General features: G+C 48.6%; 838 protein-coding genes, 26 tRNA genes, 3 rRNA genes, 2 other RNA genes and 27 pseudogenes (2 of these 896 only partly in view). 417 read left to right on the forward strand and 479 right to left on the reverse strand.

What is annotated here, in order from left to right; all coding sequences use genetic code 11:
• On the reverse strand, positions 1-333 hold the 5' end (the start) of the coding sequence (locus LPB400_RS05170; protein WP_219089712.1) for a DUF1853 family protein. 537 nt of this gene lie to the left of the window's left edge; 333 of the gene's 870 nt are visible here — the first part of the coding sequence; it begins with the start codon at positions 331-333; its stop codon lies off the left edge, out of view.
• A gap of 39 nt (positions 334-372) precedes the next feature.
• Positions 373-1188 (reverse strand): RNA methyltransferase, encoded by an 816-nt coding sequence (locus LPB400_RS05175; RefSeq protein ID WP_219089625.1) that lies wholly within the window; start codon positions 1186-1188, stop codon positions 373-375.
• Positions 1189-1363: 175 nt separating this feature from the next.
• Here LPB400_RS05175 and LPB400_RS05180 point away from each other — a divergent pair, with 175 nt between their 5' ends.
• The 6 genes from LPB400_RS05180 (at position 1364) to LPB400_RS05205 (ending at position 6064) form a co-directional block, all read left to right on the forward strand.
• On the forward strand, positions 1364-2149 hold the full coding sequence (locus tag LPB400_RS05180; protein ID WP_107792501.1) for an inositol monophosphatase family protein: 786 nt from the start codon (positions 1364-1366) through the stop codon (positions 2147-2149).
• A gap of 263 nt (positions 2150-2412) precedes the next feature.
• On the forward strand, positions 2413-3216 hold the full coding sequence (gene proB / locus LPB400_RS05185; RefSeq protein ID WP_107792500.1) for a glutamate 5-kinase: 804 nt from the start codon (positions 2413-2415) through the stop codon (positions 3214-3216).
• 9 nt (positions 3217-3225) lie between these two features.
• Positions 3226-4476, forward strand: a complete 1251-nt coding sequence (locus LPB400_RS05190; RefSeq protein WP_107792499.1) for a glutamate-5-semialdehyde dehydrogenase — start codon at positions 3226-3228, stop codon at positions 4474-4476.
• 88 nt (positions 4477-4564) lie between these two features.
• The gene (grxD, locus tag LPB400_RS05195; RefSeq protein WP_003681608.1) at positions 4565-4876 is read left to right on the forward strand and encodes a Grx4 family monothiol glutaredoxin; all 312 of its coding nucleotides are present in this window, start codon (positions 4565-4567) and stop codon (positions 4874-4876) included.
• Positions 4877-5022: 146 nt separating this feature from the next.
• The gene (upp, locus tag LPB400_RS05200; RefSeq protein ID WP_004519527.1) at positions 5023-5649 is read left to right on the forward strand and encodes a uracil phosphoribosyltransferase; all 627 of its coding nucleotides are present in this window, start codon (positions 5023-5025) and stop codon (positions 5647-5649) included.
• Positions 5650-5746: 97 nt separating this feature from the next.
• Positions 5747-6064, forward strand: coding sequence for a DUF2322 family protein (locus tag LPB400_RS05205; protein ID WP_070461472.1), 318 nt, complete (start codon positions 5747-5749; stop codon positions 6062-6064).
• Between the two features lie 61 nt (positions 6065-6125).
• On the opposite strand, the gene trxA is transcribed toward LPB400_RS05205, so the two are convergent.
• The 9 genes from trxA to LPB400_RS05250 all read right to left on the reverse strand — a co-directional run bounded on the left by trxA (position 6126) and on the right by LPB400_RS05250 (position 14369).
• Positions 6126-6458, reverse strand: a complete 333-nt coding sequence (gene trxA / locus LPB400_RS05210) for a thioredoxin TrxA (RefSeq protein ID WP_003681479.1) — start codon at positions 6456-6458, stop codon at positions 6126-6128.
• A 126-nt stretch (positions 6459-6584) separates the two neighbouring features.
• Positions 6585-8150, reverse strand: a complete 1566-nt coding sequence (locus LPB400_RS05215; RefSeq protein ID WP_070461473.1) for an ABC transporter ATP-binding protein — start codon at positions 8148-8150, stop codon at positions 6585-6587.
• An 81-nt stretch (positions 8151-8231) separates the two neighbouring features.
• Positions 8232-9785 carry a fatty acid--CoA ligase gene (locus LPB400_RS05220; RefSeq protein ID WP_199900399.1) on the reverse strand — a complete coding sequence of 518 codons (1554 nt, stop codon included), beginning with the start codon at positions 9783-9785 and terminating at the stop codon, positions 8232-8234.
• Positions 9786-10105: 320 nt separating this feature from the next.
• Positions 10106-10891 (reverse strand): TatD family hydrolase, encoded by a 786-nt coding sequence (locus tag LPB400_RS05225; protein ID WP_219089627.1) that lies wholly within the window; start codon positions 10889-10891, stop codon positions 10106-10108.
• A gap of 4 nt (positions 10892-10895) precedes the next feature.
• The gene (locus LPB400_RS05230) at positions 10896-11249 is read right to left on the reverse strand and encodes a PilZ domain-containing protein (RefSeq protein WP_003746058.1); all 354 of its coding nucleotides are present in this window, start codon (positions 11247-11249) and stop codon (positions 10896-10898) included.
• Positions 11250-11259: 10 nt separating this feature from the next.
• On the reverse strand, positions 11260-12240 hold the full coding sequence (locus tag LPB400_RS05235; RefSeq protein WP_219089629.1) for a DNA polymerase III subunit delta': 981 nt from the start codon (positions 12238-12240) through the stop codon (positions 11260-11262).
• Positions 12241-12562: 322 nt separating this feature from the next.
• Positions 12563-13879, reverse strand: a complete 1317-nt coding sequence (locus tag LPB400_RS05240; protein ID WP_219089631.1) for an MFS transporter — start codon at positions 13877-13879, stop codon at positions 12563-12565.
• Positions 13879-14064, reverse strand: coding sequence for a cbb3-type cytochrome oxidase assembly protein CcoS (ccoS, locus tag LPB400_RS05245; protein ID WP_070461478.1), 186 nt, complete (start codon positions 14062-14064; stop codon positions 13879-13881). The genes LPB400_RS05240 and ccoS overlap by 1 nt, the downstream gene beginning before the upstream one ends.
• Complete coding sequence (locus tag LPB400_RS05250) at positions 14064-14369, reverse strand: HLGFF motif protein (RefSeq protein ID WP_070461479.1); 306 nt, start codon at positions 14367-14369, stop codon at positions 14064-14066. The genes ccoS and LPB400_RS05250 overlap by 1 nt, the downstream gene beginning before the upstream one ends.
• Before the next feature lie 234 nt (positions 14370-14603).
• On the opposite strand from LPB400_RS05250, the gene LPB400_RS05255 reads away from it, so the two are divergent.
• Positions 14604-15800 (forward strand): acetate kinase, encoded by a 1197-nt coding sequence (locus LPB400_RS05255; RefSeq protein ID WP_070461480.1) that lies wholly within the window; start codon positions 14604-14606, stop codon positions 15798-15800.
• A 151-nt stretch (positions 15801-15951) separates the two neighbouring features.
• On the opposite strand, the gene LPB400_RS05260 is transcribed toward LPB400_RS05255, so the two are convergent.
• Together LPB400_RS05260 and LPB400_RS05265 are read right to left on the reverse strand one after the other, a co-directional pair.
• Complete coding sequence (locus LPB400_RS05260; protein ID WP_070461481.1) at positions 15952-18714, reverse strand: TonB-dependent receptor domain-containing protein; 2763 nt, start codon at positions 18712-18714, stop codon at positions 15952-15954.
• Between the two features lie 385 nt (positions 18715-19099).
• On the reverse strand, positions 19100-19561 hold the full coding sequence (locus LPB400_RS05265) for a c-type cytochrome (RefSeq protein ID WP_107792494.1): 462 nt from the start codon (positions 19559-19561) through the stop codon (positions 19100-19102).
• Positions 19562-19693: 132 nt separating this feature from the next.
• Between LPB400_RS05265 and LPB400_RS05270 the strand changes: the two genes are divergently transcribed.
• The 6 genes from LPB400_RS05270 to LPB400_RS05295 all read left to right on the forward strand — a co-directional run bounded on the left by LPB400_RS05270 (position 19694) and on the right by LPB400_RS05295 (position 25043).
• Complete coding sequence (locus tag LPB400_RS05270; RefSeq protein WP_107792493.1) at positions 19694-20518, forward strand: SDR family oxidoreductase; 825 nt, start codon at positions 19694-19696, stop codon at positions 20516-20518.
• Positions 20519-20631: 113 nt separating this feature from the next.
• Positions 20632-21105, forward strand: a complete 474-nt coding sequence (locus tag LPB400_RS05275; protein WP_049351198.1) for a Fur family transcriptional regulator — start codon at positions 20632-20634, stop codon at positions 21103-21105.
• Positions 21093-22022: a CobW family GTP-binding protein gene (locus LPB400_RS05280; RefSeq protein ID WP_003682934.1), complete on the forward strand. Its 930-nt coding sequence runs from the start codon at positions 21093-21095 to the stop codon at positions 22020-22022. Before LPB400_RS05275 ends, LPB400_RS05280 begins: the two co-directional genes overlap by 13 nt.
• 97 nt (positions 22023-22119) lie before the next feature.
• Positions 22120-23175, forward strand: coding sequence for an ABC transporter permease subunit (locus LPB400_RS05285; protein ID WP_070461485.1), 1056 nt, complete (start codon positions 22120-22122; stop codon positions 23173-23175).
• Between the two features lie 36 nt (positions 23176-23211).
• On the forward strand, positions 23212-24252 hold the full coding sequence (locus LPB400_RS05290) for an ABC transporter permease (protein ID WP_107792492.1): 1041 nt from the start codon (positions 23212-23214) through the stop codon (positions 24250-24252).
• Positions 24253-24362: 110 nt separating this feature from the next.
• The gene (locus LPB400_RS05295) at positions 24363-25043 is read left to right on the forward strand and encodes a sulfite exporter TauE/SafE family protein (RefSeq protein ID WP_003680951.1); all 681 of its coding nucleotides are present in this window, start codon (positions 24363-24365) and stop codon (positions 25041-25043) included.
• Positions 25044-25128: 85 nt separating this feature from the next.
• Here LPB400_RS05295 and LPB400_RS05300 read toward each other — a convergent pair whose 3' ends face one another.
• The 3 genes from LPB400_RS05300 to xseA form a co-directional block, all read right to left on the reverse strand.
• Complete coding sequence (locus LPB400_RS05300) at positions 25129-25938, reverse strand: sulfite exporter TauE/SafE family protein (RefSeq protein WP_107792491.1); 810 nt, start codon at positions 25936-25938, stop codon at positions 25129-25131.
• Between the two features lies 1 nt (position 25939).
• Positions 25940-26719: a CDP-diacylglycerol--serine O-phosphatidyltransferase gene (gene pssA / locus LPB400_RS05305; RefSeq protein ID WP_107792490.1), complete on the reverse strand. Its 780-nt coding sequence runs from the start codon at positions 26717-26719 to the stop codon at positions 25940-25942.
• 123 nt (positions 26720-26842) lie between these two features.
• Positions 26843-28192, reverse strand: a complete 1350-nt coding sequence (xseA, locus tag LPB400_RS05310) for an exodeoxyribonuclease VII large subunit (RefSeq protein WP_107792489.1) — start codon at positions 28190-28192, stop codon at positions 26843-26845.
• 181 nt (positions 28193-28373) lie between these two features.
• Between xseA and lpxK the strand changes: the two genes are divergently transcribed.
• The 16 genes and pseudogenes from lpxK (at position 28374) to LPB400_RS05390 (ending at position 41881) form a co-directional block, all read left to right on the forward strand.
• Positions 28374-29384: a tetraacyldisaccharide 4'-kinase gene (gene lpxK / locus LPB400_RS05315; RefSeq protein WP_219089633.1), complete on the forward strand. Its 1011-nt coding sequence runs from the start codon at positions 28374-28376 to the stop codon at positions 29382-29384.
• 63 nt (positions 29385-29447) lie between these two features.
• On the forward strand, positions 29448-30113 hold the full coding sequence (locus LPB400_RS05320) for a hypothetical protein (RefSeq protein ID WP_049359601.1): 666 nt from the start codon (positions 29448-29450) through the stop codon (positions 30111-30113).
• 49 nt (positions 30114-30162) lie between these two features.
• The gene (locus LPB400_RS05325) at positions 30163-30747 is read left to right on the forward strand and encodes a DUF2059 domain-containing protein (RefSeq protein WP_049359603.1); all 585 of its coding nucleotides are present in this window, start codon (positions 30163-30165) and stop codon (positions 30745-30747) included.
• Between the two features lie 93 nt (positions 30748-30840).
• Positions 30841-31023 (forward strand): Trm112 family protein, encoded by a 183-nt coding sequence (locus tag LPB400_RS05330; RefSeq protein WP_049329252.1) that lies wholly within the window; start codon positions 30841-30843, stop codon positions 31021-31023.
• The gene (gene kdsB / locus LPB400_RS05335) at positions 31020-31781 is read left to right on the forward strand and encodes a 3-deoxy-manno-octulosonate cytidylyltransferase (protein WP_219089635.1); all 762 of its coding nucleotides are present in this window, start codon (positions 31020-31022) and stop codon (positions 31779-31781) included. Before LPB400_RS05330 ends, kdsB begins: the two co-directional genes overlap by 4 nt.
• A gap of 11 nt (positions 31782-31792) precedes the next feature.
• Entirely contained in the window at positions 31793-32311 is a 519-nt protein-coding gene (locus tag LPB400_RS05340; RefSeq protein WP_070814474.1) for a 3-deoxy-manno-octulosonate cytidylyltransferase, read from the forward strand.
• Between the two features lie 72 nt (positions 32312-32383).
• Complete coding sequence (gene adk / locus LPB400_RS05345) at positions 32384-33031, forward strand: adenylate kinase (protein ID WP_003746105.1); 648 nt, start codon at positions 32384-32386, stop codon at positions 33029-33031.
• Positions 33032-33141: 110 nt separating this feature from the next.
• Entirely contained in the window at positions 33142-33873 is a 732-nt protein-coding gene (gene pyrF / locus LPB400_RS05350) for an orotidine-5'-phosphate decarboxylase (RefSeq protein ID WP_070461495.1), read from the forward strand.
• Between the two features lie 13 nt (positions 33874-33886).
• Positions 33887-34558: an NAD(P)H-binding protein gene (locus LPB400_RS05355; protein WP_070461496.1), complete on the forward strand. Its 672-nt coding sequence runs from the start codon at positions 33887-33889 to the stop codon at positions 34556-34558.
• A gap of 41 nt (positions 34559-34599) precedes the next feature.
• Positions 34600-35562, forward strand: coding sequence for a D-glycero-beta-D-manno-heptose-7-phosphate kinase (rfaE1, locus tag LPB400_RS05360; RefSeq protein ID WP_070461497.1), 963 nt, complete (start codon positions 34600-34602; stop codon positions 35560-35562).
• Between the two features lie 139 nt (positions 35563-35701).
• Positions 35702-36706 carry an ADP-glyceromanno-heptose 6-epimerase gene (rfaD, locus tag LPB400_RS05365; RefSeq protein ID WP_219089637.1) on the forward strand — a complete coding sequence of 335 codons (1005 nt, stop codon included), beginning with the start codon at positions 35702-35704 and terminating at the stop codon, positions 36704-36706.
• 412 nt (positions 36707-37118) lie between these two features.
• Entirely contained in the window at positions 37119-37601 is a 483-nt protein-coding gene (locus LPB400_RS05370) for a hypothetical protein (protein WP_107769503.1), read from the forward strand.
• 399 nt (positions 37602-38000) lie between these two features.
• Entirely contained in the window at positions 38001-38288 is a 288-nt protein-coding gene (locus tag LPB400_RS05375) for a barstar family protein (RefSeq protein WP_219089639.1), read from the forward strand.
• Between the two features lie 219 nt (positions 38289-38507).
• Positions 38508-39797, forward strand: a pseudogene (locus LPB400_RS05380) (hemagglutinin repeat-containing protein); the annotation flags it as partial.
• Between the two features lie 114 nt (positions 39798-39911).
• Positions 39912-41216 (forward strand): hypothetical protein, encoded by a 1305-nt coding sequence (locus tag LPB400_RS05385; RefSeq protein WP_219089642.1) that lies wholly within the window; start codon positions 39912-39914, stop codon positions 41214-41216.
• Positions 41217-41218: 2 nt separating this feature from the next.
• Complete coding sequence (locus LPB400_RS05390; protein ID WP_219089644.1) at positions 41219-41881, forward strand: hypothetical protein; 663 nt, start codon at positions 41219-41221, stop codon at positions 41879-41881.
• Between the two features lie 59 nt (positions 41882-41940).
• Here the strand turns inward: LPB400_RS05390 and LPB400_RS11140 are convergent, their stop codons facing one another.
• Complete coding sequence (locus LPB400_RS11140; protein WP_083309579.1) at positions 41941-42246, reverse strand: replication initiator protein A; 306 nt, start codon at positions 42244-42246, stop codon at positions 41941-41943.
• Here LPB400_RS11140 and LPB400_RS05400 point away from each other — a divergent pair.
• The 7 genes and pseudogenes from LPB400_RS05400 to LPB400_RS05425 all read left to right on the forward strand — a co-directional run.
• A pseudogene (locus LPB400_RS05400) lies at positions 42236-43642 on the forward strand (hemagglutinin repeat-containing protein); the annotation flags it as partial. The gene LPB400_RS11140 and the pseudogene LPB400_RS05400 sit on opposite strands and share 11 nt — an antisense overlap.
• An 80-nt stretch (positions 43643-43722) precedes the next feature.
• Positions 43723-44433 (forward strand): hypothetical protein, encoded by a 711-nt coding sequence (locus LPB400_RS05405; RefSeq protein ID WP_070460939.1) that lies wholly within the window; start codon positions 43723-43725, stop codon positions 44431-44433.
• Positions 44427-44885 (forward strand): hypothetical protein, encoded by a 459-nt coding sequence (locus LPB400_RS05410; protein WP_070460940.1) that lies wholly within the window; start codon positions 44427-44429, stop codon positions 44883-44885. The genes LPB400_RS05405 and LPB400_RS05410 overlap by 7 nt, the downstream gene beginning before the upstream one ends.
• A 349-nt stretch (positions 44886-45234) precedes the next feature.
• Positions 45235-45366: a hypothetical protein gene (locus LPB400_RS11095; RefSeq protein WP_349267089.1), complete on the forward strand. Its 132-nt coding sequence runs from the start codon at positions 45235-45237 to the stop codon at positions 45364-45366.
• Complete coding sequence (locus LPB400_RS05415; protein ID WP_107768770.1) at positions 45367-45861, forward strand: contact-dependent growth inhibition system immunity protein; 495 nt, start codon at positions 45367-45369, stop codon at positions 45859-45861. It begins immediately after the preceding gene.
• Between the two features lie 157 nt (positions 45862-46018).
• Positions 46019-46645: a hypothetical protein gene (locus LPB400_RS05420; RefSeq protein WP_107768769.1), complete on the forward strand. Its 627-nt coding sequence runs from the start codon at positions 46019-46021 to the stop codon at positions 46643-46645.
• Positions 46646-46861: 216 nt separating this feature from the next.
• Positions 46862-47408 (forward strand): annotated as a pseudogene (locus LPB400_RS05425) (site-specific integrase); the annotation flags it as partial.
• A gap of 26 nt (positions 47409-47434) precedes the next feature.
• Here the strand turns inward: LPB400_RS05425 and LPB400_RS05430 are convergent.
• From LPB400_RS05430 to ccoG, 10 genes are all read right to left on the reverse strand, one after another.
• Positions 47435-47524, reverse strand: a tRNA-Leu gene (locus LPB400_RS05430).
• A gap of 21 nt (positions 47525-47545) precedes the next feature.
• Positions 47546-47623, reverse strand: a tRNA-Cys gene (locus LPB400_RS05435).
• Between the two features lie 10 nt (positions 47624-47633).
• Positions 47634-47707 (reverse strand) — tRNA-Cys (locus LPB400_RS05440).
• 36 nt (positions 47708-47743) lie between these two features.
• Positions 47744-47819, reverse strand: a tRNA-Gly gene (locus tag LPB400_RS05445).
• A gap of 21 nt (positions 47820-47840) precedes the next feature.
• Positions 47841-47916, reverse strand: a tRNA-Gly gene (locus LPB400_RS05450).
• A gap of 24 nt (positions 47917-47940) precedes the next feature.
• Positions 47941-48016: transfer RNA gene (locus LPB400_RS05455), tRNA-Gly, on the reverse strand.
• A gap of 34 nt (positions 48017-48050) precedes the next feature.
• Positions 48051-48126, reverse strand: a tRNA-Gly gene (locus LPB400_RS05460).
• Between the two features lie 95 nt (positions 48127-48221).
• Positions 48222-48782 carry a CDP-diacylglycerol--glycerol-3-phosphate 3-phosphatidyltransferase gene (gene pgsA, locus LPB400_RS05465; protein WP_107792537.1) on the reverse strand — a complete coding sequence of 187 codons (561 nt, stop codon included), beginning with the start codon at positions 48780-48782 and terminating at the stop codon, positions 48222-48224.
• 675 nt (positions 48783-49457) lie between these two features.
• A complete protein-coding gene (locus LPB400_RS05475) occupies positions 49458-50024 on the reverse strand; it encodes a FixH family protein (protein ID WP_107792529.1) in 567 nt (188 codons plus the stop codon).
• Positions 50025-50029: 5 nt separating this feature from the next.
• Entirely contained in the window at positions 50030-51514 is a 1485-nt protein-coding gene (ccoG, locus tag LPB400_RS05480) for a cytochrome c oxidase accessory protein CcoG (RefSeq protein ID WP_107792528.1), read from the reverse strand.
• Positions 51515-51962: 448 nt separating this feature from the next.
• Here ccoG and tkt point away from each other — a divergent pair, with 448 nt between their 5' ends.
• On the forward strand, positions 51963-53942 hold the full coding sequence (gene tkt / locus LPB400_RS05485; RefSeq protein ID WP_107768766.1) for a transketolase: 1980 nt from the start codon (positions 51963-51965) through the stop codon (positions 53940-53942).
• A gap of 66 nt (positions 53943-54008) precedes the next feature.
• Here the strand turns inward: tkt and clpA are convergent, their stop codons facing one another.
• Both clpA and clpS read right to left on the reverse strand, forming a co-directional pair.
• A complete protein-coding gene (gene clpA, locus LPB400_RS05490) occupies positions 54009-56288 on the reverse strand; it encodes an ATP-dependent Clp protease ATP-binding subunit ClpA (protein ID WP_107768765.1) in 2280 nt (759 codons plus the stop codon).
• Positions 56289-56291: 3 nt separating this feature from the next.
• A complete protein-coding gene (gene clpS / locus LPB400_RS05495) occupies positions 56292-56603 on the reverse strand; it encodes an ATP-dependent Clp protease adapter ClpS (RefSeq protein WP_003679561.1) in 312 nt (103 codons plus the stop codon).
• A 257-nt stretch (positions 56604-56860) separates the two neighbouring features.
• Here clpS and LPB400_RS05500 point away from each other — a divergent pair, with 257 nt between their 5' ends.
• From LPB400_RS05500 to LPB400_RS05515, 4 genes are all read left to right on the forward strand, one after another.
• Positions 56861-57064, forward strand: coding sequence for a cold-shock protein (locus tag LPB400_RS05500; protein WP_003682902.1), 204 nt, complete (start codon positions 56861-56863; stop codon positions 57062-57064).
• A 75-nt stretch (positions 57065-57139) separates the two neighbouring features.
• The gene (locus LPB400_RS05505; protein ID WP_003679564.1) at positions 57140-57355 is read left to right on the forward strand and encodes a hypothetical protein; all 216 of its coding nucleotides are present in this window, start codon (positions 57140-57142) and stop codon (positions 57353-57355) included.
• An 85-nt stretch (positions 57356-57440) separates the two neighbouring features.
• The gene (smpB, locus tag LPB400_RS05510) at positions 57441-57887 is read left to right on the forward strand and encodes an SsrA-binding protein SmpB (RefSeq protein WP_003679566.1); all 447 of its coding nucleotides are present in this window, start codon (positions 57441-57443) and stop codon (positions 57885-57887) included.
• Positions 57888-57958: 71 nt separating this feature from the next.
• Positions 57959-58399: a hypothetical protein gene (locus LPB400_RS05515; RefSeq protein ID WP_003682952.1), complete on the forward strand. Its 441-nt coding sequence runs from the start codon at positions 57959-57961 to the stop codon at positions 58397-58399.
• Positions 58400-58471: 72 nt separating this feature from the next.
• Here the strand turns inward: LPB400_RS05515 and LPB400_RS05520 are convergent, their stop codons facing one another.
• Positions 58472-58957 carry a DUF4189 domain-containing protein gene (locus LPB400_RS05520; protein WP_070608623.1) on the reverse strand — a complete coding sequence of 162 codons (486 nt, stop codon included), beginning with the start codon at positions 58955-58957 and terminating at the stop codon, positions 58472-58474.
• A 174-nt stretch (positions 58958-59131) separates the two neighbouring features.
• Here LPB400_RS05520 and LPB400_RS05525 point away from each other — a divergent pair, with 174 nt between their 5' ends.
• Positions 59132-60139 carry an IS5 family transposase gene (locus LPB400_RS05525; protein WP_107792527.1) on the forward strand — a complete coding sequence of 336 codons (1008 nt, stop codon included), beginning with the start codon at positions 59132-59134 and terminating at the stop codon, positions 60137-60139.
• Positions 60140-60211: 72 nt separating this feature from the next.
• Here LPB400_RS05525 and LPB400_RS11005 read toward each other — a convergent pair whose 3' ends face one another.
• Genes LPB400_RS11005 through LPB400_RS05540 form a run of 3 tightly spaced genes read right to left on the reverse strand, consistent with a single transcriptional unit; the run spans position 60212 to position 61676 of the window.
• Positions 60212-60475: a hypothetical protein gene (locus LPB400_RS11005; protein WP_070461563.1), complete on the reverse strand. Its 264-nt coding sequence runs from the start codon at positions 60473-60475 to the stop codon at positions 60212-60214.
• Between the two features lie 25 nt (positions 60476-60500).
• On the reverse strand, positions 60501-61100 hold the full coding sequence (locus LPB400_RS05535) for a Maf family protein (RefSeq protein ID WP_070461564.1): 600 nt from the start codon (positions 61098-61100) through the stop codon (positions 60501-60503).
• A gap of 39 nt (positions 61101-61139) precedes the next feature.
• Positions 61140-61676, reverse strand: a complete 537-nt coding sequence (locus tag LPB400_RS05540) for a gamma carbonic anhydrase family protein (protein WP_070461565.1) — start codon at positions 61674-61676, stop codon at positions 61140-61142.
• Between the two features lie 452 nt (positions 61677-62128).
• Here LPB400_RS05540 and LPB400_RS05545 point away from each other — a divergent pair, with 452 nt between their 5' ends.
• From LPB400_RS05545 to LPB400_RS05555, 3 genes and pseudogenes are all read left to right on the forward strand, one after another.
• Positions 62129-62752 (forward strand): biliverdin-producing heme oxygenase, encoded by a 624-nt coding sequence (locus LPB400_RS05545; protein ID WP_070461566.1) that lies wholly within the window; start codon positions 62129-62131, stop codon positions 62750-62752.
• Positions 62753-62964: 212 nt separating this feature from the next.
• Entirely contained in the window at positions 62965-65052 is a 2088-nt protein-coding gene (locus LPB400_RS05550; protein WP_219088371.1) for a transferrin-binding protein-like solute binding protein, read from the forward strand.
• 219 nt (positions 65053-65271) lie between these two features.
• A pseudogene (locus tag LPB400_RS05555) lies at positions 65272-66266 on the forward strand (IS5 family transposase).
• A 212-nt stretch (positions 66267-66478) separates the two neighbouring features.
• Here LPB400_RS05555 and trxB read toward each other — a convergent pair.
• From trxB to LPB400_RS05580, 5 genes are all read right to left on the reverse strand, one after another.
• Entirely contained in the window at positions 66479-67429 is a 951-nt protein-coding gene (gene trxB, locus LPB400_RS05560; RefSeq protein ID WP_049329772.1) for a thioredoxin-disulfide reductase, read from the reverse strand.
• Between the two features lie 108 nt (positions 67430-67537).
• On the reverse strand, positions 67538-68833 hold the full coding sequence (locus LPB400_RS05565; RefSeq protein ID WP_219088374.1) for an NAD(P)/FAD-dependent oxidoreductase: 1296 nt from the start codon (positions 68831-68833) through the stop codon (positions 67538-67540).
• 148 nt (positions 68834-68981) lie between these two features.
• A complete protein-coding gene (locus LPB400_RS05570) occupies positions 68982-69869 on the reverse strand; it encodes an ABC transporter permease subunit (protein ID WP_003679574.1) in 888 nt (295 codons plus the stop codon).
• Complete coding sequence (locus LPB400_RS05575) at positions 69869-70834, reverse strand: ABC transporter permease subunit (RefSeq protein WP_219088376.1); 966 nt, start codon at positions 70832-70834, stop codon at positions 69869-69871. Before LPB400_RS05575 ends, LPB400_RS05570 begins: the two co-directional genes overlap by 1 nt.
• Before the next feature lie 15 nt (positions 70835-70849).
• The gene (locus LPB400_RS05580) at positions 70850-71974 is read right to left on the reverse strand and encodes an ABC transporter ATP-binding protein (protein WP_003746147.1); all 1125 of its coding nucleotides are present in this window, start codon (positions 71972-71974) and stop codon (positions 70850-70852) included.
• Positions 71975-72450: 476 nt separating this feature from the next.
• On the opposite strand from LPB400_RS05580, the gene radC reads away from it, so the two are divergent.
• Positions 72451-73125, forward strand: coding sequence for a RadC family protein (gene radC / locus LPB400_RS05585; RefSeq protein WP_219088379.1), 675 nt, complete (start codon positions 72451-72453; stop codon positions 73123-73125).
• A gap of 59 nt (positions 73126-73184) precedes the next feature.
• On the opposite strand, the gene LPB400_RS05590 is transcribed toward radC, so the two are convergent.
• From LPB400_RS05590 to LPB400_RS05605, 4 genes are all read right to left on the reverse strand, one after another.
• On the reverse strand, positions 73185-73457 hold the full coding sequence (locus LPB400_RS05590; RefSeq protein ID WP_219088381.1) for an NF038104 family lipoprotein: 273 nt from the start codon (positions 73455-73457) through the stop codon (positions 73185-73187).
• A complete protein-coding gene (locus LPB400_RS05595) occupies positions 73445-73777 on the reverse strand; it encodes a general secretion pathway protein GspG (RefSeq protein WP_219088384.1) in 333 nt (110 codons plus the stop codon). Before LPB400_RS05595 ends, LPB400_RS05590 begins: the two co-directional genes overlap by 13 nt.
• A 147-nt stretch (positions 73778-73924) precedes the next feature.
• Positions 73925-74620, reverse strand: a complete 696-nt coding sequence (gene aqpZ / locus LPB400_RS05600; protein ID WP_219088386.1) for an aquaporin Z — start codon at positions 74618-74620, stop codon at positions 73925-73927.
• 339 nt (positions 74621-74959) lie between these two features.
• Positions 74960-78013: a DNA translocase FtsK gene (locus tag LPB400_RS05605; RefSeq protein WP_219088388.1), complete on the reverse strand. Its 3054-nt coding sequence runs from the start codon at positions 78011-78013 to the stop codon at positions 74960-74962.
• A gap of 164 nt (positions 78014-78177) precedes the next feature.
• On the opposite strand from LPB400_RS05605, the gene LPB400_RS05610 reads away from it, so the two are divergent.
• Both LPB400_RS05610 and LPB400_RS05615 read left to right on the forward strand, forming a co-directional pair.
• A complete protein-coding gene (locus tag LPB400_RS05610; RefSeq protein ID WP_219089714.1) occupies positions 78178-78855 on the forward strand; it encodes an energy-coupling factor ABC transporter permease in 678 nt (225 codons plus the stop codon).
• 81 nt (positions 78856-78936) lie between these two features.
• On the forward strand, positions 78937-79296 hold the full coding sequence (locus LPB400_RS05615; RefSeq protein ID WP_219088390.1) for a CrcB family protein: 360 nt from the start codon (positions 78937-78939) through the stop codon (positions 79294-79296).
• A gap of 49 nt (positions 79297-79345) precedes the next feature.
• Here the strand turns inward: LPB400_RS05615 and LPB400_RS05620 are convergent, their stop codons facing one another.
• From LPB400_RS05620 to ppx, 4 genes are all read right to left on the reverse strand, one after another.
• On the reverse strand, positions 79346-79972 hold the full coding sequence (locus tag LPB400_RS05620; RefSeq protein WP_219088392.1) for an NAD(P)H-hydrate epimerase: 627 nt from the start codon (positions 79970-79972) through the stop codon (positions 79346-79348).
• A 22-nt stretch (positions 79973-79994) separates the two neighbouring features.
• Positions 79995-80909, reverse strand: coding sequence for a tRNA pseudouridine(55) synthase TruB (gene truB, locus LPB400_RS05625; protein WP_219088394.1), 915 nt, complete (start codon positions 80907-80909; stop codon positions 79995-79997).
• A gap of 69 nt (positions 80910-80978) precedes the next feature.
• On the reverse strand, positions 80979-81350 hold the full coding sequence (gene rbfA, locus LPB400_RS05630; RefSeq protein ID WP_003685554.1) for a 30S ribosome-binding factor RbfA: 372 nt from the start codon (positions 81348-81350) through the stop codon (positions 80979-80981).
• Positions 81351-81437: 87 nt separating this feature from the next.
• Positions 81438-82946 (reverse strand): exopolyphosphatase, encoded by a 1509-nt coding sequence (gene ppx, locus LPB400_RS05635; protein WP_107792520.1) that lies wholly within the window; start codon positions 82944-82946, stop codon positions 81438-81440.
• Between the two features lie 172 nt (positions 82947-83118).
• Between ppx and LPB400_RS05640 the strand changes: the two genes are divergently transcribed.
• The 4 genes and pseudogenes from LPB400_RS05640 to LPB400_RS05655 all read left to right on the forward strand — a co-directional run bounded on the left by LPB400_RS05640 (position 83119) and on the right by LPB400_RS05655 (position 86974).
• Positions 83119-83742: a lytic transglycosylase domain-containing protein gene (locus LPB400_RS05640; protein ID WP_070608647.1), complete on the forward strand. Its 624-nt coding sequence runs from the start codon at positions 83119-83121 to the stop codon at positions 83740-83742.
• Between the two features lie 200 nt (positions 83743-83942).
• Positions 83943-85325, forward strand: coding sequence for an MFS transporter (locus tag LPB400_RS05645; protein ID WP_107792519.1), 1383 nt, complete (start codon positions 83943-83945; stop codon positions 85323-85325).
• A gap of 1 nt (position 85326) precedes the next feature.
• Positions 85327-85854: a single-stranded DNA-binding protein gene (locus tag LPB400_RS05650; RefSeq protein WP_107792518.1), complete on the forward strand. Its 528-nt coding sequence runs from the start codon at positions 85327-85329 to the stop codon at positions 85852-85854.
• 113 nt (positions 85855-85967) lie between these two features.
• Positions 85968-86974 (forward strand): annotated as a pseudogene (locus LPB400_RS05655) (IS5 family transposase).
• 104 nt (positions 86975-87078) lie between these two features.
• Here LPB400_RS05655 and LPB400_RS05660 read toward each other — a convergent pair.
• Together LPB400_RS05660 and LPB400_RS11100 are read right to left on the reverse strand one after the other, a co-directional pair.
• On the reverse strand, positions 87079-87276 hold the full coding sequence (locus tag LPB400_RS05660) for an ESPR domain-containing protein (protein WP_107792516.1): 198 nt from the start codon (positions 87274-87276) through the stop codon (positions 87079-87081).
• Between the two features lie 107 nt (positions 87277-87383).
• Positions 87384-88448, reverse strand: coding sequence for a hypothetical protein (locus LPB400_RS11100; RefSeq protein ID WP_318839043.1), 1065 nt, complete (start codon positions 88446-88448; stop codon positions 87384-87386).
• Between the two features lie 39 nt (positions 88449-88487).
• Here LPB400_RS11100 and LPB400_RS11010 point away from each other — a divergent pair, with 39 nt between their 5' ends.
• Positions 88488-88799, forward strand: coding sequence for a hypothetical protein (locus LPB400_RS11010; protein ID WP_225905487.1), 312 nt, complete (start codon positions 88488-88490; stop codon positions 88797-88799).
• On the opposite strand, the gene LPB400_RS05675 is transcribed toward LPB400_RS11010, so the two are convergent.
• From LPB400_RS05675 to LPB400_RS05740, 15 genes and pseudogenes are all read right to left on the reverse strand, one after another.
• On the reverse strand, positions 88774-89445 hold the full coding sequence (locus LPB400_RS05675) for a hypothetical protein (protein WP_003686835.1): 672 nt from the start codon (positions 89443-89445) through the stop codon (positions 88774-88776). The two genes, LPB400_RS11010 and LPB400_RS05675, sit on opposite strands and share 26 nt — an antisense overlap.
• 286 nt (positions 89446-89731) lie before the next feature.
• Positions 89732-90316: a hemagglutinin repeat-containing protein gene (locus LPB400_RS05680; RefSeq protein WP_219088397.1), complete on the reverse strand. Its 585-nt coding sequence runs from the start codon at positions 90314-90316 to the stop codon at positions 89732-89734.
• Positions 90317-90359: 43 nt separating this feature from the next.
• On the reverse strand, positions 90360-90854 hold the full coding sequence (locus LPB400_RS05685) for a contact-dependent growth inhibition system immunity protein (RefSeq protein WP_219088399.1): 495 nt from the start codon (positions 90852-90854) through the stop codon (positions 90360-90362).
• The gene (locus LPB400_RS05690) at positions 90854-93136 is read right to left on the reverse strand and encodes a hypothetical protein (RefSeq protein WP_283122434.1); all 2283 of its coding nucleotides are present in this window, start codon (positions 93134-93136) and stop codon (positions 90854-90856) included. Before LPB400_RS05690 ends, LPB400_RS05685 begins: the two co-directional genes overlap by 1 nt.
• Positions 93137-93559: 423 nt before the next feature.
• Positions 93560-93946 (reverse strand): annotated as a pseudogene (locus tag LPB400_RS11015) (hemagglutinin repeat-containing protein); the annotation flags it as partial.
• A 51-nt stretch (positions 93947-93997) separates the two neighbouring features.
• On the reverse strand, positions 93998-94366 hold the full coding sequence (locus LPB400_RS05695; protein WP_003712418.1) for a hypothetical protein: 369 nt from the start codon (positions 94364-94366) through the stop codon (positions 93998-94000).
• 377 nt (positions 94367-94743) lie between these two features.
• A pseudogene (locus tag LPB400_RS11105) lies at positions 94744-97566 on the reverse strand (hemagglutinin repeat-containing protein); the annotation flags it as partial.
• Positions 97567-97572: 6 nt separating this feature from the next.
• Complete coding sequence (locus LPB400_RS05710) at positions 97573-98046, reverse strand: hypothetical protein (protein ID WP_107792512.1); 474 nt, start codon at positions 98044-98046, stop codon at positions 97573-97575.
• The gene (locus tag LPB400_RS05715; protein ID WP_225905485.1) at positions 98043-98579 is read right to left on the reverse strand and encodes a hypothetical protein; all 537 of its coding nucleotides are present in this window, start codon (positions 98577-98579) and stop codon (positions 98043-98045) included. The genes LPB400_RS05710 and LPB400_RS05715 overlap by 4 nt, the downstream gene beginning before the upstream one ends.
• A 10-nt stretch (positions 98580-98589) precedes the next feature.
• Positions 98590-98697: pseudogene (locus LPB400_RS11145) on the reverse strand (adhesin); the annotation flags it as partial.
• Complete coding sequence (locus LPB400_RS05720; protein WP_219088401.1) at positions 98666-99250, reverse strand: hemagglutinin repeat-containing protein; 585 nt, start codon at positions 99248-99250, stop codon at positions 98666-98668. The pseudogene LPB400_RS11145 and the gene LPB400_RS05720, both read right to left, overlap by 32 nt.
• Entirely contained in the window at positions 99208-99399 is a 192-nt protein-coding gene (locus tag LPB400_RS05725; RefSeq protein ID WP_107792511.1) for a hypothetical protein, read from the reverse strand. The genes LPB400_RS05720 and LPB400_RS05725 overlap by 43 nt, the downstream gene beginning before the upstream one ends.
• Positions 99392-99820 (reverse strand): hypothetical protein, encoded by a 429-nt coding sequence (locus tag LPB400_RS05730; RefSeq protein WP_002233344.1) that lies wholly within the window; start codon positions 99818-99820, stop codon positions 99392-99394. The genes LPB400_RS05725 and LPB400_RS05730 overlap by 8 nt, the downstream gene beginning before the upstream one ends.
• Before the next feature lie 2 nt (positions 99821-99822).
• Positions 99823-100269 carry a DNA/RNA non-specific endonuclease gene (locus tag LPB400_RS05735; RefSeq protein WP_070646392.1) on the reverse strand — a complete coding sequence of 149 codons (447 nt, stop codon included), beginning with the start codon at positions 100267-100269 and terminating at the stop codon, positions 99823-99825.
• 98 nt (positions 100270-100367) lie between these two features.
• Positions 100368-101375 carry an IS5 family transposase gene (locus LPB400_RS05740; protein WP_219088403.1) on the reverse strand — a complete coding sequence of 336 codons (1008 nt, stop codon included), beginning with the start codon at positions 101373-101375 and terminating at the stop codon, positions 100368-100370.
• 14 nt (positions 101376-101389) lie between these two features.
• Between LPB400_RS05740 and LPB400_RS05745 the strand changes: the two genes are divergently transcribed.
• Positions 101390-101566, forward strand: a complete 177-nt coding sequence (locus tag LPB400_RS05745; protein ID WP_107791800.1) for an endonuclease — start codon at positions 101390-101392, stop codon at positions 101564-101566.
• A gap of 420 nt (positions 101567-101986) precedes the next feature.
• Here the strand turns inward: LPB400_RS05745 and LPB400_RS05750 are convergent, their stop codons facing one another.
• The 5 genes from LPB400_RS05750 to argB all read right to left on the reverse strand — a co-directional run bounded on the left by LPB400_RS05750 (position 101987) and on the right by argB (position 106134).
• Entirely contained in the window at positions 101987-102694 is a 708-nt protein-coding gene (locus LPB400_RS05750) for an SIMPL domain-containing protein (RefSeq protein ID WP_107791801.1), read from the reverse strand.
• 112 nt (positions 102695-102806) lie between these two features.
• The gene (locus LPB400_RS05755) at positions 102807-103298 is read right to left on the reverse strand and encodes a DUF1841 family protein (protein WP_107791802.1); all 492 of its coding nucleotides are present in this window, start codon (positions 103296-103298) and stop codon (positions 102807-102809) included.
• 101 nt (positions 103299-103399) lie between these two features.
• Positions 103400-103675: a cell division protein FtsB gene (ftsB, locus tag LPB400_RS05760; RefSeq protein ID WP_003679613.1), complete on the reverse strand. Its 276-nt coding sequence runs from the start codon at positions 103673-103675 to the stop codon at positions 103400-103402.
• 23 nt (positions 103676-103698) lie between these two features.
• A complete protein-coding gene (gene eno / locus LPB400_RS05765) occupies positions 103699-104985 on the reverse strand; it encodes a phosphopyruvate hydratase (protein ID WP_049328681.1) in 1287 nt (428 codons plus the stop codon).
• 261 nt (positions 104986-105246) lie between these two features.
• On the reverse strand, positions 105247-106134 hold the full coding sequence (gene argB / locus LPB400_RS05770) for an acetylglutamate kinase (RefSeq protein WP_107791803.1): 888 nt from the start codon (positions 106132-106134) through the stop codon (positions 105247-105249).
• A 174-nt stretch (positions 106135-106308) separates the two neighbouring features.
• Between argB and LPB400_RS05775 the strand changes: the two genes are divergently transcribed.
• Positions 106309-107439 (forward strand): M14 family metallopeptidase, encoded by a 1131-nt coding sequence (locus LPB400_RS05775; protein ID WP_107791804.1) that lies wholly within the window; start codon positions 106309-106311, stop codon positions 107437-107439.
• A 74-nt stretch (positions 107440-107513) separates the two neighbouring features.
• Complete coding sequence (lgt, locus tag LPB400_RS05780; protein WP_003746206.1) at positions 107514-108374, forward strand: prolipoprotein diacylglyceryl transferase; 861 nt, start codon at positions 107514-107516, stop codon at positions 108372-108374.
• Positions 108375-108450: 76 nt separating this feature from the next.
• Here lgt and trkA read toward each other — a convergent pair whose 3' ends face one another.
• The 5 genes and pseudogenes from trkA to LPB400_RS05805 all read right to left on the reverse strand — a co-directional run bounded on the left by trkA (position 108451) and on the right by LPB400_RS05805 (position 115193).
• A complete protein-coding gene (gene trkA, locus LPB400_RS05785; RefSeq protein ID WP_107791805.1) occupies positions 108451-109863 on the reverse strand; it encodes a Trk system potassium transporter TrkA in 1413 nt (470 codons plus the stop codon).
• 94 nt (positions 109864-109957) lie between these two features.
• Positions 109958-111413 (reverse strand): annotated as a pseudogene (locus tag LPB400_RS05790) (DASS family sodium-coupled anion symporter).
• Between the two features lie 458 nt (positions 111414-111871).
• Complete coding sequence (locus LPB400_RS05795; protein WP_219089718.1) at positions 111872-113101, reverse strand: complex I 51 kDa subunit family protein; 1230 nt, start codon at positions 113099-113101, stop codon at positions 111872-111874.
• A pseudogene (locus LPB400_RS05800) lies at positions 113074-114555 on the reverse strand (FAD-binding protein); the annotation flags it as partial. The gene LPB400_RS05795 and the pseudogene LPB400_RS05800, both read right to left, overlap by 28 nt.
• Positions 114555-115193, reverse strand: coding sequence for a 2Fe-2S iron-sulfur cluster-binding protein (locus LPB400_RS05805; RefSeq protein WP_219088405.1), 639 nt, complete (start codon positions 115191-115193; stop codon positions 114555-114557). The pseudogene LPB400_RS05800 and the gene LPB400_RS05805, both read right to left, overlap by 1 nt.
• An 853-nt stretch (positions 115194-116046) precedes the next feature.
• Here LPB400_RS05805 and LPB400_RS05810 point away from each other — a divergent pair.
• A complete protein-coding gene (locus LPB400_RS05810; RefSeq protein ID WP_003746217.1) occupies positions 116047-117570 on the forward strand; it encodes a fumarate hydratase in 1524 nt (507 codons plus the stop codon).
• Positions 117571-117723: 153 nt separating this feature from the next.
• Positions 117724-117800 (forward strand) — tRNA-Pro (locus LPB400_RS05815).
• Between the two features lie 154 nt (positions 117801-117954).
• Here the strand turns inward: LPB400_RS05815 and LPB400_RS05820 are convergent.
• Positions 117955-118747: pseudogene (locus LPB400_RS05820) on the reverse strand (formate/nitrite transporter family protein).
• Positions 118748-118993: 246 nt separating this feature from the next.
• Positions 118994-119428, reverse strand: coding sequence for an acyl-CoA thioester hydrolase YciA (yciA, locus tag LPB400_RS05825; protein WP_219088409.1), 435 nt, complete (start codon positions 119426-119428; stop codon positions 118994-118996).
• 123 nt (positions 119429-119551) lie between these two features.
• On the opposite strand from yciA, the gene pip reads away from it, so the two are divergent.
• From pip to fghA (LPB400_RS05845), 4 genes are all read left to right on the forward strand, one after another.
• Entirely contained in the window at positions 119552-120481 is a 930-nt protein-coding gene (pip, locus tag LPB400_RS05830) for a prolyl aminopeptidase (RefSeq protein WP_219088411.1), read from the forward strand.
• 121 nt (positions 120482-120602) lie between these two features.
• Entirely contained in the window at positions 120603-120923 is a 321-nt protein-coding gene (locus LPB400_RS05835; RefSeq protein WP_219088413.1) for an HD domain-containing protein, read from the forward strand.
• Between the two features lie 34 nt (positions 120924-120957).
• Positions 120958-122094 carry an S-(hydroxymethyl)glutathione dehydrogenase/class III alcohol dehydrogenase gene (locus LPB400_RS05840; protein ID WP_432760840.1) on the forward strand — a complete coding sequence of 379 codons (1137 nt, stop codon included), beginning with the start codon at positions 120958-120960 and terminating at the stop codon, positions 122092-122094.
• Between the two features lie 8 nt (positions 122095-122102).
• Entirely contained in the window at positions 122103-122930 is an 828-nt protein-coding gene (fghA, locus tag LPB400_RS05845; RefSeq protein ID WP_219088415.1) for an S-formylglutathione hydrolase, read from the forward strand.
• A 186-nt stretch (positions 122931-123116) separates the two neighbouring features.
• On the opposite strand, the gene rtcR is transcribed toward fghA (LPB400_RS05845), so the two are convergent.
• Entirely contained in the window at positions 123117-124745 is a 1629-nt protein-coding gene (gene rtcR / locus LPB400_RS05850) for an RNA repair transcriptional activator RtcR (protein WP_219088417.1), read from the reverse strand.
• A gap of 14 nt (positions 124746-124759) precedes the next feature.
• Positions 124760-125515 carry a tRNA(His) guanylyltransferase Thg1 family protein gene (locus LPB400_RS05855; protein ID WP_107768957.1) on the reverse strand — a complete coding sequence of 252 codons (756 nt, stop codon included), beginning with the start codon at positions 125513-125515 and terminating at the stop codon, positions 124760-124762.
• Between the two features lie 1031 nt (positions 125516-126546).
• On the opposite strand from LPB400_RS05855, the gene LPB400_RS05860 reads away from it, so the two are divergent.
• Together LPB400_RS05860 and LPB400_RS05865 are read left to right on the forward strand one after the other, a co-directional pair.
• On the forward strand, positions 126547-128121 hold the full coding sequence (locus tag LPB400_RS05860) for a vWA domain-containing protein (RefSeq protein WP_219088419.1): 1575 nt from the start codon (positions 126547-126549) through the stop codon (positions 128119-128121).
• A gap of 86 nt (positions 128122-128207) precedes the next feature.
• Entirely contained in the window at positions 128208-129686 is a 1479-nt protein-coding gene (locus LPB400_RS05865) for an RNA ligase (protein WP_219088421.1), read from the forward strand.
• A gap of 32 nt (positions 129687-129718) precedes the next feature.
• Here LPB400_RS05865 and LPB400_RS05870 read toward each other — a convergent pair whose 3' ends face one another.
• A complete protein-coding gene (locus LPB400_RS05870; RefSeq protein WP_219088423.1) occupies positions 129719-130162 on the reverse strand; it encodes an RpiB/LacA/LacB family sugar-phosphate isomerase in 444 nt (147 codons plus the stop codon).
• Positions 130163-130248: 86 nt separating this feature from the next.
• Between LPB400_RS05870 and LPB400_RS05875 the strand changes: the two genes are divergently transcribed.
• From LPB400_RS05875 to LPB400_RS05900, 6 genes are all read left to right on the forward strand, one after another.
• Positions 130249-130902, forward strand: coding sequence for a phosphoesterase (locus tag LPB400_RS05875; protein WP_219088425.1), 654 nt, complete (start codon positions 130249-130251; stop codon positions 130900-130902).
• A 137-nt stretch (positions 130903-131039) separates the two neighbouring features.
• A complete protein-coding gene (gene nudB / locus LPB400_RS05880) occupies positions 131040-131504 on the forward strand; it encodes a dihydroneopterin triphosphate diphosphatase (protein WP_070748522.1) in 465 nt (154 codons plus the stop codon).
• A gap of 84 nt (positions 131505-131588) precedes the next feature.
• Entirely contained in the window at positions 131589-132122 is a 534-nt protein-coding gene (locus tag LPB400_RS05885; RefSeq protein WP_003678634.1) for an inorganic diphosphatase, read from the forward strand.
• Between the two features lie 169 nt (positions 132123-132291).
• Positions 132292-134049: an assimilatory sulfite reductase (NADPH) hemoprotein subunit gene (cysI, locus tag LPB400_RS05890; RefSeq protein ID WP_070461667.1), complete on the forward strand. Its 1758-nt coding sequence runs from the start codon at positions 132292-132294 to the stop codon at positions 134047-134049.
• 259 nt (positions 134050-134308) lie between these two features.
• Positions 134309-134713, forward strand: a complete 405-nt coding sequence (locus tag LPB400_RS05895; protein ID WP_264081763.1) for a CdiA family toxin C-terminal domain-containing protein — start codon at positions 134309-134311, stop codon at positions 134711-134713.
• A gap of 15 nt (positions 134714-134728) precedes the next feature.
• Positions 134729-135160, forward strand: a complete 432-nt coding sequence (locus LPB400_RS05900; protein WP_039406457.1) for a hypothetical protein — start codon at positions 134729-134731, stop codon at positions 135158-135160.
• A 53-nt stretch (positions 135161-135213) separates the two neighbouring features.
• Here LPB400_RS05900 and LPB400_RS05905 read toward each other — a convergent pair whose 3' ends face one another.
• The 6 genes and pseudogenes from LPB400_RS05905 to LPB400_RS05930 all read right to left on the reverse strand — a co-directional run bounded on the left by LPB400_RS05905 (position 135214) and on the right by LPB400_RS05930 (position 140485).
• Positions 135214-135801 (reverse strand): hypothetical protein, encoded by a 588-nt coding sequence (locus tag LPB400_RS05905; RefSeq protein WP_070461669.1) that lies wholly within the window; start codon positions 135799-135801, stop codon positions 135214-135216.
• A gap of 90 nt (positions 135802-135891) precedes the next feature.
• Positions 135892-136398, reverse strand: a complete 507-nt coding sequence (locus LPB400_RS05910; RefSeq protein WP_107791809.1) for a hypothetical protein — start codon at positions 136396-136398, stop codon at positions 135892-135894.
• A 449-nt stretch (positions 136399-136847) separates the two neighbouring features.
• Positions 136848-138638, reverse strand: coding sequence for an assimilatory sulfite reductase (NADPH) flavoprotein subunit (locus LPB400_RS05915; RefSeq protein ID WP_107791810.1), 1791 nt, complete (start codon positions 138636-138638; stop codon positions 136848-136850).
• 190 nt (positions 138639-138828) lie between these two features.
• Positions 138829-139152, reverse strand: coding sequence for a DMT family transporter (locus LPB400_RS05920; protein WP_107791811.1), 324 nt, complete (start codon positions 139150-139152; stop codon positions 138829-138831).
• Between the two features lie 27 nt (positions 139153-139179).
• Positions 139180-140048 (reverse strand): annotated as a pseudogene (locus LPB400_RS05925) (ABC transporter six-transmembrane domain-containing protein).
• An 11-nt stretch (positions 140049-140059) separates the two neighbouring features.
• The gene (locus LPB400_RS05930; RefSeq protein WP_107791813.1) at positions 140060-140485 is read right to left on the reverse strand and encodes a MarR family winged helix-turn-helix transcriptional regulator; all 426 of its coding nucleotides are present in this window, start codon (positions 140483-140485) and stop codon (positions 140060-140062) included.
• Positions 140486-140664: 179 nt separating this feature from the next.
• Between LPB400_RS05930 and yddG the strand changes: the two genes are divergently transcribed.
• Positions 140665-141579: an aromatic amino acid DMT transporter YddG gene (yddG, locus tag LPB400_RS05935; protein WP_070461936.1), complete on the forward strand. Its 915-nt coding sequence runs from the start codon at positions 140665-140667 to the stop codon at positions 141577-141579.
• 129 nt (positions 141580-141708) lie between these two features.
• Entirely contained in the window at positions 141709-143019 is a 1311-nt protein-coding gene (locus LPB400_RS05940; protein WP_070461679.1) for a sulfate adenylyltransferase subunit 1, read from the forward strand.
• Between the two features lie 71 nt (positions 143020-143090).
• Here the strand turns inward: LPB400_RS05940 and glyA are convergent, their stop codons facing one another.
• Positions 143091-144341, reverse strand: a complete 1251-nt coding sequence (gene glyA / locus LPB400_RS05945) for a serine hydroxymethyltransferase (protein ID WP_049332446.1) — start codon at positions 144339-144341, stop codon at positions 143091-143093.
• A 133-nt stretch (positions 144342-144474) separates the two neighbouring features.
• Positions 144475-144846 (reverse strand): hypothetical protein, encoded by a 372-nt coding sequence (locus LPB400_RS05950; RefSeq protein WP_219088428.1) that lies wholly within the window; start codon positions 144844-144846, stop codon positions 144475-144477.
• A 221-nt stretch (positions 144847-145067) separates the two neighbouring features.
• Here LPB400_RS05950 and LPB400_RS05955 point away from each other — a divergent pair, with 221 nt between their 5' ends.
• The gene (locus tag LPB400_RS05955; RefSeq protein ID WP_003685475.1) at positions 145068-145286 is read left to right on the forward strand and encodes a YdcH family protein; all 219 of its coding nucleotides are present in this window, start codon (positions 145068-145070) and stop codon (positions 145284-145286) included.
• 231 nt (positions 145287-145517) lie between these two features.
• Positions 145518-147719 carry a FepA family TonB-dependent siderophore receptor gene (locus tag LPB400_RS05960; protein WP_219088430.1) on the forward strand — a complete coding sequence of 734 codons (2202 nt, stop codon included), beginning with the start codon at positions 145518-145520 and terminating at the stop codon, positions 147717-147719.
• A gap of 180 nt (positions 147720-147899) precedes the next feature.
• Here LPB400_RS05960 and LPB400_RS05965 read toward each other — a convergent pair whose 3' ends face one another.
• From LPB400_RS05965 to LPB400_RS05980, 4 genes are all read right to left on the reverse strand, one after another.
• Positions 147900-148562, reverse strand: coding sequence for an NAD(P)H-dependent oxidoreductase (locus LPB400_RS05965; protein WP_219088433.1), 663 nt, complete (start codon positions 148560-148562; stop codon positions 147900-147902).
• Positions 148563-148798: 236 nt separating this feature from the next.
• A complete protein-coding gene (aspA, locus tag LPB400_RS05970; protein WP_219088436.1) occupies positions 148799-150196 on the reverse strand; it encodes an aspartate ammonia-lyase in 1398 nt (465 codons plus the stop codon).
• Between the two features lie 89 nt (positions 150197-150285).
• Entirely contained in the window at positions 150286-150486 is a 201-nt protein-coding gene (locus LPB400_RS05975; protein ID WP_003746297.1) for a hypothetical protein, read from the reverse strand.
• A gap of 190 nt (positions 150487-150676) precedes the next feature.
• Positions 150677-150823, reverse strand: a complete 147-nt coding sequence (locus tag LPB400_RS05980; RefSeq protein ID WP_003685706.1) for a hypothetical protein — start codon at positions 150821-150823, stop codon at positions 150677-150679.
• Between the two features lie 298 nt (positions 150824-151121).
• Here LPB400_RS05980 and LPB400_RS05985 point away from each other — a divergent pair, with 298 nt between their 5' ends.
• Together LPB400_RS05985 and mfd are read left to right on the forward strand one after the other, a co-directional pair.
• The gene (locus tag LPB400_RS05985) at positions 151122-151814 is read left to right on the forward strand and encodes a VIT1/CCC1 transporter family protein (protein WP_219088437.1); all 693 of its coding nucleotides are present in this window, start codon (positions 151122-151124) and stop codon (positions 151812-151814) included.
• Between the two features lie 130 nt (positions 151815-151944).
• Positions 151945-155349 carry a transcription-repair coupling factor gene (gene mfd, locus LPB400_RS05990; RefSeq protein ID WP_219088440.1) on the forward strand — a complete coding sequence of 1135 codons (3405 nt, stop codon included), beginning with the start codon at positions 151945-151947 and terminating at the stop codon, positions 155347-155349.
• A 220-nt stretch (positions 155350-155569) separates the two neighbouring features.
• Here the strand turns inward: mfd and LPB400_RS05995 are convergent, their stop codons facing one another.
• From LPB400_RS05995 to LPB400_RS06060, 15 genes and pseudogenes are all read right to left on the reverse strand, one after another.
• Positions 155570-156004 carry a hypothetical protein gene (locus LPB400_RS05995; protein WP_225905482.1) on the reverse strand — a complete coding sequence of 145 codons (435 nt, stop codon included), beginning with the start codon at positions 156002-156004 and terminating at the stop codon, positions 155570-155572.
• Between the two features lie 252 nt (positions 156005-156256).
• On the reverse strand, positions 156257-156889 hold the full coding sequence (locus LPB400_RS06000; RefSeq protein WP_107768975.1) for a hypothetical protein: 633 nt from the start codon (positions 156887-156889) through the stop codon (positions 156257-156259).
• 200 nt (positions 156890-157089) lie between these two features.
• On the reverse strand, positions 157090-157392 hold the full coding sequence (locus tag LPB400_RS06005; RefSeq protein ID WP_070461695.1) for an ArsR/SmtB family transcription factor: 303 nt from the start codon (positions 157390-157392) through the stop codon (positions 157090-157092).
• A gap of 79 nt (positions 157393-157471) precedes the next feature.
• Positions 157472-157993, reverse strand: coding sequence for a rhodanese-like domain-containing protein (locus LPB400_RS06010; protein WP_219088442.1), 522 nt, complete (start codon positions 157991-157993; stop codon positions 157472-157474).
• Positions 157994-158005: 12 nt separating this feature from the next.
• Positions 158006-158200, reverse strand: coding sequence for a YgaP family membrane protein (locus tag LPB400_RS06015; protein WP_219088443.1), 195 nt, complete (start codon positions 158198-158200; stop codon positions 158006-158008).
• A 469-nt stretch (positions 158201-158669) separates the two neighbouring features.
• Positions 158670-160766 (reverse strand): TonB-dependent receptor plug domain-containing protein, encoded by a 2097-nt coding sequence (locus LPB400_RS06020; RefSeq protein ID WP_219088445.1) that lies wholly within the window; start codon positions 160764-160766, stop codon positions 158670-158672.
• Positions 160767-161084: 318 nt separating this feature from the next.
• On the reverse strand, positions 161085-162578 hold the full coding sequence (gene cls, locus LPB400_RS06025) for a cardiolipin synthase (protein WP_107867229.1): 1494 nt from the start codon (positions 162576-162578) through the stop codon (positions 161085-161087).
• Positions 162579-162724: 146 nt separating this feature from the next.
• Positions 162725-163786, reverse strand: coding sequence for a uroporphyrinogen decarboxylase (gene hemE / locus LPB400_RS06030; RefSeq protein WP_004519981.1), 1062 nt, complete (start codon positions 163784-163786; stop codon positions 162725-162727).
• A 135-nt stretch (positions 163787-163921) separates the two neighbouring features.
• A complete protein-coding gene (locus LPB400_RS06035; protein WP_107768978.1) occupies positions 163922-165145 on the reverse strand; it encodes a heme biosynthesis protein HemY in 1224 nt (407 codons plus the stop codon).
• Positions 165142-166413 carry a uroporphyrinogen-III C-methyltransferase gene (locus tag LPB400_RS11030; protein WP_225905501.1) on the reverse strand — a complete coding sequence of 424 codons (1272 nt, stop codon included), beginning with the start codon at positions 166411-166413 and terminating at the stop codon, positions 165142-165144. Before LPB400_RS11030 ends, LPB400_RS06035 begins: the two co-directional genes overlap by 4 nt.
• A gap of 216 nt (positions 166414-166629) precedes the next feature.
• A pseudogene (locus tag LPB400_RS11035) lies at positions 166630-167265 on the reverse strand (uroporphyrinogen-III synthase); the annotation flags it as partial.
• 71 nt (positions 167266-167336) lie between these two features.
• Positions 167337-168113, reverse strand: coding sequence for a ferredoxin--NADP reductase (locus LPB400_RS06045; protein WP_070646015.1), 777 nt, complete (start codon positions 168111-168113; stop codon positions 167337-167339).
• Between the two features lie 85 nt (positions 168114-168198).
• The gene (gene msbA / locus LPB400_RS06050; protein WP_107791820.1) at positions 168199-169965 is read right to left on the reverse strand and encodes a lipid A export permease/ATP-binding protein MsbA; all 1767 of its coding nucleotides are present in this window, start codon (positions 169963-169965) and stop codon (positions 168199-168201) included.
• 226 nt (positions 169966-170191) lie between these two features.
• Positions 170192-171601, reverse strand: a complete 1410-nt coding sequence (gene thrC / locus LPB400_RS06055; protein ID WP_219088449.1) for a threonine synthase — start codon at positions 171599-171601, stop codon at positions 170192-170194.
• Positions 171602-171744: 143 nt separating this feature from the next.
• Positions 171745-172122: a hypothetical protein gene (locus LPB400_RS06060; RefSeq protein ID WP_083301220.1), complete on the reverse strand. Its 378-nt coding sequence runs from the start codon at positions 172120-172122 to the stop codon at positions 171745-171747.
• Positions 172123-172265: 143 nt separating this feature from the next.
• Here LPB400_RS06060 and LPB400_RS06065 point away from each other — a divergent pair, with 143 nt between their 5' ends.
• From LPB400_RS06065 to LPB400_RS06100, 8 genes are all read left to right on the forward strand, one after another.
• A complete protein-coding gene (locus tag LPB400_RS06065) occupies positions 172266-173681 on the forward strand; it encodes a hypothetical protein (protein WP_101809692.1) in 1416 nt (471 codons plus the stop codon).
• A gap of 14 nt (positions 173682-173695) precedes the next feature.
• On the forward strand, positions 173696-173869 hold the full coding sequence (locus LPB400_RS06070) for a hypothetical protein (protein ID WP_180949598.1): 174 nt from the start codon (positions 173696-173698) through the stop codon (positions 173867-173869).
• A gap of 38 nt (positions 173870-173907) precedes the next feature.
• The gene (locus LPB400_RS06075) at positions 173908-175215 is read left to right on the forward strand and encodes a replication-associated recombination protein A (protein ID WP_219088451.1); all 1308 of its coding nucleotides are present in this window, start codon (positions 173908-173910) and stop codon (positions 175213-175215) included.
• A gap of 187 nt (positions 175216-175402) precedes the next feature.
• Positions 175403-175618 (forward strand): hypothetical protein, encoded by a 216-nt coding sequence (locus LPB400_RS06080; protein ID WP_004519973.1) that lies wholly within the window; start codon positions 175403-175405, stop codon positions 175616-175618.
• On the forward strand, positions 175590-176015 hold the full coding sequence (locus LPB400_RS06085; protein ID WP_225905481.1) for a low molecular weight protein tyrosine phosphatase family protein: 426 nt from the start codon (positions 175590-175592) through the stop codon (positions 176013-176015). Before LPB400_RS06080 ends, LPB400_RS06085 begins: the two co-directional genes overlap by 29 nt.
• Positions 176016-176197: 182 nt before the next feature.
• Positions 176198-177499, forward strand: coding sequence for a hemolysin family protein (locus tag LPB400_RS06090; protein ID WP_070504676.1), 1302 nt, complete (start codon positions 176198-176200; stop codon positions 177497-177499).
• A gap of 59 nt (positions 177500-177558) precedes the next feature.
• The gene (locus LPB400_RS06095) at positions 177559-178362 is read left to right on the forward strand and encodes an RNA ligase family protein (protein WP_225905480.1); all 804 of its coding nucleotides are present in this window, start codon (positions 177559-177561) and stop codon (positions 178360-178362) included.
• Positions 178363-178394: 32 nt separating this feature from the next.
• Positions 178395-179528 carry an AAA family ATPase gene (locus tag LPB400_RS06100; RefSeq protein ID WP_070504670.1) on the forward strand — a complete coding sequence of 378 codons (1134 nt, stop codon included), beginning with the start codon at positions 178395-178397 and terminating at the stop codon, positions 179526-179528.
• Between the two features lie 98 nt (positions 179529-179626).
• Here LPB400_RS06100 and LPB400_RS06105 read toward each other — a convergent pair whose 3' ends face one another.
• The 12 genes from LPB400_RS06105 to LPB400_RS06160 all read right to left on the reverse strand — a co-directional run bounded on the left by LPB400_RS06105 (position 179627) and on the right by LPB400_RS06160 (position 190466).
• Positions 179627-179932, reverse strand: a complete 306-nt coding sequence (locus LPB400_RS06105) for a hypothetical protein (RefSeq protein ID WP_049332487.1) — start codon at positions 179930-179932, stop codon at positions 179627-179629.
• Between the two features lie 26 nt (positions 179933-179958).
• Positions 179959-180849: an NAD(+) kinase gene (locus LPB400_RS06110; protein WP_039863638.1), complete on the reverse strand. Its 891-nt coding sequence runs from the start codon at positions 180847-180849 to the stop codon at positions 179959-179961.
• A gap of 26 nt (positions 180850-180875) precedes the next feature.
• Positions 180876-181448, reverse strand: a complete 573-nt coding sequence (locus LPB400_RS06115) for a ubiquinone biosynthesis accessory factor UbiJ (protein ID WP_004519967.1) — start codon at positions 181446-181448, stop codon at positions 180876-180878.
• A gap of 50 nt (positions 181449-181498) precedes the next feature.
• Positions 181499-182272: an NAD(P)-dependent oxidoreductase gene (locus tag LPB400_RS06120; RefSeq protein ID WP_107791823.1), complete on the reverse strand. Its 774-nt coding sequence runs from the start codon at positions 182270-182272 to the stop codon at positions 181499-181501.
• A gap of 89 nt (positions 182273-182361) precedes the next feature.
• Positions 182362-183003, reverse strand: a complete 642-nt coding sequence (locus LPB400_RS06125; RefSeq protein WP_004519965.1) for a TetR/AcrR family transcriptional regulator — start codon at positions 183001-183003, stop codon at positions 182362-182364.
• Positions 183004-183021: 18 nt separating this feature from the next.
• Positions 183022-184062, reverse strand: a complete 1041-nt coding sequence (murB, locus tag LPB400_RS06130) for a UDP-N-acetylmuramate dehydrogenase (protein ID WP_219088453.1) — start codon at positions 184060-184062, stop codon at positions 183022-183024.
• A gap of 46 nt (positions 184063-184108) precedes the next feature.
• Positions 184109-184882, reverse strand: a complete 774-nt coding sequence (locus LPB400_RS06135; protein ID WP_107791825.1) for an LEM-3-like GIY-YIG domain-containing protein — start codon at positions 184880-184882, stop codon at positions 184109-184111.
• Positions 184883-184944: 62 nt separating this feature from the next.
• A complete protein-coding gene (locus LPB400_RS06140; RefSeq protein ID WP_219088455.1) occupies positions 184945-186324 on the reverse strand; it encodes an MATE family efflux transporter in 1380 nt (459 codons plus the stop codon).
• 105 nt (positions 186325-186429) lie between these two features.
• Complete coding sequence (locus LPB400_RS06145; RefSeq protein ID WP_107696910.1) at positions 186430-186867, reverse strand: acyl-CoA thioesterase; 438 nt, start codon at positions 186865-186867, stop codon at positions 186430-186432.
• 26 nt (positions 186868-186893) lie between these two features.
• Entirely contained in the window at positions 186894-187823 is a 930-nt protein-coding gene (locus LPB400_RS06150; RefSeq protein ID WP_219088457.1) for a glycosyl transferase family 2, read from the reverse strand.
• A 4-nt stretch (positions 187824-187827) separates the two neighbouring features.
• Positions 187828-188553: a glycosyltransferase family 2 protein gene (locus LPB400_RS06155; protein WP_219088459.1), complete on the reverse strand. Its 726-nt coding sequence runs from the start codon at positions 188551-188553 to the stop codon at positions 187828-187830.
• Positions 188554-188699: 146 nt separating this feature from the next.
• Positions 188700-190466, reverse strand: a complete 1767-nt coding sequence (locus LPB400_RS06160; protein WP_219088461.1) for an ABC transporter ATP-binding protein/permease — start codon at positions 190464-190466, stop codon at positions 188700-188702.
• 232 nt (positions 190467-190698) lie between these two features.
• Between LPB400_RS06160 and LPB400_RS06165 the strand changes: the two genes are divergently transcribed.
• From LPB400_RS06165 to LPB400_RS06175, 3 genes are all read left to right on the forward strand, one after another.
• Positions 190699-192921 carry a TonB-dependent receptor gene (locus LPB400_RS06165; RefSeq protein ID WP_219088463.1) on the forward strand — a complete coding sequence of 741 codons (2223 nt, stop codon included), beginning with the start codon at positions 190699-190701 and terminating at the stop codon, positions 192919-192921.
• Positions 192922-193120: 199 nt separating this feature from the next.
• Positions 193121-193684: a peptidylprolyl isomerase gene (locus LPB400_RS06170; protein WP_070608800.1), complete on the forward strand. Its 564-nt coding sequence runs from the start codon at positions 193121-193123 to the stop codon at positions 193682-193684.
• A gap of 122 nt (positions 193685-193806) precedes the next feature.
• On the forward strand, positions 193807-194664 hold the full coding sequence (locus LPB400_RS06175; protein ID WP_107791828.1) for a YgfZ/GcvT domain-containing protein: 858 nt from the start codon (positions 193807-193809) through the stop codon (positions 194662-194664).
• Positions 194665-195060: 396 nt separating this feature from the next.
• On the opposite strand, the gene LPB400_RS06180 is transcribed toward LPB400_RS06175, so the two are convergent.
• The 3 genes from LPB400_RS06180 to alaS form a co-directional block, all read right to left on the reverse strand.
• Complete coding sequence (locus tag LPB400_RS06180) at positions 195061-195966, reverse strand: TIR domain-containing protein (protein ID WP_004519952.1); 906 nt, start codon at positions 195964-195966, stop codon at positions 195061-195063.
• Positions 195967-196230, reverse strand: coding sequence for a hypothetical protein (locus tag LPB400_RS06185; protein WP_004519951.1), 264 nt, complete (start codon positions 196228-196230; stop codon positions 195967-195969).
• A gap of 163 nt (positions 196231-196393) precedes the next feature.
• A complete protein-coding gene (gene alaS / locus LPB400_RS06190; protein ID WP_219088465.1) occupies positions 196394-199288 on the reverse strand; it encodes an alanine--tRNA ligase in 2895 nt (964 codons plus the stop codon).
• A gap of 251 nt (positions 199289-199539) precedes the next feature.
• Here alaS and LPB400_RS06195 point away from each other — a divergent pair, with 251 nt between their 5' ends.
• Positions 199540-200667 carry a polyamine ABC transporter substrate-binding protein gene (locus LPB400_RS06195; RefSeq protein WP_219088467.1) on the forward strand — a complete coding sequence of 376 codons (1128 nt, stop codon included), beginning with the start codon at positions 199540-199542 and terminating at the stop codon, positions 200665-200667.
• 165 nt (positions 200668-200832) lie between these two features.
• Here the strand turns inward: LPB400_RS06195 and ubiE are convergent, their stop codons facing one another.
• From ubiE to ilvD, 7 genes are all read right to left on the reverse strand, one after another.
• The gene (gene ubiE, locus LPB400_RS06200) at positions 200833-201570 is read right to left on the reverse strand and encodes a bifunctional demethylmenaquinone methyltransferase/2-methoxy-6-polyprenyl-1,4-benzoquinol methylase UbiE (RefSeq protein WP_004519946.1); all 738 of its coding nucleotides are present in this window, start codon (positions 201568-201570) and stop codon (positions 200833-200835) included.
• Positions 201571-201685: 115 nt separating this feature from the next.
• A complete protein-coding gene (locus LPB400_RS06205) occupies positions 201686-201964 on the reverse strand; it encodes an MBL fold metallo-hydrolase (protein WP_225905479.1) in 279 nt (92 codons plus the stop codon).
• An 18-nt stretch (positions 201965-201982) separates the two neighbouring features.
• Positions 201983-202414: a gamma-butyrobetaine hydroxylase-like domain-containing protein gene (locus LPB400_RS06210; protein WP_070645962.1), complete on the reverse strand. Its 432-nt coding sequence runs from the start codon at positions 202412-202414 to the stop codon at positions 201983-201985.
• Between the two features lies 1 nt (position 202415).
• Positions 202416-202649 carry a hypothetical protein gene (locus LPB400_RS06215; RefSeq protein ID WP_003679719.1) on the reverse strand — a complete coding sequence of 78 codons (234 nt, stop codon included), beginning with the start codon at positions 202647-202649 and terminating at the stop codon, positions 202416-202418.
• Positions 202650-202727: 78 nt separating this feature from the next.
• On the reverse strand, positions 202728-204017 hold the full coding sequence (locus LPB400_RS06220) for a CAP domain-containing protein (protein ID WP_219088469.1): 1290 nt from the start codon (positions 204015-204017) through the stop codon (positions 202728-202730).
• 68 nt (positions 204018-204085) lie between these two features.
• Complete coding sequence (locus LPB400_RS11040) at positions 204086-204217, reverse strand: hypothetical protein (RefSeq protein ID WP_256388404.1); 132 nt, start codon at positions 204215-204217, stop codon at positions 204086-204088.
• A 68-nt stretch (positions 204218-204285) separates the two neighbouring features.
• Positions 204286-206145, reverse strand: a complete 1860-nt coding sequence (gene ilvD, locus LPB400_RS06225; RefSeq protein WP_003746398.1) for a dihydroxy-acid dehydratase — start codon at positions 206143-206145, stop codon at positions 204286-204288.
• 285 nt (positions 206146-206430) lie between these two features.
• On the opposite strand from ilvD, the gene LPB400_RS06230 reads away from it, so the two are divergent.
• Positions 206431-206994: a YceI family protein gene (locus tag LPB400_RS06230; protein WP_219088471.1), complete on the forward strand. Its 564-nt coding sequence runs from the start codon at positions 206431-206433 to the stop codon at positions 206992-206994.
• Between the two features lie 69 nt (positions 206995-207063).
• Here the strand turns inward: LPB400_RS06230 and LPB400_RS06235 are convergent, their stop codons facing one another.
• Positions 207064-208011 (reverse strand): bile acid:sodium symporter family protein, encoded by a 948-nt coding sequence (locus LPB400_RS06235; RefSeq protein ID WP_219088473.1) that lies wholly within the window; start codon positions 208009-208011, stop codon positions 207064-207066.
• A 150-nt stretch (positions 208012-208161) separates the two neighbouring features.
• On the reverse strand, positions 208162-209043 hold the full coding sequence (locus LPB400_RS06240) for an NAD(P)H-hydrate dehydratase (RefSeq protein WP_219088475.1): 882 nt from the start codon (positions 209041-209043) through the stop codon (positions 208162-208164).
• A 53-nt stretch (positions 209044-209096) separates the two neighbouring features.
• Here LPB400_RS06240 and LPB400_RS06245 point away from each other — a divergent pair, with 53 nt between their 5' ends.
• A complete protein-coding gene (locus tag LPB400_RS06245) occupies positions 209097-209753 on the forward strand; it encodes a cytochrome b/b6 domain-containing protein (protein WP_107791842.1) in 657 nt (218 codons plus the stop codon).
• A 91-nt stretch (positions 209754-209844) separates the two neighbouring features.
• Here LPB400_RS06245 and LPB400_RS06250 read toward each other — a convergent pair whose 3' ends face one another.
• The 9 genes from LPB400_RS06250 to LPB400_RS06290 form a co-directional block, all read right to left on the reverse strand.
• Positions 209845-210933 carry a class I SAM-dependent methyltransferase gene (locus LPB400_RS06250; protein WP_107769001.1) on the reverse strand — a complete coding sequence of 363 codons (1089 nt, stop codon included), beginning with the start codon at positions 210931-210933 and terminating at the stop codon, positions 209845-209847.
• Positions 210934-210969: 36 nt separating this feature from the next.
• Positions 210970-212673: an AMP-binding protein gene (locus tag LPB400_RS06255; RefSeq protein ID WP_107769002.1), complete on the reverse strand. Its 1704-nt coding sequence runs from the start codon at positions 212671-212673 to the stop codon at positions 210970-210972.
• A gap of 233 nt (positions 212674-212906) precedes the next feature.
• Entirely contained in the window at positions 212907-213446 is a 540-nt protein-coding gene (locus tag LPB400_RS06260; protein WP_107769003.1) for a septation protein IspZ, read from the reverse strand.
• Positions 213447-213523: 77 nt separating this feature from the next.
• Positions 213524-214309 carry a lysine exporter LysO family protein gene (locus LPB400_RS06265; RefSeq protein ID WP_101755194.1) on the reverse strand — a complete coding sequence of 262 codons (786 nt, stop codon included), beginning with the start codon at positions 214307-214309 and terminating at the stop codon, positions 213524-213526.
• Between the two features lie 269 nt (positions 214310-214578).
• Positions 214579-215013: a hypothetical protein gene (locus tag LPB400_RS06270; RefSeq protein WP_101755195.1), complete on the reverse strand. Its 435-nt coding sequence runs from the start codon at positions 215011-215013 to the stop codon at positions 214579-214581.
• A 118-nt stretch (positions 215014-215131) separates the two neighbouring features.
• Positions 215132-215380: an acyl carrier protein gene (locus LPB400_RS06275; RefSeq protein ID WP_003680823.1), complete on the reverse strand. Its 249-nt coding sequence runs from the start codon at positions 215378-215380 to the stop codon at positions 215132-215134.
• Positions 215381-215392: 12 nt separating this feature from the next.
• Entirely contained in the window at positions 215393-215653 is a 261-nt protein-coding gene (locus tag LPB400_RS06280; protein ID WP_003680822.1) for a phosphopantetheine-binding protein, read from the reverse strand.
• On the reverse strand, positions 215650-216408 hold the full coding sequence (locus LPB400_RS06285) for a lysophospholipid acyltransferase family protein (protein WP_003746415.1): 759 nt from the start codon (positions 216406-216408) through the stop codon (positions 215650-215652). The genes LPB400_RS06280 and LPB400_RS06285 overlap by 4 nt, the downstream gene beginning before the upstream one ends.
• Complete coding sequence (locus LPB400_RS06290; RefSeq protein WP_049332540.1) at positions 216405-217166, reverse strand: beta-ketoacyl synthase chain length factor; 762 nt, start codon at positions 217164-217166, stop codon at positions 216405-216407. The genes LPB400_RS06285 and LPB400_RS06290 overlap by 4 nt, the downstream gene beginning before the upstream one ends.
• A gap of 110 nt (positions 217167-217276) precedes the next feature.
• Here LPB400_RS06290 and LPB400_RS06295 point away from each other — a divergent pair, with 110 nt between their 5' ends.
• From LPB400_RS06295 to LPB400_RS06305, 3 genes are all read left to right on the forward strand, one after another.
• Complete coding sequence (locus LPB400_RS06295; protein WP_049348188.1) at positions 217277-217765, forward strand: hypothetical protein; 489 nt, start codon at positions 217277-217279, stop codon at positions 217763-217765.
• A 65-nt stretch (positions 217766-217830) separates the two neighbouring features.
• The gene (gene fabG / locus LPB400_RS06300) at positions 217831-218559 is read left to right on the forward strand and encodes a 3-oxoacyl-ACP reductase FabG (RefSeq protein WP_219088477.1); all 729 of its coding nucleotides are present in this window, start codon (positions 217831-217833) and stop codon (positions 218557-218559) included.
• Positions 218553-219788, forward strand: a complete 1236-nt coding sequence (locus tag LPB400_RS06305; RefSeq protein ID WP_070461762.1) for a beta-ketoacyl-ACP synthase — start codon at positions 218553-218555, stop codon at positions 219786-219788. Before fabG ends, LPB400_RS06305 begins: the two co-directional genes overlap by 7 nt.
• 94 nt (positions 219789-219882) lie before the next feature.
• Here LPB400_RS06305 and LPB400_RS06310 read toward each other — a convergent pair whose 3' ends face one another.
• The 6 genes from LPB400_RS06310 to rluD all read right to left on the reverse strand — a co-directional run bounded on the left by LPB400_RS06310 (position 219883) and on the right by rluD (position 224642).
• Positions 219883-220407: an RDD family protein gene (locus LPB400_RS06310; protein WP_070645928.1), complete on the reverse strand. Its 525-nt coding sequence runs from the start codon at positions 220405-220407 to the stop codon at positions 219883-219885.
• 91 nt (positions 220408-220498) lie between these two features.
• The gene (locus tag LPB400_RS06315; protein WP_003746427.1) at positions 220499-220918 is read right to left on the reverse strand and encodes a hypothetical protein; all 420 of its coding nucleotides are present in this window, start codon (positions 220916-220918) and stop codon (positions 220499-220501) included.
• Positions 220919-221064: 146 nt separating this feature from the next.
• A complete protein-coding gene (gene holA / locus LPB400_RS06320) occupies positions 221065-222066 on the reverse strand; it encodes a DNA polymerase III subunit delta (RefSeq protein WP_107791851.1) in 1002 nt (333 codons plus the stop codon).
• Positions 222066-222545, reverse strand: coding sequence for an LPS assembly lipoprotein LptE (gene lptE, locus LPB400_RS06325; protein WP_107791852.1), 480 nt, complete (start codon positions 222543-222545; stop codon positions 222066-222068). Before lptE ends, holA begins: the two co-directional genes overlap by 1 nt.
• A gap of 120 nt (positions 222546-222665) precedes the next feature.
• Positions 222666-223436: a peptidoglycan editing factor PgeF gene (gene pgeF, locus LPB400_RS06330; RefSeq protein WP_219088479.1), complete on the reverse strand. Its 771-nt coding sequence runs from the start codon at positions 223434-223436 to the stop codon at positions 222666-222668.
• Positions 223437-223517: 81 nt separating this feature from the next.
• Entirely contained in the window at positions 223518-224642 is a 1125-nt protein-coding gene (gene rluD, locus LPB400_RS06335; protein ID WP_107791854.1) for a 23S rRNA pseudouridine(1911/1915/1917) synthase RluD, read from the reverse strand.
• Between rluD and LPB400_RS06340 the strand changes: the two genes are divergently transcribed.
• The 5 genes from LPB400_RS06340 to pflA all read left to right on the forward strand — a co-directional run bounded on the left by LPB400_RS06340 (position 224641) and on the right by pflA (position 231802).
• Positions 224641-225444, forward strand: a complete 804-nt coding sequence (locus LPB400_RS06340; protein WP_004519923.1) for an outer membrane protein assembly factor BamD — start codon at positions 224641-224643, stop codon at positions 225442-225444. The genes rluD and LPB400_RS06340 overlap by 2 nt on opposite strands.
• A 324-nt stretch (positions 225445-225768) precedes the next feature.
• Positions 225769-226926 carry an ATP phosphoribosyltransferase regulatory subunit gene (locus LPB400_RS06345; protein WP_107769007.1) on the forward strand — a complete coding sequence of 386 codons (1158 nt, stop codon included), beginning with the start codon at positions 225769-225771 and terminating at the stop codon, positions 226924-226926.
• Between the two features lie 43 nt (positions 226927-226969).
• Positions 226970-228268, forward strand: a complete 1299-nt coding sequence (locus tag LPB400_RS06350) for an adenylosuccinate synthase (protein ID WP_199900365.1) — start codon at positions 226970-226972, stop codon at positions 228266-228268.
• A gap of 302 nt (positions 228269-228570) precedes the next feature.
• The gene (gene pflB, locus LPB400_RS06355; RefSeq protein ID WP_219088482.1) at positions 228571-230856 is read left to right on the forward strand and encodes a formate C-acetyltransferase; all 2286 of its coding nucleotides are present in this window, start codon (positions 228571-228573) and stop codon (positions 230854-230856) included.
• A 139-nt stretch (positions 230857-230995) separates the two neighbouring features.
• Positions 230996-231802 (forward strand): pyruvate formate lyase 1-activating protein, encoded by an 807-nt coding sequence (pflA, locus tag LPB400_RS06360; protein ID WP_219088484.1) that lies wholly within the window; start codon positions 230996-230998, stop codon positions 231800-231802.
• Between the two features lie 65 nt (positions 231803-231867).
• Here the strand turns inward: pflA and LPB400_RS06365 are convergent, their stop codons facing one another.
• Positions 231868-233580 carry a proline--tRNA ligase gene (locus tag LPB400_RS06365; RefSeq protein ID WP_219088486.1) on the reverse strand — a complete coding sequence of 571 codons (1713 nt, stop codon included), beginning with the start codon at positions 233578-233580 and terminating at the stop codon, positions 231868-231870.
• A gap of 495 nt (positions 233581-234075) precedes the next feature.
• On the opposite strand from LPB400_RS06365, the gene fghA (LPB400_RS06370) reads away from it, so the two are divergent.
• The gene (fghA, locus tag LPB400_RS06370) at positions 234076-234924 is read left to right on the forward strand and encodes an S-formylglutathione hydrolase (protein WP_070461770.1); all 849 of its coding nucleotides are present in this window, start codon (positions 234076-234078) and stop codon (positions 234922-234924) included.
• A 92-nt stretch (positions 234925-235016) separates the two neighbouring features.
• On the opposite strand, the gene recA is transcribed toward fghA (LPB400_RS06370), so the two are convergent.
• Both recA and aroA read right to left on the reverse strand, forming a co-directional pair.
• Positions 235017-236063, reverse strand: coding sequence for a recombinase RecA (recA, locus tag LPB400_RS06375; protein WP_003680794.1), 1047 nt, complete (start codon positions 236061-236063; stop codon positions 235017-235019).
• 147 nt (positions 236064-236210) lie between these two features.
• A complete protein-coding gene (gene aroA / locus LPB400_RS06380) occupies positions 236211-237503 on the reverse strand; it encodes a 3-phosphoshikimate 1-carboxyvinyltransferase (protein WP_070461771.1) in 1293 nt (430 codons plus the stop codon).
• Positions 237504-237803: 300 nt separating this feature from the next.
• On the opposite strand from aroA, the gene cysG reads away from it, so the two are divergent.
• Entirely contained in the window at positions 237804-239201 is a 1398-nt protein-coding gene (gene cysG, locus LPB400_RS06385) for a siroheme synthase CysG (RefSeq protein WP_070461772.1), read from the forward strand.
• Between the two features lie 53 nt (positions 239202-239254).
• Here the strand turns inward: cysG and LPB400_RS06390 are convergent, their stop codons facing one another.
• Complete coding sequence (locus LPB400_RS06390; protein ID WP_070461773.1) at positions 239255-239860, reverse strand: CoA pyrophosphatase; 606 nt, start codon at positions 239858-239860, stop codon at positions 239255-239257.
• A 175-nt stretch (positions 239861-240035) separates the two neighbouring features.
• On the opposite strand from LPB400_RS06390, the gene LPB400_RS06395 reads away from it, so the two are divergent.
• The 8 genes from LPB400_RS06395 to LPB400_RS06430 all read left to right on the forward strand — a co-directional run bounded on the left by LPB400_RS06395 (position 240036) and on the right by LPB400_RS06430 (position 245448).
• On the forward strand, positions 240036-241898 hold the full coding sequence (locus LPB400_RS06395) for a tetratricopeptide repeat protein (protein ID WP_070461774.1): 1863 nt from the start codon (positions 240036-240038) through the stop codon (positions 241896-241898).
• A gap of 56 nt (positions 241899-241954) precedes the next feature.
• On the forward strand, positions 241955-242539 hold the full coding sequence (lolB, locus tag LPB400_RS06400; RefSeq protein WP_004519905.1) for a lipoprotein insertase outer membrane protein LolB: 585 nt from the start codon (positions 241955-241957) through the stop codon (positions 242537-242539).
• Between the two features lie 8 nt (positions 242540-242547).
• Positions 242548-243396 carry a 4-(cytidine 5'-diphospho)-2-C-methyl-D-erythritol kinase gene (gene ispE, locus LPB400_RS06405; protein ID WP_070461946.1) on the forward strand — a complete coding sequence of 283 codons (849 nt, stop codon included), beginning with the start codon at positions 242548-242550 and terminating at the stop codon, positions 243394-243396.
• A gap of 5 nt (positions 243397-243401) precedes the next feature.
• Positions 243402-243477: transfer RNA gene (locus tag LPB400_RS06410), tRNA-Gln, on the forward strand.
• Between the two features lie 10 nt (positions 243478-243487).
• Positions 243488-243563 (forward strand) — tRNA-Gln (locus tag LPB400_RS06415).
• Positions 243564-243574: 11 nt separating this feature from the next.
• Positions 243575-243650: transfer RNA gene (locus LPB400_RS06420), tRNA-Gln, on the forward strand.
• A 176-nt stretch (positions 243651-243826) separates the two neighbouring features.
• Positions 243827-244810, forward strand: coding sequence for a ribose-phosphate pyrophosphokinase (locus LPB400_RS06425; protein WP_107723665.1), 984 nt, complete (start codon positions 243827-243829; stop codon positions 244808-244810).
• Positions 244811-244875: 65 nt separating this feature from the next.
• Positions 244876-245448: a 50S ribosomal protein L25/general stress protein Ctc gene (locus LPB400_RS06430; RefSeq protein WP_070461775.1), complete on the forward strand. Its 573-nt coding sequence runs from the start codon at positions 244876-244878 to the stop codon at positions 245446-245448.
• A 108-nt stretch (positions 245449-245556) separates the two neighbouring features.
• Here LPB400_RS06430 and hscB read toward each other — a convergent pair whose 3' ends face one another.
• Entirely contained in the window at positions 245557-246057 is a 501-nt protein-coding gene (gene hscB, locus LPB400_RS06435) for a Fe-S protein assembly co-chaperone HscB (RefSeq protein ID WP_070461776.1), read from the reverse strand.
• A gap of 79 nt (positions 246058-246136) precedes the next feature.
• On the opposite strand from hscB, the pseudogene LPB400_RS06440 reads away from it, so the two are divergent.
• Positions 246137-246359, forward strand: a pseudogene (locus tag LPB400_RS06440) (alternative ribosome-rescue factor A).
• Here the strand turns inward: LPB400_RS06440 and iscA are convergent.
• The 8 genes from iscA to iscR all read right to left on the reverse strand — a co-directional run bounded on the left by iscA (position 246319) and on the right by iscR (position 250832).
• On the reverse strand, positions 246319-246639 hold the full coding sequence (gene iscA / locus LPB400_RS06445) for an iron-sulfur cluster assembly protein IscA (RefSeq protein WP_063075834.1): 321 nt from the start codon (positions 246637-246639) through the stop codon (positions 246319-246321). The pseudogene LPB400_RS06440 and the gene iscA sit on opposite strands and share 41 nt — an antisense overlap.
• A gap of 68 nt (positions 246640-246707) precedes the next feature.
• On the reverse strand, positions 246708-246953 hold the full coding sequence (locus tag LPB400_RS06450; protein WP_070461779.1) for a recombinase RecA: 246 nt from the start codon (positions 246951-246953) through the stop codon (positions 246708-246710).
• 256 nt (positions 246954-247209) lie between these two features.
• Positions 247210-247596: a Fe-S cluster assembly scaffold IscU gene (iscU, locus tag LPB400_RS06455; RefSeq protein WP_070461780.1), complete on the reverse strand. Its 387-nt coding sequence runs from the start codon at positions 247594-247596 to the stop codon at positions 247210-247212.
• 68 nt (positions 247597-247664) lie between these two features.
• Positions 247665-247793, reverse strand: coding sequence for a hypothetical protein (locus LPB400_RS11045; RefSeq protein ID WP_256388723.1), 129 nt, complete (start codon positions 247791-247793; stop codon positions 247665-247667).
• A gap of 190 nt (positions 247794-247983) precedes the next feature.
• Positions 247984-248586, reverse strand: coding sequence for a Fic/DOC family protein (locus tag LPB400_RS06460; protein ID WP_070461783.1), 603 nt, complete (start codon positions 248584-248586; stop codon positions 247984-247986).
• Positions 248587-248590: 4 nt separating this feature from the next.
• Positions 248591-249013: a hypothetical protein gene (locus LPB400_RS11050; RefSeq protein WP_225905478.1), complete on the reverse strand. Its 423-nt coding sequence runs from the start codon at positions 249011-249013 to the stop codon at positions 248591-248593.
• 106 nt (positions 249014-249119) lie between these two features.
• Entirely contained in the window at positions 249120-250334 is a 1215-nt protein-coding gene (locus LPB400_RS06470; RefSeq protein ID WP_070461785.1) for an IscS subfamily cysteine desulfurase, read from the reverse strand.
• 51 nt (positions 250335-250385) lie between these two features.
• Positions 250386-250832, reverse strand: a complete 447-nt coding sequence (gene iscR / locus LPB400_RS06475; protein ID WP_003746476.1) for a Fe-S cluster assembly transcriptional regulator IscR — start codon at positions 250830-250832, stop codon at positions 250386-250388.
• A gap of 359 nt (positions 250833-251191) precedes the next feature.
• Between iscR and LPB400_RS06480 the strand changes: the two genes are divergently transcribed.
• The gene (locus tag LPB400_RS06480; protein WP_070461787.1) at positions 251192-252364 is read left to right on the forward strand and encodes an alpha-hydroxy acid oxidase; all 1173 of its coding nucleotides are present in this window, start codon (positions 251192-251194) and stop codon (positions 252362-252364) included.
• A gap of 60 nt (positions 252365-252424) precedes the next feature.
• On the opposite strand, the gene dsbD is transcribed toward LPB400_RS06480, so the two are convergent.
• Positions 252425-254230, reverse strand: a complete 1806-nt coding sequence (gene dsbD / locus LPB400_RS06485) for a protein-disulfide reductase DsbD (protein ID WP_219089720.1) — start codon at positions 254228-254230, stop codon at positions 252425-252427.
• A gap of 218 nt (positions 254231-254448) precedes the next feature.
• On the reverse strand, positions 254449-255222 hold the full coding sequence (gene folE2, locus LPB400_RS06490; RefSeq protein ID WP_219088489.1) for a GTP cyclohydrolase FolE2: 774 nt from the start codon (positions 255220-255222) through the stop codon (positions 254449-254451).
• A 178-nt stretch (positions 255223-255400) separates the two neighbouring features.
• Between folE2 and LPB400_RS06495 the strand changes: the two genes are divergently transcribed.
• From LPB400_RS06495 to LPB400_RS06510, 4 genes are all read left to right on the forward strand, one after another.
• On the forward strand, positions 255401-256558 hold the full coding sequence (locus LPB400_RS06495; RefSeq protein WP_219088491.1) for a trans-sulfuration enzyme family protein: 1158 nt from the start codon (positions 255401-255403) through the stop codon (positions 256556-256558).
• A 70-nt stretch (positions 256559-256628) separates the two neighbouring features.
• Positions 256629-257072 carry an META domain-containing protein gene (locus tag LPB400_RS06500; RefSeq protein WP_219088493.1) on the forward strand — a complete coding sequence of 148 codons (444 nt, stop codon included), beginning with the start codon at positions 256629-256631 and terminating at the stop codon, positions 257070-257072.
• A gap of 98 nt (positions 257073-257170) precedes the next feature.
• Positions 257171-257950, forward strand: coding sequence for a ferredoxin--NADP reductase (locus tag LPB400_RS06505; protein WP_219088495.1), 780 nt, complete (start codon positions 257171-257173; stop codon positions 257948-257950).
• Positions 257951-258027: 77 nt separating this feature from the next.
• Positions 258028-259035 (forward strand): adenosine deaminase, encoded by a 1008-nt coding sequence (locus tag LPB400_RS06510; protein WP_219088497.1) that lies wholly within the window; start codon positions 258028-258030, stop codon positions 259033-259035.
• Between the two features lie 54 nt (positions 259036-259089).
• On the opposite strand, the gene LPB400_RS06515 is transcribed toward LPB400_RS06510, so the two are convergent.
• Positions 259090-259569: a DUF302 domain-containing protein gene (locus LPB400_RS06515; protein ID WP_003680761.1), complete on the reverse strand. Its 480-nt coding sequence runs from the start codon at positions 259567-259569 to the stop codon at positions 259090-259092.
• A gap of 131 nt (positions 259570-259700) precedes the next feature.
• Positions 259701-260753 (reverse strand): biotin synthase BioB, encoded by a 1053-nt coding sequence (gene bioB / locus LPB400_RS06520; RefSeq protein WP_070461800.1) that lies wholly within the window; start codon positions 260751-260753, stop codon positions 259701-259703.
• 217 nt (positions 260754-260970) lie between these two features.
• On the opposite strand from bioB, the gene miaA reads away from it, so the two are divergent.
• From miaA to hpnC, 3 genes are read left to right on the forward strand one after another with little or no spacing between them, the layout of a single operon-like run.
• A complete protein-coding gene (gene miaA / locus LPB400_RS06525) occupies positions 260971-261912 on the forward strand; it encodes a tRNA (adenosine(37)-N6)-dimethylallyltransferase MiaA (protein WP_070461802.1) in 942 nt (313 codons plus the stop codon).
• Positions 261913-261915: 3 nt separating this feature from the next.
• Positions 261916-262638 carry a tRNA adenosine(34) deaminase TadA gene (tadA, locus tag LPB400_RS06530; RefSeq protein ID WP_070461804.1) on the forward strand — a complete coding sequence of 241 codons (723 nt, stop codon included), beginning with the start codon at positions 261916-261918 and terminating at the stop codon, positions 262636-262638.
• Positions 262639-262692: 54 nt separating this feature from the next.
• Positions 262693-263508 (forward strand): squalene synthase HpnC, encoded by an 816-nt coding sequence (gene hpnC / locus LPB400_RS06535; protein WP_070461806.1) that lies wholly within the window; start codon positions 262693-262695, stop codon positions 263506-263508.
• Positions 263509-263556: 48 nt separating this feature from the next.
• On the opposite strand, the gene htpX is transcribed toward hpnC, so the two are convergent.
• The 8 genes and pseudogenes from htpX to surE all read right to left on the reverse strand — a co-directional run bounded on the left by htpX (position 263557) and on the right by surE (position 270133).
• Positions 263557-264396 carry a protease HtpX gene (htpX, locus tag LPB400_RS06540; RefSeq protein ID WP_070585716.1) on the reverse strand — a complete coding sequence of 280 codons (840 nt, stop codon included), beginning with the start codon at positions 264394-264396 and terminating at the stop codon, positions 263557-263559.
• Positions 264397-264587: 191 nt separating this feature from the next.
• A complete protein-coding gene (hemF, locus tag LPB400_RS06545; protein ID WP_063075822.1) occupies positions 264588-265496 on the reverse strand; it encodes an oxygen-dependent coproporphyrinogen oxidase in 909 nt (302 codons plus the stop codon).
• A gap of 184 nt (positions 265497-265680) precedes the next feature.
• The gene (locus tag LPB400_RS06550; RefSeq protein ID WP_070461810.1) at positions 265681-266064 is read right to left on the reverse strand and encodes a hypothetical protein; all 384 of its coding nucleotides are present in this window, start codon (positions 266062-266064) and stop codon (positions 265681-265683) included.
• Between the two features lie 4 nt (positions 266065-266068).
• Positions 266069-266164 (reverse strand): annotated as a pseudogene (locus LPB400_RS11150) (deaminase domain-containing protein); the annotation flags it as partial.
• Between the two features lie 29 nt (positions 266165-266193).
• Positions 266194-266727, reverse strand: coding sequence for a C40 family peptidase (locus LPB400_RS06560; protein WP_003746505.1), 534 nt, complete (start codon positions 266725-266727; stop codon positions 266194-266196).
• 43 nt (positions 266728-266770) lie between these two features.
• Positions 266771-268294: a phospholipase D family protein gene (locus tag LPB400_RS06565; RefSeq protein ID WP_219088499.1), complete on the reverse strand. Its 1524-nt coding sequence runs from the start codon at positions 268292-268294 to the stop codon at positions 266771-266773.
• A 78-nt stretch (positions 268295-268372) separates the two neighbouring features.
• A complete protein-coding gene (locus LPB400_RS06570) occupies positions 268373-269284 on the reverse strand; it encodes a peptidoglycan DD-metalloendopeptidase family protein (RefSeq protein ID WP_219088502.1) in 912 nt (303 codons plus the stop codon).
• Positions 269285-269377: 93 nt separating this feature from the next.
• Entirely contained in the window at positions 269378-270133 is a 756-nt protein-coding gene (gene surE / locus LPB400_RS06575) for a 5'/3'-nucleotidase SurE (protein ID WP_063067813.1), read from the reverse strand.
• A gap of 98 nt (positions 270134-270231) precedes the next feature.
• On the opposite strand from surE, the gene LPB400_RS06580 reads away from it, so the two are divergent.
• On the forward strand, positions 270232-270570 hold the full coding sequence (locus tag LPB400_RS06580) for a hypothetical protein (protein WP_219088504.1): 339 nt from the start codon (positions 270232-270234) through the stop codon (positions 270568-270570).
• Between the two features lie 55 nt (positions 270571-270625).
• On the opposite strand, the gene LPB400_RS06585 is transcribed toward LPB400_RS06580, so the two are convergent.
• Both LPB400_RS06585 and LPB400_RS06590 read right to left on the reverse strand, forming a co-directional pair.
• On the reverse strand, positions 270626-270994 hold the full coding sequence (locus LPB400_RS06585) for a rhodanese-like domain-containing protein (RefSeq protein ID WP_070838085.1): 369 nt from the start codon (positions 270992-270994) through the stop codon (positions 270626-270628).
• A gap of 112 nt (positions 270995-271106) precedes the next feature.
• The gene (locus tag LPB400_RS06590) at positions 271107-271442 is read right to left on the reverse strand and encodes a carboxymuconolactone decarboxylase family protein (RefSeq protein ID WP_003680742.1); all 336 of its coding nucleotides are present in this window, start codon (positions 271440-271442) and stop codon (positions 271107-271109) included.
• Between the two features lie 129 nt (positions 271443-271571).
• Here LPB400_RS06590 and LPB400_RS06595 point away from each other — a divergent pair, with 129 nt between their 5' ends.
• A complete protein-coding gene (locus LPB400_RS06595; protein WP_219088506.1) occupies positions 271572-272528 on the forward strand; it encodes an AraC family transcriptional regulator in 957 nt (318 codons plus the stop codon).
• Between the two features lie 101 nt (positions 272529-272629).
• On the opposite strand, the gene typA is transcribed toward LPB400_RS06595, so the two are convergent.
• Complete coding sequence (gene typA / locus LPB400_RS06600; RefSeq protein ID WP_070461822.1) at positions 272630-274441, reverse strand: translational GTPase TypA; 1812 nt, start codon at positions 274439-274441, stop codon at positions 272630-272632.
• Positions 274442-274859: 418 nt separating this feature from the next.
• On the opposite strand from typA, the gene bfr (LPB400_RS06605) reads away from it, so the two are divergent.
• Entirely contained in the window at positions 274860-275324 is a 465-nt protein-coding gene (gene bfr, locus LPB400_RS06605) for a bacterioferritin (protein ID WP_101755231.1), read from the forward strand.
• Between the two features lie 29 nt (positions 275325-275353).
• Positions 275354-275827: a bacterioferritin gene (bfr, locus tag LPB400_RS06610; protein ID WP_003680736.1), complete on the forward strand. Its 474-nt coding sequence runs from the start codon at positions 275354-275356 to the stop codon at positions 275825-275827.
• Between the two features lie 120 nt (positions 275828-275947).
• Here the strand turns inward: bfr (LPB400_RS06610) and LPB400_RS06615 are convergent, their stop codons facing one another.
• Entirely contained in the window at positions 275948-277063 is a 1116-nt protein-coding gene (locus tag LPB400_RS06615; protein ID WP_107769022.1) for a methyltransferase, read from the reverse strand.
• Between the two features lie 226 nt (positions 277064-277289).
• Between LPB400_RS06615 and LPB400_RS06620 the strand changes: the two genes are divergently transcribed.
• The gene (locus LPB400_RS06620) at positions 277290-279083 is read left to right on the forward strand and encodes a 2-isopropylmalate synthase (RefSeq protein ID WP_107769023.1); all 1794 of its coding nucleotides are present in this window, start codon (positions 277290-277292) and stop codon (positions 279081-279083) included.
• 83 nt (positions 279084-279166) lie between these two features.
• Here the strand turns inward: LPB400_RS06620 and LPB400_RS06625 are convergent, their stop codons facing one another.
• From LPB400_RS06625 to LPB400_RS06645, 5 genes are all read right to left on the reverse strand, one after another.
• A complete protein-coding gene (locus LPB400_RS06625; protein ID WP_070461830.1) occupies positions 279167-279499 on the reverse strand; it encodes a hypothetical protein in 333 nt (110 codons plus the stop codon).
• A gap of 97 nt (positions 279500-279596) precedes the next feature.
• On the reverse strand, positions 279597-280082 hold the full coding sequence (gene purE / locus LPB400_RS06630; RefSeq protein WP_003686478.1) for a 5-(carboxyamino)imidazole ribonucleotide mutase: 486 nt from the start codon (positions 280080-280082) through the stop codon (positions 279597-279599).
• An 80-nt stretch (positions 280083-280162) separates the two neighbouring features.
• Positions 280163-280918 (reverse strand): tetratricopeptide repeat protein, encoded by a 756-nt coding sequence (locus LPB400_RS06635; RefSeq protein WP_070461832.1) that lies wholly within the window; start codon positions 280916-280918, stop codon positions 280163-280165.
• Positions 280919-280932: 14 nt separating this feature from the next.
• The gene (locus tag LPB400_RS06640; RefSeq protein ID WP_070461834.1) at positions 280933-281601 is read right to left on the reverse strand and encodes a class I SAM-dependent methyltransferase; all 669 of its coding nucleotides are present in this window, start codon (positions 281599-281601) and stop codon (positions 280933-280935) included.
• An 11-nt stretch (positions 281602-281612) separates the two neighbouring features.
• Complete coding sequence (locus tag LPB400_RS06645) at positions 281613-281798, reverse strand: DUF3460 family protein (protein WP_070461836.1); 186 nt, start codon at positions 281796-281798, stop codon at positions 281613-281615.
• Between the two features lie 216 nt (positions 281799-282014).
• On the opposite strand from LPB400_RS06645, the gene LPB400_RS06650 reads away from it, so the two are divergent.
• Positions 282015-283367, forward strand: coding sequence for a polynucleotide adenylyltransferase PcnB (locus LPB400_RS06650; RefSeq protein WP_107769024.1), 1353 nt, complete (start codon positions 282015-282017; stop codon positions 283365-283367).
• Positions 283368-283484: 117 nt separating this feature from the next.
• On the opposite strand, the gene rpoD is transcribed toward LPB400_RS06650, so the two are convergent.
• Positions 283485-285437, reverse strand: a complete 1953-nt coding sequence (rpoD, locus tag LPB400_RS06655; RefSeq protein WP_107769025.1) for an RNA polymerase sigma factor RpoD — start codon at positions 285435-285437, stop codon at positions 283485-283487.
• Between the two features lie 194 nt (positions 285438-285631).
• Positions 285632-287404, reverse strand: a complete 1773-nt coding sequence (gene dnaG / locus LPB400_RS06660; protein ID WP_219088508.1) for a DNA primase — start codon at positions 287402-287404, stop codon at positions 285632-285634.
• Positions 287405-287733: 329 nt separating this feature from the next.
• Here dnaG and LPB400_RS06665 point away from each other — a divergent pair, with 329 nt between their 5' ends.
• Together LPB400_RS06665 and LPB400_RS06670 are read left to right on the forward strand one after the other, a co-directional pair.
• Positions 287734-289170, forward strand: coding sequence for an NAD-dependent succinate-semialdehyde dehydrogenase (locus tag LPB400_RS06665; RefSeq protein WP_219088510.1), 1437 nt, complete (start codon positions 287734-287736; stop codon positions 289168-289170).
• A 385-nt stretch (positions 289171-289555) separates the two neighbouring features.
• Positions 289556-289768, forward strand: coding sequence for a hypothetical protein (locus tag LPB400_RS06670; protein ID WP_219088512.1), 213 nt, complete (start codon positions 289556-289558; stop codon positions 289766-289768).
• A 75-nt stretch (positions 289769-289843) separates the two neighbouring features.
• Here the strand turns inward: LPB400_RS06670 and LPB400_RS06675 are convergent, their stop codons facing one another.
• Positions 289844-290830 (reverse strand): malate dehydrogenase, encoded by a 987-nt coding sequence (locus LPB400_RS06675; protein ID WP_219088514.1) that lies wholly within the window; start codon positions 290828-290830, stop codon positions 289844-289846.
• 121 nt (positions 290831-290951) lie between these two features.
• A complete protein-coding gene (locus tag LPB400_RS06680) occupies positions 290952-291926 on the reverse strand; it encodes a PhoH family protein (RefSeq protein ID WP_219088516.1) in 975 nt (324 codons plus the stop codon).
• 100 nt (positions 291927-292026) lie between these two features.
• On the opposite strand from LPB400_RS06680, the gene LPB400_RS06685 reads away from it, so the two are divergent.
• From LPB400_RS06685 to rlmB, 3 genes are all read left to right on the forward strand, one after another.
• A complete protein-coding gene (locus LPB400_RS06685) occupies positions 292027-292737 on the forward strand; it encodes an AzlC family ABC transporter permease (RefSeq protein ID WP_219088518.1) in 711 nt (236 codons plus the stop codon).
• Positions 292734-293042 carry an AzlD family protein gene (locus LPB400_RS06690; RefSeq protein WP_003680717.1) on the forward strand — a complete coding sequence of 103 codons (309 nt, stop codon included), beginning with the start codon at positions 292734-292736 and terminating at the stop codon, positions 293040-293042. The genes LPB400_RS06685 and LPB400_RS06690 overlap by 4 nt, the downstream gene beginning before the upstream one ends.
• A gap of 62 nt (positions 293043-293104) precedes the next feature.
• Positions 293105-293854, forward strand: coding sequence for a 23S rRNA (guanosine(2251)-2'-O)-methyltransferase RlmB (rlmB, locus tag LPB400_RS06695; protein WP_049322071.1), 750 nt, complete (start codon positions 293105-293107; stop codon positions 293852-293854).
• 372 nt (positions 293855-294226) lie between these two features.
• On the opposite strand, the pseudogene LPB400_RS06700 reads toward rlmB, so the two are convergent.
• A pseudogene (locus tag LPB400_RS06700) lies at positions 294227-295166 on the reverse strand (L-lactate dehydrogenase).
• Between the two features lie 460 nt (positions 295167-295626).
• Here LPB400_RS06700 and LPB400_RS06705 point away from each other — a divergent pair.
• From LPB400_RS06705 to LPB400_RS06715, 3 genes and pseudogenes are all read left to right on the forward strand, one after another.
• Positions 295627-296892: an AAA family ATPase gene (locus LPB400_RS06705; RefSeq protein WP_219088520.1), complete on the forward strand. Its 1266-nt coding sequence runs from the start codon at positions 295627-295629 to the stop codon at positions 296890-296892.
• Positions 296886-297458: a DUF4276 family protein gene (locus LPB400_RS06710; protein ID WP_219088522.1), complete on the forward strand. Its 573-nt coding sequence runs from the start codon at positions 296886-296888 to the stop codon at positions 297456-297458. The genes LPB400_RS06705 and LPB400_RS06710 overlap by 7 nt, the downstream gene beginning before the upstream one ends.
• Positions 297459-297846: 388 nt before the next feature.
• Positions 297847-297921: pseudogene (locus LPB400_RS06715) on the forward strand (dioxygenase); the annotation flags it as partial.
• An 81-nt stretch (positions 297922-298002) separates the two neighbouring features.
• Here the strand turns inward: LPB400_RS06715 and LPB400_RS06720 are convergent.
• Both LPB400_RS06720 and pdxH read right to left on the reverse strand, forming a co-directional pair.
• Positions 298003-299061 carry a pseudouridine synthase gene (locus LPB400_RS06720; RefSeq protein WP_219088524.1) on the reverse strand — a complete coding sequence of 353 codons (1059 nt, stop codon included), beginning with the start codon at positions 299059-299061 and terminating at the stop codon, positions 298003-298005.
• A 159-nt stretch (positions 299062-299220) separates the two neighbouring features.
• A complete protein-coding gene (gene pdxH / locus LPB400_RS06725) occupies positions 299221-299853 on the reverse strand; it encodes a pyridoxamine 5'-phosphate oxidase (protein WP_003686383.1) in 633 nt (210 codons plus the stop codon).
• Between the two features lie 110 nt (positions 299854-299963).
• On the opposite strand from pdxH, the gene dut reads away from it, so the two are divergent.
• From dut to guaA, 3 genes are all read left to right on the forward strand, one after another.
• Positions 299964-300416 carry a dUTP diphosphatase gene (dut, locus tag LPB400_RS06730; protein WP_003680707.1) on the forward strand — a complete coding sequence of 151 codons (453 nt, stop codon included), beginning with the start codon at positions 299964-299966 and terminating at the stop codon, positions 300414-300416.
• A 186-nt stretch (positions 300417-300602) separates the two neighbouring features.
• A complete protein-coding gene (locus tag LPB400_RS06735; protein WP_039862324.1) occupies positions 300603-300929 on the forward strand; it encodes a hypothetical protein in 327 nt (108 codons plus the stop codon).
• A 148-nt stretch (positions 300930-301077) separates the two neighbouring features.
• The gene (guaA, locus tag LPB400_RS06740) at positions 301078-302643 is read left to right on the forward strand and encodes a glutamine-hydrolyzing GMP synthase (protein WP_107791878.1); all 1566 of its coding nucleotides are present in this window, start codon (positions 301078-301080) and stop codon (positions 302641-302643) included.
• A gap of 70 nt (positions 302644-302713) precedes the next feature.
• Here the strand turns inward: guaA and gloB are convergent, their stop codons facing one another.
• The 9 genes from gloB to LPB400_RS06785 form a co-directional block, all read right to left on the reverse strand.
• Complete coding sequence (gloB, locus tag LPB400_RS06745) at positions 302714-303463, reverse strand: hydroxyacylglutathione hydrolase (protein ID WP_107791879.1); 750 nt, start codon at positions 303461-303463, stop codon at positions 302714-302716.
• Positions 303464-303486: 23 nt separating this feature from the next.
• On the reverse strand, positions 303487-304572 hold the full coding sequence (locus tag LPB400_RS06750) for a hypothetical protein (RefSeq protein ID WP_107791880.1): 1086 nt from the start codon (positions 304570-304572) through the stop codon (positions 303487-303489).
• A 232-nt stretch (positions 304573-304804) separates the two neighbouring features.
• Positions 304805-305590: an HNH endonuclease gene (locus tag LPB400_RS11055; protein ID WP_225905477.1), complete on the reverse strand. Its 786-nt coding sequence runs from the start codon at positions 305588-305590 to the stop codon at positions 304805-304807.
• A gap of 297 nt (positions 305591-305887) precedes the next feature.
• Positions 305888-309784 (reverse strand): phosphoribosylformylglycinamidine synthase, encoded by a 3897-nt coding sequence (gene purL, locus LPB400_RS06760; protein WP_219088527.1) that lies wholly within the window; start codon positions 309782-309784, stop codon positions 305888-305890.
• A gap of 307 nt (positions 309785-310091) precedes the next feature.
• Positions 310092-312092, reverse strand: a complete 2001-nt coding sequence (gene rep, locus LPB400_RS06765; RefSeq protein WP_219088529.1) for a DNA helicase Rep — start codon at positions 312090-312092, stop codon at positions 310092-310094.
• 90 nt (positions 312093-312182) lie between these two features.
• A complete protein-coding gene (locus LPB400_RS06770) occupies positions 312183-313118 on the reverse strand; it encodes a dihydroorotate oxidase (protein ID WP_219088531.1) in 936 nt (311 codons plus the stop codon).
• A gap of 226 nt (positions 313119-313344) precedes the next feature.
• Complete coding sequence (locus LPB400_RS06775) at positions 313345-314526, reverse strand: aspartate aminotransferase family protein (RefSeq protein ID WP_107769036.1); 1182 nt, start codon at positions 314524-314526, stop codon at positions 313345-313347.
• 170 nt (positions 314527-314696) lie between these two features.
• On the reverse strand, positions 314697-315038 hold the full coding sequence (locus tag LPB400_RS06780) for a hypothetical protein (RefSeq protein WP_003686448.1): 342 nt from the start codon (positions 315036-315038) through the stop codon (positions 314697-314699).
• Positions 315039-315159: 121 nt separating this feature from the next.
• Complete coding sequence (locus LPB400_RS06785; protein ID WP_107769037.1) at positions 315160-316131, reverse strand: class I SAM-dependent methyltransferase; 972 nt, start codon at positions 316129-316131, stop codon at positions 315160-315162.
• A gap of 336 nt (positions 316132-316467) precedes the next feature.
• Here LPB400_RS06785 and LPB400_RS06790 point away from each other — a divergent pair, with 336 nt between their 5' ends.
• Positions 316468-317877 carry a DEAD/DEAH box helicase gene (locus LPB400_RS06790; RefSeq protein WP_188208644.1) on the forward strand — a complete coding sequence of 470 codons (1410 nt, stop codon included), beginning with the start codon at positions 316468-316470 and terminating at the stop codon, positions 317875-317877.
• 125 nt (positions 317878-318002) lie between these two features.
• On the opposite strand, the gene leuB is transcribed toward LPB400_RS06790, so the two are convergent.
• The 7 genes from leuB to leuC all read right to left on the reverse strand — a co-directional run bounded on the left by leuB (position 318003) and on the right by leuC (position 323512).
• Positions 318003-319073 carry a 3-isopropylmalate dehydrogenase gene (leuB, locus tag LPB400_RS06795; protein ID WP_004520344.1) on the reverse strand — a complete coding sequence of 357 codons (1071 nt, stop codon included), beginning with the start codon at positions 319071-319073 and terminating at the stop codon, positions 318003-318005.
• A gap of 66 nt (positions 319074-319139) precedes the next feature.
• Positions 319140-320003, reverse strand: coding sequence for a DUF1444 family protein (locus LPB400_RS06800; protein WP_219088534.1), 864 nt, complete (start codon positions 320001-320003; stop codon positions 319140-319142).
• Positions 320004-320041: 38 nt separating this feature from the next.
• The gene (locus LPB400_RS06805; RefSeq protein ID WP_219088535.1) at positions 320042-320503 is read right to left on the reverse strand and encodes a YhcH/YjgK/YiaL family protein; all 462 of its coding nucleotides are present in this window, start codon (positions 320501-320503) and stop codon (positions 320042-320044) included.
• A gap of 64 nt (positions 320504-320567) precedes the next feature.
• Positions 320568-321209 carry a 3-isopropylmalate dehydratase small subunit gene (gene leuD / locus LPB400_RS06810; RefSeq protein ID WP_003677355.1) on the reverse strand — a complete coding sequence of 214 codons (642 nt, stop codon included), beginning with the start codon at positions 321207-321209 and terminating at the stop codon, positions 320568-320570.
• Between the two features lie 45 nt (positions 321210-321254).
• Positions 321255-321620 (reverse strand): VOC family protein, encoded by a 366-nt coding sequence (locus tag LPB400_RS06815; protein ID WP_003686332.1) that lies wholly within the window; start codon positions 321618-321620, stop codon positions 321255-321257.
• A 103-nt stretch (positions 321621-321723) separates the two neighbouring features.
• Positions 321724-321978: a hypothetical protein gene (locus LPB400_RS06820; RefSeq protein WP_070589063.1), complete on the reverse strand. Its 255-nt coding sequence runs from the start codon at positions 321976-321978 to the stop codon at positions 321724-321726.
• 124 nt (positions 321979-322102) lie between these two features.
• Complete coding sequence (leuC, locus tag LPB400_RS06825; RefSeq protein ID WP_219088537.1) at positions 322103-323512, reverse strand: 3-isopropylmalate dehydratase large subunit; 1410 nt, start codon at positions 323510-323512, stop codon at positions 322103-322105.
• Positions 323513-323776: 264 nt separating this feature from the next.
• On the opposite strand from leuC, the gene gshA reads away from it, so the two are divergent.
• The 7 genes from gshA to LPB400_RS06860 all read left to right on the forward strand — a co-directional run bounded on the left by gshA (position 323777) and on the right by LPB400_RS06860 (position 333193).
• The gene (gene gshA, locus LPB400_RS06830; protein ID WP_070461887.1) at positions 323777-325135 is read left to right on the forward strand and encodes a glutamate--cysteine ligase; all 1359 of its coding nucleotides are present in this window, start codon (positions 323777-323779) and stop codon (positions 325133-325135) included.
• 101 nt (positions 325136-325236) lie between these two features.
• Positions 325237-326307, forward strand: a complete 1071-nt coding sequence (gene corA, locus LPB400_RS06835; protein ID WP_070461889.1) for a magnesium/cobalt transporter CorA — start codon at positions 325237-325239, stop codon at positions 326305-326307.
• 117 nt (positions 326308-326424) lie between these two features.
• Positions 326425-326907, forward strand: a complete 483-nt coding sequence (locus tag LPB400_RS06840) for an acyl-CoA thioesterase (protein WP_219088539.1) — start codon at positions 326425-326427, stop codon at positions 326905-326907.
• Positions 326908-327034: 127 nt separating this feature from the next.
• On the forward strand, positions 327035-329806 hold the full coding sequence (gene gyrA, locus LPB400_RS06845; protein ID WP_219088541.1) for a DNA gyrase subunit A: 2772 nt from the start codon (positions 327035-327037) through the stop codon (positions 329804-329806).
• A 64-nt stretch (positions 329807-329870) separates the two neighbouring features.
• Positions 329871-331712, forward strand: a complete 1842-nt coding sequence (gene uvrC, locus LPB400_RS06850) for an excinuclease ABC subunit UvrC (protein ID WP_107769045.1) — start codon at positions 329871-329873, stop codon at positions 331710-331712.
• 27 nt (positions 331713-331739) lie between these two features.
• Positions 331740-332489 (forward strand): type I 3-dehydroquinate dehydratase, encoded by a 750-nt coding sequence (aroD, locus tag LPB400_RS06855; protein ID WP_219088544.1) that lies wholly within the window; start codon positions 331740-331742, stop codon positions 332487-332489.
• A 134-nt stretch (positions 332490-332623) separates the two neighbouring features.
• Entirely contained in the window at positions 332624-333193 is a 570-nt protein-coding gene (locus LPB400_RS06860) for an acetate uptake transporter (RefSeq protein ID WP_063067856.1), read from the forward strand.
• A gap of 76 nt (positions 333194-333269) precedes the next feature.
• Here LPB400_RS06860 and yfaE read toward each other — a convergent pair whose 3' ends face one another.
• The 4 genes from yfaE to nrdA form a co-directional block, all read right to left on the reverse strand.
• Entirely contained in the window at positions 333270-333569 is a 300-nt protein-coding gene (gene yfaE, locus LPB400_RS06865) for a class I ribonucleotide reductase maintenance protein YfaE (RefSeq protein WP_003686421.1), read from the reverse strand.
• Positions 333570-333674: 105 nt separating this feature from the next.
• Complete coding sequence (nrdB, locus tag LPB400_RS06870; protein ID WP_094192798.1) at positions 333675-334808, reverse strand: class Ia ribonucleoside-diphosphate reductase subunit beta; 1134 nt, start codon at positions 334806-334808, stop codon at positions 333675-333677.
• A 100-nt stretch (positions 334809-334908) separates the two neighbouring features.
• A complete protein-coding gene (locus LPB400_RS06875; RefSeq protein ID WP_107769047.1) occupies positions 334909-335682 on the reverse strand; it encodes a hypothetical protein in 774 nt (257 codons plus the stop codon).
• A gap of 75 nt (positions 335683-335757) precedes the next feature.
• The gene (gene nrdA / locus LPB400_RS06880) at positions 335758-338037 is read right to left on the reverse strand and encodes a class 1a ribonucleoside-diphosphate reductase subunit alpha (RefSeq protein ID WP_107769048.1); all 2280 of its coding nucleotides are present in this window, start codon (positions 338035-338037) and stop codon (positions 335758-335760) included.
• A gap of 404 nt (positions 338038-338441) precedes the next feature.
• Between nrdA and LPB400_RS06885 the strand changes: the two genes are divergently transcribed.
• Positions 338442-338774, forward strand: a complete 333-nt coding sequence (locus tag LPB400_RS06885) for a stress response protein (RefSeq protein WP_070583918.1) — start codon at positions 338442-338444, stop codon at positions 338772-338774.
• A gap of 51 nt (positions 338775-338825) precedes the next feature.
• On the opposite strand, the gene LPB400_RS06890 is transcribed toward LPB400_RS06885, so the two are convergent.
• Complete coding sequence (locus tag LPB400_RS06890; RefSeq protein WP_219088546.1) at positions 338826-339560, reverse strand: epoxyqueuosine reductase QueH; 735 nt, start codon at positions 339558-339560, stop codon at positions 338826-338828.
• A 112-nt stretch (positions 339561-339672) separates the two neighbouring features.
• Positions 339673-341118 (reverse strand): patatin-like phospholipase family protein, encoded by a 1446-nt coding sequence (locus LPB400_RS06895; RefSeq protein WP_219088547.1) that lies wholly within the window; start codon positions 341116-341118, stop codon positions 339673-339675.
• Between the two features lie 140 nt (positions 341119-341258).
• Between LPB400_RS06895 and recO the strand changes: the two genes are divergently transcribed.
• From recO to LPB400_RS06945, 10 genes are all read left to right on the forward strand, one after another.
• On the forward strand, positions 341259-342002 hold the full coding sequence (gene recO / locus LPB400_RS06900) for a DNA repair protein RecO (protein ID WP_070824286.1): 744 nt from the start codon (positions 341259-341261) through the stop codon (positions 342000-342002).
• Positions 342003-342070: 68 nt separating this feature from the next.
• Positions 342071-342799, forward strand: a complete 729-nt coding sequence (pdxJ, locus tag LPB400_RS06905; protein WP_070814162.1) for a pyridoxine 5'-phosphate synthase — start codon at positions 342071-342073, stop codon at positions 342797-342799.
• Between the two features lie 88 nt (positions 342800-342887).
• Positions 342888-343265 carry a holo-ACP synthase gene (gene acpS / locus LPB400_RS06910; protein ID WP_219088549.1) on the forward strand — a complete coding sequence of 126 codons (378 nt, stop codon included), beginning with the start codon at positions 342888-342890 and terminating at the stop codon, positions 343263-343265.
• A gap of 154 nt (positions 343266-343419) precedes the next feature.
• Positions 343420-344223 (forward strand): NUDIX domain-containing protein, encoded by an 804-nt coding sequence (locus LPB400_RS06915; RefSeq protein WP_219089721.1) that lies wholly within the window; start codon positions 343420-343422, stop codon positions 344221-344223.
• Between the two features lies 1 nt (position 344224).
• Positions 344225-344647, forward strand: coding sequence for a hypothetical protein (locus LPB400_RS06920; RefSeq protein ID WP_219088551.1), 423 nt, complete (start codon positions 344225-344227; stop codon positions 344645-344647).
• Between the two features lie 769 nt (positions 344648-345416).
• A complete protein-coding gene (gene prpB, locus LPB400_RS06925) occupies positions 345417-346292 on the forward strand; it encodes a methylisocitrate lyase (protein ID WP_039862334.1) in 876 nt (291 codons plus the stop codon).
• Positions 346293-346376: 84 nt separating this feature from the next.
• On the forward strand, positions 346377-347531 hold the full coding sequence (gene prpC / locus LPB400_RS06930) for a bifunctional 2-methylcitrate synthase/citrate synthase (RefSeq protein WP_070583901.1): 1155 nt from the start codon (positions 346377-346379) through the stop codon (positions 347529-347531).
• Between the two features lie 399 nt (positions 347532-347930).
• Positions 347931-350537 (forward strand): Fe/S-dependent 2-methylisocitrate dehydratase AcnD, encoded by a 2607-nt coding sequence (gene acnD / locus LPB400_RS06935; RefSeq protein WP_219088553.1) that lies wholly within the window; start codon positions 347931-347933, stop codon positions 350535-350537.
• 117 nt (positions 350538-350654) lie between these two features.
• Positions 350655-351824, forward strand: coding sequence for a 2-methylaconitate cis-trans isomerase PrpF (prpF, locus tag LPB400_RS06940; RefSeq protein WP_049349727.1), 1170 nt, complete (start codon positions 350655-350657; stop codon positions 351822-351824).
• A gap of 213 nt (positions 351825-352037) precedes the next feature.
• Complete coding sequence (locus LPB400_RS06945; RefSeq protein ID WP_003746653.1) at positions 352038-353249, forward strand: acetate kinase; 1212 nt, start codon at positions 352038-352040, stop codon at positions 353247-353249.
• A gap of 58 nt (positions 353250-353307) precedes the next feature.
• Here LPB400_RS06945 and purM read toward each other — a convergent pair whose 3' ends face one another.
• Entirely contained in the window at positions 353308-354342 is a 1035-nt protein-coding gene (purM, locus tag LPB400_RS06950; protein WP_219088555.1) for a phosphoribosylformylglycinamidine cyclo-ligase, read from the reverse strand.
• Between the two features lie 204 nt (positions 354343-354546).
• On the opposite strand from purM, the gene LPB400_RS06955 reads away from it, so the two are divergent.
• Positions 354547-355617: an AI-2E family transporter gene (locus LPB400_RS06955; RefSeq protein ID WP_219088557.1), complete on the forward strand. Its 1071-nt coding sequence runs from the start codon at positions 354547-354549 to the stop codon at positions 355615-355617.
• A 66-nt stretch (positions 355618-355683) separates the two neighbouring features.
• Positions 355684-356400, forward strand: coding sequence for an S-methyl-5'-thioinosine phosphorylase (locus LPB400_RS06960; RefSeq protein WP_070461927.1), 717 nt, complete (start codon positions 355684-355686; stop codon positions 356398-356400).
• A gap of 46 nt (positions 356401-356446) precedes the next feature.
• Here the strand turns inward: LPB400_RS06960 and LPB400_RS06965 are convergent, their stop codons facing one another.
• The 3 genes from LPB400_RS06965 to LPB400_RS06975 form a co-directional block, all read right to left on the reverse strand.
• Positions 356447-356941, reverse strand: coding sequence for a hypothetical protein (locus tag LPB400_RS06965; RefSeq protein ID WP_070461949.1), 495 nt, complete (start codon positions 356939-356941; stop codon positions 356447-356449).
• A gap of 145 nt (positions 356942-357086) precedes the next feature.
• Positions 357087-357521 carry a hypothetical protein gene (locus LPB400_RS06970; protein ID WP_070461930.1) on the reverse strand — a complete coding sequence of 145 codons (435 nt, stop codon included), beginning with the start codon at positions 357519-357521 and terminating at the stop codon, positions 357087-357089.
• Positions 357514-358821 (reverse strand): homoserine dehydrogenase, encoded by a 1308-nt coding sequence (locus LPB400_RS06975; RefSeq protein WP_070461931.1) that lies wholly within the window; start codon positions 358819-358821, stop codon positions 357514-357516. Before LPB400_RS06975 ends, LPB400_RS06970 begins: the two co-directional genes overlap by 8 nt.
• A 206-nt stretch (positions 358822-359027) precedes the next feature.
• Here LPB400_RS06975 and LPB400_RS06980 point away from each other — a divergent pair, with 206 nt between their 5' ends.
• From LPB400_RS06980 to LPB400_RS07005, 6 genes are all read left to right on the forward strand, one after another.
• Positions 359028-359402 (forward strand): Mth938-like domain-containing protein, encoded by a 375-nt coding sequence (locus tag LPB400_RS06980; RefSeq protein ID WP_070461951.1) that lies wholly within the window; start codon positions 359028-359030, stop codon positions 359400-359402.
• Positions 359403-359553: 151 nt separating this feature from the next.
• The gene (locus LPB400_RS06985; RefSeq protein ID WP_049323310.1) at positions 359554-360441 is read left to right on the forward strand and encodes a ParA family protein; all 888 of its coding nucleotides are present in this window, start codon (positions 359554-359556) and stop codon (positions 360439-360441) included.
• Positions 360438-361844, forward strand: coding sequence for a ParB family protein (locus LPB400_RS06990; protein WP_225905476.1), 1407 nt, complete (start codon positions 360438-360440; stop codon positions 361842-361844). The genes LPB400_RS06985 and LPB400_RS06990 overlap by 4 nt, the downstream gene beginning before the upstream one ends.
• 118 nt (positions 361845-361962) lie before the next feature.
• A complete protein-coding gene (locus tag LPB400_RS06995) occupies positions 361963-362970 on the forward strand; it encodes an IS5 family transposase (protein ID WP_107810383.1) in 1008 nt (335 codons plus the stop codon).
• A 366-nt stretch (positions 362971-363336) separates the two neighbouring features.
• Positions 363337-367377 (forward strand): helix-turn-helix transcriptional regulator, encoded by a 4041-nt coding sequence (locus tag LPB400_RS07000; RefSeq protein WP_083290069.1) that lies wholly within the window; start codon positions 363337-363339, stop codon positions 367375-367377.
• A 186-nt stretch (positions 367378-367563) separates the two neighbouring features.
• Positions 367564-367932 (forward strand): rhodanese-like domain-containing protein, encoded by a 369-nt coding sequence (locus LPB400_RS07005; protein ID WP_070461580.1) that lies wholly within the window; start codon positions 367564-367566, stop codon positions 367930-367932.
• 67 nt (positions 367933-367999) lie between these two features.
• On the opposite strand, the gene LPB400_RS07010 is transcribed toward LPB400_RS07005, so the two are convergent.
• Positions 368000-368776 (reverse strand): SDR family NAD(P)-dependent oxidoreductase, encoded by a 777-nt coding sequence (locus LPB400_RS07010; protein ID WP_070461567.1) that lies wholly within the window; start codon positions 368774-368776, stop codon positions 368000-368002.
• On the opposite strand from LPB400_RS07010, the gene LPB400_RS07015 reads away from it, so the two are divergent.
• A complete protein-coding gene (locus tag LPB400_RS07015; RefSeq protein ID WP_159068523.1) occupies positions 368757-369722 on the forward strand; it encodes a helix-turn-helix domain-containing protein in 966 nt (321 codons plus the stop codon). The genes LPB400_RS07010 and LPB400_RS07015 overlap by 20 nt on opposite strands.
• Before the next feature lie 135 nt (positions 369723-369857).
• Here LPB400_RS07015 and LPB400_RS07020 read toward each other — a convergent pair whose 3' ends face one another.
• The 4 genes from LPB400_RS07020 to LPB400_RS07035 form a co-directional block, all read right to left on the reverse strand.
• Entirely contained in the window at positions 369858-370076 is a 219-nt protein-coding gene (locus tag LPB400_RS07020; RefSeq protein ID WP_199900406.1) for an alcohol dehydrogenase catalytic domain-containing protein, read from the reverse strand.
• 47 nt (positions 370077-370123) lie between these two features.
• Positions 370124-371641: an ABC transporter permease/substrate-binding protein gene (locus LPB400_RS07025; protein ID WP_070461569.1), complete on the reverse strand. Its 1518-nt coding sequence runs from the start codon at positions 371639-371641 to the stop codon at positions 370124-370126.
• A gap of 101 nt (positions 371642-371742) precedes the next feature.
• A complete protein-coding gene (locus tag LPB400_RS07030) occupies positions 371743-372567 on the reverse strand; it encodes an ABC transporter ATP-binding protein (protein WP_070461570.1) in 825 nt (274 codons plus the stop codon).
• Entirely contained in the window at positions 372557-373417 is an 861-nt protein-coding gene (locus LPB400_RS07035) for an SDR family oxidoreductase (RefSeq protein ID WP_070461571.1), read from the reverse strand. Before LPB400_RS07035 ends, LPB400_RS07030 begins: the two co-directional genes overlap by 11 nt.
• 262 nt (positions 373418-373679) lie before the next feature.
• Here LPB400_RS07035 and LPB400_RS07040 point away from each other — a divergent pair.
• Positions 373680-373862 (forward strand): annotated as a pseudogene (locus tag LPB400_RS07040) (hypothetical protein); the annotation flags it as partial.
• Between the two features lie 218 nt (positions 373863-374080).
• Here the strand turns inward: LPB400_RS07040 and nadC are convergent.
• The 4 genes from nadC to LPB400_RS07060 all read right to left on the reverse strand — a co-directional run bounded on the left by nadC (position 374081) and on the right by LPB400_RS07060 (position 376872).
• Positions 374081-374962 (reverse strand): carboxylating nicotinate-nucleotide diphosphorylase, encoded by an 882-nt coding sequence (gene nadC / locus LPB400_RS07045; RefSeq protein ID WP_107769070.1) that lies wholly within the window; start codon positions 374960-374962, stop codon positions 374081-374083.
• Between the two features lie 134 nt (positions 374963-375096).
• A complete protein-coding gene (locus tag LPB400_RS07050; protein WP_070461574.1) occupies positions 375097-375573 on the reverse strand; it encodes a hypothetical protein in 477 nt (158 codons plus the stop codon).
• Complete coding sequence (locus LPB400_RS07055; RefSeq protein WP_070461575.1) at positions 375570-375815, reverse strand: hypothetical protein; 246 nt, start codon at positions 375813-375815, stop codon at positions 375570-375572. The genes LPB400_RS07050 and LPB400_RS07055 overlap by 4 nt, the downstream gene beginning before the upstream one ends.
• A 118-nt stretch (positions 375816-375933) precedes the next feature.
• Entirely contained in the window at positions 375934-376872 is a 939-nt protein-coding gene (locus LPB400_RS07060; RefSeq protein ID WP_070461576.1) for an NUDIX hydrolase, read from the reverse strand.
• A 155-nt stretch (positions 376873-377027) separates the two neighbouring features.
• On the opposite strand from LPB400_RS07060, the gene nadA reads away from it, so the two are divergent.
• Together nadA and nadB are read left to right on the forward strand one after the other, a co-directional pair.
• Complete coding sequence (gene nadA / locus LPB400_RS07065) at positions 377028-378140, forward strand: quinolinate synthase NadA (protein WP_070461581.1); 1113 nt, start codon at positions 377028-377030, stop codon at positions 378138-378140.
• A 51-nt stretch (positions 378141-378191) separates the two neighbouring features.
• On the forward strand, positions 378192-379700 hold the full coding sequence (gene nadB / locus LPB400_RS07070; protein WP_070461577.1) for an L-aspartate oxidase: 1509 nt from the start codon (positions 378192-378194) through the stop codon (positions 379698-379700).
• Between the two features lie 415 nt (positions 379701-380115).
• On the opposite strand, the pseudogene LPB400_RS07075 reads toward nadB, so the two are convergent.
• From LPB400_RS07075 to LPB400_RS07110, 9 genes and pseudogenes are all read right to left on the reverse strand, one after another.
• Positions 380116-380581 (reverse strand): annotated as a pseudogene (locus tag LPB400_RS07075) (hypothetical protein).
• A 253-nt stretch (positions 380582-380834) separates the two neighbouring features.
• On the reverse strand, positions 380835-381326 hold the full coding sequence (locus LPB400_RS07080; RefSeq protein ID WP_107792553.1) for a contact-dependent growth inhibition system immunity protein: 492 nt from the start codon (positions 381324-381326) through the stop codon (positions 380835-380837).
• A 74-nt stretch (positions 381327-381400) separates the two neighbouring features.
• Positions 381401-381475 (reverse strand): hypothetical protein, encoded by a 75-nt coding sequence (locus LPB400_RS11110; protein ID WP_336623262.1) that lies wholly within the window; start codon positions 381473-381475, stop codon positions 381401-381403.
• A 235-nt stretch (positions 381476-381710) separates the two neighbouring features.
• Positions 381711-381905: pseudogene (locus tag LPB400_RS11115) on the reverse strand (hemagglutinin repeat-containing protein); the annotation flags it as partial.
• Positions 381906-382018: 113 nt separating this feature from the next.
• Positions 382019-382552, reverse strand: coding sequence for an ankyrin repeat domain-containing protein (locus tag LPB400_RS07090; protein ID WP_070461578.1), 534 nt, complete (start codon positions 382550-382552; stop codon positions 382019-382021).
• Positions 382542-383690: a GH-E family nuclease gene (locus LPB400_RS11155; RefSeq protein ID WP_432760686.1), complete on the reverse strand. Its 1149-nt coding sequence runs from the start codon at positions 383688-383690 to the stop codon at positions 382542-382544. Before LPB400_RS11155 ends, LPB400_RS07090 begins: the two co-directional genes overlap by 11 nt.
• 510 nt (positions 383691-384200) lie before the next feature.
• Positions 384201-384788 (reverse strand): annotated as a pseudogene (locus tag LPB400_RS11160) (hemagglutinin repeat-containing protein); the annotation flags it as partial.
• 143 nt (positions 384789-384931) lie between these two features.
• Positions 384932-385939, reverse strand: a complete 1008-nt coding sequence (locus tag LPB400_RS07105; RefSeq protein ID WP_219088560.1) for an IS5 family transposase — start codon at positions 385937-385939, stop codon at positions 384932-384934.
• 61 nt (positions 385940-386000) lie between these two features.
• Positions 386001-386348: pseudogene (locus LPB400_RS07110) on the reverse strand (hemagglutinin repeat-containing protein); the annotation flags it as partial.
• On the opposite strand from LPB400_RS07110, the gene LPB400_RS11165 reads away from it, so the two are divergent.
• The gene (locus tag LPB400_RS11165; protein ID WP_107769558.1) at positions 386338-386643 is read left to right on the forward strand and encodes a replication initiator protein A; all 306 of its coding nucleotides are present in this window, start codon (positions 386338-386340) and stop codon (positions 386641-386643) included. The pseudogene LPB400_RS07110 and the gene LPB400_RS11165 sit on opposite strands and share 11 nt — an antisense overlap.
• A 59-nt stretch (positions 386644-386702) precedes the next feature.
• Here the strand turns inward: LPB400_RS11165 and LPB400_RS07120 are convergent, their stop codons facing one another.
• The 9 genes and pseudogenes from LPB400_RS07120 to LPB400_RS07160 all read right to left on the reverse strand — a co-directional run.
• The gene (locus tag LPB400_RS07120; protein ID WP_070460989.1) at positions 386703-387365 is read right to left on the reverse strand and encodes a hypothetical protein; all 663 of its coding nucleotides are present in this window, start codon (positions 387363-387365) and stop codon (positions 386703-386705) included.
• A 187-nt stretch (positions 387366-387552) separates the two neighbouring features.
• Positions 387553-388056: a hypothetical protein gene (locus LPB400_RS07125; protein ID WP_070460987.1), complete on the reverse strand. Its 504-nt coding sequence runs from the start codon at positions 388054-388056 to the stop codon at positions 387553-387555.
• Between the two features lie 2062 nt (positions 388057-390118).
• Positions 390119-391034: pseudogene (locus LPB400_RS11170) on the reverse strand (hemagglutinin repeat-containing protein); the annotation flags it as partial.
• Between the two features lie 27 nt (positions 391035-391061).
• Positions 391062-391448, reverse strand: a complete 387-nt coding sequence (locus LPB400_RS07135; protein WP_003712157.1) for a DUF596 domain-containing protein — start codon at positions 391446-391448, stop codon at positions 391062-391064.
• Positions 391449-391458: 10 nt separating this feature from the next.
• Positions 391459-391722 carry a hypothetical protein gene (locus LPB400_RS07140; RefSeq protein ID WP_141743131.1) on the reverse strand — a complete coding sequence of 88 codons (264 nt, stop codon included), beginning with the start codon at positions 391720-391722 and terminating at the stop codon, positions 391459-391461.
• 38 nt (positions 391723-391760) lie between these two features.
• A pseudogene (locus LPB400_RS07145) lies at positions 391761-392504 on the reverse strand (hemagglutinin repeat-containing protein); the annotation flags it as partial.
• Between the two features lie 253 nt (positions 392505-392757).
• Positions 392758-393261: an immunity 42 family protein gene (locus LPB400_RS07150; protein ID WP_070460644.1), complete on the reverse strand. Its 504-nt coding sequence runs from the start codon at positions 393259-393261 to the stop codon at positions 392758-392760.
• 242 nt (positions 393262-393503) lie between these two features.
• Positions 393504-393965, reverse strand: coding sequence for a hypothetical protein (locus LPB400_RS07155; protein WP_070460646.1), 462 nt, complete (start codon positions 393963-393965; stop codon positions 393504-393506).
• 29 nt (positions 393966-393994) lie between these two features.
• Positions 393995-394965, reverse strand: a pseudogene (locus LPB400_RS07160) (hemagglutinin repeat-containing protein); the annotation flags it as partial.
• A gap of 571 nt (positions 394966-395536) precedes the next feature.
• Between LPB400_RS07160 and cah the strand changes: the two are divergent.
• The 5 genes from cah (at position 395537) to LPB400_RS07185 (ending at position 402557) form a co-directional block, all read left to right on the forward strand.
• Positions 395537-396295, forward strand: a complete 759-nt coding sequence (cah, locus tag LPB400_RS07165; protein WP_070460650.1) for a carbonic anhydrase — start codon at positions 395537-395539, stop codon at positions 396293-396295.
• Positions 396296-396611: 316 nt separating this feature from the next.
• The gene (locus tag LPB400_RS07170) at positions 396612-397028 is read left to right on the forward strand and encodes a hypothetical protein (protein ID WP_225905474.1); all 417 of its coding nucleotides are present in this window, start codon (positions 396612-396614) and stop codon (positions 397026-397028) included.
• A gap of 146 nt (positions 397029-397174) precedes the next feature.
• Positions 397175-399727 carry a DUF4132 domain-containing protein gene (locus tag LPB400_RS07175; RefSeq protein ID WP_107810981.1) on the forward strand — a complete coding sequence of 851 codons (2553 nt, stop codon included), beginning with the start codon at positions 397175-397177 and terminating at the stop codon, positions 399725-399727.
• 163 nt (positions 399728-399890) lie between these two features.
• The gene (locus LPB400_RS07180) at positions 399891-401834 is read left to right on the forward strand and encodes a PEP/pyruvate-binding domain-containing protein (RefSeq protein ID WP_070460656.1); all 1944 of its coding nucleotides are present in this window, start codon (positions 399891-399893) and stop codon (positions 401832-401834) included.
• Positions 401835-401921: 87 nt separating this feature from the next.
• Complete coding sequence (locus tag LPB400_RS07185; protein ID WP_199900372.1) at positions 401922-402557, forward strand: histidine phosphatase family protein; 636 nt, start codon at positions 401922-401924, stop codon at positions 402555-402557.
• Positions 402558-402820: 263 nt separating this feature from the next.
• On the opposite strand, the gene LPB400_RS07190 is transcribed toward LPB400_RS07185, so the two are convergent.
• The 7 genes from LPB400_RS07190 to LPB400_RS07220 form a co-directional block, all read right to left on the reverse strand.
• The gene (locus LPB400_RS07190; protein WP_107769346.1) at positions 402821-404032 is read right to left on the reverse strand and encodes an NADH:flavin oxidoreductase/NADH oxidase family protein; all 1212 of its coding nucleotides are present in this window, start codon (positions 404030-404032) and stop codon (positions 402821-402823) included.
• Between the two features lie 73 nt (positions 404033-404105).
• Positions 404106-404417 carry an ArsR/SmtB family transcription factor gene (locus LPB400_RS07195; RefSeq protein ID WP_107769347.1) on the reverse strand — a complete coding sequence of 104 codons (312 nt, stop codon included), beginning with the start codon at positions 404415-404417 and terminating at the stop codon, positions 404106-404108.
• 266 nt (positions 404418-404683) lie between these two features.
• Entirely contained in the window at positions 404684-405019 is a 336-nt protein-coding gene (locus LPB400_RS07200; protein WP_007241657.1) for a thioredoxin family protein, read from the reverse strand.
• 92 nt (positions 405020-405111) lie between these two features.
• Positions 405112-405612 carry an OsmC family protein gene (locus LPB400_RS07205; RefSeq protein ID WP_225905473.1) on the reverse strand — a complete coding sequence of 167 codons (501 nt, stop codon included), beginning with the start codon at positions 405610-405612 and terminating at the stop codon, positions 405112-405114.
• A gap of 46 nt (positions 405613-405658) precedes the next feature.
• Complete coding sequence (locus LPB400_RS07210) at positions 405659-405964, reverse strand: aldo/keto reductase (protein ID WP_225905472.1); 306 nt, start codon at positions 405962-405964, stop codon at positions 405659-405661.
• Entirely contained in the window at positions 405964-406542 is a 579-nt protein-coding gene (locus LPB400_RS07215) for an NAD(P)H-dependent oxidoreductase (protein ID WP_107769350.1), read from the reverse strand. Before LPB400_RS07215 ends, LPB400_RS07210 begins: the two co-directional genes overlap by 1 nt.
• A gap of 50 nt (positions 406543-406592) precedes the next feature.
• Positions 406593-407441 carry an aldo/keto reductase gene (locus LPB400_RS07220; protein ID WP_107769351.1) on the reverse strand — a complete coding sequence of 283 codons (849 nt, stop codon included), beginning with the start codon at positions 407439-407441 and terminating at the stop codon, positions 406593-406595.
• Between the two features lie 128 nt (positions 407442-407569).
• Between LPB400_RS07220 and LPB400_RS07225 the strand changes: the two genes are divergently transcribed.
• The gene (locus tag LPB400_RS07225) at positions 407570-408460 is read left to right on the forward strand and encodes a LysR family transcriptional regulator (protein ID WP_107769352.1); all 891 of its coding nucleotides are present in this window, start codon (positions 407570-407572) and stop codon (positions 408458-408460) included.
• Between the two features lie 83 nt (positions 408461-408543).
• On the opposite strand, the gene LPB400_RS07230 is transcribed toward LPB400_RS07225, so the two are convergent.
• Positions 408544-409395 carry an MBL fold metallo-hydrolase gene (locus LPB400_RS07230; RefSeq protein WP_070460674.1) on the reverse strand — a complete coding sequence of 284 codons (852 nt, stop codon included), beginning with the start codon at positions 409393-409395 and terminating at the stop codon, positions 408544-408546.
• A 97-nt stretch (positions 409396-409492) separates the two neighbouring features.
• Between LPB400_RS07230 and LPB400_RS07235 the strand changes: the two genes are divergently transcribed.
• The 4 genes from LPB400_RS07235 (at position 409493) to LPB400_RS07250 (ending at position 417922) form a co-directional block, all read left to right on the forward strand.
• Entirely contained in the window at positions 409493-410479 is a 987-nt protein-coding gene (locus tag LPB400_RS07235) for a GlxA family transcriptional regulator (protein ID WP_107769353.1), read from the forward strand.
• 445 nt (positions 410480-410924) lie between these two features.
• Entirely contained in the window at positions 410925-413540 is a 2616-nt protein-coding gene (locus LPB400_RS07240; RefSeq protein WP_219088562.1) for a type I restriction-modification system subunit M, read from the forward strand.
• 9 nt (positions 413541-413549) lie between these two features.
• Entirely contained in the window at positions 413550-414785 is a 1236-nt protein-coding gene (locus tag LPB400_RS07245; RefSeq protein WP_219088565.1) for a restriction endonuclease subunit S, read from the forward strand.
• A gap of 68 nt (positions 414786-414853) precedes the next feature.
• Complete coding sequence (locus LPB400_RS07250) at positions 414854-417922, forward strand: type I restriction endonuclease subunit R (protein WP_219088567.1); 3069 nt, start codon at positions 414854-414856, stop codon at positions 417920-417922.
• 78 nt (positions 417923-418000) lie between these two features.
• Here LPB400_RS07250 and mobA read toward each other — a convergent pair whose 3' ends face one another.
• Complete coding sequence (mobA, locus tag LPB400_RS07255) at positions 418001-418582, reverse strand: molybdenum cofactor guanylyltransferase MobA (protein WP_049328535.1); 582 nt, start codon at positions 418580-418582, stop codon at positions 418001-418003.
• A gap of 259 nt (positions 418583-418841) precedes the next feature.
• Here mobA and LPB400_RS07260 point away from each other — a divergent pair, with 259 nt between their 5' ends.
• The 3 genes from LPB400_RS07260 (at position 418842) to trmB (ending at position 422121) form a co-directional block, all read left to right on the forward strand.
• On the forward strand, positions 418842-420602 hold the full coding sequence (locus LPB400_RS07260; protein WP_219088569.1) for a histidine kinase: 1761 nt from the start codon (positions 418842-418844) through the stop codon (positions 420600-420602).
• Positions 420599-421255 (forward strand): response regulator, encoded by a 657-nt coding sequence (locus LPB400_RS07265; protein ID WP_003680203.1) that lies wholly within the window; start codon positions 420599-420601, stop codon positions 421253-421255. Before LPB400_RS07260 ends, LPB400_RS07265 begins: the two co-directional genes overlap by 4 nt.
• Positions 421256-421392: 137 nt before the next feature.
• Positions 421393-422121 carry a tRNA (guanosine(46)-N7)-methyltransferase TrmB gene (gene trmB, locus LPB400_RS07270; protein ID WP_219088571.1) on the forward strand — a complete coding sequence of 243 codons (729 nt, stop codon included), beginning with the start codon at positions 421393-421395 and terminating at the stop codon, positions 422119-422121.
• Between the two features lie 57 nt (positions 422122-422178).
• Here the strand turns inward: trmB and ilvA are convergent, their stop codons facing one another.
• Entirely contained in the window at positions 422179-423702 is a 1524-nt protein-coding gene (ilvA, locus tag LPB400_RS07275; RefSeq protein WP_107769358.1) for a threonine ammonia-lyase, biosynthetic, read from the reverse strand.
• 208 nt (positions 423703-423910) lie between these two features.
• Between ilvA and LPB400_RS07280 the strand changes: the two genes are divergently transcribed.
• The gene (locus LPB400_RS07280; RefSeq protein ID WP_107769359.1) at positions 423911-425128 is read left to right on the forward strand and encodes a D-alanyl-D-alanine carboxypeptidase family protein; all 1218 of its coding nucleotides are present in this window, start codon (positions 423911-423913) and stop codon (positions 425126-425128) included.
• Between the two features lie 224 nt (positions 425129-425352).
• Here the strand turns inward: LPB400_RS07280 and LPB400_RS07285 are convergent, their stop codons facing one another.
• The gene (locus tag LPB400_RS07285) at positions 425353-426981 is read right to left on the reverse strand and encodes an ABC-F family ATPase (RefSeq protein WP_003683571.1); all 1629 of its coding nucleotides are present in this window, start codon (positions 426979-426981) and stop codon (positions 425353-425355) included.
• A gap of 184 nt (positions 426982-427165) precedes the next feature.
• On the opposite strand from LPB400_RS07285, the gene LPB400_RS07290 reads away from it, so the two are divergent.
• The 5 genes from LPB400_RS07290 (at position 427166) to LPB400_RS07310 (ending at position 430834) form a co-directional block, all read left to right on the forward strand.
• Positions 427166-427360 carry a hypothetical protein gene (locus tag LPB400_RS07290; RefSeq protein ID WP_036491242.1) on the forward strand — a complete coding sequence of 65 codons (195 nt, stop codon included), beginning with the start codon at positions 427166-427168 and terminating at the stop codon, positions 427358-427360.
• 12 nt (positions 427361-427372) lie between these two features.
• A complete protein-coding gene (locus tag LPB400_RS07295; protein WP_107792019.1) occupies positions 427373-427822 on the forward strand; it encodes a DUF4124 domain-containing protein in 450 nt (149 codons plus the stop codon).
• A gap of 160 nt (positions 427823-427982) precedes the next feature.
• On the forward strand, positions 427983-428819 hold the full coding sequence (gene cysT / locus LPB400_RS07300; protein ID WP_070460694.1) for a sulfate ABC transporter permease subunit CysT: 837 nt from the start codon (positions 427983-427985) through the stop codon (positions 428817-428819).
• Between the two features lie 84 nt (positions 428820-428903).
• Positions 428904-429764, forward strand: coding sequence for a sulfate ABC transporter permease subunit CysW (gene cysW, locus LPB400_RS07305; RefSeq protein ID WP_070460696.1), 861 nt, complete (start codon positions 428904-428906; stop codon positions 429762-429764).
• The gene (locus LPB400_RS07310) at positions 429761-430834 is read left to right on the forward strand and encodes a sulfate/molybdate ABC transporter ATP-binding protein (RefSeq protein WP_063075725.1); all 1074 of its coding nucleotides are present in this window, start codon (positions 429761-429763) and stop codon (positions 430832-430834) included. The genes cysW and LPB400_RS07310 overlap by 4 nt, the downstream gene beginning before the upstream one ends.
• 54 nt (positions 430835-430888) lie before the next feature.
• Here LPB400_RS07310 and ung read toward each other — a convergent pair whose 3' ends face one another.
• A complete protein-coding gene (gene ung, locus LPB400_RS07315) occupies positions 430889-431548 on the reverse strand; it encodes a uracil-DNA glycosylase (protein WP_107792020.1) in 660 nt (219 codons plus the stop codon).
• A 189-nt stretch (positions 431549-431737) separates the two neighbouring features.
• Between ung and LPB400_RS07320 the strand changes: the two genes are divergently transcribed.
• The 4 genes from LPB400_RS07320 to LPB400_RS07335 all read left to right on the forward strand — a co-directional run bounded on the left by LPB400_RS07320 (position 431738) and on the right by LPB400_RS07335 (position 435517).
• Entirely contained in the window at positions 431738-433000 is a 1263-nt protein-coding gene (locus LPB400_RS07320) for a multifunctional CCA addition/repair protein (RefSeq protein ID WP_219088572.1), read from the forward strand.
• A 234-nt stretch (positions 433001-433234) separates the two neighbouring features.
• The gene (locus tag LPB400_RS07325) at positions 433235-433588 is read left to right on the forward strand and encodes a hypothetical protein (RefSeq protein ID WP_219088574.1); all 354 of its coding nucleotides are present in this window, start codon (positions 433235-433237) and stop codon (positions 433586-433588) included.
• A 232-nt stretch (positions 433589-433820) separates the two neighbouring features.
• Complete coding sequence (locus LPB400_RS07330) at positions 433821-434132, forward strand: hypothetical protein (protein ID WP_003683532.1); 312 nt, start codon at positions 433821-433823, stop codon at positions 434130-434132.
• A gap of 167 nt (positions 434133-434299) precedes the next feature.
• Entirely contained in the window at positions 434300-435517 is a 1218-nt protein-coding gene (locus tag LPB400_RS07335; RefSeq protein ID WP_219088576.1) for a uracil-xanthine permease family protein, read from the forward strand.
• Between the two features lie 117 nt (positions 435518-435634).
• On the opposite strand, the gene ffs is transcribed toward LPB400_RS07335, so the two are convergent.
• An RNA gene (ffs, locus tag LPB400_RS07340) (signal recognition particle sRNA small type) lies at positions 435635-435731 on the reverse strand.
• A 260-nt stretch (positions 435732-435991) separates the two neighbouring features.
• Between ffs and LPB400_RS07345 the strand changes: the two genes are divergently transcribed.
• Positions 435992-439825 (forward strand): DUF3683 domain-containing protein, encoded by a 3834-nt coding sequence (locus tag LPB400_RS07345; RefSeq protein ID WP_219088578.1) that lies wholly within the window; start codon positions 435992-435994, stop codon positions 439823-439825.
• Between the two features lie 186 nt (positions 439826-440011).
• Here the strand turns inward: LPB400_RS07345 and LPB400_RS07350 are convergent, their stop codons facing one another.
• Genes LPB400_RS07350 through LPB400_RS07360 form a run of 3 tightly spaced genes read right to left on the reverse strand, consistent with a single transcriptional unit; the run spans position 440012 to position 442940 of the window.
• Positions 440012-441466, reverse strand: a complete 1455-nt coding sequence (locus LPB400_RS07350; RefSeq protein WP_049344815.1) for a LutB/LldF family L-lactate oxidation iron-sulfur protein — start codon at positions 441464-441466, stop codon at positions 440012-440014.
• Entirely contained in the window at positions 441463-442164 is a 702-nt protein-coding gene (locus LPB400_RS07355) for a LutC/YkgG family protein (protein WP_070460702.1), read from the reverse strand. Before LPB400_RS07355 ends, LPB400_RS07350 begins: the two co-directional genes overlap by 4 nt.
• Complete coding sequence (locus tag LPB400_RS07360) at positions 442161-442940, reverse strand: (Fe-S)-binding protein (RefSeq protein ID WP_070647216.1); 780 nt, start codon at positions 442938-442940, stop codon at positions 442161-442163. The genes LPB400_RS07355 and LPB400_RS07360 overlap by 4 nt, the downstream gene beginning before the upstream one ends.
• 666 nt (positions 442941-443606) lie before the next feature.
• Between LPB400_RS07360 and LPB400_RS07365 the strand changes: the two genes are divergently transcribed.
• The 10 genes from LPB400_RS07365 to clpP all read left to right on the forward strand — a co-directional run bounded on the left by LPB400_RS07365 (position 443607) and on the right by clpP (position 455907).
• Positions 443607-445517, forward strand: coding sequence for an alpha-amylase family protein (locus LPB400_RS07365; RefSeq protein WP_107769370.1), 1911 nt, complete (start codon positions 443607-443609; stop codon positions 445515-445517).
• 155 nt (positions 445518-445672) lie between these two features.
• Positions 445673-446497, forward strand: coding sequence for an amino acid ABC transporter substrate-binding protein (locus LPB400_RS07370; protein ID WP_219088580.1), 825 nt, complete (start codon positions 445673-445675; stop codon positions 446495-446497).
• The gene (locus LPB400_RS07375) at positions 446487-447203 is read left to right on the forward strand and encodes an amino acid ABC transporter permease (RefSeq protein WP_219088582.1); all 717 of its coding nucleotides are present in this window, start codon (positions 446487-446489) and stop codon (positions 447201-447203) included. Before LPB400_RS07370 ends, LPB400_RS07375 begins: the two co-directional genes overlap by 11 nt.
• 9 nt (positions 447204-447212) lie before the next feature.
• Entirely contained in the window at positions 447213-447974 is a 762-nt protein-coding gene (locus LPB400_RS07380; RefSeq protein ID WP_219088584.1) for an amino acid ABC transporter ATP-binding protein, read from the forward strand.
• A gap of 177 nt (positions 447975-448151) precedes the next feature.
• Entirely contained in the window at positions 448152-450071 is a 1920-nt protein-coding gene (locus LPB400_RS07385; protein ID WP_219088586.1) for an ATP-binding cassette domain-containing protein, read from the forward strand.
• A 47-nt stretch (positions 450072-450118) separates the two neighbouring features.
• A complete protein-coding gene (locus LPB400_RS07390) occupies positions 450119-450472 on the forward strand; it encodes a nucleolar protein (protein ID WP_219088588.1) in 354 nt (117 codons plus the stop codon).
• Positions 450473-450508: 36 nt separating this feature from the next.
• Positions 450509-451060, forward strand: a complete 552-nt coding sequence (locus LPB400_RS07395; protein WP_070585346.1) for a hypothetical protein — start codon at positions 450509-450511, stop codon at positions 451058-451060.
• A 188-nt stretch (positions 451061-451248) separates the two neighbouring features.
• Positions 451249-453693, forward strand: coding sequence for a DNA translocase FtsK (locus LPB400_RS07400; protein ID WP_219088590.1), 2445 nt, complete (start codon positions 451249-451251; stop codon positions 453691-453693).
• A 192-nt stretch (positions 453694-453885) separates the two neighbouring features.
• Complete coding sequence (gene tig / locus LPB400_RS07405; protein ID WP_070460717.1) at positions 453886-455196, forward strand: trigger factor; 1311 nt, start codon at positions 453886-453888, stop codon at positions 455194-455196.
• Positions 455197-455286: 90 nt separating this feature from the next.
• The gene (clpP, locus tag LPB400_RS07410; RefSeq protein ID WP_107769375.1) at positions 455287-455907 is read left to right on the forward strand and encodes an ATP-dependent Clp endopeptidase proteolytic subunit ClpP; all 621 of its coding nucleotides are present in this window, start codon (positions 455287-455289) and stop codon (positions 455905-455907) included.
• Positions 455908-455970: 63 nt separating this feature from the next.
• On the opposite strand, the gene LPB400_RS07415 is transcribed toward clpP, so the two are convergent.
• Positions 455971-457959 (reverse strand): site-specific recombinase, encoded by a 1989-nt coding sequence (locus LPB400_RS07415; protein ID WP_107769376.1) that lies wholly within the window; start codon positions 457957-457959, stop codon positions 455971-455973.
• Between the two features lie 229 nt (positions 457960-458188).
• The gene (gene clpB, locus LPB400_RS07420) at positions 458189-460762 is read right to left on the reverse strand and encodes an ATP-dependent chaperone ClpB (RefSeq protein ID WP_107769377.1); all 2574 of its coding nucleotides are present in this window, start codon (positions 460760-460762) and stop codon (positions 458189-458191) included.
• Positions 460763-461021: 259 nt separating this feature from the next.
• Here clpB and trpS point away from each other — a divergent pair, with 259 nt between their 5' ends.
• The 3 genes from trpS to tpx all read left to right on the forward strand — a co-directional run bounded on the left by trpS (position 461022) and on the right by tpx (position 463189).
• Positions 461022-462032, forward strand: a complete 1011-nt coding sequence (gene trpS / locus LPB400_RS07425) for a tryptophan--tRNA ligase (RefSeq protein ID WP_107769378.1) — start codon at positions 461022-461024, stop codon at positions 462030-462032.
• A gap of 80 nt (positions 462033-462112) precedes the next feature.
• Positions 462113-462652 (forward strand): hypothetical protein, encoded by a 540-nt coding sequence (locus LPB400_RS07430; protein ID WP_070615945.1) that lies wholly within the window; start codon positions 462113-462115, stop codon positions 462650-462652.
• 42 nt (positions 462653-462694) lie between these two features.
• On the forward strand, positions 462695-463189 hold the full coding sequence (gene tpx / locus LPB400_RS07435) for a thiol peroxidase (protein ID WP_070647111.1): 495 nt from the start codon (positions 462695-462697) through the stop codon (positions 463187-463189).
• Positions 463190-463292: 103 nt separating this feature from the next.
• Here the strand turns inward: tpx and ftsH are convergent, their stop codons facing one another.
• Both ftsH and LPB400_RS07445 read right to left on the reverse strand, forming a co-directional pair.
• Entirely contained in the window at positions 463293-465254 is a 1962-nt protein-coding gene (gene ftsH, locus LPB400_RS07440; RefSeq protein ID WP_070647110.1) for an ATP-dependent zinc metalloprotease FtsH, read from the reverse strand.
• A gap of 70 nt (positions 465255-465324) precedes the next feature.
• Positions 465325-465945, reverse strand: a complete 621-nt coding sequence (locus LPB400_RS07445; RefSeq protein ID WP_004520613.1) for an RlmE family RNA methyltransferase — start codon at positions 465943-465945, stop codon at positions 465325-465327.
• Between the two features lie 111 nt (positions 465946-466056).
• On the opposite strand from LPB400_RS07445, the gene yhbY reads away from it, so the two are divergent.
• The 7 genes from yhbY to mpl all read left to right on the forward strand — a co-directional run bounded on the left by yhbY (position 466057) and on the right by mpl (position 477087).
• Entirely contained in the window at positions 466057-466344 is a 288-nt protein-coding gene (gene yhbY / locus LPB400_RS07450) for a ribosome assembly RNA-binding protein YhbY (protein ID WP_070460735.1), read from the forward strand.
• Between the two features lie 225 nt (positions 466345-466569).
• Positions 466570-468000: a tetratricopeptide repeat protein gene (locus tag LPB400_RS07455; RefSeq protein ID WP_070460737.1), complete on the forward strand. Its 1431-nt coding sequence runs from the start codon at positions 466570-466572 to the stop codon at positions 467998-468000.
• A 592-nt stretch (positions 468001-468592) separates the two neighbouring features.
• Positions 468593-471256, forward strand: a complete 2664-nt coding sequence (gene aceE / locus LPB400_RS07460) for a pyruvate dehydrogenase (acetyl-transferring), homodimeric type (protein ID WP_070460739.1) — start codon at positions 468593-468595, stop codon at positions 471254-471256.
• 143 nt (positions 471257-471399) lie between these two features.
• Positions 471400-473007: a dihydrolipoyllysine-residue acetyltransferase gene (gene aceF, locus LPB400_RS07465; protein ID WP_070460741.1), complete on the forward strand. Its 1608-nt coding sequence runs from the start codon at positions 471400-471402 to the stop codon at positions 473005-473007.
• 77 nt (positions 473008-473084) lie between these two features.
• A complete protein-coding gene (gene lpdA / locus LPB400_RS07470) occupies positions 473085-474869 on the forward strand; it encodes a dihydrolipoyl dehydrogenase (RefSeq protein ID WP_219088600.1) in 1785 nt (594 codons plus the stop codon).
• Between the two features lie 89 nt (positions 474870-474958).
• Entirely contained in the window at positions 474959-475297 is a 339-nt protein-coding gene (locus LPB400_RS07475) for a P-II family nitrogen regulator (RefSeq protein ID WP_063069030.1), read from the forward strand.
• Positions 475298-475710: 413 nt separating this feature from the next.
• Positions 475711-477087 carry a UDP-N-acetylmuramate:L-alanyl-gamma-D-glutamyl-meso-diaminopimelate ligase gene (mpl, locus tag LPB400_RS07480; RefSeq protein WP_219088602.1) on the forward strand — a complete coding sequence of 459 codons (1377 nt, stop codon included), beginning with the start codon at positions 475711-475713 and terminating at the stop codon, positions 477085-477087.
• A 155-nt stretch (positions 477088-477242) separates the two neighbouring features.
• On the opposite strand, the gene LPB400_RS07485 is transcribed toward mpl, so the two are convergent.
• From LPB400_RS07485 to lon, 6 genes are all read right to left on the reverse strand, one after another.
• Positions 477243-480173 carry a class I SAM-dependent DNA methyltransferase gene (locus LPB400_RS07485; protein WP_219088604.1) on the reverse strand — a complete coding sequence of 977 codons (2931 nt, stop codon included), beginning with the start codon at positions 480171-480173 and terminating at the stop codon, positions 477243-477245.
• A 118-nt stretch (positions 480174-480291) separates the two neighbouring features.
• The gene (locus tag LPB400_RS07490; protein ID WP_003683546.1) at positions 480292-480420 is read right to left on the reverse strand and encodes a FeoB-associated Cys-rich membrane protein; all 129 of its coding nucleotides are present in this window, start codon (positions 480418-480420) and stop codon (positions 480292-480294) included.
• A complete protein-coding gene (gene feoB, locus LPB400_RS07495) occupies positions 480417-482285 on the reverse strand; it encodes a ferrous iron transporter B (RefSeq protein WP_219089722.1) in 1869 nt (622 codons plus the stop codon). The genes LPB400_RS07490 and feoB overlap by 4 nt, the downstream gene beginning before the upstream one ends.
• Positions 482286-482312: 27 nt before the next feature.
• A complete protein-coding gene (locus LPB400_RS07500) occupies positions 482313-482582 on the reverse strand; it encodes a FeoA family protein (protein WP_003683509.1) in 270 nt (89 codons plus the stop codon).
• A 351-nt stretch (positions 482583-482933) separates the two neighbouring features.
• Positions 482934-483203, reverse strand: coding sequence for an HU family DNA-binding protein (locus LPB400_RS07505; protein ID WP_003683413.1), 270 nt, complete (start codon positions 483201-483203; stop codon positions 482934-482936).
• Positions 483204-483388: 185 nt separating this feature from the next.
• Positions 483389-485848: an endopeptidase La gene (gene lon, locus LPB400_RS07510; protein ID WP_219088606.1), complete on the reverse strand. Its 2460-nt coding sequence runs from the start codon at positions 485846-485848 to the stop codon at positions 483389-483391.
• A 213-nt stretch (positions 485849-486061) separates the two neighbouring features.
• Between lon and LPB400_RS07515 the strand changes: the two genes are divergently transcribed.
• The 3 genes from LPB400_RS07515 to lipA all read left to right on the forward strand — a co-directional run bounded on the left by LPB400_RS07515 (position 486062) and on the right by lipA (position 488052).
• A complete protein-coding gene (locus tag LPB400_RS07515; protein ID WP_049328369.1) occupies positions 486062-486337 on the forward strand; it encodes an HP0495 family protein in 276 nt (91 codons plus the stop codon).
• Positions 486337-486939, forward strand: coding sequence for a lipoyl(octanoyl) transferase LipB (gene lipB, locus LPB400_RS07520; protein ID WP_049352317.1), 603 nt, complete (start codon positions 486337-486339; stop codon positions 486937-486939). The genes LPB400_RS07515 and lipB overlap by 1 nt, the downstream gene beginning before the upstream one ends.
• A 129-nt stretch (positions 486940-487068) precedes the next feature.
• Positions 487069-488052 (forward strand): lipoyl synthase, encoded by a 984-nt coding sequence (gene lipA / locus LPB400_RS07525; protein ID WP_070591250.1) that lies wholly within the window; start codon positions 487069-487071, stop codon positions 488050-488052.
• Between the two features lie 190 nt (positions 488053-488242).
• On the opposite strand, the gene hemB is transcribed toward lipA, so the two are convergent.
• The 5 genes from hemB to LPB400_RS07550 all read right to left on the reverse strand — a co-directional run bounded on the left by hemB (position 488243) and on the right by LPB400_RS07550 (position 492157).
• On the reverse strand, positions 488243-489244 hold the full coding sequence (hemB, locus tag LPB400_RS07530; RefSeq protein WP_107769384.1) for a porphobilinogen synthase: 1002 nt from the start codon (positions 489242-489244) through the stop codon (positions 488243-488245).
• A gap of 32 nt (positions 489245-489276) precedes the next feature.
• Entirely contained in the window at positions 489277-489987 is a 711-nt protein-coding gene (locus tag LPB400_RS07535; protein ID WP_107769385.1) for a DUF6973 domain-containing protein, read from the reverse strand.
• A gap of 160 nt (positions 489988-490147) precedes the next feature.
• A complete protein-coding gene (locus LPB400_RS07540; RefSeq protein ID WP_107769386.1) occupies positions 490148-491020 on the reverse strand; it encodes a DMT family transporter in 873 nt (290 codons plus the stop codon).
• Positions 491021-491023: 3 nt separating this feature from the next.
• Complete coding sequence (locus tag LPB400_RS07545) at positions 491024-491656, reverse strand: DnaJ domain-containing protein (RefSeq protein WP_070460763.1); 633 nt, start codon at positions 491654-491656, stop codon at positions 491024-491026.
• Positions 491657-491671: 15 nt separating this feature from the next.
• Positions 491672-492157: a YbaK/EbsC family protein gene (locus LPB400_RS07550; protein ID WP_070460765.1), complete on the reverse strand. Its 486-nt coding sequence runs from the start codon at positions 492155-492157 to the stop codon at positions 491672-491674.
• A 98-nt stretch (positions 492158-492255) separates the two neighbouring features.
• Between LPB400_RS07550 and LPB400_RS07555 the strand changes: the two genes are divergently transcribed.
• Both LPB400_RS07555 and ttcA read left to right on the forward strand, forming a co-directional pair.
• The gene (locus tag LPB400_RS07555; protein WP_049349838.1) at positions 492256-492609 is read left to right on the forward strand and encodes a RidA family protein; all 354 of its coding nucleotides are present in this window, start codon (positions 492256-492258) and stop codon (positions 492607-492609) included.
• Between the two features lie 128 nt (positions 492610-492737).
• Positions 492738-493697, forward strand: coding sequence for a tRNA 2-thiocytidine(32) synthetase TtcA (ttcA, locus tag LPB400_RS07560; RefSeq protein WP_107792031.1), 960 nt, complete (start codon positions 492738-492740; stop codon positions 493695-493697).
• Positions 493698-493788: 91 nt separating this feature from the next.
• On the opposite strand, the gene LPB400_RS07565 is transcribed toward ttcA, so the two are convergent.
• Positions 493789-494409: a TetR/AcrR family transcriptional regulator gene (locus LPB400_RS07565; protein ID WP_070460767.1), complete on the reverse strand. Its 621-nt coding sequence runs from the start codon at positions 494407-494409 to the stop codon at positions 493789-493791.
• A 393-nt stretch (positions 494410-494802) separates the two neighbouring features.
• On the opposite strand from LPB400_RS07565, the gene LPB400_RS07570 reads away from it, so the two are divergent.
• The 4 genes from LPB400_RS07570 (at position 494803) to LPB400_RS07585 (ending at position 499543) form a co-directional block, all read left to right on the forward strand.
• Positions 494803-496848, forward strand: coding sequence for a TonB-dependent receptor (locus LPB400_RS07570; RefSeq protein ID WP_070460769.1), 2046 nt, complete (start codon positions 494803-494805; stop codon positions 496846-496848).
• Positions 496849-497177: 329 nt separating this feature from the next.
• A complete protein-coding gene (locus tag LPB400_RS07575) occupies positions 497178-497576 on the forward strand; it encodes an extensin (RefSeq protein ID WP_219088609.1) in 399 nt (132 codons plus the stop codon).
• 100 nt (positions 497577-497676) lie between these two features.
• On the forward strand, positions 497677-498912 hold the full coding sequence (locus tag LPB400_RS07580; protein ID WP_219088611.1) for an MFS transporter: 1236 nt from the start codon (positions 497677-497679) through the stop codon (positions 498910-498912).
• Positions 498913-499054: 142 nt separating this feature from the next.
• The gene (locus tag LPB400_RS07585; RefSeq protein ID WP_063075298.1) at positions 499055-499543 is read left to right on the forward strand and encodes a DUF456 domain-containing protein; all 489 of its coding nucleotides are present in this window, start codon (positions 499055-499057) and stop codon (positions 499541-499543) included.
• Between the two features lie 70 nt (positions 499544-499613).
• On the opposite strand, the gene LPB400_RS07590 is transcribed toward LPB400_RS07585, so the two are convergent.
• The 6 genes from LPB400_RS07590 to LPB400_RS07615 all read right to left on the reverse strand — a co-directional run bounded on the left by LPB400_RS07590 (position 499614) and on the right by LPB400_RS07615 (position 504958).
• Positions 499614-500273, reverse strand: a complete 660-nt coding sequence (locus tag LPB400_RS07590) for a YecA family protein (RefSeq protein ID WP_049348483.1) — start codon at positions 500271-500273, stop codon at positions 499614-499616.
• A gap of 34 nt (positions 500274-500307) precedes the next feature.
• A complete protein-coding gene (locus LPB400_RS07595) occupies positions 500308-501099 on the reverse strand; it encodes a TrmH family RNA methyltransferase (RefSeq protein WP_107792096.1) in 792 nt (263 codons plus the stop codon).
• A 117-nt stretch (positions 501100-501216) separates the two neighbouring features.
• Positions 501217-501759, reverse strand: a complete 543-nt coding sequence (locus tag LPB400_RS07600) for a sigma-E factor negative regulatory protein (RefSeq protein WP_219088613.1) — start codon at positions 501757-501759, stop codon at positions 501217-501219.
• Between the two features lie 5 nt (positions 501760-501764).
• Positions 501765-502364 carry an RNA polymerase sigma factor RpoE gene (gene rpoE, locus LPB400_RS07605; protein WP_036493687.1) on the reverse strand — a complete coding sequence of 200 codons (600 nt, stop codon included), beginning with the start codon at positions 502362-502364 and terminating at the stop codon, positions 501765-501767.
• A gap of 187 nt (positions 502365-502551) precedes the next feature.
• Positions 502552-503907 (reverse strand): tRNA lysidine(34) synthetase TilS, encoded by a 1356-nt coding sequence (tilS, locus tag LPB400_RS07610; RefSeq protein WP_219088615.1) that lies wholly within the window; start codon positions 503905-503907, stop codon positions 502552-502554.
• A gap of 91 nt (positions 503908-503998) precedes the next feature.
• The gene (locus LPB400_RS07615) at positions 503999-504958 is read right to left on the reverse strand and encodes an acetyl-CoA carboxylase carboxyltransferase subunit alpha (protein ID WP_219088617.1); all 960 of its coding nucleotides are present in this window, start codon (positions 504956-504958) and stop codon (positions 503999-504001) included.
• A gap of 204 nt (positions 504959-505162) precedes the next feature.
• On the opposite strand from LPB400_RS07615, the gene LPB400_RS07620 reads away from it, so the two are divergent.
• The gene (locus LPB400_RS07620) at positions 505163-505564 is read left to right on the forward strand and encodes an RNA-binding S4 domain-containing protein (RefSeq protein ID WP_219088619.1); all 402 of its coding nucleotides are present in this window, start codon (positions 505163-505165) and stop codon (positions 505562-505564) included.
• A gap of 102 nt (positions 505565-505666) precedes the next feature.
• Here the strand turns inward: LPB400_RS07620 and LPB400_RS07625 are convergent, their stop codons facing one another.
• The 4 genes from LPB400_RS07625 to LPB400_RS07640 all read right to left on the reverse strand — a co-directional run bounded on the left by LPB400_RS07625 (position 505667) and on the right by LPB400_RS07640 (position 510785).
• Positions 505667-506866 carry a hypothetical protein gene (locus LPB400_RS07625; protein WP_049322759.1) on the reverse strand — a complete coding sequence of 400 codons (1200 nt, stop codon included), beginning with the start codon at positions 506864-506866 and terminating at the stop codon, positions 505667-505669.
• A 96-nt stretch (positions 506867-506962) separates the two neighbouring features.
• Positions 506963-508726 carry an exodeoxyribonuclease V subunit alpha gene (gene recD / locus LPB400_RS07630; RefSeq protein WP_107792034.1) on the reverse strand — a complete coding sequence of 588 codons (1764 nt, stop codon included), beginning with the start codon at positions 508724-508726 and terminating at the stop codon, positions 506963-506965.
• Between the two features lie 132 nt (positions 508727-508858).
• A complete protein-coding gene (gene lolD / locus LPB400_RS07635; RefSeq protein ID WP_107792035.1) occupies positions 508859-509542 on the reverse strand; it encodes a lipoprotein-releasing ABC transporter ATP-binding protein LolD in 684 nt (227 codons plus the stop codon).
• Positions 509535-510785, reverse strand: a complete 1251-nt coding sequence (locus LPB400_RS07640) for a lipoprotein-releasing ABC transporter permease subunit (protein ID WP_003746931.1) — start codon at positions 510783-510785, stop codon at positions 509535-509537. The genes lolD and LPB400_RS07640 overlap by 8 nt, the downstream gene beginning before the upstream one ends.
• 214 nt (positions 510786-510999) lie before the next feature.
• Here LPB400_RS07640 and LPB400_RS07645 point away from each other — a divergent pair, with 214 nt between their 5' ends.
• Positions 511000-511287 (forward strand): hypothetical protein, encoded by a 288-nt coding sequence (locus LPB400_RS07645; protein ID WP_107792036.1) that lies wholly within the window; start codon positions 511000-511002, stop codon positions 511285-511287.
• Between the two features lie 62 nt (positions 511288-511349).
• Here LPB400_RS07645 and recR read toward each other — a convergent pair whose 3' ends face one another.
• The 4 genes from recR to rnr all read right to left on the reverse strand — a co-directional run bounded on the left by recR (position 511350) and on the right by rnr (position 516946).
• Positions 511350-511955 (reverse strand): recombination mediator RecR, encoded by a 606-nt coding sequence (recR, locus tag LPB400_RS07650; RefSeq protein WP_049348472.1) that lies wholly within the window; start codon positions 511953-511955, stop codon positions 511350-511352.
• Positions 511956-512037: 82 nt separating this feature from the next.
• Positions 512038-513891, reverse strand: a complete 1854-nt coding sequence (locus LPB400_RS07655; protein WP_107792037.1) for a SurA N-terminal domain-containing protein — start codon at positions 513889-513891, stop codon at positions 512038-512040.
• Between the two features lie 145 nt (positions 513892-514036).
• Complete coding sequence (locus tag LPB400_RS07660) at positions 514037-514384, reverse strand: arsenate reductase (RefSeq protein WP_070460793.1); 348 nt, start codon at positions 514382-514384, stop codon at positions 514037-514039.
• Between the two features lie 81 nt (positions 514385-514465).
• Complete coding sequence (rnr, locus tag LPB400_RS07665) at positions 514466-516946, reverse strand: ribonuclease R (protein ID WP_107792097.1); 2481 nt, start codon at positions 516944-516946, stop codon at positions 514466-514468.
• Between the two features lie 94 nt (positions 516947-517040).
• Between rnr and LPB400_RS07670 the strand changes: the two genes are divergently transcribed.
• The 3 genes from LPB400_RS07670 (at position 517041) to LPB400_RS07680 (ending at position 517405) form a co-directional block, all read left to right on the forward strand.
• Positions 517041-517127, forward strand: a tRNA-Leu gene (locus tag LPB400_RS07670).
• A 38-nt stretch (positions 517128-517165) separates the two neighbouring features.
• Positions 517166-517252: transfer RNA gene (locus tag LPB400_RS07675), tRNA-Leu, on the forward strand.
• A 62-nt stretch (positions 517253-517314) separates the two neighbouring features.
• A tRNA-Ser gene (locus LPB400_RS07680) sits at positions 517315-517405 on the forward strand.
• Positions 517406-517601: 196 nt separating this feature from the next.
• On the opposite strand, the gene LPB400_RS07685 is transcribed toward LPB400_RS07680, so the two are convergent.
• The 5 genes from LPB400_RS07685 to dnaQ form a co-directional block, all read right to left on the reverse strand.
• Positions 517602-518339, reverse strand: coding sequence for a thermonuclease family protein (locus tag LPB400_RS07685; protein ID WP_107792049.1), 738 nt, complete (start codon positions 518337-518339; stop codon positions 517602-517604).
• Between the two features lie 74 nt (positions 518340-518413).
• On the reverse strand, positions 518414-519085 hold the full coding sequence (rpiA, locus tag LPB400_RS07690; RefSeq protein WP_070460799.1) for a ribose-5-phosphate isomerase RpiA: 672 nt from the start codon (positions 519083-519085) through the stop codon (positions 518414-518416).
• A 43-nt stretch (positions 519086-519128) separates the two neighbouring features.
• Complete coding sequence (ispF, locus tag LPB400_RS07695; RefSeq protein WP_070460801.1) at positions 519129-519608, reverse strand: 2-C-methyl-D-erythritol 2,4-cyclodiphosphate synthase; 480 nt, start codon at positions 519606-519608, stop codon at positions 519129-519131.
• Between the two features lie 32 nt (positions 519609-519640).
• A complete protein-coding gene (ispD, locus tag LPB400_RS07700; protein WP_070460803.1) occupies positions 519641-520327 on the reverse strand; it encodes a 2-C-methyl-D-erythritol 4-phosphate cytidylyltransferase in 687 nt (228 codons plus the stop codon).
• Positions 520324-521061 carry a DNA polymerase III subunit epsilon gene (gene dnaQ, locus LPB400_RS07705; RefSeq protein ID WP_070460805.1) on the reverse strand — a complete coding sequence of 246 codons (738 nt, stop codon included), beginning with the start codon at positions 521059-521061 and terminating at the stop codon, positions 520324-520326. Before dnaQ ends, ispD begins: the two co-directional genes overlap by 4 nt.
• 341 nt (positions 521062-521402) lie before the next feature.
• Between dnaQ and LPB400_RS07710 the strand changes: the two genes are divergently transcribed.
• The 3 genes from LPB400_RS07710 to LPB400_RS07720 all read left to right on the forward strand — a co-directional run bounded on the left by LPB400_RS07710 (position 521403) and on the right by LPB400_RS07720 (position 524853).
• A complete protein-coding gene (locus LPB400_RS07710) occupies positions 521403-521879 on the forward strand; it encodes a hypothetical protein (RefSeq protein WP_049348077.1) in 477 nt (158 codons plus the stop codon).
• Positions 521880-522021: 142 nt separating this feature from the next.
• Positions 522022-522705: a 16S rRNA pseudouridine(516) synthase gene (locus LPB400_RS07715; protein WP_070843460.1), complete on the forward strand. Its 684-nt coding sequence runs from the start codon at positions 522022-522024 to the stop codon at positions 522703-522705.
• Between the two features lie 783 nt (positions 522706-523488).
• Complete coding sequence (locus tag LPB400_RS07720; protein ID WP_070712712.1) at positions 523489-524853, forward strand: sodium-dependent transporter; 1365 nt, start codon at positions 523489-523491, stop codon at positions 524851-524853.
• A 60-nt stretch (positions 524854-524913) separates the two neighbouring features.
• Here the strand turns inward: LPB400_RS07720 and dld are convergent, their stop codons facing one another.
• From dld to LPB400_RS11070, 4 genes are all read right to left on the reverse strand, one after another.
• Positions 524914-526605, reverse strand: a complete 1692-nt coding sequence (dld, locus tag LPB400_RS07725) for a D-lactate dehydrogenase (RefSeq protein WP_219088621.1) — start codon at positions 526603-526605, stop codon at positions 524914-524916.
• A gap of 163 nt (positions 526606-526768) precedes the next feature.
• Positions 526769-528889 (reverse strand): polyribonucleotide nucleotidyltransferase, encoded by a 2121-nt coding sequence (gene pnp / locus LPB400_RS07730; protein ID WP_003683274.1) that lies wholly within the window; start codon positions 528887-528889, stop codon positions 526769-526771.
• 236 nt (positions 528890-529125) lie between these two features.
• The gene (locus tag LPB400_RS07735) at positions 529126-529989 is read right to left on the reverse strand and encodes a phosphoribosylaminoimidazolesuccinocarboxamide synthase (protein ID WP_070460812.1); all 864 of its coding nucleotides are present in this window, start codon (positions 529987-529989) and stop codon (positions 529126-529128) included.
• 163 nt (positions 529990-530152) lie between these two features.
• Positions 530153-531616, reverse strand: a complete 1464-nt coding sequence (locus LPB400_RS11070) for a calcium-binding protein (RefSeq protein ID WP_225905471.1) — start codon at positions 531614-531616, stop codon at positions 530153-530155.
• A 445-nt stretch (positions 531617-532061) separates the two neighbouring features.
• Here LPB400_RS11070 and rfbD point away from each other — a divergent pair, with 445 nt between their 5' ends.
• From rfbD to LPB400_RS07760, 4 genes are all read left to right on the forward strand, one after another.
• Positions 532062-532925, forward strand: a complete 864-nt coding sequence (gene rfbD, locus LPB400_RS07745; protein WP_070460814.1) for a dTDP-4-dehydrorhamnose reductase — start codon at positions 532062-532064, stop codon at positions 532923-532925.
• A gap of 150 nt (positions 532926-533075) precedes the next feature.
• Positions 533076-535925, forward strand: coding sequence for an excinuclease ABC subunit UvrA (uvrA, locus tag LPB400_RS07750; RefSeq protein ID WP_219088623.1), 2850 nt, complete (start codon positions 533076-533078; stop codon positions 535923-535925).
• A 23-nt stretch (positions 535926-535948) separates the two neighbouring features.
• Positions 535949-537310: an AAA family ATPase gene (locus LPB400_RS07755; protein ID WP_070590879.1), complete on the forward strand. Its 1362-nt coding sequence runs from the start codon at positions 535949-535951 to the stop codon at positions 537308-537310.
• An 8-nt stretch (positions 537311-537318) separates the two neighbouring features.
• Positions 537319-537744 carry a hypothetical protein gene (locus LPB400_RS07760; RefSeq protein ID WP_070590877.1) on the forward strand — a complete coding sequence of 142 codons (426 nt, stop codon included), beginning with the start codon at positions 537319-537321 and terminating at the stop codon, positions 537742-537744.
• Between the two features lie 279 nt (positions 537745-538023).
• On the opposite strand, the gene nrdD is transcribed toward LPB400_RS07760, so the two are convergent.
• From nrdD to LPB400_RS07780, 4 genes are all read right to left on the reverse strand, one after another.
• Complete coding sequence (gene nrdD, locus LPB400_RS07765) at positions 538024-539805, reverse strand: anaerobic ribonucleoside-triphosphate reductase (protein WP_219088625.1); 1782 nt, start codon at positions 539803-539805, stop codon at positions 538024-538026.
• A 117-nt stretch (positions 539806-539922) separates the two neighbouring features.
• Positions 539923-540432: an anaerobic ribonucleoside-triphosphate reductase activating protein gene (nrdG, locus tag LPB400_RS07770; RefSeq protein ID WP_219088627.1), complete on the reverse strand. Its 510-nt coding sequence runs from the start codon at positions 540430-540432 to the stop codon at positions 539923-539925.
• Positions 540433-540719: 287 nt separating this feature from the next.
• Positions 540720-541862 carry a THUMP domain-containing class I SAM-dependent RNA methyltransferase gene (locus tag LPB400_RS07775; protein WP_219088630.1) on the reverse strand — a complete coding sequence of 381 codons (1143 nt, stop codon included), beginning with the start codon at positions 541860-541862 and terminating at the stop codon, positions 540720-540722.
• 117 nt (positions 541863-541979) lie between these two features.
• The gene (locus tag LPB400_RS07780; protein WP_219088632.1) at positions 541980-543371 is read right to left on the reverse strand and encodes a nucleobase:cation symporter-2 family protein; all 1392 of its coding nucleotides are present in this window, start codon (positions 543369-543371) and stop codon (positions 541980-541982) included.
• A gap of 336 nt (positions 543372-543707) precedes the next feature.
• Between LPB400_RS07780 and dapA the strand changes: the two genes are divergently transcribed.
• The 8 genes from dapA (at position 543708) to LPB400_RS07820 (ending at position 549273) form a co-directional block, all read left to right on the forward strand.
• Positions 543708-544583, forward strand: a complete 876-nt coding sequence (dapA, locus tag LPB400_RS07785) for a 4-hydroxy-tetrahydrodipicolinate synthase (RefSeq protein ID WP_070460828.1) — start codon at positions 543708-543710, stop codon at positions 544581-544583.
• Between the two features lie 126 nt (positions 544584-544709).
• Positions 544710-545795, forward strand: a complete 1086-nt coding sequence (gene bamC, locus LPB400_RS07790) for an outer membrane protein assembly factor BamC (RefSeq protein ID WP_371464511.1) — start codon at positions 544710-544712, stop codon at positions 545793-545795.
• Positions 545796-545917: 122 nt separating this feature from the next.
• Positions 545918-546148 carry an NGO_0222 family membrane protein gene (locus tag LPB400_RS07795; RefSeq protein WP_003679018.1) on the forward strand — a complete coding sequence of 77 codons (231 nt, stop codon included), beginning with the start codon at positions 545918-545920 and terminating at the stop codon, positions 546146-546148.
• A 9-nt stretch (positions 546149-546157) separates the two neighbouring features.
• Positions 546158-546751, forward strand: coding sequence for an RdgB/HAM1 family non-canonical purine NTP pyrophosphatase (gene rdgB, locus LPB400_RS07800; RefSeq protein WP_070460830.1), 594 nt, complete (start codon positions 546158-546160; stop codon positions 546749-546751).
• Between the two features lie 75 nt (positions 546752-546826).
• Positions 546827-547336, forward strand: coding sequence for a hypothetical protein (locus LPB400_RS07805; protein ID WP_070646892.1), 510 nt, complete (start codon positions 546827-546829; stop codon positions 547334-547336).
• A 58-nt stretch (positions 547337-547394) separates the two neighbouring features.
• Positions 547395-547757: a thioredoxin family protein gene (locus LPB400_RS07810; RefSeq protein ID WP_219088634.1), complete on the forward strand. Its 363-nt coding sequence runs from the start codon at positions 547395-547397 to the stop codon at positions 547755-547757.
• Between the two features lie 96 nt (positions 547758-547853).
• Positions 547854-549029 carry a radical SAM family heme chaperone HemW gene (gene hemW / locus LPB400_RS07815; protein ID WP_107792063.1) on the forward strand — a complete coding sequence of 392 codons (1176 nt, stop codon included), beginning with the start codon at positions 547854-547856 and terminating at the stop codon, positions 549027-549029.
• Positions 549030-549063: 34 nt separating this feature from the next.
• Complete coding sequence (locus tag LPB400_RS07820) at positions 549064-549273, forward strand: opacity family porin (RefSeq protein WP_413231325.1); 210 nt, start codon at positions 549064-549066, stop codon at positions 549271-549273.
• A gap of 177 nt (positions 549274-549450) precedes the next feature.
• Here the strand turns inward: LPB400_RS07820 and LPB400_RS07825 are convergent, their stop codons facing one another.
• The 7 genes from LPB400_RS07825 to ruvB form a co-directional block, all read right to left on the reverse strand.
• The gene (locus LPB400_RS07825) at positions 549451-549819 is read right to left on the reverse strand and encodes a VanZ family protein (protein ID WP_049359781.1); all 369 of its coding nucleotides are present in this window, start codon (positions 549817-549819) and stop codon (positions 549451-549453) included.
• The gene (locus LPB400_RS07830; RefSeq protein WP_070837719.1) at positions 549816-550025 is read right to left on the reverse strand and encodes a dioxygenase; all 210 of its coding nucleotides are present in this window, start codon (positions 550023-550025) and stop codon (positions 549816-549818) included. Before LPB400_RS07830 ends, LPB400_RS07825 begins: the two co-directional genes overlap by 4 nt.
• 93 nt (positions 550026-550118) lie before the next feature.
• The gene (gene pth / locus LPB400_RS07835) at positions 550119-550697 is read right to left on the reverse strand and encodes an aminoacyl-tRNA hydrolase (protein ID WP_107792064.1); all 579 of its coding nucleotides are present in this window, start codon (positions 550695-550697) and stop codon (positions 550119-550121) included.
• A 54-nt stretch (positions 550698-550751) separates the two neighbouring features.
• Positions 550752-551024 carry an RnfH family protein gene (locus LPB400_RS07840; protein ID WP_107792065.1) on the reverse strand — a complete coding sequence of 91 codons (273 nt, stop codon included), beginning with the start codon at positions 551022-551024 and terminating at the stop codon, positions 550752-550754.
• On the reverse strand, positions 551017-551448 hold the full coding sequence (locus LPB400_RS07845; RefSeq protein ID WP_003683270.1) for a type II toxin-antitoxin system RatA family toxin: 432 nt from the start codon (positions 551446-551448) through the stop codon (positions 551017-551019). The genes LPB400_RS07840 and LPB400_RS07845 overlap by 8 nt, the downstream gene beginning before the upstream one ends.
• A 90-nt stretch (positions 551449-551538) precedes the next feature.
• The gene (locus LPB400_RS07850) at positions 551539-553446 is read right to left on the reverse strand and encodes an ATP-binding cassette domain-containing protein (protein ID WP_070460843.1); all 1908 of its coding nucleotides are present in this window, start codon (positions 553444-553446) and stop codon (positions 551539-551541) included.
• A 122-nt stretch (positions 553447-553568) separates the two neighbouring features.
• Positions 553569-554600: a Holliday junction branch migration DNA helicase RuvB gene (ruvB, locus tag LPB400_RS07855; RefSeq protein WP_070460845.1), complete on the reverse strand. Its 1032-nt coding sequence runs from the start codon at positions 554598-554600 to the stop codon at positions 553569-553571.
• Between the two features lie 216 nt (positions 554601-554816).
• Here ruvB and cmk point away from each other — a divergent pair, with 216 nt between their 5' ends.
• From cmk to LPB400_RS07905, 10 genes are all read left to right on the forward strand, one after another.
• Positions 554817-555476, forward strand: a complete 660-nt coding sequence (cmk, locus tag LPB400_RS07860) for a (d)CMP kinase (protein WP_107811012.1) — start codon at positions 554817-554819, stop codon at positions 555474-555476.
• A 154-nt stretch (positions 555477-555630) separates the two neighbouring features.
• Positions 555631-557316 carry a 30S ribosomal protein S1 gene (gene rpsA / locus LPB400_RS07865; protein ID WP_003678994.1) on the forward strand — a complete coding sequence of 562 codons (1686 nt, stop codon included), beginning with the start codon at positions 555631-555633 and terminating at the stop codon, positions 557314-557316.
• Between the two features lie 10 nt (positions 557317-557326).
• A complete protein-coding gene (locus LPB400_RS07870) occupies positions 557327-557641 on the forward strand; it encodes an integration host factor subunit beta (protein WP_003678992.1) in 315 nt (104 codons plus the stop codon).
• A gap of 260 nt (positions 557642-557901) precedes the next feature.
• Positions 557902-559038 carry a cell division protein ZapE gene (zapE, locus tag LPB400_RS07875; RefSeq protein WP_049333700.1) on the forward strand — a complete coding sequence of 379 codons (1137 nt, stop codon included), beginning with the start codon at positions 557902-557904 and terminating at the stop codon, positions 559036-559038.
• Positions 559039-559132: 94 nt separating this feature from the next.
• Complete coding sequence (ndk, locus tag LPB400_RS07880) at positions 559133-559558, forward strand: nucleoside-diphosphate kinase (RefSeq protein WP_004519785.1); 426 nt, start codon at positions 559133-559135, stop codon at positions 559556-559558.
• A 168-nt stretch (positions 559559-559726) separates the two neighbouring features.
• A complete protein-coding gene (gene rlmN / locus LPB400_RS07885; protein ID WP_003683577.1) occupies positions 559727-560815 on the forward strand; it encodes a 23S rRNA (adenine(2503)-C(2))-methyltransferase RlmN in 1089 nt (362 codons plus the stop codon).
• A gap of 8 nt (positions 560816-560823) precedes the next feature.
• Positions 560824-561579: a type IV pilus biogenesis/stability protein PilW gene (gene pilW / locus LPB400_RS07890; RefSeq protein ID WP_004519786.1), complete on the forward strand. Its 756-nt coding sequence runs from the start codon at positions 560824-560826 to the stop codon at positions 561577-561579.
• Positions 561580-562464: a helix-turn-helix domain-containing protein gene (locus LPB400_RS07895; protein WP_219088637.1), complete on the forward strand. Its 885-nt coding sequence runs from the start codon at positions 561580-561582 to the stop codon at positions 562462-562464.
• A 1-nt stretch (position 562465) separates the two neighbouring features.
• On the forward strand, positions 562466-563731 hold the full coding sequence (ispG, locus tag LPB400_RS07900; protein WP_219088639.1) for a flavodoxin-dependent (E)-4-hydroxy-3-methylbut-2-enyl-diphosphate synthase: 1266 nt from the start codon (positions 562466-562468) through the stop codon (positions 563729-563731).
• Positions 563732-563764: 33 nt separating this feature from the next.
• Entirely contained in the window at positions 563765-564610 is an 846-nt protein-coding gene (locus LPB400_RS07905) for a DUF817 domain-containing protein (protein ID WP_070460851.1), read from the forward strand.
• 60 nt (positions 564611-564670) lie between these two features.
• Here LPB400_RS07905 and LPB400_RS07910 read toward each other — a convergent pair whose 3' ends face one another.
• Together LPB400_RS07910 and LPB400_RS07915 are read right to left on the reverse strand one after the other, a co-directional pair.
• Positions 564671-566212 carry an L-lactate MFS transporter gene (locus tag LPB400_RS07910; RefSeq protein WP_003747033.1) on the reverse strand — a complete coding sequence of 514 codons (1542 nt, stop codon included), beginning with the start codon at positions 566210-566212 and terminating at the stop codon, positions 564671-564673.
• Positions 566213-566437: 225 nt separating this feature from the next.
• The gene (locus LPB400_RS07915; RefSeq protein WP_003683473.1) at positions 566438-567019 is read right to left on the reverse strand and encodes a superoxide dismutase; all 582 of its coding nucleotides are present in this window, start codon (positions 567017-567019) and stop codon (positions 566438-566440) included.
• A gap of 154 nt (positions 567020-567173) precedes the next feature.
• Between LPB400_RS07915 and dnaB the strand changes: the two genes are divergently transcribed.
• From dnaB to LPB400_RS07945, 6 genes are all read left to right on the forward strand, one after another.
• Positions 567174-568580: a replicative DNA helicase gene (dnaB, locus tag LPB400_RS07920; RefSeq protein ID WP_036493702.1), complete on the forward strand. Its 1407-nt coding sequence runs from the start codon at positions 567174-567176 to the stop codon at positions 568578-568580.
• Between the two features lie 157 nt (positions 568581-568737).
• On the forward strand, positions 568738-569406 hold the full coding sequence (locus LPB400_RS07925) for a GspH/FimT family pseudopilin (protein WP_219088641.1): 669 nt from the start codon (positions 568738-568740) through the stop codon (positions 569404-569406).
• 12 nt (positions 569407-569418) lie between these two features.
• Positions 569419-570084, forward strand: a complete 666-nt coding sequence (gene pilV / locus LPB400_RS07930) for a type IV pilus modification protein PilV (RefSeq protein WP_219088643.1) — start codon at positions 569419-569421, stop codon at positions 570082-570084.
• 2 nt (positions 570085-570086) lie between these two features.
• Positions 570087-571022: a PilW family protein gene (locus LPB400_RS07935; RefSeq protein ID WP_070460863.1), complete on the forward strand. Its 936-nt coding sequence runs from the start codon at positions 570087-570089 to the stop codon at positions 571020-571022.
• The gene (locus LPB400_RS07940) at positions 571001-571546 is read left to right on the forward strand and encodes a pilus assembly PilX family protein (RefSeq protein WP_070460864.1); all 546 of its coding nucleotides are present in this window, start codon (positions 571001-571003) and stop codon (positions 571544-571546) included. Before LPB400_RS07935 ends, LPB400_RS07940 begins: the two co-directional genes overlap by 22 nt.
• Positions 571547-571550: 4 nt before the next feature.
• The gene (locus LPB400_RS07945) at positions 571551-572039 is read left to right on the forward strand and encodes a PilX family type IV pilin (protein ID WP_070460866.1); all 489 of its coding nucleotides are present in this window, start codon (positions 571551-571553) and stop codon (positions 572037-572039) included.
• 52 nt (positions 572040-572091) lie between these two features.
• Here the strand turns inward: LPB400_RS07945 and LPB400_RS07950 are convergent, their stop codons facing one another.
• Positions 572092-572712 (reverse strand): Smr/MutS family protein, encoded by a 621-nt coding sequence (locus LPB400_RS07950; RefSeq protein ID WP_070460868.1) that lies wholly within the window; start codon positions 572710-572712, stop codon positions 572092-572094.
• Between the two features lie 136 nt (positions 572713-572848).
• Between LPB400_RS07950 and LPB400_RS07955 the strand changes: the two genes are divergently transcribed.
• From LPB400_RS07955 to mutL, 6 genes are all read left to right on the forward strand, one after another.
• Entirely contained in the window at positions 572849-573226 is a 378-nt protein-coding gene (locus LPB400_RS07955) for a hypothetical protein (RefSeq protein WP_070460870.1), read from the forward strand.
• 135 nt (positions 573227-573361) lie between these two features.
• Positions 573362-574837: an anthranilate synthase component I gene (gene trpE / locus LPB400_RS07960; RefSeq protein WP_070589778.1), complete on the forward strand. Its 1476-nt coding sequence runs from the start codon at positions 573362-573364 to the stop codon at positions 574835-574837.
• 43 nt (positions 574838-574880) lie between these two features.
• Positions 574881-575450 carry an RNA 2'-phosphotransferase gene (locus tag LPB400_RS07965; RefSeq protein ID WP_107769433.1) on the forward strand — a complete coding sequence of 190 codons (570 nt, stop codon included), beginning with the start codon at positions 574881-574883 and terminating at the stop codon, positions 575448-575450.
• A gap of 83 nt (positions 575451-575533) precedes the next feature.
• Positions 575534-576670, forward strand: a complete 1137-nt coding sequence (locus LPB400_RS07970) for a 5-(carboxyamino)imidazole ribonucleotide synthase (protein ID WP_107769434.1) — start codon at positions 575534-575536, stop codon at positions 576668-576670.
• A gap of 72 nt (positions 576671-576742) precedes the next feature.
• The gene (locus LPB400_RS07975; RefSeq protein ID WP_070583404.1) at positions 576743-577225 is read left to right on the forward strand and encodes a GNAT family N-acetyltransferase; all 483 of its coding nucleotides are present in this window, start codon (positions 576743-576745) and stop codon (positions 577223-577225) included.
• Between the two features lie 36 nt (positions 577226-577261).
• Complete coding sequence (gene mutL, locus LPB400_RS07980) at positions 577262-579238, forward strand: DNA mismatch repair endonuclease MutL (protein WP_219088645.1); 1977 nt, start codon at positions 577262-577264, stop codon at positions 579236-579238.
• Positions 579239-579295: 57 nt separating this feature from the next.
• Here mutL and kdsA read toward each other — a convergent pair whose 3' ends face one another.
• The 3 genes from kdsA to LPB400_RS07995 all read right to left on the reverse strand — a co-directional run bounded on the left by kdsA (position 579296) and on the right by LPB400_RS07995 (position 582216).
• A complete protein-coding gene (gene kdsA / locus LPB400_RS07985) occupies positions 579296-580138 on the reverse strand; it encodes a 3-deoxy-8-phosphooctulonate synthase (protein WP_219088647.1) in 843 nt (280 codons plus the stop codon).
• A 74-nt stretch (positions 580139-580212) separates the two neighbouring features.
• A complete protein-coding gene (gene panD / locus LPB400_RS07990) occupies positions 580213-580596 on the reverse strand; it encodes an aspartate 1-decarboxylase (RefSeq protein ID WP_219088650.1) in 384 nt (127 codons plus the stop codon).
• 78 nt (positions 580597-580674) lie between these two features.
• Positions 580675-582216 carry a YdgA family protein gene (locus tag LPB400_RS07995; protein ID WP_219088652.1) on the reverse strand — a complete coding sequence of 514 codons (1542 nt, stop codon included), beginning with the start codon at positions 582214-582216 and terminating at the stop codon, positions 580675-580677.
• 175 nt (positions 582217-582391) lie between these two features.
• Here LPB400_RS07995 and LPB400_RS08000 point away from each other — a divergent pair, with 175 nt between their 5' ends.
• Both LPB400_RS08000 and trpD read left to right on the forward strand, forming a co-directional pair.
• Positions 582392-582982: an aminodeoxychorismate/anthranilate synthase component II gene (locus LPB400_RS08000; protein ID WP_003683598.1), complete on the forward strand. Its 591-nt coding sequence runs from the start codon at positions 582392-582394 to the stop codon at positions 582980-582982.
• An 88-nt stretch (positions 582983-583070) separates the two neighbouring features.
• Positions 583071-584099, forward strand: a complete 1029-nt coding sequence (gene trpD, locus LPB400_RS08005; RefSeq protein ID WP_107810505.1) for an anthranilate phosphoribosyltransferase — start codon at positions 583071-583073, stop codon at positions 584097-584099.
• Between the two features lie 64 nt (positions 584100-584163).
• On the opposite strand, the gene LPB400_RS08010 is transcribed toward trpD, so the two are convergent.
• From LPB400_RS08010 to LPB400_RS08030, 5 genes are all read right to left on the reverse strand, one after another.
• On the reverse strand, positions 584164-584412 hold the full coding sequence (locus tag LPB400_RS08010) for a CsbD family protein (RefSeq protein WP_039862155.1): 249 nt from the start codon (positions 584410-584412) through the stop codon (positions 584164-584166).
• A gap of 120 nt (positions 584413-584532) precedes the next feature.
• Complete coding sequence (locus LPB400_RS08015; RefSeq protein WP_219088654.1) at positions 584533-585099, reverse strand: SGNH/GDSL hydrolase family protein; 567 nt, start codon at positions 585097-585099, stop codon at positions 584533-584535.
• Positions 585100-585221: 122 nt separating this feature from the next.
• Complete coding sequence (locus LPB400_RS08020; RefSeq protein ID WP_219088656.1) at positions 585222-585479, reverse strand: hypothetical protein; 258 nt, start codon at positions 585477-585479, stop codon at positions 585222-585224.
• 87 nt (positions 585480-585566) lie between these two features.
• Positions 585567-587729: a heavy metal translocating P-type ATPase gene (locus LPB400_RS08025; RefSeq protein WP_219088658.1), complete on the reverse strand. Its 2163-nt coding sequence runs from the start codon at positions 587727-587729 to the stop codon at positions 585567-585569.
• Positions 587730-587828: 99 nt separating this feature from the next.
• Positions 587829-588038, reverse strand: a complete 210-nt coding sequence (locus LPB400_RS08030; RefSeq protein WP_003674677.1) for a heavy-metal-associated domain-containing protein — start codon at positions 588036-588038, stop codon at positions 587829-587831.
• Positions 588039-588185: 147 nt separating this feature from the next.
• Here LPB400_RS08030 and cueR point away from each other — a divergent pair, with 147 nt between their 5' ends.
• Positions 588186-588578, forward strand: coding sequence for a Cu(I)-responsive transcriptional regulator (gene cueR, locus LPB400_RS08035; protein WP_070646861.1), 393 nt, complete (start codon positions 588186-588188; stop codon positions 588576-588578).
• A 246-nt stretch (positions 588579-588824) separates the two neighbouring features.
• Here cueR and LPB400_RS08040 read toward each other — a convergent pair whose 3' ends face one another.
• A complete protein-coding gene (locus LPB400_RS08040) occupies positions 588825-589034 on the reverse strand; it encodes a heavy-metal-associated domain-containing protein (RefSeq protein ID WP_004519826.1) in 210 nt (69 codons plus the stop codon).
• A gap of 144 nt (positions 589035-589178) precedes the next feature.
• Between LPB400_RS08040 and LPB400_RS08045 the strand changes: the two genes are divergently transcribed.
• The 3 genes from LPB400_RS08045 (at position 589179) to LPB400_RS08055 (ending at position 592662) form a co-directional block, all read left to right on the forward strand.
• Positions 589179-590351, forward strand: coding sequence for a sugar transporter (locus tag LPB400_RS08045; RefSeq protein WP_070712627.1), 1173 nt, complete (start codon positions 589179-589181; stop codon positions 590349-590351).
• A 264-nt stretch (positions 590352-590615) separates the two neighbouring features.
• Positions 590616-592034: an SLC13 family permease gene (locus tag LPB400_RS08050; RefSeq protein WP_070712625.1), complete on the forward strand. Its 1419-nt coding sequence runs from the start codon at positions 590616-590618 to the stop codon at positions 592032-592034.
• Positions 592035-592152: 118 nt separating this feature from the next.
• Positions 592153-592662 (forward strand): peptidylprolyl isomerase, encoded by a 510-nt coding sequence (locus LPB400_RS08055; RefSeq protein ID WP_003747093.1) that lies wholly within the window; start codon positions 592153-592155, stop codon positions 592660-592662.
• Positions 592663-592741: 79 nt separating this feature from the next.
• On the opposite strand, the gene LPB400_RS08060 is transcribed toward LPB400_RS08055, so the two are convergent.
• The gene (locus LPB400_RS08060; protein ID WP_219088661.1) at positions 592742-593239 is read right to left on the reverse strand and encodes a YbhB/YbcL family Raf kinase inhibitor-like protein; all 498 of its coding nucleotides are present in this window, start codon (positions 593237-593239) and stop codon (positions 592742-592744) included.
• A gap of 186 nt (positions 593240-593425) precedes the next feature.
• Here LPB400_RS08060 and ypfJ point away from each other — a divergent pair, with 186 nt between their 5' ends.
• Both ypfJ and LPB400_RS08070 read left to right on the forward strand, forming a co-directional pair.
• Positions 593426-594265, forward strand: a complete 840-nt coding sequence (ypfJ, locus tag LPB400_RS08065) for a KPN_02809 family neutral zinc metallopeptidase (protein WP_107792084.1) — start codon at positions 593426-593428, stop codon at positions 594263-594265.
• 103 nt (positions 594266-594368) lie between these two features.
• Complete coding sequence (locus LPB400_RS08070) at positions 594369-595751, forward strand: phosphomannomutase/phosphoglucomutase (protein WP_107792085.1); 1383 nt, start codon at positions 594369-594371, stop codon at positions 595749-595751.
• A gap of 104 nt (positions 595752-595855) precedes the next feature.
• Here the strand turns inward: LPB400_RS08070 and rpe are convergent, their stop codons facing one another.
• The gene (gene rpe, locus LPB400_RS08075) at positions 595856-596536 is read right to left on the reverse strand and encodes a ribulose-phosphate 3-epimerase (RefSeq protein WP_219088663.1); all 681 of its coding nucleotides are present in this window, start codon (positions 596534-596536) and stop codon (positions 595856-595858) included.
• 277 nt (positions 596537-596813) lie between these two features.
• On the opposite strand from rpe, the gene LPB400_RS08080 reads away from it, so the two are divergent.
• Positions 596814-597242: a Spy/CpxP family protein refolding chaperone gene (locus tag LPB400_RS08080; protein ID WP_036490577.1), complete on the forward strand. Its 429-nt coding sequence runs from the start codon at positions 596814-596816 to the stop codon at positions 597240-597242.
• A gap of 65 nt (positions 597243-597307) precedes the next feature.
• On the opposite strand, the gene LPB400_RS08085 is transcribed toward LPB400_RS08080, so the two are convergent.
• Both LPB400_RS08085 and LPB400_RS08090 read right to left on the reverse strand, forming a co-directional pair.
• Positions 597308-598174 (reverse strand): ATP-binding protein, encoded by an 867-nt coding sequence (locus tag LPB400_RS08085; RefSeq protein ID WP_049348700.1) that lies wholly within the window; start codon positions 598172-598174, stop codon positions 597308-597310.
• Between the two features lie 15 nt (positions 598175-598189).
• A complete protein-coding gene (locus tag LPB400_RS08090) occupies positions 598190-598804 on the reverse strand; it encodes a riboflavin synthase subunit alpha (protein WP_219088665.1) in 615 nt (204 codons plus the stop codon).
• Between the two features lie 125 nt (positions 598805-598929).
• Between LPB400_RS08090 and LPB400_RS08095 the strand changes: the two genes are divergently transcribed.
• The 3 genes from LPB400_RS08095 (at position 598930) to LPB400_RS08105 (ending at position 601301) form a co-directional block, all read left to right on the forward strand.
• Positions 598930-599775 (forward strand): 23S rRNA (adenine(2030)-N(6))-methyltransferase RlmJ, encoded by an 846-nt coding sequence (locus tag LPB400_RS08095; RefSeq protein ID WP_219088667.1) that lies wholly within the window; start codon positions 598930-598932, stop codon positions 599773-599775.
• A gap of 130 nt (positions 599776-599905) precedes the next feature.
• Complete coding sequence (locus LPB400_RS08100; RefSeq protein WP_049348696.1) at positions 599906-600259, forward strand: hypothetical protein; 354 nt, start codon at positions 599906-599908, stop codon at positions 600257-600259.
• A 67-nt stretch (positions 600260-600326) separates the two neighbouring features.
• Entirely contained in the window at positions 600327-601301 is a 975-nt protein-coding gene (locus tag LPB400_RS08105; RefSeq protein ID WP_070822288.1) for a class 1 fructose-bisphosphatase, read from the forward strand.
• A 142-nt stretch (positions 601302-601443) separates the two neighbouring features.
• Here LPB400_RS08105 and waaF read toward each other — a convergent pair whose 3' ends face one another.
• Both waaF and guaB read right to left on the reverse strand, forming a co-directional pair.
• Entirely contained in the window at positions 601444-602463 is a 1020-nt protein-coding gene (waaF, locus tag LPB400_RS08110; protein ID WP_219088669.1) for a lipopolysaccharide heptosyltransferase II, read from the reverse strand.
• A 284-nt stretch (positions 602464-602747) separates the two neighbouring features.
• Positions 602748-604211: an IMP dehydrogenase gene (gene guaB / locus LPB400_RS08115; protein ID WP_036490563.1), complete on the reverse strand. Its 1464-nt coding sequence runs from the start codon at positions 604209-604211 to the stop codon at positions 602748-602750.
• Between the two features lie 189 nt (positions 604212-604400).
• Here guaB and LPB400_RS08120 point away from each other — a divergent pair, with 189 nt between their 5' ends.
• Positions 604401-604826 (forward strand): DUF4124 domain-containing protein, encoded by a 426-nt coding sequence (locus LPB400_RS08120; RefSeq protein ID WP_219088671.1) that lies wholly within the window; start codon positions 604401-604403, stop codon positions 604824-604826.
• 69 nt (positions 604827-604895) lie between these two features.
• Here the strand turns inward: LPB400_RS08120 and LPB400_RS08125 are convergent, their stop codons facing one another.
• A complete protein-coding gene (locus tag LPB400_RS08125) occupies positions 604896-606224 on the reverse strand; it encodes an anaerobic C4-dicarboxylate transporter family protein (protein WP_219089724.1) in 1329 nt (442 codons plus the stop codon).
• A gap of 217 nt (positions 606225-606441) precedes the next feature.
• On the opposite strand from LPB400_RS08125, the gene LPB400_RS08130 reads away from it, so the two are divergent.
• The 4 genes from LPB400_RS08130 (at position 606442) to LPB400_RS08145 (ending at position 613796) form a co-directional block, all read left to right on the forward strand.
• Complete coding sequence (locus LPB400_RS08130) at positions 606442-607449, forward strand: IS5 family transposase (protein ID WP_219088560.1); 1008 nt, start codon at positions 606442-606444, stop codon at positions 607447-607449.
• A gap of 216 nt (positions 607450-607665) precedes the next feature.
• Positions 607666-609750, forward strand: coding sequence for a transferrin-binding protein-like solute binding protein (locus LPB400_RS08135; RefSeq protein ID WP_049328591.1), 2085 nt, complete (start codon positions 607666-607668; stop codon positions 609748-609750).
• Positions 609747-612581 carry a lactoferrin/transferrin family TonB-dependent receptor gene (locus tag LPB400_RS08140; protein ID WP_219088673.1) on the forward strand — a complete coding sequence of 945 codons (2835 nt, stop codon included), beginning with the start codon at positions 609747-609749 and terminating at the stop codon, positions 612579-612581. Before LPB400_RS08135 ends, LPB400_RS08140 begins: the two co-directional genes overlap by 4 nt.
• Before the next feature lie 207 nt (positions 612582-612788).
• Complete coding sequence (locus LPB400_RS08145; protein WP_219088675.1) at positions 612789-613796, forward strand: IS5 family transposase; 1008 nt, start codon at positions 612789-612791, stop codon at positions 613794-613796.
• A 220-nt stretch (positions 613797-614016) separates the two neighbouring features.
• Here the strand turns inward: LPB400_RS08145 and LPB400_RS08150 are convergent, their stop codons facing one another.
• Entirely contained in the window at positions 614017-615591 is a 1575-nt protein-coding gene (locus LPB400_RS08150; RefSeq protein WP_219088677.1) for a glycosyltransferase family 2 protein, read from the reverse strand.
• A gap of 83 nt (positions 615592-615674) precedes the next feature.
• Between LPB400_RS08150 and LPB400_RS08155 the strand changes: the two genes are divergently transcribed.
• Positions 615675-616640, forward strand: coding sequence for a tRNA dihydrouridine synthase (locus tag LPB400_RS08155; RefSeq protein WP_219088679.1), 966 nt, complete (start codon positions 615675-615677; stop codon positions 616638-616640).
• 41 nt (positions 616641-616681) lie between these two features.
• On the opposite strand, the gene LPB400_RS08160 is transcribed toward LPB400_RS08155, so the two are convergent.
• The 4 genes from LPB400_RS08160 to LPB400_RS08175 all read right to left on the reverse strand — a co-directional run bounded on the left by LPB400_RS08160 (position 616682) and on the right by LPB400_RS08175 (position 620578).
• Positions 616682-617407 (reverse strand): hypothetical protein, encoded by a 726-nt coding sequence (locus LPB400_RS08160; protein ID WP_219088681.1) that lies wholly within the window; start codon positions 617405-617407, stop codon positions 616682-616684.
• 157 nt (positions 617408-617564) lie between these two features.
• The gene (gene dnrN / locus LPB400_RS08165; RefSeq protein ID WP_219088683.1) at positions 617565-618038 is read right to left on the reverse strand and encodes an iron-sulfur cluster repair protein DnrN; all 474 of its coding nucleotides are present in this window, start codon (positions 618036-618038) and stop codon (positions 617565-617567) included.
• Between the two features lie 182 nt (positions 618039-618220).
• On the reverse strand, positions 618221-619153 hold the full coding sequence (locus LPB400_RS08170) for an AEC family transporter (protein WP_219088685.1): 933 nt from the start codon (positions 619151-619153) through the stop codon (positions 618221-618223).
• 93 nt (positions 619154-619246) lie between these two features.
• A complete protein-coding gene (locus tag LPB400_RS08175) occupies positions 619247-620578 on the reverse strand; it encodes a YadA-like family protein (RefSeq protein ID WP_219088687.1) in 1332 nt (443 codons plus the stop codon).
• A 308-nt stretch (positions 620579-620886) separates the two neighbouring features.
• Here LPB400_RS08175 and LPB400_RS08180 point away from each other — a divergent pair, with 308 nt between their 5' ends.
• Positions 620887-621642: a GNAT family N-acetyltransferase gene (locus LPB400_RS08180; RefSeq protein ID WP_219088690.1), complete on the forward strand. Its 756-nt coding sequence runs from the start codon at positions 620887-620889 to the stop codon at positions 621640-621642.
• 59 nt (positions 621643-621701) lie between these two features.
• Positions 621702-622451, forward strand: a complete 750-nt coding sequence (locus LPB400_RS08185) for a lysophospholipid acyltransferase family protein (RefSeq protein WP_219088692.1) — start codon at positions 621702-621704, stop codon at positions 622449-622451.
• Between the two features lie 125 nt (positions 622452-622576).
• Here LPB400_RS08185 and LPB400_RS08190 read toward each other — a convergent pair whose 3' ends face one another.
• The 3 genes from LPB400_RS08190 to gloA all read right to left on the reverse strand — a co-directional run bounded on the left by LPB400_RS08190 (position 622577) and on the right by gloA (position 624123).
• On the reverse strand, positions 622577-623413 hold the full coding sequence (locus tag LPB400_RS08190) for a hypothetical protein (protein WP_036490544.1): 837 nt from the start codon (positions 623411-623413) through the stop codon (positions 622577-622579).
• A gap of 2 nt (positions 623414-623415) precedes the next feature.
• Positions 623416-623625: a hypothetical protein gene (locus tag LPB400_RS08195; protein ID WP_036490542.1), complete on the reverse strand. Its 210-nt coding sequence runs from the start codon at positions 623623-623625 to the stop codon at positions 623416-623418.
• An 84-nt stretch (positions 623626-623709) separates the two neighbouring features.
• Positions 623710-624123, reverse strand: a complete 414-nt coding sequence (gene gloA, locus LPB400_RS08200; RefSeq protein ID WP_003685011.1) for a lactoylglutathione lyase — start codon at positions 624121-624123, stop codon at positions 623710-623712.
• Between the two features lie 204 nt (positions 624124-624327).
• Between gloA and LPB400_RS08205 the strand changes: the two genes are divergently transcribed.
• Positions 624328-625428 carry a conjugal transfer protein gene (locus LPB400_RS08205; RefSeq protein ID WP_219088694.1) on the forward strand — a complete coding sequence of 367 codons (1101 nt, stop codon included), beginning with the start codon at positions 624328-624330 and terminating at the stop codon, positions 625426-625428.
• A gap of 86 nt (positions 625429-625514) precedes the next feature.
• The gene (locus tag LPB400_RS08210; RefSeq protein ID WP_219088696.1) at positions 625515-625979 is read left to right on the forward strand and encodes a low molecular weight protein-tyrosine-phosphatase; all 465 of its coding nucleotides are present in this window, start codon (positions 625515-625517) and stop codon (positions 625977-625979) included.
• A gap of 95 nt (positions 625980-626074) precedes the next feature.
• Here the strand turns inward: LPB400_RS08210 and metW are convergent, their stop codons facing one another.
• Positions 626075-626656 (reverse strand): methionine biosynthesis protein MetW, encoded by a 582-nt coding sequence (metW, locus tag LPB400_RS08215; protein WP_004519858.1) that lies wholly within the window; start codon positions 626654-626656, stop codon positions 626075-626077.
• On the reverse strand, positions 626653-627792 hold the full coding sequence (gene metX / locus LPB400_RS08220; RefSeq protein ID WP_070843469.1) for a homoserine O-succinyltransferase MetX: 1140 nt from the start codon (positions 627790-627792) through the stop codon (positions 626653-626655). The genes metW and metX overlap by 4 nt, the downstream gene beginning before the upstream one ends.
• A 116-nt stretch (positions 627793-627908) precedes the next feature.
• Between metX and LPB400_RS08225 the strand changes: the two genes are divergently transcribed.
• Positions 627909-628109, forward strand: coding sequence for a protein MIGRI (locus LPB400_RS08225; RefSeq protein WP_003682450.1), 201 nt, complete (start codon positions 627909-627911; stop codon positions 628107-628109).
• Positions 628110-628177: 68 nt separating this feature from the next.
• Here the strand turns inward: LPB400_RS08225 and nadE are convergent, their stop codons facing one another.
• On the reverse strand, positions 628178-628966 hold the full coding sequence (gene nadE / locus LPB400_RS08230) for an NAD(+) synthase (RefSeq protein WP_070584199.1): 789 nt from the start codon (positions 628964-628966) through the stop codon (positions 628178-628180).
• A gap of 102 nt (positions 628967-629068) precedes the next feature.
• Here nadE and LPB400_RS08235 point away from each other — a divergent pair, with 102 nt between their 5' ends.
• Genes LPB400_RS08235 through efp form a run of 3 tightly spaced genes read left to right on the forward strand, consistent with a single transcriptional unit; the run spans position 629069 to position 631139 of the window.
• Positions 629069-629347 carry a hypothetical protein gene (locus tag LPB400_RS08235; RefSeq protein WP_003682447.1) on the forward strand — a complete coding sequence of 93 codons (279 nt, stop codon included), beginning with the start codon at positions 629069-629071 and terminating at the stop codon, positions 629345-629347.
• 31 nt (positions 629348-629378) lie between these two features.
• Positions 629379-630536 carry an elongation factor P maturation arginine rhamnosyltransferase EarP gene (gene earP, locus LPB400_RS08240; RefSeq protein WP_070712585.1) on the forward strand — a complete coding sequence of 386 codons (1158 nt, stop codon included), beginning with the start codon at positions 629379-629381 and terminating at the stop codon, positions 630534-630536.
• A gap of 42 nt (positions 630537-630578) precedes the next feature.
• Positions 630579-631139: an elongation factor P gene (gene efp, locus LPB400_RS08245; RefSeq protein ID WP_036490530.1), complete on the forward strand. Its 561-nt coding sequence runs from the start codon at positions 630579-630581 to the stop codon at positions 631137-631139.
• A 62-nt stretch (positions 631140-631201) separates the two neighbouring features.
• On the opposite strand, the gene LPB400_RS08250 is transcribed toward efp, so the two are convergent.
• A complete protein-coding gene (locus LPB400_RS08250; protein ID WP_036491216.1) occupies positions 631202-631801 on the reverse strand; it encodes an MlaC/ttg2D family ABC transporter substrate-binding protein in 600 nt (199 codons plus the stop codon).
• 165 nt (positions 631802-631966) lie between these two features.
• Here LPB400_RS08250 and LPB400_RS08255 point away from each other — a divergent pair, with 165 nt between their 5' ends.
• From LPB400_RS08255 to LPB400_RS08325, 15 genes are all read left to right on the forward strand, one after another.
• Complete coding sequence (locus tag LPB400_RS08255; protein WP_003682441.1) at positions 631967-632182, forward strand: tautomerase family protein; 216 nt, start codon at positions 631967-631969, stop codon at positions 632180-632182.
• Between the two features lie 84 nt (positions 632183-632266).
• Positions 632267-633481 (forward strand): pyridoxal phosphate-dependent aminotransferase, encoded by a 1215-nt coding sequence (locus tag LPB400_RS08260; RefSeq protein WP_219088698.1) that lies wholly within the window; start codon positions 632267-632269, stop codon positions 633479-633481.
• Between the two features lie 112 nt (positions 633482-633593).
• Positions 633594-633956: a transfer-messenger RNA gene (ssrA, locus tag LPB400_RS08265) on the forward strand.
• A 278-nt stretch (positions 633957-634234) separates the two neighbouring features.
• Positions 634235-635458 carry a tyrosine-type recombinase/integrase gene (locus LPB400_RS08270; protein WP_107810594.1) on the forward strand — a complete coding sequence of 408 codons (1224 nt, stop codon included), beginning with the start codon at positions 634235-634237 and terminating at the stop codon, positions 635456-635458.
• A 31-nt stretch (positions 635459-635489) separates the two neighbouring features.
• The gene (locus LPB400_RS08275; RefSeq protein ID WP_070460008.1) at positions 635490-635858 is read left to right on the forward strand and encodes a type II toxin-antitoxin system RelE/ParE family toxin; all 369 of its coding nucleotides are present in this window, start codon (positions 635490-635492) and stop codon (positions 635856-635858) included.
• Positions 635855-636166, forward strand: a complete 312-nt coding sequence (locus tag LPB400_RS08280; protein ID WP_070460005.1) for a helix-turn-helix domain-containing protein — start codon at positions 635855-635857, stop codon at positions 636164-636166. Before LPB400_RS08275 ends, LPB400_RS08280 begins: the two co-directional genes overlap by 4 nt.
• Positions 636167-636186: 20 nt before the next feature.
• The gene (locus LPB400_RS08285) at positions 636187-637179 is read left to right on the forward strand and encodes a DUF6387 family protein (protein ID WP_070459998.1); all 993 of its coding nucleotides are present in this window, start codon (positions 636187-636189) and stop codon (positions 637177-637179) included.
• Between the two features lie 138 nt (positions 637180-637317).
• Positions 637318-637548 (forward strand): helix-turn-helix transcriptional regulator, encoded by a 231-nt coding sequence (locus LPB400_RS08290; protein ID WP_070459995.1) that lies wholly within the window; start codon positions 637318-637320, stop codon positions 637546-637548.
• Positions 637549-637672: 124 nt separating this feature from the next.
• On the forward strand, positions 637673-637939 hold the full coding sequence (locus LPB400_RS08295; protein ID WP_070459993.1) for a helix-turn-helix domain-containing protein: 267 nt from the start codon (positions 637673-637675) through the stop codon (positions 637937-637939).
• Positions 637940-638214: 275 nt separating this feature from the next.
• Positions 638215-638541: a hypothetical protein gene (locus LPB400_RS08300; protein WP_070459990.1), complete on the forward strand. Its 327-nt coding sequence runs from the start codon at positions 638215-638217 to the stop codon at positions 638539-638541.
• A complete protein-coding gene (locus LPB400_RS08305) occupies positions 638501-638725 on the forward strand; it encodes a hypothetical protein (RefSeq protein ID WP_070459987.1) in 225 nt (74 codons plus the stop codon). The genes LPB400_RS08300 and LPB400_RS08305 overlap by 41 nt, the downstream gene beginning before the upstream one ends.
• A gap of 145 nt (positions 638726-638870) precedes the next feature.
• Entirely contained in the window at positions 638871-639086 is a 216-nt protein-coding gene (locus LPB400_RS08310; RefSeq protein WP_049351938.1) for a hypothetical protein, read from the forward strand.
• On the forward strand, positions 639083-639268 hold the full coding sequence (locus LPB400_RS08315; protein ID WP_070459984.1) for a polyribonucleotide nucleotidyltransferase: 186 nt from the start codon (positions 639083-639085) through the stop codon (positions 639266-639268). The genes LPB400_RS08310 and LPB400_RS08315 overlap by 4 nt, the downstream gene beginning before the upstream one ends.
• Positions 639265-640365: a DUF7146 domain-containing protein gene (locus LPB400_RS08320; RefSeq protein ID WP_070459981.1), complete on the forward strand. Its 1101-nt coding sequence runs from the start codon at positions 639265-639267 to the stop codon at positions 640363-640365. The genes LPB400_RS08315 and LPB400_RS08320 overlap by 4 nt, the downstream gene beginning before the upstream one ends.
• A complete protein-coding gene (locus LPB400_RS08325) occupies positions 640362-642098 on the forward strand; it encodes a DUF927 domain-containing protein (protein WP_070459978.1) in 1737 nt (578 codons plus the stop codon). Before LPB400_RS08320 ends, LPB400_RS08325 begins: the two co-directional genes overlap by 4 nt.
• 1169 nt (positions 642099-643267) lie before the next feature.
• Here LPB400_RS08325 and LPB400_RS08330 read toward each other — a convergent pair.
• The 4 genes from LPB400_RS08330 to hda form a co-directional block, all read right to left on the reverse strand.
• Positions 643268-644053, reverse strand: a complete 786-nt coding sequence (locus tag LPB400_RS08330) for an endonuclease/exonuclease/phosphatase family protein (RefSeq protein ID WP_219088700.1) — start codon at positions 644051-644053, stop codon at positions 643268-643270.
• 157 nt (positions 644054-644210) lie between these two features.
• Positions 644211-644525 carry an energy transducer TonB gene (locus tag LPB400_RS08335; protein ID WP_107697111.1) on the reverse strand — a complete coding sequence of 105 codons (315 nt, stop codon included), beginning with the start codon at positions 644523-644525 and terminating at the stop codon, positions 644211-644213.
• Between the two features lie 59 nt (positions 644526-644584).
• Positions 644585-645253, reverse strand: a complete 669-nt coding sequence (locus LPB400_RS08340; protein WP_101755574.1) for an HAD family hydrolase — start codon at positions 645251-645253, stop codon at positions 644585-644587.
• A complete protein-coding gene (hda, locus tag LPB400_RS08345) occupies positions 645250-645918 on the reverse strand; it encodes a DnaA regulatory inactivator Hda (RefSeq protein ID WP_219088702.1) in 669 nt (222 codons plus the stop codon). Before hda ends, LPB400_RS08340 begins: the two co-directional genes overlap by 4 nt.
• Before the next feature lie 230 nt (positions 645919-646148).
• Between hda and LPB400_RS08350 the strand changes: the two genes are divergently transcribed.
• Genes LPB400_RS08350 through LPB400_RS08365 form a run of 4 tightly spaced genes read left to right on the forward strand, consistent with a single transcriptional unit; the run spans position 646149 to position 650418 of the window.
• Positions 646149-646787, forward strand: coding sequence for a DedA family protein (locus LPB400_RS08350; protein ID WP_219088704.1), 639 nt, complete (start codon positions 646149-646151; stop codon positions 646785-646787).
• A 46-nt stretch (positions 646788-646833) separates the two neighbouring features.
• Entirely contained in the window at positions 646834-648270 is a 1437-nt protein-coding gene (locus tag LPB400_RS08355; protein ID WP_070459961.1) for an MBOAT family O-acyltransferase, read from the forward strand.
• A gap of 10 nt (positions 648271-648280) precedes the next feature.
• Positions 648281-649309, forward strand: coding sequence for a peptidoglycan O-acetyltransferase PatB (gene patB / locus LPB400_RS08360; RefSeq protein ID WP_070459958.1), 1029 nt, complete (start codon positions 648281-648283; stop codon positions 649307-649309).
• Positions 649306-650418 carry an SGNH/GDSL hydrolase family protein gene (locus tag LPB400_RS08365; RefSeq protein ID WP_107810595.1) on the forward strand — a complete coding sequence of 371 codons (1113 nt, stop codon included), beginning with the start codon at positions 649306-649308 and terminating at the stop codon, positions 650416-650418. The genes patB and LPB400_RS08365 overlap by 4 nt, the downstream gene beginning before the upstream one ends.
• 109 nt (positions 650419-650527) lie before the next feature.
• Here the strand turns inward: LPB400_RS08365 and LPB400_RS08370 are convergent, their stop codons facing one another.
• Both LPB400_RS08370 and LPB400_RS08375 read right to left on the reverse strand, forming a co-directional pair.
• Entirely contained in the window at positions 650528-651118 is a 591-nt protein-coding gene (locus tag LPB400_RS08370; RefSeq protein WP_070459952.1) for a LemA family protein, read from the reverse strand.
• 140 nt (positions 651119-651258) lie between these two features.
• On the reverse strand, positions 651259-652347 hold the full coding sequence (locus LPB400_RS08375; RefSeq protein ID WP_070459949.1) for a metallophosphoesterase: 1089 nt from the start codon (positions 652345-652347) through the stop codon (positions 651259-651261).
• Between the two features lie 103 nt (positions 652348-652450).
• Between LPB400_RS08375 and LPB400_RS08380 the strand changes: the two genes are divergently transcribed.
• The 4 genes from LPB400_RS08380 (at position 652451) to recB (ending at position 663052) form a co-directional block, all read left to right on the forward strand.
• Positions 652451-653359, forward strand: coding sequence for a Dyp-type peroxidase (locus tag LPB400_RS08380; RefSeq protein ID WP_070459946.1), 909 nt, complete (start codon positions 652451-652453; stop codon positions 653357-653359).
• A 211-nt stretch (positions 653360-653570) separates the two neighbouring features.
• Positions 653571-655238, forward strand: a complete 1668-nt coding sequence (locus LPB400_RS08385; RefSeq protein ID WP_219088706.1) for a ShlB/FhaC/HecB family hemolysin secretion/activation protein — start codon at positions 653571-653573, stop codon at positions 655236-655238.
• A gap of 254 nt (positions 655239-655492) precedes the next feature.
• On the forward strand, positions 655493-659251 hold the full coding sequence (locus LPB400_RS08390) for a hemagglutinin repeat-containing protein (RefSeq protein WP_219088708.1): 3759 nt from the start codon (positions 655493-655495) through the stop codon (positions 659249-659251).
• Positions 659252-659395: 144 nt separating this feature from the next.
• On the forward strand, positions 659396-663052 hold the full coding sequence (gene recB / locus LPB400_RS08395) for an exodeoxyribonuclease V subunit beta (RefSeq protein ID WP_219088710.1): 3657 nt from the start codon (positions 659396-659398) through the stop codon (positions 663050-663052).
• Positions 663053-663111: 59 nt separating this feature from the next.
• On the opposite strand, the gene LPB400_RS08400 is transcribed toward recB, so the two are convergent.
• The 3 genes from LPB400_RS08400 to LPB400_RS08410 form a co-directional block, all read right to left on the reverse strand.
• Complete coding sequence (locus LPB400_RS08400) at positions 663112-663843, reverse strand: phosphoadenylyl-sulfate reductase (RefSeq protein WP_219088712.1); 732 nt, start codon at positions 663841-663843, stop codon at positions 663112-663114.
• 115 nt (positions 663844-663958) lie between these two features.
• Entirely contained in the window at positions 663959-665017 is a 1059-nt protein-coding gene (dinB, locus tag LPB400_RS08405; RefSeq protein ID WP_219088714.1) for a DNA polymerase IV, read from the reverse strand.
• Positions 665018-665094: 77 nt separating this feature from the next.
• Complete coding sequence (locus LPB400_RS08410) at positions 665095-666144, reverse strand: sulfate ABC transporter substrate-binding protein (protein WP_219089726.1); 1050 nt, start codon at positions 666142-666144, stop codon at positions 665095-665097.
• A gap of 388 nt (positions 666145-666532) precedes the next feature.
• Between LPB400_RS08410 and LPB400_RS08415 the strand changes: the two genes are divergently transcribed.
• Positions 666533-667363 (forward strand): DUF4198 domain-containing protein, encoded by an 831-nt coding sequence (locus tag LPB400_RS08415; RefSeq protein WP_219088717.1) that lies wholly within the window; start codon positions 666533-666535, stop codon positions 667361-667363.
• Positions 667364-667406: 43 nt separating this feature from the next.
• Here LPB400_RS08415 and LPB400_RS08420 read toward each other — a convergent pair whose 3' ends face one another.
• The 6 genes from LPB400_RS08420 to LPB400_RS08445 all read right to left on the reverse strand — a co-directional run bounded on the left by LPB400_RS08420 (position 667407) and on the right by LPB400_RS08445 (position 673047).
• Positions 667407-668258 carry a DUF5672 family protein gene (locus LPB400_RS08420; RefSeq protein ID WP_219088719.1) on the reverse strand — a complete coding sequence of 284 codons (852 nt, stop codon included), beginning with the start codon at positions 668256-668258 and terminating at the stop codon, positions 667407-667409.
• Positions 668259-668295: 37 nt separating this feature from the next.
• A complete protein-coding gene (gene mutS, locus LPB400_RS08425; RefSeq protein WP_219088721.1) occupies positions 668296-670896 on the reverse strand; it encodes a DNA mismatch repair protein MutS in 2601 nt (866 codons plus the stop codon).
• An 88-nt stretch (positions 670897-670984) separates the two neighbouring features.
• On the reverse strand, positions 670985-671821 hold the full coding sequence (gene panC, locus LPB400_RS08430; protein ID WP_070824223.1) for a pantoate--beta-alanine ligase: 837 nt from the start codon (positions 671819-671821) through the stop codon (positions 670985-670987).
• A 119-nt stretch (positions 671822-671940) separates the two neighbouring features.
• Positions 671941-672732, reverse strand: a complete 792-nt coding sequence (gene panB, locus LPB400_RS08435; protein WP_004521070.1) for a 3-methyl-2-oxobutanoate hydroxymethyltransferase — start codon at positions 672730-672732, stop codon at positions 671941-671943.
• 127 nt (positions 672733-672859) lie between these two features.
• Positions 672860-672935, reverse strand: a tRNA-Thr gene (locus LPB400_RS08440).
• Positions 672936-672971: 36 nt separating this feature from the next.
• Positions 672972-673047 (reverse strand) — tRNA-Thr (locus tag LPB400_RS08445).
• A gap of 216 nt (positions 673048-673263) precedes the next feature.
• Here LPB400_RS08445 and LPB400_RS08450 point away from each other — a divergent pair.
• The gene (locus tag LPB400_RS08450; protein ID WP_219088723.1) at positions 673264-674058 is read left to right on the forward strand and encodes a polyamine aminopropyltransferase; all 795 of its coding nucleotides are present in this window, start codon (positions 673264-673266) and stop codon (positions 674056-674058) included.
• 41 nt (positions 674059-674099) lie between these two features.
• Complete coding sequence (locus LPB400_RS08455) at positions 674100-674738, forward strand: alpha/beta hydrolase (protein ID WP_070584156.1); 639 nt, start codon at positions 674100-674102, stop codon at positions 674736-674738.
• Positions 674739-674868: 130 nt separating this feature from the next.
• On the opposite strand, the gene LPB400_RS08460 is transcribed toward LPB400_RS08455, so the two are convergent.
• Together LPB400_RS08460 and folB are read right to left on the reverse strand one after the other, a co-directional pair.
• Entirely contained in the window at positions 674869-675405 is a 537-nt protein-coding gene (locus LPB400_RS08460; protein WP_070459909.1) for an NUDIX hydrolase, read from the reverse strand.
• 73 nt (positions 675406-675478) lie between these two features.
• Positions 675479-675829, reverse strand: a complete 351-nt coding sequence (folB, locus tag LPB400_RS08465) for a dihydroneopterin aldolase (protein ID WP_070459906.1) — start codon at positions 675827-675829, stop codon at positions 675479-675481.
• A gap of 57 nt (positions 675830-675886) precedes the next feature.
• On the opposite strand from folB, the gene plsY reads away from it, so the two are divergent.
• A complete protein-coding gene (plsY, locus tag LPB400_RS08470) occupies positions 675887-676498 on the forward strand; it encodes a glycerol-3-phosphate 1-O-acyltransferase PlsY (RefSeq protein WP_070459903.1) in 612 nt (203 codons plus the stop codon).
• A gap of 87 nt (positions 676499-676585) precedes the next feature.
• Here plsY and greB read toward each other — a convergent pair whose 3' ends face one another.
• From greB to LPB400_RS08530, 12 genes are all read right to left on the reverse strand, one after another.
• On the reverse strand, positions 676586-677077 hold the full coding sequence (gene greB, locus LPB400_RS08475; RefSeq protein ID WP_070459900.1) for a transcription elongation factor GreB: 492 nt from the start codon (positions 677075-677077) through the stop codon (positions 676586-676588).
• Between the two features lie 74 nt (positions 677078-677151).
• A complete protein-coding gene (gene purF / locus LPB400_RS08480) occupies positions 677152-678696 on the reverse strand; it encodes an amidophosphoribosyltransferase (RefSeq protein ID WP_219088726.1) in 1545 nt (514 codons plus the stop codon).
• Between the two features lie 152 nt (positions 678697-678848).
• A complete protein-coding gene (locus LPB400_RS08485; protein ID WP_107791926.1) occupies positions 678849-679382 on the reverse strand; it encodes a CvpA family protein in 534 nt (177 codons plus the stop codon).
• On the reverse strand, positions 679375-680523 hold the full coding sequence (locus LPB400_RS08490; RefSeq protein ID WP_219088728.1) for an SPOR domain-containing protein: 1149 nt from the start codon (positions 680521-680523) through the stop codon (positions 679375-679377). The genes LPB400_RS08485 and LPB400_RS08490 overlap by 8 nt, the downstream gene beginning before the upstream one ends.
• Before the next feature lie 13 nt (positions 680524-680536).
• Positions 680537-681820: a bifunctional tetrahydrofolate synthase/dihydrofolate synthase gene (folC, locus tag LPB400_RS08495; protein ID WP_219088729.1), complete on the reverse strand. Its 1284-nt coding sequence runs from the start codon at positions 681818-681820 to the stop codon at positions 680537-680539.
• Between the two features lie 38 nt (positions 681821-681858).
• Entirely contained in the window at positions 681859-682311 is a 453-nt protein-coding gene (locus LPB400_RS08500; protein WP_219088731.1) for a protein YgfX, read from the reverse strand.
• A gap of 4 nt (positions 682312-682315) precedes the next feature.
• Positions 682316-682675 (reverse strand): hypothetical protein, encoded by a 360-nt coding sequence (locus LPB400_RS08505; RefSeq protein WP_036490466.1) that lies wholly within the window; start codon positions 682673-682675, stop codon positions 682316-682318.
• A gap of 63 nt (positions 682676-682738) precedes the next feature.
• On the reverse strand, positions 682739-683467 hold the full coding sequence (locus LPB400_RS08510) for an amino acid ABC transporter ATP-binding protein (protein ID WP_219088733.1): 729 nt from the start codon (positions 683465-683467) through the stop codon (positions 682739-682741).
• An 80-nt stretch (positions 683468-683547) separates the two neighbouring features.
• Positions 683548-683697 carry a hypothetical protein gene (locus LPB400_RS11075; RefSeq protein ID WP_225905470.1) on the reverse strand — a complete coding sequence of 50 codons (150 nt, stop codon included), beginning with the start codon at positions 683695-683697 and terminating at the stop codon, positions 683548-683550.
• Between the two features lie 100 nt (positions 683698-683797).
• Positions 683798-684577: a 16S rRNA (adenine(1518)-N(6)/adenine(1519)-N(6))-dimethyltransferase RsmA gene (gene rsmA / locus LPB400_RS08520; RefSeq protein WP_107791931.1), complete on the reverse strand. Its 780-nt coding sequence runs from the start codon at positions 684575-684577 to the stop codon at positions 683798-683800.
• An 88-nt stretch (positions 684578-684665) separates the two neighbouring features.
• Positions 684666-685265, reverse strand: coding sequence for a Maf family protein (locus LPB400_RS08525; protein WP_219088736.1), 600 nt, complete (start codon positions 685263-685265; stop codon positions 684666-684668).
• A gap of 14 nt (positions 685266-685279) precedes the next feature.
• Complete coding sequence (locus LPB400_RS08530) at positions 685280-685819, reverse strand: gamma carbonic anhydrase family protein (RefSeq protein WP_070813868.1); 540 nt, start codon at positions 685817-685819, stop codon at positions 685280-685282.
• A gap of 236 nt (positions 685820-686055) precedes the next feature.
• On the opposite strand from LPB400_RS08530, the gene LPB400_RS08535 reads away from it, so the two are divergent.
• A complete protein-coding gene (locus LPB400_RS08535) occupies positions 686056-686934 on the forward strand; it encodes a DMT family transporter (RefSeq protein WP_219088738.1) in 879 nt (292 codons plus the stop codon).
• Between the two features lie 54 nt (positions 686935-686988).
• Here LPB400_RS08535 and lepB read toward each other — a convergent pair whose 3' ends face one another.
• From lepB to LPB400_RS08550, 3 genes are all read right to left on the reverse strand, one after another.
• On the reverse strand, positions 686989-688008 hold the full coding sequence (gene lepB, locus LPB400_RS08540) for a signal peptidase I (RefSeq protein ID WP_070584130.1): 1020 nt from the start codon (positions 688006-688008) through the stop codon (positions 686989-686991).
• A complete protein-coding gene (gene lepA, locus LPB400_RS08545; protein WP_002226499.1) occupies positions 688008-689801 on the reverse strand; it encodes a translation elongation factor 4 in 1794 nt (597 codons plus the stop codon). Before lepA ends, lepB begins: the two co-directional genes overlap by 1 nt.
• Positions 689802-689933: 132 nt before the next feature.
• Positions 689934-690635, reverse strand: coding sequence for a 5'-methylthioadenosine/adenosylhomocysteine nucleosidase (locus tag LPB400_RS08550; protein ID WP_049328596.1), 702 nt, complete (start codon positions 690633-690635; stop codon positions 689934-689936).
• Positions 690636-690838: 203 nt separating this feature from the next.
• Here LPB400_RS08550 and LPB400_RS08555 point away from each other — a divergent pair, with 203 nt between their 5' ends.
• Positions 690839-691969 (forward strand): PilT/PilU family type 4a pilus ATPase, encoded by a 1131-nt coding sequence (locus tag LPB400_RS08555; RefSeq protein ID WP_049328597.1) that lies wholly within the window; start codon positions 690839-690841, stop codon positions 691967-691969.
• A gap of 73 nt (positions 691970-692042) precedes the next feature.
• Here the strand turns inward: LPB400_RS08555 and LPB400_RS08560 are convergent, their stop codons facing one another.
• From LPB400_RS08560 to LPB400_RS08580, 5 genes are all read right to left on the reverse strand, one after another.
• Positions 692043-693449 carry a dihydrolipoyl dehydrogenase gene (locus LPB400_RS08560; RefSeq protein ID WP_070459864.1) on the reverse strand — a complete coding sequence of 469 codons (1407 nt, stop codon included), beginning with the start codon at positions 693447-693449 and terminating at the stop codon, positions 692043-692045.
• Positions 693450-693702: 253 nt separating this feature from the next.
• A complete protein-coding gene (locus LPB400_RS08565) occupies positions 693703-694440 on the reverse strand; it encodes a redoxin family protein (RefSeq protein WP_049348362.1) in 738 nt (245 codons plus the stop codon).
• 188 nt (positions 694441-694628) lie between these two features.
• Positions 694629-695414 (reverse strand): 1-acylglycerol-3-phosphate O-acyltransferase, encoded by a 786-nt coding sequence (locus LPB400_RS08570; RefSeq protein ID WP_070459857.1) that lies wholly within the window; start codon positions 695412-695414, stop codon positions 694629-694631.
• A 64-nt stretch (positions 695415-695478) separates the two neighbouring features.
• Positions 695479-696306 (reverse strand): bifunctional DNA-formamidopyrimidine glycosylase/DNA-(apurinic or apyrimidinic site) lyase, encoded by an 828-nt coding sequence (gene mutM / locus LPB400_RS08575; protein ID WP_070460049.1) that lies wholly within the window; start codon positions 696304-696306, stop codon positions 695479-695481.
• Positions 696307-696349: 43 nt separating this feature from the next.
• Positions 696350-697009 carry a class I SAM-dependent methyltransferase gene (locus tag LPB400_RS08580; RefSeq protein WP_070459854.1) on the reverse strand — a complete coding sequence of 220 codons (660 nt, stop codon included), beginning with the start codon at positions 697007-697009 and terminating at the stop codon, positions 696350-696352.
• 156 nt (positions 697010-697165) lie between these two features.
• Between LPB400_RS08580 and LPB400_RS08585 the strand changes: the two genes are divergently transcribed.
• Positions 697166-699274 carry a LysM peptidoglycan-binding domain-containing protein gene (locus LPB400_RS08585; RefSeq protein ID WP_070459851.1) on the forward strand — a complete coding sequence of 703 codons (2109 nt, stop codon included), beginning with the start codon at positions 697166-697168 and terminating at the stop codon, positions 699272-699274.
• 237 nt (positions 699275-699511) lie between these two features.
• Here LPB400_RS08585 and LPB400_RS08590 read toward each other — a convergent pair whose 3' ends face one another.
• The 5 genes from LPB400_RS08590 to gatC form a co-directional block, all read right to left on the reverse strand.
• Positions 699512-700516: an FAD-binding oxidoreductase gene (locus tag LPB400_RS08590; RefSeq protein WP_070459847.1), complete on the reverse strand. Its 1005-nt coding sequence runs from the start codon at positions 700514-700516 to the stop codon at positions 699512-699514.
• 81 nt (positions 700517-700597) lie between these two features.
• Positions 700598-702028, reverse strand: coding sequence for an Asp-tRNA(Asn)/Glu-tRNA(Gln) amidotransferase subunit GatB (gene gatB / locus LPB400_RS08595; RefSeq protein WP_070459844.1), 1431 nt, complete (start codon positions 702026-702028; stop codon positions 700598-700600).
• A 100-nt stretch (positions 702029-702128) separates the two neighbouring features.
• The gene (locus tag LPB400_RS08600) at positions 702129-702749 is read right to left on the reverse strand and encodes a trimeric intracellular cation channel family protein (RefSeq protein ID WP_004520129.1); all 621 of its coding nucleotides are present in this window, start codon (positions 702747-702749) and stop codon (positions 702129-702131) included.
• Between the two features lie 97 nt (positions 702750-702846).
• Positions 702847-704295, reverse strand: coding sequence for an Asp-tRNA(Asn)/Glu-tRNA(Gln) amidotransferase subunit GatA (gene gatA / locus LPB400_RS08605; RefSeq protein ID WP_070459841.1), 1449 nt, complete (start codon positions 704293-704295; stop codon positions 702847-702849).
• A gap of 150 nt (positions 704296-704445) precedes the next feature.
• Positions 704446-704736 (reverse strand): Asp-tRNA(Asn)/Glu-tRNA(Gln) amidotransferase subunit GatC, encoded by a 291-nt coding sequence (gatC, locus tag LPB400_RS08610; protein WP_003685110.1) that lies wholly within the window; start codon positions 704734-704736, stop codon positions 704446-704448.
• Between the two features lie 225 nt (positions 704737-704961).
• On the opposite strand from gatC, the gene LPB400_RS08615 reads away from it, so the two are divergent.
• The 8 genes from LPB400_RS08615 to LPB400_RS08650 all read left to right on the forward strand — a co-directional run bounded on the left by LPB400_RS08615 (position 704962) and on the right by LPB400_RS08650 (position 713759).
• A complete protein-coding gene (locus LPB400_RS08615; protein ID WP_070459838.1) occupies positions 704962-705999 on the forward strand; it encodes a rod shape-determining protein in 1038 nt (345 codons plus the stop codon).
• Positions 706000-706010: 11 nt separating this feature from the next.
• Complete coding sequence (gene mreC / locus LPB400_RS08620) at positions 706011-706853, forward strand: rod shape-determining protein MreC (protein ID WP_070459835.1); 843 nt, start codon at positions 706011-706013, stop codon at positions 706851-706853.
• 4 nt (positions 706854-706857) lie between these two features.
• Complete coding sequence (gene mreD, locus LPB400_RS08625; RefSeq protein ID WP_003747271.1) at positions 706858-707358, forward strand: rod shape-determining protein MreD; 501 nt, start codon at positions 706858-706860, stop codon at positions 707356-707358.
• Positions 707359-707362: 4 nt separating this feature from the next.
• Entirely contained in the window at positions 707363-709411 is a 2049-nt protein-coding gene (gene mrdA / locus LPB400_RS08630; protein ID WP_219088741.1) for a penicillin-binding protein 2, read from the forward strand.
• Complete coding sequence (rodA, locus tag LPB400_RS08635) at positions 709404-710555, forward strand: rod shape-determining protein RodA (protein ID WP_036490427.1); 1152 nt, start codon at positions 709404-709406, stop codon at positions 710553-710555. The genes mrdA and rodA overlap by 8 nt, the downstream gene beginning before the upstream one ends.
• Before the next feature lies 1 nt (position 710556).
• A complete protein-coding gene (locus tag LPB400_RS08640; RefSeq protein ID WP_036490425.1) occupies positions 710557-711216 on the forward strand; it encodes a MarC family protein in 660 nt (219 codons plus the stop codon).
• Positions 711217-711296: 80 nt separating this feature from the next.
• Positions 711297-712640 (forward strand): aldehyde dehydrogenase family protein, encoded by a 1344-nt coding sequence (locus LPB400_RS08645; RefSeq protein ID WP_219088743.1) that lies wholly within the window; start codon positions 711297-711299, stop codon positions 712638-712640.
• A gap of 111 nt (positions 712641-712751) precedes the next feature.
• Positions 712752-713759, forward strand: a complete 1008-nt coding sequence (locus tag LPB400_RS08650) for an IS5 family transposase (RefSeq protein ID WP_107791944.1) — start codon at positions 712752-712754, stop codon at positions 713757-713759.
• Positions 713760-714162: 403 nt separating this feature from the next.
• Here LPB400_RS08650 and LPB400_RS08655 read toward each other — a convergent pair whose 3' ends face one another.
• From LPB400_RS08655 to mltG, 3 genes are all read right to left on the reverse strand, one after another.
• A complete protein-coding gene (locus LPB400_RS08655; RefSeq protein ID WP_083290073.1) occupies positions 714163-715443 on the reverse strand; it encodes a malic enzyme-like NAD(P)-binding protein in 1281 nt (426 codons plus the stop codon).
• 263 nt (positions 715444-715706) lie between these two features.
• Positions 715707-716333 carry a dTMP kinase gene (gene tmk, locus LPB400_RS08660; protein WP_219088745.1) on the reverse strand — a complete coding sequence of 209 codons (627 nt, stop codon included), beginning with the start codon at positions 716331-716333 and terminating at the stop codon, positions 715707-715709.
• Between the two features lie 67 nt (positions 716334-716400).
• Positions 716401-717396, reverse strand: coding sequence for an endolytic transglycosylase MltG (mltG, locus tag LPB400_RS08665; protein WP_219088747.1), 996 nt, complete (start codon positions 717394-717396; stop codon positions 716401-716403).
• Between the two features lie 115 nt (positions 717397-717511).
• Here mltG and ampD point away from each other — a divergent pair, with 115 nt between their 5' ends.
• The 4 genes from ampD (at position 717512) to galU (ending at position 723121) form a co-directional block, all read left to right on the forward strand.
• Positions 717512-718078, forward strand: a complete 567-nt coding sequence (gene ampD / locus LPB400_RS08670) for a 1,6-anhydro-N-acetylmuramyl-L-alanine amidase AmpD (RefSeq protein WP_219088749.1) — start codon at positions 717512-717514, stop codon at positions 718076-718078.
• A gap of 175 nt (positions 718079-718253) precedes the next feature.
• Positions 718254-719522 carry a cell division protein ZipA C-terminal FtsZ-binding domain-containing protein gene (locus LPB400_RS08675; protein WP_219088751.1) on the forward strand — a complete coding sequence of 423 codons (1269 nt, stop codon included), beginning with the start codon at positions 718254-718256 and terminating at the stop codon, positions 719520-719522.
• Positions 719523-719661: 139 nt separating this feature from the next.
• Positions 719662-722130 carry an NAD-dependent DNA ligase LigA gene (ligA, locus tag LPB400_RS08680; RefSeq protein ID WP_219088753.1) on the forward strand — a complete coding sequence of 823 codons (2469 nt, stop codon included), beginning with the start codon at positions 719662-719664 and terminating at the stop codon, positions 722128-722130.
• 127 nt (positions 722131-722257) lie between these two features.
• The gene (gene galU / locus LPB400_RS08685) at positions 722258-723121 is read left to right on the forward strand and encodes a UTP--glucose-1-phosphate uridylyltransferase GalU (protein ID WP_070461600.1); all 864 of its coding nucleotides are present in this window, start codon (positions 722258-722260) and stop codon (positions 723119-723121) included.
• A gap of 54 nt (positions 723122-723175) precedes the next feature.
• Here galU and LPB400_RS08690 read toward each other — a convergent pair whose 3' ends face one another.
• Positions 723176-724672 (reverse strand): TrkH family potassium uptake protein, encoded by a 1497-nt coding sequence (locus LPB400_RS08690; RefSeq protein ID WP_070461601.1) that lies wholly within the window; start codon positions 724670-724672, stop codon positions 723176-723178.
• Positions 724673-724846: 174 nt separating this feature from the next.
• Between LPB400_RS08690 and LPB400_RS08695 the strand changes: the two genes are divergently transcribed.
• From LPB400_RS08695 to LPB400_RS08705, 3 genes are all read left to right on the forward strand, one after another.
• Positions 724847-725122, forward strand: coding sequence for a type B 50S ribosomal protein L31 (locus LPB400_RS08695; RefSeq protein ID WP_049328620.1), 276 nt, complete (start codon positions 724847-724849; stop codon positions 725120-725122).
• A complete protein-coding gene (ykgO, locus tag LPB400_RS08700; protein WP_003685279.1) occupies positions 725122-725247 on the forward strand; it encodes a type B 50S ribosomal protein L36 in 126 nt (41 codons plus the stop codon). Before LPB400_RS08695 ends, ykgO begins: the two co-directional genes overlap by 1 nt.
• Before the next feature lie 241 nt (positions 725248-725488).
• Positions 725489-725896 carry an MliC family protein gene (locus LPB400_RS08705; protein ID WP_219088755.1) on the forward strand — a complete coding sequence of 136 codons (408 nt, stop codon included), beginning with the start codon at positions 725489-725491 and terminating at the stop codon, positions 725894-725896.
• Positions 725897-726269: 373 nt separating this feature from the next.
• Here the strand turns inward: LPB400_RS08705 and ileS are convergent, their stop codons facing one another.
• The 3 genes from ileS to LPB400_RS08720 all read right to left on the reverse strand — a co-directional run bounded on the left by ileS (position 726270) and on the right by LPB400_RS08720 (position 730640).
• On the reverse strand, positions 726270-729062 hold the full coding sequence (ileS, locus tag LPB400_RS08710) for an isoleucine--tRNA ligase (protein WP_070461642.1): 2793 nt from the start codon (positions 729060-729062) through the stop codon (positions 726270-726272).
• 138 nt (positions 729063-729200) lie between these two features.
• Positions 729201-730127, reverse strand: a complete 927-nt coding sequence (gene ribF / locus LPB400_RS08715; protein WP_070461603.1) for a bifunctional riboflavin kinase/FAD synthetase — start codon at positions 730125-730127, stop codon at positions 729201-729203.
• Positions 730128-730250: 123 nt separating this feature from the next.
• Entirely contained in the window at positions 730251-730640 is a 390-nt protein-coding gene (locus tag LPB400_RS08720) for a hypothetical protein (protein ID WP_049331430.1), read from the reverse strand.
• A 160-nt stretch (positions 730641-730800) separates the two neighbouring features.
• Between LPB400_RS08720 and LPB400_RS08725 the strand changes: the two genes are divergently transcribed.
• From LPB400_RS08725 to dapC, 4 genes are all read left to right on the forward strand, one after another.
• Complete coding sequence (locus LPB400_RS08725) at positions 730801-731676, forward strand: YoaK family protein (RefSeq protein WP_107791951.1); 876 nt, start codon at positions 730801-730803, stop codon at positions 731674-731676.
• 218 nt (positions 731677-731894) lie between these two features.
• Positions 731895-732575: an OmpA family protein gene (locus tag LPB400_RS08730; RefSeq protein WP_049328625.1), complete on the forward strand. Its 681-nt coding sequence runs from the start codon at positions 731895-731897 to the stop codon at positions 732573-732575.
• A 340-nt stretch (positions 732576-732915) separates the two neighbouring features.
• Positions 732916-734088 carry an NAD(P)H-dependent flavin oxidoreductase gene (locus tag LPB400_RS08735; protein WP_219088758.1) on the forward strand — a complete coding sequence of 391 codons (1173 nt, stop codon included), beginning with the start codon at positions 732916-732918 and terminating at the stop codon, positions 734086-734088.
• A gap of 120 nt (positions 734089-734208) precedes the next feature.
• A complete protein-coding gene (gene dapC / locus LPB400_RS08740) occupies positions 734209-735399 on the forward strand; it encodes a succinyldiaminopimelate transaminase (protein WP_219088760.1) in 1191 nt (396 codons plus the stop codon).
• 53 nt (positions 735400-735452) lie between these two features.
• Here dapC and LPB400_RS08745 read toward each other — a convergent pair whose 3' ends face one another.
• The 7 genes from LPB400_RS08745 to LPB400_RS08775 all read right to left on the reverse strand — a co-directional run bounded on the left by LPB400_RS08745 (position 735453) and on the right by LPB400_RS08775 (position 739784).
• Positions 735453-735623, reverse strand: coding sequence for a rubredoxin (locus LPB400_RS08745; RefSeq protein ID WP_063068841.1), 171 nt, complete (start codon positions 735621-735623; stop codon positions 735453-735455).
• 84 nt (positions 735624-735707) lie between these two features.
• Positions 735708-736799, reverse strand: coding sequence for an acyl-CoA dehydrogenase family protein (locus LPB400_RS08750; RefSeq protein WP_219088762.1), 1092 nt, complete (start codon positions 736797-736799; stop codon positions 735708-735710).
• A 127-nt stretch (positions 736800-736926) separates the two neighbouring features.
• The gene (locus LPB400_RS08755) at positions 736927-737475 is read right to left on the reverse strand and encodes a carboxymuconolactone decarboxylase family protein (RefSeq protein ID WP_070843271.1); all 549 of its coding nucleotides are present in this window, start codon (positions 737473-737475) and stop codon (positions 736927-736929) included.
• Positions 737476-737624: 149 nt separating this feature from the next.
• Positions 737625-738047 (reverse strand): YidB family protein, encoded by a 423-nt coding sequence (locus LPB400_RS08760; RefSeq protein ID WP_003684921.1) that lies wholly within the window; start codon positions 738045-738047, stop codon positions 737625-737627.
• Between the two features lie 165 nt (positions 738048-738212).
• Positions 738213-738668: a Holliday junction resolvase RuvX gene (ruvX, locus tag LPB400_RS08765; RefSeq protein ID WP_003680463.1), complete on the reverse strand. Its 456-nt coding sequence runs from the start codon at positions 738666-738668 to the stop codon at positions 738213-738215.
• Positions 738661-739209, reverse strand: coding sequence for a YqgE/AlgH family protein (locus tag LPB400_RS08770; protein ID WP_049322876.1), 549 nt, complete (start codon positions 739207-739209; stop codon positions 738661-738663). Before LPB400_RS08770 ends, ruvX begins: the two co-directional genes overlap by 8 nt.
• Positions 739210-739238: 29 nt before the next feature.
• Positions 739239-739784 carry a CreA family protein gene (locus LPB400_RS08775; RefSeq protein ID WP_070843272.1) on the reverse strand — a complete coding sequence of 182 codons (546 nt, stop codon included), beginning with the start codon at positions 739782-739784 and terminating at the stop codon, positions 739239-739241.
• Between the two features lie 173 nt (positions 739785-739957).
• Between LPB400_RS08775 and LPB400_RS08780 the strand changes: the two genes are divergently transcribed.
• From LPB400_RS08780 to LPB400_RS08795, 4 genes are all read left to right on the forward strand, one after another.
• Positions 739958-741853, forward strand: a complete 1896-nt coding sequence (locus LPB400_RS08780) for a murein hydrolase activator EnvC family protein (protein ID WP_107791954.1) — start codon at positions 739958-739960, stop codon at positions 741851-741853.
• A 215-nt stretch (positions 741854-742068) separates the two neighbouring features.
• Positions 742069-743541, forward strand: a complete 1473-nt coding sequence (locus tag LPB400_RS08785; RefSeq protein WP_036490379.1) for a S41 family peptidase — start codon at positions 742069-742071, stop codon at positions 743539-743541.
• A gap of 95 nt (positions 743542-743636) precedes the next feature.
• Positions 743637-745013 (forward strand): DNA repair protein RadA, encoded by a 1377-nt coding sequence (radA, locus tag LPB400_RS08790; RefSeq protein WP_070843275.1) that lies wholly within the window; start codon positions 743637-743639, stop codon positions 745011-745013.
• Between the two features lie 150 nt (positions 745014-745163).
• Positions 745164-745970, forward strand: coding sequence for a DUF4198 domain-containing protein (locus LPB400_RS08795; RefSeq protein WP_070843276.1), 807 nt, complete (start codon positions 745164-745166; stop codon positions 745968-745970).
• A gap of 55 nt (positions 745971-746025) precedes the next feature.
• Here LPB400_RS08795 and LPB400_RS08800 read toward each other — a convergent pair whose 3' ends face one another.
• Positions 746026-746586: a pseudouridine synthase gene (locus LPB400_RS08800; RefSeq protein WP_070813833.1), complete on the reverse strand. Its 561-nt coding sequence runs from the start codon at positions 746584-746586 to the stop codon at positions 746026-746028.
• A gap of 80 nt (positions 746587-746666) precedes the next feature.
• A tRNA-Ser gene (locus tag LPB400_RS08805) sits at positions 746667-746759 on the reverse strand.
• A 198-nt stretch (positions 746760-746957) separates the two neighbouring features.
• On the opposite strand from LPB400_RS08805, the gene LPB400_RS08810 reads away from it, so the two are divergent.
• The 8 genes and pseudogenes from LPB400_RS08810 (at position 746958) to LPB400_RS08845 (ending at position 755730) form a co-directional block, all read left to right on the forward strand.
• Entirely contained in the window at positions 746958-747470 is a 513-nt protein-coding gene (locus LPB400_RS08810; RefSeq protein ID WP_225905469.1) for a hypothetical protein, read from the forward strand.
• Between the two features lie 52 nt (positions 747471-747522).
• Positions 747523-748140 carry a 4'-phosphopantetheinyl transferase family protein gene (locus LPB400_RS08815; protein WP_070813832.1) on the forward strand — a complete coding sequence of 206 codons (618 nt, stop codon included), beginning with the start codon at positions 747523-747525 and terminating at the stop codon, positions 748138-748140.
• Between the two features lie 93 nt (positions 748141-748233).
• On the forward strand, positions 748234-750552 hold the full coding sequence (locus LPB400_RS08820) for an MMPL family transporter (protein WP_219088765.1): 2319 nt from the start codon (positions 748234-748236) through the stop codon (positions 750550-750552).
• 133 nt (positions 750553-750685) lie between these two features.
• Positions 750686-750835 (forward strand): annotated as a pseudogene (locus LPB400_RS08825) (NAD(P)/FAD-dependent oxidoreductase); the annotation flags it as partial.
• A 123-nt stretch (positions 750836-750958) separates the two neighbouring features.
• Positions 750959-751477 (forward strand): hypothetical protein, encoded by a 519-nt coding sequence (locus tag LPB400_RS08830; protein WP_070850689.1) that lies wholly within the window; start codon positions 750959-750961, stop codon positions 751475-751477.
• A gap of 3 nt (positions 751478-751480) precedes the next feature.
• Positions 751481-752683 (forward strand): beta-ketoacyl-ACP synthase, encoded by a 1203-nt coding sequence (locus LPB400_RS08835; RefSeq protein WP_219088767.1) that lies wholly within the window; start codon positions 751481-751483, stop codon positions 752681-752683.
• Between the two features lie 172 nt (positions 752684-752855).
• Complete coding sequence (locus tag LPB400_RS08840; protein ID WP_107791958.1) at positions 752856-755078, forward strand: NADP-dependent isocitrate dehydrogenase; 2223 nt, start codon at positions 752856-752858, stop codon at positions 755076-755078.
• Between the two features lie 58 nt (positions 755079-755136).
• Positions 755137-755730: a LolA family protein gene (locus tag LPB400_RS08845; protein WP_070461622.1), complete on the forward strand. Its 594-nt coding sequence runs from the start codon at positions 755137-755139 to the stop codon at positions 755728-755730.
• Between the two features lie 55 nt (positions 755731-755785).
• Here LPB400_RS08845 and ylqF read toward each other — a convergent pair whose 3' ends face one another.
• From ylqF to LPB400_RS08930, 17 genes are all read right to left on the reverse strand, one after another.
• Positions 755786-756727: a ribosome biogenesis GTPase YlqF gene (ylqF, locus tag LPB400_RS08850; RefSeq protein WP_070461623.1), complete on the reverse strand. Its 942-nt coding sequence runs from the start codon at positions 756725-756727 to the stop codon at positions 755786-755788.
• Positions 756728-756820: 93 nt separating this feature from the next.
• The gene (locus LPB400_RS08855; protein WP_070461624.1) at positions 756821-757045 is read right to left on the reverse strand and encodes a protocatechuate 3,4-dioxygenase; all 225 of its coding nucleotides are present in this window, start codon (positions 757043-757045) and stop codon (positions 756821-756823) included.
• A gap of 34 nt (positions 757046-757079) precedes the next feature.
• A complete protein-coding gene (gene rapZ / locus LPB400_RS08860) occupies positions 757080-757934 on the reverse strand; it encodes an RNase adapter RapZ (RefSeq protein WP_070461625.1) in 855 nt (284 codons plus the stop codon).
• Complete coding sequence (hprK, locus tag LPB400_RS08865; protein WP_003747372.1) at positions 757915-758877, reverse strand: HPr(Ser) kinase/phosphatase; 963 nt, start codon at positions 758875-758877, stop codon at positions 757915-757917. Before hprK ends, rapZ begins: the two co-directional genes overlap by 20 nt.
• Positions 758878-758880: 3 nt before the next feature.
• On the reverse strand, positions 758881-759330 hold the full coding sequence (ptsN, locus tag LPB400_RS08870; RefSeq protein WP_039862228.1) for a PTS IIA-like nitrogen regulatory protein PtsN: 450 nt from the start codon (positions 759328-759330) through the stop codon (positions 758881-758883).
• A 269-nt stretch (positions 759331-759599) separates the two neighbouring features.
• Positions 759600-760520, reverse strand: a complete 921-nt coding sequence (ubiA, locus tag LPB400_RS08875) for a 4-hydroxybenzoate octaprenyltransferase (RefSeq protein ID WP_070843283.1) — start codon at positions 760518-760520, stop codon at positions 759600-759602.
• Between the two features lie 173 nt (positions 760521-760693).
• Complete coding sequence (locus LPB400_RS08880; protein WP_107791959.1) at positions 760694-761188, reverse strand: chorismate--pyruvate lyase family protein; 495 nt, start codon at positions 761186-761188, stop codon at positions 760694-760696.
• Positions 761178-761834, reverse strand: a complete 657-nt coding sequence (bioD, locus tag LPB400_RS08885) for a dethiobiotin synthase (protein WP_107791960.1) — start codon at positions 761832-761834, stop codon at positions 761178-761180. The genes LPB400_RS08880 and bioD overlap by 11 nt, the downstream gene beginning before the upstream one ends.
• Positions 761831-763120, reverse strand: coding sequence for an adenosylmethionine--8-amino-7-oxononanoate transaminase (gene bioA / locus LPB400_RS08890; protein ID WP_219089729.1), 1290 nt, complete (start codon positions 763118-763120; stop codon positions 761831-761833). The genes bioD and bioA overlap by 4 nt, the downstream gene beginning before the upstream one ends.
• Before the next feature lie 52 nt (positions 763121-763172).
• A complete protein-coding gene (locus LPB400_RS08895; protein WP_219088769.1) occupies positions 763173-764078 on the reverse strand; it encodes a DMT family transporter in 906 nt (301 codons plus the stop codon).
• Between the two features lie 194 nt (positions 764079-764272).
• Positions 764273-765475, reverse strand: a complete 1203-nt coding sequence (trpB, locus tag LPB400_RS08900; protein ID WP_219088771.1) for a tryptophan synthase subunit beta — start codon at positions 765473-765475, stop codon at positions 764273-764275.
• A 111-nt stretch (positions 765476-765586) separates the two neighbouring features.
• Entirely contained in the window at positions 765587-765997 is a 411-nt protein-coding gene (locus LPB400_RS08905; RefSeq protein WP_219088773.1) for a hypothetical protein, read from the reverse strand.
• A 4-nt stretch (positions 765998-766001) separates the two neighbouring features.
• Entirely contained in the window at positions 766002-766604 is a 603-nt protein-coding gene (locus LPB400_RS08910) for a DNA glycosylase (RefSeq protein WP_219088775.1), read from the reverse strand.
• Between the two features lie 36 nt (positions 766605-766640).
• Complete coding sequence (locus tag LPB400_RS08915) at positions 766641-767261, reverse strand: phosphoribosylanthranilate isomerase (RefSeq protein WP_107791964.1); 621 nt, start codon at positions 767259-767261, stop codon at positions 766641-766643.
• 304 nt (positions 767262-767565) lie between these two features.
• Positions 767566-769791: a DNA internalization-related competence protein ComEC/Rec2 gene (locus LPB400_RS08920; RefSeq protein ID WP_219088778.1), complete on the reverse strand. Its 2226-nt coding sequence runs from the start codon at positions 769789-769791 to the stop codon at positions 767566-767568.
• A gap of 166 nt (positions 769792-769957) precedes the next feature.
• Positions 769958-770032 (reverse strand) — tRNA-Glu (locus LPB400_RS08925).
• Between the two features lie 12 nt (positions 770033-770044).
• Positions 770045-770121: transfer RNA gene (locus tag LPB400_RS08930), tRNA-Arg, on the reverse strand.
• Positions 770122-770236: 115 nt separating this feature from the next.
• Here LPB400_RS08930 and LPB400_RS08935 point away from each other — a divergent pair.
• Together LPB400_RS08935 and LPB400_RS08940 are read left to right on the forward strand one after the other, a co-directional pair.
• Positions 770237-771628, forward strand: coding sequence for a 3'-5' exonuclease family protein (locus LPB400_RS08935; RefSeq protein ID WP_219088780.1), 1392 nt, complete (start codon positions 770237-770239; stop codon positions 771626-771628).
• A 197-nt stretch (positions 771629-771825) separates the two neighbouring features.
• The gene (locus LPB400_RS08940) at positions 771826-772617 is read left to right on the forward strand and encodes a Cof-type HAD-IIB family hydrolase (RefSeq protein WP_219088783.1); all 792 of its coding nucleotides are present in this window, start codon (positions 771826-771828) and stop codon (positions 772615-772617) included.
• 67 nt (positions 772618-772684) lie between these two features.
• Here LPB400_RS08940 and LPB400_RS08945 read toward each other — a convergent pair whose 3' ends face one another.
• The 4 genes from LPB400_RS08945 to LPB400_RS08960 all read right to left on the reverse strand — a co-directional run bounded on the left by LPB400_RS08945 (position 772685) and on the right by LPB400_RS08960 (position 775746).
• On the reverse strand, positions 772685-772891 hold the full coding sequence (locus LPB400_RS08945) for a DUF2788 domain-containing protein (RefSeq protein ID WP_003680520.1): 207 nt from the start codon (positions 772889-772891) through the stop codon (positions 772685-772687).
• Positions 772892-772977: 86 nt separating this feature from the next.
• Positions 772978-774147 (reverse strand): O-succinylhomoserine sulfhydrylase, encoded by a 1170-nt coding sequence (gene metZ / locus LPB400_RS08950; RefSeq protein WP_219088785.1) that lies wholly within the window; start codon positions 774145-774147, stop codon positions 772978-772980.
• A 116-nt stretch (positions 774148-774263) separates the two neighbouring features.
• Complete coding sequence (locus tag LPB400_RS08955) at positions 774264-774824, reverse strand: DUF3465 domain-containing protein (protein WP_070461635.1); 561 nt, start codon at positions 774822-774824, stop codon at positions 774264-774266.
• Between the two features lie 121 nt (positions 774825-774945).
• A complete protein-coding gene (locus LPB400_RS08960; RefSeq protein ID WP_070461636.1) occupies positions 774946-775746 on the reverse strand; it encodes a hypothetical protein in 801 nt (266 codons plus the stop codon).
• 158 nt (positions 775747-775904) lie between these two features.
• On the opposite strand from LPB400_RS08960, the gene LPB400_RS08965 reads away from it, so the two are divergent.
• The 3 genes from LPB400_RS08965 (at position 775905) to LPB400_RS08975 (ending at position 777405) form a co-directional block, all read left to right on the forward strand.
• Positions 775905-776156 carry an NGO1151 family protein gene (locus LPB400_RS08965; RefSeq protein ID WP_003680526.1) on the forward strand — a complete coding sequence of 84 codons (252 nt, stop codon included), beginning with the start codon at positions 775905-775907 and terminating at the stop codon, positions 776154-776156.
• Between the two features lie 76 nt (positions 776157-776232).
• Positions 776233-777036: a basic amino acid ABC transporter substrate-binding protein gene (locus tag LPB400_RS08970; RefSeq protein WP_070461637.1), complete on the forward strand. Its 804-nt coding sequence runs from the start codon at positions 776233-776235 to the stop codon at positions 777034-777036.
• Positions 777037-777165: 129 nt separating this feature from the next.
• On the forward strand, positions 777166-777405 hold the full coding sequence (locus LPB400_RS08975) for a putative hemolysin (RefSeq protein WP_070461638.1): 240 nt from the start codon (positions 777166-777168) through the stop codon (positions 777403-777405).
• 66 nt (positions 777406-777471) lie between these two features.
• Here the strand turns inward: LPB400_RS08975 and serS are convergent, their stop codons facing one another.
• Positions 777472-778767 (reverse strand): serine--tRNA ligase, encoded by a 1296-nt coding sequence (gene serS, locus LPB400_RS08980; RefSeq protein ID WP_070461639.1) that lies wholly within the window; start codon positions 778765-778767, stop codon positions 777472-777474.
• A 124-nt stretch (positions 778768-778891) separates the two neighbouring features.
• A tRNA-Glu gene (locus LPB400_RS08985) sits at positions 778892-778967 on the reverse strand.
• Between the two features lie 133 nt (positions 778968-779100).
• Here LPB400_RS08985 and LPB400_RS08990 point away from each other — a divergent pair.
• Complete coding sequence (locus LPB400_RS08990; protein ID WP_070461640.1) at positions 779101-780000, forward strand: recombination-associated protein RdgC; 900 nt, start codon at positions 779101-779103, stop codon at positions 779998-780000.
• Positions 780001-780053: 53 nt separating this feature from the next.
• On the opposite strand, the pseudogene LPB400_RS08995 reads toward LPB400_RS08990, so the two are convergent.
• A pseudogene (locus LPB400_RS08995) lies at positions 780054-780485 on the reverse strand (HD domain-containing protein); the annotation flags it as partial.
• A 220-nt stretch (positions 780486-780705) separates the two neighbouring features.
• Here LPB400_RS08995 and LPB400_RS09000 point away from each other — a divergent pair.
• From LPB400_RS09000 to dcd, 6 genes are all read left to right on the forward strand, one after another.
• Positions 780706-781452, forward strand: a complete 747-nt coding sequence (locus tag LPB400_RS09000) for a hypothetical protein (protein WP_225905513.1) — start codon at positions 780706-780708, stop codon at positions 781450-781452.
• 31 nt (positions 781453-781483) lie between these two features.
• On the forward strand, positions 781484-781636 hold the full coding sequence (locus LPB400_RS11080) for a hypothetical protein (RefSeq protein ID WP_225905468.1): 153 nt from the start codon (positions 781484-781486) through the stop codon (positions 781634-781636).
• Between the two features lie 124 nt (positions 781637-781760).
• On the forward strand, positions 781761-782333 hold the full coding sequence (locus LPB400_RS11085) for a hypothetical protein (RefSeq protein WP_070462023.1): 573 nt from the start codon (positions 781761-781763) through the stop codon (positions 782331-782333).
• Complete coding sequence (locus tag LPB400_RS09010) at positions 782333-783115, forward strand: ADP-ribosylglycohydrolase family protein (RefSeq protein WP_070462021.1); 783 nt, start codon at positions 782333-782335, stop codon at positions 783113-783115. The genes LPB400_RS11085 and LPB400_RS09010 overlap by 1 nt, the downstream gene beginning before the upstream one ends.
• Positions 783116-783137: 22 nt before the next feature.
• Positions 783138-783569, forward strand: coding sequence for a hypothetical protein (locus tag LPB400_RS09015; RefSeq protein WP_070462019.1), 432 nt, complete (start codon positions 783138-783140; stop codon positions 783567-783569).
• A gap of 125 nt (positions 783570-783694) precedes the next feature.
• A complete protein-coding gene (gene dcd, locus LPB400_RS09020) occupies positions 783695-784261 on the forward strand; it encodes a dCTP deaminase (RefSeq protein WP_003680541.1) in 567 nt (188 codons plus the stop codon).
• A 55-nt stretch (positions 784262-784316) separates the two neighbouring features.
• Here the strand turns inward: dcd and ppsR are convergent, their stop codons facing one another.
• A complete protein-coding gene (gene ppsR, locus LPB400_RS09025) occupies positions 784317-785138 on the reverse strand; it encodes a posphoenolpyruvate synthetase regulatory kinase/phosphorylase PpsR (RefSeq protein WP_036491303.1) in 822 nt (273 codons plus the stop codon).
• A gap of 417 nt (positions 785139-785555) precedes the next feature.
• Here ppsR and ppsA point away from each other — a divergent pair, with 417 nt between their 5' ends.
• The 4 genes from ppsA to LPB400_RS09045 all read left to right on the forward strand — a co-directional run bounded on the left by ppsA (position 785556) and on the right by LPB400_RS09045 (position 789750).
• The gene (gene ppsA / locus LPB400_RS09030) at positions 785556-787940 is read left to right on the forward strand and encodes a phosphoenolpyruvate synthase (protein ID WP_219088789.1); all 2385 of its coding nucleotides are present in this window, start codon (positions 785556-785558) and stop codon (positions 787938-787940) included.
• 270 nt (positions 787941-788210) lie between these two features.
• The gene (locus LPB400_RS09035) at positions 788211-788915 is read left to right on the forward strand and encodes a murein hydrolase activator EnvC family protein (protein ID WP_107696949.1); all 705 of its coding nucleotides are present in this window, start codon (positions 788211-788213) and stop codon (positions 788913-788915) included.
• 170 nt (positions 788916-789085) lie between these two features.
• A complete protein-coding gene (locus LPB400_RS09040) occupies positions 789086-789421 on the forward strand; it encodes a hypothetical protein (protein WP_225905467.1) in 336 nt (111 codons plus the stop codon).
• Positions 789422-789567: 146 nt separating this feature from the next.
• A complete protein-coding gene (locus LPB400_RS09045) occupies positions 789568-789750 on the forward strand; it encodes a hypothetical protein (RefSeq protein ID WP_219089733.1) in 183 nt (60 codons plus the stop codon).
• 60 nt (positions 789751-789810) lie between these two features.
• On the opposite strand, the gene LPB400_RS09050 is transcribed toward LPB400_RS09045, so the two are convergent.
• Together LPB400_RS09050 and LPB400_RS09055 are read right to left on the reverse strand one after the other, a co-directional pair.
• On the reverse strand, positions 789811-790005 hold the full coding sequence (locus LPB400_RS09050) for a YbdD/YjiX family protein (protein WP_049343946.1): 195 nt from the start codon (positions 790003-790005) through the stop codon (positions 789811-789813).
• Positions 789995-792076: a carbon starvation CstA family protein gene (locus tag LPB400_RS09055; protein ID WP_070646165.1), complete on the reverse strand. Its 2082-nt coding sequence runs from the start codon at positions 792074-792076 to the stop codon at positions 789995-789997. The genes LPB400_RS09050 and LPB400_RS09055 overlap by 11 nt, the downstream gene beginning before the upstream one ends.
• Positions 792077-792406: 330 nt before the next feature.
• On the opposite strand from LPB400_RS09055, the gene LPB400_RS09060 reads away from it, so the two are divergent.
• Positions 792407-793150, forward strand: a complete 744-nt coding sequence (locus LPB400_RS09060; protein ID WP_036493902.1) for a pseudouridine synthase — start codon at positions 792407-792409, stop codon at positions 793148-793150.
• A gap of 59 nt (positions 793151-793209) precedes the next feature.
• On the opposite strand, the gene alr is transcribed toward LPB400_RS09060, so the two are convergent.
• The gene (gene alr / locus LPB400_RS09065) at positions 793210-794268 is read right to left on the reverse strand and encodes an alanine racemase (RefSeq protein ID WP_070646159.1); all 1059 of its coding nucleotides are present in this window, start codon (positions 794266-794268) and stop codon (positions 793210-793212) included.
• A 207-nt stretch (positions 794269-794475) separates the two neighbouring features.
• Here alr and LPB400_RS09070 point away from each other — a divergent pair, with 207 nt between their 5' ends.
• Both LPB400_RS09070 and LPB400_RS09075 read left to right on the forward strand, forming a co-directional pair.
• Positions 794476-794937, forward strand: coding sequence for a winged helix-turn-helix transcriptional regulator (locus LPB400_RS09070; RefSeq protein ID WP_003747450.1), 462 nt, complete (start codon positions 794476-794478; stop codon positions 794935-794937).
• A 375-nt stretch (positions 794938-795312) separates the two neighbouring features.
• A complete protein-coding gene (locus LPB400_RS09075; protein ID WP_107696953.1) occupies positions 795313-796650 on the forward strand; it encodes a GTPase/DUF3482 domain-containing protein in 1338 nt (445 codons plus the stop codon).
• A gap of 74 nt (positions 796651-796724) precedes the next feature.
• Here the strand turns inward: LPB400_RS09075 and LPB400_RS09080 are convergent, their stop codons facing one another.
• From LPB400_RS09080 to LPB400_RS09090, 3 genes are read right to left on the reverse strand one after another with little or no spacing between them, the layout of a single operon-like run.
• A complete protein-coding gene (locus tag LPB400_RS09080; protein WP_219088791.1) occupies positions 796725-798131 on the reverse strand; it encodes an efflux transporter outer membrane subunit in 1407 nt (468 codons plus the stop codon).
• A 56-nt stretch (positions 798132-798187) separates the two neighbouring features.
• Entirely contained in the window at positions 798188-801400 is a 3213-nt protein-coding gene (locus LPB400_RS09085) for an efflux RND transporter permease subunit (protein ID WP_219088793.1), read from the reverse strand.
• 11 nt (positions 801401-801411) lie between these two features.
• On the reverse strand, positions 801412-802680 hold the full coding sequence (locus tag LPB400_RS09090; protein WP_070629650.1) for an efflux RND transporter periplasmic adaptor subunit: 1269 nt from the start codon (positions 802678-802680) through the stop codon (positions 801412-801414).
• Between the two features lie 226 nt (positions 802681-802906).
• Between LPB400_RS09090 and LPB400_RS09095 the strand changes: the two genes are divergently transcribed.
• The gene (locus tag LPB400_RS09095) at positions 802907-803542 is read left to right on the forward strand and encodes a TetR family transcriptional regulator (RefSeq protein ID WP_219088795.1); all 636 of its coding nucleotides are present in this window, start codon (positions 802907-802909) and stop codon (positions 803540-803542) included.
• 65 nt (positions 803543-803607) lie between these two features.
• Here LPB400_RS09095 and ettA read toward each other — a convergent pair whose 3' ends face one another.
• A complete protein-coding gene (gene ettA, locus LPB400_RS09100) occupies positions 803608-805284 on the reverse strand; it encodes an energy-dependent translational throttle protein EttA (protein ID WP_003747462.1) in 1677 nt (558 codons plus the stop codon).
• A gap of 340 nt (positions 805285-805624) precedes the next feature.
• On the opposite strand from ettA, the gene LPB400_RS09105 reads away from it, so the two are divergent.
• The 3 genes from LPB400_RS09105 (at position 805625) to pgmB (ending at position 809988) form a co-directional block, all read left to right on the forward strand.
• Positions 805625-806977, forward strand: a complete 1353-nt coding sequence (locus tag LPB400_RS09105; RefSeq protein WP_219088797.1) for an SLC45 family MFS transporter — start codon at positions 805625-805627, stop codon at positions 806975-806977.
• A 74-nt stretch (positions 806978-807051) separates the two neighbouring features.
• A complete protein-coding gene (locus LPB400_RS09110) occupies positions 807052-809310 on the forward strand; it encodes a glycoside hydrolase family 65 protein (protein ID WP_219088799.1) in 2259 nt (752 codons plus the stop codon).
• A 12-nt stretch (positions 809311-809322) separates the two neighbouring features.
• Positions 809323-809988, forward strand: coding sequence for a beta-phosphoglucomutase (gene pgmB, locus LPB400_RS09115; protein ID WP_219088801.1), 666 nt, complete (start codon positions 809323-809325; stop codon positions 809986-809988).
• A 91-nt stretch (positions 809989-810079) separates the two neighbouring features.
• Here pgmB and LPB400_RS09120 read toward each other — a convergent pair whose 3' ends face one another.
• The 3 genes from LPB400_RS09120 to LPB400_RS09130 all read right to left on the reverse strand — a co-directional run bounded on the left by LPB400_RS09120 (position 810080) and on the right by LPB400_RS09130 (position 812927).
• Positions 810080-810616, reverse strand: coding sequence for a YniB family protein (locus tag LPB400_RS09120; RefSeq protein ID WP_070711980.1), 537 nt, complete (start codon positions 810614-810616; stop codon positions 810080-810082).
• Positions 810617-810826: 210 nt separating this feature from the next.
• Positions 810827-811636: a glutamate racemase gene (gene murI, locus LPB400_RS09125; protein ID WP_049331752.1), complete on the reverse strand. Its 810-nt coding sequence runs from the start codon at positions 811634-811636 to the stop codon at positions 810827-810829.
• 61 nt (positions 811637-811697) lie between these two features.
• Positions 811698-812927: a multidrug effflux MFS transporter gene (locus LPB400_RS09130; protein WP_219088803.1), complete on the reverse strand. Its 1230-nt coding sequence runs from the start codon at positions 812925-812927 to the stop codon at positions 811698-811700.
• A gap of 242 nt (positions 812928-813169) precedes the next feature.
• Between LPB400_RS09130 and LPB400_RS09135 the strand changes: the two genes are divergently transcribed.
• Positions 813170-814699, forward strand: a complete 1530-nt coding sequence (locus LPB400_RS09135) for a helicase HerA-like domain-containing protein (protein ID WP_219088805.1) — start codon at positions 813170-813172, stop codon at positions 814697-814699.
• Positions 814700-814767: 68 nt separating this feature from the next.
• Here LPB400_RS09135 and LPB400_RS09140 read toward each other — a convergent pair whose 3' ends face one another.
• From LPB400_RS09140 to LPB400_RS09155, 4 genes are all read right to left on the reverse strand, one after another.
• On the reverse strand, positions 814768-816126 hold the full coding sequence (locus LPB400_RS09140) for a PFL family protein (RefSeq protein ID WP_107769248.1): 1359 nt from the start codon (positions 816124-816126) through the stop codon (positions 814768-814770).
• 54 nt (positions 816127-816180) lie between these two features.
• Entirely contained in the window at positions 816181-816996 is an 816-nt protein-coding gene (locus tag LPB400_RS09145; protein WP_107769247.1) for an NYN domain-containing protein, read from the reverse strand.
• Between the two features lie 19 nt (positions 816997-817015).
• Positions 817016-817288 (reverse strand): ACT domain-containing protein, encoded by a 273-nt coding sequence (locus tag LPB400_RS09150; RefSeq protein ID WP_003680574.1) that lies wholly within the window; start codon positions 817286-817288, stop codon positions 817016-817018.
• Positions 817289-817395: 107 nt separating this feature from the next.
• Positions 817396-818541: a polyamine ABC transporter substrate-binding protein gene (locus LPB400_RS09155; RefSeq protein WP_107769246.1), complete on the reverse strand. Its 1146-nt coding sequence runs from the start codon at positions 818539-818541 to the stop codon at positions 817396-817398.
• A 328-nt stretch (positions 818542-818869) separates the two neighbouring features.
• Between LPB400_RS09155 and LPB400_RS09160 the strand changes: the two genes are divergently transcribed.
• On the forward strand, positions 818870-819406 hold the full coding sequence (locus LPB400_RS09160) for an RNA pyrophosphohydrolase (RefSeq protein ID WP_049336237.1): 537 nt from the start codon (positions 818870-818872) through the stop codon (positions 819404-819406).
• Positions 819407-819474: 68 nt separating this feature from the next.
• Complete coding sequence (parE, locus tag LPB400_RS09165; protein WP_107769244.1) at positions 819475-821460, forward strand: DNA topoisomerase IV subunit B; 1986 nt, start codon at positions 819475-819477, stop codon at positions 821458-821460.
• Between the two features lie 189 nt (positions 821461-821649).
• On the opposite strand, the gene LPB400_RS09170 is transcribed toward parE, so the two are convergent.
• The 4 genes from LPB400_RS09170 to LPB400_RS09185 all read right to left on the reverse strand — a co-directional run bounded on the left by LPB400_RS09170 (position 821650) and on the right by LPB400_RS09185 (position 823211).
• Positions 821650-821726: transfer RNA gene (locus LPB400_RS09170), tRNA-Asp, on the reverse strand.
• 32 nt (positions 821727-821758) lie between these two features.
• Positions 821759-821834: transfer RNA gene (locus LPB400_RS09175), tRNA-Val, on the reverse strand.
• Positions 821835-821959: 125 nt separating this feature from the next.
• Positions 821960-822553, reverse strand: coding sequence for a GTP cyclohydrolase II (gene ribA, locus LPB400_RS09180; RefSeq protein ID WP_107769243.1), 594 nt, complete (start codon positions 822551-822553; stop codon positions 821960-821962).
• Complete coding sequence (locus LPB400_RS09185) at positions 822546-823211, reverse strand: hypothetical protein (RefSeq protein ID WP_199900368.1); 666 nt, start codon at positions 823209-823211, stop codon at positions 822546-822548. The genes ribA and LPB400_RS09185 overlap by 8 nt, the downstream gene beginning before the upstream one ends.
• A 161-nt stretch (positions 823212-823372) precedes the next feature.
• Here LPB400_RS09185 and LPB400_RS09190 point away from each other — a divergent pair.
• The 5 genes from LPB400_RS09190 to LPB400_RS09210 all read left to right on the forward strand — a co-directional run bounded on the left by LPB400_RS09190 (position 823373) and on the right by LPB400_RS09210 (position 826170).
• Positions 823373-823457 (forward strand) — tRNA-Leu (locus LPB400_RS09190).
• 163 nt (positions 823458-823620) lie between these two features.
• Complete coding sequence (locus LPB400_RS09195) at positions 823621-824961, forward strand: DUF2868 domain-containing protein (RefSeq protein ID WP_107769241.1); 1341 nt, start codon at positions 823621-823623, stop codon at positions 824959-824961.
• Positions 824962-825226: 265 nt separating this feature from the next.
• Positions 825227-825481 (forward strand): hypothetical protein, encoded by a 255-nt coding sequence (locus LPB400_RS09200; protein WP_070646719.1) that lies wholly within the window; start codon positions 825227-825229, stop codon positions 825479-825481.
• A gap of 80 nt (positions 825482-825561) precedes the next feature.
• Entirely contained in the window at positions 825562-825855 is a 294-nt protein-coding gene (locus LPB400_RS09205; protein WP_070583845.1) for a hypothetical protein, read from the forward strand.
• 39 nt (positions 825856-825894) lie between these two features.
• Positions 825895-826170 carry a hypothetical protein gene (locus LPB400_RS09210; protein WP_070646718.1) on the forward strand — a complete coding sequence of 92 codons (276 nt, stop codon included), beginning with the start codon at positions 825895-825897 and terminating at the stop codon, positions 826168-826170.
• Positions 826171-826344: 174 nt separating this feature from the next.
• On the opposite strand, the gene dnaK is transcribed toward LPB400_RS09210, so the two are convergent.
• Positions 826345-828279 (reverse strand): molecular chaperone DnaK, encoded by a 1935-nt coding sequence (gene dnaK / locus LPB400_RS09215; protein ID WP_219088808.1) that lies wholly within the window; start codon positions 828277-828279, stop codon positions 826345-826347.
• Between the two features lie 304 nt (positions 828280-828583).
• On the reverse strand, positions 828584-829144 hold the full coding sequence (grpE, locus tag LPB400_RS09220) for a nucleotide exchange factor GrpE (RefSeq protein WP_004520668.1): 561 nt from the start codon (positions 829142-829144) through the stop codon (positions 828584-828586).
• Positions 829145-829294: 150 nt separating this feature from the next.
• On the opposite strand from grpE, the gene cysE reads away from it, so the two are divergent.
• Positions 829295-830113 carry a serine O-acetyltransferase gene (gene cysE, locus LPB400_RS09225; RefSeq protein ID WP_004520667.1) on the forward strand — a complete coding sequence of 273 codons (819 nt, stop codon included), beginning with the start codon at positions 829295-829297 and terminating at the stop codon, positions 830111-830113.
• A gap of 74 nt (positions 830114-830187) precedes the next feature.
• Here the strand turns inward: cysE and LPB400_RS09230 are convergent, their stop codons facing one another.
• Positions 830188-830778 (reverse strand): tyrosine-protein phosphatase, encoded by a 591-nt coding sequence (locus LPB400_RS09230; protein WP_004520666.1) that lies wholly within the window; start codon positions 830776-830778, stop codon positions 830188-830190.
• A gap of 125 nt (positions 830779-830903) precedes the next feature.
• Between LPB400_RS09230 and mnmC the strand changes: the two genes are divergently transcribed.
• Positions 830904-832514: an FAD-dependent 5-carboxymethylaminomethyl-2-thiouridine(34) oxidoreductase MnmC gene (mnmC, locus tag LPB400_RS09235; protein WP_219088810.1), complete on the forward strand. Its 1611-nt coding sequence runs from the start codon at positions 830904-830906 to the stop codon at positions 832512-832514.
• 209 nt (positions 832515-832723) lie between these two features.
• On the opposite strand, the gene LPB400_RS09240 is transcribed toward mnmC, so the two are convergent.
• Together LPB400_RS09240 and LPB400_RS09245 are read right to left on the reverse strand one after the other, a co-directional pair.
• Positions 832724-835141 carry a TonB-dependent hemoglobin/transferrin/lactoferrin family receptor gene (locus LPB400_RS09240; RefSeq protein WP_219088811.1) on the reverse strand — a complete coding sequence of 806 codons (2418 nt, stop codon included), beginning with the start codon at positions 835139-835141 and terminating at the stop codon, positions 832724-832726.
• A 54-nt stretch (positions 835142-835195) separates the two neighbouring features.
• Complete coding sequence (locus LPB400_RS09245; protein WP_107792000.1) at positions 835196-836191, reverse strand: Slam-dependent surface lipoprotein; 996 nt, start codon at positions 836189-836191, stop codon at positions 835196-835198.
• A gap of 367 nt (positions 836192-836558) precedes the next feature.
• On the opposite strand from LPB400_RS09245, the gene LPB400_RS09250 reads away from it, so the two are divergent.
• Complete coding sequence (locus LPB400_RS09250; RefSeq protein ID WP_107792001.1) at positions 836559-838100, forward strand: surface lipoprotein assembly modifier; 1542 nt, start codon at positions 836559-836561, stop codon at positions 838098-838100.
• A gap of 120 nt (positions 838101-838220) precedes the next feature.
• Here the strand turns inward: LPB400_RS09250 and LPB400_RS09255 are convergent, their stop codons facing one another.
• A complete protein-coding gene (locus LPB400_RS09255; RefSeq protein ID WP_070461963.1) occupies positions 838221-838844 on the reverse strand; it encodes a biliverdin-producing heme oxygenase in 624 nt (207 codons plus the stop codon).
• 413 nt (positions 838845-839257) lie between these two features.
• Between LPB400_RS09255 and LPB400_RS09260 the strand changes: the two genes are divergently transcribed.
• From LPB400_RS09260 to LPB400_RS09270, 3 genes are read left to right on the forward strand one after another with little or no spacing between them, the layout of a single operon-like run.
• Positions 839258-840568, forward strand: coding sequence for a paraquat-inducible protein A (locus LPB400_RS09260; protein ID WP_083290081.1), 1311 nt, complete (start codon positions 839258-839260; stop codon positions 840566-840568).
• Entirely contained in the window at positions 840565-842226 is a 1662-nt protein-coding gene (pqiB, locus tag LPB400_RS09265) for an intermembrane transport protein PqiB (RefSeq protein WP_070461959.1), read from the forward strand. Before LPB400_RS09260 ends, pqiB begins: the two co-directional genes overlap by 4 nt.
• Complete coding sequence (locus LPB400_RS09270) at positions 842226-842744, forward strand: PqiC family protein (RefSeq protein ID WP_070461956.1); 519 nt, start codon at positions 842226-842228, stop codon at positions 842742-842744. Before pqiB ends, LPB400_RS09270 begins: the two co-directional genes overlap by 1 nt.
• Positions 842745-842799: 55 nt before the next feature.
• Here LPB400_RS09270 and grxB read toward each other — a convergent pair whose 3' ends face one another.
• The 3 genes from grxB to LPB400_RS09290 form a co-directional block, all read right to left on the reverse strand.
• Complete coding sequence (gene grxB, locus LPB400_RS09275) at positions 842800-843435, reverse strand: GrxB family glutaredoxin (RefSeq protein WP_107769234.1); 636 nt, start codon at positions 843433-843435, stop codon at positions 842800-842802.
• A 106-nt stretch (positions 843436-843541) separates the two neighbouring features.
• Positions 843542-845368, reverse strand: a complete 1827-nt coding sequence (locus LPB400_RS11090) for a hypothetical protein (RefSeq protein WP_225905466.1) — start codon at positions 845366-845368, stop codon at positions 843542-843544.
• 39 nt (positions 845369-845407) lie between these two features.
• Positions 845408-846205: a hypothetical protein gene (locus LPB400_RS09290; protein WP_107769233.1), complete on the reverse strand. Its 798-nt coding sequence runs from the start codon at positions 846203-846205 to the stop codon at positions 845408-845410.
• 246 nt (positions 846206-846451) lie between these two features.
• Between LPB400_RS09290 and LPB400_RS09295 the strand changes: the two genes are divergently transcribed.
• The 4 genes from LPB400_RS09295 to putA all read left to right on the forward strand — a co-directional run bounded on the left by LPB400_RS09295 (position 846452) and on the right by putA (position 855523).
• Positions 846452-848665, forward strand: coding sequence for a RelA/SpoT family protein (locus LPB400_RS09295; protein WP_070460959.1), 2214 nt, complete (start codon positions 846452-846454; stop codon positions 848663-848665).
• Between the two features lie 251 nt (positions 848666-848916).
• Complete coding sequence (locus LPB400_RS09300) at positions 848917-849711, forward strand: formate/nitrite transporter family protein (RefSeq protein ID WP_070460961.1); 795 nt, start codon at positions 848917-848919, stop codon at positions 849709-849711.
• 456 nt (positions 849712-850167) lie between these two features.
• Positions 850168-851694 carry a sodium/proline symporter PutP gene (gene putP / locus LPB400_RS09305; protein WP_070460963.1) on the forward strand — a complete coding sequence of 509 codons (1527 nt, stop codon included), beginning with the start codon at positions 850168-850170 and terminating at the stop codon, positions 851692-851694.
• A 223-nt stretch (positions 851695-851917) separates the two neighbouring features.
• The gene (putA, locus tag LPB400_RS09310; protein WP_107792002.1) at positions 851918-855523 is read left to right on the forward strand and encodes a bifunctional proline dehydrogenase/L-glutamate gamma-semialdehyde dehydrogenase PutA; all 3606 of its coding nucleotides are present in this window, start codon (positions 851918-851920) and stop codon (positions 855521-855523) included.
• A 55-nt stretch (positions 855524-855578) separates the two neighbouring features.
• Here the strand turns inward: putA and nth are convergent, their stop codons facing one another.
• The 4 genes from nth to LPB400_RS09330 form a co-directional block, all read right to left on the reverse strand.
• Positions 855579-856208 carry an endonuclease III gene (nth, locus tag LPB400_RS09315; protein ID WP_049323145.1) on the reverse strand — a complete coding sequence of 210 codons (630 nt, stop codon included), beginning with the start codon at positions 856206-856208 and terminating at the stop codon, positions 855579-855581.
• A 137-nt stretch (positions 856209-856345) separates the two neighbouring features.
• A complete protein-coding gene (gene nhaC, locus LPB400_RS09320) occupies positions 856346-857725 on the reverse strand; it encodes a Na+/H+ antiporter NhaC (RefSeq protein WP_070646703.1) in 1380 nt (459 codons plus the stop codon).
• Between the two features lie 180 nt (positions 857726-857905).
• Positions 857906-858529, reverse strand: coding sequence for an alpha/beta fold hydrolase (locus tag LPB400_RS09325; protein WP_107769231.1), 624 nt, complete (start codon positions 858527-858529; stop codon positions 857906-857908).
• Between the two features lie 92 nt (positions 858530-858621).
• Complete coding sequence (locus LPB400_RS09330) at positions 858622-859845, reverse strand: sugar MFS transporter (RefSeq protein WP_107792003.1); 1224 nt, start codon at positions 859843-859845, stop codon at positions 858622-858624.
• A 275-nt stretch (positions 859846-860120) separates the two neighbouring features.
• Here LPB400_RS09330 and LPB400_RS09335 point away from each other — a divergent pair, with 275 nt between their 5' ends.
• Entirely contained in the window at positions 860121-860534 is a 414-nt protein-coding gene (locus LPB400_RS09335) for a YqaA family protein (protein WP_070813763.1), read from the forward strand.
• Positions 860535-860598: 64 nt separating this feature from the next.
• Here LPB400_RS09335 and LPB400_RS09340 read toward each other — a convergent pair whose 3' ends face one another.
• From LPB400_RS09340 to LPB400_RS09355, 4 genes are all read right to left on the reverse strand, one after another.
• The gene (locus LPB400_RS09340) at positions 860599-861792 is read right to left on the reverse strand and encodes an amino acid aminotransferase (protein WP_070813762.1); all 1194 of its coding nucleotides are present in this window, start codon (positions 861790-861792) and stop codon (positions 860599-860601) included.
• 98 nt (positions 861793-861890) lie between these two features.
• On the reverse strand, positions 861891-862541 hold the full coding sequence (locus LPB400_RS09345) for an HAD family hydrolase (RefSeq protein WP_070813761.1): 651 nt from the start codon (positions 862539-862541) through the stop codon (positions 861891-861893).
• 69 nt (positions 862542-862610) lie between these two features.
• Positions 862611-863555 carry a cation diffusion facilitator family transporter gene (locus LPB400_RS09350; protein WP_107792004.1) on the reverse strand — a complete coding sequence of 315 codons (945 nt, stop codon included), beginning with the start codon at positions 863553-863555 and terminating at the stop codon, positions 862611-862613.
• Between the two features lie 15 nt (positions 863556-863570).
• Complete coding sequence (locus tag LPB400_RS09355; protein WP_107792005.1) at positions 863571-864401, reverse strand: ferritin-like domain-containing protein; 831 nt, start codon at positions 864399-864401, stop codon at positions 863571-863573.
• A gap of 289 nt (positions 864402-864690) precedes the next feature.
• Between LPB400_RS09355 and lolA the strand changes: the two genes are divergently transcribed.
• Positions 864691-865311 (forward strand): outer membrane lipoprotein chaperone LolA, encoded by a 621-nt coding sequence (gene lolA, locus LPB400_RS09360; protein ID WP_219088813.1) that lies wholly within the window; start codon positions 864691-864693, stop codon positions 865309-865311.
• 77 nt (positions 865312-865388) lie between these two features.
• On the opposite strand, the gene glmM is transcribed toward lolA, so the two are convergent.
• Positions 865389-866726 carry a phosphoglucosamine mutase gene (gene glmM, locus LPB400_RS09365; protein ID WP_070589678.1) on the reverse strand — a complete coding sequence of 446 codons (1338 nt, stop codon included), beginning with the start codon at positions 866724-866726 and terminating at the stop codon, positions 865389-865391.
• Between the two features lie 199 nt (positions 866727-866925).
• Complete coding sequence (locus tag LPB400_RS09370; RefSeq protein WP_070460981.1) at positions 866926-867783, reverse strand: c-type cytochrome; 858 nt, start codon at positions 867781-867783, stop codon at positions 866926-866928.
• A gap of 285 nt (positions 867784-868068) precedes the next feature.
• Between LPB400_RS09370 and LPB400_RS09375 the strand changes: the two genes are divergently transcribed.
• A tRNA-Arg gene (locus LPB400_RS09375) sits at positions 868069-868144 on the forward strand.
• Positions 868145-868235: 91 nt separating this feature from the next.
• Here the strand turns inward: LPB400_RS09375 and LPB400_RS09380 are convergent.
• Entirely contained in the window at positions 868236-869429 is a 1194-nt protein-coding gene (locus LPB400_RS09380; RefSeq protein WP_070460983.1) for an aromatic amino acid transaminase, read from the reverse strand.
• 110 nt (positions 869430-869539) lie between these two features.
• Positions 869540-870313, reverse strand: a complete 774-nt coding sequence (locus LPB400_RS09385; protein ID WP_070461657.1) for a FadR/GntR family transcriptional regulator — start codon at positions 870311-870313, stop codon at positions 869540-869542.
• A 393-nt stretch (positions 870314-870706) separates the two neighbouring features.
• On the opposite strand from LPB400_RS09385, the gene LPB400_RS09390 reads away from it, so the two are divergent.
• The 3 genes from LPB400_RS09390 (at position 870707) to LPB400_RS09400 (ending at position 875583) form a co-directional block, all read left to right on the forward strand.
• A complete protein-coding gene (locus tag LPB400_RS09390) occupies positions 870707-872350 on the forward strand; it encodes a lactate permease LctP family transporter (protein ID WP_070461656.1) in 1644 nt (547 codons plus the stop codon).
• Between the two features lie 197 nt (positions 872351-872547).
• A protein-coding gene (locus LPB400_RS09395) for an IS630 family transposase (protein WP_107769225.1) occupies positions 872548-873395 on the forward strand; the annotation gives its coding sequence in 2 pieces (ribosomal slippage) (positions 872548-872863 and positions 872863-873395; 849 coding nt in all).
• Positions 873396-873606: 211 nt separating this feature from the next.
• Complete coding sequence (locus tag LPB400_RS09400) at positions 873607-875583, forward strand: TonB-dependent copper receptor (protein WP_107769224.1); 1977 nt, start codon at positions 873607-873609, stop codon at positions 875581-875583.
• Between the two features lie 127 nt (positions 875584-875710).
• Here the strand turns inward: LPB400_RS09400 and LPB400_RS09405 are convergent, their stop codons facing one another.
• The 4 genes from LPB400_RS09405 to LPB400_RS09420 form a co-directional block, all read right to left on the reverse strand.
• Positions 875711-877048 carry a sodium-dependent transporter gene (locus LPB400_RS09405; RefSeq protein ID WP_107792006.1) on the reverse strand — a complete coding sequence of 446 codons (1338 nt, stop codon included), beginning with the start codon at positions 877046-877048 and terminating at the stop codon, positions 875711-875713.
• A 267-nt stretch (positions 877049-877315) separates the two neighbouring features.
• Complete coding sequence (locus LPB400_RS09410; protein WP_107769222.1) at positions 877316-878221, reverse strand: metal ABC transporter solute-binding protein, Zn/Mn family; 906 nt, start codon at positions 878219-878221, stop codon at positions 877316-877318.
• Positions 878222-878300: 79 nt separating this feature from the next.
• Positions 878301-879176 (reverse strand): metal ABC transporter permease, encoded by an 876-nt coding sequence (locus LPB400_RS09415; RefSeq protein ID WP_003685375.1) that lies wholly within the window; start codon positions 879174-879176, stop codon positions 878301-878303.
• Between the two features lie 76 nt (positions 879177-879252).
• Positions 879253-879978, reverse strand: a complete 726-nt coding sequence (locus LPB400_RS09420; RefSeq protein WP_070607635.1) for a metal ABC transporter ATP-binding protein — start codon at positions 879976-879978, stop codon at positions 879253-879255.
• A gap of 270 nt (positions 879979-880248) precedes the next feature.
• Between LPB400_RS09420 and LPB400_RS09430 the strand changes: the two genes are divergently transcribed.
• Entirely contained in the window at positions 880249-880545 is a 297-nt protein-coding gene (locus tag LPB400_RS09430; RefSeq protein ID WP_049323125.1) for a DUF2288 domain-containing protein, read from the forward strand.
• Positions 880546-880612: 67 nt separating this feature from the next.
• On the opposite strand, the gene apaG is transcribed toward LPB400_RS09430, so the two are convergent.
• The 12 genes from apaG to LPB400_RS09490 all read right to left on the reverse strand — a co-directional run bounded on the left by apaG (position 880613) and on the right by LPB400_RS09490 (position 892023).
• Positions 880613-880981 (reverse strand): Co2+/Mg2+ efflux protein ApaG, encoded by a 369-nt coding sequence (apaG, locus tag LPB400_RS09435; protein WP_003682575.1) that lies wholly within the window; start codon positions 880979-880981, stop codon positions 880613-880615.
• A 96-nt stretch (positions 880982-881077) separates the two neighbouring features.
• The gene (locus tag LPB400_RS09440) at positions 881078-881566 is read right to left on the reverse strand and encodes a phosphatidylglycerophosphatase A family protein (RefSeq protein ID WP_070461658.1); all 489 of its coding nucleotides are present in this window, start codon (positions 881564-881566) and stop codon (positions 881078-881080) included.
• Entirely contained in the window at positions 881559-882515 is a 957-nt protein-coding gene (gene thiL / locus LPB400_RS09445) for a thiamine-phosphate kinase (protein ID WP_107769220.1), read from the reverse strand. Before thiL ends, LPB400_RS09440 begins: the two co-directional genes overlap by 8 nt.
• Before the next feature lie 186 nt (positions 882516-882701).
• A complete protein-coding gene (locus LPB400_RS09450; RefSeq protein ID WP_070461648.1) occupies positions 882702-883421 on the reverse strand; it encodes an SDR family oxidoreductase in 720 nt (239 codons plus the stop codon).
• Between the two features lie 95 nt (positions 883422-883516).
• Entirely contained in the window at positions 883517-884824 is a 1308-nt protein-coding gene (hpnE, locus tag LPB400_RS09455) for a hydroxysqualene dehydroxylase HpnE (protein WP_107769219.1), read from the reverse strand.
• Positions 884821-885669 (reverse strand): presqualene diphosphate synthase HpnD, encoded by an 849-nt coding sequence (gene hpnD / locus LPB400_RS09460; RefSeq protein WP_107769218.1) that lies wholly within the window; start codon positions 885667-885669, stop codon positions 884821-884823. The genes hpnE and hpnD overlap by 4 nt, the downstream gene beginning before the upstream one ends.
• A 431-nt stretch (positions 885670-886100) precedes the next feature.
• Complete coding sequence (locus LPB400_RS09465; RefSeq protein WP_036472233.1) at positions 886101-886388, reverse strand: ComEA family DNA-binding protein; 288 nt, start codon at positions 886386-886388, stop codon at positions 886101-886103.
• 385 nt (positions 886389-886773) lie between these two features.
• A 5S ribosomal RNA gene (gene rrf, locus LPB400_RS09470) occupies positions 886774-886887 on the reverse strand.
• 95 nt (positions 886888-886982) lie between these two features.
• Positions 886983-889871: ribosomal RNA gene (locus LPB400_RS09475) — 23S ribosomal RNA — on the reverse strand.
• A gap of 348 nt (positions 889872-890219) precedes the next feature.
• Positions 890220-890295, reverse strand: a tRNA-Ala gene (locus LPB400_RS09480).
• Between the two features lie 5 nt (positions 890296-890300).
• Positions 890301-890377, reverse strand: a tRNA-Ile gene (locus LPB400_RS09485).
• A 105-nt stretch (positions 890378-890482) separates the two neighbouring features.
• A 16S ribosomal RNA gene (locus LPB400_RS09490) occupies positions 890483-892023 on the reverse strand.
• The 16S, 23S and 5S rRNA genes sit together here with 2 tRNA genes alongside, the layout of an rRNA operon.
• A gap of 524 nt (positions 892024-892547) precedes the next feature.
• On the opposite strand from LPB400_RS09490, the gene LPB400_RS09495 reads away from it, so the two are divergent.
• Together LPB400_RS09495 and coaBC are read left to right on the forward strand one after the other, a co-directional pair.
• On the forward strand, positions 892548-893777 hold the full coding sequence (locus LPB400_RS09495; RefSeq protein WP_107769528.1) for a tetratricopeptide repeat protein: 1230 nt from the start codon (positions 892548-892550) through the stop codon (positions 893775-893777).
• 44 nt (positions 893778-893821) lie between these two features.
• Positions 893822-895000, forward strand: a complete 1179-nt coding sequence (coaBC, locus tag LPB400_RS09500; protein ID WP_107769529.1) for a bifunctional phosphopantothenoylcysteine decarboxylase/phosphopantothenate--cysteine ligase CoaBC — start codon at positions 893822-893824, stop codon at positions 894998-895000.
• Between the two features lie 56 nt (positions 895001-895056).
• Here the strand turns inward: coaBC and era are convergent, their stop codons facing one another.
• Complete coding sequence (era, locus tag LPB400_RS09505) at positions 895057-895986, reverse strand: GTPase Era (RefSeq protein WP_036493257.1); 930 nt, start codon at positions 895984-895986, stop codon at positions 895057-895059.
• Positions 895987-896050: 64 nt separating this feature from the next.
• Positions 896051-896770 carry a ribonuclease III gene (gene rnc / locus LPB400_RS09510; RefSeq protein ID WP_003748556.1) on the reverse strand — a complete coding sequence of 240 codons (720 nt, stop codon included), beginning with the start codon at positions 896768-896770 and terminating at the stop codon, positions 896051-896053.
• Between the two features lie 254 nt (positions 896771-897024).
• Here rnc and LPB400_RS09515 point away from each other — a divergent pair, with 254 nt between their 5' ends.
• The 3 genes from LPB400_RS09515 (at position 897025) to nusB (ending at position 898469) form a co-directional block, all read left to right on the forward strand.
• Entirely contained in the window at positions 897025-897348 is a 324-nt protein-coding gene (locus LPB400_RS09515; RefSeq protein ID WP_003748560.1) for a DUF2185 domain-containing protein, read from the forward strand.
• A 93-nt stretch (positions 897349-897441) separates the two neighbouring features.
• Complete coding sequence (gene ribH, locus LPB400_RS09520; protein ID WP_003748562.1) at positions 897442-897921, forward strand: 6,7-dimethyl-8-ribityllumazine synthase; 480 nt, start codon at positions 897442-897444, stop codon at positions 897919-897921.
• A gap of 119 nt (positions 897922-898040) precedes the next feature.
• On the forward strand, positions 898041-898469 hold the full coding sequence (nusB, locus tag LPB400_RS09525; protein ID WP_004519698.1) for a transcription antitermination factor NusB: 429 nt from the start codon (positions 898041-898043) through the stop codon (positions 898467-898469).
• A gap of 117 nt (positions 898470-898586) precedes the next feature.
• Here the strand turns inward: nusB and LPB400_RS09530 are convergent, their stop codons facing one another.
• Positions 898587-899027, reverse strand: a complete 441-nt coding sequence (locus tag LPB400_RS09530; RefSeq protein ID WP_070459327.1) for a type IV pilin protein — start codon at positions 899025-899027, stop codon at positions 898587-898589.
• A 289-nt stretch (positions 899028-899316) separates the two neighbouring features.
• Here LPB400_RS09530 and LPB400_RS09535 point away from each other — a divergent pair, with 289 nt between their 5' ends.
• From LPB400_RS09535 to nagZ, 10 genes are all read left to right on the forward strand, one after another.
• A complete protein-coding gene (locus LPB400_RS09535) occupies positions 899317-900498 on the forward strand; it encodes an efflux RND transporter periplasmic adaptor subunit (protein WP_219088816.1) in 1182 nt (393 codons plus the stop codon).
• 81 nt (positions 900499-900579) lie between these two features.
• Entirely contained in the window at positions 900580-902517 is a 1938-nt protein-coding gene (locus LPB400_RS09540) for a MacB family efflux pump subunit (protein WP_219088818.1), read from the forward strand.
• Positions 902518-902580: 63 nt separating this feature from the next.
• Positions 902581-903963 (forward strand): TolC family protein, encoded by a 1383-nt coding sequence (locus tag LPB400_RS09545; RefSeq protein ID WP_070814783.1) that lies wholly within the window; start codon positions 902581-902583, stop codon positions 903961-903963.
• Between the two features lie 111 nt (positions 903964-904074).
• A complete protein-coding gene (locus LPB400_RS09550; protein WP_219088820.1) occupies positions 904075-904941 on the forward strand; it encodes a DUF808 domain-containing protein in 867 nt (288 codons plus the stop codon).
• 55 nt (positions 904942-904996) lie between these two features.
• Positions 904997-906544, forward strand: coding sequence for an apolipoprotein N-acyltransferase (gene lnt, locus LPB400_RS09555; RefSeq protein ID WP_219088823.1), 1548 nt, complete (start codon positions 904997-904999; stop codon positions 906542-906544).
• A gap of 278 nt (positions 906545-906822) precedes the next feature.
• A complete protein-coding gene (gene rpoH / locus LPB400_RS09560) occupies positions 906823-907686 on the forward strand; it encodes an RNA polymerase sigma factor RpoH (RefSeq protein WP_004519690.1) in 864 nt (287 codons plus the stop codon).
• Between the two features lie 148 nt (positions 907687-907834).
• Positions 907835-909088, forward strand: coding sequence for a glutamyl-tRNA reductase (gene hemA, locus LPB400_RS09565; protein ID WP_070459310.1), 1254 nt, complete (start codon positions 907835-907837; stop codon positions 909086-909088).
• 245 nt (positions 909089-909333) lie between these two features.
• Positions 909334-910833: a DegQ family serine endoprotease gene (locus tag LPB400_RS09570; protein WP_219088825.1), complete on the forward strand. Its 1500-nt coding sequence runs from the start codon at positions 909334-909336 to the stop codon at positions 910831-910833.
• A gap of 133 nt (positions 910834-910966) precedes the next feature.
• The gene (locus LPB400_RS09575) at positions 910967-912487 is read left to right on the forward strand and encodes a Na+/H+ antiporter NhaC family protein (protein WP_219088828.1); all 1521 of its coding nucleotides are present in this window, start codon (positions 910967-910969) and stop codon (positions 912485-912487) included.
• A gap of 97 nt (positions 912488-912584) precedes the next feature.
• Positions 912585-913670: a beta-N-acetylhexosaminidase gene (gene nagZ, locus LPB400_RS09580; protein WP_036493220.1), complete on the forward strand. Its 1086-nt coding sequence runs from the start codon at positions 912585-912587 to the stop codon at positions 913668-913670.
• A 76-nt stretch (positions 913671-913746) separates the two neighbouring features.
• On the opposite strand, the gene LPB400_RS09585 is transcribed toward nagZ, so the two are convergent.
• Positions 913747-914493, reverse strand: a complete 747-nt coding sequence (locus tag LPB400_RS09585; protein WP_070459299.1) for an amino acid ABC transporter permease — start codon at positions 914491-914493, stop codon at positions 913747-913749.
• Between the two features lie 327 nt (positions 914494-914820).
• On the opposite strand from LPB400_RS09585, the gene yegQ reads away from it, so the two are divergent.
• The gene (gene yegQ / locus LPB400_RS09590; protein WP_219088830.1) at positions 914821-916176 is read left to right on the forward strand and encodes a tRNA 5-hydroxyuridine modification protein YegQ; all 1356 of its coding nucleotides are present in this window, start codon (positions 914821-914823) and stop codon (positions 916174-916176) included.
• Between the two features lie 62 nt (positions 916177-916238).
• On the opposite strand, the gene hemC is transcribed toward yegQ, so the two are convergent.
• Entirely contained in the window at positions 916239-917174 is a 936-nt protein-coding gene (hemC, locus tag LPB400_RS09595; protein ID WP_152899933.1) for a hydroxymethylbilane synthase, read from the reverse strand.
• Positions 917175-917292: 118 nt separating this feature from the next.
• On the opposite strand from hemC, the gene ybeY reads away from it, so the two are divergent.
• The 5 genes from ybeY to LPB400_RS09620 all read left to right on the forward strand — a co-directional run bounded on the left by ybeY (position 917293) and on the right by LPB400_RS09620 (position 921182).
• The gene (gene ybeY / locus LPB400_RS09600; protein ID WP_049348837.1) at positions 917293-917808 is read left to right on the forward strand and encodes an rRNA maturation RNase YbeY; all 516 of its coding nucleotides are present in this window, start codon (positions 917293-917295) and stop codon (positions 917806-917808) included.
• Position 917809: 1 nt separating this feature from the next.
• Positions 917810-918652, forward strand: a complete 843-nt coding sequence (locus LPB400_RS09605; RefSeq protein ID WP_003748594.1) for an HlyC/CorC family transporter — start codon at positions 917810-917812, stop codon at positions 918650-918652.
• On the forward strand, positions 918649-919386 hold the full coding sequence (locus LPB400_RS09610) for a methionine ABC transporter ATP-binding protein (RefSeq protein WP_107792357.1): 738 nt from the start codon (positions 918649-918651) through the stop codon (positions 919384-919386). Before LPB400_RS09605 ends, LPB400_RS09610 begins: the two co-directional genes overlap by 4 nt.
• Position 919387: 1 nt before the next feature.
• Positions 919388-920074, forward strand: coding sequence for a methionine ABC transporter permease (locus LPB400_RS09615; RefSeq protein WP_070587440.1), 687 nt, complete (start codon positions 919388-919390; stop codon positions 920072-920074).
• Positions 920075-920270: 196 nt separating this feature from the next.
• Positions 920271-921182 (forward strand): MetQ/NlpA family ABC transporter substrate-binding protein, encoded by a 912-nt coding sequence (locus tag LPB400_RS09620; RefSeq protein WP_003684378.1) that lies wholly within the window; start codon positions 920271-920273, stop codon positions 921180-921182.
• Between the two features lie 591 nt (positions 921183-921773).
• Here LPB400_RS09620 and LPB400_RS09625 read toward each other — a convergent pair.
• Positions 921774-922746, reverse strand: partial view of an FAD:protein FMN transferase gene (locus tag LPB400_RS09625; RefSeq protein WP_107769544.1) — the 3' portion only. 53 nt of this gene lie beyond the right edge of the window; only the last 973 of its 1026 coding nucleotides appear in the window; the start codon falls outside the window, past its right edge; its stop codon occupies positions 921774-921776.

Genomic DNA, 922746 nt, shown 5'->3' on the forward strand with positions numbered 1-922746 from the left:
GTCTGAAAAAACGGGCAGGTTGTATGCGTGCAGTTCGGCATGCGGCGCGTTGGCAAACCAAAAAGCCAGCAGCTCTTCGGCATAAATGCCGAGACGGTGGCCGAACGGGGCGCGTTGGGTAAGGTAATCCATCAGCGGCGTGGGATCGGCATCCAATGCCAAAAGGTAGCGGAAACCGTGTTCCCCCAATAGTTCGCGCACGCTCAATTCGCAACCGCTTTGCCACAAAGGCGGCGCAGTCAGCAGCGAGGCGAGGTCGCGGACGGGGTGGCTGGTGAGTTTCCACCATAATGCGTCTAGGGCGTAATTCATGCTTATCCGAATATCAGTCATGCCGTCTGAAAGGCTGGAAATGTTTTCAGACGGCATTAATCAGTCTTTTTTATGGATACGGTGGCTGACGGTATTGAAAAAACCGCGCAGGATATCGATGTCTTCGGTTTGCGTGTTGGCGCGTCCGAACAGGCTCTGCATACGGCGCATCAGGCGCTCGCCGTTGCGGCGGTTGAAAAAGCCGATGTCGTTCATCACGCTTTCCATGTGGGCAACCATGCCTTTGATTTGCTCGTGGGTCGCGGCGTGGTCTTCCTGTTGCAGGTGGGTCATGGGTGAATCGGTTTGGCTGAAGATTTCGTAGCATACAACTTGCACTGCTTGGGCGAGGTTGAGCGAGAAATAGTCGGGGTTGCCGTTGATGGTCATCAGTCGGTTGCAGGCTTGGACTTCTTCGATGCTCAAGCCGAAAGTTTCGTTACCGAAAACCAGCGCCACTTTCTCGCCACGGTTGGCGGCCTGTAGTAATTCAGGCACCAATTCGCGCGGCGTTTGCAGCGGCGCAGTGATTTCACGGCGGCGGCTGGTTAGGGCGCAGGCGATGGTGGTGTCGGCAAGGGCTTCGTCCAAAGAAGCGGCAATGGTGGCATTTTCCAAAACGTCTGCCGCGCCGGAGGCAAGGATGAAACTTTCTTCCGGTAATTTAAATGATTGCGGATGCTCCGGATCGAATACGGGCGGATTTTCCGTCATCGGCGTTGCCATCAGATTGGGGGCGACGATGGTCAATTTGTGCAGGCCCATTGTTTTCATGGCGCGCGCGGCGGAGCCGATATTGGCGGGATGGCTGGTGCGCGTGAGGATGATGCGGATGTTGTCCAGATAAGCGGGCAGGGCAGGTTTTTCGGAAGTCATGTTTTATTTTCTGTTTGTACGGGAATCAGGTATAATGCGCCATCTTTTTGTTTTCAGACGGCCTTTTTCCATGCCGTCTGAAATGTTCTTTAACAGCATCGGAAACGATTAACAGCCTCTTGTGTGCCTTGTTCGGCGCATTAGGGCGTATTTTACCTGAATTAGGAAGAAAACCATGAATCCGTTTTTAAATACCGCTTTCAAAGCCGCCCGTAAAGCAGGGCAAATGATGATTCGCGCCGCCGGCAATCTGGATGCCGTCAAAGTAGACAGCAAAGCATTCAACGACTTCGTTTCCGATGTTGACCGCAGCTCCGAGATGATTTTGGTGGAAGCGCTCAAAGAAGCCTATCCGCATCATAAAATCACTTGCGAAGAAGGCGGCTCCCACGGTAAAGCCACCGCCGAGTACGAATGGATTATCGACCCGCTCGACGGCACAACCAACTTCCTCCACGGCCATCCTCAATACGCCATCTCTATGGCACTCCTGCACAAAGGCGTGTTGCAAGAAGCTTTGGTGTACGCACCTGAGCGCAACGACGTGTACATGGCATCCCGCGGCAAAGGCGCGTTGCTCAACGACCGCCGCATCCGCGTTTCCAACCGCATCGAATTGAACCGCTGCCTGATCGGTACCGGCTTCCCTGTTGTCGATCAAAGCATGATGGACAAGTATCTGGCGATTTTGAGAGACTTCTTGGCAAAAACCGCCGGCGGCCGTCGTGAAGGCGCGGCTTCTTTGGATTTGTGTGCCGTTGCGGCCGGCCGTTTGGACGGTTTCTTCGAGTTTAACCTCAAACCTTGGGATATTGCCGCCGGTGCATTGATTGTCCAAGAAGCAGGCGGCATCGTTACCGATATGTCCGGTAATGAAGGCTGGTTGGAAAGCGGCGACATCGTTGCGGCCAATCCTAAAGTATTGGCGCAAATGCTGAAAATTATTTCTGAACACCAATAAGCGTTTGTAGGGCACGGCCTGTATTTTTCGTGGCAGGCCGGATTCTCAACAATCGGTAAAAGGCCGTCTGAAACCTGAAATAGGGTTTCAGACGGCCTTTTGTTTTGTTGTTAACGGATTCGGATAAGAGCTGAAAATACGGCTTTTAAAGGGAGCATTTTTAATTTTGTCTGTATTTTCTATTGCTTCGCAGTTATGATGTGGATTAGCTTGGCTGAAATAATGCCGCGTGCAATCATAAAAATAGAAAGCAGAGGAGAATAATGAAACGAGATTTTGAAGCAGTAAAACGCATTGTCATTAAGATCGGAACCAGTTCTTTGGTGTTGCCAAACGGCAAAATCAATTTGGCAAAAATCGACCAACTGGCCTTTGTCATTTCCAGCTTGGTCAGTAAGGACAAAGAAATTGTGCTGGTGTCTTCCGGCGCGATGGGCTTTGGGCTGAATGTCCTCAACATGGAAAAACGTCCGGCGGAAATGGCGCAGCAACAGGCTGTTTCCAGCGTCGGTCAAGTGGCCATGATGAGCCTTTACTCGCAGATTTTTTCCCATTATCGGATGACGGTATCGCAAATCCTGCTGACGCGTGATGTGGTCGAATATCCGGAAAGTTTGGCAAATGTTACCAATGCTTTTGAATCCCTGCTTTCCATCGGTGTCATCCCTATTGTCAATGAGAACGACGCGGTCAGCGTGGACGAGATGGACCATGCGACCAAGTTTGGCGATAACGACCGTTTGTCGGCAGTCGTGGCGAAAATCGTTAAAGCTGATTTGCTGATTATGCTGTCCGATATTGACGGTTTGTTTGATAAAAATCCGGCTGTTCACACTGATGCCAAGCTGCGCAGCCATGTGGTCGATATTACTGAAGAAATTATTGCTTCTGCCGGCGGCTCGGGCAGTAAGTTTGGTACGGGCGGCATGCTCAGTAAGATTAAGAGCGCGCAGATGATGTTTGAACATCACGGCCAGATGGTGTTGATGAACAGCGCCAATCCGCGCGATATCCTTCAGGTTTTAGATGGCGCGCCTATCGGAACGTGGTTTGCACAAGAGAAATAGGGAGGTTTGATGAGCTATATCGAACAGTTGGGCAAGAATGCTCAAAAAGCCAGTAAAAAGTTAATCAGCTTGGGAAGCGTGGAAAAAAACAATCTGTTGCGTCAGGTTGCGGCAGCATTGGTTGAACAGGCTGAGATGATTTTGGCGGAAAATGCCCGCGATTTGGCCGCTGCAAAAGAAAACGGCATTTCGGACATTATGCTCGACAGGCTGCGCTTGAATTACGAACGCATCAAAGGCATTGCGGAAGGCATTGGGCAGGTTGCCGATTTGCAGGACCCGATTGGGCAGGTTGTCCGTGGTTATACCAATCTGGACGGTTTGAAGATTGTTCAAAAACGCGTGCCTTTGGGCGTGGTCGCCATGATTTTTGAAAGCCGCCCGAATGTTTCAGTCGATGCGTTTTCTCTGGCCTTTAAAACCGGCAATGCCATTATTTTGCGCGGCGGTCGCGATGCCATCCATTCCAACACCGCATTGATTGCCGTCATCAGGCAGACTTTGGTAAAAGCGGGAATGGATGCCGATGTGGTGCAGCTGGTTGAAGATACCAGTCATGCCGCTGCCGAGGAATTGATGCAGGCAGTCGATTATATTGATGTGCTGATTCCGCGCGGCGGTGCGCGCTTGATTCAGACGGTGAAAGAGAAATCGAAAGTTCCCGTCATTGAAACCGGAGTCGGTAATTGCCATATTTATGTGGACGACAGTGCCGATTTGGAGATGGCAGTCGATATCGTCGTGAACGCCAAAACGCAGCGTCCGAGCGTGTGCAATGCAGCTGAATCTTTGGTTGTCCACGAAAAGATAGCGGAGGCGTTTTTGCCCAAACTGGAAGAAGCAGTTGCCAAAGTGCATCCGGTCGAATTTAGAGCCGATCAGGAAGCACTGCGTATGTTTAAAAATGCTGTTTTGGCAACCGAGGAAGATTACAGTACCGAGTTTCTTGACTATATTATGTCGGTCAAAACGGTAAAATCAGTGGAAGAAGCCGTCGATTGGATTAATGGCCATACGACGCATCACTCGGAAGCGATTGTGACCCAAAGCATTGCCCATGCCGAGTTTTTCCAAGAAAGCATTGATGCGGCGGCGGTTTATGTCAATGCGTCTACTCGGTTTACCGACGGCTTTGTTTTCGGATTGGGCGCGGAAATCGGTATTTCCACCCAAAAAATGCACGCCCGTGGCCCGATGGGTTTGGAAGCGCTGACTTCGACCAAATTCTATATCAATGGCAACGGTCAGATCCGACGTTGAGAAACGCCCCTCAACTTCATCAATTTGCGTATAATGGCGGGAAATTTGATTTTCCCCGAACAACCGATTTAGTAAAAAGGAACACACCATGTCCTCTATCCACGATCAAATCAAAGAAGTCGTTACCACGCACCGCGTCGTATTGTTCATGAAAGGCACGAAGCAATTCCCTCAATGCGGCTTCTCTTCCCGCGCCGTACAAATCCTGAATGCGGCAGGTTGCACCGACTATGTGACTGTCAACGTATTGGAAAACGATGCCGTACGCCAAGGCATTAAAGAATACAGCGACTGGCCGACTATTCCTCAACTGTACGTCAACGGCGAATTTGTCGGCGGTTCTGACATTTTGATGGAAATGTACGAAGCCGGCGAACTGCAAGAATTGCTGAAAGCTTAATCATCTACAATATTCCGTAATGTAAAATTGTTGACAAAGGCCGTCTGAAACCCTGATTCAGACGGCCTTTCGCATGAATACGCACTTTGCGCGCCATGCGAAAAAAAGTATAATCCCCCTCCATCAACGCAATTCGGAAAATCAACATGAACGTTACCGTTATCAACCACCCTTTAGTCCGCCACAAACTCACGCTGATGCGTGAAGCGGATTGCAGCACTTACAAATTCCGCACGCTTACTACCGAGTTGGCACGTCTGATGGCATATGAGGCCAGCCGTGATTTTGAAATTGAAAAATACATTATTGACGGCTGGTGCGGCTCTATTGAAGGCGACCGCATCAAAGGCAAAACGCTGACCGTCGTCCCGATTTTGCGTGCCGGTTTGGGTATGCTCGACGGCGTACTCGACCTGATTCCAACTGCCAAAATCAGCGTTGTCGGCTTGCAGCGCGATGAAGAAACTTTGAAACCAGTTTCTTATTTTGAAAAATTTGTTGACAGCATGGACGAACGTCCAGCTCTGATTATCGACCCAATGTTGGCGACCGGCGGCTCTATGGTTGCCACCATCGACCTTTTGAAAGCCAAAGGTTGCCGTAACATCAAAGCATTGGTATTGGTTGCCGCTCCGGAAGGCGTGAAAGCCGTCAATGACGCGCATCCTGATGTAACCATCTACACTGCCGCGCTCGACAGCCACTTGAACGAACACGGCTACATCATCCCAGGCTTGGGCGATGCCGGCGATAAGATTTTCGGTACACGTTAATTGAAATGTTTAAGGCCGTCTGAAAAGTGTCAAACATCAACTTTCAGACGGCCTTGTTATATGGTTTGCTTTAAAACCCACATCAGAAAGGACAATCATGAGCTTCCAAGATAATCTGGCCACCATGCCTGCCATCGACCATTTGAGCGGCTTGGATATTCTCGATAAAGAGGACAATGTGGTTCATCACATTCCCAATGCGCCCGGCAAACAAGGCTCGCTCAAGCTTTACTATGCTTTGGCACAAGAGTTTGACAGCAAGCTGGACGCAGCGGCAGCAGAACGCGGCCTGGCATGGTTTGCCGAACATGTTGCCGATGCCGAAGCCAATCCGGGTAAACATCCAAATATTGATTTGCTGTTTAAAGTGAAAGCTGACAATATCAGCCTGACTTTGAAACCATTGGCTGCTTAATGAATACAAAAAAGGCCGTCTGAAAACAATTTTCAGACGGCCTTTTTATATGCTTAAAGCCTTAAGCGATAGAAGCTTCAACGAATGCAGTCAGTTGACCTTTAGCCAATGCGCCGACTTTAGTGGCAACGTTTTCGCCGTTTTTGAACACCATCAGGGTAGGGATGCCGCGAACGCCAAATTTGGCAGGAGTGGCTTCATTGTCGTCGATGTTGATTTTAACGACTTTCAGACGGCCTTGGAATTCGGAGGCGATGTCGTCCAAGATTGGGGCAATCATTTTGCAAGGGCCGCACCATGGTGCCCAGAAGTCCAGCAATACAGGTACGTCGGATTTCAAAACGTCTTGTTCGAAGCTGGCATCGCTGGCGTGGATAATCAATTCGCTGCTCATGTTTGTTTCCTTTTAAATCGGGATTAATGAATACGTTGTTCAGAATAGTGGCAGACAGGGAAAATTTCAAGTGCCGCCGTCCGGTAATAGTTTTTTTGAAATGCGTCTATCGTAATCCTTAAAGATTCAGACGGCCTCTTGAACCATGTGGCCGGAGTGGGCAATCAAATGGCGCGTGTAGTCGCTGCTTGGATTGGCAAACACGTTTTCGCATTCGCCTTCCTCAACGACTTTGCCGTCTTTCAACACCATCACGCGGTGGGAAATGGCGCGGATGACGGCGAGGTCGTGGCTGATGATGATGAAGGCGAGGCCGTATTCTTTTTGCAGGCTGCTGAGCAATTCAAGGATTTGTTGTTGCCATTGGACATCAAGCGCGCTGGTTGGTTCATCCAATACGAGGATTTTTGGGCGGACAATGATGGCGCGGGCGATGGCGAGGCGTTGGCGCTGGCCGCCGGAGAATGCGTGCGGATAGCGTTCGAGTGCGTCTTCGGGCAGGCCGACTTGTTTGAGGACTTCCTCGACGCGGCGGCGCATTTCTTCGTGCGGCATTTCAGGTTCGTGTACGCGTAAGGCCTCGGAAACGGTATCGAAGACGTTCATGCGCGGATTGAATGCGCCGAACGGGTCTTGGAACACCATTTGGATTTCGCGTCTCAATTCGCGTTTCCATGGCTCGCCGTTGACAATCAGGCTGCCTTCGGAATCGATAAGGTGCATAACGGCTTTCGCCAGCGTGGTTTTGCCGCAACCGCTTTCGCCAATGATGCCCAATGTCTCCCCCGATTTGAGATCGAAAGAAATGGGGTTGAGGATGGTTTTGTCGCGTTTTTTAAACCAGCCGTCTGATTCTTTGATGGAAAAGGCGATTTGTTCGGCCTTAAGGACGGTGGCCGGGTTTGCAGGTAAAGGAGCCACTTTGCGCATTGTGCCGGCGTTGAGCAGCATTTTGGTGTATTCGTGCTGCGGATTGGCGAAGACTTCGGCTGCTTTGCCGGTTTCAAGAATACGGCCGTTACGCATAACGGCGACATCATCGGCAAAACGGCGTACAAGGTTCAAGTCGTGCGTAATGTAGAGCATGGTCATGCCGTGGTCTTCTTGCAGGCGTGAGAGCAGGTCGAGGATTTGGGCTTGGACGGCAACGTCCAAAGCGGTGGTCGGTTCGTCGGCAATCAGGAGCTTGGGCTGGGCTGATACGGCCATGGCAATCATGGCGCGTTGGCGTTGGCCGCCGGAAAGTTGGAAAGGGTATGCCTGGGCTTTTTGCTCGGGCTGGTGGATGCCGGTTTCGTCCAAGAGTTCGATAGCGCGCGTCCATGCCTGTTTTTTATCCAAACCCAAATGCAGGGACAGGACTTCGGCGATTTGTTCGCCGACGCGCATGACGGGGTTGAGGGCGGTCATGGGTTCTTGAAACACCATGCCGATTTCGCGGCCGCGCAGTTTTTGCAGGGCGCGTTCGGGCTGGGTCAGCAGATTGGTTCCGCAATATTTCAGACTGCCTTCAAAGGTAACCATTGGATTAAGGCGCATAATGCCTTGCGACAATACGGTTTTGCCGCTGCCGCTCTCGCCGACCAATGCCAGTTTGCGGCCAGGTTGCAGGGTAAGGTTGATATCGTACAAAACTTGTTTGCTCGGAAAGGAGCCGTTTAGGTTTTCGATTTCGAGTATAGGTGTAGTCATGGTCGTGGCCGTCTGAAAAGTTTGTTGATGACAGGTTTTCAGACGGCCTGCATGAATCAAGGGGCCGTCTGAAACAGAGGTTTAGTCTTGAAACTGTTCTTTGAGTTTGCGTTTTAACACTTTGCCGGTGGCATTGCGCGGCAGCTCGTCTTGGAAGATGACTTGTTTTGGGATTTTAAAGTTTGCCAACAGGCCGCGCAGGTGGCTGCGGACTTCGGCTTCTTCCAGCTTCATGCCTTCTTTGAGTTGGATAAAGGCAATGATTTCTTCATCGGCGTATTGGTCCCTCACGCCGATTACAGCAGTGGCTTCCACAGCTTCGAGTTTGTAAATGGCTTCTTCGATTTCACGCGGATAGACGTTTTGGCCTTTGGAGATAATCAGGTCTTTTTTGCGGTCAACGATGAAGATGAAGCCGTCTTCGTCTATGGTGACGAAGTCTCCGGTTTTCAGCCAACCGTTGACAATGGTTTCATCTGTAGCGTCAGGCATATTGAGGTAGCCTTGCATCACCGAGTCGCCTTTGACGATGAGTTCGCCCACTTCGCCGCGCGGCACTTCGATCAATTCGTCATCGACGGCTTTCACGGTCAGGCCGGGCAGGGCAACGCCGACGCTGGCGGTTTTTTGGCGGTCGGGTGTATTGACGGCCACAACGGGCGAACATTCGCTCAAGCCGTAGCCTTCTAACAATTTGGCGCGCGGGAATTTGGCTTTAAAGTCGTCAATGGTTTGTCCGGCCAGAGGTGCTCCGCCACTGATAAACAGACGGACGCGGTTGAACCATCTGAAATACCAAGGGATTTTAGTTTTACTCATGGCGGTGTAAATGGCCGGTACGCCGAGGAAAATGGTAGCGCGTTTGAGTAAAACCTGTTTTAACACGTTGGAGAACGGGAAGACGGATTTGACCAAAATAATCGAGCAGGCTTGATATATCGGCAGCAAAACCATGGCGGTCAGCGTAAAGCTGTGGAACATGGGCAAGAAGACAACGAAGCGGTCTTTTTGCGAAATTTGGAAAATTTGTTCGATGCCTGAAAGGTTGGAAAACAGGTTGCTATAACTGATTAATGCGCCTTTGGGGTGGCCGGTTGTGCCGGAGGTGTAGATAATGTGCGCCAAATCGTTGGCAGACGGCTGACGGCTCAGATTCGGCTTGCCGGGGAATGTTCGCGCGGCATCGAAATAGCTGTCATCACTACTGGCAGCTTTGGTTTCGCCAATCCAGATGATTTTATTGACTTTGGTTTTGGCTTTGATGTTTTTGAGTTCTTTGGCCAACGACGCTGAGGCGAACATAAAGCGTGCGCCGCAGTCATTGAGGATGTAGGAAAATTCTTCGCTTTTCAAAAAGACATTGAGTGGGACGGCTACCGCTCCGATGGAAGTAATGGCGAAATAGGCAGTAATAAATTCGGGAGAGTTGGAAACGACCAGGGCGACCTTGTCGCCATATTGTACGCCTTCGTGTTGCAGATAGGCGGCGACGGTTTCTACTTCGCGCTTGAGGGAGGAATAGCTGATTTTTTCTTTGTCGTTGAAAATGACCGTGCCTTTACTGTTTTTTTGGCAGGCTGCAGTCAGCATAGCGTAAAAATTAGAGTGGGTGTGCATTTCGGAGTTTGTGTCCATATTGTGTCGATTGATGTACGGTTTCGATGAGCCGTTTATTTCGAAGGATAGGTTTTACATCCTATCGGTAAAATAAGCAAGAGGCCGTCTGAAAATACTTTCAGACGGCCTCTTGCTTTGTCGGGCTTAGGAAAGCAATATTTTGAATTTAAACTTATTTATTGTGTTGATGGGAAAATTCCCATTCTTCAAAAGGCTGGCCGTTCGGAAGATAGCGCAAGCCGATTGTGTTTCTGTCTCGGGTCATTTCGAGTTTACCGTTGAGTTTGAGGCAGGATCTAGATGACAGGTAGGCAGAGCCGATGGTAGAGGCTTTAGACCTAGCCGTTGTTCAGACGGCCATCGGGTACTTTCTTAAACAGGCGATAGAAATTGTCGCTGGTGTTTTGTGCCAATGTTTCCAAGCTCTCGCCGCGCAGATTGGCTAAGAACTCGGCTGTATAGCGGACGTAGGACGGCTCGTTTTGTTTGCCGCGTTTGGGAACCGGCGCGAGGAAAGGCGCATCGGTTTCTACCAAGATTCTATCGGCAGGGACGTATTTGGCGGCTTCCTGTATCAGCGGTGCGTTTTTAAACGTCACAATGCCGGAGAAGGAGATATATAACCCTAAATCCAAAGCGGCTTTGGCAAAGGCGATGTCTTCAGAGAAGCAGTGAATCACGCCGGAGTTGGTGTGGCACTCTTTCAAAATCCGCAACGTGTCTTCGGCCGCATCGCGCGTATGGACGATAACGGGCAGGCCGCTTTCGTTGGCGGCTTGGATATGGTCGGCAAAGCGTTGATGTTGCCATGACAAATCGCCTTTGCACCAGTAATAGTCCAAACCGGTTTCGCCGATGCCGACGATTTTGGGATGTTTGGCCGCTTCTACCATTTCGGCAATGGTAAATTCTTCTGCTTCTTGGCTGTCGGGATGTACGCCGATGGTGCAGTAGATGTGGTCGTGTGCCTGGGCAATGTCGAAGACTTCGGCAAAACTTTGTTTGCTGACGCTGATGGCAAGCGCCTGTTTGACGCTTTGCGCTTCCATATTGGCAAAGACTTCGGGCAGGCGGTCTTTTAGGCCGTCAAAGTTGAGATGGCAATGTGAATCGATTAAATGCATGGTATTACAGGGTAAAAGTAGTACGGTCGCTGCGCAGGCGCGGACCGAGCTCGGCTTCGATCAGGTTTTTTGCCTGCTGGCAGCTTTCGTGTTCGGAAAAGGCAAGGCCTACGCCTTTGGGGCGGTGGGCCGAGGTGCGCGCCGGATTGATCCAAACGACTTTGGTTGGCAGGAAGCGTTTGGGATAGTCGGCGATTTCGACGGCCAAGAGGATGTCTTCGCCTAGGGAGAATACGTCATCGGTCGGCACGAACAGGCCGCCGTGTTCTAAAAACGGCATATAGCAGTTGTACAACAAATTGGGGTCTTTGAGTTGCAAAGCCAACATCTTCGCCGGAATGTCTTTTTTATTCATCATTGATTACCTGTTAGGGTTTGTTTTGCCAAAAATCCAAATATTCGATAAGCAGATACTCAAGCTGCATTTTAACACTCAAGGTATGATATCCGTAAGGGTTGAGCGCGTTCAGACGGCCCAATAGGGCAAACAGCTTGCGTGAATCGGTTTTAGAGGCTGTCTGAAGCAGGGCTTGGGCATGGTGCGGATAATAAAGCGGCACCATATTTTGTTGTGCTAAGCCGACATCCATCAGCCACTTTTGCAGCCAGTCGATGAAAACGGCCAGCGGTTGCTTTTGTTTGTCGAACGTGGCGGCGTAGTCGAGTATGGCCAACAGGCGCGGGGCGGCCAGCAACATCAGCAACTCTTCGCGTAATGCATCCAATTCGGGAGTCGGCGTGAATAAAGGCGCGCCGCTGTGGAATGCCAACAAGGCTTCGGCATTTTCCACGCCCTGTTGGCGCAGGTATGCCGCAGCCTGCTCATGGGTCGGCGAGGGCAACACCATCTGGCGGCAACGGCTTTTGATGGTGGGCAGGAGTTTATCGCGTGCATGGGTAACGAGCAGGAAAACGACGTGTTGCGGCGGCTCTTCCAGAGCTTTCAACAAACCGTTTGCCGCCTGTGTATTCATGCTTTCGGCCGGATGTACCAATACCACGCGCAGGCCGCCGCGGACAGCGGTCAGGTAAATGTTTTCCACAATATCGCGCACGGCATCGATTTTGATTTGCAGGAGTTTGCGTCCCGTTGCCTCGCCTTCGGGCATTTCCGGCGTGAGTTCGTAAAAGTCGGGATGGGTGTTTTGGCTGAACAAATGGCACGAAGCGCACTCGCCGCATGGTTCATGACTGGACTTGGGCGATTCGCACAGCAATGCTTGCGCGACAAAGCGGGCAAACTCGGTTTTGCCGGTATTTTCTTTGCCGGTAAACAGCCAAGCGTTGGGACGGTTTTGCCAATGGGCGGCGAGCTGTTGCCATTGGGTTTCATGCCATGGGTAAATCATATCGTTTGGGAACTATAAGGTAGGTGGTTATTATACTCTCAGGCCGTCTGAAAAAGGTTTCAGACGGCCTTTAATAAACTGCCCAAAAATTAACCAAATATTGTTTTGCTTTGAAATATCAATGATTAAGCTGACTTATTCACAGCCTTTGCACACGCTTGTTTGGGGGAAATGTGCATTTTGTTTGGGAGTAAAGTTGTGCTTAAAATTTAGGCAGATGTGTTTTTTAATTTTAAATCAGACAGTAATCTGATTTATGCACAAGCTGTCCACGCGATTGAACAGTGAAAATGTGCATGGTGGGGATATATTTCAGACGGCCTTATTTGCTGCTTTTCAACAAAGCGGTCAAATCCCCGATAAATTTCGGTTCCCGTTTGATGAGGTAAACAATTAACGGAAGATTACCCACGGCAACAATCAAATACAGCAGCGTGATGCTGTCAAACAACATCAGCAAAACCGCGCTCAAAATAGCGGCCGACACCATAAATACGCCGTTGATGATGTTGTTGGCAGCGACGGCGTGGGCGCGGAAGGTTTCACTGCTGGCGGTTTGCAGCCAAGTGTAGAGCGGTACGGAGAAGAAGCCGCCGAAAAAGCCGATGGCCGACATCACGAGCATAATCGGATACGCTTTAGCTTGCGATAAAAACCAAATAATGCCGTTTAATTCGGTAAAGCGTTGGCCTTGGGTCAGCCACACCAGCAATAATCCACAGACCGTTAGCCCCAGAGTGCCGATGGTAACCAAGCCCAAAATCAGGCGCTCGTGGCTGAGTTTGGCGCATAATACCGAGCCGATGGCGATACCGATGGAGAACAGCGCCAACATCAGGTTGAACACATTATCGTTGCCGCCCAAATGGATTTGCGTGAACGTCGGCAGTTGGGTGGTATAAACCGAGCCGACAAACCAAAACCATGAAATACCGATGATGGAAGTGAATACGGGTCGGTCGGCCGCCGCTTCACGAATCAGTGAATTCGTGCCTTTGATGATGTTCCATTCGATTTTTGTGTCCGGCATTTTAGCGGGTACAGACGGCATAAACAGGCTGGTCATCGTGCCGCCGATAGCGACCAATAACACCAAACCGCCAACAATATACGGCGGAACGCCTGCGACTGCGGTGCCCAAAATCTGGCCGAGCAAAATGGCGATAAACGTACCTGATTCAATCAGACTGTTGCCCATAATCAGCTCTTTGTCGTTGAGGTAATCGGGCAAAATGGCGTATTTCAGCGGGCCGAACAAAGTCGATTGCGTACCCATGCAAAACAGGCAGATTAAAAGCAAAGGCGCGGATTGAATATAGAAGCCATATGCCGCTACTGCCATGATGATGATTTCCAACAGCTTGATCCAACGCGCCAAAACGGCTTTGTCGAATTTGTTGCTCAGCTGCCCTGACAGCGCGGAAAACAGGAAATAGGGCAGGATAAACAGCATCGCGCCCAAGTTCAGCATTTGGCTGGACGGCAGAAAGTCGTTTTTGCCCAAACCGTAAAAACTGATCATCACGAATAATGCGGTTTTAAACACATTATCGTTAAACGCGCCTAAAAACTGCGTCCCAAAGAGCGGCGCAAAACGGCGGGTCGTGTGGAAATTCAGATTGTCTTTTTTAAGGCTCATTATTTGGATTCTTTGTCTTCGTCTTTTTCGATCAGTTTTTCAGTGGAGTCGTCGTCCATCAAAATGCGGTGCGCAGGTCCTTCAAGGTCGTCAAACTGTCCGTTTTTACCCGACCACCAGAAAAACCAACCGATGATAAAGGCCAAAATAATGCTGATGGGGACAAGGATAAACATACTTTCCATTACATCGCTCCGGTCAAATCGCTCAGGATAAAGGTTTTGCCGCTGACTGTCAGGTATTCGTTGCGCAACGCACCGATATTTTTATCGTCAAAAAACAATTCGATACGGTCTTTAACCACGCGCCAGTATTGAGGGATATCGGTTTGCTCGAAAGGCGACAATACCGCTGCTTCGGTTGCATCTTCGCTTTGCAGTTTGACTACAAAGCGTCCGCTTTGCGGCGGATTTTGCGATTCATCGTCTGCTAACATAATAAAAAATCCGGCATGTTCGCCGTCTTGAGTGTGGATACTGAAATAATGCATATCGGGAAATCTTCAAAACCGCCGTCATTTTTTCAGACGGCCTAAAATAAAATTCCGTCCATTTTACATCAAATATTAAGTCAAGCAGCCGATTACATTTTTTGTTAGAATACGGCGTTTACTTTGTTAATCTGTTCAGACCGCTACCCACTACGTCCCACAAGGGGTGCAACATAGCCGGAGCAGCAGTAAGGTCCCGACAAAAATGCCGTCTGAAACCTCAAGGAGCATAAAATGACACAAAAATTAATCTTGGTTTTGAACTGCGGCAGCTCTTCCCTCAAAGGTGCCGTATTGGATAACGACAGCGGCGAAGTATTACTGAGCTGCCTGGCAGAAAAACTCAATCTGCCTGATGCCTACATCACCTTCAAATTCAACGGCGAAAAACATAAAGTTGAATTGGCCGCCAAGCCAGACCATACCGGCGCGGTAGAAGCACTGATGGACGAGCTCAAAGCCCACGGCCTCGACACCCGTATCGGTGCGATCGGCCACCGCGTGGTAAGCGGCGGCGAATTGTACAGCGAATCCATTTTGGTTACCGACGAAGTTATCGACGGTATCGAAAAATGTATTCCACTTGCTCCTCTGCACAACCCGGCACACCTTTTGGGCCTGCGCGCTGCACAAACCATTTTCAAAGGCCTGCCGAACGTTGTCGTATTCGACACTGCATTCCATCAAACCATGCCTGAACATGCTTACAAATACGCTGTTCCACATGAATTGTACGAAAAATACGGCTTGCGCCGTTACGGTGCACACGGTACCAGCTACCGCTTCGTTTCTGACGAAACTGCACGCTTCCTCGGCAAAGACAAAAAAGATTTGCGCATGGTTATTGCCCACTTGGGTAACGGCGCATCTATTGCGGCAGTTGCCAACGGCGAATGTAAAGATACCAGCATGGGCCTGACTCCGCTGGAAGGTTTGGTAATGGGTACACGCAGCGGCGATATCGACCCTTCAGTTTTCAGTTTCTTGGCTGAAAACGCCAACATGACCATTTCCCAAATTACCGAAATGCTGAACAAAAAATCCGGCCTGCTCGGTATCTCCGGTTTGTCCAACGACTGCCGTACCATTGAAGAAGAAGCTGCCAAAGGTCATCCGGGCGCCAAACTGGCTCTGGAAATGTTCATCTACCGCTTGGCTAAATACATCGGCAGCATGACAGTAGCGGCAGGCGGTTTGGACGCATTGGTCTTCACCGGCGGTATCGGTGAAAACTCCGACATCATCCGCGAACGCGTATTGGGCTACTTGGGCTTCCTCGGTCTGTACATCGACCAAGAAGCTAACCTGAAAGCCCGCTTCGGTAATGCTGGTGTGATTACCACTGCCGACAGCAAAGCTGTTGCCGTTGTGATTCCTACTAACGAAGAATTGATGATTGCACACGATACAGCCCGTCTGAGCGGCCTGTAATCTCCGTCATTATTGAAAACCTGCCCGCAAGGGTAGGTTTTTTGTTGTGTATAGATGAAAAAAATTTTGAGAATATATTGAAAAAAGCCGGCAAACATTGCGTTTACCGGCTTTTTAATCAGTGTAATATTAAGAACGCTGATAGATAGGTTTAGAACTTATAACTGATGGTAAACAGCAAAGTCCTGCCTCGTGCGTAGTTGTTTAAGACGGAGCGTGTCGTACCGCCATATTTGCCATTGCATAAACCGTTGGCATCGCATTCGACCTCTTCATCATCCCAACCGCCTTTTCTTTCAAATACGCTGAAATAGCGCTGGGTTGCGGCATCGTTTGCGGCATCCAAAGGATCGACATAGCGTTTATTGAACGCATTTTGAATGTCGAAACGAAGGATAAGGTTTTTCTTCGGTTCATAATTGGCATAGAAATCAAAAATCATCGGCTGTCTGTTGATGCTTTCTGTTTTTTTGATCACCCTTCTGCCCATTTGATGTGAAGAGTAGGTATTAGCACCGGTTGTACCGTCAACAAATTCCTCCTCAGTCGTTGCCCGTGTACTTTTGCCGTAATAGCGCATAATGCCGCCGATGGTCAATTTGTTGCCCAACCATCGGGACCCTAATTCAAACCGACCGTAATCTCGGGGCAAGCGGGAAATTTTGCTTAAGCCGTAGCCTTGTTTGATTTGGTCTTCTTTAGAAGAGTTGCGGGGCGATTCGCTGGCATCGCTATAATTGGTCGGCTGGTTGGTTTTTTGATAGGCGTAAGACAGGGTGGTAAAAAAGCGGCCGAAATCATAGTTCATTTCCACTTCCAAACCGTTTTTATGGACAGGTTTGGCATAGTTTCGATGCTGGATGGAGTATTGCAGGCCGGTACTGGTTACCCAGCTGGGTGCTTTATCCAAATCCCACCATTTGCCATAAACATTGTGGATATAGTTGTTTATTCTGCTGCGGTAGGCGACCAGTTTGAAACCCAATACATCGTCCGGCTTGAAAATCCCTTTTTTGAAGGTATTGAAGCCTATTTGGTAAGTATTGGCCTGTTCCGGCTTAAGGGCTGTATTAACGCCCGAGTCGCCGATTTGTGAAAAATACATTTCTTGAATATTCGGCATTCTATGCGTACGCGAATAGCTGATAAACGGCATAAAGTAGTCGTTGACATTGATGTTTAATGCCACCGAATGGTTTACCGCATGCTTTTTACCGGATTTGGTATAAACTGGTTCGTAAAGGTCGCAGCTTGGCGTGCAATGCTGTTTATAAATTTCAGAATCTTCTCCAAATGCTTTTTTAAAGTCTTCTTGGGTATTGAAGTAGTCGGTATATTCGCCCTTGTAGCGGTAGTTGACCATATTGGCGCTGTAATTCAATTGATAAATGCCTTTTTTCAAGGAAGTATCAAAATAGAACGTATTGAATTTTTGCTGGCCTGAAGGTTGCAATATGGTTGATTTTTGAGGAAATATTCCTTTGTCTCCTTTGAAGCGGCCTAAAAAGCTGTACAGGCCGGCATCTTGATCCGGGCCGTCGTAAAACAGGCTCAGCTCTTCCGGAAAGCGGTTTTTACTGTATTGGTTTTTAAAGAAATTGAAACCGACAGTAGTTTTTAAATCTGTTTTTTGGGGAAGTTTGAAAGAAAAGCTGTTGTTGATATCCAAAAGATTGGCCGTATTTTTGGTTTCCAAATAATCAAGCAGTCCCCATCCTGAAAAACGTGAGTTTTTCGGATATTTTTGTTTTCCCAAATTATGGGCGGCCAACACGTTTAAATCGACATAATCGCCAATGTTTAAGTTGTAATTGGCTTGGTAGTTGCGGTTTTCTACTTTGCGGCTGCCGATACGGTTGTTCATGGTACGAAGCTGAAGGTCGAGCTTGTTGTTGTCGTTTTCGTATTCCACTTTGACCAAATGGCTGTTTGAGCGTTGTTGCAGGCTGGTCGGGTCGATTGGAGTCAGATCCCATTGCGGTGCCAAATTCTCTTTCCAGCCTCTTTCCAAGTCATCGACATAATCTCTTTGTAAAACTTCAGGATCGTTATATTTTTTGGAGAAAGGGTAGTCCCAATAGCTTTTACCGACCGCATTGCGCTTGGAAAAGTCGCGAACCCAACGATTTTGCCCTTGGTCGAATTTTAATAAGTTGCGTTCAAAATATTCTTGTTTTTTACGGTCCAAATATTCTTCGCCAAAATTGCCGATACGCTGACCGCCGCCGCCTACTTTATAGTTTTGCTCGACATTACGGTGGCTGTAGCCATATAAAGCGCCAAGGCGCGCACCGCTGTCAAACCATTTTTGTACTGCTCCGGTTGCCATAAAGTTGCTTTTGGTGCTGTTTGTGCCGGTCAATCCTTTGGTTAAGAGGCCGAAGGTATTGTTTCCGTGTACCACATCGTCTACTCGTAAAGTACGGAAATTGGCTGTACCGGATAAGGTATTGATGCCGTTGGCACCCGAGAAACTGCCTTTGGTTACATCCACGCCGGCAATAAAATTGGGATCCAGTGCCGTACCGAATTGGGAGGAGCTGCCACTGCGTCCGGCATCGGCAGAAGTGGAATAGAAGGTTTGGGTGACGCCGTCAACCATCGTATTGACACGTCCCAAACCGCTATCGCCACGGATATTGACCGCCAATACCCCCGATCCCTTGTCTTGTTGGGTGAAAACGCCGGGCATGCTCCGCACGATGGTATCGATGTTTTCGCTGGATTGATAAACGCGTTCACGCGAACTTTTGGCTTGGCCTTCGGTAAAAACTTTTTTCTCTTTGGCAATGTGTTTGCTTTTGACTTGAATTTCATCAAGCTCTTGAGTTGAAACCTCTTCTTCTGCGTGTGCGATATTTGTTATAGCCAGTAAAGATAATGTTAGTAGATTTAATTTGAAATTCGGATTCATGATAGTTACCTCAGAAACGAAGCCGCTACTTTATAACATATTATTAAACTTTACAAATATTTTAATAATGGTTTTTATTTATTAAAAAATAAAGTAAAATTTTGTTTTAGAAGATAATCCACCCGCATATGATTAATCTGGCTGAAAAGATAAAGCAGGTCTGAATTTGAATTTGGGTGGTTGAGAAGAAGGGAGATTTAATTGAATTTAAACAGCTGGAAGAAGAAAATTTGATTGCGCTATGTGAATTGAGCCGTCGGTTTCAAATGAAACCGGTAAAAAACATGAAATGCAAAATATAAAGTCGATATAGAAAGGTTTGAAGGTAGTTGAAGAAAAGGCCGTCTGAAAATGATATTTCAGACGGCCTTTATTGTTTTAAGCCTTATTCCGGACCGCGGAATGTGTCGTGGCAGGATTTACAGGTTGCACCGGTTTCGCCGTAAGCGGCTTTGATTTCTTCCAATTTGCCGGTTTGGGCGGCGGCGTTGAGTTTTTCAACCGCAGCAACGAATTTTTCTTCTTCGGCTTTGAAGGTTGCCGTGTCTGTCCAGATGGCAGGCAGGGCGCGGCCGTTGCCTTGAGGGTCGGATTCAAACAGGGTAAACGGTTTTTTGCTGTTTTCGGCGAAGGTTACGGCGGCTTGTTTGAATTTTTCTACGTCGTAAGGCTCTTCGTCTTTGACCATTTTGCCCATGCGGGTAAACTCGGGCATCATGGATTTGAACGCGGCCGTACGGTCTTCGGAAATAGGGCCTTTAGGCTGGGAAGGCGCGCCGCTGCCGCCGCAGGCGGAAAGGGTAAGCGCCACTGCTGCCAAAGCAACAGGGAGAAAACGGGTTTTCATATGGAGTGTGTCCTATTGTAATGATATGATTATCGTTAAATTTAAAATCAGCCGGCCAAACACTCAGGCCGTCTGATGAGGCGTTATCATACCTTAAACCCAAGTCTGAAACGAGTATAGAAAGGAAACGATATGGCAATTTTGATTACCGGGACATCGGCAGGATTCGGCGCGGCGATGTGCCGCACCTTTGTTGCGGCAGGCTATCATGTCATCGGCGCGGCAAGGCGTGAAGACAAATTGCAGCAGTTGGCAGAGGAATTGGGCGAGCAGTTTTACCCGTTGGAAATGGATGTTTCGCGTACGGAGTCGATTCAAAACGCTTTGAACAGCCTGCCCGAGCATTTAGCTGAAATCGATTGCCTGATCAACAACGCCGGTTTGGCTCTAGGTTTGGATTCTGCCGATAAAGCCGATTTTGGCGATTGGGAAACCATGATTCAAACCAATATCATCGGCCTGACTTTTCTGACCCGCCAGATTTTGCCGCAGATGGTAGCGCGCAAACAGGGCTACATCATCAATTTGGGTTCGATTGCCGGCAGTTATGCTTATTCCGGCAGTAATGTCTATGGCGCGACCAAGGCTTTTGTGCGCCAATTCAGTATGAACCTGCGCGCCGAATTGGCAGACAAAAACATCCGCATTACCAATATCGAACCGGGTTTATGCGGCGATACCGAGTTTTCCAACGTCCGTTTCAAAGGTGACGATCAGCGTGCGGCCGAGGTTTATGAGAATGTCGAGTTTATCCAGCCGCAAGATATTGCCGATACCGCTTTATGGCTCTATCAACGTCCTGCGCGGATGAACGTCAATTCCATCGAAATCATGCCGGTTGCCCAGACCTTTGCAGGCATGAAAGTTTACCGTGACGCGCCTGCTCCAGTGAAGGCAGAAACGTTTGAAAAACAAAGTATGTCTTTGTTTGGAAAAATTAAATCTTGGTTTAAGTAATCGGCATCAGGCCGTCTGAACATTTCAGACGGCCTCTTTGTTATCTGAAATTGAACAAACACGTTATAATGTAATTTTTTATTAACAAGGCCGTCTGAAAGGCTGTTTCAGTTATGAACGCAATCAAACAAAAAATCTTAGAACAAGCGCAGCGCGATGGTGTGCAGGTAACCGCTTTGCGCGAGCAAGTGCTTGATATTGTTTTGAAACAAAGCGGCGTGATTAAAGCCTACAACGTTCTGTCGCAGATGCAGCAGCAAAGCGAGGGCGTGGTTGCGCCGCCGACGGCCTACCGCGCCCTTGATTTTTGGGCGGAGCAGGGCGTTTTGCACAAAGTGGCGGCGGTCAACGGCTATATTCTGTGTAGCCACGCGCAGCACGAGTGCGACGACCATTGCCATGACCACGAAGAAGCCGAAGCGCACCACAGCGCGTTTATTTTGGTTTGTACCGAATGCGGTACGGCAGATGAGCAGACCTTGAGCCAAGAATGGGCGGCATTGCGTGCAGGCGTGGCCGAAACCGGTTTCTCATTAAAAGAAGAACATGTTGTTTTAACAGGAATTTGTAAAAAATGTCAGAAGTAAAAAAGACTAAAGTCCACCTGATTTCAGGCTTCCTCGGAACAGGCAAAACCACCGCACTCAAAAGTCTGATGGCGCAAAAAGATCCGAATGAAAAATGGGTCATCATCGTCAACGAATTTGGCGAAATCGGCATTGACGGCGCTGTCTTGAGCGACAACGGCATTCCCGTCGCAGAAATCGCCGGCGGCTGTTTGTGCTGTACTGCCGGCGCACAAATGGGTACGACCGTACAAAAAATGCTGCGCGATGCCCAACCCGACCGCTTGATGATTGAAGCCAGCGGCCTGGCGCACGCCGCCAGTGTTATCGACGAATTGAAAGCCAAGCCACTCGACAGCATGTTGGAAATCGGCGCTGTTTTTACCGTTGTCGATCCACGCCAATTCATTAATCCCGATTACGCTCAACAAGCCTTGTATAAAGACCAAATCGGCATTTGCGACGTATTGGTCGCCAGCAAAACAGACTTGTGCACGCCCGAGCAGCTGGCCGAGTTTCACGATAAAGCGGCCAAGCTGTTCCCGCCTAAAGCCAAAGTGGTTGAAGTTCAAAATGCGCAACTCGACATCCAATGGCTTGATATTCCCGTTGTCGAAAAATCGCGCTACCGCCTTAAAGCCCTGCCGGACAACACCATGGGCTTCCAGTCTCAAGGCTTCACGTTTCCTGCCGGACGTGATTTCGACGGTGAAAAACTGACCGATTTCTTCAACGACCTGCCTAAATTTACAGACGGCCTTGTGCGCGCCAAAGGCGTGTTCCAAGTGCTCGGTACATGGGTATGGCTCAACTGGGTGGACGGTCAATGGGGCGCAAACCAAGTTTCGTGGCGCCGTGACTCGCGCTTTGAGCTGATTGCCAAATCGTTTGACGCGGATTTAATTGAGAAGAAATTGCAGGAGGCCTTAGAGAAGTAAATAATCGGCCAAACGCTTATTAATCCGTTACTATATGCTGTCTGAGGTCAGTGGTTTCAGACGGCCTTCAAATCAAAAAATAGAGGAACACTTTATCATGTGGCGTTATATCTTTCATCGTTTGCTCCTTTTGATTCCCACGTTGTTGGGGATTTTGGCGATTACCTTCGCCGTCATTCAGTTTGTTCCCGGCGGTCCGGTGGAACAGATGGTTCAGCAGCTGACGCAGGGCGCGGTTGGCGGCGAAACAGCAGGACGCAGTATGCCTGGAACTTTGGCTAAAAACGGCAACCGCATCAGTGCGGAAGATTTGGCTGCTCTGAATGCTTTATACGGTTTCGACAAGCCGCCTGTGACGCGTTTTGTCGATATGGTATGGAAATTCGCCCGTTTTGATTTGGGCGAGAGCTTTTTCCACCACCAAACCGTATTTGAGTTGGTAAAAGAGAAAATGCCGGTATCGATGAGTTTGGGTTTGTGGACATTCTTCCTAACTTATTTGATATGTATTCCGTTGGGTATTGCCAAGGCGGTCAGGGATGGCAGCCGGTTTGATACGGTTACGGGTATGATCATTTTGGTCGGCTATACCGTACCGCCGTTTGTCTTGGGCTTGGTGTTGCTGGTGTTGTTTGGCGGTGGCAGCTTTTTTGCCTGGTTCCCACAGGGCGGCTTGGTCGGCGATGATTTCGATACACTCTCTTGGGCAGGTAAAGTCAAAGATTATTTGTGGCATATGGCCTTGCCGATTACCGCTTCGGTAGCAGGCAACTTGGCGGTAATGACCGTATTGACGAAAAACGTATTCCTTGAAGAAATCCGCCGTCAATATGTTTATACCGCGCGAGCCAAGGGCTTGCCTGAGAAGCAGATTTTGTGGAAACATATTTTCCGCAACGCCATGATTCCTCTGATTACCGGTTTCCCGGCCGCATTTATCGGCGCATTCTTTACCGGAAGCCTGTTGATTGAAACGTTGTTCTCGCTGGACGGGTTGGGTTTGCTGTCTTACGAGGCAGTGATGAAACGTGATTATCCTGTCGTAATGGGTACGCTGTACGTGTTCACGCTGATGGGGTTGTTGGCTAAATTGGTGTCAGATATTTCGTATTCGTGGGTCGATCCGCGCATTCACTTTGGCGGACAGAAATAAGGCCGTCTGAAAATATCTTCAATCTATTATTAAAGAATGTTTCGAACCATGAAAAAGAAAAAATCTACTTCAAACCCTACTTGGCAAGCCTTTAAACAGCATAAGCGCGGTTGGTTGGCTTTGCGGATTTTGGCCGTTTTGTTTGTCGTCACTTTGCTTGCACCTTTGTGGAGCAACGACAAACCTTTGTGGATACGTTATCAGGGCGAGTATTTCTTCCCCTTGGTAAACGAATACAACGAAGCCACATTTGGCGGCGATTTCGATACGCCGGCGGATTATCTGGATCCGCTTATCCGCCACAACATTACTTCAGACGGCAATTTTGCCTTTTACCTGCCCAATCCTTACGATGCCGATACCTTGAACGATTTTGATACGGTACCCGATCCGGCCAAACCGTCCGAACGGCATATCTTGGGAACGGACGACCGTGGCCGCGACCTGCTGGCGCGCTTGGTTTACGGTTTCCGTGATTCGCTGTTGTTTGCCTTGGTGTTGACCGTGGTGACTACCGTTATTGGCGTGGTTGCAGGCGCGGTGCAGGGTTATTTCGGCGGTAAAACCGACCTTCTGATGCAGCGTTTTATCGAGGTTTGGGGCGGTATGCCGGAGCTGTACCTCCTGATTATCCTGTCTTCGTTCTTTAATCCGGGACTGTTGATTTTGCTGGTGTTGCTGTCGCTTTTCGGCTGGATGGGCTTGTCCGACTATGTCCGCGCCGAGTTTTTGAAAAACCGTCAGGCCGATTATGTTTTGGCGGCGCGCGCGATGGGTGTGGGCAACCGTGAAATCATGTGGCGCCATATCCTGCCCAACAGCTTGACGCCGGTATTGGCCTTCCTGCCTTTCCGTATTTCTGGCGCCGTACTTGCCCTGACCAGTTTGGACTTCTTGGGCTTGGGCGTACCTGCCTCACAGGCAAGTTTGGGTGAGTTGCTGGCGCAAGGCAAAGACAACTTGGACGCATGGTGGATTGGCATGTCTGCCGTTGCTACACTGACGGTAATGCTGCTTTTGCTGGTCATGATCGGCGAAGGTTTGCGTCAGGCATTTGACGTACGCGCACGCAGTTAATTGCTTTTCTAAAGCGTGAAAAGGATGGGCGGCAAAGCCTGTCCTGCATTCTTAGGGCCGTCTGAAAAGTTTCAGACGGCCTCATCCATTCGTTTGAATCATTAAAAATCATGAATCAAGAAATCACATTTCTTACTCTTTTTCTACTCGGCTTTTTCGGCGGAACGCATTGCGTCGGCATGTGCGGCGGATTGAGCAGCGCATTTGCTTTGCAGCTACCGCCACATTTAAACCGAATCGGGCTGATTGTATTGTTGAACTTGGGGCGCATCAGCAGCTATGTCGTCATTGGCCTGTTGGTCGGCTTGGTCGGGCAGGTCGGCATTTCCTTAGACGATACGCGCGCGGTTCAAAACGGTTTGTATATTGCTGCCAATGTCTTGCTGCTTTTGCTCGGTCTGTATCTTGCCGGTATTTCGACTGCCGCAACCAAAATCGAAGGCATCGGCAAACCGATATGGAAACGCCTGAATCCTTTACTGAACAAATTGCTGCCGATTAAATCTGTGCCAGCCTGTTTTGGCGTGGGCGTGCTTTGGGGCTGGCTGCCTTGCGGTTTGGTATACAGCGCGTCTTTGTATGCCTTGGGCAGCGGTAATGCTTTGCACGGCGGGCTGTATATGCTGGCGTTTGCATTGGGGACCTTGCCGAACCTGCTTGCGATGGGCATATTTGCCGCGCAGTTGAAAACCTTTCTGCAAAAACGCATGGTTCGTTTGTGCGCCGGATTGTTGGTGGCAGGATGGGCGATATGGCGCTTGGCTGTATTTGCGATGGGGCAAATCGGGTAAGGTAAAAAGGTTTTATTTAGTTTGTTGCTTTGCAATCAAAAAGGCCGTCTGAAAGATTTTCAGACGGCCTTTTCACAAGAAAGATTTAATGTATCAAATTCCAAGTCATCTTGGCGGCAATCAGCAGCAACATAATGCCGAAAGCGATTTTGAGTTTTCGGGCGGGCAGCTTGTGCGCCGTTTTTACGCCGAGCGGAGCAAAGAGGATGGTGGCAATGCTCAATATGGCCACAGCCGGAAGATAGATAAAGCCTGCCGCGCCTTCAGGCAGGTTGGCAATATGCAAACCGTTGGCAAAATAGCCGATGGTGCCGGCAATCGCAATCGGCCATGCCAGACCTGAAGATGTGCCGATGGCACGGTGCGCCGGAAAGTTGCAATACAGCAGGAATGGAACGGATAGCGAACCGCCCCCGATACCGACCCAACTCGAAGCCGCCCCAAAAAGCGTGCCGACGGCTGTCAGGCCGTGGAGGGCAGGCAGGGTGCGTGAAGGTTTGGGTTTGGAATCGCGTAGGGTTTTGAGGGCGATAAAGGCAAGAAATGCAATAAAGAAAACCTGCAAAGCCAGCGTCGGCATATATTTTGCCGTTGCCGCGCCGAGGAGTACGCCGAGTATCATGCCCGGCGTCATCTGGCGGACGGTTGCCCAATCGATGGCGTGTTTTTTATGCTGGGCGTACATACTGGAGAAGGTGGTAAACACCATTACGGCAAAGGAAGTGCCGATGGCAAGATGCTGGGCATAGGGGTGGCCGCCTATGCCTTGCAGTTGCAATGCCCATAAGACGACGGGGACGATCAACGTACCACCGCCTACGCCAAATAGTCCGGCAATAAAGCCCGCCGCGCTGCCAACGGCGAGCAGGGAAAGGATGATGTCCCAAGACCACATTTCAGACGGCCTTGTCGTGTTTGTGAGTTTTATGGCGTTTTTTAAACCAACGGATGACTGCCATCACATAACCGGACAGGCTGTAACCGAGGAAAAACAGGAAGAGGACGAGCGAAGGCTTCCAGTTGATGAGCAGTAATACCAACACGGCCAACACCATGCCCATAAACGGCACTTGGCGGCGGATGTTGATTTCTTTGAAGCTCCAAAACGGAATCTGCACAATCATGGAAATGCCGGCAAACAGGGTGATACCCAATGCCCACCAATGCACGCCGGGGAAACGTTCGATGCTGTGATTGACCCAAATCAGGCCGACAATCAACGCAGCGGCGGTCGGGCTTGGAACGCCGATAAACCAGCGTTTATCGACTTTGCCGATAAGCGTGTTGAACAGCGCCAAACGCAGGGCGGCGCAGGCGCAGTAGATAAAGGCGACGGAATAGCCGATTTTGCCAAACTGCCAAAGTTGCCATTTGTAGGCAATTAGGGCAGGTGCCACGCCGAAGCTGACCATATCGGCAAGGCTGTCGAGCTGTTCGCCGAACGCGCTTTGGCTGTTGGTCAGCCGCGCTACGCGTCCGTCCATGCCGTCGAGTAGCATGGAAAGGAAAACTGCAATCGCCGCTGTTTCATAACGTCCGTGCATGGACTGGGTAATGGCGAAGAACGCGCAAAACAGCGCGGCGATGGTAAAGGAATTGGGCAGCAGGTAAATGCTGTTTTTGCGGATGGAGTTGCGTGGAGGAATCGGATTTTCTGTATTTTGTGCGTTGTCCATAATGTTTCCGTATATGCTGCGTGTGCAGATGAGGCATTATACCGCATTGGCAGGTTAAGGATTTTTAAAAGGCAGGCATAGTTTCACTTTATCGGCATAAAGTTTCAGACGGCCTTTATTCCATCAGTCAAACAACTCACCCTGCGCCTGCTCTTTGGTCACGCGTACGTCGGTTTCGCCGTCGGCAAAAGTGATGTGCAGTTTCTGTCCTTGTTTCAATGTATCGGCATTGCGGATGACTTGTCCGCGTGTGTTTTTGACGACGGAGAAACCTCGCTCCAGAATATGCTGTGGAGATACGGCTTCGAGCAATGCGGCTTGGGCGGTCAGGCTTTGACGGCGGTGGGCAAGCAGCTGGCGGAAGGAATGCGACAAGGCCGTCTGAAAGTGGGTTATGTTGTTTTTGTAAACGGAAACATCAGGACGGCAATGTTTCAGGGTTTGGGTTTGGCGTTCAAAACGGGCGGTATGGGCGCGGATGTTTTGCGTCATCGAGTAAGACAGCATTTGCGCCAGCTTGCTGATTGAAGCGCGCTGATCGTCAAGTTTTTGGCGCGGATGACGGATTTGCCGTGCGAGCCAGTCGAGTTTTTGGCTGGCATCGAAATAGCGTTGTTCCAAAACAGTTTTCAGACGGCCTTGCGCTTGGGCTAGACGAAGTAGCGATTCTTGGCGGTTGGGGCTGACCAATTCTGCTGCGCCGGTCGGTGTCGGTGCGCGTACGTCGGCGACGAAATCGGCGAGTGTGAAATCGGTTTCGTGTCCTACGCCGCTGACAACGGGAATTGCGCAGGCCTCAATGGCGCGTACGACCGGCTCTTCATTAAACGCCCATAAGTCTTCAATGCTGCCGCCGCCACGGCAGACAATCAGCACGTCACATTCGGCGCGTTGCGAAGCGGTTTTAATCGCTTGGGCAATTTGCAACTCGCTGCCTGTGCCTTGTACGGGCGTCGGATAAACGATAACGGGGATTTCGGGTGCGCGGCGGTTTAAGGTGGTCACGACATCGCGCAAAGCCGCCGCCGCCAGACTGGTTACGATGCCGATACATTGCGGACGGGCAGGTAAAGGTTTCTTGCGTTCCGCCGCAAACGCGCCTTCCGCCTGTAACTGCGCCTTCAATCGCTCATAGGCTTCGTAAAGCTGCCCCAAGCCTTTGAGCCGTACTTCGTTTACGGTAATCTGAAATTCGCCCCGCGCTTCGTAAATACTGATTTTCCCTGATACTTCGATATGGTCGCCTTCTTTCAAAGGCTTCGCCAAGCGCATGGCCGCACCCTTAAACATGGCGCAACGCACCTGCGCGCGGCTGTCTTTGAGCGAGAAATAATAATGTCCGCTGGCGGCACGGATCAGGTTGGACACTTCGCCCGCAATCCACAAACCGGCAAGATGGTCTTCCAGCAAGGCTTTGGCGAGGGCGTTAAGTTCGGATACGGAAATGGAGGAGGGCGCGAAGAGTTCGGACATTGCGAAACGGGAAAAATTTGGGAAAGTTGAATTATAAGGGTTTTAGAGCGATTCGTTGTATTCGTTTTTATGAAACTTTCGCCCTTTGTTTTAATATTATCAAAGCCGCATGTTCAGGCAGCCTTGTCTGGGCGGGCTTGTGTTATATTATCGTTTGATTTTCGCTTCAAAAGCCGTGCGTATGCCCAAACTCCACCAAATTATCGAACGCCATTGGCAATCCCCCAATCCGTTTTTGTCTTTTCTGTTAAAACCATTGTCCAAGCTGTTTGCCAAAATTGCTGCGAAACGGCGCGATGATTTTGTTTCAGGCCGTCTGAAAAGCGAAAAATTGCCAGTGCCTGTGGTGATGGTCGGCAATATCCATGCAGGTGGGACAGGGAAAACGCCGATAGTCGCCGCGCTGGTGTCGGGTTTGCAGGAAAAGGGCGTTAAGGTCGGCATCATCAGCCGAGGTTACGGGCGCAAGAGCAAGGCGGTTCATGTATTGAATACAGCCAGCAGTGCGGCAGATGCAGGCGACGAGCCTTTATTGCTGTTTCGCCAAACCAGTGCGCCGACGGCGGTAGGCAGCAGCCGTGCAGAAGCAGGCAGGGCATTGCTTGCGGCGTATCCGGAGCTTGAATTGATTGTGGCCGACGACGGCTTGCAACATTATGCCTTGCAACGCGATATGGAAATTGCCGTCTTCCCGGCGGCAGATACAGGACGCACCAATTTGGATTTACTGCCCAACGGCAGCTTGCGCGAACCTTTGTCTCGATTGGCTTCCGTTGATGCGGTTGTCGTCAGCGGGGGGCAAGCAGATACGGCATTTAGGCCGTCTGAAAATATGTTTGCCAGCCATATTGAAACAGGGCAGATTTACCGTTTGAATAAGCCGTCTGAAAAATTGGATTTGGCGGGTTTGGGAAATCAAACCGTCGCCGCCGTCGCCGGTATCGCTAAGCCAGAGCGTTTTTTCAATACGTTGCAAAAGATGAATATCGCTTTAAAACAAACCGTTGCCTTGCCTGATCATGCAGATATTACGGCAGCGGATTTGCCGGATGCAGATGTGGTGATTATCACGGAAAAGGATGCGGTCAAATTTTCAGACGGCCACGGCCTGAATCATGTGTGGGTCTTGCCTGTTTATGCGATAATTGAGCCGGATTTGGCGGCGTTTGTATCCGCGAATGTTTCAATCTAAATGCTTATAGATGTTTCACAGATGTTTTAAGATGATCTTCAAACTACGCGATAGGAGTAAATCATGAAGTTAAAATATTTGTTGGTCGCTTGCGCAGCTTTATTTGTATCCACTCAAAGCCTGGCTGCTAAACCAAGTGATGAATCTGCAATGAAATGGTTGGATATTCAAGGGATAAGCAATAATTATAGCGAGAAAGTACAACGTTCTTTGGAGATGGTGAATAAAGAAGACAATGAACGCTTGTTAACGATGACGCCCAAAGCTCAAAAAGCGCAGATGAAGGCAGTCATCAGCCGTTATATGAAAAACATGCAAGACGATTTGAGCCGCCCTGAGTTGAAAAAACAATGGCTGGATGAAGAAAAGCGTGCCGTGCAGAAAGTATTTACACAAGAAGAAGTCGATGTAACCAACCGTTTTTTCTCTTCGGCTCAGGGAAAAAATATTTTGAAAAAGATAAGAAGTTTCCAACAGCACGGTGGAAATCTTGAGGATATGTTGAGCCAATCGGATATAGAAAAGATGACTGAAGCATTTGGGCATGGTGTCGGTAAGTCTGCGCTCGAAAAAGTTAAACATTTCGATAAGCTAAGTGATGAGATTATCCACAAAACCATGAGTCAAAACTACCTCAATGCAAGCAATAAATATACGCCTGCTTTTGAGGAGCAAACACATGGTATTTTATGCAAAGGCAACCAACATTTGCCGAAGTGTGCCAAATAATTTTCCGACTATCTGAAAATATTTATTTTTTGTTGAAAGGTAGCAAAAGATGAAGCTGAAAACCTTATTATTGCCCTTCGCCGCGCTGGCCTTGTGTGCCAATGCGTTTGCCGCTACACCTAGCGATGAGTCGCTGGAGCGTTTGTATCAAGTACAGAAGATGGATGCTCTGTTAGATCAGACCTTCCAAAGTGTCGAGGGTATTGTGCTCTCTGATCCAAAGGTACAGGATTTTTTGAAAAATGCGCCGGAAGACAAACGTCCTCAGTTGGAAGCGGTCTTAAAGAAATATACAACTCAATGGATTGCTGCAATTAATACACCGCAAGTGCGTGCCCAATTACATAAAGCGACGTTAGACGGCATAAAGACGGTTTATACTCAGGAAGAAGTCAATGCATTGATTGACTTTTATGGTACGACAGTAGGGCAATCGATACTCGATAAAATGCCGCGCTATCTTGAGGCAACGATGGGCCCGATGATAAACATCATTAATGAAAAATATGAAAAATCAGGTTATAACAAAGACTTAATTCGAGAAATTCATCAGATTATGTGTGGTGGCAAAAATCCTGACCAAGTCTGTACACGGCAAACAAAGCAAACAAAGAAAACAGCACGGAAAAAATGATGCCGCTTGAGGCCGTCTGAAAACGAGCGCAGCAATTTTCGTCAAAGTGAGCGCAGCAAGTTCTGCTAAACCATCAAACCCGAAAGTAACCCCATGGAAAAAAAATTCTTAGACATCCTCGTTTGTCCTGTGACTAAAGGCAAACTCGAATACCATCAAGACAAACAGGAATTGTGGAGCCGTCAGGCAAAGCTCGCTTATCCGATTCGTGACGGCATCCCTTATATGTTGGAAAACGAAGCGCGCCCGTTGAGCGAAGAGGAACTGAAAGCATGACCGAATTTGTCGTATTGATTCCGGCGCGATTGGATTCTTCACGTTTGCCGGGAAAGGCTTTGGCCGATATTCACGGTAAACCGATGGTTGTACGCGTCGCCGAACAGGCGGCGAAAAGTAAGGCTGCGCGTGTTGTTGTTGCCACCGATCATCCCGATATTCAGACGGCCTGTCAGGCGCATGGCGTCGAAGTGGTCATGACTTCCAATCAACACGAAAGCGGTACAACGCGCCTTGCCGAAGCGGCCAATACGCTGAAACTGCCGCAGCATCTGATTGTTGTGAACGTACAAGGCGACGAGCCTTTAATCGACCCTGAACTCATCAACCGTACGGCTGAAGTTTTGGTTGAAAACAATGTGCAAATGGCGACGGCCGCCCACGAATTGCACGATTTTGACGAGTTTATGAATCCCAACGTCGTCAAAGCCGTCCTCGACAAAAACCGCAACGCCATCTATTTCAGCCGCGCTCCGATTCCTTATCCGCGCGACACCATGCGCGCCGAAAAACGCGAATTGCCTTCCGAAACAGCCGTTTTACGCCACATCGGCATTTATGCCTACCGCGCAGGCTTCCTGCAACGCTATTCGGAAATGGATGTTTCTCCTTTGGAAACCATCGAATCGCTGGAACAGTTGCGCGTTCTGTGGCACGGTTATCCGATTGCTGTTGAAATCACCCAAGAAGCGCCTGCTACCGGTGTGGATACGCAGGAAGATTTGGACAGGGTAAGGGCTGTGTTCGAGGCCGTCTGAAAGGAAAAAATATGAATGATTTACGCCATTTGAGCCGTGAAGAACAAAAATTGCTTGCCGACGTGGCGAAGCTGGTAAGAGAAGACGAGCAAGAATTCAACTATGACATGCTGAAAATAGAAGCGCCGGAGCAGGCCAGCGGCGAGTTTTGGTTCCGCATGGCAGAAATGCTCAGCACTTTGCCGCCCAACCAGTCGTTGGACTTGCGTATGAACGGCGGACGCTTGACCGTTGCTGTATCGATTTTGTCGGTATTGCTGCAAGACAATCCGGATGTTCCGCAGCTTTGGGCACAAAAAATCATTGCGCTCAACTATTTGGCTCATGGTCATCAAACCCGTGCAATCGGTTTGGCGCAGCAACCTGACAAAGCGGCCGAAGCCAACGAGGAAGAATATTTGGCGAAAGCCTTATCGCAAAACTTGCTTTCCACTTTGAAAGATGCGATAGAGCGATTCCCCGAAGACGCATGGTTTATCGAAATGCGCGACGATGCATGGAAGCATTTCGGCCCGAAAGAGGCCGTCTGAAGTTTTGAACGATAAACACAAGCCGTGTAAAATTATCTGAATATTAAATCCATAAACCAAGAAGGACTCATCATGAAAGTATTATTGTTGGGCGCACCTGGCGCAGGCAAAGGCACTCAGGCCCAATTCATCACCGCCGCATTCGGCATTCCTCAAATTTCTACCGGCGACATGCTCCGCGCGGCCATCAAAGCAGGCACCCCGCTGGGTTTGGAAGCAAAAAAAATTATTGATGAAGGCGGTTTGGTGCGCGACGACATCATCATCGGCATGGTGAAAGAACGCATCGCTCAAGACGACTGCAAAAACGGTTTCCTGTTTGACGGTTTCCCACGCACATTGGCACAAGCCGAAGCCATGGTTGAAGCCGGTGTGGATTTGGATGCCGTGGTTGAAATCGATGTGCCTGACAGCGTGATTGTCGACCGCATGAGCGGCCGCCGCGTGCATTTGGCCTCCGGCCGTACTTACCACGTTACCTACAATCCGCCTAAAGTCGAAGGCAAAGACGACGTAACCGGCGAAGATTTGATTCAACGCGACGACGACAAAGAAGAAACCGTGAAAAAACGCCTTGCCGTTTACCACGAGCAAACCGAAGTTTTGGTTGATTTTTACAGCAAACTGGAAGGCGAACACGCGCCGAAATACATCAAAGTTGACGGCACCCAAGCAGTAGAAGCCGTGAAAGCCGAAGTATTGAAAGGTTTGGGCAAATAAGTTTTGCCAAAGTAAAATCATGAGGCCGTCTGAAAAAATATTTTCAGACGGCCTTTTGTGTACAAAAGCTGTTAAAATCGAAGCTATAACCGTTTATCCGCAGGTATCTTATGAATCCCTTGATCTCCGACTTCCAAACTCAGCAACAACGTACTCCCGTCATCGTCGCCCTCGATTTTGCCAACGAAAAAGATACGCTCGGATTTGTCCGCAATCTTGACCCGACACTGTGTCAAATCAAAATCGGTAAAGAGCTGTTCACCGCAACCGGCCGCAATTTGGCAGAAAGCTTAATCAATCAAGGTTTCAAACTTTTCCTCGATTTGAAATACCACGATATTCCCCACACAGTTGCTCAGGCCTGTAAAGTTGCCGCCGATATGGGCGTGTGGATGGTCGATATGCACGCATCGGGCGGTCGCCGCATGATGGAAGCAGCAGCAGAAGCCGTTGCCGGATATCAAACCAAGCCGCTTTTGATCGGCGTAACCGTGTTGACCAGCATGGAACAAAGCGACTTGGCAGAAATCGGTTTGAACATCGCCCCTGAAGAACAAGTCATCCGCTTGGCGAAACTGGCGCAAAGTTCGGGCTTGGACGGCGTAGTATGTTCCGCTCAAGAAGCCGTACCATTGCGCCGCGAATTGGGACAGGATTTTGTCTTGGTCACACCGGGCATCCGCTTAGATGTTGCAGGCAATAATGATGACCAGCGCCGTATTATGACGCCGGCCGAAGCCTTGGCTGCCGGTTCAACCTATTTGGTAATGGGCCGTCCGGTAACTAAAGCTGCCGATCCGGTAGCTGTATTGCGCGAAGTGAACCGCGTGGCAAACGCTTAAGGCCGTCTGAAGTATGAAGGCGATTGTGATTGGCGCGACAGGCGCAACAGGAAAATCCTTGTTGCCTTTACTTGCAACCAGTTCAGAGGTTGAGTCCATCGACTGTTTTGGTCGCAGACATCCTGATTTTACTCACCAAAAGCTAAATAGCCATCAGATTGATTTTTCTAAGCCTGATGATTGGCGTGAAAAAGTGCAGGGCGATGTATTGTTTGCCTGCTTGGGAACTACCTTGAAAGCGGCTGGCAGTAAAGAAGCGCAATGGGCAATTGATTATGAGGCAAATCTTGAATTTGCCAAAGCCGCACGAGAAAACGGCGTCAATACTTTGGTTTTGATTTCCGCTTCCGGTGCAAATTCTGCTTCGAGCCTGTTTTATCAACGGATGAAGGGCGAATTGGAGCAAGCAATTATCGCTTTGAATTTTCCGCACCTTATTATTTTCCGCCCGCCATTGCTGATTCGTCCGAACAGCGACCGCTTGGGCGAAAAAATAGCAGAACGGATTTCTCGCGTACTCAACCGCATCGGCATGCTGAAAAACCAACGTCCGCTTGCTGTCGAAAAATTGGCGCAAGCCATGCTGAAAGCAGCGTTGTTGTCATCTCATGAACAGGCGTCGTACTCGAAAAACCATATGCAGGTATATGAGCCTCAAGATATTTTTAGGCTGTTAGATCAATAAACTGATAACAAGCCTTACACAGAGATTTTAATGGAGCCAGTATGGTAACCAAGTTCCAACAAGAAACCCTAAAATCACGTTTTGCACAAGCCAAAGTCCTTGTCGTCGGCGATGTGATGCTCGACCGCTATTGGTTTGGCGATGTGTCCCGTATTTCTCCTGAAGCCCCAGTGCCGGTGGCGAAAATCGCCCGTATCGACCAACGAGCGGGTGGGGCGGCGAACGTTGCGCGCAATATCGCCTCATTGGGCGGTAAAGTAGGGCTGTTGTCCGTGACCGGCGATGATGAAGCTGCAGATGCGTTGGACGCATTGATGATGCAAGACGGCGTTTCTTCCTATCTGATGCGCGATAAGCAAATTGCGACTACTGTCAAATTGCGTGTCGTTGCCCGCAACCAGCAGCTTATCCGACTTGACTTTGAAGAATTGCCTCATCGTGAGGTGTTGGAACAAATCAAACATCAATATCGAGAAGTGTTGCCTGAATACGATGCCATTATTTTTTCAGATTACGGCAAGGGCGGTTTGTCGCATATTTCCGATATGATTGATTGGGCGAAACAGGCCGGTAAACCCGTTTTAATCGATCCTAAAGGCGATGATTACGAAAAATATGCCGGTGCTACGCTGATTACGCCTAACCGTGCAGAGTTGAAAGAAGTGGTGGGCAGCTGGAAAAACGAAAACGATTTGACCGAGAAAGCCCAAAATCTGCGCCGCCATCTCGACTTGACCGCTATTTTGCTAACCCGAAGCGAAGAGGGTATGACCCTGTTCAATGAGGGTGAGCCGATTTATCAGCCTACACGGGCCCAAGAAGTCTATGATGTATCCGGTGCGGGCGATACCGTTATTGCCGGAGTAGGCTTAGGGTTGGCCGCTGGTTATACCATGCCTGAAGCCATGCACCTTGCCAATACTGCGGCAGGTGTTGTCGTGGCGAAACTTGGTACGGCGGTTTGCTCGTTTGCCGAATTGACCAAGGCATTGGAAGAGCAGTAATTGCTGTTTCAGACGGCCTTAAAATCTAAATGCCGTCTGAAAATAGAGTTGGAAAATAATCCAGACAGACAAGTTTTTATTTTCAGACAGCATGATTTCTTCAAGGCCGTCTGAAAAATCAAAATAAAGGAAATTCATTATGACCATTATCGTAACAGGCGCGGCCGGCTTTATCGGCAGCAATATCGTCAAAGCACTTAACCAACGCGGTATTACCGACATTGTTGCCGTCGATAATTTGAGCAAAGGCGAAAAATTTAAAAACCTTGCCGAGTGTGAAATTGCCCACTATCTCGATAAACACGAATTTATCCGCCAAGTGCGCGGCCATCTTCTGCCTTACGACGATATCGAAGCCGTTTTCCATCAAGGCGCATGTTCTGATACCATGAATCATGACGGCCTTTACATGATGGACAACAACTACCAATACACGCTTGATCTCTTGGACTGGTGTCAGGATGAACGTATCCCGTTCCTTTATGCTTCCAGCGCTGCCGTATATGGCAAGGGCGAAATCTTCCGAGAAGAGCGCGAACTGGAAAAACCACTCAATGTATATGGCTACTCTAAATTCTTGTTTGACCAAGTATTGCGTCGTCGAATGGAAGAAGGCTTGACTGCCCAAGTTGTCGGCTTCCGCTACTTCAATGTTTACGGACAACAGGAACAACACAAAGGCCGAATGGCATCCGTCGCCTTCCATCATTTCCACCAATACCGCGAGCATGGTTATGTCAACCTATTCGGCGCCAATGACGGCTACGGCAACGGCGAGCAAACACGCGATTTTATCAGCGTAGAAGACGTTGCCAAAGTTAACCTTTACTTCTTTGATCATCCCGAGCTTTCAGGCATCTTCAATCTTGGCACAGGCCGCAGCCAACAGTTTAACGATCTTGCCGCCGCCACCGTCAACGCTTGCCGTGCAGCCGAAGGCAAGCCTGAAATGAGTTTGAAAGAGTTGGTTGAAGAAGAACTTATTCGTTATATCCCATTCCCAGATGCGCTTAAAGGCAAATATCAGAGCTTTACTCAAGCGGATATCACCAAGCTGCGCGAAGCCGGGTATAAAGAAGAATTCTTGGATGTAAAACAAGGCGTCAGCCGTTACGTTAAATGGATGCTGGAGAACTTGGTCTAATCCCTTTGCTTAAATGATGAGGCCGTCTGAAAAAGGATTTTCAGACGGCCTCATCATTTTGGGAGGCTTTAAAATTATAAATTTGCCTTTATTCGATAAGAATGGAAATAGCGTTTTTTACAACAAAGGTTTCAAAAAGGCTTAGTAGGGTAGCAGTGGATCTGCTGGAGTATTTGTAAAAGCTGTTGAGATATTATAGGTGTGAATAGATGAAATGAGACGATGCTATAACCAGTAAAATAAAAATGACTGGAAGTTTTTTAGTCTATTTATATTTAGGGACTGTACTAGATTATCCATCTTTACTTTTTTCTTTAATTTTTAGTATGTTATCTTGGTATTTCGAGGGTAGCATATCTGCTAATCTAGTACAGCACTTTAAGAAATCTTCAAAAACATTTGGATAGATAATATGTTTGAACGAATAAAAAATTCTTCTATTATTGTGAATAATTTCGACGAATATTCATTATGCCAAGAGAAAAATCTATTTTTTAAATTACCAGATAGTGATTTTCTAGAGTTAGAAAAGCATATCCAAATCCCATATGATTTATTCTGCTTTTGGAAAGAAATTGGTTATGGTTTTCTTACTGTAAATGAAAGTGGAAGTATTCGATCAGAGTCCGATAATCGAATTATGGATCCTTTATCTATTTTAGATATATTGATTGGGGAATCAGAACAAGTTTCTTCTGATTTTGTTATTGAACCATATCAAGTACCATTTTTCGAAAGATTTAGTGAATATTTTATTTGTTTTGATAGGCGAAATTTAAATAAGCCTAAACAACCTGTCTATTGGATATGGGATATGGAAAATCCGTTAGCTGACTCAATAGAGAGTTTTATTTACAAGTTATTTGAAAATCCTGATTTTTTAAATGAAATTTAGTAAGCCGTAGCCCATATGAAACCTAAACTCAACAAGTAGGATGCGTGCGGAACGCACGCATGCGGTTCTCAGAGTTTGAGCCAAGAGGTCGTCTGAAACAACAAATACGGTTTCAGACGACCTTTCTTTCAAGAAGTAGCCACAGTAATTAGACAAAAGCAGCCCGCTGCCACATCCATATAGGCAACATAGGGGAGATATTTTGTAAATTCTACAAATATTTTACCTGCTAAACAGGGTAGGATATGGTATGAAGCGAACATTGGCTTAATAAACACTATGTCAAGATCGAATCAGGCTGGTACTAGATTGTTGTATTCCAATGATGGATTGCTATATAACAACTGATCGTTATATCTCTGCAACACAAATTGGAACTTGGAAATAGGAGTATAACTTATGCAATTAGAGATTATCGGTAGTAAAATTTATACGGAACAAGATTTTCATAATCAAATTTCAAAAATATTTTCTATACATGATTATTATGGGAACAATCTTGATGCTCTGTGGGATTTATTAAGCACAAATGTAGAACGACCGATTACTTTGGTATGGAAAGATGCTATGTTCTCAAAAAATCAATTAGAAAATATATTTATTGAAATAGTAAAGGTTCTAGAAAGAGTTAAGAAACAAGATGAGGATTATGGATTCGAAGAAAAATTTAATTATATTTTAGAGTAAGTAAACCCTAATTACATTACGTACACAGGCTTAAAACTCCCCAGAGCCAATTAAGCAAGCCGTAGCCCATATGAAATCTAAACTCAACAAGTAGCATGTGTGCGGAACGCACGCATGGGGTTCTCAGGGTTTGAGCCAAAAGGTCGTCTGAAACAACAAATACGGTTTCAGACGACCTTTCTTTCAACAAGTAGCTATAGCAATCAGACAAAAGCAGCCCACCACCACACCCATATCGGCAGCACGGCCGGACAAACCACCATCCGAAGCGGCGGGGATACCACCCTCAAAGGTGCGCAGCTTATCGGCAAAGGCGTACAGGCAGATACGCGCAACCTGCATATAGAAAGTGTTCAAGATACTGAAACCTATCAGAGCAAACAGCAAAACGGCAACGTCCAAGTTACCGTCGGTTACGGATTCAGTGCAGGCGGCAGTTACAGCCAAAGCAAAATCAAAGCAGACCATGCCTCCGTAACCGAGCAAAGCGGTATTTATGCCGGAGAAGACGGCTATCAAATCAAGGTCGGAAACCATACAGACCTCAAAGGCGGCATCATCACGTCTAGCCAAAGCGCAGAAGACGAAGGCAAAAACCGCTTTCAGACGGCCACCCTCACTGCCAGCGACATTCAAAACCACAGCCACTACGAAGGCGAAAGTTTTGGATTGGGTGCCAACGTTGCCGTAAGCGGCAAAACACTGGGGCAGGGAGCACAAAATAAGCCTCAAAACAAACACCTGACAAGCGTGGCCGATAAAAACGGCGCAAGTTCATCAGTAGGCTACGGCAGCGATAGCGACAGTCAAAGCAACATCACAAAAAGCGGCATCAACACCCGCAACATCATCCTCACCGATGAGGCAGGACAGCTCGCCAAAACAGGCTACGGCACAGACAAAGCCGCGCAACTGGCGTACACCGACATCCGCACCGAGGATGCCGGCCAACAATCAGGCAGCCTGAAAAACCGATTTGATGCGGACAAAGTGCAAAGCGAGCTGGATTTGCAGCGCAATGTCTCACAACAATTTGCCCCCGTTGCCGCTCAAACTGTTGCATGGACAGCAGATAAACTGGGCAATATACAGAACTACGAGCGCATTCAAATCGCCAAAGCAAATTTACAAGAGCAATTAAAAGACGCGCAAAACCCTGAGCAAATTGCCCAACTGCAACAACAAATCGTCCTTGCAGACCAATACCTATCCGACCATCAAACAGAGTACAACACATGGAAGGAAGGCGGATTAGGGCGAGCTGCGCTCCACGCAGGGGTAGGAGCACTCTTAACAGGTGATGCACAAGGCGCAGTAGGAGCAGGCACCTCATCGCTAGCAGCACCCTATTTAAACCAAGTAGGCGACAAATTTGGTGGCGCAGGGCAATTACTGGTAGACACCCTAGGAGGCGCAGCGATTGGTACGCTGACGGGTGGAAGCACGGGTGCGGCGGTTGCGGGGGCGAATGCGGATTGGTTCAATCGCCAGTTGCATCCTGATGAAGTGAAGTAGTTACACAGTAAAGATACACTACAAAAATATATTAACTATTTAAAAAACAAAGGATTAAATTTAACTCCCCGAGAGGCTCAAATTCAGCTAGACCGCGCAGCTGCCGCGATGGTGGACAGCGAATGGGCAATACTGCATGGACGCAATGAACTTGCAGAACAGTTTTTATCTCAAAACACATCTAGATTCCATTATGTAGATAATTTTGGTGCAAGTCATCAATTCTTTACAGCTACTAATCGTGAATATTTAGATTCAGACAGAAATTTAAAAGCATTATTTAGTGCTTATACCGATAAAAACGAAATAAATAAATTCTTGCATAGTATTCGGATTGAAAACCGTAATGCCTCAACGGATTTTAGAAGAGGGATGGAACAAGGCTATAAAGATAGCAGTAACGATGCACATAATGATCCGAAGATAATTGGGAAAGGCATAATTTCCTTGCCGAGATACGTCTATGATTCGTCTACCAGTGATGAAGTGGGTCCACTAGATGATCAACAAATGGAGGAATATCATAGAAAATTATTACAATTACAAGGGAGAGATTTTGAAGCAGGTAGAATATATGAATACAACCATGCAACCCAACAACGGTTAATGTGGTATCAATTGCCAGTAATGGAGCTAGCAGGACGTATCCCTAGTAAATTGGCTAACAAATATAAACTGTACCGCGAAGGTAAGTTATCTGCTGCACAACTGGCAGCAGAAATAAAAAAACAAGCACCAATTGTTCCCAATGGGAAAGCATTTGATTTTACCAGCGGGGCATTGATACCTAATCAAACCGTTAAGCTCACACAGGCACAGAATCTGTCCAATGGAACAACCCTGCCAGCAGGGACAATTGCGCGACTAACAGGCAAGGGAGTAGAAGCAACTTTGCCCAATGGTAAAAATGTTAGTTATGCAGGGGTAACTGAGCAAAGAGCGTTGCCTGCACCACGTAGTCCATCATTAAGTAGTTCGTTAAATGGTTTATCCAAATCAGACCAAGCAATCATTAATCATTTAGCAAAAGATGGTACCGTATTAACTTCCAACCAAAGACCAGCAATTGCGAGAACTGCAAGGGATAAGACAGTTAATCCTATACCAATAGCGGCAAAGGAACCAGAAGGAAGGACTATTAGCAGGACTTTGGCACAAAACCAAGCTGTACAAGCTGATGCAATTTATTTAAAAAATTTAGGTGCGACAGATATTAGAATTAATCAGCAACAGGTTAATGGAAATCTTTGTCGCGTAGGAATATGCCGCCCAGACTTGCAAGCAACCCTCCCATCAGGTAAAAGAGTGTATATTGAATACGATCGAAGCACTTCATCGCGCGGGATACCACACGCAGATAGAATATTCAGCAATGATAAAGATGCTATTGTTATTTTAAGGACGTTAGATTGATTATGAATAACCCACAGTTTTTTTTACAAGATCATAAACCCCATACCACCCGTTTGAGCTTTTTAAAAATACCATTTAATGAAATGGTGTTACATTTTGAGCAAAGATTGCAAGAGCTTGGTCTAATATGGGAGTGGACAGTACATCATCAAAAAGTATCTGATGAATTAAGTTTGTCAGATAAAATTAAAATGTTGGAACCTTTTGCGCAAAGATACCCCAATAAATATATTATTTTAGAGACTGCTTCTGAATGGTGCTTATATATGGAAAATGGATATCGTGGTACAGACGTATTTAGCCAACCTAGTTATCTATCCGAAACATGGGGGATACAGAATATCTGTTTATATCTTGAACCAGATTTTAAGAAAGATGAATTTGGTGCGGTAATGTTTCATTGGCGAAATGGTGCAAATAAAATCTCAGAATATTCAGTAGAACGCAGAACGATTATGGTGTATAAAGAAACCAGTAAAACAACTTTTGAACAAAGCGGAAAACCTTTTGTATTTGAGGATTTAGCTAGTTATGAAAAAAGAATCAAAAAGGAGCGATTAACGGTTGATATGGTTGCTGAATATTGCAAACATTTTAATATTGATTTGTTTAACTTGGATTTTTATAAAGGACGTGCAGCATTATTTACAACCCATAAAAAATAGGTGCTTCAAAAAACACATTTAGGCAGCTTGAAAAACCTCAATTTATGCTTTCAGGCTGCCTATGGTGATTTTTTGAGAAATTTAGACAAATCCCGATTTCGCACTTTCAACATATCTTTCTTATCATCATAAGTCAGTCGGTAATCGGGCAAATCATTACTGGCTACCAACTCCTTAATCGCCTGCCTAAAACGGCGCAGCGTTGCCATGCTGCCCGATTTTCTATGCAGTATTTCCAGAGAAATGTGCCATTCATTTTGCTTCCCGCAATGTTTGGCACATAGCTCATAAATGCGTCTATCCAGCAGTTTACGCAGCCTGAAATAATCTGCCGATATGGTTTTAACCTGTGCCGAACAAACCACCTACCGCCACAGCCATGTCGGCAGCGCAGGCAGTCCCACCGTTATTGTGAGCGGTGGCGACACCAACATCAAAGGCGCACAAGTAACAGGCAAAGGCATCACCGTACGCGCCACCAACTTCAATATAGAAAGCCTACAAGACACCGCCGACTACCGCAGCCGCCAACAAAACATCAGCGCCCAAGTAACCGTAGGCTATGGCGCATCCGCCTCAGGCGATTACAGCCAAAGCAAAATCAACGCCGAACACCGCAGCGTGAGCGAACAAAGCGGATTGTTTGCGGGTGATGATGGCTTTGATGTGCAAGTAGGCGGGCACACCCGGCTAACAGGCGGCATCATCACGTCTGGCCAAAGCGCAGAAGACGAAGGCAAAAACCGCTTTCAGACGGCCACCCTCACCCATAGCGACATTCAAAACTACAGCCGATACGAAGGCGAAAGTTTTGGATTGGGTGCCAACGTTGCCGTAAGCGGCAAAACACTGGGGCAGAGCGCACAAAATAAGCCTCAAGACAAACACCTGACAAGCGTAGCCGATAAAAACGGCGCAAGTTCATCAGTAGGCTACGGCAGCGACGGAGACAGCAAAAACAGCACCACCCGCAGCGGCATCAACACCCGCAACATACACATCACCGACAAAGCGGGACAACTTGCCCGAACAGGCAGGACTACCAAAGAAACCGAAGCGCGTATCCACACCGGCATCGACACCGAAACTGCAGATCAACACTCGGGCCGTCTGAAAAACAGCTTCGACAAAGACGCGGTGGCCAAAAAAATCAACCTGCAAAGGGAAGTAACGCAGGAGTTCGGCGGGACACTGCAAGGCCTCAATACCGAAATCGAACGCAGCCTGGACGGGCTGAAGGAAAAATGGGAAAAAGGCGAAATCAGCCGGAATGAATACGAAGACGGCCTCAAAGTAAGGCAGCGGGGCAAAGTCCTGCTCAACATGATAGGCGCGGGCTTGTCCGCCCCGACCGATAGCGTGGTGGGCATAACGGCCGCCACCGCGAGTCCCGCCCTGTCCTACCAAATCGGACAATACTTCAAAGGGCTGGCGCAGGAAAATCCGGACGGCAGGCTGACGGCGGGTCAGGAAACTGCCCACATCCTCGCCCACGGCGTACTCGGGGCGGCGGTATCCGCAGCGGGCGGCAGCGACGCTTTAACCGGCGCGCTGGCATCGGGAGGCGCGGAAGCGGCCGCATCCGTCATCGGCAGATGGCTGTACGGAAAAGGCGACGGCGGCAGCCTGAGCGCGGAGGAAAAAGAGACCATTTCGGCCATCACGAGGATACTGGGTACGGCCGCCGGGGCGGCTGCGGGAAATTCGTCTGCGGATACCGTGCAGGGCGGGATGGCGGCCGATGGGGCGGTAACAAATAATTTTGTTCACAGATTGCGGACGTTAGCAGCGCGGGCATCAATGTTATATTTGATACAGATCTCCCTGTTTCCAGAAGCATTATGGGACAAAAAGCCAAGCATGGTGCAGGTTCGGGTGAGTTGATCATTGATGCGGGAATCAATGCAGTCAGTGTATATCCGCCGGTTGCAGTAGGACTTGCCTCATGGGGAGTGGGCGACAGCATCGCGAATAACAATCCTGAACAGCTAGGGTCGAGCTTGGCTGGATTGGGCAGTTCATTTGTTCTTGCTAAGACGGTGGGAAACACAGCATATCGGATTGATTGGGGCGGACTGCCGACAACATCTTCCTTGAAGCTGCAGCAAATGGGGAGTATCAACCCTCCTCGGCTAACCAAAATTCGTGCAAACGAATTGGATGTCAAGAGTTATGGCGAAGCGAAAAAAGGAGATGTTAAAGGAGATAATTTAGAACATGACCATATTCCTTCTTTTGCAGCTTTAGTAGCAGCAAATGAAACAATACTGGGTCGTTCTTTAACTGCATCAGAATTGAGGCAATTAAAAAATGAATCTACAGCTATAACACTGCCACATGAATTTCATAAGCAGAGTAGGACATATAAGGGCAGAAACACTCAGGAACAAATTCAAGAAGATGCTCAAAATCTTTGTGCAGCTCAATGTAAAGACTTGGCTGTACTTGAAAAGAATCTTGAAAAATCTGGAAAATATACAAAATCTGAAATTGAACAAGCAATTAAAGACATTAAAGAAAAAAATGAGATAAGAGGTATTAAGTTATGGTAATTATGAAACCAGAATTGGAAAATATTTGGTATATAGAACAAAATAACAAAACTATTTGGGAAATATTAGGGTTACCCTCATCTAATTGTTACGTAAATACTGAATGGGAGAGAGACCTAGGTTATATTTATCACGAGTTCTTTGATTTTGGAATTAGTATTTTATTTATTAATAATAAATTAGATACAATATTTTTTTTCATGAAAGAAAAAGATGGTTTCAAAAAAACTGATTTATCACCTTTTAATTTCATATCTATTCATGATGGTATAAAGAAAATTGAAGAAAGTAAATTATATGATAAGAAGGAAATCCTGAATAATGGAAGAAATATTAATTATTTTGTTAATAATATTAAAATTAATTTAACTATTAATACACATAATGAGATTGAACTATTGGCTATTCAACAAACCATTGTCTGTATAAAGTCTAAATACAGTAAACCCTAACCTACATAAAACACCCATAACGCAAATAGCTGCTACACGAATCCTTCACGTAGAGTTTATGTGCAAGCTGTAGCCCATATGAAACCTAAACTCAACAAGTAGGATGTGTGCGGAACGCACGCATGCGGTTCTCAAGGTTTGAGCTAAGAGGCCGTCTGAAACAACAAATACGGTTTCAGACGACCTTTCTTTCAACAAGCCACCACAGTAATCAGACAAAAGCAACCCGCCGCCACACCCATATCGGCAGCACGGCCAGCAAAACCATTATCCGCAGCAGTGTAAAGACAACTCTAAGACGGCAAATTTTGAACGTCATAGCCTTTCGGGTATGACATTAAGGGCCGACATGATCAAACAGCGCGAAATCCATCTGGCCATACCCGCACAAACTAATAAGGAGCAAAGATTGCAGTTGCAACGTGTGGTAGAGTATGGCAAAAATCGAAACATTACAGTCAAAATTACGGAGATCAAATAAATGACTTTTAATCAAGAACAAGATTATTGGGCTGGCTATAAGGCAAATGAAAGAGCCTTGATTATTCAAACATGGTCAGGATTTGGGCGATATGCTCCAGACCACCTATATCCCCCTCATATCCTGCCGTTGGATACCGACAATGGAACTTTAGGCACGACGGTTTTGCAAGCGTTGGCAAACAGCAGGACTTTCGTTTATGACAGTTCGGAAGACCAAGATTTTTTTGATACCGAAAAATTTCGGCAACGCTATGAGGATTGGGTTGCCAACCTATGCGGGAACTTGGGCTATAAAACCAGACGCGCTTTATTTAAAAACATGATGAGCGGGGATATTTGGCTGCACAACGGTTGCCTGAAAATCAGCCCGAGCCGCCATGTCAAGCTGGAAGCGTGGGATGCCATTGATGCAGACGATGTTATTTTATCATTGGATAACAGCCCTGAAGAAATCGGAGCAGGTTTAAGGTTGGTATTGAGCCGCTGCCGATAACATTTGACAAAAGGTCGTCTGAAAGCTGGAAAAATGTTTCAGACGACCTTTTTATTAGACTCAAGCTCGCGTGCGTGCGTACCGCGCACACCTTCGCTGCAGATTTAATGTGGGCTACGACTTGCTGAAGATAAAGTTATTAAGGAATTTGTCAAATATGGAAAAAATTGAGAAATTTAAATCTGAATTATTAAATGCCATCTTTCAATATACTCAATGCATATCTATTTTTGTCTATAAGAAAAAGATATATTATTTGATTGATTATAAGGAAAATTTTGAATTAAATGCAAAAATATCTTTTGACATTTACCTAAGAGAAGGAATTATAACTAAAGAACAATATAATTATGATTATAAAAATTACCGTAATGGCATCTGGCAGTTAACTAAGGACAATTTCGAAAGCTATCTTCAATCAGATTCAGTCATTGTATTAAAAAAAGATGAATTGAAGGAACTGATGTTTCAGGGGTTTACTTCTGCTGAAGCAGTAAGGTTATATTCCGTTGTTGAGAACAAGCTGTCGTACAATGATCCTATCTCAGACTCTGGCCAGCAAAGTGATTTCTTAAAAATCAATCAGATTTCTTCGAGGCTGCCTTTGTTCTATATCAATTTTGATACGGAAGTGTATCTACATATGGATTGGGACAGATGTCATGAAGATTATGTCTATGATGGCTGGTTTTCAAAGGCAATGGATTTTGGGTATTTAATACCGGACGAATTCTGTTACTGGAAAATTGAAGGACGAGATTATTGGAAATTTAGCCAATTATAAATATAAGCAAGCCAAGCCATAGCTTGTATGAATTCAAAAGGCCGTCTGAAAACAGCAAAACCGTTTCAGACGACCTTTGTTTAATGCCATCGAGCCAGCGGGCCATAAAGCGTAGTTGTCCAAAAAGGTATATTGATAGGCAAATATAAAAAGGAGGAAAAGTCAATTTTACTACCTTCAAACATTTTCAATTTTGAGTATTGATATGATAATTAATTATTTAGTATAAATACCGGCTTGCGACAGGCAAATGGTTTGGGTTTGACATGGAATCAGGTTGATTTAGATAGGAAGGTCTGTTGGTATCATCCTGATGAAATGAAAGCTGGAAATGCACTGGGTGTTGCTTTGAATGATACTGCTGTTGAAGTATTAAAGCGGCAGATAGGCAAGCATAAGAAATTTGTTTTTGTGAATAAGTGGAATAAACCAATTAGCGGCATTAACAGCCGATATTGGAAGAAGACGTTAGAACTGGCAGAAATAGAAGACTTTATTTGGCACGATTTAAGGCACACTTGGGCAAGTTGGTTAGTTCAGCGTGGCGTACCATTGAGAGTGTTGCAAGAAATGGGTGGTTGGAAGACGTTAAGGATGGTGCAGAGATACGCACATTTGGCTCCTGGGCATCTTCATCAACATGCTCAAGTTTTGCATGAGCTTGTCACATTTGACACAAATGGCGCAAGTTAGACACAAATCAGGCACAAACAGAAAAGACAGCCTTACAAATAAGCTGTCAATTAGAAATTTAGAATCTTAGGTTTTTCAATAAATTCAGATATTTATTGGTGCCCGGAGCCGGAATCGAACCGGCACGGCCGGTTTAGGGCCGACGGATTTTAAGTCCGTTGTGTCTACCTATTTCACCACCCGGGCGTAGACAATAAATTGATAGATTGGAGGCGGGGGCGCGGATTTGAACCGGCCTATATAAGGGTTGCACCCCTTATAGCATAAACACTCTGCCACCCCGCCATGAAATGGATGGAGGCGAGAGTCGGAATCGAACCGGCGTAGACGGATTTGCAATCCGCTGCATAACCACTTTGCTATCTCGCCAAATAAACTACTTTGGAGTGTTGGTAGTATTGAAACTGGAGCGGGAAACGAGTCTCGAACTCGCGACCTCAACCTTGGCAAGGTTGCGCTCTACCAACTGAGCTATTCCCGCGTATTCGGATGCATGATTTAATGGAGCGGGAAACGAGTCTCGAACTCGCGACCTCAACCTTGGCAAGGTTGCGCTCTACCAACTGAGCTATTCCCGCATTTGAGTGCATCTGAAATTAAACTGGAGCGGGAAACGAGTCTCGAACTCGCGACCTCAACCTTGGCAAGGTTGCGCTCTACCAACTGAGCTATTCCCGCATATTGAAAAAGAACAATCAACAAGTAATCAGAATGGAGCGGGAAACGAGTCTCGAACTCGCGACCTCAACCTTGGCAAGGTTGCGCTCTACCAACTGAGCTATTCCCGCTCTGACAGCTTGTTGCTTCGTATATCGAAGAAGACGCAATTATTATGGATTTAATCGTGTGCGTCAAGTGTTTTGTTTTTATTTTTTTAAAAATTTTATTTGAATTCTTTCCATGCCATTTTTAGGTAGTAGCACATGGACCAGATGGTCAATACAGATGCTATAAACATCAATATGTTACCAATGAGATAGAAAGGATCGTTATATTTGTCTGTGCCGATAAGTAAAAGGAAGATGGCGATCATTTGGGCAGTAGTTTTGAATTTGCCGATAGTGGCTACGGCGACACTGCCGCGTTTGCCCATTTGTGCCATCCATTCGCGTAAGGCGGAAATGGTGATTTCTCGGCCGATAATAATCATGGCGAAGATAGCGTATGTTCTGCCAAGGCTGACGAGCAGGAGTAGGGCAACGGCAACCATGAGTTTGTCGGCAACGGGGTCGAGGAATGCGCCAAAGTCGGAGGTTTGTTTCCAGCGACGTGCTAAAAAGCCGTCAAACCAGTCTGTAATAGCTGCAAGTGCAAAGATGATGGCGGCTGTCCAGTTGACGGTTTGTAGTTGAATCCATGTGTTCGGTAAATAGAATAGGATGGTGAACACGGGGATTAATAGGACGCGCATCCAGGTAAGTAAAATAGGTATGTTCCAAGGCATGGTTTGTGACCTTTTGGATGATGTGTCGGATTGTCCATTATAGCTTATTTGCTCACTGGGCTTTTTTGAGTGTTGTTTTTTTGCCGACAAGTAACGTGGGCAAAGGGCTTTGTTATTCGGGTTGTGAAGAAAGCCTGTTAAGGCCGTCTGAAAAATGGGTTGTTGAGGGGTGTAAATGTTTTTGGGCAGGTAAGTGGCTGCAAAATAGTGGGCAACGAGGTCGGCTTGCTGCTCGATATTGAGTTGGTTGAAGTGAGGCAAAGGTATGGGATAGGCGTAAGCTTCGCGTTTCCTATATCCGCCTTTGAGCATAATGAATAAACCGGACAACCAAACTTTGTGACCGCGCTGGTGTTGCCAGACGTGTGTAAGCTCATGAATCAGCCAGATTTTGTAGGCGATGCCGGCTTGAGTGAAATCATCAGGGCAGTGTTTGCGCGGGAAATATATATTTCCATTGGGGGCAATGGCGGTATTGGGGTTGGGCAGGAAGGGGATGCCGCGATATATTTTAATGCGGTTGAAGTCTATGCTGTCGGCAAAAACCTGTTTTGCCATACGGACTTCGTTTTCAGTCAGTCTGCGCCAATTGGAAAAAATCATATTTTAAAGAAGAATATAGGATATAAAGATTTTCAGGCCGTCTGAAAGTTTCAGACGGCCTGACCATTGGATTTATTGTTCTTCTGAAGCGGCTTGTTTGCCGTTGTCGAACAATTTGTCCATAGGCGTCAGATTGACTGCATTGCCTTGGCTGACTATCCATTTGTTTTCAACACGCCACACGCCTGAGGTATCTTCAACTCGCAAGTACCAATGGTTGGTTTGGCGTAAAGGCTTAAAGACGGCTTCGTATTCCATACGGCCGTTTTGCGGTTCGGCAGTTACGGCGCGTAGCTTGACGGTTTGGTCGTCAGCTTTGCGTGTAGGGTGCATCAGCAGCAGGTTTAATGGCTGTTTGGGATCGAATTGTCCGCTGACGAATACTTTGGCGGCATTCATGTCCGGACTGATTAAAACCTGCACCTGAATCTGTCGTTTAACGGCTTCTTCATCGCGGTGAAGCTGGATTTCGATGTGTTTGCCGTCTTTATAGTAATCGTCGGAAACTAAGTCTGTCGTATGTTCTTTTGCGACGAAGAACATAGACACGCTGGCGATAACGACAAAGATTGGACCTGCCATCAGCACCCAAGGCCAAGTGTGTTTATACCAAGGCTTAGTGGAATTGGGTTTGGACACCGTTGTTATTCTCCAATAAAGGTTGCTTTTTCATTCAAGACAGTCGGTTCGGCATCAGCGTCATCGGTTTCACGATATGTGAAAGTAAATTCAATCGGCTGGCTGCCTTTTTCGGCGTACTCAGGGATGGTGGACACTTGAACCGGAATGGTCACGGTTTCGCGTGGCGCAATTTTAATACCGTTTTCAGGCAAGCCGGTCAAGGCGATATCATCAAAACCTTTGACTGTGGCAGTAACGGTCTGTTCATGTTCACTCTTATTAATGATGCGCAGGTTGTAGGCATTTTCCACCCAGCCTTGGCTGTTTTCGCGCACCATCACGCCGCGGTCTTTCAGAATATCCACTTCGACCATTTTACGAGTGGCAATACCGGTTAAGAAAGCAATAATAACCACAAACAATACTGCACCATAACCTGCAACGCGAGGGCGTTTCAGGCGTTTTTTGATGTCGCTTTCAGGGTATTCATGCTCCATTGCGCCTTCTGTGGTGTAACGGATCAGGCCGCGCGGATAACCCATTTTGTCCATGATTTCGTCACAAGCGTCGATACAGGCTGCACAACCGATACATTGGTATTGCAAACCGTTGCGGATGTCGATGCCGACAGGGCAGACCTGTACACACATGGCACAGTTGATACAGTCACCCAAGCCGCTGTCTTCTTTGTTGGCGGTTTTTTTGCGTGCACCGCGAGGTTCGCCGCGTTCGGTATCGTAGGAAATAATCAGTGTGTCTTTGTCAAACATCGCACTTTGGAAGCGTGCATACGGGCACATATGCAGACACACTTTTTCGCGCATGATGTGGGCAAAAAAGAAGGTCATGAATCCGTAAAACGCTGCGGCAAACATTGCGCCACCGCCTGCCGCGCCGGTAAACAGGGCTGGAACAAATTCACGGATTGGATTAAACCAGCCTGCGAAAGTAATACCTGTCCATGCGCAGAAGAGGAAAATCAACAGGGCTTTGGTGGCTTTAATGCGGATTTTAGTAAAGTTCCAAGGCGATTTTTCCAGTTTTAAACGTTTGTTGCGGTCGCCTTCAACCAAGTTGTCGATCCAAAGCATGATTTCGGTGTAAACCGTTTGCGGGCAAGAATAGCCGCACCACAAACGACCGGCAATGGTTGTCCACCAAAACAGGCCGAAGGCACAAATCATCAGCAGCAGGGCAAGGTAAATCAAATCGCCCATGCCCAGTGACAGGCCGAAAATGAAAAAATGACGGTCAGGGATATTGAATAAAACTGCCTGACGGCCACTCCAGTTAAACCATGGAATCACATAAAACACAAATTGCGTGGCCAATACGGCGGCAATACGCAATTTGGCAAACCGGCCTTCTGCTTTTTTCGGATGGATGCGTTCGCCTTCAGGGTGGATCTGGATAACGCTGGCTCTTGGATTGAATGTTTTAGGAGGAGCGGTTTTGGCAGGTTTATCTGTTGAGGAGGGAGTGTTTTCAGCTTGGTTTTCGGGTGACATAATCAGTGTTCCTTAATGAAGTGCACACAAGCCTTTTGTCATGGTAGTAGTTTGATGTGAGTATTTTCAGACGGCCTTAGGCGTGCATATAAAATCATAACATTTGGCTCTATGCAAAGCAAAAGCAGGGTTTGCCCTTAACAATAGTTGCGGTACTCCTGTCTCATACAAGGCCGTCTGAAAAGAGCAGTATTCAAAGACTTACGGAATAAGTGTAGGTTTATACTTATAGCGATTTCCTATTTATCCGATAAAAAATTTACAACATACTGTTTCAAAACGAAATAACAGTTAATATCATCTATCCCGTCCGTTTCAGACGGCCTATTGGAAATCATGCCGTCTGACAATGCAAATATCAAAGGCTATTCTTGAAAGCACGGCTGATTCAGGCGATAATCGGCACACTTTTTTCATATTTCCAATCTTGTCCAAGGAAGGTCAAACCATGTCTCAACTGGCAAACGCAATCCGTTTCCTCTCAGTCGATGCCGTACAAAAAGCCAACTCTGGCCACCCGGGTGCGCCTATGGGTATGGCGGAAATGGCGGAAGTATTGTGGACGAAGTTCCTCAATCATAATCCAGCCAACCCGAAATTCTACAACCGCGACCGTTTTGTCCTCTCCAATGGTCATGCTTCCATGATTCTTTACAGCCTGTTGCACCTGACCGGCTACAACGTTTCCATTGATGATCTGAAAAACTTCCGCCAACTGCACAGCAAAACCCCCGGCCATCCTGAATATGGCTACACCGACGGTGTGGAAACCACGACCGGTCCATTGGGACAAGGTATTGCCAACGCTGTGGGCATGGCTTTGGCCGAAAAAATCTTGGCTGCCGAATTCAATAAAGACGGTTTGAATATCGTTGACCACTACACCTACGTTTTCATGGGCGACGGCTGCATGATGGAAGGCGTATCGCATGAAGCCTGCTCGCTTGCCGGTACTTTGGGCTTGGGCAAACTGATTGTTTTATATGATGACAACAATATTTCCATCGATGGTAAAGTGGACGGTTGGTTTACCGAAAATATTCCGCAACGCTTTGAAAGCTACGGCTGGCATGTGATTCCAAATGTAAACGGTCATGACACTGATGCCATTCAGACGGCCATTGAAGCGGCCAAAGCCGAAACCGGCAAACCTTCCCTGATTTGCTGCAAAACCTTAATCGGTAAAGGCAGTGCCAACAAAGAAGGCAGTCACAAAACCCACGGTGCGCCTTTGGGTGCGGATGAGATCGAAGCCACGCGCAAACATTTGGGTTGGGCTTATCCTGCGTTTGAAATCCCTCAAGAAATCTATGCAGCATGGGATGCAAAAGAAAAAGGCGCGAAACTTGAGGCCGAATGGAACGAACTCTTCGCTCAATATCAAGCCAAATATCCTGCCGAAGCTGCAGAATTCGTGCGCCGCATGGATAAAAAACTGCCTGAAAATTTCGATGCTTACGTTCAAGCCGCATTGAAAGAAGTGTGTGCCAAAGCAGAAACCATCGCGACCCGTAAAGCCAGCCAAAACAGCATCGAAATCTTGGCAAAAGAGCTGCCTGAATTGGTGGGCGGTTCTGCCGACTTGACCCCGTCCAACCTGACTGACTGGTCAAACAGCGTTTCCGTTACCCGCGAACACGGCGGCAACTATATTCACTACGGCGTGCGTGAATTCGGTATGGGCGCGGTGATGAATGGCCTTACCCTGCATGGCGGTGTTAAACCATTCGGCGCGACTTTCCTGATGTTCAGCGAATACGAGCGTAACGCCTTACGTATGGCTTCGCTGATGAAAATCAACCCTGTATTTGTGTTCACCCACGATTCCATCGGTTTGGGCGAAGACGGTCCGACCCACCAACCTATCGAGCAAACTGCCACTCTGCGCCTGATTCCAAATATGGATGTATGGCGTCCATGCGATACCGTTGAATCTTTGGTAGCGTGGTCTGAAGCTGTTAAAGCGGCCGATCATCCGTCCAGCCTGATTTTCAGCCGTCAAAACCTGAAATTCCAAGCGCGTGATGAGCAACAGCTAAACGACATCAAACGCGGTGCTTATGTAATCAGTGAAGCTCAAGGCAATGCACAGGCTGTTGTAATTGCTACCGGTTCTGAAGTTGAATTGGCTCTGGAAGCGCAAAAAGTATTGGCAGAACAAGGTATTGCCGTGCGCGTTGTTTCCATGCCTTCTACCAATGTATTCGACCGCCAAGATGCCGCCTATAAAGCCGCGGTTCTGCCGGAAGGCTTGCCACGCGTAGCCGTAGAAGCCGGACATGCCGACGGTTGGTATAAATACGTCGGTTTGAACGGCGCCGTGGTCGGTATCAACCGCTTTGGCGAGTCTGCACCTGCTGACTTGCTGTTCAAAGAATTCGGATTTACCGTAGACAATGTGGTTGCCACTGTTAAATCCGTTTTGTAAATCAGATTTTTGATTGAGATAAAAAGGCCGTCTGAAATTTCAGACGGCCTTTTATTTTTTAGTCGGTTAAACAGTTTCTGTTTCAGGTTTGACCTTGCTTTTCTTAAACTTCAACACGGCTTCTTCTTTCGCTGCATCCCAGTCTATCAGCACAAAGCCGCCTTCGGCGAGTTTGCCGAACAGGAGTTCGTCGGCGAGCGGTTTGCGGATTTTTTCCTGAATCAGGCGGTTCATTGGGCGTGCGCCCATTTGCGGGTCGAAACCTTTTTCCGCCAGATATTTACGCAATGCCGGCGTGAATTCGGCTTCGACTTTTTTGTCGAGGAGCTGGTGTTCGAGCTGGAGCAGGAATTTGTCCACGACTTTAACGATAATAGGCTCGGACAAGGGCGCAAATGGGATAATCGCGTCTAAGCGGTTGCGGAACTCGGGCGTGAAGAGCTTGTTGATGGCCTGCATTTCATCGCCGCGCTCGCGTTTGGCGGTAAAGCCGAGGCTGGGGCGGCTGAGGCTTTCCGCGCCGGCGTTGGTGGTCATAATCAGGATGACGTTGCGGAAGTCGGCACTCTTGCCGTTGTTGTCGGTCAGTTTGCCTGCATCCATGACTTGTAGGAGGACGTTGAAAATATCGGGGTGAGCTTTTTCGATTTCGTCCAAGAGCAACACGCAATGCGGCTGTTTGTTGACGGCTTCGGTCAAAAGGCCACCTTGTTCAAAGCCGACGTAGCCAGGCGGCGCGCCGATGAGGCGCGATACGGCATGGCGTTCCATGTATTCGGACATATCAAAGCGTTGCAGCGGTACGCCCATCGAGTAGGCAAGCTGTTTGGCGACTTCGGTTTTGCCGACGCCGGTCGGGCCGGAGAAGAGGAAGCAGCCTATCGGTTTGTCGGGCAGGGCGAGGCCGGAGCGCGACATTTTAACGGCGGCAACCAGCGCGTCGATGGCGTTTTCCTGACCGTAAACCATGTTTTTCAAATCGCGGCCGAGGAATTGCAGCACTTGTTTGTCGTCGTGCGACACGGTTTTTTCGGGAATCCGTGCGACTTTGGCGATGACGGTTTCGATTTGCGCTTTGCCGATGACTTTTTTCTGTTTGGATTTGGGCAGAATCCGTTGCGCCGCGCCTGCTTCGTCCATCACGTCGATGGCTTTGTCGGGCAGGAAACGTTCGTTGATGTAGCGGGCGGAAAGTTCGGCTGCGGCTTCAAGTGCGCCTTGCGTATAGCGGACTTGGTGGAAATCTTCAAACATCGGTTTCAAGCCGCGCAGGATTTGTACGGTTTCGGAAATGGTAGGCTCGACCACGTCAATTTTTTGGAAACGGCGGCTTAAGGCGTGGTCTTTGTCGAAAATGGTACGGTATTCGTCATAAGTGGTCGCACCGATGCAGCGCAGCGAGCCTTTTGCCAGCGCAGGTTTGAGCAGGTTAGACGCATCCATTGTGCCGCCGCTGGTGCTGCCCGCGCCGATGATGGTGTGGATTTCGTCGATGAATAAAATGGCGTGCGGGATTTTTTCGAGCTGTTTCAAGACGGATTTGACCCGTGCTTCAAAGTCGCCGCGGTATTTCGTGCCCGCCAAAAGCGAACCCATATCCAGTGCGTATACTTCGGCTTCTTTCAGCACGTCGGGAATATCGCCGTTGACGATTTGGTGTGCTAAGCCTTCCGCCAGCGCGGTTTTGCCCACACCAGCCTCGCCGACCAAAAGCGGATTGTTTTTGCGGCGGCGGCACAGGATTTGTACCAGCCTTTCCATTTCGTGTTTGCGACCAATCAAAGGGTCGATACGGCCGGCTTTGACTTCGGCGTTGAGGTTGACGGTGTAGTCGGAAAGAGAGCCGGTTTTCTGTTCCGCTTCTTCGCCCTCGCGTCCCAGGCCGTCTGAATCATTGCAGTCTTCGTCATCAGGCGAGCCATGGGCAATGCAACGCAAGACTTCAAAGCGCGTAATGGATTGCAATTTGAGGAAATAGACGGCATGGCTTTCGGATTCGCTCATCATGGCAACCAAAATATCCAAAGGTTCTACTGCGGCTTTACCGGCAGACTGGGTATGCACCATCGCCCGTTGGATGACGCGTTGGAAGCCCAATGTCGGCTGGGTTTCGACCGTATCCAGAAGATGATCGGGAATTTGCGGCGTATTTTCAGCAACGCTGGCGGCAAGCTGCTCGGACAGGACTTTCAAATCCGCACCACACAGTTTCAAGACGTTCGGCACAGCCGCATCTTCTTCTATCAGCACCAAAAGCAGGTGTTCCAAGCTGATAAATTCATAACGGGCGTTGCGTGCTTCACGGTAGAGCAGTTGCAGGATGTGTTCCAATTCGGGTGAAAGCATGGTTTAAACCTCTTCGACTATACATTTGAGCGGATGCCCTTCAGCTTTGGCACGTTCCATGACCTGATGTTGCTTAGTCTGGGCAATATCGCGCGTGTAGGTGCCGCACAGGCCTTTGCCTTCGTGGTGCACCAGCAGCATGACGGCCACTGCCTGTTCCTGTGCAAGCATAAAGACTTCGGTCAGGATTTCGACGACAAACTCCATGGTGGTGTAATCGTCGTTCAATAAAAATACGCCGTAACGTTTCGGCGGCTGTGTATTGATATCGCTGAGCAGGGTATCGGATTGGTGGTCAGTATTCGGATGGTTCATAATCTTAGGTTTCAGTTTTCAGACGGCCTGTTTTAGAGTGTAAACAGTTTTCTGTTGTATTTCGGCAATTTTTTTCTATTTTCCCACTTTTTTGAAAACATAGCTTGACGTTTTGTCTTAACAAATGTAAAAAGACGGTTAAGCAGAAGTTGGCACTCGACCGCGTATGCAATACGCGGGAGAAACGCTGAACGTTTTAGTTTGCTGTATGCCTTGTTTTGCTGATTTTGTTAATTTTTAAGTATAGGAAGTTTCTAATGGCAACCGGTATCGTAAAATGGTTTAACGACGCTAAAGGTTTTGGTTTCATCACTCCTGATGAAGGTGGCGAAGATTTGTTCGCTCACTTCTCAGCGATCAACATGGATGGTTTCAAAACCCTGAAAGAAGGTCAACGCGTATCTTTCGACGTAACCACCGGCCCTAAAGGCAAACAAGCTGCTAATATTCAAGCTGCTTAATCAAATGCGCGGCGTAAGCCGTAAAATCATGGCGGGGTTTCCCGCCATTTTTTATGGGCGTTCGGGTCAAAAATTATGAATCAAAATTCATCTTATCAAAATGCTTTAAACCAGTTGGACGAGCTTATCCGTCATTTTCGCAGCGAAGGTGAGGTCAGCTGCGCCGTTGCCGAGCGTGAAGACCAAATCTTGATCCGCCTTGCCGATTTGAAACTGGATTTGCGCCCTGAAGATGAAAAAGCCATTGCCGATATAGACCGCTTTTACCGCCGCCATGTTTTAAGCGAATAAACGTTTCAAAATTGTTTGCCGTTTTATTTTTTTAAGCATGCCTGATAAAATAGGCCGTCTGAAAAGTTTGTAAAGAATCAGCACAATGAGTATTGCCAATAATAAAAAAGCCTTTCACGATTTCTTTATCGAAGACCAAATCGAAGCCGGTATAGTATTGGAAGGATGGGAAGTCAAAGCCATCCGCGCTGCACGCGTGCAATTAAAAGAAAGCTATATCTACTGGAAAAAAGACGCATTTTATTTGGTGGGCTGCCACATTACCGCATTGCCTACTGCCTCGACACACGTCAAACCCGACCCTGTCCGTCCGCGTAAGTTGTTGTTGAAACAATCGGAAATCAACAAGTTAATCGGTAAAACCGAACGTGCCGGTTATACGATTGTGCCCTTAAACCTGCATTACACCCGCGGTAGAATCAAAGTGGAAATCGGTTTGGCCAAGGGTAAGAAACAGCATGACAAACGCCAAAGCCTGAAAGAAGCAGATTGGAAGCGTGAGAAACAGCGTTTGATGAAAAACGTACGTTGATTTTTTCAGACGGCCTTTGCAGAAAGGCCGTCTGAATATTTATTGTTTGAAAACTTTAAAAAGGAAAACAGATGAAAACCATGATTTTAGCGGCGGCTTCAGCCGTATTGTTGCTGGGCGCTTGTTCCACTACGGAACAAAGAGTATTGAAACCTGAAGAGCTAACCAGTATCAAACATGTCTGCATCATTCAAAATGCAAAAGTAAGACCGCATGATTTGGATCGTGCTTTGTCTAAAGCTTTGGCAAAACGCGGCATTGGCAGCACTATTGTAACCGCAGACAACCGTGGCAAACTGTATGATTCTTCTTGCCCGTATAACCTGCGTTACAAAACCAAAGGCAATAACGAAATCTTGCGTAAAGGCGTATTTGTGTTGAGAAGCACGAAGTATGCGGTTTCTACGGTCAGCTACTCTTTGAACGATGAAAACCACTTCCGAACCAATCCTGATTTGGTGAAACAGGCTGAAGGCGTTGTGGCCAAATTGTTGGAAAAAAACAGCAAATAAAAGCCAGAATAAAAAACCGGCTTGCCGTGATATGGAGAATATCGGGCAACCCAGTTTTATTTTCAGACGACCTTAAATGGATTTGATTTTTTCCCAGAGGGTTTTGACCGTACCTTGATAGTAGGTTTCAGAAGTACAATAGACTGTTTCTAAAGCACATTGTCCTTGTGAGCCGTATTTTTTGATACACTGGTTCAAGGCAATTTGATGCACGGTTTTGAAACGCGGGGAGGTAATGGCCACCACGTTTTGAGCAGTCAATTTGCCCATGGCTTTAGGGTAGGCAACAGCGATACAGGTATTGTGCAGTGGGACAACCGTTTTGCAGCCTGTTGCTTGGCCTGCGCCGATACCGGCTAAGGCATCTTGGCCTTTACAGAATGTTTCGAGCTCGGCTGTTGCATCCAGTTGTGTGGCATTTTCTTTGGTGGTTTTGATTTGCAGCGCTTCATTGCTGTCGGCAGGGTTTTGCCACATGGCCAGGTAGCCGTAAGTATCGGCAGCTAGGGCGGCAGGAGTCAGTGCGCAAAGGATAAGTGTCATTAGTGTTTTTTTCATGTTTGTTCCCTGTTTGTTGGGTATTTGTTGTTATTATAAAGCAAAAGTACTTATTTGATATAAATTTGCTTTTAAAATGAATATTTGAGTGTGGCAGATAGATTATAGGCCGAGACCTTTGCAAAATTCCCCAAAATCCCCTAAATTCCCACCAAGACATTTAGGGGATTTTCCATGAGTACCTTCTTTCAGCAAACCGCCCAAGCCATGATCGCCAAACACATCGACCGTTTCCCACTATTGAAGTTGGATCAAGTGATTGATTGGCAACCGATCGAACAATACCTGAATCGTCAAAAAACCCGTTACCTCCGAGACCACCGCGGCCGTCCCGCCTATCCCCTGTTGTCCATGTTCAAAGCCGTCCTGCTCGGCCAATGGCACAGCCTTTCCGATCCCGAACTCGAACACAGCCTCATCACCCGCATCGATTTCAACCTGTTTTGCCGTTTTGACGAACTGAGCATCCCCGATTACAGCACCTTATGTCGCTACCGCAACTGGCTGGCGCAAGACGACACCCTATCCGAACTGCTGGAACTGATCAACCGCCAACTGACTGAAAAAGGCTTAAAAGTAGAGAAAGCATCCGTCGCCGTCATTGACGCCATCATTATTCAGACCGCCGGCAGCAAACAACGCCAGGCTATAGAAGTCGATGAAGAAGGGCAAATCAGCGGCCAAACCACGCCGAGTAAAGACAGCGATGCCCGTTGGATAAAGAAAAACGGCCTCTACAAACTCGGGTACAAACAACATACCCGTACCGATGCGGAAGGCTATATTGAGAAACTGCACATTACCCCTGCCAATGCCCATGAATGCAAACACCTGTTGCCTTTGTTGGAAGGCCTATCCAAAGGTACGACCGTCTATGCCGACAAAGGCTACGACAGTAAGGAAAACCAGCAACATCTGAAAGAGCATCGGCTGCAGGACGGCATTATGCGCAAAGCACACAGTAACCATCCGCTGTCGGAAGCGCAAACCAAACGCAACCGATATTTGTCGAAAACCCGTTATGTGGTCGAACAAAGCTTCGGTACGTTACACCGGAAGTTCCGCTATGCGCGGGCAGCCTATTTTGGACTGATTAAAGTGAGTGCACAAAGCCATCTGAAGGCGATGTGTTTGAACCTATTGAAAGCCGCTAACAGGCTAAGTGCGCCTGCTGCCGCCTAAAAGGCGGCCGGATGCCTGATTATCGGGTGTCCGGGGAGGATTAAGGGGGTATTTGGGTAAAATCAGGAGTAATTAGGAGCGGAAATAGACGAAAACCTGTGTTTGGAGTTTCAGCTGTCGAAGGAAGGGCTTTTTTGCAAAGGTCTCATAGGTGTATTGATCGCCGAGCATGACCCAGCCGCCTGCGGGCGCATCTTCTATAGCGGAGCCAAGCTTCCCGAAAGAGAGGATACTGTCGTTGCCTTTGCGGATGGCGGTTGTACCGTCGTCTGAAAAAGTGGTGCAGCCAGCGAGAAGGAATACTGCGGATAAAAAGGGGAAGACGTATGTTTTCATAATGTTTGTTTGAAGGTATTTAAAATCAGGCAAATGGGGGAATACTCAATCCGAATTGTTCCAACAAGCCGACCGTTTCGTAAACGGGCAGGCCCATCACGCCTGTAAAGCTGCCTTGCAAATGCTCGACAAACACGCCGCCCAAACCCTGAATGCCATACGCGCCCGCTTTGTCCATCGGTTCGCCACTTCGGATATAGGCGGATATTTCTTCGGCAGACAAGGTTTTGAAACGTACATCGCTGGTTTGCAAAACGCCGTGCGCTCTCCCTTGCCAATATACGCATACGGCAGTCAGCACCTGATGCGTCTGCCCTGAACGCCGGGCGAGCATTTCGGCTGCTTGGGCTTCGGTTTCCGGTTTGCCGAGGATGTGGTTTTGATAGGCGACCGTAGTGTCGGCAGTCAGAATCGGATATTCGGGCGACGCGTCGTGTGCGGCAAACCATTGCTCGACAGCGGCGGCATTTTTTTCCTGCGCCATACGTTGCACATAATCGGCGGCTTTTTCGTCGGAATGCGGCGTTTCGTCGATGTCGGCAGGGATACGGATAACTTTGAATCCTAGGTTTTCCAAAATTTCGCGGCGGCGCGGGCTGCCGGAGGCTAGGTAGAGTGTGTGCATAAAACTTTCTTTTTTAAGGGATATAAGGTCGCCTGAAAATTATTTTGACTGCTTGTGTTGGCCTGCCAGCCGCACATAATGCGCGGAAGAATATTTCAAAAATTCTTTTTCTTTTTCGGTCAGCGGGCGGACTTGTTTGACGGGCGAACCGACATAGAGATAGCCGCTTTCCAAACGTTTGCGTGGCGGCACCAAACTGCCTGCACCTATCATCACGTCGTCTTCGATGACGGTATCGTCCAGAATAATCGTACCCATCCCAATCAACACACGATCGCCGATGCGGCAGCCGTGCAGCATGACTTTGTGTCCGACGGTTACGTCTTCGCCGATGATAAGGGGTGAGCCTTCGGGCTTTTCCGCGTTTTTGTGCGAAACGTGCAAGACACTGCCGTCCTGTACATTGCTGCGCGCGCCGATGCTGATGCTGTTCACGTCGCCGTGCAACACGGCATACGGCCAAACGGATACGTCTTCGGCAAGCGATACTTCGCCGATGATGACGGAGGTTTCGTCGATGAGGCAGGATTCGTGAATTTGCGGAGTATGGTCTAAGAAGGGGCGGATAGGGTTCATGTTGTTTCTTCCTTTTTGACAGTGTGGCAGGTTTCAGACGACCTGCGGCTCGGTATGGCGAAAGTATGCCGTTTTGACGCAGGTGAGGCAAGGACGGCGTCTACCGAGATGTTGTCATGTCTTTGTAAACAATATTTTTTATGGTTAAGGAATCATTTTCCGTTAAGCCTGCCTCTCTTGTTTGCCGAAGGTGGAAAATTGTCCGTTATTATCTTGTAGTTGCAAGTAGCTGCAAACCATTCTCTTGCCATTTGAATTGGAATGATATATATTTTTAAAAAATATTTCATAAAATAACGAAACCCGATGGTTTGTTTTCAACCAGGTTTGGTGGGTTTCCAATCCCACAAACCTTGGCTTCCATCCCGTGTCCGTTTTCAAATCTATCCAATCCACCTTGTTTAAATAAAGGCGGCCGGAAGGTCGTCTGAAACTGTATGAAGGATATTCACATGAGCGAAACACAAGAGCTGACTTTTGCCAAACGGCTGAAAGAGCAAACTACAACTATTCACGATAGCGTGGACAACTTGGTTATGTCTGTCGAGCCGTTTACCAACAAAGAGAATTACATCAAATTTTTGAAACTGCAATCAGTGTTCCACAAAGCGGTCGATCATATTTATAAAGACTCCGAGTTGAACAAAGCCATTCCTGAGCTGGAATACATGGCGCGTTACGACGCGGTAACGCAAGACTTGGCTGATTTGGGCGACAAACCTTACGAATACGGTAAACCGTTGCCACATGAAACCGGCAACAAAGCCATCGGTTGGCTGTATTGCGCCGAAGGTTCCAATTTGGGCGCAGCATTTTTGTTTAAACACGCGCAAAAACTGGATTACACCGGCGAACACGGCGCGCGCCACCTCGCCCCCCATCCGAACGGCCGCGGCAAACATTGGCGTGCGTTTGTCGAGCATCTGAATGCTTTGGGTTTAAGTCCTGAAGCTGAAGCCGAAGCGATTCAAGGTGCAAAAGATGCATTTGCGTTCTACAAAGTCGTTCTGCGCGAAACATTTGACCTGCCTGCAGGTGCGGAAGCTCCGGAAGGCTTTGTTCCGCACCGTCATTAATGGTTTGACGATATAAGTAGAGGTCGTCTGAAACACATCTGTATACGCGGATTCATAAATTCTGTTTTCAGACGACCTTCATACTGATGCAAGTTTAGTACCATTTGGTTATCCGCATTTGCGGTATATTTTAATTGGTTTGATGTAAATAATTATCAAATATTTTATCACCATCATTCCAAAATACCATTATCACATTCAGGAGTTTGACCATGAAGGAATCATTTAAATTAAGTATGTTGGCGATTGCCTGCAGCATCGCATTGAGTGCATGCGGTTCAAGCGGTGGTGGCACGCCGTCTGCACAGTCTGCACCGACCCCGCAACAGCCGGGCAATAATTCCGGCTCGGGCGGAGGAGGTGATTCAAAACAAACAGAAGACGCTAAGAAAGCTGAAGAAGCCAAGAAAGCTGAAGAAGCCAAGAAAGCTGAAGAAGCCAAGAAAGCTGAAGAAGCCAAGAAAGCTGAAGAAGCCAAGAAAGCTGAAGAAGCCAAGAAAGCTGAAGAAGCCAAGAAAGCTGAAGAAGCCAAGAAAGCTGAAGAAGCCAAGAAAGCTGAAGAAGCCAAGAAAGCTGAAGAAGCCAAGAAAGCTGAAGAAGCCAAGAAAGCTGAAGAAGCCAAGAAAGCTGAAGAAGCCAAGAAAGCTGAAGAAGCCAAGAAAGCTGAAGAAGCCAAGAAAGCTGAAGACGCTAAGAAAGCTGAAGAGGCCAAGAAAGCTGAGGAAGCTAAGAAAGCCAATGAGGCCAATTCAGGTCAAGGTTTTGGCGGTGAAGGCAAAGTAATGAGCAAGGCTTTGGATGGCGGTGTCTTGGTAGCGAAAAAGCGTGAAACCGGCGATTTGGAATATGCCAAAACCGAAGCTCCGACTGCTTCGGATAAAAACAGCGTCGTACTTGATGGTGTCGCCATTAATACCAAAGACGTTAAAGCAGGTGAGTTCACGTTGGGCGAAAGAAGTACGAACGGCGGTAAAGCCGATGCAGCACAATATGCGGTACACAGCGGCGACCTGCTGCCTGACGTTCGTTACGGCGGTGTTGCCGATGTCAGCGATCTGCGTGATGTGAAACAGGCGTTGTTTGTCCAAGGCACGCCATCAGGCAGCGATACCGTTGCAGCCCAAAGAGGGGATGCAACCTATAAAGGCATCGGCCTGCATTTCCCAAACGGACTGCCGATCGATACAAGAGGTCTGCAAGAAATTTTTGAAACCGGTTCGCAAGCCAAGCTGGCCAATCTGTATTCTGCCGCCAAAGCAACCGATGTTACCGCAAGAGTCAATTTCGACCAAAAAACCATCAATGTCGGCATCAACCGCTATTCCGATCAAACGGTTGGCGGTGGTAGCGGTGGCGATAGGATTGCAGGTGTCGTCAAATCCAATGCGCGCGATATGGCGGAAAATTTGTCTTTCAATGGCGATTTGCACGGCAACACCTTCTCCAACAAGCAAGGTACGATGCAAGGCGGATTCTTTGGCGCGAAGGCAGACCAACTTGCCGGTACATATAGTGCGGCAGGCAAAAACCAACGTGATGAAGACGTAGTGGCGCGCGGTGTGTTTGGTGCAAAACGCCAAGATGCGGCAGCTCAAGCAGGCGGACAGCCTGATGCGCCGGTTGCCAAACCTGATGCGCCCGTAACCAAACCTAAAGATGATGCCGCCGCAGCTGAATTGAAAAAAGGTGAAACAGGCGAGCAATACTTCTTATCGAATATCGCCGATTTGACCAAAGTCGTTATCAACGGTACGACAATCGCTTTGTCACCTGTTACCAACAAGCTCTATCGAACTGAATTGGGTTCGGACTACAAATCGTTTGTTGCTTCAGGCAATTTGAGCAATGTTGTCTTCGGTGCGGCAAAACTTGCCGATAATGCCTACTCCTTGTTTGTTCAGGGGGTAATGAGTGCCTCTCTACCGTCAGGGACAGCCAAGTATGCCGGCGATGTGTTGAATTTCCGTGCCCGCAACTTGGATAATAAGGAAAACTGGGTGGGTGATACAGGAGGCTACCGTACTACCGGTTCGTTTACCGCAGATGTCAACTTCGATACCAAGACTATCGCAGGTAAAATCAATAGTGGTGACAGATGGTTCATGAATGAACGAGCCTTTACTGCAGATATTACAGGCAGCAGCTTTAACGGTAAATGGACTTCTTCAGATGCACAAGGCTCTGTAACTGGCGGATTCTACGGTGACAAAGCTGCCGAAATGGCGGGACGATACAGTTATCATGACAAAGAAGATAAAAGTAACAATGCCTTCGGTGTATTCGGCGGCAAAAAACAATAACTGTCTGTTTAAGCTGAAAACAAACCGCTCGAAAGGGCGGTTTGTTTTTGATCGGATAGGATTTTCAGACGACCTTTTACGGTAACAACAATCTAGAGAGCAATTTACCCGCTAAAAGGTCGTCTGAAAACCTTGAATCTTATTTCCAGATAATCTGAGACCTTTGCAAAATTCCCCAAAATCCCCTAAATTCCTACTAAGACATTTAGGGGATTTTCCATGACCACCTTCTTTCAGCAAACCGTCCAAGCCATGATCGTCAAACACATCGACCGCTTCCCACTATTGAAGTTGGATCAGGTAATTGATTGGCAACCGATCGAACAGTACCTGAATCGTCAAAGAACCCGTTACCTTAGAGATCACCGCGGCCGTCCCGCCTATCCCCTGTTGTCCATGTTCAAAGCCGTCCTGCTCGGACAATGGCACAGCCTCTCCGATCCCGAACTCAAACACAGCCTCATCACCCGCATCGATTTCAACCTGTTTTGCCGTTTTGACGAACTGAGCATCCCCGATTACAGCACCTTATGCCGCTACCGCAACTGGCTGGCGCAAGACAACACCCTGTCCGAACTGCTGGAACTGATTAACCGACAACTGACCGAAAAAGGCCTAAAAATAGAGAAAGCATCCGCCGCTGTCGTTGACGCCACCATTATTCAGACCGCCGGCAGCAAACAGCGTCAGGCCATAGAAGTCGATGAAGAAGGACAAGTCAGCGGCCAAACCACACCGAGTAAAGACAGCGATGCCCGTTGGATAAAGAAAAACGCCTCTACAAACTCGGTTACAAACAACATACCCGTACCGATGCGGAAGGCTATATTGAGAAACTGCACATTACCCCTGCCAATGCCCATGAATGCAAACACCTGTCGCCTTTGTTGGAAGGCCTATCCAAAGGTACGACCGTCTATGCCGACAAAGGCTACGACAGTAAGGAAAACAGGCAACATCTGAAAGAGCATCGGCTGATGCGCAAAGCCCACCGCAAACATCCGCTGTCGGAAGCACAAACCAAACGTAACCGATATTTATCAAAAACCCGTTATGTGGTCGAACAAAGCTTCGGTACGCTGCACCGTAAATTCCGCTATGCCCGGGCAGTCTATTTTGGTCTGCTCAAAGTAAGTGCACAAAGCCATCTGAAGGCGATGTGTTTGAACCTTTTGAAAGCGGCTAACAGGCTAAGTGTGCCTGTTTGCGCCTAAAAGGCGGCCCGGATGCCTGATTATCGGGTATCCAAGGGGGATTATGGGGGGTATTTGAGTAGAATCAGTGGATATTCGAAACAAAAACAGCCGAAAACCTGTGTTTAGGTTTCGGCTGTTGGGGGAAAGGAATTTTGCAAAGGTCTCAGGCCGTCTGAAATTTCAGATGGCCTTTTGATTATGTTTTAAAGAATAGGACGTAGCTTAGAGGCTCATACGCCGTGGCGGTCGAGCCAACGTTCGGCATCAAGCGCAGCTTGGCAGCCGGAAGCTGCGCTGGTGATGGCTTGACGGTAGGTATGGTCTTTGACGTCGCCTGCCGCCCATACGCCTTCGATATTGGTTGCGCCGACATTGTCGCCGGTACCGCCTTTGGTTTTCAGGTAGCCGGTTTCATCCATATCGAGTTGGCCTTTGAAGATATCGGTATTAGGTTTGTGGCCGATGGCGATGAAAACGCCTTTGACAGCGATTTCTTCAGTGCTGCCGTCATTGTGTTTCAGGCGCGCACCGGTAACGCCGCTTTCGTCGCCCAAGATTTCATCAACCGAGCTGTTGAGCTTGAGGATGATTTTGCCTTCTTCGACGCGTTGCATCAGTTTGTCCACCATGATTTTCTCGGCGCGGAAGCTGTCGCGGCGGTGAATCAGGGTAACGGTGTTGGCGATATTGGCAAGGTAGAGGGCTTCTTCCACAGCGGTATTGCCACCGCCTACTACGGCAACATCTTGTTTTTTATAGAAGAAACCATCACAAGTTGCGCAGGCGGAAACGCCTTTGCCGGCAAAGGTTTCTTCGCTTGGCAAACCTAAATATTTGGCGGATGCGCCAGTGGCAACGATGAGCGCATCGCAGGTGTATTCGCCCATATCGCCTTTGAGGGTAAACGGACGGTTTTGCAAATCAACGGTGTGGATTTGGTCGAAAATCATTTCAGTGCCGAAGCGTTCGGCATGAGCTTGGAAACGGGCCATCAGTTCCGGACCTTGTACGCCTTCTGCGTCGGCAGGCCAGTTGTCCACTTCGGTGGTGGTCATCAGTTGTCCGCCTTGCTCAACGCCGGTAATGATCACAGGGTTAAGGTTGGCGCGGGCGGCATAGACAGCGGCAGTATAGCCGGCAGGGCCGGAGCCGAGGATGATGAGTTTGTGATGGTTGCTCATGATGGTTTCCTTGCTGATAAATGATTGAATTTTGTCATATCTACGCTTTCAGACGGCCTAAATTCTACTTGAATCTGCCGCCGTCTGAAATATGTTTGTCGTTTGGGTTTAGTGGCTGTCTTTCCATTGATAGTATTTTGAACCGAGGTAAGAGCCGAGTTTGCGTAGGAACGGCTGGGTAATAATGTTGCTGTGGCGCAGTTGCTCGAAAGGTTTCAGACGGCCGTCATCACCCATGATGGCTTCGGCAATCGCCAAACCGGCAATGCCGGTAATTGCCATGCCGTGTCCGGAATAGCCTTGTGCAAAGAAAACGGTAGGGGCGAGGCGGCCGAAATGTGGAGCGAGGTTGCGCGTAATGTCGCATTCGCCGCCCCAAGAATGCTCGATTCTGACATCGGCAAGTTGTGGGAAAACTTTTAGCATGTCTTGGCGGACGAGTTCAGTCATGCGGTCAGGGTCATCGATAAACTCGTTGTCTTTGCCGCCGAAGAGAAGGCGGCCGTCGGCGCTGAGGCGGTAGTAGTCGAGGACGTGGCGGTTGTCGCAGATGGCCATATTGTTGCGGATCAGGTCTTTGGCACGCTCGCCTAGAGGCTCGGTGGCGATGATAAAGGTGCTGACGGCAATGGCTTTTTGTTCCAATACTTTGAATTTCGGGTGCAAACCGGCATAAGTATTGACGGCATAAACGAGGTTTTTGCACTCAACGCTGCCATTGGGTGTATGAACCAACCAGCCGTTATTGCATGGCTCGATACGCGTCATCGGGGACTGCTCAAAAAGTTGTGCACCTGCATCGGCTGCCGCTTTGGCAATGCCTAGGGTGTAATTGAGCGGGTGCAAGTGGCCGGATAAAGGATCAAATTGCGCGCCTTGATACATATCGCTGGCAAGTTGTTGCTTCAGCATGGTTTTATCCCAAAGCTGGTAATGGCTTGCGCCATAATGTTTTTGGGCGTGTTCGTGCCATTGTTGCAATTCTTCCCAATGCTGAGGACGGACGGCGACGGTCGCGTAGCCGCGTTGCCAATCGCATTGGATGTTGTATTTTTGAATGCGCGAGTCAACCAGTTCAACGGCTTGCAGGGATTGCTGCCAGAACCATTGGGCCTGTTCTAAGCCGACTTGTTTTTCGATCTCTTCCATGCCGCAGGCAAAATCACTGATGACTTGTCCGCCGCTTCGGCCTGATGCGCCGAAACCGATACGTGCGGCTTCGAGTACGATGACTTCATTGCCGTTTTCGGCAAGCGGTAGGGCGGTGCATAAACCGGTCAAGCCGCCGCCGATGACGCAGGTTTCAGTTTTCAGACGGCCTTCGAGCGTCGGATAAGACGGATGGGGATTAGCCGTGCTGACATAGTAGGAAGGAAGGTATTCTTTGAAGCTGGGATTGATCATGATTTGAGCTTTAAGTTGGTTTTCACTTCATTGAAATTGGTTTTCAGACGGCCTTAAATGCGGGCTTAGATTCAGGCCGTCTGAAAGGATAAGATGCAGTTAATAAAACAGGCTGTTCCGACACTTTATCGGACAGCCTGTCTGCATATTAGGCGGCTTTCTCGGCTGCCAATTTTTCTTGGCGGTAGGCTTCGGCAGCCTCGCGTTCCCGTTTGGTTGCCTGACGCATCATCCAGTAGTTAACGACAATAACCAGCGTACCGATGATACCGATCAGGATGGTTGCCAAAACGTTCATCTGAGGGTCAAGGCCGAGTTTGATTTTGGAGAAAATCACTTGCGGCAATGTCGATGAGCCCGGGCCTGACAGGAAGGAGGTAATCACTAAGTCGTCCAAAGACAGGGTAATGCCCAAGAGGAAGCCGGAAGCAATCGCAGGGGCAATCAGCGGCAGGGTAATCACGAAGAAAATCTTCAGCGGACGGGCACCCAAGTCCATAGCGGCTTCTTCCAAGGATTGATCCAATTCCACCAGGCGCGAGCGGATAACGACGGTAATGTACGCCATGCAAAGCGTGGTGTGGCCGAGGAAGATGGTGAAGAAGCCGCGATCGAAGTAGAGCGATTGCAACAATTCACTGCCTTGCAGGAACATTTGCACCTGAATAATCAACAGCAGCATGGACAAACCGGTAATCACATCAGGCATCACCATGGGCGCGGAAATCATACCGGCAAACAGGGTGCTGCCGCGGAAGCGTTTGATACGCGCCATGGCGTAACCAGCCAATGTGCCGAGTGCTACGGCGGCAAGCGAGGAAACGATGGCGATACGCAATGACAGCCAGGCCGCTTCCAAGATGGTGTCGTTTTCCATTAATGCGCCGTACCATTTGGTTGAGAAACCGCCCCAAACGGTAACCAGCTTGGATTCATTGAAAGAATAGATGACCAAAACCACCAGCGGAATATAGAGGAATGCCAGCGAGAGCAGGAGCATCAGTTTCAAGAACCAGGATAATTTGGTTTTCTGCATTATTTGCCTCCTTCTTCCAATTCGCGGTTTTCATAGTGTTGGAACAGGGCAATCGGTACAACCAGCAGGGCAACCATGACGACGGCGACGGCAGAAGCCAGCGGCCAGTTGTTTTGGTCGAAGAATGCCTGCCACAATACTTTACCGATCATCAGGTTTTCAGAACCGCCCACCAATTCAGGAATCACAAATTCACCGACAGCCGGGACGAAGACCAACATAGAGCCTGCGATGATGCCGGTTTTGGACAAAGGCAGGGTAATGGTAAAGAACGATTTGATCGGACCTGCGCCCAAGTCGGAAGCGGCTTCGAGCAGACGGTTGTCCAGTTTTACCAATTGTGTGTACAGCGGCAAAATCATAAACGGCAAATAGGCGTAAACCATCACCAAATTCAGCGAAAAAGCATTGTAGAACAAGTCTAAAGGCTCGCTGATGATTCCGTATTTGATTAAGAAATTGTTGATGATGCCGTTGTGACCCAATAAACCCATCCATGCGTAAACACGCAGCAGGAAAGAGGTCCAGAAAGGCAGCATGATTGCCAACAGCAGGCCGTTGCGCACAGCCGGATTGGCGCGTGAAATGGCATAAGCGGTGGGGTAACCGATCAACAGGCAGATGATGGTCGTCGTCAGCGCCGTCTTAATCGAAGACCAGTAGGTCATCAGATAGATATTGCTGTTTTCACTATCGCCAAACGGATTGAGCGTATTCCAAAAGTTTTGGAAGATGTCGGCGTAGTTCTGATAGCTGATGGCAATGTTCAGACGGCCTAAGTCTTCATCAATCGTCGTCAACGGCGTAAATGGCGGAATGGCAATTTCTTGTTCGGCAAAGCTGATTTTCAATACGATGGCGAACGGAATCAGAAACAGAATCAAAAGCCAAATATACGGCACGGCAATCACTGCACGCTGGCCGGGGCGGCGGAACAGTTTGTTTTTCAGTTTTTTAAGGTTCATTGTATTTCCCTCAAATTAACTGAACAGAGGTGTCGGTTGGTTTTCAGGCCAGCTGATGTAGACAGTCTCGTCCCAAGTCGGCGGCGTAATGTTGCGCACATACCAATAAGGTGCGGGAACTTGGCTTTTGACGACACGGCCGTTGGCGAGTTTGATATGGTAAATCGCAAAGCTGCCCAGATAGGCAATCTCTTTGACTGTGCCTTGAGCCCAGTTGTGTGCGCCTAAGTGTTCCGGTTTCTCTTTGTGCAAATCAATGTCTTCAGGGCGGATGCTGATCCAAATTTCATGGTCGTTCGGAACGCCCAAACCATGGTCGATGCGGACGTGGTTTTCCAAGCCGTCACATTTGACGATGGAGAAATCGGCGCGGTCATCAATGACGACGCCGTCAAAAATATTGGTTTCGCCGATAAATTCGGCAGTAAAGCGGCTGTTAGGATAGTCGTACACGTCGCTAGGCGTACCGACTTGGCGCAATTGGCCGTCGGACATAATGGCGATACGGGTAGCCATCGTCATCGCTTCTTCTTGGTCGTGGGTAACCATGATGCAGGTTACGCCGACTTGTTCCAGCGTGTTGACCAATTCCAGTTGGGTTTGTTGGCGCAGTTTTTTATCGAGTGCGCCCAAAGGTTCGTCAAGCAGCAGGATTTTAGGACGTTTTGCCAGGCTGCGCGCTAAAGCGATACGCTGTTGCTGGCCGCCGGAGAGTTGGTGCGGCTTGCGTTTGGCGTATTTGGTCATTTGCACCAGGCGCAACATTTCTTCGACGCGGGCGTCGATTTCGCCTTTAGGCATTTTGTCTTGTTTCAGACCGAAAGCGATGTTTTGTTCAACACTCATGTGTGGGAACAGGGCATAGCTTTGGAACATCATGTTGATTGGGCGCTCGTACGGGGCAAGTTTGGTAATGTCCTGGCCGTCGAGAATGATTTTGCCCTGATTTGGGCTTTCCATGCCTGCCAACATGCGCAGCAGCGTGGATTTGCCACTGCCTGAGCTGCCCAAAAGGGCAAAGATTTCATGTTGGTAAATGTCCAAGTCGATGTTATCGACAGCGTAATTGTCACCAAACTTTTTCACCAAGCCTTGGATTTGCAAATAAGGTTTGGCTGAAGACGCAGTGGTTGCGGTCATAATGGCAATACTCCAAAAAGAAAGACGAGTACCGGCAAAACGGATTTTCGAATGGGTGATAAAAAGCTGTTTGATTGCTGGCGGGAGTCGGACGGAGGCCGTCTGAAACTCTTGTAAAGCGCACGGGCAGCGTGGATAGAAAGCAGTTTAAGCCTAAGCTTTTGCTTTCGGCAAACTCAATATTATATTAGCCTAAGCCTCATAGGGGCAATATGAAATTGCTTGTATCGGCTGATTTGAAACAAATATGAAAGGAAAGGCAGGCAGGGAAACAAGATAGTAAAAATGGGTAACGTTGTTTTTCTGCACAAAAGGGGGTAATTATTATCTATATGTCTTAAATAATTATTCAAAATAGAATAAAATACGCAAATTACATTTATTTACTAAAACCATAATGGATTACGTTTTATATCGGGCGAGGCGGTTTTACTCGGAATTAAAACTAAATCCGCTATATAAATAAAAGGGAAAACATGAGTATCAAAGAATGGCCCGAAGGGGAGCGGCCGCGCGAGAAGCTCTTGGCGCACGGTGCGGCTGCGTTGAGTGATGCGGAGTTGCTGGCGATTTTGCTGCGTGTCGGAACGCGAGGTATAAGCGCGGTTGATTTGGCGCGTTATTTGTTGAGTGAGTTTGGCAGCTTGGGGACGCTGATGAGTGCGGATGCCAAAACACTCGCTGCTTATAAGGGCATGGGCTTGGCGAGCTATACTCAGTTTGCAGTGGTCAAAGAAATCGGGCGGCGGATTTTGGGTGAAGATTTGCAGGAGCAGATTGTTCTGTCAAACCCGAAATCGGTTGCGGATTATCTGCGCCTGCATCTTGGACATGAAAAAATTGAGGTCAGCGTTGCTTTGCTGCTTAACCGTCAAAATCAATTGATTGCGGTACGGGAATTGTCGCGCGGTACGGTGGCGGAAAATACGGTTTATATCCGTGAAATCGTTAAATTGGCATTGGATGAATATGCCGACAGTTTGATTTTGGCACACAATCATCCGGGCGGTTCGGCAAGGCCGTCTGAATCTGATGTGCAGTTTACAGAGCGTTTGAAACAGGCTTTAAGTTTGGTCGATATTACGCTGTTGGATCATTTTATCGTGACGGCAAAAGAAACCTGCTCTTTGCGCGAACAGGGCTATATGTAAGGATGAATGTTCAGACGGCCTCAGTAGGATTGGTTACCTTACTGAGGCCGTCTGAAGGATTATTGCGTTACTTCATCGGAGGAATCTTCTTTGTGGATGATTTCTTCCGATTTTGGCTTTTCTTTGCTCTTTTCTTTTTCTTTGCTCTTTTCTTTTTTACCGTCAGGAATGGCGGCATCAATCACTGCCCCCGTTCCTTTGACAACCAATTTTCCGGCAGTCAGGACGGTTGTAGCAGCCAAATCGACAGCCGCGCCTACAACGCAGCCGTTAAGCGTCAGACAAAGGGCAAGTACCGGAAGCAGGCGTTTTGTGCATCTCAATGGCTGCATCCGCAGTGTCCTTCGTGATGATGGCCGCATCCGAGTGCTTCTTGCCAAGCATCATCATCGCCGTCAAATTCTTCGACTTCGTCAAATTCACCGTTTTCTACCATGCTTACCAGCTCTTCCAAGCTTTCTGCACCTTCTACCCAAAAGCAGGGAATATCGGGCGGCGTGCCGGGGGCAAGCAGGGCGGCTTGCTGGTCGTGCCAAGCAATCCAATAGCCGTTTTGTGTTTGTACGAATACGGCATCGGGATGGATGGTTTCGTTTTCGGTATTGACCAGCATTCTGGCGGTGATATCGGTTTGAAAAGGTAAGGTTTGCATGATGGTTTGAGAATGTGAGAAAAGAAAGTATTGTAACATGGCGAAAACAAACGCACCGTCTGAGTCAGGCGGTGCGTTTGTATCTCGGCAACTTGGGTGCGGTCAGTTTAGAGTATCAGCCGCCCCGGGAATGTCATTCCGTCAAGATTATTTGTCGTCGTTAGCCAAAACGAAGCGGTAAATAGCCGCGCCAACTGCTGCGCCGGCAATAGGAGCCAACCAGAACAACCACAATTGTTCAACAGCCCAGCCGCCTTGGAACAAGGCAACGCCGGTAGAACGTGCAGGGTTGACGGAAGTATTGGTTACAGGAATGCTGATCAAGTGAATCAGGGTCAGACCAAGGCCGATGGCGATAGGAGCAAAGCCGGCCGGAGCTAGTTTGTCGGTAGAACCCATGATAATGATTAGGAAGAATGCGGTCAGTACGAATTCGATCAGCAAAGCAGCCATCATGTCGTAACCGTTAGGAGAGTGTTCGCCGAAACCGTTGCTGGCAAAGCCGGAAGCAACAGCATCAAAACCGGTTTTACCGGAAGCAATCAGATACAGAACGCCCGCAGCGGCAATCGCACCGATCACTTGGGATACGATGTAAGGCAACAGGTCTTTACCGTTAAAACGGCCGCCGATGAAAAGGCCGACGGAAACGGCAGGGTTGAAGTGGCCGCCGGAAATGTGGCCAACGGCGTAAGCCATGGTCAGTACGGTCAAACCGAATGCTAAAGCGACACCGGCAAAGCCAATGCCAAGTTCAGGATAGGTTGCTGCCAAAACTGCGCTGCCGCAGCCGCCGAATACCAGCCAGAAAGTGCCGAAAAATTCTGCAAAATATTTTTTCATTTGTTTTTCCTCGTAAAGGGTGGGGTGTTGCCGAAGGCATGAATCATAATAATATTGCTTTTAATCGAAAAACGGATTTACCTGTTTTTTCCGGTCTTGACAAAAGGCCGTCTGAAAATGGTGACAAATGGATAGGGATATATCTTGCAGGTCGAATTTTGTTTATTGAGGCTGGGTTTATTTAATAACGAAGCAAATGCCGTTAATGCAAAAGCATTTGGTTTCGTAGGTAATATTATTTACAGATTATTAATTTGATCGGAATCTTTGAACTGATTATCTGATAAAAAAGGCCGTCTGAAAAGTTTTCAGACGGCCTTAATTTTAAACAAAGATAAATTAATCCAGATGGTCGCTGCTTTGCGCCAAGATGGTGCGGTTGCCGTTGTTTTCCGCCGGGGAAACAATACCGTCGGCTTCCATTTGGTCAATCAGGCGGGCAGCGCGGTTGTAGCCGATGCGCAGTTGGCGTTGGATATTGGAAATGCTGGCCTTACGCGATTTCAAGACAACGGAAACGGCTTCATCATACATGGGGTCGAGGTCGCTGTCGTTGCTGCGGCTGGTACCGGTAAAGTCCTCGTTCGAACCGCTGCTTAAAATATCGTCGATATAATCAGGCGCGCCGAATTGTTTCAGGTATTCCACTACGCGGTGTACTTCATTATCAGATGCGAACGCTCCGTGTACGCGTTGCGGATAGCCGGTGCCGGGCGGCAGGAACAGCATATCGCCTTGGCCGAGCAAGTTTTCTGCACCCATTTGGTCAAGAATCGTGCGGCTGTCGATTTTGCTGGACACTTGGAATGCAATGCGTGTCGGAATATTGGCTTTAATCAGGCCGGTAATGACATCCACGCTTGGGCGTTGGGTGGCAAGAATCAAATGGATACCGGCTGCACGCGCTTTTTGGGCAAGACGGGCAATCAGTTCTTCAATTTTCTTGCCTGCGGTCATCATCAAGTCGGCAAACTCATCTACCACGACCACGATAAACGGCAGTTTTTCCAATGGCTCAGGATTTTCAGGCGTGAGGCTGAACGGGCTGCCGATTTTTTCGCCACGCGCGGCGGCTTCGGCAATTTTTTGGTTGAAACCGGCAAGGTTGCGCACGCCCATAAAGCTCATCAGGCGATAGCGTTTTTCCATTTCGTTGACGCACCAGTTCAGGGCGTTTGCAGCCAATTTCATATCGGTCACGACAGGGGCGAGCAGGTGCGGAATGCCTTCGTAAATGCTCAGCTCCAGCATTTTCGGGTCAATCATAATCATGCGCACGTCTTCCGGCGTTGCTTTGAAGAGCATGGACAGAATCATGGCGTTCACGCCTACGGATTTACCCGAACCGGTCGTGCCGGCAACCAGCAGATGCGGCGCTTTGGCCAAGTCGGTGACGACAGGCTGGCCGGTGATGTCTTGGCCGAGCGCGAGGGTTAGTTTGGATTTGGACTCGGTAAACGCAGGCGAATTGAAGATTTCGCTCAGGCGGATCATTTGGCGTTTCGGATTAGGTAATTCCAAGCCCATGCAGGTTTTGCCTGGGATAGTTTCCACCACGCGGATGGAAGCCACGCCAAGCGAGCGCGCCAAGTCTTTTTCAAGGTTCAAAACGGCACTGCCGCGTACGCCGACATCAGGCTCGATTTCGTAGCGCGTAATGACCGGGCCGGAATAGGAGTCCATCACTTTGACTTTAACTTTGAACTCGGCCAGTTTTTCTTCGATGGTAATGCTGTTTTCCAGCAGCTGTTCTTCAGTTTGCGAGGCGCTTGGGTCAAACTGCGGCGGCAGGAGCAGGGCAGTGGTCGGTAGAAGCGCATCGGTCAGTGTTGCCGAAGTTGGAATAGCTATGCTTGGCGTACTCTCTTGAACGCTTGGTTCTACGGTTTGAACAGGTGTTTCAACGACTGTCTGTGTATATTCAGACGGCCTTGCGATTGTTTCAACAGATTCAACGGGTTCAATGGTTTTAACCGCTTGAATAGCTTCCGTTTCCGGTTGTACAGGAGCTTCCGGCTCATTATCGAATTCCGTTTCTTCGACGGCAGATTCGCTGATTAAATAATCGTGGATACTGCGTTCAGGCTGATTGCTGACATGCGCATTGACTTGTGCATCAAAAATCGGCACTTGGATTTTATGTTCAAAAGCAGGCGGCTCGGGGATATCAATCGGCGCAATCGAGGTTTGGAAAACAGGTGGTTCGGGAATATCGGTTTTAGCCATAGGGACAACCGGTACGGCAGGTGGCTCGACTACGGTTGCGTTTGGTGCGGCAGGTCGGGAGATATAAGGGGATTTTTTAACAGGCGCAGCCGGTTTCGGATGGGACGGCGTTGCCGGTGCGGGAGGTTGTGGTGCAATAGCTTCCGTAGCAGCTTGTTTGCGCGCCCATCTTTCGGCGGCCGCTTCGGTATGGCGAACTTGACGGCGCAGGCTGGCAGGACGGCTGATTTGTCCCAAGTTGGCCAGAATTTCGTCATTTTCGATGGTGCGCGGAGAGTAGTCGCGCAATGGGGCGACGGCCGCGGCCAGTTTGTGGCGTGCGGCGGTACGGCGGGCAAGGTTGTCGTGAATATCTTCCGCTTGGATTTCAGAAGGGAATGCCTGCATGGAAGTATAGGGGAGTATGGCTTCTTTTTCGGCAGTTCTTAAGGCCGTCTGAACGGTTTCGATATGCGGCGCATTGGCTTCTGCCACGCGGACATTATTGGCACGCGCCAAGGCACGCTCGCGTGTGCGGCGCAAGATAGGGTCGTTATAGTCGATGATTTCCATGCCGGTCATCGGCAGGGATGAAGCGCGCAATAATGGAGTTTCAACTTCGTCTTTGTAAATTGGTGCATTTTTTTCGGCCAAATGCTCGTTCCATTCCTCAACCGCTGCTTCATGCAGGGAACGGGTGGCTTCTTCTAATGTGATTTCTTCAAAATTGCTGTTTTGCACCAAAGACGGGCTGTATTCGGGAGTTTCCATTTGTGCAAACGGCGTGATTTTAGGAATACGTTCCGGTTTGGCAGATTTACGGGTTTTAGGCGCAACTTTGATTTCTTCTTCGGTAGCTGCGATGTGTTCCGGCTCTTCGGCAAACGGCTCTGCTGCATGCTCTTCGTTTGTTTCGGCGCGTTGCGTTTTATTGTGTTCGAGCGCAGAAAGCAGGCGGATGCGGGCGATTTTATGGTTGTCGGCAGTGTGCTTGTTCATGCTGAACAAACGTTTCAGGCTGTCCAGTTGGTCGGAAAAACCGACCGGGCTGTCTTCTTCGTTTATTTCTTGTTCGTCGCCACTGAGTCGGGCCAATTCTTGGCGCCACTTTTGCTCTTGTTTCTGGCGCCACCAGAACAAGCCGGCTATGACAGCCAGCAGAATTAAAGCCAATATTGTCCAAAGCATGCGTCCATCCCCTTAATTAAACGGCAAAGTCCGTTATTCTAACGCTTTTTTCGGGTAAACAAAACCAGCCGAAACAAGCTTTAACGGCAAAGGCAGACAGGATTGTCAAAGCTGTGGCTTGAGACGCGTATAATAGGCCGTCTGAACATTTTGCGGATGAGATGATGATTTTTCAAAACGGATGGTTTCCCATCGGTGTCGTGATGGCGGCATGGCCTGTGTTGCTGGTGATTTTTGCTTTGTGTGCAAAGCAGGCATGGGTGTCGGTATCGCAGCATCGTTCCGCATTCTTGGTGGCTGCCGTGATGTTGCCGCTGGCTTGGAGTTTGAATGCCTCCCCGGAAAGCGGACAACTGGCCGGCATGAGCTATCATTTGCTTGCTTTAAACCTGACGGCTTTAATGCTGGGCACTTCTGCTGCGTTCTGCCTTGGCGTATTGTTTTTTCTTCCATATTTGTGGCTTTGGGGCGATTGGCATATGTTCCCCATTAATGCCTTGTCTGTATTGCTTCCGCCTTTGTTGGTGAACTTGGGTTTTCGCTATTGGGTGTCGCGTTTGCCTGCCAATATCTTTATCTTTATTTTTCTGAATGGTTTTTGGGCTGCGGCGGTCGGCATGGTGTTTACCGGCGTAATTTTGGTCGGTTTGTTGGACTGGGTGGATGTATTTGATACGTCGGTATTGTGGAAAACTGCTTTTCCTGTTTTCTTCTTAATCGCTTGGGCAGAGGCATTTTTGAGCGGTATTTCAACAGCTATTTTTATCGCACTTAAGCCGCAATGGATTTGTACTTTCGATGACGACAGGTATTTGAAATCCGCGCCTAAGATTTGGCAATAAGATATGAAGGCATCCTTGCTTGGTTTTCAGACGGCCTAATGACCGGATGGCCTGTTTGTTGAATTGAATGTTTAACTTGTTATGTTTGCTTATATTTTTCCCATTGTTTGCGGTGCCGCCGTCGGGGCTGTATTGCGTTGGCTGTTTGGCTTGGTGCTGGTGTCTTCTGCGCCTTTTTCTATCGGTACATTGGCGGCAAACTGGCTGGGTGCGCTGCTAATCGGCGTATTGGCAGAACTCTTAACCGATCCGCAATGGCGTTTGCTTTGGATTACCGGCTTTCTCGGCAGCTTGACCACATTTTCAGGTTTTTCAGTGGAGATGGTGGGTTTGATGCAGGCGCAACGTTGGGGCATGGCTGCGATGGCAACCTGTCTGCATGTTTTTGGTTCGTTTGGTTTGACGGCGCTGGGGATTAAATTGGCGCAGATTTGGAAGTGAACAAAAATAACAGGGTGCAAAATTGCACCCTGTTATTTTTTATAGACATTTAATCAATGCCAATAGGCAAACAGACGGTTTCTTGACAATAGGTTTGGCCGGACTCGCTTAAGTGTGCCGGTTTGTAGGCGGCAAAGGTGTAGGTAAGGTCTGCGCGGAATGTGTCGGGATCAGCTTCGGCGGTGTCGCAGTTGAGGCCGGTGGGAATATCGAGGGCGACTTTCAGGCCGTCTGAATGATTGAGTTGGCGGCAGAGGGCAGCGATTTCTGCTGGAAGCGCGCCGCTGAAGCCTGTGCCGAATATGCCTTCGATAATGATGTCGTAGCCGTTTTTCAGACGGCCTTCCAGCTCTTGCTTGGTAATAAATTCAATATAGGGCAAACCGTTGAGGCGTTCGCGATTGGTTTGAGCTAAAGGGGAGAGGTTTTCTCCGAGTGAAAACAGAATGTCGATGTGCCAACCTTGCGCTTGCATATATCTTGCCATGACTAAGCCGTCGCCGCCGTTGTTGCCTTTGCCGCAAACGATCAGGGCGCGTCCGGCTTGAGGATGACGCTGCATGAGGTTTCGGGCGGCAGAGCTGCCGGCATTTTCCATCAGTTGGTCGAAGCTTGTGCCTTTATCGACGGCTGCTTGCTCGCGTTCGCGCATCTGGGCGGCGGTATAGACTTTCATGATCGGCTCTCTTTGCAGGAAGTTATTTGTCGGCAGTATTCATCAGGCGCAAGGCTTTCAGACGGCCTATTTCTTTTTGATATTCCACCAGTCCGATAAATGTGCTGTCTTGGCTGTACACACGGATGGGCTGCTCGGCGGAAATGTCTTCGGTAAACTGGGGGCGTTGGCCGTGTTTGAGCATGGTAACGGCGTAGTCGTTCAGCTCGAGTTTGGGAAAATGTTGCACCAAGACATCGCAAGGCAGCAGCAGGGCATCGCGTTCGGCTTCGTCCAATTCTGCCAAGGCTTTGAGCGTGTGGCTTTGGGCAATGGTAAAGCCGGCGGTTTCAGTACGGCGCAGGGCGGTCAGGTGGGCGAATGTGCCGATGTGTTTGGCGATGTCTTCGCTGAGGGTGCGGATGTAAGTGCCTTTGCTGCAACGTACGTCTATCACGGCTTTGGGTGCATTAAACTCAGTGATATCAATGGAGTAAATGGTGATGTCGCGCGCTTTGCGTTCGATAACGATGCCTTTGCGCGCGTATTCGTACAGCGGTTTGCCTTCGTGTTTGAGGGCGGAAAACATCGGCGGCACTTGGCGGATATCGCCCGTTAAGGCTTGGCAGGCCGTCTGAAATTCGGACAATGAAATATCGGCGCGTGCGGTGGCAATGATTTCGCCTTCGGCGTCGCCTGTACTGCTGGCTTCGCCCAGTTTCAGCGTGGCCGTATAGGCTTTGTCGGCATCAATCAGATATTGGGCAAACTTGGTCGCTTCACCGAAACAAACAGGTAGAAGCCCTGTAGCCAAAGGATCAAGTACGCCGGTATGCCCGGCTTTTTCGGCACGGAACAAGCGCCGCGCCTTTTGCAGGGCGGTATTGCTGGAAAGGCTTTCAGGTTTGTCGAGGAGAAGAACGCCGTTGACAGGGCGTTTGGTGGGTTTGGCTGTCATATTAAGTTGGGGGAGTGTTAATGTTTAGGCCGTCTGAAAGGGTTCAGACGGCCTGTGTGTTTTAATCAATCAGTCTTCAACCGGTTTTTCCGCCGCTACTTGGTCGATCAGGCTGGAAATACTCATGCCGCGTTCGAGTGATTCGTCGTATTTGAAGTGCAGCTCAGGCGTTTTGAAGAGTTTGATGCGTTTGGCCAATTCGCTGCGCAAATGACCTTTGGCGTGTTCCAAAGCTTCTTCGGTAATGTCGCGTGTGCTGTCGTCGAGGACGGTGTAGAACACGGTTGCGTGGCTGTAATCGCGGGTAACTTCGACTTCGTTGATGGTGATGAAGCCTGCGCGCGGGTCTTTCAGGCCGGTGCGGACGAGTTCGGCAAGCTCGCGCATGATTTGTTCTTTGACACGGTCTTGGCGGGCATAGCCACGTTGGGGTTTTCTCATGGTTTTCCTTGATGTATGGCAGGCTGTCGTTTTCAGACGGCCTGCGGTTTGGATTTTGAACAGCTGCCTATTATAACGGAGCGCGGTTTATTGTGCTTGAACCGAGAAAGGCATATCGATTTTTTGCCATTGCGCGCTTTCGTAGTCCAGCGCATCGGCGATGAGGGGGTGTTGCTCCAGCCATTGGGCGTTGATGCGCAAGATGAAGCTGTGGTTGTTTTCATCGATGCGAAGCTGGGTTTGCGGCGGCAAATCAAGCGGCAGGCGCGAGCGGCAGAAGAGGGCTGCCAGGCGCAGGGACAATACGGCACACCACATGATTTCGTTGTTACCGATAATGTCTGCCATTTTCTTAAGGTCGCCGCGATGGCCGATAACCAGTTGCGCCAAAATGGTTTGCTCTTTGCGTGAGAAGCCCGGCATATCGGCGTTTTCGAGAATGTAGGCGGAGTGTTTGTGATAACCGGTATGGGCAATATCCAAGCCGATTTCATGCAGACGGCCTGCGCGGCTGAGGTATTGGTTCCACAGGGCAAGTTCTTGAACGGTTACGTTTTTGGCGTGGCACAGGCTGTTCATGAAGGCTTGCGCGGTATCGGCAACGCGTTTGGCTTGGTTGAGGCTGACGTGGTAGCGTTTTTGGAACTCCGCCGTTGTCTGTTCGCGCATATCGACATTGAGGCTGCGGCCGATTAAGTCGTAGAACACGCCGTCGCGGAGGGCAGCCTCGGTAACGGTCATTTTGGTCAGCGAAAGCTCTTCAAAAGCGGCCATCATCACGGCCAATCCGCCTGCAAAAACTTCGATTCGTTCGGGTTTGAGGTTTTCAAATTTGGCTTTTTTAACCGAACCGGCTTCGATAATCCTATCGGCAAGATAACGCATGCCTTGGGCGGTAATGTCGGCTTCTTGCGGCAATTCGGCCGCCAAAACGTCGCGTATGGATTTGGCCGAACCGGACGTGCCGATGGCGAAATCCCAGCCGGTACGCTTCATCAGTTTGCTGATGCGCTGGATTTCGATACGCGCGGCGGAAACGGCGGCTTGGAAATCTTTGGCGGTCACTTTGTTTTGGAAGAAGCGCATGCTGTATGTTACGCAGCCCAAAGGCAGGCTTTCTGTGGTCAGCGGTTGCAAATCCGAGCCGATGACAAATTCGGTCGAACCGCCGCCGATGTCGATAACCAGCATTTTGTCGCCTTTAGGCGGCAGGGTATGCACTACGCCGGTATAAATAAGACGCGCTTCTTCGCGGCCGGCAATGACTTCGATGGGGAAACCCAGCGCCGCTTCGGCACGGGGCAGGAATTGGGCGATATTTTTGGCGACGCGGAAAGTGTTGGTGGCCACCACGCGCACGTTTTCAGGTTGGAATCCGCGCAGGCGTTCGCCAAATTTTGCCAAACATTCCAAGGCTTGTTCTTGAGAGGCTTCGCTCAGGTTTTTTTGTTCGTCCAAGCCGGCGGCAAAGCGTACCATTTGTTTGAAGGAGTCGATGACTTTCAGCTGGCCGTTGTTGTTTTCACAAATTTGCAGGCGGAAACTGTTGGAACCCAAGTCGACGGAGGCTAAAACGTTGGCGGGAGTGGTGGTCATAAAAAATACCGCTTGATTAGAAAAACCTAAATGTTACTTGAGGCGGTATCACTTGACAATAAAAGGAATACAGCTCTTTGATTCTGCTCATAGATGTATTTTATAATGCTGATTTTAAGCAAATATATCAAAGGCCGTCTGAACTTTTCAGACGGCCTAAAAAGAGAAACACATGAAATCGGAAAACCAAGATTTCTTATTTTTATCGCGCCGCCGCCTGTTGCAAGTCGGCGGAGCCATGCTTTTGACGCCTGCGACCGCATGGGCGGGGGCGCAACGTGAAGAAACGCTGGCCGATGATGTGGCTTCCGTGATGCGCAGTTCGATTAATAGTGCCAGCCCTGCACGGCTGGTGTTTGCCGATTCGAGGGAAGGGGAACGTTGGTTGGCGGCGATGTCTTCCCGATTGGCACGCTTTATTCCCGATGAGGGCGAGCGCCGCCGTTTGTTGGTCAATATTCAATACGAAAGCAGTCGCGCCGGACTCAACACCCAAGTGATTCTGGGTTTGATTGAAGTGGAAAGCGCGTTTCGCCAATATGCCATCAGCGGAGTGGGCGCGCGCGGTTTGATGCAGGTGATGCCGTTTTGGAAAAACTATATCGGCAATCCGTCGCACAACCTTTTCGACATTCGCACCAATCTGCGCTATGGCTGCACTATTCTGCGCCATTACAACAATATCGAGAAAGGCAATATTGTCCGCGCTTTGGCAAGGTTTAACGGCAGCTTGGGCAGTAACAAATATCCGAATGCCGTGTTAGGCGCGTGGCGAAATAGATGGCAGTGGGGTTGATTGGGGATAATGGGATAGGGCAGATCTTGCGTGACGTTGTTTTTTGTTAAAACCGTTTTATACCGATGAAGCAGGTTTGCGATAAACGGCTTGCGATTTGACCCCATGCAATTCCTTTGAATCCTGTATAATCAGAAAATCTGTTAATTCACACTTTCAGACGGCCTTTCGCAAACTTAAGGCCGTCTGAAACATTATTTATGGCAAGAGATAACCGCATTCAAATGTTTCCGCACGAGTGGCGTGCCAGTACCACACTTTCCGGCGTTTACGCACTGCGTATGTTGGGGATGTTTTTGGTATTGCCTGTTTTGGCGATGTATGCCGCTTCGTTGCCCGGCGCAGAAAACAATAAAGCGCTGGTCGGTATGGCGATGGGTATTTATGGGCTGACACAGGCTTTGCTGCAGCTGCCTTTGGGCATGGCTTCTGATAAGTTCGGCCGTAAAAAAGTGATTTATGCCGGCCTGATTGTATTTGCGGCGGGTAGTTTTTTGGCCGCAGTTGCCGACAGCCTGCAGATGTTGGTTGCCGCGCGTGCCATTCAAGGTGCGGGTGCCGTCAGTGCGGCGGTAACGGCTTTGCTGGCGGATTTGACCCGTAATGAAGTGCGGACGCGTGCGATGGCGATGATCGGCCTGAGTATCGGCTTGACCTTTTCCGTCAGCCTGGTGCTTGCGCCGATGATTGCCAGCTTTATCGGCGTATCCGGCCTGTTTGCGCTGACCGGTATTCTGACTGTAATCAGTATCGGCGTAGTTGCCTGGATGACTCCTGATCCCGAAGTGTCAAAAATGCACGAAGACACGCAGGCGCAGCCTTCGCGTATGGGCGAGGTATTGAAAAACCGCCAACTGCTCAATCTCGACTTCGGTATTTTTGCCTTGCATGCGGCGCAAATGGCTTTATTTACCGCATTGCCGTTTGCCATGACGCAGTTGGGTTTGGAAAAAATCCATCACTGGCAAGTCTATCTGCCGTCAACCATTACCGGTCTGATTATTATGGTGCCGCTGATTATCGTCGGCGAAACGCGCAACAAACTCAAACAAGTGTTTATCCTTGGTATCGTCTGCATTGCCACGGCGCAAATCGGTCTGCTGTTTGGAATGCACTCGGTCTGGTTGATTACCGCTTATCTGATTGTTTACTTTATTGGTTTCAATGTATTGGAAGCCAGCCTGCCGTCTATGGTGTCAAAAATTGCTCCGTCCGATTTGAAAGGCACCGCGATGGGCGTGTATAACACCATGCAGTCGGTCGGCTTATTTGTCGGCGGCGCAACCGGTGGTTTATTGTTCCAAAAATACGGTTTTGTAGGCGTATTTGCCTTTTGTAGCGTATTGATGTTGCTGTGGCTGGTATTGGCAGTCATTTCGCCGGCACCAAAACCTGTCAAAAACCTCAGCTATCCGCTTAACGCCGAATGGCAACAAAATCCGGATTTGCTCTACCAAAAATTGACCGAAATTGAAGGCGTTGAAAGCATCAGCTTTAGCGCAGACAAACAAACCATTTATATCAAGGCCTTGCAAAAAGGATTCGACCAAGAGGCCGCCGAAAAAATTATCACAGGAGTGTAAAATGTCATTGAATAAAGTTATCCTCATCGGCCGCCTCGGCCGCGACCCGGAAGTCCGCTATATGCCCAACGGCGAGGCCGTCTGTAACTTCAGCGTTGCCACCAGTGAAACGTGGAACGACCGTAATGGCCAACGCGTAGAACGTACCGAATGGCACAATATCACCATGTACCGCAAACTCGCCGAGATCGCCGGTCAATACCTGCGTAAAGGCAGCCAAGTGTACCTGGAAGGCCGTATCCAAAGCCGTAAATACCAAGGAAAAGACGGCATCGAGCGCACCGCTTACGACATCATCGCCAACGAAATGAAAATGCTCGGCGGCCGCAACGACAACAGCGGCGGCGCACCATACGATGACGGCTACAACCAAGGCGGTCATTCAAGCCAAAGCAGTTACCAACAAGCGCCACAACAGCAATACCAATCTGCTCCAGCTCAAGAACCCCCAGCCGCCCCAGCCCGTCGTCCTGCTCCGGTACAACCGACTGCTCCGGTTGATGATATCGACGACGATATTCCCTTCTAATCATTGAACAATACAAAAGGCCGTCTGAAAAATATACTTTCAGACGGCCTGAGACCTTTGCAAAATTCCCCAAAATCCCCTAAATTCCTACTAAGACATTTAGGGGATTTTCCATGAGTACCTTCTTCCAGCAAACCGCCCAAGCCATGATTGCCAAACACATCGACCGCTTCCCACTATTGAAATTGGATCAAGTGATTGATTGGCAACCGATCGAACAGTACCTGAACCGTCAAAGAACCCGTTACCTTAGAGACCACCGCGGCCGTCCCGCCTATCCCCTGTTGTCCATGTTTAAAGCCGTCCTGCTCGGCCAATGGCACAGCCTCTCCGATCCCGAGCTCGAACACAGCCTCATCACCCGCATCGATTTCAACCTGTTTTGCCGTTTTGACGAACTGAGTATCCCCGATTACAGCACCTTATGCCGCTACCGCAACCGGCGGCGCAAGACGACACCCTGTCCGAATTGCTGGAACTGATCAACCGTCAACTGACCGAAAAAAAACTAAAAGTAGAGAAAGCATCCGCCGCCGTCATTGACGCCACCATTTTTCAGACCGCCGGCAGCAAACAGCGTCAGGCTATAGAAGTTGATGAGGAGGGACAAGTCAGTGGACAAACCACACCTAGTAAAGACAAAGATGCCCGTTGGACAAAGAAAAACGGCCTCTACAAACTTGGTTACAAACAACATACCCGCACCGATGAGGAAGGCTATATCGAGAAACTGCACATCACTCCCGCCAATACCCATGAGTACAACCACCTGTCGCCTTTACTGAAAGGGATAACCGAAGGTACGACCATCTATGCCGACAAAGGATACGACAGCAAGGAAAACCGGCAACATCTGAAAGAACATCAGTTGTTGGACGGCATTATGCGCAAAGCCCACCGCAACCGTCCGCTGACGGAAGCGCAAACCAAACGTAACCGATATTTGTCAAAAACCCGTTATGTGGTCGAACAAAGCTTCGGTACGCTGCACCGTAAATTCCGCTATGCCCGGGCAGCCTATTTCGGGCTGATTAAAGTGAGTGCGCAAAGCCATCTGAAGGCGATGCGTTTGAACCTGTTGAAAGCCGCCAACAGGCTAAGTGTGCCTGTTTGCGCCTAAAAGGCGGCCCGGATGCCTGATTATGGGGCGTTCGGGGAGGATTAAGGGGGTATTTGGGTAGAATCAGGAGGTATTGGGGGAGAGAAACAGCCGAAAATCTTTGTTTAGGTTCCGGCTGTCGAGGGAAGGGCTTTTTTGCAAAGGTCTCTGCTTGAATGGGTTTTTAGGCTGCCGTTACCGCCACCGGCTTCTCCGCTTGAGCGCTCGCCGGAACTTTTGCCCTGCCCGATGGCAGTCTCGGCTACGGCCATCAGGATGCCGCGGGTGCGGTTGAAGACGGTTTTATGGCGGTGTTTGTTCATGGCGGGGGTATCCGTAGTGTGTGCGGGGGTGGGGAAAGGCAGCCTGAAAACGAGAAAAGGGGGCAGGCTGCCTGCGATGTAAACACACAGCAACTTAATCCTAAACTCTATTCGTCATTCGCAAGCGGCGGCAAACCCAAAGTATCTGTTTGGCCGGTGTAGTAATCCACCCAGTTTTGCAGGTATTCGTAAGGGAAGTCCAAATCGTAGGCACGCATAAAGTCGAAGGGATCTTGGTATTCGCCTTCAGGCAGCGGCGCATCAAACAACGCTCCGTTGCCGCCGTTTGTGCCGTTCAGACTGCCGCCCGCCGCACCCACCACCGAAGCAATCGCCCCGGTCTGCGCTTTAATCTCTTCTTTAATGTGCTCGGGTAACAGGTTGGGATTGAATTTTCCCGTTGTCGGGTCAATCGCGGTATGGCCGTCGTCGTATTGTTTGGCCAGATACCCGGCCGCACGTTCGGCAGCAACAGCAGCGCTGTCGCCGGCAAGCGGGTCGGCGCCGTTGGCGTAGGCCAAGGCGGCACCGAGCATAAAGTGGCCGATTGCTTGCGCGGCTTCGTTTTTGTTTTCACCGTGGCCGAAGCGCTTGCCGATGGCGGCTGCAGCATACGGTGCCAACGTATTGGCCGCCAGCTGTAAATCACCCTGGCCGCCCAGGGTGCCGGTAATCAGGGTTTCGGCGGCGCTAAGCGCACGGCTTTTGCTGCCGCCTATGCCCCAGCTTCGGGCTTCTTGGTAGGCTTGGGCGTAGGCGGGGGAATGGGCCAGCATCTCCTGCTGCCGCTGTGCGTCGCTTAGGCTGAGGTAGTGTTCGTAGCTGCCGTCGTTACGCTCTTTCAGGCTGCCTTCGTGGGCGGCCTGTTGTTTTTCCAGCTCTTCGGCTGCCGCTTTGGCACGGTTGCCCCTATAGGTGCCGACGGCACTGTGGATGGCGGCAGTCGATTGGGCAATGGTTTGCTGTTTGTCGAGTAGGTTTTGCAGATCGGGAACGCTGTCGGCACCGTGATGGGCAGTGGCCGAATCGGTATGGATGCCTAGGGCGCGGGCACTGGTTTTTTTGCCGCCGATGGTGATGTTGCCTTCGCTGAGCAGCGAGCGGGTATAGCCTTGGCTGTTGCCGCTTTCATGTTGCGGCAGGGTGGGGCTGTAGTTGAAGCCTTTATTCATGTTCTGGCCGGCGGTTTGGGACGCACGACCAAAGGCGCTTTGATTGAAGCCGTCGCTGCCTTTCAGGCTGCCGCCGTAACCGGCACCGATACCCATGCTTTGGGCACTGTAGCTGCTTTCGTTGCGGATGTCTTCAAAGCTGAAACTGCGGGCGGTGAGTTCGTTGTGGTCTTTGTCTGCGGCAGAAGCGATGGCGCCGCCTTTGAGCCGGACGCTGTCGGCGGTGATGTGATAACCGCCTTCGCCGGCAAAGAGACCGCTTTGGCTGCCGACGTTAAAAGACAGCCTGGATATTTTTCAGACTGTCTTTTTGAAGAGATGAAAGTTATTTGTTTCTCAATATCTCAATAAGGGCGGCTTTGGACTGGTAGAAGTCCAAATCAAATAATGAAATGCCTAAATGTTTGCAATATTCTTCGATCATCTCCACAGTCAGCCTGTTTTTTTTGAGTCTTTCGGTATATTTTTCTGTCTGTTCAAACGGCAGCGGCGTGCCATATTCCATAAACTCGACACGACTGGTTTCTTTATGCAGCATAACATTTCTGGTTTCGCAGTCATGACGGGAAACCTGTTTGCTGCCCTCATACAGGGTAAATGAGACCGCACCGAATTCGTCTTTGCCAAAATATGGACGTAAATACATAGTCAATAATCTGATTTTCCACAGCAAGGCTTCATACGGCACACTTGAAAAGTCTGTGCCGTTCCGGTTATTACCTATTAGCAATGACCAATCAGACTGCGTTTCCAACAATAAATATTTGGATGATCCGGTAATCTCAAGCGGATTCAAGAAATCCAATTTCTGACTGAGGGTATACTCCTCATCCAAATACGATAGTTTCGGTTTTAGATTTTGATAAAAATCACTTAAATCCATACGTCTTTTTAGATAAAGATCCAGTGCTTTTTCAAATGGCGCGCCAATAAAATAAAACTGTTTCAGGCTCGGATGGCCGTCTCTTGCAAGAAAAAAATCTTTGTTTACATTCATAATTTAATCCACAGTCCTTAAAATTACAATAGCATCCGGATCATTACTCAATGCTCTCGATGCATGTCCGGCTCCACGGTTTGAGCTGGTGCGATCGTATTCGATATAAATTCGTTTATTGGAATTTGGTAGAGTGGCTTGAACATCCGGACGGCAGATCCCTACACGGCACATTTGGTTGTTTACCTGCTGTTGGTTGATCCTAATATCTTTCGCTGCGGCTGTGGCCGCTGGCTTTGCTTTGGTTGTAGTTGCCGGATACGCTCCATGCGGTACCGAGCGCGACTTAGGCGCGGATGCCGCCGCCGCTTTGTTTGCTCTCCTGTTCGACAGTGTCCTGCGGGCTTTCGATATAAAGGGTGCCGCCGACATCGGCGTCGATGCGTCGGGCATGGGCTTGGGCACCATTCAGCACGGTATTGCCCTTGCTGCTGAGCTGCAGTTTGTCCGATTGCAGCAGGGTGTTTTGATGGGTTTGGCTGTCGGTGCGGTTTTTGCCTTTGCCGTAGGCGGCTTCGGCATAGATATAGACACCGGTTTGCGCACCGACGGAAACCCCGACGCCGACCTGTACGCCGGCATTGCGGTTTTTGCCGTCCTGATGTTGGCTGTCTTGGGCCGACTGCAGCAGGATGTCGCGCGCGGAATCGAGGCGGATGGTGTCGTCCGCAGTAATGTTGCTGCCTTGGACGGTAATGTCGCCCTCGCGGCTGCGGATATTGATGTCGCCGCCGGCTTTCAGGCTGCTTTGCCGGCTTTGGCGGTAGTGTTGGTTTTGCTCTTTGCCGGCGGTTTTAAAGCCGAAACCGGCTTCAACGGACAAGAGGACGGCGCCCTGCTGTCCGGTTTGGTTTTTGACGGCGTCGGCCACTAAAAGTATGTTGTGGGAACAAGCCTATGCACTACGTATATACCTACTTACAATAACTTAGAGCTTGTTTTGCTCCTTGTCCAATTTCCACATAGTTACTGTCGGCAGGCATGATTATGTCTTTTTCATCAATACCTTCCCACGCATCTGATCTGATATGTTTGTTGGGGGAAATTATGATTTCTTTGCTATTCATGGTAATGCCGCACATCATCATCCTTCTAAAAAGAGCTGATTTGGTTTTATACCCCAGTGTTTCTCGTATATGATCAACCCATTGGTTATAGCGTTGAACTCTTTGTACCGGATCGAAAAAATTTTTATATTCTTTACTCCCATATTCAAAAGTTCGACTATTTTTTAATGCCTGGAAAACAGCTTGACCAAGCAGATTGTTATCGACATCCGGAAACAAAATATGAGGTGGGAATAAGGTGTCTAACATTAACAACCTAAATCCGGATTCTGTTTGCACAATGAACGCTTTTTCATTTGCATACAAACTTGCAAAATATTTATTTTCGCACTTATCTTCCATTATTTAATCTCCGTTACTTTAACATTAATACCATGAGTCTTTCCATATTCTATCGCTTTGTTGATTTGCTGCCATTGTTCTTTAGTGGTTTGGGCTGGAATAGCTAAATGTATCTCTCTCCGAGTAATTGTATCAGCATTTAACTTAACACTAGAAAGAGAGTAAGTTTTAAAATTGGTAGCTTTGTCAATATAATTTTTTAAAGTACCATAAATTTGCCTTGGTTTGAGCATCCTTGATGCTGTTTGTGTATCCAATGTCTTAGCACTAATGGCTAAGCCATCACGGGAGTCATAATAATCAAAAGTTTTAAAATTTTTTGGTAGTCGAGCATCCGAGGGAAGGCTTTTACCAACATAATTCTCCCATGGCATACCTTGCTTTCCAATACCATTATTCCATTGGATACCTACTTTTGAATTAGAAACGGTTTTACTTGGTTTGGCAAATAAGATATTTAAATCCGTAACTTTCTGATGTGCAGTTGAAAATTGATTAGCCATACGCCCAGCATTAACATCCAAGCTGGTCGGCGGTCGGTTATATCCGGCCGGAATCGGTTCGTGGATTGCCAACGGAGATTTCTTAACCGAAGCCCCACCAAGACTGACACTACCCAACATTGTTCCGGCACCTAAAAAGAAATTGGCTTTCCCGTGCTCAAGGTTTCCCTGTGTGATTTGATAAGTTCCGTAACTGGCTTGTGCTCCACCAATAGCCATCATCAGATAACGTCCTCGAGTGGTAAATTCCAAACCTAAAGCAATGCCTTGTGCGGTGGAGGCTGCTGCTCTGCCTTCAAAACTATCGGCATAAGCTTTATCCCTTTCAAGGATATTCCAAGCTTTCTCGTATTTCCCTATCGGACGACCTTCCGATAAAAAGAAATGCTTAACAGTAGCCAAACCGGTTTTATACTTTCCTCGGGCATCCTGGATTTCTTTCCAAGAGTTATTCCAATGTTCTCTGACTTTTCTATCTCTTTTGGCTAGCCAAAACGGATAATAAGGTTCTCCATTTCTCAAGATTTCTTTACCTTGATAGAGATCATTCTTAATTTTTCTATCAAGAATTTTCTGATCATCATAGATGATGTCTAGATAGGATCGCAAACTAGCTGCTTCTTGGGTTGTCAGGTCTTTTTTTCCATCTTTTCGATGAAGGTCTGAATAATATTTTCTATATAACTCATTGCTTACTTGGTCTTTAGCAGCCAGCCGCTCAAATTCGGCCTTTTCCTCATTACTTGCTGTATGGTTGAGAATTTTCTCTGTTAAAAGATCGTATTTTTTTCTGTCTTCGTTGTTAAGCAGATTATTCTCCACCGCATTCTGCCCAAGCACACCCCCTACCTGTGCATTGAACAGGGCACTGCCGCTGCCGTTGTTTGTGCCGCTTCCCCCTTTCAGACGGCCTCCGGCCGCACCCACCACCGAAGCAACCGCACCGGTCTGCGCTTTAATCTCTTCTTTAATGTGCTCGGGTAACAGGTTGGGATTGAATTTTCCCGTTGTCGGGTCAATCGCGGTATGGCCGTCGTCGTATTGTTTGGCCAGATACCCGGCCGCACGTTCGGCGGCAACGGCAGCGCTGCCGCCGGCCAGCGGGTCGGTGCCGTTGGCGTAGGCCAAGGCGGCGCCGAGCATAAAGTGGCCGATTGCTTGGGCGGCTTCGTTTTTGTTTTCACCGTGGCCGAAGCGCTTGCCGATGGCGGCTGCGGCATACAGCGCCAACGTATTGGCCGCCAGCTGTAAATCACCCTGGCCGCCCAGGGCACCGGTAATCAGGGTTTCAGCGGCGCTAAGCGCACGGCTTTTGCTGCCGCCTATGCCCCAGCTTCGGGCTTCTTGGTAGGCTTGGGCGTAGGCGGGGGAATGGGCCAGCATCTCCTGCTGCCGTTGTGCGTCGCTTAGGCTGAGATAGTGTTCGTAGCTGCCGTCGTTTTGTTCTTTCAGACGGCCTTCGTGGGCGGCTTGTTGTTTTTCCAGCTCTTCGGCTGCCGCTTTGGCACGGTTGCTCCTATAGGTGCCGACGGCACTGTGGATGGCGGCAGTCGATTGGGCGACGGTTTGCTGTTTGTCGAGTAGGTTTTGCAGATCGGGAACGCTGTCGGCACCGTGATGGGCAGTGGCCGAATCGGTATGGATGCCGAGGGCGCGGGCACTGGTTTTTTTGCCGCCGATGGTGATGTTGCCTTCGCTGAGTACGGAGCGGGTATAGCCTTGGCTGCCGCCGCTTTCATGCTGCGGCAGGGTGGGGCTGTAGTTGAGGCCTTTATTCATGTTCTGGCCGGCGGTTTGGGACGCACGACCAAAGGCGCTTTGATTGAAGCCGTCGCTTCCTTTCAGGCTGCCGCCATAACCGGCACCGATACCCATGCTTTGGGCACTGTAGCTGCTTTCGTTGCGGATGTCTTCAAAGCTGAAACTGCGGGCGGTGAGTTCGTTGTGGTCTTTGTCTGCGGCAGAAGCGATGGCGCCGCCTTTAAGCCGGACGCTGTCGGCTGTGATGTGGTAGCCGCCTTCGCCGGCAAAGAGACCGCTTTGGCTGCCGACGCTGCGGCTGTGGCCGTTGGCTTTGCTTTGGTTGTAGTTGCCGGATACGCTCCATGCAGTACCGAGTGCGACTTGGGCGCGGATGCCGCCGCCGCTTTGTTTGCTCTCCTGTTCGACAGTGTCCTGCGGGCTTTCGATGTGCAGTGTGCCGCCGACTTCAGCGTCGATGCGTTTTGCATGGGCTTGGGCACCGTTCAGTACGGTATTGCCCTTGCTGCTGAGCTGCAGTTTGTCCGATTGCAGCAGGGTGTTTTGATGGGTTTGGCTGTCGGTGCGGTTTTTGCCTTTGCCGTAGGCGGCTTCGGCGTAGATATAGACGCCGGTTTGGGCACCAACGGAAACCCCGACGCCGACCTGTACGCCGGCATTGCGGTTTTTGCCGTCCTGATGTTGGCTGTCTTGGGCCGACTGCAGCAGGATGTCGCGCGCGGAATCGAGGCGGATGGTGTCGCCCGCAGTAATGTTGCTGCCTTGGACGGTAATGTCGCCCTCGCGGCTGCGGATATTGATGTCGCCGCCGGCTTTCAGGCTGTCGATTTAGCTTTTGGCCTATGATGTTTCTTCGTTTTTGCAATTAAGCTCTAATTTTTATTTTATATATATTTTCTCATACAAGGGAGAAGCACAAATATTTTCCCAACCAAACTCTTTAAGCACCTGCTTGGCTAATGTACGTATATTTCCCCATTCCTGACTATATAATCCTGATTCATCAAGCCAAATGAAATCGAATCCATCTCCACTAATGCTAGATATATATGCATTTAAATTTAATAGCATTTCTTTTTGTCTAGTTGTCAAGATACTTCCTTTATCTAAACACTCTTCAAATGCATCAGTGAATTCCAAAACAATTTCCTCCCCAGCAGTATGCCTAGATCCTGTAATTTTTTTCTGAGTATCAGGATCTTGAGTCATGGCAACAACAGACCAACGCAAATTTGATAACTCATCCATAAATAATCCTTTCATTTATATAAGATAGTTGCTTTTTCATTTGTTTTATTATACGTTTTAGGGTTAACTATTTTAATTTTCCCTTTATCTGTTGTAGATATTTTATAGTATTCACCACCATGTCTTCCTCCTCCTGGATGAACTTGAATTTGAGTGATTGTTTTATGACCTTCTATTTTTACAATAAGTGCCTTTCCACTTCCTTGTGTGCTTTGTCTAACAGTTGCTTTATATCCAGCATTGTTAAAATGCTCTGCAATCCTTACGGCTGATAATCCCCAAATGGATTGAGGGTTATTTTGCCAAATAGAAATTAATTGTTGAGAGTTTATTAGCTGCTTGGATTCATAAACCGATGCTGTACTTCCCTCTAAAATTTTAGAGTTAAATATTTTTTTAATTCCGTCGGGCCGTACCACTTTTACCGCATTGTCCGACCACGTTACCACAGAGCCTTTCGGTATCAGCTCTCCGTTGGCCAGGCGTTGCTCCTGCGACAGGGTAACGGTTGTTCCTTTTACCGCTTTTGGATTTGAAGGAATGCGGACTTCGCCCACAGGCACGGCCTTTCCGGACGGAGCCTCGGCCTTGCGGACAATGGGAACAGGCGCCTTTGATGTCGTAGGTGGCAGATTGCTTTTTCCGATATTGTCGGCTTTGTAGTTTTGGGGAGGGGTTGGTGTTCCATAATTCTCAGATGGTTTTCCACTTTTTTGGGGCGTGACCCTTCTCAAGTTTCCAAAGTTACTACCTCTTATTCCTTTGGGAGAGCTACCCATTCCTGATTTAAGTAGTATGTAACTAACTTGCTCTGTTGGAGACAAACTAATACGATCTCGCTTCATCCTTTCTTCAAGAATAAAGTCCAAGATATTCGCTTGGGCATGTACTTCCGCAGTAAGCGGGTAATTCGAAAAGCCTAGCGATCGGAGCGACTTCACTCTATTTTCAGCATCTTCTTGTATCAGGCTTAACTCCGAATCATTCAAAGTACCAGATTGTATGGCATGGCTAACGATTTGGTCGTTACGCTTGCGTATTGCTCCATATTTATGATCAGCATCCGCACATCCATTACATTGTTCATAGTATATGGCAACCGGTTCAACATCGATCACACCTAGTTTTTGGAGTTTTTTATCAATAATAAGCAATTTTTTCGCTTTATCTTCATCTTGTCTGGCTCTATTTAATAAATCGTTTCGATACTTCTGACTTCCTGACCAGTTATTCTCCACCGCATTCTGCCCCAGCACGCCCCCTACCTGTGCGTTGAACAGGGAATTGGTGTTTGCACCGTTGGTGCCGTTCAGGATGCCTCCGGCGGCACCGACTACCGAAGCAATCGCCCCGGTCTGCGCTTTGATCTCTTCTTTGATGTGTTCGGGTAACAGGTTGGGATTGAATTTCCCCGTTATCGGGTCGATGGCGGTCTTGCCGTCGTCGTATTGTTTGACCAGATACCCGGCCGCACGTTCGGCGGCAACGGCAGCGCTGCCGCCGGCAAGCGGGTCGGCGCCGTTGGCGTAGGCCAAGGCCGCGCCGAGCATAAAGTGGCTGATTGCTTGTGCGGCTTCGTTTTTGTTTTCACCGTGGCCGAAGCGCTTGCCGATGGCGGCTGCAGCATACGGCGCCAACGTATTGGCCGCCAGCTGTAAATCACCCTGTCCGCCCAGGGCGCCGGTAATCAGGGTTTCGGCGGCGCTAAGCGCACGGCTTTTGCTACCACCTATGCCCCAGCTTCGGGCTTCTTGGTAGGCTTGGGCGTAGGCGGGGGAATGGGCCAGCATCTCCTGCTGCCGTTGTGCGTTGCTTAGGCTGAGGTAGTGTTCGTAGCTGCCGTCGTTTTGTTCTTTCAGACGGCCTTCGTGGGCGGCTTGTTGTTTTTCCAGCTCTTCGGCTGCCGCTTTGGCACGGTTGCCCCTATAGGTGCCGACGGCACTGTGGATGGCGGCAGTCGATTGGGCGACGGTTTGCTGTTTGTCGAGTAGATTTTGCAGATCGGGAACGCTGTCGGCACCGTGATGGGCAGTGGCCGAATCGGTATGGATGCCGAGAGCGCGGGCACTGGTTTTTTTGCCGCCGATGGTGATGTTGCCTTCGCTGAGTACGGAGCGGGTATAGCCTTGGCTGTTGCCGCTTTCATGCTGGGGCAGGGTGGGGCTGTAGTTGAGGCCTTTGTTCATGTTCTGGCCGGCGGTTTGGGACGCACGACCAAAGGCGCTTTGATTGAAGCCGTCGCTGCCTTTCAGGCTGCCGCCGTAACCGGCACCGATACCCATGCTTTGGGCACTGTAGCTGCTTTCGTTGCGGATGTCTTCAAAGCTGAAACTGCGGGCGGTGAGCTCGTTGTGATCTTTATCTGCGGCAGAAGCGATGGCGCCGCCTTTAAGCCGGACGCTGTCGGCGGTGATGTGGTAGCCGCCTTCGCCGGCAAAGAGGCCGCTCTGGCTGCCGACGCTGCGGCTGTGGCCGTTGGCTTTGCTTTGGTTGTAGTTGCCGGATACGCTCCATGCGGTACCGAGGGCGACTTGGGCGCGGATGCCGCCGCCGCTTTGTTTGCTCTCCTGTTCGACAGTGTCCTGCGGGCTTTCGATGTGCAATGTGCCGCCGACATCGGCGTCGATGCGTTTTGCATGGGCTTGGGCACCGTTCAGTACGGTATTGCCCTTGCTGCTGAGCTGCAGTTTGTCCGATTGCAGCAGGGTGTTTTGATGGGTTTGGCTGTCGGTGCGGTTTTTGCCTTTGCCGTAGGCGGCTTCGGCGTAGATATAGACACCGGTTTGCGCACCGACGGAAACCCCGACTCCGACCTGTACGCCGGCATTGCGGTTTTTGCCGTCCTGATGTTGGCTGTCTTGGGCCGACTGCAGCCGGATATCGCGTGCGGAATCGAGGCGGATGGTGTCGCCCGCGGTAATGTTGCTGCCTTGGACGGTAATGTCGCCCTCGCGGCTGCGGATATTGATGTCGCCGCCAGCTTTCAGGCTGCTTTGCTGGCTTTGGCGGTAGTGTTGGTTTTGTTCCTTGCCGGCGGTTTTAAAGCCGAAGCCGGCTTCGACGGACAAGAGGACGGCGCCTTGCTGTCCGGTTTGGTTTTTAAGGGCGTCGGCTACTTTGCCGACGCCATCGGCCAGTTGGTAGGCTTGGGCACCAGCGGCTAGACCCTGCAGGGCGCGGGTGCGGTCGTCGGCTTTGCTTTAAGATTAATTAATTTTTAATATTTTTAATATTTTTAATATTAATGCAATTATCCCAAGTAAAATAGGAACTATTATTGGAATAATGGCGTCCTTAATTTTTTTAATGTAGTTATCTTCTTTTTGTTGCGTCTGCTCATAATCATCCTCATGTAGATATGCATTATTTATATCCTTGTAAGTCTCATTTTCATCACCAACAACTCTGGAACCATCCTTAAACGACCTTGCAATTTTTATCATTGATGATAGTAGATCATTGCTTGTGGTAATTGCAAGCAATTCTTCCCCATCATAAAAAAGAATGCTTTCCTCATCGTTTGGGTCATAAAAATATACTTCACCCATCTCGTTGCAACCTTCATGATAATTAAATTTTTCTCTTAAAAATATTGACAAGTTCTCCTTGTTTTTTAATATTTTATTTTCGTCTGAAATTTTTTTGCTGGTATTTATTATCCTAATATGGTAACCCATCATCTATCCTTTCTTGTTTGGTCATATAGTTCTTTTGCTTTATTATGTATTTCTCGCACCCCCTGAGCTGTGACTCCAACACCTGATTTAAAAGATATAATGGGGAATAGTGGATTATTCTCATCCCATGCTACCTCATAATTAACAAATATATTTTTTAATGTTTTAATGAAAGGAATGTTTAATTCAAATTTCTTTCCATTCCACTCTTCAAACGCCTCTGGAATATATTCCTTTATTAAATCTATCCCTTTTTTTGTTAATACAATTTCCCCCTGATACCACACCTCATTATCATTATTAAAAGGACTTTGTTTTGCTAAATTATGGCAAAAGTCTAAAATATCATTTTTCGTTTCAAAGTTGATAGGTTCAAGAGTTGCTAATTGACATATTAATAATCTATATATGAATTCAACTGCAAATTGCCAATCTTTGTTTCCTTGACCATGCGATGCAAAATGCATTGGAAAATAACCATCTAATGCTAAATACTCAAATTCGCATTGAATATTTTCTGCTGTCTCTAAATTCATTAAAACATCCTTATCTAGCAGGGAATTTAAATTTTAACTCTGTTGGCTTGCCTTTTAAATTAATATTTAAGTTATTTAATGTTGGGTCAGGCGTTGTTCCTGTGCCAAGGTAACGGTTGTTCCTTTTCGCCCTCGTTCTCGCGGCGGTTTTTCATCCAGCCGCTAAAGTGCTCGGTGTCGGAAATAACGGCACTGCCGATGCCGGAAGAAACTTGGCGCTCGCTCTGGCTTTGGCGGTGTTCGGCAGCACGGATGTCGATGTCGCCGCCGGCTTTAAGCAGCAGGTCGTCTTGGGAGACCAGACTGCTGCCGCTGACGGCGATATTGCCTTTTTCGGCAAGCAGACGGGTTTTACCGCCCACGGACAGGGTGCTGCCGCTGATGCTGCCGATCTCGCCCGCAGCCTGCCCCTGATCGTTAAAGGTGCCGAAGGGGGTGATATGGTCGCGGTTGTCGATGGAGAAACCGCTGCGCTTGCTGCTGCCGGTTTGCCGGCGGCTGTCGGCCGCGGCCAGCAGTCGGATGTCGTCGCGGGCATACAGCAGGGCATCGCCTTCGGCGGAGATTTGTGCGCCTTTGGCTTCGATGTTGCCTTCGGTGGCACGGATGCTGAGATGGCGGCCGGCTGTCAGCGAGCTGCCGACGGCTTCGGCGCTGCTGCCATCCTGCACCTGCGTGCTGCTGCGGCGGCGGCGGGCACAATCAGAGTCGAACCGAAACCGAGCAGCAGGCTGAAAGCCAGCGTGCCCAAATGCAAACGACAGCCTGAATGGGGTTTCGGGCTGCCTTTAATCTGCATTATGGAATCATGATTAGCCATACGGGTTTTCTGTTTTTTGCTTTTCTTCTTTAAACCATTGTTCAAAAATATTACCCGGTGTTAAATCATCTCTATGCGAGAAAAATTTTTCATATGAATAATTAGCGGATGCTTTCTGATTTACATTGTCATATATGAGTTTCAACTGAGTTGGAATTTCCTGATGATTCTCGGCAAAGACAGAGCATAGTTCCGAATAATCTTCCATTCCAAGATTAAGAAACTGCCATTGAATCTCTTTTGTATTAAAAGACTCCTTTCTCATAATTTTATTATCCACTTTAAAAAAAGCATCAAAAGACAATACGTTTCTTTCCCTTGCACCATATATATAGACAGCGGTAACCCCCTCTCCTGAAAATTCAAGTGCCAAGCTAAGCATACGTTTTTGTATTTCTGATATCTTATCTTCAAATTTCATTTTTACTTTCCTGTGTTGTAAATCTTTTCAACTTTTTTAATGCCATCAATTTCATATTGAATAACAAAATGATCTGGCCTTAAACTATTTCCCTTGTATTGTATATCAACATTTACCGTTACGCGTTTCTTTTCCATTAATGCATTTGCCCATTCATTTTCTAGAATTTTATAATTGCTTAAATTAACTCCGCTAAGCTGGGATACCAGATTATCCAACTTTGGAGACCCGCCAAATCTATCTCCCGCCAAATGACCAGCATGATCACCACTGAGTTTTCCCGGAGTATTAGGGTTATGATGAAGCCTGTCGGAACGTTTGGTTAACTGAAGCTCTTGTGCTTCCCATGTTTTTAACCGCCCAAGATGATCAGTTTGGTATATATATTCAAACTCTCCGGCTGAGACCTTTGCAAAATTCCTTTTCCTCCGACAGCCGAAACCTAACACAGGTTTTCGGCTGTTTTTGTTTCAAATATCTACTGATTCTACTCAAATACCCCCATAATCCCCCTTGGATACCTGATAATCAGGCATCCGGCCGCCTTTTAAGCAGCAACAGGCACACTTAGCCTGTTAGCCGCTTTCAAAAGGTTCAAACACATCGCCTTCAGATGGCTTTGCGCACTTACTTTGAGCAGACCGAAATAGGCTGCCCGGGCATAGCGGAATTTACGGTGCAGTGTACCGAAGCTTTGTTCGACCACATAACGGGTCTTCGACAAATATCGGTTGCGTTTGGTTTGCGCTTCCGTCAGCGGACGGTTGCGGTGTGCTTTGCGCATAATGCCGTCCTGCAGTCGACGCTCTTTCAGATGTTGCCGGTTTTCCTTACTGTCATAGCCTTTATCGGCATAGACGGTCGTACCTTTGGGCAGTCCTTCCAACAAAGGCGACAGGTGTTTGCACTCATGGGCATTGGCGGGGGTAATGTGCAGTTTCTCAATATAGCCTTCCGCATCGGTACGGGTATGTTGTTTGTAACCGAGTCTGTATAACCCGTTTTTCTTTATCCAACGGGCATCGCTGTCTTTACTCGGTGTGGTTTGGCCGCTGACTTGTCCTTCGTCATCGACTTCTATGGCCTGGCGCTGTTTGCTGCCGGCGGTCTGAATAATGGTGGTGTCAATGACGGCGGCGGATGCTTTCTCTACTTTTAGGCCTTTTTCGGTCAGTTGTCGGTTAATCAATTCCAGCAATTCGGGCAGGGTGTCGTCTTGCGCCAGCCAGTTGCGGTAGCGGCATAGGGTGCTGTAATCGGGGATGCTCAGTTCGTCAAAGCGGCAAAACAGGTTGAAGTCGATGCGGGTGATGAGGCTGTGTTCGAGCTCGGGATCGGAGAGGCTGTGCCATTGTCCGAGCAGGACGGCTTTGAACATGGACAACAGGGGATAGGCGGGACGGCCGCGGTGGTCTCTAAGGTAACGGGTTCTTTGACGGTTCAGGTATTGTTCGATCGGCTGCCAATCAATCACCTGATCCAACTTCAATAGTGGGAAGCGGTCGATGTGTTTGGCAATCATGGCTTGTGCGGTTTGCCGGAAGAAGGTGCTCATGAGAAATCCCCTAAATGTCTTGGTGGGAATTTAGGGGATTTTGGGGGGATTTTGCAAAGGTCTCAAAAGGAGAAGAAATATTACAAACAGCTGTTCCGTTAATTGAGCAAATTGATGAGTTATTTTTCGGAAAGTTGGATAACGACGAAGAACAATTTAAGCATTTTCTTGTTAGATTAAACAAAGAATAAGAATATTATTTATGTAGTTGTCAATTTTGATAGCTCCATACTATATTTGAAACTCAAAAATAGAGCATAGCTATAGAACAGAAATTTATTCAAGAGAATTACCAAAGTATTAGAAGTCCTCTGTTTTTATTTTCAAAAAGTAAAACAGAGAACATAAATGGTTGGCTCTTGAAAGCAATGTGTAAAAATTTTACGTTAATATTGTAAAATATAATGATACAATTACTCTGTTATCGGGGTTATTTTTACGTATTTTTAAGGAAGTTATCAATATTTGATTGCAACAAGTTGAAATAATTAGAGTTTTATTTTTTCATTCTTTCTTTATATAGAAACAACCGTTCTAATTATTGAGCAAATAAAAAGGCCGTCTGAAAAATATACTTTCAGACGGCCTTTAAAATGATTTCAAAGAAAATCCTACATTTGCACCGAGCCGCTGACGGTCAGGCTGATTTCTTCTGAACCCGGAGAGGCTGGTACGCCATCTTCTATTCCTGCAGCTACTTCTGCAGCAGGGATTGCACGCAACATTTTGGCGTGTGCAAAGTCGCCGCCGACTTGGCGGTTGCCGATGTGGCCCAGGTTGAGTTTAACGATTTTGTAGCTGGAGAAGCCGAGTGTTTGGGCGAGGTTTTGGGCGCGGTCTTTGAAGCGCAGGATGACGGCCTTGCTCAGTTGGTCGACGGTTTCTTCGCGTTTTTCTTTGGATACGGAAAATGAGGAGTTCTCCAAAACGGCGATATTGATGCTGTCGGCAATCAGGCGGTTGAGTGCTTCAAAGTCTTTGCTTTCTACTTTGAAGTAGGCGTGTTCTTCCCAGCCGGTTTGGGTGCGTTTGCCGTTGGTATATTGATAGCGCGGGGATGCGTTGCGTTCCATCAACTCGGCTTTAAATTTGTTGTTTTGAGAGATTTTGTTGAACTGGTTAAATTTTTTCATGAAGACTTGGTTGACGGCTTGACGGTCTTTGCCTTCTGCGTTGACGCTGAAATGCGCGGTCATGGTATCCCGCGGCACTTCCATGTTGGCGGATTCGGAAAATTCAACGATGTTGTAGTTGAGGCTTTCTGCTGCTACGGGTAGGGAGGCAGCTAGCAGTAGGGCGGTAAGGGCTGGGCGGAGCATTTTGGTTTTCCTTGTGATGCGGATTTTAAAAAAGTAATTTAGCATGAAAGATGGAAACGTTGGCTTTGGCAAGCGTAAGGATTTGTATGGGGTGAGGCCGTCTGAAAAGAAGTTATTTTGTATCCATCAGGCCGACTTCATGGGGATTGAGGCGGGCTTTTTCTTCTTGGCCTAAGCCGACCAATTTCCGCAAGCGGGTCATGTAGGCATTGACGTCAAGGCCCCGTCCGTAGCGTTGTGCTTCCCAGATGGTTTCTGCCAAGGCTTCCATCATATCGTGTTCGGCTTTGACCCAGTCGCCGTTGTAACGGGCGCAAAGTTGGTGGTGGATAGCACGGATGCCCGGGGGCTGGTTGATGGTGCTTTGCTCTTGCAGGGAAAGGTGTAGAGACATGTGCAGGAATGGGTTGCTTTCGCCGTCTTCGGGCAACCATTCTTTATCTAAATATTGTTCGATGTCTTCGAGATAGTGTCCGTATTCGGGATGGGCTTCGATAATGCGCAAAGCTTTTTGTTGCAGGCCGTCCAATTGGAGCGGTGCGAGCCTGTGTTGCCAGACGTTGGCAAAGAATCGGCGGACATCGTGGGTGTTTACGTCATACATGATGGGTGTGATTTGATTTTGGGATATGTGATTATATAGCGATTGCGATAAAAAAGGCCGTCTGAAAAATATGTTTTCAGACGGCCTTTGTTTTGCAGGGTTTAGCGGCGGTCGATGATTCGGTAATACACTTCGCCGTCTTGGACATAGCCCAATTCGACGCGGGCAATTTCGGCGATAGCCTCTTGTCCGTGTGCCAAATCTTCAACTTCCGCATTGAGGAAATTGTTGCGCAAAGTGAGCGTTTGGTTTTTTTCCTCCTGACGGACGAGCTGCTCCTGCAATTCTTCCGTATGCCCGACGCTGCCTTTACCAAACCAAAGGCTGTACTGACAGCACAAAAGTGCGAAGGTTAAAACAAAAGTCACCCACTTCATACAATCAATATCCTATATTCTGCTTATTTGCCCAATTGGTAGAATGCGGCTTTGCCAGGGTAGTAAGCGGCTTCGGCCAATTCTTCTTCGATGCGCAACAATTGGTTGTATTTCGCCATGCGGTCAGAACGGGACAGGGAGCCGGTTTTGATTTGCATACAGTTGGTGGCAACTGCCAAGTCGGCAATGGTGCTGTCTTCGGTTTCGCCGGAACGGTGGCTCATTACGCTGGTGTAGCGGTTGCGTTTGGCCAAGTCAACGGCTTTCAGGGTTTCGCTCAAAGTACCGATTTGGTTTACTTTAACCAGCAATGCGTTTGCCACGCCTTTTTCGATGCCTTCAGCCAAGATTTTTGGATTGGTTACGAACAAGTCGTCGCCGACCAATTGAACTCGGCCGCCCAATTTTTCGGTCAACAGTTTCCAGCCTTCCCAGTCGTTTTCGTCCATACCGTCTTCGATAGAAACGATTGGGAATTCGTTAACCAGGCCTTCCAAGTATTCGGCAAATTCTGCGCTGGTGTAAGAGCGGCCTTCGGCTTCCAGATGGTATTGGCCGTCTTTGTAGAACTCGCTGGATGCGCAGTCCAGGGCGAACAATACGTCTTCGCCTGCTTTGTAGCCTGCGGCTTCGGTTGCTTCTACGATCAGTTGCAGGGCTTCTTTGTGGCTGTTCAGGTTAGGTGCGAAACCGCCTTCGTCGCCCACGGTAGTTGGGAAGCCTTTGGCATCACACAGTTTTTTCAGTGCGTGGAAAATTTCGGCGCCGCAACGCAGGGCTTCGCGGAAAGATTTTGCGCCGACAGGCATAATCATGAATTCTTGGATGTTCAGGCTGTTGTTGGCATGTTCGCCGCCGTTGATAACGTTCATCATTGGAACAGGCAGAGCCATTGGGCCTGCGCCGCCCAAGTAACGATACAGAGGCAGGCCTGCATCTTCAGCGGCTGCGCGTGCTACGGCCATAGAAACGGCCAAAGTGGCGTTGGCACCCAAGTTGCCTTTGTTTTCAGTACCGTCCAATTCGATCATGATTTGGTCGATATAAGATTGTTCGTTGGCATCGATACCGATGAGGGCTTGCGCGATTTGGTTGTTGACGTGGTCAACGGCTTTCAATACGCCTTTGCCTAAGTAACGGGATTTGTCGCCGTCACGCAGTTCCAAAGCTTCTTTTTGGCCGGTTGATGCGCCGCTAGGTACGGCCGCGCGTCCCATAACGCCGGATTCCAACAATACGTCACACTCTACGGTAGGGTTGCCGCGGGAGTCCAAAATTTCGCGTGCAAAAATATCAACGATTGCGCTCATGAATATCTCCAAATAGGATGGTAAAAGAAAAGTAGCTTTGTTACGTTTCAGACGGCCTTAAGGATGATTGCCAAAGTCTGATGAATGCAGACATTATACCGTCTTTGCCAAGTATGGCATCGGAGTCGGCATGAAACCGACTGTAAGTTTGTTTCACGTCAATATCGCTCAAACAAATATAAGCCGTATAGTGTAACATTTTTTACCCTTTTTAGGGTGAAAAGCTGATTAAATAAGGCATAAGGCCGTCTGAAAAGCGGATTAGCCTGCTCCCAAAATCATCGAGCCTACACCGTCATCGGTCAGCACTTCCAAGAGCAGGGCGTTGGGAACGCGGCCGTCTATGATATGCGTGGCTTTGACACCGCTTTTGGCGGCTTCGACGGCAGAGGCAATTTTAGGCAGCATGCCGCCGTACAGCGTACCGTCTTCAATCAGTTCGTCAATGCGGCTTGGCGTCAGGGTGGTCAATAATTTGCCTTCTTTATCCAGTACGCCGGGGATATTGGTCATCATCAGCAGTTTTTCAGCTTGAAGTTTTTCCGCCAGTTTGCCGGCAACTAAGTCGGCATTAATGTTGAACGCTTCGCCGTTTTGGCCTACGCCGATGGGGGCGATGACCGGAATGCAGCCGCGCTCAACCAAACCTTCCACCAAACGGGTGTCGATGTCGGCCACGGTGCCGACTTGACCGATGTCCACACCTTTTTGTTCGGGCGTATCGATCAGGAGTTTTTCCGCTTTGATGAAGTGGTTGTCCCGGCCGGTAATGCCGACGGCGCGACCGCCGAAGGTGGTAATCATAGAAACGATTTCTTTATTGACGTGTCCGCCCAAAACCATTTCTACGATGTCCATGGTTTCGCTGTCGGTCACGCGCATGCCTTGAACAAATTCCCCTTTTTTGCCGACTTTTTCCAACATTTCATTGATTTGTGGACCGCCGCCGTGAACGATGACGGGATGCAGGCCGATTAGTTTGAGCAGGACGACATCGCGTGCGAAACCCTCTTTTAAGGCAGGTTCGGTCATGGCATTGCCGCCGTATTTGATGACGATGATGGAGCCGGAAAAACGGCGGATATATGGTAAAGATTCGGCAAGGACGCGCGCTTTGATGGCAGGGGAGACAGATTGTTGCTGGGTCATGGTTTCTACCTTGTTTCATGATTTCGGCCTTTATCTTAATCCCAAAGGCCGTCTGAAACAATATTTCCAGGCGCTTGAAATCCTGTTAAATCAGTTAAATGGTTGAAACCAGCCTCATGCAAACGGTAAAATGACGGTTTGCTTCGGCCTCTTCGCCGATTACTAAGGATACCCATGATGAAAATCAGCACCCAATTCGATGCCGGTTCGGTCGTTGTCAAAGACTTGAGCAACCCTGCCGATATCCGCCTCGCCCTGCGTCCCGACAATGCTTCGGAGTTTGCCCAATGGTTTTACTTCCGTTTGCAGGGTGCGGCCTATCAAAACTGCGTGATGCATTTTGAAAATGCGGCGGACGCTGCGTATCCTTTGGGCTGGGAGGACTATCAGGCTTGCGCCTCTTACGACCGCCAAAATTGGTTCCGCGTGCCGACCAGCTACGAAAACGGCGTGTTGACCATCAATCATACGCCTTTGTCCAACAGCGTTTACTACGCTTATTTCGAGCCTTATTCCAACGATCAGCATTTGAACCTTTTGGGCGATGCGCAGGGCAGTGGCTTGTGCCGTATCGACGATTTGGGCAGCACTGTTCAAGGCCGCGATATTAATCTGTTGACCATCGGCAACCAAGTCGAAAGCGACATGAAAGTCTGGATTATCGCCCGACAGCATCCGGGCGAAACCATGGCGGAATGGTTTGTCGAAGGTTTGCTGGGCCGTCTGCTTGATCCGCAAGATCCGACCGCGCGCATGCTGCTTGACCGTGCGACTTTCTACATTGTGCCGAATATGAATCCGGACGGTTCGGTTTTGGGTAATCTGCGCACCAATGCCGCCGGCGCCAACCTCAACCGCGAATGGGAAACCCCGACTTTGGAGCGAAGCCCCGAAGTCTTTACCGTCCGCGAGAAAATGATGGAAACCGGCGTGGATTTGTTCTTGGATATTCACGGCGATGAAGGTCTGCCGTTTGTCTTTGTGGCCGGTACCGAAGGCGTGCCGAACTACAACGAGCGCATCGAAGCCTTGGAAGACCAATTCAAACTCGCGCTGCTCAATGCCAGCCCAGATTTCCAAGACGATTACGGCTATGACAAAGATGCGCCGGGTCAGGCAAACATGACTTTGGCGACCAACTGGGTCGGCAATCATTTCAACTGCCTTGCCTATACTTTGGAAATGCCGTTTAAAGACAATGCCAACCTGCCGGACGACGATTTCGGCTGGAACGGCCAACGCTCGCTGCGCTTGGGCGAGGCCATGTTGTCTGCTATTTTGAATGTGGTTGACGATTTGCGTTAAACCGTCCGACACTGCATACAGGCCGTCTGAAAGTTCAGGCTTTCAGACGGCCTTTGAGATAAGGAACACACATTATGATGATACATCCCCAGTTTGATCCGGTGCTGATCAGCATCGGCCCGCTTGCCATCCGCTGGTATGCCTTGAGCTATATTGTCGGCTTTATCCTGTTTACGATTTTGGGCCGCCGCCGTATCGCGCAGGGCAATTCTGTGTTTACCAAAGAAACACTCGACGATTTCCTGACTTGGGGTATCTTGGGTGTCATCTTGGGCGGCCGTATCGGCTACGTTTTGTTTTATAAATTTTCCGACTATCTGGCCAACCCGTTGGATATTTTCAAAGTGTGGGAAGGCGGCATGTCGTTTCACGGCGGCTTTTTGGGTGTGGTCGTTGCCATGTGGCTGTTTGGCCGTAAGCACAACATCAGTATCTTGAAATTGATGGATACCGTTGCGCCGCTCGTACCGCTGGGCTTGGCTTCCGGCCGTATCGGCAACTTTATCAACGGCGAACTTTGGGGACGCGTGACCGAACTCAATGCTTTCTGGGCAATGGGTTTTCCGCAAGCGCGTTACGAAGATGCGGAAGCTGCGGCGCACAATCCTTTGTGGGCAGAATGGCTGCAACAATACGGCATGCTGCCGCGCCATCCGTCTCAGCTTTACCAGTTTGCCCTTGAAGGCATTTGTCTGTTTGTCATTGTTTGGATTTTCTCGAAAAAACCACGTCCGGCCGGACAAACGGCAGCATTGTTCTTGGGTGGTTACGGATTGTTCCGCTTTATTGCCGAATTTGCCCGCCAGCCTGACGACTATCTCGGCCTATTGACTTTGGGCTTGTCCATGGGTCAATGGTTGAGCGTGCCGATGATTGTATTGGGCGTGATTGGTTTCGTTTGGTTTGGCCGTAAAAACAGTGTTGCCAAAGCGTAAATAAAACAAGAATAAAGGCCGTCTGAAAAGGTTTTCAGACGGCCTTTTTATGGCTTCAAGCAAACGGATTTTGGGCTTAACCGAAAAAGCCCATTTTGACTTGAATGAGTTTTTCCAACTCCGGCAGGACGCGGCGGCGTGAGACGAAGAAGATAATGTGGTCGCCGTCTTGGAGGATGGTTTCGGTGTGGTGTCCCATGATGACCTCGCCGGTTGCGCCGCGGACGATGGCGGCGATGTAGCAGTCGCTTGGCCATTTGATGCCGCTGATGCGGCGGCCGACGATGGCGGAAGTATTTTTATCGCCGTGTACCACCACTTCAATGGCTTCGGCCGTACCGCGGCGCAAAGGATGGACGGCAACGACGTCGCCGCGGCGGATGTGGGCGAGGATGGAGCCGATGGTAATCAGGTGGGGGGAAACGACGATATCGATTTTGTTGCCTTCGAGCAAATCGACGTAGCTTGAGCGGTTGACGATGGTAATCACGCGTTTGGCGCCAAGGTTTTTCGCCAACAGACTGGACATGATGTTGTTTTCGTCATCATTGGTCAGTGCGCAGAAGACGTCGATTTCGTCGATGTATTCTTCATCCAGTAGGGTTTCGTCGGTGGCGGAACCTTGCAGGACGAGGGTGTTGTCCAGATTCTCGGCTAGCCATTCGGCGCGGTGGGGTTTGTATTCGATGATTTTGATGTCGTATTTGGATTCGAGCTGTTTGGCGAGGCGGTAGCCGATGTTACCACCGCCGGCAATCATGATGCGGCGGGTACGCGCTTCTTTGGGGCGCAGTTCGCGCATGATGGCTTCAACGCTGCTGATGTCGGCGGCAAAAAGTACCTCGTCGCCTTCGATGATGACGGTTTGCGGCGTGGGGACGATAAGGCGGTTGTTGCGGTAGATGGCGCAGATTTGGCAGTCCACGCCTTCGAGCAGGTGTTGGTTGATGTCGGCAATTTCACGGCCGATCAGCAAACCGCCTTTGCGGGCTTGAACAATCACCATACGCACTTTATCGTTGGCAAAACTGAGTACCTGCAATGAGCTGGTGTAGTTGAGCAGGCCGACGAGTTGTTCGGTAACCAGTTGTTCGGGGCTGATGGTTTCGGTAATGCCGAAGATGTTGAGGCTGCCTTCTTCGGGGTTGTCGCTGCCGTCAACTGGGTATTCGAGGTATTCGCTTGAGCGTACGCGTGCGATGCGGCTGGGGATGTTGAATAGGTCGGCGGCGATTTTGGAGGCGACAATGTTGGTTTCGTCGCTGCGGGTCAGGGCAAGCAGGAGGTCGGAATCTGCCGCGCCTGCCTGTTCGAGGGTAAAGGGCGATGCGCCGTTGCCGACGATGGTTTGGACATCGAGGCGGCTGCTGATGCGGTTGAGCGCTTTTTCGTCGATGTCGATGATGGTAACGTCGTTGCTGGGAACGGAGGCGAGGTTTTGGGCGACGGTCGAGCCGACTTGGCCGCTGCCGAGAATGAGTATTTTCACGGTAATCGAGTGTGTTCGGTAAAAATGAAATTGTAACAAAAGGCCGTCTGAAATTGGAGTTTCAGACGGCCTGATTTTTCAATCGACTAAAGGATTACCAATAGCCCAAGGCTTTCCACCATAAGATGCCGACAGTGCTGAAAATCAGGATTTCGACCACGCTCATGATGAAGCCGGCTTTCCACCATTCGGTCATGTTGACGTAGTTCGAGCCGTAAATGACAGGTGCGGAACCGGTGGCATAGTGGGTCAACGACATCATGATGCCGGTAGCGGCTGCCATAATCAGGGCAAACAGCATCGGTGGTGCGCCCAAGGCCAAGCCTGCGCCGTAGAATGCGCCGAACATGGCGGTAACGTGTGCCGTACCGCTGGCGAAAACGTAGTGGGAGTAGAGGTAGGCCAGCATCAACAGGGCGCAACCGGCTTCCCAACCCAAGCCCATGTGGGCGATGCCGTTTTGCATGGAGTCGGACAACCAACTGATGAGGCCCAGTTTGTTGAGGAAGTTTGCCATCATCACCAAGGCAGCAAACCAAACAATGGTATCCCACGCGCTTTTTTCTTTCAGCGCGTCGTCCCAAGTCAGTACGCCGGTCAACAGGCACAAGCTCAAGCCGAGGAAGGTGGTGGCGGTAGCGTCAACTTTCACGCCGAACAGCATCTCGGGAATACCCGCCCACAACAGCAGCAGAACCAGGAAAATGCCCAGCATGATTTTTTCTTCACGCTTCATCGGCCCCATAGCAGCCAAATGCTCTTTTGCCAATGCAGTAGCGTTAGGGGTTTGTTTGATTTCAGGCGGATACAGGAAATACAGCACCAGTGGCATCAGCAGCATGGCAAGCAGGCCGGGTACGACCATCGCCAGGAACCAAGTACCCCAAGAGAGTTGGATTTGCGAATTGGTGGCTTTGGCAACCAATTCGACTACCAGCGGATTAAGTGCGGTAGCAGTGATAAAAATCAGACAGGTAATTACGTTGGAGTGGAAGTTGACCAGTGAAAGGTATTTACCGATTTTGCCTTCCGTGCCTTTTTCAGGATCGCAGTCGAAGCAAGCTTAAGGCAATGGATTTCATAATCGGATGCACAATCGCACCGCCGCGCGCGGTATTACTTGGCGTTACCGGACCGATGACCAAGTCGGCTAATGCTAGGCTGTAACCTACGCCCAGCGTGCGTTTTCCGAAGAGGGAAATCAAGAGGTAGCCGATACGCATACCCAAGCCGGTTTTCAACAGGCCGCGCGAGATGATGATGGCGATACCGATCATCCAGATGAGTGAGTTGTTGAGGCTGCTCAAAGCGTCTTTGGTTGCGTCTGCGGTTTTTTCGTTGGTTACGCCGGTCAGTGCAACCAAGGTAATGCCCAAAATCGCCATGGCACCGATAGGCATGGCTTTGCCGATAATGCCGGCAATGATGCCGATGAACAATGCCAAAAGATGCCATGCGTCAGGCGATACGCCTTGAGGAACGGGGATAACGAACCAGATAAGCAGCGTCAGCACAAGTGAGACCGCAGCAGGAATTGGCTTGAAGCCCATGTTGAATCTCCTAATTTGAGGTATTGGGGAAATTGGGTTTCAGACAACGTGTGCCTGATTTTGGTGGGGAGAGGTCGTCTGAAACGTATTTGGGTGTGGTTGTTTTTATGTTTTTCTTTTGGGTGTTTGTGTCATGCGTATTTTTGTGTTGCCATCTTTTTCAGACGACGTTTCTTGAGCTTTTACGTTTTGCCCTCTCCCTAGCCCTCTCCCGCGGGGAGAGGGGACAGATTGCAGAAAATCCGATAATAGTCGATTTTCAGCACCATTATTCCCTCTCCCCGTGGGAGAGGGTTAGGGAGAGGGTAAAACCTCAAGATACACCGTATCGTTTTTTCTGCTGGCGAAGCATCTGGTAAGTAGTTTGGGAAGGTTCGGTTGTGAAACCCAACAAATACTACAGGTATTTTTCAGACGACCTCCTATATAGAAAAGGTCGTCTGAAACGCCGTATCGGATTAATCCTGCTCCGCCGGCAGACCGTACTCTTCGGGGAAGGTGCGCAGCGAGCTTTGCAGCACGGTAACCGCGCCGTCGATCAGGCCGCAGCGGCCGCTTCGGGGCAGCAGTTGGCACAGGCTTTGCAGGGCGCGGAGGTCGTCTGAAGTGCCGATGCCGGTATCCACGCGGTTGAGCAGGCGTGAAAGTTGGAACGTACCGCCTTTGCACGGCGGGCATTGTCCGCATGAGTTGGACGCAAAAAATTCCACATACTCAGCCACTTTGCGCACGACGCTGGTTCCTTCGGAAATCACAATCATCGCGCCCGTGCCGAGGCTGGATTTGCGTTCGCGCACGGACACGAAGTCCAAAGGCACATCCAAATCTTTTACGGTCAGGAGCGTGTTTGACGGGCCGCCGGTGAAGACGGCTTTAAACGTGCGCCCTTCGAGCATACCGCCGCCGTGGTCGAAAATCAGCGATTGCAGCGTCGTGCCCATCGGCAGTTCGTACAGACCCGGATTCAATACGTCGCCGGAGAGCGAGTAGAGTTTCGTGCCTGCGGCATCGCCCAAACCCAGCGATTTGTACCATTCCGCGCCTTTGGCAAGGATTTGCGGGATGTTGGCGAAGGTTTCGGTGTTGTTGATTAAGGTCGGTTCGCCTGCTACGCCGCTTTCGGCAGGGAACGGAGGCTTGCGGCGCGGGAACGGGAAACCGCCTTCCAACCATGAAATCACGGCGGTTTCTTCGCCGCCGATGTAGCGGCCTGAAGTTTCGACTAATTTCAGGTCTAAAGGTTTGCCCAGATAGTTTTCGATGCGGATGAACAAATCGCTTTTTTTCCATTGCTCGATGGCGGGTACGATGGCGGCGACGGATTCGGTCTGGTGCGGGTTGACATACATAATCGCTTTGTTGGCGCGGCAGGCGACGGCGGCAATCAGAACGCCTTCGATGACTTGGTGCGGCGTTTTCGCCAGCAACACGCGGTCTTTGAACGTACCCGGTTCGTCTTCGTTGGCGTTACAGACGACGTATTTGTCGCCGTGTTTGCTTTGGGCTGCGACGGCCGCCTCCCATTTGCGCCAGGTCGGGAAACCTGCACCGCCCATGCCGCAGAGGTTGGCGTCTTGCAGCTTGGAAACGATGCTTTGAGGATCGGCAAGCGCCGCCAGCAGGCCTTCGCCGCCGCCGACTTTGCGCCACGCGGCTAAATCTGCGCCGATTTGGCGGGAAGGATGCAGGCTGCAGCTTTACCGGCACGGCGGCCGAAGCTGATAATGTCCAAAAGCGCATTGCCCATCAGGCGGTTGCGGCCGTGAATACCGCCGGTTACTTCGCCGGCGCAATAGAGGCCTTCAACGCAGGTTGCGCCGTCGCCGTTGATTTCGATACCGCCGTTTTGATAGTGCAGGGTCGGATGAATCATTACAGGCTCGACTGCGGGATCGATGCCGCATTTGTGGGCGACGTGGCCGAGCGTAACCAAACGGTTCAATACGTCGGGATCGTTTTCAATCAGACGCGGGGTATCGAGAAACACGCCGACCTGTCCGTCGCGCACCACGCCGCGGCCTTCGCGGCACTCGCGCAAAATGGCGGCGGCAACAACGTCGCGCGGCTGCAATTCGTCAACGAAACGTTCGCCCAAGCCGTTGACCAGTTTGGTGCCTGCGGAACGCACGGCTTCGGAAATCAACGCGCCCGCCAAGTGCGGCGGATGGGCGATGCCGGTCGGATGGTATTGGAAGGAATCGATGTCGCGCAGTTTCGCGCCGATGCGGTATGCCATCACCAGACCGTCGGCGGTTGCGCCGTAGTGGTTGGAAGTGGCGAAACCCTGCAAATGCAGCCGTCCGCTGCCGCCGGTTGCCAAGACCACGGCTTTGGCGTGAACCAATACCAAAGAACGTTTTTCCAAATCGTACAAAATCGCGCCGACGCAACGGCCGTGTTCGTCCGACAATAATTCGATGGCGGGGTGGCGGTTGAGCTGGGTGATGTTTTCGTCGAGTTCGACCGCCTCGCGCAGTACGCGCATCATTTCGAGGCCGGTAAAGTCGCGGTAGCTCAGGATGCGCGGGACGGTCGTACCACCTGCGCGTTTGCGGCTCAACATGCCGTTGCTGTCTGCGCCTTTGGCCAAGTCAAAAGTCATGCCCAAGCCGATTAGCCAGCGGATGGCGGATGGCGCATCGGTAACCATCTGCGCCACCAATTCTTTTTTGCCTGCGTTGTGGCCGCCTTTGGTGGTGTCGTCAAAGTGTTGTTGCAGGCTGTCTTCCGCGCCGACCGCAGCCTGAATGCCGCCTTCGGCCATGACGGTATTGCTGTCGCCGATACGCAGCTTGTTCGCCATAATCACGCGTGCGCCGGCTTCAGTCGCAGACAATGCCGCCGCCGCGCCTGCACCGCCGCCGCCAATTACCAATACGTCAGTGTTTAAATGTTCAGCGCCTGACAAATTATAGTCGTCAATCAGAGGCTGACTGATTAAGAGTTTGGCCAAATCAGGATGGCAGTAATCGCCTTGGTTTGGGCCGATAGGCAGTTTCACACGCGCATTTGCCTGATAGTCAGGGTGAAATTGGCTCAGTAATTCGTTCTTTTCAGGTAAATCGCCACGAAGCTCCAATGAGGACGCACGTAGGTTGGCAAGGGCGGTTTCGTAGTCTATGCCTTGGATTTTGTTAACCATTACACTGACTCCTCTTCAAATTCGACTTTCATTTTGCCGCTGTCGATTTCGCGCAGGCGGCGCATCAAATCCACAGGGCGCAATGTGCGCGCCGCTTTCATACGGCGGGCGAACAAGCCCAAGTGGTTCGGACGGATGTGTTCGGGGCAGGAGAGGGTGCAGAGGTTGCACATTACGCATTGGTCGAAGGTCAGCGCAGCCGCGCCGAAATCGCCTGATACCACTTGCGCTACGCCGTTTTCCACTTCCAAGCCTTTGGGGCAGGCGCGGTTGCAGCCGCCGCAATGACGGCAGTGTTGCGCTTCGGGGAAGGCTTTGGCGGTATCGTCCAACCAGTTCCATCCATCACCAATCTCGCTGACATCGTAATATTGGATGTGCTCGGGAATAAAGTAGTCCAAGAAGCTGACCTGCATCCCTTCTTCGACTTTGGTCTCGCATGCCAACGCAGTCGTTACCTCGCGCTCGCCTTCTTTACGAATCATGCAGCGGCAGGAACCGCATACGCCTTGACCCATACAGCCGACATTGGCAGTAATCGCATTGCCTGAACGGGCATAGGCTTGGATGATTGACGAGTCGGCGGAAGCTTTGACTTCATGGCCGTCTATGGTCAGGGTTAACAAATTTTCACTCATGGTTTGTTCCTGTGAAATTGGAAGTTGGAATAGTGGATAATTTGATTAATTGTATTTTTATTACATTTATTGCGTGTGAGGAAATATCCAAGTGATTTACTCAGAAATTCTTTTAAAATCAATATTTATCTGTATGAGTCGAAGTGTATTAGAATTTAGTGGTTTTGATGATAGGGATAACCTAAGGTTTTATAGATAAAGGATTGTAAGCAAAATATGCCTATTATTTAGGCAAATTTATTACACTTTTTTGATTTTAAAAGTAAAATAAAATTACTTTTTAGTATAAATATTTAAAATATCCGTCTATTTGCTAGTAGAAATCATTATTAAATATTAGGTAATTTTGCATAGATTATTGTATATATTGAATAATATTGAAACATGTAAGCAAGTGAAAAGACTGTTATAAAATTTCAGAAAATCAAACAAGTTTGATATCAGTTAAGAAGATTGAGGGAGAAAATGACATGGATTTTACAATTGTGTATTGTATTGGAAAATAAGAAAGGCTGTCTGAAATTTGGATGTTTCCTTTTTAAATACAAGCTACTAAATTTCTTTCTCAGATACTTAAGGCAAATATTTTCAGACGGCCTTGAAATAAGATTATCATTTAAAAATAATGTAATTTTATTTCTATTTAAGTGAATGGTTAGTGGATATAGATTATCAATAACCAAGTGATTTAATGCGATATTAAATTTCATTTAAATCAATAAGGTATGAAAATGATATTGTCTGGATTATTCATTTGAAAGCACTATTACACTATTGAAGGCCGTCTGAAAAAATCGGTCTCTTAAGAAATAAACAAACCCTCCCTACCATGACTCCGAAAAGGAACACAATCATGACCGTCATCAAGCAAGAAGACTTTATCCAAAGTATTTTCGATGCTTTCCAATTCATCAGCTACTACCATCCTAAAGACTACATTCAGGCTTTGTACAAGGCTTATCAAAAAGAAGAAAACCCTGCCGCCAAAGATGCGATGGCGCAGATTTTGGTCAATAGCCGTATGTGTGCTGAAGGCCATCGTCCGATTTGTCAGGATACCGGTATTGCGACCGTATTCTTGAAAGTGGGCATGGATGTACAGTGGGATGCCGAGATGAGCGTACAGGAAATGGTTAACGAAGGCGTACGCCGTGCATACACCTATCCTGACAACAAACTGCGCGCCTCCGTATTGGCCGACCCGGCTGGCAAACGTCAAAATACCAAAGACAACACCCCTGCTGTTGTACATATGGAAATCGTAAAAGGCGACAAAGTCGAAGTCACTTGCGCAGCCAAAGGCGGCGGTTCTGAAAACAAAACCAAAGTTGCCATGCTCAACCCTTCAGACAATATCGTTGATTGGGTATTGAAAACCGTCCCTCAAATGGGTGCCGGCTGGTGTCCTCCGGGCATCTTGGGTATCGGCATCGGCGGTACGCCTGAAAAAGCAGTGTTGATGGCCAAAGAAAGCCTGATGAGCCATATCGATATTCAAGAGCTCAAAGAAAAAGCCGATTCCGGTGCAGAATTGTCTACTACCGAAGCCCTGCGCTTGGAACTCTACAAAAAAGTAAATGCCTTGGGTATTGGCGCACAAGGTTTGGGCGGTTTGAGCACCGTGTTGGATGTCAAAATCCTTGACTACCCAACCCACGCAGCTTCCAAACCGATTGCCATGATTCCAAACTGCGCAGCTACCCGCCACATCGAATTTGAATTGGACGGCTCAGGCCCGGCCAAATTGGAAGCCCCATCTTTGGAAGATTGGCCGGATCTGACTTACAGCCCTGACAACGGCAAACGTGTCGATGTCAACAACCTGACTAAAGAAGAAGTGGCCACATGGAAAACCGGCGACGTATTGTTGCTAAACGGTAAAATTCTGACCGGCCGCGATGCCGCGCACAAACGTTTGGTTGACATGCTCAACAAAGGCGAAGAATTGCCGGTAGATTTCACCAACAAACTGATTTACTACGTTGGCCCGGTTGATCCAGTCCGTGACGAAGTTGTTGGCCCGGCCGGTCCGACTACTTCCACCCGTATGGATAAATTCACCCGCCAAATGCTGGAACAAACCGGCCTCCTGGGTATGATTGGTAAATCCGAGCGCGGCGCAGCGACTTGCCAAGCCATTGCCGATAACAAAGCTGTTTACCTGATGGCTGTCGGCGGCGCGGCATATTTGGTTGCCAAAGCCATTAAAGCATCTAAAGTCTTGGCGTTCCCAGAATTGGGTATGGAAGCGATTTACGAATTTGAAGTCAAAGACATGCCTGTAACCGTTGCGGTGGATAGTAACGGCGAATCGGTTCACGCCATTGCACCAAAACAATGGCAGGCCAAAATCGGTATTATTCCGGTTGAAGCTTGATTTTGACTGAATAATCAAAGGCCGTCTGAACGATTTCAGACGGCCTTTTTTTGCTTACAAATAATTCAAATGTTTTCAAACGAGTAAATTTCCCTTTCTAAAAAGCACTTGTCAAAATCAGCGTTTGAAACTAAAATTTACAGCTTATCGAGTCGGAGTGTGGCGCAGTCTGGTAGCGCACTTGCATGGGGTGCAAGGGGTCGAAGGTTCGAATCCTTTCACTCCGACCAAAGAATTGGAAAGAGCCGTTTTAAAAACGGCTCTTTTTTCGTTTGGATGATTTATCTGAATAATGTGTCCGAATGGATTTTAAAACTTAATACCAATGCCGTCTGAAACAAAACCTGCTTTCTCAAAGCAGGTTTTGTTGTTTTCAAAGCAGAACTATTCAGCACTATCTTTCAGCGTGTCTTTATAAGTATCAAAGATAAGACGCGCCGACAAAGGATGCGCCACCGACGACATTGCCCAGGAATACGGGAATCATGTTGAAGAAAAACTGCCCCCAAGTGATGTTTGCGCCTGCCAAAATTCCGGCGGGGATAACGAATATATTAGCGACAAGGTGTTGGAAGCCGTTTAATACGAAAATCATGACGGGGAACCAAATGGCCAGCATTCGTCCGGTTGTGTTTTTAGCGGCAAAGTGCAACCACGCGCCCATGCAGACCATCCAGTTACATGCGACCGCCGATACAAAAGCGCGGCCGAAATCCATATGGACTTTTGCTTCCGCCACGGCAATGGTTTTTTCTGCCATGCTGCCTTCAATCATACCGACATAGTATCCGAGGAAAAACGCCATCGCCAGCGTGCCCACCAAATTGCCCATGCAAACGATAACCCAGTTACGCAGCAGCATTTTGGAGGAAATCCGTCCGGCCAATCTGCCTAAAGACATGATCATCATGTTGCTGGTTACCAGCTCGCCGCCGCCAAGCAGGATGCAAATCAAGGCGATTGGGAACACGGCTGCGCCGAGTAAAGTGGCAAAACCGCTCCATTCATGAGGTATGCCGCTGACTACTTTTAAATAGGCAAGATATCCGAAGCCGATGTATCCGCCGGCCAAAACGCTCAAGATTGCCAGTGTGGGGATGCTGGATTGTGCTTTGGCGCAGCTTTTGTTGAGAACAACCTGTAAAATTTCCTGTGGGTATAAATCGCGCGAAGCCATGATGTTCCTTAAAGTGGGTTGAGGAGGGAACGCCGTTTCAAAAGTGGCGCAAACTGTCGCGGTAGGGCAGTGTTATAAGGAGCCGGTGTACGGTCTTTGTCTTATCAATCAGCCTGAATTAAACCTAAAAAACAGATACTTCGCCTTGCTTTAGCTCAAGAGAAATATTATTACATTTTGCTTTTGTATTAAAAAAGGCCGTCTGAACGTTGAGGTTTCAGACGGCCTTGTTTTGAATTTTTAAACTTACAAATGTGCCAGCTTTGCATTACCATCACGAGGAATAGGGCGTGGATTGCCTTGTGCATCGATGGCGACGTAAGTGAACACGGCTTCGGTAACCAGTTGGCGGTCTTCCGTTACCATATCGTTCATCAAAGTTTTAACCCACACTTCGATTTTCAGTTGCAAAGAAGTATTGCCTACGCGGACGCAATGACCGTAGCAGCATACAACGTTGCCGACCTTTACCGGTCTGATGAAATTCATTTCTTGAACGGCCACGGTTACAATTCGTCCCTGTGCGATTTCTGCCGCCAAAATACCGCCGCCCAGATCCATTTGTGACATAATCCAGCCGCCGAAGATATCCTGATTAGGATTGGTATCGCGCGGCATGGCTACCGTACGCAATAAAAGTTGGCCTTCTGGTGCAGCATGGGTTTGTTTGTTGTCAGCCATAAAAAATCCTGTCAAAAAGTGGTATTTTACGCCATTTGTGGCGTTAAACCTATGTAGGCCGTCTGAAAAATCAGCAGGCAAAGTGTTACAATCAACCTATTCATCAGACAAAGGAGAAAGTTCATGCATCCGATTCAAGAACCACGAAATAGCGGCCTTTTGCGCGTATCCGACATTCACGAAATCTACTGGGAAGAATCAGGCAATCCTGATGGTCACCCCGTGATTTTCCTGCATGGCGGCCCCGGAGCAGGGGCATCACCTGCCTGTCGCGGCTTTTTCAATCCAGAGTATTTCCGTATCGTTATTATCGACCAACGCGGTTGCGGACGTTCCAAACCCTATGCCTGTATCGAAGACAACACCACATGGGACTTGGTTGCCGATATTGAAAAAGTACGCGAAATGCTCGGCATTCAAAAATGGTTGGTCTTCGGCGGCTCATGGGGCAGTACCTTGTCGCTGACTTATGCCGAAACCCATCCCGAGCGCGTCAGCGGTTTAGTTTTGCGCGGTATTTTCCTGTGCAGGCCGTCTGAAATGGCATGGTTGAACGAAGCAGGCGGCGTCAGCCAAATTTATCCGGCCCAATGGCAAAAATTCATTGCCCCCGTAGCCGAAAACAAACGCCAAGCCCTAATTAAAGCCTACCATGAAATGCTGTTCAGCGAAGATGAAGCCACACGCCTCAAAGCGGCCAAATCATGGGCAGACTGGGAAAGCTACCTTATTCAGTTTGAACCTAAAGACGTGGATGAAGACCCGCAAGCCTCCCTTGCCATTGCAAGAATGGAAAACCATTACTTCGTGAACGAAGGCTGGTTGCAGGGCGATAAAGCCATCTTGGCAAACATCGACAAAATCCGCCATATCCCAACCATCATCGTCCAAGGCCGCTACGACCTATGCACCCCGATGCAAAGCGCATGGGAGCTCTCGCAAGCCTTCCCTGAAGCAGAATTGAGAATCGTCCAAGCAGGCCACTCTTCTTTTGATCCTTCGCTTTCCGAAGCTTTAGTGAAAGCAGTAGAGGATATTAGAAGTAAGTTATAAAGATTAATAAATGACAATGCCGTCTGAAAAAGTTTCAGACGGCATTTTTTCTATTTACATATTAAATTTAATATCATATTATCATTGCATGATATCAGTCTGAATTTTTTAGAATTTCAATATGAAACCCCTAATTTACTACGCCCATTCCGCGCAAGACGAACTCGGTAATCTCTTACCTTACGAACATTGGCAAACCTTGCAAAGCCATTCGGTAAATGTAGGCGAAATGGCGGCGAAGTTTGCTCGGGTATTTGGTGTGCAGGAAATTGCCTACCAGACGGGACGGCTTCATGACTTAGGGAAACATTCGAAAGCCTTTAACCGCTGGTTGTATGGTGGCTCTTCAGGCGATCATGCTACCGCCGGAGCGAAAATTGCAAAAATGCTTGCTTTAGAGTGGAGGTCAAAGTATAACCTGTTGTTATCTCACTTAGGCTAGATAACTTTAATTAATGAATTAAAAGGCAAAAATAATGGAAAATAAACAAACCAATTCAACCATCAAATCTCGTGCGGCGGTGGCATTCGCCCCAAATCAACCCTTACAAATTGTGGAAATCGACGTAGAAATGCCGCGTAAAGGTGAGGTGTTAATTCGTAACACTCACACGGGCGTGTGCCATACTGATGCATTTACGTTATCAGGAAGCGATCCTGAAGGAGTATTTCCTGTGGTGCTTGGGCATGAAGGTGCGGGTGTAGTTGTTGCTGTGGGCGAAGGTGTGTCAAGCGTAAAACCGGGTGATCACGTCATTCCTCTTTATACCGCTGAATGTGGCGAATGTGAGTTTTGTCGTTCAGGTAAAACCAACTTATGCGTCTCAGTGCGTGATACACAAGGTAAAGGTTTAATGCCGGACGGCACGACGCGTTTTTCTTATCAAGGTCAGCCGATCTATCACTATATGGGCTGTTCGACTTTCAGTGAATACTCTGTTGTTGCCGAAGTTTCACTGGCGAAAATCAACCCGGAAGCCAATCATGAACAAGTATGTTTGCTTGGCTGTGGCGTTACCACAGGTATTGGTGCGGTGCATAACACAGCAAAAGTACAAGAAGGCGACTCTGTTGCCGTGTTTGGCTTGGGGGCGATTGGTTTGGCGGTGGTGCAAGGTGCGCGTCAAGCCAAAGCGGGTCGCATTATTGCTATTGATACCAATCCTTCAAAATTCGAGCTGGCGAAACAGTTTGGTGCAACTGACTGTTTGAACCCGAACGATTACGATAAACCGATCAAAGATGTGTTGTTAGACATCAATAAATGGGGCATTGACCATACCTTTGAATGTATCGGCAACGTAAACGTAATGCGCCAGGCATTAGAAAGTGCACACCGTGGTTGGGGACAATCCATTATCATCGGCGTAGCAGGTGCAGGACAAGAAATTTCAACTCGTCCGTTCCAGTTGGTAACAGGTCGTGTTTGGAAAGGCACGGCATTTGGCGGCGTGAAAGGCCGCTCTGAACTTCCGAAAATGGTCGAAGATTCAATGAAAGGCGATATTCAGTTAGAACCGTTTGTGACCCACACAATGACACTCGATCAAATCAATGAAGCCTTTGAGTTAATGCATGAAGGTAAATCGATCCGCGCTGTTATTCATTACTAAGGTACGCGATGAAACTGATTGAACAACATCAAATTTTTGGTGGTTCGCAACAAGTTTGGGCACATCATGCCCAAACGCTTCAATGCGAAATGAAATTTGCCGTCTATTTGCCGGATAATCAGGAGAATCGACCGCTTGGTGTGATTTATTGGCTTTCCGGCTTGACTTGCACTGAACAAAATTTCATTACCAAATCAGGTTTTCAGCGTTATGCGGCAGAACATCAAGTGATTGTGGTTGCACCTGATACCAGCCCTCGCGGAGAGCAAGTGCCGAACGATGCTGCTTACGATTTAGGGCAGGGTGCGGGCTTTTATCTGAATGCGACCGAGCAGCCTTGGGCGACGAATTATCAAATGTATGATTATATTTTGAACGAGTTGCCTGGTCTGATTGAGGAAAAATTTCTTACCAATGGTAAACGTTCCATTATGGGGCATTCAATGGGCGGACACGGCGCATTGGTATTGGCACTGCGAAACCGGAAACGTTATCAAAGTGTTTCTGCCTTTTCGCCTATTTTGTCGCCAAGCCTTGTGCCTTGGGGAAAAAAAGCCTTTTCTGCCTATTTAGGAAAAGATCGCGAAAAATGGCAGCAATATGATGCGAACTCGCTCATTCAACAAGGCTATAAAGTACAAGGTATGCGCATTGATCAGGGCTTGGAAGATGAGTTTTTGCCAACACAATTGCGTACCGAAGATTTTATCGAAACTTGTCGTGCGGCAAATCAACCGGCCGATGTGCGCTTCCACAAAGGCTACGATCATAGCTATTACTTCATCGCCAGTTTTATTGGTGAGCATATTGCCTATCATGCGGCATTTTTGAAGTAAGTCGAAGAAGTGATTGGTGAATCGATCAAACGTTGGTATGAACATTAATTTTCATATTAACGAAAGTAAAAGGCATCAATCTGATGCCTTTTATTTTTATAAATAATAATAAAAGTACTATTAAAATAAGCTACTTCCTAGAATCAGCATGAGGAGGCCTTTGCAAAACCTCCTTGCTCACTCTACTTAAATATCTCCCCATTCCAATCCAAATCGCTGTAAATATTTCCTCAATCGGTCGCTGTCATTGACTTTTGCCCTTTCTGTTCGGGAGACGTTGAACAATGCACGGCCGGCAGCGGCCATGTTGGGATGTTTGCGGCATTCGTCGATAACGTGTTGCAGTTGTAGTTTGTCGAACAAATCCAATGTATCCCAATCGACTTTATCGGGGTAGTCTTGTGTTTTTTCAGATGGCCTTTTATGTAGGAGGCCGTCTGAAAAGGGTTCTTCCGACCATAACCATTTGAGGCGTTCGATTTCGGCTTGGACTTGTTCTACCTGTATCCTGCCTTGCGGCGCGAGTGTGGCCAGGCGCATGATGCTGGCGGCAAGGTCGCGGAAGTTGCCGCGCCATGGTGCTTGGTCTGAGTGGGCGAAGTCAAGGTAGGCGGCTAGGGCTTCTTTGTTGAAGCGGGTGGTTCGGCCGAGTTCTTGCGAGGCTAGGGCGAGCTGGTGTTCGACGTTGGGCTCGATGTCTTCGCGACGGTTGGCGAGTGCAGGTAGTGGGTAATTCCAGATATTAATGCGGGCGAACAGGTCTTCGCGGAAGCGTCCGGCGCGGATTTCGCGGCGTAGGTCGCGGTTGGTGCCGGCGATGAGTTGGAAGTCGCTTTTGACTTCGCTGTCGCTGCCGACGGGATAAAAGTGTTTTTCTTCAATGGCTTTGAGCAACATGGCTTGCTCGTCTAAGCCCAATTCTCCGATTTCATCTAAAAACAATACGCCGCCGTCGGCAGTTTTCAGATAACCTTCACGTTTTTCTGCGGCGCCGGTAAAGGCGCCTTTTTTGTGGCCGAACAGGGCAGATGCTGCGCCGTCGCCGCGAAGGGTGGCGCAGTTTACATCGACAAATGTGCCTTTAATCAGGTGGCGCGCTTTTTTCAATTCAAAAATCCTGCGTGCCAGCATAGATTTGCCCGCGCCTGTCGGGCCGGAGAGCAGAATGGGGGAAGGAGAGTTGAGCGCGACTTGTTCGATTTCGGCAATCATGCGGTTGAAGGCGGCGTTTTGGGTGGAAATGCCGCTTTTCAGGTAGCGCACTGCGTCATCGCGTACGGCGGCAAGGCGTTCGGCCAGTACGTCGTAACGAGCCAAGTCCAAATCGATGATTTCATAACTGCCGACATTGCCGTCCTCCATGCTGCGTCTTTGATTTTTGGGAGGTGCGGTTTGTAACAGAACACCGGGGATTTGACGCGATTCCACCAATAAAAACAGGCAGATTTGGGCAACGTGTGTACCTGTGGTGATGTGGGTGAGATAGGTTTCTTCTTCTGTATCAAATGGATAGCCTGCTGCCCAATCGTGCAGTTTGGTATAAACCTCGGAGAAATCCCACGGGTTTGCCAGCTCCATAGGTACGAGATTGACGACTGTGTGCGGCGACACCTGCTGAATATCGGCTTTTACATGATCTGCCAGCTCGCGATATTTCTCCGCATAAAACAGCTCCATGCGGTCGAGATGAAAATCTTGACGCTGATTCATGGCGACGTTTGGCCGCCATTTTAACCAACGGCCCTGACCGAAACCGCTGTCCAATACCGTACCGAGAAAGCTGACGGCGACTTGTTTTTTGGGATTGGTATTCATGTTTCAGACGGCCTTTAAATTATTTTTTCCAATACAAACACGCCGTAACCATCGCCCAACGGCAGCTCGAAATCCGTATGCAGGATTTGGCGTTTTACTTGTACAGTTTCGTCAGTTTTCGGATTAAAACCTTCTTTTAAGGCCGTCTGAAAATACACACCGAAGCCGCGTTTCTGCCATGCGGGCAATTCGTTGAAATTGATATTGTGTTCAAACAGCAAATCATGTTTCTGCGCGCGCGTGAGACCGCTGACCGCTTCTGTGGCTCGGGATACGCTTTCTCCTTTCTTGCGCAGCATCCAATAGCAGTGGGCGTTGAGCGCGTTGCGGTATGAGTCTTCGTGCCGCCAACGGAAATAATCGACCACCAGTTTTTCGTTCGGCAAAACGCAAACTCTGGCATCAAAAGCGGCGGTCTGCCCGTGCGCCACAGAAAAGGCGGCGCTGGCCTCACCAGCCAATACCGAAATGATTTTGCGCGTTTTGCGTTTGAACGTATCGTCGTCTCGACGCAGCAATAGTGAAATTTCATCGCTTTCCGAATAGCCGTACACCACATTGAAGCCACATTTCATCAAATGACGGACGGTGTGCGCCATCAGGTCGCGGAAACGAATGTCGAACGGGGCTTCAAACTGCCAAATTTCCTTGGTTAGTCGTGTAAAACCACGCCCGTCTAAGCGTACAACAATAAAATTTTCCTGTGGTACGCAAAAGTCATAAGCGGTTTCGTATTGTCGCAAGCGTTTGTCCAAATCATCGAATCTCATCATATATCCTTGTATATTTTATTTTCTATATAACTATCTATAAATATATTTTTTAGTATTCTACGCTTCTTGTCGATAAAAGCCACTTTAAAATATATTTTCTTTATATTCAATAAATTAAAAATTATTTTTATAAAAATTTTATTCTTGGCACGCTGTTGGCTATGTTGTGAATGTAACGATACAGCAGATGCTTCGGGAAATACAGTTACCGGAGAAAAATTTTCCGTAAATTTAGTTGCTGTGTGGTTACAGGGCGAATGCCAACAAGACTACATTTGGATTAACAGGTTCGAATCCTGTCTCGTCTAATAGACGTTGAACGTCTTGTTTATTTAGTCGCCCACCCTTTTTCAATATGGCAGGCAAATGCCTGGGGAAACTACAACATGGATATCCTTATGTCGCAGGTTCGAGTCCTGTCTCTGTTATCCACAATAGCAGAGTAGCTCAGTTGGTAGAGCCAAGGCATGTTTCCCTTAAAAACTTGTTGCGTGCCATATTATTTTTACGGCAGCAGGCGGATGCCTGGGGAGAGTACATTAACCTTTCACGTTAAAACCGTTTCTCTTCATGTTTATCCGCTACGCTGCAACCCATTCGAGGCCGTCTGAAATATTCAGGCGGGCTGATATAAAAACTGTTTTTGGTGCAAACGGCAAATGCCGGAGGAATTACAGCCTGTAAAGCTCGAGGTCGCGGGTTCGAGTCCCGTCTCTGCCGCCAACTATGGCAGAGTAGCTCAGTGGATAGAGCGCGTAAAAATTTCTCCACTCTTTGTTGCCCAATGTGCCACCCCTTATGGGCGAATGCTATTAGGATTACATTCCTTTCTTGCTACAAACCCGAATGATCCTAATTAAACTGGTCGCCCTACGGCAGTAGGCGGATGCCCGGAAGAGAATACATTAGCTTTCAGTTAAAAACGCTTCTCTTCATCTTTAGCCGCCACGCTGCCACCCATTCAAGGCCGTCTGAAAAACAAAGCTAAAACAAGTTCAGACGGCCTCAAACCAACAATATGAAAGAAAATGAAAATGGCTAATACTAATTTGTTTCAATCTATTAAAAACCGTTTGATTAAAACCGATACCTATAATGAAGCCGGCGGCATCGCCTACACGCTGACACCCAAACAACAGCTGGCACAGCTTGCCGCTACCGGTTGTCTGAACAATACCTTCTATGCTGATGCCCAAAGCCAGCTTGACCAAGTGTTGAAATTGGCAGAAAGCCTAGATGTCGAGTTTATCGCCAAAACTGCCGTATATGCCCGTCAAAAAGGTTTTATGAAAGATATGCCAGCGCTGTTGCTTGCCGTGTTGGCGCAAAAAGACGTGAACATGCTTGCCCGCGTATTCGACCAAGTGGCGGACAACGGTAAAATGTTGCGCAACTTCGCGCAAATCATCCGAAGCGGCGCGGTCGGCAGAAAATCCTTCGGCAACCGTCCGAAAAAACTGATGCAGACCTGGCTTTTGACCGCCACCGAAAAACAATTGTTGAACGCCGCTATCGGCAACGCCCCGTCGCTGGCGGACGTGGTCAAAATGGTGCATCCCAAACCGCGTGAAGCATGGCGTGCCGCATGGTTTGCATGGCTGATCGGTAAACCGTACGACCGCGAAGCATTGCCGCCCATTACCCGCGCTTTTGAAGACTACAAACAAAGCCGAGAAGGCGAATTGCCCAACGTTCCTTTCCAAATGCTCACTGCTTTAGACTTGAACAGCGGCGACTGGGCGCAAATCGCCCGCAACGGCTCATGGCAGCAGGTTCGTCAAAACCTGAACACTTTCCTGCGCCACGAAGTGTTTGCGAAAAGCAAAAACATCAAAATGGTGGCAGAAAAACTGCGTGATGAAACCGCCATTGCCCGCGCCCGTGTTTTGCCTTATCAGTTGCTGACTGCCTATCAGGCAACATCTGAACAAATGCCGTTTGAAATCCGCGAAGCCCTGCAAGATGCGATGGAAACCGCCGTACAAAACGTACCGGCAATCCAAGGCAAAGTCGTGGTTTGTCCGGATGTATCCGGTTCCATGCACAGCCCGGCTACCGGCTATCGCGGCAGTGCGTCCACCAAAACCCGCTGCATCGATATTGCCGCGCTCGTGTCCGCCGCTATGTTGCGTACTAATCCGCAAGCCCGCGTGATACCGTTTGAACAAATCACGGTAAACGTGAAGCTCAATCCGCGCGACAGCATCATGACCAACGCCGAAAAACTCGCCAATATCGGCGGCGGCGGAACGGCATGCAGCGCACCGCTCGCTCTGTTGAACCGCGAAAAAGCCGATGTGGACTTGGTCGTCATCGTGTCTGACAACGAAAGCTGGGCAGATTGCGGACCACATTGGAGCGGCAAAACCGGTCTGATGAAAGAGTGGGACATCCTGAAACAACGCTGCCCCGAAGCCAAACTCGTCTGCTTGGACATCCAGCCCTACACCACCGCACAAGCGAAAAACCGCCGCGACATCCTGAACATCGGGGGCTTCTCCGATCAAGTATTCTCCCTGATTGGTTCCTTTGCCGAACGAGGTATGGGTACAGATTTCTGGGTAGATGAGATTGAGAAAACGCCGTTGGCAGCTGTAAACTGAAGCTAAGGCCGTCTGAAAAAAGTAGAAATATATTTCAGACGGCCTATTGATTCAGGGCAAGCTGAGAAAAAGAATAAGGAAACAAAATGCAAAAATTCATCTTAATCCGCGGCCATCAAGGTTCGGGAAAATCGACTTTTGCCGAACAAAAAGCTGCTGAATTTAAAGCGCAATATCCGGATGCGGAAGTTGTCCGTATTGAAAACGATTTGTTCATTACCGATGAATACGGTGAATATCGTTGGTCGGGAGAAGCGGTGGATAAGGCGCTGAAGCGCGGTAATGCCTTGATGACCGAAACTTTGAGACTTGGACGCCAAAATCTGAATCGAAATATTTTGATCATTAATTCCAATACCAACCAAAAAGCTTCGCGTTGCCGTCATTTATTGGATCAGGCGGAGAAAAGCGGTTTTGAAACAGAGGTCTATCGACTGCACAATTTCTATCCCAACCTACACGGCGTGAAAGAGCATGACGTGTTGGCGGCGTATATCAAGTTGAACCAAAACCGTGTGGCAAACGAAATTCATATCGAAGCCGTACAGCCGGCAAATGCGGAACAGTTAGAAAAAATCGAACAGATGCAGGCTATCGAGCATAAGCCGCTGGTGTTTGATGAGGCGCAGCAAACCTTTGTGACCGATCATTATCTGCAACACGGCAGCTGTAACTTTACTGCCAAAGCATCCAAGCGTTATCCCGAATTGCGCGTGTTGAAATACGCACGCAGCGTGTTCTATAACAACCGCTTTGATGATGCTTTGCTGGAAATGCGCGGCTTGATTATCGACGCGCACAACCGCATCATCGTGCGCCCGTTTAAAAAAGTGTTCAATTATTCGGAACGTATTGCCAAAGGCAGCCGTTACCCGATCCGAATCGGCGACGAGAGATTGGTGGACGCGGTAGTAAAAGTAAACGGCTTCCTCGGCTGCTGCACTTTCGTCTCGCTTTCAGACGACCATCCGTCTAAAGGCGCGGCGTTTGACGGCAAAGTGCTGTATTCGACTACCGGTTCGCTTGATAGCGCGTTTGCCGACATGACCGCAGCACACTGCGCGCAATACGAAACCTTGTTCCGTGCATATCCGAACCATACTTTTTTGTTTGAAATCACAGATGCGAAAGACGTACACATCATACGAGAAGAATTGGGCGAAACCTTAATCGGCTGCATTGATGTGGCAACCGGCCGTCAGTTTAGCGAAGCCGAATTGGACGAAATCGGCAAACAATACGGCATCCGCCGCCCCGAAACGCTGAAAAACATCACATTCGGCGAGCTGAAAGGCCGTCTGAAGAACGTGGAACACGAAGGCTTTATGGTATTTGATGCTCAAAACGGCGAAATGCTGTTTAAACTCAAATCGCCGTATTACCTGATTTCCAAGTTTTTAGGACGAAGCAACGAGGGCAATATCAGCCGCAAACTCGACAAACGCCATGTTGATGAAGAGTTTTATCCTTTAATCGACTATATCCACGAGCATCAGGAAGCGTTCAATGCTATGCCGGAATTGGATAAAATCGCGTTTATTCAGGCGTTTTTGAAGCAGTTGTAAGGCCGTCTGAAAATATATGGGGCAATGCGTATTTATTTTCCGCGCTCATACGCTTCGATTTCGCCAACCTTAGGTGCATAGCCGCTGCTTGTGTCGTGGCGCAAATCCAACCAGATATCGACCAATGCCCAAGCGGCCGGAGCGGCAATGACGTTTTGCCCCATACATAAAACCTGCGCATCATAGTTTTCCACAGAGCCGCGGAGCGTGAGTAAATCGTGCGCCGTTGCCGCCCGTATGCCGCGCACTTTATTGGCGGCGATTGCCGTGCCCACGCCGGTACCGCAAATCAACAGCGCACGGTCGGCGCGTCCTGCCGCGACTTCTTCGGCCGCGGCAAACGAGAGTTGCGGATAGGTTCCTTCAGGCGAGGATAAATCGACCAAGCTGCTGACGCGCGTGTCGTTTTGCAGATGCGCTTTGAGCGCGTCTTTCAATATTGCGCCGTTGGCCGGCGCGGCAATAACCAAATGCATAAAAACTCCTTGAAGCATACAATAAACATTATTCAGCATACGCCCGCGCGTGATACGATTCAAGCTTGCAACGCAGAAAGCATGGCATGAGCAAAATCTACTTCACATCAGACCTACATTTCTCACATAAAAACATCGCCAAATTCTGCCCGCAATTTCGACCGTTCGATAACGTGGAGCAGATGGATGAATTTTTAATCAGGACATGGAATGAAACCGTTACGCCTGAAGATACGGTGTACAACTTGGGCGATTTTTCCTTTGCCCAAGACCATAAGCAGATAGAGCGCGTTTTGTCGCGTTTGAACGGGCAACATCACTTGATTTACGGCAATCATGATCATGTGATTCGGCAGCATGCCGATTTTTTCCGCAGCCAGACCAAGCATGACGGTCATCCGCTGCTGTCGTCCATACGGTCGTATTTGAAACTCAAATCGCCGGAAATTAAGAATACGCTGGTTCTCTTTCACTATCCGATTCAGGAATGGGACGGCTGCTATCAGGGTTGGTATCACTTATACGGCCATTTGCATGACAGGGTGGCGGAAATCAAAGGGCGTGCTTTAAATGTCGGATTTGATTTGCACGGCCGCTTTTTGACGGCGCAAGACGTAGATAAGTTTTTGTGTGATTTGCCTAAAATTTCGTATTTTGGCGAAGCAGGGTTGAAGGCCAAGTCGCCGGAAGAAGCGGCAGAGCTGGTGTCTCGGAAACTGGCGCAATTAAATCAGGTATAATTTCAGACGGCCTTTGCGGATTTACGGCAAAGGCCGTCTGAATATCAATTTCCCATTTTTGAGTGATACATGGAAAACCTTTTGGCTTACTTACTACAAAAAATCAGCCTCCCAAATCAATCCGGCAAGGACAAGTCATGAGCGGTAAGCCTTTGAAATATCCCGTTTCCGCTTTGGTCGTTTTGCATGATAAAGACGGCAATATCCTGCTGATTGAACGCACGGCGCCGCAAGGTTTTTGGCAGTCGGTTACCGGCAGCTTGGAAGAGGGCGAGCGCATCGAAGAAACCGCATGGCGCGAAGTGTGGGAAGAAACCGGTATCCGCCTTGCAGACGGCCAGCTGGAAAACTGGCACGACAGCACCGTTTATGAAATCTATCATCACTGGCGCCATCGCTATCCCAAAGGCGTTTTTGAAAACCGCGAACACATCTTCTCCGCCCAAATTCCGCGCGATACGCCCATCATGTTACAACCGGACGAACACGTTGCCTACGGCTGGTTTGGTGCGGAAGAAGCAGCGGAAAAAGTGTTTTCCCCTTCCAATAAACGCGCAATTTTAGAACTGGTCAAAAGGCTGAATGCCAAAAAGGCCGTCTGAATACGACAGTTTCACATTTTCAGACGGTCTTGGGTTTGTTATACTTTCGCCGTTTGACTCTCTTTAAAATCAAAGGAAACCATCATGGCAGACTTCAACAAAATCCTGACCCCGGGCGACGTGGACGGCGGCATCATCAACGTTGTCAACGAAATCCCAGCGGGCAGCAACCACAAAATCGAGTGGAACCGCAAACTGGCCGCTTTCCAACTCGACCGCGTTGAACCGGCAATTTTCGCCAAACCGACCAACTACGGCTTCATTCCGCAAACTTTGGACGAAGACGGCGACGAATTGGACGTATTACTGGTTACCGAGCAGCCTTTGGCAACCGGTATTTTCCTGGAAGCACGCGTTATCGGCGTGATGAAATTCGTTGACGACGGCGAAGTAGACGACAAAATCGTCTGCGTTCCAGCCGATGACCGCAACAACGGCAACGCCTACAAAACTTTGGCCGATTTGCCGCAACAACTGATCAAACAAATCGAGTTCCACTTCAACCACTACAAAGACCTGAAAAAAGCAGGTACTACTAAAGTTGAATCTTGGGGCGATGTAGAAGAAGCGAAACAAGTCATCAAAGAATCTATCGAACGTTGGAACAAACAAGCCTAATCGGTTTGTCCTGTCTAATATCAAGGCCGTCTGAAAGCAAAGTTCAGACGGCCTTTTTATGTTTCAAACCGATATAACAAAATCGTCTTTAAAACAAACAAACCATTCTTTCTCATTTTCAGACGGCCTCATTAAAGTAACGCCTATACCAAAAATAAGGAGTGCTTCAATGACTGCTACCACAACCGACCCACGAGCCAAGCTGCCTGAGACGCCTTTGTCCGGCAACGAAGCCTTGAAAGAGCGCAGCGATTATCTGCATGGCACGATTAAGGAAGAGTTGAAAGACGACTTTACCGGCGGCTTTACTGCCGACAACTTTCAGCTTATCCGCTTCCACGGCATGTACGAACAGGACAACCGCGATATTCGTGCCGAGCGTACCGAACAAAAACTTGAGCCTTTAAAAAACATGATGTTGCGTTGCCGTTTGCCCGGCGGCATCATTACGCCGCAGCAGTGGCTGGGTATCGACAAATTTGCCGGTGAAAACACGATTTACGGCTCCATCCGCCTGACCAACCGTCAAACCTTCCAATACCACGGTATTCTGAAAACCGATTTAAAACAGGCGCATCAGGCATTGCACAAACTTGGTTTGGATTCCATTGCCACAGCCAGCGATGTCAACCGCAATGTGTTGTGTACCAGCAATCCTGTGCAAAGCACTTTACATCAAGAAGCCTATGAATGGGCGGCGCGCATCAGTATGCACCTTCTGCCGCGCACCATGGCATATGCCGATGTATGGTTGGACGGTGAAAAAGTGTTCACGACCGAGCCGACCGAGCCGCGCAATAAAGAAATTGCCGATGAGGTCGAGCCGATTTTGGGTAAAACTTATTTGCCACGCAAGTTCAAAACTGCCGTTGTGATTCCGCCTGATAACGATGTGGACATTCATTCCAATGATTTGGGTTTCGTGGCGATTGCAGAAAACGGCAGGTTGGTGGGCTTCAATGTATTGGTCGGCGGCGGTTTATCCAGCGAACACGGCAATACCAAAACTTATCCGAACACTTCTTACGAATTTGGTTTCGTTCCGCTGGAATACACCCTCAATGCCGCCGAAGCCGTCGTCAGCACACAGCGCGACTGGGGCAACCGCAGCGACCGCAAAGCAGCGCGTACACGCTATACGCTGCAACGCGTCGGCGTAGATGTGTTCAAAGAGGAAGTCGAAAGGCGCATGGGCATTAAGTTTGAGCCCATTCGCCCTTACGAGTTTACCCATCGCGGCGACCATATCGGCTGGGTGCAAGGGCATGAAGGTAACTGGCATTTGACTTTGTTTATTGAAAACGGCCGCCTGCTCGATTATCCCGACAGACCGTTGAAAACAGGCATCCGCGAAATTGCCAAAATCCATCCCGGCGACTTCCGTCTGACGGCCAATCAAAATCTGGTGGTTGCCAACGTGCCGCCGGAATTAAAAGATACGATTGATAAAATCGCCAAAGAGCATGGATTAATCAGCAAATCGATTACCATCCAGCGTGAGAACTCGATGGCCTGCGTTGCCTTGCCGACTTGCCCGCTGGCGATGGCGGAGGCTGAGCGTTTCCTACCAACATTCTCCGATAAAATCGACGAAATGTTCGCCAAATATGGCTTGGAAGACGAATACATCGTTTTGCGCGTAACTGGTTGTCCCAACGGTTGCGGCCGCGCCATGCTGGCGGAAATTGGGTTGGTCGGCAAAGCCGTCGGCCGCTACAACCTTTACGCAGGCGGCAACCGTGAAGGCACACGCATCCCGCGTCTGTTTAAAGAAAACATTACCGAACCTGAAATCCTTGAAATTGTCGAAGGCTGGGTAGCAGATTGGTCTCGAAACCGTTTAGATGATGAAGGTTTTGGCGATTTCGCCATCCGTACCGGCATCGTCAAACCTGTATTGGACGCTCCGCGAGACTTTTGGGCATAACGCATACAAACAGACCTGACAAGTCTGCAATAAGAAAATAGAGAAAACCAAAGGCCGTCTGAAAATCTGATTTTCAGACGGCCTTTTATATTGGGAGCGTTTATATCCAGGAGTTAATCCTAGATTCATTCCAATACCAAGAGGGTTTGTAAAACAAAATACACCTATTACTAATGTCAAATACCCGGAAGGCATCAGTTTCGATACAAACCTAAAAAGACATCTGGCAAATGCTGATGGTTTTAGTCAAAAACAGGGCATTAAAGGAGCCCATAACCGCACCAATTTTATGGCAGAACTAAATTCACGAGGAGGACGCGTAAAATCTGAAACCCAAACTGATATTGAAGGCATTACCCGAATTAAATATGAGATTCCTACACTAGACAGGACAGGTAAACCTGATGGTGGATTTAAGGAAATTTCAAGTATAAAAACTGTTTATGATCCTAAAAAATTTTCTGATGATAAAATACTTCAAATGGCTCAAAAAGCTGCTTCACAAGGATATTCAAAAGCCTCTAAAATTGCTCAAAATGAAAGAACTAAATCAATATCGGAAAGAAAAAATGTCATTCAATTCTCAGAAACCTTTGACGGAATCAAATTTAGATCATATTTTGATGTAAATACAGGAAGAATTACAAACATTCACCCAGAATAATTTAAAGGAAAAATTATGAAAAATAATATTTTTCTAAACTTAAAGAAAAAATCTATAAATAACAACCATTTTGTTATTTCGATTTTTTTTGAAACAATTTACCAATTTGAAACTAAAGATACGCTTTTAGAGTGTTTTAAAAATATTACAACTACCGGACATTTTGGAGTAATAGGTGCTCAATATGAAAAAATAGATGCTACCAGATGGATTGGAGATTATGAAGAGGTAAATGGATTTGAGTATATTGATAAAGCTCCTTCTATTTATTTTTCAGTTGGAGATGATTTCAATCCTGAAGAATTAATTATACCTATTAATTTAGCATATCATTACTTTAATATTGCAATATCTGATTTCTTAATAGCTCACCCTGAATATCAAAAAAAGTGTAAAGAAATACAAAAAACATATTCTCAAACAAACTGTAGCCTGCATGAAACCTAAAATCCATGCGTAAAGTGTGTGCTTCAGCACGAAAGATGGAATATTAAACCGAATCAGCGACGGCGGCCAAAGCCCCGACCCATGCTTGGGCGGCGGTAGTTGGAAGGCTGACGCGCGGTTTCGCGGTAACGCTGTTGCTGTTGAGCGTTTTGTTGTTGCGCATTTTGCTGTTGGGCACGCAGGGTGCGCGTATTCAGCTGTTGGCTGGTGCGTCCGTTTGGACGTGCGGTTTGATAATAGTTGGTACGGGCTTGACGGGCAATCGGGCTGTTTTGATTGCGCGCCTGTGTGAATTTGTTGGCCAATGCGTTGCCGATAAATGCACCGGCTGCCGCGCCCACCAAGCTTTGCAGCAGCCAGCTGCCGGTGGATTGGTCGTAGATGTATTGTTGACCGTCTGTACCGGTTACCGGTTGGCCGTTGTTGCCGTTGGCTTGTGCCTCGGCAGGAATGGTGTCTTTCACGGCTTCAGGCGTGAGCTGGTAAACCGTATTGTCTTCTTGTTGGCCGTTTTGTTGTGCCAACTGTTGTTGCAATGCTTCGATTTGTTTTTGTTGTTGCTCAAGCTGCGCTTGGGTATTGTCTTTGCAGGCAGCGAGGGCAAAAGTGGAAAGGGCGGCTAAGGCAATCAGTTTTTTCATTGTTTTTCCTGAGAGAAGTTTGTCTTTGCCGAGATTTCGGCGGAGTGTGTTTGCCTAATATTAAACCATTTCCCTGTTTTTCAAGTGGTTTTACAAAATAATATTGGAAAGTTGCGCGGCAAATGCACGGCTGTTGGCGGCCAGATTGCCCAGTGTAGGCATCTCGTGTTCGGTTTCGATAATCAGCAGGTTGGCAGGGCGGCGGGTGTGCAGGGACATTTGCATTTCAGCGGGAGAGAAGGGCATGTGATGGCGTTTGGCGAAGGCTTCGGCGCGTTTGTTGGCGGTTTTGAGCATGGGCAACAGGGTAATGTCCAAATGGAAACGGCGTACGCCCAAAACCAAAATACGCGCCGCGAAGAAATCCGCTTCATCAGTAAAAACGCTGGGGCTGCTTTGATTGAAATCGTGACGCTCTGCGGCAATCAAAGTCGCGATGGTGCGTACTTGCGGAATTAAGGCTTCGCTGATGAGGTTGTCGGGCGTATCAGGCAAAGTGAGCGTGTTGGACATGCTGTGGTGGCTGTTGCTGTCAACGACCATGCGGCAGGTGTGTAACATTTGAGTTTGGCTGTGGATTTTAGTTGAAGCGGTCATGGCTGTATTCCTTATTTCTTAAAAATGGGTGGATTTAAGCGGCCATGGTGGGTATAAAAAAAGCCGCTCAAATGAGGCGGCTCTGATTTGCGTATTTTCAATTTGGTCTGTTTCAGACAAGCGCAAAAAAGTACCGCACGTTTGTGTGGTACCAATAGAAGAAAGTAGCGGAGCATTGCGCGGTTTGCATGATGAAAATACGTCTTTAATGTATAAAAGTATGGAACGTAGTTTAAAACAAGAAGGCCAGTAATTTCAATATCCAATCGATAAAACCCACCAATAAATCTACAAGTTGTTGTAATCCTTCCAATTTATTTTCTTTCGAGTGAGTCAAATTTGCATAATTATAATGCAAGACAAGATAAATTGATAACAATCCGAGCAAGTTCCTTAAAAAGGCCGTCTGAAATTCAGCTTTCAGACGGCCTTTATTTTGGCTTGTCCAATCAATAAACGTCGCGTTGGTAGCGTTTGTCTTCGCGCAGGTCGTTGAGGTAGTCCTCGGCTTCGTCGCGGCTGAGTTTGCCTTGGGTTTCGATGACTTCGATCAGGGCGTTTTCGACATCGCGCGCCATGCGTGCTGCGTCGCCGCAGACGTAGATGTGTGCGCCTTGTTGCAGCCAGTTCCAAACTTCGGCGGCGCGTTCGGTGATTTTGTGTTGGACATAGACTTTGTGTTCGCCTTGGCGGCTCCATGCGAGGTCGGCGCGGGTAAGGAGGCCGTCTTTGCGCCAATCACTCCATTCGAGTTGGTAGAGGAAGTCGTCAGCCAGGCGTTGGTTGCCGAAGAAGAGCCAGTTTTTGCCGCTGTCGCCATTGGCGGCGCGTTGTTGCATGAAGGAGCGGAAGGGGGCGACGCCTGTGCCTGCGCCGATCATGATGATGGGTGTATCGCTGTTTTGCGGCAGGCGGAAGTTGGGGTTGGGTTCGACAAAGACGCGGACTTCGCTGCCTTCTTCGAGGCGTTCACCCAAGTAGCCGGATGCTGCGCCGGTGTAGGTGTGGTCGTGGTGGTCGAAACGGACGACGCCGATGGTGAGGTGGACTTCTTCGCCGACTTCGTCTTGTGCGGAGGCGATGGAGTAAAGGCGCGGGGTTTGTGGGCGGAAGAGGCTGTATAGGGTTTGTGCGTCCAGTGGGTGCGGATAGGCTGCGAATACGCCTACGGGCGGTGTGGCGGCGAGGTAGGCATCCAGTTGGGCTTTATCTGCGGCTATGGCTTTGAGTTCTTCGTTGTTTGTTAATTCGGCGTATTGTTGGACGAATGCCGGTGTGTTTTGGGTGATGTCTGCGGATTCGGTCAGGGCGGTGCGGATGTCGGTTTCGCGGCCGTCTGAAAGTTGGACGGTTTCGCTGCCGGTCAGTTGGTTGAGGTCGAGGATTTCTTGAACGAGGTCGGCGGCATTCAGCGGCCATACGCCGAGTGCGTCGCCTGCCTGATAATGCAAACCTGAGCCGCTGAGGTCGATTTCGATGTGTTCGACGTCTTTTTCTGCGGTGCGTGAGGTGATTTTCTGGCGCACGGAGAGGGTGGCTGTGTAGGGGTTTTCTTTGGTGTAGATGGTGCCGCTGCTTGGTGTTGCTGAGCCGTTTGATGCGGCGGTTGTACTTGGGCTTGTTGCTTGGGCGGTTAATTCGGCCACTTTGGGTACGACGGCGGCAATCCATGCGTCGGCATCGGCCTGGAATTCTAAGTCGCAAATGCCCAAGTCGTTCAGACGGCCTGCGCCCAGTTCGGCAAATTTGGCATCAAAGTCTTTGCCTGCTTGGCAGAAGTTGGGATAGGAGGAGTCGCCAAGGCCCAATACGGCAAAGGTCAGTTTGCTGAAATCGGGTTTCTTTTTGCCGTAGATGAATTTGTACAGGGGCAGGGCTTCTTCGGGCGGTTCGCCTTCGCCTTGGGTGGAGGTAACCAAAAGGATGATGTCTTCGTCGGGCAGGGTTTTGCTTTTGAAATCGCCTGCGCTGCTGAGGCGGGCTTCTACGCCGGCGGCTTGAAGTTTGGCGTGTAAGGATTCGGCAACGCTGCGGGCATTACCGGTTTGTGAGGCGGAGAGGACTAATACGCGGCGGCTGACTGTCTGGACGGCTGTTTGCAGGGCAGATGGTTGGGTTGCTATACCGGATATGCCTTGGCTTTGCGCCCAGCAATAGCCGGAGAGCCATGCAAGTTGGGTGGGGGATAGGGTGGAGAGTTGGACGGAGAGTTCGGGTGGAAGCGGATTGGCTTGGCTCATTTGGATTCCTTTGTTGGACGGCTATAACCGATTGTTTGAATAATGGACAGTCGCCACTTTAAACAGGCCGTCTGAAAAAAGGAAAGAATGCTTGGTTTTAATTTAAGATGATTTCGTTATATTCGGGAAGGTATTAGGCCGTCTGAACATGCTCATTCAGACGGCCTTGGATTGGATAGAAACGAGATTTTCAGTTTCCGCTGGAGAGTTTCATCACTACGACGCCGGAGATGATGAGAAATGCACCGAGCCAGCGGCCGAAGTTGGCGGCATCGTTGAAAAATACAACGCCCACTAAAAACGCCCCTGCCGCGCCTATACCTGTCCAGACGGCGTAGGCTGTACCCATTGGAATACTTTTTTGGGCAAGGTAAAGGAAGTATCCGCTACCGGCGATGCAGGCAAGCGCGGCGGCAAAGCCATGCCAGCGGAAGCCTTCCTGTTGTGCCAGCTTTAAGCCCAATGGCCAGCCGATTTCCAGCATACCGGCTAAGATTAAATAAAACCAACTCATAATATGTCCTGATAGTGTGTTAAGGTTTCAGACGGCCTTGGAAAAATTGTTTTCTTCCGAAAGTTCAACGCGTTGTCCGATATCTTTTAGATTGGCGTATTGTTCGACCAAGCGCGGTACATCGTCCAAACTCATTGCAAACATCCATAAATAAGTGCTGACGGAATAGATATGGCCGGCGCTGCCATAGCCTTTAAGCGTCATGTGTATAAAGGCAAAGCCGAACAATACGCTCATCGCTATGCCGATACTGAGATAGCCTAAGGCTTCGCGGTTGGAAATCAGCACGCGTAGTTTGGCAACCCAGTCATGTGGCGGTAGAGCTGATGCTCGTTGCCGTCGCGGATAAGGTGGTTGTCGCGTTCAAGTCGGTTGTTTAAACGGAAATATAGGTTTTCGCTGATAGCGGCAAAACGCGGCAGCAACCATAAAAACAGGGCAAGTATCGCGACAGCCAATACGCCCACCCAAAATTCCAATATCAGCAACATCATACATGCACCGAAGATGGAGACCAGCGAAGTAGCAGCGATGGGCAGGTGTTCTTCAAAAAAACTGACAAACTCACGCGATAGGGCGACGCGTGCGGTAATGGCGGAATGCGGTACTTCTCGTTTGCGCTGTTCCAAAACGACCGGGACGGCGATTTCGGTATAAATTTGGGTAAACGTACGCGTATCGGCTGCTCGGCGGGCAGCTCCGATTATCCACATTAATAAAATCACCACACCATACAACATTGCCTGCCAGACGTTGCCTTCCATAACGGCATTAATCGCCCAGCCGCCAAACACGGGATAAACCAGCAAGAGCAGATTATCCAAGCCGACGAGAGAGAAGGTTGTGATGAGTTTGCGGCGGTGTGTTTGACCGATGTGTTTCAACATTTTCCACATGGCTGCCCTCCTTATTTAGTATTGAGGGTTTGCGCCATTAATTCGGCCAATGCGTCCAAATCGGCAAACAGTCGGGCTGCACGTTTTTCACCGAAGGCGGTAAAAATTCGTTTGCTGAATTCCTGCATGTTTTGCACCAATGGTGCGGCGGATTCCTTGCCTTGCTCGGTCAGCGACAATAAGCGTTCGCGTTTGTCTTGTTCGCTTTCTTGAAATGTCAGCAAGCCTTGTTCCGCCAGCGTTTTGCATGTGCCGGAAACGGTTTGCTTGGGCAGACTCCATTCTTCGCCTATGTATTTTTGAGTACGGCTGCCTTCGGTGGCCAAGGTGTAGAGAACGGCGAAGGTATTGTAGTTGGTGTTTTGCTGTTTAATCCATTGGTCGAATGCGCTGTCTATATGACTGATGCGCATACCGAGTTGGTCGAGCTGATTCATAAATTGGTCTCTATATTGACTAATTGGATGCAGATTATAGTCATATTTAGGACTAATTGCAAATAGAAGGCCGTCTGAAACAATCGTTTTCAGACGGCCTTGAAACCGTTAAAATAATTAATGTAGAAACGATATTTTCAAACTACGATAAACCTAATAACATCTTCAACACATACGCCATGATTCATTTCTTATCTCAAAACATCTCCTCTAAACAAGCCACTGCCATCGGGCTGCTTGCCGTTGCTTTGTGGAGCTTTGTCATTTCTCTGATACGCTCTTTGAGCCTGCATATGGGGGCAGTGGGCGGCGCGGCAATGATGTACACCCTGTCTACCGTATTGATTTGGCTGATTTTCGGCCGGCCGCATTTGCGTAATTACAACCGCAGCTATCTGTTTTGGGCGAGCGTGTTTTTTGTCGGCTGCGAACTGTGTTTGTCGCTGTCGGTCGGTTTTGCGCAAAACGCGAGACAGGCGGTGGAAATCGGCATGGTCAATTATTTGTGGCCGACGTTTACCATCGTCGGGGCGGTATATTTCAACAAACAGCCGTCAAAATGGTGGATAGTCATCGGCTTTGTGCTGTCGTTTTTAGGGATTGCCACTGTATTGGGCGGCGATGTCGGTTTGTCGGTTTCCGGTATTTACCACAATGTCCGCACCAATCCCGGCGGCTACATCATGGCATTTGCGGACGCAGTGTTTTGGGCGGCATATTGTACGCTGACGGCGCGCGTGAAAGCGGAAGGCAGCAGCGTCGGCTTCTTCTTTGCGCTGGTGTCTATACTGTTGTGGATAGAGTATTTTCTCAGCGGCGCGGATACGTTGAGTTTTGATTCTGTATCGCTCGGCTATGCCGTTGCCGCCGCGTCTTGTATGGGCTTGGGCTATGCAGTGTGGAATATCGGTATTTCGCGTGGCAACCTGACCGTATTGGCGGGTGCATCTTATTTCATTCCGGTATTGTCTGCGGTAGTGTCCTCGTTTTTGATCAGCGCGCCTTTGTCCATGACGTTTTGGCAGGGTGCGGGAATGGTGTGCTTAGGGTCGATTGTGTGTTGGTTGGCGACCCGGAGAAAACAGATGGCGTGAGGCAATATCCCATAGCTTCGCGATATAACGAAAACAGCTTTTTTAACAACCAAACATTCTTTCCCATTTTCAGACGGCCTGTTTAAAGTAGCAGTCAGTTTGAGAAATCACGAGAAATGGAAAAGAATCATGACCGCAGCTTCCGCTCCGCTTTTGCGCTTCATTACCGCCGGCAGTGTCGATGACGGCAAATCCACCCTCATCGGCCGCCTGCTCTACGACAGCAAAACCTTACTGACCGACCAGATTGACAAGCTTAACCGTGCTGCCGAAAACGGTGAAACGCCCGACTTTGCCAGCCTGACAGACGGCCTTGCCGCCGAGCGCGAACAAGGCATTACCATTGACGTGGCCTACCGTTATTTCGCCACGCCCAAACGCAAATTCATCATTGCCGATACGCCGGGACATGAGCAATACACGCGTAATATGGTTACCGGCGCATCGACTGCCGATGCCGCCATTATTTTGGTTGATGCCACACGCGTCGATTTTTCAGGTAATGAACCTGTCCTCCTGCCCCAAACCAAACGCCACAGCGCAATTCTGAAACTCTTGGGCTGCCCCAACATCATCGTCGCCGTGAACAAACTCGACTTGCTCGACTTTGACGAAGCCAAATATCAAGCCATTACCGAAGCCTACCGCAAACTGGCGGAACAAATCGGCCTCCAAGCACAAATCCACTTCCTGCCCATCAGCGCCTTGAAAGGCGACAATATCGTCAATGCCAGCAGCCAAACCCCGTGGTATCAAGGTTTGCCGCTTTTGCCTTTGCTTGAAAGCCTGCCTGTCAACCGTCAAAATGCCGCCGACCAAGCCGCGCACTTTCCCGTACAACGCGTGGCGCGCCAAGACGGCAGCAGCAGTGACGACTTCCGCGGCTATCAAGGCAGATTGGAAGCGGGTCGTCTGAAAGTGGGCGATGAAGTCAAAGTTTTACCCAGCGGCCATGTTGCCAAAGTTGCCGAAATCTATAATGCCAACGGTAAAACCGAATCTGCCGAAGCAGGGGAAGTGTTGACTGTTGTTTTGAATACGGACATCGATATTTCACGCGGCAACAGCATTGTTTCAGCCGACAGCGGCATTGTTCCCGAACAACAATTTCAAGCCGCGCTTTGCTGGTTTGACGATATTCCGCTCAATCTGCGCCGCAAATATTTGCTGAAACACACGACCCAAACCACGCCCGTAAAAATCAGCGAAATTGCCTACGTTTGGGACGTCAATACCCTCAGCCGGGTCGAATCCGCCGAAACGCTCAAGCTCAACGACATCGGCAGCATCAGCTTCAAAACCCAGCAGCCGCTCGCTGCTGCCGCATACGAAGACAACCATGCACAAGGCGCGTTTATTTTGATTGACGAAGCCACTAACCATACTGTCGCGGCAGGCATGATACGCAAAGTCAGCAAAGCAAACAGTTTTGAAATTTAAAAGAAAAGTTGAAATAAAAAAAGGCCGTCTGAAGTTTCAGACGGCCTGTTATTTTATCCAAGGCGAAATGTTTATGCGCCGTAAACCGGATATTTATCGCACAAAGCAGTTACTTGTTCGCGGACTTTGGCGAGATTGGCTTCGTCTTCAGGGTTGGCCAATACGTCAGCAACCAAGTTTGCCAATACGCGCGCATCGGCTTCGTTAAAGCCGCGTGTAGTCATGGCGGCGGAGCCGATGCGGATGCCGGAAGTAACGAATGGTTTTTCCGGATCATTCGGGATGGCGTTTTTGTTGACGGTAATGTGCGCTTTGCCCAAAGCGGCTTCAGCGGCTTTGCCGGTGATTTTCATCGGTTGCAGGTCAACGAGGAAAACGTGGCTTTCGGTACGGCCGGAAACGATGCGCAAACCGCGTTTAACCAACTCTTCCGCCATAGCGGCAGCATTGATTTTCACTTGTTTTGCGTATTGTTTGAACTCAGGTTGCAACGCTTCTTTAAACGCTACGGCTTTGGCAGCAATAACGTGCATCAACGGTCCGCCTTGCAGGCTTGGGAAGATGGAAGAGTTCAGCGCTTTTTCGTGGGTATTGTCACGGCACAAAATCACACCGCCGCGAGGGCCGCGCAGGGTTTTGTGGGTGGTGGTGGTTACGAAGTCGCAGAATGGCACCGGATTAGGATATTCGCCGCCGGCAATCAGACCGGCATAGTGCGCCATGTCGACAAAGAGGTATGCGCCGACTTTATCGGCGATTTCGCGGAATTTTGCCCAGTCGATTTGCAGCGCGTAGGCAGATGCACCGGCCACAATCATTTTGGGTTTGTGTTCAAGAGCCAAGCGTTCTACTTCGGCATAATCGAGAACTTCGTTTTCATCCAAACCATAAGTAATGGCGTTGTAGAGTTTGCCGGAGATATTAACGCTTGCGCCGTGGGTCAAGTGGCCGCCGTGTGCCAGAGACATGCCCAAAATGGTGTCGCCCGGTTTCAAAACAGAAGCATACACGGCTTGGTTGGCTTGAGAACCGGAGTGCGGTTGGACATTGACATATTCTGCGCCAAACAACTCTTTAGCGCGGTCAATCGCCAATTGTTCGACAATATCAACGTATTCGCAGCCACCGTAGTAGCGTTTGCCAGGATAGCCTTCAGCGTATTTGTTGGTCAATTGCGAACCTTGGGCTTCCATAACGGCACAGCTGACGTAGTTTTCAGAGGCGATCAGCTCGACGTGGTCTTGCTGGCGCTTGTCTTCTTGGGCGATGGCTGCTGCCAAATCGGGGTCATATTGTGCGAGGGTAACGCTTTTTGAAAACATGTTCTCGATTCCTTTGTGATGGGCTGAAAATATAGGATGGAGTGCTGCGGATTGGTTCAAGATGAACTATTTTTCTTGCATTGTCAACAATTGTGTCTGGTGTTTGGTTTCAGACGGCTTGAGATTGAAAGGTTTATTTGAAAATATCATCTTGTTTTAAATGAAAATCCATTTTTTCCAGAAGCGCGGATAAATCGGCTTCTGCTTGGGCGGCTTTAAGATTTTTTGCCAGTTCTACCAAGGCTACCGAATTTAATCGTTCTTTCTCCAGCCGCAGGGCTTCTTCGCTGAAGATTTTGATATTGTCTGCCGATTCGGCATCTATTTTTTCAAATGGATAAAACGATTCTTCGTGTACGGCCAAACCGTCGGGCAGGGGTGCGGCATGGTTGAAATCGGCATCATTGACCGGCATCCATGAAGGATGGTTCTCAAGCAGGATAAATTGTCCGTCCATGCCGTTGATATGACGGAATAGGGTGGTTCGGCCATTGTGTAAACGCATAAGCCCGATTGTATGCCCAAGTCGGCAAGCCGTCTATAAAGCCGTTTCTTTCTATTTTTGCACTAACTTATGTTGATATTATTAATTTTGATGTAAAACAGTTTCAACTTAAAAAAGACTGGATAAAACGCCCGTGTTTGTTATAATGAAGCTAAAGATTGATTCGTCCTAGTTTTTGACCGCAGTACTTTTTTATTTAATTAACAAGAGAGGAAAACAAAATGTTTCCAGAATATCGCGATTTGATTTCTAAACTGAAACAAGAGGATGCACACTTTGCCCGTTTGTTTGACGAGCACAATGAGCTGGACGATAAAATCACCGGTTTGGTTAACAACCCTGTTACCAGCGGTGCCGAAGAGATTGAAGAGCTGAAAAAAGCCAAACTCAAACTCAAAGACGAATTGTATGCCCTTTTGCAAAAAGCAGCAGGCAAATAATTAAAATTTGAATAAGGCCGTCTGAACGGTATGATGGAAATCTCAGATTCCCTTTCATGCCGGTTCAGACGGCCTTTTTAATTATTAGGCATTTGGTTATTTTTATTGGCTTAATTTAACGAATAATTGTAAATCACTCTTAATTGCATTGAAAACTCTGTTAAATTTATTTAAAATCCCGAATAATTTTTATTTTGATTTTAACAAACAAAGTTAAAGAGAAACGATGCAATGAAAACATTCACACTCGCCATTTTGCCTTTGGCATTAATCAGCGCATTCTCTCACGCTGCTGAAGAGAAAGCTGCCGAACAGGCTGAAGTCGATACCGTTTACGTTACTGCCGAGAAACAGCTGCAACAGTCGCTGGGCGTATCGCGTATTTCGAAAGACGACATCGACAAGCGTCCGGCCGTCAACGATATTTCCGAATTTGTCCGCACCATGCCGGGCGTCAACCTGACCGGCAATACGGCGACGGGTCAGCGCGGCAATAAACGCCAAATCGACTTGCGCGGAATGGGCCCTGAAAACACATTGATTTTGATTGACGGTAAGCCTGTAAACTCGCGCCAGTCCGAGCGTATCAGTATGCGCGGTGAACGCAATACGCGCGGTGACAGCAACTGGGTGCCGGTTGAAGAAATTGAATCCATCACTGTTTTGCGCGGTCCGGCGGCAACGCGTTACGGCTCCGGCGCGATGGGCGGCGTGGTCAATATCGTTACCAAAAAAGTGTCTAAGGAATTTAAAGGCCAGGTCAATCTTTACGCCAATCAACCGCAAGACAGCAAAGAAGGCGCAACCCGCCGTATCGGCTTCAATTTGAGCGGTCCGATTATTCAAGATACTTTGGGCTTCCGCATTTACGGCAACCTGAATAAAACGGATGCAGATGCAGCCGATATCAATGCCGGACACGGCAACGACAGCGCGGCCGGTGTCGAAGGCGTACGCAATAAAGACATTGCCGGCCGTCTGCAATGGAAAATCAGCCCTGCGCAAACATTGATTTTAGACAGCAGCTACAGCCGTCAGGGCAATATCTACAACGGCGATACGCAAAACAGCAATCCACGTTCCGCTTTGGTTAATTCTTTAGCTGACGGCAAAGCCGAAACTGCCCGTTTATATCGTTCCGCTTATTCTTTAACGCATGACGGCGCATGGGAATGGGGCGATACCAAAAACGTGATCAGTTATGAGCGTACAGTCAACAGCCACTTGCCTGAAGGTTTGGCCGGTGGTCCGGAAGGCAGCTATACAGGCTTGGATTTTGTTCAAAGCCGTCTGAAAAACCTGCGTTTCAGCAGCGAAGCGAATATTCCGTTTAAACTCGGTGTCGATAATGTATTGACGGTCGGCGCAGAATTTACTGACAGTAAGCTGGATGATCCTGCTTCCAATAGTCAGGGATTTAAAGACCAAGGTAAGACTGACGTGTTTGACGGTATTTCAGCAGTACGCGGCGGTAAGGCATCGCAACGCAACTGGGCAGCTTACGTTGAAGACAATATTTCGTTGACCGACAAAACCCATCTGATTCCGGCCATCCGTTTCGACCACAACAGTGACAGCGGCAGCAACTGGAGTCCGGCGTTGAATTTCTCGCATCAAATCGGCGAAAACTGGTTGGTCAAAGGCGGTATTGCCCGTGCGTATAAAGCGCCAAACCTGTATCAAACCAATCCTGACTTTATCCTGTACACGCGCGGTCAAGGTTGTCCGATTGATGCGCCGAGCAGTGTCCGCTGCTACTACATGGGTAATAATAATTTGAAACCCGAAACCAGTATCAATAAAGAGATTGGCCTTGAGTTCAACAAAAACGGCTGGCAGGCTTCGGCGACTTATTTCCACAACGCGTACCGCAACAAAATCGTGATTGGTGAAAATATCATTGCCACCAGCAATATCGGCAACTGGCTTTTGCAATGGGAAAATACGCCGAAAGCGACTATTTCGGGTATCGAAGGCAACTTGGTGATTCCGTTGCATGACACACTCAAGTGGAGCAACAATTTCACTTATATGCACAAATCTGAAGATTATCAAGGCAATCCATTGTCTCTGGTGCCGAAGCATACCCTCAACAGCACGCTGTCTTGGACACCAAACGAACGTTTTGATGCCAACCTGACCTTTACCCACTACGGCCGTACCAAACCGCGTGGCGTGGCGATCAATAAACTGGAGCAAAACGGTAATCTGCGTGCAGGGGTTACTCCTTTGACTTCCGAACATAACCAAACGCAAGTCGGCTCTTACGGCATTTGGGGTATCAATGCCGGCTACAACTGGAACAAACGCGTGGCCGTTCGTGGCGGTGTCAGCAACCTGTTCAATAAAAAACTGTACCGCACAACTGCCGGCGCACAAACATACAACGAACATGGCCGTGCTTTCTACGGCAGTTTGAAAGTGTCGTTTTAAGCAGTAGCGTATGAAACAAGGCCGTCTGAAACGTTGTGAAATGAAATCTAGGATTTCTGACACAGGGTTTCAGACGGCCTTTTTATTTGGATTTTTAGCAGTCTTTGTTGTTACGGAATTTGCTTCTCTTTTAGAAAAAAATAAAAGGGCGGTATTCGCCGCCCTGAAAATCCAAACCGCTTATTCAACCCAAGTTACCATTTCTTCAATCGGTTTGCGTGCTTTTTTGGTAATTTCTTTGGCGCGATAGCCGAATGTTGCCGCTACGGATACGCCCCATTCGTTGGCATCAAACAGGCCTTCTGCCGCCAATACTTCGTTCATTTTGTCGTAGTTGAAGCCTTCGATTGGGCAGGAATCGATGCCGATGGCGGCTGCGCCAGTGAGCATATTGGCCAAAGCAATATAGGTTTGCTTGCCGCTCCAGTCAAAGAGCGCGCGTTGGTCGTCGGCAATTTTAATGTCGGTTTCTTGGAAGCTTTTGTATTTTGCCAACGCTTTTTCCAGCTGCTCGCCTTGCAAGCCCCTGCGTTCGGCAACGCTGCGGAAGAACGGGGTATCGTAACGGGCATTTTTCTTGGCAAGGATAATGACCAGATGGCTGCAGTCGTCCAGTTGCGATTGCATACCCCAGCTGAAAGGTTTGAGCTTTTCTCTCAAGGTTTTGTTTTGGATAACTAAAAATTTCCATGGCTCGGAGCCGACAGAGCTGGGCGAGAGGCGGGCAAATTCTAAAATCGCTGCAAAATCTTCTTGGCTGATTTTTTTGTCGGGATCGTAATAACGGGTGGAACAGCGATTTTCGAATACTTGCAGCATTTGTTCGCGTGTAATTTTACTCATTGGTTTTTCCTAATAAATGAAGATGTTATTTTGACCGTTTTGCCGATATCCGGTTTGCGTGAATTGGAGAAGGAAACAGGATAGGGCAGCACCATGTTAAATCAAACCCTGCGGTTAGGCTATCTTTTAATTTTGAACTTCGCAGAAAAAATCGATTAAATATCAATATGAATATAAAAAGGCCGTCTGAAATTTTAAAAGTAAAGTTTCAGACGGCCTTTGATTTTAAATCCTGATTATAGCTGAGGATTCATCAGGTTTTCTGGGGAGAGGATGCGGTTGAGTTCTTCTTCGCTTAACAGGCCGCGCTCCAGTACGACTTCGCGCACGCCTTTGCCGGTTTGGGCGCAGATTTTGCCGACCAAATCGCCGTTGTGGTGGCCGATGTACGGATTCAGATAAGTGACCAAACCGATGGAGTTGAAAACGTAGCGTTCGCAGATTTCGCGGTTGACCGTAATGCCTTTGACGCATTTTTCGGACAAGTTGACCGCGGCATTGCCCAAGAGGGAAATGGTTTCAAACATACATTGGGCGATGACCGGCTCCATAACGTTCAGCTGCAACTGACCTGCTTCGGCTGCGAAAGTGATGGTGGTGTCGTTGCCGATGACTTTGAAGCACACTTGGTTGACGACCTCAGGAATTACCGGATTGACTTTGGCCGGCATGATGGAAGAACCGGCTTGCAATTCAGGCAGGTTGATTTCTTTCAAACCGGCGCGCGGGCCGGAAGAGAGCAGGCGCAAGTCGTTACAGATTTTGGACAGTTTGACGGCTGTGCGTTTCAATGCGCCGTGTACCATCACATATGCGCCGCAGTCGGAGGTCGCTTCGATCAGGTTTTCAGTCAGTTTGCAAGGCAGGCCGCTGACTTCGGAGAGTTTCTCAACGACTAAAGCCGCATAACCTTTGGGTGTATTCACGCCTGTGCCGATGGCGGTGGCGCCGAGGTTGACTTCAAGCAGCAGGGAGCGGGTGCGGTCGAGGTTGAGGATTTCTTCTTCCAGCAACACTTGGAAAGATTGGAATTCTTGTCCGGCCGTCATCGGTACGGCGTCTTGAAGCTGGGTGCGGCCCATTTTCAAAACGTCTTTAAACTCTTCGGCTTTGGCGGCAAAGGCGTTTTTCAGGATAGCCAGTTTTTCGAGCAATTCGCCGATGCTGTAATACACGGCAAGGCGGAAGCCGGTAGGGTAGGCGTCGTTGGTGGATTGGCTGGCGTTGACATGGTCCATCGGATTGACGATGTCGTAGTGGCCTTTTTCGTGACCCAAGACTTCCAATGCGAGGTTGGCAATGACTTCGTTGGTATTCATGTTGACCGAAGTACCGGCGCCGCCTTGATAAACATCGGACGGGAATTGGTCGAGGCAGCGGCCTTTGACCAATACTTCATCGCAGGCTTTTTCAATGGCGGCCGCGATTTCCGGCTTGATGGCACCCAATGCGCCGTTGGCTTGCGCGGTGGCTTTTTTAACCATCACCATGCTGCGGACAAATTGCGGTACGTCGGAAATTTTTTGCGTGGAAATTTTAAAGTTTTCAATGGCGCGCAGCGTGTGGATACCCCAATAAACATCAGCGGGGATTTCGCGGTCGCCCAATAAATCGTGTTCGATTCGTACAGTCATTTCTCTTACCTTCTCGTATAGTTGTGTTGGTGTGCGTTATGCGTTTGGAACATTAGCCCAGTTCGGCAAGATTGTCCAGTCGGTAAGGCTTAATCGTCAGGGTGAAAACGTGCCGCTTCGCGCTCTTTCGCAGCTGTCTCTTTATCTTTCAATTTCGCACCCAGTCCCAACATTTTTTCATATTCGGATTGCGGCGTGCCATCCTCTTCCATGCCGAATGCGCTGGCATTGACCCAAAGGGAAAGCAGGGAAACGATGAAGGCGAAAAAGCCGACGATATACCAAAACATTTTTTTCTTCCTTGTGTGTCTGCGAGGGCAGATTGTTGTGGTTTGTAAAGATGTGAATGTAGCACAAACGCGGTTGGGTTTAAATTCTTCTCCCGCATCCTTTCATTGATTTACCTGTAAATGTTTAGAAAGGAAAAGGCCGTCTGAAAAGTAAGACTTTTCAGACGGCCTTGAGGCTTTATCGGGAAGCTTAACCGCCGCATGCGCCGCAGCAACCACCTTCGCTGTGACCGCCGCGTTTTTCTTCATTGTTGATAACGGGCAGCTCGGTTTCTTCGGTTTGCTCTTTTTTATCTTCAGGCAAATCGTTTACTTTGATTTTGTTTTCTTCAGCCATGATACATCCTTTCAATGGATTGAGGAGTGGAAAGATTCATAAAGATAGCATCTTTAAGGCGATAAACCAAGCAGTACAAAACTGCCTTGTGATAATGCCATGACTTGGAACAATAAATTTACTTGTAAAAGCGTTAAGGCCGTCTGAAAAAACCCAAAGAGGAGTGTTGGCTTTTATGGTTTGAAATGGCAGCAGAAAGATTTACGAATGCTTGATCTGAAGGGATAAACTGACATTGATTTCAAAAAACAATACAATGTTATCATCATCTGGAAACAGCCAATTTATCGGAGCATATATGTATTCACATCACAGCGAACGCCACTTCAGCGACCGCAACAACTGGCTTCGGGCAAGCGTATTGGGTGCCAATGACGGCCTGATTTCCACTGCCTCGCTGTTGACGGGCGTAGCCGCAGCCGCGCCAGATTTCCAAACCCTACTTTTGACGGGCGTTTCGGCGCTTATCGGGGGCGCGGTGTCAATGGCGGCGGGGGAGTATGTTTCCGTGTCCAGCCAATCGGATACGGAAAAAGCCGATTTGCACAAAGAACGCTACGAATTGGCAAATAATCCTGATGCGGAGTTGGAAGAGCTGACTGAAATTTACCGCCGCCGCGGTTTGTCCGATTCGCTCGCCGCAGAGGTGGCTAAAGCCTTGATGGAACACGATGCACTCGCCGCCCACGCTCGTGATGAAATCGGCATTACCGAAACCTCGGCCGCCCAACCCATGCAGGCCGCGCTGGCTTCTGCCGCTTCATTTTGTGCTGGCGCGATTTTGCCTTTACTGGTCGCATTGACGGCTTCTAGTGCCATTGTTCCGGCCTTGGCAGTTTCCACTTTGTGTGGACTGGCCGGACTGGGCTATGTCTCCGCCAAACTCGGCGGCGCACCTGTCATCCCTGCCGTTTTGCGCGTGTGCATATGGGGCGTTGCAGCATTGGTGATAACCGGATTTATTGGAAAACTGGCCGGCGTGGCCGTCTGAATGTAAGGCCTTATATTCTTTTAAACCTGTATCCAGTAAAATTGAAAATCTATTTGATCGCTAAAGGCCGTCTGAAAAATTTTCAGACGGCCTATGGTGCTTGTATTTACTTATTACAAACTGTTTTGTCATGACCTATCCGATTCCCAAACCCCGTGAAAAATCCCGTTGGCTCAATCTGTCTCAAGGCTCGCTGCCCTTGGCTTTGGCGCGTTATCTGCCGCATAAGCAGCTCAAGGTTGTCTTGACCCAAGATGCGGAACAGGCGCTACGCCTTCAGACGGCCTGGCTGTTTTTCCGTCCGCACGATACGGCGGTGTTCCTGCCGGACTGGGAAACGCTGCCTTACGAGCGTTTTTCGCCGCATCAGGATTTGGTGTCGGAGCGCTTGTCGGCGTTGTGGCAGATTAAGAGCGGCGCGGCGGACGTGTTGTTCGTACCGGTTGCCACGGCGATGCAGAAGCTGCCGCCTGTGCCGTTTCTGGCTGGGCGCACGTTTTGGCTGAAAACAGGGCAGACTTTGGATATAGGCCGTCTGAAAAGTGATTTGGTGGATGCAGGTTATAACCATGTTTCCCACGTTGTTGCGGCAGGCGAGTTTGCCGTGCGCGGCGGTATAGTCGATTTGTTCCCGATGGGCAGCGAAATGCCGTACCGCATCGATTTGTTCGACGATGAAATCGACAGCATCAAAACCTTCGATACCGAAACGCAACGCACCATTTCTCCCGTTTCCGAAATCCGCCTGCTGCCGGCGCACGAGTTCCCCACCGACAGCGAGGCGCAAAAAATCTTCCGCAGCCGCTTCCGCGAGGAAGTCGATGGCAATCCGAACGATGCCGCTGTGTACAAAGCCGTCAGTGACGGCCATTTCGGTGCGGGCGTGGAATATTACCTGCCGCTGTTTTTTGAAAACGAGTTGGAAACGCTGTTTGATTACATCGGCGAAGATGCGCTGTTTGTCTCTTTGGGCGACGTTCATGCCGAGGCAAACCGTTTTTGGAGCGACGTCAAATCGCGTTATGCCATGGCGCAGGGCGACGAAACTTATCCGCCTTTGCTTCCACAGCATTTGTATCTCTCTGCCGATGTATTCGCAGGCCGTCTGAAAAACTATGGTCAGGTATTGCCGGATATTTTTGGTGATGAACATACGTTGCCAAACGTGGCCGTCAACCGTCAAGCAGATGAACCGTTGCAGGCATTGAAAGATTTTCAGACGGCCTTTGACGGACGAATTTTGCTTTGCGCCGAAAGTTTGGGACGGCGCGAAACCATGCTCGGTTTCTTGCAGCAAAACGGTTTGAAAGCCAAAAGCGTGTCCGACTGGCAGGGCTTTTTGTCGGCGCATGAGCCGCTGATGATTACAGTGGCGCCGTTGGCTTACGGGTTTAAATTAGAAGATCAAAACATCGCGGTCATTACCGAATCCGATCTTTATCAATATGTCGCCCGCTCGAGCAAACATCATCGTAAGAAACACGCCGCCGTTTCAGACGGCCTGTTACGCGACCTTGCCGAAATCAATATCGGCGATCCTGTTGTACACGAAGAACACGGTATCGGCCGATATATGGGCTTGGTCACAATGGACTTGGGCGACGAAACCAACGAAATGATGTTGCTCGAATACGCGGGCGAAGCGCAGCTTTATGTGCCTGTTTCGCAACTGCATTTAATCAGCCGCTACTCTGGTCAGGCGCATGAAAACGTCGCCCTGCACAAGCTCGGCAGCGGCGCATGGAATAAGGCAAAACGCAAAGCCGCCGAAAAAGCGCGCGACACCGCCGCCGAGTTGCTCAATCTCTACGCCCAACGCGCCGCCCAATCGGGACACAAGTTTGAAATCAACGAGTTGGATTATCAGGCATTTGCCGACGGCTTTGGCTATGAAGAAACCGAAGACCAAGCCGCTGCCATCGCCGCTGTGATTAAGGATTTGACGCAGGCGAAGCCGATGGACCGCCTAGTGTGCGGCGATGTCGGTTTTGGCAAAACCGAAGTCGCCCTGCGCGCCGCGTTTGTGGCGGTGATGGGCGGCAAACAGGTCGCCGTACTCGCCCCAACCACGCTTTTGGTCGAGCAGCACGCGCAAAACTTCGCCGACCGCTTCGCCGATTTCCCCGTGAAAGTCGCCAGCCTTTCACGTTTCAACAACAGCAAAGCCACCAAAGCCGCGCTGGAAGGCATGGCGGACGGTACGGTCGATATTGTTATCGGCACGCACAAATTGGTTCAAGACGACATCAAATTTAAAAACTTAGGTTTAGTGATTATCGATGAAGAACATCGTTTCGGCGTGCGCCAAAAAGAGCAGCTCAAACGTCTGCGCGCCAACGTAGACATACTTACCATGACCGCCACACCGATTCCACGCACCCTCAGCATGGCGCTCGAAGGTCTGCGCGACTTCTCGCTGATTACTACCGCGCCCAGCCGCCGCCTCGCCGTCAAAACCTTTGTCAAACCCTTCAGCGAAGGCAGCGTGCGCGAAGCCGTGTTGCGCGAACTCAAACGCGGCGGACAAGTGTTTTTCCTGCACAATGAAGTAGATACGATTGAGAATATGCGCGAGCGGCTGGAAACCCTGCTGCCCGAAGCCCGCATCGGCGTGGCGCACGGACAACTGCGCGAGCGCGAACTGGAGCAAGTGATGCGCGACTTTTTGCAGCAACGATTCAACGTGTTGCTCTGTTCCACCATCATCGAAACCGGCATCGACATTCCCAACGCCAACACCATCATCATCAACCGCGCCGACAAATTCGGACTGGCGCAACTGCACCAGCTTCGCGGGCGCGTCGGCCGCAGCCACCACCAAGCCTACGCCTACCTGCTCACGCCCGAATACATCACCAAAGACGCAGAAAAACGCCTCGACGCCATCGCGGCGGCAGACGAACTCGGCGCAGGTTTCACCCTCGCCATGCAGGATTTGGAAATCCGCGGCGCAGGCGAAATCCTTGGCGAAGGGCAGTCCGGCGAAATGATACAGGTCGGCTTCACGCTCTACACCGAAATGCTCAAGCAAGCCGTACGCGACCTCAAAAAAGGCCGTCAGCCTGACCTCGACGCGCCATTGGGCATTACCACTGAAATCAAACTGCACAGCCCGGCATTACTGCCTGAAGACTACTGCCCCGACATTCACGAGCGCCTCGTCCTCTACAAACGCCTCGCCGTCTGCGAAACCGTGCAGCAAATCAATGCCATACATGAAGAACTCATTGATCGCTTCGGCCTGCCCGAACAACCCGTCAAAACCCTCATCGAAAGCCACCACTTACGGCTTGCGGCAAAAGAATTGGGCATCGATGCCATTGATGCAACCAGCGAAGCGGTAACGGTAACCTTTGGCAAAAACAACAATGTTGATCCAACCGAAATCATTCTGCTGATTCAGAACGACAAAAAATACCGCCTTGCCGGAGCGGATAAGCTGCGATTTACCGCAGAGATGGAAAATATTGAAGTGCGGATTAATACGGTGAAGAACGTATTGAAGACTTTGAAAGAAAGAGTGGTAGCAAAGTAGAGGGTGATGAAGAAAAGGTCGTCTGAAAAATTTTCAGACGACCTTTCCTTATCCAAAATTTGTAGGTCGGATACTTGTATCCGACAAAATCTCCCATGAAGCTGTCGGATTCGAGAATCCGACCTACACCTAACGCTCTTTTTTAAAAAGATTAACTAAATCAATTACATAATTGTATTAATTAGCTTTTCATCATTTGATTTTTCAAAATTTTCGGCAATTATCTGTATTCATTATAGACAATAGAATTATATAGAACGCCATTCTTGTCAAAAACAGGCAGTAATTTAATTAGATACCAGTTTATATCCACTATTTTATTATAAATTTCCTTAATATTGATATTAATGCTGAATAAGAATTCAAAGTTAGGAAAAAATAAGACGTCTCCACCGATATTGGTATCAGACCATGTCATTACAAACCCGATAACTTCATCCGAATTACTTTTGATTTTTAAAAAATCAAAAATTTCTTGTTCCGACATAGAGGCCGAATTCCAATCCCAGTCGTCATTACCAAGCAGCAAATAAGTAAATTGTCCATTATCGAGAAAACGCCAACCATCCTCCCATAAATATTTCAGTATTTCATAACGAGAAATTTTTTTGTTATTCATCGATAAATCTATACTTAAACCTATATCTCTCGACATCTCGAATCTCCTGTGGCTTTTAATTTTTAATATTTTTAGAAGGGGTGTAAGCAAGCCTTAGCCCGCATTAAACCTGTAAGTAGAGTGTATACGGCACGCACAAACGTGGGCTTTAAGCGTAATAAAAAGTCGTCTGAAACGATTTTCAGGCTTTCAGATGACCTTTTATCAAATGATGCGAAATATCACTTGTCTAACTCAGCCCCACCTTCAAGTTTTGGGCAGACTACGACTTGTATCGTTTGTTTATTTTTATAATTGCTGAAATTTCCAATAATCCCGTCCTTCAATTTTCCAATAACAAAATTCGTCCGGTATCAAATACCCAAAGTCCATTGCCTTAGAAAACCAGCCATCATAGACATAATCTTCATGACATCTGTCCCAATCCATATGAAGGTAAACTTCCGTATCAAAATTAATATAGAACAACGGTAATCTTGAAGAAATCTGATTGATTTTTAAGAAATCACTTTGTTGGCCAGAATCCGAAATAGGATCATCATACGACAACTTGTTCTCGACAACGGAATATAATCTTGCTGCCTCATTTAAATTAAAGCCCTGTAACATCAGCGCCTTCAATTCGTCTTTTTCCAGTACGACGACCGAATCTGATTGAAGATAGTTTTCAAAATTGTCCTTAGTTAACTGCCAGATGCCGTTTCGGTAATAATAACTATTCATTTCATCCTGATACTGTTCTAACGTAATATTACCGTTTTTAAAATCCAAATCTAAGTCTAATTTCATGTTTAATATGAAATTAGCCTTATAATCAATCAAATAATATATCTTTTTCTTATAGACAAAAATGGATATACACTGAATGTACTCAAAGATGTTATCCAATAATTCAGATTTAAATTTCTCAATCTTTTCCATATTTGACAAATTCCTTAATAACTTTATCACCAGCAAGCATTAGTCCGCATGAAAGCTGCAGGTAGGGTGTGCGCGGTACGCACGTACGCGTGCTTTAAGTGTAAATACAGAAGCAGTATAAAAAGGTCGTCTGAAAAATTTTCAGACGACCTTTTAGGTTAATTTTCCGAATAGCCTTTCTAAGGCAGTACAACCACATTTCAATCTTTTCCTGCACAGAAAAAAAAATACAGCAGCTGTATCATCTCGTTAACTCGGGGGTCGGCAATATAATATTGCCGCTCTCGGTGGTTTACTTCAAACGATACCAAACCGGCTTCACGCAGTAGCGCTAATTGGCTGGACATTGCCGCTTGCGGCAGTCCGGATGATTCAGCCAACTCGGTTACATTGTACGGCCTTTCATGTAGTTTGCACAATACGGCGAGACGGTTGGGATTAGCCAGAAGTTTGAGAAAAGCGGAGGCTTCTTCGTAGGGAGGTTGATTGTCGGCAGTGGTCATTTTTCGCGTTTTTCGGCAAATGAGGAGGTCGAATTATCAGTCATAATGGCCTCAGCAGCAACTTTCAGACGGCCTTTGCTTAATGATTCCATGGCATTTTGGCCAGCAGGCGTGCCATGCCGCAGAATCCGGTTAGTCCGGCCGTCAACAGGCCTGCACCGACCATTATGTCTATCAGATAAAACCAAGGCGATACCAGCCAACCTGCCAGCACACCCAACAGAATCAAACTGCCCGCTATGGTTTGCACCTGCCGCATGATATCCGGTGTGGCACGGTCGGCAACAATAGGAAGCCCTGCAGCCTTCCATGCCTGTAAGCCGCCTTCTAGAATATAGCATTCTCGACCTTGGCCAAGCGCTGACAATATAGTTTCTGCCTGAGTTGTACGTTTGCCGCTCAGACAATAAAAAATCAGGCACGAGGCTGAATTATTGGGCAGTCTGTCTCGCTGCTGTTCAGGCGGAAGGGATAATGCACCGACAATATGCCCGCCCCGATATTCGGCTTGGCTTCGGATGTCCACTGCCAACGCGCCCTCACGGATTTTTGCCATTGCTTCGGAAGGCGTAATTCGCGGGAGTTGTCCGACCGTACTCATGTTTTGCCTTCGTTATTTTTTGTTGATGCGGCAGGTGTTGATGCCCAATAAACTGTACAGTGCGCAGTTGCCAATCAGTGCTGTACCCAGAGGGATGATGCCCAGCCAACCCCACCAGCCAATTTGTCCGGTAGCGGCTGCAGCAATCAGTGCTACGCTGATAACAATACGGATTACGCGATCCAAAGTACCCAAGTTTCGTTTCATTTTATTGCTCCTTGTTTCAGAATGAATTGTCTATAAATAAAAATATATAACAAAAATCACATATGAGAAATATTATAGCTTTAAAGATGACTTTGTCAAATGGTTTACAGTAAAAGTGTAATGAATATTTGCATTGTATTTTTTAAACGCACAAATAGAATCAATCTCCAACGGCATGGTTAAATGTAAAAATACAGCCTGATATTTTCAGACGGCACTGGAGATGATCTATATAATATTTTATTTATATTGGAAGAATTGGTAGTCAGTTTTCAGAAGGAGTCAAATCATGACCGATTCGGAAAAGAAGTCCAATGGAGACGATTTGAAGACTGGATAATCCGTTGTGTAACTAGCAAGGGGGAGGAAATACTTTTAAATCAAATTGTCTACGAATTATAAAAGGCCGTCTGAAAATTGAATTTCAGACGGCCTTTTATTTCCTTATAACGTCATAATGTTCGTATCATTAGAAACGATAGTTCATGCCCAAGGCAAACTCGCGGCCGCGTTCGTAGAAGGGCACGCGTCCGTTGCCGTCGGGGAAGCGTTGGCTGTGCGAACGGTATTGCTTGTTGCCGATGTTGTTGACGGCGAAGTTGACGTTCAGGTTGTCTTTTTTCAGCGGCTGCCAGTTGGCGTAGATGTCGTGTACGCCGTAACCGGCTTTTTTGCCGTGTATCGTGCCTTGTCCGCGGGCGACGTCGGTGTATTTCACGCTTTGGGCGTAGCGACCGCGCCAGCCAATTTCGAGTTTGTGGTTTTCAAACTGATAAGACAGGCCGGTCAGCCATTGGCGGCCGGTGTTCCAGAAGGTGAACGAGCTTTCGTGGTCTTCCGCTTGAATCGGGCTTTCGCCGTAGTACATTTCGCCGTTCAGACGCGGTTTGACGTAGGATACGCCGGCGCGCGCGGTCAGGCCGCCCCAGCGGTAGGATGCGTCAAGTTCGTAGCCGTAGGTTTTGAGCGTGCCGCCGTTGTAAATCTTGCCGCGTTCGGTGATGGAGGCGGTGTTGTTATTGATTTTTGCCCAACGATAGACGATGAGGTCTTTGATGCGTTGGTGGAACACGCTGCCACTGACGTTGAAATTGTCGTTGCGCCATCTGAAGCCGAGTTCGGCGCGGCGGGCGGTTTCGGCTTTGAGGTTGCTGTCCAAATCGGCGGCGGCGCCTGCGCGTTCGTTAGCCAACAGGGCTTCGTTCAGGCGGGGCGCACGGCTTGCCTGATTGAGGTTTGCCAAGAGGGAGAAGTTGTCGTTGATGTCCCAAATCGCGCCGATGCTGGGGTTGAGCTGGCCGTGCGACGCGCTTTGTTTGCTGGCGGCGTTGTATTTGAAATGGTCGTAACGCAGGCCGGTGGTCAGGGTGACGGGGTGCAGGTTCCAAATGCCTTCCGCGTACACGCCGTATTCGGCTTTTTTCTCTTTGTCGCGGTCATACAGGCCGAGAATCTTCAGCCATGCGCCTTTGTCGGACGGCTCGGAGGTTTCGTGGCGGTAGTTAACGCCGTATTTCACCATGTGTCCGTCGCCGAAAGAGCTGGCGAGGTTCAGATTCGCGCCGGTCGCTTTGATTTTGCTTAACTCAAGTTTGCCGATGGGAACGCCGCCTTGCGCTGTGCCGGAAGCTTGGGCTTTTGGAGAAGGGGCGCCTTTGGGCGGTTTGGTGTCGTCGGTATTGATTTGGAAGACGTTGGCATCGATTTTGTCGATGAAGCCGACGTTGCGGCCGCGGTATTCCAGATTGTAGGTTTGTTCTTTTTGATAAGTGCCGTCCACGCCGATGTAGCTGTCAACGTTTTGGAACTCGGCTTTGTCGGTGCGGTTGCCTTTTTGGTATTCCTGACGGTAGGTCAGGCGGATGCCGTGGTCGTCGTTGAAATCGTAGCCGAGTTTGGCGAGGTAGCTGTGCTGTTTCAGACGACTGCCGAGGTTGACATTGCCGTTACCGTCTTTGTAGTCACGGTTGTTGAGGAAGTTGCCTGCAAACAGGGCATCGAAGCCGTTTTGATAGCCGTAAACCGCTGCGCTGCCGGTTGAGCCTTTATTGCTGCTCAAGCCTGCGCCCAGTTTGAAACCGAAAGGTTTGCCGTCGGTCAGCAGGTCTTTTGCGTCAACCGTTGTTACGCGGATGGTACCGCCGACCGCACCCAAACCCGCGCTTGCCGCGCCTGTGCCTTTTTCGACGTTGATGCTTTTCACCAAAGCAGGATCAAGCTGGAAGCGGCTTTGGTGGTGGAAGATTTTTGTGGATTGGCTGGTGTTGTCGACTTCTAGGTTAATTTTGTCTTCACCAACGCCGCGGATGCTGTAAAACTGCGCCACGCCGTTGCCGCCGCCGACATCCATACCGATTTGATCTTTCATGACTTGTTTTAAATCGGTCGAAATTTCGCGATCGAGCTGGTTGCGGGTTACACGAGTCGGTACGGCAGTACCGGTGACCTTAATTTCATTCAGCTCGGCAGTTTCTGCGGGTTGCAAATTTTCGGCATGAGCGAAGCTGGTTGATAATGCGAGTGTAATGATACTAAGGCGGAATACAGGAGAGGAGACCTTATTCATGATTTTTCCTAAGTAAAAAATTGACTGTTTATTCTAATTATTCTAATAATGATTATCAAATTCTTAATGGATATTAATAAATATATTCTGTTTTATTCCAGTCTCAAATTAATAGGATTTTTATAAAAATCAATTAGTTTATATTTTTAGTTAAATTTAGTAAATATTCTTTGGTTGGGAAATGGGTTGAGTCTTACTTTTTCCGAGAGGGAGAGATGGGATAGCTTAAATATCTGTCAATAAAGAATTTTGTCTATCAGTGTTTTATTTAAAAGGCCGTCTGAAAAGTACTTTTCAGACGGCCTAAATATTTATGTTTTACAACAAAGGACTCATCAGGCGGACGGCATTTTCCACGAGGCCGCGGAGTTTGGAGCGTTGTTGCCATGATTTGATGGCAATGTAGCTGCTGTTTTTAAGGTAGCTGCGTTGTAGGTGGCAGATTTGTTTGGTGGTATCGCGATCGTAGATGGCGAGGCTGATTTCGAGGTTGAGGAAGAAGCTGCGCATGTCCATGTTGACCGTGCCGAAGAGGGAGTAGTCTTCGTCAATGGTCATGGTTTTGGCATGTAAGAGCCCACCTTCAAACATGGCAATTTTGACCCCGGCTTCCAGCAACATAGGGTAGTAGGCGCGTGAGGCGTAGCGTACCATCAGTGAATCGACTTTGGCTGGCAGTATCAGGGTCACTTTGACGCCGCGTTTGGCGGCAACGGTTAATGCCATGAGAAGCGGCTCGTCGGGGACAAAGTAGGGAGTGGTAATCGTGATTTGTTTGGTGGCGGCATAGATGGCGCTGATGATGGTTTCGTAGATAACGAAGCTGCCTTGCTCGGGAGCGGATGGAATGATTTGGGCAACAATATCGCCTTGCTGCATTTTTTCGGGAAGGATTTTAGGTAGCAGGCTTTGGGCTTGATTGAGGTATGTTTGTACGTTTTGGAGGTTTTCATCGGTTTCGACGGCAAGGTCGGCGAAGAAGACGGCAGACAGTTCCAAAACCATAGGCCCTGTACAGCGCATCATGACATCTACCCATTCTCCGACGCCGGAGTTTTGTTTGAAATAGCGGGGGTCGACAAGGTTGAAGCTGCCTGTGTAACCGATTTTGCTGTCGATAACGAGGATTTTGCGGTGGTTGCGCAGATCGGTGCGCGTGAATAGTGTACGCCAGATGCCGACAGGTAATGAGGTATGTACTTCAACGCCTGCTTGGCGCAGTATCTCTACCCAGTCACTTTCAAAAAAGCTCCTGCTGCCGACGGCATCAGCCAGAATGGCACAGTCAACGTCCCGATCTGCGGCGGCAAGAATTTCATTTAAAATTTCTTCGATGCGACCTTTGGGCTCGATAATGTAAAAGGCCAGCAGGCAGGAATGGGTTGCGGCGCGTATGTCCGTAAGCATGCTGTCGATGATGGCATCGGTGGTTGAGAGCAGGCTCATGGCGTTGCCTTTGGTGGCACCCAGCCCCGTTCCTTTTTCGGCAACTTTACTGATGCCGTGGTAACGTGATTTGACTTGGTCGGCAATGTCGAGATAGATATCGGCTAGATGGGTGGCGGCAAAGTTGCGGTAGAAGCGGTTCATTTCGCCGGTACGTTTGGCGCGGGCCGTGCCGAGACGCGGCTCGCCGATAAGGATGTAGGCGATGGTTCCGAACACGGGGAAAAGGAAGAGGATAATTAGCCAGGCAAAGGTTGAGCCGATATTTTTTTGTTTGTACAACACGCGCAGCATGCAGACGAGTGCGGCGCAGGTGTGGGCGAAGATAAAAATTTCGGTCCAGGTGATGTCTTTTAAAAAATTCATATTCGGTAGAGGGAGTGGATGTGTTTTTAAGTTTGAAGGTGTCAGCTGATAAGCTTCAGATATTAAGTATATAGAAAAACCGTCTAAAAACAAATTTACACGATAATCGTGTTTTTTGTTTTCAGACGGCCTTTGAGTTGCTTTAATTAACGGTGATACTGACGGGACAATTCGTGTACGGTATCGACCAAAATTTTAGCGTGTTCCGGATTGGCGTGTTGGTTGATACCGTGGCCGAGGTTGAATACATGGCCGCTGCCGTTGCCGTAGTCGGCGAGGATGCGTGCGACCTCGGTGCGGATAGATTCTGGTGTGCCGAAGAGGGCAAACGGGTCGAAGTTGCCTTGCAGGGCAACTTGTTCGCCGACGCGACGGCGTGCTTCGCCGATGTTGCAGGTCCAGTCCAGGCCCAATGCGTCTGCGCCGATTTCTGCCATGCTTTCCAGCCATAAGCCGCCGCCTTTGGCAAATACGATAACAGGCACGCGGCGGCCTTCGCTTTCGCGTTTGAGTCCGGCAACGATTTGTCGGATGTACTTCAGGCTGAACTCTTTAAATGCGGCATCGCTCAACACGCCGCCCCAAGTATCGAAAATTTGTACGGCTTGTGCGCCGGCATCGATTTGGGCATTGAGATAAGCGGTAACGGCTTGGGCGTTGGTGTCGAGGATTTTATGCAGTAAATCAGGGCGCGAATACATCATTGTTTTGATGGTGCGGAATTCTTTGCTGCTGCCGCCTTCGACCATGTAGCAGGCGAGTGTGAACGGGCTGCCGGAGAAGCCGATGAGTGGCACGCGGCCGCCCAGTGCTTTACGGATGGAAGTTACTGCGTCAAAGACGTATTGCAGTTTTTCCATATCGGGAACTTGCAGTTTGGCAATGTCGGCTTCGTGTTGCAAGGCACGTTCAAATTTCGGGCCTTCGCCTTCGGCAAAATACAGACCCAAACCCATGGCGTCGGGTACGGTCAGAATGTCGGAAAACAGAATCGCTGCGTCCAGATCAAAACGTTCTAAAGGCTGGATGGTAACTTCGGTTGCCAGCTCGGTGTTTTTACACAAATCGAGAAAGCTGCCTGCGCGTGCGCGTGTGGCTTTGTATTCAGGCAGATAGCGTCCGGCTTGGCGCATCATCCAGATGGGCGTGTATTCGACAGGCTGTTTGAGCAGGGCGCGGAGGAAAGTGTCGTTTTTCAGAGCAGTCATGATAAATAGGCTTTCTGATTTGGTGTGTTGGACAAAGTTCAGACGGCCTTAGATATGTATTGAGGCCGTCTGAAATGATTAAATGATTGGTTCTGTTGTAGATTTCATATTATCGCTTAATGCGAAATCAGCACATTAATTTGGTTGGGGAAGGGCTGCCGGATGTTCTTCTTCGGCCACGCTTTCCAAAACCAGATTGCGTTGTTCTTGCGCTTTTTGCGGCTGATCGGTTTCATCAAACACGCGAGCCAAGACCAAATGCGCAGATACGCTGGGTTGCAGGGCAATGCTGGCTTCGAGGTAGCCTTGGGCTTTGCCCCAAAGTTTGCGTCCGTAAGCCAGTTGGCCAAGATACATCAACAGTGGTGCATTGTCCGGTTGTTCCTGCAACCAAGAATCTGCCAAATCAATGGCTTTTTGCTGGTCGCGCTCGCTTAGGAAACGAACGGATTCGACAAATGCTTCCAAAAGCTCGGGCTGGCGGTTTTGCGGATAATGGTTTTTTACCCATTTGACCGCTTCGGCATACAAGCCCAAGCGCTCGTATTTTTCGGCAATCGCGACGCACAATTCGCCAGACTTCACACTTTCGGGAATCTGTTTCAAACAGGCTTTCAGACGGCCTGCATCGGTTACTTCGCTCAAGAGGCGGCGATATGCCCAGTTCTGATACTGTTCTGCTTCGTAATCGTTGATAGCGCCGGCTTTGACCAGTTTTTCCGCTTTTGCCAAGACATCTGAAGCATCGCCGTGATCAAAGGCATAACGCAATTGCAGGCGCACCAAGCGGCTTAAGTTGCCGTTGATTTTGGCTGCGGCTTCAAGATTTTGTGCGGCAGTCGGATAATCGCGGCAGCCCAGTGCGGATTCAGCCAGCAAAAGATGACGGGAAAGCTGTTGTTTTTGCGGAAGGTGTTCGATTTCGTGCAGGTAGCGGTCGCGCAGTTCGAAGTTTTCCATTTGGTCGGCCGCGTGCGCGCCCAACATCAAAGCCAGGGTACGGTTGTCGCCTGCTTCTTTGTTTTGCAAGACTTTGGCGGCTTCTTGTTCGGCTTTTTCAAAACGGCCTTCAAAATATGCCAAACCTGCGCTGTTCAAAGAGGCGGAAGCCTGACGGCCTTTGCGGGCAATGCCGAAGCGTTGCATACGCGCTGGAATATTTAAGAGGCCGAACACGAATTTAATCAGGAAATACAAGACGAATACGCTCAACAGCAGGCCTAAAACAAAGGCATGCAGATTGATACGCAGCATGGTTTGCTCAACCACGACATACACGTTACCTGTATAAATGCCGGAAGCCAACGCTAAACCAACGGCGGCGGCAAACAGAATGACAATCCAAACGACGGTTTTCATGCTTGCTCTCCTTTAATTTTGGCAGCAGGCTTGGTTTGGTTTTGTGGTTTGGCAGCTTCGGCGGCCGGTTCTTTTTTGTTTTCAGACGGCAAAGCAGGTGCTTCCAGAGATTGAGGGGCAGAAGCGGCAGCCGGTGCGGCAGTCGTGGCTTGTTCGGTAGCTGCAGCCGGAGCGGAAGCGGTTTTCTCGGCAGCTTGGGTTTGCGTAGCTTCTTCGGTCGTCATTTGTGTACGCGAACCTTCTTGATAAGCACGAACGGCGCTCAAGCTGGCTTTCAGGCTGTCGTCTGAAATCATGCGGACATCAAGGGCTTTGAGTTCGGCCAACTCTTTCAACCATGACTGGGTAGCAGGGGATTTGCTGTCGAAGTATTGCTTCACGGTTGCTTCAACGTTGTTCAAATCGCTTTGGTACACTTCGCCATTGTGTTGCAACAGGGCAATGCGCGCATCCAAAAGGCGTAGGCGCAGGTTTTCACGGATGAAGTAGGTTTGTTCGGGCGAAATCAACATGGCGTCGTTGCTGTCCAGATGACGGACTTCAACCAAGCCTTTGAGGGCATTGATGGATTTTTCCCATGTGTTTTCCCACCAAGTTCCTGAATTAGTGGCTTCGACAGGCGCGGCACCCGGTTTCAATACGCCGTCCAAGACTAAAGGCAGTCCGGAAATACCGGTTTCCAAGCGGTCGATACGCAAGGCAGTAGCGGAAATATCGACATAAGGACGGTTTTTCAGCGCGGCCAAATCATTGCTGATGGCTTGTTTGATGGGGATAAGTTCAGGCTGTTCAAAACGGCTTAAGCGGCTGTCGAGGTGTTCCAATACGCTGACCGCGCCTTGAAGGTTGCCAGACAGCATCAATTGTTGCGAAGCAGTGTTCAACATCGATTCAGCTTCGTCAACCAGCCAGTTGATACGGCCTTTGAGCAGCTCTTGATAAGCTTTCTGCATTTGCAGGATTTGATCGCTATTGTTTTTTTGACCGTTGTTCAAGCGGTCTAACTCGGCCTGAATAGCGGTTTGGCGGTTGAGGTTGTCTTTTAAAAGGCTGGCGTTTTCAGATTCGCCCAACGCAGCTTTGTCGATTTTTTGATTGAATTCGAGCTCTTGGTTTTTTAAAACATTTTGACCCTGTACAAACAGGAATCCGCTCGCGCCCAAGCCAAGCAGTGCCAAGACGATCGCACCTGCGGCCAAGGCTTTGCCGCCAGATTGTTTGATGATAACAGGGGCGTTGTTTTGTGGGAGATTGTTGGACTCGGGCATGCTCGCCTCCACTCGCTGAGGTTGGGTAGGTTTGATTTGTTCAGACGGCCTGGTGTTTTCAGAACGTTCAGGCGCCGTAGTTGCCGTATTGGCAACTTGTTGGGTATCTTTATTGTCTTCGACTGGGTTCACTGCTTGGCTCCTTTGTGGTATGGATGAAAGTGCAGCGGATAAAGAAGTGACGGTTTCTACATGTTTGGCACCGACGATGCGAAGCGCATCGGCAATGCGAGGATGGTGGGTAAAGTATAGCAAGGATTCGAAGAATCGGGAAAATTGCGGCGGAATCTGATGGAAAAATTCGCGCGCGAGCTCGCCGGATGTAACGTAGGCGGCGGCGATGTCTTCAGTTTTAAAGTTCTGCCAATCGATGGCGTGTGGCCGTCTGAAATAGATTTCAGCGATGTTGATTTGGAAACCCAGTTCGGTCAGTTTGTCTGCTAGAAAATCACGGCCTCCATGGCCTCGAATGATTAGAACTCGGGCGTTGGGTGGTAGGTTTTTCCAAATAGGCATTCTCAAGACGGCTTCGCTGTCGTTACCATCTTCGGGAGAGAATACGGGATAGGGGGAGAATTGCGCCAAAGTATGTTGGCTGGTTTGGCCGACGGTAATGTGTACTTTAGGGCCGTCTGAAAAGGTCAGATACGGTACTGCAGTTTCAATAGTGGTCGGGCTGACCCAAAACACCACATCGGCTTGCTTGAATTGTTCGGGAAGTTTGTTTAGTGCCGAACGGTCTGCCTCTATTTCAATCGGACTCAATACCTGAGCCTGCCAACCGGCTGCATGGCAGGTTTGGATATCTTGCTGTGGACGGTTGGACGGACGGATGATGAGTAGAGTAGGCATAATGTGGGATAAATTATTAAGGTTTAGGCCGTCTGAAAGAAGGGTTTCAGACGGCCTGTTGCTGACGTACGTTATTGATCGACGAATGCGCGCTCAATCAGGTAGTCGCCGCGAACGCCGGTTTTCGGAGAAACGGTCAGGCCGAATTCGTCCAAGACGCTGCAGGTGTCTTTCAACATGGCAGGGCTGCCGCACAGCATGGCGCGGTCGTCTTGCGGATTGATTTTAGGCAGGCCGATGTCTTCGAAGAGTTTGCCGCTGCGCATCAAATCGGTCAGACGGCCTTGGTGTACATATTCTTCGCGTGAAACGATTGGATAGTAAATCAGTTTTTCTTTAACCAAGTCGCCCAGGTATTCGTGTTCGGGCAATTCTTTGGTGAAGCGGTCGTAGTATGCCAAGTCTTTTTTGTAGCGTACGCCGTGAACCAAGATGATTTTTTCGAATTGCTCGTAAATTTCAGGGTCTTTGGTAATGCTCAAGAAAGGGGCGATGCCGGTACCGGTGCTCAAGAGGTAGAGGTGTTTGCCCGGATTCAGGTCGCCGGCAACCAATGTACCGGTCGGTTTTTTACTGATAAGGACATCGTCGCCGACTTTAAGGTGTTGTAGGCGGCTGGTCAATGGGCCGTCTTGTACTTTGATACTGAAAAATTCCAGATGCTCTTCCCAGTTGGCAGAAGCCACGCTGTATGCGCGCATTAGCGGTTTGCCGTCTACCATCAGGCCGACCATGACGAATTGGCCGTTTTCAAAGCGCAAAGATTCGTCACGGGTGCAGGTGAAAGTGAAGTAAGCGTCGGTCCAGTGGTGTACGGACAAGACTTTCTGGGTGTTGAATGCTGCCATTGATATTTCCTGTCGGATAAGGCCGTCTGAAAAGGATAGGTCGGGGCGGCCAAGGTTAATAAAAAGAATGGAATATGGTGTTTAGCTACTTGCTTGCCGGTTTGGCTGATTTTTCGCTGAGGCTGTGCAGGTCGGAATAGCGTCCACCTGCGTTGATCAATTCATGATGAGTGCCTTGTTCGACGACATTGCCTTCGTGCATGACAACGATGTTGTCGGCTTTTTCGATGGTCGAAAGTCGGTGGGCAATCACCAATGTGGTACGGTTTTGCATCAGGTTTTCCAATGCAGTTTGTACCAAACGTTCGGATTCATTATCCAATGCACTGGTGGCTTCGTCCAAAATCAAAATCGGCGCATTTTTCAAAAGCGCACGCGCAATGGCGAGGCGTTGACGTTGGCCGCCGGACAGTTTTAAACCGTTTTCGCCAACTTCAGTGTGCAGGCCTTGTGGCATTTTTTGGATAAATTCCCAAGCATTTGCGGCTTTTGCAGCATTGATAATTTCTTCTTCACTGAATTTGTCAGCTTGAGCATAGGCAATGTTTTCAGCAATCGTACCATTAAACAGGACAACGTTTTGGCCGACAAATGCCATACGGCTGCGCAGGCTTTCGAGCGTATATTCATTGATGTTGACGCCGCCGATCAAAACCTTGCCTTCATCCGGATTAAGGAAGCGCGGCAACATATTGGCCAAGGTAGTTTTACCGCAGCCTGATGCGCCGACCAATGCAGTCACTTTGCCTTGCGGTACAAGCAGGTTGATGTGGTTCAAGCTGTTGCGTTCGGCTTCAGGATAGCGGTGTACAACATTGCAAAATTCGATATCGCCAGGGTTTGGGCTGAGAATCTGTTTGCCTTCGTTGCTTTCTTCAGGTTGATCCAAAAAGGTGAAGACACTTTCAGCTGCCGCCAAACCGCGTTGCAGGGATTGCATCACGCCGGTCATGCGTTTGATGGGGTCAAACATCATGATCATGCTGGACAAAAACGACATAAAATCGCCTGCACTAAATCCTGAAAGCCCTGCTTGGCGGGCTGCTGCGTAAATAATTGCAGCCAGAGCAACTGAAGCCATTAATTGCGTAATGCCGGTACCGGCAGAGCTGGCAGAAACCTGTTTGAGCAGGTTGCGGCGCACATCGTCGGCAATACGGTTGAAGCGGCGGTTTTCATAATCTTGACCGCCGTAGATTTTTACAACGCGTTCACCATTAATGCTCTCGCCCAAGACCTGCATCAGCTGGCCAAGATAAATTTGGTTGTTGGCAGACAATTTGCGCAAGCGTTTGCTGACCGTTTGGATACATACGGCGACGACTGGCAAAATAATAAAAGTAATCAGGGTCAAACGCCAGTTCAGATAAGTTAGCAAGCCCAATAGGCCGACTACGCTCACGCCGTCTTTAGCAATCACGGTAATGACGTTAAACCCTGCATCGGTAATTTGATTGACGTCGTTCAAGATACGAGACATCAAACGGCCGCCGGTATTGCTGCTGAAATACGAAGTCGGCAGGTGCATCATTTTGTTGAACATTTCACCGCGCAAGCGCTGCACCAAGTGGCTGGACAGATAAGTCGTGCAATATTCGTTAATGAAGTTGAACAGGCCACGAATGAAAAACAGCGCCACAATTGCCAGCGGCAACCATGACATGCTTTTCATGTTTTTATCGACAAAACCTTCATTAATCAAAGGTTTGAGCAAGTAACCGAAAGCCGGCATCGTACCGGCGACAATCAGCATGGCCACTACGGAGACGATAAACATCTTCCAATAGCTTTTTAAATATCCAAGCAAACGCTTGTACAGCTCCCAGTTGGATGTGGCTTGTGTTGTCTGCATATCAATCCAGATTTAGAGCAAACATGCAATTCTAAACGAAAATATCTGTCATTACAATGTTTGCAATTGAAAGTCAAAAGGAGTTGGTATTGTTTTAACGCCTTGATTTTATATGATAACGACTGTAATGCGGTTGGATTGGAATAACGCTGCCTACTTCATAAACACCAGTCGCGGCCGTCTGAAAAAGTTTCAGACGGCCTCTTCAGTCGTCAAAGACAGCCGGTTAAGCCAAAGCTTCCTTAATGATGTCTTTTACTGTCGTTGCGTTATTAGGGACAACACGGACCCGTTGTGGCAGGTTTTCCAAGCCTTCCAATGCGGCCGGACGGGGGATAGCAACTTCGCCAACAGCTTCATGGATGGTGGCTTCAAATTTGGCAGCCAATGCGGTTTCGAGGCAGACGATGGTTTCGCCGGCTTCTCGTACTTCACGCGCTACTTTGACACCATCAGCTGTATGCGGATCAATCAGTTCATGATCTTGCTTGTAAACCTGTTTGATGGTGGCAAGGCGGTTGGCATGGGTCGATTTGCCGGAAACAAAGCCATATTGTTGATGTACTTTGTTTAAGACAAATTCCAAATTGAAACCTTTGCCGGAACCTACTTCAGCCCATAAGGTTTTGATTTCGTCTGCATCGCGGTCCATCAGGTCAAACACAAAACGCTCGAAGTTGGAGGCTTTGGAAATATCCATAGACGGGCTGGAAGTGACGTGGGTGTGTTCGCTGTTGCGCGGGCGGTATGCGCCGGTTTTGAAAAATTCGTCCAATACGTCGTTTTCATTGGTAGCGACAATCAAGCGGTGGATAGGCAGACCCATTTGGCGGGCGATATGGCCGGCGCAGACATTGCCGAAGTTGCCGCTTGGTACGCAGAAGCTGACTTTTTCGTCATTGCTCGAAGTGGCATTGAAATAACCGGCAAAGTAGTACACGACTTGGGCGACGATACGGCCCCAGTTGATGGAGTTGACTGTGCCGATGTGGTATTTGGCTTTGAATTCGGCATCGTTTTGTACGGCTTTGACGATGTCTTGGCAGTCGTCAAACATGCCTTCAACGGCGATATTGTGGATATTAGCATCTTGCAGGCTGAACATTTGCGCGCGTTGGAATGCGCTCATTTTACCTTCCGGCGAGAGCATGAAGACGTTGACACCTTTTTTACCGCGCAGGGCGTATTCGGCGGCAGAGCCGGTGTCGCCGCTGGTGGCACCCAAGATATTGAGTTCTTTGCCTTCTTTGTTCAATACATATTCAAACGCATTGCCCAAGAATTGCATGGCCATGTCTTTGAATGCCAAAGTCGGGCCGTTGGAGAGGGCTTGAATTTTGATGCCGTCTGAAAGTGTGCGCACCGGAGTAATGGCTTGGGTACCGAATACTTCTTCGGTGTAGGTACGGTTGATGATGTCGCGTAAATCATCAGCAGGGATGTCGGTGGTAAACAGGCTCATGACTTCAAACGCCAGCTCAGGATAGCTGAGTGTGCGCCATTGGTCTAAGGTAGCACGGTCGATTTGAGGGTATTGCTCAGGCAGCATCAAACCGCCGTCAGGAGCCAAACCCATCAATAAAACTTCGCTAAATTGCTTGCGTGCGGTTGCACCGCGCGTACTGATATATTTCATGATTTCTTCTCTATAAAAACAAAAGTATTGCCGATCAAAACAGGAAACCCGCCTGAGAACCATCCCGCAAGTCGCCCTATCCCGACCTTAATCCACTATAAACTTTCAGACAACCCCGATACACAGAGGTCGTCTGAAAAACATTATCTATACAGACGCTTGAAACAAGCATTGACGGTTTTCACCGTTACCGACGCAATCGCCCGATCGCGCGAAGAAGGATTCAAAACATCCATCAGCTCTTGAGCGGACACCTGATTCGGCGCCTCCTCGCTCGCGCAGCCGCAAATTTTGTCTTCCCACTCGCGCTGCTTGTCCGCACTCATTGTCAGCGCGATCAAACGCCACTCATTGCGCTTGTTCAATTCCGAACGGCACTGATGATCGACCGCCATTTTCACCACACTGCCACCGATACCCGTACCGCCGCCCAAACCGCCGAACGCCGAGTCAGAATCATAAGCGCAACCGCCCAACAACGCCGCCACAGAAGCTACGGCAACCATCTTTTTCATATTCATAGCCATCCCTTGCCGCAAGGTCGTCTGAAACGCCCCGCAAAGTCTTTAAACAAACGCGTATTATACCGTAAGCAGTGTGAGATGGGGGATTGGGGAAAGTCGGGGTATAATCCGTCTTTTTTGGGAAAATAGAGGATTGATCAATGGATAACTCAAACGAAAACACGCAAAACCCTAAAGATAATCAAAACAAAATGACTGACGAAGGTATTCAAGAGCATTCAGTTGAAAATAAACAGCCTGCACAACAAAGAACACAAACAATTGACTATTTTGAAATCTTCAGCAAAATTTCCAGAATATCGACAGTATTAGGGATACTATTCGGGGGATATGTTATATATATCTATCTCTTGAAGATTGACCAATTAAGTATTCTTCCTGAAGTAATAAGCAATCCCTCTAACTTGATAGCTTCGATTACAATTTTCATACCTATTTTTATTATCATAATTTTGTTGTACCATCTTTCATTACATTTACTTTTAATATTATTTCCATTCATTAGAAAATTACTTCTTACAATACAGGACTATAGAAACTCAAAATCTCCTAAGGAAAATAACTCTACTGATAACTCTAATGACAACTCTAATGATAACTCTAATGAAATTATTCTAGGATTATTTTATATATTAATTATCTTATCTATCAATTTTTGGTTACTTCCTAAATTCCTCAAATCTTTTTTAGAATATTTATTTCCAAAAATAGATGGGAATATATATATTTTATTTATACCTCTATTTTTTTTAATAATAGGAAATTTTCTCCGCAACAAGCTTTTTGAAAATTCAAACCTCAAAGAAGTTTTTATTAATATACTCACGATACTTGCTATAGTTATGAATATACTTATATTAGCTTTGCCAGATAAAACAAGAATCTTAAACTTTACCCATGCCATTGAAATTCCTAGAAACTCCTCATGGTACTTATTGCATAATAACTTCCAACAAAACAACGGTTCTCAGGAAACTAACGGCATTGATAAAAATGACTTAATAAAATTAAAACAAAATTTCAAATGTTCTATTCTTTCAGAAGAAGAAAAAACGGAAAAAAACATTGAATGCTCTTCGATTCCCGAACAACGCAACAACGCTCTATACGGCTATATGGCGTGGAATTTGGGGGACACCAAGGTTTTCTGCCCACCGACTACTGATAATACTAAAATCGATGACATTGAAGAATGGAAAATACCAGCTGAAAAATTAGGTAAGGAATGTATCGTCATCAGCGGAAAAGCCTTACAAATCATGCCGAAAGGTTATATCAGTACCAATACTGATGGCATTGACGACGGCAATCCTGACAATACCGGTCATGACGATCCTGCAATTGATATTAATACTGACGTTAGATTCAAAAATGACCTTAACGCCCAATCCAATGCCGGCTTGAATAACTTCAATGTCCAACCTGTCCTGCCGATACAATCCAATGCAAAAAATATGTCAATCCAGATTAATTACGGCAGCTGTAATCATGATTCGCCAAGAAACAAGGATGGTCATCCTGATATAGGATACACGGACAAAAAAATCTGCCAGTAAGTTATGGCAAATCCATGCCGTCATTCCCGCGCAGGCGGGAATCCATCTTTGACGAAAAGCAAAGCCATAAAAATCAATCAACTGAAATTCACAAGCGGATTCCCGCCTGCGCGGGAATGACGGCTGTGATGTGTCCTGTTTTTATTGTTCCCTTTACCATCCGTCCGTTTTCAGACGACCTGCTATAATCCACGTCGTCTGAAAATCCTCTTTCACGGAAACCGCCATGTCCGACCTCTTCACCCGCCAACCCGATGCGCCGCTTGCCGAACGCCTGCGCCCGCATACGCTTGATGATGTTATCGGGCAGCAGCATTTAATCGGCGAAGGCAAGCCGCTGCGTGTGGCGGTGGAAGGCGGGAAGCCGCATTCTATGTTGCTGTGGGGGCCGCCGGGCGTGGGCAAGACGACGTTGGCGCGGATTTTGGCGCAGAGTTTCAATGCCCAGTTTCTGCCGGTTTCCGCCGTATTTTCAGGTGTAAAAGACATACGAGAGGCAATTGAGAAAGCTGAAATTGCCTTGCAGCAAGGGCGCGCGACAATTTTGTTTGTTGACGAGGTACACCGCTTCAACAAAGCGCAACAGGACGCATTTTTGCCTTATGTCGAAAGCGGCTTATTAACCTTTATCGGCGCTACCACGGAAAACCCGTCATTTGAAGTCAATCCGGCATTACTCAGCAGGGCGCAGGTTTATGTCTTGCAATCCTTGTCTTCAGACGACCTGAAGAAGCTGATTGCCAAAGTATTGGCTTTGCCCGAATACCAAGGTTTTACGATTGAAGCAGATGCGCAGGAGCTGCTCGTCAATACTGCCGACGGCGATGCGCGCAGATTGTTGAACTTGATCGAGCAGCTTTTACGCGCTGCTAATACACGCCGTCTGAAAACCTTAACCGCCGAATTCCTTGCTGATAGTTTGGGCGCGCAAATCCGCCGTTTCGACAAAGGCGGTGAGAGTTTCTACAACCAAATCTCCGCCCTGCACAAATCCGTGCGCGGTTCGCATCCTAACGCGGCATTGTATTGGTTCTGCCGTATGCTCGACGGCGGTACTGACCCGCGCTATCTTGCCCGCCGCATTGTCCGCATGGCATGGGAAGATATCGGCTTGGCCGATCCGCGTGCTTTAACGATTGCCAATGATGCTGCCGCTACTTATGAGCGCTTAGGCTCGCCAGAAGGGGAACTCGCTTTAGCTCAAGCCGTGTTGTATCTCGCCGCAGCCGCTAAATCCAATGCAGGCTATAAGGCATACAACCAAATGCGCCGCTTCGTCAAAGAAAACGCCAGCGACGAAGTACCCGTCCACCTGCGCAACGCCCCGACCAAGTTGATGAAAGAATTGGGCTACGGACGCGAATACCGCTATGCCCATGATGAACCCAATGCCTACGCTGCTGGAGAAAGCTATATGCCCGACGGCTTGGACGAACCGGACTTCTACCAACCCGTCCCGCGCGGGCTGGAAATCAAAATCGGCGAAAAGCTGAAATGGTTGAAATCCTTGGATGAAGATGCGCTGGATGATTAAAACAGTAAATGTGTCTCAAGTTTCAGACGGCCTTTGGCCATTTTGAGCGTAATAAATTGTTTAATATTGGCATTATATCTTTAATTTCGCTATAATTTTGTCATCCTATTTTCTTGCCGAATAATCGAATACATAAAAAATTGCGGCTGCTGAACCCGATTTCCGAAACAAAATTAGAAAGCAGATAATGGACAATTTAGATCAAAGTCGTAGCCGTGCATGGCGACGACATCAAGAGCAACGCCCCAGTCATCGTGTACATGGCAAAAATCCTTTGAAATATAAACCTGAAAAAAAGTGGGATTTGATGTATCTCCGCAGCAATAAAATCAAACGTGCACAAAAACTGGGTTTTATTTATCCGTTCAGACAGCATGAATTTGATGCTGAATGGTTTGACTAACTCAAAAGATACATTTTCGATTCAATCGAGATGGTTTTCACAAGGCGGATACTTTCCGCCTTTTTTAATTTTTATGAATGCACTTTTTATTTGTAGTCGTAACCAATGGCGCAGTCCTACCGCTGAAACCGTATTTCGACGTTATCCAAATGTACAGGCACGTTCTGCAGGGACCAGCCCCAATGCGCGGCATACTGTTTCCATAGACGGCATCGCATGGGCGGATAAGATTTTCGTGATGGAACAAAAACATAAGAGCCGTCTGTTGGCACAGTTTCCCCGTGCTTTGCAATATAAGGAAATGATTGTTTTAGATATTCCTGATGATTACAGATACATGGATGAAGAGTTGATAGAAATATTGAAGGAAAGTGTCGTGCCTTATCTGTATAAATAATGAGGTTTTCCGTAAGATTATCTGAAAAAATATGATTGACTTTTAAGTGAAATTTATTTCAATACCATCATTTGCTTCACGCATCACTGACAAATAAAACGCAAATCTAAAATCAAATTGAATTTTTCAGACGGCCTTTGCTGTTTGAATATTTTTAACCTATACCATACACACACATTTCCATGAATATTTTTGAAGCCTTACTATTATTGTGCCTGCTGATTGTCATTAGCGCGTTTGTGTCCTGTTCCGAACTCGCGCTTGCCTCGGCACGTAAAATCAAATTGCAGGTCATGGCGAAAGACGGCGGCGATACGCGCGCGCTTGACGTAATCAATATGCAGCAGCAGCCAGGCAGTTTTATTACTGTCGTCCAAATCGGATTGAACGCCGTCGCCATTCTTGCCGGTATCGTCGGCGAGGCGGCAATACGTCCGTATTTTGGCAAACTTTTGGAGAACGCAGGCAGTTGGGGCAGCACAGCTGCCTCTTTGCTGACCTTCTCGCTGGTTACAGGTAGCTTTATTTTAATTGCCGACCTGATGCCCAAGCGTATGGCAATGACCCATCCCGAAGCGGTGGCGGTACGCATCGTCCGTCCGATGATGTTTTTGATTTTTATCTTAAAGCCCCTTGTCTGGATTTTTGACGGGTTGGCAAACGCAATATTCAAACTCTTCAAAATCTCAACCGTCCGTCAGGAGCAGCTGACTTCGGAAGATATTTATGCCGTTGTTGATGCAGGCGCGCAGGCTGGTGTATTGAAAGAACAAGAACACTATCTGATTGAAAACATTTTCGATATGCAGGAGCGCACGGTGACTTCCACCATGAGCACGCGCGAATATATCGCCTATTTTGACAAACATGACGACAGCGATACCGTGTTGGAAATAATGTCGGAAAAACCACACAATAAATTCTTGGTGTGCGACGGCGATTTGGAACGCGTTATCGGCTATATCGAATCGCACACGCTGCTGACTTTGTTTTTAAAAGAAAAAGACGTCCGCCTGACCGACAAGCGCGTGTTGCGTAAAGCCTTGTTCATCCCCGATACACTGTCGCTTTACGATGTCTTGGAAACCTTCAAGACTTCCGGCGAAGACTTTGCCGTAGTGGTGAACGAATACGCGCTGGTGGTCGGCGTGGTAACGCTGAAAGATGTGATGAGCATTGTGATGGGTGAGCTGGTCAATACCGAAGAAGAGCCGCAAATCATCCGCCGCACCGAAGACACCTGGCTGGTGGACGGCGCGACCCCGCTCGCCGATGTCATGCGCGCGCTGGATATTGAAGAGTTTCCCAATTCGGAAAATTATGAAACCATCGCCGGCTTTATGATGTATTCCCTGCGCAAAATCCCGAAGCGTACGGATTTTCTGGTTTATGCCGGTTATAAGTTTGAAATCATCGATACTGAAAATTTGAAAATCGACCAACTTTTGGTTTCCAAACAAGGAAATATGGTGGGGAAAATGTAACAAGTAGCTGGGAACACTTGAAAAGAAAATTAAAAAATAAATAAAAAGGAAAAAATATTATGACGACAACTGAACCTCAAAAATACGCCCGCAGCCTGCACGCGCCCATCAGCCTCGGCACGACTTCAGACGACCGCTTTATGCCGCGCGGCTTTCTTTCATATTTTGCCTCACTGCCGAAATTGGTTTTAACCGAAAAATTAGATGGGCAAAACAACTGCTTTGCTGCGCACGGCCTCTATGCCCGTAGTCATGCTGCGCCTACCCAGCATCCGTGGGATAAACCTTTGCTGCAACGATGGCAGCGAATCAAAGATGATTTAGGCGATCTTGAACTTTTTGGCGAGAATATGTATGGCATTCATTCGATTGCCTATTCGAAACTGGAAAGCTATTTTTACCTGTTTGCAGTCCGCCGTGGCGGACATTGGCTTTCATGGGAAGAGGTTAAATTTTATGCGCAGCTGTTTGATTTTCCGACTGTACCAGAAATCCCCATTGTCCAGCCGCTTGCAGATTTCACTCAAAAGTACGCCAATGAAGATCTTGCTTTAGCGCAATGGCTTGCTGCTAATTTGGGAGAACCGTGGACGGACAGCGTACAAACTTCCGGCAAGCTTGGCGGCTACGATCCGAACACAGGAGCGGCATGCAGCGAAGGTTTCGTTATCCGGAACGCCGATGATTTTGCCACCAACAACGGCAATCTGCCTGTTCAATCCAATGAATTCGACAATCTTTTCAAATTGGTGCGAGCCAAACACGTTAAAACCGACGTTCATTGGACGAAAACTTGGAAGCCTGCCCGTCTTATCGATTACGACAAATACCATTGGCAAAGCTGGCAGTTTCAGACGGCCTGAAGTCCAATTATCCAATAATAAGAAAGACAATTATGTGGACATTCCCATATTACATACCCGGTCAACTTCCTGATTGGCAAGCCTTAGAACGTCGTTTCAGCTGGTTTGCCGATATGAAGGACGTTCCGCAAGACCCTGAGTGGCATGCCGAAGGCGATGTATTTACGCATACCAAAATGGTATGCGAAGCCCTTTTACAATTGCCCGAGTTTCAAGCGCTTGATGGACAGGAGCAGCATATTCTGTTTGCTGCCGCCATGCTGCATGATGTGGAAAAACGCAGTACGACCAAGCGTGAAATAGAAAACGGCAAAGAGCGTCTCGTTTCGCCGCATCACGCAAAAAAAGGCGAGCATACCGCCCGTACTTTACTGTATACCGAACTTGCCGCTCCGTTTGCTGTAAGAGAAGCAATCGCCAAACTCGTGCGCTTGCACGGATTGCCCTTATGGGCGATTAACAAGCCTAATCCTGAGCGAGCCGTCATAGCGGCCAGTTTGCAGGTCAATACTGCACATCTTGCCATGCTTGCTAAAGCCGATGTACTGGGTCGTATATGTTGCGACCAACAGGATATTTTGCTGCGCATTGATTTGTTTCGTGAACTCTGTGAAGAAAACGCTTGTTGGGGTAAGGCGCGTACTTTTGCCAGCGATTACGGACGCTATCTCTATCTTAACGGCCGTAGCGAAATGCCGGATTATCAGCCATTTGATGATCAAACCTTTGATGTGTACGCCATGTGCGCCATAGCAGGTAGCGGCAAAGACAGTTACATCAGGCAACATCTTGCCCATCTGCCCATGCTGTCGCTGGATGAGATTCGCCGTGAGCGTAAACTCAATCCCGCGGACTCCAAACATACCGCCGAAGCAGTGCGTTTGGGTAAAGAGCAGGCAAAAGAATACCTGCGAGCCCGTACGTCATTTGTTTTTAATGCGACCAATCTTAACCGCGACCTGCGCAGCAAATGGCTACCGATGTTTGCCGATTACGGTGCACGTGTGCATCTCATTTATTTGGAAGTGCCTTACACGCAATTACTATCGCAAAACCGTAACCGCGAACATTCTGTTCCGAATGATGTGTTGCACCGCATGATAGAAAAGCTGGAAATCCCTGATTACAGTGAAGCGCATACAGTGGATTTTGTGGTTTCTTCTTAAAAGGGTAAGAACCTTGTAATTAGGCCGTCTGAAACAATCCAATGTTTCAGACGGCCTTTTTATGAAATCAAAAATTGCTAGAGCTAAGACAAAGGTCTTTATTCGCAGCTCAAGTTTTTTGTTTTTTCGGCGAATGTATCCATGGCAATTTGGCACATGCGTTCACGTTGGCCTACGTCGGCGGCGGGCAGGATTTGGCGCAGGTATTTTGTGTTGTCGCGTTGGAACGATGCTTTATCTCCTGCTTTTTGATAACACGCATCCGCACGGGTAAAGTATTGCTGGCAGATTTTCGGCAATTCTTCAAAGGACAAGGGTTTGCTTTTGTGCATGCCGTGTGCGGAGACGGAGAGGGAGGAAAGGGCGCACAGCGCGATGATTAAGGTTTGGGAAATGGTTTTCATGGTAAGCCTATTTATTGAAGTGGTGTTTAAATCAATTGTTCGCCCCAATGCAGCTTTTGGCGCAGGGTTTTGAAGTATTGGTAATCGGTGGGATGGAGGACGCGCAAGGGGTTGTGATAGCGGCGGATGATGATGCGGTCGAAGTTTTGCACGTCGATATGGGATTGTCCGTCAAAGTGTGCGCGTGCGTCGCCGCTTTTGGTAATGAGGATTTCGATTACGCTGGTGTCGGAGATGGCAATCGGGCGGTTGGTCATGGATTGCGGGCAGATAGGTACAAGTGTGAATGCGTGCAGGCCGGCCTGCATAATGGGGCCGCCGGCGGCAAGCGCGTAGGCGGTCGAACCTGTCGGCGTGGAAATAATCAGGCCGTCCGAACGTTGGGTATAGACAAATTCTTGATTGATAAAGACTTCAAATTCAATCATTTGGCCTGCGCCACCACGAGACAGTACGGTGTCGTTGAGGGCGAGGGCGCGTTCGATGGTTTCGCCGTCACGAATGATGCTGGCTTCGATGAGGATGCGCTCTTCGGGCAGATATTTACCTTCCAGTACGGGGCGGATGCCCTCAACCATGGTGTCGCGTGAGATTTGGGTAAGAAAGCCCAAGTGGCCTTGATTGATGCCGATGATGGGGACGGCGCGCGGGGCGACTTCGCGGGCGGCGGAGAGGAAGGTGCCGTCGCCGCCGAGCACAACGACGAGGTCGCAATATTTGCCCAGCTGGGCTTTGTTTACGGTTTCGCAGTATGCGGAATCTTGGATATAGACGCAGTGTTCTTCTACGCTCAATTCATCCAGATAGATGGTGAAGCCGTTTTCGCGCAGAAAAGAAACCAATGTGTGGACGGTATCTTGAATCTCGGGCGTATTGGGACGCGTAACGATACCGATGTTTTTGAATGGGCTTTTCATGATAGTGGCCGTCTGAAATTAAGTGTCTAATCTATCCAGATATCGCGCTCGAGGCGGTCGAGGCGTTCGTTTAGGCGGGCAACGTCGTCACGCAGTTTGTCCACTTCTTCCAACCATGCGGCAAGCGTGGCTTGGTCGATAACAGGGGATTCGGGTTCGCGTGAAAAGTCGCTGATTTGCTCGGCAATGCTTTTGCCGATTTTTTTCATGGTGCGACCGATGTCGCCGGCGCGCGAGCTGATGCTTTCTGCGGCCACATGACCGAATACACGCGCCAAATCTTCGCTCGGATAATAGCGCAGTCCACCCAAAATAGGAAGGACGGACATGCCCAATACCAAGTCGCCTTCGAGGCTGATGTCGCCCACGCCGGGCTGGCCGCCTTGGAGGATTTTTTGGATGGCGCTGTTGTGGAATGTGATGTTGGTGTCGGCGGTTTCATTTGCGGTTTCAAGAAAACCTTGTTCGCTGATGCGTCCGGTCAGTCTGAAACCGGTTAGGCTGATGCAGATGATGCTGCCTGCAAATTCAGACAGCTCGCGCTGTTGCTCTGGATTTTGCTGTATCAGGTGGTTGATAAGGGGAAATAGGGCGGACATGGTTTACTCTAAATGCCGTCTGAAACGGATTAATGGGTTGAGTCGCAATTTTACAGGCTTAGCCCGTCTGCGCAAACGGTATTTACAATTTTGCCGTTGCTTTTGTCATCAACGATGAAATCAGGAGCCGGCAGGCCGAGTTTGGCCGCTTCGGCAGTATAAAATTCGGCTCGGCTTGGGTGGCGGGGTTCGACAATATTGCGGATACGTTTGCCGTCAGCTTGGCAGGCCGTCTGAAAAAGGACTTGGACGGCCAAGTCTTTATGAAGAATATTGATGGGTCGATTGCCACCTTGGATGCGTGTTTTTTGAACCAGCTTGGTAACGGGATGACGTTCGGCAGAATAAAGTCCGCCCAGTCGCAGTATGTCGATATGGGGGACGGCGCTTTTCAGCAAGGCTTGCTCGATTGTGAGGATTTGACGGGCGGATTCGGTTTGCGGATCGGGAGGTGTAGTTTCATCGCATATGCGTGCTTGGTCGCCATACACGCTGGTGCTGCTGGTAAAGATGATGTGTTGTACCTTAGATTGCTCGGCAAGTTGAATCCATTTTTTCAGGGTATCGGCGTAATGGTTTAATGACGAAGGCGGAAGCAGGCAAAACCATGTCGGCTTGTTGATATGGTTTTGCCACAAGGCCGAACTGTGAAAAATATCGTCTTGATTCAAATCGATGATGTCGAGTTCAATCGGCAGATTGATGTCGTCAGAGGTCAGGTTGCGTTTGACGGCGGCTACCTGACTGCCTTGTTCATAACATTTTTGCGCCAGCGGCAGGCCGAGATAGCCTAAGCCGAGAATGGAAATATAGGGAAGGTGCATAAATAAAGCATCCGAAAATTAACAGGCCGTCTGAAAATAGCTTTAACTTGGTTAAAGCCACGTTTTCAGACGGCCTTTGTATGGAAAAATTAATGGTTGCTGCCGATTTTTTGGTCGAATTCAGCGCGGTGTTCCGGCAGGAGGTAAGGGCGCAACAGGCTGAGTGTGCGGCTGATGCCCCGTACTTTTGAATCTTCGGTCAACTTGGCGCGACCGCGCAGGGAGCTGTCGAAGTCGAACCAGTATTTCGTTACCATCCACATATTGACGGCGAGGTCGTTCATAGCGGTTTGGTCTGCGCTGATGATGTTCAGACCGTTGAGCTGGGTCAGCAGGTTGACCAACAGTGGGGACACTTTGGCTTGGGTAAAGGTATTGTGCTCGCCCAATAATTCGGCACTGCGGGCAAGCAGGGTATTCACATCGCTGAAAAGGAAACGGTATTCCCACATCACATCATAAATACCGGCCATGTAGTTGATGGAGTCTTCCACATTAGACGGCAATACGGCTTCGTTAAGGTAGACAAGCAGGGCTTCGCTGTAACGCTTGAACAATTGGACGATGATTTCGTCTTTGTTGCGGAAATGGTAGTAGAGGTTGCCCGGGCTGATGCCTAAGTGGGCGGCAATATGGTTGGTGCTAATATTGCGCTCGCCTTCTTCGTTGAACAAGGCAAGGCTGGCATTGATGATTCGTGTGTAAGTGTTGACTTTAGCAATGCGCGGCATGGAATACACTCCTTTGTTTTATAGGCTGTATGAAGTAGGCAGCCAGTTGGGTTCTGCGTGTAATTCTACCTGAAATTGAGTAAATACTGTATTACAAACATATTGTGCTAGCTGGTGGACATCTTGCGCGGATGCATTGTTTTTATTTACCAAAACCAAAGCCTGTCTGTCATGCACAGCCGCACCGCCGATCTGATGGTCTTTCAGACGGCATTGGTCAATCAGCCAGCCGGCCGCGAGTTTGACCGAACCGTCAGGCTGCGGATAGCGTGGCATATTGGGGTATTGCTGCAACAAATCGGCAGCTTTTTCAGCGCTGACAACAGGGTTTTTAAAGAAACTTCCGACATTACCAAGCACGTTAGGATTAGGTAGTTTACTGTTGCGGATTGCACACACTGCATCGGAAACATCTTTAGCCGTTGCCTCGCGGTCTTGGCTTAGTTCGGCAACCGCTGCCGCCAAATCGCCATAGCCCAAGTTCGGCACAAAATGCTCTTTTAACGCGAATACAACCGAAACAATCACATAACGGCCTTTGCCTTCCTGTTTGAATAGGCTTTCACGATAGGCAAAGTCACAGTCGGCATTGGAAAGTTCGACAAAGGTGTCCGTATCCAAATCAAAGCAGCGTACGCTATGGATAACATCTTTCGCTTCAACACCATATGCACCGATATTTTGTACCGGAGACGCGCCGACCGTGCCCGGAATCAGACTGAGGTTTTCCAGCCCGCTTAAACCCAGCCCAACCGTGTGCAAAACAAAATCATGCCAAATTTCCCCAGCCTGAGCCTCGATATAAACCAGGCCGTCTGAACGCTCAATTTCGCGTATTCCCTTGTTTTCCATATGCACAACCAGACCGGCATAGTCCTCCATCAAAAGGATATTGCTGCCGCCGCCGAGCCATAAAACAGTATCTCGGTTGAACTCGGGCAGCCGGACGATGTCGCGCAACTCGTCGGCATGTTTGAGTGCAACAAATGCTTGGGCTTGGGCGCGAAGGCCGAAAGTGTTGTAGGGGGTGAGGTCGGTTTGGTATTGGATGGGTTGCATGATGATTTGTGATTTTGTGGATTCAGGTCGTCTGAAAACTTACTATTTAACAATTACGATAGGTAATGGGGTTTTGGGGCGCTTTATAATTTTCTTGGGAAGAATAGGTCAGCTTATTCACGATTTCTTCATAAATGTCGGAGCCTTCTGGTAACGGCTTGCCTTCAAACATCCAACGACCTTGAATAATATCGTCGGCAGAAATCCATCTTTCGATTTCATACACTGCCAATGTCCAGCCGCGATAGACTGCAACTGCATATTTTGCTTTTTCACGTCGGCTTCCGATTTTCCAATATTTCCGTGTGCGTTCGTAAATTTCCTTATCCCTATTGGCTTCAGGAATATTCCCAGATCTAATGTCTTTTTTCAGTTTCTCGTATTCGTTATTAATCGTAATTAAAACAATAGGTTTATCAGTTTTCAATTCTTGCGCATCATATTTTCGTTTTAATTCGGATAAGCTCATCAATCCTACTTCAGAAGAATGTGTGCCGCCTTGAATATTAGTCAGCGGCTGCTGGCTCGGTTTGACTAAGGAGAGTAGGTCTATTGCCATCGCTTCATATTCAAAAGCCTGTTTGTCTGTTTGGATGTTGTGCCGCAGAATGTAATACACGGGTTGGTTTCCACTTTGATGTATTTCCCTAATCAAGGCAATTTTATCACTTGGCGTTTCTGTTTCTTGTAATGAACCTAGGGCATGATGGAAAACGCGATTGCCTATGCCTTTTCCTACATAGAAAATATTGCCGTCTCTAGGATCAATCAAGCAATAAACATAGTAAGCAAGTTTTTCTATAATGGAAGTTGAAAACATTTTTCCCTTAAAAGTGAATAAGCCGTAAATGAAATATCAATGGAGGTCGTCTGAAAGAAATTTCAGACGACCTTATGCGATCTGACCATCTCTTTACTGCAAAGCTCCAGGCACCATACCAATGCGATGGCGGCAATCGTCAGGGAAACGGTCAGCGCGGTCCAGAAGCCGTAAATGCCCATATCGACATGATAGGCAAGCAGGTAGCCGGGCAGCAGGCCGCAACCCCAGAAAGCCACGGCATGGATGAACATCGGCATTTTGGTCACTTTATAGCCGCGCAGCGCATATGAAGCGATACATTGGGTAGCATCTGCCAGTTGGAATAGGGAGGCAAAAAATAAAACGGTCGCGGCAATGCCTAATACTGCCGCATCGTTGGTGTACATACCGGCCAACTGAAAGCGAAAGATGACCAAGAGCAGCGCGGTACAGGTGGCAAGTACCCAGCCCAGCACCAGCGACACGCCTGAAATATAACGCGCCCGCAAAAAATCGCGCCGTCCGAGCGAAAAGCCAACGCGTACCGTGCTTGCAGAGCCGACGCTTTGCGGAACCATATACAAAATGCCCGACAGGCTGATGACGACTTGTTGCGCGGCGACATAATCTTCGCCGAATGGCGCCACCAAAAAGACGATAAACGAAAACGCGCTGGCTTCTAGAAAATAAGACAAGCCGATGGGTGCGCCGATTTTCCAAATCTGTTTGAAAGTCGCCAAATCGGGTTTGCCGATTTTTGCCGTCAAACCAAACGGACGGAAGAATTTTTCTTTGGCGATATAAAGCCACAAAGCCAATGCGCTAAACCAAAATACCGCTGCCGTTGCCACGCCGCAACCTGCGCCACCCAAAGCAGGCATACCGAATTTGCCGTAAACAAATACATAGTTCAGCGGCACATTCAACACAAATGCCGCAAAGCTGACCAACATAATCACGCGTGGACGGTTCAAGCTGGAGGCATAGGCGTGCAGGGCGCGGTGGATCATGGCGGCTGGCATTGCCAAGCTGGTAAAGAACATATATTGCGCCATCGTGTCTTCGACATAATTGTTCAATGTCAGCCAATGACGGAAAGGCATAATCATCGCCCACATCAACAGCATGCCGAATACGCCCAAACACAAGCCAAACCAAATGCCCTGCATTCCTGTTTTGCCGACTTCTTCGGTTTTACCTGCGCCGTACAACTGGGCAATCATCGGGTTCAACGCCGCCATCACGCCCATAAAGGTAATGTAAATCGTGGAAAATGCGCTGCTGCCCAAAGCCACCGCGGCCAAATCTTCCTTACCTGCGCCACCAGCCATTACCGTATCGACAAAACCAATACCCACTTGCGCCACTTGCGCCAACAGCATAGGCAGGGCGAGGGCAGTAAGCAGACGGGTTTCTTTTAAGAAAACAGGAAAGGCAAAGCGGTTGAGGTTCAGTAGCATAAGTGTGTGCGTGGATTGAGGATAAAGGCCGTCTGAAACGGAAACGTAAAATTATAAAGGGTAATGCTGATAAGCAGGCAATATGTTGTTTAATCGCTAAATTTTTCAGACGGCCTTAAATGTCGGATGTCTTTTTACTGCTTCCAACCAGCTGTCCGGCGTTTGAAACTGCATCAGGCCGTCTGAAAGCGATACTGCGGCTTGGGTAGTCGAAGCGCGGGTCATTTTTTCGTTGGTTTCGGCATCGTAAATGGTGTAATCGATACGCAGGCAGCTTTCGATCTCGACGATGTCCATATCAACGCGGATCTTTTGGCCGAAACGGGCAGGGCGGATGTATTTGAGGTTCATCTGCACAATCGGCCAGCTGTACCCCTGCCGTCCCATCTCGTTGTAGTCGTAACCGATGGAAGACAAAAAAGCACAACGTGCGGTTTCAAGGTATTTGACATAGTTGCCGTGCCACACGATGTGCATGGCATCTACGTCAAAAAAAGGAACTTCGGTTTCAAAGCTGTGTTGGCAGTAGATGTGTTTTTTCATGGTTTAAAAGAGTAAGTGTGATGGTTTTAGACGGCGTCTTCGCCCCAAAAATCATAAAAATTGAACCATTGTAGCGGATTTTGCGCACATTCTTGCGCCAAAATGTCGGCAAAACCCTGCATCGCGTCTTTGACGGCAGCCTCACGGTTGCCGCGTTTCCAGTTGGAAGTATCGGTAAAGCGACGCAGTTTCAAATGATAGCGGCCGTTTTGTTTGACGCAAAACAGCGTGTTTACCTGCGTTTTTAGAAGCGAAGCCAACAGCCATGCACCTTGCGGCATAGGGGCGGTATAGCCTAAGAAATTAATGTCGGCGGTTTTCTCGCCGCGTACAGGCACGCGGTCGGCCGCGATGGCAATCCATTCGCCGTTCTCGATACGGCTGTTCAATTCCATCATCAGGGTGGTGTCCAAATCGGTTACCTGAATCAGACGGATATGATCTGCACCGGCTTTTTGCAATGCCTCGTTAAATGCCTGTGCGTGCTTGCTGTGCACCAATACATTGAGTCTGAAATCTTTATGGTGCGACACCAGCGCACGGCAAACTTCGGTATTGCCCAAGTGAGAACAGGCAAAAATCTGGCCGCGTTCGTTACGCTTGATTTGCGAATAGATGTCGTCCGGATCTTCAATCACCAAATCTTCATAACGGATTTTGCGTTGCCACACGGCAAAACGGTCGCAAACCGCTTCGCCAAATGCGACAAATTGTTTGAATACGCTGTGTTTCGGCAGGACGATATGGGGGAAGGCCGTCTGAAGACGGGTTTGATAGCGTAAGACATGACGGCGCGGTTTGGGCGCGGTTGCATAAAAATACAGCACCACAAACCAAATGCACGGCTTCATAAAAAAGGTCGGCAGATAGCGCACCATCAATGTGGTCAGGGCGAGAAACAGGCGGCTGCCGCGTTCGGGCTGCGCTGCCCAATGGGTTTGTTTATGGTCAGTCATGGTTTCAGACGGTCTTTCCGAAAACTTTACCCAATCGGTGTTTTAGCATGCCGAAAAACAGCCGTGTGTGCATTTTGCTGATGCGGACATTGTCGGCAAAGGCATCGAAGTGAGACACGCCGTCGGCGGCGTATTGGACGGGAGTTTTAATCCAAACCGGTTTGACGTCGCGCCAGTAGAGGCGGATAAGGATTTCCGTATCGAAGTCCATGCGGTCGCCTACGGTTTCTTCGCGGACGACGGATAGCGCGGGTGCAAGCGGATAGAGGCGGAAGCCGCACATGCCGTCTTTGATGTCGCATGACCAAGTGTGCAGCATATTCCAGAAGTCGGTAATTTTGCGTCCGTAGAGCCGTGCTTTGGGTGCATCATCGCCGTATTGCGGCCAGCCGCAAACAACGGCTTCGGGATTTTGTTCTGCTGCTGCGAGGAGTTTGGGAGTGTCGCTTAAGCAATGCTGGCTGTCTGCATCAACCTGCAAAACGTGGGTATAGCCATGTTCTTCAGCGTATTCCAAACCGGTTTTGACCGCTGCGCCTTTGCCGCCGTTGATGGGACGGTAAAGGACATCAATGCCTTCTGAAACCAAAGCCTGCAATACAGGTTTGCATTCTTCGCGTGAACCGTCGTCCACAATTAAAACGTTTAAACCGAAGCCGCGCATGGTTTGGGCAACGTGGCTGATGGTGGTCGGGTGGTTGTAATGTGGAATGAGGGCCAGGGTTTTCATAAATATTTTTTAGACGACGTTAACACAATGCAGAGTATAGCAAATAAACATGCCATAGCGTTTGAAAAGGCCGTCTGAAACGGCGATGACAAAATCGTTTGATTTCGTTTTTCACTGTTTCAGACGGCCTTTGCTATGCCATTAATTCAGCATTGTACATGACCGACATCGAGGCATAAATCATGGAATTCATTGAGCGTGCTGCGGTGGCCGATGCTGATGATGATGCTGTCGGGTAGTTTTTGCTTTAAGGCACGGTAGAGCATGGCTTCGGTCGGTTCGTCCAAGGCGGCGGTGGCTTCGTCGAGCAGGATGACTTTGGGCTGCGAGAGCAGGGCGCGGACGAAGGCGACGCGTTGTAGTTCACCCGGGGAGAGTTTGTGTTGCCAGTCATCAGATTTGTCTAATTTATCAACCAGATAACCTAATCGGCAGGTGTTCATGGCTTCGATCAGTTCCGGATGTTGTTTGTCGATGTCGGGGTAACAAATCGCATCGCGCAGGCTGCCTTGTGCCGTGTATGGGCGTTGCGGCAGGAAGAGGATGTCTTGATGCGGCGGATGGCTGACTTTACCGCTGCTGCCGAAAGGCCAAAGCCCTGCCAGCGCGCGCAGCAACGAAGTTTTGCCGCAACCGCTCGGGCCGCGTATCAGTAGGGAATTGCCGCTTTTGAGGTTGATGTTGATGCCGTCTAATAAAACTTCGCCGTTGTGGCGGTATAGGGCAACGTTTTCCAAGATCAGGCCGTCTGAAACTTCGGTAAGGTCGGGTTGTCGTGCGGTGTGTTTTTCTTCCGTACTCAGCAAAAAGCCGTACAGACGTTCCAGTCGGGCGCGGTAGGCGGTGAATTTGTTGTAGAACATTCGAAAGAAAGACAGCGCGTTTTGCAGTCGTGCGAAGGCTTGGACGGTCTGCTGGATGTCGCCGATTTTGATTTGTCCGGCAAACAGGCGCGGGGCTTGTAAAATAATGGGGAAGAGTTTGATGCCGTTGGTGAACATATCGTTAAAGCCGCTCAGGCAGACGCTTTGTCGCGCAATGCGCCAACGGTTGCGGATAATGGCTTTAAAGCGGTCGGAAAGCTGGTCGTGTTCGTGTTTTTCGCCGCTATAAAACGCCACGCTTTCGGCGTGGTCGCGCACGCGGATGAGGGAGTAACGGTAGTCGCCGTTGAGCTTTTCGTTTTCATAGTTGTAACGAATCAACGGGTTGCCTATCCACATGGCGATAAAGGTTGCCAAAATCACAAACATATAGACAAACCAAACGATGCCGTGCGGAATGTCGAAGCCGAACACGGTCAGGATGCCCGCCAAACCCCATAAAACAACGGCAAATTCCAAAGAGGTAACGACCGAATTGACCATGCCGCGCACAAATTCTATGGTCGAGGCGATGAAATCCTGCGCGTCTTGTTGGATACGCTGGTCGATATTATCCGGCGCGTGGCGGCGCATTTGCAGGCGGTAGTAGTTTTTGTCGGCAAGCCAGCGTGAAGTCAAAACTTCATTGAGCCGCTCCGACCATTTAATCGCCAAGCCTTGATCGAGAAAGTCGTTGACGACGTTGTTAAACGCCCGTATCAACACCACGCCCGCGTTCATCGCTGCAAACATCCAAAATGCGGAGGCATTCAAATCCTGCATCGAGTCGTAAAGCCCTTTGGACATAAAGGTACTCAACACATTCAGCCGTACTTCGGTCAGCAGCAGCGTAATCATCGCCGTAATCAGCAGCAAAACTTTGACGGTACTTTTCGGCGTCAGACACAGCCGCAGGATATAGCTAAACTCGCGCCCGAAGCGTGTGTTGCGTGCAAAAAACAGAATGACCGCCGAGGCTGCAGCGACCATCAATAAGGTCTGCAATAGCCAAGACGGCGTGGAATAAAGCTCGATTTGCCATTTTTGCATGAGGTGTTCTCTGAAAGGAAGTAAAGGCCGTCTGAAAGGACGGCAAATTTATTTGACTATGGTAACTGCAATAATAGTTTTCTGAACTGTTGTATTTTTTGTATTTACAAACGGTTCTTATTTGTTTTTGTAGAAAGCAGAAATCTTATCAAATATAATCATAAAACTAAATTACTTTGTAATTTTTTACTCGATATAAGAATTATTAATATTTCAAACCAGAAGGTATTTTATGAACAGCAAATTAGCCCTGATGCCGCTTGTGGTTGCAAGCGCATTCGCTTATGCCGCCGATGAAGCCACTTCTGCTCCCGAAGCATATGCAGAAGTGCAGGAAGTCAAAGTCCATGCCGACGCTAAACGCGTGAAGGCCGCACGCTCTTATTCTATTGCCAGCGACGGCGACTTACGTGACCGTGTGAACTTGGGCGTATTGGGTAAAGCCAACGCTTTTACCGCGCCGATTACCGTCGTCAACTACGACGAACAAGCCCTCAACAACACCGAAGCGCGTACTTTGGTGGATGCCGTAGCGAAAAAAGACGCTTCCGTTTGGCAGTTCGGCGGCGAAAGCAACACATTGACCGGCCTGTATTTCCGCGGTTATCAGCTTGATGCACGCCAATTCAGCGTCAACGGTTTGGCAGGTATGTACGGCACGCAAGGCACGGCCAGCGTGCAAGTCGGCTCCGCACAACTGATTAAAGGCGCGTCCACCGCCGTAAACGGCATGGACCCTGAAGGCGCGGTATCCGGTTCCGTCAACATCGAAACCAAAAAAGCCGCAGACGAAGGTAACCGTAAAATCGGTTTGGGCTGGTTCAGCAACAACCGCGCCCAAGGTACGTTCGATTTAGGTCAACGCTTCGGCGAAAACAAAGAATTCGGCGTGCGCGCCAATGGTAAACTGCGCCACGGCGACACTCCGCGTCACGGTTACAGCGAAGACAACAAAGAATTTGCTTTGAATGCCGACTATCGCGGCGAAAAAGTGCGCGTGGCGTTCGATTCCATCTACGCAAAACGCAAAACCAACGGCGGTCGCGCGCGTATGCAGGACATTCAAAACGCCAACGGCCGCTTGTTTGACGCACCTGAAGGCAAAGTGAATTTGGCGCCGAGCTGGCAGGCTCAAAACACGCGCGGTCAGACCAATATGCTGACTTTTGAATGGGATGCGTTTGAAAATGCCCAAATTACAGGCGGTATTGGTTATAACAATGCGCGCTATTATGGCAATTTCGCCTCTCCTACCGTTACAAGCAGCGGTTTGACCTACAATTCAGGTCGCGCGCGTTTGACCGACCAGCGTTTTAAAACGCTCAGTATGAATCTGACTGCACGCGGCGAATTTGAAACCGGTCCGGTAAGCCACAACTGGAGTACCGCATTTGACCGCATCGACCGCAAACGCACTACTTATCAAGGCGCACGTCAAACAAGAAGCAGCGTTATCGATCCGAGCATCGACATTCCTACTCAATTGGCAAAATTGGATTCCAACTTAGGCAGCGCGTGGAACCCAACCCCTTCATTGGATACCGTGATCAAAGTAAACAGTTTGGCGGTATCTGACACGCTTGGTTTTGCCGACAACAAATACCGCCTCACTTTAGGCGGGCGTTTCCAAGCCGTCGAGCAGAAAAACAAATTAAACGGCCGCAAAGCAGATGCGAGCCGTTTCAGCCCGATGTTGATGGCAGCATGGGTTCCGCAGCCCGATTTGGTGGTTTACGGAAACTATATGGAAGATTTGGAGCCGTCCGACATTCGTACTGATGACGACGGTCATGTAACGATGGCAGATCCGCGCGTCAGCCGCCAATTTGAAGTCGGCGTACGCAAAAACTGGGGCGACTTTGTCACCACTTTAAACGCGTTCCAAATCAAACGCCCGGGCTACTGGCGCGGCAACACGACTTCAGGAACTGATTTCGCAGCGCGCAAAAATGCAGGCTTGGCTTATAGCGGTTCGGAGCAAGGCATAGAACGCAGCCGCGGTATCGAGTTCAATACCTATGCCAACTTGTTGAACAAAACCCTGCGTCCGACTTTCGGTCTGATGTATCTGCAATCAACCGTAAAAGATTATCCGAATTTCGCCGACAATTTAGTTAACGGCGTACAAGTCGCCAACCCGCGCGTGATTGCCAAAGCAGGCGTGGAATGGGACACCCCGTTTGCCAAAGGCTTGACCCTGAACGGCAACGTTTCGTACTTCGGCAAGTCTTACCAAGACACGCAAAAACAATACGCCTTCCCGTCCTACACTTTGGTTGACATAGGCGCGCGCTACAAAACCAAGCTCGGCAAAAATACGTTGACCGTCAGCAGCTCGGTAGAAAACCTGTTCAACAAAAACTACTGGCAGGTACAGCGCGGCCAATACGACCGCAGCTTCGCCGTTGTCGGCATGCCGCGTACTTATTGGCTAAAAGCGGAATTGGATTTCTAATCTGATTTCGGTTTGACCGTAATAGCAGGCCGTCTGAAAGGGAATGATAAAGAGCAAGAATTTGGTTTTTATCCCTTTTCAGACGGCCTGATTTGATTGCCTTATGTTTTTTGCTTGAAAAATCTTACATGTTTTTTATGGATTTCACGCGAAACAAGGTTAATATTCCATTTTCACAATACATCATTCGAGAAGACATATGAAAAAATCCATCAAACTGACCCTGTGCGCCCTTGCACTCTCACTTTCCGTACAAGCACAAGCAGTTACCCATGCAGTGATTGAAACCAATATGGGCAACATCCAACTGGAGCTGGATGAAGTCAAAGCGCCGAAAACCGTGGCAAACTTTGTCAATTACGCCAAAAAAGGTTTTTACGACAACACGATTTTCCACCGCGTTATCGACAATTTTATGATTCAAGGCGGCGGATTTACCGAGAATATGGTACAAAAATCTACCGATAAAGCCATCACCAATGAAGCATACAACGGCTTGAAAAATAATGTCGGTACCATCGCCATGGCGCGCACCGGCGATCCGAATTCAGCAACCAGCCAGTTTTTTATCAATACAGCCAACAACGACTTTTTGAATTTCAAAAGCAAAACCCCTCAAGGCTACGGCTATGCCGTTTTCGGTAAAGTCACTTCCGGCATGGACGTGGTCCGTAAAATCAGCAAAGTGAAAACAGCGACACGTGGCTATCATCAAGACGTTCCAACCGAAGCCGTGATTATCCGCAAAGTCAGCATCAAATAATTTTGATTGTTTGAATCCAAACAACAGGCCGTCTGAAACATTCAGACGGCCTGAATTTATTTATTTGATAATAAGCGGCAATTTGGGCGATAATTCAGCATCTACAATTTAAGGAGTCGATTATGCAAACCCGCCTGCCTTTTTTCGGCGTTGTCCGTGTCAGCGGCGAAGACAGAGCTTCATTTCTTCATGGTCAATTATCCAACGATATTAATAATTTAGCTATCGGTCAGGCATGTTATGCCACATACAATACGCCTAAAGGCCGTGTATTGGCGAATATGCTGGTCGTCAATCGCGGAGAAGATTTACTGTTGGTCATGGCTCAAGATTTGACCGAAGCCATCGTCAAACGCCTGAGAATGTTTGTCTTGCGTGCAAAAGTCGTCTTCGAGCTGATGCCTGATTTAGTAGTCAGCGGCGAGTTGGCAGACGATGCAGAACCTCATCCTGCTGCCGAACCGCAACTGTCTTTCCCAGCCCAAATTCAAGAAAACACCGTAGAAATTGCCTTGCCGCACACAGGCCGTCTGAAAATTTCAGTAGCTGAAAATGCAGCCGAATATCAAGCAGGAGCCGAAAACGCGTGGAACCTGCACGAAATCCGCAGCGGCTATCCGTGGATTTGCGCCGCAACCAAAGAAGCGGCTGTTGCCCAAATGCTCAACCAACATATCATCGGCGCAGTCCATTTCCGTAAAGGCTGCTACCCCGGCCAAGAAATCATCGCCCGCGCCCAATACCGAGGCCAAGTCAAACGCGGTCTGGCCGTATTAAGCGGCGATTCTTTAGAAGCCGCCGGTATTGCCGTCAAAGTCGGCGAGGAAGAAGCAGGCGTTATTCTTAATACTGCACTCACAGAGCAAGGCAGCCTCAGCCTCGCCGTTATCAAGTTTTCCGTAACGGAAGCAGCATTGACCGATGCAGACGGCAATGCTTTGAAACAGGAAGAACTGTTTTTTACGGTAGAGAAAGATTGATGTTAGATGATTGAACAAAAAGCTTAAATATCAGCTTGAAATGAAAACAGAAAGGCCGTCTGAAATTCAGACGGCCTTTGATATTGAGTTTTGTTGGTACATGACCCAAGCTGCGTTTGCTGCCGACTGGATTACGGCATGGTTTGGAATCATTCGGTAGCAACAAAAACCGCGTGCGTGCGTACCGCACACACCCTACACCTCAATCTTAAGGTTTGCGTCGCCCGCAGTGGTAGGGTGTGTGGTCTAGCCACGCACGCGGTTGACAGGGGTGCGGGCTACGGCTTGCTGAAAACGGGGTTTGGGTTTTCAGACGGCCTTACAAAGATTTAAAACTGACGATTAGTTGGAAAACTTGGATTTGTAGGTCGGGCATTCATGCCCGACCTACTGCTGCTAACACAGTATATTTAGATCAATGGAATATCCTGCTTGTTTCAATTCGATAGCTAATTTTAACTTCCATCCTCCCGCGTCATCTACTTTCTGGTATACGACACCACTAATATCTGATGGAAATTCAACCTCTTCTTTAACCAATGCACACACTTTATTTCTTCCTAGTTTCCCTATAAGATAACCATGTTCAAAAACAACATTTTGTCTGGCTCTTGGTTTTAAATCGGTATCTAAATTACTTAACTTTTGACCACCAATATCACAGGGTGTATATAGAACAATTCCAAATCCAACATTCGTATATTCTTCAATTTTTTCAATAATAGTTTTTCCTGAGTTTGGTTGCTCATGTAGAATTATTGCGGATAAACCTAGTTTTTCAATAAGTCTTGCCACTTCTACTTTTAATAAATCATCTCTCCCATGCACTATAAATACGTTATTAGATACTATTGATGAGCTCTTTACTTCCATATTAGCCCCTTTCCTTGTGATGTAATTTTTATAATCTCGAGCAAATGGTATTAATACCTGCCTATTAAAGCTATGAATTCCTGCAATAATTTTATTGCCGCTATAGAAATAGTGATGGCAAAAATCAAGTACTTCGTTGGTATCATTAGATAACCAATTTACCAGCAAAATAATATAGCCCAATCTTTCTTTCATATCTGTTGGTAACAATAATTTTGAGCTACCAACAAAACTACCACCTGTGTTAGAGCTATCTTCTAGAAGTTTTTCTAAGTTTAAATTTTCTGTTAGCTCATCGTTGTGAACTTTTAAAACTTCATCATTTAATAGTTCGTTTAACCTTTTTAATGACCATTCAAAAGTTTGCAGTTCCGATGATTGCAAGTCCAATATAGCATTATTAATTTCTTCAAAAATATCTAATCCCATTTATTCACCTTTTTTGAGTCGTGCTTCGGCTGCTTCCCTAATAATTTCACTACGTGCATTTTCCTTGAGTTCCTCTAATAGCGAAGAAATTATTGGATTATTAATTTCATCTCCTACTATTGAATCAAGACCATAATTATATTCCTGAATGGCTGATTCAATACTCAAAGGGTCAAATGGATCAAATTTAAGATTAATTGGTTGCGCCTCTAATTCGTTAAGTATCAGTTCTAGCTTATTGAGATTTTTCAAAAGAGATTTCATTTCAAATCCTTTGAGTTAAAAATATAATGATTATAGGATATATAAGGTTGGAGCATGCCCCAACATTCTTATATTTCACAAAATCTGTTGGATCGAGACCCAACCTACGGCTAGATAGTTGGCAAAGGCCGTCTGAAAACACGTTTCAGACGGCCTTTCCACATCAAGCCAGCTTCGCGCCGACCCAGTCTTTCACACTCTCAATCATCGCGGGCAGTTTCTCCGCATCGCTGCCGCCTGCCTGTGCCAAATCCGGTCTGCCGCCGCCTTTACCGCCGACTTGTTCGGCTGCAAATTTAACCAGATCGCCTGCTTTGACTGTGCCAGTCAACGGTTTGGATACGCCTGCGCACAGGGAGACTTTGCCGTCGTTTACTGCCGCTAAAAGAATCACGGCGTTGTCGGATTTACCGGTCAAGTCGGTCACGATTTCGCGCAGGGCGGCTGCGTCGGCTTCGATTTGGGCAGCAACGAGTTTGGCTGGACCTAGGTCTTTTGCGTTGTCCAAGAGTTTGGCGCCTGCGTGGACGGCGAGTTCGGCTTTGGCGCGTGCCAATTCTTTTTCCAATGCTTTGGCGTGTGCCGCACCTGCTTGGATTTTTGCCAGTACGTCTTTTTCGGTTTGGGCTTTGGTTTCGGCAATAATGTCTTTAACCAAACGCTCTTGATCTTGCGCCCATTTGAGTGCGTTCAGGCCGGTGATGGCTTCGATACGGCGCACGCCTGCGGCAATACCGCCTTCGCTGATGATTTTGAAGAGGCCGATGTCGCCGGTGCGTGAAACGTGTGTACCGCCGCACAATTCGGTAGAGAAACCGCCCATTTGCAGCACGCGTACTTCGTCGCCGTATTTTTCGCCGAAGAGCATCATGGCGCCGGTTTTTTGGGCGTCTTCCATGCTCATAATGGCTGCGTTGACGGCAACGTTGGCCAAAATGGCTTCGTTGACGCGGCGTTCTACTTCGGCGATTTCTTCGGCAGTTACTGCTTGAGGATGGGAAATGTCGAAACGGGTGGATTCGGCGGTAACCAAAGAGCCTTTTTGTTCAACGTGTTCGCCCAATACATCGCGCAGGGCTTTGTGCATCAAGTGGGTCGCGCTGTGGTTGCGCATATTGGCATTGCGGATTTCGTCATCCACTTTGGCGGTAACGCTGTCGCCGACTTTCAGACGGCCTGAAGTTTGTACGCCGAATTGACCGAATACGGCCGCTTTGATTTTTTGGGTATCGCGTACTTCAAAGCGGTTTTCGCCTGCGAAGATATAGCCGACGTCGCCGACTTGACCGCCGGATTCTGCGTAGAACGGGGTAAAGTCGATAACGATGGCACCTTCGTCGCCTTCATTCAATTCGTTGACTTGCTCGCCGTCTTTGTAGAGGACGAGGACTTTGGATTCGGTTTGGCGTTCGCTATAACCTTTAAACTCGGTGTCTTGACCGTCATAAGGCAGTTGGGCGTTGGCTTTGAAGCTTTGTGCGGCGCGTGCGCGTGCGCGTTGGGCTTCCATCTCACGCTCGAAGCCTGCTTCGTCCAAGTCGATGCCCAGTTCGCGCGCCATGTCGGCGGTTAGGTCGTAGGGGAAACCGTAGGTGTCGTAGAGTTTGAAGATGTGTTCGCCGCCGATAACGAGTTTGCTGTTGGCGATGTTGTTCATCAAGTAGGTATTCAAGGCTTCGGCAAACTGTTTTTCCGCGTCGGGAATATGGGTGGTTTCCAAAGCAGCCTGCAAATCGATATACATGCCTTCGTTCAGGCTGCCTGAAACTCGAGGACGGATAACGATTTGCTTTTTGCCCGGAGCAACACGGGAAGCGGCGGTAAATTCCACACCATCTGCAGTTTTCAATGTCAGTGGTTTGCCTACACCGTCTTGCGGCAGCAGGCTTTCCAGTTTCAGGAATTTCATGCCGTTGAGCACTTGGTTGAACAAGCCCATGCCTTTTTCCAGCGTTTCGCCGAAGCGGCTTTCTTCCGCGCGCAAGGCTTCCATAATCTGTGTCTGTTTCTCTTTCAACTCAGGATACGCATCACCCATTACTTTGACTAAATCGGGCACGAGTTTGTAGAAAAACGCCTGTTTCTGACCGAGTTTGTAACCGTGGCGTACGGCGCGGCGGATAATGCGGCGCAATACGTAGCCGCGGCCTTCGTTGGAAGGCAATACGCCGTCTGCAATCAGGAAGGAGCAGGAGCGGATGTGGTCGGCGATGACTTTCAGGCTGGGTTCTTCCATGCTGAATGGCGCGCCGGTTTCGCGGGCAACGGCTTTGAGCAGGTCTTGGAACAAGTCGATTTCGTAGTTGCTGTGAACATGCTGCATGACGGCGGCCATACGCTCCAAGCCCATGCCGGTATCGACGGAAGGCTTAGGCAGCGGATTCATATTGCCTTGTTCGTCGCGGTTGAACTGCATGAATACGCAGTTCCAAATTTCGATCCAGCGGTCGCCGTCTTCTTCAGGGCTGCCCGGAATGCCGCCCCAGATTTCTTCGCCGTGGTCGTAGAAAATTTCGGAGCAAGGGCCGCAAGGGCCGGTGTCGCCCATTTGCCAGAAGTTGTCGGATGCGTATTTCGCGCCTTTGTTGTCGCCGATACGGACGATGCGCTCGGCAGGCATGCCGATTTCGTTCAACCAAATGTTGTAGGCTTCGTCGTCTTCTGCGTAAACGGTCGCCAACAGTTTTTCTTTAGGGATATTCAACCATTCGGGAGAAGTCAGGAATTCCCAAGCGAAGTGGATCGCGTCGCGTTTGAAGTAGTCGCCGAAGGAGAAGTTACCCATCATTTCAAAGAAGGTGTGGTGGCGGGCGGTGTAGCCGACGTTTTCCAAGTCGTTGTGTTTGCCGCCTGCGCGTACGCATTTTTGCGCGGTAGTGGCGCGGTTGTAGGGGCGTTTGTCAAAGCCGAGGAATACGTCTTTAAATTGGTTCATGCCTGCGTTGGTAAACAGCAGGGTCGGGTCGTCGTGTGGCACGAGCGAGGAAGAGCGGACGATGGTGTGGCCTTTAGATTCGAAAAATTTCAGGAATTTTTGGCGTAGTTCGGTGGTTTTCATAATGTCTCGATAAAATTTTGTACAAAGATTTCAGACGGCCCGGACGGCGCGTTGAGATTAAAAACGAATGGGCGTTATCTTACCGCAAAACCATATTTCAAGCTATCGGCAGAAAGGTTTTAAGTTGGCGGCAAGCTGTCTTTCAGACGGCCTCAAGCAGGTCGATATCTTTTAACAACGAAGCCTATCCGCCCCGGCTTGCCTGCTTTATAATGCCTTTCTCTTTTCAACCGGATACGCAAGGAATGATAATGGCCAAACATCTGCCCCTCATCGTACTGACTGCGCTGGCATTGGCCGGCTGCGGCGGCTCGGACAAAAACTCTGCCGACAAGGCGCAAACCGATAATCAAAAGGTATTGAGCATTTACAACTGGTCGGAATATGTTGATCCCGAGACGGTTGCCGCGTTTGAGAAAAAACACGGTATCTCAGTAACTTATGATGTATATGACAGCGATGAAACGCTGGAGAGCAAGGTATTGACCGGCAAGTCGGGTTACGACATCGTGGGTCCTTCCAATGCGTTTGTCGGTAGGCAGATTAAGGCAGGTGCGTATCAGAAAATCGACAAATCCCTGATTCCCAACTATAAAAACTTGAATCCTCAGTTGATGAAACTGATGGAAGGCGTTGATCCGAATCACGAATACGCCGTTCCGTTTTATTGGGGGACTAACACCTTCGCCATCAATACCGAGCGTGTGAAAAAGGCTTTGGGTACGGACAAACTGCCGGACAATCAATGGGATTTGGTGTTTAACCCCGAATACACGTCCAAACTCAAGCAATGCGGCATCAGCTATTTGGACAGCGCGGCGGAAATTTATCCTATGGTGTTGAACTATATGGGTAAAAATCCAAACAGCAGCGAAACGGCGGATATTAAGGCGGCTACGGAAGTCTTGAAGAAAAACCGTCCGTACATCAAGCGTTTTACCTCGTCCGGTTTTATCGATGATTTGGCGCGCGGCGATACTTGCGTAACAATTGGTTTTGGCGGCGATTTGAACATTGCCAAACGTCGTGCCGAAGAAGCGGGCGGCAAGGAAAAAATCCGTGTGATGATGCCGAAAGAAGGCGTGGGAATTTGGGTGGATTCGTTTGTGATTCCGAAAGATGCCAAACACGTGGCCAATGCCCATGCGTATATCAATGATTTCTTAGATCCTGAAGTTGCGGCGAAAAACGGCAATTTTGTTACTTATGCGCCGTCCAGCAAACCAGCTCAGGAGCTGATGGATGAAGAGTTTAGAAACGACAATACGATTTTCCCGACTGATGAAGATTTGAAAAACAGCTTTATCATGGTGCCTATCCAACCGGCGGCGTTGAAATTTATGGTCCGTCAATGGCAAAGTGTGAAAGCAGGTACATAAGCTGATTTGAACGTATTAAGGCCGTCTGAATGGTGTAACCGAAATGTTTGATTTCGTTTTACGGCTGTTCAGACGGCCTTTGGTTTGTGTCAGATTGGCTTGGATAAGGTTTAAAAACAAAGGGCGTGTCTATCAATCACGCCCTTTTGTTCGTTTCAGACGGCCTTAGAATTTCACGCCTTTATGCAGGGCGACGATGCCTGCGCTCATGTTGTGGTAATCCACGCTGTCGAAGCCTGCATCCAGCATCATTTGCTTCAAAGTTTCTTGGTCGGGGTGCATACGGATGGACTCGGCAAGGTATTGGTAACTGTCGGCATCTTTGGCAATCAGTTTGCCCATAATCGGCAACAGTTTGAAAGAGTAGAGGTCGTACACGCCTTCCAAAGGTTTGTACACTTTGGAGAATTCCAACACCAGCAGGGTGCCGCCCGGTTTCAATACGCGGTACATTTCTTTCAGCGCGGCATCTTTGTGCGTCATGTTGCGCAGGCCGAATGCGACGGAAACCAGATTGAAATAGTTGTCGGGGAACGGCAATTTTTCAGCGTCTGCCAACGATACGGGCAGAATCATGCCTTCGTTGAGCAGGCGGTCGCGGCCGACCGTCAGCATGGAGGAGTTGATGTCTGTCAGCCAAACTTCGCCTTCTTTGCCCACACGTTTCGCCCAGCCTCGGGACAAATCGCCAGTACCGCCGGCGATGTCCAATACTTTGTCGCCTTTTTTCAGGCGGGCGGTATTGATGGTGAAATGTTTCCAAACACGGTGCAGACCGCCGGACATTACGTCATTCATAATGTCGTAGTTTTTTGCCACGGAGTGGAAGACTTCGGCAACTTTGCCTGCTTTTTCGTCTTCGTCAACGGTAGAGAAGCCGAAATGGGTTTTGTGGTCGCTCATAGTGTCTGCCTTCTTAAAATAATACGGATTCAGATATCGAATACGTCGAAATCGCCAACCCTTTCGACGCGGGAAATATAGTTTGTGCCTGCCGCTCCAGCATCAGGCGTTGCCCTTATTCGGTATAACGTGCGCTGATGTGGGTCAGGTAAAGTTGTTTCACATTGGCTTGCAAAGCCAGCTTGGCGGCATCGGATACGGTTGAATGGAACACTCGCTCCGCTGTCTCTTCATCGCCTGCCGCAAAGGTTGCTTCATGCACCAAAACGTCTGCGTTTTGCGCGGCGCGCACTGCCTGCGGACAGGCTTTGGTATCGCCGAAGATAGCCACTACCCGTCCTTTTTTAGGCGGGGAGAGGAATGCTTTGCCGTCAATGATCCTGCCGTCGTCCAATGTCGGCTTCGCCTTTTTTCAGACGGCCTTTCCGCCGCAACCTCCGCTACCGCAGGAATGTGTGCGTTTGGGTTTTAAATCTTCGGCACTTGGCGTTCTGGACGCGCCGGCTTTTTCGAGGCGGTCGAGATAGTCTTGCCAAAGTGCGTCTTGATTGTGCGCCAGTCGGTAGAGATAGTCCCAATCGTAAAGGCCGCTGTCGTGGCCGTCTGAAAAAGTAATTTTCAAGGCGTATTGGCCGACGGGGTCCAAATTGGTAATGCTGACTTCGGCTTTGCCTGTTTGCAAAACATCTTGGCCGGCACCGTGTCCGCGTACTTCCGCGCTGGGCGAGTACACGCGCAGGTATTCGGCAGGAAGGCTTTTGGCACCGTCAACATAGACCAAAGTCAGTACGCGCCGCTCTTGCTGGAGGCGGATTTCTTGTGGGATTTTATCGGCTTGGGTCATGTCATGCTCCGTTCTTTTTACGCAAATAGGCAACGCGTACAGAAAAAATACCGCCAAGTACGGCAAACAGCACGATTGCGTAGAGTGAAAACCGTATCAGGCTCACTTGGGTGTCCGCCGTCAGCCCCAAAGGCAGCAACATCACGGCAACGAACAGTAAAAACGCGGCCAACATGGCGGCAATGCTGGCAAAGGCATAGCGGGTATTGGCTGCTGTTTGCGGATGTTTGGTCATGTTGTGGATAGCTTGCCGTAGGGTGGTGAGGCGGTATTTTATCAGCTTTTTGGTGCTTCATGCCGTCTGAAAACGGCTTTATTTCCATAAATAAAGTGTAATGGCGCGCCTGTCTTCGCCTTCGGGCATTAAGCGGATGCTGCTGCCTTTGCTTCCGTTGACACGGATAATAATACCGCCGGCCTGCCGCTCGATAATGTCGAGTTGGGTGTCGCGGTTCATGCGGTAGTTGTAGCGTTCGCATTGCTTCAAGCACCAAAAATCCTGCCAATGGATAAAATATTTTTGTCCGGATTCGATGGCCAGCGTTTCGCCGCCTTTGACGATGAAGTAAGGGTAATCGGGTTTTTGAGTGCTGAATGTCCATTCGGCCGTTTTGTCTTTTCCGTTTTGATGGTATTGGAACACGGCTCGGTAGTCGGTGTCGTATTCCAATGGTTGTAAAGGAAACAGCGCAAATTGACGTTCGGTCAGGAGGCGGTTTGGGTCATTATCTTTATCTAATATTTTGACGTCTCTGATTTCTTTTGTGTCCTGATACAGTTTGAACGAACGCATTTTGACCGGAGGTGATTGCTCTGAGAACGCGATGCTGACCGGATTGCCGGTCATTTCATAATGCGGCATAGGGTCGGGACGTTCGCCGTGGAAAACCGGCGAAGCGAAATTACCTTGCGGATAGGTGACGTAAGGTCGGAATTTACGGTTGGAGATTTCATCTGCATAAACAATGGCATGACCATGACAGGCATCTTGATAAAACGAACGGCTGAGGTCGGATAGTGGGCGGTTTTTTTGGCAGAGGCTGTTAAATCTGCTGTCGCCTTGATTGATGCTCAGTGCGATTTGTTTGCCTTGCGATTCAAATGCCGCTCCGGCTTCGTCGATATTTTGATCGAGTAAGGAGAGACGGTGATAAATCGCCGTCATCAGATTATCCAGCTGATGTTGGGCAGGTAGATGGTCGTTGATTTTTTCGTTTGGCGGATGCTGGCCGGTACTGACGTTTTCGTGCACGCCTTTATAGGCATAACCGGCTTTGCGTGTGCGGTCTGATGGGCGTGGGCCTGTATAAAAGGGATTGCGTGTATTGTGTTCGTCATGTCCGTCGTCAGGGTTTTGCAGCAGATAGCGGGCATGATTACGCGCGGCGCGTGCGAGTGTGGCTGAGTGCGCCAGTGCGGGCAGATTGGCTGAGGAGCGGAGGAAGTTTAAATACGCCAAGGCATCAAAATCGGCAACGGCAGTACGATTTTGCGGCGGTCGGGCGTAGATGAGCTGGTCTTCAGAATAGCGATGGGTTTCGTAGTATTGGAATATGCCGAGGGCGACGGCAAAACCACTCAGCCAGTAAAGAATGTGTTTCATTATATGTACTGCGTTCAGACGGCCTTGAGCTGCGGCTCTTTTCCTTTGAAACTCATGCCGTTAAATGATTATTTTGACAGCGGCTTGACTTGGAATGCTTCAGGATGGGATTTGAAATATTCGACAGCGATAAATCCGCCGCCAATAATAATCAACAGGGCAATGGCCATGCCGATCATCGCTAAAATGAATTTGTCCATATTTGTCCGTTTGAATGAAGGCCGTCTGAAACACTTGAAAGCGTTCAGACGGCCTTAAGTCAGGTTAATTAACGTTCGATTTGCGATACGTCGCGTACTGCGCCTTTGTCGGCGGAAGTCGCCATCGCTCCGTAGGCACGCAGGGCTGCGGAGACGTAGCGGTCACGGTTTTCAGGCTTCCATGCTTTGCTGCCGCGCGCTTCCATTTCGGCACGGCGTGCGGCAAGCTCTTCATCGGAAATGACAAGGTGGATGCTGCGGTTTGGAATATCGATTTCAATGGTGTCGCCTTCGTGTACCAAACCGATCGCACCGCCTTCCGCCGCTTCGGGCGAGGCGTGGCCGATGGAGAGGCCTGATGTGCCGCCGGAAAAGCGGCCGTCGGTTAAGAGGGCGCAGGCTTTGCCCAAACCTTTGGATTTCAGGTAGCTGGTCGGATACAGCATTTCCTGCATGCCCGGGCCGCCTTTCGGGCCTTCGTAACGGATGATGACGATATCGCCAGCTACGATTTGGTTGCCCAAAATGCCTTCTACTGCGTCTTCTTGGCTTTCAAACACGCGGGCGCGGCCGGTAAATTTGAGGATGCTCTCGTCCACGCCTGCGGTTTTCACGACGCAGCCGCGCTCGGCGATATTGCCGAACAATACCGCCAAGCCGCCGTCTTGCGAGTAGGCATGTTCGACATCGCGGATACAGCCTTTTTCTCGGTCGAGGTCAAGGGTTTTCCACATGCGGTTTTGCGAGAACGCCTGAGTAGTGCGCACGCCGCCGGGCGCGGCTTTGAAGCGTTCGATGGCGTGGGTGTTTTCTGGATTGGTCACGTCCCATTTTTCAATCGCGTCTTTCAGTGTCGGCGCGTGGATGGTGTACACGTCGGTGTGCAGTTTGCCTGCTTTGTCCAGTTCTTTCAGGATGGCGAAAATGCCGCCGGCGCGATGCACGTCTTCCATATAGTAGTCGTGGTTGTTTGGCGCGGTTTTGCAGATGCAAGGTACAACGCGGCTCAGGCGGTCGATGTCGGCCATTTTGAAATCCACGCCCGCTTCGTTGGCAACGGCGAGCAAATGCAGGATGGTGTTGGTGGAGCCGCCCATGGCGATGTCCATGGTCATGGCATTTTCAAACGCTTTTTTGGTGGCAATGCTGCGCGGCAATACGGTTTCGTCGTCTTGCTCGTAGTAGCGTTTGGTGATTTCGACAATCATGCGGCCGGCTTCGAGGAACAATTCTTTGCGGCCTGCGTGGGTAGCCAGATAAGAACCGTTGCCCGGCAGAGAAAGGCCGAGTGCTTCGGTCAGGCAGTTCATGGAGTTGGCAGTAAACATGCCGGAGCAGGAGCCGCAAGTCGGGCAGGCGTTTTGTTCGACTTCTTCGACTTGTTTGTCGCTGATATTGTCGTCAGCTGATTCGATCATGGCGTCAATCAAGTCCAAACGGCGTTCGGGTTGAATATTGGCCACGCCGATAACTTTACCGGCTTCCATCGGGCCGCCGGAAACGAAGATGGTCGGAATGTTCAGGCGCATGGCGGCAATCAGCATGCCCGGGGTGATTTTGTCGCAGTTGGAAATGCACACCAGCGCGTCGGCGCAGTGGGCGTTTACCATGTATTCGATGGAGTCGGCAATCAGGTCGCGGCTGGGCAGGGAGTAGAGCATACCGCTGTGGCCCATGGCGATACCGTCGTCAATGGCGATGGTGTTGAATTCTTTGGCAATGCCGCCGGCTTTTTCGATTTCACGGGCAACCAGTTGACCCATATTGTGCAGGTGCACATGGCCTGGGACGAATTGGGTGAAGGAGTTGGCAATGGCGATAATCGGTTTGCCGAAGTCGGTTTCCATGACGCCGGTCGCACGCCATAATGCGCGCGCGCCTGCCATATTGCGGCCGTGGGTAGAGGTTTTGGAGCGGTATTCAGGCATTTTTGTTCCTTTGTTTTATGCTGAGGCCGTCTGAAATAGGCTGAATATTGTGGCGGCCCGTTGTAGAAATAACTCGGTATTTTATACCAATTACGAGCGATGAAGCACGCTATTTTGTAATAAAACTAAACTGTGTTTGCTTCACCTGAATTTGCTGCTCATTCTTTCACTTTCAGACGGCCTGAAGTTTTCTTAGGATGAAACGTTATCTTTCTCAGTTGCAAAAGATGTTGGCATCAAAAAGTGATATGATAGGGAACTTCTCACATTTCTAAGGATAAGACGATGAAAAAAATCATGTTTGCATTGTGTTCGGCCATGTTGGCTTCTGCTGCGTCTGCCGCTGTTTATAAAGTGGACGAATTTCATGCCAATGCCCGTTTTGCCATCGACCATTTCAACACCAGCACCAACGTCGGCGGTATTTATGGTTTGACCGGCAATTTGGAATTTGACCGTGCCAAACGCCAAGGCTCAATCGATATCGTATTGCCTTTGTCCAAACTGCAAACCGGTTCAGATCGCTTTACTCAACATTTGAAATCTGCCGATATTTTCAATGCAGACAAATACCCTGAAATCCGTTTTGTATCCACCAAATTCAATTTCAACGGCAAAAAACTGCTTTCCGTTGACGGCAATCTGACCATGAGCGGCAAAACTGCGCCGGTGAAACTCAAAGCCGACAAATTCAACTGCTACCAAAGCCCGATGTTAAAAGCAGAAGCGTGCGGCGGCGACTTCAGCACCACCATCGACCGTACCAAATGGGGCTTGGATTATTTGGTTAGTGCCGGTATGAGCAAAAAAGTTAACATCAATATCCAAATCGAAGCAGTGAAACAATAATCCTGCTTGATTTCAAAATAAAGGCCGTCTGAACGGAATCTGTTCAGACGGCCTTATGATTAAAGACGTTTAGGATTCTTTAATTTTATCGGCTTTGGCTGCCCAATAAGTTGCCAAAAGCGAGCCGGAGATATTGTGCCACACGCTGAACAATGCGCTGGGAACGGCGACAACCGGCGCGGCGGCAAAGTGTGCGGCGGCAAGGGCTGCGCCTAAGCCTGAGTTTTGCATACCGACTTCGATGGCCAGCGTTTTTTGTGCATCATAAGGCAGGCCGGTCCATTTGGCGGCAAAGAAGCCGAGCAGATAGCCGATACCGTTGTGAAGTACGACAACGGCAAAAATTAACAGGCCGCTTTCAATAATCTTGCCTTTGCTGGCGCCGACTACCGCCCCGATAATCAGCACGATGGCGGCAACGGAAACCAGCGGCAGCGCGTCGGTCAGTTTTTCAGTTTTGTTGCCCAAGACTTTATGGACAATCAAGCCCAAAACGATGGGGAACAAAACCATTTTGACGATGGACATCAACATACTGCCCGCTTGGATTTCCAGCATTTCACCGGCAAGCATCAGGAAGATGGCGGGGGTCAGCAATGGGGAAATCAGAGTAGAAACCGATGTAACGGCAACCGACAAAGCCACATTGCCGCGCGCCAGATAAGTCATTACATTGGAAGCCGTACCGCCCGGGCAGCAGCCGACCAAAATCACACCGACTGCGATTTCGGCAGGCAGGTTCAACAGTTTCGCCAGCAGATAGGCTGTCGCAGGCATGATGGCGAATTGGGCAATCACGCCGATAATGACGGCTTTGGGATGTTTAAACAAAATATCAAAGTCGGAGGGTTTGAGGGTCAAGCCCATGCCGAACATGATGACGCCCAGAAGCCAAGGAATGTAAGGGCCGACCCATTTGAAGGTATCGGGTGCGAAAAAAGCGATACCGGCAAAGAGTGCAGCCCAAAGGGAAAATGTTTTTCCAATAAAGTTGCTGATTTTATTGAGGATACTCATGATAATATGTTGTGAAGTTGTTTTTAAGGGAAGTCAAGGATACACGTCTTAACCTTAATTTGCAAAATGACTTAAAAATAAACCAGGCCGTCTGAAAATAGAGATTGATTTTCAGACGGCCTGCAATTTGTATTTATGATATAGACAGTATTACTCTTTTGATAAAATATTGCGCAGCCATCGGGCGGCAGGTGCGATTTCTCCGGCGAGCATGCCGGTTTCGATTTGGCCGCTGTGTTTGATGACATCAGCCGCCGCACCATGCAGCCAAACGCCGGCGCAGGCGGCTTGGAATGTCGGAATGCCTTGTGCCAGCAGGCTGCCGATCATGCCGCTCAAGACATCGCCGCTGCCGGCGGTGGCCAAACCGGCATTGCCGCTGGTGTTGGTATAGACTATGCCGTCTGCCGTGGCCACCAATGTATGATGGCCTTTCAACACGACGGTTGCACCATATTTACGGCTGATTTCGGTTACGGCTTTCTGTCTGTCGGCTTGAACTGATTGGGTATCAGTACCGAGCAGGCGGGCGGCTTCGGCCGGATGAGGTGTCAGGACGATATGTTTGTACGATTTGAGGCGTTCGGTCAATTCGGAAGAACAGGCAAGCAGTGTCAAAGCATCGGCATCGAGCAATAAAGGCCGGTCATGGTGTGTAGACAGGATTTGGGGCAGCAGCTGTTCTGATAATCTATCCAAACCGAATCCGCAGCCGATTACCCGTGCGCTGACATCGTTGCGCTCCATCAGTTGGGTTGCAGTGGCGAGCATGATTTCAGGGCGTTCGGGAATGATGGCAAAAGGCAGCGCGGCTTGGTTGAAACCCGCCCAAACCTTGCCGCACCCCTGATACATGGCGGCTGTGGCTGCTAAAACCACCGCACCGCTCATTCCTGTTGCGCCGCCGATAATGGCAAGTGTGCCGTATGTGCCTTTGTGCGATTCTTGGGCGCGGGGGCGGAATACGTCGGGAAATGCTAAGGCCGTCTGAAAAGCTTGAAGCGATTCGGGAAGCGTGTAGATGGGCTGCATGGCGTAACCTTCCAAGATAAGAAATTTAATTTTAAATCAGAAAGTAAAAGGTAATGAAGCAAAAAATAAAAGTTTGGGACGCACCTACGCGCCTGTTCCATTGGCTCTTGGTGTTATTGATGGGTTTTATGTGGTACAGCGCAACCCAAGGTGGCGATATGCTGGTATGGCACTTGCGTGGCGGCTTGTTGATGCTGGCCTTGGTGGTTTTCCGTTTGTGTTGGGGGATTTGGGGCAGCGATACGGCAAAATTCAGCCGATTTGTGCGCCCGTTTTCCGAAATCCGCCGCTATACGCAAGGCCAAATGTCTGAAGACGAATTGGTCGGCCACAATCCTTTGGGCGCGCTGATGGTCATCGCTTTATTGGCTGCCTTGGTTTTTCAGACGGCTACAGGCTTATTTGCCGCCGATGAAAATACGTTTACCAATTCCGGCTTTTTGAATCATTTGGTCAGCGAACACGCCGGTACGCTGGCGCGAAAAATCCATGTCAATTTCTTTAATGTCTTGGCTGTTTTGGCGGGCGTACATATTGCGGCTGTTTTGCTGTATCGCTTTGTGAAAAAACAGGATTTGATTACGCCGATGATTAACGGCTTTAAAACCATCGATGCCAAGCAGCCTAAATTGGCCGGAATGGGGCAACTGTTTGCCGCTTTGTTGGTGGAGATTGCGGTAGTGTGCGCAGTATGGATGTTGCGCGGCTGATGCATTAAGGCTGATACCTAAATACAAACCGACCCCGATAGCTGAAATGGCTGTCGGGGTCGGTTTCTTTTTAGGGTTTAAAAGATGATGTTCAGACGGCCTTAACGCAGCGCAAGATGCTGTGGCCGCGGCCGATGTCGTCTGAAATTTCCGCTACTTTCAATCCGGCTTTTTCAACGCAACGGATCAGGTCTTCAGAGTGGAAGATTTTGCTGTTGCCGTTGGCCATGGCAGTGAAATACAGGCTGGTCATGGTCAGACAGTAGGCGGCGGTCTCGTAGCGTTGTCTGTCCCAGAAAGGCTCCATGATATAGAGGCTGGTGTTTTCGCTCATAGATGCAGCGGCGCGTTGAAGAATGCTGGTAGCTTGTTCCTCGGTGAAACAGTCTAGGAATTGGCTCATCCAGATCGCGTCAAAACCGGTTGGGAACGGAATTTCAGGATCAAGCAGGTTGGCCGGATGGGCGTGGATACGGTCCGCACCGTTTTTGCCTTTGGTCGCTTCGCGCATCAAGCCGATTTGTTGCGGCAGATCCATGATGGTTACTTCGACTTCGGCATTGTGGTTGACGCATTGTTCCGCCCAGCGGCCGGTATTGCCGCCGACATCGAGCAGTTTTTTAACCGGTTTGGCGAACACGGTGTTGAGTGCTTCTGCGAAGGAGTTGTCGGAATAATAATGGTCGAATGCAAACCATTTTTCCTGCGCGATGCTTGGCAATGAAGACAAGCCTTCGTAAATGGTCGGCCAGTCGCCGAATACTTTCAGGCCTTCGGGCTTGCCGGTTTGCAGGGTTTTTTCCAAATCAAACATGCCTTGGTAGCAGATTTCTTGCGTGAAATCCATGTTGACGCGGGCCATTTTGTCTTTGAGGACAAACCAACCGGCCTTGCTGATGAAATAGCGGTTGTCGCGAGTCAAGACAGTGCCGATAGACAGCGAGGCTTCCAGCAGGACTTGTGCCGCGTAGTTGCTGATTTTCGCTTTTTCGGCGATGTCAGCTTGAGTGAGGCCGTCTGGATGGTCGTTCAGCAAATCCAGAATGCCAAATTTCACCATCAGGCGAGAAACTTGGAACACAATCGGTGCAAAAGCGATTTCTTGAGCCAGACGTTGAGCCTCGCCTGCGGACTGGTGTTCGTGGGAATAGCGTTGTTCTAGGGCAGGGAAGAGTTGCATATTGTTGGTTTTCCACTAAAAAGTTAATAGGTATATTCAGACGGCCTCAAACACAATCCGTCCTGATGCACACGGATGCTCTCCGTTGTTGATTTTAAAGCTCAGTTTGTTTTTACCTTCATCAAATTTCAGCTCTACCGACACTTCATCGTGAGGACGGATAAACTGCTGATATTTTAGATTTTCGATGCGGATGACGCGCTGTTTGCCCCATGGCTGGGGCGCGATTAGGTTGCGCACCCATTGCAGCTCGACCACGCCGGGAACCAGCGGGAAGGTGGCAAAATGGCCGCCGAAATAAACCAAATCCAAAGGCACGCGCCCGATAAAAGTTTCGGTATTGGTTTCATCGTCAGATGATGTTTTCGACCAAACGGGAGAAGTTTGGGCAACGGTAAAGGCCGTCTGAAAATCCGACGCGGCTATTTTGGCTTGGGCATTGCGCGGCAGGTTGTCGGTAAAACGCCAGTAACGCGGCAGGGCGATGGTGTCCTGCGTGGCGGCCAAATGGCGTTTGAGCGTATCTGCGACCGCAGCGTGGCCTTTCTCACGCAAGGCGGCGATACCGTCTGCGTTCAATGCCGCCCATATGGCAATGCGTTGGTGTTGCGGATGACGGCCGCAGTGGGCGTCGGCAATCCAAGGGTGTTGTAAAAGTTCGTGTTCGATTTGGGTCAGCGACACGCGTTTGTCCTCAAATTTAATAATGCGGTCTTGGCGACCGAGTAACAGAAAACCGTCATCTTGCGGCTCGATCAAATCGGCGGTTTGGCGGCGTTCGGGCGACCAAGGCGAAGAAGCCCAAAGTGCGCCTTCTTCGTTTTGCCCGATTTCCACGCCTTCGAAAGGCTGCCATTCTTGGCGTTCGCAACGTGAGGCAATCACGCCGGTTTCGGTACTGCCATAAACTTCAAACGGGCGGACGGCAGCCTGTTGCAGCAAATCCGCCGTGGCAGAAGGAAGCGCGCCGCCGGCCGAGACAATGCCTGCAATTTTATGGCCGATACTTTGCCAGTTGCGGTTTTCGCCCAAGCGGTTGAGTACGGCCGGGCTGGCAATCCAAACCACTTTATCGTGTGCGGCCGTGCTGGAAAGCAGGTTTTCCGGATAAACCGCCTGCTGTCGTTCCATAGTCCAACCCATTGTCAGCGCGAGTGCGAAGCGAAATGTGAAGCCGTAAAGATGTTGCGGAATCACGCTGCCGATCACGGTTTCACCGTGTTGTCCAAATGGCAGCGTATTTGCCAAAGTCAGGGCTTCTGCCTGCATCTGCGCGGCGGTTTTCACAATAATTTGCGCTTCACCGCTGGAACCTGATGTTTTCAGCCATGCTTCGGCATGGTCGGGAATCAGATGGTTTTCAGGATAGGTGCTCAGTCCTTCCGATTCTGTTTGAGTCAATACATCAGGCAAGTGCCAGATGTTCAGGCCGTCTGAAGACAGCTTTTTATCTGTTGAATCCGTTAAAAACGCTTCTGCCGTTTTTCCCCACTCCAAATTGTCTTGCGCCAAATTGGGCAGCAATAAAACCTTTCCGCCAGAATGCCACACTGCCAACACGGCACAGGCAAACAGCGCGGCATCGTCAAACCACAGCGCGGCCGTTTGCACGCCTGCCTGTTTCAGACGGCCTGACAGATGAAAAACCGCACGGTTGAAATCAGCACGCGTCCAATTCGGATGGGCAGCGATAAGGTCGTGTTGGGGCAGGTCGGGGGATAGAATTTGGGTTAGGTGCATGATGGTTCTAAGGTTTTATAATTTTGATGTATTTGCCTTGGTATCTTCTTTGAATTGGGCCAAGCATTCATCGTATTGTTTGTTTGTCGTTTGGCGTACCAATTCGTAATCATTTGCCTGCCACTCTTCCAATGAATGGCTTTCACTTCTTTTGAAGCAATGGAGTAACCGATCGGTTTTGCCGTTTTGTCCGTCTACAAAAGGCTGATAATTGATGAAATATTTTTAATGGTTTAAACCTTCAAAACTAATTTCCGATAAATCCACTCTCCGGCAAATAATATTCCCATTAACACATACGACACGATGCCTGTATAAGCCGCCCACCAATCGTAATATTGCAAGCTTGCCAAAATGGCGGCGGTTGCGCCGTTGAAGATAAAGAACGCGCACCAGATTTTCGTAACGCGTCGAGTGTGGCGCACACCTTCGGGCGGCAGGTCGGGGTGTTGCAGTCGGGCGAGGCGTTCGATAACGGTTTGTTTGGCAAACAGGCTGCCGCCGAAAATGGCAAGCATCAGTGCATTGACGGCGACGGGATACCAATACATCGAGTCAGGCCGTCTGAAAACCAGTACCGCCGCAAAAAAGGCGGCAAGGATAATCGCCGTAATGCGTTGGGCTGTGGTTTGCGGCATGGCGGCGCGTATCAGCCATAACACACACATGGCCGCAGCAAGCCAGAAAAATGCGCCGTTTTCCCTGCCGTAATACCATAGAAGCGGATAGGCGAGGCTGGCAAGGGTCAGTAGGAATTTTCCCAGTGTTTTCATAATGGTGTTCGGTTTCAGATGACTTTTGGGTTTTAGGGGGGGAGGTCGTCTGAAAGTTGTTTGGAAAAATAGTAGGATCAGTTCAGCATGGCAATGGCGGCGGACAGAAAAAACGGTGCGACAAGGGTCAGGATAAAGCCGCTGACGACGGCGTATTTGATGTATTCGGCGCGGCAGTTTTCTTTTACAAAGGGCAGGGCGGAGTCCATTGCCGCTGCGCCGGAAATGCCGATTGCCGCCATAGGCTGCTTTCGTCCGTAGAAATACAGGAAGACGATGCTGATCATTTCGCGGAAAAAATCGGTCATAAACGCTGCCGCACCCATTTCGGGCGATACCGCTTTTCCAACCATAGGACCCGAAAGGGAGAACCAGCCGAAACCGCCCGACAATACCAGGCTTTGGGCAAACGAATAGGGCGAACATAGCGAAAAAACGAAACACGCGGCGGCGGTTGCAGCAACGGTCAGAAGCGGCAGCAGGAAAATCCTACGTCCGAATCCGCCAAGCTGGAAATGAACCAAGTCCATGCCAACCATGAAAATCAGCAGATAGAGGATATGGGTGCTGTCGATGGGCAGATTGCCGACCTGTCGCCCGAAAAAGGCAAATGCCGCGACACCCAAACCGAAAAAAGCAAAGGCTTTGAAACAGCCGTAAAAGGGTTTGATAAAGCTGCCCGATGGAGTGGGAGCAGTCGAGGCTTCGGGTTTGCGATAAAGCGCAATCAAGGTAAACGCGCTGATAATCAGTGCGAGCAGCAGGGCATATTTGACGATGTCCGCGCCCAGATTCGGGTCGGTAAAGACGCCGCCGAACTCATAGCCCATGAAAAAGAGCAGCAGCAGGACAATAAAGGACAAGGGTTTGAGTAGGACTTGTCGAAGGGGTGGTGCAAGAAATTTACCAGATAGGAAACCGGTAGATAACAATGCAAGAACAATAAAGATCGATGATAAAGATGATTCCATATTTATAATTCTCCAGTTGAAAATTATTGATTTGATATTAAATATTTTGTTTCGTAAGAGAGAAGTCAATTAATATCATTGTTCTTTGAGCAGGTTTGCCAGTTGCAGTTTGCGGCCGGTTTCGCATTTGATGTGGTCAATAAGGTCGATGGTGTCTTGGATTATTCGTTTTCTTCCTTATTTTTTTCAAAGGCTTCATGTTCTACGAGCAGCTTATAGTATTTTGGATAAAGCTTGGCGATGCGGTTACGGTTTTCCGAGGTGCAGAATTTTGCAACCTCTTTGGGTTCATGAGATTTAGGATAGCGGGAAAACATTTCAGTCTGCTCTTGTTTGGTCATTTTTTTGACCGTTGGGCAGATAGGGGCCATTGCTGATTTGCTGTTGGCAAATCCAGCCATATTCCATGCCAGCATCCCGTTACGTTGAGTTTCCTCGTTCGTGTTTTTTTCACAAAACTCCATATCGTTATACATATCCAATGAATCACGAATGACTTGCATACACTCGGCATGTGTCATTTTTTTGATGAGGGAAATTTCAGCGTGCGCAGACAAGGCGGGGAGTAAGAGCAGTAGGGAAATGAATTTTTTCATGGTGTTAGTTGTATATTATGGATAAGTGAGAAAGATTGATGATTAGGTTGTTTATTGATATTCAGACGACCTTGCCGGTGGGTAAGGCCGTCTGAAAATATGCTGATTCAAAGTAAAATCAGGAATCTTGTTGTACTTTCAAGACCGCTTGAACCACGTCTTCTACGGTACGCACGTTGCGGAAGTCTTCGGCTTGCAGTTTGCGGCCGGTTTCGCGTTTGATGTGGTCGATAAGGTCGATGGCATCGATGCTGTCGATTTCCAAATCTTCGTAGAGGTTGGTTTCGGGTTTGATGCGTTCCGGTTCGATTTCAAACAGGTTAACCAGTGCATCGGTCAGCAGGGTGCGTACTTCTTGTTCGGTCATCTTCTCTCTCCCTTATGCTTGGCGGCTCTTGACGAACTCGGCCAGTGTTTTGACATTGGCGAAGTTTTCGCGCAGGTTGTCGTTTTCACCGTCGAGCTGGAAGCCGAAGGTTTTTTGTACGGCCAAACCAAGTTCCAATGCATCAACCGAATCCAGGCCCAGGCCGTCGTCGCCGAAAAGCGGATCTTCGCTGCCGATGTCGGCAACGGTAATGTCTTCCAGACCTAAGCTGTCGATGATTAATTGTTTGATTTGGTTTTCTAAATTGCTCATGTGGTTTTCCTTGTAAAATAGTCTTGCAGGTATTCGTTTAAACGTCGTGCGGCGATGGGCAGGGGTTTTTCCGCCAGCCATTCTTCCGGCAGGATGTCGTCGCCGACGGTAATTTCATAATGAATTTTTTGTGGCGGGATTTTGTACCACGGTTGCCCCTTTTTGAAATTGGGCGGCGTCATCTTGATGCACACGGGCGTGATGACCGATGCGCTGCGCAAACCGAGCGATACAGCGCCGCGGTGCATTTTAACCTGTCCGTCCCAACCTGTGCGCGTGCCTTCGGGGAAAATCAGCATACTTTGCCCGCTTTTGAATACGGCGTCGATTTCTTCCAACATTTCCATGCTTTCGTCGTTGGGGATGTAGCCTGAAGCGATAATTTGGCTTTTCATGCTGGGGTTGTGCAGCAGGTCTTTTTTGACCAACACGTTCGGGTCGGGGAAGTGGCTGATCAGTAAAACAACATCCAAAAGCGAGGGGTGGTTGGCAAGGATGAGCTGGCCGGGTCTGCCGAGTTTTTCCAAGCCGTTGAAACGGACGCTCAATACCCCCGACCATTGCAGGTAGCCGACGAAGAAACGCCAAACTTTGCCTATCATGCGTCTTGCTTCAAGTTGGCGTTTGATGTCGCCTTTGGTCGATTTGAGCGTATAGGGTAAAAGTGCGATTTTGAATAATACGCCTGCAACACCGAAGAGGATGAAGCCGAAGAGTGTGGCAAAAAAGCGACGGAAATAGTCTAAAGTCTTCATGCGTTTTTCTGCCAGTGCCAGTTTCTACCGATATAGTGTTGCGTGTGTTGTCGGCCGTCTGAAAGCAGGAAGCGTACCCACTCCAAGCTGCTCCAATAGGGCTCGACTGTTGTATCGTTAGGGTTTTCAGACGGCCTTGCGGATGTGGTTTCCAAGCTTAAGGTATAGTCTTCGCCCTTTGTGATTACCAGTGCCAATGCATAGGCAAACGGCGCACGTGTAGCCAGGACGGGATAGTCTTCGGACAACGGATCATCGGCGACAATCACTAAAACAGATGGCGCACCGTCTTGCAAAAGCGCGAATGCCTCGGTCAGCGCGGTTTCAAAGGAATCGGCGGCAACGGCCAAGGCAGTATGCTCACTCATGTCTTTACGCAACATCGACCATTGCCCAATCGTTGCGTTGTGGACGGACAGGCCGAATGAGGTCGGCGACACGGTGTGCGTGTTCAAAAGCTCTTGCCATAATTCAAAGCTGCGGTTGCTTTCGCCGTCGTGAGAAACGTACACCGGTACGCTTTCAGGATATTGGTCGGCCAGATTCCATGCGGCATCACAAACCAAGCGCGCCGCTTTTCCCAAGCGGCGGCGTTGCATAGGCGGCAAAAAGGAGAGCGCGGGTTTGCACTCCGGCAGTGAGGCGGTATCGAGTTTTCCCTGCGCCCAGTCCTGCCATTGCTCCGGCGTACTGATTTTGCTGGAGGAGGCCTGCCATGCGGCGATATTGAAGCTGAAACGGCAAACGTTTTGAGGCATGATGTCTTTCAATGTTTTACATTTTCATACATTGTAATGAAATAGGTTAGTAAAAGCTAGGCTCTGTTATAATGCATATTGTAACGTAATTTATTCCCGGATGACATTTTATGCCTTCAATACCGAGTGCCCCGATTTATGATGTCGCTTCGCTGCTTCCGCACAGCGGACATATGGTGCTTATCGATTGTGTGAAAGAATTTGGCGATGACTACACGGTTTGCCGTGCGCCGGTTGGCGACAAGCATATTTTGCTGCAGGACGGTGTGTTGCCGTCTATGGCTTATATGGAATTGATGGCGCAGGGCATAGGCGCGTTTGCAGGCATTGAAGCTTTAAAGGCCGGAGAGCCTGTCCGTTTGGGTTTTTTATTGGGAACGCGCAAGCTGGATTTGTTTGCTGATTCCGTGCCTGTCGGTACTGAGCTGGAAGTCAGGGCGCATGTGTCCATTCAGGATTTGGGCGGCATGGGCGTATTTGATTGCGAGTTGCGCTGGACGGATGCGCCGGAAGATGTGAAGCATCTGTTGCCGCCGGACGGTTTGCTGGCAAAAGCCTCTTTAAATGTGTACAGTCCGAAAGACGGTCAAATCATTTAAACCGTTTACAAGGCCGTCTGAAAAGACAAAGATTCAGACGGCCTGTCGATATAGTGAGAAAACGTATGAGTGAAACTATTTTAATTACAGGGTCTAATCGCGGTATCGGCAAAGCCGTCGCGCTTGGTTTGGCGCAGGACGGCTTTGATATTGTCGTCCACTGCCGCAGCCGCCGCAATGAAGCCGAAGCCGTAGCGGAAGAAATCCGTACATTGGGTAGAAATGCGCGCGTGTTGCAGTTTGACGTGTCCGACCGCGAAGCCTGCCGTGAAATTCTGACTGCCGACATTGAGGCAAACGGCACATATTACGGCGTGGTGCTGAATGCCGGCCTGACACGAGACAATGCGTTTCCTGCGTTTACTGATGATGATTGGGACTTGGTGCTGCGTACCAATTTGGACGGTTTTTATAATGTGTTGCACCCTTTGACCATGCCGATGATTCGCCGCCGCAAAGCCGGACGGATTGTATGCATGGCGTCGGTGTCTGGTTTGACGGGCAACCGCGGTCAGGTCAATTACAGCGCGTCCAAAGCGGGCTTGATCGGCGCGGCAAAAGCCTTGGCGGTTGAGTTGGCAAAACGCAAAATTACCGTCAACTGCGTGGCGCCGGGCCTTATCGATACCGATATTATCGATGAGAACGTGCCTGTCGAAGAAATCTTAAAGGCTGTCCCTGCCACGCGTATGGGATTGCCCGAGGAAGTGGCGCATGCGGTGCGCTTTTTAATGGATGAAAAAGCGGCGTACATTACGCGCCAAGTGATTGCTGTGAACGGAGGTTTGTGTTGAATACCAGAAGAGTCGTTGTAACAGGTATCGGCGGTATTACCGCTTTCGGCCGTGATTGGCAAAGTATTCAGACGGCCTTTAAAGCCGAAAAAAACGCAGTCAAACACATGGACTGGAGCGAACGCTTTCCTGAATTGGAAGCGCAACTGGGTGCGCCGATTGAAGGCTATTCTCCTCCCAAACATTGGACGCGCAAGCAGCTCAGAAGCATGGGGCGTGTATCGCATTTGTGTGTCGATGCGGCAGAACAAGCCCTGACGGATGCAGGCTTGTTGGGTGATGAAAGCATTACCGACGGCCGTATGGGCGTGGCGTGCGGTTCGTCTGTCGGCAGTACCCAAGACATCGGCGATTTGGGCGAGCTCCTGCTGACCGGCACATCGCGTAATTTCAACGCCAATACTTATGTGCGTATGATGCCGCATACGACTGCCGCCAATATCGGCATTTTCTTCGGCTTGAAAGGCCGCATTATCCCGACTTCGAGCGCGTGTTCGTCCGGCAGCCAAGGCATAGGCTATGCCTACGAAGCCATCAAATACGGCATGATAGACATGATGCTGGCGGGCGGCGGCGAAGAATTTTGTCCGTCCGAAGTTTATGTTTTCGATTCACTTTATGCCGCCAGCCGCCGCAACGGCGAACCTGAGCTGACGCCGCGCCCTTACGACAACGCTCGAGACGGCTTGGTCATCGGCGAAGGCGCAGGCATTTTCGTATTGGAAGAATTAGAACACGCCCGTGCGCGCGGTGCGAAAATCTATGCCGAGCTTGTCGGCTATGGTGCCAACAGCGACGGCAGCCACGTTACCCAGCCGCAAAAAGAAACCATGCAGAAATGTATGGAGCTTGCGCTGAAAGACGCCGGTATTACGCCTGATAAAGTCGGCTATGTCAGCGGCCACGGTACGGCGACCGAAAAAGGCGATATTGCCGAAACATTGGCGACTGAGGCGGTATTTGGTTTTGTGCCGATGAGTTCGCAAAAAAGCTATCTCGGCCATACACTCGGCGCGTGCGGCGCATTGGAAGCCTGGTTTACCATTGAAATGATGAACAACGGCTGGTTTGCGCCGACTGTCAATTTGGAAAACATCGATCCGCGTTGCGGCAAGGTGGATTACATCCAAACTGGCGGACGTGAGATTCAAACCGATTATGTGGTCAGCAATAACTTTGCTTTTGGCGGCGTCAATACTTCGCTGGTGTTCAAACGTTGGCAAGAATAATCATTGCTTGATTTTATGATTAAAGGCCGTCTGAAACGTATCTTGAGTTTCAGACGGCCTTTATTTCATTTAGAGCTTGAGATGCTTGCGAATTTTATTCGTTTGTTTTCTTCTGATTTAAATCCACCAGCCTTGTTCCGGCCAAGAAGTCGTAGAGGAATTGGCGGTCGGGATGGAACAGGGCGAAGCCCCATGGCAGGATGAGCCAGATGAGCGCGGCTCCGAATGCGCCTTTGGGCGGTATATTGAGCAGATGACGCAATCCGGCGTAGGCAAGCAGGGGAATGAAAACAATAAAAATGCTGGCCCAAATAAAGCGCAGGCGCAGTTGAGGCAGGGGCGGCTGGGTGTCGTTTTTATCGGCTAAGCCGATTTTCCATGTTTGCATGGCGAGGGTTTGGCCTTTTTTGTGCCAGTTGGCGCGGAAGTAGAGCCACCATGCGTAGAACAGAATCAGGCAGGTTGTCAGCATGGACAGGCGCGTGGAAACGGGATTGAGAAAGATGGCGACAATACCGGCTGCAAGGGCGGCAATGCTGGTAACGGCGCCGGTCAGCAGAAGTTCGTAAACCAGTGCGGCGAGGCGGCGTTTGAGTGGGACGGTAGGAAGACGGGTCATAATGCGATGGAAACGGAAATGGGTTTGATGGAAATAAAAACAGGCCGTCTGAAACGGGATAGGATGTTCAGACGGCCTGTTACTGTCGGGATTAGCGATGTGGACGTTTTTGACCGCGTGCCTGTTGGGCAGCCATTTGGTTCATTTCCTGACGGGTCGGACGTTTTTTGAAGATGGCGTGCGCTTCGTCAACAGAACATTTTTGTGACAGGCAAACCAGGGTAATCGCGTCTTTTTGATGTTGGCCGCCGCTGTGGTACATACGGCGCAGGTTGGCTTCGTTGATACGGCCTTTTTCCGGGTCGATGTCGAATTTTTTCAGGCGCTCGAGGAATTGGCGTTGCTGACGGCGTGAAGTCCAAACGAAACCGCCTGCGGCAGCGGCCACGATGATGACGGCCAACAGAATGGCCAGCGGCCATGAATCGACAATCAGAACGATGATGAGGCTTAATACGGCAGTGGTCAGCAGGGCCAGACCGCCGATGCGAAGTTTGGTTTTATTATCCATATGGTTGGTGTTTCCTTGTTTTTTGCTGGAAGAGGCCGTCTGAAATGCGAGGTTCAGACGGCCTGAATTTGAGTTTACGCTATTTTACAGTATTTTCTGTTTTTGGGGCGTATTGCGTGCAAGTTTCTTGACGCGTGGCAACGGTTTCAAGCGGCCAGCGAGGTAACGAGCTGTTTGAACTCGGTCCATGCATCGCCTTCTTCCGCGCCTTTGATGATGCGGTCGATTTTGGCGCAGGTTTTGAGCGCGTCGAGCAGGCAGTTGATGGAAATGCGTTTGGCCGCCATCGGTGCAAGGGTCTGCTTGTCGCCCCATAAGCGCAGGCTGTTGCGCAGGCTTTGGATGTTTTGTCCCTGCTTGAGTGCGGCAGTCAGGCGGATTAGGGTGCGGATGTCTTCGGCAACCGCCCACAACAGCAAAACCGGCTCTTCGCCTTCTTCTTCCAAACCGTCCAGTAAGCGGGAAACGCGCAGGGCATCGCCTTTCATCCATGCGCCGGCCAGTTGGAATACGTCGAAGCGGGCGACGGTGGCAACTGCGGCTTCTGCGTCGGCAATATTGATCAAATGGCCTTGGGGATGGAGCAGGGCGAGTTTTTCGATTTCCTGACGGGCGGCTAAAAGATTGCCTTCGACGCGCTCGGCAAAAAGGGCGAGTGCTTCAGGTTCGATGTCCAAACCCTGTTGTTTCAGACGGCCTTGTATCCATTGCGGCAAAGCATGTGGCGCAACGGCTTTGGCTTCTAAGACGATGCCTTTGCCGGCCAATGCGGAAAACCATTTGGACTGGATTTGCGCTTTTTCAAGCTTGGGCAGGAGGATGAGCGTAACCGTATCTTCGGGCAGGCGTTCGGCGAAGGCTTGCAGGGCATCGCCTCCGTTTTTGCCGGGTTTGCCGTTGGGAATATGGATTTCCAGTAGTTTCAAATCGGCAAACAAACCTGCGCTGCCTGCGCTTTGCAACAGCTCGTTCCAGTCAAAATTGTTTTCAGCGGTATAGACTTCGCGGTTGAGATAACCTTGTTTTTTTGCGGCTGCGCGCAGCGTATCCAAAGCCTCGATGCGCAACAAATCCTCTTCGCCGTGAATAATGTACAACGGTTTGAGCGGCGTATCTGGGCGCAGGCTCTCAATGGGCGCGGTAGCCATTATTGCGCTTTCAGGAAAGTCAGGCGGCGGACGATTTGATCTGCGGCGTCGATGCGCATTTCAGACCAAATGGTTTCTTCCTCTTCCTGTTTGCCCAAGACTTCGCTGTCGGCGTAGTCCATGGTGCGGTGCACCTTGACTTCCATCGGTTCGCCAACCGGCTCGCCGTTGCGGAAGGCTTGAGCTTTGACGGTCATGGCCAGCAGGTATTCGTTGACCGCGGCGGCGCGGGTGATGGTGTAGATGTCGCGGCGTTTTTGGAAGTCGACAACGCGCAGGGTGATTTGTGATTCGGCTTCGCTAACCGGATGGCCGTCGGCACGGCGTAAGGCATTTTCCAGCGCTTTTTGCATGACGGCTCCGCCTTCTACATGCCAGTTCTGATAAGGCAGCGGCTGAGAAGTCACGCCTGTGCCTTTCAGGTGGAAACCGCAAGAGGCAAGCAATAGGGCGATTGCAGGCAATAGGATTTTTTTCATTGGATATTCCTTCGTTGAAACCGGTTACGGTATCGTCGGATTATAACGAATAATGTTTAGGCCGTCTGAAACCGTAAACGGAAAGTATTTCAGACGGCCTTGTTTTTGATGGTGCAAATCTTATTTTTCCAACCAAATCAGGCTGACCATGCGGCCGGTTTGTCCGTCGCGGCGGTAGGAGAAGAAAGTATCGCGTTCCAAAACGGTGCAATGGGTGCCGCCATAAATCATGTTCACGCCTTCGCGGTGCAGAATTATGCGCGCCAAAGCGTAAATGTCGGCAAGGTATTTGCCGCCGCCGATGTCTTCAAACGCATCGGCAGCTTCCGGCATGGGTGTGCAAAACGCATCAAATACATCTTGTCCCACCTCAAACGCATCAGGGCCGATGGCAGGCGCGAGATAGGCCATGATTTCCAACGGCTCGACATTCATTGCCGCAATGGTATTTTGCAAAACGCCGCCGGCCAAACCGCGCCAACCCGCATGGGCTGCCGCAACCACCGTCCCTGCTTTGTCGCAAAACAAGACGGGCAGACAGTCGGCAGTCATGGAAGCGCAGGCGACCGTGCCCGTCGTATCCACCGAGGCATCGGCGTCGGGCGTATTGTCTAACGCTTCGGCGGCGTTCACAACAATGGTGCTGTGGATTTGATTGAGGTAGGCAACGGGCAGGCCGACTTGTTCCTGGACGATTTCACGGTTGCGGAGCACGGCTTGCAGATTGTCGCCGACGTGCGAACCGACATTCAGGCTGCGGTACACGCCTTCGCTGACACCGCCGTTGCGCGTGGTAATAAGCGTTTTAACATTGGCAGGGGCAGGCCAGTCGGCAGTCAAAAAATTCTTGCCTTGCGGGGCGAGGTTTAGGGTTTCTGTGATGGTTTTCATAATCTTTGAATCGCTGAAATATTGGAACGGATTGATTTCAGACGGCCTCAGATAATATTTTAGGCCGTCTGAAAAATGGGTTTAATCCCTTACATAAACGACTTCGACATCGTAGTCGTCTTCATTCCAATCGTCGTCATCGTTCGTACCGAATTTCTCCTGCCATTCTTCTTCATTACTTAAAGACGAATCCAAACCGGCTTCCAAACGCAGGACGGAAAGCAGGTGGTACATATCGTCAGGCATAGGCGCTTCAAAGGAAACAGTTTCGCCGGTTTTCGGATGGACAAAGCTCAAGCGGTAGGCATGCAGGGCTTGGCGCGCGCCGAGGGCTTTGACGGCTTCTTTAACCGCGTCGCTGCACGGGTGGCGCAGGTTGCCGTAAACAGGGTCGGCGGCCAGCGGATGGTTGGCTTCGCGCATATGGACGCGGATTTGGTGGGTGCGGCCGGTTTCGAGCGAGCATTCGATGTAGCTGTGTGCCAGATAACGTTCCAACACTTTGACGTGGGTGATGGCAGGTTTGCCGCCGAATTTGACGACTGCCATTTTCAGGCGGTTGTGCGGATCGCGGCCGATTTGGGTTTCGATTTTGCCGTCAAAAGGAACGATGCCGTTGGCGATTGCGCGGTAAATGCGTTTGACTGTGCGCTCTTGAAGCTGTTGAACCAGTGAGTTTTGCGCCGGCAGGGTCTTGGCGACCACCATCAGGCCGCTGGTTTCTTTGTCCAAACGGTGTACGATGCCCGCACGCGGTACTTGGCTTAATTCGGGACAGTGTGCCAACAGGCCGTTGAGCAGGGTGCCGCTCCAGTTGCCTGCGGCAGGGTGGACGACCAATCCGGCCGGTTTGTTGATGACGATGACGGTATCGTCTTCATAAATGATGTCCAAATCCATCGGTTCGGGCGTGAACGCGAGGTTTTCTTCGCTCGGACGTACCGTAACGGCAATCAATTCACCGCCTATCATTTTGTCTTTGGGTTGAGCGGGCTTATCGTTTACAATGACTGCACCCTCTTTAATCCACGAACTCAGGCGGCTGCGCGAGTAGTCGGGCATGAGTTTGGCCAATACGGCATCCAGCCTTCCGCCCGCCATTTCGAGCGGAACGGTCAAATTAACACAACTTTCTGTTTCGGGGGATGACGGAAAGTCTAAATCATCGCTATAATCGGCTTCGTTATCAAAGGAAGTATTCTGCATGAAAAAAATTCTTTTAGTAGTTTCTTTAGGTTTGGCACTGAGTGCCTGCGCAAATAAAGGCACAATCGATAAAGACGCCCAAATTACTCAAGATTGGAGTGTGGAAAAGCTTTATGCCGAAGCGCAAGACGAATTGAACAGCAACAATTATACGCGAGCTGTCAAGTTATACGAAATTTTAGAATCCCGTTTTCCAAACGGCCGCTATGCACAGCAGTCCCAGTTGGATACGGCGTATGCCTATTATAAAGACGATGAGCCGGAAAAAGCCTTGGCTGCCATTGCGCGCTTCCAACGCCATCATCCGCAACATCCGAATATGGACTACGCGCTGTACTTGAAAGGTTTGGTCCTGTTTAACGAAGATCAGTCTTTCTTGAACAAGCTGGCTTCCCAAGACTGGTCCGACCGTGACCCGAAAGCTAACCGCGATGCTTACCAGGCGTTTGCCGAGCTGGTGCAACGTTACCCAAACAGTAAATACGCTGCCGATGCAACCGAACGCATGGCCAAGCTGGTGGACGCTTTGGGCGGTAACGAAATGTCTGTGGCGCGTTATTACATGAAACGCGGTGCTTATGTTGCAGCGGCCAACCGTGCGCAAAAAATCGTCAGCCGTTACCAAAATACCCGTTATGTCGAAGAAGCTTTGGCGATGATGGAATTGGCGTACAAAAAACTGGACAAGCCGCAACTAGCAGCCGATACGCGCCGCGTTTTGGAAACCAACTTTCCGCAAAGCCCGTTCTTGCAACACGAATGGCGATCTGACGATATGCCTTGGTGGCGTTACTGGCGCTAAGCGTCGAGTTGTTTAGGCATGAATAAGGCCGTCTGAAAATGATGCAGCTATGCATTTGGTTTTCAGACGGCCTTTGTTTTTAATGTTTTTTTACGTTCTCTGTAAACAGGGTGCAAAATTCGTTTTAATATGGTAAAGTCTGATTTTAATAACTTGACGGTTCGAAGCCGTTACTCAGGGGCTGTTTAAATTTAAAATCAGTTTTGTTGAAGCCGCATCGGATTTGCCGTTGACGCATTCAGGAAAATTTCAGTCGTCAGGCTGATTTGGTTTTAAATTTAAGCAGCCCTTTATGTTTACAAAAAAAAACAGAGGTAGATTCTCATGAAGTCTTGGCAGCTTCCTGAACACGTTGCCGACGTGTTACCGACCAATGCCCGACAACTGGAAAGCGCCCGTGAGCAGCTGTTGGCTTTGTTTCGCGTGCATGGTTATGAATTGGTGCAACCGCCATTGATGGAATACAGCCATTCCTTATTGACGCATATCGATGCCGGTTTGTCTTTGAAAACCATTTTGGTCGTCGATCAGCTTAGCGGCCGTCAGCTCGGTATCCGCGCGGATATTACGCCGCAGGTAGCGCGTATCGATGCCCACTTGCTTTCTGCCAACCAAGGTATCAACCGTTTATGCTACGCCGGTTCGGTACTTCATGCGCGTCCTGACGGATTGCTCAATATGCGCGAACCTTTGCAGGCGGGTGCGGAAATGTACGGCTTGGAAGGCATTGAAGCGGATATCGAATTGATTGATTTGATGCTGAAAAGCATGAAGATTGCCGACATGGGCGAAGTTTTGCTTTCATTAGGCCATATCGGCGTATTCCGTGCTTTAGCAAATGCCGCGCATTTGGATGAGCAGCAATCGGCAATCCTGCTGTCATCGATGCAGGACAAAGATGCCGAGGCTGTCAGCCAGTTGGTCAAAGAGTGGAAACTTGACGGCATGTGGGCAAAAGCGTTTTCATTGTTGCCCCGATTGTATGGCGGTCGTGAAGTGCTGACTGTGGCTAGAGAGAAATTACCCGAATTGTCCGCAGTCAGTGTGGCTTTGGATGAATTGCAGGCAGTATGCGATGCGTTCCCAAATCAAAAAGTGCATATCGATTTGTCGGAACTGCGCGTTGACAATTACCATACCGGCTTGCTTTACGCGGCTTATGGTTCAAACCGTCATGATGCCGTGGCACGCGGCGGCCGTTATGACGGATTGGGCGGATACTTCGGACGCGCGCGTCCTGCAGCCGGATTCAGTTTTGATTTGCGCAGCTTCATCGGCCGCCTTCCTGCTATCGGACGGGAGTCCGTGGTGGCTGTCGATGTAAAAGACATGCCTGCGGCTCAAGAAGCGGTAGATGCTTTGCGCGAACAAGGACAATGTGTCGTTATCGATTACGGTATCGGCTATAACGGTTCGGAAGAGGTTACAGGCCGTCTGAAACAGGTAGACGGCGTTTGGAAAGTAATCGCTTTGAACGATTGAGTTTTATTTTGAAATTTTGTATCTGAAATAAGGTTAGATGGCTATGGCTAAAAATGTTGTCGTAATCGGTGCCCAATGGGGTGATGAAGGCAAAGGTAAGATTGTTGACTGGCTGGCGGAAGAAGCCAGCGGTGTTGTACGTTTCCAAGGCGGCCACAATGCCGGCCATACTTTGGTCGTCGGTGGCAAAAAAACCATTTTGCGCCTGATTCCAAGCGGCATTTTGCATGAGACTTTGGACTGCTTCATCGGCTCAGGTGTTGTCGTTTCTCCTGAAGCATTGTTGGGTGAAATCGACGAATTGAATGCTGCCGGTGTGAAAAACGTCGAAGGCCGTCTGAAAATTGCGCCGACCTGCCCATTGATTCTGCCTTACCACATTGCGCTTGACCAAGCTCGCGAAGCTTCCCGCGGTAAAAGCAAAATTGGTACAACCGGTCGCGGCATCGGCCCGGCTTATGAAGATAAAGTTGCTCGTCGCGCGATTCGCGTGGTGGACTTGTTGCACCCTGAAAAACTGGTTGAAAAACTGGAAGCCGTTTTGGCTTATTACAATGTTCAGTTGCAACACCTGCACAATGCCAAGCCGGTAAAAGTTGAAGACGTGATGGCGGTCATTGAAAAAGTTGCACCGCGCATTACGCCGATGATTACCGATGTTTCCTGTGTTTTGAACGAGAAAAACCGCAAAGGCGAAAGCCTGTTGTTTGAAGGCGCGCAAGGTACGTTGCTGGACATCGACTACGGTACTTATCCGTTTGTAACTTCCTCCAACTGCTTGGCTGGTGCCGCTTCTGCCGGTGCAGGCGTAGGTCCGCAAATGCTGGATTATGTTTTGGGTATCGTTAAAGCCTATACTACCCGCGTGGGTTCCGGTCCATTCCCGACTGAATTGTTTGATGAAGTGGGCGCAGGTTTGGCAGAGCGCGGCCATGAGTTCGGTTCTGTAACCGGTCGTGCGCGTCGTTGCGGTTGGTTTGACGCGGCTGCTCTGAAACGCTCTATTCAAGTTAACGGCATTTCCGGCATGTGCATTACCAAGCTGGACGTGATGGATGGTATTGAAAACATCAATATCTGTGTAGGTTATGAATTGCCTGATGGCAGCAAAATCGACATTCTGCCTTGCGGCTCCGATGCGGTAGAAACCTGCAAACCGATTTATGAAACCATGCCGGGTTGGAGCGAGTCGACTTTCGGCGTGAAAGAGTACGACAAGCTGCCTGAAAACGCTAAAGCTTATCTGAAACGTATTGAAGAAGTGTGCGGTGCGCCTGTGGCCATTGTTTCAACCGGTCCTGACCGTGAAGAAACCATTGTTTTGCATCATCCGTTTGCTTAATTGAAGAAGTGAATAAAAGGCCGTCTGAATTTTCAGACGGCCTTTTATATAAAATGCAATAAAAATTCAGCCCTGAAGAACACCTGTCTTCAGGGCTGAATTTTGTATTTTACGCTGTTTTTAAGTACGAATGTTTGGAAAGTGAGATGTAGTGCCAAGTAACAATTATTCTCATTGACGTAAATCAAGAAAAACCAAATCTGTAATTTTATTTCATAAAAACCCCTGTAAATAAATGGGTATTGATGTTATCCTTTCAGAAAATTTACAGTCTATATTTTCAATAAAATTAGGAGCTTGATATGTCAAATGATGTTCAGCAACGTCCAGCCGCTTGGGAAGGTTTTGTCGGTGGCAACTGGGAAACCAACGTAGATGTCCGCGATTTTATTCAAAAAAACTACACGCCATATGAAGGCGATGCCTCTTTCTTGGCACCAGCAACCGAAGCCACAACCAAACTGTGGGCGGAAGTGATGGAAGGTATCAAGGTTGAAAACCGTACACACGAGCCGTATAAAATCGACGCGCAAATCGTCTCCGGTATTACCAGCCACGCTCCAGGCTATATCGACAAAGATTTGGAAACCATCGTCGGCCTGCAAACAGACGAGCCTTTGAAACGCTCCATCATGCCGTTTGGCGGTTTGAAAATGGTGCAAGACGCGTGCAAAGTGTACAACGTTGAATTGAATCCTGAAGTCAGCGAAATTTTCACCAAATACCGCAAAACCCATAACCAAGGCGTGTTTGACGTTTATACGCCCGACATCCGCCGCTGCCGTAAATCAGGCGTGATTACCGGCCTGCCGGATGCCTATGGCCGCGGCCGTATTATCGGCGACTACCGCCGCGTGGCATTGTACGGTATCGACTTCTTGATGAAAGACAAACTTAACCAGTTCAACTCACTGCAAGCCGATTTGGAAAACGGTGTGGACTTGGAAGAGGTCATCCGCCGTCGCGAAGAAATCAACGAACAATACAAAGCCTTGGGTCAAATGAAAGAAATGGCGGCTTCTTACGGCTACGACATTTCCGGCCCTGCAAAAAATGCACAAGAAGCCATCCAATGGACTTACTTTGCCTACCTTGCTGCCGTTAAATCTCAAAACGGCGCAGCGATGTCCTTCGGCCGTGTATCTTCATTCTTGGATATTTACATTGAACGCGACCTGAAAAACGGTGTGATTACCGAAACCCAAGCGCAAGAATTTATCGACCACTTAGTGATGAAACTGCGTATGGTCCGTTTCCTGCGTACGCCTGAATACGACCAACTCTTCTCCGGCGACCCGATTTGGGCAACCGAATCCATCGGTGGTATGGGCTTGGACGGCCGTACCTTGGTAACACGCACCAACTTCCGCGTGTTGCACACCTTGTACAACATGGGTCCGTCTCCTGAGCCGAACATCACCGTATTGTGGTCTGAACAACTGCCACAAGGCTTTAAAGAGTACTGCGCCAAAGTATCCATCGACACTTCGTCTATCCAATACGAGAACGACGACTTGATGCGTCCTGACTTCAATAGCGATGACTACGCTATTGCCTGCTGCGTGAGCCCGATGATTGTCGGCAAACAAATGCAGTTCTTCGGCGCCCGTGCCAACTTGGCAAAAACCCTGCTGTACGCAATCAACGGCGGTGTGGATGAAAAATCTAAAGAACAAGTTGGTCCGAAAACCGAACCGATTATGGACGAAGTCTTGGACTACGACACTGTCTTTGCGCGCATGGACAAATTCATGGATTGGCTGGCAACCCAATACGTTACTGCCTTGAACATCATTCACTACATGCATGACAAATACAGCTACGAAGCTGCATTGATGGCATTGCATGACCGTGATGTGATCCGTACGATGGCTTGCGGTATTGCCGGTCTGTCTGTGGCTGCCGACTCTCTGTCTGCCATTAAATACGCCAAAGTGAAACCGATTCGCGACGAAAACGGCATTGCCGTTGACTTTGAAATCGAAGGCGAATACCCACAATTTGGTAACAACGACGACCGCGTTGACGAGATTGCCTGCGACTTGGTTGAACGCTTCATGAAAAAAGTGGCAACCCACAAAACTTACCGCAACGCCACTCCGACTCAGTCCGTACTGACCATTACTTCCAACGTTGTTTACGGTAAGAAAACCGGTAATACTCCAGACGGCCGCCGTGCAGGCGCTCCGTTTGGTCCGGGTGCAAACCCAATGCACGGCCGTGACGTCAACGGTGCAGTCGCTTCATTGACTTCCGTAGCCAAACTGCCATTTGAGTTTGCCAAAGACGGTATTTCCTATACCTTCTCCATTATTCCTGGCGCGTTGGGTAAAGACGAGCATTCCCGCGAACGCAACCTTGCCGGTCTGATGGACGGTTATTTCCATCATGAAGAAGGAGAAGTGGAAGGCGGCCAACACTTGAACGTCAACGTATTGAACCGTGAGACTTTGGAAGATGCGATGCATCATCCGGAGAAATATCCGCAGTTGACCATTCGCGTGTCCGGTTATGCGGTTCGCTTCAACTCGCTGACCCGCGAACAACAGCTTGACGTGATTACCCGTACGTTCACAGAAACCATGTAATCCGGGTGACGAAACAAACTAGAAGCTAAATTTGCATTTGGTTTGTTTTGAAACAAAGCTCCAAGGCCGTCTGAAATGTTCAGACGGCCTTTATTATCGTACAATTCACATCAGCAAAATTATTTTTGAGCCGAACATTATGTCCACGACTTTTGCGATCACTCCCGAGCCGGAACTGAAAAACCTTGGCCACCGCCACTATAACGGCAAAGGCATTATTCATTCGATTGAATCTTGCGGCGCTGTCGATGGTCCGGGTTTGCGCTACGTGCTCTTTTTGCAAGGTTGTCTGATGCGTTGCCTTTATTGTCATAATCGAGATACTTGGGATTTGCATACCGAGCAGGCACAGAAATTGGATGTGGCAACCGTGATGAAGCAGGTTATGACCTATCGCCATTATCTGCGTGCGACAGGCGGAGGCGTAACGGCAACCGGCGGCGAGCCATTATTGCAATATGAGTTTGTACGCGACTGGTTTACGGCCTGTCGGGAACACGATATTCATACCTGTCTCGACAGCAATGGCTATGCTTTGCACTATGATTCAATTTTGGATGATTTGCTCGATCATACCAATTTGGTCATGCTTGACTTGAAACAAATCGATCCTGAAATTCATAAAGTACTCGTCGGTATTCCCAATACCAAAACGCTGAAATTTGCGCGCTATCTTGCCGAACGCAATCAGCCGACACGGGTACGTTATGTGGTTGTTCCCGGTTATACCGATGATGAGCGGTCAGCGCATTTATTGGGCGAGTTTATCGGTGATATGGATAATGTCGAAATGGTCGAGCTTTTACCGTATCACGAATTGGGCGCACACAAATGGGCTTTGTGCGGCGACGAATACAAATTAAAAGGCGTACATCCGCCGCCTAAAGAAACTATTTTAAAAATCAAAGAAATATTAGAGAGTTACGGAAAAAATATTATTTATTAAAACAGAAAAAGGCCGTCTGAAACGAAATAATCAGTTTCAGACGGCCTTTTTATCATTGAAAAAACTTAAGCGTTCAATGCGGCCAAAACCTTGGCGACAACTTCTGATACTGCAACGGCTTGAGCCTGATTGTCACGGCGCTCGGCATATTCGACATTGCCTTCTTTTAAGGCGCGATCGCCGATGACGATGCGGTGAGGGATGCCCAGCAGCTCGGAGTCATTCAGCAAAACGCCTGCACGTTCGTCGCGGTCATCCAACAATACATCCGCACCGGCAGCCAAAAGCTCGGCATAGATTTTGTCGGCGGTTTCGCGTACGGCTTCAGATTTTTTGTAGTTCATCGGCACGATAACGACTTCAAACGGCGCCATTGCTTTGGTCCAAACAATGCCTTTTTCGTCGTTGTTTTGTTCGATGGCGGCAGCAACAACGCGGGTAATACCGATACCGTAGCAGCCCATTTCCATGATTTGGGATTTACCGTTATTGTCCAAGAAGCTGACATTCATGGCTTGGGTATATTTATCGCGTAATTGGAAAACGTGGCCGACTTCAATACCACGCGCCAGTTTTAGACGGCCTTGTTCGTCAGGGCTGATATCGCCTTCGATGACATTGCGCAAATCGACAAATTCAGGCTCGTCAGCATCTCGGCCGAAGTTGAAGCCGGTATAGTGGTAGTCGTCTTCGTTCGCGCCGATAACCCAGTCTGCGCCTTTTTCAGTAGCGAAATCGGCATAGACTTTACCTTTGAAGTTGACAGGGCCGAGAGAGCCGCCGTTTGCGCCGAATTGTTCAATAATCACGGCAGGGCTCGCCATGGTCAGTGGCGATTTTACGCCGGCCAGTTTTTCTGCCTTGATGTCGTTAAATTCATGGTCGCCACGCAACAGCAGCAGGACGAGTTCGCCTTCGTTTTCGCCTTCAACCACGATGGATTTGAGGGTTTGTTCAACCGGAATATTGAGGAATTCAACCAAAGACTCAATGGTTTTGACGTTTGGCGTATGTACTTTGGTCAACTCGGCCTGAGCAGCAGCGCGTTCGCCTTTAAGCGGCAAAGTCGGCGCCAGCTCGATATTGGCGGCGTAATCAGAAGTGTCGCTATATGCAATAACGTCTTCGCCGCTTTCAGCCAATACTTGGAATTCGTGAGAGCCGGTACCGCCGATGCTACCGGTATCCGCGGCAACAGGACGGAATTCCAAACCCAAACGGGTGAAGATACGGCAGTAAGCGTCGTACATATCTTGATAGGTCGTCTGAAGCGAGGCATAGTCGGCATGGAAGGAATAAGCGTCTTTCATGACAAACTCGCGTGCACGCATCACACCAAAGCGCGGACGCACTTCATCGCGGAATTTGGTTTGGATGTGATAAAAGTTTTTCGGCAATTGTTTGTAGCTGTTGACTTCTTTGCGCACGATGTCGGCAATCACTTCTTCACAAGTCGGACCCATACAGAAATCACGGTCATGACGGTCTTTCAGGCGCAGCAGTTCTTTACCGTAAAACTCCCAGCGGCCGGATTCCTGCCACAGTTCGGCAGGTTGTACCACCGGCATCAGCAGCTCCACGCTACCTGCGCGGGCCATTTCTTCGCGCACGATATTTTCAACTTTGCGCAATACGCGCAGACCCATCGGCATCCAAGTATAAAGACCTGATGCGTTGGCTTTGATCAAGCCGGCACGAATCATCAGCTTGTGGCTGGCAAGTGCGGCTTCGGCAGGGGCTTCTTTAAGGGTAGAAATGAAGAACTGGGAGGCTTTCATGGCGTATTTTTCTTTCTTAAAAATAAGTGCGTATTGTAACGCAAAATGTATGACCGCGTGTCTTTTGAATGGCATCTGATGAAATCGGCCGTTGTTTTACGCAGCTTTTGATTCGGGGCGATTTTTAGGGATGTCAACCCTAATTTATGCACAAAGCCGCATAACCTTGTTTTACCTATAAATTTTCACTGTATGATTATAGTAAAATCTTATAAATATAACTATTTGATTTTATTATGTTTTATTTGATTAAATTTTAGTCAATTTAAGACTTGGTTTGTTCCTAAAGAAAATTTTACGATTACCCAAAGCTTATCAACAGATTTATCCACAGAGATTGTGTATAGATTTTAAATGCCGCCAGCGTAATGATTTTGCATGATTGGCAACCTTGTTTAAAGCAGATTTGATTGCCTTAAAAAGATGGGGCAACAACACGATGGGCAGGTTTTGCGCTAACATTCTGCTTATTGCTGTTTCCTTACAAGAGGTAAAATGAAAAATTCAGAATTGCATTTGCTGGAACGCAGAAAGATGTTTAACGGGTATCAGGAACGGTACCGCCATTTTTCTCAAACCTGCCGGACGGATATGGTATTTGATGTCTATCTGCCGCCACAAGTCTTAAAAGGCTATCCCGCGCCTGTTTTATATTTTCTTTCCGGTTTAAATAGCGATGGTTCTGAATTGGTTCGGCAAAGTGGAATCCAACGTTTTGCGGCACAGTGGAATATTATTGTGGCTTTTCCGGATACCTCGCCACGCGGTCAGCATGTTGCCGACAGTGAGGAACATTATCTTGGACAGGGTGCCGGATTTTATGTCAATGCAACTGAAGTGCCTTGGGCGCAGCATTACCAAATGGAAAGCTATATCAGCCAAGAATTGTCTGATTTAATCGAGCATCATTTTCCGGTAACGAAAGAGCGCAGCATTGCAGGTTTCAACATGGGCGGGCATGGCGCGCTGCATTTGGCTTTGAATCATCCAGGCCGATATGCTGCGGTTTCAGCCTTTGCGCCTTTATGTCATCCTATCGATACGGAAGGCGGCAGGCAGGCGTTGTCAGCTTATTTGGGCCAAAACGTGGAAACGTGGAAACGCTATGACAGTACAGAGCTGCTTCAGACGACCTCGCATAAATTGCCTGTTTTGATTGATGTCGGCAGTGAAGATGCTTTGTATCCTGAAGTCCTGCAACCGGAAGGGTTTGTCCGCTCAGCACGCGAAAAAGGTTTCAATATCCAATATAAAGTACGCCCGGGCTATGGGCATGACTATTTCTTTATTGCCAGCTTTATCGATTCGCATATTGAGTTTCATGCTCAGGCATTGGGGCTTTAAGCAGTATTGAATAAAAGGCCGTCTGAAATCCGATTAATGGTCGGATTTCAGACGGCCTTTATTTGGTCTTTAACCTTTAATTTCAAACAGACTTATTCCTCAGGACGTTCGCCGTCGGTATCGTCCAATTTGCCTTCGGTAATATCGACATTGATACCGACTGCCGCACGGATTTTGGCATCGATTTCGTTGGCGATATCAGGGTTTTCTTTCAGCCAAACGCGTACATTGTCTTTACCTTGGCCGATTTTTGCGCCGTTGTAGCTGTACCATGCACCAGATTTTTCAACGATGTCATGTTTGACGCCCAAGTCGATCAATTCACCTTCCCAGCTGATGCCTTCACCGTAAAGAATATCGAATTCGGCTTGACGGAATGGAGGTGCAACTTTGTTTTTGATGACTTTGACTTTGGTTTCGTTACCAATGACGTCATCGCCTTTTTTAATCTGACCGGTACGGCGGATGTCGAGGCGGACGGAGGCGTAGAATTTGAGTGCGTTACCGCCGGTCGTGGTTTCAGGGCTGCCGAACATCACGCCGATTTTCATACGGATTTGGTTAATGAAAACAACCAATGTATTGGTGCGTTTGATGTGGCCGGTCAGTTTGCGGAGGGCTTGGCTCATCAGGCGAGCTTGCAGGCCGACGTGGCTGTCACCCATTTCGCCTTCGATCTCGGCTTTAGGTACAAGTGCGGCTACGGAGTCGACAACAACCATATCGATACCGCCTGAGCGTACCAATGTATCGCAGATTTCCAATGCCTGTTCGCCGGTATCCGGTTGGGAGAGATAGAGTTCTTCGACTTTTACACCGAGTTTGCGGGCGTAAATCGGGTCAAAAGCATGCTCGGCATCGATGAATGCGCAGATGCCGCCATTTTTTTGGCATTGGGCAATGGCTTCGAGACAGAGTGTGGTTTTACCGGAGGATTCCGGGCCGAAAATTTCAACCACGCGGCCGCGGGGCAGACCGCCAACGCCGAGTGCCAAGTCCACGCCGAGGGAGCCGGTGGAAATAACATCAAGGTTTTCTTCCTGTTGGCTGCCGTCCATTTTCATGATGGAGCCTTTGCCAAAGTTTTTTTCGATTTGGGCAAGGGCGGCGGCTAAGGCTTTGCTTTTTTCGTCTGACATGTTTTCTCTCCGAAAGGAAATATGAATCGCTAAGAATTTATTTAGCTATTATCGCATAAATTAAGAAAAAGTATAGTTTTATTTTTATTTTTCAGACGGCCTGTGTTTTTTGTATGCAACAGGCCGTCTGAAACTTTGAATAATCAATCAGTTGGTTAATGATGCAAAAACTTGGAAATACTCGGGGAAAGTTTTATGCGTACATTTCGGGTCGTTGATGATGACGGGGACGCCCAAAAGCGAAGCCAGCGAGAAACACATGGCCATGCGGTGGTCGTCGTAAGTATCAATGACGGCATTGGGGGTAAGTGTTTCGGGCGGCGTAATATGGATGGCTTCGGCTTCTTCAACGACTTCTGCACCCAGTTTGCGCAGTTCGGTTGCCATAGCGGCGATGCGGTCGGTTTCTTTGACGCGCCATGAGCCGATATTGCGCAGGGTGCAGGGTTGCTTAGTGGCCAGCGCAACAATGGCCAGAGTCATGGCCGCGTCTGGAATATGGTTGGCATCCAAATCAAAAGCCTGAATCTTGCGCTCGGCAGGACGGGAAATTTCTACAAAATTTTCGCCCCAAATGACATCTGCGCCGATTTTCTCCAATTCACGCGCAAAGGCAACGTCGCCTTGGATGCTGTGTGCGCCGATGCCGGTTACGCGGATGGGTGTACCCGCAATCAGGCCTGCGCCCAAGAAATAAGACGCGCTGGAGGCATCGCCTTCTACATATAAATGCTCGGGCGCATGATATTTGGCACCAGCCGGGATTTTAAATACACGGTAGTCTTCATTGATGATGTCCACACCGAACTGCGCCATCAGCTTGAGCGTGATGTCGATATAAGGTTTGGAAATCAATTCGCCTACCATGTGGATTTCAAATGCTTGTCCGGTCAAGGGCAAAGCCATCAGCAGGGCGGTCAGGAATTGGCTGGAAACATTGCCTTTAATCGGAATAACGCGCTCGCCGTTGTCTTGGCGTTTGCCGATCTGAAGAGGCGGATAGTTTTCATTGCCCAGATATTGTACGTCCGCGCCTGCAATCCGCAGCGCATCCACCAAATCGCCGATGGGGCGTTCGTGCATACGCGGTACGCCATGCAGATGATAGTCGCCACCCAAAACGGCAAGCGCGGCAGTCAAAGGACGGAATGCCGTACCGGCGTTGCCTAAAAACAAATCGGCGGTTTGGTTGGGAAAGCGGCCGCCGGTGCCATGAACTTTCAGACGGCCTTCAGGTAAAGATTCAATTTGAACACCGAGTTTATCGAGTGCTTCAAGCATTCGGTCGGTATCGTCGGATTTGAGCAAAGAATGGATTTCGCAAACGTTGTCGGAGAGTGCCGCCAAGAGTAGCGTGCGGTTGCTGATGCTTTTGGAACCGGGCAGGGCAACGGTCGAAGGCTTGAGTGTAGAAGCGGGCAGGCGGATGGATTCGGTCATGGCTGGACTAAGCTCATTTGAGTTGTAAATTAGACCGATATTATACGCAGGCAAAGGCCGTCTGAAAAATGAAGAGGGTGCAATTTATTTGTGAAAAAATGAATTTTTATATCAGTACACGATTTTCTAATCGTTTATTTTGAAATTTTCTGCTTCAGTTTTATGTTTGCCACTATAACTTATTTTGTTGTGGCAGGCATATAACCAAACACCATAAGAAAATCAGAAACCATTCTTTCCTATTTTTTCAGACGGCCTTTAATATCGGCGGACAATCATTGATAAAGCAAGAGCACGACCATGAGACATTATCCTTTGTTTGCCGATTTGAGAGACCGCCCAGTTTTACTGGCAGGTGCGGGTAAGGTTGCCGAACGCAAGGCGGAAAGCCTGTTGTCTGCCGGAGCGCGCGTACGCGTTGTTGCGGAAACTCTGAATCCGCAGTTTCAGCAATGGGTGACTGAAGGGAAAATAGTTTGGCTGGGCGGCTTGTTTGAAGAAGCTATGCTGGACGAGGTGTATTTCGTTATTGCGGCGACGGATGATGATGGGTTTAACCGCCGTGTTTTTGAAGCGGCGGAACGACGGGCAAAATTGAGCAATACGGTGGATACGGCAGATTTGTGTTCGTTTATCGTGCCTGCCGTGGTGGATAGGGGGCCATTGAAGATAGCCATATCCAGCGGCGGTACTGCGCCTGTATTGGCGCGTAAATGGCGGCAGATTATTGAAACATTGATTCCGTTGCATACGGGCACGATGGCGCGTATTGCCGGTAAATGGCGTGAGAAGGTGAAACAGACGATTCATCATGTCGAACGCCGCCGTTATTTTTGGGAAAAGTTGTTCGACAGCCGTTTTAGTATTTTTGCGGCTCAAAACAATATCGAAGCGGCAGAACGTGAATTGATCACGCAGTTGAATCGGGAAACGCCGTTTGGCGGCGAAGTGGTTTTGGTGGGCGCAGGGCCGGGTGATCCGGGCTTGCTGACTATACATGCTTTGCAGGCGATACAGGCTGCGGATACGGTGTTTTACGATGCTTTGGTATCGGATGATATTTTGGCGATGGTACGTAAAGATGCAGTGAAAATCAGCGTGGGCAAACGCGCCGGTGCGCACCATGTCCAGCAGGAAGAAACCAATCGTCTGTTGGTTGAACACGCTCAAAAAGGCGAGCGTGTGGTAAGGTTGAAAGGCGGCGATCCTTTTGTGTTCGGACGTGGTGGGGAGGAAGTGCAAACCCTGCATCAAGCTGGAATCGCTTACCGCATTGTGCCGGGTATTACTGCTGCACTTGGAGCTACTGCTTATGCCGGTATTCCGTTAACCCATCGCGATTGCGCCCAAAGTGCTTTATTTGTAACTGGCCACAGCAAACACGAGGGCAATCAGCCTGATTGGCAGACTTTGGCTTTAAGCCGTCAAACGCTGGTAATCTATATGGGCACGCTTAAAGCGGCTGAGATTGCGGAAAAACTAATGGCTTATGGCAGGCAGCCTTCTACGCCCGTTGCCGTGATTTCTAATGGCACTTTACCTAATCAAACCGTGCGGACAGGCCGTCTGAAAGATTTGGGCTTGCTGGCTGCCGAAGCAGAGCGTCCGGCTTTAATGGTGATTGGTGAAGTGGTTGCCCTGCGCGATGAGATGAAATGGTTTGGAGAATTTGTCGAATGCTATGAAGAAGCGGCGTAAAGAGTATTGATCAAACAAGGCCGTCTGAATATTGGTTTTCAGACGGCCTTGCCTTATTTAAAAGCTTGGCAATATTGCTGATAACGTTCTGCCAGTCCATATAGGATGATTGCTGTCAGCCCCCAGATGTCGTAGTGCCGAAAAGGTAGGGCGGGGAGGGCGAGGGTTTGATTGTTGTGATGAAGCTGGCGGAATGTGTAGTTTTGCAGGTTTAAGGCGAAGTCCAAAGGCAGATAAAAAATTTCTGCTACTTCATCGGGATTTGCTTTTGGGTTGATGGGCTGGGTGCAAATTGCCGGAACAGGCGTAACACGGTAGCCGGAAGGCGTGTCATAAAAGGGTAGCGGCGCAAAAGTCTGCCATGCGGCAATCGGAATGGCGGTTTCTTCATAAGCTTCTCTTAACGCCGTTGCCGTTAGACTGTCATCTTGGGCATCTTTGCGGCCGCCGGCAAAGGCGATTTGTCCGGTGTGCTGCCTTAAGGTCTCGGCCCTTTTGGTCAGTAAAATTTGCCACGCTCCTTCATGCAAGACAATGCCGACCAAAACGGCTGCTTTTTTGACCGTTTTTGGGGTAACTAATTGATTGCGCTCTGCTTGCATACGGCTGCTGAAGTGTGAAGCTTGAGTTAGGAAATGGATAAGGTGGTCGGTATTCATTTTTGGCGCTGATCGTTTTATGCAGATGAGGATTACACAAGGTTTACGGTTACCGTGTCAACAAAATAGGGTGCGTGTGTTACAGTTATGCCTGAATGATAAATAAAGCTTTGCGTCTGTTTTGCAAGTGCTTAGGCCGTCTGAAAATGTCGGCAGGTTCTCAAAAAGGATAGTTATGTTGTTTTCCCCATCCCGTATTCGAGTAGTAGCCGCGGCTGTCATGATGTTGTTTGCTACACAGACTTTTGCCGCGCCCGGCGATTCAAATGCAGTTTTTGAATCGGCTAAGATTATTAAAAAGAAAAGCCGTGCCGACCATTTTTCTCCCGAAGAACGAGAGCAGGAGCGGATACGTCTGTTGGGTATACAAAACCGCACCTCGCAGGTTTTCACTTTGTTAAATTCAGAACTGGCCCTGCAAAAGGGTGATGCGGCTTCTGCTTTGTTTACTTATATTTTGACGTTGCATCGCACCAAATCTCCCGAAGTGGCCGAACGCGCTTTGGAGATGGCGGTTTCTTTAAACGCATTTGAACAGGCTGAAGCTATTTACCAAAAATGGCGCGAAATTGAGCCGGAGCCTGGTGAAACACAAAAGCGTATGACTTGGTTGCGCAATTTGCTGCTGGGCAAAGCCGATAAGAATTTGAGCGGATTGGATAAGGTGATTGCCGGCGGTAGTGAAGACGAGCAAAAGCGCGTGTTCCTGCTTTTGGCACAAACCGCAGCCCAACAGCCGAATCTGACCAGCGATGCAGTCAAACAGGTACATAAAACGGCACTGATTTATAAAGACTTTCCAGAAGCGGCGATTGCGGATGCAATTTTTAGTGCAAAAGACGGTCAAAAGAAACACGCCATTGCGGCATTGCAGCGATTGGCCAAGTTGGACAACGAAATCCTGCCGCCGACTTTCGTCACCCTGCGGCTGATGGCGCAACGGCATCCTGATATTCTGGACGGTTTCTTCAAAGAGACAGACACCAAAACCTTATCTCCGATTTGGCAGGAATTGGACATCGCCAATTTGATCGCTCATGGTCAAAATGATAAGGCATTCAAGCGTTTGCAGACTTTGTTGGAAGAAAATCCCAACCCTGATTTGTATATTCAGGCTGCCTTATTGTCAGCCAGCAAGACGGAAAATATTTCTGCAGTAAACAGCTATCTGGAAAAGGCTTATAAAGCCGGTACGGAGGAGCAGCGCAGCCGTGCGGCATTGATTGGCGCGGTGTCTTACAATGATGCCGAGGATTTTGCCAAAGCCAAACAATGGCTGGCCAAGGTCACGGCTACGGCTTATACGTTTGATAAAACCATTTTGGCCGCTTCCATCGAGGCCAAGCAGGGCAACCATAAAGAGGCTTGGGCTTTGGTGCAACGCGCACAAAAAATACCCGAGCAAAGAGGACGTTATTTTGAAGCCAGGGATTTGCTGAATACGGCTTTGTTTGTATTGTCTAAAAATACCAATCTTCAAGAATCGTTGAACGCTTTGAACAGCTTGGTAAACTCCACCGAAAAATCCTTGAAAACCCAAGCTTCTCCAGAGTTGCTTGCCAATGTGCTGTATCAGCGTTCGATGGTGTATGAGAAGCTGAATCAGCCAGGCAAGGCGATTGCCGATTTGCGCCGTGTGGTAGAGCTGTATCCGGATAATCCGCACGGTTGGAATGCTTTGGGCTATACCTTACTGTCAAGTGGCAAGGATTTGGAGGAAGCTTTTAAAATGGTTCAGACGGCCTATCAAATGGAGCCGGAAAGCGCAGCAATTAATGATAGTGTAGGCTGGGCGTATTATCTTAAAGGTGATGCGCAAATGGCGCTTCCATATATCCAATATGCCTACGAAAAAGAACCTGAAGCCGAAGTCGCCGCGCATTTGGGCGAAGTCCTATGGACGCTTGGAGACCAAGATAAGGCCAAAGAAATCTGGAATGATGGTTTGAAGCGCGGAAGCAATCTCCGAGTATTAAAAGAGACAATGTCCAAATTCGGTATAACGTCCAGTAAACCGCATACTCAAAAACACAAATAAAACCAAAAGGCCGTCTGAAAAGCGTTTGATTTCAGACGGCCTATGAAGGAATATCCATGAATTTGAAACGATTATCATCGGTTGCAGCCTTATTGCTTTTGGCTGCCTGTGCGCAGCCAAATTTACCTCAGCAAAACAGTTGGCAAGCAGCAGAGCAGGTGCAGGATTTTAGCGCAGATGGTCGATTGGCTGTTAAAGTGGAAGGCAAAGGCTCATATGCTAATTTCGACTGGACTTATCAGAATGCGGTTCAAACCATTGATGTCAATACACCATTGGGCAATACCGTAGGTCAGCTGTGTCAAGACAGTGAAGGTGTATTGGCAGTAGACAGTAAGGGTAAGGTCTATCAGGCGGAAACGGCTGAGGAATTGAGCAGACAGCTTTTAGGCTTTGCTTTGCCGGTCCAATATCTGCATATTTGGGCTGATGGTAAACGCGTTGCCAATGCGCCATACAAAATCCTGCCTGATGGCCGTCTGGAGCAGTTTGACTGGACAATATCGCGTACTTTAAATAGTTCAGGACAGCCTAAAACGCTTCAACTTGAGAATGCCAAGTTTAATATCCGCTTGGTGTTTGACACGGTAAACCACTCTTTGGATAAGAATGGACAAACCCGATGCGCAGCACGCAAATAGAGGATGCCATGTCTGTTTCAGAGGAAATCCAAGCCTTTCCTGCGCCGGCCAAATTAAATTTGGATTTGAGGATTACCGGCCGTAGGAGCGATGGTTATCATAATTTGGAAAGTATTTTCTGTTTGATCGGCTTATACGATACCGTTCATCTGAAAATGCGTACTGATGGGCAGATTATTCTGCATACGCCGGTCGAAGGGCTTAAGCCTGAGCAAGACTTGACTTATCGGGCGGCTAAATTATTACTGCCCTATGCCAACGTGCCGCACGGCGTTGAAATCTGGTTGGATAAGGTGATTCCGACCGGAGGCGGATTGGGCGGTGGCAGCTCTGATGCAGCCACAGTCTTAATGGTTTTAAACCAATGGTGGCAATGTGATTTGAGCAGGCAGCAACTGATTGATTTAGGCCTAAGTCTTGGCGCGGATGTTCCTTTTTTTATTTTTGGAAGAAGTGCTTTTGCCAAAGGCGTAGGCGAGAAGCTGGCTGAAATAGATGTCCCTAAACAATGGTATGTTATCGTTAAGCCCCCTGTTCATGTGGCAACAGCTAAAATTTTTGCACATGAAGGCTTGACACGGGATTCCAAACCCAGCATAATGCCGACTTTCCAATCATTACAGCCGTTTCAAAATGATATGCAGGCGGTTGTGTTTCAGGAATATCCTGAAGTTTGGAAGGCTTATGTTGAGTTATCCCAATATGGTTATACATTAATGACTGGTTCTGGAGCTTGTTTATTCATAGCAAGTGAATCTCATCAAGAAGCAAATACAATTTACCAACAGGTTTCTCAATCATATGAAGCGTATTGTGTGGAAGGATTAGATATTCATCCGCTGTTTCATATGATTTAGTAAGTTGGGGAGTCGTCAAGCGGTTAAGACACTGGATTTTGATTCCAGCATGCGAAGGTTCGAATCCTTCCTCCCCAGCCAAACCCTTTGTTGGGGAGTCGTCAAGCGGTTAAGACACTGGATTTTGATTCCAGCATGCGAAGGTTCGAATCCTTCCTCCCCAGCCAACACCCTTTATTGGGGAGTCGTCAAGCGGTTAAGACACTGGATTTTGATTCCAGCATGCGAAGGTTCGAATCCTTCCTCCCCAGCCAAATAAAAGCGTGTAAGTTCTCTTACACGCTTTTTTACGCTAAGAGCAAAATAACGCTGAAAAACTTTTTTTTACCCGTCTTTACGCGTATAATCGCGTAATTAGTGTCTTAGATATAGGGCAAAGGGAAGCGTAATGTTTTCTGCGCGTAAATCAAATCTAGAATCAGGTGAAGATATGGCTGCTTATGACAGTTTAATGGTGTTTACCGGTAATGCAAATCCGGAATTGGCGCAACGTGTTGTCAAACATTTGGATATTTCACTCGGTGAAGCCACCGTTTCCAAATTCTCTGATGGCGAAGTAGCCATTGAATTGTTGGAAAATGTGCGTGGTCGCGATGTGTTTATTTTGCAACCTACCTGTGCGCCAACCAATGACAACCTGATGGAAATTTTGACTATGGCCGATGCACTCAAACGTGCTTCTGCCGGGCGTATTACTGCCGCGATTCCTTACTTTGGCTATGCGCGTCAAGATCGTCGTCCTCGCTCTGTCCGTGTGCCGATTTCTGCTAAATTAGTGGCAAATATGTTGTACTCAGCAGGTATCGACCGCGTATTGACTGTTGACTTGCATGCTGATCAAATTCAAGGTTTCTTCGATATTCCGGTAGATAATATTTACGCTACCCCGATTTTGTTGAACGATATTAAACAACAGCGCATTGAGAACCTGACTGTTGTCAGCCCTGACATTGGTGGTGTTGTACGTGCACGTGCTGTTGCTAAATCTTTAAATGCTGATTTGGCGATTATCGACAAACGTCGTCCTAAAGCCAATGTGGCTGAAGTGATGAACATTATTGGCGATATTCAAGGCCGTACTTGCTTGATCGTAGATGATATGATCGATACAGCAAACACCTTGTGTAAAGCAGCCGTTGCCCTGAAAGAGCGCGGTGCAGATCGTGTACTGGCATACGCCAGCCATGCAGTATTCTCCGGTGAAGCAGTGAATCGAATTGCTTCTTCCGAAATTGACCAAGTAGTTGTGACAGATACGATTCCGTTGTCTGAAGCAGCTAAAAAATGTGAACGCATCCGTCAAGTTACTATTGCCGGTTTGCTGGCTGAAACGGTACGCCGTATCAGTAATGAAGAATCTGTCTCATATCTTTTCAATGAAGATGTGATGACTGGCGGCATGTTGCTGCCATAACCCGATGTCGTCTTAAGCTGGTCGCGGCCGATGACGACGATTTTATCTAAATTGGAGTATTAAACATGACTTACGAAATTCAAGCCTCTGTTCGCGAAGCCCAAGGCACTGGTGCGAGCCGCCGCCTTCGTCGCGAAGGCCAAATCCCTGGCATCCTGTACGGTGAAGGTCAAGAGCCTGTTGCTATCGCTGTAGACCACAAAACTGTATTCTACGCATTGGAAAAAGAATCTTTCCATACTGCTTTGATTAAACTGTCTTTGAACGGTGAAACTAAAGACGTTATCGTGCGTGACTTCCAAATGCACCCATTCCGTCGCGAAGTTCAACACATCGACTTCCAAGCTGTAAAAGCTGATCAACCTGTACGCATCCGTGTTCCTCTGCACATTGTTAACGCTGAAAACTCTCAAGCTGTTAAATTGCAAGGTGGTCGCGTATCTCTGTTGAACACTTCTGTTGAAGTAGTTGCTTTGCCTGCAAACATTCCTGCTTTCTTGGAGTTGGATTGTGCATCAGTAGTTGCCGGCGACATTCTGCACTTGTCAGACGTCAAATTGCCAGAAGGTGTTGAAAGCGTTTCCCTGAAACGTAATGAAAACCTGGCTGTTGCTACTGTTACCGGTAAAAAACGCTAATCGGTAGTTAATATAAGAAAACCGTATCAGATTTATCTGATACGGTTTTTGTTTTACATATAAAATCATTTGTTATAAAACTTGGGTAAACGTAACAGCATATGTACTTTATAAAATTGAAGCAATTTCATTGCGAAGTTTATTAAGAAAGCGGCCATGCCGTACCCATTGTGCGGCTGATTCATAATCCTGTTGTTCAAATGCTTGTTGTAAATCTTGATATAGGCTGCTTTGTACTTCTTGAATTTCTTGATCCAGTGCCCGGATGGCATCATGGTTTTGTTCTATTTGTGCATCCATCAATGTTTCCCGCCATTCCATTTGCTGCATGAGGAATTCTGGTGAAAACGAAGTGTGTTCAGGTGCATCAGCATCGATATTTTGGCTTTTCAAGAGATAAGCAGCCCGATCAATAGGACTTTTTAATGTGCGGTAGGCATCATTAATTGTAGAAGACATCATAACGGCTTGTTTCTGCTCAAAAGCTGAAGCAGAAGCAAATTTATCAGGATGAAATCGGGCAGCTAAAGCCCGATAGCTTTGTTCGAGTGCTTCGGTATCAATATTGAAAGATGGCTCAAGCTGGAAGAGGTTGAAGTATTGAGACATGATATTAAAGGAAAAAATCTAAAGAAGAGGATTATTTTACGATATAATCCGGAAACTGTTTATATGAAAGGAAAACAATATGACCGGTAAGGTGCAACACAATAAAGGCAAAATACGAGACAATACCTTAAAAGCCTTAGTCAAATCTGATTTGTTCCGACACAAAGTAGAACGAAAAAGAAAAGGCAAGGGTAGCTATAATAGGCAAGAAGCCAAAAAATGGCGGGATGGTTTTGATACTTTCCCGCCATTTTTTATATTTTAAACGTGGAAGCTCTCACCGCAGCCGCAAGAGTCTTTGACATTTGGATTTTCAAATTTGAAACCTTCCTGCAAACCTTCTTTAGTGTAATCAACTTGCGTGCCGTCTAGATAAACCAAGCTTTTCGGATCGATATAAACTCGTGCGCCGTGTTCTTCAAAAATCAGGTCATCCTCGTTCACTTCATCGACAAATTCAAGGTTGTATGCCATGCCTGAGCAGCCGCTGGTTTTGACACCCAAGCGCACGCCCAAGCCTTTGCCGCGTTTGGTCAAGTAGCCGTTGATGTGTTTGGCTGCGTTTTCTGTGATGGTAATCATGCTTTTTTCCTCATTTCGCAATCATTTTCTGTTTTGTCTGCTTTTTATTTCAGACGGCCTCTTGATTTTCAGGCCGTCTGAAAACGCTGTTTTGCCCACTCTATTGCGGTGGCAATGGTAGTTTTTGCCTGCGGACTGTTTTTCCAACAGGTCGAGCCGGTCAATTGTGCGCCCTGTTCCAAAATATCGTCTAAATCCGCAACCGCCAAAGTGGCAATATCATCCAATCCCATTTGCTGCAAACGCTGCAATATGGTTTTACCTATGCCTTTGACAGCAAGTAGGGATTGGACTTCTTTATCAGTAAAAGGCATATCGTCTTCTTTGATTTTGCAGGTATAACGACTAAATATAAGCTGTAGCTTATTGCCCTCTCCCTAACCCTCTCCCGTGGGGAGAGGGGATAGATTGGCAGGTAATCCCAAACTTGGTAGCAACTTCAAAACGATTAAGTTTCTGTACAGTTGGTTTTGTCTCACAAAAGAAGAGGGGGGAAACCATTAGATTTGCTTTTCTCGAAGATTCGCCGGGAATCTTGGGCACCTGCCGATAAGGGTTCGTTAAATCCGGTTATTTGTTTTCCTGACGTTTGCGATAGTCTGCAACGGCCGCTTTTACCGCATCTTCAGCCAAGATGGAGCAGTGGATTTTAACTGGAGGTAATTCCAACTCTTCGGCAATTTCGCTGTTTTTGATTGCCAGTGCATCGTTAAGGCTTTTGCCTTTAACCCACTCTGTGATCAGACTGGAAGAAGCGATGGCGGAGCCGCAGCCGTAAGTCTTGAATTTTGCATCTTCGATAATACCCTCATCGTTTACTTTGATTTGCAGACGCATTACGTCACCGCAGGCCGGAGCACCGACCATGCCGGTACCGACAGATTCGTCGTTTTTGTCGAAAGTGCCGACGTTGCGGGGGTTTTCGTAGTGGTCGATTACTTTATCGCTGTATGCCATGATGTGGTTTCCTTTGTGTTTTTAGTGGTGTAAATGGTTTGTTTACGAATATTCAGACGGCCTGAAGTTTAGATTTTGCATGCGCCGCCTTCGCAGCCGTCATCATTCTCTGAATCAACGCCGCCTTCTACGGTAACGTCGTCAAAATCTTCGAGCAGGTTGTCGAGATTGTCGAGGTCGATTTCTTGTTCGTTCATGGGTTGTATCCTTGATTCTAATGTGGTGGCTTTTAGGTCGTCTGAAAAGGCCTTTGGGGATTTTCAGACGACCTTTTTTTATTTATAGGTAGGTTGGGTTATTAAACTCAACATTTCAGGCGCTTTAATAGACTCGTTGGGTTTCCAACCCAACCTACGCTTGCTTAAAATATCGTGGTTTGTTGATGTTTTAGTCGTCTGAAAAAGACGATTGTTCTAAATTTTCTAAAATTAGGCGTGCCAATAAGCTGCTATCGACATGGTATGCCTGAATACAGGCTTGAATCATTTGTTCGGCAGAGATATTTTGCCAATGTATCTGCAAACCGTTTTTCATTGCCAATTGCGTCATAAACAGGCGCAATGTTCTGCCGTTTCCTTCACGAAAAGGATGTAGGACGTTCAACTCGCCCAAATAATAGGCCACACGCTCGGCGAATTTATCTTTATCCAACCCCCGCAAATAGTTTTCGCTTTGCAGCTTCTCCAAAAGTGTACGGCTTTCGTTTTCGATAAAAGCAAAATTGGCAAATCGGGTATTACCTTTGGAAATATCAATTCGCCGGATTTCTCCTGCCCAATCATAAACATTGCCAAACAGTTTGCGATGAATGGTCTGTAAATGCGCCAAATCGAAATTGCCTGTAATGGGTTGCAAAAGCAGATTTTGGGCGGAAATAGCAGAAATGTCTCTTTCGACCTTTTCTAATTTAAGTGGATCTTGAATGGCTAATTTATTTCTAAATACACCATCATTCATATAGATTATGTCTTCACCACCGTATTTACTCATTTTTTTAGAACCTTTGTTTAATTTTTCTTATTTCTTTCTCAATATTTGTTTTACCAATCTTTAGAAGTTGCATTGCATATTGAGTTTGTCGACTAATTTCTAAATTCTCCATTTTCCATGAACCAGTGATATCATCAACATCTTTTGTCCAATGATCTTCAATAGTTAACCATTCCAAACTTCCTTTATCACGATCAATAATATCAAGATGATGTCCTCCTTGATAAACAAAAATGTTTTTACTCTTAAATAAGGAAGAGAATTTATTGAATATAGATCGATTGTATTCAATAACAGATAAAGCAAATTCAATATCTTTTTTTAATACGTCTAAATCTTGTTCATAATCTAAGTCAAATTGTTCAAAATATTTTCCATAAATAATACGTTTATAACCATTTGGCAAATTAATAATTTTAACTTTCATGGTATTCTTTCTATGAAAATAGCATACAAGACTGTCTATAAAAAGTGTTTTACTGTATTCAAAAATCAGACTCACTTTCTTAGACAGCCTTTGTTTGACATCAATCTTAATGCGCTGCCCATTCAATCGAGTTCAAATCAATCCCGTCTTTGAACATTTCCCACAGCGGCGACAGTTCGCGCAGTTTGCCGATTTTGGATTTGATCAGTTCTGCCGCAAACTGCACTTCTTCTTCGGTGGTCATGCGGCCGAAGGTGATGCGCAGGGAGGAATGTGCCAATTCGTCGTTGCGGCCGAGTGCGCGTAAAACGTAGCTTGGCTCAAGGCTTGCGGAAGTACAGGCGGAGCCGCTGGATACGGCGAGTTCTTTCACTGCCATAATCAGGCTTTCGCCTTCGACGAAGTTGAAGCTGACGTTTAGGTTGTTCGGAGCGCGGTGTTCGAGGTCGCCGTTGATGTAGACTTCTTCAATGCCTTCGATACCTTTGAGGAAGATATCGCGCAGTTTCAAGTAGTGCGCAGTGTCTCGTGCCAATTCTTCTTTGGCAATGCGGAAGGCTTCGCCCATGCCGACGATTTGATGGGTCGGTAATGTGCCGGAACGGAAACCGCGTTCGTGACCGCCGCCGTGCATTTGGGCTTCGAGACGCACGCGTGGTTTACGGCGTACATACAGGGCGCCGATGCCTTTAGGGCCGTATACTTTGTGGCCGGACATAGACAACAAATCAACTTTGGCTGCGTCAACGTCGACAGGCACTTTGCCGCATGCTTGTGCTGCGTCAACGTGGAAAATGATTTTGCGTTCGCGGCAGATTTCGCCGATGGCAGGAATATCTTGAACCACGCCGATTTCGTTGTTTACCCACATGACGGAAACAAGGATGGTGTCTTCGCGGATGGCGGCTTTCAGTACGTCTAAATCAACTAAGCCGTTTTCTTGTACGTCCAGATAAGTCACTTCATAACCTTGGCGTTCGAGTTCGCGCATGGTGTCGAGCACGGCTTTGTGCTCGGTTTTTACGGTGATGAGGTGGTTGCCTTTAGATTTGTAGAAGTGCGCCGCGCCTTTAATGGCGAGGTTGTTGGACTCGGTTGCGCCGCTGGTAAAAACAATCTCTTTAGAGTCGGCGTTAATCAGGGCAGCAATGTCTGCACGTGCTTTTTCTACGGCTTCTTCTGCTTCCCAGCCGAAGCTGTGGCTGTTGGAGGCTGGGTTGCCGAAAATATCGGACAGGTAGGGAATCATTTTTTCGGCAACGCGGCGGTCAACGGGAGTGGTGGCGGCGTAGTCGAGGTATACGGGGGTTTTGACGGTCATGGTTTGCTCTTTCGTTTGGTCATCTGCCTGCGGTCTTTGCCGCAAGTCGGTTTAATGAATGTGTGTAAAGGTAACGACATGACTGCTGTCGCTGCAGTTTTTTTGTTCAATGATGCTTTGCAGCGTAACGCCGCTGAGGTAATCATTGATGGTTTTGTTTAAGTTCTCCCAAAGGTCATGGGTCAGACAGGGGGCGCCGTGGTGGCAGTTTGCTTTGCTGCCGCATTGTGTGGCATCCAGTCGGTCTTCGGCTGCGGAGATGATTTGTGCAATATTGATTTGCTCGGCGGGAGCGGCAAGGATGTAGCCTCCGCCTGGGCCGCGTAGGCTTTCAACCAATCCGGCACGGCGCAGCTTGCTGAATAATTGTTCGAGGTAGGAGAGCGATATGCTTTGTCGTTCGCTGATGGCACTGAGTTTGACAGCGCCGGTTTGCGCGTTCATCGCCAAATCTATCATGGCGGTTACTGCAAATCGCCCTTTGGTAGTCAGTCTCATGGTGTGGTTGCCTGTGTGGGCGTTTTTATTAGTGGAGGGAATTGTCTAATATCTGAGTGTTTCAGTCAAGTATGTGGTGGCTCGGTTTGATTGTTTGTTTAAATGGTGGCATGGGTTAATTTTTAAATCGGAAAATATTTTCTTTATTTTTCTGTAATTTGGACTTGAGGCCATCTGAAAAAAGGCTATCAACCCTACGGATGGCAGGGTTAAAATGTTTTGATTTAATATTGATAGTGATATAGATTATCAAAATTATTCTTAAAATTTAGTTGTTTTGATGGAGTAAAATAATGAGGTGTTTGAAATGTTCAGACGGCCTTGACCATCCATCTTTACTTGAACAGAGGCAATCGACAATGAAATGTGATTTAAGCAAAATAACCTGTATCGAAGACTTGCGCCTTGTTGCCAAACGTAAAATGCCGCGTATGTTTTATGACTATATTGACTCAGGCTCTTGGACGGAAACCACTTATCGTGAAAATACTTCGGATTTTAAAGACATCCGTTTTCGTCAAAAAGTATTGGTTGATATGGAAGGACGCAGCCTTGAGACTAAAATGATCGGTCAGGATGTGAAAATGCCGGTGGCGATTGCGCCGACCGGTTTCACGGGCATGGCACACGCTGACGGCGAAATCTTGGCGGCACGTGCGGCTGAAAAATTCGGTATTCCGTTTACGCTGTCAACCATGTCCATTTGTTCGATTGAAGATGTGGCTGAAAACACCAGCTCGCCGTTTTGGTTTCAGCTTTATGTGATGCGCGACCGCGAGTTTATGGAAAACCTGATTAAGCGTGCGAAGGATGCTAATTGTTCGGCTTTGGTATTGACTGCCGATTTGCAGGTTTTGGGTCAGCGCCACAAAGACATCAAAAACGGCCTGTCTGCGCCACCGAAACCGACCATCGCCAATTTAATCAATTTGGCGACTAAGCCCGAATGGTGCATGAAAATGCTGAACACGGAACGCCGTACCTTCCGTAATATTGTCGGTCATGCGAAAAACGTGGGCGATTTGTCTTCGCTGTCTTCATGGACTTCCGAACAATTCGACCCGCGTCTGAGCTGGGACGATGTGGCGCGCATTAAAGATTTGTGGGGCGGCAAGCTGATTATCAAAGGCATTATGGAACCTGAAGACGCGGAAAAGGCAGCGAAAAGCGGTGCGGACGCATTGGTCGTTTCCAATCATGGCGGCCGTCAGCTTGACGATACCGTGTCTGCCATTAAGGCTTTGCCTGATGTGGTCAGCGCGGTAGGCAGCGACATTGAGGTTTGGATGGACAGCGGTATCCGCAGCGGTCAGGATATTTTGAAGGCTTGGGCTTTGGGTGCGAAAGGTACGATGATTGGCCGGGCGTTCCTGTATGGTTTGGGTGCGTATGGTGAAGAAGGCGTAACCCGTGCGCTGGAAATCCTGTATAAAGAAATGGATATTTCCATGGCGTTTACCGGTCATCGCAATATTCAAGATGTGGATTCCAGCATTTTGCGTTCTACGCGTTGGCATCAAGATGAATTTTAATTTCTGAACATAAGAAAAGGCCGTCTGAAAAACTGTTTCAGACGGCCTTTTTATAGACGGCTATTTCTCGTTTTTGCGATACCATTCGATAAAGGCATCGGGTTTGACAAAGCCTAATAAGGCTTCGCTATGACTTCCGTCGGCGCGGACAACAAACACGCCCGGAGGGCCGAAGAGGCCGTATTCTTTCAGTAAGGCCTGATGGTCGGGAGTGTTAGCGGTCACGTCGATTTGGAAGAAGCGCTGCATATCGACTGCTTCGTGTACCTGCGGTTGGTTGAGCGTGTAGGCGGCCATTTCTTTGCAGGATACGCACCAGTCGGCGTAGAAATCAATCAACACGGGCTTGGTTGGATCGGCTTTCAAGGCGGCATCCATAGCGGCTTTGAGTTCGCCGACATCAGTAAACATCTTGCCGTGGTCGGTTTCTTGTCCGGCTTCGGATGGCGGAACCAACGTTAAGAAGTGGTGCAGGGCAGTGGTTTGTTTATTAAAGCTTTGCCAGCCAAACCATGAGCCGCCAATCAGCAGTAAAAAGCCCAATACGGCGGCAACTGTTTTCAGACGGCCTTTTTGTTTGCCAGATTTTGCCAAAAGCATAAGGGCGGGAACAATCATCAGCAAGGTGTAGAGGCCGACTACTGCGAAGTAAGGCAGATGCGGTGTGGCAAGGTATACGGCAACGGCCAGTAAGATAAAGCCGAATGCGTATTTGATGCCGTTCATCCAGTCGCCTGCTTTGGGCAGGATATGACCGCCGAATGTGCCGATGATGATTAGCGGTACGCCTGTGCCGAGTGCTAATGTATAGAGCGCAAGGCCACCCAATACGGCATCGCCGGTCTGGCCGATATAGCCCAGAGCAAATGCCAGTGGAGGCGCAACGCAAGGGCCGACAATCAGGGCGGACAAAATACCCATGATGAAAACGGAAATGATTTTGCCGCCGGAGAGTTTGTTGCTTTGGTTTTGGAAATAGGATTGGACGGAGTTTGGCAGTTGGATATTGAAGAGGCCGAACATAGACAGGGCCAGTACCACCATCAATGCGGCAGCGGCAAGCACAACCCAAGGCTGTTGCAGCCATACAGTCAACAGCGCACCGGTCAAACCGGCAATCACGCCGACCAAGGTATAGGTCAATGCCAAGCCTTGTACATACACCATCGACAAGGTGAACGCGCGGCCTTTGCCGGCTTTTTTATCACCCACGACAATGCTGGAAACAATCGGCAGGAGCGGATACATACAGGCGGTAAAGCTTAAGCCCAAACCTGCGACAAAAAACGCCAACAGGTTGGCGTTTAAAGTATCCCAAGAGAGCTTGAAGCGGCTGCTGTCGGGATTGTTTGTACTGGGTTGCGTTGGCATTTGGCCGTCTGAAGAGGCGGACGGTTGCAAAAAGCGGTCTTTGGCAGAAACCGGCTCGTCGCTTTGCGGCTGGTAAACCCCGTTGCCTTTTACGTCAAACTCGGTATCCACAGGCGGATAACACACACCGGCTTCGGCACAGCCTTGATAAGTCAGCGTCAGTTTGTATTGCGGCGCGGCTTGTTTGTAAGGCAGGTCAACCTGTGCGGTATGGTGGTAAACCGTTTGTTTGCCGAAGAATTCGTCTTCTTTTTCTTCGCCTTTGCTGAATTTGGGTTCGGCCAAGACTTTGTCAGGATTGGTCGCTGCAACGATTTTGGACTGGTACATATAGTAGCCGTCAGCGATTTTGAACTGCACGCTGATGCCTTGGTCGGATACATTGACTTGAGGTACAAAGGCTTGCTCGGGGGGCAGTAAATCATTGGCATCTACTGCGAATGCGAAGCTGCTCAAGCCTAAAAATGCAATGAGGAAATAAAGGAATTTTTTCATAATATCCACGGATATGCCGTTGAGAAACCGTCATTATAAATGATGGGGAAAACAATCGGCTTAATTTATGTTAAATATTGCGAGAGAAATCTAATGCTTTTGAATTATATCGAAATAGGGTTGCCCATATATGACCGATAGTCTCATGTTATCGTTCAATCTATGCCAAAGGCCGTCTGAAATGTTCAGACGGCCTTTGTTTCTATTCGGCTCGGCTTTTAAGGATAAGCGATATAAGCGTAAGCGGAATGGTTGTGTATCGATTCGAAGTTTTCGCTTTCGACGACGAATGATTCGATGCGTTTGTCTGCAATTAACACCGTGGCCACATCACGAACCATGTCTTCGACAAACTTCGGATTTTCGTATGCTTTTTCCGTTACATACTTTTCGTCAGGGCGTTTGAGCAAACCGTAGAGCTGGCAGCTTGCTTGTGCTTCAACGTAATCGATGATTTCTTCAATGCCTACATCCGCATTCGCAATCAGACTGACCGTCACATGCGAACGTTGGTTGTGCGCGCCGTATTGGGAAATTTCTTTGGAACACGGACACAATGAAGTAACCGGAACCATCACTTTCAGATTGTGGCTGTATGTACCGGTTTTGATTTCGCCGGTCAGGGTAACATCATAGTCGAGCAGCGATTGGATGCCGGAGACCGGCGCGCTTTTCTTGCGGAAAAACGGGAAGGAAACGCTGATTTTGCCGGAATGCGAATCCAACAGGGCAACCATATCGGCGGTCAGTTTGTGCAGCGTATCAAAATCCAAAGCATCGGTTTGTTTTTCCATCAGGGCGACAAAGCGCGACATATGCGTGCCTTTTTGGTCGGCAGGCAGGAAAACCGTCATGGTCAGGCGGGCGACGGTGGATTGTTCGCCTTCTTTGCTTTTGAGGGAGATTGGAAAGCGCAGGTCTTTGATGCCGACCTGATTAATCGGCAGGTTGCGTAAATCGCGGCTGGATTGCACGTCTGCAATGGCGTTCATGCGTGGTATGTCCTTCATGATAGGATTGTTGAGATGCGTGTGGAGGGAATCGGCTCGTATCGGCCGATTTGCAAATGCGAGATTATATCACTTGCTTTATCCGCCTGCATTGATTGTTTCTATTTTTCAGATAGTGATAAAATCTTCGATTATTCACATCTACATAGGCAGAGACCAAATGAAATTCGCCACGAAAGCCATTCATTCCAGCTACGATTGCGACGAACACAACCGTGCGCTGATGCCGCCGATTTATCAAAACAGTATGTTTGCGTTGCACGAGATTGGCGAAAATGTGCCTTACCGCTATTCGCGCCTGAGCAACCCGACCCGTCAGGTCTTGGAAGATACCGTTGCCGATTTGGAACATGGTGCGGCCGGCTTTGCATTTTCCAGCGGTATGGCGGGGATTGATGCTGTGTGGCGCACATTCCTGCAACCGGGCGATACCATTGTTGCCGTCGCCGATATTTACGGCGGCGCGTATGATTTATTGGTCGATGTTTATCAAAAATGGGGTGTGAACGTTGTTTTTGCCGATTTGGGCAATCCGGATAATTTGGACGAGCCGCTCAAAGCGCACAATGTCAAACTGGTTTGGCTGGAAACGCCGTCCAATCCGCTTTTGCGCTTGGTAGACATCAAAGCACTTGTCGTGAAAGCCAAAGCAGCCGGTGCGCTGGTGGGTATCGACAACACCTTTGCCACGCCATATCTGCAACAGCCGTTGGATATGGGTTGCGATTTTGTGTTCCATTCCGCTACCAAATATTTGTGCGGCCATTCGGACGTACTGATGGGCGTAGTCGTTGCCAAAACCAAAGAGCTGGCGCAGCCTTTGCACGACATGATGGTTCATACCGGCGCGATTGCAGGCCCGATGGACTGCTGGCTGGTGTTGCGCGGTATCAAAACATTGACCTTGCGCATGAACGCCCATTGCCAAAACGCACTCGAAATCGCGCGCCGTTTGGAAGCCCATCCTGCCATTGAAAAAGTGTTCTATCCCGGCCTGCCGTCGCACGAACATTACGAACTCGCCCAAGCACAAATGCCCAAAGGCATCGGCGGCGTGGTTACGGTTTATCTCAAAAACGACACGCGTGAAGCAGCCAATAGCGTGATTAAAAACATGAAACTGGTCAAAATGGCTTCCAGCCTCGGCGGTGTGGAAAGTCTGGTCAACCATTGCTATTCCCAATCCCACAGCGGCGTGCCGCATGATGTGAAAATGGAAATGGGCATCAAAGTCGGCCTGCTACGTTTCTCTGTCGGTATCGAAGATGTGGACGATATTTGGAACGATATTTCCAAAGCATTGGATACGACTTTGTAAATAAGGTTTAAAGGCCGTCTGAAGGTGAATAGTTTTTCAGACGGCCTTTAGCAATAACCAAGGAATGGATATGAAAACATTATTCGGTGCATTGATGAGTATGGTAGTTTTAGCAGCTTGTACATCTCCTTCAGCATCTCAGCCTGAACAAGCCTCTAAAGTGCAGGTGCAAACTCAACAAACGGCGCAACCTACTCTAGCCGCCAAATGGCGTGTTGTCGCTTTCAATAAATTCACTGAAAAAGATTTGGCCGGTACTGATGCCTATCTGGATTTGAGCGAGATGCCTAAGGCGTATGGCAAGATGGGGTGTAACGGTATGATGTTTCAAGCCAATACGATTGGTTCGGACAAAATTGATTTTGGCCATATTGCGGTAAGCATGATGCTGTGTGAAGACATGAAGCTGGAAAATGCGTTTTTGCGCAAACAAAGAGTGTGGAACTATCGTTTTGACGGTAACGATTTGATTTTGGAACAAAAAGGCATCAGTATCCGTTTGCGCCGTGAATAATCTTAAAGGCCGTCTGAAAATAAATATTTCAGACGGCCTTTTGAATCTTTATAATAAGCCCTATTTGAAACTGATACCGAATATCAAGGAAACCTATTATGGCAGCTTCTCCAGAAGCCAAGTTTACCGAAGAAAAAGTCTTGTGGATCAAACACCATACGCCTAAGCTGATGACTTTTGCCGTCAGCCGCCCTGAGTCCTACCGTTTTTCGGCAGGGCAGTTTTCGCGCCTTGGTTTCCGTGACGGCGAGGGCTTTATTTGGCGCGCGTATTCTGTCGTGTCTGCCGAATACGCCGATACGCTTGAGTATTTCGCGGTGTTAATCGAAGGCGGCCCGATGTCGGCGCGTTTTGCTGCGATGAAAGAGGGCGACACTATTTTATTGGATAAAACGGCTACCGGTTTCCTCTTGCCCGAGCGTTTCCCTGACGGCAAAGATTTGGTCATGCTCTGCACGGGTTCCGGCATTGCGCCTTTCCTCTCCATTATTGAGCAGCCTGAAATTTGGCAGCGTTTCGACCGTTTGGTTTTGGCGCATTCCGTCTCTTATGCCGACGAGTTGATTTTCAATCAGCGCCTTGCCGATTTGAAAGAGCATCCGCTGATTGAAGAATATTTCCATAAATTCACTTTTGTTCCGGTTACCACGCGTGAGGAAACGGAAGGCGCATTGAGCGGCAAACGGATTCCCGAATTGCTGAAGAATGGCGGCTTGGAAGATAAAGTCGGCTTCAAGTTCACCAAGGCCGATACGCGTTTTATGGTTTGCGGCAATCCGGCAATGGTCAAAGACACTTTCCAAGCCCTGATGGATTTGGGCTACGCCATGCACCGCAACCGTATCCCCGGAGAAATCATGATGGAAAATGGTTTTTAACAGATAAATGGTCAAAGGCCGTCTGAAAGTTTCAGACGGCCTTCAATATTAAATATAGACCGAAAATCAGAGAAAATATGAATATCAAACAAATTATCCAAGCCCTGCCCAAAGCCGAGCTGCACGTCCATATCGAAGGGACGTTCGAGCCGGAATTAATGTTTGAAATCGCTAAGCGCAACCATATAGCGATTCCTTATGAAAATGTCGATGCGGTACGGCAGGCTTATGATTTTCACAATTTACAGTCGTTTTTGGATATTTATTATGCCAGTGCCGGCGTATTGTTGCACGAGGCGGATTTTTACGATTTGACCCGCGCGTATCTTGAGCGTTGCCGTGAAGACAATGTCGTGCATACGGAAATATTTTTCGATCCGCAAACCCATACTGCGCGGGGTGTGGCGTTTGAAACCGTGATTAACGGCATTGTCCGCGCCTGTCATGAAGCCGGACAGCAATGGGGTATAAGTACGCGTTTGATTATGTGTTTCCTGCGCCATTTGTCGGAAGAAAGCGCATTTGAAACCTTAAATCAGGCTTTGCCTTATAAAGAACACATCATTGGCGTAGGCTTGGATTCGAGCGAATTGGGGCATCCGCCGTCTAAGTTTGAGCGCGTGTTTGCGCAGGCGCAGGCGGAGGGTTTGTTGACGGTGGCACATGCTGGAGAAGAAGGCCCGCCCGAATATGTTTATGAGGCTTTGGACTTGCTGCATGTCCGCCGTATCGATCATGGCGTACGGGCGGAAGAAGATGAGGCGTTGATGGCGCGTTTGATTAAAGAACAAATGCCCTTGAGCGTTTGTCCATTGAGCAATTTGAAATTAAAAGTGTTCCCTGAAATGGCGAAACACAATTTGCGCCGTATGTTGCAACGTGGCGTCTTGGTAACCGTCAATTCCGATGATCCGGCATATTTCGGCGGCTATATGAACCGCAATTTTGAAGCGCTTGCCGAGGCTTTAGATTTGAGTGCGGAAGAAATCAAAACCTTGTGCACCAATTCGTTCCGCGCTTCGTTTTTGAGCGAGGAGGAAAAGGAAGAGTGGATACGGAAGATTGAAGGTTTTGATGCTGAATAACGATAAAAGGCCGTCTGAAAAAGTTTTAGACGGCCTTTTATGTCGGCGACGGGCTTATTCGCCTACGGTTTTTTGTATCAGTTTTTCGGCGTTTGCCAAAGTGTTTGCCACTTCGTCAAAACCGATGCGGCTGCCGGCGATGAGGGCGCGCGTATCGGTATAGGCGGCGCGTACTTTGCCGTCCGTTTCGGTAACGAGGACGCGCAGGGGCAGTTGCAGGGCGAAGGCGGGGTCTTTGACCATCAGCGGCGTGCCGGCTTTGGGCGTGCCGAAGACGATGACTTTTGCCGGCTGCATCGTTAAGCCGTTTCGGCGGGCGGCTTCCTGATGGTCAATGACGGCAAAAATGTCCATTCCTTTGCTTTTTATGGCGGTTTCAAGGCGGCTGACGGTTTCGTCAAAGCTGTATTTTGAGGTGAGGGTATGCGTGGTCATAGCGGTTTCGTTTTGGGTGGACGGTTCGCCGGTAGGATGTGCCGAAGCGGTTGAAATGCAGAGTGCGGATGCGGCAATCAGGGGGAGTATGTGTTTCATCGTATTTCCTTATCGGTTTGTTTATCAGGCTTCGGACGGGGCGGCACGCGCCGCGCCTGATGTTGCGCCGCGTGCAGGAGTGCCGTATGCCGTCTGAAAGCCTGTCCTTTCAGACGGCATTATGATGGCGGTTAATAGTCGACTTTGATTTTGGGTGTTTCCTGCGCGGCTTTGTATTCTTCTTCCAATTCAAAGCGCAGCGGATACAAATTCAATTTTTCCATCAGCAGGCGGTCGCCGTCTTCGTCCGGATTGCCCGTAGTCAGCAGCTTGTCGCCGTAGAAAATCGAGTTTGCGCCAGCCATGAAACACATGGCCTGCATGGATTCCGGCATATTGCTGCGGCCTGCGGACAGGCGGACGTAGCTCTCGGGCATGGTAATGCGCGCCACAGCGATGGTGCGGACAAATTCCGTCCAGTCCAAATCTTCGGCATCGGCCAGCGGTGTGCCTTCTACTTTAACCAACTGGTTAATCGGCACGCTTTCGGGCTGCGGGTCGAGGTTGGCAAGGCTGGCAATCAGGCCGGCGCGTTCGGCGCGGGTTTCGTTCATGCCGACGATGCCGCCGCAGCAGACTTTCAAACCGGCATTGCGGACTTTGCCCAAAGTATCCATGCGGTCTTCGTGTTTGCGGGTGTGGATGATGTCGTTGTAGCGTTCGGGGTCGGTGTCGAGGTTGTGGTTGTAGTAGTCCAGACCGGCTTTTTTGAAGTCTTCCGCCATGCCGTCTTCGAGCATGCCGAAGGTGCCGCACACTTCCATGCCCAAGCCTTTCACCGCGCTGATGATTTCGGAAACGACAGCCACGTCTTTGGGTTTGGGGCCGCGCCATGCCGCTCCCATGCAGAAACGGCTGGCGCCGCGCGATTGGGCAATTTTGGCTTTTTCGACGATTTCGTCCACATCCATCATCTGCTCTTTGCCCAGATTGGTGTTGTGGTGTGCCGATTGCGGGCAGTAGGCGCAGTCTTCGGGGCAACCGCCGGTTTTGATGGAGAGCAGGGTGGAAAGTTGGATTTCGCGCGGGTTGAAGTTTTGGCGGTGGATTTCGGCGGCTTGGAAAACGAGGTCGAGGAAAGGCAGTCCAAACAAAGCCTCGACATCGCATTTTTTCCAATAACGCGCAGTCGGATGCGGCTTGCGCTCGGTTTGACGGCGCAAGGCTACGGGAGATACGGTCATAGTGTGTTCTTTCGTGTTTACAGCGACGCAGTGTCGCTGACGGCTTGACTGCCGGCGCAATGACGGCAGCAGCAGGTTTGAAATCAATATAAAAGGCCGTCTGAAACGGCGCAGCAAGTGTAACGCTTTTGATAATGTAGAGCAAATGTTTCAGACGGCCTGAAATATGGTTTGCCCGGGTTTGCTATAATCGCATTTTTAATTTTTCCGTTTTCTTATGAACGCGCCCAAAGCCTTCGCCGTACTCGGCCCGACCGCCGGCGGTAAAACCGCACTGGCCTTAAATATTGCCCAATCGCTGCCGGTGGAAATCATCAGTTTGGATTCCGCACTGGTGTATCGCGGCATGGACATCGGTACGGCCAAGCCGACTGCCGAAGAGCTTGCCGCCGTACCGCATCATTTGATTGATATTATTTCGCCGCTGGAAAGTTACAGTGCGGCAGATTTTGTCGGCGACTGCGTGCGCTTGGTGAACGAAATACATGCGCGCGGTCGCTATCCGCTGATTGTCGGCGGTACGATGATGTATTTCCACGCGCTGACGGAAGGTTTGAACGACTTACCTAGCGCGGATGCGGCAGTGCGCGCACAGCTTCAGGCAGAAAAAAACGAACACGGTCTGGCAGGCCTATATCGCCGTTTGCAGGAAGTTGACCCGATTACAGCAGGCCGTCTGAAAGCCAATGACAGTCAGCGTATTGAGCGCGCTTTGGAAGTCTATCTTCTGACCAGCAAGCCTTTGAGCGAACATTTCACAGAGCAGAAGCAGGCTGCGCCCTTATTGGATTTATGCACGGTTGCCCTGATTCCCGAAGACCGCCATTTGTTACACCAGCAAATCGAAAAACGCTTTTTAAATATGCTGGAACACGGTTTCCTCGATGAAATGCACGCCTTACGCCGCGATTATCCGCAGCTGCATGCCGATATGCCGTCTATGCGCTGCGTGGGCTACCGTCAGGCTTGGGATTATCTCGAAGGCGAAACCGATTATGTTACCTTTGTCGAAAAAGGCATTGTCGCCACGCGCCAGCTTGCCAAACGCCAGTTGACCTGGTTGCGGAAAATTCCTTTGGCGCACACGTTAGATCCTTACTCAGACAGCGATTATGTTCAGACGGCCTTAGCCTTGGCGCGTCAGCATTTTCAGGAATAATCCATGCTGACCACGCCACCACTTGCCCCTAAAACATTGACCGCGCTAAAAGAATTGGGTGTTTGTACGCTGGAAGATTTACAGGAAATCGGCGCAGTCCGCACATTTCTATTGCTGAAAGCGTCGGGTTTGACCGTAACCAAAAGCACCTTGTGGCAACTGGCTGCGCTGGTTTCAGGTGTAGATGTCCGGCATATTTCCGAGGAGAGAAAGACGGAGCTGGGCGAGGCCTTGAAAAACCATCCGCCTGTTGCCGTTTTCCCTTCGCAAAACGATATGGAAACCTTTATGCGGCTGGCGATAGAACAGGCCAGACAATCGGCGGCCTTGGGCGAGATACCAGTTGGCGCGCTCATCGTATATCAAGGTAAGGCAATCGCAGCGGCACACAATACCTGCATTGGCGACCACAATGTCAGCCACCACGCCGAAATTAATGCGCTTGCCGCCGCAGGTAAGGCCTTGCAAAACTATCGCTTGGCAGACTGCGACGTGTATATCACATTAGAGCCTTGCTCCATGTGCGCATCTGCCTTGATACAGGCGCGGGTCGGGCGCGTGATTTATGGTGCGGCCGAAGCCAAAACCGGTGCGGCAGGCAGCGTGGTCGATTTGTTTGCCGACAAACGTCTGAACAAGCATACCGCAATTTTGGGCGGCATATTGGCAGAAGAATGCCAAAGCGTATTGCAGGATTTCTTTGCGGCCAAACGTAAGGCCGTCTGAATTTCAGACGGCCTGTCAGCAAAAACACTTTATTTTAAATTTTCGGATTTCCCCATGTCAGTCAATCATTACGAAAACTTCCCAGTCGGCTCTATTGTGCTGCCGCGCCGTTTGCGCAAGCCGGTTCACGCCGTTTACGCTTTTGCGCGGACGGCGGACGATATTGCCGACGAAGGCAATGCCGAAGCAGTCGAACGCCTGCGCCAACTGGACAAACTGAAGGCAGAGTTAGACCGCATTGCAAAAGGAGGGGAACCGCAAACGGCATTGATGCAGCGTTTATATAACGAAGCGATTGTGCCGTTTCAATTACCGTTGCAGCCGTTTTATGATTTGCTGGCGGCGTTCAGTCAGGATGTAGTCAAAACCCGTTATGAAAACTTTGGCGAATTGATTGCCTATTGCCGCTTGTCCGCCAATCCGGTGGGGCGCATTATGCTGCATTTGTACGGGCAAACCGATGAAGTGAGCATGGCGCAAAGCGACGGCATTTGCATTGCCTTGCAGCTGATTAATTTCTGGCAGGACGTGGCGGTAGATTGGCAGAAAGGGCGCGTGTACATCCCTCAGGAAGATTTGCGGAAGTTCAAAGTCAGTGAAGGGCAGATTGCGGCCGGCAAAGCCGACTTCGCCTTTCAACGATTGATGGCGCACGAGTGCCAACGTGCTTTTCAAATGCTGAAGGCAGGCTCGCCGTTGGGCAAAACCCTCAAAGGGCGAATCGGTTTTGAGCTGCGCATGATTATTGTCGGCGGCCAGTTGATTTTGCAGAAGCTGGACGGTTGCAAATATGACGTGTTTAACCAGCGGCCGCTGTTGGATAAGAAAGACTGGATGATTATCATCAAACGGGCTTTGATGAAGAAATAAAAAAAGGCCGTCTGAAATGGATGTTTCAGACGGCCTTGATGTTTTCGATTAGCGGTTTTTCAAACGGTTGATGCGGTTGTCCAAAGAAGGATGGGTACTGAACCAAGAGTCTTTGGATTCGCTGGCAATGCCCATTGCGGTCATGGTTTGCGGCAGATCGCTGGTGCTGCCTTTTAAGCGTTGCAGGGCGGCAATCATTTTCGGCGCGCCCACCAGTTTTGCAGCGCCCGCATCGGCGCGGTATTCGCGTTGGCGGCTGAACCACATCACAATGATGCTGGCGAGGAAGCCGAATACGATCTGCAATACCATGCTGACCATAAAATATGTACCTTGCGAAGTGCTGCCGTCATTGTTGCGCGCCACCATGCTGGAAACGATACGCGCCAAGAAGACGACGAAAGTATTCACAATACCTTGAATCAGCGTCAGCGTTACCATATCGCCGTTGCCGACGTGCGCCATTTCATGCGCCAAAACGGCTTCGACTTCATCGCGGGTCATGTGGTCGAGCAGGCCGGTGCTGACGGCGACGAGCGAGCTGTTTTTAGTCGCGCCGGTTGCAAAGGCGTTAGGCTCTGGAGAGTCGTAAATGGCTACTTCCGGTGTTTTCAGATTCCATTGGCGGGCTTGCGCTTCAACAGTTGCCAACAGCCAAGCTTCTTCTTCGCTTTGGGGCTGGTCGATGACGACGGCGCCGACCGAATGTTTGGCGATGGTTTTCGACATCAGCAGGGAGACAATCGAGCCGCTGAAGCCGACGACTGCGGAATAAGCCAACAGGCTGCCGACTTGGTCGGTACTGTTGATGCCCAAGATGGCCAAAATAACACGGATGACAACCAGAACTGCGATATTGGTTGCGATAAATAAGAAAATGCGTTTCACCGATTATTCCTTTTTAGTGTGGTTTGTGAGGTGATTTTTATATGGGCGCATTGTCTCAAAAACTCTATAGAGATGAAACAGCGCAATAGGCAAAGGTATGCAAATTCAAAGCAATTGAAGCAAAGGCCGTCTGAAAAAGCAGGATTTATGATTAAAAACAGCTTTTCAGACGGCCTGATTGCAAACAGATATTATTTTCCGAATTCCTGCAGCCAGTCTCGCGCTACCAAAAATTGATTTAATGCGGCTTCTGGAGAACCTTCTTCCGGCGCATATTGATACTCGAAGCGTACTAAAGGCGGCATGGACATCAAAATGCTTTCCGTACGACCGCCGCTTTGCAGGCCAAACAGCGTGCCTCTGTCCCAAACCAAGTTAAATTCCACATAGCGTCCGCGACGGTAGAGTTGGAAATCTCGTTCACGTTCTCCATAAGGCGTATTTTTGCGTTTGGCCACAATCGGTAGATACGCTGCGATATAGCCTTCCCCGACTGCCTTGATAAAATTCAAGCAGGTATCGAAATCCCAGCGGTTTAAATCGTCAAAAAACAGGCCGCCCACGCCGCGTGTTTCGTTACGGTGTTTCAAATAGAAATATTCGTCACACCATTGTTTGAATTCAGGATAAACCGATTCTCCAAATGGCGCGCATACGTCCCGAGTCACTGTGTGCCAATGCACGATATCTTCTTCAAAAGGATAAAACGGCGTCAAATCAAAGCCGCCGCCAAACCACCAAACCGGCTCGGCATTTTCAGGGTAGGCAATAAAAAAGCGCACATTGGCATGGCTGGTCGGAACATAAGGATTTTTCGGATGAATGACCAGCGACACGCCCATGGCTTCAAACGCCGCGCCTGCCAATTCCGGACGATGGGCCGTAGCAGAAGCCGGCATTTTTGTTCCCTTTACATGCGAAAAATTCACACCGGCCTGCTCGAATACTGCGCCGTTTTTCAATACACGGGTTTCGCCGATACCCAGCTTCCCAGTCCATACTTCATGCACAAATTTGGCTTCGCCATCTTCTTGCTCCAGCGCGGCGCAGATTTGGTTTTGCAGTGTTTTGAGGAGGGTTAGAACGGATTCTGTGTGCATGATATATCCTTGATGGTTTCGTATTTGTAAAATGACAGGGCGGAAGATGATTTAAGTTGTTGAAACTAATTGTTATTTTTCTGTTTCTTTATTATGGGTAAATTTTTGCATGGGCGTATCTTGCAATCAAGCGTTACTCATCGGCAATAGATTGAAAGGTATTACGGGGTTAAAAATACAGTTGCTACTCTTGCTGCATGATATTGGCAAGATTTAATTTAAATGTTTGTTGAATCTTGTTTACATCCTTAGCAAAAATATGATAGTCACTCGAAGAATAGATAGATTTTATTCTATCCAAATTAGTTTGTTGATAACATTTTTTCATTTCCGCGATGAAAAAATTATCTTTTCCTCTTTCATTGAGACAGTTATTTTCTAACAGATAGATTGCCCATGCTGTAAAAATAAATATACTATCTTCCGGATATTCAGATAAATAAATTTCGAATTCAATTATAGAATATTCAGCTGCTTCAATTAATGTTATATCTAAATCTCTGACAAATTTTTCCGTTATATTTTTAAATAATTTCTTGAATTCTATATAATTTTTTATTTTTTCCATGATTCTATTTTCCTGTAAAAATATTTAATTGAATATTTGGATAGCGATTTCTAAACTCTAAAATAACATTGCTGCAAGATTGACAGGCCTTTAATGATGATATTGCGATACCTTTCAGACGGCCTTGATTTATTCAGTAAAAAAAGTATGTGCGCCCAAATAGTTTTTTGCGTAGAACGGAGTGGAAAGTTTTTCGGTTTTGATGGTTTTACCGCTGCTGGGGGCGTGAATAAATTCGCCGTTGCCGATGTAGAGGCCGACATGGGAATATGTGTGTGCACCGCCGGTATTGAAAAAGACAAGATCGCCGGCTTTCAATTTGCCGTCGGGAATTTTCCGGCTGGCTGCGGCCATATCGCGTGCGGTGCGTGGCAGATTGACGTTGAGGGCGTTTTTATAGACGTATTGGATCATGCCGCTGCAGTCAAAGCCTGTGGCTGTGGTGCTGCCGCCCCATTTGTAGGGTGTGCCGATCAGGCCTAGGCTGTGAAGCATCAATTCCTGCGAACCTTGGGTGTGGTCGATATGGGAAATACGGACAGGTTGGACCGTTCTGGCGGTTGTTTGCGGCTTGTGGGATTTATGCTTGCCAGTGGTGCCGCAGGAGGCCAACAATAGGCCGGTGGTACAAACAAATAGGGTTTTGCAGATGAGTCGAGACATGGTGAATTCCTCCGGCCGCATGATTTTTGTTTTCAGACGGCCTCTATAATAATCCTTCTATGGGCAGAATGGACAGGATTTTTGAAGTCATCCGTTTCCAGAACTTGGCTTCGGGCTCGTGTGCGTAAGTTCGTTTTTCGCTCGGGTCATACCAGTATAGTTTATTGTAATTGCCAAGCGTTACCTGATAGGCGTAGCTTGGGGTGGTCGTTACGAGGGTGCGCTGCATTTGGCCTGCGATTTCGGGGCTTTCGATGACGACACCCATTTCGGTATTGAGGCGTGCGGAGCGTGGGTCGAGGTTGAATGAGCCGATGAAAATGCGTTTCTCGTCCACGATGAATGTTTTGGCGTGCAAGCTGGTGGCGGAGCTACCGGTCAAGCCGCGGTCTTTGGAGGTCGGAACGGCGTGGTTGGGCTGGAGCTCGTAAAGTTTGACCCCGGCTTTAAGCAAGGGCTTGCGGTATTTGACGTAGCCGGAATGGACGGCGGCAACGTCGGTCGCCTGGAGGGAATTGGTCAGGACGGTAACGTCCACGCCGTTGTGTATCAGCTTTTCTATGGCTTTGACACCTGATTTTGTGGGTACAAAATAGGGCGAGACAAGGTAAACGCTTTTTTCGGGTTGCTTGAGGGCGTCTTGTAGGCGTTCGGAAATAGGCGGTTTATGCCGGTCGCGGTCTAAGCCTTTGGCCGGATCGTCGCTGATTAAACGTGTGCTGACGCTTTGCCACTCTATAAGGTTGCTCTGCATTTTTTGATAGAGGCTGGAGTGTTCGATGCTTTGGCGATAGCGGATGAGCGTTTGATTTTTATCTTGGTCGGTGTAATTAAGTTCGGCCAGTCCTTTTTGCAGGTTTCCCCGTTTGATGACGCTGGTCGCATTATAGGCGGAATGGCTTGCCCAATAGCGGTCGAAGTCTTGGGAAACTTCGGTTACTACGCGGCCTGTGGCGAGGATATCGAGGTCGGCAAAGATGGTATCGTCGTTAACCTTAAAATATTCGTCGCCGATATTGCGGCCGCCTAAAATGGTGGCACGGTTGTCGGCGGTAAACGATTTATTGTGCATTCGGCGGTTAAGTCGCGGAAAGTCGGCAATATAGCCGAGTGCACGCCATTTTCTGAAAATAAAGGGATTAAACAGACGGACTTCGATATTGGGATGATTGTCGAGTGCCAGCAGGAGATCATCCATGCCGTTGGTGTTGTTGTCGTCCAGAAGCAAACGCACACGGACGCCGCGCTCGGCCGCGCGATGAATCAGGTTGAACAGAAGCTTGCCGGAGATGTCGTTGTGCCAGATATAGTACTGCAAATCGAGGGTGTGGTCGGCGGATTCAATCAGGGCGGCACGGGCAACAAAGGCTTCGTGGGCATCGTTCAGCAGATAGATATGGGAAACATCGGTCTTGGAGGATGTAGAAGGAATGCCTAATGCGCTATCCAGCCGCGGGGTTGCAGGTATGTCAAGATAACTGCTTTGAGTGCGTTCGTCCAATGAGGGCAAAAACGCGGCGCAACCGCCCAATAGCAGGGTATAAAGAAAGGGAAGATGAAATTTCATGGGAAACCGGTACAAACAATCCCTGCCTAAATGACATTTAGGCAGGGATTGAAGTGAAATTAGGTTGCTTGAATCAGCTTAGAAGGCAACATAATTTGCCGGATTGACCGGTTTGCCGTTTTGACGGATCTCAAAGTGCAACTGGGTACGAGATGCGTCGGTATTACCCATGTGCGCAATGGTTTGACCGCGTTTAACGGTTTGGTTTTCATTAACCAGCAGGCGTTGGTTGTGACCGTATGCGCTCAAGAATGAGGAGTTGTGTTGGATGATGACCAAGTTGCCGTAACCGCGCAAGCCTGAGCCTGCGTAAACGACTTTACCGTCTGCCGCTGCAACAACCGGCTGACCTTGCGTACCGGCGATATCCACACCTTTGTTGCTGCCGCCGAAGTTGGCGATAACGTTACCGGTAGTCGGACGCTGCCATGTGATGCCACTGACGTTACGGCTGCTGCCGGTAGATACGGTTGGTGTATTGGCAGGAGTGCTTGGGGTTGGAGCAGTGGTTGTCGTTGTTGGAGTAGAAGGTTTGCTTGCAGAAGCTGCAGGTGCAACGTAGCCCTCAGGTTTCACGCGCAGGGTTTGACCAATGCTGATGGTGTTGTCGGCCAAGTTATTCCATGCACGCAGGTTATCTTGGGTAATGTTGTAGCGTTTGGAGATGTTGTAAACGGTATCACCACGAACAACAGTATGTGTCGCTGCATTAATATCAACAGGCGCGTAAGAAGGCGTGTAAGTGCCGGTGCTGCCGCTGTTGTACGTTGGAGCAGGTGTACTTACCGGCGGAGTGTATGGCGCATCTGCCGCTGGGCTGGTGTTGGTATTGTAAGGCGCTGCACCGTAAGGATTGTCAGCGGTAGAGCTTGTTGTTGAACTACCGCTTTGTGTGCCGACGACTACAGGAGCCGGTTGTTGGCTGGCACAGGCTGCAAGTAATAAAACCAAAGCTGCCGATCCGGCATAAGATACACTTTTTTTCAACATGTTAATGACTTTCGTATTCGGGTAATTGTTCTCATCGGAGCATATCATAATAAAAATATGCTTGTTTCTCAAGTGTTCGGCTGTTAGGGACTGTTAAGGCGCAGGGATTTCTGACCAAAAGGAAGCGGTTTGCTCCATTTGTCCGTAGGCAGTCAAATCGACTTGCAGGGGGGTAATCGTAATGAAGCCGGACGCGCATTCGCCAAAGTCGGTACCTTCTTCGCTGTCGGAAACATCGCCGACCGGCCCAATCCAATAAATTTGTTCGCCACGTGGATTATACATGGGAACAATGCTTTGTTCATGATGACGACGCCCGAGCCGTGTAATTTTTATGCCTTGGATATCTTCAGGTGCGACGGCCGGGATATTGATGTTCCATAAGATGGGTTTGGAAATAGGGCGTTTGAGAAAATAGGAAAGCAGTATCCAAGCGGCTTTTTCCGCGGTTTCCCAATAACGGCCGCTGGAGTCTGCAAGCGAGAAAGCAATGGCGGGAATGCCCATCAGGTAGGCTTCCGTCGCAGCGGCAACCGTACCTGAATAAAGCGTATCGTCGCCCATGTTTGCACCGTTATTAATGCCGGACAAGACTAAGTCGGGTTTGAAATCGGCAAGGGCGTGTTGGCCGACATGAATGCAGTCGGTGGGTGTGCCATTCACATAGTAAAACCCGTTTTCCGCTTGTTTCAGTTGTAAAGGACGGTCTAAAGTCAGGGAATTGCTGACGCCGCTGCGATCGCGTTCGGGCGCAACCACTCTGACATTGGCAAATTCTGCGCACACTCTTGCCAAAACTGCCAAACCAGGCGCAAGATAACCATCGTCGTTTGAGATTAATATGTTCATGTGACAATATTGTGTCTATCGGTAAGATGGGCGGTATTGTACTGGTTTGCTTGAGCGATTGTCCACGAATCGGCAACGTTTGGGCGGAAAGGATAATAATGAAACATTATGAGTTAGATCCCAAAGCTTTATTGGGCGGCGTGATTGCTTCAGACGGCAATCAGGAGATTGTTCAGCTTTCACTGCAGAAGGATAATGAAATTCCGGCATATGAGGCGGATGCGATTATTTTGCTTTTGGTTTTAAACGGCAAAGCCGAAATCAAAACGGTGGACGAAGTCTTGGAAACCGAAGGCTTGCAAGTTATCCGTCTTGAGCCTATGGAAGCGCACAGCATTCGCGCCTTGGCCGATAACACCAATATTTTGGTTATTAAACAATTAATTCATGAAACTGGTCTCAGCAAACGGTTGAGGTTTGGAAGTTGCTGTCTGTAATGGCAATAAAGGCCGTCTGAAAAGTTTCAGACGGCCTTTTTAAAATCAGCTAGATTTATTTCAAACCTTTTTTCACCAAGTCTTCATAACCGCCATGGTTGGTTACGTTGGTGTAGCCGGCTTTTTTCAGCTCAGTCAGTGCAGCTTCTGCACGGCGGCCGCTGCGGCAGTAGAGGTTTACCGGTGCGTTTTTATCCGGGCTGACGGATTTGATGCGGTCAACGATTTGGTCATGCGGAATATTGAGTGCACCTTGCAAATGGCCTTCTTTAAATTCTTCGGCAGAGCGGACATCAATCCAAACGCCTTTTGCTTTTGCAGGCTGTGCTGCGCTTTTTTCAACCTTAGGCATAGAGGCTGCGGAAGCGGCCAAAGGAGTAGCAACAGCGGCGGCAAAAAGTACGGCGGTCAGCAGTTTCTTCATGGTTCAATCTCCTATTAGACAGAAAACAATATGATAACTTTATCAGTCTAGCATTTCATCAGGCCGTCTGAAAGGGGAGTCGGCTTTCAGACGGCCTGATTTTACAAACCGATTAGCGTTGGGTTTCTACTGCTTCCAAAGCGCGCAAAGCGTAGGTATAAGCGGCACCTGCGTTCAGGGCGATAGCGGTGGCCAATGCGCCGGCGATTTCGCTTTCAGTTGCCCCAGCTTTGGCTGCAGCGGCGGCATGCACGCTGATGCAGCTTTCGCAACGTGTGGTAATAGCAACGGCAATAGCGATTAGTTCGCGTGTTTTGGCATCCAATGCTTCGGCAGCGGCTGCTTGATCCAGTGCGCCGTAGGCTTGCAGCATTTTAGGATGGTTTTTACCCAGTTCGCCGAATGATTTTTTTACCAAGGCGGTATGTTCTGGCCAGTCTTTAAACATGATATGTCCTTTCTTAATGTGAGTGGATAAGATAAAAAATCCTATCCGTTTGTGTTTGGTGTGTGTATTATTGCAATAATTGGAAGATTAAAATCGTCAAAACATCTCATTTATTGGTAAAAAAACACTATGGATATTTTGGATAGGCTGGTCGAATTGGCGCAGGTAAAAGGCAGTGTGGATGTTCAATGTCTGTTTCATGGAGAGTGGTATGTGCGGCATGAACCAAAGTGCGCGTATGGTTTGGTGCATATCGTAACTGCCGGTTCGGGTTATATCCGAATTGATGGGGAGCAAGAGGCTAGGCTGCTAAGGGCAGGGGATGTCATTTTTTTCCCGCGCAGCGTAGGGCATACTTTGAGTAGCGACAGCAGTTGTGAAAATCTCGGCGTCAACGTGCTGACGAGTGAAAAAGGCGCATTTAAAGTCAAGCAGAGTCATGCTGGGGGCGATGCGGCTTTGCATCTTTTCTGCGCGAGGTTTGAATATGAAGCGCAGGCGGATATTATGGCGGGGCTGCCTGATACGGTCTTACTGAATATCCACCATCCTTCTTTGCAGTATTTGGTGGCATTGTTGCAATATGAGAGCGGTCAGGCTTTGTCCGGCTCGGTAGCGGTTGTGAATGCATTGGCTTCGGTGTTACTGGTATTTCTACTTAGAGCCAGCCTGGAGAAAAATGGGGAAGCGCAATTAAGCGGTTTGCTGAATGGTTGGCAGGACAAACGCTTGCGGAATCTGCTTCAGGCAGTAGTGGATAAGCCGGAAGAAGAATGGAATATCGAGAAAATGACCGCGATAGCCAACTTATCTCGCGCCCAGTTGATGCGGGTATTTAAGCAGCAGACAGGAACAAGCCCGCACGCCTTTGTTAACAGTATCCGCTTGCAGCAAGGGGCATTATTGTTGAAACAGACGGCGGATTCGGTTTTATCGGTTGCGCTTTCGGTTGGTTTTCAATCGGAAACGCATTTTGGCAAAGCATTTAAAAAGCAATATGGGATATCGCCGGGGCAATATCGTAAGAATGAGCGCGCTGATGAGGCTGCAGTACAAGCGGAAGAAATGCCGATTTACTTTATTTGAACAGATGATAAAAGGCCGTCTGAAAGTGTAAAAATGAAATCTAGGATTTCTAAAACACTTTTCAGACGGCCTTAATTTTAAAATGCGTCAATCAGAAGTGATTAGTCTAGTTTTTTGAAATGACGGCGACGTTCCAATTCGCTCAGGTAGCGTTTACGCAGGCGGATGGATTGTGGCGTAATTTCAACCAGTTCGTCATCGTCGATGAACTCAACTGCGCCTTCCAAAGTTAATTTGATTGGCGTAGTCAGGCGCACGGCTTCATCTGTACCGCTGGCACGGACGTTGGTCAGTTTTTTACCTTTCAGAGGGTTTACCACCAAGTCGTTGTCACGGCTGTGGATACCGATAATCATACCTTCGTAGACTTTGTCGTTTGGAGAAACGAACATACGGCCGCGGTCTTCCAAGTTCCACAGGGCGTAAGCAACGGCTTCACCTTGCTCTTGAGAAACCAGTACGCCGTTGTGACGGCCGGGCATATCAGGTTTAACCGGAGCATAGTCGTCAAAAACGTGGCTCATCAAGCCGGTGCCGCGGGTCAAAGTCAGGAATTCGCCTTGGAAACCGATCAGACCGCGTGCAGGAATGTGGTATTCCAGACGGGTACGGCCATTACCGTCGCTTTCCATATTGGTCAATTCGCCACGGCGACGGCCAAGCTCTTCCATAACGGCGCCTTGGTTGTCATCAGGTACGTCCACAGTCAGGTTTTCGTAAGGCTCGCATTTTTGACCGTTAATTTCACGGAATACCACGCGCGGTTTACCGACTGCCAATTCAAAGCCTTCGCGGCGCATGTTTTCCAACAAAATGGTCAGGTGCAATTCGCCGCGGCCGGAAACGCGGAATACATCAGCGTCGGCGGTATCTTCAACACGCAGGGCAACGTTGGTCAGCAATTCTTTTTGCAGGCGGTCGCGGATTTGGCGGGAAGTCACGAATTTGCCTTCAGTACCGGCCAAAGGAGAAGTGTTAACCATAAAGTCCATGGTCAGGGTCGGCTCATCTACGCTCAACATAGGCAAGCCTTTAGGATTGTCTTTGTCGGTAATGGTTACGCCGATACCGATGTCTTCGATACCGGAAATAATCACGATGTCGCCGGCTTCAGCTTCTTCCAAAGGTACGCGTTCCAAGCCTTGGAAACCCAATAGTTGGTTGATGCGACCTTGGGCAACTTGTTCTTCATGGTTCATAACGGCAACGACTTGGCCGGGTTTGATGCGGCCGTTCAGGATGCGGCCGATACCGAGGCGGCCGGTATAGTTGTCGTAGTCCAGTTGGGAAATTTGGAGTTGCAGCGTTTCGTCCGCGCTGCCGCTTGGTGCAGGCGTGTGTTTCAAAATGGTCTCGAACAGAGGACGCATATCGCTGCTCTCGTCGTTTTCATCCAGTTTGGCAAAGCCGGACAGGCCGGAAGCATAGACGATAGGGAAGTCCAATTGTTCGTCGGTTGCGCCCAAGTTGTCGAACAATTCGAATGTTTGGTCGATAACCCAGCTTGGACGGGCAGACGGTTTGTCGATTTTGTTGATAACAACGATAGGTTTCAGACCCAAAGCCAAGGCTTTTTTGGTCACGAAACGGGTTTGCGGCATAGGGCCTTCTTGTGCGTCAACCAACAGTACGACACAGTCGACCATGCCCAATACACGTTCCACTTCGCCACCAAAATCGGCGTGTCCCGGGGTATCTACGATGTTGATGTGGTAGCCTTCGTATTCGATGGCGGTATTTTTAGCGAGAATGGTAATGCCGCGTTCTTTTTCAAGATCGTTGCTGTCCATGACGCGTTCTTCGACTTGCTGGTTGGAACGGAATGTACCGGACTGGCGCAGCAATTGGTCAACTAATGTGGTTTTGCCATGGTCGACGTGGGCGATGATGGCAATATTGCGGATTTGTTTCATGATAATTTATAAGGTTTAGCTGGTTGCTTAAAAAAAAGATAACTGGCGATTATAGCACGATTCGCAAGTGATGACGGAATGGGAGATTCAAAAAAATCAGGTAAAAGCAGTTGAGAATAATTCATAATTAAATTTGATTGATTTTGTTGGATTATTTGCTTTTATTTATGGTTAACGAATGTAAATGTTTTTGAATAATGCAATGGATTCTTAATATTAATGTCAAAAAATTGTTATTAAAAACAGGGGATTAATTTTTCAGACGGCCTTTTAGGCAGGTTAAATTTTTTGATAATTGTTTGTATTTTAAATAGAAAATTTGTCAAAAGTGCTACTTGTGCATACAATTACCTCATTCCATAACAACATACGAATCTTCATTCGTGATTATCAACTTTTAAAAGAAAGAGAAAGAATTATGCAAGGCAACCAAGCAGTTATTGATTACATGAACGAATTATTGTCTGGTGAGTTGGCTGCTCGCGACCAATATTTTATCCACTCTCGCATGTACTCTGAATGGGGTTACACCAAATTGTTCGAACGTTTGAGCCACGAGATGGAAGAAGAAACCACTCACGCCGAAGACTTCATCCGTCGTATCCTGATGTTGGGCGGTACGCCTAAAATGACCCGTGCCGAACTGAACATCGGTACTGACGTAGTCTCTTGTCTGAAAGCAGACTTGAATACTGAATACGAAGTACGCGATGCGTTGAAAAAAGGCATCAAATTGTGCGAAGAAGCTCAAGACTACGTTACCCGCGATTTGATGGTTGCCCAACTGAAAGACACTGAAGAAGATCACGCTCACTGGTTGGAACAACAACTGCGTCTGATCGAATTGGTCGGCGAAGGCAACTACTACCAAAGCCAACTGTAATCTAGCCTATAACATATAAGGAGCTGAATATGAAAGGCGATCGCTTAGTTATTCGCGAGCTGAACAAAAACTTAGGTTTGTTGCTGATTACCATTAACCAATACTTCCTGCATGCCCGCATTTTGAAAAACTGGGGTTTTGAAGAATTGGGCGAACACTTCTTCAAACAATCCATCCGCGAAATGAAATCCGCAGACGATTTGATCGAGCGTATTTTGTTCTTGGAAGGCCTGCCTAATCTGCAAGAATTGGGTAAACTGTTGATCGGTGAATCTACCGAAGAAATCATTGCCTGCGATCTGAAAAAAGAGTATGAAAAACATGATGCTCTGGTTGCAGCCATCGCTCTTGCAGAAGAGCAACAAGACTACGTCAGCCGTGATTTGTTGGAAAAACAAAAAGACATCAACGAAGAACACATCGACTGGCTTGAAACTCAGCAGGAATTAATTGGTAAAGTTGGTTTGCCAAACTACCTGCAAACAGCGGCGCAAGAGGACTAAAACACAAACCACTGCCAAATATAGCAGTCCCTGCTCCCATCAACGGCATATCTTTACGATATGCCGTTTTCTTTTGTGGAAATGCTTAAAGGCCGTCTGAATGTTCAGACGGCCTTGATTTTATATCGCTTTCAAACGGTATAGATAAGTAGTTTCCTTGTTTCTGGCAAACGCCAAAGGATCGGATTCATCTATTGCTTTTTTGTGTTGCGGTTTGGTTTTCAAAATATCGACTACATTGAGTGAGGCCGTCTGAAAGCATTGGTTTAGAAAGTCTTTATCACGCAAATGCAAGTGTTCTGCCAAATCTGAAATAATCAGCCAAGCTTCGCCGTTTGGATTTAAGTGATGACGTACGCCGTTAATGAAGGCTGTCAACATGGCATTGTTTGGGTCGTAAAGTGCAGTCTCAATAGCGGAGGTCGGTTTTGCCGGCAGCCAAGGCGGATTGCAGACGATAAGGTCGGCGCAAGTTTCGGGAAATAAATCAATCGATTGGATGCTGACAGCTTTATCTAGGCTTAGACGCTCAAGGTTTGCTGTGGCGCAGGCTATTGCTTTTGGGTTGGTGTCCGTGGCAATGATGTCGGGTATGCCTCGCTTGGCCAAAATTGCGGCAATAACACCTGAGCCGGTGCCGATGTCAAAGGCCGTCTGAATATTGGGAGCGAGTGGCGCTTGGGCGATTAAATCCAAATATTCGCCACGCAGTGGAGAGAATACGCCGAAAGGAACATGGATTTTTCCGTCTAGCTGCGGAATATCTATACCTTTTTTGTGCCACTCGTGCGCACCGATAAAGCCCAGTAATTGATTCAGCGGCAAGAGAAACGGTTTGTCGTTTGGTGTGTCGTAAACATCGCACAGGGCGGCGTAGATGTCGGGTGCACGTGCATTATCCAGTTGAAAATTCGGTTGGATTTCAACGGCAAGCATATTGAGCAAACGACTTTGTTGCGCCTGTTTCATACGGTGGGCATGAAAGGCTGTCTGAATATCGGCAGGTGCGCCTTTCTTTTTTTCAGACGGCCTGCGGATACGTTTTTTCATTGCAGATAAGACTTGCTTGGCATTGTGAAAATCGCCAGTCCAAACAGTTGCAGTTTGCGCGTGGGCATTTTTTAAGATTTCTGTTGCACCTGCTTCTTGTATGTAAACCGCCTGCTTGAGTGGCTTTTGTGTACTTTCGTTGCGCCATTCGATGTCGGAGCGGTTGGTAGGGATGGTATGGGGCATAATGTGTTTCAAATCGGGGAAATAGGGGATTAGTTTACTATATTTAGGATAGGTTCGGTTTGAGATGGGCTTTTAATAGTCTGAATTAGACAGAATGTATAAAAATTTCTCAAATTTTAAAATTTAAACCAATATCTTGATAAAAATAGATTGTCGTTTTGTCTAAAATGAGTATAATGCAAAACTAGAACATAATAATCTTAATCAGATTTGGACAAGGAATATCATGCAATTAGACATTGACCGTTTGGTTGCCTATTTTGGCGGTGTAAACGCGCTGGCCGAAGCCCTGAAACAGCACGACCCGGAAAATGCTGCGACCACAGCGGCTATCTACAAATGGCGTACACGCGGTTCCCTGCCTTTGGCTCAGTTGCAAAAACTGACCGCTTTGGCGGAAGCGCAAGGCAGACCGCTTGATTTGAATGCTTTTTTACAAAAAAACGAATCTCTGGAGAGAACAGAAATGACACAAACCAATCGTGTAATTATTTTCGACACTACCATGCGCGACGGTGAGCAGTCCCCCGGCGCATCCATGACCAAAGAGGAGAAAATCCGTATTGCCCGCCAGTTGGAAAAGATGGGTGTCGATGTGATTGAGGCAGGTTTTGCAGCAGCCAGTCCGGGCGATTTTGAATCGGTTAATGCGATTGCCAAAATTATTACTAAATCTACAGTTTGCTCATTGGCGCGTGCCGTTGAAAACGATGTGCGCAAAGCAGGCGAAGCTGTTTCCCCTGCTCCGAATAAACGTATTCACACTTTTATCGCCACCAGCCCCATCCACATGGAGCACAAACTGAAAATGAAGCCGCAGCAGGTCATTGATGCGGCGGTCAAAGCGGTAAAAATTGCCAAAGAATACACTGACGATGTGGAATTTTCTGCCGAAGACGCAGTGCGTTCGGATTTGGACTTCCTTGCCAAAATCTTTACGGCGGTTATCGAGGCAGGCGCAACCACCATCAATATACCCGATACTGTCGGCTACTCCATCCCTTCCGTATGGTACGAGCGTATCAGTAACATCATCAAAAGCGTGCCCAACGGCGACAAAGTAGTTTGGTCGACCCACTGCCATAATGACTTGGGTATGGCGGTTGCTAACTCATTGGCTGCTGTTCAGGCAGGTGTGCGTCAGGTGGAATGTACCATCAACGGCTTGGGCGAACGTGCGGGTAATGCCAGCCTTGAAGAAATCGTGATGGCGTTGAAAGTGCGCCATGATTTGTTTGGCTTGGAAACCGGCATCGATACCACGCAAATCGTACCGGTATCCAAACTAGTATCTACTATCACCGGCTATCCGATTCAGCCAAACAAAGCAGTAGTCGGCGCAAACGCCTTTGCGCACGAATCAGGCATCCATCAAGACGGCGTGTTGAAACACCCTGAAACCTATGAAATCATGACTGCCGAATCAGTCGGCTGGTCAACCAACCGCCTGACTTTGGGTAAACTCTCCGGCCGTAATGCTTTCAAAACCAAGCTGGCAGATTTGGGTATCGAATTGGAAAGTGAAGAAGCGTTGAATGCGGCATTTGCACGCTTCAAAGAGCTGGCGGATAAGAAACGCGAAATCTTTGATGAAGACCTGCACGCTTTGGTGTCTGACGAAATGGGCAATATGAATACCGAAAGCTACAAATTCATTTCCCAAAAAATCAGCACTGAAACCGGCGAAGAACCGCGCGCCGATATTGTGTTCAGTATTCGCGGTGAAGAAAAACACGCTTCCGCTAGCGGCTCAGGCCCTGTTGATGCCATCTTCAAAGCCATTGAAAGCGTAGCACAAAGTGGCGCAACTTTGCAGATTTACTCTGTCAATGCGGTGACGCAAGGTACAGAAAGCCAAGGCGAAACTTCAGTCCGCCTGCAGCGTGGCGATCGTGTGGTTAACGGTCAAGGCGCAGATACCGATGTGTTGGTGGCGACTGCCAAGGCTTATCTGTCTGCACTGAGCAAATTGGAATTCGGTCAAGCCAAGCCTAAAGCACAAGGCAGCGGCATGATTTGATTTATTGAAAAAAGTAAAGGCCGTCTGAAATCGTAGTGATGCGTTTCAGACGGCCTTTTTTATTTGGTCAAAAAATAGTTTGTTTATTGAAGTTTAAGCAGTCGGTCTTGTTCAACAGACAATACGCCGTTTACTTTTTTGAAATAGGCAATGGCATCTTCAATATTGGTCTTGGAAGCCGGACGAATAGCAATGCCGTTCAGGTTTTTGTATTCGTAAACCAAAGTTGCACCAGAGGTTTTCACTGCTTTTAGCAATGGCGCAGAACCAGTTTGGGCATCATAGAAGATAATCAGGTTGCCGGTTGTATCTTGGGTTTGTTGCTGAGATGGAATAGCAGTTAATTGAGTAGGAGTGCTTGGGCTTTGACAGGAACAAAGCAGGGTGGAGAGTAGGACGAATGCTAGGATTTTCATGGCATTAATTCAATTTGATAAAAGAAAAAAGGCCGTCTGAACAATCGTAAAACAAAATCAAAGTTTCTCTTTACAACTTTCAGACGGCCTTTGTTCCTTATGCTTCAGGCAATTCCATGGCTAGAACGGTTTGTTCTTGTTTGGCACGGAAAGCCGCCAATTTTTCAGCCAATTCAGGATTTTCATTGGCCAAAAGTGAAATAGCAAACAGCGCTGCATTGGCCGCGCCTGCTTCGCCAATGGCAAATGTGGCAACAGGAACGCCTTTGGGCATTTGTACAATCGAAAGCAGGGAGTCTTCGCCGCGCAGATATTTGCTGGGCACGGGAACACCCAAGACGGGCACCGTGGTTTTGGCTGCAACCATGCCTGGCAAATGCGCTGCGCCGCCTGCGCCGGCAATGATGGCTTTGATGCCGCGTTCGCGTGCGGTTTCGGCGTATTCAAACATCAAATCAGGCGTACGGTGTGCAGAGACGACACGCGCTTCGTATTCAACGCCGAATTCTTTGAGAAATTGTGCTGCCTGCTGCATCACCGGCCAATCGCTGTTGCTGCCCATAATAATGCCGACTTGGATCATGAGGAGTTCCTTTTGCTTGAATGGATTAAGGGTAAAAAAATATTCAGACGGCCTTGGGGATGACAAGGCCGTCTGAACGTTTATCTTTGTTTGAGACTGATGGAAGCGCGTTTTGCCGCTTCGCTGTTGGGGAAGCTTTGTATCAGTTTGCGCCATGTGCTGCGGGCGATGTCTTTTTGTTGCAGTTTGTATTGGCATTGGCCGATGCTGTACATGGCATCGGGAGCTTGCGGGCTGTTGCGGAATCGGTTGGCGTAGCGGTTGCCGATTTCGATAACGGATTCGCAGTTGCCCAGACGTTGTTGGCTTTGCAGAAGCAGGTACATATTGCGGCGGGCAATTTCGCTGCCGTTGCCGCCGTCTGCCTCTTTCAAAATGGCTACTGCGGCAGAGAAGTTGTTGCGCTGGTAGTATTTTTGTGCCTGATTATAAAGGCGCAGTTCGTTTTGTGCGGCTGAGTCTGTTTCAGACGGCACGCCGCCGCCATTGGCCAAATAGTTCATTTTCAGCTTGCGGTCGTCTAATCGCTGGGCTTTGGGGTTGGAAGCCGAAGTAGTCGGACGCTTGATGGTTCGTTGTTGTTCCAATGTGTGCAAGCGTTGATTTAATTCTTCAACCGTGCGTTCCAGTCGGGCAATTTGTATACCTAAGTGGTCAATCTGGGTTTGTGCATCTAAGCGTGGATAGGGGATACTTTTTTCATGCAAAGGCTCGCGCGGAATATCCGGCAGGACAAAGTTGGGATTGTCGGCAGGTTGGGGAGGATGGGAAACGGCGCATGATGCGGCCAATAGAGTAAGCGGCAAAAGAAACAGGGAATGTGATAATGTTTTCATCGGATTGTGTCGTTTTATTTTTTTAGCAGCAGTGTCAAACCGTCGCCGATAGGCAGGGTAATGGGAATAATGCGTGTATCGTGCGGCAGATTTTGGTTGAAATGGCGCAGGATATCCAAGCTGGGTGGATCATTTTCGCCAGCTTCATTCATGACGCGCCCGCCCAATAAGATATTGTCGATGGCAATTACGCCGCCACTCCGTACCAGTTGTAAACAGCGTTCAAAATATTTCGGCGTAGGCGGTTTGTCGGCATCGATAAGCGCCAAGTCATAGCTTTCCGATTCGCCTTGCACAATCAAATCGTCCAAAGTCAGCAAAGCCGGTTGCAGATGAAGCGAGATTTTATGCGCTATGCCTGCTGCCTGCCATGTTTCGCGGGCAATATCGGTAAAGGTTACATTGATGTCGCAAGCCGTGATTTTGCCGTCCTCGGGGAGGGTAAGTGCCATGGCGGTGCTGCTGTAACCGGTAAAGACACCAACTTCCAAATATTTTTTGGCATTCAATAATTTGGCCAACCACACCAACATGGCTGCCTGCTCTTGTGCGATGGCCATCTTTCCCAGACGATGTGATTGGGTGCGCTCGCGCAATGCGGTCAAAACGGGATGTTCAGATTGACCGATGCTGTTGAGGTACTGCTGTAACGCCGGATCGGTATTGTGGGTGTTGGTCGTCATACCGATATGGGTTAGTCTTGATAATAGGTGTAAGGTTTTTTGTTGACTTTGGCCGCTTCAAATTCAGCCTGTTCGGCCGGATTGAGGGTAACATCCCACAGCAAATGGCGGTTTTCGAGGCGTTGCGCTTCCATTTCGGGATTGTCTTCCATGAGTTTGTCGAGGAATTGGGTAGCTTCGGATTTGTAGTGGTACATGATGTCTTGCCTGAATCGTTGTCAGACCGTCATTATAGCCGATATTTTTTGTCAATACGCTAATTAATCGAACTTCCATAAGGTATAATGGCACGTCTTTTTTAGGCTGTCTGAAGCCTTTGCTCAATGTTTTGTTCTTTCTACGGCAGGATATTGTGCAAAGGCTTAAGCCGGACAAGTTTCAGACGGCCTTTTTTATTGTGAAAAGAGCTGCTTATGTTAAAAAAATGGCTGCATAAAGTGTTGCCTAAAAAACACGTCAAGTCGTTGCCCGAAAAGGAAATTATCTCACTTGAGCAACATGGTATCCATGCGGATATGTTGAGCTTTGCCGCTGAGAAAATTGCTAAACGCCTGCATGAAACCGGTTTTCAGGCTTATGTTGTAGGGGGAGCCGTTCGGGATTTGTTGCTCGGGGTTGAGCCCAAAGATTTTGATATTGCAACCGATGCCACGCCGGAGCAAATCCGCAAAGTATTCCGCCGCAGCCGCATTATCGGCCGCCGCTTCCAAATCGTTCATGTGATGATCGGCCCTGAAACCATTGAAGTGACAACGTTCCGCGGCGGCGATAAGGTTCAGCAAAATGCGCAAGGCCGCATTATGAAGGACAATACTTACGGCAGCATTGAAGAAGATGCCATGCGTCGCGACTTTACTTGCAATGCGCTGTATTACGACCCGATTAAAGAGGAGATTTGGGACTTCCATCAGGGCGTGGCTGATGTTGCCGATAAAAAATTGGTGATGATAGGCGATCCTGCCGAACGCTATCAGGAAGATCCTGTCCGTATTCTTCGCGCCGTCCGTTTGTCGGGTAAATTGGGTTTTGAAGTGGAAGAGCAAACCGCTTTGCCGATTGCCGAATATGCAGGCCGTCTGAAAAATGAGCCTGTTGCCCGTCTTTTTGATGAAATTCTGAAAATCCTGTTTTCCGGTTATTCTCGTGCCTGTTTGAAGCGGCTAAACGAGTTGGGCATTCCCGAAGGCATTCATCCACTTTTAGATGCCTTGAAAACTGCTGAAGCGGCTGAAAACCGTATGATTATGTTGGCCTTGAAAAATACCGACGAGCGTATCCGTGCGGATAAGTCCGTTTCCGTCGGCTTCGTATTGGCGGCGGTATTGTGGCCGACACTAAATACTATGTGGCAACGCAATCAAAGCCATGGTCAAAAACCTGTCCCTGCATTGATGGATGCGATGAACACCATGCGGGATACGGTAGAGAAGGGTTGGGGCGTACCGCAACGATTTTCTGCAACCATGCGTGAAATCTGGCAATTTCAGCCGCAATTCGACAATATGCGCGGCGCCCGCCCGTATCGCCTGCTATCGCAAACACGTTTCCGAGCCGCTTATGATTTCCTGATTTTGCGTAGCGAGGTTGGCGAGGTTGATAAAGAGATGGCTTCTTGGTGGACAACTTTCCAACATGCCGATGAGGAAACACGCCAGCAAATGATTGCGGCCAATGATCACAAACGTCAGAAACAAAGTGGATCAACTGATGGCAAACCCAAACGTCGCCGCCGTCGTTCGAAAAAGAAAACTACAGAGGCTGAATAAATTATCAAAATAAATTTAAGGCCGTCTGAAACCATTAAATCTTTTGAGATTTGTTTTTCAGACGGCCTTATTATATTTCAATAAAAAACCGCAGGTCTTTCAACCTGCGGTTTGCTTTTATGATTTGTTTTCCTCGCTGTCGAGGAAGCTGCGGAGGCGGTCGCTACGGGTTGGGTGGCGCAGCTTGCGCAGTGCTTTGGCTTCGATTTGACGGATACGTTCGCGGGTTACGTCAAATTGTTTGCCGACTTCTTCCAAAGTGTGGTCGGTATTCATATCGATACCGAAACGCATACGCAAAACTTTGGCTTCGCGCGGCGTCAGGCTTTCGAGGATTTCTTTGGTTACTTCGTGCAGGCTGGTGTACATTGCAGCTTCTGCCGGCGCAACGTTGTTTGCATCCTCGATGAAGTCGCCCAAGTGCGAATCGTCGTCATCGCCAATCGGTGTTTCCATGGAAATCGGCTCTTTGGCAATTTTCATGATTTTGCGGATTTTATCTTCCGGCATTTCCATCAGCTCGGCCAGTTTGGCAGAATCAGGCTCTTCACCGGTTTCTTGCAGGTATTGGCGCGAGATACGGTTCATTTTGTTGATGGTTTCAATCATGTGAACCGGAATACGGATGGTACGCGCTTGGTCGGCGATGGAACGGGTAATCGCTTGACGGATCCACCATGTGGCGTAAGTCGAGAACTTGTAGCCGCGGCGGTATTCGAATTTGTCTACCGCTTTCATCAGGCCGATATTGCCTTCTTGAATCAAATCAAGGAACTGCAAGCCGCGGTTGGTGTATTTTTTGGCAATGGAAATAACCAAACGCAAGTTGGCCTGAATCATTTCCTGTTTCGCGGCTGAGGTTTCTTTTTCGCTCAACACCATGTTTTTGTTGATTTCTTTCAACTCTTCGATGGAAATGCGGGTTTCGGCTTCCATATTGGCCAGCTCGGTTTGTTTTTCGAGGATGGCATGGCGGAAACGATCCAATGCGTTTGCCCATACACGGCCTTTGGCTACTTCTTCTTCTACCCATTCCAAATCGGTAATGGCTGGCAGGAAGTTTTTGATGAAGTAGTCGCGCTCCATGCGGACGCGGTCGATACAGATGTCGCGGATTTCGCGTTCGAGTTTGCGGATGTTTTCAACGCGGCTGCGCAGGTTGCTGCTCAGGTTTTCGATTTGACGTGTAGCGAAACGGACTTCCAACAGTTTGTTGGCAATGGCATCACGGTGTTTCAGGTAGTTGGCGTGCTGACTACCGTGTTTTTCCAACTGCTTGATCATTTTGCCGTATTCGCTCTCGATAAAGGCGAAGTGTTCCAAAACTTTTTGCTTCAGTTCGGCCAAATGGGCAGCGGATATGGCTTCAGAGTCGCTACCTGAATCGTCTTCATCTTCATCGTCGCCATCTTCATCATCGCTAACGGTTTCGCCTTCTTCGTCATCTGGTTTGGCATTTTCCAAATGACCCAAGCCCAATTCGTTCAACAAGACTTCATTAGGGTCGATGATGGCTTCAACCACTTCATCAACACGGATTTCGTCGTTGCGGACTTGTTCGATCAAAGCCAGAATTTCGGCAATCGAGCCAGGGCAGGCGGAGATTGCCTGCACCATGTTTTTCAGTGCATTTTCGATTTTTTTGGCGATGATGATTTCGTCTTCACGCGTCAACAGATCGACTTGACCCATTTCACGCATATACATACGTACAGGATCGGTTGTGCGACCGAATTCTGAATCTGCGCTGGAGAGTGCTGCTTCGGCTTCTTCAACGGCATCGTCGTCGGTCATGGCGGCGGCGTTGTCGCTCAAGAGGATGTCTTCAGCATCGGGAGCTTGCTCGGTTACTTGGATACCCAAGCCGGAAATCATGCTGACGATGTTGTCGATTTGCTCGGCGTCGGACATATCGTCGGGCAGCGCGTCGTTAATTTCGGAATAAGTGATGTAGCCGCGTTCTTTACCCATAATAATGAGTTGACGCAGGCGGGCGCGCTGCTCTTCGATACTCAAGGGACGGTTGTCATCTTGGTCTTGGTATTCTTCGTAGTTTTGGTTTTTAGACATGGATTGCTCTCTAGGTTGATAGGATGCCGACGGTTTACGGTGATGTGGCCGTACCTGAAGGCGGAGCAGAGCTTTTTGTTGTGAAATCAGATTTCACTTTAATACTCTGAGGCTGTCTGAAAATATTACGGATGGAGTGTTCTGCGTGTCATGCTTCGCAGCGTGTGTTTAGATTGTTCAGACGGCCTGAGGGGTTAGTTTTGCTTTGCCGTCAAAAGCGACAGCAAAAGTCTTTTTTCATTTTCGGTCAAACCAGTTTGAATACTTTTTTGCTTTAAAGTTTCGATTTGACTGTATTTTAATTCATTTAACAACTTTTTCATGCCGATTTGGAAACTTTCGCAATCTTCTTCGTTATCCCCTTCCATTTCTTCAGAGTGAAGGGTCGATAAAAAGATTTGATTGACGGTTTCCTCATAGGGCGAACCGCGCATATATTCAAGCACTTGTGCAGTTGCAGGAGTCGTATCGTGATGCTTGATGGTTTCGGCTAAATTGGCAAGGCAGGCAAAGTCGCCGCTTAAAGCCAGATAATCGGGTAGGTCTATATATGAAGCCCAAGCCGGATTTATCAAGAGGCTGCGTATCTGTCTTTGAACCAGCGTCAGCATGGTTGGCTGTTTGACAGAAATAGGCGGCAGTTTGTAACTTTTTTGTTTGACGTGCCGTTTTGGCGCTTCTTGTTCGAGTAATTGGGCGAGGTTGTCCGGGTCAATGCCTACGAGCTCGCTGAGTTTTTGTTTCAGAAGATAGCCCAATGCCGGCGCGGTAATCTGAGCCAAGAGCGGAGAACTGGTTTTGACCAATTCTGCTTTGCCTTCTTGCGTATTGAGGTTGAGGCCGTCTGAAAGATGTTCCCAAAAGTATTCCGATAGGGGCTTGCTTTGGTTTAACAGGGCATCTTCAAATTGCGTTTTGCCGTAGGCGCGGATGTAACTGTCAGGGTCGTGTTCTTCGGGTAGGAATAGAAAATGCAGTGATTTATCGTCTTTTAATTGCGGCAACGCATTTTCCAGCGCGCGCCAAGCCGCTTTACGTCCCGCGCTGTCGCCATCAAAACAAAAATAAATACTGTCGGCCTGACGCATCAGGATTTTGACGTGTTCCGCCGTGGTTGCCGTACCTAAAGCCGCTACGCCGTAGCCGACGCCGAACTGCGCCAATGCAACCACGTCCATGTAGCCTTCGACCACCAAAATCCGTCCTGCCTCTTTTACGGCAGCACGCCCTTCATATAGTCCGTAAAGGTTTTTCCCTTTATCGAACAAAGGCGTATCGGGAGAGTTCAGGTATTTGGGTTTGGAGTCGTCCAATACGCGGCCGCCAAAGCCGATTACCTGCCCACGCGGATTACGGATAGGGAACATAATCCGATGGCGAAAGCGGTCGTAATGTTTGCCTTCGTTGTCGATGACCATGCCCGTATCCACCAACGCAGTATTAGGATAGGGTTGGAATACTTGCGCCAAAGGTTGCCAGCCGTCGGGTGCATAGCCCAAGCCATAATGCGCAATAACTTCCGCACTCAAGCCGCGTTTGTCCAAATAAGCCTTTGCTGCCGGATTGAATTTCAACTGTTGCGCATAAAAATCCGCTGCTGCTGCCGTCGTTTCTTCCAAAGTCTGCTGTTTTTTCTTACGTTCGGCACGGATTTCTGGATTGTCTTCCTGCCCGCGAACTTTAGGCACCGTCATACCGACGCGATCAGCCAAAAACTGCACCGCCTCCGGAAAAGACAGTCCCTGATGTTCCATCACAAAACCAATCGCCGAACCATGCGCCCCGCAACTGAAGCAATGGTAAAACTGCTTGGTCGGGCTGACCGAAAACGACGGCGTCTTTTCCTTGTGAAACGGACAACAGGCCATATAGTTCGCCCCGCCTTTCTTCAGCGGAACCTGCTCGTCGATAATATCGACAATATCGACTTTGGACAAAAGCTCGTCAATGAAATCAGATGGAATCATGGTTCGGCAGAAGAGGATGGACGGAAAATATTTCAGACGGCCTTATAAACAGACAAAGGCCGTCTGAAAATGGAATTTTGGATGAGGGTTGAAATGAGTTTTGTATTATAGCAAATTGTTGTAATACATGTGTCTTATCCTTTTGAGGTAGAGTATTAATAATCGTATTTCATTCGTTATTAAGATGGATATGATGTCGCTAAACCAAAGATCGGCTGTAAGATATTCAGACGGCCTTTGCTGTTGTCTTATTTTGCGATTCAGTTGCGCTTTCTTGGTATGAATATGATAATGAACGTATATCCTCGGTTTTAGAAAGGTTGTTTCTCATGAAAAATTTTGCCCGTTTTCTCAATCATCCCGATGTTTCCTTTTCTCCGATTCCAGATGCCATTAGAGTTGATAATCCTGCAACAGGTGAGGCTTTGGCATTTGTCCGTAAGACTGGTTCAGACGGCCTGAAGCTTTTGATTCAAAAGGCAGAGACGGCACAAAAATTATGGGCAGCAAAAACCGCGTTGGAACGGGCCGATGTGTTGTGGCGTTGGTATTTTTTAATTAAAGAAAACAAAGAAGAACTGGCGCGTATCATGACGATGGAGCAGGGCAAAAGCCTGACTGAGGCGCGTGGTGAAATTGATTATGCGGCTTCGTTTGTGCGCTGGTTTGCGGAAGAGGCGCGGCGGATTGACGGCGATGTGCTGACAAGTGTGAAAGCATCGCAAAAACTGGTTGTATTGAAACAGCCTGTCGGTGTTACCGCTGCGATTACGCCGTGGAACTTCCCATCTGCGATGATTGCACGCAAGGCTGCGCCTGCTTTGGCGGTGGGTTGCGCGATGATAGTCAAACCAGCATCACTCACGCCTTTGAGTGCGTATGCATTAGTCGTTTTGGCTTATGAAGCGGGCGTACCACAGGATTTGTTGCCTGTTGTCAGCGGTAGTGCTTCGGAAATCAGCCATGAATTTGCCACAAATCCAACTGTGCGCAAAATCAGCTTTACCGGCTCAACCGAAGTCGGCGCAAAAATTTTTGCCGACAGTGCGGCAGACATTAAAAAACTTAGCTTAGAACTGGGCGGCAATGCGCCGTTTATCGTGTTTGACGATGCCGATTTAGACAAAGCCGTCGAAGGTGCGCTCGCCAGCAAGTTCCGTAACAGCGGTCAGACCTGCGTCTGCACCAACCGCGTTTACGCTCAATCCGGCATTTACGAGGAATTTTGTCACAAATTGAGTGAAAAAGTGGCTGCGCTCAAATTGGGCAACGGCTTGGAAGATAACGTAAACCAAGGACCGCTGATTGAGGAAAAAGCGGTGGAGAAAGTAGAGCAGCACATCGCCGACGCATTGGCTAAAGGCGCAAGTTGCCTGACCGGCGGCAAACGCAGCGCATTGGGCGGAACGTTTTTTGAGCCGACCGTTTTAAGCGGCGTTACGGCGCAAATGGCGGTAGCTCACGAGGAAACCTTCGGACCTTTGTGTCCGGTGTTCCGTTTTGAAACCGAAGCCGAAGTCGTCGAGGCTGCAAACAATACGGAATACGGTTTGGCAGCTTACCTTTTTACCTCCGACACCGCCCGTCAGTGGCGCGTCGGCGAAGCCTTGGAATACGGCATGGTCGGCATCAATACGGGCTTAATCAGTAATGAAGTGGCACCGTTTGGCGGCGTGAAACGCAGCGGTTTGGGACGCGAAGGTAGCAAATATGGTGCGGACGAGTATTTAGAATTGAAATATTTGTGCATTGATGTAGCGGAATAAGGCTGTACAGTAAAGGCCGTCTGAAATTTGGTTTTCAGACGACCTTTTTCAAATGCAGTAAAGCTACTTGTTAATTTTGATATTATTAGAACGAGCTTTGTAAAAAAGCAAAACCATAAGAAACAAAGTTTCAAAAATTTTGTCATATGTATATTAAATTAGCTTAATAACTATTTTATATGTTTTTAATTTCATTATATGTGTATTCCAAATTTATGGAGTTAGTTTTTCTTTAAGCGAAGGCAGCGGAAATTTTGGTACCTATATCGGCGGCAATACAACAGTGAGCAAGGCAGGATTGGTTCTTTTTGCTCACACAGTGTGGCTTATATCGATAGCGTGGGAACTTTATCTAGGCTGCAATGTTTGAAAAAAGGTGATGTGAATGTTTAAGAAAATTTTAGTCCTGTTTTGCGTAGCTTTTACCGGCGCGTGCAGTTCCTTTGATGGGGATGGTTTGACAAATGGCTCATATTCTCAAGGAAAACGTCTTGATCCGAATTGTGATCATTATGCTGTCGGTGGTAGTGGTGGCGGTTGTACACCGGCAGGTCAATGGCATCTTAAAGATAAACAAGGACAAAGAGTACCATTCTAGTTTTTAAAAATGATTGTAGAACGGGCATTTAATTATTTAGGCCGCCTGAAATTTGGTTTTCAGACGGCCTTTGTTTTAGAGTAGATCCTGGATGGCTGAACGCTCTTCTTCCAATTCGGCCAGCGTAGCGGCAATACGTTTTTGGCTGAATTCGTCCGACAAATCCAAGCCCTGGACGATGCGGTAGCTGCCTTCGTTACAAATGACGGGGAAGCCGAAAATCAAACCTTCGGGAATGCCGTAAGAGCCGTCGGATGGAACGCCCATGGTTATCCATTTACCACTGCTGCCGAGCAACCAGTCGCGCAGGTGGTAGATGGCGGCATTAGCGGCGGAGGCCGCGGATGATGAACCGCGTGCGGCAATAATGGCGGCACCACGTTCGGCGATTTTCGGCATGAAGACTTCGGTGTTCCAGTCGGGTTCGGTAATCATGTCTTGGACGGACTCGCCGTTGCTGGTGGCGTAGCGGTAGTCGGCGTACATGGTCGGGCTATGGTTGCCCCAGACGCACATTTGCTCGATGGAAGTAATCGGGCGGTTGATTTTTTCGGCAATTTGACTGACGGCACGGTGGTGGTCGAGACGCATCAGGGCGGTGAAATTTTCCGGCGGGATGTCGGGTGCGGATTTCATGGCGATGTAGGCGTTGGTATTGGCCGGATTGCCGACGACGAGGACTTTAACGTTGCGATTGGCAACTTTGTTCAACGCCGCGCCTTGTACTTTGAAAATTTCGCCATTGGCGTGCAGTAAATCGGCGCGCTCCATGCCTTGCGTGCGCGGGCGCGCTCCAATCAAGAGGGCAATGTCGGCATCTTTGAAGGCGACTTCGGGGTCATCTGTGGCGAAGATGTCGGCAAGGAGTGGGAAGGCGCAATCCTGCATTTCCATAATTACGCCGCGCAATGCCTGTTGTGCCTGCGGCAGGTCGAGCAGCTGCAGGATAACGGGTTGGTCGCGTCCTAGCATGATGCCGCCTGCGATACGGAAAAGGGTGGCGTAGGCGATTTGGCCTGCTGCGCCGGTAACGGCGATTCGGACGGGTGGCTTGAGGGTCATATTTTTCCTTTTGAAGTCTTTGTTTTACTTGATTTTCGGATTATAGCAGTATTATAGGGAGAATGATGTAGAAAGGCCGTCTGAAATTTGATTTTCAGACGGCCTTAAGTATTTGAAAAGATTATTCGTCGTTTTTCTTTTCAGCTTGTTCTTCTGCTGCTTCATAGGCTTCGACGATTTTCTGTACCAAAGGATGGCGGACAACGTCTTCGCTGGTGAAGGTGTGGAAATACAGGCCTTCTACGTCGCGCAGTTTTTCGCGTGCATCTTTCAAGCCGGATTTGATGTTGCGCGGCAGGTCGATTTGGCTGATGTCGCCGGTAATGACTGCTTTGGCACCGAAGCCGATACGGGTTAGGAACATTTTCATTTGTTCGGGCGTGGTGTTTTGCGCTTCGTCCAAGATGACATACGCGCCATTTAAGGTACGGCCGCGCATATAGGCCAGCGGCGCAATTTCAATCAAACCTTTTTCCATCAGTTTGGTTACGCGGTCAAAGCCCATCAAGTCATAAAGCGCATCATAAAGCGGTCGCAGGTAGGGATCGACTTTTTGCGCTAAATCGCCCGGCAGGAAGCCTAATTTTTCGCCTGCTTCGACTGCAGGGCGCACCAAAACGATGCGTTCGATTTGGTGTTTTTCCATGGCATCAACTGCGGCGGCAACGGCAAGATAGGTTTTGCCTGTACCGGCAGGGCCTAAACCGAACACGACATCGTGGTTGAGCAAGGCGCGGATATAGCCGTTTTGGCGCGGTGTGCGGCCGCCGATGCTGCCGCGTTTAGTGCGGAAATAGTATTGTTGGTCGTGGTGTTTTTCTTCGTGTTTTTCATCTGCGGTTTTGGCTTCAACGGCCGCGAGGCTGATGGCGTTGTCGTCCAAGTCGCCTTTTTCTGCGGCTTCGGCAAGCGATAGCAAGGCACGGCGGCCGGCGTGTGCCAGTTCGCCCATGAAGGTGAAATGTTCGAAGCGGCGGCTGATTTGGATATCAAGGGCTTTGCCTAAGACTTCGAGATTGCTGTCGAGCGCGCCGCACAGGCGTTGCAACACGGTATTGTCAATTTCTTCAAATTGCAGATGGACGGTGTGGGTCATATCGGTTTCCGTGATAAATCTATTTTTCCGTATTATACCCTTGTTCAGACGGCATGCTTTATAATACGTCGCTTCTTTTTGATAAACCGTTTCAATTAAAATGAGTCATACTATTTCCCCGCAGTCTGAATTTCTGCGCGGTATCAAAGAATGTTCCCCCATGCTGATCGGCTTGTTGCCGTGGGCGCTGATTTTGGGCATGCAGGGCGGACAAAAGGGCATGAGTTGGCTGGAAATGCTGCTGATGACGGGCATGAACTTTGCCGGAGGTTCGGAATTTGCCGCAGTCAATTTGTGGGCAAATCCCTTGCCGATTCTGCTGATTGCAACGGTAACGTTTATGATCAATTCGCGCCATATCCTGATGGGTGCGGCGATTGCGCCCTATATGAGGGATATGCCGCTGAAAAAGGCGATGCCTGCGCTGTTTGTAATGTGTGATGAAAGCTGGGCAATGGCGTTTGCTGAAATTCAAAAGCGTAAGGCGGCAGGTTTGCCTGCGTTCAATATGCCGTTTTATGCCGGCGTGTGCTTTATTTTGTATGTAACTTGGATTGGTTTTGCGGCGTTTGGCGCGGCAGTCGGTCCGATGTTCGGCGATGTGGCGGCTTGGGGCTTCGGCATGGCGTTTCCTGCAGTGTTTTTGGTGTTGCTGCGCGGGATGTGGAAGAGCTTTGCGGCTTCACGCCCTTGGTTTGTCAGCCTGATTGTGGCGTGCGCAACCTATTTGACCGTGGATGGCGCATGGTATGTTCCGGCCGGAACGTTGTCTGGCTTGTTGGCGGCGTATTTGTGGGGAGAGCAAAAATGAAGGATTTGTTGTCGCTGCAATCGTTTCTGCTGTTTTTAAGCATGTTGGCTGTTACCTATTCAACCCGATTAATCGGCTTTTTTGCATTACGCAACCGTACGTTGAGCCGTCGCGCGCAAGTGGTTATGGAGGCCGCGCCGGGCTGTGTGTTGATTTCCGTGATTGCACCTTATTTTGTATCAGATAAACCGCATGAGCTGATTGCCATTGCTTTGACGGTATTGGCGGCCAGCCGGTTTTCGATGTTGGTAACGGTCTTAATCGGCGTTGGCACTTCGGGCATACTCGGTTATTTGATGAAATAAAAAATTTTCAGACGGCCTTACTTGTTATAATGGCCGTCTGAATTTTTTGATAAAGCAAAAACATGGCAAACCAACGACTCATCTATGGCTTTCACGCCGTCAATGCCCGTTTGTGGCAAAACCCGAAATCGATTACCGAACTCTATATCCAAGAGGGCAAATCCGATGCGCGCACCCGCGATGTATTGGATAAGGCGGCCTCTGAAAACGTACGCGTGCATTTTGCTGATGCCGACCGCCTGAATGCCATCAGCAAAGGGGCGCGTCATCAGGGCGTGGTCGGGTTTATCGATGCCTCCAAAAACCATGTTCACTTGGAAGATGTGTTGGAAAACCTGAGCGAACCGCCGTTTTTGCTGGTATTGGACGGCATTACCGACCCGCACAACCTCGGCGCGTGTCTGCGTACTGCCGATGCGATGGGCGTGCATGCCGTGATTGCGCCCAAAGACAAAAGCGCCGGCCTGAATGCGACCGTCAGCAAAGTTGCCTGTGGTGCGGCGGAAACTGTGCCGTATATTACCGTAACCAATCTTGCCCGTACTTTGCGTGAATTGAAAGAGTACGGCATTTGGATTGTCGGCACGGACATGGGCGGCGACTCCGACCTTTACCACTGCGACTTGCCCGACAGCGTGGCCTGGGTAATGGGCAACGAAGGCGAAGGCATGCGCCGCCTGACGCGCGAACATTGCGATATGCTGGTATCGATTCCAATGTTTGGCACGGTAGAAAGCATGAACGTTTCCGTCAGCGCAGGCATGGTATTGAGCGAAACCCGCCGTCAACGGGTGTTGAAAGCAGAGAAATAACGCTTAGGTTTGTGAACAGAAAACGTCGTCTGAAAACCGGAAATTTGGTTTTCAGACGACGTTTGTTATAGGCGGATTAGCACCGTCATTCCCGCGCAGGCGGGAATCCATCGTAAAACTTGAGAAACCCTTATTTGAAAAACAGTTTCCGAATTTCAAAAATAGATTCCCGCCGTAGCCTGTCCTCGCGTAGGCGGGGGCGGGAATGACGACAACCGGTAAATTGCGTAACGAGAATAAAGTAACTTAGATATAGGTATTTTTTATTTGAATTTAGACTATTGACGGTTTAACTTCCTCCTACATAGCAAACGTCGTCTGAAAACCAGATTTCCAGTTTTCAGACGACGTTTTATTCAGAGGCTATTCTATTTATCCGACCATTTCATCGACTTTGCGTTGATAGCTTTTCAACAGCTCCGCCGAGCGGGCAAAGCGTTCGGCTTCATCGTTCAATGATGCGTACCGCACCTTGGCGGTTGACGACGGTCGGTACGCCGATATACACACCGTTTTGTCCGAACTCGCCTTCTAGCAAGGTGGAAACGGGCAATACGACGCCTTGATTGTGCAGGATGGCGTTGGAGATGCGGCTTAAGCCCATGCCGATGCCGTGGCTGGTCGTGCCTTTGGCGGCGATGACTTCGTAGGCGGCATTGCGCACGTTGTTATAGATTTTGTCCATACGCGCCTGCCCGTCTTCCGATTGTTCCAGCATCTTCTGAACCGACATACCGGCGATGTTGGCGGTGCTCCAAAGCGCAATGATGCTGTCGCCGTGTTCGCCGATCATCATGGCATCGACGCTCCAAGGCGCGACGTCGAACTCGTTGCCCAAGCAAACGCGGAAACGGGCGGAGTCAAGGATGGTGCCCGAGCCGATAACGCGCTCTTTGGGCAGGCCTGAGAAGCGCAGAACGGTATAAGACAGTACGTCCACAGGATTGGAGGCAACCAAGAAGATACCGTCAAAGCCGGAAGCCATGACTTTCGAAACGATGTCGTGGAAGATGCGCAGGTTTTTGTTGATTAAGTCCAAACGGGTTTCGCCGGGTGCCTGCGCCGCGCCCGCGCAAATACACACGATGTCTGCATCCGAACAATCATCGTAATCGCCGACGTAAATGCGTGCAGGCGAAGCGGCATAAGGCATTCCGTGGCGGAAGTCGCGCGCCTCGCCTTCAGCACGCGTGCGGTTGATGTCGATTAAAACCATATCGTCGCACAAGGCTTGGTTGAGCATGGAATAGGCGTAGCTGACACCGACCGCACCCAAGCCCACAACGACTACTTTGTTACCAACTTTTTTCATGTTTATTCCTGTTTGTTTGTGAATAGGAATTATTAATAACACTTGGACGGGATGGCGTCAAATTTCAGACGACCTCTACCCGCAGCACATCCACAATCAACTTAAACACATTCGAATGCCCGCGGCGGCTGGGGAATAGAGGTAAAGCGGATCGTAAGTAATGGCGTATTCGGGGAAGAGCTCGACCAGTTGTCCCGAATGGAGTGCATCTGCCAAGCTCATACTGTGCTATCCACGCGATGCCGAGGTCGTCTGAAAAGAGTTTCGGAAAAATTTTTATACCAATATTTTAAAAACGGCGTTCTAGCAAAGTTGATACTTATCTGAGAATTCATGTAAGAATAATGTTTTTTAAAACAATAGTATAGCTTGATTTTTGCACAAGAAAAAGGTTGCCATCCTATGAAATGCTCTGTATGCTTTCAAACACGTTTTGTTGATAAATTCAAGAGAATTAAAAATGAAAATTAACTATTTGGAAATTAAAGGATTTAAAAGTATCCAAAATGTAGAGCTAAAAGATGTTTCTCCTTTTATGGTTTTAGCGGGGGCAAACGGTACGGGTAAAAGCAATTTTGTCGATGCCTTGGCATTTTTATCAAAAGTGATTGATATGGGAGTGAGCAAGGCAGTATCTGAGTTTGGTGGTGTGAAAAACTTAATTGATCCAAAACAGAAAAATGAGATTATCAGCTATCGAATAAATGCAGAGATTGAAGAACAAGTATATGAATATGAAATAGATATTCTTCTAAGTAAATCATCGTTACTCCCCTCATTGCCTACAGTGCCTGTATCGGTGAAACATGAATATTTGAAAATTTTTAAAAATGGAAAAACTATTTTTGACAGTAGTGAGGAAGCTCGAAAATTAGAATTAAAGAAAAAAGAAGGAAATGAAAATAAGTTTGTAGAATATCTATCCTCAATTTTATTAGGGATAACTGGTGGAACTGTTTTGGGGGCATTAAAAAATAGTGATGAAATGAGTAAGGAAATCGTTAAAGGTGCAATGACGGGTATTATTCTTAAATTTTTAAGTGATAATAAAAATTCATTAGATACCAGCATATTGTACCAAAATAATTCATTTAATTTACTTAAAGATGTAAAGATATTTCGTATAGATCCTTTTAAAATCAAAGATCTTCGCAATAATGCCAATAACCCTGAAAAGCTGAATACAGACGGTAGCAATATTGCTGCAGTGTTAGAACATCTTGAGGATAACGACGAATTACGCGAGCAAATCATTGAATGGATGGGTGTGATTGTCCCCGAAATGCAGCAACTCTCTGTTCAAACGCAAAAAATTGATGACTCAAAAGGGTTATTTTTCGAGGAAGACAGCGGTAATCGTTTCCCCGCCCATATGGTTTCGGACGGCACAATTTATGCCTTATGTTTGTTGGTTGCCGTTTTAACGCGTGTAAAACAGCCCGGCATTACCATCATTGAAGAACCTGAGCGTGGCTTACATCCGAAAGCTATCAGTGAACTGATCGGCTTTATACGTGAATATGTAAGCCCTCACCATCCAATTATTCTGACAACTCATAGTGAATCGGTAGTGCGTAGCTTGGAATTGGAAGAGTTGTATTTTGTCAGTAAATCTCAAGGCAAAACCCAAATTAAAGATGTTCGGAAGTCCGGTGTCGATAAAAACAAAATTCCGTTAGATACGGCTTGGCTGACCAATCTGCTGGGAGGAGGATTGCCATGGTAAAAGTCGGATTTATTGTTGAAGGGTCATGCGAAAAGATTATTATCGAATCAGAGGCATTCAAGACCTTTTTACACAGGAATGATTTTGAATTGATTGAACCTGTTGTTGATGCCAATGGCGCAGGTAATTTATTGCCTCATAATATTGAGCCCTTTATTGGTGTTTTGGAAGCAAATGGAGCAGAAAGACTGTATATTTTGACGGATTCGGACGGACTCCCTGTTGAAGGTGTTAAGGAAAGAATCAGCCACGCGAAAATTACTGCCTATTTTATTGCGGTTAAAGCGATAGAAGCATGGTTTCTAGCAGATACTCAAGCCATGAAAAAATTTTTAGAAATTGAAGATTTTGAGGGAGAACAGTTTCCGGAAGAGACGCCCGAATTGCCTTGGGACAGAATCAGCAAAATTGTCAAAGAAACCGGTTCTGCCAGAGGACCGGGAAACAAAGTTGGCTTTGCTAAGAAGATGATTAAATATTGGGAATTTTCAATCGAAAATGCTGCCACGCATCCAAACTGTCCGAGTGCAAAATGTGTTGTTGCACATTTTCAATCTAATAGATAAAAATCGTCTGAACGTATAGTTTAAAGATGGTCAATAATATTGCTCTACCATCTCTATATTGAAAATTTTTCTAATCTTTCTAAGATAAAAAGGTCGTCTGAAAACCAAGTTTATTTTTCAGACGACATTTTTTTATAATTTGCTATTAAAAAATAATATTCTGGCGTTGAGTTATCAGTCATAGAATTAAGTGCTTCTAGGCAGATTTACTAGATTGACTTAGGTATTGCTATTGAAATCCGAATCTTCGGACCTCTTTTTAACTTTGCAGCAAGCCAAAGAATATCCCATTATTTCCTATTTGGAAAATATGCTGTTCGTAAATTGAGATTTATTGCTTAATCATTTATCCGTACAATCCGCCTCATCAAATATTAAGGAGGCAGTGATGAAAAAAATGCCTGTATTGTTTGTCGGGCATGGTAGCCCGATGAATGTGTTGGATAAGGAAAATCCTTTCAATACCCACTATTTTTATGACTTAGGCAAGATTTTGTCGGGCTGAGACGATTTTGTAAAGGCCTCAGCTCCGATTTATCTTACATTAACTTTTCTTCCGGCGACGTTCACCAGGCAGCAGCATATCCGCCCATTTGATAATGTTGGCGACTTCTGCCGGATTGAGTTCGTAGAACTGGCCGCGTTTGAGGCGGTTTGGCAGACCGATGGGGCCGAAACCTACGCGGACGAGGCGGCTGACGGTCAGGCCTTGGCTTTCAAAAATACGGCGTACTTCGCGGTTGCGACCTTCTTTGATGACGACGTTGTACCATTTGTTTGCGCCTTCGCCGCCTTGTTCGTAGATGCGTTCGACTTTTGCCAAACCGTCTTCGAGCATGACGCCTTCTTCGGTCAGGACGCGCATTTGTTCGGTGGTCAGCTCGCCCAATACGCGCACTGCGTATTCACGTTCGACTTCAAAGCTAGGGTGGGCAAAGCGTTGAACCAGTTCGCCTGAAGTGGTCAGGATCAAAAGGCCGCTGGTATTGATGTCCAAACGGCCGATGGCCACCCAGCGGCTGCTGGCTGCTTGCGGCAGGCGGTCGAAAATGCTGACGCGGCCTTGTGGGTCATCGCGGGAAACGATTTCGCCTTCTTGTTTGTAGTAGAGGATGATGCGTGGCAGGCGGTCTGCCCATTTGAGTTTGATGATGCTGCCTTTGACGGTAACGTGGTCCTCGGGCGTAACTTTTTCGCCCAGTTGGGCTACGCGGCCGTTGACCGTTACCCAGCCGTTGCTGATCCATTCTTCCATTTCGCGACGTGAGCCGACGCCGGAAGCGGCCAGGACTTTTTGCAGGCGCTCGGGTTCGAAGCGGGAAAGGTCGCTGCGGCGTTCTTTCAAATCGCGGGCGTGCTCCATGATTTTTTGGTTGGGATTGCGGACAACCAGTTTTTTGGCTTTGGCGGCTCGTTGTTTAGGCGCGGTATTTTGAGCTTTGGGGCCGTCTGAAACTTTTTGGCCGTAAGGTTTGCCTGATGTTTTGCGTTCGTCGTCTGGACGTTTTTTATTGGCAAAGGATTTGGCCGGTTTGGAAGGTTTTTTGGCGGTAGATGATACGCCGTCGCGCCATTGGCGTTTGCTGGAAGGCTGTTTGGACATGATTTTTCCTAACTCGCTTGAAAAAGCGGTTCTTCTGCGGCGGTTGCGGCAGGGGTTGGATTGGGGGAAAAGGCCGTCTGAAAATCAGATTCAGACGGCCTGCCGATGAAAGGCTGTATTGTAACTCAACCAGTAAATTTTTGTTTGAAAATCCGAAAATTATGGTGAAAGGCGTTCGCGTATCCAGTTGCCGTCAACCAGGCGGTATTGGATGCGGTCGTGCAGGCGGCTGGGACGGCCTTGCCAGAATTCGATACGGTCGGGAATAACGAGGTATCCGCCCCAATGCGGCGGGCGGGGAACATGCAGGGGATGTTTGACACCGACGGCCGCGGCTTTGGCCACCAAGACGGCTTTGCTGGAAATCACTTCGCTTTGCGCGCTTGCCCATGCGCCGATACGGCTGGTATACGGGCGGCTTTCAAAATATTCGTCCGAAGCGGCGGCGTCGAGTTTTTCAATGCGTCCTTCAACACGCACTTGGCGTTCGAGTTCCGGCCAGAAAAAAGTCATAGCGGCAAAGGGGTGCGCCGTATAGGAGCGGCCTTTGCGGCTGTGGTAATTGGTAAAGAAAACAAAGCCTTTTGGGTTGACTTCTTTTAGCAGTACCATGCGGCTGTTGGGCCTGCCGTCTTCGCCCACGGCGGCAACGTTGACCGCTGTCGGCTCGTTGACTTCGGCGTGAATGGCTTCGTTCAGCCATTGCTCAAATTGGACAATCGGGTCGGCGTGGCATTCGGCTTCCGACAGCTCGCGCTTGCTGTAATCTTCGCGGATATTGTGCAGATCCATGATTTTCTCCTTAGGTCTGACTGAATCATACTCCGTTTTTTCAGACGGCCTCAAGGGCATTTGTGTATAATCGTAGCCCTTTCCAATATAGAACAATACGGAGTCCTGTCATGCAAACCGAAGTCGAACTGAAAATCTTAAATCCGAAAATGGCCGATTCCCTGCCTGCTTATGCAACGCCCGGTTCCGCCGGTTTGGACTTGCGTGCCTGCTTGGATGAAGCTGTTGTATTGCAGCCGGGCGATGTGTATCTCGTGCCGACCGGTTTGGCGGTGCATTTGGCCAACCCTGCTTACGCAGCCGTTTTGTTGCCGCGTTCTGGCTTGGGTCATAAACACGGTATTGTTTTGGGTAACTTGGTCGGTTTGATTGACTCGGATTATCAAGGCGAATTGAAGGTCTCTCTGTGGAACCGTGGTAAAGAAGCGTTTACCATCGAGCCGATGGAGCGCATCGCGCAAATGGTGATTGTGCCGGTTGTCCAAGCTGCGTTTAAGGTTGTGGACGAGTTTGCCGCCAGCGAGCGCGGTGAAGGCGGATTCGGCAGCACTGGCAAAGCCTGATGATTTAAAAGGCCGTCTGTAACAGGATAAATTGAAATATTCGATTTCGGTTTGCCGCTGTTCAGACGGCCTTTTTGTTGTGCCAACCTTTGCATAATTACACACAAGATTGCATTTTTATATCTTGCCTGCATGGCCGGCGCACCTAATAATACAGGCCGTCTGAAACCTTTACGGAGCGTTGTTATGTCCCGCCCCTCACTTTTTCTGCCTTTGTTTTTGATTATCTTTGGTGCGATTTGGTTTTTACGTGCTACGGATATTTTGCCTGCGACATCAACCATGATTGCCGGCGCATTAATTATTTTGGGCTTTGCCGTGTTGATTATGGACGGCATCAATAAACAGTCCATCGTTTCCGGTCCGATGCTGGTTTATATCGGTACAGCCATTTATCTGCACATGAGCTACTGGATTTACCTCTCGCCGTTATTGGCCATCGGCATGGTCGTGTTGGGTTGCCTGCTGTTGCTCTCGCGTAGCGATATGATTCCTGAAAAACACACAAAATAGAAAGATGAGAGATTTGGGTTTTGCCCTATAAAGGCCGTCTGAACAATGGTATAATCCGCCGACTCAGACGGCCTTTTTTATTGTGGTTTAAATTTAAAATTTGCCCTTACGGCCGCACCGTTTTCTTACATTTTGCAAAGTTTCCGCCATGACTCAAGACAAAATCCTTATTCTCGACTTCGGCTCGCAAGTTACCCAGCTGATCGCCCGCCGCGTGCGCGAAGCCCACGTTTACTGCGAACTGCATTCTTTCGATATGCCTTTGGAAGAAATCAAAGCCTTCAACCCGAAAGGCATCATCCTCTCTGGCGGCCCTAATTCCGTTTACGAATCCGACTATCAAGCCGATACCGGCATCTTTGATTTGGGCATTCCGGTTTTGGGCATCTGCTACGGCATGCAATTTATGGCGCACCACTTGGGCGGCGAAGTTAGCCCGGGCAACCAACGCGAATTCGGTTATGCGCAAGTTAAAACCATCGACAGTGAGCTGACACGCGGCATTCAAGACGATACGCCCAACACGCTCGACGTATGGATGAGCCATGGCGATAAAGTTTCCAAACTGCCTACCGGCTTCTCTGTTATCGGCGACACCCCGTCTTGCCCAATTGCCATGATGGAAAACGCTGAGAAACAATTCTATGGCATCCAATTCCACCCTGAAGTGACCCACACCAAACAAGGTCGCGCGTTGTTAAACCGCTTTGTCTTGGATATTTGCGGCGCACAACCAAGCTGGACCATGCCGAACTACATCGAAGAAGCCGTTGCCAAAATCCGCGAACAAGTCGGCAGCGACGAAGTGATTTTAGGTTTGTCCGGCGGCGTGGACTCTTCCGTAGCGGCCGCGCTGATTCATCGTGCCATCGGCGACCAACTGACCTGCGTGTTTGTTGACCACGGTCTGTTGCGTTTGAACGAAGGCAAAATGGTGATGGACATGTTTGCCCGCAACTTAGGAGTACGCGTGATTCACGTTGATGCCGAAGAGCAGTTTTTGGCGAAACTTGCCGGCGTGACCGATCCGGAGAAAAAACGCAAAATCATCGGTGCGGAATTTATCGAAGTATTTGACGCTGAAGAGAAAAAACTCACTAACGCCAAATGGTTGGCGCAAGGTACGATTTACCCTGACGTAATCGAATCCGCAGGCGCGAAAACCAAAAAAGCCCATGCCATCAAATCCCACCACAATGTCGGCGGCCTGCCTGAAAACATGAAGCTCAAATTGCTTGAGCCGTTGCGCGACTTGTTCAAAGACGAAGTACGCGAATTGGGCGTCGCTTTGGGTCTGCCGCGTGAAATGGTGTACCGTCATCCGTTCCCGGGCCCAGGTTTGGGTGTGCGTATCTTGGGCGAAGTGAAAAAAGAATACGCCGACTTGCTCCGTCAAGCAGACGATATTTTCATTCAAGAATTGCGCAATACTACCGATGAAAACGGCACATCTTGGTACGATCTGACCAGCCAAGCCTTTGCCGTATTCCTGCCTGTGAAATCCGTCGGCGTAATGGGCGACGGCCGTACTTACGATTATGTCGTAGCTTTGCGTGCCGTGATTACCAGCGACTTTATGACTGCCCACTGGGCTGAGCTGCCATACTCGCTGCTTGGTCGAGTGTCCAACCGCATCATCAACGAAGTCAAAGGCATCAACCGCGTGGTTTATGATGTCAGCGGCAAACCGCCTGCCACGATTGAATGGGAATAATCCCTAAAAAATAAAGGCCGTCTGAACAGATATTGTTCAGACGGCCTTATTCTTTAGGGAGTAAGCCCAATTAAAATTGATTTTTTAATTCACGCAAGGCGGCGAAGACTTCGAGTTCGCTGTTTAATTTTCGTCCGCTCAATTCTTCGGCGCGTGCCTGAACTTGGGGCAGGTGTACGCGGAAAAATGGATTGACTTTGCGTTCGTGTGCCAGGCTGACGGGCAGTGTCGGCGTGTGTTCGGCTGCGGCCAAGGCCGTCTGAATGTCGGCATTGTCCGGCTCGATATGCTGGGCAAAGCGCAGATTGGAGGCGGTGTATTCGTGCGCCGGATAAAACAGCGTTTCTTCGGGCAGCTGGTTGAATCGGTGGAAGCTGTCGTAAAGCTGCTCGATTGTGCCGGTAAATACGCGGCCGCAACCAGCGGAGAACAAGGTATCGCCGCAGAAAACGTGCAGGCCGTCTGAATTTTCCAGCAGATAGCTGATGTGGCGGTCGGTATGGCCGGGGGTTGCCCAAACGGTAACCAAGCCTTCGCCAAACGGGAACTGCGTACCTGCGGTGACGGTATGCGTCGCTACGTCGATGTCACTTTCGCCATAGATTGGGGATTCTAAAAAGCCGTGGAACAGGCTTTTTGCGCCGCCGGTATGGTCGGGATGCGGATGGGTAATCCATGTTTGCGCCAGCATCAGGCGGTTGTGGACGAGGAATTTCAAAACGGGCGTGGCATCGGACGGATCGACGCAGGCAGCATGGTTGCCTTCTTGAATCATCCAGATGTAGTTGTCGTTTAGGGCTTGGATTGGCGTGATTTTCATATGCTTTCTTCTGGTTTGGGGTTTCAGACGGCCTCTAAATAATCTTTGATATTAGGGCTTTGGCCGAATACGGCTTCATGGGCTTGCTGGATGCACAGTCGGTTGAACAGCAATCTTTGGGTTTGATCGCCGTCGATAATCCGCACTTGGCCTTGCAGTTTGGGCGCGTCGTGATGAAAGGTATTCTTAAACGCGTGCCAACGGTCGGTTTGCAGATGGACGACGGCAAACATATCGTGTGAAATATTAACGCCGACACTGAATAGCTTGGCCGAGGCTTGCAGGCAGAAACTGCTGTCGCCAAACAGGCACAGCCCCATGTTTTCCGGATAGCGGAACAATTCGATTTTCACGGCTTCGGGTGCGGCAAAGATGTTGCAAAACAGCCGTTCAAACAACGATGGCTGCGCCACGCCTTCGCTCAACATGCCGTAAAGCCCACCCAGCCAATCGACATAGCCGAGAAAAGTGAAACGGTAGTCCTGCATAATGGCTTCGATGCGCTTGGGATCGCGTTTGCTGATCAAGCGGACAAATTCAAAACCGACTTCCGGCAGCCGCGCCCGAAGCGTTTGGTGCAGGCGGTGGGCAAACAGGTTTTTGTGGTTGTGCGGATTGCGCAGAATGCCGAGGAATTTCAGCCGCAATATCCGCCACAAGGCATCCGGTACTTTGACGGTATCGGCATTTGCCGTAGGTGTTTTCAGACGGCCTGCAGGCAGGGTGCGCAGGTGGTTGCAGGCATCTTCGTAGCCGCTTTCATGACGGTTGAACCAGCTTTCCAGATTGTATTGGTTGGCGGAGTCTTCGACAAAGGTCAGCGTATAGAGGTTTTTCGCCGCCAAGTTGCCGATGATGTTGACGCTTATCGCTTCGCTGCGGTTTTGTTCTTTGCCACGGGCTTTTTCGCCAGTATGGAACATAGACAGCGGTAAGCGATAAACGTTTTGATTTTGCGGGCTGACCTGCGGATTATGCGAATGTTGCCGCTGCTCGGTTTGGGCGATGAAGTGGTGTTCCTTCGTCGGATTCGCGGTCAACAGGGCGTAAGGCTTTTCGCCGCATTCGGAAAATTCGCAATCGCTGAGGATAAAGGCTTGTCGAGTCATAATGTCGGGAAAGGCCGTCTGAATATGTCGATTATAGCTGATGGGGAGCTAAGGGGGATTATGATTATACGGAATGATGCTTTTGCTTGCAGAATACGCTAATAGAATGACGATGGTCGGTTTGGTCTTTATATGCAAAAGGACGCAAAAAGGTCGTCTGAAAACAGGTATAGCGGATTTTGTGCCAACCCGTTTTCAGATGACCTTAAATCAACGGACTGTTCAACACTATTTATTCTTCTTTTGGGAAAACATGGTTGCGGTGATACTCGAAATATTTTTCGCTTTCCGGTCGAATTTTTAATTTCATATCGGGAGAAATTCCCAACCGCTTTTGATTTTCCGAATCGATTGTCGGGCTGATTTTTATCGTACCGTCGGTATCAAACGTAATCAGTCCATTATCGAATAATCTGTCGATATTGGGTGCGAGCATCAGACCATTGAAGCGACATAAACGCTCGTTATCATCGCACACGCTCCAAGGTTTAATATGGCTGGCGATGAGTAAAGGCTGGATATCTAGACCGGTCAGCGGACAGCTCGGATACAGTTCGAGTAGTTTTTGCCGGAATCTGCCTTGCCCTTGACGAGCTTTTATTAAGGTTTCGATTTCGGTTCGCTTTTCTGGTTCAATTTCGGATGCTAATTGTTCTTTGAGTTTACTGAGATCTTGTTCCAAAGATTGGGTTGAGTTTATTTGAAAATTTGTTGGTTTGTATAATTCAAATATTCCTCCTTTTTTCCACCATAAAAAGTCTTGGTGCATTGATTCGTGATAATGCTTCCTTGAGTTTGAATTGACACTAAGTACATGCAAAGAAGCATGTGTATCATCATTATAGTCAGGAGTAATCTGCCATTGGTTTTTTAGTTCTTCAATCTGTTCATCTACATCTTTTACCTTAAATTGTGTTTTGCCCATATCATGCAGATGTAAGACGATTCTTTTTATAATTTCTATCGTTCCATCAATATGTTCCCCATTGATCCGTGCGGAATATTTTGTTTTCGCCATTAAGTCTTCCTATCAAAGTTAAGTTTTCTAATTTAATTATTTGGGGTAATGCATTGATTTTCCTATGACCGTCATTCCCGCGTAGGCGGGAATCCAGAAGCTTGAATTTACAGTAGTCTTTGAGTATTTCTGAAATGCAGGGGGCTGGATTTCCACCTGCGCGGGAATGACGGCGGTTGGTTCGGTATTATACGCAAAAGAACATATAAAGGTCGTCTGAAAACAGATATAGCAGAATGCGCTAAATCGTTTTCAGACGACCTTTCTCTTTAAAGCCGAATCAAATCAGCCTGCCGGTTAACCCAACGCCTTCCTTGCTCCGGCAAAGAGGCGGTACCAGCCGGACAGTTCCGTCCAGTCTTCCGGTTTCCAGCTCATTTGCGCGGCGCGGTACACGCGTTCGGGGTGGGGCATCATGATGGTAACGCGGCCGTCGGCATTGGTCACGCCGGCAATGCCTTGCGGCGAGCCGTTGGGGTTGAGCGGGTAGGTTTGGGTAACTTGGTTTTGTCCGTCGACGTATTGCAGAGCGATGCCGAGGCCGTCTGAAATTTTGCCGCCGTGAAGCGCGAAGTCGGCGCGGCCTTCGCCGTGGCTGACCACAACAGGCAGGCTGGAGCCTTGCATTTCGTTCAGAATCAGCGATGCGGATTTTGGAACATGAACCATGCTCAGGCGCGCTTCAAACTGCTCGCTCAAGTTGCGTTTGAATTTAGGCCATGCCTCTGCGCCCGGGATAATCTCGGCAAGGTTGCTGACCATTTGACAGCCGTTGCACACGCCCAATGTCAGCGTGTTCGGATCGGCAAAGAAGGCGGCAAATTGGTCGCGTAGAGCAGGGTGGAACAGGATGGATTTCGCCCAGCCTTCGCCCGCGCCGAGTACGTCGCCGTAACTGAAGCCGCCGCACGCCGCCAGCATTTTGAAGTCGGCAAGGTGGACGCGGCCTGCCATCAGGTCGGACATATGCACGTCGTAGGCATCGAATCCGGCGCGGGTGAAGGCGGCGGCCATTTCGATTTGCCCGTTCACGCCCTGTTCGCGCAGGATGGCGATTTTGGGTTTCGCGCAGCTGTTGATAAACGGCGCGGCGATGTCTTCGTTTACATCAAACTTCACGTCGGCAAACAATGCGCTGCGGTCGTTGTCGCCAATCAGTGCGAACTCGCTGTCGGCGCAGGCAGGATTGTCGCGCAGGCGTTGGATGGCGTGGCTGGTTTCCTGCCATACGCGTTGCAGGTCGGCGCGGTTTTGTTCCAGTACGATGCCTGCCTGATTGCGGATAACGATTTTCTCGTCAGTACCGATGGTCGCAACAGCATGCAGTGCCAAATCAGCTTCTTTAAACAAGGCTTCTACGGCTGCAACATCTTGTTTGGCAATTTGAATCACTGCGCCCAGCTCTTCATTGAACAATGCACGGATGCTTGCTTCGTTGACATCGGCTTGGTTGGCAACCAGCGAGGTCAAATCCACATTCAAGCCGCAACGTGCAGCAAATGCCATTTCTACCAAAGCGGCAAACAAGCCGCCGTCGCTGCGGTCGTGGTATGCCAAGAGTTTGTCTTCGGCGACAAGCTGTTGAATTATGTTGTAAAACGCTTTCAGACGGCCTGTATCGTCCAAATCAGGTGCATCGCCGGTCATGTTGTTGTAAACCTGACCGAATGCAGAGCCGCCCATACGCGCTTTGCCGTTGCCCAAGTCAACCAGCAGCAATACGCTGTCTTCGACGTTTTTCAACTCAGGCGTAACAGTCTTGCGTACGTCTTCTACTGGAGCAAACGCAGAAATAATCAGGCTCAACGGCGAAACCACGGATTTTTTCTCTTCGCCATCCTGCCACACGGTTTTCATCGACAAACTGTCTTTGCCCACGGGGATGCTCAAATCCAATGCCTGACAGGCTTTAGAAACTGCTTCAACGGTGCGGTAGAGTTTTTCATCTTCGCCCTCGTTGCCGCACGCCGCCATCCAGTTGGCGGAAAGTTTGATGTTGCCGATGTCGCCGATGTTGACCGCCGCGATGTTGGTGATGGCTTCGCCGACGCACATTCTGCCCGAGGCGGGCGCGTCAAACAGGGCGACGGTCGGTTTTTCGCCCATAGACATCGCTTCGCCGCGATAGGTGTTGAAGCCCATCATGGTAACGGCGCAATCGGCTACGGGGGTTTGGTATTTGCCGACCATTTGGTCGCGGTGGGTCATGCCGCCGACGCTGCGGTCGCCGATGGTAATCAGGAAGTTTTTAGCGGCTACGGTAGGCAGGCGCAGAACGCGGTAGGCGGCTTCGGTGATGTCGATATCGCCCGCGTTAAACGGTTTTTCAGACGGCGTAACCGTTTTGTCGCTGCGCGTGGTTTTGGGCGGTTTGCCGAGCAAGACGTTCAGCGGCAAATCGACGGGATTGTTGGAGAACAAATCGTCGCGCACTTGCAAATGGCCGTCGTCGGTCGCCGTGCCGACCACGGCAAACGGGCAGCGTTCACGTTCGCAGATGGCGCGGAAGGTATCCAAATCTTTTTCCAAAATGGACAATACATAACGCTCTTGCGATTCGTTGCACCAAATTTGCAACGGGTTGAGGCCGTGTTCTTCCAGCGGCACTTCGCGCAGTTTGAATACCGCGCCGCGTCCGGCATCGTTGACCAGTTCGGGGAAGGCGTTGGACAAGCCGCCCGCGCCGACGTCGTGGATGGAGATAATCGGGTTTTTGTCGCCGAGTTGCCAGCAACGGTCGATGACTTCTTGCGCGCGGCGTTCGATTTCGGGGTTGCCGCGTTGTACGGAGTTGAAGTCCAAAGAAGCGTCGTTTGTGCCGGTATCCATCGAAGAAGCCGCGCCGCCACCCAAGCCGATAAGCATGCCCGGGCCGCCCAGTTGGATCAGCAATGCGCCTTCAGGGATTTCGTCTTTATGCGTCTGCTGTGCCTGAATGCTGCCCAAACCGCCTGCAATCATAATCGGTTTGTGATAGCCGCGAACTTGTCCGTCAAACTTTTCTTCAAAGGTGCGGAAGTAGCCCAAGAGGTTCGGGCGGCCGAATTCGTTGTTGAACGCTGCGCCGCCAATCGGGCCTTCAATCATGATGTCTAAAGGAGAAGCAATATGGCCGGGTTTGCCGTAGGCTTGTTCCCAAGGCTGCTCTAGGCCCGGAATATTCAGGTTGGAGACGGTAAAGCCGGTCAAGCCTGCTTTTGGACGTGAGCCTTTGCCTGTTGCGCCTTCGTCGCGGATTTCACCGCCCGCACCCGTTGCCGCACCGGCAAACGGCGCGATGGCGGTTGGGTGGTTGTGTGTTTCCACTTTCATGATGATATGGGTGTCTTCTTCGTGGAAACGGTAGCCTTGGTTTTCCGCCGCATTTGGATAGAGGCGCTCGATTTTCGCGCCTTCAATCACGGATGAATTGTCTTTATAGGCAACGACTGTGCCTTCGGGATGCGCGTTGTGCGTGTCGCGTATCATGCCGAAGAGGGATTTCGATTGTTTTTCACCGTTGAGGATGAAGTCGGCGTTAAAGATTTTATGGCGGCAGTGTTCGCTGTTTGCCTGAGCGAACATCATCAATTCAACATCGGACGGATTGCGGTTTAAAGCCTGATAGTTTTCAACCAGATAATCGATTTCGTCGGCAGAAAGCGCCAAGCCCATTTCGGTATTGGCTTTGACCAAAGCCTCTTTACCGCCGCCCAATACATCTACGCTGGAGAAGGTTTCCGATTGGATATGGTGGAACAGTTGCGCCGCTGCATCGATGTCGGTCAACACGCTTTCGGTCATGCGGTCGTGCAACAGGGCTGCCCATTGTTGTTTTTGCCCATCGGTAAGCACACCTTCGAGCCATACTGCCATACCGCGTTCAATACGCTCAATACCTTCCAAACCGCAGTTTTCGGCGATATTGGTTGCTTTGGAAGCCCAAGGAGAAATGGTGCCCAAACGGGGCGTTACCAAAAATAAATGCAAGCCCTCGCGCGCTTTGGGCGTTTGTTCAACGCTTTGCGCTGCCAGTAAGGCTTGCAGTTTTTCGACTGTCGCGGCATCAAGTGCTTTTTCGCTACCGACAAAATACCAAAATTCGCTGCTTAATTTGACTTCGGGCAGGCCGAGGGCGGCTGCTTTTTGGAAGAGTTTTTCAACACGGAAATCGGAAAGGGCGGTTACACCGCGCAAGGGCAGAACAACAGACATGGATTCAGCTCACAAAATGCAGTTGGGGAATCCATTATTATACCTGAAAAATGCAATTTTGCTTGTGAATTTATACTTCAAGTGTTGACAATTTTTGCTTGTGAATTGAAGGGGAATGGAGCAATCGTATCGTTTGATTTTTTATTTTTGTACCTGATTATTCGATTATTTTTGTTTATTTTTGAAGAATCGGAAGGAATGGGGATAGACAGGCGTAAAGGTCTAAAGTAAAAATTATTTGATAGTTGACTTTGACATTTTGCTGACAATAAGGCCGTCTGAAACCTTACTTTCAGACGGCCTTGCTTTATCCTTTTCTTTTATTTCCCAACATATCCAGCAATCCTGCTAAATTACTTTTTCCCTCTTCCTTGCTCACAATCGGCTCGCCGCCTTTGCGGCCTAGGATTTTGATGTCTTCCTGCGGCATTTCGTCTATAAAGCGGCTCGGCTCGGGGAACTGCCATGTGCCTTGCTTTTTGCGTTTGAGGCAGTGGGTCAGCGTAAGTTGGCGTTTGGCGCGGGTAATGCCGACGTACATCAGGCGACGTTCTTCTTCGACGTTTTCTTCTTCGATGCTGTCGTTGTGCGGCAGGATGCCCTCTTCGCAGCCGACGAGGAAAACGTAGGGGTATTCCAAGCCTTTGGAGGCGTGTAGGGTCGAGAGTTTGACGGCATCGACTTCTTCTTCGCTTTTGCCTTCCAAGAGCGTCATTAGGGCGACGGTTTGGGCAAGTTCGATGATGTTTTTGCCGTCTTGTTCGCCTTTGCGCTCCAACCAGCCGGTCAGGTCGCTCACGTTGCGCCATTTGATTTCGCCAGCTTTACCCTCTTCACTGGCAAGCAGGTGGTTTTCGTAGTCGATTTCTTTGAGCAGGCCGTTGATGAGTTCGCCTGCTTCGCTGGTTTCGGCTTTGGTGCGGTAGTTTTCAATCATATCCATGAAGGCTTGCAGGTGTTGGCGGTTGGTATGGTTCAATAGGGCAAGCGCTTCTTCGGTTTGCGCGGCTTCATATAGGCTGCATTCGTGTTCGTGCGCGTAGGTGTTGAGCTTGCCCAATGTAACGTCGCCGATGCCGCGTTTGGGCGTGGTTACGGCGCGTAGAAAGGCAGGATCGTCGTTGGGGTTGGCAAGCAGGCGCAAGTAGGACAAAACGTCTTTGATTTCGGCTTTGTCGAAAAAGCTTTGTCCGCCGGAAAGCTGGTAGGGAACGCGCGCGCTGCGCAAGGCTTCTTCAAAAATCCGTGCCTGATGGTTGCCACGGTATAACACGGCGAAATCGGCGTATTGGGTTTTGTCGCCACCGACCAGCTTCTGCTTGACGATTTGGCTGACGACCCAGTCGGCTTCGTGTTGCTCGCTTTGACAGGCAACGACCTTGACGATTTCACCTTCGCCGAACTGCGACCAAAGTTTTTTGGTGAACAACTTGGGGTTGTTTTCAATGACTTTGTTGGCGATTTTGAGAATCCGCGCGGTGGAGCGGTAGTTTTGCTCCAATTTGATGACCTTCATCTGCGGATAGTCTTCCTGCATTTTACGCAGGTTTTCCATGTTTGCGCCGCGCCATGCGTAGATGGACTGGTCGTCGTCGCCGACGGCGGTAAACATGCCTTCCGCGCCGGTCAAGAGCTTCATTAGGGTGAATTGGCAGGTGTTGGTGTCTTGGCATTCGTCAACCAATAGATAGCGCAGCCGCCGCTGCCATTTGTTGCGCACTTCGCTGTTTTGCTGCAACAGCACGGCAGGCAGGCGGATTAAGTCGTCAAAATCTACTGCTTGATAGCTTTGAAGGGTTTCCTGATAACTCGCATAGACGCGCGCTGTTTGTTGTTCCCACACATTAGCGGCCGTCTGAACGACATCTTCAGGCGTTTTTAAATCATTTTTCCAAAGGGAAATTTGATGCTGCGCTTTGAATATGGCTTCTTTGCCCGTGCCGCCCAAGAGCTCGCCGATGATTTTGGCGCTGTCGGTAGAGTCGAGAATGGAAAAGTTTTTTTTGTAACCGATTTGATTGGCTTCTTCGCGTAGAATCTTCATGCCCAAAGAGTGGAAGGTGCAAATCGTCAGCCCGCGCGTTTGCGACTTGGGCAGCATTTTGGAGACGCGTTCCTGCATTTCCGTGGCGGCTTTATTGGTAAAGGTAATCGCGGCGACGGTATGCGGCAGATAGCCGATATTGACAATCAAATGCTTGATTTTTTGTGTAATCACGCCGGTTTTGCCGCTGCCTGCGCCGGCAAGGACGAGCAGGGGGCCGCCTAGATACTTGACTGCGGCTTGCTGTTGGGGGTTGAGTTTCATTGAAGGGGAAGACGGGTAATGTGGGGAGCAATTATACAACAAGGCCGTCTGAAATTTTCAGACGGCCTTGGGCGTTTTTTAGAGTAAACCTTATTCAAAATATTTTAATTTGCCTTTGAAGTCTTCCAGCTTCTCATAGCCTTTTTGCGCCATGATGGCTTTTAATTCAAGGGAAACCCGTTCAAAAATGTCTACGCCTTGCTGGTGTAGCGCCGTGCCTATCTGCACCATGCTTGCGCCGCACAAGATGTGTTCAAACGCATCACGGCCGCTGTAAACGCCGCCCGTTCCGATAACTTGGATAGACGGATCTAGTCTTTGATAGAACGCGTGGACATTGGCGAGCGCAGTCGGTTTGATGTATTGGCCGCCTATGCCGCCGAAGCCGTTTTTCGGGCGGATCACGACGGATTCGTCTTCGATATACATGCCGTTGCCGATGGAGTTGACACAGTTGACGAATTTTAGGGGATAGCGGTTGAACACTTTCGCCGCTTGATCGAAATGGGCAATATCGAAATACGGCGGCAATTTGATGCCCAAGGGCTTGTCGAAGTAGGTAAAGGCATTATCCAAAATCATCTCGGTGGTTTCAAAGTCGTAGGCAATTTGCGGTTTGCCGGCGACGTTTGGGCAGGATAGGTTGAGTTCGGTAATACCGTTAAACCCGCTATTTTGCACCTTTTCCAACAGGATATGTGTTTCGCCGGGCGACATCCCGACCAGTGAGAGGAAAAATGTCCGTTCCGGCTGAGACTCTTGAAGGGTAAGCAGGTAATCCAGATAGTAATCAATGCCTTGATTCGGCAAACCCATCGAATTGATGCTGCCGAGAGGGACGTCCCGATAACGCGGCTCGGGGTTGCCTTGACGAGGGGTAAGCGTTGCGGTCTTGGTAATGAAAGTGCCTGCTGAAGACTGTCTGACTGCTTCCAATTCCTCAACAGTCATGCATGATACACCAGCGGCATTCATCAGGCAGTTGTCAAAAGAAAAACCGGCGATTTGTGTTTTCAACGATACCATCTCCTGTTCCTTTTCTTCGCAAAATCAAATTGTTTACCAAGCGTAACACGAAGAACCAGTACGATTTTTAACAAACATCAAATGACAAAGTATGTAGGCGGATGTTGTTTTCAATATTGAAAAAAGGCCGTCTGAAAAACTCAAACGGTCTTTCAGACGGCCTTCACTATATGGCATCAATTAAGAACAAAAGCTGTCGGCTGATTTGGATATTGGGTTTTAAAAATCAGGCCAACCATTCGGCCAAGGCTGCTTCAAAACGTTTCAAGCCTTCGGCCATGTCTTCATCGTTCAGCAGTAGGCTGGGGGCGAAACGCACCACATTGGCACCGGCAACCAGTACCATCAGGCCGTGTTTTAAAGCGGCGGCGGTGATTTCCGAAGCCTTACCTTCGTATTTGTCCGCCAACACGCAGCCGAGCAGCAAGCCCATGCCGCGGACTTCTTTAAATACGCCGGTTTTTTCGCCTATTTCACGCAAGGCCGTCTGAAGTTTTTGGCCTTGTTGTTCAACGTGTGCCAATGTTTCGGGCGCATTGATGATGTCAAATGCGCGGCTGCCGACGGCACACGCCATCGGATTACCGCCAAAGGTCGAGCCATGCGTTCCGGGGCCGAAGGTTGGGGCGATTTTATCGGTGGTCAGAATCGCGCCAATCGGGAAGCCGCCACCTAAGGCTTTGGCAGAGCTGATGATATCGGGCGTCACGCCGTAATGCTCGTAGGCAAACAGTTTGCCCGTATGACCCATGCCGGTTTGTACTTCGTCCAAAATCAGCAATGCGCCGTGTTTGTCGCATAAACGGCGTGCGGCTTGCAGATATTCTTGGGTGGCAGGCAGGATGCCGCTTTCGCCTTGAATCGGCTCGATAATCACGGCGCAGGTTTTGTCGCCGACGGCTGCTTCCAATGCGGCAACATCATTGAAGGGAACGTGGGTAATGCCGGCCGGCAGCGGCGCGTAGTCTTTACTGTATTTGGGCTGGCCGCCGACGGATACGGTAAACAGGGTGCGGCCGTGGAAGCTGTTGAGGCAGGAGATGATTTCGGTTTTGTGTTCGCCAAAATGATCGCGGCCGTATTTGCGCGCCAGTTTCAGCGCGGCTTCATTGGCCTCTGCGCCGGAGTTGCAGAAAAACACTTTGTCGGCAAAGGTGTTTTCGACCAGTTTTTGGGCCAATTCTTGCGCCGGTTGGGTGGTGTAGATATTAGAAATGTGCCAGAGTTTTTGCGATTGTTCGGCCAAGGCTGCAACCAAATCGGGATGGCAATGCCCCAGCGCGTTCACAGCAATACCGCCTGACAGATCAATGTATTCTCGTCCTTCTGTATCCCAAACCCGGCTGCCGAGCGCGCGTTCCGGAATCATGGGGGCGAATGAGAAATTGGGTGTCAGGTAGTTTTGCATGTTCTTTTCCTTTTGATATTGTCAACAATCTCTTAAATTATGCGCCTATTGGTTGAGAGATTCAATATAGCAATCAGGCCGTCTGAAAACTGGCGTTCAGACGGCCTGATGTTTATCTATCCTAAATACGCCATCACTCCATTGAGTTTTTAATTTGTATTTCGCTCTTGTTAAATGTTTTTCTGTTTGCCGATTTCTTTTGCTAATGTAAAAAATACTCTACCACTCTCATTGGTTAAAGTTTTCAAGTATTCATCAACATCAGTAACATTAATAACAACTGTTTCATTTGTATGTTTATTAAATTCTAAATCAACAATAATATTCCCATTAACCAATATTTCATATATATCTTCTTCTTCAGGCAGCATAGACAAACAATAAGCACTTGAAGCTGAAAACTCTTTTTTCAGATACTGAAGAAGAAAAGTATTTTTAATTAAAACATCATTAAATTCATCTAATGATTGCTTGACTTCTTTCGTTGTCCAATTTTTAACATTATTCTTCATTGTATTCTACCTGGGGTCTTAGTTATTAAATTACCATGCTTATCTGTTTGGATCGTCATAATATTAGTTGGCATGTTGTTGTTATATTTATCATATCCAATATCCTTATTAACTCGGATGACTATTTCATAAATTGTATGAGAAATGCGACTTTATGCTTGATTTCCCAGCATTGATGGATTTTTTTGTTGCGGAAATCGTCGGGAACGGACTGTTTGGAAATGTCTTTGACGGCGTATTGTTCCGATACAGAATCATCCAACACAAAGCTGCGTAGATTGTTGGAGAAATAGAGAATGCCGTCTGAAGCGAGCAGGCTCATTGCGCCGTCAATCAGTTTTTTGTGGTCGCGCTGGATGTCGAGGATGTCGAGCATCTTTTTGCTGTTGGAAAAGCTGGGCGGATCCATGACGATCAGGTCAAACTTTTTGCCTTCGTCTGCGGCGTTTTGCAGGTATTGGAACACATCGGCGCGGACGATTTTGTGTTGTTCGGGGTTGATGCCGTTGAGTTCGAAATTGCGTTTTGCCCACTCGAGATAAGTGTTGGACAAATCGACGGTTTCGCTAGTTACCGCGCCGCCGGTTGCAGCGTAGACGGTGAAGCTGCCTGTGTAGGAAAACAGGTTGAGGAAGCGTTTACCAGCTGCGGTTTCGCCGACTTTTTTGCGCGTGTTGCGGTGGTCGAGGAAAAGGCCGGTATCAAGGTATTTGTCGAGATTGACCCAAAACTTGCGGCCGTTTTCAGTGATGACGAAATCGTCGCCGGTTTTGCCGGTTTTCTCGTATTGCTGCAAACCTTTTTGACGTTCGCGGCGTTTGAGGTGGATTTGTTCGGGCGCAAAACCGGTTACAAAACCGATGGCTTCCAATACATCGGCAAGCCATGCTTCGTATTCTTCGGGCTGCATCAGCCAGCCGGTATCGTATTCCTGAAGATGGATTTGGTCGCCGTAAACATCGACGGCAAAGGGAAATTGGGGAATATCGCGGTCGTAAATGCGCCAGGCTTCGATATTGTTGCGTTTGGCCCATTTCATAAGATGTTTGATGTTTTTGCCCAAACGGTTGGCAAAGGGGGTAATGTCGGTCATGGTTTCAGACGGCCTGAATAAGTATTGGGAAGGGGTTGGATTTTAACGCACTTGATGTCTTTTTGCTTGACTGTTGTCTATAAAATCTATATTATCCGCCGTTCGTCTTTTGATACGAAGCCATCGTCATCCAACCTAAACCGCCGTTTCGGGCGCGTTTCTTTTATTGCTTGCATATTTGCAAAGCCTTTTCTGTGCAGGTTGTCGTCGATGTTAACCACAAGCAAGATGCTTGCGACAACCCTGTAACTTCACATTTCCCGTATCGTTACTTTCCTTTGCTTCAGGTCGTCTGAAATTGTTCAGGCGTGCGCGTTGTTGTCTCTTAGGATAGATATGTCTATTAAATTTGCCGATTTGAATCTTGATAAAAACATTTTGTCTGCCGTAAGCAGCGAGGGTTATGAAAGCCCGACCCCGATTCAGGCGCAAGCGATTCCGTTTGCTTTGGACGGCCGCGACATTATGGCTTCGGCACAAACCGGTTCAGGCAAAACCGCAGCCTTCCTGCTGCCAACTTTGCAAAAACTGACCAAGCGCAGCGAAAAACCGGGCAAAGGCCCGCGCGCGTTGGTGTTGACTCCGACCCGCGAATTGGCGGCGCAAGTGGAAAAAAACGCGCTGGCGTATGCTAAAAATATGCGTTGGTTCCGTACTGTCAGCATTGTTGGCGGCGCATCTTTCGGCTACCAAACCCGTGCTTTGAGCAAACCGGTTGACCTGATTGTCGCCACTCCGGGCCGTCTGATGGACTTGATGCAGAGCGGCAAAGTCGATTTCGCCCGTTTGGAAGTGTTAATTCTGGACGAAGCTGACCGTATGCTGGACATGGGCTTTATCGACGACATCGAAACCATCGTGGAAGCGACGCCGAGCGATCGTCAGACTTTGTTGTTCTCCGCCACTTGGGACGGCGCGGTAGGCAAACTGGCGCGCAAACTGACCAAAGACCCTGAAACCATCGAAGTTGAGCGTGTGGACGATCAAGGCAAAATCGAAGAGCAGCTGTTGTACTGCGACGATATGCGCCATAAAAACCGCCTGCTCGACCACATCTTGCGCGATGCCAATATCGACCAATGCGTGATCTTTACATCAACCAAGGCCATGACCGAAGTCATCGCGGATGAATTGTACGAAAAAGGTTTTGCCGCCAACTGCCTGCACGGCGATATGCCGCAAGGCTGGCGCAACCGCACGCTGATGGACTTGCGTAAAGGCCGCTGCAAAATTTTGGTTGCCACCGATGTAGCCGCACGCGGTATCGACGTACCGACCATTACCCACGTTATCAACTATGACTTGCCGAAACAGGCTGAAGACTACGTTCACCGCATCGGCCGTACCGGCCGCGCAGGCCGTACCGGTATTGCGATTACCTTTGCCGAAGTGAACGAATACGTCAAAGTACACAAAATCGAAAAATACATTGGCCGCAAATTGCCTGAGCTGACCATCGAAGGCATGGAACCGACCCGCAAACGCAAATCTGCCGGTGGTAAACCGAAAGGTAAAGGCGGCTGGGGCGATCGTAAATCCGGCGGCTGGCGCGGCGATAAGAAACCGGCTAAAGAAGGTTTCGGCGGTAAAGCTCGCGGCGAAGGCCATAAAAAAGACGGTTTCAAGAAAGATGGCTTTAAGAAAGACGGTTTCAAAAAAGCTGACGGGTTCAAAAAAGGCGGCGAAGGCTTTAAAGGCAAACGTAAGTCTAACGACAGCTTTGGCGGCAAACACAAAAGAGGTTGATTTTTTCAATCTTAAGGCCGTCTGAAAAAGACATAAGGGCGTGTGAAGACACGCCCTTTTTTATGGTTTCAAGTTTCGCATATAAAAAAGCGCGGGATTGATCCCACGCTTTTTCAGACGGCCTCTTACAAAGCAGCCAATACGGCATCGCCCATTTCTGAGCAGGAAACCAGTTTGGTACCTTCTTCGTAAATATCGCCGGTACGCAAGCCTTGTTGCAGTACTTTTTGTACGGCGTTTTCGACTTGTTGCGCGCGTGCTTCGTCGTTCAGGCTGTAGCGCAACAACATAGCGAGGGACAAAACGGTTGCCAGCGGATTGGCTTTGTTTTGACCGGCAATGTCAGGAGCAGAGCCGTGAGACGGTTCGTACAGGCCTTTGCCGTTTTCGTCCAAAGAAGCGGAAGGCAGCATACCGATGGAGCCGGTCAGCATGGAGGCTTCGTCAGAGAGGATATCGCCGAAGATGTTGCCGGTAGCAATCACGTCAAATTGTTTGGGCGCGCGTACCAACTGCATGGCGGCGTTGTCGACGTACATATGGGAAAGCTCGACATCAGGGTATTCCTTGCCGATTTCTTCAAAGATTTCGCGCCACAGTTCGGTGGTTTCCAAAACGTTGGCTTTGCCTACGGAGCAGACTTTTTTGCTGCGTTTTTGGGCGGATTGGAAGGCAACGTGGGCAATACGGCGGATTTCGCTTTCGCTGTATTTCATGGTGTTGTAGCCTTCGCGTTCGCCGTTTTCCAAAACACGGATGCCGCGCGGCTCGCCAAAGTAAATATCGCCGGTCAGTTCGCGTACGATAAGGATGTCGAGGCCGGCTACGATTTCCGGTTTCAGAGTGGAAGCATTGGCCAGCTCTTTATACAAAATGGCAGGGCGCAAATTAGCAAACAGATTCAAGTCTTTACGGATGGCCAACAATCCGCGCTCAGGGCGCAATGGACGGTCGAGATTGTCGTATTGAGGAGAACCGACTGCACCAAGCAGTACCGCATCGGCTTTACGGCAAAGGTTTTGCGTGAATTCTGGATAAGGATGGCCGTATTCGTCATAGGCTTCGCCGCCCAAAGGCGCGTATTCGTAGCTGACATCCAAACCTTGTTCGATAAGTTTGTCGAGTACGCGGACGGTTTCTGCAACGATTTCAGGGCCGATGCCGTCGCCGCGCAAGATAGCGATATGTTTGGTCATTTCGGGTTTCCTTATGGGAAGGTTTTAGGTAAAGGGCAGGTCGTCTGTTTTTCAGACGGCCTTAAATCAATTTGCTCTGAAAACGCTGATTGTACCATTATGGTACTGGTAAAGCTGGGTAGAAATCGCGTAGGCAGAGTCTTCAAATGCCTGCAGGGCAATATTTGCCATCGCCTGCAAAGCCTCTTCATCGGACGGGCTGCAAACGAGCAGGGCGTTGCGTGCCGGGACTGCAAAAACGGGGTTGGCCGGCAGCATAGGATCGTCTTTAAGTACTTCGTCCAAAAGCAAAATCAGGGAAGCATCATAGTCGTTGTCCAAATGGATTTGAGCCAATGACCAACCTTCGGCATGATGAATTTGAACACGTCCATTCATTCGTTGGCGCAGATTATCCATGGCGGTACGATACAAGGCGTCCTCATCTTCAATACCGGCCTCTTTCATATGCTCACGATTGAGCGTATGCATGGATTCTTCCGTATCCACCATATAAAGCAACATGATATCGCCGGCAATCGGTTTGTATACCAGGTAATCGTCAGGTTCGGCTTCGTCCGTATTTGTAATCAGTCTGGCATTTTCCAGATAAATCGTATTTTTAATCGTCGGAAGAATTTGTTGTGCTGAAACACTGGCATCAGCGTCCTGAATCTTATCGATAACTGCTAAATTAGCTGCAACAATAGCTTCCAAGGCCTCGGGATTTTGCAGATAACTTGTGTAATGGTTGCTCAAATATGTGCTGAACGATGCTTCATCGTCTTCGGAAAACTGGACAATGATGGGCGAAGAAGCAATAGTTTCGCCCCAGTCGATTTTTGCTTCAAGATCCAATTCTTCTTGAATGCGATGGGCAAAGTATTCGACAAATTCCTGCCAAGTCATTAATTTAGGTTTGGAGCGGAACAACCTGCTGAAAAAAGACATATTGTGTCCTGAATAAGGGGATAAGGCCGTCTGAAATATTATAGACGTTCGGTTTCAACACGGATTTTAAAAACAACTTTGCGTATGTTCGCCCTGTCGCCGACCAATGGGGCATGCGCATCATTCGGGAAGAATAGCGCAAATTCACCTGGCTCCAAGGTCAGCCAGGTTTCCGGCTCGCAGTCGAAAAACTCGATATCGCGCTTTTCGTTGTAGCCTAAACCGTTTTTCAGACGGCCTCTGTCTATCCAGCCATATGTTTCGCTGCCGTCAATCGGCGTTTGAATATCAATATGTTTTAAGTGCGCTTCAGGCTGGGCTTCTCCCTTAGTCCTCATCGGCTCGCTACCGATAAAAATACGGATATTGGGATTCTCGCATGGTACTTGGCCGTCCGGCAGCTTGGCAAAATTTAGGGTCTGCAACAGATGGAAGGCTTCGGCAAAGTCGGGATGCAAGGCAGCGTAGCGGGTGGCATTGCTTATGGTGTCGGTAATCATGGTATATTTTTGTAGATTAAAGGCCGTCTGAAACACTTAAATTTTTCAGACGGCCTTTTGTATATCAACCGTTAAACAGCCAAGGCTGGCTTTGGCGGCGTTTTTCCTCAAAGGCGTGGATTTCGTCAGCGTGTTGCAGTGTCAGGCCGATTTCGTCCAAGCCGTTTAAGAGGCAGTGTTTGCGGTGTTCGGTAATGTCGAATGTGAATGTTTCGCCGCTAGGGGTGGTCAGGGTTTGCTCGGCAAGGTCGATGGAGAGCTGATAGCCTTCGTTGGCTTCAACTTCTTTGAAAAGCTGGTCAACCTGTTCTTCTGTCAAAACGATAGGCAAAAGGCCGTTTTTGTAGCAGTTGTTGAAGAAAATATCGGCAAAGCTGGGGGCGATGACGGCGCGGAAGCCGTAGTCGTCCAATGCCCAAGGGGCGTGTTCGCGTGAAGAGCCGCAACCGAAGTTTTTACGCGTCAACAGGATTTGTGCGCCTTGATAGCGTGGCTGGTTCAGGGAGAAATCCGGATTCAACGGGCGTTTGCTGTTGTCCATGCCAGGTTCGCCGTGGTCGAGGTAACGCCATTCATCAAAGGCATTGGGGCCGAAGCCGCTGCGTTTGATAGATTTCAGAAATTGTTTGGGGATGATGGCATCGGTATCGACGTTGCTGCGGTCGAGCGGGGCGACGATGGCGGTGATTTTGGTAAAGGCTTTCATGTCAGATTCTTATAGTAATAATGGGAAATTTTATGGCTATTCGGGTTAGCGTGTGCTGTGCAAACCGATTCGGTTGCCTTCTGTGTCTTCGATAAATGCTGCAAAGCCGTTGGCAATGCGGAATTTCTCTTGTAACAGTTTGCCGCCTGCTGCAACGGCTTTTTCTGCTGTTTCGGCACAATCCGGGCAATTGAAGAAAATGGTTGTACCGCCGTGGCCGGGCTGGGCATTGCTGTCGTGCCAAATCATGCCGGCCGTACCGTGTTGGGTGTAATCGGCTGGGAAAATGATGAAACGGAATCCGTTGCCGCCAACGTCTTGCAGGGGCTTGTCGAATACGGATTCGTAAAAGGCTTTGGCGCGATCCAAATCATGAGCGTGAATACCAAACCAGCTTGACGGATTACTCATTGTTTCTTCCTTTGCTTGGAATCGTGAAAATGTCTGAAAAATTAATAATGTATCAGGCCGTCTGAAACGGAGTCAGGAGCTTCAGACGGCCTGATTTACCGAATTATTCGGTAGCGGCTTCGATTTTTTCTCCAACATGGCTCATGCCGCGGCCTACTGCATTGCCGCCTTTTTTAACGGCTTCACCGGTTTTGTCGACAACGTGTTCTGCCGTTTCTTTGGTTTTATCGGCTACGCGCTCGGCAGTCTCTTTGGTTTTGTCCCAATTGCGGTTGGTATCGTCTTTTGCGCCGGACCAAGTGCTGGAACAAGCTGACAGGATGAGGGCTGCGGCAGCTAATGCAAACAGTTTTTTCATACTAGATTCCTTTCAAGTTATCAATGATTAAGAAGGTTTTCGGACGTTTTGCGCAATAGAAAAACTTACTTGAGCAAGGTATTGTTTCAGACGGCCTGATCAATAAAGGCCGTCTGAAAATACTTTAAGCCATAGTGCGGATGTCGGTAAAGTGGCCGGTCACCGCAGCTGCGGCTGCCATGGCAGGGCTGACGAGGTGAGTGCGTCCGCCGTTGCCTTGACGGCCTTCAAAGTTACGGTTGGAGGTGGAGGCGCAACGTTGTCCCGGGGTCAGGCGGTCGGCATTCATGGCAAGGCACATAGAGCAGCCCGGCTCGCGCCATTCAAAACCGGCTTCGATAAATACTTCGTGCAAGCCTTCTTTTTCTGCCTGCTCTTTAACCAAACCGGAGCCGGGGACAATCAATACGCGTTGCACATTGTCCGCTTTTTTGCGGCCTTTGGCGATAGCGGCGGCTTCGCGTAAGTCTTCAATACGGCTGTTGGTGCAAGAACCGATAAAGACGATATCGACAGGGATTTCGTTTAATGGCGTACCGGCTTCTAAGCCCATGTATTCAAGGGCGCGTTCCATGCCGCTGCGTTTGACCGGATCGGTTTCTTCGGCGGGATTAGGCACTTTACTGCTGATGTCCAAAACCATTTCAGGCGATGTGCCCCAAGTTACTTGAGGCTCGATGTCTTCAGCTTTGAAGTGGTATTCTTTATCGAATACGGCGCCTTCGTCAGACACCAGCGTGCGCCAGTACTCGAGGGCTTTGTCCCACGCTTCGCCTTTAGGTGCGAAAGGTTTGCCTTTTACATAGTCGATGGTGGTTTGGTCGACGGCAACCATACCTGAGCGCGCACCGGCTTCAATCGCCATATTACACAAGGTCATGCGGCCTTCCATAGAAAGGCTGCGGATGGCTTCGCCGCCAAACTCAATGGCGTAGCCTGTACCACCGGCCGTACCGATTTGACCGATGATATAAAGTGCTACGTCTTTGGCGGTAACACCGGGTTTCAGACAGCCTTCAACGGAAATCAGCATGGATTTGGATTTTTTTGCGGTAATGCACTGGGTCGCCATGGTGTGTTCGACTTCGGAAGTGCCGATACCGTGCGCCAATGCGCCGAATGCGCCGTGGGTAGAAGTGTGTGAGTCGCCGCAGACGACGGTCATGCCGGGCAGGGTGGCTCCTTGTTCCGGGCCCATAACGTGCACAATGCCTTGGCCTTTATCCATAAACGGGAAGTAGGCGAGTGCGCCAAACTCTTTAATGTTTTTGTCCAAAGTATCGACTTGCAGTTTGGAAATCGGGTCTTGAATACCTTTGTGCCAGTCGCCGGTCGGGGTGTTGTGGTCGGCTGTGGAGACTACGCTGTCGATACGCCAGAGTTTGCGGCCGGCCATTTTCAAGCCTTCAAATGCTTGCGGGCTGGTTACTTCGTGAACCAGGTGGCGGTCGATGTAAAGCAGGACAGTGCCGTCTTCTTCTTCGCGGACGACGTGGCTGTTCCAAAGTTTATCGTAAAGGGTTTGTGCGCTCATGATGAGTATTCTTTGCTATTGGTAGGTATGAATGATGGTTTGCGTTTATGGGCGGATTTTAGGCTTTTTATAGGGGCTGCGCAATAGGAATTTGTCCAATTTTTAAAATTTGTTGTAAAGTTTCAAAAAAACTTATCAAAAATTAGACAAATTGTAGAATTGTTGACAAAAAGATGCATCTTATCTGAAAGAATACTTGTCGAAATGCACTAAAAAGTTCTATCATTCTCACTCAACATCCACACTTACCAAGAGGTATAGAGAATGAAATTACCGGTAATGGCTCCTGAGCATCTGACTCAATTACGGGAATTTGAGAAAAAAGTCCTTGCCAATCATGCCAAAATCGAAGCATGGTTCCGTTCGCATTGGAACGAACACCGTCCGCCATTTTATGGTTCGGTTGACATCCGTAATGCCGGTTACAAAATTTCATCTATCGATATGAACCTGTTTCCAGGCGGCTTCAATAATTTGAATCCCAACTTTATCCCGCTGGCGGCGGTTGCCGCGCAGGATGCGGTACAGCGCGCCTGTGAAACGGCCAAATCCGTATTGATTATTCCTGAAAACCACACGCGTAACACATTCTATCTGCAAAATGTTTACGCCCTCAGCGAGATTTTGCGTTCGGCAGGATACGAAGTGCGCTTGGGCAGCTTGAATCCAGAAGTGACTGAGCCAACCGAGTTTGAAACCGCATTGGGCGACAAAATTTTGCTTGAGCCTTTATTGCGTACCCGTGAGCGTGTACATCTCGCAGACGGTTTCTCGCCTTGCGTTGTTTTGTTGAACAATGACTTGTCAGGGGGTGTTCCTGAAATCCTTAAAGATATCAGTCAAACCGTTTTGCCTCCATTGCACGGCGGCTGGACGACTCGCCGTAAAACCGAACATTTCGGCGCGTACAACCAAGTTGCTGCCGACTTTGCCAAGTTGATTGACATCGACGAATGGCAAATCAATCCTTATTTTGAAAAAATCAGCGGTTTGGATTTCCAAGAGCGTGAAGGCGAAGATGCGTTGGCAGGCGCGGTAGAACGCGTATTGGCGAAAATTCAAGCCAAATACGATGAATTGGGTATTACTGACCAGCCTTTCGTTATTGTGAAAGCCGACGCAGGCACTTACGGCATGGGCGTGATGAGCGTTAAATCTGCCGATGAAGTGCGCGGATTGAACCGTAAAAACCGCAATAAAATGGCAAAAGTCAAAGAAGGTTTGGAAGTCAGTGAAGTCATTGTCCAAGAAGGTATTTATACCTACGAAACCATGAACGGCGCCGTGTGCGAACCCGTCGTTTATATGATGGACCGTTTCGTTATCGGCGGCTTCTTCCGTGTACACGAAGGCCGTGGTGCAGACGAAAACCTCAATGCCGGCGGTATGGTGTTTGTTCCGCTGTCCAACAGCATCCCTACCGGTAACGGCGACAACTCCCAAGAAGCGCCTGAAGCCTGCAAACGCGTATTTGAACAATGGGATTCGCTCGGTATGCCGCGCTCCGAAAAAGACTGCGACGTGGACAATGAACACAACCGCCTCTACGTTTACGGCGTAATGGCGCGCCTGTCCTTGCTTGCTGCCGCATTGGAGTTGGAGAAAACCGCGCCTCAAGCCTAATAAAGCGTTGATCGATATTGTCAGGCCGTCTGAAAATTTGTTTTCAGACGGCCTTTTCTGTCTGTACAATTCATTCTAACTAAAAAACATGATTTATTTTTATGAGCAAACCAGCCAATCCAGTTGAGACAACCGACATTCTGCAAGACCAAGCCATGCAGCGCAGCAATACCGACAATGCGCCGCGCTCTGCCATCCATCAAACCCTGTATTCCGCCGATACCTTTGTTCAGTATGATTATCTTGCCGGGAAAAACTTGCCTGATATTACCCGTCCGCAAGAAGGCCAAATCAACTGGCTGCATTTTGTCGGCATCAATGATGTTGCCTTGCTCAAACATGCGCTTGAGCCTTACGGCATCCATGAGCTGGTTATTGAAGATATTCTCAGCCGCAAGCAACGTCCGAAAATTGAAGACTACGGCAGCTATGTTTTTACTGCCGCACAGGTTTACCATTACACAACTACAGGCAAGCTCCATTCCGACCAAGTGTATGTGATTATCGGCAAAGATTTTGTGTTGTCTTTCCAACAAAAACCGTTGGGCTTGTTCAGTCATCTGCGCCGGCAGATGCACGAAAATCCGCACAATATTTTGAACAAAAACACGGCGTTTCTGGCGTATTGTCTGCTTGACCGTATTGTGGACGACTATTTCATCGTTTTGGAGTCGTACAACAACCGTGTCGAAGCGATAGACAAGTCCCTGTTTAAAAATGAAAACAGCGATATTCTCAGTAAGATTCACCGCCTCAAGCGCGATGCCGTCCGTCTGCGGCGCACGCTTTTGCCATTGCGCGACGTGTTCTACCAACTGGCCGTACGCGGCGATTTTGCCATTTTCAAAGGCGAATCGACCGTCTATCTGCGCGATGTGTACGACCACAATATGCAGCTTATCGAATCGCTTGATGCCTCGCGTGATATGGTGTTGAGCATGATGGACATTTACCTTTCCTTCCAATCCAACCGCATGAACCAGCAAATGCGCGTGTTGACGGTTATCACCATCATCTTTATGCCGCTGACCGTCATCACCGGTATCTACGGCATGAACTTCGACAATATGCCCGAGCTGCATTGGCATTACGGCTATTTCATGGTTTTGGGTGTGATGCTGTGCATCATCATCGGACTGCTGATTTTCTTTTCGCGTAGAAAATGGTTATGATCAGGTGTGGCAGATTGAATTTTTCCACTCAAAAACGGTAGAATCAAAATTCCTACAAAACATGCCGTCTGAAATAACAGGCGGCCTTAAAAACAAACCACTTCAAGAGGTCAAACCATGGAACAAGCACGCCAACTTCCTTCTCACGAACTCATCATGTCCGAGCTGATGATGCCGGATACGGCAAACTTCAGCGGCAATGTTCACGGTGGCGATCTTCTGCGCCTGCTTGACCAAGTGGCATATTCCTGCGCCTGCCGTTACAGCGGTACTTATTGCGTTACTCTGTCTGTTGATAAAGTATTGTTTAAAGAGCCTATTCATGTCGGCGAACTGGTAACCTTTTACGCCAGCATCAACTACACCGGCCGTACTTCTATGGAAGTCGGCATCCGTGTAGAGGCGCAAAACATCCACACCGGCGAAGTGCGTCATACCAACAGCTGCTACTTCACCATGGTTGCCGTTGAAGACGGTAAGCCGGTTCCTGTACCACCTTTGGAAATCAATACTCCGCGCCAACGCTGCCGTTATGAAAGGGCTAAAAAACGCAAAGAGTTGAGTTTGCAGGCTGCGGACAAAGATTCTGGCTGCAACTAAATTCAATTTATTAAATAACGAAGGCCGTCTGAAATCCTGTTTCAGACGGCCTTCACGCAAAAGCCATAAACCGCTTGTTTTGTGGTAGAATCAACAAGACTTTTGCCATACGAAATTACAGATAATCATGACCGACGCAACCATCCGCAACGACCATAAATTTGCACTTGAAACCCTGCCTGTCAGCCTTGAAGACGAAATGCGCAAGAGCTACCTCGATTACGCCATGAGCGTAATTGTGGGGCGAGCCCTGCCGGATGTCCGCGACGGTCTCAAGCCGGTACACCGCCGCGTGTTGTACGCGATGCACGAGTTGAAAAACAACTGGAATTCCGCCTATAAAAAATCGGCGCGTATCGTCGGCGACGTTATCGGTAAATACCACCCCCACGGCGATATAGCCGTTTACGACACAATCGTCCGCATGGCACAAGACTTCTCCATGCGTTATGTACTGATCGACGGTCAGGGCAACTTTGGTTCTGTCGACGGCTTGGCCGCAGCAGCCATGCGTTATACCGAAATCCGCATGGAAAAAATTTCCCATGAAATGCTGGCGGATATTGAAGAAGAAACCGTCAACTTCGGCCCCAACTATGACGGCAGCGAACATGAGCCACTGGTATTGCCGACCCGTTTCCCTGCGCTGTTAGTCAATGGTTCGTCCGGTATTGCCGTCGGTATGGCAACCAATATCCCGCCGCACAATTTGGGCGATACCATCAATGCCTGCCTGCGTTTGTTGGATGAGCCTGAAACTGAAATCGACGAGCTGATCAATATCATCCAAGCGCCCGATTTCCCAACCGGCGCAACTATTTACGGCTTGAGCGGCGTGCGCGAAGGCTATAAAACCGGCCGCGGCCGCGTGGTAATGCGCGGTAAAACCCATATCGAGCCTATCGGCAAAAACGGCGAACGCGAAGCCATCGTTATCGATGAAATCCCATATCAAGTAAACAAAGCCAAGCTGGTTGAGAAAATCGGCGAGTTGGTACGCGAAAAAACGTTGGAAGGCGTATCCGACCTGCGCGACGAGTCCGACAAATCCGGTATGCGTGTCGTGATCGAATTGAAACGCAATGAAAATGCCGAAGTCGTTTTGAACCAACTCTACAAACTGACCCAGCTGCAAGACAGCTTCGGTATCAATATGGTGGCCTTGGTTGACGGCCAGCCGCGCTTGCTGAACCTGAAACAAATCCTGTCCGAGTTCCTACGCCACCGTCGCGAAGTCGTTACACGTCGTACTTTATTCCGCCTTAAAAAAGCGCGTCATGAAGGCCATATTGCCGAAGGTAAAGCAGTTGCCTTGTCCAATATCGACGAAATCATCCGTCTGATTAAAGAATCTGCCAATGCGCCGGAAGCCAAAGAAAAATTGCTATCCCGCCCATGGCGCAGCAGCTTGGTTGAAGACATGCTCAGCCGTACCGATTTAGACCTGCACATGATGCGCCCTGAAGGCTTGCCAGAGAATTTGGGCCTGCACAGCCAAGGCTATTACCTGAGCGAATTGCAAGCCGATGCCATTTTGCGCATGAGCTTGCGTAACCTGACCGGTCTCGATCAGGAAGAAATTGTCGGCGAATATAAGAATCTAATGAGTAAAATCATTGATTTTGTGGATATTCTTTCCAAACCTGAGCGCGTTACCCAAATCATCCGCGAAGAATTGGCAGACATCAAAGCCAACTTCGGCGATGAACGCCGCAGCGAAATTAATCCGTTTGGCGGCGATATCGCCGATGAAGACCTGATTCCGCAACGCGAAATGGTCGTTACCCTGACTCATGGCGGCTACATCAAAACCCAACCGACTACCGATTATCAGGCGCAGCGTCGCGGCGGCCGCGGCAAACAGGCAACGGCAACCAAAGACGAAGACTTTATCGAAACCCTGTTTGTTGCCAATACGCATGATTATTTGATGTGCTTTACCAATTTGGGCAAGTGCCATTGGATTAAAGTGTACAAACTGCCGGAAGGCGGCCGTAACAGCCGTGGTCGTCCGATTAACAACGTCATCCAATTGGAAGAAGGCGAAAAAGTCAGCGCGATTTTGGCTGTCCGTGAGTTCCCGGAAGATCAATACGTTTTCTTCGCCACCGCACAAGGCATGGTGAAAAAAGTCCAACTGTCTGCGTTTAAAAACGTCCGCAGCCAAGGCATTAAAGCCATCGCGCTTAAAGAAGGCGATTACTTGGTCGGCGCAGCGCAAACCGGCGGTGCGGACGACATTATGTTGTTCTCCAACTTGGGCAAAGCCATCCGCTTTAACGAATATTGGGAAAAATCCGGTAATGATGAAGCAGAAGATACCGATATCGAAACCGAAAACGAAGATTCAGACGGTCTGGATGATGAAAATGCCGAAAACGCATTGCCAAGCGGCAAACACGGTGTCCGTCCGTCCGGTCGCGGCAGCGGCGGTTTGCGCGGTATGCGCCTGCCGGCCGATGGCAAGATTGTCAGCCTGATTACCTTCGCCCCTGAAGCCGAGCAAAGCGATTTGCAAGTATTGACTGCTACCGCCAACGGCTATGGCAAACGCACCCCGATTGCCGATTACAGCCGTAAAAACAAAGGCGGCCAAGGCAATATCGCCATCAATACCGGCGAGCGCAACGGCGATTTGGTTGCCGCGACTTTGGTTAGCGAAACCGACGACCTGATGCTGATTACCAGCGGCGGCGTCCTGATTCGTACCAAAGTTGAGCAAATTCGCGAGACCGGCCGGGCTGCTGCCGGTGTCCGCCTGATTAATCTGGATGAAGGCGAAACCTTGGTCAGCTTGGAACGCGTGGCCGAAGAGGCCGAAGATGAAGCTGCTCTGGAAAGCGATGCAGCTGAAAACCAAGTGGTAAAAGCTGAAGATACTCCGTCTCAAGAATCTTAAACGTCAATGAATAAGGCCGTCTGAAAAGTTTTCAGACGGCCTGCTTATTCCAAAAGAAAATCCCGTGAGCGCAACCGAACCGTTCGATTTACCTCTTTTTCTGAAAAATCTGCCCAATCTGCCGGGCGTGTACCGTTTTTTTGACGAAGACAACAATGTTTTGTATGTCGGCAAAGCGGTCAATCTCAAGCGGCGCGTTTCCAGCTATTTCCAAAAAAACGATCATTCGCCGCGCATCGCATTGATGGTAAAACAGGTTCACCATATCGAAACCACCATCACACGTTCCGAAGCTGAAGCGCTGATTCTTGAAAACAACTTCATCAAAGCCTTGTCGCCGAAATACAATATTCTTTTCCGCGATGACAAAAGCTATCCTTATTTGATGCTCAGCGGCCATCAATATCCGCAAATGGCGTATTACCGCGGCACGCTGAAAAAGCCCAATCAATATTTCGGCCCGTATCCGAACAGCAACGCCGTGCGTGACAGCATTCAAGTATTGCAAAAAGTCTTTATGCTACGTACCTGCGAAGACAGTGTATTCGAGCATCGCGACCGTCCTTGTCTGCTGTACCAAATCAAACGCTGTACCGCGCCTTGTGTCGGTCACATCAGCGAAGAAGATTATCGTGACAGCGTGCGTGAAGCTGCGACTTTCCTTAATGGCAAAACCGACGAATTGACGCGCACCTTGCAACACAAAATGCAAACTGCCGCCGCGAATCTGCAATTTGAAGAAGCCGCCCGTTACCGCGATCAAATTCAAGCGCTCGGCATCATGCAGAGTAATCAGTTTATCGACAGTAAAAATCCGAACAATCCAAACGACATCGATTTGCTTGCGCTGGCAGTTTCAGACGGCCTGGTCTGCATACACTGGGTCAGCATCCGCGGTGGGCGGCACGTAGGCGACAAAAGCTTTTTCCCCGACACCAAAAACGATCCCGAGCCAAACGGACAAGATTACGCTGAAGCCTTCGTCGCCCAACACTATCTGGGCAAAAGCAAACCCGACATCATCATCAGTAACTTTCCCGTTCCCGATGCGCTGAAAGAGGCTTTGGAAGGCGAACACGGCAAGCAGATGCAATTTGTCACCAAGACCATAGGCGAACGCAAAGTCTGGTTGAAAATGGCGGAACAAAACGCACAAATGGCGATTGCTCAACGCCGCCTGCAACAAAGCAGCCAGCAGCACCGTATTGATGAACTGGCCAAAATCCTCGGCATGGATTCAGACAGCCTCAACCGCCTTGAGTGTTTCGATATCAGCCACACGCAAGGCGAGGCCACTATTGCGTCCTGCGTTGTGTACGATGAGCAAAGCATCCAGCCTTCGCAATACCGCCGCTACAACATCACGACCGCCAAGCCCGGCGACGACTACGCCGCCATGCGCGAAGTGTTGACGCGCCGCTACGGCAAAATGCAGGAAGCCGAAGCCAACGGAGAAAGTGTCAAATGGCCGGATGCCGTGTTGATTGACGGCGGCAAAGGGCAAATCGGCGTAGCCGTATCAGTATGGGAAGAACTCGGGCTGCACATTCCTTTGGTCGGTATCGCCAAAGGCCCCGAGCGCAAAGCTGGTATGGAAGAACTCATACTGCCTTTTACCGGCGAAGTCTTCCGCCTGCCGCCCAACAGCCCGGCTTTGCATTTATTGCAAACCGTACGCGATGAGTCGCACCGCTTTGCGATTACAGGCCACCGCAAAAAACGCGACAAAGCACGCGTTACTTCCTCACTCAGCGAAATCCCCGGTATCGGTAGCAAACGCCGTCAAGCATTGCTTACCCGATTCGGCGGTCTGCGCGGCGTGATTGCGGCCAGCCGCGAGGACTTGGAAAAAGTGGAAGGCATCAGCAAAGCCTTGGCAGAAACCATTTATGAGCATCTGCACTGATTGGCTTGAAGAGCAAAAAGGAACAATATGAAACCTGTCATCATCAAAAATATCGAGATCGGCAAAGGCCTGCCTAAAATTGCCGTACCGCTGGTGGCCGCCAATACGCAGGAATTGGAGCAGGCTTTGCGCGTATTGAAAGAGACGGCTTTTGACATTATTGAATTTCGTGCAGATTTTTTTCAAGCTGCGCTTGATGCCGATTTTATTGCCGAACAATTAGGCATCACTCGACAGGCTTTTCCTGACAAGCCTTTACTGTTTACGTTTAGAAGGGCGCAAGAGGGCGGCAATACGCCTTGTTCTGACGAGTATTATTTTGAATTATTGGAAAAAATCATCCGTTCCAAACAAGCCGATATTATCGACATCGAGCTTTTTGCCGAGGAAAGCAGCGTAAAACAAACCATTGCTTTGGCGCATGAGTATCAAACTGCCACCTTGCTTTGTAATCACGATTTCCAAGCCACGCCGTCTTTGGCAGACATTACAGGCCGTCTGAAAACAATGGCAGAGTGGGGCGCGGATATCTGCAAAATTGCCGTTATGCCGCAATCGCCGCAAGATGTATTGACCTTATTACAGGCAACATATGATGTTTCACAAATTATCGACCGCCCAATTATTACTATGTCCATGGGTAAAACCGGAGCCGTCAGCCGCTTGGCCGGCTCGGCTTTCGGCTCGGCGATTACCTTTGGTGCGGCACAAAAAACGTCGGCCCCCGGCCAAATTGATGCCAATGAATTGAGGAAAATCTTGGCAATTTTGGGATAGTTTAATTATTAATATTCAAGGCTGTCTGAAAAATATTTTTCAGACAGCCTGATTTTTTTAAATTTATTTCTTTTAATTTTAAATAAAATAGGTAACAATAGGCTTCCTATTTCAATAACTAGAGGAGAAATAAAATGACTACTACTAAAGAAAACCTGGCGAATCCAGGTCCAGTAGGCCTGTGTGGCTTTGCATTGACAACTTGGTTACTCAGTCTGATTAACGGCGGCTTTTTTACTGCTCAAGAGGGTGTCGGCTTAGTTTTGGGCATGGCTCTCGCCTTTGGTGGTATCGCCCAAGTTATTGCCGGTATGTTTGAGTTCAAGAAAGGCAATACGTTTGGTTTTACCGCTTTTATCAGCTATGGCGCCTTCTGGTGGACATGGGCTTTGTTTACCATCTTTTTTAAAGGTGAAACAGCCCCGGCATTTATCGGTTGGTATCTCTGCGCATGGGGTATGTTCTCGCTGATGATGTTTGTGGCCACCTTGACCAAGCCTAAAGTATTGAGCGGTATTTTCTTTTGCTTGACACTGACTTTCTTTGCTTTGGGTATTGGCGATGGCATGGAAAATCATAGCATCGTCCATATCGGCGGTTGCTTAGGCTTGGTAACTGCACTTGGTGCGTTCTACTTGGCAGCGGCTGAGGTCATCAACGAATCTTTCGGCCGTACTGTTTTGCCGGTTGGCGAGCGTAAATAAGCTTAACCATACAAAATGCCGTCTGAACGGTGGACATGAAATCAAAGATTTCGGCCACAATGTTCAGACGGCATTTTTATTTGTCTTCAAATAAATCAACATCAAATAAATCCGGCTCTTTGATGCGCTCCCGACAATCGAGTTTGATGTCTTCAGTAACTCGGCAGCAGCACGGCAAAATTTCTCCGGGCGCGACAAAAGCGAGCGGAAAATTATCATAAGAGACTTTCCCATCCAAGATTTTAACCCGGCATGAACCGCAATAACCGCTACGACATTGGTATTCAACTTCGTGTCCAGTGCGCTCCAAGCCCTCCAATAAGGTTTCGCCTTGTTGGAGTTGGAAGGTTTTGTCGTGTGTGCTGATGAGTGCCATATGATTTGTTTGGATTGGAAAGGCCGTCTGAAACGGTGTAAAGACGAAATCAAAGATTTCTGCCACACCGTTCAGACGGCCTTGATCATAAAACCGAATGTTCGATTACAGCTCGAAATCGCCCAAATCGTCGGCATTGACTTCCGAATCAATCTGACCAATCAGGTAAGAGGAAATTTCCACTTCCTGCGGCGCAACCTGTACATTGTCAGAAGACAGCCATGCGTTGATCCAAGGAATCGGATTTTGGGTCGCACCTTCAAATCCGGCAGGAAGGCCAACCGCCTGCATACGCAGATTAGTAATGTATTCAACGTATTGAGCCAGAATTTCTTTATTCAGGCCAATCATCGAACCGTCTTTAAACAGATAGGCCGCCCATTCTTTTTCCTGTTCGGCTGCTTTTTTGAAGAGATTGAAACACTCGTCCTGCAATTCATTCGCAATTTCAGCCATTTCAGGATCATCGGCACCGGCACGCATCAGGTTGAGCATATGCTGGGTGCTGGTCAGGTGCAGGGCTTCGTCACGGGCAATCAGCTTGATGATTTTAGCGTTGCCTTCCATCAATTCGCGCTCGGCAAAGGCGAAAGAGCAGGCGAATGAAACGTAGAAGCGGATGGCTTCCAATACATTGACGCACATCAGGCAGAGATAGAGCTTTTTCTTCAATTCGCGCAAAGACACGGTAATGAGCTTGCCGCCGACATTGTGCGTGCCTTCACCCAACAGATTGTAATACTGAGTGTATTCAATCAAATCATCGTAATAGCAGGCAATGTCTTCAGCACGGGCGATGATGTATTTGTTTTGCACAATATCATCGAACACGACTGACGGATCATTCACGATATTACGGATGATATGGGTATAGCTGCGTGAGTGGATGGTTTCGCTGAAGCTCCACGTTTCAATCCACGTTTCCAGCTCGGGAATAGACACCAAAGGCAAGAACGCAACATTCGGGCTACGGCCTTGGATCGAATCGAGCAGGGTTTGGTATTTCAGATTGCTGATGAAAATATGTTTTTCGTGTTCGGGCAGATTGGCGTAGTCGATACGGTCGCGCGACACGTCGATTTCTTCCGGACGCCAGAAAAACGACAGCTGCTTTTCAATTAGTTTTTCAAATACTTCGTATTTCTGCTGGTCATAACGGGCAACATTCACCGGCTGACCAAAAAACATCGGCTCTTTCAGCGCGTCGTTTTTGGTCTTGGAAAAGGTGCTGTATGACATAGTTAAGTGTTCGCAGGACATAGTGGGCTCTTTTTAGATTAACTTAAAATGGTAATATTAATATTGTGAAACTTATCTCTTTTATCTAAAAACATACTTATTAATTATTGAAATCTTTAATATTTTCAATTAATTCAAAACCCTTATTAGCTAACTCTAAAATCCCCGTAAAACAGGTAACTTTTTTTGCAATTTCTCCCATTTTAGAAAGGAGATTCTTACCAGTTTCTGTATTGCTCATGAATTCTTTATATTCATGATTGAAATACATATGACCAACAGTATTTTCTAGGGCTTCGATAATAGCTTCAGAACCAGTAATTGCATATTGATCAATGGATTCAATAAGACGCAAAAGATATTTTAGAATAGAAGACTTAACATTTTCTTCTATATTTTCAGAAATTAATATGTCCTGATATATGCTTTTTATAGAATTATTTATTTCAATTAGTTCACTTTCATCAATTTTTCTCAAAAATGAAAGTTGATTTTTTTCAAAATTAGCATCAATAATCTTAACAGAAGAATAAAGATATGAAGTCATATTTTCATCTAAATAACAAATGACCTCACCCCATTTTCTATCTAGTTCTACCGATTTACCAAGAAAAAACAATATGTTTCCCATCCAATTCTGACAATGCTCGATATAGTCAGGTTCATTTACTTGGAAATAGTTATTAATCTCCTCAATTAAATTTATAACTTTGCTAATCGAAAATAGAATATTACGATCACTAGCTTCATCATTAGTTAGATTTAAAATCTCCATCCACGCGCCTCTTGAAGTACGAAGTGATGGAACTCCTTTAGCTTTTTTAATAATTTTCAATAATCTTTGTGCTGGATTATCATAATAAGTATTAGACATTTTCTTCCATCCTTTGTTTTATTTCATTTTCAGACGACCTTTTAAACTCTAAAGGTCGTCTGAAAATCCCCCTTATCAAATCTTACAAGCCCCACCAGCGCAGCCGTCATCTTGAATATCGGCCTGTGTATCGTCCGCACCGTCTCGGGTGTTGTGGTAGTACAGGGTTTTGACGCCGTATTTGTAGGCGGTCAGCAGGTCTTTCAGCATTTGTTTCATGGAAACTTTGCTGCCTTCAAATTTGTTCGGGTCGTAGGCGGTATTGGCGGAAATCGATTGATCGACGAATTTTTGCATTACGCCGACGAGTTTCAGGTAGCCTTCGTTGCCGGGAAGTTGCCACAGGGTTTCGTAGGCATCTTTCAGGGTTTCAAATTCCGGTACGACTTGTTTCAAAATACCGTCTTTTGATGCTTTAACGCTGACCAGGCCACGTGGAGGCTCGATGCCGTTAGTGGCGTTGGCAATTTGCGAGCTGGTTTCAGACGGCATGAGTGCGGTCAGGGTAGAGTTGCGCAGGCCGTATTTGACGATGTCGGCGCGCAGGCTTTCCCAGTCGTAGTGCAAAGGCTCGTTGCACACGGCATCCAAGTCTTTTTTGTAGGTGTCGATGGGCAGTTTGCCTTGCGAATAAACGGTTTGGTTGAAGAGCGGGCATGCGCTGTATTCTTTGGCAAGGTTTACCGATGCTTTGAGCAGGTAATACTGCATGGCTTCAAAGGTGCGGTGGGTCAGGCCGAGGGCGGAGTCGTCGCTGTAACGTACGCCGTTTTTTGCCAGATAGTAGGCGTAGTTGATTACGCCGATGCCGAGTGTGCGGCGGTTCATGGTTGCGGTGCGTGCTGCTGCAACCGGATAGTCTTGATAATCCAGCAGGGCATCAAGTGCGCGTACGGTCAAATCGGCAAGCTCTTCCAGTTCGTCCAAGTTGTTCAATGCGCCCAAGTTGAAGGCGGATAAGGTACACAAGGCGATTTCGCCTTCTGCATCGTTGATGTTGTCCAGCGGTTTGGTCGGCAGGGCGATTTCCATGCACAAGTTGGACTGATGAACAGGCGCAACGCGCGGATCAAATGGGCTGTGCGTGTTGCAGTGGTCAACGTTTTGGATGTAGATACGACCGGTACCGGCACGTTCCTGCATCAGGGTAGAGAACAATTCTGTTGCCGGCAAAGTATGTTTGCGGATGTTTGGATCTTGCTCGTATTGAGTGTAGAGGCGTTCAAACTCGTCTTGGTCGGCGAAGAAGGCATCATACAAACCCGGAACTTCATTCGGCGAGAACAGGGTAATATTGCCGCCTTTAATCAAGCGGGTGTACAGCAGGCGGTTGATTTGTACGCCGTAGTCCAGTTGGCGGATACGGTTGTCTTCTACGCCGCGGTTGTTTTTCAATACCAACAGGCTTTCGGCTTCGATATGCCACAATGGGTAGAACAAGGTTGCCGCGCCGCCGCGTACGCCGCCTTGCGAGCAGGACTTAACGGCCGCTTGGAACATTTTGAAGAATGGGATACAGCCGGTGTGTTGTGCTTCGCCGCCGCGGATTTCGCTGCCCAAACCGCGGATACGGCCGGCGTTGATGCCGATGCCTGCACGCTGGGAAACGTATTTCACAATCGCGCTGGTGGTGGCGTTGATGGAGTCGAGGCTGTCGTCGCATTCAATCAACACGCAGCTTGAGAATTGACGGGTAGGCGTACGCACGCCGCTCATGATAGGTGTAGGCAGCGATACTTTGAATGTGGAAACGGCGTCGTAAAAGCGTTTGACGTAATCCAAACGGGTCTCTTTCGGATATTTGCTGAAGAGACACATGGCCACCAAAATGTATAAAAACTGCGGCGTTTCATAAATTTGGCGGGTAACGCGGTTTTGAACCAGATATTTGCCTTCCAGCTGTTTTACGGCTGCATAAGAGAAGGTCATATCGCGGCTGTGGTCGATATAGGCATTCAGCTCGTCGAATTCTTCGCGGCTGTAATCTGCGATGATGTGGCGGTCGTATTTGCCTGCCTCGGTCAGTTTTTTAACGTGATCGTAGAGGTGAGGCGGTTCGAATTCGCCATAAGCGATTTTGCGCAGATGGAAAATGGCGAGGCGGGCAGCCAGATATTGATAATCGGGCGTATCTTGTGAGATCAAGTCGGCCGCGGCCTTGATGATGGTCTCATGGATATCGTCGGTACGGATACCATTGTAAAACTGAATATGTGATTTGAGCTCAACTTGCGATACGGAGACGTTTTGTAAGCCTTCTGCCGCCCAAGTAACAACGCGGTGGATTTTGTCTAAATCGATATTTTCCAAGCGTCCGTCGCGTTTGGTTACTTTAATATTCGTTGCTGCATTCATTGTTCAGTCTTCCCATTAAAAAACACAAGATACGGTATGTGATTGCTTTGAACGGCACAATATAATGTATTTTTCTTTGTTTAACTAGACTTGACAATGCGCTTTTTTCGGGGGCTGATTAAGGAGAGGGAGGGCTCAGACTAGGATTCATGTGGCTTTGTGGCGATTTGGCATTATTTTGCATTTGCATCACATTTGGTTAGACATTGGCTAGAGGCTTATGAAATAAAGAAATTTATATTCAGCTTCTGTCTTCATGGACGGTATGTTAAATTTTGCAAAGCAAGAAGGATAGTGCTGTAATTGCTTAAACTCATTTATCATGAAACATATTGAGAAGTTTGTCGAGGTATCAGGCGAGGCATATAATGGGATGACTATCCAACCTAAACTGGGAGCGAATCATGTTGACACTGAAAACTTTAGGTTCCGCACTGGCGGCGGTTGCCGTATTGAGCTTGGGTGCTTATTCTGCCGAAGCGGCGGCCAAACCGCATGGCCATCATGTGAGCAAACACCAGCAGGCGAAGAAAAACAAATTGCATCCTGCTTGTAAGAGATACCTTGAGCGCCGTGCTGCTTGGTATCGTTATAAAGGCAACAAGGCTGAGTTGAGGGAAAACCGTAAAGCGGCAAAAGCGTTCCGCGGTTTGCCTTATGCCGAGCAAAAAATTCAATGCCAAGCTGCTTATCAGGCATTTGATGATTTTGATCACGGCAAATTCCGCCGCCGTTAATCATCTGATTTGAACAAAGGCCGTCTGAATATTTCAGACGGCCTTTGATATTTATTTCTCAACAAGGATTTTGTTTTCGGCTTGAGGCTCGTATTGGGTGGATTCATCACCGTAATACAATACGCCCAGCTTGATGGGGATGCGGCCTTGCGATTTGCGGTGGGCATTGGAATCGCGCAGGGAGTAGGCGCAACCGCAATATTCTTGTTGGTAGAAATGCTCACGCTTGCTGATTTCAATCATGCGTGCGCTGCCGCCGCCTTTGCGCCAGTTGAAATCCCAATAAACCAAGTCATCGTACGGCTCGGCAGCGCGATGGCCGCAGCCGTTGATTTGTTTCATGTCTTTCCAGCGTGAAATGCCCAGTGAGCTGGTGAAGACATGGAAGCCGTTTTCATGGGCGTATTGCGCCGCTTTTTCAAAACGCATGTCGAAACACATGGTGCAACGGATACCACGTTCAGGTTCAAATTCCATGCCTTTGGCTTTGGCGAACCATTCTTTGCGGTCGTTTTCGTAGTCGTCGTCTTTATCGACAAAGGGGATGCCAAATTTGTCCGCAAAACGCATATTTTCTTCTTTGCGCAACATATATTCTTTGTGCGGATGGATATTGGGGTTATAAAAATAAATGGTGTAGTCGATGCCGCTGGCAAGCATGGCTTCCATCACTTCGCCGGAGCATGGGGCGCAGCAGGAATGCAGCAGGACTTTCTTATGGCCGCCCGGTGGAACGAGGATGGGGCGGTCAATATCGGTAACGATGGGAGTGTTTAATTCGGTCATGGTTGGATTCTATTTATTGTTAAGTGTTTCAGACGGCCTTGGGTATTGAGGCCGTCTGAAATATAAGATGAAGCATATATTTTAACAGAGCTACACTTTATGGAACAGTTTGCTACTGCTTTTCTTTTTCGTTCAATGGCTTGAACTCTTGCACATCCGGAGGCGGGGCTGCAAAGATGGTGTCTGGATTGGGGTGTGCCGCAAATTCTGCCAGCAGGTTGCGATAGTCCAGTGACTGTTTCATCAGTTCGGCGGCGGCGGTGCGCAGGTTGTCCACGTCTTCCGGCGGCAGATAGAAACTGGTCGGAATATTCAATACCTTGTCCCTCAGCTGGGATGGCGGAAGGTCTTTGAGATTCAGGCTGACGAAAGAGAAATAGATGTTTTCATTTTGCTTGTCTTTGTTCCATTGGTCGACAAAAGCTCTGAAGCGGCGCAAAGATTCTTGCGAATGTTGGTCGATCGGGATATTCACGATGGCGGAAACGACATCTCGGAAACCGGGTACGGCAGCGCTTTTATCCAAATTGCTGCTGACTTCGTTTTGGGCATTGACGTTGATGACGACAATATGGCGGATTTTGTTTTGTTTAATTTTATGCGTCAGGATTTTTTCCGGATACATCTCCGTCATGTCCAAAAGGCTGCGCATGCCCAGATTGTCGGTTAAACCGCCGTCGATAAGGTGGATGTAGGGACGGTTTTTACTGTCGCTGTATTTTTGGAAACGCTCGAAAAATTCTTTTCGGGTTTGCAGCTGTTTTTTACCTGCTTCGCTGTCTTCGCTGTCGGAGACAAGTTGAAACGGCGGCGTGTATTGGCAATGGCCGCCGTTGTTATTGAGCGTAATCGGTGCAAACACCATAGGTACGGAGCTTGACGCGGCAGCGGCGCGGGCAAGTCGCAAGTCGCCCAAGTCGATACACATCGGGTCGAAATATTCTTGCGTGAAATTGAAACGCTCGCCTATGCCCATATCGGTGGCGGAAATGATGGCAAACGGGCCTTTGCGGTTCATTTCCAAATCGCGGAAAGTGGTTTTGCCGAAAAGGTAGTTTTCAAACTGCTCCTGTAACAGATCACCGCGTCCGTATTCAGGCGAGGCCAGTCGGGGCAGGTTGGACATGGAAAATGCTTGTTTGACAACTTGGCGTTGGAAGTTTTGGTGTAGGAAACGTTTGTAAAACAAGGGAATGGTTTCTTCGCCCTTGAGTGCAAAATAAGCCGCCAAAACCGAGCCTCCGGATACGCCGACCACCACATCGACATTCGACATCAAAGACTGTTTTTTACCGCCTATGGTAATCTGCTGCTTATGAAGCTGCTCCAACACGCCATAACCCAAGGCCGCCGCGCGAGTACCGCCGCCGGAGAACATCAACACAACAAGCGTATCGTCTTCGTCGTTGTGCTGAGGCCAGCTGGTTTCAAAGCGGTAGCCACGCTGCAGGTCGACCGTATCAATACCGGCGACAGGCTGATATTTCATCAGCGAACAGGCGGATAATAGGGCTGCAGAGAGCAGGGAAAGGGCAGATTTAAAAGGGAATTTTGGCATAAACATAGGAAAGTCGGTTGTTCATTCAAAACGGATTATAAAGGTTTTCAGACGGCCTTTATAGAAGGCAGATTTTCAGACGGCCTTTTTGCGTCGATTTTCCGTTATAATCGACACAATCTTTATCTTTCCAAACCCTTATGGCGCAACCAAACCGCATCAACCACGAACCTATCTTTCTGCTTGCTTCCGCCCCGTGGCGCGAGAGCAGCTTGTGGGTGGAGGCTTTCAGCCGCCGTTATGGGCGGGTGGCTTTGTTGGCCAGAAGCGCGCGCAAACGGCAGAGCGAATTGCGCGGCGTGTTGGTACCGTTTGTGCCGGTGAGTGCGTCTTGGTATGGTTCGCAAGAGTTGAAGACCCTGCATCGTGCCGAATGGATAGGCGGGTGGCCGCAGCCGCAGGGCAGGGCTTTGTTCAGTGGATTGTATGTGAACGAGTTAATGCTGAAATTGACCGTCCGTGAAGACCCGTTGCCCGAGCTTTACGATGTTTTGGCGGAAACCATGAAAACCATCTGTTGCGAGGCCAACCACATAGCCGCTTTGCGCCGTTTTGAATGGTCGCTGTTGACACGTTTGGGTTTTGCCCCCGATTTGTTTCATGACGGCAACGGCAATGAAATCAATGGCGAAGAAACATATTGGCTCACGCCTGAAGAAGCTGTGGTTCCCCTGGCCGAGGCCGACCGTTTCCATGCGCTTAATAAGGGCGTTGCCGTATTGGGCGCGACTTTAATCGATTTGAGGGAAGGCAGTTTCGTTCATCAGGAAAGCCTCGGTCAGGCTTTGAAAGTAACGCGGCTTTTGATTGACAACCTTCTACCCGAGGGCATCAAGTCTCGGCAGGTTTTACAGCAGTTGCAGCAGTTTGGCTTGGGCAGTTGAATTTTTTCAGACGGCCTTTGATAGGTAATGACTCAGGCCATCTGAAACCTTAATGAAAGGACATTATTATGTTGTTAGGCGTAAACATCGACCATATTGCCACCGTCCGCAATGCGCGCGGTACGATTTATCCCAGCCCTGTCGAAGCGGCGCTGATTGCAGAAACCCACGGCGCTGATTTGATTACCATGCACTTGCGTGAAGACCGCCGCCATATTAAAGATGCGGACGTGTTTGCCGTTAAAAACGCCATCCGCACGCGCCTGAATTTGGAAATGGCGCTGACGGAAGAAATGCTGGAAAACGCGCTCAACGTCATGCCGGAAGATGTGTGCCTCGTGCCTGAAAAACGTCAAGAAGTGACCACCGAAGGCGGTTTGGACGTATTGGCGCAACAGGATAAAGTAGCCGAGTTCACTAAAATCCTGACCGACGCAGGCATCCGCGTGTCCTTGTTTATCGATGCCGACAACGCGCAAATCCAAGCCGCTTATGATGTCGGCGCGCCCGTTATCGAGTTGCACACCGGCGCATATGCCGATGCGCACAGCCACGCCGAGCAAATAAAACAATTCGAGCGCATTCAAAACGGCGCGCATTACGCCAGCGATTTGGGTTTGGTCGTTAACGCCGGACACGGCCTGACCATTCACAATGTTACGCCGATTGCTCAAATTCTCGCCATCCGCGAGCTGAACATCGGCCATTCGCTGATTTCCCAAGCACTCTTCCTCGGCCTGCCTGAAGCTGTCCGCCAAATGAAGGAAGTCATGTTCAGAGCCAGAATGCTGCCTTAACGGCATCAGCCATACAGGCTAAAGCGGTTTGCTTTGGCCTGTATTCACACTTTCAGACGGCCTGACTATTTAAACAAGGAGCAGACCCATGATTTATGGAATCGGTACAGACATTGTTTCCCTCAAACGCATTATCCGCCTGAACAAAAAATTCGGACTGGCATTTGCGCAACGCATTCTCAGCCCGGAAGAGCTGTTGGAATTTCCGCAGGCAGGCAAACCGGTCAACTATCTTGCCAAACGTTTTGCCGCCAAAGAGGCTTTTGCCAAAGCCGTCGGTACGGGCATACGCGGAGTGGTGTCTTTCCGCAATATCGGTGTCGGACATGACGCATTGGGCAAACCTGAATTGTTTTTTGCACCGGCTTTGACAAAATGGCTGAAAGAGCAGGGTATCAGCGGCTGTCATCTCAGTATGAGCGATGAAGAGGATACCGTCATGGCTTTTGTCATTGCGGAAAAATAAGGCCGGATTTAAGTATTCTGAAATAGAGCATCCTTTTCAGACGGCCTGAAGGGTTAGGTATTTGTTGAAGGTCGGGCGTATAGGCCCGACATCGTTTTTTTACGCATAAATCGGTAGGTGTCGCCGCCTGCCGCATATAAGAATAATCTAAATGATGACTGAAGACACACGTCCATTGGTGCAAGTGGTTGCCGGAATTTTGCTCGACCAAAATGGCCGCTATCTGCTCAGCTCCCGCCCAGAGGGCAAGCCCTATGCCGGCTATTGGGAATTTGCCGGAGGCAAGGTTGAGGCAGGCGAGAGCGACTTTCAAGCCTTGCAACGCGAGTTTGAAGAAGAACTCGGTATCCGTATCCTTGCTGCTACGCCGTGGCTGACCAAAGCCCATTCCTACGAACACGCACATGTACGCCTGCATTTTTTATGGGTGGAAGCCGACCAATGGACAGGAGAAATCCAATCGAGGGAAGGGCAGAAATGGGCATGGCAAAAGGCAGGGGATTTTACCGTTGCGCCGATGTTGCCTGCCAATAGCGCATTATTACACTCCCTATCTATTCCGCGCCAGCTTCAAGGCCGTCTGAAAAGCGGCTTGAGCGGTCAAAACAGCATGGGCGAATATCATGTTGTGCCATATCTGTCGGCTCAGTATCAAACCGCATCAGCCGTATTGCTGGATTTTGCCGATTGGCAACAAGGCAAGCCGATAGAAGCATCCAGCGTGTGGCCAATCATTGAAAATGCCGAACAATGGCAGCAGGTGCAAAATGCCGATGCTGTCGTTTGGAAAGTGGCGAATGAAGCGGCAGCCAAGCAAGTTGTTGATATTTTGGCGCAAGGCGTGGCGATGCCGCTGATTGTGGCAGCTCCGGAAAGTATGGTTTCCATTTATCGCGAACAGTGGCAGAGCATGGGTGCGCACGCCGTTTTGACCGATAATGACATTGAGGCCGTCTGAAATGAGTAAAAATCAAAAACTACTGATTGCCGCTGTTTTACTGATTGTGTTTGCGGCGGCCAAACTGCTGCTCTTGGATTGGTGGCAGCGGCAACAGATAAAAGCGAATGTAGTCGAATGTAGTCTAACACAAGGCTGCGTTCTGCCTGACGGTTCAAAAGTGCGTGCGACCTCTATCAATACACACGAGCCGTTTGATATTGTGGTGGAGAATGTGCCGAAGAATACGGGTGCGGTCAGTATCAGTTTCAGTATGAAAAACATGGACATGGGCTTCAACCACTATAACCTGACGCAACAATCGCCGCAAAGTTGGCAGGCTGCGCAAATCCGCTTGCCATTTTGCGTCGAAGGCCGCCATGATTACACTGCCGACATTACCATTGGCAAACAGACTTTTCAGACGGCATTTAGTGCAGAGTAGTCATCATGCAAAGGCCGTCTGAAAATTTAAAGGCAAAAATTTTAATTTTTTCAGAAGGCATATTTAAAAGTTCTTTATAAATGAATCAATTATAAATTATTTTTAGACAGATTGTTTACAATTATTCTGACTATCAGCCAAAAGTACAAAACGGACAGAAGCTAGGCCACACAAGGATTTGATGTGGTGCAGCCTGTCCGTTTTTTACATTTGTTGCAAAAAAATCGTTTATTAATAACTGAATTTTTTATAATTTTTTTGAAAAAAGTGTTTGACAAGACCGGTTTTATTTTTTAAATTTGTTTCCATAAATAAAAACTACATCGCACTACAAAGGAACATCATCATGAATCTGTATCAAACCACTCTCTCTTGTTATAGATTTTCTCCCATCTCTGCCGCTCCCGTCGTCGCCAGCTTATTGCCAGTCGCGGCGGTCTGAAGGCTCTCAACCCGAATCCAGTTTCCGCATTCCTACAAACGTTTCGGGTTTTAAAATATCTGTATCCCCCAACAGCATTCATATACTGATTAATAAAAATTAAAAAACGTATACCTTCGCTTCAGCCTTATTGTATGTATTGTATTTGATAACTATTTGTATTTATTAATTTTAAATTTTTTAGATGGTTAATGATTGAAATTTTACAGGCCGTCTAAAAACAGTTTTTAGAACGATTGTTTCTTTTTAAACGGTTTGTTTCAAGTTGTGAAAAAACCGAGCCGTCCGATTAATACTGATGAAAAAAGTCTATAAAGGAGAAATATGATGAGTCAACACTCTGCCGGAGCACGTTTCCGCCAAGCCGTGAAAGAATCAAACCCTCTTGCCGTCGTCGGTTGCGTCAATGCTTACTTTGCACGATTGGCCACCCAAAGCGGTTTCAAAGCAATCTATCTGTCTGGCGGCGGCGTGGCAGCTTGCTCTTGCGGTATCCCTGATTTGGGCATTACCACAATGGAAGATGTGCTGATCGACGCGCGACGTATTACGGACAACGTAGATACGCCTTTGCTGGTGGACATCGATGTAGGTTGGGGCGGTGCATTCAATATTGCCCGTACTATTCGCAACTTTGAACGCGCTGGTGTTGCAGCGGTTCACATCGAAGATCAGGTAGCGCAAAAACGCTGCGGCCACCGTCCGAACAAAGCCATCGTTTCTAAAGATGAAATGGTTGACCGTATCAAAGCTGCCGTAGATGCCCGTGTTGATGAAAACTTTGTGATTATGGCGCGTACCGATGCGCTGGCGGTAGAAGGTTTGGATGCCGCTATCGAACGCGCTCAGGCTTGTGTCGAAGCCGGTGCAGACATGATTTTCCCTGAAGCCATGACCGATTTGAAAATGTACCGCCAATTTGCAGATGCAGTGAAAGTACCTGTATTGGCCAACATTACCGAGTTTGGTTCCACTCCGCTTTATACCCAAAGCGAGCTGGCTGAAAACGGCGTATCGCTGGTGCTGTATCCGCTGTCATCATTCCGTGCAGCAAGCAAAGCCGCTCTGAATGTTTATGAAGCGATTATGCGCGATGGCACTCAGGCGGCGGTGGTTGACAGTATGCAAACCCGTGCCGAGCTGTACGAGCATCTGAACTATCATGCCTTCGAGCAAAAACTGGATAAATTGTTTCAAAAATAAGTAACCGCTTTCAGACGGCCTTTCAACAAATCCGCATCCGCCGTCTGAAAAATAAAACCCATAAAAATACAAAGGAGAAATACCATGACTGAAACTACTCAAACCCCGACTTTCAAACCTAAAAAATCCGTTGCGCTTTCTGGCGTTGCGGCCGGTAATACCGAATTGTGTACCGTTGGCCGTACCGGTAACGATTTGAGCTATCGCGGTTACGACATCTTGGATTTGGCACAAAAATGCGAGTTTGAAGAAGTCGCCCACCTGCTGATTCACGGTCATCTGCCCAACAAATTCGAGCTGGCCGCTTATAAAACCAAACTCAAATCCATGCGCGGCCTGCCTATCCGTGTGATTAAAGTTTTGGAAAGCCTGCCTGCACATACCCATCCGATGGACGTAATGCGTACCGGCGTATCCATGCTGGGCTGCGTTCATCCTGAACGTGAAAGCCATCCGGAAAGTGAAGCGCGCGACATCGCCGACAAACTGATCGCCAGCCTCGGCAGCATCCTCTTGTACTGGTATCAATATTCGCACAACGGCAAACGCATTGAAGTTGAAAGCGACGAAGAGACCATCGGCGGTCATTTCCTGCACCTGTTGCACGGCAAACGCCCAAGCGAATCACACATCAAAGCGATGCACGTTTCACTGATTCTGTATGCAGAACACGAGTTCAACGCTTCTACCTTTACCGCCCGCGTGATTGCCGGTACAGGCTCTGATATGTACTCCTGCATTACCGGTGCAATCGGCGCGTTGAAAGGTCCGAAACACGGCGGCGCGAACGAGGTGGCTTACGATATTCAAAAACGTTACCGCAATGCCGACGAAGCTGAAGCCGACATCCGCGAACGCATCGGCCGCAAAGAAATCGTGATCGGTTTTGGTCATCCGGTGTACACCATTTCCGACCCTCGCAACGTTGTCATTAAAGAAGTGGCACGCGGTTTGAGCAAAGAAACCGGCGATATGCGCCTCTTTGACATTGCCGAACGCTTGGAGAGCGTGATGTGGGAAGAGAAAAAAATGTTCCCGAATCTGGACTGGTTCTCCGCCGTTTCCTACCAAAAATTGGGCGTACCGACCGCTATGTTCACACCGCTGTTCGTCATTTCCCGTACAACCGGTTGGAGCGCACACGTTCTCGAGCAACGCAAAGACGGCAAAATCATCCGTCCGAGCGCAAACTACACAGGCCCTGAAGATTTGGCATTCGTGGAGATTGAAAACCGCTAATACGCGTAACAGCAGGGTGGGCCGCCAGCCTGCCCCATCTCGAAATGCCGTTTGAAAACAATGAATAAATGATGTTTTCGTTTTTCGACGGCCTAGTGCAGTATGCGAGAGAGAGAGCCGGCCGTTTGGAAAACATGCTGCTCTGCTGTCGTCATTCCCATACAGGCAGAAATTCAAAAGTTGAAATGTTCTGCTGTAAAGAGTGCCGAAAGATTTAAGTTTGGATTTCCGTCTATACGGGAATGATGGTAGCGGAGCAGCAATTTTTTTCATACCGCGAATAGATTTCAGACAACAAGCAATAAAACAGAATTTATGGTTTCAGACGGCCTTAAGGTCCGAATCAACAGGCCGTCTGAAACCCAAAACCAAAAAAATAATAGATTTAGGAGAACCGACATGACTGCCAACCAACGCTACCGCAAAGCTTTGCCCGGTACGGATTTGGAATATTACGACGCGCGTCAGGCGTGTGAAGACATCAAACCAGGCTCTTACGACAAGCTGCCTTATACAAGCCGTATCTTGGCTGAGAACTTGGTCAACCGCGCAGACAAAGTCGACCTGCCTACGCTGCAAAGCTGGCTGGGTCAGCTGATTGAGGGAAAACAGGAAATCGACTTTCCTTGGTATCCGGCACGCGTGGTGTGTCACGATATTCTGGGTCAGACAGCGTTGGTGGATTTGGCAGGTCTGCGCGATGCGATTGCAGAAAAAGGCGGCGATCCTTCCAAAGTGAATCCGGTGGTGCAAACCCAGCTCATCGTCGACCACTCTCTGGCCGTTGAATGCGGCGGCTACGATCCTGATGCCTTCCGCAAAAACCGCGAAATCGAAGACAGACGTAACGAAGACCGTTTCCACTTCATCAACTGGACAAAAACCGCATTTGAAAATGTGGACGTGATTCCGGCAGGCAACGGCATTATGCACCAAATCAACTTGGAAAAAATGTCTCCGGTTGTCCAAGTCAAAAACGGCGTGGCATTCCCTGACACCTGCGTCGGTACTGACTCACATACGCCGCACGTCGATTCACTGGGCGTGATTTCCGTAGGCGTGGGCGGTTTGGAAGCCGAAACCGTAATGTTGGGCCGTGCATCCATGATGCGTCTGCCTGATATTGTTGGCGTTGAGCTGACCGGCAAACGCCAGCCGGGCATTACTGCTACCGACATCGTGTTGGCACTGACCGAATTTTTGCGTAAAGAGCGCGTGGTTGGCGCATTTGTCGAATTTTTCGGTGAGGGCGCAAGAAGTCTGTCCATCGGCGACCGTGCCACCATTTCCAACATGACCCCCGAGTTCGGCGCGACTGCCGCGATGTTCGCTATTGATGAGCAAACCATTGATTATTTGAAACTGACCGGTCGCGATGACGCGCAAGTGAAATTGGTGGAAACCTACGCCAAAACCGCAGGCTTGTGGGCAGATGCCTTGAAAACCGCCGTTTATCCGCGCGTTTTGAAATTTGATTTGAGCAGCGTAACCCGTAACATGGCAGGTCCAAGTAACCCACATGCCCGTTTTGCGACCGCCGATTTGGCCAGCAAAGGCTTGGCTAAACCTTATGAAGAGCCTTCAGACGGCCAAATGCCTGATGGTGCAGTGATTATTGCCGCGATTACTTCATGTACCAATACTTCCAATCCGCGCAACGTTGTCGCCGCCGCGCTGTTGGCACGCAATGCGAACCGTCTCGGCTTGAAACGTAAACCTTGGGTGAAATCTTCGTTTGCCCCGGGTTCAAAAGTAGCCGAAATCTATTTGAAAGAAGCAGGCCTGCTGCCTGAAATGGAAAAACTCGGCTTCGGTATCGTTGCCTTCGCATGTACCACCTGTAACGGCATGAGCGGCGCGCTGGATCCGAAAATTCAGCAGGAAATCATCGACCGCGATTTGTACGCTACCGCCGTATTGTCCGGCAACCGAAACTTCGACGGCCGCATCCATCCGTATGCGAAACAGGCTTTCCTCGCTTCGCCTCCGTTGGTCGTTGCCTACGCGCTGGCAGGCAGCATCCGTTTCGATATTGAAAACGACGTACTCGGCGTTGCAGACGGCAAAGAAATCCGCCTGAAAGATATTTGGCCTACCGACGAAGAAATCGATGCCATCGTGGCCGAATATGTGAAACCGCAACAATTCCGCGACGTTTATATCCCGATGTTCGACACCGGCACAGCGCAAAAAGCACCAAGCCCGCTATACGACTGGCGTCCAATGTCCACCTACATCCGCCGCCCACCTTACTGGGAAGGCGCACTGGCAGGGGAACGTACATTGAGCGGTATGCGTCCGCTGGCGATTTTGCCCGACAACATCACCACCGACCACCTCTCGCCATCCAATGCGATTTTGGCCAGCAGTGCTGCAGGCGAATATTTAGCAAAAATGGGTTTGCCTGAAGAAGACTTCAACTCTTACGCAACCCACCGCGGCGACCACTTGACCGCCCAACGCGCAACCTTCGCCAATCCGAAACTGTTTAACGAAATGGTGAGAAACGAAGACGGCAGCGTACGCCAAGGTTCTCTGGCACGCGTTGAACCTGAAGGCAAAACCATGCGTATGTGGGAAGCCATCGAAACCTATATGAACCGCAAACAGCCGCTCATCATCATTGCCGGTGCGGACTACGGTCAAGGCTCAAGCCGCGACTGGGCTGCAAAAGGCGTACGCCTCGCCGGCGTGGAAGCGATTGTTGCCGAAGGCTTCGAGCGTATCCACCGCACTAACTTGATCGGTATGGGCGTGTTGCCGCTGCAGTTCAAACCGGGTACCAACCGCCACACCCTGCAACTGGACGGTACGGAAACCTACGACGTTGTCGGCGAACGCACACCGCGCTGCGACCTGACCCTCGTGATTCACCGTAAAAACGGCGAAACCGTCGAAGTTCCGGTTACCTGCCGCCTCGATACCGCAGAAGAAGTATTGGTATATGAAGCCGGTGGCGTGTTGCAACGCTTCGCACAAGACTTCTTAGAAGGAAATGCAGCGTAAGGTAAATCGGGTATCGTCAAAATACCCGGACTACGCTCAAAAAGGTTTTCAGACGGCCTTGAATGTTTGAGAGGCCGTCTGAAAAAACCATACTAGAAATACAAAGGAGAACTCGAAATGCCGCAAATTAAAATTCCAGCCGTTTACTACCGCGGCGGTACATCCAAAGGCATTTTCTTCAAACGCACCGATCTGCCGGCCGCTGCGCAGGAAGCAGGCGAGGCACGCGACAAAATCCTCTTGCGCGTACTCGGCAGCCCCGACCCTTACGGCAAACAGATTGACGGTTTGGGTAATGCCAGTTCGTCCACCAGCAAAGCCGTGATTTTGGACAAATCCGAACGTACCGATCACGATGTCGATTACTTGTTCGGACAAGTTTCCATCGACAAACCTTTTGTCGATTGGAGCGGCAACTGCGGTAATCTGACCGCCGCCGTGGGCGCATTTGCCATCGAACAAGGTTTGGTCGATAAATCCAAAATCCCTTCAGACGGCCTGTGTACCGTCAAAATTTGGCAGAAAAACATCGGCAAAACCATTATTGCCCATGTGCCGATGCAAAACGGCGCAGTTTTGGAAACAGGCGATTTTGAGCTTGACGGCGTAACGTTCCCGGCAGCCGAAGTACAAATTGAATTTTTAGATCCAGCCGACGGCGAAGGCAGTATGTTCCCAACCGGCAATTTGGTTGATGAAATTGATGTGCCGAATATAGGCCGTCTGAAAGCCACGCTTATCAATGCCGGTATTCCAACCATTTTCCTAAATGCCGCAGATTTGGGCTACACAGGCAAAGAGTTGCAAGACGACATCAACAACGATGCCGCGGCTCTGGAAAAATTTGAAACCATCCGCGCTTATGGCGCGCTGAAAATGGGCTTGATCAGCGACGTATCCGAAGCTGCCACCCGCGCCCATACTCCGAAAGTCGCTTTTGTCGCTCCGGCGGCAGATTACACCGCTTCAAGCGGCAAAACCGTCAAAGCAGCCGACATCGACTTATTGGTACGCGCGCTGAGCATGGGCAAATTGCACCACGCCATGATGGGTACTGCTTCAGTTGCCATCGCTACCGCTGCCGCCGTGCCCGGTACGCTGGTCAACCTTGCAGCCGGAGGCGGAGCGCGTAAAGAAGTCCGTTTCGGTCATCCGTCAGGCACACTGCGTGTCGGTGCAGCCGCCGAATGTCAGGACGGCCAATGGACGGCCACCAAAGCGGTCATGAGCCGTAGCGCACGCGTGATTATGGAAGGACAAGTCCGAGTGCCGGAAGATTGCTTTTAAGTTTTCAGACGGCCGCAGCATTAAACAAGGCCGTCTGAAAACCAAATAAGCAGATTTTAGTCGGGTAGCGATACCTGCAATGGAGATTAGGATTGGGCATGAAGCCTGACTAAACACCAAACCAAAGGCAAACTGGAAAGCTCTCAAATGTTTTTGCTCTTTTCAGACGGCCTGAAACCAAAAAAACAATCAAAAATTCAAAGGAGAAACACCATGTCCAACCAACTCATTCTTGTTCTGAACTGCGGCAGCTCTTCGCTCAAAGGCGCCGTTATCGACCGTAAAAGCGGTAATGTCCTCCTAAGCTGTCTCGGCGAACGTTTGGGTACGCCCGAAGCAGTCATTACGTTCAGCAAAGACGGTAAAAAATGCCAAACAGCCTTGACCGGCCGTAACGACCATGCCGGTGCCGTAGGTATGCTGTTGAAAGAGCTTGAAAAACACGGCCTGCACGACCGCATTAAAGCCATTGGCCACCGCATCGCACACGGCGGCGAAAAATACAGCGAATCTGTTTTGATCGACCAAGCGGTAATGGACGAACTCAATGCCTGCATTCCGCTCGCTCCGCTGCACAACCCTGCCAATATTAACGGTATTTTGGCTGCGCAAGAGCATTTCCCAGGCCTGCCCAATGTCGGCGTGATGGATACTTCGTTCCACCAAACCATGCCGGAGCGTGCCTACACTTATGCCGTTCCGCGTGAATTGCGTAAAAAATACGCTTTCCGCCGCTACGGTTTCCACGGTACCAGCATGCGTTACGTTGCCCCTGAGGCCGCACGGATTTTGGGCAAACCTCTGGAAGACATCCGCATGATTATTGCCCACTTAGGCAACGGCGCATCCATTACCGCCATCAAAAACGGCAAATCCGTTGACACCAGTATGGGCTTCACGCCGATCGAAGGTTTGGTAATGGGCACCCGTTGCGGCGACATCGATCCGGGTGTATACAGCTATCTGACTTCCCAAGCCGGATTGGATGTTGCCCAAGTTGATGAAATGCTGAACAAAAAATCAGGCTTGCTCGGTATTTCCGAACTCTCCAACGACTGCCGTTCTTTGGAAATCGCGGCGGATGAAGGCCATGAAGGCGCTCGTTTGGCCCTGGAAGTCATGACCTACCGCCTTGCCAAATACATTGCTTCGATGGCAGTGGCTTGTGGCGGCGTTGACGCACTCGTGTTTACCGGCGGTATCGGCGAAAACTCGCGCAACATCCGTGCCAAAACCGTTTCCTATCTTGATTTCTTGGGTCTGCACATCGACACCAAAGCCAACATGGACAAACGCTACGGCAACTCCGGTATCATCAGTCCGACAGGTTCTATGCCGGCTGTTTTGGTTGTGCCAACCAATGAAGAGCTGATGATTGCCCACGATACGGCGCAGTTGGCCGGCTTTTTGGAAGAAGTAGGCTAGGGCAGTGTAAACAAAAAAGTGCGGATTCATCATCCGCACTTTTTTAATTACAGCTTAATCAAGCCACTTGGGTTTGATGTTCGTCGCCGTTGCGCTCACGAACTGCGCCCAAACGGTAAACGGTTTCGCCTTGTTCGCTCAAGAATGCTTGTACCGCATCGGCATCTTCTTCGGCAATGATAACGACCATGCCGATACCGCAGTTGAATGTACGGTACATTTCTTGGGTTTCCACATTGCCTGCTTTTTGCAGCCATTGGAACAGTTTAGGCAATTCCCACGCTTTGGCATCGATTTGTGCGACGGTATTTTCAGGTAAAACGCGTGGTACGTTTTCGGTAATGCCGCCGCCGGTAATATGGGCCATACCTTTAATGGTGAATTTTTCCAAAGCGGCAAGGATAGGTTTCACATACAGGCGGGTAGGGGCGATGATGGCTTCGCGCAAGGTTTTGCCGTTGTCAAACTCCGCGTCCAAATCGGGATTGTCGCGTTCGATGATTTTGCGTACCAAAGAGTAGCCGTTGGAGTGTGCGCCGTTGGAAGCCAAGCCCAAAACAACGTCTCCGGCCTGAATGCTGCGGCCGTTGATGACGCGTTCTTTTTCAACTACACCGACGGCAAAACCGGCCAAGTCGTATTCGCCTTCGGGATACATGCCCGGCATTTCGGCAGTTTCACCGCCAATCAAAGCGCAACCGGATTCTTCGCAGCCTTGGGCAATGCCTTTAATCACATCAGTCGCGCGGGCAACATCCAGCTTGCCGCAAGCAAAATAGTCCAAGAAGAACAAAGGTTCAGCACCTTGAACCAAAATGTCGTTGACGCTCATGGCAACCAAATCGATACCGACGGTATCGTGTTTATCCCAGTCGAATGCCAGTTTCAGCTTGGTGCCGACGCCGTCCGTACCGGAAACCAATACCGGATTTTTGTATTTTTTGCCGATTTCGACCAAAGCGCCGAAACCGCCCAAATCACCCAACACTTCAGGGCGCATAGTACGCTTGGCAAAAGGTTTGATGTTTTCGACCAGTTGATCGCCTGCGTCGATATCCACGCCTGCGTCACGATAGCTCAAAGAAGTGCTCATTGGATTTCCTTATTCGGGTATGGGGGTAGATTGTCGGAGCGTATTTTATCTTAAATTGGAGGATTCAGGCTGAATTTTTTGGCATTATTGTCAACAATTTTTATTTTATCTTAATGGCCATCACGCATTCAGACGGCCTTTGTGAATCTGTTATACTGCTTATTGATTTTGAAAACCTTAAGCATCAACTGGGGAACACCTTTTATGTATCAAAAGAAAGCGCGCGGCGCAAAACCGTGGATTATTATGGCTTGCGTCATCGCAGCCTTTATTTGGCTTTTATATGCCTTGGTCGATGTTTTGACGCCGTTTATTGTGGCCGCCGTTTTGGCCTATGTTTTGAATCCCTTGGTCGAGTGGCTGCAATTGAAGCGTATCCGCCACGCGCCGGCCTCTATGATTATTATGGCGCTGGCTTTGCTAATATTGCTGTCGTTAGTACTGATTATCGTGCCTATGTTGTTGAACCAGTTTAATAATCTGGCCGAACGCCTGCCGCAAATCGTAGGCTTTGTTCAAAACAAACTACTACCGTGGCTCAACAGCATCAGCGGGGATTATATTCAAATTGATCAAGAATCAATCATCGCATGGTTGCAGTCGCATACGGATGAGTTGAGCAATACGCTCAAAGCATGGATTCCGACCTTGATGCGTCAAAGCGGCAACGTCATCAGCGGTGTCAGCAATTTGGTGTTGTTGCCTTTGTTGCTGTATTACTTCTTGTTGGATTGGAAACGCTGGTCTTCCGGAATCAGCAAATTGGTTCCACGCCGTTTTATCGAGACCTACACGCGTATCAGCGGCAATATGGATGAAGTTTTGGGCGAGTTTCTGCGCGGCCAGCTGATGGTTATGATGATTATGGGCTTGGTCTATGGCTTGGGCTTGATGTTGGTCGGTTTGGATTCCGGCTTTGCTATCGGTATGATTGCCGGTATTTTGGTATTTATTCCGTATTTGGGCGCATTTACCGGCCTTTTGCTGGCGACAATCGCCGCGCTTTTGCAATATGGCTCATGGCAGGGCTTATTGATGGTCTGGGCTGTATTCGGTGTCGGACAATTCTTGGAAAGCTTTTTCATTACGCCTAAAATCGTCGGCGACCGCATTGGTTTGTCGCCTTTCTGGGTGATTTTCTCGTTGATGGCTTTCGGACAACTGATGGGTTTTGTCGGTATGCTTGCCGGCTTGCCGCTTGCCGCCGTGACGCTGGTTTTACTACGTGAAGGTGCATCTGTCTATTTCGGCAGCCATTTCTACAAACATAAATAAATCGATAATATTAAGGCCGTCTGAAATCCAAGTTTCAGACGGCCATTGATAACAAAGGAAGTCTATATGTTAGCCATTATCGGCGGCAGCGGTTTGACCAAACTGCCAGAACTCGAAATTACCGAACGAAAAATCATACGCACTCCATACGGCTTAACCAGCAGCCCTATTTTGTTCGGCAGGTTGGGGCGCTTGGATATTGTTTTTCTTGCCCGACACGGCTTCAGCCATACCATCGCGCCGCATGAAATCAACTACCGCGCCAATATTTGGGCGTTACATTCTTTAGGCGTTGAAAACATTATTGCCATTTCTTCAGTCGTCGGTATCAACCCCGATTTTGAAAATGGCAGTTTAGTGTTGCCGGACGATTTGATCGACTATACCTATGGCCGCAAAGATACTTTTTTTGAAGGCCAAGAATGCCCTGTCGTCCATACCGATTTTTTCAACCCTTATTGCGATGAATTGCGACAAGAATTATTGAATATCACGAAAGCGCACAATGTGCCGATTTACGATTCCGCTGTTTATGGCTGCCTGCAAGGCCCGCGCCGTCCAACCCGCGCTGAAATCGCCCGTTATCGCCGTGACGGGGTAGATGTACTCGGTATGACCGGTATGCCTGAAGCCGTTTTGGCCAGGGAGTTGAAAATGGCCTATACCCACTTTTGCAGCGTCAGCAGCATTGATTGCTTTGATAGCGGAGTAGGGACTGAGGGCTGTAATGAACAGACTTCTATTGCGATGACGAAAATCCGACAATTATTGAATGGTTTGTAACTGATAATGCCGTCTGAAATAATGTTTTCAGACGGCATTGTTTTATTTAGGAAGCCGTTTCACGCGCCCAATGGGGCAGGGAGGCTTTTTGTTTGCGGAACGAGGCAAGTTGCATACCCCGACATTTTTCAAAAATCAATTCAACCCCGCTTTGCAGCTGTAAAATCAAATTGGTATGCGTTTCCGTTTTAATAAAATCGATATTGCGTTGTACCAAGCGTTGAATGACGGCATATACATCAAGGCAGCCATTTGCAAAAAACCACAGATTTAACTTTACCCAACGGCCGCCGCTTAATGCAGTATTAGGCTGAAAATCAGCACGAATCTGTGTCAGCCGATTATCGGAGAAATGCAGTTCAATATCGCCATAAAGCCAAATATTCCAGCCTTTTTGTACCAACAAGCCTTTAGGGACGCAATCAGGCGCAGGAAACATCTGCAAAATAGACTCTGCCGATTGTCCGATTTCCAGATAGTCAAACCGGCCGGTATACAAAAAATCATAAATATCAATGGCAATAGGAAAGTGGTAACGCATGGCAACAACCATAGAAAAGCAATTAACCAAGCTATCTTAAACTTAAAATATAATGAAATCAATTCTTATTACTATTTATCAATATAAGAAAGGCCGTCTGTTGTTCAGACGGCCTTGTAGCTTTGGCTTAAACCGATATTTTGGTTTACTCAGCCTTTAAATCAGCCACGCACTGCTTATCGCGTGCCTCAAAAGCTTCCGCGCCACCCAAGAGCTTGAGTTGCTCCATAGGGCTGATTTTACCGAAGTTTCGGATTTGCTCGTCAGAGAGTTTGCTTAAAGGCTGATCCCACATGCAGACACAATAGTCTTGAGCCAATTTCTCGTTTTGCGCATCCAAACCTTTTGCTTTCAAATCAGCTTGCCATTTTTCAGCAAAAGGAATGTTTTTCACGCAAGACTCCACCACATTTTGTTTCATCTGCGGCTTGTTCATGGCGCATTGTGAGAGCAGGGCGGTCAGAGCCAGCAAAGACAAAATAATCCATGCCCAAATGCGGATGGTGCGGATTTTTGCCTTGGCTTTTTTTCTGGCTGCCAGTTGCTCTTCAGACGGCCTTTCCGTTTGTTGCTCAGTCATGCAGGCTTTCCATGCGGATCATGGTGATCGGAGCATCCACGCAACTCAGTGCTTCAATCGCTGCGATAGCACGTTTGACGTTGTGTTCCACTGTGGTATGGGTCAGAATCACAATTTCGGCAGTACTTTGATTAATCACACCTTTTTGAATCAGAGCCTCGATAGAAACATTTTCTTTGGCCAAGAGTGCGGCAATTTGACCCAAAGTGCCCGGTTCGTCAGTTGCTTGAACGCGCAAATAGTAGCTGCTGGTGATTTCATCCATAGGCAGAATATTTTGCGCTTGAACTTGCGAAGGTTGGAATGCCAAGTGAGGGACACGATGGTCAGTCTCAGCTTCAATCAGGCGGGCAATATCAATGATATCGGCAACCACGGCAGAAGCCGTTGGCAATGCACCGGCGCCTGCACCATAATACAAGGTTTCACCAACCATATCGGCATTGACGCGGACAGCATTCATCACGCCGTTAACGTTAGCCAGCAGACGGCTTTCAGGAATCAGAGTAGGGTGTACGCGCAACTCGATGCCTTTGTCGGTTTTACGGGTAATACCCAACAACTTGATACGATAGCCAAGTTCTTCAGCGTATTTGATATCGCGGCTGTCAAGTTTGCTGATGCCTTCCAAATAGCAGGCAGAAAAGTTCATCGGCGTACCGAATGCCAATGCGCTCATAATCGTAATTTTATGGCCGGCATCATGACCTTCGATATCAAAAGTAGGGTCAGCTTCTGCATAGCCCAAAGCCTGAGCTTCTTTTAAGACGTCTGCAAACGCGCTGCCTTTTTCACGCATCTCAGTAAGGATGAAGTTGCTGGTACCATTAATAATACCGGCAATACTGCGGATTTGATTCGCAGCCAAACCTTCACGCAAAGCCTTGATAATAGGGATACCGCCGGCAACAGCAGCTTCAAACTGTACCATGACATTTTTTTCTTCCGCCAAAGGGAAAATTTCATTGCCGTATTCAGCCAACAGTTTTTTATTGGCAGTAACAATGTGTTTGCCGTTTTCAATCGCTTTCAATACCGCATCTTTAGCAATACCGGTACCGCCAAACAATTCCACAACAACATCAACATCTTGCTGTTGAACCAGCTCAAACGGATCTTTGATAAAAGCAGCATTCGGGCAAATTTGTTTGGCTTTTTCTTCGCTCAAATCACAAACAGCAGAAATACGGACTTCACGTCCCAAGCGGCGGCTGATTTCCGCAGCGTTGTCCTGCAATACAGTGGCCGTACCGCCACCGACTGTACCCAAACCTAAAAGACCGATATTTACTGGCTTCATTGTGTCTCCTTTTGAGCCGATACTTTAAAATAATCACGAAAAACCAAGGCTTGTTATAATCGCTTGCAATCGTAAATTCAGAGCAAAGCATCAATGCACAAGGTTAAACGTTGAATCCTACCTGATATTGCTTGATTTTGCACCTTTTTTTGCAAGTTTCCCAAGGCCGTCTGAAAAATCGTTCTACCATAAAAACAGGAATTGCCATGAAAATCACAGAAAACCATATCGATGAAACCGCATCATTTTTTTCATCCTCACAAGGCATATTGCAAATCGGTGAACAAACATACTCAAAACCCATTTGCTGGCAAGATGGCAAAGTGAGCATCATTCCTCAAACAACCATCGAAGAATTAAACGAACAAATTTTTATATCAGCAATTGAAACAGCAGAAAACCGTCCAGAAGTCATTATTATCGGTACAGGAGAAAAACAAAAATTCCTGCATCCCAAAATTGCTGCAGCCTTATCAGCCTACGGAATCGGCTTTGAATGCATGAACACAGCCTCCACTTGCCGAACTTTAGTTTTACTGCAAGGCGAAGGCCGAAGCACATGGGCTTGGTTGTGGCCATAATTTGTAGAAAAGACTTTTGCATCATACTAGTACAAATTCGCATAATTTATATTATGTTAAATTTCCTATTAAAGATGATTTAAGCATATTCTTCGCGTCTTGAATTGCCTCTTCTCGCTGACGTTGTTCCTTGATTATACAAGGAAATATTATGTCCGCACCCGTAATATTGTCTGCGGCCGCTACCAAAGGCGGCGTAGGCAAAACAACACTCATTGCTAATGTCTCTGGCGTTCTCGCTGATATTGGACTCCGCGTCCTAATGATCGACTGCGACGTTCAGCCATCACTGTCTAAATACTACCCAATAAGCCACCGCGCTCCAAATGGTATTGTCGAATTGCTTCTCGGTGAAAATACCGAAGAAGTCATCCGCTCAACAATATCCAATACCGTTTTCCCAAATTTAGACATCGTTATTTCCAATAACATTTCTGCTTTTGTCGAGACTGAAGTAACTTCTCGTCCCGATCGTGCCTTTTTGCTGAGAAGCAAACTGCATTCACAATACATACAGAATAACTACGATGTGGTTTTGATCGATACTCAGGGTGCAGTCGGCCCTCTCTTGGATACAGCTGCCTTCGCTGCTACATGCTTGCTTTGCCCGATTATGCCTGAAGTTTTGAGTGCCCGTGAGTTTCTCACTGGTACCCAAGAACTTCTGAAGCGACTGCAAAAAGGCGAAGCAATGCGCATCCCCATGCCTCAATTACGAGCCATCATCTACGCGCAAGATCGTACCAATGATGCGAAATTCATCGCATCCTCTATCAAAGACTTCTTTAGTAATACCTTAGACGACAGACGTAAATTGCTGAGCGTAGCAGTTCCTGCTGCCAAAGCATATAAGGAAGCCACAACGTTACGAGTTCCTGTTCATTGCCATGAGCGTAAACAGCTTGGAAAGATGCTGCCCGCTTATGAAATCATGCACCGTATTGTTTATGAGATTTTCCCTGGTATCGAAAATAAAAAATTGCGTGGAAGCTGTTTCAACGACATGACCAGCCTGCTGCAAGAGGAGGTACAGTCATGAATCTGGGCCAAACCAAAGCAGCTTTGAGCCTACACATCGGTACACCTGCACAGACAAATATGAGTTTTGGCCTCGAGGATACTCCTTCTCAGGGCATGTTAATGTCGTTGCCAATCAGCGAGATCGATTTCTTTGACAAAAACCCACGCCGTTTACATGATGTTTCCAGCTATGAGGCCATCAAAGAGTCCATTCGTTCTTCAGGTATTCAACAACCGGTACACGTTACCCAGCGACCTGGTGAAAGTAAATATGTACTGGCACAGGGTGGTAATACCCGTCTCAAAATCTTGCGCGAACTCTTGGAAGAAACTGGCGATAACCGCTTCCGTATGATGCCGTGCATTTACATCCCCTACTCTGACGAAACTACATTGCAGGTTGCGCACCTTGTTGAAAACGAACTGCGTGCTGAAATGTGTTTTTGGGATAAAGCCTGCAAATACGCCGAAATTCGCGATATTTTCCAAGATAAATCTGACTCAGGGAAACTTTCTTTGCGCGAACTGGAGGTGATGTTTTCTGATAAAGGGCTTACGGTTTCTCATAAAACTCTAGGACTGTTCTTTTTTGCTTCTGATAACTTACAGGAGCTTCAAGAATACGCATTCAAACTTTCCCATGCAAAAGTTGAAGAAATTAAAAAACTTCACTCTACCCTGTTCTCAATTTCTAAATCAATTCAGTTGGACGACTCTTTCCAATATTTATGGTCAGATGTGCTGGATCAGTGGCATAACCAATATTCTGCAACAGAGTTAGACGTACATGAGCTTTGTCAGTTTGTACTCAACAAATTCAAATTTGAATATGGTGCTGAAGCCTTTCCTGAAACAGAAAATTTATCTGATAAGAATAAATCTGAAACAGCTGTCAAACAAGATGTCAATTTGCATCAAAAAGAAGCATCTGAAAATAACACTGAGTCAGGGGATTCATCTATTGAATCTGTGCCAGCTAAAGAAGATAGCCCAGAGACTGATGCAGAGGATGAGCTGAAAGGAACTGAACAGACAGGGTTCGAAGCCCTGGATGTTCAGAATCATCAGGTTACTTTGGATCAAACTAGCAAAAAACTGTTTTCTGCGGTTCGCAAGTTGTTGGCCAAAGTGAACCTGTCTGATTGCTTTAAAACCCACAAAGACTTCGCATACGGTTGGTATGTCGAGTATCCAGCATTTGAGCATATTTCAGGATCCAGTGCCGAAAATGCAATCTATGCTATTGATGTTTTACATGAGGAAACCGGCAATGTTTTTACATTCCTGTGGAAGCTTTGCGGTATCGATACCTTCATGTTTGATGTTGGCGATAGCTCAAATCCCCTGCTTTCGCTGAAAAATGATTCAAAACTTCGTATTGCATACGAAGACCCCGACAAATACGACGAATATACAAACTGAGGCATTGGCAACAAAGAGAACATCATTGCCTCTGTGTTGAATTGGCAGACAAATAGAGACCTTTGCAAAATTCCCCAAAATCCCCTAAATTCCCACAAAGACATTTAGGGGATTTCCCATGAGCACCTTCTTCCAGCAAACCGCCCAAGCCATGATTGCCAAACACATCGACCGCTTCCCACTATTGAAGTTGGATCAGGTGATTGATTGGCAGCCGATCGAACAATACCTGAATCGTCAAAGAACCCGTTACCTTAGAGACCACCGAGGGCGTCCCGCCTATCCCCTGTTGTCCATGTTCAAAGCCGTCCTGCTCGGACAATGGCACAGCCTCTCCGATCCCGAGCTCGAACACAGCCTCATCACCCGCATCGACTTCAACCTGTTTTGCCGCTTTGACGAACTGAGCATCCCCGATTACAGCACCCTATGCCGCTACCGCAACTGGCTGGCGCAAGACGACACCCTGCCCGAATTGCTGGAATTGATTAACCGACAACTGACCGAAAAAGGCCTAAAAGTAGAGAAAGCATCCGCCGCCGTCATTGACACCACCATTATTCAGACCGCCGGCAGCAAACAGCGCCAGGCCATAGAAGTCGATGACGAAGGACAAGTCAGCGGCCAAACCACACCGAGTAAAGACAGCGATGCCCGTTGGATAAAGAAAAACGGGTTATACAGACTCGGTTACAAACAACATACCCGTACCGATGCGGAAGGCTATATTGAGAAACTGCACATTACCCCCGCCAATGCCCATGAGTGCAAACACCTGTCGCCTTTGTTGGAAGGACTGCCCAAAGGTACGACCGTCTATGCCGATAAAGGCTATGACAGTAAGGAAAACCGGCAACATCTGAAAGAGCGTCGACTGCAGGACGGCATTATGCGCAAAGCACACCGTAACCATCCGCTGACGGAAACGCAAACCAAACGTAACCGGTATTTGTCGAAGACCCGTTATGTGGTCGAACAGAGCTTCGGTACGCTGCACCGTAAATTCCGCTATGTGCGGGCAGCCTACTTCGGACTGAGCAAAGTGAGTGCACAAAGCCATCTGAAGGTGATGTGTTTGAACCTATTGAAAGCCGCCAACAGGCTAAGTGCGCCTGTTGCCGCCTAAAAGGCGGCCGGATGCCTGATTATCAGGTATCCAAGGGGGATTAAGGGGGTATTTGAGTAGAATCAGTGGATATTTGAAATGAAAACAGCCGAAAACCTGTGTTAGGTTTCGGCCGTCGGGTAAAAGGGAGTTTTTGCAAAGGTCTCAGTCTATGAATTGGGTTGTAATCGTAAACCTAAGAGATATCTAAAGACTTACAAGTGCTATTTTTTGAAAAAGAAAAAGTCAAGCAGACTCAGATGCTTGACCTTTTAATTCCTCAGAGTTAATCTGTATTGTGTAACGCTACACAGTATTGGCGTATCGTTAGTGTTACAAAATATACGCAGAAATGCATTTGATAAACCCTTAAATAAGGAACTAAAAATGATTGTAAAACATCCTGGCTTAAGAATCAAAGAAGAGTTATTACCTAAAGGAATGACGGTAACAGAAGCTGCAAAATTGCTAGCAATTGGTCGACCTGCACTATCTAATTTCTTGAATGGTAAAGCAATGTTGTCACCTAACATGGCTCAGCGGTTATCAAAGACCTTTAACTTCCCATTAGATCAATTAATGCAATGGCAGGCTGAGTATGAAGATGCTCTAATTCAACAAACTGAAGCTCCTGCAACTCATATTTATGCTCCTCCTTTTTTAGATATAAAAGCAAATGATATTGAAAATTGGGTCAATACTTGCGAAATTTCATCAAGATCACGTTTATCTGTTTTTTTGAGAACACTGATCCACTCAACGAGCGAAAAAATAACTCAAATTGATTTTCCTGGAAATGATGATTCACAACGACCTGGCTGGGATGGTTGGATTGAGTCAAATGAAGCAACTCCGTGGATTCCTGATGGTAATTCAGGCTGGGAATTTGGTGTTAATAAAGATATTAAGGCCAAAGCTGATAGTGATTTTGATAAAAGCCTTAAGGCTCACCTTTCAGATTCTAAAAATATAACATTTATTTTTGTAACACCTCGTCGCTGGCCTGGAAAAAATAAATGGGTTCAGCAAAAGAAAGCTCTTAATAAATGGAAAGATGTCAGAGCATATGATGCAAGCGATCTTGAACAGTGGCTAGCTCAGTCATTACCAGCACAAAGTTGGCTGGCAAATGAAGCAAAATTGCCTACACAAAATGTAGATTCCTTAGATAGTGTATGGCAAGAATGGGCAAATGTGTGTAATCCAAGTTTAAATACGTCTTTCTTTAACAAATTAATTAAAGTATATGAAGAAAAGATTTTGGATTATTTATCCAAACCGCCCCAAAAACCTTTTTACATTGCAGCTGATTCTAAAATCGAAGCAATGGCATTTTTGTCCGCCCTGTTTTCAGATAAAAAATTTATTTCTTATAGAGATAATTGTCTAGTATTTAAAGAAGAGAATGTCCTTTCTCGTCTTGCTCAAGGCTCTAAGAGTTTTATTGCAATTACTGATAATAAAAACGTCGAAAAAGAGCTGGCTCAATATTCGCAAAAGATTCATGCCTTTGTTGTTTACCCTAAAAATACTCTAATACAAAATATTGATCTAAAACTTGAAATTTTAGATTCAGTAACTTTTCTTCATTCATTAGAAGAAATGGGGTATTCCTATGATACAGCACAAGAATTGGCAAAAAAATCCGGTTATTCATTAACAGTCCTGCGACGACAGCTGTCAAAGAATGAGGCTATTCATAAGCCTGAATGGGTAGATAGTCATAATCAAGTTCTTATTCCATTTCTATTTGCTGGAGGATGGGACAGTTCTAATCAATATGACATTTCTATCCTAGAAGCTTTATCAAAAAATTTACCGTATGAGTCTTTAGAACAAGAGTTTCAAGTAAGCTTGCTTCTTAATGACTCTCCCGTTTGGGCAGTAGACTCACATAGAGGAGTAGTATCAAAAATCGATTTGTTATTTGCTATTGCACCCTACATTACTAAAGCAGATTTAGAGCGCTTCTTTGACAGCGCTAAATTAGTTTTAGGAGAAGATAATCCTGCCTTAGATTTGCCTAAAGATCAGCAATGGCAAGCTAATATATATGATAAAAAGCGTCAGCATTCTAAAGGCTTGAGAGATAGTATAGGGGAGATGCTTATTTTATTGGCTGTTCATGGTAATGAATTATTTAAAAATAGATTAGCTTTTAATTGTGAGGAAGCAGTAAATAAACTCGTGGAAGAATTATTCTCTCCACTTAACTTAAGAGTATTGCTTGCACAAGCATCTGATTTCTCAGTGTATGCAGAAGCGAGCCCAAAAGTATTTTTAAGTATTATAGAAAACGATTTGAAAACTGATAAGCAATTCTTAGAGCTAATGCAACCTGTTTCTACTGATATTTTCTCTTCACCTAAGTATACTGATTTGTTGTGGGCATTAGAGAAATTAGCTTGGGATAAATTAACAGTTGCTAGAGTGGTAAAAATTTTGGCTCAATTAAGTCAAGAGGAAATCACTGATAATTATAGCAACAAACCTTTTAATTCATTATCTGGAGTTTTTAGAGCTTGGTTACCTGCTACAAATATCAATACGCAAGAACGTATTCAATTATTAAAAGAGTTAGTTAGAAAATTTCCAGATATCGGTTGGCGAATTTGTATTAGCCAATTTCCAAGTACATCTGCTCAAACAGCATTTCCAGCTAGTAAATGTATTTGGAGGAATAATTGTGCTCAAAATACAGTAACTGAACAAGATGTTTATGATTTCTGGAATGCCTCAGTAGAAATAGCATTAACTTGGGCAAGTCATACATTTGAACAATTACTTGATTTAGTCAATCATATTCATGGTTTAACACCTAAACAGCAAAATAAAATTTGGTTTCTTATTAAAGATTGGGCATTAAACCAAGCTACAGAATCTGAGAAAATTACCATGCGAGAAAAACTTCGCACGACTATTTTATCTAAAAGAGCTAAAAGAGATTCTAATAGAATTATGTTTACGGAATTGGGCAAGCAGACATATGCAGCATTAGAACCCAAAGAACTAATAGATAAATATTTCTGGTTATTTAGATCTCATTGGGTAGATTACTCTACTGATGAGATAGAAGATGATCCAAATATGAATTTTGAAGAAAGAGAAGGAATTATTAACCAAAATCGTGTTGTCGCGTTAAAAGAAATTTTACAAGAAAAAGGACTTTCAGGAATTCTAGAATTATCTTTAAAAGGAGATTGCGCAAGTACGATAGGTTTTCTTCTAAGACGTTTTGTATTTTCATCAGATGAGGAGTCAGTACAATTAATTAAATTGGCTCTGGAGTCTTTTAAAAAAGATGCTCACATTAATTATAAGAACATTATTCGGGGATTGTTATCCGAAAGTGATGATAACACCTCTTTATTTGAAACCCTTTCTGGGTATTTAGATGATTCTGGTAAAGTACAAGTATACTTACAGGCACCTTTTGATTCACAGGTATGGAGCTTGGTTGAGTCTCTAGAGAAACATTACCAACAAGAATATTGGGAGCAAATTGTTCCATCATATTGTCAGAATATAAATGAAGCTGAAAATGCCGTAAGATGTCTGCTGTCAGCAAACAGACCTCAAACTGCTTTTTTATATATTAGTTTTAATCTAAAAAAAATATCTCCTAAAGTTATTTTTGAGATTTTAACAGCAATGCTTTTACCAACAGCAAAAAATGAAAATAATCCACCAGATAGTTATCGGTTAGGAGATGCATTTTCTCAAATTTCTGATTGTGAAACTTTGAGCTTAGAACAAAAGGCGAATTTAGAATTTTCCTACATAGTGGCTTTAGCACCTTATGGAAGAAAAAGTGAAAATTGTTCAATCAAAAGTTTAGAAAGATATTTAGAAGAACATCCTGAATTTTTCGTTCAACTTATCTCAAAACTTTATAAAAGAGATGATGGATTAGAAGATGAAAATGAGGCTGTTAACACGCAATTAGTTAAATATTACCGGTATACTTTAAATGCCTTAAGCCACATACCGGGCGAAGATAATTTAGGAAAAATTAATCCCGAAAAGCTTGAAGGATGGGTAAAACAAGCAATTAACCTTGCTGAAAAGCATGGACGTAGAAATATCGTTGAATATTTTATTGGTAAGTTATTAGGCCATTGCCAAAATGGAGAAGATGGGATTTGGCCTTGTGAAGGTGTACGTGATTTAGTTGAAGATATACATTCTAAAAATATGATTGAAGGAATGTATATAGAAAAACGTAATAGCAGGGGAGTTACAAGTCGTTCATTTGGTGATGGTGGTGCTCAAGAATGGAGAATATTCGAACAATATCAAGATTGGCGTAGACAATTAGCTATTACTCATCCGTTTGTGGCCGATGAGTTACTTGGTCAGTTGGCTAAGTCTTATAAAAATGAAGCTGAAATGTGGGATAATGAGCATCGATTAGATATGCATTTATGATGAATTAGGGATATCTAGGCGTTTGTGCAGCTAACTTTATATGGAAGGCCGTCTGAATACTAAATTTCAGATGGCTTTTTCGTGTAAAAGTGCGGTCAAAATTTTAGATATTTTTCATGATTGTTAATTTAATAAGATTCCTAAACCTATAAGACGATTATTTTCTATCTAATTGGAGATTGAATGATGAAAAAATTATTTACAGCAGTACTTTCTGCGGCAGCGATTGCTGTACCGTTTTTGGCTTCTGCGAATACTGCACCACAAACAGAACAAAGCGCAGTACAACCAGAAAAAGCAAAAAGTGTTTGGATTGATGTACGTTCAGCCGAGGAATTTAACGCAGGTCATTTACAAGATGCCGTGAATATTCCGCACGATCAAATCCTTGCACGTATTCAAGCGGTTAGCCCAGATAAAACTGCGCCCGTTAATCTCTATTGCCGCAGTGGTCGTCGTGTAGAAACCGCATTGACCGAGTTGAAAAATGCTGGCTACACCAATGTGACCAACCATGGTGGATATGAAGATTTGGTGAAAAAAGGATTGAAATAAATATCACATCTTTAAAAACAAAAATCCCCTCGCATAAAGCGTTAGGGGATTTTTTATGATAAAGAAATTATTTCTTCTCCATCGCCATTTGCGACATTTTTAGTACCAAATGGCGTGGTAGGAACGGAATGATCCAATCCAACATAAAACGCAGTTTTCCTTCGTTAAATGCCACCAATTCGCCGCGCATTATCGCCTTGTGGCCATACTGTGCCACGGATTGCGCAGATTTTGCGTTATCCCAGGCGGCCACGCCCTGCAAATTGCCTGCAGCCACAAAGCCCGTTGCCACTGCGCCCGGGCAAAGTGCCGTAACTGTCACACCACTTACAGACACTTCCTGTGCTACGGCTTGACTGAATGAAGTTACGAAAGCTTTGGTGGCGTAGTACACTGCCTGATTAGGGACGGGCATAAATGATGCGGTGGACGAAACATTCAAAATTCTGCCTGACTGTTGCGCTAACATGGACGGCAGATACAGTCGGGTTAACGACATCAGCGCGATAATATTCACTTGCACCATATGCATTTCATCTGCCAAATCCCGCTCGGCAAACTTGCCATGCCCGCCCAAACCTGCATTGTTGATCAGATAATCGACTTGAATACCTAACGCCTGGGTTTGCTCAAAAATGCGTTCGGCAGCATTAGATTCTGCTAAATCGATAGCAATAACGTACGCTTTAATACCGAATTGTGCGGTCAATTCTTCGGCAATTTTATTTAACTTGTCTTGGGAGCGTGCGACCAAAACCACATTGTCGCCTTGCTGTGCGTGAATTTTTGCCAATTCCAAACCAATGCCGCTCGATGCGCCTGTAATGAGTGCTGTTTTTACCATTTTGTTTACCTCTTGTTTAATTTATGGTGGTATTTTATGGTATAATTTTGTTGAATTAAAAGTAAAAAATGGCTTATTTATGGTAAAAAACAAACCTTTTATCCAAAATATCACATCGGAAGACGAAATCGGTCTGGAAATTTGCACTGCACAAGTGTTTTACCAAAGTGAAACAGCAGCAGATGCAGCCATTAAAACCCAACTTGAGCAACAACACCGCTTTGAATATTTTGTGTGGATTTGGGTGCAACAGGGAGAATGTCGGCACATTTTGGACTTTGCCGAGATGGTACAGCAAACAGGCGAATGGCTGCTGATTCGCCCTAAGCAAATTCACCATTTTACAGGTGTGGCAGACTGGGACGGATGGGGAATGTCCTTTGCGCCACAAATACTGACCTCCAATATTTCGGACAAGTTGAGACAACTGCCATCCCAAGGCAAGGTGGCGCCGCAACACGTGCCTTTGCTCACCCAGATGATGCATACCCTCTCTGATTTACGCTATGCGGACGATTTGGCGCAATCGGCAAAAGCCGAGCTGGTACAGCAGCAACTCGGTGTATTTTTAACTTGGCTGTCGTCGGTGTATTCGCCGCAAAACGCCCTGCCCGACCTCCCAAAGCAGCGTTGGCAGGCATTTTGTGCGTTGCTGGAAACGCATTTTTCCACACAGCACCAACTGGCGTTTTACGCTGATGCGCTTTCATGTCACGAAAAAACACTGAACCAAACCTGCCGACAATATGCGGGGCTAACAGCAAAACAGTTCATTAATCAAAGAATTTTATTGGAAAGCAAGCGATTGTTGGCTTATACGAAAGTGTCCGTCAAAGAAATCGCGTGGCAACTCGGCTTTGAAGAGGCTACGCATTTCGGCAAATTTTTTAAGAAAGAAATGCAGAAAACACCGTTGGCATTTCGCAAGGAATTTCAGCAGTCGTAGCCTAGTTTCAATAAAGCTGCCGTTGATATTCAATGTATTTAAAGTCAATGATGATTCAAATATAAAAGGCCGTCTGAAGAATTTCAGACGACCTTCTCTTTATCAATATCCATGAAACCAATTCAGACCACTGTTTTATTCTAAAGGCGTCACTTGGCCTACACATTTAATGCCCAAGATACGCGGAAACTGGACAGACAGCGATTTGCCTTCGCGTGTGAAAATCTCGGAATGGTTGATGCCGAAGCCTTTGATTTTTACCAGTGACCAACTCTCTTTGATATCAGGTGTTGGCACGTCTTGATAAATCAGTTGCTCTGGACCGCCGGCTTGATAGATTTTTACGGCTTTCATAATACCTCCCTAAGAATCTGATGCTTTCAGGTAGCCTACTGCCAATTTTACTTTCCTAACAACCCATTTTTCTCCAAATACTCCCGCGCTACGTTTTCCGCGCTTTCGCCTTGCACTTTCACGCGGTAGTTCATCTCACTCATTTCCTCTTCGCTAATTTTTCCCGCCAGTCGGTTAAGTGCGGTCACAATTTGAGGATTTTTTTCAGCAAATTCTGCTTTCATCAATGGCGCACCCTGATAAGCAGGAAACAGGGAAATATCATCTTTCAGTAGGCGCAATTGATATTGTTTCAATTCTGCATCGGTGGAAAAGGCTTCCACTAGGTCGATTTTGTCATTCAACAATGCCGTATAGCGTAAGGCAGGTTCCAAGCTAACAATATGTTTTAGCGTGATACCGGCTGCCTGCATGCCTTTATAGCCATCCGCTCGGTCGATAAATTCCAGTGAGAAACCTGCTCGGATATTGGGCGCTACCTGCTTCAAGTCGCTGATTGTCTTCAGTTGGTGCGATGCACCGTAGCTTTCTTTGACCGCCAACGCGTAAGTGTTCTGATAAGACATTGGTGGCAGAAACTCTAGCTGATATTGTTCCGCCAATAATTGTTTGCCCCGTTGATAGGTTTCATCTGGCGACAGATGGCGGTTCTTCTGTTCAGTTGGTACTTGTACTAAGGCTTCCAGCACTGTGCCGGTGAATTCAGGATAAATATCGATTTCGCCACTATTCAGTGCGCTAAACAGGAAAGTAGTTTTGCCAAAATTAGGTTTGACTGTGACTTTCACGTTCGAATTCTCACGTTCAATCAATAATTTATACATGTTAATCAGAATATCCGGCTCACTCCCCATTTTGCCGGCAACCACCACGTTTTTTGTAGCAGGTGTAAATGAAATCTGAGACAGACCGAGTGCGCCGAAGCCCACCACCAATGCAAGAATAATCGGCAACTTGCGTCGTGATTTCTGCAACAGCCCGATAATGCCGCTTACACCGACAGCCAATAATGCGGAGAGCAATGCGCCGGTAAACGTCATTGTCATGTTGTTGCGATCGATACCGAGCAGAATCAGGTTGCCCAAACCGCCTGCTCCGATTAACGCCGCCAGAGTTGCCGTGCCGACAATCAGCACTGCCGCCGTGCGAATGCCCGAAATCATGGCAGGCAAAGCCATCGGCAGTTCAATCCGCCACAATGATTGCCAGCGCGATAGTCCGAATGCGGTGTACGCATCTTGAATCGATTGGTCGATTTGGGTCAGCCCCAAATAGGTATTTTGAAAAATAGGCAACAGCGCGTATAGCGTGAGCGCAATCAAGACGGGCGGCGAACCGATACCGACAAACGGAATCAGCAAACCCAGCAGCGCCAAAGACGGAATGGTTTGCAATATATTGGTAAACTGCAATACCGCTTCCGCTGCCCGCTGTCTGCGCGCAAACAACACGGCGGCAGGCACCGCAATTGCCACTGCCGCGAGCAAAGCCAGGCCGGAAAGCCATAAATGCGTAAGCAGCATTTGCCAGAGTTCTGCCAGGGTAACGTTTAGGGATGAGAACATAGTTTTAAATTTTATGTTTAGTACGTTGAATAATAGATGTTTATGTTTGCTTTACAGCAAGGTATTAGCGCCTTGAAAGAGGTTTCAGACGGCCTTCACCATCATAACACTGCCCTTCTCACAGCTTCCTGTCCCTGTTTATCCAACCGTAAGAATTGGTGGATGATGCGTTCGGCATCGGGTGCATCGGCGGTGGAAAACAGCGATTGCACATAATCATTTGCCGGCTGCTTTTTGATTTCTTCAGGTGTGTCGATTTGTACCAGTTTGCCATTATGCATTACACCGATACGGCAAGCGAGTTTGGCGGCTTCCTGCATATCATGGGTAACGAAAACGATAGTGGTGCCAAATTTTTGGTGAATCATAGCAATTTGGTCTTGCAGCACGGTGCGTACCAGCGGGTCAAGTGCTGAAAACGGTTCGTCCATCAGCAGAACTTGAGGCTTGGCTGCAATGGCTCGCAAAATACCGATGCGCTGCTGTTCACCGCCGGAAAGTTCGTGCGGATAGCGGTCGCGGTAGTGCGCAGGGTCAAGTTCCACCAGCTCCAATAATTCATTCACACGCGTTTTGCGTTCGGCTTTCGGCCAGCCCAGTACGTCAGGCATGAGTTCGATATTTTCCGCGACGGTCATGGTGGGGAAAAGTGCGATTTGCTGCAATACGTAACCAATTTGGTGGCGGAGCTGGCGGATGTCGTAGTCTTTAATCCGTTTCCCGTGCAGATAAACGTTGCCATCGGTCGGTTCAATTAGCGCGTTAATCATGCGTAAAGTGGTGGATTTGCCGCTGCCCGAGCTACCTACCAACACGAAAAATTCACCCTGATAAATGGTCAAATCCAAATCGCGCACAGCATATTTGCCGTCATAATGCTTGCCTGTGCCACGAAACTCGATAAATGGGACAAGATTATTTTGCATATTGTGCCTTTACTACGTCTTCAAAACTAATCGGTGCGCGTCCCAACAACTGCGGCAGGTCGTCTGAAACGGTAGCAAGCTCGCCTTTGGCAATGGCAGTGTAGGTAGAAACCCAGGCTTCAATCTGCCAATCGGGCGTGTCAGGATACTCAGCTTTGCGGCTGGCGAAGGCTTCTTCCACAGTTTCATTGTGGTAGCAGTGCGGTTTGCCGGTGATTTCGGTTAAGACGGCGGCTATTTCAACAAAACTTAATGATTGGGAACCGGTCAGCGTGTAGGTCTGATTGTCGTGGCGGTGGTTGCCGTATGCGATGTCGGCGATAACGTTTGCCGCTGCTTGGGCGACATCGCGCTGTGAAATGCAGGTAACGCGCCCGTCGTCGGCTGGGCCTGCGATGATGCCGTCTGCATTAGCAATTGTTGCCATCATCTCACTGTAAAAATTGTCGCGCAGAAAGGTGTAGCGCATATTTGTTTGCCGGATTGCATTTTCGGTAACCGCATGAGTACGCGCCAGCGTGAAGGTGCTGTCCAACGCCGCTTGAGCAAAAGAGAGATAGACAATATGCTTCACGCCCGCTTCCGAAGCAGCCTGCACCAAAGTCAAATGCTCCTGTTCGCGCATCGGACTTTCGGCGGCGGACACCATAAACAGCACGTCCACCCCATTTAAAGCCTGCTTAGCAAGCTCCAAATCGCCATAGGCAAACCGTCGCGCCTCGCAGTTCGTGAGATTGGGCGCTTTGGCGGGGTTACGCAGCGGCAGGATAAGCGGCAGGCCGCATGTGCTCAGATGACGGGCGACCATACCGCCGATGTTGCCGCTGGAGCCAGTGATGGCTAGATTCATGTTGTTTTCCTTATGCGTTTTCTAAAGAGATAGCTTTGCTGTTTACAGGGTTTCTGTAAAACCATGTGCATGCTGCTTTTTGAGTTTCAGGTAGACTGAATAGATTCAAGGGATGGTTTATTGATGGTTATTATTGTAGCAGTTTTCCTACATACGATAAGCCGCGAAAGACTTACTTGATTATTAAGCTGAATAATACCGCAGGGCGATTTTTCAGGTATATTACGACCAAGCAGGTAATGGAAAACAGGCAGACCCCGACTATATGCGCTGGCAGCCTGTTGCAGTATGGGATGCCTACCTGCGCTACAAAATCGGCAAAAACCTGACTGCCGAGCTGGTGGGCAGCAACCTGACCAACCGCTACTACCTCGACCCGATGAGTCGCTCTTACCTGCCTGCACCAGGTAGGACAATCCGTATTGGGATAACTGGAAAATGGTAATGATCAATTAATCATTTTGGGAGTAAAAAGCCGTCTGAACATTGGGTTTCAGACGGCTTTTTACATGATGGCTTAGTTATGCCCTACTCTTTCATGTTATATGAAGGTTGAAGCTACCCTGCATAATTTTTATATCTTCTGCTTTGGAAGCAAAAAGGCTGCTTGAAAATGAAACGTCTATATTTCAGACGGCCTTTGCTTTATAGCAAACTCGAAATTTAAGCCACGAAATCCAAACCTATATCCAACGAATGGCTGCTGTGGGTCAGATAGCCGAGGGCGATGCCGTCCACGCCGGTTTGCGCCACGCGCTTCAGTCGGTCGAAGCCGATGCCGCCCGATGCTTCGCAATAGACGGTGTGGGGGTGGGCAGTTTGCGTGTGGCAGCGGTTTGCCGCTTTTTTCAGGGTTTCGTCGTCCATGTTGTCCAGCAAAATCCGTTCTGCGCCCGCCACGATAGCTTTGTCCAGTTGTGCCAACGTGTCCACTTCGATTTCCACGCAGGTCAACGGTCCGACTGCTTGCTTTGCCTGCCGTACGGCTTGGGCGATGCTGTCACAATAGGCAAGATGGTTGTCTTTGATGAGGATGGCGTCGTCCAAGCCCATGCGGTGGTTCACACCCCCACCTGCTCTGACGGCGTATTTTTGCAGGACGCGAAGCAGTGGGATGGTTTTGCGGCTGCACACGATGTCCACATTGTAACCGGCAACTTCGGCTACTGCGCGAGCGGTAGCGGTGGCGATGCCGCTTAAGTGCGTGAGGTAGTTGAGCGCGGTGCGTTCGGCGGCGAGCAGGGCGCGGGCGTTGCCTTCGATGGCAGCCAGCGTCTGACCTGCGCGGACGGCTTGTCCGTCTCGGATTTCGGCTTGGAAGCGGACGGACGGATCCATCGTCTGAAAGGCGAGGCGCGCCAAGTCCATGCCGGCGATAACGCCGTTTTCGCGGCTGACGAGGAAAAGTTTGGCGGTTTTATCGGGGGCGATGACGGCGGCGGACGTAATGTCGCCGCGCCTGCCCAAATCTTCGCTCAAGGCTTGTTCTACCATGGGGCGCAATAGGGTATCGGGCAGGGGGAAGAGGGTGTTTTCAGACGACATGGGGTTTCCTTTGTTGAAAAATATTGATGTTGTACCGATGGGGCAAAACTTCATTTTATAGTGGATTAACAAAAACCAGTACGGCTTTGCCTCGCCTTAGCTCAAAGAGAACAATTCTCTCCGGCGTCATCTGATTATTTTGAAATTGCCATTTCAATGACTTGCTCAACATAGTTGTTTTCCAAATCAATTACGTCTCCTTTTCTTTGTTTTGATATTTTTAATTCGTCATACGCGTAAAAAATAGCAATTTTTTTCCCTTCACAAAATAAATGTCTGTCGGATTTATTCATCATATACATACTTTCATTCCTTACGATGCCTTCACCATCTATAAAACTAAAACTATTCGGTATATTTCTTCGTTCCATTCCCGCTTCATATATTGACGATATCACTCCGGAAACGCTTCTGGTGATAATCTGTCCGGAATCAATATTACTCCACCATTCCTCTGATGCAAATAAGCCTTTGTCTTTTTTGATGCCAAAGATACTTTCGTCATTTAATGATAATAATCTTGTCTTTTCAATAAATTCTTTTTCTCTTTTCATGACTTTTTTAAAATCATAGATTAAATACATATCATCATCCAAAATCAAATAACTCATTTTACGTCTCCAATTTTTTCAAAATAAATAATCTGTTTCTCAAAAGTTTCTTTACCGCCAGATTTCCCCAGCCCTGTATTGACTACCCCTTTTCCTTTATTCACATGTGGTTTTCCTTGGCCTTCAAGCTTGAATTGCACTTGTGTTTTTTCAGTCCATCCCTTATTTGTGCGAGGTAAATCTGGAAAAAGTTTGCCTGTGGCTGAGTTGCCTGTGGTGCCAATCTTTTTTAAAACTTCCATAGTTCCTGGTAAGGTGTTCAAGCACCAAGTGAATCGGTTCCGTACTATCTGTACTGTCTGCGGCTTCGTCGCCTTGTCCTGATTTTTGTTAATCCACTATAGGTCGTCTGAAAACGGGCTAACGGCTGCCCAGCGGCAGTCCGATATCAGAAATCAGCTGTTCGGGCAGAACGTCATCTCGGAAGCGGTAAAGCTGTGCAGGACGGCCTTTACTACCTGATACGCTGGTATCTGACGGCTCGATAAGGTTCTGCTGCTGAATCTGGCGGCGGAAGTTTTGCTTGTGCAGCAATCTGCCGCTGATGGCTTCGACGCTGTTTTGCAGTTGCAGCAATGTAAATTCGGGCGGCATCAGTTCAAAAATCACGGGGCGGTATTTGATTTTGGCGCGCAGGCGGGACAGGGCGGTCGCCAGTACGCGGCGGTGGTCGTGGCGCATGGGCTGCCCCGTGAGTGCGAAGTCGAAGTTTGCCTGCGGCTCGGCGGCTTCCACTATCAGGCCGCTTTCATACAGCATTTCATAGCGTTGCAAAACGTATTCTTCCGACCAATTTTCAGGTTCTACCCCCCAGCACAAATGAATGCGCTTGAGCCGCTTCTGTCGCACTTCCTCCGTATCCGCCGAGTTTGCCCAAATGCGCAGGCGGCTGACGATGGTATCGCGTAGCCCGCCGTCGGTGCGCAAATCTTCCCACGGAAAATAGCAGTAGCAGTCCTGCCATTTAGCATCCGGGTGCAGGATGCTGTCGGCGGCCTCGCGCACCAGCCCCAGATAGCTGACGTACAAGACAGGCAGGCCTTGCTCGTTTTGACGGCGCGTATCGACAAAGGTGTAAAGCTGTTCTACATAACCCATAGGCTGAGATGTCTGCTTGGCGACCCACATCCTGACCCCTGCCTGCAAGGAGTGGCGAAGCGGAGCAAGCAGGCCGTTGGGCAGCAGCGCTCCTTGGGCAACGGTCAAAACCCTCAAGCTGCCGTTTGTAATGGCGATCAGTACAGGAACCAGTTCGACGATACTTTGCGTATTGGCCGCTGTTTCAGGATAGGCATCCATGCGTGGCTTTCATTCAAGAGAAAACCTTATTGTAAACCAAAGCGGTTTTCAGACGACCTTGCATATTATACTCAATTTGAGCATAATATAAAACTATTTCAAAATATAAACGGCAAACCTTCATGCCGTCTGAAAACCAGCTACAAGGAAACATCATGCAAACCGCCGCCCGCCGCTCGTTCGATTACGATATGCCACTCATCCAAACGCCGACTTCCGCCTGCCAAATCCGTCAGGCATGGGCGAAGGTTGCCGACACGCCCGACCGAGAAACAGCAGGCCGTCTGAAAGACGAAATCAAGGCTTTGTTGAAGGAGAAAAATGCGGTCTTGGTGGCGCATTATTACGTCGATCCGCTGATTCAGGATTTGGCTTTGGAAACAGGCGGATGCGTGGGCGATTCGTTGGAGATGGCGCGTTTTGGTGCGGAACATGAAGCCGATACGCTGGTGGTGGCGGGCGTACGCTTCATGGGCGAGAGTGCGAAAATCCTCTGCCCTGAAAAAACGGTGCTGATGCCTGATTTGGAAGCAGAATGTTCTTTGGATTTGGGTTGCCCGGAAGAGGCGTTTTCAGCGTTTTGCGACCAACACCCCGACCGTACGGTCGTAGTGTACGCCAACACTTCCGCTGCCGTAAAAGCGCGTGCCGACTGGGTGGTAACGTCTTCGGTGGCGTTGGAAATCGTGTCGTATTTGAAATCACGTGGCGAGAAGCTGATTTGGGGGCCCGACCGCCACCTCGGTGACTACATCCGCCGCGAAACGGGTGCGGATATGCTGTTGTGGCAGGGTTCATGCATCGTCCATAACGAATTCAAAGGGCAGGAGCTGGCGGCGTTGAAAGCGGAACATCCCGACGCCGTGGTGCTGGTTCATCCCGAATCGCCGCAAAGCGTCATCGAACTGGGCGATGTGGTCGGCTCGACCAGCAAACTACTGAAAGCCGCCGTATCGCGCCCCGAAAAAAAATTCATCGTGGCGACCGATTTGGGCATCCTGCACGAAATGCAAAAGCAGGCGCCCGACAAAGAATTTATCGCCGCACCGACGGCGGGCAACGGCGGAAGCTGCAAAAGCTGCGCGTTCTGCCCGTGGATGGCGATGAATTCGCTGGGCGGCATCAAATATGCCCTGACAAGCGGGTGCAACGAAATCCTGTTGGATAGAAAGCTGGGCAAAGCCGCCAAACTGCCTTTGCAGCGTATGCTCGACTTCGCGGCAGGGCTGAAGAAAAAAGATGTGTTCAACGGCATGGGCCCCGCTTGATTTGCCGTCAATATTGCTGTTTCAGACGACCCCTTAAACAAGGACAACACCATGCAAACCGATTGCGACGTATTGATTGCCGGAAACGGGCTGGCGGCACTGACGCTCGCCCTGTCGCTGCCTGAATCGTTCCGCATCGTCATTTTGTGCAAAAACCAGCTGGACGACACTGCCAGCCGTCATGCCCAAGGCGGGATTGCGGCGGCGTGGTCGGGAGAGGACGACATTGAAAAACACGTTGCCGATACTTTGGAAGCGGGCGCGAGTTTGTGCGACGAAGCCGCCGTCCGCACCATCCTGTCGCAGGGCAAACCGGCAATCGAATGGCTGCTGGCGCAGGGCGTGGCGTTCGACCGGAATCATAACGACCTGCACCTGACGCGCGAAGGCGGGCATACCTGCCGCCGAATCGCCCACGTTGCCGACTACACGGGCGAAGCCGTCATGCAGAGCCTGATTGCCCAAATACGCTGCCACCCGAACATCCGCGTTTACGAGCGGCAGATGGCGTTGGACGTTCAAACCGAATCAGGCGCAGCGTGCGGACTGACCGTCCTCGACTGCCGAACGCAAGAAACCTACCGCATCCGTGCCCGCCACACCGTACTCGCAGGCGGCGGCTTGGGACAGATTTACGTCGCCACCACCACGCCGCCCGAATGCACGGGCGACGCCATCGCTATGGCGATACGCGCAGGCTGCGCAGTCGAAAACCTCGAATTTATCCAATTCCACCCCACAGGCTTGGCAAGGCCGTCTGAAAACGGCCGCACCTTCCTAATTTCCGAAGCCGTGCGCGGCGAAGGCGGCATCCTGACCAACCAAGCGGGCGAACGGTTTATGCCGCATTACGACCGCCGCGCCGAACTTGCGCCGCGCGACATCGTTGCCCGCACCATCGCCGCCGAAATCGCCAAACAAACGCAAGACTTCGTCTCACTCGACATCAGCCATCAACCCGCAGAGTTCGTCCGCCGGCATTTTCCGTCCATCCATCGGCACTGCCTGTCCCAACACGGCTTGGACATCACGCGCCAAGCCATCCCCGTCCGCCCCGTGCAACACTACACCTGCGGCGGCATCCAAACCGACCCCTGCGGCAGAACCTCCCTGCCGCAGCTCTACGCCTTAGGCGAAACCGCCTGTACCGGACTGCACGGAGCCAACCGCCTTGCCAGCAACTCCCTGCTCGAATGTGTCGTTACCGCCAGACTTGCCGCCCAAACCATCGCGGACAGACAAGCGTTCCAAACCGAACCATTCCAAAGGCCGTCTGAAAGCCCCTCCGCCGAAACAGACATCTTTTCAGACGGCCTCCAAAACGTATTCAGCCGACCCACCCTGCAAGCTTTCAACCAACGCCATCTGGGCATCATACGCAACGATACCGACCTGCGCCGCGCCATCGCCCAACTGCAGTTTTGGAAGCAAAACCAAGCCGAGCCATACACCGCGTCCGAATACGAAAACCGCAACCTACTCGAATGCAGCCTCGCCCTTGCCCAAGCCGCATACAGGCGGAGAGAGAACATCGGAGCACATTTTAATAGTGATTGTTGAGGCTGATAGAGACCTTTGCAAATGTTTCTAAATATTCTTTTGAATGATATGGGAAAACCACCTAGTCATCATTTTCTCATACATGAGATTCAACTATTAACAATGAAATTCCCATTTCTTGCTCTATTTGACTGAAAAAAGATACTGCGATTTTCTTTGCTTCTTGATAATTAATTATCATGGCAATACTCCAAATTGAAAATGTTTGAAGGTAGTAAAATTGACTTCGCCTCCTTTTTGTATTTGCCTATTAATATACCTTTTTGGACAACTGCGCTTTATAGCCCGCGCAAGATCGGCACATTAAATAAAGGCCGTCTGAAACGGTTTTTCTGTTTGCAGACGGCCTCTTGGCTCAAACCGTGAGAACCGCATGCGTGCGTTCCGCACACATCCTACTTGTTGAGTTTAGGTTTCATATGGGCCACGGCTTGCTTTCCAAATATGCTTTTATTTCATAAATTAGATTATTTATATTAGGGGAAACTACATTTCCTGTTTTTTCGATTACAAGTAGACAATTATATTTTATTGCCCAGTCAATGGTTTTCTGAATAAATTTAGTATAATCAAATCTTAAATCAAGTTCACACTCTATATCATCTGGCCAAACGGTAAGACTATTACCAAAATTATCACAAAACATGATTGCATCTTTATCCCAAGACTCTTTCGATTTAAGCTTTTTTTTTTGCTTCATTTATTATTGATAATAATATAAAATCATTATCGATAAAGTAATTTTCAAAACTTTTATTCTCATTAAAATTCTGAAAACCATTAGATCGATACTCATCAAGTATGATATCTTTATTTGCATTAAATTTATTTCTGATAGCAGCTGATGGGATAAGGTAGTACCGATAATTCCAAATTGCCATTTTTATTTACTCCTATAACGTGGTCTATTAACATTACCTGATTCATTCAAGACATCAATAGAATTTTTCCAATTAGTATTAGGAACGGGAAAGTCAACTTTTTTAAATTTTAATTCACATATCCTTCCAAGCAAGCCGTAGCCCGCATTAAACCTATGCAGGTAAGGTGTGTGCGGTACGCACGCTGGCCTTGAGTGTGATAAAAAAGTCGTCTGAAACATTTTTCCGGCTTTCAGACGACTTTTGCCAAATATTATCGGCAGCGGCTCAATGCCAACTTTAAACCTGCTCCGATTTCTTCAGGACTGTTATCCAATGATAAAATTACATTGTCTGCATCAATGGCATCCCACGCTTCCAGCTTGACATGGCGGCTTGGGCTGATTTTCAGGCAGCCGTTGTGCAGCCAAATATCCACGCTCATCATGTTTTTAAATAGGGCGCGTCTGGTTTTATAGCCCAAGTTCCCGCATAGGTTGGCAACCCAATCCTCATAACGTGGTTTAAAACTTTCCTGTTTTAAAAAATCAATACGTTCAGCTTCGTTGTCTAACGTCCTGCTGTTCGCCAATGCTTGTAAGACTGTCGTGCCTAAAGTTCCATTGTCGGTATCCAATGGCAGGATATGGGGAGGATATAGGTGGTCTATTGCCGTTAACCCCAAACCTGAACATGTTTGAACAATCAGAGCTTCTTCATTAGCATAAAAAACTGCCCAATAATTTTGATCCTGTTTAAAAATCATTATTTGATCTCCGTAATTTTGACTGTAATGTTTTGACTCTTGCCATACTCTACCACACGTTGTAACTGCAATCTTTACTCCTTATTAGTTTGTGCGGGTATGGCCAGATGGATTTCGCGCTGTTTGATCATGTCGGCCCTTAATGTCATACCCGAAAGGCTATGACGTTCAAAATTTGTCGTCTTAGAGTTGTCTCTACACCGCTTCGGATAATGATTTTGCTAGCCGTGCTACCGATATGGGTGTGGCGGCGAACTGCTTTTGTCTGATGGCTGTGGTGGCTTGTTGAAAGAAAGGCCGTCTGAAACCGTATTTATTGTTTCAGACGGCCTCTTAGCTCAAACCTTGAGAACCGCATATGTGCGTTCCGCACACATTCGCGTTGCCGATAAGCTGCGCACCCTTGAGGGTGGTATCCCCGCCGCTGCGGATGGTGGTTGTGCCGACCATACTGCCAACATGGGTGTGGCGGTGGACTGCTTTTGTCTGATTGCTGTGGCTACTTGTTGAAAGAAAGGTCGTCTGAAACCGTATTTGTTGTTTCAGATGACCTCTTGGCTCAAACCTTGAGAACCGCATGCGTGCGTTCCGCACACATCCTACTTGTTGAGTTTAGGTTTCATATGGGCTACGGCTTGCTCTTGCCAAATAGAGCTGGATTTCGCGGGAGAGCTATCCTTACCTATGGCGCATCAGGCATATTGCTCCATTAGGGCAATAACCGGTTTCAAACTTTGGTCATCGGAAAAATAAGTCTTCATAAAATCCAATAGCGACATGTTTGCATTCTTGACCGGGTGATGCACATCTGCACCTTTGTCCAGCATGGCTTTTAAAACGTCCAGTCTGTCGGGGATGCCGCCTATCATGGCCAAAGGAATTCCTTGGTCGGTATAGGTTTCAATGTTCGGATCCGCTCCGGCCTCCAACAGTACCATGGCCGCATCTCCGTTTTCTGCCCGCATCGCGTAATGCAGCGGTGTCATGCCGTAGATGTCTTGGGCGTTTACAGGGACACCTTTGTCTATGTAAAACCGTATAGTTTCAGGTGATGATGGATTCCAAATATTAGCCCTATGCAGGCTATTCCATTTTTCATTAGGAGAAATACGGAATGGATCTAATTTCCCCTCGCTTTCCGCCTTTTGAAGGAAAGCAATATCACCTAGCTCTTCAGCTTCCGCAATTTTTTCTTCAAAACTGGGAGGTGTTAAATTATTTACCATTTAAAAAGTTCCTCATATCTTGTTTAATTGTACCCAAATCACCCCGCCCCGGTTTTTCAAACCTGGGGTCGTGAGATTCGTTTTCCGCCTTGTTCTGCAGAGCAAACAATTTTTTCGTCCTTTTCGGGTCGTTCACATACTCATTCAACTGGCTCTGCGTCATGCCTAATTCATCTGCCGCCTTTATCAAACGGCGGTTTTCCCAACCGTATCTGTGTCCGATGTGGACGGGTGGTTTGATAATATTAGAGATATTTCCTTTTTCTGCATAGCTGCCGTCAGGCAGTTTGATATACCGGTCATACACACTGTCCCTTATCGGTTTGCGCAAATTCGGCCGTTTTAAAGCAGTGGCAGCTCTCCCCGGATCGGGCATAAAACGTCCGAGTTCGTCGTGATAACGCCCATTTGCATCACGTTTGGGGTATGTTTCCTGTGGTTGCGGATCTGCCGGTGGATCTGTTTTTTTGTCAAAGTTGGGTTTCGGCGGATCGTCTTTTTTAGCTGCTTCTCCCCGGGCGTCTTTGTCCAGCATGCGCTTAAAGCTGTTAACGCCTGGTTTGACAACCTGCTTCAATACCTTGCCCGCTCCGACGGCCGTAGTCAAATTTTCTACCGATTGAAGTCCGATCAGTGCGGCTTGCGCACCTCGGACGTCTTGTCCGTAAATCGGTTGCAAGTCATTTAAGATTAAGGAAGCAGTACCTGCTCCAGGTGACTGGAAGGCCTCGGTGACATTGTCCCAGCATCGTCCAAAGTCGTTTGCACAGTTTTGGACATCTTTAAAGGTATCCACCGCCTTTGAACCTACAATGTATACAGGTAAAGAGTTGAGTACTCCTCTAGTAATAGTTTTTCGTGGATTTTGTATTTTTTCCTTCCAGGATTTTTTTGCAAATTCCGAAGCCAAATCCTTCGCGCCTTGGGTAATGCTGCTATTTTTGGATGAGTGTAAATTGTTTCGGTAGAACACAAGGTCTGATTGGGCCTCCGGTGCAAAAACCTCCGGTCGGACAAATTGTTTGCCTTCCGTAGTGAAGAATCGCTGTTGCCTGCCATCTTCATTGAGAAAGGTCTGCCTGGCTTTTTTAAGAAAGTCTTTTGCAGGTAAATCAGTTACCTTTTCTAAAGTCAGCATCCAAAATAAATCGGTTTCTTTGACTGCTTGATGCACTAAGCGTTTTTGAGCATCGGCAACTTGTTGGGCGGTAGGTTCCTTCCCGCCATTTTCTTGTTTTGCAAATGCTTTGGCATTTTGTTTTATCCAAGCCCTTTCATCAGGATGCAGCTGCCGGTTGTTCCAATCGACATTCGCCCCTACTGCCGCCGTACCTGCATTCCCGCCCGCCGCATAGCCGATGGCCGCCCCACCCAGTGCGTTGACCGCCGCTTTGCCCGCCGGGCCGAGGTTTTCCGCCGCTTTGTCCAAATACGGTGCGGCAAGGGAAGTGCCGCCGCCGGCCAGTATGCCGCCGAGGTTGCCCGTCGTCAGTCCGCCTGCCGCTCCGTGCAGGATACTCCTGCCTATGCCGCCTTCTTTCCAGGTGTCGTAGCGGCTTTGGTTTTCGGCAAGGTAGGCGTTTACTTGACCGAGGGATGTGCGGATAGCGGCTTTTTCGGCTTCGCTGTCCGTATTTTGCAGTTTGGCCTCCAGCAGGGTTTTGGCTGCCTGATACCGTTCGTAACTTTGGGTATTGCCGAGTTTGTCGGAAACGGCTGCTGTGGTTTGGGCGGCGTTTTTGCCGAACTCCTGTGTTACTTCCCTTTGCAGGTTGATTTCTTTGGCCACCGCGTCTTTGTCGAAGCTGTTTTTCAGACGGCCTGAGTGTTGATCCGCAGTTTCGGTGTCGATGCCGGTGTAGATACGCGCTTCGGTTTCTTTGGTAGTCCTGCCTGTTCGGGCAAGTTGTCCCGCTTTGTCGGTGATGTGTATGTTGCGGGTGTTGATGCCGCTGCGGGTGGTGCTGTTTTTGCTGTCTCCGTCGCTGCCGTAGCCTACTGATGAACTTGCGCCGTTTTTATCGGCTACGCTTGTCAGGTGTTTGTCTTGAGGCTTATTTTGTGCGCTCTGCCCCAGTGTTTTGCCGCTTACGGCAACGTTGGCACCCAATCCAAAACTTTCGCCTTCGTATCGGCTGTAGTTTTGAATGTCGCTATGGGTGAGGGTGGCCGTCTGAAAGCGGTTTTTGCCTTCGTCTTCTGCGCTTTGGCCAGACGTGATGATGCCGCCTGAGACCTTGGCAAAAAAGCCCTTCCCACAACAGTCGAAACCCCAACACAGGTTTTCGGCTGTTTCCGCCACCAATCACTCCCTAACTCTACCCAAATACCCCCTTAATCCTCCCCGGACACCCGATAATCAGGCATCCGGGCCGCCTTTTAGGCGGCAACAGACACACTTAGCCTGTTAGCCGCCTTCAACAGGTTTAGACACATCGCCTTCAGATGGCTTTGCGCACTCACTTTAATCAGCCCGAAATAGGCTGCCCGGGCATAGCGGAACTTACGGTGCAGTGTACCGAAGCTTTGTTCGACCACATAACGGGTCTTCGACAAATATCGGTTACGTTTGGTTTGCGCTTCCGACAGCGGACGATTACGGTGTGCTTTGCGCATAATGCCGTCCTGCAGCCGATGCTCTTTCAGATGTTGCCGGTTTTCCTCACTGTCATAGCCTTTGTCGGCATAGACGGTCGTACCTTTGGGCAGTCCTTCCAACAAAGGCGACAGGTGTTTGCACTCATGGGCATTGGCGGGAGTGATGTGCAGTTTCTCGATATAGCCTTCCGCATCGGTACGGGTATGTTGTTTGTAACCGAGTTTGTAGAGGCCGTTTTTCTTTATCCAACGGGCATCGCTGTCTTTACTCGGTGTGGTTTGGCTGCTGACTTGTCCTTCTTCATCAACTTCTATGGCCTGGCGCTGTTTGCTGCCGGCGGTCTGAATAATGGTGGCGTCAACGACGGCGGCGGATGCTTTCTCTACTTTTAGGCCTTTTTCAGTCAGTTGGCGGTTAATCAGTTCCAGCAGTTCGGACAGGGTGTTGTCTTGCGCCAGCCAGTTGCGGTAGCGGCATAAGGTGCTGTAATCGGGGATGCTCAACTCGTCGAAACGGCAAAACAGGTTGAAGTCGATGCGGGTGATGAGGCTGTGTTCGAGTTCGGGATCGGAGAGGCTGTGCCATTGTCCGAGCAGGACGGCTTTGAACATGGACAACAGGGGATAGGCGGGACGGCCGCGGTGGTCTCGAAGGTAACGGGTTCTTTGACGATTCAGGTATTGTTCGATCGGTTTCCAATCAATCAGCTGATCCAACTTCAATAGTGGGAAACGGTCGATGTGTTTGGCAATCATGGCTTGTGCGGTTTGCTGGAAGAAGGTGCTCATGAGAAATCCCCTAAATGTCTTGGTGGGAATTTAGGGGATTTTGGGGAATTTTGCAAAGGTCTCCGCCTGTTAGCCGGGTGTGCCCGCCTACTTGCACATCAAAGCCATCATCACCCGCAAACAATCCGCTTTGTTCGCTCACGCTGCGGTGTTCGGCGTTGATTTTGCTTTGGCTGTAATCGCCTGAGGCGGATGCGCCATAGCCTACGGTTACTTGGGCGCTGATGTTTTGTTGGCGGCTGCGGTAGTCGGCGGTGTCTTGTAGGCTTTCTATATTGAAGTTGGCGGCGCGTACGGTGATGCCTTTGCCTGTTACTTGTGCGCCTTTGATGTTGGTGTTGCCACCGCTCACAATAACGGTGGGACTGCCTGCGCTGCCGACATGGCTGTGGCGGTAGGTGGTTTGTTCGGCACAGGTTAAAACCATATCGGCAGATTATTTCAGGCTGCGTAAACTGCTGGATAGACGCATTTATGAGCTATGTGCCAAACATTTCGGGAAGCAAAATGAATGGCACATTTCTCTGGAAATACTGCATAGAAAATCGGGCAGCATGGCAACGCTGCGCCGTTTTAGGCAGGCGATTAAGGAGTTGGTAGCCAGCAATGATTTACCCGATTACCGACTGACTTATGATGATAAGAAAGATATGTTGAAAGTGCGAAATCGGGATTTGTCTAAATTTCTCAAAAAATCACCATAGGCAGCCTGAAAGCATAAATTGAGGTTTTTCAAGCTGCCTAAATGTGTTTTTTAAAGCACCTATTTTTTATGGGTTGTAAATAATGCTGCACGTCCTTTATAAAAATCCAAGTTAAACAAATCAATATTAAAATGTTTGCAATATTCAGCAACCATATCAACCGTTAATCGCTCCTTTTTGATTCTTTTTTCATAGCTAGCTAAGTTCTCAAATTCAAAAGGTTTTCCGCTTTGTTCAAAAGTTGTTTTACTGGTTTCTTTATGCACCATAATCGTTCTACTTTCTACTGCATATTCTGAGATTTTATTTGCACCATTTCGCCAATGAAACATTACCGCACCAAATTCATCTTTCTTAAAATCTGGAGAAAGATATAAGCTGATATTCTGTATCCCCCATGTTTCGGATAGATAACTAGGTTGGCTAAATACGTCTGTACCACGATATCCATTTTCCATATATAAGCACCATTCAGAAGCAGTCTCTAAAATAATATATTTATTGGGGTATCTCTGCGCAAAAGGTTCCAACATTTTAATTTTATCCGACAAACTTAATTCATCAGATACTTTTTGATGATGTACCGTCCACCCCCATATTAGACCAAGCTCTTGCAATCTTTGCTCAAAGCGTAACACCATCTCATTAAATGGAATTTTAAAGAAACACAAATGAGTGGTATGAGGTTTATGATCTTGTAAAAAAAACTGTGGGTTATTCATAATCAATCTAACGTCCTTAAAATAACAATAGCATCTTTATCATTGCTGAATATTCTATCTGCGTGTGGTATTCCGCGCGATGAAGTGCTTCGATCGTACTCAATATACACTCTTTTACCTGATGGAAGCGTTGCTTGCAAGTCTGGGCGGCATATTCCTACGCGACAAAAATTTCCATACTACTAATCTACGTCAGCCCCAAAAACAAAGATTTGTTTTTTTCATTCAACATATCTATCCTAAATATACCATCGCTCCATTTAAATCCATCTTCAAAAATCCATTCTAAATATACTCTTAAATTAGAACGTGCATTATCACTTTTGCATAATGGAAATAAACCATACAAAAAATCAAATGCCTCATTACATGATTTAATTGAAAAATATTGCGATTCATCCGAAAGCATGGAAACAAAAGATTCGCTTTCATATTCGACAATCATAATTTTTACTAGAGTAAAAAAATCATTCTTACTTATTATGTTATTAATAGAACAGATCCAATAATAATCGGTTAATGTTAAATCTAAATCCTCATAAGGATGTTCCCCAAAAGAACTGGTTTTTTGAAATTCGGCATATTTAAACCTGTTATATTCAACAATTTTTTCTCTATCAATTTCAATATCATAAGGAAAAACGAATATAAGCTCGGCAATGTAGCTGGTCATTTCTTCAATATCATTCATTGTGATCACTTGCTATCTCTCCTCCTGATTGCATCATTCAAAGCTGGCTCAATGTTTTGTCGGAATTGATTTATTCTATTTAATAACGCTTGCTTATCGTTATCGCTTAATGTTGAGTTTTTAATTTTCCTTTCTAATTTTTTTGCTTTTTTTAAAAGATTTTCTGTCTTTTGGATATGGTTTGACGGATGTTTAACACCCACTTCCTTACCAGTTCTTGCATATTCCTCAAGTGCACCTTTTAAGCCTCCTCGACTTTCAGCCTCTCTGCCTGTGTAATTTGCAATTCCTTCAATATCAGAAATTTCATTTTCGTACTGCTTTTTGATTTCATTAAGATCGCGTTTAGGTTTTTCAGGTTTATCCGCGTTATTAGATACTTTATCTGTATCATCAGGCGTTTTATTAAAATTAGATTTCCTACCATTATCAACTACTTTATTATTATCAGTATTTTTGCTTACATCAGACTTACGAGGTGCAGGCAACGCCCTTTGTTCAGTCACCCCTGCATAACTAACATTTTTACCATTGGGCAAAGTTGCCTCCACTCCCTTGCCTGTTAGTCGTGCAATTGTCCCTGCCGGCAGGGTTGTTCCATTGGACAGATTCTGTGCCTGTGTGAGCTTAACGGTTTGATTAGGTATCAATGTTCCACTGGTAAAATCAAATGCTTTTCCATTTGGAACAATTGGTGCTTGTTTTTTTATTTCTGCTGCCAGTTGTGTAGCAGATAACTTACCTGCGCGGTACAGTTTATATTTGTTAGCCAATTTACTAGGGATACGTCCTGCTAGCTCCATTACTGGCAATTGATACCACATTAACCGTTGTTGGGTTGCATGGTTGTATTCATATATTCTACCTGCTTCAAAATCTCTCCCTTGTAAACGTAGCAGGGCTATACGGTTAGTCTCCATTTGTTGATCGTCTAGTGGGCCCACTTCATCACTGGCAGACGAATCATAGACGTATCTCGGCAAGGAAATTATGCCTTTCCCAATTATCTTTGGATCATTATGTGCATCGTTACTGCTATCTTTATAGCCTTGTTCCATTCCTCTTTTAAAATCCATTGAGGCATTACGGTTTTCAATCTGAATACTATGCAAGAATTTATTTATTTCGTTTTTGTTTTTATCGGTATAGGTACTAAATAATGTTTTTAAATTTCGGTCTTGATCTAAATATTCACGATTAGTAGCTGTAAAGAATTGATGACTTGCACCAAAATTATCTAGATAATGAAATCTAGATGTGTTTTGAGATAAAAACTGTTCTGCAAGTTCATTGCGTCCATGCAGTATTGCCCATTCGCTGTCCACCATCGCGGCAGCTGCGCGATCTAATTGGAGCTGTGCTTCTTGGGTGGTTAAATTTATACCCTTATTTTTTAAATAGTTAATATATTTTTGTAGCGTATCTTTACTGTGTAACCACTTCACTTCATCAGGATGCAACTGGCGATTAAACCAATCCGCATTCGCCCCCGCAACCTCCGCACCCGTGCTTCCACCCGTCAGCGCACCAATCGCTGCGCCTCCTAGGGTGTCTGCCAGTAATTGCCCTGCGCCACCAAATTTATCGCCTACTTGGTTTAAATAGGGTGCTGCTAGCGATGAGGTGCCTGCTCCTACTGCGCCTTGTGCATCACCTGTTAAGAGTGCTCCTACCCCTGCGTGGAGCGCAGCTCGCCCTAATCCGCCTTCCTTCCATGTGTTGTACTCTGTTTGATGGTCGGATAGGTATTGGTCTGCAAGGACGATTTGTTGTTGCAGTTGGGCAATTTGCTCAGGGTTTTGCGCGTCTTTTAATTGCTCTTGTAAATTTGCTTTAGCGATTTGAACGCGCTCGTAGTTCTGTATATTGCCCAGTTTATCTGCTGTCCATGCAACAGTTTGAGCGGCAACGGGGGCAAATTGTTGTGAGACATTGCGCTGCAAATCCAGCTCGCTTTGCACTTTGTCCGCATCAAATCGGTTTTTCAGGCTGCCTGATTGTTGGCCGGCATCCTCGGTGCGGATGTCGGTGTACGCCAGTTGCGCGGCTTTGTCTGTGCCGTAGCCTGTTTTGGCGAGCTGTCCTGCCTCATCGGTGAGGATGATGTTGCGGGTGTTGATGCCGCTTTTTGTGATGTTGCTTTGACTGTCGCTGTCGCTGCCGTAACCTACTGATGAACTTGCGCCGTTTTTATCGGCTACGCTTGTCAGGTGTTTGTCTTGAGGCTTATTTTGTGCGCTCTGCCCCAGTGTTTCGCCGCTTACGGCAATGCTGGCACCCAATCCAAAACTTTTGCCTTCGTATCGGCTGTGGTTTTGAATGTCGCTATGGGTGAGGGTGGCCGTCTGAAAGCGGTTTTTGCCTTCGTCTTCTGCGCTTTGGCTAGACGTGATGATGCCGCCTTTGAGGTCTGTATGGTTTCCGACCTTGATTTGATAGCCGTCTTCTCCGGCATAAATACCGCTTTGCTCGGTTACGGAGGCATGGTCTGCTTTGATTTTGCTTTGGCTGTAACTGCCGCTTGCACTGAATCCGTAACCGACGGTAACTTGGGCGTTGCCGTTTTGCTGTTTGCTCTGATAGGTTTCAGTATCTTGAACACTTTCTATATGCAGGTTGCGCGTATCTGCCTGTACGCCTTTGCCGATAAGCTGCGCACCTTTGATGGTGGTGGTGCCGCTTTGGATAAGGGTTTGGCTGCCTTTGTCGCCAATATGGCTATGGCGCTGGGTTACACTATCGCCATTGCCGTAGCCTTTGCCGACATTGCCGCCTGCGGTAAAGCCTAATGACCAGCCCCCTTGTCCGAATGATACGGCAGCACCTGCGTTCCAGCCTGCTGATTTGTTTTGGCTGCATTCGGTGTTGCTTTGTTCGGCGGATTGCAGATGGATTTGCTTATCGGCAATCAGGCCGGTTCCTGCTTTACCTGAAACATCTGAGCCCGTGATGTTGATATTGGATTGTTCGCCTGCACCTTGTCATACAGGCTGGTTACGCTGGCTTTAAGCTTGTTTCATTTGTTCTTCGTAAATTTCTATTTTAGGCAATTGTGTCAGTTCAATAGGGCAAGTTGCTCCCCACCAAAAATGCTCTACATAAAACCAAGGATTATCTGGAAAATATAGCAACATCTCTTCCATATCTGGCCAAATTCTTCTTAATTCATCTACCTGTGTTTTTGGCGAACCAGTTAATATTTTTGGAGGATTTTCACGATAATCGCATAATTCAATAACACCATCTGATAAAAGTTCTTCCAAAAAATCAAAAAATTTAATTTTTAAATTTGGATCTTTGATATCCATATTTAAATAATTTTTATAAACACCAAAAATACCACCTAAATATTCACAATATTCTAAAAGATTATATTTTATCTTCGCATTCATAACGTAACCTTTATCTAAATTTTAACTCTAATCTTTGCCCACGTACTGAAGCAGGTTGATTCCTAAACTCAATTGTCCATTTTGCTCCAGTTTGTTCTCGGCTAGTTGAAAAATTTCTTAAAATGATGGTCGTTCCTTTCCAAGGTCCTGATGTAATAGTCGTAGAAGATAATTGCCCTTTATTCGGAATATTCCTAAAATCAAGCCTCTGACCTGAATATTTTTCATACAAATCAAATATTTCTCTTCTACTTACTTTAGAATATATCGGCATTCCATTTTTGCTGGCAGATGAATTTGGTCTGATCGTTTTCCTGAATGTCGTTCGGCGGTGTCTGTGGTTACGTTTGTATCAATTTCAGCTTTGGTTTGTGCCGCTGTTTTGCCTGTCAGCCGGATTTGTGCGGCTTCGTCTGTGATTTGAATGTTTTGGGTGTTGATGCCGCTTTTCGTGATGCTGCTTTGACTGTCGCTGTCGCTGCCATAACCCACTGATGAACTTGCGCTGTTTTTATCCGCTACGCTTGTCAGGTGTTTGTCTTGAGGTTTATTTTGTGCGCCCTGCCCCAGCGTTTTGCCGCTTACGGCAACGCTGGCACCTAAGCCGAAACTTTCGCCTTCGTAGCGGCTGTGGTTTTGAATGTTGCTATGGGTGAGGGTGGCCGTCTGAAAGCGGTTTTTGCCTTTGTCTTCTGCGCTTTGGCTAGACGTGATGATGCCGCCTTTGAGGTCGGTGTGGTTTCCGACCTTGATTTGATAGCCGTCTTCTCCGGCGGAAATACCGCTTTGTGCGCTGATGCTTCGGTGTTCGGCGTTGATTTTGCTTTGGCTGTAACTGCCGCTTGCACTGAATCCGTAGCCTACGGTCACTTGGGCACCGGCGTTTTGTTGTTTGCCCTGATAGGTTTCGCTATCTTGTACACTTTCTATATGCAGGTTACGCGTATCTGCCTGTACGCCTTTGCCGATGAGCTGCGCACCTTTGAGGGTGGTATCCCCGCCGCTTCGGATAATCGTTTTGCCGGCCGTGCTGCCGACATGGGTGTGGCGGCGGGTCGCTTTTGTCTGATTGCTGTGGTGGCTTGTTGAAAGAAAGGTCGTCTGAAACCGTATTTGTTGTTTCAGACAGCCTCTTGGCTCAAACCTTGAGAACTGCATATGTGCGTTCCGCACATCCTACGTATTGAGTTTAGGTTTCATATGGGCCACGGCTTGCTGTTGGCTTTATAGTCCTAACAGCTCTAGAAAATATTAAAGAACACATGTTTAATGCATCCTTAAACATAGATTTTATGTGAGATAAATTTCATTAATTATCATTTAAAATATAATCATATTTAATAATTATTTTTTCCATAATATTTTTTATATATCCTTTTTTAAACACTGATTCCTTAATAATATTATTATTTAAATATAACAATTTTTCATTATACTTATCGGACAAATACCAAATATTATCTTTTTCTTCAGGGTTATCAATATATTCTGTTATACAGTATTTCCAATATAAATAAGATTCTTCTTCTGATAATTTCATATTACGATAATGAACAGCATCGTTCAAAAAGATATATGCATTACAATAGTCTAAGTTAAATAAATTAGGACACTCTAGATTATCATTTATTGAAATAAACTGTTGTATGCTACGCAAAGAATTTGGTAAAAAAGTAGACGTATTTGGTAGTTCTTGAGGAATCATGTCTCCATTCACAAAAAATGTAAAAATCCCTTCGGAAAAATTTTCTGAACTCCATTCATCTATCTCCTCAATCCAAATTGCAAATTTATATGGATCCCCAAAAATCATTTAGAACACTCCTTGAATAAAATTTATTTTCCAGGAATACCCAATTTCCTACGCAGTTGGATATTAAGTTTATCAATTCTATTCCTGTTTAAGGTTCCTGCCCAGTGATACAAATTCCTGTTGTTATCAGCACCAACCAGTAAAGGATTGCTGCCGGTAACAGTCAACTTTATGTTTTTCAGATTGTGGACACCTGCAAAAAACGCGAAGAATTCGTGAAGGCTATAGTTTGCTAAAATATATTATAGATTCAATTGAAAAATAACAGATTCAACTGTACCTTTCTTATACCTGATTTCTTTAAAGTTTTTCCCATTATCAAAACTATAAAAAAGTCTCTCTTCCTCACCAGCATATCCCATTTCTAATACTAAACAATCTATTTCACAATTACTCCCTCCACTCATATATGCAGTATCAATAGAAAATATATTACATAATTCCAGAGAATTATATTTATCTATATCAAATATTTGCTCTCCAAAATCTAAACCATTGTTTCCACCTGCATAATACTTCTCTTCAAAGGATGATTTCAAACTATTAAAAACTGTATTTAGTGTAAAATATCCATATGGGCATATCTTAGGATATATATTCTCTCCTATTATTATCTGAATTTTTCCATAAATAAAACCATTACATTCAGAGTTTTTTTCCCATAAAATCCCAAATTTTCTTGTTGAATCCATAATAATATTCATATAAATCCTTATTTTAATAACTTATTCTTTTATTGCTCGGGGTATGCTTTTTTAATTCCTGCTTTTTGTTGACTTGTTAAGGACAAGGGATTCTTCTTATCGGATGTAGAACCAGCCCAATGCCAAGGTTCATTTTTCCTATCGCCCCCATATAACGATGAATATGTCCTTTATCATCAATTGCAAATCGCTGTTTACCAATTTGTACTGAACTTTCAATTAATTGAACTGAATTCTTTGGCTCAATACCAGCATCAAACTTAAACCCTAACTGACCAGGAGTATGTTTAGGATTAGATTTATAAGTAGTTTCACTAATCGTTTTATCTGGATTTTTAATTTTTATTGAGATAGCTTGAGGGACAGGTATAGAAGACCCTGCCCCCTGTCCTTTAGACGTACCAAAATCATTCTTTTGATGACTCTTCGACGCCAATGCCGTATCCGGAATCCTGTCCCCCTTCGCAACATTGCCATTTGCAGGAATACGGATATTCCCGACCCCTGACAATAATGGATCGCTGCCGGTAACGGCCGGCTTGATGTTTTTCAGGTTGCCAACTCCCGCAATAATCGGGGCTTTTATCCTCGGATTGGGGTTGACAAAGCTCATCAGCCAGTCGGCAACGTTCAGCGCAAGCTCTTCGTTTTTCCGCTCTTCCTGCCTGATTTTGGTGTCTTTTGTCCCGCTGTGCAGCCAGGTCAGGTTACGGTATTCGGGTTTGTCCTGTCGGCGGTATTCCTCAAACAGCTTCGGATCGTTGTAGGCTTGCGGATTTCTTGCGCCGTAGTCGCGGTAGTCCCAAGTATAACCCAAGGCTTTGTCTTCGCCTTTCATTCCGATAAGGGATATGACGCTTTGATCGGTATAGCCGTCTTGGGAACCTTTGTCCACCCAGCGCAGTATCTGCCTGCGGATTCTCATCGCGGCTTCTTGGCTGCTGATTTTTCTGCCTTCGCGTTTTTCAACTTCGCGCTTGAGATCATTGGCATATTTGTCGAACTAAGTTTGATTGGGCGGTTTCAGTGCATAAGGTGATGCAGGCTACTTTTTCTGATTGCTGTGGCAACTTGTCGAAAGAAAGGACGTCTGAAACGTTTTTTCTTTTTTCAGACGGCCTCTTAGCTCAAACCTTGAGAACCGCATACGTGCGTTTCTCACACATCCTTGTTGAGTTTAGGTTGCATATGGGCTACGGCTTGCTAGTGGTGGGAAAGCAAGGGCAGCAAAGAATGCGGGCTGCACAAATAACCCTTGTCAGGCAAGGCAAAAAGGTCGTCTGAAAAAACCTGAATTTAGTTTTTCAGACGACCTTTTTCATGAGTCGGCTTCCTTAAATTTTTAAGGTGTGAAAAACGGAAGTTTTCTATTTCAAATTATTATCAATTTTCTAAACGATAATATCGTTTGGAAAAAAATGAATTCGCTTTAACTTCATAGCCTTAAATTAATTACCCAAAGAAGGCTTGACCTGACGATTTAATGTGGCTATGGTTTAATAAAAAATAACAATATCCCACATGCACACCGCAATGCTTTTTTCCCTCCTCCTTATAGAAAGGATATTGCAATGCCCTGCTTGACCCGTACGTTGCCTCGTCTGACTGTCTTCCTGCTGTCCACCTTCGCGGCATTCTCCGCAGCTGCACACGGAAACCACACACATTGGGGTTACACCGGACACGACTCCCCCGAAAGCTGGGGTGAGCTTTCTGAAGAGTTCCGTTTATGCTCTACAGGCAAAAACCAATCCCCCGTCAACATTACCGAAACCGTCTCCGGCAGACTGCCCGCCATCAAAGTCGATTACAAGCCGAGCGCGGTTAACGTGGAAAACAACGGCCACACCATCCAAGTCAACTACCCCGAAGGCGGCAATACCCTCAGCGTGAACGGTCGCACCTACACCCTGAAACAATTCCATTTCCACGTACCCAGTGAAAACCAAATCAAAGGCCGCACCTTCCCAATGGAAGCCCACTTCGTCCACTTGGACGAAAACCGCCAGCCTTTGGTATTGGCAGTATTGTACGAACCCGGCAAAACCAACGACCGCCTGGCTCCGATATGGAACGTGATGCCGATGAAAGAAGGAAAGGTAAACCTCGACAAAGCCTTCGACGCCAGCACCCTGTTGCCGAAACGGCTGAAATACTACCGCTTTGCCGGTTCGCTGACCACACCGCCGTGCAGCGAAGGCGTATCGTGGCTGCTGTTGAAAACCTACGACCACATCGATCAGGCGCAGGCAGAAAAATTCACCCGCGCCATCGGCTCGCATAACAACCGCCCCGTCCAGCCGCTTAACGCGCGCGTTGTCATCGAATAAACAGTAAAGCCATAAATGAAAAGGTCGTCTGAAAACCTAAATTTGGTTTTTCAGACGACCTTTTTTCGCTCTTCATCACAATATTTCCTGAACAAAGTCATCTGCTTGAGTTTCAACTCAAGTCGAGACCTTTGCAAAATTCCCATGAAAAGATTTGGGGAATTTTGCAAAGGTCTCACAAAGTTCCTACAGAACTAAAATGTAAAGGGCAACCTGCACTCGCATCTATCAATGTAAAGGCTGCTTTGTTTTCAGCCTGTCTGAAACGATCAAAAAACAGTATGATTTGTCTGTTTTATGTTTGGAGGAGTCATCCATGATCGCAGCTACCATCACGATCCAAGACCAAAATCTCGCCGGCAAAGTATTGCATGAGCTGTTTTTAAAATTTAGAACCAAGCACATCAGCGCGGCGGATCTGATTGCCGAACGCGTGCGGCAGGAAGTTGCAGCCTACAACAACCGCGCCGCCGATGTCCTCTTACGCCACAGCCTCGTTATCCCCACCGATCTCGGCGACATCGTGATTCGGGAAACGCACGGCAAAAAAGGCACGCACCCGCAACCTGTGGACGTGGAAAAGCAAATCGCCGTCGCTTTGAAAGCTTTTGAGCAAAATTCGTTTTTCATCCTTGCCGACAATCGCCAACTGGAAACGCTGGACGATATGGTGTGCCTGCATGACGGGCTGGTCGTCAATTTCATCAAACTCACGCCGCTAGTAGGCGGATAAGCAGCCTGAAAACCGCCGCGCAACGCTACCTCACCTTTGTAGAAGATGCCCCATACAGCCTGAATAGTGCGGACAAGAAAACCCTTACCGACGTTATCCACCTTTGCAGCGAAATAACCAACACATTGATACGCAAGGACAGTCCTATGAGCCAAAACCAAACCGTGCAGATTTCCGACAGCCACCGTGCCAAGTTCAATCAGCTTCTCAACACACTGGAAAAAGAATGGCTCCAAAGCCGTTCACACGAATACGACACGATAAACCTGAAGCTCTGCCCTAGTTTTGCCGAAGTGGAGAAAGCCGCACCCGGATACCGCGTCGATTTGCTGATCCACTGCATTGATTTGATACGCGGCTGGGGACGAAATAAAATTTTTAAAAATATGGGCGAGGACAGGATACACAATTACGGCACCATCCGTGTAGCGGTAGCGATGGCTCTGGCGCGTAAAACGTTGCCGATGACGGAGCAGGATGTGCAGCATATTTTTGCCGCCATGCTGGACGATAACGGGCTGTCCGAGCAGGAGGCAGATTACTATCCGCTCAAATATCTGATAAACCAGATCAAAAAACAGTTTCCCAATCCGAGCAAAACGCTTTCAGACGGCCTGAAAAACGCCTGCGACCGTTACCGCGTCTTTGCGGAAAACCTATGGGACAAGAAAGCCGCTACCGCCAACCTTGCCGCCCTGGCAGAACTGGCAGGCAGTTCCGCCGAAGCCTGCTTCCCCGCCCAAGATGACGAGTTTGCCCGATACGCCAATCCGCAACTTGCTGCTCTGCCACCGGAACAGCAGGACATATGGAGCAAAATCATTGCGCTTGCCCTATCCGCCAATGCAGGCAAGCCAAGCGAAAAATACCTGAAAGAATCCAAAACGCTGATCGACGCGTTGGGTGCGGACAGGTTCAAAAAAATGCTGTACGGCTGGATAGAATTTGTCTGCAACAGCGAAGTGCAGACCGAAACCGTCATCCACGGAGAATACAGTTACAGCACCCATGTCCTACCTGTTTGCAGCGTCAACCAGACCGTGCTCAAAGGGCTGGTGTGGATGTGCAGCCATTTCCACGACAGCGCCACCCTGTCCACTCTTACCCAACTTGCGCTGCATTCATACGACAAAATCCCCAATCTCGGCGCGCGCTATGCTTCCGTGGGCAACGCCTGTTTCTATGCGCTGTTCCGCTCCAAAGGGCTGGACGGCATCGCCTGCCTTTCGCGCCTGCGCCTGCGGATTAAGTTCAGCAATGTGCAAAGCGCGATTGCCAAATATTTGGACGAAGCCGCTGCGCAGCGGGGTGTATCCCGCAACGAAATCGAAGACATGGCGGTGGACAGCTTCGGCTTGCAGGAAGGCTGCCGCGACTATGACTTCGGCGGCTACACCTGCCGTCTGGCGGTAACGGGCGTAGGCAAGTCCGAACTGCGCTGGTTCAAACCCGACGGCTCGCCGCAGAAAACCGTACCCGCCTTCGTGAAAACCGACCATGCCGACAAACTGAAAAAGCTCAAAGCCACACAAAAAAACCTCAACACCACGCTCACCGCCCAACGCGACCGCTTGGACCAAATGATGCGCTCCGAACACCGCGTACCGCTGGAACACGCCGAACAGTATTACTGGCAGCACGGACTGATGTCCTGCCTCACGCGTCCGCTAATATGGCAGTTTTTCCGCGACGAAAACGATACGCAGGGTCGCGCTGCACTGTGGTTAGACGGAACATGGGTGGACGAAACGGGCGCACAAACCGATGTTTCAGACTGCCTGCAAGTCAGCTTGTGGCATCCCGCGCTTGCCACGCAGCAAAGCATCGCCCAGTGGCGTCAACTGCTGCTGGACAAAGAAATCCGCCAGCCGTTGAAACAGGCATACCGTGAAATCTATCTGCTCACCGAAGCCGAAATCAACACCAAAACATACAGCAACCGCTTTGCCGCCCACATCCTGAAACAACACCAATATATGACGCTTGCCAAAGGACGCGGCTGGAGGGGCTCGCTGGCCGGTGCGTGGGACGGTAGCGACGACGCAACCGTATCGTTGGATTTGCCCGAATACAACCTACGCGCCGAATTTTGGACAAACGCGGTGGATAGCGAAGAAGCATGGACGGAAAGCGGTATCTGGCAGTATGTCAGTACCGACCAAGTGCGCTTTCACCGGTTGGACGACGATTACCATGCCACTGTGCTGGACTTAATTGATATTCCGCCGCGCGTGTTTTCCGAAGTGTTGCGCGACGTGGATTTGTTTGTGGGCGTGGCCAGCGTAGGTAATGACCCGACCTGGGAAGACAACGGTGGAGAGGCACGTTTTTACAGCTACTGGCAAAGCTATTCCTTCGGTGACTTGGGCGAAGTCGCCAAAACCCGCAAAGCCGTATTGGAAACCCTGCTGCCGCGCCTGAAAATTGCCAAGGTTGCCCACATAGACGGCAACTTCCTCGTCGTACAGGGCAAGCTGCGTACCTACAAAATCCACATCGGCAGCAGCAACATCCTGATGCTGCCGGATGATCAATACCTCTGCATCGTACCCGACAGCCGCAAAAAAGACGTATCCGACAAGCTGTTTATTCCGTTTGAAGGTGACAACACGCTCTCAGTCATCCTCTCCAAAGCCATGCTGCTGGCGGAAGACGACAAGATTACCGACAGCACGATTACCTCGCAGATTCAGCGGTAAATTGGGATAGCCTGAAAACGCAAATGCCCCATCCTTGCGGTTTCAGGCTGTTTGGGAACACAAGACGCGTAGGCAGCATATGTCCTCCCGACGGAAAGAACACAATACATATTTTTACCATAAATATATTGCTTTTCATTTGATTTAGATAACCGACAACATCATGAAGCCTGCTTTTTGCCTCCCAATATTGCTTTTACTTTCAGCCTGCCGTCCTGAAGCTGAGACAGCCGACACGGCTGCACCAACGGCGCGTAAGCCTTCTTATTACGAGTCTGAAAAGCGTCAACCAACAGCCACTCCAATTAAAACACAAATTCCTGTGTTATCTGCAATCAAAAGTCAGGCTGATTTTGACTTACTTTCGCGTATCTATGAGCAAGGTAGTGAATATGAAATTCCTCATATCCTCTTTCTCATCGATCGTGAAGATGATAACCGTACCGACTACATCAATACTCCCAAATTTCGGCTGCATGAGCATTATCTGGCTACTATCTTGAAACCCATGCTGTCAAAAACTGAATTGAATCAACAATACCGTAGTCCTAATCGGCGTTATCTGTTTGGTACGATCAGTTGGCAGAATAGTACTCAGGAATATGTTTATGAGTTTTGGGAAGGAGACAAAATCACGCCTGAATTGTTGAAATTGGCAGCAGGTTGTCTGAAAGACAGTTTCTACGCTCCGTTGCGTTATAAAACCAATTCTTTATGGCAGGAAACCGTTGCTGAGCAAAGTAAAGTTCCTTTTATTACCCAAGAAAGTTTGATTAAAAATTTCCCCTACCTGCCTCTAAACCAAGGTAAAGCGATAGGCACATTACGCGTTATTGCCAAAGAAGATGATCTTTATAATGTCGGTGCCGATGATATTATTATTTTGAAAGAGGTTCCCCTAGAGCTGCCACCTGTGGCGGGGATTATCAGTGAGAAACCATCTACTGCACTATCGCATGTGAATGTATTGGCACGCGGCTGGGGGATTCCAAATATTTACCTTAAAGACGCAGAAAAAATCCTAGCCCCATATATTCGCTGTCGTATCGAATTTGAAGCGACTGCTAAGCAATACCGAATTGTCCAAACCAACCGGAACACTACCAGTAAAAGCTTTTCAGACGGCCTTACCCTGCCCCAACCTGATGTTTCCGATTACAGCCTTCGGGCTTTGACAAACCTGCGCCGTGATGACAGCCATTACTGCGGCAGTAAGGCTGCCAACCTCGGCCATATCCGCGCCCATATTGCAGGCAGTAATGTACCTGATGGATTCTGCATTCCGTTTGCCTACTATCAAGCCATGATGGATAGACTGGGTATTAACGCAACAACACTGGCACACATCGAAACACAAAGTGATGGAGACAACCGCAAGCGCCGCACTGCTTTACTCACACTGCAGAAAAAAATTACCGATGCCGAAATCCCGTCAGAATGGAAGCACAGATGGGCTGAGCAATGGCGTAATCAATTAAACAGCAAAGGCGTGTTTATCCGCAGCTCCTCTAATTCCGAAGACCTGCCCAATTTCAGCGGCGCAGGACTGTACACCACAGTGCCAAATGTTACTGATGAAAACGCGTTGGCTGAAGCAGTGAAGCAATCTTGGGCTTCTGTCTTCAATTACAGCGCATACGAAGCCCGCCGTATTGCCGGATTGCCTCACGATAGCGTGAAAATGAGTGTCTTTGTGCAACAAAGCATCAATGCAGATTTCTCCGGCGTGTTGGTTACCATCAATCCTTATGATATTGCTCAGAAAAACAGCTCCTACATTGCCGCCAAACGCGGGTTGGGTATTCGTGTCGTTGAGGGCAAACGGGTAGCCGAACAGGTAGTCTATAACCGTCGCAATGATTCTGTACAACGTCTCAGCTCCTCTAATGAAACCACAGCGTTGCAACTGGATAAAAACGGTGGAGTACGAGAAGTTCCTGTAACCAGTGGTAACGTGATGAATCAAGAACAAATACGTCGCCTTGACCAAACCGGCCAACAAATCAAACAGCTATTTGCAAATGGTGAGCAGGACATCGAATGGGCGTTTGATAATGGTAAGCTTGTTATCCTCCAGGCACGACCGTATCTAAACGGCACACGTTAAAGTAAAAGGCCGTCTGAAATTATCGTTTCAGACGGCCTTTGCATCATGAATTAGTTATACCCTATACTTCCCGTTCTCCAAGGAACTATGATGTCAAAACAACTCACTTTTTATTTTATTCGCCATGGCCGTACCCAATGGAACGAACAAGGACTTTTACAGGGATCCGGCAATTCACCACTAACCGAACAAGGAATTGCAGGAGCTCAGAAAACCGGCGTAGCGCTACAACAAGTAGAATTTACCGCTGCTTACTCCAGCATTTTACAACGTGCTATTGATACGGCTGGCCATATTATCGGCCAGCGTCCCATTCCTCTTTTTCAACACTGTGGACTAAATGAACAATCTTTTGGAAGTTGGGAAGGTATGCAGATCGCTGACTTGCGGAAGCTAACCGAATTCAAACAACTGACCAATGACCCGGCAGCTTATAAAGCATTAAGCAATGGTGGCGAAACCTTTGAACAATTAGCAGTACGTGCAATGGACGCCCTTTACGATATCATTAAGGTACATCAATCGGGTGCTAATATTTTAGTGGTATCGCATGGCCATACCTTGCGACTTTTATTGTCCTTACTGGGCGGAGCGACTTGGGAAAACCATCGTGATGAGGGTAAATCCGTGTCATTGTTAAATACTTCGATCAGTATTGTGAAATACAATAGTGAAAGCGGTTTTCATATTGAGCAGCTTAACGATGTGGCTCATTTACAATAATTACCTATTTCACACATCAACACACTGTTAGTCTGTTAGCTCAAGCCCCAATACGCTTGTTTTAAATCTACTCATTATTTTTTATTTTAAATCTCAACCCAAACAACGTCTTTTCTATATTTAATGTCTCTACCGTAAATTCTAAAAAACCGTTTGAACTTAAAGATTCAAATGGTTTTTTAGTATCAACTTATTTATATTCATACTTTTAAATACGGTTAAATTTTAAAATTTAATCCTCCTTCAAATCCCTGCTTACCCTCTCAAGATCTGCCAGTATTTAAACTGGCTTTGCCGTTTTCCCACAAAGTTTTCAGCAATACTTTCCACGCTGACAATTTGGGATCAGGCTGTTTGCCTTGTCCAATCAAGTCCATTTGCGTCATATACCAGTTCATTTCCAACATCACGCCTGCTTTTTCATCAACAAATGCTACGTCAGTTTTGATGCGGTCTGTTTGTACGGTTTGGTAAGTACCGTTTTGCATTTGGTTTGCCAAATCAGGCACTAAGGCAAACGGGCGGGCGACGCCGACCAAATCTAAATGGCCGCTAGATAAGGCATCTTCCATTGCAGTTTGCGAACGGAAGCCGCCGGTAATAATCAGCGGAACTTGGCTGACTGCACGGGCTTTTTCAGCGTAATCGATGAAGAAGGCTTCGCGTTTGCGGGTGCTGTCTTTAGCCGCGAGCATTTGCGGGCTTTCGTAGTTGCCACCGGAAACTTCAATAAAATCAATGCCCATTTCCGATAACTTTTGTACCACCTGCACCGATTCGCTTTCGTCAAATCCGCCTTTTTGGAAATCTGCCGAATTGAGTTTTACACCCACCAAGAAATCTTTGCCCACAGCGGCGCGGATGGCGGTGTAGGTTTCCAAAAGGAAGCGCATACGGTTTTCCAAGCTGCCGCCCCATTGGTCTTGGCGGCGGTTGTGGTGCGGCGAGAGGAATTGGCTGATGAGATAGCCGTGCGCGGCGTGAATCTGTACGCCTGAAAATCCTGCCTGTTCGGCAATTTTCGCGGTTTGTACGAATTGCTGAATCAGCCCGTTGATTTCATCGGCAGTCAATTCGCGCGGCGGATTGATAAAGCCGTCCATACCCACTAACGGCACGGCGCTCGGCGCAAGAGGCGTTTTATTGACCACCGCAGGCGACTGTTTGCCCGCATGGTTGATTTGCATGATGAGCAGCGTGTCGTTTTGTGTACCGGCTTTCGCCCATTTTTTTAGCATCTCAAGGCTGCGGTCGTCTGAAATCACCACATCGTTTATCGAACCCTTGCCGCTTTCGGCGACCATCACATTGCCCGTAACCAACACACCTGCACCACCTTTTGCCCAAGTGTCGTACAGGTGGACAAGTTTTTCAGACGGCTGGTCGTTTTGGGCAAGTTGCTCTTCCATGGCGGATTTGAAGATACGGTTTTTGGCGGTTTTGCCGTTTGGAAAAGTGAATGGCGTGAATAACATAATCGTTCCTTTAAGTTGATAAGTTTAAAAATGTAAACGTATTTGGGTAAGAATAAAGGGTTAACGGATAACCCTATTTTGAAAGCGGGCAATTTTGGGCCATCAAATCAGCAAGCTGTTTCAACTTCGCCACCGCATCCGCCATGGCAATACTGTAAAACCGTTCTTTGCCGACCTGCTCCACCGCCACCGCCCCGGCTTGCAACATGATTTTCAAATGATGCGACACCGCAGGGCGCGACAGATGCAGATGCTCGGTCAGCTCATTCACATTCATCTTGCCATGTTCCCACAGCACGCGCAGGATTTGATGGCGGTTTTCATCGCTCAACACGGTAAAAATGGGAATGCACTCGCGCATTAAATTCATCGTTTGTTGTGGCATATTCGGATTCTTGAGTTTATATGTTTAAAAACTTGAACGCATTTTAGAAGGAATGAAGGGGAATGTCAAAGGGGATTTTCAGAAGATGGTTTTAGTGTACAAATCACAGCGTTTCATCAATAATCATATCAGTCTGCAAGCCGTTTCAGACGACCTTTTCGTAATAAAGAGCGGTCAAATTTTTAAGTATTTTGCAAATCATCTTAAAAATTTGACCGCTTGCATCATTATCAAGACCGCAGCCGTCTGAAACATTGATAGACCGGTTACTGATGTCCGCTTTCTGCTATTTTTGTCCATTTTGCCAATGTCTGCTTCATCTGTGCCTGAGGGATGAAGCGGGCCATCCGTTCTACTTCCTTGCCTTGATAAAACAGCAGCCATGCAGGTGCGGTCAGTACGTGGAAACGTCCAGCCATTTCGGGTATTTCAGCAATATCGGCTTTTACAGCATACACATTTCCTTCCACCGCCAAAGCTGAGTCAAGCTGGGCTGCCACGACCGTACAAACACCGCAGATTGGGGCTTTGATGTACAGTGATACTAAAGGGTGTGTGGCGATGGCCTGTTCGATGTCTTTCAGAGTGTGCAGTTGTTGCATGTCATGTACTCCTTTGAGCGATTAAGCACGTTTCAAGTTGTCTAGAAAAGGGGCTTTCAACGAAATGAAAACAAGAAAACGGTTTGAGTCGTCTAGATTTTTTCCACAACCACTTTTGCCCGCGTTTTCAGGCTGTTTAACACTGGGGAGGTGGCGGCTGAGCGGTCGGCGAAATTTTGCAGGGTAGGAAGGTCTGCGTCGGCTTTTACTTTTACGGTTAGCACCAGATTATCCAGTCCGCCGTAGCCATCTTCCATGCCGAACAGTTTGGCCATGTCGATACCGCCCCTTGCGGATATTTCAAACTGTTCCAGTTTCACGCCTGCCTGTGCTGCTTGCAACTCGAAACCTATGGAGCAGCAGCCTGCCGCAGCACCGATCAGGTATTCCATCGGATTTGGGGCGGTGTTTTCACCGCCCATGTTTTTCGGTTCGTCTGTGGTAAAGGCTGGGAAGCGGCGCACGGAGATTTCGTTCTTTGTGCCGGATACCCAGCGCGAATCGGCGCGTAATCTTGCCTTGCCTTTTGTATGGTCGTTTTCAATCGCTGCCATGGTAGTTCGGAAACGTTCGATATCTAACCCGTTAATCATGTTTTGTCCTTTCATATGATGAATTGCAGATGGTTTTTCGCTACACTTACACGCCCATTTTCCACGCGGAGATGCGTTTCAAATTATCCACCGTGTCGTGATTGACGATGGCGGCGAACGTGCCGTCCAGTTTGGCAATTTCGGCTTTGTCTTCATTACTAAGCGCAAAATCAAAGACATTCAAGTTTTCCGCCATACGTTCGGGTTTGGTGGATTTTGCCAACACGATGATGTCGCGTTCCACCAGCCAGCGGGTAATCACCTGCGCCATGGATTTGCCGTATTTCGTACCAATTAGCGACTGACAAAATGGTGGGCAAAAGCCCACCGCTTCAAGTTGATGTTTTATCATTAACCGAACACTTTTTTCAAATGTGCTTGGTAGTCTGCGAAGTATTGTTCTACTTGTGGATTTTTAACTACATCGTTACATGTAAATGTCGGTAGACGGGTCAAACCGATGAACTCGTTGAGTTTGTGGAAAGGCATGTACACAGCATCCACATCTTTGCCTTCAAAGAAGTCGCCTTCACGGGTGAACGCTTCAATCGGCGCATTCCAAGTAAGCGAAAGCATGTGTTTTTTGCCTTGCAATAAACCACCTGTACCGAAGCCTTCGGTCGGGCTGACACGATGACGGCCATCACTGTGGTAAAGTTTGCCGTGTCCAGCGATAAATACTTCGTCTATGTATTTCTTCACTGTCCAAGGCTCGTGCATCCACCAAACAGGCATCTGCCAAATCACGGCATCCATCCACAAGAATTTTTCGATTTCTGCCTCAACATCATAGCCAGCATCAATCACAGTTTCTTTTACATTGTGTCCAAGTGCGATCAAAACTTCTTTTGCTTTTTTGTGAAGCGTGTTGTTTAACTCACCATGCGAATGGCCGAAAGCTTTACCACCGTTTAATAATAAAATGTTCATTTTTACTCCTAGAATAAATAATTTATAAAAAAGGGATGTGATGTTTGCGGTTATTGTCCCGTTTTCCATGAAGCGATACGTTTCAAATTATCCACCGTGTCGTGATTGACGATGGCGTCGAACGTGCCGTCCAGTTTGGCAATTTCTGCTTTGTCTTCATCACTAAGGGCAAAGTCAAAGATGTTCAAGTTTTCCGCCATGCGTTCGGGTTTGGTGGATTTTGCCAACACGATGATGTCGCGCTCAATCAGCCAGCGGGTAATCACCTGCGCCACGGATTTTCCGTATTTCGCACCGATTTTGCTTAACACGGGATTGTGGAAAATATCGTTTTTGCCTTCAGCAAACGGCGCCCATGCTTCCACGGCGATACCTTCAGCCTGCAAAGCGGAAACGGCTTCGTTTTTTTGTTGGAACGGATTAATTTCAATCTGATTGGCTTGCGGCATAACCTTATTAAACAGCCCCAAATCCACCGCGCGCACGGCTGAAAAATTGCTCACGCCGATGGCGCGGATTTTGCCGGCTGCCTGATATTCTTCCAGCGCGCGCCATGTACCGTAGCTGTCGCCGTAAGGCTGATGAATCAGCACCATATCGATGTAATCCAAATTCAGACGGCCTAATGAACGATCCAGCGAGGCCTTGGCGGCTTCGTAGCCGAAATTTTCTACCCAAATTTTGGTGGTAACAAACAATTCTTCGCGTGCCACGCCGCTGTTTTTAATCCCCAAACCGACTTCGGTTTCATTCATATAAACCTGCGCGGTGTCGATGTGACGATAGCCTGCCTTGATGGCGGCAATCACGGCCTGTTCAGTTTCTGCGGGCGGAATTTGGAATACGCCGAAACCAAGTGCAGGAATTTGTACGCCGTTGTTTAATGTGATGTTTTGCATGATATTGTCTCCTGTTTGTTCTCATAAACGTGTAGCCATTTTAGCCCGTGTTTTTATTGAGATAAATTAGGTTTGGTTTTATGATGTCGTGAATTAAATTCACTAATCACCTAAAACGGGGTAGGAAAATGCAGAACTTTAACGAGCTGAATTATTTTTTGACGCTGGCGCAAACGCAGAGTTTTGTGAAGGCAGGACAGCTTTTGGGGATTTCTTCTTCGGCGTTGAGTCATAGCATGAAAAATTTAGAAACGCGGCTGAACCTGCGTCTGTTCAACCGCACTACACGCAATGTGTCGCTGACCGAAGCTGGGCAGCAGCTTTTCGACCAACTTTCTCCACTTTATCAAGCCATAAACCAAGAAGTCGATGCATTAAATGATTTTTTGAATACGCCATCGGGATTGATTCGCATCAATGCCCCTGTAATAGCAGCGGAAGCCGTGTTGTATCCAAAATTAAAGCCGATTTTGAACCAATACCCGAAAACCCGCTTGGAAATTGTGGTGGACGATCGTTGGGCAGATATTGTGAAAGAAGGATTTGATATGGGCGTTCGGTTAGGTAACAAGGTAGCGAAAGAGATGATTGCGGTGCCAATTTCCGCACCGCTCAAAATGGCGTTGGTCGCTTCGCCTAATTATCTGGCGCAACACGGTTCGCCGAAAAATATTGACGATTTGCAGCAGCACCGCCTGATTGGCGCGAAGCTCTCCGCCGCACACGGCGCGGAGATGCAGTGGAAATTTAAAGACAAAAAAGGGCTGATTACGTTCACACCAAAATCGCAGTTTTCCATCAACAACCATCTGCGCCTGCAAGCCGTTTCAGACGGCCTCGGCATCGCGTGGGTGGCACATATGAGCGTGGCGGATGCACTCAATTCGGGGCACCTGGTCGAGCTGTTGCCTGAGTATGCTATGACTTACGAACCGCTTTACCTCTATTACCCCAGCCGCCGCGGGCATTCCAATGTGTTTAAGTTGATTGTGGATGCGTTAAAAGTAAAAGCCGTCTGAAATTTCAGACGGCTTTTTTCATAACAAAGAGAGGCCAAATTTTCCAGTATTTTTGCAAATTCTCTTTAAAAGATGATCGCTTATCAATCTAGCCTCACAGTCTCTCCGTCTTCCGGAACGTTCACACGGCTTTCAATGCCTTGACCGCGTATAAATTTACGCATATCAGCGCGGCTGACGGCGGTATGATTCACGGTATCCATGTGTACGGTGATGATTTTGGCTTTAGGCATGACTTGGCTGGCTTTTAATACATCAGCCGTCCCCATAATAATGCCGTCTGAAATGCCTGAAATCAGCGCGTAGCCCGTGTTCATAATCAGATAATCGGGTTTGTAGCGGTTCAATGCTTTGTTTACATCTGCCGTCCACACAGTATCACCCATAATATAAGCGGTTTTATGTCCGCTGCTTTGGAATACTACACCCATTGCATCGCCTAAGATTTCGGCTAACTGAGGGTTGGCATACATGGCTTCCGTACCGTGTACGCCGCCGGTTTTGCTGATAGTTACACCGTTGAAGACAGAGCTGCCGTTCAACACGCGTACATCAGTAAAGCCTTGGCTGCGGATTTTTGCCGCGTCGGCTTGGTGCTGCACATATACGGGCAGGTTTTTCGGAATGGAACGTGCGGCGGTTTCGTCCCAATGGTCTTCGTGGGTATGGGTAACGATGACTGCATCCACACCGTCTAAAATTTTATTCACGCTCATCGGCAGCCCGACCAGCGGCATTTTGGCTTGGCTGTTGAACGTACCGGCAAAGCCGTTCATGGAATGCTTGGGGGCGAAAAACGGGTCAACCAAAAACGTCTGTCCTGCGTATTCGACTTTGGCAGTAGCGTTACGGATATGTTGGTATGAATCGTCTGCCCAAGCGGAAAAGGCTGTCGCGCCCAAAACAGTAGCAAGAATAAATTGCTTGAATTTCATGATGTTGCTCCTTAAAAAATCATAGAGCGTATTTTAAGCAGCAGGTGCATCGGCTAAAATAGGCAATATTGCCAATAAACGTAAGGATAGTGCCAAAATGTCGTCTGAAAACGAGCGTAACGAGTTTCGCCAAAATCAAGCTGTCCCCAAAATCGTGCTATATGCTCAATCGGGCATGAATGATTTTGTCTTCAACATTCCCTTTTCTGTTTTTCAGACGGCCTATCGGGACAATCCGCTCTTTGACCTGAAAATCTGTTCCGATGATAGCAAAGACGTCATCACGGCACTGGGCGCAAGCATTCCCGTACACGGCGGCTTGGATTTGATGGAAGAAGCCGACATCATCGTCATCGCAGGCTGGCGCAATATTGAAGAAACCCCGACGCCCGAGTTGAGCGCACATTTACAGAAAGCAGTACAACGTGGTGCACATATCACTACCCTATGCTACGGCTCTTACGCCCTTGCCTACACAGGACTTTTAGACGGCAGAACCGCCGCCACCCACTGGCTTGCCGAAGACGACTTTGTCCGCCGTTTCCCTAAAATTCATCTGGATACCAACCGCCTATATGCGGAAGACGGCAACTTTTTAACATCGGCAGGTGCGGCGGGCGGGCTGGATTGCTGCCTGTACCTCATCCGCAAAATCCACGGTGCAACCGTTGCCAACGACCTTGCCCGTACCTTGGTTGCGGCACCACACCGCGAAGGCGGGCAGGCGCAGTTTATCCACCGACCCGTCGAACGCCGTACTGCCGATGACAAAATCAATCACTTATTAGACGAACTGCGCCAAAACCTTGCGACCCCATACCGCTTGGACGATTTGGCAAAAAAATTAGCTGTTTCCCGCCGAACCTTTATCCGCCATTTTTCTCAAGCCACAGGTATGAATTTCGGTGAGTGGCTCACCACAGAGCGGCTATGGCAGGTACAGGATTTATTGGAAAATACGGATTTGCCGATAGAACGCATCGCCGAACAAAGCGGCTTCGGCAGTGCGGCAAACCTACGTTTGCAGTTCAAAGCCAAATTTAAAATCAATCCGAATGCCTGGCGGAAAGTATTTGGCAGATAGCTTGCGTTAGTCAATCCAAAATACCTGAGTGCAGGCTGCTTCGGAGATCGTCTGAAAATACAAAAAGCAGCCTGTACTTTTCAGACGGCCTTTTTTCTTTTTCAAAGAGTAGAGAAATTTCAAAGAGTTTTTATAAATCATCTTCAAAATCCAAACGCTTGTTCTATCCTAATCATTTATATTCAAAGATGACAAGCTCAATCTCATCCTCGCCAATAGAGATAGCGGCTCTTATATGGATACAAGATGCCGTCTGAAAGTTGAGTTTCAGACGGCCTTTGTGTAATGTGAGCTTTCCTACCATTTTGCATTGCATCGATGAATCATACTTCCTCTACGATGTAAATTATGTAAACACTGTGTTGATGGTTTATCATAGCTAGCCTGCACCAAGTAATCATAAATACCGTAATATGTATAAAATCAAAAACCAATAAGAGAAAAAATGAATAAACAACAACTTGCAGCCAAAATTTGGCAATCTGCGAATAAAATGCGTTCCAAAATTGAAGCGAACGAATACAAAGACTACATCTTAGGCTTTATTTTCTACAAATTTTTGTCCGACAAACTGGAGAAATTTGCCCTTGAACAAGGCTTAGAAAAATCAAATTTTGCCGATGAGCTTACCGAAGCTAACGGGGAGCTTGTCAACCATATCAAAAGAAACCTCGGTTATTTCATCAGCTACGAACATCTATTCTCAACTTGGCTAGCCCAAGGCTCGGATTTCAATATTGCCAACGTCCGCACTGCAATGAGCGCTTTCAGCCGCAATATTGCAGAAAACTACATCTCAGTTTTTGACGGTATTTTCAAAACCTTAGAATCCGGTTTGAGCAAATTGGGAGATACCGCCGCCAGCCAAACCAATGCGGTGAAAGACCTTTTTGTACTGATTGCCGATATACCGATGGACGGCAAACAGGGCTATGACGTATTGGGCTTTATTTATGAATACCTGATTAGCATGTTTGCTGCCAACGCAGGCAAAAAAGCGGGCGAATTCTATACGCCGCACGAAGTATCTTTGCTGATGTCTGAAATCATTGCCGACCATCTCAAAGACCGTGAAGAAATCAGCATTTACGACCCGACCAGCGGCTCAGGTTCATTGCTGATCAACATCGGCCATAGCGTTGCCAAACATCTCAAAAGCGCCGACAGCATCAAATATTACGCACAAGAATTAAAAGAAAACACTTACAACCTCACGCGCATGAATCTGGTCATGCGCGGCATTTTGCCGAGCAATATTTTCACCCGCAATGCCGATACATTAGAAGACGACTGGCCGCTGGAAGGCGATCCGCTGTATCTGGATGCCGTAGTGTCCAATCCGCCCTATTCCCAGCCGTGGAATCCCAAAGACAAAGAAGGCGACATCCGCTACAAACGCTTTGGCGTCGCCCCGCAGGCAAAAGCCGATTTTGCCTTTCTATTGCACGACCTCTTCCACTTAAAGCCCGAAGGCATCATGACCATCGTTTTGCCTCATGGCGTGCTTTTTAGGGGTGGCGAAGAAGAGAAAATCCGCAAAAATCTGATTGAATACAATCATATCGATGCCATTATCGGTCTGCCTGCCAATATCTTTTTTGGTACGGGCATTCCCACCATCATCATCGTTTTACGCCAAGAACGCGAACGTAACGACGTGTTGATGATTGACGCCTCCAAACATTTCATTAAAGTGGGCAAAAACAACCATTTGCAGGCAAGCGACATCAAGCGCATTGTCGATTGCGTGACCCATCGTCGGGAATTGCCTAAATTCTCCCGCATTGTGCCGAAAGCCGAAATTGTGGCAAACGGCTACAACCTCAATATTCCGCGCTATGTCGATTCCGCCGAACCGACGGAGCAATGGGATATTTTCGCCACCATACACGGCGGCATTCCCAAAGCAGAGCTGGCACAATTCGCAGACTACTGGGCAGCCTTTGACGGTTTACAGACGGCCTTATTTACCGATAACGGCACACCTTATGTGCAGCCGAAAACCAACAATCTCAAAGCTGCCATGCAAAGCCACGCCAGCGTGCTGAATTACCAAGCGCAATTTGCAGAAAACTTTGCCGATTTCACTACCAGCTTGGAAACCCTGCTGATTGAGCCGATGGAAACGCTCAACATCTCCCAAACCCAGCAGCAACTCGCCGAACTTATTCGGGAAAAAGTACAGGCAATGCCCTTATTGGATTTTTATACTGCCTATCAAAAACTCGATGACCTATGGCGCGCCGATGTGGCTGGTATTGCCGCCGATTTGGAGATGATTCAAACCGAAGGCAAACAGGCAATTAAGCAGGTTGATCCATTTATGGTGCTGAAAAAAGACAGCAAAACCAAAAAAGAAGCCGAAGTACAAGACGGTTGGGTGGGGCATATTCTGCCGTTTGAATTGGTGCAGGCCGTCAAACTGCCGCAGGAATTGGCAAACCTAAAAGCCAAAGAAACCCGCTTGGCGGAAATTGCCGCCGAAATGCAAAGCATTTTGGAAAACCTCAGCGAAGAAGAAAAAGCCTGCCCTGCCGTCAATGAAGAAGGCGACGGCTTTATCAATGCCGAAATTCCCAAAGCCTTGCAACAAGAATTGGAAGCTGACGGCATAGTGATTGCCAAAAAAGCCGACTTGACCAAAGCCATCGACAAACACATTTTTGCCGAAGAAAGCCTAGGTGCAAAATTGCAGACGGCCTATAAACTGCTTGCCGAAGAAAAAACGCTCAAGGCGGAACTCAAGACCCTATCCGCCGAGCTTCACAGCAAAACCAAGGCCGCCATTGAAGCCCTAGATGATGCCGAAGCCCTCGATTTGCTCCGTCAAAAATGGTTTGTTCCGCTTAATGAGGCGATGTGCAGGCTACCTGAAAACATGCTGGCGCAATTCAGCCAAAGACTGACCGCACTTTGCGACAAATATGCCGACACCTATCAGCACATCAGCGAGCGTAAACAAGAAAGCGCCGCCGAACTGGCGCAAATGATGGACGAACTCACCGGAAGCGAATTTGACTTGCAGGGCATTGCCGCATGGCAGGCAATTTTGAAAGGCTAAGGGGACAAAATGAATAAGCAACAAGAGCCACGTTTGCGGTTTAAAGGTTTTACGGGGGCGTGGAAAGAACAAAAAATTATAGAAATAGCAGAGTATGTTGATTATCGTGGGAAAACGCCAAGAAAAACAGAAGAAGGCATTTTTCTTATTACTGCTAAAAACGTAAAAATGGGAAGTTTAGATTATAAAGTTTCACAAGAGTTTATCGCTATTGAAGATTTTGAAAGTGTAATGAGTCGTGGAAAAGCTGAAATTGGGGATGTGTTAATTACGACCGAAGCTCCTTTAGGAAATGTTGCCCAAATAGATCGGGAAGATGTAGCTCTTGCTCAACGAATAATCAAATATCGTGGAATAAAGGGTATCTTAAACAATGATTTCTTAACTCAGAAATTTTTAACTAATACGTTTCAGGCTACTTTAGGTTCTCTTTCATCTGGTGGTACAGTTCAAGGCATTAAGGGCAGCTTATTACATCAAATTGAAATTAAATACCCTTCCCTCCCCGAACAAACCCACCTCGGTTTGTTTTTCAGTCGCCTAGACAGCCAAATTGCCGAGAGCCGTGCAGTGTTGGAAAAAAGCCGTCAGCTTAAAAAGGCAATGCTGGCAAAAATGTTCCCCGCAAATGGTGAAAAAACACCGAAAATCCGCTTTAAAGGGTTTGAGGGGGAATGGGAATGTAGAAAATTCAGTGAGGTAGCCGAACTGCGTAGAGGTTTAACATATTCACCATTAGATATTTCCCCAAATGGTATTCGTGTTTTGCGTTCCTCTAATATTGATGAAGAAAATTATATTGAAAAAAATGATGATGTTTTTGTGTGCGAACGTGCGGTAAACATTCCCTTAGTTCAGAATGGAGATATTTTAATTACGGCAGCAAATGGTTCTTCTCGTTTGGTGGGAAAACACGCAATTATTCAAACATCTATGCCAGCAGTTCATGGCGGTTTTATGCTTTTAGCAAAAACAGAAAATCCTTATTTTTTAAATGCCTCAATGAGCTCTACTTGGTATTTAGATTTTATTCGCATTTTCGTAGCAGGCGGGAATGGAGCAATTGGAAACTTAAGTATTGGCGATTTAAATGAACAAGAAATTCTAATTCCTAAAACTCTGGAAGAACAAACCGCCATCGGCAACTTCTTCCGCCAACTGGACGAAACCATTGCCTTACAGACGGCAGAAGTCGAAAAATTAAACCAACTCAAAAAAGGACTGTTGGCGGCGATGTTGGTCTAAAACGGGTGTTCCTGCCCATGATTGAGGCCGTCTGAAAAATTGTAGTAGCGCCCTTACGGAGAAAAAAAATGTTTAATAAAGAAGCTGATTTTGAAAATGCACTGATTGCCTTGCTGTCCACTAAAAGCTGGGAAAAGGAAGTGTTGCGCTATCCCACCGAAGAAAAGTTAATTGCCAACTGGCAGGAGCATTTGAATAAAACCAACCAACATATCGACAAGCTCGATGTGCCGTTGCTTCGCACGGAAATGAACCAGATTTTGGAGCAGGTGCAGGCATTGAAAACGCCTTATGCGTTAAACGGCTTTATCAACGGCAAAACGGTGGCAATCAAGCGTGAAAATGAGGAAAGCCGTCATTTCGGCAAGGAAGTGTCGTTGGATATTTTCGACCGTGAGGAAATTTCTGCCGGCAAAAGCCGCTATCAAATTGCCCAGCAGCCCCAATTTACTCCTCGTTCGGATTTATACCCTAAGCAGCGCGGCGATTTGATGTTGTTAATTAATGGGATGCCGATGTTCCATATTGAGCTGAAACGCTCAGGAGTGGGCAACATCAGTCAAGCGACCAATCAAATTGAGCGATACCATAAGGCAGGCGCGTTTTCTGGCATTTTTAGCCTGGTGCAGGTGTTTGTGGCGATGACGCCGGAAGAATGCCGCTATTTTGCCAATACCGGCGGTCAATTAAATCCTGCGTTTTATTTCCGTTGGGCGGATTTCAATAATGTGTATATGAACGATTGGGACAAGGTGGCGACGCATTTCCTCTCGATTCCGATGGCACACCAGTTTATCGGCGATTACACCATTGCCGATGCGAAAGACGAGCAGCTGAAAGTGTTGCGCAGCTATCAGTATTATGCGGTCAACAAAATTGCCGACACGGTGGCAAAGACAGATTGGACTTCGGGCAATCAGCGCGGTGGCTATATTTGGCATACCACAGGATCGGGAAAAACAATGTCGAGTTTTAAATCGGCGCAGTTAATCAGCCGCCGTAAAGATGCGGATAAGGTGATTTTCTTGCTCGACCGTATTGAGCTGGGCAAGCAATCGCTGGAGGAATATCAGAATTTTGCCGACAGCAAGGATGATGTACAGGCAACGGAAAACACCGCCATTTTGCTCGCCAAGCTGAAAAGCAAACAAGACCGCGACCGCTTAATCGTTACCTCCATTCAAAAAATGAGTAATATCAAGGCGGAAGAAGGAGTCAATGAGGCTGACATCGAGCAAATCAGTGGTAAACGTTTGGTGTTTATCGTTGATGAAGCCCACCGCACTACTTTTGGCGATATGTTGCTCACCATTAAGCACACCTTCCCCAATGCGATTTTCTTCGGCTTTACCGGCACGCCGATTGAAGAAGAAAACGCTAAGAAAAGTTCAACCACTGCCACGGTTTTCGGCAATGAATTGCACCGCTATTCGATTGCAGACGGCATTCGTGATGAAAATGTGCTGGGCTTTCACCCCTTCCATATCCGCACCTTTAAAGACAGCGATTTACGCAGATCTGTCGCTTTGCAAGAAGCCAAAGCAGCAGATGAAAGCGAAGTATTTGCCGATGACCAAAAGAAAAAAATCTACAATCAATTTATGAATGATGTGCCGATGGCGGGAGAATATACTTCAGACGGCAAATATCGAAAAGGCATTGAAGATTATATACCCAATGTGCAATATCAAACGCCGGAACATGTGAATGCGGTGATTGACGACATGCTGGATAATTGGCCACGCCTCAGCCAAGGCAAAAAATATCATGCCATTTTTGCCACCAGCTCTATTCCCGAAGCGGTCAATTATTATCGCTTAATTAAAGCCAGAAATTCCGGGCTGAAGCTGACTGCCCTTTTCGATCCGAATATTCTTAACGATGGTCAAGGCAACGATAAGGAAGAATGGATTGCCGAAATTTTGAATGATTACAACGCCCAGTTTGGCACAAGCTTCGGCTACGCCACTTATTCCCGATTTAAAACGGATTTGTCGGATAGGTTGTCGCATATCAATGCGTATAAGAGAATTAAACCCGACGAGCAGCTGGATTTGTTGATTGTGGTTGATCAGATGCTGACGGGCTTCGACAGCAAATGGCTCAATACGCTCTATCTAGACAAAATTTTGGATTACGCCAACTTGATTCAGGCATTTTCCCGCACTAACCGCTTATGCGACAAAACCGATAAACCTTTTGGTTTAATCCGCTATTACCGTAAGCCGCATACGATGCAACGCAATATTGAGCGAGCCGTAAAACTTTATTCGGGCGACCGTCCAATGGGGCTGTTTGTCGATAATTTAGATAAAGTTATCGACAAAATGAATGTCTGTTTTGCCGATATTGCCGATATTTTCAAATGGGCAGGATTAGAGGATTTTTCAAAAAATCCTGAAGATACAACCTCATGCGCAAAGTTTGTCAAACTATTCAATCAGCTCAATGAGCACTTACAAGCTGCTCGGCTCTTGGGCTTTTCTTGGGAAAAATCAAGCTATGACGTGGTGCAGGAAGACGACAGCGTGATCACTGCCACACTCAATTTCGATCAAGAAACCTACGATAAACTGCTGGCTCGTTATAAAGATTTGTTTAAAGAGAATCTAAGCAATGGTGGCGGTAACGATGATGTGCCATTTGATTTGCGTTCACACATCAACGAAATCGAAACCGATAAAATTGATCAAAATTATATGAATGCCCGTTTTGAAAAATGGCTTAAAACCATCGGCGGCATAGAAGAAGCTGCTGCACTTGAGGAACTACACCACTCTTTTGCTACGCTTTCTAAGGAAGATCAAAAATTTGCTGAGTTGTTTTTACATGATGTGCAATCCGGCGATATCAAGCTTGATCCAAATTTAGCATTAAGTGATTACATCACCACGTACAAACAAAAAGATGCCAATGATAAGGTGCTAAAAGTAATTAAAGGTTTAGGGCTGGATGGAGATTTGCTACGTGCGCTGTTGGCAAGAAAATATACCAGCGAAAATTTGGACTTAGGCAGACTAAATGACCTAAAAGCAACAGTCGATAGGGAAAAAGCCAAAGTTTATTTTAACGAAGAACGTATATTTTATTTAAATATACGGATTGATGAATTCCTAAGGGAACTAATTACAAGATAGTTATTACCTATTGAAAGATATTAAATAATCATCAAGTTAGCATATCTCTACCTGAACATTAGCCCCTCACCGACCCAACTACAAAGGCTGGGCCAAATCGTTTTCCGTGTTGTAGCTGATAAAATCCTGCTCATGAGGGAAATGGACAACCCGCGCGCGCTGTTGCTGTAGCCAGCCGCGGATGCTGCGCATTCCTGAATAAAGGTATGGCACGGTGCTTTGCAGGATTTGCGGCCGGATAAACATCACGCTGTAATGCGGTCTGGCAGGGGTCTCCACATAAAACGCATTGCACAATGGCGTGCGCCGCGCGATGGTTTCAAACTGGGAAACCAAGTTCTCCGGCAAACGCGGCATATCGCAGGATACGATAAGCAGCCAATCGGCAGTGGCAATTTGCAAATCGTTGGCAGCAGTACACAAAGCGGCTAAAGGGCCGTAATGCTGCCATTGGCGCGCATCAGAAAAAACGTGCGCGCTGCGTTGCGCGTAAGATTCAAGGTTACGGTTGGCACTGATGGCGATATGGCTGACTTGGGGGCGGATTTTTTCGATAACATGATCTATCAAGGCTTTGTTGTGCCATTGCACCAACCCCTTATCGACACCTCCCATCCGGCTTCCCTGCCCGCCGGCCAATATCAGTGCGAAAATTTTCATTTTGGTAGTCCTTTGCGAAGCAGAGTATGGAGTGTGGTTCAAGATGTTGTGTTTATTGGATAAGTTTCAAGGTTTCAGGCCGTCTGAAACCTTATTTTCATGATTTAATTCACTTGAAATGAATTTTATCATAACATGATTTTACATTAAACCCCTGTTTTTTCTTATCATAACCATACAATTATTTTAGACAGGTTGTTTATAGGCCGAAAGAATGATATTTTTATAAGATTATCGGATTAGTTCACCTGCGTGCTTTATGCGTTTATTCTCCGGATCTTCAGACGGCCTGAGCCTGTCTTCGCGTTTAAAACTACTGACTTTTTTATGGGTCAGTTCGGCGTTTTTGTCGATTGTCTTTACCCTGCTGCTTTCTTGGCGTTTGGAAAACGCAGCCAAAACGATTGAAGATGCAGGCAGTTTGAAAATGCAGGTGTACCGTTTGGCTTACATGGCAAGTGTCCGTACACCCAATGCGCAAATTGACAACCAAATCAAAGAATTTGAGCGTACGCTGGCCAATGTGACGCAAAGTGATGCCATTCATCCGCTGATTCCGTCTCAAATGCCGCTGGCTTATGACTTGATTCAATCGATGCTGTTGATTGATTGGGAATCCAATATCAAGCCGTCTTTACAACATTACGAGCGTCCAACCCAAATCGGCCTGTACCGTTTTGCCGGCAACATCGAGCTGTTTTTACAGGCGATGGAAAATGCCAACGAGCAAAATACCTTGTGGCTGCGCCGCTTCCAAATGGCCATGATGCTGATGATTGTTGTGGCTGCAGGCTTGATGATTGTTTGGCATTATTCATGGATTATCCGGCCCTTGGAAAAACTGCGTGATGGCGTAGAAACCATCAGCAAAGGGCATTTCGGCGTTCAAATCGAGACAGACCAGATCCGTGAGTTTGCCCAAGTAAGCAAGGGTTTCAACCAAATGAGCCGCCGTCTGCATACGCTTTATACAGACTTGGAAGGACAAGTTGCCAAACAAACCCAAGACTTGGCGCGGCAAAACCGTGATTTGACCCTGCTCTACCAAACCACGCGCAATCTGCACCAAACCTTTACGCCGCAACAGGCCGCAGAAGAATTTTTGGCTCAGATTCTGCCGGCGTTTTCCGCTTTGGGCGGTACGGTATATCTTTCCGATGAAGAACGCAAACGCTCTGACTTGGCGGCAAGTGTCGGTGAAACCGAAGAGGGAAATCGTGTAGAATTCCCAATCGTTTACCAAGACGAACAGCTCGGTGTATTGGCCCTGTATTTTTCAGACGGCCATATGCCTGATGAGCAAGACGAAAAACTGCTGCATACCTTAAGCGGACAGCTGGGCATTTCCATCGCCAACAACCGCATGGAACAAGAGCGCCGCCTGCTTGCAGTCTTGCAGGAGCGTAACTTGATTGCGCAAGGTTTGCATGACAGCATCGCACAAGCTTTGACCTTTTTGAATTTGCAGGTACAAATGCTGGAAAGCGCGTTTGCTTCAGACCAACGCGAGCAGGCAGAAGAAAATATCGGCTTCATCAAAGACGGCGTGCAGGAATGCTACGAGGACGTACGCGAACTTTTGATGAATTTCCGCACCAAAATCAGTAATAAAGATTTTCCTGAAGCGGTAGAATCGCTGCTGGCGCGTTTTGAACGACAAACCGGTATTCCAGTTGATTTAAAATGGCAGGACGACGGGCAGGCTTTGAATTATGATGAGCATTTGCAGATCATCTTCATTTTGCAGGAAAGCCTGTCCAATATCCGGAAGCACGCGCGTGCGCAACATGTCAGCGTCGAAATTGCCAACCACGGCGATTTTGTCATGACGATTCGTGACGACGGCGCAGGCTTTAATAAAGAACACCTATCAAACCGGCCTTCAGGCGAACATGTCGGCTTGGGCATTATGCAGGAACGGGCCCAACGGATTAACGCAGAATTGGCCATTACATCGCAGATTGGGCAAGGTACGGCGGTTATGCTGACTTTGCCGCAACAAATGAGAACAGCATCATGACGATTAAAATTACCCTTATTGACGACCACACCCTATTTCGCAGCGGCATCAAAGCCCTGCTCTCCCGCCAGCCTGATTTTGAAGTCGTCGGCGAAGCTTCAGACGGCCTGGCCGGCGTAAAAATGGTTGAGCAGCTCAAGCCTGATGTGGTTTTGCTGGACTTGGATATGCCGGTCATGAACGGCCGCGAAGCATTGGCTCAAATTTTAAGTATCAATCCTCAACTGACCGTCATTATGCTGACTGTTTCCGAAGACAGCGATGATTTGACCGAATGTATGCGTATGGGTGCAAAAGGCTTTTTGCTGAAAAACATCAATGCCGACTTCCTGTTGGAAAGCATCCGCAAAGCTGTCGATGGCGACAACGTCTTTTCTCCAGAAATGACCAGCCGCTTGGTGCAATCGCTGATTTCCCCATCTCCTTCCCGCTCCGACCATCTGCTGGAGCAACTGACCCCGCGCGAAATGGAAATCTTGGGCTATCTTGCCGCCGGACACAGCAACAAAATTATTGCCCGCCATTTGAACTTGGCAGAGTCAACCGTCAAAGTGCATGTGCAAAACTTGTTGCGCAAGTTGAACCTAAGCAGCCGCGTCCAAGCTGCGGTTTATGCAGTGCAACACAAAGTACCGCAACCGGTATTGTCTTAATCAGGCCGTCTGAAACCTTCTTTTTAAAAGGTTTCAGGAAAAGCGTTTATTCGCTATAATCACGCCGATTTATATGCAGGGTTGTCTGATTCTTTCAGACGGCCTTTTTATTTGATTTCTCACTGATTTAAAACAACATGTCCGAAAACATTCCAGAAAATACACCCGAAAATACACCCGAAAATACCGTTCCTGAAGAACACAAACGCAGCATCCGCAGTTTCGTCTTGCGTCAAGGCCATATGACCGCGGCCCAACAGCGCGCCATTGATACAATGTGGCCGCAATTTGGTGTGGACTTCCAAGAAGCTCCTTTGGATTTGAACCGCGCTTTTGGACGGGACAATCCTAAAGTATTGGAAATCGGTTTCGGTATGGGCGTCGCGACAGTGGAAATTGCCAAACGTCTGCCCGATACCGACTTTTTAGCAATTGATGTTCACGGCCCGGGCGTCGGTAATATCTTGAAGCTGATTGAGGAAGAACACATTTCCAATATCCGCGTGATGCGTCATGATGCAGTGGAAGTAGTAGAAAAGATGCTGGAAGACGGTTCTTTAGACGGCATTCATATTTTCTTCCCCGACCCTTGGCACAAAAAACGCCACAATAAACGCCGCTTGGTACAAGTGCCTTTTGTTGAAAAGCTGCTGCCCAAACTCAAAAGCGGCGGCTATGTCCATATGGCGACCGACTGGGAAGAATACGCCGTACAAATGCTGGAAGTTTTGAGCAGTTGCGACTCTTTGCAAAACACGGCTGCCGATTACGCCCCTACGCCCGATTATCGCCCTGAAACCAAATTTGAAGCCCGAGGCAAACGATTGGGTCATGGCGTTTGGGACTTGGTGTTCCGTAAGAAATAGCCGAACATAAAACACAAGGCCGTCTGAAAAATTTCAGACGGCCTTTTATCTTACTGATTAAGCTAAGAAAAGTTTATAAGCCGGATTATCGGTTTCTTCTTTATAAACATAACCCAAGCTCTCCAAGAAGTCGGTAAAGGCTTCATTGTCGCTTTCAGGTACATCGATACCGACCAAAATACGGCCGTAGTCCGCACCATGATTGCGATAATGGAACAAAGTAATATTCCATTCAGCACGCATATGGTTCAAGAAACGGGACAATGCGCCGGGGCGCTCCGGAAATTCAAAGCTGACCAAGCGTTCGCTGGATACTTTTTCCGTACGTCCGCCGACCATGTAACGGATATGGATTTTGGCGATTTCATCATTGGTCAAATCGACATTCGGTAAGCCTGCGTCAGCCAGTTGTTTGCTGATGACGGCCAAGTCTTGCGCACCGGCAGTTTGCAAGCCGACAAAAATATGAGCATTTTTATCGCTGCCGTAGCGATAGTTGAACTCAGTAATATTCCGACTACCCAAGACGTTGATAAACTTGAGGAAGCTGCCTTTTTCTTCAGGAATGGTAACGGCAAAAATACCTTCGTTGCCCTCGCCCAGCTCACTGCGTTCAGAAACATGGCGCAGGCGGTGGAAGTTCATGTTAGCGCCACTGGTGACGGCAACCAGGTTTTGACCTTGAATATTGTTTTTCGCAACGTAAGCCTTCAGGCCGGCAAGCGCCAATGCGCCTGCAGGTTCGGTAATGCTGCGCGTATCGTCAAAAATATCTTTAATTGCGCCGCACAACATATCCGTATTGACCGTAATAATTTCGTCCAACAGTTCTTTACACAGGCGGAAGGTTTCCTCGCCCACCACTTTAACCGCCGTGCCGTCTGAAAACAGGCCGACATCTTTCAAATGTACGATTTCCCCTGCTTCGACCGATTGTTTCATACAGCAAGAATCATTGGTTTGCACGCCAATGACTTTAATTTCAGGACAAACCTGTTTGATAAACGCCGCTACGCCTGCTGCCAAACCGCCGCCGCCAATCGGCACAAAAATAGCATTGATATTGCGGTGTTGACGGAGGATTTCCATGCCGACAGTGCCCTGACCTGCAATCACATCAGGATCATCAAATGGCGCGATATAGGTCAGTTTTTCCTTTTCTGCCAACTCCATCGCATAATCATAGGCATCGTTGTAAGACACACCTTTCAATACCACTTCACCGCCACGGCTCTTTACTGCATCAATTTTGATTTTCGGCGTAGTCTCCGGCATCACGATGACGGCGCGGCAACCCAAATATTGAGCCGACAAAGCCACACCCTGTGCATGGTTGCCCGCGCTTGCTGCAATCACGCCACAATCCAAGGCTTCTTTAGGCAGCTTCGCCATTTTGTTGTACGCGCCGCGAATTTTGAACGAAAACACCGGCTGCAAATCTTCACGTTTGAGCAAAACCTGATTGTTCAGACGGCCTGACAGACTGCGCGCCAAATCCAAGGGCGTTTCTACGGCCACATCATAAACGGAAGCGGTCAAAATACGGGTTAGATAATCAGAAAGAGGAAGGGAATGGTTCATGGTATTTTAGTGTTCGGAAATAAATTGCAATTCGGTCAAATCGACCGGAGGAAAAAGTTAAAACCATACCCCTGAGGCCGTCTGAAGGCAAGAAAAATCTTAGCAAAGCCTAAATGAGACGGTATAATGTCCGCTTAATATCTATTTAATATGCCAAACTGTTTACTTTGAAAGAAACAGTGTCCACTCATATTCAAATCCATAAATAATGATGAAAAAAACGCTACTTAGCTTAATTTTTGCTGCCCTCCTGAATACTCCAGCCCTTGCGGCAGACCCGGTTGCATCCGCACCTGCCGTACAAAGCGAGGCTCAAACGCAGCCACTGCTGCACAGTATCAACAGCCCGACAACGCCGCCGGAAATTGCGGCGACTGCCTATATTGTTACCGACCTGCACAGCAAGCAAACCTTGGCATCCAACAATGCCGACACGCCTATCGAGCCTGCCGCGTTGACGCAAATGATGACCGCCTACCTTGCCTTTAAAGCACTGGAAAACGGTACGCTTCAAGCAGATCAGATGCTGACAGTTTCAAACGTCGGCTGGAAAGTCGAAGGTTCACGCATGTTCCTTGATCCGAAAGTTCCTGTCAGTGTCAGCGATTTGATTAAGGGTACAACCATCCAGTCGGCCAACGATGCCGCCATTACCCTTGCCGAAGCCATTGGCAACGACTCTATCGACGAATTTGTCAAACAAATGAACGAAGAAGCCAAACGCTTGGGCATGAAGCATACCCACTTCAACAACCCGACCGGTATTTCTTCTAACGGCCATGTTTCAACCGTTGGCGACTTGGCCATTTTGGCAGCCGCGCTGATCAATGACTATCCGAAATACTATCCTTTGTTTGCAAACAAATCTTTCAAATACAATAATATCGAACAGCCCAACCGCAACCTCCTGCTCTATCGCGACAGCAGTATCGATGGTTTGAAAACCGGCTATAGCGAAGGCGCAGGCTACCATCTCGCCGCTTCCAGCAAACGCAACAACCGCCGTATTGTTTCCATCCTTGCCGGTGCCGAATCCACCGAAGCGCGCGCCAGCGAAAGCAGCAAACTGCTCAACTGGTCATTGCAGGCATTTGATACGCCTAAACTTTACAACGGCGGAGAAGTGATTTCCCAAGTCAAAGTTTACAAAGGCAGTACCAAAGCCGTAGATATCGGTTTCTTGGACGATGTTTACATTACCATTCCCCACGATACCGGCAAAAACGTCAAACCTATTTTAGAAACGCTTCAGCCCGTCCTCGCCCCGATTGAAAAAGGCCAAGTATTGGGCAAACTGAAAGTCATGAAAGACGGCAAAATCATTGCCGAAAAAGACGTCGTTGCCCTAACCGGTGTTGAAGAAGGCAGCTGGTTGCGCCGTATGTGGGACGCGATTGTGTTGTGGTTTAAAGGTTTATTCAGTTAATCCTCTTTCTATCAAAACATAAATAAAGGCCGTCTGAAATATTTCAAACGGCCTTTTGTATATCTGTTTTATGGCTTTAATAAAAATTCCTAACAAGAAATTTATTCATTTTAATCTTAGCAGTTTCAGTGATTGCCAATATGAAACACTTCAAAAAATGCCGTCTGAAAACACAACGGTTTTCAGACGGCATTTCAATACCTTAATAGGTTATCAATACGGGCTTAAACTAAGCCTTTTTTCTCCAGATAGCTTTCGTAATCGCCCAGGTAGTGTTCATATCCGCCTTTGCCATCCAATTCGATGATTTGGGTAGCCAATGAAGATACAAACTGACGGTCATGTGATACGAAAATCAGTGTGCCGTTGTATTTTTCCAGCGCCATGTTCAAAGATTCGATGCTTTCCATGTCCATGTGGTTGGTCGGTTCGTCCATGACTAAAACATTGGGTTTCAACAGCAACAGTTTGCCGTAAAGCATACGGCCTTTTTCGCCACCTGAGAGAACCTTCACTTTTTTCACGACATCGTTGCTGCCGAAGAGCAAGCGGCCCAAAGTGCCGCGGATGACTTGTTCGTCATCGCCTTCCTGGCCCCATTGGCGCATCCATTCGCTCAGGTCCATATCGACGTCGAAGTCGTTTTCATGGTCTTGCGGGTAGTAGCCGACGCTGGCTTTTTCCGCCCATTTGATGGTGCCTTCGTCCGGCAACAGGCCGTCTGAATATTCGGGGTTGTACGCGCCTGCCAAGAGTTTCAGCAAGGTAGATTTACCTGCGCCGTTCGGGCCGATGATGGCGAGGCGCTGGCCTGCTTCAAGGATGAAGTTCAGGTTTTTAAACAACTGGGTTTCAAAACGTTTGGCCAGTTTTTCAACTTCCACAGCCTGACGGTGCAACTTGGCTTTTTCATCGGCTTCAAAACGGATATACGGGTTTTGACGGGTAGAAGGTTTGACTTCGACCATCTCCGATTTGATTTTGTCTGCCTGTTTCAGACGGCTGGTTGCCTGACGGGCTTTGGATTTGTTGGCGGAGAAACGGGCAACGAACTCTTGCAGCTCTTGCAGTTTCTCTTTGGCTTTGGCGTTGTCTTTCAGGGCGCGCTCACGCGATTGGGCGGAAGCGAGCATATAGTCGTCGTAATTGCCCGGATAAATGGTGATGGTGTTGTAGTCCAAATCCGCCATGTGTGTGCAGACTTCGTTCAAAAAGTGACGGTCGTGCGAGATGATAATCATGGTGGAGTCGTATTGGTTCAACACGCCTTCCAGCCAGCGGATGGTATTAATGTCCAAGTTATTGGTCGGTTCGTCCAAGAGCAATACATCTGGTTTGGAGAACAGGGCTTGCGCCAACAATACGCGCAGTTTGAAGCCAGGGGCGACTTCCGCCATGGTGGCATTGTGCAAATCTTCGGAAATGCCCACGCCGCTCAACAATTCGGCAGCGCGTGCTTCAGCGGTGTAGCCGTCGTATTCGGCAAACTTGGCTTCCAGTTCTGCAGCCTTCATGTAGTCGTCTTCGGTGGCTTCGGGATTGGCGTAAATCGCATCACGCTCGGTCATCGCCGCCCACATTTCGGTGTGACCCATCATCACCACGTCCAGCACGCGCATGTCTTCGTAGGCAAACTGGTCTTGGCGCAATTTACCCAAACGCACGCCGTTTTCAATCGCTACTTCGCCGGCAGTCTGTTCCAAATCGCCGCCGAGGATTTTCATGAAGGTGGATTTGCCTGAGCCGTTGGCGCCGATCAAGCCGTAACGGTTGCCTTCGCCGAATTTGACGGATACGTTTTCAAACAGCGGCTTTGCGCCGAACTGCATGGTGATGCCGTTGGTAGAAATCATTATTCGTAAAACCTTTATAAATAGAATGTTATAATCGGACGCGATTGTAGCATATTTTTGCAAAGACCTCAGGATTGAGGCATGGCAAATATGCCCAATTTCGATGCAAGATAAAAACAGACAACGCTTCACGAGAAAATGCGTTGCAGTCAGCATTTCAGGCCGTCTGAATCGGAGAAACGATATGGAAACGCACAAAATCTATTACGCCGTGATTATTTTGGTATGTGCCGCTTCCATGCTGCTCAGCCCGTTTTTCTATATCCGCCGCACGCGCTCAGGCGCTGAATTGCGGCGCGCACCCAGGCAATGGAAACCCATCCTATTCGCCAACATCATCATGATTGCAGCTTTGTTTGTTTGGTGGAAATGGTTTTAAGGAAAAATAAAAATGAACAAAATCTGGATCAGCACATTACTGCTCGCTTTGACAACTGCGGTTTCCGCCGCGCCTATTTTTGAATGTACCGATTCTGCCGGCCGCAAAGTCTATACACAAGCCGGCGGCAAAAACTGCAAAGCCAGCAATATCGGCAAACCGTCCGTATATACTTCTGCGCCTGTTTCAACACCGGCAACGCCGATTTCCCCAAGCAAAGCCGAGCAAGCAGAAGAAGCTGTTGCCCCGGTCAATCCGGCTGATGTCGGCGCGGCCAAGCGTGCTTTAGATACCGCCAAGAAAAATTTGGAAGAAGGCAAAAAAATACGTTATGGCAATGAACGCAACTATGCCCGCTATCTCGAACGGATCAAGGGTTTGGAAAAAGCCGTCCGCTCGGCTCAGGAAAACTATGACGCGGCGCAACACCAGCCTGCATCTCAAGATCCTGTTGCCTATTGATCCTTACCACACCAGCAAGGCCGTCTGAAATTTGGTTTTCAGACGGCCTTTTCATGTCTTCAATATAACAAAATCGTCTTTATACCAAACAAAGCATTCTTTCCAGTTTTCAGACTGCCTTGTTAAAGTAAGCGTGTATTAAATTCTGACGGTTGCCATTATGTTGTTACTCAAAACGCCTTCTGTATTGCCGGGTTTCAAACTCAGCCTGGGCTTGACGGTTTTATGCCTGTCGCTTTTGGTGGTTTTGCCGTTTGCGATGATGGCGGCCAAAGCGGCAGAAATCGGCTGGAGCGGATTTTGGAACACGATTACCGAACCCAATGTCTTGGCGGCCGTCTGGCTGAGCTTGCGGATGTCGTTTTATGCGATGTTGACCAATATCGTGTTCGGCACGTTGGTCGCCTGGGTATTGGTGCGCTACGAATTTCCAGGCAAAGGGTTGGTAAACGCTTTGGTCGATTTGCCGTTTGCGCTACCGACAGCAGTAACAGGCATTGCATTGGCAACCTTGTATGCGCCCAATGGCTGGATAGGCCGTTTTTTCGAGCCTTTGGGCATCAAAATCGCCTTTACGCCCATCGGTATTTGGATTGCGCTGATTGTCGTCAGTCTGCCCTTTATCGTCCGCGCCGTGCAGCCGGTATTGGAAGAATTGTCAGGCGAGTATGAAGAAGCTGCGGCAACTTTGGGCGCAAGCCGTTGGACTACGTTCCGCCGTGTCCTTTTGCCTGAAATCACACCGGCCTTGTTGACCAGTGCAGGCATGATGTTTGCCCGCTCTACCGGCGAATACGGCTCGGTCATTTTCATCGCAGGCAATATTCCGATGGTGTCTGAAATCCTGCCATTGATTATTACCGGAAAACTGGAGCAATACGATGCTCAGGGCGCGTCTGCCGTTGCTCTGTTTATGCTGATGATTTCATTTGTCATCCTGCTGATTTTAAACATTATGCAATGGACTTTAAGCCGCCGCGCCGGAGCGAGGGTTTAACAAACAACAGGCCGTCTGAAACATCAAGCAAACATTTTTCAGACGGCCTAAAAGGATACAAGAATAAATAGAGACTTCACTAACATGAAAACCCATTCCACTAATCCAAACTTGAGCGAACCGCGTTGGCTGCGCGTATTGCTGACTGCTACCGCCTTGGGCTTTCTGCTGCTGATGCTGGTCGTGCCTTTGGTTGCCGTATTCTATGAGGCCTTAAAAGGCGGTTGGGATTTATACCTGCAATCCTTGACCGATCCCGAGGCATGGTCTGCCATCAAATTGACGCTGATTACCGCGCTGATTGTCGTCCCCGTCAATGCCGTCTTGGGCGTGGCGATGGCGTGGCTGCTGACCCGTTTCGACTTCCGCGGCAAGCAGTTGCTGACTACCCTGCTCGATTTGCCGTTTTCCGTATCGCCCGTGGTGGCCGGTTTGATGTTCGTCTTATTGTTCGGCGCGCACACGGCATTGGGCGGCTGGCTGGAAGCGCAAGGCATACAGATTATCTTCGCCATCCCCGGCATTATTTTGGCGACGCTGTTCGTTACCTTCCCCTTTGTTGCGCGCGAAATCATTCCTTTGATGCAGGCGCAGGGCGACAGCGAAGAACAGGCCGCGCTGATTCTCGGCGCAAGCGGCTGGCAGATGTTTTGGCGCGTTACCCTGCCCAACATCAAATGGGCGCTGCTCTACGGCATCATCCTCACCAACGCCCGCGCAATGGGCGAGTTCGGCGCGGTCAGCGTGGTATCGGGACACATACGCGGCGAAACCAACACCATCCCGCTTTTGGTTGAAATCTTCTACAACGAATACAACTTCACCGGCGCATTCGCCCTCTCCAGCGTATTGGCACTTTTAGCCTTGGCTACCTTGCTGGTGCAAAACATCATTACCAAATTACAAGATAAAAAACTCGCCGCCGCCGAAAGGAACGCAGCATGAGCATCACTATTCAAAACTTAAACAAACACTTCGGAGCGTTCCACGCGCTGAAAAACATCAACCTCAACGTCCCCACCGGCAAACTCGTTTCCCTGCTCGGCCCTTCCGGCTGCGGCAAAACCACGCTCTTGCGCATTATTGCCGGGCTGGAAAACGCCGACGGTGGCCAAATTCTCTTTGACGGGCAAGACGTCACCGCCAAGCATGTGCGCGAGCGCAAAGTCGGTTTCGTGTTCCAACACTACGCCCTCTTCCGCCACATGAACGTGTTTGACAACGTCGCCTTCGGTTTGACCGTATTGCCCAAATCCGAACGCCCATCCAAAGAACAAATCCGCGCCAAAGTCGAAGAACTGCTCAAACTCGTGCAGCTCTCCCACCTCGCCAAATCCTATCCGCACCAGCTCTCCGGCGGCCAACGCCAACGTATCGCCCTTGCCCGTGCGCTTGCGGTCGAACCGAAACTCCTGCTTTTGGACGAACCCTTCGGCGCACTGGATGCCAAAGTGCGCAAAGAATTACGCACTTGGTTGCGCGACATCCATCACAACCTAGGCGTAACCAGCATTTTAGTAACACACGACCAAGAAGAAGCCCTCGAAGTTTCTGACGAAATTGTCGTCATGAACCACGGCAAAATCGAACAAACCGGCAGCGCCGAAGCCATTTACCGTAAACCTGAAAACGCCTTCGTTACCGAGTTCTTAGGCGAAACCGACGCTTTTGAAGGACGCATCGAAAAAGGCATCTGGCACTACAACGGCTTCGCGTGGAAATTGGACGCGCACTACAAATGGCAGGAACAAACCGCTATCGGCTATATCCGCCCACACGAATGGCAGCTTGCAGCCGAAAACGAAACACCGATGATTCGTGCCAAAATCGAAAAAATCCACGCCGTCGGCGCATTGACGCATATTTTGGTGAAACACGACAAACAGGACGTACATATCACGCTGGCAGGCAGCGATGCCGCGCGTTACCAAATCGCCGAAGGCAAAGAATTGAACCTGATTCCGAAACAGGTTTATGTCTTTTCTCAAAACGAACTGATTGAATATTCGATTTGAGACTAAATCATAAGGTCGTCTGAAAATCTGCTTTCAGACGGCCTTTCATCTTATTCAAACCTGCCAATCAATCGGCTCTAAACCATGCGCCTGCAAATAAGCGTTTGCCTGCGAAAAATGTTTGCAGCCGAAAAAGCCACGATACGCCGATAAAGGCGAAGGGTGCGGCGCGGTCAGCACCAAATGACGGCTGCGGTCGATAAACGCGCCTTTCTTCTGCGCATGGCTGCCCCACAGCATAAAGACCAAATGCTCGCGTTCCTTATCCAATTGTCGGATAACTTCATCGGTAAACGCCTCCCAACCAAAAGTCGCATGAGAATGAGCCGAACCAGCACGGACAGTCAACACCGTGTTCAACAGCAACACGCCCTGTTCCGCCCAATGCTGCAAATAGCCGTGTTGCGGAATCTGAAAATCCTCAATATCCGTCGCCAACTCTTTATAAATATTGACCAGCGATGGCGGCACCGCAATTTCAGATTGCACGGAAAACGCCAAACCATGCGCCTGCCCCGCGCCGTGATACGGGTCTTGCCCCAAAATCACTACTTTTACATTTCCGAATTCAGTCGTCCGAAAGGCATTGAATACGTCACGTTCAGGCGGATAAACGGTTATCCCCGCCTGCCTTTCATGGCGTACCTTCTCCAAAATCATTTGAAAATACGCCTTTTCTTTTTCCGCACCAATTGCCTCGTGCCAAGTCTGCATTGTTTACCGCTCCGTATTTGAATGGACTTATTATAAAGGATATGCCGCATAACGATATGGTTTGTTGCCGCCGGACTGAATCTTATCGACAGCAACAAGCCTAAAGCCTCATAATAGCGTTCTGACTCAGGCCGTCTGAAAACCCAATACGGCTTTTCAGACGGCCTTTTTATATCGTTCGATTTTTATATGAATACACAAACCATCAAAACCTATCTTGTCGGCGGCGCCGTCCGCGACCATCTGTTAGGCCTGCCCGTCAAAGACCGCGACTGGGTAGTCGTCGGTGCAGATGCGCAAACCATGTTGGCTCAAGGCTATCAACCTGTCGGCAAGGATTTTCCCGTCTTTCTCCATCCGGACAGCCACGAAGAATACGCCCTCGCCCGTACCGAGCGCAAAACCGCCAAAGGTTATGCCGGATTTAGCTTTCATGCAGATAAAGACGTTACGCTGGAACAAGACCTGATGCGCCGCGACCTGACCATCAATGCCATGGCTCAAGATTCAGACGGCACGATCATCGATCCTTTTGGCGGACAACAAGATTTGGCGGCCGGCATCCTGCGCCACGTTTCGCCTGCCTTTGCCGAAGATCCCGTGCGGATTTTGCGTATCGCCCGTTTTGCCGCGCGTTATGGTTTTCAAATTGCCGATGAAACCATGTCGCTGATGCGGAAAATGGTAGAAAACGGCGAGGCGGATGCCTTGGTTGCCGAACGCGTCTGGCAGGAATTGGCCAAAGGCTTGATGGAGAAAAATCCGCGCCGAATGATTGAAGTTTTGCGCGAATGCGGCGCACTCAAAGTTTTACTGCCAGAAGTCGATGCCCTTTTCGGCGTACCGCAACGCGCCGACTATCATCCCGAAATCGACAGCGGTATTCATACTCTGATGGTTGTACAACGAGCCGCCGAGATGAACCTCTCCCTCGCCGAACGCTATGCCGCCTTATTGCACGACTTGGGCAAGGCAAAAACACCGGCCGATATCCTGCCGAAACACTACGGACACGACGTCAACGGCGTCGAGCCCGTCCGCGAAGTCAATCAACGCCTGCGTGCGCCCAAACACTGCGCCGAGCTTGCCGAACTTGTCTGCCGTTGGCACATCATGTTCCATCAAGTCGGGCAGTTCAAAAGCAAAACCATTTTGAATGTTTTGAAAAAAACCGACGCATTCCGCCGCCCCGAACGTTTTCAGACGGCCTTAAACGTCTGTATGGCCGACAAACAAGGCCGTCTGAATCTTGAAAACACGCCTTATCCGCAGCGTGAACACTGGCTGGCCTTACTTGAGGCTGCCAACCAAGTAGATGCAGGCAAAATTGCCGCCGAGTGCCGCGCGCAAGGCAAAGCCCATTTAATTGCCGAACAGATCGATCATGCCCGCTTGGCGCAAATTACACCGCTGCAAAAAGCGTATCAGGCTGAAAAAATAGGAGGCTATTGATGACATCTTCGCGTTATAAAATCGAGCGCATACCCGACGGCATTGCCGTATCTGCACGTGTTGTACAAAATTATTACATGCACCGGTTCGTTTTACCTCATTTATCTCAAATTGGAGATTTGCATAAATGTTTGCGGATCTTACCGCTTCCATTTAAAATTCCTCAATAATAGAAGTTAGGTTTTCTATTGATGGGATTATTAAATTTGAGAATAAAATCAGAAAAGGACAATAATGCAAAAACAATTCGATTTATTAAATAATATATGCTCAATATTTTTTTCGGCTCTAGAAAAGTTTAATTTCTTAGAGTATGAATATAAATTTAATCCAGAAGAAGCCTGGGTTGGAACGAAATTAATAACTAAACTTGACGGCAATCCAGTACAAATAACACTATCAGAGCAAAATGAAGACAAATTGATAGATTTATGTCAAGAACTACATGATGAAATGCAAGCTCATACCGGTGGTGATTGGAGAAAATTTATTCTGACTATCAATGAAAGCGGAGAAGCTAACACAAAGTTCATTTATGAAATCCAATCTGTTCTGGATGAACTTGAAGATGAAGATTATTTTGCTTAAGATGAAATATGGTTAATTTTTGATGAGCTTTTAAAACTTATTGAAAGTTAACCATATTTTTAATTATTGGACGTTGGTATAGTTTTCTATTGTCAGAAATTTCCGAATGGCAGTTTCGTGACAATATTCCCAAAGCTCCTGTTGCAAGAGGAAGGAAAGCTAGGTCCCCGACAGCCGCCACAATATCCGCTATAATCTGCATTTTGACCATCTTATTTCAACAATAAAAATCATGACTATCCAGACCGATTTACTTCACGAAAAAATCAGCAATGAAGATTATCAACGCCTCATTATCAAACACAGCGAATCTTTCAGCGACGGCGAAATCCGCCTATTAAACGAAATCCTTGAAAAATTCCGCTTTGATGTCGTACAGGCGCAAGCTTTGGCGCAAGCCGTCATGCAGCAGGTGCGCTTCGATCCAAACGACTACCATATCGACAGCGATGATGAAGACACAACCGGCATCTGTCCGCACTGCATCAATCCACCCATGCCGCCCCTGCGCGATTATTTGGTTTGGCGCGAAACTCGCGGCTAAAAATTTTCCTAATCGATTTTGATAAGTTATTAATCATTCACTATCGAATAAGGCCGTCTGAACAGGTGTCATCGTTACATTTGCTCAGACGGCCTTTTGTAAATAAATATTCATGACTAGGATAAATCAGTATAATCTGCGCCGTTTGAATTTTCTTCGGAGCTTTTATGAACCAGCTTAAAACGGCGGTAGCCGGTGCGCAGATTTTATTTGTCGCATTCGGTGCCATGGTGCTTGTGCCGCTTCTGACGGGACTGAACCCGGCTTTGGCATTATTGGGCGCAGGCTTGGGCACTTTGTTGTTCCAATTGGTTACCAAACGTAAAGTGCCGATTTTCCTCGGCTCTTCTTTTGCCTTTATTGCACCGATTATCTACTCCATCGGCGAATGGGGCCTGCCTTCTACCATGTTCGGCCTGTTTGCAGCAGGTTTCATGTACTTTGTCTTTGCCGCACTGATCAGATGGCGCGGTCTGGATGCGGTACACAAGCTGTTGCCGCCCGTGGTTATCGGCCCGGTGATTATGGTAATCGGCTTGTCCGTGGCCGCAGCAGCCAGCAACATGGCCATGGGTCAGGCAGATGGAAAACAGGTCATCGACTACATTGACTCGCTGATTCTGTCCGGCTTTACCTTTGCGGTAACCGTCATTGTTTCTGTCTTCGGCAGCAAAATGATGAAGCTGATTCCGATTCTGATCGGCGTGGCTTCCGGCTATGTGTTGGCTCTGATCATGGGCTTGGTCGATACCAGTGCCATCATCAACGCTCCTTGGTTTGCCGTCCCTCATTTTGAAACGCCTCAAGTCAACTGGCAGGCTGCCTTGTTTATGTTGCCCGTTGCCATTGCCCCGGCCATCGAACACATCGGCGGCATTATGGCCATCGGTAATGTAACCGGCAAAAACTACACTCAAGACCCGGGCTTGGACAAAACCCTTGCCGGCGACGGCTTGGGCGTGTGCGTGGCCGGTTTGATCGGTGGCCCTCCTGTAACCACTTACGGCGAAGTAACCGGCGCGGTGATGATTACCAAAAACAGCAATCCCGTCATCATGACTTGGGCGGCAATTTTTGCGATTTTCATGGCGTTTTTCGGTAAGTTCAACGCGTTTTTGGCTTCAATTCCCATGCCGGTTATGGGCGGCATTATGTTGCTGCTGTTCGGTACAATCGCCTCTTTGGGCATCAAAACATTGATTGATGCGAAAGTCGATTTGATGCAGCCGAAAAATCTGGTTATCGTCAGCTCCGTATTGACCACCGGTATCGGCGGCATGATTATCAAAGTAGGTACTTTGAGCTTCGCCGGTGTAGGCTTGTGCGCCGTATTGGCCATTATCCTGAACTGCGTTTTGCCCAATACAAAATCAGAAGAAGCATAAATAGCTGGCTCATAAACTCAAAGGCCGTCTGAAAATGAGATTTCAGACGGCCTTTTTATTACGCTTTATACAATGAAAAATGCCGGAGACTCAACCATCTCCGGCATTTTTGAATAAGGTGGCGAGCCGAACCCCCGGCACTGGCTCATCAGAGTGGGCTGCTGGCTTCCGCCCCTGACCCGGTGTTCCGAATTACCATGCGGGGAGACCCGCCATAGAAGAAACGCATTATAGCGGTTTTACAGAAAAACTCAAGCGATAAAATCTGTCAGGCCGTCTAAAAATCATTTACACGACAAGATTGTAAACAATATTGCCTAGTTGCAAATCATTCCCATTGAAATGTTTATTGTCTTTTCCGTTGAAAAATATCGAAAATTACACTACATTAACACTTTGCGCCATCAAGAAGAAATTGCATTTTTCAGACGGCCTTTAATATAAAAACATTACATCCATCAACGGAACACGACCATGACCACGACTACTGCCCCTCAGCGTATTCGAGAAATCCCCTATAACTATACTTCTTATACCGACCGCGAAATCGTCATCCGATTATTGGGCGACGAAGCGTGGCAAATCCTGCAAGACCTGCGCGGTCAACGCAAAACAGGACGTTCGGCACGAATGCTGTTTGAAGTATTGGGCGATATTTGGGTGGTCGTGCGCAATCCGTATCTGGTCGATGACTTGTTGGAGCACCCGAAACGCCGCGCCGCGCTGGTGCGTGAAATGCGCCACCGCTTAAATGAAATCCGCAAGCGCCGCGACGACAATCAGCAAGTGGATGTCTTGGTTGCCGCAGCAGAAAAAGCAGTCGAGCGTTTTGATAGCAGTTTTGATGAAACCATCCAAAAACGCCATCAGATTTTGGAACGCTTAAGTGAAATCACCAAGCCGCACAACATCATGTTTGACGGATTGGCGCGCGTAACGCACGTTACCGATGCGACCGACTGGCGCGTGGAGTATCCGTTTGTCGTTGTCAATCCTGATACCGAGGCAGAGATCGCGCCTTTGGTCCGCGCCTTAATCGAGTTGGACTTGGTCATTATCCCGCGCGGCGGCGGTACGGGTTATACCGGCGGCGCCGTGCCTTTAGACGCAAACAGCGCAGTCATCAATACCGAAAAACTCGACAAGCATCGCGGCGTCGAATACGTTGAGCTGGCAGGCTTAGACGGCAGACATCCGATTATCCATTGCGGCGCAGGCGTAGTAACCCGCCGAGTGGAAGAAACCGCACATCAGGCAGGCTTGGTGTTCGCCGTCGATCCGACCTCCGCCGATGCGTCTTGCGTAGGCGGTAATGTGGCGATGAATGCAGGCGGTAAAAAAGCCGTGCTGTGGGGTACTGCCTTGGACAACCTCGCCTACTGGAACATGGTTAACCCTCAAGGCGAATGGTTGCGTATCGAACGCGTGCGCCACAATTTCGGCAAAATCCACGATGAAGAAACCGCCATATTTGACGTACATACGCTGGATTCAGACGGTCTCAATATCGTTAAAACCGAACGCTTGGAAATCCCTGGCCACAAATTCCGCAAAGTCGGTTTGGGCAAAGACGTTACCGACAAATTCTTAAGCGGCCTGCCCGGCGTGCAGAAAGAAGGCACAGACGGCATCATCACCAGCGTCGCCTTCGTATTGCATAAAATGCCGAAATACACGCGCACCGTGTGTATGGAGTTTTTCGGTACGGTCGCCACTGCCACGCCGTCCATCGTCGAAATCCGCGACTTCTTGCTTGCCCATGAAAGCGTACGACTGGCCGGTTTGGAACATTTAGACTGGCGTTACGTCCGTGCCGTCGGTTATGCCACCAAAGCGGCAGGCAAAGGCCGACCTAAAATGGTCTTGCTGGCAGACGTGGTTTCCGACGATGAAGCCGCCGTGCAGGCAGCCGCCGAACACATCTGCGAACTCGCCCGCGCCCGTGACGGAGAAGGCTTTATCGCCATATCTCCAGAAGCGCGCAAAACCTTCTGGCTTGACCGCAGCCGCACCGCCGCCATCGCCAAACATACCAACGCCTTTAAAATCAACGAAGACGTGGTAATCCCACTCGAAAGGCTCGGTGAGTATTCAGACGGCATCGAACGCATCAACATTGAGCTTTCCATCCAAAACAAACTCAAACTCTGTGCCGCCTTGGAGCAATATCTGTCCGGCAAACTCCCCATCGACAAAATGGGAACAGACCTGCCAACCGCCGAACTGTTAGGTGAACGCGGCAAACACGCCCTAGCCCACGTTTCCTCTGTCAAAGCGCGTTGGGAATGGTTGCTTGCTAACTTGGATGCGCCACTTGCCGACTATAAAGCTCGCTATGGCGCATCCGTCCACGCCGCGCCCGAAGCCAAAGACAATGAAAGCTGCTTTATTGCCTTCCGCGATTTCCGCCTGCGTGTGTCTGTCAAAGCGGACGTAATGAAGCCGCTTTCTGAAATCTTCAGCGGCAAAACCGATACCAAAATTATTCAAGGTTTGGGCAAAATCCACGCCAAAACCGTGCGCAGCCGCGTCTTCGTCGCCCTGCATATGCACGCCGGCGACGGTAACGTTCATACCAATATTCCGGTTAACTCAGACGATGCCGAAATGCTTCAGACGGCCTACCGTTCGGTCGAACGCATTATGAAAATCGCCCGTTCGCTCGGCGGCGTGATTTCGGGCGAACACGGCATCGGCATCACCAAGCTCGAATTTTTGACCGATGAAGATTTGCAGCCGTTTTGGGACTACAAAAACCAAGTCGATCCCAAACACACCTTCAACCGTCACAAACTGATGAAAGGCTCGGACCTGCGCAACGCCTATACGCCGTCTTTCGAGCTTTTGGGGGCGGAATCGCTGATTATGGAAAAATCAGACCTCGGCACCATCGCCGATTCCGTCAAAGACTGCCTGCGCTGCGGAAAATGCAAACCTGTTTGCTCTACTCACGTTCCGCGTGCCAACCTGCTGTACAGCCCCCGCAACAAAATCCTCGGCGTAGGCTTGCTGACCGAAGCCTTCTTATACGAAGAACAAACCCGTCGTGGCGTTTCCGTCAAACATTTTGAAGAACTGATGGACATCGGCGACCACTGTACCGTGTGCCACCGCTGCGTTAAACCTTGCCCTGTCAATATCGACTTCGGCGATGTTACCGTAGCCGTACGCAACTACCTTGCCGATTCCGGTCACAAACGCTTTGCGCCTGTGGCTTCAATGGGCATGGCATTTTTGAACGCCACAGGCCCGAAAACCATCAAAGCCCTTCGCGCCGCCATGATACAGACCGGCTTCCCTGCGCAGAACTTTGCCTACAAAATCGGCAAGCTTCTTCCGATTGGCACCAAAAAGCAAAAAGCCGAACCGAAAGCTACCGTCGGTACCGCCTCAATCAAAGAACAGGTTATCCACTTCATCAACCGTCCTTTGCCGAAAAGCGTGCCTGCCAAAACTCCGCGCTCCATGCTGGGTATAGAAGACGACAAGAGTATTCCTATCATCCGCAATCCGGCTTCGCCGGAAGATGCCGAAGCCGTGTTCTACTTCCCAGGTTGTGGCTCTGAGCGCCTGTTCAGCCAAATCGGACTCGCCGTTCAAGCCATGCTTTGGCATGTCGGTGTACAAACCGTCCTGCCGCCGGGCTATATGTGTTGCGGCTATCCGCAAGACGCTGGCGGCAATAAGGCTAAAGCTGAAGAAATGAGCACCAACAACCGCGTGGCTTTCCACCGTATGGCAAACACCCTCAACTACCTCGACATTAAGACCGTCGTCGTCAGTTGCGGTACCTGCTACGACCAACTGGAAAAATACCGTTTTGAGGAAATCTTCCCAGGCTGCCGTATCATTGACATCCACGAATACCTGCTTGAAAAAGGGGTGCAGCTAAACGGCGTGCAAGGTCAGCAATACCTCTACCACGACCCTTGCCATACCCCGATTAAAACCATGAACGCCACCCAAATGGCCAGCAGCCTGATGGGACAAAAAGTCGTCTTAAGCGACCGCTGTTGCGGCGAGTCCGGTATGTTTGCCGTCAAACGACCAGACATTGCCACTCAGGTCAAGTTCCGCAAACAAGAGGAAATTGAGAAAAACCTCAAAGAGCTGCCGCAGGGCGAACCCGTCAAAATGCTCACCTCCTGCCCAGCCTGCCTGCAAGGCCTGAGCCGCTATGCCGACGACAACAATATGCCTGCCGACTACATCGTCATCGAAATGGCGAAACACATCCTCGGCGAAAACTGGCTGGATGAGTTTGTGAAAAAAGCCAATAACGGCGGTGTAGAAAAAGTATTGCTCTAAGGACTTAGACAAAACTTTTGGATGTAATAAAGGCCGTCTGAAAATCTTTCAGACGGCCTTTTTATTCAAAATAATCAAAATACAATAATCAAATCAAATGCCTTTACAAATAGCGATGCTACACCAGCAGTATTTAATAAAAAATAAAACCTGAAGCTTTTATCCCCCAGGTTTTATTTTCAAGTCTTATGCTTTTTCTTGCTGACGTTTTCTTTCTGCCATCATCTCATGCAATGTTTGCTTGGCAGGTTTCATCGGAACATGGTTATTGGTCCAGCTTAACTGCTTGCTTGGCGTCAATGCACGGAATTTGGTAGCAGCCCAGCCGAATGCTCGATAAGCTTTACTGCCGCTGAAAATACCGTTAAACGTACGCCATGCCATTTGTTCGCCGAAAGTATGCGATGCACCTTGACCACGGATAGGATGAGGAACGGTTTCGGTTGGCGAACGTTGTGCTTCAACACGCAGACGTTGCATTTGTTCGGTAATCGGAATGCGTACCGGACAAACTTCAACGCAGGCGCCACACATGGTACACGCAGTCGGCAGATCGCGTGTCGCATCCAAGCCTAACAAATGCGGAGAGATAATCTCGCCAATTGGGCCGGGATAAGTCGTACCGTAAGCCGCGCCACCGATACGGGTATAAACCGGACAGTGGTTCATACACGCACCGCAACGGATACATTGCAAGGTGCGGCGCATTTGATCTTCTGCATAAGCTTGGCTACGGCCGTTATCAAGCAGTACCAAGTGCATTTCTTGAGGACCGTCAAGCTCTTCGCTACGGCGAGGGCCGGTAATCATATTGAAATAAGTAGTAATGTTCTGACCAATGGCGGAGCGTGGCAACAGGCTGTACAAAGGTGGAACATCCGACAGCTTCGCAACCACTTTTTCAATACCGGTAATGGCGATGTGCACAGGCGGTACAGTGGTACTCAAGCGGCCGTTGCCTTCGTTTTCGACCAGACACAAAGTGCCTGTTTCCGCAACGGCAAAGTTCACACCGCTCAAACCGACATCGGCAGTACTGTAAATATCGCGCAATGCTTTACGCGCAAATCCGGTCAACTGGTCTACGTCGTCTGTTAATGGAGTGCCGAGGTTTTGATGGAAAAGCTCGCTAACCTGCTCTTTGGTCTTGTGAATGGCAGGCATCACGATATGGGTTGGTTTCTCACCGGCCATTTGAACGATAAACTCGCCCAAGTCGCTCTCAATCGCTTTAATGCCTTGATCTTGCAGATAATGGTTCAGCTCAATCTCTTCGCTGACCATAGATTTGCCTTTCACCATCAGCTTACCGTTTTTATCGGTAATGATGTTGTGAATGATTTGGCAGGCTTCGGCAGGTGTTTCCGCCCAGTGGACTTTAACGCCCAACTTGGTCAGGTTTTCTTCCAACTGTTCCAATAATGCAGGCAATTTGGACAACGAACGTTGACGGACATGTTCACACAAGTCACGCAGGCTTTGCAGCTCTTCTTCATCTGTCAAAACGGCTTTGCGCTTGGTCATCAACATATCCATCGCCGTGCGCAAGCTTTTACGCAGAGGCTTGTCTTGCAAAGAAATCGCAGCGTTTTGCTTGAACGTTTCCGGCTTCATATGGAATTTAATGGTTTGGGAACTCATGCTTTTTCCTCCAAATCGGCAGGGGAAATGTGATCAGGCAGAACGGCCAAAACCACTAAATCGCGCGGGCCGTGTGCACCATAGGCCAAAGTCAATTGAATATCGGCAGTCTTAGACGGGCCGGAAATCAAAATAACGTTGGTAGGCATGCCTTTTTCTACCAGTTTTTCGCCTTCAACAGCATTATGGAATTCGTTGTACATTTTGCTGGTGTCAAACAGGCAAAAATGCACAGGCGGCACCAAACTCAGGCTGCGCGGCTCGACAGGGCTGGACTCCAGCATAATCGTACCGGTACGGGCAATACCGCATTTAGAGCCGCTAAAACCAGCCTCAATATCGGTAAAGAATTCGTTTTTCCAGTCGTCGATTTTTCGCTCAAAACCACGCACTTCAATATTGGTATCGGCCAAAGCTGCACGAGCCAGCTGACCATGTTCTGTTTCCAAGGGAAGCAGAATGTTTTTCAAGCCTTTGCCTTCGGCTGCTTGGCGGAATACTTGCGGCCAGTTAGATTTAGTAACCCAATAGATTTCCGTTTTGACGGCACGCATGGCAGCCGCCCAATGTTTCAAACGCTCGACATCGTTTGCCCAAGAAACACCCATTTCACGGTAATAATCGAAAACCGGCGGTTCTTCCATCGGCAAGGCATCGGCTTTTTTCAATTTCGCTAAAATATTTTCGCGCGCGCTCATGCTTTACCTCCGGTACGTTCCAATAGGAAAGATGCAATATGTTTCGGACGTGGCATATTGGGTTCGTCTTTGGCAATTTTGCCGCCGATATTCATCATGCAGCCGCAATCCGCGCTGATGATTTCAGTTGCGCCTGTTTCTTTTAAGGCTGCGACTTTGTCGGTTACCATCGCACCGGAAATATCGGCTTGTTTCACAGAGAATGTACCGCCAAAACCGCAGCACTCGCTTTCATGGTCGTGAACGATACGTTCAACATTTTCCATGCCGTCAATCAGCTGCCAGCCTGACACATGGACATTCATCTCACGACGCGCCGCGCAGGAAGTATGGACAGCCACTTTAACCGGCTCACCTTTATCTTCAGGTTTGTAACCAATCGCCAGCAGGAAGTGGGTAAATTCAATGATACGGTTGGCGCAATCAATGGCTTTTTGTTCGTACTCGGTACCTTTAAACAAAGTCGGCCAGTGGTGTTTCATCATGCCGCCGCAAGAACCGGAAGGCACGACAATCGGCCAATTTTCAGGGAATAAATCCAGTTGCGCTTTGGCAACATCAAAGGCTTCTTTAGGATGACCTGACGAATAGGCCGGTTGGCCGCAGCAGCTTTGTTCCATCGGATAATGGATACGGATACCCTGTTGTTCGATTAAAGTGATGGCATCCATGCCTGCTTCTGGCATAAAAAGGTCGAGAACGCAAGTACCGAAGAAATAAGCATCAGTTGGCTTGCTGTCGAATACGGTGATTTGTGGTGGTTTGATTGCACTCATTTTTTTGTAACGGGACAACCCGTTTTCTTGTGTAAAAATAAGATGGATACTTTAAGTAATTGCTTGTAATGGGTCAAGTCTAATTTTAAAAAATAATATTAAAAAAGCATGACAAACCAAACAAACACCTTTTCCTTATTAACTTGATAATCTACATAATAACCACTATCAATAAGAAAACTGATGGATTCATTTTTTAATGAATGAAATTCGTACATTCCCTCTCTATTTAAAACAGAATAACTGCCTCTTTCTAGAATTTTGATTTACATCAGAAGTCATGAACTTAATCTCCATGACACGTTTTTAGATGAAATAAGTAATCCGCTATGTTGCACATATGTTTCAGACGGCCATATTGAAATAAAGAGATATCTAAGATAATAAAAATAAAAGTTTTTCTCACAAACTCAGGCCGTCTGAAAGATAAGTTCGTCAAAAGGCCGCTTTTCATATGCTCAACTCTACTTTTAATCAAAATCAAACACTTGAAAAAACCTTTTCCGGAGCCGCGAAAACCCTATGCACACTCAAGCACTTCCAGTATCATTGAGACAGTTTCTTGACGCAAAATTACAGTCTTAGCCGCCCACAATCGGCATGGATTTGCAAAAGAAGTGAAACCAAGCTTCAAAACAATTTCACCTTAACTTCGGAGTAGGCATTATGTTGACCCAGACTCAACAGGTTGATTTGACCTTGCATCACCTTAAAGAACGCACCCTATCGATTTATACCCCCGAACAGCGTGCAAGCATCGAGACATCTGAAGACTGGAAACAGTTTGACAGACGACTTGAGGAACACTTCCCAAAACTGATGCACGAGCTGGACAATGTTTACAACAACAACGAAGCCGTCCTCCCCATGTTGGAGCAACTGATTGCCCAAGCATGGCAAAGCTATTCCCAACGCAACTCATCCTTAAAAGACATCGATATCGCACGCGAAAACGATCCTGACTGGATTTTGTCCAACAAACAGGTTGGCGGCGTGTGCTACGTCGATTTGTTCGCAGGTGATCTGCAAGGCTTGAAAGCCAAAATCCCTTATTTCCAAGAATTGGGTCTGACCTATCTGCACCTAATGCCCCCGTTTAAATGCCCTGAAGGCAAAAGCGACGGCGGCTATGCTGTCAGCAGCTACCGCGATGTCAATCCGGCACTAGGCACAATAGACGACTTGCGTGATGTCATTGCCGCCTTGCACGAAGCAGGTATTTCCGCCGTTGTAGATTTCATCTTCAATCACACTTCTAACGAACACGAATGGGCAAAAGGCTGCGCCGCCGGTGATCCGCTCTACGACAACTTCTACTACATCTTCCCCGACCGCTGGATGCCCGACCAATACGACCGCACTCTGCGTGAAATCTTCCCCGACCAACACCCGGGCGGCTTCTCCCAACTGGAAGACGGACGCTGGGTATGGACAACATTCAACTCCTTCCAGTGGGACTTGAATTACAGCAACCCATGGGTATTCCGCGCTATGGCAGGCGAAATGATATTCCTTGCCAACTTGGGCGTTGATATTCTGCGCATGGATGCCGTTGCCTTTATTTGGAAGCAAATGGGCACAAGCTGCGAAAACCTGCCTCAGGCACACGCCCTGATTCGCGCGTTTAACTCCGTAATGCGTATCGCAGCGCCAGCCGTGTTCTTCAAATCCGAAGCCATCGTCCATCCTGACCAAGTTGTCCAATACATCAGCCAAGACGAATGCCAAATCGGCTACAACCCTCTGCAAATGGCATTGTTGTGGAACACCCTCGCCACACGCGAAGTCAACCTGCTCCATCAAGCACTAACCTACCGCCACAACCTGCCCGACCATACTGCATGGGTCAACTATGTCCGCAGTCATGACGACATCGGCTGGACATTTGCCGATGAGGACGCATGGCAGTTCGGTATTCACGGCTACGACCACCGACAATTCCTCAACCGCTTCTTCGTCAACCATTTCGACGGCAGCTTCGCGCGCGGTGTACCGTTCCAATACAACCCAAGCACAGGCGACTGCCGTGTCAGTGGTACAGCCGCAGCATTGGTCGGCTTGGCGCAAAACGATCCATATGCCGTTGAGCGCATCAAACTTTTGTACAGTATCGCTTTGAGTACCGGCGGCTTACCGCTGATTTATCTAGGCGACGAAGTCGGTACGCTCAACGACGACGACTGGTCGAACGACAGCAACAAGAGTGACGACAGCCGCTGGGCACACCGTCCTCGTTACAATGAGGAGTTGTACAACCAACGCCATGACAGCTCGACCACTGCCGGTCAAATCTTCCAAGGTTTGCGCCATATGATTTCCATCCGCCAAAGCAATCCGCGCTTTAATGGCGGTAGATTGGTCACCTTCAACACCAACAACAAACACATCATCGGCTATATGCGCAACAACGCGCTTTTGGCATTCGGTAACTTCAGCGAACAAGCGCAAACCATCAGTGCGCACACCTTGCAGGCCATGCCGTTCAAAGCGCACGATTTGATCAGCGGCCAAACCGTTTCTCTGAATCAGGACTTAGTACTGCAACCCTATCAAGTCATGTGGCTTGAAATTGCATAAGCCGAAATTTTGATACACCACTCAAGGCCGTCTGAACAAACCAGCGTTCAGACGGCCTTTTAAGGCATAAGATGTATTTTGTATTTTGGGCAGTTTCGCTTAGAATGCATGCTTTAATACCAGATGACACACTAAAAAATCAGGAGTAAAAATCCATGTTGAAAAAATTCGTACTCGGCACCATTGCTGCAGTAGTTTTGGCTGCTTGCGGTGGAGAAGGTAGCAACTCAGCTTCTTCTGCTCCGGCACAATCCGGTGCGGCCTCAGGCTCATTGATTGAGCGTATCAACAACAAAGGTACCATCACTGTCGGTACGGAAGGTACTTACGCACCATTCACCTACCACGACAAAGACGGCAAATTGACCGGCTACGATGTCGAAGTAACCCGCGCAGTTGCCGACAAACTGGGCATCAAAGTTGAATTTAAAGAAACACAATGGGACTCCATGATGGCAGGTTTGAAAGCCGGCCGTTTTGACGTGGTTGCCAACCAAGTCGGCCTGACCAGCCCTGAGCGTCAAGCGACTTTTGACAAATCCGAGCCTTACAGCTGGAGCGGTGCCGTATTGGTTGTACGCAAAGACAGCAACATCAAATCCATCGATGACATCAAAGGCGTGAAAACCGCACAATCCCTGACCAGCAACTATGGCGAAAAAGCCAAAGCGGCAGGAGCTGAACTCGTACCAGTAGACGGCTTGGCACAATCCCTGACCCTGATTGAACAAAAACGTGCCGATGCAACCCTGAACGACGAATTGGCGGTATTGGACTATCTGAAAAATAAACCTGATGCTGGTGTAAAAATCGTTTGGTCTGCCCCGGCTGACGAAAAAGTCGGCTCCGGCTTGATTGTCAATAAAGGCAATGATGAAGCATTGGCTAAATTCAGCACAGCCATGAACGAACTGAAAGCCGACGGCACGCTGAAAAAACTGGGCGAACAATTCTTCGGAAAAGACATCAGTGTTAAATAATTTCCTTGCCTCCCTGCCGTTTATGACAGAAACACGCGCTGATATGCTCATCAGCGCGTTTTGGCCCATGGTTAAAGCCGGCTTTATAGTATCTCTTCCTCTAGCGATCGCTTCTTTCGTTATCGGCATGATTATTGCTATAGCCGTTGCTTTGGTACGAATCATGCCACCAGTTGGAATTCTTCAAAAAATCCTACTTAAAGTGGTTGAATTCTATATTTCGGTCATTCGTGGCACACCACTTCTAATACAGCTGGCTGTAGTCTTCTATGGTCTGCCATCTGTTGGTATATATATCGACCCGATTCCTGCTGCCATCATCGGCTTCTCGCTCAATGTCGGTGCATATGCTTCCGAAACCATCCGCGCGGCAATCTTGTCCGTACCTAAAGGTCAATGGGAAGCCGGCTTCTCCATCGGTATGACCTATATGCAGACGTTCCGCCGTATTGTCGCACCACAGGCATTTCGTGTTGCCGTACCGCCTTTGAGCAACGAGTTTATCGGCTTGTTCAAAAATACTTCGCTTGCAGCAGTTGTAACAGTAACTGAATTATTCCAAGTTACCCAACAAATTGCGAATCGCTCCTATGACTATCTACCAGTCTATATCGAAGCCGCATTGGTTTATTGGTGTTTCTGCAAAGTGCTGTTTTTGATTCAGGCGCGTTTGGAAAAACGTTTCGACCGTTATGTCGCCAAATAAGGAGTTGTCATGATTAAAATCCGCAATATCCATAAGACCTTTGGCGAAAATACCATTTTGCGCGGCATCGATTTGGATGTCGGCAAAGGACAAGTGGTTGTTATCCTAGGCCCGTCCGGCTCAGGCAAAACCACGTTTTTACGCTGTTTAAACGCTTTAGAAATGCCCGAACAAGGTCGGATCGAGTTTGACAATGCGCAGCCGTTAAGCATCGATTTTTCCAAAAAACCAAGCAAACACGATATTTTGGCACTGCGCCGCAAATCCGGCATGGTGTTCCAACAATACAACCTCTTTCCGCATAAAACTGCGTTGGAAAACGTCATGGAAGGACCGGTTGCCGTACAAGGCAAGCCTGTCGCCCAAGCGCGTGAAGAGGCTGTCAAATTGCTTAAAAAAGTCGGTTTGGGCGACAAGATCGACCTCTATCCCTACCAACTTTCCGGCGGTCAACAGCAGCGCGTCGGTATTGCCCGAGCATTGGCGATTCAGCCTGAACTGATGCTGTTTGACGAACCGACTTCCGCGCTTGACCCTGAATTGGTGCAAGATGTTTTGGATACCATGAAGGAATTGGCACAAGAAGGCTGGACCATGGTTGTCGTTACGCATGAAATCAAATTTGCCTTGGAAGTGGCAACCACCGTCGTCGTGATGGACGGCGGCGTTATTGTCGAGCAAGGCAGCCCGCAAGATTTGTTTAATCATCCCAAACATGAGCGGACACAAAAATTCCTGCGCCAGATCCGTGCGGGCAATGCCGACCTTTAAAATTAATTGAAACGACAGACAATTTGAAAGTATTCCTGACTGTCATTTCATAAAGGCCGTCTGAATAAGTGAAATAGAAATCGCTGATTTCGTTTTCATACTTGTTCAGACGGCCTTTTATATGTCTTTTCAGGTAAAATAACGCCTTTCGTTTTACTCATCCCCTTGCCTGCCATCATGATAGAAATCAAAAAACTCACCCTGCAACGCGGTTTGAAAGTCCTGCTCGATAAAGCCGATGCCGTAATCAACCCCGGCCAACGCGTTGGTTTAATCGGTAAAAACGGTACGGGAAAATCCAGCCTGTTTGCGCTGATAAAAGGTGAAATCACACAAGATGGCGGCGAAATCCTGATTCCCAAAACATGGCGCCTGGCTTCCGTCTCTCAAGAAACGCCTGATTTAGATATTTCCGCTTTAGACTACGTTTTGCAAGGCGATGCCGAATTGCAGGCTTTTCAGACGGCCTTAGCCCAAGCAGAAGCGCAAAACGACGGCATGAAACAAGCCGAATATCACGCCAAACTTGAAGAAATCGATGCCTATATCGCTCCGGCACGCGCAGCGAAATTGTTAAGCGGCTTGGGTTTTGCACAAGAAGAGCATACCCATCCCGTCAAATCCTTCTCCGGCGGCTGGCGTATGCGCCTCAACCTGGCCCAAGCACTGATTTGCCGTGCCGATTTGCTGCTTTTGGACGAACCGACCAACCACTTGGATTTAGAAACCGTATTGTGGCTGGAAAACCATCTTGCCTCCCTGCCCTGTACGCAAATCATCATCTCCCATGACCGCGACTTTTTGAATGCCACCACCACGCACACCATCGAACTGTCGCAACAAAAACTGACCCAATACGGCGGCAATTACGATTTCTATCAAACCGAACGCGCCCAACGTCTGGCGCAACAACAAGCCGCCTACGTCAAACAGCAGGCGCAAATCAAACATCTGCAATCCTTTATCGACCGTTTCAAAGCCAAAGCCACAAAGGCCGTACAAGCCCAAAGCCGCATGAAGGCATTAGCCAAGCTCGAGCGCATCGCCCCTGCGCATTTGGATAGCGAATTTTCCTTTGAGTTTGCCAATCCGACCCACCTGCCCAATCCATTGTTGAAACTTGACCATGCCGACTTGGGCTATGGCGACAATACCGTTTTACACGATATCACCTTGTCTCTGGAAAGCGGCGCACGTTACGGCCTATTGGGCGTTAACGGCAGCGGTAAATCCACATTTATCAAAGCATTGGCAGGAAAAATCGATTTACTTTCCGGCAATATCGTCCGTTCCGAAAAGCTCAATATCGGCTATTTTGCCCAACATCAACTGGATACTTTACGCGCCGACCAAAGTCCGGTTTGGCATATCCAGCAGCTTTCGCCCGAAGTCCGCGAACAGGAAATCCGCAACTTTTTAGGCGGTTTCAACTTTGTCGGCGATATGGCGGTTCAAAAGACCGAGCCGTTCTCCGGCGGCGAAAAAGCGCGGCTCGCCCTTGCCATGATTATCTGGCAAAAACCTAATCTGCTGCTACTTGACGAACCAACCAACCACCTAGACTTGGATATGCGCCACGCCCTGACACTTGCCCTGCAAAGTTTCCAAGGTGCATTGATTGTCGTTTCGCACGACCGCAGCCTGCTTGAAGCGACTACCGATAGTTTCCTCCTTATCGACAAAGGCCGTCTGAACAACTTCGACGGCGATTTGAACGACTACCGTCAATGGCGGTTGGCACAAGAAAACGCCGCAGCAGCCCCCGCCGCATCTGCACAAAGCCAAAGTCGCAAAGACACCAAGCGCATAGAAGCACAAATCCGTCAGGAAAAAGCCAAACGCAGCAAACCAATTCAGCAGAAAATCGACAAAGCCGAAAAAGAAATCGCACGATTAACTGATATTCAGACGGCCTGTGAAGCATTTTTGGCACAAGAATCTGCTTATTCAGAAGAAAATAAACCCAAATTGCAAGAGACACTCGCACAATTAACAGAAACTAAAGTAAAATTAACGCAACTGGAAGAAAACTGGCTGCAATGGCAGGAAGAGCTTGAGCAAATCCAAGTTGATGTCGAAGCCGAGTTTTCCCAATAAAAATAGAGCCATCAGGCCGTCTGAAATAAAACACAATACGGAAAAACATGACTTCAACCATCAAACAAGCCGGATACTTCCTCGTATCCTCTTTCGTCTTGGGCATTTCTCTTCACGCAGCCGCCGCAGTTTATTCCTGTGGCAACGGCAGCTATACTTCCGAACCCAAATCCTCCTGCGCACAGGCCGAGTTGCCTAAAATCAGCGGCCATCAAGGCAGCGGTTATCATCTTAACATCCGCAGCCTCAATGCCTCTGATGAACGCGTCAATGCAAAACCCAAGAAAAATAAGCGCACGGAAAAATCCGATAAACAAGAGAAAAAAGCCGACAAACCGAGCAAAAACAAGAACGGTAAAAAAGCCAAAAAACAGCAGCCCATACCGTCTGAACAAGAATAAAATGCTCAAATGCAACGCATCCGCCCTACCTGAATCATGAAAAAATATCTGCTTACCCTATCCCTGCTGCCGCTTGCCGTTTTCAACAGCCAAGCCCACGCCGCAAAAATCTACACCTGTGAAGTCAACGGCTCGATTGTCTATACTTCGCGTCCAAGCGGCAACTGCCAAGCCGTCAACGATTTGCCGATTGTCGGCAAATACAGCAGCAGCCGATACGATGCCCCGGTCAGCGATGCGCCTACACTCAACGCGCCGACATCACAAACGGCTCCGGCAAAAAGCAAAAATACGGCGGCAAAATCCAATCATAAAGCAACGCCCAAACCTGCCCCTATCCGCACTGCTTCTGAAACGGCTCCTCCTCCGGTTCCAAAATCCTCCGGTGTCAACAGTCGCCGCTCTATTCTGGAAACCGAGTTATCCAATGAACGCGCGGCTTTGGCCGATGCCAAAAAGCAACTGAGCCAAGCGCGGACAGCCAAAGGTGGCAGCGTCAATCAACAGGCCATCAGTACGCTGCAAGGTGCGGTTTTGGATAGAGAGAAAAACATTCAAGCCCTCCAGCGCGAACTGGGCAGAATGTAAGTCCAAATCAATCAAAACATCAGGCCTTCTGAATAGGTGGAAACGAAATCCAAAATTTTCGTCATGCCAAACAGACGGCCTGAATCCCATAATGATTACGCCCGTTTCAATTTCTCGCGTCTGGTAAATACGGTATAATTTGCCATTTACGCACATTACCTCCGGTCTTTTCAGACGGCCTTTATCTCATGACTGCAAAATCTTCTAAAACCCAAACAAAAAAACGCGTCTCTACCAAACCGGCAGCCAAACCGACCACACGCAAATCCACCAAAGCACAAACTCAAGCCGACAATAAAGTCTCCCAACGCCTCAAGGCCGCCAAAGAGCTGCAAAAAAACGAAGAAAAAAAAGCGCGTCCCGAGCATGTCGTCAACTTGATTAATGATGCTTTATGGCTGTTTGGCTTGGTTATCACCATTTATCTGGCCATTTCCCTGGCCAGCTTCAGCATGGACGACCCTGCATGGTCGCGCAGCGTTCCCAAAAGCAACGATGTCGCCAACCTCGGCGGCCTCTTTGGCTCCTATCTTTCCGATGTCGGATATTATCTGTTCGGCCTATCGTTTTGGTGGTGGATAGCTGCCTCTTGCGTTTTCCTCTACAAAAATTTCCGCCCCATGAAAAAGCAGGAAAACCACAAGCCCTACAATCACGGCGTAGCCGCTTTGGCATTGTTTCTCCTGCTGGTGTGCAGCCCGATTATCGAACATTTCCTGTTTGACAATGCATTGAGCGAATCCCTTCCCGTCGGTGCAGGCGGCTTGGTCGGCTTGCTGGCGGGTTCAGGCTTGGCTTGGCTGTTGGGTAAGTCGGGCAGTCTGTTGATTATGCTGGTGATGTTGCTTTTATCCATTTCCCTGCTGGCTCAGGTGTCATGGTTGGAAGTCATGGCCAAATCCGGCAGCCATATGGGTGGTCTGTTTGGCAACCTGATGAAAAAACTGTCTCAGTTCCGAAATAAAAAAGAAGATGTCTGCTCCGAAGCTTTGGAAACCCAAAATACGCGCCGCATGGTTAAAGAAGCCAAAACCATTACCGCCACTCCGGTTACTCCGTTGGCAGGCAGCAGCAGCAACCGTAAAACCGTTGCCGTATCCGTTGCGCCGCCCCCTAAAATCCAAACTTCCCTGTTTGACGATACTGAACCTAAAAACAACGGCGAATACCACAAACCCAACATGAATCTGTTGCGTATGCCGTCTGAAGAACCGGTTGCCGTCAATCCGGATGAATTGCAACAAACCGCAGAATTAATCGAAGCCAAGCTGGCTGAATTCGGCATCGGCGTACAGGTTGTTTCCGCTACTTCCGGCCCTGTGATTACCCGCTACGAAATCGAACCGGCACAAGGTGTCAAAGGCAGTCAAATTGTCGCCCTGTCCAAAGATTTGGCGCGCTCGATGTCTCTGCAAGCGGTACGCATCGTAGAAACCATTGCCGGTAAAAACACCATGGGCATTGAATTGCCCAACGAGAAACGCCAAGATGTCATGTTGAGCGAAATCCTCTCTTCATCCGTGTTTACCGACGCCAAGTCCAAACTGACCGTTGCCTTGGGTAAAGATATTGCAGGTACCCCCGTTGTCGGCGACTTGGCAAAAATGCCGCATCTTTTAGTCGCAGGTATGACCGGATCGGGTAAATCTGTCGGCGTGAACGGCATGATTATGTCCATGCTCTTCAAAGCCACGCCCGACGAAGTCCGCTTCATTATGATTGACCCGAAAATGCTGGAATTAAGCATTTACGACGGCATTCCGCATCTGCTCTGCCCGGTTGTGACCGATATGCGTGAGGCAGGCCAAGCATTGAACTGGTGTGTTGCCGAAATGGAAAAACGCTATCGCCTGCTTTCCCATGCCGGCGTGCGTAATTTGGACGGTTTCAACCAAAAAGTCGAACAAGCCAAAGCAGCAGGCAAACCATTGCTCAACCCGTTCAGCTTAAATCCTGACGATCCTGAGCCTCTGGAAAAACTGCCGTTGATTGTGGTCGTTATCGACGAGTTGGCTGACTTAATGATGACCGAACGCAAATCCGTTGAGCAGCAAATCGCACGTCTTGCCCAAAAAGCGCGTGCGGCAGGTATTCACATGATTGTCGCCACTCAACGCCCAAGCGTTGATGTGGTTACCGGCCTGATTAAAGCCAACATTCCGACACGTATGGCCTTTACCGTACAAAGCAAAATCGACAGCCGCACTATTCTTGACCAAATGGGTGCAGACGAATTGCTCAAATACGGCGACTCGTTATTCCTGCAACCGGGCAGCGCAGAACCGACACGCCTGCAAGGTGCATTTGTTTCCGATGATGAAGTACATCAAGTTGTCAATTTCGTCAAAGAACAGGCTCCAACCAATTATGTGGAAGGTCTGCTCAGTGGCGAAGCGGCCATCGAGACCACCAATATTGTCAATCCGAACGCAAACAGCGATGAGTTATTTGATCAAGCCGTTGCCTTCGTATTGGAGAGCCGCAAGACTTCCATTTCCGCCCTGCAACGCCAATTGCGCATCGGCTACAACCGTGCCGCCAATTTGATAGATGCGCTTGAAAATGCCGGTGTTCTTTCTCCGGCAGACATCAACGGCAGCCGACGGATTCTGGCACAAAAAGACCAGCTGTAAAAAACAACAATATCAAAACACAAAGGCCGTCTGAAAAGAATTTCCCACTTTTCAGACGGCCTTTTTATGTTATTCGTGAAACATTGTGTTATACTAAGCAGCTAAATTTTGACCTTATGCACGCTTCCGAAATTCTTCGGAATACTGAGCAGAAGGATAACCGTTTAAACACAACAAATTTAAGGGCTTACGATGAGCGTAACTGTTGAAACTTTAGAAAATCTGGAACGCAAAGTAGTATTGTCTCTGCCTTGGTCCAAAATCAACGCAGAAACTGAGAAAAAACTGAAACAAACCCAACGCCGTGCAAAAGTTGACGGCTTCCGTCCGGGTAAAGCACCGTTCAAAATGATTGCCCAAATGTACGGCGCAAGCGCACAAAACGACGTTATCAACGAATTGGTACAACGCGAATTCTACGAAGTTGCCGTTGCTCAAGAATTGAAAGTTGCCGGTTACCCACGCTTTGAAGGCGTTGAAGAACAAGACGATCAAGAGTCTTTCAAAGTTGCCGCTATTTTTGAAGTTTTCCCTGAAGTAACTATTGGCGACCTGTCTGCCCAAGAAGTAGAAAAAGTTACTGCGACTGTTGGCGATGCCGAAATTGACCAAACTGTAGAAATCCTGCGTAAACAACGCACCCGCTTCAACCATGTTGACCGCGAAGCCCAAAACGGCGACCGCGTCATCATCGACTTTGAAGGCAAAATCGACGGCGAACCTTTCGCTGGCGGCGCGTCTAAAAACTACGCTTTCGTATTGGGCGCAGGCCAAATGCTGCCTGAATTCGAGGCCGGTGTTGTCGGCATGAAAGCCGGTGAAAGCAAAGATGTTACCGTAAACTTCCCTGAAGACTACCACGGTAAAGATGTTGCCGGTAAATCTGCCGTATTCACCATCACTCTGAACAACGTTTCTGAAGCCACTTTGCCTGAAGTTGATGCTGACTTTGCTAAAGCTTTGGGTATTGAAGACGGCGACGTTGCCAAAATGCGCGAAGAAGTGAAGAAAAACGTTGGCCGCGAAGTTGAGCGCCGCATCGGTGAACAAACCAAAGAATCTGTAATGAATGCCCTGCTCAAAGCAGCCGATTTGCAAGTTCCTGTTGCTTTGGTCAACGAAGAAGCCGCCCGCTTGGCAAACGAAATGAAACAAAACTTCGTTAACCAAGGTATGGCTGACGCTGCAAACTTGGATCTGCCTTTGGATATGTTCAAAGAACAAGCAGAACGCCGCGTTTCTTTGGGTCTGATTTTGGCTAAATTGGTTGAAGAAAACAAACTTGAGCCAACTGAAGACCAAATCAAAGCCGTTGTTGCCAACTTCGCAGAAAGCTACGAAGATCCTCAAGAAGTTATCGACTGGTACTACGCAGAGCCTTCCCGCCTGCAAGGCCCGACTTCTTTGGCAGTAGAAAGCAACGTTGTTGATTTCGTTCTGAGCAAAGCTAAAGTAACCGAAAAAGCGCTGTCTTTTGACGAAGTAATGGGCGCACAAGCTTAATTGCTCCAAGGCCGTCTGAAATAGACAATCAAAAGCACCGAAGCGCTTTAAATGGCTTTGGTGCTTTTCCATCATTAACAGGAGACAAAAATGTCCTTCGATTTCAATAACTACCTTGTCCCTACCGTTATCGAACAAAGCGGTCGCGGCGAGCGCGCATTCGACATCTACTCACGCCTTTTGAAAGAGCGCATCGTTTTCTTGGTCGGCCCGGTGACAGATGAATCTGCCAATCTGGTTGTTGCGCAATTGCTGTTCTTGGAAAGCGAAAACCCAGATAAAGATATCTTCTTCTATATCAACTCTCCGGGCGGTTCAGTTACTGCCGGTATGTCGATTTACGACACCATGAACTTCATCAAGCCTCATGTTTCTACCTTATGCTTGGGCCAAGCGGCAAGCATGGGCGCATTCCTGTTGTCCGCAGGCGAAAAAGGCAAACGCTTTGCCCTGCCAAACAGCCGCATCATGATTCACCAACCGCTCATCAACGGCGGCTTGGCCGGTCAGGCTTCCGATATTGAAATTCATGCTAAAGAGCTGCTGAAAATCAAAGAGAAACTGAACCGCTTACTCGCCAAACATTGTGATCGCGATTTAGCCGACTTGGAACGCGATACCGACCGCGACAATTATATGTCTGCCGATGAAGCTAAAGAATATGGTTTGATTGACCAAGTTTTGGAAAACCGCTCCTCTCTGCAAGCCTAATCTTTATCGGTTTAAATCAAAGGCCGTCTGAAAAGTATATATTCAGACGGCCTTTCTTCAATCTTACTTCGTGTTGTCTTTGTTATTCACTTGAACCGGATACAGTAAAATCAAAGGATTGGCTTTAACTTGACTCCAGAAGCTTTTCAGCAGATTACGCATACTGCCCAAACGCGTGCCGCGAGAACGGAGTGCAACGGCCAAAGCTAAAGAAAAGCTGACCACCAGATTCACCATGCCGATTGCCAATACACTTGCCAAGCCAAGCATAAAAGTGAATATATCTGCATGACCGCTAATCGCGGCATAACCCAAATTTGCCGAAGAGAACGCCACATGGCGAATATCCAGCGGCAAGCCGAAAAGATGGCCGAAATAGCCGGTCATCCCCAAAAGCATACCAAAAATAAAATTGCCCATAAGCGAGCCGTAATGCTTATGAATATAAGCGGCCAGACGGCGGCGTGGCTGCGGACGCATGATTTTTCGTAAAAACGGATTAAACGGCAGGCGCTGACGCAGGTTCAGATAATCGGAACGGTTGTCAAAGAAGCCGGCAATAATCCCCGAGCAAAACAGCCATACACCGGCAATAGCGGCATACCATAAAGTCGGCTGAGTAAAAATCTCAATAGATTTAAACTGGTAGGCTGTAACTGCCTCATTCAATAAAGGCTGGCCATGCGTGTAGGCATAACCCCAAGCGATCCCCGCCGCCAACAATACGGCAATCGATACATTACCAAATACGGCAACACTTTGCGAACGACACACGTCAATCAGCAGTTTTGCCAATTTGTTGTCCACCGCCTTGCTGCCTTCATTTGAGTCCACCTGCTCGGCAAAGCTCGCCGCCGTCATGGCAGGCTGCTTGGTCGCAACGGTGCAGTGCAGCATATGAGTCAACATAAAGCCTAAGCCGTAGTTAAGTCCGGCAAGGAATGACGTCGTAAACTCGCCGAATCCCAAAGACGCAATATGGATTTTATTCAATGCCATCAGAGCAATAATTACGCCGCCGCCTGCTGCGGAATAAAACATTTTGAAATATTCGCTACGGTTGCGCGTAATGTAATGCTCACCATGATGGCTTTTGTTTTCCGTAATACTGCGTGCCAGCATTCGGATACTGCTTTTACGCAAGTGGCTGGTGCTGTATTGCTCTACCGCCGCGTAAATCATCGCATTCATCAGATTGATGGTTAAGCGGGTACGGCTGCCGGTTTCGATTTGAATATTGGTCAACAGTTTCAGACGGCCTATGGTTTGTTGCAGGCGCTCCAGCAAGTGTGCCACTTTCACTGACGAACCAGACCCTGCTCCTGTACCACGACGACGCAGATACTCAATTTGCTTGTCGCACTGGTCAAACATGACCTCCAAGTGCGCCGTATCATAAGTTTCTTCGCTGTGGCGATAGTGTTCTACCAATTTTGCAATTTCACGTTGTAAGGCGACAAATGCCGAATCCGCCTCCAACAAACGGGGGGCAATCCGTATTAAATCCGGCTCAATCGCTTCGGAAGCAATCCAAATCGACAGCATTTCCACCGCTCGCAAACGGGCATCTGCCAACTGTCGGCTGGCCGTCTGAAGCAAAGCAGGATCCGCTTTGCCCTGCAACAATTCATACATGCTCAACCATTGGCGCAAACTCAGGGTTTGCAACCATTTATCATCGTTTTTCGAATGGAAAAGATACAAAAACACTTCGCGCAGATTGGAAAAATCTTTATAAGACGGGCTGAAACGTTCGTAAATCCGTATGCCCATCTCCCGAGTAAAACTATGGCGCGAGAAAATACCCAGCTTAATCAGCGCAGGATAGATGTGAACTTTGGACAGCCAGGCATAGAAGCGCAGGCTGAATTGACGGCATAAAGCATCGTCTTGTTTTAAAGTAGATAAAATCAAATCGAAACGTTCGGAAGCCTGTTTTTTGCCTCCTCGGCGCAAAAATTTGATTAATGCATTGAGAATAAGAACAAAGTCGGTATCATTTAAGCGTTCCGACAAAATAATGTGAAGATTTTGATTAGTCAGTTTTTGCATTGTAGTATTATTACATAAAATGAGATATTTAGCAAGAACCTTGGCAAACAGGTCGGATTATATCGCATTCTTTGTCAACCTATGGAACAAGATTTTCAATTAATATTCTCTAAAATTCAATGAATAATCAAATTACATAACAAATATATGATGTGAATCAATAACTAAGAAAGGCCGTCTGGATTCTTTCAGACGGCCTTTTACAACAACATACTACATTGTTTTAACCTTATGCAAACAAGAGCTTACCACCCTCTTCTTTAACATGGATTGTGCTATCAGGTGCATATTTACCTTCAAGTAATGCTTTTGCCAGCGTATTTTCGATTTCTGACTGAATGGCGCGTTTGAGCGGACGGGCACCATACACAGGATCAAAACCGGCTTTGGCAATCAGATCCAAGGCAGCATCATCGACTTTCAGATGCAGATGTTGCGCTTCCAAACGTTTTTCCAAACCTTTAAGCTGGATTTTCGCAATGCTGCGGATATTGGCCTGATCCAAACCATGGAACACGACTACTTCGTCAATACGGTTGATCATTTCAGGACGGAAATGTTCTTTCACATCCTCCATCACCACTTCTTTTACCGCTTCGTAGTCCTGAGTACCCATTTGTTGGATATGTTGGCTACCAATATTGGAAGTCATCACGATAACGGTATTTTTGAAGTCCACAGTTCGACCTTGTCCATCGGTCAAGCGGCCGTCATCCAATACTTGCAGCAAGATATTGAACACGTCCGGATGGGCTTTTTCCACTTCATCCAAAAGAATCACGCTGTATGGTTTGCGGCGGACTTGCTCAGTCAGGTAGCCGCCTTCTTCGTAGCCGACGTAGCCGGGAGGCGCACCGATTAAGCGGGCAACAGCATGTTTTTCCATGTATTCGGACATATCGATACGAATCAGATGATCTTCGCTGTCAAACAGGAAGCCTGCCAAAGCTTTGCACAACTCGGTTTTACCCACACCGGTCGGGCCTAGGAACAGGAAGCTGCCGTAAGGTTTGTTTGGATCGGCAAGGCCGGAACGGCTGCGGCGGATGGCGTCGGATACAGCACGCACGGCTTCATCTTGGCCGACCACACGGCGGTGCAATACTTCTTCCATTTTCAACAGCTTGTCGCGTTCGCCTTCCATCATTTTGGACACAGGGATGCCGGTCATGCGCGATACGATTTCGGCCACTTCGTCCGCACCAACTTCGGTACGGAAGAGTTTGTTTTGTTTTTTGCCGTCAGGATTGCTTTCTGCTGCTTGCAACTGCGCGCTCAATTTAGGCAGCTCACCGTATTCCAGCTCGGATGCGCGGGCAAAATCTCCTTGGCGTTTGGCCTGTTCGATTTTGACTTTGATGTCGTCCATCTGTTTCTTGATGTCGGCAGTGCTGGATGACGCAGCTTTTTCGGCTTTCCAAATTTCGTCCAAATCGGCGTATTCTTTTTGCAGGCCGTCGATTTCTTCGTCTATCAATTCCAGACGTTTTTTGCTGGCATCATCGGTTTCTTTGGCAACGTGCATTTTTTCCATTTTGAGCTGGATAATGCGACGGTCAAGTTTATCCATTTGCTCAGGTTTGCTGTCCAGCTCCATTTTGATACGGCTGGCTGCTTCGTCAATCAAATCAATCGCTTTATCAGGCAGGAAGCGGTCGGTAATATAACGGTCGCTCAACTCCGCTGCGGCAACGATAGCAGGGTCGGTAATATCGATACCGTGGTGGATTTCATAACGCTCTTGCAAACCGCGCAGGATAGCGATGGTGTCTTCCACGCTGGGTTCACCAACCAATACTTTTTGGAAGCGGCGTTCGAGTGCCGCATCTTTCTCGATGTACTGACGGTATTCATCCAAAGTAGTCGCACCGATACAGTGCAATTCGCCGCGCGCCAAAGCCGGTTTCAACATATTGCCCGCATCCATTGCGCCGTCGGTTTTGCCTGCACCAACCAAAGTATGGATTTCATCGATGAAAATCAAAGTGTTACCATCGTCTTTAGCTAAGTCGTTCAAAACGCCTTTCAAGCGTTCTTCAAATTCACCACGGTATTTCGCGCCAGCAATCAAAGCCGCCAAGTCCAAAACCAAAAGGCGTTTGTTACGCAGGGATTCAGGCACTTCGCCGTTAACAATACGTTGCGCCAAACCTTCGACGATGGCGGTTTTACCCACACCCGGCTCACCAATCAGCACAGGGTTGTTTTTGGTACGGCGTTGCAATACCTGAATTGCACGGCGGATTTCATCATCACGACCGATAACAGGGTCGAGTTTGCCGTCTCGGGCGCGTTGAGTCAGGTCGAGTGTGTATTTTTTCAAAGCATCGCGTTGGTCTTCGGCATTCGCATCGTTCACGTTTTGTCCTCCTCGTACCGCATCGATCGCGGCATTGATATTTTGTTCGGTTGCACCGGCTTCTTTCAAAATTTTGCCGGTCGCATCATTCTGCTGAACCAAAGCCAGCAGGAAAAGTTCGCTGGCGATATAGGCATCGCCACGTTTGGTCGCAGCCTTGTCCATCAAGTTCAATACAGCTTGCAGTTCACGGCTAGGCATAATATCGCCACCTTGACCGGATACTTTTGGCAAGCTGCTCAAATGTTGCTGCAAAAGTTGTTTTACTTGAGGCACATTCACACCTGCATGAGCCAATAACGCAGCAGCACCACTGTTTTGATCGTCAAACAACGCTTTTAAGATAAAGCCGGCCTCAAGATAGCTGCTGTCCGCAGCCAAAGCCAGACTTTGACCTTCTTGCAGAGCTTGCTGAAATTTGGCAGTCAATTTATCAAATCTCATTTTAAGTTCCTCTTCAAATATATTCTGTTAGAGCCTATATAAGCGCAAATGTGGATAACTCAAGAGCCATTTACCCCATTAATCAACAGTTTTTACTATATTATTGTTTTATAAAGTTTTATTTTTATGATTTTATGTGCATAACTTTTTATTATCCATCTACTCTTTACTCAAAAGGCCGTCTGAAAAATCAAGAATAATCAGGTATAATCGGCACCATATTTATTTTCAGACGGCCTTTGTGCCGAAGGATACTTTCATGAGCAAAAAACGAGTTTTAACAGGCGTTACCACAACAGGTATTCCACACTTAGGCAACTATGTCGGCGCCATCCGCCCGGCCATCCGCGCGGCGCAAGATTCCAATACCGAATCATTCCTCTTTTTGGCCGACTATCACGGCATCATCAAATGTCATGAGCCGGAAATGATTCATCAATCTACTCAAGCTGTTGCCGCCACATGGCTCGCCTGCGGACTCAACCCTGAACAGACCACTTTCTATCGTCAAAGCGATATTCCCGAAGTGATGGAATTGAACTGGATTCTGACCTGTATCACTGCAAAAGGCCTAATGAACCGCGCCCACGCTTATAAAGCCGCAGTACAGGCAAATACCGAAAACGGTCAGGAAGATCCGGATCACGGCGTGGAAATGGGCCTGTACAGCTACCCTATCCTCATGACCGCTGACATCCTTATGTTCAATGCCCATGAAGTACCAGTCGGTCGCGACCAAATCCAACACGTTGAAATGGCACGCGATATTGCCGGTCGCTTTAACCACCGCTTCCAAGAACTCTTCACCCTGCCAGAAGTGAAGATTGATGAAAACGTCGAACTCTTGGTCGGCTTGGACGGACGCAAAATGTCCAAGTCTTACGGCAATACCATTCCGCTTTGGGAAAACGATAAAAAAACCCAAAAATCGGTCAACAAAATCATCACCAATATGAAAGAACCCGGCGAGCCGAAACAGCCTGATGAAAGTCCTCTGTTTGAAATCTACAAAGCCTTCTCCACGCTGTCTGAAACTGCTGAGTTCACGCAAATGCTGGCCGAAGGCCTTGCTTGGGGTGAGGCCAAGAAACTCTTGGGTGCAAAAATCAATGCCGAGCTCGCAGAACCGCGCGAGCGTTACAATGAGTTGACAGCCAAACCATCTCAAATTGAAGACATTTTGCAGGCCGGCGCACAAAAAGCGCGTAAAGAAGCACGTGAATTGTTGGATAAAGTACGCGATGCAGTAGGTATTCGTTCGTTGAAATAATAGCAAGGCCGCCTGAAAATTTCAGACGGTCATAATATCATTTATTATTTGAAATATAATCGTTTTCTAGGGTTTCTCATATGAAAAAAACCTTCCCCCTTATCTTACTCAGCCTTTCATTGGCTGCTTGCGGCGGTAAATCTGAAGATACTGCCGCCAATGATGCTGCTTCAGGCAAAGCGCCTAAACCTACCTTCAAAGTTAAATATATTGATGAACAAGCCATAACCGGTTTGGATTTAGGTACAGCTCAAGACGGCGAAACGAAAGAAGGTAAAAAACAACGTACCTATCCGATTAACGGCATAGAAGGTGGCGTCATCAATCTGATTGGTAAGCACCCTACCGACTTAGAAGTCATCAGCGGCCAATGCATGGAAAAAAATGAAAAAGGCGTTTCAGCCGGCTGGTCAGCCAACGGAGTCTGCCACACAGCCTTTGCAAAAATGGTGGACAATATTGCCCAAGACGGCGGCAAACTGACCGACTATCTGATTTCACACGCTGCTTTGCAGCCTTATACCGAAGGCAAAAGCGGTTATGCCGCCGTACAAAACGGCCGCTATATTTTAGAAATTGACAGCGAAGGCATGTTCTATTTCCGTCGCCGTCATTACTAAACTTCTAACCATCCTATTTTCCCCTGACACGAGGACTGAATCATGGCTCAAGTTACTTTCCAAGGCTCACCTATTTCTACAAACGGCAATTTGCCTGCCATCGGCCAAGTTGCACCTGATTTCACATTGGTAGCAGCAGACCTATCTGAGAAATCATTGGCTGACTATGCAGGCAAACGCAAAGTGCTGAATATTTTCCCTAGCATTGACACAGGTGTATGCGCCCAGTCCGTCCGCACTTTCAACAAACGTGCCTCTTCGTTAGAAAATACCGTCGTCTTGTGCATTTCTGCCGATTTACCGTTTGCACAAGCCCGTTTCTGCGGTGCAGAAGGTTTAGAAAATGTAGTGACACTTTCCACATTCCGCAGCAGCTTTTCTAACGATTACGGAGTAACACTGACAGAAAGCCCATTACGCGGCCTGACTGCCCGCGCAGTGGTGGTTTTAAATGATCAAAACCAAGTTCTCCACGCTGAGTTGGTTTCTGAAATTGCGAACGAGCCTGACTACGAAGCAGCTTTAGCTGTTTTGTAATTGACTCAATAAAATCAGGTCGTCTGAAAATTTTCAGACGGCCTTTAGCTTATCTTCAAAATAAAAACGGTAGCTTAAAAGCTACCGTTTTCTGTTTCAAACCTTATACAGATTTATCTGTTTTGTCTGTTTCTACTGACTCAGTATTCTGAACCTCATTTTGCTCAACAGCTTCAGCAGCTTCAGCAATAGGCGCTTCATACTCTTCCACTTTGTCATCGCGGACATTGTGGCTATAATCTTTAGGCGGACTAGGCTGTTTACCGGCCATAATTTCCAAAACTTGGTCTCGATCGATGGTTTCCCAATCCATAAGTGCTTTGCACATGGTTTCCATCTTATCACGATTTTCATCCAAGATTTTGTAAGCCACTTGGTATTGCTCATCCAAAATACGGCGGATTTCCGCATCGATATCTTGTTGGGTTTTCTCGGAAATATTTTGAGAACGGGTTACGCTGCGACCCAAGAATACCTCACCTTCGTTCTCAGCATAAACCATCACACCCATTTTGTCGCTCATACCATAACGCGTTACCATCTCGCGTGCCATTTGAGTTGCACGCTCAAAGTCGTTAGATGCACCGGTAGAAATACGGCCGACAAAAATATCTTCAGCAATACGGCCACCAAACAAGATTGAGAGCTGGCTCAGCATTTGGTCTTTGTACATACTGATGCGGTCACGCTCAGGCAGCTGCCAAGTCAAACCCAATGCACGGCCACGAGGCATAATCGTTACTTTGTGAACCGGATCGGTAAACGGCAGGCTTTCCGCTACGATTGCATGACCGGCCTCATGATAGGCTGTCGCACGTTTTTCATCTTCGTGCATTACCATACTGCGACGCTCCGGACCCATGTAGATTTTGTCTTTAGCATCTTCAAAGTCGCTTTGATCGACTTTAACTTTATTACGACGACCGGCAAACAAAGCTGCTTCATTGACCAAGTTTGCCAAATCCGCACCTGAAAAACCAGGTGTACCGCGTGCTAAAGAAGTCAAATCTACGGATGCATCCAAAGGTACTTTTTTAGCGTGTACTTTCAAGATTTGCTCACGGCCACGGATATCAGGCAATGGAACAACGACTTGACGGTCAAAACGGCCCGGACGCTGCAACGCTGGGTCAAGTACATCAGGACGGTTGGTTGCTGCGATCACAATAACGGTTTGATTGCTTTCAAAACCATCCATTTCAACCAACAATTGGTTTAATGTTTGCTCACGCTCATCATTACCACCGCCCAAACCAGCACCACGCTGACGGCCAACCGCATCAATTTCATCAATAAAGATGATACATGGCGCGTTTTTCTTGGCCTGCTCGAACATATCGCGGACACGGCTCGCACCGACACCGACAAACATTTCTACGAAGTCAGAACCTGAAATGCTGAAGAATGGCACACCGGCCTCACCGGCAATCGCTTTAGCCAGCAATGTTTTACCCGTACCAGGGCTACCGGCCAACAAAATACCGCGAGGTACACGACCACCCAGGCTTTGATAGCGGTTAGGCGATTTCAGGTAATCCACAATTTCTTGTACTTCTTCTTTTGCCTCATCACAACCGGCGACATCGGCAAAAGTAACTTTATTGGAATCTTTGTCCAGTAAACGTGCACGGCTCTTACCAAAAGAGAATGCGCCGCCTTTACCGCCACCGCCGCTTTGCATGCGCATGAAGTAGAACCATGCACCGATCAACAACAAAACAGGCAGCAGGCTGTAAAACAGACTGGCCAGCATGCTTGGTTTTTCTTCCGGAGTCACTTTGACGCGTACTTTGTTGTCCAACAGTGTTTTAACCAAGTTGTCATCCAAAGGCGCATTGGTATAGAAGGCAGTTTTATCGGTGCGCTCACCTTTAATCAGATAGCCGCTGACAACAGATCCTTCAATATTGACATTGGATACTTCGCCACTATTAACTTGCTGAATAAATTGAGAATATTCGATTTGCTGTTTATCTTCCTGCTTATCGCTGAGTGCATTGAATGCTGCTAAAAGCATAGCACCACCCACTACCCAGACTAATATGTTTTTAATGGTATTCCCCACTGAACAGGCTCCATGGTTACAAAATAAATAAAATCAAGGGAAAGAATTTTAAAGCACCCACCCTACATTGTCAGCGTTTATTTTTACCTAATAGGTAAATCTCACTGGAACGATTGCGGGAAGCATCCGGCTTTCGAGTTTGTACACTGGCAAAAATTTCACGCATAGCCGCCGTATACTCTTGATAACCCGCGCCTTGAAACACCTTCACTAAAAAACTGCCTCCGGTTTTCAAATGTTGGGAGGCAAAATCCAAGGCCAGTTCACACAAATAAAAACTGCGTGCCTGGTCTGTTACGGCATTGCCTGACATATTGGGTGCCATATCACAGATTACAAGGTCTAACGGACGATTATCCAATAAGGCTTCAAACTGCTCCAAAACAGCATCTTCCCTAAAGTCGCCCTGAATAAACGACACGCCTTCAATAGCATCCATCGGCAAAATATCCAAAGCAAACACTGCTCCTGTTTTACCGACCAGCTTGGCCGCAACCTGTGACCAACTTCCCGGCGCGCTGCCCAAATCCGCCAAAACCGTACCTGGCTTGATTAATTTGTCTTTTTGATTGATTTCCAATAATTTATAAGCTGCTCTGGCACGATATCCGTCCTTTTGTGCCATATGGACATAATGATCGTTGACGTGCTCATGCAGCCATGCTTTTGAAGATTTTGAGCGTACAGCCATCTTGATTTGAAATGCTTAAGTTAAAATCAGCATTGTACGTTATTTCCCCCGTAAATGTTCTAAATCGCGTACAATATAGCCATTATTCTTTTGAATTGGATACTTATTAATATGAACGACAACAAATTAAGCACCAAAGAAATTTTGGCCTTGAAAGCCCAAGCACACCACCTCCACCCTGTCGTAATGGTTGGCCAACAAGGCTTGACCGACTCGGTCATCAAAGAAACCGATGCCGCATTGACAGCACACGAATTGATTAAAGTCCGTGTTTTTGGCGATGATCGTGCTGAACGTATTGAAATTTGCAATGCCCTGTGTGAAACACTGGGGGCTCAACTGGTGCAACATATTGGCAAATTACTTGTTTTATGGCGTAAAAAACCGGACGACGAATAATTTAAACTGAATAAACAGCAGAAGTATTTTCTCAACCCACTTTAATCATATCCTTCTGTTGTATTTATGCAGTACGAAATGATTTATTCCATTATTCTAAGCATAAAAATACAAATACGGTTGTCTGTTTTTGTAAATAACCTCAAAATTACAAAATCATAACGGCCGCACTCTGTCGGCCGATTATTTTATTCTTAATCCTTCGCAAAATATAAAAGCAAACCGATGAATGCTCAACAATATGAAGAATCTTTTCTTATAGCAGAAAAATTGATCACTCAAGACCCTCCTGACTTTGCACGAGCCATCCCATTGCTCTGCGAGGCAGCAGAAGCCGGGCATGTTGAGGCCGCATTTCAGCTAGCAGGATACCTGATTGAACACCACGAAAATGCTCAAGATTTAGCAATTGCAGTTGAATATTTAAAGCAAGCTGCAAGAGGTGGTCATCCATACGCCCGCTATAATCTTCTCCAGTTACAAGAAAATAATGGAATAGAAATAGAAAAACTCATTGCAGCCTATCAAGAGCTTGCTGAAGAAGGATTAGCCCCAGCACAACTACGCCTCATGCGTTTATATGCAGATAATGGCAATGACCAAGAAGCAGTCAAATGGGCATTGAAAGCTGCCGAACAGCAAAATCCTCAGGCGCAATACTTCTTAGCCCAACATTACCAATATTCCAGCTCTTCTGATTTGGAATATTCCCATAAACTTTATCAGCAATCCGCTGCACAGGGATTTATTGCAGCACACTGGCAACTCGGTCTCCAATACAAATTGGGGCAAGGTGTCGCACAAAATCCTGAAAAAGCAATCGAACATTTACGTATTGCCGCCGATTACGACATTGTTCCAGCGCAAACTTCTCTTGCGGAACTCTTAGCCGCATCAAATCCTGCTGAAGCATTGGAATGGTTTGAAAAAGCTGCCGCACAAGGTGACAGCAATGCGAATGTAGCACTTGCCGAAATCTATCTGCTAGGCAAAAACACCGAACGAGACCCTCAGAAGGCCTATCAGCACGCTAAATTTGCTGCTGATCAAAATGATCCGGAAGGTTTGCGCCTTTTAGGTGATATCTATCGCTACGGATTGGGACGAGCAGTTGATGCTGACACCGCACGCCAATATTATCAACGCTCGGCTGATTTAGGTAATCTTGCCGCTTACCAAAAACTTCTGTCTGACAGCGCATTGAATAACCAGCAAAACTATGAGCTAACCAAAGAAATCGCCCTCCAACGTCAGGAAGCCGAGCGTCTGTACAAGCTGGCATTTGCAGCGCACTATGGCTTAAAACGCAAACAGAATTACGCTGAAGCACTGGAGTTATACCATCAGTCCGCAGAACGTGGACACAGTAAATCCCAAACCAATCTAGGTATGATGTATTACTGCGGACAAGGCGTACCTGTCGACTACGCCCAAGCTGCAAAATGGTTTGAAGCAGCGGCCAAACAAAGAGACACGATGGCTCAATATAATCTTGCCTGCCTGTATTATCACGGCATGGGTGTAAAAAAAGACATCAACAATGCTTGCTTCTGGTTGCAAGAAGCCATCCAACATGGACATGAACAGCAAGACGTTCTCAAAGAGCTTCTGACTCAATGGAAGCAATTCTCTCAAAAAGGCTCTACTGATAATTAGAGGCCGTCTGAAATTCTAACTTCCTACATAAATGACATGTCAGCGCTAAAGTAGCCTGTACATGTCATTTTTTTCATTTACCCTTCCTCAACAATCGCCATCTTCAAATCCCATTTCTCCTTAATCTCTTTAGAGTCTTCAGACGGCCTATTCTCTTTGTAAAAAACCAGATAATCTAAATTTAATTTTCTATTTACAACAAAATTTGAAAAATATTTTTCGTATTCGAATAAACTTTCTCAAATATCTGATGCTTTTTTACTGTATCCACTCAATATCTCGATTTAAAAACAAGCTACATAACTCTTTTAAAAAATCTTAATTTCAACCTCTAAATCCTATCAATATCTACAGCACAATTTGCCAGTTTGCCCAATTACTGATAGCATTTGCAGGTTAGCTGGTTTGTAAAAAGTTCAATTCTTTCTGATTTTTTATCAACGGTTATAACGTATTGAAAATATTTCAGTAATTAAAACTTTTTTCGAATTTGACTCTAGGAATTTTCGTTTTTAACTCACATTTGTTGATAAACGAAAATATCGGAGTAATACTCCGTCATTGAAAAACACTCAACACAAGGATAGATATTATGTCCACCCAATTACACGATGTTGACCCAATTGAAACCAAAGAATGGTTAGACGCGTTAAGCTCTGTTTTAGAATATGAAGGCAGCGAGCGCGCTCAGTATCTGCTGGAAAGTTTGGTCAAATACAGCCGTGACAAAGGCATCCGTATGCCTCACGGCACCACTACTCCATATTTGAACACCGTTTCCGTAGAAGACGAAAAAGGCATCCCCGGCGACCAAAACATCGAACACCGCATCCGTGCATTCGTTCGTTGGAACGCTGCCGCTATCGTTTTGCGCGCGGGTAAAAAAGATTTGGAATTGGGTGGACACATTGCATCTTTCCAATCAGCCGCCACTATGTACGAAGTCGGCTTCAATCACTTCTGGAAAGCTAAAGGCGAAGGCGAAGAAGGCGATTTGGTATTCTTCCAAGGCCACGTTGCCCCTGGCATCTACGCACGCGCGTTCGTTGAAGGCCGTCTGACTGAAGACCAGCTGAACAACTTCCGTCAAGAAGTTGACGGTAAAGGTCTGCCTTCTTACCCTCACCCTCACCTGTTGCCTGACTTCTGGCAATTCCCAACCGTATCTATGGGTCTTGGCCCATTGATGGCAATTTACCAAGCACGCTTCCTGAAATACTTGGAATCTCGCGGTCTGGCTAAAACCAAAGGCCGTAAAGTATGGGTATTCTGTGGCGACGGTGAAATGGACGAACCTGAAAGCCAAGGTGCTATTGCTCTGGCTTCACGCGAAGGCTTGGACAACTTGGTATTCGTCATCAACTGTAACCTGCAACGTTTGGACGGCCCAGTACGCGGTAACGGCAAAATCATTCAAGAGCTGGAAGGCAACTTTGCCGGCGCCGGCTGGAATGTTGTGAAAGTCGTCTGGGGTCGTCGTTGGGACCGCCTCTTGGCAAAAGACAAAGATGGCATCCTGCGCAAACGTATGGAAGAGTGCTTGGACGGTGACTACCAAACTTACAAATCCAAAGACGGTGCATACGTTCGCGAACACTTCTTCAATACGCCTGAACTGAAAGCATTGGTCGCCGATATGACTGATGACGAAATTTGGGCATTGAACCGCGGTGGTCATGACCCTCAAAAAGTCTACAACGCTTACGACCGCGCTGCGAATCACGCTAACGGCAAACCTACTGTAATCTTGGCAAAAACCATTAAAGGTTACGGTATGGGTGCATCCGGCGAAGGTCAAAACGTTGCCCACCAAGCCAAAAAAATGGACAAAGCGTCTCTGAAACAATTCCGTGACCGCTTTGACATTCCTGTAACTGACGAGCAAATCGACAGTGGCGACCTGCCTTACCTGACTTTTGCTCCTGACAGCGAAGAATACAAATACCTGCACGCACGTCGCGAATCTTTGGGTGGCTACCTGCCTCAACGCAACCCTACCCAAGACGTTCTGGAAGTGCCTGAACTGTCAGCATTTGATGCCCAACTGAAATCCAGCGGTGACCGTGAATTCTCCACCACCATGGCTTTCGTACGCATCCTGTCTACTTTGCTGAAAGACAAAAAAATCGGCAAACGCGTTGTACCTATCGTTCCTGACGAAAGCCGTACTTTCGGTATGGAAGGTATGTTCCGCCAATACGGCATTTGGAACCCTAAAGGCCAACAATACACCCCTCAAGATAAAGACCAACTGATGTTCTACAAAGAATCCGTCGACGGTCAAATCTTGCAAGAAGGTATTAACGAGCCAGGCGCAATGGCTGACTGGATCGCGGCTGCAACCAGCTACGCCAACAGCAACTTTGCGATGATTCCTTTCTACATCTACTACTCTATGTTCGGTTTCCAACGTATCGGCGACTTGGCATGGGCTGCCGGCGATATGCACGCACGCGGCTTCCTGTTGGGTGGTACTGCCGGCCGTACAACGCTGAATGGTGAAGGTCTGCAACACGAAGACGGCCACAGCCATATTCAAGCAGATTTGATTCCAAATTGTGTTTCTTACGATCCAACATTCCAATACGAAGTAGCCGTTATCGTTCAAGACGGTCTGCGCCGTATGTATGCCAATAACGAAGACGTGTTCTACTACATCACCCTAATGAACGAGAACTACGCTCACCCGGATATGCCTGAAGGCGCAGAAGAAAACATCCTGAAAGGTATGTATCTGCTGAAAGCCAGCGGCAAAGGCGACAAGAAAGTTCAATTGATGGGTTCCGGTACTATCCTGCAAGAAGTAATTGCCGGTGCCGAATTGTTGAAAGCCGACTTCGGCGTAGAAGCAGACATCTGGTCTTGCCCATCATTCAACCAGCTGCACCGCGATGCCATCGAAGTGGAACGCTTCAATCGTCTGAACCCATTGGAAACTGCAAAAGTACCGTTTGTTACTTCTCAACTGCAAGGTCATGACGGTCCGGTTATTGCCGCTACCGACTACATCCGCAGCTATGCTGACCGCATCCGTGCCTACATCCCTAACGACTACCACGTCTTGGGTACTGACGGCTTCGGTCGCTCCGACAGCCGTGCCAACCTGCGCAGCTTCTTCGAAGTTGACCGCTACAACGTTGCCGTTGCTGCATTGAGCGCATTGGCTGAGCAAGGCAAAGTCAGCAAAGAAACCGTTCAACAAGCTATTGAAAAATATGGCATCAAGGCCGATTCAGCCCCTAGCTGGAAACGCTAATTGATGTTTCAGACGGCCTGTTTGCTTCATTCAGACATCAGGCCGTCTGAAAATCGAATGCTTGAATGGTTTAACAAACTGTACCGATGCCGTGCGAAACAGTTTTCAGACGGCATCAAACTGAAAATATTAAAGGAACTCAAATGAGTATCGTAGAAATCAAAGTCCCTGATATCGGCGGTCATGAAAACGTCGACATCATCGCCGTAGAAGTTAAAGTAGGCGACACTATTGCCGTTGACGACACCCTGATTACTTTGGAAACCGACAAAGCCACTATGGACGTACCTGCTGATGCAGCCGGCGTCGTGAAAGAAGTTAAAGTTAAAGTTGGCGATAAAATCTCTGAAGGCGGCGTTATTTTGACCGTTGAAACCGGTGCTGCCGCTGCTGATGCCGCTACGGCCCCTGCAGCAAAAGCTCCTGCTGCTGCTGCGCCTGCAGCCGCTCCTTCCGGAGGCGCTACTGTACAAGTTGTTGTACCTGATATCGGCGGCCACTCTGACGTAGACGTTATTGCCGTTGAAATTAAAGTGGGCGACACTGTTGCCGTTGACGACACCCTGATTACGTTGGAAACCGACAAAGCTACTATGGACGTACCATGTACCGAAGCCGGTGTGGTTAAAGCCGTATTCCTGAAAGTTGGCGACAAAGTATCCGAAGGCTCTGCCATTATCGAAGTAGAAACTGCCGGTTCCGCCGCAGCTGCTCCTGCTCCTGCCGCTCAAGCTGCCGCACCTGCACCAGCCGCTGCTCCGGCTCCTGCTGCTCCAGCACCAGCCGCTGCGCCTGCTCCGGCTGCACCTGCAGCTGCCAAAATTGACGAAGCTGCTTTTGCCAAAGCCCATGCAGGTCCTTCCGCACGTAAACTGGCGCGTGAATTGGGCGTAGATTTGGGTCAAGTCAAAGGTACCGGTCTGAAAGGCCGTATCATGGGCGAAGACGTTAAAGCCTTCGTTAAATCCGTTATGCAAAGTGGTGCAGGCAAACCTGCCGCTGCCTCTTTGGGAGGTGGTCTGGACTTGTTGCCATGGCCTAAAGTTGACTTCTCTAAATTCGGCAGCATCGAAGTTAAAGAACTGTCTCGTATTAAGAAAATCTCCGGTCAAAACCTGTCTCGCAACTGGGTTGTGATTCCTCACGTTACCGTACACGAAGAAGCGGACATGACCGAATTGGAAGAATTCCGCAAACAACTGAACAAAGAATGGGAACGCGAAGGCGTGAAACTGTCCCCATTGGCGTTCATCATTAAAGCCTCTGTTGCTGCGCTGAAAGCCTTCCCTGAATTCAATGCCTCTCTGGATGGCGACAATCTGGTGCTGAAAAACTACTTCAACATCGGTTTCGCAGCAGACACGCCAAATGGCTTGGTTGTTCCAGTAATCAAAGACGTGGATCAAAAAGGCTTGAAACAAATCAGCCAAGAGCTGACCGAATTGTCTAAAAAAGCCCGCGAAGGCAAGCTCAAACCGCAAGAAATGCAAGGCGCATGCTTTACTATTTCCAGCTTGGGCGGTATCGGCGGCACAGGCTTCACGCCGATCGTGAATGCTCCTGAAGTTGCTATCTTGGGTGTGTGCAAATCCCAAATCAAACCGGTTTGGAACGGCAAAGAATTCGCTCCTCGCCTGATGTGCCCATTGAGCCTGTCCTTCGACCACCGCGTCATCGACGGTGCCGCCGGTATGCGCTTCACCGTATTCCTGGCTAACCTGTTGAAAGACTTCCGCCGCATTACTCTGTAATCCGAGCATTTTCAGACGGCCTTTTTACTCAGGCCGTCTGAAAAAAGAAGTCCGAACATCATTCAGAAAGATTAGACATGAGCTTAGTTGAATTAAAAGTGCCAGACATTGGCGGTCACGAAAATGTAGATATTATTGCGGTTGAAGTAAATGTAGGCGACACCATTGCCGTGGACGATACCCTGATTACTTTGGAAACCGATAAAGCCACTATGGACGTACCTGCCGAAGTTGCAGGTGTCGTTAAAGAAGTTAAAGTTAAAGTGGGTGACAAAATCTCCGAAGGCGGCTTGATTGCAGTCGTTGAAGCCGAAGGTGCGGCTGCCGCTCCTAAAGCCGAAGCACCAGCTGCTCCTGCACAAGAAGCGCCTAAAGCTGCTGCTCCAGCTCCTCAAGCTGCACAATTTGGCGGTTCTGCCGATGCTGAATACGATGTGGTCGTATTGGGTGGCGGCCCTGGCGGTTATTCCGCTGCATTTGCCGCTGCTGACGAAGGCTTGAAAGTTGCCATCGTCGAGCGTTACAAAACTTTGGGCGGCGTTTGCTTGAACGTCGGCTGTATCCCTTCCAAAGCCTTGTTGCACAACGCTGCCGTAATCGATGAAGTACGTCACTTGGCTGCCAACGGTATCAAATACCCTGAGCCTGAACTCGATATCGATATGCTGCGCGCTTACAAAGACGGCGTGGTTTCCCGCCTGACTACCGGCTTGGCAGGTATGGCCAAAGGCCGTAAAGTGGACATTATCCAAGGCGACGGTCAATTCTTGGATCCGCACCACTTGGAAGTGTCGCTGACCACCGGCGACGTGTACGAGCAAGCGACTCCTACCGGCGAGAAAAAAATCGTTGCCTTCAAAAACTGTATCATTGCAGCAGGCAGCCGCGTAACCAAACTGCCTTTCATTCCTGAAGATCCGCGCATCATCGATTCCAGCGGCGCTTTGGCTCTGAAAGAAGTACCGGGCAAACTGTTGATCATCGGTGGCGGTATTATCGGCCTTGAAATGGGTACGGTTTACAGCACGCTGGGTTCTCGCCTGGATGTTGTTGAAATGATGGACGGCCTGATGCAAGGCGCAGACCGCGACTTGGTTAAAGTATGGCAAAAACAAAACGAATACCGTTTTGACAACATCATGATCAACACCAAAACTGTTGCTGTCGAACCTAAAGAAGACGGCGTTTACGTTACCTTTGAAGGTGCAAATGCACCTAAAGAGCCACAACGTTACGATGCCGTATTGGTTGCCGCAGGTCGTGCGCCTAACGGCAAACTCATCAGCGCTGAAAAAGCAGGCGTTGCCGTAACTGACCGCGGCTTCATCGAAGTGGACAAACAAATGCGCACCAACGTGCCGCACATCTACGCTATCGGCGACATCGTCGGTCAACCGATGTTGGCGCATAAAGCCGTTCACGAAGGCCACGTTGCCGCTGAGAACTGCGCCGGACACAAAGCCTACTTCGACGCACGCGTTATTCCGGGCGTTGCTTACACTTCTCCTGAAGTGGCATGGGTGGGCGAAACCGAGTTGTCTGCCAAAGCTTCCGGCCGCAAAATTACCAAAGCCAACTTCCCATGGGCTGCTTCCGGCCGTGCGATTGCCAACGGTTGCGACAATGGTTTCACTAAGCTGATTTTTGATGCTGAAACCGGCCGCATCATCGGCGGCGGTATCGTTGGTCCTAACGGCGGCGATATGATCGGCGAAGTCTGCTTGGCCATCGAAATGGGCTGCGATGCAACCGACATCGGCAAAACCATCCACCCACACCCAACCTTGGGCGAATCCATCGGTATGGCTGCGGAAGTGGCATTGGGCGTATGTACCGACCTGCCTGCTCAGAAAAAGAAATAAGTTCACTCAAATAAAATTTGAACGAACTTGATGGAACAAAGGCCGTCTGAATGTTTCAGACGGCCTTTTCGCAAATAAGGAGACTCAATATGAAAAAAATCGAAGCCATTATCAAACCTTTCAAACTCGACGATGTACGCGAAGTCTTGACCGAAATCGGCATTACCGGCATGACCGTCAGCGAAGTCAAAGGCTTCGGCCGCCAAAAAGGTCATACGGAAATTTATCGCGGCGCAGAATACGCAGTTGATTTCCTGCCCAAAGTGAAAATCGAATTGGTATTGGCTGACGACAAAGTCGATCAGGCTGTTGATGCCATTTTGGAAACCGCACATTCCGGCAAAATCGGTGACGGTAAAATCTTCATTTATCCGGTTGAAGAAGCCATCCGCATCCGAACCGGCGAACGCTCAGAAGCAGCACTTTAATAGAAATCGTAAAACACAGGATACAAATGCCGTCTGAAAAAAGTCATGACTTGTTTTAATCAAGACTTATTTCTCAGACGGCATTATTTTAATAACAACAACCATCCATTTTCTAAAGTCTATCCAAATAAACCAGTTACCGAAAACCTCACGCCATCAAGTATGGAGGAATTCAAGGCAATGCTTCACCTGACCTTCGTGAACAACTTTACCGTATCAAATAACTCTTTCCAAAGCAGGGCTAACCCCAATCCCATACTTGCAAAACCTCAATGCCCTCCTTTTAAAATCAAATTCCTCGTATTTGTTTCCTATTCTTATTGTTGCCTAACTTTTCAGACGACCCCTTTCTTTATCCAAACTCCGTTATAATGACGGCTTTAAAATTAATTCATTCCCAAGACGGTCTTATCATGAAACACATCCACATTATCGGTATCGGCGGCACATTTATGGGCGGCGTAGCGGCTATTGCCAAAGAAGCAGGTTTTAAAGTCAGCGGTTGCGACGCGAAGATGTATCCGCCGATGAGTACCCAGCTCGAAGCCTTGGGCATTGACGTACACGAAGGCTTTGATGCCGCTCAATTGGACAAATTTAAAGCCGATATTTACGTTATCGGTAATGTTGCCAAACGCGGCATGGATGTGATTGAAGCCATTTTGAACAAAGGCCTGCCTTATACTTCCGGCCCACAATGGCTGGCTGAAAACGTATTGCACCGGCACTGGGTACTTGGCGTGGCAGGGACGCACGGCAAAACGACCACAGCCTCCATGCTGGCATGGGTCTTGGAATATGCCGGACTCGCGCCGGGCTTCCTCATCGGCGGCGTACCGGAAAACTTCAGCGTTTCCGCCCGCCTGCCGCAAATGCCGCGCCAAGACCCTAATTCAAAATCCCCATTCTTCGTTATCGAAGCTGACGAATACGATACCGCCTTTTTTGACAAACGCTCCAAATTCGTACACTACCGTCCGCGTACCGCCATTTTGAACAATCTGGAATTTGATCACGCCGATATTTTTGCCGATTTGGGCGCCATTCAAACCCAATTCCATCATTTGGTACGCACCGTGCCGTCTGAAGGCCTCATCGTCTGCAACGGCCAGCAGCAAAGCCTGCAAGATACTCTAGACAAAGGCTGCTGGACGCCCGTAGAGAAATTCGGTACCGAACAAGGCTGGCAGGTTGGTACCGTCCATGCCGACGGCTCGTTTGATGTACGCCATCACGGCGAAACGGTCGGACACGTCGCTTGGGAACTGATGGGCGAACACAACCGCATGAACGCCCTCGCCGTTATCTCTGCCGCGCGTCATGCCGGAGTCGATATTCAGACGGCCTGCGAAGCTTTGAGTGCATTTAAAAACGTCAAACGCCGTATGGAAATCAAAGGTACAGTAAACGGCATCACTGTTTACGACGACTTTGCCCACCATCCGACCGCCATCGAAACCACCATCGAAGGCTTACGTCAGCGCGTCGGTAACGCACGCATCCTCGCCGTCCTCGAGCCACGTTCCAACACCATGAAGCTCGGCACCATGAAAGCCGCCCTGCCCGCAAGCTTAAACGATGCAGACCAAGTATTCTGCTACGCCGGCGGCGTGGACTGGGACGTCGCCGAAGCCCTCGCACCTTTAGGCGGCAAGCTGCATGTGGGCAAAGACTTCGATGCCTTTGTTGCCGAAATCGTGAAAAATGCCGAAGCAGGCGACCATATTTTGGTCATGAGCAATGGCGGTTTCGGCGGAATACACGGAAAGCTGCTGGAAGCGTTGAAATAAAGGTTTGTTGAAAATTTTGAATGATTGAGGCCGTCTGAAAACCGGAATTTGGTTTTCAGACGGCCTTTTGGTTGTGAAGTAATGAGATGGGGAAAAACCGATATTTCCGGCGAATCAGGTTTGGTTATAAACCAAGCCGGATTTGCCGTTTGCCTTTATTTGGATTTTTTGGGCGGCTTGGTATTTTGGCTTTCTATTGCCTTTCGGTATAGGTCAAACAGAAAGGTGACGCGTTCTGCCTCATCGTCAGTGTTTTTGCCTTTTTTGTAGCCGTAGGCTTTATCTACTGCTTTGTCGAGGGTGGCGTGTGCTTTGACGAGGTCGGGATAGCCTGCGTCGGGCGCATAAAGTTCGGCGAGCGTAGGGGGAGGCAGATCGTTAGCAAGCGCATCGGCACGGTATTTCTCGCGAGTGTCAAGGATGGCTTGGGCGGCAGCTTCGATGGCGGAACGGAGGGGATTGTTTTCAGACGGCCTCGACGTTTCGCCTTTTTTGCCCGAAGCTTCCTGACAGGCAGTTTCGTCATCGTTAGGTTTACAGCAGCTTTCTGGGAAGGGAAAGTTGTTGTACACAACGGTATTGGAATAGCGGTAATCGCTTTTCAGACGGCCTGCGACAGTACGCATAAAGGCATTGTGCATGGTTGAGCAGAGGATGCCGAAGTGGTAGAGGGTGGCGTTTGGAAGCATAAACGATGAATCGCTGATGATGATTTGATGCGACAGATAACCGATGGGGACGAAACGGCGGCTTTCAGAAGATACGCGTGGAATAATCAGATAATTGCCGTCTGAAGGCTGGCGGATTTCATCGAAGAGCCACGGGGTAGCCGCTTTTTTCTGCGTGGAGGCTTTACTGCTGGCTTCGCGCATGGCTTTAACCGCCTGAATACGGGCTTGGACTTTGGGCATCTGTTTCAGGTCGTGGTTGCGTTTGACGTCGGATACGCCGTGAAACCACAGGCACCAACGGGTTTTGCCGTTGAGGAATTCCTCGGCGCCGATAAAGGGACGGATGTATTGTTCCGCTAAGGGTTCAGCGGCAATTAAGGTTTCTTTTTCATCGGAGGAAAGGATAAGGTTGCCACCGTCGGTCGGCTTATTACCATAAAGCATTTCAATTTCCCCACTGATTTGGGTTTTGCGCTTGGTAATAATCAAATCGGGCGCATCAATCAGATAAGGATTGATGTTGGCTACGGCGTTTTTTACGGGTTCGCCTTTGATGTCGGGATAGTCGTAGAGGTATTTGGGCAGAGCGGGATTTGCCGAAGCGTTTGCGCCGCCGTTTTCAGACGACGTTTGCGGTTTGCGGCTGAAGCCGACGATGATGCAATGGACGGCGGCTTTGCCTGCGGCTTGGCTCGTCCATTGGAAGGTACGGTGGGCAAAGTTGATTTCGATGCCTTGGTTCAAAAGGCTGCCCCAAAGGATTTCGACCTGCTGGCCTTGGCAGATGGAATTGGTGGAGACAAATGCCGTCTGAACTTGGGGATTCTGCGCCATGATGCCGGCGGCTTTGACATACCAGTTGCAGACGTAATCCAACAGGCCGTAGCCTTTAATATGGCCGCAGATGCTTTCAAGGTCGTTTTTCTGCTCTTTGGTTTGGTAGGTCGAGCCGATAAAGGGTGGATTGCCGAAGATGTAGTCCGCCGCCTGCCAAGGTGTGCGGAGACTGTTGGCATGGATGATTTCGGCGGCATCTTCGAGCGGAAGCGTATGGCAGGCGACTTCGCCGTCGAAGCGGATTTGCGTGCGGATGTTGCATTGGTGGTTTTTGAGCCACATGGCAGTACGGGCGATAAGGACGGCGAATTCGTCTATTTCGATACCGTGGAATTGTTTCAGACGGCATTGGACGGACGGGCTGTCGAATAAGCCGCCTGCTTTGTCTTTGAGGGCTTCGGCGATGATGTCGTCTTCAAGGGCGCGGATGCGGTCGTAGGCAACGATAAGGAAATTGCCGCAGCCGCAGGCCGGGTCGAGGAATTGCAGGTTTTGGATTTTTTGGTAGAAGGCGGCGAGTTTTTTGGCTTTGTCGCGTTTGAGGGCTTTGACGGCTTCAAATTCGGCGCGCAGGTTTTCTAAAAAGAGGCTGTTGATGACTTTGTCGATATTTGCGGCTTCGGTGTAATGTGCGCCTGCTTCGCGCCGCTCTTGCGCGTCCATGACGGATTGGAAGAGCGTGCCGAAGATTTCTGGACTGATGTTGCGCCAGTCGAAATTGCCGCAGTCGATTAAGGCGCGGTGCTGCTTGGCAGTGAAGTCGAAAGTGCGCAGGCGTTCTTTGAAAAGGCCGCCGTTGACGTATTCGAAACCTTTAAATTTTTCGCTTTGGGTCTTGCTGCGCTTTTGGTCGGGCGTATTGAGAAATTCAAAGAGTTGATTGAGCTTGTCGCCGAGCGTATCGGCCTCTTTGCAGCTTTCTAAAAAGTCTTGAAAGAGGTAGTTGCGCTGGAAAACGGCGCTGTCGTCGGCAAAAAAGAGGAAAAGCAGGCGCGTGATGAAGAGCCTGAGTTCGTGTTCTTCGTAAATGCCCTCTTCCTGCAAGGCATCGTGCAGTCTGCCAATGGCCGTCGCCGCTTGAATGTTGGCCTCTTCTTGAATTTGGCGGACTTTGGCTTCGATGCCGAACATGAAGTCGAAAACGCCGCGCGTAATGTATTCAGGCAATGCTTCCAACGGGAATTGCCATTGGTTTTCTACGCCTTCTTTAGGCTCGCGACGATAAAGGTGGAAATGGGCAAAATCGCTGACGGCGTAATATTCAGGTAAGGCAGACGGCTTGGTGCGCTCGATTTCCTGCAAATAACGCTCCGCCTGTTCTTTGGCTTTGGCTAGGTTTTTGTTGGCGGATTTGTGTTCTGCCAGGAAGATGCCTTCCCAAAAGACATCGACAAATTGGGTGTTGTTGCTCGGGTCTTTAACGGCATATTCGAAGTGGACGACGTTTTTGCGATCAATGCCGAAAATCGCAAAAAATTCATTCCAAAAAGTGTCTTTTTCACGGCGTTCGTCGGTTTGGTTTTTATAGTGGTCGGCGAAATTTTGTGCAGCGCTTTGGAGTTGAAGCAGGGTTTTCATGACTTTATGGAATGAATGTATTGTATAAATGGATGGGGCGTTATTATAACGGTTTGCGTTAAAAAGGTCGTCTGAAACCTCTTTTCAGACGACCTTTCTTCTTTCTGGTTATCAATATTTAACCGCAACCGCCGCATTTGCCGCAGCCGCTGCTGCAGTCTCGTTTTTTTGGTTTGAACACGAATTTTCGCAAGAGGAAGAATACGCAGGCGAGCATAATCAAGCCGACGATAATATATTGAGTCATGACGATAGTATCCTTGAAGAAATTTGGTAAACCACGAATGCGGCAAAATAAGCCATCAGGAACAAATAGCCTGTAATCATAAGCATATTTTTCGTGGATTTGGTTTCGCGTCTAATCACGGTCAAAGTCGCGGCACACATCGGAGCATACACATACCAAGCCAAGAAGGCAAAGGCGGTCGGCAAGCCCCAGTTGTTGTGTATGATGGGAATTAATGCGTTTTGTACGGCATCTTCAGACGACGCGCTGACGGCATAAACGGTACCCAATGCGGCAACGACCACTTCGCGCGCGGCAATACCCGGAATCATGGCGATACACATTTCCCAAGTAAAACCCAAAGGTGCAAACAACGGCTGAATAGCATGACCAAGCGTACCTGCCAAGCTGTAATCGATGGCTGCACCGGTTGCGCCTTCAGGCGGTTGCGGCCAGCTTACCAAGCCCCACAGAACCACGGCCAATGCAAAAATGATGGTACCCGCGCGTTTCAGGAAGGCTTTTACCCTATCCCACAAGCTGGTCATGATGTGTTTGAAGTTAGGCGTACGGAAAGTCGGCAATTCCATCAAAAGTGGGAATTGTTGCACATTGCCTTTCATCCGCGCCAAGCGTTTCATGATATACGCTGCCAAGGCGGCAGACAGGATGCCTGCGAGATAGAGGATGAACAGCGTCAGTCCTTGCAGGTTGAAAATCCCGCCTACGGTGCGATTAGGAATGACGGCGGCGATAATCAGCGCGTAAACGGGCAGCCGCGCGGAGCAGGTCAGCAGCGGGGCGACGGCGATAGTAACGAGGCGTTCGCGCGGGTCATTAATCGTACGCGCCGACATCACGGCGGGAACGGCACAGGCGAAACTCGACAGAAGCGGGATAAACGAGCGTCCCGACAGGCCGCTTTTTGCCATGAGGTTGTCCAACAAGAAAGCCGCGCGCGGCAGGTAGCCTGAGTCTTCCAAAAGCAGGATGAAGGCGAACAAAATCGTAATCTGCGGCAGGAACACCAACACGCTGCCCAAACCGGCAATGACGCCGTTGACGAGCAAGTCGCTGAGGATGCCCGGCTCCATGTTGGCGCCTATCCATTCGCCCAGCGCGGCAAAGCCACCTTCGATGGCGTCCATAATCGGCGCCGCCCAAGTGTATACCGCTTGGAACACCATAAACAGGATAACCAGCAGCATAATCATGCCCCAGACGGGGTGCAGCACGATGTCGTCGAGTTTTTTGTGCCATGCGGGCAGCGTCATCTGGGTGCGTACCACTTGTGCCAAAATCGATTCGACTTCTTGATAAAGTTTGTCGCTATCCAGCGCATCGAGCGTGCGTTCGGCAGAGGCGGGGTTTGCGGGGAAAGAGCGTTTGCGCGGCAGCTTCGCCACGGCTTCGCGTACAGCCTGTACGCCCGACGCGCTCACTGCAACTGTTTCCAAAACAGGTGCATCCAACAACTCGCTCAGTTTGGCCGCGTCGATATTCAAGCCCCTTTTGCGGGCCACGTCGCTCAAATTCAGCGACACCACCATAGGCAGTCCCAGCGTTTTCAGTTCCAAAATCATGCGCAGGGTCATACGCAGGTTGGTCGCGTCGGCAACGGCAATAATGGCATCGGGCGGAATGCCCATCTTGCCTACCATTACATCTTTCGCCACCGCTTCGTCGGGGCTGGTCGTGCGTAGGCTGTATGTGCCCGGCAGGTCGATAATGCGGACGGCCTCGTCGTCGAGGAAGGCGCCCTCGCGCTTATCGACAGTTACGCCCGGATAATTGGCAACCTTGGCATGTGAGCCGGTCAAACCGTTGAACAAAACGGTTTTGCCGCAGTTTGGCGCGCCAATCAAGGCAAAATAGCTTAGTTCCATCATTTTTCCTTATTCTTTCAGACGGCCTTAAACGGCCTCAACGATACGACACATAATCTTCCCGGCCTCTTCCAAACGCAGGGAAAATTGGGATTGATTGCCCAAACGTACCGCAAACGGGCCTCTCCCAAAACCACCCACTGCAATCACTTGCAACGGCATTCCGCTGGAAAAACCCAAATCCGAAAGACGACGGGTTACCAAGGTATCCAAATCACCAAAAACAGGGTTGGGAGCAATGGAATCAATATGTACGACTGCGCCTTTTTTAAGGCGCGACAAAGGAATGGTAGACATAAGCCTCTCTTTTCATTTGTTTTAAAAAATCAGATTATTAGAAATGTGAGAAGTGCTGACGAATGTGTGGCACATTTGAAAGGTTGGTTATGAGTGGCTATTTGCCCCTTCTTTCAATAAGTGCGGTTTGTTTTAAGTATTGTTATTTTCTTTGCTAATGATAAATCTTATTAATGTAAAAATCAAATGTAACAAGATAAACTAAAAAGGCTGAAATCCTTTTATCATTAGGATTTCAGCCTTTTTATACACTCAACAAACTAAAGGCCGTCTAAAAGGTTTCAGACGGCCTTCAAAATAAAAAACCGAATCAAATCGGTTTTTTATTCCCATTCAGGGAAAGACTCTAAATTACAGAGCGTCTTTCAATGCTTTACCGGCACGGAATTTAGGAGTTTTAGCAGCAGCAATAGTCAAAGGCTCGCCAGTTTTAGGGTTGCGGCCTTGACGTTCGGCGCGTTCGCCGACGTAGAAAGTACCGAAACCGACCAGAGTAACAGTGTCGCCGTTTTTCAACGCGTTGGTTACGGCATTAGTAGTAGCATCCAAAGCTTTTTGCGCAGCAGATTTGGAAATGCCGGCTTCTTGAGCAATTGCTTCGATCAATTCAGACTTGTTCACAATTAGTCCCTTCCTATCGTAAAAAATGATGAAATGCCCGAATACTCGGGGCTTAAGCACTTTTAAAGCACATACGCACTTTATAGCAATTCTGAAATTATCATGTCAAGTAAAAGATGTGGAATTGCCCTATTTTTGTGGCATTCAGGGCAAAACCACATTTTTTGCAACATCAGACGGCCAACTTAATGCTTGGTTGCTTTTGTTCTTGACTTCGTCTTAGAAGTTTGCGGAGTTTCGTCAACCGCCAATTCAGCCGCCCATTGCTCAGGCTGAGCTTCCAAACCCAAAGCCAACACTTCATCAATCCATTTGACCGGATGAATGGTCAGACCGGTTTTAACATTTTCAGGGATTTCTTCCAAATCTTTGACGTTGTCTTTTGGAATCAATACATGCTTGATCCCGCCACGCAAAGCAGCCAGCAGTTTTTCCTTCAAACCGCCAATCGGCAAGACTTCGCCACGCAAAGTGATTTCGCCGGTCATCGCCACGTCTGCACGCACCGGAATTTTGGTAAAGGCAGAAACCATCGCCAAAGTCATGGCGATACCTGCACTCGGACCGTCTTTCGGCGTCGCACCTTCAGGTACATGGACGTGAATGTCTTTCTTCTCGTAAAAATCAGGAGCCAGACCCACTGATTCAGCACGTGAACGGACAACCGACCATGCGGCCGATACCGATTCTTTCATGACATCGCCCAGTTGGCCGGTACATTGAATCGTACCTTTGCCCGGCAAGGCAACCGCCTCAACGGTCAACAACTCGCCACCGACTTCGGTCCAAGCCAGACCGGTTACCTGACCGATGCGATTTTCGCTTTCGGCCACACCATAGTCGAAACGGCGCACGCCCAGATAGTCATGCAGATTTTTCTCAGTAACTTTAATCGCTTTAGGCTTGGCCTTGCTTACTGTTTTGGATTTGGACGCTTTTTTCTTATCCTCATTCAAGGTAACCTGCATTACTACTTTGCGGCAGATTTTGGCAATTTCGCGATCCAACGAGCGGACGCCGGCCTCGCGAGTGTAGTAACGGATAATATCGCGCACCGCACTTTCATCAACCACCAACTCACCCTCTTTCACACCATTGCGCTTCATTTGTTTCGGCACAAGGTATTGCATGGCGATATTGATTTTTTCATCTTCCGTGTAACCGGACAGACGGATGATTTCCATACGGTCAAGCAGCGGAGTCGGGATATTCAAGCTGTTTGAAGTGGCAATAAACATCACATCGCTCAAATCGTAATCGACTTCGGCATAATGGTCGGCAAACTTGTTATTTTGCTCAGGATCAAGCACCTCAAGCAATGCACTGGCTGGATCGCCACGGAAATCACTGCCCATTTTGTCGATTTCATCAAGCAGGAACAATGGGTTTTTTACACCCGCTTTTGCCATGTTTTGCAGGATTTTGCCCGGCATAGAGCCGATATAGGTACGGCGGTGGCCGCGGATTTCGCTTTCATCACGCACGCCGCCTAATGCCATACGCACATATTGACGGCCTGTAGCTTTGGCAATCGATTCGCCCAAGGAAGTTTTACCCACTCCCGGAGGACCGACCAAACACAAAATCGGGCCTTTGAGCTTGTCCATACGTTTTTGAACAGCCAAATATTCCAAAATACGTTCTTTGACTTTTTCCAAACCATAGTGGTCGGCATTCAAAATCAAATCAGCCTTGGCAATATCTTTGCTGACACGGGATTTTTTCTTCCATGGCAACTCAAGCAAAGTATCGATGTAGTTGCGCACGACGGTAGATTCCGCAGACATCGGCGGCATCATTTTCAGTTTTTTCAATTCAGACAGACATTTTTCTTCAGCCTCTTTGCTCATGCCTGCTTCTTTGATTTTTGCTTCCAACGCGTCCAGCTCGCCGCGCTCGTCTTCTTCGCCCAATTCTTTCTGAATCGCTTTCACTTGCTCATTCAAGTAATACTCGCGTTGGGATTTTTCCATTTGACGTTTTACACGGCCACGGATGCGTTTCTCAACCTGCATGATGTCGAGTTCGGCTTCCAACTGAGCCAGCAGAAATTCCAAACGTTCGACAATGCCGGCGGTCTCCAGCACATATTGACGCTGCTCCAACTTCAGCTGTAAATGCGCGGCAATCGTATCGGCAAGACGGCTGTTGTCATCGATACTGCTGATGGTACTGATGACTTCGGCAGGAATTTTTTTGTTCAATTTCGCATATTGCTCAAATTGAGTCAGCAAGGTACGGCGCAAGGCTTCAATTTCGGGATTGTCCTTGTCGCTATTTTCATCAATCACCTCAACATGGGACAAAAACAATCCGCCTGTTTCGTCAACCGTCAACGCGCGCGCACGACGGATACCTTCCACCAACACTTTAACAGTACCGTCAGGCAGCTTCAAAACCTGCAAAACTTGGGCAACCGTACCGGTCTGGTGCAAGTCTTCAGCTTTAGGGTCTTCTGTATTAGGGTCAAGCTGGGCCAACAGGAAAACCGGATCATCATTGGCCATTGCCGCCTCAAGGGCCGCAATCGATTTAGGACGACCGACGAACAGCGGCAATACCATATGCGGATACACCACGACATCGCGTAAAGGCAAGGTAGCCAGCGCACTGTATTCCTCGAAATATTTGTCTTTTGTCGGCATAGTTAGAAATCTCAATCATTGTTAAATCAGAATGTAGCTCAAAATTGGGTTGAAGCGCTCCATTTCAAGACTTGAAAACAGCTTATCCGCACCTATTTTCGAAAACATCATTTTTAATAGCCCGATATGGACGTTTACGATAAAATATATCGGATTTTGGGCCGTCTGAAAACTTTTCAGACGGCCCTGGCTAACCAAACAAGGTAGTAAACCATGACAGACTCAACCGAAAAAAAATCATTAATTGAATTCCCTTGCACCTTCCCTGTAAAAGTCATGGGCGCGGTTCATCCGGAATTTGAATCCGCCATCTTGGAAACTGTGCGCAAACATGCTCCCGATACCGAGCCGCACCACATTACTACGCGCCCAAGCAGCAAAGGCAACTACACCAGCGCAACCGTCAAAGTAAATGTTGATAACCAAGAGCAGCTCGACAATATTTACCGCGACCTGACTTCACACGAATTGGTAAAAGTGGTGCTGTAATGAAAATCGTGCACAAAGGCTTGGTCGATTACCTGCCGACTTTCGAAGCCATGAAGGCATTTAATGCCTCGCGTGACGAAAACACCGAAGACGAATTATGGGTGGTCGAACATCCGCCCGTATTCACCCAGGGCTTGGCCGGAAAACCTGAACACCTCCTCATTCGCGACGATATACCCGTTGTCCAAATTGACAGAGGCGGTCAAATTACCTACCACGGTCCCGGCCAATTGGTCGTTTATACGATGATCAATTTCAAACGCCGTAAGACCAGTGTGCGCCATATCGTTTCCGCACTTGAAAACAGCATCATCGCTACCTTGGCAGAATACGGCATCGAAGCAGCCGCCGATCCCAAACGTCCAGGCGTTTATGTCGGCGAGCGTAAAATCGCTTCCCTGGGCCTGCGTATCAAAGACGGCTCCGTTTACCACGGCTTGGCGCTTAACGTGAACATGGATTTAAGTCCGTTTACCCATATCAACCCCTGCGGTTATGCCGGTATGGAAATGACCCAAATTGCTGACTACGTCTCTCCGGCACCCAGCTTGGCAGAAGTTTCGGACAAACTGACCAAGCATTTACAAAAAGAGCTGGCATAAGGCCGTCTGAAAATATTCAACCCCAACGCCATCTTTTAACTGCCCCTCTGAACCCACAAGCCCCTAGGTCATAAAGACTACAATAAGCTTTTCAGACGGCCTTTATAACGACAGAAAGAACACATCACCATGAGTGAAGAAGTAAAACACGACCCTAAACGCGGCATCAAACTGAAAGGCGCAGACAAAACTGCACGCATTCCGATTAAAGTTGTTCCATTGGAACAAAAATTGAAAAAGCCCGAATGGATCCGCGCCAAATTACCGGGTAAGAAATTCTTTGAAATCAAAAACATTCTTCGCGAACAAAAAATGCATACCGTGTGCGAAGAAGCATCTTGTCCAAATATCAGCGAATGCTTTACCAAAGGTACGGCCACATTCATGATCATGGGCGATATTTGTACACGCCGCTGCCCGTTCTGCGACGTTGGTCATGGCCGCCCCAATATGTTGGATCCTGACGAGCCTAAACACTTGGCAGAATCCGTCAAATCCATGAACCTGCGCTATGTCGTGATTACTTCCGTCGACCGTGACGACCTGCGTGATGGCGGTGCCCAACATTTCGCCGACTGCATCAAAGCCATCCGCGAAACCAGCCCGAATACCAAAATCGAAATCCTTGTTCCCGATTTCCGCGGCCGTCTGGACATCGCACTGGAAATCTTGGCAGAAACCCCGCCCGACGTGATGAACCACAACTTGGAAACCCATCCAAGCCTGTATAAAAAAGCCCGTCCGGGTGCCAACTACCAACACTCCCTCGAGCTTCTGCGCCGCTACAAAGAAATGATGCCCCATATTCCGACCAAATCCGGCATCATGGTCGGCTTGGGCGAAACAGACGAGGACGTGCGCGAAATCATGCGCGATATGCGTGCCAACAATATCGAGATGATTACCATCGGCCAATATCTGCAACCTTCAGACGGCCACCTGCCCGTCTTACGCTATGTAACGCCCGATCAATTCAAAGTTTTTGAAAAAGAAGCATACGAATTAGGCTTTACCAATGCCGCCATCGGCGCAATGGTTCGCTCCAGCTACCACGCAGACGAACAAGCAGCCGAAGCTTTGCGTGAAACCCACGGCGGTTGCAGCCACCACTAAGGTTTAAATCATATAAGGCCGCCTGAAAAATCAGGTAACTGTTTTTCAGACGGCCTTTATTTATGCAAAACTCTTTAGATTTTCAAAAAATAAACCTTAGTCAGGCCCTATTGAGCCAATCTTAAGTAATATAAAAAAGCGGCTAAACAGGATAAACACTGTTTGCCGCTTTTTGATTTATTTCTTTATTTTACTTCTTCAACAATTTTGCCGCTTCAATCGCATAGTAAGTCAAAATACCATCAGCGCCGGCGCGTTTGAATGACAACAGGCTCTCCAAAATGGTTTTTTCACCATCCAACCAGCCGTTTTGAATGGCAGCCTGAAGCATGGCATATTCGCCGGAAACTTGGTAAGCATAAGTCGGTACGCCGAACTCGTCTTTGACTCGACGGACGACATCCAAATATGGCAGACCCGGTTTTACCATGACCATGTCTGCGCCCTCTTGAATATCCAATGCTACTTCGTGCAAGGCTTCATTAGTGTTTGCAGGGTCCATTTGGTAGGTTTTCTTGTCTGCCTTACCCAAATTGCCGGAGCTGCCGACGGCGTCGCGGAACGGGCCGTAGAACGCCGAAGCATATTTTGCCGAATACGCCATGATGCGCGTATGGATATGGCCGGCATCTTCTAAGGCTTCGCGGATGGCAAGAATACGTCCGTCCATCATGTCGGATGGGGCAATGACTTGTGCGCCTGCATCGGCATGACACAAAGCCTGTTTTACCAAAACTTCAATGGTTTCATCGTTGAGGACATAGCCATTTTCATCGGTTAAACCGTCTTGGCCGTGAATGGTATAAGGGTCCAAGGCAACGTCGGTCATGATACCCAGCTCTGGGAATTTCTCGCGCAGGGTTCGTACTACTGTCGGCACCAAGCCTGCAGGGTTATAAGCTTCCTCAGCAAACTCGGTTTTGTTTTGCGTTACCACGGGAAACAAAGCCAGCATAGGAATGCCGAGCTTCAGTGCTTCTTCAGCGGTAAACAACAATTTGTCCAAACTTTGGCGTTTGACACCCGGCATGGATGGGACTGCCTCTTCCTGATTCTGGCCTTCCAATACAAAAACCGGATAGATTAAATCATCTGCCGTCAAAGTATGCTCGCGCATCAGACGACGTGAAAAATCGTCTTTACGCATACGGCGCATACGGGTGTTTGAGACATAACGCGGAGGGAAATTCATAATAATTGCCTTTAAATGATGAAGTCTTAAAATCAGTCTTCGACTTGACGTATGGCTTTGACCGAACGTTTAATTTCGCTGAGCGTATCGGTTTTATAACCGCTACGTTCCTGTTCGGTCATACCGTTTTGATCCAATTGGGCGATGTTTTTCAATGCCTCGGCATACTGGCCGTCTGAAAGTTTTTCCTGTTTGATGTGCCAACGGTTTTTCACTTCGGAAGCCGTCCATAAGCCTACTTTGTTGTAGTAGAACAAAATGCTTGCCGCTAGCGTTTTCATATCGCTGTCAGGCTTGGCACTGCCGATACTGCGGCCGATACGGTTGTTGCGCTGATCAACCGCTTGGTCGGCAAGGTAGCGGCTGAAGTAGTCATCTTTACCTTCACGCAATTCCATATCCGTCAGACGCGCATTACCTGCTTTTTCTGCAATAATGCTGTCGAATTTGGAAGCAATCGCCGCCTGCCACAATGCTTGGCGTACGGCATTGACTTGTGTTCCCCTGCTGTCGCCGTTTGCTTTGTCATCCAAACCTGAACGCTCGGCAAAGCGTGTGGCATTGCTGGTCATATTGATTAAACCTTCGTCTTCCATGCCGATAACTTGGGCGGCTACGGGATGGTTAAGCGCGAATTGAGCCATTTTACTGCGACGGCTTTGATCTTCCTGATACGATTGACAGCCGGACAATACCAGCATGCCGAGAACGGCGCATTGAATGTGTTTTTTAATATGTTTCATGATGTAACTATCGATATTATTGTGTGAGTTCAACTTCTTTGTTTAACATAGAAACGCCCGTAAGCGCAAATTAATTTCCATACGGACAAATCGGCGCATAAATGGCTATTTTATAATAAAAATAAGGCCGTCTGAAAACTTTCAGACGGCCTGAGTATTTTTAACCCAGTAAGCTGCGAATCTGCGGCCAGTAAAACAGGCAGGCTATCGAGCAAATAGCAATGCTAATACCGGCTGCATTAATGCTGCTGATTTTTTCCTTAAATATTGCCGCACCAATCAGCGTACCCAAAACAATCACACCAATATTCATACCCGCAAACACCAAAGTCGGATTATCCTTCATGATTTGGTGTGCAGAAATGTAGGTAACAATATTCAAAAAGTTCAGACAGCCCAAAATCATACCGCCTACTATGCCCTCTTTGGTCCATTTGCTTCCTTTGGCAAACAGGTAGCCAAACATCAAGATGCCGGCCAAACAAAACGCCACCAGCAAATTGCCGGCAAACGCGGTACCGCTTTTTGCCACTTGTTTGAATAAAATATCGATGACGCCGTAGCCGCACCAAACGCCCAAAAGCAGCATTACTTGCGTGCTGAAGCCACCGGATTTCTTGCCGCCATCGCTTTTCCAAAGCAAGAAAAACAGTGCCGTAAATGCCAATACCAAACCGATCAGACGGCCTTCGGTCAACTGCTCATGGAAAAGCGTGAATGAAGCGACAATCGGCAGAAACAGCGATAAGCGTTGCGCCGCATCCGATTTGACGATACCTGCCGCATCTACCGATTTGCCCATAATGACAAACACGCTTGGCAGCAAAATGCCCAATGCCGCAAAAAGCCACCAAGTCGGTAAAAATACCTGCGGATTACTCAAATCAGGCTTTAACACCAGCATGGTCAAAGTGATGGCAACGATGTAGTTCACCGCCACCGCTTGCTCGATATTGATTTTTTGCTTGCGCGCCACTTTCAGCAGTACTGAAACCAACACGCTGCAAACGATACTTGCCAATAAATATGTCATGCTTTAGAACCATCCTTGATTAGAAACAGGCTTATCTTCATTCAGTTTAATCAATCCGACGACTACACGATAAATGAGCCAAACACCGGTTGCCGCCAAAATCAGCCAACCGATTAAGATAAGTATGGTCAGCATCCCTAAAACCATACCAATCAAAGACACCCAAAATGTCTTAATCAGATAATCAATATGGCTGGCGTAAATGCTGCCTTGCGCTTCATCGCGTTTGATAAACGCCAAAATCACACCGACGACGGGTGTAAACCAAATAAACAAGCCCAAGGCATATGTCACATAGGCAATAAAAACATAGTTTTTCACTTCGGATTTGGACGTATTGACCATATTGCCCCCCGTATTATTGTTCCCTGTATTATAGTTTGCCGTATGATTGGCCGCCGTATCATTGAAGCTGTTTTCTTTGACTTCCTGACGCTCGTACTGCATCGCCGCATCATAAGCCAGACGTTTTTCCGGATGAGACAATACTTCAAACGCCTGTCCGATGGCTTTGAAACGCTCCGCATCTTTCTGAATATCCGGATTGGCAACCAATTTACCGTAAGCCTCGCGGATAACGCTGATATCAGCATCCTGAGATACACCCAAGATTTCGTATAAATTTAATTGTTCCATCTGTATTCCTATCCTTTATGAATCGACTGCAACATGAACATCTTTCGGATTGAGCGTCCGCAGGTTTTCAGGCTTCATGCCTACGATAAACCCACGTTTGCCGCCATTGATAAAAATCTCGTCCAAAGCCCAAATGCTTTCTTCCACATAAACCGGCAATGCGGTTTTCATACCGAACGGCGACGTACCGCCAACCAAATATCCTGTCCATTTCGCCGCCTGATCTGCCGTTGCCGGCACGATGTGTTTCAAGCCCAGTTCGCACGCCAGATTGCGGGTAGAAATATGTTTGTCGCCGTGCATTAACACAACCAAGCCTTTTTTATGCTCATCCTGCAAAACGATCGTTTTGATGACCTGATGCTCGGGCTTGCCCGTACATTCGGCAAAACGCGCCGTACCGCCATGTTCTTCATACGCATAAACATAAGGGACAAAATCAATTTTCTTACTGCGTAAAAAGCGCACTGCCTGCGTAACCGGATATTCTGCTTTACTCATGGTTGTTTTCCGCCACCCTTTTCAGACGGCCCCTCTTAAATGTGGAACGTAAACAACTGCAATGTTACCATACCTTCTTTTTGAAATCAGGAGACAACATGGACATCCGCTATCTTGGCACAAGCAAACGCTATTCGGAAGCCGTCGTAGCCAACGGCTTGGTTTTCCTCTCTGGCATGGTTCCCGAAAATCCTGAAGCCGACGCCAAAGCACAAACTGAAAACGTTTTGGCGCAAATCGATTCATGGCTCGCACAATGCCAATCCGACAAAGCCCACATTTTAGAAGCTACCATCTATCTGCCCGATATGAACGACTACGCCGCTATGAATGAAGCCTGGGACGCATGGACAGCCCCTGAGCGCGCTCCGGCCCGCGCCTGCGTGGAAGCGAAACTGGCTTCACCAGACTGGAAGGTTGAAATCAAAATTACCGCCCTTCAAATCAAATAAAGCACAAATATCAGGCCGTCTGAAAACGCCGCTTCAACCAAGCAAGCGCAGTTTTTCAGACGGCCTTTATTCTTTTGAGGTACAATACCGCCCTTAAATTTTTCTATTATTTCAAAGCACAAACAGCCATGTCCAAAAAAACCAAGCAAGAATTAGAAAACAACAAACTCAGCAAACGCCTGCGCCACGCCGTCGGCGATGCCATTAACGATTTCAATATGATCGAACCGGGCGACAAAATCATGGTCTGCCTCTCCGGCGGCAAAGACAGCTACGCCCTTTTAGATATTCTGCGCCAGCTTCAAGCCAGTGCGCCGATTGATTTCGAACTGGTCGCCGTCAATCTCGACCAAAAACAGCCGGGCTTCCCTGAAGAAGTATTGCCGACCTATCTCGAAAGTATCGGCGTTCCCTACAAAATCGTTGAAGAAGACACCTACTCCACCGTTAAACGCGTGTTGGACGAAGGCAAAACGACTTGTTCGCTGTGCAGCCGTTTGCGCCGCGGTATTCTCTATCGCACTGCAAAAGAATTGGGCTGCACCAAAATCGCCTTGGGACACCACCGCGACGACATCCTCGCCACCATGTTCCTGAATATGTTTTACGGCGGCAAACTCAAAGCCATGCCGCCCAAACTGGTGAGCGACAACGGCGAACATATCGTCATCCGTCCTCTGGCGTATGTCAAAGAGAAGGACTTGATCAAATACGCCGAGCTGAAGCAATTCCCAATTATCCCATGCAACCTCTGCGGCTCCCAGCCCAACCTGCAACGCCAAGTTATCGGCGACATGCTGCGCGATTGGGACAAACGCTTCCCCGGCCGTATCGAGTCCATGTTCTCCGCCCTGCAAAACGTCGTTCCATCACATTTAGTCGATACCGAACTCTTCGACTTTGTCGGCTTGGAACGCGGTCAAAACCTGAAACACGGCGGCGACTTGGCGTTTGACAGCGAAAAAATGCCGGAACGTTTCTCCGACGGCAGCGAAGAAGACGAAAGCGAAATCAAAATCGAACCGCAAAAAGCCGAACGCAAAGTCATCAATATTTTGGCAAATAAACCCAAAACCTGCGGTATGTAAACGCGTTTAGACATTCAGACGGCCTTTCGGTAGCTATTTACCGAAAGGCCGTCCGAATATTCATATTTAAAATTTTTCTATTCTTTTTTATCTATTCTTTCCCTGACAAACCGTGCAGCAGCAATCCCAATACGTCTTGCGGCAGCTTTTGCGGCGCGGCGGCATAAAGCGCGGTCAGTTGAGGATGGCGCATCAATATATCCGCCTGACGAATGAACAGGTCGATGAGTTCCACCGGCAAATCGGGCTGAATCAGGCGGCGTTGTTGCAGAGCATGGAAGAATCCGCGCATAAAGGCGTATTTTTCTTCGTTCAATTCGCGGAAAAAGCGCTCCAGCTCCAAATCGATGTTCTCTTCAATGTCGCGCAGGAAAGCGGCGGAATAAAGTTCTTCAAACGATTGTTTTTGCAGGGCAAACACAGCCTCAGCGGCTTCGCGCAGGCTGCATTGCCGTTCAAGCAGATTTTCAAATTCGGCACGGACGCGGTTTTTCTGCTCGGTAACTATTGCCTGCAAGAGTGCGTTTTTACCGCTGTAATATTTGTAAAAAGTGACGCGGCTGACGTCGGCCTCAGCGCAGATGCTGCCTACGGATACGGCGGAAAAGCCATGTTCGCGGAACAGGCGGCGGGCGGTGTCGGCGATGGTTTGTTGTTTGCTGGCAGTCATGACGGTAAGAAGATTTTGATTTTGTTCATAAAGGGTTTTCATTAAAGTTATCCGCAAGTCGGATACTCATCATATTTCCCCACGGCGGCAATGGCAATACGGCGGCGTTTCAGACGGCCTCTTTCCTTATTCCTTCACTGCCCTACTGATAGAGGCTGTCGAATGCTTAGCAGGCTAAATTCATGAAGATTACATAATTTTCCTCCTCCAACCTTCTTCCCCAAATAGGAGAGGGATTTTTTTGGACAATTCACGATAAGAGGGGAAACAAAGTGAATGATAAACACTTGCATTCCTGTTTCTTATTTCTTATACTTTACATTAATAGTTTGTTTTATGTAAATGTGTAAACACAAATATTTGCATACTGACGGAGCAATTGGATTACCTGATGTTCAATCCACCCCGACGTATGCCGTCTGAAAGGATAAGGAAATGCAGAAACACACCCTCCGCCGCCTCCCCCTATTGATTGCTGCCGCTTTCGCCTCCGAATGGATTTATGCCGCCGATGCGGCGCAAGATGCGGAACAGGTGCAGTTGGAAGAAGTCGTCGTAACCGGCGAACGCACCAACCGCAGCGGCTTTGAAACCGCCACGTCCAACCGCGTCTTCACCACGCCGAACATCGACCGCAGCGGCCACAACCTTTCCGCGACCGACCTGCTGAAACAGACCGTAAACACGGTGGACTTGGGCAGCGGCAACGATTTGCCGACCGTGCGCGGTGTGGACGGCTCCGGTCCCGCCGTCGGCGCGGTGGCGTTTTTCGCGGGCACGCGGCCGCGCCTGAACCTCTCCATAGACGGCCGCTCCGCCACTTACAATGAATTCGCCTTCGGCACGCAGTCGCTGTGGGACATGCAGCAGGTGGAAGTCTTGCGCGGGCCGCAAAGCCATGTGCGCGGGCAGAACGCGGTGGCGGGCGCGGTGGTGATGCGTTCCAAAGACCCGACCGACGAATGGGAAGGCGCGCTGCGCTTGGGTTTGGGCAACCAAAAAACGCGTAATGTTGCCGGCGTAGTGTCCGGCCCGATTGTGAAAAACAACCTTGCCTTCCGCTTGAGCGCGGAGCGGCAGCAACGCGAAAGCTACGAACCGTTCGTGTCCTATGAGCCGACCGGCAACCCGCGCCGCGTGGAAAACACCAACGTGCGCTTCAAACTCCTGCTCACGCCCGAAAACCATCCCGATTTTTACAGCCGCCTGACGCTGAACCACATCCGTTCGCGCGCGCCGCAAAACGAAATCATGGGCAACACCGCCAGCCGCCGCTTTTTAAAAGAAAAGCCCGTGTTCGTAACCGGCTCGACATCGGGCATCTGGGACGTATCGTGGCAGCTTAACGACTATCTGAAACTGGAAAACAAACTGATTTACGGCCGCTACCACAACGAGCGGCTGCACCTGCCGATGACCGTCAGCCCGCAAGGCGTGCCCGCCGAACTCAAAGGCCGCGAACTGCAATGGGAGCCGGTATTGCATTTTTCCAACAAAGGTCGTCTGAAAGGCCTTGCCGGACTGCACTACTTCCGCAGCAAACAAGACGAATGGGTAGATATCCGCAGCGTCGGCGGCCGCAACACCTTTGACGACCGCAACAGCGTGCGCGCCCTGTTTGCCGAAACCACATACAGCCCCAGCGAAAAATGGGACATCACGGCCGCCGCCCGCCTTGAAAAAGAAACGCACAAACGAAGCGGCGGCAGCGGCGCGCTGCACCTTGATTTAGACAAAGGCCAGACCGTGTTCCTGCCCAAAATCGACATCGCTTTCAAACCCACCGACCAATGGGTCAGCGGCATCAAAGCCGCGCGCGGCTACAATCCGGGCGGCGCGGGCATCACCTTCGGCCGCCCTGTCGTAACCTACACTTATGAACCCGAATATGTGAACAACTACGAGTGGTACACCCGCTGGCGCAGCGCAGACCACCGCCTGCAACTCACCGGCAACCTGTTCCTGAACCACTACCGCGACATGCAGCTCCCCTTCTATCTCGGCACCAACTCCGTCGTCATCCGCAACGCCAAAAAAGTCCATACCTACGGCGCGGAACTTGCCGCCGACTGGCAGGCGACCGACAGCCTGAAACTCACCACCGGACTGGGGCTGCTCAACACCAAAATCAAAAGCTATCCCGACAGTGGCATCGAAGGCAACAAACTCGGCCGTGCGCCCAAATACACCGCCAACATCGGCGTGAAATACCTGAACGACAAAGGCTGGGAAGCCGGCGGCGACGTGCGCTTCTACGGCGGCTACTACTCCGCCGCCGACAATGCCGAATCAGGCAAAATCGGCGCATACAACCAAGTCAACCTCTACACCGCCTACAACTTCAAACAAGGCCGCATCTCGCTCTACGCCGACAACGTGTTCAACCGCCGCCGACCCATATTCATTTCTAGCGCCGACCGCCAAGACGCACTCTACCAACGCCCCAGAAGCGTGGGCGTGAGCGCGGAATGGAAGTTTTAGGCGGGGCTGAAATGATGGAGGCCGTCTGAAACAATCGTAGGTCGGGCATCAATGCTCTACCTACGGTGACTGGAATAACGAAGGTCGTCTGAAACAGCCGTAACAACCGATTATCGTCATTAGCTTACGCAAGTCTGCTTCGCTACCCCCGCGCAGGCGGGAATCCAGACCTATCCGCACAGAAACTTATCGGATAAAGAAGTGCCTTCGAGTCTCCATTCTGGATTCCCGCCTGCGCGGGAATGACGGCACAAGAAGTCTAAATAAAAAGCCAAGCATAAATGCCCAACTATTAACCTACCCTGCTTCCCAACACCCAAAGGAATCCGATGCACTACTTCACCCCCGCCAAAACCCTGCCCGAAGGCACCATCTACCTGACCGACCTGACCCACGTCGCCGACTTTTCCGACTGGCTGGCCGAATTCGAAACCCTGTTAAACCAAAACCGCCGCTTCGCTACCGTCTGCACACCCATGCGGCGGCAGGTGAGCGACGAACAGCGCATTGCCGACCGCAAAACCTACATCGAATGGATAAAGGCACATCGGCCGCAACTGTCCGAACGCTGCGCCGCCATGCTCCTTATCGAACCCGACGCGGCGCAACTGGCGTTCTTCCGCGAACAATCGTCCAAACTCGGCCCCGCGCTGGGTGTGAACTACATCGTCGAAGCAGATGAAACAACCGCCCTGCTTCGCGCAGAAGAAGCGTTGAAGGCCGTCTGAAAAGATACTAAACCTATTTAAATACAAATCAAGTATTGCCACCCAATATGTTCAGACGGCCTTGTCCCTTTATTTGCCTCATCTTCAAAAGAATCATGTGATGTCCGACAATCAGACTTCCCCAAACTCACGCGACTGGCTGCTGCTTATCGGCGGCAGTACCTACAAATTCACGCTGACCGGTTTTTATCTGGTCGCGCTGGTCGCTATTTTGAAAAACCACGGTTACAGCCTGAATCAACTGAGCTGGATACATTTAATCGGCGGTATCGAAGCGGCGAAGGTGTTGTTTGCCGCGCTGATGGAGCGACGGCCGGCGGGGCGGTTCGGGCGGTTTCGCGGCTGGCTGCTGGCGGCGACACTGGGGCTTTCGGCAGTGTTCGGGCTGATAGCCTGCACCGACATAACGCAGAACTTCCCGCTGCTTCTGGCCTGCTGCGTTTTGCTCTCGGCAATGTCGGCGGTGTACGGCTGCGCGATGCTGGGCTTGTCGTGCATCGTCCTGCCGCACCGCGAACGCGGTTTCGGCGGCGTGATTCAGACGATGGCGGCGCGCGGCGGCAAGATGATCGGCGGCGCGCTGGTATTGTGGCTGTATCAGGAATACGGGCAGACGGCGGCGGCGGGCTTTATGCTGACGTTCAGCCTGCTGATGCTGCTGCAACTCTTGTGCTACCGCGAGCCGGAAAGTCCGACTGCGCAAGGCAGTTGGACGGCGTTGGCAGCACGGCTGGTTTCTTTTTGGCAGCAACCTGAAACGGGCTGGCGGTGGCTGGTTTTGCTGTTTGCCGTTGCTGCACCATATGCGTTTATGGCGGCGACTTTTGTGCCCAAACTGGCGGATTTGGGCTTCACCCCGAAACAGACAGGCGGGATTTTGGCGGTAGGTATTCCTGTTGCCTGCCTGATTGTGACGCCGCTGTCGGGCTGGTTTTCGCGCAATTATCCACGCCGCAAACTCGTTTTCCTGCTCTACGTGCTGCAACTGCCGCTTTTGGCGTCCATGACTGCCATCGACACGCTCGCACGTGTCCACCCTTGGCTGCCCCCCGCGCAAATCATCGCCCTGAGCCTGAGCTACACGCTGCTGCTGCCGGTAATACTGGCGTTGGTGATGGACAAATCCGACCGCGCCACCGCCGCACTCGACAGCAGCCTGCAATTTTCCGTGGTTCTGCTCGGCAGTTACGCGGCCGGTTTCGCCGCCCTGCGGCTGGCCAAGGCTATTGGTTATACGGATGCGTATTGGGTTGCAGTGTACTTAGCTGTATTGGTAGGCCTGCTTTTATATTTGAATAAAAATTTATTTAATTATCCACAGCGTGATTCACAATAATGAGTTCAGATATTTACCCATCAATTTTAATTGAATGCTCCTCCGGATAATTTTTCATTTTATTGCACAATCTCTCAAAAAATATAACAAAAAGTGCCCATAATACTGCCGTTATTACACTCTTAAATTCAAAAGGAACCTCATGACTGCTGTTCTCATAGTTCTCGGTTTAATCGCCATTGTTGTCGGTATTTTGGGAACGATTTACCCTGCCTTGCCCGGATTGGGTTTGATGTTTGGCGGCGCATGGCTGTTGGGTTATGCCGGCGATTATCAAGTGTTTGGCTCGGGTACGCTGACCTTTTTGGCCATCGTTGCCGTATTCGGTACTGCAATGGACTATGTGGCGGGTGCGTTGGGTGCAAAATATACCGGCGCAAGTAAAACCGCGGTTTGGGGTGCATTTATCGGCGGTATCGTCGGCGCATTCTTCTCCATTCCCGGCTTGTTACTTGGTCCGTTGACCGGAGCGGCCATCGGCGAATTTATCGCACGCAAAGACACATGGCAGGCAGGCAAAGTAGGTATCGGTACGTTCATCGGCTTTATCATCGGCACCGTGGCCAAAATCGGCTGCGCCTTGACCATCGCACTGACCATCCTGTTTGTTTGGTTAGCCTCATTCTTCTAAACAAAAAATATTAAAGGCCGTCTGAATTTCAAGCATTCAGACGGCATTTTCATTGCTCTATTTATTTTTCTTATTTGCCGCAGCAGGCTTTGTATTTTTTACCGCTGCCACACGGGCAAGGATCGTTGCGACCCACTTTTTCGCCTTCGCGGCGTACTGTTTGCGGCTTATTGATGATGGCCTGCCAATACCAGTAAATATCCAGCAGGACATGCGGCAAATCAGATTCCAGCTGGGTCAGCTCTTTTTCATTCAGATGTAAAATAACTTCGCCGTTTTCCTCATCATCATAGATGCCACCCAAGGCCATAATCGGATAGAACAAGTCTTCAAATTCTTCCTGATCGACTGCTTCAAACCAATCGGTAGGCACAATATCCAGTGCATAAAGATAGGCGTTACACCAAGTGTAAAAATCCGGATTGCCGGCTTCATCTTCATAAAACCACAAATCAGGCAGAATTTTTTCGTTGAGCTTCATGCGCATATCGGCGGCCATTGCCATGACCAAACGCTCGATTTCAGTGCGCTCTTTGGCATCAAACAAAGATTCTTCACCCAAAATCTCAGGCAGCCAGTTGGTCGGATTCAAAGCATCCGGACCGCTCAATAAAGCCATCATAAAACCTTGAACTTCATCACAACGCATGGTGTTGTGGGCTTCGGATTTGGCATCCAGCAATTCCATTAATCGGCTGCGTGCCGCTTCATCAAAAGTCAGTATTTGCATTTTCGTTCCTTAAAATAAAATCATATTATGGTTTTCAGACGGCCCGAGCATGGATACGCTGCCGCATTTGTTCAAACAGACAAACCGTTGCCGCCATCGCGACATTCAGGGATTCGGTTTGCCCCAACATGGGAATTTTGACACAAGCATCAGCCTTCTCTTTTACCGTTTCACTCACGCCACTGCCCTCGTTGCCAAATACCCAAGCGCAAGGTTTACTGAGATCCATTTCATACAACCCGATATTGCGGCCACCCAAGGCAGTTGCCCAAATTTGATGCTGATACCTTTCCATCCAAGCGGATAATTCCACTCGACTAAAAATAGACAGCAGAAAATGCGCACCCATCCCTGCCCGCAACACTTTGGGCGACCAAATATCTACGGAATCATTGCCGCACACGATTTGCTTGACTCCGGCCGCCGCCGCGCTGCGCAAAATCGTGCCTGCATTGCCGGGGTCTTGTACCCGCTCCAATACCACGCAATCTCCGTGTGAAGGCAAGCCTGCCTGTTTCGGAATATCAATCCAAGTCATCACATCATCGGCATCGGTCAGACTGGTGATTTTAGACAGCGCTTCGTTACCGACCCAAGTAATCAATCCCTCGTTCAACTGCGCCGTAATTTCTTGAATTTCAGGATGTTGTTGTTTCTTTTCAGGCAGGTAAACCTGTTTGGGCGTACCGCCGCTTTGCAAATAAGTTTGCAGCAGATGTACGCCTTCCAATACGGTTTCACCGCTTTCGCGCCTTGTTTTGGCCTGCGTCAAAAGACGGAATAAATGTTTGAGCTGTTCGTTTTGAGCAGAGGTAATCAGTTTCATGGAGCGCATTATAACTGTTTTGACTTCTTTGAAGCTATGCTTTCAGACGGCCTGACGGTTTTACTGAAAAAATAAAAACCCTTGCCATAAAGCAAGGGTTTTGCATGATTTCATTTTTTACTGCACAACAGTCTGCTGCTCATTTTTTTGCTCGGTGCGGACAGTCGGACGATTTTCAATTTTTCCGTCTTTTGCCGCATTCGGTACAACGGTCTCGCCAGGCTCTGAAGCTGCTTTATCACTAGGCGTACCGCTTACCGGAATAATATTTTGGGCAGGCTGAATATTAGACTTCTCTGCAACCGGCATAGCGTCACGAGAAGTTTGCGGTGTAAATTGCCATACTGCAACAGCAATCGCACACACGCTGGCAGCGGCCGCGAAGAATTTGAAGAAGCCGCTATTGGCCGCTTCACGCTGAGCATATTTTTCCTGTTTGCCTTCAGCTTGAGGCACTGTAAATGCTTTGCTTTGCATGGTTTCACCGGCAACACTCGCCGCCGCACCCTGACGGATACAGTCGCCGATAATGTGGTACTCATGCCAAGCGCGCATAGCTTCCTCGTCTGCCAATACGGCATCCAGCATCTCATCAGTCAATGCTTCACCGTCCATCAATGCAGACACATACTCCAATGCTTTATTTGTTTTGTCGTTCATTTTTATTACCACCTTTGATCTTCAGAAGTATCCAACAGCGGCCGCAAATCTTTTGCAATCAGTTCACGCGCTCTGAAAATACGCGAACGTACAGTACCTATCGGACAATCCACTACCCGAGCTATTTCTTCGTAAGACAAGCCATCCATTTCCCTAAGCGTAATGGCTTGACGCATATCGTCTGGCAGTTGCGCAATGCTTGCTTCGACGGTCTGCAAGATTTCCCGATTCATCATTTCAGCTTCCGGCGTATGGTAATCCGCAATCTGATCGGTTAAATCGAGAACATCTCCCTCCTCATTGGCTGCTTCCGAGCTGACAAAAAACTGGCGACCCGAAGTGGTCAAGAAATTCTTTGCTGTATTGATACCGATACGGTACAGCCACGTATAAAATGCACTTTCTCCACGAAAATTTGCCAATGCACGATAAGCCCTAATCATTGCCTCTTGGGTTACATCGTGTACTTCGTGCTCATCCTGAATAAAACGGGAAATCAGTCTGTTTAGCCGACGCTGATACTTGGACATCAGCATCTCGAATGCCTTATGGTCACCTTTCTGTGCGCGCTCCACCAAAACTTGATCTATTTGGCGATCGTTCATATTCAACCTTTAATCGTTTTACTGCTTTAAACCAAAAATAGTAAAGCGTGCTGTGCACAGTAAAGACAGCAACGCTTTGAAATAGTTCCACGAGATTACACTCAATTGCCAAAGTTTATTCGTATAGATACTCTAACACTGACTATATTTCTTGATATACATGGACTTAATAAAAGTAGTTTAATTACTAATAGTTACTAAACTTAGAGTCAACCACTTTGTCTTTTGCTATATATTTGGCTAACTTTTCATGAACAGGCAGATAGCCTTCCCCTATTTGAACATCGCTTCCCACCCGAAGATTAACAACAGCAAGGCACTTGTTGCCCATACTTAAGACAATCGGCCAATATTTACGGACGAGTGGCACAATATGACACTCTTGCAATAGTTTTTCGACTGATTTTTCCCTTTGTCCTGACTGAATCACATCGCCTTTGACCACACTTCGAAGTACCGCCTGCTTCTCCAACTCCTCTTCTGACAAACCTCCCTTATACGGTAATAAAACAAAACCATTTTCCAGCAAAATATCTTTCAGACGGCCTCGAACTTCGCTGCCATTACACCAAGGCAGTTTTTGAAACTCACTTTCCTGACAAACAAACAGCTTGTCCCGATAGGCGACCAGTTCTCCGTCTGGTAAATTTAACTGCGCCTGATCAGCGGTTTCCAATACTCGGGCAAAATCGGCAATACTGTGATAAGAAGGCAATGATTCCGTTTGCTTTCGCAAAAAATACCAAAGCAGCCGACGACGCAAAAGCGGCGTACATTGCCGCCACCGGCTGATGCTGAATATTCCGTTTGGACTGATGCGCTGGTATTCAGACTCAATCAATTCATCTAAAAGCTGCAAATCTTCCTGCAATAATCGAACATTGGCACAAATTTGCTGCTCAAAATTCGGAATACGCTGCTGCCATTGCGGCAAAGCCTGATTTCTCATCCAATTGCGTAAATAGCCGGAGTCTTCATTACTTTCGTCTTCAACAAAAGACAATCCCCATTGTTGGGCATACTCAGCCAATTTCTGACGGGAAAATGCCAAAAGCGGCCGCCAGATTTGAATCTCTTCATTTAAATCACGCCATACCGGCATAGCCGCCATACCGCGCAATCCACCCCCGCGCACAGCCGACAACATAAATGTTTCGATTTGATCATTACGGTGATGGGCCAAAACAATGATTTTCTTCAGGCCGTCTGAAAATGCCCGATATCGTGCAGCCCTGGCCGCCGCTTCCAAACCTTTTCCTTGTTTTTCCACATTGACACGGCACACCCGCAAGGCCACATTCAGACGCTGACAATAATCCTGACAAAATTTTGCCCAACTGTCGGCATTGGTACTTAAACCATGATGAACATGGACGGCACGCAAATCAAAATGGCGAAATTCACGCATCCGATGCAAAAGATGCAGCAGGACGACAGAATCCAATCCGCCACTCAAGCCAACTTCAACAACAGTATGGCTCGGCAAATCAGGAAAAGCTGCTTGAAAACTTTTAAATAGGGAATCAGGAGATAGTTGCGACATTTCAGACGGCCTGAAATTTTGAATGACTCAAAAATTGAACACAAAAAAAGCAAGCAGCGACGGCATCTGCTTGCTTTTTCAACAGTCAAACTTATTTATCGGTAAATTTACCGTAAGCCATGATGCGGTCGAAACGGCGGGAAAGCAAGTCAGACATGGTCATGCTTTGAGCTTCGCTTAATTGCTGTTCTAAAACGGTTTTAACGTTTTTCATCGTGGTTTCAAAATCACGGTGTGCGCCGCCCAAAGGCTCATCAATCACTTTATCGATGACGTCCAACTCTTGCAGGCGTTTGGCGGTAATACCCAATGCTTGCGCGGCATCTGCTGCTTTTTCAGCAGTTTTCCAAAGAATAGAAGCGCAGCCTTCGGGAGAAATCACCGAATAAGTCGAGTATTGCAGCATATTGACGTAGTCGCCGACAGCCACTGCCAACGCCCCACCCGAACCGCCTTCGCCAATGATGGTGCACAATACCGGCACATGCAGGCGGGTCAGTTCGTACAAATTACGGCCAATGGCTTCAGACTGGCCGCGTTCTTCCGCGCCGATGCCCGGATACGCGCCCGGGGTATCGACAAAGGTCATGACCGGAATATTGAATTTTTCGGCAGTCTTCATCAAGCGCAGTGCTTTACGGTAACCCTCAGGACGCGGCATACCGAAATTGCGGCGGATTTTTTCTTTGGTATCGCGGCCTTTCTGATGGCCGATAACCATCACGCTTTGGCCGTTGAAACGTGCCAAACCGCCGACAATGGCATGATCGTCAGAATAATGGCGGTCGCCGTGCAACTCTTCAAAATCGGTAAAAATACCGTTGATATAGTCCAAAGTATAAGGACGTTGCGGATGGCGGGATACTTGTGAAATTTGAGCCGGAGTCAGCTTGCTGAAAATTGACTTGGTCAACTCGCTGCTTTTCTTTTTCAGTCTGGCAATCTCGTCGGAAATATCAACGGCAGATTCGTCTTGTACGAATCGCAACTCGTCAATTTTATTGGTTAATTCGGCGATGGGTTGTTCGAAGTCCAAAAAAACGGGTTTCATAAAACAAAGCTCTCGGTAACGGTTGCTGACATGATACGCTAATCAGACGTATTTGACAGCATTTCTCAAAGGGAAACTGCCATCTTTTGCAATAAAAAATCTTTCAGACGGCCTTTAACAAAGAAATAGTATATCTGCACTAAACGCATGAAGTGCCGTATCTTATGATAAACTTCAATTCAGTTCAATCATTTCAAACAGGCTATGAAAAACGATCATGATAATACGTCCATGCGCTTGGACAAATGGCTGTGGGCCGCGCGCTTTTTCAAGACCCGCGCGCTGGCACAAAAACATATTGAGCTGGGCAGGGTTTTGGTAAACGGCTCGAAGGTGAAAAACAGCAAAAATATTTCCGCCGGCGACACCATCGACATGACTTTGAATTCCCTTCCCTACAAATTCAAAGTTGCCGCGCTCAATCATCAACGCCGCCCGGCACCGGAAGCGCGTTTACTCTACGAAGAAGACATGAAAACGGCTGCCGAACGCGAAGCTCAAAAACAGCTCGACCAAGCCAGCCGCATCAGTGCCGCTTATCCGGACGGGCGCCCAACCAAACGCGACCGCCGCCAGCTTGACCGTATGAAGCGCGATAGCTGGTAAAGCGTTTCATCCATTTCATCCATTGTTTCAGACGGCCCTATATCCATGCCGTCTGAAAACCAAAAACAGGCAGGACACCCTGCCTGTTTTTATTTGTGATGATTAAAATTTATATTCTAACTGACCACGAATAACGTTTACGTCCTGCTTATCCGTGCCAACGGTAGGCGTAACCTGTTTGCCGGCCAAATAGAAGCCTTTGAGTTTCCAGTTTTTCCAAGGAATATAAGTTGCACCGATTTGCACGCCTTGGACGTTTTTGCTGTAATCCTCAACAGAAGAGACACCGGACAACGAACCGACACGGCGGTAGTTCAAGAATACGTCGTAAGAATTACGGACGTTCCAGTCGGCCGATTTATAGCGCACTTCAGTGAACACGCCGTCATTTTTGATTTTTTGTCCGGCATCATTATAAGCTTTGATATTGGACTTGCTGACCGCGGCCATCCAACGCCAATCGTCATTAAATTTAATGTCCGTACCAATTTCCCCGAAGACCGCGTTTTTCTTCGCGCCGCGTACATCGATGTCTTTCATGTAGCTGACGGTTGCGCCGACGTTGATATTCTCATTCACAGGCAACACGCTTTGAACCGCGGCAAAATGTCTGCGGCGACCGCCAATGCCCCATGCGTTGTCGTTCAGATTGCCGGTACGGCGGCCCGCATAGATTTTGGTCGGCAGGGTTTTATTGTCAAAGAAGATTTCGCCGCCGGTGACTTCGGTATCCCATACGCGGCCGTATGAAGAGAATGCGCCAAATTTACCGACACGCGCTTTGATGTTGTTGTATACAGTCCCTTCGGCATACAGTTTATTGACCGGCACATCATGATCGCCGTTAAATTTACCGGTTTCCAAATCGATATTCGGCTCGATTTGCGCTACCAATTTCCAATCTTTGTACAGTTTTGCGCGTAACCAAAATTCTGCGTTGAAGTTGGCATTGGTGTCTTCAGGCGTCGGATTAACGCTGCTGTTGTTGGCATTGATGTCTTTGGTATCCGCACGTACGCGCAAACCGCCGTTCACAGTCAACAAATCATTGAAAATGCTGATTTTATCGTCATCTTTGCGAATAATGCTGCCGGAATTGACATAATCGTTGGTGGTGGCCAAAGCCGCCGCATCACGACCGCCATCAGCATTCTCTGCCAATGAATAAGATGATGAAGCCAATAAAATACAGGTTGCAATCAGTTTGGTTTGAAATTTCATGCCGACTCTCCAAAAGAAGGTATTGAAAGTGAAGTATTCGATAAAGCGTACAAAATCGTGGATTTTGTAAAAATTATTCATTTTGTTTACTAATTATTTTTATCGTATGTAAATTAGTGTAATCAGTCAAGCAGATTTAAACGCTTTATCCGCTTTCAGACGGCCTCTTGATTCAGGTCAAACAGAAGCCTGCATATCAGGTTGTTCAAACTGCCGTTCCAAGGCATCGGCCAATGCCGTCCTGCGTTTTTGGTGGCATCCCACAGCCTGACACAATTCCTCTGCATTTCCCCAAAACACAAAACGTTCACGCGCGCGGGTAATGGCCGTGTAAAGCAAAGCCTTATCCAATCCTCGGGCTTCCTCTTCGCCCTCCGTCGTTGCAGGCACTGACGGGGGCAACAGCCATACTTCCCGATATTCCGAACCTTGGCTCTTGTGCACCGTCATGGCAAAAGCCGATTCAAAATCGGGCAAACGGCTGATGGTAATTTTTTTGAATCCATCTTTCTCAGGAAAATAGGCAGACAAGCCATTCAACGATTCTTCATCTTTCATAATCAGCCCGATGTCGCCGTTAAACACTTCCAGCATGTAATCATTGTGGGTAATCATGATGATCTGTCCGGCAAACCAAGGCGTTTCGCCCGAAACCTTGCCTTGCCGTTGCAAATATTCTTGATAAGCCTGATTCAAATCATCCGCATCCTGCCGCCAAGCCGCCAATACCACCACATCGGCAGCATGACCATAGGCGAGTGCAACATTATTCTCTGCCACGGCCTGCCAATAATCCTGTTGCTTTTGATACAGCAAAGCAACCTGCTCTTTCAGACGGCCTGATTTCATTTCCAACTCTTTGGGAAACTTGTCAAACTGTTCGACCGCAGTTTGCTTTTCCCCGGATACCACCGCCCTTGCCAAACAACCAATGCCGCTGTCTGCACCAAAACGGTGGCTGAACGTCAATTTGGCATTGTTTTGCGATAAAGCCTGAGGCCGCTCTTTAATCTCAAAGCCATGATTGGGCAGATAAACTTCCAGCTTTTCAGCAGTTTCTTTATCCAAAACCGTCGGACGCGACAACGCCGCCAATACGGCACCCAAGCCAACCGACGGCAACTGGTTTTCATCGCCAAGCAACACCAAACGACAACTGGTCGGCACGGCACGCAATAAATCCAACACCAGCGGCAAATCCAACATCGAAGCCTCATCCACCACCAAAACATCCAAAGCAAGCGGATGTTCATGATTGAACGCGGGGCGCATTTGCGGCGGCCGCAATTTCAACAATCGATGGACAGTCTGCCCTTCCAAGTTTTCCAAATGCGCTTTAATGTTCGGAGACAAATCAAAGCCATCTAAAGCCCGCTGCAAAGCCCGTGCCATATGCGCAGCCGCCTTGCCCGTCGGCGCGGCCAACGCAATACGGGGCAGCTTCGTACTGTTATTGCAAATCAGACCCAAAAGCTTTGCGACGGTCGTGGTCTTACCCGTACCCGGCCCGCCGGTAATCAGCATAAAGTTTTGCAGCAAGGCCAAAGCCGCAGCATCCCTCTGCTCTTTACTGTCTTTAGGATCAAACCAGTCGCTCAGGCTTTTTGAAGCCGCCATGAAATTCACTTCTTCCGCCGCGGCACTTGCCAGCCGTTTGATTTCGACAGCCAAATCATGCTCCAACTGCCACATCCGCCCTAAAAACAATTTCCGGTCTTGCAGGATAAGCGGTTTATCCGCATTGCCGACCAAATTCGGCAAGTTGCTTAAGGCATCGACATCCGCTTTATCCAAATAAATAAACGAATGCCCGTTTTGCAAGGCTGCAAACAGTCGAACCACATAAGGCTCAATAACGGATGCGCCCTGTACTTCGTGGCGGCGGAAAAACGCAATGGCCGCATCTGCGGCAGAGGAAAGGATAGAGTCGGTCGGATTCATGGCTCAAGCTTGATGGATACGGACAAAAGAAAGGCCGTCTGAAAAACAGTGTTTCCATAAATGAAAACCTATTTTTCAGACGGCCTCTATTATACCGTTCAAAGCATAAAATATTTGCCTGAAATAATAACCTTATTGCAGCGCTTGCAGGCTGCCGTCTTTCATGGTCATTACCCGGTCGAAACGTTCAGCCAGCTCGTCATCATGGGTTACCACAATCAGGCTGGTGTTCAATTCGCGTTTCAAATCCAGCATCATGTCCAGCACATTTTGCGCATTTTTACGGTCAAGGTTCCCCGTCGGCTCATCTGCCAACAGGCATTTCGGCTCATTAACCAAAGCACGGGCAATCGCCGCACGCTGACGCTCGCCGCCGGAAAGTTCGCTTGGACGGTGCAGCATACGCTTATCCAAGCCGACCTTTTTCAGCATCTTGACAGCCTTCTCCTCAGCCATCGCCTTGGGCATTTTGCCGATTAAAAGCGGCATCATGACATTTTCCAAAGCAGAAAACTCAGGCAATAGATGGTGGAATTGATACACAAAGCCCAAATAACGGTTGCGCAATTCGCCCAACTGTTTTTGGCTCAAACCGCCCAAATCCTGATCCATCAGTATTACCTTGCCTTCAGACGGCATATCCAATCCACCAAGAAGGTGCAGCAACGTAGATTTACCGCTGCCTGATGAACCGATAATACTCACACTTTCCGCTTCGGCAACTTCAAAATCTAAATGATTCAACACTTGTACATTCAATGCGCCGTCATTATAGCTTTTGCCAACGCCGATACATTTCAAAATTGTCTTACTCATAACGCAAAGCCTCCGCAGGTTGGGTTTTCGCAGCACGCCAGCTCGGATACAGTGTGGCGATAAATGCCAAGCCAAGCGAAATGCAGGCAATAACGGCAACATCTTTCAAGTTCACATCACTAGGCAGGTAATCGATGAAATAAACTTGAGAGTTAATCAAATGAACGCCAAACAGGTCTTCAAAAAACGCAACAATCTTGCCGACATTCCAACCCAGCAATACGCCGCATACCACGCCCACAAGCGTACCGAAGAACCCCGCAAAAGCACCCTGCACCAAGAAAATCTTCATAACGCCGCCCGGGGACAAACCTAACGTGCGCAAAATCGCAATATCGGCTTGTTTTTCCGTTACCGCCATTACTAAGGAAGAGACGAGGTTAAACGCAGCAACCGCGATAATCAGTGTCAAAATGATGAACATCATGCGTTTTTCCAACTCAACGGCTTCAAAATAGCTGCGGTTGTTAAACGTCCAGTCGCGCACCCATACTTCATCTTTTTTAGCATCAGGAATCAACTTGGCAATGAAAGACGGTGCATTCTGCGGATCAGCCAATCGTAAACGCAGCCCACCGACATTTTCTCCCAGTCGATACAAGACTTGCGCATCCTTGATATGCGTCATGGCCAATGTGTTATCGACTTCATAAACACCGGTTTTTACCACACCGACCACATTAAACTGCTTCAAGCGCGGCACCACGCCGGCAGGAGTGACATTACCCTCCGGCGTAATCACAGTAACTTTACCGCCAAGCTCCGTACCCAATGCCTCAGCCAGCCCTTGGCCTAAAATAATATCAAATTCGCCCGGCTTCAAATCGTCGAAACTGCCGGCCGGCATATCCTTGCCGTAATCAACGACATTTTTTTCTTCAGACGGCAAGATACCGCGTATCTGCACACCGCGCACTTCACCGGCATTGGCAAGCAAAGCCTGATCGGAAACATAAGGCGCGCTGGCCAATACTTCCTTTTTGCCTTTTACAAATTCGCGCAAATTCTGCCAACCCGGCGCACTGCCGACATCGTAATAGCCGATTTCTGCATGAGGTGCGACGTTCAACAATTGACCGCGTATCTCTTTCTGAAATCCGTTCATCACTGATAGCACCACAATCAGCGCCGTTACGCCCAAGGCGATACCGGCGATTGAAATCATGGTAATAAATGACATAAAGCCGTTGCGTTTTTTCGCACGCAAATAACGCAGGCCTATCCAAGTTTCTAAAGAAGCCATTCAAAAATGCCTCATTCGTTTGTCAAAAAAGACTTATTGTACCGTAAAACCGACAGGTCGTCCGATTGCCCGACTGATGTGGCATTCAGGGATATAGTGTATGTAAAACCATGTATCTTCCCGTAAATTCCGCCGAAAAACTTGCACAATCGTCCAATCGCCCTTATTCTGAAGCTGTGACTCGTTTTGTCACCATCAAAAAGGAAATACACTAATGAACAGCAAAAAATTCTTGGCCCTCGTATCCATAGCTGTAGGCTTGTCATTCAGCTTCAATGCATATGCCGCCAAAGAAATCAAAATCAGTTCAAACAATACCGCTTACTCCGACGCCGATGTTCAAAAACTGGCAGCCACTGCTGTCGGCATGGGCGTAAAAGAACCTGTCAGCCTCAACAGCGGAAACGGTGTTGTTACCGTATCCGGCAGCAGCGCAACCAAATGCGCATTCAAAGTCGGCAACGGCGATACGCCTCAAATTCAAGGCGTGAGCTGCAAATAATCTGATTTCATCAATGAAAAGGCCGTCTGAAAAACTTTCAGACGGCCTTTTTATATTGCCATTTAAGATTGAATATTCCTTCTATCGTAAACAGCCTGAGCCAAAGTACCAGCATCCACATATTCCATCTCACCACCCAAAGGGATTCCCCTCGCCAATCGACTGACTTTATAAGGAAGATTTTTAAACAATTCCGCCAATACATATGCTGTCGCATCGCCTTCGGCTGTGAAGTTGGTTGCAATGATAATTTCCTCAATATCACTCGCCTGCAAACGGACAACCAGCTTATCTAACGCTACTGCCGAAATATCCATGCCCTGCGCCGGACTGACTTGCCCCATCAGAACGAAATACAGGCCATCATGACAATTAGCCGCCTCCATGCTGGAGACATCCGCCGGCATATGCACAATCATCAAACGGCTTTTATCGCGTTTTTCGTCTGCGCAAATTTCACACAAATCGCCTTCGCAAAATGTGTTGCACATCCGACAATGTTGCACCTGTCTCAAAGCAAACTGCAAAGCATCCACCAACTCCTGCGCTTCTTCGCGTTTGTACTGTAAAAGCTGGTAAGCCATACGCTGGGCGGATTTTGGGCCGACATTGGGCAGGATTTTTAATGCATTAATCAAGCGGACAAAGGCATCAGGATTTTTACTCATGATTTCAGACGGCCTTTAAAAAGATAGCTAAAAATAAGAAAACAGCCGGAATTCATCCGGCTGCCCTACTCAAATACTCTGCTTATTCGGCAGCATTATTAACTTGCTGTGCGCCTTGCTTACGATCGATTTTTTTATCCAAATACTGGAGTAAATTATCGAACACATTGGCAGAAAGCTGCTGAACCAAAGCCTGTTTGGCAGCCGGAATCTGTGAATCGGCATTTTCAGGAGCAGAAACGCTCTGAACTTCCATAATCACCGGCGCAGGCATACCTTCCAACAATGTATACGCAGGTTTGCCGCCGACAGGACGCGCTTTCAGCAAAGCCGCATAAGCTTCCGGAGACATGGTTTTACGTGCATCTTGTGCGCTCAATTGAGAAACAGGCGACCATTGAATATCGGCAGCTTTACCGGCTTTCAATGCGGCCAAAGTTTCTTGGGCTTTCTTCTCCGCCAGTTTGGCAGCTTCAGAGCGCAGATATGCTGCACGGACAGTGTCTTTGACTTCTGCAAATGGTGCAATTTTCTCTTCGCGCACTTCTTTCGCACGAATGACCCAAACGGTATCGTTGTTGATGGCGATCACTTCAGAATTGTGTTTTTTCTTCAGTACATCATCACTAAACGCGGCATTAATCAATGCTTCAGGCAAGCCGGCTTCCTTCGCGCCCGCTTTGGTCACCCACTCATCCAAGTTTTCCACTTTCAAACCTGAATTGGCGGCTGCTTTTGCCAAAGAAGATGGATCATTGAAGGCATCTTCACCCAATTTTTCTTTAGCGGCATTAAAGGCAGAAGCTGCTTTTTTCAGTTTCAAGGCTGCTTCGATACGCGCTTTGGCTTGTTCCAAAGTCGGCTCAGCTTCGACATTCAAAACTTTGATAACGTGATAACCCAAAGATGATTTAACGGTATCGCTGACTTCGCCTTTGCCCAATGCAAATGCCGCTTTATCAAATTCAGGTCCAAAGCCACTGCCGCCGCTTTTGCTCAGGTAGCCCAAATTGCCGCCTTTGTTGCTGCTAGACAAATCTTTGGAGTACTTGGCCGCCAGCTCGGCGAAAGCATCTGGGTGCGCTTTGAGCTCTGCAGCCATTTTATCTACTTCGGCTTTAATTTCCGCATTGCTTGCTTCATCTCCGTTAGGCATAACAGGAATGAAAATATGCGCAATTTCGGCTCTTGGCGACAAATCTACGCTTTTGCTGTCGTAAGCTTTTTGTACTTCTTCTGCGCTGACGGTTTGCTTGTCAGCCAAATCTTTGATGTTCAAAGCCACATATTCCAGCTTAACGGCTTGAGGAATCAAGTAATCTTTCTTATGCGCTTCATAATACTTTTGCAAAGCCGCATCATCTACTTTTACTTGTGCCGCAAATGCTTCAGGGCTGAAAGTAAATGAACGGATGGTACGTGTTGCTTGAGTCAGGTTAATCAACTGACGCGCTTGCGCATCGCTGACCAACGCACCGTTTTGCACCAAATTCAACAGATTTTGCAATTGGAACTGTTCACGGATGTCTTCAACAAACTGATCCTCCGTCATTTTGCGCTGATCCAAATACTTCTTGAGCAAATCCTGACTGAATTTGCCAGAAGCATCATGGAAATTCGGATCATCCACGATAACTTGCTTGATTTGTTCCTGAGACACAGCAATGCCCATCAGCTTGGCACCCTGCTTCAGGTAAGCTCTTTGCAATAAAGATTGGAATATCGCATCACGCGAAGGCGCATTATTGCCGGCAGCCTGCTCATTTTGTATCGCAATCTGTAAAGCATGCTCGCTGACCTTCTCATCCCCGACTTTGACAATGTAATCAGAACCCGGCGAAGACAAGTTATTGGCACCGAATCCGATAAAGGTCAGACCGATGATACCTAAAACAATCTGGGCGGGTGTTTTATATTTTTCAACAATATGGAACATATTTATCCGAAAGAAAAGTTTGGCGCGGCAGCCTGAAAATGCTGCCGCAAAAATCTTAAAATCCTGAAAACAGGCTCAAAGCGCGTATTGTAACGTATTTTTTCGAGGCTTGCTTTTTCAGACGGCCTAAAAACCTAAAAATGCCTTATCCGAAAATTTCCTGATACGCTTCTACTGAAAATCCGACATGAACCTGTCCTTCTTTGACCAATACAGGCCGCTTGATGATACTGGGATTTCCCACCATCAAAGAAATCGCACCTTCTTTTGTCGCGGCAGATTCTTGCGCATCTTTATCCAACTTGCGCCAAGTCGTACCTCTTTTATTGAGCAAAATTTCCAAAGCCGCCTGCTCCAGCCAGCCATCAATCAATTCGGCAGTCGGGGCGTTTTTCTTAAAATCTACAAACTCAAACTCGATGCCGTTTTCCGCCAACCAACTGCGCGCTTTTTTAACCGTATCGCAATTGGGAATACCGTATAGTTTTATCATCTTATTTATCCTTGGTTTTATTCATAAAATCACGAATTCAGGCCGTCTGAAACTTTTCAGACGGCCTGAATTGAATGCTACTTATTTCTTAGCAGCTTTCTTCACTTTAATCTTCACGCTTTTACCTTGAGCATTATTTTTACGCCCGGCTTTGACGGAAGCTGTTTTCGCCTGCGCTTTTTTCTTGCTTGCGGCTTTAGGTTTGCTTGGCTTAGTAGGCTTAGAGGCAGGTTTACTTTTCACCTTGCTCTTCTTTGCCTTCACAGGAGTAGCCAACGCTTCATCAATTTCTTTAGCCGAAAGTTTACGCTTACGCTTTTCGACAGGCTTGTCAGCAGCTGTCGGCTTACTCACAGGTTTCGCTTTTCTTCCGCCGCGTTTCTTACCGACTGAACCGCCGCTGATTAAGGTCAAATCAATCTTGCTGGTATCCAAATCGGCACGCGCGACTTTTACAGTAACCGTATCGCCCATATTGAAACGGACACCGCTGCGTTCGCCCTCAATTGCCATAATTTCAGGACGGAAGTTGAAATAATCCTCTCCCAAATCGCTGATGTGTACCAAACCGTCGATATGAATGTCGTCCAAGGTTACAAAAATACCGAAGCTTGTCATGCCCGAAATCTTACCACTAAAGACTTCGCCGACTTTGTCGCGCATATAATAAGTTTTCAGCCAGTTTTCCACATCGCGGCTGGCATCATCGGCTCGGCGCTCGCAGAAAGAGGTATGTACGCCCAAAGCCTGCCAGGTTTTATTGGGTTGATAAGTTTGTCCGTTCAATACAGCTTTGATGGCACGATGCACCGTCAAATCCGGATAACGGCGGATAGGCGAAGTAAAGTGTGCATATGCACCATAAGCCAAACCAAAGTGACCGTCGCAATGCGGCTCATAAACCGCCTGTTGCATAGAACGCAACATCATCACTTGCAACAGCTCCGCATCCGGACGGTTTTTAAATTGTTCGGCAAGCGCAGCATAGTCTTTCGGCGTCGGATTATCGCCGCCGCCCAAACTCAGACCCAGCAAACCAAGCTGCTCGCGTAAAGTAGCCAGTTTTTCGGGAGTCGGGCCCAAGTGATTGCGGAACAAAGCCGTATGTTTGTTTTTCAGCAAGAACTCTGCCGCGCAAACATTCGCCGCCAGCATACATTCTTCAATCAGCTTGTGCGCATCGTTGCGTACAACGGGAACAATCTTGTCGATTTTACCGTTGTCGTCGAAAATCATCTGGGTTTCAATGCTCTCAAACTCAACCGCGCCACGCTCGAAACGTTTTTTCTGCAAGATTTTGAATAATTTATACAGAGTATCGATTTGCGGTTTAAACGGATGATCCCGGCCGTCTGAAATCCAATCCCAAACTTGATTATAAGTCAGTCGCGCATGCGAACGCATTACTGCCGGATAGAAACGGTATTCCTTGATATTGCCGGCATAAGTAATCACCATATCGCACACCATACACAGGCGTTCGACATCAGGATTGAGCGAGCAGATGCCGTTGGACAAATTCTCCGGCAGCATCGGAATCACACGGCGCGGGAAATACACGCTGGTACTGCGTTCTTGAGCATCTACATCAATCGTGTCATCAGGGCGGACATAATGACTGACATCGGCTATCGCCACCACCAAGCGGTAATTGCGGCCGATTTTTTCGGCAAAAACCGCATCGTCAAAGTCCCGCGCAGTTTCGCCATCGATGGTTACCAGAGGCAAATCTCGTAGGTCCACGCGCCCTTTCAAGTCGGTTTTACGCACATGATCGGGAATTTTCTTCGCAGCTTTGACACACGCTTCGCTAAATTGGTGCGGCAAATGGTGCTTGCGCACGGCGATTTCGATTTCCATACCGCTGTCGGCATAATCACCCAATACTTCAATAATTTTCGCTACGGCAGGGCGGTTTTGCTCGGGGTAAGTCTCAATTTCACCAACAATGACTTGACCGGATTGCGGTTTAAAGCGCGCTACACTTTCAGGTTCCAAAACAATGCTTTGATTCAAACGTTTGTCTTCTGCCTCCAAAATCGCCACGCCGCGATCCATATAAAAACGGCCGACCACTTTAGACTGCGCACGCTCCACCACATCCAAAACCGTACCTTCGCGACGGCCTCTGCGGTCGATACCGGCAGGACGCACGGTAACAATATCCCCGTGCATCACGCCGCGCATCTGACGCTCATACAAGACGAAATCGCCCTCACCTGTCGGCGTAAGCGGCACGGCAAAACCAAAACCGTCTTTATGCGCTTCGACACGGCATTTAACCAATGCCAATTTTTCTGCCGCACACACCGCCCCACGTCGATTAATCAACACCTGGCCATCGCGTGCCATCGCTTTCAGACGGCGCTCGAAGAATTCATATTCATCTTCTGTAATCGACAATTCATGTGCCAAAGCTTCGATTTTTGTCGGCACACCTTTTTGTTCCAATAATTCAATGACCCATTCACGGCTGGGCAACGGATGAGCGTAACGTTGTTTCTCCCGCTCCAAATACGGGTCTTTTTCTCGTAAATTTAAAGATTTAGTATTTTTGTTCATTTTGATAGTTGACATTCTTTTTTTAAAATATATAATAGCTGCTTCTTCGCAGTTCAGGTATTCAACTGTACCTTAAATTGAAGAATAAAGCAAAGCCCAGGTGGCGGAATTGGTAGACGCGCTAGCTTCAGGTGCTAGTGTCCTCACGGGCGTGGAAGTTCGAGTCTTCTCCTGGGCACCAAATATTTTGGTACTTCTTTGCTTAAGAAAATTTAAATTGCCCAGGTGGCGGAATTGGTAGACGCGCTAGCTTCAGGTGCTAGTATCCTCACGGGTGTGGAAGTTCGAGTCTTCTCCTGGGCACCACTGATAAATCAATAAGTCAAGTTTTTACATTATTCTGATAACAAGTCAGGATAATAGTCCACAGAGAGGTGGATGAGTGGTTTAAGTCGCACGCCTGGAAAGCGTGTATACGTGAATAGCGTATCGAGGGTTCGAATCCCTTCCTCTCTGCCATAGATACTAAAGACACTAGCTAACGGTGTCTTTTTTCATATCTGCCCTTCTTAAAAATATTACATCACACTTTTATTTCCCTTACATTTATTTCCCTTACATTCTAATCAGAAACCTCCGACGCATTCTTGTCTTATACTAAACCGTAATGATTAAAGGCCGTCTGAAAGTTTTCAGACGGCCTCTTTCTTAAAATCTACCAAATCCCAAACCATTGTTTATCAGACTGCTTTTTATTGCCGTTCTGCTGCTCGTGGTTTTGACGGCGAAATTGCCAAGGTGCTTGCGGATTGTCTTTTTTCCATAAGCCTTTACGCTTTTCCTTGGCTTGTTTTTGTGCTGCCGAATAGTCGGTGTAAGCGGTTTTACTTTGTTGTTTTTTGGCATAACTTTCATAATGCCATGCGGCGCCATCCCGTATTTGCATCAAATTCAAATCAATCGTGCCGACTGATACTTGGGCAACTTCGCGCTGGTAGCGGTCGGCTTCAAACACGCGGACTTTGGCTTTTTTATGCAATGCTGCATCAATCAGATTGTCTCGTGATTGCGTACCATAAGCCTGGTTGATTTCCGGCGCATCGACATATGCCATGCGGATTTTGTGTTTCCTGCCGTCGCTATCGATAATGTGCATGGTATCGCCATCATGGATTTTGATGATTTTTCCGTTGTATGTGTAGGATTGTCGCGATGACTTTTGTTTTTGTTCCGGTTTGGGTTTAGCTTCGGCTTTAGTGTCAGATGTGGCTTTGACGACATTTTCACCCAGCCATTCATTGACCTTTTCTAAACCGATATTGTCGCCTTGTGCCAATGTTGCAGCAACGCTTACCCCTGTACGAATCACCTCAGTATCACGTGAACTGTAACCAAGTGCGCCCAAAACGGATACAACAACAGGCAACCATTTTATAATTTTACTGATTTGCATATTTTGCCAAATTGAAGGCCGTCTGAAAGACCTAATGCACTTTCAGACGGCCTTTTAAGATTGATTAATCTTCATTAATCCTGACAAGGCAGGATGACTTTTGCGCCTTCTGCCGTACCCAAAACCAACACATCTGCGGCATCGCGGGCAAAAATACCGTTTTCGAGTACGCCAGTGATTTTATTGATTTCGTCTTCCATTTTCAGGGCTTGGTCGATATTGAGGCCGTGAACATCAACGATTTGGTTGCCATAGAAAGTAGTATAGCCGACACGCAACTCAGGCTGTCCGCCCATGGCAAGCAGTTTGCGCGACACCAGCGAACGGGCATTTTCAACCACTTCTACCGGCAATGGGAATTTACCCAAACGAGAAACATATTTGCTTTCATCGGCGATACAGACAAATTTATCGGATGCGCTGGCCACGATTTTTTCGTTCAAATGCGCACCGCCGCCGCCTTTAATCATTTGCAGCGCGTGGTTGACTTCGTCTGCGCCGTCAACATAAATCGCCAATCCCATCACTTCATTCAGTGAAACTTCTGGAATCTCGTATTTTGCCAAAAGCTCGCTGGATTTTTTAGAAGTAGACACGGCACCCTTAATTTTCTTACCGCTTTTACCCAAAGCTTCAATAAAAAAGTTGATGGTAGAGCCGGTACCGATACCGATGTATTCGTTTTCAGGAACAAATTCCACCGCTTTTTCGGCGGCAATGCGTTTAAGTTCGTCTTGAGTTGCCATGTTGTCAGTCTTTCAGTTTGAATAATAAAGTAATTTTAAGCTCTTAGGCTTTAATCAGCAATACTGCCGCTTGCGCTTCAATGGCTTCCATACGTCCCAGATAGCCAAGTTTTTCGTTGGTTTTGCCCTTGATATTCACGCAGTTTGCAGGCAAACCCAAATCTGCGGCGATATTAGCGCGCATTGCCGGAATATGCGGCGCAAGTTTTGGCTTTTGCGCAATCACGGTCGTATCGACATTAACCACCTTCCAACCCAATTTCTGCACGCTTTGATAAGCCTCACGCAACAGCACACGGCTGTCGGCATCTTTGAACTCGGCGGCAGTATCAGGAAAATGGCTGCCGATATCGCCCAAACCGGCCGCACCCAACAGGGCATCGGTAATCGCATGCAAGAGCGCATCGGCATCTGAATGACCCAGCAAGCCTTTTTCAAACGGAATGTTGACGCCGCCGAGTATCAAATCTCGCCCTTCGACCAACTGATGGACATCGTAGCCCTGTCCGATACGGATATTCATGTTTGTTTCCTTAAATAATGGGTTTTGATTGTTCAGACGGCCTTGAGCAACAATCTGACAATGTATTCGTCTTGCGGCAGCGTCAATTTTAAATTGCGCGTATCGCCCTGCACCAAGCGTGGCCGGATACCCAGTTTTTCAACCGCTGACGCTTCATCCGTAATCTCACTTAAATCATCAACCGATAAAGCACGGTGTAATAAGGCCGTCTGAAAAAGCTGCGGCGTTTGCGCCTGCCATAATCCTGCGCGCGCAACGGTTTCATCAATATGATGATTGCCGTCTGAGCGCTTGAGCGTATCGGCCACCGGTATGGCCAAAATACCGCCTTCATCATTCTCACCCGCCTCATCAAGCAAACGCGTTAACGCTTCGGCAGGCAGGCAACAGCGTGCAGCATCATGAACCAAAATATTGTCTTGCGCCTCGGCCAAACCTTGCTCCAATAAAACGGACACACCATTGCGTACCGTTTCGGCACGACTTGCGCCGCCTACTCGAAAAACGCGCACTTTCTCAGACAGGGCCGTCTGAAAAACCGAATCTTCCGGCAAAAGAATAACGGCAATTAAATCTATGCGGGAGTGTTGCTCAAAAATTTCTATGGTATGTTGCAATACGGTTTTACCATTTATTTCAACATATTGTTTTGGTTTTCCTGCACCAAATCGCGCTCCCACACCGGCAGCAGGAATCAAAGCGATATTGCGGCGTATCATGCTGACGCTCCGGCATTAGCCTCATCAGAAGTTTCGGCCTTGCGCCATACACACGCTTCGCCCAAATCGTCCAAATATTTTTCATGTGCCGCCAGCTCGTCCGCATTGGCTTTGATGACTTTCAACTGCGAGGTACGTTTGGTTTCCGCAATAACGGTTTGTTTGACTTCGCCCTCTTCTTCCGTCTCACCGCCCATCAGATCGAACTGCTGACGCGTCATGGCAAGATAGACTTCACCCAAAAGCTCGCAGTCGATTAGAGCGCCGTGCAAAACCCGTTTGCTGCGGTCAACGGAAAAGCGGTTACACAACGCATCCAAGCTTGCCTTTTGTCCCGGAAACATTTCACGTGCCATAGCCAGCGTGTCGGTCACTTTACAACCCAGTTCCTCAATAGAAGGCAAGCCCATGCGGCGAAATTCCATATTCAGGAAGCCGACGTCAAACTTGGCATTATGGATAATCAGCTCTGCACCACGTATAAAGTCAGCAATCTGTTTACCCACTTGGGCAAACGGCGGCGCATTCTTCGCTTCCAATACTTCAATCGTCAAACCATGCACCTTCGCCGCTTCCTCCGGCATATCGCGTTCGGGATGGATATATAAATGAAGGTTGGAGTCGGTCATTTGGCGGTTGATCATTTCCAAGCCGGCAAATTCGACCAGACGGTCGCCGTTTTCAGGATAAAGACCCGTGGTCTCCGTATCGAGGATAATCTGACGTTGGCTCATGGTTAGTGGTTTCTGCAATTATCAAAACGTCCTGAATCATACTGAAGGCCGTCTGAAATGTATAGTCAGCAAAACTTTAGCTGCTTTTGCAATACCCTTTTATTGCTGGATTTTTTCAGACGGCCTTTATTCTTTTTTCATCTAATGACCATCTATTACGACATTTTTGAGTAGAAAACCCAATTTCTAAAAAATTTTTTAAATTTAATTTCTTTAATAATTAATATCTTACGTATAAATTAAATAATAGGAACAATTATCATTTGCAAATTTAAAAAATCGCCGTATAATACAACCCATCGAAACAAAACAACCGCACAACAGAATGAAAGGAGAAGAAAATGCCCGAAAGTATTTTTAAGCAAGTCTCCCTTGATATTCTGAGACTGCACCAACAAGCCATCCGCTCTTTGATCGCCACCAAGTGTTGCGATGAATGCGAAGTACATGACGCAGTATTCATTACTTTAGATGGCCGATATTATGTTTGGCTCCCTTGTATGGGCAAATCGCCCCAATCAGAAACCGGTATCCTGCTGATTGAAGATGAAGACGGCAATACACGCTTGAGCTGGGTTGCCGATACACGCGAAGTCAAGCAAAAAGACAGTCTGTACAACCGCGTTGTTTCCGCCCTGCAAAGAAAAATGCAGCGCACGAAAAACAAATTTATCCAGTCGGCAAACGCCCGATTGCTTGAGCTGACGCCTCAGCAAGGCCGTCTGACGACAAACAGCAAAGATTTCTCGCTTTCACCACATGACTTGATGAAAGCACTTTATCCGGCAACACATCAAATAGGAGAATTTGCCCTGTAACAGTTTTTGGTAGTGGTTTGTGTTCCTTTTGCGCCCCTTAAAATTTTAAAGGGGCGATTTTTTTACCCCTACTTTTCAGACGGCCTAAACACCGGTTTTCCAGTACAATAAAGGCCGTCTGAACATTTCCTACTTTTCAACCATGCAACTGCTCAAATACATCCAATCGCAAGGCCTCGGCAGCCGCAAGCAATGCCAATGGCTGATAGACAATGACTGCATTGCCATCAACGGCGAAATCCATAATCGTGCCAAAGACGATATTGATCCGTCTCAAGTGCACACCCTGTCTGTTGACGGCGAAGAAATTGCCGCCGTCCCCATGCCCTATTTTTATATCCTGCTTCATAAGCCTGCAGATTACGAGACTTCGCACAAACCTCAGCAATATCCAAGCATCTTCAGCCTTTTTCCCGACCACATGCGCAATATCGATATGCAGGCAGTCGGCCGCTTGGATGCAGACACAACCGGCATTATTCTGATTACCAACGACGGCCAATTTAACCACCGCGTTACCTCGCCCAAACACAAAGTTCCGAAGCTCTACCGCGTCACTTTGAAACATCCTGCCGACGATACCCTTTGCACTGCGCTGAAAAACGGCGTCCTCCTGCATGACGATAATGAAACCGTCGCCGCGGCCGAAGCAGTATTGACCGACCCAACCACATTGATGATGACCATTACCGAGGGTAAATACCATCAGGTCAAACGCATGGTTGCAGCCGCAGGCAACCGTGTCGAGCAGCTCCACCGTGAGAAATTCGGCAACTGGAATGTCGATGATTTAGCCGCCGGAGAATGGAAATTTATCCAAATCTAAAAAAATTCCAAATTTTTTCGATAAATTTTTAAACAATATGGATTTTTTATTTATTTAAAATCAAACATCTAAACCTTATTATTTTTATTTAACAGAATTTAACACTGTGAAGACTGAACTATTGTATAATTCGCCTGTCTGAGTAACACTTGCTTCGAAAGAAGTGAGTAAGTGAGTAAGACGTTTTCCCCGTAATGTGTTTGGCCATCTATACTTTCCCCTTAGTATAGATGGTTTTTTTTATCTAAAATTTGGCAACCAAACGAATGTACTTTCAGACGGCCTTTCTCATCTAAAGAAGCCATCATTGCTAGACCTCATCTCCCACTCATTAACTTGCCATTACTCCTTTTCTCTTTCTCGTCTCTTCCGCATCAATCTGTGCCATTCCCATTTCAGGCAAATCGTTTTATAGAAAGAAAACCTATCGGCGACTATCCAAGCTAAGGTTACAGGATGTTATTAGACAGCCTTAGATAAATACCATCTTTGTTGCCGACATACTCTTGAAAGCACACTTTGGTGCTATCCAATATCCTCACAACAACCCTTTCCCATATCCCACTTTTCAGACGGCCTTTATCGTTACGGCTCTTTCAATCATTCATATCGCTTCAGCCAAATTCTCTGTTTTCAGGTTTCAATACCAATCAAACCAGATAAATCCACTAAAAATTCTTCATTACATGGTTTTTTTAACCAATTTTCTTTTCAGACTTTAGTCAAGATTCGTTAAATCTTTGCGGTAAAATGTTGTCTTTGTTTTTATGCATCTGAGTATTTATGTCTTCCAATCAACCCCGTCAAACCTGGTCCAACCGTTTGACTTACATCCTTACCGTTGCCGGCGCGACTGTCGGCTTTGGCGCAACATGGCGTTTCCCGTATTTGGTTGGTGAAAACGGCGGCGGCGCGTATGTGTTTTTGTTCTGTATCGCCATGCTGGTCATCGGTATTCCAATGATTTTGGTGGAAAATGTCATCGGTCGCCGCAAAGGCGTGAACGCGCTGGATGCGTTTGGCGGCACAATGAATGGCAAACCCGTTGCCAAAGTTTGGAAATTGGTCGGTTGGATGGGCCTGCTCGGCGCATTCGGCATCATGGCCTATTACATGGTGCTCGGCGGCTGGGTTATCAGCTACATCGTCAATATCATCGGCGGTAATTTGGACATTTCCAGCCCTGTTTCCGGCGAAGTCACCAAAAGCTTCTTTACCGAACACATCGAAAACAGCCCTTGGGAAATTGCTTTCTACACCTTCCTATTTGTGGTTGTGAACCAATGGATCTTGGTCAAAGGCGTGATCGGCGGTATTGAAAAAGCGGCAAAATACCTGATGCCTTTGCTGTTTTTATTCCTGATTGCCATGGTTGTGCGCAACGTTACCCTACCGGGCGCAATGGAAGGCATTACCTTCTATCTGAAACCTGACTTCAGCAAAATTACTGCCGAACTGTTCGTCTTCGTTTTAGGACAAGTGTTCTTCGCCTTGAGCTTGGGTTTCGGCGTGATGATTACATTATCCAGCTATCTGGATAAAAATGAAGATCTGGTTCAGACGGCCGTAATTACCGCGATTACCAACACTTTGATTGCCGTGTTGGCCGGCTTTATGATTTTCCCTTCCCTCTTCAGCTTTGGCGTTGCCCCTAACTCCGGCCCGACGTTGGTGTTCCAAAGCCTGCCGATCGTGTTCTCCAATATGTGGGCAGGCCCCGTGTTTGCAGTAATTTTCTTCTCACTGCTTCTGATTGCCGCGCTGACCACTTCTCTGACCATTTATGAAGTGTTGATTACAACTATTCAGGAGAAAACCAAAATCCGCCGCGCAGCCGCGATTACCATCGTACTGGCAGGGATTTTTATCTTCGGCAATATCCCGTCCATCTTGAGCTACGGCCCATGGAAAGATATTTCCGTGTTTGGTAAAAACATTTTTGACGCCTTTGACTATATCAGCGGCAACATCCTGTTTATGCTGACCGCACTTGGCTCTGCCTTATTTGTTGGCTTCGTGATGAAAGATGAAGCGAAGGACGAATTGCTCTACAAAGGCAACCATACCACCGTCAATATCTGGTTTGCCTATGTGAAATACCTCGTGCCGTTGGTGATTCTGCTGATTTTCATCAGCAACCTGTTCTGATAAACAAACATATAAAAAGGCCGTCTGAAATGTTCAGACGGCCTTTGTTTTGACTATGCTTTATTCAGCCCAGTTTTTCTTCTTACTGGTTTTACCGATACCAGGGTTGAAGCTGTTGGTCGGATCAAGTTTTTTATAGAACTGTTTCAGCGCAGGCTTGGCTTCATACAGATGACCGACATTGTGTTCGGCAGGATATTGCGCACCACGTTGGTCAAGCAGATGGAGCATTTCATGTTCCAAGGCCATGCAGTCGTTGCCTTTTTTAATGATGTAGTCCTGATGGAACACATGACACATAAAATGTCCGTAATACAATTTATGGATGATTTTATTGTCGATTTCCGGCGGCAGTGTTTCAAACCAATCACGGTCATCACGGCGCAAGGCAATATCGAGCGCAACTAAATCTTCTACCTCATCATCATGCACGGCACGATAGCGGATCGCGGCAGAAGCCACGGCGAAACGATGCAACATGGCCGCCTGCGTTTCTTCGGCATTACATTCAAAGAATGCGCCACCATGAGTTGCAAAATATTCCTTCAAGAAAGCACGCGCCTCTTCTACGCCCTCGCCACCCATTTTTAAAATCAGGTGATGTTCATATTTATCCCGATAGTTGCGCATAGACTTCGGCAAGTGATCGGGCAAAATCTTACTGATCAGTTGCATGAATTTATCAGAGAAGTGTTTTGGTAAGAAACTTATCTTTTTGCTGAATCTATCCACACGGGCTTTCAGATCAAACAGTTTCGGAAGTTGGTGGGTACCGAACGTCTTGATGATATAAAAAGTATCTTTACCATAAACGGCAGCAATATCAAAAGCATGACGATGGATATACTCACCGGAAATAGGCAGGTTTTTAAACTCGCTCAAAGCGGCACGACGAATATCGGTCAGCTCATTAATATCATTGGTGCCGATATAGAAGACGGCAGTCTGTTTTTCTTGCGGGAACGTATCCAAGCGTACGGCAAACACCATCAGCTTGCCCGCGCAACCTGATGCTTCGTAGTGACGCGCAGGGTCGGCATTAAAACGGGCGGCAGTCGGTTCATTCACTTGGCGGACATGATCGCAGTACGCATGGTCATGCCCTTTGCCGGCATCTTGCGCAATGTCTTTTCGCTGATAATGGAAACCTTGCAAGTTGGTCAAAATTTCTTCAGGGGTTTCGCCCAAATCAATGCCCAAATGGTTGACCAGCTCCAGTTTGCCCTCTTCGTTGATTTGCGCAAACAGGGCCATTTCCGTATAAGCCGGGCCACGCTGTACCAGTGCGCCACCCGAGTTATTACATACGCCACCCAATACAGATGCGCCGATACAGGACGAACCGATCACTGAGTGCGGCTCACGGCCTAAAGGTTTCAGCAGCAGCTCCAATTGATTCAAGGTAGAACCGGGCAGGCAGACAACCTGTTCGTTATTGTTGATCGGCTGAATGATGTTCAGACGCATGGTATTCACAATCACGATATCGCGGTCGTAATCATTGCCGTCAGGAGTCGAGCCGCCAGTCAAACCGGTATTGGCGGCCTGCGTAATCACGATAACATCAGCCTCAACACACGCCTGCAAGATTTGCCACATTTCCAAAACCGTACCCGGACGGACAACAGCTAGCGCCTTGCCCTCGCCAAAACGGTAGCCTTGACGGTATTGTTCAGTTTTTGCCGGGTCTGTGATGATATATTTTTCGCCGACGGTTTGCGTCAGCCGACTGATTAATTGTGTAGCATTCATTGCATACTCCTTGAGAAATGAATATATTTATTAAATTACAAATATTGTAGTAATCCCTTTTATCAAAGTAAAGGCAAACTCATTTTTAAATTCATCATTCAAATAAACAAAAGGCCGTCTGAAATTTTCAGACGGCCTTTTGTTTCAAGCTTGCACAATCAAATTATTCAGCTGCTTTCTCTTCGCGAGCAGGAGCTTCTAGCAAAGCTTTGATAGACAGGCGTACTCGGCCGCGATCGTCTACTTCCAATGCTTTCACGTTCACAACCTGACCTACTTGCAGGTAGTCGCTGACATTGCGTACGCGCTCGTGGGCGATTTGGCTGATGTGTACCAAACCGTCTTTGCCCGGCATCACGCTGACAATCGCACCAACGTTGTTGTCGAGGATTTTAACCACAGTACCTTCGTACACTTTGCCCACTTCCACTTCGGCAGTGATTTCTTCGATACGTTTTTTCGCTGCATCGCCTGCTTCTTGAGTAGTCGCAGCGATAGTGATGGTACCGTCTTCAGCGATGTTGATTTCAGTACCGGTTTCAGCAGTAATCGAACGAATAGTTTCACCGCCTTTACCAATCACATCACGGATTTTGTCTTGGTTGATTTTCATGGTGAACAAGCGTGGCGCGTGTGCAGACAGTTCTTGCGGGCCTGCAACAGCGGCTTTCATCTGATCCAAGATGTGCAAACGTGCTTCTTTGGCTTGAGCCAAAGCGATTTGCATGATTTCTTTGGTAATACCTTGGATTTTGATGTCCATTTGCAGTGCGGTCACACCTTCGGTTGTACCGGCTACTTTAAAGTCCATATCGCCCAAGTGGTCTTCGTCACCCAAGATGTCGGTCAGGACGGCAAATTTGTTGTTGTCCAAAATCAGACCCATGGCGATACCGGCAACGTGTGCTTTCAAAGGCACACCGGCAGACAACAGGCTCAGGCAGCCGCCGCAGACGGAAGCCATAGAGGAAGAGCCATTGGATTCGGTAATTTCAGAAACCACGCGCATGGTGTAGCTGAAATCTTCAGGTTCCGGCAATACGGCCAACAATGCACGTTTAGCCAAGCGGCCGTGACCGATTTCACGACGTTTTGGCGCACCTACGCGACCCACTTCACCGGTAGAGTATGGTGGAAAGTTGTAGTGCAGCATGAAGCGGTCGGTGTATTCGCCGGACAGTGCATCAATGATCTGCTCGTCGCGTGAAGTGCCCAAAGTTGCAACCGCCAAAGCTTGGGTTTCGCCACGGGTAAACAGTGCAGAACCGTGAGTGCGCGGCAATACGCCGGTTTGAATGTTCAACGGACGAACAGTGCGGGTGTCGCGACCGTCGATACGCGGTTGGCCGTCCAAAATTTGGCTGCGGACAACATCGGCTTCCAAGTGTTTGAAAATGCCTTTGATTTCGTTGGCTGCCAAAGTGTCGGTTTCTTCGGTAATCAACGCTTCTTTTACAGCATTCCAAGCTTCGTCCAATTTGGCAGAACGCGCTTGTTTTTGACGGATTTTGAACGCTTCTTTAATGGTTTCGCCGGCAATTTCGCGTACTTTTGCAACCAATTCTTCATTGGTTTCAGGTGCTTTCCAATCCCAAACTTCCGGATTAACTTCGTCGGCAAACTCATTGATGGCATTAATGGCCACTTGCATTTGATCATGACCGTAAACAACCGCACCCAGCATCACTTCTTCAGACAAGATGTCGGCTTCGGATTCCACCATCAACACGGCTTTAGAAGTACCGGCAACAACCAAGTCCAATTGTGATTTAGCCAATTCGGCTTTAGTCGGATTCAAAACGTACACGCCGTTTACATAACCTACGCGTGCCGCGCCAATCGGACCGGCAAACGGTACGCCGCTCAACACCAGCGCGGCAGATGCACCCAACATTGCAGGAATGTCAGAATCAATTTCAGGGTCAACAGACACCACCATCGCTACGATTTGGATGTCGTGATAGAAACCTTCAGGGAACAAAGGACGAATCGGACGGTCGATCAGACGGCTGGTCAGGATTTCTTTTTCGCTTTGTTTGCCTTCGCGTTTGAAGAAACCGCCGGGGATTTTCCCTGCTGCGTAAGTACGCTCAAGGTAATCGACAGTCAGAGGAAAGAAGTCTTGGCCTTCTTTCACTTCTTTGTTGGTAGTCACAGCAACCAAAACAACGGTGTCGCCCATGGATACTTTAACGGCAGCAGCGGCTTGGCGGGCGATTTCGCCGGTTTCCAAAGTAACGGTTTGATTACCGTATTGGAAGGTCTTAACGTGTTTATTGAACATTATTGTTCCTTTCAAAATACCGCACTGCTAAAACACTAATAATGCACACTAAAATCCGAATGTGCATAGTTAGGGTTTCAGACCGTGCGGCAGGTTATAAACAAGCTTTCAGACGGCCTTTAAGGCGCTGAAAACAACTCTCGATTATAAAGGCAACCATCCTTAAAATCCAGTATTTATACAATAAAAAGGCCGTCTGAAACATATCCTTTTCAGACGGCCTTCAAACTTAAAAATCAATCCTGAGTCAGCAAAGTCAATGCTTCCTGATATTTTTCGACTGTTTTTTGAATCACATCGGCAGGCACTTTAGGCGCAGGCGCTTTTTTATTCCAACCGCTTTGCTCCAGCCAGTCGCGGACAAATTGTTTGTCAAAAGACGGCGGATTGGTGCCGACTTTGTATTGGTCTGCAGGCCAAAAACGACTGGAGTCAGGCGTTAATACTTCGTCCATCAAAGTCAGCGTACCTTCTTCATCCAAACCAAATTCAAACTTGGTATCGCAAATGATAATACCGCGAGATTTCGCATATTCGGCCGCTTCTGTATAAAGCTGAATCGCTTTGGCGCGCACCTCCGCCGCCAATTCTTTTCCGATAATGCGTTCGCATTCTTCAAAGCTGATGTTTTCATCATGATCGCCAACTGCGGCTTTGGTCGATGGCGTAAAAATCACTTCGGGCAACTGTTGCGCTTCCTGCATACCTTCGGGCAGTTGAATACCGCAAACAGAGCCTGTCTTTTGATAATCTTTCCAACCGCTGCCTGCCAGATAACCGCGCACAATAGCCTCCACTTTCACCGGAGTGAGTTTTTTAGCCACGACGGCGCGTTTCTCTAAAACTTTAGCTTCGTTTTCAGGCAAAACATCGTAAACCGTATGGCCGGTAAAATGGTTAGGCATGATATGAGCCAGTTTTTTAAACCAAAAATTGGAAATCTGCGTCAGAATCTCCCCTTTACCCGGAATCGGGTCATCCAAAATCACATCGAATGCAGACAGACGGTCGGAAGCAACCATCAGCATACGTTTATCGTCAATTTCGTACAAATCGCGGACTTTGCCGGAGTAGATTTTTTTCAAGCTGATTTCAGACATTTCAGGTATCTCTTTAGTAGACAGAAGAATGCGGTATTTTAGCCCAATTTGGAATTTTTCGTCAGATTGTTTACAAAATAAAGGCCGTCTGAAACCTTATATTTTGGTTTCAGACGGCCTTATCCGTTGATTTCAGAGAAAAACCCTGAAAATCACCATCCTATCAGATTACAGAAACTTGAGTCTGATCTTGGATGTGGTTTACAGCAGACAGAGAGTAGTAGTCGCCGTGGCCAGTTACTTGGTAAGTGCTACCGTCAGCAAACTTGAAGTTTTCAACTTTGTGATTGTTACCAGTGAACCAGTCGTCGATGGTGATGCTGTCGTTAGTACCGACAGAAACAGTCAGATTAGCACCTGATTTGCTCAGCAATACGTCAGAAGCTGCAACGCCTTTACCGAACAACAGGGTGTCATTACCGCTTTCTTCACGGATAGTATCATGACCGTAACCTTTGTCGAAGAAGTAAGTGTCGTTACCGGTACCACCGATCAGGATGTCGTTGCCGACACCACCGTCGAGGTAGTCGTTACCGTCTTTGCCAACCAGGCAGTCGTCGCCGGCCAAACCGTACAGATGGTTGTTGCCGCCGTTACCTTCGATGTTGTTGTTCAAAGAGTTACCGGTACCGTTCAGGTTTTGCATACCTTGCAAGAACAGGTTTTCAACGTGATCGGTCAAGGTGTAGTCAATAACGGTACGAACAGTATCGATACCGGCTTGTGCATTGCCGTACTCGATAACTTGGTCGTTGGCATTGTCAACGAAATAAACATCGTTACCGTCGCCACCGCGCATGATGTCAGCACCTGAACCACCGTTCAGGTAGTCGTTACCGGCACCACCTTGCAGGTAGTCTTTACCTTCTTCACCGTACAGAGAGTCACCGTCGGCATCACCGTAAATGGTGTCGTTACCAGCACCGGCGTAGATTACGTCTGTGCCGTTGCCACCGTAGATGATGTCTTCGCAAGCAGTACCATAAATGGTATCTTTAGCATCAGTACCGCGGATAACGTTGCCGTCTTTGCAGTCTTCAGCACGGATGACATTACCTGGGTTTTTATCTTCGTGACCGTATGAGTTGTTTTGGTTATGATCGTCAACACAGTCTTTGCAGTCTGGCTCTGGCTTAGGCTCAGGTTTTGGCTCTGGCTTAGGCTCAGGTTTTGGTTCTGGTTTAGGCTCAGGTTTTGGTTCTGGCTTAGGCTCAGGTTTTGGTTCTGGCTTAGGCTCAGGTTTTGGTTGAGGTTTTGGTTCTGGTTGCGGTTCTGGTTGTGGCTCAGGTTTAGGCTCAGGTTTAGGTTGAGGTTTAGGCTGAGGTCGTGGTTTTGGTTGTGGTGGTGTCGGTTTGATTGGATCACAGTTGTAAGGTGGGCAAACCGGAACACATTTGTAAACGGTGGTTTTTGCTGGTGGGCAGAAAGCCGCAATAGCAGAAACCAAACCAGTTACCGCATTAACTACTGACACGCCGACGCTGGCAATGCTAGCGATGCTGCCGATAGAAACAGAAGATTTTGCTGCAGGAGCGCAGTAGTAAGATGAGAAGGAAGCCTTAGGCGCAGGAGCGCAGTAAGAACTAACCAGGGGTCTAGCATAATACCCCCCGTAACAGTATGCCATAATAATTACTCCCAAAATAGTTAATAAAGATATTGAGCTGACGGAACGAGCAAATTCCGCCCTTGCTCAATTATTATTTTAGTAATATTTTGCAAAATATTTACTCAAAAATATCAAACGGTAGAATTTGCCGATAAAAGGACGGAGTTTCGCCTGTTTTTAAATTCCATTATCCTAGCAACAATAAAAACATTAACATTGATTCACATTCTCTCAAACAGCATAGATCCTTTATCTATCTTATTAAAAGCTGAACTTTAACTCTAGTTATAGTAAACAAACATAATACCAATAAATGGTTATTATTATGGATAGATAATATCGATAATTTGCCCAAATACAGCCGCCTCTGCATTTTGTTCTACGCCAATAATGTGAATTTGTCGTATTTACACTATAATGACACGAATACCTATTTAACAGCTATCAGAGGAGATACTCAACCATGCGTACTTTATTGACCGGAGCCAAAGGTCAGCTTGCCCGTTGTCTGCGCGACCGCCTGCCCGAAGATTGGGAACTGATTGCTACCGACTCTACTTCGCTAGACATTACCGATACCGAAGCCGTGCATCATATGATTAAAAACTTCCAACCAGATGCCATCGTTAATGCCGCAGCTTACACTGCCGTCGATAAAGCAGAAGAAAACGCAGAGGCTGCTTTTGCCGTCAACGCAACTGCTGTTCACAACCTGGCCGCAGCCGCCCGCGCCGCACACGCCCGCTTTATCCATATTTCCACTGATTATGTATTCGACGGCGAAGGCAAACGCCCTTACCGCGAAACCGACTATACCAATCCGCGCAGCACTTACGGTCAATCCAAAGTAGCAGGCGAACTTTTGGCTTTAGCCGCGCATCCGGAAAGTACAATCGTCCGTACTTCATGGCTGTTTAGCGAATACGGCAGCAATTTCGTCAAAACCATGCTGCGCCTTGCCAAAGAACGTGATTCCCTCTCCATTGTTCACGACCAAACCGGCTGCCCGACTTATGCAGGCGACTTGGCTCACGCCATCATCAGTTTACTGCAACAGCCCACTTCCCCACGCGGCATCTTCCATTACTGTGGCAACAAATCGGCAACATGGTACGAATTTACCAAAGCCATCTTTCAGACGGCCCACCAATTAGACGACAGCTTCCGCATTCCGGAACTGAACGCGATTACCACCGAACAATACCCCCTGCCCGCTCCGCGTCCGGCATACAGCATTATGGATTGCTCACGCCTAGAGACCGAGTTTGGTATCAAACCGTCCGACTGGCAAAGAGCCCTGCGCGAAATTCTCCGCAAAATTGACTGATAAGCTGATCCATCTATATCAAGGCCGTCTGAAAACATATTTTCAGACGGCCTCTTTGTTTCTTTTATATCAAATGCTTTATCTATCCAGTCTGTCATTTGAAAAGTGCTACAATAGCCGTTTATTTTATTTTTCAGACGGCCTGACAATATGTGCAACCATCATCCCAAATATTCACACGATAATGACACCATCCGCATCCGCGGCGCGCGTACACATAATTTAAAAAATGTCGATTTGGACATTCCGCGCCACAAACTCGTGGTGGTAACAGGATTGTCAGGCAGCGGCAAATCGTCGCTGGCGTTTGATACTTTATATGCCGAAGGCCAACGCCGTTATGTTGAGAGCCTTTCCGCCTATGCCCGTCAGTTCTTACAGATGATGGACAAACCCGATGTCGATTTGATTGAAGGCTTGTCGCCTGCAATTTCCATCGAGCAGAAATCCACCAGCCACAACCCGCGTTCCACCGTCGGCACGGTAACGGAAATTCACGACTATTTGCGCCTTTTGTACGCACGCGTCGGCACACCCTACTGCCCCGAACACAAGCTGCCGCTGTCGAGCCAAACCGTATCTCAGATGGTCGATGCCGTCTTGAAGCTGCCGGAAGACACGCGCGTGATGATTCTGGCGCCGGCGGTGCGTGAGCGTAAGGGCGAGTTTGTCGATTTCTTTGCCGACTTGCAGGCGCAAGGCTTTGCGCGTGTACGCGTGGACGGCGAGGTCTATCAGCTTGACGAAGTACCGAAGCTGGAAAAAAACATTAAACACAACATCGACGTCGTCATCGACCGCGTGAAAGTGAAGGCGGACATCAAGCAGCGGCTGGCAGAAAGTTTTGAAACCGCGCTACGCCACGGCAACGAGCGCGCGTTGGCGATGGAAATGGACAGCGGCGAAGAGCATTGGTTCTCCGCGCGTTTTGCCTGCCCCGTATGTTCGTACAGTCTGCCCGAATTAGAGCCGCGCCTGTTTTCCTTCAACAACCCGATGGGCTCCTGCCCAACTTGCGACGGCTTGGGCAATACCAACTTCTTTGATCCTGAAAAAGTGGTCGCGCATCCCGAATTATCCTTAGCCGCAGGCGCGATTGACGGCTGGGACAAGCGCAACCAGTTCTATTTCCAAATGATTCAGTCGCTGGCGCGGCATTATGGTTTCGATGTGCAGGCTGCTTGGGAAACACTGCCTGAAAAAGTCAGAAAAGTTGTCTTGCACGGCTCGGGCAAAGAAGTCATTGATTTTACTTACCTGTCCGAACGCGGCACCACCTTCAACCGCAGCCACGCCTTCGAAGGCATCATCCCCAATCTCGAACGCCGCTACCGAGAAACCGACAGCGAAACCGTGCGCGAAAAACTACGCGAATACCAAAACCACCGTGCCTGCCCAAGCTGCGGCGGCGCACGTTTGCGCAAAGAAGCGCGCTACGTTTACGTCAGCGGCGAACCATTGCACGAAGTCTCCGCCTGGCCGCTGACCAAAACCCACCAATTTTTTGAAACGCTGGATTTGGACGGCAACAAAAAACAAATCGCCGAAAAAATCCTCAAAGAAATCACCGAACGCCTTGGCTTCCTGATTAACGTCGGGCTGGATTACCTGAACTTGAGCCGCTCCGCCGAAACCCTTTCCGGCGGCGAAGCCCAGCGCATCCGCCTCGCCAGCCAAATCGGCAGCGGCCTGACCGGCGTAATGTACGTTTTGGACGAACCCTCCATCGGCCTGCACCAGCGCGACAACGACCGCCTGCTCGCCACCCTCAAACGCCTGCGCGATTTGGGCAACAGCGTGATTGTGGTCGAACACGATGAAGACGCCATCCGCGAAGCCGATTTCGTGGTCGATATGGGCCCCGGCGCGGGCGAACACGGCGGCAACGTACTAATTGCCGACACGCCCGAAAACGTCGCCAAATGCGAAAATTCCGTTACCGGACAATACCTCAGCGGCAAAAAATCCATCGCCGTGCCGTCTGAACGCACGCCCGTCAATCCCGACAGAATGCTCGTCCTCAAAGGCGCGCGCGGCAACAACCTCAAAAACGTTACCCTTGAGCTGCCGCTCGGTTTGATTACCTGCATCACCGGCGTATCCGGCAGCGGCAAATCCACCCTGATTAACGACACCCTCGCCAAAATCACCGCCCGCGAACTCAACCGCGCCCAAGAAGAACCCGCCCCATACGACGACATCCACGGCCTCGAACACCTCGACAAAGTCATCAACGTCGACCAATCCCCCATCGGCCGCACCCCGCGCTCCAACCCCGCCACCTACACCGGCCTGTTCACCCCCATCCGCGAACTCTTCGCCGGTGTACCCCTCTCCCGCGAACGCGGCTACAACGTCGGCAGATTCTCCTTCAACGTTAAAGGCGGCCGCTGCGAAGCCTGCCAAGGCGACGGCGTGATTAAAGTCGAAATGCACTTCCTGCCCGACGTGTACGTCCCCTGCGAAGTCTGCCACGGCAAACGCTACAACCGCGAAACCCTCGAAATCCAATACAAAGGCAAAAACATCAGCCAAGTCCTCGACATGACCGTCGAAGAAGCCCGCGAATTTTTCGACGCCGTCCCCACCGTATCGCGCAAACTGCAAACCCTGATGGACGTAGGCCTCGGCTACATCCGCCTCGGCCAGTCCGCCACCACCCTCTCCGGCGGCGAAGCCCAGCGCGTCAAACTCGCCTTGGAACTCTCCAAACGTGACACCGGCAGAACACTCTACATCCTCGACGAACCGACCACTGGCCTGCACTTCGCCGACATCGCCCTGCTGCTGGAAGTCATAGGCCGTCTAAAAGGCAAAGGCAACTCGATAGTGATTATCGAGCATAATCTGGATGTGATTAAAACTGCGGATTGGATTGTGGACTTGGGGCCGGAAGGGGGCGATGGGGGTGGTACAATTATTGCGGAAGGGACGCCGGAGGATGTGGCAAAGGCAAAAATCAGTTATACTAGCAAATATTTAAGTGAAGTAGTAAAGTAATAAATTAAAAATTAGGAAGATTCATGTTAATTAATTTTTCAGTATCAAATTATTTATCATTTAAAGGTAAACAGTCATTTAGCATGATTAGTCAAAGTTACGAACAAGAGTTTTTTATAGAAGATCATATATTAAAATCGTCTATTTTGTTTGGAGCTAATGCTGCTGGAAAATCAAATTTAATCTCAGCTATTGGATTATTTAGAGAAATTATTTTATCTGCCAATAAAGAATTAGAAAAAAACATTCTTGACCAGGTGATTCCATTTTTACTAGATAATAAATCAAAAGAACAGCCAACTGAATTTGAAATTACTTTTCTTGCAGAAAATGATCTATTATATAAATATGGGATAAAAGTATCTAATGGAATAATTTTCAGAGAATGGCTTTATTTCTCAAATAACGAAATTAAGCTTAATGAGGTGGAACTCTTTCAGCGTGAAGGTAACAAACTTACCTATATTAATGAAGAGTTATTTCCAGAAGCTAAGAATTTTTACAATGAAGAAAAGTATTTAATACAAACAAAGGAAAATGTTCCCTTTATTACTGATATGGCAGGAACAAGTTCTAAACATTCTTTGGCAATCATCAATTGGTTAAAAAAACTGAAAATTTTATCTGGTTTAAGTGATGATGGTTTTATTCAATATAGTCTGAAACTGCTGGAAAAAAACAAGGATTTTTCCATATGGATACAGGAATTTTTATCAAGTGTAAATATTAATAAAATTAAATTTGTAGATAAAGAGGTTGTTTTAGAGGAAAAAGTTAAAGCTATTAATTCGCTTATTCAGCTTGTAGATAAAATTGATAAAGATAAATTATCGAAAGAACAAGAAGATAATTTAATGCTCTTATCAAAACTTACTGACTTTCTAAATGTTGTTAACTCTCAAAATAAAAAAAATACGGCTTCAACACATGAGAAAATCGTAGAAGTAATTAAAAATATCGATGGTGATGAATATCATATACCTTTACATTTAGAATCTTCGGGAACTAAAAAGCTTATTGCTCTCTTGGGGCCTATTTTTGACTCTATTGAAAAAAATCATGTACTAGTTATTGATGAAATTGATGCTAAATTTCACACATTGTTAATGAAAAAATTCTTCTCTATTTTTCTTAGGGATACGAAGAAGTGTCAATTAATAGCTACTGCTCAAGATACTAATTTAATCAGTAAGGATATTTTTAACAGGGATCAAATTTGGTTTGTCAATAAAGATGAATTTGGTGAAAGTGAGTTATATTCATTAATTGAATTTAAAGAGAGTGCATTATCAGACGAGAGTTATGAAACTAGGTATTTAAAAGGCGCATTTGGAGCAGTTCCATTATTTCCAGATTATGCGACTATTGAAAATTTAATGGAGTAATTAGCTAAATGATACAACAACGAAAAACTGGTAATCGAACAGAAAATCCAAGTTCTCCTGAAAGTACATCAGTTTTAATTAGTTGGATACATTATAAGGGGAATGATAAAAAAAATGGTCAGTTAATTTCGGAATGGGAAAAAGATGGTTCATTGCTGATGAGTCTTTTTAAAGTAATTGACACTATCCAATCAAGTAAATTACAAGAATTAATAAACAAGGGATTTATTAATTTGTATGGAAAATTTCCTGAAAATAGAAAGACTGATTTTTCATGCCCTCCTGATTTAAATATGACAGACAATTGGGGGGTTATCAAAAAAATCCATCAGCACTCTCGTGTAGCTGGTTTCTTTAAAAATGGATATTTTTATATTGTTTTTTTGGATAGGGAACACAAATTTTATAAATCAAGTCGTTTCCATAAATGTTAAGCAAGCATACAAGCATAGGTTAGGTCCGGATTCAATAAACTATTAAATCCACCTGTTTTGTTGAGCAAGCCGTAGCCTGCATACCCCCCTCCGCGTGCGTGGCCATGCTACACACTCTACCAGCGAATCATACGGAACTTCAAAATATTAAAGTATCAAGCATTGTTGTTTAATTTAATTAAAATCATACAGTTGAAAGAGTCAGTCTATCTAAATATCCTAAAGGCCGTCTGAAATTTCAGACGGCCTTTGCTTTTTAAGTAATCCTTTTTTCAACGATTACGCCGCTTTACGGTGATAATGTCTGAGCGCGTGTTCTTTGCGACGACCGCTACTGAATGCTGATACGCGTTTCAGATAACCGATCACTCGGGTGCCGTAGTCAATATCGTGGCTACCGCAGGCGGAACAGGCGTGCAAGGTGCGTTTGTCGATGTGGCCGCATTCGTTGCAGATGGTGATGCGCACGTTCACGCAGAAGTAGTTGCAGCCGGTTTGTGCGGCAATGTCCAAGAGCGAGCGGTAGCCGGATTCGGGTAGGGCTTCGTCGAGGTTCAGGTGCAGCGCGGAGCCGCCGTCGAGCCAGTCCACTAGTTCTTTGCCGTGCAGCAGGAATTTGTCGAGCGCGTTGATTTCTTCGTCTTCAACGACGTAGAAATAGGAGTTGTAGCATTCGCGGCTGACTTGGTAGCCGTCGGCTTTGTCCCATTTGGCGTTTTTCACGCCGAGGTTTTCGGCGGGAACAAACTCGGTGTTGAACTTCACGCCGTAGTGTTTGCTGGCGGCTTGGTTGGCGTCAAATATGGTTTTCAGACGGCCTTGAACAAAGTTGATGTAGTCGTCGTTGTAGCCGACCTTGATGCCTTGCGATTCGGCGGCTTCCGCCATACCGTTGATACCGATGGTGAGGAACTGTTTGTCCAGCGTGATAAAGCCTGCATCGTATACGGGCAGCATTCCGGCGGCTTGGTATTCTTCCATCAGTTTGCGGTAGGCGTATTGGTATTTGTGGATTTTGGCGACTTCAGCGGCAAGGTCGCGCCCGTCTTGTTCCAGCCGGTTCATGTTGATGGTGATGACGTTGATGGAACCGGTCGCCACGCCACCCGCGCCGAGTGTGTAGCTGAAGGTACGGTCTTCGATGGCATTGCGCAGGCGGCAGCAGGAAGCAAGCGAGTCGGGGTTGTCGGAAAGATAGACGAAGAAGGAATTGCCTTCCGCCAACTCTTTCGCCATTACGTCAGCGAACACGGTGTCTTTGCATTTGCCGCCATCGGTCAGCATCGCGGCGGTAACGACAGGGAAGGTCAAAACGGCTTTGGTGCGTTCCTGATTGAACCATTTGAGGAAGAAGTTTTGCAGCTTCGCCACACTCGCCCACACCGGTTTGCTGAAATCGGGGAAGACGAAATCGCCAAACATCGCGTCGAAATAGTATTGATCGTAAACGGAAATATTCCAGAATACGCTCTGATAGCCTCGCGCGGCGGCGGGCTGGTTGATGCTGTACACCACCTGCTGCATGTGGTTGGCGATTTCTTTGCCGTGGGTTTCCAAATAATTGTCGCCGTAGTCTTTACGGGCGAAGTAGTCGAAATAAGTCAGAAATTCCACCGTCGCCACCGCGCCGGCAAACTGCGCGCTGATGGCAAACACAAGGTTGATAAACGAGCCGCAAAACGAAGCCAGATGCTGCGGCGCCTTAGATTCGCCGCCGAGTTTGCTTAAGCCGTCGAGCAGGAAAGGATACAGCGTAACCGACACACAGTAAGGCTTGAGGCTGGTTTCGTCATGCACATAAATCTCATGTGCCTCAATCTGCCGGATGTATTCGTCGGCGACGGATTGGTCGAAAATTTCGGCGATTTTGCGCGACACTTGGGCACGGTTAATCTGCACGAAAAAGTCTTTCATGATTTCCGCTTCCATCGTGGCGATGTTTTTTTGCGTTACGTTGGCATTGGCATCCATTTTCGAGCCGTCCGCCGCGTTTTGCGCGCTGATGTAGTCGCGCATGAATTGTAGTTTTCCGTTTAACTGTTCGGGATGCAGCCGAATCATGTTAATTCTCCTGTATGGTTTGGTTGATTTATCAAGTAATGACGGTCAGGCCGTCTGAAACATCGCTGTCAGCGAATACAATAAATTCAATTTAAATCAGTGCAATACAGCATTGAGCTAAATTGAAGCCACTGGAAAAACTTTGGGCGCGGGTTTGTCTTTGACAAACAAGCGGTTCAACACCTCGCCCGTACGCAAATCGATAAACTTCTGATTGGTGGTCGGGCTGTCCAAACCGCCCAGCTCCATCTGCCAACGGCCGGTTTTCAGATACGTCAGATAAGGCAGGATGCCGTCTGAAACCGTCTCCAGCTCCTCGCGATCCAAGCCAGTGTACAAACAGGCTTTCAAACCTTCCTGAGCAACAATAGCCAGCATTTTCTGTAAGGCTTTCGGTTGCCATTCCCCGCCCATAAACAACACGCAGCTAATTAGCCCGCGATAGCGTTTCAGACGGCCTTTTAAATAATCCTCGGTCAATTCCGTGCCAATACCCTCTTTCCATGTATCGGCACTGTGGCAACCTTTGCAACGCAACGGACAACCGGAAAACAGAAACGCCAGCGACACTTCACCCGGCACTTCCTGCCAGACAATTTGTTCAACTGTAAATTTCAAGCTACTCATTGCAATACTATAAAACACAATATATGGTGCAAATTAAAACACAAGACTACTAGATATGGTATTTTTATTTAACAATGTATTTTACCCATACAATAGATTTTTATTATTTATCTGATTGTCTATTACTATAAAATAGTAGTTTTAAGCCAATAAAAAGGCCGTCTGAACACGATTCAGACAGCCTGTAATTAAAAAAAGAAAAGCAAACTCCGTTATAACAAAGACAGTTTTAACAAATCAAAAAAGGCCGTCTGAAATCATCTTTCAGACAGCCTCAATTTCAGGTTTTAGCCCCGATTCGAGCCTTTAACCATATCCATCAAAAACAATCGGCAATCCAAGTTACCATTAAACAGCGGAATTTTACGCTTCGGAGAAAGGCGCATAAATTTCGGCATATCGCGATCGCCGGTAAACATCCCAGCCAGCCAGCCTGCGTAGTGCTGTTTCAACCATGTGCCCAGTTGCGGATAAAGAGCCTGTAAAGCCTGAATTTCGGCAAGGCGCACGCCATAAGGCGGATTGGAAATCATAATGCCGTGTTCGCCGTTTGGTCGAGCGTCTTGCGCATCTTGCACATCAAAACGGAGGAAATTATCCACTTCGGCGGCTTGAGCATTGGCCAATGCGGCGCGGATCATATAACGGTCGTTGTCGCTGCCGGAAATTGGCGCGGCTGCCGGTTTGATTTGTTTTTCAGCTTCACGGCGCAGGGCTTGCCATTTTTCTTTGTCGAAGTTTTGCAGTTTTTCAAAACCGAAACGGCGCATCAAACCCGGCGCACGGTGTGTCGCAATCCATGCAGCCTCAATGGCAATCGTACCGCTACCGCAAAACGGGTCTTGGAAAGGCTGCGTACCGTCATAGCCTGCCAAAAGCAGCAAACCTGCCGCCAAGTTTTCCCTCAATGGGGCTTCGCCGGTATCCTGACGATAGCCGCGTTTGAAGAGTGCTTCGCCGGAAGTATCGATAAAGATTTCCACATTGCGTTCATCGATAAAGGCATGGATGCGGATATCAGGATTGATTTTGCCCACGCTCGGACGCGCATCATAAATATCGCGGAAGGCATCACAGACGGCATCTTTGATCTTCAAACCGACAAAATCCAAGCTTTTCACATTGGCGCGTTTGCCTTCAACTTTGACTTTAAAGGTCTGCTCCAGCTTAAACCAACCTGTCCAATGCAGATTTCGTGCCAGTTTATAGATATCGTGTTCGTTGCGATAACCGCCTTTGGTCAAACGCAGCAAAACACGGCTGGCAACGCGCGAATGCAGGTTGATGCGGTACACCTGCTCCATCGTGCCTTTACATGCCACACCGCCATCAACAGCGCGGATATCCTGGCATGCCATGCTTTCGAGTTCCTGCGTCAAAGGCGCTTCCAAACCGCGAGGACAAGTGATAAAAAGTGAATAAACCGTCATATAAAACCTTTCCGGGTAGAGCTATCCGAACCACTCGGATAACAAATAAAAACAATATTATAGCCGAAAAACCAAAAGGCCGTCTGAAACTTCAGACGGCCTTTGAATAAAGCTTGCTTAGTGATCCAAACTATCGGTTTCAACCTTAACCGCTTTATCGGTTTTATCCTCCGGCAAAACCAAGTTCAACAATACCGCCATAATACCGCCTGCGGAAATTGAGTTTTGGAACAATACAGGCAGGTTTTTGAACACTTCCGGCTCAAATGCCACGCCCAAACCCAAACCGACAGAAGTCGCCGCAATAACTGCTTCACGACGGCGAATACCGTGGCTGACCAGAATCCGCACACCGGCAATCGCAATCAGGCCAAACATCAACACCATCGCGCCACCCAAAACCGGACTCGGAATCGTGGTAAACGCGCGGCCGATAACGGGGAACAAGCCCAATAATACCAAAATTGCCGCAATATATTTGCCTACATGACGCGAAGCCACACCGGTCATTTGAATCACGCCGTTATTTTGCGCAAACGTGGTCAAAGGCAAAGAACCCAGTGCAGTCGCAATCACAGACACCAAACCATCCGCCAATACGCCGCCGCGCAGACGTTTGGTATATTCTTCACCCTCAATCGGCTGCTCGGAGACCATTGCTGTCGCCGTCAAATCGCCCACTGCCTCAAATACGCTCAACAAGAAAATCGCACCGGCAACGATAAACGCGTGCCAATCAAATGCGAAACCATATTTAAACGGAACAGGCAGGGTAATCAGCGGCAGGTTTTGCAGGGCGGAAAAATCTACTTTACCCAAAAACAGCGCAACAATATAACCAACAATCAAACCCACCGCGATGCCGCTCATACGCAGCAATGGATTTTTCAAGCAGTTGAAAACCAATACAATCAGCAACACCAGCGATGCCAAACCCAAGTTTTCCATCGAGCCGAACGTACCGTCTGCTTTCGCACCGAAGCCGCCGCCGAAATCGGTAATGCCCACATGCACCAAGCTCAAGCCGATCAACATGACGACCACGCCGCTTACAGTCGGTGTAATCACTTTTTTCAAATACGGCAAAAGCCAAGCGGAGAAGCACACCAAAAACGCGCCGACAAAGGACACGCCCAAAAGCGTTGAAATCATCACATCTTCAGTCAAGCCGCCCTCTTTCATGCCGGTACCGAGCGCAATCATCACGGTAACAAAAGAGAAGTTGACCGACTGAATCGACAACATACCCGAACCGACCAGCCCGAAACGGTTGACCTGCAAATAAGTACCGACACCGGAAGCCACCATCGCCATCGACACCAAATAAGCCGTCATTTCAACCGGCAGCTCCAACGCCCCGCCGACAATCAGTGCCGGAGTAATCATCGGAACAAAAATCGCCAGAAGGTGCGTAACCGCACTCAACAACGCATTACCAAACGGCGGCTTATCTTCCAAACCATAAACCAAATCAAGCGGTTCCGCTTGTTTTTCAGTCATTCCGGCCATGTTGAACCTTCTCTCAAGAATCGTTAAAAAATATTAAGATGCGTATTTTAACCAATTTGAAATGTATCAGCAAATTCAAAACCATCAGGCCGTCTGAAAGTTCCGCCCAGACGTTTTCAGACGGCCTCAAACCGCCTTAACACATTTTAATTCTTGACATCATTTTTCCATCTCAAAACAAACAAATCAATGATTTAAAAATGTATTATTCATTAAGATAATGACAAGTCACCATTAAACGGCAAAGCCGCTTAACGGATATGTTTCACACAAACAACAAAGTAAGCTACAATCCACTGCATAATTCACCCACACCATAAAATTAAAGGTTTCCGTATGTTAAAAGGCAGTCTGGTTGCCCTGATTACTCCGATGAATCAAGACGGCAGCATCAACTACGAACAACTTCATGACTTAATCGACTGGCACATTGAAAACGGCACCGACGGCATCGTCGCAGTCGGCACCACCGGCGAGTCAGCCACCCTGCCTGTCGAAGAACATTTGGCCGTTATTGAAGCCACTGTCAAACACGTCAACAAGCGCGTTCCCGTTATCGCTGGCACAGGCGCCAACAATACTGTCGAAGCCATCGCCCTTTCCAAAGCCGCTGAGCAAGCCGGTGCGGACTACACCTTATCTGTTGTTCCCTACTACAACAAACCTTCGCAAGAAGGCATTTACCAACATTTCAAAGCCATCGCCGAAGCCACTTCGATTCCGATGATTATCTATAATGTTCCCGGCCGTACCGTCGTGAGCATGAGCAACGACACTATTTTGCGTTTGGCCGAGATTCCGAATATCGTCGGCGTGAAAGAAGCCAGCGGCAATATCGGCAACAACATCGAATTGATCAACAGCGTTCCTGAAGGTTTTGCCGTGTTCTCCGGTGACGACCCTACCGGTCTGCCTTTCATGCTGTGTGGCGGTCATGGCGTGGTAACCGTTGCAGCCAACGTTGCACCGAAACTCTTTGCCGACATGTGTCGAGCCGCCCTTGAGGGCGATATTGCGACCGCCCGTCGTCTAAACGAGCAACTTATCCCAATTTATAACACCATGTTCTGCGAGCCCAGCCCGGCCGCGCCCAAATGGGGCCTGAGCTTATTGGGCAAATGCGAACCCCATGTTCGTCTGCCTTTGGTAGCACTGACCGAAGCCGGTCAAGCCAAAGTCCGAGCCGCTCTGGAAAAATCAGGACAAATCTGATCCGGAAATAAGGCCGTCTGAATTCCAAACACCCTTTTCAGACGGCCTCCCTGTTAAGAACTCCATCCACAGGAAAACAAGATGACCTATATCAAACCCATCGTAGTAGCCCTCGCCCTGATTAGCATGACTGCCTGTTCCGGCAGCAAAAAAGAACAACCCAAACTCGACTATCAAAGTCAATCACACCGCTTGGTCAAACTGGAAGTACCACCTGATTTGAACAACCCAGACCAAGGCAACCTCTATCAATTACCGGCAGGCAGCGGTGCCGTCCGCGCCAGCGACTTCAACAAACGCCGCACTCAAGCTGTACAACAACCTGCCAATGCAGAAGTCTTGAAATCCGTTAAAGGCGTACGCCTTGAGCGTGACGGCAACCAACGCTGGTTGGTTGTCGATGGCAAATCACCTCGCGAAATTTGGCCTTTGCTGAAAGTGTTCTGGCAAGAAAACGGTTTCGACATCAAATCTGAAGAACCTGCCATCGGCCAAATGGAAACCGAGTGGGCAGAAAACCGAGCCAAAATCCCTCAAGACAGCCTGCGCCGTCTGTTGGACAAAGTCGGCTTGGGCGGTATCTACTCTACCAGCGAACGCGACAAGTTCATCATCCGCATCGAACAAGGTAAAAACGGTTCGACCGACATCTTCTTCGCCCACAAAGGCATGAAAGAAGTTTATGCCGACCGTAAAAAAGACACTACGATGTGGCAACCGGGTGAAAACGACCCTAACCTCGAAGCCGCATTCCTCGCCCGCTTTATGCAATATTTGGGCGTTGACGGTCAGCAAGCCGAACAAGCCCTGACCCAAAGCGTTGCTGCCCGCAGCAATGCTTCTGAATTGGCGCGTGTGGACAACGGCACTCTGTTGCTGGCAGGCGATTACGGCCGCAACTGGCGCCGTACCGCCCTTGCGCTTGACCGCATCGGCCTGACTGTTATCGGTCAAAATGCCGAACGCCGCGCTTTCTTGGTTCAACAAGCGCCAACTGAAGGCGAAGCAGTTGCCAATAAAAAACCGGGCCTGTTCAAACGCGTATTTGGCAAAGGCAAAGCAGAAGCGCCAAAAACGTATCCTGAAATCATCGTGTATGTTGAGCCTATCAACAATGGCGCACGCCTCCATCTGTTGAACAAAGACGGCAGCCCATACAAAGGCAGCGATGCCTCCACATTGCTGAGCCGCCTGCACACAGAATTGCGTTAATCCGTTATTCGACTTAAGGCCGTCTGAAATATTCAGACGGCCTTTTTAACGAATCCGGCATGGTTTCAAATTCCCAATCTGACGTTATAATCAGAACATTTTTCCCCCTTACCCAAGCTGCCATGACCCGACAAAAAGCCTATCTGCTCCTGACCGCCCTGTTTACCCTGATGTTTATCGTACTGATTCTGTTGGGTGCTTATCTTCTGAGCATTCACAGCAAACAATTTGCCGTTGCCGCCTTTCTGTTTGCCTTTGCCGCCGTTTTTGCCCAAATCGGCAGCCTTGCCCTTTACATCCGCCACAAAGCACGCGCACAAATGGCTCGTATGCAGCAAACCGAAAACCATTAAGGAAAAACCATGTTTGAAAAAATCGTCCTTGCCAGTGGCAACGCAGGCAAACTCAAAGAATTTTCCCGCCTCTTTGCCGACTTAAACATCGAAGTCCTGCCGCAATCGCAGTTCAATACGCCCGAATGTCCCGAGCCGTACCATACCTTTATTGAAAATGCCCTGGCTAAAGCACGTCATGCCGCCCAATACAGCGGCTTACCGGCACTTGCCGACGACTCCGGCATCTGCACCAACGCCTTAAACGGCGCACCCGGTATTTTCTCCGCACGTTATGCAGGCGAAAACCCCAAATCCGATGCCGCAAACAACGCCAAACTCTCTGCCGATCTTGCCGATAAAGACGACAAAAGCTGCTACTACGTCTGCGTCCTTGTCCTCGTCCGCCACGAAAACGACCCGCAACCCATCATCGCAGAAGGCATCTGGCGCGGACAATGGCAGACCGAGGCAGCCGGTACAAACGGCTTCGGCTACGATCCACATTTCTATCTGGCCAAACATGGTTGCACCGCTGCCGAGCTTGATCCTGAAATCAAAAATGCCGAAAGCCACCGCGCCCAAGCATTGCGTGAACTATTAAGAAAAATCGAATCCTTATAAATCAATAATAGGCCGTCTGAAAACCTGAAACGTTTTTTTAGATGTTCTAAATCCAACAAATAATGAAAGAAATCCATGTCCCCTAAGCAAATCCTGATTGTCGCCATCCGCTTGGTCGTTTTAATCGGCATCGTACAAACACTTGGCGGCATTGCTACCATATTCGCACAGTCAGAAAGCATGTATGACAGCAAACAAATTCCGCCCGTACTGATGTTCTACGGCTTGTATTTAATTGCATGGTTGCTGCTATGGTGTTTCCCTGCCACCATTGCCAACCGCCTATTGCCCGAACATCTGCAAACCGTACAGGAAGCCCCAAAACACCCTGCACCATGGCTGACGACCGGTATTGTATTAATAGGCATATATACTGTTTTCCAAGCCATCCCCGACCTAATTTACCAGTTCTCTCTCTATCTTTTTGTACAGTCTATCGCTATCGACACACACACATCTGTTTGGGCGAATCTCGGCGCACAAAACCAAGCTGGTATACTTGCTAACATCGCGCAGCTTTTTATCGGCATTTTTCTGCTATTCGGCGCACCCAAACTCTCGTCTTGGATACGCAAAAGACTTTAATACATAAAAACAACAGGCCGTCTGAAACCTTCAGACGGCCTACCTCACATTCATTCCCATGCCCAAACCCTCACCTGAAGAATTGGCAGCCTTTGCAAAACACGTCGCTGCCTTCATCCCAACCATACCTGACGAACTTCTGCAACTCATTGACAGTCAAGAAACTGCTATCGTCTTTTTAGGCAAACCAAGCTGTTCATACTGTCGCCGTTTTGTTGCAAAACTGTCTACCGTTTCCTTAAACAAACAGCTTACCATCCACTTTACCGACAGCAGCAACAAAGCAGCTTTAAAAACTTTTCGTGAACAACACGGCATCCAAACTGTTCCCGCTCTACTCAAAATCTCACAAGGCAAAATAAAAGCCGTCTGCAATTCCAAATTATCAGAAGAAGAAATTGAAGCCTTTTTGAGCGCTTAGACTTCGCAAATTTCCTACTGATTACTTTCCCAGCCGACATTTCAGTTAAAATAATGGCCTAAAAATTTCAGACGGCCTTGAGCCTCAACACATACCATGACCCAAATCACTTTCCAACGCCCTGGCCAGCTAACCGCCCTACCTCCTTTATCACTCTATATCCATATTCCTTGGTGCATCAAAAAATGCCCGTATTGCGACTTCAATTCCCACAGCCTGAAAAACGGCCTGCCGGAAGAAGCCTATATCGATGCCCTATTAACCGACCTGCAGCTTGAATTGCCCAATATTTGGGGCAGACCAGTGGAAACCATATTTTTCGGCGGCGGCACACCCAGCCTGTTTCAAGCAGAATCGATTGACCGTTTATTAAGCGGCGTGCGTTCGCTGTTGCGCTTGCAACCCGAAGCGGAAATTACTTTAGAAGCGAACCCGGGCACATTTGAAATTGAGAAGTTTCAAGGGTTTAAAGACGCAGGCATTACGCGCCTGTCTATCGGTGTGCAGAGTTTTAACGACGATATGCTTGCTCGATTAGGACGCGTTCACAATGGCAAAGAAGCCCTGACAGCTATTGATACTGCATTGAAATTATTTGATAAAGTCAATATCGATTTGATGTATGCCCTGCCAAACCAAACGGTTCAGACGGCCTTAAACGATGTGCAAACGGCTATCGCAACAGGCGTATCTCATATCAGCGCATATCATCTGACAATGGAACCGAACACGCCTTTTGGTCATACGCCGCCCAAAGGATTGCCACAAGATGAAGCAGCATTGGATATTGAAGATGCCGTACACGGCGCATTGGAAAGCGCAGGCTTTATCCACTATGAAACATCGGCTTTTGCAAAACCTGCCATGCAGTGCCGCCATAATTTGAACTATTGGCAGTTCGGCGATTACTTAGGGATAGGCGCGGGTGCGCACGGCAAAATTTCCTATCCCGACCGTATCGAGCGAACTGTCCGCCGTCGCCATCCCAACGACTATCTTGCCGCCATGCAGAGCAATCCGCATGAAGCAGTCGAACGCAAAACTGTTGCTGCCGAAGACCTTCCATTCGAATTCATGATGAACGCCCTACGCCTGACCGACGGCGTACCTGCCGCAATGCTGCAAGAACGTACCGGTGTACCCACTGCAAAAATCATGGCACAAATCGAAACCGCCAGACAAAAAGGCCTGCTTGAATCAGACCCGACTGTGTTCCGCCCAACCGAGCAAGGCCGTTTGTTCTTAAACGATTTGTTACAGTGTTTTTTATAAATGCGGTTTTACAACAGCTAAAACATTTTTAGATTTGCTTAATTTTCCACAAGAAAATACAATCAGAATAATTGTTGGGGTAGGTGCTCATGTGGCTGTTAATCATGCTTCAACAAAAGTTGAGACAGCTAATTCATATCATGAACGTAAAGAAACTAAAACCGGCATGGGTGTAATGGCTGGTGTAAGCTACGAAGTAACTCCTAACGTTGCTTTGGACGCTGGCTATCACTATAACCATTAGGGCAAGATTAATAACGTTAAGTTCCATACTCACGAAGTATCTGCCGGTGTACGCGTAAAATTCTAATATTTGAATACTTGACATGAAGCAATCATTGCTTCAAATATCAAGTAACAAAAGGCCGTCTGAAACCTATTTCTCAGGATTTCAGACGGCCTTTAAGTTGTTTAAATATGTCTAACTTTTTGCTGCTTTTACTTTTGCTGCAAACCACAGTGCCGCAGCCGTTCCTGCCATATCGGCAATGCCATCCGCGATCGAACCTTGGCGCGTAGTAGTCAGAAATGCCTGAGCCAGCTCGCTGCCTACTGCGAATAATAAGGCGGCAAACAGAATGCCTTTATAGGGAATATTCCTATTGTCTTGAATAAATATTTTTGCGCACAGCCATGCCTGACCGAAGAAAAGTCCAAAATGGCCGACTTTATCAAAATGGGGAAATGGTGGAGCGCTATTGCCGCCCTCTTTGAAAAGTAAGGCATAAATGGCGGCGGCAAACCAGATAAAGGCAGCGGCAGTGAATTTGTTTAATGGTAAGGCTTTCATTTGTCGGCCTCTTCATCCAACCATGTTTGGCAGATATCTGCCAAGCGGACAAATTTCCCACCCCGCGCCTTCAAAATATCACGCCATTGTGCCACTTCTTCTGCATCCGGGGCATCTTCAATACTGCATTCGTAAAGGCAGAAGTCTAATGTTTCGCCAACAACGCCGGGGGCTTCGGTCTGCATCAGGCTGGTCAGTTCGTTCATATTTACTGTTTCTTTAATTGGTTTATCGCTAGCCAGACTGCACCGTCTGTTTTCAGGCCGTCTGAACATGATGTGCAAGGCTGCCCATTCGGCTTACTTACTGTGTAAAAACCGTGTTGCCTCTTCCCATTCGCCATTCAACACGGCCGGCAATCCTTGCAGGGATTTGGCGATGGCGTCATCAATTTGCTGTCTCTGTTCCGCTGACGGTTTATTCAACACATAACCGACAACCAGATTACGGTCGCCCGGATGATCAATACCCAAGCGCAGGCGGTAGAAATTAGGCGTACCCAAGCGAGCCTGAATGTCTTTGAGGCCGTTGTGTCCGCCGTTGCCGCCGCCAAGTTTGAATTTGATACGGCCGCATGTAATATCCAGCTCGTCATGAACCACCAAGATTTCCTCCGGCTTGATTTTGTAAAACTGAGCCAAAGCGGCTACTGCCTGACCGGAGCGGTTCATAAAGGTCATGGGTTTGAGCAGCCAAACATCGCCATCAGGCGTAGTGGCGCGCGCTACTTCGCCGTAAAATTTCTTTTCGTCTTTAAAATTGACTTTCCATTTCCACGCCAGTTCGTCCAATAGCCAAAAGCCGACATTGTGGCGCGTTTGTTCGTATTCTTGGCCTGGATTACCCAAACCGACGATTAATTTAATTTTCAAGCTCATTACTGTTCTTTCAGTTTGACAGGCCGTCTGAAAAAGTTTCAGACGGCCTTCGATTTATTCTTGCCCGGCGCGTTTACGTCGCGCTTCTTTCGGATCAATCAACAATGGACGATAAACCTCAATCCGATCGCCATCGCGCAACACCGTCTCGTCTTTCACCGTCTTGCCGAAAATACCCAAAGGCGCTTGCTGCAAATCCAACTCTGGGAACTCTACCTCCAAGCCGCTTTGCAGGGCGGCTTCGCGTACGGTTATACCTTCGGCAACGGTCATGTTCTTCAACACTTGCCTATCGGCCAGTCCGTAAACAATTTCAATTTCAAGCATAGCGGCGGTCGGCCTCTTTAATAAAAGCATCCACCAGTGTACCGGCAAGATGGCCGAACACCGGGGAAATCATGGCAGAGAGTACGGCATTGGAAAAATCGTATTCTAATCTGAATTCAACTTTGCACATATCATCGCCCAAGTCGATAAATTTCCAAGTGCCGCGCAGGGTTTTAAATGGCCCTTCGAGCAAATCCATGCGGATTTCCTGCCCCGGGATATTGTGGTTGTGCGTCGCAAACGACTGTTTGACGCGCATATAGTCCATAAACAGGCGCGCTTTTAGCTCATTGCCTTTGCGTTCGATGACTTCGGTCTTGCTATACCACGGCAAAAATTTTGGATAGTCCTCGACTTTGTCCACCAGCTCAAACATTTCCTTAGCGCTATGCAGCACCAATACGTTTTTCTCGACTTTTTTCATGTTGGTTGTAGACCTTGTTTTTGAATATTCGGGGTTCAGACGGCATGATTTAGAAAAATATCTGCCCTACTTTGGGACAAAATTCCTAATTTAAACCGCTTCGCCATTTTGTTTCGCTTCCAGCCATTCCCAGCGTTCCAGCTTTTCCAAAAGCGACATCTCAATTTCTTCAGCCCTGCTTTGCAATGCACCTGCTTTTTCGTAATCTTTGAAAATTTCAGGATCGGAAAGCTGGGTATTGATTTCAGCCTGCTCGGTTTCCAAAGCGGCGATTTCATCAGGCAGGGCATCGAGTTCGCGCTGTTCTTTATAAGAAAGTTTGACCGTGCGGTTGGCTTTGGGTTTGATTTTTTCAGGCTCGGCAACCGCTTTAGGCGCAGAGGCCGTCTGAATTTTATCTTCCCGCGATTTTGCGTCGATATAGTCCTGATAGCCGCCGATGTATTCTTTCAGACGGCCTTGTCCTTCGAAAACAATGCTTTGAGTAATCACATTATCCAAGAACATACGGTCATGCGAGACAAGGAATACCGTGCCTTGGTAATCTCGCAACAGGTCTTCGAGCAGCTCTTGGGTATCGATGTCCAAGTCGTTGGTCGGTTCGTCCAAGACCAGGATATTGGCAGGGCGGGTAAAGAGTTTTGCCAACAGGAGTCGGTTGCGTTCGCCGCCGGAGAGTGATGAAACGGGACTTTGTGCGCGGGCTGGATGGAACAGGAAATCTTCCAAATAGCTCATCACATGCTTTTTCTTACCACCGACTTCAACGTAATCATTGCCCTGTCCGAGCGTGTAAAACACGGTGTCGTTTTCGTTCAACGCGCTGCGGAACTGGTCGAAATAAGCAACTTCCTGTTTACTGCCGATACGGATTCTGCCGTAGGTCGGCTGCAATTCGCCCAAAATCAGCTTAAGGAAGGTGGTTTTACCGATACCGTTTGGACCGATTAAGCCGATTTTGTCGCCGCGCTGCAAAATGGCGGAGAATTTGTCCATGATGACTTTGTCGCCATAGGCAAAAGAAGCGTGTTCCAATTCGGCGATGATTTTGCCGCTTTTTTCGCCGCTGTCGAGCTTAAAGTTGACCTGCCCTTGTACATTGCGGCGCTCGGCGCGCTGGCGGCGCAGCTCTTCCAAACGGCGCACGCGGCCTTCATTACGGGTACGGCGCGCTTCGATGCCTTTGCGTATCCATGCTTCTTCCTGAGCATGGAATTTATCAAACAAGCGGTTATGTTCCGCCTCGACTGCCAACTCTTGCGCTTTTTTCTCGCTGTATTTGGAGAACGATCCGGGATAGGAGCGCAGAGTGCCGCGGTCGAGTTCGACGATGCGCGTGGCGATATTGTCCAAAAAACGGCGGTCGTGGGTAATCACAACCAAGCTGCCTTCAAATGCTTTGAGCAGGTTTTCCAGCCAGATAATCGCGTCGATGTCCAAATGGTTGGTCGGTTCGTCCAGTAGCAATACGTCGGGCTTTTGCACCCAAGCCTGCGCCAGGGCGACGCGCTTTTTCTGCCCGCCGGAGAGGTTGCCGATTTTTTCGTTTTCCGGCAAACCGAGTTCGCCCAATGTCTGCTTGACTGCCGCATCCAGTTTCCAGCCGTCCTTCGCTTCGATTTCAAGCTGCAATTCGTTGAGCTCTTTCAACAAAGTCTCACTCGAACCATTTTCCAACTCATGGCTGACATGATGATAACGGCTCAATAAATCGCGAATTTCGCCCAATCCTTCGGCAACGGTATCAAATACGGTTGCATCCTTATCAAAAAAGGATTCTTGCGGCACATAAACGATTTTGAGGTTGTTTTGAACAATAATCTGTCCATCGTCAAGCTTTTGTACACCGGCGAGGATTTTTAAAAACGAAGACTTACCCGCACCGTTGCGGCCGATTAAACCGATTTTCTCGCCGCTGTCGAGTTGAAAAGAAGTTTTGTCGAGCAAGGCGACATGACCGACAGCAAAAGAAGCATTTTCTACGGATAAGATATTCATGGGGAAACTTCAAAAAAGAAAAGGGGAACATTTTAACCAATTATCGGCAGATATTTGCCGACAATCATATGAAATTGAAAGTATCAGGCCGTCTGAAAGCAGTTTTCAGACGACCTTCATTATTATTCTTGAACCTTCAAGCCAAAATGCAGATAGGCTCGTTCGGTTGCTACGCGTCCGCGCGGTGTACGTTGCAAAAAGCCCTGCTGAATCAGATATGGTTCAATCACATCTTCGATGGTATCGGTCGATTCGCCAATCGCAGCGGCCACGTTTTCCAACCCGACAGGACCGCCGCTGAACTTGTGCAAAATCGCCTCAAGGAATTTCCTGTCCATCACATCCAAACCTTGCCCGTCCACATCCAGCATACTCAAAGCCGCATCGGCAATTTCCGCATCAATGATGCCGTTGTTTTTCACATCGGCATAATCGCGTACACGTCGCAAAAGGCGGTTGGCAATACGCGGAGTGCCGCGGCTGCGCTTGGCCACTTCCATAGCGCCCTCGTCGCCCATATCCAACTGCAATAGTTGAGCAGAACGGGCAACAATAGTCGCCAAATCTTTATTCTGATAAAACTCCAATCGGGACACGATACCGAAACGGTCGCGCAACGGATTGGTCAACATACCGGCACGGGTCGTTGCGCCCACCAATGTAAACGGCGGCAAATCGATTTTGACCGAACGCGCGGCCGGACCTTCGCCTATCATGATGTCCAACTGATAATCTTCAAGCGCAGGATAAAGGATTTCTTCAACCACTGGGCTTAAACGGTGGATTTCATCGATAAACAGCACATCATGCGGCTCGAGATTAGTCAACAAGGCTGCAAGGTCGCCAGCACGTTCCAAAACCGGGCCGCTGGTTTGGCGCAAATTAACTCCTAACTCTTTGGCAATAATGTGCGCCAAAGTAGTTTTGCCCAAACCCGGAGGACCAAACAACAAAGTGTGGTCAAGCGCTTCACCACGTTTTTTTGCCGCCTGAATAAAAATAGCTAACTGCTCTTTTGCTTTATCCTGTCCGATATAGTCGTCTAGAGTTTTCGGACGTAAAGCGCGTTCAAGCAATTCTTCCTGAGCGGAAATATTTTGAGCAGTGATAATGCGCTGAGGTTGTGCAGAAGTAAGATTATCGGTTTGTAACATAATGTTTCTAAATTCTAAGACCGTTCCCGACCCGTTGTTTCAGACGGCCCGAACAATCAGATAAAGCGGTTAAATTATGATTTTGGCCATTATACCTGATAAGGCCGAGCCGCTTTTCCCTCAAATCTAAATCACACAAAAATTTTCGTTTTCAGACGGCCAAAGCAACGTATAATAAACGGTTAATTCAAATACCTATCGCATTCAGGAGAACACATGAGCCTCAAGCAAAAAGTTATCGCCATCGACGGCCCCAGCGCATCCGGTAAAGGAACGGTTGCCTCACGCGTAGCCGAAGCCTTGGGTTTTCTTTACCTCGACTCCGGTGCGCTTTACCGCCTGACTGCGCTTTACGCACAAAAACAAAATGTTGCCTGGACAGATGAAGACGCCGTCAGCACACTGGCAGAAACTTTGCCCGCACAATTTGAAGGCAGCGCCGTATTATTAAACGGCGAAGATGTATCCGAGCAAATCCGTACCGAAGCGATCGGTATGGGCGCATCTGCCGTCGCGCAGTTGCCTAAAGTGCGTACCGCCCTTTTGCAACGCCAACGCGACTTCCTAACCGAAAAAGGCTTGGTCGCCGACGGCCGCGATATCGGCTCGGTTATTTTCCCTGATGCTGCATTAAAAATTTTCCTGACCGCAAGTGCCAATGTCCGCGCCCAACGTCGCGCCCAACAACTCGGTATCCCATGCGAAGGCGTTGCATTCGAGCGTATTTTGTCGGACATTGAAGCGCGCGACGAAGCAGACCGCCGCCGCCCTGTTGCTCCGTTGAAACAGCTGCCCGACGCCCTGCTTTTAGATACCGATAACCTTTCTATCGAAGAAGCTGTAAAAAAAGTGCTTGATTGGTATCATAAAGTTTAAAATTTGGAGTATAATCGCGAAGTTTTCATTTCAGACGGCCTGTTAGCCCTATAACAAGGCCGTCTGAAAACATTTCCCAACCTGCCGCGCCAAGGACGGCAGGTCATTTCAAACCTAACCCGCACCCCTTGGCGGTGTACCGAAAAGAGTATATATGACTATGGAAAATTTTGCCCAGCTGCTGGAAGAAAGCTTTACCCTGCAAGAGATGAACCCAGGTGAAGTGATTACTGCCGAAGTAGTCGGCATCGATCAAAACTTCGTTACCGTTAACGCAGGTCTGAAATCAGAATCTCTGATTGATGTTGCTGAATTCAAAAACGCTCAGGGCGAGATTGAAGTTAAAGTTGGCGATTTCGTTACCGTTACCATCGAATCTGTTGAAAACGGCTTCGGCGAAACCAAACTGTCCCGCGAAAAAGCCAAACGCGCTGCCGACTGGATCGCTTTGGAAGAAGCTATGGAAAACGGCGACATCCTGTCCGGCGTTATCAATGGCAAAGTCAAAGGTGGTCTGACTGTTATGATCAACAGCATCCGCGCATTCCTGCCGGGTTCTTTGGTTGACGTACGTCCTGTAAAAGACACTTCTCACTTCGAAGGCAAAGAAATTGAATTCAAAGTGATCAAACTGGACAAAAAACGCAACAACGTTGTTGTGTCCCGCCGCGCTGTTCTGGAAGCTACTTTGGGCGAAGAGCGTAAAGCCTTGCTGGAAAACCTGCAAGAAGGTTCAGTTATCAAAGGTATCGTTAAAAACATCACCGATTACGGTGCATTCGTTGACTTGGGCGGCATCGACGGTCTGTTGCACATCACCGACTTGGCATGGCGCCGTGTGAAACACCCAAGCGAAGTTTTGGAAGTTGGTCAAGAAGTAGAAGCTAAAGTCCTGAAATTCGACCAAGACAAACAACGCGTTTCTTTGGGTATGAAACAACTGGGCGAAGATCCTTGGAGCGGCCTGACCCGTCGTTACCCACAAGGTACCCGCCTGTTCGGTAAAGTATCCAACCTGACTGACTACGGTGCATTCGTTGAAATCGAACAAGGCATCGAAGGTTTGGTACACGTTTCCGAAATGGATTGGACCAACAAAAACGTACACCCAAGCAAAGTTGTTCAATTGGGTGACGAAGTTGAAGTAATGATCCTGGAAATCGACGAAGACCGCCGCCGTATCTCTTTGGGTATGAAACAATGCCAAGCTAACCCTTGGGAAGAGTTTGCCGCCAACCACAACAAAGGCGACAAAATCTCCGGCGCAGTTAAATCTATCACTGACTTCGGCGTATTCGTAGGTCTGCCTGGCGGCATCGACGGCCTGGTTCACTTGTCTGACCTGTCTTGGACTGAAGCCGGCGAAGAAGCTGTACGCAAATACAAAAAAGGCGAAGAAGTTGAAGCCGTTGTATTGGCCATCGACGTTGAAAAAGAACGCATCTCTTTGGGTATCAAACAACTGGAAGGTGATCCGTTCGGCAACTTTATCAGCGTAAACGACAAAGGTTCTTTGGTTAAAGGTTCTGTGAAATCTGTTGACGCCAAAGGTGCCGTAGTTGCTCTGTCTGAAGAAGTTGAAGGCTACCTGCCTGCTTCTGAATTCGCTGCTGACCGAGTTGAAGACCTGACTACCAAACTGAAAGAAGGCGACGAAGTTGAAGCCGTTATCGTTACCGTTGACCGCAAAAACCGCAGCATCCGTCTGTCTGTTAAAGCGAAAGACGCTAAAGAAAACCGCGAAGCGCTGAATTCAGTTAACGCCGCTGCAACTGCCAATGCCGGTACTACCAGCCTGGGCGACTTGCTGAAAGCCAAACTGTCCGGCGACCAAGAATAAGGTTGCAGACATGACGAAGTCTGAATTGATGGTTCGCCTTGCAGAAGTGTTTGCCGAAAAAAATGGCAACCAACTGCTGGCTAAAGATGTCGAATACAGTGTAAAAGTCTTGGTTGATACCATGACCCGCTCACTGGCTCGTGGACAACGTATCGAAATCCGCGGCTTCGGCAGCTTCGACTTGAACCACCGCCCTGCCCGTATCGGGCGCAACCCGAAAACCGGTGAACGCGTGGAAGTGCCAGAAAAGCATGTTCCTCACTTCAAACCGGGTAAAGAGTTGCGTGAGCGTGTAGACTTGGCATTGCAAGAAAGTGCTCATTAATACTTAGTAGCAAAACGCCGCAGAAATGCGGCGTTTTTTTGTTTTCACCAAAAATACTAAAGCCGGCTCTTTTCACGCATACCTCAATCACACACTATTTCAACTATATTTACTACAATGCTTTTGCAAAAAACGCAGGCCGTCTGAAATCATTTATAATAGACCGACTATTCTGTAATGAAAACATCATTCCAACTACTGTCCAAACTATTGCGGATGATGTTTCAACTATCGCCAGTAAAGCATAATAAAGGTTACACATGAGCAATAGAGACCAACTATTCACACCACCTCCATTTGAAAACCACAGCCCATTGACTTGGTATCAAGCTGCAGCCGAACAGCCCAACTTTATCCGCGACGAAGCCCAAGCGCGAGCCATTGAATATTTGGATCGTTTATGGACCGAGCTGATGATGTTCAAACGCAAACGCAACCGTTTTCTCGGCCGTAGCTTGCGTTCCCCTCAAGTACCTAAAGGACTCTATTTTTATGGCGGCGTAGGACGCGGTAAAAGCTTTTTGATGGATGCTTTTTTCGGTTGCCTCCCTTATCGCCGTAAGCGTCGCGTGCATTTCCATGCTTTCATGGCCGAAATCCATCAACGCCTTAAAGTCTTGAAAAGCGAAGCCAATCCTTTAAAAGCCGTTGCAACAGAAATTGCCAAAGAAACACGCGTATTATGCTTTGACGAGTTTCACGTCAGTGATATTGCCGATGCCATGATTTTGGGCCGTTTACTGGAAAACCTGTTGAGTGAAGGTGTAGTCTTGGTAGCCACTTCCAACTACGCCCCATCCGAACTCTATCCTCAAGGCCAAAACCGCAGCAGCTTTCTCCCAACCATCGCCCTTATCGAGTCCAACCTGACCGTTTTAAATGTGGATGGCGGCGAAGATTACCGCTTGCGTACGCTGCGTCCTGCCGAAATTTTCTTTGTCCCCAATAATGAAGAAAACGAGCAAAAACTCGCTGCTTTATTTAAAGAAATGAGCGGAATCTCTGAATTAAACCCAGGCATCAGCATTATCCATGGACGGGAAATCCCCCATAAAGCCCAGTCAGAACGCGCCATCTGGTTTGATTTCCGTGCATTATGTTTTGGCCCGCGCTCACAAGCTGACTATTTGTATTTAGCCGAACATTACGAGATGGTTTTCCTTTCAGGATTAGAACGTCTAACCCCGCAAGAAAAAGCAGAAGCACGCCGTCTGACATGGTTAATTGACGTTTTATATGATTTCCGTGTGAAGCTGTGCGCCACTAGCGCAGTTGGCGTAAACGATATTTACGTTGAAGGCGATTTTGCCGAAGAATTTACCCGTACAGCCAGCCGTATGATCGAAATGCAATCTGAAGTCTATTTGGAACAACCACACCTGACTTTAAGCAAATAATGCCTTTCCCAAAAAGGGGCGAAATTTGGTAGAATACACTTCCCTCGCCTCTTGGCTACGGCAACTTACCTATTAATAAAAACAAGGACATAACATGGCCATCGAACGTACGATTTCCATCATCAAACCCGATGCAGTAGAAAAAAACGTCATCGGCAAGATTTACAGCCGCTTTGAAGAAAACGGCTTGCGCATTATTGCGGCGAAAATGAAACATCTCTCTGAGCGTGAAGCAAAAGAGTTTTATGCCGTACACAAAGACCGACCTTTTTATGAAGACTTGGTTAAATTCATGACACGTAATCCCGTTATGATCCAGGTATTGGAAGGTGAAAACGCCGTTGCCAAAAATCGCGAATTGATGGGCGCAACCAATCCAGCCGATGCAGCTCCTGGCACAATCCGTGCCGACTTTGCAGAATCTGTCAGTGTTAATGCCGTACATGGTTCTGACAGCGTTGAAAATGCTGCGATTGAAATTGCTTACTTCTTCAGCCAAAGCGAAATCTGCCCACGCTAAGAGTAAAAGCCTGTAGCCGCTTTACGGCCGTCCGATTCATATCGGACGGCAAAACTGCTTTGTATGTCCTACAAATTAAAGGCCGTCTGAAAACCCAAAGGCTTTTAAAGCAAAGCTGCTCAATAAGCCTCTTTGCTTTAAAAGCTTTACTGAGAAACATAAAAATACATGAAAACCAATCTACTGAATTATGATTTAAACGGACTGACGCAACACTTTGCCGAAATGGGCGAAAAGCCTTTTCGTGCCAAGCAAGTAATGCGTTGGATGCATCAAGCCGGTGCACAAAACTTTGAAGAAATGACTGACTTGGCCAAATCATTGCGCGCCAAGTTGAATGAACAAGCCACAATCGAAGTGCCTAAATTAATGATGGCACAAGAATCTACTGATGGTACACGCAAATGGTTGCTGGATGTCGGTACGGGCAACGGTGTAGAAACCGTTTTTATTCCCGAGGCCGAACGCGGAACTTTGTGTATCTCTTCCCAAGTCGGTTGCGCATTGGAATGCACCTTCTGCTCTACCGGACGACAAGGTTTCAACCGCAACCTGACTGCCGCTGAAATTATCGGTCAGCTTTGGTGGGCAAATAAAGCCATGGGCGTTACCCCTAAAAACGAACGCGTTATCTCCAACGTGGTGATGATGGGCATGGGTGAACCCATGGCAAACTTTGATAATGTTGTTACCGCTTTGAGCATTATGCTGGATGATCACGGCTACGGCTTGAGCCGCCGCCGCGTGACTGTTTCCACTTCGGGCATGGTTCCACAAATGGACAGACTACGTGATGCAATGCCTGTTGCTTTGGCTGTATCTTTACACGCATCCAACGATGAAGTGCGCGATCAGATTGTTCCTCTCAACAAAAAATACCCGCTCAAAGAATTGATGGCGGCCTGTCAACGTTATCTGGTCAAAGCCCCCCGTGACTTTATTACCTTTGAATACGTTATGCTCGACGGTATCAATGATAAAGCACAACATGCGCGCGAATTGATTGAATTGGTTAAAGACGTACCATGCAAATTCAATCTGATTCCGTTCAATCCTTTCCCAAATTCCGGCTACGAACGTTCTACCAATGAAAATATCCGTGTCTTCCGCGATATTCTGCAACAAGCCGGCTTTGTCGTTACTGTCCGCAAAACCCGCGGCGACGATATCGATGCCGCTTGCGGACAATTGGCCGGACAAGTACAAGATAAAACACGCCGCCAACAAAAATGGCAACAGATTTTGGTCGAACAATAAGGTTAATTATGAAAATCAAGTTCGGATTCGCTTTACTTACCGCACTGACTCTTTCTGCCTGCGCTTCCTCTTCCGGCCCAAGCCCTAAAGAACGTGCCATTCAAGTTTCTAATATCAAAACCCAACTGGCTGTGGAATATATGCGCGGCCAAAACTACCGCCAAGCTACTGAAAGTATCGAAGAGGCGCTTAAGTCCAATTCCAAAAATGACCTTGCTTGGTTGGTACGCGCTGAGATTTATCAGTATTTGAAGGTTAAAGACAAAGCCCAGGAAAGCTTTCTTAAAGCATTGTCTTTAAAACCTGATAGTGCAGAAGTTAACAACAACTACGGTTGGTTCTTGTGCAATCAAATGAATGCACCAGCCGAATCTTTGGCTTATTTTGACAAAGCACTGGCCGACCCAACCTACCCAAGCCCCTTTATTGCCAATATGAATAAAGGCATTTGTAGTGCAAGGTTAGGTCAATACTCTTTAGCCCAAGCCTATTTGGAAAGGTCTTTAGCAGCGAATCCGCAATTCTTCCCTGCTTTCAAAGAACTTGCCCGAACCAAAATGATGGCAGGAAATCTTAACGATGCCGACTATTATTTCCGCCAATACCAAAGCAAAGTTGATGTCCTGCAGGCTGACGATTTGCTTTTAGGCTGGCGCTTGGCTACCGCCTTGGGCAATAAACACGCCGCATACGAATACGAAGCCCAACTTAGGGCAAACTTCCCCTATTCAGACGAACTACAAACTGTCACAACAGGCCAATAAATGGAAAATAACGATAAAATCAACTACGACACACAAGCCGCCAAAACATTGGGGGATGAATTACGCAAACACAGAACTGATGCCAAAATCGATATTCAAGATGTTGCTTCACGGTTGAAACTGTCTGCCAAACAAATTGATGCTTTGGAAAAAGGGGAATATTCAGGCTTTCCCGGTTTAGTCTTTGTTTCAGGCTATCTGCGTTCATATGCACGATTTCTGAAAATCGATGAACAAACCATCGCCAAACATTTACTCTCCATTACTCCGCAACTTGAAGACCATGTATACGCGGTAACACGCAGCGCCAACGCCGGCTTAAGCTACACAGACACTGAAAAACAAGGTTTCCCAAAATGGATATTGGGAATAGCCGCATTGGCTTTGGCTGTAGGCGGCGTTTACTTTTGGCAAAGTAAATCCAGTTTTGAAAATGAGCAGGCAAATATTCAGAACAGCAAAGATGTTGCTGATACGATGAAAACGCCTGCCTTAAAAACGGATAATGTTGCCGTTAGCGAAATGACGGAAGACGGCAAAAAAGAAATCACCAATAAGCCTGAAGTGGCTAATGATCAAGCAGCCTCAGCAGCTTCCGCCGTCGTACAAGATGAGAAGCCTGCCGTCAAAGTTGAGAAAGACGAACTTTGGATTAAAGTCCAATACCGAAGCAATCTGATTATTACAGACAAAGATGGAAAAGTTGTATTCAGCCGTATCGTTCCAGCCGGAAGCGAACAACGTCTGAAAGGCGGCGCGCCTTACAATGTTTGGATCGGCATTGCAGCCGGCTCTGAAGCCAATTACGGCGGCACACCTATCGAACCTTTGAAATACCGTGTTGCCGGTGAAAAATCCGCCTCTTTTGTTGCAGGAAAAAACTAAAATGACCACACCTAAACGCCGTCAGACACATCAAGTCAAAATTGACCACCTCATCATCGGCTCCGATGCGCCCGTTCTTGTCCAATCCATGACCAATACGGATACGGCAGATGCCGCAGCAACTGCCCGACAGGTCAAAGAATTGGGCGATGCCGGCTCGGAAATGGTACGCATCACGGTCAATACTCCTGAAGCGGCTTCTAAAGTAGCCGAAATCCGCAGCCGATTAGATGATATGGGCTACACCACTCCCCTGATTGGTGATTTCCATTTTAATGGCGAACGCTTATTGGCCGAATTTCCTGAGTGCGGCAAGGCCCTGTCTAAATACCGCATCAACCCTGGCAATGTCGGCAAAGGTGCAAAAGGCGATGAAAAATTTGCCTTTATGATTCGTACTGCCGCAGAAAACAATAAAGCTGTACGCATCGGTGTGAACTGGGGTTCGCTTGATCAAAGCCTTGCCAAGCGCATGATGGATGCCAACCTAGCTTCTGCTACACCGAAGCCGCCTGAAGAAATCATGAAAGAGGCTTTGATTGTTTCGGCGCTGGAATCGGCAGAAAAAGCCGTGGCTTTGGGCTTACCTGAAGACAAAATCATTTTGTCGTGCAAAGTCAGCGCCGTACAAGACTTGATTCAGGTTTACCGGGAATTAGGCAGCCGTTGCCGTTACCCGCTCCATCTCGGTCTGACTGAGGCTGGCATGGGCAGCAAGGGCATTGTGGCTTCCACCGCAGCTCTGGCCGTATTATTGCAAGAAGGCATCGGCGACACCATTCGAATCTCCCTAACCCCCGAGCCCGGCAGTTCGCGCACTCAGGAAGTCATTGTCGGTCAGGAAATCCTGCAAACCATGGGCTTGCGTTCCTTCACACCAATGGTTACAGCCTGCCCAGGCTGCGGCCGTACCACCAGCACCGTATTCCAAGAATTGGCGCAAGACGTACAAAACTATTTACGCCAAAAAATGACTATTTGGCGCACTGAGTATCCAGGCGTTGAATCATTGAACGTTGCCGTAATGGGTTGCGTAGTCAATGGCCCGGGCGAAAGCAAGCTTGCCGATATCGGTATCAGCCTGCCCGGTACAGGCGAAACTCCGATTGCACCGGTTTATGTAGACGGTGAACGCAAAGTGACCCTCAAAGGTGACAATATCGCTGCCGAGTTTTTACAAATCGTTGAAGATTATGTCAAAACCAACTATTGCGAAGGTGGCGCAAAACGTAAGCAAAACCGTGTCATTCCAATTCAGTCTGCCTAAAACATTATCAAGATAAAGAGGCCGTCTGAAAATATGTTGGGAAAACTGGATACTTGGCTGACTGAGCATCCCAAACGCAAGGATTTGCATGGTTGGCGACGCTTTATCGTTGAATTTTGGTTCTTCGGTTTGAAAGAAGCACGAGCCTGCTTATTTGCAGGCTTGTTTTTCATTGCCATGTTCCTCATCCCAAAAACAGGCTGGTTAGGGATTTCGCGCTATGACCTGCTGCTGATTTTTGCCATCTCCGTACAAGCAGCCATGCTGTATTTCAAGCTGGAAACTTGGGATGAAGTGAAATCGATTACGCTGTTTCACTTGGTGGGCTTTGCTTTAGAATGGTTCAAAACCTCAGGTGATATCCAGTCTTGGAGCTATCCGGATGAGGCATACACCAAAATTGGCGGCGTACCGCTGTTTGCAGGCTTTATGTATGCCGCAGTCGGCAGCTATATCATTCAAGCATGGCGGCTGTTTGATCTCAAAATCAAAAGCCATCCGCCATATTGGTTGGGCACTTTGTGCGCACTGGCGATTTATATCAATTTTTTCACTCATCACTATATCGGCGACTATCGCTGGTATCTCGCAGCCTTTGCTCTCGGCCTATACGCCCGGACGACAGTCTTGTACACGCCCTATGACACTACTCGCAAAATGCCGCTCCTGCTCGCTTTTGTCCTGATTGGATTTTTCATTTGGCTGGCGGAAAATTTAGGAACTTTATTCGGTGTTTGGCGCTATCCCAACCAAATCGGCGCGTGGGCATCGGTACACATCAGCAAATGGAGCTCATGGGCTTTACTGGTAATGATGACTTTTACCATCGTTGCGAATTTAAAACACATTAAACATACCATCAGCGTATCGAAAGATTAATTGTTCAACATATATAAAAAGGCCGTCTGAAACCTTCAGACTGCCTTTCATTTTCAACAATCAATTAAACAAACTTAAGGCTTTCACAAACACCATAATAACGCCGTAGCCCAAAGGAATGCAGACCAAAGCCCAGCGCCACCACACTCCGATACCGCCCGCTGATACTTTTTTACTAATCAGATAGGCATCGGATACAGCGGTTTCATCATCGGGATTGCGGCTATGTGCCGCTACTTTAATGTCTTTCTCGTGATGCTTTTCATGAACCGAGCGAACACTCAAGTTACACAGCAAACCGACAATCAACAAACCCGCCATGATGTACATGGTAATGCTATAAGCCTCGGCAGCCGGAACGCCGCTTTCAATTTGACTTTGGCGGATATAGTTAACCAATACCGGGCCAATAACGGCCGCAGTTGACCATGCCAGCAAAATCCTGCCGTGGATTGCGCCGACTTGGTAAGTGCCGAACAAATCCTTCAAATACGCCGGAATCGCTGCGAAACCGCCGCCATACATGGAAATAATGACGCAGAAACCAATGACAAACAAAGCCTTGTTACCGCTCCCGCCAATAGACGGAATGGCAAAATACAACAGCGAGCCGAGCACAAAGAAAATGGTATAAGTGTTTTTACGGCCGATTTTATCGGACACGCTGGACCACAAAAAGCGGCCGCCCATATTAAACAGGCTCAACAGACTCACAAAACCTGCCGCCGCGCCCGCACCAATTGCCGCTTGTTTTCCTACAGATGCCTCGGAAAACAGCTCCTGAATCATGACGGAAGCCTGTCCCAACACACCAATACCGGCCGTCACATTCAAGCACAATACCCAAAACAAAAGCCAAAATTGCGGCGTTTTCATGGCTTGTGAGACATTGACATGATTGCTGCTGACCAATTTGCTTTTGTTTTTCGGCGCAACATAACCTTTAGGTTTCCAGCCATCGGCAGGTACACGGATCGTAAACGCGCCAAACATCATCAACACCAAATAAAACAATCCTAAAACCACAAAAGTCTGCGCAACGCCAACCGAAGTTTCACTGGAGAAAAAACTCATCAGCGATACCGACAAAGGCGAAGCCAACATCGCGCCGCCGCCAAAACCCATAATCGCCAAGCCTGTCGCCATGCCCGGTTTATCGGGAAACCATTTCATCAATGTCGATACAGGCCCGATATAGCCCAAGCCCAAACCAATCCCGCCAATCACGCCGTTGCCCAAATAAAGCAAAAACAGATTGTGCGTATGGACGCCGATTGCCGACACAAAAAAGCCCAAGCTAAAGCAGCAGGCGGCAACAAACATTGCTTTACGCGGACCAACTCGCTCCATCCAAGTACCAAACATGGCCGCAGACGCGCCCAACATCGCCAAGGCAATACTGAAAATCCAACCCACCGTGGTCAGCTTCCAATCTCCGGCAGCCGACTCAGTGATACCGATAAGCTTGGTTAAAGGCGCATTAAACACGGAATAAGCGTATATCTGCCCGATGGCAAGATGCACAGCCAAAGCAGCAGGCGGTACCAGCCAACGATTAAAGCCGGGTTTGGCAATGGTCGCCTCACGGTCTAAAAACTTCATAAAATCCTCTTATCTTATGTATGTCAAACGCTGATTCCATATCATGTGGAATCAAAAAATTGTTAACAATATTGTAACATTAATCTCCCATTTTCCTTTTTGTCCGCTCCATGATAATTTTGCGCATCAGACAGAAAAAACATTCATCTAAACCATTTTCCTCATCCAATATCAACAAAAAGGCCGTCTGAAAATCTTTCAGACGGCCTTTTCATTCATATCGTTTTATGCGGCGAAGCGTTTGGCAACTTCATCCCAGTTAACGATTTCCCAAAAACCTTTCAGGTAGTTAGGACGGCTGTTGCGGTAGTCGATGTAGTAGGCGTGTTCCCATACGTCGCAAGTCAACAGCGGAGTATTTTCAGTAGTCAGCGGAGTACCTGCATTGGAAGTAGAAACCAGATCCAATTCGCCGGCAGGTGTTTTCACCAACCATGCCCAACCGGAACCGAAAGTACCGGCCGCGCAGGCATTGAACGCTTCTTGGAATTTCTCGAAGCTGCCCCATTTGGCGTCGATGGCCGCAGCCAATTCACCGGCAGGTTTGCCTTGGCCTTTAGGGGTAAAGCCCAGCCAGTAGAAAGTGTGGTTCCAAGTTTGGGCAGCGTTGTTGAACATACCGCCGGAAGATTTTTTCACGATTTCTTCCAAAGGCATTTCTTCAAACTCAGTGCCTTTGATTTGATTGTTCAAATTGGTGATGTAGGTTTGATGGTGTTTGCCGTAGTGGAACTCCAAAGTTTCTTTGGTCAGATGTGGGGACAATGCGTCCAGTTCATAAGGCAGTTGTGGCAGCTTATGTTCCATTTTTGTGCTCCTGATTGTTGATATTTATATTTTGGTAGTGTGCGTCGTCATATTGACAACATGACTATTTTACCTGCTTTAGCCTAAACAAACCAATTGAACTTACACTGCGTTATAATAGCGGATTACAATTTTCCAGCCAGAGATGCCCGTCATGAGCAATTATTCCGATATGCCGTCTGAAGACCGTGAAATCAGCGCATTATCCTTGCCGCCGCATTCCACAGAAGCGGAGCAATCCGTTTTGGGCGGCCTGATGCTGGAAAATTCTGCTTGGGACCGTATTGCCGATGTCGTTTCCGGCGAAGATTTCTACCGCCACGAACACCGCCTGATTTTTCGTGCCATTGCCAACCTGATTAATGAAAGCCGCCCTGCCGACGTCATTACCGTTCAAGAAAGTTTGGAACGCAATGAAGAATTGGAAGCGGCAGGCGGATTCAACTATCTGATTACGCTGGCGCAAAACACGCCATCCGCTGCCAATATCCGTCGCTACGCCGAAATCGTGCGCGAACGTTCCATCATGCGCCAGCTTGCCGAAGTCGGCACGGAAATTGCACGCAGCGCATACAATCCGCAAGGGCGCGATGCAGGCCAGCTTTTGGATGAGGCGGAAAACAAAGTATTCCAAATCGCCGAAAGTACAGCCAAATCCAAACAAGGCTTCCTTGAGATGCCCGACCTTCTGAAAGAAGTGGTCGAACGCATCGATATGCTTTATTCGCGCGACAATCCTGATGAAGTAACCGGCATATCGACAGGTTTTATCGACCTCGACAAAAAAACATCAGGCCTTCAACCGGGCGATTTGATTATCGTCGCAGGCCGTCCGTCTATGGGTAAAACTGCCTTTTCGATCAATATTGCGGAACACGTTGCCGTAGAAAACAAATTACCTGTCGCCGTATTCTCTATGGAGATGGGCGGTGCGCAGCTGGTTATGCGTATGCTGGGTTCAGTCGGACGTTTGGACCAAAGCGTTTTAAAAACCGGCAGATTGCAAGACGAACACTGGGGCCGTCTGAACGAAGCGGTCGTTAAACTCTCCGATGCACCCATGTATATCGATGAAACGCCGGGCTTGACCGCGCTCGAACTCCGCGCCCGCGCCCGCCGTCTTGCTCGCCAGTTCAACGGCAAATTGGGTTTGATCGTCATCGACTACCTGCAATTAATGTCAGGCTCCGGCCGTTCTGACAACCGTGCTTCCGAGCTTGGCGAAATTTCCCGCTCCCTCAAAGCATTGGCTAAAGAATTGCAAGTTCCCGTCATTGCCCTGTCGCAGTTGAGCCGTACAGTTGAGCAGCGTACTGACAAACGCCCGATGATGTCCGATTTGCGTGAATCCGGCGCAATCGAACAAGATGCCGACTTGATTATGTTCATGTATCGTGATGAATACTACAATTCAGAATCACCCGCAAAAGGCTTGGCGGAATGTATTATCGGCAAACACCGTAACGGTCCAGTCGGGAAAGTATTCCTCACTTGGATGGGTCAATTTACCAAATTTGATAATGCCGCCTATGTTCCAGAATCCATGTTGATGGAAGATTGAGACAGATTGTCTGAAAAACTAACCGAATTTCATATTTCATTAGTCACGCATTACAAAATCGTTTAAAATAAATCTAATAAAAGCAAAAGCATTGCCGCAGGCAAGTGCAAAAGAGAAAACGTCAGTTACCCAACACATTACTACCAAAAAATCACTCATGTATCAGACACAAAAAGGCTTCACCCTAATTGAGTTGCTGATTGTCATTACTATTGCAGCAGTAATGGCCGTCATCGCACTTCCCAATATGAATCAATGGATTGCCTCCAGACGTGCAGCATCGCAAGCAGAGCAAATTGCCAATCTGCTGCGCTTCGCGCGAAATGAGGCCGTCCGTCTCAATCTTCCCGTTTACATCTGCCCGGTCAAAATCAAATCCGATGGCTCGCCCAATAATGGTTGCGATTCCAAATATGCCGGTAATGGTATGTTGGCCTACGCCGATAAAAACGGAGATTCCAACTATAAAAACGATACAGTCGATTTATCCGTCCGCTCCATTATTCTCAATGGAGGCACCGACAAAGTAGAATACAGCTTCGACTACATCCCTATCGGCAATGACCGTTCTGCCCTCTCTACTTCGGCTTCAAACGAAGTCTGGTGGAGGTTTCTTCCCAATGGTACATTTGGCCATTCGACCGATGGCAAGAATTATCAATTTTCAGACGGCCACATCAAAATCAGCCTGACGGATAAATCCGCTACCGATGCTGAAACCAAGAAAGCCCGTGCTACCGTACTTTTAATCAATGGCAATGGGCATGTCGAAATCTGTGCTAAAAACGATGAGCGCAAAATGTGCGAATACACTTCCAAAAAATAACAACGGTATCTTATGAACATTACTAATCCTACTCATCTCAGATCATTTAAAGGCCGTCTGAAAATGAGCTCATCAAGCTTTACCCCAGAACTTCAATCAGGTATGACCCTGATTGAAGTTTTGATTGCCATGTTTGTCCTTGCCATCGGTGTGCTGGCCCTTCTGGCTGTCCAACTGCGTACCGTATCCAACGTGCGCGAGTCTGAAAATCAAACCACCGTCGCCCAAATTACACAAAATCTAATCGAAGGCATGCTTATCAATCCGACGCTCTCTGAAGAAACCGATACTGCAGGCGACAAAACCTCCCGTTATAAAAAATCCTACGATACTTACATCACATCAAGCTCTGAACAGCTGAAAGACTCAAAGCAAACTACGGAATTTAAAGACAAAATGACAAAAGCGCAACTTGCGCAAACTCAAATTGCACAGTTTAAAACCGATTTAGCCAAAGCCCTTCCCGAAGCCCAAGTCTTCTCGACCATCTGCAAAGACTCTTCCGGTGTAGAGCCGACTTACGAAAATGGGTTTAACGCAAAATGCGATGGCAAAGGCGACACGACCATCGTGAAAGTTTTATGGTTGCAAGATGTCGAAGAAGAAAATAGCGCAAAAAATCTCAATAAATCGGGGCATCACGTTGTCTATACCTACCAATCACGCGTAAGAGACTAACAATGAACAATAAACGCTTACTCAACCATATTCCCAATAAAACCGCGATGCGCGGTTTCAGCATCCTTGAATTTCTGGTTGCCAGTCTGCTCAGTATGATCGTCTTAATGGCTGTCAGCTCCACCTACTTCACTGCACGCGGATTAAACAAATCTGCCAACTCCCGCATCGGTATCCAGCAAGATTTGCGCAACACCGCCAATATGATCGTCCGCGATGCGCGTATGGCAGGCAATTTCGGTTGCTTCAATATGTCGAATTCTCCCGCCTCTGCAGTAATAGAAGACAAAAGCTCGGATGAATACACATTGAAAACAGCTAGTGTGAATAAGCTGTTACCGGTTAAAGAAATCAATAAATTAGGCTATGCAGGTTTTGCTCAAACCGGCAAAGCCCTGCTGTTTCAATATGGAATCGACAAAGCAAACCCTGCTGCAAAAACTGCTATTGTTAGTAGCTGCTCAGGCATTGCAAAGCCTCAAACAGAAATTAAAGATTTGGCGGCGGCAAAATTGGCTTTAAAAATTAACGACTCTGATCAAGACGGCAGTATCGCCATCATGAAACATGAAATGATTGCCTACGCTGTCGGCAAACTTGGCGAAGAGAGCGGTTTGTTCCGTTTCCAATTATCAAATGATGGCTCATGGAGTAATCCGCAGCTGTTGATTAAAGGCATTACAACCATGGATATCCACTATATCTATGCAGAATGTCCTAATTCTGAAAATGCATCTGCCAGCGGAGTAAATACAGAATCATTTGATTACAAAAACGCATTGGATATCTCAGCTGAGGCTAAGTCTCCGGCTTCTATCCAAATCGTACTGAATAACGGCAGTATTGACCCATCAAAAGAACAAGACAATAAAGTCGATATCTATAATATTAATGCCACTATCCGCGGAGGAAACGTATGCGCCGACCGATCACTCTAATCAAACCTGACCGGCAGCAGGGCTATGCTTTGTTTATCGTTTTAATGATGATGGTCGTCATCGCCCTGCTCGTGGTCACAGCTACCCAGTCCTACAATACTGAACAGCGTATCAGCACCAACGATGCCGACCGCAAACTGACAACCACTTTGGCCGAAGCGGCATTGCGTGAAGGTGAAAATCAAATTTTTGATATTGAAGGGAAAAAGACTACTTTTACCGCAAAATGTGAAAAAGGTTTATGTTCCACACCAAATGTCAAATCCAATGGCGATTTTACTGAAGAAGGTAGCCCAACCGTAGATGCTTGGAAGCGTAAATGCGACAAAAGCCTGTGTATTGACACCAATGGTACGGAATATCCTTTAGATAAAAAAAGCGGCATCGCAAACAATCCACGCTACATCATCGAATATTTAGGCAAAACTACCGAGGGTCGAATTACCTACCGCGTTACTGCCAAAGCATGGGGTAAGAATGCCAATACCCAAGTCGTCCTTCAGTCTTACGTTGCCAGCGAATAATAAAATGAATACTACCTCTACCCAACAACTAGGCTTTACGCTGGTTGAGATGATGATTGCCGTCGCCATCTTAGCCATTCTGAGCATCATTGCCATTCCCTCTTACAACCGCTACATTGAACGCGGCTACCAATCACAAGCGCATGCCGAGTTAGTTGCCATCAATTCTGCTTTTAAAACCCAGATGGTTAAAAATCCAAAGTGGAAAACTGATGAGATTAAAACCAAGTTGGATGACTTTATTTCCTCATATAAAGGCCATAAAGATTTGGCAGACAAATACCAATACTCTGCCGAAATGATTGATACCAATAAAAGCCGAGCCTATCGTTTGAAAGCCATTCCCACAAAAACTGGCTACACCCTTTCCGTTTGGATGGATAGTTTGGGCAATGCTTACAAATGCACTGATATGGATTCTGCCAAAGATTTCAAAACCACAATGACCAATGGAAAAGGTTGCGAATCGGTTTCCAAAAAGAAATCTTCTTAGTCTGACAACCATAAAAAAGCAGTGTCATTTTATCGACACTGCTTTTTATATTTTACTGTTTCCAATCATCGTCTCGGCGTTGGCGTTTCAACAAGATCCTGACTGCGCCATCATTGCCTTGTCGAGGCTCGACATAAGCCAATACATCAGGATGCTGCATCAACCAGCGACGCGTCATATTTTTCAAAACCGGTTTATAGCCTGCAGAACCCAAGCCGCTGCCGTGGACAATCTCGCCGCAAACACCGCGTTTTTTCGTAAACTCAATAAATTCGTTCAATACCTGCTGCGCTTCTTCCTGCGTATAGCCGTGCAAATCTACATCCGCCACCACGGGATAATGGCCGTTTCGCAAACGCATCAAATCATTTTTACCCTGCCCGTTTTTACTGAACGAAGCCGGCGGTTCTTCCCAGCCGCCGCTGCCTACATAAAAATAATCTTCCTGCTCCAAAGTCGCCATTTCTTTAGGTCGCGGCTTGATAGGTGATTTATCACGAGGCTGTTCATAATAGTTACCGGCATTTTTCAACGGCGTAACCTTGCCAACCGCCTTGCTGAAATCTACATCCTCTACCAGCTTTTTAGCCTTCGCTTCGGCTTCCCGCTCCGCGGCTTCCTTTTTCACCTGTTTGCCCAAAGCCTTCAGCGTTTCTTGAAAGTTTGCCGTCATGGTTTGTCCTTTCCAAAAAATTGATTGCGCACATTATAGCAAACCCGATTACAAGACCGTCTGAAAGACTCTTATCATCGCTTCTTGTTTAGGGTATAGTATTAACGTATTGCCAGTCTTACAAAAGAGAGAAAATATGTTTAAACGCCCGGAAGAAATCATCGTCTTGATACTTGCCCTATTATGGGTCGTACTCAGCTACTACATTGCCGCCATCCTGATTTCAGATGCCTACACCATTCTCCTGATTACCGTACTGACTTTCGTTTGGGCGGCCATCTGTTTCCTTTTATGGCAACGCAACTTAAGCCGTCATATTTGGCCGCTGTTCCTCGGCAGCCTAGTTGCCTGTTGGTGGCCGTACTTCACTTGGCTTGCAAGCGATGTTCCCGAAGGTACATGGTATTCAGGCTGGACATTCAAATCCATTATTGCCCTGATTCCCGTTATTGCCGCTTATCTCTTCAAGTGGAAACGAAGCCGGAAAAACAAAATCTCCAATACCCTTGCCTGATACCTCGCGCCGTCTTTTTCAGACGGCGTTTTCCATATCTGACATAACGCTCAGACTGTCAACAATCCCAATAAAATGCTATACTCTTCACACGATTTAACACCCTAAAACAGGCCGTCTGAAAGACTTATCAAGATGATCAGCAAACAAGAATACCAAGCCCAAGCCGCACAAGGTTACAACCGCATTCCACTCGTTCAAGAGCTGCTTGCCGACTTGGACACACCGCTCTCAATCTACCTCAAACTTGCCAACAAGCCTTTCACCTACCTGCTCGAATCCGTTGTCGGTGGTGAACGCTTCGGCCGCTATTCCTTTATCGGCCTGCCTTGCAGCCACTATCTCAAAACCAGCGGCAAACATGTCGACGTGTATCAAAACGGCGAAATCGTCGAACAACACGACGGCAATCCCCTGCCCTTTATCGAAGCCTTCCACAACCGCTTCAAAACGCCCGAAATCCCAAGCCTGCCGCGCTTTACCGGCGGCCTGGTCGGCTACTTCGGTTATGAAACCATCTACAATTTCGAACATTTTGCCCACCGCCTGAAACATACGGCCAAAGCCGATCCGCTCGGTACGCCCGACATCCTCCTGATGCTCTCGCAAGAGCTTGCGGTAGTGGATAACCTAAGTGGCAAAATCTACCTGATTGTTTATGCCGATCCGTCTCAAGCCAACGGCTATGAACGCGCGCGCGAACGTCTTGAAGACATCCGTACCCAGTTACGCCAAAGTTGTGCCATCCCGCTTTCCCTTGGCAGCAAGCAGACGCAAGCAGTCAGCGAATTTGGAGAAGAACCTTTCAAAGCCTGCGTCAACAAAATCAAAGACTACATCTTTGCAGGCGACTGTATGCAGGTTGTCCCCAGCCAACGCATGAGCATGGAATTTACCGACAATCCGCTTGCCCTCTACCGCGCCCTGCGTACGCTGAACCCATCGCCGTATATGTTCTACTACGATTTCGGCGATTTCCATATTGTCGGCTCTTCGCCCGAAATCCTCGTCCGCCGCGAACGCGACGATGTTATCGTCCGTCCTATCGCCGGTACACGCCTGCGCGGCAAAACACCAGCCGAAGACCTTGCCAACGAACAAGACCTGCTGAGCGATGCCAAAGAAATTGCCGAACACGTCATGTTGATTGACTTAGGACGCAACGATGTCGGCCGCATCAGTAAAACCGGCGAAGTCAAAGTTACCGACAAAATGGTGATTGAAAAATATTCCCATGTGATGCACATCGTCTCTAACGTCGAAGGCCGTCTGAAAGACGGCATGACCAACATGGACATCCTCGCCGCTACCTTCCCGGCAGGCACACTTTCCGGCGCGCCTAAAGTCCGCGCCATGGAAATCATCGAAGAAGTCGAACCGAGCAAACGCGGCATCTACGGCGGCGCAGTCGGCGTATGGAGTTTCAACAACGACATGGACCTGGCCATTGCCATCCGCACTGCCGTGATTAAAAACAATACCCTCTTCGTGCAAAGCGGCGCAGGCGTAGTTGCCGACTCCGACCCAACCTCCGAATGGCAGGAAACCCAAAACAAAGCCCGCGCCGTGATCCGCGCAGCGCAAATGGTGCAAGAAGGGTTGGATAAATAATTTTCAGACGGCCTGCGCTCTGAAATGACTAAACAACAAGATTATGATACTAAAAGAAAAACAACTAAAATCCATCAGCAAATTCCTCAGCTTTATCTTGCGCCATCATCCCGAGCAAATCGGCATTACTTTGGATAAAGACGGCTGGGTGGATATTGATACCCTGTTGACACAGGTAAACCATCCCGAGCGCAGCTTTATGGGCAATCCGCTGACCTACGAAATATTATTGGAAGTGGTCGAAAAAAACGATAAAAAACGGTTTACCCTTTCTGAAGACGGCAAACGCATCCGCGCGGCACAAGGTCATTCGACGGCACAAGTTCAGGTTGAACACAAAGTGGCAACGCCTCCTCAGATTTTGTATCACGGTACGGCTGAGCGCTCTGTTCCATCTATTTTGGAACAAGGCCTGCATTCTGCCTCGCGCCATTTTGTCCATCTGTCTGCCGATGCTGCAACAGCCGTCAACGTCGGCTCCCGCCACGGCAAGCCGCTTGTATTGACCATCGACACTGTCGCCATGCTTGCGGCAGGACACCAATTTTATCTGGCGGACAACGGCGTATGGTTAACTGAAAACGTTCCGCCGCAATTTATCGGCAAACTTTAAAACATCAGGCCGTCTGAAGCCGTAAAACCATTTTCAGACGGCCTGCAAACACCCTACCCAATTTCTTCATAAAGCGATTATCCATGAACACATCCCCCATCCTCCCTCCTGCTATGCTCGGCATTCTTGGCGGCGGACAATTAGGCAGAATGTTTACTGTTGCTGCCAAAACCATGGGCTACAAAGTAACCGTACTCGATCCCGACCCGAATGCGCCGGCAGCGGAATTTGCCGACTGCCATTTATGCGCGCCGTTTGACGATGAAGCAGCTTTGGAAGAATTGGCAAAATGCGCGGCTGTTACGACTGAGTTTGAAAACGTCAATGCCGACGCGATGCGTTTTCTCGCCAAACACACCAATGTTTCCCCCAGCGGCGACTGCGTTGCCATCGCGCAAAACCGCATTCAGGAAAAGGCATGGATACGCAAAGCAGGCCTGCAAACCGCGCCGTATCAAGCAGTTTGCAAGGCCGAAGACATTACTGAAGAAAGCGTACAATTTCTGCCCGGCATCCTGAAAACTGCCACTTTGGGCTACGACGGCAAAGGCCAAATCCGCGTAAAAACATTGGATGAACTCAAAGCCGCGTTTGCCGAACACGGCGGCGTGGATTGCGTTTTGGAAAAAATGGTGGATTTGCGCGGCGAGATTTCCGTTATCGTATGCCGTCTGAACAATGACAACGTGCAGACTTTCGACCCTGCCGAAAATATTCACGAAAACGGCATCCTCGCCTACTCCATCGTCCCTGCGCGACTGAGTGCCGACGTGCAGCAACAGGCGCGACAAATGGCGCAGCGTTTGGCCGATGAATTAAACTACGTCGGCGTATTGGCAGTAGAAATGTTTGTTGTCGGCAACACACATGAATTGGTCGTCAACGAAATCGCGCCGCGTCCGCACAATTCCGGCCACCATACCATCGACGCCTGCGCGGCAGACCAATTCCAGCAACAGGTCCGCCTGATGTGCAACCTGCCTCCGGCTGACACCAAATTGCTGAGTTCTTGCTGTATGGCGAATATTTTGGGCGACGTTTGGAAGGAAGACGGCGGCGAACCCGAATGGCTGCCATTGCAAAGCAACCCGAATGCACATCTGCATCTTTACGGTAAAAAAGCCGCGCGTAAAGGCCGAAAAATGGGCCACTTTACCGTCTTGGCCAATGATGCGGACAACGCGTTCCAAACCGCACAAACCTTACATCAAAGCCTGTAACCTTACCCACTTTTTTCAGACGGCCTTTGATTGCCAAAGGCCGTCTGAAATCAATTTTTCCGACCATCCGACATGAGCCTTCTGACCATCCTCCGTCCGGCAACCGAAAAAGACTGCCAAGACATACACAATGCCCATCTGCACGCCGTTCAATACGCCTGCATCCGCAGTTACGATGAAACCATTATGCACACATGGGAAAGTCTGCTCGACATCAACAGCTATTTGGAAACCATCTCCGATAAAAACAAAGCCTTGTGGGTGGTCGAATACAAAGGGCTGATTCAAGGCTTCTTCCAAGTCGATTTCAAAGAAGCGCAACTGGACGCCTTATACGTCCATCCGCTCTTCCACAATCTCGGCTTGGGCACGGCCCTGCTCAGCCGCGCCGAAGAAATGGCACGAAATGCAGGCCTCAGCTTTCTCAAACTGTATGCCTCGCTCAATTCCGTGCCTTTCTATCGCCTCAACCGCTACGAGTCGCTCGGTACTGCCGTGTTGCAGCTGAACAAAACTGTCCGCGTCGAATGCGAATTGATGCGCAAATACCTGTAATTTTCTCTTCCTCCGTTGCTTTTTTGAAAGAAACCGATGTCCCGAATTGCCGCCCTGCCCGACCATCTTGTCAACCAAATCGCCGCCGGCGAAGTGGTCGAACGCCCTGCCAACGCCTTAAAAGAAATCGTTGAAAACAGTATCGATGCAGGCGCGACAGCGATTGATGTCGAACTGGCGGGCGGCGGCATCCGCCTGATTCGCGTCAGCGACAACGGCAGCGGCATCCACCCAGACGACATCGAGCTTGCGCTACACCGCCACGCCACCAGCAAAATCAAAACATTAAACGATTTGGAACACGTTGCCAGCATGGGCTTTCGCGGCGAAGGCTTGGCAAGCATCGCCTCCGTCAGCCGCCTGACCCTGACCAGCCGTCAAGAAGACAGCACGCACGCGACCCAAGTCAAAGCCGAAGACGGCAAACTCAGCAGCCCCACCGCCGCCGCCCACCCCGTCGGCACCACCATCGAAGCCGCCGAACTCTTCTTCAATACCCCCGCGCGGCGCAAGTTCCTCAAATCCGAAAACACCGAATACGCCCACTGCGCCACCATGCTCGAACGCCTCGCGCTGGCACATCCGCACATTGCCTTCTCACTCAAACGCGACGGCAAACAAGTATTCAAACTTCCTGCCCAAAGCCTGCATGAACGGATTGCCGCCATTGTCGGCGATGATTTTCAGACGGCCTCATTGGAAATTGACAGCGGCAATGACGCATTGCGGCTCTATGGCGCGATTGCCAAGCCAACTTTCGCCAAAGGCAAAACCGACAAACAATACTGCTTCGTCAACCATCGTTTTGTCCGCGATAAAGTCATGCTCCATGCCGTCAAGCAGGCATACCGCGATGTATTGCACAACGCGCTGACGCCTGCTTTCGTCCTCTTTCTCGACCTGCCGCCCGAAGCCGTGGATGTCAACGTCCACCCGACCAAAACCGAAATCCGCTTCCGCGACAGCCAGCAAGTACACCAACTCGTGTTCCACACGCTCAACAAAGCCCTTGCCGACACGCGCGCCGACTTGACCGAAAGCGTCAGCAACGCAGGCGAAGTGTTGCATGACATTACCGGCGTTGTCTCCACACCAATGCCGTCTGAAAACGACAGCGAAAATCTGTTTGATAGCGCATCCAACTACCCGACAGGCAACAAACCTGATACACGCAATGCCTTTGGTGCATCAGGCAAAACCGCGCCCATGCCTTACCAAGCCGCGCGCGCGCCGCAACAACGCAGCCTGTCTCTGCGCGAAAGCCGCGCGGCCATAAATACTTACGCCGAGCTTTACAAAAAAACCGATGACATCGACCTTGAGTTGAGCCAATTCGAACAGGCACGTTTCGGCAATATGCCGTCTGAAATGCCTACCCAAAAAACAGATACGCCGCTTTCAGACGGCCTTCCATCACAATCCGAACTGCCGCCGCTCGGTTTTGCCATTGCCCAATTACTTGGCATCTACATTCTTGCCCAAGCCGAAGACAGCCTGTTGCTCATCGATATGCACGCCGCTGCCGAACGCGTCAACTACGAAAAAATGAAACGCCAACGTCAGGAAAACGGCAACCTGCAAAGCCAACGCCTGCTTATTCCCGTAACCTTTGCCGCATCCCACGAAGAATGTGCCGCTCTTGCCGATCATGCCGAAATGCTGGCAGGCTTCGGGCTGGAATTGTCCGACATGGGCGGCAATACCCTTGCCGTCCGTGCAGTTCCCGCCATGCTCGGCAAAGCCGACGTCGTTTCACTGGCCAAAGATGTATTGGGCGAACTTGCCCAAGTCGGCAGCAGCCAAACTATCGAAGAACACGAAAACCACATCCTTGCCACCATGTCCTGCCACGGCTCAGTCCGTGCCGGCCGCCAGCTCACCCTGCCGGAAATGAATGCACTCCTACGCGATATGGAAAACACACCACGCAGCAACCAGTGCAACCACGGCCGTCCGACTTGGGTCAAACTGACATTAAAAGAATTGGATGCGTTGTTTTTACGCGGACAGTAACTCCGATAAAAAGGCCGTCTGAAAATGCTTTCAGACGGCCTTTTAACTTATTTGCCCTTAACGAATATCCATAGGCGCAAACGATTTCACGGTTTCATCGATTGCTTTAACACGGGTCAGGAAGTCTTCCAATTGCGCAAGCGGCAATGCGCTTGGGCCATCGCATTTGGCTTGGTCGGGATTGGCATGGGATTCGAGGAACAAACCGGCCAATCGGGTTGCCATACCGGCAAGCGCCAAGTCCAATACTTGGGTGCGACGTCCGCCTGATGCAGCGGCACCGGATTCGCGCGTTTGCAGGGAATGGGTTACGTCAAAAATAACGGGCAGGTTGTTACACGTTTTTTTCATCACGCCAAAGCCGAGCATATCGACCACCAAGTTGTCGTAGCCGAAATTTGCGCCGCGTTCGCACAAAATGATTTGTTCGTTGCCTGCTTCTTGGAATTTCTCCACAATGTTTTTCATTTGAGACGGGCTGAGAAATTGCGGTTTTTTAATGTTGATGACATTGCCGGTTTTCGCCATTGCCACCACCAAATCGGTTTGGCGCGCCAAGAAGGCAGGCAGCTGAATGACATCGCAGACTTCGGCAACCGGCTGGCATTGGTAAGGCTCATGAACGTCGGTAATCACGGGAACGTTAAACTCGCGCTTCACCGCTTGAAAAATCTTCATGCCTTCGTCCAGACCTACACCGCGGAAAGAGTGGATGGAAGAGCGGTTTGCCTTGTCGAAAGAGGCTTTAAAAACGTAAGGGATGCCGAGTTTATCGGTTACTTTAACGTATTGCTCACAGGCTTTCAGCGTAGAGTCGAGGTCTTCAAGGACATTGATGCCGCCGAAAAGGGTAAAGGGCGCATCGTTGCTGACGGTGATGTTGTTGATTTGGATATTCACGGCAAAGCCTTTCAGATAAGTTGAATTTGGGAAACAGGCCGTCTGAAACGTTTCAGACGGCCTTTGTTTGAATATTACAACACGGTGTGCGGCGGCTCATAAGAAATCACGTCGCGGATTTTATTGTTCTCATCGACGAGGACGACTTTCGGCTCATGCACTGCAATTTCAGGTTCGGACAACATAACATAAGACATGATAATTACAATGTCGCCTTTTTGAACCAGACGCGCGGCCGCGCCATTGAGGCAAACGACGCCGCTGCCTCGTTCGCCGGGGATAGTGTAGGTTTCAAGACGTTCGCCGTTGTTATTGTTGACGATGGCGACTTTTTCGTTAACGCAAATACCTGCCGCATCGAGCAGGTCTTGGTCAACGGTAATGCTGCCGACGTAGTTGAGGTCGGCTTCGGTAACGGTGGCACGGTGGATTTTGCCGCCGAGCATGGTACGGAACATGGGTTTCCTTTTTGATTGTGGGTTGATTTGCGGTTTTAACTTCTGAGAAGTTAAAACCGCTGTTCGTGTGATTGAGGATTAGTTATTGGGAAAGTCTGCTTCGTCAAACTCGGGTTCCGGGTCGCTTTGAAGGACTTTTCCGTTTAATTTCAACTCGCTGTTTTGCAGAGTCAGATGGGTTTTGACATTATCATCTTCTAAGGTCAAATATTTCTCGCTTGCCATGCTTTTAATGGTGCTGTCCACCATCAGGCGCAAGGTCTCGTTGATATCGTCGATGCTGGCGCGGCCTGCGGCTTCATCTTCGGCATTGACGCTAAACAGGCTGCTTGCTTGGTTGACGGCGAGCTGCTCCAACAATTTTTGCGGTACGCTCATGTTGAAGTCGGCTTCAGTTTTCTTCAGCATATCGCCCAAATTATTGAGGTCTTTAGCTGCCAAACCTTTAAACGCGAGTTTACCGCTGACATCAACATCGCCATGAGGCATGATGAATTTGAAGGTTTTGACGTTCAAAACCGGATTGTTGGTAAACAGGCCTGAAGCCTCGTTTTTGGCCGTCTGAATCAAGGAAGCCTGAATTTCTTCTTCGCTCATTTTCTTCACGGACACTTCGGCAATTTTGTTTTTCAATGCCAAAAGTGATGCCGCATCCAAATGCTCGGCAGCGACATTGATGTCCAGAGGGCCGTATTTGTCTTCGCCATAAGTCAGGCTTTCAAATTGGAAGCGGCCTTCACTGTTGATGAATTTATCAACTTCGCCGGTCTGAGTATCGAAACGCAGTTTGCTGACTTCGATTTTAGACGGAGCAATCGTGCCGGTCGGATTGATGAATGCACCGATTTGCAGGTTGGTCACAAGGTTGACCAATTCGTTCAACTTAACGTTGTAATCGATGTTTTCTTTCCATTGCAGCAGGAATTTATCCAGCGTAATGCTGCTCTTGCCCAAAGAAAGCTTGGTCAGGCCGTCTTCCGTTTCGGATTGGAAGCGCAGGTTTTCCAAAGACACATCGCCTTTGTCGGCCAATTTGACTTGTAAAGACGGCGCAAGGTAATCGTGGCGATAGCTTTTGAAGCCTTGGCTGTAATCGGTATTGCCGCCAAAGCCTTTCCAGTTGAGTTTGATACCGGAGAGCTCTTCATAGTCGAAGGCAGGGATATTGAGGCTGAGTTTGCCGTCGCCGGAAAGGTAAACCGTATTGGTCATGGTCAACGGCGTTTGCTGGCCGAAGAAGCGGTCTAAAACTTTTTTGGTTTCCGGATGGTATTGGAACTCGGTTTCCACGTGTGCACGCGTGCCGAAGCCACCGGCAAACGGGCCGTGTGTTACGTGGTTGATGACCGTAATCGGCTCTTGCAGGACGGTTTTCAAATTGTCCGGCAGGTATTTTTGCGTATTTTGAAGCAGGGTCGGCTTGAGGCGGATGACGGTCGTCTCGGTTGAACTGAACCAGCCGCGATCGTATTGGTGGGACTCAACGGTCAGGAAACCGGACTCCTGCAACAGCTTTTGTTGCTCGGTCAGGCTTTCCTCCGCTTTGACACCAAGATAATAAGGCGTGCCGAGCGCAGCGGCGACAACGACGGCGGCAGTCGGGATAAGATACTTTTTCATCACTTCAAACAGATTAGGTTCAAAGCGTAAAGCATAGCATTTTTTAGCTGTTTTGTCTTATCCGCCGTTTCAGACGGCCTTTAGGTAAAGATTGTGATATTATGCAAACATAAACGATTTTTATACTTTTGGCAGGCCTTACCCTATCTGCCAAGATGTCATTAAAGGTTTGCAAATGCTTTTATTCATTGATAATTATGACAGCTTCACCTACAACATCGTCCAATACTTTGCCGAGTTGGGGCAGGAAGTTTTGGTACGTTGCAACGATGAAATCACCATCGAAGAAATCGAAGCCCTAAAACCGCAATATCTGGTCATCGGCCCCGGCCCTTGTTCCCCTAAAGAAGCAGGCATTTCTGTTGCGGCCATGCAGCACTTTGCCGGCAGGCTGCCCGTCATGGGCGTGTGTCTCGGCCATCAAACCATGGGCGAAGCGTTCGGCGGCAATGTCGTGCGCGCGCAAACAATGATGCACGGCAAAGTCTCCCCCGTTTTCCATCACGGCACAGGCATGTTTAAAGACCTGCCCAATCCGGTCAACTGCACGCGCTACCACAGCCTGGCCATCGACCGCGCCACCCTGCCCGACTGCCTCGAAATTACCGCGTGGACGGAAGACGGCGAAATCATGGGCGTACGCCATAAAGAATATGCCGTCGAAGGCGTACAGTTCCACCCCGAAGCCCTGCTAACCGAACACGGCCACGATATGCTGAAAAACTTCCTGGAAGAATTCAAAGACTATCGTCCGCAAAAATCTTAATGAAAGGCCGTTTGAAAGGTGTTTGACAGTGTTCAAACCGCATTTTCAGACGGCCTGAATCACATCGGACACGAACAAAGGAAAAATCATGATCACCCCTCAACAAGCGATTGAACGCCTCATCAGCAACAACGAACTTTTCTACGATGAAATGACCGACCTCATGCGCCAAATCATGAGCGGCCAAGTTCCGCCCGAGCAAATCGCCGCCATCCTGACCGGCCTGCGGATTAAAGTTGAAACCGTTTCCGAGATTACCGCCGCAGCCAGCGTAATGCGCGAATTTGCCACCAAAGTGCCGCTGGAAAACGCCGATGACTTGGTCGATATTGTCGGCACAGGCGGCGATGGTGCCAAAACCTTCAATATCTCCACGACTTCCATGTTTGTCGCGGCTGCGGCAGGCGCGCAAGTTGCCAAACACGGCGGTCGCTCCGTTTCTTCATCCAGCGGCGCTGCCGATGTCATGGAACAAATGGGCGCCAACCTCAATCTCAACCCCGAACAGGTTGCCCAAAGCATTCAGCAAACCGGCATCGGCTTTATGTTCGCGCCCAACCATCACAGCGCCATGCGCTATGTTGCCCCTGTCCGCCGTTCGCTCGGATTCCGCAGCATCTTCAATATCTTGGGCCCGTTGACCAATCCGGCCGGCGCGGCAAACCAACTCTTGGGCGTGTTCCACATCGACTTGTGCGGCATTCTTTCCCGCGTATTGCAACAGCTTGGTTCCAAACATGTTTTGGTCGTGTGCGGCGAAGGCGGTTTGGATGAAATCACGCTGACCGGCAAAACCCGCGTTGCCGAACTGAAAGACGGAAAAATTACCGAATACGACATCAGCCCAGCCGATTTTGGCATGGAAATCCGCCGCAATTTAGACGAAATCAAAGTCGAAAATGCGCAAGAATCCCTGCAAAAAATGAACGAAGTGCTGGACGGCAAAGCCGGTGCCGCACGCGATATCGTCGTCCTCAATGCCGCCGCCGCGCTCTATGCAGGAAATGTGGTTACTTCGCTGGCAGATGGCGTCAAAGCTGCTCAAGAAGCCATCGACTCCGGCAAAGCCAAAGCCAAAAAAGACGAATTTATCGAATTTGGCAAACAGTTTGCCTAAGCTTTAAAACCATAAACAAAGGCCGTCTGAAAAATCTTTCAGACGGCCTTTTATTCTTTAAATATTAAAATTTGCTTTTAATATCATTAATCAAGCCTTCAGCTTTTTCTTTGGCTTCATCAACCAAATGCTCAGCTTCTTCTTTGCCTTTTTGCAAAACACCGCCGACTTTTTCTTCAATGTCGCCAACCACTTCTTTTACTTTGCCAACGCCTTGTTGAACCAAGCCTTCAGCTTCAAGTTTAGCATTGCTGGATACATCTCCAGCCACTTCTTTTACTTTACCGCTGATTTTATCTAATTCGCCGCTCATGGTCATACTCCTGGATTAAATATTGATAGGATGAGTGCTACATCACCTTATATCGGGGACTTCGCTTCAACTTTAAAGGCCGTCTGAAAGACAAAACATGATAAAACGAGTTAAATAGGGTTAGTCCATCTGTTTCAATATCGCTTCGGCTACTGCCTCGCCTATCATCTTACTGCCGAACTCATTGAAATGAAGCCCATCACACAGCATCACATCAGTCAAGTCCTGCTCAAACATCAGACTGTATAAATCATTGACGGCAAAGCCATATTGCCTTGCCAAATCCTCCGCCACACGGTTATAGGCCTTCAAGTCGGCCAGATAGCGGCGCGAGGGTTTGACGATATTGTGCACGCTTTCCAAAAACGGCGTACTGCTCGCCCAAATAATTTTTGCACCTGTCTGTTTCAGATAATCGAAAATTTGGGTCAGGTTATTGCGATAGGTTTCTATATCGGCCACCGGCTCATTACAGCCTTGATTATGGCGGATGTCGTGCAAACCGCAGTTGATATGGATAATGTCTCCCACAGTCGCGCCCTCTGTCCATTGCCCGATATGCTCTAACACATCATGCGACGAGCGGCAGTTTTCCGATGGAGAAACAATTTCCGCCTCAGGCAAAGCGTCGCGCGTGTAAGGCTCCGAAGCAAGCCGCACGGAATCGCCGATTAAGTAAACGGTCATTTTTGTTCTCCTCCCTTTATTTGAACCAACAGCAAGGCCGTCTGAAATATCACTTATATTATTATAAGAGTGCTATTTCAGACGGCCTTAACTTCAGTCAAGTTCTATCGTTAAATCATCAATTAACGCTGACTGTTTTTATAAAAATCAATTAATTGCTTGGCCTGCAACATGGGCAGCCCAAAACGGTCGCTCACGGCTTTCAAATCCTTCCATTCCTGACCGGTCAGATTCCGCCCAACCCATTTGAGGTTTTCCGGATTGCTTTTGATTTTCTCAAAATACGCCTGCTTGCGTTTCCAATTGCGCGACCACACCAACAACATGGTAAAAATACATAAAACAATCAATACAATATTGGTAAACAACATCATGTCCATACAACATACTCCCGCTTGGGTCTCGAAATCAGAAAATATGGATTAAAGGCCGCCTGAAAAAACAGTCTTCAGACGGCCTTTATATTATCACTCAATATTCACCCGTTTCAGGCGCAAGGCATTACCCAATACCGAAACCGAGCTTGCCGCCATTGCCGCGCCTGCGATGACGGGATTTAAAAAGCCAAGCGCAGCGAGCGGAATGCCCAAGATATTGTAGAAGAAGGCGAAAAACAGGTTTTGCTTGATGTTTTTCAAAGTCGCCTGCGATACCAACAGGGCATCGGCGAGTTGGTTGACCGAATGCTGCATCAGCGTGGCGGATGCGGTATGTTCGGCAACGTCCGCTCCGCCTTTCATGGCGAAGCTGACGTTGGCGGCGGCGAGCGCGGGTGCGTCGTTGATACCGTCGCCGACCATCGCCACGGTTTTGCCGGCGGCTTTGAGTTTCTGTACTTCGGCGGCTTTGTCGCGCGGACTCATATTGCCGAAGGCGTGTGCGATGCCCAGTTGTTTGGCGACGTATTCGACCGTGCCTTGGTTGTCGCCGCTCATGATGTAAACATCGATATTGTGTTTTTTCAGACGGCCTATGGCTTCGGCGGTATCGGCTTTCAATGCGTCGGCGAGTGCGAATGCGCCGATAGGTTTGTTGTCAACTGAGACTGCAACAATGCTTGCAATATCCCAAACGCCGTCTGAAAACTTCGGCAAGGTCAGTTCGGCAAATTCGGCTTTTCCTGCTTTCACCAAACCCACGCCTTCCACTTCGGCGGTAATGCCTGCGCCGACAACGGTTTGCGCGTTTTGTGCGGCGGGAATGTCCAAACCGCGCGCTTGGGCGGCGGAAACGATGGCTCGGGCGAGCGGATGAGCGGCGTTTTGTTCGACGGCGGCGGCGATGCGGTACAAAGCGTCTTCGTCAAAGCCGCTGTCGGGAACGCAATAAACGGCGGCAACCTGCGGCTTGCCTTCGGTCAGCGTGCCGGTTTTGTCCAGCACGACGGCATCGACGTGGGCGGCTTCTTCCATTGCCGCCGCGTCTTTAAACCAAATACCGTGTTTCACCGCTTTGCCCATGCCGACCATAATCGCGGCAGGGGTTGCCAGACCAAGCGCGCACGGACAGGCAATCACCAAAACGGCAACGGCGTGCATCAGCGCAACCGTCCAATCACCTTTTACCAGCCAAGTGGCGATAAAAGTCAAAAGCGCGATGCCCACGACGGCAGGCACGAACACCGCCGCCGCTTTATCGGCCACACGCGCAATCGGTGCTTTGCTGCCTTGTGCTTCAGAAAGCGCGTTCATCATGTCGCCGAGCAAGGTTTGGCTGCCTAGCTGAGTGGCGCGGTACACCACGCTGCCTTCGGTCATCAGCGCGCCTGCCAACACTTTGCCGCCCGCCTTTTTCTCTTCGGGGTTGGATTCGCCGGTAAGATGGCTCTCATCCGCCCAGCCGCTGCCGCTTTCGATGATGCCGTCGGCAGCAATACGTTCGCCGTGGTTGGCGCGGATAAGGTCGCCGATTTGTACTTGGTCGATGGGCAGTTGTTTCCATTCGCCATCGCGTTGCACGTTGACTTGGGTCGGCGTGAGCTTGAGCAGCAAGCCCAAGCTGTTCAGGCTGGATTTTTTGGTGCGGTGTTCCAAAAATTTGCCCAGCGACACAAAACCGATCACCATCACGCCTACTTCAAAATACACGTGTGCCATGCCGTGCGCCGCGTGCGGGCTGAAAAACAGCATATAGACGGAATACAGATAAATCGATACTGTACCGATGGTAACCAGTACGTCCATATTCGCCAGTCCGCCTTTAATGCTTGCCCACGCGCTTTTGTAAAACGGGATGGCCAGCCAAAGCTGCACCACGCTTGCCAGCACAAACTGCCATACAGGCGGAATCATCCAATCGTGCCGCCCGATCATCATGCCTGCCATGCCGATTAAAAACGGAATATTAATGGCCAGCAAAAGCCACAGCCTCCAGCCGATATGGTGTTCTGCTTCAGGTTGCGGCAATGTATCTTCCGTTTTTTCCTTTGCGCCGTAACCGGTTTTCTCAATGATTTTGGCGATGTCGGCAGCGGAAGTTTTGCTGTCGTCAAACGTAACCTGCGCCTCCTCGCTGGCAAAGTTTACCCCTGCCGATTCGACAAAATCTTTTTTGTTCAACACTTTTTCAATGCGCGAAGCGCAGGCCTGACAGGTCATGCCTTCGATTTGGAAACGGACTTTTTGTTGCATGGTTTCTTCCTTCTGAATGTGGTTGGGCTACCTGAAAAAAGCGGAGCAGGGTTTTCAGGTAGCCTTTGGGGTGTTGCAGTCGATTTGTTGCGATTCGATTTACAAAGCCGCATCAAAGCCGCCGTCTTCCACCGCTTCTATCAGCGCGGCGGGGTTGGTTTGGGCGGGGTCGAATTCCACGACGGCGTTCTTGTTTTCCAGGCTCACTTCGGCCTTGTCCACGCCGTTTACGCCTTCGAGGATGCTGGTAACGCTTTTCACGCAGCCGCCGCAGGTCATGCCTTCGATGTTTAATGTGATGGTTTGCATAGGGTTTCCTTTCTGTTGGAATGAGGCTGAGGTTTTAAAGCCCGTTGCAGCCAAAGCTTTCAGGTAGCCTGAAATGATGGGTCTGCTCTTGCTTTCCTGCTAAGTGCCGCCACTATAAAGCTTCACCCGAAGTAAAGGTCAAGCATCATGATGAACATCAGCCAGGCCGCGGCCGAGAGCGGCCTTTCCGCCAAACAAATCCGCGACTACGAAAAGCACGGCCTAATCGCCCCGGCCGCGCGCAGCGAAGCGGGCTACCGCCGCTACGGACAGGCCGACCTTGTCCGGCTGCGCTTTATCCGCCATGCGCGGGAAGTGGGCTTTTCGCTGCCGCAGATCGGGCAGCTTTTGAGCCTGCAACACAACCCGCAGCGTACCAGCCGCGAAGTGAAAACGCTCACTGCGCGGCACATCGCCGAGCTGGAAGCCAAAATCGAACGCTTGCAGGGCATGGTGGCCGAGCTGCAACGTTGGCACGATGCCTGCACGGGAGACGACTTCCCGGATTGTGCGATTTTGGCCGGGCTGGAGGAGCGTTAGGCGGCTTTGGCAGAATAGAAACAGGCTACCTGAAAAGTTTCAGGTAGCCTTAGTCGGCCGCTAACGGTTTGGTACAGGCCTCGTCGTAATACGGCAGCCACTTGCCGCCGCTTTGCTTCAGATATGCGCGAAAACTTTTGTTTACCCGTGTGGCGGTGTAATCCAAATAATGGCAAAAAGTAAGTTATCAAGAGACAGAGGCCGTCTGAAGCGTTTCAGACGGCCTTTTCAAAATACGCTTATCGGTTACAAAGCCACATCGTAGCCGCCATCTTCTACGGCATCAATCAGCGCATCGGTATCTGTCTTGCTTTCATCAAAAGTAATCACTGCATTTTTGTTTTCCAAGCTGACTTCTGCTTTTTCCACGCCTTCTACGCCTTCCAAAAGACGGGTTACGCTTTTCACGCAGCCGCCGCAGGTCATGCCGTCGATATTGAGGGTAACAGTTTGCATTTGTATTTCCTTTCATTCAAACAAATATAGTTGCCAAATACTTTACTCCTTACACAAACAGCTTGCAAATTCTTCATTAAAGCCGTCTGAAAAATGCAGATAGGCGTACAATAACGCCCTTTGCTTCATCAAACGGACATAATAATGACTTCAACATTTAAACAATGGGTTAGCGTATGCGCGCTGGCGGTGGGTGCATTTATTTTCAATACCACCGAATACATTCCGATTGCGCTTTTGAGCGACATCGGTCAGAGCTTTGGCAAACCGGCAACGGAAGTGGGCATGATGATTACGGTGTATGCGTGGATTGTTGCGCTCCTATCGCTGCCGCTGATGCTGATGACGAAAAACATCGAACGGCGCAAATTATTGCTGATGCTGTTTGCACTGTTTGCGCTGTTTCACGCGCTGTCGTTCTTTTCTTGGAACTTCAACATCCTTTTGGTCAGCCGTATCGGAATTGCGCTGACACACGCGGTCTTTTGGTCAATTACGGCTTCTTTGGCGGTACGGCTTGCCCCCGCCGGCAAAACCAATCAGGCTTTGGGCTTGCTCAGTACGGGTACGGTTTTAGCGATGGTTTTGGGCATTCCGCTGGGGCGCGTGGTCGGGCAATACTTCGGCTGGCAGCTCAGCTTCCTGCTGATCGGGGGCTGTGCTGCCGGCGTAATGCTGGTGTTGGCCAAAAACCTGCCTGCTTTACCCAGCCAAAATACCGGCTCTTTAAGCAGCCTGCCGAGTTTGTTCAAACGCCGCAACCTGATGTTGCTTTATGCCATGACGGTGTTGATTATTACGGCACACTTCACGGCATACAGCTATATCGAGCCTTTTGTGTTGCAAGTTGGCGGATTTAAGGCAGAACAAGTTACCATCGTTTTGAGCCTGTACGGTTTGGCAGGCTTTGCCGCTTCTTATTTGTTTGGCAAATGGTTTGCCAAATCGCAACGCCTGTTTATGCTTGGCGCGGTGGCGGTCATCCTGCTCTCTGCCCTGCTTCTTCTGCCGTTTGCCTCTTTCCCTTATGCGGTGTACGCGCTGGTGTTTATTTGGGGCGTGGCCATCGTCATTGTCAGCTTGGGCATGGTGTCGAAAGTCTTGGCATTTGCCTCAGATGCAACAGATGTGGCCAACTCGATTTATTCAGGTTTGTACAACGTCGGTATCGGCGGCGGTGCGCTTTTGGGACATTATGTGACCGTCTGGTTCGGCCTTTCCAATATCGGCATTGCCGGAGCCTTGCTGGCAGCGGCAGGTCTGGCCGTTTGCGGCTTGTTGTTTAAGGAACAAGACAATCTGACGCAAAACGTTTAAATCCATATAAATCAGGATGGTATTACTGACCTGGCCGTAATTTTGGTAGTTTTACCGGTTTGTCCCGATTCTTATTAACCCACGATGGGTCTTCATTCGCCGGATAAGCAGTTTTCTTGCTGCTTATCCGGTTTTCATTTCATTTTTAAAAAACAATTTACAATTTGTTTACACTACATCAAATTACAAATATACTGTCGCCTATTAGGCCGTCTGAACGTACGGCTGAAAAGAAAAACCAATCATGTTTCAGAGGAATACATCATGGACTTAAACGCCAAGGATAAGACTCAGCATCCTGAGAACGTCGAGCTTCTCAGTGCGCAGAAGCCGATTACCGACTTTAAAGGACTGCTGACGACCATTATCTCTGCTGTTGTCTGCTTCGGCATTTATTACATCCTTCCCTACAGCCCCGATGCCAATAAAGGTATCGCGCTGTTGCTTTTTGTTGCGGCACTTTGGTTTACCGAAGCCGTACACATTACCGTTACCGCGCTGATGATCCCTATCCTTGCCGTTGTACTCGGCTTCCCAGATATGGACATCAAAAAAGCGATGGCTGGTTTCTCCGACCCGACGATTTATATCTTCTTCGGCGGCTTCGCGCTTGCAACCGCCCTGCACATGCAACGTCTCGACCGTAAAATCGCCGTCAGCCTGTTGCGCTTGTCCCGCGGCAATATGAAAGTTGCCGTGTTGATGCTGTTTGCCGTTACCGCTTTCCTGTCTATGTGGATCAGTAACACTGCGACTGCCGCGATGATGTTGCCTTTGGCAATGGGCATGATGAGCCACCTCGACCAAGAAAAAGAACGCAAAACCTACGTCTTCGTCCTGCTTGGCATCGCCTACTGCGCCAGTATCGGCGGCTTGGGCACCGTGGTTGGCTCTCCGCCGAACATGATTGCCGCCAAAGCGCTGAACTTGGACTTCGTCGGCTGGATGAAGCTCGGCCTGCCGATGATGCTGTTGATTCTGCCGCTGATGCTGTTCTCCATGTACGTCATCCTCAAACCTAATTTGAACGAGCGCGTGGAAGTTAAAGCCGAATCTATCCCTTGGACTTTGCACCGCGTTATCGCGTTGTTGATTTTCTTGGCCGCAGCCATCGCTTGGGTATTCAGCTCCAAAATCAAAGCTGCATTCGGCATTTCCAACCCCGATACCGTTATCGCGCTGATTGCCGCCGTTGCCGTCGTCGTATTCGGCGTGGCGCAATGGAAAGAAGTTGCCCGCAATACCGACTGGGGTGTATTGATGCTCTTCGGTGGCGGTATCAGCTTGAGCGCATTGCTGCAATCTTCCGGCGCATCTGAAGCTCTGGGTCAGCAAGTTGCTTCCACGTTCTCCCATTCTCCTGCATTGCTGGTGATTTTCGTGGTTGCCGCCTTCATCATCTTCCTGACCGAGTTCACCAGTAACACGGCTTCCGCCGCCTTGCTTGTACCTATTTTCGCCAGCATCGCCGCACAAATGGGTCTGCCCGAACAAGTCTTGGTATTCGTCATCGGCATTGGCGCATCTTGTGCCTTCATGCTGCCGGTTGCCACGCCGCCTAACGCGATTGTGTTCGGTACAGGCTTGATTAAGCAACGCGAAATGATGAACGTTGGCTTATTGCTGAACGTCCTCTGTATCGTATTGGTTGCGCTGTGGGCTTATTTCGTCCTGATGCCGTAAACCCGTAAAACCATATCCCAGGCCGTCTGAAAGAATATTTTTCAGACGGCCTTGAAGTTTGTCGTTCAGACACAATTTAACGAATGATTCAAAACCGGATTCTAACGAAAGGAAACCCATGATTATCCTGCACACCAACAAAGGCGATATCAAAATCGAACTCGATTTCGACAAAGCCCCCGTTACAGCTAAAAACTTCGAGCAATACGTTAAAGACGGCTTCTACGACGGCGTAATCTTCCACCGCGTCATCAAAGGCTTCATGATTCAAGGCGGCGGCATGGATGAAAACATGAACGAAAAAGAAACCCGCGATCCGATTCAAAACGAAGCGTCCAACGGTTTGCCCAACGAAAAATACACCATCGCCATGGCGCGTACTTCCGATCCGCACTCTGCCAGCGCGCAATTTTTCATCAACACTGCCGACAACGCTTTCCTGAACTTCCGTTCTAAAGAGCTGTACGGCAAAACCGTCGTCCAAGACTGGGGCTATGCCGTTTTCGGTAAAGTTGTTGACGGTTTTGATGTGGTCGATGCCATCGAAGGCGTTTCTACCAAACGCCACGGCTACCACGACGATGTACCGACCGAGCCTGTCATCATCACCAAAGCCGAAGTGGTTTAATTGATTTGATTTCCCATAAAAACAGCCTGTCCGAATTTAAAACGGACAGGCTGTTTTTCAATCATTAATGACGATACCTTCACACATCATAAGTACCGACCACGCATGCCGAATCCAAGACATGACCCTGCATGGCAAAATGCAGCTCATTAAAGCGGAAACCGCGCGGCAAATCCAAAACGGTATCCAGCGCGTACACAATCAGCTCGTAACGATGGCGGTTGTTCGGTGGCGCCATACCGCCATAAAACGAAGCCTCTTCGATTTCAAACTTACCCAACGCGCTCGCCCAAGTATTCGCACCCTGCGTAAAATCTGTTGCAGAAATGCTTTCATTTTCTGCCACGGAAGTACGTTTCAAATCCGAAATCAACCAATGCGTCCATACGAAGCCCGATGCTGAAATGGCATCTTTGTCTTCCAACACCACGGCAAACGATTTTGTTCCTTCAGGCGCATCTTCGATCTCAAAAGGAATCGAATAAGTAGGCATACCGCTCGGGCTGAACTGGCTGCCGCGCTTGCCGTATTTGTCTTCAAATTCGCCGTTGACAATAGCTTTACTGCTGACTTTCATCTTATATCTCCCAATAGTAGGTTTATTCATTCTAACAAACACCAAGGCCGTCTGAAAGATACTGCCGTTTTCACTTTCCCGATGTCGCATTTTCAGACGGCCTCAAGCAATATTCACAATTCGATCAAACACATTTGACATTCCATAGTATAATCCGCCGCATGAAAACTACACAGGATACGCATTATGGATTGGAAAGGTCGTGAACAAAGCCAAAACGTCGAAGATCGCCGCGGAAGCCGTGGCGGTGGTGGCGGCAAAACACCGGGCATACTCGGCATTATCGTGGTTTTGGTCGGCGCATATTACGGCGTGGATTTGAGCGGTTTGGTTGGCGGCTCATCTTCGATGGGCATCCCTACCCAGCAAGCCTCCCGACTTGACAGCCAACAAGAAGCCGAATTGAACGAACTGTCCCGCGTTGTCCTTGCCGATACGGAAAAAGCATGGAGTAAATATTTCCAGCAGCACGGCCAACGCTATACGCCGGCAACCATGGTGTTGTATGAAGGCGGTACGTCCACCGCCTGCGGTACGGGCCAATCTGCCATGGGTCCGTTTTACTGCCCGGGCGACCAAAGAGTTTATTTGGATTTGAGTTTCTACGAAGACATGCGCACCAAGCTCGAATCCGCCAGCGATGCCGCGTTTGCCTACGTTATTGCCCATGAAGTCGGCCATCACGTTCAAAACCTGCTCGGCATTCTGCCTAAAGTCCACAAAATGCAACAGCAAGTCGGCAAAAAAGAGGCCAATGCCCTTTCCGTCAAACTCGAATTGCAGGCCGACTGTTTCGCTGGTATTTGGGGACACTACGCCATCAACAAAAATATCTTCAAAACAGAAGACATTCAAAAAGCTATGCTTGCCGCCGAATCCGTCGGCGATGACCGCTTGCAGAAACAGGCTCAGGGCTATGTCGTTCCCGACAGCTTTACCCATGGCTCGTCCGAAGAACGCATGACTTGGCTCAAGCGCGGTTTGGAAAGCGGCGACATCAACCAGTGCAACACTTTCAACAATTGATTCGTCGATGTAACGACAAAAGGCCGTCTGATTTTTTCAGACGGCCTTTTAGCCGTGTTAAAATAATACCTATTATTTTCCCTTAAATTCAAAGGAAATCCACATGGCAAATATCGCCCGCGACATTTTCAAAGCCTACGACATCCGGGGCATCGTCGGTAAAACCCTGACCGACGAAGCTGCATACTTAGTTGGCAAAGCCATTGCCACCAAAGCCTCCGAAAAAGGTATTACCCGCATCGCACTCGGTCGCGACGGCCGTTTGAGCGGTCCCGGCCTGATGGCACAAATTCAACGCAGTTTCACAGACAGCGGCATCGACGTCCTCAACGTCGGCATGGTTGCCACCCCTATGCTCTACTTCGCAGCCATCAACGAATGCGGCGGCAGCGGCGTGATGATTACCGGCAGCCACAATCCGCCCGATTACAACGGTTTCAAAATGATGCTCGGCGGCGACACGCTCGCAGGCGAAGCCATTCAAGAACTTTTAGCCATTATTGAAAAAGACGGTTTTGTTGCCGCCGACAAACAAGGCAGCGTAACCGAAAAAGACATCTCCAACGAATACCACAACAACATCGTCGGCCATATCAAGCTCAAACGCCCGATGAAAATCGTGATTGACGCAGGCAACGGTGTCGGCGGCGCATTTGCAGGCAAACTCTACAAAGGTTTGGGCAATGAAGTGACCGAACTTTTCTGCGAAGTGGACGGCAATTTCCCTAATCACCACCCCGATCCATCCAAACCGAAAAACCTGCAAGACCTCATCGTCGAGCTTCAAAACAGCGATGCCGAAATCGGCTTGGCATTTGACGGCGATGCCGACCGCTTGGGCGTGGTCACCAAAGACGGCAACATCATCTATCCAGACCGCCAATTAATGCTTTTCGCGCAAGACGTGTTGAGCCGCAATCCTAAAGCCAAAGTGATTTTCGACGTCAAATCCACCCGTCTGCTTGCGCCTTGGATTAAAGAACACAGTGGCGAACCTGTGATGGAAAAAACCGGCCACAGCTTCATCAAATCCACCATGAAAAAAACCGGCGCACTGGTTGCCGGCGAAATGAGCGGACACATCTTCTTTAAAGAACGCTGGTTCGGCTTCGACGACGGTATGTATGCCGGCGCACGCCTCTTGGAAATCCTGTCTGCCTTCGACAATCCGTCCGAAGTATTGAACAAGCTGCCACAAAGCATTTCCACTCCGGAACTCAACATCGACCTGCCCGAAGGCAGCAACGGCCACAAAGTGATTGAAGAGCTGGCTGCCAATGCCAAGTTTGAAGGTGCGACCGAAATCATCACCATCGACGGCTTGCGCGTTGAATTCCCCGACGGCTTCGGCCTGATGCGTGCTTCCAATACCACACCGATTTTGGTGTTGCGTTTTGAAGCGGATACGCAAGAAGCGATTGAACGTATTCAAAACCAATTCAAAGCAGTCATTGAAAGCAATCCTGCATTGAAATGGCCGCTGTAAGGGTTTAGGCTAAAACAAAAGGCCGTCTGAAAATTATTTCAGACGGCCTTTAATATTAAACATTGATTATTTAAAGTTTGGAAACTAAGAATATCCCGGCTTGGTTATCCGACTTGCGCCAACTGTTGGCGCATTTCATCGATAACGGCTTTGTAATCCGGTTTGCCAAAAATCGCCGAACCGGCGACAAACGTATCCGCACCCGCCGCCGCAATTTCAGCAATATTGTCTGTTTTCACGCCGCCATCGACTTCCAATGCGATATGGCGGCCGCTTTGCCGTTCATACTCGTCCAACATCTCGCGCACTTTGCGGATTTTCACCAGTGTATTCGGGATAAAGCTTTGTCCGCCGAAGCCCGGGTTGACCGACATCAGCAACACCATATCCAGTTTGTCCAAAACGTTTTCCAGAATATTGACCGGCGTGGCAGGATTCAATACTAAGCCTGCCTGGCAGCCGTATTCTTTAATCAAACCCAAGCTGCGGTCGATGTGGCGGCTGGCTTCCGGATGAAAGGTAATGATATTGGCACCGGCTTTGGCAAACGCATGAATCAAATCGTCCACCGGCTCAACCATCAAATGCACATCGACCGGCACGGTTGCATACGGTTTCAAAGCCGCGCAAACCATAGGGCCGAAAGTCAGATTCGGCACATAATGATTGTCCATCACGTCAAAATGAATCAAATCCGCGCCGGCGCAGATAACTTCGGCAACCTCTTCGCCCAAGCGGGCAAAATCGGCAGACAAAATACTGGGGGCGATACGGTAGTCGGTCATATTTATTCTCCTAAAGTGTGTTCCTTTGTCATTATCGCATTTTTGCCCCTATGTTGTATGCTGCCGACAACGTCTCTACCGTCATTTTTATGAATTTACATTTCACATACATTAATGAAACTTAAAATCAAATTGTAAGGCTTTGAAAATAAATTATTTGAATACATACACGTGCAGAAAAATCTAACATCATTAACAAAAGTTAACTGCTTTGATACTGCCTTTCACACGCTAATCGGTTATATTTCCAAACCTGATGAAATATTAGGAAAACACCGTGTCTGTCGCACTTTCCCGCTATCCGACTTTTACTTTCTTAGCACTCGCCCTACTCTGTTCCAGCCTGCCTGCACATGCCGGTCCGTTTCTGGCCACTTTAGACGACTTCCATCCAAATTGCGACATTCGACAGCTTAATTTATCCGCCGACCAACACGCCGCTCTGCGCCGCCTGCGTACCGACTTCAAACAAATCAACGATAAAGCCTACCGCAAAACCGTACGCTCCGACCGCAACCGCCGTCAAACCATCATCAAAATCCTCTCCGGCGACTCATTCGATTCAAACGCCGCCCGCGACTATGTTGAAAGCCGCTACCTCTCCAGCATGGACTATGCAGTGGATGAAATGGAAATCCAATACCGCCTCTATCATCTGCTCAATCCGCGCCAACGCCAGCAGTGGTTGTCTTCATGCTTGCGCTAATGGATAAATAACAATACAAAAGGCCGTCTGAAACCATATTCAGACGGCCTTTGCTTTTTTCAGCCTTAATCCAATACTCTTTCTTCCGGCAAGCGTCCTGCCCAGTCGCAGGCAAACTGCCATGCCGAGCGGCCTGAACGGCTGCCGCGCATTTGCGCCCATTGCAATGCAGCTTGGCGCGCCGTATCGTCAAAAGGCACATTGAAATCGTCCAACCAGTTGGCTACGGCGGTCAAATAATCGTTTTGGTCGAAAGGATAAAAACTCAGCCATAAGCCGAAGCGGTCGGAAAGGGAGATTTTCTCCTCGACGGCTTCCTTCTGATGGATTTCGCCGCGAGTGCCCGTAGTACCGCCGTTTTCATCCATGTATTCGGGAATTAAATGGCGGCGGTTGGAAGTGGCATAAACCAAAACATTGGTGCACCGTTGCGACAGTCCGCCATCCAAAGCGGTTTTCAAGGCTTTATAGGTTTCATCGCCGGTTTCAAACGACAAATCATCACAGAAAACGATAAATTTCTCGGGACGTTCGGACAACAGCGTCAACAAAGCCGGCAAGCTGATCAAATCGCTTTTGTCCACTTCAATCAGTCGCAGGCCGCGCTCGGCATATTCGTGCAACAACGCTTTAACCAAGGAAGATTTGCCCGTACCGCGTGCGCCGGTCATCAAGACATTATTGGCCGGACGGCCTGCCAAAAATTGCTCGGTATTGCGTTTCAGCCTGTCGGTTTGCGAACCGACTGCCGCCAATCGGCTCAAAGGAAACGTATGCGGACGCGGCAGGCTTTCTAAAATGCCTTTTTTGCCCACGCTGTGCCAACGGTAGGCAAGTGCCTGCCAATCGGTTTTTCCCGGCTCGTCAGGCAGAATTAAATCCAAACGGTTTAAAACGGAATAGGCTTTTTTTAAAAATTCGGATAATTTCATTTTTACTTTCTTCTTTCAGACGGCCTTTTGCGCCAACACACGCATCACGGTATCGACAACGGCTTGGGTTTGCGGATCGATTTCAATATTGATGAGGTCGCCTTCTTTGCGGCTGCCAAACAGGGTGCGCTCCAAAGTCTCCGGAATCAGGTGTACGCAAAATTCGCTGTCGCCGACTTCGCCTATGGTCAGGCTGCAACCGTCCAAACCGACAAAGCCTTTGGTCAGGATGTAGGGCTTGAGGTTTTCCGGCAGCTCAAACCAAACGGTGCGGTTGAACTCGCTGGATTCGATACGGGAAATTCGGGTAACCGCTATCACATGGCCGCTCATCACATGGCCGCCGATTTCATCGCCAAACCGCGCCGCGCGTTCCAAGTTGACACTGTCGCCGACTTTCAAGCTGCCGAGATTGGTTTTACGTAAAGTCTCGTCCATCAAATCAAAGCTGACTTTGTTGCCGTCAATTCGGGTAATGGTCAGGCAGCAGCCGTTGTTGGCGACAGAGGCGCCGGTTTGCAGATTGTCGGCGATTTCGAGGGGCAGCTCGACAATGTGGGTACGAAAGTTGGGCGAAGGTTGGACGATGTCTGTAATTTTGCCCATGCCTTGTACGATGCCTGTAAACATGATGTCTTCTTTCCGATGGTACGATAAGGCGGATATTGTAGCATTTTCCAGGCACAAAGGCCGTCTGAAAGCGGTGGTGGCGATGGTTTGGGGTATAATCGGATTTTTATTTCCGCCGCCCGATCATGCTCAGCTACCGCCACGCCTTCCATGCCGGCAACCATGCCGATATGCTCAAGCACTTTACCCTCTTCCTCGTCCTCGAATATTTCAACCGCAAAGACAAGCCTTATTGGTATATCGATACGCACAGTGGTGCCGGTTTGTATGATTTGAGCGGCGATGAAGCACAAAAAGTCGGCGAATACAAACAAGGCATTGCGCTCTTGGAACAAGCTGACAAGCTGCCTGCCGAATTGGCCGAATTTATAGGCCGTCTGAAACAAATCCTGCCGCAAGACAACCTTTACTGCGGCTCGCCTTGGCTGGCACAGGCGCTCACGCGCGACAGCGACAAAATGCGCCTCTTTGAGCTGCACCCTGCCGATTTTGTCCATTTGCAAAACAATATGCGCGAAGTCCGTCCGCCGCGCAAAGTGCAAGTCAGCCAAGCGGACGGTTATCAAGGCCTGATTTCACTCTTGCCTCCCCCTCCACGCCGCGCCGCCGTCTTGATTGATCCGCCCTACGAAGAAAAACAAGACTACCGCCGTGTCATCCAAGTCCTGAAAGATGCTTTAAAACGCTTTGAAACCGGCTGCTACATGGTTTGGTATCCCTGCTTGAGCCGCGAAGAAAGCCGCAAACTGCCGGACGAACTCAAAAAAATCACGCCCGACAATTATCTGCACGCCGAGCTTCATGTCCATACGCCGCGCAGCGACGGCTTCGGCATGCACGGCAGCGGCATGTTCATCATCAACCCGCCCTATATGCTTGCCGAACAGTTGCAAAACAATCTGCCCGAGCTTTCCAAAATTCTGGCGCAAGATGCCGGCGCGCATTATGTATTGGAAAGCAAAACGAAATAAACGCTGCCGTTTGAACGTATACCCAAGTGCTTCAATTTTTTCTCCATACCTGTTCAGACGGCCTTAACCCTTTATACTTAAGCCTTTTTCCACTACAATTCACAACATAACAATTAACGGCCGTCCACTCATGAATATACGCACACCCCTAGCCTGTACGCTCCTGCTTTGCGCGTGCAGCGAATCAGCAAAAAACGAATTTAAAGAAGGATTTACCCAAAGTTTCCGCACCGAATTTGTCCGCTCGGCAACCGAAGCCTGCGTAGAAAAAGCCTCCGGAAAAAGCCCGTTTGATTCCGCGACCACTGAAAAAATCTGCCGCTGTATCGGCGAAAAAACAGTCGACCAAATCAATCCTGAAGAAGCAACCTCGCTTTTGGGCGGCAGCAACACCATGAGCGACGAGCTGAAAAAACGCATCAAAGACACCAGCATCGCCTGCACTAAAGAAGTTTTAGGCATGGCCGACAGCAAAACCAAATAAACACGCCGTTTTCAGACGGCCTGAAATTGAAAAATATTCGATTCAAACTTAGGAAAAGAGTGAAACCATGAAGACATTGAACCAATTCTTAGCCCAACACCTGCCCGAACACAAACTGCCGCAAGAGCTGGCCGGCGTACTGGAATCCGTAGCCGCCGCCTGTTTGGACATCAACGCCAAAGTCCGCCTCGGCGCGCTTTCCGGCGTTTTAGGCATGGCCGGTACCGGCAACATCCAAGGCGAAGACCAAAAGAAACTGGACGTCATCGCCAACAACATCATGATTGATGTTTTAAAAGCCAATGCCAACATCGCAGGCCTTGCCAGCGAAGAAGAAGACACCTATGTCGCCACGCACGAAAACGGCGGCTATTTGGTATTGTTTGACCCGTTGGACGGCTCTTCCAATATCGACGTCAACATCTCCGTCGGCACCATTTTCTCCGTCTTGGCCAAACCTGAAGGCGCATTGACTACCGAATCCTTCCTGCAAAAAGGCCGCGACCAAGTGGCTGCAGGTTATGTTTTATACGGTCCACAAACTCAACTGGTACTGACTGTCGGTCACGGCGTATTCGTCTTCACTTTGGACGATGCCAACCAATTCCTGCTGACCAAAGAAAATCCGCGCGTTCCCGAATCCACTAAAGAATTCGCCATCAATATGTCCAACCAAAGACATTGGTTCGCCCCTGTTCAACAATACATTGACGAATTGCTGGCAGGCGAAACCGGCGTACGCGGCAAAAACTACAATATGCGCTGGGTTGCCAGCATGGTTGCCGAAATCCACCGCATCCTGATGCGCGGCGGCGTATTCATGTATCCGCAAGACAAACGCGATCCATCCAAACCGGGCAAACTGCGCCTGATGTACGAAGCCAACCCGATGAGCCTGATTATGGAACAAGCCGGCGGCGCATCAAACAACGCCATCGAAGCCATGCTCGACATCCAACCTACCGGCCTGCACCAACGTGTTGCCGTATTCATGGGCAGCCGCGAAGAAGTCGAATACGTTTACAATCTGCATCAAAAATAATCAGATGTATTGATTTCAAACCAAAAAAGGCCGTCTGAAATATGATTTTCAGACGGCCTTTGGTTAAAAAATAAAAGAAACAAAAAATCAAAAGGCAGACTCAAATCTGCCCTTTGCTGCTTTCCATATAACCTTTATTGGATTAAGCCGAACGAGCCAGCTCTTCCGCCGCTTTTTGCACTATATCCGGTGTCAGTTTGTTCAAACAATCCGTATGCCCCAACGGACATTCGCGTTTGAAACAAGGCGAGCAATCCAAATTCAAGCTGACGATTTTTGCCTTTTGGCTTAGAGGTGGCGTATGGTCAGGGCTGGATGAGCCGTAAACCGCAACCAATTTCCGATCAAGCGCAGCCGCAAGGTGCATCAGACCGCTGTCGTTACACACAACTGTATCGGCGCAAGACAACAAATCAATCGCCTCCGAAAGATTGGTTTTGCCGCAAAGATTGGTACACAGGCCGTCTGAAAGCCGGTTGATTTCATCTGCAATATCGAAATCTTTTTGCGAACCAAACAGCCAAACCTGCCAACCCTTAGCCAAATAGCGGCGGCCCAGTTCGGCAAAATGACGCGCAGGCCAACGCTTGGCCGGGCCATATTCCGCACCGGGACAAAATGCCAAAATCGGTTTATCCGTCGTTAAACCATGTTTTGCCAAAGCGGCTTGACGGCTTTCGGGATCAATCTTAAAACACGGATTATCAGAATGCCCGTTAAAATCCGCTTGGGTCGGATACGCCAGCGCAGTATAGCGGTCGACCATCAGGGGCAACGCAGTCTTATCCAACTTGCGGATATCGTTCAGCAAAAAATAGCGCGACTCGCCGACGTAGCCCGTACGCTGTTTAATACCCGTAGCCAAGGCAATAATGGCGGATTTGAGCGAACCGGGCAAAACAATCACTTGATCATAGCCTTCTTTTCCCAATTCACGCCCGATACGCCAACGTTTTTTCAATTCCAACGCACCATGTCCAAACGGGTTTTCCATCACACGGTTGATTTCAGGCATACGCTCAAATACAGCCATCGACCATTTGGGCGCAAAAGCATCAATGGTGCAGCCGGGATGCAGCTCATGCAAACGGCGATAAAGCGGTTGGGTCATGACGCAGTCGCCAATCCAGCTTGGGGTAATAATCAGGATTTTTTTGGACATAATGGAATGTGTTTTTAATTTTGGCTTATTGTAATACGATTTTTAAAAGGCCGTCTGAAACTCGGTTTAATCGCCCTGATCAGAACGTACTAGTTGATACATGTTATTTCAACAGATGCACTCTGGTTTGAGCGCGTGAAGTGTTTGTCTCCCCAATTATTCTGCAAATACCACGCCCCAAATACTAAGCATAACGGCAGCAAACAATATCTGCTTCATTTTTAAAACCTTATAAAAACAGAAAGGCCGTCTGAAATATTTTCAGACGACCTTTTTATAGTGGTTTAACGATGGTAGTTAGGCGCTTCTTTGGTGATTTGTACGTCGTGAACGTGGGATTCGCTCATACCGGCAGAAGTGATTTCCACAAATTCTGCTTTCTCGTGCATTTCAGCAATATTGGCGCAACCCAAATAACCCATGCTGGAGCGCAGACCGCCGGTCAGCTGGTGGATGATGTTCACAATCGGGCCTTTGTAAGGAACGCGACCTTCGATACCTTCAGGAACATATTTGTCTGTGCTGTCGGTTTTATCTTGGAAGTAGCGGTCGGCAGAACCTTGGCTCATCGCACCCAACGAACCCATACCGCGGTAAGACTTGTAAGAGCGGCCTTGGTAGAGTTCGATTTCGCCCGGTGCTTCTTCCGTACCGGCAAACATACCGCCGAGCATGACGCTGTATGCACCTGCTGCCAGAGCTTTGGCAATATCGCCGGAGAAGCGGATACCGCCGTCGGCAATCAGGGGAACGCCTGTACCTTTCAAGGCTTCGGAAACATTGTGAATCGCAGTCAGCTGAGGCACGCCCACGCCTGCTACGATACGGGTCGTACAAATCGAGCCCGGGCCGATACCGACTTTAACGGCATCCGCACCGGCGGCCACCAAATCCAAAGCTGCTTGGGCAGTCGCGATATTGCCGCCGATGACTTGGATGTGCGGGTAAGTTTCTTTGACCCAGCGCACGCGATCGATAACACCTTGGCTATGGCCGTGGGCAGTATCGACTACAATCACGTCCACACCGGCTTCTACCAATGCTTTGACGCGCTCTTCGGTATCGCCGCCGGTACCTACCGCAGCACCGACGCGCAGACGGCCTTCGGCATCTTTGCTGGCATTAGGGAATTCGGTTGTTTTCAGAATATCTTTAACGGTAATCAGACCTTTGAGTTCGTCTTGGTCGTTCAATACCAAAACGCGCTCTACTTTGTGCGCATGCATGATTTCGCGTGCTTCATCGATGCTGGTACCTTCAGGAACGGTAACCAAACGGTCGCGGGGGGTCATGATGGCAGAAACCGGCAGATCGACACGGTTTTCAAAACGCAGGTCGCGGTTGGTCACGATACCGACCACTTTGCCGTTTTCAACAACAGGCAGACCGGACATTTTGCGTTTGCGTTGTGCGCGCATTTCCAATACGTCGCGGATCAATGCGGTCGGCGCAACGGTAACGGGATCTTTCACCACGCCGCTCTCATGGCGCTTCACTTTGGAAACGGCACGCGCTTGCAACTCCGGCGTCATGTTTTTATGGATAATGCCGATGCCGCCTTCTTGAGCCATAGAGATGGCCAGACGCGCTTCGGTAACGGTATCCATTGCAGCAGAAAGTAGGGGGAGGTTAAGCGTGATATCGCGGGTGAGTTTGGTTTGAAGTTTGACATCTCGAGGCAGCACGTTTGAGTGCGCTGGAACCAACAAAACGTCGTCGAAAGTATAGGCTTTTTCTACAATACGCATGATGCTCGGTCTTTCAGTTTGTGCAAGATGCACGGCATTATATCACACCGGCTTGATGCTAACATTGGCAATACATGTTTTAACGTTATTTTTTTACATGATTTGATCTAGCGTACAAAAATATGCCAACGCATTGCAGTTTCAAGTAAAATAAGCCGCATGAGAACATCATTTACATAAGGGAAACCCATGAAATCTTCCGTACTCAAAACCTGTCTGATAGCAGCCCTTCTCTCTTCCGCCGCCCTGACCGACGCGGCCGAGGTTTACACTTGGAAAGGCTCATCGGGCAACAGCTATTCCGATACGCCAAACCGCCTGCAACCGAAGCGTTCCGGCGTGGTCAACATCCGCACGCACAACGTTAAACCTGCCGTTGCACCTGCTGTTGCGGCATCTGAACCGGTTGCCGAGCAGCCCAACGAACAGGTCGCGGAACAAAACAAACAAATCGAAGAACGCAATAAAAAAATCGAAGAGCAAAACCACCAAAACAAGCTGGAAAACTGCAAAATCGCCAAAATCAACCGCCAAGTCGCCGAAAGCGCACGCTTGGCCAATCGCGACAGCCTGATTAAGCAATACCAAAACGACGTCAATAAATACTGCAATTAACCTGCTAAATAACAATATCAAAAAGGCCGTCTGAAATTTAATTTCAGACGGCCTTCATTGTTCAGTCCATCAATAATACAGTTGAACCAACAACAAACCGAAAACTAGACTAAATGCCATACTCAACAAGCCCGGAATCATGAAGCTGTGGTTGAAGATGAATTTGCCGATTTTGGTTGAGCCGGTTGTATCGAAGTCGATAGCGGCAATAATCGGACCGTAGTTTGGAATGAAGAAATAGCCGTTTACCGCGACAAATGTGCCAATAATGATGGGCGCAGGAATACCCAGTTTGATAGCGATTGGGAACAGCGTTGCCACTGTCGCGCCTTGGCTGTTGACCAATACCGACAAGATAAACAAGGCAAAGGCAAAGGTCCATGGTGCAGATTCAACCAAATGACTGACGGTCGATTCTACTTCTGTTAAGTGGCCGTTCATCAAGGTATCGCCCAACCAAGCCACGCCAAACACCGCAATCACGGCACGCATACCGGCATGGAATACCGAACCTCGGGTAATCGCATCGCCATTGGGTTTACACGCCAAGATAATCAGCGCAGAAGCAGACAACATCACGATTTCAATCGTATGCGCCATGCCCATAGGCTTGATCGCGCCATCGTGTTCAAAAGCCGGACGCAACTCAGGCAGCGCACCCATCACGACCACCAGCAATGCCGCAGTCAAGAAAATACCGACCGACAATTTGGCTTTCGGCGAAATGGCAACATCGGTTTGTTGTTCCTCCACATCGATGTATTCTTTCACATAGTTCGGGTCTTTCAGCAAAGCCTGATAATGCGGATCGTCTTTCAACTCTTTGCCCAGTTTGTTTACAAACACGCAAGCCAAACCGATACCCAAAATCGTGGACGGAACGGTAACTTTCAACACGTCCGCCATCGTGATGTGTTGCGGCTCAAGCATGGTGACGCAGGCAACAACGGCGGCGGCAATCGGGCTGGCGACAATCGCAAATTGGGAAGCGATAACCGCCATCGTCAGCGGACGGGAAGGACGGATGCCATTGCGACGGCTGACTTCGGCAATCACGGGCAAGACCGAGTAAGCCACATGGCCCGTACCTGCCAACACGGTAAAGGTATAAGTCACCGCCGGCGCGATAAAGGTGATGTATTTCGGATTGCGGTGCAACACGCGCGTGGCAATCTTAATCATATAGTCCAAACCGCCGCTGGCCTGCATGGCCGCTGCGGCAGACACTACCGCCATAATCATCAGCATCACATCAATCGGCGGGCTGGTCGGTTGAAGATGAAAACCAAAAGACAATACGGCCAAGCCGATACCGCCGAGCACACCCAAACCAATACCGCCAACCTGCGCACCAATCAGGATACACAGCAGCACAATGGCAAACTGAATAAAAAACATAGTTGACATCACAACTCCCAAAATCCGGCCTTAGCCGAAATAAAATTACAAACGGTTGGATTATAGAGTAAACCCTCTTCCCTAACCATACTTTACCTAATTATACATACCGATCTACATTAAATAAATAATATTCTCATTTAACCAATAGACTGAGACCTTTGCAAAATTCCCCAAAATCCCCTAAATTCCCACCAAGACATTTAGGGGATTTCTCATGAGCACCTTCTTCCAGCAAACCGCACAAGCCATGATTGCCAAACACATCGACCGTTTCCCACTATTGAAGTTGGATCAGCTGATTGATTGGAAACCGATCGAACAATACCTGAATCGTCAAAGAACCCGTTACCTTCGAGACCACCGCGGCCGTCCCGCCTATCCCCTGTTGTCCATGTTCAAAGCCGTCCTGCTCGGACAATGGCACAGCCTCTCCGATCCCGAACTCGAACACAGCCTCATCACCCGCATCGACTTCAACCTGTTTTGCCGTTTCGACGAGTTGAGCATCCCCGATTACAGCACCTTATGCCGCTACCGCAACTGGCTGGCGCAAGACAACACCCTGTCCGAACTGCTGGAACTGATTAACCGCCAACTGACTGAAAAAGGCCTAAAAGTAGAGAAAGCATCCGCCGCCGTCGTTGACGCCACCATTATTCAGACCGCCGGCAGCAAACAGCGCCAGGCCATAGAAGTTGATGAAGAAGGACAAGTCAGCAGCCAAACCACACCGAGTAAAGACAGCGATGCCCGTTGGATAAAGAAAAACGGCCTCTACAAACTCGGTTACAAACAACATACCCGTACCGATGCGGAAGGCTATATCGAGAAACTGCACATCACTCCCGCCAATGCCCATGAGTGCAAACACCTGTCGCCTTTGTTGGAAGGACTGCCCAAAGGTACGACCGTCTATGCCGACAAAGGCTATGACAGTGAGGAAAACCGGCAACATCTGAAAGAGCATCGGCTGCAGGACGGCATTATGCGCAAAGCACACCGTAATCGTCCGCTGTCGGAAGCGCAAACCAAACGTAACCGATATTTGTCGAAGACCCGTTATGTGGTCGAACAAAGCTTCGGTACACTGCACCGTAAGTTCCGCTATGCCCGGGCAGCCTATTTCGGGCTGATTAAAGTGAGTGCGCAAAGCCATCTGAAGGCGATGTGTCTAAACCTGTTGAAGGCGGCTAACAGGCTAAGTGTGTCTGTTGCCGCCTAAAAGGCGGCCCGGATGCCTGATTATCGGGTGTCCGGGGAGGATTAAGGGGGTATTTGGGTAGAGTTAGGGAGTGATTGGTGGCGGAAACAGCCGAAAACCTGTGTTGGGGTTTCGACTGTTGTGGGAAGGGCTTTTTTGCCAAGGTCTCGGGTTGATATTATCTGTGCATATTAATATAATGATAATTATTATTAATCAAATAGAGGAAAAGTAGGGATGTGTAAACCGAATTATGGCGGCATTGTCTTGTTGCCCTTACTTTTGGCATCTTGTATCGGCGGCAATTTCGGCGTGCAGCCTGTTGTCGAATCAACGCCGACCGCGCAAACCCCGTCAGATTCCAAACCTTCCAAGCCTGAGGATATTCCTGCTCCGGCTCCTGCCAAACCTTCTATAGAAACCACGCCGGTCAACCAGCCCGCCGTCGGTGCGGCAATGCGGTTGCCAAGGCGGAATATTGCTTTTTATAACAAAGACGGTACGGAAATTCCCGATAAGCATCAGGCAGAGGAGTATCTGCCGCTTAAAGAGGAGGATATCCTGTTTTTAGACGGTACGCCGCAAGAACAGGTCGACAAACTTAAAAAGGAAATCAAAGGACGGCATCCTAATGCACAAATCTACACGTCCGATTCAAAAGATGCTGTGTATCAATATAAATATGTCCGGGCCGGATATGTTTATACTCAAACAGGAGAAGACGAAATCAAACAGAACTCAGGTGGTAAGCGGTTTACCCACCGGTTTGGTTATGACGGGTTTGTATATTATTCCGGAGAACATCCCTCCCAATCTTTACCGAGCGCGGGAACGGTGAAATATTCCGGTAACTGGCAATATATGACCGATGCCAAACGTCATCGGACAGGTCAGGCGGTTGCCAGTGAGAATTTGGGTTATAACACATATTATGGTAATAATATTGGTGCAACTTCTTATGCGGCTAGGGATGCCGACGACAGGGAAAAACATCCTGCCGAATATACGGTTAATTTCGACAAAAAAAACCTGGAAGGTAAGTTGATTAAAAATCAGTATGTGCAAAATAAGAATAATCCAGATGAACCTAAAAAGCCGCTGATCATTTACAACATTACTGCAAAATTGGACGGCAACCGCTTTATCGGCAGTGCCAAGGTCAATCCTGATTTAGCGGAAAAACATGCCGGTAAGGAGCATTTGTTTTTCCATGCCGATGCCGATCAGCGGCTTGAGGGCGGTTTTTTCGGCGATAACGGAGAAGAGCTTGCCGGACGGTTTATCAGCAACGACAAAAGCGTATTCGGCGTATTCGCAGGCAAACAAAATAGCTCCGTGCCGTCTGAAACGCATACCAAAATCTTGGATTCGCTGAAAATTGCCGCCGACGAAGCTGCCGATCCTAAGGCACGTCCGTTTATTGCCGAGCCTATGCCCGACTTTGCCCATCCTGACAAACTCCTTGTCGAAGGGCGTGAAATCTCCTTGGTCAAAGATACTCAAACCATCGTTCTTGCCGACGGCAGGAAAACGACAATCCGAACCTGCTGCGATTTTCTGAACTATGTGAAAATCGGACGGATGCAAACCGACCGTCCCGTCGTCAAACCGACTGCAACAGAGGACGAAGATTCCGATCATGAAGGCGCGGGACCTGATGATGAAAATGAAAGTTTAGAGCCTGAAGACGGTGAAGACGGTTTGGAAAATGATACCGATGACGGTCATGCTTCTTCCGAGTTGCCGGCAGAGGAAGATAACGGGGAAGCAAATACAGCAGGAAAAAATGAAGGAAACAACGCGGAAAGCGTAGGCACGGATGGAAAATCACCTGTCCAACCCGCTTCTGCATACAGGAATATCGACCTTTTCATAAAAGGTATCCGCACTTCCGAGGCAGACATCCCCAAAATTGGGAATGTCCACTATAGAGGTTCATGGGAAGCCCGTATCGGCGCGCCGATCCAATGGGATAACCATGCGGATAAAGCGGCAAAAGCCGAATTCGACGTTAACTTTGCCAACAAGTCCCTTTCCGGCACCCTGATGGAGAAAAATGGTGTAGAACCTGCCTTCTATATTGAAAACGGTATTATTGAGCACAACGGTTTCCATGCAGCAGCACGTACCCGTGATACAGGTATCGACCTGCTTGGCAGGGGTGCAACATCCTCCAAACCGTTTAAAGCCGAGAACCTTCATGTAACAGGGGGCTTTTACGGACCTCATGCATCGGAATTGGGCGGCAGCTTTGCCGAACCCCAACAAAAAATCGGTGTGGTATTTGGTGCGAAGAAAGATGACAAGGAGGCAACACGATGAACAGAAGGCATACATTCCCGCTTACCCTGACCGCCTTGGCCATTGCAGCCGCTTTCCCATCATATGCGGCAAACCCCGAAACGGCGGCATCTGATGCGGCGCAAAGTCAATCATTGAAGGAGATTACCGTCCGTGCCGCCAAAGTGGGACGGCGATCGAAAGAGGCGACCGGTTTGGGCAAAATCGTCAAAACGTCGGAAACGTTGAACAAAGAACAGGTACTCGGTATCCGCGACCTGACGCGCTACGATCCGGGCGTGGCCGTCGTCGAACAAGGTAACGGCGCGAGCGGCGGTTATTCGATACGGGGCGTGGATAAAAACCGTGTGGCGGTTTCGGTCGACGGTGTTGCCCAAATACAGGCGTTTACCGTGCAGGGTGCATTGAGCGGATACGGCGGACGCGGCGGCAGCGGTGCAATCAACGAAATCGAATATGAAAACGTCGGTACGGTAGAAATCGACAAAGGTGCCGGTTCTTCCGATCACGGCAGCGGTGCGCTCGGCGGAGCAGTCTCCCTCCGCACCAAAGAGGCGGCAGACCTGATTTCAGACGGCAAAAGTTGGGGGATACAGGCAAAAACCGCCTACGGCAGTAAAAACCGCCAATTTATGAAGTCGCTCGGCGCGGGTTTCAGTAAGGACGGTTGGGAAGGGCTGTTAATCCGAACCGAACGCCAAGGGCGGGAAACGCGCCCGCACGGCGATATTGCGGACGGGGTGGAATACGGCATAGACCGTTTGGACGCGTTCCGCCAGACATACGATATTCAGAGTCCGAATAAAAAGGCGGAATATTTCCTGGCGGAGGGCGAGAGTGAGCTCAAGCCTGTGGCAAAATTGGCGGGCAACGGGAAATATTTGAAAAACCAGCTCAACCGCTGGGTGGAAGAACGCCGTTCAAAAGGTCAGGCTTTAAACAGTGAAGAAGAAGCGATGGTGCGGGAGGCGCAGGCGCGCCACGAAAACCTGTCCGCCCAATCGTACACAGGCGGCGGCAGGATATTGCCCGATCCGATGGATTACCGCAGCGGTTCGTGGCTTGCCAAGCTGGGCTACCGCTTCGGCGGCAGGCATTATGTCGGCGGCGTGTTTGAGGATACCAAACAGCGTTACGACATCCGCGATATGACGGAAAAACAGTATTACGGTACGGACGAGGCGAAAAAGTTTAGCGACAAGAGCGGGGTGTACGACGGCAACGATTTCCGCGACGGCTTGTATTTTGTGCCGAATATAGAAGCGTGGGATAAAAACAAAGAAAAATGGGTCAAGGGCATAGGTTTGAAATATTCCCGCACCAAATTTATAGACGAACATCACCGCCGCCGCCGTATGGGTTTGCTGTACCGTTATGAAAACGAAGCGTATTCTGACAATTGGGCGGACAAGGCGGTGTTGTCGTTTGACAAACAGGGCGTGGCAACCGACAACAACACGCTGAAGCTGAATTGCGCCGTGTATCCTGCCGTGGACAAATCCTGCCGCGCGTCGGCAGACAAGCCGTATTCCTACGACAGCAGCGACCGTTTCCACTACCGCGAACAGCACAATGTTTTGAATGCCTCGTTTGAGAAGTCGCTGAAAAACAAATGGACGAAACACCATCTGACTTTGGGCTTCGGTTACGATGCTTCCAAAGCGATCTCCCGCCCCGAACAGCTTTCCCACAATGCGGCAAGGATTTCGGAATACTCGGATTACACCGATAAGGGAGACAAGTATCTTTTGGGTAAGCCCGAAGTCGTCGAAGGGTCGGTCTGCGGCTACATCGAAACCCTGCGTTCCCGCAAATGCGTGCCAAGAAAAATCAACGGCAGCAATATCCACATTTCTTTGAACGACCGTTTTTCAATCGGCAAATATTTCGATTTCAGCTTGGGCGGCAGGTACGACCGGCAAAACTTTACCACGTCGGAAGAACTCGTCCGCAGCGGGCGGTATGTTGACCGTTCGTGGAACAGCGGCATCGTGTTCAAACCGAACCGGCATTTTTCTTTGTCTTACCGCGCCTCCAGCGGCTTCAGAACGCCCTCCTTCGAAGAACTTTTCGGGATAGACATTTATCACGATTATCCGAAAGGCTGGCAGCGTCCTGCCCTGAAATCGGAAAAGGCAGCCAACCGCGAAATCGGTTTGCAGTGGAAGGGCGATTTCGGCTTTTTGGAAATCAGCAGCTTCCGCAACCGTTATACCGATATGATTGCCGTTGCCGATCAAAAAACCAAATTGCCGAATCAGGCAGGACAATTGACAGAGATTGATATACGCGATTATTACAATGCCCAAAATATGTCGCTCCAAGGCATCAACATCTTGGGAAAAATCGACTGGAACGGTGTGTATCACAAACTGCCCGAAGGTTTGTACACGACTTTGGCGTACAACCGTATCAAACCGAAATCGGTATCCAACCGGCCGGGACTGTCCCTCCGCAGCTATGCTTTGGATGCGGTACAGCCGTCGCGTTATGTTTTGGGGTTCGGATACGACCAGCCCGAGGGGAAATGGGGCGCAAACATTATGCTGACCTATTCCAAAGGGAAAAACCCTGATGAACTTGCTTATCTGGCAGGCGATCAAAAACGATATTCGGCAAAAAGAGCGTCGTCTGCTTGGTCGACGGCAGATGTTTCCGCCTATCTTAATCTGAAAAAACGGCTGACCTTGAGGGCGGCTATCTACAATATCGGCAACTACCGCTACGTTACTTGGGAATCCTTGCGCCAGACTGCGGAAAGCACGGCAAACCGGCACGGCGGCGACAGTAACTATGGAAGGTATGCCGCACCGGGCAGGAACTTCAGCCTCGCGCTTGAAATGAAGTTTTAAAGGAAATACCGTCTGAAAGCTTGATCTGCACCCCAAAAGTCGGACTAAACCGCCAACTGATTAAGGTGCAGGTTTTTTTTGAGGTTTAGGGTAACTTCTAAACCGTCATTCCGGGAATCTGGACATTCAATGCTAAGGCAGTTTGAGACCTTTACAAAATCCCCCAAAATCCCCTAAATTACCACCAAGACATTTAGGAGATTTTTCATGAGTACCTTCTTCCGGCAAACCGCACAAGCCATGATTGCCAAACACATCGACCGTTTCCCGCTATTGAAGTTGGATCAAGTGATTGACTGGCAACCGATCGAACAGTACCTGAACCGTCAAAGAATCCGTTACCTTCGAGACCACCGCGGTCGTCCCGCCTATCCACTGCTATCCATGTTCAAAGCCGTCCTGCTCGGACAATGGCACAGCCTCTCCGATCCCGAACTCGAACACAGCCTCATCACCCGCATCGACTTCAACCTGTTTTGCCGTTTCGACGAGTTGAGCATCCCCGATTACAGCACCTTATGCCGCTACCGCAACTGGCTGGCGCAAGACAACACCCTGTCCGAACTGCTGGAACTGATTAACCGCCAACTGACTGAAAAAGGCCTAAAAGTAGAGAAAGCATCCGCCGCCGTCGTTGACGCCACCATTATTCAGACCGCCGGCAGCAAACAGCGCCAGGCCATAGAAGTTGATGAAGAAGGACAAGTCAGCAGCCAAACCACACCGAGTAAAGACAGCGATGCCCGTTGGATAAAGAAAAACGGCCTCTACAAACTCGGTTACAAACAACATACCCGTACCGATGCGGAAGGCTATATCGAGAAACTGCACATCACTCCCGCCAATGCCCATGAGTGCAAACACCTGTCGCCTTTGTTGGAAGGACTGCCCAAAGGTACGACCGTCTATGCCGACAAAGGCTATGACAGTGAGGAAAACCGGCAACATCTGAAAGAGCATCGGCTGCAGGACGGCATTATGCGCAAAGCACACCGTAATCGTCCGCTGTCGGAAGCGCAAACCAAACGTAACCGATATTTGTCGAAGACCCGTTATGTGGTCGAACAAAGCTTCGGTACACTGCACCGTAAATTCCGCTATGCCCGGGCAGCCTATTTCGGTCTGCTCAAAGTAAGTGCGCAAAGCCATCTGAAGGCGATGTGTTTGAACCTGTTGAAAGCGGCTAACAGGCTAAATGTGCCTGTTGTTGCTTAAAAGGCGGCCCGGATGCCTGATTAATCAGGTATCCAAGGGGAATTAAGGGGATATTTGGGTAAAATCAGTGGATATTCGAAACAAAAACAGCCGAAAACCTGTGTTTAGGTTTCGGCTGTTGGGGGAAAGGAATTTTGCAAAGGTCTCAGACTCATTAAAAGCACAAAAAAGGCCGTCTGATTTTTTCAGACGGCCTCTATGGTTTAAAAAGATGATAAGGCTATTTCCCGGCTACTTCTTCATCTTTTATAAAATCCGATACGCCATGAACACAGCGGATTTTGCGTTCCGACAAGGTTGCCTCCAACAAGGCATCGTTTTGCGGCAAGGAATCGCGTTCTGCCTCATTGTGCCAGAGGTGGTACGCAATACCGGCAAATTTCAGATTATGGCGTTTCATACCGTTATGATAGCAACGGGCGACAAATTCGCTGTCCTCCCTGCCCCAGCCGACAAAGCTATTGTCAAACCCGTTGACGGCAAGCGCATCGCTGCGGAAAAAGCCCATATTGCAAGTTTTGATGCCTTTGTGTTTGCGGTTGCCTTTTCGGCCTGCCAATTTGGCCAAACAACGGCAGCGCAGGGCGGACAGCCGTTTTTCTATTCCCGAGCTGAACATAGACAAGGCAGGCAAATCGCCTTCGTCCAAAATATCCTGCGTTTTATCCTCAGTCAAAATCACGCGGGAACCCTGTATCAGACGGCCTTTTCGGGCAATCTTCAAATGATCGGCAATAAAAGACGGATCCAAGACCATATCGCCGTCAATCAACACAATATAATCGCTTTTCGCCTGCGCCAGCGCACGGTTGCGCGATTCGGCGGCACGAAAGCCTCTATCGGGCTGCCATGAATGCTTAACAGGAATGCTTGTCCTACGGCGGATAAAATCAACCACTTCGGCGGTTTCCTGCCTTGAGCCGTCATCCGCGACAATAATCTCATCCGGCAGACGGGTTTGCGATAAAGCCGATTTCAACACCAGCTCCAAAGCATCGGGGCGGTTGTAAGTGGTGATGATGAGGGAGACGGTTATCGTGCGGTTGCGCTCGTAGAGTTTGACATATTTGTAATACGAACCTTGCGCATTGGATACCGAAATCGTCAGGCCGTCTGCACCATAGGCAAAACCGCGCTTGAGCAGGTAATTTTTCACAAATGATACGCCGCCATGCAGTAAAGCCTTAAACGGCGAACTGTCTTTCTTGAAGCGGTTTTCTTCCGCATACAGCGAGCTGTACTGCTGCATTTTCTGAATCAGCCCTTCGGCGTTTTCAAAAGAATAATGTTTCAGACGGCCATCAAGTTGTTTAACCTTAGCTTCCTGCGGCAACACCAAAGATTCATGCACCTGACGGTCGGAAAAACGGGTACATCTGCGATGATAAAGGCGCGGAATAATATCCGGATACCAGCCGCAGCCTTTAATCAGTCTGCCGTGGTAATGGTTCAGACGGGAAAGCGAAAAAATATGTTCCTTCTCATTTTCCAAAACGGCCGCACGAATAGATTCAATTAAAGCCTCATCCGCCACTTCATCGCTGTCTATGCTGAAAATCCAATCGTTTTGCGCCAGTCTGGCCGCCAGATTTTTCATCGGGCCAAACCCGATAAAGTCATGCTTGTAATAGCTGACATTGGAAAAACCCTTGGCAATTTCAAAAGTACGGTCGGTCGAGCCGTTGTCCAACAGCAGGACTTCGTCAAAGTCTTTCAGCGCACTCAAAACTTCTGAAAGATAACGTTCTGAATTTTTTACCAACATGGCGGCGGTTGCCGGAATTGTGTGCATCATAAAAAGGCCGTCTGAAAAAGGAAGCTGTATTTTAACCGATATACCGCTACAATATGTCCTCCTTTTTTCAGACGGCCTGACTCATGCAGCTTATTCTTGCCCCCATGCAGGGGCTGGTGGACGATGTGATGCGTGACCTGTTGACGCGTATTGGCGGATTTGACGAATGCGTCAGCGAATTTGTCCGCATTACGCACACGGTCCACTCACGCGCCACTTGGCTTAAATATGTTCCCGAAATCGCCCATGCCAACCGCACGCCGGCCGGCACGCCCTGCACTGTACAACTTTTAGGCAGCGATGCGGAAAACATGGCCGTCAATGCTTTGGAAGCCGTGCGTTTCGGTGCAGACAAAATCGACCTCAACTTCGGCTGCCCCGCGCCGACGGTCAACAAACACAAAGGCGGCGCGGTCTTGCTCAAAGAGCCCGATTTGATTTACCACATCGTCCACACCCTGCGCCAACGCCTGCCGCAACACATTCCGCTGACTGCCAAGATGCGGCTCGGTTATGAAGACAAAAGTCTGGCGTTGGAATGCGCCTCTGCGATTGAAAACGGCGGCGCATGCGCGTTAACCGTCCATGCGCGCACCAAAGTCGAAGGCTACGAACCGCCGGCACATTGGGAATGGGTGCGCAAAATTCGCGATACAGTTAGTATTCCCGTTACTGCCAACGGCGATGTATTCAGCCTTCAAGACTATCTTGACATTAAAACCGTCAGTGGCTGCGACAGCGTGATGCTCGGACGCGGCGCAGTTATCCGTCCCGACTTGGCGCGGCAAATCAAGCAATATGAAAACGGCGAAACAGTCAAAGACACCGACTTTGCCGAAGTCTCCTCATGGATAGTCCAATTCTTCAACTTATGCCTTGATAAAGAAGCCAACAACAAATATCCGGTTGCCCGTTTGAAGCAATGGCTGGGGATGATGAAAAAAGAGTTTGAACAGGCGCAGATATTGTTTGACCGCATCCGCACCGTCAAAGAAGCGGATGAAGTAAAACAGATTCTGCTGTCGTTTGAACAAGAGATGCATTCATGATTTAAAAAGGCCGTCTGAATTTCAGACGGCCTTTAATATGATTACTGACAGATATAATCAGCCAACAGTCTGCCTTTTTCCGCACTGGCTGCATTAGCCATATTCACATGTCTGGTCTCAGGGCCATTCTTGGATTTCAGGGCTTCGCCATATTTTCTGGCAAACTCTTTATTGGCACTGGTCACTCTTGACTCAGTGGAATCCAATATAAACTCGTCTTGCTCATATTTACCTTGCGCAGTAATAATCAAGATATTTTCAGGCGAAGGATAATCCGGAAAATTAACATAGTTGGTAACCAGCTTGTAGGAAACGCCTTTGCCGTGTTTCATATCCTGACAGATGCCGTTAGGCGCGGTAAAGACTGCATGGCCGATCCGGCCGTGGCCGAAATCGTAAAAATCGATTCTCTTAGCAGAAGCCAACAGTTTTCTATCGTTGCCGTCATTGATATTTAATGACTTGCCGTTTACCAGAAACAGGGTTGGCAACAAGGGGCTGCCATGAGAGGCTTCCAAATTATATGCTTCGCCCAACAGCTTGCCCTGACGATACACAGTCAAGACAGGCTTTTTCAGACCATTTTCCGGATTGCCGGTTTTCTTAAAAGAAATCTTCTGAACCACATTGCCAAATTCATAATAAGGTCGCGACTGCACGCCTGTTTTCGCATCCTGCAGGGCGCTCCAGTCACCGCCCGTAGTTTGGGCGCATGCAGTCACAGCAGCAAACAGAATACCCGATAGTAAAACTTTAGAATGTTTCATTCATAAACTCCTTCTTAAGTAAACAAAAGAACGGATGTGTGCCTTTACTGCTTAATTTTGTTTCTTTATTAAAATTTTAGAACTATTGTACTAACTTAGCAAGGGATTAAAGAACAAGCCGTCTGAACATTCAGACGGCCTTGATTAACAGCAAATTTTAAGAAGCCAAAACACGGGGGAAGAAAACCTCATTTTCCAAGTGGATATGGTCTTTCAAATCATCCACCATCTCTTTGGCCAATGTGTACAAACGGGTCCAACTACCGCAAGCGCCTTCAGGAAGCTCAAAATTGTTGGTCAACTCTTCCAGACGCGCGATGGCTTGGTCGTGTTCTTCATGCTCGTGCATCATCACGCTGATGGGCATTGCCGCGCCACGACCCACACCCTGATTAATCATCGGGAACAACATGCGTTCCTCTTTCATCATGTGCATCAACAGCTCGTTTTGCATATAGGCCAACAAATCGGCCACTTCGGCAGGGAAAGTATCGGCATGAACCTGCGCCACTTTTTGCGCCAGTGGTACCAACTCTTCAAACTGGGCGCGGTGAACGTTGTGATAACGTTGCAGGATATGGTCAATCGTAGAATTGAAAGGCGCGGTTTCCCAAAGGGTAAAGTCGGTCATGGCTGTGTTCCTTTAAAGATTTATATTGAATGAATGTTAGGCGTAAGGATACACGCAGCTATCGTCTTTGTATAGTTTTTTAATTGTTTAATTAATTGATAATAAAAGTTATTTTCAAATTTAAAATAACAAACAGGCCGTCTGAAACATAAGGCTAAAGTTTCAGACGGCCTATCCTTTTCTTAAATAATCCAACGATATAACGCAATCATTACCGGCATGGTTACCACACAAAGCAAGGTTGTCAGCCCATAAATCGCGCTGGCTTTTTGGGCATTTTTGCCGTAAACAACCGCCATTTGGGTAACCGTCGAGGCGGCAGGCGAAGTCGTTGCCAAAAAGCTGATTAAAACAACCGTATCCGCATGCGCATCATGATGGGCAAAATCACAAACTTTGACGGCGAAAAGCAATAATACCGGAATTAAAATCAACCTTAAAAAAGCAACGAGATAAAGCCTCGGCGTCCACATAATCGAGCGTAGCGGCAAAGAAGCCAAAAGCATGCCCGCCACCAACATAGCAACCGGCCCAATCATGCCGCCCACCGTCGCCAAAGTATTATCGACAATATGAGGCAGCTTGATTTGAAAGGCAAACATCAGCAGCCCGACCAACATGGATAAGATGTTGATATTGGTAAAAATGGTTTTCCAAGCCACATTGCCACGGCCGCAAATCAACAGGCGCAGATGCGTCCAAAACAAAAACGTCTGCACCAAGATAAAACCAGTGGTGTAAATCACCCATTCCGCACCAAAGACCGACATTACCAAAGGGATAATCAAGTTGCCCGAATTGCTGTACACCGTTGCCGCGTGTTCGAGCGCATCGAGTTTGAATAAGTGTTTAAACAACCTGCCCAAAACAATCAACACCACATGGAAAAACACTGCCAGCATGACGGAAAGCTTCAGCCCTTCGATAATCTGCGGCGTATTGTCCATCTGAAAGGCATGAATCATGACGGACGGGCTGATTAGGTAAAGCGCGATGACCGAGAGCGTATAGCTGTTTTCCGATTTCAACAGCCCGGCCTTCACCAAGGCCACGCCCATCAAAACAATCAGCGTCAGCTCGGTAATTTTTCCGGCAAGCAGGAAAGAGGTTTCCATAATAAAAAAGCGGCAAAAACGTTGATTTTACGCTTCCACCGCTTCGCATGCCAAATTCAGACGACCTCAGCATTCAAGGCCATCTGAAATTTTCTACCACAGATAGGTTACGCTGGCTCCACCGCCTGCACCACCCTTAGATGCGCCGACAGCTGAACCTTTCACCAGCCATTTGCCGCTGGAGGATACTTTCGACACTCCGACAGCAAAACCGGCCTTTCCGCGCCAAACGCCGCTGCCAATGGATACCGCACCCTGTCCCGGCTGATAAGCTTGTCCCAGATTACCCACCGCAATCGCAGCTGCAGAGCCGGCATCCGCACGGTCTTCCAGTTTTTTCATTTCTACGCGTGTTTCAGCCCGTATCTGATTGATTTGAGCGGCTACTGCCGACTCTTTTTGCTGACTGTCGGCCTGCCATCTTTCCGCAAGCCTTTTGACCTGAGCCACATTTACCGCATCCGTATCCTGAGTACCGGCAGCCACATGGGTAATTTGACGGCTGTCCTTTTCATTGCCAACCGAAACCGCGCCCAATGTCGATTTCCATGTCGTGTCTTCAGATTGACTTGCCGACTGTGTCGCAAAATCATAGCCTGCCTGACCTGCAGCCAAATCTGCGATGCTTTGCGCACCCAGAGCCACCGCTTTCTCGGCTTTACCTTTGGCTTGGAAACCGAGTGCCAAAGATTTCTCTTCCAAAGCCGATGCACCGCCGCCGACTGCCGTACCACCTTCTTTACGCACGCTGGAGCTGGTGCCGACAGCCAAACCATTCAAGGCCGTGGCGGAAGACTCGACACCCAAAGCTACACTATTTACGGCATTCGATACCGCACGCGTACCGACCGCCACTGCTTGATAACCTTCTGCTTCAGCAGCCGATGCCAGCGCAAGTGATTGAGTTCCACGTGCTTTAGCTCGATCACCTAAGGCCGTCGCGCTGAGCGCATCCGCCTCACTATCTCTGCCAATAGCTACTGCATCAATATTACTTGCCTGAGCGCCATTACCTACTGCAACGGCACGCAAAGCCGAAGCCTTGGACAGCAGGCCAACTGCAACGGATTGACCGCCAGAAGCAGCCGCTGCGCCACCGACTGCTACATCATTTGTTCCCTTGGCATGGGCCCGAAAGCCAACCGCCACCGACCGCAATGCCTCCGCTTTGGATTCGCCACCCAAAGCAGTTGCGCTCAAACCGGAAGCGGCAGAATCATAACCCAAAGCCACCGCCTTATAGCCATTTGCTTTAGCCTTGTCGCCAACTGCAGCGGCATTTTCGCCCGATACGGATTCCTTACCGACAGCCAAAGAACCCGTCTTGTGCATGGTTCCAGCAACAATACCTCCGTCCGCATACGCAGTACCGAAAAAAAGCGCTAAAGCCAAACACAAAGGACTGAGCGATACATTCAGTTTCATCTTTATATTCTCCATTTTTTAAATATTAAAAATATCTCGTTCAATCGAATTAATACTTTTGAACTAGTTATATTGTATATATTTTTATTCTTATATTAAATAGTTTGGATAAATATTTTGATTTGTGTCATAAATTTCAAACATCCTGGCAAATGTTCCTGGCCATCTTTCTAAACAACCATCAGTTTCAGACAGCCTGAAGCCTTTTTCCAACAACCCGACATAATTTGCCCTACCGCAAAGCAAATCAATATAAATCTGTCCGTATATCCGCTATAATCAGCCATTTTCTTCAAACAGGAAACATCATGTCCCCCAGCCGTTTCAATCAAACGGGCCCAAAAATCGGCCTGAGCGTACGCCTTGCAGAAACCCAAGCTGAAATCGAAGCCGCCCAAAGATTGCGCTATCAGGTTTTTGCCCAAGAATTGGGTGCGGAAATCGAAAGCAATGACGGCCGCGATGTCGATCCTTATGATGAACATTGCCACCACCTGCTCGCCTTCGACGATGCAACCGGCGAAGTTATCGGCTGCTACCGCCTGATTACCGAAGAAACCGCAAAAAAAGTCGGTGGCTGGTACAGCGAGCATGAATTTGACCTTGAACCTTTGAAAGACATCCTACCGCAAACCGTCGAACTCGGCCGCGCCTGTACCCACCCGGACTACCGCAACGGCGGCTTGGTCATGCTGTTGTGGACCGGTTTGGTCAAATTCATGAAAGACGAAAACCTGCGCTTTATGATTGGCTGCGGCAGTATTGAAATGCGCGACGGCGGCAACGATGCGGCGGGCCTGTATCATGCTTTGAAAGACAAATACCTCGCTCCGGCACAATGGCGCGTCAAACCGCTCAACCCGCTCAAATGGGACAGCATCACGCCGTCTGAAAATCCGCCTGTACCTGCCCTAATCAAAGGCTATCTCAAAGCAGGCGCGTGGTTCTGCGGCGAGCCTTGCGTCGATGAAGCATTCAACTGCGCGGATGTGCTGATCATGATGGACATCAGCCACCTTTCCGACCGCTACTTGCAGCGTTTTGCCCCTAAAACCGATTCATAATAAAAGGCCGTCTGAAACTTCAGACGGCCTGCCTAATCTTTATAAAAAAAACACACACAATGACCGCCAAAATCCGTTTTATCTTCCGTCTTCTCTGTATTGCCGGCTGCCTTTTGTACGGCATGGCCGAAATGTTTTTTCTGTTTCCCTTTTACAGCAGCAAACGCAAACTGCGCGCAATCCAATTATGGTCGCTGCGCGTGCTTGCTTCCTGCGGCATGAAACTGCAAACCTTCGGCACGCCGCCGCAAGAAGATCGCGGTCAGCTGATTATCAGCAACCATATTTCATGGTTGGACATTATGGCGGTCAACGGCGCATTTCCCGGCCGTTTTGTAGCTAAAGACGATGTGGCCAAATGGCCGGTGGTCGGTTATCTCGCCACACAGGCGCAAACAGTTTACGTCTCGCGCAACCACGGCATCAAAGGCAACTCCGCCAAAATTGCAGGCGTGACCAAAGCACTGAAAAATGGTGATACTGTCACCATTTTCCCCGAAGGCACCAGTACCGAAGGCCGTGAAATCCTGCCGTTCAAACCCAGCTTTTTTCAGACGGCCTACGATGCAGGCGTACCGATTATTCCGGCACTCTGCCGCTATCCGAATCCGGACGGCACCAGCCCCAATCCGCACACCGCCTACTACGGCGACATCAGCCTCTGGCAATCCATCTGCATGGTCATCAGCCAGCCTTCCAGCACGGTCGAGTTGCATTTCCTCGATCCGATTGAAGCAGGAGAAGACCGCTACGCCACCGCGCTTCAAGTACACGCCCTGTTGAGCGAAAAGCAAAAACAATTAGGCTGATCAAACAAAAGGCCGTCTGAATATTCAGACGGCCTTTCCCATTATCTTATGTCTGCTGAAAATAAAGTGCGGTTAAAAACGGGATAATTTTTAACCGCACTTTCAATCAGTTTAGCTACAAATAACTAAAAATCTTCTACATATTGCATAAAGTCAAATTCGCCCTCAGCACGTGAGAATAAATGAGCGGCATAACGATCTATTACCTCTGCTGGATTCGTTAACTTTTTAATACCCATCACATCCGCTCTTGGTATCACATAAACATTACGCTCATCATTATGTGAAGACACAAATAATTGATATCCTGTTTTACTCCAATCGTCATTGGCACGGGTATCTAGTAAACATCTTAATTCAAAATATTTTTCGCTATCATTGAATTTATCATCATCATAGCTTTGTCTAAAAGCATGATGAAATTTCTGCTCTAAAAATTCAGTATATTCAGGAAGAGCAACGCCATGGCTATCTTCAAAACCTTCTATAATTGAATGAAGAGGCATCAAGAGAAGTGACGGAAGATTGCTCTTATAAATATTAGGAACAATACTTTCTGCACTACACCATCTACTACTAAGGTATAGCCATGAATCAAGGATTTCCTGAGGAATAAAGGCTACTTCCTCTAAACCTCTATCATGATATGGGTTATATTTAATGTAGTACACCACATCATTAATAATGATGCCAAATTGTGTAATATCATCCATAACTGGAATTTCTGATTTTTCTATTGCATAAAAGAATTTCCCTTTAGTTAAATATTGAAATGTTATTGGCATGATATTTTTAAAAGAGGATATTAATTTACTATTAACCTCTCCTGAATTTAAAAAATTAAGCCCATCATACTCTCGAGTAATATCGTCTATGTTTAATTTATCATGTTCAATATTTTTAAAACTATAAAAAACATAAGTAAAATGTTTTTCTAAATCATCTTTATTGAAAAACTTCATATCTATTTCCCTTTGCTTATTTCCTTAATTTTCTTATTAACTAAATCTCGCATCATTTCTTGTCTTCGAGCAAGGAATTTTCTGTAGTTAGGCGAAATATCTTTCCCTTCCTTAACATAGTGTGCCCAACCAGAAGTACCAGTTTCTATTTTAGATCCTTTTGAAGAATTTAAGTATTTTGGTAAAGGTTGCAAGTTCTCAGGATGATTCATTAATTCGTTCTAAACATGTTTTGGTAATTCATCAAAGCCAGGAATCCGTTTAAATTCAACTTGAGGTAAAATATGATCCACTGATTAAGATGAATATTGCACCGAATCGCTACCGCTTTTCTTTTGAATAAATTCAATTTTATAGCCGTCCGGATCTTCGACAAACGCAATCACAGTCGTGCCGTGTTTCATCGGACCGGCTTCGCGTACCACTTTGCCGCCCATTTCTTTGACACGTTCACACGCAGCGTAAGCATCATCGACTTCAATCGCGATATGGCCGTAAGCATCGCCCAAGTCGTAAGACTCGGTATCCCAGTTGTGGGTCAGTTCCAAAACAGTATGGTCCGCCTCATCGCCATAACCGACAAAAGCCAAAGTAAAACGGCCTTCAGGATAATCGCGGCGGCGCAGCAATTGCATGTTCAATACGTTTTGATAAAAATCCAAAGAGCGTTCGAGATTGCCGACACGCAGCATAGTATGAAGCAAGCGCATAATTTTGTTCCTTTCTGAATTATGTTTGGTCATGAATTATAACACATCGGGCCCCATCCTCTTCAGCCTCAAAATACCGACACTGAAACTGCATAAAAATGGAGCGTACACCCTGCCATCATTTGAATTTCATGTATTAACAAGCACACCGACTGACTAAATTGCTATAATCGCCACACTTACAACACAACACTTCAAACCGTCATGAAAACCTTTGTTCTTCCCGATACCCGCCCTTATCCGCAAAGCCCTATCAAAAACCATCTTCTGCTCAATGCCTATCAGCTGGCGCACAACTCCTCCTCCGCATCACGCAAGCTTTCAGCCGGCCAACTGCAAACCGAAATCCGCACCATGCTCAGCCAAAACCATTACATCAACCTTTCATTGGCGATGACCATGGCGCCCGATGTCGGCACTTACACCAGCCTGATTCAAAGCGTGGGCGAAGTCCTGAAGGCAGAAAACGATAACGAAGCCCAATGGTTTGCCCTGCCTGTCGTTTTGGTTGCCGGTTGCAAAAAAGAACAAACCCTGCCGCTCACGCTGCCTACCGAAGCCCTCTTTTCCTGCCTGCAAAACTACCCGAACCTGCGCACCCTCACGCAAAACACGCAATGGCTGCCTTACCTCGTCCAATCTACCGACTTGAGCAGCGTTACCCCGGGCGACTGGTTCCAAGCCAAGCAAAACGATGAAGCGGCAGGCGCATTCCTGCAAAAATTCGAATACAAACCATTGATGCTGCCCGAAGGTCAATCCGTCCATGTTGTTTACGCGCTGGGCTACGGCAATAAAGACATTCAGACGGCCTTGGGCCTCAACCTGCAACAGGCAGGCCTGCCGCTGATGCAGGTCTGGCAAGAGCATCTCGCCCTCGACGGCGTTACCCTCTTCACCAACCCGCTCTCGCCCAATACACCGCTTGACGCGCTTACCGACGGCAGCCACACCCGCCAACGCATGGCCATGGACGTTTTTGCCACCAACGCCATCCGCGCCATCCGTATGCAAAGCCCGCGTGTCGGCGTTGTTGCCGCAGCGAAAGCGGACGGTAAGCTCCAGTTCAGCTTCAACGCGACAGACAGCGCGTTTGAAATCGTTCCACAGACCTTCACTTGGGAGCTGGCCTCAACCGACAATATCGCCATCGTGCAGCAAAACTTCCTCGACCTGATGGCAGAATGCCGAATCGAGCACCTCTACCTGCTGCATAACCCACTGGGAGAAAACGAGAACATCCCTACTTATGCCCAAGCGTTGAAACTGGAAGGCCATAATCCTTTCTTCAGCAATGTAAACTAAATTGAAAATGCAACACGCCAAGGCCGTCTGAAAACGGTTTAGCGTGTTGCATTTATTTTCAAACCTTACCGCTCATTTTCACGCATATGAAAACCCACAAAATCCTTTTCGTCTGCCTCGGCAATATCTGCCGCTCCCCCATGGCCGAATACGTCCTGCGCCATCGCGCCCGCGAAGCAGGCATGGACAATGCCATCATTACGGCCAGCGCAGGCACATCAGGTTGGCACGATGGGGAAGACATGCACGAAGGCACGCGCCGCGCACTCAAGCAACACGGCGTCGACCCGTCAGGCTTTACCAGCAGCAAAATCAAACCCAGCGATGCCGAGCATTTCGACTACATCATCGTGATGGACGACAACAACCTCAGAGAAACTGAAAAGCAGCTCGGTTTCCACCCTGGCAAAATCTTCAAACTGACCGACCTTATCCCCGATTCAGGGTACAACCACGTTCCCGATCCGTGGTACACGGGCGACTTTGACGAAACCTACCGTCTGGTCGATGCCGGCAGTTTGGCCTTGTTGGAAAAATTGAAACAGGCTTAAACCGACTTTAACAATAAAAGGCCGTCTGAACAGCTATCCGCAAAAGCCATGCTTTCGTGATTACCTGTTCAGACGGCCTTTATTGATAACCGCAATCAACCTACGCGATAAAACGCCAGGCTGCCCAATAAATTCGGCAGATGTTTGACCTGTCGGTTGCCCGTCATGACCGCACGCTCAAGCACGCGGATTTTGTTTTTTGCGCACAATAAATCGAAGTCTTTGAGGGTACACCAATGGATATTGGGCGTATCGTACCAATGATACGGCATCCGCTCGGAAACCGGCATATGGCCGCCAACGGCGATTTGAAAACGGTTGCGCCAGTAGCCGAAATTAGGGAAGCTGACAATAGCCTGCTTGGCCACGCGCATTAGGCAGCGCAGGATTTTTTCCGTGTTCTGCATCGCCTGAATGGTTTGGCTCAAGACAATCACATCAAAACTTTGATCACCAAAAGCCACCAAACCTTCTTCTAAATCGGCTTGAATGACGTTTACGCCGCGGGATATAGCAGCAATCACGCTGTCGGTATCGATTTCAACGCCGTAGCCGGTGCAATTTTTATGTTCCACCAACGCGGCCAACAGTTCGCCGTCGCCGCAGCCTAAATCGAGTACGCGGCTGCCTTCGGGTATCCAATCGTAAATGAGTTGCAAATCGTCGCGCAGATTCATTTTTGGCAGTCCTTGTAAACGTTGTTCATATAAGCGGCAACAGCGCGGATATAGGCTTCGTCCTCCATCAAGAAGGCATCGTGTCCATGATTGGATTTGACTTCAATGTACTGCACAGATTTTTGTGCGGCGATTAATGCCTTGACCAATTCATGCGAACGTTGCGGCGAGAAGCGCCAGTCAGTGCTAAAGCTGGCAACAAAAAATTTGGCCTGCACATTCTCCACGGCGCGCGTGAGGTTGTGGCCGTAATCGGCGGCCGGGTCGAAGTAGTCGAGTGCCTTGGTCATCAGCAGATAAGTATTGGCATCAAAACGGCCGACAAACTTGTCGCCTTGATAGCGCAGATAAGATTCCACTTCAAATTCAACGCCGTAACCATACTGATAGCCGTCTGATTTTAAATCGCGGCCAAATTTTTGACCCAAGCCGTCTTCGGCAAGATAGGTGATGTGCCCCATCATGCGCGCAATACGCAAACCGCGTGAAGGAACGGTATGATGGCTGCGGTAATTGCCTTCATGGAAATCGGGATCGGTCAAAATGGCCTGACGGGCAACATCGTTAAACGCGATGTTTTGAGTGGAAAGTTTAGGTGCAGAAGCGATAACGAGCGCATGAGCAACGCGTTCAGGCAAAGAAATCGTCCATTGCAATGCCTGCATACCGCCCAAGCTGCCGCCAACAATGGCCGCCCATTTTTGAATGCCGAGATAATCGGCAAGCATGGATTGCGACTTCACCCAGTCTTTGACGGTTACAACCGGAAAATCCGCGCCATATTCGCGGCCGGTTTCAGGATTTTCGGATAAAGGGCCGGTACTGCCGTCGCAGCCGCCCAAGTTGTTCAAACCGATAACGAAAAAGCGGTCGGTATCAATAGGTTTGCCGGGGCCGACCATATTGTCCCACCAACCGGCGTATTTATCCTCCGCACTGTGCTTGCCGGCAACGTGATGATTGCCTGACAGGGCGTGGCAGATAAGAACGGCGTTGCTTTTGTCGGCATTGAGTGTGCCATAGGTTTCAATCATTAGGTCGAAACGGGGTAAGGTTTTGCCGTTTTCCAGAGCAAGCGGTGTGTCAAACGGGATTTTCTGGGGCGTTACAATGCCCACTGAGGCATTTGTTGTCATTTGTAATTTCCAAGTGAAGCGGCAAAAGGGGTATTATAACGTTTCGTTTTTGTTTTGTGCATGAGGCTTCAGACGGCCTGCCCTGATTAAAGGCAATATTTTTAGGAGAATGTGGAATGATAGGCAGGCTTTTACGATTTTTTTTCTTTTGCGCCATAGCGGCATTGATTGTGAACCGTTTGTTCAGCCGCAAACAAAAGCGCACCATTCGGGAAATCGCCAAAATCAGCGCGTGGGTATTGCTGGGCGCGGCGGCCGCTACGCTGTTTTGGTATCTGATGATGCTGTTTTTCAAGCATATTCCTAATTCTTATTGAAATAAAATATAAAAGGCCGTCTGAAAACCTTAATCCAGCGTTTTCAGACGGCCTTTTGATGTTCAAATTTAAAACAGCTCTTCCGGAATCTTGCAAACCGGAATCGGATTGACTTTGTGCTGCATGGCTTTGTGCAATCGGGTATAGATTGCCAAAACTTCGCGCTGTCTGCCTTCAAAATCTTCAGGCTTGTGGCTGTCGTACACACTCATCGCCCATTCGAGTTCGGGATAAGATGCGCCCATTTGTTCTTCATCGGTACGCTCGGTATCCCAAAGTCCGTCCGTCGGTACGGCTTTTTGAATATCCTCCGATACATCCAACTCGGCTGCCAACGCGTACACCTGAGTTTTGGTCAAATCGGCAATCGGGCTGATGTCCACGCCGCCGTCGCCGTATTTGGTGAAGAAACCGACGCCGAAATCTTCAATTTTGTTGCCCGTCCCCGCCACCAACAAACCATGCAACTGGCCGTAATAATACAGCGTCGTCATGCGAAGGCGGCTGCGTGCATTGGCCAGTGCCAGCTGTTTATTGGAAAATTCGGTTTCGCTGACGTCAACGGTATCGGCAAACGTATCGAACGCCGGAGTCAAATCAACGCTTTGCGCTTTTACATTCGGATAACGCTGTTTCAGACGGCCCATGTGTTCTTGCGCGCGGTTTACTTGGTCGGATTTCTGACGAATCGGCATTTCCAACAACAAAACCGACAAACCGGTTTGCGCGGCAAGTGTGGAAACCACGGCAGAATCGATGCCGCCGGATACGCCGACGACAAAACCTTTAGCACGCGCCTGCTCGGCGTAATCTTTGAGCCATTGAACGATATGGCGGATGATGGCTTGGGTTTGCATAGGGATAAATGTTCGCTTCAAATAAAACGAATGATAGCCTGATTTGCACTTGTCTGAAAGACGACAGGGTATAATGCCCTTTTTATTTCTTGCACGCACACCATGTCCAAACCCATCCTTCTGCGCTGGCTCGTCGTCTGCCTGATTCCGCTCGCCACCCTTTTGTGGTTTGCCCTCAACCCGCCCGAAGACAAAACGCAACACCTCATCAACGGCATCATCCTTGCCTGCGAAGCCACGTTCCTATTTAAATTCGTCCTCTTTGACGTCATCAAACACCACCTCAAACAAGAGCCCGAATTGAAACGGCAAAGCATTTGGATGTTTATCCCGATTGTTTTGCTGATTGTTTATTTATTCCACTATTTCGGCGCATTCTGATGTTTTCAGACGGCCTTGGGCATATTTTTCCATGAACACCACCTCACCTTATACCTGCTGGATTTTCTGCAATGTCATCGACAACTTCGGCGACATCGGCGTTTCATGGCGGCTAGCGCGTGTTTTGCAACGGGAACTCGGCTGGCAAGTGCATTTATGGACAGACGATTTCCCGTCCCTTCAGGCAATCTGCCCTGATTTGGCCTCGATTCCCAATATCCATCAAGGCATCGGCATTCACGCCTGGCAAGCCGACCATGCCGAAGATACCGATACAGCCCCTACCCCAGACATCGTCATCGAAACCTTCGCCTGCGAACTGCCCGACAACGTTCAAACCATCATTCGCCAACATCAACCGCTTTGGCTCAACTGGGAATACCTCAGCGCAGAAGACAGCAACGAGAGGCTGCACTTAATGCCCTCGCTCCAAGCCGGCGGCATACAGAAATACTTTTGGTTTATGGGTTTCAGCGAAAAAAGCGGCGGCCTGCTGCGCGAACGTGATTACGCCGAATTTGCCCGCTTTGATACGGAAACCTTACGCCGACAACTCAAACTTCCCGCAAAAAACGCGCCCGAATGGCTGCTTTTCGGCTATCAAAGCGATATTTGGGCAAAATGGCTGACCATGTGGCAACAGGCCGGCCAACCCATTACCTTGCTGCTTGCAGGTACACAAATCATCGCCAGCCTGAAAAACAGCGGCCTAGTACCGCAAAACGCCCTGCTTGAAGACGGCGATGTGTATCAGAGCGAACACATTACCCTGATCAAAATCCCTTTCGTTGCCCAACAGGATTTTGACAAACTGCTCAACCTTGCCGACGGCGCCGTCATACGCGGCGAAGACAGCTTTGTTCGCGCCCAGCTCGCCGGAAAACCTTTCTTTTGGCACATCTATCTGCAAGAAGAAAATATCCATCTCGACAAGCTGCACGCTTTTTGGGACAAAGCGCATCAAGTTTATCCGGATGTTGTCGCCACGGCACACCGCCTCCTTTCCGACGAACTCAACAACGGTAAAGCACTCAGCGACAACCAACGCCTGCAGGCATGGCAAACCCTGACGGCACATCAAAACGAATGGCGCCAAAGCGCGGCAAAATGGCGGGACGGACTTTTTGCCCAAAAAAGTGCCGTCGAAAAACTTGCCGCCTTTATTTCAAAGCACAAAAAAATACGCTAAAATAGCGCGTTTTATTACAACCGATTTGATTGGAAAACCACAATGAAAACAGCACAAGAACTGCGCGCCGGCAACGTATTCATGGTCGGCAACGATCCTATGGTCGTTCAAAAAACCGAATACATCAAAGGCGGCCGCTCTTCCGCCAAAGTCAGCATGAAACTGAAAAACCTGCTGACCGGTGCCGCTACTGAAACCATTTACAAAGCCGACGACAAATTCGACGTCGTAATCCTGTCCCGCAAAAACTGTACTTACAGCTACTTTGCCGACCCAATGTACGTCTTCATGGACGAAGAGTTCAACCAATACGAAATCGAAGCCGACAACATCGGCGACGCGTTGAAATTCATCGTTGACGGCATGGAAGACCAATGCGAAGTCACTTTCTACGAAGGCAACCCAATCTCCGTAGAATTGCCTACCATCATCGTTCGCGAAGTTGAATACACCGAGCCTGCCGTTAAAGGCGATACTTCCGGCAAAGTGATGAAAACCGCACGTCTGGTCGGCGGCACTGAAATCCAAGTGATGTCTTACATCGAAAACGGCGACAAAATCGAAATCGATACCCGTACCGGCGAATTCCGCAAACGCGCCTAATCAGCCCGTAATACAAAAAGGCCGTCTGAAACAAGTTTCAGACGGCCTTTTATCAATCTGCCTTATTGTTTCTTCAAGCCCTTGGCTTCGACAGTGGCAATCGTACCGTCAATGCCTTTGCTCTTAATCAGCTCGCCAAATTGGTTGCGGTATACCGTTACCAAGCTGGTACCGTCCACGCGGATGTTGTAAATCTTATACACACCGCCGCTTTGGTAAAGTTGGTAAGCCACCTCATACTTCGTGCCTTTTTTGGTTTGAATTTCTGAGAAAACGTCAAACTTATTGCCGTTTGCCGTCATCTTCGGCAACAGGCGCACATTTGCATCCGCCGCGCCAATTAACGCGGAATGCGAGTACATCGCAATGACCATGTCTTTGAATGCACGGATAAAATCGGTTTTCTGTTTGGCAGAAAATTCACGCCATGGCGCGCCGACCGCTAAAGCCGAAATACGCTCATAATCCAGATAACGGTTGGCATACTGCTCAACCTGTTTCACGCGTTGCGCCTCTGTCAAAGACGTATTGCGTGCGATTTTCAACACAGAATCAATGTTCTGCTGCATCTGCTTTTGCGCCGGATGCGTTTCCGCCGCCACATAAGGTGCGGCAATCACCATCGGAGCGGCCACAATCAAAGTTTGGAGAAAACGGTTCATGATGATATCCATCCAAAATAAAACCGCATTGTAAAAACAATCCATTCCAAAAAACTTAATTCTTTGTAAAAGCAGGCATGGGCAATGAAAAATCCTGCAATTAAATTTCAGACGGCCTGATAAAAATAAGATAACATATAAACATTATTTTCAAAGGAGGAAACCATGCCCTACGTCAACATTAAAGTAACCGGCGGCAGCGAAGCCCCGAGCGCGGAGCAAAAAGCCGAATTGATCCGCGGCGTTACCGAATTACTCTCACGCGTTCTCAATAAAAACCCTGAGACGACCGTTGTCGTCATCGACGAAATCGATATGGACAACTGGGGCATAGGCGGTAAAAGCGTGACGGTTCGCCGTGCCGAAGCGCGCAATAAGTAAGCCTTGGCCGTCTGAAGCCCTTTTAATTTACCCGCAAAAAGAGTACATTTATCCCATTGTTAACAATTTTACGGAACACACATCATGGAGAAATTCCCCAAATCATCCAAACTGGATCACGTTTGCTACGACATCCGCGGCCCGGTTCACAAAAAAGCCCTGCAACTGGAAGAAGAAGGCAACAAAATTCTCAAGCTCAATATCGGCAATCCGGCTCCGTTCGGCTTTGAAGCGCCTGACGAAATCTTGGTTGACGTCATCCGTAACCTGCCCACTTCTCAAGGCTATTGCGACTCCAAAGGCCTTTACTCCGCACGCAAAGCCATCGTCCACTACTACCAAACCAAAGGGCTGCTCGATGTTACCGTCAACGACGTTTACATTGGCAACGGCGTCTCCGAATTGATTACCATGTCCATGCAGGCGCTGCTCAACGACGGCGACGAAATCCTGATTCCCGCACCGGACTATCCTTTGTGGACCGCCGCCGCAACACTGGCAGGCGGCACCGTCCGCCATTATCTATGCGACGAAGAAAACGACTGGTTCCCCAACCTGGCCGACATGGAAGCCAAAATTACGCCTAAAACCAAAGCCATCGTCGTCATCAACCCCAACAACCCTACCGGCGCGGTGTACAGCAAAGAAATCCTGCTCGAAATCGCCGAATTGGCACGCAAACACGGCCTGATTATTTTTGCCGACGAAATTTACGACAAAATCCTCTACGACGACGCAGTACACTACCATATCGCCGCGCTCGCCCCCGACCTCCTGACCGTGACATTTAACGGCCTCTCAAAAGCCTACCGCGTTGCCGGGTTCCGTCAAGGCTGGATGATACTCAACGGCCCGAAACATCATGCAAAAGGCTATATCGAAGGCTTGGACATGCTCTCGTCTATGCGCCTTTGTGCCACCACGCCCATGCAACATGCCATTCAGACGGCCTTGGGCGGATACCAAAGCATCAACGAATTCCTCCTCCCCGGCGGCCGCCTGCTCGAGCAACGCAACAAAGCATGGGAACTGGTCAACCAGATTCCCGGCGTATCCTGCGTCAAACCCATGGGCGCATTGTATATGTTCCCCAAAATCGATACCGAAATGTACAGCATCCACGACGACATGAAATTCATCTACGATTTGCTCGTACGTGAAAAAGTCCTGTTCGTCCAAGGCACAGGCTTCAACTGGATACGCCCCGACCACTTCCGTATCGTTACCCTGCCGCCCGTTCATCAAATTGAAGAGGCCATGGGCAAACTCGAACGCTTCTTGCAAAACTACCGTCAATAAACCTAAACAAAGAGGCCATCTGAAAAAGCAAACCGCTGTTCAGACGGCCTTTTTAATCAAACAGCAACTTGGCAAAGCCCGCCGACATGCGTATAATCAACCCTTCCTATCTGGGGGCGATCTTGGTTTCGACGGGGGTTGCAAAGCAGATGCGGGCATACCGGGGTCTCAGATTTCCCGTTAAACACTGAATCAAAATAGTCGCAAACGACGAAACTTACGCACTGGCCGCTTAAGGCCTGCCGTTGCAGCAGTTGGTCAATGGGCTGTGTAGCGCAAGCTACCGCAACGTCATTCTACATTGACTGGTTTTCTGTCGGGTTACTTGGCAGGAAACGAGATTTAAGGTAACTGGTTCTCTGAAGGCCTGTTGGTCGGCATGATGGGGACGAGATTCTAAATAGACACAACTAAGTATGTAGAACGCTCTGTAGAGGACTTTCGGACGGGGGTTCGATTCCCCCCGCCTCCACCATACCCAATTTTCAGCAGTATCCTGTAATACGCATAAAGCCTTGAGCCATAACGGTTTCAAGGCTTTTTTATTACCTTGAATATGCTGGCGTATGCTTGAGTTTTCGCAATTTATAGGGTAACTTTTGGGGTAACTTTTCAGGAATTACCCAAAAAACAAGCCCGAAAAGTGGGCAAATTAGCCCTGTTTTTTTAAACAAGTTACCCCAAAAGTCCACAAAACCAATTATTAACAATAGCTTAATGAGTTTTTAAAAGTTACCCCAAACTGGATTAAAAATGCCTAAACAGACGCTACCGCTTACAGATAGCCAATGCAAAAAACTACAACCGCCGAATCAATTATCAGACGGCGGAGGGTTATATCTTCAAGCAAGGGGAAACGGCAAATACTGGCGTTTTCGTTACTACCGGCCAAGCGACAACAAACGCGATGAAATGCGATTGGGTGTCTATCCTGAAATCAGCTTAAAAGAAGCAAGAGAAAAACGAGAAGAATTACGCGGGCTAATAGCAAAAGGGATAGACCCTAAGCTACACCAGCAAGACAAAGCACAGAGGCAGGCAGAGCAGCTAAAAAACACATTTGAGGCTATTGCGCGCAAATGGCACAGCGACCAAGTAGCAAAGCCGAATAAATGGAAGCCCGACCATGCACAAAGAGTTATCCGCAGCCTTGAGCTTCATATTTTCCCTGACCTTGCAACACGCAAAATAGACGAAATCATGCCGCTTGAGGTTTTAGGACTGTTACAGAGGCTGGAATCGGCGGGGAAATATGACACGGCACAAAAAATTTATGACGTAGTAAACCAAGTTTTCAAATATGCCGTGAAACTTCGCTTGAGCCTATTCAATCCCGCCGCCGAATTGCGGGGAGAGCTGGCAAAGGTGGAACAGAAACATTACCGCTTCATTAAAGACCCGCAAAGGATAGGCGAGATGTTACGAGCTTTTGACGGTTACGCTGGCTTTCCGCAAACACGCGCCCTATTACAGCTTTCCCCTTATGTATTTGCCCGCCCTTCCGAATTACGTTTATTGCGCTGGTGTGAAATTGATTGGGAGGAGCAGCAATACTATAAAGACGGCGTAAACATGAAGAACAAGATAGACCATATTGTCCCCTTGAGCCGCCAAGCCTTAGCAATACTGGACGGCTTGAAACCAGTAACCGGGCATTATGAATATGTATTTTGTAACACCAGCAAAAAACAGCCCTTGAGCGAGGGAGCAATACGAAAAGCATTAGACCGTCTGGGATTCTTGGAAGAAACCACACAGCACGGCTTTAGGCATACAGCCAGCACGATATTGAATGAGATGGGCTATAACGCCGATTGGGTAGAGCGACAACTAGCCCACAAAGACCCCAACACGACAAGGGCAGCCTATAACCATGCGGAATATTTAGAACAGCGCGCCGATATGGTTCAAAAATGGGCTGATTATCTTGATGAATTGAAAGCACATTCAGGCATATTGCAGGAAACGGCAGAATAAACTATCATCTTAAGCATTACGAAAGAAAACCATGCGGATATTTAGAAACCAGTGGATAACGAAATTTGCCAAGAAGCACAAAATCAGCGATTCCGAGCTGATAGAAGCGGTAGAGCGGGCAGATAAAGGAGTGATAGACGCAGATTTAGGCGGCGGCGTTATCAAGCAACGCATAGCAAGGCAAGGACAAGGCAGAAGCGGCGGTTATCGTAGTCTGATATTTTTCAGACGTGGGGAACGGGCGTTTTTCATGACTGCCTTTGCCAAGAACGACCGCGAAAACATCACGGACAAAGAACTTGCAGAATTAAAGAAAGCCGCCGCCATCATCTTGGCAATGACGGAAACCGACATAGAACAAGCCAAATCAAACGGCACTTTCACGGAGATACAGCCATGAAATACAAAAGCGAGATTTTTGCAGCAATACATGAAACCATGCAGGGATTGCACGACATTGGCATTATCGACAAAAAAACCATGCGCGATTTTGACAAATCATGCCTGACCGAAATCAAACCATTGAGCGGCGAAGACATCAAGGCAATCAGAGAGCGCGAAGCATTATCACAAGCCGCTTTTGCCATGTATCTGAACATTGGTAAAAACCAAGTTTCCGAATGGGAGCGGGGTATTAAAAAGCCGAGCGGCGCGGCTTTGAAGCTGCTTACTATCGTCAAGAACAAGGGAATTGAGGCGATTGCCTGATACCGGAAACAAAGCTAAAAATGAATACTCATGATTATTGTCCTAAATGGTTTGATATTTCCAAGTATGAAGAGACCTACCAATGGGGGCGGGAAGATTGGGCAATCGCTTTTGAACATAAAATTTACCACTACAATGAGAATTTAAAATATGACCGTAATCCAGATTTAGGTTATGACATCTGCAATGATTGTATAAACTCTTGGCAATCATTGTTTTTGGGTAATACTGATATTCCAAGAGATTCTAGAGGGATTCCATTAGGCAAGAATCTAATTTCTGATGATATGTACAAAATACCATTTGAAGACTTAGAGAAAACATTCCCCGATGAGAAAACATTCCCCGATTCTTCCTTTTTCTCTTGCTTTAATGGATTGCTGGCAAAACACGGGGCTGATATTGTCGATTCTGACGGGGAAAAAATGCCTATTGATGAAATTTCTACCGTAGGGATTCAATTACCCAAACTAGGCCAATTCAGATATGAAAAAAAAGCAGGGGCATATAATTGTTTCACGCCGGTGCTGATTAATTTCCAAGAACATACCGATGATGAGCTGAAAGAAATGTTTGAGTATTTCTTAAGGCAATACAGAGCATTTCAACTTTACGGCGGCCATATCCATATAAGCAAAAAATACGACATGACAAGAACATTTAGTGATTCAGAAATAGAAAGCCTAAACCGTTTCAGAGTATTGCCATGCCTAGATTTGCTGATTTGGGAGGTATACACCGGCCAACACTTCACGCATGAAGAACTGTTATTCTTACTCTTTGGCGATGGTACAGAAACCGTTATCAACCCAAAAACAGGGGAAGAATGGTTTCCCGATAAGTCCACAATCAAAGACAGCGTATTACCAAAAGCTATCCTATTATTGGAAGCAGTGGCAAACCCTTTCATGCATAGATATGATATTAAATGCAAAGAAATAAATGAGGTAATAGAATTTGAAGATGATTTTATAGATATGTATCAATTACATATGAAAAAGAAACAAAAATAACCTAAGTAAATTTTGAAATTAAAAGAGAGTTTTTTCTCATTTTTTTCTCTCTCGAAAGCCGCCCATTGAGGCGGCTATATTTATGCCTATCGAAACGCCAGCAACACGCAGGCGTGATTAACCAACCGGAGGCAATAAATGCACATTATCAATATCGACTGCTTACCTGATACCGCGCAATTAACTATTGCAGAACTTGAGACAAGCCAAGCAAAAGGACGGCGCGGAATCACTCGCTTGAGTAGCAGCCAAATCAGACGACTGGAGGCAGCAGGACAATTCCCGCAATCACGCCAAATCACAGGCACGCGCAGCCGCTTTTATGTAGCAGGAGAAGTGAAGAAATGGCTTACAGAACAGGCAAGCTAATGAAAGGAGAACAGGAGTTTTCGTAACAGTACGCGCCCGCGCGCGCGATTGTAACTCAAGACCTGATTTTTAAAAAATAAGACCGCCTGAACGGACATTCAGACGGTAGAAAGAAGAGTAGATTATGAAACTTGATTGTATCAATAACAAGCCCAAAACGCCAAGCCAAAGAGAGCGCATTTTAGCCCGATTGAGAAAAGGGAGCGTTACATCATGGGAGCTGGCACAGATGGGCATACTTGGCTATAACTCACGCATTATGGAACTTCGCAGAGCGGGGCATGAAATCATAACCGTGATGGAAGAAGTGCAAAACCAATTCGGGGCGACCGTGAAACGCGGGCGGTTTTCTTTGCTGGTGTCGGGAAAGAGTAAGCATAACGCCATCTAACCCCGTAAAAAACCATTTGACAGATTGAGCTTTGAGAAGCAGAATTAAGTTTCTCTCTTAAATTAACTAGCCCAAATCAGCAGGGTAAACGCTGATTTTTTATCGCCATTTTCTCTTATGGCGTTTGAAGCCTATTCACAGGCTTTGGACGGCATATCAAAGTTTATGGCGGTGTGTGGTAACGGCAACGTCCACGCCTGACTAGTTACAGGAGAGAGCACCGCCCCCTTATTTCGGGCATTTCTCAAATCTCAATTTAACTAGGAGCATTTCAAATGCAATCTTGCACTTCTACCCAAATCCAAACCATTCAAAATCAAGCCCAAACGGTAACCATCCCCTTAGAGCTGGCAAACCGCATTATGGACGCGCTGTACTACGGCGGCGAATTTATCGCCAATACGGGCGCAATTATCGACACCATTTGCGACAACATGGCCGCCCATCCCGTCCACAACACCCCCATAAGTGCGATCAGAAGCACGGCACGCCTTGCCACAGTCATTCAAACCCTAGTCCCCCATGCGGAAAACTTGGAATCTTTCGATTTGTCATCCGAGCTTGAGGGATATATTCAAAACCGACCCCATCCCGCGCCCTGACGATTCAGACGGCGGCGGCTACATCTGTAACCAATGCACCCCCAAAGGCGGCAGCGGTTTTGACCTGCTGGCGCTGGTGTTTGGTTACAGCTTTACGGAATCTGTAAATCAGGTTTCCGCCCTGCTGGAGCTTTCAGACGACCTGAAAGAATGGGCTGTTTACAGCGTAACCAAAGCAGATTAAGCCCACCTATTCCCTGAAATTTACCCGCCTTTATGCCGCCTATTTCAGACGGCATAGGGCAAACTTCGCCCTAGTGTTTTCATAACTAATTGATTTTATTAGGTTCATGTTTTGAAACACTGGAGGCAGAGCAAAGGATAAAACCATGAAACAGACCAATAAATCCGACCGTTTCCGCCGGTATCTTAACCGCGCCTTGCTGGTGTTTTGGGTGTTGCTTTTGGCTTTGGTAGTCCGAGCCTGTAACCAGCCCGCCCACGCTGACACGGAGCAACTAGAGCAAGAAACGCCCGCAATATGGGAAACCGACCCAACAGCAGGAATTGTTTTAGAGCCAGTATCAGAGGAGGCAGAGCAATGAAAACCATCACGGAGAAACTGGCAAACCAACTAAACAGCAAAGAAAAGGCAATCGCAGCGGCGGACGTTGTAAGCACTATCTTGCTGATTGTGAATGACGGAGCAAGCCAAAAAGAGGCGATTCATACCGTATCAGCCATAGCCCGCGAATCTATGGACAGATTCGAGGAGGTAGGAAAATGAAACCGACATGCAAAGAAATCAGAGCAGCCGCGCAATACCGCTGGCCGGAAATACACGCGGCATTAGGCATAGACCAGCGATACCTGAAAAACAAACACCAGCCCTGCCCCGCGTGTGGAGGGAAAGACCGTTTCAGATATGACGACAAGGACGGAAACGGCACATTCATTTGCAACCATTACAACAACGGCGCGGGTGATGGTTTCGGCTTGGTAATGCACTTTTTCGGGTGTGATTTTCAGACGGCCTTAAAGCAGGTTGCTGGCATTTTAGACATGGACAATGCAAACCCTTTGCCGATACCGCCCAAACGCCCACAAGCGCAGCCACGCCCCGAAAAAGACCAAATCGAGAAACTGGCCGCATTGTGGAGAAGCACAGAACCTATCCGCCCCGATTCCCCTGTTATCCAGTATTTGAGATCACGCGGTTTGGAGATGGCGCATTTACCCGAAAACGTCCGTTTCCTACCTGAAAAAGACTATTGGACAACAGTCGAAGATAAGCCGCTTTTGCTTGGCCGTTTCCCCTGTATGGTTTGCGCTATCCGCGATATGGACGAAGAGCTACAAGGCTTACACCTAACCTATTTACAGCCTAGCTATGACAAGCCATGCGGGGAGGACGGACTACACGCCCCGCGCTATCAGAAACTGGCAATCAAAGACCCTGTAACAGGCGAAGCATTACCGGCCAAGAAAATGCGAAACCGTAAGCAAGGCAGCATTTCAGGGCAAGCCGTCCACTTGTTCCCGATTCCTGAAAATGGCCGTCTTGTCATTGCAGAGGGAATAGAAACCGCCCTTGCCGCCCGTGAATTGTACAAGGCTTACGATTGGGGCTTATACGCGGCCTTGAGCGCAAACAGCATGGCAAATTTTCAGTTTTTGAACGGTATAAAAGAAATTGCGATTATTGCCGATAACGACACGCCCCGCCCCGTTGGTTACAGAGCTGCTTATGACTTGGCAATGCGAGCCATTAAGCAGGGAATCAAGGCGAGCATATGGCAAAGCAAAACGCCGGGCTATGACGCACTGGACGAACTGAACGAGAAAAAGCAATCAGACAATCATTTCGGAGGACAGACAGCATGAAAAATACCGAAACAGCGAAGCAGGAAAGCCCCAACGACTACAACCTTGAGAATATCGAGCCATTCCGCCCGCGCCCTCACTTTGAAATCGACAATCGGGGCGTATGGTGGGTAAACGTTAGAACCGATAAAGACGGCGATATTATCGAAGCAGAGCCGCTATTGCTTTCCGACCCTATCGACATCATTGGCACAGGGCAAGACAATGACGGCGCGTATTATCGGATTATCAAGTTTAAAGACAAAATCACACGCCAACAAAAGACCGCCGCCATACCACAAGCAGAAATCGGCACAGTCCAAGGCTGGCAGCGTTTGCAGAATTTCGGCCTAGTCATCATGAGCGGGCGGGCAAAAAGGGAAAGACTAGCAGACTATTTGCAGAAAGAGGGAAGCCCGGCGGCCTTTACCATTACCGACCGCGCAGGCTGGCACGAAGACAGCTACATTATGCCCAGTGGGGAAACCATCACAGCGACCGACAAAGACCCCGCCATTATCTACAACGGCGACACCAGCCAAGCAAAGGCATATCAGCCAAACGGAGAGCTTACCGACTGGCAACAAAACATAGCCCGATATGCAGTAGGAAATAGCCGTTTGTGCCTTGCTTTGGGAGCTTCATTTGCCGCCCCGTTGCTTTCCCTATTAAACGAAGAATCGGGGGGCTTCCACTTGATGGGCGATTCTTCAGACGGCAAAACCACAGCCGCAAAAGTAGCCTTGAGCGTATGGGGCAAACCATCAGGAAGCCTGTTGTCTTGGAGCGGTACGAAAATAGGCTTTTCCAACACAGCCGCCGCCCGCAATGATGGCTTGCTGGTGTTGGACGAAATAGGACAGGCAAGCCCGCACGTTATCGGCGATACTGTTTATAGCGTTATGAACGGTATCAACAAAGTGCAAGGCGCAAAACAAGGCGGAAACCGCGCTTTAAGCCGCTGGAAAGTGATGATGTTTTCCACCGGCGAAAAGACCCCCGATTCCATCTTGAAGCACCATAAGGGCGATTGGAACGCAGGACAAGCCGCCCGCCTGCCTAGTATCAGAGCCGCCGCGCAATACGGCATTTATGACACATTGCACGGATTTGAAGATGGCGCATTGTTGAGTGAGCATATCGCCCAATCAGCAGAAAAATATCACGGAACGGCAGGAAGACTATTTATCCGACAGCTTTTAGACAACCTAGAACAAGCCAAACAGCAGGCAACGGAGCGCATGGCCGCATTTATGGCAACCATTCCCGAATTATCAGGGCAGGCGCGAAGAGTAGCAAAACGCTTTGCTATCGCCGCCTCCGCTTTGGAACTTGCCGCCCCTGTTACCGGCTTGCCCGTAGGTGTAGGCATGGCAGGCGTGAAAAAATGCTTTGATGAATGGCTGGAAGCCAACGGAGCAGGAAAACACGAAGACCGCCGAATCATTGAGCAGGCAGAGGATTTTATCGCCCAGCACGCATTAGGCACGCGGTTTATGGAATGGAGCGATAAAAGCACCAATAAAGACCATGCAGGATATAGGAAACAGGAGGGGGAAAAATTGGAATTGTGGGTAATCCGCCGTGTCTTTGCCGATGAAATCGCCCAAAGTTTCGATGAAGCGAAAGTTTGCCGCGTATTAGCAGATAATGGATTGTTGAAATATAACCACAAAAACAGAGGCTACCAACACCAGCGGAAAGGTAACGGCTGGTTTCATGTTTTAGCTACAAATATAGAACTGGACGACTAATCATTTACATGGGGTTAATTCCAAAATCCTAACCAAGCCCGCCGGGATCAACACAGGCGGGCTTTTTTACGTCTAAACATTCAGGCAGACCAACCAAGAAAGCATAAAATTAACAGGAAGCCCCTAAATCTCAAAAATTAGGACTGTTTGACCCTTTCCCTATACCTACCCTACCAAAACAAAGAAACGCGCTTACAGCGCGATTTTAGCCTATTTACGCTATGACCAACAAAGACAGACGAGGGATAAATAATTTCGACACCAATACGCGCGCGCGCGAGAAAAGCAGCCCTTGAATTTTTGGAGCCCATAAAAAGGAAAGAAGACCAAGACACGCGAAAAGATAAAACCATATGCGCGAGGCAAAATCACTTGTTACCTTTGTTACCACAAAATTTAACACTTATAACTATATGAATATAAATATAAAAACACAGAAAAAACGGTAACAAATGAACATAAATTTACTTGTTACCGATTTGTTACCACTTGTTACCCTTTTATATTCAAATGGTTACGCTTAAAAAATAGGAGCGGTAACAAATGGTAACAAGGTTAAAATATGTGTTTTGTTACCATGTAAGCCATGACTGGCAAGGCTTTCAGCCATTGGTAACAAGGTAACAAACGATTTTTGCGTTTTTTTGTATATATACGCTTTTTTTGTTTGGGCGCATGACTGACAGAGCCGATACAAACAAAAGCCGCCCGAGAGACAATATCGGACGACTGGAAGAAGAAAGCAGAGAACACCCCACAAGCGCGGATAATTTCCAGTGTTACAATTCAACCATGTTTACAGCTTGGCAGAAATGCCGCAAAATATTTTTGCCCCTGCCACCCAAACAGCTTAAACTGGCAATCTGACAAGGGGTAAATAGTGCCAAAAAAATGCCCCTACCTTAAAGTTTTGGGGTAACTTTTGGGGTAACTTTTACCGTAAACAAGAACATGATTATATTTAAATCAATGAGTTAATCTCAAAGTACGATTCCCCCCGCCTCCACCAGATTTAAAGCGCAAACTTTTGATATAAAAAGGTTTGCGCTTTTTTATAAACTTAAACAGGCCGTCTGAAACTTTTCAGACGGCCTGTTTTATCTCAACTATCTGAGCGAAAAACTTTTTCTTTCGATACATTCCAAATAGTGCTTTAAAAAATTTTAGCCTTACATTTTTCTATCTGATTTCATATTCATTTTACGATGCGGCCTAACCGTTACACTCAATGGCAGATGATCTGACAAATGCTGCCAGTCTTTACTGTTGTGGATTTCAGAATCGATGACATCAAGATTGCGCGTGTAAATGCGGTCGAGGCTGAGGATAGGCAGGCGCGAAGGGAAGGTTTTGGGGCGTTTACCTGTATTATCGACGAATACTTCGTTCAAATCTAATGCCCTGCCCAGCTCACGCGCTGATTTCTGCCGCCAGTCATTGAAATCGCCGGCAATAATCAAGGGGCTGTCAGGGTTGATATGGCGGTCGACATAGTCGCTGATGGCGCGGTATTGTTTAAGGCGGTCAGGCTCGCGCAGGTTGAGGTGGACGCACAAACACACCAGCGGATCTTCCCAACCTTCAGGCACGACTTCGCAATGCAACAGGCCGCGCTGTTCGAGTTTGTTGACGCTGATGTTGAGGTTGTTTTCCATTTTCAGCGGCAGGCGGCTGAGAATGGCGTTGCCGTGGTGGCGTTTCGGATAGACGGCATTTTTGCCGTAGCTGCGATGATAATCAAGGCTGTCGCCGATGATGTCGTAATGCGGCGCATCGGGAAAGTCGGTACGGCGGCTTCTGTTGAGATGTTGTCCTTGGACTTCTTGTAAAAACAAAACATCCGAACCCAATGCACCCAGCGCGTCAGCCATGCGGTTGACCTGCACTTTGCGGTTGAGCGCAGACATACCTTTGTGCATATTGTAGGAAGTAATGGTAACTGGACGGGGAAACATGATGTGTGATGAAGCGGTTTATTTGTTTCAGTATAGCACCGGAACGTGTGGTTTTACGGCAATTTTGGTTATACTTATTTAAAGAATAAAACGGCGTTTTGACAGGGAGTTTCCCAATCAAAACGCCTTCTGTTTTTCAGACGGCCTCGCGTCCGAATCAGTTGTTGATTACTTCGACATTGGTTTCAAAAGTAACGGTGTGTTGATATTTAGATGCGGTTTTGCGTTTCGGATAAGGATATTTGGAAACGCTTTTCACTGCGCGTTCGTCCATTTCAGGATTGCCGCTGGATTGAATGATATTCACGCGGTCAACATTGCCGGCAGGAGTTGTGAAAACATCCATCAAAACGGTTTTAACGCTGCCGTTTTGCACTTTCATGGCTTCCAGGGTTTCGGTATCGGCGGCTTGTGCGGTACCGAATACAGCAGCAAACAACAGGGCTGAGGCGAGGAGTTTAGGCGTTTTCATGTTTTAGTCCTTATTAGGGTTGTGGTTAGGTTAAATATTTCAGACGGCCTGATTCGTCGTTATTTGAAATTCAAAATCGGCCAACCTTTTGCTTTGGCTTCTTTTTCCAGCTCGGCATCCGGATTGACGGCGACAGGTTCGTCCACGATACGAAGCAACGGCAAATCGTTTTTGGAGTCGCTGTAAAAATAAACCTTACCGTAGCTTTCAAAGGTCTCGCCGCGCTCAGCAAGCCATTGGTTCAATCGGGTAATTTTGCCTTCTTTCAGACTGGGCGTACCGACATAGTTGCCGGTATATCGGCCGTCTTCGCCGGTTTCAAGCTGTGTGCCAATAACATTGTGAATACCGAAAAGATGGCAGATTGGGGTAATGATGAATTCGTTGGTCGAAGAAATAACCAACATTTCGTCGCCCGCCATTTGATGGCTTTGCACCAACATACGCTGCATCGGAGAAATATGCGGAACAATATATTCGGCCATAAACTCGCGATGAAAATCAGCCAATTCTTCCTTGCTGAAACGGGCTAAAGGCGCGAGATGGAATTTGAGGAAGGCATCAATATCAAGACAACCGTTTTGATAGTCTTGGTAGAACTTTTCATTTTGCGCCTCGGTTTCAGCCGCATCGACTATGCCTTTTTTAATCAGGTATTGCGGCCAGGAGTGATCCGAATCGGTATTGATCAAGGTATTGTCGAGGTCGAAAATGGCAAGGTTTTTCATTGGGTTTCCTGTTGTTTTAAAAGCTGGCGCAAAAGCGGCAAAGTAATGCGCTTGCCCATCATGACGGCGTAGTTGTCGAGGGTATCGAGCATTTGCATCAGACTGTCCATATCACGCCGCCAATGGTTCAGCAGGTATTCGAAGATTTCCGGATCGATGGTTACCTGGCGGGCGGCCGCCATGCTGACGAGCGCATCGATTTTTTCCCGGTCGCTCAGCGGTTTGACTTCGTAAACCAAACAATACGCCATGCGTGTGCGCAAGTCTTCGCGGATAACGAGTTGCTGCGGCGTATATTCGGAACTCAAAAGCAAAAAGCCTTTGCTGCTGTTGCGGAAGCGGTTGAAGATGGCAAACAGTAAAGCCTGTTCTTCATTGTTAAGCTTTTCGATTTGGTCAATGGCGAGATATTCCGCATCCAACGCGGCTTCTGTCAGCGGCGTGGCGGCGGCATCAATATAAATAGCATTTCGTCCGGCATCGAGCGCCTGTGCAACCCACGCCCGCAAGAGATGACTTTTGCCTGCGCCCTCTTCGCCCCACACATAGATAAATTGCCCATGTTTGTGCTGCAACACATACACCAGCTCGGCATTTTCTGTTCCCAGAAATTTGTCGAAGCCGGGATAATCATGGCTGGCAAAATCGAAGATGAGCTGGTTCACAAAGGCGCACCGGTTAGGTTGAAATCGGCTTTATTTTACGTTGTTTTGCCGTTCATCATCAAGGATAAAGGCCGTCTGAAGCCTATACCTGCAACATATCTGCACTTCTAAACATATCTTGACGCGCTTACGGCATTGGTTTTATTCCGCTTTGGTTTTACAATGTCGAACTTCTCGCCGAAACATTTGTCTGTTCTTTTTCAGACGGCCTTTTTATTTGGGGAACCTTAGTGATTTCTACCCTTATTGATTTCATCCTCCATATCGACCAACACCTTGTCCACCTCTCCGCCCAATACGGCCCGTGGATTTACGTGATTTTGTTTGTTGTGATTTTCTGCGAAACCGGTTTGGTTGTAACGCCATTTTTACCCGGCGACTCGCTGCTGTTTGCTGCCGGCGGTATTGCGGCCATCGGCGGCATGAACATCCACGTCATGGTATTGCTGCTCTTAGCGGCCGCCATTTTAGGCGATGCGGCCAACTTTATGATTGGCAAGTATTTTGGACAAAAACTGTTTGCCAACCCGGATTCCAAAATTTTCCGTCGTTCATATTTGGAAAAAACCCATGCGTTTTATGAAAAACACGGCGGCAAAACCATCATCATTGCCCGCTTTGTGCCGATTGTGCGGACGTTTGCGCCATTTGTCGCCGGTATGGGCGATATGCACTACGCGACGTTTATCCGTTACAACATTATCGGCGCGGTGTTGTGGGTATTGTCGTTTTCCTATGCAGGCTACTTCTTCGCCAATATCCCCGTCGTCAAAAACAATCTGGGCTTAGTCATGGCGGCAATCATCGTGATTTCGATTTTACCTGCGGTAGTCGAAGTCGTCCGCGCCAAACTTAACGCCAAAAAATAACAATCAATCGAAAAGTTTGAAAGTTTAAACACATCAAGGAATTGTCATGCCGTTGTTGTCTATTGAGTTTGCGGTATTCTTTATCGTATTTTTGCCGCTGTACTGGGCATTTGCACGTTTGCCGCAAGTTCAAAACGTTTTACTTTTGGTTGCCGGACTGGGCTGGCTTTACCGTATCGACCCCATCTTTGCCGCGCTGATTTTGGTTTACTCGTCTGTGGTTTACCTGGTCAGCGTGCTGATGTTTTCTGAAAACGAGCATATCCGCAAATTTTGGCTGGGTTGCGGTATTTTGGCGGCATTGACTGTTTTGTGTTTCTTCAAATACTTCGACTTTTTCCGCCCGATTATTCAGCAATATACAGGACAAAGCGCCGTCATCGACATCCTTTTGCCTCTGGGCTTGTCTTATTACACTTTCCAATCGCTGGCTTACTTGGTGTATTGCTACCGTGAGCCTAAGGGAGAGCGTTTTGAATGGCACGAGCTCCTACTGCATCTGAGCTTCTTCCCCACCATCACATCCGGCCCGATTATCCGTGCAGCCGCTTTTAAAAGCATAGATGGCGAACAAGCAGGCGCATTGGTGCAAATCCGCACCAAACAGGCACGCCAGCTGATTTATCCGGCTTTGGCGGTTGGCCTGATTATGTTGGGCATTGCCAAAAAGTGGTGGCTTGCCGGCGTATTAGCGGAAGGTTGGGTATCGCCTGTTTTTGAAAATCCGGCTCAGTTCGACGGCTGGGGCGTTCTGTCTGCGATTTATGGCTACACCTTCCAACTCTTTTTCGACTTTTCCGGCTACTCAGATTTGGTCATCGGCTTGGCCATGCTGCTCGGCTTCCAACTGCCGAAAAACTTTGCCGCGCCGCTTCGCGCCATCAACATCCGCGACTTCTGGGACAGATGGCATATCAGCCTGTCCACTTGGATTCGCGACTATATCTATATCCCTTTGGGCGGCAGCAAAAAAGGCTTCGGCCGCACCCAGCTCAATCTGATGATTGCTATGTTGCTTTCCGGCATTTGGCATGGCTATGGCTGGAGCTTTTTAATTTGGGGCGCGCTGCACGGTGCGGCTTTAGTATTCCTTAACTGCGGCGATAAAATCGTCGGCCGCAATGCCTTAGGCCGTCTGAAAATCGGCAAACCGCTTGCCTGGCTGTTTACTTTCCATTTCGTTTGTTTCGCTTTTGTCGTGTTCAACAGCGCAACGCTTGCCGATACGGAAATGCTGTTCAGCGCATTATTTGCCAATGACAAAGGTTGGAACGCGCCTCTGCCGACCGACCTCATGTTGCTGGGTGCATTTGCGATGATGCTTTTGCTGTACCCGTATTTGCTTCGCTTATTTGAAGCATCGGTAAAAGGCTTGGACAAACTGCCTGCATGGCTGTGGTTTATCCCCATCACGCTGATCCTCGCCCTGATTATCGTCTTCGCCCCGTCCGGTATTCCCGGCTTTATTTACGCCAACTTCTAAGGAGCAGAACATGAAACGCTTTATCTCCCTGTTTGTTTCGATTCTGCTCAGTGCGGTTGCGCTGACGTGGTTTGCCCAAAACTCCATCAATGCCTATTGGCAGCAAACCTATCATGAAAACAGTCCGCTTGAGCCTTTATCCGAATACGCTTGGTGGCGTATCGGTGCGGATTGGCAACAAAAAGCCTACGAATTTTCAGACGGCCTGAAAGCTTCGCTGGAAGCAGAAGACACTTTGGCTTCGGAAGACTCTGGCATTGAAACAACAAGGTCGTCTGAAAATACGGAAAACATTGAAGTATCCGACAATCAAAAAGACTCTGCTGCTTCCGATGCGGCTAACAATACAGATACCGCAGCCAGCGAGCCAAGCAATCAGGCTGATCAGTCGGCAACACAGGTCGTGTTGAAAAAAGGCAACAAAGTTTTCTTTGCCGGCGACTCACTGATGCAGGGCGTTGCACCTTTCGTACAAAAACACCTCAAGCAAGAATATGGCGTACAATCGGTCAACCTCAGCAAACAAAGTACCGGTTTGTCCTACCCCAATTTCTTCGACTGGCCGAAAACCATCGAACAAACTTTGCAAAAAGAACCCGATATCCGCGTTTTGGTTGTATTCTTAGGCCCCAACGACCCTTGGGATTTCCCGATGGGTAAAAAATACCTGAAATTCGCCTCCCCCGAATGGGAGGCAGAATACCTCAACCGCGTCCGCCGTATTCTTGATGCAGCCTCCACACATGATGTCCAAGTCATTTGGCTGGGCATTCCTTACATGAAAAAAGCCAAGCTCAACGAACAGATGCGCTACCTCGACAAAATCCTGTCGGGTACGGTGTCGCCTCAAGCCATTTGGCTGCCGACTGACAAACTGTTGAGCAATGGCGCAGAAGAATATGCCGACTCTGTCAAAGTAGATGGAAAAATCATCCGTTACCGCAGCAAGGACGGCATTCACTTTTCCGCAGAAGGCCAAAAACTATTGGCCGAAAAAATTATGGAAAAAATTAATTTTACACACGATACACAACCATGAAATTTAATAAAACCTTACTCCTCACACTTCTCGCACTCCCTATTACCGCCTGCGCAACCAATGACGGCCTGTTAAGCAACTACGGCTCCAACCGCCCTGCCTGGCTGAATAAACTGCAACAGCTCAACAATACTTCAGACGGCAAGTTTCGCATCATCCAAGTTGGCGACTCCCACACCGCCGGCGACTATTTCACCGACCGCCTGCGTCGCCGTTTGCAACAACAATGGGGCAACGGCGGCATCGGTTGGGTTTACCCCAACACCGTCAAAGGCCAGCGCATGGCAACCGTCCGTTACAGCGGCAGCGGTTGGAACACCATCAGCAGCCGCAAATCACACAGCGATTTTTCTTTCGGCGGTATTGAAGCACGCGCCGATGGCGGCAGCATTACCTTAAGCGCAGCCGACGGCAGCATGGATATGCAACAAATCTCCATTTTCGGCAAACCGGTTTGGTCAGAGCAAACCCTGACCGTCAACGGCCGCGAAATCCCTGCCACACAAAACGGTTGGCAACTGCTGCGTACCAATGCTTCCCTGCCGATGACCCTCAGCAGCAGCATGCCTTGGCAAATCGGTTTCATTAATATCGAACGCCCCGGACGCGGCGTAACCGTTTCCGCCATGGGCATCAACGGCGCGCAGTTATCCCAATGGTCAAAATGGCGGCCCGGTATGTGGGAAGATTTGGCACAAACCAAAGCCGATTTAATCATCCTTGCCTACGGTACCAATGAAGCCTTTTCCGGCAACCTCGATATTTCCTCTACCGAGCGGACATGGCGCAATTACATCCGTCAAATCAAAAACACCCTGCCTAACGCAGGTATCCTGATCCTCGGCGCTCCGGAATCTTTGAAAACTGCCTACGGCAGCTGCGGCAACCGTCCAGTCTTACTCAGCGAAGTACAACAAATGCAGCAACGCGTTGCCCATGACGAAAAAATCATGTTCTGGTCTTGGCAGGATGCGATGGGCGGGGCATGCAGCATGAAAAACTGGATGGCTCAAGGCTTGGCAGCCAAAGACGGCGTCCACTTCTCTGCACAAGGTTATGAAACTGCAGCCGATAAGCTTGCCGACAGCCTGATCCGCTTTGCTCAATAAATTGGCCAAGGCCTAAGTGTTTTTCATTAACAGCACATAAAAGGCCGTCTGAAATTAATATTTCAGACGGCCTTTTGTTTATCGCTTATTCAGCAAACTGCTTATTTTTTTAAGCCAACATATTGCTGCTCATGCGTTGCGTTTGGTTTTCCGTAAAATGAACCAATCTTGCCTGCCTGTCAAAACCTAATGGCTTGGCGACAAGGCGGTTGGGCAGCTTGTTTAAATGATGGTTGTAGCTTCCGGCTCTGCGGTTGTAAGTGCGGCGTGCCGATGCAACTTCCGCCTCTGCTGCATCCAGCATTTCCATCAAACCGGCCAATTTCTCATCAGGATACTGTTTCAAAAGGCCTTTGACGGCAGTTTGCAATTTTTTCAGCGCATGATTCAATGCTGTTTCGGCTTCGCACAGATGTTTGATCTTGGATTCGGAAAATGTTTTGGCAGTTTGCGCCAATGCGGTTTCGACTTCGGCACACATCTGCTGAACGTTTCGATCCGATGCAATGCCCTGCTCTTGCAGGTGTTTGCTGTATGCATCCAATACATGACGGACGGCCTGATGTCGGCAGTCAAGCGCAATGCGCAAAGAGACAAAGGATTCGCGACAGTCTTTTTTGCGGTCTTTCAACTGTTGTTTGAAATACAATAAGACGGCGGCGATTGATACGAAAATAAGTGCAAGACTGATAATGCCCATAGTGAGTTCCCTAGTTATGATGCCACTCATACCGGTGGCTGATTTTTTACATTGATTATAATCCAATTTTAATATTTTTTCCCAATTTTCATAAAAAAGGCCGTCTAAAATTCAGACGGCCTGAAGTTTATATTTCTATTTCAATGCTTTGACTTGATGTCGATAACCCACACTTCTGATTGCGAACCCAAACGAAGGGGAATGCCCCAGAAGCCGTAGCCCGAAGTGGTGAAAAAATGGCCGTTGCCGATCGCCTCATAACCGTAAGCAAGACGATAAAGCGTACGGACGATAAGGTTGGCAGGTGCAACTTGGCCGTTGTGGACATGGCCGGAGACCTGCACATCAATCGGCAGCCGGGCATGGGTTTCGATTGAAGTAGGACGGTGATCCATCAATAAAACCGGTAATTGGGTATTTTGACCTTCCAAAAGCTGCTCCGCACTGGGACGCTTGCGATCCAAATCATCGCTCCGCCCTACCAGCAACACACCATTCACTTCCAGAACCTGATTGGCCAAAACCGTCAAACCTGCCGCTTCCAATTCATGTTTGATACGCTTCTGATCGCGGAACCAGTCATGATTGCCCAAAGTGGCATAAACGCCCATCGGCGCAGTCAGCTTCTGCAAATGCGGTTTCATGTTTTCTTTAAGGTAGGCATCAACGGTATCGTCCATCAAATCCCCCGGCAGCAACACCATGTCGACTTTTTCCCGCTTCATGATGTCCGTTAGCTTGTCCAATTGACGCGCGCCAAACAAAATCCCCAAGTGCAAATCGCTGGCCACGCCGATACGCAGCGGCTTATCCATTTTCTTATTGATGAATACAGTCTGATGGCGAACAACAGGCGTATAGGCGTTATACATCCCAAAACCGAGCAAACCGGCCACAAACAAAGGCGCAAACAGCCGCAGGCTTCGTGACAGCAGTTGGCGTGCCATAAAACGGCGCAGCAAAAGATACAGGATAAATGTCGCCAGCGCGGCATACATCACAAACAGCAAGATCACCATCCAAAACGCCATCGCGCGGAATATTATATGTCCCAACTCCAGCAGCAAACCGACCAACAAGCCGTTTGTAATGAAATAGGAAATACCCATCAGCCAACGTCTGCCGACTTTGCCAATCCAAGGCGCAAACAACCATTGCAGCGAACGCCCGAGCCCGAATGTAAACACTTGCAACAGAATGACGCTCACAAAAAACATCTTGCCAAACATGCCTTTCCGCCCTAAAAAATCAAAAGGCAGATTTTAGGCCGTCTGAAACTTTCAGTGTATAATCCCCCGCGTAAAAACCCATAATATTTTGAAAGGAATCATCATGAGCCATCCCCAATCAGCCATTATTCCTGATCACGCACAAGCCGGTATTTTTATCGAAGCAGACATTTCAGACGGCCGCAATGAAGACATCAAATCTGCCTGCCGTCTTTCTTTGGAGGCTCTGGCTAAACTGAAAACCCGTTTTCCGAATGATATTTTGGGTTTGACCATTGCCTTTGGCAGCCGCGCATGGCAATCGTTCGGCCATACTGACGAAGGCAGCGAAATCAAACCTTTCCCAGAATTGGGCAACGGCCTCGCACCCTCCACCCAACACGACCTCTATATCCACATTCAAGCCACCGAGCAAAAAGCCGCCTACGCCTTGGCCCAATCTGTTTTCAGCGCATTCGGCGACAGCATCCGCGTAGCCACTGAAGAACACGGCCTGCGCCTGTATGAAGACCGCGGCTTGGACGGTTTTGTCGACGGTACGGAAAATCCGCAGGGCGATGACAATGTGCGCAATGTCGCCATTATTCCCGAAGGCAAGCCTGATGCCGGCGGCAGCTATGTTTTGCTGCAAAAATACCTGCACGATTTGAAAAAATGGGATGCCGTTCCCACTGCCGAACAAGAAGCCAGCGTTGGCCGCAGCAAAGAAACCAATGACGAATTCAGCAAAGACGTGCGCCTGCCAGATTCCCATCTCGGCCGCGTCAATGTTAAAGAAAACGGCGTTGGCCTGAAAATTGTCCGCCGCAGCCTACCCTTCGGCAAACTCAGCGGCGAACATGGTTTGATGTTCACTTCCTATTGCAACACGCTGCACAATATTGAAGTTCAACTGCTCAATATGTTCGGCGAATCTGACGGCAAAACCGACTTACTGCTGAAACATTTGTCTAAAGCCGTATCAGGTGCTTACTACTACGCACCTTCTGTCGAACGTTTGCAAAATCTTTAACGGCTCAAAGGCCGTCTGAAAAAAACCTGCCTTTTCAAAGGCAGGTTTTTGTTATTTAAATTCCCTTAATATTTTATGGTATTATCATAGAAATTTATCCCATCGTTGCTTAATAAACCCTGATTACAGACAACGATAAAAACTGATACGCCCCAAGCAGCTATTTTCGATAAAATAAACCCAATTATTATCCCTATAAAATTACGACACCATGTATAAATCCCGCCTTCTTCCCCTGCCCGTATTGATTCTCTCCGCGCTGAACGCCTATGCGGCCAATACGCCGAATCCGCTTGATCAAATCGATAAAAACGTACCCAACCAATTCAACAAAGACTTCCGCGACAACCTCGATCAGATTCATTCGGTCGAAATCCAAAAACGCGAGCAGTCGGCATGGGATTTACAGAAAAAACAAGATAACGACACGGTTGCACAAGAGGTGCCGTCTGAAAACAATACCGAATGCTTGGATTACACCGGTATCGAGCTTTCCGGCATTACCCTTATCGATTCCCAAAAGATTGAAGCCAAGTTACCCAAATGCATCAATCAAAACAACATCAACCAACTGAACCGGGACATCGTTGCCGAGTATATCGCTCAAGGCTATCCGCATACGCAAATCAAATTTGAAACCACGTCTGAACGCGTCCTGAAATTGGCAGTCATCGAAGGCAAAATCCGTGAGATTACCGGCGGCTCCCGTACAGTCAACGTCGATACCCTCTTCCCCGATCATCAAGGCAAACCTCTAAACATCCAATACCTCGACCAAGGTATTGAACAGGCAAACCATGTTGCCGGCAACAACGTCAGCATCGATGTTTATCCGCATGATGACGGCACCGCCTCCATCCAACTCAACAACGATGCCCAAAAACATTGGGGCGGCAGCGTCACCATCGACAATAAAGGCAGCAAACCCAATACCACGACACTTCGCGGCAGCCTGAATATCGGCAGCCCGTTGGGATTGAGCGACTCCCTTTATCTAAACGGCTATACCAATCTAAACAATCACGACAGCCATTACAGTCGCGGCGGCAGTATGTTCTACCAAGTACCTTATGGCGCATGGACATTCAGCACTTACGCCGCCGCGTCGCAATCGCAAAGCATCTTAACGCCCAGCGTAACGCGCTATGCCTACCGCTCCAAATCCAAAGCGGCAGGAATCAAAGCGGACCGCGTATTTTCACGCAGTCAAAAACACATTACCTCCGCCTATGCCGGCATCGATTATGTGAAACAGACTGCAAAATTTGCCGACAGCAAACTGGAACTGCAAAGCCCGGAAATCTATTCGGCACAAGTCGGCCTGTCGCATACAACCATCCTGCCAAACGGTATTTGGCTCAACAATATCGGCGTGGAACAAGGGTTTGCGAAAAATACCGAACATACGCCGTTCGACAAGCGCTATACCTCTGTATCCTTGCAAAGCAATTTGATTCAAAACCGCCCATTGGGTAAATGGATCGTGCGCAACCATCACCAAATCGATGCCCAATATAGCCCTCATGATTTGTTTGCCACCAAAGAAATGGACGTCGTCGGTCATCAAAATGTACGCGGTTTCCGTTCAACTTCTTTGAGCGCAAACAGCGCAGTCCTGTTAAGCAATACCGTTTATTTCCGCCGCAATACGCCTCACGGCATCTATATCGAGCCTTATCTGGGTGCAGACATCGGCGTTGCCAAAAACAATAACGAAGGTTCGCAACGCGCCATGGGTGTGGTTGCAGGTTTGAATTTGGGCAAGGCGGATAAATGGCAACTTTCTGCCGACTATGGCAAAGGTTTTGCGCGCATGCCCAACCAATCAAACAGTGAAATACAGGATCATGTGACCGTTTCTTTGCGCATTCCATTTTAAAGTTATGTAAATATATATCCTTTTATCCAATATATAAACCGCCCATCTTAACATTATTAATTTTTCATTAATATCAATAAGATGGGCGGTTTATATTTGCATTTGAAATAGTGCACACAAGGCCGTACTGGTGGTATTATTGTAAAAAATTTTATAACAATGTTAATACATTCAAAATTTCCTCAACAGAAATCTCATACCCGATATGGGATTTCTGATTCAATCTCCATCACGATAAATAAGGATTAAAATCCATGAAAATCGACACTTTATATCAGCCTAAGCTCTCAGCTTCTGGCAAAGTAACTGTCGCCGTGTGCTTTGCATTCCTGGGAAATGCAGCGGTAGCGGCCAATATCGAAGCCATCGGCCAAACTTCGGTACAGCAGCAACACAATGTTGACATCGTCAACATTGCCGCACCGACGGCCCAAGGTCTTTCTCACAACCAATATAACAAGTACAACGTTTCCCAACACGGCGCCGTTTTGAATAACGCCCTGTCTGCCGGTAAATCCCAACTGGCCGGGAACCTGTCTGCCAACAAAAACTTCCAAGGTCAGGCCGCATCTGTGATCTTGAACGAAGTGGTCAGCAAAAACCCTTCTCTGATCTTAGGTCAGCAAGAGATCTTCGGTATTGCCGCAGACTATGTTTTGGCAAACCCTAACGGCATTACCCACAACGGCGGCAGCATCCTGAATGCCAACCGCGCATCCTTGGTTGTCGGTACGCCAACTGTTTCAGACGGCGCGTTGAAATCTTTCAATATCAGCGACAATGGCAAACAACTGCAAGTAAACGGCAATTTGAGCGGCAACCGTGTGGTTGACCTGCTCGCGCCGCAAGTTGTAGTCGGCAAATCAGCCAACGTTAATGCCGCCGACGCCATCAATGTTTCTTCAGGCAAAAGCAACTTCGACTATAAAACCGCACAAATCGAAGCATTGGACGCTGCTTCAAATGCGCCGGTGCTTGACGGTCATATCTTCGGCAGTATGCGTGCCGGCACCATCCGCATCCACGCGACCGACAAACGCGCCAAACAAAACATTCAAAATGCCACCATTACCGGTACCCGCTATCTGAATATCGACAGCAAAGGCAACCTGAGCATCCAGTCTGCCAATCTGACCGGCGCACAAATGGAATTGTTTGCCCGTGATACCGACATCAAAGGCACGGTTACCAGCCATTCCGCCAATAAATCTTCCAGCGGCAAAGAAGCACAAAATGTTCAGCACTTCCGTTCGGACCGCAGCAAAACGGAAACCTTTACCGCCAGCAATATCAATGCATCCGAGTCATTGACTTTGAACAATAGCGGCAGCCTCAACCTGAGCGCGGCCAACATCAATGCTGGGGCACTGACTGCATCTGCCACAGGCAACATCAATTCTAACGCGGTAAAAACAACCAACCATACAGAATCCGACCACACTCAAAGCAAAGGCCTTTGGTACAACAACAACCTGAGCTCCTCTACTGACGAAAGCCTGCATCAAACCAAAATCAATGCCGGTTCTGTCAATATTGCCACCACCGGCAAAGTCCAACTGGACGCGACCGAACTGAACTCGGCTGCTGATGCACGCATTGCCGCCCAACAAGGCATCGTATTGAGCAGCAACAGCGAAACCGACAGCAGCTCGACTTATGTCAGCTTCAAAAATGAAACTGCTGCCCTGAAAACCGGTATCGCTACAAAATCTTCCAAAAACTCTACCGCCCATCAAACCAAAATCTCCGCAGCCGGTGATATCGGTTTGATTTCCGAAGGCGATTTGAGCACTTACGGAGCAAGCATTGCGGCAAACGGCAATGTCGTTACCGATGTCAACAACATCAACTTGGGTACTCAAACCACCATCAACACCAACAGCCTCGACGACCAGAAAAAATACTGGGGCGGCCTGTTCGGTGGTGAAAGCCAAGTTCAAAACAACCGTACCGAAAACCTGCACGGCAGCAGCATTACTGCCAACTCAAACGTAGTCTTGGGTGCAAAAAACGGCGTTAACGTTTACGGCAGTACCGTTGAAGGCCAAGCCGGTACATTCGTCAGCTCCAAAGCAGGCAATGTTGATATTAAAAACGCCACCAGCACCGATACTTCCGCACAAAGCGCGCGTAAAGGTACGATTTTCAATATCACGACCTCTAAAACCAGCAGCAACAGCAGCATTGAAAAAATAACCGGTTCTACCCTGGTTTCCAATGCCGACCTGACCGTTGTTTCAAACAAAGACATCAATGTGATCGGCTCTGCATTGTTTGCGGCACAAAAACTGCAACTGTCTTCCGCAGGCGATTTGACCATTGATGCTGCCAAAGCGGTAGAAAACAAACAGGTCAACGAGTATTCCATCAAAGGCTACTCTGGCACCGAAACCAATAAAGAAAACGGCAGCGTGACTGCCAAAGCCGGTATCAAATTCACCGATACCCACACCGACACCCACTCTGTCGGCCTGAACGGCAGCATTTTGACCGGTAAAAACACCCAGTTGTCTTCCAACTCAAACGTTACCGTCAGCGGCAGCCAAATCAACGGCGAAGAATCCGTCAACATTTCTGCAGCCAATAACGTCAATATTGTTGCATCCAAAGGCAGCAACACTGTGACCGAATCCGGCCGCGTAACCGATTTGGGCGTATCTGCTACTGCATACGAAAAAAATAACGTTGCAGGCATCGGCGTATCTGTCGGCATTACCAGCACAAAAACAGATGCAACTACCGTAACGAATACATCTCATGTATCCAACATCAACACCGGCGGCAATACCACCATCACTGCAAACGGCAATATTAATCAAGAAGGTACCGTGATTAATGCAACCGGCAATGTGGTGGAAGCTGCCAAAAACGTTACCCATGCAGCAGCACACAGCGGTGCAAAATCCGATGTGAAACAAAACGGCGGCGGTTTAGTCGTTTCTGCCGGCATCAGCACCAACAAAGGCATCGGCGGTGAAATCACTGCACAAGGTCAAGGCAACTCTTCGACCCACAATGAATCCACTGCAACCGTAACCACCATCAACGCAGGCAATGCCATCGTTTTGGCAAATGACAAAGTGTCTGATGAAGGTACAAAATACGATGCTACCGGTGCGATCAACATTGATGCAGGTTCATACCACAACACTGCCGCCCACAACACCAGCAACAGCAGCAGCAAACAAGGCGGCGCTTCTTTGACTATCGGCGCATACACCAAAGACGGTTCAAACGTTGATGTGAATGCCAACCTGAACGTCAACTACTCTGACGAAAACAAAAAAGAATCTACCGCCGTCAAAGGCGATATGAATGCTACTAATGTTGTCATCAACGCCAAAGACTCTGCTGAAATTGCATCCAACATTACTGCCAACAACAACGTCAACATTACCGCAGGCAACGGCGTAACCTTCACCGAGTCAGCCAATACTGCCTCCAACCAAGGTACAGCCGTTAATGTCGGTATCGGCGCTGGTGCGACAATCAATGTTGAAACCGGTGTTGCTGTTCCTCACGTCAATGGCTCTGTCGGCGTCAACAAAACCGATAACGCTTCTTCTACCGCCACAGGCGCGAATGTAGCGGCCGGCAACGATATTAAAATCAATGCCAACAACGGTGACGTCAACCTGCATGGTACCAACCTGGTATCCAACAACTCCGTTGAAGTAGAAGGCAAAAAAGTCAATACTTCCGGCGCAATCAGCAGCGTTAACGAAAAAAATCTGACCGTCAATGTCAACGGCAGCTACGCTTCAGGCAAACCAAACGGCGGCATCAACGCCAAAGGTAAAAACGAAGCCAACGTAACCAATACGGCAAACACCATCCAAAGCGACAATGTTGTTATTACTACCGGCTCTCCAACCGGTTTGAGCGTCAACAATACGACCATCAACGGTAATAATGTTGCGTACTACTATGACGACAGTAAAGCTCCTGCGGCGAACCGTTATACCTACCGTCCTCGCCAACCAAGCTACGCCAGACGCCGTTTGCGCTACTAAGATGCGCTATTGAAGCCATTTAATAGCCATTAAGACATGCCGTCTGAAAACAGAAAGTTTTCAGACGGCATTTTTATCATCAATGCAAAACAACACACTATCTCTGTTATGATAATGCCTCGCTAATATTATTCCGTTCCAACCATGTCTTCCGCCCTTCCTTTTGACGCGCTCACACTTTCCATCGACGGCACCAACCTCATCGAAGCTTCCGCCGGTACGGGTAAAACCTACGGCATTGCCGCGCTCTTTACCCGACTGATTGTTTTAGAAAAAAAAGACATCGAGAAAATTCTGGTCGTTACCTTTACCAAAGCGGCGACGGCAGAACTGAAAACCCGTTTGCGCGCGCGTTTGGACGAAGTGTTGCAGGTTTTGAACGAAATTCAAACCTTGGGCGGCAAGCCGGAACATATTTCAGACGGCCTGAACAAATATTACGAAAAAGAGAAAAAATCTCCTGATGACTTTCTCAATCGTTTGATTCCTTTGGCTTTAGGTGAGCAAGACGGACAAGAAAGTTGCCATCGCCTGATTCTCCGCCTCAAAGCCGCGCTGAGCCAGTTTGACAACGCATCGATTTACACCATCCACGGCTTCTGTCAGCGCGTCTTGCGCGATTACGCGTTTTTGTGCGGCGCACCTTTGGATGTCGAGCTGTCGGACGACTCGCGTGAGAGGCTGCTGATTCCTGCGCAAGACTTTTGGCGGCAGAAAGTGGCAACCAATGCCACATTGGCACAATTGGTTTTTGACCGAAAATGCACGCCTGAAGAAATGCTTGCCGAAATCAAAAGCTACACCGGACGCCCCTATCTGAAATTCAGACGGCCTGAAGGCAATTTGAAAGAAGCTCAAGCCAACCTTCAAGAAACATGGCAAAAAGTTTGCGATCAGTTGGAAGACTTGGAAAAAGCATTTTGGGCAATCTTTCCCAAACTTAACGGCCAGACCTACAAAAGAAATACCTTTGAAAATGTTTTTACCGATTTAAAAACAAACGCCGAATCCAACCGTCTGCCCCGCCTGAGCAAACAAACGCTAGGAAAATTAAGCCTCTTCAGTATCGATACACTCAACAGCAAACTGAAAAAAGAATATAAAGCCGATGCTGATACGCCGGAAATTATTCAGCTGCAAGTCTTAGCCAATCTGGGCCGTGATTTGCAGGCAATGAAAAGCGCGGAAGAAGCAGTCTTCATCTGCCTGCAACTCGACCTACTTTCCTACATCAACCAATCCATTGCCGAACAAAAAAAATCACGCCGCGAGCGCGTGTTTGATGATTTGCTGCTGGATGTCCATCAGGCATTGACCACCAATGAACACGGCAACGCATTGGCAAAAGCGGCGGCGGCAAACTGGGAAATCGCGCTGATTGACGAATTCCAAGATACCGACCCGTTGCAGTACGAAATTTTCCGCCAAATCTTTATCGAACAAGGCTGCCCGCTGTTTCTCGTTGGCGACCCCAAGCAGGCGATTTACAGCTTTCGCGGTGCGGACATTTATGCCTATCTGCAAGCCGCGCAAGATGCGGACAGGCATTACACCCTCGCCGTCAACTACCGCAGCCATGCCAAGCTGATCAACGGCATCAGCGCTTTGTTCAAACAAAAAAAACACCCCTTTGTATTGGAAAACATCGATTACAGCGAGGTCTCCGCCAGCCGCGCCGAAAGCCGGCTGTCGCCACACTGCCCTGCTATCCAAGTGCGCTGGATCAATACGGACGACCAAACCGGCAAAGAGATTTTGCGCAGCCGAGCCGCCGAATATTGCGCCGATGAAATTGCCTTTGCGCTCAATGAAGCGGCCGAAGGCCGTCTGAATTTCAAAGGTCGCGCATTGGAATCCGGCGATATTGCCGTTTTGGTCCGTACCAACAACGAAGCGGCGATGATTGCCGGAAAACTGAAACAGCGCCGTATCCAAAGCGTGTTGCTGTCACGCCAGTCCGTTTTCGATTCTGCCGAGGCCGACTCGCTGTCCGCGCTGATCGGCTTTTGGCTCAACCCAAGGCAAACCGACTGGCTGCGCTTTGTCTTGACCGGCGTTTTGTTCGGCTATACCGCCAAAGAGATTTACGAACTCAACCACAACGAACATCAGCTGCTGAAATGGCTGGAGTCGTCTGCCGAGGCCATGGAAAAATGGCGGAAAGGTGGCATTTTTGCCGCCGTGCAGCAGTTTGCCGTCCTACATGATATTGAAACACGCCTGCTCAAAGGCGGCAACGAGCGCAGCCTGACCAATTACTACCAAATTTTGGAGCTGTTGGCCGAAGAAGACAGCCAAAGCCGCAACCCTGCCGCCCTGCATAAATGGTTAAACGAGCAAATCAGCCGTGCGCGCAGCGGCCATTTCCCGTCAGACGCGCAAACCATCCGTCTTGAAAGCGACGAAAAACTGGTCAAAATCGTTACCATGCACGCGTCAAAAGGTTTGCAATATCCTTTGGTTTACTGCCCCTTCGCGTGGGATACCAAAGACAATTCCAAAGAAAACTGGAAAATCCTGCATACCGAAAACCACGAAACCGAGCTGCTGGCCAAATCGCAAACCTCGGAAGCAGAACTCAGCCACCTTGCCGACGAAAAGACGGCAGAAGATTTACGCCTGCTTTATGTCGCCCTTACCCGCGCCGAAGAACAGCTCAACATCTACGCCGCCGCCAACAAAAACTGTACGCCCAACAATCCTTTTGCCTATCTGCTCGAAGGTTTGCCGGATGCCGGCCGCGAAAGCGTCAGCCAAAGCTATAAAAGCGCGACAGACGTTGTAGAAATGCTTAAAACCAACTGGCAACGCTTTATCAAAAACGCGCCGGAAAATACAGAGTTTACATTCACGGAAGAAGCCCCGCTGGAAACCGTCTATCAATACAGCCGACAGCAAGACCAAGCTTTTAGCGCACATGGCATCAAACGCCGCGATTTTGACTTTATCCGCCACACCAGCTTTACCGGTTTGAGCAGGCACACCAAGTCAACCGACGAACAACACGAACCTTTGCAACCTGCCATCGACCCGGCAGAAAGCGCAGACCGTGCCATGCCGTCTGAAAACCTGCCGTCCTCGCTTTCAGACGGCCTCGATATCCATCATTTCCCCCGCGGCACCAATGCCGGCGTATGTTTGCATGAAATGTTGGAAAAACTCGACTTCGCCGCCTCTGCCGAGAGCCAATCCGAAATGATTGCCGAAGTTTTACAACGCCACAGCTTTGAAGACAAATGGCTGCCGACGGTAAGCGCCATGCTCGACATCTGCCGCCTGACGCCTTTAATCGGTGAGAGCCTGTCGCAGATTCCACCGACCCGACGCCTGCCCGAAATGGGGTTCACCCTGTACATGGACGATTTCAAACTGGACGACTTGCGCCGTTGGTTTGCCTCAAGCGAAGCAAACCTGCCACCCGAATGCGTCCAAGCCGCGCAACTGCTTGATTTCCATGATTTGCAAGGCTATTTGAACGGCTTCATCGATATGGTTTGCCAAGATTCAGACGGCAATGTCGTTTTAATCGACTACAAATCCAACCATTTGGGCAACGATGCAAGCGCCTACACGCAACAGGCGATGAACGAAGCCGTGGCGCATCATCACTACTACCTGCAAGCCCTGATCTACGCCGTTGCCATTGCGCGCTACTATGCCCTGCGTGGCAAGCCGTTGCCCAAAATCGCCATCCGCTACCTCTTCCTGCGCGGTATGGACGGCTCGGAACGAGGCATTTGGAAATGGGACATCAATACCGCCCTACTTTCCACTTTTGTTGAACGAAAAACAAATTCTTGATAAATCATTTTGTTAAATCGTCAAAAAGGCCGTCTGAAACATTTTCAGACGGCCTTTGATTATTTGTGCAAACCGCATTCCTTACTGTCTTTGCTTTCCCACCACCATCGTCCGGCGCGGATATTTTCGCCCAACTTGACCGGACGCGTGCAGGGTTCGCACCCAATACTGGGATAGCCCTGATGATACAGTGCATTGAGCGGAACTTGGTGCTCGTGTGCATATGCCCAAACATCCTGCTCTTCCCAATCAAAAATAGGATTGAATTTGGCGATGTTGCGACCCGTATCCAGCTCTTCAAAATTCAATTCGCTGCGTGTTTCGGACTGGCTGCGGCGTTGTCCGGTCAGCCATGCGGGGGCGTTATGTAAAGCGCGGTTGAGCGGTTCGATTTTGCGTATATGGCAGCAACGGCGGCGCAACTCGACACTGTCGTACATCGCGGTCGTGCCGAATTCCGCTTCAAATTCATCGGCGGTTTGTCGGTTGGGATAAAACACTTCCAATTCGGTTTGATAACGCGCATTGGTTTCGGCAATCAGCACGGCGGTTTCGGGATTGAGTTTGCCTGTATTGAGCGTGATGATGCGGATGGGCAGTTTCAGACGGCACACGGCATCGGTAATGACCATATCTTCAACCGCAAGGCTGGATGCGAACACGGCTTGCGGATAGCGCGCGGCAATGTCTTGCAAACGGCGCTCCAAAGCAGTAGCCAATTCAGGTAGGCGGCGGCGTTCGGCATCGCTGATTTCGGGGATTTTCCAGAATTGGGGACGGAATAAAGACATGGCTGGTTGTTCCTAATAATTTTCAGACGGCCTGTTGAAACAGCTGCCGATATGGTTATGGAACGATATTGTCCTGCGCCCTATCTTCAAACGGAAAGAATGCTTTTCTATTTCTTTATAACCAAAGTGTCTGCTGCTGGTTTTTCGGCAGCAAATGGCTCACGCCGATACCGATCAGGCGGAAGGCGTCTTCTCGTTGCGGCGGTATGCGTTGCAGCAAAGTATGCGCCGCCTGAAGCAGAGAGGCGCTGTCGGGAAGGACGGAAGAATACGTCAGCGAACGCGTGATAATGCGGAAATCGTGGGTTTTGAGTTTGAGGGTAACGCCTTTGGCTTCGACGTTTTTGCGTTCGATTTGCCGCCAGAGGTCTTCGGCAAGGTGCGGCAAATGGCTTGAAGCCTGTTCCAAAGACAAATCTTCGGGCAAGGTGATTTCGGTTGAGATTTGCAGGCGTTCGCGTTCGGCTTTGACCGGCCGCTCGTCGATACCGCGTGCCAAATCGTAAAGGCGGTAGCCGTAGCGGCCGAAATGGTTTAAAAGTTCGCCGCGCTCAAAACGGCGTAAATCGCCGGCGGTCTGCATACCAAGGGCATTCATCTTTTTCAGCGTGACTTTGCCGACACCGGGAATTTTACCCAACGGCAGGCTCTCCAAAAACACCATGATTTTTTGCGGCGGTAGCACAAATTGCCCGTTCGGCTTGCGCCAGTCGGATGCGATTTTGGCCAAAAACTTATTGGGCGCGATGCCTGCGGAGGCTGTCAAACCGGTTTCTTCAAAAATTTCAGCACGAATGCGTTTGGCTACCTCGCTGGCGTATGGGATATTTTCAAAATTTCGGGTAACATCCAAATAAGCCTCGTCCAAAGACAAAGGCTCGATCAAATCGGTATAACGCCGAAACACGGCATGAATCTGAGCCGACACTTGGCGGTACAAATCAAAATGCGGCGGCACAAACACCGCCTGCGGACACAGCCTTTTCGCCGTTGCCACCGACATGGCCGAGTGCAAACCGAATTTGCGCGCTTCATAAGAAGCGGCACAAATGACCGACCGCGTACCGTCCCACGCCACAACGACCGGCAGCCCTTTCAGGTGCGGCTGCTCGCGCAGTTCTACCGAAGCGTAGAATGCGTCCATATCGATATGGATGATTTTGCGTTGGGACATGGGAAAAGGTGGATAAGAAAAAGGCTTATTGTAACAAAAGGCCGTCTGAAATTTCAGACGGCCTCTATGTTTAAGCCTTATTTTTTACTGGAAAGCTGGTCAAACAATCCACCATCGGCAAAGAATTTTTTCATGATTTCTTCCCACGGGCCAAATTTCTCATTCGGATTGAAAGTTTCAATATCGGGGAAATCGGCTTTGTGTTTCGCCAATACTTCGGCATTGCGCGGACGCAGATAAAGATTGGCGGCCAACTCTTGGGCCGGTTCGCTCCAGAGGTTTTGCAGATAGGCTTCGGCAACGGCGCGTGTGCCTTTTTTATCGACTACGCTGTCCACGACGGCAACCGGCGCTTCGGAAAGAATGGTGTAGCTTGGATAGACAATTTCAAACTGGTCTTGGGTCAGCTTTTTGCTGACATAGTTGGCCTCATTTTCAAAGGTAACCAAGACATCGCCGATATTGCGTTGGCTAAAGGTCGTTGTTGCCGCGCGGCCGCCGTTTTCAAACACAGGCGTGTTTTTCAGCAATGCGGCCACAAAATCTTTGGTTTTACCTTCATCGCCGTTATTGACTTTCAAACCATAACCGTACGCACCCAAAAAGGCATAGCGGCCGTTGCCGGTGGTTTTCGGGTTGGCCAAAACGATTTGCACGCCGTCTTTGGCCAAATCGCCCCAGTCCTGAATGTGTTTCGGATTGCCTTTGCGTACCAAGAAAACAACGTTGCTGGTATAAGGCACGGCATTGTCCGGCAAGCGTGTGTTCCAATCGGCTTTGACCAAACCTTTTTTCACCAAAAGCTCGATATCGGAAGTCTGGTTCATGGTCACCACATCGGCAGCCAAACCATTGGCGACAGCCAAAGCCTGCTTGCTGGAGCCGCCGTGCGACTGTTGGACTTCAACCGACTGTCCGCCGTTTTTTGCAGCAAACTCTTTGACAAATAACGGATTATATTCTTTATAAAAATCACGGGCGACATCGTAGGAGACATTCAGCAATTTGACTTCGCCCCCCTTACCTCCGGCAGCTTGAGAAGCATTGTCGGCGGATTGTTCGGTTTTTGGCGAGCACGCGCTCAAAGCCAGTGCGGCGGTCAAAGCGGCAAAAGAAAGCGTACGGATATTCATGGTCGGCTCCTGTTAAAAATATGGGAGCACTTTATCGGGATTGGATGCAAACTGGAAATAATGTTTGCTTTCGCGTTTATCAGTTTTGGTTATATACAATCCGGGCGGAAATCGGGAAAAAATGCCCACTCAAATACACATTACAATAAATTTCATATACATCAATCAGATAAAGATTAAAGCAGCTATTTATACAGGATAAACATACGTTGCAAACAGCATTGCCCAATACGTCAGGCCGTCTGAAAATCCAATATAAATAATTATTTATAATTAAAAAAATATAATCCTTATTATTTACAAAAAATGCAAATAAGAGTAATGTTTCTACTCGCCAAAATACAAGGCCTTTCATTCAACAACAAAATGGAGTGTAGAAACTATGAAACAATGGATGCTTTTAGGATTGCTGGGATTGGGCGCAGTGGCGCAGGCGCACGATGTTTGGGTGGCCGCACCGACACATCAGCCTGCCGGCCAAATCCTGCATGCGGATTTGGGTTACAGCCATGACTTCCCCAATGTCGAAAAAATCGCCGACGACCGCGTGCATATTTTCAAACCGCTGCAATTGACCGGCAGCTCAAAGAAAACCGTTGATTTGGTAAATAAAGGCGAAAACTATCAATACGTTTCCAAAGCCGCTTTGCCTGAAGGCTCCTACTGGGTCAGCGCAACCTACAAACCGACTTTCTGGTCGAAAAACCAAGACGGCTGGAAACAGCAAACCTTGAAACAGCTGGCCGGTTCAACCTATTGCGAACAATCGCAAATGTTCGGCAAGAGCTTTGTCCAAGTGGGCAACGGCGCAGTTGATGAAGCTGTGTTGACCCGCCCTATCGGCCAAGAGCTGGAACTGGTTCCGCTGAAAAATCCTAACGAAGTCAAAGCCGGCGGTATTTTGCCGGTCAAAGTCCTGTACAAAGGCGAGCCTTTGGTTAAAGCCACCGTTACCGCCAGCTCGGACACTTTGGCCGAAATGGACTTGGAATCAACCCATGACCACCGCGAGCCTCAAGGCTTCTCCGGCAAAACCGATAAAAACGGCGTGGTCAATGTGATTACTCTGATTGACGGTTTGTGGAAAATCAAAGTCGTGAACGAGACCGATTACGGCGATAAAAGCGTATGTCAGAAAGACAATACTTACGCAACGCTGATTGTGCCTGTCGGTACCAAACGCGCGGCTGCACGCCATGCCCATCAGCATTAACAGCCATTAAAAAAGGCCGTCTGAACTTTCAGACGGCCTTAATTTATTCCCATTCATAACCCAAATTTCTAAAAAAACGGGAGTATGTTTCCAATTTATCACCATTTAATTGGGCAAAACGGACACGGTTGCAGCCGGTCAAGACCACATTGCCCATCCAGTGCGCCCCAAAGACGCGCTCTAAAGGGACATTCCTCATTTGATTGATAAACGGTACTTCTGAAGAAAATTGCGTAGCAATATTCGGAGGCGCGAATTTCAAACCCAAGTCCTGCAATCTATAACGGTGTTGCGCCGTCAAAAACATATCTTCGTGGTGCAGCCGTACCAGCCATTCCATATCGGCAATTTTTTCGTCTTTCGGCGGCAAAGGCGGTCGGATTTCTACATTTAAACCCAGTTGTCGCGGCATGGTTAAAAGCCGTCTGCTGCGCAGGCTAAAACCGCCGTTCTGCGGCTCGTCAAAATTCGAAGAAGTCTGAATCAGATGTTGTTTGGCCAAATATTGGTCGGTTCCCTTCAGGAAAAACTGCCCGTCGGCTTCGGTTTCCAACAAAATCGGCAGAGGTGCGCCGATATAGTCATATTCCCGATAAGTATCCTGCCAGTTTTGACCGTTCAACACCCAACCGTCATTTTGAACAATCAAACAATAATCAGTATCGATGTAATACATCAGTTGGTACAAAACAAACAGATTGTATTCCAGATAACCGAATTTCCGGCAAGGCTGATGTCGGATATTCTCCGGCAAACCTTGCGGACAGCTCGGGCTGATCAGCAATCCACGGCTGCCGGGCAATTCGGCACAACTACGGACAATGGCATACATCGTGCCCTCGGTATAAGAATCTGCGCCGGTAATACCAACCACGGTAATGTCAGTAAAACTCATTAATATATTCCCCTGTTTCAGACGGCCTTTGAGCTATTTACGACGCCTTATTGCAGATATCTTTCAAGCGATATAAGGCATCCAAGGCTTCGCGCGGTGTGAGGTTGTCGGGCTGAATCTGCGCCAAAGCTTCAGCCAATTCATTGGTCTGCAAATTATCGACAGGCTCAACTTCTTGTTCTTTCCCTTCCTCTTCAACCTCATTTTCAGACGGCATGGCGCTGAAAATATCCAACTGCGGACGGTTGGCGGCGGCTTGGTTTTCCAAATCGTTTAAATGCTTTTGGGCCGCTTTCAAAGCGCGGTTGGGCAGGCCTGCGAGTTTGGCGACGGCGATACCGTAGCTTTTGCTGGCGGGGCCGGGTTCGATGTGGTGGAGGAAGACGATGTCTTGTCCCTGTTCGAGCGCGGAGAGGTGCATGTTGACCGCCGTTGCGTGGGCTTCGGGCAGTTTGGTCAGCTCGAAATAGTGGGTGGCGAAGAGGCTGAAGGATTTGTTTTTTTGCAGCAAATGTTCGGCAATGGCTTGCGCAAGGGCGAGGCCGTCAAAAGTCGAAGTGCCGCGTCCGACTTCGTCCATAATGACGAGGGATTGCTCGGTGGCGTGGTGGAGGATGTAGGCAGTTTCGCTCATTTCGACCATGAAGGTGGAGCGGTTGGAAGCTAAGTCATCCGATGCGCCGATACGGGTAAAGATTTGGTCGATGTGCCCGATTTGGGCGGCATCGGCGGGGACGAAGCTGCCGGTGTGCGCCATGAGGACGATGTGGGCAACTTGGCGCATGTAGGTGGATTTACCGCCCATATTGGGGCCGGTCAGGAGCATGAGGCGGTGTTTGTGGTCGAGGCGGGTGTGGTTGGCAGTGAAGTGGCGCACTTGTTGCTCGACGACGGGATGGCGGCCGTTTTCGATATGAATGACCGGATAGTCGGCAAACTCGGGACAGACAAAGCCGCGTTCGGCCGCAATCGCGGCAAACGTAGAAAGTACGTCGAGAGCAGCCGCGGCCTTGGCTGCTTTTTGAAGCTGCGGCAAGGCCGTCTGAACCTCTTTCAGCAGGGCTTCAAACAGGCGTTTTTCCAGTGCCAATGCCTGCTCTTGCGCGGTCAGGACTTTGTCTTCAAAGGTTTTGAGTTCGGGGGTGATGAAGCGTTCGGCGTTTTTCAATGTCTGACGGCGTTGGTAGTCGGCAGGCGCTTGTTCGGCTTGGACTTTGGAAAGCTCGATGTAGAAGCCGTGGACGCGGTTGAACTCGACTTTGAGGGTGGAGAGGCCGGTGCGTTCGCGTTCGCGCGCTTCAAGCTCAAGCAGGAATTCATCGCCGTGGTTTTGGATATGGCGCAGTTCGTCCAGTTCTGCCGAATAGCCTTGGTTGATGACGCCACCGTCTTTGAGCCAGACGGCGGGTTCGGGCATTACGGCGGCTTTGAGGGTTTCGGCGACGGGCAGGGTTTCGGGGAAAACGGCTTTGAGGGTTTCTAAGAGACTGCTGCCCTCGGCGGACAATTCGATTTCGGACAGGGCAAACAGGCTGTCGCGCAGGGCGGCGAGGTCGCGCGGGCGGGCGTTGCCCACGGCGATACGGGCGGCGATGCGTTCGATGTCCGCGATGTTTTTCAGACGGCCTTGCAGGGTTTCGTATTGCGAACCCAACGCGGCAACGGCTTCTTGGCGGGCGCGGATGTGGGCGCGACTGCGTAAGGGGTGGTGCAGCCAGAGTGCCAAGAGGCGGCTGCCCATGTGGGTGGCGCAGCCGTCGAGTATGGAAAACAGGGTCGGCGATTTTTTGCCGGAGAGGGTTTGCGTGATTTCGAGATTGCGGCGCGTGGCGGCGTCCATGCCGATATATTGGCTGTCGGTTTCGAGCGAAATGCCGTCTAAGTGTTGCGGCATCAGGTTTTGCGTCAGGCGGATGTAGTTCAACAGCGCGCCCGCCGCACCGACGGCGGCTTCGTGTTCTTTGCCGTCCAAACCGAAACCGTGCAGGTCTTGGCAGCCGAAGTATTCAGTCAACAATTTCGCGCCCGCGTCGGCGGCAAACTGCCATGAATTCAGGCGCGTGATGTTGGCGGAGGTCGTCTGAAAACCGTCAGGCAGACTTTTACCTTCAGGCAACAGGATTTCCGCCGCCTGCAAACGCGCCAGCTCGTCGGCGAGTTTGTCCGCTGTCGTCAGCTTGGTTTTGAATTCGCCGCTTTGCAAAGAAGCCCATGCGATGGCAACGTTTTTCTTGTCTGCGTTCACCGCCACAATGCGGTTGGTTTCCTTGTCTTCCAGAAACGCCGCGTCGGTCAGCGTGCCGGGCGTAACGATGCGTACGACTTTGCGCTCCACCGGCCCTTTGCCCGCGCCGACTTCGCCCACCTGCTCGCACACCGCCACACTTTTGCCCATCTTCACCAGCCGCGCCAGATACTGCTCCGCCGCGTGAAACGGCACGCCCGCCATCTTAATCGGCACGCCGTCCATCTGCCCGCGCGTGGTCAGGGTGATGTCCAACAGCTTCGCCGCTTCCACCGCGTCATCCAAAAACAACTCGTAAAAGTCGCCCATGCGGTAAAACACCAGCTTGTCGGCGTGTTGCGATTTGATGGCGAGATACTGCTGCATCATCGGGGAAACAGTGGGTTTAGACATGGAAAAGCCTTAGAAACGCAAAAGCGTTATTGTAACAAAAGGCCGTCTGAAAAACAGGTTTCAGACGGCCTTTACCAGCAGCTTGGTTTTAAGCCAAAGCCACTTCCAAATTATCAATCAGGCGCGTGGTACCCAAACGGGCGGCGGCAAGCACCACCAATTCTTTATCGCCGACATGAGCCACTGCCAAGCTGTGTGCATGGCGGATTTCAACGTAATCAACCACCCAGCCGGCATCGGTCAAACGGCGGATACATTCAGCCTCGAGCTGGGCGTAATCTAGATTGCCGTTTTTCAAGGCGGCGGCAATGTTTTGCAACTCTTGATAGAGGCGGGGCGCTTCTGCGCGCTCTGCTTCGCTCAAATATTGGTTGCGGCTGGAAAGTGCCAGGCCGTCTGAAGCGCGGCCGGTGTCGACCGGAACGATTTCGATATTGAAATTCAAGTCTTCGACAAAGCCTTTGATAATCGCCAGCTGCTGATAGTCTTTTTTGCCGAAACAGGCGGTATCAGGTTGAACAATGTTGAACAACTTAGTCACAACGGTCGCAACGCCGCGGAAATGGCCCGGACGGAATTTGCCGCACAATTCGTTTTGCAGGTGTGGAGGCTCGACATTGAAACGTTGTTCCACATTCGGATACAGCTCTTTTTCATCAGGCGCAAATACGACGGCAACGCCCTCACCTGCCAATTTGTCGGCATCTTGCTGCAAAGTGCGCGGATATTTGTCGAAATCTTCGCCTTGTCCGAATTGCAGGCGGTTGACAAAAATACTGACCACAACGTTATCGGCACGTTTTTTCGCTTCGCGCACCAGCGCAAGATGGCCTTCGTGCAGATTGCCCATAGTCGGTACAAATGCCACTTTTCCGGCAGTTTTGCGCCACTCGCGCAATTCTTTAATCGTATGAATGATTTGCATGGTTTGAAAAATCCTTTATCTTTTCCGCTGTTTCATCAACGGAAATCACGCGCCGATTATACGCTTTTATTCATTAAAAAGGCCGTCTGAAATAAGTTTCAGACGGCCTGGTTTTTATTTTATCCGGCAAACGTATGTTCGACAGACGGGAACGTTTTTGCTTTGACTTCATCCACATAGGCTTTGACCGCAGCTTGAACGCTGTCTTTACCCTGCATAAAGTTTTTCACGAATTTGGCGGTTTTACCGGGGAAAATGCCGAGCATATCGTGCATCACCAAAACCTGACCGTCGCAATCCACGCCTGCGCCAATACCGATGGTTGGGCAAGAAACTGTCTCGGTTACTTTTTTCGCCAACTCTGCAGGAACGCATTCCATCAATACGATTGCCGCACCTGCCGCATCATGTGCTTTAGCGTCGTTGAGCAACGCTTCCGCCTTGTCGCCGCGGCCTTGAACTTTATAGCCGCCGAATGCAAACACGGATTGCGGGGTCAGGCCGATGTGCGCGCAAACAGGAATGCCGCGCATTTGCAGAAATTCAGTGGTCTCCGCCATCCAGACGCCGCCTTCGAGTTTGACCATATGCGCGCCAGCCGCCATCAATTCGGCCGCCGCCGCAAATGCCTGCTCTTTGCTCTGCTGATACGCACCAAACGGCAAGTCGCTGACAATCATGGCATTTTGAGTGCCGCGAGCCACGCATTCAGTGTGGTAGCACATATCCTGCAAGCTCACCGGCAAAGTGGACTGACGACCTTGCACCGCCATGCCCAAAGAATCGCCGACCAGCAATACATCTACGCCGGCATTGTCCATCAGCGCGGCAAAGCTGGATTCATAAGCGGTCAGCATGGCGATTTTCTCGCCCTCTGCTTTCATTTTTTGCAAAGTGTTTACGGTAATCATGGTGTTGTGTGTTCTGCCCGGTGGGCAGCCCTTTGTTATAAATGGAAACGCGGTATTATAAGGTCTGCTTTTAAAATATCAAAGCACAAGCAAAAAGCCCGACTGCTTTCACAATCGGGCTTTTAATTGGTGCCGGCACCAAGAGTCGAACTCGGGACCCCCTGATTACAAGTCAGGTGCTCTACCAACTGAGCTATACCGGCTTACTGAAATGCCTTACAGCACCATCAGTCTTTAACTGGTGCCGGCACCAAGAGTCGAACTCGGGACCCCCTGATTACAAGTCAGGTGCTCTACCAACTGAGCTATACCGGCAAGGAAGTCGGCATTATGCCGACAAGTTCCCATCTTGGCAAGCATTTTAAAACAAAGTTACTCACGAAATTATAAAAACCAATGATTTTAAAGAAAATTAAATACACGTCTTATCTTTCCATCCAACACGCAAAAAGGCCGTCTGAAAACCGATCCAGCGCAAAACATCATGGTTTCTGTTAAAATAACGCCTTCTACATCTTTCCGTCTTTGCCCATGCCGCCCCGCCATCCTTACCGCCGCCTGCGCCCAGCCAAATCCCATCTGCCCGAAGTCGGCATTTCCGAAGAAGGCAATATCCGTTCCCTGCACTTGGGCAGCGACACCATTCAAAGCTCCATGAATGTCGATCATCCGTCCGAGCTGGTGTTGTCGTACAGCCGCGCCATGATGGGTTGGCTGCTGTTTGCAGAAACCCCGCCCAAACACATCACCCAAATCGGCTTGGGCGGCGGCTCGTTTGCCCGTTGGATAGACAGCTATCTGCCCGATACCAAGCAAACCGCCGTGGACATCAATCCGCAAGTCATCGCCGTGGCGCGCAGCCTGTTTGAATTGCCGCACGAAGGCGAACATTTTGAAATTATCGAGGCGGATGGCGCGGAATATATTAAAGTGTTCCGCCACAATACCGATGTAATTTTGGTAGATGGTTTTGACGGCGAACAGATTATCGATGCTTTGGTGGAAGAACCCTTCTTCCAAGACTGCCGCAACGCCCTCTCCCCCGACGGTGTATTTGTGACCAACTGGTGGAGCGGCGATCAGCGTTACCAACGCTTTGTCGAACGCCTGCTCAACGTCTTTGACGGCCGCGTACTCGAGCTGCCTGCAGAAAGCCACGGCAACGTAGCGGTCATGGCATTCCAAAGCAGCCCTAAAGAACAAAATCTCGACAACTTAAAAAAACGCGCCGAAAAATTAAGCGAAAAATACGGCTTGGACTTCAAACGGATGCTTGCTGATTTGAAAGCCAATAATCAAAACAACGGCAAGAATTTTTATCTGTAAACCGCTTCAGACCGTCTGAAAAAACAAACAAGGACACACCCATGCTCAAACCCGATATCATTCAAATTCCCGGCCCGGCCGGTTTGCTGGAAACCATCTACCTGCCAAGCGCACAAGACTCCGCCCGCGGCGTTGCCGTCATCAACCACCCCAATCCCCTGCAAGGCGGCACCAACACCAACAAAGTCATCCAAACCGCTGCCAAAGCCCTCAGCCAACTCGGCTTCCATTGCTACCTGCCCAATTTGCGCGGCGTAGGCAATAGTGAAGGCGAACACGACTACGGCCGCGGCGAAACGCAAGACTGCATTGCCGTTATCGACTACGCCCGCGTGCAACATCCTGACGCGCCGCAATTCGTCCTGGCAGGTTTCTCATTCGGCGGCTACGTTTCCACCTTTGCCGCACAAGCACGCACGCCTGATTTGCTGTTGCTGATGGGCGCCGCCGTCCATCACTACACCGACCGCCCGGAACCATCCGATGTTCCTGATGTCGCCAAAACATTGATGATCCATGGCGCGGAAGACGAAGTCGTCGAAATCAACAAAGCCCTGACATGGGCAGAACCACAAGGCCTGCCGGTTGTAACCATTGCCGGTTCGTCCCACTTCTTCCACGGCAAACTCATCGTTTTACGCGATACGATCACACGGTTTGCACCGGCTTTATTAGGCTAAAATCCGGCTACACAATAAAACAAGGCCGTCTGAAAGCTTTTTCAGACGGCCTTGTTTGTATGAAACCTTTATTATCTAAATATCAGGCTCAAGTATTCAGAAATCCATCAAGGATTTTCTACTTAACATATCAATTCTGAGTCAACCAATACTGCAAACCAATCAAAGTCTTACCATCTTTGATTTCATCGTTTACCAATGCATTGCGCACCTCGTCCTTGCTCATCAGGACGGTTTCAGTAATTTCATCTTCATCATTGCTCAATTCGCTACCCAAACGCACGCCTTGCGCTTGGTAGAGATACATTTTCTCATCACAAAAACCAACTGCAGTATAAAAGGAGTACAACAGTTTGACACTGTCGGCGACATATGGCGTTTCTTCTGCCAACTCACGCAAAGCGCATTCGGCAGGATCTTCGTCCGCCACATCCAATTTACCCGCCGGCAATTCCAACGTCGCCTGATCGGCGGCATAACGCCATTGGCGCACCAAAACAACTTTGCCGTCTTCCGTTTCCGCCAACACACACGCAGCACCCGGATGGCGGATCACAACTCGTTGGCTTTCATTGCCGTTGGGTAGGCGAACCCGATCGCGGCTGATGGTAACAAAAGAACCTTCGTAGATTGGCTCGCTGCTTAATTTAGTTTCTTTCAAATCCATTTTTTACCTCATTTCCAAATTATTAAATATTAAAGGCCGTCTGAAATCCTTTTTCAGACGGCATAGATAAGCCCTATTCCCGAGTACGTTCAATCTCAATACCGACCTGCGCCACATCGAGCAAGATACCCGGTTTCACAATACGGACGCGCACTTTGGCCGCACCAAAATCATTTAAAATCAATTGGGCGATATGTTCCGCCAAAGTTTCCAGCAGTAAAAAATCCTGTTCGGCAAGGCTGCGGCGTACAACTTCGCATACTTCACCATAATGGATGGTGTCTCCGATATCGTCGCTCGTGCCGGTACGCTCGGGGACACTGATTTCCAAATCCAAAATCAAAGTCTGTTTACGCTCGCGTTCCCAATCATATACGCCGATTAAAGTATCGGCCTTCATGCCGTACAAAAAGATTTTATCCATTTGCCTGTCCGTTTTTTTGATAGAATAACCATTCCCATTTTAAGTAAAGCACCCAAAATGTTCAATGTACTCGCCATTATTGCCGCCTATCTTATCGGCTCCCTGTCTTTTGCCGTCATCGTATCAAAATATTACGGCATGGACGATCCGCGCACTTACGGCTCCGGCAACCCCGGCGCCACCAACGTCTTGCGCAGCGGTAAGAAAAAAGCGGCCGCACTGACCCTGCTCGGCGATGCAGTAAAAGGCTTGGTTGCCGTCATCTTGGCACGCTGTCTGCAAGATGCTTTAAATTTGTCTGATGCAACGATAGCCCTGGTCGCCATCGCCGCATTGGTCGGTCATATGTGGCCAATATTTTTCAATTTTAAAGGCGGCAAAGGCGTGGCCACCGCATTAGGTGTCTTACTCGCCCTCTCCCCCGCAACCGCCCTGCTCTGCACCTTGATTTGGCTGGTCATGGCATTCGGTTTCAAAGTATCCTCCCTCGCCGCACTGGTCGCCACCGTCTGTGCCCCAATCTTCGCCTTCTTCATGATGCCACACGCCTCTTGGGCATGGGCAACCGTATTCATTGCAGCATTGGTGTTGTACCGCCATAAAAGCAATATTCAAAACCTGATTCAAGGCAAAGAAAGCAAAATCGGAGATAAAGCCGGAAAATCTTAAAAACGTAGATACAATCAATAAAAGGCCGTCTGAAAGTATATTTTTCAGACGGCCTTTTATAGCTTCACTTGCTTTATTCACGCGTAATCAGTCAATCTTAATATATTCCACTGAGAGAATCTCTATAATCTCGCGTCCTTCCGGTGTATCCAAGACAACTTCATTCCCTTCGCGTGCTTTAATCAGGCTGCGTGCCAAAGGGGAAATCCATGAGATTTTGTTTTTAGCGGTATCAATTTCATCTACGCCGACAATTTTGACGGTTTGTTCACGACCATCTCCGCGCAATAAGCCAACGGTGGCGCTGAAAAAAATCTGGTCCGTGGCTTCACGCGCTTCAGGGTCGACAACGACAGCAGCTTCCAAGCGTTTAGTTAGGAAGCGGATACGGCGGTCGATTTCGCGCATACGGCGTTTGCCGTAAAGATAATCGCCATTTTCGCTGCGGTCGCCATTGCTTGCTGCCCAGTTAACGATTTGGACGATTTCCGGGCGCTCTTTGTTGACCAGATGATAAAGTTCGTCTTTCAGTGCCTGCCAACCGGTAGGTGTGATGTAATTTTTGGTTTCGGTACTCATGATGTGTCTATAACATAATTAAAGGCCGTCTGAACATTAATTTTCAGACGGCCTTTATTGTAAGTCAATTTACTTTATTCATCATCATCGCTATCGCTGATACTGATGCTGTGTTCCATTTTGCTTGGATGAACTTTCAAGCCGCCACAACCTGATTTTTCGGTAGAGAGACGGTTTAGATACACTTCATCGATATCGCCGGTTTGATAAACACCGTTGAAACATGAAGAATCAAAGGATTCGATTTTTGGATTGAGTGCTTTGACTACTGCTTCCAAGTCTTCTAAGTTTTGGAAGACGATGCCATCCGCGCCAATCTCGGCTGCGATTTCTGCTGCGCTGCGGCCGTTTGCAATCAGTTCTTTACGGGTCGGCATATCGATACCGTACACATTTGGATAGCGCACTTCGGGAGCTGCAGAAGCAATGTAGACTTTGCGTGCACCTGCCGCGCGTACCATTTCAACGATTTCACGGCTGGTCGTACCGCGCACGATGGAATCATCCACCAACAAAACGCTTTTGCCGTTAAACTCGGTTTCCATCGGGCTGAGTTTTTGGCGCACTGATTTTTTGCGTGTTGCTTGACCGGGCATAATAAAGGTGCGGCCGATGTAGCGGTTTTTAATCAGACCTTCGCGGTAAGGTTTTTCGAGATGGACGGCAAGCTCCATCGCGCTGGGCCGGCTGGTATCGGGAATAGGCATCACGACATCAATATCATCGACAGGCAGCTCGCGTTTGATTTTTTCTGCCAAAGATACGCCCATATCCATACGGGACTGATAAACGGAAACGCCATCGATGACGGAGTCCGGGCGGGCAAAATAAACATATTCAAAAAGGCAAGGGCTTAATTTGGCTTTATCGCTGCATTGACGGGAAATAATCGTGCCGTCAAAACCAATAAATACGGCTTCGCCCGGCTGGATATCGCGTTCCAAATCATAGGCAAGTGCATTAAAGGCAACGGATTCGGAGGCAACGGCATAAGATTTTTTGCCGGATTCGTCAATTTGCGAACCCAAAACCAACGGACGGATACCGAAAGGATCCCGGAAAGCCAGCATGCCGTATCCTGCAATCATGGCTACTACGCCGTATGCGCCGCGTACCAAACGGTGTACTTCGGAAACGGCGTTGAAAATATTGTCGATAGTGAGTTGGTAAGGGGCTATATTTTTAGAGACTTCGCGGCGTAATTCGTGCGCGAATACATTGAGTAATACTTCGGAATCGGAGCTGGTATTAACGTGGCGCAGGTGTTTGTTGCATACGTTTTCATAGAGCTCTTCGGTATTAGTCAGATTACCATTGTGTGCCAAAACAATGCCGAATGGGGAGCTGACATAAAACGGCTGGGCTTCTGCGCTGCTGCCCGCATTGCCTGCAGTCGGATAGCGGACATGTGCAATGCCTGCATTACCGACCAAGTCGCGCATATTACGGGTACGGAACACTTCGCGCACCATGCCTTTGCCCTTGTGCATATGAAATATATTGCCTTCGGCAGTAACAATACCTGCTGCGTCCTGACCACGGTGTTGCAACATCTGCAAACCATCATACAACATCTGATTGACTGGCTCATGACTAACCAAACCTAATACACCACACATATCGTGCTTCTCCGAGTTTGAAGATTAAATGGGTAAGCCGTCATTATAAAATAATTTAGATGAGTTTGCTCAAATTGTTGACAATATGATGCTAAATTTACGCAAATAAAAACGGATTCAGACGACCCATAGGCCGTCTGAATCCGTCAAACTTAATCATCCAATTCTTCAACTTCAGCCGCTTTACCCGAAAGATGGGACATTGCGGTATCTTTTCCAGGCAGATAAGGCATTGCAGCATCGGCAAGTGATTCAAAATACGGAATTGTGTGCGAACTTTGCCACTCTTCCGTTTTCGGCAAATCAGTGTGTGAAAAAACCATCACTGCCAGTGTCACCAAAATCACACCTTTCACTGCACCGAATACGCCGCCAAGCAAACGGTTGATGCTTCCCAAACCAACGGCAGACATCAAACTGCTCAACAGCGATCGTGCCAGTTTCTGCAACAGCCATGCCAGAAAAAACACAGCGGCAAAACCCATGGCAACCGCCAAAGAATGCGGCTCAACCGATTTAAAGACCACATCGGCAAACGGCATGGCAAGCGTTCTGGCGGCAATAAACGATACCACCCACGCCACCATCGCCCCTGCTTCGGCAATAATACCCCGTGTCAACGAGATAATGATGCAGATGACGATGACGGCGGCAGCCAACAAATCGGCAACAGGCAAATTACTCACTGGTCACCTGACCGGCAATGCCATGTACACGCAATTTGTTCAAATCGCGCTCGGCATCGCGTGCATTTTTATAACTGGCTGATTTCACGCGATACACCTTACCTTTATCGGTCATCACTTCAGTAATGGTCGAGTCGATACCTGCGGCTTTCATTTTACGTTGCAGGCTTTGCGCACGTTCTTTTTCAGCATAACCAGCCTGAATGGCAGCTTTTTTCGCAGGCTTGGCTTCTGCTGTTTCTTTTTCAGCTTTAGGCTTGGCTTTTTCAGACGGCTTCTCGGCAGTTTTTACCTTATCGGCTTTTTCTGCTTTGGCCGTTTCTGGTTTAGCTTTTTCATTTTTTGGTTTTTCAACTTTGGCTTCTGCTTTCTTAGCAGGTTCGGCCTTGTCTTTTACGCTGTCTTTGCTGTTTTTGGCAGATTTACGCTCGGCAATGGCTTTCTCTGCTTTTTCCAATTGTGCCAATTTATTGCGTTCTGCAGCGGCTTCACGCTCTGCTTTTTCAGCACGCGCTTGAAGTACGCGTTTTTTAGCTGCCAATGCGTTTTCTTTCTCTGCTGTTTCCTGTTGGGCTTGTGTTTTACGGGCCGCAGCAGCACGTTGTTCAGCCTGACGTTGGCGGCGTTCTTCGGCTCGGCGCTCTGCAGCTTCACGTTTGGCAGCCTCGGCACGTTGAATACGTTCGGACTCTTCCAAGCCTTTGATATTGCCGTCATCTAAAGTATCGTTGATCAAAACCAACGGCTCGCCAACATCTTCGGGAGCAGATTCGCGGTTTGGCTTCAATACTTCAACCGGCGCATTGTCTTCTTCGTCGCCTGCATTTTGCGGTTTATTTGGTGCTTCGGCATCCGCATGGCGGGCAGCCTCTTCAGCAGCAGCGACATCCTCTTTATTAGGCTCTAAAACAACCGCCTTGCTCGGCTCGTCAGCCGTTTTGGCTTGGCTCTGACCGACAGGCGCTTCTTTAAACGGTGAATTTTTATCGTCGCCGGAAGTCAGCGCCAGACCGAACAGCATACCCGATGCCACCACCAAGCCGGAGGCCAAGACCAAGCGACGGCGGTTGCGACGTTTGAGTCGTTCGTAACCGTCTAAATCGTATCCGTTTGGAGTTTCTTTTTGTTTATTGTCGGACATGATAATTTCCTCGTTAGTGTTCTTTCAAAACAGCCATTACATCGGCAACAGTATGGAATGAGCCGAAAACAACGATTCTATCATTTTCGGTTGCTTTAGCCAAAGCAGCGCGATAGGCCGCAGCGACAGTTTCAAAAACATTTACATTGTCGATGCCGTGTTCAGCCAGTTTATCCTGCAAAGCCTCTACCGTCATGCCACGCGGCACATCTAAAGGCGCGATATTCCACTCGTCAAACTGGTCTTTAACGATTTCCAGCACGCCATCAATATCTTTATCGGACAACATACTGAATACGGCGGTACGTTTTTGGGCAAAGGCAAGGTTAATCAGGCTGCGGCGCAAAGCACGGGCAGCGTGCGGATTGTGGCCGACATCCAAAACCACCAGCGGACGGCCGGGCAAAACTTGGAAACGTCCAGGATTCTCCACCAACAGCAAACCACGTTTAATTGCGCCGATATCAACCGGCAATTGTTCGTTCAAACACTCCAACACCGTCAATGCACACGCGGCATTAGACAACTGATAGGCACCGCGTAAAGCAGGAAACGGCAAGGAATTGCGGTTACGGCTTTGGCCGTCTGAAGATTGCGGATGGAAGCGGTAATTCCACTGTACGCTTTCCATTGACGCAAAATCAAAATCTCGCTGAACCATCAACAGTTTTGCGCCAATTTCTTCTGCGTGTTTAACCAATGATTCAGGTGCAGGATTCTGACCGCACACGGCTGGTTTACCGCTACGGAACACTCCGGCTTTTTCAAAACCGACCTGCTCGACAGTATCGCCCAAAAATGCCTGATGGTCCAAATCCACGCTGGTAACGACCGAGCAGTCGCCGTCAAATACATTCACAGCATCTAATCGTCCACCCAAACCGACTTCTAAAATCATTACGTCCACATTTTCATGCATGAAAATATCGATGGCCGCCAAAGCATTAAACTCAAAATACGTCAGCGAAATTTCGCCGCGCGCCGCTTCGATACGCTCAAATGAGGAAACAATCAATTCATCTGAAACCGGTTGAGTGTTGATGGCGATTCGTTCGTTGTAACGCAGAAGATGAGGACTGGTCAGCGTACCGACTTTAAAACCGGCTTCTTTATAAATATGCGACAAATAGGCACATACGGAACCCTTACCATTGGTACCCGCCACCACGACGACAGGACATTGCGGCACCAAATTCATGCGTTTTTTCACTTCTCCCACACGTTCCAAGCCCATATCGATAAGGCCGGAACTATGGGCAGTCTCCAAATGAGAAAGCCAGTCTTGTAATGTTTTCATTGTATTTATCGCTTCAAAAGGCCGTCTGAAACAGCCGTTTAATCCATATCTGCCGCAAGTTCTGCTTTGTCTTCTTTTTCCCGACACCAGCGTGCCCATACTTTCAGACGGCGGTAGGCATCGCGGTCGGCCATATCGGGCAAGATGCAGTGTTTGACCATTTTTCCATCAACATTCCATTGCACAAACAAAGCGTAAACCGTCAACATACTGCTGTCTTGCAAAACCGCGCTTCTACCCTCTTTTTCGCCATTCAAGTAAACTGTCGCACGGTATTGGCGGTCAATGATGATTTTTCTGACCGCATTTCGAGTCTGAAAATTAACGCTGTGCCAAGCATAGGCAAAACTGCCGGCCAACGCCGCCAAACCCAGCCACATCATCCAGCCGTAAAACTCGGCAAGGCATAAGGCCAAAGCCGAAAGGTGTAAGAAGACAATCAGAATTTTCAAAGAACGCGAGGGCTTTAAGGCCGTCTGAAAACTTCGCACGGCTTTACATCATATTGTCGAAAACAGGCGTAATGTTCAATTCCGCCTCTTCCATATCCAAAACCATATCGTGGATTTCGGTATCGAAAAATTCCCAAAAAGCCTTCAGGCTCATGTCTTGCGGCCATTTGCTTTTATCGATGTCCCAGCCTGCCAATTCGGCTTCAAAAATCTGCTGGTAGCGTTCGTCAAAATAGGAAATGACGGATTCGGGTTCGTCAAATTGCGGCACCAAGAATACGGAGCAGTTGGTACGCAGTTGCTCGACGGTCAAATCGGGCATATTCTCATCGGAGGATTTCAACCATTCCAAAAAACGGGCGGTCGGCTTCAGCACGACAGCAGTACGGTCAACAAAATACATTATTTTCAACTTTCAAAATCATTCAAACCGATCATGCCGTCTGAAATTTCAGACGGCCTAAGTTTAATGTGTCATCACCTGTTGCAGGAATTGTTTGGCACGCTCGTGTTTCGGATTGGTAAAAAACTCTTCCGGCGTTTCATCTTCCAGAATCTGGCCTTTATCGACAAAAATCACACGGTCGGCGACTTCGCGCGCAAAACCCATTTCATGGGTTACGCACATCATGGTCATACCGCTTTCCGCCAAGTCTTTCATCACTTTTAATACTTCGCCGACCATTTCAGGGTCAAGCGCAGAAGTCGGCTCGTCAAACAACATCACGCGCGGCTCCATCGCCAAACCGCGTGCAATCGCCACACGCTGCTGCTGACCGCCGGAAAGCTGGCCGGGCAGCGCGTCTTTTTTATGCGCCAAGCCGACGCGTTCCAAAAGCTCCATTGCTTTCTTTTCCGCCTCTTCACGGCTTTGGTTTTTTACTTTCATCGGAGAAAGAATAATGTTCTCCAAGACAGTCAAATGCGGATACAGATTGAAGCCTTGGAACACAAAGCCCACTTCTTCACGCACCTCGTTCAAATCGGTTTTCGGATCGGCAACATTGATGCCGTCCACCCAAATCTCGCCGCTTTCAATGCGCTCGAGTTGGTTTACCGTACGAATCAGCGTAGATTTGCCACTGCCTGAAGGGCCGCATACAACGACCACTTCGCCTTGTTTAACTTCCAGATTCACGCCGTTGATAACGTGCAAATCTTTAAAATGTTTGTGTACATTTTTGAATTTAATCATTATTTCTTTCCAAACTGCCAAAATTTTCGGGGCTTGAGTTGCGCTTGCCGCTGCCAAAGCAAAGGAATGGCCGTTTCCAGCTAAAAGCGGCAACTGACTATGCCACCGGAGATTTCGCCTTGATTGTACCGATTGACTTTAAATTGCTCTTCCCTATCGAGACGATGCCCGGTCAATATCCAAACTGCGCCGATAATTGCCGCTTCAAAACGGTGCTGCTTAGACGGCATATCCTTACTGGAAAAATACTGCACCAACTCGCACCACAAATATGAATCACCCAGAAACCCCCATTGAATAGGAGGTTGCTTAAAAATTGCCATCACTGTTTCAGACGGCCTTTTGAACCAGATAATTGCTCAATTCCACATATTTCTCGGCGGCAATGTGTTCTGCCCTGTCTTGCGGATTGATGCCGACTGCCTGCAAATCATCATCGCCGGCAAGTTCCTTCAAATTATTGCGTATGGTTTTGCGGCGTTGATGGAAAGCCAGTTTCACCAGTTTGGCAAAATGTTCAAAATCTTCCGCTTTACCGATGCGGTGTTTCACCGGAATCATGCGCACGACGGCCGAGTCAACCTTCGGCGCAGGATCAAAGGACTCGGGCGGTACTTCAATCAACATTTCCATATCGAAGAAATATTGCAGCATCACGCCCAGACGGCCATAGTCATTGGTTTTCGGCTGCGCCACCATGCGTTCGACCACTTCTTTTTGCAGCATAAAGTGCATATCGATCACATCGTCTGCCACTTCGCTCAATCGGAACAAAAGCGGCGTGGAAATATTGTATGGCAGGTTGCCGACAATTTTTTTCTTGCCTTCAATGCTGTTGAAATCAAACTGCAATACATCGCCTTCGTGTATCACCAATTTATCTGCAAACAGCAAGGTTTTCAGACGGCGTACGATGTCGCGGTCGATTTCGCAAACATGCAGGCAGTTGAGTTTTTTCGCCAAAGGCTCGGTAATGGCGGCCAAGCCCGGGCCGATTTCAATCACGATATCATCGGGCTGCGGTCTGACCGCGTTGACAATATCGCTAATAATCCGTGTATCCTGCAAAAAATTCTGCCCGAAGCGTTTCCGGGCCTTATGTTCTTTCATATCTTTCTTCAAGCAAGCTGTTTAAGGCAGTATTGTAACTGAAACAGGCGTTTTTGTCGGCACGCTTTCAGACGGCATTTGCCTAATTTTAAGCAAACGGCGGCGCTTCCAAACCCAAAGATTTCAGTAGCTGAGCAGTCTCATAAACCGGCAAACCCATCACGCCCGTAAAACTGCCCTGCAAATGCTCGACAAATACGCCGCCCAAGCCCTGAATCCCATACGCACCGGCTTTATCCATCGGCTCGCCGCTGGCAACATAGGCTGCAATCTCCTCAGCCGTCAACGTTTTAAAGCGCACTTCGCTCGTCTGCACCACATCATGGCATACGCCTTGCCAATAAACGCACACAGCCGTCAACACTTGATGCGTCCGTCCGGATAAACGTTCCAGCATATCGACCGCATCCGCCTCGGATTCCGGTTTACCTAAAATAACCGCACCATCCGCCACCGTCGTATCCGCCGTCAATACAGCAAACTCAGGTTCTTGATTATGAGCAGCAAACCATTGCGCCACCGCCGCCTGATTTTTCTCACAGGCCATACGGCGCACATACTCTACTGCTGCTTCGCCTTCTTTAGGGGTTTCATCAATATCCACAGGAAGGCGGCGTACCGTGAAACCCAAATTCTCCAAAATCTCACGACGGCGCGGACTGCCCGAAGCCAGATAAATTGCGTTCATTGTATTGGTTTTCCTTATTTTGAAATTTTATGCTGGCCGGACAGGCGGACATAATGCGCGGACGAATACGTCAAAAATTCCTTTTCCTCATCCGTCAGCGGACGCACTTGTTTCACAGGCGAGCCAACGTATAAAAAACCGCTTTCCAAACGTTTGCGCGGAGGCACCAAACTGCCCGCGCCTATCATCACATCATCTTCGACAACCGTATCATCCAAAATAATCGAGCCCATGCCCACCAACACACGATTCCCAATTCGGCAGCCATGCAGCATGACCTTATGCCCAATCGTCACATCATCGCCGATAATCAAAGGTGAACCGTCAGGCTTCGCCGCATTCTTATGCGACACATGCAAAACGCTGCCGTCCTGCACATTGCTGCGCTTGCCGATAGAAATGCTGTTCACATCGCCACGCAATACGGCATAAGGCCAAACGGATACATCTTCCGCCAGCGACACTTCGCCAATCACAACCGAAGTCTCATCTATAAAACAAGACTCATCAACCGACGGCACATAATCCAGAAACGCACGAATAGGGTTTGCCATTTCCAATATCCTTTTCTCAAAACCAAAACTGATCAGGCCGTCTGAAAACACGGCGTAAAACGATTTTATACTACAACCATACTAAATCAAGCCAAAAAATCATCAAAAGGCCGTCTGAAACAGCTTTCAGACGGCCTTTCATCATAAACCTTTATCTTGGCTTACCACTATTTATCATTAGCGCCTCATCCATCTTTTATGGAATAATCGTCTTCATTTGATTGATGGAGAAGCCGATGGAGACACGTTCGGGAAATTATGCAGCATCCCTATTGGTCGTCGGCTGCGTCGTCTTCGGCTTGGGCAGTTTGATCGTCAAATTTGTCGATGTCGGCTCTTACGCCATCGCATTCTGGCGTTTGCTGATTGCCGCCCCCATATTCTTCCTGCTCGGGCGTTTTTTCAGACAAAAAATGCCCACGAAAAGAAAAACGGTTGGCTACGCAATCTTATCCGGCGTTTTCCTCGCATTCGACCTCGCCCTTTGGCACGAAAGCATTCACGCCGTAGGCCCCGGCATTTCCACCTTGCTCAACAGCCTGCAGATTTTCTTTTTAGCCGCCATCGGCTTCTTCTTTTATTCGGAACGCCTAAGTACCTTACAAATTTTAAGTTTGATATTGGCCACCATAGGCGTAGCCTTGATCGGCAGCCCGGAGTTCGGTCATAACGACAATGCCGCATGGGGATTTGTCAGCGGCGTAGTATCCGGTGCCATGCTGACCCTGTCTATGGTTTTCGTACGCAAAACCCATGAGCAGGAAAAAGTCGGTTTGTTTCCGCTCATGATGATTTTAAGCTTCGGCGGTGCAATGGCGCTGGTCATCCCATCTCTACTATTCGATGCCGCCCATCTCTACCCCAAAACTTTAAACGATGTGATTCTAGTCTCCATCTACGGCATCGTTATGCAATGCTTCGCTTGGGCATTGATTGCTTACGCCATCCCGCTTTTATCCTTATCGCTGACCGGCCTCTTGCTTCTCTCCGAACCAGTCGCCGCCATGTTAATCGATTATTTCTGGCTGAATAAACCGATTAACGCCGTCCAATGGTGTGGCGCCACTTTGACTTTATTGGCAATTTATTTGGGTTCGTTAAAAGACAAAAAATAGATACAAAAAAGGCCGTCTGAAAAATTTCAGACGGCCTTTTAATCTGTTTATTGCTTATTGGATACTGGTACCGATACGGCTGAGTTCGCCAAAGTTCATCCAAACAAAGAAGGCTTTACCGACAATCAGTTTATCATCGACAAATCCCCAGTAACGGGAATCGGCGCTGTTGTCGCGGTTGTCGCCCATTGCGAAATAACGGCCTTCTGGGACTTTACAGATAAAGCCATTGCCGTCTTCTGCGTATTCGCAATTTTCCAAACCGCTTGTTTCAAGCGAGTAATTGCTTTCAGGCATCACTTCGGAAGTATATTTGTTCAATACAGCAATAGATACGGAAGGCTGACCGGCCTCCTTGACCACATCAAAGTTTTTGCCGTTCAAGGCCGTCTGAAAACGCTCAAGCGTATGAATCATAGACGGATCGGTATCATCTGCGTATTGATAATTACCGTTTGGTTTTTCGGAAATAATTTCTCCGTTAACAGTCAAAACCTTATCACGGTATTCCACAACGTCGCCCGGAATACCGACGATACGTTTGATGTAATTCATCTCTGGCTGAAGTGGGTAATTGAACACCACAACATCGCCTCGTGCAATGTTGCCGACAGGGATAATGACCTTATTCAAAATCGGCAGGCGGATACCGTAAGAGAATTTGTTCACCAAGATAAAATCGCCTTTGACCAAGCCCGGACGCATGGAGCTGGACGGAATTTGGAACGGCTCGGCAATAAAGCTGCGCAACACAAAGATAACCAAGATGATGGGAAAAAAGCCGCCCATGTAGTCGGTAAAATGCGCATTGTCTTCGCCGGTCTCGCTTTTTTTCAGATGGCCTTTATGGATTGCCCAAACAATACCGGTAAACACGACAAACACCAGCAATACGGCGGTAAAGCTCATAAATTCAGACAAAATGCCGAATACACCAACCATGCACAGGAGGTAACTCCATTGCAGGCCGGAGCTCCATTCGCCGTTTTCCTGACGCTCTTTGCTGCTTTTGAAGTTAAGAACCAAACCGGCCAGCAGCACAACGATTGCGCCTAAAGTCAGATTTATACTCATTATTTATCACTCACTTGCAGAATCGCCAAGAATGCGCTTTGCGGGATTTCCACGTTGCCCACTTGTTTCATGCGGCGTTTGCCTGCTTTTTGTTTTTCGAGAAGTTTTTTCTTACGCGTAATATCGCCGCCGTAACATTTCGCCAAAACGTTTTTACGCAGGGCTTTGACGTTTTCGCGGGCGATAATCTGGCTGCCGATGGCGGCTTGGACGGCGATGTCGAACATCTGGCGCGGAATCAGCTCGCGCATTTTTGACGCCAACTCACGACCACGGTGAACCGCGCTTTGACGGTGCACAATCAGGCTCAGGGCATCGACTTTTTCGCCATTGACCATGATGTCGAGCTTAATCAAATCAGACGGCTGGAACTCTTTGAAATGGTAGTCCAACGAAGCATAGCCGCGCGAAGTCGATTTAAGCTTGTCGAAGAAGTCCATTACGACTTCGTTCATCGGCAAATCGTAAGTCAACATGACTTGACGGCCCATGTACTGCATATTGACCTGCACGCCGCGCTTTTGGTTACACAAAGTCATGACGTTGCCGACATACTCCTGCGGCACAAGAATGGTCGCGGTAATAATCGGCTCGAGAATGGTTTCGATGCTGCCGATGTCGGGCAGTTTAGATGGGTTTTCGACTTCGATTTTTTCGCCGCTCTTCAAAACGACTTCGTAAACCACCGTCGGCGCAGTGGTAATCAAGTCCATGTCGAACTCGCGTTCCAAACGTTCCTGTACGATTTCCAAGTGTAGCAGGCCTAAGAAGCCGCAACGGAAGCCGAAGCCCAATGCCTGAGAAACTTCAGGTTCGAATTTCAGTGAAGCATCGTTCAGTTGCAATTTTTCCAAAGCGTCGCGCAAGGCTTCGTAGTCGTGGCTTTCCACAGGATAGAGACCGGCAAATACTTGGCTTTGTACTTCTTGGAAGCCGGGCAACGGCTCAGAGGCAGGGTTGGCAACCAAAGTCACCGTATCGCCGACTTTCGCCTGTCCCAATTCTTTTACGCCGGTAATCAGAAAACCCACTTCGCCGGCTTTGAGTTCTTGTTTTTGAACCGATTTCGGTGTGAATACGCCCAACTGCTCGACCTGAGTTTCCGCCTTGGTGCTCATAAAGCGTACTTTGTCTTTCAGCTTGATGGTGCCGTTTTTCACACGAATCAGCATGACCACGCCAACGTAGTTGTCAAACCATGAATCAACAATAACCGCTTGCAACGGCGCATTTTCATCACCGGTCGGCGCAGGGATTTTGGCAACGATTTCTTCCAAAACATCTTCCACACCAATGCCGCTTTTGGCAGAACACTGTACCGCGCCAACGGCATCAATGCCGATGATGTCTTCGATTTCCTGTTCCACGCGCTCGGGGTCGGCGGCAGGCAGGTCGATTTTGTTCAAAACAGGCACGACTTCCACGCCCAAATCAATCGCGGTATAGCAGTTCGCCACGGTTTGCGCTTCCACGCCTTGTGACGCGTCAACGACCAAAAGCGCGCCTTCGCAGGCAGAGAGCGAACGGGATACTTCGTAAGAAAAGTCGACGTGTCCCGGCGTATCAATTAGGTTAAGCTGATACACCTGCCCGTCGCGTGCTTTATAGTTGAGCGCGGCGGTTTGCGCTTTGATGGTAATGCCGCGCTCTTTTTCGATGTCCATGGAGTCGAGCACCTGCGTACTCATTTCGCGCAAATCCAAACCGCCGCAGTATTGGATAAAACGGTCGGCAAGCGTCGATTTACCGTGGTCGATGTGGGCAATAATGGAGAAATTCCGTATGTTTTTCATATTGTTATTAAGATAAATGCAATTAAAGTCGGAAAGGCCGTCTGAAAAAACAGGGATTCGGTTTTCAGACGGCCTTAGAATAAGGTTGAATCGTTCCGTATTCTAACGGAAATTCAACGTTTCTGCATGATTTTATAGCGATTTGACAATCTCGGTCACCATCTTCGCCGAGCTGACAGCCGCCGTTTTCAAAAACTCTTCAAAGCTGATGTCCGCTTTCTCATCTGCCGAATCGGAGACGGCGCGAATAATTACAAACGGCACTTCCAACTGGTAACAAGTCTGCGCAATCGCCGCAGCTTCCATTTCCACTGCTTTTACTTCTGGGAAATGGCTGCGGATTTCCGCGACACCTTCGCTGCTGTGCACAAAACGGTCGCCACTGACAATCAGGCCTTGCGTGACAGCCGCTCCGTCAAACACTTGCGCCGCCTTTTCTGCTTGGCGAATCAAGTTTGAATCCGATGCAAACACGGCAGGAAGTTGCGGTACTTGTCCCCAAACATAACCAAAAGCCGTTACGTCAACATCATGATGCGCCACAGTTTCGCCGATGACCACATCACCGACCTTCAGGCCCTTGCCCAAACCGCCTGCACTGCCGGTATTGATGACGCAATCCGGTGCAAACTGATGAATGACCCAAGAAGTCGAAACCGCCGCATTGACTTTACCGATACCGCTCAAAACCAATACCATACGTTTTCCGGCCAATTCACCTTCATACGCCGAGAATTTACCGAAGGACACATGCTTGACATTGGTCATGCTTTCACGCAAAAGCTCGATTTCCTGTTCCATTGCGCCGACCACGGCAATTGTTTGTACTGACATCTCGTTACCTTTCCATTCACTAATCGGGCAACATTATAACAGCAGAATTTAAAATCACAGGGATACTGAAAAATCTGCTATATTCCCAGAACGACACCCAATTTAAAACAGATTGATGCTCCAGCTAGCAATCAGCAAATAATGATTGCATCTGTTATAATTACCATAGATAAAATAACTATATTTTAAATACCTAAATTCTTATGTTTAACGAAAATACTCCGGATGCAAAAGAAGAATTGTTCGCTTGGCTACGCCATATGAACAAATACAAAGGCTCCGACCTTTTCATTACCACCAATTTCCCACCGGCCATGAAAGTGGACGGCAAAATCATGCGACTGACTGATGAGCCGCTGAGTGCTGAAAAATGTATGGAAATCGCTTTTTCGATTATGTCTTCCAAACAAATCGAAGAATTTTCTTCCACCAACGAATGCAACTTCGCCATCAGCCTGCCCGATACCAGCCGCTTCCGTGTTAATGCAATGGTTCAACGCGGTGCAACTGCTTTGGTATTCCGTTCCATTACCAGCAATATCCCGAAATTTGAAACGCTCAATCTACCCCCTATTCTGAAAGACATTGCCCTCAGAAAACGCGGCCTGATTATTTTTGTCGGCGGTACAGGTTCGGGCAAGTCCACTTCCCTCGCCTCCCTTATCGACTATCGAAACGAAAACAGCTTCGACCACATTATTACCATCGAAGACCCGATTGAGTTTATCCACCAACACAAAAACTGCATCATCACCCAACGTGAAATCGGTGTAGATACAGAAAATTGGCCGATTGCATTGAAAAATACCCTGCGCCAAGCGCCGGATGTTATCCTGATTGGTGAAATCCGCGACCGCGAGACCATGGACTACGCCATTTCCTTCGCAGAAACCGGCCATTTGTGTATGGCAACACTGCACGCCAACAGTACCAACCAAGCGCTCGACCGCATCATCAACTTCTTCCCCGAAGAGCGCCGTACCCAGTTGCTGACCGACTTATCGCTCAACCTGCAAGCCTTTATTTCACAACGACTGATTCCCCGTGAAAGCGGACGGGGTCGTGTGGCGGCGGTCGAAGTTTTGCTCAATTCGCCAATTATTGCCGACTTGATTCAAAAAGGCGAAGTCCACAACATCAAAGAAATGATGAAAAAATCAACCGGCATGGGCATGATCACTTTTGACCAAGCCTTGTATGATTTGTATGAAAACGGCGATATCAGTTATCAAGACGCCATTAAAAATGCCGACTCCGCTCATGATTTGCGCTTAGACATTCAATTACGAAGCCGTCGTGCGCAAAATGCCGGTCCGGATTTAGAATTGATTTAACAGCTTCAAAGCATAAAAAAGGCCGTCTGAAACCTTACTACGAGTTTCAGACGGCCTTTATTCCATCAAATAATCAAGCCTGTTTCAGTTTTGCATCGGCATCACGCAATGCAGTGCGCAGACCTTCTTCGATAACCGGATGGTAGAACGGCATATCCAACATTTGCGGAATCGTCATCTTCATTTGATGCGCCCAAGCCATCAAGTGTGCCAAATGTTCGGCAGCAGGGCCGACAATTTCCGCACCAATGAAACGGCCGGTCGCTTTCTCAGCATACAAACGCATATGGCCTTTGTTTACCAACATAACGCGGCTGCGGCCTTGGTTTCGGAAGGAAACTTCACCGATGACAAACTCATCAGGCTGATATTTCTCCGCAACTTGCGCGTATTTCAAACCGATAGTGGCAATTTGCGGACTGGTAAATACCACGCCGATTACGCTACGGCGCAAACCGCCCTCAATATTCGGGAAAATAGCGGCATTGTGACCGGCAATTTTGCCTTGGTCAGAAGCTTCATGCAGCAGAGGCAGTTGGTTGGATGCATCGCCTGCGATAAAGATGTGCGGAATGCTGGTTTGCATGGTCAGCGGATCGGCAACAGGCACGCCACGTGCATCTTTTTCGATATTCAGGTTTTCCAAACCGATATTGTCCACGTTCGGACGGCGACCGGCGGCAGCCAAAGCATATTCGGCATGGAATATACCTTTTTCGCCATCTTGTTCCCAATGAACTTCAACATTGCCTTCTGCGTCCAATTTGACTTCGGTTTTGGCATCCAAATGCAAGGTCAACTCTTCACCAAAAACGGTTTTGGCTTCTTCAGCGACAACAGGGTCGGAAATACCGCCAATAGCGCCTGCTACGCCAAAAATTTCAACTTTTACGCCCAAACGGTGCAAAGCCTGACCCAACTCTAAGCCGATTACACCAGGACCGAATACGGCCACACTCTTAGGCAGGGTATCCCAAGAGAAAACATCATCGTTCACAATCAAGCGATCGCCCAAAACTTCCCACTGAGGGAAAATCACAGGGCGCGAACCGGTAGCAATCACAAAACTTTTTGCAGTGATTTGAGTGTGGTCATCGATTTGGACGGTGTGTTCGTCAACAAATTTTGCCGTACCCATAATACGCTTGTCGGCAGGCCACTCTTCTACATCACTGACTACAAAACCAACAAAACGGTCGCGTTCGGACTTCACGCGGTGCATGACTTCTTCGCCGTTTACCGTTACGCTGTCTTTATCCAAATGCACGCCAAACGGATCGGTATGCAGAGCATGATGGCGCGCTTCCGCAGCTGCAATCAGCAATTTGGACGGCATACAGCCGACACGCGCACAAGTTGTTCCGAATACATTGTTTTCAATCAGGTAAACATTATCTGTATGAAGTCGAGCATTGCGAAATGCGCCCATACCGGCTGTACCGCCACCCAGTACTACCACATCTGCTTGAATTTTTTTCATATTTTATCCTTACTGTCTATATCCAAACCGATATTGCCATCAGGTTATCCGTTTTCAGACGGCCTAAACTTCATAAACTATCAAAATTTAAAAATCAATAGCCAATATCTAAATATCGATTTAAAACAATAATCTCAAATTCTACTTGTAAATATAGAGTTATTCAGAACGCCGATTTGCAAACGTCGTCTGAATAACTCTATATTTGGGTCTTTCAGACGGCCTTTTCAAGCCGTCTTAAGCATACAGGCAATTAGTTTTTAGCCAAGTAAGCTTCCAAGTCTTCGCTGCCACCGATGTATTTACCGCCGATGAATACTTGAGGAGCAGTCATCTTGCCGGTAATAGCGCGTACGGAAGTAACAGTTGCATCTTTGCCCAATACGATTTCTTCGTAAGACAAGCCTTTGTCTTGCAGAGCTTTTTTAGCTTTAGCACAGAATTGGCAGCCAGGTTTGGTGAAGATGGCAACAGACTCTTGAGCTTTCCAGTCAGGAGCAATGTATTTCAACATAGTGTCAGCGTCAGACACTTTGAAAGGATCGCCTGGCTCTTCAGGTTCGATAAACATTTTTTCAATCACGCCGTCGTTAACCAGCATGGAGTAACGCCAAGAGCGTTTGCCGAAGCCCAAGTCTTCTTTGCCAACCAACATGCCCATGCCTTCAGTGAATTCACCATTACCATCAGGAATCATGTAGATGTTGTCAGCTTCTTCTTCAGCAGCCCAAGCGTTCATTACGAAAGTGTCGTTTACAGATACGCAGTAGATTGCGTCAACACCGTTTTCTTTGAACGCGCCAAACAATTCGTTGTAGCGTGGCAGGTGAGAAGAAGAGCAAGTTGGAGTAAATGCGCCAGGCAGAGAGAACACGACTACTTTTTTGCCTTTGAACAAATCATCAGTAGAAACATCTTTCCAAGTGTCGCCAACGCGAGTGCGGAATACTACGGAAGGTACTTTTTGACCGGTACGATCTTGCAAAGCCATTTTTAAGCTCCTTAAAAATTCGGGTTTGAGAAATGAATCAATGCTTGCATTTTAATGCAGGCCTATCGATTTGTATAATTTATAGTTCAAATAATATTAATTACATCAAACTATCAACTCAATTAAATCGAGAACAGCTATTCCTCTAAATGAAGGCCATCTGAAATAAAACAAGTACCTGACTGAAATTATTTTTTAGGTAAGGGCTGAACGGGAGAATCCGAAGCCACAATTTCGCCGATGGCTGTTTCCGCAATATCCTTCAAAGCATAGCGGTCTTTATCAGGCATATCTGTCGGTTTGTACTGAGGCGAGAAATCCAAGCGGATACAGATTTTCTTCATAGAAACAATGCGCCATAAAGATTGAAGCAGGTTTACCTCCGCATAGGATGGCAGATCCGTCCGTTGTCCTTCGTCATCATAATATCGCAAAGTTACCGCCTGAATCGGCGCTTTCGCATCAATAGCCGATTGGAACAGGGCAGCTTTAAACGGCAAAATACCCAAGCCGGAAGAAGTACGCGCCTCAGGGAAGAAGCTGACATTCTGCCCTGCTTTCAATGCTGCACAAATCGCCTGATTAATCGGCTCGACATCACGGCGGGAATTGCGATTGATAAACACCGTGCCGGCATTTTTACCCATTTTCCCCAAAACCGGCCAACCGCTGATTTCCTGTTTCGCAATAAAACTGCTCGGATAAACGGCGCTCATGGCAAAAATATCCAACCAAGACACATGGTTGGCCACCACCAAAGTACCACTCACATTTCCTTGAGGCGGTACGCCGATTTCCAATTCGATATCCAAAGCATCCAACGCACCTTTTCCCAAAACAACCACAGCATGATTGCGTTCCTCTGCATTGTTGCCATCAATGGCACGCAAATCCCGGCCGGTTCTGAATAACCAAGCTGCCAAACGGCAAAGTCGGCTCAGACGTTTAAAAAAAGGAGCTTTTTGTTTAGACATAAAATTTCTTCTGTATTGTGTTCATTATGTTCAGACGGCCTCTGACATTTAAGGCCGTCTGAAACTATTTCTGGCAATTTGGACAATAAAATGTTCCACGCTGCCCCAAAGTTTCTTTAAAAATCAACCCGCCACATTGGACACAAGGCTCATTGTGGCGGCCATAGACCGTATATTCCTGCTGAAAGTAGCCGCTTTTTCCATCGCTATTAACGAAGTCTCGCAGTGTACTGCCGCCCGTTTCAATCGCCCTCAGCAGAACCGCTTTAACGGTTTCCACCAATAATGCGCATTCTTTCTTGGTCAGCTTATTCGCCGGACGCAATGGCGAAATACCTGCCTTAAACAGACTTTCATTCGCATAAATATTACCGACACCAACCACCACTGCATTATCCATCAGCGCTAATTTGACTGCACGCTTTTGGGTTTTCAATTTCTGATACAGGTAATTTGCATCAAAATCATCCGAGAGCGGCTCCGGTCCCAACTTTTCCAACAGCGGATGATGCTCGGCAATACCCTCATACCACAATACCGCACCAAATTTACGCGGATCGTGATAACGCAATACGGTACCGTCATCAAATACAAAATCTAAATGATCATGTTTATCCGGCGTGGCGATGCGCTCATCATCGGCGGTAAAAATCCGCAAACTGCCGGACATACCCAAATGCATAAGTAAAATACCCGTTTCAAAAGTAACAATCAAATACTTCGCACGCCGGTTGCATGCCAAAACTTTGCGCCCGGCCAAAATTTGCGCCAAGTTCGGATGGATAGGCCATCTCAATTTAAACTGGCGAATAATGACTTTTTCTATCTTTTTGCCATCAATATGCGGCGCGATTCCGCGTAAAGTCGTTTCTACCTCAGGTAATTCAGGCATCATTATTCTCCAAATTCATCATTATATATAGGCCGTCTGAAAACTATTCGGCCAAACGTGCCGTACTTAAAGCAACCGTATTGCCATCGAATGCAGATTCCAATTCAGGCAAAGGATGGACACCAATCAAATGTTTCGTTAAAACCACACCATACACCGCCGCACACTGCGGCCACCACCTATCCCCTGCCTTTTCCATAAACTGCCAAAACTTCAAAGCAGATGATGAATTCACAGCAGGCAGATAATCCATAAACTGCCCATATTCCATTTCAAAACCAATAGCGGCAGTTTTTCGTTTCAACTCAGCCAGAGCCAAGCATTGAGATTTCATAGGCAGTCTTTTACCATCAAACCACGAGCTCAACCCCCACAAAGATTTAAGGTTAAACCCCGTTAAAATCAACCTGCCCTCGGGTTTTAATATCCTAAATGCCTCTTGCAACACCAAATCGGCAGATGAAATTTCCAAAAGATGGGGCATCAATAATACATCCACGGAATGCGTTTCAAATGCCAACATTTCAGCATCCATCAGCACATCGCGCGGTACCACAATCATATTTTCAGACGGCCTCTGCCATACACCGTCCAATTGAACCGCCACTTGCCTATTCAAATATTGCAAATGCCGTCTGAAAAAATCCGCCTCTTTTTGAGCAAGATATTGCCCCATTGGCGTTTGCATAAAAAAAGTTTCCATTAAATGCTCTCCTATGCATCCCGACTTGTGTGACAGAATTTTAACACCACGACCACATCATACACGCAAATTCCCTGCCCGACTTGACGTTTGAATGCTGAAACGATACCATCGAAAGGACAAAATTTTATTATATATTTGATAACTCTATTTACTATGGCAAAACTAAAAACCATCGTTCTGACCGTTTCAAGCCTGTCGGCAGTTTCCGCCACAGCCTACGCGCAAAACGCTACGCCCAACCAAGTCGGCATGGCAATGATGCGCCTCAACTCTTCCCTGCTCGACCAAGCCAAAACACAAACCTTCGGCTCTGGTAGCTTGTGGGCATCATTACGTAAAGACTTCCGCATTAACGAAGTCAACACAGAACTGGTTCGCCGCCATGAAAACAAATTTGCTGCAAACAGTGCATATTTCGACCGCACCATCTCCCGCAGCAAACCTTATATGTACCATATTGCCAATGAAGTTAAAAAGCGCAATATGCCTGCTGAAATCGCTTTGTTGCCTTTCATTGAAAGCGCATTTTTAACCAAAGCCAAATCACACGTCGGCGCATCCGGCCTGTGGCAATTTATGCCGGCTACCGGCCGCCACTTCGGCTTGGAAAAAACGCCTTTGTATGACGGTCGTCACGACGTTTACGCCGCTACTGATGCCGCGCTGAACTATCTGCAATACCTGCACGGTATGTTCGGTGACTGGTCTTTGGCCCTTGCTGCTTACAACTGGGGCGAAGGTAATGTTGGTCGCGCCGTAAACCGTGCCCGTGCGCAAGGTTTGGAGCCGACATACGAAAACCTGCGTATGCCGAACGAAACACGCAACTACGTTCCCAAACTTTTGGCCGTCCGCAATATCGTTGCCAATCCGCAAACCTTCGGTATGAATATCAGCGAAATCAGCAATCAGCCGTATTTCAAATCTGTCAGCATCGACAAACCTATTGATAACAGCACAATTGCTCGTTTTGCAAACATCAGCGAAAGCGAACTGTTGGCACTCAACCCAGGTTTCAATGCTCCAGTATTCATCCCTAAAAACAACCGTCGCCTGTTATTGCCGGTTTCTGCGGTTTCCGCATTTGAAAAGAACTACCGCAATGCCAATCCAGATACCCTAATGTCTTGGGATATTTATACTTCTTTGGGCAACAAAAAGCTTAACGCCATTGCTAACGATACCGGTATGAGCGTAGCCGAACTCAAACGCCTCAATGGCCTGAGCGGTAGCGCCATTTCTGAAGGCCGCAGCATTTTAGTGGCTAAAAACTCAGCTATCCAAAGCCAAGACATTATTAACTTTATTGACAAAGACAATACGCCGGATACTTACCAATCCAATATGCCGGCCATGTCTCCGATTATTGCTTCCAACGCAGTAGAACCGGTTAAAGTCGCTCAAACTACCGTGACCAATATTGTTGCACCTGTTGTTCCTCAGTCCACTAAACCGGTTGACTTTATTGCACACAGCAAAACTGAAAACGTTACTTCCGTAGCGGTAACAGAAACCAAAGAGCAGCCTCAAGTTGCAAGTATAGAAATGACCGCCCCAGTTGTAGCCATGGTCCATACTGCTATTGAGCCTGCTACCACAAATGTTGCAGAAGCACCCAAAGCGGCTATCCCTGCCGACTTGACTGCACCGACTGTTGCCGCAAACGATGTAGCCCCTTCTCCAGCAGTTGAATCTGTTGCTGCTGCGCCGGTTCAAGAAGAGCATGATGACCTGATGGCTTTGGTACAAAGCCGACCTGCAGAGGAACCTGCAGCGACTGTTGCTGAAGCGACTCCTGAAACCAAACAAGTTCAAACTGTTGTCACCGCTGAAAACGCTCGTACAGAACGTATCGCAGCCAATACCGCTAAACAACAACAACGCATCAATGCGCGTCTTGCCCGTGTAAATGGCCAACAAAACACACAAACTGCAGCACTTGCAGCAGGTATACACCGCGTGGAAGATGGCGATACGTTGTTTAACATCTCCAAACGTTACAACTTGAGCGTAGCCGATTTGATTATTGCCAACAACATCAAAGGTAACAATATCAAAAAAGGCCAAATCCTCCGCGTTACAGCTGCTCCGGCAAAAGTCCGCAGCAACCCGATTCAAAACGTTTCCTACACTGTACGCAAAGGCGATACTTTGAACACCATCGCCAACCGTTTCAATGTTGATATTAATGATATCCGCCGTTGGAACCGCAATACACGTACGGTGACCCCTGGTCAACGTTTGAAACTGATTGGTAGCTAATACTTGCTTCAAAACAAAGGCCGTCTAAAATATTCAGACGGCCTTTTTCTTTATGATAAATTATAAATTCAATTTTTGATAACAAAATAGTTATCTCTTCAAGACATAAACATCCATGCAATAACTTCCACATAGAAAAAAGAGTGTGTAAAAACACACTCTCCTCTTCAAATAGATTGCCGTCAAATTTTACTCTTAACAGCTGCATTCAAACATATAAATCCTGTATACACATCACTATGCCGGTGAAAAAGCATCACAGAAGAAGGCATCTTCCGGTAAAGCGCAATTTTGAGTCAGCAAACTTTGCGCATTCTCCGTCATGGCTGGTGACCCGCAAGCATAAACTTCATATTGGCTCAAATCAGGATAATTTTGTGCTGCAACGTTTTGCACATATCCACTCTCCCCTTTCCATTCAGAATCAGGCTTAGAAAGAACAGGCAAGAATTTCGCATTTTTCAGACGGCCTATTAATGCTTCTGCTTCTTCCAATGCGTACAAATCCTCCTGCTGACGTGCTCCCCAGTAAAAATGAACCTGACGTTCGCTATTCTGATGAATCAAATCAAGCAAGATGCTGTGGATAGGTGCGTAACCTGTACCCGTTGCCAACAAAACAATCGGTCTATCGCTGTCCTTTTGCAAAGTAAACGTACCCAATGGGCCTTTAATGCGGACAATGCCTTTTTCTTTGATTTTAGGCTCTGCACCAAAAATCATTTCCGAACATACGCCATTTTCTCGTTTCCGAATATGCAACTCCAAAACGCCTTCTTGGTCAGGTGAATTGGCGATTGAATAACTGCGACTAATATTACCCGGAAGCAACAAGTCAATATACTGCCCTGCATAAAATGCAAACGATGGGGCTTTAGGCAAAGCCAATCTCAACAAAGCAACATCATGTTTGATTTCAATCGTTTCGATACGTACAGGCAAAGTGCGCACTGGCAAAGCATTCGGATTAAACCCCTGCACATTGATTTTCAGGTCGCTCTTCGCAGTAGTACAGCACAATAGCACTTTGCCCTGCGCTTTTTCTTCTTCGCTGATGGCTTTATCAATATGATCGCCCATTTCAAATTCACCACTCATCAACTCGGCCTTACATTGTCCGCAGGCGCCACTTTTACAAGAATGGGGCAGATTTAAATTCTGACGGGTCGCAGCAGCAAGAACGGTTTCATCATCGTTTGCCGTAAATGTTATTTGATCTGATAAGGTAATAGTATGTGTCATGGTATTTAGAATAATTTTAGAATCAAAAATAAAGGCCGTCTGAAAAATAAGACCTATTTTTCAGACGGCCTGTCCTATCTATCAAGCTAATTTGGCTTTAATCAACTCTTGAACTTGAGCAGGATTGGCCTTGCCTTTACTTGCTTTCATCACTTGGCCGACAATCGCATTCAAGGCTTTTTCATTGCCGGAACGGAATTGCTCAATGGCTTTCGCATTATTTGCCAACACTTCATCCACCATCGCTTCAATTGCTCCAGTGTCGGTAATTTGTTGCAAGCCATGTTTTTCGATGATTTCGGCAATACCTGCTTCAGGCTCGGCCCACATTGCTTCAAAAGCTTTTTTCGCCAATTTGCTACTTAATGTTCCGTCTGCAACTTTAGCAACCAACTCGGCAAGGCGTGGAGCCGTAATCGGGCTTCCAGCTAATTCCAAACCTTCTTTGTTCAAAGTAGCAGCAAGCTCGCCGTTCATCCAGTTCGCCGTTAATTTACCTTGGCCGCAGGCTTTGGCTGCTTCTTCAAAATAGGCGGCTTGAGCGCGGCTGGCAGTTAACAGGCGCGCATCATAGTCAGACACGCCGTAATCGACAACAAAACGCGCCGCCATTTCATGCGGCAACTCTGGCATTTGCTCTTTGGCTTTTTGCAATTGGCCGTCTGAAATAATGACCGGAAGCAAATCCGGATCTGGGAAATAGCGGTAATCATGTGCATCTTCTTTCAAACGCATCACACGGGTTTCGCCTTTTTCAGGGTCAAACAGCATGGTTGCCTGCTGTACTTTACCGCCGTCTTCCAAGATTTCAATTTGCGCTTCCACTTCATAATTGATGGCTTGTTCCAAGAAGCGGAAAGAGTTGAGGTTTTTGATTTCACGGCGTGTACCGAACTCTGCCTGACCTTTCGGACGGACAGATACGTTGGCATCAACGCGGAACGAGCCTTCCGCCATATTGCCATCGCAAATATCCAGCCAAGTTACCAAACCGTGTAACGCTTTAGCGTATGCCACGGCTTCGGCTGCGGAACGCATTTCAGGCTCGGAGACAACTTCCAATAAAGGCGTACCGGCACGGTTCAAGTCAATACCGGTGGCACCGTTTAAACCCTCGTGCACGGATTTACCCGCATCTTCTTCCATGTGCGCACGGGTAACATTGATGGTTTTAACCTCATCGCCCACTACGATTTCCAGTTTGCCGTGTTCTACAATCGGCAAATTCAACTGGCTGATTTGATAGCCTTTTGGCAAATCAGGATAAAAATAGTTTTTACGGTCGAACACGTTTTTCTGATTGATTTTCGCATCCAAAGCCAAACCGAGTTTGATGGCTTTTTCGACGACTTCGCGGTTCATTACCGGCAATACGCCCGGCAACGCACACTCAACCACGCTGGCGTGGGCATTAGGCTCGGCACCGAATGCAGTGGATGCGCCGCTGAAGATTTTGGATTGGGTGTTGAGTTGGACGTGGATTTCCAGTCCGATTACGGTTTCCCAAGTCATAAGGGTCTTTCTGTCGAAAAAAAGTTAATCGGTTAAATGAGTGATTCGTTTTTCAGACGGCCTGAATAAAAAACATAATAGGCCGTCTGATAAGATAAGTTTATTTCCTGCGGCGTTGGAAACCGGGCAGTTGCCAATGGAAACGGTATGCAGTCAGGCGAAACAACAATCCGCCGGCAAAGAGCAGGTTTAACGTAAAAATATTAATCCAGCCCAAATGCCCGAACAGATAAATCAGCCCGCCAATCAAAATGGCTACACTGCCGTAAAGGTCGGTGCGCAAAATCATCGGCACATCATTGACCAAAATATCGCGCGCAATACCGCCACCAACGGCAGTCACAAAAGCCAAAGAAATAACGCCGAACAAATTGAGCTGCAAGGTCATACCGATTTGTGCGCCGGTAATGCTGAACGCTGCCAAACCGATGGCATCGGCAATAATAAAAGCAGCAGCCAAATAGGTGCTGCGATAACGTTGCACCCTTATCAACCATGCGATGGCAAGCGTGGCAAATACAACTATCAGCGCATCGGTTTGCAAAAACACTTGCGGAATCCGGCCGACCAAGCCATCGCGTATCATGCCGCCGCCGACAGCCGTCAGTAACGCAGTAATGACGACACCGAGTACATCCAACCGCTTGTTGTAGCCGACCAAATAGCCGGAAATGGCAAACGCGGCTGTCCCAATGATTTGAATGAAGTCGGTGGCTGTCATGTTTTTAAATATCTACAATATGCAGCACCTCAATACATTCAGGCGCTTTTATATGGTTTATTTTCAGACGGCCTTGAATCATCAAGGCCCTAAAACATTATTCCGGCGCTTTAGTGTGCCAATCGCTGTTCAGCTGAACTTGATGTGCGGCACCCAAAATTTTAGCCTCGGAGAAATAGTTGCCGATAAATTGCACACCAATCGGCAGGCCGTTTGCGCTGAAACCGGCAGGCAGAGTCAGTGCAGGCAAACCGGCAAGGTTCACGGCGATGGTGTAAATATCGGATAAGTACATTTGCACAGGGTCGTGAATGTCGCTGCCGAGTTTTGGCGCGGCAGTCGGCGCAGTCGGCGCCAAAATGAAATCACATTGACCAAAGGCCGTCTGAAAATCATTGGCAACCAGACGGCGCAGTTTTTGCGCTTTCAAATAGTACGCATCGTAGTAACCATGGCTCAATACATAAGTACCGATCATGATACGGCGTTTGACCTCGCTGCCAAAACCTTCGGCACGGGTGTTGCTGTACATTTCTTCCAAATCGCCAAATTGCACCGCACGGTGGCCATAACGTACGCCATCAAAACGGGACAAGTTGGTACTTGCTTCAGCAGAGGCAAGAACGTAATAAGCAGGAATCGACAATGATGTTTGCGGCAGGGAAACTTCAACAGTCTCCGCTCCTTGTACTTTGAGCAAATCAATAACGCTTTGCAAGGCCGTCTGAACATCGGCATCTGCGCCTTCGCCAAAATATTCTTTAGGCAAACCGATTTTCAAACCTTTGAGCGGCTTGTCCAAATCACGGGTGTAGTCTTCTTTGTCGCGCTCCAAACTGGTGGAATCGCGCTCGTCAAAGCTGGCCATAGCGTTCAACAAAATCGCGCAGTCTTCGGCTGTTTGCGCCATAGGGCCGGCTTGGTCGAAGCTGGAAGCATAGGCAACCATACCGAAACGTGAAACCGTACCGTAAGTCGGCTTGATGCCGGTAATACCGCAATGCGATGCAGGCTGACGGATAGAACCGCCGGTATCCGAACCCAACGCAACCGGTGCCAAACGCGCCGCAATCACGGCAGCCGAACCGCCTGACGAACCGCCGGGAACATGTTCAAGATTCCATGGGTTTTTGGTTGCGCCGTAGAACGAAGTCTCATTGGTCGAACCCATGGCAAATTCGTCCATATTGGTACGGCCAAGAGTAACCATGCCGGCATCCAACAGGTTTTGCACCACAGTAGCAGTATAAGGAGAAACGAAGTTATCCAACATTTTGGAGCTGCATGCACTGCGCCAACCTGTTTGGCAGAAAATATCTTTGTAAGCAACCGGCACACCGGTCAAAGCTGTTGCATTACCGGCCGCGATACGCGCATCGGCTGCTTTAGCTTCAGCAAGGGTCTTATCTTGATCGATGGTAACGTAGCCGTTGATGGTAGGGTTTTTCGCAGCAATAGCGGCCAAATATTCGGTCGCCAATTCGACTGCGGAAATTTGTTTGGATTGCAGCAGGCTGCTGGCTTGTTTGAGCGTGTAAGCGGTCATTGTGCCGTACTTTCTATAAAACAGTTTTTGCTTTCAAAACAGATATTGAAAACATCCGTTTAAATCAATAAATCGGGCCGTCTGAACAAAAAATCCTTTCAGACGGCCTTGCAATAGGGGCTTGCCGATAAGCAAAGGCCGTATGAAACCTTATTCTTCAATTACTTGAGGAACAATATACAGGCGGTTGCGCACTTCGGGGGCAACAGCCTGATATTCGGCAGCATGATCGGTTTCAGTCACTTTATCTTCGCGCAGGCGTAAAGCGGCTTCGTGCGGATGCGCCATGGGTTCGATACCGTCGGTATTGACGCTTTGCATGTTTTCAACCATGGCGAAAATATCGTTCAACTCGGCAAGCGTTTTGTTTTTTTCTTCGTCCGTTAAAGTGAGGCGCGAGAGTTTTGCGATTTTTTCCACATCATTTAAGCTTAAAGCCATAAAAAATCCTTGTCTGATAGCAATGCCTCTTGGGTTTGGGGTATCATTGCATTTCGTCTTCTATGAAGCGAAGAATTATAACCGAAAACCAAACAGGTTGGCATGGTGTTTTGATTCAGACGGCCTTTTAAGGGCGCATTTATCCGTCTAAAACCGTGTACCTGTTTTTCTTATTTTAAATACTGCTTAAAGCATCCGGACTGGGCCGGAATTTCAGGAATCCTAATGTTTCGTCTTTTATCTCGTTTCCTCTCCAATGATATTGCCATCGATTTGGGCACGGCCAACACGCTGATTTTTGTACGCGGCAAAGGGATTGTTTTGGATGAGCCGTCCATGGTTGCGATTCAATCCGGCGCAGGCAATAAAAGTAAAATTATGGCAGTGGGCACGGAAGCCAAAAAGATGCAGGGTCGTGCGCCGCGCAATATCGAAATTGTCCGCCCGATGAGGGACGGTGTGATTGCAGACTTTGTGATCACCGAGCGTATGCTGGGGATGTTGATTAAAAAAGCCACCGAAGGACGGTCTTTGGTTCCGCCTCGCGTGGTTATCTGTGTTCCTGGCGGCTCTACCCAAGTGGAACGTAAAGCAATTTTGGATTCGGCGTTTGCCGCCGGCGCGGCAAGCGTGCATTTGATTGAAGAACCGATGGCCGCCGCTTTGGGCGCGGGCTTGCCGATTGAAGATGCGGCAGGTTCGATGATTGTCGATATTGGCGGCGGTACGACTGAAATCGGTATTCTTTCACTGGGCGGCATGGCCTATTCTGCTTCTGTCCGCGCAGCCGGCGATGAATTCGATAAAAGTATCATCCATTACCTGCGCCGCCATCGCGGTGTCTTGATTGGCGAAGCTACAGCCGAAGAATTGAAGAAACAAATCGGCTCTGCCTCGGGCTTTGAAACCGAAACAGCCATGCGCATTAAAGGCCGCGATCTGGCCGAAGGTACGCCTAAATCCTTGGCAGTTACTTCAGATGAAATCCGTGAAGCATTGAGTGAAACGGTAAATCAAATCATCCGTGCCGTTCGTCTAGCTTTGGAACAGGCTCCGCCTGAATTGGCCGGCGACATCGCCGACCGCGGTATTATGCTGACCGGCGGCGGTGCGCTTCTGCACGGTATCGATACTGTCTTGGCCGACGCAACCGGCCTGCCCGTCGGTATTGCCGACCAACCTCTGAACTGCGTTGCCTATGGTGCCGGTAAGGCTTTGGACTATATCGGCAAATGGGATACCGTATTCACGGAAAACCCATAAGGTAGATGGTTATGGAACGCTCTTCTTTGCGCTTTGACGAGGCAAAAGGCTCTAAGCTGTTGCCTCGTTTTGTCGTTTATATCGCTCTGGCTGCCGGCCTGATGGTGGCAGATTACCGCTTTTCATTGATGCAGCCTGTACGTGCTGCAGTAATGCCCATGCTCTATCCTGTTCAATGGCTGGCAAATCAACCTGTTCAACTTTATCAATATTTTGCCGACCTCTCCCAGTCCAAATCCGAGCTCTTGGAACAAAACCGCCAACTTCTGGAAGAAAATGGCCGTCTGAAAATTGATTTGCAGCGAGATAAAGTCAATACTGATGAATTGCGCGAATTAAAAAAACTGTACGGTTTGCAACAAAAAGGCATTCACAACGTTATCGGTGCGGAAGTCATTTCCAATGGCAAAGATCCGCTTTCCGAAAGACTGATTATCGGCAAGGGCGGCCAAGATGGTTTGAAAGTTGGCGATGCGGTCATCGATCAAAGCGGTTTGATCGGCCTGTTGACACAAGTTCACACACAAAGTGCGGAAATTGGGCTGATTTCAGGCGGACAAAGCATTGTCCCCATAGCCGTCAGTCGCACCGGCGAACGCAATTTGGCATACGGCAATGGCAACGGTTTGGATTTGCGCTATTTTCCAACCGGCTCAGACTTGAAACCCGGCGATATTCTACTGACTTCCGGCTTGGACGGTACTTATCCGGCGGGGATTCCCGTTGCAACCGTCAGCAAGGTTGTCCGCGCATCGGGAACGCCTTATTACGATACGCAACTGACGCCTTTAGCCGCTTTACGCAGCAGCCGTTTTGTCTTGGTACTTTCTTCCGCCCCTTCTTCCCCACGCTGATTTCATGAACGATTTTGACGATTCTTACCGTGCAGTACCGCTGCACATCATGGCGGCCAGTCTCATCGTGATGATGATACTGGACTTTATGCCGTTTTCCTTTGACGGATTCTTCTGGCTGCCTGAAATGACGGCACTGATGTTGCTGTATTGGACATTGCATCAACCGCAACGCGCAGGCATGGGACTAGCTTTTGCCATCGGTCTGATTGTCGATGCCGCAACCGCCGCGACTTTGGGTTTGCACGCCCTGTCTTACGTCGTGATGACTTATTTCATCTTAAACCGACGCCGCCAAATCATGCTGTACGGCCACATTATGCAATTGGCCGCTGTCTTGGCTGCGTTGTTGCTCAATCAGGCCGTTTTAACTGCTGCCCGTCTGTTCCTCAATCATCAGGTCATCACTTTGCAAGGCTTTGTTGCCCCATTTGTCGGCGCATTGCTTTGGCCGATACTCAGCCAGCTGATGCTGATTGTGACCCGTATTTACCGCGCGCACTGAAAAGATGAAACCGATTCTTCCACGCCGTCTTCCCGGTGGTCAACATACCAAAAAACCTTCCGCTCAGGCAGCACAAGCCGACGCCCTATTGCGCCTGCTCGTTGCTTTTATCCTGATTGTCATCTTCTTTTCCATCTTGCTGGCGCGGTTCTTTTACTTACAAGTGACTCAACACAATGAGTTTTCCGGTCAGGCATCGAGCAACCGCATCACCCTGATTCCAACGCCGCCCGTACGCGGCGAAATCGTCGATATCAACGGCGTTCCTTTGGCCAAAAACTATCCTGTCTTTTCGCTTGAAGTTATTCCCAGCCGCATCGAAGGCAAGATGGAAGATGTCATTGAAGCATTGAGAAAATACGTCGATATTACGCCGACAGATTTAAAACGCTTCAAAAAATACCGCGAAAGCTATCGAAAATTTGAAAACATCCCGCTCAAGCTCAGGCTGACCGATGAAGAGGCTGCGCGTTTATCCGTGCATCTGCGCGAATTCAAAGGCGTAGAGGTCAATTCACGCACATTCCGCGAATATCCTTACGGCAAGCTGACTTCCCATTTCTTAGGCTATATCGGCCGTATTAGCGATAAAGACAAAGAAATGCTGGAAGAAGAAGGCCTGACCGCCCTCTACCGCGGCAGCACGCATATCGGCAAATCAGGCCTGGAAAAATATTACGAACACCAGCTTCATGGCATCCCAGGCTATCAGGAAGTCGAAAAAGACGCTTACGGCAATATCGTCCGCGTATTAAAAAATGTTCCGTCCAAAATGGGGCAAACCTTGCGCCTAGGCATGGATATCCGTATGCAACAGGAAGCCGACCGCATCTTGGGCGACCGCCGTGGCGCATTGGTGGCCATTAATCCGCAAGACGGTACTGTTTTGGCATTTGTTTCCAAACCATCTTTCGATCCCAACCTCTTTATTGACGGCATCGACAGCGATACTTGGAAAATGCTGAATGACGATTGGAAAAAGCCTTTGATCAACCGCGTTACCCAAGGCCTTTATCCGCCGGGCTCTACATTCAAACCCTTTATGGGCATGGCTTTGTTGGAAAGCGGCAAAATCACTCAAAACACCATCGTCCCCGCCCCCGGCGCATGGAGCATACCCGGCAGCCGCCATATTTTCCGCGACTCTGTCCGCAGCGGTCACGGCTCGGCCAACTTGAGCAAGGCCATTCAAGTATCCTCAGATACCTTCTTCTATCGCTTGGGTTACGAAATGGGTATCGACAAAGCCTCTCCGTATCTGGCGCAATTCGGTTTCGGCCAAAAAACCGGTATTGACCTGCCTAGTGAATATGTAGGCGTTTTGCCCAGCCGCGAATGGAAAGCCAAACGCTTTGCCAAATCTTCCGACCCGACTGCCAAAGAATGGCGTGCCGGCGAGATGGTTTCCGTCAGTATCGGCCAAGGCTACAATGCCTACACGCCTTTGCAAATGGCACATGCGACAGCCTCTCTGGCCAATAACGGTGTCGTTCATCAGCCGCATTTGGTCAAAGAAATATTGGATTTCGGTGCGCGTAAAATTACCCGCATCAATCCTAATCCCGAACGTCAAATTCCGTTTAAAACCGACAACTTCGAATACGTCAAACGCGCAATGGAGAAGGTATTGAAACCGGGCGGTACGGCACACCGTATCGGTGGCGGACTCGCTTACACAATGGGCGGTAAAACCGGTACGGCCCAAGTCGTACAAATCAAACAGGGCGGCCGCTACAATGCCGCAGCCCTGCGCGAACAACACCGCGACCACGCATGGTTTATCTCGTTTGCGCCATTGGAAAAACCTGAAATCGCCATTGCCGTTATTTTGGAAAACGGCGGCTGGGGTGCGTATGCCGCGCCATTGGCCCGTGAAATGACTGATTTTTATATGCTTCACGTCAAGCCGCAACAGTTTTCAGACGGCCTTGAAACAGATTCGGCCAAAACTGAAAAAACTGATAAACATCAGCCTATTACCAGCATTTTCCAATCTGCCTACGGACTGACGCCGACAAGCCCTGCCTCACAGCCGGAGGTTCACCATGAATAACACATCAGCGTGGAAAACATTCAAATCCACCATTGCAGCCCCAATTGACCCTTGGCTGTTTTTTGCCATGCTCGCCATCTACATCATGAGCCTGTTTTTGCTCTATTCTGCAGACGGGCAAGAGTTCGGCCAATTGGAAAACAAAACCATCCATACCGTTTTGGGCTTTGCCCTGTTATGGATTATCGCCGTATTCAAGCCGCAAACGGCCGCCAAAGTTGCCCTGCCTGTTTATATCGTCGGCGTATTACTGCTGATTGGCGTCGAAGTTGCCGGCGTTACCGTCAACGGTTCGACCCGTTGGCTGAGCCTAGGTTTTACCCGTATCCAACCTTCCGAAATCATGAAAATCGGTATTCCCATGACTGTCGCGTGGTATTTCCAACGCTATGAAGGCCGTCTGAAATGGATACATTATATTGTCGCCCTCGTGCTGATTCTTGTTCCTGTCGCCCTGATTTTGAAGCAGCCCGACCTCGGTACGGCCGCGCTGATTATGGCTTCGGGCATTTTTGTCATCTTTTTTGCCGGATTGCCCTGGAAAGCCATTTTTGCCGCTATTATTGCCTTTGTGGCCGCCCTGCCGCTCTTGTGGAACTACGGCATGCACGACTACCAGAAAACCCGCGTCCTTACCTTGCTCGACCCGACCAAAGACCCGTTGGGTGCAGGCTACCACATCATCCAATCCATGATTGCCATCGGCTCGGGCGGCGTATGGGGTAAGGGCTGGCTCAACGGCACACAAACCCATTTAGACTATATTCCCGAATCAACGACTGACTTTATTTTCGCAGTATTCGGCGAAGAGTTCGGTCTGATCGGCAATATCCTTTTGCTGCTGGTTTACCTTATCATTCTGGCACGCGGATTGTGGATTGCCGCACAAGCGCAATCCCTTTACAGCCGTACTTTGGCAGGTGCATTGACCATGACCTTCTTCTGCTACGCCTTTGTAAACATGGGCATGGTCAGCGGTATTTTACCCGTTGTCGGCGTCCCCCTCCCCTTGGTCAGCTACGGCGGTACGGCTACGCTTTCTATCATGGTGGTGCTGGCCCTATTGATGGGTATCGCCAACGAACATAAAAACCTCCGCCGTCGTAATATGGACAACGACGATCTGACTGAAAGTAAGGAATAATATGGAATTAGGTGTAGAAATCGGCAAACTTCTCGTTGCACTTCTTGTACTGATCAACCCCTTCAGCGCACTCTCGATTTATCTTGACCTGACGCAAGACCACAGCACCAAAGAAAAACGCAGAATTGCGCGTACTGCCGCATTAGCCGTTTTCATCGTGATTGTCGTCTTTGCACTGAGCGGCGGTATCTTGTTGAAAGTACTCGGCATCAGCGTGGGCTCTTTCCAAGTCGGCGGCGGCATTTTGGTTTTACTGATTGCCATCTCCTTGATGAACGGCAACGACAATCCGGCCAAGCCCAAAATCGATCCTAATTCAGAAGAGCATCACCATGCGCAACAAGTCCGCCGCAATGAAAAAGCCATTGCCGTCGTCCCCATTGCCATTCCGATTACCATCGGCCCCGGCGGTATTTCTACCGTCATCATTTACTCCTCTGCCGCCAAAAATTACAGCGATATTGCCCTGATTATCATCTCCGGCTTTCTGGTCAGCCTGATTTGCTATCTCATCCTGATCGTTGCCGGACGCATCAGCAAACGCTTGGGCACGACCGGCCTGACCATCCTCAACCGCATTATGGGCATGATGCTTGCCGCCATTTCCGTAGAGATTATTGTTGCCGGATTAAAATCTATTTTTCCCCAACTGGTCGCTTGAAGTACAATCATCACAATAAAAGGCCGTCTGAAACATTTTCAGACGGCCTCATAAAAACATAAAAACAAAGGAGCCCAACCATGTTTCACAGCACCCATGTCTTTACCGGTGAAACCATTTGCCGCCGACCGGCACAAAACTACACCGAATTTACCGACGAATTAAACCGCCTCCAAACCCTTCAGCAAACCTTCGCACAATCAAGCATTATCGAGCGCACCGCCCTCTTACAACAATTTGCCGACAGCCTCACCCAAAACCAAGAACGCCTCGCCGAAATGGTTTGCGAAGAAGTCGGCCGCTGCCTGCATGAATGCCGCGCCGAAATCAGCAAATCCATCGAGCTTATCCGCTACTACGTCCGCCTCGCGCCTGAACTGCTCTCCCATAAAACCATCGCCACCCAAGCCAGCCTCAGCCAAGTCCGCTTCGAGCCTTTGGGCGTTGTTTTGGCAGTCATGCCGTGGAACTATCCTGTTTGGCAGATTTTACGATTTGCCATCCCGGCCCTGTGCGCCGGCAATGCCTGCGCGGTCAAGCCTGCGCCCAGTGTCGCCCGCGTCAGCGAAACCCTCTTCAGCCTCGTCCCCAAAGGTTTGCCGCTTATCGGCGCATGGTTAAGTCATGAAGACACGCTTAAAGCCATCGAAGATACCGATGCCATGGCATTTACCGGTTCGACCCATACCGGCCGCCTGCTGGCCGCACATGCAGGCAAACATCTGAAAAAAACCGTCCTTGAACTGGGCGGCAGCAATCCGTTTATCATCCTGCCCGATGCCGATCTCCAACGCGCAGCCATCGACGCCTGCTATTCACGCTTCCGCGATGCCGGACAATCCTGCAATGCCGCCAAACGCATCGTTGTTACCCAAGATATTGCCGAACAATTTATCCCGCTCTTCCTTGCCGAATGCGCCAAACTGCAAACCGGCAATCCCAAAGACCCGAACACTACCCTTGCCCCGCTTCACCGCGAAGACCTGCGTCAAACCGTACACGAGCAGGTTCAAGATGCGGTTGCACATGGCGCGCAGTGCTTGAGCGGCGGTTATATCCCTGAGGGAGAAAGCTGGTTTTACCCTGCCACGGTATTGGATCAAATCAACCCGAACTGCCGCGTTTGGCACGAAGAAGTCTTCGGCCCAGTTGCCATGATTTTACGCGCCAACAATCCGGATCACGCCGTCGCACTTGCCAACGACACACCTTTCGGCCTCGGCGCCTGTATCTACACAGCCGACACGGCAAATGCATGGCAATACGCCGAAAAAATTCAAGCAGGCTCTGTCTTTATCAACCGCCACACCAGCAGCGATCTGCGCCTACCTTTTGGTGGCGTCAAAGCTTCAGGTTATGGACGCGAGCTATCAGAATTCGGGCTGTACGAATTCGTCAACGTCAAAACCTATTGGCAAAAATAAACTGTTGCATTAACTCAGGCCGTCTGAAAACCCGATTTCAGACGGCCTGAGACCTTTGCAAAATTCCCCAAAATCCCCTAAATTCCTACTAAGACATTTAGGGGATTTTCCATGACCACCTTCTTTCAGCAAACCGTCCAAGCCATGATCGTCAAACACATCGACCGCTTCCCACTATTGAAGTTGGATCAGGTAATTGATTGGCAACCGATCGAACAGTACCTGAATCGTCAAAGAACCCGTTACCTTAGAGATCACCGCGGCCGTCCCGCCTATCCCCTGTTGTCCATGTTCAAAGCCGTCCTGCTCGGACAATGGCACAGCCTCTCCGATCCCGAACTCAAACACAGCCTCATCACCCGCATCGATTTCAACCTGTTTTGCCGTTTTGACGAACTGAGCATCCCCGATTACAGCACCTTATGCCGCTACCGCAACTGGCTGGCGCAAGACGACACCCTGTCTGAACTGCTAAAACTGATTAACCGACAACTGACCGAAAAAAACCTAAAAGTAGAGAAAGCATCTGCCACCGTCATTGACGCCACCATTATTCAGACCGCCGGCAGCAAACAGCGTCAGGCCATAGAAGTCGATGAAGAAGGACAAGTCAGCAGCCAAACCACACCGAGTAAAGACAGCGATGCCCGTTGGATAAAGAAAAGCGGCCTCTACAAACTCGGTTACAAACAACATACCCGTACCGATGCGGAAGGCTATATTGAGAAACTGCACATTACCCCTGCCAATGCCCATGAATGCAAACACCTGTTGCCTTTGTTGGAAGGCCTATCCAAAGGTACGACCGTCTATGCCGACAAAGGCTACGACAGTAAGGAAAACCGGCAACATCTGAAAGAGCATCGGCTGCAGGACGGCATTATGCGCAAAGCCCACCGCAAACATCCGCTGTCGGAAGCACAAACCAAACGTAACCGATATTTATCAAAAACCCGTTATGTGGTCGAACAGAGCTTCGGTACGCTGCACCGTAAATTCCGCTATGCCCGGGCAGTCTATTTTGGTCTGCTCAAAGTAAGTGCACAAAGCCATCTGAAGGCGATGTGTTTGAACCTTTTGAAAGCGGCTAACAGGCTAAGTGTGCCTGTTGCCGCCTAAAAGGCGGCCGGATGCCTGATTATCGGGTATCCAAGGGGGATTAAGGGGGGTATTTGAGTAGAATCAGTGGATATTCGAAACAAAAACAGCCGAAAACCTGTGTTTAGGTTTCGGCTGTCGGGGGAAAGGAATTTTGCAAAGGTCTCGGCCTGATGTTGTTTAAAAAAGCTGGCAAAAATATTGTATTTAATCTCGTACAAACCCTGCAAAATCAAAGCCGCTCAAAAATAGAAACCTATTTTAAAAAGCAATCCATATTCCCACGTCTCTGTTGAAGCAGCAGATTATCATGTCCTTCATTCCGATTGCTGCATTAAACCGTTTCTAAAATACCCAATAAACAAAAATGCCGTCTGAAATACAACTTCCAGACGGCATTTTCAATCAAATACTACTTACCGGATTACAATTTCAAACCGGCCAGTTTAGCAGTATACGCATCCAAATCAGCGATTGGACGGGTAGCCACGCCGCTTTCCATTGCTGCTTTAGCAGTAGCTGTAGCAACGCGAGGCAACAGGCGGGAATCGAATGGGGTAGGAATCAGGTATTCCGCGCCGAATTCAAATTTCTTACCGTAAGCAGCAATCACTTCCTCAGGCACTTCTTCCATTGCCAAGTCAGCCAAAGCGTATACACAAGCGCGTTTCATTTCTTCGTTGATGGTGGTCGCGCCGACATCCAATGCGCCACGGAAGATGAATGGGAAGCACAATACGTTGTTTACTTGGTTCGGGAAGTCTGAGCGACCGGTACCGATTACCACATCCGGACGGGTTTCTTTTGCCAAAGGAGGCAGAATTTCCGGATTTGGGTTTGCCATAGCGAACACGATTGGTTTTTCGTTCATGGTATTCAGCATTTCAGGTGTCAGCAGGTTTGCGCCGGACAGACCCAAGAAGATGTCTTTACCTTTAACGGCATCAGCCAATACGCGTTGGCCGTTGTCTTCGATGGCGTAGAATTGTTTGGACTCGTCCATACGGTCTTTGTCTTCGCGGGTTTTATAAATCACGCCTTTGGAGTCGCAGACAGTTACGTTTTCACGTTTCAGCCCCAAATCCAGCAATTGGTTCAAGCAAGCGATCGCAGCGGCACCTGCACCGGAGCACACCAAAGTTGCTTCTTCGATTTTGCGGCCGGTATAACGCAAAGCGTTCAGTACAGCGGCAGCGGTAATGATGGCGGTACCGTGTTGGTCGTCGTGGAATACGGGGATTTTGCAGCGTTTGCGCAATTCGCGTTCGATGTAGAAGCACTCAGGCGCTTTGATGTCTTCGAGGTTGATACCGCCGAAAGTCGGTTCCAAAGAAGCGATGATGTCTACCAGTTTTTGCGGGTCTTTTTCATCGATTTCGATATCGAATACGTCAACGCCGGCGAATTTTTTGAACAATACGCCTTTGCCTTCCATTACAGGTTTGCCGGCCAATGCGCCGATGTTGCCCAAACCCAACACTGCGGTACCGTTGGAAATCACGGCAACCAAATTGCCTTTGGCAGTGTATTTGTAGGCAGTTTGAGGATCGGCATGGATTTCCATACAAGGAGCAGCTACGCCCGGAGAGTACGCCAACGCCAAGTCTTTAGAAGTAGCCAAAGATTTGGTTGGGGTAACGGAGATTTTGCCCGGCACGGGGAATTCGTGGAACTGCAGGGCGGCTTCTTTTAATGAATTTTCCATTTATCGATCCTGTTTGCGAGAGAGATTTTACAGCGAACAAGTCTGAAACAGGCTGCTTCAGACGTTTAAAATTTCTAAAGTCGGGTTGTTAACAGACAGACTTTGTAAGGGACCGTAATTTTATCATGTTCTTTTGGTGGCGCATACCGATATTTATTACATTTGTTTTGATATTTCGTTTTATTTGGTTTTATGTCTAAAAACTTCTGTAATAATATTTCTTCGCCACACTACCCTTCTTTCAGATGGCATTTTATTTAAACTTAAACATTCAATCCAAAATGACTGTCTAGCGCGGTTTCAATCTGATTTTTTACCGCGTCCAGACTTTGGCTGCTGTCGATGACGGCATAGCGTTCCGGCTGTTCGTTAGCACGTTGCAGATATACTTCGCGCACCCGATTGAAAAACTCGGCTTCTTCTTGTTCAAAGCGGTCTTTCTCGCGCGTTTGGTTGATGCGCGCCATCGATACTTCCAAAGGCACATCCAACAGCAAAGTTAAATCTGGGCGGAAATCGTCCTGTACCCAATGCTCAAGCGTGGCAATATCTTGCAAGGGAACACCGCGCCCACCTCCTTGATAGGCAAACGTTGCATCAGTAAAGCGGTCGGAAACCACATGAGTGCCGTTTCTCAGGGCAGGCAGAATGACCGTTTCCAAGTGTTGCTGTCTGGCGGCAAACATCAGCAGAGTTTCGGTACGCAGGCTGACTTGGGTGGCAGGGTTGAGCAGGATTTCACGCAATGCTTCTCCGGCCGGAGTGCCTCCCGGTTCGCGCGTAAACAATACGGGCAGTTGGTGTTTCTCAAACCATGCTTTCATTACGGCGAGGTTGGTGGATTTGCCTGCGCCGTCTATGCCGTCAAGGGTAATAAATCTGGGTTTCATATGGATATCGTTAATCTAAAGGCCGTCTGAAACAGGGATTATAAATGTTTCAGACGGCCTATTCGGTTTATTTCTTCAAAATATATTTGCGTACGGCGGCGTTGTGTTCAGAAAGATTGTGGCTGAACTCGCTCAGGCCCGTACCATCCATTTTTGAGACAAAATACAGATATTTTTCATTAGACGGATGACCCGCCGCCTCAAGCGCGGCCTTGCCGGGAAGCGCAATCGGCGTCGGCGTCAAACCGCTGCGCGTATAGGTATTATAAGGCGTATCGCGTTGCAAGTCGGCTTTGCGGATTCTGCCTTTATACGCATCGCCCATACCATAGATGACGGTCGGGTCGGTTTGCAGGCGCATGCCGATATTCAGGCGGTTGACGAATACGGCGGCCACATGGGCGCGGTCGTCTTCGTGCGCGGTTTCTTTTTCAATCAGACTCGCCATAATCAGCATTTCGTACGGATTTTTATAAGGCAGGCCGCTTTGACGGTCGTCCCATGCTTCTTGTAGGTTTTCCCGCATTTTACGGTAGGCGATTTTGTAAATTTGAAGATCGCTGCCACCGGCATCAATTTCGTAACTATCTGGGAAAAACTGTCCTTCAGGATTGCTGCTCAAAGCATCGGGCGCCACTTCAGCCATCAGTTTTTCATCGCTCCAACCGCTCGTGTCATGGGCAATGTCGGCAGTATTGTCGATAATGCGGCGCATTTGGGCAAAACGCGCGCCTTCCAAAATTTGCACGCTGACCGAATCAGGACGGCCTTTTTTAATGCGCTTTAAAATGTCCCAAGCCGATACTTTGGCAGACAGGCGGTAAGAACCGGCATTAAGTTGGTTGTGTACGCCCATCACATATGTGGCGGCTACTAAAACATAACGGTTATAAACAATGCCGTCTTGAGCCAGTTTGCGGCTGACGGAAGAGATACCTTGGTTTTTGGTAATGGTAATACGGTATGGTTTGCCGTTGTCTTTCGGAACAAACAACAATGCGGCAACCACGGCGGCAAATGCCGTCAAAAATACGGCCAGCCATTTCAACAATTTTTTCAGCATGGTAGGATTCTTGGTTTGTGAACGTGTCGGGCGACAGTATAACCGAAAACAAGTCCACCACGCCCTCCACCTTACCCAACGTATATTTTCCTATCCCGAAAGGCCGTCTGAAACCATGAATTCTCCTTCAAAAAACACTTGGCAAAGCGGCCGTTGGCTGAATGCACGTCAAACTCATTCGCCCAATTTCAGCCCGCGAGAACCGGATGAAGACATCTCATTGGTTGTCCTCCACAATATTTCCCTCCCTCCTTTTGAGTACAACACGGGTGCGGTGGAAAAATTGTTTACCAACCAAATCAACCCTGACGAGCATCCTTTTTTCAGCATCATCCACACCCTGCGCGTCTCCAGCCATTTTTTCATCAGCCGTAAGGGCGAAACCGTCCAATTCGTTTCCTGCGACGATATGGCCTATCATGCCGGTGTATCGTCATTTCAAGGCAGAGAAAAATGCAATACCTTCTCCATCGGTATCGAATTGGAAGGCTGCGATTTCGAGCCTTTTACCGAAGCACAATACACCAGCCTGCAAGCCTTGCTGACCGCCATTTCCGAACATTACCCGATTCAGGCCGTTACCGGTCATCAGGACATCGCGCCGGACAGGAAAACCGATCCCGGTCATTTCTTCGATTGGCCTCGCCTTCAAAAAGCAGGTTTCCCCGTCCGGCGGGGATAACTTTCAGACGGCCTGAAATGATTGGCAGACATAATGCTGTCACAACCGTTTATTTTCGTTATAATTCAGCTATTCATTCGGACGCATAAAGTCCGGCTCCAACGAACTTCCCACGCAGCAAGATTCCGCACCCTGAAAAAGACGGAATGCTGCCTTTTTAAAAAGTGATTACTCCATGATTTTCATCGTCTTAGCCCTCGCCGCCCTTTTGGCGGTCATCGGTTACAACATGTACCAGGAAAACCAATACCGCAAACAAGTGCGCGAACAATTCGGCCATTCCGATAAAGATGCGCTTTTGACCAGCAAAACCAAACATGTCCGCGACAGCAAAGAAACCGGCGGCCAGGGTTTGTTTATCAAGAAAAACAAAAAAACCGAAGAGGCATTGCGCAACCTGCAAGAGCAAGATGAAATCTACGCGGCAAAAGCCAAACTGGCTCACCCTGCCCAGCTTAAAACGGATGTCGAGCTGACCATGGAAGACGACTTTTCCGCAGAAGAAAAAGTTCAACACACCGTTATCGGTTTGAACAATGAAATTACCGTCAGCCCTGCCGAAGCCGCTTCTGCTCCGGTTGAAACCGCAGCCGAACCTGTAGCAAAAGTACCATTGATCAGCTTGGACGAATTGTCTCAAGTCGAGTTGCCTTGGTTTGACCCGCGCTTCGACTACATGGCCTACATCTCCCTAAAACAAGCCCAAGAATTGCACGCCCTGCCGCGCCTTTCCGGCACTCACCGCTTCCAAATCATCGGTTGCACCATAGACGACCATTTCCGCGTTGCCGAGCCGATTCCGGGAGTTTACTACCAAGGCTTCGTTATGGGCCTGCAGGCTGTCAGCCGCAATGGTTTGGCCGCGCGTGAAGAGCTGCAACACTTCGACCAACAGGTTGATGCTTTTGCCCGACTGATGGACGGCAAAGTTTTGCATACCGACTTGGACGCGTTCACCGAAGTTGCACAAGCTCTCGACCAATTCTGTGCGCGTGTTGACCAAACCATCGCCATTCACTTGGTTTCCCATTCCAATATCAGCGGCGTAGAATTGCGTGCCGCCGTGGAAGATACAGGCTTCAAACTGGGCGAAGACGGCGCTTTCCACTTCGGTGACAACAACAACCCTAAATTGTTCTCCATCCATACTTTGGACAACAAACCGTTTACCAACTCTCTGTTGGACAACCAAGCCTACCGCGGTTTCAGCATGCTTCTGGATATTCCGCATGTTCCTGCCGGCGAAAAAACTTTCGACAAATTTATGGACTTGGCAGTCAAACTCTCCGGCCAACTCAGCTTGGATTTGGTTAACGACCAAATGAAAGAAGTTTCCACTCAATGGCTCAAAGACGTACGCAACTATGTTTTGGCCCGTCAGGAAGAAATGCTTAAAGTCGGCATCAAACCCGGCAGCAAACAAGCCCTGCGCCTGTTCTCTTAAACTTCTCCAATCAAAAAGCGGATATGCAATGACGGCATATCCGCTTTTTTCAGGTAAAATCCCTTTATCTTCAATATTCATCGATTTTCAGACGGCCTCTCTATCATCAGGCCGTCTGAAAACTCTATTTCGATTGCTCATGAACCCGACCGCACAACGTATCAAATACCTGACCGACCTCCTCAACCGCTACGCCTACGAATATTACACCCTAGACGCACCCAGCGTACCCGATGCCGAATACGATAAATTGTTCCGCGAGCTCGAAGCATTGGAGCTAAATCATCCTGAGTTGAAACTGCCCGACAGCCCGACCCAGCGCGTCGGCGGCGAGCCTTTGGCAGGCTTTGATGAAGTGCGTCATGAAGTGCCTATGTTGTCACTGACCAACGCCTTCTCACCGCAAGATGAAAACGGCGTGTTCGATCATGCCGAAATGTACGCTTTCGATGAGCGCGTTCGTGGTGGTTTAAATGGAGAAAAACCGGAATACGTTATTGAGCCTAAATTTGACGGTCTGGCCATCAGCCTGCTGTACCGCGACGGCGTATTGATTCAAGCGGCAACCCGTGGCGACGGCACAACAGGCGAAGACGTTACCCAAAACGTCAAAACCGTATCCAACATCCCCCTGCGCCTGCATGGAGAAAATATCCCCGAGCTTATCGAAATACGCGGCGAAGTACTGATGCTCAAAGCCGATTTTGCTGCCTTGAACGAACGACAGGCTGAAAACGGACAAAAACCTTTCGCCAATCCGCGCAATGCCGCCGCCGGCAGCCTGCGCCAACTCGATTCGCGCATTACGGCACAACGCAAACTGCATTTCTTCCCCTATTCCATTGCCCGACAACAAGGCGGTTTTATCGCAGAAGAACACCTGCAAGAGCTGAGCTACTGTAAAGAGCTTGGCTTCAGTCTGCCCGATGGCAATTTCGGCTGTTTCCCAAATATCGACGAAGTATTGGCGTTTTACGAAAAAATGCAGCAAAAACGCCCTACTTTACCTTATGAAATCGACGGCATGGTGGTCAAAGTCAACAGTCTGGCACAACAAGAAAAACTGGGTTTCATCTCACGCGCACCACGCTGGGCCATTGCCCACAAATTTCCTGCCGAAGAAGCATTGACCATTGTCGAAGCCATTGATGTACAAATCGGGCGCACCGGCGCAGTAACCCCGGTTGCCCGCCTGCAACCTGTATTCGTCGGCGGCGTTACCGTTACCAACGCTACCCTGCACAATCAGGACGAAGTATCGCGTAAAGACGTACGCGTTGGCGATACCGTCGTTGTGCGCCGTGCCGGAGACGTCATTCCCGAGGTGGTGCGCGTAATTTTTGAACGCCGCCCAATGCAGGAGACCAATATTTCCGTTTCAGACGGCCTGCAAGACGATTTGTTTGCCGAAACACCTTCTAAAACGCAAGCCGAACCGCTTCACAAACCCTACCGCCTGCCCACCCATTGCCCTATCTGTCACAGCGAAATCGAACGCGAAGAAGACGAAGCAGTTGCCCGGTGTAGCGGCGGTATGCTTTGCCAGGCTCAACGCGCGCAAGGTTTAATCCACTTCGCCTCTCGCAAAGCCATGGACATCGACGGACTTGGACAAAAACAAATCGAGCAGCTGGTAGCGCAAGATTTGGTTCGTCATTTCGCCGACCTCTACCGTCTCGATATTCCAACCTTACAGAAAATGAAAGAAACGGCGGATAAAGCATCGGCCAATGAGGAAGAACCATCAAACAGTGAGGTTGAAGACTTTGAAAGCGAGACCGGTAATGCCCTGCTTGCCAAAAACATTAAAAAACAGCCGACCAAATGGGCGGAAAACATCCTTGCAGGCATAGAAGCCAGCAAAACGCCCGAACTTGCCCGCTTCCTTTTTGCCCTCGGCATCCGTCACGTCGGCGAACGCACCGCCAAAACGTTAGCACAGGCATTCGGCACACTGGAACACGTCCGCCATGCACCCGAACCCATCCTCGCCTGCTTGCCCGATATCGGCACGGTAGTTGCCCACTCCATCGCCCACTTTTTTGCTCAAGAAGCACAACAGGCGATGATAGACGAACTACTGGCTGTAGGTGTTGCCCCGCAAAGCCAGGCTGTCACTATCCCACCGTTACGCCATGCCGAACCGCAACGCTGGATTGCCCGCCTGCCTGATTTTAAAATCAGCGAAACCAAAGCACTGGCCTTGTGGGAGCTTGCCGGACAAAGCATAGAAGGTTTGCAAACCGACAAAGCGTTGCCTGCCGATTGGCAAATATGGCGCAGTAAACCGCAAAACGCAGCCCTTCTTGAAAATATGAAAACTTTCTTTGCTCAAACGCTGTCTAATCTTCAAGATGAAACTATTTCAGACGGCATTAACGAGGCTATAGCAGGTAAAACCTTTGTATTAACAGGGACTTTACCCACGCTCAAACGCGACCAAGCCCAAGCCATGATTGAGGCTGCCGGCGGTAAAGTTTCTGGTAGCGTATCCAAAAAAACCGACTACGTTGTCGCCGGAGAAGCCGCAGGCAGTAAATTGGAAAAAGCCCAAACGTTGGGCGTGGTCGTATTGAGCGAAGAAGAATTACTGACGTTGCTAGGATAAGACAGTATCTATGACCAATCCTCCTTTTCAGACCGTCTGATACTTTATCATGTGGTATTATCATTACATACGACTACATCTTTACACTTTTTGGGGTATAAACCCACAGTTAAAATAGGATAATAATATGAAACCCATTAAAAAATGCGTCTTCCCCGTTGCCGGTATGGGCACCCGTTTCTTGCCTGCGACCAAAGCCAGCCCCAAAGAAATGCTGCCTATCGTAGACAAACCTCTGATTCAATATGCAGTTGAAGAAGCGGTTGAAGTCGGCTGTACTGAAATGGTGTTCATCACCGGCCGTAACAAACGCAGTATCGAAGACCACTTCGACAAAGCATACGAGTTGGAAACCGAATTGGAATTGCGTCAAAAAGACAAGCTGTTGGAGCACGTTCGCGATATCCTGCCTCCCAACATTACCTGCATGTACATCCGTCAAACTGAAGCATTGGGTTTGGGTCATGCCGTATTGTGCGCGCAGGCTGCCGTTGGTAATGAACCTTTTGCCGTTATTTTGGCAGACGATTTGATTGATGCGCCTAAAGGTGCATTGAAACAGATGGTTGATGTGTACAACCAAAGCGGTAACAGCATTTTGGGCGTTGAAACCGTCGACCCTTCCCAAACAGGCTCTTACGGTATCGTTGAAGTTGAAAAGCTAAAAAGCTATCAACGTATCACCAACATAGTTGAAAAACCCAAACCGGAAGAAGCGCCTTCCAACCTCGCAGTTGTCGGCCGCTACATCCTGACTCCGCGTATTTTTGACTTGTTGACCAACCTGCCCAGCGGCGCCGGTAACGAAATCCAACTGACAGACGGTATCGCCCGCCTGCTCGACCATGAGTTTGTGTTGGCTCATGCGTTTGATGGCAAACGCTACGACTGCGGCAGCAAATTGGGTTACCTTGAAGCAACCGTGGCTTATGGTTTGAAACACCCTGAAACTGGCGAACAATTCAAAGAATTGCTCAAACAATACGCTTAAGCCCAGCCATTATAAAAAGGCCGTCTGAAATTTCAGACGGCCTTTTTCTCACACTTATTTCTTCCAATATGCCGGAGTTAGCAAAATCAGAACGGTAAAAATCTCCAAACGTCCCAACAACATCACCGCCGTACACAGCCATTTCTGCACATCGCTCAGCACAGCATAATTATGTGACGGACCGACTGCCCCCAAACCCGGCCCTGCATTGGTAATACAGGCAATGACTGCCGTAAAGGCGGATAAAAAGTCCAAGCCTGCCGCCATCAGTAAAAAGCTGAATACGATGACCGTCATAAAGTAAATAAAGATGAACGACATGACGGTCAGCGCCATGCGATCCGGAATGGAACGGTTGTTGACCTTTACCGTACGAACCGCACGCGGGTGCAGCAAAATCAACATTTCGCGCAAGCTGAATTTGAATAACACCAACGCACGCACGTTTTTAATACCGCCCCCCATAGAGCCTGAACTTGCCAATACGTTCGACAGGAAAAACATCCACAGCGACACAATCAACGGCCATTGGGCAAAGTCTGCATTGGAGAAACCGCTTGCCAATCCGATGGACACAAAGTTGAAGCTGACAAAGCGCAAAGCTTCGCCAAGGCTTTGATAAACGTCCTGCTGCCATAAATACAATGCCGAAATCAAAATACTGCCCGACAAAACCAGCAGCATGGTGCGGCATTCTTCATCTTTCCAATACACCTGCAAGGAGCGGTTGCCCAGCGCAGTAAAGTGGCTGGCGAAATTGATACCGCCCCAGACAGTAAAAAACATCAACGTCCATTCGACTGCTACAGAATTAAAATAGGCAACGCTGTCATCATGTGTCGAAAAACCGCCCAAGGCCACAGCCGACATCGCATGGCACAAGGCATCAAACCAGCCCATGCCGGCAATATGCAAGGATACAAAGGCGGCAGCAGTTGTCAGCGCATAGGCAAACCACAGCCGTTTAGCCACTTGCGAAATGCGGGGAGCCATCTTGCTTTCCTTATCCATACCCGGAATTTCCGCTTTGAAAAGCTGCGTCCCTCCCACACCCAACATCGGCAAAATCGCCACAGCCAACACGATAATACCCATACCGCCAAGCCAGTTGAGCATGTGCCGCCAAAAATTCACCGACGGTGCCAGCGTATCCAAGCCGGAAATCACTGTTGCCCCCGTTGTCGTCAGCCCCGACATCGCTTCAAAAAACGCATCGGTGAAACTCATGGACGGCATATAGAAATAAATCGGCATCGCCGCCACGACGGCAAAGGCCAGCCACAGCATCAATACCAGGGTAAATCCGTCACGCGGCCGCAATTCACGATTGAAACGCAGAGTCAACACCCAAGTAACGCACGACACCAGCAATACCGTCAAAGCCGTGTAGGCAAACACGAAAAACGCGCTGTCGTGATAAAAATACGACATCAGTGTCGGCACAGCCAACAGCAGTGAAAACAACAGCCCCAGCTTGGACAATACATGGACAATCGGCATCACCTTGCTTACCGCACCACCCAATCTGAAACCCTTATACAAATACATCATATCCCTATCATCAGAAAACAAAATATTCAGACGGCCTCATGAAAAAATAGGCCGTCTGAAACAGCATATTTTATCAAAATGCCGCAACCCCGTGATAAAGAAAAACCAAAAAACACTTGCCTGCTCTTTTTCTAAGAGTATAATGTTATACCATAACACTCACTGGAGAAAGAAATGAAACCCGATATCCACCCAGACAACTATCGTACCGTCCTGTTTTACGACAGCGGTGCAGACCAAGGATGGCTCATCCGTTCATGCGCCAATACCCACGGAAAGACCATGGTTTGGAAAGACGGAGTAGAGTATCCCCTCTTCTCTCTTGATACCTCTTCCGCGTCCCACCCCGTATACACAGGCAAACAACGCAACGTCAATATTGAAGGTCGCGCCAGCAAATTCAACCAACGTTACCAATCCATGATGTCTTCTTTCAGAAAGGATAAATGATGCAAGTCCTCTCATCTCTGAAAACTGCAAAAAAACGACACCGCGACTGCCAAATTGTCCGCCGAAAAGGCAAAGTGTACGTCATTTGCAAGAGCAATCCCCGTTTTAAAGCACGCCAGCGTTAAGCTGTCCCATCCTTCTTTCAATGTAACTCTCTGAATTTTCCGCACTTTCGTTTACCTCTAGCGCAAGTGCGGCTTTTTTTCAAACGGCATTAATCATTCATATCAAAACTACAAAGAATCCTGCCATACTCCCGGAAACAGGAAGGAAAAGTAAATAATGGTTATCCCTATTGTGAAGCCATAAAGATATTTATAACATGCCGCTACATTCTTCCTTCAACACTGACCATAGGAGTCAAAAATGAAAGTAAAAGCCCTGCTTGCAATTGCCGCCGCCATGAGCCTCGCTGCCTGTGCCGCACCTGAAGCCCATCGCCATGACCATGGTCAACGTCATGAGCACAATCATGCACACGAATATGGCCACCAACATCATGACATGCATAACCATGGCCGTGTTCAATCATTCAGCTGCGAAAACGGCCTGTCTGTACAAGTCCGCAACCTGAGCACCAACCAAGTTGAACTGCGTCTGGACGACAAAGTTGCCACCCTGTCTTCTGCCGTTGCAGGTTCAGGTGAACGCTATGTTGCCAAGCAAGGTTTGTTCGGCAAAGGCGCTGAATGGCATCAAAAAGGCAGCGAAGCATTCTTCGGCTTCACTGACCCATACGGCAACAAAGTAGAAACTTCTTGCTCTGCACGTTAATTTCTACTAAGCAATAGAATAGCTAAAGGCCGTCTGAAAACTTGTTTCAGACGGCCTTTTATATTGGATAAAACGAAAGAGAAATATAGTTTCCGTTCAATGAGAAAATGTAAATATGAGGCTATTTGAAGGTTCAAAATACATCCATACCCCACAGATAGTAAGGCCCTTTGAAAAGTGCTTTCTACGAGAATATATTTCTCAATATACGTCAAATCCACTATACCTATACTGACTATCTCTATTTATCAAAACTACAAATCCCAATTACCCTTCAAAATCAATCCGTTATATGAAACAGATTCAATAAACAAAGGCCGTCTGAAAACCTATTTCCAAAGTTTTCAGACGGCCTTTATCTTAGACCAAACCATTAAGCGTAATATCTGTCTTCGCCTTTACCGTCAACGTTGTCGGCACAACGTTTACAGATGGTTTCATGGCCTGCAACTGCGCCTACATCGTGGGTGTAGTGCCAGCAGCGTTCGCATTTTTCACCATCGCTGGCTTTAGCGGTTACAGCAAGTTCATCACCTACTTTCACTTCTGCTTTAGACACCAGCAAAGCAAAACGCAATTCTTCGCCCAAAGTGTTCAGATAATCGGCAATTTCTTCCGGAGCCGTAATTTCGGCTTCGGCTTGCAATGAAGAACCGACTGTTTTATCCGTACGCAGAGGTTCGATGGCGGCAGTTACTGCTTCGCGTGCTTCGCGGATTGCCGTCCATTTTTTCACCAATTCGGCTTCGGCTTTTTCATTGATAGATGGGAACTCATGCCATGTGTGGAAGAGGACGCTGTCTTCTTCGCCGCCACCGATAATATCCCATGCTTCCTCGCCGGTGAAGCACAAAATCGGAGCAATCAGCAGAACCAAACTGCGTGTGATGTGATACAGGGCAGTTTGCGCGCTGCGTCGTGCATGGCTGTCTGCTTTGGTGGTGTAGAGGCGGTCTTTCAGAATATCGAGGTAGAACGCGCCCAAGTCTTCCGAGCAGAAAGAAACAATGTCTTTTACGGCAAAATGGAAGGCATAGCGCGGATAGTAATCGCCTGCCAGACGCTCTTGCAGCTGACGTGCCAATACCACGGCGTAGCGGTCGATTTCGACCATGTCTGCCTGCGGTACGGCATCTTCAATAGGATTGAAGTCGCTGAGGTTGGCAAACAGGAAGCTCAAGGTATTGCGGATACGACGATAGCTTTCAGTTACGCGCTTAAGGATTTCTTTGGAAATCGCCAATTCGCCGCTATAATCGGTAGATGCCGCCCACAGGCGCAGGATGTCTGCGCCGAATTCGTTGTAAACTTCTTGCGGTGCAACAACGTTACCGATGGATTTCGACATTTTGCGGCCGTTTTGGTCAACCACGAAACCATGGGTCAGCAGCTGTTTGTATGGCGCGCGACCCATTGATGAGGCACAACCGGTCAACATAGACGATTGGAACCAGCCGCGGTGTTGGTCGCTGCCTTCGAGGTAGAGGTCGGCGGGCCATTCCAATTCTTCGCGTTGTTTCAAGACGGAATAATGGGTCGAGCCGGAGTCGAACCATACGTCCATAGTGTCGGAAAGTTTGTCGTAATTTTCACAATCTTCCGCGCTCAAGAGTTCGCTCTTATCAAGAGAGAACCATGCTTCGATGCCTTTTCCTTCGATTTTTTGGGCAACTTTTTCCAACAACTCGGCAGAGTTTGGATGCAATTCACCAGTCTCTTTGTGAACAAAGAAAGTCATCGGTGTGCCCCAATAGCGTTGGCGAGAAACCACCCAGTCAGGACGACCTTCAATCATGGCTTCTAAACGCGCACGACCCCATGATGGGAAGAATTCGGTGTCATCAACGGCTTTGATGGCTTTGTCGCGCAGGGTTTTACCGTCGGCACCTGCTTTGTCCATACCGACAAACCATTGGCCGGTCGCACGGTAAATCAGCGGGGTTTTGTGGCGCCAGCAGTGTGCATAGCTGTGTTCGATTTTGCTGCTTGCCAAGAGGTTGCCGGTTTCTTCCAACCATTGCAGGATAACGGGATTGGCTTCCCAAACTCGCATACCAGCAACACGAGGTGTTTCACTGATGTATTTGCCTTCGGCATTTACAGGGTTGTAAAGCTCAATGCCGTATTTATTGCAGACAGCGTAGTCTTCCAGACCATGAGCAGGCGCAGTATGCACCAAGCCGGTACCGGCATCGGTGGTAACGTGGTCGCCATTGAGCATGGGAATATCGCGTTCGAGGAACGGATGATTCATGTGCAGGTTTTCCAGCTTGTCACCTGTGGTTTCTGCCAATACATTTAGGTCGTCTGAAGCAAAACCGTAGCGTTTGAGCGCATCTTCTGCCAAATCTTTAGCCAACACCAATTTGCCTTTAGGCGTATCAATCAGTTGATACACCACGTCTGCGCCAGCTGAAACAGCTTGGCTCGCAGGCAAAGTCCAAGGCGTGGTTGTCCAAATAACGGCAAATGCTTTGCCTTCGATACTTGCCAAACCGAATGCGGCGGCAAGCGCGGCAGTGTCTTTAAACGGATAACCGACGTCAATCGCAGGCGATACTTTGTCTTTATATTCCACTTCGGCTTCGGCCAGCGAAGAGCCGCAGTCCAAGCAGAACTGAACCGGTTTCGCGCCGCGGTAGAGATAGCCGGATTTGTAGATTTCGCCGAGCATACGCACGGTATCGGCTTCGGTTTTGAAATCCATGGTCAGGTAAGGATTATCCCAGTCGCCCAACACACCCAAGCGAATAAAGTCTTTTTTCTGGCGGGCAATCTGTTCGGCGGCATATTCGCGGCACAATTCGCGGAAACGGGCTTTAGGCATATCTTTGCCGTGCAGTTTTTCTACCATTACTTCGATAGGCAAACCGTGGCAGTCCCAACCCGGTACATAAGGCGCGTCAAAACCGGCTTGGGTTTTGCTGCGGATAATGATGTCTTTGAGAATTTTATTGACGGCATGACCGATGTGGATGTCGCCGTTGGCATACGGAGGACCGTCGTGCAGAATAAATTTCGGACGGCCTTTGGCGATTTCTCGCAGTTTTTGATAGCGTTTTTGCTCGTACCAGCTTTTCAGCCATGCAGGCTCGCGCTTGGCAAGATTGCCGCGCATTGGAAACGGGCTCTCGAGCAGGTTTACGGTTTTACTGTAATCGGTCATTTTTTGATCTCTATTGTTGCGGTATTTCGGTTTCAGACGGCCTGATTGCTCATTTTGAAAAGAACAGGCCGTCTGAAAAAATTCAAAGGACTTATTGTAGCCCAATTGTCTTGATTTTATAAGCTTCTAGAAGCGTTTCTATGCTTCCCAAACCCTTGCATCTTCCATATCTTGCAAAATTTGGGTTTTCAATGCTTCGATACTCTCAAATTTTTTCTCGTCACGCAGTTTGTGCAGGAAGCGAACGAAGATACGTTGTCCGTACAAATCGCCGTTGAAATCGAACAGATGGACTTCCAGCTTTTGCGAGCGGTTGTTGCTGACAGTGGGGTTAAAACCAAAGCTGGCAACGCCTCGGCGCGTACCGAATGTGCCATCTGCTTCAACGACAAATACGCCGCTTAGCGCATAATGATACGGAGGAAGCTGGACATTGGCGGTAGGCGCGTTGATGGTGCGGCCGAGTTTTTGTCCGTGTTTGACCTTGCCGCTTAAAACGTAATCATGGCCCAATAGTCTTTTGGCGTATTCCAACTTGCCGTCTGAAAGGGCTTGGCGGACGGCGGTACTGCTGGTACGGATGTCTTCAACGATAACGGACGGCGTGCGCTCGGTTTGCATATCGGGCTGTTGAGCCAAGAGTTCAAAACAGCCTTCACGGCCGGCACCGAAACGGAAATCGTCGCCAATCAACAAATAACGCGTGTTGAGCGTTTGGCGCAAAAGCTGGTCGATAAACGCTTGCGCGCTCATATCGGAGAAAGCTTGGTTAAAACGCAAGACCCAAACGGCATCCACGCAGCCGGTTTCACGCAAAAGGCGCAATTTGGTACGCAGCGGGCTGATGCGGTAAGGCAGCTTTTTCCCGGCTTTGCGCGCAAAAAATTCTTTGGGCTGAGGCTCAAAAACAACAACGACAACAGGCAGACCGCGCTGGTCTGCCTCTCGTTTGAGTTTTTGTAGAATGTGTTTGTGCCCGAGGTGTACGCCATCGAAGTTGCCGATGGTTACGGCGGCTCCTTGCGGAAATTTGGGCGCGTGTCGCTGTCCAAGCCAGATGTTCATGGGTGGTGGGTATTGTGTTTGAATAGGCGGCTATTGTAAACGTTATTGCCGTTTCAATAAACCTTAGGCCGTCTGAAACCAATAAATATATGCTTTCAGACGGCCCTAAAGTTTGTTAATACCTTACCACCACCAAGGATAACGGCCAAACGGATAGCCCCAATCGTCGTAATAACGATAGTAACGGGCTTCGCGCAGCTGTTCTTGAGAAATATAGTTTTGCCATGCCATTTTGTAGCAGGCTTGGAACATCGGATCGGAAACTTTGTCGATATATTTGAGGCGGAAGGCTTTTTGTTCCGCAGTTGCGGCACCGGGTTTGCCTTCTTCGTCAAATTTGCGGCGGATCAGCGCGGCAGTCTCCTGATCGCATTGGGCAGCAAGATGTACTTGAAGATCCTGCTCATAGCGTTTCTGCGCTTGGGCGCGTGCGGCTTTTTGCTCAGGCGTGGTGGCGCAGGCGGCAAGTAATGCGGCAGCACCAATCAATAAAGTCAGGCGGATAGGATTCATCGGATGTTTCCTTATAGTCATGTATAGCTATTAATGTACGCCCTCATTGTGTAATGGGCAAGTGTGGCAACTTGGGAACACTTTAGATTATTTGTTCTTATCGGCAGACAGTTGCATATAAAATACACCCTATATGAATGTTTAACTCCAAACCCACTCAATGAACGCTGACAAACCGCCCCACTCCTACAGATTGCGCCACCACAGGCAACACACGCCTCCGTTTTGGCAGGCGGATCGCCCGTATCTGCACGAACACAATATTTCCGATGCCCGTTTCAGACGGCTGGGCTACATCATGGCCTTTCTTGCCGGTGCGATTAATGCGGGGGGATTCTTTGCATTTGCGCGCTATATTTCCCACGTAACCGGCTCCATGTCTCTTTTGGCTGATGTGCTGTATCTCCAAGACTGGTGGTCTGCCGCGGTGACTTTCATCAGCGTGTTGTGCTTTGTTGCCGGTGCCGCGCATTCGGGTTGGGTGATTTTATGGACGCAACAGATGCGTTTTCGTGGCAGCTTTGGGTTTTCCATGTGGCTGGAAGCAGTTTATCTGTTGATATTCGGTTGGTTCGGTATTGCTGCGATGGAATGGGATTTTGGCGGCTCTGATTTTATTATGCCGTCTTTGGCATTGTTTTTATTGTGTTTTATTATGGGCATGCACAATACGGTTATCACGCTTCTTTCCGGCGGCGCCATCCGTTCCACCCACATGACCGGTACGGCGACCGACTTGGGCATTGAAATTTCACGCGCACTTTATTATTCCAAACAACATCATCCGCGCCTGCCGCACGTCCGCGTCAACAAACCGAAAATGTGGCTTTTAAGCGGCTTGATGCTGTCGTTTTTACTGGGCGGCGTGGTTGGCGCATGGGGTTATCATCTGGTCGGCCATCATTTCGCCCTGCCCGTTTCCGCCGTTTTGCTCATACTGGGTGCGGGCTCGGTGGGATATGACGTCAAGGTCAGATTGAAATGGGCATTCATCAACTGGTATCGCCGCAAGCAGAAAAAACGGAAGAAACTGTAAAAAACTTTGCTGGTTATTTCACGGCAAAACGGCCAAGCTGCCAGAAAAATGCAGAAATGCTTCAGAATTATGTTAACTGGCAAATATTTTCGTAATATCGGGTTAAACCCATTCTTTTGCGTTTCGGATATTGGGTATCATAAATCCGTAATGACCCACGCGGTTTTTATTCATTTTTTTCAGACGGCCTAAGCCGTCATCTAAAAAGAGGATACGACATGAAATTCTTGAAACCCCTGACCGTTATTGCTACTGCAATTCCTTTGGCACTCACCGGCTGTGTGACCGATCCTGCTACCGGTCAACAATCCGCCAGCAAAACCGCCATGTACGGTTTGGGCGGTGCGGCTGTTTGCGGCATCGTTGGTGCGCTGACCCACGGTGGTAAAGGCGCGCGCAACTCCGCATTGGCTTGTGGTGCAGTAGGTGCCGGTATCGGCGGTTACATGGACTACCAAGAGAAAAAACTGCGTCAAAGCTTGGCCAACACCAACATCGAAGTTGAACGTCAAGGCAACCAAATCAAACTGGTTATGCCTGAAAACGTAACCTTCGCCACCGGCAGCGCTGCCCTGAGCGGCCATGCTCAAAGTGCCTTGTCTGCCGCCGCGCAAACTTTGGTTCAATATCCTGACACCACTTTGACCATCAACGGCCACACCGACAACACTGGCAACGATGCCATCAACGAGCCATTGTCTCGCAACCGCGCCGAATCCGTTGCCACCTTCCTGCAATCCCGCGGCGTAAGCAGCACCCGTTTGAGCACTTTCGGTTACGGCTCCCGTCAACCCATCGCCTCCAACGCTACTGTTGAAGGCCGCGCACAAAACCGCCGCGTTGAAATCTTGATCAACCCCGACCAACGCGCCATTGACGCCGCTAAAAAACAAATGTAATCCGACATCTGTCTGATTCCCATACTTAAGGCCGTCTGAAATTTCAGACGGCCTTTTTCTTTGTAGATTTTGTTTGCAATTTCTCCTCCTCAATCCAATCCACCATAAAATTTATTCCTTTATTAACAAGACTTTTCAATTTTTCCTTCAAAAAAACTGTATTAATACTCTAATTTTTACACTAACTTAGAGTATAATTCCTAAAATTTTAAAAACACGCCTCATGCCGTCTGAAAAACGGCGGCGAAAAACACACTTATTTATATACACATCAGTCCGTTATCCAATCTATTTCATAGGATTTCAGACGGCATCATCCAGAATCTATGAAGGAGCATCCATGCAAAACAACTTTGACCCATTGATTATCCGTGGCAAATCACTGATTCCCGTCGTACAAGGCGGTATGGGTGTAGGCGTTTCCGCATCAAAACTCTCCAGCGCGGTTGCGCGCGAAAACGGCGTGGGTACGATTGCCAGCGTCGATTTGCGCCACTTGCACGAAGATTTGCTGGCCGAATCAAAAATTGATTCCAGCGAAGAAAAATACACCCGCCTCAACTGCATCGCGCTTGACCGCGAAATCAAAAAAGCCAAAGCCGATTCAGAAGGCAAAGGCATGATTGCCGTCAACGTCATGAAAGCCGTCAAAGACCATGCCGCCTACGTCCGTCAGGCCTGCGAATCTGGTGCAGACGCGATTGTAATGGGTGCAGGTTTGCCTTTGGATCTGCCGGAAATGGCAGAGGGCTACCACAAAGACGTCGCCCTTTTTCCTATTTTGTCCGAATCACGCGGTATCAACATCGTTTTGAAACGTTGGATGAAAAAAGGCATCTTGCCCGATGCCATCGTTATCGAACACCCTGCCCACGCAGCCGGCCACTTGGGCGCTGCAACCGTTGACGGCGTGAACGATGCCAAATTCGAGTTCAAACGCGTTATTGAAGAAACGTTTGAAGTATTCAAAAACTTGGGCTTGGAAAGCGAAAAAATCCCGTTGGTACTCGCCGGCGGCATGGCAAACTTTGAAAAAGTCAAAACAGCCTTGAAAAACTGGGGCGCGTCCGCCGTCCAAATCGGTACCGCGTTTGCCGTGACCGAAGAAGGCGATGCCCACATCAACTTCAAAAAAACGCTGACCGGTGCGGAAACCGAACAAGTGATTGAATTCATGTCTGTTGCCGGTTTGCCTGCTCGCGGCGTGCGCACCAAATTCCTCGACAGCTACATCAAACGCGAGGCCAAATTGCAAGCCAATGCCAAAAACGATCCGCGCCGTTGCACCCAAGGCCTGAACTGCCTGACCAGCTGCGGTTTGCGCGACGGTTTGGCCAAAGCCGGTCAATTCTGTATCGACATCCAACTTTCAGCCGCATTCCGCGGTGAAGTCGATAAAGGCCTGTTTTTCCGCGGTAAAGACCCGTTGCCGTTTGGCAATGCCATCCGTACGGTTCAAGAAACCATTCATTATCTCTTGAACGGTTCCCTGCCCGCCGTCCCTGCCAAATAAACGCATCAATATTCAAAAGGCCGTCTGAAAACATTTAAACCCTGTTTTCAGACGGCCTTTTTGTCCCAATCCATCTAAAAAATGCTAAGATTATTGCCTGAATTTATCGGCAGAAACATCATGAACCCATTATTAAACCATCTCAAACCCTATCCTTTCGCCCGCCTGCGTGAAGCCATGCAAGGCATTGACGCACCCGCAGGCGTAACGCCCATTCACCTGCAAATCGGCGAGCCGAAACACCCGACGCCCAAAGTCATCACCGACGCGCTGACCGCCTCCCTGCACGAACTGGAAAAATATCCGCTGACCGCAGGCCTGCCCGAACTGCGCCAAGCCTGTGCCGAATGGGTGGCCCGCCGTTATGATGGTTTAAGCCTCAATCCCGACAATGAAATCCTGCCGGTATTGGGCAGCCGGGAAGCTTTGTTCTCTTTTATCCAAACCGTTTTAAATCCGGCTTCAGACGGCCCCAAACCGGTCGTTATCAGCCCCAATCCTTTCTATCAAATTTACGAAGGCGCGACTATTTTGGGCGGCGGTGAAATCCATTTTGCCAACTGTCCGGCGCCCAGCTTCAACCCCGATTGGAGCAGCCTGCCCGAAGACGTATGGCATCGCACCAAAGTCCTGATCGTCTGCTCACCCAACAACCCGAGCGGCAGCGTCCTGCAATTAGAAGACTGGAAAGAAATTTTTGATTTACAAGACAAATACGGCTTCGTTATTGCCTCTGATGAATGCTATTCCGAAATCTATTTTGACGGCAACAAACCAATCGGAGGCTTGCAGGCTGCGGCGCAATTAGGACGCGGCACGCGCAACATTATTATGTTCACCAGCCTGTCCAAACGCTCCAACGTCCCCGGTTTGCGTTCCGGCTTTGTCGCAGGCAATGCCGAGTTGCTCAAAAACTTCCTGCTCTACCGCACCTACCACGGCAGCGCGATGAGCATTCCCGTCCAACGCGCCAGCATTGCCGCTTGGAACGACGAAGAACACGTCATTGACAACCGCCGCCTCTACCAAGATAAATTCGACCGCGTCATCCCTATTTTGCAACAGGCATTCGATGTCAAACTGCCTGACGCGTCGTTCTACATTTGGCTGAAAGTTCCCGACGGCGACGACTTGGCATTTACGCGCAACCTGTGGCAGAAAGCCGCTATCCAAGTGTTGCCCGGCCGCTTCCTCGCCCGCGATACCGAACAAGGCAATCCGGGCGAAGGCTACGTCCGCATCGCTTTGGTTGCCGATGTGGAAAGCTGCGTCAAAGCGGCTGAAACTATGGTTGCTTTATACCGCCGATAAAACAAAGGCCGTCTGAAATTTCAGACGGCCTTTTTATTAAATAATCGGATAATTTATATGGTGAAGTCCAGAAGGTAGAAATCTTCTTTACCTACGCCGCATTCAGGGCATTTCCAGTCGTCGGGAATATCTTCAAACTTGGTTCCGGCAGGCAGGCCGTGCTCGGGATCGCCGAGGTCTTCGTCGTAAATCCAGCCGCAAGGGCCGCACATATATTGAGCCATTTGGTGTTCCTTCCATTTTGAAAGGCCGTCTGAAACCGTATTTTCAGACGGCCTTTCGTGTGTCTTATTGTTGATATTTTGAATTTATTGCGCTGCTTCCAAAGCGGCTATTTCTTTACGCAGGTGTTTGATGGCCGGTGTTACGATGGCGACGAACATGGCCTCGCGGACGCGGCGTTGCGCCGGACTGCGCATCAGATAGCCTTTCGCGCCTGCATGCAATGCGGCAGATTGAGTGGCGTTCAGTGCCAACACAGCAGCCGCTTCACGCAGTTTCAAGGTTGCCAGAGTGTCAGGTTTGTTGTTCCACGCATCATCGGCAAGGCGTTCGGTTTCCGCCCATGCGCCATCCAATGCGGCTTTCAAATCATCGTAGCTGTGGTCGAGGTAAGCGTTCACTTCCGCGTTCACTACATTGGCCATGCGGATAATACCGAGCGCACCGTCAATCACACCGGCGCCGATACCCATTTGCAGCAAGATGAAACCGGCTTTAATAGTCGGAATATAAGACTGGAACTGCTCAGGCGTAGCAATCACATCTTCATCCGGAATAAACACGTCTTTAAAATTCAGGCTGTAAGTGCGCGTGCCTTCCAAACCGCAGAATTCAGGGCAATCTTGCAGGGTAACGCCTTCCCATTGGCCGCCGGTGATAAACATCACATAGCTGTCGCCGATTTGGGCGGTATTTGCCCAAATGTGGTCTTCGCCGATATTAGATACCCAAGGCAAAGCGCCGTTGACTTTGTAGCCGCCTTCAACGCGCTCGGCTTGCAAGTTGTGTTTTTCGATACCGGCAAGGTGTTTGACGGTATTGGACATGCCCGTACCGGCCAAAACTTTGCCCTGCAGAATATCGGCCAAATATTTGTCTTTAACCGCTTGGTTGGGGGATTGGTGCAGATACCACGCGCAAGCCGCCTGACACCATGCGCTGAACGAAGTCGCGCCGCATTCTTTACCGATTTCGCGCAATACGGCGATTTGCGTTGCCAAACCCAAACCGTTACCGCCTTCTTCAACCTTACCGGTCGCGGCAAAACCGCCGATTTTGCCCAATTCCAGCATAAATTCTTTTGGGTACAGGCCTTTACGGTCGATGTCGTCCACCAATGGTTTCAGCTTGCTTTTAACGAGTGCGGCAACATTGTTCAGTAAAGCTTCGCGTGTCATGATTTTTTCCTCTGAATAAGGTTTGAAGCGTAGATGGTTCTACTTATGAATTATTCTTGGCAACAAGGATATCCTTGCTTTTTGCTAAAAGGCCGTCTGAATTTTCAGACGGCCTTTTTTGATGAGATTAGGCAAATGCCTGCAATTCAGGGTTGATTTCGGTTTTGGCAAGGTTGTTGACGTAGTTGCACAAGGTTGCCAAAGCAACGCCCATGACGACTTCAACGGCTTGCTGTTGGTTGTAGCCTGCATCGAAGAAAGCTTTCAGCTCGTCGTCGGATACCGCGCCTTTTTTCGCCATAATGGCCTGGGTGAATGTCGCCAAAGCACCCAGTTTGGCATCGTCAAACTCGCCTGCAGCCAATGCGCGTGCGGCTTTGATGGATTGTTCGGACAGCAGTTTTTTCAGGGTGGCCAGTTTGGTGTGGCCGGCAACGCAGAAACCGCATTCGTTGGTACGGGCGGCGATGATTTGGACAACTTCAACTTCGCCGTCAGTCAGGCTGTTGGCCGCATTCAGCTTGCCAACTTCTTGATAAAACGCCAAAGCTTCAGGCGCATTGGCCAAAACGCCGATCAGGTTAGGAATAAAGCCGTTGTTTTTCAATACGGCTTCAACGCGTGGTTTAGCAGCTTCAGGAGCGGTTTCAACTGTGTGTATGGTCAAGCGGGACATGTGTATAACCTTCTTATTTGGTGAAATGAAGTGTCCATCATAAGCCATCTGCCTCCATCAGAAAAAGACTTATTGGTTATTTACCGTGAACCAAAAGTTATAAGGCCGTCTGAACGGATTCAGACGGCCTTATCAAATGATTCAATTCATTATTTCATAAAGTTTTTCAGCAGCATAGAAGCAATGTCGTCCAAGCCGAAGCCATCCGCATCTTGAGCCGTGCCGTTAGGTGTGGCTTTATCTACCAAGTCAGGCAATACTTTGGCCAACAAATCGCCTGCTTGACCGGCATCCACGCCGAATTTTTGCGCGATTTGGTTTACCGTATCGCTGCCCAAAGCATTTTGTAGGTCGCTGCCGGACACAGGCAGGTTGCTGGATTGGTTGGAAACCCAGCTGCTCAGGGCATCGCCCAAACCGCCTTGTTGCAGTTGGTTGATCAGGTTGCCCACACCGCCTTGCTGTTTCACCAAATCCATCGCCATATCGGTCAGAGAACCTTGTGCGCCGTTTTCGCTGTTGCCACCCAACATTTGGGTAGCCGCATTCAAAAGATTGTCCATGAGTGCCATGACTTTTTCCTTGTATTTGTGTCTAAAAAAGAGAACGGAGTGTAGCAAAATTTGCACTGAAAAAAATCAGACTTAACCAAACTAAACCTCTTTTATCTCAAAGCCGTAATAAAACCAAGGCCGTCTGAAATCAAGTTTCAGACGGCCTCTATAACGAACCATGTGCTATTCTTCGCGGCCATTGAAATACTCGGCCGCTCCGCCTTCAAAAAAGCCTTGCAAAATCGCCTGCGCCGCTACTTGGTCAAGCACGGATTTTTGTTTTCGGCCAAACACTTGGGCTTCAGCAAGCAGGCTTTCCGCGTATAGGGAAGACATCCTTTCGTCCACCCAATAAACCGGCAAATTAAAACGTCCGTGCAAACGGCGGCCAAACTTGCGGCTCAAACGGGTCAGCTCATGCTCCGTGCCATCGGTATGCGTCGGCAGGCCGACCACAAAATACTTGGGCTGCCATTCTTTGACCAGCTTGGCAATGGCCTCAAATTTTTCATCGTTGCTGTTGCCGGTTACCGTCGCCAGCGGATGAGTCATACCCAACTCAGCGTCGCCCTGCGCCACGCCAATACGCGCCTCGCCGAAATCAAAGGCCAAAACCGTACCTTTTGGTGCATCAGGCATGGCCGACTCCTGAAACTAAGGCGTTCGGATTGACACCCAATTTTTCAAAAGCGGCGGCATAACGAAGCTCGTAAGGCACATCAAAAAGAATATGCTCGTCCGCAGGGACGGTCAGCCAAACATTTTCTGCCAGCTCGCGCTCCAACTGCCCTTTGCCCCATTTAGAATAACCGATACTGATCAAAGCCTTATCCACCGCACCTTCTTTAGACAGGTTTTCAATCACATCGCGCGAAGAAGTCAGCGCCACGTTATCGGTTACCACCATGCTGTTTTGCCAGCGGCCGATCGGCGTATGCACGACATAGCCGCGCTCAATCTGAACCGGCCCGCCCATCATCACGTTTTCATGTTGCAGGCGCAACGGGATATTGCGGTCGGCGGCGGCAAAAATCATGTCCATGGTAATCGGCGAAGGCTTGTTGATGATGATGCCCAGCGCACCTTCTTCATCGTGTTCGCACACATAAATGACCGTATCCGTAAAAAACGGATCGTCCATATGAGGCATAGCAATCAGGAAATGGTTGGCTAAATTCATATTCTTCTTAATCTATTAAGCTGATTTTATTATTTTTGGCCGTCAGAAATCGGCGCGTCCACCACGCAGGCGCCATAAACTGCGCCGCCTGCCGGTACCGGCGCATCGGTTTTCGCATGGGCAAAACACGATACCGCGCTCAAAGAGTTCTTCGGCGAACCTTGAACGATTTTATCGCTGTACACCAAATAAGCGAAAGACTTACGTTTCGGATCGTAGTAGCGGATAATCTGCTGGCTCTTAAATGCTATGCTAGCACTGCGTTTGAACACTTGTCGCGGTTTCAAAACTTCAGACTCGTTATAACGGATGACTTCCGCACTTTGCACGCAGGAAACCGATGCGTCGCTGGCATCTTCTTCCAGATTGACCGTTTCTTTCAAACCGCCTTTTTTCGCGTACGAAATATAACAGGCAACCCCCTGCACATCAGGATCATCAAAACCTTCCACTTCAATACGGTCGTTTTTACCCAACATATGAAACACCGTACTGGCGCGTCCGATTTTATCGGTATCGTTACCGCAAGCCGCCAAAATCATGGCGCCCAACACTACTAATAAATATTTTTTCATAATATCCTGTCAATGCAGACTGTTAGTTTTCAGGCAGGCAGAATCATATCCGCCTACTCCATCATTACTATATAAGACCGTTCGTCCATATTGCAACCCAATATTATTTTCAGACGGCCTGACAGACAGTATAATCCGTCCTATTGTTCCTACTTTAATAGCAAGATCGAACCATGCGTTACAAACCCCTCATCCTCGCCCTGCTGCTCAGCTTCTCCCTGCCAACCTATGCTGCCAAAGACACGCCGAAAGAAAAAGCGGCCACCGTCAAAAAAGCTGCGCCCGTGAAAAAAGAGAAAGAAGCCACTAAGGCAGATGTAAAAAAAGAAACCTCAAAAAAACAAGCGGTAAAAGAAAAAGAGGAAGACAAAAAAACGGTTAAAGCCAAAGTCTCCAAAGAGAAGGAAACTGCCGACAAAAACGAACGCGCTTCAGCCAAAAACAAAACGGTTAAAGCCGCCGAAGCTGCAGCCGACAATAAAAAGGCCAACCGTAAAGCCGAAGAGCCTAAAGAAACAGCAAAAGACAAAAAAGCCGCAGCTGCAAAATCCGGCAAAGCCAAAGAACAAGACAAAAAAACTGCTGAAGATAAAAAAGACAGCAAAGCCAAAGAACCCGTAAAAAAAGAAGAACCTAAGGAAACTAAAGCCAAAGAACCTGCTAAAAAAGTGGCCGAGGATAAAAAAGACGGCAAAAAAACCAAAGAGCCAGTAAAAAAAGCAGCCGAAGACAAAAAGGCCGAAGCTAAAGAGCCTGCAAAAAAAGCTGTTGACGACAAAAAAGACACAAAAGCCAAAGAGCAAAACAAAAAAGCCGAGCCTAAAGTTGAGCCTAAAGCCACTTCTTCAGCCGACAACGATTTCAAAGCAGCCGTAACTGCCGCCGCCAACGATATGGAAACCAAAAAATCCTTTGCCAAACGCAACGAGGGTTTCATTATCCATGTCAATGCCACGCTCAAACAGCTGCAACAAACACGCAACAACCTCTCCGGCATCAACCGCAAACAACGCGACGCATGGGAAAAATTCCAAAAACTCAATGCCGATGCCAACCAGTTAAAAGCCGAAGTTTCCAACACTCGCGCCCAAATTTCGCGTTTTGTGTCCGGCAACTATAAAAACAGCCAGCCCAACGCGGTCGCCCTCTTCCTGAAAAACGCCGATGCCGGCCAAAAAACCCGCTTCCTGCGTTACACGCGTTATATCAACAACGCCAACGACCAAGTTATGAGAGACTTGGAAAAACAACAAAAAGAGCTGGCGGCGCAAGAGCAAAAAATCAACAATGAATTGGCTTACCTGAAAAAACTGCAAGCCAATATTCAGGCTTCATTGCGTCAACAAGGCGTAACCAATACCGCCGAACAAGCCGAAAGCCGCCGTCAAAACGCGCAAATAGCCAAAGAAGCGCAAAAGAAAATCAACCACAGAGAAAACGAGCAACGCCTCAACAACCTCTTGAAAGATTTGGAAAAACGCAAAGCCGAGCAACGCAAAGCCGAAGCCGAAGCACGTAAAAAAGCCGCCGAAGCCCGCTTGGCCGCTGCCGAAAAAGCCCGCAAAGAGCAGGCTGCCGCCCAGCAAAAAGCCGAAGCCGAACGCGCCGCCATGTCCACGCTAACTGACGAAGACATGAAACTGCAAGCCCCGAACACCCAAGGCTTTACCGTCAGCAACGCCAACAGCTTCAGCCGTATGCAAGGCCGTCTGAAAAAACCGGTCAACGGCACACTGGCAGGCCTGTTCGGTCAAGACCGCGGCGATGGCGAAGTTTGGAAAGGCGTGTTCTACAATACCGTTCCTGCTCCGGTCAGCAGCATTGCCTCAGGCACGGTTACTTTTGCCGGCGAGATTGAAGGCTACGGTAAAGTGGTCGTCCTCGACCACGGCGACGGCTATGTCAGCATTTACTCCGGTCTGAACGAAATCGACATCGCCCAAAACTATGCCGTCAATGCCGGTAGCAAGATTGGCACCAGCGGCACTTTGCCGTCGGGCGAAACCGGCCTTTACCTTGAAGTCCGCTACAACGGACAAGTCATGAATCCGCTTTCATGGATTAACTGATGTTTCAGACGGCCTGAGTGAGCTCTCCCCTTCAGGCCGTCTGAATTTTCATCATAAACCACAATAAAACACGATTTTCACGCCTGTTCAGCACATTAAACAACAAACTTTTACCTTAAACTTATTGTTCCAAGCGTTTAAATCACATAAAGTCAACGGGTTCAGAGAAAACAAAAAACACTTTGCTTACCGTACACAAAAAGAAAGTCAAACGAATGTCAACAAAATCCACTTTGAAAAAAGTTGCAATCTACACTCTCGGCGCATTTAGCGGCATCGCCCTCAGTCTGAGTGTACAAAGTTTTGCCGCCGAAAAAGACAAAAAAGACAACGAGGCCCTTCCCGTGCAAACCATCCGCACCATGGCAGAAGTGTACGGCCAAATCAAAGCCAACTATTACCAAGACAAACCCGATGCCGAGCTTTTTGAAGGCGCAATGAAAGGCATGGTGTCCGACCTCGATCCGCATTCCGAGTATATGGACAAAAAAGGCTATGCCGAAATGAAAGAATCCACCAGCGGCGAATTCGGCGGCCTGGGCATGGAAATCGGACAAGAAGACGGCTTCGTCAAAGTCGTTGCCCCGATTGAAGACACGCCGGCAGAACGTGCCGGCGTAAAAAGCGGCGACTTCATCGTCAAAATCGACAATACCTCTACGCGCGGCCTGACCGTCAGCGAAGCCGTCAAAAAAATGCGCGGCAAACCGGGTACCAAAATTACCCTGACCCTTTCACGCAAAAATGCCGACAAACCCATCGTCGTCAACCTGACCCGCGCCATCATCAAAGTCAAAAGCGTGCGCCATCACCTGCTTGAAAAAGACTACGGCTACATCCGCGTTTCCCAATTCCAAGAGCGCACCGTTGCCGCACTCAACGAAGCCGCACAAGCCCTTGTCAAAGAAAACAAAGGTCCGCTCAAAGGCATCATTCTCGACTTGCGCGACGACCCAGGCGGCCTGCTCAATGGCGCAGTCGGCGTATCCGCAGCCTTCCTGCAACCTGACGTAACCGTTGTCAGCACCAAAGGCCGTAACAAAAAAGAAGGCATGGTTCTCAAAGCAACTGCCGAAGACTACATCACCACCAGCGGCAAAGACCCGTTGGCCGGATTACCTGCCGAGCTGAAAACCATTCCTATGACCGTCCTGATTAACGCAGGCTCTGCCTCCGCTTCCGAAATCGTTGCCGGCGCATTGCAAGACCACAAACGCGCCGTCGTCGTCGGCACACAAAGTTTCGGCAAAGGCTCGGTGCAAACCCTGATTCCGCTTTCTGGCGGCAGCGCAGTCAAATTGACCACCGCCCTTTACTACACGCCGAACGACCGCTCGATTCAGGCGCAAGGCATTGTTCCTGACGTTGAAGTCAAAGACAAAGACCGCGCCTTTGAAAGCCGCGAAGCCGATTTGGTCGGCCATATCGGTAATCCGCTGGGCGGCCAAGACGTCAACAGCAGCAACGAAACGCCTGCCAACACAGAAACCAAAGCCGATAAAGACAAGTCCAAAAAAGACAAAGACGAAGACATCTCCAGCCGCCGCATTCCCAATCCGGCCAAAGACGATCAGCTCCGTAAAGCCTTGGACTTAGTGAAAAATCCAGCCGAATGGCAAAAATCTTTGGGCTTGGCAGCGAAAAAACCTGCACCGAAAAAAGATGCGGATAAAGACAGTAAGAAATAAACCTGTTATTTCTCAATAAAAAAGGTCGTCTGAAAACGATATGATTGTTTTCAGACGACCTTTTCACACATCAAATATTCCACAGGGAAAACACCATGGCAAAAGCCCCCAAAACCATCTACCAATGTTCCGAATGCGGCGGTACTTCCCCGAAATGGCAGGGTAAATGCCCGCATTGCGGCGAGTGGAACACGCTTCAGGAAAGCCTGGCCGCGCCCGAACCGAAAAACGCCCGTTTCCAATCTTGGGCGGCGGACACTTCGACCGTCCAATCCCTCTCCGCCGTTACCGCGACCGAAGTGCCGCGTAATCCGACCGGCATGGGCGAGCTTGACCGCGTATTGGGCGGTGGTTTGGTCGATGGCGCGGTCATCCTGCTCGGCGGCGACCCCGGCATCGGCAAATCTACGTTGCTGTTGCAAACCATCGCCAAAATGGCGCAAAGCCGTAAAGTGCTGTACGTTTCCGGTGAAGAATCCGCCCAACAAGTCGCCCTGCGCGCACAACGTTTGGAACTGCCTACCGAAGGCGTGAACCTGCTTGCTGAAATCCGCATGGAAGCGATTCAGACGGCCTTGAAACAGCATCAGCCCGAAGTCGTCGTTATCGACTCCATCCAAACCATGTATTCCGACCAAATCACTTCCGCCCCCGGTTCCGTGTCGCAGGTGCGCGAATGTGCCGCCCAACTGACGCGTATGGCGAAACAGATGGGCATCGCCATGATACTGGTCGGACACGTTACCAAAGACGGCGCGATTGCCGGCCCGCGCGTGCTGGAACACATGGTCGATACCGTGCTGTATTTCGAGGGCGACCAACATTCCAACTACCGCATGATACGCGCCATTAAAAACCGCTTCGGTGCGGCAAACGAACTGGGCGTATTCGCCATGACCGAAAACGGTTTAAAAGGCGTATCCAATCCGTCCGCCATTTTCCTCGCCAGCTACCGCGACGATACGCCCGGCTCGTGCGTTTTGGTTACACAAGAAGGCAGCCGCCCGCTTTTGATCGAAATTCAGGCATTGGTCGATGATGCACACGGTTTCACACCCAAACGACTCACCGTCGGTCTCGAACAAAACCGCCTCGCCATGCTGCTCGCCGTCCTCAACCGCCACGGCGGCATCGCCTGTTTCGACCAAGACGTGTTCCTCAATGCCGTCGGCGGCGTCAAAATCGGCGAACCCGCCGCCGACCTCGCCGTCATCCTCGCCATGCTCTCCAGCTTCCGCAACCGCCCCATGCCCGAAAAAACCGTGGTTTTCGGCGAAATCGGCCTCAGCGGCGAAGTCCGCCCTGTTGCACGCGGACAAGAGCGGCTCAAAGAAGCGGAAAAACTCGGCTTCAAACGCGCCATCGTCCCCAAAGCCAATATGCCGCGCAATGCCAAAGAGTTTCCGAACCTGAAAATCTACGGCGTCAGCAGTTTGCAGGAAGCGATTGATGTTTGTCGTGACGGGGACTAAACCGTTTCGATAATCCTCCTAAAAAACAATCATCTAAAAGGCCGTCTGAAAACTTTCAGACGGACTCTCTTTAAATTTAAATAATTTTGTTATATTATAACGAACGATTTTATTCTATCTTTTCTACACATCAAAAATCGGAGAGAAATCATGAAAAAAACCGCTTTGCTTATCGCATCCGCCTTCCTGTTCAGCACTGCCGCACACGCCCATCGCGTTTGGGTTGAAACCGCCCACACACATGGCGGCGAATACCTTGAAGCCGAATTGGGCTATGGCGAATTCCCTGAGCTTGAACCTATCGCCAAAGACCGCCTGCACATTTTCAGCAAACCCATGCAACTGGTAACTGAAAAAGGCAAAGAAAACATGATTCAAAAAGGCACATACAATTACCAATACCGCAGCAAATTGCCGGTCAAAGACGGTAGCTACCTCGTTACCGCCGAATACCAACCGACTTTCTGGTCAAAAAACAACGCGGGTTGGAAGCAGGCAAGCATCAAAGAAATGCCTGATGCAAGCTATTGCGAGCAAACCCGTATGTTCGGTAAAAACATCGTCAATGTCGGCCACGAAAGCGCAGATACCGCCATTATCACCAAGCAAGTCGGCCAACATTTGGAAATCGTTCCTTTGGACAACCCTGCCAACGTCCACGTCGGCGAACGCTTCAAAGTCCGCGTCCTCTTCAATGGCGAGCCGCTGCCCAACGCTACCGTTACCGCCACATTTGACGGCTTCGACACCAGCGACCGCAGCAAAACCCACAAAACCGAAGCCCAAGCCTTCTCCGATACAACGGACGACAAAGGCGAAGTCAGCATTATTCCCCTGCGCCAAGGCTTCTGGAAAGCCAGCGTAGAACACAAAGCCGATTTCCCCGATCAAAGCGTGTGCCAAAAACAGGCTAACTACACCACAATGACCTTCCAGATCGGTCATTCACATCATTAATTTTTCCATAACAAAAGGCCGTCTGAATAGTTCAGACGGCCTTTATTCATCCTATTTAAGGACGATGCGGCGCAAACCGCCATTGTCCCAATTCCAAATTCAAATCAAACAGATTCAGACGGCCTATTGCCACACGGACCAAGCGCAAACATGGAAAGCCTGCTTTCGCCGTCATCCTTCGCACTTGGCGGTTTTTCCCTTCCGAAATTTTGATTTCCACCCAAAAATCAGGCACAGACTTACGCACGCGAATCGGCGGCACGCGCGACCATAAAATATCCGCTTCGCCCTCTTCCAATACCCTAACCTCGGCCGGACGGGTGACAAAATCACCCAAATCTACGCCACGGCGCAATAAATCCAATTTGGCTTCATCAGGAGAACCCTCCACCTGCACCCAATAAGTTTTGACCTGCTTGAATTTCGGGTCGGCAATCTGCGCCTGCAAACGGCCATTATTGGTCAGCAGCAGCAAACCCTCGCTGTCCGTATCCAAACGGCCGGCCGGATAAAATCCCGGTTTCTCGACAAAATCCTTCAGGCACTGATGTTTTTCATGTGCAGAAAACTGGCAAATCACGCCATAAGGCTTGTTTAGGATAATCAAATCGTTCATTTCACACTTTCAGACGGCCTCAGATTTCAAGCAATTCCGGATAATAAAAAAGACACCGTATAAACGGTGTCTTTCATATTTGGCGGAGTAAGAGGGATTCGAACCCTCGATGCAGGTTGACCCCACATGCTTCCTTAGCAGGGAAGTGCCTTCAGCCTCTCAGCCATTACTCCTAAGGAAGTCCGCAATATACGCTTTCTGCCCTCCTTCGTCAAGCATTACCGCCTCAAACTTTCTTAACGCCATGAAATCATTTAAATAAAAATATAATATTTTTTGCACCATTCTGTTTTTATACTTCTTTCATATATGTTAAAATGATTCTGCTTTCTGTAAACTTTTTCTACGCCCATTATTACAAAGGAGTTCGCATGTTACGTTTTTCTGCTTTGGTTGCCGTATCCTCCCTGATGCTTGCCGCTTGCTCACAATCCGGCAATTCCCAACCATCCACTTCCTCCTCTCAAACTTCTACTCCAAAAACAACTGCCGCCGGTTCTGCCTGCCGTAGCATGGGTGAGGGCCATAAAGTCCATGGCAAAGGTCAAAACGATATTTATATGTGTAAAGTCGATGTAGCTTTAAACTCTACCGAAGCCAAATCCGCTTTGGATCCTAGCATCCGCGTTCACTACGGTAGCACATCCGGCGCAACTTTGACTTCCCGTCAAATCTCCAACTCAGTCGGCAAAACCCCTGATGAAACCTGCCAACGCGCATTCCTGAGCGCGGTTAAACGCTTCCAAAGCACTGCACATCGCAAAAAAGCCAAATCCGTTCACCTGGTTAGCTACTTTGACAAAGTAACCAAAGGCGGTAACGAGTACGAATGCCACATCGCTACATTCAACAGCCGTGTGGTTTTGAAAGGCAGCTTCCACTAAGTAATGTCAAAAATGCCGGACTTCAATATGAAGTTTGGCATTTTTCTATTTTATGGATACGACACCTCTTCAATGCCTGCTGGCCGATCCGTCTTTTACCGCCTGCTACGACCATGCTTCTCTAAACGCAGCCGATTCCCAACGTTTTGCCGCCACGCCTCAACTGGCGCAGCGTCAGGACTGGCAAGTCAGCCGAGCATTAAAACAGCAAACCGATTTACCGACTGTATCACTGAGCCACAGCCAAGGCTTTGCCGCTTTATTGTGTGCGCCTCATCCCTTAACAGCCGGTATCGATATCGAATTTATCCGCCCGCGTGATTTCAAAGCGCTGTCGGCTTTGGTCTGCACGCAGGAAGAACAAGACTTTTTGGAAACGGCAAACTGGCCGTCTGAAACGTTTTACCGATTGTGGTGTTTCAAGGAAGCCTTGATTAAAGCGGCAAATTTGGATTTCCCGTCAGACATGAAATCGGTCGGCTATGTTTTCGATTCAGGGCAACCCGTCGGTTTACGCGCCGGAAATCAAACCGATTGGCGCGGCACAAGCGCGATTTTGGCGGATACGATGGCACTTTCCTGCGTTTGGCAGGGAAAAGCCGTCGCCCTGCAATGGCAGTTTTTTGGTTCGCTCCAACCCAATGATTTAACCGACCCGCAAACCATCTAATAACTGACAAAATAATAATAATCTGATTTAATTTACTGCACTTTTACTGATTCCACACACCAACAGCAGCATTTGCAAAAGGCCGTCTGAACGATGAATCTTCGCCTCCTAAACCGCCTCTATACTGCCCTTATCCTGTTTCTTACCCTGTTTTTGGTTTATGCCTTTGCTTCACAAGCGCGCATCCAAACCGATTTGACCGCGTTGTTGCCAAGCGAGCAGCAACCCGATGCCTTACTGACGGCTGCGGATAAAGCCGCAGAAGCGCAGCTCAATTCGCAAGTTATTTTGCTTGCCGGCAGTACCGATGCCGAAACCGCTTTTCAGACGGCCTCTCAAATTGCCGATGCATGGCGCAAAAGCGGCGTATTTGAACAAGTCGACAGCAGCATGACGCCAAATTTGGACAAAGTGCGGGCGGATATGCAGAAGCTGAGCTTGGCCGTTTTGCCGCAAGACGAAATCCGCCTGCTGTTTGAGCAGCCGCAAGCCTATTTTCAAGCGCGCGCAGAAGCCGCGGCCAATCCTTTTGCCACCCCCTCCCCTTTGTCTTTAGAACAAGACTGGCTGGGCTTCGGACGCTTTGTTGCCGACAAAGCCAATCCGCAAAGCCGTTTGCAGTGGGACATGGACAACGGCATGTTGTTTGCCGAAGACCAAGGCAAAACTTGGGTATTTTTACGCGGACGGCTCGCCGGCGGCGATCAATTCTCCGGCAACGATGCCCTCTTACCGCTGATGGCGCAAAGCCGTCAAATCGCTTCGGAAAACGGCGCAGAAACCTTAAGCGCAGGTGGCGCATTGTTCGCCGCCGTATCCAAAGCAGCCGCAGAAAAAGAAAGCCGGATAATGAGCATGGTCGGGCTTGGGCTGACTTTTACGCTGCTGTTGTGGGTCTTCCGCAGCGGCCGCGTATTTTTGCTGTCCTTGCCTCTGGCAGCCGGTATGTTGACCGGATTGGCGGTTGCATTATTGACCTTCGGCAAAGTGCATATCCTGACCATCGTCATCGGCACCAGCTTGGTGGGTATGTTGGTGGATTTCCCGTTGCACTGGCTGGCTCCGTCAGTATTCGGGCCGTCTGAAAAGACTGTTTGGCAGGCCGAATCGGCAATAAAACATGTCTTGCCGAGCTTTGCCGTCAGCCTGACGATTACCGTCTTGGGCTACGCACTGCTGTGGTTCACCCCTTTGCCTGTACTGCGCCAAACCGCCGTATTTTCAGGCTTTGCCTTATTTGGTGCGTTTGGTGCCACCGTTTTATGGCTGCCGCCACTGTTTCGCCGCTACCGTGCCAAAACCGTGCCTTTTGCCGCATTAACCGAAAAGCTCTATTCCTTGTCAGGCCGTCTGAAAAACCGCCTGCACAAACGCGGCTGGTTAATCGTGGGCGGAATTTTGCTGGCAGTCGGACTGTGGCGCAGCGACTGGCGTGACGACATCCGTCAATGGGTCAATATGCCGACCGCGATGTTGACAGAAGTACAACAAATCGGCCGGTTGAGCGGTACGGATTTTGGCGGCAAATATTTGGTGGCCGAAGCACAAAGCGAAGATGCCCTGTTGAAGAAAACCGCCGAACTCGGCCACGCCCTGCAGCCCTTAATCGTGCAAGGCAAACTTTCCGGCATCCAATCGCCCGACCAATTCATCCTGGCGACAACGGAACAGCAAAAACTGCAAAACCGCCTGCGCGAATTGACCAAGTTGCCTGATAGCTGGAAACCGCTCACAGAAATCGGTATTCCGCGCAAAACTGTGCGCGATGCCCTGCTTCAAGCCGCCGATACGCAACCATTGTCGCTTTCAGACGGCCTGAATACCGATTTGGCAGAAGCTTGGCGTTCCTTGTATTTGGGCGAAGTGGAACCAGGCCGTTTTGCTGCCGTCGTGCGTTTGAACGGCATGGCCGATGAAGCCGCCGTACGCGCCGCAGTGCAACACATCTCCGGCGTACATTGGGCAGACAAACGCGCCCACTTAAACGAGCTTTTCCACCACACGCGCAATCAGGCCGCATGGTTGAAACTGGCTTCCTATGCGTTGGCATGGCTGCTTTTGTGGAAAATGTTCGGTTTCAAACGCGGCAGCAAAATCCTTGCCGTGCCGCTGGCCGCCGCCATCTGCACCGTTGCCGTACTCGGTTTGGCCGGCATTCCCGTCAGCCTGTTTGCCATGTTCGGCCTGCTTTTAGTATCCGCCATCGGCGTGGACTATGCCGTCTATGCCGCCACTGCACATCACAGCGCGCCGGCAAAATTAGGCGGTATGCTGCTTGCCGCAGCGACGACAGCCATTTCCTTTGCCCTGCTCGCCATCAGCAGCACGCCCGCTGTTGCCGCGTTCGGCATGACGGTTACCATCGGCGTGGCATTCAATATTTGGCTGGCAGGCACATTATTGAAAAATTAGACACAAGATGAAGACGATTGAAGTTGAAACGATATTTTTTTCAACTTCAATCGCCAAGTTGCAAAAGGCCGTCTGAAAAATTTTATATAGCAGTTTAAGCATTATTTAGCATTAAAATCAAAGGTATTTTCAAATACCCGTAGAATTCGACGTTGCCGTTATCGGCGCAGGCCCTTCAGGTTCGGTTGCTTCCGCTTTGCTGAACAAACAAGGCTTTAAAGTTTGCGTACTGGAAAAACAACATTTCCCGCGCTTTGTCATCAGCGAGAGCCTGCTGCCGCATTGGTGGGCGATTTGAAGGTAGAATAAGGACGAATGCCTTTCAGACGGCCTCGCCTGAAAACAGAACAGGCCGTCTGAAAATCTACCCTCATCATTAAATATTTTGACCGTTAGATAAAACCTTATGCGATTTATCCCTTTGCTTGCCGCACTGCTGCTTTCCGCATGCGCAACCTCGCTCCCTCATCCGCAAACGCTGCCGCCGCTTTCCAAAGAAGGCCAATGGTTCAAACTCGAGCAGACCAATGCGGCGGGGCAAACCGTTCAAACCAATCTCTTGGCAGTCGAGCCTCATTCAGACGGCATCCGCTTTGTCCAAACCGATGCACTGGGTGCGCCGGTATCGCGTCAATCGGTCAGCACCAAAGGCTGGAAAAACGACGGCTTTGTGATGCCCAATGCCACTTCGCGCCGACTGTTTGCCGCCTTGTTACCGCTTTTGGCCGCCGAACACGCCGCCACGCTTTACCCTGAAGCCCGCCAACAAAACGCCACCCATCAAGGCTTCTGCCCTGACGGCAAAGGCGCGGTATTCAGCTACCGCGAGCGTGATTTGTGGTGTGTTGCCCACCATTCCGAACAATTCCTTATCGGCTTCCCCGACCAAACTTTCTGGACGGTCAGCCCGATCGCAGAAGACTAATTCATGAATACTCCTGTTTATCTCAGCCGTCCGGCACTGACCAGCGCATTGGGCAGCGGCTTGCAAGTTCATGCCGATGCCTTACTCACGCCGTCTGAAAACACGCCCCTGACTTTTTCAGACCAATGGGTAAAAGGCAAAACGCATGCTTTCGGTGCAGTCAAAGAAACCCTGATGCCCCTGCCCGACAGCATCCCCGAAGCACACCGCAGCCGCAACAACCAGCTTATCCTGCACGCGCTTTCGCAAATAGACGAACTGATTCAGACGGCCATTGCCCGTTACGGCAAAGAAAGGGTCGCTGTCGTTACCGGTACGTCCACCAGTGGCGCAGACGAAAATATCCCTTTGTTCCAACACGTTGTCCAAGGCGGTGGATGGACGGATGTTCCGTTCAAACAGCTGCAACACACCATGGCTTCGCCCTCCGAATTTATCGCCCAAGTTTACGGTCTGGACGGCTTGCGCTATACCGTTTCCACCGCCTGCACTTCCGGCGCACGCGCCCTCATCAGTGCAGCCCGATTGCTTCGTGCCGGATTGTGTGATGCTGTGATTTGCGGCGGCGCGGATACGCTTTCTCCGCTGACGATCAATGGTTTTGCCTCTTTGGAAGTGCTTTCAGACGGCATTGCCAAGCCTTTTTCCGCCAACCGCAACGGCATCAATATCGGCGAAGCAGCCGCATTTTTCGTAATGACACGCGATGCCGATTTTGACGGCGAAATGCAGTTGCTCGGCTACGGCGCAAGCAGCGATGCCTACCATATGTCTTCGCCCCGCCCCGACGGTTTGGGTGCAGCCCAATCTTTTCAGGCCGCTTTGGATAAAGCCGGCTTGAAAGCGGAAGAGATCGGCTGGATCAATCTGCACGGCACCGGCACGCAGCACAACGACAGCATGGAAAGCCGAGCTGTTGCCGAAGTATTTGGCAGCCACACCCTTTGCACTTCAACCAAGCCGTCCACCGGTCATACCTTAGGCGCAGCTGGTGCGATCGAAGCCGCGTTTGCCTGGTTGATGGCCAACCACCAATACAATCCAGAAGGCAAACTGCCACCGCAACAATGGGACAACGTACCCGATTCCGAGCTGCCCAACATTGCTTTAACCGACGAAAACAGCCGCTGGCCGTCTGAAAAACGCATTGCCGCCAGCTCATCATTCGCTTTCGGCGGCAGCAATGCCGTTTTGATTATCGGATAAGTCCTTATATTTAGGCTGTCTTTTCAGACGGCCTTTTTCTTTTCCGCAACTTAAAAAACAATAACATCAAAACAACAACCAAATCCGCCGAAATATGCCATAATAGGCTTAGCACATTTCTTCTCGCGATGTGCCCGAAAAGAAAAACTTAACCTACATAGAGAATAATCCCATGACTAAATCCACCATTATCTATACCTACACCGACGAAGCTCCTGCATTGGCCACTCAATCCCTGTTGCCAATCGTGCAGGCGTTTACCCGCCACGCCGATATTGATGTCAAAACCAGCGACATTTCTCTCTCCGGCCGTATTTTGGCGGCGTTTCCCGAATACCTGACCGAAGCGCAACGCGTACCTGATGCGCTTGCCGAATTGGGCGAACTGGTGAAACAACCCGATGCAAACGTAATCAAACTGCCGAACATCAGCGCATCCGTACCGCAACTGACCGCTGCGATTAAAGAATTGCAGTCTAAAGGCTTTGCCGTTCCCGACTATCCCGCCGACCCGCAAACCGATGAAGAAAAAGCCATACGCGAACGCTACGACCGCATCAAAGGCAGCGCGGTAAACCCTGTCCTGCGCGAAGGCAACTCCGACCGCCGCGCGCCTAAAGCAGTGAAAAACTTTGCGAAAAAACATCCGCACAGCATGGGCGCATGGACCAAAGACTCCAAAACCCACGTTGCCACCATGCAAAGCGGCGACTTTTTCCATAACGAACAATCCGTTACCGTACCTGAAGCGACTTCCGTATCCATCGTATTCACCGACAAACAAGGCAACAAGAAAGAGCTGCGCGAGCCCGTCGCCCTGAAAGCCGGCGAAATCATCGACGCGACCGTGATGAGCAAAAAAGCCCTGCTCGCCTTCCTTGCCGAGCAAGTAAAAGACGCGAAGGCAAAAGGCGTATTGTTCTCGCTGCACATGAAAGCCACCATGATGAAAGTGTCCGACCCGATTATCTTCGGACACGCCGTCAAAGTGTTCTTCGCGCCTGTTTTTGAAAAATTCGGCGACAAACTGGCTGCCGCCGGCGTCAATGTCAACAACGGCTTCGGCAACCTGCTTGCCAATCTGGACAAACTGGATGCGGACACTCGCGCTGCCGTCGAAGCCGAAATCGCTGCCGTTTACGCTGCCAACCCCGATTTGGCGATGGTCGATTCCGACAAAGGCATTACCAACCTGCACGTCCCCAGCGATGTTATCGTCGATGCTTCCATGCCTGCGATGATCCGCAATTCCGGCCGTATGTGGGACAAAGACGGCAAAGCGCAAGACACCAAAGCCGTGATTCCCGACAGCAGCTACGCAGGCGTTTATCAAGCAACCATCGACTTCTGCCGCGAACACGGCGCGTTCGATCCGACAACCATGGGTACAGTACCCAACGTCGGCCTGATGGCGCAGGCGGCCGAAGAATATGGTTCGCACAATAAAACTTTCGAAATCGAAGCCGACGGTCAGGTTCAAGTCATTGATGCGGCAGGCAAAGTCCTGATGCAGCACGACGTTGAAGCAGGCGACATCTGGCGTATGTGCCAAACCAAAGACGCGCCCGTCAAAGACTGGGTACAACTCGCCGTCAACCGCGCCCGTCTGAGCAACACGCCAGCCGTGTTCTGGCTCGACGAAAACCGTCCGCACGACAAGAGCCTGCTCGCCAAGGTTAAAGCCTACCTTGCCGAACTGGATACCAACGGTCTCGACATCCGCGTCCTCGCTCCCGAAGAAGCTGCCAAGTTCAGCTTGGGTCGTCTGAAAAACGGCGAAGACACCATCTCTGTAACCGGTAACGTCCTGCGCGACTACCTGACCGACTTGTTCCCAATTTTGGAACTGGGTACCAGCGCGAAAATGCTGTCTATCGTTCCATTGATGAATGGTGGCGGTATGTTTGAAACCGGCGCTGGCGGCTCCGCACCGAAACATGTCCAACAATTCCTCGAAGAAAACCACTTGCGTTGGGACTCTTTGGGCGAATTCCTCGCACTCGCCGTATCGTTTGAACATCTGGCGCAAAAAACCGGCAACTCCAAAGCCCAAGTCCTCGCCGACACTTTGGATGCAGCCACCGAAAAACTGCTGTTGAACGACAAATCGCCTAAACGCAAAGCAGGCGAACTCGACAACCGCGGCAGCCATTTCTACCTCACCCTCTACTGGGCGCAAGAATTGGCGGCGCAAGACAAAGATGCCGAACTGAAAGCCGCATTTGCTCCATTGGCAGCCGCTTTGACTGCCGACGAAGCCAAAATCGTTGAAGAACTCTCTGCCGTACAAGGCAAAGCGGTCGACATCGGCGGCTACTACGCAGCCAATCCTGAAAAAGCGGCACAAGCGATGCGTCCAAGCGCAACCTTTAATCAGGCCTTGTCAGCCTTATAATTAAAGCAATAAAAGGCCGTCTGAATTTTCAGACGGCCTCAAACCTTATGGAAGCACAATGAAAAAAAACATTCTTTCTCTTACTCTCCTCATCAGCGCTCCGGCTTTGTGGGCATTTTCCCCTGCCGAATTGGCACAAACCCTGCAAAAACCGCAAAACGTGCAAGGCAATTTTGTCCAACAACGCCAGCTTAAATCCCTCAGCAAACCCATGACCACCAGCGGCAGCTTTACCCTTGTCCCACAAAAAGGCCTGCTCTGGAAAATGCAAAAACCATTTGAAACCACCCTGCGCGTGCGTTCAGACGGCATCATGCAATGGAACGGCAGCCAATGGGTCAACCCAAATGCCAGCAAGCTCAACGGCCAAAGCCGCCAAATCAAACTCTTCCTCGACCTTTTGGGCGGCAATACCCAAGGCCTGGAAAAACAATTTGATTTGAAATTAAACGGCAACGAGAAAAAATGGACGTTGACCTTAACTCCGAAAACCGCCATTACCCGTCAAATCTTCAACCGTATCGAAATCAACGGCGATACGCTGGTACGTAAAATCGAATTAGACGAAAAGCAAGGCGACAAAACCATCATGCAGTTCAACCAAATCCAAACTGATAAAGCCCTGGACAGCTTCAGCCGTACCGCCCTCTAAATTGCCTATTCCAACAAAAGGCCGTCTGAAAATAGATTTCAGACGGCCTTTTATATTAATCGGCAGAAGGCTGTTGCCCTTTTCGTTCCGCCTTTCTGGCTTCGCGAATGGCTTTAAGTTCGGCCTCTTTCTGTCTGGCTTTTTTCAGCCAAGCCTCCCATTGGTTTGGCGTTTCCAGCGTGATTCTGCCGATTTTTCCTTCGCGGAAATCGGTCAGGATATTTTCAGCAGCCTTTTGGTAGTTGACCCGTCCGCCGCTCAAAACCGCACCGCGTTTTTTGGCAATCCACTCCAGCCAAGAAGTATCGTCCCAATGGCTGCTTGGATCTTTGTCGGCTTGATAGCGCTCTTGCAACAGGGCCAGATAATGGCGGCGGAGGTAATCCAAAAGCTCAAGCGCTACTTCTTCTTCGTCCAGTGCGTTGCGTCCGACTGCACCGCCGGCCGCAAGGTTGTAGCCGCCTTCTTCGACGATAATTTTCGGCCACAACATACCGGGGGTATCGTAAAGCCAGAAATCGTCTGCAAGGAAAAGGCGTTGTTCGGCTTTGGTAATACCGGGTTCGTTACCGGTTTTGGCAGATTTTTTGCCGATCATGCCGTTAATCAAGGTGGATTTGCCGACGTTGGGAATGCCGCAAATCAGGACACGTAGCGGCTTCTCGATACCTTGGCGATGCGGAATCATGGCGCGGCAGGCTTGGGTAATTTTGCCATGAGCGCCGGTTTCGGAAGAATCAAGCGCAATGGCGCGGGTATCTTGGCGGCTGTTGTAGTGTTCGAGCCAAACTTTGGTACGCTCGGGATCGGCAAGATCTTGCTTGTTTAAGATTTTGAGTTTTGGCTTGCCTTTGGACAACTGGGCAAGCAAAGGGTTTTCGCTGGAAGCAGGCATACGCGCGTCTAACATCTCAATCACCATATCAACGCTTTTAATGCGTTCGGCAATGGCTTTTTTTGCCTTGTTCATGTGGCCGGGAAACCATTGGATAGCCATGTCTTTTTGTTCTTTCTATTCGTATCTGAGGCCGTCTGAACAATCATTTTTTTTCAGACGGCCTCGGTATTTGGATAATCGGTCAATCCGGATTTAGAGATTGCCATGTTCATAGCTGTAATAACCTGCTTCATCCATACATTGCTCGAACGTCTTGTATGTATTTCTATTTTGGACTTGCGATTTGCAAGTATTGATTTGGCGGGAAACTTCAGCTTCGCTCGCGCCGGTACGATGCCAACGGTAAGCAGTGACAGGCTCTGTCGCGCAGGCGGTCAAGATAAGCAAGGATAATGCGGTCAGACTGATTTTTTTCATGGTTTCTTCCTTTGAGGCCGTCTGAAACGGCAAGTTAGCGTCCTGCCAAGCTTTGAGCCTGACGGTGGCGGACAAGGAGTTCATAACGGCCTTTGAGGCGCTCGGCCAGTTTTTCCACAACATAAACGGAGCGGTGCTGACCGCCGGTACAACCGATGGCAATCGTCACATAACTGCGGCTCTCTTGTTGCAGGCGCGGCAACCAGCGGCTAATAAAATGGTCGATGTCATCAACCATTTCTTGAACCAACGGCTGCTGGCCCAAATAATCTTGAATAGGTTTGTCCATGCCAGTAAAGGGGCGTAATTCCGGATCGTAATACGGATTGGGCAGGCTGCGCATATCAAACATAAAGTCGGCATTATTGGGAGCGCCATATTTGAAACCAAAGGATTCAAGAATGACCAGCAAACCGACACGTTCAATATTGAGCCATTGTTGCACAGCATAACGCAGCTGCTGAGCATTCATTTTGGACGTATCGATGCAATATGCGATGTCTCTAAGCGGAAAGAGCCACTCGCGTTCTTTTTGCAGGCTTTCCAACAAAGTCAGGTTTTGACCAGACAAAGGGTGTCCACGTCGGGTTTCTGAGAAGCGGCGAACCAAAACACCCTCTTCTGCTTCAACAAACAGGACTTCAACCTGATGTCCTTCGTCACGCAAATATTGGATTTGCTCTTGCGCTTCTTGGATATTAATACGGGAACGGATATCAACGCTGACACCGAGTTTGGTTTCATCGGCCCGTTCGATATGGAGTGAAACCAATGATGGAAGCATTTCCAAGGGAAGATTATCGACACAGTAATAGCCCAAATCTTCGAGCTGCTTAAGAGCTACGGACTTTCCCGAGCCGGATAAGCCGCTAATCAGGACGATTTTCATGATTTTGTTCGTTTTCTTTGAGTTGTGTTTGGTGACGTTCGAGAAATTCTTTGGTGCTGTCTTTACCACGCAATTGAAGGATGTAATTGCGTACTGCAGCTTCAACCAATACTGCTAAGTTTCGACCGATTGCAACAGGCAGGGTAACGGAACGGACGCTGACGTTGAGGATAGATTCTGTTTCGGTACGGATGCTCAATCGATCAAGTTGTTTCATATATCCGTCGTCGGCCGGAACCAAATTGATAATCAGCTGGAGGATTTTTTTCGGACGGATAGAGGTTTCGCCAAAAATATGGCGGATATTAAGTATGCCCAAACCGCGTACTTCGAGGAAATCACGCAGCATAGGCGGGCAACGGCCTTCCAGCATTTCCGGGCCGGTACGGAAAAGTTCGACCGCATCATCGGCAATCAGGCTGTGGCCGCGCGAAATCAGCTCCAATGCCAATTCGCTCTTACCCAAGCCGGATTGTCCGGTAATGAGTACGCCCACTTCAAATACATCCAAAAATACGCCGTGCTTGATGGTGGAAGTTGCCAATGTCCGTTGCAGATAAATCCGCAAAACGTCCATCAGGTGCGGGCTTTCCTGTTTGGAAGTCAGCAAGGGGATACTGTTGGTATGGCAATAATCGCGCAATTTGGGCGATACCGGCAAGCCGTTGGCGACAATGACCAAAGACATGGGGATGTCGAAAAGCTCTCCGAAATCGTAGTTGAGCTCGCCCGACTCCAAGCGGCGCAAATATTCGGCTTCAGCTACGCCGACAACTTGAATTTGGTTGGGATGGATAAAGTTTAAGTGGCCGACCAAGGCCAAGACGGGTTTATCGGCTTCGACACCGATACGGTTGTCCGCGCCAGAATTGCCGGCAGCCCAAGCAAGTTCGAGTTTGTGCTGATTGTCGGAAAACAGGCGGCGGACGGATATGCTGGGCATGAATTACTCTTCGGTCAGAAGTGTGCGTACTTCTTCGGCAGAAGTTGCGGCCATTAATGCTTCACGGATGGCTTTTTGAGAGAATCTGCCGGCCAGTTTGGACAAGACTTCCAAATGTTCGCCGGTAGCGTTTTCAGGCACAAGCAGGATGAAAATCAAGGAAACGGGTTTGCCGTCGGGCGCATCAAAGGCAACCGGCTCTTTGGTGCGGATAAACGCACCGGTGGCTTTTTTCACGCATGCGTGACGGCCGTGAGGAATCGCCACCCCCTGCCCCAAACCGGTCGAACCAAGCTTTTCACGGGCAAACAGGCAGTCGAACACGTTGGTATTCGGTAATTCTGCTTCATTCTCCAGCAGCTGGGCGGCCTCTTCAAACAGACGCTTTTTGCTGCTGACTTCCAAATCCAAAACGATATGGGACAAAGGTAAAATTTCGCCAATCAGGCTCATGTGTATCTCTTTTAAATGTCGCAAAACAATAGGATTGTACCGATTGTCGGTGCAAATCTCAATCCTGAAGGCGTAATTTACACTCGCCCTGCTAACATTTTCCATGTTGTTCTTGATATTTTTTAACGAGCTAAAAATAATCCAACTGCTTGCTTATATTGAATTTAAAGTAAAAATGCTATCAATAGCCAAACTATGATTCAAATGAAAAGGGGTATGCCCGGCATACCCCTTTTCCCCTTCTTTTCAGACGGCCCCAACTTCTTTTTTTAAAACAGTTTGGAAACCAAAAATACCCAGAAATAATGGCAGACCAATCCGCAAAACCACGCCAAACCGATGCGGTTATTGGCCAAAAACGTTTGGAAGCACAACTGGCGATTGCGCGTACGGATGACAACATATTGCTGATACTGCCAATAAACAGTTATCGGCAATATCAACCAATACGGCCAAGTTGCACCGATTTTGATACCCAACACCGCCATCAATACCGTAAACCAAAAATGGCAAAGCATAGAGGCAGTAATGTCGTGATGGCCAAATGTGATTGCCGAAGTTTTAATGCCAATTTTCAAATCGTCTTCTTTGTCCGCCATGGCATAAATCGTGTCGTAAGCCAACGTCCATAAGGCATTGGCGGTAAACATCAGCCACGCTTCGGAAGGCACTCGGCCTTGCACGGCGGCAAAGGCCATGGGAATGCCGAACGAAAATGCCAGTCCTAAATAAAACTGCGGCAACGGGAAAAAGCGTTTGGTAAAGGGATATGTGATGGCCAGGAACAAGGCCGGAAGGCTCATCAGCCAAGTAAAGCGGTTGAGCTGCACCAAGCATAAAGCTGCCATCAGACACAACATGACGGTCAAAAGCAGCGCTTCGATTTTAGAAACCAAACCTTTGGCAAACGGGCGGTTTTTAGTGCGCTCTACTGCACCGTCAAAATTGCGGTCGGCAAAGTCATTTACCACGCAACCTGCGCTGCGCATCAAAAATGTGCCTGCGCTAAAGGCAAGAAAAATATCCGCGTCAGGAACGCCTTTAGACGCAATCCACAATGCCCAATAAGTCGGCCACAGCAAAAGCAGTGTGCCAATGGGTTTGTCGACGCGCATCAGTTTGGCGTATATCACCATCCGTCCGACAGCGTAACGCGGTAGAAATTGTAGAAAAAAGCGCCTTATGTTCATTGATGTAATGTGTCGTTGTTTATGTGTCGATTCGGAAGGAAAGGCTTTTTAGAGCCTTAGCTCTTATTATAATTTATTGCCGTCTGAAATCAAACAGATCTTAACAATTTAATTTATTGTATTATATCAGAATTATGACAAACATCGGTAAACGGTTTTATTTTCAGACAGCCTTAGCGGTATAAATCTATTAATTTCAATAAGAAATATTCTGTTAATTCCAATGTTTCGCCGTTCCAATCGAAATACGAACGGCGCGCGGTAACAGGCCGTCTGAAAGATGGATGGTCGAAATCTTCAAAACGAAGAAACTCAAAATCCGAACGCTTCAACGGCAATGTACCGTCAAACAGGCGCTCACCCAAAGGCTGCGTTCCACAATCCAATAATTCTGTCCATAGACGGCTATCTGGTCGGCACGCGCTTCTGGCTTGTATTACTGTTTCGCCGTCCAGTTTGAGCAAAACATCGCGCACAAAGATTTCGTCTCCGTTTTCTGCACCCTTCGTCAAACCCAAATACACCGGCTTGACTGAAAAATCCTTACCGGAAGCGCGCAACGCAGCGGTTAGCGAAGAAACGGTCAGCAAATGTCCGGCCTTAGACGGCAGAAGACTTGAAGCTTCGGCATATGAACAAAGTGTGCCACGCGGTATATCAAACGCCATTTACCACCTCTGTTTTGGCCAACTCCTGCCATTTGGCTTCGGGAAATTCATCTTTCAGACGGCCTTTAAGATATTCCAAGGTATCGCCGGCAACGGTTTCATCTTTACTGTCGTGAATATGGTTGAAAATCAGGCTGTGCAACCGGATGCCGTATTGTTTAAGCGCGGCGAAACTGAGCAGGGTGTGATTGATGCTGCCGAGCCGTCCGCTGGTAACGAGAATGACGGGATAAGCCTGTTGCTGAATATAATCAATAGTCAACAAATCTTCCGTCAGCGGAACCATCAATCCGCCCGCGCCTTCGACCAACACGATTTCATATTGCGCCGCCAATTCTTGCGTGGCAGTGCGGATTTTGTCCAAGTCCAAAGCCCTGCCGTCCAGACGGGCGGCAAGGTGGGGCGAGGCGGGATAGCTGAAGATTTCGGGCATGGTCAGCCCTTGTTTGTCGGCTTCCTGCATGGGTATGCCCATGATTTTGCGGTGGACGGCGATGTCCTCGGCGATGTTTTGGCAACCGGTTTGCACGGGCTTTTGCGTGATCACGCTTCTGCCCTGCTGCAATAATTGTTTTGCCAACACGCCGGTGGCGACGGTTTTGCCGATGTCCGTATCAATGCCGCTGACGAAGTAAACGCCTTTCATTTGCTGTGTTCCTTCAAAATTTGTACGGTTTTGTCGGCAAGTTCGGTCAAGAGGTCGTCTGAAATGATGTAAGGCGGCATGAGGTACACCAGCCTGCCGAATGGGCGTACCCAAATGCCCTGCGCCACGCAGTCCGCTTGAAAACGCGCCATATTCACGCCTTTTTCCAGCTCAATTACCCCGATGGCACCCAAAACACGCACATCTTTCACGCCGCGAATGTCCCATGCAGCTTTCAGACGGCCTTTTAAGATGCTTTCGATGCGGCGGATATTTGCCTGCCAATCTTGGGACAAAAGCAGTTTGACCGAAGCGCAGGCTACGGCACACGCCAGCGGATTTGCCATAAATGTCGGTCCGTGCATAAACACACCCGCCTCACCGCGCGAAATCGTTTCGGTGACTTTTTGCGAAGTAATCGCCGCCGCCAACGTCATATAGCCGCCGCTCAAGCCCTTGCCGATACACATAATATCCGGTACGACGTCCGCGTGTTCGCAGGCAAACATCTTGCCCGTACGCCCAAATCCAGTGGCAATTTCATCAAAAATCAACACGATATCAAATTCGTCGCACAAATCGCGCAATCCGCGAAGATACTGCGGATGATAAAAATACATGCCGCCCGCGCCCTGCACGACCGGTTCCAAAATAAAGGCGGCGATATCCGCATGATGCGCTTCAAACAAGGCGCGGACAGGCTGCAAATCCGCCTCGTCCCATTCATCGTCGAAACGGCTTTTCGGATTATCGACAAAATAACGCTGTGGTAACGCGCTGCCGAAAATATGGTGCATCCCCGTTTCCGGATCGCAGACAGACATCGCGTTCCAAGTATCGCCGTGATACCCGCGCCGTACCGTCGCAATATTCTGCTTCACCGTCAAACCCCGCGCCTGCTGGTATTGCACCGCCATTTTCAGCGCGACTTCCACCGAAACCGAACCCGAATCCGCATAAAAAATACGGTCCAGCCCCTGCGGCAAAATCCCGACCAACAATTTGCCCAGCTCCACCGCCGGCTCGTGCGTCAAACCGCCGAACATCACATGCGACATCTGTTTAATCTGCGCTTCAACCGCCTGATTCAAAACGGGATGATTGTAGCCGTGTATCGCACACCACCAAGACGACATCCCGTCAATCAGCCGCGTACCGTCCGCCAATTCGATGTGCACACCCTCCGCACGGCGCACCGGATAAACAGGCAACGGGTCGGTCATAGATGTATAAGGATGGAGCAGATGGGCGCGGTCGAAATCGAGCAGGGAGGAATGTTCAGACATGTCGAAAACAATGGTTTGATCAGTTTCATTATTATATAACATATTTCCTATTTCAGACGGCACGTCTTCCGTACTGCATCAACGCCAATCCGACCACTGCCGCCAAACAGCCGGCAACCAAAGAAACATGCAACGCCTCGCCCAAAAACCAAGCGGAACACAAAATGCCGAATACCGGCACCAAAGTAATGTACGCCGCCGCGCTGCCGGCGCCCAAAGTCTTCACGCCTTCAAAATACCACGCATAGCTCAAGACCGTTGCCCCGACAGACAGGCCAATCAAAGCAAACCAGCCCCTGCCGTCCATTTCGGCAAGCATACCAAACGGCAGGCCGTCTGAAATCAGCGCAGGCGGCAGCAACATCATTGCACCCAGCCAAGCGGTGGCCACAGTGACCGTCAGCGCATCAATCCCCTGCAACACCGCCCTGCCTATCATCGTATAAGTAACCAAACAGCAAAGGCTGCAAAACACCAGCACTTCGCCCCACCCTATGCCGCCGCCCGACAAAAATGCCGCAATCTCGCCATGCGTGACCGCCCATATCGAGCCTGCCACTGCCAACAACATACCCGACACAATCTTGCCGTTGAGCTTCTCGCCAAACAACAAAGCCGCAAAAAACATCGTCAACACAGGATTGAACGTGACCAACACCGTCGCCCTTGAAGCAAGAATCCGCTGCAAACCCAGCATAGACAACACAGTAAAACCAAATACCCCGAATGCCGCCGCCAGTGCCAATCCAAGCCATTGTTTGCGCGACAAAACCGCCAAAGTACGCAACCGATACCGTGCAAACAGCCAGCCCAAAAGCAAGATAGCCGCCGTCAAAAAGCGCAGCATACCGCCCGTTAAAGGTGGCAGCGCCTGTCCCAGCATTCGCCCCATCGGCCAAGATGCGCCCCAAAACGCCGCCATGCCCAATAGTTTTAGATGGATTGCTAAATGTTTCATGGTGATGGATAAATTGAATAATTGGTTTAGAAAGCGTACAAACGCAGTTTGGAAGGATAAATTTCCTTAGCCGCCGATACTTGATAGAGTTTGTGCGGATAAAATACTACGCTGAATCATTACGGAAACAAAGGCCGTCTGAAAGACTGATATCCAGCTTTTTCAGACGGCCTTTGCTGCTCAATCAATAAGGCTTACAACTCAATGCCTTTGAGTTTCGCCACGGTATTGATGTCTTTATCGCCGCGACCGGAGAGGTTGACCAAAATCACTTGGTCTTTGCTCATTTTCGGCGCGTTTTTCACCGCCCAAGCAACGGCATGGCTGGATTCCAGCGCAGGAATAATACCCTCGAAACGGCAGAGCAAGTCAAAGGCTTCGAGTGCTTCGTCATCTTTGGCAACGGTGTATTCCACGCGGTTGATGTCGTTCAAATGGCTGTGTTCCGGGCCGATGCCTGGGTAGTCCAAGCCTGCGGAAACGGAGTGCGTACCCAAAACTTGACCGTTTTCGTCCTGCATCAAATAGCTGCGGAAACCGTGCAATACGCCGATAGGGGCTTTGCTGGTAATCGGTGCGGCGTGGTCTGGCGTATCCACACCCAAACCGCCGGCTTCTACGCCGACCAAACGTACGTTTTCTTCTTCGATATAGGGATGGAACAAACCGATGGCATTGGAGCCTCCGCCCACGCAGGCAACGGCAACATCAGGTTGGCGGCCGATAGCTTCCAACATTTGTTCTTTGGCTTCATTGCCGATCACGCGTTGGAAATCGCGTACCATTTCGGGATACGGTGCAGGCCCTGCGGCGGTGCCGATGATGTAGAACGTATCGTCCACACGCGCCACCCATTCGCGCATGGCTTCGTTCATCGCGTCCTTCAAAGTACGGCTGCCGCTGTCAACGCTGACCACGTTCGCACCCAATAATTTCATGCGGAACACGTTCGGCATTTGGCGTTGAATATCGTCCGCACCCATGTACACGTCGCAAGTCATGCCGAAGCGTGCGGCGACGGTGGCAGAAGCCACGCCGTGCTGACCCGCGCCGGTTTCGGCAATCACGCGTTTTTTGCCCATGCGGCGGGCAAGCAGAGCCTGACCGATGGTGTTGTTGACTTTGTGCGCGCCAGTGTGGTTCAAATCTTCACGCTTCAGCCAGATTTGTGCGCCGCCCAAATGCTCGGATAATCGCGCGGCATGGTAAACAGGGCTGGGACGGCCGACATAGTGTTTCAAATCATGGCGGAACTCTTCCCAAAATGAAGGATCTTCTTTCGCTGCTTTATAGGCTTCTGCCAATTCTTGCAAAGCAGGAATCAGGGTTTCGGAAACGTACAGGCCGCCGTGTTCGCCGAAAAAGCCGTTCTCGTCGGGAGCGTGATAATTTTTCATGGGATTTTTCCTTGTTCGTTTTATGGTTTCAGACGGCCTGATTCAGTACAAGGCCGTCTGAAAGTAAAATTGTCAGCAATTATAGCCGTTTTCCATTCATCTTGTCGGCAACTAATTGAATAATAATATCAGCAGACAAAATAGGAACAACAGCGTACAGCTCGATGTTGCAATCAATGCCGTACCCAACGGCGGCGCGATATATTTTTCTTCGTTTTTGTTTCTCAGACATAGTTTCAATGCCAACATCCCCAGCCACAGTGCCAGCAACCAACAACCCAGAAAGTTAAGCGCAAGCAAAGCAATAATCAACTCATTGGTATTTATAGTACTTACGTTCAAAAATATCCAATTAAGGCCGTTAACAGACATAATGACTGCAGATATTTGTATCACATACAAAAGCGTTCCGCCCAACAATACCCTGATATGCCATTGTTTGGCCTTCAGCCACACTGAGACGACATTAAAAAGCCACCACAAAGCCATAAACGTCATTAAAGAGATTTCATAACGGTCCATCGCTCTACTCCTGAAAAACAGTCAATCCAGCCATTTCAAAAAAAGCCCGATATGCCGCCGCTTTTTTCGCCAAACTCAAAGGATAGGCACGCGAAGTCGAAGGCAGGCGCGTCAGAGTCAAATCACGCCCCGCATAGGGGAACGGTACTGTTTCGCCGGTCTTCGGCATTTTCATGCCGCTGCCTTGAATCTCCAACAAAACTTCGGTTGCCTTGCCGCCGGTGGTGCAAAGATGGCGGCACTTGGGCATTTGCGCCAATACTGCTGCCAAATCGACGGTTTCTATCACTTTTAAAAACTTATCCGAAGCATTGCCATGTTCGCGTATTGCCTTCAACACGGTCGGACAAGATGCAATCCCCTTCTCACTTAAAAACGCTTTGATTTTATCGGCGTCAAACGCTTTTTCGCCCTGCTTTTGAAAATGCGCCGCATCGCCGAAAAACACCAGCCCATACACACGCCACATATCGTTTTGAAAATTCGGATAATGAAACTGCATCGCGTGTTTTTCTTCTTTAGGCGGAAACGTCCCCATCATCATGACCGTTGCCTGCGGAGGCAACAAGGCTGCGAAGGGGTGGGACTCAACGATTGACTCTTGCATATCTGTATTCCGGTTGTTTTTCATTCAAACAAATTTTCAGACGGCCTTTACTGCCTGAATAAACGCCGCCATTTTCTCCCTGCTCTTAACCCCGCCGGAGATCTCCACGCCGCCGGACACATCCACCGCCGCCGCGCCACTGATTTTTACCGCTTCGGCAACGTTTTCCGCAGTCAATCCGCCGGCAAGTATCCACGGTTTGCCGATATTGCCGTGCAACATGGTCCAATCGAAACTTTGTCCCGTACCGCCGTATTCGGTCGGATGATAAGCATCAAACAACAAGGCGCGTGCATTCGGAAATTTGGCACAGGCCGTCTGAATATCGGCTGCGGACTGTACACGCACGGCCTTCAAATACGGGCGGTCAAACCGACGGCAAAAATCATCGTCTTCATCGCCATGAAACTGAATCATATCTATCGGCACCTGACGCAGAATCTCGCGGATGGTTTGCTCGTTTTCATTCACAAACAAGGCCACCACCGATACAAACGGCGGCAGATTTTTCACAACCGCCTGCGCCTGCTCAATATTCACTGCCCGTTTACTCTTGGCGTAAAACACCAGCCCGATGGCATCCGCGCCCAATTCGGCAGCGGCCAGCGCGTCTTCAGGTCGGGTAATACCGCAAATTTTGGTGCGTATGGTGTTCATGGGGATTGCCTTTTTAAACAGATGGGTCGGATATTATATAAGTTTAAGGCCGTCTGAACATGAAATATCAGGTTCAGACGGCCTTAAACTTTGAATCAACCATCAGCCGATAATTGCTAATAACTTTGTGATTATTACCCTGTTCTTATACTGCCTATTTTTTCATCACAATTAATTTATTCTTTATTATCAAATATCAAACCAAACTATCCACAATTGGATTCACACAAAATTTGGATAATGCCCGTCAATAAAAAATATTAAGGCCGTCTGAAAAAGTCTTTCAGACGGCCTTTTAGCCTTTTTACTCAAACGGTTTCTTCTGCCAATAAAACTTATCCTTTTTCAGACGGCCTTGAAATATATCGCCCTGTCCCAAAGCAAACACCAACGCGCCTGACAAATCCGTTCTCAACAGAGTAATGCCGTGCGCGCGGACACGATTTTGTACGGCAACGGTCGGATGTTTGTAGGCATTGGCATAGCCGCTGGATGCCACGGCATATTGTGGCGAAACCGTATGCAAAAAGCTGCCTGACGAAGCCGTGCTGCTGCCGTGATGTCCCAATACCAACACTTGGCTATACAGCGCATTGCCGTATTTCTCAATCAAACCTGCCTCGCCCTTCACGCCCAAATCGCCGGTTATCAACAAAGCTTTGCCGTTTGCCACGACACGCAATACGCAGCTTTGATCATTATCTTCCTTACCCGCATTTTCAGACGGCCTGAGCAACTCGAAATCTACGCCGTCCCATTGCCATTTGTCTTCTTGGCAAAACTCCGCATTCGGATAAAACTCAGGTTGTCCGGCAAGCAATTTATCGGTACCGACAGCCGCTACACTTTGAAAACCGCCGTCATGGTCAATATCATGGTGCGACAAAATCAAGCTGTCCAAACGGCGCACACCCATCGCGTTCAAACTCGGCACAATACCTGTTTGCGCCACTTGCTCCGTTCCCGTATCAAACAAAAGATTGCGGTTACGCGTTTGTATCAACACCGACAAACCTTGCCCTGCATCCATCACCGTAACTCTTGCCACCCCCTCCTCCAACTTGGCAGGACGGTAAAACACAAAGCCCAATAAAACCAGACATACCCAAGGTTTCAAGCCCATTCCTTTAGGCAACAATAACAGCAAAGCCGCCATCATCGCCAACACCAGCAAAGGCATGGGCGCCGCTGCGACGGCAAATTCAGGCGATACCGTAGCCAGCCATACCAAACCACGCAAAGTGTATTCCGCCAAAAATGCCGCTACCAACTGGACAAGTTCAAACGGGAAAACCGAACCCAGCAAAGCCAACGGCGTCAACACCCAAGAAAACCAAGGAATAGCCAGCGCATTAACCAACGGACTGAGCAAAGGTAACGAAGCAAACAAATAGCCCAGCAATACCACCGACAATACCGTTGCCGCCCATTGCCCCCGTACAGCCAAACGCCAACCCGACTCTTTCAGACGGCCTGATGAAGCCCAAATCAAAGCAGCAACCAAACCGAAAGACAACCACGTTCCCACGCCCAATACTGCCAACGGGTCCAACAGCAAAACAACGGCCAAGGCCTGCCACCACGCCGTCCAGCCCGAGCCGCCACTGCCGCGCCACCATGCCCACGCAAACGCAGCCAACATCAACACACTGCGTTGCGTCGGTACAGAAAAACCGGCCAAAAGCGCATAAAACAAAGCACCGGCAACACCGCCAGCCAATATCCACACACGCGGTTTTGCCGGAATCCACGGCAAATAACGGAAAATTCGCTTAATCAGCCAGGCAAACAATACCGCCACCATCGTCACATGCAAGCCCGAAATACTGACCAAGTGCGTCAGTCCCAAAGGCCGGAATGCCTGCCACAAAGGCGGCCGCAACGCCGATTGCTCGCCAATACTCAAAGCACGCATCAGCCCTATGCCGTCTGAAAACTCAGGATATTTGTCCGCCGTTCTCTGCCAACTCCGGCTTACCGCATCACGCATATCAGCCAAACCAAAACCACCACCTTGCCGCACGAGTTTCCTGTCGCGCCCCAAAGCACCCATGCCATCGATACCATTGGCCAAAGCCCATGTTTCACGGTTCAAACCGCGCACATTCACTTCACCGATTACCGGCTTTACCCGCGCCGATACAGACCACCTGCTGCCCACCGCCCAATCGCGCCGCTGATAATCCGACAACATCAAATCAAAAGCCTGCCCACGATCATCCCAAGCCCTTGCCGCAAACTGCACACGCCGACCATCATCACGCGGCATATCCGCCACTTCAACCGTCAAAACTTTAGCCGTCGCCTCCCCTGCAGGCCATTGACCGGCCAACACCAGCCCGGTCCGCCACACACCAAACGCCATGCCCATACAGACGGCCAGCGCCAACCAGGCCACAGCAAATCTTCGACACAACGCAAGCGCGCCAATAATTACAGCCAACCAAACCCACCATGACGGCACAAACGGCAACGCAAACGAAAGCACTACCCCAACCACCCAAGCAGGCAACACAAACCACCACGCCATGAACGTTTTCCCTTAAATTATGATTATTAGATATATAATAAATGCTTTTAGTAGATTATGACAAACACCAACCTGCATTAGCAGATAAAAAGAGAGGTTCAAATCATTTCAAAACTGATAGACGCAAAAAAGCGCAATCCGAAACAGATTGCGCTTTTTTATAAACTGGCACGCCCACGGGGAATCGAACCCCGGTTACCGCCGTGAAAGGGCGATGTCCTAACCGCTAGACGATGGGCGCGTAGATTTTCTGTGGCGCACCCGGAGCGATTCGAACGCCCGACCCTCTGGTTCGTAGCCAGATACTCTATCCAACTGAGCTACGGGTGCATCAAGAAAGATTTGAATTATAAAGAGAGGGCTGTTTACTGTCAAGCGTTTTATTTGGAAAACTTGCAGACAGCGTGTAAAATGCGCATTTGCTATTGAATTTACAGAGAATAAAATGTCAGATTTCGCACGCTGGCCGCTCTTATCCGAAGCATTTTCCCGTTTGGGACGGCCTGTGGTCGTGGTGGATTTGGAGACGACCGGTGGAAATTTCTATCAAGACAGGATAACGGAAGTCGCCCTTGTTCGTTTTGAGCAAGGACGCGCCACACATTACGAGCAATTGGTCAATCCTTGCCGCAGCATTCCCGAATTTGTTGCCAGGCTGACCGGAATTCATGATGAAACGGTGAAAAACGCGCCTGTCTTTGCCGATATTGCAGCCGATTTGTTGCCGCTGTTGCAAGGTGCAGTGGTTGTTGCCCACAACAGCCGCTTTGACTACACCTTCCTGCGCCACGAGTTTGCCCGTATCCATACTGACTTTGCCGCACCCTCGCTCTGTACGGTTCAACTGTCGCGCCGCCTGTATCCTGAGTTTTACAAACACAGCCTCGACAGCATTATCGAACGCACCGGCATTCAGACGGCCAACCGCCACCGCGCCATGACCGATGTTGCCGCATTGTGTGATTATCTCGAATTAAGTCTGGCAGAAAAAAATCATCAACAATGGGACGAACACGTCCGTGTATTGATGAATCCGAAAATGTTGCCCACTTGGCTGCCTGATTCGCTCGCCCAACAGCTCTATGCCCTGCCCGACAGTTACGGCGTATTGGTTTGGTTTGACCATTTCGGCAAAGCCCAAGCCATTGAAGCACACGAACGCACATACAGTGAAACCGCCACCCTGCTGCACAGCAAAAAACTGCCGCCGCACATCAAAGCCGCAGCCTCCATCCGTTTTATTCCGGCAGTCGGACAGCTTCATACACTATGGCTCAAAGCCCAGACCATGCAGGAATACCAACTGATGCCGTCTGAAAAATCCACATCGTTTTCTACCGTCCGCTTTATCGCTGACGAACACGGCAGCCTTCAAGCACGCATTGTCTTGTTAAACAGCGGCACCAGAAACTGGCGTCCTTACGGTTTGTTTGCCCACAAAAAAGCAGCCAAACGCGCTTTGACGCAATGGTCGCAAGAACACAGACTCTGCCCAGATTCGCTCAACATTTTGCCGACCAGCTATGCAAAGGGAGAACCCTGCCCTGTCGAGGCCGTCGGAAAATGCAACGGCGACTGCCGCCAGCCAAACGGCATCAAACATCAAAACCAACGCATTGCCGAGCTTGCCGCCCTACTCCCCGTAACCGATTGGGGCAAAGCGCACGAAATTGAAATTACCGAAACCGACCCCCTGACCGGAAACAGCATTACCCTGCTCTGCGCCGGCGGCGCGTTGGCATTGCCTGACGGCAGCTGGTATTTCGACAGCAGCCTGCCTCTCGTGATTAAAAACAAATTCAGGCAAGACAAAGAAAATATCCGTTTGATTGCTTAAAACAAGGCCGTCTGAAAACCAAATTTTCAGACGGCCTATTGTGAATAACTTTCCACTTTATTCTCAAAACAAAAACTGCCTAAATTTTAATCAGAACTTATTTTTATAATAGCAATCAAATACTAAACCAATTTATACACAAGCTGTTCACACAATTTTCAATGAAAGCTGTGTATACCCAGCCCAACGAGTAAACCATGAACAACCCTGAAATCATCTTCTTTGACATCGACGACACCCTCTACCGCAAATACACGGATACCCTGCGTCCTTCGGTTGCCCAAGCCATGCGCGCATTAAAAGCCAAAGGCATTTTGACTGCCATTGCCACCGGCCGTCCGGAAGCCGCCATTCCCGCCAAAGTCAAAGCCTTGATTCAAAAATGCGGTATCGACATGCTCGTTACCATCAACGGCCAATATATTTCCTTTCGCGGCGAACCTCTGCAAAGCTACCCCTTGGACATTGCCGACATCGAAACCGCCATCAACCTGCTTGAACAACACAAAATAGACTACGCATTCGTCAACAACCAAGAAATTGCCGTTTCCTCCCATTCGCCACGCGTTGTCGAAGGCTTATCGCATATCCTGCCCAACTTCCTGACGGACAAAGAATATTTCCGCAAACAACCTGTTTATCAAATGTTGGTCTTTGTGGACAAGGAAGAAGAAAAAATCCTGCAACCGCTAACCCGGCAACACGGCTTCAAATCCGTCCGCTGGCACGAATATGCTGTGGACCTGCTGCGCAAAGAAGGTTCAAAAGCACGGGGCATCGCCCACGCAGTGGAAAAACTGGGCATTGATATGAGCAAAGTAATGGCATTCGGCGACAGCTTCAACGACTTGGAAATGCTGTCAACCGTCGGCTTTGGTGTTGCCATGGGCAATGGCGAAGAAGCAGCCAAAGCGGCCGCACAATTCGTCTGCCCAAGTGTTGATGAAGACGGCGTCTTGCGCGGCTTGCAAGAATTGGGCGTAATTTAAAACATCAAATCAAAAGGCCGTCTGAACATTTTTTCAGACGGCCTTGTTCTATCAATAAACTTCCTGCCTACTTCGGCAATACCAAAAAGCTAATCAGCAATTCTTTAAATACGAATCCAAACACACCCAAGCCCAAAACCAAGAAGAGCATGGCAATGCCGAATTTGCCGGCTTTGGATTCTTTACCCAAGTTCCAAACGATAAAGCCCAAAAAGATAATCAGGCCGCTCAGTAGAATTTTCATTGCCCATGAGGCAAATTCTGCTTCAGTCATATTTTTTCCTTGTATGATTCAGATGTGTGTTCATAAACTTCAGACGGCCTTATCGCAACAGGCCGTCTGAAATATCTTTTTTAAACTTATTTGTTCAAGACTTGTTTCAAATCTTCAATCAAATCGTCAACGTATTCCAAGCCGACAGACAGGCGCACCAATCCCGGGCGGATATTGGCGGCAAGTTTTTCTTCAGGCTGCATACGGCCGTGGGTTGTTGTCCACGGGTGGGTGATGGTTGAGCGCACGTCGCCAAGGTTGGCAGTACGGGAAAAGAGTTCTACGCCGTCCACGATTTTCCATGCGGCTTCCTGATCGGCGACTTCAAAACCGATGACGATGCCGCCGCCGTTTTGCTGTTTGTGGATCAGTTCAGCTTGCGGATGGTCGGGCAAACCGGTGTAGTACACGGCTTGGACTTGCGGCTGTTGTTGCAGCCATTGGGCGATTTTTAACGCATTATCAAACTGTTTTTCCATACGCAGCGACAGGGTTTCCACGCCGCTCAACAGCTGCCATGCGTTAAACGGAGACATCGCCAAACCGCAAGAGTTGCAATATACGGCCACTTGCGTCATCAATTCTTCCGAACCGGCTAACACACCACCCATCACGCGGCCGTGACCGTCAATCGCTTTGGTTGCGGAAGACACGGAAATATCCGCACCGTGCTTCAAAGGCTGCGAACCGGCTGGCGACAAGAGGCTGTTGTCCACCACCAAAAGCGCGCCGATGCTGTGCGCCAGTTCTGCCAACATTTCCAAGTCGGCAACTTCGCCCAAAGGGTTGGACGGCGTTTCCAAAAACAGCAATTTGGTATTGTCTTTAACCGCGGCTTTCCACTCGTTCAAATCGGTTGGCGACACATGACTGACCTCGATGCCGAACTTAGTTACGATATTATTGATAAAACCAACAGTCGTACCAAACAGACTGCGGCTGGAAATAACATGATCACCAGCTTGCAAGAAGGTAAAAAACGCTGCCTGAATCGCGGACATACCGGTCGAAGTGGCTACCGCGCGCTCTGCGCCTTCCAATGCAGCAATGCGTTTTTCAAAAGCGGCAGTAGTCGGATTGGCTGTACGGGTATAGGTAAAGCCTTTAATTTTTTTGGAAAACAAATCTGCCGCATGTTGTGCGCTTTCCCACATGAAGCTGCTGGTCAAAAACAGCGCCTGATTGTGTTCACGATATTCGGTCTGCTCTTTGCCGCCCCGGATGGCCAGCGTTTGCGGATGAAGTTTTTTGTTCATTTATTCTCCAATCTACTGTGTATTCCAATGGACGGAACAATATTTTCCGTCTGTTTAACTTGTTAACATTTTGCGCTTATTCCTGTCATCTTTCAAGCAGGAGGCCGTCTGAACGGTTATTGATAAACCTGTCCGCCGTGCTTCAGCCAACCGTCTTCATGACGGCCTGCCGGGTCATGATGCGTCCAATGGATAACACCGCCCTGCTCCGACCATTCGTATTCGCCGTAAAACGCTACTTTATCGCCTTTTTTCAAACCCTTAATCTTATCGGCAAGGTCGATATTGTGTGCCACCAAAAGCGTCTGGCCGCTGGAGAGCTTCAAGATAAAGCGTTGGTGGCGCGTGCCTTTGTTGTCATCCGGCAGGGTTTTCCATACCGTGCCCTCGCCCTCAACCTGAATATCGCTTTGTTCGTTTTCAAACGCCTGTTTCAAAACCGCTTCGGCTGATTCCTTGTCCGAACCGATTTGCTGCTGAGCCGTATCGGCATTCTTTTTGCCCGCATTATTTTGTTTCTGAACGGCTTCTATTTTCTGGTGATTCTGCGATTGTACCGGCTGCTTGTTTTGCATTTTGTTATAGGCAAATACGGCAACCAAAGCAATCAGCAATACAATGATTTTATTTTTATTCATAACAATCTCAAAAAAAATGCCCGATTCTGCATCGGGCATATCAACTATTTAGAAAGGATATTTATCACGAAAACGTGAGCCGCTATTATACACGCTTCGTAAAATTTTAAGGGAAATTTACGCCGAAGGCCGTCTGAAGCTTTTCAGACAGCCCAGATACTCAACGGCGGTATTTCATTTCGGTCTTCATATCGTCCAAAATACGTTTGACGTTGTGTTCCAACACATCTTCCACCAAGCCCGGAGCCTGCTCGTTCAGCATTTGCTGCAACTGGTAAGTGAACAAGGCCATTTGTTTTTGCACGGCAATCCGAATCATGCCATTGACCGCATCGGCCACATGGGGGCGTAAACGCTTAATCAGACGCTCGGTCAAATCTTTTTCAGAAACGCAGAATACCTCCCGACGGCCAATCGCTTGCGGGTTCAATACATTGATATGGACATTAATGGCCGGTTCTTTTTCAAGGCCGTCTGAAACCGCCTCTTCAGCCACTTCCGCATCATCATTTTCCGGTTTTTCAGTTTCTTCCACTTCAGGCGCATCAAAATCTACGGCACCTGATTTCGGATTCAGTCTGACGGTGCGCGTTGATTCGATATGACGCTCTGAAGCCGCAGCCTGCAATGCCGATTGCGCGCTCAACCAGTTATCCTGCAAAACCACCATTGCATCGGTTTCCACTGCCTCGCCCTCGTCGGCAAGGGCAGTATTGTGTTCCAACTGCCAGCGGTACAAATACTCTTCCAATACTTTTTCACGATTGTCAGCATCCAGTTTATATTCTTTTTTAGGCGCGGTTTTGGGCGCAACATCGACAGCGTCGTCCGATTTTTTGACCAATGGCGCATGAGTCGGCTCAGTATTGAATTGTCGTGCCTGACGCAATCTTTCCAGGCGTTTTTCCCAATTCAGGTCTTCTTCCTCGAGGGCTGTGGGGTCAAGACGGTTGTTTTCCATAATCTCGTTTTTTCATTTTTATTGTGAACCGTATTTCAAACCTAAAATTACTTGAAATACGGCCAATGGTTGGACATATCCGGCAAGCCGGCGCAAGCGTCACATTTTAATATTAATTCGCTATATAATCACTATTTTATTTAACTCAAGGATACATCATGAGCAGCATCGAACAACGCCTCGAATATCTGGAAGAGGCCAACGACGCTTTGCGTATGCAAAACCACGTCCTCGCCACCGCACTCAAAGGCCTCATCCGCTCCCTGCCCTCCGACATGGCCAACGATGCCGTAGAATCCATCCAGCTTGCCTTTGAAGACGCGTTGGCGGAATTGAGCTATGAAGACAGTCCGCACACCGACCTCTTCCATGACGTAACCTACGCATTTTTCCGAGAAAAAGACCACTGATTTCGGCTAGTTTGTTCACAAAATTATGCTAAACTAAGATTTTATCCGTTAACATTTTATTAAGAAAGCACATATCATGAACATGAAAAAATGGCTGGCCACTGCCCTCGCTTGCTCCGCCCTTGCCCTGACTGCCTGCGGCGGTCAAAGCAACAATGCCTCTGCTCCTGCCGATAAAGTGTACCGTGTCGGCTCTAACGCCGAGTTTGCCCCATTTGAATCTTTGGATTCTGCCGGCAAAGTAGAAGGTTTTGACGTTGACTTGATGGACGCCATGGCTAAAGCCGGCAACTTCAAAGTCGAATTCAAACACCAGCCATGGGAAAGCCTCTTCCCTTCTTTGAACAACGGCGACGTGGACATCGTTATGTCCGGCGTAACCATCACTGACGACCGCAAACAAAGCATGCTCTTCAGCGATCCATACTTTGAAATCACCCAAGTTGTCCTCGTTCCAAAAGGCAAAAAAGTAGCTTCTTCCGAAGACCTGAAAAACATGGCCAAAGTCGGCGTGGTAACCGGCTACACCGGCGACTTCTCTGTTTCCAAACTCTTGGGCAACGACAATCCGAAAATCGCCCGCTTTGAAAGCGTTCCTCTAATTATTAAAGAATTGGAAAACGGCGGTCTAGATTCCGTAGTCAGCGACAGCGCGGTTATTGCCAACTATGTAAAAAACAACCCGACCAAAGGCTTGGATTTCATCTCCCTGCCTGACTTCACCATCGAAAACTACGGTATCGCTGCACGCAAAGGCGACGAAGCAACCATCAAAATGTTGAACGATGCACTGAAAAAAGTACGCGAAAGTGGCGAATACGACAAAATTTACGCCAAATACTTTGCTAAAGAAGGCGAAAAAGCCGAAGCAGCCAAATAATCTGGTTTGACTTCCTAAACTAAAGGCCGTCTGAAAACTTTTCAGACGGCCTTTAATCTGGTTAACTCAATTAAACGCAAGCACCCCCTATAATCCGCTTGTTTTTATCTTTCAAATGAAAGACACACCATGATCAAGCCCATCATCCTCAGCCTCGCTGCCGCAACCGCTTTGGCCGCCTGCTCCGCTTCTGAAAAACAAGAATCTCCTAACGTCGGCGTGGCCAATCCGGCTTCCAAATTCTGCGTCAAACAAGGCGGCAAATCCGAAATCAAAAGAGACAAAGACGGCAACGAATACGGCGTGTGCCACTTGCCTGACGGTACCGTTGTCGAAGAATGGGAATATTTCCGTCAACACAACAAATAATTACTCAATCATAGAAAAGGCCGTCTGAACCCAAGTTTCAGACGGCCTTTTTCTTTTAAACAGCGATTATTTTACTTCCAATTTGGTCACGCCACCCATATACGGTTGCAACGCAGCAGGAACATTAATGCTGCCGTCGGCATTTTGATGGTTTTCCAAAACCGCCACCAAAGTACGGCCGACTGCCAAGCCTGAGCCGTTCAAAGTATGCACCAAACGGTTTTTACCGTTTTCATCTTTGAAACGCGCTTTCATGCGGCGAGCTTGAAAATCTTCGCAATTGGAGCAGCTGGAAATTTCACGGTAGGTATTTTGCGCAGGAACCCAAACTTCCAAGTCGTAGGTTTTGGTTGCGCCGAAGCCCATGTCGCCGGTACACAAAGTGATCACGCGGTATGGCAGTTCCAACGCTTTCAAAATATTTTCAGCATGACCGACCATTTCTTCCAGCGCTTCGTATGATTTTTCCGGATGAACGATTTGCACCATTTCCACTTTGTCGAATTGGTGTTGGCGAATCAAACCGCGCACGTCTTTGCCGTATGCGCCCGCTTCGGAACGAAAACATGGGGAATGCGCAGTCAATTTCAACGGCAAATCGCTGCCGGCCACGATGCTGTCGGCAACGGTATTGGTCAGCGTTACTTCGGCGGTCGGAATCAGATATTGCGTTTTCTTGCTCTCGTCACCGCCGCGGGTAACATGGAACAAATCTTCTGCAAATTTAGGCAGTTGGCCCGTGCCCTGCAAAGTGGTGTCATCCACGATATAAGGCGTGTAATGCTCGGTATAGCCGTGTTTCAGCGTGTGCGTGTCCAGCATGAACTGAGCCAAAGCGCGATGCAGACGGGCGATTTGGCCTTTCATCACGGTAAAGCGCGCGCCGGAAAGTTTCGCACCGCCTTCAAAATCCAAACCCAAAGGCTCGCCCAAATCAACATGGTCTTTGATTTCAAAGTCAAATTCTCGCGGCGTGCCAACTTTGCGGACCTCAACGTTTTCAGTTTCGTCTTTACCGACAGGCACACTTTCGTGCGGCAGGTTCGGAATGCTCAGCAGCCAAGCATCCAATTCTTTCTGAACGGCATCCAAATCAGCGGCTGCCTGCTCCAAATCAACTTTGATTTGGGCAACCTGATCCATCGCAGCTTGAGCCTCCTCGTGTTTGCCTTGACCTTTCAACGCACCGATTTGTTTGGAAATACTGTTGCGCGAAGCCTGCAACTCTTCTGTTTTCACTTGAACGGCTTTGCGTTGCTCTTCCAAAGCGTTGAAACGCGCGATATCAAACTCGTAACCGCGGGCGGCCAAACGTTCGGCAACTGCGGCGGTATTGCTGCGGAGCAATTGGATGTCTAACATTGTTTTCTCTCGTTAAGATTCAGAATGGCATTATTGTAAACCAATTTAAAGATATTTTCACAGCGACAGGCCGTCTGAAAACAAAAAACGCCCCTGCAAAAGCAGGAGCGTTTTTTAAGAATTCTGGCACGCCCACGGGGATTCGAACCCCGGTTGCCGCCGTGAAAGGGCAGTGTCCTAGGCCTCTAGACGATGGGCGCGTAACCGAAGCGCGAACTATACAGAAACCCTTTTCTTCTGTCAACGCCTTTACTGCATTTTTAAAGAGGCTGCCGATTTCCGTATGTTATTTTCCCTGTATAATGCCGGTTTTAATAAAAAGGAAAACTCGCCATGTGGTTTAAGCAAATCAGTTTTTATCCGCTCAACAAAGACAAGTTGCCCGAATTGGAAGTCCTTGCCGACAAATTGGCGCAATCCGAATTTGCCCATTGTCAGGGTTTGGACTGGTTTAGCGAAGGCTTTTCCACGCCGGTTTCCTTTTCGCCAGAGCTAGTTTTCCCTGCCGATTACACTTGGCGCGTTGCCCTGAAAAAAGAAGAAAAAGTCCTGCCTGCCGGCGTCATCCGCGATATTTTGGATGAAAAGGTTTTGGAAATCCAAAACAACGAAGCGCGTAATGTAGGCCGTAAGGAAAAACAAGAACTGAAAGAACAGATTACTGACGACCTGCTGCCCCGTGCCTTTACGCGCAGCAGCCGCACACAGGCGATTTTCGACACGCGCCACGGGTATCTTTTGGTCAACAATGCCGCCTCTGCCAAAGCGGAAAATATCCTGACCAAACTGCGCGAAGCGTTGGGTGGTTTGGAAGCCGCCCTGCCCAACACCAAACAATCGCCCTCCTCCCTGATGACCAGCTGGCTGCTGCAAGGCCATTGCGAAGGCGGTTTTGAATTGGACAGCGATTGCGAACTCAAAGGCGTAGGCGATGTTGTTCCGGTCGTCAAAGTTTCCAAACAAGACCTGACCGCCGATGAAGTGGTACAACACGTCAAAAATGGCAAAACCGTTACCCAGCTGGGTTTGGTATGGCGCGAACAAATCGCGTTCATCCTTACTCAAGACTTTACACTCAAACGCATCCAGTATCTGGACGTTTTGCAAGAAGAAGCCGAAAGCAACGGCGACGATGCAGCCAGCCTCGCCTTTGCCTCACAAATCCTGATGACCGAAGCCATCAGCACCATGTTGGAAGAACTGGTTTCTTATTTGGGCGGCTGGCAAGAATAATTTTTCAGACGGCCTTTTGATTGGGAAATATCAAAGGCCGTCTGAAATATAATACGCATGGTTTCCGCCTGTTGGGCGCGCTCTTCAGGCGTGGCGAGGCTGTCCACACGGGCAAAGTGTGTAAGCTTCTGCACTTCGTCCACACCTTTGACCAGCTCGGCGACAGTACTGTTGCAGCGTTCCGTGAGCAGCTCACGCCAGTCGGGCACAAAACGCACGATGTCGGCCAAAAGCGTGGCGGCCACCGCATCGGGCAGCAAATCCAATTCGTTCACCATACGCGCCGCACCCAAAAGGTGCGCCAAAAGCGGCTCGCCCGCAGGCGTGGCCGCATCGGCAGGATAATGCGTCTCGGCCAGCGACAAGGCCGTCTGAAGCAGCTTTTGCGCAGGTTCGGGCAAACCGGCGGTGTGCGCGTCAAACCACGCGCGGGATTCTTGCAGCGGTGCGGCGGGGATTTCCGGTGTTTGTCGTGTGTTGCTCATGGCATGCCGTTTCTCCGTTTGTTTTGTTTCGACATAGCGGCTGTATTGTAGCAGCTTGCCCGTATTTTGCGACAAAGCATGTTTCAGACGGCCTGGGCTACCCAACTTGCAATAACATATAAACATCAAAATAAAACAAACAATTAGCGTGTAAATGTGCTTGCAGTGAAAAATATTGGGAATAATATTTATGCAAGTAATAATTTTTATCAAGAAGGAGATGAGTGTGAAATTTTTAGCTGCTTTGTTGTGGCCGGCCATGTTGCTGCCCATTTTGTCTCATGCCGATAGCGGCATTCAGACGGTCTCTGTTTCTCAAGCATATGCGGATGACGCAACGGGCTGCGGGCAGCTTTATCCTGTAGAGAGCTTCGAGAATTTGTTCAGACAGATGGCCGGCACGCTGCATAGTGCCTGTTTGCTTGATATGCCGCCTGAAGATTTAGCGAAAAAGTGGCAGGTTCCCGTGTACCGGCGCTATCTGCGGCTTTCCGGCCGTTTGCGGCCTGACGGAGAAAAACAGGCGGTACTCAGATGGAAAGACAAGGCAGAGCGGCAGAAATGGCTCAAACACAGGCGGCGTAAGCTAAAACGGCCGACCGACGGCTTTACGGTAGTGCATCAGACCAACTACGACGGCAGTACTTTTTTAGAAATCGAAGCAACGCCTGATTATATAAAACGATACCGTTCATTGTTTCCTGACGACCGTTATCCTGATGATTTGCCGAAACCCTATGTTTCATCTCATATCCTAAGCCCGGTCAGCGTATGCTTTAACAATGGAACAGAACAAGTTTTTCCTAGGTATACGGTAGTAAAACAAGTAGCAGTAGATGAAAACAACCATTTGATCGGGAGTGATAGACATTTGGTTATAAGGGAGGAGAAAGGTGCAGGAATATTATTTCAGCATCCAACAGACAAATGCATTAATGATATTTCCAGCATCTTTCTTATCAGATAGTCGATAGTATTTAATTTTAAAGGTATATGGTATGGCTACAACAGCACAAATCCGGCAGCATTTTTTAAAATTAGGGATGCCTGTTTCGGAAGTTAATCAGATTATTCGGGATTCAATTTTACTGGGGCAAACCCATAACTTTATCAATCAATGGGGGTTAGGGAGTATTCAAGCAATACACTAAATATTCCGGCATATTTTTCCAAAGCAAACTAATTGGCAGTAAAGAAAATAGAAGTATTGTATTCAGTACGGCAGACAAAAGATATCTGACTGCTTCTGATTGGGCTCATGAGTTAGGACATGGTTTGTCGAAAACCATTTCCAAGCTTGATCTTGATATTGATGGAAATCGCAATATAACAGCGAATGAATATGCACGAAGATTTGTTTATGAAGAAGGAAAAGCCGAATACAACCGTTTTCAGTTTGATTTGCGGAACAACCCAAAAGAAACCAAATACGGCTCAAATACAGAAGCAATCAAGGCAATGAACCAGCAACAGGCTGTTGATTATTTTGCCCATAAGATGAAAACCCAAAACCCCAGCGGGCAGCCCGGTGATACTTATTGGACGCTGGCAAAATCTAACTTCTTTGAGAAAACCAATCCAAGCCTGCTAACCGGTAAAACTCCGGCCGAAAAACAAAAAATCCTGCAGGCCGGAATGGATGAGGCGGCACACAGCCATCCAAACAGGTTGTTTGGTGTAGGTGATGAACGGATACGCTTTCAGAAAACCGATCCAAATATGCCGCTTAGTCTGATGCCGATGATGGCACGTGGAAATCCTACGCTGATGGTGGTATTTGTACCTGCCAACAGCCGTTTGGCAGACGGTACGGTAACGACGATAGAAGTATCAGAAAGGATGTCATGATGTTGGGCGCAGTCATCGGCGATATTGCCGGATCACGATTTGAGTTTGACAACTACCGTCACACCGATTTTGACATTTTCAGCCCCGACAGCGACTTTACAGATGACACGATTTGCACTGTTGCCATCGCCGATTGGGTTTTACAAGGCTGCAACGATAATTTGGCCTCTATTTTACAAGGCTGGTGTAGGGCATATCCCTGCGCTAAAGGCGCATATGGCGGCCGCTTCTCACAATGGATAGAATGGAAAGATCCAGAACCTTATAATAGCTGGGGCAACGGCTCGGCCATGCGTGTTTCTGCCGTTGGTTGGACATTTGCCACATTGGAAGAAACCCTGCATTTTGCCGAACAATCCGCTATCGTAACGCACAACCACCCGGAAGGCATTAAAGGTGCGCAAGCCGTAGCCGCCGCCATCTTTTGGGCGCGTACTGGTATAAGCAAAGCGCAAATTAAAGAAAACATTACACGACAATTCGGCTACGACTTGAGCCAAAGTTGCGACCAAATCCGCCCGCATTATCATTTCAACGAAAGCTGTCAGGAAACCGTGCCTCAAGCGATTACTGCCTTTCTTGAAAGCGATGATTTTGAACACGCCATCCGACTGGCAGTTTCCCTTGGCGGAGACAGCGATACCTTGGCGGCCATTACCGGCAGTATTGCCGAAGCCTGCTACGGTATCCCTACGTCTATGCGCGAACACGCTTTAGCCATATTGCCACGCCATATTGCTGAAACCCTGCTGACTTTTGAATCCCAATATCAGGCCGTCTGAAACTGCCTGCAAAAAGGAATGAATGATGAAATACCTCGCCCTACTCCCTATCGCCTTCATGCTGGGCACGCCTGCCATTGCTGAAACCATCAATCCTTATCAGGAAAAAGGTTGCGCTTATGATGGCGATGTCGGCAAAGACGGCAAACCGTCCGGTAAAGGTACATGGAAATGCCAAGACGGCCGCAGTTATGTCGGCACATTTAAAAACGGCAAATTTGACGGCAAAGGCGTATATACCGTTTCCGGCAACGGCGAAACCTTTATCGAACCTTTCTCCTCCAACAGCGCCAAATTACGCAATATGACGCTGGAGGGCGTGTTCAAAAAAGGCAGGGCGCATGGAAACTTTACTGCCTCCCAAAACGGCACACCAGTCTTCATCATGAAATGCGAAGACGGTATGATTAAAGAAGTCAAACTGCCTAAGAAATCTGCTTCCAAAACCAAATAAACAGCCTTTCAGACGGCCTTATCCAGCTTTTAGGCCGTCTGAAACATCAATTGACAAGCCTGTCTAAAGGCTGTCGTGTTGATTTCAAAGAATTTCCAAACAACCCTTACCTCAGGACAACCACCATGAGCATTAAATCCGACAAATGGATACGCCGCATGGCCGAAGAACACGGCATGATTGAGCCGTTCGAGCCCAACCAAATCAAAGAGGCCAACGGTCAACGCATCATTTCCTACGGCACATCCAGCTACGGCTACGACATCCGCTGTGCCAATGAATTTAAAATCTTCACCAATATCAACAGCACCATCGTCGACCCGAAAAACTTCGACCCGAAAAACTTCGTTACAGTCGAAGATGACTGCTGCATCATTCCGCCCAACTCCTTTGCTTTGGCGCGCACAGTCGAATATTTCCGCATCCCGCGCAACGTCCTGACTGTCTGCTTAGGGAAATCCACTTACGCACGCTGCGGCATCATCGTCAACGTTACCCCGTTTGAGCCAGAGTGGGAAGGCTACGTTACGCTTGAGTTTTCCAACACCACCCCCCTGCCTGCCAAAATCTATGCCGGCGAAGGCGTGGCTCAAGTCTTGTTCTTTGAAAGCGATGAAGTCTGCGAAACTTCATACAAAGACCGCAACGGCAAATACATGGGACAAACCGGTGTTACCCTGCCTAAGACTTAATACACAAAATAAAAAAAGGCCGTCTGAAATTTCAGACGGCCTTTTATCATTTCATTTAGAAACGGCGTTTCAGCTTGCAAGCCTGCAAGATATGAACGGCGAGTTCTTCCACAGATTTATCGGTTGTATTGGTAAACGGCACACCGTGGCGTTTGAACATATTTTGCGCATCGGCAATCTCGCTGCGGCAAGTATCGATTTTGGCATAAGTCGAATTAGGACGGCGCTCCTGACGGATTGCCTGCAAGCGTTCAGGCTGAATGGTCAAACCAAACAGCTTGTCTTTATAAGGCTTGACCATACGCGGCAAATCTGTGGATTCCAAATCATCAGGAATCAATGGATAGTTGGCGGCACGGATACCGTATTGCAAGGCCAGATAGAGACAAGTCGGCGTTTTGCCGGAACGGGACACGCCCATCAAAATCACATCCGCTTCCTGCAGGTTTTTATCGCTGACGCCGTCATCATGATTCAGTGAAAAATTGACCGCCTCCATACGCGCATCATAGCGTTGGGTATTGCCGATACTGTGGTGCCCCTGCCGGGCGGCAACCGCCTCCGTATTGAGTTCCTTTTCCAAAAGACCGAGAAAGGTTTCAAAGAAATTAATATGGAACGCATTGGCTTTCTTGATGATTTCACGGATTTCGTCATTGACCACACTGACAAAAGCAATCGGGCGCACGCCGAATTTTTCAGCTGACTGGTTGACTTTGTCTACAACAGCACGCGCTTTTTCAGGCGTATCGATAAACGGATAGGTATGGCGTTTGAACTCAACATTGCCAAATTGGTTCAGCAAGGCTTCACCGATATTTTCAGCGGTCAGGCCGGTTCGGTCGGAAATATAGAAGACTTGGCGTGGATCAGTCATAATGAATCCTCTTGAGGGTAACGTTTCAGACGGCAATCATAGCAGTTACAGCCTTTGCAATAAAGCGATTCCCGACAGATTACACAGGATTACAACAAATTTGAACAATTTTTAGATTGGCACAAAATTTTATTTTTTGCTATTTTGTAGAATTTTATTCTAAAATTGCAAAATAAATCTTGTTTATCAAATTTATTAACTTATTTTGTTTTCCATATTTAACAAGAAGATAACACGTAAAAACATGAATCTGATATTCACATTTCAGAAGGCTACACGCCTGAAAAGCACAATATCACAGACGAATTTGTGATTTTTAAAAAGATAAAACACATGACAGCCATCAAACGAATGGCTACAATAAGCAAGCGGATTTGTTTCTTTTTTAACATTTTTTGGATTGGATTGGACACACAAATGGCCGAAAACTACGTTATTTGGTTTGAAAACCTGCGTATGACTGACGTTGAGCGAGTGGGCGGTAAAAATGCCTCTTTGGGCGAAATGATCAGCCAACTGACTGAAAAAGGCGTGCGCGTTCCCGGCGGTTTTGCAACCACAGCCGAAGCTTATCGTGCTTTCCTGGCTCACAATGGTCTGAGCGAGCGTATTTCCGAAGCCCTGAAACAACTGGATGTTGAAGACGTTGCCGAGTTGGGGCGCGTGGGTAAAGAAATCCGTCAATGGATTTTGGATACTCCGTTCCCTGAGCAGCTGGATGCTGAAATCGAAACAGCTTGGAACAAAATGGTTGCCGATGCCGGCGGTGCGGATATCTCCGTTGCCGTACGTTCTTCCGCAACAGCAGAAGACTTGCCGGACGCTTCTTTTGCCGGCCAACAAGAAACCTTCCTGAACATCAACGGCTTGGATAACGTTAAAGAAGCGATGCACCATGTATTCGCTTCCCTGTATAACGACCGTGCCATTTCTTACCGTGTCCACAAAGGCTTCGAGCACGACATCGTTGCCCTTTCTGCCGGCGTACAACGCATGGTGCGCTCTGACAGCGGTGCCTCCGGTGTGATGTTTACCATCGATACCGAATCCGGTTACGACCAAGTCGTTTTCGTTACCTCTTCTTACGGTCTGGGCGAAAACGTCGTACAAGGCGCGGTAAACCCTGACGAATTCTATGTATTCAAACCTACTTTGAAAGCAGGCAAACCGGCTATCCTGCGCAAAACCATGGGTTCGAAACAAATCAAAATGATCTTTACCGACAAAGCCGAAGCCGGTAAATCTGTAACCAACGTTGATGTACCTGAAGAAGACCGTCAATGCTTCTCCATTACCGACGCCGAAGTAACCGAGTTGGCTCATTACGCGCTGACCATCGAAAAACACTACGGCCGCCCAATGGACATCGAATGGGGCCGTGACGGCTTGGATGGCAAACTCTACATCCTGCAAGCACGCCCTGAAACTGTAAAATCTCAAGAAGACGGCAGCCGCAACCTGCGCCGCTTCTCTATCAACGGCGAAAAAGTTGTCTTGTGCGAAGGTCGTGCCATCGGTCAAAAAGTTGGCCAAGGTAAAGTTCGCTTGGTGAAAGATGCTTCCGAGATGGATTCCGTTGAAGCAGGCGACGTACTCGTTACCGACATGACCGACCCGGATTGGGAACCGGTAATGAAACGTGCTTCCGCCATCGTGACCAACCGTGGCGGCCGTACCTGCCACGCAGCGATTATCGCGCGTGAATTGGGTATTCCGGCTGTTGTAGGTTGTGGCGACGCTACCGATCTGCTGTCCGAAGGCCAAGAAGTTACCGTATCTTGTGCCGAAGGCGATACCGGCTTCATCTACTCCGGCCTGCTGGACGTACAAATTACCGATGTTGCTTTGGACAACATGCCTAAAGCCCCTGTCAAAGTGATGATGAACGTTGGTAACCCTGAATTGGCATTCAGCTTCGCCAACCTGCCTAGCGAAGGTATCGGCTTGGCGCGTATGGAATTCATCATCAACCGTCAAATCGGTATCCACCCTAAAGCCTTGTTGGAATTTGACAAACAAGACAATGAGTTGAAAGCGGAAATTACCCGCCGCATCGCCGGCTATGCCTCTCCTGTCGACTTCTATGTCGATAAAATCGCAGAAGGTGTGGCAACTTTGGCTGCTTCGGTTTATCCACGCAAAACCATCGTCCGTATGTCTGACTTCAAATCCAACGAGTACGCTAACTTGGTGGGTGGCAGCATCTACGAACCACACGAAGAAAACCCAATGTTGGGCTTCCGTGGTGCAGCGCGTTATGTAGCCGATAACTTCAAAGACTGCTTCGCACTCGAGTGTAAAGCCTTGAAACGCGTTCGCGATGAAATGGGCTTGACCAACGTCGAAATCATGATTCCATTCGTTCGTACTTTGGGTGAAGCGGAAGCTGTTGTTAAAGCCCTGAAAGAAAACGGTTTGGAACGCGGCAAAAACGGCCTGCGCCTGATCATGATGTGCGAGTTGCCAAGCAACGCTGTATTGGCAGAACAATTCCTGCAATACTTCGACGGCTTCTCCATCGGCTCTAACGACATGACCCAGCTGACCCTCGGCCTCGACCGTGACAGCGGTTTGGTATCCGACTCCTTCGACGAGCGCAACCCTGCCGTTAAAGTGATGTTGCACTTGGCAATCTCTGCTTGCCGCAAACAAAACAAATACGTCGGTATTTGCGGTCAAGGTCCATCAGACCATCCGGACTTTGCCAAATGGCTGGTTGAAGAAGGTATCGAGAGCGTATCGCTCAACCCTGATACCGTCATTGAAACCTGGCTGTATCTGGCTAACGAATTGAACAAATAAGTTCAATAAGACAAAAATCCCCTGCCCGTTTATCCCGGCAGGGGATTTTTATTGCCTTATTCAATACCGTCTGAAAAAACTTTCACTTTCTTTTACCTTACTAAAAAAATCCTTTATCATCAAAATGATAAAAAAATATGCCGATATATCTACAAATTTTCAATGTTAATATACTGCCTTTCTGTATTTTACCCCATGCCTTTTGAGTGAACCTTTTTTCACTCTTCCCATCTATCATACATAGCATAACGATACATTTTGAAATAATCCATGAATACAAACTTTATTTCCACCTTTCAGACGGCCTTGAAACGTCTGGCACTTATTAGCACCATTGCCGTCTTAGCAGCCTGCGCCGGCAACAATACCTCTTCCAACCGTGCCGTACCTGACGGCTACTACAAAGTCCGTCCCGGCGATACCCTGACCCAAATCGCCAAACGCTACGGACAAAACGTCAATACACTGGTTGCATGGAATAACCTTCACAACGCCTCACAAATTGAAGTCGGCCAAATATTGCGCGTCCGCCGTCATGTTGCCTCCCGCAATACTGCTACGCAGCAACGCCAAGCAACCGCCGTTACCCCGATCAACCGATTGAACCTGCAATGGCCGACCGATAACGCTTCATCCTCCATTATCCAACGCTACAACGGCACCACCAGCAAAGGCATAGATATTGCAGGCACACAAGGCCAACAAATCCGCTCTGCCGCAGCCGGTACCGTCATCTACGTTGGCGAAGAAGTCCGCGGTTACGGCAAGCTGATTTTGATCAGCCACAATGAATACACCATTACCGCCTACGCCCACAACGACACACTTTTTGTACAAAAAGATCAAAAAGTCCAAGCAGGCCAAGTTATCGCTACCATGGGCAGCAGCGATTCAGACAGCGTCAAGCTTCATTTTGAAGTTCGTCTCAACGGCAAAGCAGTCGATCCCCTGCCTTATTTGACCAGAACAAATTAATGCCCCAATCAAAAGGCCGTCTGAATAGCAGTATTTCAGACGGCCTTTTGATTATCTTGCTATAACAGCTATTTCAACAAAATCTTTTCCTATTTAACTTATGTTGATTGAGTGTAAATGCCGTTATACAATAACAACTCTTTTTAACATTCCATTTCAGGTACCCTACTATGTCTCCTAACCGTATCCTTGCAACCGCATTCTTGTTTGCATCTGCATTTGCCAGCGCAGATGTCCATATTGATGAAAACATTCCTTACCGCGATGAAGAAGAAATCGATACCCGTATTGTTTCCGAGTGTTTAGAAGTGGGCGGCATCATGTCCAAATCTTTGCAAGAAACTGCAGCCAAAAGCGATGTAACGGTTGTCCGTGACGGTAAAAAACAAGGCACATACGCAGATATCGCCATTACTTCGGCCATGAGTGCAGGCAATGCCTTTATCGGCCACGCCAAAGGTATGGCTGTTTCAGCCACTTTGTATGAGACCTTTGCAATAACATAAGTTATTAAAATTTTATGCTCAACACCATTTTCAAAATGAGGAACCTCCCTGATTTCTTCCACTTTTTCTCAATATCAGAAAGGTTTTAGTCGATTGAAAATTTTTTAGCACATTTTTATGCGTCAAATTTCGTTAACAGACTATTTTTGCAAAGGTCTCAGGTTGACGGCAAACAAGTTGGCAAAAAAACCTTTACCCGCAATTCTTCCGGCGGTATGTTTGGCGCTTATAAAAGCTCTTGTGCCGTCTTGAACCGTACTTCCAAAGTATTGGGTTCTGACATTGCCCAATGGGTTGTCCGCGAACAAAAAAACGCTCAAGATAAATAATTTATCGAACTAAAAAGGCCGTCTGAAAGTATTTTCAGACGGCCTTTTTTCATGCCTTCATTAACAACAGCGTCCGCCGTTGCTACCGCAACGGCGTTTGCGGCAGTAGTCTTGGAATTGCAGCTCGGTCATGACCGGCGCATTGGGATTATGTTTGCGCTGGCGGGCAACGTAGTTTTCATAATCTGGGACACCGGCCATCAAGTTTGCTGTCAACTTGATGGTTTTCCACCAAGATGCGAGCTTATGCTTCATGCTGAGCCTCCGGCTGCTTACCGTCGCGGTACACTGCTGGAATTTCTTTAGCAGTTGGCCAGCCGACTTTGCGGGCTTTCATGGCGGTACGGAAACCGTACACGGCGACAATCACGACAACTGCCAAGAACAAAGCGGTCAGACCGGCATTGATTTGGTCGTTGAAGATGATTTGTGACATTTCGCCAATGTCTTTAGCAGGAGCAAGGACTTCGCCTGAAGCCAAGGCATCGCGGTATTTGCCTGCGTGAGCCAAGAAGCTGACGCGCGGGTCGCTGTGGAATAGTTTTTGCAAACCGGCATAGCAGGTTACAAACAATACGCCGAAAGCAGGAACCAAGGTTACCCAAACATAGCGGTCACGTTTCATTTTCACTAATACGACGGTACACATAATCAACGCTACGCCTGCAAGCATTTGGTTGGCGATACCGAACAACGGCCAGAGCGAGTTGATACCACCTAGAGGGTCGGTTACGCCGGTATAGAGGAAGTAACCCCACAATGCCACTGCAAAGAATGTGGCAACCAAGTTGGCAGGGATAGAGTCGGTGTTACCGAATGGTTTGTAGAAGATACTGCCCAAGTCTTGAATCATGAAACGGGCAACGCGTGTACCGGCGTCAACCGCGGTCAAGATGAACAAGGCTTCAAACAGCAAGGCAAAGTGATACCAGAACGCCATCATGGCTTCGCCCGGAATCAGACGGCTCATGATGTGTGCCATACCGACTGCAAGGGTTGGTGCGCCACCTGCACGGGACAGAATGGTGTTTTCGCCCACTTCTCTAGCAGTGTGCAACAAGGTTGCGGCATCAACAGGGAAGTTCAGTTTAGTGGTAATGACTTCGGCAGCTGTGTTGGCATCTGTACCAATCAGCGCGGCCGGGCTGTTCATCGCGAAGTACACGCCTGGATCAAGCGAAGCGGCAGCAGCCAGAGCCATAATGGCCACAAAGCTTTCCATAATCATGCCACCGTAACCGATCATGCGGACGTGGGTTTCGTTTTCCACCATTTTTGGCGTAGTACCTGAAGAAATCAACGCATGGAAGCCTGAAACCGCACCACAAGCAATGGTAATGAATAAGAATGGGAACAATGCACCAGAGAATACCGGGCCTGAACCATCGATAAAGTGGGTAACTGCAGGCATTTGCAGAGTCGGGTTAACAATAACAATACCCAAAGCCAAAGCTGCAATCGTACCGATTTTCAGGAAGGTAGACAGATAGTCGCGTGGAGTCAGCAAGAGCCAAACCGGCAATACGGAAGCCACGAAACCGTAAATCATAATCGCCCAAGTCAGCTGAATGCCGTCAAGGTCAAACCAGTGACCAAAGGAGCTGTGGGCAACATCTTCACCGTAAATCACAGCCAACATCAGCAAAATAAAGCCGACGATGGAAATCTCGCCAATTTTGCCCGGACGGATATAACGGGTGTAAATACCCATAAACAGCGCAATCGGCATAGTTGCTGCGATGGTGAACGTACCCCAAGGGCTGTGAACCAATGCTTTCACAACGATCAGCGCCAACACCGCCATAATGATGACCATAATCATCAAAATACCGATGGATGCAATCACGCCTGGGACGGTACCGAGTTCTTGTTTCACGATATCGCCCAAAGACTTACCGTCACGGCGCATAGAAACAAACAGTACCATCATATCCTGTACGGCACCGGCAAATACCACGCCGAAGATAATCCACAAAGTACCGGGCAGATAACCCATTTGCGCTGCCAATACAGGACCAACTAGAGGGCCTGCGCCGGCAATGGCGGCAAAGTGGTGGCCGAACAGTACGCCTTTATGTGTGGGCACATAGTCCAAGCCGTCATTGTGGCGTTCTGCCGGAGTCAGACGGTTAGGATCAAGCTGCATCACACGGTTGGCAATGTAAAGACTATAGAAACGGTAGGCAATGCAGTATACCGAAATGGCGGCCGTAACCATCCAAATCGCACTGACTTGCTCGCCACGGCTGAGAGCTAAAGTAGTAAAGGAGGCCAAGCCTACCAAAACCACAATGCCCCAGATCAAAAATGATTTGAGCGATTTCATTGATTTATCCTTAAAACGTGATGCACCAAGGCTTGCTTTAGCGACAAACTGCCTTAATGCGCTTCAGAAAGACCAGTCATTATAGTCTTCATGATTTCATGAGTGAAATGTCATTTCAACCCAAATTCGACTGAAAACAAAATGATTAGTTCGTCCGTAAGGTTAACACAAACAGACAATATACCCTTCATTTTTTACTTCAAAACCAAATATTCCTTAACATATAGCAAACGAAAGGCCGTCTGAAAACCCAAATATTCAGTTTTCAGACGGCCTGACAAACGGTCAATGCTATAATCCGATATTCCCATTTCTCCATATTGCCATACCATGCAAAACAACGATTCCGAAACCATGCGCCTCTCCAAACGCATGGCACAATTAGGCTTATGCTCTCGCCGCGAGGCAGACAGCTACATCGAGCAAGGCTGGGTCAAAGTCAACGGCCAAACCGCCGTACTCGGTCAAAAAGTCACCGAGCGCGACCGCATCGACCTCAACAAACAAGCCCATGAAAAACAAGCCGCACGCGTAACCATCCTGCTGAACAAACCCGTCGGCTACGTCAGCGCGCAGGCAGAAAAAGGCTATAAGTCTGCCGCAGAACTCATTACCGCCGACAACCATTGGGAAGGCGACGATAGCCGTATCCCTTTCAGCGAAAAGCACAAATTCGGCTTAGCCCCTGCCGGCCGCTTGGACATTGACTCTGTCGGATTGTTGGTACTCACTCAGGACGGCCGCATTGCCAAACAGCTGATTGGCGAAAACAGCAGTAGCGAAAAAGAATACCTTGTCCGCGTCCGTGGCAAACTGGACGACAAAGGCCTCGCCCTGCTCAACCACGGCTTGAGTTTGGACGGAGAAAAATTGCGCCCCGCCAAAGTCGAATGGCAAAACGAAGACCAGTTGCGCTTTATTTTGCGACAAGGCAAAAAACGCCAAATCCGCCGTATGTGCGAACTGGTCGGACTGCGCGTCGTCGGTTTGAAACGCATCCGCATGGGCAAAGTCAAACTCGGCAGACTGCCGCCGGGCAAATGGCGTTATTTACGCGCTGACGAATCGTTTTAATTGCAGATAACAAAAAGGCCGTCTGAAAACACATTTCAGACGGCCTGATCTTTTACTACTTACTCGATATAAGTAAACTTCGCACGTTTGATATTGCAAAGGATTTCGTACGGAATCATACCGGCAACTTCGGAAACTTCATTGATATTAATTACATCGCCCCAAAGCTCGACTTCCGCGCCCAAGCCTTCTTTCGAGGCTTCCAACTCAACCGTAATCATATCCATAGATACCCTGCCGATAATACGGCTGCGTTTGCCATCCACGGCCACAGGAGAATTAGTGGAAGCGCGACGCGGATAACCGTCGGCATAGCCGCAGGCAATCAAACCGACACGGGTAGATTTGCTGGTGTAGAACGTTGCGCCGTAGCCAATCGGGGAATGCGGCTGCAACACACGCTCACCGAAAACGCGGGAAGTCAGGCGCATAACAGGTTTCAAACGCTCATCCACACCGCCGAAAGGCGAAATACCATATAAGGCCAGACCGGCACGGCCCCAATCGCGGCGCGCTTCAGGCACGTTCAAAATCACGGCGGAATTGGCCAAGCTCTCTTCGCCTTCCAAACCCTCACACGCCAAATCAAACGCTTCAAGCTGCATTTCGGTCATGCCGTTTTCCGGCTCGTCCGCGCAGGCAAAATGGCTGAATTTCACAATGTTTTCAACTGATTCAGATTGTTTCAATGCAGTATAGGCCGCGGCATAATTGTGTGGAAAGAAACCGGCACGGTGCATACCAGAGTCCATTTTCAGCCATACAGTTGTCGGATGTTGCCACTCATGATGCACAAACGCCTCCAGTTGCCATTGGCTGCCGATTGCCGGCCACAAATCATAACGGTCAACATCCGCATACTCCGCAACATCAAATACGCCTTCCAACAAAACAATCGGATTTTTAATGCCGTTTTGACGCAACTCCACGCCTTCATCTACCGTTGCCACCGCAAAGCCGTCGGCAATATCCGCCAACGCGTGTGCACATCTGACCGCGCCATGCCCGTAAGCATCGGCCTTAATCACAGCCAACAATTTATTGCCATGCAACTCTTTGAGAAAACGATAATTTTGACGTAAATTATCCAAACGGATTTGCGCATTGAGCGGACGCATAATGTATTCCTCTTATCGGCATTCCGTTTCAGACGGCCTGCCCCATTACTTTGAAGCAAATATTATAGGTCAAAAACCATACAGGATTCCATGAAATACACAAGATTAATATCTTCCTTTCGCCTTACCTTTAAGGATTTATGCTTCTTCTGAGCCTGTTTTAAGGTTATGATGTCATCCAAATTGAAAACGACAAATATCAAAGCCATGAAAGAACTCGACAAAACCGACTTAAAAATTCTCAAGCTCCTGCAACAAAACGCACGCATCCCCATGACCGAATTGGCTGAAAAAGTCGGCCTATCTACCACGCCGGTAACCGAACGCGTCCGCCGCTTGGAACGCGACAACCTCATCACCGGCTATCACGCCCATCTGAATCCACATGCCTTAGGTCAAAGCCTCTTGGTCTTTGTCGAACTGAAACTGCGTTCCAAATCCGGCAATATTTTTGAAGACTTCAAACGCGAAGTACTGAAGATTCCGCAAATTTTGGAATGCCACTTGGTCTCCGGCGAATACGACTACCTCATCAAAGTCCGCCTGCCCAATATGTCCGCTTATCGCGATATGCTCGGCAATATCCTGCTGCAACTGCCGGCAGCAGCCGAAAGCCGCAGCTATGTTGTCATGGAAGAAGTCAAAGAAGAAGTAGTATTAGACATCTAATTCCATTCAACCAACAAAGGCCGTCTGAAATATTACAACATTCAGACGGCCTTTGTTTTAAACAGACAAAAAAAATGCACACATCCGATAGAATGTGTGCCAAGTCTACAAAGGAGAAATAGAGGAGAAAAATCAAGCTGCATCAAGCAACTCAACGGCGCGAATTATCCTAGCCTTCTACCCGACTGTCAACTGTTTTCCTATCTATTTTCAAGTATTTTGCTAAAAAACAACAAATCCGCTATTCCCCTCTTTTTCTGGCTATTTTCGCCCATATATAAAAAATTTAAGGCCGTCTGAAACACATATTGCCACTGCAGGCAAACAGCCCCATACTCACACATCCATAGCCCATATCCGTCCCAACCCACGACCATGACCACCCCACTTTCCCTTGCCGTCGTCGGCCATACCAACACAGGCAAAACCTCACTCTTACGCACGCTTTTGCGCGACAGTACCTTCGGCGAAGTGAAAAACGCACCCTCGACCACGCGCCATGTCGAAGAAGCCCTCATCAATGATGGCGACGACAGCTTGGTTTACCTCTACGACACACCCGGCCTCGAAGATGCCGGCGGCGTGTTGGACTGGCTGGAAACCCACACATCCGCACGCGATGACGGCATCGAGCGCATTCAGCAATTCCTCAGCAACCATGAAGCGCATCACGAATTCAACCAAGAGGCCAAAGTGCTGCGCCAAGTCATGCAAAGCGACATGGCCATGTATGTCATCGATGCGCGGGAGCCCGTCCTTAACAAATACAAAGACGAGCTGACCATTTTGTCTTGGTGCGCCAAGCCCATCATGCCCGTGTTCAACTTCACCCAAAATCAAGACCTGACCGCTTGGACCAATATGCTCGCCCGCCGCGCCCTGCATGTTTACGCCGGTTTCGATACCGTTGCGTTTGACTTTGAAGGCGAAATCCGATTGTGGGACAACCTCGCCACCATGTTACCTAAGCGCGACATCCTCGACCGCCTCATCAATATGCGCCGGCGCGAGTGGCAACGGCTGGATACGGAAGCGCGCCGTGAAATTGCCGATTTTCTGCTGGATACCGCCGCATTTACCCAAGAAATTGCCGAAAACGACGACCCTGCCCCGACTTTGGAAGTCATGCAATCGGAAATCCGCCAACTTGAGCGACAAATGCAACAACGCCTGTTCACACTTTACCGCTTCTATCACGACGAAGTCGGCAGCGACAGCACATGGATGCCCAAAGCCTTCAAACAAGATCCGTTTGACAGCGAATTGCTCAAACATTACGGCATCCGTACCGGTACCGGCGCAACCGCAGGCGCGCTCATCGGCTTAGGCTTGGATATTGCCACGCTTGGCGGATCGCTTGGTTTAGGTACAGCCATTGGAGGCCTGTTGGGCGGCATTTTGCCCAATGCCCAAGACATCACCGACAAAATCAACGGCCGACAAACCCTGCATACCGATCCGGAAACCCTTACTCTGCTCGCCGCACGCGCACTGGATTTGTTGCACGTCTTGCAAACGCGCGGCCATGCGGCTCAATCGCATATCGAGCTAAACGAACGCAAAGCGCCATGGAATGCAGCCAAATTGCCAAGCGAACTCAACAAAGCACGCAGCAACCGCAAATGGTCTTCGCTCAACACACACCAGCCCGAAGCCAGTCGTAACGAACGCGCAGCCTATGTCGCCACTTTAAGCGAGAAATTAAAAGCTTAGAATTGCCGCATAACAAAAAGGCCGTCTGAAACCCAAATGTTTCAGACGGCCTTTTAAGCTTAGCAGGCAAATACTTATTCGGCAGCTTTGGTTTCGCGTTTCAAACCGCCGCCAAGTGCTTTATACAAGTCGGCAAGGTTTTCCAGACGGGTCAGCTGATTGGCCAAAAGAGCAGTTTCTGCGCTGTAACTGCTGCGCTCGGCATCCAGCAAATCCAATGCGCTAGATACGCCATGTTTGTAGCGCAGGCTGATGAGGCGCAGGCTGTCGTTGTAGGCACGGCTTTGTTTGCTCAAAGCGGCATAGCTTTTATCCAGCTGTTCGCGTGCAACCAACGCATTGGAAACGTCTTTGAATGCGGATTGAACAGCGGCTTCATAAGCAACGATTTGTGCCTGTTGGCGCAGTTTGGCTACGTCAAGATTGGCTTTGTTTGTGCCCCAATCAAAGATAGGCAGAGTGATGGATGGTGCAAAAGCCCAAATACCCGTGCCGCTCTTAAACAGGCCGCTCAACTCGCCGGAAGCGGTACCGACAGAACCGGTCAGGCTGATGCGCGGGAAAAACGCCGCACGTGCCGCACCGATATTGGCATTGGCTTGTTTGAGCGCGTGTTCGGCCGCACGGATATCCGGACGGTTGAGCAACAGGTCCGAACTCAAACCGGCAGGCAGTTTGGTCATTTTGAACTGTTTGTTCAAAGGCAAACCGGCAGGCAAGTCTTCAGGCAAAGGTTGATTAATCAACATAGCCAAGGAATTTCGCGCTTGCTCGCGGTTTTTTACCGCAGATGCGTAATCGGCTTTGGCCGATTCAATCAGCGCTTCCTGTTGGTGCAAATCAACGGCGGAAATCACGCCGGCCTTATGGCGTAATTGCGAGAGCTTGTAAGTCGCTTCACGGGTTTGTAATACGCGTTGTGCCAATGCCATGGTTTCTTCCGCGTAGCGTTCGTTAAAGTAGGCTTTGGCAACGGTAGAAATCAGGGTCAGATGGGCGGCATCGCGGTTTGCGGCCACATTAAAATAACCTTGCAACGCGGCTTCGCTGGTGCTGCGGACACGGCCGAAGAGGTCAAGCTCATAAGAGGCTGCGCCCAAACCCACGCTGTATTGGCTGCTAACGCTGCCGCCACTCAAACTGCCTTGACGCGAACCTGTACCGCTGGCATTGACGGTTGGCAACAAATTATTACGCGCAATCATGTATTGCTTGCGGTAGATTTCCGCATTCAGCGCGGCTGTACGCAAATCGGTATTGCGTTCCAATGCGATGTCGATCAGGCGGTGAAGGCGAGGATCGGCAAAGTAATCTTGCCAACCCAATTCGGCTGCACGGATACCGTCGTCAACAGTGTCGTATTTAAACGTATCGGCCACGGCAACTTGAGGCTGCTCATATTTCGGCATCATGGTACAGGCCGACAAAGCCACGGCGGCGGCAACGGCGGTCAGTACAGGTTTGAATGTAATCTTCTTCATTTTAGAATCCTTTAGCATTTTGAGGCCGTCTGAAAATTTTTCAGACGGCCTTTGCTTTAGTGCTTGTCTGAATCGTGTTTACCGTCTTCAATCATGCCGGCTTCAGCGGCGTGTTTGGCGGCCATCTCATGCTCGTGTGCGGTTTCTTTAAAGAATTTGCGCACAACCACATAGAACAAAGGCACAAGGAACACAGACAGAATCGTACCGATCAACATACCCCAGACCACGGTCGTACCAATCGCACGTTGGCTGGCGGAGCTGGCACCGCTGGCAACATAAAGCGGTACCACGCCCAAGATGAAGGCAAACGAAGTCATGATAATCGGACGGAAACGCAAGTGTGCGGCGGCAAGCGCAGCTTCAAGCGCGCTCTTGCCTTGCGCTTGCAGGTCTTTGGCAAACTCGATAATCAAAATCGCGTTTTTCGCACTCAAACCCATCACCGTAACAAAACCGACTTGGAAGTAGATATCGTTGGCGTATGCCGGAATACTGCCCAGCAGTGCCTCAAACATGTTACGGCCGGTCACGCCCAATGCCGCGCCAATCAAGCCCAACGGAATCACAAGGATAACCGCCAACGGGATAGACCAGCTTTCGTACAAAGCAGCCAATACTAAGAATACAGCGGCAGCGGCCAATGCGTACAACACGACAGTTTGTGAGCTGCCTTTAGCCTCTTCACGAGACTGACCGCCCCATTCCAGACTGTAACCGCCGCCCATTTCATCAACCATTTGCTGCACCGCAGCCATGGCTTGACCGGAAGATACGCCATTAACAGGAGAGCCGGAAAGCTCCATTGCCGGATAACCATTGAAGCGGACGCTTTGTTCCATACCGTTTTCCCAAGAAACAGTAGCAATGGTAGAAAGCGGTACGGCAACGCCGGATTTGTTCGGTACAGTCAGGTTCAGAATATCGGCAGGCTGCATACGGGCACTCGCATCAGCTTGTACCATCACGCGTTGCAGACGGCCTTGATTCGGGAAGTCGTTTACATAAGACGAACCCAAAGAAGAAGCCAAAGCAGTACGGATGTCAGAGAACGAAATACCTTGTGCGGCTGCTGCGGCACGGTTGATGTCGATTTTCAACTGCGGCGCATCTTCCAAACCGCTCGCACGAACGGTACTTGGGTTAAACAAACCGCTTTTGCGCATTTTGTCAATCAACTCATTGCGCTTGGCCAATAATGCGGCATGGCCGCTGTTGTTACGGTCTTGCAGGTAAATCGTCAAGCCGGAGCCTGTACCCAATTCCATAATGGCAGGAGGCACAATCGCCAAACCGAAACCGTCTTTCAGCGTAGCCATCATCATGCCGGTCAACTTACCGGAAATAGAAGTCGCATCGCTGCCCGGAGCAGTACGTTCGCTCCAGTCTTTCAGAATGACAAAGCCCAAAGCCATGTTTTGGCCGGAACCGCTAAAACTAAAGCCGGAAACGGTAACAATGTTCTCGATCTCAGGTACAGATTTCGCCAGTTGAGTGATTTGAGCCAAAGTTGCATCGGTACGCTCTTTGGTCGCGCCGGCAGGCAGCTGTACGCTCAACATCAAGTTACCTTGGTCTTCAGTCGGCAAGAAGGAAGTCGGCAGACGCATAAACAGGAATACGCCCACAACAGTCAAACCGATATAGACAACCATCATGCGCAAAGTCTTGCGCAAGACTTTGGCTACCCAGCCTTCGTAGCCGTGTGTCCAGTTGTCGAATTTCTTGTTAAACCAACCGAAGAAACCTTTTTTCTCTTCGTGATGACCATTCTGAATCGGCTTGAGCATGGTGGCACACAATGCCGGAGTCAGCGTCAAAGCAAGGAATGCGGAGAAGCCGATCGATGCCACCATGGTCAGGGCAAACTGTTTGTAAATGTTACCGGTTGCACCGCTAAACATTGCCAGCGGCACAAATACGGACATCAACACGGCAGTAATACCGATCACCGCGCCGGAAATCTGACTCATCGCTTTTTTGGTTGCAGCCTTAGGCGGCAGACCTTCGCTCGCCATAATACGCTCAACGTTTTCAACGACCACAATCGCATCATCGACCACAATACCAATTACCAATACCATCGCAAACATGGTCAATACGTTAATCGACATACCCATATATGAGATAAAGGCAAAACCGCCCAACAGGGAAATCGGCACGACAATAGTCGGAATCAGCGTATAGCGGATATTTTGCAGGAAGAGATACATCACCAAGAATACCAATACGATGGCTTCCAAAAGCGTATGGATCACTTTCTCAATCGAAATTTCCACAAATTTGGAAGTATCGTAAGGAACTTTCCAGCTCATGCCGTCTGGAAAATACTTCTGCAAAACTGCCATTTTTTCTTTCACGGCAGTCGCCGTTGCCAAAGCGTTACCGCTGTTGGACAGCATCACTGCCATACCGGTGGTATTCACGCCGTTCAAACGTGTGGAAGTAGAATAGTCCTGCATACCCAAGCTGACTTTGGCAACGTCTTTCAGATAGACATTAGAACCATCGGTATTGGATACCAAAATGATGTTGCCAAACTCTTCAGCCGTTCTTAATTGCCCTTCCGCAGTAACGGTCGCCGAAATGGTCTGACCTGCAGCCGCCGGCAAAGAACCGATAGAGCCTGCAGAAATTTGGATATTTTGAGTAGCCAGTGCGTTGGTTACCGTTGCAAAAGACAGGTTGTAGTTTTGCAGTTTTTTCGGGTCAACCCAAATACGCATGGCGCGTTGCGCACCAAACAATTGTACCTGCCCTACCCCGTCGATACGCTGCAGTTCAGGAATGATATTGCGCTGGGCGTAATCGTTCATTTCCTCAATGGATTGCTTTTCAGAAGAAAGCATGACCACTTGCAAGAAGTTGGAACGCGCTTTAGATACGGTTACACCATATTGCTGTACGGTAGACGGCAATGTGGACAACACTTCCGACAATTTGTTCTGCACGTCCACCTGCGCCAAATCTTCATTGGTTTCCGGTGTAAACGTCAGACTGACGCTGCCGCTGCCGCTGGAATTGGCAGAAGTCGTCATATAGTCCAAACCTTCCACACCGTACATATTACGTTCGATAACGGCCAGTACACTGTCTTCCATTACCTGAGCAGAAGCGCCCGGATAAGTAGCGCGCAAAGTAATGGTCGGTGCTGCAACGGACGGATATTGGGAAATTGGCAGTTTTTGAATGCCGAAAATACCCGCTGCGATGATAAAAATCGCAATAACCCATGCAAAGATGGGGCGGTCAATAAAAAACTTAGACATTCACGCGTTCCTTATTTGGCTTCAGATGCAGCTTTAGCTTCAGGCTTGGCCTCGGATGCAGCCTGGCCGTCTGAAACTGCCGGGGTTGCCGCTGCGGCGTTTGCAGGCGGCGTCCATTCTTTCGGCGTTACCTTTTTAGCACCTGACATAGCGGCAATGCTGGTACCTTCGACAACCACTTTGTCGCCGTCTTTCAGGCCGTCTGTAATCACCCAATTAGTACCTTGCTGTTGGGCTACGGTCACGACACGCGCTTCCATTTCGCTCTTGTCATTCACCACCATCACAGTATCTTTTGTACCGCGGGTAACTGCTTGTTGCGGCACTACAAATGCATTATCAACAGCCACTTGCTCCATCAATACGCGTACATACAAGCCCGGCATCAAGATATTTCTGTCATTAGGAATGGCAGCGCGCAAGGTAATTTGACCGGTCGTTTCGTTAACAGTCGGATCTGCAAACAGCAGACGGCCTTTTTCAGGGTAAACCGTACCGTCGTCAAATTTGATGTCCACTGCAATCGCGCCGTTTGCCGCCAACAATTTGCCTTCAGCAACCTGTTGACGCAGTTTCATAACCTCACTGGCAGATTGGGTAACGTTGACATACATCGGATTGGTTTGTTGGATGGTGGCCAAAACGGTGGTATCGCCGGCATTCAACAGCGTACCTTCAGAAACTTTAGATTGACCGATAAAGCCGGAAATCGGCGCAGTAATGCGGGAGCGGTTCAGGCTGATACCGGCAGATTTGATAGCTGCTTGTGCAGATTTGACGCCTGCCTCGGCTGAGCGCTTGGCGGTTACGGCTGCATCATATTCCTGTTGGCTGATGGCATCGGCGGCAACCAGCGGTTTGTAGCGGGCCAAGTCGGCATTCGCTTTGGCCAAAGTCGCTTGCGCACTCGCCAACTGGGCGCGTGCGCTTTCTAAGTTTGCTTCATAAGTCGAGCTGTCGATTTGGTATAAAGGCTGACCGGCTTGCACATAGCTGCCCTCTTGGAATAGGCGTTTTTGCAAAATACCGCCGACTTGGGCGCGAACTTCAGCAGTACGCAATGATTCCAGACGGCCCGGCAACTCGGTTGTCAATGCAACGGTTTCCGGATGCACGGTAACCACGCGGACTTCAGGGGCAGGTTGATTTTGCTGTTGCTGACTGCCTTGCGCCTGTTGGCCGGCTGCCTTCTCATCGCCTTTGCCGCAAGCAGAAAGCGCCAATGCAGTAGCCGCCGCAATCGATACGACACGCATCATTTTAGAAGCATAAAGAGCCATAATTTTCCTATCTCTATGATAAATAAGGGTTTGACTAATTAAAAATTGATTACTTTAATCTCATATTTCGCAAACAGAAATTGCCTGCTTTTATGAAAAACAGGCTGATTATATAGTGTTGAGAAACACTATCAAGTATTGAATTAAATTATACATACATTCTTGCATTTTCAGAAGTAATTTTTTATAATCCGAACCATAAATTTACATTCCCCACAAAACAACTATGAGAAGAACCAAAACCGAAGCCTTAAAAACCAAAGAATATCTCATGCTTGCCGCATTGGATACGTTTTATCAGAAAGGCATTGCCCGCACCTCACTTAACGAAATCGCCCAAGCTGCAGGCGTAACGCGCGGCGCGCTGTATTGGCATTTCAAAAACAAAGAAGATTTGTTTGACGCCTTGTTCCAACGGATTTGCGACGACATCGAAAGCTGCATAAAAGAAGACTCGAACAACAATAACGAACAGGCTTGGTCAAGCTTCCGACTGACTCTGACCCGTTTTTTCGAGCGCCTGCAACACAACGAGCTTCACTATACATTCCACAGCATTTTGTTTTTAAAATGCGAACACACCGAGCAAAACGAGGCGGTCATTGCCATCGCTAAAAAACACCAATCATTATGGCGTGAAAAAATCATTGCCGTCCTGACTGATGCGGTACAACAAAAAGCGTTGGTGGATAATTTAGATATCGATATGGCGGTCATCTTCATCAAGTCTTCATTAGACGGCTTGATTTGGCGCTGGCTTTCTTCAGGTCAAGGCTTCGATTTAGCGCAAACCGCCCCACGCATGATTGAAATCATCATTGATACATTGGAAAACCATCCGCAATTAAGAAAACAATCTTAAACATTAAAAATAAAAGGCCGTCTGAAACATTAAAAGTTTCAGACGGCCTTTTGGTTCAAACCTGCTTAACGTGTTACCGGTTTGTAACGGATACGTTTCGGTTTCGCACCCTCTTCGCCCAAACGGCGTTTCTTGTCGGCTTCGTATTCCTGATAGTTGCCGTCAAAGAACACCCATTTAGAGTCGCCTTCACAAGCCAAAATATGCGTAGCGATACGGTCGAGGAACCAACGGTCATGCGAAATCACCATCACGCTGCCGGCAAATTCCAGCAATGCGTCTTCCAGCGCGCGCAGGGTTTCTACGTCTAGATCGTTGGACGGTTCGTCCAACAGCAACACATTGCCGCCGCTCAACAAAGTTTTTGCCAAGTGCAGACGGCCGCGTTCACCACCAGACAATTGACCGGCGATTTTGCTTTGATCGCTGCCTTTGAAGTTGAAGCGTCCCAAATATTGGCGGGCAGGAATTTCAAACTGACCAACCTGCAAAATGTCGCGGCCTTCGGCGATGTTGTCGAACACGGTTTTGTCGTTTTGCAAACCTTCGCGGCTTTGGTCGATCAAGCTCATTTTCACGGTTTGGCCGATTTTCACTTCGCCGGAATCAGGCTGCTCTTTGCCTGAAATCATTTTGAACAGCGTCGATTTACCCGCACCGTTCGGACCAATGATGCCGACAATCGCGCCCGCAGGCACTTTGAAGCTCAAATCGTCAATCAGCACTTTATCGCCGAACGATTTGGAAACGTTCACAAATTCAATCACTTCATTACCCAAACGCTCGGCAACAGGGATAAAGATTTCCTGCGTTTCATTGCGTTTTTGGTATTCGTAGTTGCTCATTTCTTCAAAACGCGCCAAACGCGCTTTAGACTTGGCTTGGCGGCCTTTGGCATTTTGGCGCACCCATTCCAACTCCTGCTTCATCGCTTTCACGCGCGCAGCTTCGGATTTCGCCTCGTTTTCCAAGCGTTTTTCTTTCTGCTCCAGCCAAGACGAGTAATTGCCTTTCCACGGAATGCCGTGTCCGCGGTCAAGTTCCAAAATCCATTCGGCGGCGTTGTCCAAGAAGTAGCGGTCGTGTGTTACGGCAACGACTGTACCGGGGAAGCGGACCAAGAATTGCTCCAGCCATTCGACAGATTCCGCGTCCAAGTGGTTGGTCGGCTCGTCAAGCAAAAGCATATCGGGCTTGCTCAACAAGAGTTTGCACAAAGCCACACGGCGTTTTTCACCGCCGGACAAATTGCCGATTTTTGCATCCCAATCAGGCAGGCGCAGCGCGTCGGCAGCGATTTCCAATTCATGCTCTGCACCGCCGCCGGTAGACGAACCCGCCGCAATAATCGCTTCCAAGCGGCCCTGCTCTTCTGCCAGCGCGTCAAAATCCGCATCGGGATTCGCGTACTCGGCATACACTTCTTCCAAACGTTTTTGTGCGGCAGCCACTTCGCCCAAACCGCTTTCCACTTCCTCGCGCACGGTTTTTTCAGGATCAAGCTCAGGCTCTTGCGGCAGGTAGCCGATTTTAATGCCGCCCATCGGCACGGCTTCGCCCTCAAATTCCTTATCCACACCAGCCATAATCCGCAGTACAGTAGATTTACCCGCACCGTTCAAACCGAGCAAACCGATTTTTGCACCAGGGAAAAATGAAAGGGAAATGTCTTTAATAATGGTTTTTTGCGGCGGCACAACCTTGCTCACGCGCAGCATAGAATAGACGTATTGTTGGGACATAGTTTTCTCGTTTCCGTCAAACAAATTTCAGACGGCCCATTTTAACCTATTGCCCAAATACTTGCTTGTTCAAATGCCGTCTGAAAATAGAAATAAGCATCAAAATATACACCGAGCCGAACCGATACCCTCATTGCCCTACGGTATCAATGTCAAACCACAGAAAATTTGATTTAAGCCAGTTTATCCTTGAACTGGCATTGCCAATATCCGGCGCACTTCATAAAATGCACCCATATCCTTGAAAGTACGCACACAAACAATAACGACAGAGAACACCACACCAAGGAACATTTCAGATTTCTCAATAAAAATACTTTTTAAAAAAAGGATTTACCTCATGTCGGAACATACGCAAAAAACAGCAAAACAAGGTTTGCCGTCACTGGCAAAAAGTACGATTTGGATGCTGAGCTTCGGCTATCTCGGCGTTCAGACGGCCTTTACCCTACAAAGCTCACAAATGAGCCGAATTTTTCAAACTTTAGGCGCTGACCCGCACAATTTGGGCTGGTTTTTCATTCTGCCCCCATTGGCCGGTATGTTGGTTCAGCCGATTGTGGGCTACTACTCAGACCGCACCTGGATGCCGCGCTTGGGTGGCCGCCGTCTGCCCTATCTGCTTTACGGTACGCTGATTGCGGTTATCGTCATGATTCTTATGCCGAACTCGGGCAGCTTTGGTTTTGGCTACGCTTCTTTGGCGGCTTTGTCATTTGGCGCGTTGATGATTGCACTGTTGGACGTGTCCTCCAATATGGCAATGCAGCCGTTTAAGATGATGGTCGGCGATATGGTCAACGAGGAGCAGAAAAGCTACGCCTACGGGATTCAGAGCTTCTTGGCGAATACGGGTGCGGTTGTGGCGGCGATTCTGCCGTTTGTGTTTGCGTATATCGGTTTGGCGAATACTGCCGAGAAAGGCGTCGTACCGCAGACCGTGGTCGTGGCATTTTATGTGGGCGCGGCGTTGTTGGTGATTACCAGCGCGTTCACGATTTTCAAAGTGAAGGAATACGATCCGGAAACCTACGCCCGCTACCACGGCATCGACGTAGCCGCGAATCAGGAAAAAGCCAACTGGTTTGAACTCTTAAAAACTGCACCTAAAGCGTTTTGGACAGTCACTTTGGTGCAATTCTTCTGCTGGTTCGCCTTCCAATATATGTGGACTTACTCGGCAGGCGCGATTGCAGAAAACGTTTGGCAGACAACCGATGCCTCTTCCGTAGGCTATCAGGAAGCGGGCAACTGGTACGGCGTTTTGGCGGCGGTACAATCCATTGCTGCCGTTATCTGCTCGTTTATTCTGGCAAAAGTACCGAATCAATACCATAAAGTCGGTTATTTCGGTTGCTTAGCTTTAGGCGCGCTCGGTTTCTTCTCTATTTTCTTCATCCACAATCAATACGCATTAATCCTGTCTTATACCTTAATCGGTATTGCGTGGGCAGGTATCATTACCTATCCTTTGACGATTGTAACCAATGCCCTCTCCGGCAAACACATGGGTACTTATTTGGGTCTGTTTAACGGCTCTATCTGTATGCCCCAAATCGTCGCCTCCCTGCTGAGCTTTATCCTCTTCCCTATGCTGGGCAGCCATCAGGCAACCATGTTCTTGGTTGCAGGCGCGGTCTTGCTGCTGGGAGCCTTCTCAGTATGTCTGATTAAAGAGACCCACGGCGAATAATCCATCCATACCATCGGCAAAGGCCGTCTGAAACCTTTGCCGAACTTACGATTTTAATAACAGGAGCTTCATAAATGTATACAAGAATCATGGAAATCAGCCCTTGGACGCTGCGTTCGGCAAAACTGGAAAAAGAACACAAACGGCTGCAAGAGAGCCTGACCAGTTTGGGCAACGGCTATATGGGCATGCGCGGCAACTTTGAAGAAACCTACTCCGCCGACAGCCACTTGGGCACCTACATCGCGGGCGTGTGGTTCCCCGACAAAACCCGCGTCGGCTGGTGGAAAAACGGCTACCCTAAATATTTCGGCAAAGCCATCAACGCGCTCAATTTCAGCAAAGTCAAAATCTTTGTCGACGGACAGGAAGTAGACTTGGCGAAAAACGACGTTGCCGACTTCTCCGTCGAACTCGATATGCAGCACGGCGTGTTGCGCCGCTCGTTCACCGTATTCGGCGTGCGTTTCGATGTGTGCAAATTCCTGTCCGTCGCGCAAAAAGAGCTGGCTCTCATCCGCTGGGAAACCGTATCCATCGACGGCAAAACCCACCAAGTCCGCATCGATTCCATCATCGACGCCGACGTGAAAAACGAAGACTCCAACTACGAAGAAAAATTCTGGCAGGTATTGGACAAGGGCGTTTCAGACGACCGCTCCTACATTGCCACCCAAACCATCGCCAATCCCTTCGGCGTGGAACAATTCATCGTCAACGCCGAGCAAACCTTCGCCGGCAGTTTCAAAGCCCTCGGCGGCAGCCAAACCGACTGGCAGGTCTCCAATTCTTTCGAAGCCGAAGTCGGCGGCACGCCCGAAACCTTTGAAAAACGCGTGATTGTTACCACCAGTCGCGATTATCAAGGCTTGGAAGCGGTAAAAGCCGCAGGCCGTGCCTTGTCGGAAAAAATCGCAGGCGTTGCGTTTGAAACCTTACTGGACGCACACAAAGCAGGCTGGCTGCACCGTTGGGAAATCGCCGACGTGGTCATCGAAGGCAGCGATGAAGCGCAGCAAGGCATCCGCTTCAACCTATTCCAACTGTTCTCCACCTACTACGGCGAAGACGCGCGCCTGAACATCGGCCCCAAAGGCTTTACCGGCGAAAAATACGGCGGCGCGACCTATTGGGACACCGAAGCCTACGCCGTGCCGCTCTACCTCGCACTGGCGGAACCCGAAGTGACCCGCAACTTGTTGCAATACCGCCGCAACCAACTGCCGCAGGCGCAGCACAACGCGCGCGAACAGGGCTTGGCGGGCGCACTCTATCCGATGGTGACGTTTACGGGCATCGAGTGCCACAACGAATGGGAAATCACCTTCGAGGAAATCCACCGCAACGGCGCGATTCCTTACGCTATCTACAACTACACCAACTACACCGGCGACGAAAGTTATCTTGCCAAAGAAGGCTTGGAAGTCTTGGTCGAAGTGTCCCGCTTCTGGGCAGACCGCGTCCACTTCTCCAAACGCAACGGCAAATACATGATTCACGGCGTAACCGGCCCGAACGAATACGAAAACAACATCAACAACAACTGGTACACCAACACCCTCGCCGCATGGGTATTGGACTACACCCGTGAAGCCCTAGCGAAATACCCGCGTCCGGATTTGAACGTAAGTGCCGCCGAGTTGGAAAAATGGGCGGACATCAGCGCGAATATGTACCGTCCGCATGACGAAGAACTCGGCGTATTCGTGCAGCACGACGGCTTCCTCGACAAAGACATCCGCCCCGTGTCCGCGCTTTCGCCCGACGATTTGCCACTCAACCAAAAATGGTCGTGGGACAAAATCCTGCGTTCACCCTTCATCAAACAGGCAGACGTCTTGCAAGGCATCTACTTCTTCGGCGACCGTTTCAACATGGACGAAAAACGCCGCAACTTCGACTTCTACGAACCGATGACCGTGCATGAAAGCTCGCTGTCGCCGTGTATCCACTCTATTCTCGCCGCCGAACTGGGCAAAGAAGAAAAAGCCGTGGAAATGTACCAGCGCACCGCCCGCCTGGACTTGGACAACTACAACAACGACACCGAAGACGGCCTGCACATCACCTCCATGACCGGCTCGTGGCTTGCCATCGTCCAAGGTTTCGCCCAAATGAAAACCTGGGGTGGCAAACTCAGCTTCGCACCGTTCCTGCCGAGCGCATGGACAGGCTATGCTTTCCACATCAACTACCGCGGCCGTCTGATTAAAGTCGCCGTCGGCAAAGAAAACGTCGTCTTCACCCTGCTCAAAGGCGAGCCGCTCGATTTGCAGGTGTACGGCAAAGACATCACGCTCAACGGCAGCCACACCGTCGCGTTGGAAAAATAAGGAGGGCGCAAAATGACTTTTACCGCAGTCCTCTTTGACCTCGACGGCGTCATCACCGACACCGCCGAATACCACTACCGCGCATGGAAAAAGCTCGCCGAAGGGCTGGGCATCAGCATAGACCGTAAGTTTAACGAGCAGCTCAAAGGCGTGTCGCGCGACGATTCGCTCAAACGCATCCTCGCGCACGGCGGCAAAACCGTCAGCGAAGCCGAGTTCGCCGAACTGACCCGCCGCAAAAACGACAACTACGTCGAAATGATTCAGGCAGTCAAACCCGAAGACGTGTACCCTGGTATTTTGCCGCTACTGGAAGCATTGAAAGCAAACGGCAAAAAAATCGCCCTCGCGTCCGCCAGTAAAAACGGTCCGTTCTTACTGGAACGCATGGGGCTGACCCACTTCTTCGACGCCGTCGCCGACCCTGCCGCCGTCGCGCATTCCAAACCCGCCCCCGACATCTTCCTCGCCGCCGCCGAGGGCGTGGGCGCGGACATCCGCCGCTGCATCGGCATTGAAGACGCCGCCGCCGGCGTAGCTGCCATCAAAGCCGCCGGCGCCTTGCCCATCGGCGTGGGCAAAGCCGAAGACTTGGGCAGCGACATCGCGCTGGTGTCCGACACCGCCGAGCTGACCTACGCCTACCTGCAAAACGTGTGGGCACAGTCGGGCAGGTAAAATATTAGGGAAGTAAAAAGGCCGTCTGAAAACCTGATTCAGGTTTTCAGACGGCCTTCATATATTACAGCTACCTTCACTCATTCCAATACTAAGACCCAAATCCTAATAGTTTAATTATAATTGCACCAATTATTGCAACTAATAATGGTGCAATATATAAATCATGAATTTTACTAGACAAAGAAATAGAGACATTATTTTCTACCTGCTTTCTATTTATATTACTTCCTTTAATAGATTCTTTAATAATTTGATCTTCAATTTGTTTATCGATAATTTTCAATCTATTTCTTAAATTAAAAGCAGATCTAATGACTGACCATGCAATAAAAAATAAAATATATATAATAAAAAACTGAATAGACTGTTTTTCTAAAAAATCAAATGGATTGACTATAGGAGAGTGTTTCCAAAAAAATTCTAAAAATGTAGTATGCTCATAGGCAAATATTGTTATTCTCTTGAAAATTTCTGAAAGGGCAGATCCAAACCTAGTTCCATCATCTAACTTAAAATAAAACATTTTTAAAATAGATATAATGGTAGAAATAGCAGACAAAAGAGAAACTAAAGCACCACACATAAATTTTATAATTACCTTACGTTTAGCATCATTATAATTCATTAAAACCTCCAAAATCCCTTACATTTAGCCTCTAAAAAACAGAGTTCCCTGAATCCTCCACAATACTACCACCTCTTAAAACTTCAAAAACCTTAACAACCTACTTTTTTAGTTGAACTAGTTCTTTCAACATATAATACTTCGTTACGGATTTAGTTAACGTTATCCTTCTTATTTTTTTACCTTTCAGACGGCCTTTAATATTTCCAATCAACCCAACGTTACCATCTCAATCTGCTCCATACTTCTACCCAAGAAGCGTTCGCCGATGGTGCGGAAACGCAGTGGGATGTCGCTGACGTAGAAGCGGTAATCCGGATTGTCGTTTTCTGTATTCAGCAAACCTGCTTGCGCTAAGGCTTTGGCGGTGGCTTCGGCGGTGGTAATGGCGGAATCGACCAAGGTAACGTTTTGTGCTTCGCGGCCGATAAGCGGTTTGAGCAGTGGGAAGTGGGTACAACCCAACACCAGCGTATCAATGTCGTCTGCCAAAAGCGGCTTCAAGTATTCGCGCACGGTCAGGCGGGTGACTTCGTGATCGAGCCATCCTTCTTCCACCAATGGCACAAGCAGGGGCGCGGCTTGTGTGCGCACCAGCGTGTCGTTGTTTTTTGAATGGATGGCGCGCGCGTAGGCATTACTGTTGACGGTGGTATTGGTCGCGATAATGCCGATTCGGTTGTTTTTGGTGGTTTGCAAAGCGGCTTCCGCACCAGCGGAGATGACGTCCAATACGGGCATATTGCCTGCTTTTTGGCGGATTTTTTGTCCGGCAACAGCGGCGATGGTGTTACACGCGATAACCAGTGCTTTGACATCGTTTTCCAGCAGGAAATCGACAATCTGCATGGCGAAGGTTTCGATGGTGGCGCGGGATTTGGTGCCGTAGGGAACGCGTGCGGTATCGCCGAAATAGATGATATTTTCCATCGGCAGGCGTTCCATCAGGGCGCGGACGTTGGTCAAGCCGCCGACGCCGGAATCGAATACGCCGATGGGGCGTTGTTTGCTGGTACTCATGGTTAATTTCTTCAATATAGTGTTGAGGCCGTCTGAAACCGTTTTTCAGACGGCCTGAAGGTTAAACATATTCTTTTTTATCGTTTTCCACCCAAGCCTGATGCGAGCAAATCCACAACAGAACGATACCGCATACGGTCGAGCTCAACATCATACCGGCCATCACCAAGGCGGAACCATTATGCAGCCAAGTCGTTGCCATGCCGACCGATGCGCCGATAAGGGATTGGAACACGCCTAAAACGGCATTTGCGCTGCCGCCCTCTGCGCTGAAATAGCTCATAAAGCAGGCCTGAGTGTTCGCTCCGACCAAGCCTTGCGTACCGACTGAAAACATCACGCATGGTACCAAAGCCCACAAAGGCGGCAGAGACAGCGACAATACCAAAACTGTCATCAGCAGATTGGCGGCAAATTGGACGATAATGCCCCATTTGAGGATGTTTTGCGGATGCGTACCGGTTTTCAAACGCCATGCAGTAACGCGGTTAAACGACATCATGGTAATGATATTGAGCGCAAATATCCAAGCATATTGGTTTGGTGAAACATGATACAGATGTTGGTACACGAACGATGATTCGGTCAAAAAGGCAAACATCGAACCAAAACTGAAAGCTTGGAAAAACAGATAGCCCATTGCGGCGCGCGTTCTCAAAACGCGTTTAAACCTGCCGGCCACCACGCCGAACACGTCCATGCTGATTTTGCCTTTTTGGTGCGGCTTGGGCAGGAAATACCACATCAAACCCCAAAGCAGCAGCGAATAGCAGGCCAGAAAACCGAAAATCATGCGCCAGCCGCCCAAATTCTGCAAGCCTGCACCAATCATCGGCGCCATCAGCGGCACAATCATCAGAATAATGCCGATTAAGGCAAACATCTGCGCGGCTTTGCGTCCGGAATAATAATCGCGCACCATCGCGCCGGAAATCACCACGGTCATTCCTGCGCCAAACGCCTGCACGGCACGCAAGTTCAATAGCTGCTCGACATTATTCACCATCGTCAAACCGACAACGGCGGCAAAGTAAATGCTCAAGCCCACCAAGGCGACAGGTTTGCGGCCTTTAATATCCGAAATCGAACCGCCGACCACCTGACCAAACGCCACGCCAAACATAAAAAAGCTCAGGCTTTGCTCGATGCGGTGGATGTCCGAACCCAGCGACTTTGCCATTTCGGGAATTGCAGGCAGATAAGCATCGACAGAAAACGGCATCAGCGCGACCAACATCGCCATCAGCACGGCCATGGTTTTTTCGCCCAAAGGGGCTTGTTGTACAGTCATTCCGATTTTCGCTTTCGTAACAAACTATTCAAAAAACAAAGAAAACAACCGCCTTGTCAGACGGTTGCGTGTTGGATGGAATTATAGCAGATTTCAACCCTATCCAATCACTGCAAAAAAACCTTTGCAAAACTTAAGGCCGTCTGAAACTTTGCTTGGTTGAATCCCCCCGCTGCAAACGTTAAAATGCTTGTTTTTTAAGACAACACATTGTTTCACATCACGGATTCTAAGGAATAATCATGACTACATTTCAAATTGCGCGTGCCGACGGGAAAACGCTCGAAATCCAAGGCAAAATGGCCAACCGCCACGGCTTGATCGCCGGTGCGACCGGTACGGGTAAAACCGTTACCCTGCGCCGTATGGCGGAAGCCTTCAGCAGCGAAGGCGTCCCAGTATTCTTAGTCGATGTCAAAGGCGATTTGTCGGGCATCGCGCAAGCCGGTGCCAACAGCGGCAAAGTGGGCGAACGCATCGCCGAGTTTGATTTGGGCGAACAATGGCTGCAAAGTTTCCCCGTGCGCTTTTGGGATGTTTACGGCGAAACCGGTATTCCCGTACGCGTAACCGTTTCGGAAATGGGTCCTATGCTTTTGGCCCGTCTGATGAATCTGAACGACACGCAAGAAGGCCTGCTCAACCTTGTGTTCAAAGTTGCCGACGACAGAGGCTGGCACATTCTGGACTTGAAAGACCTGCGCAGCATGTTGAAACACGTTTCCGACCATGCTTCGGAATACCGCACGCAATACGGCAACGTTTCCGCCGCCAGTATCGGCGCGATTCAGCGTCAGCTTTTGACGCTGGAGAACGAAGGCGCAGAAAAATTCTTCGGCGAACCTTCCCTCAACCTGCAAGACTGGATGCAAACCGACAACGGCAAAGGCATCATCAACATCCTCAATTCCGAAAAACTGATGCGTTCGCCGCGTATGTACAGCGCATTTTTGCTGTGGATGCTGGCAGAATTGTTTGAAACCCTGCCCGAAGTCGGCGATTTGGACAAACCAAAATTCGTGATGTTCTTCGACGAAGCGCATTTGATGTTCGACAATGCCGCCAATGCGCTGGTCGAACAAATCGAACAAGTTGTGCGCCTGATCCGTTCCAAAGGCGTGGGCGTATATTTCGTTACCCAAAACCCGCTTGACTTACCCGATACCATTCTCGGCCAACTGGGTAACCGCGTACAACACGCCCTACGTGCCTTTACACCGCGCGACCAAAAAGCAGTCAAAGCCGCTGCCGAAACCTTCCGTAGCAACCCAAACATCAAAGTTGCCGAAGCGATTGCCGAACTCGGCGTCGGCGAAGCCCTTGTTTCCTTCCTTGATGAAAAAGGTATGCCCGAGCCGGTAGAACGCGCCCTCATCCTGCCGCCGCAATCTTCCTTAACCCCGCTTGCCGCAGAAGAGCGCAACCGCTTGTTCCAAAACGATGATTTGTATCCAACCTATAAAGACATGTTGGACAACTACTCCGCTTTTGAAGCATTGGCCGAAGCAGACAGCCAGGCTGCCGCTGAAAAAGAAGCCGCAAATGCCGCCAAAGAGCAGGAAAAAGCACAAAAAGCTGCAGAAAAAGAGGCTGCCAATGCCGATCCCGGCATCCTTGGCGGACTGATCGGCGGTTTGAGCGGCGGACGCAAAAAATCCGGCCAAGGTTTGGGCTACAACGTTGCCGACGCCATCGGCAGCCAAATCAACCGCCAAGTAACCAACGCCATTTCACGCAGCGTAATGGGCATTATTAAAAATATGTTCAAATAATCAGCCTGCAAACATAAAAGGCCGTCTGAAAATCAATTTCAGACGGCCTTTTATATTCATCAATCCAATCAGTTTTTCATCGATTGAACCGGAGCCGGGATTCTGCCGCCTCGGTTGACAAATACTTCGCACGAACCTTCTTTAACCGGCATTACAGGCGCGTAGCCCAACAAGCCGCCGAACTCGACGCTGTCGCCGACGGTTTTACCGGTTACCGGAATAATGCGCACGGCAGTGGTTTTGCTGTTGATCATGCCGATGGCGGCCTCGTCGGCGATGATGCCGGAAATGGTATGCGCAGGCGTATCGCCGGGGACGGCAATCATGTCCAAACCAACGGAGCAGACGGCTGTCATAGCTTCGAGTTTGTCCAGTGTCAGCACACCGGCTTCAGCAGCGGCAATCATGCCCTCATCTTCTGAAACAGGGATAAATGCGCCGCTCAAACCGCCGACCGCGCTGGAAGCCATCATGCCGCCTTTTTTCACGGCATCATTCAGCAAGGCCAAAGCTGCTGTCGTGCCGTGCGTACCGCAGACGCTCAAGCCCATTTCTTCAAGAATGCGCGCCACCGAGTCGCCGACAGCAGGGGTTGGTGCTAACGACAAGTCGAGGATACCAAACGGGATATTCAGCATTTTTGAGGCTTCGCGGCCGATGAGTTCGCCCACGCGGGTAATTTTGAAAGCGGTTTTCTTCACAACTTCCGCAACTTTGGTCAATGTCGTTGCATCTGAATTTTCCAACGCGGCTTTTACAACACCCGGGCCGGATACGCCGACATTGATAACGGCATCCGCTTCGCCCGAACCGTGAAACGCGCCCGCCATAAACGGATTATCTTCTACTGCATTACAGAACACGACAATTTTGGCGCAGCCGAAACCTTCGGGCGTGATTTCAGCCGTGCGTTTGATGGTTTCGCCTGCCAGCTTGACCGCATCCATATTGATACCGGCACGCGTGCTGCCGATATTAATGGAGCTGCACACGATATCGGTGGTTTTCATGGCTTCGGGAATGGAACGGATCAGCACTTCGTCCGAAGGCGACATACCTTTTTGCACCAGCGCAGAAAAGCCGCCGATAAACGACACGCCAATAGCTTTGGCTGCCTTATCCAAAGTTTGCGCCACGCTGACATAGGAGTCGGCATGGGTGGCCGCGGCGATTTGGGCAATCGGCGTAACGGAAATGCGCTGATTCACAATCGGTACGCCGTATTTGGCAGACAGATATTTTGCCGTTGCCACCAAGTCTTTGCCGATGGTGGTGATTTTGTTGTAAATATTTTGGTTCAACACATTGATATCGCTGCTGATGCAGTCGTGCAAATCAATGCCGATGGTAATGGTGCGCACGTCAAAATTCTGGTCGGCAACCATTTTGACGGTTTCAAGTATCTCATTACTGTGGAAGTTATTCATGGGGTTCGGCCTTTCTTGCAGGTCGTCTGAAAAATATTTTCAGACGACCTTCGATTAGACTTTAAGCTTGACATACATATGCTCTTGCGTGCCTTCAGCAGTTTTTCGCATTTCGTAATCAAACACATCAGAATATTTTTTTACTAAATCGGTAAATTTCTTACACCCGTAATTACGTGGGTCAAAATCTACCTGCAAGCGTTTCCAAGTGGCACCGAATGCAGTCATAGCCATCCATTCACTTTCCGCATGTTCGAAAATTTTATGTATAGTCTCTAATGGTAATTTGTTCTCAAGTTGTTCGGCAATTTTCGGTTGAGCTTGAGCATTTTCGGGAGAGGCTGTTTGAATCTGTTTCTCTGTTGGTTTCTGTGGTTTATCAGTTACTGTTTCTTTTTGTGTGGGTTCAGGCATCAAGTTTTCTACATAGATAAATTGGCTGCACGCATTACGGAAAGCTTCAGGCGTTTGCTTTTTGCCAAAACCGTAAACTGTTACACCTTGTTCTTTCAACCGAATAGCTAATGCAGTAAAGTCACTATCACTAGATACCAAACAAAAACCATCAAAACGGCCAGTATAAAGTAAATCCATCGCATCAATAATCATAAAACCGTCAGTGGCATTTTTACCTGTGGTGTAAGCGAATTGCTGCATAGGTTTGATAGCATGCTCATTAATGACGGCTTTCCATTTGCCGTTGTCACCAACAAAGTTGCCATAGATGCGTTTTGCCATTGCTTCACCGAATTTAGTTGTTTCTTCTAAAATCGCATCAATGGTTTGCGCTGACGCATTATCAGCATCAATTAAAACTGCCAACCGTGCAGATTTCTCTTCTACATTAAAACTAATTTTATTTTTTGACATAATTTTAGAGTTCCTAAAATCAAATACGGTGCATGGCTTGGAAAATTTCTTCGTTTTGCATACGGATATCAAGCGCGAGTTTTTTGCTTTCTTCCGCAAACAAATCCAAAACCTCTTGACGCGATTTGGTGCATTTTGAAGTGTCCACCAAAATAATCATGGTAAAAAAATCGTCCATCAGCTGTTGGCTGATGTTGAGAATATTGATTTGGTTTTCCGCTAAAATTTTGGAAACGTCGTACACAATGCCCACACGGTCTTTACCGATGACGGTGATGACTGAATTGTTCATAACGCTGTTTCTCCTCATAGGATATTTGAAAAGTGTTGACAATTATAACACTCAGGCCGTCTGAAAAACTGTTTCAGACGGCCTGAGTATTCAAATTTCAATTTTAATTATCGCCCTGCTTTCAAAGCCTGCCACAGGCGAACGCTGAGTTTGCTCGCATCGGTTGACTTAGGGGAGACGATGAAGCTTTTTTCCATCAATTCTTTACTTGGGAAAATCGATTCATCGGATGTGTACTTTTCATCCATCAAATCACGCGCCGGACGGCTGGCCGGAGCATAAGTCACATAGTTGCCGTTTTTGGCCGCTGTTTCCGGATTGAGCGTGTGATTGATGTATTTGTGTGCATTGGCCACATTTTGCGCATCACGCGGAATCATCAGCGAATCCACCCAAATACCGACGCCGCTTTTCGGCGCCAACACTTCGACTTCGACGCCGTTTCCTGCTTCTTTGGCACGGGTTTTGGCAATATTGAGGTCGCCGCCGTAGCCTACCGATACGCAAAGATTACCGGCAGCCATATCGTCAATATAGCCGGATGAGGTAAAGCGTTTGATGTCGGGACGCACTTTTTTCATCATATCGATAGCTGCTTTGATGTCGTCAGGGTTTTCGCTGTTCGGATCTTTGCCCAAATAATGCAAAGCCAAAGGAATCTGCTCGATGGCACTGTCGAAATAACTGATGCCGCAGGATTTCAGTTTTTGGGTATATTCAGGGTTAAACACCAAATCCCATTCGTTTTCAGGCAGCTTATCCGTACCCAAAGCCTTTTGAACCTGCTGTTTGTTAATCGCCAGCGTATTGATGCCCCAGAAATAAGGTACGGCATATTCGTTGCCCGGATCGACGGTTTCCATCATTTTCAACAAATCGGGGTCGATATTGGCGTAATCGGGAATTTGCGATTTGTTGATTTTTTGATACGCGCCGGCTTTAATCTGGCGGCCGACATTGGCAATAGAAGGTGCAACCAGGTCATAACCCGACTTGCCGGTCAGCAGCTTGGCTTCCAGCGCTTCGTTGCTGTCGTAGTAATCGTAGCGGACGTTGATATGCGTATTTTTTTCAAACGCAGACAGCGTGGCAGGATCGACATAATCCGACCAGTTGTAGATATTGAGTTTATCCGTTTGAGAGGAAGAAGTTTGAGTTTGAGATGCGGAAGATTCTGCGGCGGTTCCTTGTCCGCCGCTACACGCAGTCAAGACGAGGCTCACGATTGCCGCCGCCATCAAAGATTTTTTCATGGTTTCAGACCTTTTGTTCGGGGGGTAAAAATATTGCAGCGGTGGCAGATGCCACTTACAAAAGGGAAACTGTGGGGGCGGCCGGCATGTGTCCTTTGCCCTTAATTCAGCAAGGTTTGCATTAAACGGCAAAAAGCTTTTGAATGCAAGACCTTAAAGCAGAAAAAATTCTCCCTTTTCAGACGGCCTGAAGCTATGGTTTTATTCATAAACAACATTTTTTCAGAAACGGTTTCATGCCGTCTGGAAAAAACTGTGTGCTTATTCAGACGGCCTCAAGATTTGTCAAAACCGCCCAATTTGTGGGAAAATTGCACGATTGAATTTAATGAAGGGCGACCCCGTGTTAGACAGAGAAGGCTATCGCCCCAATGTCGGTATTATCCTGATTAACGAACGTAACGAAGTCTTTTGGGGCAAACGCGTACGCGAACATTCTTGGCAGTTTCCGCAAGGCGGCATCAAGCCGGGCGAAAGCCCTGAGACCGCCATGTACCGCGAGTTGTACGAAGAAGTCGGCCTGCTGCCGCAACACATCAAAATCGTTGGCCGTACGCGCGACTGGTTGCGTTATGACGTTCCCAGTCACTGGGTGCGCCGCGAATGGCGCGGTTCGTATCGCGGACAAAAACAGATTTGGTATCTTTTGCGTTTGGTCGGCCGCGACAGCGACGTCAACCTCCGCGCCTGCCATCATCCTGAGTTTGACGGCTGGCGCTGGCACCAATACTGGGCGCCGGTTGACGAAGTCATCGACTTCAAGCGCGGCGTGTATTTGGACGCATTGACCGAACTCTCCCGTTTCTTGCGCGGCATAGAAAGCTATGAAGACTTTATCCGTCGCAATCCAATAGAAAACCTATAATCCAAACGCTTTCAGGCCGTCTGAAAGCGTTGTTTTTCATCTTTTCAGACGGCCTTTACATTATTCCTATGGCTAAAAACAATCAATACAGCGAATCCAGCATTACCGTCCTCAAAGGCTTGGAGCCGGTCAAAGAACGTCCCGGTATGTACACCCGTACCGACAGCCCGACCCATATCTGTCAGGAAGTGATTGATAACGCGGCGGACGAGGCATTGGGCGGTTTCGCGACTGCAATCGACGTGCAAATTCATGAAGACGGTTCGCTTTCCGTCCGTGATAACGGTCGCGGTATTCCCGTCGGCCTGCACCCTGAAGAAGGCGTACCCGTAGTCGAACTCGTGTTTACCCGTCTGCACGCAGGCGGCAAGTTCAATAAAAAAGACGGCGGCAGCGCGTATGCCTTTTCAGGCGGCCTGCACGGCGTCGGCGTATCTGTTACCAATGCCCTTTCCACCCGCCTTGAAGTAACAGTCAAACGCGAAGGTAAAGTCCACCGCATCGTCTTTTCCGGTGGCGACGTCATCGAGCCTTTGACAGAAGTGGGCAAATGCGCCGTCAAAGACAGCGGTACCGAAGTGCGCGTGTGGCCGGACGGCAAATATTTTGAAAGCCCAAATTACAGCATTCCCGAACTCGAACGCCTGCTGCGCGCCAAAGCCGTATTGCTGCCCGGCGTGCGCGTTTCCCTGACCCGTCCGGTCAAAGGCGAGGATGAAGCGCACACCCAAACTTGGCACTATCCGGACGGCCTGAAAAGCTATCTGACCGACCTGATTGCCGACGCACAAGAAGCCGTACCTATCTTCTCCTGCGAAAACTACATTTCAGACGGCCACAACGGCGATTTCAGCATCGGCGAAGGCGCCGCCTTTGCCCTGACTTGGCTGGAAGAAGGCTCATGCGCCAACGAAAGCTATGTCAACCTGATTCCCACCCCTCTGGGCGGTACTCATGAAGCAGGCTTGAAACAAGCCGTGTTCAACGCCGTAAACAACTTCATCAATCTACACAACCTCTTGCCGCGCGGCGTGAAAGTGCAAAGCGACGACGTGTTCAGCAAAACCGCCTTCGTCCTCTCTGCCCGCGTCCTCGACCCGCAGTTCCAAGGTCAAACCAAAGACAAACTAACCAACCGCGACGCGCTGAAACTTGTTGCCGCCGTATCGGGCGACCCTTTGGAATTGTGGCTGAACCAAAACGTAGACTTCGGCAAAAAAATCGCCGAACTCGCCATCCGTCAGGCACAGGCGCGGATGCGTTCGGTTAAAAAAATCGAAAAGAAAAAAGGCAGCGGCGTCGCCGTCCTGCCCGGCAAACTGACCGACTGCGAAAGCGAAGATATCCGCGAAAACGAACTCTTCCTCGTCGAAGGCGATTCCGCCGGCGGCTCCGCCAAACTTGCCCGCGATAAAGCCACACAAGCCATCCTGCCCCTGCGCGGCAAAGTGCTCAACAGCTTTGAAGTCCACCCCGACCAACTCTTCGGCAACGCCGAAATCCATGATATTTCCGTTGCCATCGGCGTTGATCCGCATGGAATCAATGATAATCCCGACTTAAGCGGCCTGCGCTACGGCAAAATCGCCATCCTGTCCGATGCCGACGTGGACGGCTCGCATATTCAAGTTTTGCTGTTGACCCTGTTCTACCGCCACTTCCCGAAACTGGTTGCCGACGGACACATCTACGTCGCCCAGCCGCCGCTGTTCCGCGTCGATGTCAACGCACAAGGTAAGAGCAAACCTGCCCGCAAATTCTACGCCCTCGACCAAAACGAACTCGACAGCATTTTAGAGCGACTGCAAAAAGAAGGCGTTAAAGAAACTGCTTATTCTATCAGCCGTTTCAAAGGCTTGGGCGAGATGAACCCCGATCAGCTCAAAGACACCACCATGCACCCCGACACCCGCCGTCTGTTGCAGGTGCAAATCCCAGAAGGTGCAGATGACGAAACACGCGATATCTTCGTCAAACTGATGGGCAAAGGCGAAGCCGCCGCCCGCCGCGCATGGATGGAAAAAGAAGGCGATACGGCAGAATTGGATATCTAATCCATTGTTTCAATAGACTAAAGGCCGTCTGAAACTTTAAAAGTTTCAGACGGCCTTTTTTCAATCATCAGAAATTAAGATTAAACAGTATTTCAATACCCTGTTACTTACCTGTTTCTATTTTCGCAGCTTAATAGTGTCTTTAAGAAAAATAAAAAAGCACTGATATAATCAGTGCTTTTTAAATAATGGCGCGGCGGACGGGGCTCGAACCCGCGACCCCCGGCGTGACAGGCCGGTACTCTAACCAACTGAGCTACCACCGCGCATCCACTGTCAAAGACAATGAAAGGAAACTTGGTGGGTGATGACGGAGTCGAACCGCCGACATTCTGCTTGTAAGGCAGACGCTCTACCAACTGAGCTAATCACCCGATAAGCCGACATTAAATCAAAAAATCAGGCTACGCGCAAGGTTTTTATTTAAATAAAAATATATCCCATTGAAAGAATATAGAATATTTTATTTAACCGCAAAAATTACCGATATACCGTTCTATCAATCGAAAATCAAATGCCCCAATTTATCCGCTTTAGTATGCAGATAACGTTCATTTTCCACATTTTCGCCGACATGTAATGCAATCCGTTCAACCACATTAATGCCGGAATCTTTCAACGTTTGGATTTTTTCAGGATTATTGGTCAACAACCTGACCTCCCGAATATGCAGATAATCATAAATCTGCTTGGCTAAAGTGAAGTCGCGCGCATCAACAGGAAGGCCGAGCGCTACATTGGCTTCAACCGTATCCAAGCCCTGATCTTGCAGACGATAAGCACGGATTTTGTTTATCAAACCAATGCCCCTGCCTTCTTGGCGCAAATATACGATAACGCCACGCCCTTCTTTCTGAACAACCTGCATCGCCGCTTGAAGCTGAGGGCCGCAATCACATTTCACCGAAAATAAAGCATCGCCGGTCAAGCACTCGGAATGGATACGCGACAACACAGGCAGGCCGTCTGAAACATCGCCCATCGTCAATGCGACATGTTCCTGACCGCCCTCTTCTTCAAAGCCGTGCATGGTAAACTCGCCCCATTCCGTAGGCAAACGGCATGACGCAACAAACTTCAAGGCATTACTCATTTTCCGCTTCCTCTTTTTCAGCCACGCCCAACAGATTTTTCAAAGAATCCGACAGAGCCAAGGCAAGGGCAATCCAAGCCACCAATACTTCATCAGGCGCACCGTCTTTGACATCAAACTCGGCATGCACCACACCCAAAACCGCACCGCTGGGCATACAGACAGGAACAGAAATCTGACTCAAGCCGGGATGATTGCGTTCGTCCGACAGCTCACCAATTTCCTGCCAATACGCCACATTCTGACAAACATTCATCCAACCGCTTTGCGCCGTACGCACAGCCAAAAAAGCCCGTCCGGCCTGCTCATCGATTGGAATCACATTTTCCAACGGCACGCCCCAACGGCTCAGTCGAACCAGCGACAACGCGCCATCTTTCGGGAAAGCTGTATAAACTGCTGCGCTTTTCAAATGCTCAGTGCGCTCGGCAACCGAATCCAAAGCCATAAAAATCTGTTTCAGCAACAATTCATGTTCGGCATCAACATAATCCGCCAACTGCCAACCGTCTTCAGACGGCCACAAAATCGAACGCTCAACCGAAGCATTGCCCATTTTAATCACAGCCTGGGCAGTCAAATAAGCAACATGTATCTCATCCGCAGGCAATTTCAAACCTTGCGTCTGCAAAAAATCTTTAATCAATAAAGCAGGCATCTGCCCTTCCTCACCAATAGTAAAGTTGAGGCCGTCTGAAAACAAACCCTGCTTTCAGACGGCCGGAATAAACCATTATATAAGGGATAAACCGAAAAATTCAAGCAAACAAGACTTTGCGCTCCCATTAATCTTGTGTATAATCCACGGTTCAAATTAGTGCGGACGTGGCGAAATTGGTAGACGCACCAGATTTAGGTTCTGGCGCCGAGAGGTGTGAGAGTTCGAGTCTCTCCGTCCGCACCACACTCAAAATGAGCAGCTTTCGGGCTGCTTTTTTTACATCTATTCCACTATATACCCTATTCAAAATCAAAACTGCTTTTAATTTTTTGACCTTTGCAAAAAAGGGGTTTATTTGGGGGTATAACAGACGTTTCCATTTTATCTTTCAGACTGCCTATCATTTATGTTGAATCCATCGCAAAAACTTGTCGAATTGGTCCGTATCCTTGAAGAACGTGCCTATATTTTTCCGGGAGATCCTGTGCAGGCGACGGAAGCGTTGCGACATATTGATGGCGGCAATGAGGAAAAACTGATACGCCGCGCTCAAATTATTGACCGCGACCAGCATTTGAAATATGTGTTGCAACAAGTGGAGACAGGCTCGTTTTGGCTTTGGATTGCTGCGGCGACGTTGTTGTTTACAGTCGGTTTTTCCAGTACTTATCTTTTGATGGACAATCAGGGGCTGAACTTTTTTCTGGTATTGGCCGGGATTTTGGGCATGAATACAGTCATGCTGCTGGTGTGGCTGGCGACTTTATTCCTGCGTTTGAAAAATATGCACTTTATCAGCAGTCCGACAACTTGGTTCCGAGGTAAAGACCCGGTCAATCAGGCAATTTTGCGGCTTTATGTGGATGAATGGCGCAAACCGCAAACGCGTTGGCTGATTGGTGCAACTTCACACGGCCTGTGGCTTTGCACGCTGTCGGGAATGTTGGTTTCTGTTTTGCTGCTGCTTTTGGTGCGTCAATATACGTTCAACTGGGAAAGTACGCTTTTAAGCAATACGGCATTGGTGAAAACGGTTGAGGCTTTGTCATGGTTGCCGGAACATTTGGGCTTTCCTGTTCCCGACAGTCAGGCCGTAATTGCAGGCCGTCTAAACAATCATATCGAAGATGCACACGCTTGGGCAGGCTTACTCATCGGCAGCATTATCTGCTATGGCATTCTGCCGCGCTTGCTTGCTTGGCTGGCTTGCAAGATTACTTTAAAAACCCTGCGCGAATGTTTGGATTTGAATCAGCCCTACTATCAAAACATCCTTCGCACATGGCAAACGAAGATTGTTGATGCCGATGATTTTCAGGAAAACATCGTTCCCGTTTCATCTAAAATTACGCTGAATAATGCGCCTAAATGGGCTGTTACACTGGAAACGGAATGGCCTGATCCGCTTTGGTTTTCCGGCGTTTTGGCGCAAGAATGGATAGACAAAGGTGTGGCCGCCGGCAGAAAAGATTTGGAACAATTGGAAGCCGAATTGAAACAAACTCCGGCGCAACTTCTCATCGGCGTACGCACGCAAACTGTTCCCGATCGCGGCATTTTGCGTCAAATCAGCCGCTTGGCTGAAGCTACGGACGGCGGCGTTATCATTCAACTTTTGAATCAAGACAGTTTCTCTGAAGATTTGGATACCAAACTGGATTATTGGCGCGATGCGCTGGCAGAAAGAAACATTGCCTGGCTGGAACCGACCCGTTTGGCACAAGAAAAACGGCAAAGCGCTATTTGACAGATAAACCGAAGGCCGTCTGAAAAGTTTTCAGACGACCTTTTATCGCAACTTGGAAGCTTGTTTTTAATATTGTCTTGCTGTCTTGATGATATAACCAATTTAAATTTAATCATTTCTTGACTATCCGTTATGTTTTCATTTTTTAATATAACTTAAAAAATAATTTCAAAAAAACTACTACATACTTGCACTGTCAATACAACAGCAAACGGATGAAAACGCTTGCTATTTTTCACCCCATTTTTCATTTTGGAGTGCTAATATGCAAACACTAAACATGGATGATTTACAACAAGTTTCCGGCGGTTTTAATTTCAGTCGAAGCGCGGTTTCAGGAGCCGGCCGCTGGGTTGGTGCCGGAGCAGGTGCTTTTGCCGGCGGCTTTACCGGAATGGCGTTAGGCGCGATTGCGGGACCGGGCGGTATGGCTGCCGGTGGTGCTATCGGAGCCAACGTAGGTAGAGTTTTAGGAGGCAGATTAGGTTCGTTTGTCGCCAGAAGATCGTTTGGCTATTAAATCATTGCCGATCAAACTCCGTATCCCGAAAATATTTACGGGATACGGATTCTTTATCAACAATACTGAAGGATAACGGCATGAAAAATTTTTGGGAAAATTATAAGAAAAACTTGCAGTTGCTCGCAACTTTTGCCAAAAAATATTGGAAGGTCCTACTGGTCATCAGCTTCGCTGTAAACTTTATTGTCATCGGGGTGAACACTATCTTGAGTCTCTATGTGATCAATCCGAAATATTTTTTAGGGGAAGAATATTTCCTTTCAGAAATTATCGAAAGCCTCGTCGCAGTAAGCTTGATGATATGGACATTCCTGAAATATATTCAGTACAAACAGAAAGATGCTTCTTCGAAAGATTCTTCTTCAAATTAAATACGGAACAATCCCAAACTTTATAAGAAGGATAAGGGCATGAAAAATTTTTGGGAAAATTATAAGAAAAACCTGAAGTTGCTCGCAAGTTTCAGCAAACAATACTGGAAGGCATTGCTGATTATGTGCTTTGCGGCCAGCTTTACTGTTTTCCTTGCGAACTTGATTTTAAGCCTTATCATCAATCCGAAGTATTTCTTTGGAGTAGACCGTTTTCTTCCCGACTGGGTCGAAGTGTTAATTATGTGTACCCTGGTTGAACTGATGTTCTTGAAATACATAAAATCCAAAAAGAAAAAATCGCTTCCAGAATAGGTACAAACAGATTAGCCCAACCTTGTCTTTTCAATGGGTTATATCTTTTTCCTGTCTGTCAAGATTTCTAAAACCAAGGTCGTCTGAAAAGCTTTCAGATGACCTTTTACTATGAATAATTCAAATAAAAAGCGCGAACCTTTCGATTCGCGCTTTTTTTTCAGACGGCATCAATTATTTTTTGTCGTCTTTTACTTCTTCAAAGTCGGCATCTACGATGTCGTCGTCTTTCTTAGCGGAAGACTCGGCTTGTGCGCCCTCGCCTGCTTGGGCTTGGGCTTCGGCTTGCGCTTGAGCGTAAACCATTTCGCCCAATTTTTGGCTGGCTGTACCCAAAGCTTCGGCTTTGGCATCGATAGCGGCTTTGTCGTCGCCTTTAACCGCTTCTTCAGCTTCTTTCAACGCAGCTTCGATTTTTTCTTTCTCAGCAGCGTCGAGTTTATCGCCGTAGTCAGTCAGAGATTTTTTCACAGAGTGAATCAGGGCTTCAGCTTGGTTGCGGGAAGCGACCAATTCAGTCAGTTTTTTATCTTCTTCAGCGTTGGCTTCGGCATCTTTCACCATGCGTTCGATTTCTTCTTCGCTCAAACCTGAAGAACCTTGGATGGTAATGTTGGCCGCTTTGCCGGTGCCTTTGTCTTTGGCAGAAACGTGCAAGATACCGTTGGCGTCGATGTCGAAAGTAACTTCAATTTGTGGCATACCGCGTGGTGCAGGTGCGATGTCGCCCAAGTTGAACTGACCCAAAGATTTGTTGGCAGAAGCGCGTTCGCGTTCGCCTTGCAGTACGTGGATGGTTACTGCGCTTTGGTTGTCTTCGGCAGTTGAGAACACTTGAGACGCTTTAGTCGGAATAGTAGTGTTCTTTTGAATCAGCTTGGTCATCACGCCGCCCATGGTTTCGATACCCAAAGACAGAGGCGTTACGTCCAGCAGCAATACGTCGCTACGGCCGCCGCTCAATACTTCGCCTTGAATCGCTGCACCTACGGCAACAGCTTCGTCAGGGTTCACGTCTTTACGAGGCTCTTTACCGAAGAAGGCTTTAACGGCTTCTTGTACTTTCGGCATACGGCTTTGACCACCGACCAAAATCACGTCGTCGATTTCGCTGGCATTCAGGCCGGCATCTTTCAATGCGACTTTACAAGGCTCGATAGAACGTTGAATCAAATCTTCAACCAGGCTTTCAAATTTGGCACGGGTAATTTTCATGGCCAAGTGTTTAGGGCCGGTTGCGTCCATAGTGATGTATGGCAGGTTGATTTCAGTTTGCTGACCGCTGGACAATTCGATTTTGGCTTTTTCAGCAGCTTCTTTCAGACGTTGCAGAGCCATTACGTCTTGTTTCAAATCAATGCCTTGTTCTTTTTTGAACTCGTCAATGATGTAGTCGATCAAGCGTTGGTCGAAGTCTTCACCGCCCAAGAAAGTATCGCCGTTGGTAGCCAATACTTCGAATTGTTTGTCGCCGTCGAGGTTGGCGATTTCGATGATGGAAATATCGAAAGTACCGCCACCCAAGTCATATACGGCTACTTTGCGGTCTTTGTTGTCGCCTTTGTCCATACCGAATGCCAAAGCGGCAGCGGTTGGTTCGTTGATGATACGTTTTACTTCCAAACCTGCGATACGGCCTGCGTCTTTAGTCGCTTGACGTTGGCTGTCGTTGAAGTAGGCAGGAACGGTAATCACTGCTTCGGTGACTTTCTCGCCCAAGTAAGCTTCAGCGGCTTCTTTCATTTTACGCAAAACTTCTGCGGAAATTTGAGGAGGAGACAGTTCTTTACCTTGCGCTTTCACCCATGCGTCGCCGTTGCTGGCTTTGATGATTTCGAAAGGCATAGATTCGATGTCGCGTTGAACTTCTTTGTCTTCAAATTTGTGGCCGATCAAACGTTTGGCGGCGTAAATAGTATTTTTAGCGTTGGTTACCGCTTGGCGTTTTGCAGGCGCGCCGACGAGGATTTCGCCACCGTCCAAATAAGCGATAACGGAAGGAGTGGTGCGTGCACCTTCTGCATTTTCGATCACTTTGGTTTGACCGTTTTCAGAAATGGCCAAACAAGAGTTGGTTGTACCTAAGTCAATACCGATTACTTTTGCCATATTATGTTGCTCCTAATAAATAAACTTTTCTAAATTAATAATCCTGTGGAACATTTCGTTCCGATGGCTTGTAAATAAGGTTGCTTCATTTTTTTTCAAGGCTTAATTTGAATTTTTTTTTAAATTAAATTCAAGTACTTGATTTATTTATCCACAAGCCGTTTATTCTTTTTTCAGACGGCTGGCTTTAATTTTCCGATTCCGGTTTATCGGAATGATTTTCCAATAGCGGAACATCAGGATTTGAAACCGGATAAGGCCGTCTGAAGATCTTATGCTTGATAAACTTTATCAAGCGGTGCCTTCAATCTTCTTTTTTCGCCACAACAACCATCGCAGGACGCAGTACGCGATCGGCCAATGTATAGCCTTTTTTCATCACGCTGACGATGGTATTCGGCTCTTGCTCGCTGACGACTGCCTGCATCGCTTGATGTTGGTGCGGATCAAGTTTGTCGCCCGGTTGCGGGTTGATTTCTTTAATATGTGTGGCATCAAATGCTTTTTGCAGCTCGTTCAAAGTCATTTGCACACCCATTTTCAGCGCATCGAAATTGCCGCTTTGGTCCAGCAGCGCCATTTCGAGATAATCTTTAACCGGCAACATTTCTGCTGCAAATTTTTGTCCGGCGAATTTATGGGTATCGGCGATTTCTTGCTGATGGCGGCGGCGCAGGTTTTGCTCGTTTGCCAAACCGCGCAGCTCGCTGTCTTTGAGTTGGCCTTCCAACTCGGTGACACGCGCCTGAAGCTCTTCGTAAGTCAGTTCTGCTTGTTCGGTTTCAACGGTTTCGGCAGTTTCTACGGCTGCCGCTTCTTCTGCTTCGTGTTGATGTTGTTCGTTATGCTCCGTCATTTCTGACATCCTTTTAGCGTGTTGATATTCGATGTTTCATATATAAGGCCGTCTGAAAAAACTTCAAGCATTTGAATACCGATTATCAAATGCCTTGTTAAAAGACGTTGGAAAACGGTAAGATAGCCATCTGATTTTATTCTTCAGACGGCCTCGAATATGAAAAAAGACCATTTGAATTCAACCGATTTTAATCTGTGGCACACCATTCGCGAAGAAACCGAAGCGGCCGCCGCGGCCGAACCGATGCTGGCAAGCTTCCTGCATCAAACCGTGTTGCGCCACGATTCGCTTGATTCGGTACTTGCCTACCATCTTTCCAGCAAGCTCGGCAGCCCGATTATGGATGTGCGCGCGCTGTTTGAAATTTATCAGCAGGCCTTGAGCGTGGACACCCGTATCAGCAAATGTGTCGAGGCCGACTTAAAAGCCATTTACGAGCGCGACCCGGCTTGTGATGAATATTCGCTGCCGCTGTTGTATTTCAAAGGCTTCCACGCCGTACAGGCACACCGCATCAACCACTGGCTCTATCAAAACGGTCGTAAAACGCTGGCGTATTTCCTGCAAAACCGCATGTCGGAAGTCTTCGGTGTCGATATCCACCCGGCCGCCCGTTTCGGTCACGGTTTGATGCTCGACCATGCCACCGGTTTTGTGGCCGGTGAAACGGCTGTCTTGGGCAACAATATTTCCATCCTCCACGGCGTAACGCTGGGCGGTTCGGGCAAAGAAAGCGGCGACCGCCACCCGAAAATCGGCAATGGCGTGATGATTGGTGCGAACGCTTCGATTTTGGGCAACATCCGTATCGGCGAAAATGCCAAAATCGGCGCAGGCAGCGTGGTGGTTGCCGATGTACCGTCTTCGATTACCGTTGTCGGCGTACCGGCCAAACCGGTCGGCCGCTCTTCCAAAACTCCGTCTGCCGATATGGATCAAAGCATTCAATTATCGACTACGGATTTTGTGATTTAAGTTATCTGCCATTAAAAATGGCCGTCTGAAAAAACAAATCTTTCAGACGGCCTTTTATGATTTAAATCTTAGTATTAACCGCGTTTGCGCAAGGCTTCCAAGTGCATTTTAACCTGCTTGACTTTCTCTTCGGTAAACAGCTTGGCAATGTTTTTCCAAATGCTGTGATAACCGTAAGGCCCGTGTTGCATTTCGGCTTTTGCGTCATCCACCGACCAGCCTTGATAAATGATGCGGTACATTCCGGCAATCAAACCGGTACGGTCTGCGCCGTGATAACAATGGATAAGCACTGCGCCGTTTTGCTGTTGTTTTTCAATCAGGTATAAGATTTCCGCAATCTCTTTCGGCTTAATGCTCCATGACAGCAACGGACGGTTTAGCAAGGTCAAACCATGCGCTTTCAAATGGTCGTCATCGTTGCGGTCGAAAAAGCGCAGGTTGATCACGCTTTGAATACCCAGTTTGACGATGGCTTCGCCATCTTCGGCAACAGGCTGCTCGCTGCGGTAAAGCTTGTCGTCGATGCGATAAAGGTTGGCATCGTGTTTGACAGGCGTTGCCCAGCGTTCGGACTGAACGGCTTTGCTGCCGTTATCCGGCGGCGCGGACGAGCAAGCGATGGGCAAGCCGGAAGCGAGAAGGCACAATAAAAGACGGCGCATAAAATTCCTGTATGAAAATCAATTGGAAATCAAAATATCATGCGATTCTATCAAAACCCGTCCGGATATTCTATCCGCGCAAACCGCGTTACAATAAAGCCTCTTTTTTCAGACGGCCTTTCATCATGACCTGCCTTGCTTGGAACACCACACCCACCCTTGCTACCCTTTGCCGCGCCATCGAACAACATACCGCGCCGCTTTATTTGATTGTCTGCCTGCCTGAAAACAATATTCCCGATTTTCCGCTGTCCAATCATCCCTCCGAGCTTGAAGGCCGTCTAAACAACCGTCTCGCTCAAGCCATGAAATGCCTTCAGTTCAACAGCGTTAATGTTTTGGAAAACCTATTGCCTAATGTGCATCTCTGGATGGTTCCTCCACACCGTGCCGACCGCTTACACGAACATTTCCATCATATCGAATGGCAAACCGAAGCCATCCCCCAAGTACGCCCCTCTCCTCTGAAACCTTGGTTCAGACGGCCTGAACATCAAGCCGCGCCCGAACACGTCCTGATTATCGGCGCAGGCATTGCCGGCGCGGCAACCGCGCGCAAACTGGCGGAGCACGGCATACGCGTTACGGTTTTGGAGGCAGGTAAAGCGGCGCAGGCAGGCAGCGGCAACCGCCAAGGCTTGCTCTACGCCAAAATCTCGCCACACGATACCGAACAAACCGAGCTGCTGCTGACAGGCTACGGCTATACGCGCCGATTGTTGGAAGACTTGCTGCCCGACTCCGACGTATGGGGCGGCGACGGCGTATTGCATTTGAATTTTGACGAAAGCGAACGCAAACGCAATCAAGCCTTGGGTTTGCAACACCAGCATAAACACCTCTACCGCAGCGTATCTGCCGAAGAGGCTGCGCACATTGCAGGCATAGACGTATTTTCAGACGGCCTTTACTGGCCGCAAGGTGTATGGCTGAATCCACCCACTGTCGTGCATGCATTATTGAATCATCCGCTGATTGAGTTGCACGAACATTCGCCGCTGACCGCCGTATCGCATGACGGCACACGATGGACGGCACACACGCCGGTCGCGCATTTCAACGCCAGTCATATCGTTTACTGTATGGGCGCGCACAGCCCGACTGCCGCCGACACCAACGTCTCCGCCCTGCCTTTCCGCCAAATCCGCGGCCAAACCGGCGTTGTATCCGCCAGCCCATTTTCACAAAAACTGCGTTGCGCCATTTCCGGCGAAAGCTACATCAGCCCGATCTGGCAAGGCCGCCACTGCTACGGCGCGACATTTGTCCTCAACAGCAACGATGAAACTTGGTATCCGCACGAAGAAACCGAAAACCGCGCCGCCCTGCAACAGCTCAATCCGCCATTGGCACAATCCCTGTTTGAGCAAGATTCGTTTTCAGACGGCCTTCAAAACACACAAGGCCATGCCGCCCTACGTTGCGACAGCCTCGACCACTTACCCGTTGTCGGCGCGCTCGGCGACATCGCCGCCATGCAGTCCGCCTACGCTAAGCTGGCCTTGGACAAGAACTACCGCCTCGACAATATTCCCTGCCCTTACCTGCCCAATGCCTACATCAATACGGCACACGGCACACGCGGACTGGCGACAGCCCCCATCTGCGCCGCCGCCATTGCAGCCGAAATACTCGGCTTGCCGCAGCCGCTATCGCAAAGACTGAGAACCGCGCTACACCCCAACCGCGCCATCATCCGCGCGATTGTTCGGCAGCAGCCGTTGTTATCCGTTTAAAAATTTCGCTGTAAATAAAAAAGGCCGTCTGAAAGTCATCAAAACTTTCAGACGGCCTTTAGCTATCCGTTAACTGCTTAGAATTTCCATTCCAGCGATACAGCGTAATTGCGGCCTGGGGCGCGGTAGCGGTCTAAGCCTTTGCCATCGTGGTCAACGCCGTTGGTGGTGCTGTAGCTGTACCAACCTTCCTTTCTGTTCTAATTACCTTAGAACTTGGCTTCAAGCGTGAAGTTGTAGCTTCTGCCGGGGGAGGTGAAGCGTTCTATACCGGCATGGGTTTTGTTGTCAACGCGGTTGACTGTACCGAATTCGCGGATGCTGCGCAGCGATTCCCAAGTGTAGTATTTTTTGTTGCCGATATTGTACGCACCGGCGCGCACAGTGAAGTATTTACCCAAATTGACGTAACCTGTCAAATCGAAAAGCGTATAAGCTTTACTATGTTTGGCAAATGGCCATGGGTTGTTCAAATCATCACTGCTATGGACGGTGTCAGACGGTTTTTTAGCTGCAGTGTGGGTCAGGTACGCATTGACACCCCAGCGTTTGGAAGGAGCATCATAGCCCAGGTTGTAAACGGCAGACCACGGGGAAAGGGCGTTAATCGGGATTTCCTGTCCGTTGGTTTGTTTGGCTTTGCCTTTGATGTAGCTGACATTAACACCTGCGTGCGTGCCTTGCGGCAAACCGATGCTGTCGAGGTTCCATGTGCCGTTAAATTCCAAACCTTTCACCCATGCGGAGGAACGGTTTTGGTTTTGCCAAACGGGTGAGCTGACCAATGCGGTACCGTCGGAAATCGGCGCATAATTAGGGCTGTTGGGGTTGTCTGAGGACACACCCATGTAGGTCAGCTCGATAAAGTTGCGGTAGCGGGTTTGGAAGCCGGAGAGTTTAAAGTTTCCGGCTTTGCCACTGCCGGCAAGTCCCAGCTCGAAGTTTTTGGCGGTTTCTGCCTTCAGGTTGGGGTTGGCTTTAAGGTAGAAGTCAGGATGCGGGAACAATAGCCAGGTTTCGTCCGAAGTCGGCGCGCGGAAGCCTGTACTGTATTTCGCTAGAAGATTCAAATGTGGAGTAAATTTCCAGTCTAATCCTAAGCCGTAGCTGAAACCGCTGTGTTTACGCTCGCTGCCAAGATAGGGGATTTGACCGCGGATGGCAGGGGTATAGTTGGGGTTGTCCTTGGCTTTGCTGCTGCTGTTGTCGTAACGAACCCCGGCATTGAGGCGGTATTGGCTGCTGTCGCCGAATTGGAAGGTGTTGTTCCAGTAGGCAAAACGGTTTTTGGACGAGCTTTCGACCAGCATAGTCAATTCTTGGTTGTTGGACGTTTGGTATTTCGGGTCGTATAGGCGTACCCAATAGCTATGATCTCTATTGCCGTTGTCGTTTTGGGAACCACCCAATCCGTATTGCATTGCCCATACCAATTTGGAAAAGTCGATTTGTTTTTCGGCATCGGCACCAAATTGGGTATTTTTTTGACGGATGTTGCGAAACATATGGTACACGTCGCTGTTCACACCGCTGCGATTATAATCCGTCGGCAAATCCCAGGTCCAAGTGCTCATGTCGATGGTTTGACGGTCGTAACGTAGGTTAAGACTGTCCCATGGACCTTTGTCAAGTTGGTTTTTGTATTCGAAACCGATGCGTTTGCGGTAGGAAATATCTTGACGGGAACGGGTATCGCCCAGTGCCTCGCCTTTCCAGTTTGCCGCCCACATATTAGATAATTCGGTCGTTGTGCGGTCGGTACGAGAGTCTTCGTAAATCCAGCCGATACGGTTTTGATCGTTGAAGTTGTAACCCAGCTTGAACAGGGTGCTTATGTTTTCCCAATTTTGAGGGTCAGGTTTGCTGCGCGCTATACCGCGGCTGCCGTAGTTGGTACTGCCGGCATTCGGACTCCAGCTTTGTTTGTTGTCGGTGATGACGGTATCGGCAGCGTCGCTGTTGTTTTTGGTTTCTTTACCGAAACGGCGGGTGTAGACCATCAATGCGTCCAGACCCAACCAGGTTCCCGCGGCGGTTATGCTGCTGAATTTTTGGCTGTTGCGTCCGATATAGCCGCCTTTAATGCCTAAGTGGTAGGGTTTTTCTTCGGAAACATAGTCGCTTGCGGATTTGGTTTTATAGTTGACGGCACCACCCAATGCACCGCTGCCGGATTTGAGCGAGTCCGCGCCTTTGGTCATGGTTACTTCCGAGAAATTTTCAGGTTCGGAAGTGTTGCGGTTTGCATTGAAGTTGCCGTATGCACCGAACAACTCTTGGAATGCTTCAGACGACCTGCTTTCTGCTTGTGCCAGTCCGTCCACGTTGATGGCAACGCGGTCTTTATCGACACCGCGTATGGTAAAACCGTTAGAACCTGAGCGTCCGCCTTCAACGACGCTGATGCCTGGATCGTAACGCACCAAGTCGCTTTCATCGGAGACCATTTGTTTATCCAAAGCCTGACGGCGGATTTTCTCTTCACCGAGTTTTTGTACTTTGCGGCCGCCAATGACTTTGACTTCATTCAACTCCTGATAAGCTTGAGGAATAGGATCGGCCGCTAAGGCAGGGAAAGTTTGGCTGACAATAGCTGCCAGCAGTACAGGTTTAAAATGGAAGGACATTTTTTGCCTCTTAATATATATTGATTATCTATTATTGGAATGCTTGATGTGCAGTTACTTGCTGACAGGTGTCAAACTTGTATCCGTCGTATTGCGGTCGTCATCATTCTTCACGCCGCCGAACACGGTATCCAACGATTTATCGGCATCAAAGGTAACTTTACCGCCTATACTGACTTCTGTTTTATCGCCGTTAAATTGACCAAAGAATTTCCCTTCGACTTTGCCGTTTTTACCATCGGATTCGGCAGTGCCTGAGAAATCAACGCCGTTGATGCCTACATCTTTCATCACAACGTCCGGACCGTAATCAGCATTACCTAAAATCGTGCCGCCGAGTTTGTTGGTGTTGAAATTGGCTGTCAGCAGTGAAAGTTTGGGCGTGTTTTTTTCAGACGACCCGGAGGATTTGCCCGGATCGTAGGTTGAGGTAACGATATTGCCGTTGCGGACGCGGACAGCCCAAACTTCGTATGTAGTCTTGCCTTTTGCCACAGTACTGTCAGACGGAGTGTAATAAGACGGTTTTGCCGTTCCGACAGGTTTGCCGCCGACAAACAGGTCTGCCGTACCGTCTGAACTTATCCATGCGCCAAATTTAAGGTGATCATGTTTGGTTGCAGGGGCATTGGTGAACTGTCCCGAACTACTGCAACAGACAAACAGTTTGCCACCTTCAGATAAAGGTTGTCCTTCATGGCGTGTACGAAGGGCATAAGACGGGCTGGAATATGATGGGACAATCGGATCAGAATATGAACTAATGTTGTAATAGTTACCAGAAGGGGTTTGATAGACATATTGTTTATCGGTATAGCTGTAGCCCCATGATGTTTTCACTTCGAGTTCCGCTTCACGCAGACTGCCGCCTTTACCGGAAAGGGTATTGATGGTCTGTATCGCACTGCTTTCATCGCTCAACTTAACATTGGCGATAGGTTGCGCTGTCGGAATAGCAACGGGAACTTTGGGTTCAGATGCACCTCCACCTGCACATGCAGTCAAAATAAAGGTAGTTGCAATAGGCACTATAAATACATTAATTTTCATAACCAATCTCTCTAAAATACAAGCTTCTCAGATACAATAATGATAAGTATTACTAATAATATGCAATATTGTGTAACAAATATTTTATTTTAGCAATACCAATATTTTTTATATCAGTAGTTAGGGTGAATCTTTATGCCATCCTCTCTCTGTTAAATATATTTACGCAATTTATAATCCTATAAAAATAAATAAGTTATATTTATTTCGTAAATTTGCCGTTATAATGATAAATCTAAATACGAATCTGTATTTTTTATGCAAAAATAAAATCACCTGAGATGTTTCAGGCAGTTTTATGATAAGAGCAAATCCCTTATTAGAAACGATTTGCCCTCAGATATACATATATTTCGGATGACTTTAAATGCTAAAAATAAAACAAAAAATTGTCTCAGCTTCTTTGTGCTACCTATTGCCGTCAGCAGCCTTTGCTGAATTTCCCGAAGAGGGTGTTCGGCAGAATATTTCTTCTCAGAATACTGCTGTACAAGTACAACAGAAACAATGGTTAGATATTCTATCTGAGGAGGAAAGGTCGCCTGAAAAGAATGAGAATATAGGCAGACCAACTCTGGTTAATGATGATTTTTTAGCGGCAAACCCGCATATTCTTGAAGACGCACTGGTTCAAGCACTTAACGGCAATAGCGCAGACCTGGTTTCCTCGCTTGTCGCCCTTTACCGTAAACAGCCCAACCACAATCCCAAACTGATTGCACGTGCCGATGCTTTGCTGGCAAAGTTGAAAGGACGGACTTCCGAAGCGGTCGAACGTTATCGTACCCTTTATGAATCTGACGTTTCAGACGACCGCATATTGTTGGATTTGGCAGCAGCAGAGTTTCAGGACCATCGCTTGGGTGAGGCAACGATGCATTTTCGTCATGCCGCGCAACGCGATATACCTGCCCCTGTTTTGGAAAATGTCAAACGTTTTCAAGAAGCCGTCAAACGGCAGACAGAATGGAAATGGTCTGGTGGAATCAGCCCCGTGCATAACGATAATGCCAACAACGCTGCTCCGCGTTATTGCATCGAAACAAGGGGGCAAACCGCATGCAGTGTTACCTTACCTGTCAGTGCCAACGGCTTGAATTACGAATTGAACACCGAAAAACTCACCCCATTGCATGGGCATCACGCTATCAAATTCCGCACCAACCTCAGCGGCACAAGCTATTTTTTCGACCGTCAATCGGCTTACGACGATGCGTTCGGCAGGGCTTATTTGGGATGGCAGCGCAAGGATGGCAAACAAACCATCAGCGTTTTACCGTTTTATCAGGCACAGTTGGCAGGCAGCAGCGAGTTTGACAGCAAAAAAGAAAATAACCGTCGCGCCGCGCCGTATATGCTGGCACACGGTGTTGGCGTACAGCTTTCACATATGGTCAATCTCGGTAACGCAACACAACTTTATCACTCACTGGAGCGCTACCGCCAAAACTATCGGGAAACTGATCGTGCACTGCGCAACGATGGTTGGCACGACAGTACTTATCTTTCCCTAGCGCGCCGTTTTGGCAGTACGACCCTGTTCGGCGGTTGGCAATACAACCGCTTTGTTCCTGAAAACAAAAACATACGTAATACCGTCAACAATGCAGCCTACCACCGCAACGGTTTCAATATAGGTTGGATACAGCAATGGCGGGTTTTAGGTGGGCTTAACAGCAGACTTACCGCTTCATTTGCCAACCGTCGCTATAAAGGCATTATGGCATTCGGTACGGAGCCGCAACGCAATCGGGAGCGCGCTCTCTCTATCAATCTTAGTCACAACAAATTATCTTATAAAGGCATTACCCCTACTTTGAATTATAGTTATAGTCACACCCGTAGCAATGCACCCTATGCAATGCGTAATATTCATCAATGGTCATTAGGTGGTGAATGGAATTTTTAAAAGAGAATCAAATCTGAGTAGGTATAAGACAGCAACCCGTTCAAACAAAACTTTGTAGTGTAATTAAAGGTCTCTGCAAACATCTACGCCGAGGCCTTGTCTGTTTGATTTAATTATTTTTTAGAGTCTGTGCGGTGTCATACCTTCAGGTGCTTCCGCACCTTCCGGCAAACCGAAAGTTTCGCGCAAAATCACTTTATAGAAGGCAAACGCTTCGCACGCACCTTGAATGGCTTCCGCCTCGGCTTCGGGAGTCAAGTTCAAAGCGTTCAGATGCTCGACAAAAGCGCGCCAGTGTTTGCCGCGGCCGTTCGGATGAGGAGCCAGGTGGCGTGCGCCGAATTCGCCGGTGTATTCGAGTTTTTGAGCGTGTTTGAACAAGAATGCCGCGCCCAAATTAGAACCTTCGGCACAATACAGCCAGCCGATGGCTTTATTACCGGTTTCGTGTGGCAATTCTTTGTCAAATTTGTAAGGCTCTTCGCCCAAGTCTTTCAAGTCTTGAGTCACGGCATCGTAACGCGCCATGTATTCAAGCTCTGGAATGGCTTTGTTCAATTCGGCATCTTTATAGATGTGGTCGACGGCCTTGTGGAAAACAGATTGAAGTTTCAAGAATTTGATGTAGTTTTCTTTGCTGGAAAAAGGTTGAACGGACATAACCAAGTTATCAACGCTGTCGTGTGTAACTGTGGTTTGCTCTTTCAAGCGTTTGGCGAAAGTCAGCTCTTGGGTTTCACTCATGATGTTTCCTTTGAATTAAGAGACTAATAGTTTCAGATGGTTTCAGACGGCCTTTATGGTTAAAAATCCGTCTAATTTGAAAAGAATCGTTTTAAAAACAAAGAAGATAATTTTTAGCCTACTTCAGGTTCGTTGACCGTGTACCTTCCACAAATCTACAAGGATTATCGTGTTTTTAAATATTGAGAATATATCTTATTTTTATCCTAATGGAAATAAACCAAACTAAGACCTATTAATAAAATTTAACGGTCCATAGCAATAAACTTCTGAAGTCTTTTCAAACTTTTCAGACGGCCCAAACCTTATTAAGCAGCCGCCATTCAATCAAATATCGACCTAAATTTGGGCTATCCTTCTGTTTTCCTTTATAATGCGACACTCTTTGCACCTTCTTTATCCCCTGCCGAACCATGAAACGGATTCCTGCCTACCATCGCTGGTGGCGCTACAAGTCTTATCTTCCTGATGCGACGCTGCCTGCACATACGGTGGAATGCCCAGATTGCGGCTGCCGTATGGATATTCCGCGCCTGCGTCAGGGACAGGAAGCGCATTGTCCGGTGTGCAACCATGAAATTGTGGAAGTGGAAAACAATCCGTATATCGCGCCAATTGCCTATGCGCTGACAACCTTGATTCTAATGGCGTTCGCGTACAATATGGTGTATATCCGCGTGGATTTGTTCGGCGTGACATCGATTTTGTCGTTGCCGCAAATGATGCGGCTTTTGATTTCGCTGGATTACGGTTTTCTGGCGGAAGTGATGTTTATCCTCACCTTCGGCGCGCCCTTACTGTTTTTGCTGCTCTGTCTTTATGTTTATACGGCCTTGATACGCGAAAAGGCCTACCCTGCGCTGCGCTTTGCAACGCGCGTATTGGTTCGGCTGCGTCATTGGATTATGGTGGATGTGTTTTTCATTTCCACTTTGGTGGCATATATCAAGCTCTCGTCCGTTGCCACAGTAGAGTTCGGCTCAGCGTTTTATCTGATGTTTCCGTTGTCGGTCATGCTGATTCGGACTTCGGTATCGATTCCGCAGCATTGGGTTTATTATAAGATTCACCGTTTAACCGGCGGCCATGCGGTTCAGACGGCCACTGAAGACAAAATCTGTTGCAGCCGTTGCCTGTATTTCCGCGATAAAGACGAGCAGCCTTGCGGCGTATGCGGTGCGGACTTATACCGTCGCCGCCCGAAAAGCCTGAGCATTTCGCTGGCGTTTTTAGTCGCGGCGTTTATCCTGTATTTCCCTGCCAACATCCTGCCGATTATGATTTCGTCAAATCCGACGGCTTTGGAGATCAATACGATTTTCAACGGCATTGTTTATATGTGGGACGACGGCGACCGATTGATTGCCGTGATTATCTTTAGTGCCAGTATTATGGTGCCGGTTTTGAAGATTATTGCGATGGCGGTTTTGATTTATTCCGCATACTTTAAACCTGTGATGAGCGCGGACAAAATGTCGGTTTTGTATCGGATTACCGAATCCATCGGCCGCTGGTCGATGATTGATATTTTTGTGATTATTATTTTGATGAGTTCGTTCCACACCAATATGGCGCGCGTCGTGCCGGGTGGTGCGGCGATTTACTTCTGCCTGGTCGTTATTTTGACCATGCTTTCGGCCTATTATTTCGATCCCCGTCTGATTTGGGACAAGCAACAGCAGCTTTCAGACGGCCTTGATTCTGACCAGACCTTAACACAATGAAAAAACACGACTCTTCACCCAATTATCACGCACCGGCGCGTGTCAAGAAAACCAATGTCTTCACGTCTGTCGTGTGGCTGATTCCGCTGATTGCACTGATTGCCGGCGGCTGGCTTTTGATTAAAGACATCCGCAACCGCGGCCCTGTCGTTACGCTGTTGATGGACAGCGCCGAAGGCATCGAAGTCAACAACACCATTATTAAAGTGTTAAACGTCGATGTCGGACGCGTTACCCGCATCAAATTGCGCGACGACCAAAAAGGCGTGGAAGTCACGGCCCAACTCAGTGCCGACGCCAAAGACCTTATCCGCAGCGATACCCAATTTTGGGTGGTCAAACCGCGTATCGACCAAAGCGGCGTTACCGGCTTGGGAACCTTGCTTTCCGGCTCATATATTGCATTTACACCGGGCAAAAGCCAAGAAACCAAAGACGTATTTGTCGTCCAAGACATTCCGCCGATTGCCGCCATCGGTCAAAGCGGCCTGCGCCTGAATTTGATCGGCAAAAACGACCGCATCCTCAACGTCAGTAGCCCGGTTTTGTATGAAAACTTTATGGTCGGCCAAGTAGAAAGCGCGCATTTCGACCCGTCCGACCAAAGCGTGCATTACACCATCTTCATCCAAAGCCCCAACGACAAACTGATTAATTCCTCCAGCCGTTTCTGGCTGGAAAGCGGCATTAATATCGAAACCACAGGCAGCGGTGTCAAACTCAACTCCGCCCCTCTGGCTGCCCTGCTATCCGGCGCGATTTCCTTTGACTCGCCTAAAACAAGCGACAGCAAGAACGTCAAAAGCGAAGACAGCTTCACGCTTTATGACAGCCGCAGTGAAGTCGCCAACCTGCCTGACGACCGCTCGCTGTACTACACCGCGTTTTTCAAACAATCCGTACGCGGCCTGACTGCCGGTTCGCCTGTCGAATACAAAGGCCTGAATGTCGGCGTGGTTTCCGATGTCCCTTATTTCGACCGCAACGACAGCCTGCATTTGTTTGAAAACGGTTGGATTCCCGTACGCATCCGCATCGAGCCTTCCCGTTTGGAAATCAATGCCGACGAGCAAAGCAAAGAACATTGGAAACAACAATTTCAGACAGCCTTAAACAAAGGCCTGACCGCCACCATCTCCAGCAACAACCTACTGACCGGAAGCAAAATGATTGAGTTGAACGATCAGCCTTCTGCCTCGCCTAAGCTGCGACCGCATACCGTTTATGCAGGCGATACCGTTATCGCGACCCAAGGCGGCGGTTTGGACGATTTGCAAGCCAAAGTGGCCGACTTGTTAGACAAGTTCAACAATTTGCCATTGGATAAAACCGTTGCCGGCTTGAACGGTTCGCTTGCCGAGCTCAAGTCCACACTTAAATCTGCCAATGCTGCCCTAAGCTCTATCGACAAACTGGTCGGCAAACCGCAGACACAAAACATTCCGAACGAGTTGAACCAAACCCTGAAAGAATTGCGTCAAACCCTGCAAGGCGTATCGCCTCAATCGCCTATCTATGGCGACGTACAAAATACGCTGCAAAGTTTGGACAAAACCTTAAAAGACGTTCAACCCGTGATTAATACTTTGAAAGAAAAACCCAACGCGCTGATTTTCAACAGCAGCAGCAAAGACCCTATCCCGAAAGGAAGCCGATAATGCGCCTCTTCCCGATTGCCGCCGCCCTGACGCTTGCCGCCTGCGGCACTGCGCAAAGCACACAATATTTCGTCCTGCCCGACAGCCAGTACATCCGACCTGATGCCCATGGCAACGAAATCGCGGTCAAAGTCAACCTTGCCGAACCGCTTGCCAACGGCGGCCTCGTTTACCAAACCGATGCCTATCATGTGAATCTAGCGAAAAACCACCTTTGGGCGGCACCGCTCGATGGCGCATTGTCAGCAAATCTCAGCAACAAGCTCAACCGCCTCAATCCGCATCGCACCTTCGTGCCTGCTTCACGCAGCCAAAGCAGTCAAACCCTGAAAGTCTATATCGAAGCCTTCCAAGGCAGCTATCAGGGGCAGACCACCATCAGCGGTTATGCACTATGGCCGGACGGACGCAGCAAACCGTTTAACGCCATTACGCCGCAACAAGGCGACGGCTATACCGCCATGCTCGAATCGTTGGAAAACGGTTTGTCACAGGTTGCCGATACGATTGCCTATTAAACCAAAAGGCCATCTGAACATTTTCAGACGGCCTTTTTTATGTTTCAAACATTCATCACAACGCGCGGTCAAAATACAAAGCCACGCCGGAACGCTCGCTCATTGCCAACAAATAATCCATCAATTTTTGCGGCCATTGGATACCGCGCACAACGGTCAGGTTGCGCAAAATAGGGAACGTCAGGATATCTTCCAAACTAATTTCTCCACCCAAGCCCTCGCCTTCGCACACCAGCGCTTCCAGTTCTGCCAAGTCTTGATGCAGACGCTCCAGATATTGCGCCGTTTTGTTCAGATTAGTCTCGAAATTGCCGATACTTTTCTCTTTTTTGTCGATAAAGTATTTTTTCGCTTCATCGGTCTCAAATTCGGGCAGGCCGATTTTGACCATGCGCGGCTGTACCAATTTATTATTGTATTCGCCCACTTTATCCAACCAAGCCTGCATTTCTGGACGAACTTCCTCTTTCAGACGGCCTTGATCGATATAGCGGACAATATCCAAACTTTCGCCCATAAACGAACCGTCTTCTTTTTGCAAAATCGGCACTTGTTTTGAGCCAATCATGCCAATCGGCATGGCTTCGTCATCATTTGCCAAGACAACCTCTTCCACCGCCACATCACGCAAGCCGAAAATCATCCGCGCACGAACACAAAACGGGCAATGGTCGTAAATATACAGTTTCATTAAAAATCCTCCGAAAATGGGTTTGATTGGGCAAAGGCCGTCTGAATGCCTCACGCAAAAGGATTATCCTGCCAAATATCTTTGGAAACCATATCTGATAACGTGTTTATACGGCCGGGATATATGCAGTATTGTCTCCGGGCAGTATAACCGATGTTGAAATTTCCGTCGGATACACGACATCAGCGGCTGTCTCTGCTGAAATTTCACCTGCCAACTCATTGTAAATTCCTTTGTCGTTTTGGAAATCAATATCGGCAACCTTACGCCTTTCCCCGTTTTCCAAAACCACTTCTGATTCAAATAATATTTTATTATCGGCTTCATCTTTCAGATTGATTTTTGCAAAATCCAAAGAGATCGACTGGATATCCCAGTCGGACAATAGAGAAAGCTCTCCTTCCTCCGTTTTCCCGTTACTGTTTTCGTCATGCCAGATTCTTAGCTCGCCCCACAATTCATCATATTGATTAATGATATTATTATTGTCGCTGTCCAAATCTTTCAAAGCTTCTACGCCGTTTTCTGCGCGCTTGCCGTCAGACATAACTGTTGCCTCACCAAACATCTCCGTTCCGTCGTTTACCATGCCGTCTCCATTTTTATCCCAAACCAAAAAACCGCTGCCTTTTTTGAGCCAAGCCGTCTGTTCGGCCATCCCGTCGCCATCCATATCAAAACTCACTCCATCCTCCACCGAAGTCGTGAGCAACTCTTCTCCATACAGCTCGATAGCAAGAGGAGTATGGTAATTTTTGGCAATTTGGTCAAAATTCTGCTGAAGATTATCCACTCCGCCCTGCAAATCAAGTGAAATATTGGCTTTGTTCAGTAAATCCTGCAAAGCTTTCAAAGCTTCGTTTTCATTATGAATTTCTTTGCCTTTTCCTGATGCCTGTTCGGATTTTTGCTGTTCGACCAAAGTAGCCAAGCGGTTCACTGCATTGGAATGAAGCCTACTGGCTGAAGTAATCAGTGCCGCATACGCACTTTTTGAGTAATTTACTAAATTATCGTTGAAGCTGACACTCTTGCCCGCGCCACCGATACCGAATTCAATCGCCCCCTGCTTTCCGCCTGAAGAATAATATAACGCTGTTCTTGCAGCCGTCGTTACCGTACCGTCTGCCAAACGGCTGTTGGCAGGTACAAATACCACCATCAGCGTAGGATTTCCACGCGCCATCATCGGCATCAGACTAAGCGGCATATTTGGATCGGTTTTCTGAAAGCGAACCCGCTCGTCACCTACGCCAAACAGTCTGTTGGGATGGTCAGGCGCTGCTTCATCCATTCCTGATTGCAGAATTTTTTGCTTTTCGGCCGGAGTTTTACCGTTTAGCAGGTTTGGATTGGTTTCCTTAAGGAATACAGATTTCGCCCATGTCCAATAAGTATGGTCGGGCTGTCCGCTGGGGTTTTGGGTTTTCATTTTGTGGGCAAAATAATCAACAGCCTGTTGTTGGTTCATCGCCTTGATTGCTGCCGTATCCGATCCGTATTTGGTTTCTTTGGGATTGTTCCGCAAATCAAACTGAAAACGGTTGTATTCGGCTTTTCCTTCTTCATACAAAAAACGGCGGGCATACTCATTTGCAGTAAGGTTTTTTGTTGGATTTCTCTCATCAGCAAGATCTAGTCTATAAAGAGTATCAGAAATACCATGCTCGATTTCATGGGCATAATCAGAAGCCGTAAGATAATCTTTTCCAAATACCATCTCACGGTATTCAATGTCTCCTCTTAATTTTCTCGTTGTATAAGTGGCTGGAACATGATGATCGACACGAATACTTGATAGCCCCCATTTATTGATAAAAATATGAGTCTTTTGCATAATAACATTATCCCGCATGATGCTATCAATCTCCTTTTTAGGCATGCCCATGCGAATAAAATGCTGCCGAATTTGTGCATTTTGAACTGTTGCCATAATAATTCTCCTATTAATTGTTTGAGTAAATTTTTAATTTTAATTGGTGATAAAATAATCTTTTTTATATAAATAATTTTTTTTATATTGAATATAAGATATTTCCTTGCTACATCTCATATTTTCTTGGTTATCATGCATAAAGTATAGAGATACACTATCATGAATAGACAATCTTGCATGAAAATTCTTAATATGACCGTTGTTGTCAATAGCCTCTAATGATTTTTCTAAGTTGTCAATATCCTTTAATGATTTTCCAAAACTTACAGCAGAATCAGAACAAAATATCGGTCTAAACATTGGATGCCAACCAATGCTTGGCAGGGGCAAATCCTCGGGATAACGGTTGTCAGGAAACAGCGAACGGTAATGCTTTAAATAATCAGGCGTTGCTTCGATTTCTAAAAAAGTACTGCCGTTGTAGTTGGTCTGATGCACTACCGTAAAGCCGTCGGTCGGCCGTTTTAGCTTACGCCGCCTGTGTTTGAGCCATTTCTGCCGCTCTGCCTTGTCTTTCCATCTGAGTACCGCCTGTTTTTCTCCGTCAGGCCGCAAACGGCCGGAAAGCCGCAGATAGCGCCGGTACACGGGAATCTGCCACTTTTTCGCTAAATCTTCAGGCGGCATATCAAGCAAACAGGCACTATGCACCGTGCCTGCCATCTGCCTGAACAAACTCTCGAAGCTATTTACAGGATAAAGCTGCCCGCAGCCCGTTGCGTCATCCGCATATGCTTGAGAAACAGAGACCGTCTGAATGCCGCTATCGGCATGAGACAAAATGGGCAGCAACATGGCCGGCCACAACAAAGCAGCTAAAAATTTCACACTCATCTCCTTCTTGATAAAAATTATTACTTGCTTTGATATTATTCCCAATATTTTTTCACTGCAAGCACATTTACACGCTAATTGTTTGTTTTATTTTGATGTTTATATGTTATTGCAAGTTGGGTAGCCCAGGCCGTCTGAAACAAGGCTTCCTGAAACATAGTGCCGCATTCGCATACAAATCTAGGGCTGTCGGCAAGAAACTGTTACAATGGCAACGTTTTTATCAAAAAGAAAAAAACGCACGCCATGACCACTATTCGCCAAACGCCCCAAACATCGAGTGCAACGCTGGAAGGCCTCCTCGCATGGTTCGACGGCTATGTTGCCGCGCTGCCTGATCCCGATAAAAACCTAATTCAGACGGCCTTTGACCTGTCTAAAGAACATTATCCTGCCGATGCCCTAACGACTTACGGCGAGCCTTTAATGGAACATTTTCTCGGCTCGATGCAAATCGTCAGCGAACTCGACTTATTGCCCGATGCCGTGGCCGCTACGATTTTGTCCGACATCGGCAAATACGTTCCCACTTGGCGCGAATTGGTTACCGAACGCTGCAACAGTACCGTTTGCGAGCTGGTCAAAGGCGTGGACGAAGTACAGAAACTGACCCAATTCGCCCGCGTAGACAGCCTTGCCACGCCGGAAGAGCGCGCCCAACAAGCCGAAACCATGCGTAAAATGCTGTTGGCGATGGTTACCGACATCCGCGTCGTCCTGATCAAACTGGCCATGCGTACGCGCACCCTGCAATTTTTAAGCAACGTTCCTGACAACCCTGAAAAGCGCGCCGTTGCCAAAGAAACCCTCGACATTTTTGCCCCGCTCGCCAACCGCTTGGGCGTGTGGCAACTCAAATGGCAGCTCGAAGATTTGGGCTTCCGCCATCAAGAGCCGGAAAAATACCGCGAAATCGCCCTGCTTTTGGACGAAAAGCGCACCGAGCGCCTCGAATACATCGAAAACTTCCTCAATATCCTGCGTACGGAACTGAAAAAATACAATATTCATTTTGAAGTTGCCGGAAGACCGAAGCACATCTACTCCATTTACAAAAAAATGGTGAAGAAAAAGCTCACTTTCGACGGCCTGTTCGACATCCGCGCTGTGCGGATTTTGGTGGACACCATTCCCGAGTGTTACACCACGCTGGGTATTGTCCACAGCCTCTGGCAGCCGATTCCGGGCGAGTTTGACGACTATATCGCCAACCCGAAAGGCAACGGCTATAAAAGTTTGCACACCGTTATCGTCGGCCCGGAAGACAAAGGTGTGGAAGTCCAAATCCGCACCTTCGACATGCACCAATTCAATGAATTCGGTGTTGCCGCCCACTGGCGTTATAAAGAAGGCGGCAAAGGCGATTCCGCCTACGAACAAAAAATCGCTTGGTTGCGCCAACTCCTAGACTGGCGCGAAAACATGGCTGAAAGCGGCAAAGAAGACCTTGCCGCCGCCTTTAAAACCGAGCTGTTCAACGATACGATTTATGTTTTGACCCCGCACGGCAAAGTCCTCTCCCTGCCTACGGGCGCCACCCCCATCGACTTTGCCTATGCCCTGCACAGCAGCGTAGGCGACCGTTGCCGCGGCGCAAAAGTCGAAGGACAAATCGTGCCGCTGTCCACACCATTGGAAAACGGCCAACGCGTTGAAATCATTACCGCCAAAGAAGGAAATCCTTCCGTCAACTGGCTCTACGAAGGCTGGGTCAAATCCAACCGCGCCATCAGCAAAATCCGTGCCTATATCCGCCAGCAAAATGCGGATACCGTGCGCGAAGAAGGCCGCGCCCAGCTGGACAAACAGTTGTCAAAAATCTTCCCCAAACCCAATCTGCAAGCATTGGCGGAAAAACTCGGCTTCAAAAAAACCGATGAACTCTATACGGCCATCGGTCAGGGCGAAGTTTCCAACCGCGCCATCCACAAAGCCTGCGGTGCGCTGAATGAGCCGCCTCCTGTGCCGATTGATGAAACCAATATCGTCAAGCAGTCCAAAATCAAAAAAGGCGGCAAAAACGGCATTTTGATTGACGGCGAAGACGGCTTAATGACCACACTTGCCAAATGCTGCAAACCGGCACCTCCTGACGATATTGTGGGCTTTGTTACCCGCGACCGCGGTATTTCCGTCCACCGCAATACCTGCCCTTCTTTCCGCCACCTTGCCGAACAGGCTCCGGAAAAAGTGTTGAACGCAAGCTGGGCAGCCTTGCAAGAAGGACAAGTGTTTGCCGTCGATGTTGAAATCCGCGCCCAAGACCGCTCCGGTTTGCTTCGCGATGTTTCGGATGCGCTGGCGCGTCATAAACTCAACGTTACCGCAGTGCAAACCCAATCGCGTGATTTGGAAGCCAGTATGCGCTTTACCCTTGAAGTCCGCCAAGTCAATGACCTGCCGCGCGTATTAGCCAGCTTAGGCGACATCAAAGGCGTTTTAAGCGTAACGCGCTTGTAGTTCTAACGCACCAAGCAAATCTAAAGGCCGTCTGAAAGCAACTTTTTCAGACGGCCTTTTAAGTTTTTAACACACCAATATCTCAACGCTTCAACTTATCTTTCTTAAAAAGTCAGCCGCAGCCTTAGTCACCTCAATATATAACCCCCTCTTCTATTCTTACAACCAGTTGTTATTTCCTACCGGCATCATTCTCAGGCAAACTTATTATCCTCATGATAAACAAGATATTTCCAATTTAAGAGAGCCTCATGAATACACGAGATTTGTACCCTCACGAGATTTTGCAGGAAGCCATCGGCAAGAGCTGCGCCAAGTCTGAGTTCAGCATCAAAATGTTGGTGATTTTGAGTTTTTTAGGCGGCGGCTATGTCGGCTTCGGCTATCTTGCCTGCCTGCGCGTCATCAGTGGCATTCCGGCCGAATGGAACGGCCTGGCCGCCCTTTTGGGTGCGTCTGTGTTCCCGATTGCGCTGATTTGCATCTTAATCGGCGGCGGTGAGCTGGCAACAGGCAATATGATGATTATGGCTTTGGGCAGATTAACCGGCCGCGTCAGCACCTACAAACTGGTACGCAACTGGCTCATTGTCAGCTTGGGCAATCTGGCAGGCGCTGTTGCCATGGCCTATTTCCTCGGCCACTATGTCGGCTTGGCAGAGGGAGCGGCTGCGGCTAAAACCATTGCCATTGCCGAAGCCAAAGTTAATATGGACTTTGGCCGTGCCTTCGTTTCCGCTATCGCATGTAACTGGATGGTGTGCATGGGTATTTGGTTCTATTTCGGCTCACGTCATACTTCAGGCCGCATTTTGGCAACTTGGTTTCCGGTCATGATCTTCGTGTTAATCGGTTTCCAACACTTTGTCGCCAATATGTTCATCATTCCGGCCGGTATTTGGGCAGGCGCAAATGTCAGCTGGGGTCAATTTTTCTACAATATGATTCCCGTCTTCTTAGGCAATGTCCTCGGCGGATCGTCTTTTGTTGCCGCTTTCTATCTCTTCGCTTATAAACATTTGTTAAAAGAAGATTTTTCTATTTAGTTTAAACTGACTCACTACCCCGTATTCATCAGAAATACGGGGTAGTGCCGTTATCAGGCCGTCTGAACAGCTCCTTTCGTGTCGCATAATTACGCTTTTTTTCTGCATAACGTTTCATTTATAGGAAAGATAGTTTCATTGTCTTTCCTTTTCTCCAATTTAAGATAATTTTTGCAATCTTTTGTTTTCAAATAACTTCCCCTCAAAAGCGCTACGATTTTTCATAAAGCCCGTGTTCCGTGCTTTGCAAAACAAAAAATTTACTGTATTCTGAATTTAATTATTTACAATTTAATATGGATTGGTTACATATCCTATTGTATTTGAAAATAATTTATCCTGACTCTCTCGTGAAAAACAGGATTTTTAAGCTGTATTTTTATTAGAAAAAAGTTTGGGTACGAATTGTTTGCAATTTCAAAACCCGTATTTATAAGTTAGATGAGGAATAAATACATGAATCCCATGTATATCACTTTCGCGATTTATCTGATCGCCGTATTACTGATCGGCCTCGCCGCCTATTTTTCAACACGAAACTTCGACGACTACATCCTCGGCGGCCGTAGCTTGGGTCCGTTCGTTACTGCGATGTCTGCCGGTGCTTCCGATATGTCAGGTTGGCTTTTGATGGGTTTGCCCGGTGCCATTTACCTGAGCGGTTTGAATGAAGCTTGGATTGCCATTGGTCTGATTGTGGGTGCATACCTCAACTGGCTTTTGGTCGCAGGCCGTCTGCGCGTACATACCGAATACGCCAACAACGCGCTGACGCTCCCTGATTACTTCTTCCACCGCTTTGGTGCCGGCGGTCACTTGATGAAAGTGGTTTCTGCACTGATTATCTTGTTCTTCTTCACTATTTACTGTGCTTCAGGCATCGTAGCCGGTGCTACCCTGTTCCAAAGCCTGTTCCACGATCTGTCTTACACTCAAGCCATGTGGCTGGGTGCCGGCGCAACCATCGCCTACACTTTCTTGGGCGGTTTCTTGGCCGTAAGTTGGACCGATACCCTGCAAGCTTCTTTGATGATTTTTGCATTGGTACTGACTCCTATAATGGTGTATTTGGGTTTGGGTGGTGCAGATCAAATGAACGCGGCCATCCAACAAGTTGCCGCTTCTACCGGTAAAGAATACGGCAGCCTGTTTGCCGGTACTACTTTCATCGGCATTATCTCTACCGCCGCTTGGGGCTTGGGCTATTTCGGCCAACCACACATTTTGGCTCGCTTTATGGCTGCTGAAAGCGCTAAATCTCTGGTTTCTGCACGCCGTATCGGTATGACTTGGATGATTCTGTGTATGGCCGGTGCTGTGGCTGTCGGCTACTTCGGTATCGCTTACTTCGGCGCCAACCCTGCACACGTTGAAGAAATGAACGGCAACCACGAACGTATCTTCATCGCTTTGGCTACCCTGCTCTTCAACCCTTGGATTGCCGGTATCATCTTGAGCGCGATTCTCGCCGCCGTAATGTCTACCCTGTCTTGCCAATTGTTGGTTTGCTCCAGCGCGATTACCGAAGACTTCTACAAAGGCTTCCTGCGTAAAAAGGCACAACAAGCTGAATTGGTATGGATTGGCCGTCTGATGGTATTGGCGATTGCCGTGATTTCTATCCTGATTGCTTCTGACCCTAACAGTAAAGTATTAGGCTTGGTAGCTTATGCATGGGCCGGCTTTGGTGCCGCATTCGGTCCGGTTGTTATCCTGTCTGTTTTGTGGAAACGCATTACTGCCTACGGCGCACTCTCCGGCATGATTGCAGGCGCGCTGACTGTGGTTGTTTGGGCTGAGTGGATCAAAAAACCTGCTTTGGCCGCACAAGAAACAGGCTTCTCTACCGTCTATGAAATCGTTCCCGGCTTCATCGCTTGTACCCTCGTAATTGTTTTGGTCTCTCTGATCGACAAAAAACCTTCACGCGAATTGCAAGAACGTTTCGAAAAAGCAGACGCAGAATACCGCGCCTCTAAATAAGACGTTTTCAGACGGCCTGCATGATTCCGTGCAGGCCGTCTTTATGAAATAAACTGTTTCAAAATAATCTGAGCCTTATCAGAAAAAACAGCAATTTATGCGGATGCATCTTGTATCCGCATCATAATTTTATTACGATATTACTATCCTTCAGAATGCTTGTTTTAGCAGTCTTAATTCAGGCCGTCTGAAACCATGAAAAAACCTTTGGAGAACATAAATAATGTTTAACTTCGCTTTTCCAACACAAACTCCTCTGCGTCAAGCTGTAACTGATGCCTACCGCCGCGATGAAATCGAGGCCGTTCAGGATATGTTGCAACGTGCACAGATGACCGACGAAGAACGCAATGCCGCCTCCGAGCTTGCCCGTCGTTTGGTTACCCAAGTCCGTGCCAGCCGTACCAAAGCCAGCGGTGTAGATGCCTTGATGCACGAGTTCTCCCTCTCCAGTGAAGAAGGTGTTGCACTGATGTGTCTGGCTGAAGCCCTGCTGCGCATTCCGGACAATGCCACCCGTGACCGCCTGATTGCCGACAAAATCTCTGAAGGCAACTGGAAAAGCCACTTGAACAACAGCCCTTCCCTCTTCGTTAACGCGGCCGCATGGGGTCTGCTGATTACCGGCAAACTGACCGCGACAAACGACAAACAGATGAGTTCCGCATTGAGCCGTCTGATCAGCAAAGGCGGCGCCCCTCTGATCCGTCAAGGCGTTAACTACGCCATGCGCCTGCTGGGCAAACAGTTCGTCACCGGTCAAACCATTGAAGAAGCGCTGCAAAACGGTAAAGAGCGCGAGAAAATGGGTTACCGCTTCTCTTTCGATATGTTGGGTGAAGCCGCATACACCGAAGAAGATGCCAACCGCTACTACAACGACTACGTTCAAGCCATTCACGCCATCGGTAAAGATGCCGCTGGCCAAGGCGTTTACGAAGGCAACGGTATCTCCGTCAAACTTTCCGCCATCCACCCACGCTACTCACGCGCCCAACACGAACGCGTGATGAACGAACTGCTGCCACGCCTGAAAGAATTGTTCCTTTTGGGTAAAAAATACGATATCGGTATCAACATCGACGCCGAAGAAGCCAACCGTCTCGAATTGTCTTTGGACTTGATGGAAGCGTTGGTTTCCGATCCTGACTTGGCAGGCTACAAAGGTATCGGTTTCGTTGTTCAGGCCTACCAAAAACGTTGCCCGTTTGTTATCGACTATCTGATCGACCTGGCCCGCCGCAACAACCAAAAACTGATGATCCGTTTGGTGAAAGGCGCATACTGGGACAGCGAAGTGAAATGGGCTCAAGTAGACGGCATGGAAGGCTATCCGACTTACACCCGTAAAGTCCACACCGACATCTCCTACCTCGCCTGCGCACGCAAACTCTTGGATGCGCAAGATGCCGTGTTCCCACAATTTGCCACCCACAACGCCTACACCTTGGGCGCAATCTACCAAATGGGTAAAGGCAAAGACTTCGAACACCAATGTCTGCACGGCATGGGCGAAACCCTGTACGACCAAGTGGTCGGCCCGCAAAACTTAGGTCGCCGCGTACGCGTGTATGCCCCGGTCGGCACACACGAAACCCTGCTCGCCTACTTGGTACGCCGCCTGTTGGAAAACGGTGCGAACTCTTCTTTCGTGAACCAAATCGTTGACGAAAACATCAGCATCGACCGCCTGATTAAGAGCCCGTTCGACACCATCGCCGAACAAGGCATCCATCTGCATCCGGCATTGCCTCTGCCGCGCGATTTGTATGGCAAAGGCCGTCTGAACTCCCAAGGCGTCGATTTCAGCAACGAAAACGTATTGCAAAACCTGCAAGAAAAACTCAACCAAGCTTCTTCCGAAGACTTCCACGCTGCTTCTATCGTCAATGGCGAAGCGCGTAACGTGGGCAAAGCGCAACCCGTCCGCAACCCTGCAGACCACAACGATGTTGTCGGCACTGTCAGCTTTGCCGATGCGGCATTGGCTCAAGAAGCTATTGGTGCAGCCGTTGCCGCCTTGCCGGAGTGGAGCGCCAAACCTGCTTCAGAACGCGCCGACTGCCTGCGCCGTTTTGCCGACCTCTTGGAACAACACACGCCTGCATTGATGATGCTGGCCGTCCGCGAAGCCGGTAAAACCTTAAACAACGCCGTTGCCGAAGTACGAGAAGCCGTTGACTTCTGTCGCTACTATGCCAACGAAGCTGAAAACACCTTGCCTAAAGATGCCAAAGCTGTCGGCGCAATCGTTGCCATCAGCCCATGGAACTTCCCATTGGCCATCTTTACCGGCGAAGTGGTTTCTGCATTGGCAGCCGGTAACACCGTTATCGCCAAACCTGCCGAACAAACCAGCCTGATTGCTACTTACGCAGTTTCCCTGATGCATCAAGCCGGTATTCCGACTTCTGCGCTGCAACTCGTACTCGGCGCAGGCGATGTCGGCTCTGCCCTGACCGGCGATGCCCGCATCGGCGGTGTGATCTTCACCGGTTCTACCGAAGTAGCGCGCCTGATCAACAAAGCCCTGTCCAAACGCGACGACAGCCCTGTCCTGATTGCCGAGACCGGTGGTCAAAACGCGATGATTGTGGACTCTACCGCCCTGCCGGAACAAGTCTGCCTCGACGTATTGAACTCTGCCTTCGACAGCGCAGGCCAACGTTGTTCCGCTCTGCGTATCTTGTGCGTTCAAGAAGATGTTGCCGATAAAATGGTCAACATCATCAAAGGCGCAATGGACGAATTGGTTGTCGGCAAACCGACCCAACTGACCACAGATATTGGCCCTGTCATCGATGCTGAAGCCCAACAAAACCTGTTGGCCCACATCAACCGAATGAAAGGCGTAGCGAAGGCTTACCACGAAATCAAAACTGCCGCCGACGTTGATGACAACAACTCTACTTTCGTTCGTCCAATCCTGTTTGAATTGAACAACCTGAACGAGTTGCAACGCGAAGTGTTCGGTCCTGTATTGCACGTTGTCCGCTACCGCGCCAGCGAATTGGATCAACTCATCGACCAAATCAACGCCAAAGGCTATGCTCTGACCAGCGGTGTACACAGCCGTATCGAAGGTACTGTCGACCATATCCGCGACCGCATCGAAGCCGGTAACATCTACGTTAACCGCAACATCGTTGGTGCTGTTGTCGGCGTACAACCTTTCGGCGGTCACGGCTTGTCCGGTACCGGTCCAAAAGCAGGCGGTTCATTCTATCTGCAACGCCTGGTTCGTACTCCTGAATGGGTTGCCCCAACCCTCAGCCGAATCGGCCAAGCAGACGAAGACGCACTCAAACGTTTGGAAACCCTGGTTCACAAACTGCCGTTTAACTCAGAAGAGAAAAAAGCTGCAGCCGCAGCTTTGGGTCACGCACGCGTCCGTACCCTGCGCAAAGCCGAAACCGTATTGGTCGGCCCGACCGGCGAACGCAACTCATTGAGCTGGCGCTCTCCAAAACGTATTTGGGTACATGGCGGCAATCTGCTGCAAGCCTTCTCTGCCCTGACCGAGCTGGCAGCCGCAGGCATCCAAACCGTTGTTGAGCCTAACAGCCCATTGGCTTCCTACTCAGCCGATTTGGACGGTTTGTTACAAGTCAACAGCAAACCTGAAAACACAGGCATCAGCCATGTTGCCGCTATCGAGCCTTTGAGCAGCGAGCGCAAACAAGAGTTGGCCGGCCGCGACGGTGCGCTCATCCGCATTCTGCCTTCCGAACAAGGTCTGGATATCCTGCAAGTATTTGAAGAAATCTCTTGCAGTATCAATACTACCGCTGCCGGTGGTAATGCCAGCCTGATGGCAGTTGCCGACTAATCGTAGCCAAATCAAAGGCCGTCTGAAATTCAGACGGCCTTTTTTATGTTTTTATTTACATTTTTGCCGGATATTCGCACAAATCGTTAATCAGGCATTTGCTACATTGAGGTTTCAAAGCCTTGCACGTATAGCGGCCGTGCAAAATCAACCAATGATGAGCATCCATCAAAAATTCTTTGGGAATAAAGCGCATCAGCTTGTCTTCAACTTCACGCACATCCTTGCCCGGCGCGATTTTGGTGCGGTTGGCCACACGGAAAATATGGGTATCGACCGCCATAACAGGTTGCCCGAATGCAGTATTCAACACCACATTGGCTGTTTTACGGCCAACACCGGGCAAAGATTCCAAAGCCTCTCGGTCGGCAGGCACTTCGCCATTGTATTTTTCCAGCAAAATACGGCAAGTCTGCATGATGTGTTTGGACTTAGTTTTGTAGAGGCCTATGGTTTTGGTGTATTCCATCACGCCGTCCAGCCCCAAATCCAACATGGCTTGCGGCGTATTGGCAACTGGAAAGAGTTTGGCAGTCGCTTTGTTCACGCCGACATCAGTTGCTTGTGCAGACAATAAAACGGCGATAAGCAGCTCAAACGGCGAGCTGAAATTCAACTCGGTAGTCGGATGAGGATTGGCAGCGCGGAAACGCTCGAAAATTTCTTGGCGGATTTGTTTGTTCATTGTTTGGATTATTTTTTTATTGGTGCAGCAATTATAGTGAAATCATGTTGATACGGCTACTTCAAGTAAAACAAGGCCGTCTGAAATTGTTTTCAGACGGCCTTGTTTGATAAAAGCATTGCTATTTTAAATGCTGTTTACTTCTTACTCAAAGTCAGCCCTGTCCAGCCAAACACCAGCGTCAGAGCCAAACTCAAGTAGCAGAAGAAGGCATAAGGCAGGTATTCCCAAACAGGCACACCCAAGGCATGACTGATGAATACGCCGCAGACGCTCCAAGGCACCAACGGGTTGATGACCGTACCCGCATCTTCCAGCGTACGGGCAAGGTTGCGCGAATGCAGGCCGAGTTTGTCATATACCGGCTTAAAGGTTTCGCCGGAAAGCAGGATACTTAAATATTGTTCGCCAATCAGGAAGTTGACGCCGACCGATGTTATGGCCACGCTGAAAGTAGCACGTCCGGCATTGGTCAGGAACGCACGAATGGCCTCCAGCAAAGACGGAATCACACCAATGCTGAACAACAGGCCGCCCAAGCTCATGCCGAGTATTACGATGGTTTGCGTAAAGAACATGCTTTCTAAGCCGCCACGAGAAATAAGACGGGCAATGTCTTTGAATGCTTCGCCTTCAAGTTTGTATCCGCTGTAAAACCACGCGCCCAGCTGTTTCAAATCAGGCGTACTGTGGAAGTAAGTCATAATCAGCGCCACCACAACGGTAAACAACATGGCCACAATGGCATTGACGCGCATCAGGGCGAGGACAACCAGCAAGGCAAACGGAATCAGCGAATAGGCATGCACCAAACCGGTTGCTTCCAATTGCGCGCGGAAAGCTTCGACGCTGTTCATGTCATGTGCGGCAACATTGGGCAAGAGCCACAACATCAATGCCGCACTGATCAACCACGCAGGCACAGTGGTGTACATCATGTTTTTGATGTGTTCGAACAAATCAATGCCGACAATCGAAGCGGAAATACCGGTCGTATCGGAAAGCGGCGACATTTTATCGCCAAAGAACGCACCCGACACAATCGCGCCTGCCGTCATCGCCATATCGGCATGAAACGCAGCCGCCATACCCATAAATGCCACGCCGACAGTCGCACAAGTCGTCAAACTACTGCCGATGGAAATACCGATGATTGAGCAAAGCGCAAACGCCGAGAAATAAAAATAAGTCGGCGAAATCAATCCGAAACCGTAATACATCAGCGTCGGAATCGCACCGCTCATCATCAGCGCGCTGACCATCAGGCCGATAAAGAAAAACAGATAAATCGCACCCATGCCCTGCCCGACCGCGCCTATCATACCGTTTTGCATGTCTTGATATTTCAAGCCACGCATCAAACCGTACAACAGCAAGACCACGATCGCCGTCACAATCGACATATGCGGCAGCCATTCAAGCGAAATAATCGTGTAACCCATTGCCGCCACCAAAGCCAAGGCCACAGCGATGGCCTCAAAGCGCGGCATATTAAGTAAGGATTTGAAAGCAAACATTGTTCTTTGCCTTTTTAATAAGTATTTAACAGATTTTAGCATAACAGGCCGTCTGAAACCCGATTTTCAGACGGCCTGCCTGTTATTTTATAAAAACAGCTTCAGTAAAACTGCGACACTTTCTTTAAAATATATTAAATTATTAACATTAAATACTTTTAAATTAAAATAAATGAAATTTTATTGCTTTTTAAAACGTCCATCATGCAAAAATGCCACCACCTGCTCAACCGTTTTACGGTTAAACAGCATACCGCTATGGCTGACAGGCAAAACAACATGATCGCGCATATTCGGACAATGCGTTTCGCTGACCAAAACCGTACCATCATGTTCGCCATGCAAACCTAAAACACGACCCAGTCCATACGGTTTATTGCCGGCAATACTGCCCAACTCAACACCCTTTGGTAATTCAGGTATACCACCGTCCAATGCGCCTTTATACGAGCCGCCCAATACTGGCTTTTGCAAACCCATATTGAACACACGCTGCGCGGCACGGCTGCCTTGGTGCGGCGTACCCATGGTAACGATACGGCCGCTGACTTTATCCGGATATGCCGCCGCAAAATTGCGTAAGACCAACCCGCCCAAACTATGGCCGACAAAGTGCAGCGTTTCATCAGCATGGTTCTCATCAATCCATCGCGCTAGATCTTCAACATGTCGGTTCATCGAATGCAAAACACTGTAATAATCGAACAGAGCAACTTCAAAACCTTCTTGTTCCAGCAAATACGCCAGCGGTCTCATGACCCACGAATGCATGTGCAAGCCATGCAGCAAAATGATTTTGGCCATTTTTTCCTCCTGTCATTTAAATCATTATGCCACAAAGTAAAAAGGCCGTCTGAAATCCCATAAGGTTTCAGACGGCCTTTTATCATGATAAATTATTCGTCAGCTTTGTAGCCTTTTATAGCAAAGAAGACGATGTATACGTAACAAATCGCTGATACAACGAAAGAAATCATCAGACCTTGAGTATCCGCTACCCAACCTTGTACCACAGGCACAATCGCACCGCCGACAATCGCAGTACACAATACGCCGGAAGCGCTGCTGGTGAATCGGCCAAGACCTTTGGTTGCCAAAGAGAAAATCGTTGGGAACATGATGGAATTGAAGAAACCGATGGCCAACAATGCCCACATCGCAACATCTGCACTGGCTTTACCTGCCAACATAGCAACGCCCAACAGGACAACAGCAGCGGTAGCATTGAATGCCAAATAGCGGTTAGGCGCAATTTTCGCCATGATGGCAGAGCCTAAGAAACGGCCGACCATTGCACCGCCCCAGTAGAACGACAAATATTTCGCGGCAGATGCGTGGTCCAAACCTTTCAGATAGCCCAACACGCTAACCAATAAAGAACCGATGGATACTTCCGCACCGACATAACAGAAAATACCGGCCGCACCCAAAACCAAATGACGGTATTGCCAAACACTGTGTTTGCCATCATGGTTATGTTCGCTCTCTTCTTCGGCAATTTTACGCGCATCAGGCAAACGAATCATTTTGACAAACACAGCCAAAATAATCAGCAAACCGGCCAACCCTAAATACGGAATTTGAACGGAAGAAATTTGCTCGGCTTTGCTGACAGTTTGTGTTGCATCAGCCAAAATCAGGAATGCGCCGATTTGCGGAGCAATGGTCGTACCCAAAGAGTTAAATGCCTGAACCAAAGTCAGTGTTGCAGATTCTTTACCCGGTTTGGACAGCAAAGTCACATAAGGGTTACCCGCTACTTGCAACAGGGTTACACCTGAAGCCAAAATAAACAATGCACCCAAAAAAGTTGCATAAGAATGACTGCCGGCAGCAGGATAGAAGAGCAGACAGCCGATGGCAGTCAATACGAAGCCGCTAATCACGCCGTTTTTATAGCCAATTTTGCCGACCAAATAGCCCATCGGAATCGACATAATCGCATAAGCGGTAAAGAAACAGAATTGAATCAGCATCGCCTGAACATAAGTCAGTTCGAAAATATCTTTCAGGTGCGGAATCAAAATATCGTTCATGCAGGTAATGAAACCCATCATGAAGAAGAGTGTGGTCAGAACGACCAGCGCAGGAGTATGATTTTGTTGTGAATGCGCAGACATGATTTGCCTTTCGTTTTGTTAAGATTCGCTGGAAAAATGAGCTTAAATCAGTTCATTAAACTTAACACCCATTAACAGCCGCCCGTATCATACTGATAATCCGTCACTTTGAAAACTATTTTCTAACAGCCGACTACATTATCCTTCAGCCGTTTAATTGTAAAAAATTTAATAATATTGGATTTATCTTTTAATAGATTAAAAAAATAAAGGCATAATCTTCTTATTAAGCTTGTTATTTCTTTTTTACAATACTCCTTGATACAACTCAAAATATGCCCCTTCTTTACGCTTACCTTGGCCTGATTGCCTCTGCCTTTACTTCTGCCACACTACTTCCGGGTACATCCGAGGCGGCATATGCCGCATTTGTGTACCAATATCCGCAACATGCCCTCGGCGCATGTTTGTGTGCCGGATTGGCGAATGGCTTGGGCAGTATGGTTTCGTATTACATGGGCAGGATGTTTCCAAATAAAAAAAGGCCGTCTGAAAAAATGTTGGAAAGGCTTAATCGTTGGGGAATTTGGCCGCTATTGTTTGCATGGCTGCCGATTATCGGCGATGCCCTCCCCCTTGCTGCAGGCTGGCTCAGGCTCAATGCCCTGCATTGCGCCATTATTCTGATTGCAGGCAAACTGCTGCGCTATGCGGTGATTTATTGGGGAATGAACGCAGTTGCCGGATAAGCTGACAAGTCAAAAATAAAGGCCGTCTGAACGATTCAGACGGCCTTTGCCTTTAATTCGACAATTACAACACTTTCACAATGCTCTCGCACAAATAATCGATGTTGTCATCAGTAATGCCGGCAACGTTGATGCGACCGGAGCGGACGGCATAAATGGCAAACTCGTTTTTCAAACGGTCAACTTGTTCTGGAGTCAGGCCGCTGAAAGAGAACATGCCGTTTTGTTCGATAATGAAATCAAAATCTTGGGTTGCACCTTTGGCTTTGAGCAACTCGACAAATTTTTGGCGCATGGCTTTGATGCGGCCGCGCATTTCATCGAGTTCGGCAATCCATTGTGCTTTCAAATCATCATTTTTCAACACCAGCGCAATGGTGTTCGCACCGTGTGAAGCCGGGTTGGAATACAAGGTACGGATGATGGTTTTGACTTGGCTGTGGGCGCGGGCTGCTGTTGCTTCATCTTCAGCCACCAAAGTGAACGCGCCGACGCGTTCGTTGTACATGCCGAAGTTTTTGGAATAAGAGCTGGCAATCAGCAATTCTTTATTGTATTTCAAGAATACGCGCAAGCCGTAGGCATCTTCTTCCAAACCGTTGCCAAAGCCTTGGTAAGCAAAGTCAAACAGCGGCAACCAGCCTTTTTCGGCAGAAAGTTTTGCCAAAGTTTCCCATTGTTCGGGCGTAGGGTCGATGCCGGTAGGGTTGTGGCAGCAGCCGTGCAGCAGGACGATGTCGCCTTTTTGCGCTTGGCTCAAGTCTTCAATCATGCCGTCCCAATCCAAACCGTGTTTGGCGGCATCGTAATAACGATAAGGTTTGTCTTGGATACCGACTGCTTTGGCGATGGCGTTGTGGTTTGGCCAAGTCGGATTGGAAATCCAGATGGTTTGCGCGTTCAACTGGCGTTTGGCAAATTCGGCCGCAATACGCAATGCGCCTGTACCGCCAAGGCTTTGCGCTGTTTTGGCGCGACGGCTGGCGATGATTTCGTGGTCTTTGCCAAACAGCAGAATTTGGGTTTGCTCGTTGTAATCGGCAACGCCGTCGATGGTGAGGTAGTTTTTAGTTGTCTCGCTTTCCAACAGGCGTTTTTCAGCCTCTTTGACGGCTTTGACAATAGGTGTCGCGCCGGATGCGTCTTTGTACACGCCGATGCCGAGATTGACTTTTTCGGGACGGGTTTCGGCTTTAAACGCTTCGCCCAAACCTAAAATCGGATCAGCAGGAGCAGCTTCGATATGCTTGAAGAACATGATTTTTCTCTTTACAAGTAGTAAAACGGTTGAAAAAATACAAATTTATGTAATTTTACGCCGTTTCGGGCCGTCTGAAAACGGATTATTACAGGGTTTTAACGCAAGATTGCCAACAAATCCAAAGGCGTGGCAATACGGAAATCGGCAAGCCAGTTTTCGGTTTGGTCTTCGGCAGAAATATAGCCCCAATCGGCAAGCACGGTTGTCATCCCGGCATTCTTGCCTGCCTGCATATCGCGCTCGGCATCGCCGACATAAAAACATCGCCGCGCTTCGACACCCATCTGTTCGCACGCATAAAACATGGGCTTCACGCTGGGCTTAGGTTCATCGCAAGTATCGCCGCTGACAATGACGGCAGGAGGCACGGTAAACCCGAGCTTAGGCACGAGGACATCGGTAAAGCGCATGGGCTTGTTAGTGATAACGCCCCATTGGATACCGCGTTGAACTAAGGCTTCTAGCATTTCGTTTACGCCGTCGAACAAGATGGTTTGATCGGCATAGCAGCGGCTGTATTCTTCCAAAAACTCTTTGCGCCATTGCATATAGTCCGGATGGTCGGGCGTAATGCCTGCACCAAGTTTGAGCAAACCGCTCGCACCGTGGCTGGCCTGCGGACGGATTTCATCCATGCTTTTTTCAGGCAAACCGTGTCGGCGCAATACCGTGTTGAGCGCGCCACCCAAATCAAGTGCGGTATCGGCAAGCGTGCCGTCAAGGTCGAATAATACGGCTTGGGTCATAAGTGTTCCTTTGATGATTTTAGAAGGCCGTCTGAACAATCCAACAAGTTTCAGACGGCCTGAATATGGTTAATGGTGATGGTGTTCGTGAACTTCCTGCGAACACAAAACTTCATCTTTATGCGGATGCTGTTCGCTTTCAATCTGAATCGTACAATGCCCGATGTTGTGATGCGCCAATTCATGTCCGATGCGGTAGGCGATTTGTTCGGACTCTGCAACCGTCATGTTGCCATCTACGACAATATGGCAGGACAAAACGTGGATATTGCTGGTAATCGTCCAAACATGCAAGTCGTGAACGGATTTTACGCCTTCCGTATTGCGGATAACGCTGAGCAACTCATCGGTATGGATGTTTTCCGGCGCTCCTTCCATCAAAATGTGCAAAGTCTGTTTAAACAGCTTCCAGCCGCTGCGCCCTACCAAAGCCGCCACCAATACGCTAGCAACCGTATCCGCCCATTGCCAGCCATACGCCATCATCAGTACCGCTGCGACAATCGCCCCTATCGAGCCGAACAAATCGCTGATTACATGCAGATACGCGCCGCGCATATTGACGTTTTCTTCGGTATCACTATTCTTCAACATATAAACGGCGACGCCGATGTTGACCAGCAATCCGATGATACTGACCACCAACATGCCGCCCGTCAAAATTTCCGGCGGATAAAATAATCGTTTGACTGCTTCATAAAAAATCATCGCCGCAATCAACACCAGCGACAATCCGTTAAACATCGCCGTCAAAATTTCAAAACGCTTGTAACCGAATGTCTTTTGCAGCGTGGTCTGTTTCTCGCCAAGTTTGAATGCCCACAATGCCACGCCCAGCGAAAACGCATCGCTGAACATATGCCCCGCATCAGAAAGCAGGGCCAAAGAGTTGGTCAGCCAGCCGCCGACCGCTTCAACCAGCATAAATCCGGCAACGACGAAAAATGAAATGCGCAATACCTGCTTATTGGCGGTATGCGTGTGCGCGTGCGAATGATCGTGATGATGTGCCATGATGATTTTACCGTTTCAGACGGCCTTTTTATCCTGTTTCAAACTTTTCTCAAAATCTTCCAACATATCCAGCTCGAAACGGCTGAATCCTGCACGTTCCCGTGCTTCGATATTAACGTAGCCTCGGAATATAAACATATCGTAACGCGCAATCAGACTGCGGAACAGGGCGACCGGTTCCAAACCGCGCTCACGGCAAAGATGCTGATACCAATGATTGCCGATGGCGACATGCCCCACTTCATCGCGATAAATAATATCCAGCACATCGCAGGTTTCCACATCGCCACGCTGTGCCACTTTTGCACGAATACCCGGCGTGACATCCAAACCGCGCGCTTCCAACACCCGCGGCACCAAAGCCATGCGCAACAAAGGATCGTAAGCAGTTTTATATGCCATATCCCACAAATGCCCGTGCGCTTCAAAATCGCCGTAATCGTAGCCCAAGCTGTTCAGACGGCCACGCATTAAGCCGAAGTGAAACACTTCTTCTTTCGCCACCCTTACCCAATCGCGTACAAACTGAAACGGCATATTGCGAAAACGATACGCCGCATCCAAAGCCAGATTAATCGCATTAAATTCAATGTGCGCAATCGCATGCAGCATGGCCGCATAGCCTTCGACCGTATTCATCTTGCGCGGCGTAACCTCCGAAGGCGCAACCAAACGCGGACGGGATGGATGACCGGCAAAACGGCAATCCACGGGTTTCGACGCTTCAGCCGTCAAACCTTCCGCCTCGCCCAACTGCGCAAACAAGGCCTGCGTCAATCTTCCCTTTTCACCCGGATTGTCCGACAGCAAAGCCTGTTCCAATAAAGGATAAGGATTCAGATACATACAAAACCATTGTTTTCAAAAGATAAATATTATAACCGTTTTAAAAAGCAAACAGAAAGACTATAATTTCAAGCTTTCCGTAAAATGACATTAAATACCACACCAAGCCCTTATGCGTTTCATTAAAAAAACGTCAAAACCAAATACAGGCCGTCTGAAGAAATGAAATTATTTCAGTCACTTGATTGGATTCTTCATATTTACACAAATTAAACCCGCCATTCAGCCCCTTGCCTGTTACACCATAACGTCTATACTGAACCCATCTCTCCGAACAAGGAACCAAAACATGAAAACTACCCGACTGTTCACCCTGACCGCTGCCGCGCTGCTTTCTTCAGCCATCGGCTTTGCACAAGCCGGCGCAGTGGACGCCCTGAAAAAATTCAATAATGACGCCGACGGTATCAGTGGCAACTTCAGCCAAACCGTTCACAGCAAAAAGAAAACCCAAACTACATACGGTACATTCAAAATCCTGCGCCCTGGCTTGTTCAAATGGGAATACACCAAACCCTATAAACAAACCATCGTTGGCGACGGCAAAACCATTTGGCTCTATGACGTAGATTTGGCGCAAGTAACCAAGTCCTCACAAGACCAAACCATCGGCGACAGCCCTGCCGCCATCCTCTCCAACAAAACGGCATTGGACAGCAGCTACACGCTAAAAGAAGACGGTTCTGCTAACGGTATCGACTACGTTTTGGCTACGCCTAAGAAAAACAACGCCGGCTACCAATACATCCGCATCGGCTTCAAAGGCGACAACCTCGCCGCCATGCAGCTGAAAGACAGCTTCGGCAACCAAACCAGCATCAGCTTCAGCGGTTTGAACACCAAGCCTAACCTTTCCAGCAGTATGTTCAAATTCACACCTCCTAAAGGCGTTGATGTCTTGAGCAACTAAGCTTTCAACTGAAACACAAAGGCCGTCTGAACAACAGACGGCCTTTTATTTAGTTCAATTCAAAATCAAACACACTGTTACTTTTGACCTTGAATGGCCGCGGCAATTTTTTCTGCGCCTTTTTTCGCCCAGTCTGCCTGCTTGGCTTCCACCATCACGCGCACAACAGGCTCGGTACCGGATGCACGCAAGACCACGCGGCCTTTGCCTTCGAGTTCTTTTTCCACTTCAGCCAAAGCCTCTTTGGAAGCGTCCTGCCAGTTTTGGCCTTTTTTGATGCGGACGTTGATCATGGTTTGCGGATACGGCTGCCAATCGGCGCAAACGGTGGCAAGGTCTTGATTCAAGGTTTGCAATGCGGCCAAAACTTGTAGCGCGGAAATGATGCCGTCGCCGGTATTGTGTTTGTCCATGCACAAAATATGGCCGCTGGCTTCGCCGCCAATCAGCCAACCGCGTTGGTGGAGCTGTTCCAACACATAGCGGTCGCCCACTTTGGCACGGCAGAAATCAACGCCCTGCTCTTTCAAAGCAATTTCCATCGCCATATTGGTCATCACTGTACCCACCACACCGCCGATTTCCACGCCTTCGTGCGCGCGTGCTTTGGCAATCACATAAATCAGGCTGTCGCCGTCATACACTTTGCCATTGCGGTCAACCATCATCAAACGGTCGCCATCGCCGTCCAAGGCAATGCCGTAATCGGCTTCATTTTGCAGTACGGCAGCTTGCAAAGCTTTCGGATGGGTCGCACCACATTTCTCATTGATGTTGTAGCCGTTTGGCTCATCACCGATACTCACCACTTGCGCACCCAATTCGTGGAATACTTTAGGCGCAACTGCATAGCCTGCACCATTGGCGGTATCGACCACCAATTTCAGACCGCGCAAATCCAAATGACTTGGGAAAGTGGATTTACAGAACTCGATATAGCGGTCATCCGCACCATTAATCCGGCGCGCGCGGCCAAGACGGCTGGACGGCTGGGTTTTCATTTCTTCATCGATTTTGGCTTCAATTTCCAACTCGATTTCATCGCTCAGCTTCACACCGCCTTCGGCAAAGAATTTAATGCCGTTGTCGGAATAAACGTTATGGGAAGCAGAAATCATCACACCGGCAGACAAACGCAAAGCACGGGTCAGATACGCTACGCCCGGGGTTGGCAGAGGGCCGGTTTGAATAACATTGACACCGGCGGCGGTAAAACCGGCAATCAGCGCAGCTTCCAGCATATAGCCTGAAATACGCGTGTCTTTGCCGATTAAGACGGTTGGTTTGATTTCGCCTTCGTGCTGCACCAAAACCTGACCTGCCGCATAGCCTAATTTCAAGACAAAATCAGGATTGATAGGAAACTGACCGACTTCGCCACGCACACCGTCAGTACCGAAATATTTTTTTGCCATGAGATAACTCCGTGATTGTTTTGTCGTATGTGAATATAGTTAAACTTCTTTAAAAGAATATTGTGTTTGAAGGCCGTCTGAATCTTTCAGACAAACTACAATCTAGTACTCTCGTATTATAGCAAGATCAGGCCTTCCTGCACGAAAAAAGCGCATCCTATGCAGAATGCGCTTTCTATTCGAGAGTCAAAGTCAAATCTTAGAATTTAGCACCAGATTGATTAGCCATGTAATCAACTGCAGCTTTCACTTCATCGTCGCTCAGGCTGCCGTTACCGCCTTTGGCAGGCATTGCGTTAAAGCCTTCGATTGCATGTTTGTGCAGGGTGTCTTTACCTTGTTTGATACGAGGAGCCCAGTCTTCTTTTTTACCTACATGAGGAACACCGGGAACTGCACCGCCGTGACATGCTTGGCAGCTGGCTTCGTAAACTTTTTTACCGTCTGCACCACCGGCAGCTGCGCCTTTGTCTTCAGCTTTGGCAGCGTCTGCTTTAGGAGCATCTGCAGGAGCCACACCCTCAGCCGCTGGAGCTGAAGCAGCTTCGCCGGAAGCAGCGGCATCGGCAGGAGCCGCAGCATCAGGATCGGGGAAAGTACCGCCGGCTTTGTTGGCCATATAAGTAATCACGCGTTTCAATTCTTGGTCGGTCAAATCAGCTGCACCGCCTTTGGCAGGCATTGCGTTGAAACCGTTCAAAGCGTGTTGGAACAAGGTATCAAAGCCTTGGGCGATACGAGGAGCCCAATCGCCTTTGTTTTCAAATTTAGGCGCATTAGGAACGATACTGTCCGCCGCGTGACATTGGATACAGATTTTATTGAAAATCTGGTCGCCTTGACGCTCGCCGACTGGAATACCATCGCCCAATTTCAGTTGGCCGACTGGCTGGATACGGGTTTGAGTCGCAGCTTCGGTTGTTTCGGCAACATCGCCGAATGAACCGCTTCCCGCCAGTTTGATCAGGAAGTAAATCACTGCAATGACAATAACGATACCGCTCACAAGGGTGAACAATGCAGAGCCTTGGGCTTTGTGGTCGCGGAGTTGTTTCATTTGGTAGGCCTCGCCGTTAGGTTAGGTTGTGCTGTAAGTTATAGTTTATGTGTTAAACGCAGTTAACAATATTTTGCTGGATTATACTGAATTCGCAAAGGCTTTCCAATCCATCTTGAGAAAAAGATACGCAAAAATCCTCAAAAAGGCCGTCTGAAATCTATAAGCCTTTGTAGTTAATTGATTATTCCAGCCATGCAAAAAAGTGACCGCCAATGCCACTTTCAGACACTTTCAAGATAAACTTTGCCAATAAAGCCAATATGCGTTAACCTTACGGCTTTCGCACCCATAGCTCAGTTGGAAGAGTGTCAGTTTCCGAAGCTGGAGGTCACAGGTTCGATCCCTGTTGGGTGCGCCAATTATAAAGAGGCCGTCTGAAAGATGAAAATTTTTCAGACGGCCTTTTGATTTACTTCAAATAAAACTACATTCAATTTCAGATTGAACGGCTATTGCAACACTTTGGCAAATGCTTCGGCCACATAATCGATATTCGATGCATTCAATCCTGCCACACACATCCTGCCTGAATCCAGCAGGTAAACGGCAAACTCGTCACGCAGGCGGTGTACCTGCTCTACGGTTAGGCCTGTATAGCTGAACATACCGAGCTGTTTGATGAAATAGCTGAAATCGCGATTGGGAATTTTGGCCGTCAAAACATCATAAAGTTTCTGACGCATGGCACGGATGCGGTCGCGCATGGCGTAAACCTCATTTTCCCATAAAGCGCGTAGCTCCTCGCTATTCATCACATCAGATGCAATGTATGCGCCATGCGCGGCAGGACTGGAATAAATTCGGCGGACGGTAAATTTCAACTGTCCGAACACCAGCTCTGCTTCTTCCTTATTGGGACACACTACACTCAAACCGCCGACGCGTTCGCCATACAGCGACAGGTTTTTCGAAAAAGAGTTGCTGACAAACAAAGGCAGGCCCATTTCGACGGCTTTACGAATCGCATAAGCATCGTTGTCCAAATCCTCGCCGAAACCTTGATAGGCAATATCCATAAACGGAATCAGCTTGTGCGTTTTAACGATGTCCAACACTTCATCCCATTGCGCTTGCGACATATCGACGCCGGTCGGGTTTTGACAGCATGGATGTAAAATCAAGACGCTGTTTTCCGGCAAGGTCTTGAAAAACGCAGTCATTTCTTCAAATTTTACGCCGACGGTTTCAGGGTTGTAATAAGGATACGTCCCCACTTCAAAACCGGCACCTTCAAAAATACCCTTATGGTTGTCCCAAGTCGGGTCGCTGACATAGGCTTTCGCTTCAGGGAACCAACGGTGCAAAAAGTCGGCACCGACTTTCAACGCCCCCGAGCCGCCCAAGGTCTGTATGGTCGCAACGCGCCCTTCTGCCAACGCCGGATTATCCTGCCCAAACAGCAAACGCTGAACCGCGCTTCGGTAAGTGTCCAAACCTTCCATCGGCAGATAAGGCGATGGGCGCGGTACGGCCGCATGCTCTGCTTCTGCCCGGAGGACAGATTCCAAAACCGGCATTTTGCCTTCGCCATCAAAATAAATGCCTATGCTCAAATTGACTTTTTCAGAACGCTCGTCGCGTTTGAAGGTTTCAACCAAACTCAAAATCGGGTCGCCCGGATAATACTCGACATGACGGTACATGGTGCTTCCTTTGTTTTTAGACAGAATGGGGAAGATTGTGGCACTAAAAAGCCTTATTTGCAAAATCAGGCCGTCTGAAAAAATTCAGACGGCCTGATTATTTTTAAACGCTACCAATCTACCCGTTTCAAATCATTTTGCGCCAATACGTCCGCATGCTCGCTGTGGCTTTGATATTCCCTGTCCTGCAAAATGCGGCGGGCGACATAATTCAAATGCAGTTTTGCCGCTTCCGCCGCCTCGGCTGGTTTGGCCTGGACAATGGCTTCAAAAATAGCACTGTGCTGGGCAATCAGCGTCGGGCGCGGGTCTTCGGTTTGATGGATATAGATAATGCCGCTGCGTGTTTGCTGATAAAGCATTTTGAGCAGGCTGCTGGAAAGGTGGCTGAACAGGATATTGTGTGCGGCATCGGCAATGGTTTGATGGAAGCTAACGTCTGCTTCGGCTTGATGCTCCAAATTTCCGCTTTCGCAGGCCGCTTCAAATTTCTGCCGCCAAAAGTCAATCCGTTTCAAGTCGGCGTCAGTCCGTCTTTCGGCGGCCAGTGCCGCCATACAGCCTTCAACGTGACAGCTGAAATCGAAAACGTCGGTTTCCCAGTTGGTATGTTTGCCGAGCAATTCCTGCCAGCTTTGGAGGAAATCTTGTTGCGGTTTGACGGAAACGTAATAGCCATCGCCCTGACGCGCTTCCAAAACCTGCCGCGCAATCAGGATGTTCAGCGCGACCCTGACCGAGGGGCGCGATACGCCGAATTCTTCCGCCAAGGTACGTTCGGGCGGGATTTTGCCGCCTTTTTCGTAAACGCCAGTCGCAATCCGTTCTTCTAATATCGACAATATTTGGTCGCTGATTTTTTGTGGCCGAACCAGTTTTGTCATTGTAATTCCTCTTTTTCTTCATATTTTCCTATGAAGAAGACTCAAATCCGATAATGTGATGCGGCAGGTCGTCTGAAATGGCAATCTGCGTCAAAATTGGCATGACCAAATTGGTGTGCCCAATGTCGCGGTATTCTAATTAACCGGCCATATCCCGTCAATATGGCTTGTTCTACCCGAATATGGTTTAAAACTATATCGGGTTACATTTTTACAATTCATATAATGTTTTGTTTTATTTGAAATTAAATAACAATTTTGCACTTATGTAGCAAGGTTGCTTAAAAAAATAATTGACTGCCATATTAAAGTTTCGTAAAGTGTCCTCCGTTCAAAAAATTGGTTTTACCAATTTAGGAAAGTATATTAGAAAAATATTCGGAGATTTTCCCAATGGAAACTTGGATTCAAAACTATACCGCAGTGGGCGGCAGCCTGTATTTGACGGCAGCCGTCGCCCTCCTGCCCATTATCTTTTTCTTTGTTGCACTGACCGTCTTGAAGCTCAAGGGTTATCAGGCGGGGCTTTATACGCTGCTGATTGCACTTGGCGTTGCCGTATTAGGTTTCGGAATGCCTGCGGGCATGGCGGTTTCTTCCGCGCTGTACGGCTTTGCCTACGGTTTGTGGCCGATTGCATGGATTATCGTTACTGCTGTGTTCCTGTATAAAATTACTGTGAAAACAGGGCAGTTCGACATCATCCGCGCTTCCGTGATTTCGATTACCGAAGACCAACGCCTGCAAATGTTGCTGGTTGGCTTCTCCTTCGGCGCATTCCTCGAAGGTGCGGCAGGCTTCGGCGCGCCGGTGGCGATTACCGCCTCGTTGTTGGTGGGCTTAGGCTTTAACCCGCTCTACGCCGCCGGTTTGTGTTTGATTGCCAATACCGCACCCGTGGCTTTCGGTGCGATGGGTATTCCAATCTTGGTTGCCGGTCAAGTGTCCAACCTCGACCCTTACCACATCGGTCAGGTCGCCGGCCGCCAACTGCCGATCCTGTCGATTATCGTTCCTTTCTGGTTGGTCGCCATGATGGACGGTATGCGCGGCATACGCCAAACTTGGCCTGCCGTATTGGTGGCAGGCGTGTCTTTCGCCACTACCCAGTTCATTACCGCCAACTTCATCGGCCCCGAGTTACCCGACGTGACCTCCGCATTGGTCAGCCTGGTCTGCCTGTCTGCCTTCCTGAAAAAATGGCAGCCTAAAGAAATCTTCACCTTCAACGGCATGAAAAAACCGTCCGAACGCAAAGCGGGCGAATACACTGCCGGGCAAATCATCAAAGCCTGGTCGCCTTTCGCCATCCTGACCGTTTTCGTCAGCGTGTGGACGATTAAGGGTGTTAAAGAGGCTTTGGGCGTTGCCACCATCAAATTCGACTGGCCGATGCTGCACAACTTGGTACAAAAAGCCGCGCCCATCGTCAGCGAACCGACACCATACGCCGCCGTGTTCAAAATTGACCTCCTCGGCGCAGTCGGTACGGCAATCCTGTTTGCTTCCATCGTTTCCGCCGCTTTGCTGAAAATGAAACCCTCCGAAGCCGTCAGCACTTTCTTTGAAACGCTCAAAGAACTGCGCCTGTCCATCCTGTCTATCGGCTTGGTACTTGGCTTTGCATTCGTGGCAAACTATTCAGGCCTGTCGTCCACATTGGCACTCGTCCTCGCCGCCACCGGCACCGTGTTCCCGTTCTTCTCGCCGTTCCTCGGCTGGCTGGGCGTATTCCTGACCGGTTCGGACACCTCCGCCAACGCGCTCTTCGGTTCGCTGCAAGCCAGCACCGCGCATCAAATCAACGTCGTACCCGAGCTGACCGTCGCTGCCAACACCACCGGCGGCGTGACCGGCAAAATGATTTCGCCGCAATCCATCGCCATCGCCTGCGCGGCAGTCGGTCTGGAAGGCAAAGAATCCAACCTGTTCCGCTTCACCGTGAAACACAGCTTGATTTTCTGTACCTTCGTCGGCCTGCTGACCCTGCTGCAAGCTTATGTTTTGCCGTGGACGCTGGTTTTCTTCAACAAATAAGCCAACCGGCTTGAAATAAAAGGTCGTCTGAAATCCAATTTGGGTTTCAGACGACCTTTTTGTCGTTGTGGGCGTGATCGGGTTTACCGTCATTTCCGTTTCGTTTAAACAGTAGGGGAATGCGTGAATCGAAGATGGCTTAAGTTATAGTCAATTAAAAACAAAATGGTACAATACTCAACTTTGAAGGTTTAACCATGGCATACTCTGCGGACTTAAGAAACAAAGCTTTAAACTATTACGAACAATGCAAAAACATCAGCCAAACCGCAGCAACGTTTAACTTGTCAAGAAACACGCTTTACCTGTGGATTCGCCTTAAAAAACAAACAGGCAGCCTAAAACATCAAGTTACCGGTCTAAATGCCGTCAAATTGGATAGGCAAAAACCGGCTCAATATGTTGGGCAACACCAGGATGCCTATCTGCATAAAATCGCCAAACATTTTGATTGTACGCCAGCCGCCGTTTGCTATGCACTCAAACAGATGGGGATGACGCGCAAAAAAAGACCACCACTTACAAAGAACAAGATCCGGCCAAAGTAACGCATTATTTGACACAGCTGGCCGAATTTTCCGACTACCAACGCGTTTATTTGGATGAAACAGGATTTGACCGCTACCTGTTCCGTCCCTATGCCCGCAGCCTGAAAGGGCAAATAGTGAAAGCGCAGATAAGTGGAAAAAGATACCGACGCTTATCTCTGGTGTCCGCACAAGTCGGCAACCGGCTGATTGCTCCGATGGTTTATCAAAATACGATGACCGGAGTCTTTTTTGAAGCGTGGTTTCAGCAATGCCTACGGCCCGCATTGACTCAAAAATCGGTGATTATTTTAGATAATGCGCGATTTCACCGTATGGGTGTCTTACGGGAAATGGCGGAAAAATTGGGACATAAGGTATTGCCTCTTGCACCTTATTCACCTGAGCTCAACCCGATTGAGAAGGTGTGGGCGAATATTAAGCGGTATCTGCGAACCGTATTGTCTGATTACGCCCGATTTGACGATGCGTTACTGTCCTATTTTGATTTTAATTGACTATAATTCAAACACATTCATTTTTATTGATTAACCTCACCAATGTCTTCAAATCAATATTTTGGTATGACCAATCTTAATAAACAACCTATACGCCAAAAATCTGAAAATATTGATTTAGATTAAAATCCCACTGCTTCTATTTCACTAGACTTTATGTATAATACCTAGGTATTAGTTAATATAATTCCTAATAATAGAGAGAAACGATATGAAATACCCACCATTACTTATCTTGCCTATCGTCTTAGCCGTATCCCAAGCATGGGCAGAGACTAACCCTACACCTGAAGAAACGGTTACCCTTTCCCCTGTCACCGTCACCGGCACACAACAAGAAAAAGCCAATCGCGTTACTTTCAACCCCAAAGCTGCTTTGCAACCCCTCCCTGCCGGAGACGGGGCAGACCTTTTACAATCCGTGCCCAACATGAGCATCATCCGCAAAGGCGGCAGCTCGGGCGATCCGCTGTTCCGCGGTTTGGGCGGCTCGCGCCTCTCCGTCAATGCCGATGACCAGTTTATTTATGGCGGTTGCGGTATGCGCATGGACCCGCCGACTGCCTATATCCACCCCAATTCGTTTGATAAAGTTGTCGTTACCAAAGGCCCGCAAACCGTAACCCAAGGCATGGGATTGGTCAGCGGCTCGGTGCAATTTATCCGCAAAGACCCTGATTTCACTGAAAAACCTTACAACGTTAACGCTACCCTGACGGCAGGCAGCAACGACCGTCTTGACGGCTCGTTGGAAGCCGAGTTCGGCGGCAAATACGGCTACGTCCGCAGCAATATTTCCCATAACGAAGCCGACGATTACAAAGACGGCGACGGCAACCGCATTCACTCCAACTTCAAACGTGACAGCCAAATGCTGCAACTGGGCATCACCCCGACCGAAAACACCACCATTGCCGGCACATACGAGCGCAGCAGGGCCAAGGTTGCCTACGCCGACCGCATGATGGACGGCAGCAAATTCGACCGTGATGCATGGAACATCCGCTTTACCCAACGCAACCTTACCCCATGGTTCAGCGAGTTGGAACTGCGCTATGGTAAAAGCGAAATCGACCACGTGATGGACACATACAGCCTGCGTACCATCCGCACCCCTGCCGGTATGCAGATTAAAAATGCCAACAACCCTAAACGCAATACCGATACAGGCCGTCTGAAAGCCACTTTCGACTGGGACAAGCTCAACCTGCAAACCGGTTTGGATTATCTGGACGACGTCCACGTCGCACGCATGGAGCGTGGTGGCGACGGCTACAGCCACAAGCCTTACATGCCCAACCAAAGTTTCAAACAATGGGGTATTTTCACCGAAGCCTCTTGGCAGCAAACCGACAATCAACGCTGGGTAGCAGGTTTGCGCCATGACCAAGTCAAAGCGCATTACGATACCGCGCGCGTGACCAACCCCGTTTTGAAACATCAAAAATTCAATTTGAACTCAGGCTTCCTGCGTTGGGAAAGAAATACGGACAACGGCCTGAAATACTATGCCGGCTTCGGTATTGCCGAACGTGCGCCTGACTACTGGGAACGCCTGCGCTCCGAAAACAAAGCCATCCGCGCAGAGCAAAACCGCCAAATCGATGCTGGTGTAATCTGGAAACGTCCTAACCTACACGCATCTGTATCCGTATTCGGCAGCAACATCAAAGACTTCATCATGATGGAGCGCCAAGGCATGGATTTCAACGTACGCAACATCAACGCTTCACGCTTTGGCGGCGAAGCCGAAGTCAAATGGACATTTGCGCCTAACTGGGAAGTCGGCACCAGCCTCGCCTACACCCACGGCAAAAACCGTACCGACGGCAAACCTTTGGCACAAACGCCGCCGCTCGAGTGGAACAACACCCTCGCCTTTGACAACGGCAAATTCAGCGCGGGCGCATTATGGCGCGTCGTAGCCAAACAAAACCGTTACAGCAAAGGCCAAGGTAATATCGTCGGACAAGACATCGGCGCTTCTTCGGGCTTTGGCGTACTCTCGCTCAACGCTGGTTGGAAATTCAGCAAATACGCCACATTACAAGGTGGCGTGGACAACGTGTTCAACAAAACCTATGCTGAATTCGTCAGCCGCGGCGGCGACCCGTCTGCCGGTACACAAACCATGCGCGTGAACGAACCCGGCCGTACTGCATGGCTGAGACTGCAAGCGAAGTTCTAATCAGCCTCATGCGTATATAAAAAGGCCGTCTGAAAAATTTTCAGACGGCCTTAATATTTTTAATGATGTTTTTAAACAAACAGTCCGGCGAAACAATGCAACGCCGGACTGTTTGCTCTCTATCGGATTAAATCAAACCCAAAGAGTTGATGAACACCACAATAATCGCAATCGGCGCAAGATAGCGAAGCGCACCCAACCACAGGTAAAGCAGCTGTTTCGGAATGGTGCTGCCCATGCCCGCATCACGCAGGACAGACTGTTTGTCCTGAACCCATGATGTAAACACGGCAACGCTCAATGCGCCAATCGGCATGATGACGGCAGAAATAATGAAGTCCCACAAATCAAAAATAGTTTTTCCGAAAATCTTAAAATCGCCCCAAACGCCAAATGACAGCGCCGAAGGAATACCAACTATGAAAATCGCAATACCGGTTACCCAAGCGTGACTGCTGCGCTTTTTCTCGTCTTGGCGGATGGTTGCCGCGATAACGGTTTCCAGCATGGAAAACGCGGAAGTCAGCGTCGCAAAGACAACCAACAGCATAAATACGGCAAACAAATATGTACCCATCGGCATTTTCATGAAGACCGCAGGCAATACGACAAAAATCAAACCAGGGCCCTGGCCGGGCTCGAAACCGAAGGCAAATACCGCAGGGAAAATCACCAAACCGGCCAGTAGCGACACAAATAGGTTCATCCACATAATCATATGGCCGGAGCGGAACATATCCTGATCCTTACCCAAATACGAGGCATAGGTAATCATCGCGGACACGCCGATACTCAACGCAAAAAACGCCTGACCCAAAGCAGTCAGCATTGTGCCCGGTTTCAAATACGACCAATCTGGTTTCAACAAGAATGCCACGCCCTCCATTGCGCCGGGCAAGGTCAGCGAACGGATAGCCAGCGCGATAAAGAGGATAAACAAACCCGGCATCAATACGCGGTTTGCCTTTTCAATGCCGTCTGAAACGCCGCCTTTGACCACCCAAATGGTAATCAGCATGAACAAACCTTGGTAAAACAGCGAGCCAAACGGTGAAGAAATCGTATTTTCAAACAGGGCCTTAAAGTCTGCGCCAACGTGAATTTCGCCGGTAAAACTGTGTACCACATAGTTCAATACCCAGCCGCCGACCACGCTGTAAAACGACAGCAAGATAAAACAAGCGGCCACGCCCATGCGGCCAACCCACGGCCACTGCGAACCGGGGCGCAATACTTTGAAGGAGTCGATGGCGTTTTTACCGCCCGTGCGGCCGATGTAAAACTCGGCCAGTTGAACCGGTAAAGCCACCAAAATGGTGAAAATCAAAAACAAAAGAAAAAATACGGCGCCGCCGTTGGTACCGGCCGTATAAGGGAATTTCCAAATTGCACCCAAACCGATGGCCGAGCCTGCCGCAGCAAGCACAAAGCCGATTTTGGATGACCAAGATGAATGGTTGCTCATGATGTAATATTAAGAAACGTGAAGATGCCGAATTGTAACAGGGTGAAGTCAAGCCGTGAGTGGCTGCCAGACTGCTGATAAGCAATTCGCACGGATGGTGCGTACTTACCAGGCAAATTAGCATGAATTTTTTATAATTAAACTTTTAATAGCATAAATTTTATTTTTATATTTTAAATTTGACGGTTTATTTTAAAAATAAGCATATAAAAGGCCGTCTGAAACCTTGTTTTCCAAGTTTCAGACGGCCTTTATCCTTAAGCCGCTTTATTTTTTCATGGCATCAGTCAAAACTTTGACATTGTAGCGGTACATGCCGATGTAGCTGTTGGCCGGTGCGCCACCCAATGCATCAGAATACAAACGTCCGCTGACATTGACACCGGTTTCTTTGGCAATACGGTCAATCATGCGCGTGTCTTTGATGTTTTCAGTAAAGACGGCTTTAATGCCCTCGCGTTTGATTTGGCGGATAATGGAAGCCACTTGTTTGGCAGATGGCTCGGCTTCGCTGCTCACGCCTTGAGGGGCGATGAATTCAATATTGTAGCGTTTGCCCATGTAAGAGAACGCGTCGTGTCCGGTCAAAACTTTACGCTTGGCGGCAGGTACGGCATTAAAGGCAGCCTGCGCATCGCTGTGCAGTTTTTTCAGCTGCATTTGATAGTTGCCCAAACGTTGCTGATAGTAGGTTTTGCCTTCAGGGTCGGCTTGAATCAGCGCATTGGCAACGTTTTGAGCATAAGTGCCCATTAGGACGGGATCGGTCCAAACGTGTGGGTCAAACTCGCCGTGATCGTGATGATGGCCTTCATGATCGTGGTCATGATGATGGCCACCCTCTTCTGCTTTCAAAGCCTGAATGCCTTTGGTCGCTTCGGCGAAAGGAACTTTACTCTGTTTGACTGCACGCTGTACATCGGCGGCTTCCAAGCCCAAACCGTTAAGCAATACCAATTTGGCACTGCGGATTTTTTTGATGTCGCCACTGGTCATGTGGTAGGCATGGCTGTCTTGGTTTGCGCCCACCAAGCTTTGAACAACAATACGTTCACCGCCAATCTGTTTGGCCACGTCGCCCAAAATGCTGAAGCTGGTGACAACAGGCAGCGGAGCGGCATAAGCTGCACCGGTCAATAATGCGGCAACGATGCCGAGTTTCCAATGTTTCATATTCTCTCCAGTGATATAACGTAACATTAACATCATCATAAGACAGACCGCCTGATTATTCAAGCGGCCGTCTGAAAAATCATGCCGTGCGGTGTTTCTTGCGGCGCAGCCATTTTGCCAAAATGCCGCCTTCCCAACCGAACACGACGGAAATCAGATAAAGCGTGCCGCAGCATAAAATAATCGCCGGGCCGGACGGGATTTCGATATGGTAGGAAAACAACAGCCCTGCCAAGCCGCAAAGCAAAGCCAATGCGACAGACAAAATCATCAGCCAACCCATGCTTTTTGCCCACAGTCTGGCGGTAATCGCCGGCAACATCATCAAGCCGACTGACATCAGCGTACCCAATGCCTGAAAACCGGCAACCAGATTCATCACGACCAGCACCAAAAACAACACATGCCAAAAGCCGCCCTTGCCGCCGACAGCCTTGAGGAACAAAGGGTCTATGCTTTCCAACACCAGCGGACGGAACATGACCGCCATCAGCAAAATAGTGACGCTCGCAGAAACGGCAATCAGCTGCAAAGCCGGAATATCCACTGCCAATACCGAGCCAAACAACAAATGCAGCAAATCCACGCTGCTGCCGTTTTTGCTGACCAAAACCACACCGATGGCGAGGCTGCTCAAATAAAATGCGGCAAAGTTTGCGTCTTCTTTCAATGAAGTAAACCGGCTGACCAAACCTGCCAGCAAAGCCATCAGCAAACCGGCCGCAAAACCGCCGACGCTCATCGCAGGCAAACTCAAACCGGCAAACATATAGCCAATGGCCGCACCGGGTAAAACCGCATGGCTCAAGGCATCGCCCACCAAACTCATGCGGCGCATCACCAAAAATACACCGACAGGCGCCGCGCTCAATGCCAGGCAGAAAATCGACGCTAGGGCATAGCGCATAAAGTCAAATTCGGCGAACGGCGCGACGACCAAATCATATAAATCCATGTTTTATCGCTTTTTTATTAATCTCTGAAAGCCTTAGTCCGTCTGAAAAATACTAACTTTCAGACGGCCTTGTCCATTAAACCGCGCACCAATCGGCCGCTTCCTGTTTCTGCATCATTCGATTGGCCTGCGCCAAAAATTCATCGGTCAACACATTTTCCGTCGCACCGGCAGTCACTTTTTCACGCGCCAAAAGCAGCGTGTTGGCAAAATATGCCCTCACCTGCTCGTAATCATGCAACACGGCAATCACTGCCTGACCGTCCTGATGGCACTGGCGCAAAACTTCCAACAGCGCATAAGTCGTCCGCGCGTCCACCGCATTAAACGGCTCATCCAGCAACAAAAATTTGGCATCCTGCACCAGCATCCGTGCAAACAATACGCGTTGGAACTGACCATTGGACAAGTGCGCGATTTGGCGCGTGGCAAAATCCTGCATTTCTACGCGTTCCAAAGCCGCCATCACACGCTTTTTCTGCGCCGCGTTCACACGCCCGAAAAAGCCGATTTCATACCACAGCCCCATCGCCGCCAGTTCAAACACTGTCATCGGCTGGCTGCGATCAATATCCGACTGCTGCGGCAGATAGGCAATGTCCTTGCGCGCCATATTTTCATAGCGCACGCTACCCGTGTCCGTCTTCTGCAAGCCCATAATGGCTTTGAGCAAAGTCGATTTACCCGCGCCGTTCGGCCCGAAAATCGTCCACATTTTGCCATCTTCAAACACCATATCGACATGGTGCACCACCGGCCTGCGCTGATAGCTGACCGTCAGATTTTCCACCACGATACTCATGGCGACACCGCCCAAAAATATACAGCCCACAACGCCGCCAATGCGGCAAGCGCAATCAGCAGCCTTTGCAGCAATCCGGTCAACAATACAGAATTCATAAGCCTAAAACCGCCCTTGCCCGAATACGGACAACAGGCCGTCTGAAAGAAAATTAAAACATTAAAATGATACTGTATAACGTTAACCCTGTAAATTTCTTTCGTTTTCAGACGGCATCGGGCAAAAGGCCGAATATCGGTTACAATCCATTTTTTATTTGATGATTGCCCTATGTCTATTCCACTCTTAAACGAAAAACTCAATACCGAAACTGCCCGCATTTCATGGGAAGAGCTGCAACCCCACTTCGCACGCGGTGCCGCCGTCTATGTTGCGCCCGATTTGGATTTGATTGCCGTCGCCCGTCATGTTGCCGAAGATGAAGCCGCGCCATTGAAACAATGGATGGAACAAGGCAAATTCGGTGCCGTCAGCGATGATATGGCGCGCACATTTTTAGCGGATAAGCAAGAAATGTGGGCGGTCGTTGTAGCGCCGTGGGTATTGGTACAGCCTTGCAAAGACTGATAAGGTCGTCTGAAAAATGAAAAACCGGAACATTTCGCATGTTCCGGTTTTTCATTTTTCAGACGACCTATTGCAAAGTAAAGCCTGCTTTGAATTCAAGCTTCGGCACCCCGATAACGAAACGTTTGCCGATGCTGTCTTCAAACTCATACGCGCCTTCGATACTGCCCCAAGGCGTGCTGATTTGCGAACCGCTGTTGTACTCATAGGCTTCGCCCGGGTACAAAACAGGTTGCTCTTCAATCAAGCCGGCATGACCAACCTGCTCTGTCTCACCGTGTCCGTCGGTGATTTCCCAAAAACGCTGACGCAAAGTAATGATTTCATCACTGCGGTTGCAGATGGTGATCAGATAATTGAAGGCGTAACGGTCGCGATAGACGTCACTCTGACCGGCCATATAACGCGGCTCCACGTTAATCTCGATTTCATTCATAATTGTTTACCCCGTATGGTATTTATTTTATTTCAATCCGGATAATTCCGGCGTATCCGCCCTATTTTTGCAAAGGGTCGAAACACTTAAAACGCATCACGCGATCCAATAAAACAGGCCCAAGACCATCAAGGTCATCGCAGCCGCAATCAAATCATCAAGCATAATGCCTAAACCTCCATGAATCCGCCGATCAAACCATTTGATCGGCCATGGTTTCAACGCATCAAACAAGCGGAAAATAACAAAAGCCGCCAGCCACCAGCTCCATTTGAACGGAATCAGCGACAGCACCAGCAGCATCGCGACAATTTCATCCCAGACGATACCGCCGTAATCCTGAATACCCAGTTCCCTCTCGGTATAACCGCAAATGCGGATACCCCAGAAAAACAAGGCGATACACAATAAAAGCAATATCCAGCCGTCTATGCCCAACAGGCACAATACAAAAGCCAGAGGTAATGCTGCCAGCGTTCCGGCCGTACCCGGCGCAATCGGCGACAAGCCGCTGCCGAAACCGAATCCCAAAAAACACAATGGTTTGTGCAACAGCCAAGAAAAAGTAGGTTTACGTTCAGCCAAAATGATCAAATCCTAAAGAAGTCAGTTCCAATACGCCGCCTTCGGCATCCACAATATTCAGACGGCCTGAGTCAGTAATTTTACCAATTCGGGCGACCGGTACGCCACTTTGTTCCGCTGCCTGACAAACGCGTTCCCTATCTTCTGGAGCGGCAGTAAAAATCAGTTCGTAATCATCGCCGCCGGCCAATACTGCCGACAACCATTGTTCGCGCGACAACACATTTTTCAATTCAGGCAACGACGGCACACAATCGGCAAATATTTCCGCCCCGACAGCAGAGGCTTTCAAAATATGCCCCACATCTTGAGCCAGGCCGTCTGAAATATCTTGCGCGGCATGGGCAAACGGCAACAATGCCTGACCCAATGAAACGCGCGGCTCTGGACGGAGTAATTTATCATCGCAAACCGCCATGATTTCAGACGGCAATTGATAATGTCCCAGATGTTTGTTCAAAGCAGCGGCAGCCAAACCCAACCGACCCGATACCCAAATATCGTCGCCGACTTCGGCCGCATCACGCCGCAGGGCACGCCCTATCGGAACTTCACCTACTATCGTTACATTAAAGACCAAATCGCCTTTAGTGGTATCGCCACCAATCAACACCGTATCAAAACGCGTGGCCAAAGCAAAAAAGCTATCGCAAAAGCGTTTGAGCCAGTCTTGATTCAATTCAGGTAGCGCAGCACTGAGCAACACCCAACGCGGCTTGGCACCCATAGCGGCCATATCGGATAAATTTACTGCAAGCATTTTCCATGCCAAATCTTCAGGCGAAACATCTTCAAAAAAATGTCTGCCTTTGACCAACATATCAGCGCTAAAACATAAATCAAATCCGTTACTTGGGCGAATAATAGCGGCATCGTCCCCTATGCCCAAAATCAGACCTTCCGATTTTTGTCGCTGCAAATATTGTCTGATAAAGTCAAATTCCGTCATATTTATCCAATACAACTATAACTTAGATTACTATATCTAATTTTGTGCCAGCCTGATGAGTGCCTATTAACACGTCAAACATCAAACTTTCATATTATTAGATATAAAACTCAATAAGTTAAAGGCCGTCTGAAGATACAGATTTCAGACGGCCTCATGTTTTCAAACCACTCTGAGCAGGTATATTTACAGATAGACGATTTCGCCTGTCCGCCCCCTGCTCTCTCGGCTTGCCCACCAAATAAATTGCGGCAGGACATCTTCGTAGTTTTTACGTTCGCTTTTCGATTCGCCCGGATGAGATTTGATACGTTGCGGCGAATTGATGGCGCCCGGCACCAAAACATTGGCACGCAGGTTGTCAAAACGTTCCCACTCATCCGCGGCCACTTTACACAAATAATTGAGCGCGGCTTTGGAGGCACCGAAACCGCCCCAATAGGCCTGCGGTTTCTCACCGTGGCTTTCGCCGACAAAAATCACAGAAGCGTCTCCGGATTGCTTCAACAATGGGAACAGCGCACGGGTCAAGCCCATAGGCGCAACGGTATTGATGCGGTATTGGTTGACCCATTCCGATACGGTTTGGAAGTCCAATGGCGACAAGGCATAGAAATAGCTGGCGCAATGCACCACGCCATCCAATTTTCCGCCGGTTGCTTCATCAATAGTTTCCGCGAATTGCTTAAACTCTTTCTCCTCCGCGCTCATTAAATCAAAGCAGATGGCAAACGGCTCAGGGCTGCCCGCAGCCACAATGGCATCATATACTTTTTCCAAACGCTTTTGATGACGCGCCACCAAAATGACAGTCGCTCCCGCAGTCGCATAAGCTTTGGCAACCTGCTCACCCAAGCCTTGGGATGCGCCGGTAATCAAGATCGTTTTGTTCGCTAATGTCGTCATGACTTTTCCTTGAACTTTATGGTTTCGGATATTGTATCGGCTTGGTAAGTTTTGTAAAGTCAAAAAGGCCGTCTGAACATTCAGACGGCCTCCGTTTATTCAACCTGTAAATCCAGCATAAGCTTTTCAGCCGCTGCAAAGCCAGACTGAACCGCAGCCTCCAATGTTGCCGGATAGCGCGGATGGAGATAGTCGCCGGCCGGATAAATACGGCGATGGTGCAACCATGAGAAATCTGGTTGTACAAAATCAACCGTTGCCGCCGTAGTCGCGCGTTTTTCCGTAATAATGCGTACGGCTTCAGGCTTGCCCAAATCCGGACAAACCCGCTTAATATCCGCATGAATTTTCTCGGCCAAATCTTTATCCTTCCAAGCCTCGGTGCAATCGGAAACGCTGATGACAACTGCGACTTCATTGTCTGGTAAACCCAACGCCCCCCGATGTAACACCCATTGCGCTGTACCATCGGCAAATCCGGTTAAAGGTGCAGGCAGTTTGACTGCTTGGGCATAACGCAAATAAACCGTGGTAATCGCATGATAGTGCAACGATTGATAGGCCGTCTGAATATAGTCAGGCGTATCTTCAGGCAAAAGCGCGTCAACATGATATGGCGCAACAGCCAAAACAACCGCATCAAATACTTCGCCATTGATTTCAATTCGGCCATCGATATGATGGTTTAAATGGGAAACACGAGTTTCAAGATGTATCTTTGCACCATGCTTGTGTAGAAAATCCAAAGCCGGTTCGGCTACGATCCGCCCTAAATCCTGCTTAGGCAAAAGATAATCGCTGTTCGCCTTTTCAGACCACACGCCATCATTCAATACATTGCATAAAATGCGTAACGATGCCTGTTCTAACGGCGTATTTAAAGCACCCCAAACCAAAGGTTGCCAAAATTGGCCAAGCAGACTGCGGGGAACATTTCGTGTTCTCAACCACTTTGCAACCGTCAAATCGGTTTTATGATGAGTTGCCCAACGTTGCAATGCCGACATATCCGACAGCAATTTGATTTTCAATGAAAAAGAAAGATTTTTCGCACGTAGGATGCCGACAAGCAAATGCCAAGGCGCAGGCAGAGAGGCCGTCTGAAACTGTAATCCTTCATGGATGTACCATTGCAAAGGCTGGCGTAAAAAGGCTGACTCGGGTTTAACACCAATATGTTGCATCAAAGTTTGAACACCATGATACGCACCCAATAAGATATGCTGCCCATTATCCAAAAAGCTGAATCCATCATCTTTCCCGGACAAGGCACGCGCCCTACCGCCAGCCTGTCTCCCGGCCTCAAACAAAGAAATATCAGCTCGATGAATCAGAGAGACCGCCGCAGACAAACCTGCCCAACCGGCACCAATCACAGCAATTTTTGGACGCTTAGTATTCATGGTTTAAATCCAAACAGCCAAGTTTTCAAAGCAATACGTTTTTTACGGGGAGAAGGAATCGCAATTTTATAAGTCAAAACATTTTGCGCACCATCACGGTCAATTTCATTCAACAACGCATAATAAATAGCCGCCATAATCAGGCCGACTTTTTGCGATTTCTTATCCTCAGCCGGCAAAAGCAACTTCGCTTCACGATAAGTTTCACGCGCCCTATTCACTTGAAATTGCATCAATTTTGCAAAATTGTCTGTCGGTTTGCACTGCATAATCACGTTGGCAGGCACGTCAAACTTCTGCATTTCCTCTATCGGCAGATAAATTCTTCCCTGTCGCGCATCTTCGCCCACATCGCGAATAATGTTCGTCAACTGCAAAGCCAAGCCCATTTTGTCCGCATATTCTAAAGTTTTCGGATTGGAAAAACCTAAAATCCGCGCAATAAGACGCCCTACTACCCCTGCAACACGGTGGCAATATAGCTTTAATTCATCGAAACTACCATAACGGGCCTGCTCCAAATCCATCTGCATGCCATCAATCAAAGCTTCAAATTCATTCTTCGGCAAATCAAAATTTGCCCGAATATCTTTTAAAGCTTGATGAACGGGATGCTCAGGCATCTCATTATTAAAGACTTTCTCCAAATCACTGCGCCACCAATTCAAAGTTATCTGAGCTACATTTGGATCGGTACAGCCATCAACCACATCATCTAGTTCGCGACAAAAAGCATATAAAACAGTAATTGCATTCCGTTTTTCTACTGATAAAAAACGAAAGCCGGATAAAAAACTGGAATGGCTTTCTGCAGCCTTTTGATGACAATAATCCAAAGCAAGCACTGTGTATCCTAAAAATATCGTTATAAATAATTAGTAGGGATTTTATCTGTATTTAAAAAAGTACGCCAATATCAAAAACTCATCTTACAACAAGGCCGTCTGAAAGCTATTCTTAAGTATCTTTCAGACGGCCTAATATCCACCATTGCCAATATCGAAACCAACAGCAGCACCACCAACAGCTGTACCAATGAGTAGCCCCTCTGCACAGTTGCCCCATTCCGTTTTCCGTCAAATGCTTTTAAGTACATATCTTTCTTCCCTTTATCTTTTATATCTCTATCCAACAAGAGGCGCCCTATCCGTTTATCCCTTCCCCCAATGTAAAGTCTCCACTGGTTCAAGTTTTATTCCCACCCCCAAACAAAGCCGCCCTGTGGCCCAACCGACAAACGGTTCGGCCGCAGGGCGGCATATAGGCAGAGTCCGGCTTATTTTTTCACGGCAGGCTGTGCAGCCTTAGGCGCGGCAGAAGAAACCGTCGCCTCCGCCTTTAACTTGTTCAGCACCGCATCACCGATGCCCTTCACGTTTTTCAGCTCCTCCACCGATTTGAACGCACCGTTCTTCTGACGGTATTCCACAATCGATTTCGCCTTAGCCGGACCGATACCCGGCAATGCCTCCAGTTCGGCAGAAGATGCGGTATTGATGTTCACGGCGGCCAAAGAGAATGCTGCACAGACGGCGGCAAATGCACCAAATAAAAATTTCTTCATCAGATTTTTTCCCATAACATATTTGATTGAATCAGTCAGGAAGTCTACCGAATGGTTTTATTCCACTCTGTAAACACTGTCACATACGCAGATAGGGCAACAGCCCATACCCGCATAAATGCTTACGCCATATTAACGCAAATATCGTTTGATTTCAAATATTCTAAACAGTTAACCGTAACTTTCGGTACTTTTGTACAAGAATAACAACAGGGTAAATATTTCCGATTCCAATACCAAGATGCACGAATACTCCATAAACACCGGCACATCACTATCCCAATGTTTGATCCCAACACCTGTTATCCCAATTCTGCCGCTAAACCAACAGAAACAACAGGCATGTAAAAAGCCCCCGACATCAGTCGAGGGCTTCGGAATGGGTGTTTGGCGGTGACCTACTTTCACATGGAAGAACCACACTATCATCGGCGCTGAGTCGTTTCACGGTCCTGTTCGGGATGGGAAGGCGTGGGACCAACTCGCTATGGCCGCCAAACTTAAACTGTTACAAATCGGTAAAGCCTTAATCAATTATTTGGTGATGACTGAATCAGTCAGTAAGCTTTTATCTTTTGAAGTTCTTCAAATGATAGAGTCAAGCCTCACGAGCAATTAGTATGGGTTAGCTTCACGCGTTACCGCGCTTCCACACCCCACCTATCAACGTCCTGGTCTCGAACGACTCTTTAGTGTGGTTAAACCACAAGGGAAGTCTCATCTTCAGGCGAGTTTCGCGCTTAGATGCTTTCAGCGCTTATCTCTTCCGAACTTAGCTACCCGGCTATGCAACTGGCGTTACAACCGGTACACCAGAGGTTCGTCCACTCCGGTCCTCTCGTACTAGGAGCAGCCCCCGTCAAACTTCCAACGCCCACTGCAGATAGGGACCAAACTGTCTCACGACGTTTTAAACCCAGCTCACGTACCACTTTAAATGGCGAACAGCCATACCCTTGGGACCGACTACAGCCCCAGGATGTGATGAGCCGACATCGAGGTGCCAAACTCCGCCGTCGATATGAACTCTTGGGCGGAATCAGCCTGTTATCCCCGGAGTACCTTTTATCCGTTGAGCGATGGCCCTTCCATACAGAACCACCGGATCACTATGTCCTGCTTTCGCACCTGCTCGACTTGTCGGTCTCGCAGTTAAGCTACCTTTTGCCATTGCACTATCAGTCCGATTTCCGACCGGACCTAGGTAACCTTCGAACTCCTCCGTTACTCTTTGGGAGGAGACCGCCCCAGTCAAACTGCCTACCATGCACGGTCCCCGACCCGGATTACGGGTCTGGGTTAGAACCTCAAAGACACCAGGGTGGTATTTCAAGGACGGCTCCACAGAGACTGGCGTCTCTGCTTCAAAGCCTCCCACCTATCCTACACAAGTGACTTCAAAGTCCAATGCAAAGCTACAGTAAAGGTTCACGGGGTCTTTCCGTCTAGCAGCGGGTAGATTGCATCTTCACAACCACTTCAACTTCGCTGAGTCTCAGGAGGAGACAGTGTGGCCATCGTTACGCCATTCGTGCGGGTCGGAACTTACCCGACAAGGAATTTCGCTACCTTAGGACCGTTATAGTTACGGCCGCCGTTTACTGGGGCTTCGATCCGATGCTTGCACATCTTCAATTAACCTTCCAGCACCGGGCAGGCGTCACACCCTATACGTCCACTTTCGTGTTAGCAGAGTGCTGTGTTTTTAATAAACAGTCGCAGCCACCTATTCTCTGCGACCCTCCAGGGCTTACGGAGCAAGTCCTTAACCTTAGAGGGCATACCTTCTCCCGAAGTTACGGTATCAATTTGCCGAGTTCCTTCTCCTGAGTTCTCTCAAGCGCCTTAGAATTCTCATCCTGCCCACCTGTGTCGGTTTGCGGTACGGTTCAATTCAAACTGAAGCTTAGTGGCTTTTCCTGGAAGCGTGGTATTGGTTACTTCATGTCCGTAGACACTCGTCATCACTTCTCGGTGTTAAGAAGACCCGGATTTGCCTAAGTCTTCCACCTACCGGCTTAAACAAGCTATTCCAACAGCTTGCTAACCTAACCTTCTCCGTCCCCACATCGCATTTGAATCAAGTACAGGAATATTAACCTGTTTCCCATCGACTACGCATTTCTGCCTCGCCTTAGGGGCCGACTCACCCTACGCCGATGAACGTTGCGTAGGAAACCTTGGGCTTTCGGCGAGCGGGCTTTTCACCCGCTTTATCGCTACTCATGTCAACATTCGCACTTCTGATACCTCCAGTACACTTTACAATGCACCTTCATCGGCCTACAGAACGCTCCCCTACCATGCCAGTAAACTGGCATCCGCAGCTTCGGTTATAGATTTGAGCCCCGTTACATCTTCCGCGCAGGACGACTCGACCAGTGAGCTATTACGCTTTCTTTAAATGATGGCTGCTTCTAAGCCAACATCCTGGCTGTCTGGGCCTTCCCACTTCGTTTACCACTTAATCTATCATTTGGGACCTTAGCTGGCGGTCTGGGTTGTTTCCCTCTTGACAACGGACGTTAGCACCCGCTGTCTGTCTCCCGAGGAACCACTTGATGGTATTCTTAGTTTGCCATGGGTTGGTAAGTTGCAATAACCCCCTAGCCATAACAGTGCTTTACCCCCATCAGTGTCTTGCTCGAGGCACTACCTAAATAGTTTTCGGGGAGAACCAGCTATCTCCGAGTTTGTTTAGCCTTTCACCCCTATCCACAGCTCATCCCCGCATTTTGCAACATGCGTGGGTTCGGTCCTCCAGTACCTGTTACGGCACCTTCAACCTGGCCATGGATAGATCACTCGGTTTCGGGTCTACACCCAGCAACTGTTCGCCCTATTAAGACTCGGTTTCCCTACGCCTCCCCTATTCGGTTAAGCTCGCTACTGAATGTAAGTCGTTGACCCATTATACAAAAGGTACGCAGTCACACCACAAGGGTGCTCCCACTGTTTGTATGCATCAGGTTTCAGGTTCTATTTCACTCCCCTCCCGGGGTTCTTTTCGCCTTTCCCTCACGGTACTGGTTCACTATCGGTCGATGATGAGTATTTAGCCTTGGAGGATGGTCCCCCCATATTCAGACAGGATTTCACGTGTCCCGCCCTACTTTTCGTACGCTTAGTACCACTATTGAGATTTCGAATACGGGACTATCACCCACTATGGTCAAGCTTCCCAGCTTGTTCTTCTATCTCGACAGTTATTACGTACAGGCTCCTCCGCGTTCGCTCGCCACTACTTGCGGAATCTCGGTTGATTTCTTTTCCTCCGGGTACTTAGATGGTTCAGTTCTCCGGGTTCGCTTCGCTTATCCTATGTATTCAGATAAGGATACCTCCTAAGAGGTGGGTTTCCCCATTCGGACATCGCGGGATCATAGCTTTATTGCCAGCTCCCCCACGCTTTTCGCAGGCTTACACGTCCTTCGTCGCCTATCATCGCCAAGGCATCCACCTGATGCACTTATTCACTTGACTCTATCATTTCAAGAACCTCTTTGACTTCGTTTGCCTACCCGTTGACTAGGGAAATAAACTTGAAATTCCTACTTTGATAAAGCTTTCTGCTTTGTTGTGTCTTAATCCTGCCTTTTGTGTTTCAGGATTAAGTCGATACAATCATCACCCAAATACTGTGTTTGTTTCCTTTTCTCTTGCGAGAGATTTTTCATCCTTTGCAAAGAACAAAAAATCAAAACAAACTCATTGTCTTTGTTTGTTGATTTCGGCTTTCCAATTTGTTAAAGATCGATGCGTCGATATTTCACTTCGCAAATCAAAATAAGCTGCTAAGTATAGCAGGCTTCCTTTGATTTGTAAAGTTCTTGGTGGAGGCAAACGGGATCGAACCGATGACCCCCTGCTTGCAAAGCAGGTGCTCTACCAACTGAGCTATGCCCCCGTTCTTGGTGGGTCTGGGAGGACTTGAACCTCCGACCCCACGCTTATCAAGCGTGTGCTCTAACCAGCTGAGCTACAAACCCGGATTCTCTTCTTAAGCGAATCTTGTCTTCACTCAAGCTTTTCTCTTCCGCATCTTTTACAGTTTACCGATAAGTGTGAATGCATCAGACCTCTTCTTTCTCTAGAAAGGAGGTGATCCAGCCGCAGGTTCCCCTACGGCTACCTTGTTACGACTTCACCCCAGTCATGAAGCATACCGTGGTAAGCGGGCTCCTTGCGGTTACCCTACCTACTTCTGGTATCCCCCACTCCCATGGTGTGACGGGCGGTGTGTACAAGACCCGGGAACGTATTCACCGCAGTATGCTGACCTGCGATTACTAGCGATTCCGACTTCATGCACTCGAGTTGCAGAGTGCAATCCGGACTACGATCGGTTTTGTGAGATTGGCTCCACCTCGCGGCTTGGCTACCCTCTGTACCGACCATTGTATGACGTGTGAAGCCCTGGTCATAAGGGCCATGAGGACTTGACGTCATCCCCACCTTCCTCCGGCTTGTCACCGGCAGTCTCATTAGAGTGCCCAACTAAATGATGGCAACTAATGACAAGGGTTGCGCTCGTTGCGGGACTTAACCCAACATCTCACGACACGAGCTGACGACAGCCATGCAGCACCTGTGTTACGGCTCCCGAAGGCACTCCTCCGTCTCTGGAGGATTCCGTACATGTCAAGACCAGGTAAGGTTCTTCGCGTTGCATCGAATTAATCCACATCATCCACCGCTTGTGCGGGTCCCCGTCAATTCCTTTGAGTTTTAATCTTGCGACCGTACTCCCCAGGCGGTCAATTTCACGCGTTAGCTACGCTACTAAGCAATCAAGTTGCCCAACAGCTAATTGACATCGTTTAGGGCGTGGACTACCAGGGTATCTAATCCTGTTTGCTACCCACGCTTTCGAGCATGAACGTCAGTGTTATCCCAGGAGGCTGCCTTCGCCATCGGTATTCCTCCACATCTCTACGCATTTCACTGCTACACGTGGAATTCTACCTCCCTCTGACACACTCTAGTCACCCAGTTCAGAACGCAGTTCCCAGGTTGAGCCCGGGGATTTCACATCCTGCTTAAGTAACCGTCTGCGCTCGCTTTACGCCCAGTAATTCCGATTAACGCTCGCACCCTACGTATTACCGCGGCTGCTGGCACGTAGTTAGCCGGTGCTTATTCTTCAGGTACCGTCATCAGCTGTCGATATTAGCAACAGCCTTTTCTTCCCTGACAAAAGTCCTTTACAACCCGAAGGCCTTCTTCAGACACGCGGCATGGCTGGATCAGGCTTGCGCCCATTGTCCAAAATTCCCCACTGCTGCCTCCCGTAGGAGTCTGGGCCGTGTCTCAGTCCCAGTGTGGCGGATCATCCTCTCAGACCCGCTACTGATCGTCGCCTTGGTAGGCCTTTACCCCACCAACTAGCTAATCAGATATCGGCCGCTCGAATAACGCAAGGCCCGAAGGTCCCCTGCTTTCCTCCTCAGAGAATATGCGGTATTAGCTAATCTTTCGATTAGTTATCCCCCATTACTCGGTACGTTCCGATATATTACTCACCCGTTCGCCACTCGCCACCCAAGAAGCAAGCTTCTCTGTGCTGCCGTCCGACTTGCATGTGTAAAGCATGCCGCCAGCGTTCAATCTGAGCCAGGATCAAACTCTTATGTTCAATCTCTAACTTATAACTTCTGGTCTGCTTCAAAGAAACCGACAGGACAATGTCTAAAACATCATCTTGTCTGTCTTTCAAACAGTGTGAGGCCTAATGCACTCACACTTATCGGTAATCTGTTTTTTAAAGAGCGAATCGAATTATACAGTACATTTAGCAAATGTCAACTAAAATTATCGAAAATTCTAACTAACTGTGTTATACTGTCTGCTTCGTTTTCTTCACCGCGTCAGCAGCGAAGAACCGAACTATACGCCCCTAAACAAAACCAGTCAACACCCAATTTCAAAAAAAATTAAAAATTTTCACAACTATCTGTATTTAAATAATTTAAAATTTATTGGATTTTATCGTTCGATAGATAAAACAGATACCCAAAGATAAATACTCCTGCGGCTTTACTCTTAATTGCCACATTCAAACACTCTATATCTCTATATTACTGGCGCTTTAGTCCCATCTACTCTTACAATCTCTACTTTCTCCAATAAAACAATCATAAATTTAGAATAGTCCCTATTATGAGTAACGAAAAGATTCAACAAAAATTTGAACAAGCATATCACTCTTTTATTGAAGAGGAAAATTACGAGGAAGCGCTAAAACGTGCCGAGATTCTTTGCCTTCTCAATCCCCAATCTGTCGAATATCATCATAAAGTTGCTTATGCCTATCTGAAGCAATTGAAATGGGAAAAAGCCATTGAGGCTGAAATGAAAACGCTAGAGCTGGATAGCACCTATATTCCTGCTTTGGATTTACTTGCACATGCTTACGGCGCTCTAGATAACTGGGAAAAAACCGGGTTTTACGGTCATCAGGCTTTGGTTCTAAAAGATAAAGCCATCCCAGACCTAGAACATGAAATCACTCCAACACCAGCTCCAAAAAACGGCAAACGGATTATCTCCTTTTCTTTATTTGGCAATAATTCCAAATATATTGAGCCTGCCGTATTAAATACCCAGCTTGCGCCTGTGCTTTTCCCCGGTTGGACATGTCGTTTTTATGTCGACGATTCTGTATCGGCTGAAGCTATTCAACGATTTAGAAATAACGGTGCCGAAGTGATTAAAGTTGGCGCACCGTTGGATAACTGGCCGGGTACAATGTGGCGCTTTCTTGCCATCAATGATCCCGAGGTTGAATACGTTATTTTCCGTGATGCAGATTCTATTATTTGCTATCGTGATGCTGCAGCCGTATCCGAATGGATAAAAAGTGGCACCCTATTCCACACTATTCGCGACTCAGGCTCGCATACTGCCCTGATTCTTGCGGGTATGTGGGGGGCTAAAGCGGGTGCAGTCCCAGATATGCAGGAAAGAATTCAAAACTTTGTTGACGAGGGCTACCCTTCCAGACATTTTGCAGACCAAGATTTTCTAGAAAAAGAATTGTGGGCCTATATCCGTCAGAATCTGTTTGCACATGACAGATTATTTGATTTCTGTAATGCACACAAAATTCCCGGCGAGTTCTACTCTAATTATCAAATCGCTTTCAGCGAAGGGGTCACCAGCTTTAACGCAACGACTAATTATGAAGACGGCAGTCTGGCAAGATGGACGCTGTACTCCAGTGCTTCGCCTTTGGTCAATCCGGACTACTCGCTCAATGTTGTTCCTGAATTTAAAGTCTGCAGTTATGTGACTGAAGTGAAAAACGGAGCGGTTTCAGCATTCTTACCAAAGAGATATGGTAATGCGATTAAAGCAAAACTGGCCAGAATCAACATCGAACAAATCTAATTTGATTTGATTCCTATATATCTCATTTAATGAACCCGTTATTTATGAGCAAACACATTCTCCTCGGCATTACTGGCGGTATTGCGGCGTATAAATCTTGTGAACTGGTCAGACTACTGAAAAAGCAAGGACATTCTGTATCAGTAGTGATGACGGATTCTGCGACAGAATTTATCTCCCCGCTGACTTTCCAAGCTTTAACCGGCAATCCTGTTTTATCGGATACCTATTCAGGTGCTTCCAATAATGGCATGGCGCACATCAATCTGACGCGTGAAGCCGACGCATTTCTTATTGCGCCTGCAACTGCCAATACGATTGCCAAAATTGCCAACGGATTGGCTGATAATCTACTGACCAACTTGGTAGCAGCCAGGAAATGCCCTTTGGCTGTTGCGCCTGCAATGAATGTCGAAATGTGGAACAACCCTGCCAATCTGCGCAATATTGAGCAGCTGGTTTCAGACGGCATTACCGTGTTTTACCCAAACAGCGGCGAACAGGCTTGCGGCGAAACAGGCACTGGCAGGATGGTCGAAGCGGTCGATCTGGCTGATTTGCTAGAGGATTTATGGACACCCAAGCTACTGAGCGGTAAAAAAGTTCTGATTACAGCCGGCGCAACGTTTGAAGCCATCGATCCTGTTCGCGGCATTACCAATATTTCCAGCGGACAAATGGGCATAGCTTTAGCGCGTGCCTGCCGTGCTGCCGGAGCGGAGGTCACGCTGATTTACGGTCAAATTCAGACGGCCTTGCCCGCAGGCTTAACTCATTCTGAACAGGCTGTCAACGCAGAAGCCATGTATCAGGCGGTTCATCGCCATATTCCGAAACAAGATGTCTTTATTTCCGTTGCAGCTGTTGCAGACTATAAAGTCAAAAACAGCAGCAACGAGAAACTGAAGAAAAACGGCAATCAGCCCCCGGTTATCGAACTGACGGAAAATCCGGATATTCTCGCATCCGTTGCCGCCTTGCCTTCTCCACCATTCTGCGTCGGCTTTGCTGCAGAAAGCCATCAGGTTTTGGAATTTGCACGGGCAAAACGTTTGCGCAAAAACGTACCTATGCTGGTAGCCAACCAAGTTTCCGTTTCCATGGGTAAGCCAACCAATCAAATCACCATTATTGATGACCTTGCTGAAACCTCATTTCCGGAAACATCGAAACGCCAAGCGGCAGATGAAATCGTCAAACGCCTGGCTGAATTATTGGCTTAATCAAACAAAAGGCCGTCTGAAAATTTTTCAGACGGCCTTTGTTCAAACACATTACATTACAAACCCAATTCGCGCAGAAAACGAATATCGTCTGCCCAACCGGATTTCACTTTCACCCAAATCTTCAAGAAGACTTTGGTATCAAACAATTTTTCCATATCAAGGCGGGCTTCAGTAGAAATTTTCTTCAATTTCTCCCCACCCTTGCCAATCAAAATCGCCTTTTGGCTGTCTTTATCGACCAACACCGCGATATAAATGCGGAACAGTCCGCTTTCCTCTTCCTCAAACTGCTCCACTTCAACATTCATCGCATATGGCAACTCTTCGCCCAAATAGCGGAACAATTTTTCGCGCACAATCTCCATCGCCAGGAATCGGCTGGATTTGTCCGTCACCATATCTTCCGGATACATCGGGATACTTTCCGGCAGATACGGCTTGAGCAATTCCAGCAGATTGGCAATACGCAGACCATGTTTCGCGCTGACTGCCTCGCTGGCGGCAAATTCAAACTCTTGGCGCACTTCATTGATAAACGCCTCAAGCGCAAATTTGTCTTTGGCTTTGTCTTTATCGATTTTATTGACCACCAATACCACAGGCGTATGCTTAGGCAACTGCTTCAACACCACGCGGTCGGCATCGGTAAAGCGCATGGCTTCCACCACAAAAACCACCACATCCACGCCGCTCAACGCTTCGGTTACGTTTTGATTAAGACGGTCGTTCAAAGCATTGCGGTGATTGGTTTGAAAACCCGGCGTATCGACAAACACAAATTGCGCCGTGTCGTCGGTGTAAATACCTGTTACACGGTTGCGCGTGGTTTGTGCTTTTTTACTGGTAATACTGATTTTCTGACCGATTAAATGGTTCATCAGCGTGGACTTGCCGACATTCGGGCGACCCACGATGGCCACAAAGCCGCAACGATAATCCGTCGGGTGTTGTGACTCGTTTTGCAAAAAGGTTTCGATATCCATTTATATATGACTTTCTTGATTGTTTCAGACGGCCTTTGCATTTTCTCAAAGGCCGTCTGAAATATTATTTTTTAGATTTTTTTAAAGGGAACTTCTGTTCCAACCATTCCAAGGCTTCACATGCCGCTTTTTGCTCGGCCACTTTCCGACTGCTGCCGCGCGCATTGCAGATAAAGCCAAGTTCGCCCAAATCACAGGAAATCACAAACATCGCATCAGCCGTCTGCTCCGCCTGCTCTTCGATTCGATATTTCGGCAGGGCAAAGCGGCGTGCCTGCAAGGCTTCCTGCAAAGCGGTTTTACTGTCTTTTTTGCCGATGTTCAAATCCGCGCGTTTTACGCGTTCCGCAAATAAATGGCGAACCACTTTTTCCGCCGCAGAAAAATCCGCGTCAAAGCTGACCGCCGCAAACATCGCCTCCATCGCGTCGGCCAAAATCGAAGGCCGTCTGAAACCGCCGCTCTTCAACTCGCCGGCACCCAAATACAAACCGTCGCCGACATTCATTTCCAACGCAATTTCAGCCAACACGCCTTCATTCACCAAAGCCGCACGCATCCGCGACAACTCGCCTTCCGACAATTTCGGAAACGCGTCAAACAACATCCGCGCCACGGAATAGTTCAAAATCGAATCGCCGACAAATTCAAAACGCTCATTGTGTTTGGCATTGTAGCTGCGGTGGGTCAAAGCCTGCTGAAGCAGCTCCATATTGCGGAACTCATAGCCCAGACGCTTTTGAATCGCTCGATGCGCCTGCTGTTTGAGCAAATCAGGTTTCATTCCATACTTTCAAAAAACAGCCCGAAAATACGCCTCATCCGCAGTGAAACAAAATAAAAAGGCTACACCGGCAACTTTTTTATTTTGGCTCATTGTTTCTTGCGTCCCTCAAGCCGATAAACAATCAAAAGCCGTCATGTTCAAACCTGACGGCGCTCGACCGACATTGTACCATCAAACCGCCCCGGCACACATCCGTGCGGAAAAGCGGCGAATCGTGTAAAATCATGCCAAATCATCTCTTTGCCAACTCCATGAACAAATTTGCCCAAGCATTGGCCGCAGCGCTCGACCGCTGCATCGTCACCAACACCGTCGCCGAACAAGGCGAACCCGTCGGCTTCCTCTACCGCGAAGCCCCCGTATTTGAAAACGACAGCGGCTGGCGTATTTTCAGCGGCGACGAAACCGACGAATACACCGACAATCCCGACAACTTCAGCATTGTCAGCCTCTCCGCCATTACCGCAGACAATCCCGACATCGCGCCCCTGCTGACTCAGGCAGAAGGCAGCGCGTGGGAATTAAACGAAGACGGCGAGTTCCAAGCCGTTGCCGATTGGCAGCCGCAAGAATAACCCATCCCCATTTCGTTTCAGACGGCCTCCTTTATAACAAGGCCGTCTGAAACCGAGCAGAATCCCTATTTCACAAATATTGAAGGAATCATCATGAACATTATCGAACCACGCCTCGATGGCACCAACCTGCGCATCGGCATTGTTCAAGCCCGCTTCACCAACGAAATCGGCAGCGAAATGGTCAAAGTTTGCTGCCGCACCTTAAAAGAATTGGGCGTAGCCGAAGACAACATCACGCTTGCCACCGTTCCCGGCGCGCTTGAAGTGCCTATCGCGCTGATGAACCTCGCTTCATCCGAACAATTCGATGCCCTGATTGCCATCGGCGTTGTCATTCGCGGCGAAACTTACCACTTTGAATTGGTATCCAATGAATCCGGCGCAGGCGTCAGCCGCGTTGCCCTTGACTACAACATCCCGATTGCCAACGCCATCCTGACGACCGAAAACGACGAACAGGCCGTTGCACGCATCGAAGAAAAAGCCTCCGATGCCGCCAAAGTTGCCGTAGAATGTGCCAACTTGGTCAACCATCTTTTGTCAGAACAATACGAAGACGACGAAGAATAAACTTCTCCCCGTATTGAATACCGCATATTTTCAGACGGCCTCCCAATCATGACATTGAGGCCGTCTGAATCATTCAATATTTAGCCGACAACCATCGGCCCTCTTCACAAGGAATACCCATGAAAAGCCCACGCCGCCGCGCACGCGAGCTTGCCGTACAAGCCATTTATCAAGCAGGCATCAACAAAACCGCCGCTCCCGAAATCGCCAAAAACATCCGCGAACTGTCCCAAGCGCCCAATATGGATGAAGAGCTGTTCAACAAACTGTTTTTCGGCGCACAAACCCATGCCGAAGAATACATGGAAAAAATCAGCCCCCTGCTTGACCGCGACGAAAAAGACCTCAGTCCTATCGAACGCGCCGTTTTGCTGGTTGCCTGCCATGAGCTGAGCACCATGCCTGAAACCCCCTATCCTGTCATCATCAACGAAGCCATCGAAGTTACCAAAACTTTCGGCGGCACCGACGGCCATAAATTCGTCAACGGCATCCTCGACCAGCTGGCTTCCCGCATCCGCCCTGATGAACCGCGCCGCAAAGGCTAAGATTGACTTCACATCGGAACAAGATTACTGATCTTTGCCCTATTGAGGCTCATCTGCTTATACAGCCAAACCATCCAAAAGGCCGTCTGAAATTCAGACGGCCTTTTATATTTCGATTTATTCCGATTTTGGTATTTCATAACCGGGGCAGTTTTGTTTATCGCTGTTTGCCCAGATGATACCGCTGTCGTTGTAATAAACGGTACAGGTTTCATTAGCGTTGGTTTCTTTGTTAGGTTCTGCCTTCAAAATATAACCTGAATCGGAAGGATTAGGCATAGAAGCTGTACCTTCGGAAAAACTAATATTGAAATATTGATTCTGCTGTAAATTTTTAGCAGGAAAATCCTTATTACCAGGAAAATCCTTAAATGTCCTTTTTTGAGTGTAGTAGCGTTCGAGCTGTTGGGCGTTATGAAGCATCTGCGTGCGGACGGCGGCAAGGCGCGTTTGGCGGATATAGTTTTGATAAGACGGATATGCGATGATAGCAAGAATGGCTGCAATCACAACGACTATCAGCAGCTCGATAAGCGTGAAGCCTTGTTGGTGTTTCATTGTATTTATGTCGTGAATAATTAGAATAAGACGTGGATATTATAGTAGTTTTCTTGCGGCTTAAATGTTCAGATTCGGAGGGAGTTTGGGAATTTATGTAAATGAGGTGCAAGTTCTGAAAAATGTTTACTGACCTTTATTTTTTATTTCAATAAGTTAAACTTCAATTTAAGCCGGCTGTCTCTTGGTCAGCCTGGGTCTTTACAGTAAAATCCAGTTGTTTTTTTGTTTCTATCAATACATTTGTTGCTTGTCTGCGACGTTATTTAATTGAATTGGTTTCTTTTATATGTCTAAAGTTTTCAAGTGGGCGGCCGGTACGGCTGTTATCGTGGCTGCAGCTTTCGGCGGCTGGTCTTTGATGAAGCCTGAGCCTCAGTCTTCTTTTATTACAGAAGTGGTCAAACGCGGCGATATTCGTCAAACCGTGTCGGCAACCGGCGAAATCTCGCCTTCCAATTTGGTATCCGTAGGTGCGGAAGCTTCAGGTCAGATTAAAAAACTGTATGTGAAACTGGGCCAGCAAGTGAAAAAAGGTGAGCTGATTGCGGAAATCAACTCAACCAATCAGATCAATACCTTAAATACCGAAAAATCCAAACTGGAAACCTATCAGGCAAAATTGGTTTCTGCCGAAATCGCGCTTTCCAGTGCAGAGAAAAAATATAAACGCGAACTTGCCTTATGGAAAGAACAGGCAACTTCCAAGGAAGACTTGGAATCTGCACAAGACTCTTTAGCCGCAGCCAAAGCCAATGTTGCCGAGCTGAAGGCCGCCATCAAACAATCCAAAATCTCCATCAACACAGCCGAATCCGAACTGGGCCACACGCGGATCACTGCCACCATGGACGGCACTGTGGTTGCCATTCCTGTTGAAGAAGGCCAATCCGTCAATGCGGCACAATCTACGCCGACCATTATCCAGCTGGCCAATCTGGAAACCATGTTAAACAAAATGCAGATTGCCGAGGGCGACATCACGAAAGTCAAAGCCGGTCAGGATATTTCGTTCACCATTTTGTCCGAACCGGACACCCCGATTAAAGCGAAATTGGACAGCGTCGACCCCGGCCTGACCACCATGTCTTTGGGCAGCTACACCAGCAGCACGGACACGACTTCCAATGCGATTTACTACTATGCCCGCGCCTTGGTGCCAAATTCCGACGGCAAACTTTCCATCGGCATGACCACTCAAAACACGATTGAAATCAACGGCGTGAAGAATGTTTTACTGGTACCGACGCTGACCGTGAAAAAACATAACGGCAAATCCTATGTCAGCATTTTGGGCGCAGACAATAAAGCGGTAGAACGCGAAGTGACCGTCGGCTTGAAAGACAGCATGAATACCGAAATCAAAAGCGGCTTGAAAGAAGGCGAAAAAGTGATCGTTTCTGAAATGAGCGCAGATGAAAAGAATAAGAGCAGTGAACGCGCGATGATGGGTGGTGGCCCTCCTCGCTGATTGATTAAGGCCGTCTGAAAGATTTGGCTGTGTTTCAGACGGCCTTAGTTCCTGTATTTCTATTTTTTGCCCGGAAAGATTATGAGTTTAATCGAATGTAAGAATATCAACCGTTTTTTCGGTAGCGGTGAAAACCGTGTGCACGTATTGAAAGATGTCAGCCTTTCTATTGAGAAAGGCGACTTTGTGGCGATTATCGGCCAGTCCGGTTCAGGCAAATCGACGCTGATGAATATCTTGGGCTGTCTGGATACCGCCACTTCCGGCTCTTATCAAATCGACGGCATCGAAACATCGCAAATGCAGCCGGATGAGCTGGCAGCTTTGCGCCGTGAGCGTTTCGGCTTTATTTTCCAGCGTTACAACCTGTTAAGCTCGTTGACCGCCCGAGACAACGTCGCCCTACCTGCCGTGTATATGGGCATGGACAGCAAAGAGCGCGCGGAACGTGCGGAAAAACTGTTGGACGATTTGGGCTTGCAAAATAAAGAAGGCAATAAACCCAGCGAGCTTTCCGGCGGTCAGCAACAACGCGTTTCGATTGCCCGCGCGTTGATGAACGGCGGCGAAATTATCTTTGCCGATGAACCAACCGGCGCATTGGATACCGCCAGCGGTAAAAACGTGATGGAAATCATCCACAAACTGCACGAAGACGGGCATACCGTGATTATGGTTACCCACGATCCGGGCATTGCGGCAAATGCAAACCGCGTCATCGAAATTCGCGACGGTCAGATTATTTCGGATACGTCTAAAAATCCCGATATTCCGCCAAGCAAAGTGGAGAGGATTAAAGAAAAAGCTTCCTGGTCGTTTTATTACGATCAATTTATGGAAGCATTCAAAATGTCGGTACAGGCGATTATGGCGCACAAAATGCGTTCGCTGCTGACCATGCTAGGGATTATCATCGGTATCGCTTCGGTGGTATCGGTAGTGGCCTTAGGTAATGGCTCGCAACAAAAAATCTTGGAAGACATCAACTCGATGGGCACAAACACCATCAGCATCTTCCCCGGTCGTGGTTTTGGTGACCGCCGCAGCGGACGAATCAAGACACTGACGATTAATGACGCAAAAGCCATCAGCCAACAAAGCTACGTCGCCTCTGCCACTCCTCAAACCAACTCCAGCGGCACCTTAACCTACCGCAACACCGACCTGACCGCCTCACTTTACGGCGTAGGCGAACAATATTTCGACGTGCGCGGTTTGAAATTGGAAGAAGGCCGTCTGTTTGATGATGACGATGTAAAAAACGATGCCCAAGTCGTCGTCATCGACCAAAACACCAAAACCAAACTCTTCGGCGAAGGCGTCAATCCTTTAGGCAAAACCATCCTCTTCAAAAAACGCCCGCTAACCGTCATCGGCATTATGAAAAAGGATGACAACTCATTCGGCAATTCCGACTCGCTGATGCTTTGGTCGCCGTATACAACGGTCATGCACCAAATTACCGGCGAGAGCTATACCAACTCCATCGTTGTCAAAATCAAAGACGATGCCAACACGCAAGTTGCCGAAAAAAGCCTGACCGAGCTGCTGAAAGCACGCCACGGTACAGAAGATTTCTTTATGAACAACAGCGACAGCATCAAAGAAATGGTGGAAAGCACAACCGGCACCATGACGCTGCTGATTTCTTCCATCGCGGTCATCTCTTTGGTGGTCGGCGGTATCGGCGTGATGAACATCATGCTGGTCTCCGTTACCGAGCGCACCAAAGAAATCGGCGTCCGCATGGCAATCGGCGCACGCCGCAACAATATTTTGCAACAGTTTCTGATTGAGGCCGTCTTAATTTGTATCATCGGCGGCTTGTCCGGCATATTGTTGTCTGCCTGCATCAGCCTGGTGTTCAACTACTTTGTTACCGACTTCCCGATGAGCATTTCCATGACTTCCGTCATCGGCGCAGTTGTCTGCTCCACCGCCATCGGCGTCGCGTTCGGCTTTATGCCCGCCAACAAAGCTTCCAAGCTCAACCCGATTGATGCGCTGGCTCAGGATTGATTATGTTTCAGACGGCCTATTATCTTGGGGCCGTCTGAAATGCTGTTACCCGAAAGATTTTTTATGAAGACGAAACCTTTTTCCCAAGCAGCCTTATCATTGGCTGTTGCTCTTGCCCTAAGTGCGTGCGCCGCACCCAAAGCCAACCCGAACCTGACACTGGAAGCAACCGGCCAAGTCATGAGCGCGACCGAAACTGCCGAACGCTACGATGTAAACGGCAACTGGTGGGAAATCTACCAAAGCCCGCAGCTTAATGCGCTGATGGAGCAGGCGCTGGCCAACAATGTCGATTTGAAACAGGCCGCCATCAGCGTCAACAAAGCTTTGTATCAAGCCAATATTTTGGGTGCGGATTTGGTGCCTTCGTTCAGCGGCTCGTTGGGCGCGAACGCTTCTAAAAACCTGAAAACCGGCAGCCACGGCAATACCTTCAGCAGCCAGCTTGGTTTGAGCTACGAATTGGATTTGTGGCGCAAACTCAGTGCCACTGCCGATGCGCAGGTATGGGAATACCAAGCCACGCATGAAGACATGGCCAACACACGCCTGACTTTGATTAATAATGTCGCCGATGCGTATTTCAATATCGCCTATCTGAACGAAGCCATCGAGTTGGCAAAAAAATCGCTGAAGCAATATCAGGAAATCAACCGCATTGCGAATGCCAAGTTCCGCTACGGCCGGGCCGACTCCAGCCAGCCGACCCAAGCCAAACAGTCATTGCTGAGTGCGGAAAACAGCCTGTTGTCTTTGCAAAACAATTTGGATACGCAAAAACAGGTTTTGCGTAATTTGTTGAATTTAAGGCCGTCTGAAAACATGGCCGCCGATCCGGCACAGTTCCGCCTGTTGCCGGTCAAAGGCGTGAACTTGGACGTGCCGATTACCGTTTTGGCCAACCGCCCCGACCTGCGCGCCGCCGAATACCGCCTGCAAGCGTCGCAACAATCGGTCAACGCGCAAAAACGCAGTTGGTATCCGTCGATTACTTTGGGCGCAAGTTTGAGTACGTCTTCCGACAAAGCAAAAAGCACGTTCAATATCCCCATGTTGGGCGGCTCGGCCACCATCAATCTGCCTTTCCTTAATTGGCAGACCATGAAATGGAAAGACAAAACCGTACAAGCGGAGATGGACAGTGCCAAGCTGAATTTTGAAAAAGCCCTGACCACCGCGCTCAACGAGGTCAACACCAACTACCTTGGCTACAAAAACGCGCAGGCCGGCCTTGCCAATCAGGAACAGCGTTATCAGTTGGACAAGAAAAACAGCCATTACTATCAAGTACGCTACCAACACGGTAAAAACGAACTGAAAGACTGGCTGGAGGCTTTGAATACGGAATACAGCTCGGCGCAAAACCTGCTAAACCAACGCTATGAGGCTTTAAAATACGAAAATATGGTGTACAAAGCCATGGCAGGACGTTATACGCCGAAATAGCATTTTCAGACGGCCTTTGGTTAATTTCCGTCAAAGGCCGTCTGAAACCATTCAAGCAACTGAATTTTCATATATAATCGCGCGTTTATTTGATTTTATCCGGACAACATTATGGCCTTCGCCTCTCTCTTTACGCTTTTGGACGACATTACCGCCGTTTTGGACGACGTAGCGATGATGACCAAAGTCGCCGCCAAAAAAACTGCCGGCGTGGTCGGTGACGATTTGGCGCTCAACGCCAATCAGGTAACCGGCGTATCTGCCGAGCGCGAATTGCCGATTATTTGGGCAGTGGCAAAAGGCTCTCTGGTCAACAAGCTGATTCTGGTGCCGCTTGCACTGTTGCTTTCCGCTTTCCTCCCTGCGCTGATTACGCCCTTGCTGATGATCGGCGGTGCGTATTTGTGTTTTGAAGGCGTGGAAAAACTGTTGCACAAATTCCTGCACCGCAATGAACACGAAGACGGACATGATGCCGAGCCTGAAGTCACAGATGAAAAAACAAAAGTTAAAGGTGCGGTCCGCACGGATTTCATCCTCTCCGCCGAAATCATCATTATCGCGCTGGGCGTTGTTGAAAAATATGACCTGATGACGCGTTCTTTGGTGATGGCCGCCATCGGTGTCGGCATGACAGTATTGGTCTATGGTTTGGTCGGCATTATCGTCAAACTTGACGACCTCGGTATGATGTTAATGCGCCAAAAAAGCGCCGCCGTGCAAGGTATCGGACGCGGTTTGATTTCATTTATGCCTTGGTTTATGCGCGGTTTGAGTATTGTCGGCACGCTGGCGATGTTCTTGGTCGGCGGCGGACTGATCGCCCACAACCTTGGCTTTTTGCACGATTTCCTCCACGCGCAGCATTGGGACAGTGGCATGATGGAACATATCGTCAACTTGGTGGTCGGAGTAGCCGCCGGTGCATTGGCTTGCGCAATCGTCCTGCCTGCAATGAAATTATTTCAAAAAGACTGATTTTGTTTCCCTGCCGTCTGAAAACTTTTCAGACGGCCTCAATACCATTTAAAGCATGAATATTTTCCGTAAACTCGAACAATATTGGCAACATCCGCTGCTTTACTGGCCGCTGGTCATCTTGATTGCCGCCGCGACACCGTTCACTTTCGCCCCGTATTATCATTTCTGGCTGATGCCGCTGTTGTTTGGCGCGCTGATACGCCTGATTGAATTGCGTCCGCGCTTTGCCGCCATGACTGCCTATCTGTTCGGATTAATCGGTTATACGGCGCAATTTTATTGGATACACACTGCCTTGCATGATGTTTCGGGTTTGCCGGATTCATACGCCATCCCCCTCACCTTCCTGCTGCCGGCGTTTCTTGCGCTTTATCCGGCCATCTGTTTTTGGGTGTGGAGAAAATGCAACCTGTCGCGCTGGGCCAAAACCGGCCTCCTGCTGCCAATTTTGTGGACGCTGGCAGAATTTGCCCGCGAACGTTTCCTGACCGGATTCGGCTGGGGCGCAATCGGCTACTCCCAAATCATCAAAGACAGCCCGTTGGCAGGTTTCGCACCTTTGGGCGGCATTCACATGGTTACGCTGGCAACCGCTTTCCTCAGCGCATGGCTGGTGTTGCTGATTGACAATCATGGCCGTCTGAAACACCGCCTGCTGCCCTTATTCCTTATCGTTGCACTCTGCTCCGTCGGCTACATTTCCCAACAAACCGAATACACCCGCCCTGACGGCAGCACCAGCACCGTCGCCCTGATTCAAGGCAATATCGAGCAAAATCTGAAATGGAAGGAAGAGCAAATCATCCCAACCATTCAGAAATACTACGAACAAATCAGCAAAACCAGTGCCAACATCGTCATCCTGCCCGAGACCGCCCTGCCGCTGATGCGCCAAGACCTGCCCGAAGGCATCTTGGAACAATTCGCCGAGCAAGCGCAAAGCAACGGCAGCGCGTTGGCCATCGGTATAAGCCAATATACGCCCGACGGCAACGGCTACGAAAATGCAGTCATCAATTTGAGCGAATATCACAACAGCACTTCCGATGTTATCCCCTACTACGCCAAGAACCACCTCGTTCCATTTGGCGAATACAAACCCTTACCCGCCATTACTGAGCGTCTCTATAAAATGATGGATATGCCTTTGGCCGACTTTCAAAAAGGCGGTGACAACCAAGCGCCTTTGGTGATGAAAGATCAAAAAGTCGCCTTCAATATCTGCTATGAAGACGGTTTCGGCGACGAACTCATCGCAACGGCGAAACGCTCTACCCTACTCGCCAACATCAGCAATATGGCGTGGTACGGCAAATCCAATGCCATGTATCAGCAGCTTCAACAGTCCCAAGCGCGAGCAATGGAACTGGGCCGCTACATGGTTCGCGCCACCAATACCGGTGCGACCGCCATTATTTCCCCTAAAGGCACGATTGTTGCCGAAGCCCAACCGGATACAGAAACCGTCCTCGAAGGCCACGTCAAAGGCTATATCGGCGAAACGCCTTATATGAAAGCAGGCGGCTCAACATGGCTTATCAGCATTTTGGCCGTTATCGGCGTATTCCTTATCCTGATTGGCCGGAAGAAACCAGAATAAAAAATTTAAGACCTTGTTATACAAGGTCTTTTTTATTACTAAAACTATTTACATACAGAAATGTTTGTAATATACTTAGCCAAAACCTAGCAAATCACTCAAATTTTCTAAGACAATCAACCCTTGAGATTCAAGCAGTAAAAACTATTGAATCTATCGTTAATTTACAGAAAAAATCCAACCCATAACAAAACAAACCACAGGCAGTGTTATACTGCTTGTCACACAATAAACAAAAAGCCGTTTTCAGACGGCCTAATCAAGGAGAGCATCCTTTTATGAATAAAGCTTTTGCATTACCCGTTATCCACAGCGGCAACGGTAGCCTCGAGCAATACATTCATACTGTCAACAGCATTCCAATGCTGACCGCCGAAGAAGAAACACAACTAGCGGAACGTCAACAAAAAGGCGATCTCAATGCCGCCAAACAGCTTATTCTGTCCCATCTTCGCGTCGTCGTATCCATTGCACGCGGTTACGACGGCTACGGCCTCAACCAAGCCGACCTGATTCAAGAAGGCAATATCGGCCTGATGAAAGCCGTCAAACGCTACGAACCAAGTCGCGGCGCGCGCCTGTTTTCGTTTGCCGTGCATTGGATTAAAGCCGAAATCCACGAATTCATTTTGCGCAACTGGCGTTTGGTCCGCGTTGCCACAACCAAACCGCAGCGCAAACTGTTCTTCAATCTGCGCAGCATGCGTAAAAACCTGAATGCCTTGTCTCCAAAAGAAGCGCAAGAAATCGCCGACGATTTGGGCGTCAAATTGTCCGAAGTCTTGGAAATGGAACAACGCATGACCGGCCACGACATCGGCATCATGGCAGAAAACAACGATGACGAGGACAACTTTGCCCCTATCGACTGGTTGGCCGACCACGATGCAGAGCCTAGCCGTCAGTTGTCCAAACAAGCCCACTACGCCCTACAAACCGAAGGTCTGCAAAACGCCTTGGCGCAACTGGACGACCGCAGCCGCCGTATCGTTGAAAGCCGCTGGTTACAAGACGACGGCGGTTTGACCCTGCACGAATTGGCTGCCGAATACGGCGTATCTGCCGAACGCATCCGCCAAATCGAAGCCAAAGCCATGCAAAAACTGCGCGGTTTCTTGGCAGAAGAAGCAGAAGCCGTTTAAGCCTTTCTTGATAAAAAGGCCGTCTGAATCTTTTCAGACGGCCTTTTCGATGGCAAACCTCATCGTATCTTATCCCCCAACACATTCATTTTAAAGCCCACTTAAGCTATAATAGCCACCACACACACTACCCGGTCATACCATAACCATGCAACTTACCGTCGTCGGACTCAACCACCAAACCGCGCCCTTGAGCATACGCGAAAAACTGGCATTTGCTGCTGCAAATTTGCCGGATGCCGTGTCCAACCTCGCGCGCAGCGAGGCGGCGGAAGAAGCAGTCATTCTTTCTACCTGCAACCGCACCGAGCTTTACTGCGTCGGCGAATCCGAAAAAATCATCAACTGGTTGGCAAAATATCACAATCTGCCTGTCGAAGAAATCCGCCCCTACCTCTATACCTTAGATAATAATGAAACCGTCCGCCACGCCTTCCGCGTCGCCTGCGGCTTGGATTCCATGGTCCTGGGCGAACCGCAAATTCTCGGTCAAATCAAAGATGCCGTCCGCGTTGCGCAAGAACAAGAAAGCATCAATACCCACTTAAACGCCCTGTTTCAAAAAACCTTTGCCGTTGCCAAAGAAGTGCGTACCGACACTGCTGTCGGTGAAAACTCCGTCTCCATGGCTTCTGCATCGGTCAAAATGGCAGAGCAAATCTTCCCTTCCATTTCCGATCTGAACGTCCTCTTTATCGGCGCAGGCGAAATGATTGAACTGGTGGCCACTTATTTTGCCGCCAAAAATCCCAAGCTCATTACCGTTGCCAACCGTACACACCAGCGCGCGCAGGAATTGTGCGACAAACTCGGTGTCAACGCCGAAGCCTGCCTGCTGAATGAATTGCCCGATATTCTTCACGATTACGACGTGGTTGTTTCTTCCACCGCCAGTCAACTGCCCCTTGTCGGCAAAGGCATGGTCGAGCGCGCATTGAAAAAACGCCACAACATGCCTGTTTTCCTGCTGGATTTGGCCGTTCCGCGCGATATCGAAGCCGAAGTCGGCGAATTGGAAGATGCATATCTCTATACCGTAGACGACATGATGGACATCGTCCAAAGCGGTAAAGATGCGCGCAAAAAAGCAGCGGCGGCGGCTGAAAGCATGGTGGAAGAAAAAGTCAGCGAATTTATCCGCCTGCAGAAAAACCGTCAAAGCGTTCCGCTTATCCGCGCCTTACGCGACGAAGGCGAACGCGCACGCCGTCAAGTATTGGAAAATGCCATGAAGCAACTGGCAAAAGGCGTATCCGCCGAGGATGTCCTCGAACGCCTCTCCATTCAGTTGACCAACAAACTGCTCCACTCTCCAACACGCACGCTCAATAAAGCAGGCTCGGACAACAGCGAATTAATCGATGCCGTGGCGCAGATCTACCATTTGGACCAACACGACTGACCACAATTTAAAGGCCGTCTGAAAAAAGCGAACCGACCGACAGGTCATATTCCAAAGCTTTCAGACGGCCTTAAAACAATAAAATCCCAATTATCATTTTTTCATTTAAAATGAAATGCTTGAAAAAAAACCGTTAAAGTGTAAAAATCCTACTTTATACATTTAAACAGCATTCAAACAATAAAACTGCCTGCCGATTCAAACGCATGCCGACAATACGATAGGCACCGGCAAAAGGAACTTTCGTGCATATTAAAACAAACACATATCTGGTCCTCGCTGTCCTCTCAGCTTCCCTTCTTTCAGGTTGCGACAAAGTCAGCACCTTTTTTGGTAAAGACGAAAACAAAGAACTCGTCCAACGCATAGAAACCAATACCGATGACGGAAAAGTCGGTATGTTGCTGCCCGACTTCGCCCAACTGGTCCAAAACGAAGGACAAGCAGTCGTCAATATTCAAGCGACACCGGCAAAACGCACTGCGACACCGGATGACGACCACAGCATGGACCTGAGCCAATTTCCCGACAACGATCCGTTTTACGAGTTCTTCAAACGCCTTGTTCCCAATATGCCCGACATGCCGCAAGAAGATACCGAAAGCGACGATTTGAATTTCGGTTCCGGCTTCATCATCAGCAAAGACGGATATATCCTGACCAATACCCACGTGGTTGCCGGCATGGGCAATATCAAAGTCCTGCTCAACGACAAACGCGAATACACGGCCAAACTGGTCGGCTCAGACGCTCAATCCGACGTTGCCCTCTTAAAAATTGAGCCGCAAGAAGACTTGCCGGTTGTCAAAATCGGCAATCCGAAAGATTTGAAACCGGGCGAATGGGTAGCTGCCATCGGCGCGCCTTTCGGCTTTGACAACAGTGTAACCTCCGGCATCGTCTCCGCCAAAGGCCGCAGCCTGCCGAATGAAAACTACACGCCGTTCATCCAAACCGACGTTGCCATCAACCCCGGCAACTCAGGCGGCCCGCTATTCAACCTCCGCGGCCAAGTAGTCGGCATCAACTCGCAAATTTACAGTCGCAGCGGCGGTTTCATGGGCATTTCGTTTGCTATTCCGATTGATGTTGCCATGAATGTGGCCGATCAATTGAAAGCCAACGGCAAAGTCCAACGCGGTCAATTGGGCGTGGTTATCCAAGAAGTTTCTTACGATTTGGCCAAATCTTTCGGTTTGGACAAAGCAAGCGGCGCGTTGATTGCCAAAATCATGCCGAACAGCGCAGCGCAACAAGCCGGTTTGCAAGTCGGTGATATTGTCCGCAGCGTAAACGGAGAAGAAGTCCGCGCTTCGAGCGATTTGCCGGTCATGGTCGGCTCGATGATGCCGGGCAAAGAAGTAACTTTGAGCATTTGGCGCAGCGGCAAACAAACCGATGTCAAAGTCAAACTTGGCAGCGCAGCCGAACAAACGGAAACTTCTGCAAAAGAAGCCGAACACCCGCAACACGAAAGCGGCCATGACGGATTCACCGTTGAAAATACAGGCGTTACCCTGCAGGTTGAAAACGCAGACGGTAAACAACGCTTAATCGTTCTGCGCGTTAGCGGTGCGGCCGAACGTGCCGGCCTCAAACGCGGCGACGAAATCATTGCCGTCAGCCAAATCAGCGTCAATGACGAATCCACTTTCCGTAGCGCATTGGAAAGCTCAGGCAAAAACGTACCGCTTTTGGTACAACGCGAAGGCAATACTTTGTTCCTCGCGTTAAATCTGCAGTAGTCCGATTTTTCAGACGGCATGATGATGTGTTAGATGATAAAATACCCATCTGTCAGAGGCGGTGGGTATTTTGTTATCCGTCTTCCAACTTAGGCCGTCTGAAAATATTTCACCGCTTATATACAATATAATTATGCAACTTATTAATTATTCGAATTCTATTTTATCTATCGTCCCGGCAGCCATTGCGCTCGCCTTGGCCATTGCCACGCGCCGTGTATTGCTGTCCCTCGGTGTCGGCATTATCGTCGGCTCATTCCTGCTGGTAGGCGGTAATCCACTCGATGCTTTGGTTCACTTGAAAGACATGGCAGTCAGCCTGACTTGGGCGGACGGCGATTGGTCTTTGGGCAAGCCCAAAATCCTGCTCTTTTTGGTGCTTTTGGGGATTTTCACTTCCCTGCTGACGCATTCCGGCAGCAACCAAGCATTTGCCGATTGGGCAAAACAGCACATCAAAGGCCGTCGCGGTGCGAAATTGCTGACCGCCTGTTTGGTATTCGTTACCTTTATTGACGACTATTTCCACAGTCTTGCCGTCGGTGCGATTGCCCGCCCTGTAACCGACAAATTCAAAGTTTCCCGCGCCAAACTGGCTTATATCCTTGACTCCACTGCCGCGCCGATGTGCGTTTTGATGCCGGTATCCAGCTGGGGCGCATCAATTATCGCTACTTTGGCAGGCCTTTTGGTGACTTACAACATCACAGACTACACACCGATGGGCGCATTCGTGGCCATGAGCCTGATGAATTACTACGCCGTCTTCGCGTTGATTATGGTGTTTGTCGTGGCTTGGTTCTCCTTCGACATCGGCTCCATGGCCCATTTGGAACGTGCCGCTTTGAACGAAATTCATGATGAAACCGTTGAAACAGGCCATCCCAACGGCCGTGTATTCGCACTGATTGTTCCGGTTTTGGTGCTGATCGTCACCACTGTTTCCGCCATGATTTACACTGGCGCACAAGCTTCTGAAACCTTCTCTTTGCTCAGCGCGTTTGAAAATACAGACGTGAACACTTCCCTCGTGTTCGGCGGTACTTGCGGCGTATTGGCCGTCATCCTCTGCACCATCGGCACCATCAAAACCAGCGATTATCCCAAAGCCGTTTGGCAGGGCATCATCTCTATGCGCGGCGCCATTATCATCTTGATTTTGGCATGGATCATCAGCACCGTTGTCAGCGAAATGCACACCGGCGAATACCTCTCCACCTTGGTAGCAGGCAATATCCATGCAGGCTTCCTACCCGTGATTTTGTTTCTGCTCGCAGGCGTGATGGCCTTCGCTACCGGCACAAGTTGGGGCACATTCGGCATCATGTTGCCGATTGCCGCCGCCATGGCCGTCAAAGTCGAACCTTCGCTGATTATCCCTTGCATGTCCGCCGTCATGGCCGGTGCCGTATTTGGCGACCACTGCTCGCCGATTTCCGACACTACCATCCTCTCTTCTACCGGCGCACACTGTAACCACATCGACCACGTTACCTCGCAATTCCCTTACGCACTAACCGTTGCCGCCTCTGCCGCTATCGGCTACCTGATTTTAGGCATGACCGGCTCTGCACCTTTAGGTTTTGTGGTAACCGGCATCGTGATGGTTGTGTTGATTTTCATCTTAAAAGACAAGAAAAAAGCAACTGCCTAATTCAAAACCAATATTCAGACGGCCTGAGATATTCATACACTCTCAGGCCGTCTGAACATAACGATTATCCAATATATACATTATTCAGGACAAAACAATGAATACGCCTCATCTTCCACGCGGCCCAGTCATGGCCGACGTCGCTGCCTATCATCTGACCGAAGAAGAAAAACAACGCCTGCTCGACCCTGCCGTCGGTGGCGTTATTTTGTTCCGCCGCAACTTTGAAAACGTTTCCCAGCTCAAAGCTTTGGTTCAAGAAATCAAAGCCGTCCGCACGCCTGAACTCATCATCGCCGTCGACCACGAAGGCGGACGGGTTCAACGTTTTATTGACGGTTTCACCCGCCTGCCGGCCATGAACGTATTGGGCGAAATTTGGGACAACGAAGGCCAAGAAGCCGCCTGCGCCCAAGCAGAACAAGTCGGCTGGGTTTTGGCGACTGAACTCTCCGCCTGCGGTATCGACCTATCCTTCACGCCTGTTTTGGATTTGGACTGGGGTCAATGCGCCGTCATCGGCAACCGCAGTTTCCACCGCGACGCTAACATCGTAACCCAGCTTGCCCTTGCCTTACAAAAAGGCCTGAACAAAGGCGGCATGAAATCTTGCGGTAAACACTTCCCCGGCCACGGCTTTGTCGAAGGCGACAGCCATCATGTCCTGCCTTGCGACGAACGCAGCCGCGAAGCGCTCGAAGCCGCAGACCTTATCCCCTTCCGCGCACTGAGCCAGGCAGGCATGGCCGCAGTTATGCCTGCCCACGTCGTGTACCCGCAAATCGACAGCCAACCTGCCGGCTTCTCCGAAAAATGGCTGAAACAAATCCTGCGCCAAGAAATCGGATTTAACGGCGTTATCTTTTCAGACGACCTGACCATGGAAGGCGCATGCGGCGTCGGCGGCATTAAAGAACGCGCCCGCCTTTCTTTTGAAGCAGGCTGCGATATTGTACTGGTGTGCAACCGCCCTGACTTGGTCGATGAATTGCGAGACGGTTTTCACGCGCCGGCAAACGCCGATTTGGCCGCACGTTGGCAATACATGGCCAACACATTGACCATCCAGGAAGCAGCCGACATCATGGCAACCGAAGCATTCCAAGCCGCCCAACAAGCAACTGCCAAACTGGCAACTCCAAAAGACATCGCAGGCGGTGTCAAAGTCGGCGAAGCATTCTGATTCAAGGCCGTCTGAAACATTGACGGCAAATAAAAAAAGGAAGACTTGAAAAAGTCTTCCTTTTTTGTCTTCCTAATTAATGAAGTTTTACGTTATAGCGACGTTCCAAACGTAAGAATACCCATCCTAATACACTCGTCAATACAAGATAAATCAATGCAACCGTATAAAGTGGCTCTTGGAATATCGAATACTGACCTGTGATTGCTTTTTGAACAGACATAAGTTCAGGAACTGCAATAACAGACAGCAAAGAACTATCTTTCAAAAGTGTGATAAATTCACCTGCAAGTGGCGGCAACATACGGCGAAGAGCCTGAGGTAAAATCACATAACGCATCGCCTGGGTATAGGTCAGACCCAAAGAACGTGCGGCTTCCATTTGGCCTTTATCAATCGACTGGATACCGGCACGGAAAATCTCACAAACATATGCACCTGAGTTGGCAATCAAAGCCATTACACCTGCGATCAATGGGCCATAAGAGCGACGAAAATTAATTGCAGATTCTCCGCTGATTAATGCACCATCGGTAGGATGTACAAAAAATGGGAAAATAACAAAAGCCCAAATAATAACTTGAGCAAGCAATGGCGTACCGCGGAACAATGCAACATACACAAAAGAAATCTTACGCAAAACCCAAGCCAATGCACGTATCGGCGCACCGGCTTTTTCCGGATTAACCAAACGAGCCAATGCCAACAGCAAACCTAAAATCGAACCGCCAATCGTTGCAACCACTGTAATTCCCAGCGTCGCTAATACGCCGTAAAAAAACATCCAGCGGTATTCATAAATAATGTCAAAACGAAAATCCATAACCCTTCCGTCGGTCAAAATCGGTAACTAATCCGAATATTTTTTAAAAATGAAGCTTGATATTTTACAAGAAAATACATTGCTTGAACGGTTTTTTGTTAAATTAATCCACCCAACCCTGCTTTTTTACATTTCCAACGTATTGCAGCCCCTTTTCACCTTTCATCATATAAGACATTTTCCGTATAAAAAACAAAGCGCAAACCCGACACAAAATTGACCGAAACACAAAAACAGCGGATAATCCGCCCATTCTTCAAACATCTTTCAGACGGCCTTCCCTCTTTCCTTAAGGGCCGTCTGAAAACATTTTAAAAAGCATAAAACATGAAAGTACCCGAACTCTTATTGCCTGCAGGCGGCCTCGAACGCATGCGCGCCGCCTACGATTACGGCGCAGACGCCGTTTACGCCGGCAGCCCGCGTTACTCCCTGCGCGCCCGCAACAACGAATTTGCCAAACTCGACGTCCTCGAGCAAGGTATTAAAGAAGCGCACGAGCGCAACAAAAAATTCTTCCTGACCGTCAACACGCTGCCGCACAACTCCAAACTCAAAACCTTCGTTTCCGATATGGAACCCTTGATTGCCATGAAACCCGACGCGCTGATTATGGCGGATCCAGGTTTGATCATGACCGTGCGCGAAAAATGGCCGGAAATGCCGATCCACCTGTCCGTTCAGGCAAACACCACCAACTACTGGGGCGTGAAATTCTGGCAGAACATCGGCGTCGAGCGCATTATTCTGTCGCGCGAATTGAGCATGGAAGAAATCGCCGAAATCCGCCAAGAATGTCCCGACATCGAACTCGAAGTCTTCATTCACGGCGCATTGTGTATCGCCTACTCCGGCCGTTGCCTACTCTCCGGCTATTTTAACCACCGCGACCCTAACCAAGGTACTTGCACCAACTCCTGCCGTTGGGACTACAAAGTCCACAACGCCACTGAAAGCGATGCGGGCGATGCCCAACTGCTGCAAGGTTTCAACTTTGAAAAAGCCCAAGAAGAAGCCAACCAAAACTTCGAAGGCATCAACGGTCAAAAACGCCATCCCTACGCCGACAAAGTTTTCCTGATTGAAGAGTCCAACCGCCCGGGCGAAATGATGCCGATTATGGAAGACGAACACGGCACCTACATCATGAATTCCAAAGACCTGCGCGGCATTGAAGTGGTTGAAAAACTGGCCAAAATCGGCGTGGACAGCCTAAAAGTCGAAGGCCGCACCAAGTCGCTCTACTACGTCGCCCGCGTGGCCCAGTCCTACCGCAAAGCGATTGACGATGCCGTTGCAGGCCGTCCGTTTGATTACAGCCTGTTGAGCGAACTCGAAGGCCTTGCCAACCGCGGCTACACCAGCGGCTTCCTCGAGCGCCACCAAACTCAGGATTACCAAAACTACCTGACCGGCCACTCCATCGCCAAACAAAGCCAATATGTCGGCCACGTTACCGAAATCGACGAAAACGGCTGGGCAACCATCGAAGTCAAAAACCGCTTTGCCATCGGCGATTCACTCGAAATCATCCACCCAAGCGGCAACCAAACCATCAAATTGGAACAAATGACCCGCAAAGGCCAGCCTGTCGATGTAGCACCCGGCAACGGTATTCAGGTCAAAATCCCCAATATGCAGGGCAAAGAAAAAGCTTTGGTTGCGCGGATTATGAATCCTTAAGCATCAACCAAACAAAGGCCGTCTGAAAGTTTCAGACGGCCTTTTAAATGATCTATGCTGTTTTAAGCCTGTTCTTGCAATACAGTGGCAATCAATTCTTCCGCACCGTCATCTGCCAGTTTTTTGGCGACAGCGCGACCCAAAGCATCGGCGTATTCGGCAGGTGCTTGCGCGTCCGCCTGCAAAATAACTGAACCGTCAGGATGGCCGACCAAGCCGCGCAAAGTCAGTAAGCCGTTTTCTTCAGTGCAATATGCGGCCAGCGGCACTTGGCAGCTTCCGCCCAAAGCACGCGCCAACGCGCGTTCGGCCGTCACGCAGGCGTGTGTGGTATCGTGGTTCAAAGGCTTCAAGACTTCGTACAAATCTTCGCGATGCGCTGCAATTTCAATACCCAATGCACCTTGTCCGGCTGCAGGCAGACTGTCGGATTCCGACAAAATCATGCGGATGCGTTCGTCTAATTCCAGACGCTGCAAACCGGCGGCAGCCAAGATAATCGCGTCGTATTCGCCGTTATCGAGTTTGGACAACCGGGTTTGCACATTGCCGCGCAAAGGTTTGATAACCAAATGCGGATAGCGCGCGCGCAACTGGGCTTCGCGGCGCAGGCTGGATGTGCCGACGACGGCGCCTTTGGGCATTTCTTCCAAACGCGCGTATTGGTTGGACACAAACGCGTCAAACGGATTGGCGCGTTCGCCGATGGCTGCAAGTGCGAAACCTTCAGGCAAATCCATCGGTACATCTTTAATCGAATGCACGGCCAAATCAGCCCGACCGTCATACAAAGCCTGTTCCAATTCTTTGACAAACAAGCCTTTACCGCCGACTTTTGACAAAGTTCTGTCCAAAATCTGGTCGCCGCGCGTGGTCATGCCCAAAATCTCGACTTCGCAATCGGGATACAGGGCTTTCAGACGGCCTTGGATATGTTTTGCCTGCCACATGGCAAGCAGGCTTTCGCGACTGGCGATAACGAGTTTTTTCGGGTTCATAATGGTTGCCTGAAAGATGGAAAACGGCATGAAGTCTATCATATTTTGGGCGGTTTTTCAGACGGCATGAGGGTGAATATGTTATATTTACGCCTAAAAACCAAATTTTCCGGACAACATGAAACGCGCCAAACAATATCCTTTTTTATCCTTACAGCGGCAACGTTTTCATCTGAACTTTGAAAACGCTTCTTCCGCCGCCGACCTTCCGAGCGAACACGATTTTTACCGCTGGGCGTGGTCTGCCTTGAAAAACGAATACCGCCGTGCAGACATCAGCCTGATTCTTCTAGACGAAGAAGAAGCCCGCGCTTACAACCGCGACTACCGCGGCAAAGATTACGCCACCAATGTATTGAGTTTTGCGCTCAACGAAGGCGAAATCCTGCCCGACCAGTTTTCAGACGGCCTGTATGGCGATTTGGTGATTTGTCCGCAAGTGGTTTTGAAAGAAGCCGCCGAACAAGGCAAAACACCCGAGCAGCATTTTGCCCACTTGACCATACACGGCACTTTACACTTGATGGGCTACGACCACATCGAAGACGATGAAGCCGAAATCATGGAAGCCGAAGAAATCCGCCTGATGCTGGCGGCAGGCTTTCCCAACCCCTACCAAGAGGACGAATATTAAAATGGACGGTACGCAGTCGAAACCCAAGTTTTTCGAACGCCTAATCTCCCGACTTGCCGGCGAGCCCGACTCCGCCGAAGACGTATTGACCCTGTTGCGCCAAGCGCACGAACAGGAAGTTTTTGATGCCGACACACTGACCCGGCTGGAAAAAGTATTGGACTTTGCCGAGCTGGAAGTGCGCGATGCCATGATTACGCGCAGCCGCATGAACGTATTGAAAGAAAACGACAGCATCGAGCGCATCACGGCCTACATCATCGAAACCGCCCATTCGCGTTTCCCCGTCATCGGCGAAGACAAAGACGAAGTTTTGGGCATTTTGCATGCCAAAGATCTGCTCAAATATATGTTTAATCCCGAGCAGTTCCACCTGAAATCCGTCTTGCGCCCTGCCGTTTTCGTTCCCGAAGGCAAATCACTAGCCTCCCTTTTAAAAGAGTTCCGCGAACAACGCAACCACATGGCGATTGTCATTGACGAATACGGCGGCACATCCGGTCTGGTAACCTTTGAAGACATCATCGAGCAAATCGTCGGCGACATCGAAGACGAGTTTGACGAAGACGACAGCGCCGACAATATCCACGCCGTTTCTTCCGAACGCTGGCGCATCCACGCCGCAACCGAGATCGAAGACATCAACGCCTTTTTCGGCACGGAATACAGCAGCGAAGAAGCCGACACCATCGGCGGCCTGGTCATTCAAGAATTGGGGCACCTGCCCGTACGCGGCGAAAAAGTTATCATCGGCAACCTGCAATTTACTGTTGCGCGCGCCGACAACCGCCGTCTGCACACCCTGATGGCCACACGAATTAAAGAAAACACGGATAAACCATGATTATTCTGGATCACGTCTCCAAACACTATCAAACACGCGACAACAAAGACTTTGTCGCCGTCGAGCCGACCAGCCTCGAAATCAAACAGGGGGAAATCTTTGGCCTGATGGGCTATTCCGGCGCAGGCAAATCCACCCTGCTGCGCCTGATTAATTTATTAGAACGTCCCGACACAGGCACCGTCAGCGTATGCGGCCAAGAGCTGACTGCGCTCAACGCCACGCAACTGCGCCACGCCCGACAAAACATCGGCATGGTGTTCCAACAGTTCAACCTATTGAGCAACCGTACCGTTGCCGAAAACGTCGCCTTTCCTTTAGAAATTGCCAAATGGCCGTCTAAAAAAATCCAAGCGCGTGTTGAAGAATGTTTGGAAATCGTTGATTTACAAGACCGTGCCAATCATTACCCGTCCCAACTTTCTGGCGGTCAAAAACAACGTGTAGGCATTGCCCGTGCGCTGGCGCCGCAACCTCAAGTCATCCTCGCCGACGAACCCACTTCCGCCCTCGACCCCGCCACTACGCGCAGCGTTTTGAAGTGTTTGGAAGACATCAACCGACGTTTCAACGTAACCATCGTCATCGTTACCCACGAAATGAGCGTTATCCGCCGCCTGTGCGACCGTGCCGCCCTCTTGGACAAAGGCCGTCTGCTGGAAATCATTGAAGTACACGGCAACCAAATCCATGCCCAATCCGAAATCGGGCAAGAGCTGATTCGAGAGGACTAATATGGCAGATTTAACATTTGAAAGTGCTGTTGAGACCATCGTCAGCATGAAGGGCGAAATTATCCAAGCCTTGGGCGAAACCTTTATTATGGTCGGCCTATCGACTACTTTCGCCGTTATCTTCGGTACGATTTTGGGCGTATTGCTGTTTGTGACGTCAAGCCATCAGTTGCACTACAACAAACAGCTGAATTTATTTTTGGACAACCTGGTCAACCTGATGCGCGCGTTTCCTTTCGTCATCCTGATGATTGCCATGATTCCTGTTACACGCGCCATCATCGGCACGACCATCGGCCCGGTTGCCGCTTCATTGGTATTGAGCGTATCCGGCTTGTTCTACTTCGCTCGTTTGGTCGAGCAAAACCTGCGCGAAGTACCCAGAGGCGTGATTGAAGCGGCCTCCGCAATGGGCGCTTCCCCCATGAGCATCATCTGCAAAGTGCTTTTGAATGAAGCACGCGCAGGTATGGTTTCCAGCATTACCGTACTGGCTATCGGCCTTCTGTCGTACAGCGCGGCGGCAGGTATGATTGGCGGCGGCGGCTTGGGCGACCTTGCCATCCGTTACGGCTACTACCGCTATCAAATGGAAGTCATCATCTTCATCGTCGCCATCCTGGTTTTACTCGTTATCCTGATTCAAGGTATCGGCAACAGATTGGCACGCAAACTGGATAAACGTTAAACAAACCAGGCCGTCTGAAATAGATTACTATTTTTCAGACGGCCTGTTATCTATTTAGAACATATTAGGATATATATTCCAAATAAATTTACAAAAAACATCCTCATATTTCCAAAATAGATTTACAATCCCTCTTTTTTGACGGCGGCGGCTTGAGGCCGTCTGAAACCGTTTTATCATCCATTAGGAGCAAAATATGCAAATCAACACATTCTTCAAAACCCTTTCAGCCGCTGCGCTGGCCATCGTACTGGCTGCCTGCGGCGGTCAAAAAGACAGCGCGCCTGCTGCTTCTGCCGCTTCTTCTGCTGACAACGGCGCAGAGAAAAAAGAAATCGTCTTCGGTACAACCGTCGGCGACTTTGGCGATATGGTAAAAGACCAAATCCAACCGGCTTTGGAGAAAAAAGGCTATAAAGTCAAACTGATCGAGTTCACCGACTATGTTCGCCCCAACCTTGCTTTGGCTGAAGGCGAATTGGACATTAACATCTTCCAACACAAACCTTATCTGGACGACTTCAAAAAAGAACACAAGTTGGACATCGTTGAAGCCTTCCAAGTACCGACTGCACCTTTGGGCCTGTACCCTGGCAAACTGAAATCTTTGGACGAAGTGAAAGACGGCGTCAGCGTTTCTGCACCTAACGACCCATCTAACTTTGCCCGTGCATTGGTTATGTTGAACGAATTGGGCTGGATTAAACTGAAAGCCGACGTTGATCCGCTGACTGCTTCTAAAAACGATATTGCCGAAAATCCAAAAAACATCCAAATCGTAGAGCTTGAAGCCGCCCAACTGCCACGCAGCCGTGCCGACGTTGACTTTGCCGTCGTTAACGGCAACTACGCCATGAGCAGCGGCATGAAACTGACTGAAGCCCTGTTCCAAGAGCCAAGCTTTGCCTACGTTAACTGGTCTGCCGTCCGCACTGCCGACAAAGACAGCCAATGGCTGAAAGATGTAACCGAAGCCTACAACTCTGACGAGTTCAAAGCTTACTCACAAAAACGCTTTGCCGGTTACAAATATCCTGCTGCATGGGGTGAAAACGCAGCTGCAGGTGCTCAAGCCGAAGCTGCTTCTACTGCTTCTGCAACCAAATAAGTAACTTTTTGAAAAAAGGCCGTCTGAACATTCAGGCGGCCTTTTTCTATTGCTTATCTCTTCTCAAAGCTCAAAACAAGTTTTTTGATTAACGCCAAACACTTACATAATTCCCTTTTTAAAACCAAATCAATATGTTGTAAAAAAGTTCAATAAAAAGTCATATTTTTATTCAATAAAATCAATTACTAAATGAATTATTCTAATTTTTTATAATATTCACTAGTAATGTTCCGTTTATCCTGATATTATACCGTTCATCTAAAGACATCCGGTTATCTGCATTACAGACCGTTCATCTGAATTGCTTCAAACCACTTTGTCGGATTTTCCCATATATGTTGTGTTTCTCCGTATCGAAGGGGTTTGAGCGGTTGAAACCGTATTGCTTAGATATTAAAGCTTCATGCTTTGAAATGAGTGAATTTTTGTTTTAAGTGTCGTAATCTCTTGCTAATTACTCCCAGCTGCAAGAGTTTCAGGGTTGCCCCCTTGGGCAGCCCTTCTTTTTTTATCCTCCATTATTTCAGTAATCGAGCCTTCCCTGTCCTATGCACATAGTCAAAATCGCAGGCAAGGCTGGCCTTCCCCTCAGCCTCCAATCTTCTTCAATTCATTATTCGTCATCACCAGCCAAACCTGTGCATTTTTAACTTGAGCCGCAGTACGGATGGCCGCTTCATCCATAATAGAAAATGCAGTAGAAAAAGCATCGGCAACCGCCGCACTTTCCACCATAACGCTCATGCTTTTATAGCGCGGCTGGCTTCCGCCTGTACGCGGATCAAAAAGATGGGTAAATTTGCCAGCTTCGTCCATTACCGTGCCATAGCCGCCAGATGTAGCAAAGGCTTGGTTTTTCATGGCAATGGTGGTCAGGATTTGGTCTTCTTGGTCGGGATTGCGAATACTGACATTCCACTCGCGCTGGTTGGCATTATCAAAGCCGTAAATTTCCCCCATATCAATCAATGCCTGGGTAACGCCTTGCTGCTTCAACAATTCGGCTACTTTGTCGGTGATATAGCCCTGCGCAATGCCGTTGAGCGACAAGCCCATGCCTTTTTGGGCAAAACGGATTTCTTTGGTATCAAAATCGACTTTGTTAAAATCCACTAATTCGAGCGTTTCTTTAATACTGCGTTCGGATGGCGGCGTTTCAGTTTTGGGGTTTCGTCTGAAGTGGTCGGCATACAGATTCCACAAAGGCTGAATGCTGGGATCAAATGCACCCTGCGTCAGCTGATGGATATCTCGGCTGATACTGAGCAGCTGCAAAAAATCGGATGGCGGATTTTTCAGACGGCCTTCTCGGTTTAAGCGGCTAATCATGCTGTCATCCCGATACAGGCTGAAGATTTTTTCCAATCGTGAAACTTCCGCCAATACTTTGTTGACCAGTATTTCCGCCTGCTTGCGCTCAACGCCGAACAAACGCAACTCCGCACCCGAACCCAACGCAATACCTCTCCAAATAACTGGCTGCTCTTCTTGATTCAGGCTGGCCGGATGAGTCGGCTGATTGGTTCTGCGGCTAATGGCAAAGGGAATGCCGACACCAGCG

This window comes from Neisseria perflava (assembly GCF_019334725.1).
Classification (GTDB): Bacteria; Pseudomonadota; Gammaproteobacteria; order Burkholderiales; family Neisseriaceae; genus Neisseria; species Neisseria subflava_A.

What these genes read in the sequence shown, in the direction of transcription:
- LPB400_RS08310 (WP_049351938.1), top strand. Translation starts at nt 638,871, where the DNA reads ATGAAACAGACCAATAAATCCGACCGTTTCCGCCGGTATCTTAACCGC.
- LPB400_RS06640 (WP_070461834.1), bottom strand. Translation starts at nt 281,601, where the DNA reads ATGACGACCAACACCCACAATACCGATCCGGCGTTACAGCAGTACCTC.
- rnr (WP_107792097.1), bottom strand. Translation starts at nt 516,946, where the DNA reads ATGAACAAAAATACTAAATCTTTAAATTTACGAGAAAAAGACCCGTAT.
- LPB400_RS06080 (WP_004519973.1), top strand. Translation starts at nt 175,403, where the DNA reads ATGGACAATTTAGATCAAAGTCGTAGCCGTGCATGGCGACGACATCAA.
- tpx (WP_070647111.1), top strand. Translation starts at nt 462,695, where the DNA reads ATGGCTCAAGTTACTTTCCAAGGCTCACCTATTTCTACAAACGGCAAT.
- rbfA (WP_003685554.1), bottom strand. Translation starts at nt 81,350, where the DNA reads ATGAGAAAACCCCAACGTGGCTATGCCCGCCAAGACCGTGTCAAAGAA.
- LPB400_RS07370 (WP_219088580.1), top strand. Translation starts at nt 445,673, where the DNA reads ATGTTGAAAAAATTCGTACTCGGCACCATTGCTGCAGTAGTTTTGGCT.
- LPB400_RS09615 (WP_070587440.1), top strand. Translation starts at nt 919,388, where the DNA reads ATGGCAGATTTAACATTTGAAAGTGCTGTTGAGACCATCGTCAGCATG.
- LPB400_RS05215 (WP_070461473.1), bottom strand. Translation starts at nt 8,150, where the DNA reads ATGACTACACCTATACTCGAAATCGAAAACCTAAACGGCTCCTTTCCG.
- cysI (WP_070461667.1), top strand. Translation starts at nt 132,292, where the DNA reads ATGACTGCTACCACAACCGACCCACGAGCCAAGCTGCCTGAGACGCCT.
- patB (WP_070459958.1), top strand. Translation starts at nt 648,281, where the DNA reads ATGAAACGCTTTATCTCCCTGTTTGTTTCGATTCTGCTCAGTGCGGTT.
- LPB400_RS06690 (WP_003680717.1), top strand. Translation starts at nt 292,734, where the DNA reads ATGAAGGATTTGTTGTCGCTGCAATCGTTTCTGCTGTTTTTAAGCATG.
- LPB400_RS06735 (WP_039862324.1), top strand. Translation starts at nt 300,603, where the DNA reads ATGTCCCGCCCCTCACTTTTTCTGCCTTTGTTTTTGATTATCTTTGGT.
- LPB400_RS05860 (WP_219088419.1), top strand. Translation starts at nt 126,547, where the DNA reads ATGAAAATGGCTAATACTAATTTGTTTCAATCTATTAAAAACCGTTTG.
- nagZ (WP_036493220.1), top strand. Translation starts at nt 912,585, where the DNA reads ATGAATACGCCTCATCTTCCACGCGGCCCAGTCATGGCCGACGTCGCT.
- LPB400_RS05290 (WP_107792492.1), top strand. Translation starts at nt 23,212, where the DNA reads ATGTTTCGAACCATGAAAAAGAAAAAATCTACTTCAAACCCTACTTGG.
- rpoD (WP_107769025.1), bottom strand. Translation starts at nt 285,437, where the DNA reads ATGTCTAAAAACCAAAACTACGAAGAATACCAAGACCAAGATGACAAC.
- hpnC (WP_070461806.1), top strand. Translation starts at nt 262,693, where the DNA reads ATGTCAGTCAATCATTACGAAAACTTCCCAGTCGGCTCTATTGTGCTG.
- LPB400_RS08840 (WP_107791958.1), top strand. Translation starts at nt 752,856, where the DNA reads ATGACTAAATCCACCATTATCTATACCTACACCGACGAAGCTCCTGCA.
- tadA (WP_070461804.1), top strand. Translation starts at nt 261,916, where the DNA reads ATGCTGACCACGCCACCACTTGCCCCTAAAACATTGACCGCGCTAAAA.
- eno (WP_049328681.1), bottom strand. Translation starts at nt 104,985, where the DNA reads ATGAGCGCAATCGTTGATATTTTTGCACGCGAAATTTTGGACTCCCGC.
- LPB400_RS09535 (WP_219088816.1), top strand. Translation starts at nt 899,317, where the DNA reads ATGTCTAAAGTTTTCAAGTGGGCGGCCGGTACGGCTGTTATCGTGGCT.
- hemB (WP_107769384.1), bottom strand. Translation starts at nt 489,244, where the DNA reads ATGAATTTCCCTCCGCGTTATGTCTCAAACACCCGTATGCGCCGTATG.
- LPB400_RS08935 (WP_219088780.1), top strand. Translation starts at nt 770,237, where the DNA reads ATGTCAGATTTCGCACGCTGGCCGCTCTTATCCGAAGCATTTTCCCGT.
- nrdD (WP_219088625.1), bottom strand. Translation starts at nt 539,805, where the DNA reads ATGATTCGGCTGCATCCCGAACAGTTAAACGGAAAACTACAATTCATG.
- typA (WP_070461822.1), bottom strand. Translation starts at nt 274,441, where the DNA reads ATGAAACAAATCCGCAATATTGCCATCATCGCCCACGTCGACCATGGC.
- LPB400_RS09585 (WP_070459299.1), bottom strand. Translation starts at nt 914,493, where the DNA reads ATGGATTTTCGTTTTGACATTATTTATGAATACCGCTGGATGTTTTTT.
- corA (WP_070461889.1), top strand. Translation starts at nt 325,237, where the DNA reads ATGAGCAAACCAGCCAATCCAGTTGAGACAACCGACATTCTGCAAGAC.
- rdgB (WP_070460830.1), top strand. Translation starts at nt 546,158, where the DNA reads ATGTTTGAAAAAATCGTCCTTGCCAGTGGCAACGCAGGCAAACTCAAA.
- prpB (WP_039862334.1), top strand. Translation starts at nt 345,417, where the DNA reads ATGAGTCAACACTCTGCCGGAGCACGTTTCCGCCAAGCCGTGAAAGAA.
- LPB400_RS11050 (WP_225905478.1), bottom strand. Translation starts at nt 249,013, where the DNA reads ATGAAAGTTAAAATTATTAATTTGCCAAATGGTTATAAACGTATTATT.
- LPB400_RS08830 (WP_070850689.1), top strand. Translation starts at nt 750,959, where the DNA reads ATGCGATTTATCCCTTTGCTTGCCGCACTGCTGCTTTCCGCATGCGCA.
- LPB400_RS08565 (WP_049348362.1), bottom strand. Translation starts at nt 694,440, where the DNA reads ATGGCTTTGCAAGATCGTACCGGTCAAAAAGTACCTTCCGTAGTATTC.
- LPB400_RS06705 (WP_219088520.1), top strand. Translation starts at nt 295,627, where the DNA reads ATGAAAATTAACTATTTGGAAATTAAAGGATTTAAAAGTATCCAAAAT.
- pflA (WP_219088484.1), top strand. Translation starts at nt 230,996, where the DNA reads ATGTCCACGACTTTTGCGATCACTCCCGAGCCGGAACTGAAAAACCTT.
- LPB400_RS05515 (WP_003682952.1), top strand. Translation starts at nt 57,959, where the DNA reads ATGAAAACCATGATTTTAGCGGCGGCTTCAGCCGTATTGTTGCTGGGC.
- LPB400_RS07685 (WP_107792049.1), bottom strand. Translation starts at nt 518,339, where the DNA reads ATGCAAATCAGTAAAATTATAAAATGGTTGCCTGTTGTTGTATCCGTT.
- ruvX (WP_003680463.1), bottom strand. Translation starts at nt 738,668, where the DNA reads ATGCCTGATGCACCAAAAGGTACGGTTTTGGCCTTTGATTTCGGCGAG.
- LPB400_RS07185 (WP_199900372.1), top strand. Translation starts at nt 401,922, where the DNA reads ATGATGTCAAAACAACTCACTTTTTATTTTATTCGCCATGGCCGTACC.
- LPB400_RS07200 (WP_007241657.1), bottom strand. Translation starts at nt 405,019, where the DNA reads ATGCAACAACTGCACACTCTGAAAGACATCGAACAGGCCATCGCCACA.
- earP (WP_070712585.1), top strand. Translation starts at nt 629,379, where the DNA reads ATGAACACCACCTCACCTTATACCTGCTGGATTTTCTGCAATGTCATC.
- dcd (WP_003680541.1), top strand. Translation starts at nt 783,695, where the DNA reads ATGAGCATTAAATCCGACAAATGGATACGCCGCATGGCCGAAGAACAC.
- LPB400_RS09340 (WP_070813762.1), bottom strand. Translation starts at nt 861,792, where the DNA reads ATGTTCTTCAAGCATATCGAAGCTGCTCCTGCTGATCCGATTTTAGGT.
- LPB400_RS06620 (WP_107769023.1), top strand. Translation starts at nt 277,290, where the DNA reads ATGCAATTAGACATTGACCGTTTGGTTGCCTATTTTGGCGGTGTAAAC.
- LPB400_RS08300 (WP_070459990.1), top strand. Translation starts at nt 638,215, where the DNA reads ATGCAATCTTGCACTTCTACCCAAATCCAAACCATTCAAAATCAAGCC.
- LPB400_RS08190 (WP_036490544.1), bottom strand. Translation starts at nt 623,413, where the DNA reads ATGAAGTTTTTCAATAAAGATGATTTAGAAAAACATTTTACTTATGTT.
- hemE (WP_004519981.1), bottom strand. Translation starts at nt 163,786, where the DNA reads ATGACTGCTCTGAAAAACGACACTTTCCTCCGCGCCCTGCTCAAACAG.
- waaF (WP_219088669.1), bottom strand. Translation starts at nt 602,463, where the DNA reads ATGTCCAAAAAAATCCTGATTATTACCCCAAGCTGGATTGGCGACTGC.
- LPB400_RS07830 (WP_070837719.1), bottom strand. Translation starts at nt 550,025, where the DNA reads ATGAACGAACTGACCAGCCTGATGCAGACCGAAGCCCCCGGCGTTGTT.
- LPB400_RS09160 (WP_049336237.1), top strand. Translation starts at nt 818,870, where the DNA reads ATGAAGGGCGACCCCGTGTTAGACAGAGAAGGCTATCGCCCCAATGTC.
- LPB400_RS09410 (WP_107769222.1), bottom strand. Translation starts at nt 878,221, where the DNA reads ATGAAACATTGGAAACTCGGCATCGTTGCCGCATTATTGACCGGTGCA.
- trpS (WP_107769378.1), top strand. Translation starts at nt 461,022, where the DNA reads ATGAGCAAAAAACGAGTTTTAACAGGCGTTACCACAACAGGTATTCCA.
- nadB (WP_070461577.1), top strand. Translation starts at nt 378,192, where the DNA reads ATGCAAACCGATTGCGACGTATTGATTGCCGGAAACGGGCTGGCGGCA.
- LPB400_RS06175 (WP_107791828.1), top strand. Translation starts at nt 193,807, where the DNA reads ATGCAAACCCGCCTGCCTTTTTTCGGCGTTGTCCGTGTCAGCGGCGAA.
- mreD (WP_003747271.1), top strand. Translation starts at nt 706,858, where the DNA reads ATGAACGATTTTGACGATTCTTACCGTGCAGTACCGCTGCACATCATG.
- pdxH (WP_003686383.1), bottom strand. Translation starts at nt 299,853, where the DNA reads ATGGATCTGCACAATATCCGCGAAGATTACAGCAAGCGCGAGCTGTCG.
- LPB400_RS08880 (WP_107791959.1), bottom strand. Translation starts at nt 761,188, where the DNA reads ATGGCGTTTGATATACCGCGTGGCACACTTTGTTCATATGCCGAAGCT.
- LPB400_RS09080 (WP_219088791.1), bottom strand. Translation starts at nt 798,131, where the DNA reads ATGAAGAAGATTACATTCAAACCTGTACTGACCGCCGTTGCCGCCGCC.
- LPB400_RS07205 (WP_225905473.1), bottom strand. Translation starts at nt 405,612, where the DNA reads ATGATTAACGGGTTAGATATCGAACGTTTCCGAACTACCATGGCAGCG.
- LPB400_RS09140 (WP_107769248.1), bottom strand. Translation starts at nt 816,126, where the DNA reads ATGAATAACTTCCACAGTAATGAGATACTTGAAACCGTCAAAATGGTT.
- LPB400_RS05180 (WP_107792501.1), top strand. Translation starts at nt 1,364, where the DNA reads ATGAATCCGTTTTTAAATACCGCTTTCAAAGCCGCCCGTAAAGCAGGG.
- LPB400_RS08185 (WP_219088692.1), top strand. Translation starts at nt 621,702, where the DNA reads ATGACCGCCAAAATCCGTTTTATCTTCCGTCTTCTCTGTATTGCCGGC.
- LPB400_RS08965 (WP_003680526.1), top strand. Translation starts at nt 775,905, where the DNA reads ATGAGCAGCATCGAACAACGCCTCGAATATCTGGAAGAGGCCAACGAC.
- ppsA (WP_219088789.1), top strand. Translation starts at nt 785,556, where the DNA reads ATGGCCGAAAACTACGTTATTTGGTTTGAAAACCTGCGTATGACTGAC.
- nadA (WP_070461581.1), top strand. Translation starts at nt 377,028, where the DNA reads ATGCAAACCGCCGCCCGCCGCTCGTTCGATTACGATATGCCACTCATC.
- dnrN (WP_219088683.1), bottom strand. Translation starts at nt 618,038, where the DNA reads ATGACCGACTTTACCCTTTGGGAAACCGCGCCTTTCAATTCTACGATT.
- LPB400_RS05910 (WP_107791809.1), bottom strand. Translation starts at nt 136,398, where the DNA reads ATGACCGCTTCAACTAAAATCCACAGCCAAACTCAAATGTTACACACC.
- LPB400_RS07330 (WP_003683532.1), top strand. Translation starts at nt 433,821, where the DNA reads ATGACTATCCAGACCGATTTACTTCACGAAAAAATCAGCAATGAAGAT.
- LPB400_RS07975 (WP_070583404.1), top strand. Translation starts at nt 576,743, where the DNA reads ATGAGCCTTCTGACCATCCTCCGTCCGGCAACCGAAAAAGACTGCCAA.
- LPB400_RS06665 (WP_219088510.1), top strand. Translation starts at nt 287,734, where the DNA reads ATGAAAAATTTTGCCCGTTTTCTCAATCATCCCGATGTTTCCTTTTCT.
- dsbD (WP_219089720.1), bottom strand. Translation starts at nt 254,230, where the DNA reads ATGAAAAAATTCCTTTATTTCCTCATTGCATTTTTAGGCTTGAGCAGC.
- LPB400_RS07035 (WP_070461571.1), bottom strand. Translation starts at nt 373,417, where the DNA reads ATGAATCTAGCCATCACTGGCTCCAGCGGCAACATCGGCGGTATGGTC.
- LPB400_RS09290 (WP_107769233.1), bottom strand. Translation starts at nt 846,205, where the DNA reads ATGAGTGTGAAATTTTTAGCTGCTTTGTTGTGGCCGGCCATGTTGCTG.
- LPB400_RS06165 (WP_219088463.1), top strand. Translation starts at nt 190,699, where the DNA reads ATGAACAGCAAATTAGCCCTGATGCCGCTTGTGGTTGCAAGCGCATTC.
- greB (WP_070459900.1), bottom strand. Translation starts at nt 677,077, where the DNA reads ATGAGTACCGAAACCAAAAATTACATCACACCTACCGGTTGGCAGGCA.
- LPB400_RS09370 (WP_070460981.1), bottom strand. Translation starts at nt 867,783, where the DNA reads ATGAAACAACTCCGCGACCACAAAGCCCAAGGCTCTGCATTGTTCACC.
- LPB400_RS06625 (WP_070461830.1), bottom strand. Translation starts at nt 279,499, where the DNA reads ATGAAAATCCTAGCATTCGTCCTACTCTCCACCCTGCTTTGTTCCTGT.
- LPB400_RS07320 (WP_219088572.1), top strand. Translation starts at nt 431,738, where the DNA reads ATGAATACACAAACCATCAAAACCTATCTTGTCGGCGGCGCCGTCCGC.
- LPB400_RS05810 (WP_003746217.1), top strand. Translation starts at nt 116,047, where the DNA reads ATGACCGTCATCAAGCAAGAAGACTTTATCCAAAGTATTTTCGATGCT.
- LPB400_RS05975 (WP_003746297.1), bottom strand. Translation starts at nt 150,486, where the DNA reads ATGTTTTGGTATATCGTCGGCTTTTTCGCCTTCATCGTTTCCCTGCTT.
- bioD (WP_107791960.1), bottom strand. Translation starts at nt 761,834, where the DNA reads ATGAAAGGCGTTTACTTCGTCAGCGGCATTGATACGGACATCGGCAAA.
- ppx (WP_107792520.1), bottom strand. Translation starts at nt 82,946, where the DNA reads ATGACCACCACTCCCGCCAACGTTTTAGCCTCCGTCGACTTGGGTTCC.
- proB (WP_107792500.1), top strand. Translation starts at nt 2,413, where the DNA reads ATGAAACGAGATTTTGAAGCAGTAAAACGCATTGTCATTAAGATCGGA.
- LPB400_RS05220 (WP_199900399.1), bottom strand. Translation starts at nt 9,785, where the DNA reads ATGGACACAAACTCCGAAATGCACACCCACTCTAATTTTTACGCTATG.
- LPB400_RS06975 (WP_070461931.1), bottom strand. Translation starts at nt 358,821, where the DNA reads ATGAAGCCAGTAAATATCGGTCTTTTAGGTTTGGGTACAGTCGGTGGC.
- LPB400_RS08175 (WP_219088687.1), bottom strand. Translation starts at nt 620,578, where the DNA reads ATGAAACTGAATGTATCGCTCAGTCCTTTGTGTTTGGCTTTAGCGCTT.
- LPB400_RS07570 (WP_070460769.1), top strand. Translation starts at nt 494,803, where the DNA reads ATGCAGAAACACACCCTCCGCCGCCTCCCCCTATTGATTGCTGCCGCT.
- LPB400_RS07825 (WP_049359781.1), bottom strand. Translation starts at nt 549,819, where the DNA reads ATGAAAGCCTTACCATTAAACAAATTCACTGCCGCTGCCTTTATCTGG.
- LPB400_RS08895 (WP_219088769.1), bottom strand. Translation starts at nt 764,078, where the DNA reads ATGAAACATTTAGCAATCCATCTAAAACTATTGGGCATGGCGGCGTTT.
- cmk (WP_107811012.1), top strand. Translation starts at nt 554,817, where the DNA reads ATGAGCCTCAAGCAAAAAGTTATCGCCATCGACGGCCCCAGCGCATCC.
- LPB400_RS06170 (WP_070608800.1), top strand. Translation starts at nt 193,121, where the DNA reads ATGAAAAAATCCATCAAACTGACCCTGTGCGCCCTTGCACTCTCACTT.
- LPB400_RS05985 (WP_219088437.1), top strand. Translation starts at nt 151,122, where the DNA reads ATGTATTCACATCACAGCGAACGCCACTTCAGCGACCGCAACAACTGG.
- LPB400_RS09545 (WP_070814783.1), top strand. Translation starts at nt 902,581, where the DNA reads ATGAAGACGAAACCTTTTTCCCAAGCAGCCTTATCATTGGCTGTTGCT.
- clpA (WP_107768765.1), bottom strand. Translation starts at nt 56,288, where the DNA reads ATGCTTTCACCCGAATTGGAACACATCCTGCAACTGCTCTACCGTGAA.
- LPB400_RS05805 (WP_219088405.1), bottom strand. Translation starts at nt 115,193, where the DNA reads ATGAGTGAAAATTTGTTAACCCTGACCATAGACGGCCATGAAGTCAAA.
- LPB400_RS08690 (WP_070461601.1), bottom strand. Translation starts at nt 724,672, where the DNA reads ATGATGTATTTGTATAAGGGTTTCAGATTGGGTGGTGCGGTAAGCAAG.
- LPB400_RS07295 (WP_107792019.1), top strand. Translation starts at nt 427,373, where the DNA reads ATGAACAAAATCTGGATCAGCACATTACTGCTCGCTTTGACAACTGCG.
- glyA (WP_049332446.1), bottom strand. Translation starts at nt 144,341, where the DNA reads ATGTTTTCAAAAAGCGTTACCCTCGCACAATATGACCCCGATTTGGCA.
- LPB400_RS05255 (WP_070461480.1), top strand. Translation starts at nt 14,604, where the DNA reads ATGACACAAAAATTAATCTTGGTTTTGAACTGCGGCAGCTCTTCCCTC.
- LPB400_RS06805 (WP_219088535.1), bottom strand. Translation starts at nt 320,503, where the DNA reads ATGATTACCGACACCATAAGCAATGCCACCCGCTACGCTGCCTTGCAT.
- LPB400_RS06240 (WP_219088475.1), bottom strand. Translation starts at nt 209,043, where the DNA reads ATGCAGCCCATCTACACGCTTCCCGAATCGCTTCAAGCTTTTCAGACG.
- LPB400_RS08505 (WP_036490466.1), bottom strand. Translation starts at nt 682,675, where the DNA reads ATGTATTTTGTTGACCGTACTGCTGTCGTGCTGAAGCCGACCGCCCGT.
- LPB400_RS09230 (WP_004520666.1), bottom strand. Translation starts at nt 830,778, where the DNA reads ATGCGCCGTCTTTTATTGTGCCTTCTCGCTTCCGGCTTGCCCATCGCT.
- fghA (WP_070461770.1), top strand. Translation starts at nt 234,076, where the DNA reads ATGAAAAATTCAGAATTGCATTTGCTGGAACGCAGAAAGATGTTTAAC.
- purE (WP_003686478.1), bottom strand. Translation starts at nt 280,082, where the DNA reads ATGATCCAAGTCGGCATTATTATGGGCAGCAACAGCGATTGGCCGGTG.
- ybeY (WP_049348837.1), top strand. Translation starts at nt 917,293, where the DNA reads ATGAAACGCGCCAAACAATATCCTTTTTTATCCTTACAGCGGCAACGT.
- LPB400_RS06645 (WP_070461836.1), bottom strand. Translation starts at nt 281,798, where the DNA reads ATGTACCACTACAAATCCGAAGCTACCCAATTCCTCGACAAACTCATG.
- LPB400_RS07355 (WP_070460702.1), bottom strand. Translation starts at nt 442,164, where the DNA reads ATGAGCGCGCGCGAAAATATTTTAGCGAAATTGAAAAAAGCCGATGCC.
- LPB400_RS09015 (WP_070462019.1), top strand. Translation starts at nt 783,138, where the DNA reads ATGATGAAATACCTCGCCCTACTCCCTATCGCCTTCATGCTGGGCACG.
- tmk (WP_219088745.1), bottom strand. Translation starts at nt 716,333, where the DNA reads ATGAAACCCAGATTTATTACCCTTGACGGCATAGACGGCGCAGGCAAA.
- LPB400_RS07910 (WP_003747033.1), bottom strand. Translation starts at nt 566,212, where the DNA reads ATGAAGTTTTTAGACCGTGAGGCGACCATTGCCAAACCCGGCTTTAAT.
- pgeF (WP_219088479.1), bottom strand. Translation starts at nt 223,436, where the DNA reads ATGAAAACCATCACAGAAACCCTAAACCTCGCCCCGCAAGGCAAGAAT.
- kdsB (WP_219089635.1), top strand. Translation starts at nt 31,020, where the DNA reads ATGACCGAATTTGTCGTATTGATTCCGGCGCGATTGGATTCTTCACGT.
- LPB400_RS08400 (WP_219088712.1), bottom strand. Translation starts at nt 663,843, where the DNA reads ATGTCTTTATTCCGTCCCCAATTCTGGAAAATCCCCGAAATCAGCGAT.
- LPB400_RS06105 (WP_049332487.1), bottom strand. Translation starts at nt 179,932, where the DNA reads ATGAAAACCATTTCCCAAACCTTAATCATCGCGCTGTGCGCCCTTTCC.
- LPB400_RS06135 (WP_107791825.1), bottom strand. Translation starts at nt 184,882, where the DNA reads ATGTTTTCAACTTCCATTATAGAAAAACTTGCTTACTATGTTTATTGC.
- LPB400_RS06860 (WP_063067856.1), top strand. Translation starts at nt 332,624, where the DNA reads ATGACTACTACTAAAGAAAACCTGGCGAATCCAGGTCCAGTAGGCCTG.
- rpiA (WP_070460799.1), bottom strand. Translation starts at nt 519,085, where the DNA reads ATGGCAACTCAAGACGAACTTAAACGCATTGCCGCCGAAAAAGCGGTG.
- msbA (WP_107791820.1), bottom strand. Translation starts at nt 169,965, where the DNA reads ATGCAGACAACACAAGCCACATCCAACTGGGAGCTGTACAAGCGTTTG.
- rfbD (WP_070460814.1), top strand. Translation starts at nt 532,062, where the DNA reads ATGCGTACTTTATTGACCGGAGCCAAAGGTCAGCTTGCCCGTTGTCTG.
- mrdA (WP_219088741.1), top strand. Translation starts at nt 707,363, where the DNA reads ATGAAACCGATTCTTCCACGCCGTCTTCCCGGTGGTCAACATACCAAA.
- grxB (WP_107769234.1), bottom strand. Translation starts at nt 843,435, where the DNA reads ATGAAACTGTATATTTACGACCATTGCCCGTTTTGTGTTCGTGCGCGG.
- LPB400_RS07345 (WP_219088578.1), top strand. Translation starts at nt 435,992, where the DNA reads ATGACCACGACTACTGCCCCTCAGCGTATTCGAGAAATCCCCTATAAC.
- aroD (WP_219088544.1), top strand. Translation starts at nt 331,740, where the DNA reads ATGAAACCTGTCATCATCAAAAATATCGAGATCGGCAAAGGCCTGCCT.
- LPB400_RS06970 (WP_070461930.1), bottom strand. Translation starts at nt 357,521, where the DNA reads ATGACTGAGCAACAAACGGAAAGGCCGTCTGAAGAGCAACTGGCAGCC.
- LPB400_RS06280 (WP_003680822.1), bottom strand. Translation starts at nt 215,653, where the DNA reads ATGAGCAATTTAGAAAACCAAATCAAACAATTAATCATCGACAGCTTA.
- ispG (WP_219088639.1), top strand. Translation starts at nt 562,466, where the DNA reads ATGACCACACCTAAACGCCGTCAGACACATCAAGTCAAAATTGACCAC.
- rluD (WP_107791854.1), bottom strand. Translation starts at nt 224,642, where the DNA reads ATGCAGAATACTTCCTTTGATAACGAAGCCGATTATAGCGATGATTTA.
- mnmC (WP_219088810.1), top strand. Translation starts at nt 830,904, where the DNA reads ATGACCTGCCTTGCTTGGAACACCACACCCACCCTTGCTACCCTTTGC.
- LPB400_RS05575 (WP_219088376.1), bottom strand. Translation starts at nt 70,834, where the DNA reads ATGAACCTTAAAAAACTGAAAAACAAACTGTTCCGCCGCCCCGGCCAG.
- LPB400_RS07500 (WP_003683509.1), bottom strand. Translation starts at nt 482,582, where the DNA reads ATGTCTACCATTCCTTTGTCGCGCCTTAAAAAAGGCGCAGTCGTACAT.
- LPB400_RS07995 (WP_219088652.1), bottom strand. Translation starts at nt 582,216, where the DNA reads ATGAAAAAGTATCTTATCCCGACTGCCGCCGTCGTTGTCGCCGCTGCG.
- LPB400_RS07400 (WP_219088590.1), top strand. Translation starts at nt 451,249, where the DNA reads ATGACTGCAAAATCTTCTAAAACCCAAACAAAAAAACGCGTCTCTACC.
- LPB400_RS08030 (WP_003674677.1), bottom strand. Translation starts at nt 588,038, where the DNA reads ATGCAAACCATCACATTAAACATCGAAGGCATGACCTGCGGCGGCTGC.
- LPB400_RS08015 (WP_219088654.1), bottom strand. Translation starts at nt 585,099, where the DNA reads ATGACCGTTTACTTAATCGGCGATTCCGTGCGGCTTGCTTCGGAGCCT.
- purL (WP_219088527.1), bottom strand. Translation starts at nt 309,784, where the DNA reads ATGTCTGTTGTTCTGCCCTTGCGCGGTGTAACCGCCCTTTCCGATTTC.
- miaA (WP_070461802.1), top strand. Translation starts at nt 260,971, where the DNA reads ATGAACGCGCCCAAAGCCTTCGCCGTACTCGGCCCGACCGCCGGCGGT.
- LPB400_RS07945 (WP_070460866.1), top strand. Translation starts at nt 571,551, where the DNA reads ATGAATACTACCTCTACCCAACAACTAGGCTTTACGCTGGTTGAGATG.
- clpP (WP_107769375.1), top strand. Translation starts at nt 455,287, where the DNA reads ATGTCCTTCGATTTCAATAACTACCTTGTCCCTACCGTTATCGAACAA.
- LPB400_RS08795 (WP_070843276.1), top strand. Translation starts at nt 745,164, where the DNA reads ATGAAAAAAACCGCTTTGCTTATCGCATCCGCCTTCCTGTTCAGCACT.
- LPB400_RS08105 (WP_070822288.1), top strand. Translation starts at nt 600,327, where the DNA reads ATGAAGACATTGAACCAATTCTTAGCCCAACACCTGCCCGAACACAAA.
- LPB400_RS09070 (WP_003747450.1), top strand. Translation starts at nt 794,476, where the DNA reads ATGAAAGAACTCGACAAAACCGACTTAAAAATTCTCAAGCTCCTGCAA.
- LPB400_RS07055 (WP_070461575.1), bottom strand. Translation starts at nt 375,815, where the DNA reads ATGGAAGTTTTAAAAAAGATTGGCACCACAGGCAACTCAGCCACAGGC.
- galU (WP_070461600.1), top strand. Translation starts at nt 722,258, where the DNA reads ATGAAACCCATTAAAAAATGCGTCTTCCCCGTTGCCGGTATGGGCACC.
- bfr (WP_003680736.1), top strand. Translation starts at nt 275,354, where the DNA reads ATGAAAGGCGATCGCTTAGTTATTCGCGAGCTGAACAAAAACTTAGGT.
- LPB400_RS06350 (WP_199900365.1), top strand. Translation starts at nt 226,970, where the DNA reads ATGGCTAAAAATGTTGTCGTAATCGGTGCCCAATGGGGTGATGAAGGC.
- LPB400_RS05405 (WP_070460939.1), top strand. Translation starts at nt 43,723, where the DNA reads ATGGGACAAAAAGCCAAGCATGGTGCAGGTTCGGGTGAGTTGATCATT.
- LPB400_RS07905 (WP_070460851.1), top strand. Translation starts at nt 563,765, where the DNA reads ATGTTGGGAAAACTGGATACTTGGCTGACTGAGCATCCCAAACGCAAG.
- LPB400_RS06145 (WP_107696910.1), bottom strand. Translation starts at nt 186,867, where the DNA reads ATGAAAAAACACATCTACTGCCAACACAGCTTTGAAACCGAAGTTCCT.
- LPB400_RS07540 (WP_107769386.1), bottom strand. Translation starts at nt 491,020, where the DNA reads ATGACATATTTATTGGCAAGTATCGTTTGCAGCGTGTTGGTTTCAGTA.
- LPB400_RS05260 (WP_070461481.1), bottom strand. Translation starts at nt 18,714, where the DNA reads ATGAATCCGAATTTCAAATTAAATCTACTAACATTATCTTTACTGGCT.
- LPB400_RS08560 (WP_070459864.1), bottom strand. Translation starts at nt 693,449, where the DNA reads ATGAAAAAAATTCAAGCAGATGTGGTAGTACTGGGTGGCGGTACAGCC.
- LPB400_RS09295 (WP_070460959.1), top strand. Translation starts at nt 846,452, where the DNA reads ATGACCACTATTCGCCAAACGCCCCAAACATCGAGTGCAACGCTGGAA.
- LPB400_RS07485 (WP_219088604.1), bottom strand. Translation starts at nt 480,173, where the DNA reads ATGAAAACCCTGCTTCAACTCCAAAGCGCTGCACAAAATTTCGCCGAC.
- LPB400_RS07080 (WP_107792553.1), bottom strand. Translation starts at nt 381,326, where the DNA reads ATGATTTTTAAACAGGATCAAAATTATTGGGCAGTTTTTTATGCTAAT.
- LPB400_RS06140 (WP_219088455.1), bottom strand. Translation starts at nt 186,324, where the DNA reads ATGCTACTGAACCTCAACCGCTTTGCCTTTCCTGTTTTCTTAAAAGAA.
- gshA (WP_070461887.1), top strand. Translation starts at nt 323,777, where the DNA reads ATGAAATTACCGGTAATGGCTCCTGAGCATCTGACTCAATTACGGGAA.
- folC (WP_219088729.1), bottom strand. Translation starts at nt 681,820, where the DNA reads ATGAAAACATTACAAGACTGGCTTTCTCATTTGGAGACTGCCCATAGT.
- LPB400_RS06010 (WP_219088442.1), bottom strand. Translation starts at nt 157,993, where the DNA reads ATGAGTACGGTCGGACAACTCCCGCGAATTACGCCTTCCGAAGCAATG.
- LPB400_RS06315 (WP_003746427.1), bottom strand. Translation starts at nt 220,918, where the DNA reads ATGGATAATAAAACCAAACTTCGCATCGGCGGTCTGGCCCTGCTGACC.
- LPB400_RS06750 (WP_107791880.1), bottom strand. Translation starts at nt 304,572, where the DNA reads ATGACTCGACAAGCCTTTATCCTCAGCGATTGCGAATTTTCCGAATGC.
- LPB400_RS08095 (WP_219088667.1), top strand. Translation starts at nt 598,930, where the DNA reads ATGCTCAGCTACCGCCACGCCTTCCATGCCGGCAACCATGCCGATATG.
- LPB400_RS06675 (WP_219088514.1), bottom strand. Translation starts at nt 290,830, where the DNA reads ATGACCCTCAAGCCACCCGTCCGAATCGCCGTTACCGGCGCAGCAGGC.
- LPB400_RS08385 (WP_219088706.1), top strand. Translation starts at nt 653,571, where the DNA reads ATGTATAAATCCCGCCTTCTTCCCCTGCCCGTATTGATTCTCTCCGCG.
- LPB400_RS06310 (WP_070645928.1), bottom strand. Translation starts at nt 220,407, where the DNA reads ATGACCCGTCTTCCTACCGTCCCACTCAAACGCCGCCTCGCCGCACTG.
- fabG (WP_219088477.1), top strand. Translation starts at nt 217,831, where the DNA reads ATGAGTGAAACTATTTTAATTACAGGGTCTAATCGCGGTATCGGCAAA.
- LPB400_RS07105 (WP_219088560.1), bottom strand. Translation starts at nt 385,939, where the DNA reads ATGAGCACCTTCTTCCAGCAAACCGCACAAGCCATGATTGCCAAACAC.
- LPB400_RS05995 (WP_225905482.1), bottom strand. Translation starts at nt 156,004, where the DNA reads ATGTCGAGAGATATAGGTTTAAGTATAGATTTATCGATGAATAACAAA.
- LPB400_RS07600 (WP_219088613.1), bottom strand. Translation starts at nt 501,759, where the DNA reads ATGAACGACAAAACAAATAAAGCATTGGAGTATGTGTCTGCATTGATG.
- LPB400_RS07955 (WP_070460870.1), top strand. Translation starts at nt 572,849, where the DNA reads ATGTTTAAACGCCCGGAAGAAATCATCGTCTTGATACTTGCCCTATTA.
- rodA (WP_036490427.1), top strand. Translation starts at nt 709,404, where the DNA reads ATGAATAACACATCAGCGTGGAAAACATTCAAATCCACCATTGCAGCC.
- thiL (WP_107769220.1), bottom strand. Translation starts at nt 882,515, where the DNA reads ATGACGGAATTTGACTTTATCAGACAATATTTGCAGCGACAAAAATCG.
- LPB400_RS06235 (WP_219088473.1), bottom strand. Translation starts at nt 208,011, where the DNA reads ATGAGTATCCTCAATAAAATCAGCAACTTTATTGGAAAAACATTTTCC.
- yhbY (WP_070460735.1), top strand. Translation starts at nt 466,057, where the DNA reads ATGAACGACAACAAATTAAGCACCAAAGAAATTTTGGCCTTGAAAGCC.
- LPB400_RS08380 (WP_070459946.1), top strand. Translation starts at nt 652,451, where the DNA reads ATGAGCCATCCCCAATCAGCCATTATTCCTGATCACGCACAAGCCGGT.
- LPB400_RS08955 (WP_070461635.1), bottom strand. Translation starts at nt 774,824, where the DNA reads ATGCCCGATGCAGAATCGGGCATTTTTTTTGAGATTGTTATGAATAAA.
- dut (WP_003680707.1), top strand. Translation starts at nt 299,964, where the DNA reads ATGCAAACCGAAGTCGAACTGAAAATCTTAAATCCGAAAATGGCCGAT.
- LPB400_RS11155 (WP_432760686.1), bottom strand. Translation starts at nt 383,690, where the DNA reads ATGCTGACTTTAGAAAAGGTAACTGATTTACCTGCAAAAGACTTTCTT.
- LPB400_RS05855 (WP_107768957.1), bottom strand. Translation starts at nt 125,515, where the DNA reads ATGAGATTCGATGATTTGGACAAACGCTTGCGACAATACGAAACCGCT.
- LPB400_RS08910 (WP_219088775.1), bottom strand. Translation starts at nt 766,604, where the DNA reads ATGCAAGAGTCAATCGTTGAGTCCCACCCCTTCGCAGCCTTGTTGCCT.
- trmB (WP_219088571.1), top strand. Translation starts at nt 421,393, where the DNA reads ATGTCCGAAAACATTCCAGAAAATACACCCGAAAATACACCCGAAAAT.
- LPB400_RS08055 (WP_003747093.1), top strand. Translation starts at nt 592,153, where the DNA reads ATGATTATCCTGCACACCAACAAAGGCGATATCAAAATCGAACTCGAT.
- mutS (WP_219088721.1), bottom strand. Translation starts at nt 670,896, where the DNA reads ATGTCTAAACCCACTGTTTCCCCGATGATGCAGCAGTATCTCGCCATC.
- mutM (WP_070460049.1), bottom strand. Translation starts at nt 696,306, where the DNA reads ATGCCTGAATTACCTGAGGTAGAAACGACTTTACGCGGAATCGCGCCG.
- LPB400_RS06125 (WP_004519965.1), bottom strand. Translation starts at nt 183,003, where the DNA reads ATGCCGCGCATTGCTAAAGTCAACACTTACACACGAATCATCAATGCC.
- LPB400_RS07175 (WP_107810981.1), top strand. Translation starts at nt 397,175, where the DNA reads ATGAGCCAAAACCAAACCGTGCAGATTTCCGACAGCCACCGTGCCAAG.
- LPB400_RS08325 (WP_070459978.1), top strand. Translation starts at nt 640,362, where the DNA reads ATGAAAAATACCGAAACAGCGAAGCAGGAAAGCCCCAACGACTACAAC.
- LPB400_RS05695 (WP_003712418.1), bottom strand. Translation starts at nt 94,366, where the DNA reads ATGGATGAGTTATCAAATTTGCGTTGGTCTGTTGTTGCCATGACTCAA.
- LPB400_RS07025 (WP_070461569.1), bottom strand. Translation starts at nt 371,641, where the DNA reads ATGTTCTCATCCCTAAACGTTACCCTGGCAGAACTCTGGCAAATGCTG.
- LPB400_RS06790 (WP_188208644.1), top strand. Translation starts at nt 316,468, where the DNA reads ATGTCTATTAAATTTGCCGATTTGAATCTTGATAAAAACATTTTGTCT.
- LPB400_RS07265 (WP_003680203.1), top strand. Translation starts at nt 420,599, where the DNA reads ATGACGATTAAAATTACCCTTATTGACGACCACACCCTATTTCGCAGC.
- LPB400_RS06250 (WP_107769001.1), bottom strand. Translation starts at nt 210,933, where the DNA reads ATGCAACTCTTCCCTGCCCTAGAACAACGCTATTCCCACGAACACCAG.
- LPB400_RS08225 (WP_003682450.1), top strand. Translation starts at nt 627,909, where the DNA reads ATGATAGGCAGGCTTTTACGATTTTTTTTCTTTTGCGCCATAGCGGCA.
- LPB400_RS05690 (WP_283122434.1), bottom strand. Translation starts at nt 93,136, where the DNA reads ATGAATAAAGGCCTCAACTACAGCCCCACCCTGCCGCAGCATGAAAGC.
- LPB400_RS08810 (WP_225905469.1), top strand. Translation starts at nt 746,958, where the DNA reads ATGTTACGTTTTTCTGCTTTGGTTGCCGTATCCTCCCTGATGCTTGCC.
- LPB400_RS07235 (WP_107769353.1), top strand. Translation starts at nt 409,493, where the DNA reads ATGTCGTCTGAAAACGAGCGTAACGAGTTTCGCCAAAATCAAGCTGTC.
- lgt (WP_003746206.1), top strand. Translation starts at nt 107,514, where the DNA reads ATGATGATACATCCCCAGTTTGATCCGGTGCTGATCAGCATCGGCCCG.
- LPB400_RS11075 (WP_225905470.1), bottom strand. Translation starts at nt 683,697, where the DNA reads ATGCCGTCTAAGCAGCACCGTTTTGAAGCGGCAATTATCGGCGCAGTT.
- LPB400_RS06800 (WP_219088534.1), bottom strand. Translation starts at nt 320,003, where the DNA reads ATGTCTTTTTTCAGCAGGTTGTTCCGCTCCAAACCTAAATTAATGACT.
- dnaQ (WP_070460805.1), bottom strand. Translation starts at nt 521,061, where the DNA reads ATGAGCCAACGTCAGATTATCCTCGATACGGAGACCACGGGTCTTTAT.
- LPB400_RS05410 (WP_070460940.1), top strand. Translation starts at nt 44,427, where the DNA reads ATGGTAATTATGAAACCAGAATTGGAAAATATTTGGTATATAGAACAA.
- LPB400_RS09465 (WP_036472233.1), bottom strand. Translation starts at nt 886,388, where the DNA reads ATGAAGAAATTTTTATTTGGTGCATTTGCCGCCGTCTGTGCAGCATTC.
- LPB400_RS09380 (WP_070460983.1), bottom strand. Translation starts at nt 869,429, where the DNA reads ATGTACCGTCATGTCGAGTATTATCCGGGCGACCCGATTTTGAGTTTG.
- LPB400_RS06920 (WP_219088551.1), top strand. Translation starts at nt 344,225, where the DNA reads ATGAGTAAAAATCAAAAACTACTGATTGCCGCTGTTTTACTGATTGTG.
- pyrF (WP_070461495.1), top strand. Translation starts at nt 33,142, where the DNA reads ATGAATCCCTTGATCTCCGACTTCCAAACTCAGCAACAACGTACTCCC.
- LPB400_RS09075 (WP_107696953.1), top strand. Translation starts at nt 795,313, where the DNA reads ATGACCACCCCACTTTCCCTTGCCGTCGTCGGCCATACCAACACAGGC.
- LPB400_RS05840 (WP_432760840.1), top strand. Translation starts at nt 120,958, where the DNA reads ATGGAAAATAAACAAACCAATTCAACCATCAAATCTCGTGCGGCGGTG.
- LPB400_RS09240 (WP_219088811.1), bottom strand. Translation starts at nt 835,141, where the DNA reads ATGTCCTTCCATTTTAAACCTGTACTGCTGGCAGCTATTGTCAGCCAA.
- LPB400_RS06285 (WP_003746415.1), bottom strand. Translation starts at nt 216,408, where the DNA reads ATGAAGACTTTAGACTATTTCCGTCGCTTTTTTGCCACACTCTTCGGC.
- LPB400_RS07575 (WP_219088609.1), top strand. Translation starts at nt 497,178, where the DNA reads ATGCACTACTTCACCCCCGCCAAAACCCTGCCCGAAGGCACCATCTAC.
- LPB400_RS11005 (WP_070461563.1), bottom strand. Translation starts at nt 60,475, where the DNA reads ATGAAAACATACGTCTTCCCCTTTTTATCCGCAGTATTCCTTCTCGCT.
- clpB (WP_107769377.1), bottom strand. Translation starts at nt 460,762, where the DNA reads ATGAGATTTGATAAATTGACTGCCAAATTTCAGCAAGCTCTGCAAGAA.
- LPB400_RS08570 (WP_070459857.1), bottom strand. Translation starts at nt 695,414, where the DNA reads ATGTCTAAACAAAAAGCTCCTTTTTTTAAACGTCTGAGCCGACTTTGC.
- LPB400_RS08330 (WP_219088700.1), bottom strand. Translation starts at nt 644,053, where the DNA reads ATGTTTCCCCGTCCAGTTACCATTACTTCCTACAATATGCACAAAGGT.
- LPB400_RS06110 (WP_039863638.1), bottom strand. Translation starts at nt 180,849, where the DNA reads ATGAAAAGCCCATTCAAAAACATCGGTATCGTTACGCGTCCCAATACG.
- LPB400_RS06815 (WP_003686332.1), bottom strand. Translation starts at nt 321,620, where the DNA reads ATGAGTAATCCGTCAAGCTGGTTTGGTATTCACGCTCATGATTTGGAT.
- LPB400_RS06585 (WP_070838085.1), bottom strand. Translation starts at nt 270,994, where the DNA reads ATGAAGAAACTGCTGACCGCCGTACTTTTTGCCGCCGCTGTTGCTACT.
- LPB400_RS09495 (WP_107769528.1), top strand. Translation starts at nt 892,548, where the DNA reads ATGAGTAACGAAAAGATTCAACAAAAATTTGAACAAGCATATCACTCT.
- LPB400_RS07710 (WP_049348077.1), top strand. Translation starts at nt 521,403, where the DNA reads ATGCCCGAAAGTATTTTTAAGCAAGTCTCCCTTGATATTCTGAGACTG.
- LPB400_RS08730 (WP_049328625.1), top strand. Translation starts at nt 731,895, where the DNA reads ATGAAATTCTTGAAACCCCTGACCGTTATTGCTACTGCAATTCCTTTG.
- LPB400_RS07950 (WP_070460868.1), bottom strand. Translation starts at nt 572,712, where the DNA reads ATGACGGCAAACTTTCAAGAAACGCTGAAGGCTTTGGGCAAACAGGTG.
- LPB400_RS05965 (WP_219088433.1), bottom strand. Translation starts at nt 148,562, where the DNA reads ATGAGTAAAATTACACGCGAACAAATGCTGCAAGTATTCGAAAATCGC.
- LPB400_RS06345 (WP_107769007.1), top strand. Translation starts at nt 225,769, where the DNA reads ATGAAGTCTTGGCAGCTTCCTGAACACGTTGCCGACGTGTTACCGACC.
- LPB400_RS05755 (WP_107791802.1), bottom strand. Translation starts at nt 103,298, where the DNA reads ATGTATGACGTAAACACCCACGATGTCCGCCGATTCTTTGCCAACGTC.
- LPB400_RS08450 (WP_219088723.1), top strand. Translation starts at nt 673,264, where the DNA reads ATGCCGCCCCGCCATCCTTACCGCCGCCTGCGCCCAGCCAAATCCCAT.
- pgsA (WP_107792537.1), bottom strand. Translation starts at nt 48,782, where the DNA reads ATGCCTTGGAACATACCTATTTTACTTACCTGGATGCGCGTCCTATTA.
- LPB400_RS07170 (WP_225905474.1), top strand. Translation starts at nt 396,612, where the DNA reads ATGATCGCAGCTACCATCACGATCCAAGACCAAAATCTCGCCGGCAAA.
- LPB400_RS07395 (WP_070585346.1), top strand. Translation starts at nt 450,509, where the DNA reads ATGAAAAAATATCTGCTTACCCTATCCCTGCTGCCGCTTGCCGTTTTC.
- LPB400_RS06275 (WP_003680823.1), bottom strand. Translation starts at nt 215,380, where the DNA reads ATGACCGAACAAGAAGTACGCACCCTGCTGACCGATGCACTGGTTAAC.
- recA (WP_003680794.1), bottom strand. Translation starts at nt 236,063, where the DNA reads ATGTCAGACGAAAAAAGCAAAGCCTTAGCCGCCGCCCTTGCCCAAATC.
- LPB400_RS07625 (WP_049322759.1), bottom strand. Translation starts at nt 506,866, where the DNA reads ATGAATAATTTTTACAAAATCCACGATTTTGTACGCTTTATCGAATAC.
- LPB400_RS08285 (WP_070459998.1), top strand. Translation starts at nt 636,187, where the DNA reads ATGAATACTCATGATTATTGTCCTAAATGGTTTGATATTTCCAAGTAT.
- LPB400_RS07015 (WP_159068523.1), top strand. Translation starts at nt 368,757, where the DNA reads ATGAGTGCTGTTTTTACCATTTTGTTTACCTCTTGTTTAATTTATGGT.
- murI (WP_049331752.1), bottom strand. Translation starts at nt 811,636, where the DNA reads ATGAGTACCAGCAAACAACGCCCCATCGGCGTATTCGATTCCGGCGTC.
- LPB400_RS08050 (WP_070712625.1), top strand. Translation starts at nt 590,616, where the DNA reads ATGGACTTAAACGCCAAGGATAAGACTCAGCATCCTGAGAACGTCGAG.
- ispE (WP_070461946.1), top strand. Translation starts at nt 242,548, where the DNA reads ATGTCTGTTTCAGAGGAAATCCAAGCCTTTCCTGCGCCGGCCAAATTA.
- hemA (WP_070459310.1), top strand. Translation starts at nt 907,835, where the DNA reads ATGCAACTTACCGTCGTCGGACTCAACCACCAAACCGCGCCCTTGAGC.
- LPB400_RS06960 (WP_070461927.1), top strand. Translation starts at nt 355,684, where the DNA reads ATGTTAGCCATTATCGGCGGCAGCGGTTTGACCAAACTGCCAGAACTC.
- LPB400_RS07590 (WP_049348483.1), bottom strand. Translation starts at nt 500,273, where the DNA reads ATGCAAATACTGACTTTTGATGAAGCGGCACGCAGCCGATTAATGGAA.
- LPB400_RS05525 (WP_107792527.1), top strand. Translation starts at nt 59,132, where the DNA reads ATGAGTACCTTCTTTCAGCAAACCGCCCAAGCCATGATCGCCAAACAC.
- LPB400_RS08365 (WP_107810595.1), top strand. Translation starts at nt 649,306, where the DNA reads ATGAAATTTAATAAAACCTTACTCCTCACACTTCTCGCACTCCCTATT.
- LPB400_RS09130 (WP_219088803.1), bottom strand. Translation starts at nt 812,927, where the DNA reads ATGACTGTACAACAAGCCCCTTTGGGCGAAAAAACCATGGCCGTGCTG.
- grxD (WP_003681608.1), top strand. Translation starts at nt 4,565, where the DNA reads ATGTCCTCTATCCACGATCAAATCAAAGAAGTCGTTACCACGCACCGC.
- LPB400_RS06720 (WP_219088524.1), bottom strand. Translation starts at nt 299,061, where the DNA reads ATGTCCAAACAGCCTTCCAGCAAACGCCAATGGCGCGACGGCGTATCA.
- LPB400_RS06150 (WP_219088457.1), bottom strand. Translation starts at nt 187,823, where the DNA reads ATGACTGACCATAAACAAACCCATTGGGCAGCGCAGCCCGAACGCGGC.
- LPB400_RS07545 (WP_070460763.1), bottom strand. Translation starts at nt 491,656, where the DNA reads ATGGAACAATTAAATTTATACGAAATCTTGGGTGTATCTCAGGATGCT.
- aroA (WP_070461771.1), bottom strand. Translation starts at nt 237,503, where the DNA reads ATGACCGAATCCATCCGCCTGCCCGCTTCTACACTCAAGCCTTCGACC.
- LPB400_RS07090 (WP_070461578.1), bottom strand. Translation starts at nt 382,552, where the DNA reads ATGGTAAATAATTTAACACCTCCCAGTTTTGAAGAAAAAATTGCGGAA.
- LPB400_RS06000 (WP_107768975.1), bottom strand. Translation starts at nt 156,889, where the DNA reads ATGGAAAAGATTGAGAAATTTAAATCTGAATTATTGGATAACATCTTT.
- LPB400_RS07640 (WP_003746931.1), bottom strand. Translation starts at nt 510,785, where the DNA reads ATGGCTTCTTTAGAAACTTGGATAGGCCTGCGTTATTTGCGTGCGAAA.
- ccoS (WP_070461478.1), bottom strand. Translation starts at nt 14,064, where the DNA reads ATGGAAAGTATGTTTATCCTTGTCCCCATCAGCATTATTTTGGCCTTT.
- radC (WP_219088379.1), top strand. Translation starts at nt 72,451, where the DNA reads ATGAGTATCAAAGAATGGCCCGAAGGGGAGCGGCCGCGCGAGAAGCTC.
- LPB400_RS06035 (WP_107768978.1), bottom strand. Translation starts at nt 165,145, where the DNA reads ATGAAAACCGTCGTTTGGATTGTCATTCTGTTTGCCGCCGCCGTTGGT.
- LPB400_RS08070 (WP_107792085.1), top strand. Translation starts at nt 594,369, where the DNA reads ATGGCAAATATCGCCCGCGACATTTTCAAAGCCTACGACATCCGGGGC.
- acnD (WP_219088553.1), top strand. Translation starts at nt 347,931, where the DNA reads ATGACTGCCAACCAACGCTACCGCAAAGCTTTGCCCGGTACGGATTTG.
- hemW (WP_107792063.1), top strand. Translation starts at nt 547,854, where the DNA reads ATGACCCAAATCACTTTCCAACGCCCTGGCCAGCTAACCGCCCTACCT.
- LPB400_RS07925 (WP_219088641.1), top strand. Translation starts at nt 568,738, where the DNA reads ATGTATCAGACACAAAAAGGCTTCACCCTAATTGAGTTGCTGATTGTC.
- LPB400_RS07840 (WP_107792065.1), bottom strand. Translation starts at nt 551,024, where the DNA reads ATGCTTGAAATTGAAATTGTTTACGGACTGGCCGATAGGCAAGTGTTG.
- LPB400_RS08550 (WP_049328596.1), bottom strand. Translation starts at nt 690,635, where the DNA reads ATGTCAGTACAAACAATTGCCGTGGTCGGCGCAATGGAACAGGAAATC.
- LPB400_RS05580 (WP_003746147.1), bottom strand. Translation starts at nt 71,974, where the DNA reads ATGACCGCAACCACTGCGTCTTCAGCCAAACCTTATTTGCAAATCCAA.
- LPB400_RS06460 (WP_070461783.1), bottom strand. Translation starts at nt 248,586, where the DNA reads ATGAGTAAATACGGTGGTGAAGACATAATCTATATGAATGATGGTGTA.
- LPB400_RS09400 (WP_107769224.1), top strand. Translation starts at nt 873,607, where the DNA reads ATGAAATACCCACCATTACTTATCTTGCCTATCGTCTTAGCCGTATCC.
- LPB400_RS06945 (WP_003746653.1), top strand. Translation starts at nt 352,038, where the DNA reads ATGTCCAACCAACTCATTCTTGTTCTGAACTGCGGCAGCTCTTCGCTC.
- LPB400_RS05545 (WP_070461566.1), top strand. Translation starts at nt 62,129, where the DNA reads ATGAGCGAAACACAAGAGCTGACTTTTGCCAAACGGCTGAAAGAGCAA.
- rpe (WP_219088663.1), bottom strand. Translation starts at nt 596,536, where the DNA reads ATGACCGACTACCGTATCGCCCCCAGTATTTTGTCTGCCGATTTTGCC.
- dnaB (WP_036493702.1), top strand. Translation starts at nt 567,174, where the DNA reads ATGAGCAATTATTCCGATATGCCGTCTGAAGACCGTGAAATCAGCGCA.
- ribH (WP_003748562.1), top strand. Translation starts at nt 897,442, where the DNA reads ATGAACATTATCGAACCACGCCTCGATGGCACCAACCTGCGCATCGGC.
- LPB400_RS08915 (WP_107791964.1), bottom strand. Translation starts at nt 767,261, where the DNA reads ATGAACACCATACGCACCAAAATTTGCGGTATTACCCGACCTGAAGAC.
- pflB (WP_219088482.1), top strand. Translation starts at nt 228,571, where the DNA reads ATGTCAAATGATGTTCAGCAACGTCCAGCCGCTTGGGAAGGTTTTGTC.
- LPB400_RS06495 (WP_219088491.1), top strand. Translation starts at nt 255,401, where the DNA reads ATGAAATTCGCCACGAAAGCCATTCATTCCAGCTACGATTGCGACGAA.
- lipA (WP_070591250.1), top strand. Translation starts at nt 487,069, where the DNA reads ATGAGTGAAGAAGTAAAACACGACCCTAAACGCGGCATCAAACTGAAA.
- LPB400_RS07310 (WP_063075725.1), top strand. Translation starts at nt 429,761, where the DNA reads ATGAGCATCACTATTCAAAACTTAAACAAACACTTCGGAGCGTTCCAC.
- LPB400_RS07550 (WP_070460765.1), bottom strand. Translation starts at nt 492,157, where the DNA reads ATGAGTAAAGCAGAATATCCGGTTACGCAGGCAGTGCGCTTTTTACGC.
- LPB400_RS07845 (WP_003683270.1), bottom strand. Translation starts at nt 551,448, where the DNA reads ATGAAAAAAGTCGAGAAAAACGTATTGGTGCTGCATAGCGCTAAGGAA.
- LPB400_RS07915 (WP_003683473.1), bottom strand. Translation starts at nt 567,019, where the DNA reads ATGGAACATAAGCTGCCACAACTGCCTTATGAACTGGACGCATTGTCC.
- iscR (WP_003746476.1), bottom strand. Translation starts at nt 250,832, where the DNA reads ATGAGACTGACTACCAAAGGGCGATTTGCAGTAACCGCCATGATAGAT.
- metZ (WP_219088785.1), bottom strand. Translation starts at nt 774,147, where the DNA reads ATGAACAAAAAACTTCATCCGCAAACGCTGGCCATCCGGGGCGGCAAA.
- LPB400_RS08455 (WP_070584156.1), top strand. Translation starts at nt 674,100, where the DNA reads ATGCTCAAACCCGATATCATTCAAATTCCCGGCCCGGCCGGTTTGCTG.
- LPB400_RS05685 (WP_219088399.1), bottom strand. Translation starts at nt 90,854, where the DNA reads ATGGAAGATAAGTGCGAAAATAAATATTTTGCAAGTTTGTATGCAAAT.
- hpnE (WP_107769219.1), bottom strand. Translation starts at nt 884,824, where the DNA reads ATGAATACTAAGCGTCCAAAAATTGCTGTGATTGGTGCCGGTTGGGCA.
- purM (WP_219088555.1), bottom strand. Translation starts at nt 354,342, where the DNA reads ATGAGCACTTCTTTGAGCTATCGTGACGCAGGCGTGGATATCGACGCA.
- LPB400_RS11045 (WP_256388723.1), bottom strand. Translation starts at nt 247,793, where the DNA reads ATGAACGAACAAGAAATCGACCTCGACAATCTCGACAACCTGCTCGAA.
- LPB400_RS08960 (WP_070461636.1), bottom strand. Translation starts at nt 775,746, where the DNA reads ATGGAAAACAACCGTCTTGACCCCACAGCCCTCGAGGAAGAAGACCTG.
- ubiE (WP_004519946.1), bottom strand. Translation starts at nt 201,570, where the DNA reads ATGAGCGACCACAAAACCCATTTCGGCTTCTCTACCGTTGACGAAGAC.
- LPB400_RS08155 (WP_219088679.1), top strand. Translation starts at nt 615,675, where the DNA reads ATGCAGCTTATTCTTGCCCCCATGCAGGGGCTGGTGGACGATGTGATG.
- LPB400_RS06075 (WP_219088451.1), top strand. Translation starts at nt 173,908, where the DNA reads ATGTCCGACCTCTTCACCCGCCAACCCGATGCGCCGCTTGCCGAACGC.
- rapZ (WP_070461625.1), bottom strand. Translation starts at nt 757,934, where the DNA reads ATGAAAATCGTCCTGATTAGCGGCTTATCCGGCTCGGGAAAGTCCGTA.
- LPB400_RS05950 (WP_219088428.1), bottom strand. Translation starts at nt 144,846, where the DNA reads ATGCGTTTACACAATGGCCGAACCACCCTATTCCGTCATATCAACGGC.
- aspA (WP_219088436.1), bottom strand. Translation starts at nt 150,196, where the DNA reads ATGACTGTACGAATCGAACACGATTTATTGGGCGACCGCGAAATCCCC.
- LPB400_RS06560 (WP_003746505.1), bottom strand. Translation starts at nt 266,727, where the DNA reads ATGTCTCGACTCATCTGCAAAACCCTATTTGTTTGTACCACCGGCCTA.
- LPB400_RS07755 (WP_070590879.1), top strand. Translation starts at nt 535,949, where the DNA reads ATGTTAATTAATTTTTCAGTATCAAATTATTTATCATTTAAAGGTAAA.
- LPB400_RS06685 (WP_219088518.1), top strand. Translation starts at nt 292,027, where the DNA reads ATGAGTCATACTATTTCCCCGCAGTCTGAATTTCTGCGCGGTATCAAA.
- LPB400_RS05775 (WP_107791804.1), top strand. Translation starts at nt 106,309, where the DNA reads ATGATGAAAATCAGCACCCAATTCGATGCCGGTTCGGTCGTTGTCAAA.
- recO (WP_070824286.1), top strand. Translation starts at nt 341,259, where the DNA reads ATGGCGCAACCAAACCGCATCAACCACGAACCTATCTTTCTGCTTGCT.
- ndk (WP_004519785.1), top strand. Translation starts at nt 559,133, where the DNA reads ATGGCCATCGAACGTACGATTTCCATCATCAAACCCGATGCAGTAGAA.
- LPB400_RS08490 (WP_219088728.1), bottom strand. Translation starts at nt 680,523, where the DNA reads ATGTCCGACAATAAACAAAAAGAAACTCCAAACGGATACGATTTAGAC.
- parE (WP_107769244.1), top strand. Translation starts at nt 819,475, where the DNA reads ATGGCTAAAAACAATCAATACAGCGAATCCAGCATTACCGTCCTCAAA.
- LPB400_RS09355 (WP_107792005.1), bottom strand. Translation starts at nt 864,401, where the DNA reads ATGTATCTGAATCCTTATCCTTTATTGGAACAGGCTTTGCTGTCGGAC.
- LPB400_RS05175 (WP_219089625.1), bottom strand. Translation starts at nt 1,188, where the DNA reads ATGACTTCCGAAAAACCTGCCCTGCCCGCTTATCTGGACAACATCCGC.
- lolA (WP_219088813.1), top strand. Translation starts at nt 864,691, where the DNA reads ATGAAAACTACCCGACTGTTCACCCTGACCGCTGCCGCGCTGCTTTCT.
- LPB400_RS07585 (WP_063075298.1), top strand. Translation starts at nt 499,055, where the DNA reads ATGACTGCTGTTCTCATAGTTCTCGGTTTAATCGCCATTGTTGTCGGT.
- LPB400_RS05540 (WP_070461565.1), bottom strand. Translation starts at nt 61,676, where the DNA reads ATGAACCCTATCCGCCCCTTCTTAGACCATACTCCGCAAATTCACGAA.
- LPB400_RS05650 (WP_107792518.1), top strand. Translation starts at nt 85,327, where the DNA reads ATGTCATTGAATAAAGTTATCCTCATCGGCCGCCTCGGCCGCGACCCG.
- pnp (WP_003683274.1), bottom strand. Translation starts at nt 528,889, where the DNA reads ATGTTCAATAAACACGTTAAGACCTTCCAATACGGTAATCAAACCGTT.
- ribF (WP_070461603.1), bottom strand. Translation starts at nt 730,127, where the DNA reads ATGAACATCTGGCTTGGACAGCGACACGCGCCCAAATTTCCGCAAGGA.
- mutL (WP_219088645.1), top strand. Translation starts at nt 577,262, where the DNA reads ATGTCCCGAATTGCCGCCCTGCCCGACCATCTTGTCAACCAAATCGCC.
- ung (WP_107792020.1), bottom strand. Translation starts at nt 431,548, where the DNA reads ATGCAGACTTGGCACGAGGCAATTGGTGCGGAAAAAGAAAAGGCGTAT.
- LPB400_RS06515 (WP_003680761.1), bottom strand. Translation starts at nt 259,569, where the DNA reads ATGAAACACATACTCCCCCTGATTGCCGCATCCGCACTCTGCATTTCA.
- pip (WP_219088411.1), top strand. Translation starts at nt 119,552, where the DNA reads ATGCATCCGATTCAAGAACCACGAAATAGCGGCCTTTTGCGCGTATCC.
- yddG (WP_070461936.1), top strand. Translation starts at nt 140,665, where the DNA reads ATGATTCATTTCTTATCTCAAAACATCTCCTCTAAACAAGCCACTGCC.
- hscB (WP_070461776.1), bottom strand. Translation starts at nt 246,057, where the DNA reads ATGTCTCAATACTTCAACCTCTTCCAGCTTGAGCCATCTTTCAATATT.
- yfaE (WP_003686421.1), bottom strand. Translation starts at nt 333,569, where the DNA reads ATGGCACTCATCAGCACACACGACAAAACCTTCCAACTCCAACAAGGC.
- LPB400_RS09185 (WP_199900368.1), bottom strand. Translation starts at nt 823,211, where the DNA reads ATGCCTGCTTTATTGATTAAAGATTTTTTGCAGACGCAAGGTTTGAAA.
- guaA (WP_107791878.1), top strand. Translation starts at nt 301,078, where the DNA reads ATGACTCAAGACAAAATCCTTATTCTCGACTTCGGCTCGCAAGTTACC.
- LPB400_RS07645 (WP_107792036.1), top strand. Translation starts at nt 511,000, where the DNA reads ATGAACAGCAAAAAATTCTTGGCCCTCGTATCCATAGCTGTAGGCTTG.
- LPB400_RS05505 (WP_003679564.1), top strand. Translation starts at nt 57,140, where the DNA reads ATGAATCAAAATTCATCTTATCAAAATGCTTTAAACCAGTTGGACGAG.
- ftsB (WP_003679613.1), bottom strand. Translation starts at nt 103,675, where the DNA reads ATGAAGTGGGTGACTTTTGTTTTAACCTTCGCACTTTTGTGCTGTCAG.
- LPB400_RS09085 (WP_219088793.1), bottom strand. Translation starts at nt 801,400, where the DNA reads ATGTCTAAGTTTTTTATTGACCGCCCCATCTTTGCATGGGTTATTGCG.
- LPB400_RS06365 (WP_219088486.1), bottom strand. Translation starts at nt 233,580, where the DNA reads ATGAAAGCCTCCCAGTTCTTCATTTCTACCCTTAAAGAAGCCCCTGCC.
- LPB400_RS08135 (WP_049328591.1), top strand. Translation starts at nt 607,666, where the DNA reads ATGTGTAAACCGAATTATGGCGGCATTGTCTTGTTGCCCTTACTTTTG.
- LPB400_RS06005 (WP_070461695.1), bottom strand. Translation starts at nt 157,392, where the DNA reads ATGACCACTGCCGACAATCAACCTCCCTACGAAGAAGCCTCCGCTTTT.
- LPB400_RS06635 (WP_070461832.1), bottom strand. Translation starts at nt 280,918, where the DNA reads ATGAAAACATTATCACATTCCCTGTTTCTTTTGCCGCTTACTCTATTG.
- LPB400_RS07660 (WP_070460793.1), bottom strand. Translation starts at nt 514,384, where the DNA reads ATGATAAAACTATACGGTATTCCCAATTGCGATACGGTTAAAAAAGCG.
- rnc (WP_003748556.1), bottom strand. Translation starts at nt 896,770, where the DNA reads ATGAAACCTGATTTGCTCAAACAGCAGGCGCATCGAGCGATTCAAAAG.
- LPB400_RS08255 (WP_003682441.1), top strand. Translation starts at nt 631,967, where the DNA reads ATGCCCTACGTCAACATTAAAGTAACCGGCGGCAGCGAAGCCCCGAGC.
- ylqF (WP_070461623.1), bottom strand. Translation starts at nt 756,727, where the DNA reads ATGGCTATCCAATGGTTTCCCGGCCACATGAACAAGGCAAAAAAAGCC.
- nadC (WP_107769070.1), bottom strand. Translation starts at nt 374,962, where the DNA reads ATGTCGTCTGAAAACACCCTCTTCCCCCTGCCCGATACCCTATTGCGC.
- panD (WP_219088650.1), bottom strand. Translation starts at nt 580,596, where the DNA reads ATGTTCCGTACCATGCTCGGCGGCAAAATCCACCGTGCCACCGTTACC.
- holA (WP_107791851.1), bottom strand. Translation starts at nt 222,066, where the DNA reads ATGGCTACCGCGCCCATTGAGAGCCTGCGCCCAGATACGCCGCTCAAA.
- trxB (WP_049329772.1), bottom strand. Translation starts at nt 67,429, where the DNA reads ATGAGCAACCATCACAAACTCATCATCCTCGGCTCCGGCCCTGCCGGC.
- LPB400_RS08640 (WP_036490425.1), top strand. Translation starts at nt 710,557, where the DNA reads ATGGAATTAGGTGTAGAAATCGGCAAACTTCTCGTTGCACTTCTTGTA.
- LPB400_RS06270 (WP_101755195.1), bottom strand. Translation starts at nt 215,013, where the DNA reads ATGAAAAAATTCATTTCCCTACTGCTCTTACTCCCCGCCTTGTCTGCG.
- LPB400_RS09610 (WP_107792357.1), top strand. Translation starts at nt 918,649, where the DNA reads ATGATTATTCTGGATCACGTCTCCAAACACTATCAAACACGCGACAAC.
- ruvB (WP_070460845.1), bottom strand. Translation starts at nt 554,600, where the DNA reads ATGTTACAAACCGATAATCTTACTTCTGCACAACCTCAGCGCATTATC.
- LPB400_RS08835 (WP_219088767.1), top strand. Translation starts at nt 751,481, where the DNA reads ATGAATACTCCTGTTTATCTCAGCCGTCCGGCACTGACCAGCGCATTG.
- LPB400_RS09430 (WP_049323125.1), top strand. Translation starts at nt 880,249, where the DNA reads ATGTCTATTCCACTCTTAAACGAAAAACTCAATACCGAAACTGCCCGC.
- LPB400_RS09035 (WP_107696949.1), top strand. Translation starts at nt 788,211, where the DNA reads ATGAATACAAACTTTATTTCCACCTTTCAGACGGCCTTGAAACGTCTG.
- LPB400_RS06990 (WP_225905476.1), top strand. Translation starts at nt 360,438, where the DNA reads ATGAATCTGGGCCAAACCAAAGCAGCTTTGAGCCTACACATCGGTACA.
- LPB400_RS06210 (WP_070645962.1), bottom strand. Translation starts at nt 202,414, where the DNA reads ATGACCCAAGCCGATAAAATCCCACAAGAAATCCGCCTCCAGCAAGAG.
- LPB400_RS05955 (WP_003685475.1), top strand. Translation starts at nt 145,068, where the DNA reads ATGTTTCCAGAATATCGCGATTTGATTTCTAAACTGAAACAAGAGGAT.
- LPB400_RS08745 (WP_063068841.1), bottom strand. Translation starts at nt 735,623, where the DNA reads ATGGCTCAATATATGTGCGGCCCTTGCGGCTGGATTTACGACGAAGAC.
- LPB400_RS09515 (WP_003748560.1), top strand. Translation starts at nt 897,025, where the DNA reads ATGAACAAATTTGCCCAAGCATTGGCCGCAGCGCTCGACCGCTGCATC.
- LPB400_RS07180 (WP_070460656.1), top strand. Translation starts at nt 399,891, where the DNA reads ATGAAGCCTGCTTTTTGCCTCCCAATATTGCTTTTACTTTCAGCCTGC.
- folE2 (WP_219088489.1), bottom strand. Translation starts at nt 255,222, where the DNA reads ATGAACGCCATTGCAGACGTGCAATCCAGCCGCGATTTACGCAACCTG.
- LPB400_RS05520 (WP_070608623.1), bottom strand. Translation starts at nt 58,957, where the DNA reads ATGAAAAAAACACTAATGACACTTATCCTTTGCGCACTGACTCCTGCC.
- LPB400_RS09260 (WP_083290081.1), top strand. Translation starts at nt 839,258, where the DNA reads ATGAAACGGATTCCTGCCTACCATCGCTGGTGGCGCTACAAGTCTTAT.
- surE (WP_063067813.1), bottom strand. Translation starts at nt 270,133, where the DNA reads ATGAACATATTAATCTCAAACGACGATGGTTATCTTGCGCCTGGTTTG.
- LPB400_RS09385 (WP_070461657.1), bottom strand. Translation starts at nt 870,313, where the DNA reads ATGACAAAACTGGTTCGGCCACAAAAAATCAGCGACCAAATATTGTCG.
- pssA (WP_107792490.1), bottom strand. Translation starts at nt 26,719, where the DNA reads ATGGACAACGCACAAAATACAGAAAATCCGATTCCTCCACGCAACTCC.
- LPB400_RS07445 (WP_004520613.1), bottom strand. Translation starts at nt 465,945, where the DNA reads ATGGCTGTACGCTCAAAATCTTCAAAAGCATGGCTGCATGAGCACGTC.
- lon (WP_219088606.1), bottom strand. Translation starts at nt 485,848, where the DNA reads ATGCCGACAAAAGACAAATATTTCGAGGAATACAGTGCGCTGGCTACC.
- LPB400_RS06340 (WP_004519923.1), top strand. Translation starts at nt 224,641, where the DNA reads ATGAAAAAAATTCTTTTAGTAGTTTCTTTAGGTTTGGCACTGAGTGCC.
- dnaK (WP_219088808.1), bottom strand. Translation starts at nt 828,279, where the DNA reads ATGGCAAAAGTAATCGGTATTGACTTAGGTACAACCAACTCTTGTTTG.
- LPB400_RS05500 (WP_003682902.1), top strand. Translation starts at nt 56,861, where the DNA reads ATGGCAACCGGTATCGTAAAATGGTTTAACGACGCTAAAGGTTTTGGT.
- bamC (WP_371464511.1), top strand. Translation starts at nt 544,710, where the DNA reads ATGACTGCCTGTTCCGGCAGCAAAAAAGAACAACCCAAACTCGACTAT.
- LPB400_RS08645 (WP_219088743.1), top strand. Translation starts at nt 711,297, where the DNA reads ATGTTTCACAGCACCCATGTCTTTACCGGTGAAACCATTTGCCGCCGA.
- LPB400_RS06095 (WP_225905480.1), top strand. Translation starts at nt 177,559, where the DNA reads ATGACGACAACTGAACCTCAAAAATACGCCCGCAGCCTGCACGCGCCC.
- LPB400_RS07005 (WP_070461580.1), top strand. Translation starts at nt 367,564, where the DNA reads ATGAAAAAATTATTTACAGCAGTACTTTCTGCGGCAGCGATTGCTGTA.
- xseA (WP_107792489.1), bottom strand. Translation starts at nt 28,192, where the DNA reads ATGTCCGAACTCTTCGCGCCCTCCTCCATTTCCGTATCCGAACTTAAC.
- LPB400_RS07795 (WP_003679018.1), top strand. Translation starts at nt 545,918, where the DNA reads ATGACCCGACAAAAAGCCTATCTGCTCCTGACCGCCCTGTTTACCCTG.
- LPB400_RS07415 (WP_107769376.1), bottom strand. Translation starts at nt 457,959, where the DNA reads ATGCAAAAACTGACTAATCAAAATCTTCACATTATTTTGTCGGAACGC.
- ptsN (WP_039862228.1), bottom strand. Translation starts at nt 759,330, where the DNA reads ATGAGCCTGATTGGCGAAATTTTACCTTTGTCCCATATCGTTTTGGAT.
- LPB400_RS07125 (WP_070460987.1), bottom strand. Translation starts at nt 388,056, where the DNA reads ATGAATGATATTGAAGAAATGACCAGCTACATTGCCGAGCTTATATTC.
- recB (WP_219088710.1), top strand. Translation starts at nt 659,396, where the DNA reads ATGTCTTCCGCCCTTCCTTTTGACGCGCTCACACTTTCCATCGACGGC.
- LPB400_RS08975 (WP_070461638.1), top strand. Translation starts at nt 777,166, where the DNA reads ATGATCAAGCCCATCATCCTCAGCCTCGCTGCCGCAACCGCTTTGGCC.
- panB (WP_004521070.1), bottom strand. Translation starts at nt 672,732, where the DNA reads ATGATTACCGTAAACACTTTGCAAAAAATGAAAGCAGAGGGCGAGAAA.
- rfaE1 (WP_070461497.1), top strand. Translation starts at nt 34,600, where the DNA reads ATGGTAACCAAGTTCCAACAAGAAACCCTAAAATCACGTTTTGCACAA.
- LPB400_RS09055 (WP_070646165.1), bottom strand. Translation starts at nt 792,076, where the DNA reads ATGAAATCGCTCAAATCATTTTTGATCTGGGGCATTGTGGTTTTGGTA.
- plsY (WP_070459903.1), top strand. Translation starts at nt 675,887, where the DNA reads ATGTTCAATGTACTCGCCATTATTGCCGCCTATCTTATCGGCTCCCTG.
- nadE (WP_070584199.1), bottom strand. Translation starts at nt 628,966, where the DNA reads ATGCAAACCCAAGCCATCATCCGCCATATCGTTCAATGGCTCAAAGAT.
- LPB400_RS06390 (WP_070461773.1), bottom strand. Translation starts at nt 239,860, where the DNA reads ATGAATACCGACCACCTTATCCATTTCCTAACTCAAGCTTCACACTTC.
- LPB400_RS11100 (WP_318839043.1), bottom strand. Translation starts at nt 88,448, where the DNA reads ATGAATAAAGGCTTCAACTACAGCCCCACCCTGCCGCAACATGAAAGC.
- LPB400_RS09010 (WP_070462021.1), top strand. Translation starts at nt 782,333, where the DNA reads ATGTTGGGCGCAGTCATCGGCGATATTGCCGGATCACGATTTGAGTTT.
- nudB (WP_070748522.1), top strand. Translation starts at nt 131,040, where the DNA reads ATGAGCGGTAAGCCTTTGAAATATCCCGTTTCCGCTTTGGTCGTTTTG.
- LPB400_RS06840 (WP_219088539.1), top strand. Translation starts at nt 326,425, where the DNA reads ATGGAACAAGCACGCCAACTTCCTTCTCACGAACTCATCATGTCCGAG.
- tilS (WP_219088615.1), bottom strand. Translation starts at nt 503,907, where the DNA reads ATGTCGCAACTATCTCCTGATTCCCTATTTAAAAGTTTTCAAGCAGCT.
- LPB400_RS08460 (WP_070459909.1), bottom strand. Translation starts at nt 675,405, where the DNA reads ATGGATTTGAAAGAAACTAAATTAAGCAGCGAGCCAATCTACGAAGGT.
- ispD (WP_070460803.1), bottom strand. Translation starts at nt 520,327, where the DNA reads ATGATACGCCGCAATATCGCTTTGATTCCTGCTGCCGGTGTGGGAGCG.
- LPB400_RS09330 (WP_107792003.1), bottom strand. Translation starts at nt 859,845, where the DNA reads ATGTCTGCGCATTCACAACAAAATCATACTCCTGCGCTGGTCGTTCTG.
- gloA (WP_003685011.1), bottom strand. Translation starts at nt 624,123, where the DNA reads ATGCGCTTGCTTCATACTATGCTGCGTGTCGGCAATCTCGAACGCTCT.
- LPB400_RS05645 (WP_107792519.1), top strand. Translation starts at nt 83,943, where the DNA reads ATGGCAAGAGATAACCGCATTCAAATGTTTCCGCACGAGTGGCGTGCC.
- LPB400_RS05205 (WP_070461472.1), top strand. Translation starts at nt 5,747, where the DNA reads ATGAGCTTCCAAGATAATCTGGCCACCATGCCTGCCATCGACCATTTG.
- LPB400_RS05930 (WP_107791813.1), bottom strand. Translation starts at nt 140,485, where the DNA reads ATGAATCAGCTCGACCAACTCGGTATGCGCATCAGTCATATAGACAGC.
- LPB400_RS08290 (WP_070459995.1), top strand. Translation starts at nt 637,318, where the DNA reads ATGCACATTATCAATATCGACTGCTTACCTGATACCGCGCAATTAACT.
- LPB400_RS07385 (WP_219088586.1), top strand. Translation starts at nt 448,152, where the DNA reads ATGATAGAAATCAAAAAACTCACCCTGCAACGCGGTTTGAAAGTCCTG.
- LPB400_RS07595 (WP_107792096.1), bottom strand. Translation starts at nt 501,099, where the DNA reads ATGAAACTGATTACCTCTGCTCAAAACGAACAGCTCAAACATTTATTC.
- cah (WP_070460650.1), top strand. Translation starts at nt 395,537, where the DNA reads ATGCCCTGCTTGACCCGTACGTTGCCTCGTCTGACTGTCTTCCTGCTG.
- LPB400_RS08535 (WP_219088738.1), top strand. Translation starts at nt 686,056, where the DNA reads ATGGAGACACGTTCGGGAAATTATGCAGCATCCCTATTGGTCGTCGGC.
- ykgO (WP_003685279.1), top strand. Translation starts at nt 725,122, where the DNA reads ATGCAAGTCCTCTCATCTCTGAAAACTGCAAAAAAACGACACCGCGAC.
- LPB400_RS11080 (WP_225905468.1), top strand. Translation starts at nt 781,484, where the DNA reads ATGGCTACAACAGCACAAATCCGGCAGCATTTTTTAAAATTAGGGATG.
- lolB (WP_004519905.1), top strand. Translation starts at nt 241,955, where the DNA reads ATGAATTTGAAACGATTATCATCGGTTGCAGCCTTATTGCTTTTGGCT.
- LPB400_RS08785 (WP_036490379.1), top strand. Translation starts at nt 742,069, where the DNA reads ATGTCAACAAAATCCACTTTGAAAAAAGTTGCAATCTACACTCTCGGC.
- serS (WP_070461639.1), bottom strand. Translation starts at nt 778,767, where the DNA reads ATGTTAGACATCCAATTGCTCCGCAGCAATACCGCCGCAGTTGCCGAA.
- dnaG (WP_219088508.1), bottom strand. Translation starts at nt 287,404, where the DNA reads ATGATTCCATCTGATTTCATTGACGAGCTTTTGTCCAAAGTCGATATT.
- LPB400_RS06115 (WP_004519967.1), bottom strand. Translation starts at nt 181,448, where the DNA reads ATGTCCGCCCTATTTCCCCTTATCAACCACCTGATACAGCAAAATCCA.
- LPB400_RS08210 (WP_219088696.1), top strand. Translation starts at nt 625,515, where the DNA reads ATGAAAACCCACAAAATCCTTTTCGTCTGCCTCGGCAATATCTGCCGC.
- LPB400_RS06220 (WP_219088469.1), bottom strand. Translation starts at nt 204,017, where the DNA reads ATGAAACACATTCTTTACTGGCTGAGTGGTTTTGCCGTCGCCCTCGGC.
- LPB400_RS08970 (WP_070461637.1), top strand. Translation starts at nt 776,233, where the DNA reads ATGAACATGAAAAAATGGCTGGCCACTGCCCTCGCTTGCTCCGCCCTT.
- LPB400_RS05295 (WP_003680951.1), top strand. Translation starts at nt 24,363, where the DNA reads ATGAATCAAGAAATCACATTTCTTACTCTTTTTCTACTCGGCTTTTTC.
- LPB400_RS09245 (WP_107792000.1), bottom strand. Translation starts at nt 836,191, where the DNA reads ATGAAAATTAATGTATTTATAGTGCCTATTGCAACTACCTTTATTTTG.
- LPB400_RS09060 (WP_036493902.1), top strand. Translation starts at nt 792,407, where the DNA reads ATGCAAAACAACGATTCCGAAACCATGCGCCTCTCCAAACGCATGGCA.
- LPB400_RS06595 (WP_219088506.1), top strand. Translation starts at nt 271,572, where the DNA reads ATGGATATTTTGGATAGGCTGGTCGAATTGGCGCAGGTAAAAGGCAGT.
- LPB400_RS08295 (WP_070459993.1), top strand. Translation starts at nt 637,673, where the DNA reads ATGAAACTTGATTGTATCAATAACAAGCCCAAAACGCCAAGCCAAAGA.
- LPB400_RS05875 (WP_219088425.1), top strand. Translation starts at nt 130,249, where the DNA reads ATGAGCAAAATCTACTTCACATCAGACCTACATTTCTCACATAAAAAC.
- LPB400_RS08420 (WP_219088719.1), bottom strand. Translation starts at nt 668,258, where the DNA reads ATGAGTTTTACTGACATTACCGTGGTTGGTATTACCGGCGCAGATTCT.
- nrdB (WP_094192798.1), bottom strand. Translation starts at nt 334,808, where the DNA reads ATGTCATACAGCACCTTTTCCAAGACCAAAAACGACGCGCTGAAAGAG.
- cysE (WP_004520667.1), top strand. Translation starts at nt 829,295, where the DNA reads ATGAAAAAAGACCATTTGAATTCAACCGATTTTAATCTGTGGCACACC.
- LPB400_RS06505 (WP_219088495.1), top strand. Translation starts at nt 257,171, where the DNA reads ATGGCAGCTTCTCCAGAAGCCAAGTTTACCGAAGAAAAAGTCTTGTGG.
- LPB400_RS08125 (WP_219089724.1), bottom strand. Translation starts at nt 606,224, where the DNA reads ATGTTTTTTATTCAGTTTGCCATTGTGCTGCTGTGTATCCTGATTGGT.
- radA (WP_070843275.1), top strand. Translation starts at nt 743,637, where the DNA reads ATGGCAAAAGCCCCCAAAACCATCTACCAATGTTCCGAATGCGGCGGT.
- LPB400_RS05325 (WP_049359603.1), top strand. Translation starts at nt 30,163, where the DNA reads ATGAAGCTGAAAACCTTATTATTGCCCTTCGCCGCGCTGGCCTTGTGT.
- LPB400_RS08120 (WP_219088671.1), top strand. Translation starts at nt 604,401, where the DNA reads ATGAAATCTTCCGTACTCAAAACCTGTCTGATAGCAGCCCTTCTCTCT.
- uvrA (WP_219088623.1), top strand. Translation starts at nt 533,076, where the DNA reads ATGTGCAACCATCATCCCAAATATTCACACGATAATGACACCATCCGC.
- LPB400_RS06785 (WP_107769037.1), bottom strand. Translation starts at nt 316,131, where the DNA reads ATGACCGACATTACCCCCTTTGCCAACCGTTTGGGCAAAAACATCAAA.
- pdxJ (WP_070814162.1), top strand. Translation starts at nt 342,071, where the DNA reads ATGTTGTTAGGCGTAAACATCGACCATATTGCCACCGTCCGCAATGCG.
- LPB400_RS05610 (WP_219089714.1), top strand. Translation starts at nt 78,178, where the DNA reads ATGATTTTTCAAAACGGATGGTTTCCCATCGGTGTCGTGATGGCGGCA.
- LPB400_RS08615 (WP_070459838.1), top strand. Translation starts at nt 704,962, where the DNA reads ATGTTTCGTCTTTTATCTCGTTTCCTCTCCAATGATATTGCCATCGAT.
- LPB400_RS06995 (WP_107810383.1), top strand. Translation starts at nt 361,963, where the DNA reads ATGAGCACCTTCTTCCAGCAAACCGCCCAAGCCATGATTGCCAAACAC.
- LPB400_RS08720 (WP_049331430.1), bottom strand. Translation starts at nt 730,640, where the DNA reads ATGAATCCTATCCGCCTGACTTTATTGATTGGTGCTGCCGCATTACTT.
- recR (WP_049348472.1), bottom strand. Translation starts at nt 511,955, where the DNA reads ATGAGTAAAAATCCTGATGCCTTTGTCCGCTTGATTAATGCATTAAAA.
- LPB400_RS05330 (WP_049329252.1), top strand. Translation starts at nt 30,841, where the DNA reads ATGGAAAAAAAATTCTTAGACATCCTCGTTTGTCCTGTGACTAAAGGC.
- gatA (WP_070459841.1), bottom strand. Translation starts at nt 704,295, where the DNA reads ATGACCGCTTACACGCTCAAACAAGCCAGCAGCCTGCTGCAATCCAAA.
- tig (WP_070460717.1), top strand. Translation starts at nt 453,886, where the DNA reads ATGAGCGTAACTGTTGAAACTTTAGAAAATCTGGAACGCAAAGTAGTA.
- LPB400_RS07620 (WP_219088619.1), top strand. Translation starts at nt 505,163, where the DNA reads ATGAAAAACGATCATGATAATACGTCCATGCGCTTGGACAAATGGCTG.
- LPB400_RS06770 (WP_219088531.1), bottom strand. Translation starts at nt 313,118, where the DNA reads ATGGTATCGTTGAAAACACAAATCGCCGGTTTTTCTTTTGACAACTGC.
- LPB400_RS08320 (WP_070459981.1), top strand. Translation starts at nt 639,265, where the DNA reads ATGAAACCGACATGCAAAGAAATCAGAGCAGCCGCGCAATACCGCTGG.
- LPB400_RS09350 (WP_107792004.1), bottom strand. Translation starts at nt 863,555, where the DNA reads ATGGCACATCATCACGATCATTCGCACGCGCACACGCATACCGCCAAT.
- mreC (WP_070459835.1), top strand. Translation starts at nt 706,011, where the DNA reads ATGGAACGCTCTTCTTTGCGCTTTGACGAGGCAAAAGGCTCTAAGCTG.
- metX (WP_070843469.1), bottom strand. Translation starts at nt 627,792, where the DNA reads ATGACAACAAATGCCTCAGTGGGCATTGTAACGCCCCAGAAAATCCCG.
- LPB400_RS08390 (WP_219088708.1), top strand. Translation starts at nt 655,493, where the DNA reads ATGAAAATCGACACTTTATATCAGCCTAAGCTCTCAGCTTCTGGCAAA.
- ppsR (WP_036491303.1), bottom strand. Translation starts at nt 785,138, where the DNA reads ATGACTGATCCACGCCAAGTCTTCTATATTTCCGACCGAACCGGCCTG.
- pth (WP_107792064.1), bottom strand. Translation starts at nt 550,697, where the DNA reads ATGAGCTTGAAAATTAAATTAATCGTCGGTTTGGGTAATCCAGGCCAA.
- LPB400_RS05265 (WP_107792494.1), bottom strand. Translation starts at nt 19,561, where the DNA reads ATGAAAACCCGTTTTCTCCCTGTTGCTTTGGCAGCAGTGGCGCTTACC.
- LPB400_RS09335 (WP_070813763.1), top strand. Translation starts at nt 860,121, where the DNA reads ATGCCCCTTCTTTACGCTTACCTTGGCCTGATTGCCTCTGCCTTTACT.
- LPB400_RS05535 (WP_070461564.1), bottom strand. Translation starts at nt 61,100, where the DNA reads ATGCACACACTCTACCTAGCCTCCGGCAGCCCGCGCCGCCGCGAAATT.
- LPB400_RS07230 (WP_070460674.1), bottom strand. Translation starts at nt 409,395, where the DNA reads ATGAAATTCAAGCAATTTATTCTTGCTACTGTTTTGGGCGCGACAGCC.
- LPB400_RS07870 (WP_003678992.1), top strand. Translation starts at nt 557,327, where the DNA reads ATGACGAAGTCTGAATTGATGGTTCGCCTTGCAGAAGTGTTTGCCGAA.
- LPB400_RS06015 (WP_219088443.1), bottom strand. Translation starts at nt 158,200, where the DNA reads ATGAAACGAAACTTGGGTACTTTGGATCGCGTAATCCGTATTGTTATC.
- LPB400_RS07810 (WP_219088634.1), top strand. Translation starts at nt 547,395, where the DNA reads ATGCCCAAACCCTCACCTGAAGAATTGGCAGCCTTTGCAAAACACGTC.
- aceE (WP_070460739.1), top strand. Translation starts at nt 468,593, where the DNA reads ATGTCCACCCAATTACACGATGTTGACCCAATTGAAACCAAAGAATGG.
- LPB400_RS06470 (WP_070461785.1), bottom strand. Translation starts at nt 250,334, where the DNA reads ATGACCGTCAAAACCCCCGTATACCTCGACTACGCCGCCACCACTCCC.
- putA (WP_107792002.1), top strand. Translation starts at nt 851,918, where the DNA reads ATGTTTAACTTCGCTTTTCCAACACAAACTCCTCTGCGTCAAGCTGTA.
- LPB400_RS06500 (WP_219088493.1), top strand. Translation starts at nt 256,629, where the DNA reads ATGAAAACATTATTCGGTGCATTGATGAGTATGGTAGTTTTAGCAGCT.
- LPB400_RS05270 (WP_107792493.1), top strand. Translation starts at nt 19,694, where the DNA reads ATGGCAATTTTGATTACCGGGACATCGGCAGGATTCGGCGCGGCGATG.
- guaB (WP_036490563.1), bottom strand. Translation starts at nt 604,211, where the DNA reads ATGCGTATTGTAGAAAAAGCCTATACTTTCGACGACGTTTTGTTGGTT.
- LPB400_RS08100 (WP_049348696.1), top strand. Translation starts at nt 599,906, where the DNA reads ATGAATATACGCACACCCCTAGCCTGTACGCTCCTGCTTTGCGCGTGC.
- mpl (WP_219088602.1), top strand. Translation starts at nt 475,711, where the DNA reads ATGAAACACATCCACATTATCGGTATCGGCGGCACATTTATGGGCGGC.
- LPB400_RS08780 (WP_107791954.1), top strand. Translation starts at nt 739,958, where the DNA reads ATGCGTTACAAACCCCTCATCCTCGCCCTGCTGCTCAGCTTCTCCCTG.
- LPB400_RS09040 (WP_225905467.1), top strand. Translation starts at nt 789,086, where the DNA reads ATGTCTCCTAACCGTATCCTTGCAACCGCATTCTTGTTTGCATCTGCA.
- LPB400_RS05375 (WP_219089639.1), top strand. Translation starts at nt 38,001, where the DNA reads ATGCAATTAGAGATTATCGGTAGTAAAATTTATACGGAACAAGATTTT.
- gyrA (WP_219088541.1), top strand. Translation starts at nt 327,035, where the DNA reads ATGACCGACGCAACCATCCGCAACGACCATAAATTTGCACTTGAAACC.
- LPB400_RS05605 (WP_219088388.1), bottom strand. Translation starts at nt 78,013, where the DNA reads ATGCTTTGGACAATATTGGCTTTAATTCTGCTGGCTGTCATAGCCGGC.
- LPB400_RS06615 (WP_107769022.1), bottom strand. Translation starts at nt 277,063, where the DNA reads ATGCCCCATACCATCCCTACCAACCGCTCCGACATCGAATGGCGCAAC.
- LPB400_RS08555 (WP_049328597.1), top strand. Translation starts at nt 690,839, where the DNA reads ATGTTTAACGAAAATACTCCGGATGCAAAAGAAGAATTGTTCGCTTGG.
- LPB400_RS06065 (WP_101809692.1), top strand. Translation starts at nt 172,266, where the DNA reads ATGGATAACTCAAACGAAAACACGCAAAACCCTAAAGATAATCAAAAC.
- LPB400_RS05590 (WP_219088381.1), bottom strand. Translation starts at nt 73,457, where the DNA reads ATGCAGCCATTGAGATGCACAAAACGCCTGCTTCCGGTACTTGCCCTT.
- LPB400_RS07455 (WP_070460737.1), top strand. Translation starts at nt 466,570, where the DNA reads ATGAATGCTCAACAATATGAAGAATCTTTTCTTATAGCAGAAAAATTG.
- LPB400_RS07615 (WP_219088617.1), bottom strand. Translation starts at nt 504,958, where the DNA reads ATGAAACCCGTTTTTTTGGACTTCGAACAACCCATCGCCGAATTAACC.
- LPB400_RS06915 (WP_219089721.1), top strand. Translation starts at nt 343,420, where the DNA reads ATGACTGAAGACACACGTCCATTGGTGCAAGTGGTTGCCGGAATTTTG.
- trxA (WP_003681479.1), bottom strand. Translation starts at nt 6,458, where the DNA reads ATGAGCAGCGAATTGATTATCCACGCCAGCGATGCCAGCTTCGAACAA.
- pqiB (WP_070461959.1), top strand. Translation starts at nt 840,565, where the DNA reads ATGAAAAAACACGACTCTTCACCCAATTATCACGCACCGGCGCGTGTC.
- LPB400_RS09145 (WP_107769247.1), bottom strand. Translation starts at nt 816,996, where the DNA reads ATGTCAAAAAATAAAATTAGTTTTAATGTAGAAGAGAAATCTGCACGG.
- LPB400_RS07490 (WP_003683546.1), bottom strand. Translation starts at nt 480,420, where the DNA reads ATGACTCAATATATTATCGTCGGCTTGATTATGCTCGCCTGCGTATTC.
- LPB400_RS07390 (WP_219088588.1), top strand. Translation starts at nt 450,119, where the DNA reads ATGACTTCAACCATCAAACAAGCCGGATACTTCCTCGTATCCTCTTTC.
- lolD (WP_107792035.1), bottom strand. Translation starts at nt 509,542, where the DNA reads ATGAGTAAGACAATTTTGAAATGTATCGGCGTTGGCAAAAGCTATAAT.
- LPB400_RS07030 (WP_070461570.1), bottom strand. Translation starts at nt 372,567, where the DNA reads ATGCAAAATAATCTTGTCCCATTTATCGAGTTTCGTGGCACAGGCAAG.
- LPB400_RS08655 (WP_083290073.1), bottom strand. Translation starts at nt 715,443, where the DNA reads ATGGAAAATTCATTAAAAGAAGCCGCCCTGCAGTTCCACGAATTCCCC.
- LPB400_RS08040 (WP_004519826.1), bottom strand. Translation starts at nt 589,034, where the DNA reads ATGCAAACTGTTACCCTCAATATCGACGGCATGACCTGCGGCGGCTGC.
- nusB (WP_004519698.1), top strand. Translation starts at nt 898,041, where the DNA reads ATGAAAAGCCCACGCCGCCGCGCACGCGAGCTTGCCGTACAAGCCATT.
- efp (WP_036490530.1), top strand. Translation starts at nt 630,579, where the DNA reads ATGAAAACAGCACAAGAACTGCGCGCCGGCAACGTATTCATGGTCGGC.
- LPB400_RS06710 (WP_219088522.1), top strand. Translation starts at nt 296,886, where the DNA reads ATGGTAAAAGTCGGATTTATTGTTGAAGGGTCATGCGAAAAGATTATT.
- rfaD (WP_219089637.1), top strand. Translation starts at nt 35,702, where the DNA reads ATGACCATTATCGTAACAGGCGCGGCCGGCTTTATCGGCAGCAATATC.
- LPB400_RS08855 (WP_070461624.1), bottom strand. Translation starts at nt 757,045, where the DNA reads ATGAAAAAAATCAGTCTGACCGCATTATCCTTGCTTATCTTGACCGCC.
- smpB (WP_003679566.1), top strand. Translation starts at nt 57,441, where the DNA reads ATGAGTATTGCCAATAATAAAAAAGCCTTTCACGATTTCTTTATCGAA.
- LPB400_RS05550 (WP_219088371.1), top strand. Translation starts at nt 62,965, where the DNA reads ATGAAGGAATCATTTAAATTAAGTATGTTGGCGATTGCCTGCAGCATC.
- LPB400_RS09300 (WP_070460961.1), top strand. Translation starts at nt 848,917, where the DNA reads ATGAATACACGAGATTTGTACCCTCACGAGATTTTGCAGGAAGCCATC.
- LPB400_RS06100 (WP_070504670.1), top strand. Translation starts at nt 178,395, where the DNA reads ATGTGGACATTCCCATATTACATACCCGGTCAACTTCCTGATTGGCAA.
- LPB400_RS08160 (WP_219088681.1), bottom strand. Translation starts at nt 617,407, where the DNA reads ATGAAACATTCTAAAGTTTTACTATCGGGTATTCTGTTTGCTGCTGTG.
- LPB400_RS06450 (WP_070461779.1), bottom strand. Translation starts at nt 246,953, where the DNA reads ATGCCTTTTACTGATAAAGAAGTCCAATCCCTACTTGCTGTCAAAGGC.
- LPB400_RS07475 (WP_063069030.1), top strand. Translation starts at nt 474,959, where the DNA reads ATGAAAAAAATCGAAGCCATTATCAAACCTTTCAAACTCGACGATGTA.
- LPB400_RS11055 (WP_225905477.1), bottom strand. Translation starts at nt 305,590, where the DNA reads ATGGCGAAAACAAAATATTCCGCACGGATCAATGGGGAACATATTGAT.
- upp (WP_004519527.1), top strand. Translation starts at nt 5,023, where the DNA reads ATGAACGTTACCGTTATCAACCACCCTTTAGTCCGCCACAAACTCACG.
- purF (WP_219088726.1), bottom strand. Translation starts at nt 678,696, where the DNA reads ATGTGTGGTGTATTAGGTTTGGTTAGTCATGAGCCAGTCAATCAGATG.
- LPB400_RS11095 (WP_349267089.1), top strand. Translation starts at nt 45,235, where the DNA reads ATGATCAAACAGCGCGAAATCCATCTGGCCATACCCGCACAAACTAAT.
- rpsA (WP_003678994.1), top strand. Translation starts at nt 555,631, where the DNA reads ATGACTATGGAAAATTTTGCCCAGCTGCTGGAAGAAAGCTTTACCCTG.
- LPB400_RS07780 (WP_219088632.1), bottom strand. Translation starts at nt 543,371, where the DNA reads ATGGCCGGAATGACTGAAAAACAAGCGGAACCGCTTGATTTGGTTTAT.
- hemF (WP_063075822.1), bottom strand. Translation starts at nt 265,496, where the DNA reads ATGCACACAGAATCCGTTCTAACCCTCCTCAAAACACTGCAAAACCAA.
- LPB400_RS05960 (WP_219088430.1), top strand. Translation starts at nt 145,518, where the DNA reads ATGAAAACATTCACACTCGCCATTTTGCCTTTGGCATTAATCAGCGCA.
- LPB400_RS07120 (WP_070460989.1), bottom strand. Translation starts at nt 387,365, where the DNA reads ATGAATAACCCACAGTTTTTTTTACAAGATCATAAACCTCATACCACT.
- LPB400_RS08090 (WP_219088665.1), bottom strand. Translation starts at nt 598,804, where the DNA reads ATGTTTACAGGCATCGTACAAGGCATGGGCAAAATTACAGACATCGTC.
- LPB400_RS09270 (WP_070461956.1), top strand. Translation starts at nt 842,226, where the DNA reads ATGCGCCTCTTCCCGATTGCCGCCGCCCTGACGCTTGCCGCCTGCGGC.
- LPB400_RS08650 (WP_107791944.1), top strand. Translation starts at nt 712,752, where the DNA reads ATGACCACCTTCTTTCAGCAAACCGTCCAAGCCATGATCGTCAAACAC.
- hprK (WP_003747372.1), bottom strand. Translation starts at nt 758,877, where the DNA reads ATGCCCAGCATATCCGTCCGCCGCCTGTTTTCCGACAATCAGCACAAA.
- LPB400_RS07350 (WP_049344815.1), bottom strand. Translation starts at nt 441,466, where the DNA reads ATGAGTTCCCAAACCATTAAATTCCATATGAAGCCGGAAACGTTCAAG.
- LPB400_RS09000 (WP_225905513.1), top strand. Translation starts at nt 780,706, where the DNA reads ATGAGTGTGAAATTTTTAGCTGCTTTGTTGTGGCCGGCCATGTTGCTG.
- LPB400_RS08990 (WP_070461640.1), top strand. Translation starts at nt 779,101, where the DNA reads ATGTGGTTTAAGCAAATCAGTTTTTATCCGCTCAACAAAGACAAGTTG.
- cueR (WP_070646861.1), top strand. Translation starts at nt 588,186, where the DNA reads ATGATGAACATCAGCCAGGCCGCGGCCGAGAGCGGCCTTTCCGCCAAA.
- lepA (WP_002226499.1), bottom strand. Translation starts at nt 689,801, where the DNA reads ATGAAAAACATACGGAATTTCTCCATTATTGCCCACATCGACCACGGT.
- LPB400_RS07000 (WP_083290069.1), top strand. Translation starts at nt 363,337, where the DNA reads ATGATTGTAAAACATCCTGGCTTAAGAATCAAAGAAGAGTTATTACCT.
- mltG (WP_219088747.1), bottom strand. Translation starts at nt 717,396, where the DNA reads ATGCTGAAAAAATTGTTGAAATGGCTGGCCGTATTTTTGACGGCATTT.
- LPB400_RS07565 (WP_070460767.1), bottom strand. Translation starts at nt 494,409, where the DNA reads ATGAAAACCCTTTATGAACAAAATCAAAATCTTCTTACCGTCATGACT.
- acpS (WP_219088549.1), top strand. Translation starts at nt 342,888, where the DNA reads ATGATTTATGGAATCGGTACAGACATTGTTTCCCTCAAACGCATTATC.
- LPB400_RS05385 (WP_219089642.1), top strand. Translation starts at nt 39,912, where the DNA reads ATGGTGGACAGCGAATGGGCAATACTGCATGGACGCAATGAACTTGCA.
- LPB400_RS07325 (WP_219088574.1), top strand. Translation starts at nt 433,235, where the DNA reads ATGCAAAAACAATTCGATTTATTAAATAATATATGCTCAATATTTTTT.
- LPB400_RS08060 (WP_219088661.1), bottom strand. Translation starts at nt 593,239, where the DNA reads ATGAAAGTCAGCAGTAAAGCTATTGTCAACGGCGAATTTGAAGACAAA.
- LPB400_RS09550 (WP_219088820.1), top strand. Translation starts at nt 904,075, where the DNA reads ATGGCCTTCGCCTCTCTCTTTACGCTTTTGGACGACATTACCGCCGTT.
- LPB400_RS08270 (WP_107810594.1), top strand. Translation starts at nt 634,235, where the DNA reads ATGCCTAAACAGACGCTACCGCTTACAGATAGCCAATGCAAAAAACTA.
- iscU (WP_070461780.1), bottom strand. Translation starts at nt 247,596, where the DNA reads ATGGCATACAGCGATAAAGTAATCGACCACTACGAAAACCCCCGCAAC.
- LPB400_RS06480 (WP_070461787.1), top strand. Translation starts at nt 251,192, where the DNA reads ATGAAATGTGATTTAAGCAAAATAACCTGTATCGAAGACTTGCGCCTT.
- LPB400_RS06245 (WP_107791842.1), top strand. Translation starts at nt 209,097, where the DNA reads ATGAAGCAAAAAATAAAAGTTTGGGACGCACCTACGCGCCTGTTCCAT.
- LPB400_RS07735 (WP_070460812.1), bottom strand. Translation starts at nt 529,989, where the DNA reads ATGTCTGAAATCAGCTTGAAAAAAATCTACTCCGGCAAAGTCCGCGAT.
- dld (WP_219088621.1), bottom strand. Translation starts at nt 526,605, where the DNA reads ATGAATGCTACACAATTAATCAGTCGGCTGACGCAAACCGTCGGCGAA.
- LPB400_RS08375 (WP_070459949.1), bottom strand. Translation starts at nt 652,347, where the DNA reads ATGTTTGGCAAGATGTTTTTTGTGAGCGTCATTCTGTTGCAAGTGTTT.
- LPB400_RS09420 (WP_070607635.1), bottom strand. Translation starts at nt 879,978, where the DNA reads ATGAGTATCGTGGTGGAAAATCTGACGGTCAGCTATCAGCGCAGGCCG.
- LPB400_RS05225 (WP_219089627.1), bottom strand. Translation starts at nt 10,891, where the DNA reads ATGCATTTAATCGATTCACATTGCCATCTCAACTTTGACGGCCTAAAA.
- LPB400_RS08940 (WP_219088783.1), top strand. Translation starts at nt 771,826, where the DNA reads ATGAACAACCCTGAAATCATCTTCTTTGACATCGACGACACCCTCTAC.
- LPB400_RS09530 (WP_070459327.1), bottom strand. Translation starts at nt 899,027, where the DNA reads ATGAAACACCAACAAGGCTTCACGCTTATCGAGCTGCTGATAGTCGTT.
- LPB400_RS05240 (WP_219089631.1), bottom strand. Translation starts at nt 13,879, where the DNA reads ATGAGCCTTAAAAAAGACAATCTGAATTTCCACACGACCCGCCGTTTT.
- gatC (WP_003685110.1), bottom strand. Translation starts at nt 704,736, where the DNA reads ATGGCTTTAAGCTTAAATGATGTGGAAAAAATCGCAAAACTCTCGCGC.
- LPB400_RS09210 (WP_070646718.1), top strand. Translation starts at nt 825,895, where the DNA reads ATGAAAAATTTTTGGGAAAATTATAAGAAAAACCTGAAGTTGCTCGCA.
- LPB400_RS07580 (WP_219088611.1), top strand. Translation starts at nt 497,677, where the DNA reads ATGTCCGACAATCAGACTTCCCCAAACTCACGCGACTGGCTGCTGCTT.
- LPB400_RS07150 (WP_070460644.1), bottom strand. Translation starts at nt 393,261, where the DNA reads ATGATTTTTGGGGATCCATATAAATTTGCAATTTGGATTGAGGAGATA.
- aqpZ (WP_219088386.1), bottom strand. Translation starts at nt 74,620, where the DNA reads ATGAAAAAATATTTTGCAGAATTTTTCGGCACTTTCTGGCTGGTATTC.
- LPB400_RS08600 (WP_004520129.1), bottom strand. Translation starts at nt 702,749, where the DNA reads ATGACAGCCACCGACTTCATTCAAATCATTGGGACAGCCGCGTTTGCC.
- grpE (WP_004520668.1), bottom strand. Translation starts at nt 829,144, where the DNA reads ATGTCAGAAATGACGGAGCATAACGAACAACATCAACACGAAGCAGAA.
- LPB400_RS07805 (WP_070646892.1), top strand. Translation starts at nt 546,827, where the DNA reads ATGTCCCCTAAGCAAATCCTGATTGTCGCCATCCGCTTGGTCGTTTTA.
- LPB400_RS09540 (WP_219088818.1), top strand. Translation starts at nt 900,580, where the DNA reads ATGAGTTTAATCGAATGTAAGAATATCAACCGTTTTTTCGGTAGCGGT.
- LPB400_RS07965 (WP_107769433.1), top strand. Translation starts at nt 574,881, where the DNA reads ATGATACTAAAAGAAAAACAACTAAAATCCATCAGCAAATTCCTCAGC.
- LPB400_RS07555 (WP_049349838.1), top strand. Translation starts at nt 492,256, where the DNA reads ATGGACATCCGCTATCTTGGCACAAGCAAACGCTATTCGGAAGCCGTC.
- LPB400_RS09345 (WP_070813761.1), bottom strand. Translation starts at nt 862,541, where the DNA reads ATGACCCAAGCCGTATTATTCGACCTTGACGGCACGCTTGCCGATACC.
- LPB400_RS08205 (WP_219088694.1), top strand. Translation starts at nt 624,328, where the DNA reads ATGAAAACCTTTGTTCTTCCCGATACCCGCCCTTATCCGCAAAGCCCT.
- LPB400_RS05370 (WP_107769503.1), top strand. Translation starts at nt 37,119, where the DNA reads ATGTTTGAACGAATAAAAAATTCTTCTATTATTGTGAATAATTTCGAC.
- LPB400_RS05275 (WP_049351198.1), top strand. Translation starts at nt 20,632, where the DNA reads ATGAACGCAATCAAACAAAAAATCTTAGAACAAGCGCAGCGCGATGGT.
- prpC (WP_070583901.1), top strand. Translation starts at nt 346,377, where the DNA reads ATGACTGAAACTACTCAAACCCCGACTTTCAAACCTAAAAAATCCGTT.
- LPB400_RS09250 (WP_107792001.1), top strand. Translation starts at nt 836,559, where the DNA reads ATGCTAAAAATAAAACAAAAAATTGTCTCAGCTTCTTTGTGCTACCTA.
- putP (WP_070460963.1), top strand. Translation starts at nt 850,168, where the DNA reads ATGAATCCCATGTATATCACTTTCGCGATTTATCTGATCGCCGTATTA.
- LPB400_RS08735 (WP_219088758.1), top strand. Translation starts at nt 732,916, where the DNA reads ATGCAAAACAACTTTGACCCATTGATTATCCGTGGCAAATCACTGATT.
- LPB400_RS08905 (WP_219088773.1), bottom strand. Translation starts at nt 765,997, where the DNA reads ATGGACCGTTATGAAATCTCTTTAATGACGTTTATGGCTTTGTGGTGG.
- LPB400_RS06425 (WP_107723665.1), top strand. Translation starts at nt 243,827, where the DNA reads ATGGCTGCTTATGACAGTTTAATGGTGTTTACCGGTAATGCAAATCCG.
- LPB400_RS06085 (WP_225905481.1), top strand. Translation starts at nt 175,590, where the DNA reads ATGAATTTGATGCTGAATGGTTTGACTAACTCAAAAGATACATTTTCG.
- LPB400_RS05570 (WP_003679574.1), bottom strand. Translation starts at nt 69,869, where the DNA reads ATGCAGAAAACCAAATTATCCTGGTTCTTGAAACTGATGCTCCTGCTC.
- LPB400_RS09195 (WP_107769241.1), top strand. Translation starts at nt 823,621, where the DNA reads ATGTTGAATCCATCGCAAAAACTTGTCGAATTGGTCCGTATCCTTGAA.
- LPB400_RS05300 (WP_107792491.1), bottom strand. Translation starts at nt 25,938, where the DNA reads ATGTGGTCTTGGGACATCATCCTTTCCCTGCTCGCCGTTGGCAGCGCG.
- LPB400_RS08815 (WP_070813832.1), top strand. Translation starts at nt 747,523, where the DNA reads ATGGATACGACACCTCTTCAATGCCTGCTGGCCGATCCGTCTTTTACC.
- rlmN (WP_003683577.1), top strand. Translation starts at nt 559,727, where the DNA reads ATGAAAACCAATCTACTGAATTATGATTTAAACGGACTGACGCAACAC.
- LPB400_RS08755 (WP_070843271.1), bottom strand. Translation starts at nt 737,475, where the DNA reads ATGTCCCGCTTGACCATACACACAGTTGAAACCGCTCCTGAAGCTGCT.
- ttcA (WP_107792031.1), top strand. Translation starts at nt 492,738, where the DNA reads ATGTCCAAAAAAACCAAGCAAGAATTAGAAAACAACAAACTCAGCAAA.
- LPB400_RS11070 (WP_225905471.1), bottom strand. Translation starts at nt 531,616, where the DNA reads ATGGCATACTGTTACGGGGGGTATTATGCTAGACCCCTGGTTAGTTCT.
- LPB400_RS05980 (WP_003685706.1), bottom strand. Translation starts at nt 150,823, where the DNA reads ATGGCTGAAGAAAACAAAATCAAAGTAAACGATTTGCCTGAAGATAAA.
- LPB400_RS05740 (WP_219088403.1), bottom strand. Translation starts at nt 101,375, where the DNA reads ATGAGCACCTTCTTCCGGCAAACCGCACAAGCCATGATTGCCAAACAC.
- LPB400_RS07775 (WP_219088630.1), bottom strand. Translation starts at nt 541,862, where the DNA reads ATGACGGTTTATTCACTTTTTATCACTTGTCCTCGCGGTTTGGAAGCG.
- trpE (WP_070589778.1), top strand. Translation starts at nt 573,362, where the DNA reads ATGATCAGCAAACAAGAATACCAAGCCCAAGCCGCACAAGGTTACAAC.
- LPB400_RS08675 (WP_219088751.1), top strand. Translation starts at nt 718,254, where the DNA reads ATGATTTTCATCGTCTTAGCCCTCGCCGCCCTTTTGGCGGTCATCGGT.
- LPB400_RS06160 (WP_219088461.1), bottom strand. Translation starts at nt 190,466, where the DNA reads ATGCAAAAATGGCAAATCGAGCTTTATTCCACGCCGTCTTGGCTATTG.
- aceF (WP_070460741.1), top strand. Translation starts at nt 471,400, where the DNA reads ATGAGTATCGTAGAAATCAAAGTCCCTGATATCGGCGGTCATGAAAAC.
- LPB400_RS05620 (WP_219088392.1), bottom strand. Translation starts at nt 79,972, where the DNA reads ATGAAAGTCTATACCGCCGCCCAGATGCGCGAACGCGAGCAAGCAGCC.
- apaG (WP_003682575.1), bottom strand. Translation starts at nt 880,981, where the DNA reads ATGAATGAAATCGAGATTAACGTGGAGCCGCGTTATATGGCCGGTCAG.
- LPB400_RS05420 (WP_107768769.1), top strand. Translation starts at nt 46,019, where the DNA reads ATGGAAAAAATTGAGAAATTTAAATCTGAATTATTAAATGCCATCTTT.
- ilvD (WP_003746398.1), bottom strand. Translation starts at nt 206,145, where the DNA reads ATGCCTGAATACCGCTCCAAAACCTCTACCCACGGCCGCAATATGGCA.
- LPB400_RS06590 (WP_003680742.1), bottom strand. Translation starts at nt 271,442, where the DNA reads ATGTTTAAAGACTGGCCAGAACATACCGCCTTGGTAAAAAAATCATTC.
- zapE (WP_049333700.1), top strand. Translation starts at nt 557,902, where the DNA reads ATGAGCAATAGAGACCAACTATTCACACCACCTCCATTTGAAAACCAC.
- LPB400_RS07430 (WP_070615945.1), top strand. Translation starts at nt 462,113, where the DNA reads ATGAAAAAAACCTTCCCCCTTATCTTACTCAGCCTTTCATTGGCTGCT.
- LPB400_RS05710 (WP_107792512.1), bottom strand. Translation starts at nt 98,046, where the DNA reads ATGATGGGTTACCATATTAGGATAATAAATACCAGCAAAAAAATTTCA.
- LPB400_RS08085 (WP_049348700.1), bottom strand. Translation starts at nt 598,174, where the DNA reads ATGAAATTATCCGAATTTTTAAAAAAAGCCTATTCCGTTTTAAACCGT.
- LPB400_RS08355 (WP_070459961.1), top strand. Translation starts at nt 646,834, where the DNA reads ATGCCGTTGTTGTCTATTGAGTTTGCGGTATTCTTTATCGTATTTTTG.
- LPB400_RS07220 (WP_107769351.1), bottom strand. Translation starts at nt 407,441, where the DNA reads ATGCAAAACATCACATTAAACAACGGCGTACAAATTCCTGCACTTGGT.
- rtcR (WP_219088417.1), bottom strand. Translation starts at nt 124,745, where the DNA reads ATGAATACCAATCCCAAAAAACAAGTCGCCGTCAGCTTTCTCGGTACG.
- LPB400_RS07760 (WP_070590877.1), top strand. Translation starts at nt 537,319, where the DNA reads ATGATACAACAACGAAAAACTGGTAATCGAACAGAAAATCCAAGTTCT.
- LPB400_RS06295 (WP_049348188.1), top strand. Translation starts at nt 217,277, where the DNA reads ATGCCTTCAATACCGAGTGCCCCGATTTATGATGTCGCTTCGCTGCTT.
- gatB (WP_070459844.1), bottom strand. Translation starts at nt 702,028, where the DNA reads ATGACTTGGGAAACCGTAATCGGACTGGAAATCCACGTCCAACTCAAC.
- LPB400_RS06980 (WP_070461951.1), top strand. Translation starts at nt 359,028, where the DNA reads ATGAAAATCACAGAAAACCATATCGATGAAACCGCATCATTTTTTTCA.
- LPB400_RS05870 (WP_219088423.1), bottom strand. Translation starts at nt 130,162, where the DNA reads ATGCATTTGGTTATTGCCGCGCCGGCCAACGGCGCAATATTGAAAGAC.
- ispF (WP_070460801.1), bottom strand. Translation starts at nt 519,608, where the DNA reads ATGAATATCCGTATCGGACAGGGCTACGATGTCCATCAGTTGGTCGAA.
- LPB400_RS06820 (WP_070589063.1), bottom strand. Translation starts at nt 321,978, where the DNA reads ATGAAAAAACTGTTTGCATTAGCTGCCGCAGCCCTCATCCTGTCAGCT.
- LPB400_RS08800 (WP_070813833.1), bottom strand. Translation starts at nt 746,586, where the DNA reads ATGAACGATTTGATTATCCTAAACAAGCCTTATGGCGTGATTTGCCAG.
- nth (WP_049323145.1), bottom strand. Translation starts at nt 856,208, where the DNA reads ATGAACAAACAAATCCGCCAAGAAATTTTCGAGCGTTTCCGCGCTGCC.
- LPB400_RS07285 (WP_003683571.1), bottom strand. Translation starts at nt 426,981, where the DNA reads ATGATTTCTACCAACGGCATCACCATGCAGTTCGGCGCAAAGCCGCTG.
- LPB400_RS05750 (WP_107791801.1), bottom strand. Translation starts at nt 102,694, where the DNA reads ATGCTCCGCCCAGCCCTTACCGCCCTACTGCTAGCTGCCTCCCTACCC.
- LPB400_RS07060 (WP_070461576.1), bottom strand. Translation starts at nt 376,872, where the DNA reads ATGGATGCCTATCCTGAAACAGCGGCCAATACGCAAAGTATCGTCGAA.
- LPB400_RS05565 (WP_219088374.1), bottom strand. Translation starts at nt 68,833, where the DNA reads ATGATCAATCCCAGCTTCAAAGAATACCTTCCTTCCTACTATGTCAGC.
- LPB400_RS08145 (WP_219088675.1), top strand. Translation starts at nt 612,789, where the DNA reads ATGAGTACCTTCTTCCGGCAAACCGCACAAGCCATGATTGCCAAACAC.
- LPB400_RS05745 (WP_107791800.1), top strand. Translation starts at nt 101,390, where the DNA reads ATGTCTTGGTGGGAATTTAGGGGATTTTGGGGGGATTTTGCAAAGGTC.
- LPB400_RS06680 (WP_219088516.1), bottom strand. Translation starts at nt 291,926, where the DNA reads ATGACCCACACCGTCCATCTGCAATTTGAAGAAATTGACAATACCGTG.
- LPB400_RS07155 (WP_070460646.1), bottom strand. Translation starts at nt 393,965, where the DNA reads ATGAATATTATTATGGATTCAACAAGAAAATTTGGGATTTTATGGGAA.
- LPB400_RS08750 (WP_219088762.1), bottom strand. Translation starts at nt 736,799, where the DNA reads ATGACACGCGAAGCTTTACTGAACAATGTTGCCGCACTCGTTAAAAGC.
- rep (WP_219088529.1), bottom strand. Translation starts at nt 312,092, where the DNA reads ATGAAACTCAACCCCCAACAGCAAGCCGCAGTCAAGTATCTAGGCGGC.
- LPB400_RS08590 (WP_070459847.1), bottom strand. Translation starts at nt 700,516, where the DNA reads ATGACACATACTATTACCTTATCAGATCAAATAACATTTACGGCAAAC.
- LPB400_RS09605 (WP_003748594.1), top strand. Translation starts at nt 917,810, where the DNA reads ATGGACGGTACGCAGTCGAAACCCAAGTTTTTCGAACGCCTAATCTCC.
- LPB400_RS09255 (WP_070461963.1), bottom strand. Translation starts at nt 838,844, where the DNA reads ATGAGTGAAACCCAAGAGCTGACTTTCGCCAAACGCTTGAAAGAGCAA.
- LPB400_RS07850 (WP_070460843.1), bottom strand. Translation starts at nt 553,446, where the DNA reads ATGAATATCTTATCCGTAGAAAATGCTTCTTTTGCTGTCGGTCATGTC.
- LPB400_RS09405 (WP_107792006.1), bottom strand. Translation starts at nt 877,048, where the DNA reads ATGAGCAACCATTCATCTTGGTCATCCAAAATCGGCTTTGTGCTTGCT.
- LPB400_RS07225 (WP_107769352.1), top strand. Translation starts at nt 407,570, where the DNA reads ATGCAGAACTTTAACGAGCTGAATTATTTTTTGACGCTGGCGCAAACG.
- LPB400_RS07215 (WP_107769350.1), bottom strand. Translation starts at nt 406,542, where the DNA reads ATGAACATTTTATTATTAAACGGTGGTAAAGCTTTCGGCCATTCGCAT.
- LPB400_RS08705 (WP_219088755.1), top strand. Translation starts at nt 725,489, where the DNA reads ATGAAAGTAAAAGCCCTGCTTGCAATTGCCGCCGCCATGAGCCTCGCT.
- LPB400_RS09620 (WP_003684378.1), top strand. Translation starts at nt 920,271, where the DNA reads ATGCAAATCAACACATTCTTCAAAACCCTTTCAGCCGCTGCGCTGGCC.
- LPB400_RS09050 (WP_049343946.1), bottom strand. Translation starts at nt 790,005, where the DNA reads ATGAAGCATAAGCTCGCATCTTGGTGGAAAACCATCAAGTTGACAGCA.
- LPB400_RS05235 (WP_219089629.1), bottom strand. Translation starts at nt 12,240, where the DNA reads ATGATTTACCCATGGCATGAAACCCAATGGCAACAGCTCGCCGCCCAT.
- LPB400_RS06230 (WP_219088471.1), top strand. Translation starts at nt 206,431, where the DNA reads ATGAAAAAAATCATGTTTGCATTGTGTTCGGCCATGTTGGCTTCTGCT.
- tkt (WP_107768766.1), top strand. Translation starts at nt 51,963, where the DNA reads ATGTCTCAACTGGCAAACGCAATCCGTTTCCTCTCAGTCGATGCCGTA.
- LPB400_RS06565 (WP_219088499.1), bottom strand. Translation starts at nt 268,294, where the DNA reads ATGAAATTTCATCTTCCCTTTCTTTATACCCTGCTATTGGGCGGTTGC.
- LPB400_RS08760 (WP_003684921.1), bottom strand. Translation starts at nt 738,047, where the DNA reads ATGGCACTCATGGACAATCTTTTGAATGCGGCTACCCAAATGTTGGGT.
- LPB400_RS08315 (WP_070459984.1), top strand. Translation starts at nt 639,083, where the DNA reads ATGAAAACCATCACGGAGAAACTGGCAAACCAACTAAACAGCAAAGAA.
- LPB400_RS06290 (WP_049332540.1), bottom strand. Translation starts at nt 217,166, where the DNA reads ATGCCTCAAAACGTTTGCCGTTTCAGCTTCAATATCGCCGCATGGCAG.
- LPB400_RS09135 (WP_219088805.1), top strand. Translation starts at nt 813,170, where the DNA reads ATGACTACATTTCAAATTGCGCGTGCCGACGGGAAAACGCTCGAAATC.
- leuB (WP_004520344.1), bottom strand. Translation starts at nt 319,073, where the DNA reads ATGACCAAACATATCGCTATCTTGCGCGGCGACGGCATCGGCCCTGAA.
- cysG (WP_070461772.1), top strand. Translation starts at nt 237,804, where the DNA reads ATGAGACATTATCCTTTGTTTGCCGATTTGAGAGACCGCCCAGTTTTA.
- LPB400_RS08770 (WP_049322876.1), bottom strand. Translation starts at nt 739,209, where the DNA reads ATGAATTTAGCCAACCATTTCCTGATTGCTATGCCTCATATGGACGAT.
- LPB400_RS08025 (WP_219088658.1), bottom strand. Translation starts at nt 587,729, where the DNA reads ATGCAACAAAAAGTCCGTTTCCAAATCGAAGGCATGACCTGTCAGGCC.
- panC (WP_070824223.1), bottom strand. Translation starts at nt 671,821, where the DNA reads ATGCAAATCATTCATACGATTAAAGAATTGCGCGAGTGGCGCAAAACT.
- lnt (WP_219088823.1), top strand. Translation starts at nt 904,997, where the DNA reads ATGAATATTTTCCGTAAACTCGAACAATATTGGCAACATCCGCTGCTT.
- LPB400_RS08170 (WP_219088685.1), bottom strand. Translation starts at nt 619,153, where the DNA reads ATGGAAACCTCTTTCCTGCTTGCCGGAAAAATTACCGAGCTGACGCTG.
- ligA (WP_219088753.1), top strand. Translation starts at nt 719,662, where the DNA reads ATGAACCCGACCGCACAACGTATCAAATACCTGACCGACCTCCTCAAC.
- LPB400_RS11090 (WP_225905466.1), bottom strand. Translation starts at nt 845,368, where the DNA reads ATGGCAACAGTTCAAAATGCACAAATTCGGCAGCATTTTATTCGCATG.
- lepB (WP_070584130.1), bottom strand. Translation starts at nt 688,008, where the DNA reads ATGAGTATAAATCTGACTTTAGGCGCAATCGTTGTGCTGCTGGCCGGT.
- LPB400_RS05615 (WP_219088390.1), top strand. Translation starts at nt 78,937, where the DNA reads ATGTTTGCTTATATTTTTCCCATTGTTTGCGGTGCCGCCGTCGGGGCT.
- LPB400_RS08725 (WP_107791951.1), top strand. Translation starts at nt 730,801, where the DNA reads ATGAACGCTGACAAACCGCCCCACTCCTACAGATTGCGCCACCACAGG.
- ettA (WP_003747462.1), bottom strand. Translation starts at nt 805,284, where the DNA reads ATGTCCCAACAATACGTCTATTCTATGCTGCGCGTGAGCAAGGTTGTG.
- bfr (WP_101755231.1), top strand. Translation starts at nt 274,860, where the DNA reads ATGCAAGGCAACCAAGCAGTTATTGATTACATGAACGAATTATTGTCT.
- LPB400_RS09110 (WP_219088799.1), top strand. Translation starts at nt 807,052, where the DNA reads ATGTATACAAGAATCATGGAAATCAGCCCTTGGACGCTGCGTTCGGCA.
- fghA (WP_219088415.1), top strand. Translation starts at nt 122,103, where the DNA reads ATGAAACTGATTGAACAACATCAAATTTTTGGTGGTTCGCAACAAGTT.
- LPB400_RS08045 (WP_070712627.1), top strand. Translation starts at nt 589,179, where the DNA reads ATGACTTCAACATTTAAACAATGGGTTAGCGTATGCGCGCTGGCGGTG.
- LPB400_RS08260 (WP_219088698.1), top strand. Translation starts at nt 632,267, where the DNA reads ATGGAGAAATTCCCCAAATCATCCAAACTGGATCACGTTTGCTACGAC.
- LPB400_RS08845 (WP_070461622.1), top strand. Translation starts at nt 755,137, where the DNA reads ATGAAAAAAAACATTCTTTCTCTTACTCTCCTCATCAGCGCTCCGGCT.
- pgmB (WP_219088801.1), top strand. Translation starts at nt 809,323, where the DNA reads ATGACTTTTACCGCAGTCCTCTTTGACCTCGACGGCGTCATCACCGAC.
- LPB400_RS09105 (WP_219088797.1), top strand. Translation starts at nt 805,625, where the DNA reads ATGTCGGAACATACGCAAAAAACAGCAAAACAAGGTTTGCCGTCACTG.
- LPB400_RS07245 (WP_219088565.1), top strand. Translation starts at nt 413,550, where the DNA reads ATGAATAAGCAACAAGAGCCACGTTTGCGGTTTAAAGGTTTTACGGGG.
- ypfJ (WP_107792084.1), top strand. Translation starts at nt 593,426, where the DNA reads ATGGATTGGAAAGGTCGTGAACAAAGCCAAAACGTCGAAGATCGCCGC.
- bioA (WP_219089729.1), bottom strand. Translation starts at nt 763,120, where the DNA reads ATGTCTGAACATTCCTCCCTGCTCGATTTCGACCGCGCCCATCTGCTC.
- LPB400_RS08585 (WP_070459851.1), top strand. Translation starts at nt 697,166, where the DNA reads ATGGCAAAACTAAAAACCATCGTTCTGACCGTTTCAAGCCTGTCGGCA.
- LPB400_RS09325 (WP_107769231.1), bottom strand. Translation starts at nt 858,529, where the DNA reads ATGGCCAAAATCATTTTGCTGCATGGCTTGCACATGCATTCGTGGGTC.
- era (WP_036493257.1), bottom strand. Translation starts at nt 895,986, where the DNA reads ATGGATATCGAAACCTTTTTGCAAAACGAGTCACAACACCCGACGGAT.
- leuD (WP_003677355.1), bottom strand. Translation starts at nt 321,209, where the DNA reads ATGAAAGCCTTTACCAAAATCACCGCCATCGTCGCCCCGCTCGACCGC.
- rsmA (WP_107791931.1), bottom strand. Translation starts at nt 684,577, where the DNA reads ATGAAAGAACATAAGGCCCGGAAACGCTTCGGGCAGAATTTTTTGCAG.
- LPB400_RS07720 (WP_070712712.1), top strand. Translation starts at nt 523,489, where the DNA reads ATGTCTTCCAATCAACCCCGTCAAACCTGGTCCAACCGTTTGACTTAC.
- LPB400_RS07260 (WP_219088569.1), top strand. Translation starts at nt 418,842, where the DNA reads ATGCGTTTATTCTCCGGATCTTCAGACGGCCTGAGCCTGTCTTCGCGT.
- LPB400_RS05415 (WP_107768770.1), top strand. Translation starts at nt 45,367, where the DNA reads ATGACTTTTAATCAAGAACAAGATTATTGGGCTGGCTATAAGGCAAAT.
- LPB400_RS09155 (WP_107769246.1), bottom strand. Translation starts at nt 818,541, where the DNA reads ATGAAAAAATCTTTGATGGCGGCGGCAATCGTGAGCCTCGTCTTGACT.
- LPB400_RS07360 (WP_070647216.1), bottom strand. Translation starts at nt 442,940, where the DNA reads ATGAGTGCAATCAAACCACCACAAATCACCGTATTCGACAGCAAGCCA.
- LPB400_RS09090 (WP_070629650.1), bottom strand. Translation starts at nt 802,680, where the DNA reads ATGGCTCTTTATGCTTCTAAAATGATGCGTGTCGTATCGATTGCGGCG.
- LPB400_RS06580 (WP_219088504.1), top strand. Translation starts at nt 270,232, where the DNA reads ATGAAACATTATGAGTTAGATCCCAAAGCTTTATTGGGCGGCGTGATT.
- clpS (WP_003679561.1), bottom strand. Translation starts at nt 56,603, where the DNA reads ATGAACCATCCGAATACTGACCACCAATCCGATACCCTGCTCAGCGAT.
- cls (WP_107867229.1), bottom strand. Translation starts at nt 162,578, where the DNA reads ATGAATTTTTTAAAAGACATCACCTGGACCGAAATTTTTATCTTCGCC.
- LPB400_RS07210 (WP_225905472.1), bottom strand. Translation starts at nt 405,964, where the DNA reads ATGATAAAACATCAACTTGAAGCGGTGGGCTTTTGCCCACCATTTTGT.
- LPB400_RS11040 (WP_256388404.1), bottom strand. Translation starts at nt 204,217, where the DNA reads ATGGACAAATTCATTTTAGCGATGATCGGCATGGCCATTGCCCTGTTG.
- lipB (WP_049352317.1), top strand. Translation starts at nt 486,337, where the DNA reads ATGAAAATCGTGCACAAAGGCTTGGTCGATTACCTGCCGACTTTCGAA.
- LPB400_RS06185 (WP_004519951.1), bottom strand. Translation starts at nt 196,230, where the DNA reads ATGAAATCTCTTTTGAAAAATCTCAATAAGCTAGAACTGATACTTAAC.
- LPB400_RS09095 (WP_219088795.1), top strand. Translation starts at nt 802,907, where the DNA reads ATGAGAAGAACCAAAACCGAAGCCTTAAAAACCAAAGAATATCTCATG.
- trpD (WP_107810505.1), top strand. Translation starts at nt 583,071, where the DNA reads ATGATCACCCCTCAACAAGCGATTGAACGCCTCATCAGCAACAACGAA.
- LPB400_RS08280 (WP_070460005.1), top strand. Translation starts at nt 635,855, where the DNA reads ATGAAATACAAAAGCGAGATTTTTGCAGCAATACATGAAACCATGCAG.
- LPB400_RS05715 (WP_225905485.1), bottom strand. Translation starts at nt 98,579, where the DNA reads ATGAATTTAGAGACAGCAGAAAATATTCAATGCGAATTTGAGTATTTA.
- LPB400_RS06395 (WP_070461774.1), top strand. Translation starts at nt 240,036, where the DNA reads ATGTTGTTTTCCCCATCCCGTATTCGAGTAGTAGCCGCGGCTGTCATG.
- yciA (WP_219088409.1), bottom strand. Translation starts at nt 119,428, where the DNA reads ATGGCTGACAACAAACAAACCCATGCTGCACCAGAAGGCCAACTTTTA.
- LPB400_RS06955 (WP_219088557.1), top strand. Translation starts at nt 354,547, where the DNA reads ATGTATCAAAAGAAAGCGCGCGGCGCAAAACCGTGGATTATTATGGCT.
- LPB400_RS06255 (WP_107769002.1), bottom strand. Translation starts at nt 212,673, where the DNA reads ATGCACCTAACCCAAATTCTATCCCCCGACCTGCCCCAACACGACCTT.
- LPB400_RS05885 (WP_003678634.1), top strand. Translation starts at nt 131,589, where the DNA reads ATGGCAGACTTCAACAAAATCCTGACCCCGGGCGACGTGGACGGCGGC.
- LPB400_RS05285 (WP_070461485.1), top strand. Translation starts at nt 22,120, where the DNA reads ATGTGGCGTTATATCTTTCATCGTTTGCTCCTTTTGATTCCCACGTTG.
- thrC (WP_219088449.1), bottom strand. Translation starts at nt 171,601, where the DNA reads ATGAAATATATCAGTACGCGCGGTGCAACCGCACGCAAGCAATTTAGC.
- LPB400_RS07535 (WP_107769385.1), bottom strand. Translation starts at nt 489,987, where the DNA reads ATGAAACATATTAAAAAACACATTCAATGCGCCGTTCTCGGCATGCTG.
- glmM (WP_070589678.1), bottom strand. Translation starts at nt 866,726, where the DNA reads ATGGCAAAAAAATATTTCGGTACTGACGGTGTGCGTGGCGAAGTCGGT.
- rlmB (WP_049322071.1), top strand. Translation starts at nt 293,105, where the DNA reads ATGGCAAACCAACGACTCATCTATGGCTTTCACGCCGTCAATGCCCGT.
- LPB400_RS08945 (WP_003680520.1), bottom strand. Translation starts at nt 772,891, where the DNA reads ATGACTGAAGCAGAATTTGCCTCATGGGCAATGAAAATTCTACTGAGC.
- hemC (WP_152899933.1), bottom strand. Translation starts at nt 917,174, where the DNA reads ATGAACCCGAAAAAACTCGTTATCGCCAGTCGCGAAAGCCTGCTTGCC.
- argB (WP_107791803.1), bottom strand. Translation starts at nt 106,134, where the DNA reads ATGACCCAGCAACAATCTGTCTCCCCTGCCATCAAAGCGCGCGTCCTT.
- LPB400_RS07190 (WP_107769346.1), bottom strand. Translation starts at nt 404,032, where the DNA reads ATGTTATTCACGCCATTCACTTTTCCAAACGGCAAAACCGCCAAAAAC.
- LPB400_RS05250 (WP_070461479.1), bottom strand. Translation starts at nt 14,369, where the DNA reads ATGCATTATTTCAGTATCCACACTCAAGACGGCGAACATGCCGGATTT.
- LPB400_RS11030 (WP_225905501.1), bottom strand. Translation starts at nt 166,413, where the DNA reads ATGCCCGAGTCCAACAATCTCCCACAAAACAACGCCCCTGTTATCATC.
- LPB400_RS08580 (WP_070459854.1), bottom strand. Translation starts at nt 697,009, where the DNA reads ATGGAAACTTTTTTTATGCAAACGCCAATGGGGCAATATCTTGCTCAA.
- nrdA (WP_107769048.1), bottom strand. Translation starts at nt 338,037, where the DNA reads ATGAATGCAGCAACGAATATTAAAGTAACCAAACGCGACGGACGCTTG.
- coaBC (WP_107769529.1), top strand. Translation starts at nt 893,822, where the DNA reads ATGAGCAAACACATTCTCCTCGGCATTACTGGCGGTATTGCGGCGTAT.
- mobA (WP_049328535.1), bottom strand. Translation starts at nt 418,582, where the DNA reads ATGAAAATTTTCGCACTGATATTGGCCGGCGGGCAGGGAAGCCGGATG.
- LPB400_RS06780 (WP_003686448.1), bottom strand. Translation starts at nt 315,038, where the DNA reads ATGAAGAATAATGTTAAAAATTGGACAACGAAAGAAGTCAAGCAATCA.
- LPB400_RS09415 (WP_003685375.1), bottom strand. Translation starts at nt 879,176, where the DNA reads ATGGATTTATATGATTTGGTCGTCGCGCCGTTCGCCGAATTTGACTTT.
- yegQ (WP_219088830.1), top strand. Translation starts at nt 914,821, where the DNA reads ATGAAAGTACCCGAACTCTTATTGCCTGCAGGCGGCCTCGAACGCATG.
- LPB400_RS05280 (WP_003682934.1), top strand. Translation starts at nt 21,093, where the DNA reads ATGTCAGAAGTAAAAAAGACTAAAGTCCACCTGATTTCAGGCTTCCTC.
- LPB400_RS08180 (WP_219088690.1), top strand. Translation starts at nt 620,887, where the DNA reads ATGTCCCCCAGCCGTTTCAATCAAACGGGCCCAAAAATCGGCCTGAGC.
- LPB400_RS05920 (WP_107791811.1), bottom strand. Translation starts at nt 139,152, where the DNA reads ATGAGTTGGTTTTATTTAATCTTAGCCGGTATGCTGGAAATCGGCTGG.
- LPB400_RS07365 (WP_107769370.1), top strand. Translation starts at nt 443,607, where the DNA reads ATGTTGACCCAGACTCAACAGGTTGATTTGACCTTGCATCACCTTAAA.
- LPB400_RS08335 (WP_107697111.1), bottom strand. Translation starts at nt 644,525, where the DNA reads ATGAAAACGCCTAAACTCCTCGCCTCAGCCCTGTTGTTTGCTGCTGTA.
- LPB400_RS06985 (WP_049323310.1), top strand. Translation starts at nt 359,554, where the DNA reads ATGTCCGCACCCGTAATATTGTCTGCGGCCGCTACCAAAGGCGGCGTA.
- LPB400_RS06260 (WP_107769003.1), bottom strand. Translation starts at nt 213,446, where the DNA reads ATGAAAACACTGGGAAAATTCCTACTGACCCTTGCCAGCCTCGCCTAT.
- LPB400_RS06180 (WP_004519952.1), bottom strand. Translation starts at nt 195,966, where the DNA reads ATGGGATTAGATATTTTTGAAGAAATTAATAATGCTATATTGGACTTG.
- LPB400_RS05940 (WP_070461679.1), top strand. Translation starts at nt 141,709, where the DNA reads ATGACCGCAGCTTCCGCTCCGCTTTTGCGCTTCATTACCGCCGGCAGT.
- LPB400_RS05900 (WP_039406457.1), top strand. Translation starts at nt 134,729, where the DNA reads ATGAAAAATAATATTTTTCTAAACTTAAAGAAAAAATCTATAAATAAC.
- LPB400_RS07940 (WP_070460864.1), top strand. Translation starts at nt 571,001, where the DNA reads ATGCGCCGACCGATCACTCTAATCAAACCTGACCGGCAGCAGGGCTAT.
- LPB400_RS09205 (WP_070583845.1), top strand. Translation starts at nt 825,562, where the DNA reads ATGAAAAATTTTTGGGAAAATTATAAGAAAAACTTGCAGTTGCTCGCA.
- LPB400_RS07240 (WP_219088562.1), top strand. Translation starts at nt 410,925, where the DNA reads ATGAATAAACAACAACTTGCAGCCAAAATTTGGCAATCTGCGAATAAA.
- rpoH (WP_004519690.1), top strand. Translation starts at nt 906,823, where the DNA reads ATGAATAAAGCTTTTGCATTACCCGTTATCCACAGCGGCAACGGTAGC.
- LPB400_RS05640 (WP_070608647.1), top strand. Translation starts at nt 83,119, where the DNA reads ATGAAATCGGAAAACCAAGATTTCTTATTTTTATCGCGCCGCCGCCTG.
- LPB400_RS08370 (WP_070459952.1), bottom strand. Translation starts at nt 651,118, where the DNA reads ATGGGCATTATCAGTCTTGCACTTATTTTCGTATCAATCGCCGCCGTC.
- alaS (WP_219088465.1), bottom strand. Translation starts at nt 199,288, where the DNA reads ATGAAAACCACCGAACTACGCCAAAAATTCCTGAAATTTTTCGAATCT.
- LPB400_RS06060 (WP_083301220.1), bottom strand. Translation starts at nt 172,122, where the DNA reads ATGAATATGAAAAAGATGGTTGCCGTAGCTTCTGTGGCGGCGTTGTTG.
- LPB400_RS06890 (WP_219088546.1), bottom strand. Translation starts at nt 339,560, where the DNA reads ATGACCGAATTAAACACTCCCATCGTTACCGATATTGACCGCCCCATC.
- dapC (WP_219088760.1), top strand. Translation starts at nt 734,209, where the DNA reads ATGAACCCATTATTAAACCATCTCAAACCCTATCCTTTCGCCCGCCTG.
- lpxK (WP_219089633.1), top strand. Translation starts at nt 28,374, where the DNA reads ATGCCCAAACTCCACCAAATTATCGAACGCCATTGGCAATCCCCCAAT.
- LPB400_RS08525 (WP_219088736.1), bottom strand. Translation starts at nt 685,265, where the DNA reads ATGAACGCAATTTATCTGGCTTCGGGCAGTCCGCGCCGTCGTGAGATT.
- mfd (WP_219088440.1), top strand. Translation starts at nt 151,945, where the DNA reads ATGACCTATCCGATTCCCAAACCCCGTGAAAAATCCCGTTGGCTCAAT.
- LPB400_RS05320 (WP_049359601.1), top strand. Translation starts at nt 29,448, where the DNA reads ATGAAGTTAAAATATTTGTTGGTCGCTTGCGCAGCTTTATTTGTATCC.
- LPB400_RS06120 (WP_107791823.1), bottom strand. Translation starts at nt 182,272, where the DNA reads ATGCACCTTCCCTATATTTCCATTCTCGGCTTAGGCTATCTCGGCCTG.
- LPB400_RS09200 (WP_070646719.1), top strand. Translation starts at nt 825,227, where the DNA reads ATGCAAACACTAAACATGGATGATTTACAACAAGTTTCCGGCGGTTTT.
- LPB400_RS09450 (WP_070461648.1), bottom strand. Translation starts at nt 883,421, where the DNA reads ATGACGACATTAGCGAACAAAACGATCTTGATTACCGGCGCATCCCAA.
- LPB400_RS06510 (WP_219088497.1), top strand. Translation starts at nt 258,028, where the DNA reads ATGAATATCAAACAAATTATCCAAGCCCTGCCCAAAGCCGAGCTGCAC.
- LPB400_RS09390 (WP_070461656.1), top strand. Translation starts at nt 870,707, where the DNA reads ATGGAAACTTGGATTCAAAACTATACCGCAGTGGGCGGCAGCCTGTAT.
- LPB400_RS05660 (WP_107792516.1), bottom strand. Translation starts at nt 87,276, where the DNA reads ATGAACAAACACCGCCATAAAACCGTCTTCAACCGCACCCGCGGCATC.
- leuC (WP_219088537.1), bottom strand. Translation starts at nt 323,512, where the DNA reads ATGAGCGCACAAACCCTTTACGATAAACTTTGGAACAGCCACGTCGTC.
- LPB400_RS08150 (WP_219088677.1), bottom strand. Translation starts at nt 615,591, where the DNA reads ATGATGCACACAATTCCGGCAACCGCCGCCATGTTGGTAAAAAATTCA.
- LPB400_RS06895 (WP_219088547.1), bottom strand. Translation starts at nt 341,118, where the DNA reads ATGCCAAAATTCCCTTTTAAATCTGCCCTTTCCCTGCTCTCTGCAGCC.
- LPB400_RS07280 (WP_107769359.1), top strand. Translation starts at nt 423,911, where the DNA reads ATGATGAAAAAAACGCTACTTAGCTTAATTTTTGCTGCCCTCCTGAAT.
- LPB400_RS06215 (WP_003679719.1), bottom strand. Translation starts at nt 202,649, where the DNA reads ATGACCAAACATCCGCAAACAGCAGCCAATACCCGCTATGCCTTTGCC.
- LPB400_RS08130 (WP_219088560.1), top strand. Translation starts at nt 606,442, where the DNA reads ATGAGCACCTTCTTCCAGCAAACCGCACAAGCCATGATTGCCAAACAC.
- LPB400_RS07970 (WP_107769434.1), top strand. Translation starts at nt 575,534, where the DNA reads ATGAACACATCCCCCATCCTCCCTCCTGCTATGCTCGGCATTCTTGGC.
- LPB400_RS05675 (WP_003686835.1), bottom strand. Translation starts at nt 89,445, where the DNA reads ATGAATGTAAACAAAGATTTTTTTCTTGCAAGAGACGGCCATCCGAGC.
- LPB400_RS08775 (WP_070843272.1), bottom strand. Translation starts at nt 739,784, where the DNA reads ATGAAAAAATATTTATTAGTAGTGTTGGGCGCCATGATTTTGGCGGCT.
- LPB400_RS07050 (WP_070461574.1), bottom strand. Translation starts at nt 375,573, where the DNA reads ATGAGTTATTTGATTTTGGATGATGATATGTATTTAATCTATGATTTT.
- LPB400_RS05340 (WP_070814474.1), top strand. Translation starts at nt 31,793, where the DNA reads ATGAATGATTTACGCCATTTGAGCCGTGAAGAACAAAAATTGCTTGCC.
- alr (WP_070646159.1), bottom strand. Translation starts at nt 794,268, where the DNA reads ATGCGTCCGCTCAATGCGCAAATCCGTTTGGATAATTTACGTCAAAAT.
- LPB400_RS07895 (WP_219088637.1), top strand. Translation starts at nt 561,580, where the DNA reads ATGGAAAATAACGATAAAATCAACTACGACACACAAGCCGCCAAAACA.
- LPB400_RS07935 (WP_070460863.1), top strand. Translation starts at nt 570,087, where the DNA reads ATGAACAATAAACGCTTACTCAACCATATTCCCAATAAAACCGCGATG.
- LPB400_RS08340 (WP_101755574.1), bottom strand. Translation starts at nt 645,253, where the DNA reads ATGAAAAACCTTGCCATTTTCGACCTCGACAATACCTTGATCAATACC.
- LPB400_RS08415 (WP_219088717.1), top strand. Translation starts at nt 666,533, where the DNA reads ATGAAACAATGGATGCTTTTAGGATTGCTGGGATTGGGCGCAGTGGCG.
- ccoG (WP_107792528.1), bottom strand. Translation starts at nt 51,514, where the DNA reads ATGTCACCCGAAAACCAAGCTGAAAACACTCCCTCCTCAACAGATAAA.
- ubiA (WP_070843283.1), bottom strand. Translation starts at nt 760,520, where the DNA reads ATGAACATAAGGCGCTTTTTTCTACAATTTCTACCGCGTTACGCTGTC.
- LPB400_RS09120 (WP_070711980.1), bottom strand. Translation starts at nt 810,616, where the DNA reads ATGAATTATAATGATGCTAAACGTAAGGTAATTATAAAATTTATGTGT.
- LPB400_RS05355 (WP_070461496.1), top strand. Translation starts at nt 33,887, where the DNA reads ATGAAGGCGATTGTGATTGGCGCGACAGGCGCAACAGGAAAATCCTTG.
- LPB400_RS06875 (WP_107769047.1), bottom strand. Translation starts at nt 335,682, where the DNA reads ATGTCTAATACTTATTATGATAATCCAGCACAAAGATTATTGAAAATT.
- folB (WP_070459906.1), bottom strand. Translation starts at nt 675,829, where the DNA reads ATGGATAAAATCTTTTTGTACGGCATGAAGGCCGATACTTTAATCGGC.
- LPB400_RS05835 (WP_219088413.1), top strand. Translation starts at nt 120,603, where the DNA reads ATGAAACCCCTAATTTACTACGCCCATTCCGCGCAAGACGAACTCGGT.
- lptE (WP_107791852.1), bottom strand. Translation starts at nt 222,545, where the DNA reads ATGAAAAAAATCCTATTGCCTGCAATCGCCCTATTGCTTGCCTCTTGC.
- LPB400_RS06090 (WP_070504676.1), top strand. Translation starts at nt 176,198, where the DNA reads ATGAATATTTTTGAAGCCTTACTATTATTGTGCCTGCTGATTGTCATT.
- LPB400_RS08250 (WP_036491216.1), bottom strand. Translation starts at nt 631,801, where the DNA reads ATGAACCGTTTTCTCCAAACTTTGATTGTGGCCGCTCCGATGGTGATT.
- LPB400_RS06965 (WP_070461949.1), bottom strand. Translation starts at nt 356,941, where the DNA reads ATGCGTTACCACTTTCCTATTGCCATTGATATTTATGATTTTTTGTAT.
- LPB400_RS05730 (WP_002233344.1), bottom strand. Translation starts at nt 99,820, where the DNA reads ATGAAATTTGAAGATAAGATATCAGAAATACAAAAACGTATGCTTAGC.
- LPB400_RS08510 (WP_219088733.1), bottom strand. Translation starts at nt 683,467, where the DNA reads ATGATTAAATTCAAAAATGTACACAAACATTTTAAAGATTTGCACGTT.
- LPB400_RS08000 (WP_003683598.1), top strand. Translation starts at nt 582,392, where the DNA reads ATGCTTTTATTCATTGATAATTATGACAGCTTCACCTACAACATCGTC.
- LPB400_RS05230 (WP_003746058.1), bottom strand. Translation starts at nt 11,249, where the DNA reads ATGATGAATAAAAAAGACATTCCGGCGAAGATGTTGGCTTTGCAACTC.
- feoB (WP_219089722.1), bottom strand. Translation starts at nt 482,285, where the DNA reads ATGGAACTAAGCTATTTTGCCTTGATTGGCGCGCCAAACTGCGGCAAA.
- LPB400_RS06155 (WP_219088459.1), bottom strand. Translation starts at nt 188,553, where the DNA reads ATGAAAACCCTGGCCCTCATTCCACATTACAACCACCCGACCACCATC.
- murB (WP_219088453.1), bottom strand. Translation starts at nt 184,062, where the DNA reads ATGCAACCCATCCAATACCAAACCGACCTCACCCCCTACAACACTTTC.
- dapA (WP_070460828.1), top strand. Translation starts at nt 543,708, where the DNA reads ATGTTAAAAGGCAGTCTGGTTGCCCTGATTACTCCGATGAATCAAGAC.
- LPB400_RS05190 (WP_107792499.1), top strand. Translation starts at nt 3,226, where the DNA reads ATGAGCTATATCGAACAGTTGGGCAAGAATGCTCAAAAAGCCAGTAAA.
- LPB400_RS05390 (WP_219089644.1), top strand. Translation starts at nt 41,219, where the DNA reads ATGAATAACCCACAGTTTTTTTTACAAGATCATAAACCCCATACCACC.
- LPB400_RS07140 (WP_141743131.1), bottom strand. Translation starts at nt 391,722, where the DNA reads ATGCCGATATATTCTAAAGTAAGTAGAAGAGAAATATTTGATTTGTAT.
- LPB400_RS07515 (WP_049328369.1), top strand. Translation starts at nt 486,062, where the DNA reads ATGACAGACTCAACCGAAAAAAAATCATTAATTGAATTCCCTTGCACC.
- LPB400_RS09575 (WP_219088828.1), top strand. Translation starts at nt 910,967, where the DNA reads ATGCAACTTATTAATTATTCGAATTCTATTTTATCTATCGTCCCGGCA.
- LPB400_RS07290 (WP_036491242.1), top strand. Translation starts at nt 427,166, where the DNA reads ATGGAAACGCACAAAATCTATTACGCCGTGATTATTTTGGTATGTGCC.
- LPB400_RS08820 (WP_219088765.1), top strand. Translation starts at nt 748,234, where the DNA reads ATGAATCTTCGCCTCCTAAACCGCCTCTATACTGCCCTTATCCTGTTT.
- dinB (WP_219088714.1), bottom strand. Translation starts at nt 665,017, where the DNA reads ATGTCCCAACGCAAAATCATCCATATCGATATGGACGCATTCTACGCT.
- cysT (WP_070460694.1), top strand. Translation starts at nt 427,983, where the DNA reads ATGTTGTTACTCAAAACGCCTTCTGTATTGCCGGGTTTCAAACTCAGC.
- LPB400_RS06195 (WP_219088467.1), top strand. Translation starts at nt 199,540, where the DNA reads ATGGCCAAACATCTGCCCCTCATCGTACTGACTGCGCTGGCATTGGCC.
- trpB (WP_219088771.1), bottom strand. Translation starts at nt 765,475, where the DNA reads ATGAAAAATTATCACGCTCCCGACGAGAACGGCTTTTTCGGCGAACAC.
- LPB400_RS08020 (WP_219088656.1), bottom strand. Translation starts at nt 585,479, where the DNA reads ATGGACATGATGTTGTTTACCAATATTGTATTGATTGTTTTATGTATT.
- LPB400_RS09150 (WP_003680574.1), bottom strand. Translation starts at nt 817,288, where the DNA reads ATGAACAATTCAGTCATCACCGTCATCGGTAAAGACCGTGTGGGCATT.
- LPB400_RS07135 (WP_003712157.1), bottom strand. Translation starts at nt 391,448, where the DNA reads ATGAATGCGAAGATAAAATATAATCTTTTAGAATATTGTGAATATTTA.
- LPB400_RS06020 (WP_219088445.1), bottom strand. Translation starts at nt 160,766, where the DNA reads ATGAATAAGGTCTCCTCTCCTGTATTCCGCCTTAGTATCATTACACTC.
- gloB (WP_107791879.1), bottom strand. Translation starts at nt 303,463, where the DNA reads ATGAAAATCACGCCAATCCAAGCCCTAAACGACAACTACATCTGGATG.
- LPB400_RS06550 (WP_070461810.1), bottom strand. Translation starts at nt 266,064, where the DNA reads ATGGAAAAAATAAAAAATTATATAGAATTCAAGAAATTATTTAAAAAT.
- ilvA (WP_107769358.1), bottom strand. Translation starts at nt 423,702, where the DNA reads ATGAACCATTCCCTTCCTCTTTCTGATTATCTAACCCGTATTTTGACC.
- LPB400_RS08920 (WP_219088778.1), bottom strand. Translation starts at nt 769,791, where the DNA reads ATGGCGTGGTGGTTTGTGTTGCCTGCTTGGGTGGTTGGGGTAGTGCTT.
- LPB400_RS08235 (WP_003682447.1), top strand. Translation starts at nt 629,069, where the DNA reads ATGTCCAAACCCATCCTTCTGCGCTGGCTCGTCGTCTGCCTGATTCCG.
- LPB400_RS08695 (WP_049328620.1), top strand. Translation starts at nt 724,847, where the DNA reads ATGAAACCCGATATCCACCCAGACAACTATCGTACCGTCCTGTTTTAC.
- LPB400_RS08530 (WP_070813868.1), bottom strand. Translation starts at nt 685,819, where the DNA reads ATGGCAAACCCTATTCGTGCGTTTCTGGATTATGTGCCGTCGGTTGAT.
- metW (WP_004519858.1), bottom strand. Translation starts at nt 626,656, where the DNA reads ATGAATCTGCGCGACGATTTGCAACTCATTTACGATTGGATACCCGAA.
- ileS (WP_070461642.1), bottom strand. Translation starts at nt 729,062, where the DNA reads ATGACCGATTACAGTAAAACCGTAAACCTGCTCGAGAGCCCGTTTCCA.
- nrdG (WP_219088627.1), bottom strand. Translation starts at nt 540,432, where the DNA reads ATGAGTAGCTTGAAATTTACAGTTGAACAAATTGTCTGGCAGGAAGTG.
- LPB400_RS08010 (WP_039862155.1), bottom strand. Translation starts at nt 584,412, where the DNA reads ATGAGCGGCGAATTAGATAAAATCAGCGGTAAAGTAAAAGAAGTGGCT.
- LPB400_RS06430 (WP_070461775.1), top strand. Translation starts at nt 244,876, where the DNA reads ATGACTTACGAAATTCAAGCCTCTGTTCGCGAAGCCCAAGGCACTGGT.
- LPB400_RS05905 (WP_070461669.1), bottom strand. Translation starts at nt 135,801, where the DNA reads ATGAAAAAACTGATTGCCTTAGCCGCCCTTTCCACTTTTGCCCTCGCT.
- cysW (WP_070460696.1), top strand. Translation starts at nt 428,904, where the DNA reads ATGAAAACCCATTCCACTAATCCAAACTTGAGCGAACCGCGTTGGCTG.
- LPB400_RS06650 (WP_107769024.1), top strand. Translation starts at nt 282,015, where the DNA reads ATGTTAAAAAAATGGCTGCATAAAGTGTTGCCTAAAAAACACGTCAAG.
- LPB400_RS05915 (WP_107791810.1), bottom strand. Translation starts at nt 138,638, where the DNA reads ATGAGCCAAGCCAATCCGCTTCCACCCGAACTCTCCGTCCAACTCTCC.
- LPB400_RS06045 (WP_070646015.1), bottom strand. Translation starts at nt 168,113, where the DNA reads ATGGCAGCATTCAACACCCAGAAAGTCTTGTCCGTACACCACTGGACC.
- LPB400_RS07020 (WP_199900406.1), bottom strand. Translation starts at nt 370,076, where the DNA reads ATGAAAGCCGTAAAAATCTATCAAGCCGGCGGTCCAGAGCAACTGATT.
- rpoE (WP_036493687.1), bottom strand. Translation starts at nt 502,364, where the DNA reads ATGAACGATCGCCAAATAGATCAAGTTTTGGTGGAGCGCGCACAGAAA.
- LPB400_RS06670 (WP_219088512.1), top strand. Translation starts at nt 289,556, where the DNA reads ATGTTTAAGAAAATTTTAGTCCTGTTTTGCGTAGCTTTTACCGGCGCG.
- truB (WP_219088394.1), bottom strand. Translation starts at nt 80,909, where the DNA reads ATGACAGCCAAACCCACCAAACGCCCTGTCAACGGCGTTCTTCTCCTC.
- recD (WP_107792034.1), bottom strand. Translation starts at nt 508,726, where the DNA reads ATGAATCCGACCGACTCTATCCTTTCCTCTGCCGCAGATGCGGCCATT.
- LPB400_RS07655 (WP_107792037.1), bottom strand. Translation starts at nt 513,891, where the DNA reads ATGTTCCATATTGTTGAAAAATATAAAACACCCGCCCAGATTGTTTTA.
- LPB400_RS05865 (WP_219088421.1), top strand. Translation starts at nt 128,208, where the DNA reads ATGCAAAAATTCATCTTAATCCGCGGCCATCAAGGTTCGGGAAAATCG.
- prpF (WP_049349727.1), top strand. Translation starts at nt 350,655, where the DNA reads ATGCCGCAAATTAAAATTCCAGCCGTTTACTACCGCGGCGGTACATCC.
- LPB400_RS07335 (WP_219088576.1), top strand. Translation starts at nt 434,300, where the DNA reads ATGAACCAGCTTAAAACGGCGGTAGCCGGTGCGCAGATTTTATTTGTC.
- LPB400_RS07250 (WP_219088567.1), top strand. Translation starts at nt 414,854, where the DNA reads ATGTTTAATAAAGAAGCTGATTTTGAAAATGCACTGATTGCCTTGCTG.
- pilV (WP_219088643.1), top strand. Translation starts at nt 569,419, where the DNA reads ATGAACATTACTAATCCTACTCATCTCAGATCATTTAAAGGCCGTCTG.
- LPB400_RS07195 (WP_107769347.1), bottom strand. Translation starts at nt 404,417, where the DNA reads ATGCCACAACAAACGATGAATTTAATGCGCGAGTGCATTCCCATTTTT.
- LPB400_RS06070 (WP_180949598.1), top strand. Translation starts at nt 173,696, where the DNA reads ATGCCGTCATTCCCGCGCAGGCGGGAATCCATCTTTGACGAAAAGCAA.
- LPB400_RS06570 (WP_219088502.1), bottom strand. Translation starts at nt 269,284, where the DNA reads ATGTTGAAAAAAAGTGTATCTTATGCCGGATCGGCAGCTTTGGTTTTA.
- LPB400_RS07010 (WP_070461567.1), bottom strand. Translation starts at nt 368,776, where the DNA reads ATGGTAAAAACAGCACTCATTACAGGCGCATCGAGCGGCATTGGTTTG.
- bioB (WP_070461800.1), bottom strand. Translation starts at nt 260,753, where the DNA reads ATGACCGTATCTCCCGTAGCCTTGCGCCGTCAAACCGAGCGCAAGCCG.
- LPB400_RS05595 (WP_219088384.1), bottom strand. Translation starts at nt 73,777, where the DNA reads ATGCAAACCTTACCTTTTCAAACCGATATCACCGCCAGAATGCTGGTC.
- ribA (WP_107769243.1), bottom strand. Translation starts at nt 822,553, where the DNA reads ATGAGTAATGCCTTGAAGTTTGTTGCGTCATGCCGTTTGCCTACGGAA.
- pilW (WP_004519786.1), top strand. Translation starts at nt 560,824, where the DNA reads ATGAAAATCAAGTTCGGATTCGCTTTACTTACCGCACTGACTCTTTCT.
- LPB400_RS06775 (WP_107769036.1), bottom strand. Translation starts at nt 314,526, where the DNA reads ATGCAAAACTACCTGACACCCAATTTCTCATTCGCCCCCATGATTCCG.
- iscA (WP_063075834.1), bottom strand. Translation starts at nt 246,639, where the DNA reads ATGATTACCATCACAGAAAACGCAGCCAAACACATCAACGGCTACTTG.
- LPB400_RS08195 (WP_036490542.1), bottom strand. Translation starts at nt 623,625, where the DNA reads ATGAATCATCCTGAGAACTTGCAACCTTTACCAAAATACTTAAATTCT.
- LPB400_RS05725 (WP_107792511.1), bottom strand. Translation starts at nt 99,399, where the DNA reads ATGGCTAATCATGATTCCATAATGCAGATTAAAGGCAGCCCGAAACCC.
- LPB400_RS07715 (WP_070843460.1), top strand. Translation starts at nt 522,022, where the DNA reads ATGCAACTGCTCAAATACATCCAATCGCAAGGCCTCGGCAGCCGCAAG.
- adk (WP_003746105.1), top strand. Translation starts at nt 32,384, where the DNA reads ATGAAAGTATTATTGTTGGGCGCACCTGGCGCAGGCAAAGGCACTCAG.
- nhaC (WP_070646703.1), bottom strand. Translation starts at nt 857,725, where the DNA reads ATGTTTGCTTTCAAATCCTTACTTAATATGCCGCGCTTTGAGGCCATC.
- LPB400_RS06885 (WP_070583918.1), top strand. Translation starts at nt 338,442, where the DNA reads ATGTTGACACTGAAAACTTTAGGTTCCGCACTGGCGGCGGTTGCCGTA.
- LPB400_RS08140 (WP_219088673.1), top strand. Translation starts at nt 609,747, where the DNA reads ATGAACAGAAGGCATACATTCCCGCTTACCCTGACCGCCTTGGCCATT.
- ampD (WP_219088749.1), top strand. Translation starts at nt 717,512, where the DNA reads ATGAATTCTCCTTCAAAAAACACTTGGCAAAGCGGCCGTTGGCTGAAT.
- LPB400_RS08275 (WP_070460008.1), top strand. Translation starts at nt 635,490, where the DNA reads ATGCGGATATTTAGAAACCAGTGGATAACGAAATTTGCCAAGAAGCAC.
- LPB400_RS07380 (WP_219088584.1), top strand. Translation starts at nt 447,213, where the DNA reads ATGATTAAAATCCGCAATATCCATAAGACCTTTGGCGAAAATACCATT.
- lpdA (WP_219088600.1), top strand. Translation starts at nt 473,085, where the DNA reads ATGAGCTTAGTTGAATTAAAAGTGCCAGACATTGGCGGTCACGAAAAT.